Annotated in this window: 647 protein-coding genes, 13 tRNA genes, 1 other RNA gene, 7 pseudogenes and 1 riboswitch (1 of these 669 only partly in view); of the genes and pseudogenes, 394 read left to right on the plus strand and 274 right to left on the minus strand. The window is 62.5% G+C overall.

Features of this window, described 5'->3' with window-relative positions; all coding sequences use genetic code 11:
- The 5 genes from EYW45_RS07560 to EYW45_RS07580 all read left to right on the plus strand — a co-directional run.
- Positions 1–1,277, plus strand: the 3' portion of a protein-coding gene (locus tag EYW45_RS07560; protein ID WP_161135376.1) for an acetate--CoA ligase family protein. 904 nt of this gene lie to the left of the window's left edge; 1,277 of the gene's 2,181 nt are visible here — the last part of the coding sequence; its start codon lies beyond the left edge, outside the window; it ends in the stop codon at positions 1,275–1,277.
- A gap of 54 nt (positions 1,278–1,331) precedes the next feature.
- Positions 1,332–2,093, plus strand: coding sequence for an SDR family NAD(P)-dependent oxidoreductase (locus EYW45_RS07565; RefSeq protein WP_161134781.1), 762 nt, complete (start codon positions 1,332–1,334; stop codon positions 2,091–2,093).
- A gap of 185 nt (positions 2,094–2,278) precedes the next feature.
- Complete coding sequence (locus EYW45_RS07570) at positions 2,279–3,532, plus strand: acyl-CoA dehydrogenase family protein (RefSeq protein ID WP_161134782.1); 1,254 nt, start codon at positions 2,279–2,281, stop codon at positions 3,530–3,532.
- On the plus strand, positions 3,529–4,572 hold the full coding sequence (locus EYW45_RS07575; protein ID WP_161134783.1) for a phosphotransferase: 1,044 nt from the start codon (positions 3,529–3,531) through the stop codon (positions 4,570–4,572). Before EYW45_RS07570 ends, EYW45_RS07575 begins: the two co-directional genes overlap by 4 nt.
- A 112-nt stretch (positions 4,573–4,684) precedes the next feature.
- Positions 4,685–6,394 (plus strand): AMP-binding protein, encoded by a 1,710-nt coding sequence (locus EYW45_RS07580; protein ID WP_161134784.1) that lies wholly within the window; start codon positions 4,685–4,687, stop codon positions 6,392–6,394.
- A 156-nt stretch (positions 6,395–6,550) separates the two neighbouring features.
- Here EYW45_RS07580 and EYW45_RS07585 read toward each other — a convergent pair whose 3' ends face one another.
- The 3 genes from EYW45_RS07585 to EYW45_RS07595 form a co-directional block, all read right to left on the minus strand.
- Positions 6,551–6,712, minus strand: coding sequence for a hypothetical protein (locus tag EYW45_RS07585; RefSeq protein WP_161134785.1), 162 nt, complete (start codon positions 6,710–6,712; stop codon positions 6,551–6,553).
- 108 nt (positions 6,713–6,820) lie between these two features.
- Complete coding sequence (locus EYW45_RS07590; protein ID WP_161134786.1) at positions 6,821–7,276, minus strand: YaiI/YqxD family protein; 456 nt, start codon at positions 7,274–7,276, stop codon at positions 6,821–6,823.
- A gap of 1 nt (position 7,277) precedes the next feature.
- Positions 7,278–7,550, minus strand: coding sequence for a hypothetical protein (locus EYW45_RS07595; RefSeq protein WP_161134787.1), 273 nt, complete (start codon positions 7,548–7,550; stop codon positions 7,278–7,280).
- A 36-nt stretch (positions 7,551–7,586) separates the two neighbouring features.
- On the opposite strand from EYW45_RS07595, the gene EYW45_RS07600 reads away from it, so the two are divergent.
- From EYW45_RS07600 to EYW45_RS07610, 3 genes are all read left to right on the plus strand, one after another.
- Complete coding sequence (locus EYW45_RS07600) at positions 7,587–8,189, plus strand: M23 family metallopeptidase (protein ID WP_161134788.1); 603 nt, start codon at positions 7,587–7,589, stop codon at positions 8,187–8,189.
- A gap of 82 nt (positions 8,190–8,271) precedes the next feature.
- Positions 8,272–9,324, plus strand: a complete 1,053-nt coding sequence (locus EYW45_RS07605) for a glycosyltransferase family 2 protein (protein ID WP_161134789.1) — start codon at positions 8,272–8,274, stop codon at positions 9,322–9,324.
- Positions 9,325–9,326: 2 nt separating this feature from the next.
- Positions 9,327–10,904, plus strand: a complete 1,578-nt coding sequence (locus EYW45_RS07610) for an ArnT family glycosyltransferase (protein WP_161134790.1) — start codon at positions 9,327–9,329, stop codon at positions 10,902–10,904.
- Here the strand turns inward: EYW45_RS07610 and EYW45_RS07615 are convergent.
- The gene (locus tag EYW45_RS07615; protein WP_202444636.1) at positions 10,864–11,259 is read right to left on the minus strand and encodes a GtrA family protein; all 396 of its coding nucleotides are present in this window, start codon (positions 11,257–11,259) and stop codon (positions 10,864–10,866) included. The two genes, EYW45_RS07610 and EYW45_RS07615, sit on opposite strands and share 41 nt — an antisense overlap.
- Between EYW45_RS07615 and EYW45_RS07620 the strand changes: the two genes are divergently transcribed.
- Positions 11,242–12,117, plus strand: coding sequence for a ChbG/HpnK family deacetylase (locus EYW45_RS07620; RefSeq protein ID WP_202444637.1), 876 nt, complete (start codon positions 11,242–11,244; stop codon positions 12,115–12,117). The two genes, EYW45_RS07615 and EYW45_RS07620, sit on opposite strands and share 18 nt — an antisense overlap.
- 52 nt (positions 12,118–12,169) lie before the next feature.
- On the opposite strand, the gene EYW45_RS07625 is transcribed toward EYW45_RS07620, so the two are convergent.
- Together EYW45_RS07625 and EYW45_RS07630 are read right to left on the minus strand one after the other, a co-directional pair.
- Positions 12,170–13,099: an alpha/beta hydrolase gene (locus tag EYW45_RS07625; RefSeq protein WP_161134793.1), complete on the minus strand. Its 930-nt coding sequence runs from the start codon at positions 13,097–13,099 to the stop codon at positions 12,170–12,172.
- A gap of 60 nt (positions 13,100–13,159) precedes the next feature.
- Entirely contained in the window at positions 13,160–13,801 is a 642-nt protein-coding gene (locus EYW45_RS07630; protein ID WP_161134794.1) for a LysE family translocator, read from the minus strand.
- A 186-nt stretch (positions 13,802–13,987) separates the two neighbouring features.
- Between EYW45_RS07630 and EYW45_RS07635 the strand changes: the two genes are divergently transcribed.
- From EYW45_RS07635 to EYW45_RS07645, 3 genes are all read left to right on the plus strand, one after another.
- Positions 13,988–15,421 carry an aminotransferase-like domain-containing protein gene (locus EYW45_RS07635; protein ID WP_328703619.1) on the plus strand — a complete coding sequence of 478 codons (1,434 nt, stop codon included), beginning with the start codon at positions 13,988–13,990 and terminating at the stop codon, positions 15,419–15,421.
- 48 nt (positions 15,422–15,469) lie between these two features.
- Positions 15,470–15,814: a TIGR01244 family sulfur transferase gene (locus EYW45_RS07640; RefSeq protein ID WP_161134796.1), complete on the plus strand. Its 345-nt coding sequence runs from the start codon at positions 15,470–15,472 to the stop codon at positions 15,812–15,814.
- 144 nt (positions 15,815–15,958) lie between these two features.
- Positions 15,959–16,423 (plus strand): universal stress protein, encoded by a 465-nt coding sequence (locus EYW45_RS07645; protein ID WP_161134797.1) that lies wholly within the window; start codon positions 15,959–15,961, stop codon positions 16,421–16,423.
- A 94-nt stretch (positions 16,424–16,517) separates the two neighbouring features.
- Here EYW45_RS07645 and EYW45_RS07650 read toward each other — a convergent pair whose 3' ends face one another.
- The 6 genes and pseudogenes from EYW45_RS07650 to EYW45_RS07675 form a co-directional block, all read right to left on the minus strand.
- Positions 16,518–18,221, minus strand: coding sequence for an OFA family MFS transporter (locus tag EYW45_RS07650; RefSeq protein WP_161134798.1), 1,704 nt, complete (start codon positions 18,219–18,221; stop codon positions 16,518–16,520).
- A gap of 38 nt (positions 18,222–18,259) precedes the next feature.
- Complete coding sequence (locus tag EYW45_RS07655) at positions 18,260–18,517, minus strand: formate dehydrogenase subunit delta (RefSeq protein ID WP_161134799.1); 258 nt, start codon at positions 18,515–18,517, stop codon at positions 18,260–18,262.
- 13 nt (positions 18,518–18,530) lie between these two features.
- Positions 18,531–19,364 carry a formate dehydrogenase accessory sulfurtransferase FdhD gene (gene fdhD, locus EYW45_RS07660; RefSeq protein WP_161134800.1) on the minus strand — a complete coding sequence of 278 codons (834 nt, stop codon included), beginning with the start codon at positions 19,362–19,364 and terminating at the stop codon, positions 18,531–18,533.
- Positions 19,365–19,372: 8 nt separating this feature from the next.
- Complete coding sequence (gene fdhF / locus EYW45_RS07665) at positions 19,373–22,264, minus strand: formate dehydrogenase subunit alpha (protein WP_161134801.1); 2,892 nt, start codon at positions 22,262–22,264, stop codon at positions 19,373–19,375.
- Positions 22,265–22,281: 17 nt separating this feature from the next.
- Complete coding sequence (locus tag EYW45_RS07670; protein WP_161134802.1) at positions 22,282–23,868, minus strand: formate dehydrogenase beta subunit; 1,587 nt, start codon at positions 23,866–23,868, stop codon at positions 22,282–22,284.
- Positions 23,869–24,017: 149 nt separating this feature from the next.
- Positions 24,018–24,515 (minus strand): annotated as a pseudogene (locus EYW45_RS07675) (formate dehydrogenase subunit gamma); the annotation flags it as partial.
- A 162-nt stretch (positions 24,516–24,677) separates the two neighbouring features.
- Here EYW45_RS07675 and EYW45_RS07680 point away from each other — a divergent pair.
- Complete coding sequence (locus tag EYW45_RS07680; RefSeq protein ID WP_161134804.1) at positions 24,678–25,772, plus strand: substrate-binding domain-containing protein; 1,095 nt, start codon at positions 24,678–24,680, stop codon at positions 25,770–25,772.
- 7 nt (positions 25,773–25,779) lie between these two features.
- A complete protein-coding gene (gene moaA / locus EYW45_RS07685; protein ID WP_161134805.1) occupies positions 25,780–26,895 on the plus strand; it encodes a GTP 3',8-cyclase MoaA in 1,116 nt (371 codons plus the stop codon).
- Positions 26,896–26,941: 46 nt separating this feature from the next.
- On the opposite strand, the gene EYW45_RS07690 is transcribed toward moaA, so the two are convergent.
- From EYW45_RS07690 to moaC, 5 genes are read right to left on the minus strand one after another with little or no spacing between them, the layout of a single operon-like run.
- Complete coding sequence (locus EYW45_RS07690; protein ID WP_161134806.1) at positions 26,942–28,147, minus strand: molybdopterin molybdotransferase MoeA; 1,206 nt, start codon at positions 28,145–28,147, stop codon at positions 26,942–26,944.
- On the minus strand, positions 28,144–28,674 hold the full coding sequence (moaB, locus tag EYW45_RS07695; protein ID WP_202444638.1) for a molybdenum cofactor biosynthesis protein B: 531 nt from the start codon (positions 28,672–28,674) through the stop codon (positions 28,144–28,146). Before moaB ends, EYW45_RS07690 begins: the two co-directional genes overlap by 4 nt.
- Positions 28,671–29,153, minus strand: coding sequence for a molybdenum cofactor biosynthesis protein MoaE (locus EYW45_RS07700; protein WP_161134807.1), 483 nt, complete (start codon positions 29,151–29,153; stop codon positions 28,671–28,673). The genes moaB and EYW45_RS07700 overlap by 4 nt, the downstream gene beginning before the upstream one ends.
- A gap of 3 nt (positions 29,154–29,156) precedes the next feature.
- A complete protein-coding gene (locus EYW45_RS07705) occupies positions 29,157–29,411 on the minus strand; it encodes a MoaD/ThiS family protein (RefSeq protein ID WP_328703604.1) in 255 nt (84 codons plus the stop codon).
- Complete coding sequence (gene moaC / locus EYW45_RS07710; RefSeq protein ID WP_161134808.1) at positions 29,389–29,877, minus strand: cyclic pyranopterin monophosphate synthase MoaC; 489 nt, start codon at positions 29,875–29,877, stop codon at positions 29,389–29,391. The genes EYW45_RS07705 and moaC overlap by 23 nt, the downstream gene beginning before the upstream one ends.
- 131 nt (positions 29,878–30,008) lie before the next feature.
- On the opposite strand from moaC, the gene EYW45_RS07715 reads away from it, so the two are divergent.
- Entirely contained in the window at positions 30,009–30,905 is an 897-nt protein-coding gene (locus tag EYW45_RS07715) for a dienelactone hydrolase family protein (protein WP_161134809.1), read from the plus strand.
- 162 nt (positions 30,906–31,067) lie between these two features.
- On the opposite strand, the gene EYW45_RS07720 is transcribed toward EYW45_RS07715, so the two are convergent.
- On the minus strand, positions 31,068–31,403 hold the full coding sequence (locus EYW45_RS07720) for a hypothetical protein (RefSeq protein WP_161134810.1): 336 nt from the start codon (positions 31,401–31,403) through the stop codon (positions 31,068–31,070).
- 326 nt (positions 31,404–31,729) lie between these two features.
- Here EYW45_RS07720 and EYW45_RS07725 point away from each other — a divergent pair, with 326 nt between their 5' ends.
- Together EYW45_RS07725 and EYW45_RS07730 are read left to right on the plus strand one after the other, a co-directional pair.
- Entirely contained in the window at positions 31,730–32,233 is a 504-nt protein-coding gene (locus tag EYW45_RS07725; RefSeq protein ID WP_161134811.1) for a peroxiredoxin, read from the plus strand.
- 86 nt (positions 32,234–32,319) lie between these two features.
- Positions 32,320–33,657 (plus strand): annotated as a pseudogene (locus tag EYW45_RS07730) (MFS transporter); the annotation flags it as partial.
- Between the two features lie 304 nt (positions 33,658–33,961).
- Here EYW45_RS07730 and EYW45_RS07735 read toward each other — a convergent pair.
- From EYW45_RS07735 to EYW45_RS07755, 5 genes are all read right to left on the minus strand, one after another.
- Positions 33,962–34,948: an EamA family transporter gene (locus EYW45_RS07735; RefSeq protein WP_161135379.1), complete on the minus strand. Its 987-nt coding sequence runs from the start codon at positions 34,946–34,948 to the stop codon at positions 33,962–33,964.
- A complete protein-coding gene (bioB, locus tag EYW45_RS07740) occupies positions 34,945–35,976 on the minus strand; it encodes a biotin synthase BioB (protein WP_161134813.1) in 1,032 nt (343 codons plus the stop codon). The genes EYW45_RS07735 and bioB overlap by 4 nt, the downstream gene beginning before the upstream one ends.
- 689 nt (positions 35,977–36,665) lie before the next feature.
- Positions 36,666–36,742, minus strand: a tRNA-Asp gene (locus EYW45_RS07745).
- An 83-nt stretch (positions 36,743–36,825) separates the two neighbouring features.
- A tRNA-Glu gene (locus tag EYW45_RS07750) sits at positions 36,826–36,901 on the minus strand.
- 37 nt (positions 36,902–36,938) lie between these two features.
- Positions 36,939–37,014 (minus strand) — tRNA-Ala (locus tag EYW45_RS07755).
- Between the two features lie 266 nt (positions 37,015–37,280).
- Between EYW45_RS07755 and EYW45_RS07760 the strand changes: the two genes are divergently transcribed.
- Positions 37,281–38,300: an aldo/keto reductase gene (locus EYW45_RS07760; protein ID WP_161135380.1), complete on the plus strand. Its 1,020-nt coding sequence runs from the start codon at positions 37,281–37,283 to the stop codon at positions 38,298–38,300.
- Positions 38,301–38,302: 2 nt separating this feature from the next.
- Here EYW45_RS07760 and lnt read toward each other — a convergent pair whose 3' ends face one another.
- The 5 genes from lnt to miaB form a co-directional block, all read right to left on the minus strand.
- Positions 38,303–39,934, minus strand: coding sequence for an apolipoprotein N-acyltransferase (gene lnt / locus EYW45_RS07765; protein ID WP_407924909.1), 1,632 nt, complete (start codon positions 39,932–39,934; stop codon positions 38,303–38,305).
- 19 nt (positions 39,935–39,953) lie between these two features.
- Entirely contained in the window at positions 39,954–40,856 is a 903-nt protein-coding gene (locus EYW45_RS07770) for an HlyC/CorC family transporter (protein ID WP_161134814.1), read from the minus strand.
- Positions 40,857–40,932: 76 nt separating this feature from the next.
- The gene (ybeY, locus tag EYW45_RS07775; RefSeq protein ID WP_161134815.1) at positions 40,933–41,409 is read right to left on the minus strand and encodes an rRNA maturation RNase YbeY; all 477 of its coding nucleotides are present in this window, start codon (positions 41,407–41,409) and stop codon (positions 40,933–40,935) included.
- A complete protein-coding gene (locus EYW45_RS07780; protein ID WP_161134816.1) occupies positions 41,396–42,478 on the minus strand; it encodes a PhoH family protein in 1,083 nt (360 codons plus the stop codon). Before EYW45_RS07780 ends, ybeY begins: the two co-directional genes overlap by 14 nt.
- On the minus strand, positions 42,475–43,917 hold the full coding sequence (gene miaB, locus EYW45_RS07785) for a tRNA (N6-isopentenyl adenosine(37)-C2)-methylthiotransferase MiaB (RefSeq protein ID WP_161134817.1): 1,443 nt from the start codon (positions 43,915–43,917) through the stop codon (positions 42,475–42,477). Before miaB ends, EYW45_RS07780 begins: the two co-directional genes overlap by 4 nt.
- A gap of 259 nt (positions 43,918–44,176) precedes the next feature.
- On the opposite strand from miaB, the gene EYW45_RS07790 reads away from it, so the two are divergent.
- Positions 44,177–44,908, plus strand: a complete 732-nt coding sequence (locus EYW45_RS07790; RefSeq protein ID WP_161134818.1) for a phosphatase PAP2 family protein — start codon at positions 44,177–44,179, stop codon at positions 44,906–44,908.
- A gap of 165 nt (positions 44,909–45,073) precedes the next feature.
- On the opposite strand, the gene secF is transcribed toward EYW45_RS07790, so the two are convergent.
- The 5 genes from secF to queA all read right to left on the minus strand — a co-directional run bounded on the left by secF (position 45,074) and on the right by queA (position 50,756).
- Entirely contained in the window at positions 45,074–46,003 is a 930-nt protein-coding gene (secF, locus tag EYW45_RS07795; RefSeq protein WP_161134819.1) for a protein translocase subunit SecF, read from the minus strand.
- Between the two features lie 25 nt (positions 46,004–46,028).
- A complete protein-coding gene (gene secD, locus EYW45_RS07800) occupies positions 46,029–47,909 on the minus strand; it encodes a protein translocase subunit SecD (RefSeq protein WP_161134820.1) in 1,881 nt (626 codons plus the stop codon).
- A gap of 72 nt (positions 47,910–47,981) precedes the next feature.
- On the minus strand, positions 47,982–48,329 hold the full coding sequence (gene yajC / locus EYW45_RS07805; protein ID WP_161134821.1) for a preprotein translocase subunit YajC: 348 nt from the start codon (positions 48,327–48,329) through the stop codon (positions 47,982–47,984).
- A 205-nt stretch (positions 48,330–48,534) separates the two neighbouring features.
- A complete protein-coding gene (tgt, locus tag EYW45_RS07810; protein ID WP_161134822.1) occupies positions 48,535–49,671 on the minus strand; it encodes a tRNA guanosine(34) transglycosylase Tgt in 1,137 nt (378 codons plus the stop codon).
- Complete coding sequence (gene queA / locus EYW45_RS07815; protein WP_161134823.1) at positions 49,668–50,756, minus strand: tRNA preQ1(34) S-adenosylmethionine ribosyltransferase-isomerase QueA; 1,089 nt, start codon at positions 50,754–50,756, stop codon at positions 49,668–49,670. Before queA ends, tgt begins: the two co-directional genes overlap by 4 nt.
- 134 nt (positions 50,757–50,890) lie before the next feature.
- Between queA and dacB the strand changes: the two genes are divergently transcribed.
- Positions 50,891–52,393, plus strand: a complete 1,503-nt coding sequence (gene dacB / locus EYW45_RS07820) for a D-alanyl-D-alanine carboxypeptidase/D-alanyl-D-alanine endopeptidase (protein ID WP_161134824.1) — start codon at positions 50,891–50,893, stop codon at positions 52,391–52,393.
- A 133-nt stretch (positions 52,394–52,526) separates the two neighbouring features.
- Positions 52,527–53,165, plus strand: coding sequence for a uracil phosphoribosyltransferase (gene upp, locus EYW45_RS07825; RefSeq protein WP_161134825.1), 639 nt, complete (start codon positions 52,527–52,529; stop codon positions 53,163–53,165).
- Positions 53,166–53,296: 131 nt separating this feature from the next.
- Here the strand turns inward: upp and cysG are convergent, their stop codons facing one another.
- Positions 53,297–54,718, minus strand: coding sequence for a siroheme synthase CysG (cysG, locus tag EYW45_RS07830; RefSeq protein WP_161134826.1), 1,422 nt, complete (start codon positions 54,716–54,718; stop codon positions 53,297–53,299).
- Between the two features lie 312 nt (positions 54,719–55,030).
- On the opposite strand from cysG, the gene EYW45_RS07835 reads away from it, so the two are divergent.
- From EYW45_RS07835 to EYW45_RS07870, 8 genes are all read left to right on the plus strand, one after another.
- A complete protein-coding gene (locus EYW45_RS07835; protein ID WP_161135382.1) occupies positions 55,031–55,717 on the plus strand; it encodes a hypothetical protein in 687 nt (228 codons plus the stop codon).
- Positions 55,718–55,804: 87 nt separating this feature from the next.
- Positions 55,805–56,122 (plus strand): DUF883 family protein, encoded by a 318-nt coding sequence (locus tag EYW45_RS07840; protein WP_161134827.1) that lies wholly within the window; start codon positions 55,805–55,807, stop codon positions 56,120–56,122.
- A gap of 62 nt (positions 56,123–56,184) precedes the next feature.
- Positions 56,185–56,601, plus strand: coding sequence for a phage holin family protein (locus EYW45_RS07845; RefSeq protein WP_161134828.1), 417 nt, complete (start codon positions 56,185–56,187; stop codon positions 56,599–56,601).
- Positions 56,602–56,603: 2 nt separating this feature from the next.
- A complete protein-coding gene (locus tag EYW45_RS07850) occupies positions 56,604–57,023 on the plus strand; it encodes a hypothetical protein (protein WP_235938964.1) in 420 nt (139 codons plus the stop codon).
- Positions 57,024–57,028: 5 nt separating this feature from the next.
- Complete coding sequence (locus EYW45_RS07855) at positions 57,029–58,090, plus strand: hemin-degrading factor (RefSeq protein WP_407924910.1); 1,062 nt, start codon at positions 57,029–57,031, stop codon at positions 58,088–58,090.
- 52 nt (positions 58,091–58,142) lie between these two features.
- Entirely contained in the window at positions 58,143–58,994 is an 852-nt protein-coding gene (locus EYW45_RS07860) for a heme/hemin ABC transporter substrate-binding protein (RefSeq protein WP_161135383.1), read from the plus strand.
- 43 nt (positions 58,995–59,037) lie between these two features.
- Positions 59,038–59,982, plus strand: a complete 945-nt coding sequence (locus EYW45_RS07865) for a FecCD family ABC transporter permease (protein WP_407924911.1) — start codon at positions 59,038–59,040, stop codon at positions 59,980–59,982.
- Positions 59,979–60,776, plus strand: a complete 798-nt coding sequence (locus EYW45_RS07870) for a heme ABC transporter ATP-binding protein (RefSeq protein ID WP_161134830.1) — start codon at positions 59,979–59,981, stop codon at positions 60,774–60,776. The genes EYW45_RS07865 and EYW45_RS07870 overlap by 4 nt, the downstream gene beginning before the upstream one ends.
- Before the next feature lie 85 nt (positions 60,777–60,861).
- Here EYW45_RS07870 and ubiD read toward each other — a convergent pair whose 3' ends face one another.
- Positions 60,862–62,406 carry a 4-hydroxy-3-polyprenylbenzoate decarboxylase gene (ubiD, locus tag EYW45_RS07875; RefSeq protein WP_161134831.1) on the minus strand — a complete coding sequence of 515 codons (1,545 nt, stop codon included), beginning with the start codon at positions 62,404–62,406 and terminating at the stop codon, positions 60,862–60,864.
- An 82-nt stretch (positions 62,407–62,488) separates the two neighbouring features.
- Here ubiD and EYW45_RS07880 point away from each other — a divergent pair, with 82 nt between their 5' ends.
- Positions 62,489–63,310 (plus strand): transglycosylase SLT domain-containing protein, encoded by an 822-nt coding sequence (locus EYW45_RS07880; protein ID WP_161134832.1) that lies wholly within the window; start codon positions 62,489–62,491, stop codon positions 63,308–63,310.
- A gap of 32 nt (positions 63,311–63,342) precedes the next feature.
- Here the strand turns inward: EYW45_RS07880 and EYW45_RS07885 are convergent, their stop codons facing one another.
- Complete coding sequence (locus tag EYW45_RS07885; RefSeq protein WP_161134833.1) at positions 63,343–64,512, minus strand: pyridoxal phosphate-dependent aminotransferase; 1,170 nt, start codon at positions 64,510–64,512, stop codon at positions 63,343–63,345.
- 33 nt (positions 64,513–64,545) lie between these two features.
- On the opposite strand from EYW45_RS07885, the gene EYW45_RS07890 reads away from it, so the two are divergent.
- Genes EYW45_RS07890 through EYW45_RS07905 form a run of 4 tightly spaced genes read left to right on the plus strand, consistent with a single transcriptional unit; the run spans position 64,546 to position 69,573 of the window.
- The gene (locus EYW45_RS07890) at positions 64,546–65,553 is read left to right on the plus strand and encodes an FAD-binding protein (RefSeq protein ID WP_161134834.1); all 1,008 of its coding nucleotides are present in this window, start codon (positions 64,546–64,548) and stop codon (positions 65,551–65,553) included.
- Positions 65,554–65,613: 60 nt separating this feature from the next.
- A complete protein-coding gene (locus tag EYW45_RS07895; RefSeq protein ID WP_161134835.1) occupies positions 65,614–67,902 on the plus strand; it encodes an NADP-dependent malic enzyme in 2,289 nt (762 codons plus the stop codon).
- Positions 67,883–69,112 (plus strand): patatin-like phospholipase family protein, encoded by a 1,230-nt coding sequence (locus EYW45_RS07900; protein WP_161134836.1) that lies wholly within the window; start codon positions 67,883–67,885, stop codon positions 69,110–69,112. Before EYW45_RS07895 ends, EYW45_RS07900 begins: the two co-directional genes overlap by 20 nt.
- The gene (locus tag EYW45_RS07905; protein WP_161134837.1) at positions 69,109–69,573 is read left to right on the plus strand and encodes a barstar family protein; all 465 of its coding nucleotides are present in this window, start codon (positions 69,109–69,111) and stop codon (positions 69,571–69,573) included. Before EYW45_RS07900 ends, EYW45_RS07905 begins: the two co-directional genes overlap by 4 nt.
- A 137-nt stretch (positions 69,574–69,710) precedes the next feature.
- Here EYW45_RS07905 and EYW45_RS07910 read toward each other — a convergent pair whose 3' ends face one another.
- Positions 69,711–70,484 carry a 16S rRNA (uracil(1498)-N(3))-methyltransferase gene (locus EYW45_RS07910; RefSeq protein WP_161134838.1) on the minus strand — a complete coding sequence of 258 codons (774 nt, stop codon included), beginning with the start codon at positions 70,482–70,484 and terminating at the stop codon, positions 69,711–69,713.
- Between the two features lie 178 nt (positions 70,485–70,662).
- On the opposite strand from EYW45_RS07910, the gene tkt reads away from it, so the two are divergent.
- The 3 genes from tkt to EYW45_RS07925 all read left to right on the plus strand — a co-directional run bounded on the left by tkt (position 70,663) and on the right by EYW45_RS07925 (position 75,102).
- Positions 70,663–72,708: a transketolase gene (gene tkt, locus EYW45_RS07915; RefSeq protein ID WP_161134839.1), complete on the plus strand. Its 2,046-nt coding sequence runs from the start codon at positions 70,663–70,665 to the stop codon at positions 72,706–72,708.
- 71 nt (positions 72,709–72,779) lie between these two features.
- A complete protein-coding gene (gap, locus tag EYW45_RS07920; protein ID WP_161134840.1) occupies positions 72,780–73,790 on the plus strand; it encodes a type I glyceraldehyde-3-phosphate dehydrogenase in 1,011 nt (336 codons plus the stop codon).
- A 115-nt stretch (positions 73,791–73,905) separates the two neighbouring features.
- Entirely contained in the window at positions 73,906–75,102 is a 1,197-nt protein-coding gene (locus EYW45_RS07925; protein WP_161134841.1) for a phosphoglycerate kinase, read from the plus strand.
- Between the two features lie 196 nt (positions 75,103–75,298).
- Here EYW45_RS07925 and EYW45_RS07930 read toward each other — a convergent pair whose 3' ends face one another.
- Together EYW45_RS07930 and EYW45_RS07935 are read right to left on the minus strand one after the other, a co-directional pair.
- Positions 75,299–78,151 carry a DUF3141 domain-containing protein gene (locus tag EYW45_RS07930; protein WP_161134842.1) on the minus strand — a complete coding sequence of 951 codons (2,853 nt, stop codon included), beginning with the start codon at positions 78,149–78,151 and terminating at the stop codon, positions 75,299–75,301.
- A 288-nt stretch (positions 78,152–78,439) separates the two neighbouring features.
- Positions 78,440–78,925 carry a GNAT family N-acetyltransferase gene (locus EYW45_RS07935; RefSeq protein WP_407924905.1) on the minus strand — a complete coding sequence of 162 codons (486 nt, stop codon included), beginning with the start codon at positions 78,923–78,925 and terminating at the stop codon, positions 78,440–78,442.
- Between the two features lie 236 nt (positions 78,926–79,161).
- Here EYW45_RS07935 and EYW45_RS25015 point away from each other — a divergent pair, with 236 nt between their 5' ends.
- Positions 79,162–80,568 carry a DnaJ C-terminal domain-containing protein gene (locus tag EYW45_RS25015; protein ID WP_407924906.1) on the plus strand — a complete coding sequence of 469 codons (1,407 nt, stop codon included), beginning with the start codon at positions 79,162–79,164 and terminating at the stop codon, positions 80,566–80,568.
- Positions 80,569–80,669: 101 nt separating this feature from the next.
- On the opposite strand, the gene EYW45_RS07950 is transcribed toward EYW45_RS25015, so the two are convergent.
- Positions 80,670–82,142, minus strand: coding sequence for an inorganic phosphate transporter (locus tag EYW45_RS07950; RefSeq protein ID WP_161134844.1), 1,473 nt, complete (start codon positions 82,140–82,142; stop codon positions 80,670–80,672).
- A gap of 155 nt (positions 82,143–82,297) precedes the next feature.
- On the opposite strand from EYW45_RS07950, the gene mog reads away from it, so the two are divergent.
- Positions 82,298–82,927, plus strand: coding sequence for a molybdopterin adenylyltransferase (gene mog, locus EYW45_RS07955; protein WP_161134845.1), 630 nt, complete (start codon positions 82,298–82,300; stop codon positions 82,925–82,927).
- A 63-nt stretch (positions 82,928–82,990) separates the two neighbouring features.
- Entirely contained in the window at positions 82,991–83,332 is a 342-nt protein-coding gene (locus EYW45_RS07960) for a hypothetical protein (RefSeq protein WP_161134846.1), read from the plus strand.
- A 35-nt stretch (positions 83,333–83,367) separates the two neighbouring features.
- Here EYW45_RS07960 and EYW45_RS07965 read toward each other — a convergent pair whose 3' ends face one another.
- Positions 83,368–83,943 carry a DUF924 family protein gene (locus EYW45_RS07965; RefSeq protein WP_161134847.1) on the minus strand — a complete coding sequence of 192 codons (576 nt, stop codon included), beginning with the start codon at positions 83,941–83,943 and terminating at the stop codon, positions 83,368–83,370.
- A gap of 107 nt (positions 83,944–84,050) precedes the next feature.
- Between EYW45_RS07965 and EYW45_RS07970 the strand changes: the two genes are divergently transcribed.
- Together EYW45_RS07970 and EYW45_RS07975 are read left to right on the plus strand one after the other, a co-directional pair.
- A complete protein-coding gene (locus EYW45_RS07970) occupies positions 84,051–84,902 on the plus strand; it encodes a peptidoglycan DD-metalloendopeptidase family protein (protein WP_161134848.1) in 852 nt (283 codons plus the stop codon).
- 102 nt (positions 84,903–85,004) lie between these two features.
- Positions 85,005–86,195, plus strand: a complete 1,191-nt coding sequence (locus tag EYW45_RS07975) for an alpha-hydroxy acid oxidase (protein WP_161134849.1) — start codon at positions 85,005–85,007, stop codon at positions 86,193–86,195.
- Between the two features lie 138 nt (positions 86,196–86,333).
- Here EYW45_RS07975 and infA read toward each other — a convergent pair whose 3' ends face one another.
- Positions 86,334–86,603, minus strand: coding sequence for a translation initiation factor IF-1 (gene infA, locus EYW45_RS07980; protein ID WP_161134850.1), 270 nt, complete (start codon positions 86,601–86,603; stop codon positions 86,334–86,336).
- 609 nt (positions 86,604–87,212) lie between these two features.
- On the opposite strand from infA, the gene fba reads away from it, so the two are divergent.
- The 6 genes from fba to EYW45_RS08010 all read left to right on the plus strand — a co-directional run bounded on the left by fba (position 87,213) and on the right by EYW45_RS08010 (position 93,021).
- Positions 87,213–88,277 carry a class II fructose-bisphosphate aldolase gene (gene fba / locus EYW45_RS07985; protein WP_161134851.1) on the plus strand — a complete coding sequence of 355 codons (1,065 nt, stop codon included), beginning with the start codon at positions 87,213–87,215 and terminating at the stop codon, positions 88,275–88,277.
- 219 nt (positions 88,278–88,496) lie between these two features.
- On the plus strand, positions 88,497–89,387 hold the full coding sequence (locus EYW45_RS07990) for a phosphoribosylaminoimidazolesuccinocarboxamide synthase (protein ID WP_161135386.1): 891 nt from the start codon (positions 88,497–88,499) through the stop codon (positions 89,385–89,387).
- A 132-nt stretch (positions 89,388–89,519) separates the two neighbouring features.
- Positions 89,520–90,035, plus strand: a complete 516-nt coding sequence (purE, locus tag EYW45_RS07995; RefSeq protein ID WP_161134852.1) for a 5-(carboxyamino)imidazole ribonucleotide mutase — start codon at positions 89,520–89,522, stop codon at positions 90,033–90,035.
- A 19-nt stretch (positions 90,036–90,054) separates the two neighbouring features.
- Positions 90,055–91,251 (plus strand): 5-(carboxyamino)imidazole ribonucleotide synthase, encoded by a 1,197-nt coding sequence (locus EYW45_RS08000; protein ID WP_161134853.1) that lies wholly within the window; start codon positions 90,055–90,057, stop codon positions 91,249–91,251.
- Between the two features lie 25 nt (positions 91,252–91,276).
- Positions 91,277–92,311: an L-threonylcarbamoyladenylate synthase gene (locus EYW45_RS08005; protein WP_328703620.1), complete on the plus strand. Its 1,035-nt coding sequence runs from the start codon at positions 91,277–91,279 to the stop codon at positions 92,309–92,311.
- A gap of 266 nt (positions 92,312–92,577) precedes the next feature.
- Positions 92,578–93,021: a MaoC family dehydratase gene (locus EYW45_RS08010; RefSeq protein WP_161134855.1), complete on the plus strand. Its 444-nt coding sequence runs from the start codon at positions 92,578–92,580 to the stop codon at positions 93,019–93,021.
- Between the two features lie 96 nt (positions 93,022–93,117).
- On the opposite strand, the gene EYW45_RS08015 is transcribed toward EYW45_RS08010, so the two are convergent.
- From EYW45_RS08015 to EYW45_RS08045, 7 genes are all read right to left on the minus strand, one after another.
- Positions 93,118–94,311 carry an acyl-CoA dehydrogenase gene (locus EYW45_RS08015; protein WP_161134856.1) on the minus strand — a complete coding sequence of 398 codons (1,194 nt, stop codon included), beginning with the start codon at positions 94,309–94,311 and terminating at the stop codon, positions 93,118–93,120.
- Positions 94,312–94,462: 151 nt separating this feature from the next.
- Positions 94,463–95,317, minus strand: coding sequence for a formyltetrahydrofolate deformylase (purU, locus tag EYW45_RS08020; protein ID WP_161134857.1), 855 nt, complete (start codon positions 95,315–95,317; stop codon positions 94,463–94,465).
- Positions 95,318–95,325: 8 nt separating this feature from the next.
- Complete coding sequence (locus EYW45_RS08025; protein ID WP_161134858.1) at positions 95,326–96,435, minus strand: NAD(P)/FAD-dependent oxidoreductase; 1,110 nt, start codon at positions 96,433–96,435, stop codon at positions 95,326–95,328.
- Between the two features lie 14 nt (positions 96,436–96,449).
- Complete coding sequence (locus tag EYW45_RS08030; protein WP_161134859.1) at positions 96,450–96,950, minus strand: flavin reductase family protein; 501 nt, start codon at positions 96,948–96,950, stop codon at positions 96,450–96,452.
- A 49-nt stretch (positions 96,951–96,999) separates the two neighbouring features.
- Positions 97,000–97,629, minus strand: coding sequence for a pyridoxamine 5'-phosphate oxidase (pdxH, locus tag EYW45_RS08035; protein WP_161134860.1), 630 nt, complete (start codon positions 97,627–97,629; stop codon positions 97,000–97,002).
- A gap of 63 nt (positions 97,630–97,692) precedes the next feature.
- Complete coding sequence (locus tag EYW45_RS08040; RefSeq protein ID WP_161135387.1) at positions 97,693–98,262, minus strand: gamma-glutamylcyclotransferase; 570 nt, start codon at positions 98,260–98,262, stop codon at positions 97,693–97,695.
- 89 nt (positions 98,263–98,351) lie between these two features.
- Positions 98,352–99,479: an MFS transporter gene (locus EYW45_RS08045; protein WP_161135388.1), complete on the minus strand. Its 1,128-nt coding sequence runs from the start codon at positions 99,477–99,479 to the stop codon at positions 98,352–98,354.
- Between the two features lie 469 nt (positions 99,480–99,948).
- On the opposite strand from EYW45_RS08045, the gene EYW45_RS08050 reads away from it, so the two are divergent.
- Entirely contained in the window at positions 99,949–100,839 is an 891-nt protein-coding gene (locus EYW45_RS08050; RefSeq protein ID WP_161134861.1) for a tRNA threonylcarbamoyladenosine dehydratase, read from the plus strand.
- On the opposite strand, the gene EYW45_RS08055 is transcribed toward EYW45_RS08050, so the two are convergent.
- The 3 genes and pseudogenes from EYW45_RS08055 to uvrA form a co-directional block, all read right to left on the minus strand.
- Entirely contained in the window at positions 100,795–101,439 is a 645-nt protein-coding gene (locus tag EYW45_RS08055) for an aminotransferase class IV (RefSeq protein ID WP_161134862.1), read from the minus strand. The two genes, EYW45_RS08050 and EYW45_RS08055, sit on opposite strands and share 45 nt — an antisense overlap.
- Positions 101,440–101,646: 207 nt before the next feature.
- Positions 101,647–102,750, minus strand: a pseudogene (locus EYW45_RS08060) (aminodeoxychorismate synthase component I); the annotation flags it as partial.
- A 16-nt stretch (positions 102,751–102,766) separates the two neighbouring features.
- Positions 102,767–108,622 (minus strand): excinuclease ABC subunit UvrA, encoded by a 5,856-nt coding sequence (uvrA, locus tag EYW45_RS08065; protein ID WP_161134864.1) that lies wholly within the window; start codon positions 108,620–108,622, stop codon positions 102,767–102,769.
- 112 nt (positions 108,623–108,734) lie between these two features.
- Between uvrA and EYW45_RS08070 the strand changes: the two genes are divergently transcribed.
- The 3 genes from EYW45_RS08070 to EYW45_RS24720 all read left to right on the plus strand — a co-directional run bounded on the left by EYW45_RS08070 (position 108,735) and on the right by EYW45_RS24720 (position 110,726).
- Positions 108,735–109,430: a bifunctional 4-hydroxy-2-oxoglutarate aldolase/2-dehydro-3-deoxy-phosphogluconate aldolase gene (locus EYW45_RS08070; protein ID WP_161134865.1), complete on the plus strand. Its 696-nt coding sequence runs from the start codon at positions 108,735–108,737 to the stop codon at positions 109,428–109,430.
- Between the two features lie 67 nt (positions 109,431–109,497).
- A complete protein-coding gene (locus EYW45_RS08075; RefSeq protein ID WP_161135389.1) occupies positions 109,498–110,427 on the plus strand; it encodes a sugar kinase in 930 nt (309 codons plus the stop codon).
- Between the two features lie 170 nt (positions 110,428–110,597).
- The gene (locus tag EYW45_RS24720) at positions 110,598–110,726 is read left to right on the plus strand and encodes a hypothetical protein (protein ID WP_268894265.1); all 129 of its coding nucleotides are present in this window, start codon (positions 110,598–110,600) and stop codon (positions 110,724–110,726) included.
- Positions 110,727–111,106: 380 nt separating this feature from the next.
- On the opposite strand, the gene EYW45_RS08080 is transcribed toward EYW45_RS24720, so the two are convergent.
- A complete protein-coding gene (locus EYW45_RS08080) occupies positions 111,107–112,096 on the minus strand; it encodes a LysR family transcriptional regulator (protein WP_161134866.1) in 990 nt (329 codons plus the stop codon).
- Between the two features lie 106 nt (positions 112,097–112,202).
- Between EYW45_RS08080 and EYW45_RS08085 the strand changes: the two genes are divergently transcribed.
- Complete coding sequence (locus EYW45_RS08085) at positions 112,203–113,147, plus strand: glycosyltransferase family 2 protein (RefSeq protein ID WP_161134867.1); 945 nt, start codon at positions 112,203–112,205, stop codon at positions 113,145–113,147.
- Between the two features lie 36 nt (positions 113,148–113,183).
- Here EYW45_RS08085 and EYW45_RS08090 read toward each other — a convergent pair whose 3' ends face one another.
- Positions 113,184–113,726, minus strand: a complete 543-nt coding sequence (locus tag EYW45_RS08090; RefSeq protein ID WP_235938966.1) for a hypothetical protein — start codon at positions 113,724–113,726, stop codon at positions 113,184–113,186.
- 133 nt (positions 113,727–113,859) lie between these two features.
- Here EYW45_RS08090 and ettA point away from each other — a divergent pair, with 133 nt between their 5' ends.
- Positions 113,860–115,533: an energy-dependent translational throttle protein EttA gene (gene ettA, locus EYW45_RS08095; RefSeq protein ID WP_161134868.1), complete on the plus strand. Its 1,674-nt coding sequence runs from the start codon at positions 113,860–113,862 to the stop codon at positions 115,531–115,533.
- A 255-nt stretch (positions 115,534–115,788) separates the two neighbouring features.
- Entirely contained in the window at positions 115,789–116,016 is a 228-nt protein-coding gene (locus tag EYW45_RS08100) for a glycine zipper 2TM domain-containing protein (RefSeq protein ID WP_161134869.1), read from the plus strand.
- A 174-nt stretch (positions 116,017–116,190) separates the two neighbouring features.
- On the opposite strand, the gene minE is transcribed toward EYW45_RS08100, so the two are convergent.
- From minE to minC, 3 genes are all read right to left on the minus strand, one after another.
- A complete protein-coding gene (gene minE, locus EYW45_RS08105; RefSeq protein WP_161135390.1) occupies positions 116,191–116,457 on the minus strand; it encodes a cell division topological specificity factor MinE in 267 nt (88 codons plus the stop codon).
- 2 nt (positions 116,458–116,459) lie between these two features.
- Positions 116,460–117,275, minus strand: a complete 816-nt coding sequence (gene minD, locus EYW45_RS08110) for a septum site-determining protein MinD (protein ID WP_161134870.1) — start codon at positions 117,273–117,275, stop codon at positions 116,460–116,462.
- An 81-nt stretch (positions 117,276–117,356) separates the two neighbouring features.
- Positions 117,357–118,343 (minus strand): septum site-determining protein MinC, encoded by a 987-nt coding sequence (minC, locus tag EYW45_RS08115; protein ID WP_161134871.1) that lies wholly within the window; start codon positions 118,341–118,343, stop codon positions 117,357–117,359.
- Positions 118,344–118,473: 130 nt separating this feature from the next.
- Between minC and EYW45_RS08120 the strand changes: the two genes are divergently transcribed.
- Entirely contained in the window at positions 118,474–118,797 is a 324-nt protein-coding gene (locus EYW45_RS08120) for a hypothetical protein (protein ID WP_161134872.1), read from the plus strand.
- Positions 118,798–118,851: 54 nt separating this feature from the next.
- Here the strand turns inward: EYW45_RS08120 and EYW45_RS08125 are convergent, their stop codons facing one another.
- Positions 118,852–120,621, minus strand: a complete 1,770-nt coding sequence (locus EYW45_RS08125; RefSeq protein WP_161134873.1) for a glutamine--tRNA ligase/YqeY domain fusion protein — start codon at positions 120,619–120,621, stop codon at positions 118,852–118,854.
- Positions 120,622–120,732: 111 nt separating this feature from the next.
- Between EYW45_RS08125 and EYW45_RS08130 the strand changes: the two genes are divergently transcribed.
- Together EYW45_RS08130 and EYW45_RS08135 are read left to right on the plus strand one after the other, a co-directional pair.
- A complete protein-coding gene (locus tag EYW45_RS08130; protein WP_161134874.1) occupies positions 120,733–122,073 on the plus strand; it encodes a cytochrome ubiquinol oxidase subunit I in 1,341 nt (446 codons plus the stop codon).
- Positions 122,070–123,104 carry a cytochrome d ubiquinol oxidase subunit II gene (locus EYW45_RS08135; RefSeq protein WP_161134875.1) on the plus strand — a complete coding sequence of 345 codons (1,035 nt, stop codon included), beginning with the start codon at positions 122,070–122,072 and terminating at the stop codon, positions 123,102–123,104. The genes EYW45_RS08130 and EYW45_RS08135 overlap by 4 nt, the downstream gene beginning before the upstream one ends.
- Positions 123,105–123,268: 164 nt before the next feature.
- On the opposite strand, the gene risK is transcribed toward EYW45_RS08135, so the two are convergent.
- Complete coding sequence (risK, locus tag EYW45_RS08140) at positions 123,269–124,717, minus strand: sensor histidine kinase RisK (protein ID WP_161134876.1); 1,449 nt, start codon at positions 124,715–124,717, stop codon at positions 123,269–123,271.
- Positions 124,717–125,418, minus strand: a complete 702-nt coding sequence (locus EYW45_RS08145) for a response regulator (RefSeq protein ID WP_161134877.1) — start codon at positions 125,416–125,418, stop codon at positions 124,717–124,719. Before EYW45_RS08145 ends, risK begins: the two co-directional genes overlap by 1 nt.
- 163 nt (positions 125,419–125,581) lie before the next feature.
- On the opposite strand from EYW45_RS08145, the gene EYW45_RS08150 reads away from it, so the two are divergent.
- Genes EYW45_RS08150 through EYW45_RS08160 form a run of 3 tightly spaced genes read left to right on the plus strand, consistent with a single transcriptional unit; the run spans position 125,582 to position 129,249 of the window.
- The gene (locus EYW45_RS08150) at positions 125,582–126,865 is read left to right on the plus strand and encodes a fimbria/pilus outer membrane usher protein (protein WP_161134878.1); all 1,284 of its coding nucleotides are present in this window, start codon (positions 125,582–125,584) and stop codon (positions 126,863–126,865) included.
- 42 nt (positions 126,866–126,907) lie between these two features.
- Positions 126,908–128,746 carry a DNA helicase RecQ gene (gene recQ, locus EYW45_RS08155; RefSeq protein WP_161134879.1) on the plus strand — a complete coding sequence of 613 codons (1,839 nt, stop codon included), beginning with the start codon at positions 126,908–126,910 and terminating at the stop codon, positions 128,744–128,746.
- The gene (locus tag EYW45_RS08160) at positions 128,743–129,249 is read left to right on the plus strand and encodes a GNAT family N-acetyltransferase (RefSeq protein ID WP_202444639.1); all 507 of its coding nucleotides are present in this window, start codon (positions 128,743–128,745) and stop codon (positions 129,247–129,249) included. The genes recQ and EYW45_RS08160 overlap by 4 nt, the downstream gene beginning before the upstream one ends.
- Before the next feature lie 200 nt (positions 129,250–129,449).
- On the opposite strand, the gene ruvB is transcribed toward EYW45_RS08160, so the two are convergent.
- Positions 129,450–130,517: a Holliday junction branch migration DNA helicase RuvB gene (gene ruvB / locus EYW45_RS08165; protein ID WP_161134880.1), complete on the minus strand. Its 1,068-nt coding sequence runs from the start codon at positions 130,515–130,517 to the stop codon at positions 129,450–129,452.
- A gap of 137 nt (positions 130,518–130,654) precedes the next feature.
- Here ruvB and EYW45_RS08170 point away from each other — a divergent pair, with 137 nt between their 5' ends.
- Entirely contained in the window at positions 130,655–131,623 is a 969-nt protein-coding gene (locus tag EYW45_RS08170) for a threo-3-hydroxy-L-aspartate ammonia-lyase (RefSeq protein WP_161134881.1), read from the plus strand.
- Positions 131,624–131,627: 4 nt separating this feature from the next.
- Here EYW45_RS08170 and ruvA read toward each other — a convergent pair whose 3' ends face one another.
- The 6 genes from ruvA to EYW45_RS08200 form a co-directional block, all read right to left on the minus strand.
- Positions 131,628–132,200 carry a Holliday junction branch migration protein RuvA gene (ruvA, locus tag EYW45_RS08175; protein WP_161134882.1) on the minus strand — a complete coding sequence of 191 codons (573 nt, stop codon included), beginning with the start codon at positions 132,198–132,200 and terminating at the stop codon, positions 131,628–131,630.
- Between the two features lie 46 nt (positions 132,201–132,246).
- Positions 132,247–132,795, minus strand: coding sequence for a crossover junction endodeoxyribonuclease RuvC (gene ruvC / locus EYW45_RS08180; protein WP_161134883.1), 549 nt, complete (start codon positions 132,793–132,795; stop codon positions 132,247–132,249).
- Positions 132,795–134,387 carry a bifunctional phosphoribosylaminoimidazolecarboxamide formyltransferase/IMP cyclohydrolase gene (gene purH, locus EYW45_RS08185; RefSeq protein ID WP_161134884.1) on the minus strand — a complete coding sequence of 531 codons (1,593 nt, stop codon included), beginning with the start codon at positions 134,385–134,387 and terminating at the stop codon, positions 132,795–132,797. Before purH ends, ruvC begins: the two co-directional genes overlap by 1 nt.
- Before the next feature lie 79 nt (positions 134,388–134,466).
- Positions 134,467–134,706: a helix-turn-helix domain-containing protein gene (locus tag EYW45_RS08190; protein WP_161134885.1), complete on the minus strand. Its 240-nt coding sequence runs from the start codon at positions 134,704–134,706 to the stop codon at positions 134,467–134,469.
- Positions 134,707–134,766: 60 nt separating this feature from the next.
- On the minus strand, positions 134,767–135,792 hold the full coding sequence (gene dusB / locus EYW45_RS08195; protein WP_161135392.1) for a tRNA dihydrouridine synthase DusB: 1,026 nt from the start codon (positions 135,790–135,792) through the stop codon (positions 134,767–134,769).
- Positions 135,793–135,878: 86 nt separating this feature from the next.
- A complete protein-coding gene (locus EYW45_RS08200) occupies positions 135,879–137,027 on the minus strand; it encodes a UbiH/UbiF/VisC/COQ6 family ubiquinone biosynthesis hydroxylase (protein ID WP_161134886.1) in 1,149 nt (382 codons plus the stop codon).
- A 78-nt stretch (positions 137,028–137,105) separates the two neighbouring features.
- On the opposite strand from EYW45_RS08200, the gene EYW45_RS08205 reads away from it, so the two are divergent.
- From EYW45_RS08205 to EYW45_RS08215, 3 genes are all read left to right on the plus strand, one after another.
- Positions 137,106–137,555 (plus strand): TM2 domain-containing protein, encoded by a 450-nt coding sequence (locus tag EYW45_RS08205; protein ID WP_161134887.1) that lies wholly within the window; start codon positions 137,106–137,108, stop codon positions 137,553–137,555.
- 643 nt (positions 137,556–138,198) lie between these two features.
- The gene (locus EYW45_RS08210; RefSeq protein ID WP_161134888.1) at positions 138,199–138,537 is read left to right on the plus strand and encodes a hypothetical protein; all 339 of its coding nucleotides are present in this window, start codon (positions 138,199–138,201) and stop codon (positions 138,535–138,537) included.
- Between the two features lie 120 nt (positions 138,538–138,657).
- Entirely contained in the window at positions 138,658–139,509 is an 852-nt protein-coding gene (locus EYW45_RS08215) for a cytochrome c oxidase assembly protein (RefSeq protein ID WP_161134889.1), read from the plus strand.
- 68 nt (positions 139,510–139,577) lie between these two features.
- Here the strand turns inward: EYW45_RS08215 and galU are convergent, their stop codons facing one another.
- Positions 139,578–140,414 carry a UTP--glucose-1-phosphate uridylyltransferase GalU gene (gene galU / locus EYW45_RS08220; RefSeq protein ID WP_161134890.1) on the minus strand — a complete coding sequence of 279 codons (837 nt, stop codon included), beginning with the start codon at positions 140,412–140,414 and terminating at the stop codon, positions 139,578–139,580.
- A 65-nt stretch (positions 140,415–140,479) separates the two neighbouring features.
- Here galU and EYW45_RS08225 point away from each other — a divergent pair, with 65 nt between their 5' ends.
- Positions 140,480–142,018: a M48 family metalloprotease gene (locus tag EYW45_RS08225; protein ID WP_235938967.1), complete on the plus strand. Its 1,539-nt coding sequence runs from the start codon at positions 140,480–140,482 to the stop codon at positions 142,016–142,018.
- A 168-nt stretch (positions 142,019–142,186) separates the two neighbouring features.
- Here the strand turns inward: EYW45_RS08225 and EYW45_RS08230 are convergent, their stop codons facing one another.
- The 3 genes from EYW45_RS08230 to EYW45_RS08240 are packed head-to-tail and all read right to left on the minus strand — an operon-like array spanning position 142,187 to position 143,950.
- Entirely contained in the window at positions 142,187–143,284 is a 1,098-nt protein-coding gene (locus EYW45_RS08230) for a YheT family hydrolase (RefSeq protein WP_161134891.1), read from the minus strand.
- 12 nt (positions 143,285–143,296) lie between these two features.
- Positions 143,297–143,719, minus strand: coding sequence for a YybH family protein (locus tag EYW45_RS08235; RefSeq protein WP_161134892.1), 423 nt, complete (start codon positions 143,717–143,719; stop codon positions 143,297–143,299).
- 12 nt (positions 143,720–143,731) lie between these two features.
- Positions 143,732–143,950 carry a zinc-finger domain-containing protein gene (locus EYW45_RS08240; RefSeq protein WP_161134893.1) on the minus strand — a complete coding sequence of 73 codons (219 nt, stop codon included), beginning with the start codon at positions 143,948–143,950 and terminating at the stop codon, positions 143,732–143,734.
- Between the two features lie 216 nt (positions 143,951–144,166).
- Here EYW45_RS08240 and EYW45_RS08245 point away from each other — a divergent pair, with 216 nt between their 5' ends.
- The 3 genes from EYW45_RS08245 to EYW45_RS08255 all read left to right on the plus strand — a co-directional run bounded on the left by EYW45_RS08245 (position 144,167) and on the right by EYW45_RS08255 (position 146,864).
- Positions 144,167–144,916 carry an AzlC family ABC transporter permease gene (locus EYW45_RS08245; RefSeq protein WP_161134894.1) on the plus strand — a complete coding sequence of 250 codons (750 nt, stop codon included), beginning with the start codon at positions 144,167–144,169 and terminating at the stop codon, positions 144,914–144,916.
- Complete coding sequence (locus tag EYW45_RS08250) at positions 144,913–145,248, plus strand: AzlD domain-containing protein (protein WP_161134895.1); 336 nt, start codon at positions 144,913–144,915, stop codon at positions 145,246–145,248. Before EYW45_RS08245 ends, EYW45_RS08250 begins: the two co-directional genes overlap by 4 nt.
- A gap of 143 nt (positions 145,249–145,391) precedes the next feature.
- On the plus strand, positions 145,392–146,864 hold the full coding sequence (locus tag EYW45_RS08255; protein WP_161134896.1) for a DEAD/DEAH box helicase: 1,473 nt from the start codon (positions 145,392–145,394) through the stop codon (positions 146,862–146,864).
- A gap of 4 nt (positions 146,865–146,868) precedes the next feature.
- On the opposite strand, the gene EYW45_RS08260 is transcribed toward EYW45_RS08255, so the two are convergent.
- Positions 146,869–147,252, minus strand: a complete 384-nt coding sequence (locus EYW45_RS08260) for a thioredoxin family protein (protein ID WP_161134897.1) — start codon at positions 147,250–147,252, stop codon at positions 146,869–146,871.
- A 68-nt stretch (positions 147,253–147,320) separates the two neighbouring features.
- On the opposite strand from EYW45_RS08260, the gene EYW45_RS08265 reads away from it, so the two are divergent.
- From EYW45_RS08265 to EYW45_RS08275, 3 genes are all read left to right on the plus strand, one after another.
- A complete protein-coding gene (locus EYW45_RS08265; RefSeq protein WP_161134898.1) occupies positions 147,321–148,172 on the plus strand; it encodes an EI24 domain-containing protein in 852 nt (283 codons plus the stop codon).
- Between the two features lie 34 nt (positions 148,173–148,206).
- Entirely contained in the window at positions 148,207–149,019 is an 813-nt protein-coding gene (locus EYW45_RS08270) for a competence/damage-inducible protein A (RefSeq protein WP_161134899.1), read from the plus strand.
- Between the two features lie 229 nt (positions 149,020–149,248).
- Positions 149,249–150,082 (plus strand): IclR family transcriptional regulator, encoded by an 834-nt coding sequence (locus tag EYW45_RS08275; RefSeq protein WP_161134900.1) that lies wholly within the window; start codon positions 149,249–149,251, stop codon positions 150,080–150,082.
- Positions 150,083–150,144: 62 nt separating this feature from the next.
- Here EYW45_RS08275 and EYW45_RS08280 read toward each other — a convergent pair whose 3' ends face one another.
- Positions 150,145–151,122, minus strand: a complete 978-nt coding sequence (locus EYW45_RS08280; protein WP_161134901.1) for a tripartite tricarboxylate transporter substrate binding protein BugD — start codon at positions 151,120–151,122, stop codon at positions 150,145–150,147.
- Positions 151,123–151,425: 303 nt separating this feature from the next.
- Here EYW45_RS08280 and phaP point away from each other — a divergent pair, with 303 nt between their 5' ends.
- On the plus strand, positions 151,426–152,007 hold the full coding sequence (gene phaP / locus EYW45_RS08285; RefSeq protein WP_161134902.1) for a TIGR01841 family phasin: 582 nt from the start codon (positions 151,426–151,428) through the stop codon (positions 152,005–152,007).
- Positions 152,008–152,193: 186 nt separating this feature from the next.
- On the opposite strand, the gene EYW45_RS08290 is transcribed toward phaP, so the two are convergent.
- From EYW45_RS08290 to EYW45_RS08325, 8 genes are all read right to left on the minus strand, one after another.
- Positions 152,194–153,231: a quinone-dependent dihydroorotate dehydrogenase gene (locus EYW45_RS08290; RefSeq protein WP_161134903.1), complete on the minus strand. Its 1,038-nt coding sequence runs from the start codon at positions 153,229–153,231 to the stop codon at positions 152,194–152,196.
- 103 nt (positions 153,232–153,334) lie between these two features.
- A complete protein-coding gene (locus EYW45_RS08295; protein WP_161134904.1) occupies positions 153,335–154,057 on the minus strand; it encodes an arginyltransferase in 723 nt (240 codons plus the stop codon).
- 48 nt (positions 154,058–154,105) lie between these two features.
- Positions 154,106–154,891, minus strand: coding sequence for a leucyl/phenylalanyl-tRNA--protein transferase (aat, locus tag EYW45_RS08300; RefSeq protein ID WP_161134905.1), 786 nt, complete (start codon positions 154,889–154,891; stop codon positions 154,106–154,108).
- Between the two features lie 8 nt (positions 154,892–154,899).
- The gene (locus tag EYW45_RS08305) at positions 154,900–155,469 is read right to left on the minus strand and encodes an NUDIX hydrolase (protein ID WP_161134906.1); all 570 of its coding nucleotides are present in this window, start codon (positions 155,467–155,469) and stop codon (positions 154,900–154,902) included.
- Between the two features lie 116 nt (positions 155,470–155,585).
- On the minus strand, positions 155,586–156,179 hold the full coding sequence (locus EYW45_RS08310) for a DUF2946 family protein (protein WP_161134907.1): 594 nt from the start codon (positions 156,177–156,179) through the stop codon (positions 155,586–155,588).
- A gap of 104 nt (positions 156,180–156,283) precedes the next feature.
- Positions 156,284–156,357, minus strand: a tRNA-Cys gene (locus EYW45_RS08315).
- Between the two features lie 115 nt (positions 156,358–156,472).
- Positions 156,473–156,548 (minus strand) — tRNA-Gly (locus tag EYW45_RS08320).
- A 384-nt stretch (positions 156,549–156,932) separates the two neighbouring features.
- Positions 156,933–157,008 (minus strand) — tRNA-Gly (locus EYW45_RS08325).
- Positions 157,009–157,219: 211 nt separating this feature from the next.
- On the opposite strand from EYW45_RS08325, the gene murB reads away from it, so the two are divergent.
- Entirely contained in the window at positions 157,220–158,287 is a 1,068-nt protein-coding gene (gene murB / locus EYW45_RS08330) for a UDP-N-acetylmuramate dehydrogenase (RefSeq protein WP_161134908.1), read from the plus strand.
- A gap of 155 nt (positions 158,288–158,442) precedes the next feature.
- Here the strand turns inward: murB and dapB are convergent, their stop codons facing one another.
- Together dapB and EYW45_RS08340 are read right to left on the minus strand one after the other, a co-directional pair.
- Positions 158,443–159,234: a 4-hydroxy-tetrahydrodipicolinate reductase gene (gene dapB / locus EYW45_RS08335; protein WP_161134909.1), complete on the minus strand. Its 792-nt coding sequence runs from the start codon at positions 159,232–159,234 to the stop codon at positions 158,443–158,445.
- Between the two features lie 91 nt (positions 159,235–159,325).
- Positions 159,326–159,847 carry an outer membrane protein assembly factor BamE gene (locus EYW45_RS08340; RefSeq protein ID WP_161135394.1) on the minus strand — a complete coding sequence of 174 codons (522 nt, stop codon included), beginning with the start codon at positions 159,845–159,847 and terminating at the stop codon, positions 159,326–159,328.
- A gap of 105 nt (positions 159,848–159,952) precedes the next feature.
- Between EYW45_RS08340 and fur the strand changes: the two genes are divergently transcribed.
- Positions 159,953–160,396 (plus strand): ferric iron uptake transcriptional regulator, encoded by a 444-nt coding sequence (gene fur / locus EYW45_RS08345; RefSeq protein WP_161134910.1) that lies wholly within the window; start codon positions 159,953–159,955, stop codon positions 160,394–160,396.
- Positions 160,397–160,521: 125 nt separating this feature from the next.
- On the opposite strand, the gene recN is transcribed toward fur, so the two are convergent.
- Positions 160,522–162,162, minus strand: a complete 1,641-nt coding sequence (gene recN, locus EYW45_RS08350) for a DNA repair protein RecN (protein ID WP_161134911.1) — start codon at positions 162,160–162,162, stop codon at positions 160,522–160,524.
- A 6-nt stretch (positions 162,163–162,168) separates the two neighbouring features.
- On the minus strand, positions 162,169–163,077 hold the full coding sequence (locus tag EYW45_RS08355) for an NAD kinase (RefSeq protein WP_161134912.1): 909 nt from the start codon (positions 163,075–163,077) through the stop codon (positions 162,169–162,171).
- Positions 163,078–163,193: 116 nt separating this feature from the next.
- On the opposite strand from EYW45_RS08355, the gene hrcA reads away from it, so the two are divergent.
- The 6 genes from hrcA to dnaJ all read left to right on the plus strand — a co-directional run bounded on the left by hrcA (position 163,194) and on the right by dnaJ (position 169,621).
- Positions 163,194–164,198 (plus strand): heat-inducible transcriptional repressor HrcA, encoded by a 1,005-nt coding sequence (hrcA, locus tag EYW45_RS08360; RefSeq protein ID WP_161134913.1) that lies wholly within the window; start codon positions 163,194–163,196, stop codon positions 164,196–164,198.
- An 8-nt stretch (positions 164,199–164,206) separates the two neighbouring features.
- Positions 164,207–165,286, plus strand: coding sequence for a ferrochelatase (gene hemH / locus EYW45_RS08365; protein WP_161134914.1), 1,080 nt, complete (start codon positions 164,207–164,209; stop codon positions 165,284–165,286).
- A 71-nt stretch (positions 165,287–165,357) separates the two neighbouring features.
- Positions 165,358–165,936 carry a nucleotide exchange factor GrpE gene (gene grpE, locus EYW45_RS08370; RefSeq protein WP_161134915.1) on the plus strand — a complete coding sequence of 193 codons (579 nt, stop codon included), beginning with the start codon at positions 165,358–165,360 and terminating at the stop codon, positions 165,934–165,936.
- 10 nt (positions 165,937–165,946) lie between these two features.
- The gene (locus EYW45_RS08375) at positions 165,947–166,351 is read left to right on the plus strand and encodes a YbbN family protein (RefSeq protein WP_161134916.1); all 405 of its coding nucleotides are present in this window, start codon (positions 165,947–165,949) and stop codon (positions 166,349–166,351) included.
- 84 nt (positions 166,352–166,435) lie between these two features.
- Positions 166,436–168,361, plus strand: coding sequence for a molecular chaperone DnaK (dnaK, locus tag EYW45_RS08380; RefSeq protein ID WP_161134917.1), 1,926 nt, complete (start codon positions 166,436–166,438; stop codon positions 168,359–168,361).
- Positions 168,362–168,490: 129 nt separating this feature from the next.
- A complete protein-coding gene (dnaJ, locus tag EYW45_RS08385) occupies positions 168,491–169,621 on the plus strand; it encodes a molecular chaperone DnaJ (protein ID WP_161134918.1) in 1,131 nt (376 codons plus the stop codon).
- On the opposite strand, the gene EYW45_RS08390 is transcribed toward dnaJ, so the two are convergent.
- Entirely contained in the window at positions 169,614–172,415 is a 2,802-nt protein-coding gene (locus EYW45_RS08390) for a M16 family metallopeptidase (RefSeq protein WP_161135395.1), read from the minus strand. The two genes, dnaJ and EYW45_RS08390, sit on opposite strands and share 8 nt — an antisense overlap.
- A 364-nt stretch (positions 172,416–172,779) precedes the next feature.
- On the opposite strand from EYW45_RS08390, the gene EYW45_RS08395 reads away from it, so the two are divergent.
- Entirely contained in the window at positions 172,780–173,124 is a 345-nt protein-coding gene (locus EYW45_RS08395) for a hypothetical protein (RefSeq protein ID WP_161134919.1), read from the plus strand.
- Positions 173,125–173,167: 43 nt separating this feature from the next.
- Here EYW45_RS08395 and EYW45_RS08400 read toward each other — a convergent pair whose 3' ends face one another.
- A complete protein-coding gene (locus EYW45_RS08400; RefSeq protein WP_161134920.1) occupies positions 173,168–174,340 on the minus strand; it encodes a vWA domain-containing protein in 1,173 nt (390 codons plus the stop codon).
- Between the two features lie 20 nt (positions 174,341–174,360).
- A complete protein-coding gene (locus EYW45_RS08405) occupies positions 174,361–175,236 on the minus strand; it encodes an AAA family ATPase (RefSeq protein WP_161134921.1) in 876 nt (291 codons plus the stop codon).
- Between the two features lie 137 nt (positions 175,237–175,373).
- Here EYW45_RS08405 and EYW45_RS08410 point away from each other — a divergent pair, with 137 nt between their 5' ends.
- From EYW45_RS08410 to EYW45_RS08420, 3 genes are all read left to right on the plus strand, one after another.
- Complete coding sequence (locus tag EYW45_RS08410) at positions 175,374–175,727, plus strand: c-type cytochrome (protein WP_161134922.1); 354 nt, start codon at positions 175,374–175,376, stop codon at positions 175,725–175,727.
- Between the two features lie 13 nt (positions 175,728–175,740).
- A complete protein-coding gene (locus EYW45_RS08415) occupies positions 175,741–176,103 on the plus strand; it encodes a c-type cytochrome (RefSeq protein WP_161134923.1) in 363 nt (120 codons plus the stop codon).
- Positions 176,104–176,331: 228 nt separating this feature from the next.
- Complete coding sequence (locus EYW45_RS08420) at positions 176,332–176,556, plus strand: hypothetical protein (RefSeq protein ID WP_161134924.1); 225 nt, start codon at positions 176,332–176,334, stop codon at positions 176,554–176,556.
- A 78-nt stretch (positions 176,557–176,634) separates the two neighbouring features.
- On the opposite strand, the gene EYW45_RS08425 is transcribed toward EYW45_RS08420, so the two are convergent.
- Positions 176,635–177,060, minus strand: a complete 426-nt coding sequence (locus EYW45_RS08425; protein WP_161134925.1) for a DUF1841 family protein — start codon at positions 177,058–177,060, stop codon at positions 176,635–176,637.
- 133 nt (positions 177,061–177,193) lie between these two features.
- Between EYW45_RS08425 and icd the strand changes: the two genes are divergently transcribed.
- The 5 genes from icd (at position 177,194) to EYW45_RS08450 (ending at position 181,397) form a co-directional block, all read left to right on the plus strand.
- Positions 177,194–178,450 (plus strand): NADP-dependent isocitrate dehydrogenase, encoded by a 1,257-nt coding sequence (gene icd / locus EYW45_RS08430; RefSeq protein WP_161134926.1) that lies wholly within the window; start codon positions 177,194–177,196, stop codon positions 178,448–178,450.
- Positions 178,451–178,484: 34 nt separating this feature from the next.
- A complete protein-coding gene (locus EYW45_RS08435; RefSeq protein ID WP_161134927.1) occupies positions 178,485–179,057 on the plus strand; it encodes a restriction endonuclease in 573 nt (190 codons plus the stop codon).
- 85 nt (positions 179,058–179,142) lie between these two features.
- Positions 179,143–180,129 carry a DnaJ C-terminal domain-containing protein gene (locus EYW45_RS08440; protein ID WP_161134928.1) on the plus strand — a complete coding sequence of 329 codons (987 nt, stop codon included), beginning with the start codon at positions 179,143–179,145 and terminating at the stop codon, positions 180,127–180,129.
- On the plus strand, positions 180,126–180,446 hold the full coding sequence (locus EYW45_RS08445; protein WP_161134929.1) for a chaperone modulator CbpM: 321 nt from the start codon (positions 180,126–180,128) through the stop codon (positions 180,444–180,446). The genes EYW45_RS08440 and EYW45_RS08445 overlap by 4 nt, the downstream gene beginning before the upstream one ends.
- Before the next feature lie 39 nt (positions 180,447–180,485).
- Positions 180,486–181,397: a LysR substrate-binding domain-containing protein gene (locus EYW45_RS08450; protein ID WP_161134930.1), complete on the plus strand. Its 912-nt coding sequence runs from the start codon at positions 180,486–180,488 to the stop codon at positions 181,395–181,397.
- A 155-nt stretch (positions 181,398–181,552) separates the two neighbouring features.
- Here the strand turns inward: EYW45_RS08450 and EYW45_RS08455 are convergent, their stop codons facing one another.
- A complete protein-coding gene (locus tag EYW45_RS08455; RefSeq protein ID WP_161134931.1) occupies positions 181,553–183,142 on the minus strand; it encodes an FAD-dependent monooxygenase in 1,590 nt (529 codons plus the stop codon).
- Between the two features lie 300 nt (positions 183,143–183,442).
- On the opposite strand from EYW45_RS08455, the gene EYW45_RS08460 reads away from it, so the two are divergent.
- From EYW45_RS08460 to EYW45_RS08470, 3 genes are all read left to right on the plus strand, one after another.
- Complete coding sequence (locus EYW45_RS08460; protein ID WP_161135396.1) at positions 183,443–184,552, plus strand: porin; 1,110 nt, start codon at positions 183,443–183,445, stop codon at positions 184,550–184,552.
- Between the two features lie 342 nt (positions 184,553–184,894).
- Positions 184,895–185,344, plus strand: a complete 450-nt coding sequence (locus EYW45_RS08465) for a DUF4212 domain-containing protein (RefSeq protein ID WP_235938968.1) — start codon at positions 184,895–184,897, stop codon at positions 185,342–185,344.
- Positions 185,344–187,458, plus strand: coding sequence for a sodium:solute symporter family protein (locus EYW45_RS08470; protein ID WP_161134932.1), 2,115 nt, complete (start codon positions 185,344–185,346; stop codon positions 187,456–187,458). Before EYW45_RS08465 ends, EYW45_RS08470 begins: the two co-directional genes overlap by 1 nt.
- Here EYW45_RS08470 and EYW45_RS08475 read toward each other — a convergent pair.
- Genes EYW45_RS08475 through trxB form a run of 3 tightly spaced genes read right to left on the minus strand, consistent with a single transcriptional unit; the run spans position 187,438 to position 189,427 of the window.
- On the minus strand, positions 187,438–187,773 hold the full coding sequence (locus EYW45_RS08475) for a DMT family transporter (protein ID WP_161134933.1): 336 nt from the start codon (positions 187,771–187,773) through the stop codon (positions 187,438–187,440). The genes EYW45_RS08470 and EYW45_RS08475 overlap by 21 nt on opposite strands.
- A 6-nt stretch (positions 187,774–187,779) precedes the next feature.
- Entirely contained in the window at positions 187,780–188,478 is a 699-nt protein-coding gene (locus EYW45_RS08480; RefSeq protein WP_161134934.1) for a Smr/MutS family protein, read from the minus strand.
- A complete protein-coding gene (gene trxB / locus EYW45_RS08485) occupies positions 188,465–189,427 on the minus strand; it encodes a thioredoxin-disulfide reductase (RefSeq protein WP_161134935.1) in 963 nt (320 codons plus the stop codon). The genes EYW45_RS08480 and trxB overlap by 14 nt, the downstream gene beginning before the upstream one ends.
- A gap of 43 nt (positions 189,428–189,470) precedes the next feature.
- On the opposite strand from trxB, the gene EYW45_RS08490 reads away from it, so the two are divergent.
- Positions 189,471–191,834 carry a DNA translocase FtsK gene (locus tag EYW45_RS08490; RefSeq protein WP_202444641.1) on the plus strand — a complete coding sequence of 788 codons (2,364 nt, stop codon included), beginning with the start codon at positions 189,471–189,473 and terminating at the stop codon, positions 191,832–191,834.
- Entirely contained in the window at positions 191,834–192,469 is a 636-nt protein-coding gene (gene lolA / locus EYW45_RS08495; protein WP_161135398.1) for an outer membrane lipoprotein chaperone LolA, read from the plus strand. The genes EYW45_RS08490 and lolA overlap by 1 nt, the downstream gene beginning before the upstream one ends.
- Before the next feature lie 84 nt (positions 192,470–192,553).
- Here lolA and EYW45_RS08500 read toward each other — a convergent pair whose 3' ends face one another.
- Positions 192,554–193,747: a lactonase family protein gene (locus tag EYW45_RS08500; RefSeq protein WP_161134937.1), complete on the minus strand. Its 1,194-nt coding sequence runs from the start codon at positions 193,745–193,747 to the stop codon at positions 192,554–192,556.
- Between the two features lie 124 nt (positions 193,748–193,871).
- Here EYW45_RS08500 and EYW45_RS08505 point away from each other — a divergent pair, with 124 nt between their 5' ends.
- The 3 genes from EYW45_RS08505 to EYW45_RS08515 all read left to right on the plus strand — a co-directional run bounded on the left by EYW45_RS08505 (position 193,872) and on the right by EYW45_RS08515 (position 197,043).
- Complete coding sequence (locus tag EYW45_RS08505; RefSeq protein ID WP_161134938.1) at positions 193,872–195,176, plus strand: replication-associated recombination protein A; 1,305 nt, start codon at positions 193,872–193,874, stop codon at positions 195,174–195,176.
- Positions 195,177–195,275: 99 nt separating this feature from the next.
- Positions 195,276–196,625, plus strand: a complete 1,350-nt coding sequence (serS, locus tag EYW45_RS08510; RefSeq protein WP_161134939.1) for a serine--tRNA ligase — start codon at positions 195,276–195,278, stop codon at positions 196,623–196,625.
- Positions 196,626–196,773: 148 nt separating this feature from the next.
- Positions 196,774–197,043: a DUF1488 family protein gene (locus tag EYW45_RS08515; RefSeq protein WP_161134940.1), complete on the plus strand. Its 270-nt coding sequence runs from the start codon at positions 196,774–196,776 to the stop codon at positions 197,041–197,043.
- Positions 197,044–197,104: 61 nt separating this feature from the next.
- Here the strand turns inward: EYW45_RS08515 and EYW45_RS08520 are convergent, their stop codons facing one another.
- The 4 genes from EYW45_RS08520 to EYW45_RS08535 all read right to left on the minus strand — a co-directional run bounded on the left by EYW45_RS08520 (position 197,105) and on the right by EYW45_RS08535 (position 201,176).
- Positions 197,105–197,434, minus strand: a complete 330-nt coding sequence (locus tag EYW45_RS08520; RefSeq protein ID WP_161134941.1) for a virulence factor — start codon at positions 197,432–197,434, stop codon at positions 197,105–197,107.
- A 604-nt stretch (positions 197,435–198,038) separates the two neighbouring features.
- On the minus strand, positions 198,039–198,389 hold the full coding sequence (locus EYW45_RS08525) for a DUF4168 domain-containing protein (RefSeq protein WP_328703605.1): 351 nt from the start codon (positions 198,387–198,389) through the stop codon (positions 198,039–198,041).
- Positions 198,390–198,782: 393 nt separating this feature from the next.
- The gene (locus tag EYW45_RS08530) at positions 198,783–199,157 is read right to left on the minus strand and encodes a DUF427 domain-containing protein (RefSeq protein WP_161134943.1); all 375 of its coding nucleotides are present in this window, start codon (positions 199,155–199,157) and stop codon (positions 198,783–198,785) included.
- A 114-nt stretch (positions 199,158–199,271) separates the two neighbouring features.
- On the minus strand, positions 199,272–201,176 hold the full coding sequence (locus tag EYW45_RS08535; RefSeq protein ID WP_161134944.1) for a DUF4153 domain-containing protein: 1,905 nt from the start codon (positions 201,174–201,176) through the stop codon (positions 199,272–199,274).
- A 165-nt stretch (positions 201,177–201,341) separates the two neighbouring features.
- Here EYW45_RS08535 and EYW45_RS08540 point away from each other — a divergent pair, with 165 nt between their 5' ends.
- Positions 201,342–201,782: an NUDIX hydrolase gene (locus tag EYW45_RS08540; protein ID WP_161134945.1), complete on the plus strand. Its 441-nt coding sequence runs from the start codon at positions 201,342–201,344 to the stop codon at positions 201,780–201,782.
- Positions 201,783–201,893: 111 nt separating this feature from the next.
- Here the strand turns inward: EYW45_RS08540 and EYW45_RS08545 are convergent, their stop codons facing one another.
- The 3 genes from EYW45_RS08545 to EYW45_RS08555 form a co-directional block, all read right to left on the minus strand.
- Positions 201,894–202,394: a hypothetical protein gene (locus EYW45_RS08545; protein ID WP_161134946.1), complete on the minus strand. Its 501-nt coding sequence runs from the start codon at positions 202,392–202,394 to the stop codon at positions 201,894–201,896.
- A gap of 128 nt (positions 202,395–202,522) precedes the next feature.
- Positions 202,523–203,818 carry an LLM class flavin-dependent oxidoreductase gene (locus tag EYW45_RS08550; RefSeq protein WP_161134947.1) on the minus strand — a complete coding sequence of 432 codons (1,296 nt, stop codon included), beginning with the start codon at positions 203,816–203,818 and terminating at the stop codon, positions 202,523–202,525.
- 38 nt (positions 203,819–203,856) lie between these two features.
- Positions 203,857–204,639, minus strand: coding sequence for a 3-oxoacyl-ACP reductase (locus tag EYW45_RS08555; RefSeq protein ID WP_161134948.1), 783 nt, complete (start codon positions 204,637–204,639; stop codon positions 203,857–203,859).
- A gap of 126 nt (positions 204,640–204,765) precedes the next feature.
- Positions 204,766–204,871: riboswitch (TPP riboswitch) on the plus strand.
- Positions 204,872–204,986: 115 nt separating this feature from the next.
- On the opposite strand from EYW45_RS08555, the gene EYW45_RS08560 reads away from it, so the two are divergent.
- The gene (locus EYW45_RS08560) at positions 204,987–206,432 is read left to right on the plus strand and encodes a sodium:solute symporter family protein (protein WP_161134949.1); all 1,446 of its coding nucleotides are present in this window, start codon (positions 204,987–204,989) and stop codon (positions 206,430–206,432) included.
- Positions 206,433–206,436: 4 nt separating this feature from the next.
- On the opposite strand, the gene EYW45_RS08565 is transcribed toward EYW45_RS08560, so the two are convergent.
- Positions 206,437–207,390 (minus strand): LysR family transcriptional regulator, encoded by a 954-nt coding sequence (locus EYW45_RS08565; protein WP_161134950.1) that lies wholly within the window; start codon positions 207,388–207,390, stop codon positions 206,437–206,439.
- A gap of 147 nt (positions 207,391–207,537) precedes the next feature.
- Here EYW45_RS08565 and EYW45_RS08570 point away from each other — a divergent pair, with 147 nt between their 5' ends.
- A complete protein-coding gene (locus tag EYW45_RS08570) occupies positions 207,538–209,229 on the plus strand; it encodes a thiamine pyrophosphate-dependent enzyme (protein WP_161134951.1) in 1,692 nt (563 codons plus the stop codon).
- A gap of 25 nt (positions 209,230–209,254) precedes the next feature.
- Here EYW45_RS08570 and EYW45_RS08575 read toward each other — a convergent pair whose 3' ends face one another.
- The 4 genes from EYW45_RS08575 to EYW45_RS08590 all read right to left on the minus strand — a co-directional run bounded on the left by EYW45_RS08575 (position 209,255) and on the right by EYW45_RS08590 (position 213,581).
- Positions 209,255–210,061, minus strand: a complete 807-nt coding sequence (locus tag EYW45_RS08575; protein WP_161134952.1) for a class II aldolase/adducin family protein — start codon at positions 210,059–210,061, stop codon at positions 209,255–209,257.
- Positions 210,062–210,078: 17 nt separating this feature from the next.
- A complete protein-coding gene (locus EYW45_RS08580; RefSeq protein WP_161134953.1) occupies positions 210,079–211,107 on the minus strand; it encodes a Bug family tripartite tricarboxylate transporter substrate binding protein in 1,029 nt (342 codons plus the stop codon).
- A gap of 195 nt (positions 211,108–211,302) precedes the next feature.
- Complete coding sequence (locus tag EYW45_RS08585; protein ID WP_161134954.1) at positions 211,303–212,283, minus strand: Bug family tripartite tricarboxylate transporter substrate binding protein; 981 nt, start codon at positions 212,281–212,283, stop codon at positions 211,303–211,305.
- A 149-nt stretch (positions 212,284–212,432) separates the two neighbouring features.
- On the minus strand, positions 212,433–213,581 hold the full coding sequence (locus EYW45_RS08590) for a mandelate racemase/muconate lactonizing enzyme family protein (protein ID WP_161134955.1): 1,149 nt from the start codon (positions 213,579–213,581) through the stop codon (positions 212,433–212,435).
- Between the two features lie 314 nt (positions 213,582–213,895).
- Here EYW45_RS08590 and EYW45_RS24485 point away from each other — a divergent pair, with 314 nt between their 5' ends.
- A complete protein-coding gene (locus EYW45_RS24485) occupies positions 213,896–214,075 on the plus strand; it encodes a hypothetical protein (RefSeq protein WP_235938993.1) in 180 nt (59 codons plus the stop codon).
- Positions 214,011–214,520 carry a helix-turn-helix domain-containing protein gene (locus EYW45_RS08600; protein WP_235938969.1) on the plus strand — a complete coding sequence of 170 codons (510 nt, stop codon included), beginning with the start codon at positions 214,011–214,013 and terminating at the stop codon, positions 214,518–214,520. Before EYW45_RS24485 ends, EYW45_RS08600 begins: the two co-directional genes overlap by 65 nt.
- 14 nt (positions 214,521–214,534) lie before the next feature.
- Here EYW45_RS08600 and EYW45_RS08605 read toward each other — a convergent pair whose 3' ends face one another.
- The 7 genes from EYW45_RS08605 to EYW45_RS08635 form a co-directional block, all read right to left on the minus strand.
- Positions 214,535–215,926 (minus strand): M20 family metallopeptidase, encoded by a 1,392-nt coding sequence (locus tag EYW45_RS08605; RefSeq protein WP_161134957.1) that lies wholly within the window; start codon positions 215,924–215,926, stop codon positions 214,535–214,537.
- A complete protein-coding gene (locus EYW45_RS08610; protein ID WP_161134958.1) occupies positions 215,923–216,891 on the minus strand; it encodes an ABC transporter ATP-binding protein in 969 nt (322 codons plus the stop codon). The genes EYW45_RS08605 and EYW45_RS08610 overlap by 4 nt, the downstream gene beginning before the upstream one ends.
- Positions 216,888–217,922: an ABC transporter ATP-binding protein gene (locus tag EYW45_RS08615; protein ID WP_161134959.1), complete on the minus strand. Its 1,035-nt coding sequence runs from the start codon at positions 217,920–217,922 to the stop codon at positions 216,888–216,890. The genes EYW45_RS08610 and EYW45_RS08615 overlap by 4 nt, the downstream gene beginning before the upstream one ends.
- 4 nt (positions 217,923–217,926) lie before the next feature.
- On the minus strand, positions 217,927–218,904 hold the full coding sequence (locus EYW45_RS08620; protein WP_235938970.1) for an ABC transporter permease: 978 nt from the start codon (positions 218,902–218,904) through the stop codon (positions 217,927–217,929).
- Between the two features lie 2 nt (positions 218,905–218,906).
- Positions 218,907–219,824: an ABC transporter permease gene (locus EYW45_RS08625; RefSeq protein ID WP_161134960.1), complete on the minus strand. Its 918-nt coding sequence runs from the start codon at positions 219,822–219,824 to the stop codon at positions 218,907–218,909.
- A 66-nt stretch (positions 219,825–219,890) separates the two neighbouring features.
- Positions 219,891–221,498: an ABC transporter substrate-binding protein gene (locus EYW45_RS08630; protein ID WP_161134961.1), complete on the minus strand. Its 1,608-nt coding sequence runs from the start codon at positions 221,496–221,498 to the stop codon at positions 219,891–219,893.
- Positions 221,499–221,585: 87 nt separating this feature from the next.
- Positions 221,586–222,299, minus strand: a complete 714-nt coding sequence (locus EYW45_RS08635; RefSeq protein WP_161134962.1) for a GntR family transcriptional regulator — start codon at positions 222,297–222,299, stop codon at positions 221,586–221,588.
- 216 nt (positions 222,300–222,515) lie between these two features.
- Here EYW45_RS08635 and EYW45_RS08640 point away from each other — a divergent pair, with 216 nt between their 5' ends.
- Positions 222,516–223,691, plus strand: coding sequence for a pyridoxal-phosphate-dependent aminotransferase family protein (locus EYW45_RS08640; RefSeq protein ID WP_161134963.1), 1,176 nt, complete (start codon positions 222,516–222,518; stop codon positions 223,689–223,691).
- 79 nt (positions 223,692–223,770) lie between these two features.
- Positions 223,771–224,829 carry a serine hydrolase domain-containing protein gene (locus tag EYW45_RS08645; RefSeq protein ID WP_235938971.1) on the plus strand — a complete coding sequence of 353 codons (1,059 nt, stop codon included), beginning with the start codon at positions 223,771–223,773 and terminating at the stop codon, positions 224,827–224,829.
- Positions 224,830–224,901: 72 nt separating this feature from the next.
- Here the strand turns inward: EYW45_RS08645 and yghU are convergent, their stop codons facing one another.
- Entirely contained in the window at positions 224,902–225,765 is an 864-nt protein-coding gene (gene yghU / locus EYW45_RS08650; RefSeq protein ID WP_161134964.1) for a glutathione-dependent disulfide-bond oxidoreductase, read from the minus strand.
- Positions 225,766–225,867: 102 nt separating this feature from the next.
- A tRNA-Ser gene (locus EYW45_RS08655) sits at positions 225,868–225,957 on the minus strand.
- A gap of 358 nt (positions 225,958–226,315) precedes the next feature.
- Between EYW45_RS08655 and EYW45_RS08660 the strand changes: the two genes are divergently transcribed.
- From EYW45_RS08660 to ybiB, 4 genes are all read left to right on the plus strand, one after another.
- Positions 226,316–227,533 carry a cation:proton antiporter domain-containing protein gene (locus EYW45_RS08660; RefSeq protein ID WP_161134965.1) on the plus strand — a complete coding sequence of 406 codons (1,218 nt, stop codon included), beginning with the start codon at positions 226,316–226,318 and terminating at the stop codon, positions 227,531–227,533.
- A 102-nt stretch (positions 227,534–227,635) separates the two neighbouring features.
- Positions 227,636–228,418, plus strand: a complete 783-nt coding sequence (locus EYW45_RS08665) for a 3-hydroxybutyrate dehydrogenase (RefSeq protein ID WP_161134966.1) — start codon at positions 227,636–227,638, stop codon at positions 228,416–228,418.
- 185 nt (positions 228,419–228,603) lie between these two features.
- Positions 228,604–229,377: a peroxide stress protein YaaA gene (gene yaaA / locus EYW45_RS08670; protein WP_161134967.1), complete on the plus strand. Its 774-nt coding sequence runs from the start codon at positions 228,604–228,606 to the stop codon at positions 229,375–229,377.
- A 170-nt stretch (positions 229,378–229,547) separates the two neighbouring features.
- The gene (gene ybiB, locus EYW45_RS08675; protein ID WP_328703606.1) at positions 229,548–230,612 is read left to right on the plus strand and encodes a DNA-binding protein YbiB; all 1,065 of its coding nucleotides are present in this window, start codon (positions 229,548–229,550) and stop codon (positions 230,610–230,612) included.
- 73 nt (positions 230,613–230,685) lie between these two features.
- Here ybiB and EYW45_RS08680 read toward each other — a convergent pair whose 3' ends face one another.
- Complete coding sequence (locus EYW45_RS08680) at positions 230,686–233,115, minus strand: FUSC family protein (protein ID WP_161134968.1); 2,430 nt, start codon at positions 233,113–233,115, stop codon at positions 230,686–230,688.
- A gap of 476 nt (positions 233,116–233,591) precedes the next feature.
- Between EYW45_RS08680 and EYW45_RS08685 the strand changes: the two genes are divergently transcribed.
- The 4 genes from EYW45_RS08685 (at position 233,592) to pssA (ending at position 237,820) form a co-directional block, all read left to right on the plus strand.
- The gene (locus tag EYW45_RS08685; protein WP_161134969.1) at positions 233,592–235,304 is read left to right on the plus strand and encodes an acetolactate synthase 3 catalytic subunit; all 1,713 of its coding nucleotides are present in this window, start codon (positions 233,592–233,594) and stop codon (positions 235,302–235,304) included.
- A 10-nt stretch (positions 235,305–235,314) separates the two neighbouring features.
- Positions 235,315–235,806 carry an acetolactate synthase small subunit gene (gene ilvN, locus EYW45_RS08690; RefSeq protein WP_161134970.1) on the plus strand — a complete coding sequence of 164 codons (492 nt, stop codon included), beginning with the start codon at positions 235,315–235,317 and terminating at the stop codon, positions 235,804–235,806.
- A gap of 81 nt (positions 235,807–235,887) precedes the next feature.
- Positions 235,888–236,904 (plus strand): ketol-acid reductoisomerase, encoded by a 1,017-nt coding sequence (ilvC, locus tag EYW45_RS08695; RefSeq protein ID WP_161134971.1) that lies wholly within the window; start codon positions 235,888–235,890, stop codon positions 236,902–236,904.
- 145 nt (positions 236,905–237,049) lie between these two features.
- The gene (gene pssA / locus EYW45_RS08700) at positions 237,050–237,820 is read left to right on the plus strand and encodes a CDP-diacylglycerol--serine O-phosphatidyltransferase (protein ID WP_161134972.1); all 771 of its coding nucleotides are present in this window, start codon (positions 237,050–237,052) and stop codon (positions 237,818–237,820) included.
- A 101-nt stretch (positions 237,821–237,921) separates the two neighbouring features.
- Here the strand turns inward: pssA and EYW45_RS08705 are convergent, their stop codons facing one another.
- A complete protein-coding gene (locus EYW45_RS08705; protein WP_235938972.1) occupies positions 237,922–238,476 on the minus strand; it encodes a hypothetical protein in 555 nt (184 codons plus the stop codon).
- 227 nt (positions 238,477–238,703) lie between these two features.
- On the opposite strand from EYW45_RS08705, the gene rpsO reads away from it, so the two are divergent.
- The 4 genes from rpsO (at position 238,704) to EYW45_RS08725 (ending at position 243,350) form a co-directional block, all read left to right on the plus strand.
- The gene (gene rpsO / locus EYW45_RS08710) at positions 238,704–238,973 is read left to right on the plus strand and encodes a 30S ribosomal protein S15 (RefSeq protein ID WP_161134973.1); all 270 of its coding nucleotides are present in this window, start codon (positions 238,704–238,706) and stop codon (positions 238,971–238,973) included.
- 90 nt (positions 238,974–239,063) lie between these two features.
- Positions 239,064–241,250, plus strand: coding sequence for a polyribonucleotide nucleotidyltransferase (gene pnp / locus EYW45_RS08715; RefSeq protein ID WP_161134974.1), 2,187 nt, complete (start codon positions 239,064–239,066; stop codon positions 241,248–241,250).
- 189 nt (positions 241,251–241,439) lie between these two features.
- Positions 241,440–242,117 carry a hypothetical protein gene (locus tag EYW45_RS08720; protein ID WP_235938973.1) on the plus strand — a complete coding sequence of 226 codons (678 nt, stop codon included), beginning with the start codon at positions 241,440–241,442 and terminating at the stop codon, positions 242,115–242,117.
- A 15-nt stretch (positions 242,118–242,132) separates the two neighbouring features.
- Entirely contained in the window at positions 242,133–243,350 is a 1,218-nt protein-coding gene (locus EYW45_RS08725; RefSeq protein WP_161134975.1) for a threonine ammonia-lyase, read from the plus strand.
- A gap of 101 nt (positions 243,351–243,451) precedes the next feature.
- Here EYW45_RS08725 and EYW45_RS08730 read toward each other — a convergent pair whose 3' ends face one another.
- A complete protein-coding gene (locus EYW45_RS08730) occupies positions 243,452–244,093 on the minus strand; it encodes a PIN domain-containing protein (RefSeq protein ID WP_268894266.1) in 642 nt (213 codons plus the stop codon).
- Positions 244,090–244,383, minus strand: coding sequence for a hypothetical protein (locus EYW45_RS08735; RefSeq protein ID WP_161134976.1), 294 nt, complete (start codon positions 244,381–244,383; stop codon positions 244,090–244,092). The genes EYW45_RS08730 and EYW45_RS08735 overlap by 4 nt, the downstream gene beginning before the upstream one ends.
- Before the next feature lie 205 nt (positions 244,384–244,588).
- Between EYW45_RS08735 and EYW45_RS08740 the strand changes: the two genes are divergently transcribed.
- A complete protein-coding gene (locus EYW45_RS08740) occupies positions 244,589–244,819 on the plus strand; it encodes a hypothetical protein (protein ID WP_161134977.1) in 231 nt (76 codons plus the stop codon).
- A 250-nt stretch (positions 244,820–245,069) separates the two neighbouring features.
- Here EYW45_RS08740 and EYW45_RS08745 read toward each other — a convergent pair whose 3' ends face one another.
- Complete coding sequence (locus tag EYW45_RS08745; protein ID WP_161134978.1) at positions 245,070–245,438, minus strand: hypothetical protein; 369 nt, start codon at positions 245,436–245,438, stop codon at positions 245,070–245,072.
- A gap of 354 nt (positions 245,439–245,792) precedes the next feature.
- Between EYW45_RS08745 and EYW45_RS08750 the strand changes: the two genes are divergently transcribed.
- On the plus strand, positions 245,793–246,035 hold the full coding sequence (locus EYW45_RS08750) for a hypothetical protein (RefSeq protein ID WP_161134979.1): 243 nt from the start codon (positions 245,793–245,795) through the stop codon (positions 246,033–246,035).
- Positions 246,036–246,109: 74 nt separating this feature from the next.
- The gene (locus EYW45_RS08755; protein ID WP_161134980.1) at positions 246,110–246,766 is read left to right on the plus strand and encodes a methyltransferase family protein; all 657 of its coding nucleotides are present in this window, start codon (positions 246,110–246,112) and stop codon (positions 246,764–246,766) included.
- 408 nt (positions 246,767–247,174) lie between these two features.
- Here the strand turns inward: EYW45_RS08755 and EYW45_RS08760 are convergent, their stop codons facing one another.
- From EYW45_RS08760 to EYW45_RS08775, 4 genes are all read right to left on the minus strand, one after another.
- Complete coding sequence (locus EYW45_RS08760; RefSeq protein WP_161134981.1) at positions 247,175–248,776, minus strand: ArnT family glycosyltransferase; 1,602 nt, start codon at positions 248,774–248,776, stop codon at positions 247,175–247,177.
- 140 nt (positions 248,777–248,916) lie between these two features.
- Positions 248,917–249,001, minus strand: a tRNA-Leu gene (locus tag EYW45_RS08765).
- 69 nt (positions 249,002–249,070) lie between these two features.
- On the minus strand, positions 249,071–250,687 hold the full coding sequence (locus tag EYW45_RS24850; RefSeq protein ID WP_161134982.1) for a methyl-accepting chemotaxis protein: 1,617 nt from the start codon (positions 250,685–250,687) through the stop codon (positions 249,071–249,073).
- A gap of 183 nt (positions 250,688–250,870) precedes the next feature.
- Positions 250,871–250,958, minus strand: a tRNA-Ser gene (locus EYW45_RS08775).
- 152 nt (positions 250,959–251,110) lie between these two features.
- On the opposite strand from EYW45_RS08775, the gene EYW45_RS08780 reads away from it, so the two are divergent.
- The 4 genes from EYW45_RS08780 to EYW45_RS08795 all read left to right on the plus strand — a co-directional run bounded on the left by EYW45_RS08780 (position 251,111) and on the right by EYW45_RS08795 (position 253,683).
- Positions 251,111–252,088: an NAD(P)H-quinone oxidoreductase gene (locus EYW45_RS08780; RefSeq protein ID WP_161134983.1), complete on the plus strand. Its 978-nt coding sequence runs from the start codon at positions 251,111–251,113 to the stop codon at positions 252,086–252,088.
- 87 nt (positions 252,089–252,175) lie between these two features.
- Positions 252,176–252,964 (plus strand): triose-phosphate isomerase, encoded by a 789-nt coding sequence (gene tpiA, locus EYW45_RS08785; protein ID WP_161134984.1) that lies wholly within the window; start codon positions 252,176–252,178, stop codon positions 252,962–252,964.
- 23 nt (positions 252,965–252,987) lie between these two features.
- Positions 252,988–253,470, plus strand: a complete 483-nt coding sequence (gene secG / locus EYW45_RS08790; RefSeq protein WP_161134985.1) for a preprotein translocase subunit SecG — start codon at positions 252,988–252,990, stop codon at positions 253,468–253,470.
- 128 nt (positions 253,471–253,598) lie between these two features.
- Positions 253,599–253,683 (plus strand) — tRNA-Leu (locus EYW45_RS08795).
- A 1,232-nt stretch (positions 253,684–254,915) separates the two neighbouring features.
- On the opposite strand, the gene EYW45_RS08800 is transcribed toward EYW45_RS08795, so the two are convergent.
- Positions 254,916–255,152 carry a hypothetical protein gene (locus EYW45_RS08800; protein WP_161134986.1) on the minus strand — a complete coding sequence of 79 codons (237 nt, stop codon included), beginning with the start codon at positions 255,150–255,152 and terminating at the stop codon, positions 254,916–254,918.
- A 125-nt stretch (positions 255,153–255,277) separates the two neighbouring features.
- Positions 255,278–256,144: a DMT family transporter gene (locus tag EYW45_RS08805; protein WP_161135406.1), complete on the minus strand. Its 867-nt coding sequence runs from the start codon at positions 256,142–256,144 to the stop codon at positions 255,278–255,280.
- Positions 256,145–256,509: 365 nt separating this feature from the next.
- On the opposite strand from EYW45_RS08805, the gene EYW45_RS08810 reads away from it, so the two are divergent.
- The 9 genes from EYW45_RS08810 (at position 256,510) to EYW45_RS08850 (ending at position 266,149) form a co-directional block, all read left to right on the plus strand.
- Positions 256,510–258,018, plus strand: coding sequence for an FAD-binding oxidoreductase (locus tag EYW45_RS08810; RefSeq protein ID WP_161134987.1), 1,509 nt, complete (start codon positions 256,510–256,512; stop codon positions 258,016–258,018).
- Positions 258,019–258,056: 38 nt separating this feature from the next.
- Positions 258,057–258,356, plus strand: coding sequence for a hypothetical protein (locus EYW45_RS08815; RefSeq protein WP_161134988.1), 300 nt, complete (start codon positions 258,057–258,059; stop codon positions 258,354–258,356).
- A complete protein-coding gene (xylB, locus tag EYW45_RS08820; RefSeq protein ID WP_161134989.1) occupies positions 258,349–259,914 on the plus strand; it encodes a xylulokinase in 1,566 nt (521 codons plus the stop codon). Before EYW45_RS08815 ends, xylB begins: the two co-directional genes overlap by 8 nt.
- Positions 259,915–259,916: 2 nt before the next feature.
- A complete protein-coding gene (locus EYW45_RS08825; RefSeq protein WP_161134990.1) occupies positions 259,917–261,050 on the plus strand; it encodes an ABC transporter ATP-binding protein in 1,134 nt (377 codons plus the stop codon).
- A gap of 57 nt (positions 261,051–261,107) precedes the next feature.
- Positions 261,108–262,454, plus strand: coding sequence for an ABC transporter substrate-binding protein (locus EYW45_RS08830; RefSeq protein WP_161134991.1), 1,347 nt, complete (start codon positions 261,108–261,110; stop codon positions 262,452–262,454).
- 76 nt (positions 262,455–262,530) lie between these two features.
- Positions 262,531–263,418, plus strand: coding sequence for a carbohydrate ABC transporter permease (locus EYW45_RS08835; RefSeq protein ID WP_235938974.1), 888 nt, complete (start codon positions 262,531–262,533; stop codon positions 263,416–263,418).
- Complete coding sequence (locus EYW45_RS08840) at positions 263,415–264,254, plus strand: carbohydrate ABC transporter permease (RefSeq protein WP_161134992.1); 840 nt, start codon at positions 263,415–263,417, stop codon at positions 264,252–264,254. Before EYW45_RS08835 ends, EYW45_RS08840 begins: the two co-directional genes overlap by 4 nt.
- A gap of 3 nt (positions 264,255–264,257) precedes the next feature.
- On the plus strand, positions 264,258–265,028 hold the full coding sequence (locus tag EYW45_RS08845; RefSeq protein WP_161134993.1) for an SDR family NAD(P)-dependent oxidoreductase: 771 nt from the start codon (positions 264,258–264,260) through the stop codon (positions 265,026–265,028).
- The gene (locus tag EYW45_RS08850) at positions 265,028–266,149 is read left to right on the plus strand and encodes an iron-containing alcohol dehydrogenase (RefSeq protein WP_161134994.1); all 1,122 of its coding nucleotides are present in this window, start codon (positions 265,028–265,030) and stop codon (positions 266,147–266,149) included. The genes EYW45_RS08845 and EYW45_RS08850 overlap by 1 nt, the downstream gene beginning before the upstream one ends.
- Here the strand turns inward: EYW45_RS08850 and EYW45_RS08855 are convergent.
- The 6 genes from EYW45_RS08855 to EYW45_RS08880 form a co-directional block, all read right to left on the minus strand.
- The gene (locus tag EYW45_RS08855; protein WP_161134995.1) at positions 266,139–267,182 is read right to left on the minus strand and encodes a LacI family DNA-binding transcriptional regulator; all 1,044 of its coding nucleotides are present in this window, start codon (positions 267,180–267,182) and stop codon (positions 266,139–266,141) included. The genes EYW45_RS08850 and EYW45_RS08855 overlap by 11 nt on opposite strands.
- Before the next feature lie 61 nt (positions 267,183–267,243).
- Complete coding sequence (locus EYW45_RS08860; protein WP_161134996.1) at positions 267,244–267,588, minus strand: four-helix bundle copper-binding protein; 345 nt, start codon at positions 267,586–267,588, stop codon at positions 267,244–267,246.
- Between the two features lie 199 nt (positions 267,589–267,787).
- Complete coding sequence (locus tag EYW45_RS08865) at positions 267,788–268,687, minus strand: GntR family transcriptional regulator (RefSeq protein ID WP_161134997.1); 900 nt, start codon at positions 268,685–268,687, stop codon at positions 267,788–267,790.
- Positions 268,688–268,715: 28 nt separating this feature from the next.
- A complete protein-coding gene (locus EYW45_RS08870; RefSeq protein ID WP_161134998.1) occupies positions 268,716–270,008 on the minus strand; it encodes an amidase in 1,293 nt (430 codons plus the stop codon).
- Positions 270,005–270,952: a polysaccharide deacetylase family protein gene (locus tag EYW45_RS08875; RefSeq protein WP_161134999.1), complete on the minus strand. Its 948-nt coding sequence runs from the start codon at positions 270,950–270,952 to the stop codon at positions 270,005–270,007. The genes EYW45_RS08870 and EYW45_RS08875 overlap by 4 nt, the downstream gene beginning before the upstream one ends.
- Entirely contained in the window at positions 270,949–271,383 is a 435-nt protein-coding gene (locus EYW45_RS08880) for a nuclear transport factor 2-like protein (RefSeq protein WP_161135000.1), read from the minus strand. The genes EYW45_RS08875 and EYW45_RS08880 overlap by 4 nt, the downstream gene beginning before the upstream one ends.
- 256 nt (positions 271,384–271,639) lie before the next feature.
- On the opposite strand from EYW45_RS08880, the gene EYW45_RS08885 reads away from it, so the two are divergent.
- The 3 genes from EYW45_RS08885 to EYW45_RS08895 are packed head-to-tail and all read left to right on the plus strand — an operon-like array spanning position 271,640 to position 276,240.
- Complete coding sequence (locus tag EYW45_RS08885) at positions 271,640–272,824, plus strand: ABC transporter substrate-binding protein (RefSeq protein WP_161135001.1); 1,185 nt, start codon at positions 271,640–271,642, stop codon at positions 272,822–272,824.
- Between the two features lie 33 nt (positions 272,825–272,857).
- A complete protein-coding gene (locus EYW45_RS08890; RefSeq protein WP_161135002.1) occupies positions 272,858–273,736 on the plus strand; it encodes a branched-chain amino acid ABC transporter permease in 879 nt (292 codons plus the stop codon).
- Positions 273,733–276,240: a branched-chain amino acid ABC transporter ATP-binding protein/permease gene (locus tag EYW45_RS08895; RefSeq protein WP_161135003.1), complete on the plus strand. Its 2,508-nt coding sequence runs from the start codon at positions 273,733–273,735 to the stop codon at positions 276,238–276,240. The genes EYW45_RS08890 and EYW45_RS08895 overlap by 4 nt, the downstream gene beginning before the upstream one ends.
- A 77-nt stretch (positions 276,241–276,317) precedes the next feature.
- Here the strand turns inward: EYW45_RS08895 and EYW45_RS08900 are convergent, their stop codons facing one another.
- Together EYW45_RS08900 and EYW45_RS08905 are read right to left on the minus strand one after the other, a co-directional pair.
- Positions 276,318–277,700, minus strand: a complete 1,383-nt coding sequence (locus EYW45_RS08900) for an MATE family efflux transporter (RefSeq protein ID WP_161135004.1) — start codon at positions 277,698–277,700, stop codon at positions 276,318–276,320.
- Positions 277,701–277,722: 22 nt separating this feature from the next.
- On the minus strand, positions 277,723–279,072 hold the full coding sequence (locus tag EYW45_RS08905) for an MFS transporter (RefSeq protein ID WP_161135005.1): 1,350 nt from the start codon (positions 279,070–279,072) through the stop codon (positions 277,723–277,725).
- Between the two features lie 274 nt (positions 279,073–279,346).
- Here EYW45_RS08905 and EYW45_RS08910 point away from each other — a divergent pair, with 274 nt between their 5' ends.
- Genes EYW45_RS08910 through EYW45_RS08920 form a run of 3 tightly spaced genes read left to right on the plus strand, consistent with a single transcriptional unit; the run spans position 279,347 to position 281,918 of the window.
- Positions 279,347–280,300: a diacylglycerol/lipid kinase family protein gene (locus tag EYW45_RS08910; protein ID WP_161135006.1), complete on the plus strand. Its 954-nt coding sequence runs from the start codon at positions 279,347–279,349 to the stop codon at positions 280,298–280,300.
- Positions 280,297–281,109 carry a metallophosphoesterase family protein gene (locus tag EYW45_RS08915; protein ID WP_161135007.1) on the plus strand — a complete coding sequence of 271 codons (813 nt, stop codon included), beginning with the start codon at positions 280,297–280,299 and terminating at the stop codon, positions 281,107–281,109. The genes EYW45_RS08910 and EYW45_RS08915 overlap by 4 nt, the downstream gene beginning before the upstream one ends.
- A 44-nt stretch (positions 281,110–281,153) precedes the next feature.
- Positions 281,154–281,918: a phosphatase PAP2 family protein gene (locus EYW45_RS08920; protein ID WP_161135008.1), complete on the plus strand. Its 765-nt coding sequence runs from the start codon at positions 281,154–281,156 to the stop codon at positions 281,916–281,918.
- 167 nt (positions 281,919–282,085) lie between these two features.
- Here the strand turns inward: EYW45_RS08920 and EYW45_RS08925 are convergent, their stop codons facing one another.
- On the minus strand, positions 282,086–282,508 hold the full coding sequence (locus EYW45_RS08925) for a PaaI family thioesterase (protein WP_235938994.1): 423 nt from the start codon (positions 282,506–282,508) through the stop codon (positions 282,086–282,088).
- Positions 282,509–283,135: 627 nt separating this feature from the next.
- Between EYW45_RS08925 and EYW45_RS08930 the strand changes: the two genes are divergently transcribed.
- The 17 genes from EYW45_RS08930 to EYW45_RS09010 all read left to right on the plus strand — a co-directional run bounded on the left by EYW45_RS08930 (position 283,136) and on the right by EYW45_RS09010 (position 300,469).
- Positions 283,136–284,263 carry a porin gene (locus EYW45_RS08930; protein WP_161135010.1) on the plus strand — a complete coding sequence of 376 codons (1,128 nt, stop codon included), beginning with the start codon at positions 283,136–283,138 and terminating at the stop codon, positions 284,261–284,263.
- A gap of 458 nt (positions 284,264–284,721) precedes the next feature.
- On the plus strand, positions 284,722–285,093 hold the full coding sequence (locus tag EYW45_RS08935) for an NADH-quinone oxidoreductase subunit A (protein WP_161135011.1): 372 nt from the start codon (positions 284,722–284,724) through the stop codon (positions 285,091–285,093).
- Positions 285,094–285,138: 45 nt separating this feature from the next.
- Positions 285,139–285,615 (plus strand): NuoB/complex I 20 kDa subunit family protein, encoded by a 477-nt coding sequence (locus tag EYW45_RS08940; RefSeq protein ID WP_006217960.1) that lies wholly within the window; start codon positions 285,139–285,141, stop codon positions 285,613–285,615.
- Between the two features lie 76 nt (positions 285,616–285,691).
- Positions 285,692–286,315, plus strand: a complete 624-nt coding sequence (locus EYW45_RS08945; protein ID WP_161135012.1) for an NADH-quinone oxidoreductase subunit C — start codon at positions 285,692–285,694, stop codon at positions 286,313–286,315.
- Between the two features lie 2 nt (positions 286,316–286,317).
- Positions 286,318–287,577 (plus strand): NADH-quinone oxidoreductase subunit D, encoded by a 1,260-nt coding sequence (locus EYW45_RS08950; protein ID WP_161135013.1) that lies wholly within the window; start codon positions 286,318–286,320, stop codon positions 287,575–287,577.
- 52 nt (positions 287,578–287,629) lie between these two features.
- A complete protein-coding gene (nuoE, locus tag EYW45_RS08955; protein WP_161135014.1) occupies positions 287,630–288,124 on the plus strand; it encodes an NADH-quinone oxidoreductase subunit NuoE in 495 nt (164 codons plus the stop codon).
- Positions 288,121–289,488, plus strand: coding sequence for an NADH-quinone oxidoreductase subunit NuoF (nuoF, locus tag EYW45_RS08960; protein ID WP_161135015.1), 1,368 nt, complete (start codon positions 288,121–288,123; stop codon positions 289,486–289,488). Before nuoE ends, nuoF begins: the two co-directional genes overlap by 4 nt.
- Before the next feature lie 15 nt (positions 289,489–289,503).
- Positions 289,504–291,831: an NADH-quinone oxidoreductase subunit NuoG gene (nuoG, locus tag EYW45_RS08965; RefSeq protein ID WP_161135016.1), complete on the plus strand. Its 2,328-nt coding sequence runs from the start codon at positions 289,504–289,506 to the stop codon at positions 291,829–291,831.
- Positions 291,831–292,904 (plus strand): NADH-quinone oxidoreductase subunit NuoH, encoded by a 1,074-nt coding sequence (gene nuoH, locus EYW45_RS08970; protein ID WP_161135017.1) that lies wholly within the window; start codon positions 291,831–291,833, stop codon positions 292,902–292,904. The genes nuoG and nuoH overlap by 1 nt, the downstream gene beginning before the upstream one ends.
- Before the next feature lie 12 nt (positions 292,905–292,916).
- Entirely contained in the window at positions 292,917–293,405 is a 489-nt protein-coding gene (gene nuoI / locus EYW45_RS08975; protein ID WP_161135018.1) for an NADH-quinone oxidoreductase subunit NuoI, read from the plus strand.
- A gap of 19 nt (positions 293,406–293,424) precedes the next feature.
- Positions 293,425–294,081, plus strand: coding sequence for an NADH-quinone oxidoreductase subunit J (locus EYW45_RS08980; protein ID WP_161135019.1), 657 nt, complete (start codon positions 293,425–293,427; stop codon positions 294,079–294,081).
- Positions 294,078–294,386 (plus strand): NADH-quinone oxidoreductase subunit NuoK, encoded by a 309-nt coding sequence (gene nuoK, locus EYW45_RS08985; protein WP_161135020.1) that lies wholly within the window; start codon positions 294,078–294,080, stop codon positions 294,384–294,386. The genes EYW45_RS08980 and nuoK overlap by 4 nt, the downstream gene beginning before the upstream one ends.
- Positions 294,387–294,403: 17 nt before the next feature.
- Positions 294,404–296,521, plus strand: a complete 2,118-nt coding sequence (gene nuoL, locus EYW45_RS08990) for an NADH-quinone oxidoreductase subunit L (protein ID WP_161135021.1) — start codon at positions 294,404–294,406, stop codon at positions 296,519–296,521.
- Positions 296,518–298,020, plus strand: a complete 1,503-nt coding sequence (locus tag EYW45_RS08995; protein ID WP_161135022.1) for an NADH-quinone oxidoreductase subunit M — start codon at positions 296,518–296,520, stop codon at positions 298,018–298,020. Before nuoL ends, EYW45_RS08995 begins: the two co-directional genes overlap by 4 nt.
- Before the next feature lie 9 nt (positions 298,021–298,029).
- Complete coding sequence (gene nuoN / locus EYW45_RS09000; protein WP_161135023.1) at positions 298,030–299,514, plus strand: NADH-quinone oxidoreductase subunit NuoN; 1,485 nt, start codon at positions 298,030–298,032, stop codon at positions 299,512–299,514.
- Entirely contained in the window at positions 299,511–299,843 is a 333-nt protein-coding gene (locus EYW45_RS09005) for a DUF2818 family protein (RefSeq protein WP_161135024.1), read from the plus strand. The genes nuoN and EYW45_RS09005 overlap by 4 nt, the downstream gene beginning before the upstream one ends.
- Before the next feature lie 179 nt (positions 299,844–300,022).
- Positions 300,023–300,469, plus strand: a complete 447-nt coding sequence (locus tag EYW45_RS09010) for a GNAT family N-acetyltransferase (RefSeq protein ID WP_161135025.1) — start codon at positions 300,023–300,025, stop codon at positions 300,467–300,469.
- A gap of 60 nt (positions 300,470–300,529) precedes the next feature.
- On the opposite strand, the gene serB is transcribed toward EYW45_RS09010, so the two are convergent.
- Together serB and mfd are read right to left on the minus strand one after the other, a co-directional pair.
- On the minus strand, positions 300,530–301,384 hold the full coding sequence (gene serB, locus EYW45_RS09015) for a phosphoserine phosphatase SerB (protein WP_161135026.1): 855 nt from the start codon (positions 301,382–301,384) through the stop codon (positions 300,530–300,532).
- A 183-nt stretch (positions 301,385–301,567) separates the two neighbouring features.
- Complete coding sequence (gene mfd / locus EYW45_RS09020) at positions 301,568–305,032, minus strand: transcription-repair coupling factor (RefSeq protein WP_161135027.1); 3,465 nt, start codon at positions 305,030–305,032, stop codon at positions 301,568–301,570.
- Positions 305,033–305,061: 29 nt separating this feature from the next.
- On the opposite strand from mfd, the gene EYW45_RS09025 reads away from it, so the two are divergent.
- Complete coding sequence (locus EYW45_RS09025; RefSeq protein ID WP_161135028.1) at positions 305,062–305,841, plus strand: IspD/TarI family cytidylyltransferase; 780 nt, start codon at positions 305,062–305,064, stop codon at positions 305,839–305,841.
- On the plus strand, positions 305,838–306,323 hold the full coding sequence (ispF, locus tag EYW45_RS09030) for a 2-C-methyl-D-erythritol 2,4-cyclodiphosphate synthase (protein ID WP_161135029.1): 486 nt from the start codon (positions 305,838–305,840) through the stop codon (positions 306,321–306,323). The genes EYW45_RS09025 and ispF overlap by 4 nt, the downstream gene beginning before the upstream one ends.
- Positions 306,324–306,473: 150 nt before the next feature.
- Here ispF and EYW45_RS09035 read toward each other — a convergent pair whose 3' ends face one another.
- From EYW45_RS09035 to risA, 4 genes are all read right to left on the minus strand, one after another.
- A complete protein-coding gene (locus EYW45_RS09035; protein ID WP_161135030.1) occupies positions 306,474–306,992 on the minus strand; it encodes a carboxymuconolactone decarboxylase family protein in 519 nt (172 codons plus the stop codon).
- 77 nt (positions 306,993–307,069) lie between these two features.
- The gene (locus tag EYW45_RS09040) at positions 307,070–307,618 is read right to left on the minus strand and encodes a peroxiredoxin (RefSeq protein WP_161135031.1); all 549 of its coding nucleotides are present in this window, start codon (positions 307,616–307,618) and stop codon (positions 307,070–307,072) included.
- Positions 307,619–307,699: 81 nt separating this feature from the next.
- Positions 307,700–309,067 carry an ATP-binding protein gene (locus EYW45_RS09045; RefSeq protein WP_456238877.1) on the minus strand — a complete coding sequence of 456 codons (1,368 nt, stop codon included), beginning with the start codon at positions 309,065–309,067 and terminating at the stop codon, positions 307,700–307,702.
- Between the two features lie 64 nt (positions 309,068–309,131).
- The gene (gene risA, locus EYW45_RS09050) at positions 309,132–309,866 is read right to left on the minus strand and encodes a response regulator transcription factor RisA (protein ID WP_161135032.1); all 735 of its coding nucleotides are present in this window, start codon (positions 309,864–309,866) and stop codon (positions 309,132–309,134) included.
- 155 nt (positions 309,867–310,021) lie between these two features.
- Here risA and tsaB point away from each other — a divergent pair, with 155 nt between their 5' ends.
- Positions 310,022–311,320 (plus strand): tRNA (adenosine(37)-N6)-threonylcarbamoyltransferase complex dimerization subunit type 1 TsaB, encoded by a 1,299-nt coding sequence (tsaB, locus tag EYW45_RS09055; RefSeq protein WP_161135033.1) that lies wholly within the window; start codon positions 310,022–310,024, stop codon positions 311,318–311,320.
- A complete protein-coding gene (locus EYW45_RS09060) occupies positions 311,313–312,401 on the plus strand; it encodes a uracil-DNA glycosylase (RefSeq protein WP_235938995.1) in 1,089 nt (362 codons plus the stop codon). Before tsaB ends, EYW45_RS09060 begins: the two co-directional genes overlap by 8 nt.
- 206 nt (positions 312,402–312,607) lie before the next feature.
- Here EYW45_RS09060 and lplT read toward each other — a convergent pair whose 3' ends face one another.
- Entirely contained in the window at positions 312,608–313,924 is a 1,317-nt protein-coding gene (gene lplT / locus EYW45_RS09065; protein ID WP_161135034.1) for a lysophospholipid transporter LplT, read from the minus strand.
- Between the two features lie 256 nt (positions 313,925–314,180).
- On the opposite strand from lplT, the gene smc reads away from it, so the two are divergent.
- The 3 genes from smc to ligA are packed head-to-tail and all read left to right on the plus strand — an operon-like array spanning position 314,181 to position 321,132.
- Entirely contained in the window at positions 314,181–317,717 is a 3,537-nt protein-coding gene (gene smc, locus EYW45_RS09070) for a chromosome segregation protein SMC (protein ID WP_161135035.1), read from the plus strand.
- 38 nt (positions 317,718–317,755) lie between these two features.
- Complete coding sequence (locus EYW45_RS09075) at positions 317,756–318,898, plus strand: cell division protein ZipA C-terminal FtsZ-binding domain-containing protein (RefSeq protein ID WP_161135036.1); 1,143 nt, start codon at positions 317,756–317,758, stop codon at positions 318,896–318,898.
- On the plus strand, positions 318,895–321,132 hold the full coding sequence (ligA, locus tag EYW45_RS09080) for an NAD-dependent DNA ligase LigA (RefSeq protein ID WP_407924907.1): 2,238 nt from the start codon (positions 318,895–318,897) through the stop codon (positions 321,130–321,132). Before EYW45_RS09075 ends, ligA begins: the two co-directional genes overlap by 4 nt.
- 169 nt (positions 321,133–321,301) lie before the next feature.
- Here ligA and EYW45_RS09085 read toward each other — a convergent pair whose 3' ends face one another.
- The 4 genes from EYW45_RS09085 to msrB form a co-directional block, all read right to left on the minus strand.
- Positions 321,302–322,078, minus strand: coding sequence for a peptidylprolyl isomerase (locus EYW45_RS09085; protein ID WP_161135037.1), 777 nt, complete (start codon positions 322,076–322,078; stop codon positions 321,302–321,304).
- A gap of 10 nt (positions 322,079–322,088) precedes the next feature.
- Complete coding sequence (locus tag EYW45_RS09090) at positions 322,089–322,340, minus strand: BolA family protein (RefSeq protein WP_161135411.1); 252 nt, start codon at positions 322,338–322,340, stop codon at positions 322,089–322,091.
- Positions 322,341–322,465: 125 nt separating this feature from the next.
- Positions 322,466–323,041 carry a septation protein A gene (locus tag EYW45_RS09095; RefSeq protein WP_161135038.1) on the minus strand — a complete coding sequence of 192 codons (576 nt, stop codon included), beginning with the start codon at positions 323,039–323,041 and terminating at the stop codon, positions 322,466–322,468.
- On the minus strand, positions 323,038–323,451 hold the full coding sequence (msrB, locus tag EYW45_RS09100) for a peptide-methionine (R)-S-oxide reductase MsrB (RefSeq protein WP_161135039.1): 414 nt from the start codon (positions 323,449–323,451) through the stop codon (positions 323,038–323,040). Before msrB ends, EYW45_RS09095 begins: the two co-directional genes overlap by 4 nt.
- Before the next feature lie 329 nt (positions 323,452–323,780).
- Between msrB and EYW45_RS09105 the strand changes: the two genes are divergently transcribed.
- From EYW45_RS09105 to EYW45_RS09125, 5 genes are all read left to right on the plus strand, one after another.
- On the plus strand, positions 323,781–324,947 hold the full coding sequence (locus tag EYW45_RS09105) for an ABC transporter substrate-binding protein (protein ID WP_161135412.1): 1,167 nt from the start codon (positions 323,781–323,783) through the stop codon (positions 324,945–324,947).
- A gap of 120 nt (positions 324,948–325,067) precedes the next feature.
- The gene (locus EYW45_RS09110; RefSeq protein ID WP_161135040.1) at positions 325,068–326,105 is read left to right on the plus strand and encodes a branched-chain amino acid ABC transporter permease; all 1,038 of its coding nucleotides are present in this window, start codon (positions 325,068–325,070) and stop codon (positions 326,103–326,105) included.
- Between the two features lie 3 nt (positions 326,106–326,108).
- Positions 326,109–327,995, plus strand: a complete 1,887-nt coding sequence (locus tag EYW45_RS09115; RefSeq protein ID WP_161135041.1) for a branched-chain amino acid ABC transporter ATP-binding protein/permease — start codon at positions 326,109–326,111, stop codon at positions 327,993–327,995.
- A complete protein-coding gene (locus tag EYW45_RS09120; protein ID WP_161135413.1) occupies positions 327,995–328,750 on the plus strand; it encodes an ABC transporter ATP-binding protein in 756 nt (251 codons plus the stop codon). The genes EYW45_RS09115 and EYW45_RS09120 overlap by 1 nt, the downstream gene beginning before the upstream one ends.
- A gap of 404 nt (positions 328,751–329,154) precedes the next feature.
- Positions 329,155–330,357, plus strand: a complete 1,203-nt coding sequence (locus tag EYW45_RS09125) for a tetratricopeptide repeat protein (protein WP_161135042.1) — start codon at positions 329,155–329,157, stop codon at positions 330,355–330,357.
- A gap of 65 nt (positions 330,358–330,422) precedes the next feature.
- Here EYW45_RS09125 and EYW45_RS09130 read toward each other — a convergent pair whose 3' ends face one another.
- The 10 genes from EYW45_RS09130 to fdxA form a co-directional block, all read right to left on the minus strand.
- Positions 330,423–331,415: a branched-chain amino acid ABC transporter permease gene (locus EYW45_RS09130; RefSeq protein ID WP_161135043.1), complete on the minus strand. Its 993-nt coding sequence runs from the start codon at positions 331,413–331,415 to the stop codon at positions 330,423–330,425.
- The gene (locus tag EYW45_RS09135) at positions 331,412–332,299 is read right to left on the minus strand and encodes a branched-chain amino acid ABC transporter permease (protein WP_161135044.1); all 888 of its coding nucleotides are present in this window, start codon (positions 332,297–332,299) and stop codon (positions 331,412–331,414) included. Before EYW45_RS09135 ends, EYW45_RS09130 begins: the two co-directional genes overlap by 4 nt.
- Positions 332,300–332,302: 3 nt before the next feature.
- Positions 332,303–333,520 (minus strand): ABC transporter substrate-binding protein, encoded by a 1,218-nt coding sequence (locus EYW45_RS09140; protein WP_161135045.1) that lies wholly within the window; start codon positions 333,518–333,520, stop codon positions 332,303–332,305.
- Between the two features lie 153 nt (positions 333,521–333,673).
- The gene (locus tag EYW45_RS09145; protein ID WP_161135046.1) at positions 333,674–334,387 is read right to left on the minus strand and encodes an ABC transporter ATP-binding protein; all 714 of its coding nucleotides are present in this window, start codon (positions 334,385–334,387) and stop codon (positions 333,674–333,676) included.
- Positions 334,384–335,157: an ABC transporter ATP-binding protein gene (locus EYW45_RS09150; RefSeq protein WP_161135047.1), complete on the minus strand. Its 774-nt coding sequence runs from the start codon at positions 335,155–335,157 to the stop codon at positions 334,384–334,386. Before EYW45_RS09150 ends, EYW45_RS09145 begins: the two co-directional genes overlap by 4 nt.
- 149 nt (positions 335,158–335,306) lie before the next feature.
- Complete coding sequence (gene nth / locus EYW45_RS09155) at positions 335,307–335,951, minus strand: endonuclease III (protein WP_161135048.1); 645 nt, start codon at positions 335,949–335,951, stop codon at positions 335,307–335,309.
- On the minus strand, positions 335,948–336,556 hold the full coding sequence (locus EYW45_RS09160) for an RnfABCDGE type electron transport complex subunit B (protein WP_161135049.1): 609 nt from the start codon (positions 336,554–336,556) through the stop codon (positions 335,948–335,950). The genes nth and EYW45_RS09160 overlap by 4 nt, the downstream gene beginning before the upstream one ends.
- A 9-nt stretch (positions 336,557–336,565) precedes the next feature.
- Positions 336,566–337,792: a polyhydroxyalkanoate depolymerase gene (locus tag EYW45_RS09165; RefSeq protein WP_161135050.1), complete on the minus strand. Its 1,227-nt coding sequence runs from the start codon at positions 337,790–337,792 to the stop codon at positions 336,566–336,568.
- A 47-nt stretch (positions 337,793–337,839) separates the two neighbouring features.
- On the minus strand, positions 337,840–338,619 hold the full coding sequence (locus EYW45_RS09170; RefSeq protein WP_161135051.1) for a ferredoxin--NADP reductase: 780 nt from the start codon (positions 338,617–338,619) through the stop codon (positions 337,840–337,842).
- Positions 338,620–338,634: 15 nt separating this feature from the next.
- Entirely contained in the window at positions 338,635–338,958 is a 324-nt protein-coding gene (gene fdxA / locus EYW45_RS09175; protein ID WP_161135052.1) for a ferredoxin FdxA, read from the minus strand.
- A 161-nt stretch (positions 338,959–339,119) separates the two neighbouring features.
- Here fdxA and pncB point away from each other — a divergent pair, with 161 nt between their 5' ends.
- Positions 339,120–340,295: a nicotinate phosphoribosyltransferase gene (pncB, locus tag EYW45_RS09180; RefSeq protein WP_161135053.1), complete on the plus strand. Its 1,176-nt coding sequence runs from the start codon at positions 339,120–339,122 to the stop codon at positions 340,293–340,295.
- A 75-nt stretch (positions 340,296–340,370) separates the two neighbouring features.
- Positions 340,371–340,721, plus strand: coding sequence for a RidA family protein (locus tag EYW45_RS09185; protein WP_161135054.1), 351 nt, complete (start codon positions 340,371–340,373; stop codon positions 340,719–340,721).
- A 26-nt stretch (positions 340,722–340,747) separates the two neighbouring features.
- Here the strand turns inward: EYW45_RS09185 and EYW45_RS09190 are convergent, their stop codons facing one another.
- Positions 340,748–341,266: a flavodoxin family protein gene (locus tag EYW45_RS09190; protein WP_161135055.1), complete on the minus strand. Its 519-nt coding sequence runs from the start codon at positions 341,264–341,266 to the stop codon at positions 340,748–340,750.
- The gene (locus EYW45_RS09195) at positions 341,263–342,210 is read right to left on the minus strand and encodes a M90 family metallopeptidase (RefSeq protein ID WP_161135056.1); all 948 of its coding nucleotides are present in this window, start codon (positions 342,208–342,210) and stop codon (positions 341,263–341,265) included. Before EYW45_RS09195 ends, EYW45_RS09190 begins: the two co-directional genes overlap by 4 nt.
- Positions 342,211–342,341: 131 nt before the next feature.
- Between EYW45_RS09195 and EYW45_RS09200 the strand changes: the two genes are divergently transcribed.
- The 6 genes from EYW45_RS09200 (at position 342,342) to EYW45_RS09225 (ending at position 349,483) form a co-directional block, all read left to right on the plus strand.
- Entirely contained in the window at positions 342,342–344,552 is a 2,211-nt protein-coding gene (locus EYW45_RS09200) for a RelA/SpoT family protein (RefSeq protein ID WP_161135057.1), read from the plus strand.
- Positions 344,553–344,571: 19 nt separating this feature from the next.
- Complete coding sequence (gene argE / locus EYW45_RS09205; RefSeq protein WP_161135058.1) at positions 344,572–345,723, plus strand: acetylornithine deacetylase; 1,152 nt, start codon at positions 344,572–344,574, stop codon at positions 345,721–345,723.
- Positions 345,724–345,837: 114 nt separating this feature from the next.
- A complete protein-coding gene (trpB, locus tag EYW45_RS09210; RefSeq protein ID WP_161135059.1) occupies positions 345,838–347,037 on the plus strand; it encodes a tryptophan synthase subunit beta in 1,200 nt (399 codons plus the stop codon).
- Between the two features lie 8 nt (positions 347,038–347,045).
- Positions 347,046–347,903: a tryptophan synthase subunit alpha gene (trpA, locus tag EYW45_RS09215; protein ID WP_161135060.1), complete on the plus strand. Its 858-nt coding sequence runs from the start codon at positions 347,046–347,048 to the stop codon at positions 347,901–347,903.
- A gap of 35 nt (positions 347,904–347,938) precedes the next feature.
- Positions 347,939–348,814, plus strand: coding sequence for an acetyl-CoA carboxylase, carboxyltransferase subunit beta (accD, locus tag EYW45_RS09220; RefSeq protein WP_161135061.1), 876 nt, complete (start codon positions 347,939–347,941; stop codon positions 348,812–348,814).
- A gap of 144 nt (positions 348,815–348,958) precedes the next feature.
- Positions 348,959–349,483, plus strand: coding sequence for an acyloxyacyl hydrolase (locus tag EYW45_RS09225; protein WP_202444671.1), 525 nt, complete (start codon positions 348,959–348,961; stop codon positions 349,481–349,483).
- 278 nt (positions 349,484–349,761) lie between these two features.
- On the opposite strand, the gene EYW45_RS09230 is transcribed toward EYW45_RS09225, so the two are convergent.
- Complete coding sequence (locus EYW45_RS09230; protein ID WP_161135063.1) at positions 349,762–352,968, minus strand: Rne/Rng family ribonuclease; 3,207 nt, start codon at positions 352,966–352,968, stop codon at positions 349,762–349,764.
- A gap of 606 nt (positions 352,969–353,574) precedes the next feature.
- Here EYW45_RS09230 and EYW45_RS09235 point away from each other — a divergent pair.
- From EYW45_RS09235 to msrQ, 4 genes are all read left to right on the plus strand, one after another.
- Positions 353,575–354,540 carry an RluA family pseudouridine synthase gene (locus EYW45_RS09235; RefSeq protein WP_202444643.1) on the plus strand — a complete coding sequence of 322 codons (966 nt, stop codon included), beginning with the start codon at positions 353,575–353,577 and terminating at the stop codon, positions 354,538–354,540.
- 2 nt (positions 354,541–354,542) lie between these two features.
- Positions 354,543–355,217, plus strand: coding sequence for an HAD-IA family hydrolase (locus tag EYW45_RS09240; protein ID WP_161135064.1), 675 nt, complete (start codon positions 354,543–354,545; stop codon positions 355,215–355,217).
- Between the two features lie 174 nt (positions 355,218–355,391).
- The gene (gene msrP, locus EYW45_RS09245; protein WP_161135065.1) at positions 355,392–356,363 is read left to right on the plus strand and encodes a protein-methionine-sulfoxide reductase catalytic subunit MsrP; all 972 of its coding nucleotides are present in this window, start codon (positions 355,392–355,394) and stop codon (positions 356,361–356,363) included.
- A gap of 22 nt (positions 356,364–356,385) precedes the next feature.
- Complete coding sequence (gene msrQ, locus EYW45_RS09250) at positions 356,386–357,069, plus strand: protein-methionine-sulfoxide reductase heme-binding subunit MsrQ (protein ID WP_328703607.1); 684 nt, start codon at positions 356,386–356,388, stop codon at positions 357,067–357,069.
- A gap of 138 nt (positions 357,070–357,207) precedes the next feature.
- On the opposite strand, the gene EYW45_RS09255 is transcribed toward msrQ, so the two are convergent.
- From EYW45_RS09255 to EYW45_RS09265, 3 genes are read right to left on the minus strand one after another with little or no spacing between them, the layout of a single operon-like run.
- Positions 357,208–358,155 (minus strand): N-acetylmuramoyl-L-alanine amidase, encoded by a 948-nt coding sequence (locus tag EYW45_RS09255; RefSeq protein WP_161135066.1) that lies wholly within the window; start codon positions 358,153–358,155, stop codon positions 357,208–357,210.
- Complete coding sequence (locus tag EYW45_RS09260) at positions 358,152–358,871, minus strand: SAM-dependent methyltransferase (RefSeq protein WP_161135067.1); 720 nt, start codon at positions 358,869–358,871, stop codon at positions 358,152–358,154. Before EYW45_RS09260 ends, EYW45_RS09255 begins: the two co-directional genes overlap by 4 nt.
- Positions 358,868–359,497, minus strand: coding sequence for a Maf family nucleotide pyrophosphatase (locus EYW45_RS09265; RefSeq protein ID WP_161135068.1), 630 nt, complete (start codon positions 359,495–359,497; stop codon positions 358,868–358,870). The genes EYW45_RS09260 and EYW45_RS09265 overlap by 4 nt, the downstream gene beginning before the upstream one ends.
- A gap of 400 nt (positions 359,498–359,897) precedes the next feature.
- Here EYW45_RS09265 and EYW45_RS09270 point away from each other — a divergent pair, with 400 nt between their 5' ends.
- The 18 genes from EYW45_RS09270 to recO all read left to right on the plus strand — a co-directional run bounded on the left by EYW45_RS09270 (position 359,898) and on the right by recO (position 375,934).
- The gene (locus tag EYW45_RS09270) at positions 359,898–360,494 is read left to right on the plus strand and encodes a YceD family protein (RefSeq protein ID WP_161135069.1); all 597 of its coding nucleotides are present in this window, start codon (positions 359,898–359,900) and stop codon (positions 360,492–360,494) included.
- A 51-nt stretch (positions 360,495–360,545) separates the two neighbouring features.
- A complete protein-coding gene (gene rpmF / locus EYW45_RS09275; protein ID WP_161135070.1) occupies positions 360,546–360,728 on the plus strand; it encodes a 50S ribosomal protein L32 in 183 nt (60 codons plus the stop codon).
- 71 nt (positions 360,729–360,799) lie between these two features.
- The gene (gene plsX / locus EYW45_RS09280; RefSeq protein WP_161135071.1) at positions 360,800–361,870 is read left to right on the plus strand and encodes a phosphate acyltransferase PlsX; all 1,071 of its coding nucleotides are present in this window, start codon (positions 360,800–360,802) and stop codon (positions 361,868–361,870) included.
- 10 nt (positions 361,871–361,880) lie between these two features.
- Entirely contained in the window at positions 361,881–362,867 is a 987-nt protein-coding gene (locus EYW45_RS09285; protein ID WP_161135072.1) for a beta-ketoacyl-ACP synthase III, read from the plus strand.
- A gap of 108 nt (positions 362,868–362,975) precedes the next feature.
- Positions 362,976–363,911 carry an ACP S-malonyltransferase gene (fabD, locus tag EYW45_RS09290; RefSeq protein WP_161135073.1) on the plus strand — a complete coding sequence of 312 codons (936 nt, stop codon included), beginning with the start codon at positions 362,976–362,978 and terminating at the stop codon, positions 363,909–363,911.
- A 1-nt stretch (position 363,912) separates the two neighbouring features.
- On the plus strand, positions 363,913–364,662 hold the full coding sequence (fabG, locus tag EYW45_RS09295; protein ID WP_161135074.1) for a 3-oxoacyl-ACP reductase FabG: 750 nt from the start codon (positions 363,913–363,915) through the stop codon (positions 364,660–364,662).
- Between the two features lie 204 nt (positions 364,663–364,866).
- On the plus strand, positions 364,867–365,106 hold the full coding sequence (gene acpP / locus EYW45_RS09300; RefSeq protein ID WP_003813816.1) for an acyl carrier protein: 240 nt from the start codon (positions 364,867–364,869) through the stop codon (positions 365,104–365,106).
- Between the two features lie 183 nt (positions 365,107–365,289).
- Entirely contained in the window at positions 365,290–366,519 is a 1,230-nt protein-coding gene (gene fabF / locus EYW45_RS09305) for a beta-ketoacyl-ACP synthase II (protein ID WP_161135075.1), read from the plus strand.
- A 3-nt stretch (positions 366,520–366,522) separates the two neighbouring features.
- Positions 366,523–367,020 carry a hypothetical protein gene (locus tag EYW45_RS09310; RefSeq protein ID WP_161135076.1) on the plus strand — a complete coding sequence of 166 codons (498 nt, stop codon included), beginning with the start codon at positions 366,523–366,525 and terminating at the stop codon, positions 367,018–367,020.
- Positions 367,017–367,619, plus strand: coding sequence for an RNA polymerase sigma factor RpoE (rpoE, locus tag EYW45_RS09315; RefSeq protein WP_161135416.1), 603 nt, complete (start codon positions 367,017–367,019; stop codon positions 367,617–367,619). Before EYW45_RS09310 ends, rpoE begins: the two co-directional genes overlap by 4 nt.
- Before the next feature lie 11 nt (positions 367,620–367,630).
- Positions 367,631–368,137 (plus strand): sigma-E factor negative regulatory protein, encoded by a 507-nt coding sequence (locus EYW45_RS09320; RefSeq protein WP_161135077.1) that lies wholly within the window; start codon positions 367,631–367,633, stop codon positions 368,135–368,137.
- Entirely contained in the window at positions 368,137–369,204 is a 1,068-nt protein-coding gene (locus tag EYW45_RS09325; protein WP_161135078.1) for a MucB/RseB C-terminal domain-containing protein, read from the plus strand. Before EYW45_RS09320 ends, EYW45_RS09325 begins: the two co-directional genes overlap by 1 nt.
- A gap of 67 nt (positions 369,205–369,271) precedes the next feature.
- Complete coding sequence (locus tag EYW45_RS09330) at positions 369,272–370,816, plus strand: Do family serine endopeptidase (RefSeq protein ID WP_161135079.1); 1,545 nt, start codon at positions 369,272–369,274, stop codon at positions 370,814–370,816.
- Positions 370,817–370,974: 158 nt separating this feature from the next.
- On the plus strand, positions 370,975–372,768 hold the full coding sequence (gene lepA / locus EYW45_RS09335) for a translation elongation factor 4 (protein WP_161135080.1): 1,794 nt from the start codon (positions 370,975–370,977) through the stop codon (positions 372,766–372,768).
- Between the two features lie 31 nt (positions 372,769–372,799).
- The gene (gene lepB / locus EYW45_RS09340; RefSeq protein ID WP_161135081.1) at positions 372,800–373,678 is read left to right on the plus strand and encodes a signal peptidase I; all 879 of its coding nucleotides are present in this window, start codon (positions 372,800–372,802) and stop codon (positions 373,676–373,678) included.
- Positions 373,679–373,680: 2 nt separating this feature from the next.
- Complete coding sequence (rnc, locus tag EYW45_RS09345; RefSeq protein ID WP_161135082.1) at positions 373,681–374,439, plus strand: ribonuclease III; 759 nt, start codon at positions 373,681–373,683, stop codon at positions 374,437–374,439.
- Positions 374,436–375,326 (plus strand): GTPase Era, encoded by an 891-nt coding sequence (era, locus tag EYW45_RS09350; RefSeq protein ID WP_161135083.1) that lies wholly within the window; start codon positions 374,436–374,438, stop codon positions 375,324–375,326. The genes rnc and era overlap by 4 nt, the downstream gene beginning before the upstream one ends.
- A gap of 11 nt (positions 375,327–375,337) precedes the next feature.
- Positions 375,338–375,934, plus strand: coding sequence for a DNA repair protein RecO (gene recO, locus EYW45_RS09355; RefSeq protein ID WP_161135084.1), 597 nt, complete (start codon positions 375,338–375,340; stop codon positions 375,932–375,934).
- Positions 375,935–376,179: 245 nt separating this feature from the next.
- Here the strand turns inward: recO and EYW45_RS09360 are convergent, their stop codons facing one another.
- The 4 genes from EYW45_RS09360 to EYW45_RS09375 form a co-directional block, all read right to left on the minus strand.
- Entirely contained in the window at positions 376,180–376,890 is a 711-nt protein-coding gene (locus EYW45_RS09360) for a Bax inhibitor-1/YccA family protein (RefSeq protein ID WP_161135085.1), read from the minus strand.
- Between the two features lie 164 nt (positions 376,891–377,054).
- A complete protein-coding gene (locus EYW45_RS09365; RefSeq protein WP_161135086.1) occupies positions 377,055–377,345 on the minus strand; it encodes a hypothetical protein in 291 nt (96 codons plus the stop codon).
- A 111-nt stretch (positions 377,346–377,456) separates the two neighbouring features.
- Entirely contained in the window at positions 377,457–377,909 is a 453-nt protein-coding gene (locus tag EYW45_RS09370; RefSeq protein ID WP_161135087.1) for a DNA polymerase III subunit chi, read from the minus strand.
- A gap of 31 nt (positions 377,910–377,940) precedes the next feature.
- Entirely contained in the window at positions 377,941–379,479 is a 1,539-nt protein-coding gene (locus tag EYW45_RS09375; protein WP_161135088.1) for a leucyl aminopeptidase, read from the minus strand.
- Positions 379,480–379,532: 53 nt separating this feature from the next.
- Between EYW45_RS09375 and lptF the strand changes: the two genes are divergently transcribed.
- A complete protein-coding gene (gene lptF, locus EYW45_RS09380; protein ID WP_161135089.1) occupies positions 379,533–380,657 on the plus strand; it encodes an LPS export ABC transporter permease LptF in 1,125 nt (374 codons plus the stop codon).
- A gap of 133 nt (positions 380,658–380,790) precedes the next feature.
- Here lptF and EYW45_RS09385 read toward each other — a convergent pair whose 3' ends face one another.
- Complete coding sequence (locus EYW45_RS09385; protein WP_161135417.1) at positions 380,791–381,720, minus strand: LysR family transcriptional regulator; 930 nt, start codon at positions 381,718–381,720, stop codon at positions 380,791–380,793.
- 165 nt (positions 381,721–381,885) lie between these two features.
- On the opposite strand from EYW45_RS09385, the gene EYW45_RS09390 reads away from it, so the two are divergent.
- The 4 genes from EYW45_RS09390 to EYW45_RS09405 all read left to right on the plus strand — a co-directional run bounded on the left by EYW45_RS09390 (position 381,886) and on the right by EYW45_RS09405 (position 386,332).
- Positions 381,886–383,103 (plus strand): ABC transporter substrate-binding protein, encoded by a 1,218-nt coding sequence (locus tag EYW45_RS09390; RefSeq protein ID WP_161135090.1) that lies wholly within the window; start codon positions 381,886–381,888, stop codon positions 383,101–383,103.
- A gap of 82 nt (positions 383,104–383,185) precedes the next feature.
- Positions 383,186–384,676 carry a CoA-acylating methylmalonate-semialdehyde dehydrogenase gene (locus tag EYW45_RS09395; RefSeq protein ID WP_161135091.1) on the plus strand — a complete coding sequence of 497 codons (1,491 nt, stop codon included), beginning with the start codon at positions 383,186–383,188 and terminating at the stop codon, positions 384,674–384,676.
- A gap of 276 nt (positions 384,677–384,952) precedes the next feature.
- Positions 384,953–385,900 (plus strand): CysB family HTH-type transcriptional regulator, encoded by a 948-nt coding sequence (locus tag EYW45_RS09400; RefSeq protein ID WP_161135092.1) that lies wholly within the window; start codon positions 384,953–384,955, stop codon positions 385,898–385,900.
- Positions 385,901–386,017: 117 nt separating this feature from the next.
- On the plus strand, positions 386,018–386,332 hold the full coding sequence (locus tag EYW45_RS09405) for a DUF2325 domain-containing protein (protein ID WP_161135093.1): 315 nt from the start codon (positions 386,018–386,020) through the stop codon (positions 386,330–386,332).
- A 162-nt stretch (positions 386,333–386,494) separates the two neighbouring features.
- On the opposite strand, the gene EYW45_RS09410 is transcribed toward EYW45_RS09405, so the two are convergent.
- The gene (locus EYW45_RS09410) at positions 386,495–387,160 is read right to left on the minus strand and encodes a C40 family peptidase (protein WP_161135094.1); all 666 of its coding nucleotides are present in this window, start codon (positions 387,158–387,160) and stop codon (positions 386,495–386,497) included.
- Between the two features lie 213 nt (positions 387,161–387,373).
- On the opposite strand from EYW45_RS09410, the gene EYW45_RS09415 reads away from it, so the two are divergent.
- The gene (locus tag EYW45_RS09415) at positions 387,374–389,263 is read left to right on the plus strand and encodes a propionate--CoA ligase (RefSeq protein WP_161135095.1); all 1,890 of its coding nucleotides are present in this window, start codon (positions 387,374–387,376) and stop codon (positions 389,261–389,263) included.
- On the plus strand, positions 389,260–390,600 hold the full coding sequence (locus EYW45_RS09420; RefSeq protein WP_235938976.1) for an MFS transporter: 1,341 nt from the start codon (positions 389,260–389,262) through the stop codon (positions 390,598–390,600). The genes EYW45_RS09415 and EYW45_RS09420 overlap by 4 nt, the downstream gene beginning before the upstream one ends.
- Positions 390,601–390,798: 198 nt before the next feature.
- Here EYW45_RS09420 and EYW45_RS09425 read toward each other — a convergent pair whose 3' ends face one another.
- Positions 390,799–391,581, minus strand: a complete 783-nt coding sequence (locus EYW45_RS09425) for an outer membrane protein assembly factor BamD (RefSeq protein ID WP_161135419.1) — start codon at positions 391,579–391,581, stop codon at positions 390,799–390,801.
- 115 nt (positions 391,582–391,696) lie between these two features.
- Here EYW45_RS09425 and EYW45_RS09430 point away from each other — a divergent pair, with 115 nt between their 5' ends.
- The 11 genes from EYW45_RS09430 (at position 391,697) to EYW45_RS09480 (ending at position 401,950) form a co-directional block, all read left to right on the plus strand.
- On the plus strand, positions 391,697–392,662 hold the full coding sequence (locus EYW45_RS09430; protein WP_161135096.1) for an RluA family pseudouridine synthase: 966 nt from the start codon (positions 391,697–391,699) through the stop codon (positions 392,660–392,662).
- Positions 392,659–393,558, plus strand: a complete 900-nt coding sequence (gene pgeF / locus EYW45_RS09435) for a peptidoglycan editing factor PgeF (RefSeq protein WP_161135097.1) — start codon at positions 392,659–392,661, stop codon at positions 393,556–393,558. Before EYW45_RS09430 ends, pgeF begins: the two co-directional genes overlap by 4 nt.
- A gap of 172 nt (positions 393,559–393,730) precedes the next feature.
- Complete coding sequence (phaC, locus tag EYW45_RS09440; RefSeq protein WP_407924908.1) at positions 393,731–395,380, plus strand: class I poly(R)-hydroxyalkanoic acid synthase; 1,650 nt, start codon at positions 393,731–393,733, stop codon at positions 395,378–395,380.
- Positions 395,381–395,474: 94 nt separating this feature from the next.
- Positions 395,475–396,212: an acetoacetyl-CoA reductase gene (gene phbB / locus EYW45_RS09445; RefSeq protein ID WP_161135098.1), complete on the plus strand. Its 738-nt coding sequence runs from the start codon at positions 395,475–395,477 to the stop codon at positions 396,210–396,212.
- Between the two features lie 89 nt (positions 396,213–396,301).
- Positions 396,302–396,880, plus strand: coding sequence for a polyhydroxyalkanoate synthesis repressor PhaR (gene phaR, locus EYW45_RS09450; protein WP_161135099.1), 579 nt, complete (start codon positions 396,302–396,304; stop codon positions 396,878–396,880).
- Positions 396,881–397,057: 177 nt separating this feature from the next.
- Positions 397,058–397,582 (plus strand): iron transporter, encoded by a 525-nt coding sequence (locus tag EYW45_RS09455; protein WP_407924912.1) that lies wholly within the window; start codon positions 397,058–397,060, stop codon positions 397,580–397,582.
- A 41-nt stretch (positions 397,583–397,623) separates the two neighbouring features.
- Positions 397,624–397,929 carry a cupredoxin domain-containing protein gene (locus EYW45_RS09460; protein ID WP_161135421.1) on the plus strand — a complete coding sequence of 102 codons (306 nt, stop codon included), beginning with the start codon at positions 397,624–397,626 and terminating at the stop codon, positions 397,927–397,929.
- Positions 397,930–397,938: 9 nt separating this feature from the next.
- Positions 397,939–398,793 (plus strand): FTR1 family iron permease, encoded by an 855-nt coding sequence (locus EYW45_RS09465; RefSeq protein WP_161135101.1) that lies wholly within the window; start codon positions 397,939–397,941, stop codon positions 398,791–398,793.
- Entirely contained in the window at positions 398,790–400,181 is a 1,392-nt protein-coding gene (locus EYW45_RS09470; protein ID WP_161135102.1) for a 4Fe-4S binding protein, read from the plus strand. Before EYW45_RS09465 ends, EYW45_RS09470 begins: the two co-directional genes overlap by 4 nt.
- 102 nt (positions 400,182–400,283) lie before the next feature.
- Complete coding sequence (locus EYW45_RS09475) at positions 400,284–401,246, plus strand: PhzF family phenazine biosynthesis protein (RefSeq protein ID WP_161135103.1); 963 nt, start codon at positions 400,284–400,286, stop codon at positions 401,244–401,246.
- A gap of 149 nt (positions 401,247–401,395) precedes the next feature.
- Positions 401,396–401,950, plus strand: a complete 555-nt coding sequence (locus EYW45_RS09480; RefSeq protein WP_161135104.1) for a DUF1003 domain-containing protein — start codon at positions 401,396–401,398, stop codon at positions 401,948–401,950.
- 94 nt (positions 401,951–402,044) lie between these two features.
- Here EYW45_RS09480 and EYW45_RS09485 read toward each other — a convergent pair whose 3' ends face one another.
- The 4 genes from EYW45_RS09485 to EYW45_RS09500 form a co-directional block, all read right to left on the minus strand.
- The gene (locus tag EYW45_RS09485; RefSeq protein ID WP_161135105.1) at positions 402,045–402,386 is read right to left on the minus strand and encodes a BON domain-containing protein; all 342 of its coding nucleotides are present in this window, start codon (positions 402,384–402,386) and stop codon (positions 402,045–402,047) included.
- A 51-nt stretch (positions 402,387–402,437) separates the two neighbouring features.
- Complete coding sequence (locus tag EYW45_RS09490; protein WP_161135106.1) at positions 402,438–402,602, minus strand: DUF1328 domain-containing protein; 165 nt, start codon at positions 402,600–402,602, stop codon at positions 402,438–402,440.
- Positions 402,603–402,996: 394 nt separating this feature from the next.
- A complete protein-coding gene (locus EYW45_RS09495; protein WP_161135107.1) occupies positions 402,997–403,677 on the minus strand; it encodes a lipopolysaccharide kinase InaA family protein in 681 nt (226 codons plus the stop codon).
- A 19-nt stretch (positions 403,678–403,696) separates the two neighbouring features.
- Positions 403,697–404,836 carry a GNAT family N-acetyltransferase gene (locus tag EYW45_RS09500; protein ID WP_161135108.1) on the minus strand — a complete coding sequence of 380 codons (1,140 nt, stop codon included), beginning with the start codon at positions 404,834–404,836 and terminating at the stop codon, positions 403,697–403,699.
- Positions 404,837–404,910: 74 nt separating this feature from the next.
- Here EYW45_RS09500 and EYW45_RS09505 point away from each other — a divergent pair, with 74 nt between their 5' ends.
- From EYW45_RS09505 to EYW45_RS09515, 3 genes are all read left to right on the plus strand, one after another.
- Positions 404,911–405,705, plus strand: coding sequence for a ferritin-like domain-containing protein (locus tag EYW45_RS09505; RefSeq protein ID WP_161135109.1), 795 nt, complete (start codon positions 404,911–404,913; stop codon positions 405,703–405,705).
- A 181-nt stretch (positions 405,706–405,886) separates the two neighbouring features.
- Entirely contained in the window at positions 405,887–406,546 is a 660-nt protein-coding gene (locus EYW45_RS09510) for a superoxide dismutase (protein ID WP_202444675.1), read from the plus strand.
- A 165-nt stretch (positions 406,547–406,711) separates the two neighbouring features.
- The gene (locus tag EYW45_RS09515) at positions 406,712–406,927 is read left to right on the plus strand and encodes a hypothetical protein (RefSeq protein WP_161135111.1); all 216 of its coding nucleotides are present in this window, start codon (positions 406,712–406,714) and stop codon (positions 406,925–406,927) included.
- Positions 406,928–406,959: 32 nt separating this feature from the next.
- Here the strand turns inward: EYW45_RS09515 and EYW45_RS09520 are convergent, their stop codons facing one another.
- The 3 genes from EYW45_RS09520 to EYW45_RS09530 all read right to left on the minus strand — a co-directional run bounded on the left by EYW45_RS09520 (position 406,960) and on the right by EYW45_RS09530 (position 411,433).
- Positions 406,960–407,916: a hypothetical protein gene (locus tag EYW45_RS09520; protein ID WP_161135112.1), complete on the minus strand. Its 957-nt coding sequence runs from the start codon at positions 407,914–407,916 to the stop codon at positions 406,960–406,962.
- Positions 407,917–408,118: 202 nt separating this feature from the next.
- Entirely contained in the window at positions 408,119–409,918 is a 1,800-nt protein-coding gene (locus EYW45_RS09525; RefSeq protein ID WP_161135113.1) for a gamma-glutamyltransferase family protein, read from the minus strand.
- A 9-nt stretch (positions 409,919–409,927) separates the two neighbouring features.
- A complete protein-coding gene (locus EYW45_RS09530) occupies positions 409,928–411,433 on the minus strand; it encodes an ABC transporter substrate-binding protein (RefSeq protein ID WP_161135114.1) in 1,506 nt (501 codons plus the stop codon).
- A gap of 42 nt (positions 411,434–411,475) precedes the next feature.
- Here EYW45_RS09530 and EYW45_RS09535 point away from each other — a divergent pair, with 42 nt between their 5' ends.
- The 4 genes from EYW45_RS09535 to ssrA all read left to right on the plus strand — a co-directional run bounded on the left by EYW45_RS09535 (position 411,476) and on the right by ssrA (position 414,531).
- The gene (locus EYW45_RS09535) at positions 411,476–411,790 is read left to right on the plus strand and encodes a hypothetical protein (RefSeq protein ID WP_161135115.1); all 315 of its coding nucleotides are present in this window, start codon (positions 411,476–411,478) and stop codon (positions 411,788–411,790) included.
- 328 nt (positions 411,791–412,118) lie between these two features.
- Entirely contained in the window at positions 412,119–413,381 is a 1,263-nt protein-coding gene (locus EYW45_RS09540; RefSeq protein ID WP_235938977.1) for a methyl-accepting chemotaxis protein, read from the plus strand.
- A gap of 75 nt (positions 413,382–413,456) precedes the next feature.
- Positions 413,457–413,915 (plus strand): hypothetical protein, encoded by a 459-nt coding sequence (locus EYW45_RS09545; protein WP_161135117.1) that lies wholly within the window; start codon positions 413,457–413,459, stop codon positions 413,913–413,915.
- 249 nt (positions 413,916–414,164) lie between these two features.
- Positions 414,165–414,531, plus strand: a transfer-messenger RNA (tmRNA) gene (gene ssrA, locus EYW45_RS09550).
- A gap of 87 nt (positions 414,532–414,618) precedes the next feature.
- Here ssrA and EYW45_RS09555 read toward each other — a convergent pair.
- From EYW45_RS09555 to ompA, 3 genes are all read right to left on the minus strand, one after another.
- Positions 414,619–415,302, minus strand: coding sequence for an HAD-IA family hydrolase (locus tag EYW45_RS09555; RefSeq protein WP_161135118.1), 684 nt, complete (start codon positions 415,300–415,302; stop codon positions 414,619–414,621).
- Positions 415,299–416,027, minus strand: a complete 729-nt coding sequence (gene ubiG / locus EYW45_RS09560; RefSeq protein WP_161135119.1) for a bifunctional 2-polyprenyl-6-hydroxyphenol methylase/3-demethylubiquinol 3-O-methyltransferase UbiG — start codon at positions 416,025–416,027, stop codon at positions 415,299–415,301. Before ubiG ends, EYW45_RS09555 begins: the two co-directional genes overlap by 4 nt.
- 73 nt (positions 416,028–416,100) lie before the next feature.
- Positions 416,101–416,688, minus strand: a complete 588-nt coding sequence (gene ompA, locus EYW45_RS24855) for an outer membrane protein OmpA (protein ID WP_161135120.1) — start codon at positions 416,686–416,688, stop codon at positions 416,101–416,103.
- 372 nt (positions 416,689–417,060) lie between these two features.
- Between ompA and gyrA the strand changes: the two genes are divergently transcribed.
- The 15 genes from gyrA to cysM all read left to right on the plus strand — a co-directional run bounded on the left by gyrA (position 417,061) and on the right by cysM (position 433,936).
- A complete protein-coding gene (gene gyrA / locus EYW45_RS09570) occupies positions 417,061–419,799 on the plus strand; it encodes a DNA gyrase subunit A (RefSeq protein ID WP_235938978.1) in 2,739 nt (912 codons plus the stop codon).
- A 12-nt stretch (positions 419,800–419,811) separates the two neighbouring features.
- On the plus strand, positions 419,812–420,942 hold the full coding sequence (serC, locus tag EYW45_RS09575; RefSeq protein ID WP_161135121.1) for a 3-phosphoserine/phosphohydroxythreonine transaminase: 1,131 nt from the start codon (positions 419,812–419,814) through the stop codon (positions 420,940–420,942).
- Positions 420,935–422,020 (plus strand): prephenate dehydratase, encoded by a 1,086-nt coding sequence (pheA, locus tag EYW45_RS09580; protein WP_161135122.1) that lies wholly within the window; start codon positions 420,935–420,937, stop codon positions 422,018–422,020. Before serC ends, pheA begins: the two co-directional genes overlap by 8 nt.
- 13 nt (positions 422,021–422,033) lie before the next feature.
- Positions 422,034–423,158, plus strand: a complete 1,125-nt coding sequence (hisC, locus tag EYW45_RS09585) for a histidinol-phosphate transaminase (protein ID WP_161135123.1) — start codon at positions 422,034–422,036, stop codon at positions 423,156–423,158.
- A complete protein-coding gene (locus tag EYW45_RS09590) occupies positions 423,155–424,030 on the plus strand; it encodes a prephenate dehydrogenase (RefSeq protein ID WP_161135124.1) in 876 nt (291 codons plus the stop codon). Before hisC ends, EYW45_RS09590 begins: the two co-directional genes overlap by 4 nt.
- Positions 424,027–425,367, plus strand: coding sequence for a 3-phosphoshikimate 1-carboxyvinyltransferase (aroA, locus tag EYW45_RS09595; protein ID WP_161135125.1), 1,341 nt, complete (start codon positions 424,027–424,029; stop codon positions 425,365–425,367). The genes EYW45_RS09590 and aroA overlap by 4 nt, the downstream gene beginning before the upstream one ends.
- Positions 425,368–425,484: 117 nt before the next feature.
- Complete coding sequence (cmk, locus tag EYW45_RS09600; protein ID WP_161135126.1) at positions 425,485–426,168, plus strand: (d)CMP kinase; 684 nt, start codon at positions 425,485–425,487, stop codon at positions 426,166–426,168.
- Between the two features lie 133 nt (positions 426,169–426,301).
- Positions 426,302–428,014 carry a 30S ribosomal protein S1 gene (rpsA, locus tag EYW45_RS09605; RefSeq protein WP_161135127.1) on the plus strand — a complete coding sequence of 571 codons (1,713 nt, stop codon included), beginning with the start codon at positions 426,302–426,304 and terminating at the stop codon, positions 428,012–428,014.
- 3 nt (positions 428,015–428,017) lie between these two features.
- Positions 428,018–428,374, plus strand: a complete 357-nt coding sequence (locus EYW45_RS09610) for an integration host factor subunit beta (RefSeq protein WP_328703608.1) — start codon at positions 428,018–428,020, stop codon at positions 428,372–428,374.
- A gap of 193 nt (positions 428,375–428,567) precedes the next feature.
- Positions 428,568–428,891 (plus strand): LapA family protein, encoded by a 324-nt coding sequence (locus EYW45_RS09615; protein ID WP_161135128.1) that lies wholly within the window; start codon positions 428,568–428,570, stop codon positions 428,889–428,891.
- Between the two features lie 138 nt (positions 428,892–429,029).
- Positions 429,030–430,247: a lipopolysaccharide assembly protein LapB gene (lapB, locus tag EYW45_RS09620; protein ID WP_161135129.1), complete on the plus strand. Its 1,218-nt coding sequence runs from the start codon at positions 429,030–429,032 to the stop codon at positions 430,245–430,247.
- On the plus strand, positions 430,244–431,185 hold the full coding sequence (gene rfaE1, locus EYW45_RS09625) for a D-glycero-beta-D-manno-heptose-7-phosphate kinase (protein WP_161135130.1): 942 nt from the start codon (positions 430,244–430,246) through the stop codon (positions 431,183–431,185). The genes lapB and rfaE1 overlap by 4 nt, the downstream gene beginning before the upstream one ends.
- Positions 431,182–432,171, plus strand: coding sequence for an ADP-glyceromanno-heptose 6-epimerase (rfaD, locus tag EYW45_RS09630; RefSeq protein ID WP_161135131.1), 990 nt, complete (start codon positions 431,182–431,184; stop codon positions 432,169–432,171). The genes rfaE1 and rfaD overlap by 4 nt, the downstream gene beginning before the upstream one ends.
- A gap of 333 nt (positions 432,172–432,504) precedes the next feature.
- The gene (locus tag EYW45_RS09635) at positions 432,505–433,065 is read left to right on the plus strand and encodes a ComEA family DNA-binding protein (RefSeq protein WP_161135132.1); all 561 of its coding nucleotides are present in this window, start codon (positions 432,505–432,507) and stop codon (positions 433,063–433,065) included.
- Positions 433,016–433,936, plus strand: a complete 921-nt coding sequence (cysM, locus tag EYW45_RS09640; RefSeq protein ID WP_161135133.1) for a cysteine synthase CysM — start codon at positions 433,016–433,018, stop codon at positions 433,934–433,936. The genes EYW45_RS09635 and cysM overlap by 50 nt, the downstream gene beginning before the upstream one ends.
- 199 nt (positions 433,937–434,135) lie before the next feature.
- Here cysM and mltB read toward each other — a convergent pair whose 3' ends face one another.
- Positions 434,136–435,269: a lytic murein transglycosylase B gene (mltB, locus tag EYW45_RS09645; protein WP_161135134.1), complete on the minus strand. Its 1,134-nt coding sequence runs from the start codon at positions 435,267–435,269 to the stop codon at positions 434,136–434,138.
- A gap of 11 nt (positions 435,270–435,280) precedes the next feature.
- Between mltB and EYW45_RS09650 the strand changes: the two genes are divergently transcribed.
- The 14 genes from EYW45_RS09650 to EYW45_RS24310 all read left to right on the plus strand — a co-directional run bounded on the left by EYW45_RS09650 (position 435,281) and on the right by EYW45_RS24310 (position 449,887).
- Positions 435,281–436,204 carry a histone deacetylase family protein gene (locus EYW45_RS09650; RefSeq protein WP_161135135.1) on the plus strand — a complete coding sequence of 308 codons (924 nt, stop codon included), beginning with the start codon at positions 435,281–435,283 and terminating at the stop codon, positions 436,202–436,204.
- Positions 436,205–436,387: 183 nt separating this feature from the next.
- Positions 436,388–437,137, plus strand: a complete 750-nt coding sequence (locus EYW45_RS09655; RefSeq protein ID WP_161135136.1) for an electron transfer flavoprotein subunit beta/FixA family protein — start codon at positions 436,388–436,390, stop codon at positions 437,135–437,137.
- 2 nt (positions 437,138–437,139) lie between these two features.
- Positions 437,140–438,069: an electron transfer flavoprotein subunit alpha/FixB family protein gene (locus EYW45_RS09660; RefSeq protein WP_161135137.1), complete on the plus strand. Its 930-nt coding sequence runs from the start codon at positions 437,140–437,142 to the stop codon at positions 438,067–438,069.
- A gap of 199 nt (positions 438,070–438,268) precedes the next feature.
- A complete protein-coding gene (locus tag EYW45_RS09665; protein ID WP_161135138.1) occupies positions 438,269–440,101 on the plus strand; it encodes an acyl-CoA dehydrogenase in 1,833 nt (610 codons plus the stop codon).
- Positions 440,102–440,198: 97 nt separating this feature from the next.
- Positions 440,199–440,840: a peroxiredoxin gene (locus EYW45_RS09670; RefSeq protein ID WP_161135139.1), complete on the plus strand. Its 642-nt coding sequence runs from the start codon at positions 440,199–440,201 to the stop codon at positions 440,838–440,840.
- Between the two features lie 196 nt (positions 440,841–441,036).
- Complete coding sequence (locus EYW45_RS09675) at positions 441,037–442,056, plus strand: sulfate ABC transporter substrate-binding protein (protein WP_161135140.1); 1,020 nt, start codon at positions 441,037–441,039, stop codon at positions 442,054–442,056.
- Positions 442,057–442,101: 45 nt separating this feature from the next.
- Positions 442,102–442,983 carry a sulfate ABC transporter permease subunit CysT gene (cysT, locus tag EYW45_RS09680; protein WP_161135141.1) on the plus strand — a complete coding sequence of 294 codons (882 nt, stop codon included), beginning with the start codon at positions 442,102–442,104 and terminating at the stop codon, positions 442,981–442,983.
- Entirely contained in the window at positions 442,980–443,879 is a 900-nt protein-coding gene (gene cysW, locus EYW45_RS09685; protein ID WP_161135142.1) for a sulfate ABC transporter permease subunit CysW, read from the plus strand. The genes cysT and cysW overlap by 4 nt, the downstream gene beginning before the upstream one ends.
- Positions 443,880–443,889: 10 nt before the next feature.
- Positions 443,890–444,957, plus strand: coding sequence for a sulfate/molybdate ABC transporter ATP-binding protein (locus EYW45_RS09690; RefSeq protein ID WP_161135143.1), 1,068 nt, complete (start codon positions 443,890–443,892; stop codon positions 444,955–444,957).
- Positions 444,954–445,697: a phosphoadenylyl-sulfate reductase gene (locus EYW45_RS09695; protein WP_328703609.1), complete on the plus strand. Its 744-nt coding sequence runs from the start codon at positions 444,954–444,956 to the stop codon at positions 445,695–445,697. The genes EYW45_RS09690 and EYW45_RS09695 overlap by 4 nt, the downstream gene beginning before the upstream one ends.
- A 173-nt stretch (positions 445,698–445,870) precedes the next feature.
- Positions 445,871–446,779 (plus strand): sulfate adenylyltransferase subunit CysD, encoded by a 909-nt coding sequence (gene cysD, locus EYW45_RS09700; RefSeq protein WP_161135144.1) that lies wholly within the window; start codon positions 445,871–445,873, stop codon positions 446,777–446,779.
- 21 nt (positions 446,780–446,800) lie between these two features.
- Positions 446,801–448,096, plus strand: coding sequence for a sulfate adenylyltransferase subunit 1 (locus tag EYW45_RS09705; RefSeq protein ID WP_161135145.1), 1,296 nt, complete (start codon positions 446,801–446,803; stop codon positions 448,094–448,096).
- Positions 448,097–448,225: 129 nt separating this feature from the next.
- On the plus strand, positions 448,226–449,494 hold the full coding sequence (locus tag EYW45_RS09710) for a PA0069 family radical SAM protein (protein WP_161135146.1): 1,269 nt from the start codon (positions 448,226–448,228) through the stop codon (positions 449,492–449,494).
- A 66-nt stretch (positions 449,495–449,560) separates the two neighbouring features.
- Positions 449,561–449,887 carry a hypothetical protein gene (locus EYW45_RS24310; protein ID WP_202444686.1) on the plus strand — a complete coding sequence of 109 codons (327 nt, stop codon included), beginning with the start codon at positions 449,561–449,563 and terminating at the stop codon, positions 449,885–449,887.
- Positions 449,888–450,029: 142 nt separating this feature from the next.
- Here EYW45_RS24310 and EYW45_RS09715 read toward each other — a convergent pair whose 3' ends face one another.
- The gene (locus EYW45_RS09715) at positions 450,030–450,821 is read right to left on the minus strand and encodes an SDR family NAD(P)-dependent oxidoreductase (protein ID WP_161135147.1); all 792 of its coding nucleotides are present in this window, start codon (positions 450,819–450,821) and stop codon (positions 450,030–450,032) included.
- Between the two features lie 226 nt (positions 450,822–451,047).
- On the opposite strand from EYW45_RS09715, the gene EYW45_RS09720 reads away from it, so the two are divergent.
- Entirely contained in the window at positions 451,048–452,097 is a 1,050-nt protein-coding gene (locus EYW45_RS09720) for an NADP(H)-dependent aldo-keto reductase (RefSeq protein ID WP_161135148.1), read from the plus strand.
- A gap of 64 nt (positions 452,098–452,161) precedes the next feature.
- Here EYW45_RS09720 and EYW45_RS09725 read toward each other — a convergent pair whose 3' ends face one another.
- On the minus strand, positions 452,162–453,034 hold the full coding sequence (locus EYW45_RS09725; protein ID WP_161135149.1) for a DMT family transporter: 873 nt from the start codon (positions 453,032–453,034) through the stop codon (positions 452,162–452,164).
- Positions 453,035–453,659: 625 nt separating this feature from the next.
- On the opposite strand from EYW45_RS09725, the gene rplS reads away from it, so the two are divergent.
- The gene (rplS, locus tag EYW45_RS09730; protein WP_161135150.1) at positions 453,660–454,052 is read left to right on the plus strand and encodes a 50S ribosomal protein L19; all 393 of its coding nucleotides are present in this window, start codon (positions 453,660–453,662) and stop codon (positions 454,050–454,052) included.
- A gap of 128 nt (positions 454,053–454,180) precedes the next feature.
- Positions 454,181–454,927: a CoA pyrophosphatase gene (locus EYW45_RS09735; protein ID WP_161135151.1), complete on the plus strand. Its 747-nt coding sequence runs from the start codon at positions 454,181–454,183 to the stop codon at positions 454,925–454,927.
- A gap of 161 nt (positions 454,928–455,088) precedes the next feature.
- Here the strand turns inward: EYW45_RS09735 and rsgA are convergent, their stop codons facing one another.
- The gene (rsgA, locus tag EYW45_RS09740) at positions 455,089–455,991 is read right to left on the minus strand and encodes a ribosome small subunit-dependent GTPase A (protein ID WP_161135152.1); all 903 of its coding nucleotides are present in this window, start codon (positions 455,989–455,991) and stop codon (positions 455,089–455,091) included.
- A gap of 56 nt (positions 455,992–456,047) precedes the next feature.
- Positions 456,048–457,298, minus strand: a complete 1,251-nt coding sequence (locus EYW45_RS09745; RefSeq protein ID WP_161135153.1) for a M48 family metallopeptidase — start codon at positions 457,296–457,298, stop codon at positions 456,048–456,050.
- Between the two features lie 62 nt (positions 457,299–457,360).
- Between EYW45_RS09745 and orn the strand changes: the two genes are divergently transcribed.
- Positions 457,361–457,906 (plus strand): oligoribonuclease, encoded by a 546-nt coding sequence (gene orn / locus EYW45_RS09750; RefSeq protein ID WP_161135154.1) that lies wholly within the window; start codon positions 457,361–457,363, stop codon positions 457,904–457,906.
- A gap of 141 nt (positions 457,907–458,047) precedes the next feature.
- Here the strand turns inward: orn and paaX are convergent, their stop codons facing one another.
- Positions 458,048–459,019, minus strand: a complete 972-nt coding sequence (gene paaX / locus EYW45_RS09755; protein WP_161135155.1) for a phenylacetic acid degradation operon negative regulatory protein PaaX — start codon at positions 459,017–459,019, stop codon at positions 458,048–458,050.
- A 208-nt stretch (positions 459,020–459,227) separates the two neighbouring features.
- On the opposite strand from paaX, the gene paaA reads away from it, so the two are divergent.
- From paaA to paaK, 9 genes are read left to right on the plus strand one after another with little or no spacing between them, the layout of a single operon-like run.
- Positions 459,228–460,217 (plus strand): 1,2-phenylacetyl-CoA epoxidase subunit PaaA, encoded by a 990-nt coding sequence (gene paaA, locus EYW45_RS09760; RefSeq protein ID WP_161135156.1) that lies wholly within the window; start codon positions 459,228–459,230, stop codon positions 460,215–460,217.
- A 25-nt stretch (positions 460,218–460,242) separates the two neighbouring features.
- Positions 460,243–460,530: a 1,2-phenylacetyl-CoA epoxidase subunit PaaB gene (gene paaB, locus EYW45_RS09765; RefSeq protein WP_161135157.1), complete on the plus strand. Its 288-nt coding sequence runs from the start codon at positions 460,243–460,245 to the stop codon at positions 460,528–460,530.
- An 11-nt stretch (positions 460,531–460,541) separates the two neighbouring features.
- The gene (gene paaC / locus EYW45_RS09770; RefSeq protein WP_161135158.1) at positions 460,542–461,309 is read left to right on the plus strand and encodes a 1,2-phenylacetyl-CoA epoxidase subunit PaaC; all 768 of its coding nucleotides are present in this window, start codon (positions 460,542–460,544) and stop codon (positions 461,307–461,309) included.
- The gene (gene paaD, locus EYW45_RS09775; protein WP_161135159.1) at positions 461,303–461,812 is read left to right on the plus strand and encodes a 1,2-phenylacetyl-CoA epoxidase subunit PaaD; all 510 of its coding nucleotides are present in this window, start codon (positions 461,303–461,305) and stop codon (positions 461,810–461,812) included. The genes paaC and paaD overlap by 7 nt, the downstream gene beginning before the upstream one ends.
- A gap of 14 nt (positions 461,813–461,826) precedes the next feature.
- On the plus strand, positions 461,827–462,909 hold the full coding sequence (gene paaE, locus EYW45_RS09780; protein WP_161135160.1) for a 1,2-phenylacetyl-CoA epoxidase subunit PaaE: 1,083 nt from the start codon (positions 461,827–461,829) through the stop codon (positions 462,907–462,909).
- A gap of 14 nt (positions 462,910–462,923) precedes the next feature.
- Entirely contained in the window at positions 462,924–464,588 is a 1,665-nt protein-coding gene (gene paaN, locus EYW45_RS09785) for a phenylacetic acid degradation protein PaaN (protein ID WP_161135161.1), read from the plus strand.
- A gap of 33 nt (positions 464,589–464,621) precedes the next feature.
- Positions 464,622–465,410: a 2-(1,2-epoxy-1,2-dihydrophenyl)acetyl-CoA isomerase PaaG gene (gene paaG, locus EYW45_RS09790; RefSeq protein ID WP_161135162.1), complete on the plus strand. Its 789-nt coding sequence runs from the start codon at positions 464,622–464,624 to the stop codon at positions 465,408–465,410.
- A gap of 2 nt (positions 465,411–465,412) precedes the next feature.
- The gene (gene paaI / locus EYW45_RS09795; protein ID WP_161135163.1) at positions 465,413–465,883 is read left to right on the plus strand and encodes a hydroxyphenylacetyl-CoA thioesterase PaaI; all 471 of its coding nucleotides are present in this window, start codon (positions 465,413–465,415) and stop codon (positions 465,881–465,883) included.
- A gap of 54 nt (positions 465,884–465,937) precedes the next feature.
- Complete coding sequence (paaK, locus tag EYW45_RS09800; RefSeq protein WP_161135423.1) at positions 465,938–467,254, plus strand: phenylacetate--CoA ligase PaaK; 1,317 nt, start codon at positions 465,938–465,940, stop codon at positions 467,252–467,254.
- 210 nt (positions 467,255–467,464) lie between these two features.
- Here paaK and EYW45_RS09805 read toward each other — a convergent pair whose 3' ends face one another.
- The 4 genes from EYW45_RS09805 to radC all read right to left on the minus strand — a co-directional run bounded on the left by EYW45_RS09805 (position 467,465) and on the right by radC (position 471,987).
- Positions 467,465–468,892, minus strand: coding sequence for an MATE family efflux transporter (locus EYW45_RS09805; RefSeq protein ID WP_161135164.1), 1,428 nt, complete (start codon positions 468,890–468,892; stop codon positions 467,465–467,467).
- Positions 468,889–470,616, minus strand: a complete 1,728-nt coding sequence (locus tag EYW45_RS09810) for an ArnT family glycosyltransferase (RefSeq protein ID WP_161135165.1) — start codon at positions 470,614–470,616, stop codon at positions 468,889–468,891. The genes EYW45_RS09805 and EYW45_RS09810 overlap by 4 nt, the downstream gene beginning before the upstream one ends.
- A 149-nt stretch (positions 470,617–470,765) precedes the next feature.
- Positions 470,766–471,032 carry a type B 50S ribosomal protein L31 gene (locus EYW45_RS09815; protein WP_161135166.1) on the minus strand — a complete coding sequence of 89 codons (267 nt, stop codon included), beginning with the start codon at positions 471,030–471,032 and terminating at the stop codon, positions 470,766–470,768.
- A gap of 283 nt (positions 471,033–471,315) precedes the next feature.
- Complete coding sequence (radC, locus tag EYW45_RS09820; protein ID WP_161135167.1) at positions 471,316–471,987, minus strand: RadC family protein; 672 nt, start codon at positions 471,985–471,987, stop codon at positions 471,316–471,318.
- Between the two features lie 51 nt (positions 471,988–472,038).
- Here radC and EYW45_RS09825 point away from each other — a divergent pair, with 51 nt between their 5' ends.
- From EYW45_RS09825 to maiA, 3 genes are all read left to right on the plus strand, one after another.
- Entirely contained in the window at positions 472,039–472,515 is a 477-nt protein-coding gene (locus EYW45_RS09825) for an FKBP-type peptidyl-prolyl cis-trans isomerase (RefSeq protein ID WP_161135168.1), read from the plus strand.
- Entirely contained in the window at positions 472,515–473,495 is a 981-nt protein-coding gene (gene ispH / locus EYW45_RS09830) for a 4-hydroxy-3-methylbut-2-enyl diphosphate reductase (protein ID WP_161135169.1), read from the plus strand. The genes EYW45_RS09825 and ispH overlap by 1 nt, the downstream gene beginning before the upstream one ends.
- Before the next feature lie 96 nt (positions 473,496–473,591).
- Positions 473,592–474,236, plus strand: coding sequence for a maleylacetoacetate isomerase (gene maiA / locus EYW45_RS09835; RefSeq protein WP_161135170.1), 645 nt, complete (start codon positions 473,592–473,594; stop codon positions 474,234–474,236).
- 106 nt (positions 474,237–474,342) lie between these two features.
- On the opposite strand, the gene EYW45_RS09840 is transcribed toward maiA, so the two are convergent.
- The 6 genes and pseudogenes from EYW45_RS09840 to EYW45_RS09865 form a co-directional block, all read right to left on the minus strand.
- Positions 474,343–475,326 carry a tripartite tricarboxylate transporter substrate binding protein gene (locus tag EYW45_RS09840; RefSeq protein ID WP_161135171.1) on the minus strand — a complete coding sequence of 328 codons (984 nt, stop codon included), beginning with the start codon at positions 475,324–475,326 and terminating at the stop codon, positions 474,343–474,345.
- Between the two features lie 256 nt (positions 475,327–475,582).
- Positions 475,583–477,541, minus strand: coding sequence for an acyl-CoA synthetase (locus EYW45_RS09845; RefSeq protein ID WP_161135172.1), 1,959 nt, complete (start codon positions 477,539–477,541; stop codon positions 475,583–475,585).
- 16 nt (positions 477,542–477,557) lie between these two features.
- Positions 477,558–478,754 carry an acyl-CoA dehydrogenase family protein gene (locus tag EYW45_RS09850; RefSeq protein ID WP_161135173.1) on the minus strand — a complete coding sequence of 399 codons (1,197 nt, stop codon included), beginning with the start codon at positions 478,752–478,754 and terminating at the stop codon, positions 477,558–477,560.
- Between the two features lie 10 nt (positions 478,755–478,764).
- Positions 478,765–480,078: an acyl-CoA dehydrogenase family protein gene (locus EYW45_RS09855; RefSeq protein WP_161135174.1), complete on the minus strand. Its 1,314-nt coding sequence runs from the start codon at positions 480,076–480,078 to the stop codon at positions 478,765–478,767.
- A 9-nt stretch (positions 480,079–480,087) separates the two neighbouring features.
- Entirely contained in the window at positions 480,088–481,269 is a 1,182-nt protein-coding gene (locus EYW45_RS09860; protein WP_161135175.1) for an acetyl-CoA C-acyltransferase, read from the minus strand.
- A 14-nt stretch (positions 481,270–481,283) separates the two neighbouring features.
- A pseudogene (locus EYW45_RS09865) lies at positions 481,284–482,564 on the minus strand (3-hydroxyacyl-CoA dehydrogenase NAD-binding domain-containing protein); the annotation flags it as partial.
- A 271-nt stretch (positions 482,565–482,835) separates the two neighbouring features.
- On the opposite strand from EYW45_RS09865, the gene EYW45_RS09870 reads away from it, so the two are divergent.
- Entirely contained in the window at positions 482,836–483,762 is a 927-nt protein-coding gene (locus tag EYW45_RS09870) for a LysR family transcriptional regulator (RefSeq protein WP_161135177.1), read from the plus strand.
- Between the two features lie 251 nt (positions 483,763–484,013).
- On the opposite strand, the gene EYW45_RS09875 is transcribed toward EYW45_RS09870, so the two are convergent.
- Positions 484,014–484,089, minus strand: a tRNA-Thr gene (locus EYW45_RS09875).
- A gap of 209 nt (positions 484,090–484,298) precedes the next feature.
- Here EYW45_RS09875 and EYW45_RS09880 point away from each other — a divergent pair.
- Positions 484,299–484,508 carry a hypothetical protein gene (locus EYW45_RS09880; protein WP_161135178.1) on the plus strand — a complete coding sequence of 70 codons (210 nt, stop codon included), beginning with the start codon at positions 484,299–484,301 and terminating at the stop codon, positions 484,506–484,508.
- A gap of 68 nt (positions 484,509–484,576) precedes the next feature.
- Here EYW45_RS09880 and EYW45_RS09885 read toward each other — a convergent pair whose 3' ends face one another.
- The gene (locus tag EYW45_RS09885; RefSeq protein ID WP_161135179.1) at positions 484,577–484,873 is read right to left on the minus strand and encodes an MliC family protein; all 297 of its coding nucleotides are present in this window, start codon (positions 484,871–484,873) and stop codon (positions 484,577–484,579) included.
- Positions 484,874–485,006: 133 nt separating this feature from the next.
- Positions 485,007–486,116: an SMP-30/gluconolactonase/LRE family protein gene (locus tag EYW45_RS09890; RefSeq protein WP_161135180.1), complete on the minus strand. Its 1,110-nt coding sequence runs from the start codon at positions 486,114–486,116 to the stop codon at positions 485,007–485,009.
- 350 nt (positions 486,117–486,466) lie between these two features.
- Between EYW45_RS09890 and EYW45_RS09895 the strand changes: the two genes are divergently transcribed.
- On the plus strand, positions 486,467–487,201 hold the full coding sequence (locus EYW45_RS09895; RefSeq protein ID WP_161135181.1) for a hypothetical protein: 735 nt from the start codon (positions 486,467–486,469) through the stop codon (positions 487,199–487,201).
- A gap of 335 nt (positions 487,202–487,536) precedes the next feature.
- Here EYW45_RS09895 and EYW45_RS09900 read toward each other — a convergent pair.
- Positions 487,537–487,612, minus strand: a tRNA-Asn gene (locus tag EYW45_RS09900).
- A 125-nt stretch (positions 487,613–487,737) separates the two neighbouring features.
- Here EYW45_RS09900 and zigA point away from each other — a divergent pair.
- Together zigA and EYW45_RS24315 are read left to right on the plus strand one after the other, a co-directional pair.
- Entirely contained in the window at positions 487,738–488,982 is a 1,245-nt protein-coding gene (gene zigA, locus EYW45_RS09905) for a zinc metallochaperone GTPase ZigA (protein WP_161135182.1), read from the plus strand.
- A 52-nt stretch (positions 488,983–489,034) separates the two neighbouring features.
- On the plus strand, positions 489,035–490,063 hold the full coding sequence (locus tag EYW45_RS24315) for a CobW family GTP-binding protein (RefSeq protein ID WP_202444645.1): 1,029 nt from the start codon (positions 489,035–489,037) through the stop codon (positions 490,061–490,063).
- Between the two features lie 4 nt (positions 490,064–490,067).
- On the opposite strand, the gene EYW45_RS09915 is transcribed toward EYW45_RS24315, so the two are convergent.
- Positions 490,068–490,658: a malonic semialdehyde reductase gene (locus EYW45_RS09915; RefSeq protein WP_161135424.1), complete on the minus strand. Its 591-nt coding sequence runs from the start codon at positions 490,656–490,658 to the stop codon at positions 490,068–490,070.
- 761 nt (positions 490,659–491,419) lie between these two features.
- Positions 491,420–491,496 (minus strand) — tRNA-Met (locus EYW45_RS09920).
- An 81-nt stretch (positions 491,497–491,577) separates the two neighbouring features.
- Between EYW45_RS09920 and scpB the strand changes: the two genes are divergently transcribed.
- The 8 genes from scpB to typA all read left to right on the plus strand — a co-directional run bounded on the left by scpB (position 491,578) and on the right by typA (position 503,839).
- Positions 491,578–492,774, plus strand: a complete 1,197-nt coding sequence (gene scpB / locus EYW45_RS09925; protein WP_161135183.1) for an SMC-Scp complex subunit ScpB — start codon at positions 491,578–491,580, stop codon at positions 492,772–492,774.
- 492 nt (positions 492,775–493,266) lie between these two features.
- On the plus strand, positions 493,267–495,213 hold the full coding sequence (locus EYW45_RS09930; protein WP_161135425.1) for a pseudouridine synthase: 1,947 nt from the start codon (positions 493,267–493,269) through the stop codon (positions 495,211–495,213).
- A gap of 404 nt (positions 495,214–495,617) precedes the next feature.
- Complete coding sequence (gene rimP, locus EYW45_RS09935; RefSeq protein ID WP_161135426.1) at positions 495,618–496,121, plus strand: ribosome maturation factor RimP; 504 nt, start codon at positions 495,618–495,620, stop codon at positions 496,119–496,121.
- A complete protein-coding gene (gene nusA / locus EYW45_RS09940) occupies positions 496,118–497,596 on the plus strand; it encodes a transcription termination factor NusA (protein WP_161135184.1) in 1,479 nt (492 codons plus the stop codon). The genes rimP and nusA overlap by 4 nt, the downstream gene beginning before the upstream one ends.
- A gap of 72 nt (positions 497,597–497,668) precedes the next feature.
- Positions 497,669–500,803 (plus strand): translation initiation factor IF-2, encoded by a 3,135-nt coding sequence (gene infB, locus EYW45_RS09945; protein WP_161135185.1) that lies wholly within the window; start codon positions 497,669–497,671, stop codon positions 500,801–500,803.
- A gap of 27 nt (positions 500,804–500,830) precedes the next feature.
- A complete protein-coding gene (gene rbfA / locus EYW45_RS09950) occupies positions 500,831–501,235 on the plus strand; it encodes a 30S ribosome-binding factor RbfA (RefSeq protein WP_161135186.1) in 405 nt (134 codons plus the stop codon).
- Between the two features lie 29 nt (positions 501,236–501,264).
- The gene (truB, locus tag EYW45_RS09955) at positions 501,265–502,005 is read left to right on the plus strand and encodes a tRNA pseudouridine(55) synthase TruB (RefSeq protein WP_161135187.1); all 741 of its coding nucleotides are present in this window, start codon (positions 501,265–501,267) and stop codon (positions 502,003–502,005) included.
- Positions 502,006–502,015: 10 nt separating this feature from the next.
- A complete protein-coding gene (gene typA / locus EYW45_RS09960) occupies positions 502,016–503,839 on the plus strand; it encodes a translational GTPase TypA (protein ID WP_161135188.1) in 1,824 nt (607 codons plus the stop codon).
- A 108-nt stretch (positions 503,840–503,947) separates the two neighbouring features.
- On the opposite strand, the gene EYW45_RS09965 is transcribed toward typA, so the two are convergent.
- The gene (locus EYW45_RS09965) at positions 503,948–504,628 is read right to left on the minus strand and encodes an LOG family protein (protein WP_456238875.1); all 681 of its coding nucleotides are present in this window, start codon (positions 504,626–504,628) and stop codon (positions 503,948–503,950) included.
- On the opposite strand from EYW45_RS09965, the gene polA reads away from it, so the two are divergent.
- The 3 genes from polA to EYW45_RS09980 are packed head-to-tail and all read left to right on the plus strand — an operon-like array spanning position 504,627 to position 509,024.
- On the plus strand, positions 504,627–507,350 hold the full coding sequence (polA, locus tag EYW45_RS09970; RefSeq protein WP_161135189.1) for a DNA polymerase I: 2,724 nt from the start codon (positions 504,627–504,629) through the stop codon (positions 507,348–507,350). The genes EYW45_RS09965 and polA overlap by 2 nt on opposite strands.
- Positions 507,350–508,198 carry a ZIP family metal transporter gene (locus EYW45_RS09975; protein ID WP_161135190.1) on the plus strand — a complete coding sequence of 283 codons (849 nt, stop codon included), beginning with the start codon at positions 507,350–507,352 and terminating at the stop codon, positions 508,196–508,198. The genes polA and EYW45_RS09975 overlap by 1 nt, the downstream gene beginning before the upstream one ends.
- Positions 508,199–508,256: 58 nt before the next feature.
- Complete coding sequence (locus tag EYW45_RS09980) at positions 508,257–509,024, plus strand: dienelactone hydrolase family protein (protein ID WP_235938979.1); 768 nt, start codon at positions 508,257–508,259, stop codon at positions 509,022–509,024.
- Positions 509,025–509,235: 211 nt separating this feature from the next.
- On the opposite strand, the gene EYW45_RS09985 is transcribed toward EYW45_RS09980, so the two are convergent.
- Complete coding sequence (locus tag EYW45_RS09985; RefSeq protein WP_161135192.1) at positions 509,236–509,913, minus strand: ankyrin repeat domain-containing protein; 678 nt, start codon at positions 509,911–509,913, stop codon at positions 509,236–509,238.
- Positions 509,914–510,021: 108 nt separating this feature from the next.
- Entirely contained in the window at positions 510,022–511,038 is a 1,017-nt protein-coding gene (locus EYW45_RS09990) for an aldo/keto reductase (protein WP_161135193.1), read from the minus strand.
- Positions 511,039–511,167: 129 nt separating this feature from the next.
- On the opposite strand from EYW45_RS09990, the gene EYW45_RS09995 reads away from it, so the two are divergent.
- Positions 511,168–512,064 (plus strand): LysR family transcriptional regulator, encoded by an 897-nt coding sequence (locus EYW45_RS09995; protein WP_161135194.1) that lies wholly within the window; start codon positions 511,168–511,170, stop codon positions 512,062–512,064.
- Positions 512,065–512,126: 62 nt separating this feature from the next.
- Positions 512,127–512,510, plus strand: a complete 384-nt coding sequence (locus EYW45_RS10000; RefSeq protein WP_407924913.1) for an RNA-binding S4 domain-containing protein — start codon at positions 512,127–512,129, stop codon at positions 512,508–512,510.
- Positions 512,511–512,590: 80 nt separating this feature from the next.
- Here the strand turns inward: EYW45_RS10000 and EYW45_RS10005 are convergent, their stop codons facing one another.
- Complete coding sequence (locus tag EYW45_RS10005) at positions 512,591–513,319, minus strand: GntR family transcriptional regulator (RefSeq protein WP_328703610.1); 729 nt, start codon at positions 513,317–513,319, stop codon at positions 512,591–512,593.
- Positions 513,320–513,503: 184 nt separating this feature from the next.
- Between EYW45_RS10005 and EYW45_RS10010 the strand changes: the two genes are divergently transcribed.
- From EYW45_RS10010 to EYW45_RS10030, 5 genes are all read left to right on the plus strand, one after another.
- A complete protein-coding gene (locus EYW45_RS10010; RefSeq protein WP_161135197.1) occupies positions 513,504–514,472 on the plus strand; it encodes a Bug family tripartite tricarboxylate transporter substrate binding protein in 969 nt (322 codons plus the stop codon).
- Positions 514,473–514,638: 166 nt separating this feature from the next.
- Positions 514,639–515,781 (plus strand): mandelate racemase/muconate lactonizing enzyme family protein, encoded by a 1,143-nt coding sequence (locus tag EYW45_RS10015; RefSeq protein ID WP_161135198.1) that lies wholly within the window; start codon positions 514,639–514,641, stop codon positions 515,779–515,781.
- A gap of 3 nt (positions 515,782–515,784) precedes the next feature.
- Complete coding sequence (locus EYW45_RS10020; RefSeq protein WP_161135199.1) at positions 515,785–516,675, plus strand: fumarylacetoacetate hydrolase family protein; 891 nt, start codon at positions 515,785–515,787, stop codon at positions 516,673–516,675.
- On the plus strand, positions 516,672–517,619 hold the full coding sequence (locus tag EYW45_RS10025; protein ID WP_161135200.1) for an NAD(P)-dependent oxidoreductase: 948 nt from the start codon (positions 516,672–516,674) through the stop codon (positions 517,617–517,619). The genes EYW45_RS10020 and EYW45_RS10025 overlap by 4 nt, the downstream gene beginning before the upstream one ends.
- 22 nt (positions 517,620–517,641) lie before the next feature.
- The gene (locus EYW45_RS10030) at positions 517,642–518,784 is read left to right on the plus strand and encodes a mandelate racemase/muconate lactonizing enzyme family protein (protein ID WP_161135201.1); all 1,143 of its coding nucleotides are present in this window, start codon (positions 517,642–517,644) and stop codon (positions 518,782–518,784) included.
- Here EYW45_RS10030 and EYW45_RS10035 read toward each other — a convergent pair.
- On the minus strand, positions 518,775–519,707 hold the full coding sequence (locus EYW45_RS10035; RefSeq protein ID WP_161135202.1) for a LysR family transcriptional regulator: 933 nt from the start codon (positions 519,705–519,707) through the stop codon (positions 518,775–518,777). The genes EYW45_RS10030 and EYW45_RS10035 overlap by 10 nt on opposite strands.
- 127 nt (positions 519,708–519,834) lie before the next feature.
- Here EYW45_RS10035 and EYW45_RS10040 point away from each other — a divergent pair, with 127 nt between their 5' ends.
- Genes EYW45_RS10040 through EYW45_RS10055 form a run of 4 tightly spaced genes read left to right on the plus strand, consistent with a single transcriptional unit; the run spans position 519,835 to position 523,579 of the window.
- Positions 519,835–520,866, plus strand: coding sequence for a ketopantoate reductase family protein (locus EYW45_RS10040; RefSeq protein ID WP_161135203.1), 1,032 nt, complete (start codon positions 519,835–519,837; stop codon positions 520,864–520,866).
- A complete protein-coding gene (locus tag EYW45_RS10045; protein ID WP_161135204.1) occupies positions 520,863–521,627 on the plus strand; it encodes an SDR family NAD(P)-dependent oxidoreductase in 765 nt (254 codons plus the stop codon). Before EYW45_RS10040 ends, EYW45_RS10045 begins: the two co-directional genes overlap by 4 nt.
- A gap of 12 nt (positions 521,628–521,639) precedes the next feature.
- A complete protein-coding gene (locus EYW45_RS10050; protein ID WP_161135205.1) occupies positions 521,640–522,551 on the plus strand; it encodes a polysaccharide deacetylase family protein in 912 nt (303 codons plus the stop codon).
- A gap of 17 nt (positions 522,552–522,568) precedes the next feature.
- On the plus strand, positions 522,569–523,579 hold the full coding sequence (locus EYW45_RS10055) for a Bug family tripartite tricarboxylate transporter substrate binding protein (RefSeq protein ID WP_161135206.1): 1,011 nt from the start codon (positions 522,569–522,571) through the stop codon (positions 523,577–523,579).
- A 181-nt stretch (positions 523,580–523,760) separates the two neighbouring features.
- Here the strand turns inward: EYW45_RS10055 and EYW45_RS10060 are convergent, their stop codons facing one another.
- Both EYW45_RS10060 and gspF read right to left on the minus strand, forming a co-directional pair.
- Complete coding sequence (locus EYW45_RS10060) at positions 523,761–525,446, minus strand: Na/Pi cotransporter family protein (protein WP_161135207.1); 1,686 nt, start codon at positions 525,444–525,446, stop codon at positions 523,761–523,763.
- 46 nt (positions 525,447–525,492) lie between these two features.
- The gene (gene gspF, locus EYW45_RS10065; protein WP_161135208.1) at positions 525,493–526,701 is read right to left on the minus strand and encodes a type II secretion system inner membrane protein GspF; all 1,209 of its coding nucleotides are present in this window, start codon (positions 526,699–526,701) and stop codon (positions 525,493–525,495) included.
- A gap of 113 nt (positions 526,702–526,814) precedes the next feature.
- Here gspF and gspD point away from each other — a divergent pair, with 113 nt between their 5' ends.
- The gene (gene gspD / locus EYW45_RS10070) at positions 526,815–529,535 is read left to right on the plus strand and encodes a type II secretion system secretin GspD (protein ID WP_161135209.1); all 2,721 of its coding nucleotides are present in this window, start codon (positions 526,815–526,817) and stop codon (positions 529,533–529,535) included.
- Between the two features lie 106 nt (positions 529,536–529,641).
- Positions 529,642–531,066 carry a type II secretion system ATPase GspE gene (gene gspE, locus EYW45_RS10075; protein WP_202444647.1) on the plus strand — a complete coding sequence of 475 codons (1,425 nt, stop codon included), beginning with the start codon at positions 529,642–529,644 and terminating at the stop codon, positions 531,064–531,066.
- Positions 531,067–531,231: 165 nt separating this feature from the next.
- Here gspE and EYW45_RS10080 read toward each other — a convergent pair whose 3' ends face one another.
- A complete protein-coding gene (locus EYW45_RS10080) occupies positions 531,232–531,651 on the minus strand; it encodes a hypothetical protein (RefSeq protein ID WP_161135210.1) in 420 nt (139 codons plus the stop codon).
- Positions 531,652–531,656: 5 nt separating this feature from the next.
- The gene (locus EYW45_RS10085) at positions 531,657–532,430 is read right to left on the minus strand and encodes a peptidoglycan-binding domain-containing protein (RefSeq protein ID WP_161135211.1); all 774 of its coding nucleotides are present in this window, start codon (positions 532,428–532,430) and stop codon (positions 531,657–531,659) included.
- A gap of 418 nt (positions 532,431–532,848) precedes the next feature.
- On the opposite strand from EYW45_RS10085, the gene EYW45_RS10090 reads away from it, so the two are divergent.
- Positions 532,849–533,640, plus strand: a complete 792-nt coding sequence (locus tag EYW45_RS10090) for a hypothetical protein (RefSeq protein WP_161135212.1) — start codon at positions 532,849–532,851, stop codon at positions 533,638–533,640.
- Between the two features lie 93 nt (positions 533,641–533,733).
- Here EYW45_RS10090 and EYW45_RS10095 read toward each other — a convergent pair whose 3' ends face one another.
- The gene (locus EYW45_RS10095) at positions 533,734–534,417 is read right to left on the minus strand and encodes a DUF3313 domain-containing protein (RefSeq protein WP_161135213.1); all 684 of its coding nucleotides are present in this window, start codon (positions 534,415–534,417) and stop codon (positions 533,734–533,736) included.
- 637 nt (positions 534,418–535,054) lie between these two features.
- On the opposite strand from EYW45_RS10095, the gene EYW45_RS10100 reads away from it, so the two are divergent.
- Positions 535,055–535,258 (plus strand): hypothetical protein, encoded by a 204-nt coding sequence (locus EYW45_RS10100; protein WP_161135214.1) that lies wholly within the window; start codon positions 535,055–535,057, stop codon positions 535,256–535,258.
- 94 nt (positions 535,259–535,352) lie between these two features.
- On the opposite strand, the gene EYW45_RS10105 is transcribed toward EYW45_RS10100, so the two are convergent.
- Positions 535,353–536,963, minus strand: coding sequence for an arylsulfatase (locus tag EYW45_RS10105; RefSeq protein ID WP_161135215.1), 1,611 nt, complete (start codon positions 536,961–536,963; stop codon positions 535,353–535,355).
- A 742-nt stretch (positions 536,964–537,705) separates the two neighbouring features.
- Here EYW45_RS10105 and EYW45_RS10110 point away from each other — a divergent pair.
- The 7 genes from EYW45_RS10110 to EYW45_RS10140 all read left to right on the plus strand — a co-directional run bounded on the left by EYW45_RS10110 (position 537,706) and on the right by EYW45_RS10140 (position 544,224).
- Positions 537,706–538,467, plus strand: coding sequence for an SDR family NAD(P)-dependent oxidoreductase (locus EYW45_RS10110; protein ID WP_161135216.1), 762 nt, complete (start codon positions 537,706–537,708; stop codon positions 538,465–538,467).
- A 238-nt stretch (positions 538,468–538,705) separates the two neighbouring features.
- Positions 538,706–539,554 carry an STAS domain-containing protein gene (locus EYW45_RS10115; protein ID WP_161135217.1) on the plus strand — a complete coding sequence of 283 codons (849 nt, stop codon included), beginning with the start codon at positions 538,706–538,708 and terminating at the stop codon, positions 539,552–539,554.
- A 5-nt stretch (positions 539,555–539,559) separates the two neighbouring features.
- Positions 539,560–539,934 carry an STAS domain-containing protein gene (locus EYW45_RS10120; protein WP_161135218.1) on the plus strand — a complete coding sequence of 125 codons (375 nt, stop codon included), beginning with the start codon at positions 539,560–539,562 and terminating at the stop codon, positions 539,932–539,934.
- On the plus strand, positions 539,924–540,328 hold the full coding sequence (locus EYW45_RS10125; protein ID WP_161135219.1) for an anti-sigma regulatory factor: 405 nt from the start codon (positions 539,924–539,926) through the stop codon (positions 540,326–540,328). The genes EYW45_RS10120 and EYW45_RS10125 overlap by 11 nt, the downstream gene beginning before the upstream one ends.
- Positions 540,319–541,338 carry an ATP-binding protein gene (locus tag EYW45_RS10130; RefSeq protein WP_161135220.1) on the plus strand — a complete coding sequence of 340 codons (1,020 nt, stop codon included), beginning with the start codon at positions 540,319–540,321 and terminating at the stop codon, positions 541,336–541,338. Before EYW45_RS10125 ends, EYW45_RS10130 begins: the two co-directional genes overlap by 10 nt.
- A 10-nt stretch (positions 541,339–541,348) precedes the next feature.
- The gene (locus tag EYW45_RS10135) at positions 541,349–542,230 is read left to right on the plus strand and encodes a sensor histidine kinase (RefSeq protein ID WP_161135221.1); all 882 of its coding nucleotides are present in this window, start codon (positions 541,349–541,351) and stop codon (positions 542,228–542,230) included.
- Between the two features lie 2 nt (positions 542,231–542,232).
- Positions 542,233–544,224, plus strand: coding sequence for a hybrid sensor histidine kinase/response regulator (locus EYW45_RS10140; protein WP_328703611.1), 1,992 nt, complete (start codon positions 542,233–542,235; stop codon positions 544,222–544,224).
- A 25-nt stretch (positions 544,225–544,249) separates the two neighbouring features.
- Here EYW45_RS10140 and EYW45_RS10145 read toward each other — a convergent pair whose 3' ends face one another.
- A complete protein-coding gene (locus tag EYW45_RS10145; RefSeq protein ID WP_161135223.1) occupies positions 544,250–545,488 on the minus strand; it encodes an MFS transporter in 1,239 nt (412 codons plus the stop codon).
- A gap of 98 nt (positions 545,489–545,586) precedes the next feature.
- Between EYW45_RS10145 and EYW45_RS10150 the strand changes: the two genes are divergently transcribed.
- Entirely contained in the window at positions 545,587–546,546 is a 960-nt protein-coding gene (locus EYW45_RS10150; protein WP_161135224.1) for an AraC family transcriptional regulator, read from the plus strand.
- 39 nt (positions 546,547–546,585) lie between these two features.
- On the opposite strand, the gene EYW45_RS10155 is transcribed toward EYW45_RS10150, so the two are convergent.
- A complete protein-coding gene (locus EYW45_RS10155) occupies positions 546,586–547,170 on the minus strand; it encodes a TetR/AcrR family transcriptional regulator (RefSeq protein WP_161135225.1) in 585 nt (194 codons plus the stop codon).
- A 160-nt stretch (positions 547,171–547,330) separates the two neighbouring features.
- On the opposite strand from EYW45_RS10155, the gene EYW45_RS10160 reads away from it, so the two are divergent.
- The 3 genes from EYW45_RS10160 to EYW45_RS10170 are packed head-to-tail and all read left to right on the plus strand — an operon-like array spanning position 547,331 to position 553,154.
- Positions 547,331–548,518: an efflux RND transporter periplasmic adaptor subunit gene (locus EYW45_RS10160; RefSeq protein WP_161135226.1), complete on the plus strand. Its 1,188-nt coding sequence runs from the start codon at positions 547,331–547,333 to the stop codon at positions 548,516–548,518.
- A gap of 38 nt (positions 548,519–548,556) precedes the next feature.
- A complete protein-coding gene (locus EYW45_RS10165; RefSeq protein ID WP_161135227.1) occupies positions 548,557–551,691 on the plus strand; it encodes an efflux RND transporter permease subunit in 3,135 nt (1,044 codons plus the stop codon).
- A gap of 8 nt (positions 551,692–551,699) precedes the next feature.
- Positions 551,700–553,154: an efflux transporter outer membrane subunit gene (locus tag EYW45_RS10170; protein ID WP_161135228.1), complete on the plus strand. Its 1,455-nt coding sequence runs from the start codon at positions 551,700–551,702 to the stop codon at positions 553,152–553,154.
- A 93-nt stretch (positions 553,155–553,247) separates the two neighbouring features.
- On the opposite strand, the gene EYW45_RS10175 is transcribed toward EYW45_RS10170, so the two are convergent.
- Positions 553,248–553,895, minus strand: a complete 648-nt coding sequence (locus EYW45_RS10175; RefSeq protein ID WP_161135229.1) for an SOS response-associated peptidase — start codon at positions 553,893–553,895, stop codon at positions 553,248–553,250.
- Positions 553,896–554,064: 169 nt separating this feature from the next.
- On the opposite strand from EYW45_RS10175, the gene EYW45_RS10180 reads away from it, so the two are divergent.
- Entirely contained in the window at positions 554,065–554,415 is a 351-nt protein-coding gene (locus tag EYW45_RS10180; protein WP_161135230.1) for a hypothetical protein, read from the plus strand.
- On the opposite strand, the gene EYW45_RS10185 is transcribed toward EYW45_RS10180, so the two are convergent.
- Entirely contained in the window at positions 554,399–555,313 is a 915-nt protein-coding gene (locus EYW45_RS10185; protein WP_161135231.1) for a LysR substrate-binding domain-containing protein, read from the minus strand. The genes EYW45_RS10180 and EYW45_RS10185 overlap by 17 nt on opposite strands.
- Positions 555,314–555,463: 150 nt before the next feature.
- Here EYW45_RS10185 and EYW45_RS10190 point away from each other — a divergent pair, with 150 nt between their 5' ends.
- Both EYW45_RS10190 and EYW45_RS10195 read left to right on the plus strand, forming a co-directional pair.
- Positions 555,464–555,859: a RidA family protein gene (locus EYW45_RS10190; protein ID WP_161135232.1), complete on the plus strand. Its 396-nt coding sequence runs from the start codon at positions 555,464–555,466 to the stop codon at positions 555,857–555,859.
- A gap of 1 nt (position 555,860) precedes the next feature.
- Entirely contained in the window at positions 555,861–556,958 is a 1,098-nt protein-coding gene (locus tag EYW45_RS10195) for an oxidoreductase (protein ID WP_202444648.1), read from the plus strand.
- A 24-nt stretch (positions 556,959–556,982) separates the two neighbouring features.
- On the opposite strand, the gene EYW45_RS10200 is transcribed toward EYW45_RS10195, so the two are convergent.
- On the minus strand, positions 556,983–557,756 hold the full coding sequence (locus EYW45_RS10200; RefSeq protein ID WP_161135234.1) for an SDR family oxidoreductase: 774 nt from the start codon (positions 557,754–557,756) through the stop codon (positions 556,983–556,985).
- Between the two features lie 47 nt (positions 557,757–557,803).
- The gene (locus tag EYW45_RS10205) at positions 557,804–558,646 is read right to left on the minus strand and encodes a DMT family transporter (protein ID WP_161135235.1); all 843 of its coding nucleotides are present in this window, start codon (positions 558,644–558,646) and stop codon (positions 557,804–557,806) included.
- A 97-nt stretch (positions 558,647–558,743) separates the two neighbouring features.
- Between EYW45_RS10205 and gcvA the strand changes: the two genes are divergently transcribed.
- Positions 558,744–559,688, plus strand: a complete 945-nt coding sequence (gcvA, locus tag EYW45_RS10210; RefSeq protein WP_161135236.1) for a transcriptional regulator GcvA — start codon at positions 558,744–558,746, stop codon at positions 559,686–559,688.
- Between the two features lie 37 nt (positions 559,689–559,725).
- Here gcvA and EYW45_RS10215 read toward each other — a convergent pair whose 3' ends face one another.
- Positions 559,726–560,778, minus strand: coding sequence for an MBL fold metallo-hydrolase (locus tag EYW45_RS10215; RefSeq protein ID WP_328703612.1), 1,053 nt, complete (start codon positions 560,776–560,778; stop codon positions 559,726–559,728).
- Between the two features lie 131 nt (positions 560,779–560,909).
- A complete protein-coding gene (locus EYW45_RS10220) occupies positions 560,910–561,476 on the minus strand; it encodes a MarR family winged helix-turn-helix transcriptional regulator (RefSeq protein WP_161135237.1) in 567 nt (188 codons plus the stop codon).
- A 17-nt stretch (positions 561,477–561,493) separates the two neighbouring features.
- Here EYW45_RS10220 and EYW45_RS10225 point away from each other — a divergent pair, with 17 nt between their 5' ends.
- Complete coding sequence (locus tag EYW45_RS10225; RefSeq protein ID WP_161135238.1) at positions 561,494–561,991, plus strand: DUF417 family protein; 498 nt, start codon at positions 561,494–561,496, stop codon at positions 561,989–561,991.
- A 126-nt stretch (positions 561,992–562,117) separates the two neighbouring features.
- On the opposite strand, the gene EYW45_RS10230 is transcribed toward EYW45_RS10225, so the two are convergent.
- The gene (locus tag EYW45_RS10230; protein WP_161135239.1) at positions 562,118–562,516 is read right to left on the minus strand and encodes a winged helix-turn-helix transcriptional regulator; all 399 of its coding nucleotides are present in this window, start codon (positions 562,514–562,516) and stop codon (positions 562,118–562,120) included.
- 200 nt (positions 562,517–562,716) lie between these two features.
- On the opposite strand from EYW45_RS10230, the gene EYW45_RS10235 reads away from it, so the two are divergent.
- The 3 genes from EYW45_RS10235 to frmR all read left to right on the plus strand — a co-directional run bounded on the left by EYW45_RS10235 (position 562,717) and on the right by frmR (position 565,356).
- Positions 562,717–563,817 carry an alkene reductase gene (locus tag EYW45_RS10235; protein ID WP_161135240.1) on the plus strand — a complete coding sequence of 367 codons (1,101 nt, stop codon included), beginning with the start codon at positions 562,717–562,719 and terminating at the stop codon, positions 563,815–563,817.
- A 125-nt stretch (positions 563,818–563,942) separates the two neighbouring features.
- Positions 563,943–565,052 carry an S-(hydroxymethyl)glutathione dehydrogenase/class III alcohol dehydrogenase gene (locus tag EYW45_RS10240; RefSeq protein ID WP_161135241.1) on the plus strand — a complete coding sequence of 370 codons (1,110 nt, stop codon included), beginning with the start codon at positions 563,943–563,945 and terminating at the stop codon, positions 565,050–565,052.
- 28 nt (positions 565,053–565,080) lie between these two features.
- Positions 565,081–565,356, plus strand: coding sequence for a formaldehyde-responsive transcriptional repressor FrmR (frmR, locus tag EYW45_RS10245; protein WP_161135242.1), 276 nt, complete (start codon positions 565,081–565,083; stop codon positions 565,354–565,356).
- Between the two features lie 22 nt (positions 565,357–565,378).
- On the opposite strand, the pseudogene EYW45_RS10250 reads toward frmR, so the two are convergent.
- Positions 565,379–565,801 (minus strand): annotated as a pseudogene (locus EYW45_RS10250) (LysR substrate-binding domain-containing protein); the annotation flags it as partial.
- Here EYW45_RS10250 and EYW45_RS10255 point away from each other — a divergent pair.
- From EYW45_RS10255 to EYW45_RS10265, 3 genes and pseudogenes are all read left to right on the plus strand, one after another.
- A pseudogene (locus EYW45_RS10255) lies at positions 565,797–566,792 on the plus strand (MFS transporter); the annotation flags it as partial. The pseudogenes EYW45_RS10250 and EYW45_RS10255 overlap by 5 nt on opposite strands.
- Before the next feature lie 9 nt (positions 566,793–566,801).
- Positions 566,802–567,284 carry a cupin domain-containing protein gene (locus tag EYW45_RS10260; protein WP_161135245.1) on the plus strand — a complete coding sequence of 161 codons (483 nt, stop codon included), beginning with the start codon at positions 566,802–566,804 and terminating at the stop codon, positions 567,282–567,284.
- Positions 567,285–567,407: 123 nt separating this feature from the next.
- Complete coding sequence (locus EYW45_RS10265) at positions 567,408–567,662, plus strand: hypothetical protein (protein WP_161135430.1); 255 nt, start codon at positions 567,408–567,410, stop codon at positions 567,660–567,662.
- Between the two features lie 15 nt (positions 567,663–567,677).
- Here EYW45_RS10265 and EYW45_RS10270 read toward each other — a convergent pair whose 3' ends face one another.
- On the minus strand, positions 567,678–569,702 hold the full coding sequence (locus tag EYW45_RS10270) for a helix-turn-helix domain-containing protein (protein WP_161135246.1): 2,025 nt from the start codon (positions 569,700–569,702) through the stop codon (positions 567,678–567,680).
- A gap of 169 nt (positions 569,703–569,871) precedes the next feature.
- On the opposite strand from EYW45_RS10270, the gene EYW45_RS10275 reads away from it, so the two are divergent.
- The 8 genes and pseudogenes from EYW45_RS10275 to EYW45_RS10305 all read left to right on the plus strand — a co-directional run bounded on the left by EYW45_RS10275 (position 569,872) and on the right by EYW45_RS10305 (position 576,784).
- Complete coding sequence (locus EYW45_RS10275; protein ID WP_161135431.1) at positions 569,872–570,663, plus strand: SDR family oxidoreductase; 792 nt, start codon at positions 569,872–569,874, stop codon at positions 570,661–570,663.
- A gap of 95 nt (positions 570,664–570,758) precedes the next feature.
- Positions 570,759–572,012, plus strand: coding sequence for a branched-chain amino acid ABC transporter substrate-binding protein (locus tag EYW45_RS10280; RefSeq protein ID WP_161135247.1), 1,254 nt, complete (start codon positions 570,759–570,761; stop codon positions 572,010–572,012).
- Between the two features lie 85 nt (positions 572,013–572,097).
- Positions 572,098–573,039, plus strand: coding sequence for a branched-chain amino acid ABC transporter permease (locus EYW45_RS10285; protein ID WP_161135248.1), 942 nt, complete (start codon positions 572,098–572,100; stop codon positions 573,037–573,039).
- A 4-nt stretch (positions 573,040–573,043) separates the two neighbouring features.
- On the plus strand, positions 573,044–574,330 hold the full coding sequence (locus tag EYW45_RS10290; RefSeq protein ID WP_161135249.1) for a branched-chain amino acid ABC transporter permease: 1,287 nt from the start codon (positions 573,044–573,046) through the stop codon (positions 574,328–574,330).
- 71 nt (positions 574,331–574,401) lie between these two features.
- Positions 574,402–574,845 (plus strand): annotated as a pseudogene (locus tag EYW45_RS25020) (ATP-binding cassette domain-containing protein); the annotation flags it as partial.
- Between the two features lie 99 nt (positions 574,846–574,944).
- On the plus strand, positions 574,945–575,082 hold the full coding sequence (locus EYW45_RS25025) for an ABC transporter ATP-binding protein C-terminal domain-containing protein (RefSeq protein ID WP_407924914.1): 138 nt from the start codon (positions 574,945–574,947) through the stop codon (positions 575,080–575,082).
- Positions 575,079–575,801, plus strand: coding sequence for an ABC transporter ATP-binding protein (locus tag EYW45_RS10300; protein WP_161135251.1), 723 nt, complete (start codon positions 575,079–575,081; stop codon positions 575,799–575,801). The genes EYW45_RS25025 and EYW45_RS10300 overlap by 4 nt, the downstream gene beginning before the upstream one ends.
- 38 nt (positions 575,802–575,839) lie before the next feature.
- Positions 575,840–576,784: a BKACE family enzyme gene (locus tag EYW45_RS10305; RefSeq protein WP_161135252.1), complete on the plus strand. Its 945-nt coding sequence runs from the start codon at positions 575,840–575,842 to the stop codon at positions 576,782–576,784.
- A gap of 7 nt (positions 576,785–576,791) precedes the next feature.
- Here the strand turns inward: EYW45_RS10305 and EYW45_RS10310 are convergent, their stop codons facing one another.
- Positions 576,792–578,591 (minus strand): monovalent cation:proton antiporter-2 (CPA2) family protein, encoded by a 1,800-nt coding sequence (locus EYW45_RS10310; protein ID WP_161135253.1) that lies wholly within the window; start codon positions 578,589–578,591, stop codon positions 576,792–576,794.
- Positions 578,592–579,028: 437 nt separating this feature from the next.
- Between EYW45_RS10310 and EYW45_RS10315 the strand changes: the two genes are divergently transcribed.
- Positions 579,029–581,338 carry a bifunctional diguanylate cyclase/phosphodiesterase gene (locus tag EYW45_RS10315; protein ID WP_161135254.1) on the plus strand — a complete coding sequence of 770 codons (2,310 nt, stop codon included), beginning with the start codon at positions 579,029–579,031 and terminating at the stop codon, positions 581,336–581,338.
- Between the two features lie 19 nt (positions 581,339–581,357).
- Here EYW45_RS10315 and EYW45_RS10320 read toward each other — a convergent pair whose 3' ends face one another.
- Positions 581,358–582,575, minus strand: coding sequence for a multidrug effflux MFS transporter (locus tag EYW45_RS10320; protein WP_161135255.1), 1,218 nt, complete (start codon positions 582,573–582,575; stop codon positions 581,358–581,360).
- 384 nt (positions 582,576–582,959) lie between these two features.
- On the opposite strand from EYW45_RS10320, the gene EYW45_RS10325 reads away from it, so the two are divergent.
- Positions 582,960–585,917, plus strand: coding sequence for an autotransporter family protein (locus EYW45_RS10325; RefSeq protein ID WP_161135432.1), 2,958 nt, complete (start codon positions 582,960–582,962; stop codon positions 585,915–585,917).
- A 105-nt stretch (positions 585,918–586,022) separates the two neighbouring features.
- Positions 586,023–586,196: a hypothetical protein gene (locus EYW45_RS10330; RefSeq protein WP_161135256.1), complete on the plus strand. Its 174-nt coding sequence runs from the start codon at positions 586,023–586,025 to the stop codon at positions 586,194–586,196.
- Between the two features lie 28 nt (positions 586,197–586,224).
- On the opposite strand, the gene EYW45_RS10335 is transcribed toward EYW45_RS10330, so the two are convergent.
- On the minus strand, positions 586,225–587,214 hold the full coding sequence (locus tag EYW45_RS10335; RefSeq protein WP_161135257.1) for an alpha/beta hydrolase: 990 nt from the start codon (positions 587,212–587,214) through the stop codon (positions 586,225–586,227).
- Between the two features lie 269 nt (positions 587,215–587,483).
- Between EYW45_RS10335 and EYW45_RS10340 the strand changes: the two genes are divergently transcribed.
- Together EYW45_RS10340 and EYW45_RS10345 are read left to right on the plus strand one after the other, a co-directional pair.
- Complete coding sequence (locus tag EYW45_RS10340) at positions 587,484–588,149, plus strand: glutathione S-transferase family protein (RefSeq protein ID WP_161135258.1); 666 nt, start codon at positions 587,484–587,486, stop codon at positions 588,147–588,149.
- 11 nt (positions 588,150–588,160) lie between these two features.
- Positions 588,161–589,477, plus strand: a complete 1,317-nt coding sequence (locus EYW45_RS10345) for an MFS transporter (RefSeq protein WP_161135259.1) — start codon at positions 588,161–588,163, stop codon at positions 589,475–589,477.
- A gap of 61 nt (positions 589,478–589,538) precedes the next feature.
- Here EYW45_RS10345 and EYW45_RS10350 read toward each other — a convergent pair whose 3' ends face one another.
- On the minus strand, positions 589,539–590,552 hold the full coding sequence (locus EYW45_RS10350) for an AraC family transcriptional regulator (protein WP_161135260.1): 1,014 nt from the start codon (positions 590,550–590,552) through the stop codon (positions 589,539–589,541).
- A 186-nt stretch (positions 590,553–590,738) separates the two neighbouring features.
- Between EYW45_RS10350 and EYW45_RS10355 the strand changes: the two genes are divergently transcribed.
- Positions 590,739–591,524, plus strand: a complete 786-nt coding sequence (locus EYW45_RS10355) for an aldolase (RefSeq protein ID WP_161135261.1) — start codon at positions 590,739–590,741, stop codon at positions 591,522–591,524.
- A gap of 24 nt (positions 591,525–591,548) precedes the next feature.
- Here the strand turns inward: EYW45_RS10355 and EYW45_RS10360 are convergent, their stop codons facing one another.
- From EYW45_RS10360 to EYW45_RS10370, 3 genes are all read right to left on the minus strand, one after another.
- A complete protein-coding gene (locus EYW45_RS10360; RefSeq protein WP_328703614.1) occupies positions 591,549–592,499 on the minus strand; it encodes an NAD(P)-dependent oxidoreductase in 951 nt (316 codons plus the stop codon).
- Positions 592,496–593,179 carry an RraA family protein gene (locus EYW45_RS10365; protein WP_161135263.1) on the minus strand — a complete coding sequence of 228 codons (684 nt, stop codon included), beginning with the start codon at positions 593,177–593,179 and terminating at the stop codon, positions 592,496–592,498. Before EYW45_RS10365 ends, EYW45_RS10360 begins: the two co-directional genes overlap by 4 nt.
- 169 nt (positions 593,180–593,348) lie before the next feature.
- Positions 593,349–594,317, minus strand: a complete 969-nt coding sequence (locus EYW45_RS10370) for a Bug family tripartite tricarboxylate transporter substrate binding protein (RefSeq protein ID WP_161135264.1) — start codon at positions 594,315–594,317, stop codon at positions 593,349–593,351.
- Between the two features lie 95 nt (positions 594,318–594,412).
- On the opposite strand from EYW45_RS10370, the gene EYW45_RS10375 reads away from it, so the two are divergent.
- A complete protein-coding gene (locus EYW45_RS10375; RefSeq protein WP_161135265.1) occupies positions 594,413–595,162 on the plus strand; it encodes an IclR family transcriptional regulator in 750 nt (249 codons plus the stop codon).
- A 28-nt stretch (positions 595,163–595,190) separates the two neighbouring features.
- Entirely contained in the window at positions 595,191–595,754 is a 564-nt protein-coding gene (locus tag EYW45_RS10380; protein ID WP_161135266.1) for a hypothetical protein, read from the plus strand.
- 117 nt (positions 595,755–595,871) lie between these two features.
- Here the strand turns inward: EYW45_RS10380 and EYW45_RS10385 are convergent, their stop codons facing one another.
- Together EYW45_RS10385 and EYW45_RS10390 are read right to left on the minus strand one after the other, a co-directional pair.
- Positions 595,872–596,891, minus strand: coding sequence for a zinc-binding alcohol dehydrogenase family protein (locus tag EYW45_RS10385; protein WP_161135267.1), 1,020 nt, complete (start codon positions 596,889–596,891; stop codon positions 595,872–595,874).
- A 124-nt stretch (positions 596,892–597,015) separates the two neighbouring features.
- Positions 597,016–597,813: an SDR family NAD(P)-dependent oxidoreductase gene (locus EYW45_RS10390; RefSeq protein WP_161135268.1), complete on the minus strand. Its 798-nt coding sequence runs from the start codon at positions 597,811–597,813 to the stop codon at positions 597,016–597,018.
- Between the two features lie 99 nt (positions 597,814–597,912).
- Here EYW45_RS10390 and EYW45_RS10395 point away from each other — a divergent pair, with 99 nt between their 5' ends.
- Positions 597,913–598,575: a TetR/AcrR family transcriptional regulator gene (locus EYW45_RS10395; protein WP_456238876.1), complete on the plus strand. Its 663-nt coding sequence runs from the start codon at positions 597,913–597,915 to the stop codon at positions 598,573–598,575.
- Between the two features lie 125 nt (positions 598,576–598,700).
- On the opposite strand, the gene EYW45_RS10400 is transcribed toward EYW45_RS10395, so the two are convergent.
- Entirely contained in the window at positions 598,701–599,111 is a 411-nt protein-coding gene (locus tag EYW45_RS10400; protein WP_161135269.1) for a response regulator, read from the minus strand.
- A 271-nt stretch (positions 599,112–599,382) separates the two neighbouring features.
- Here EYW45_RS10400 and EYW45_RS10405 point away from each other — a divergent pair, with 271 nt between their 5' ends.
- Positions 599,383–600,003 carry a hypothetical protein gene (locus tag EYW45_RS10405; RefSeq protein WP_161135270.1) on the plus strand — a complete coding sequence of 207 codons (621 nt, stop codon included), beginning with the start codon at positions 599,383–599,385 and terminating at the stop codon, positions 600,001–600,003.
- Positions 600,004–600,011: 8 nt separating this feature from the next.
- Here EYW45_RS10405 and EYW45_RS10410 read toward each other — a convergent pair whose 3' ends face one another.
- Positions 600,012–600,938 carry a LysR family transcriptional regulator gene (locus tag EYW45_RS10410; protein WP_161135271.1) on the minus strand — a complete coding sequence of 309 codons (927 nt, stop codon included), beginning with the start codon at positions 600,936–600,938 and terminating at the stop codon, positions 600,012–600,014.
- A complete protein-coding gene (locus tag EYW45_RS10415) occupies positions 600,935–601,126 on the minus strand; it encodes a hypothetical protein (RefSeq protein ID WP_161135272.1) in 192 nt (63 codons plus the stop codon). Before EYW45_RS10415 ends, EYW45_RS10410 begins: the two co-directional genes overlap by 4 nt.
- On the opposite strand from EYW45_RS10415, the gene EYW45_RS10420 reads away from it, so the two are divergent.
- The 3 genes from EYW45_RS10420 to EYW45_RS10430 all read left to right on the plus strand — a co-directional run bounded on the left by EYW45_RS10420 (position 601,125) and on the right by EYW45_RS10430 (position 603,726).
- The gene (locus EYW45_RS10420) at positions 601,125–602,315 is read left to right on the plus strand and encodes a Gfo/Idh/MocA family protein (protein WP_161135273.1); all 1,191 of its coding nucleotides are present in this window, start codon (positions 601,125–601,127) and stop codon (positions 602,313–602,315) included. The two genes, EYW45_RS10415 and EYW45_RS10420, sit on opposite strands and share 2 nt — an antisense overlap.
- A gap of 133 nt (positions 602,316–602,448) precedes the next feature.
- Entirely contained in the window at positions 602,449–603,189 is a 741-nt protein-coding gene (locus tag EYW45_RS10425; RefSeq protein ID WP_161135434.1) for an SDR family NAD(P)-dependent oxidoreductase, read from the plus strand.
- A gap of 243 nt (positions 603,190–603,432) precedes the next feature.
- The gene (locus EYW45_RS10430) at positions 603,433–603,726 is read left to right on the plus strand and encodes a hypothetical protein (protein WP_161135274.1); all 294 of its coding nucleotides are present in this window, start codon (positions 603,433–603,435) and stop codon (positions 603,724–603,726) included.
- A gap of 39 nt (positions 603,727–603,765) precedes the next feature.
- Here EYW45_RS10430 and EYW45_RS10435 read toward each other — a convergent pair whose 3' ends face one another.
- Complete coding sequence (locus EYW45_RS10435) at positions 603,766–604,866, minus strand: NADH:flavin oxidoreductase/NADH oxidase (RefSeq protein ID WP_161135275.1); 1,101 nt, start codon at positions 604,864–604,866, stop codon at positions 603,766–603,768.
- Between the two features lie 119 nt (positions 604,867–604,985).
- Positions 604,986–605,309 carry a hypothetical protein gene (locus EYW45_RS10440; protein WP_161135276.1) on the minus strand — a complete coding sequence of 108 codons (324 nt, stop codon included), beginning with the start codon at positions 605,307–605,309 and terminating at the stop codon, positions 604,986–604,988.
- 108 nt (positions 605,310–605,417) lie between these two features.
- On the opposite strand from EYW45_RS10440, the gene EYW45_RS10445 reads away from it, so the two are divergent.
- Both EYW45_RS10445 and EYW45_RS10450 read left to right on the plus strand, forming a co-directional pair.
- Complete coding sequence (locus EYW45_RS10445; protein WP_161135277.1) at positions 605,418–606,362, plus strand: bile acid:sodium symporter family protein; 945 nt, start codon at positions 605,418–605,420, stop codon at positions 606,360–606,362.
- An 83-nt stretch (positions 606,363–606,445) separates the two neighbouring features.
- A complete protein-coding gene (locus EYW45_RS10450) occupies positions 606,446–607,444 on the plus strand; it encodes a Bug family tripartite tricarboxylate transporter substrate binding protein (RefSeq protein WP_161135278.1) in 999 nt (332 codons plus the stop codon).
- 60 nt (positions 607,445–607,504) lie between these two features.
- Here EYW45_RS10450 and EYW45_RS10455 read toward each other — a convergent pair whose 3' ends face one another.
- A complete protein-coding gene (locus EYW45_RS10455) occupies positions 607,505–609,001 on the minus strand; it encodes a M81 family metallopeptidase (protein ID WP_161135279.1) in 1,497 nt (498 codons plus the stop codon).
- Between the two features lie 26 nt (positions 609,002–609,027).
- A complete protein-coding gene (locus tag EYW45_RS10460) occupies positions 609,028–610,005 on the minus strand; it encodes a Bug family tripartite tricarboxylate transporter substrate binding protein (protein WP_161135280.1) in 978 nt (325 codons plus the stop codon).
- A 308-nt stretch (positions 610,006–610,313) separates the two neighbouring features.
- Here EYW45_RS10460 and EYW45_RS10465 point away from each other — a divergent pair, with 308 nt between their 5' ends.
- The 3 genes from EYW45_RS10465 to EYW45_RS10475 all read left to right on the plus strand — a co-directional run bounded on the left by EYW45_RS10465 (position 610,314) and on the right by EYW45_RS10475 (position 612,869).
- Entirely contained in the window at positions 610,314–611,561 is a 1,248-nt protein-coding gene (locus EYW45_RS10465; protein WP_161135281.1) for an aminotransferase class III-fold pyridoxal phosphate-dependent enzyme, read from the plus strand.
- Between the two features lie 164 nt (positions 611,562–611,725).
- Positions 611,726–612,367 (plus strand): cupin domain-containing protein, encoded by a 642-nt coding sequence (locus tag EYW45_RS10470; RefSeq protein ID WP_202444650.1) that lies wholly within the window; start codon positions 611,726–611,728, stop codon positions 612,365–612,367.
- A gap of 223 nt (positions 612,368–612,590) precedes the next feature.
- A complete protein-coding gene (locus tag EYW45_RS10475) occupies positions 612,591–612,869 on the plus strand; it encodes a hypothetical protein (RefSeq protein WP_161135282.1) in 279 nt (92 codons plus the stop codon).
- Between the two features lie 7 nt (positions 612,870–612,876).
- Here the strand turns inward: EYW45_RS10475 and EYW45_RS10480 are convergent, their stop codons facing one another.
- From EYW45_RS10480 to htpX, 11 genes are all read right to left on the minus strand, one after another.
- Positions 612,877–613,617 (minus strand): class I SAM-dependent methyltransferase, encoded by a 741-nt coding sequence (locus tag EYW45_RS10480; protein ID WP_161135283.1) that lies wholly within the window; start codon positions 613,615–613,617, stop codon positions 612,877–612,879.
- 77 nt (positions 613,618–613,694) lie between these two features.
- On the minus strand, positions 613,695–614,429 hold the full coding sequence (gene gspN / locus EYW45_RS10485; protein WP_328703615.1) for a type II secretion system protein N: 735 nt from the start codon (positions 614,427–614,429) through the stop codon (positions 613,695–613,697).
- A gap of 8 nt (positions 614,430–614,437) precedes the next feature.
- Positions 614,438–615,022 (minus strand): type II secretion system protein GspM, encoded by a 585-nt coding sequence (gene gspM / locus EYW45_RS10490; RefSeq protein ID WP_161135285.1) that lies wholly within the window; start codon positions 615,020–615,022, stop codon positions 614,438–614,440.
- Positions 615,019–616,023: a type II secretion system protein GspL gene (gene gspL, locus EYW45_RS10495; RefSeq protein ID WP_161135286.1), complete on the minus strand. Its 1,005-nt coding sequence runs from the start codon at positions 616,021–616,023 to the stop codon at positions 615,019–615,021. The genes gspM and gspL overlap by 4 nt, the downstream gene beginning before the upstream one ends.
- Positions 616,020–616,961 carry a type II secretion system minor pseudopilin GspK gene (gspK, locus tag EYW45_RS10500; RefSeq protein ID WP_235938980.1) on the minus strand — a complete coding sequence of 314 codons (942 nt, stop codon included), beginning with the start codon at positions 616,959–616,961 and terminating at the stop codon, positions 616,020–616,022. Before gspK ends, gspL begins: the two co-directional genes overlap by 4 nt.
- Positions 616,962–616,999: 38 nt before the next feature.
- A complete protein-coding gene (locus EYW45_RS10505) occupies positions 617,000–617,623 on the minus strand; it encodes a prepilin-type N-terminal cleavage/methylation domain-containing protein (protein ID WP_161135288.1) in 624 nt (207 codons plus the stop codon).
- Positions 617,620–618,018, minus strand: coding sequence for a type II secretion system minor pseudopilin GspI (gene gspI, locus EYW45_RS10510; RefSeq protein ID WP_328703617.1), 399 nt, complete (start codon positions 618,016–618,018; stop codon positions 617,620–617,622). Before gspI ends, EYW45_RS10505 begins: the two co-directional genes overlap by 4 nt.
- Position 618,019: 1 nt before the next feature.
- A complete protein-coding gene (locus EYW45_RS10515) occupies positions 618,020–618,520 on the minus strand; it encodes a GspH/FimT family pseudopilin (RefSeq protein ID WP_161135290.1) in 501 nt (166 codons plus the stop codon).
- The gene (gene gspG / locus EYW45_RS10520) at positions 618,492–618,950 is read right to left on the minus strand and encodes a type II secretion system major pseudopilin GspG (protein WP_161135436.1); all 459 of its coding nucleotides are present in this window, start codon (positions 618,948–618,950) and stop codon (positions 618,492–618,494) included. Before gspG ends, EYW45_RS10515 begins: the two co-directional genes overlap by 29 nt.
- A 161-nt stretch (positions 618,951–619,111) precedes the next feature.
- Positions 619,112–619,519: a general secretion pathway protein GspC gene (locus EYW45_RS10525; RefSeq protein ID WP_161135291.1), complete on the minus strand. Its 408-nt coding sequence runs from the start codon at positions 619,517–619,519 to the stop codon at positions 619,112–619,114.
- Positions 619,520–619,745: 226 nt separating this feature from the next.
- The gene (htpX, locus tag EYW45_RS10530) at positions 619,746–620,627 is read right to left on the minus strand and encodes a protease HtpX (protein WP_161135292.1); all 882 of its coding nucleotides are present in this window, start codon (positions 620,625–620,627) and stop codon (positions 619,746–619,748) included.
- Positions 620,628–620,791: 164 nt separating this feature from the next.
- On the opposite strand from htpX, the gene EYW45_RS10535 reads away from it, so the two are divergent.
- From EYW45_RS10535 to EYW45_RS10550, 4 genes are all read left to right on the plus strand, one after another.
- Entirely contained in the window at positions 620,792–621,655 is an 864-nt protein-coding gene (locus EYW45_RS10535) for a DMT family transporter (RefSeq protein WP_161135293.1), read from the plus strand.
- 24 nt (positions 621,656–621,679) lie between these two features.
- Positions 621,680–622,576: a sulfurtransferase gene (locus EYW45_RS10540; RefSeq protein WP_161135294.1), complete on the plus strand. Its 897-nt coding sequence runs from the start codon at positions 621,680–621,682 to the stop codon at positions 622,574–622,576.
- A gap of 140 nt (positions 622,577–622,716) precedes the next feature.
- Positions 622,717–623,139, plus strand: coding sequence for a pyridoxamine 5'-phosphate oxidase family protein (locus tag EYW45_RS10545; RefSeq protein ID WP_161135295.1), 423 nt, complete (start codon positions 622,717–622,719; stop codon positions 623,137–623,139).
- A 113-nt stretch (positions 623,140–623,252) separates the two neighbouring features.
- A complete protein-coding gene (locus tag EYW45_RS10550) occupies positions 623,253–623,510 on the plus strand; it encodes a hypothetical protein (protein ID WP_161135296.1) in 258 nt (85 codons plus the stop codon).
- A 58-nt stretch (positions 623,511–623,568) separates the two neighbouring features.
- On the opposite strand, the gene EYW45_RS10555 is transcribed toward EYW45_RS10550, so the two are convergent.
- Both EYW45_RS10555 and EYW45_RS10560 read right to left on the minus strand, forming a co-directional pair.
- Entirely contained in the window at positions 623,569–624,714 is a 1,146-nt protein-coding gene (locus tag EYW45_RS10555) for an aromatic ring-hydroxylating oxygenase subunit alpha (protein WP_161135297.1), read from the minus strand.
- Positions 624,715–625,010: 296 nt separating this feature from the next.
- Positions 625,011–626,054 (minus strand): acyltransferase, encoded by a 1,044-nt coding sequence (locus tag EYW45_RS10560; protein WP_161135298.1) that lies wholly within the window; start codon positions 626,052–626,054, stop codon positions 625,011–625,013.
- A 136-nt stretch (positions 626,055–626,190) separates the two neighbouring features.
- Between EYW45_RS10560 and EYW45_RS10565 the strand changes: the two genes are divergently transcribed.
- From EYW45_RS10565 to EYW45_RS10610, 10 genes are all read left to right on the plus strand, one after another.
- Positions 626,191–626,463, plus strand: a complete 273-nt coding sequence (locus EYW45_RS10565; protein WP_161135299.1) for an exodeoxyribonuclease VII small subunit — start codon at positions 626,191–626,193, stop codon at positions 626,461–626,463.
- The gene (locus EYW45_RS10570; RefSeq protein WP_161135300.1) at positions 626,460–627,371 is read left to right on the plus strand and encodes a polyprenyl synthetase family protein; all 912 of its coding nucleotides are present in this window, start codon (positions 626,460–626,462) and stop codon (positions 627,369–627,371) included. The genes EYW45_RS10565 and EYW45_RS10570 overlap by 4 nt, the downstream gene beginning before the upstream one ends.
- A 61-nt stretch (positions 627,372–627,432) precedes the next feature.
- Positions 627,433–629,349, plus strand: coding sequence for a 1-deoxy-D-xylulose-5-phosphate synthase (gene dxs, locus EYW45_RS10575; RefSeq protein ID WP_161135301.1), 1,917 nt, complete (start codon positions 627,433–627,435; stop codon positions 629,347–629,349).
- 158 nt (positions 629,350–629,507) lie between these two features.
- On the plus strand, positions 629,508–630,305 hold the full coding sequence (gene folE2 / locus EYW45_RS10580) for a GTP cyclohydrolase FolE2 (protein WP_161135302.1): 798 nt from the start codon (positions 629,508–629,510) through the stop codon (positions 630,303–630,305).
- Positions 630,306–630,643: 338 nt separating this feature from the next.
- Positions 630,644–631,021 (plus strand): 30S ribosomal protein S6, encoded by a 378-nt coding sequence (gene rpsF, locus EYW45_RS10585; RefSeq protein WP_161135303.1) that lies wholly within the window; start codon positions 630,644–630,646, stop codon positions 631,019–631,021.
- 15 nt (positions 631,022–631,036) lie between these two features.
- The gene (priB, locus tag EYW45_RS10590) at positions 631,037–631,372 is read left to right on the plus strand and encodes a primosomal replication protein N (protein WP_161135304.1); all 336 of its coding nucleotides are present in this window, start codon (positions 631,037–631,039) and stop codon (positions 631,370–631,372) included.
- Positions 631,373–631,513: 141 nt separating this feature from the next.
- The gene (gene rpsR, locus EYW45_RS10595) at positions 631,514–631,786 is read left to right on the plus strand and encodes a 30S ribosomal protein S18 (RefSeq protein WP_161135305.1); all 273 of its coding nucleotides are present in this window, start codon (positions 631,514–631,516) and stop codon (positions 631,784–631,786) included.
- A 14-nt stretch (positions 631,787–631,800) separates the two neighbouring features.
- The gene (gene rplI, locus EYW45_RS10600) at positions 631,801–632,256 is read left to right on the plus strand and encodes a 50S ribosomal protein L9 (protein ID WP_161135306.1); all 456 of its coding nucleotides are present in this window, start codon (positions 631,801–631,803) and stop codon (positions 632,254–632,256) included.
- A gap of 109 nt (positions 632,257–632,365) precedes the next feature.
- A complete protein-coding gene (locus EYW45_RS10605; RefSeq protein WP_161135307.1) occupies positions 632,366–633,202 on the plus strand; it encodes a BUD32 family EKC/KEOPS complex subunit in 837 nt (278 codons plus the stop codon).
- On the plus strand, positions 633,199–634,572 hold the full coding sequence (locus EYW45_RS10610) for a replicative DNA helicase (RefSeq protein WP_161135308.1): 1,374 nt from the start codon (positions 633,199–633,201) through the stop codon (positions 634,570–634,572). Before EYW45_RS10605 ends, EYW45_RS10610 begins: the two co-directional genes overlap by 4 nt.
- Positions 634,573–634,826: 254 nt before the next feature.
- On the opposite strand, the gene EYW45_RS10615 is transcribed toward EYW45_RS10610, so the two are convergent.
- The 6 genes from EYW45_RS10615 to EYW45_RS10640 form a co-directional block, all read right to left on the minus strand.
- The gene (locus EYW45_RS10615; protein ID WP_161135309.1) at positions 634,827–635,822 is read right to left on the minus strand and encodes a bile acid:sodium symporter family protein; all 996 of its coding nucleotides are present in this window, start codon (positions 635,820–635,822) and stop codon (positions 634,827–634,829) included.
- Positions 635,823–635,985: 163 nt separating this feature from the next.
- Positions 635,986–636,903, minus strand: a complete 918-nt coding sequence (locus tag EYW45_RS10620) for a DNA-3-methyladenine glycosylase family protein (protein ID WP_161135310.1) — start codon at positions 636,901–636,903, stop codon at positions 635,986–635,988.
- Positions 636,904–636,916: 13 nt separating this feature from the next.
- Positions 636,917–637,867 (minus strand): 4-hydroxythreonine-4-phosphate dehydrogenase PdxA, encoded by a 951-nt coding sequence (gene pdxA / locus EYW45_RS10625; protein WP_161135437.1) that lies wholly within the window; start codon positions 637,865–637,867, stop codon positions 636,917–636,919.
- 151 nt (positions 637,868–638,018) lie between these two features.
- Positions 638,019–639,773 (minus strand): PhoH family protein, encoded by a 1,755-nt coding sequence (locus tag EYW45_RS10630; protein WP_161135311.1) that lies wholly within the window; start codon positions 639,771–639,773, stop codon positions 638,019–638,021.
- 66 nt (positions 639,774–639,839) lie between these two features.
- On the minus strand, positions 639,840–640,304 hold the full coding sequence (locus tag EYW45_RS10635; protein WP_161135312.1) for a peroxiredoxin: 465 nt from the start codon (positions 640,302–640,304) through the stop codon (positions 639,840–639,842).
- Between the two features lie 5 nt (positions 640,305–640,309).
- Positions 640,310–640,759 (minus strand): Mth938-like domain-containing protein, encoded by a 450-nt coding sequence (locus EYW45_RS10640; protein WP_161135313.1) that lies wholly within the window; start codon positions 640,757–640,759, stop codon positions 640,310–640,312.
- A 161-nt stretch (positions 640,760–640,920) separates the two neighbouring features.
- Here EYW45_RS10640 and alaC point away from each other — a divergent pair, with 161 nt between their 5' ends.
- From alaC to crcB, 6 genes are all read left to right on the plus strand, one after another.
- Positions 640,921–642,108, plus strand: coding sequence for an alanine transaminase (alaC, locus tag EYW45_RS10645; protein WP_161135314.1), 1,188 nt, complete (start codon positions 640,921–640,923; stop codon positions 642,106–642,108).
- A complete protein-coding gene (locus EYW45_RS10650) occupies positions 642,105–643,409 on the plus strand; it encodes a homoserine dehydrogenase (RefSeq protein ID WP_161135315.1) in 1,305 nt (434 codons plus the stop codon). The genes alaC and EYW45_RS10650 overlap by 4 nt, the downstream gene beginning before the upstream one ends.
- Entirely contained in the window at positions 643,406–644,815 is a 1,410-nt protein-coding gene (gene thrC / locus EYW45_RS10655; protein WP_161135316.1) for a threonine synthase, read from the plus strand. The genes EYW45_RS10650 and thrC overlap by 4 nt, the downstream gene beginning before the upstream one ends.
- A 55-nt stretch (positions 644,816–644,870) precedes the next feature.
- The gene (locus tag EYW45_RS10660; protein ID WP_202444651.1) at positions 644,871–645,818 is read left to right on the plus strand and encodes a 2-hydroxyacid dehydrogenase; all 948 of its coding nucleotides are present in this window, start codon (positions 644,871–644,873) and stop codon (positions 645,816–645,818) included.
- A 145-nt stretch (positions 645,819–645,963) separates the two neighbouring features.
- Positions 645,964–646,590: a glutathione S-transferase family protein gene (locus EYW45_RS10665; protein ID WP_161135318.1), complete on the plus strand. Its 627-nt coding sequence runs from the start codon at positions 645,964–645,966 to the stop codon at positions 646,588–646,590.
- 55 nt (positions 646,591–646,645) lie between these two features.
- Positions 646,646–647,035, plus strand: a complete 390-nt coding sequence (crcB, locus tag EYW45_RS10670; RefSeq protein WP_161135319.1) for a fluoride efflux transporter CrcB — start codon at positions 646,646–646,648, stop codon at positions 647,033–647,035.
- On the opposite strand, the gene hpnE is transcribed toward crcB, so the two are convergent.
- Genes hpnE through hpnC form a run of 3 tightly spaced genes read right to left on the minus strand, consistent with a single transcriptional unit; the run spans position 647,013 to position 650,072 of the window.
- Complete coding sequence (gene hpnE / locus EYW45_RS10675) at positions 647,013–648,383, minus strand: hydroxysqualene dehydroxylase HpnE (protein WP_161135320.1); 1,371 nt, start codon at positions 648,381–648,383, stop codon at positions 647,013–647,015. The two genes, crcB and hpnE, sit on opposite strands and share 23 nt — an antisense overlap.
- The gene (hpnD, locus tag EYW45_RS10680) at positions 648,380–649,243 is read right to left on the minus strand and encodes a presqualene diphosphate synthase HpnD (RefSeq protein WP_161135321.1); all 864 of its coding nucleotides are present in this window, start codon (positions 649,241–649,243) and stop codon (positions 648,380–648,382) included. The genes hpnE and hpnD overlap by 4 nt, the downstream gene beginning before the upstream one ends.
- Entirely contained in the window at positions 649,233–650,072 is an 840-nt protein-coding gene (gene hpnC / locus EYW45_RS10685) for a squalene synthase HpnC (protein WP_161135322.1), read from the minus strand. Before hpnC ends, hpnD begins: the two co-directional genes overlap by 11 nt.
- Before the next feature lie 105 nt (positions 650,073–650,177).
- Between hpnC and alr the strand changes: the two genes are divergently transcribed.
- The 4 genes from alr to EYW45_RS10705 are packed head-to-tail and all read left to right on the plus strand — an operon-like array spanning position 650,178 to position 654,317.
- Complete coding sequence (alr, locus tag EYW45_RS10690) at positions 650,178–651,305, plus strand: alanine racemase (protein WP_161135323.1); 1,128 nt, start codon at positions 650,178–650,180, stop codon at positions 651,303–651,305.
- 20 nt (positions 651,306–651,325) lie between these two features.
- Entirely contained in the window at positions 651,326–652,045 is a 720-nt protein-coding gene (locus tag EYW45_RS10695; RefSeq protein WP_161135324.1) for an SDR family oxidoreductase, read from the plus strand.
- Between the two features lie 21 nt (positions 652,046–652,066).
- The gene (gene radA / locus EYW45_RS10700; RefSeq protein ID WP_161135325.1) at positions 652,067–653,428 is read left to right on the plus strand and encodes a DNA repair protein RadA; all 1,362 of its coding nucleotides are present in this window, start codon (positions 652,067–652,069) and stop codon (positions 653,426–653,428) included.
- A gap of 10 nt (positions 653,429–653,438) precedes the next feature.
- The gene (locus tag EYW45_RS10705; RefSeq protein ID WP_161135326.1) at positions 653,439–654,317 is read left to right on the plus strand and encodes a sulfite exporter TauE/SafE family protein; all 879 of its coding nucleotides are present in this window, start codon (positions 653,439–653,441) and stop codon (positions 654,315–654,317) included.
- Positions 654,318–654,406: 89 nt separating this feature from the next.
- Here the strand turns inward: EYW45_RS10705 and EYW45_RS10710 are convergent, their stop codons facing one another.
- The 3 genes from EYW45_RS10710 to EYW45_RS10720 form a co-directional block, all read right to left on the minus strand.
- A complete protein-coding gene (locus tag EYW45_RS10710; protein WP_161135327.1) occupies positions 654,407–655,684 on the minus strand; it encodes a TRAP transporter large permease in 1,278 nt (425 codons plus the stop codon).
- 62 nt (positions 655,685–655,746) lie between these two features.
- On the minus strand, positions 655,747–656,244 hold the full coding sequence (locus EYW45_RS10715; protein ID WP_161135328.1) for a TRAP transporter small permease: 498 nt from the start codon (positions 656,242–656,244) through the stop codon (positions 655,747–655,749).
- A gap of 142 nt (positions 656,245–656,386) precedes the next feature.
- Complete coding sequence (locus EYW45_RS10720; protein ID WP_161135438.1) at positions 656,387–657,373, minus strand: TRAP transporter substrate-binding protein; 987 nt, start codon at positions 657,371–657,373, stop codon at positions 656,387–656,389.
- Positions 657,374–657,583: 210 nt separating this feature from the next.
- Between EYW45_RS10720 and EYW45_RS10725 the strand changes: the two genes are divergently transcribed.
- The 9 genes from EYW45_RS10725 (at position 657,584) to EYW45_RS10765 (ending at position 666,356) form a co-directional block, all read left to right on the plus strand.
- Positions 657,584–660,058, plus strand: coding sequence for an ABC transporter permease (locus EYW45_RS10725; protein WP_235938981.1), 2,475 nt, complete (start codon positions 657,584–657,586; stop codon positions 660,056–660,058).
- Positions 660,055–660,483, plus strand: a complete 429-nt coding sequence (locus EYW45_RS10730) for a group II truncated hemoglobin (RefSeq protein WP_161135329.1) — start codon at positions 660,055–660,057, stop codon at positions 660,481–660,483. The genes EYW45_RS10725 and EYW45_RS10730 overlap by 4 nt, the downstream gene beginning before the upstream one ends.
- Before the next feature lie 4 nt (positions 660,484–660,487).
- Positions 660,488–661,228 carry a 3-deoxy-D-manno-octulosonic acid kinase gene (locus EYW45_RS10735; RefSeq protein WP_268894274.1) on the plus strand — a complete coding sequence of 247 codons (741 nt, stop codon included), beginning with the start codon at positions 660,488–660,490 and terminating at the stop codon, positions 661,226–661,228.
- Between the two features lie 104 nt (positions 661,229–661,332).
- Positions 661,333–662,436, plus strand: a complete 1,104-nt coding sequence (locus tag EYW45_RS10740) for a polyamine ABC transporter substrate-binding protein (protein WP_161135331.1) — start codon at positions 661,333–661,335, stop codon at positions 662,434–662,436.
- A 5-nt stretch (positions 662,437–662,441) separates the two neighbouring features.
- Entirely contained in the window at positions 662,442–663,569 is a 1,128-nt protein-coding gene (locus EYW45_RS10745) for an ABC transporter ATP-binding protein (protein WP_161135332.1), read from the plus strand.
- Positions 663,566–664,486: an ABC transporter permease subunit gene (locus EYW45_RS10750; RefSeq protein WP_161135333.1), complete on the plus strand. Its 921-nt coding sequence runs from the start codon at positions 663,566–663,568 to the stop codon at positions 664,484–664,486. The genes EYW45_RS10745 and EYW45_RS10750 overlap by 4 nt, the downstream gene beginning before the upstream one ends.
- A complete protein-coding gene (locus tag EYW45_RS10755) occupies positions 664,483–665,292 on the plus strand; it encodes an ABC transporter permease subunit (RefSeq protein ID WP_161135334.1) in 810 nt (269 codons plus the stop codon). The genes EYW45_RS10750 and EYW45_RS10755 overlap by 4 nt, the downstream gene beginning before the upstream one ends.
- The gene (locus EYW45_RS10760; RefSeq protein ID WP_161135335.1) at positions 665,289–665,645 is read left to right on the plus strand and encodes a Spx/MgsR family RNA polymerase-binding regulatory protein; all 357 of its coding nucleotides are present in this window, start codon (positions 665,289–665,291) and stop codon (positions 665,643–665,645) included. Before EYW45_RS10755 ends, EYW45_RS10760 begins: the two co-directional genes overlap by 4 nt.
- Before the next feature lie 42 nt (positions 665,646–665,687).
- The gene (locus EYW45_RS10765; RefSeq protein ID WP_161135440.1) at positions 665,688–666,356 is read left to right on the plus strand and encodes a DNA-3-methyladenine glycosylase; all 669 of its coding nucleotides are present in this window, start codon (positions 665,688–665,690) and stop codon (positions 666,354–666,356) included.
- A 77-nt stretch (positions 666,357–666,433) separates the two neighbouring features.
- Here the strand turns inward: EYW45_RS10765 and EYW45_RS10770 are convergent, their stop codons facing one another.
- The gene (locus EYW45_RS10770) at positions 666,434–667,288 is read right to left on the minus strand and encodes a YrbL family protein (protein WP_161135336.1); all 855 of its coding nucleotides are present in this window, start codon (positions 667,286–667,288) and stop codon (positions 666,434–666,436) included.
- 131 nt (positions 667,289–667,419) lie between these two features.
- Between EYW45_RS10770 and rmuC the strand changes: the two genes are divergently transcribed.
- From rmuC to phoU, 4 genes are all read left to right on the plus strand, one after another.
- Positions 667,420–668,805 carry a DNA recombination protein RmuC gene (gene rmuC, locus EYW45_RS10775; RefSeq protein WP_235938982.1) on the plus strand — a complete coding sequence of 462 codons (1,386 nt, stop codon included), beginning with the start codon at positions 667,420–667,422 and terminating at the stop codon, positions 668,803–668,805.
- On the plus strand, positions 668,777–670,612 hold the full coding sequence (locus EYW45_RS10780) for an acyl-CoA dehydrogenase family protein (RefSeq protein ID WP_161135337.1): 1,836 nt from the start codon (positions 668,777–668,779) through the stop codon (positions 670,610–670,612). Before rmuC ends, EYW45_RS10780 begins: the two co-directional genes overlap by 29 nt.
- A 37-nt stretch (positions 670,613–670,649) precedes the next feature.
- Positions 670,650–671,333: a ribose-5-phosphate isomerase RpiA gene (gene rpiA, locus EYW45_RS10785; protein WP_161135338.1), complete on the plus strand. Its 684-nt coding sequence runs from the start codon at positions 670,650–670,652 to the stop codon at positions 671,331–671,333.
- Positions 671,334–671,430: 97 nt separating this feature from the next.
- Positions 671,431–672,183, plus strand: a complete 753-nt coding sequence (gene phoU / locus EYW45_RS10790; protein ID WP_161135339.1) for a phosphate signaling complex protein PhoU — start codon at positions 671,431–671,433, stop codon at positions 672,181–672,183.
- 124 nt (positions 672,184–672,307) lie between these two features.
- On the opposite strand, the gene EYW45_RS10795 is transcribed toward phoU, so the two are convergent.
- Both EYW45_RS10795 and EYW45_RS10800 read right to left on the minus strand, forming a co-directional pair.
- The gene (locus EYW45_RS10795) at positions 672,308–673,063 is read right to left on the minus strand and encodes an SDR family oxidoreductase (protein WP_161135340.1); all 756 of its coding nucleotides are present in this window, start codon (positions 673,061–673,063) and stop codon (positions 672,308–672,310) included.
- A gap of 151 nt (positions 673,064–673,214) precedes the next feature.
- On the minus strand, positions 673,215–673,487 hold the full coding sequence (locus EYW45_RS10800; RefSeq protein ID WP_161135341.1) for an oxidative damage protection protein: 273 nt from the start codon (positions 673,485–673,487) through the stop codon (positions 673,215–673,217).
- A 158-nt stretch (positions 673,488–673,645) separates the two neighbouring features.
- On the opposite strand from EYW45_RS10800, the gene EYW45_RS10805 reads away from it, so the two are divergent.
- Together EYW45_RS10805 and EYW45_RS10810 are read left to right on the plus strand one after the other, a co-directional pair.
- Complete coding sequence (locus EYW45_RS10805; protein ID WP_161135342.1) at positions 673,646–674,644, plus strand: Bug family tripartite tricarboxylate transporter substrate binding protein; 999 nt, start codon at positions 673,646–673,648, stop codon at positions 674,642–674,644.
- A gap of 49 nt (positions 674,645–674,693) precedes the next feature.
- Positions 674,694–675,632 (plus strand): M14 family metallopeptidase, encoded by a 939-nt coding sequence (locus EYW45_RS10810; RefSeq protein WP_161135343.1) that lies wholly within the window; start codon positions 674,694–674,696, stop codon positions 675,630–675,632.
- Positions 675,633–675,847: 215 nt separating this feature from the next.
- Here EYW45_RS10810 and argA read toward each other — a convergent pair whose 3' ends face one another.
- Positions 675,848–677,212: an amino-acid N-acetyltransferase gene (gene argA, locus EYW45_RS10815; protein ID WP_161135344.1), complete on the minus strand. Its 1,365-nt coding sequence runs from the start codon at positions 677,210–677,212 to the stop codon at positions 675,848–675,850.
- A 61-nt stretch (positions 677,213–677,273) separates the two neighbouring features.
- Between argA and hrpA the strand changes: the two genes are divergently transcribed.
- A complete protein-coding gene (gene hrpA, locus EYW45_RS10820; RefSeq protein WP_161135345.1) occupies positions 677,274–681,131 on the plus strand; it encodes an ATP-dependent RNA helicase HrpA in 3,858 nt (1,285 codons plus the stop codon).
- A 96-nt stretch (positions 681,132–681,227) separates the two neighbouring features.
- On the plus strand, positions 681,228–681,488 hold the full coding sequence (locus tag EYW45_RS10825; RefSeq protein WP_161135346.1) for a hypothetical protein: 261 nt from the start codon (positions 681,228–681,230) through the stop codon (positions 681,486–681,488).
- Between the two features lie 275 nt (positions 681,489–681,763).
- On the opposite strand, the gene EYW45_RS10830 is transcribed toward EYW45_RS10825, so the two are convergent.
- Positions 681,764–682,411 (minus strand): hypothetical protein, encoded by a 648-nt coding sequence (locus EYW45_RS10830; RefSeq protein WP_161135347.1) that lies wholly within the window; start codon positions 682,409–682,411, stop codon positions 681,764–681,766.
- A 4-nt stretch (positions 682,412–682,415) separates the two neighbouring features.
- Between EYW45_RS10830 and EYW45_RS24505 the strand changes: the two genes are divergently transcribed.
- A complete protein-coding gene (locus EYW45_RS24505) occupies positions 682,416–682,598 on the plus strand; it encodes a hypothetical protein (protein ID WP_235938983.1) in 183 nt (60 codons plus the stop codon).
- 127 nt (positions 682,599–682,725) lie between these two features.
- On the opposite strand, the gene lpxO is transcribed toward EYW45_RS24505, so the two are convergent.
- The gene (lpxO, locus tag EYW45_RS10835) at positions 682,726–683,625 is read right to left on the minus strand and encodes a lipid A hydroxylase LpxO (protein ID WP_161135348.1); all 900 of its coding nucleotides are present in this window, start codon (positions 683,623–683,625) and stop codon (positions 682,726–682,728) included.
- A gap of 131 nt (positions 683,626–683,756) precedes the next feature.
- On the opposite strand from lpxO, the gene dnaE reads away from it, so the two are divergent.
- From dnaE to EYW45_RS10855, 4 genes are read left to right on the plus strand one after another with little or no spacing between them, the layout of a single operon-like run.
- Positions 683,757–687,254 (plus strand): DNA polymerase III subunit alpha, encoded by a 3,498-nt coding sequence (gene dnaE / locus EYW45_RS10840; protein ID WP_161135349.1) that lies wholly within the window; start codon positions 683,757–683,759, stop codon positions 687,252–687,254.
- Positions 687,254–688,381: a glycosyltransferase family 4 protein gene (locus EYW45_RS10845; RefSeq protein ID WP_161135350.1), complete on the plus strand. Its 1,128-nt coding sequence runs from the start codon at positions 687,254–687,256 to the stop codon at positions 688,379–688,381. Before dnaE ends, EYW45_RS10845 begins: the two co-directional genes overlap by 1 nt.
- The gene (locus EYW45_RS10850) at positions 688,378–689,154 is read left to right on the plus strand and encodes a glycosyltransferase family 2 protein (RefSeq protein WP_161135351.1); all 777 of its coding nucleotides are present in this window, start codon (positions 688,378–688,380) and stop codon (positions 689,152–689,154) included. Before EYW45_RS10845 ends, EYW45_RS10850 begins: the two co-directional genes overlap by 4 nt.
- Before the next feature lie 55 nt (positions 689,155–689,209).
- Positions 689,210–690,370 (plus strand): glycosyltransferase, encoded by a 1,161-nt coding sequence (locus EYW45_RS10855; protein ID WP_161135352.1) that lies wholly within the window; start codon positions 689,210–689,212, stop codon positions 690,368–690,370.
- A 135-nt stretch (positions 690,371–690,505) separates the two neighbouring features.
- Here EYW45_RS10855 and EYW45_RS10860 read toward each other — a convergent pair whose 3' ends face one another.
- The 3 genes from EYW45_RS10860 to EYW45_RS10870 are packed head-to-tail and all read right to left on the minus strand — an operon-like array spanning position 690,506 to position 692,512.
- The gene (locus tag EYW45_RS10860) at positions 690,506–690,781 is read right to left on the minus strand and encodes a YkgJ family cysteine cluster protein (protein ID WP_161135353.1); all 276 of its coding nucleotides are present in this window, start codon (positions 690,779–690,781) and stop codon (positions 690,506–690,508) included.
- Positions 690,772–691,536, minus strand: a complete 765-nt coding sequence (locus EYW45_RS10865; RefSeq protein WP_161135354.1) for a YdcF family protein — start codon at positions 691,534–691,536, stop codon at positions 690,772–690,774. Before EYW45_RS10865 ends, EYW45_RS10860 begins: the two co-directional genes overlap by 10 nt.
- 13 nt (positions 691,537–691,549) lie before the next feature.
- The gene (locus EYW45_RS10870; RefSeq protein WP_161135355.1) at positions 691,550–692,512 is read right to left on the minus strand and encodes a glycosyltransferase family 9 protein; all 963 of its coding nucleotides are present in this window, start codon (positions 692,510–692,512) and stop codon (positions 691,550–691,552) included.
- A gap of 139 nt (positions 692,513–692,651) precedes the next feature.
- Here EYW45_RS10870 and msbA point away from each other — a divergent pair, with 139 nt between their 5' ends.
- Positions 692,652–694,427: a lipid A export permease/ATP-binding protein MsbA gene (gene msbA / locus EYW45_RS10875; RefSeq protein ID WP_161135356.1), complete on the plus strand. Its 1,776-nt coding sequence runs from the start codon at positions 692,652–692,654 to the stop codon at positions 694,425–694,427.
- Positions 694,428–694,643: 216 nt separating this feature from the next.
- Here msbA and rng read toward each other — a convergent pair whose 3' ends face one another.
- Complete coding sequence (gene rng / locus EYW45_RS10880) at positions 694,644–696,140, minus strand: ribonuclease G (protein WP_161135357.1); 1,497 nt, start codon at positions 696,138–696,140, stop codon at positions 694,644–694,646.
- Between the last annotated feature and the right edge of the window lie 1,121 nt (positions 696,141–697,261).

Consider the following 697,261-nt stretch of genomic DNA (forward strand, 5'->3'; position numbering starts at 1 on the left):
TGCGCGGGCCGCTGCCCCAAGGCAAGCGGGTGGTCGTGGTGAGCAACTCGGGCGCCAGTTGCGTTCTGGCGTCCGACGCCGCCGATGACTGCGGACTGGAGATCGCGCCGCTGGCGGCATCGACGCAAACCGCACTGCGCGCGTGCCTGCCGGGCTTTGCCACCACCGATAACCCGGTGGACATCACGGCTGCGCTCCTGTCCAACAATGGCTTGTTCGGCGAGGTGTTGCCGGCCATCGGCGACGATCCGGCGGCCGACATGTTCGTGATCGATATTCCCGTGGCGGGACGCGGTTACGACGTGGCGTCGTTTGCGCGAGACACGGCGCAATTCGCCCAGCGCGCCCGTAAACCCGTGGCCGTCGTGGCCTGGCAGGCCGACGTGGCAGCGGCGTTTCGCGATCAGGGCGTGACGGTGTACGCCGATGAGCAACAGGCGATGCAGGCGTTTGCGGGACTCGCGCGTCTCGGCCGCATGCACGCACAGCCCCCCTTGCCGGTAGAGGAGGGCGAGACGTCGGCATCGAGGGCATCCGCACACGTGAAGGACGTGCGCGCTGCGGGCGCGACCGGGACGCTGTCCGAAGCCGCCAGTCTCGCCCTGCTCGGGCGCTGCGGCTTGCCGGTCACGCCGCATGCCGTTTGTCGGGATGCCGATACTGCGGTGGCGGCATGGCGGCGGTTCGGTTCGGCGGTGGCCATCAAGGCGTGCTCGGCGGCCTTGCCGCATAAGTCAGAACTCGGTCTGGTCGACCTGAATGTCAACGACGAGCCGTCCGTGCGGGCGGCAATCGCCCGCCAACACCTGATCGTGCAAGGTTTGCACGTCGCCTTCGAGGGCTGGATCGTGGCCCCCATGCAGCCGGCCTTGCAGGAATGCATGATCGGCGTGCATGCCGATCCCGTGTTTGGCCCCATCGTGATGGCGGGCGGCGGCGGCAAATATGTGGAGACGATGCAGGATGTGGCGGTGCTGCTGCCGCCATTCGGACTACAGGAGGCCGAGTCGCGCATCCGGGCGCTGCGTATCGGTGCGCTGCTTGACGGCGTGCGGGGCGAAGCGGCGGCCGATGTGCGCGCGCTCGCGCAGCTGATGGTGGACGTGGGGCAACTTGCGCTGGACGCCGGGCCTGCATTGCAGTCGCTCGATCTGAACCCGGTGCGGGTGCGGCCCGCGGGCGAGGGGGTGGTGATCGTGGATGCGCTGTGGGAGGGCGCTGCCGACATTCGATCGGACCGCCACCAAACGCGCGCAAAGGTTGATAATGAACCATGAAGATCGGTGCGAGACCCAGCGACTCGCCTTATGCCGACATTGCGAGGAGACGAGATGACGTTCGAAGTCAGGGGCCGGACGGCCTTGATTACCGGGGCCTATAGCGGGCTGGGACGCCACTTTGCCGTGACGCTGGCGGCGGCCGGCGTGCGTGTCGCACTGTGCGGCCGGCGGGTCGAGTTGGGCGAGACGGTGGCCGAGGAGATCCGAACTGCGGGCGGCGACGCGTTGGTGGTCGGGATGGACGTGACGCAAACGGAAGCGATCGCGGCCGCCTTCGATACGGCGCATGCCGCGCTGGGGCCGATTTCCATTGTGATCAATAACGCCGGCGTGGCCATGACGCGCGCGGCGCTCGATCTATCCGAAGACGATTGGCAAAGCGTGATCGACGTCAACCTCAATGGGGCATGGCGGGTGGCGCAGGCCGCCGCACGCCACATGCGCGCGCACGACCACGGTGGCAGCATCGTCAATATCGCCTCGATTCTGGGGGTGCGCGTGGCCTCGCATGTGGCGGCCTATGCCACCGCCAAAGCCGGTCTCATCCACCTCACGCGCGCCTTGGCGCTCGAGTGGGCGCGTTACGGCATTCGGGTCAATGCGCTGGCACCAGGGTATATCGCCACGGATCTGAATCGCGCGTTCTTCGACACCGACGCCGGCCAGAAGCTGATTGCACGCGTGCCGCAGCGGCGCCTGGGCCAGCTTGCCGATCTCGATGGCCCCTTGTTGTTGCTGGCCTCGGATGCGAGTGCCTTCATGACCGGCAGCGTGATCGACGTCGACGGCGGCCATCTGGTGAGTTCGTTGTGACGGCCGTAGCGCTTCATCGGCGGCGACTTTCTTCTATCGGCGCGCGCAACGTGGGCGCTGAGAGCAGCGCCCAGGCTCACGGCGAGGCTCGCCCGATCGCGTCGAACATCGCGGCGCTTGGGCGTGCTGCACGGATCGATTAACTTGCGGCGCGCATGACGGCGCGGCGCCATTGGAGGCAAGGCATGCAATTTTCTCTGTCCCCCGAGATCGACGATTATCGTACGCGCATCCGCACGTTCGTCGATACGCACCTGATCCCGGTCGAGGCCGATCGCGCCAATTACGACGAGCACGACAACATCCGTGAAGCGGTGCTCGAACCGTTGCGGGCCCAGGCGCGCGCCGATGGCCTGTGGGCGTTGCAGATGCCCCGTGCGCTGGGGGGTCAAGGCCTGTCGATGGTGGGGCTGGCCGCATGCTACGAAGAGATGAACCGGTCGATCTTCGGCCCGGTCACGTTCAATGCGGCCGCACCCGATGACGGCAATATGCGGGTGCTCGCCAAGGTGGCGCGGCCCGATCAGCAGGCGCGTTGGCTGCAGCCCATCATCGATGGCCGCGTGCGGTCGTCGTTCGTGATGACCGAGCCGCACCCGGGCAGCGGCTCCGATCCGTCGATGATGCGCACCACCGCCACACGGCGCGGCGACAAGTGGGTGATCGAGGGCCGCAAGTGGTTCATCACCGGCGCCGGCGTGGCGCAGCATTTCATTCTCATTGCACGCACGTCGGATGACGCCCGCAAGGGCTTGTCGGCCTTTCTCTTCGATGCGTCGCAGCCGGGCTGGCGGATCGAGCGCCGCATTCCCATCATGGGTCCGGAGGAGCACGGCGGCCATTGCGAGATCGCGTTCGAAGGGCTTGAGATTCCGGATGAAAATCGCCTGATGGAAGTGGGCGACGGCCTGAAGCTCACGCAGATTCGCCTCGGGCCGGCACGACTCACGCACTGCATGCGCTGGCTGGGCCTGGCGCGTCGCGCCATGGCGATCGGCGTGGACTATGTGTCCGAGCGCCACAGCTTCGGTCAGCGCCTGGCCGATCGCGAAGGGGTGCAGTGGCTATTGGGCGAGGCCGCCATGCAGATCGAGATTGGCCGGCTGCTGACGATGCGCGCGGCGGAGCGGCTGGATCAAGGTCACTTCGCGCGCAAGGAAGTCTCGATGGCCAAGATCGTCGTCTCCGAAACGCTGCACAAGGCAGTCGACACCGCGTTGCAGCTCAATGGCGCGCGCGGCTATTCGAAGGACACGCCGCTCGAATGGATCTACCGCTATGCGCGTCAGGCCCGTCTGGTCGACGGCGCATCCGAAGTGCACAAGATGGTGTTGGCGCGTCACCTCATCGACGAAGGCGACGACTTCTGGAAGTGGGATGTGGAGGATGAGCACGGCCGCGTGCCGAGCGTGGGCGAGCCGGCGGGCGGGCCGCGATGAGTGGCGACGATCGAGGCACCCCGCCCATCTGGCGCGAGGCGCTGCTGACCTATCTTGCGCAGCACGACGTACTGCCGGGCGGCATTGAAGACGCGCGCATCACGCCGATTGCCGGCGGCCAGTCCAATCCTACTTACCTCATCGCGGCAGGTGGCGATACGGTGGTGCTCCGCAAGCAACCGCCGGGGCAGTTGCTCCCCTCGGCGCATGCGGTGGATCGTGAGTACCGCGTGATGCAGGCCTTGCAGGCCACACCGGTTCCGGTGCCGCGGATGCATCATTACTGCGCGAGCCGCGAGATCGTCGGCACGCCGTTCTACCTCATGGATTTTGTGCCCGGCCGCACGTTCATGGATCCGGCCTTGCCCGACCTGAAGCCGCCCGAGCGGGGCGCGGTGTATGCCGAAGTGGGACGCGTGCTGGCGGCGTTGCATGATGTGGACGTGGCTGCAGTGGGACTTGCGGACTACGGCCGCGCGGGCAATTACTTCGAGCGCCAGATTGCGCGCTGGAGCCGTCAGTATCGCGAAACGGAAACCGCGCCGATCGCGGCCATGGATGCCTTGATCGACTGGCTGCCGCAGCGTATCCCGGCACATGAGGCCACCTGCCTGGTGCATGGCGACTACCGCATCGATAACCTGATTTTCGCGGCCGATCGCCCGCAGGCGCTGGCATTGCTCGATTGGGAGTTGTCGACGCTGGGCCATCCGTTTGCGGATCTCGCCTATCACTGCATGTGCTGGCGTGTCGGCTCCGAGCTGTGGCGCGGGTTTGCAGGCAGCGATCTGAATCGTCTCGGCATCCCGGACGAGGCCACGTTCGTGGCGACGTATTGCCAGGCCCGGGGCATTGCACCGCCCGACGATTGGGACTTTTATCTGGCCTACAGTTTCTTTCGTATCGCCGCCATTCTGCAGGGCGTTTACGCGCGCGCCAAAGCCGGCAATGCGGCATCGGGCGACGGCGCAGCGATGGGGGCGAAAGTGGCACCGCTGGCGGCGTTGGGATGGCAGGCGGCCGAGCGCTGCGGCGCCTGAGCGCGTTGGCAGAGCAGGTATTCCGCGGCTGAAATGCCGCGCGAGGAATGGAAGGTTCGGTGTGTTGCGCGGCGCACGGGCGTGCGCTGCGGCGTGACAACGAGGAGAGGGGATGTCGACTGTGGATGCATTACCGCGCAATGCGGCCAATCATGTGCCGCTGACGCCGCTGGGCTTCATCGCCTGGTCGGCCTACGTGTATCCCGAACGCACCGCACTGATTCACGGGAAGCTGCGGCAAACGTGGCAGGCCACGTACAGGCGCTGCCGGCGTATGGCGGCGGCGTTGCAGCACTGGGGCGTGGCACGCGGCGATGTGGTGGCGGTATTGGCACCCAATACGCCGGCGCTGTATGAGGCGCATTTCGGCGTGCCGATGTCGGGCGCGATGCTCAATGCGTTGAATACGCGGCTGGATGCGCCCACGCTTGCCTACATCCTGGATCACGGGCGCGCGCAGGTGCTGCTCTACGACAGCGAATTCGCGCCACTGGTGCGCGAGGTGATCGCGCAAGCCACGCATCCGATCCGCGTGGTGCGCATCGAAGATGCGCTTTTCGAGGGCGAACATGGCGACGTCGGCGACATCGATTACGAGACTTGGTTGAGCAACGCGGTCTTGGCCGATGACGGCACTTACGCTTTCGATCGGCGGGAAGACGTTGACGCCGACCGGCCCGCAGCGGCGCCCTCAGCAGCCTCAAGTGTGCCGCACGACTACAGCCCGCCCGACGAGTGGGACGCGATCTGTCTGAACTACACCTCCGGCACCACGGGTAGTCCGAAGGGTGTGGTCTATCACCATCGCGGCGCCTATCTCAATGCAACCGGCAATGTGATCGCGTGCGGGATGCCGCGGCATGCGGTGTACTTGTGGACGCTGCCGATGTTCCATTGCAACGGCTGGTGTTTTGCATGGACCCTGGCGGCATTGGCCGGCACCAGCGTGTGCATGCGCCGCGTGGAAGCCGGTGCGATTTTCGACGCCATCGTCGATCACAAGGTCGGTTTTTTCAGCGCAGCGCCCGTGGTGCTGGGCATGCTGATCAATGCGCCGTCCGCTGTGCAGCGGCGCGCGCCGCATCCGGTGCAGGTGGTGACGGGCGGTGCCGCGCCGCCCGCTGCGGTGATCGAGGCGATGGAGGCCTTGGGCGTGGGCGTATCGCACCTTTATGGCCTGACGGAAACTTACGGGCCGTCTATTGTGTGCGCCTGGCACGACGAATGGGATGCGCTCGATCTGACGGCCCGCGCCGCCATCAAGGCGCGCATCGGGGTGCGCAAGCTCAATCTTGAACATGCCACGGTGATGGACGACGCGATGCTGCCCGTACCTGCCGATGGCGTGACGATGGGCGAGATCATGGTTCGCGGCAACACCATCATGAAAGGCTATCTGCATGACGCTACGGCCACCGAGACCGCGTTTGCCGGCGGCTGGTTTCATACCGGCGATCTGGGCGTCATGCATCCCGACGGCTATATCGAAATCAAGGATCGCGCGAAAGACATCGTGATTTCCGGGGGCGAGAATATCTCGACCGTCGAGGTGGAGGGGGTGTTGTACCGCCATCCGGATGTGCTCGAAGCCGCCGTGGTCGCGCGCCCCGACACCACCTGGGGCGAAACGCCGTGCGCGTTCGTGACCTTGAAGGCCGGCCGCCACACGGATGCCGAGAGCATTTTGGCGTTCTGCCGCGCGCATCTGGCACGGTTCAAGGTGCCCAAGACGGTGATATTTGGCGAGTTGCCCAAGACGTCGACCGGCAAGATTCAGAAATTTCTGCTTCGAGAGCGGGCGCGCAGCGATCCGCAGGCTTGATCTGGACGGCAGGCACGCCGAAACGGCGATGCGAAAGGGCGCAGCCCAACGATCCGCCTCATTCGGCGGGTTCGGGAGTGCTTGTCAAAAAGGGGGAGCGCTCACCGCAGGATGCGTCTGGCGATGACTTCGAGGCGGCGGGTGCCGCCACGCCACTTAGGCGGCGGGCTTGATCTGCGAGAGGGGCGCTTTCTGATCGTTGGCAGCAACAGGCTGGCGTTCGAAAAAGGCTTGGCGCAATTGGAGCTCTTGGTGTCGGATTTCTTGCTGGCGGCGGGCGCGAACGCGGCCCATGAGTTGGGGACTGGTGCGAAGCATGGTGTTTCTTCCTACGTTTTAGTCTTCTCTATGTATCGATCTCTATCCTATCCCTGGTTTATGACAATTCCAACGACTTGCTGGAAATAAGACTATGCATTTGTAACGTCAGCGGGGCCGGGCGTGGCGGGCGAGCAAAGTGTCCAGGGTATTCCCGAATGCTTTGCGGTCACTGGCCGCCATGGCGGGCGGGCCGCCCGTATCCACGCCGGTACCGCGCAGGGCGTCGAGCATGTCGCGCACGGCCAAGCGTTCCTGGATCGTGTCGGCGCTATAGCGTTCGCCGCGGGGATGAATGGCGAAAGCGCCTTTCTCCAGTGCCTGCGCGGCAAGCGGAATATCGCCGGTGATGATCAGATCGCCGGGTTGCAGGCGTTCGACGATATAGGCGTCGGCCACGTCGAAACCGCGCGGCACTTGAATGGCACGAATGCGCGGCGAGGGCGGCGTACGCAACATCTGGTTCGCCACCAGCGTCAGCGGCATTTCCCATCGGTCTGACGCCCTGAACAGGATGTCCTTGATGACCGTTGGACACGCATCGGCGTCGACCCAGATGTGCACGTCAGCCTTTCAATGCTGAGGTCAGCAGTGTGGCGACGACATCGTTGATCGGCTCGCCGCTGGTCTGGGCGCGCGCGCGGAGCTGGTCGACCAGCTCCTGCGGCAGCTTGACCGGAAACGACACCAGACCCGCAGCCTGATCCAGGCGGCGTTGTTCACGGCGATCGATGGCCGGCGCGGCGGCACCCTGGCCGAAGCGGGCCGGCGTTTGGGCATGCTTGAGATCGCCCATCAATTTGAGGGCTTTGTTCTTTTCGAGGTCGGTCTTCTTCATGGGAACTCACGGGGGAAACCCGTAGTCTGACAGTTAATGACCGATTCCACACCCGAAACCGTCACGTTGCCCTCCACAGCCCATCGCCCGGTACTCAAGCTGCTGGGATGGGTGGTGGCCGCCGGCGCGATCTGGTTGAGCTGGCCCTTCGTCCAGCCTCATTTGCCCACCGGCATCATGGCGAAGGTAACGGCACCGTTTTACGCCGCGCGCCTCTCGATGGCGGATGCCCCGGTAGCGTTGCCCGTGCCGGTGGCGGGCGTGTCGTTCAGGCAGATCGCCAATACTTACGGCGCGCCGCGCGGCAGCACCCGCAAGCACGAGGGCCTGGATATCTTCGCCAAGCGCGGCACGCCGGTGCTGTCCGCCACCGAGGGCATGGTGACGCGCGTGGGTACGAATCGTCTCGGCGGCAATGTGGTGTGGGTGCTGGGACCCGGCGGGCAGCGGCATTACTATGCACACCTCGATACGCAAGCCGATCTGTCTGCCGGCGATCGGGTCGCCGCAGGCACCGAACTCGGCACTGTGGGCGACACGGGCAACGCCCGGGGCACTCCGCCGCACTTGCACTATGGCGTTTATGCGACAGGCGGCGCAATCAATCCCTATCCGTTACTAAAAGAAGGCGCGAAGTAACGAGATTTGATGAAAATTCAACGATCGCGGGATCAAAGTAGGGGCGTTGTTTCCCGATCTCTATTTTTCGTCGAGTGGTGTCATGCATATCGAGTCTCGCCCGGATGCGCTGTTCCCGGAACTTCTTTCCGCTGAATCGACGGCCAACGCCGTTTCGACCCGAGCCGACGGCTCGGTGTTTTACGACTCGCATGTGAGCGTGCTGGTGCCCGGCTTGAACGAAGCCGCCAACCTGCGCGTGATGCTGCCCACCCTGATGCTTCTGCTCAACCGTACCTGCCGCAACTGGGAAGTGGTGGTGGTGGATGACGGCTCGACCGACGATACCGCGCAATTGATGGCCGAATGGACCACCGTCCCGGGGTTCCGTTACCTGCAGTTGTCGCGCAACTTCGGCAAGGAAGCCGCCATCAGCGCCGGCCTCGATTCGTGCGATGGCGATGTGGTGATCTGCATGGACGCCGATATGCAGCATCCGCCGGCATTGATCCCCGATATGCTGGCACGCTGGAAAGCGGGTTCGGACATGGTGTATGCCGTGCGTGAAAACCGCGACGACGAAACCTGGTTCAAACGCCAGGGCGCGAAATGGTTCTACCGCCTGGTGAGCGGGGGTCAACGCGTGGACGTACCGGCCCACGCCGGAGACTTCCGCCTGATGGACCGCAAGGTGGTCAACGCCTTGAATGCCTTGCCCGAGCGCACGCGTTTCATGAAGGGCCTCTACGCCTGGGTGGGCTTCAAGACCGAAGCTTTCCCGTACACCCCCGCCGATCGCATCCACGGCGAAAGCAAGTTCACGCCGGTGAAACTCATCAAGCTGGCGATGAGCGGCGTGACGGCCTTCACCACGTGGCCGTTGCGCATGCTGAGCCTGGTCGGTTTCATGTTTGCGCTGGCGTCGTTCGGTTATGGCGCGTATCTCGTGGCCGAGTATTTCGAATACGGTCATCAGGTCGATGGCTGGACCACGATCGTTTGCGCGCTGCTGTTCTTTGCCGGCATCAATATGGTGTCGCTGGGCGTGGTGGGCGAATACGTCGGCCGGATTTTCGACGAAGTGAAGGGACGCCCGCTGTATGTGGTGCGTGACCGCCTGGGTCGTGCGGCACGCACGGAGCCGAGCGCCGAATAATCATGACCGGCAGTTCACCACGGTCGACGCCGGGAGGTATCCCGGCGTTTTGGCTTCTGCTGGCGATCGGTGTGTGGCTCGGCATTTTTGCCGGGCTGCGTCCGTTGATGCCTGAAGAGGGCCGTTACGCCGGCGTGGCGTGGGACACCCTGCGGGCCGGCAGCGGCTTCGTGCCGCTCATGGACGGCTTGCCCTACGTTCACAAACCCCCCTTGTTCTATTGGATTGCCGAAGTCGCGTTCCGGCTTTTCGGCGTCAACGAATGGACGGCGCGCGCACCGTCATGGCTGGCTGCCTGGGCCTCGGTGCTGGCCACCTATGCGTTCGTGCGCCACTATCGCGGCGCAACGGTGGCGGCAGCCGCGGCGGTCGTGCTTGCCACGCAGCCATTCTTTTTCGGCGGCGCGCAGTTCGCCAATCTCGACATGCTGGTCGCATCGTTCATCGGCATGAGCATCATGGCGGGCGCGGCGGCGGTGCTGCAGGCCGATGCCGGGCGCGCCTGGCGGCGCTGGATCGCGGCCGCTGCCGTGGCCGCGGCGCTCGGGGTGCTGGCCAAAGGCTTGATCGGCATCGTGCTGCCGGGCGTGGTGCTGGTGGCATGGCTCGTCGCCACGCGGCGCCGGCATGCCTGGAAGGTGCTGTTCTGGCCACCCGCGATTCTGGTGTTCATCGCCATCGCAGTGCCGTGGTTCGTAGCGATGCAACTGCGGTTTCCCGGTTTCTTCGATTACTTCTTCGTCTACCAGCAGTTCGACCGGTATGTGGAAAGCGACTTCGCCAATACCCAGCCGTTCTGGTTTTATCTGCCGGTGATCGCCGGCCTGGCGCTGCCGTGGTCGCTCTGGAGCGGCGGCTTGTGGCGCCGGATCTTCTGGACCGGTGCGGCCCCCGGGAGCGATATCCGTTGGTTGATGGCGATATGGGTGGGTGTGGTGATCGTGTTCTTTTCGATTCCCAGCAACAAGCTCGTGGGGTATGCCATGCCGGTGTTGCCCGCGATAGCGGTGCTCATCGCCGAGGTGGTGGTGACCGCATGGCAGCGTACGCCTGCCGACTACGTGAAACGCGCCGGACTCGCATCGCTTGCGGTGGCCATGCTGGTCTGTACGGTGGGCGTGTGGCTGGCCGACACGAATGCGAAAAACAGCGCCAAGCCCCTGGCCACCGAGATCGGACCGCAGATGCAGGAAGGCGATACGCTGGTGACGCTGCATACGTACCCGTACGATCTGTCGCTGTATGCCGGGCTGCGGGAGCCGGCCTGGATCGTCTATGACTGGGATGGACCGGATATCACCCGGCGCGACAACTGGCGCCGCGAGTTGTGGGATGCCGGCCAGTTCGATACCGATGCGGGCGACGACGTGCTGGTGTCGTTCGAAGAAACGGTGACGCGGATGTGCACCGATCCGCAGCGCACCTTCTGGTTCTGGGGCACGTTGCAGGACGGCGAAAGCTATCGCACCCTGCGCGGCCGCTCGCCGCAGGCCATCGACGGCAAGAAGGCCGTGTGGCGCGTGGTGACGGATCCGGCGTTCAAGACGGCGTTTTGTGGCGAAACGCCCAAAGCCGGCTAAGCAGAAACGTCATCGCCGCCACGCCGATCAACACGCAAGCAAGCAGGATCTCGTAAGAAACGTGGGTAATATGCAAGAGCACGGCATAGGCCGCCTGATTGACCGCGAACCCCAGTGCCGAGATAAAGAAAAACCGTCGTGCGGCCACGTGCCAGACCTGTTCGCTTTGGCGGAAAGTGAAACGAAAATGACCCCAGAACGACACGAAGAACGCGATCAGCCAGCCGACCACGTTGCCCGCGAGCGGCGTGAGGCCCAGATACTCCACACAGCCCACGGCGATCAGCCAGTGGGTGGCCGCAGCGGCGCAACCGACGATCACGAAGAAACCGAGCTGATGGACCAGCGCAAGCATGATGGACGCACCCGCGAGGGTGGCGGCAAGAACACGGAGCGTCAGTGTATCGTGGTCTGTGCCGACGATTTCGGGATGAATCGTGAAGTCGACGGCGCCATCCTTGCCCTTGCGGCCCAAGGACGACTAAGTGCCGCCAGCGTGCTCACGCTGGGCCCGTCGGCCGCCGAGCGGCCCGGCGAGCTCGCGGCCCTGCCCATCGACATCGGTGTGCACCTGAATTTCACTGAATCGTTCGGGTGCGAAGGCCTTTATCTGCCGCTTGGCCAATTGATCAAGCAGGCCTACACGCGCCGGTTGCCGGCTGCGGTGGTGCGGGCGCAGATCGTGGCGCAACTCGATGCGTTCGAGACCTTGTTCGGCCGCGCGCCGGATTACATCGATGGTCATCAGCATGTGCACCAGTTGCCCATCATTCGCCGTGAATTGATCGCCGAGATGGCCCGCCGTTACGGTGCGGCCATGCCGTGGTTGCGCTGCACGGCTGCTGGCCCGCAATCGGGTCTGGGCGTGGGTGCATGGTTCAAGGCGCGCGTCATTGCAGGCCTGGGCAGCAACGCATTGGGCCGCGCCGCCCGGCGGGTGCACAGTGCGCGCAATCGGCGGCTGCTGGGGGTGTACGACTTCACGGGTGGCGAGGCGGGATACCGCCATGCCGTGCGGCATTGGTTGCAGGATGCGCGCCAAGGCGATCTGATGATGTGCCATCCGGCCTTGCCGGATAGCCCCGATGCCATGGCGGCCCAGCGCGCGGCTGAATTTGCCGTGCTGGGCAGCACGGAGATGGCGGCCTGGCTGGCGGAGTCAGGCGTGGCGATCGCCCGATTGACGGGCGCGGCGCGCTATACACCGGACTGATCGGGCACACTGGCAGTGCCCGCGTTTGCCATCCGGGCGCCGGATCGGCGCATCAGCCCGCCTGGCGTGCCTGACGCGCGTTGTCGGGCGATGCGTCGTCCTTGCGATGGCGGTATGCCGCCGTGGCGTCGCGCGTGAAATTGGCGACGGCCGACCAGTACGTATTGCCGCTGCGCACCGCACTGGAGTGCGACGCGCCGTCGATCTTGACCAGGCGGCGCAGGTCGGGCGCCACTTTGGTCGCGGCGGCATACAGCGCGTCGCTCATTTCGTGAGGGACGACGCGATCGGCGGTGCCGTGGATGAACAGGATGGGCGCGGTGAGCGTGGCCAGTTTGTCGAGCGAATCGAAGGGTTGCGTGACGAGAAAGTTGAGCCCCGGCACCCAACCGTATTTGAGGGTGCCCAACATGCCGCCGATACTCGTAAAGCTCGATTCGACGATCAGCCCGGCATACTCCGGCAGGTCCTTGCGCGATGCCAGGTCGATGGCAACCGCGCCACCCAGGCTGTGGCCGTAGATGAAGCGCTTGCGCGGATCCGGTTGGCGTCGCACCAGTTCGGCGAATGCCGCGACGGCATCCTCGGAGGCCGTTTCTTCGGATGGCAGGCGTGGCGTGGACTTGCCGAAACCGCGGTAGTCGATGGCGAGCATCGAGTATTCGCGGTCGGTCCAGCTTTCCATCCGGAAGGCGCTCCCATTGAGGTTCCAGCGGGCCCCATGCAGATAAAGCACGGTGGGGGCGTTGGGCTTCGGGCTTTGCCAGTACCACGCGTGGATCTTGTCCCCATCGGCCAAGGCGATATCGAACTCTTGAGTGCCTTCGGGGGGATCCCGCCACCAGCTCTGTTGCTCGGTGACGGGCGAGAAAATAGCTTCGCGCTGCCAGGCGTCCAGTTGTGTGCAACCGACGATGCTGGCTGCGATCAACAGGGTCGCGCCGATGGCGCGTTTCATAAAGGAGCGGGACGTGGCGGGCATGAACAATTGGACTGACTTGGCGCCCGTGGGTTCCGCCGACCGGACTGCCGGCCACGCGCATCAAGGGTGGGATGACATCAGAATAGGATAGAGCGATGCGACGAGCAAGAGGGCCATTGCGCGGTTGAAGCGCCGTACGACGACCGGCGAACGCAAATAGTGCCGCAGCGCTGTGCCGAATGCGGCCCAGATGCTGGTGGTGGAGGCATTAATGATGAGGCAGATCGCCGCAATCAACGCCAGATGGGCGAACACCGCACCCGGTGGCGTATAGGTGGTGACGATGCCCAGCGCCATTACCCATGCTTTCGGATTCACCCATTGGAATGCGGCCGCCTGCAGGAACGTCATGGGCTTGCTGCGGCTGCTGGCGGCTTCCGCCGGGCCGGCATGGGCGATTTTCCACGCCAGCCACAGCAAATAGGCGGCCGCGGCGTACTGCAGGGCGGTGTAGGCCGCCGGATACCGCTGAAACAACGATCCCACACCCATGCCGATCAGGATCAACATGACCGCCACGCCGAAACCGATGCCGATGATGTGCGGGATGGTGCGGCGAAAACCGAAGGTGACGCCGGATGCCGTCAACATCACATTGTTGGGGCCGGGCGTAATCGAATTGGCGAAAATGAACAGCACCAGCGGGCCGAGCAGCGCGATGAACGCGGGCGAGAGCAGGGTGACGGTGTCGGGGGTAGGCATGGTGCTTCGGGGCGATGCATGAAGGATAAGGCCTTCACTCTACCGGTTAATAGCGGTACAGTACCGGTACACATCATCAGTTCAATTTCTAACTGGCCCGGTCGATCCACCATGACACTTGCCCGCATTGCGACCGAATCGATTCTGGACGCGCCCCTCGAACGCGCCGCCTCGGCATGGTCACCGGTGCGTGACGCCGATCGCACGCTGGTCGAGCAACTCGTGGACCATTTGGCGCGCCAGATCGATGAGCACGTATTGCGCGCCGGCACACGTTTGCCCTCGATCCGCGACATGGCGCAACAGATGGGCGTAAGCCGGTTTACCGTGGTCGAGGCCTACGATCGGCTGGCTGCTCAGGGCGTGATCGCCTCCCGGCGGGGCGCCGGCTTTTTCGTGCAATCGCGCGCGCCCGCGCCCAGTGACGGCGGCCCTTACCTGACTGCGCCCGAGCCGATGGCGCCGCAGCGTATGGATATTCCCTGGCTGTTGCGCAGCATGTTCGGCAGCACCGTGCAGCCGGGCATGCCGGGCGGTGCCGGGCTGTTGCCGGCGGCCTGGATGGACGGCGATATGGTGATGGCGGCCGTACGTGCCGTGGGTCGTACGGCCGGCGCGAGCGTATTGCATTACGGTGCGCCGCAGGGCTATGCGCCGCTGCGCCAGCAGATCGCCGCCGCCTTGCGTCAGGAAGACATCCCGGCGCACGCCGATCGCAATATTCTGACGACGGCGGGCGTGACGCACGCCCTCACGCTGATCGTGCGGCACTTCGTGCGTCCGGGCGACACGGTGCTGGTGGAGGATCCGGGCTGGTGCGTGGTGTACGGCCAGTTGCAGGCGGCGGGCGCCAATGTGGTGGGCGTGCCCCGCCGGGCAGACGGCCCCGATCTCGAGGTGCTCGAAGCCATGGCGGCGCGCCACCATCCGAAGCTCTTCATCATCAACACCCCGGTTCACAACCCCACGGGCCTGGCGCTCACGGCGGGCAATGGCCATGCCATCCTGCGGTTGGCGGAGCGTTACGACTTCACCGTCGTCGAGGACGAAACCTACGGCGAACTGCATCCCGGCGGCGCCGTGCATCTGGCCGCGATGGACGGCTTGCGGCGCGTGGTGCGGGTAGGGGGCTATTCCAAGATGATGGCGCCCAGCTTGCGCGTGGGGTATCTGGCAGCGGCGCCTGAGCTCACGCGGGCGTTGACCGATGAAAAATTGTTGTCGGGCCTGACCACGCCCGAAATGGGCGAACGCATCGTGCATCGCGTACTGGTCGACGGGCCGTACCGGCGTTACGTGGAGCGGGTGCGCGCACGGGTCAATGCGGCGCGCGATACGTGTGTGGCGCGACTGCTCGAGCTGGGCTTCACGCTGCCCTTCGAGCCCCGCGCAGGCATGTTCGTGTGGGCCGATTGCGGCATGGATGGCGAAGCGCTGGCCCGCGCCGGGTCGGCCCGCCAGTTGCTGCTCGCTCCCGGCAGCCTGTACTCACCGTCGCAAGCGCCGTCGCCTTATATGCGGTTCACGGTGTCGATGGCCGAGCATCCCGCCGTATGGCGCACGCTGGCCCAGGTGATGGCCGACGCGCGCGGCGGCGTTTCGCCGAATGGGCGGAAGTGAATATACTGGCCGACCACCTGAAAGCACATTGATCCCGAGGAGTTCACCATGACCGATCTCATCAAACCGATTACCCAGCATTTCGCGGTCGCGCCGCAACTCGGGCCGGAAGATATGGCCGAAGTCGCCGCGGAAGGCTATCGCAGCGTCATCATCAACCGTCCGGATTTTGAAGGCGGCCCCGATCAACCTACCGCTGAAGCCGTGTCGAAAGCCGCGCGCGAAGCGGGCCTGGAAGTCGAGTACCAACCGGTACCGGGCAACGCGCTCACGATCGGCGACGCCATTCGCTTCGCCGAAATCCTGAAGACCCTGCCGGGTCCGCATCTGGCGTATTGCCGTACGGGCACCCGCTGCACCAACCTGTTCGCCGCCGCCAAGCAGTTCATGTAAGACGGATGCCATCGCATCCCGCAGCATGATTTCTGCACCGGCATGACCTGGGTCAAGTCGCCCTCACATTGTGCATTGCGCGGATGTGTGCGACTTGACCGATTTCATGTAGGATTTGGAACCTATTAAACAGGAGTTGGCGACATGTTCAAGAAAATCCTGATCCCTACCGACGGTTCGCCGTTGTCGGCGCAGGCGGCCAATGCCGGCGTCACCTTTGCCCGTTCGATCGGCGCCGAAGTAGTCGCCCTGAACGTCACGCAACCGTTTGCCGCCACGATCGGCTTCGATGGGATGGCAGCGGCTTACGCCATTACAGACGAAGACTACGAGAAGGCGGCCAGCGACCAGGCCGACAAGTATCTGAAGGATATCGTCGACCGTGCCCAGATCGCGGGCGTGAAGGCCGAATACCGTGCCGTGTCCAACTTCAACGTGGCCGACGGCGTGGTGCAGGCCGCGCAGGAAGCCGGCTGCGATCTGATTTTCATCGGCAGTCATGGCCGCAGCGGCTTATCGCGCTTGCTGTTGGGCAGCGTGACGGCCAAAGTGCTGTCGCTGGCCACGATGGGCGTGCTGGTGTATCGCGTGAAGGAAGACAAGAAGTAATCGCCCGGCCTGCGCACCCTGCGCATCGCCGAGCGAGCGGCGTACAGACCCGCCGCCATCCCCACCCGTCCCGTGCGACGCGTGGGGATATTTTTTACTGAAACAACACCACTGCCTTTTGCAGCGTGATCCACACGCCCCAGGCCAGCGGAATCACCACGCAGGCCCATGCTGCAATGACCAGTGCTTGCGGGGTTTGCGAGATCGCCGCCGTGCCGGCACCGGCACCCGTCACACTGATGCCCGATCGCGTATCGCGTACTTCGGCGGCCGAGGCGCGCTCGTGCGCCAGCGCTTTTTCGCGCGCCAGTTCCTCGTCGGTCATGAAGTATTTAGGGTTGACCGGACGGATCGCAAGGTTGCACAAAAAGCCCACGACCAGCATGCCCGCGAGAATGTACATGGTGATGTCGTACACCTGCGCGCGCGGCACGCCATGGTTGAGTTGATACTCGCGGATGTAATTGACGAGCACCGGGCCGAAGATGCCGGCTGCCGACCACGCGGTCAGCAGGCGGCCGTGAATGGCGCCCACCATCTGTGTGCCGAACAGGTCGGCAAGATAGGCCGGCACCGTGGCGAAGCCGCCGCCGTACATCGACAGAATCACGCAGAACGCGGCCACGAAGAGCGCGAGCTGACCAGTGTGCGCCGTCCAGGGAATGGCCGCGTAGAGAATGAAGCCCAGCACGAAGAAGATCAGGTAGGTGAGCTTGCGTCCAAGCTTGTCGGACATGCTGGCCCAGAAGAAGCGGCCGCCGATGTTGAACAAGCTGATCAGCCCGGTAAAGCCGGCAGCGATGGCGGCGATGGCGCCCAGTTGCTGCGGATTCAATGCCGTGAATGCCACGCCCGGTTCACCGATCAGCCGGCCGCCGAATACCTCCTGCAGCAGCGGCGATGCCATGCCCAGGATGCCGATGCCTGCGGTCACGTTCAAGCACAGCACCAGCCACACCAGCCAGAACTGCGGAATGCCCCACACGCGCTTCACATGCACGTGGCCTTTGGTGATCATGGCGTTTTGCGCCTGACTGGGCGGGGGCGTCCAGCCCGCCGGCTTCCAACCGGTGACCGGTACGCGGTAGCCCATCGCGCCCGACATCATGAAGGCGAAGTAGATGATGGCCATGGTGAGAAACGTTTGCCACACGCCGGTGGTACCCGGCGTGGCGTAATGGCGCATCAACATGTCGGCCAAAGGCGCGCCGATCATCGCACCGCCGCCGAAGCCCATGATGGCCATGCCGGTGGCCATGCCGCGGCGATCCGGAAACCACTTGATCAGCGTACTCACCGGCGAGATGTAGCCCAGCCCGAGCCCGATGCCGCCGATCACCCCGGACCCCAGCCACAGCATCCACATCTGATGCAGGTAAATGCCCAGCGCCGAAATCACCAGCCCGCCGCACCAGCACACGGCCGAGACCACGCCGGCCTTGCGCGGGCCGGCGCGTTCGAGCCAGCCGCCCCACAGCGCGGCCGAGCATCCAAGCAGCACAAAGAAGAGGGTGTACATCCAGCCCATCGTCGAGATGCGCCAATTGCAGTCGGTCGCAAACAGTTCGGTAAACACGCTCATCGTGTTGGGACACGTCATCGCGCCCGCGCCTGCCGCCTTGGACAATGGCAACCAGAACACCGAGAACCCGTAGGCCATCCCGATGCAAAGGTGAATCGCCAGCGCCGCCGGCGGCACCAGCCAACGGTTAAAGCCCGGTCCTGCAATCGTGCGTTCCTTGCTCAGAAGTCCGGGTCGCGCGCCCGGATAGTCAAGCGTCGATGTGGCCGTATTCATGAAGTCTCCTCGTTGGCGGGATTTTTTTCTACTGCGTACTACGCCGTCGCGGCGGCTGGGGTCAGCCGCGCGCGATGTTGGGTGACCGCCTCGAGCACGATCGGGGCGAGGGTGATCTCGTCGCTCACGCCATCGGGGTGTGCCGATAGGTAGCTCAACAGTTCGCGCCGCATGCGCGGCTCCCAGAACTTGTGGATGTGGTTGGCCACGCCTTCGAGGGCTTCCTCGCGATCGGGGAGCGCATCGAAGAAATCGCCGATGCGATTGGCCATGCGAATCAGATTGGCGTTGTTCATGGTGCGTGGGCGCTCAGTCGGGAAGGCGTTGCGGGTGGGTGTAAAGCGTGGCGTCGTCGCCGCGCACGAAGCCGGCCAGCGTGACGCCGCTGGTCTGCGCCAGGCGAACGGCCAGCCCCGTCGGTGCCGAGACCGCCGCCAGAATCGGGCAACCGGCCGAAGCGGTTTTCTGCACCATCTCGAAGCTCGCGCGGCTGGATACCAAGAAGGCACCGGCGCCGGCGGCCGTGCCTTCGCGGGCCAGCGCGCCGATCAGTTTATCGAGCGCGTTGTGCCGGCCGACGTCTTCGCGCACGGCATGGAGCGCGCCTTGCGCCGTCATCCATGCCGCCGCATGAGTGGCACCGGTGGCGCCGTGCAAGGCCTGCGCGCGGCGCATGGCGTGCATGCCCGCCAGCAGATCGGCCAGCCGCATGACGGTCTCGGCGGTGACGGGTGCGACCGGGCGCAGCACCTCAGGCAGCGTTTCCACACCGCACAGCCCGCACCCCGTGCGGCCCGACAATGCGCGCCGCCGCGTCTTCAGCCGGGCCATGCAGGCACTGGCGATCTCGATGTCGATCACCACGCCGTCGTCGCTCACATTGAGGACGATATCGCGCACATCGCGCGCGGCCTCCACGATCCCTTCAGTGAGCGAGAAACCCACCGCGAAATCTTCCAGATCGGTGGGCGATGCAAGCATCGTCGCGTGGCTGATGCCGTTGTAGGCCAGCGCGACAGGCGTCTCTTCGGCCAGCACATCCTGCTCGCTGGCCGGCGCGCGCTGCCCGCCGCGTATCCGCATCACATCGGCGGCAACGCGGTCGGCGGGCAAGCGGTCGAGATCGAGATCGGTGGTGTCCATGCCGCAGTTTACTTTCCCGTGACGGTGGCCACCGCAGGCGCGACGTCAGTTTCGCGGGCACGTTCGCGCAGCAGCTGATCCTGGATCGTGGCAAAGCGCGACCATTGCCGTTGCCAATCGGAAGGTTGCGTCACTCGCATCAACTGCACGGCCGTCACCTTGTATTCCGGGCAGTTGGTGGCCCAGTCCGAATTGTCGGTGGTGACCACGTTGGCGCCCGATTCGGGAAAGTGGAAGGTGGTGTAGACCACGCCCGGCTGCACGCGGTCGGTCACGAGCGCACGCAATACGGTTTCGCCGGCGCGGCTTTGCACGCCCACCCAGTCGCCTTGTACGATGCCGCGGTCTTCCGCATCCTGCGGATGCAGTTCCAGCACATCTTCGCTGTGCCACATCACGTTGGGGGTGCGCCGGGTTTGCGCGCCCACGTTGTATTGCGACAGGATGCGGCCGGTGGTGAGCAGCAGCGGATACTTGCGCGTGCTGCGCTCATCGCTGGGCACGTACTTCGTGATCATGAACTTGCCCTTGCCGCGCACGAAAGAGTCGATGTGCATGATGGGCGTGCCTTCCGGCGCATCGTCGTTGCAGGGCCATTGCAGGCTGCCCAGGCGGTCGAGCTTTTCGTACGAGACGCCTGCGAACGTGGGCGTGAGCCGCGCGATCTCTTCCATGATTTCACGCGGATGCGTGTAGGGCATGGCGTAGCCCAGCGCATTCGACAGGGCGGCCGTCACTTCCCAATCGGCCATGCCGTTCTTGGGCTCCATCACCTTGCGCACGCGCGAGATCCGGCGCTCGGCGTTCGTGAATGTGCCGTCCTTTTCGAGGAACGACGAGCCCGGCAGGAACACGTGGGCGTACTTGGCCGTTTCGTTCAGGAAGAGATCCTGCACCACGATGCATTCCATCGCCGCCAGCGCAGCGGCCACATGCTGGGTATTGGGATCGGACTGAACGATGTCTTCGCCCTGGCAATACAAGCCCTTGAACGTGCCGCCCAGGGCGGCTTCGAACATGTTTGGAATGCGCAAACCCGGCTCGGGCTGGATCGTCACGCCCCAGGCCGATTCGAACTGGGCGCGCACCACGTTGTCCGAAATATGGCGATAGCCCGGCAGTTCGTGCGGGAACGAACCCATGTCGCATGAGCCCTGCACGTTGTTCTGACCGCGCAGGGGATTCACGCCCACACCCTCGCGGCCGACATTGCCGGTGGCCATCGCAAGATTGGCGATGCCCATCACGGTGGTCGAGCCCTGACTGTGCTCGGTTACGCCCAAGCCGTAATAGATGGCGCCATTGCCGTGCGTGGCGTAAAGCCGCGCGGCGCCACGCACCTGGTCGGCCGGTACGCCGGTAATCTCGGCCGTGGCCTCGGGCGATTGCTCGGGGCGCGATACGAATTCTCGCCATTCGTTGAAGGCTTTGGTATCGCAACGTTCCGCCACGTAGGTCTCGTCGATCAAGCCTTCGGTCGCGATCACATGGGCGAGCGCCGCCAGCAGGGCCACGTTGGTGCCGGGGCGAACCTGCAAGTGATAGTCGGCCTTGATGTGCGGCGAGTTGACGAGTTCGATGCGGCGCGGATCGATCACGATCAGGCGTGCGCCTTGACGCAGGCGCTTCTTCAGGCGCGACGCGAACACCGGGTGACCGCTGCTGGGATTGGCGCCCATCACGATGACCACATCGCTATGCATCACCGAATCGAACGTTTGCGTGCCGGCCGATTCGCCCAGCGTTTGCTTCAACCCGTAGCCGGTGGGCGAATGGCATACGCGGGCGCAGGTGTCGACATTATTGGTGCCGAAGGCGGCGCGCACGAGCTTTTGCACCAGCCACGTTTCCTCGTTCGTGCAGCGCGACGATGTGATGCCGCCGATGGCGTCACGGCCGTGTTTGCCCTGGATGCGGCGAAATTCGGATGCCGCATACGTGAGCGCTTCGTCCCACGACACCTCCTGCCACGGATCGGAGATTCGCTTGCGGATCATCGGATTGAGCACCCGCTCCTTGTGGGTGGTGTAGCCCCAGGCAAAGCGGCCTTTCACGCAGGAATGACCGCGATTGGCCTGGCCGTCTTTCCACGGCACCATCCGCACCACTTCCTGGCCCTTCATCTCGGCCTTGAAGCCGCAGCCCACGCCGCAGTATGCACAGGTGGTGATCACCGAATGTTCGGCCTGGCCCATCATGATGACGGTCTTTTCCTGCAAGGTGGACGTGGGGCACGCCTGCACACAGGCGCCGCACGACACGCATTCGCTGTCCATGAACGATTCGTTCTGGCCCGGCGACACCCGGGCGTCGAAACCCCGGCCCGAGATCGTCAACGCAAACGTGCCCTGCGTTTCTTCGCACGCGCGCACACAGCGATTGCAGACGATGCACTTGGACGCGTCGAAGGAAAAGTAGGGATTGGAATCGTCGGTGGCAGCGTGCAGATGATTCTTGCCGTCGTAGCCATAACGCACATTGCGCAGGCCCACCACGCCCGCCATATCCTGCAATTCGCAATCGCCGTTCGCCGGACAGGTAAGGCAATCCAGCGGATGATCGGAGATGTACAACTCCATTACGCCGCGCCGCAGATCGTGCAGTTTGGGCGTTTCGGTGCGCACCACCATGCCGGCTTCGACGGGCGTGGTGCATGAAGCCGGGTAGCCGCGTTTGCCCTCGATCTCGACCAGGCACAATCGGCAGGAGCCGAACGGCTCGAGACTATCGCTCGCACAGAGCTTCGGGATATTGATGCCCCACTCGGCGGCCGCCCGCATCACCGATGTGCCCTCGGGCACGGTGACCGCGTACCCATCGATGGTGAGCGTCACGGTGGCTTCCGACAGGCGCGCGGGGGTGCCGTAATCGCGCTCGCGCTTCACAACGGTTTCAAGCATGGTGCTCTCCGTAAGCGTTATGCCGCGTGCGTCGCGGTCTGGGGTGACGATGCGTGGGACGCGCCGCCGCCGAAGTCTTCAGGGAAATGATCGAGGGCCGACAAGACCGGATAGGGCGTCATCCCGCCCATCGCGCACAGCGAGCCACCCATCATCGTGTCGCACAGGTCGCGCAGCAGATGGATCTGTTGCTCGCGTTGCGGCCCGCCGGCAGCGATCTTCTCGATGGTCTCGACCCCGCGGGTCGCACCGATACGACAGGGCGTGCATTTGCCGCACGATTCGATCGCGCAGAACGCCATCGCATAGCGCGCCATGCGCGCCATATCCACCGTGTCGTCGAAGGCCACGATGCCGCCATGGCCGATCATGGCGCCGATCTTCACGTACGACTCGTAGTCCATCGGCGCATCCCATTGCGCCGCCGGCAGGTACGCGCCGAGCGGCCCACCCACTTGCACCGCGCGCAGCGGACGCCCCGAGGCACTGCCGCCACCGAAGGTGTCGATCAGCGTGCGCAGCGTGACGCCGAAGGCCTTCTCGACGAGGCCGCCTTGCCGCAGATTGCCGGCCAGCTGAAACGGCAGCGTGCCCTGCGAGCGGCCGACGCCGAAGTCGCGATAACGCTCGGCACCGTGCGCAAGAATAGTGGGCACGCTGGCCAGGGTGATGACGTTATTGATCACGGTGGGGCAACCGAATAGGCCCGCGATGGCCGGTAACGGCGGCTTGGCGCGCACGACGCCCCGTTTGCCTTCAAGGCTTTCGAGCAGTGACGTTTCTTCGCCGCAGATATAGGCACCCGCACCCACGCGCACATCCATGTCGAAGCGACGGCCGCTGGCTGCGATATCGACGCCAAGCCAGCCGGTGGCGCGCGCGGCATCGATGGCGGCCTGCATGGCGGCGATCGCGTGCGGGTACTCCGAGCGGATATAAACAAAGCCCTGCGTGGCGCCCGTGGCAATGCCGGCGATGGTCATTCCCTCGATCAGCGTGAACGGATCGCCTTCCATCAACAACCGATCGGCGAACGTGCCCGAGTCGCCTTCGTCGGCATTGCAGACGATATATTTGCGTGCGCCGGCAGCCGACGCGACCGTTTTCCATTTGATTCCCGCAGGGAACGCGGCGCCACCCCGGCCACGCAGGCCGGAGGTCGTGATAGCGGCTACGACATCGTCGGGCGACATCGCCAGCGCGGCGCGCAACCCGGCGTAGCCGTCGTGGGCCACGTAGTCTTCAACCGAACGCGGATCGACGATGCCCACACGAGCGAAGGTGAGGCGTTCCTGCTGCGCCAGATACGGTATGGCTTCGGTCAACCCGTGCGCCAGCGGATGGGCGCCGCCGTTGAGCCAGCCGGCATCGAACAGGCCGGGCACGTCTTCCGGGGCCACGGGGCCGTAGGCGATGCGGCCTTGCGGGGTGGCGATCTCGACCATGGGTTCGAGCCACAGCAGGCCGCGCGAGCCGTTGCGAATGATGCGAACGTTTTGGCCCCGGGCTGTGGCCTCATGGGCGATCGCTTGGACGACGGCATCGGCGTCCACCGCCAATGCAGCGGCGTCTCGCGGCACGTAGAGAATGAAGGGCGCGCTCATGCTGAAGCCTCCGAGTTGCCTGACGCAGCGGTGGGATGGACCGTCGGTGCAGCAAAGGGCGGTTGGTCGTTGCCCGCCGTAGCGGTCGACGGCGTGTCGCGCTGTCCGCCCATGGCGGCTGCTGGAGGCGAGGCGTTTGCCGCTGCTGCCGCCGCCACTGCATTTGCCACCAGGCGATCGAAACGCGCCGGCGTGATGCGCGCGTAGGGCTGACCATCGATCATCATCGACGGCGATTGCGCACACAGGCCCAGGCAATACACGGATTCGAGCGTGTAGCGGCCATCGTCGGTGGTGGTGTTGAAGGCGCACCCAAGGCGGGCTTCGGCATGCGCCGCAATGGCTTCGCCGCCGCGCGATTGGCACGACTCGGCGCGGCACACCTCGATCACATGATCGCCGGGCGGGGCCGTGCGAAAGTGCGGATAGAACGTAATCACGCCATGCACTTCGGCGCGCGACAGATTGAGCGCCTCGGCCAGCGTCCCCACAGTTTCGGGCGGAATGCATCGCAAGCGGTGCTGGATGGCATGCAGGATGGGCAATAGCGGGCCCGGGGTGTCGCGGTGCTGGGCGATGGCTTCGCGAGCCACTGCAATTGCCGGGCTACAGGACGGGGCCGCAAGCGGCACTACGCGCGTCTCCATCGCGTATCTCCTTATGTCTCTGCCGGCTTGTGCCGGCTTGTCGTCTTGGCCATCCGGTCTTGTTTATATGCAAAACTAAGCATATAAAACCGATATGGAAGCACTTAATTCGTTATGGGCCTTACTCTATTCCTGTGAATCCACGGCTTCAATAAGAGATTTATGACATATAAGAGCCTGCGCATCGGGTTGCGTCCTGCTTGGTCCCTGGCCAGCAGCCATGGCGATGCGGGCGTGCCGCTCGCCGACATGCTGGCGCTGCTGGCCGCAATCGATGCCGTGGGCAACATTGCAGGTGCCTGTCGCGCCTGCAATTTGTCGTATCGCCATGCCTGGGGCATCCTGCGGAAATTCGAAGGTCTGTTCGGTACGCCGTTGCTGGTCACGCGCCGCCGTCAGGGCACCACGCTGTCGCCGTTTGCGCAGCGCCTGTTGTGGGCCAACCGCCGGATCGAAGCCCGCCTGATGCCCACGCTGGACAGCATGGCGTCCGAACTCCAGGAAGAGCTGGCGCGCCTGTTGCCGGAGGACGGCCCGCATCTGCGGCTGCATGCCAGCCATGGCTTTGCCGTCGAAGCGCTGATGCAGCACATGAGCGACCAGAAACCCGGTCTGGAGTTGCGCTATCGCACCGCCATCGAGGCGTTGGCATCCCTTGAACGGCGAGAGTGCGACTTGGCGGGTTTTCAGGTGCCGCTGGGCGAATTCGAGCAGCCCATCCTGGCACGCTATGCACAGTGGCTGGATCCGGACGACTATCTGCTCATCCATCTGGCGGTGCGCAATACGGGTCTATTCGTGCAAGCAGGCAATCCCAAGGGCATCGACGATCTGCGCGATCTCGCGCGCGCCGATGTGCGCTTCGTCAATCGGCAGATCGGATCGAGCACGCGTTATCTGGTGAGCCTGATGCTGGAGAAGGCCGGCATCGCGATCGGTGAGGTCAGCGGCTACGAAAGCAACGAGTTCACACACATGGCGATCGCGGCGCACATCGCCAGCGGCATGGCCGATACCGGCGTGGGCGTGGAAACTGCTGCATGGCGGTTTGGACTGGACTTCATCCCGCTCGTGCGCGAGCGGTATTTCTTCGCCATCCGCCGCGCGGGACTTGATACACCCGGCATGGCGGAACTTCTGCGTATTATGCGCAGTCCTCAATATGTGGCTTATGTGGGGCAGCTCGTCGGTTACGACGCGCAGGAAACCGGGCAACTGGTGACGGTGGCCGAGGCGTTCCCAGGGCTGACGCTATGATGGATATATGAGCAAGGTTATTTTTCTCACCGAGCAACGCCGGGCATCGCTGCCCGAGATATGGACGGGCGACTTGCCCGCTGCCGGTGAGCCCGTGCGCGACTTGCGCGCGCGGCCGCTGCGCGATCTGCGCATCTCGGTCACCGACCGGTGCAACTTCCGCTGCACGTATTGCATGCCGCGGGACGTGTTCGACAGTCACTACACCTTCATGCCGCATTCGGCCTTGCTGTCGTTTGAGGAAATGGCGCGCGCCGCGCGCGTGTTCGCCGAACTGGGCGTGGAGAAAATTCGACTCACGGGCGGCGAGCCGCTGATGCGCAAAAACCTGGAAGTGCTGATCGCCATGCTGGCCGAGATCCGCACACCCAGCGGCCAACCCCTGGATCTCACGTTGACCACCAACGGCAGCCTGCTCACGCGCAAGGGGCGCGCGCTCAAGGATGCCGGACTGAATCGCCTGACGGTGAGTATGGATGCGCTGGACGACGCCACCTTCCAGCGCATGAGCGACACCGATTACACGGCCAGCGACGTTCTTCGCGGCATCGATGCCGCCGCCGATGCGGGGCTCGACAATATCAAGGTCAACATGGTCGTGCGTCGCGGCATCAACGACGATCAGATCTTGCCGATGGCGCGCCAGTTTCGCGGCACCCCCCATGTGCTGCGTTTCATCGAATACATGGATGTGGGGTCGACCAACGGGTGGAACCTGCAGGATGTGGTGCCCAGCGCCGAGATCGTGGCACGCCTGGGCGCGGCCTATCCGTTGGCGCCGCTGATCGACGATCCCATGGGGCGCGTAGCGGAACGTTGGCGCTATCTGGATGGCGCCGGCGAAGTGGGCATGATTTCGAGTGTGACGCAGGCCTTTTGCGGCGGCTGTACGCGCGCGCGCTTGTCACCTGAAGGACAGTTGTTCCTGTGCTTGTTTGCCGGCCACGGCCATGACCTGCGCGAAGTGCTGCGCGGGGATCAGGACGATGAACGGTTGCGCCGCCGGATCGCGCAGATCTGGACCGCGCGCGGCGATAACTACTCCGAGCAGCGCAGCGCCGCCACGGGCCAAGGCCCGCGTGACGCCGAGCGTCCGGTCGAAATGAGTTATATCGGCGGATGAGGCGCAAAGGGCGCGGCGCTGCGCGTCCCGCCCCGATAATGCCGCGTTACGCCAGCCAGCGTGAAAAGTCGTAATACGCAACTTTTTCGCCGTCGTAAACCGCCGTACCGGCCGGAATGCGCGCCAGGCCGCTCGCCCAGGGAAGCGAGCTGATGATGCCCGATCCTTGCTGACCGAAGGCCGTGAGTTCCACATTGCCGCCGGTTGCCGTCGATGCGCGCACGCGCAAAAATTCTTCGCGGTCGTCCTGATGCGGCTGCTCGGTGCGCAGCGTTTGCGCGTAGACCGCCGGGAAGATGTCGGCACGGCCCTGACGCCGCCGGATCAGTGGCGACACCAGCAGCGTGAATACCGCAAAAGCCGACACGGGGTTGCCGGGTAGACACACGATGGGCGTGTCATCGATGTGCGCCAACGCCACCGGTTTGCCGGGCTTCATCTTCACCTTCCACAGGTCGAGTGTGCCGCCCAGGTCCTCGATCGCCGGCTTGACCAGATCTCGTTCGCCGACCGATACGCCGCCCACACTCACGACCAGATCGCAATCGTCGACGAGCGTGCGCAGCGCGCGTTGCAGGTCCTCTTTGGTATCGATGGCATGCAGCACATGCACGACCTCGGCGCCCAGGCCGGTTGCCAGCGTGGCCAGCATGACGCCGTTGGAATTGTAGATCTGGGCCTCGCCACGGGGCTCGCCGGGCGCGACCAGTTCGTCGCCGGTGGTGAGGATGCCCATGCGCAGACGCGTGAACACCGTTACCGTGGCCACGCCTTGCGAGGCCAGCAGGGTGAGATGGGCGGCCGTGAGAAGCGTGCCCGCGGCGATCAGTTCGCGGCCGGTGGTCGTGTCTTCACCGCGTTTGCGCACGTGCTGTCCCGGGCGCGGCGCGACCAGCAATTTGACTTCGCCGTCAGCCTCTTCCGTGTCTTCCTGCATGATCACGGTATCGGCGCCAATGGGGATGATGCTGCCGGTAAAGAGGCGCGTCGCGTGTCCGGGTGTGAGCGGTTGCGGCTTGTCGCCAGCGAAACTGCGTTCCTGGATCGGCAGCACCACGCCCGGTTGAAAATCGGTGGCGCGGATCGCATAGCCGTCCATCGCGCTATTGTCGGCGGGCGGCAAATCCAGTGTGGCCACCACGACCTCGGCCAGGATGCGTCCCGCCGCTTGCGTCAACGGCACGTGCTCGGTGGTGCCGATCGGCACGCCGGCGTCGGCCAGGCGTTGTTGTGCGTCGTCGAAGGAAATCATTGCGAACCACCCTTATGCGCTAAAGCCGTGCGCTTGAACTGCGCTGCGAAATTGCAGCTGTTGGCACTATCCATTTGCTCGCGCAGGATGCCATCCCATGCCGTGCGGCAGGCGCTGGTCGAACCCGGCAGGCAAACGATCAGCGTGTCGTTGGCGTAACCGGCCAAGGCGCGCGATTGAATGGCGGAAGCGCCGATTTCGGCAAACGACAGGTGCCGAAACAACTCGCCAAACCCGATCACTTCCTTATCCAGCAACACCGACACGGCTTCGGGGGTCGCATCGAGTTGGGTAAAGCCGGTGCCGCCGTTGGTAAAGACGACCTGCACCTCGGGATCGGCGATCCAGTCGCTCACCACGCGTCGAATCTGATAGATATTTTCGGGCACGATGTCGCGCCGGATGCATGCATGACCGGCTTGCGCCAGGCTCTCCGCCAGATAATTGCCCGACGTGTCGTCGCCCGCCGTGCGGGTATTGCTCACGGTGAGGACTGCGCAGGCAAGGGATAGGGGATGCTCGTTCATGATGGCTCCTTCGATGGTGAGGGCGCTGCCGCCCATTGCGCCGTGCGCTGGCTGTCGGTCGCACGCTGTTCGACCCAGAAGTCTTTCCCATCGGCAAGCGTCTCGCGCTTCCAGAAGGGCGCCCGGGTCTTGAGGGCGTCGATAATGAATTCGCAGCCGCGAAATGCGTCGCCGCGATGGGCGCTCGCCACTGCCACGAATACGATCTGCTCGCCATGGCCGAGTGCGCCCACGCGATGGATGATTTCCGTGTCGGTCAGCGGCCAGCGGCTGCGAGCCTCGCGATCGATGGCCTCGAGCTCCCGTTCGCACATGCCGGGATAGTGATCGAGAAACAGGGTGCTGGTGGCCTCGCCGGGCGCGTAGTCGCGCACATATCCCACGAACGTCACCACCGCGCCCATGTCGCCGGCCGCCCGCGTGCGCAATGCCTGCTGGCTGGCTGCGGCGTCGAAATCGCGCTCCTGGATGGTGATCATCGCCTAGCCCCCGGTGACGGGTTCGAACACGGCCACTTCATCGCCGGCCGCCAGCGCCACGTCGGGCTGCGCATGCGTTTGATTGACCGCGAGCTTGAGCCGGGTGGCCTGATTCAGGTCAGGATATTTTTGCGTGAGCGACGCGAGCAGATCGGCGCCGCGCATGCCGGCCTGTACCGGCCACGCCTCGGCGCGTTTTCCGGTCAGTTCCGCGATGCGTGCAAAGTACAGCACATCAATCGTTGCGCCATTCGCCACTCTTGCCTCCTGATTTGTAGACCAACCGCACGCCGTCGATGACGATGCCCTTATCCGCCGCCTTGCACATATCGTAAATCGTCAGTGCCGCGATGCTGCAGGCCGTCATCGCTTCCATCTCGACGCCGGTCTTGTCTGCCGTGCGGCAGGTGCTGCGGATCTCGATGCGATGGGCGGCATCGTCCAACGCAAAATCCACGCCCACGAACGACAGCGGCAAGCTATGGCATAACGGGATCAATTCGGCGCAGCGCTTGGCCGCGAGAATGGCCGCCACGCGTGCGGTGTTCAGCACTTCCCCTTTGCCTTGGCCGGGTTGGGTGAGCAAGCCATAGGCTTGTGCGTTCATGCGCACCGTGGCGCAGGCAATGGCGGTGCGTGCCGTGGGCGTCTTGGCGCCGACGTCGACCATGGTGATCTGGCCGGCGTCGTCTAAATGGGAGAGCGTGGGAACGGAGTCGGACATGATGGATGCGTGCCGGTTGGAGAAAACAAACCCGCCGCCCGCGAGCGGGACGTACGGCGGCTAATGATAGACGAGTGGCGGATCGCGGATGATAATGCCCTGATCGCAAGCCAATTATGTCAGGAGATCCTATGACGACCCGCACGCCCGACGGAAGTTCCGAGTTTGACAGTCTCTTGCCGCCGTTGCGGGTCGACCGCCGGGGCTTCATGACGACGACCCTCGCCACGGGCTTTGCGCTGGCAGCGGGTCAGGTTCAGGCGCAGACCGCCATCAAGACCGATGCGGATGGCCTCACGGCCGGTGCGGTCGAGATCCCCGTCAAGGGCGAGAAGATTCCCGCTTATCGCGCCATGCCGGCCGGCAAGCAGAATGTGCCGGTCGTACTGGTGGTTTCCGAGATTTTCGGCGTGCACGAGTACATCCAGGACGTATGCCGCCGTCTGGCCAAGGCCGGGTATATGGCGATTGCGCCCGAGTTGTTCGCCCGGTACGGCGACGCGACCAAATACACCGATATCCCCAAATTGCAGGCCGAGATCGTCAGCAAGGTGCCTGACGCCCAGGCGATGAGCGACCTCGACGCCACCGCGGCGTGGGCGGCCACCCAAGGGGGCGATCCCGAGAAACTCGCGATCACGGGCTTCTGCTGGGGCGGCCGCATCGTTTGGCTGTATTCGGCGCACAACCCGAAACTGAAGGCCGGCGCCGCCTGGTATGGCCGGTTGAAGGGATCGCCCGATGCGCTCAAACCGGACAACCCGATCGATCTGGTTCAGAAGCTCAACGCCCCGGTGATCGGTGCCTATGGCGAAAAAGACGCCGGGATTTCGCTCGCCGACGTGGACGACATGCGCAATGCGCTCAAAACCGGGTCGGCGGCAGCGCAGGCGTCACGCATCGATCTGTATGGGGACGCGCCGCACGCGTTCCATGCCGATTACCGCCCCAGCTATCGCGAGGCGGCTGCCAAGCAGGCTTGGGTGCGCATGCTGGATTGGTTCGCACAGAAAGGCGTGAGTGCTTGAGCGGCAACGCAAGCACTTCGCGGCCTGATTATTTGAACAAGCGCGCCGCGATCGCTTGATCCGACCGGCGCCAACAACCGGGCGCGGATCGCTTGAACGGACCGCTGCCGACCAGCGCGCGGGGGTCAATTGATTCGACCGCGCCAACGGCCGGGCGGCGTTTCATTTTGCGGGATCGGGCAGGCTTCCGGTGACTTCGGCGATCCCGCGCTTCATATCCTCGTACTGCATGGTGCGGTCGATCTGCAAGCTCTGCAGCACGCCCGTGCAGCCGTTTACGTTGCGGCGGCGCATGTCTTCCAGCGCCTCGCGGCCGTGCACGCGCCCGGCCTCATACAGCGCATCGAAGCGCTCGCCCGAAAACCCGTACTCGCGACCGAACTGCAGCAGATTCGTCCGCATATTGTCGTGCTGTGCGTTCACGTCCGGCGCCGCCGCTCCGCACACTTCCGCTGCGCCATTGCTGGCGCCCGATGTCGCGATCAATTGTTCGTACATCGTCTGATCGAATGCGATCGGCTCGGCGGCGTGCGCACTGCCAACAAGGATTGCAAAGGGCAGGGCAAGGGCAGCGCGCCATAGCGATGGTGTGCGAGCGAAAAGGGATCCGGATGTCATAGCGATACGGTGGCGTGCTCTGCAGGAAGTAGCCGCCGATTCTAGTCCCGGTGGGCGACGCATGGCGGGCGGGGACCCGTTACGATCGTGTCAGGGTGTACGCGAACGTATCGCGCTCCGACGGCTGCGCCGGGTTGTCATGGCAACCCTCTATGATGTGGGGTTGTGCGCATGTGCGCGCCTGTTGTTTCACCTTGGAGATCTTCATGACCATCAAAGTCGGCGATCGCGTACCGGACGGTACGTTGACGGAATTCATTGAAACCGAAACGCCCTCGTGTTCGTTGGGCCCCAATGCTTTCCAGGTGGCCGATCTGGTCAAAGGCAAGAAGATCGCTGTGTTTGCCGTGCCGGGCGCCTTCACGCCCACCTGCTCGGCCAAGCACCTGCCGGGTTATCTGGCGCAGGCCGATGCACTGCGCGCCAAAGGCGTGGACGAAATCTGGTGCGTGTCGGTCAACGATGCGTTCGTCATGGGCGCCTGGGGCCGCGAGCAGCACTCGGCTGGACGCGTTCGCATGTTGGCCGACGGTTCCGCAGCGTGGACGCGAGCGCTGGGCCTGGAACTCGATCTGAATGCGCGCGGCATGGGCGTGCGCTCGCAGCGCTATTCCGCATTGCTTGACGACGGTGTGGTCAAGCAACTCAACGTGGAAGGCGCAGGCAAATTCGAAGTCAGCGACGCCGACACGATGCTGTCACAGCTTTGATTTTCATTTGATTGACCTCGCCATGCGTCCGATCGGGCGCATGGCGCGCTCCGGCATTGGCGCCGGATGCTGCTCTTGCCGCTTTTATGCTGACCACGCTTCACGCTTTTTCTTCCCTTTACGCTGCCACGCTGTTGATGATGCTGGGCAGCGGCCTGTTCAATACCTACATGGGCTTGCGGCTTACGTCGCAATCCGTGAGCGAAGTATGGGTGGGTGCACTGATTGCCGGCTACTACCTGGGTCTGGTGTTCGGCGCGCGCTTGGGCCACAAATTGATTATCCGCGTGGGACATATCCGCGCGTTCACGGCCTGCGCCGCGGTTGCGACCGCGATGGTGCTGGCGCAGACGCTCGTCGATGCCATCCCGGTATGGATGCTGTTTCGAATCATCTCCGGCGTGGCGATGGTGACGCAGTTCATGGTGCTGGAGAGCTGGCTGCATGAGCAAACGCCCAACGAGCAGCGCGGCCAGGTGTTTTCGTTTTACATGGTGGTGTCCAACCTGGGCGTGGTGCTGGGGCAATTGGCGCTAACCGTCTTTCCCGGCGCGATCGATCTGCGGCCGCTGATTCTGGTGGGCGTGTGCATGGTGATGTGCCTGGTGCCGATCGCGATTACGCGCCGTTCGCACCCGCCATCACCGCTGCCCGCGCCGCTGGACTTCAAGTTTTTCGCCGGCCGCGTGCCGCTTTCCCTGACGGTGATTTTCGTCGCCGGTAATCTGTCGGGCGCCTTCTACGGCCTGGCTCCGGTGTTCGGCACGAAAGCCGGACTCACCACCACCGAGGTGGCACTGTTCGTGGCGACCGGTGTGGCGGCGGGCTTGGTGTCCCAATGGCCGGTAGGATGGCTTTCCGATCGCATCAACCGACCGGGTTTGATGCGGTTCAACGCCATCATGTTGATGCTGCTGTCGGTACTGCTCTGGGGCCTGTTCGACCTGCCGTTCTGGGCCATGCTGGTGCTGTCGGGCTTGATGGGCGCCCTGCAATTCACGCTCTATCCGCTGGGGGCGGCGTTCGCCAACGATCACGTCGAGCACGAGCGGCGCGTCGGCCTGGCGGCCGTGCTGCTGATCACCTATGGCTTGGGGGCGTGCGTGGGGCCGTTGATTGCCGGGGGCTTGATGTCGCTGTTCGGCCCGCACAGTTATTTCATGTTCATCTCGGCCTGCGCGGCCGTGCTCGTCTGGCAAGTGCGCCCGGCGCGCGTGACCAATGCCCACCAGGTCGAAGAGGCACCGGTGCACTTCGTGCCCATGGCCACCAGCCTGGAAAGCACCGCCACGGTGGTGGTGCTGGATCCTCGCGTGGATCTGGATGTGGACATCACGATGGAAGGCATCGTGCAGCCCCAGGATGCGGATACGGCGTCGGTGCCTGAAGAGGGTGCCGTACTGGCCGCCCAGGCTGCGGCCGCGCCTTATGAGCCGCCGCCCGAAAGCGGCTTGGAGACGGCGCCTGAAAGTGATCGTGAGACACCGGCTGAAAGTGACGGAGACACGGCGCTCGAGCGCAGCGAGGAGGCGGCAGTTGATCCGCTCGCCGGCACAGCTGCGGCAGCCCGCGTCGACAACGCTTCAGCTCCCGACGCTGAAGCGTCGCAAGCTTATGCATTTCCGGAGACCGGTGGCACGGCAGCCGACGCTGCTGCGCCTGCATCTCCGGTGACTGCGGGCGGATTGGTACAGGTCGAAACCAAGCGCCCGGTGCCTGATCCAAACCCTACCAAGGCGCCATAAGCGCAATCGTTACCACGGCCAGAATCAGGCCCAGCACGTTGAGGCGGCTGACGTGTTCCTTGAAGAGCACGGCACCGGCCAACGTGCCCACAGCGATCACGCCGATGTTCATCGTGGAGAACACCACTGCCGGATCGTTGGGCAGATTCTGGTGCGCCCGAATGTAGGTGTAGATGTTTGCGAAGTTCATCACGCCGAGCACCACGCCAGCCAGGCAGTCGCGGCGGCGCCAGCTCACGCGGGTGATGAGCAGGTAGGCGAAAATCACCACGCCGGCCAGCAGGAATGCCATCAGCAAACCATTGCCGAACGCCGTTCCCGATTTGGCGACCTGCTTGAACAGCACATCGATGACGCCATAGCCCAGCCAGACGGCGAGGGGCCACACCCAGATCGGAACGGGGGACGCGCCTGCCAAGTCTGCGGCGGCGCCGAATCGACCGGTAGCGGGGCGATTTCCGGCAGACGCGATAGGGGCTGTGGCCGCCGATCCGCCTCCCGCGCTGATGGGGTGCTCCACGCCTGCCGCACGCGAGACGCCTGCGGGGTTGCGCGTCTTGGCCAGCAGGCAGAGCAAGGCGATCAATCCCACCGCGATCGCCGCACCCTTGCGGGCAGTCAACGTATCGCCGAAAAAGAGAAACGCCGCCACTACCGGAATGAACACCGACAACCGTTGCGCAGCATCGCTGCGCACAATGCCTACGTGGCGGACCGCGCGTCCCATGGCAACGAACACGGTGGGAAGCAGGATGCCCAGTGCGATCAATACGCCCCAGGGGGTGCCGGTGTTGTTGATTGCGGAAAGGTTGGCGCCCAGCAGTAGCCAGCACGCCAACGCCGCGATCACATAATTGACTGCGATGGCCTGGCGGATGTCGATATCGAAACGCCGCGCCAGTTTGAGCAGGATCGCGACCGTGACGCTGCACAGCACGCTGGTGATCAAAAACAGAAATCCGGGATTCATCGACATGGTGCGTGTGCCGTGCTGGAGAGGGTGGAGGAGAGCGTATCGGGACGCAGGCCCAACTGCGCGAGCAATTCTACGTCGGCGTTGGATTCCGGGTTGGGCGTGGTCAGCAGGGTATCGCCGTAGAAAATCGAATTTGCGCCCGCGAGCAGGCAGAGCGCCTGTTCGGCAGGAGAAAGATCGGTGCGTCCGGCTGATAGCCGCACACGGGCCAGCGGCAGCGCGATGCGGGCGACTGCGATGGTGCGCGCGAACTCCAGCACATCCAGATCGGCGGCGTCGGCCAACGGCGTGCCGGCCACGCGAACCAGTCGATTGATCGGCACGGATTGCGGTTGAGGGCTCAGCATCGTCAGTTGGGCGATCAACGCTGCACGCTGCTCGCGCGATTCGCCCATGCCCACAATGCCGCCGCAGCAGACGTTGATGCCGGACGCGCTCACGTGAGTCAGCGTATCGAGTCGATCCTGATAGCTTCGCGTGCTCACGATCCGGCCGTAGAACGTGGGGGCGGTATCGAGATTGTGGTTGTAGTAATCGAGGCCGGCGGTTTTCAGGGCGCGGGCTTGTGCGGCGTCGAGCATGCCGAGCGTGACACAGGTCTCCAGCCCCAATGCCTTCACTTCGCGGATCATCTCGGCTACTCGCTCGAGATCGCGTTCCTTCGGCCGCTTCCATGCCGCGCCCATGCAGAAACGCGTGGCGCCCTGATCGCGGGCGGCTCGAGCGGCAGTCAGCACATCCGCCAGCGGCATCAGTTTCTCGGCTTTCACCGGCGTATCGTGATGCACCGATTGCGGGCAGTAGCCGCAATCTTCCGGGCACCCGCCGGTCTTGATCGACAGCAGACTCGATAGTTGAATGTCGTGCGGATCGAAATGATCCCGCAGCACCGTTTGCGCGCGCTGAATCAGATCGTTGAACGGCAACGCATAGAGCGCAAGCACCTGCGCCGTCGTCCACGCGGGGGGCGGTGCAGTGGCAACTGCTGCACCGAGAGGGGAAGGATCGGATGAGGGAGACATGATCAGCGCCGCTAAGAGCAGGAAAGCGCGGATATTAGGGAGAACGCCGTCCCCGCCGCAATGTGGCGAAATTGGCCGCGTTTGGCATCGTCTTCGACGTGCTTGGCGGAAGAACACGCCGCGATGTGTGCAGGGTGCCGATAACATGCCGCGAACGGCGCCTATCTCGTTATGCTCAAAAATTGTTATTGAATGTAATTGACGCGATTGGCGTGCATTGTGCGCTGGCGCTGGCTTTGGCGCTGGCTTTGGCGTTGGCGGCACGTGCATCATGTGACCGCCGTTGGTGTGTAGGGGGGATGCGTTTCGCTGCCGAGTCGATATTCCGAGCGCGCGTGGGCAGCGCCAGTGCGCGCGCAAGAAGAGGCCATCCGCGAGCGGCGGAGAACCCTCTTGCTTACGCTGGCCGACCGGTGGTCAGTCATCGATGTGCGAGTCGGCGTTGATAACGCAGGGACTGGAGCGAGGCGATGCCGTGGAGCTTTGCAGAAAGGCAATGCAAAGGGGCAAGGAAGAGAAGCAATGCAGAGAAGCAATGCAGAGGAGCGGCCATGAGTACGGCCAACTAAATCTGCGGCGATCGTGTGTACCGTTAGTGGGATACGGTGGCGCTACGTTTCGATCGTACAAAAACAAAAAAGCCCGCTACGATAAATCGTGCGAGGCTCTTTGCTTCGTGCAGAAAGATTTGGCGGAGCGGACGGGGCTCGAACCCGCGACCCCCGGCGTGACAGGCCGGTATTCTAACCAACTGAACTACCGCTCCGCAGCGGCTTACGTCACATACTTCAAACTACTATTTTACTTCAACTGCTGACCTGCAACTTCGATACTGCTGCCAAAAAATCTTGGCGTCCCCAAGGGGATTCGAACCCCTGTACTCACCGTGAAAGGGTGATGTCCTAGGCCTCTAGACGATGGGGACCGGACCGTACAAACTACCTTCTTCGCAACGCTTTGACTGGTGGAGGTAAGCGGGATCGAACCGCTGACCTCTTGCATGCCATGCAAGCGCTCTCCCAGCTGAGCTATACCCCCGTCAACTAGATATTTTTGCTTCTTTCGTAGCGCCTTTTTGTTGCCAATCAGTCGCTTCGTTTTCGCTAGATATTTAGTGCGTGCCGCGAAGAAACGAGATTATGCACGAACTTTTTTGAGTGTGCAAGTCGGTAGGGGAAAAAACATAAAAAAGATCAAAAAAGTTTTGAGGCATACGATATGCGGGCGTTTTCGATTCACCAGAACGAGGAGTTGCCGTGCATCCAGTCACCTCATTTCCAGTGCGCGCACTGGGTACTACCGATATGTCCATCACGCGCGTCGGCTTCGGCGCGTGGGCGTTGGGCGGCGGGGATTGGGCGCGGGGGTGGGGCGCGCAAAACGATGCCGAATCGATCGCTGCGATCCAGCATGCCGTGCGCCGCGGCATCAACTGGATCGATACGGCGGCGGTGTATGGCTTGGGTCATTCTGAGACCATCATCGGTCAGGCGCTCAAGGGTCTGTCACGCGCTGAGCGCCCGCTGATTTTCACCAAGGGCGGCTTGCGATGGGACGATCACGATCGGCAGGCCATGCCGCGAAGGGTGGGCGATCCGGACAGCCTGCGCGAGGAGATCGATGCCTCCCTCAAGCGGCTCGGCGTGGAAACGATCGATCTTTATCAAATGCATTGGCCTACCGACGATGGCACACCGCTCGAAGCGTACTGGCAGGTGCTGCTCGATGCGAAACGCAGCGGCAAGGTGCGCGCCGTGGGGCTGTCCAATCACAACGTGGCGCAGCTCGAGGCGGCCGAGCGTCTGGGGCATGTGGATAGCCTGCAGCCGCCGTTCTCTGCCATTCAGCGCAGTGCCGCCGACGATGTGTTGCCCTGGTGCGATCGCCACAATACGGGTGTGATCGTGTACAGCCCCATGCAGTCAGGCTTGTTGACGGGCACGATGACCCCGGATCGCGTGCGCGCGCTGGGCCACGACGATTGGCGTGCGGGTCATGTGGAGTACACCTCCCCGCGCCTCGAACGTAACCTTGCATTGGCCGACGCGATGAAGCCTCTGGCGCAGCGTCACGGTGCCACCACCGCGGCTGTGGCAATTGCGTGGACGCTGACCTGGCCTGGCGTCACCGGCGCGATCGTGGGCGCACGTAGCCCCGCGCAGGTCGACGACTGGTTGGCAGCGGCCACGTTGGAATTGGATGACGACGATCTGGATGCGGTCGCTGACGCCATCGCCCGCACCGGGGCGGGTGTGGGCCCGGCACGACCGCCGCGGCGGGAAGATGATTCAGTGCTGGATATCCTGCCGAGTCTGTCGCTGTAGCACTATCGCCGCCGCATGCGCCACGACATGCCGGCCACGAGCATCAGGCCCACGATCAGCAACGCGGGGCCATCGCCCCAACGCGTGTACGGCGTCAAGCCCGTCATCCCCTGCACCGAGACTTCAAGCACGCCGGATGTATGCGACGGGATGGAATCGGTGACGCGGCCCTGTGCATCGATCAGAGCCGTGAGCCCGGTATTGGTGGCCGCAAGCATGGGGCGCGCCGTTTCGATGGTGCGCAAGCGTCCGATTTGCAGATGCTGGCGCAAGGCCCACGAATCGCCGAACCAGCCCAGATTGCTGACGTTGGCCAGGATCGTCGCGCCCGGGGTGCCGTCGGCGCCTGTGCGAATGGCGGGCAGCAGCTCGTCGCCAAACAGATCTTCGTAGCAGATGTTGAACGCGATGTGCTGGTCGCGCACGGCAAATGGGGTCTGCCGCTCGGGGCCGCGATTGAAATCGCCAAGCGGGATCTGCATGGCGCTCACGAACCAGCGGAATCCGGTGGGCACGTATTCGCCGAAAGGCACCAGATGACGCTTGTCGTACAGGCGCTCGACCGAGGCGGTTTCGAGCGCTTCGGCGGACGTGTTGCCGTCGAAGGCGACGACACTGTTCGTATAATTCGATTGGCCATCGGCGCCCTTGCGGTGCAACGGCACACCCATCGCAAAGGTGGTATTGGCCTTGGCGGCCAGGCTGCGCCAGATTTCCCACGTGTTGGGCGGCAATTGATCCTGGAACACCGGGAGCACCGTTTCGGGCAGCAGCACGAAGTCGGGGGCGGGCTTGCCGGCAGACGCGGGTTGTGCGGCCAGGCGCATGTGCTTGATGATGCCTTGCTCCATCAGCGCCGGTTCGAACTTCTGCGACTGCGGCACATTGCCTTGCACCAGACGCACGGCCAACGGATTGCCGGCAGGGCTGGACCAGCCGATCGACGCGATGACGCCGCCCACCACGACCAGGGCGCCTGCCACGCCGAGCGTGAGTGCACGCTGGCGCCAGGCGAGGCCGTTGGCGGCCAGGAGCGCCACCGCAGCAGCCACGAAGGCGGCCGCGAATGCCAGGCCGTACGCGCCGAAAAGTGGTGCCCAGCCGGCGAGCGGGCTATCGACGTGACCGTAGGCGATATTGAGCCATGGAAAGCCGGACATGATCACGCCCCGCAACCATTCGAAGGCGGTCCAGGTGGCGGCCCAGGTGGCCGTGTGCCGCAGCCAGGTCACGGCGCCCGGGGGACGGCCGGGTGTGGCAGCGGCGGGGCGCACGGTCAACCAGCGCGCCAGCGCACATGCTGCGGCGGGATACAGCGCGAGATAGGCGGCGAGCGCCAGCACGCCGCCCGCCGCGAGGGGCGCCGCCATGTAGCCGTATACATGCAGGCTGATGTAAAGCCAGTACAGGCCAACGGCATACGTGACGAGGGCAAAAAGACCGCCGTCGAGCGCGGCGCGGCGCATGCTGGGTGCAGTGAGCGTGAGCCGGGCCAGAATGCCTAAGCTTACGATCTGCGCGATGGCCAGGAGCGCGGTGGGCAACGGACCCGGCGCAAAGCACAGCGCCTGCAGCACGCCGGCCAGAACCAACGCACCGCGCCGCATCCAGGCGGCTCGGGGCGAGGGCTTGATGGGCACTGCCGTGGTCACGTCAGGCGCCGCTGCCGCCCGGGGTTTCCGGGGTGTCGGCCGCTGCAGGGGCGAGGCGCGTAACGCGCAGCCACAGCGCACGGCGGGCGTCGGCACGCAGGACATCCACGCGCAGATCGCCGTGCTGGGCGTAATCGCCGCGGCGTGGAATGCGGGCGAGTTCGCCGCTCAGCCAGCCGCCGAGGGTGTCGTAGTCGTCTTCGGGGAAGTCGGCTTCGAACGCTTCGTTGATGCGATCCAGATCCGTCGTGGCCATCACGCGCCAGCGATTTTCGCCTTCTGCAAAGATGGTCGTGGCTTCGTCTTCGTCGAATTCATCTTCGATTTCGCCCACGATCTGTTCGAGCACGTCTTCCATCGTGACGAGCCCTGAAATGCCGCCATGCTCATCGATCACGATGGCCTGGTGATTGCGGCGCTCGCGGAACTCGTGCAGCAGAACGTTCAAACGTTTGCTTTCAGGAATGAAGACGGCGGGCCGCAGCAGCGAGCGCACTTCGATGCCCGGTTCGAGCATGCACCGCAGCAGATCCTTGGCGAGCAGAATGCCGATGATGTTGTCGCGATCGCCTTCGAACACGGGGAAACGCGAGTGCGCGGTTTCGATGACCATGCCGAGCAAGGGCTGCAGCGGCAGCGCGATGTCCAGCGTATCCATGCGGGAGCGGGGCACCATGATGTCGCCGACGGTGCGCTCGGACACGGCCAGCGCGCCCTTGATCATCGCGTACGACTCGGCATCCAGAAGGTCGCGCTCGTGGGCGGCTTCGAGAATGGCCTTGATGCCCTCACGATCCTCGGGTTCGCGTCGAACCAGGGACAACATGCGGTCTAACAGGGATTTTGGGGAAGACTTGGCGGCGCGCGCGGCGTCCGCATCGGGGGCAGGAAGAGGGTCGGGCATCGTCCAGGAGGACAAGTTTTGGAAGCTTGAGGATAACCGAATATCTCAAGCATATTTGTAACTGTGCGGTGCAGGGTTATAGGGACAAGTACGGATCCGCGATGCCCATGCGCGCCAGTGCTGCGGTTTCCAGCGCTTCCATGTGTCGGGCATCCTCATCGTCCAGATGGTCGTAACCCAGCGCGTGCAGGGTGCCGTGGATGGTGAGGTGAGCCGCATGGTCTTCGAAGCGTTTGCCTTGCTCGCGGGCTTCGCGCACCAGCACCGGCTTGCAGATCACGATATCGCCGCGGGCCACGCCATCGGGGCCCACACCGTATTCGAACGTGAGCACGTTGGTCGCGTAGTCGCGCTCGCGGAAATCGCGATTGAGTTGACGCCCCTCTGCCTGGCCGACGAGGCGGATGCTCAACGCCGCCGTCTGCGCCAGCTCGGGCGCGTCTTCGAAGGCTGCGGCCAGTGCGCGGCCCACCCAGCGCCGCAGTCGCCAGCGCGGCAGCCGTGGTTCGGCAACGCCGTATTGCACCGATAACGCAAAATCAGGCATGGCCATCGTGCTCGGCCGCCTGTTCGTACGCATCCACGATACGTGCCACTAAGGGATGGCGCACCACATCGCGGCTGGTGAAGCGCGTGGTGGCGATGCCGTTGACGGCTTCAAGCACCGTCACGGCGTGCGCCAGCCCGCTTTTGTGGCCGCGTGGCAGATCCACCTGGGACGGATCGCCGGTAATGACGGCTTTACTGCCGAAGCCGATCCGTGTGAGAAACATCTTCATCTGCTCGGGCGACGTGTTCTGGGCTTCGTCCAGGATCACGAACGCATGGTTGAGCGTGCGGCCGCGCATGTAGGCGAGCGGCGCGATTTCGATGGCTTGTTTTTCGAACAACTTCTGCACGCGTTCGAAGCCCATCAGGTCATACAGCGCGTCGTACAACGGCCGCAAATAAGGATCGACCTTTTGTGCGAGATCGCCGGGCAGGAAGCCCAGGCGTTCGCCCGCTTCGACGGCAGGGCGGGTGAGCACGATGCGTTGCACGGTTTCGCGCTCGAGGGCGTCGATCGCGCATGCAACGGCCAGCCAGGTCTTGCCGGTGCCGGCGGGGCCCACGCCGAACGTAATGTCGTGCTTGAGGATGTTGTTGAGATAGTCGCGCTGGCGCGGTGTGCGCGGCCGCAGATCGCTGCGGCGGGTGCGCAATGCGATCACGTCGCCTTCGTCGTCCAGCGGCGGCAGCTCGAGGGCGGCCTCGGCGACCGCTGCCGCTGGTGTCTTCTGGGTGGCGCGCTCGGCGGCGGTCTTGGCCGCTTGTTCGGCAGCCAGCGCCGATGCCGCTTGCGCTTTCATCTCGACCACGCCCAGCTGAATGTCTTCGACGCTCAGTTCGCGGTGGACGGCCTGTTGATGAAACCGGCGCAACGACCGGGCGGCCAGTTCGGCGTTTTCGCCGTCGAGCGTGACGCGATTGCCGCGGCGTGCCAGTTGCACGTCGAAGCCGTCGGCGATCTGCTTCAGGTTTTCATCCAGCGGGCCGCAAAGGTTGGCCAAGTGATGATTGTCGCCATCGAGATTGACGATTTCGGGCAAGGCACGGCGGCGGGAAGCGCGCGCGGTGCTCATTGCGCGGGCTCCAGGGCCCGATCGCGATCTGCCATCACCACACTGCCGCGCAACGAGTTCGTATGCGCCTGCGTGATCTCGACGTCGATCATCTGCCCGATAAGCCGTGCCGGGCCGGGGAAATTGACCGTTCGGTTGTTTTCGGTGCGGCCCATCAACTCGGTGACGTCACGGCGCGCGTGGCCTTCGACCAGCACCCGTTCGACCTTGCCCAGCATATTGCGGCTGATTTCGGCAGTCTGCTCGTTGATGCGGGCCTGCAAGCGTTGCAGGCGTTGGAGCTTGACCGTTTGCGGCGTGTCGTCGTGCAGATCGGCGGCCGGTGTACCCGGGCGGCGCGAATAAACGAACGAGAACGACGTATCGAAGCCCACGTCGTCGATGAGTTTCATGGTCTTTTCGAAGTCGGCCTCGGTTTCGCCGGGAAAGCCGACGATGAAATCGGACGACAGCGTGAGGTTGGGGCGTGCCGCGCGCAGCTTGCGCACCACCGACTTGAATTCGAGTGTGGTGTAGCCGCGCTTCATGGCGGCCAGCACCGGGTCGCTGCCGGCTTGCACCGGCAAATGCAGGAACGACACGAGCTTGGGCAGGCGGGCGTACGCCTCGATCAGGCGTGCCGTCATTTCCTTGGGATGCGAGGTTGTGTAGCGGATCCGTTCGATACCGGGAATCTCGTGCACGTACTCGAGCAGCATCGCAAAGTCGGCAATCTCGGTGGTGTCGCCCATGCGCCCGCGGTACGCGTTCACGTTCTGGCCCAGAAGCGTCACTTCCTTCACGCCCTGGTCCGCCAGATCGGCGACTTCGATCAGCACGTCGTCGAACGGGCGCGACACTTCTTCGCCGCGCGTGTAGGGCACGACACAGAAGCTGCAGTACTTGCTACAGCCTTCCATGATCGAGACGAACGCCGTGGGACCGTCGATGCGGGCGGGCGGCATGGCATCGAATTTTTCGATTTCGGGAAAGCTGATGTCGACCTGCGAGCGGTTCTGCAGCTTGCGCTGACGGATCAGCTCCGGCAGGCGATGCAGCGTTTGCGGGCCGAACACGACGTCCACGTACGGCGCCCGCTTGACGATAGCCTCGCCTTCCTGGCTGGCCACACAGCCGCCGACGCCGATCACCAGATTGGGGTTCAGTTGCTTCAGGTGCTGTACGCGGCCCAGATCCGAAAACACCTTCTCTTGCGCTTTTTCGCGCACCGAACAGGTGTTGAACAGGATGACGTCGGCATCTTCCGGCGTATTTGTGATCTCGAGCCCTTGATCTTCGCGCAGGACGTCGGCCATCTTGTCCGAGTCGTACTCGTTCATCTGGCAGCCGAACGTGCGGATGAACAGCTTGCGCGTTTTCGCGGGCGTCTCGGCGGTCGGGGTAGGGGGAGTGATCGAGGGGGACGCGTTGGGCATCCGTTTGAGCGGTGTTTCTTGCATGGTGGCCGTGACGGGTTTAGATCCCGGGGGCAAAAGAGGAAAAAAGGAGTTTAGCGCGCCTGGGCGGAAAACGTGAGGCGATCCGGCCTGCAGGCGGTGAGCGCGCCGGCAATCAGGCCGGCGAGGGCGGAGAGGCGTGGGAAATCCGGGTTGAGGTGAGCGGGAATGCGGGGCGATCCGGCGCGGTGTTGCATTTCCAATGCGCCTGTCGCGCATCCAGACGGTTACGATAGCGCCTTCAAAATCCCAGACCCATCCAATGCCCCTGCCTCCCCTCCCCAAACCGGGTGCCCCATTCGCCGGTGTGCCCACCGCGCCCAAACGCAGCCTGGTCGTTGTGCTGGCCGCGGTCGTCGTGCTGGCACTCCTGGCGCTGGCCTGGTTTGTCGATCGCCCGCTGGCGCTGGAGCTGCAGCAGGGCGTGACGCCGGCCTGGCGCAAGATTGCACGGGTGTATGACGATCTGGGCGATAGCGAGAAGTACTTGATCGTGGCGTTGGTTCTCTACATCTGGTCGTTGGTGGGCATGCGCCGCGGCTGGACGTGCCCGATTCGTGCCGGCTTCGACCGCGTGGCGCGTTGCAGCCTTTTCTTGATCGTGACGATGGCGATCAGCGGGTTGGTCACGTGGATACTGAAGATGGTGGTGGCGCGTTCGCGTCCGGAATTGCTGCACAACACCGGTTTCTACGGCTTGGGCGACATGTTCTCGGGCGACCCCTTCGATTCGTTTCCGTCCAGCCATACCTTGACGGCCTTCGCTGTGGCCTTCGTGATCGGCGCGATTGCGCCGCGTCTGCGCATTCTGGCAGTCGTGCTGGCGTTTGGCGTGGCCTTTGCCCGCATGGCGATTCAACAGCACTTTCTGTCCGACGTGCTCGCGTCGGCCTGCATCGCCTGGGCAATTGCCACCTACATGGCACCGCGCATGTTGAGCCCGGCGTATACCTGGCCCGTGCGCACGCCGTGGCGCTGGTGGCAGCGCCGGTAATCCGGATATCGCAGGCACGTGCCTGGCAGACGCTGCCATTGACCTGCCAAGCGCAGCGCGGCGTCGTCACAGACGACCAGCAAAAAAATAACCCGGCACCGTGAGGTGACCGGGTTATTTCATGCTGATCGTGGAAGCAGAGCGGCCCCTCAGGGCCATCCCCGCTCAAGCGACTTCGACGTTGTCTTTCTTGACGGGCTTGACCATATCTTCGCGCTTCACACCCATCCACATGGCGAGTGCGGCGGCCACGAACACCGACGAGTAGATGCCGAACCAGATACCGATCAACAGCGCCAGCGCAAAGTAATGCAGCGATGGGCCACCGAAGATCAACATCGAGCCCACCATCAGCGTGGTCGAGCCGTGGGTGATGATGGTGCGCGAGATCGTTTGCGTGATGGCGCTGTTGATCACTTCGGTGGTGTCGGCCTTGCGGTACTTGCGGAAGTTTTCACGGATCCGATCCATGATAACGACCGACTCGTTGACCGAGTAGCCAAGCACCGCGAGCACCCCCGCGAGCACGGGAAGCGAGAACTCCCATTGGAAGAACGCGAAGAAGCCGAGGATGATCACCACATCGTGAAGGTTGGCGATCACCCCGGCCACGGCGAATTTCCATTCGAATCGTATGCCGAGGTAGACCATGATGCCGATCACCACCACGATGAGCGCCATGAGGCCGTTGTGCACGAGCTCCTCGCCAACCTGCGGGCCCACGAACTCGACCCGGCGCAGTTCTACATCGGGGCTCACTTCCTTCAGGCCCTTCAGCACGACTTCGCTCTGCGCGGCCGAGGTTTGACCCTCGCCCAAGGGCAAACGAATCATGACGTCGCGCGAGGTGCCGAAGTTGGCGACCTGGAAGTCGGTGTAGCCGAGCTTGGTGACGGCGCCGCGAACCGTTTCGAGCTGCACGGCCTGCGGATAGTTGACTTCCATCAACGTGCCGCCGGTGAACTCGATCGACAGATGAAAGCCGCGCACGATGATGAAGAACACCGCCAGGACGAAGGTAATCAAACTGATGGCGTTCAGCACCAATGCATGGCGCATGAACGGGATGGTGCGGTGGATTCGGAAGAATTCCATGTGACTGAGACGCCTGTATTCGTGCTTAGTTTTGCTTGGGTTTCCAGACTTCGCCGATCGAGATCGAGGCGAGCTTGCGCTTGCGGCCGTACCAGAGGTTGGCCAGGGCGCGCACGCCGACCACCGAGGTGAACATCGACGTCAGAATACCCAGGCAGTGAACGACGGCAAAGCCGCGAACCGGACCCGAACCGAATGCCAACAGGGCCAGGCCGACGATCAGCGTGGTCAGGTTGGAGTCGAGAATGGTGCCCCACGCGCGTTCGAAACCGTGATGGATGGCCTGTTGCGGCGAGGCGCCGTTACGCAACTCTTCGCGGATCCGTTCGTTGATGAGCACGTTGGCGTCGATCGCCATCCCCAGCGTGAGCGCGATGGCCGCGATGCCGGGCAGGGTGAGCGTGGCCTGCAGCATCGAGAGCAATGCCAGCAGCAGCAACACGTTGAACGCCAGACCGAGCGTCGAGAAGATCCCGAACAACTGGTAGTAGACGATCATGAAGATCGCGATGGCCAGGAAGCCGTACAGCGTGGAGTTGAACCCCTTGCTGATGTTGTCGGCACCCAGGCTGGGGCCGATCGTGCGTTCTTCGATGATCGACATCGGCGCGGCCAGCGAACCGGCGCGCAGGAGCAGGGCGGTATCGGCGGCTTCTTCGGCGCTCATGCTGCCGGAGATCTGCACTTGTCCACCGGCGATTTCGCTGCGGATGACCGGCGCCGTGACCACTTCGCCACGGCCGTTCTCGAACAGCAGGATGGCCATGCGGTTGCCGACGTTGTCGCGCGTGGTGTCGCGGAAGATCCGCGCGCCTTGCGAGTCGAGCGTCAGATGCACGGCGGCCTGTTGGGTCTGGCCGTCGCGGCCCGGCTGCGCGTCCTGCAGGTTTTCACCCGTGAGCACCACCTGGCGGCGCACCAGAATCGGGCGGCCGTCGCGATCGTTGTAGCGTTCCAGACCGAACGGCACGGTATTGGACATGAGCGCGCTTTGCGCGGCCGGCGAATCGTCGACCATGCGGATTTCGAGCGTGGCCGTGCGGCCCAGCAACTCTTTGGCCTTGGCGACGTCTTGCACGCCCGGCAACTGCACCACGATCCGGTCGGTGCCTTGCTGCTGAATCACCGGTTCGGCCACGCCGAGTTCGTTGATCCGGTTGTGCAGCGTGCTGATGTTTTGCTTGAGGGCGCTTTCCTGCACGCGCGTGACGGCGGCGGCGTTCATCGTGCCCACGAGCTGCGGGCGGTTGCCGTCGGCGCGCGTGGTGAATTCGAGATCGGGTTGGCGTGCGCGCACGGCGGAAATGGCGCGGTCGCGCGCATCTTCGGCGTTGAACGTCGCCACCACGCTGTCGCCATCGCGCTCGACGCTGCGGGCATCGATGTTTTGCTGGCGCAAGGTGGTGCGCATGTCGGAGGCGAGCGAATCGTAGCGGCCGGTCAGGGCGCCGCGCATATCCACTTGCAGCAGGAAGTGCACCCCGCCGCGCAAATCGAGGCCCAGATACATCGGTTTGGGCTCGAACCACCCCAGCGTGCGCATCCACGGCGGCGAGGCCGGCAGCAGGTTCAGGGCGATCGTGTATTGCGGGTCGTCAGGGATGGTATTGAGCTGTTTGTCCAACAGGTCGCGCGCGCGCAACTGTGCATCGTTGGAGTTGAAACGCGCCCGGATCGTGCCTTGGGTGCCGTTTTGCTCGTAATACACACCATCGGCCGGCGTTTGGGCCGCGTTGAGGATTTGCTCGACGCGATCTAACAACGATTGGTCGACCTTGACCGTGGCCTTGGCGCTGGACACTTGCACCGCCGGCGTTTCGCCGTAGAAATTGGGCAACGTGTAGAGCAGACCGATGACGACCGCGACCAGGACCGTGATGTACTTCCAGAGGGGATAGCGGTTCATTGACGGCAGGAAAAAAGAGAACGGAAGGGAAACGAAGAAACACCCCGGACGACCGGGGTGTTTAATGGACGCTTACAGGGCCTTGATGGTTCCCTTGGGCAACACTTGCGTGACCGAGGCTTTTTGAATCAGCACTTCGACGGGCTTGTCGGCCAATTGCGACACTTCGACTGTGACGAAGGCGTCGGCCACGTTGGTGACACGACCCAGCATGCCGCCGGAGGTAGCGACTTCGTCGCCTTTGGTCAGCGCAGCCAGCAGGTTGCGGTGCTCTTTCTGACGCTTCATCTGCGGACGAATCATCAGGAAGTACAGAATCACGAACATCAGCACGATGGGCAGCATGCCCATCAACGCGCTGCCTTCGGCAGCGGGGGCGGCTTGCGCCAGTACGACGCCGAGGGTGTCGATGGTCAACATGGGTAAATCTCCTAGATGGTTTCTAGCGTTGCTTTATTAGCCGCTTGAGGCCGCTCGCGAGCGCTAAGCTTCAAGCGGGGTCAACCGGGTATTGTAGCGATGTTGGTCATTCGCGACGCAGCCGGATGGTTTTGAGCCGCGACACGGCGTTTTTCGGGGGCGATACCTGCACATCCGACGGCGGTCGATGACGGGCCTACGCCCGCTAATCGATGCCGCGGGCGCGGTCGGCCTTGAACTGAATTTTCCAGTCTTCGAAGCGGCCTGCGGCGATGGCTTCGCGCATTTCGCCCATCAGGGCCAGGTAAAAGTGCAGGTTGTGCAGCGTGTTCAGGCGTGCGCCGCTGATTTCGTTGGATCGCTGCAAGTGATGCAGGTAGGCGCGCGAGAACAGCTTGCAGGTGTGGCAGGCGCAGGTGGGGTCGAGCGGCCGGGTATCGTCGCGATAGCGCGCGTTGCGGATCTTGATGTCGCCGAAGCGGGTGAATAGCCAGCCATTGCGCGCGTTGCGGGTGGGCATCACGCAGTCGAACATGTCGATACCTTGCGATACGCCGTCGACCAGGTCTTCGGGCGTGCCCACACCCATCAGGTAGCGCGGGCGGTCGGCGGGCAGGCGCGGCGCCACGTGGGTCAGGATGCGCAGCATGTCCTCTTTCGGTTCGCCCACCGAGAGGCCGCCGATGGCATAGCCGTGAAAGCCGATGTCCTTGAGCCCGGCGAGCGATTCGTCGCGCAGGGTTTCGAACATGCCGCCTTGCACGATGCCGAAGAGCGCGTTCGGGTTGTCCAACTGATCGAAGGCATCGCGCGACCGCTTGGCCCAGCGCAGCGACATGCGCATCGAGCGGGCCGCTTCTTCGGACGTCGCCGGCCGGTCGCCGATCATGTAAGGGGTGCACTCGTCGAACACCATGGCGATGTCGGAATTGAGCGAGCGCTGGATGCGCATCGACTCTTCGGGCGTCAGGAACAACCGCGAACCGTCGATCGGCGAGGCGAATTTCACGCCTTCCTCGGTGATCTTGCGCATGCCTTGCAGGCTGAACACCTGAAACCCGCCCGAATCGGTGAGGATGGGCTTGTGCCACTGCATGAAGCCATGCAATCCCTTGTGCTTGTCGAGCACCTCCGTGCCTGGACGCAGCCACAGGTGAAAGGTATTGCCGAGCACGATCTGCGAACCGATCTCGTCCAATTCGTGCGGCAGCATGGCCTTCACGCTGCCATACGTGCCCACGGGCATGAAGATCGGTGTCTCGACCACGCCGTGATTGAGGGTCATGCGGCCACGCCGCGCCTGGCCGTCAGTGGCCAAAAGTTCGAATTGAAGTCCTGTCATGATGCGGGCGACTCGATAAACATGGCATCGCCATAGCTGAAAAAGCGATAGTGCTGCGCAATCGCATGCGCATAGGCGCGGCGGATGGGGTCGACCCCAGCCAGGGCCGACACCAGCATGAGCAGGGTGGATTGCGGCAGGTGGAAATTGGTGATCAGGGCGTCGGCCACGAGAAAACGATAGCCGGGCGCGATGAACAATTGGGTGTCGCGCGGTGTCGTGAGCAGCGCTTCGGGTGCAGGGCGTGGACCTGGGGTGGGCGGGGTGGGGCCCCGCGCATCGTCGAAAGCGCCGGCGGGATGGGCCGACGATTCGAGCGCGCGCATGCTGGTGGTGCCCACGGCGATCACGCGCCCGCCAGCCTCGCGGGCACGGGCAATCGCGGCCACCGTTTCGTGCGGCACACAGGACCATTCGGCGTGCATGACATGGTCGGCAAGCGCTTCGGCGCGCACCGGTTGGAAGGTGCCTGCGCCTACATGCAGGGTGACGAACGCGCGGTCCACGCCGGCATCCGCCAGGCGTGCCATCATGGCGTCGTCGAAATGCAGTCCGGCCGTGGGCGCGGCCACCGCGCCGGGCTCGCGCGCATAAATCGTCTGATAGCGCGCTTCGTCTTCGGCGTCGGCTGCGTGCGTGATGTAGGGCGGAAGCGGCACGGCACCGTGCGCATCCAGCAGATCGAGCACGGCGTCCGGGAAGTCCAGTTCGAACAATTCGCCCTGGCGACCGGTGACGGTGACGTCGAAAGCGTCGGCCAGGCGTAGCGTCATGCCGGGGCCGGGTGCCTTGCTGGCGCGCACGTGTGCCAGGGCGCGTGTGGTCTGCGGGATGCGCTCCACCAACACCTCGACCTTGCCGCCGGTGGCTTTATGCCCCGTCAACCTGGCCTTGATGACGCGAGTGTCGTTGAACACCAACAGATCGTGCGGGCGCAGCACGGCGACCAGATCGGCGAAGACGCGATCGTGCAGCGCACTGGCGGCGTCCAGGTGCAGGAGCCGGCTGGCCCCGCGCGTGGCAGGCGGCGTCTGGGCGATCAGCTCGGGGGGAAGGACGTAATCGAATTCGGATAAGGAGAGCAAAACGGCGGGCTTGCGGGCGGTTTGTGTCGCGGCATTGTAGTGCGGTGGCGCGTCGCCCGCGCGTAATTCGGCAACCCGGCTGCCGCGAGGTTTTGTATGCTTACCGCTTTTCGCACCTCACACATCGGGCAAGCATGACGGGCAGCACAGGTAGATTTCGGCGCACGCTTCTCGCGGGCGCCACGGCACTCGTCGTGTTCGGCGCCGGCACATCCCCCGGCGCGGCACAGACGGCCGTGCCCGCAGTGGCCGTCAAACCCACGCTGCCGGCAGCGCAAAGCGTGAGCAGTCTGCCGCCGCCGTTGGCCGATCTCTACCGCAAGAGCCAACTCCCGGAAGACGCGTTGTCGCTGGTGGTGCAGGAGCTCGATGGCCCCCGGCTGATGAGCATCAACGGCGCCGTGCCGCGCAACCCCGCTTCAGTGATGAAGCTGGTGACCACTTGGGCGGCCTTGTCCGAACTGGGGCCCATTTACACCTGGCGCACGGCGTTCATGGCCGATCCGGGTGCCCGGGTCGACGCGCAGGGCCGCCTGCCCGGCGTGCTGTACTTGCGCGCCGGCGGCGATCCGCAACTGATGTTCGAAGATTTGTGGGATCTGCTGCGCGAGCTGCGGCTGCGCGGCGTAAAGCAAATCAAGGATCTTGTGATCGATCGGAGCATTTTCGGACCGGTGTCGGAAGATCCCGGTGCGTTCGATGGGGCGGGCGATCGTCCCTATAACGCCAGCCCGGATGCGCTGATGGTGGGCTTCGGTGCGATGCGGCTGCTCTTCATGCCCGATGCGGTCAATCGCCAGTGGGTGCCCGTGATCGATCCGCCGGTACCCGGCATCCGCATCGAGGGCAGCGTGCAATGGAGTGACGCGGTATGCCCGGGGTCGCCCGTGGTGCGCACCGAGCCGCTGATTACCCAGCAAGGCGTCACCATCCGCATTTCGGGCACGGCCGCCGGATCCTGCGGCGAGTTCAGCCTTTATCGCCTGGTGCTCGATCAACAGGAACTCATGACGTCGACCTTCCGCATGCTGTGGAAGGAGCTCGGCGGCACATTTACCGGCACGGTGAGAAATGGTCTGGTGCCGCCGGACGCGATCACGCTGGCGGTGCATGACTCGCCGCCGCTGGCGGACACGATTCGCGTCATCAATAAACGCAGCAATAACGTGATGGCCCGTACGCTGCTGCTCACGCTGGGTGCCGAGCGAGGCACCCGGCCCGCCACCGTGGGGCCGAGCGGCGCCGTGGCGGCGCGGGTATTGGCCGATCAGGGCGTGCCGATGCCCGAACTGTCGATCGACAACGGTGCGGGGCTGTCGCGCGATGCCCGCGTGTCGGCCAACAGTCTGGCGGCGATGCTCGACACCGCCTGGCGCTCGCCGCTCATGCCCGAATTCATGTCGTCGCTGGCCATTTCCGGTATTGACGGTACGATGCGGCGCCGCATGCGCAACGAGTCGACGCAAGGCATGGCACATTTGAAGAGCGGGTCGCTGCGCGACGTGCGGGCCATCGCCGGTTATGTGCTGGGCGCCAGCGGCAAACGTTACGTGGTGGTGAGCGTGGTGAACCACGATCGCTCCGATGCCGTACGGGCGTTCGACGATGCCTTGATCAAGTGGCTCGCCGAACGTTGATCGGCTCGAGGGCGACGATCCGTGCCGCAAGTGCGCCGATCCGTGTCTCGAGTGCGGGCGATCCGTGCTTTAGTGCGAAGATCGGTTTCTGTTCATTCGGTTTTTATTTGTTTTCATCCTGGAGATATCGCACATGGCCGTGCATGAAATCCGCCACCCGCTGATCCGCCACAAGCTGGGCATCATGCGTCGCGTGGACTTGAGCACCAAGAGCTTTCGCGAGTTGTCGCAGGAAGTCGCCGCCTTGCTGACCTACGAGGCGACCAAGGATATGGCGATGGCGCCGCATACCGTACAAGGGTGGTGCGGTGAGGTTGCCGTCGAGAAGATCGCGGGCAAGAAAGTAACGGTGGTGCCCATTCTGCGTGCGGGCATCGGCATGCTCGACGGCGTGCTGAGCCTGATTCCGGGCGCCAAGGTCAGCGTGGTGGGCGTGGCCCGCAACGAGGAAACGCTGCAGGCGCACACGTACCTGGAACGCCTGGTCGGTGAAATCGATCAGCGTCTGGCGCTGATTGTGGATCCGATGCTGGCGACCGGGGGCTCGATGGTCGCCACCATCGATATGTTGAAGAAAGCAGGTTGCCGCGAAATTCGCGCGCTGGTGCTGGTGGCCGCGCCCGTGGGGATCGAAGCGGTGCTCGCCAAGCACCCCGATGTCGAGATCTACACGGCCTCGATCGACGATGGTCTGAACGAACACGGCTACATCATGCCGGGGCTGGGCGACGCCGGCGATCGGATCTTCGGCACGAAGCAAAAGACGGAGTAGCCGGCGCGTCGGAAAGGCAAAATGACCCTGCATAAGGCCAGGGTCATGCAGGGCCATTCGGGCGCCGGAGACGGGCTCGAACGTGCTTTTCCGCGCAATGCGTTGCGCGATGGTGCTGCATCGCTCGAACGCTACGGCGCAACCGTCGCCGCTGCGGCTTCCAGACCCACGCGTTCGCCGAACCAGTGCAGCGTGTCGGCCAGCGCCGCCACCTCGCCCACGATCAGCAGCGCCGGCGATTTGATGGCGTGGGCGCGGGCCCGTTCGGGCAAATCCGCAAGCCGGCCGCGCAGTACGCGCTGCTCGGGCCGGCTGCCGTTTTCCACCAGGGCGAAGGGCGTGTCGGCCGATTTTCCGTGCGCCAGCATCTTGGCGGTCAGGTTATCCAACTGCCCCACACCCATATAAAACGTAAGCGTTTGATTGGCCCGCGCCAGCGCCGGCCAGTCGATGCTGTCGCTGTCGTCCCGGCAATGGGCGGTGATCAACGATAGCGACTGTGCGTGTTCGCGATGCGTGAGCGGAATGCCCGCGTAGGCGCCACAGGCCAGCGCCGCCGTAATGCCCGGCACAACTTCGAAACGGATGCCATGCGCCTGCAGGTATTCGAGCTCTTCGCCGCCGCGTCCGAACACAAAAGCGTCTCCGCCTTTCAGACGCACGACCCGCTTGCCGGCTGAGGCGTGCTCGACCAGCAGCGCGTGAATCCGGGCCTGGGTGGCATGGTGGTTTTCGCCCGGTTGCTTGCCGACGTCGATACGGTCGGCATCGCGGCGGGCGAGCGACATGATCTCGGCGCTGACCAGGCGGTCATACAGGATCACATCGGCTTCATTCAGGGCGCGCAGCGCTTTGAGCGTCAAGAGGCCGGGGTCGCCGGGGCCGGCGCCTACCAGCACGACCGAACCCACGCGCGCCGGTTGCGGCCGGTCCAGTTCGGCATCCAGTGCTGCGGCTGCCTCGTCTGGCCGTGCCTGCCGCAGCAGCGCCGCTACCGGACCGTCCAGCAGCCAGTCGTAGAACGCGCGCCGGGCGCCCAAATCGGGGCGCCGCGCGCGGATCTGCGGGCGATATTGCGCGGCCAGCCTGGCCAGCGGCCCCAGGGTGTGGTCGAAGAGCGACTCGATGCGCTCGCGCATACGGCGCGCGAGCACGGGTGCCACACCGCTGGAGGAGATCGCGACGATCAAGGGTGAGCGGTCGACGATCGACGGTACCTGAAAGGAGGAAAGCGCGGGATCGTCCACCACGTTGGACAGAATATGCCGGGCCGACGCCGCGTCGGCGGCGGCTCGATTGACTTCGCGGTCGTCGGTGGCGGCGATTACCAGCCATTTGTCGATCACCCACTCAGGCGAAAACGTGCCTTCGATACAGGATATCCGTCCGGTATCGCGCAGATGCTGCAATTCCGGCGACAACACGGGCGCGCCGACGGTGACGCGCGCACTGGCCTCGAGCAAGGCCTGCGCCTTGCGGGTAGCGACCTCGCCGCCGCCGACGACCAGCACGTCGCGCTGGGCCAGATCGGCAAATATCGGAAAAAGCATCATAGGAAAGAGGGGGTCATTGAACGCACGGGACCAGGGCGTGGTCCCAGACAGCATATCTCGTTCGATTCTAGGGAGTTACGGTGCGGAAGCGAACGAAGATGTGGGCATGTCCATATCGCTAATGGTTATATCGATTGCAGGTTTCAATCGCTTTCGACAATGTGGCCGGGTGCGCGCGCGGGGCGCGGCCTGCGTGTAGTATCGAATGCGCCGAGGGGCGGGACGCGGCGTCCCGGCTCGGCTTTCTTTGGAGTGAACATGGTTCGCTGTGTCAAAAAATATGCGGCGGTCGCCCTGACCGCTTGCGCAGGCATGTTGTCGTGGGGTTCGGTGCAGGCTGCCGTCTGCGACGCCAAATTCATGCACGATGGCGGGTTCGTGCAATTTTCCGGCTCGGGCAATCTCAAGCTCGGTGCCGATCTGAACTTCTCCGAAGTCAGCAAGAGTTCGGCCACCACCTGCCGCGCCCGCGTGCAGGGCACGGCCTCGTTTTCATATGCCGGCTTGCCGCCTTCGGCGTCCAAGCTCGATTACCTGATGACGGTGAAGGGCGGTCAAGCCAGCTTCGTCAAGTACGACAGCGCCGGTGAAAGGCCCGGCGACCCCGGCAGCTTCGATCTGCGCATGCTGGGTCTGTTTGGTTATGAGCAGCCCATCACGGCGCCCGGTCAGAAGTTTCCCGGCACGACATTCCGCTTGAAATTCGGCAAGGACGCGCCGGTGGGCGGTTCGCCCGCGACGACGATTCGCATCGGCGAAAAAACCGTCGGTCAGCGCGCCAGCATCGCGACCGCGTTGGGTCAGCAATCATGCTGGCCAGTGAGCTATGACCGCGACAGCGATCCCACGCAAGCCACCTTCAATGGCCTCACGTTGCCCATCCCTGGCACGAAGTCGCGCGTGACCGATTGGTACTGCCCGAACGCCAATCTGGTGATGAAGCAAGAGATCAATCAGCAAGGGAGCGTGTCGAAGGTGGAAATCACTCAGATCAGGTAGCAGACGGTATCGATTCCAGCGGCCCGAGTTGTTACAACCGCTGGTATCATCGGCTGACTGACATGCAGTTGTATAGGGAGAAAAACCATGCGCAAGCCCCACCTCGATGACGTTGATCGCGAAAATTTGTTGGACTCGGTCAAGGCCAGCCTGACCGACGCCGAAGCGCTGCTGCGAGAAGCCGCTTCCAGCACCGGCGAAAAGGCCGCCGAATTGCGCGAGCGCGCGATCATTTCGATCCGCCGCACCCGCGAAGCCATGTATGACGCGCAAGACGCCATGCTCGAACACGGCCGTCGCGCCGCGCGCGCCACGGATGACTATGTGCACGACAAGCCTTGGCAGGCGATTGCCGCCGCCGGCATCGGTGGGTTGCTGCTCGGCGTGCTGATCGCGCGTCGTTGATGAACGGGTGGCGCGGCCGGTTGCGGCTCGCGTCTGTCCCCCTCACGACGGGTTGATGGAACATGGGAATTCGCAAGTCTTTGATTGGCGTGGCTGCCGGGGTCGTTGGCCTCATTGGCACGCGCCTCGAATTGTTGGGCCTCGAAGCCGCCAACGAGAAAGCGCGGTTGCTGCGCTTGTTGGGCATGTCGTTCGCGGCATTGCTCTTTTTGACGCTGGCCGTGCTGGTGTTTTCGGTGCTGGTCTCGGTGTATTTCTGGCCTACCGAAAATCGCTATGTGGCGCTGGGCTTGTTGGCTGCCGTGTACGGCATATTGGGCGTGATCATGCTGGCCGCCGTGCGCCGTTCGCTCGTCTACGATCCCGTGCCGTTTGCAGCGACGTTGTCTGAATTGCAACGCGATGCCGAACTGTTGTCGCGCATCCGGGGCGCCGCCGAACACGATGATGAGCGTCGCGCTCAGGCACGGGAGTATTGAGCATGTCTAAATCTTCTGCGCATGTGGATCGCGCGGTGCGCATCGAACTCTTGCGCGCCAAGGCCGCTTTGGAGCGCGAAGCGCTCGTAAGCAGTGTCGTGGGTGCCGGGCGCGATCTCACGCCGTCGGCGTTGGCAAAGGATGTGTGGCCACGCCTGGCCTCGATGAAGGGCACCACGATTGCGATGCAGGCCTATCACCTGTTGCGCCGCTATCCGGTCGTGGGGTCGAGTTTGTCCGCGTTGGCGCTCAAGGGCGGCGGCATGCTGGCGGGTGGCGGCGTAATGCGTCTGCTCAAGGTAGCCGGGCTTGGGTTCGCGGGATTCAAGGCGCTTCGTATGGTGCAGGATGCGCGCTCGGCGCCGTCGGCCCGCGCGCTGCGCGATGAGGCGACGGTCCAAGCGGCGCGTCGCACCCTTTGAACGGCATCGTCACGTCTCCCTCCGCGGCCGCGTTCTTGGACGCGGCCGCAGTCGTTCGTGCCCGCTCTGCGGCAGCATCCGAACGCTTGGCCGGCCAACGTGCCAGGCAAGCGGCCGATGCCTTGGGCGTTTCCGAGGCGCAATGGGTGGCGGCAGGGTGCGCGGGCATCGACGCCATCGCACTGCAGCCCGATTTTCAGAGCATCTTCCGGCAGTTGCCGAGCGTGGGCCGGGTGATGGCGCTCACGCGCAACGACTGGTGCGTGCACGAGCGGCATGGCCGCTACGAGGACGTGCGTGCCGACGGTCCGATGGGGCTGGTGCTCGGCCCCGACATCGATCTGCGCGTGTTCTTCTTCAATTGGGCCTCAGCCTGGTCGGTGACCGACGCCGGGCGCCGCAGCCTGCAATTTTTCGACGCGGCCGGGATGGCCGTGCACAAGATCTACGTCACAGCCGAGACGGACATTGTCGCCTTCGACGCATTGGTCGACGCGCATCGCCACCCGTCACCGATATGGCCTGAAAACCCGCCGGCGCCTGAGCGGCCCGCGCCGCGTGGCGTCAATGATGCCGCCGCCCTGCGCGCGGATTGGCAGGCGATGACGGACACCCATCAGTTTTTCCCACTCTTGAAAAAGCACGATGCCGATCGCCTCGCCGCGCTCGAAGCCGCCGGCGCCGATCTCGCGCAAAAGGTGGCGATCGACGCGGTGGAGACGGTCTTGGCGGGGGCGGTTGCCGAGGGCACGGCCATCATGTGCTTTGTGGCCAATCGCGGCATGATTCAGATCCACAGCGGCCCGATCGAGACGCTGCGGCGCACCGGTCCCTGGTACAACGTGCTCGATCCCGACTTCAATCTGCATCTGAACACGACGGCGATCGCCCAGGTGTGGGTGGTCAACAAGCCCACGTCCGACGGGTGGGTAACGTCGCTTGAGGTGTATAACGCCGCAGGCGATCTGATCGTTCAATTTTTTGGCGTACGCAAGCCCGGCCAGGCGGAACTGCCGGCGTGGCGCGGCATGTTGGCCGCGCTGTGCGATACCCCTTTGGCGCAGTGAGAACACGATGAGTGCAGGCATTACGACCGAACACGCGGTGGTGACACGTCCGATGGCACGCGGCCTGCGGGCCGCCGGATTGGCGCTGTGCCTGAGCTTGGCGGCCTGGGCCGCGCAGGGTGCTGCGCCCGAGCGGGTGGTCACCCTGGGCGGTAGCGTCACGGAAATCGCCTTTGCCCTCGATCGCGGCGACCGCATCGTGGCCGATGATCTGTCAAGTCTGTATCCGGAAGCCGCCACCCGTTTGCCGCGTGTCGGTTATTACCGCGCCACGCCCGTGGAAGGCGTGGTGGCCATGCGGCCCGATATGGTGTTGGCCTCCGAGCAGGCGGGTCCGCCGCACGCCATCCAGAAGTTGACCGAGCTCGGCGTCAATCTTCAGGTTGTGTCCGATCAACCCACGGTGGCGTCGCTTTATCGCCGTATCGATCAAGTGGCGGCTGCCCTGGATGCCAAGTCTGCCGGCGCGCGGTTGTCGGCCGCGCTCAAGCGCGACCTGGATCGCATCCAGGCGCAACCCCGAAGCGATCGTCCGACGTTGTTGATGGTCAATCGCACCGGCTCCTCCCAGGGTGCGGGAAGCGGTACCGCTGCGGATGAAGTGCTGCGGCTGGCCGGGCTTGCCAATGTGCTGGCGGGTCAGCAGGGCTACAAGCCGCTCTCGCCGGAAGCGATGACGGCGCTGGCCCCCGAGCTGATCGTGATCACGACGTCCTCGCTGGACGCGTTGGGCGGGATGGACAACCTGTTGCAGGTCCCTGGCGTGATTGCCACCCCGGCTGCCCGAGCGGGCCGCATCGTGGTGATGGACGATCTGCTGGTGCTGGGTTTGGGGCCGCGCTTGCCGCAGGCCTTGCAGCAACTGCAAGACGCCGCTGGAGCGCCCGCGCGTGCGGCGCGCTGACCTGCGGCCGACCTCTGCGATCGCCGGTCTGGCCGTGCTGCTCGTGGTGGCGATGGCCGTGGCGTGCGCCAGCGGCGCGGTCGCCATTCCGCTGACAAGCTTGCCGACGCTGCTGTGGGGCCAGCCGGCACCCGGCGAGCAGTTGCTGCGCAATGTGCTCGTGGATGTGCGGATACCGAGAGTGCTGTTCAGCGCCCTGGCGGGAGCGGCGTTGGCCATCACCGGCGCCGTCATGCAGGCCCTGTTTCGCAATCCGCTCGCCGAACCCGGTTTGGTGGGGATCTCTGCCGGCGGCGCGTTGGGCGCGGTGACAGCGATCGTGTTTACGTCGGGTGGCTTTTGGCTGCTCGCACCCGCAGCGTTTCTGGGCAGCCTGGGCGCCACGGCGCTGGCCTACGCGCTGGGCCGTCGCGCACCCGGCGTGGCCGGATTGCTGCTCGCCGGCATCGCCATCAATACCGTCGCCGGCAGCCTGATTGGCTTGTTCACCACGTTGGCCAACGATGCGCAACTGCGCGATCTGACATTCTGGAATCTGGGCAGCCTGGCTGGCGCCAATTGGTCGTTGCTGGCGTTTCTTGCCCCCTGGACGCTGGTGTGGACGATATGGCTCGCCCGCCAATGGCGGCTGCTCAATGCACTGCTTTTGGGGGAGCGCGAGGCGCAGCATCTGGGCTTTCCGCTGGTGACCGTGCGCCGCAAGCTCATCGTGGCGATGGCGCTCGTCGTGGGGCCGCTTGTGGCGGCGACCGGCGGTATCGGTTTCATCGGCCTGGTCGTGCCGCATTTGATCCGGCTCACCTTGGGCGCCAATCATCGCTGGCTGCTGCCGGCGTCGATGCTTGCGGGTGCGCTGGCGCTGACCCTGGCCGATTGGCTGGCGCGGATCGTGATCGTGCCGGCCGAGTTGCCGATCGGTCTGGTCACCAGCCTGGTGGGCGGGCCCTTCTTCATCTGGCTGCTTGCCCGCGGGAGACGGCTGGTATGAGTCTGGACGGCCGTCATCTGCGGATCGAGCGCGACGGGCAAACGGTGCTGGACGATGTGTCCTGCCGATTGGGCCCAGGCGAAGTATTGGGATTGCTCGGCCCCAATGGCGCCGGTAAATCGACCCTGCTGAGCGCATTGGCAGGCGAACTGCCGCTGGCCGCCGGCGGCGTCACGCTCGACGATGCGCCGCTCGATGCGATGCCTTCCGCGCAGCAGGCCATGCGGCGGGCGGTGCTGCCGCAGAAGCCTGGGCTACGGTTTGCGTTGTCGGTGACCGAGGTGATCGGCATGGGCGCCTATCCGTTTCCGGCGCTGGCGCCCGACAGGGTGGATGCGCTGGTGGCCGATGCGGCCGTGCGGGCCGATGTGGCGAGTTTGCTCGACCGACCCTACGCGTTGCTATCGGGCGGTGAGCAGCAGCGCGTGCATCTGGCGCGCGTGCTGGTCCAGGCAGCGGCGCAGCCCGTGGCCGGGCAGCCGCGCTATCTGTTGTGGGACGAGCCTACCGCCAGCCAGGATCCGCCCCATCAGCACGCGGTGCTGGCCTTGGCGCGCCGGCTGGCGCGTGGGCAGGACGCAGGCGTATTGATCGTGCTGCACGATCTCAATCTGGCGGCGCAGTGGTGCGATCGGTTGATCTTGCTCGCCGATCGCAAGGTAGTGGCAGACGGACCGCCCGAGGCGGTCCTGACGCCGCCGATCCTGGCGCGCACCTATGGCATGGCGGCACATGTGCTGCCGCATCCGATGCTGGCCGGGCGCTTGCAGGTGTGGTTCGACGCCGAGGCGTGAGGCAGGGCGGCAGGCCCCGCAGACGAACCGACAGACGTGCGCGGGGCAAACGATTCGCACCGCGTGCGCCTGGCCGCCCCATGTATTACAGCCCCAGATCGCCCCACATGCCGTCGACGCGTTGCTTGACTTCGTCGCTCATCGCGATCGGCCGGCCCCATTCGCGGTCGGTTTCTCCAGGCCATTTGTTGGTCGCGTCCAGACCCATTTTGCCGCCCAGACCCGATACGGGCGACGCAAAATCCAGGTAATCGATCGGCGTGCGTTCCACCATCACGGCATCGCGCACCGGATCCATGCGTGTCGTCATCGCCCACACCACCTCCTTCCATTGGCGCGGATCGATGTCTTCGTCCACCACGATGATGAACTTGGTGTACATGAACTGGCGCAGCACGCTCCACAGCCCGAACATCACGCGCCGCGCGTGGCCAGGGTACTGCTTGCGGATCGACACCACCGCCAAACGATAGCTGCAGCCCTCGGGCGGCAAATAGAAATCCACGATCTCGGGCATCTGACGGCGCAGCAGCGGCACGAACACCTCGTTCAGCGCCACGCCCAATACCGCGGGTTCGTCGGGCGGTTTGCCGGTGTAGGTCGAGTGATAGATCGGATCGCGGCGCATCGTGATGCGCGTGACGGTGAAGACCGGGAACCAGTCCTGCTCGTTGTAATAGCCGGTGTGATCGCCGTATGGGCCTTCGAGCGCCTGTTCGTAATCGCTTTTGGGCGGTGCCTTGACGCCGTCGGGCACCACCGGGGCCGTCGCACGCGGATCGCTCGAGGGCAGCAAATAGCCTTCGAGCACGATTTCAGCCGAGGCTGGCACTTGCAGATCGCTGCCGATGGTTTTGACCACTTCGGTGCGCGAGCCGCGCAGCAAACCGGCAAACTGGTATTCAGACAGCGAATCGGGCACCGGCGTCACGGCACCAAGAATCGTGGCGGGATCTGCGCCCAGCGCGACAGCGATCGGAAACGGCGTGCCGGGATGGGCAAGCGCGTGATCGCGAAAATCGAGCGCGCCGCCGCGATGCGACAACCAGCGCATGATGAGCTTATTGCGCGCGATCGGCTGCTGGCGGTAGATGCCCAGATTCTGGCGCTTGGCATTGGGGCCGCGCGTGACCACCAGGCCCCAGGTGAGCAGCGGTGCCACATCGCCCGGCCAGCACTGCTGCAGTGGCAGCGCGTTCAGGTCCACGTCGTCGCCTTCGATCACGACTTCCTGGCAAGGCGCGGTGCGTACCGTTTTCGGGCTCATGTCCCACAGCGCGGCCTTCAGCATGGCGACCTTCGCCCACGCGTCCTTGAAGCCTTTGGGCGGTTCCGGCTCGCGCAGCGACGCCAGCAATTCGCCCACATCGCGCAATGCCGTGACGTCTTCGGCGCCCATGCCCCATGCCACACGCTTGGGCGTGCCGAACAGATTGGCCAACACCGGCATGCCGGCCGGCTTGCCGCGATGCTGCGCGTTTTCGAACAGCAAAGCCGGGCCTTCGGCGCGCAGCACCCGATCGGCGATCTCGGTCATTTCGAGTTCGGTCGACACGGGCGCTGCGATGCGCTTGAGCTCGCCCTTGGTCTCGAGTTGCGCGATAAAGTCTCTCAAGTCACGGTATTTCACGTTAATTCCGGATAATTTGGTTACATTTGTGAAGTTGGGGAGAGGTTAACATCGGTTCCCTCTCCACCAAGCAGGAGGTCCCATGGCTGAAGCATTGGCTTCCCATCTCGACTTTCAACTGCTGGCGCGACGCATTCATCGCATTGTGGCCGAATGGCTCCGACTCTGCTCGGTCTACCTCGGCATCGTTGTGATCGTCACCGTCAGCATGGGTATGGCGCTGCCGGGTTTACGCAGCCAAGCCCTTCAGGTTCACGAAGCACTGCTCGCCGCGCTGGCGCCGTCCTCACTCTCGGGCGGCCAGGATACCGCAGGCGATGGCGGCGAGCCGACCGCGGTCGTCTTGGCCATCCCCAATGCACCCGCGTCCAACGCGACGGCGTATCTGAGTCCGCCGCGCGTGGCACCCAAGCCGGCGCCCAAACCCGCGCCGCAAACGGCGAGCGCATCGCGCAATCAGATGGATGCGTTGAAGAGCTATATCTCGCGCAAGTACAAGGTGGCCAACGATGCCACCGGCGTATTGGTCGCCACGGCCTTCAAGGTGGGCGACGAGCACGATCTCGACCCGCTTTTGCTGCTGGCCGTGATGGCCATCGAATCGCGCTACAACCCGTTTGCCGAAAGTCCGGTGGGCGCGCAGGGCCTGATGCAGGTCATGACGAGCGTGCATCAGGAGAAGTTCGAGAAATTCGGCGACAACGCCGCGCTCGATCCCGTGGCCAACATTCGCGTGGGCTCCACGATTTTGCGCGACTGTATCCAGCGCCGCGGTTCGGTCAATGCCGGCTTGTCGTGCTACGTGGGCGCTACGGGCCCCAACGATGGTGGCTATAGCGGCAAGGTTCAGGCCGAGCGCCGTCGTCTGGCGCTGGCTTCGGGTATCGCGCTGGCCCGCGAGTGACGGTACGCGATCGCGACCGTTAGCGGCTGGCCTCAGCCCTTGATGCGCGTGAGCCAGCGGTCCATGCGGTCCACGGCTTCTTCCAGCCGCGGCAATGCCGTCGCGTAGGAAAAGCGCATCATCTTCCTGGCGTGAGCCGGACCGAAGTCGTGGCCCGGCACGGCGGCGATGCCGGTTTCGAGCAGCAGGCGCTGCGAGAAGGTCTGGCTGTCCATGCCGGTGCTGCTCACATCCGCGTAGATATAGAACGCACCGTCCGGCTTCACCGGCACGGTCAGCCCCAGCTTTTCGAAGGCCGGCAGCAGATAGTCGCGGCGAGCCTGGAACGCGCGGCGGCGCTCCTCGAAAACCGCCAGCGACTCGGGCTCGAAGCAGGCCAGCGCGGCATGTTGCGCCAGCGTGGGTGCGCAAATCGAGAGGCTGCCGGCGATCTTGTCGATCGTGCTCACCATCGATTCGGGCACGATCAGCCAGCCGAGGCGCCATCCCGTCATGTGAAAGTACTTGCTGAAGCTGTTGATGATGATGAGGTCGTCGTCCAGCGTCAGGGCCGACTTTGGCGCGTGGTCGTACGACAGGCCCAGGTAGATCTCGTCCATGATCGTGAAGCCGTCGCGTTCGCGTACGACCTGCAGCAGCTCGGCCAGCTCGTCGTGCGCGATGGAGGTGCCGGTGGGATTGCTGGGCGAGGCGATCAACACGCCGCGGGTAGCATCGTTCCAATGGGTGCGGACGTCGTCCGCGCTGAGTTGGAAGCGCTTCTCGGCCGAGCTGGCGACCAGACGGGGCAGGCCGCCGGCGCCCAGGATGAAATTGGAATTGGCGGGGTAGGACGGGTCAGGCATCAACACTTCGGCGCCCGGATCGACCAGCGCGGCGCAGGCCAGGCTCAGCGCGCCGGATGCGCCGGCGGTCACGATCACGCGGGAAGGATCGATGGCAGCGCCGAACTGCTTGCCATAGAACGCGGCGATGGCTTCGCGCAAGGGGGCGATGCCGGCGGCGGCGGTGTAGCCGCTCAAGCCGCTGCGCGAAGCGCGATCGAGTGCTGCCACCACGGGCGGCGGCGCGGTAAAGTCAGGTTCACCGATGCCCATGCTGATGATGTCTTCGCCGGCGGCCTGCAGGGCTTGCGCCTGCTTGAACAGGTTCATCACCTGAAAGGTCAAGAAATCTTGGGTACGGGTGGCGAGGCGAGGCATGGTGCTTCTCAGAACAAAAAAGGAATTGTAGTCATGCAGCCTTCCCGACGCGCTTTTCTCTCCGGCCGCAAACCTGCGCCCAGCGCCTGGGAGGCGTTTTGCCGAAGACTGCGTGGTGCCTGCGATGGCGTTTTCAGCGAGTCGGACGCCGTGGCCGGCGTGGGACGGGCCCGGTTTGCGCCGGCAGGAAATGGCGACATGGCGGTGGTCGTATCGCTGGGGCGCGAGTACGGCGTCGTGATCGTGTTGAGCGGAGACGAGGGCGCCATGACGGCGCCGCCCGATGACCGGCCAGCTGTTTACGTGGATCCGGTCCGGTTGGATGGCCTCACGCCGGTGTTTGCGGCCGCCGCGGATGCGCGCGATGTGCCGGCGTCGCAAGCGGTGCCGGTGGCGTGGGACGTGCAGCCGGGATGCCCATTGGGCGCCCTGGCCGACGCCGGCCTCACGCAGTTCGAGGGGGCGCCGCGCGCGCGCACGCTCGCGCATTGGCTGGCGGCGCCGCATCCCGGGCTCACGCCGGGCTGCACCGGCGAAACCGGCATCGTGGCGGTGGAAGTGCTGTTGGCCGACGGCACGTTCGAAGCGCTGGGGCCTTTTGGCGCCGATGCCACGCAACCGCTGCAATCCGCTACGGTGCAAGCGCTGGTGCCCGCCCTGTTTCAGGCGGCGTCGAGTGCCGAAGGGCAAGCGTGCCGCGCGCTCGGGCGCTGGCCGCTCGCTTATCGGCTCGACGCGTTGCAGCCCCAGGCGCCGCATGGGGTCAATCTCGGGCAGATGTTGTTGGGGCACGGCGGCACCCTGGCCTGGGTGTGCCGCGTCCGCTTGGTCGCGACGCCTGCGCCGCGCAGCACGCTGGCGTCGGCTGACCGGGCCACGATCGCGTCCGACGACGCTGCGAACGCCACGGCGGCATCAGTGTCCGGCAGTGGTGAGTCGAGCGTCGGTCAGGACGCTGCGGCGGCTGACGCCAGCCGCCGGTTGACGCGGTGCATCAAAGCCGCCTTCGACGCGGGCGACCTATTCCCCATGCCGGGGTAGGCGTTGCAACAGGTTAAGATTCCACCTCTTTTCAGTCACACCCCACCTTGAGCCTGTCCCATGGATGAAAATCTCCGCCGCGCCGCACTCGAATATCACGAGTCCGGCCGCCCCGGCAAAATTTCGGTCATGCCGACCAAGCAATTGTCCAACCAGCGCGATCTGGCGCTGGCCTATTCGCCTGGCGTTGCGGCCGCTTGCGAAGAGATCGTCAAAGATCCCGTCAATGCATTTCGCTACACGGCGCGCGGCAATCTGGTCGGTGTGATCACCAACGGCACAGCCGTTCTGGGGCTGGGCAATATCGGCGCACTGGCCTCCAAGCCGGTGATGGAAGGCAAGGCGGTGCTGTTCAAGAAGTTCGCCGGCCTGGATGTGTTCGATATCGAGATCAACGAAACCGATCCCGACAAATTGGTCGACATCATCGCGGGCCTGGAGCCTACGTTCGGTGGCATCAACCTTGAGGACATCAAGGCGCCCGAGTGCTTCACGGTCGAGCGCAAGCTGCGTGAGCGCATGAAGATTCCGGTCTTTCACGACGATCAGCACGGCACGGCGATCACCGTATCGGCCGCGTTCATCAACGGCCTGAAGGTGGTGAAGAAAGACATCACGCAGGTCAAGGTGGTGGTGTCCGGCGCGGGCGCTGCGGCGCTGGCCTGTCTGGAATTGATGGTCGATCTGGGCCTGCCCAAGTCCAACATCTGGGTCACCGACATCGAAGGCGTGGTGTACGAAGGCCGCACGACGTTGATGGATCCGGACAAGGCCGGCTTCGCGCAAGTCACCGAGCTGCGCACGCTGGGCGAAGTGATCGACGGCGCCGACGTCTTCCTCGGATTGTCGGCCGGCGGCGTGCTCAAGGCCGACATGGTCGCCCGCATGGGACCCAATCCGTTCATCCTGGCGCTGGCCAACCCCACGCCCGAGATCCTGCCCGAAGTCGCGCACGCCGTGCGCGACGATATCGTGATGGCCACGGGCCGCTCGGATTATCCGAACCAGGTCAACAATGTGCTGTGCTTCCCTTACATCTTTCGCGGTGCGATGGATGTGGGCGCGACCACGATCACGCGCGGGATGGAAAAAGCCGCCGTACTGGCGATCGCCAAGCTGGCGCAGGAAGAGCAAAACGAAATCGTTGCCGCGGCCTACGGCACCTACGATATTTCGTTCGGCCCCGAGTATCTGATTCCCAAGCCCTTCGATCCACGCTTGATCGTGCGTATTGCTCCGGCCGTGGCGAAAGCGGCGATGGAAGAGGGCGTGGCCACCCGGCCGATCGCCGATCTCGAAGCCTACGTCGATCAGTTGCAGCAGTTCGTGTATCACTCCGGCGCGTTCATGAAGCCGCTGTTTTCCAACGCCAAGCGCCTGGTGCGCGAGGGTGGGAAAGCGCGCATCGTGTTTACCGAAGGCGAAGACGAGCGCGTGCTGCGCGCCGTACAGGTCATCGTCGATGAAGGCCTGGCCAAGCCGATCCTGGTGGGCCGTCCCGCCGTGTTGGCGGCGCGTATCGAGAAATACGGCCTGCGGATTCGCCTGGGCGAAGACGCGCAGGTTTGCAACCCCGAATACGACGAGCGTTTCCATCGCTACTGGACCACGTATTGGGAAATCATGTGCCGCCGAGGCATCACCAAGGAAATGGCGCGCGTTGAAATGCGCCGCCGCATGACCTTGATCGGTGCCATGATGCTGCACTTGGGCGATGCCGACGGCATGGTCTGCGGCACGGTGGGCGCCTATGGCGATCACTTGCGTTTCATCGATGAGGTGATCGGTCGCCGCGCGGGCCACAAGGTGTATGCGGCCATGAACATCCTGCTGGTGAACGAACGCACGGTGGCGCTGGTGGATACCCACGTCACCGACGACCCGACCGCCGAGCAGGTGGCCGAGTTCACGATCGCCGCCGCGGAAGAGATGACGCGCATGAATCTGATGCCGAAGGTGGCATTGCTGTCGCGTTCCAACTTCGGTTCCGGCAGTTCCGCATCCGGCGCGAAGATGCGCGAAGCGTTGGAAATCATTCGCGAGCGCGCGCCCGACATGGAAGTCGATGGCGAAATGCACGGTGACTGCGCGCTGGACGAAACGTTGCGCCAGAAGCTGCTGCCGTCGTCGCCGTTGAAAGGGCAGGCCAATCTGCTGGTGTGCCCCAACGTCGATTCGGGCAATATCGCCTACAACCTGTTGAAGACGGCCGCCGGCGGCAACGTGGCCGTGGGCCCGTTCCTGCTGGGCGTGAATGCGCCAGTGCACATCCTCACCTCGAGCTCGACCGTGCGCCGCATCGTCAACATGACCGCGTTGACCGTGGTCGATGCCAACACGCCACGCTGAAGCGACCGTGTTGGATGGCCGGAGCGAGTCTACCCCTCGCACCGGCCTGATCCTCACTGGGGGCGGCGCCCGTGCCGCCTACCAGGTGGGGGTAGTGCAGGCGCTGCTCGATATTCTCGATGCGCCGCGCCGTGGCGATTTTCGCAATCCCTTCGATATCCTCTGCGGCACCTCGGCGGGTGCGCTCAACGCGACCGCTTATGCCTGCCGGGCCGATCGGCCGCACGTGGCCGTGGCGCGCATGCGGCGGCTGTGGTCGCGGCTGCATACCGGCATGGTGTATCGCACCGATGCGCCAGGCCTGATCCGGACGGGTGGGCGCTGGCTGGGCCTGCTGGCATTGGGCTGGATGTTCGCCGGCCGCCGTGGCCCCCGACCGCGCTCATTGCTCGATAACGCCCCGTTGGCGGATCTCCTGGCCCAGGTGCTGGATTTCGATCGGCTGCATACGCAGTTGGCGCAGCATTCGCTGACGGCGCTCGCGATCACCGCGTCCGGTTACACCTCCGGCCAGCACCTGACGTTCTATCAATCGGCCGAGACGATCGATCCCTGGCAGCGGGCGCTGCGCCGCGCGGTACCCACGACGATCGGCGTGGATCATCTGATGGCCTCCAGTGCCATCCCGTTCGTGTTTCCGGCGCAGGCCGTGGACGTGTTTGGGCAGACCGAGTGGTGCGGCGATGGCTCGATGCGGCAGTTGGCGCCCATCAGCCCGGCGATACACATGGGGGCGGGCCGGGTCGTGGTGATCGGTACCGCGCATCGCGACGATACCCATCCGGAAGCCCGGCACCAGGATCCGCCGTACCCCACGCTGGCACAAATTTCAGGTCATGCACTGGCGAACATTTTCATCGACAGCGTGTCTACCGATGTGGAAAGTGTGCGGCGCGTGAACGCCTTGATCGACGGCGGTCACGTGGGGCGCGACAGCGGGCTGCGCCGGGTGAACGTGCTGGCGTTGAGTCCGAGCGAATCGCTCGACACCCTGGCGCTGTCGTATCTTGACGACATGCCGCGTGAGGTTCGCGCGCTTCTCGGTGCCCTCGGCATGGGCGTCGCGCCTGGGCGGCGGGAGGGCGGAACCTTGTTGTCCTACCTCTTGTTCGAAGCGCGTTACACCCGGCGATTGATCGAATTAGGTTATGCCGATACGATGCGGCAGACCGAGGCAGTGATCGGGTTTTTCAAGGAGGCGCCAGTATGACGCGTACCACTCAGGCCGGCGTGCAGCAGCTGTTGCAGCAGGGCGGCGAGCTCGATCATGCCGCATTTCAGAAAGTCGACGTGGTCGACGCCGCCAACGCATTGGGGTTGCCGTTGTTCGTGGCGGATTGCGACCGTGCCCGCAGCCGCTCGGCAGTATTGCGCGCCATCGCCAAGGCTGTCGATTTTCCCGTGTTTTTCGGCGGCAACCTGGATGCGCTCTACGACTGTCTGTGCGACACGGTGCTCGATCAGAAGAGCGGTGTCGTGTTGTGGCTTTACAGATTGCATTCGGGCGATCCCGCCCTCGAAGAAGATGCGGCGCGCGTCGCGCAGGCGTGTGCCGATGCGGCCGATTTTGCGCGTGAAAACGGTCGCACTTTTGCGTATGTGCTCGAGCATGCCGGCAAGCACCCCGATCCGCCGCCGCAAGCCGACGTACCGCGCTACGTCGACGACTGAATGCACCCTTAACGACTGACGCATTGCTGCCGACGGCTGAACGCATCACTAACGACTGACGCGCCGCCGGTGGCGCATGGTGGCGGGTTTTTCGACCGCTCGGCGGGCCTTGCCGGCTCCCATCACATCGCAGCGGTCTATAGCCAGCCGCGCCGGGCGCTGATGGCGGCCAGCATCGCCATCCCCGCGGTTTCGGTGCGCAGCACCCGATTGCCGAAGCGCACCGGGGTGACACCGGCCCGCACCCCCAATGCCGCTTCTTCCGCCGACCAGCCGCCTTCGGGCCCGACCAACAGCGCCAGAGGGCGCGGCCTGGGCGCATCGGCGGGGTCCGCTGCGTCGAGCGCCGGGGGAGTGTGACGTGCGACAAGCGCCATGAGCGACGTTTCAGCGTCGGGTTGGCACAGCACGCGCTCACCCTCGAAGGGCGCCGCCAGCCAGTCGCGCAACGACGTCACGGGCGCGATATCGGGCACGCGATTGCGGCCGCATTGTTCGCAAGCCGAAATCGCTACCCGCTGCCAATGCACCTGCCGCTTTTCCAGACGGGCACCGCTCAATTGCACGATGCTGCGCTGGGCAGCCACCGGCACGATGCGGCGCACGCCCAGTTCGACGGCTTTTTCGATGATCCAGTCCATCTTATCGCCGCCGGGCAGGCCTTGCACCAGCACGATATCGCCCGGCAGTTCGGCTTCATGGGGTGTGTGGCCGCTTACATCGGCCAGTGCGCGGCTGCCGTCGAAGACCAGCGTGGCGGCATATTCGCCGCCATGGCCGTCGAACAGGACGATGGCCTCGCCCGCCCGCAAGCGCAGCGCGCGCGAGGCATGGTGCGCCACGTCGTCGGGCAGCGTATAGCGGGAATGGGCCGTGATCGGCGTCGAACAATAGAAGCGGGGGTGGGCCATCGAACACAATCTCCTGGATGCGCATGGTAGGGCATAACTCCGTCCTATTTCATCTCTCGTGCGTAAGGAGGGTGGGGTTTGCCCCAAGCGCGTCGCTCGCGGGTGGTAAAATCGTGAGCTTTTCACACTGTCCACCGGCTGCGCGGATGCGTTTGAAGGCCGGCTAACGAGTCCATAGATGAGCCAACCTCCCGTCACCACTCCCGACCTCGCCAATGCCATTCGCGCTTTGGCCATGGATGCCGTGCAGCAGGCCAACTCCGGCCACCCTGGCGCGCCCATGGGCATGGCCGAGATTGCCCAAGCATTGTGGCGGGGGCATTTGCGTCACAATCCCGCCAATCCGGCCTGGCCCAATCGCGATCGTTTCGTGCTGTCCAACGGCCACGGTTCGATGCTGATCTACGCGCTGTTGCACCTCACCGGCTACGATCTGCCGATCTCGGAACTCAAGAATTTCCGCCAGATGCACAGCCGCACGCCCGGACACCCGGAAGTGGGCATCACGCCGGGCGTCGAAACCACCACGGGTCCGCTCGGTCAGGGTTTGGGCAATGCCGTCGGGATGGCGCTGGCCGAGGCCTTGCTGGCGGGTGAATTCAACCGCCCCGGTCACACCATCGTCGATCACCACACGTATGCGTTCGCCGGCGACGGCTGCCTCATGGAAGGCATTTCGCACGAAGTGTGTTCGCTGGCCGGCGTGCTCAAGCTCTCCAAGCTTGTCGTGCTGTATGACGACAACGGCATTTCCATCGACGGCAAGGTCGAACACTGGTTCGGCGACGATACCGCCAAGCGTTTCGAAGGCTACGGCTGGAACGTCGTGCGCGGTGTGGACGGTCACGATGCGGCTGCGGTGGACGCGGCCATCACGCTGGCACGCAGCAATACCGCCGATAACAGCGGCCCCACGTTGATCCTCTGCCGCACCGTGATCGGCAAGGGCGCGCCCAATATGGCCGGTACCGATAAGGTGCACGGTTCGGCTCTGGGTGCCGCCGAAGTGGCCGCCACGCGCGAAGCGCTGGCCTGGTCGCATGCCCCGTTCGAGATTCCCCAGCACGTGTACGACTGCTGGGATGCCCGCGATGCCGGCGCTGCCGCCGAAACGTCGTGGCAGGAAGGCTTCGATGCCTATGCGAAGGCCCATCCCGAACTCGCCGCCGAGTACACCCGCCGCATGAAAGGCGACCTGCCGGCCGATTTCGCCGATCGCCTGAAAGTCTTCCTCGACGCCACGATCGGCAAGGCCGAAACCGTGGCCACGCGCAAAGCCTCGCAATTCGCGATCACGGCGTTGGCTGAGGTGTTGCCCGAACTGCTGGGCGGCTCGGCCGACCTGACCGGTTCGAACTACACCGATTGGAAGGGCGTCGTGCCCGTGCGCGTGGGCCGCGAAGCCCTGCAGTTCGGCCGCCACATCAACTACGGCGTGCGCGAATTCGGCATGGCCGCGGTCATGAACGGCATCGCGCTGCACGGCGGCTACCTGCCGTTCGGCGGCACGTTCCTCACGTTCTCCGACTACTCGCGCAACGCCATCCGCATGGCTGCGTTGATGAAGTCGCGCGTGATCCACGTCTTCACGCACGATTCCATCGGCCTGGGCGAAGACGGTCCCACGCACCAGTCGATCGAGCACGCCTCCAGCCTGCGCCTGATTCCCAACCTGTCCGTCTGGCGTCCGTGCGACACCACCGAAACGGCCGTGGCCTGGGGCTCGGCGGTGCAACGCCCGGCCAGCCTCGGCATGACCGTCGCCGACGGGGGGCCGACGGCGCTGCTGCTGTCGCGTCAGAACCTGCCGTTCGTCGAGCGCGATGCGGCCACCGTGGCGGCGATCGCCCGTGGCGGCTACGTGCTGCGCGACGCGGCCGATGCCCGTGCCGTGATCATCGCCACCGGCTCGGAAGTGGCCTTGGCGCTGGACGCGCAAAAGCAACTGGCTGATGCCGGTGTGCCGGTGCGCGTGGTGTCGATGCCCAGCACCGATGTGTTCGATCGTCAGGATGCCGCTTACCGCGCCGAAGTGCTGCCGCGCGGTCTGCCGCGTGTGGCCGTGGAAGCGGGTATCACCGCGTTCTGGCACAAATATGTCGGTCTGGAAGGCAAGGTCATCGGTATCGATCGCTACGGCGAATCGGCGCCGGCCAACGCGTTGTTCCCGTTCTTCGGTTTGACTGCCGACAAGGTAGCGGCCGCGGTGCAAGAGATCCTCTGATCGGCGCGGCGCGATGATCGCGCCGTCCGTGCAGATTTCCGCTTTTATTTTTAAAACAAAGGAGCAGGTTCATGAGTATTCGCGTCGCCATCAACGGCTATGGCCGCATCGGCCGCAACATCTTGCGCGCCCACTACGAATCGGGAAAGAAGCACGACATCGAGATTGTCGCGATCAATGATTTGGGCGATCCCGCCACGAACGCGCACCTCACGCGCTATGACACGGCCCACGGCAAGTTCCCCGGCACGGTCGAAGTCGACGGCGACTATATGGTCGTCAACGGCGACAAGATCCGCGTGCTGGCCAACCGCAACCCGGCCGAACTGCCGTGGGGCGACCTGAAGGTCGACGTCGTGCTGGAATGCACGGGCTTTTTCACCACCAAGGAAAAAGCCAACGCCCACCTGAAAGGCGGCGCAAAGAAGGTGATCATTTCGGCACCGGGTGGCAAGGATGTGGACGCCACGATCGTGTACGGCGTGAACCACAACGTGCTGAAGAAAGAGCACACCGTGATTTCGAATGCTTCGTGCACGACCAACTGCCTCGCGCCGCTGGTCAAGCCGTTGCACGACAAGATCGGTCTGGTCAATGGCTTGATGACCACCATCCACGCCTACACCAACGATCAGGTGCTGACCGACGTTTATCACGAAGATCTGCGCCGCGCCCGTTCGGCCACGCACAGCATGATCCCCACCAAAACTGGTGCGGCCTCGGCTGTGGGCTTGGTGTTGCCCGAATTGAACGGCAAGCTCGACGGTTACGCCATCCGCGTCCCCACGATCAACGTGTCGATCGTCGACCTGTCGTTCGTGGCTGCTCGCGAAACCACGGTCGAAGAAGTCAACAGCATCCTGAAGGCTGCGGCCGACGGCGAGTTGAAGGGCATTCTCGACTACAACAATGAGCCGCTCGTGTCGGTCGACTACAACCACAATCCGGCCTCGAGCACGGTGGATGCCGGCCTGACCAAGGTGTCGGGTTCGCTGGTGAAGGTGTCGTCCTGGTATGACAACGAATGGGGTTTCTCCAACCGCATGCTGGACACCACTGTTGCCCTGATGTCGGCAAAGTAATGTTCGTGCGGGGGCGGTGTCCTTCGGGCGCTTCCCCCGCGTGCGTTCCCCCTTTGGGGCCGGTCGCGGTCATGCCAGGCCGGCCCCTTTTGCTTTTTGAAAAGGTTGTCCGACCATGTCCAAGGTTATTACCCTTTCCGAGTTGGCGAAGTCTGGCCAGCTGCAAGGCAAGCGCGTGTTCATTCGCGCCGACCTCAATGTGCCGTTCGACGAGGCCGGCCGCATCACCGAAGACACGCGCATTCGCGCCTCGGTGCCCGGTATTCGCCTGGCGCTCGACGGTGGCGCCGCCGTGATGGTGACCTCGCATCTGGGCCGTCCGGTAGAAGGCGAATTGGCTGAAGCCGATTCGCTCAAGCCGGTGGGCCAACGCCTGTCCGAACTGCTGGGTGCGCAAGTCCGCCTGATCGCCGATTGGGTCGACGGCGTGAGCGTGCAGCCCGGTGAAGTGGTGCTGCTCGAAAACTGCCGCGTCAACAAAGGCGAGAAGAAAAACGATGAAGCGTTGTCGCGCAAAATGGCCGCCTTGTGCGACGTTTATGTGAACGACGCCTTCGGCACGGCGCATCGCGCCGAGGCCACCACCCACGGCATCGCGCGTTTTGCGCCCATTGCCTGCGCCGGCCCGTTGCTCGCGGCCGAACTCGAGGCGCTCACGAAAGCCCTGCACGAGCCCAAGCGGCCGCTGGTGGCGATCGTTGGGGGTTCCAAGGTCTCGACCAAGCTTTCGATTCTGCAAACGCTTTCGCAGCGTGTGGATCAGTTGGTGGTGGGTGGCGGGATCGCCAATACGTTCATGCTGGCGAGCGACCTGCCGATCGGCAAGTCGTTGGCTGAAGCCGATCAGGTGGGCGAAGCCCGCGCCGTCATCGAGCAGATGAGCGCCCGCGGCGCGGCGGTGCCGATTCCCGTTGATGTGGTGTGCGCCAAAACCTTTGGCGCCAATGCCGAAGCGGCGACCAAGGCGGCCGCCGACGTGGCGGCTGACGATCTGATCCTGGATCTGGGTCCGGAAAGCGCCCAGCAAATCGCCGACATTCTGAAGAAAGCCGGCACCATTGTGTGGAACGGACCGGTCGGGGTGTTTGAGTTCGACGCGTTTTCGCACGGCACCGAAGTGATCGCCCGCGCGATCGCCGAGTCGGATGCGTTCTCGATCGCTGGTGGCGGCGATACGCTGGCAGCCATTGCCAAGTTCGGCATCACCGACCAGGTGAGCTACATCTCCACCGGTGGCGGCGCATTCCTCGAGTTCCTCGAAGGTAAAACGTTGCCCGCCGTGGAAGTGCTGGAGCAGCGCGCCGCAAAGTGACCGTGCTGTAGCGGCGAATGGCGAGCCAGCGTGCTGGCAGGTGTGCCTTGGCACGTCGACGCCCACCGACCCGCGATGCAAGTAAAGACGCCGCGCCTTTTACCGGGACGCGGCGTTTTCTTTCGGGGCTCGGAGTACAGGCTCCAAGCGTCGGCTGAAGACTCGGGCGTTGATCGTGCCTTACTTTGCTGCTGCCTTACTTCGCAGTTGTCTTCTTCGCTGCTTTCTTTGCCGCTGCCTTCTTCGTTGCTTTCTTCGCGGGCGCGGTTTGAGCAGTGTTCTTCGCGCCAGCCTTTTTAGCCGCCGCCGTTTTCAAGGACACCGATGCGGCCTTTTCAGGCGCCTGTTTCGTCGCTTTTTTCGCCGGCACTTTGGCGGCTTTCTTGACGACCTTCGTAACGGCGTTGTCGGCAGTCACACGGCTTGCCGACGCTGTCGCCGTCTTCACGGTTTTTTTCACCGCCCCTTTACGGGGCGTTCGTACGGCTGTCTTGACTGCCCCGGCACCGGTCGATTTGCCAACCGATTTACCAGCCGCCTTGGCGGCCATCTTCGAAGGCGTCAGGCCGTGCTCCTCGGCCACGGCGGCCTTCACATCCGCCACGGCGGCATCGTCGGTGGCGGAGGCCGTGACCGTGCGGCCCGCAGCGCGGCCCGCAGTGTCCGGCGCCGTTACCGATTCGGCAGGTTCGAGCACCAGTTGCGCCGGCGGACGCGAGGCGCCCGGCGTCGATGTTTGGTTATCGTCCAGCGCAGGCGTGGCATCCGCGCCGCGCGCCGAGGTGGCCTTGCCGTTGGCCTGTGCCGATCGACGGCCGCGGGCCGCGGCGCCGTTGGCGGTACCCCGTGCCGCTTTCGACGAGGACGATGCCGCCTTTTCGGCCGCGCGTTCGAACACCCGCGTCATTTCCGCCAATCCTTCGGTGGCGGCCTGACCCAACGGCTCGGCGGCGCTCAGCACCTGTTTCATATCGCCCAATGCAGCGCGAATTTCGGCAGGGGTGGCATCGGCCAGCAAATCCGGGATGGCGCCGATCGCAGCCGGCCCATCCAGCATCATCACCAGGGCCTGATCGCGGATCACGTCCTTGAATTCCTGCAGCGACAGGATGTGGTCCTTTTCCAGGCGCAGCTTGCGAATGACGGCGAAGCTGCGCTCGTCGATACCGCCTTCGGCACGGCACACGTACAGCAGCATGCGCAGCGCGGCTTCGCGCACGCCACCCACGGTCATCAGTGCGCGCAGTTCTGCCGTGCGTTCGGCCATGAAGCGATGATGCTCGGGCGACACGCCCGGACGGCCGCGCAAGGGGCCATTCTGGGCACCCAGGCCTGCGATATCCTGCACAACCGGCGAGCCGTACACCGACATGAACGTGTTCTCGTGCCAGTCGTCGCGCAACTGCTGCCAGATGTCCAATGCGCCGATCAACGTATTGGACAATGCATCGCGCGTTTGCACGAAGATGTTGTCCGGCTCGACGGCTTCCCGCTGGTCGCGGATCTGGTCGGCCACGCCAGCGAAAGCTTTCATCCAGGGATTGCGGTCGGAAAACATCTCATACGACACGCGCAACGGATGCAGGCGCTGCATCGTTTCGGCGATCTGTGGCGTGATCGTGGCTTTCAACCAAGGCTGCATGAAGCTGCGGTACATGCCCAGATTGATATCCGATACGCGCTTGACCGCAGCAAAGCGGCGCTCGTCTTCGGGCTCGTTGGCCACGATGGCGCGCACGTCGTTCAATTGACGACGTTCGAAGGCGAGCACGTAGTCGCCCTGGATCAGGTCCGCATTGAGCGTTTCAGGCGTTTTGTCGGCGATCTCGGCTTCGTACAGTCCCGGCGGCAGGACGTCGATCATGTCGATATTGCTCGTGAATTCCTGGTGCTCCTTGCGCGCCACGGCGCCGGACACAAAGATGCCCAGGTGGCCGATGCTTTCGTGCACGGCATAGACGATCGTCTGACCGTGCGCGCGGATTTGCGCGTCGTCTTCGTACAGATCGGGAATCCAGCCCAGCGCCTGCGGCGGGGGCGTGATGTTGTCGCCCTTGCTGCAAAACACGATGATCGGCGAACGAATATTGCGCAGGTCGATGCGGATACCGTCGGAGGTGACCAGGCCGCCGGTGGACAGGCGATTGCCGATGAAGAGGTTGTCGACGATGTACTGGATTTCCGGGCCGTTCAGGAACACATGGCCGCCCCACCATTTTTCGAAGCTCAGATACCGTTTGGCTTCGGTATCGACATTGGCGTAGAGGTTGTATTGCTTGGCCCACAGGGTGTTGGCGGGATTGAGGTTTTCGAAGTTCTGCACCAGCCAGGCACCGTCGAAGGTACCGGCGCCCAGGTCACTGGCAAAGGCGGTGAGCCAACTGCCGCCGAGCAGGCCGCCCGAGTAGCGCATCGGATTCATGCCGCGCCAGCCGGCCCAGTAAGAGAGCGGCGCGCCGGCGATGATGATGGGTCCGAACAGCTCGGGCCGCATGGCCGCCGTCATCATGATCTGCCACCCGGCCTGGCAATTACCCACCACGACCGGCTTGCCTTCGGCTTCCGGATGCAGGCCGATGATTTCTTCCAGGAAGCGCGCTTCGGCCAGCATCACGTCTTCGACGGTTTGCGTGGGCGTGGGCGACGGCAGGAAGGTGGCGAAGTAGCAAGGATGTCCGGCACGAACCGCGACGCCGATTTCGCTTTCGGGTTTGAAGCCGCCGATGCCGGGGCCGTGCCCGGCACGCGGGTCGACGACCAGAAACGGGCGCTTGGCCGGATCGACCTTGACGCCGTCTGTCGGTGGAATGCGCAGCAGGCCGTAGTTGACCGGGCGCTCGAGGGTGCGGCCGTCGAGCACCAGCTCGTAAGCCATGCTGAGCACATTGGGCGCTTGCTGGGCCATGTGCTCGTGATATTGATTACCGCGCTGGCGCATCACGTCGGCGTACAGGATGCTGCGTTCGACGGCGTCGCGCATGAAAGCGTAGGCGTCTGTCCAGGCAGCGGGCAGGCTGTTGGTCAGCACGTCGGTCGGGCTGGGCGTCATTGTCGTTCTCCTCCGTGACGCGCTCGCTCGAATCGGCGCGTCGGTCTGTCGACCATTACACCGCAAAGCTTGCTGCGCTGCAACATGCGGGCGACATGACAAATGAAACGGCAGCCACGGCATTGCGCCGTCATCGAACGGACATCTGCAAGCGAGCCAACCCCACATGGAATGCGCAACGGTTGGCTTTCAAGCATCGCGCCGGCCAGGCTCGGCAGGGGCCGCCCTGCATGCCCGCTAACCCGCAAGCGTGAGCCCTGCGCCGGCGCGATCGATCGGAAACGAAGGCTACGGCGTCAGATATTTCTGCCAGAACTGGGCGTGCCCCATGGCGCTGTCGAGTACGTAGGGTGCGAATCCTGCATTTTCGTACAGTTTGCGGGCGGGGCCATTGCCTTCGAGCACCTCCAGTGTGACCTTGCAGCAGCCGAGCTCACGCGCCAGGGTCTCGACGCCTGCCATCAGTCGAGCGCCCACGCCTTGCTTGCGAAACGCGCCATCGACCATGAAATCGTGCACGTTGAGAATCGGCGCACAGGCAAACGACGAAAACGCCTCGATGCAGATCGCCAGGCCAGCCGGCACATCGTCCATTCGGGCGATCAACGCATGCGCGTGGGGGCGCTTCGCCAGCTCGGCGGCGAGGTGGGTGCGGGTGTGCTCGGAGAGCGGCGTGCCGCCGCCCATGGGGTCGCGCGCGTAGGCGTCAAGCAGCGCGACGACCTCGCCGGCATCGCGAGATGAGCGAAAATCTGCGGTATGGATGTGAAGCACGGATTGCATCTCCTCGGTGTTACGGTTACCGTTCGAGCCGAATTATGCGCGACCTATGGCGTACCTATGATGTATTGCGTTTCGTGAGCGCGGCTTCTATCGTGTTTATGCGGTGCTCGGTGCTCTGTGCCCGTGCGCGACAATCGCAGTCTTGAACGTCGCAGGTTGAAAGCAGCGCGATGAGACGCGGATGAAATATACGGTTTGACCCTTTTGATGCGCTATGGCGCGCAAGTATGGCCCTCAAGAACTACTACGCAAGCTTAGGTTTGAAGCGCAATGCCACTGGCGACGATGTTCGCCAGGCATATCGCCGCCTGGCGCGCCGCTACCATCCGGATGTCAGCGCCGAGCTGGACGCCGAGGTGCGCATGCGTGAGATCAACGAGGCGTACGGTGTGCTGAGCGATCCCATGCGCCGTCGCGCCTATGACCGCGAGACCTTGGTCGCGACACGGTCGACCCATTTCGGTCCCGGGGCCGCGTGGAATGGCAGCAGTGGATTCGGCCGCACGCGCCCACGCCCGGCACAACCGGCGCGCAGCCACACCGAAGACGACTTCTTTTCCTCCCTCTTTGCCCGCGCACGGCGTGCGGCCAGCGGCGAAAGCGCGGCAGCCAGTGCGCGCGCGCGGGCAAGTGCGAATGGAGCGCATGGTGCCGCTGGCTCGAACCGCGCGGGCGGACCGAATGGCGCCAGTGGCACGACCGGCACCCATGGCGCTCAAGGTTCGAATGGCGCCAATGGTGCGCATCGCACGAATGGCACGAACGGCACGAATGGCACGAATGGCACGAATGGCACGAACGGCGCGAAAGGCACAAGCGGTACGCATGGCGCTAACGGCGGCTTTGGCGCCAACGGCTCGACGGGCACAAATGGCGCGAATGGGGCGAGCGGTGCCCATGCCGCGGGTGGTGCGAGTGGCGCTCGTCCCGGCCAGGGGCACGCCGGCGCCGCAAGTGGCGATGGCGCGCGCGGCACCCACAAAGCTCACGGCACACAAGGCGCAGGCGGCACGTCGAGTGGCGCTGGCGCACGCAGCAGCGCCGGTGCACGTACCGGCAGCAGGATGGGCCGCACACAAGGTGAGGATCATCATGCCGTCATTGAAATCGACCTGGAAGACGCCATCGGTGGCGCCACCCGCGAAATCAAATTGCGATCGCTCGCGCATGACGCCGGCGTACGATCGCCGGCCATGCGCACGTTGAGCATCGATATTCCTGCCGGCGTGCGGGGCGGTCAGCAGATTCGGCTGGCGGGGCAGGGACGCCCGGGACGGCTGGGCGGCAAGCATGGCGACTTGCTGCTCGAAATTCGCATCAAGCCGCATCGCTATTACCGGATCGAAGAGCGCGATTTGTATGTGACTTTACCGATCACGCCGTCCGAGGCCGCTTTGGGTGCAATCGTGCTGGCGCCGACGCCGGCGGGCAAAGTCGAAGTCACGATTCCGTCCGGCGCGGTCGCGGGATGCAAATTGCGTCTGCGCGCGCGTGGCATGCCGGGCGCACCCGCGGGCGATCTTTATCTGGTGCTCAGCATCGTGGCGCCGCCGGCGGTGTCGCCGGAACTGCGCGAGGCCTATGAAGCACTGGCTCGGGCGCACGCTGGATACAATCCGCGCGGCGCACTTTAAGACGTCGCTCGAAGCGTGATGGGCGCAGGCACAAACTCAGGCTCCGAGCCTGCGCACCGACGCGAGTCGTGCCGGCCTCGATCCCGCACCGGCGCCCACGCCTAACCCGTAAATTGCGTCGCCAACGCGAACAGTCCGGCTGCCAGCAGCATCGAGGCGGGTAGCGTCAACACCCACGCCAGCAGGATATTGCGCACCGTATTGCCTTGCAGGCCGGTGCGGTTGGCGATCATGGTGCCCGCTACCCCGGACGACAGCACGTGCGTGGTCGACACAGGCAGCGCGAACACATTCGCCAACCCGATCGCGACCACGGCGGTTACCTGCGCGCTCATGCCTTGCGCGTACGTCATGCCTTGCTTGCCGATTTTCTCGCCCACCGTGAGCACGACGCGGCGCCATCCCACCATCGTGCCGATGCCGAGCGCGAGCGCGACGGCCACGATCACCCAAAGCGGCGCGTATTCGGTCGTGGCGGCCAGATCCACCCGCAGGCGGCTGAGGTCGGCACGTTCGCGCGCATCCAGCACGTTGAGTGCGCCCACGCGTTTGGCCGTGTCGTCCAGGCACAGCAGATAGCGCCGCACATCCACCCGCTTGGCGGGGGCAAGATCGTTGTAGTTCGACACACCCTGCAGGTCGCGCACCAAGGCATTGATCGTGGCGTTGGTGAGGGCCGGATCGCAGCGGAACGCCGGCGGCAGGTCGATGGCCTGCGAGGGGGCGGTGGGGATGAAGTCCGCCAGCGTCTGCTGGTTGCGCACGTAGAAGTCGCGCAAATGTACCGCCGCGTCTCGGGTGCGGTCGATCTGATAGGTGGTGCTGTGGGTGTCGAGCACGAACTGGGCAGGCACGATGCCGATCAGCACCAGCATGATGAGGCCGATGCCTTTCTGACCATCGTTTGAGCCGTGCACGAAGCTCACGCCCATGGCCGAGAGCACCAGCACCAGACGGTTCCAGAAGGGCGGATGCTTCTTGTTGTCCAGCGCGCGGCGCTGGTCGGGCGTCTTGTGCATTTTGGACGCCGGCCATTTGCGCTTGAGCGCCAGAAAGATGCCGGCCGCCACCGCAAAGCCTGCAATCGGCGAGGCGACGAGCGAGAGGCCGATATCGATCGCCTTGCCCCAGTTGACGCCACCGGCCAGGGGGGCATCGGTGAGCAGCGCGTTGGCCAGACCCACACCCAGAATCGACCCGATCAGGGTGTGCGAACTGGAGGCCGGGATGCCGAAGTACCACGTGCCCAGGTTCCAGGTGATGGCGGCGGCCAGCATGGCGAACACCATGGCCAGGCCTCGTCCCGTGTCCACATTGATCAACAACTCGACCGGCAACAAGTGGACGATGGCGTATGCCACCCCGACGCCGCCAAGCAAAACGCCGAGAAAATTGAAGATGCCCGAAAACACCACGGCCAGATGCGGCGGCATCGCCTTGGTGTAGATCACCGTGGCGACGGCGTTGGCCGTATCGTGAAAACCGTTGATGAATTCAAACGCGAGGACGAATGTGAGCGCGAGCACGAGGCTGGCGCCGACCCAGAAATCCAGGCCGGAGAACATGTCAAGCATGATGGGGACCGTGATGGTCGGGCAATGAAAGGGGGGATTATTGCAGGTTTGTGACGTGTCACGCGAGCGCTCAGGGGAGGTCGAGGGCGTTAAGCTACAGTCCGGTCGCCGGCGACCAAGGGGTGTTGCCGGCTCACTTCAAGGGAGAATCTTCCGTGGCATTCGCATCGGCGCCTGTGCGCCGCAACGCCGACGATCTGATCGTCGGCCTCGTCTCGATTTCCGATCGTGCCTCGCAAGGCGTCTATGCCGATGAAGGCGTGCCGTCGTTGCGCACCTGGCTCGATGGCGCCTTGACGTCGCCCTGGCAAGCCGTCGAGCGCTTGATCGCCGATGACGCGGCCACCATTTCGCGCACGCTCATCGAACTGGTCGACGAGCAGGAGTGCGATCTGGTGCTGACGACCGGTGGCACCGGGCCCGCGCGGCGCGATGTCACGCCCGAGGCCACGCTGGCCGTGGCCACGCGCGAGATGCCGGGTTTCGGCGAGCAAATGCGTCAGATCAGCTTGACGTTCGTGCCGACGGCAATCCTGTCCCGCCAGGTGGCGGTGATTCGCGAAACGGTGGCGCATGCTGCGCTCATCATCAATCTGCCGGGTCAACCCAAGGCGATTCGCGAAACCCTCGAAGGGTTGAAGGGCGGCGAAGGCATGCGCGCCGTGCCCGGCATTTTCGCGGCAGTGCCGTACTGCATCGATTTGATCGGCGGCCCGTATGTGGAGACGAACGAGAGCGTCATCGCGGCATTCCGGCCGAAGTCCGCGCGCCGGATCAAGGATTGAATCGCGCGCCGCGACTAGCGGTATAGTCGCACTCTGTTCGAAACGTGAAAACAAGAGTGCGATATGAAAACCCGTTTGTTGATGACCGTGGTGGCCCTGGGTGTCTTGGCCGGCTGTGCCAGTAGCGACGATCTGCGCCGCAAGGATCCGGTGTTTTTCACCACGACCCAGAAAACGGCTGCCGAGTACGCCACGTGTGTCGTGCAATCGTGGCGCGGGTTGGGCGAGACGGTCAATCAGCGCGAGATCCCGAACGGATTCGATATCGCGGCTGACGGCCGTCTGGGCAATATCGACTCGGTGATTCGCGTGCAAACCTACGACAACAAAACGCACGTCAACATGTACTCGCGCATGCCTTATGGCCACCAGGACATGATGCAGTCGGCCAATCTCTGCATCTAAGGCACCCACGGCGGGAGTCCTGCGGGCGCAGCCGCTTATCCCGCAAACCCGCCGTCGGCCAGGAACATCGCTTCGTCCGGCGTCGTGTGACGGCCGAGCACTGCATTCCGATGGGGAAAGCGCCCGAATCGACTGATGATGTCGCGGTGCATCTCGGCCCAGTGCAACGAGTCGGCGTCGGTGTCGCGCATCAATTCCACACAGCGCGCCTGGTCGGCGGCATCTTCCGAATGCTCCAGCGGCAGATAGAAGAACGGTCGCATTTCGGGGGGGACGCGGCGGTCGGCCCCGATTTCGATCGCGCCCAGCGCCATTTTGCGGGCCAGCCCGTCGGTGGCAAACATGTGGGCCGTTCCGCGAAACGCATTGCGTGGAAACTGATCCAGCAGGATCACCAGGGCCAGCGCGCCGATATCGCTCTGCAGCCAGTCATCGCGCAGCCGGGCGGCGGCGGCAAAGTGGGCGGCCATCCCGCGCTGACGAAACGCGGTATCGAACGCCTCGTCCTTCACGAACCATTTTTCGCGGCCCGCTTCCTGCCAGAACGCCACCACATCGGCAGGGGTGCGAAAAGGCGGTGCGCCGGTGGCGTGGGAAGTCGATCTTGGCATGGAAACTCCATCAGTCTGGCCGGCGCATGGGCGATCTTTTCTGGAAAGCGCGGCACCGCCATCGGTTATCGTTACGCACGATTATCGACCATTAACCTGCCGTATCCATGATGCCTCTGATCCGAACCGCTTTGCTGTGCCTGAGCGCCTTGCTCTGTTTGCCTGTCCACGCCGCCGACAGCTTTATTTTCCGGCTGTTGAACAAGCCCGTGCCGGGTGGGGTGGCGGTGCTGCCGCTGGAGCGGGGCGGTGAGGCGCCTGCGGTCACGTTCGCCAATCGGCCGGTGCTCGTGATCGACGATCAGGGCCAATGGACGGCGATCGTGGGCATCCCGCTGACCGTGAAGGCGGGCTCGGAGCAGTCGGCGCTCGTGCGAGACGCCAAAGGCGTGCAGCGGCGCGTGGCGTTCAAAGTGGATGCCAAGGCCTATCCCGAGCAGCGCATCACCCTCAAGAACAAAGGCCAGGTCAACCTGAGCCCCGAGAATGAACAGCGGTTCAAGCGCGAGCTGGACGAGCAACTCGCGGCGTATCGCACCTTCTCGCCCACGGCACCGTCAAACGTGAAGTTCGATGTGCCGGTACCCGGTCGCCAGTCGAGCCCTTTCGGCGTGCGGCGGTTTTTCAACGGCGAAGAGCGTAACCCGCATTCGGGCCTGGATTTCGCCGCCGGCACCGGCACGCCAGTGCAGGCGCCGGCCGACGGCAAGATCATCCTGATCGGCGATTACTTCTTCAATGGCAAAACAGTCTTCATCGATCACGGTCGCGGTTTGATCACGATGTTCTGCCACCTGTCGGCCATCGATGTCCAAGTTGGCCAGACGGTCAAGCGCGGAGAAGCGGTAGCCAAAGTGGGCGCCACTGGTCGCGCCACGGGTCCCCATCTGCACTGGAACGTCAGCCTGAACGACGCGCGCGTCGATCCGGCCATCTTCATCGGCACGTTCAAACCGTAAGCATCGTCGTATGATGTCATTCCGCGTGCGCCCGCATGGTTTGACCATATCGTCCCAGCGCACGGTTCATTCCAGGAGAGCGCGCTGCACGCGCCACACAGCATGACGACACTGCTCGATCCCACCCTCACCACCGTTGAAGACATGCGCGTTCTGGCCAAGCGCCGAGTGCCCAAGATGTTCTACGACTATGCCGATTCCGGTTCCTGGACCGAATCGACATATCGCGCCAATACCGACGATTTCCAGAAGATCAAGCTGCGCCAGCGCGTGGCGGTCAATATGGAAGGGCGCTCGATCCGCACGCAGATGGTCGGCATCGATGCCGCCATGCCGGTGGCGATCGCACCCACTGGATTGACGGGCATGCAGCACGCCGATGGCGAAATCCTGGCGGCACGTGCCGCCGAGGCCTTCGGCATCCCTTTTACGCTGTCCACGATGAGCATCTGCTCGATCGAGGACGTGGCAGCCGCGACTACCAAGCCGTTCTGGTTTCAGTTGTATGTGATGCGTGACCGCGATTATGTCGAACGCTTGATCGACCGCGCGAAGGCCGCCAATTGCTCGGCGCTGATGCTCACGCTCGACCTGCAGATCCTGGGTCAGCGTCACAAGGACATCAAGAACGGCCTGACTGCGCCGCCGAAGATGACCGTGCGCAACTTGATCGATCTCGCGACCAAACCGGCGTGGTGTTATCACATGCTGCGCACGCAGCGCCGCACGTTCGGCAATATCGTCGGACATGCCAAAGGCGTGAGCGATCTCTCGTCGTTGGGCGCCTGGACGGCCGAACAATTCGATCCGCGGTTGAGCTGGGATGACGTTGAGTGGATCAAGCGCCGCTGGGGCGGCAAGCTCATCCTGAAAGGCATTCTGGATGCCGACGATGCCCGTCTGGCCGCGCAGAGTGGTGCCGATGCCCTGATCGTGAGCAATCACGGCGGACGTCAGCTCGACGGTGCCGTGTCCTCGATCCAGGCCTTGCCCGCCATCGCAGAAGCGGTGGGATCGCGCATCGAAGTCTGGATGGATGGCGGTATCCGCTCAGGCCAGGACGTGCTGAAGGCCGTGGCCCTGGGCGCGCGCGGGACGCTGATCGGACGCTCGTTTCTCTATGGCCTTGGTGCCGGCGGCGAGCGTGGCGTGCGCCAGGTGCTCGAGATGATCGCAAAGGAACTCGATATCACGATGGCATTCTGCGGTCGCAAAACGATCGAATCGGTGGATCGCGATATTTTGCTGCCGGGCACCTACCCCACGCCGGCCAGCATGGGCGGTAATCGCTGACGGCAGACGAAAAAATGCCGGTGGGCATCGATGGACCGGCCATCGAGCGTCTACCGGCATGACAGGCAGGAACTGCCTGTGGTGGGATTCACATGGGAAAAATGCAGACCAGTTGCACTTCTCCCATGCGACGTCGTATCAACGACGGCGGGGATTCTGCGGACGGCTGGCGGCACCCGGACGCACTTCGTCTTTGTGACGGAAGTTGATGCGGCCTTTGGTCAAGTCGTACGGCGACATTTCCAGCGTCACGCGATCGCCGGCGAGAATACGGATACGGTGCTTGCGCATGCGACCCGACGCGTAGGCGCCGACTTCGATGCCGTTTTCGAGGGTAACGCGATAGCGGCTGTCGGGCAGCACTTCACCGACGACGCCGTTCAGTTCGATCAATTCTTCCTTAGCCATAGGGCAACTCCTTTAAATACTTGATGCACGGCACCAGCCGTGGCGTGCGCACTGCCACAGGATGGTGGCGTGCACGGCACGCGGGGCGAAAGCTCGAGCCGGGCGTGCGACAACATTGCGGGGGAAATCCCGCAGCTCCGACAGGCAGTATCGACGCTTGAGCGCCGCAGGCGGGGCAGAGATGCCGCGATCACGACTGCGGCATAGAGGCGTAGTACATACCGTGCCGGTATGTCACGCGGATGGATCGCATCGGTCGCAAAATGATTGCCGACTTGACTGGATACAGTGGCCGATGGACAGTGAGAATCTATGGCTATCTTAACGCGGCGGGCTTGTAAAGTCCAGGTTTTCATGCGGTGCAGCGAAGCGGGGCGCGGCATTGCGACCTCGTTTTCGTCATCCTGCTTCGGGATCTGTCGGGTTGTGACTGCCGCAAGCGGGCAGAGGGTGGCACGTGCCTTCCATGCGTCTTGCCAAGTCGTATCCAGGGACGCGATGAGCGCGGCCAGCGCTTGGCCGAACCGCGCTTAAAATCCGCCCGTAAAATTACGCCTCATCCCAAAGCAGCGATCCCCATTCGCTCGTTTTTCAATTTCTGGAGTTTTCATGGCCCTCGTTTCCATGCGCCAATTGCTGGATCACGCCGCCGAGCACGGCTACGGCATCCCCGCGTTCAACGTCAACAACCTTGAACAGGTTCAGGCCATCATGGAGGCCGCTGCCGAAACCGACAGCCCGGTGATCATGCAAGCGTCGGCCGGCGCCCGCAAATATGCCGGCGAGACGTTTCTGAAGTATTTGATCCAGGCGGCCGTTGAAACGTATCCGCACATTCCCGTCGTGATGCACCAGGATCACGGCCAATCGCCCGCCGTCTGTCAGGGCGCCATCGACCTCGGGTTCTCCAGCGTGATGATGGATGGCTCGTTGAAGGAAGATGGCAAGAGCATTGCCGATTTCGACTACAACGTCGACGTCACCCGCAAAGTGGTCGATATGGCGCACAAGGTTGGCGTCACGGTGGAAGGCGAACTCGGTTGCCTGGGCTCGCTCGAAACGATGGAAGGCGACAAGGAAGACGGTCACGGCGCCGACGGCAAGCTCACGATGGATCAGTTGCTGACCGATCCGGAGCAGGCCGCCGACTTCGTCAAACGCACGCAGCTCGATGCCCTGGCGATTGCCATCGGCACCAGCCATGGCGCCTACAAGTTCACGCGCAAGCCCACGGGCGATATCCTCTCGATCTCGCGCATCAAGGACATTCACGCCCGACTGCCCAACACCCACTTGGTGATGCATGGCAGTTCGAGTGTGCCGCAAGACCTGCTGGCTGAGATCCGCGAGTTCGGCGGCGCCATGAAGGAAACCTACGGCGTGCCGGTCGAGGAAATCCAGGAAGCCATCAAATTCGGCGTGCGCAAGATCAACATCGATACCGACATCCGCCTGGCGATGACGGCTGCGGTGCGTCGTTTCCTCGCTGAGAACCCCGAGAAATTCGACCCGCGCGAATTCTTGAAGCCCGCCCGTACGGCGGCCAAGAACATCTGTATGCAGCGTTATCAGGAGTTCGGCACTGCCGGGCAAGCCAGCAAGATCAAGGTGGTGCCGCTAAGCGAGATCGCCGCCGCCTATGCCGCCGGCAAGTTGCAGCAAGTGGTGCAATAAAAGCGAGCAGAAAAAGCAAGCAGAAAAAGGAGCCGCGAAGGGTGCCCTGAAGGGAGCGGCGCGCCATCGCCACGGCCAGCGGTTCGCTTTCGGGATCGATTTGCCACGGTTTGCGGTTCGCCGCCCGGTTTCGGGCCGGGGCAACTAGTGCGATAATGTTGCCCGAAGCTGTGCTCATTCCCGCCCGGACGGCGTCCAGGCGGGAATCTTCTTTTTGACATAGGCCATCTCGTGAACGCTCTGCATCAATCCAGCATCCGGTCCTTACCCCTCCTTGGCCGCGGCAAGGTGCGCGACATGTACGCGGTGGGGGGCGACAAACTGTTGATCGTCGCAACCGACCGCATCTCCGCCTTCGACGTCATTCTCGACGACCCCATCCCCGGCAAGGGGCAGGTGTTGACGGCGCTTACCGATTTCTGGCTCGAGAAGCTGGCGCATGTGATGCCCAATCACTCGACCGGCATCGATCCGCAATCGGTCGTCGCCACCGACGAGCGCGATCAGGTGATCGGCCGCGCGGTGGTGGTCAAACGCTTGAAACCGATCCTGGTCGAAGCGGTCGCCCGCGGCTACCTCATCGGTTCGGGCTGGAAGGATTACCAGGATACCGGCGCCATCTGCGGCATCAAGCTGCCGGCGGGTTTGAAGCAGGCGGCGCAGTTGCCTGAACCCATTTTCACCCCGGCCGCCAAGGCCGAGATGGGTGCGCACGATGAAAACGTCGATTTCGATCACGTGGTGCGCGAAGTGGGCCAGGAGATGGCGGAACACATTCGCACCGTTACCCTCAAGCTGTATGCCGAAGCGGCCGCGTTTGCGCGCACCAAGGGCATCATGATCGCCGATACGAAGTTCGAGTTCGGGTTGAGCGATGACGGCACGCTGCATTTGATGGATGAGGTGCTGACCCCCGATTCGTCGCGGTTCTGGCCGGCCGACGAATATCGCGAGGGCATCAGCCCGCCCTCGTTCGACAAGCAGTTCGTGCGCGACTGGCTCGAGACGCAACCGTGGGGCAAGACACCGCCCGCGCCGCGTCTGCCCGCCGAGGTGCTCGAGCGCACAGCGGCCAAGTACCGCGAAGCGCTGGATCGCCTCACCGCCTGACGATCTGCGGCCGCGCGCGGGGCGTCTGTTCCCCGATGCGCCTCGCACCCCGTGCCTGTCACCGCGTTTCCGCTGCGATCCGCATGGGCAGGCACTCCCGACTTTCAAACCTTATTTCACCAGGATCGCGCCATGTCAGCACCTGTCTCGCCGTCAACCAAGCCGATCGTCGGCGTCATCATGGGATCGTCCAGCGATTGGGACATCATGAAGCACGCCGTGGCGATGTTCGAAGACTTCGGCGTGCCGTGCGAGATGCGCGTGATTTCGGCGCACCGGATGCCCCAGGACATGGCCGACTACGGTGCGGATGCCCGCAACCGCGGTCTGCGGGCGATCGTGGCAGGCGCCGGCGGCGCGGCGCACTTGCCCGGCATGATGGCGGCGTTGACGCCGGTGCCGGTGTTTGGCGTGCCGGTGCCTTCGAAGTATTTGCGCGGCGAGGATTCGCTGTTGTCCATCGTGCAGATGCCCAAGGGTGTGCCGGTCGCAACCTTCGCCATCGGCGAAGCGGGCGCGGCGAATGCGGCATTGCACGCGATCGCGACGTTGGCCACGACCGACGACGCGCTCTATAACAAGCTGGTGGCGTTTCGTGCCCGCCAGACCCAGGCCGCGCGCGATATGCGCATCCCGCCTCAATCCTGATCTTGCCGGTTCGCTCGTTATGACGTCTCCTTCCATTCCATTTTCGATTGCACCCGGCGACTGGCTGGGTTTGTTGGGCGGTGGCCAATTGGGCCGCATGTTCTGTCAGGCCGCGCAAAGCCTGGGCTACCGCGTGGTGGTGCTTGACCCGGCCGAAACGGATAACTGTCCGGCCGCCATGGTGGCCGATCGCCACATCAAGGCCGCCTACGACGATGCCGAGGGCTTGCGCGAGTTGGCGTCGATCGCCCGCGCGGTCACCACCGAATTCGAGAATGTGCCGGCCGACAGCCTGCGCATTCTGGCGGCACAGTGCCGCGTGAGCCCGGCCGCCAGCGCCGTGGCCGTGGTGCAGGATCGGATTACCGAGAAGGCGTTCATCGCCGCGCACGGTATTCCGGTGGCGCCGCATGCGGCGATCCGCCAATTGGCCGATATCGATGAGGCTGACGAAGGCCTGTTTCCCGGCATTCTGAAAGTGGCCCGTCTGGGCTACGACGGGAAGGGCCAGGCGCGCATCGCCACGCGTGCAGAGGCCCGCGAAGCCTTCGCCTCGTTTGGTGACGTGCCCTGCGTGCTCGAAGCCCTGATGCCGCTCGACTACGAAATCTCGGTGGTGCTGGCGCGCGGTTTCGATGGCGATATCGTCGTCTACCCGGTGGCGCGCAATGTGCATCGCGATGGCATTCTTGCCGTGACCACGGTGGCCGGCGCTGCCACGGCCGCCCAGCATGTCACGGATCAAGCCGGCCATGCCGCGCGCGCCATCGCCCGCGGTCTCGACTATTCGGGCGTGCTGTGCGTCGAGTTTTTCGTGCTGCGCGACGGCCGCCTGGTGGTCAACGAGATTGCGCCGCGCCCGCACAACAGCGGTCACTACACGCTCGACGCGTGCGTGACCAGCCAGTTCGAACAGCAAGTGCGCGTACTGGCCGGCTTGCCGCTGGGCAGCACGCATCTGCTGTCGCCCGCGGTCATGTTGAATCTTCTGGGCGATATCTGGTTCGAATCCGGCCAATCGACGGCGCAGCAGCCGCGTTGGTCGCGTGCGCTCGAGGTGAAGTCCGCCAAGCTGCATCTGTACGGCAAGCGCGAAGCGCGCGCCGGCCGCAAGATGGGGCACCTCACCTGCGTCGGCGCGACGATCGAAGCCGCCCAGCGCGATGCCGCCACGGTGGCCGATGCGCTCGGCATGCCCGCACCCACGGACGAATAAGGTGTCTGCCGATCAGCAGCCGACGATAGATGCGGCAGCGATCGCGGCGGCCGCGGCGCTGCTCGATGCCGGTGAGCTGGTCGCCTTTGCCACCGAAACGGTCTACGGCCTGGGTGCCGATGCGCGCAACCCTGATGCCGTGCGTCGCATTTATGCCGCCAAGGGCCGACCGGCCGATCATCCTGTGATCGTCCATCTGGCGCCTGGTGCCGATGTGACGCAATGGGCCGCACACGTGCCGCCGGTCGCACAGGCTTTGATCGACGCGTTCTGGCCCGGCCCGCTGACCCTGATCCTGCCGCGCGCCGCGCATATCGATGCCACCGTCTCGGCAGGGCAGGACAGCATCGGCCTGCGCTGCCCTTCCCATCCCCTGGCGCAGGCGCTCTTGACGGCGTTTGCGCAGCGGCATCCCGGCGAACCGTGCGGTGTGGCCGCGCCTTCGGCCAATCGATTTGGCCAGGTCTCGCCCTCACAAGCGTCGCACGTGATCGCCGAATTTCCCGCCGAAGTCGCCGCCGGCATGCCCGTGCTGGATGGCGGTCCGTCGGACAAGGGGATCGAATCCACCATCGTGGATGTATCGCGGGTGCATCTGGGCGTGCCGCCCACGTTGTTGCGCCCGGGATCGATCACGGCCGAGCAGCTGGCTGCCGTGATCGGCGCCGAACCCGCGCGCCCCGATGCCGCGGCGCCGCGTGCATCGGGTACCCTGAAAGCGCATTACGCGCCGCACACACCGCTGGAACTCGCCGACGCAGCGCGTCTGGCGGCCGTATGCGCCGGGGAGGGTCTGCCGGCCCAAGGGCAAACGGTGGTGCTTGCTTACGGCGTCCGACCGGCGCACCTTCCGGATGCGGTCGTCTGGCATGGCTTGCCGGATGACCCCAATCGGTACGCGCATGCGCTCTACGCGACGCTGCGCGATTGGGACACGCGCGGGATGGCCCGTCTGGTAGTGCAAGCGCCGCCGGCCACTTCGGCCTGGGCGGCGGTCAATGACCGCATTCATCGTGCTGCCGCGGCGTTCGCGCTGGATACCGACGGCTTGGGCCACTGATACGCCCTGACAGGACCTGACAGGACCTGACAGGCGCTGACAGACCCTGACAGGCACGGACAGGCACGGACAGGCACGCACAGGCGACTGATTCGTCTCATCCTCCGACACGTCTCATCTTCCGACCCGTCTCATCCACTGAGAAAGCCTCATCCACTGAGAAAGCCTCATCCACTAACACCGCTAGGAGCGTCGGATTGCCGGTCGCGACTGTCGTTCGGCCACGCGTTGCTCTATGCTGTCGGATTGTGTTCAAAGGATCTTCGATGAAGTTCGCCGATCTACGGCAGGGCATGGTGATCAAGGGTGGCCCGGTCGACGTGACCGAAGCTGAAATACTCGAATTCGCCCAGAAATACGATCCGCAGTGGTTTCATACCGATAAATCGCGTGCCGAACGTGGCCGTTGGGGCGGGTTGATCGCCAGCGGCTGGCACACCTGTGCGCTGACGATGCGCATGGCCGTGGATGCCGCGCTGAGCGACTCCGATTCGTTCGGCTCGCCGGGGCTGGGAGAAGTACGCTGGCGTGTGCCGGTGCGCCCAGGCGACACGCTCCGTCTGGAAGCCAAGGTAACCGGTGTGCGTAAATCCTCAGGGCGCGACGATCTCGGCATCGTCACCTGGGTGTGGGCGGTCTACAACCAGCATAAGGAAGTCGTGCTGGAAATCGACGCCACCAATCTGTTCGAACTCGACGATCAGGGCTGAATCTCGTTCCGCCAATGAAAACGGCCTGCCGACTGATGCCGGCAGGCCGCTCGACGATGCGGCATGGCTGTTACGCCATGCGCTCGCGGATTGAAATCAATAAAACGCTTGAATGCCCGTTTGCGCGCGGCCCAGGATGAGCGCGTGCACGTCGTGGGTGCCTTCGTACGTGTTGACCACTTCCAGGTTGACCAAGTGACGCGCCACCCCGAATTCATCGGAGATACCGTTGCCGCCCAGCATATCGCGCGCCATGCGAGCAATATCGAGCGACTTGCCGCACGAGTTGCGCTTCATGATCGACGTGATCTCAACGGCAGCGTCGTTGGCGTCCTTCATGCGGCCCAAACGCAGGCAGCCTTGCAGAGCCAGCGTGATTTCGGTTTGCATGTCGGCCAGTTTCTTCTGGATGAGCTGATTGGCGGCCAGCGGGCGGCCAAACTGCTTGCGGTCCAGCGTGTATTGGCGGGCCATGTGCCAGCAGAATTCGGCGGCACCCAGGGCGCCCCAGGCGATGCCGTAGCGTGCGGAGTTCAGGCAGGTGAACGGACCCTTCAGGCCCGACACGCCCGGCAGCATTTGCGTATCCGGCACTTCGACGTTGTCCATCACGATCTCGCCTGTGACCGACGCACGCAACCCCACCTTGCCGTGAATCGCCGGTGCCGACAGACCCTTCATACCTTTTTCAAGGATGAAACCGCGGATCTTGCCGTCGAACTCGCCGCCCACGCACTTCGCCCACACGACGAACACGTCGGCGATCGGCGAGTTGGTGATCCACATCTTGTTGCCGGTGATCGAATAGCCGTCGGCATTCTTGACCGCGCGCGTATCCAGATTGCCCGGATCGGAACCATGGTTGGGTTCGGTCAAGCCGAAGCAACCGATCCATTCGCCAGCCGACAACTTGGGCAGATACTTCTGCTTTTGCTCTTCCGAGCCGAATTCGTTGATGGGCACCATCACGAGCGACGACTGCACGCTCATCATCGAGCGATAGCCCGAGTCGACGCGCTCGACTTCGCGTGCGATCAAGCCGTAGCACACATAGTTCAGGCCGGCACCGCCGTATTCGACAGGAATCGTGGCGCCCAGGAGGCCCAGTTCACCCATCTCGGCGAAGATCGCGGGGTCGGTTTGCTCGCTGCGAAACGCCTGCAGCACGCGCGGCGCCAGCTTGTCTTGCGAATAAGCATGGGCGGCGTCGCGCACCATACGCTCATCGTCGGTCAATTGCTGATCGAGTAGCAGGGGGTCCTGCCAGTGGAAAGAAGGCATAGAGGACATGCGGGTCTCGCTCCGATGTGTGAGTTGAACTAGTTTAAACCTAAAGTATCAAACTTGCCTGGATAGGTAAATCAACAGTGAATCGTTCGATTCTGCGTGCTGCCGTCTCGCTGCCGTCCAGCGGCGGCGCCTGCCTGGCCGGACCTGCCGTCTAACGGAACACGACGGTCTTGCTGCCGTTTTGCAGAATGCGGTGTTCGACGTGGCTGCGCACGGCGCGTGAAAGCACCAGCGATTCGACGTCGCTACCGACTTGGGTCAGGTCCTGAGCGGTCATGGTGTGATCGACGCGCTCGATGTCCTGCTCGATGATCGGACCTTCGTCGAGGTCCTCAGTCACATAATGGGCCGTGGCGCCAATGATTTTCACGCCCCGCAGATGGGCCTGATGATAGGGGCGGGCGCCTTTGAAACTGGGCAGGAAGCTGTGATGGATGTTGATGGCGCGTCCCGATAGCGCCCGGCACAGGGTGGGCGACAGGATCTGCATATATCGCGCCAGCACCACCAGGTCGATATTAAGCGATGCCGTGAGATCGATGATCGCCTGCTCTTGCGACTGCCGATTCTCGGCCGACACGGGCAGATGATGGAACGGAATGCCGTAGGACGCCGCCAAGGCAGCGTAATCGGGATGATTGGACACGATCGCGGCGATCTCGGCCGGCAACTGCCCGCTTTGCACACGGAAGAGCAAATCGTTCAAGCAATGCCCTTGCTTGCTCACCAGTACCAACAGCCGCGATTTGCGGCGGGCATCGTGCAATTGCCAAACCATCTGATGCGCATCGGCGATCGGCGCGAATCGCGCCATCACCACGTCCTGGGTGTGCTGCGGCGGCAGATCGAAGTGCACGCGCAGAAAAAAGCGTCCGGTTTCCTCATCGCCGAATTGCTGCGAATCGAGAATATTGCAGCCCAGTTCGAACAGGAAGCCGCTCACGCGATACACGATGCCGGTGCGATCGGGACAGGCGATGGTCAGGATGAAATCGTTGTGTTGCATTCAAAAACTCAAGCGTTGAGCGCAGCCGACGTGGCGGCGGCGATGGCCAGGCTGGCCGTCAATCCAGGCGATTCGATACCGAACTGATTGACCAGACCGGGGATGCCATGGGTGGCCGGGCCGGCGATGACGAAATCGGCGGCGGGGTCGCTGGGACCGGAAATCTTGGGTCTGATGCCGGTATACCCCGGCATCAGGGCACCGTCGGGCAATCCGGGCCAGTAGCTGCGTACGGCATCGTAGAACACCTCGGCGCGCGTGGCATCGAGTGCGTAATCCTCGTGCTCGATCCACTGCGTATCGGGGCCGAACTTGGCCTGGCCGCCCATATCCAGCGTGAGGTGCACGCCGAGGCCTGCATGCTGGGGCACAGGATAGATCAGGCGCGAAAAGGGCGCACGGCCGGCAAGGGTGAAATAGCTGCCCTTGCACAGAAACTCCGGCGGAATCGTGCTGGCGGGAATGCCGGCGATGCTGCGCGCGAGCGAGGGCGCGTGCAGGCCGCTGGCGTTGATCAGCGTACGGCACGTGATCTGCATCGCGCCTTCGCCGCCGAAGGTGAGCTCGAAACCGCCGCCCGGAAGCACGCGGCCGGAGATCAGGGGCGTGAAGAACACCGTCTGTGCGCCCGCGTTCTCGGCGTCGCCCTGCAGACTTAGCATGAGCGCATGGCTATCGACGATGCCGGTCGAGGGCGACAGCAGGGCGGCGGTGCAGTGCAGAGCGGGCTCGAGCGCCCGCGCGGCGGCCGCGTCCAGCTTTTGCATGTCGTCCACGCCATTGGCGCGGGCGCGCACCGCAATCGCGTCGAGCTGATCCGCCTGCTCGGCGGTGGTGGCCACGATCAGCTTGCCCAGGCGTTTGTGGCCGATGCCGCGTTCGGCGCAATAGTCGTAGAGCATCTGCTTGCCGCGCACGCACAGCGCGGCCTTCAGGCTGCCGGCGGGGTAATAGATTCCCGCGTGAATCACTTCCGAATTGCGCGAGCTGGTGCCGGTGCCAATATCCTCGGCTGCGTCCACGATCAGCACCTCGCGACCGGCCAGCGCCAGCGCGCGCGCCGTCGCCAGTCCCACCACACCCGCGCCGATCACGATACAGTCGATATCCGGTGTCATGAGCGCATCATCGATCAGGCAGGATTGGCCGGCGTGAGATCGAAGCTCCCGGCGTGAAACACAAGCGGCGGGATGTCGCGGTGACCGCAGTGGAGCACTTCGCCCACCATGATGATGTGATCGCCTTCCACATACTGGCTGCGGTTGCGGCATTCGAACCAGGCCGCACAGTTGTCGTCCAGCGTAAGTGTGCCGTCGGGCGCGCGACCGGTGCCCAATCCGTCGAACCGCTCGGCCGACGTGCCGCGCGCAAACCGCATGGCGATGTCGGCCTGTGAGGCCGAGAGCACGTTGACCACATAGCGGTCGCACGCGTCGAATACGGCCAGCGAGGCGGAGTTGCGCGACAGGCTCCACAGCACCAGCGGCGGATCCAGCGACACCGAATTGAATGAACTCACGGTGAGCCCCACCGGCACGCCATCCGGCGTTTCGGCCGTGACCACCGTCACACCGGTGGCAAACCGGCCCAGCGCCGTACGAAAATAACGGGTATCGAAAGACAAGGCGCTCATGACCGGCAGTGCTCCACCCCGGCGATTTGGCAAGACAGGCGGAATGACATCACGGCGCCAGTCGCTCGATGACCCACTGGCCATCCGTCAGGCGGTAGCGCAAACGATCGTGCAACCGCGACGGGCGGCCCTGCCAGAACTCCAGCGCATGCGGCACCAGCCGGTAGCCGCCCCAATGCGGTGGGCGCGGCGGATCGTCGCCGAAGCGCTCGCGATACAGGTGCTCGTTGGCTTCAAGCGCCTCGCGGGTGGTGGGCTGGCTCTGGGGCGACGCCCAGGCGCCAAGCCGGGAGCCCACCGGACGGCTCTCGTAATAAGCATCCGATTCGGCTTCGCTCACCTTTTCGACGGTGCCTTCGATGCGCACCTGGCGCTCGAGCGGCTGCCAGAAGAAGAGCAGGCTTGCGCGCGGTTCTGCGGCCAGATCGTGGCCCTTGCGCGAATCGTAGTTGGTGAAGAACACGAAGCCGCGCTCGTTGAAGTTCTTGATCAATACGGTGCGTGCCGACGGCTGGCCGGTAGGGTCGACCGTGGCCAACGTCATGGCGTTGGGCTCGGGTACCTTGGCGGTGAGCGCTTCATCGAACCACAGCGTGAATTGATCGAAAGGTGATGCGGCGGCGTGGGATTCGAGCAGCACACCGCGGTCGTAGGTCTGGCGCAGGTCGGCAACGGACATAAAACGGCGAATCGGTATCGGCAGGAGAGCCTGCAAGTGTACTGCCCTTCGGACGCGCCCGCGTCAGTCTTCGCCGGGAGCGTGATCCTGGCGGGCGAGATCGGCGGCCACCGAGGCCAACTGCCGATCGCAAATGCCCGCATCCATCAGCGCGCGGTGGGTTTCGAGCACATATTCGGTGCAGGCGCCGTAGCGGCCGGTGGCGCGCTTGACGACGGCCAGCAGCTCTTCACGCGGCAAAGCGCTGATGTAGGCGGGATTGTCGCGATTCATGATGAAAACCAGCGCATTCACGTCGCCCTGGTCGGTGGTGCAACGCAGCCAGCGCGGCAGATACGCGCCCGTGGACATCTCGCGTTCCCACAATTTGGGAAAGAAATCGCTCACGCCCGCCCCGGCCATGCGATAGACCATGCCGCGGCACGAGCCGCCCCGATCCAGGCCGAACACCAGGCCCGGCGTTTCCGGGGTGCCGCGATTGACCCGCGACCACAGGCAGAGCGCGCGGTGATGCCCGTGCAGGGTGGCCAGCCGTCGTTCGACGTAGTCGAATTCCGGCCGCCAGATGAGCGAGCCATAGCCGAACACCCACACGTCGTCGCCGTCTTGCCAATGGCGCAGCGCTTCGCGCATCGAGGCCAGTCGCTGATCGGGCGTCCAGAGCTTGAAGTCTGCCTGTGACGGCGGCACGGTTGAAGCGGTGAGGTCGGTGGAAGCTGCTTTCACGCGGTATCGGTAGGGGACTCGGCAGGTGGGTTGCGGCAAAGCACGCCACCGGCCACAAGTGTGGATGCGTAAGCCCAGAAGAGCGGGGCGACGCCGATCACGGTGCCGAGCGCGCCGAATGCCAGCGGCAACGACACTTGCGACGTATTGATCAGCGCCATCCGCAATCCAACGGCCTCGGCAGCGCGGCCGGGCGGCGAATGCTGGTGCAACAGGGCCAGCATGCTGGGTTGGCAACTGCCGAGCGCCAACCCGAGCACAAAGGATAGCCCGATCAGGACGCGCAAGTCTCGGAACCACGGGTAAACGACGAAAACGACGACGGCCGTGCCGATGGCGACCCGCACCAGTGTCCACGAGCGGACGTGCCGCAGGATGAACGGCAGCACCAGTCGAATGGCGAACGTCGCCGACGAGAACGCGGCGAGGATGATGCCGATCGTGGTGGCAGACAGGCCGATCGTGACACCGTAGAGGGGCACCACAAACAAATGGGTATCCCAGGCGCCGGAGAGCATGGTGTTTACGCCCAGCACGCGCCGCAGCGGCGGTATGGCCGCAAGTTCCATCACCCGGCGGCGTTTCTCCGGCTTGGCACCGGTCGGGGCATCGGCCGCGCGCAAGATGTGCCGGACGTAATGAATGACGAGCAGCGCGATCAGCGGCGGGATCGTCAGCAGGCCGAAGGCATAGCGGTCGCCGAGATGGTCGATCGCCAGTCCGGCAAACAGCGGCCCGGCAAAACCTGAGCCGGCGAGCGTGAGCGATAGCCACGAAAAATTGCGCAGCCGTTTGGCCGGGTCGGCCTGGCCCAGCAGGTTTTGGGTCGCGACCTGCACCAGCATGAAGCCGATGCCGATGCTACAGGCCGCTACGAGCAGGGTGATCTGCGAGGGAAAAATGAACGGCAGCGACGCGCCGATCGTGGTGAGCGCCCCGCCGATCGCCAACGGGCGAAACGTGCCGATCTGATCGATCCATCGGCCGGTACGTATCGAGAGCAACATCGGCAGGATGGCGAAAACGGCAACCAGCCACCCGACTTCGATCGTCGACAAGCCCATCTTCAACGCGGTCAGCGACACCGTGATACGGCCCCCGGTGAGAACCACATGGTTCATCATGGTGAGCACGCACAGCATCAACGCACCAGAGAAACCTGGCGCGGGCGACAGCGAGGGGTAAATTTTTATTTTGGGCACGGCGATTAGATTTACATTCTGGGCGCATTCCTGCCGGCTGTCGACCTTGCAGCGCAACAAGAAATGTCGTCGGTACCCCGCCCGCGCGAGTGAGGTGCAGCGCAGCGTTTTTTTCCAGGCGTAGCCCATACGGAGGACGCTGTGTGCCCGCCCGCGATCCCGCGCCGCCGCCCAAGGCGGGTGTAATGTGCGTTGAAGGGAAGGCGCGCCTGCAAGGTGGGAGGGTGCCGCGGCACGCCATGGCGGCGGACGCGCACCTTGCGGCATTTGGCGGCGGACGCGCACCGGTCGGCATTTGCGGCGGACGCGCACTTGGCGGCATTTGCGGCGGACGCGCACTTGGCGGCAACCGGCCCGCGCGCAACGCCGATCGCAATGCGACAATGACGGGATGGATCAAGATCGTTTCGAACTGACGCTGACGCCCGCCGCCGGCGGTGCCACGGATGAGGCCGCCGACAGCGCGCGCCGCTTTGGCGGCCTGGATCGGCTGTATGGAGCCGGCGCGGCAACGCGCCTGCGCGCTGCCCACGTTGCCGTCGTCGGGCTTGGCGGCGTCGGGTCGTGGACGGTGGAGGCTCTGGCGCGCAGCGGCATCGGCGCCCTGACATTGATCGATCTCGACCACATCTCCGAATCCAACGTCAATCGTCAGATTCACGCGTTGACCGACACGCTCGGACAATCCAAGGCGTTGGCAATGGCCGAACGCGTGACGGCGATCAACCCAGACTGCGCGATCACGGTGGTGGATGATTTCGTGACGCCAGACAACGTGGCCGAGGTGCTGGCCGATCGCTACACCGCGATCGTGGACTGCGCCGACCAGGCGGCTGCCAAGATCGCCATGATTCTGCATGCGCGCGGCGTGAAGACGCCGCTTATCCTGTGCGGCGGCGCGGGCGGCAAGACCGATCCGCTCGCGTTGCGCGCCGGGGACCTGTCGGAGGCCGTAAACGACGCCTTGCTGGCCAAATTGCGCAACACCTTGCGCCGTCATCACGGCTATCCGCGCAACGTGGATGCCCACAACAAAGCGCTCAAGCGCGTACCGAAGATGGGCGTTCGCGCCTTGTGGTTCGATCAGCAGGTGGTGCTGCCCGATGCCTGGCAGTCCGACGCCCCGACCCCGGCCGGCATGGCGCCGCAGGGGCTGTCGTGCGCCGGCTATGGATCGGTGGTGACGGTGACGGCGTCGATGGGGCTGGCTGCCGCCAACCTGGCGTTGCAGCTGGCGCTACGTCAGCCGTACGTCAAACCAGCCGCGCAGGGCGTTCGATAAGCGCAACCGCGTCGCCCGTTCGAGGAGCGCGGGCGTGATCGTGGCTTCCTTGACCCGGCCCTCGGCCATCAAGGCGCCGCGTTGCACGCCGGGCAAGCACCCGCTCGCCACCGCAGGCGTGAGCCACGCCCCGTCGATCTCGACGTACACATTGCTGCGCGTGCCTTCGCACAGTTCCTCGCGCTCGTTCAGATACAAGAGATCGAAGACGTCGGGATGCGCGGTGAGCCATTCCGTGTCGGCGGCGTACCACGGCCGGTGCGTAGTCTTGTGACGCAAGAGCGGCGCATTCGAATCGAGTGTCGTGCTCGCCCATTGCACTTGAGGGTCGGGGGCCAGGGCCGGCAAAGCGGCTGCCGTGAGGGTGGCGGTGCCGTCGGCCGACCACAGCAGGCGCAGACGATGCGCGCCCGCGTCGATGTCGCCCAATGCCTCAGCCTCCGTCTGCACGCGCGCAAGCAGGGCGGCGTTCGGGCGTGCGTAGCCCAGCGCCGTGGCCGAGGCCTGCAGCCGCGCCATGTGCCAGTCGAGCAATGGCACCACGCCTTGCTCGGCGCGCATGGTTTCGATGAGATTGGGGGCGTTCTGGGGCAGTGTCATACAGAATGTGCGTTAGCGAAGCGGGGTGCTTGAATCGGAAGAAGGTTGATCGACGGAAGACATCACCGGTGCGGCCGGCATCGGAGCCGACCGCCTCGAAGGGGATGGCGCCGACGTGGACTGCACTGAAGCAGACTGCACGGGCGCAGACTGCATTGGCGCAGACCGCGCTGAAGGGGACGGCGCTGAACTGAACGGCACCGGCACGCCGAGCAAACGGGCTTTCCAGAAGCACTCCTGCCACTCCTCGGCCGGATCCGAATCGTGCACGATCCCGCCACCCACACCATAGACGCCGGTATCGTCAGCGTTCAACACCAGGGTCCGGATCGCCACGTTCAGCGAAAAGTCGCCGTTGGGGGCGAGCCAGCCCACGCTGCCGCAATACAGGCCGCGTGACGCGATTTCCGTATCGCGAATGTGCCGCATCGCGGCCACCTTGGGCGCGCCGGTGATCGAGCCGCAGGGAAAGAGCGCCCGCAGCACCTCGGAGAACGTTGCGTCAGGGGCGTGCGCACGGATGGTCGAGGTCATCGTCCATACCGAGCGATAGGCTTCAAGCGCGCAAAGTGCATCCACCGACACCGATCCCGGTGTGGCGATACGGCCCAGATCGTTTCTCAGCAGATCGACGATCATCACGTTTTCGGCGCGGTTTTTTTCGCTCGCCTGGAGCGCACGTGCCTGCTCGGCATCGGCGGCCGGATCGATCGCGCGGGGCGCCGTGCCCTTCATGGGCCGTGTGGTCAACGTGGCGCCTTCGCGCGCCACGAAGAGTTCGGGCGAGAACGACAGCACTCGGCGCGCGCCATCGTCGATATAGGCTGCGTGCGCGCTGGGATGGCGCGATGCCAGATGCGCGTAGAGCGCCTGAGCGTCGCCTTCTATTCGCACATCCAACGGCTGCGTGAAATTGACCTGGTAAAAGTCGCCGGCGTGAATGCCGGCGCGGATGGCGTCGATCGCGCGGATGTAATCGTCTTGCCCCAGACGCGGGGCGACCGACACCACGCGCGCCGTGCTCTCCGCAGGTGCCGACCATGGCACAGTGTGCTCGGCGTGCGCGTAGATCAACGCGGTCAGGCGCGCACCATCCTTCGCGTGCATCGGCGCGGCCGCCGTTTCCGGCAGCAACCATTCGCCCAGCTCGTAGTCGAGCAGCAATGCGACCCAGTGACCGGCGCGGCGGCTGGCTTCGATCGCGGCCAACGCGGGCGCCACCTCCTCACGCGTACGCGCTTCGATACGGCCAAGCGGCCCGCCCAATGCCAGTGCGGTGCCGCTTATCCGATCTTCAAACCTGCACGTCATGATTCAAACCTGCACGTCATGATGCCGCGAGCATGAACTCGGTGAGCACACGGCCGGTATGGGATTTATCCTTCAACGCCATCACGGCCTCCGGGGTGCCCTGCGCCACCAGTTTGCCGCCGCCGGTGCCCCCTTCAGGACCCAGATCGAGCAGCCAGTCAGCCTCGGCGATCACGTCCAGATTGTGTTCGATCACCACCACCGTGTTGCCGGCTTCCACCAGGCGATGCAGCACCCGAATCAGCTTCTCCACGTCGGCCATCGACAGGCCCACCGTGGGCTCATCGAGGATGTACAGCGTATGCGGCAGGCGGGAGGCACGGCCGGTCTTGATCACGCCCTCGGTCATACGCGCCTTAGTGAGCTCGGTCACGAGCTTGATGCGTTGCGCCTCGCCGCCCGACAAGGTGGGCGAGGGCTGACCCAGCGTGAGATAGCCCAGTCCCACATCCTGCATGAGCTGCAGCGGCCGATGAATCTTGGGATGCGCTTCGAAATAGCCGATCGCGTCGTCCACTTCCATGGACAGCACGTCGCCGGCACTCTTGCCGCGCATATGCACCGACAGCGTTTCGGGATTGAAGCGCGCGCCGTAGCAGGCGTCGCACGGCACTTTCACATCCGGCAGGAAATTCATCTCGATCGTGCGCATGCCCTGGCCTTCGCACACCGGGCAACGGCCCTCGCCGGTATTGAACGAGAAGCGCGCCGGGGACCAGCCGCGCATGCGTGACTCGTTGGTGTCGGCAAAGAGTTTGCGCACATCGTCCCAGAAACCAATGTAGGTCGACGGGCACGAACGGGGTGTTTTGCCGATCGGGGTTTGATCCACTTCGAGGACGCGATCGATGGCCTCCCAACCGGTCATCTCCACGCAACCGCCCCATTTGGGCGCTTTGCCTTGCGAGACGGCCTGCACCAGGTTCTCCAGCAATACTTCGCGTGCCAGTGTCGATTTGCCCGACCCCGATACGCCGGTCACCACCGTCAACCGATTGATCGGAAAACGGGCGTCGACCCGACGCAGGTTATGCAGATGCGCGCCCTGGATCTCGATCGCCGGGGTGTCCTTCTCGACCGGACGGCGCGGTTGCAGCGGATGCTGCAACGGATGCTTGAGATAACGGCCAGTGACCGATTCGGGCGCGTTCATCAAATCTTCGGCCGTGCCCTCGGCGACCACGCGGCCGCCGCGCACGCCGGCGCCCGGTCCGATGTCGATGATGTGCGAGGCGCGACGGATGGTGTCGTCGTCGTGCTCGACCACCACCAGCGTGTTGCCGTTTTTCTCAAGTCGCGCCAGCGCATCCAGCAGGATGCGGTTATCGCGCGGGTGCAAGCCGATCGTGGGCTCGTCCAGCACGTAGCACACGCCTTGCAGGTTGGAGCCCAACTGCGCGGCCAGACGGATCCGTTGCGCCTCGCCGCCGGACAATGTGGGCGCGGCCCGGTCGAGCGCCAGATAGTCGAGCCCCACCTCCTGCATGAAGGTCAGCCGGCCGCGAATTTCGGCCAGGATATCGCGCGCGATTTCGTTCTCACGGCCGCGCGTGACCAGTCCCATGAAAAAGGTAAACGCTTCGGACACCGGCATGGCCGCCAACGTGGCGATCGAGCGGTCGCGCCATCGCACCGCGCGCGCAACCGGGTTCAGGCGCTCGCCGTGGCAGGCTTTGCACGCGTGTGCATCGCCTTCATACCACGCGTTCCAGGCCGTTTCCTCACCGGTTTGCTCGGCATCGAAGCCTTGCAACTGCAAGCCCGTACCGAAACACTCGGTGCACCAGCCGTGCTTGGAGTTGTACGAGAACATGCGCGGGTCGGGCTCGGGAAAGCTCATGCCGCAGCAGGGGCACGCGCGCTTGACCGAATAGTGTTGCTGTTCGAGCGGCGCGTCCAGACTGTCGCGCAACCCGCTCACCGGCCACACCACACTCATCACCCCCTGGCCGTGCTCAAGTGCCGAGGTGACCGCCTGGCGCAGTTCGGCCTCGTTATTGGCCTCGATCGTGAGATCGGCCACGGGCAGTTCGATGGTGTGTTCTTTGTAGCGGTCCAGACGCGGCCAGTTGGTCGTGGGGATGAACGTGCCATCCACGCGCAGATGCGTGTGACCCTTGCCCGACGCCCACTTGGCGAGCTCGGTGTAATAACCCTTGCGGGCGCTCACGAGCGGTGCCATCAGACCGATGTGCTGACCCGTGTGATCGCGGCGTAAACGCGCCACGATCTGATCGGCATTCTGCGGCTCGACGGCAACCTGGCAATCCGGGCAGTACTGCGTGCCCAGCTTCATGTAGAGCAGGCGCAGGAAGTGATGGATTTCGGTCATCGTGGCCACGGTGGACTTGCGTCCGCCGCGGCTCGTCCGCTGCTCGATCGCCACGGTGGGCGGAATGCCGAAGATCGCGTCCACATCCGGCTTGCCGGCAGGTTGCACGATGGCGCGGGCATACGCGTTGAGCGATTCGAGATAGCGGCGCTGGCCTTCGTTGAACAGGATGTCGAACGCCAAGGTGGACTTGCCCGATCCCGACACGCCGGTGATGACCGTGAACTTGTCGCGCGGGATATTGACCGTGACGTTCTTGAGATTGTGCTCGCGGGCATTGTGAATTTCGATGGCCTGCGTGCCGGCATTCTTGCGCCGGCGGCGCACCAACGACTGCAACGGTGTGCCGCTGCCGCCGCCGTTGAAAAGGCCGCCTGCCGCTCGCGCGCCATCGCCAGCCTCGCCAGCCTCGCCGGGGGCTTCCTCTTCGCCTACGATCGTGCTCGCGTACGTATCGTCGCGGCTGGCCAGCGCCTGCGCGGCATATGCCACTGCCGGTTCACCGACGCGCGCCGCCGGCGCATGGCGCTCGGGCGAGAGCACATTGAGCGTGTACTCACGCAGAGCGCGTCCCGTATGTGAAGCGGCAACCGCCATCACATCCTCGGGGGTGCCCGATGCCATCAACTGACCGCCGGCATCGCCGCCTTCCGGGCCCAGATCGATGAGCCAATCGGCGGCCCGGATCACGTCCAGGTTGTGTTCGATCACGAGCAAGGTATGTCCGGCGGCCAGCAGCTTGCGAAACGCGCGCATCAACCGCGCGACGTCGTCAAAGTGCAGGCCTGTCGTGGGTTCGTCGAAAAGAAACAAGCTGCCTTTCTTGGCCACTTTCGCGCTCGAGATGCCGCTCTTGGCGGCTTCGGCCAAGTGCCCGGCGAGCTTCAGTCGTTGCGCTTCGCCACCCGATAGCGTGGGCACGGGCTGACCCAGGCGCACATACTCCAGACCCACGTCGGCCAGGGGCGCAAGGACGGTCTGCACATCGCGCAATCCTTTGAAGAACTGCAACGCTTCGCTGACCGTCATCTCCAGTACATCGTCGATGGCCGCCGATTGGCCCAGATGCTCGACGCGAACCTGCAGCACTTCCGGACGGAAGCGTTTGCCGTCGCAGTCCGGGCAGCGCAGATACACGTCGGAGAGGAACTGCATCTCGACGTGCTCGAAGCCCGTGCCACCGCAGGTGGGGCAACGGCCATCGCCGCTATTGAAGCTGAACGTGCCGGCGGTATAGCCGCGTTCCTTGCTGACCGGCGCCTGTGCAAAGAGCTTGCGGATCGCGTCGAACGCACCCACGTAACTGGCGGGATTGGAGCGCGCCGTTTTACCGATCGGCGTTTGATCGACCATGACCACATCGGCGATGCGTTCGGCCCCCAGCAGTTGGCGGAACGGACCGGGCGCTTCGGACGGCTTGCCTTTTTGCTTGAGCAAGGCGGGGAACAGCACATCCTGAATGAGCGTCGATTTGCCCGACCCGGAGACGCCGGTCACGCACACCAGACGGCCCAGCGGAATCGAGATCGACACATCGCGCAGGTTGTTGGCCGTGGCGCCTTCGAGCAACAGGCGCGGCGTGTTCTCCGCCACCGGCATCGGCCGCGGCGCTTCCACGCGCTGGCGGTTGCCGAGGTAATCGCCCGTTAAGGTGCGCGCGTCGCGCAACGCCTCGGGCGTGCCGTCGAACACGATATGGCCGCCGCGTTCGCCCGGCCCCGGGCCGATATCGATAATGCGATCGGCCGCCACCATCACTTGCGGATCGTGTTCGACCACGACGAGCGTATTGCCGGCGTCGCGCAGGCGATGCATGACCTCGACCACGCGATGCATGTCGCGCGGATGCAGGCCGATCGACGGCTCGTCGAGCACGAAGAGGGTATTGACGAGGGAGGTGCCCAGCGCGGTGGTGAGGTTGATCCGTTGCACCTCGCCGCCCGACAGCGTACGGCTCTGCCGGTCCAGGGTGAGGTAACCGAGCCCCACATCGAACAAGAATTTCAGCCGCGCGCGGGCCTCGGTCAGCAGCAGATCGGTGGCGGCATCCAGCGCGCCTTCGAAGCGCAGATTTTCAAAGAACGCGCGCACGCGTTCGATCGGCAAGAGCATCAGGTCGTGAAACGACAGCCCGTCCAGATCGTTCAACTGCTCGCGCGACCAACTGGCATGCACCGGCATGAAGCGCGCGTAGCGGTCGTCGTCCGGGGGCAGCACGCTATCGGCCTGCGCCTTGGTGCCCAGGCGCCACAGCAGCGCGTCGCGCTTCAGGCGCGAGCCTTTGCAAGTGGGGCAGGGCGTGTAGCTGCGGTACTTGGAGAGCAGCACCCGCACGTGCATCTTGTAGGCTTTCGTCTCCAGCCATGCGAAAAACCGCTCCACGCCATACCACTGCGTTTTCCAGGCCTGACTGCCCCCCTTGAAATCGGGATCACCCTGCAGCACCCACTGACGATGCTCAGGTTTCATGGCATGCCAGGGCACGCCCAGGGGAACGCCGGCTCGCGGCGCGTATTTTTCCAGATCGTCCTGGCACTCCTTGTAGCTGGGCGTGGTCCAGGGCTTGATCGCCCCTTCCTTCAACGTCTTGGATTCGTCGGGAATCACCAAGCCGAAGTCGATGCCGATCACTCGCCCGAAGCCGCGGCAGCTTTCGCACGCGCCCAGGGGGGAATTGAACGAAAAGGTGCTGGGCAGCGGATCGCTGTATTCGATGTCGTCATCGGCGTCGTGCAGGCGATCGCTGAACTGCCACACGTGCGCATCAACGCCGTCGTCATCCAGGGCGCGCACGGCCACGTGGCCCGCGCCCATGCGCAGCGCGGTTTCCAGTGCCTCGGCCAGCCGGTCGGATTCGACCGTGCCAAAGCGAAACCGGTCCTGCACCACGTTCAGGATGCGCGTGGCGCCCGAGTCGGCGGTCGCCTTTTTGGACTTGGCTTTCGACTTCGCGACGCGGTCGCCGGCTTCGGGCACGCGGACGGCTTCTTCGCTGTGCACGCGGGTGTAACCCTGCTTCTCCAGGAAGCCGAGCACTTCTTCTTCGGTGAAATTGGCCGGGATGCGAATCGGGAAGGTGATCACCAATCGCGGATCGTTCAGCCCGGCCAGACGCTCGGCCAGCGTGCGGCGGATGGTATCGGGTGAGTCGCGCTGAACCCGGCGGCCCGAGCCGCGCGAAAACAGCACCGCGCCGCGTGCGAACAGCAGTTTCAAATGGTCATTGAGCTCCGTCATCGTGCCCACGGTGCTGCGCGAGCTGCGCACCGGATTGGTCTGATCGATGGCGATGGCCGGCAGGATGCCTTCGATCCGGTCGACCTGGGGCTTGTCCATGCGGTCCAGAAACTGGCGCGCGTAGGGCGAAAAGGTTTCGACGTAGCGGCGCTGGCCTTCCGCGTACAGCGTGTCGAAGGCCAGCGAGCTCTTGCCCGACCCCGACACCCCGGTCATTACGACCAGTTCGCCGGTCTGCAGCGTGACATCGAGGTTTTTGAGGTTGTTCTGGCGTGCGCCAACAATACGGATTTCTGAGCTCATGCTTAATCGTAGCCTTTCCGGGGATTTGTCCGATATGGGGGCGAGATTCGCCAGCAGTAGGGCGCGGCTGTGAAATAATCGATGACCACTTCGCCATGAGACCCATGCCGCCATGTCCACTGTCCAGACCACTTCCGATTCCGCCGCCGGCGCGAACCGTCTTGCCAAGTTCAATGCGGTTTGCGATGCACGTGTTGTGCCCGTGCTCCGTTACACCGATGCGTCCAGCGCCGCCTACGCGGCCGAGGTCGCGATCGCCGGCGGCTGCCGTGTGCTCGAACTCACCTGGACGATTCCCGACGTCGTCACCCTGCTGCGCGCCCTGCGCGACAAGCATGGCGATAGCGTGATCCTTGGCGTGGGCACGGTGCTCAATGAAGCCCAGGCGCGCGACGTTCTGGTGGCCGGCGCGGATTTCATCGTGTCGCCTGCCGTGATCCCCGGTCTGGCCGATCTGGCGCATGCGGCGGATGCGTTGTGCCTGTTGGGCGCATTCACGCCCACCGAGGTGCTGGCTGCGCAGGCCGAGGGTGCCGATATCGTCAAGATCTTCCCGGCCGATACCGGCGGGCCGAAGCATCTGGGGGCGTTGCGCTCGGTGTTTCCGTCCGTCACGTTCTGCCCCACGGGCGGGGTGACCGAGGAAAACATGGCTGCCTATTTCGCCGCCGGCGCCCGCATCGTGGGCATCGGCAGCAACCTGTACGGCAAAGAGGCATTCGCCGCCCGCGACACGGGCGCGCTCGTGGCCCAGATCCAGCGCACCCGCGAAGCCGCGATGCCCACCCAGGGAGCCACGCGTGGTTGATGTGGACGAGGACGGCAACGCCATTCCCGACGTCGACTCGATCGATGTCTCGCTCGATAACGCCGCTCTGGGCAACGTGGATATCGTCGCCGTCGGCGAGCCGCTGATCGAGTTCAATCAAACCGAGCCGGGCAAGCCGCACTATCTGCAGGGCTTCGGGGGCGACACCTCCAACGCCATGATCGCGGCCGCCCGGCAGGGTGCCCGCACGGCTTACGTCACCCGTGTCGGTGCCGATCCGTTCGGCGAGCAGTTGCGCGAGCTGTGGCGTATCGAAGGGGTGGATGCGTCCAACGTGCGCACCGATGTGCAGGCGTCCACGGGCGCCTATGTCGTGCAGCATGGCGAGCACGGCCACGCGTTCAACTATCTGCGCCGGGGCTCGGCCGCGTCGCGGATGCAGCCGTCCGATATCCCGGCGGGCGTGATCGCCACGGCCAAATGCCTGTACGCCTCGGGCATCAGCATGGGCATCAGCGATAGCGCGTGCGATACGGTGTTCGCCGCGATGGCCCAGGCGCACGAGGCCGGTGTGCCCGTGTGGTTCGATTCCAATCTGAGGCCGGCCCTGTGGCCGCTGGCGCGTGCTCGGGCTGTGTTGCTCGAAGCTATGCGCCAGGCGGATGTGTTTCTGCCCAGCACCAGCGATATGACCGCCTTGATCGGCCTGGACGACCCGCAAGCCATCCTGGCCTGGATCCGGGCGCAGGGTGTGAAGGGCGTCGTCGTGCTCAAGCTCGGCGCTGACGGCGTGTTGCTGGATACCGGGCGCGATGCCCCGCAAACGTTTGCGCCGCACCGCGTGAAAAGCGTGGACGCCACCGGCGCGGGCGATTGCTTTGCCGGCAGTCTGCTGGCCCGGGTGATCGCGGGTGACGATTGGCCCGCTGCTGTCGCTTACGCGAACATGGCGGCGGCGTTGTCGACCACTGGATTCGGTGCGGTAGCGCCCATTCCGCGGCCAGCCACTGTGCGGGCGGCGTTGGCGGCGGCCTGATCGACCGACCCGCACATCCGCGATGCGGGCAGCCCACGTTGTGGGCCTCCTGACAACGCTCGTCTGCCGCAGTTAGGTCAATGGCCCAATTTCGTTGTAGAATCGTGGGTTAACTCATTCATTAGCGTCAGCCGTTTGCAGGTGGCGCGTGTTACCTCACGGAGATCATCATGGCTGAACGCAAGCGCGTACGTCGCAATACCCTGGAACGCCGTTGCCTGGGCAAGGCCTTCAAGCGCCTCTTCATCAACTCGCCCAAGGGCGTGTTCAAGATGCTGGAAAAGATCAAGCGCGTTTAAGCTTTTTGCTTGAACCGGCGCGGGCGTTTCAACGCCACGCGCCCACGCTGGACAGGCTTCGGATGGCCGTTCGTTGTACCTCTGCCGTGGTACTTCCGCCGATGTACTTCCGCCGTTGTACTTCTGCCGTTGTGCCTTTGCTGTTGTACCTTTGCCGGCACACGCAACCCGCCATCCAAATCGCCGCGAAAAAAGCTGCACCCGCCAAGGGCTGCGGCTTTTTTTTGCGCTCGCGCCACGCGTCTCGCCCCACACGATCCGTTTTTAGCGTCTCGTCTCAGGCGTCCCGCACCACACGTCGCACGCGCCCCACGCGCCCCCCGCGCCCGGCATCGCTGGCATCCGCCCGATACCGCGTTTGCCGTTGACGGTGCCGCACATCATGCGCGCGCCGATGCGCTTTCTTGCGTGTGCGGTTGCGCGGCCGCTTGCGTGCGTTCCCGGGCGAGCTCGAGCTCGCCGGGTTGCAACGGCGCCAGCAGCGGCTCGATGAATGACAGAAAGGCCCGCGTTTTCGCCGGCAGCAGCGGCGACGGGCAGATTGCGTAGATCGACACGGGCGCGACCCGCCACTCGGGCAGCACCCGATGCAGGCTGTTCTGTGTGAGCGCCGGCAGCATGGCGCGGCACTGCGGCAGGCGGGTGATCCCCAAGCCCAAGCCCGCCAGCACGCTCCCCATACTGACGCTATTGGCCGCGATACGGCCCGTGACGGGCACATCGATTCGCTGATCGTCCGCGCCCGCCAACGTCCATGTCGAGTGCTCCTGGCCTGCCGTCGAGCGCAGGCATTGATGATGACTGAGGTCGTCGGGCGTACGCGGTGTGCCGTAACGATCCAGATAGGCCTGCGACGCATAGAGATGCTGATCGAGCGAGACCAATTCGCGGACGTCACCCTCGACCACCTCAGGCAGCTGGCCGAAGTGAATCATCACGTCGAAGCCGCCGTCGCGCGTGGCGGGGGAGCGCATGCTGAGATCGAAGGCGCAGTCCAGGTCGGGATATTGCGCGATGAAGGCACCCAATGCATTGGGCAGGATGAGCGCGCCCAGGCTTTGCGGCATGGCCACCTGCAGCAGCCCATGAGGCTGGCGCGACAGGGCCAGCAGAGGCTCGTGCGCGAGCCGCGCTTCTTCGATGAGAAACTGGCAACGTTCGAGGTACACGGCGCCCGCCTCGGTCAGATCGAGACGGCGGGTGTTGCGGTTGAGCAGCCGCATGCCGACCGCGTCTTCAAGGGCGAGGATGCGGCGCGACAACGTGGAGGTGGGAATGGACAGGTGCTGCGCGGCCAACGTAAAGCTGCGGCGCTTGGCGACTTCGACAAACAGGGCGATGTCGTTGAGCTGGACGGAGGGCGCGTTCATGGTTGAAAACCGGTTCGAGAAGCCCAGTGTACCGCCTGTGCCGACCAAGCTTTACACTGTGCCCCGCCGGGCGACCGTTTTTGCCCGGGTCAAGGATCATTCGCCTATGCAGGCTTCGCAGTACGCCTTTACCGTTCTCACCACGACCTACAACCGCGTCGACGTGCTCAAGCGCGCCTACGCGTCGCTCGCCGCGCAAACCTATCGCGACTTCGAGTGGCTTGTCGTGGACGACGGATCGACCGACGCCACGCGCGAGCAGGTGTTGGCGTGGGCAGCCGAGTCTGCCTTTCCCATTCGTTACGTCTGGCAGGAAAACGCGCACAAGAAGACCGCCTTCAATCACGGCGTGCGTGAGGCGCGCGGCGAACTGCTTGTGGTTCTGGACGACGACGATGAGCTCACCCGCGACACCCTGGCGCGGCTGAAGAAAATCTGGGACGCCATCGGCGATGAGCAGCGCGGCAACTTCATCGGCGTCACCGGCCTCTGTGCGCGGCCCGATGGCAAGGTGGTGGGCGATCTGTTTCCGGCCGATGTGTTCGATTGCCCGGCCGCGGAAATGGCACTCAAGCATCGCGTGCGCGGCGAAAAATTCGGCTGTCAGCGGGTCGACGTACTGCGTCAGTTTCCGTTTCCGGAAGATGTGCCCGGCTTCGTGCCCGAAAGTTTCGTGTGGTGGGCGATATCCCGGGCGGGGTATCTCAACCGGTTCGTGAACCAGGTGGTGCGCGTGTACCATCCCACGCCCGGATCATTGTCGGATCGGCGCCAGGCCGGCAATCGCCACGCCGTCGGTCTGTATTTGCTGAACTGGATCACGCTGCAGCATCATGCCGCATCGTTCTGGTACGACCCGATGACCTTCACGATGACTGCCGCACGGTTCACCCGGTTTGCCCGATCGGCGCAACGGGCGGGCCACGGCGACGTGATCGGGCGTTACCCGCTGACGCAGCCGTTCAGCCGGCTGATGGTGTGGCTCACGTGGCCATTGGGGTGGGCGCTGTACGAGCGCCATAAGCGGGAGCGGGGCAGCAAGGCTGCATAGGCAGGGTGGCGGGCAGCGCCCCCGCTGCCTTGGCGTTCAATGCCGGCGTTTGCCCCAGGGGTGCGTTTCGGAATCGGGCGACAACGGCGACGCACCGGTGCCGGTGATGTCGTCGTCCTCGTCGTCATCAGTGTCGTCGTCTTCATCGTCATCGACCAGATCGTCGTCGCTCAAGCCGAACGGCAGCACGTCGATCAGGTCGTCCGACCAGGCCGACTCTTCGCCGTCATGGTCGAGCTTCACGAAACGTTCGTCGGCAGTGACCGAGATCTCGATGGCCCACAGGTAGGCACAGTCGTACGTGACGTTGTCCGACATCGGCAGTCCGCCGCGGTTGCCGAGCAGCCGCGAGGCCGGGCCGCCCAATTGCACGTGCGCATGGGCCTCATCGGTTTCGGCTTGCTCGTCGATCGGCACGCCGAAGGTGACCCATTCGGTGCCGGCGTCGGATTGGCCGACTTCGGCCAGGACCGGTTTGCCCAGGTAAGCGCTGAGCGCATCGGCGGTTTTCGACAACATCGCCAGTTCATCCTGGCTGAATTGGGGCGACCGGGGCGGCGGCGTGGCGGTAGCGGACATACTATTTTTCCTACAACGGATATGAGCGCGGCGAAGGCGTATCGGAACTGGACCGTGAGCCGGCAAAACATGACGCCGGCAGGTCGCACCTCTACAATGCTGGATTCACCGCATTCACCATCATAAAACACTCATGGCTCAATACGTCTATACCATGCACCGCGTCGGCAAGATCGTGCCGCCGAAACGCCAGATTCTGCGCGATATCTCGCTGTCGTTTTTCCCGGGCGCCAAGATCGGCGTGCTCGGTTTGAACGGTTCCGGCAAGTCCACGCTGCTCAAGATCATGGCGGGTGTGGATACCGAGATCGAGGGCGATGCCGTCCCGATGCCCGGCATCAAGATCGGGTATCTGCCGCAGGAACCGCAGCTCGCACCCGACGATACCGTGCGTCAGGCGGTCGAGGCCGGACTGGGCGAAGTCGTGAGCGCACGCAAGCGCCTGGACGAGGTGTACGCCGAATACGCCGAGCCGGATGCCGATTTCGACAAGCTGGCGGCCGAGCAGGCCAATCTGGAAGCCATCATTTCGGCTGCCGCCTCCAGCGGCGCCGACGATATCGAACTGCAGATGGAAATCGCGGCCGATGCGCTGCGTCTGCCGCCCTGGGATGCCAAGGTCGGCAACCTGTCGGGCGGCGAAAAGCGGCGCGTGGCGTTGTGCCAACTGCTGCTGTCCAAGCCCGATATGCTGCTGCTGGACGAGCCCACCAACCACCTCGATGCCGAAAGCGTCGAATGGCTGGAGCAATTTCTGCACAAGTTTCCCGGCACCGTGGTGGGCGTGACCCACGATCGCTACTTCCTGGATAACGCCGCCGAATGGATTCTCGAACTGGATCGCGGCTACGGCATCCCCTGGAAGGGTAACTACAGCTCGTGGCTCGAGCAGAAAGAAGACCGCCTGAAGACGGAAGAGTCCACCGAATCCGCTCGTCAGAAGACGATCAAGAAAGAACTCGAGTGGGTGCGCCAGAATCCCAAGGGCCGCCAGGCCAAGGCCAAGGCGCGGATGGCACGTTTCGAGGAACTGTCGTCCTACGAGTACCAGAAGCGCAACGAAACATCCGAGATTTTCATTCCCGTGGGCGAGCGCCTGGGCAATGAAGTGATCGAGTTCAAGGGCGTGAGCAAGGCCTACGGCGATCGCTTATTGATCGACAATCTCAGCTTCAAGGTGCCGCCGGGTGCCATCGTGGGCATCATCGGTGCCAACGGCGCCGGTAAGTCGACGCTGTTCCGCATGATCGCCGGCCGCGAAACGCCGGATAGCGGCGAGGTCGCCATCGGCAAGACCGTGCAACTGGCCTTTGTCGACCAGTCGCGCGACTCGCTGGAAGACGGCAAAACCGTGTTCGACGCAGTGTCCGATGGCGCCGATGTGCTCACCGTGGGCAAATTTGAAATCGGCTCGCGCGCCTATCTGGGCCGCTTCAACTTCAAGGGCGGCGACCAGAACAAGCAAGTGGGTCAATTGTCGGGCGGTGAACGCGGGCGCCTGCACATGGCCAAGACGCTCATCGCCGGCGGCAACGTATTGCTGCTGGACGAGCCGTCCAACGATCTGGACGTCGAAACCTTGCGTGCGCTCGAGGATGCATTGCTCGAGTTTCCGGGTTGCGTGATGGTCATCAGCCACGATCGCTGGTTCCTCGATCGTATCGCCACGCACATCCTGGCGTTCGAAGGCAATTCGGAAGTGGTCTTCTTCGACGGCAACTATCAGGAATACGAAGCGGACAAGAAGCGTCGTCTGGGTGAAGAGGGTGCCGCGCCCAAGCGTTTGCGCTACAAGGCGTTGAAGTAAAGCAGCGTTCGAACCGGATCTTTCGTGTTGTAAATGCGGGTAGTCCGGTTACATCTGCTTAACGGCAAAGCCCCGATTGAAATAGGGATCGGGGTTTTCGCAGTATTCAACACCGCTTGACACAATTCCTGGGGAAACCTAACAGCAACCCGGTCCGGCATTTGCGATCCTGAACGCCGTTACAACAACATTCGTATTACCGGTGCAATCGAACCCGCGAGGGTGACGGGTCCGGTTTGCTAACAGGAGCATGCTATGAAAATTCAATCGCTTTCCAAGATCGTTGCTGTGTGCCTGTTGTCGGCGACTGCCGCTGGTTGCTCGTCGTGGGACAGCATGAGCGGTCGTCAGAAGAGCACCGTCACGGGCGCGGGCCTCGGTGGTGTGGCGGGCGCTGTGATCACCAACGGCGGCGTGCTGGGCACCGTCGGTGGCGCGGCCATCGGTGGCGTGATCGGCGATCAGGTCGGCAAGCGCCGCTAAGCGGGGCGGTGCACCATGCACCGTAGTCGGCACGCATCGGAAAAAAAGCCTGCATCTCGCGATGCAGGCTTTTTTCTTGTCGATCGATGATGTCGGGTTGCGGACAACCCAGGTACGGACAAGCGCGTGTGCGGCCTGTATGCAGCACCCTGAGGATGCCGCATGGCGCTTTGCTCAGACCTTGTCGGTACTGGGCTGGGGCATCTCGATCTTGATATCCAGCACTTCCAGCGTGTCTTGCCGCTCAAGGTGAACCTTGATGTCGTTGGGGTCGATCTTCACGTACTTGGAAATAACGGCGATCAGTTCCTGTTGCAGTTGCGGCAGGTAGTCGGGCGAGCCGCCCCCGCGCCGTTCATGCGCAAGGATGATTTGCAGCCGTTCCTTGGCGACGTTCGCCGAGGTTTTCTTCTGGCCGATCAAAAACGACAGAAAAGACATCGTCATTTACCTCCCAACAGGCGCTTCAGAAAGCTCGGCTTCTGGTAGTCCACGAAGCGCAGCGGCTTTTCTTCGCCCAGGTAGCGCGACACCACATCCTTATAGGCTTCCGACACGTCGGTGCCGGTCAGGTGCACAGCAGGCAAGCCCTGGTTGGAAGCTTGCAATACCGATTCCGATTCCGGAATCACACCGATCAGCTTGATGCGCAGGATGTCTTCGATATCCTTCAACGACAGCATCTCGCCTTCGTCGACGCGCTTCGGGTTGTAGCGGGTGAGCAGCAGGAATTCCTTGACCGGCTCATCGCCCTGCACCGCGCGGCGCGATTTGGCCGACAGAATGCCCAGGATCCGATCCGAGTCGCGCACGGAAGACACTTCCGGGTTGGTCACGACCAACGCGTCATCGGCAAAATAGGCGGCCATCAGGGCGCCGGTTTCGATACCCGCCGGCGAATCGCAGACGATGTAGTCAAAACCCATGTCTTTCAAGTCATTGATGACTTTCTCGACGCCTTCCATCGTGAGGGCATCCTTGTCGCGCGTCTGCGAAGCGGGCAGCACGAACAGGGTTTCGACTTGCTTGTCTTTGATCAGCGCTTGATTCAGGGTGGCTTCGCCCTGGATGACGTTGACGAAGTCGTATACGACCCGTCGTTCGCAGCCCATGATCAGGTCGAGATTGCGCAGGCCGACGTCGAAGTCGATCACGGCGACCTTGTGGCCCCGCATGGCCAGCCCGGACGAGAAGCTTGCGCTGGTGGTGGTCTTACCAACCCCGCCCTTGCCGGAAGTCACCACAACTATGCGTGTCATGAGGATGAAGCCCTTATGTCTTGAAAAATAATCGGCGTATCGTAAAGCAAAATGCGAGGACGGGACGTGACGACACGTTAGTCAGGCTTTTAGACCTTCGATTCGTAAGGTATCGCCATCCAGGCGGATCAACGCCGGATGGTTATGAAGAGAAGCATCGAATTTATCTTCGACCACGCGGTACACGCCGGCGACGGCCAACAGTTCGGCATCGAGTTCGGTCGTGAAGATGCGGGCGGAGGTGTCGCCGCGCGCGCCGGCCATGGCCTTGCCGCGCAGGGGTCCATAGACGTGCACATTGCCGTCGGCGATCACTTCTGCGCCACGGCTCACCATGCCGATCACGATCAGGTCGGTATGGCGGGCGTAAACGCGCTGGCCGGAGCGCAGCGGCTTGGTAATCACCAAGGCCGAAGACGACTGCGGCGGGCGTGCATTGGGCCGGCCGGCATCGCCGGCGGGTTGCGCTTCACGCGCCAGGCGCGGTTGCTTGCCGGCGCCACCGCTGGCGGCGGTGTTCTCGCTTCCAGCCGCAGCGGTGTCCGTGCCGCCGTTTTCACGTGCGGTCACTTCGGCAGACGCTATCTCACCTGCGGCGGGCGCGTCGCTATCGGATGCACCGACAGCCGTGACCACAGCGGTCGATCCGGTATCGGTTGGCGTAGGCGCTTCGGCCACCGCAGCGGCCGGTACGCTGGGTACGGGTGCATCGCTGTTGTCGGCCGCCAAGGCGGCGTTGTTTTGCGCGGGCCGCGCTGCGGGGATCGAGATCTCGACGGGCGTGAGGCCGGCGCGCTGTGCTGCAGCCAGGTTTTCGCCGGTTGCCACGACGCCGATCGGGGGCAGATGATGCGTTCGCAGCGCCTCGAGCAGACGCGTCCAGTCGATCACGTCTTCGACGCGCGAGGCGTCGATCACGACGGGTTCGTTTTCGAAGAAGCTGCCTGCATCGTGCATCCGTTTTTGCAGAGCGGCGAGCAGATCGCCGACGTCCGCACGGTGCAGCACGACGCGTACGGCGTAAAGGGTGGCGCTCTTGAAATCGAGCGCGAGGGAATCAGCGGTCATGGGTAGCGCAAAGACGAGCCGCGGCGGTTACACCGGGCCGGTGAATGAATGTCGGGCATGATAACCCGCAATGGTCGTACAACAGGCATAAGCCTTGCGCGAACGGCGAAGAGTCCAACCAGGAGGTCTTATGAAATCCGATTTGCCGACCAAGGAAGCCGCGCCGCGCGCGTTGAGCGAGCAGGAGCGCCAGCAGTTGGACGCAGCCGCCAAGGGATATGACGACGATGCCAGCGCGCTGCCCGACCCGGATCGTCCCGGCAAGGCCGACACTGAAGAAACCTACGAGGCCGCGCACAAGCCGGAACCGGCCAGCGAAAAGCAGCGCGATCCCACAGGTGACGCACAGCGCAAGGGCATGCTGCCCGAAGCCGGCGAATCGTCGCTCCCTATCGACCAATCGGCTGCGCAAACGCACCGGTCGACCGATCTCGGCCGCGACGACGAAAGTTGACGCGCCGGACCGCACGGCGTTCCCGGGCGGCCATCGCGTGGCCGCCCAAAAACGTCAGCCCGCCGTCGTGCCCCAAGAATCGCGCAGCGTCACCGTGCGATTGATGATGGGATTTTCGGGCGTGGACGTTTCGCGATCGGCGGTGAAATACCCCAGTCGCTCGAACTGCCACGCGGTACCCGGCGCGGCGTAACTGCCCGGCTCGAGCCACCCTTGAACCGTTCGCTTGGAATTCGGATTGATGAAATCCAGGAATTCCTTGTCGCCGCCGTCGGGATGGGGGTCGGTAAACAACCGGTCGTACAGGTGGATCGTGGCGGGGATGGCGTGACGTGCGCTCACCCACGTAATGTTGCCCTTCACCTTGACGCTGTCGGCGCCCGGCGTGCCGCTCTTGGTGTCTGGGATGTACTCGGCATGCACCTCCGTCACATTGCCGTCGGCATCCTTGACGAAATCGGTGCACTTGATCACGTACGCATACTTCAGGCGCACCGTGTTGCCGGGGAAGAGGCGGAAATATTTCTTGGGCGGATCTTCGCGGAAGTCGTCGCGCTCGATCCACAGCTCGCGCGTGAAGGGAAAATGGCGCAGGCCGGCCTCGGCATTGTGCGGATTGATTTGCGCCGTGCAAGGTTCCTCGGCGTCTTCCGGATAATTGGTGATGACCAGCTTGAGGGGATCGAGCACTGCCACCGAGCGCGCGGCGATCGGATCCAGATCGTCGCGTACGGCTTGTTCGAGCAGGCTGTAATCCAGCCGCGAGTCCGATTTCGAGGCACCCGAGCGATCGCATAGCAGGCGGATCGAGGCAGCGGTGTAGCCGCGGCGGCGCAGCCCGAAGAGGGTGGGCAGGCGCGGGTCGTCCCAGCCGTCCACGTGCCCTTCGCGCACCAACTGCAGCAGCTTGCGCTTGCTGGTGACGATGTAGCTCAGGTTCAAGCGCGCAAATTCGTATTGGTGCGGCAGCGGCTCGGCCAGCTTGCCCAGCTCGGCCAGACGCGCCAGGATCCAGTCGTAAAACGGTCGTTGATCCTCGAATTCGAGCGTGCAGATGCTGTGTGTGATGCCCTCGAGGGCATCTTCCACCGGGTGCGCCCAGCTGTACATCGGATAGATGCACCACTTGTTGCCCGTGCGATGGTGGGTGGCGTGGCGCACGCGATACAGCACCGGATCGCGCAGATTGATGTTGGGCGACTTCATGTCGATCTTCGCGCGCAGCACCATGCTGCCATCCGGATGCTGGCCGTCGCGCATTTCGCGCAGACGGGCGAGCGATTCGTCGGCAGGGCGGTCGCGGAAGGGCGAATTCTGGCCACCTTCGGTAAGCGTGCCGCGCAAGGCGCGGATCTGTTCGGCGCTTTGTTCGTCGACGTAGGCATGGCCCGCCGCGATCAACGCTTCGGCGAAGTCATACATGTCGTCGAAGTAGTCGCTGGCGAAGTACAGGTTCTCTTCGGTCGGCGTCTTCCAGTCGAATCCCAGCCAGTGCACCGCTTCGATGATGGCGTCGACGTACTCCTGCTCTTCCTTCTCGGGATTGGTGTCGTCGAAGCGCAAGTGGCAGACGCCACCGAAATCGCGCGCCAGCCCGAAGTTCAGGCAAATGGCCTTGGCGTGTCCGATATGCAGGTAGCCGTTGGGTTCCGGCGGGAACCGCGTGCGAATGCGGGCAGGATCGAGTTCCCCAGCCTGTTGTTGACGGGCAGGCCCCGGCTTGCCGGACCACCGCTTGTCTTGATAGCGGTCGGCACGCAGATCGGCATCGATGATGTGGCGCAGGAAGTTCGCGGGCGGTGTCGGAGTGGTGGGGGAGGTCATGCTCGGAGGAGGTAGCGTGCAGCAGCAAAGGGATCATTTTGCCACGTCTGGAGAACGGGGCGCGGCGCACCGGCCCATCCGGGTTGAAGTCGCTCTACACTAGCGGCCATCATGGATATCTCTCCCCTGCAACTCGCCCGGATTCAGTTCACGGGCAGCGCAAGCTTCCTGGCGTTTTTCCTACCGATGACGCTGGCCCTGGCGTGGGTGCTGCTGTTCTTCAAATGGCGCGCCCGGGTCACCCGCGATCCGGGCTGGACGGCTGCATACCGGTTCTGGGTGCGCGTCTATGCGCTGGCCTTCGTGCTGACGTTGGCGGGTAGCGTGCCGCTGCTGTTCCAGCTCGGCAGCCTCTGGGCGGGCCTGATGGACAAGATCGGCAACGTGGCGGGCCCCCTGATCGGGTACGCCGTCCTGTCCGTGTTCATCTTCAAGTCGTGTTTTCTCGGGGTGATGCTGTTTGGCCAGCGCCGCGTCTCGCCCGCCGTGCACACGTTTTCGATTTTCATGGTGGCCATCGGGCAGATGGCTGCCGTGTTCTGGGTGGTCGTGCTGCAGTCCTGGCTCGAAACGCCGACCGGCGCCCGGTTTTTCGACGGCCGTTATCAAGTCTTCGATTGGCCCGCGGTGGTGTTCAATCCCGCACTCGGGTGGCAACTGGGGCTGTTCGCACTCACTTCGGCCCTGGCGGCCGCCTTTCTGATCATGGGCGTCACGGCCTGGCAGGCCTTGCGCCGGCCTCTCGATCATGCCGAAAAGCTGGCGTTCAAGGCGGCCGTGGTGCTGGGGGCGCTGGCGGTGGTGCTGCAGGTGCCGGTGGGCGTAGGCAGCGCACGCGTCACCGCGCTGCACCAGCCGGCCAAGGCTGCCGCCGTGGCGGCGTATTGGGAAACCGGAGCGCAGCCCAGCTTCACGCTGTGGGGGATCCCCGATTCGCGCCAGAAACGCACGCGCCATGACGTGACCGTCGCTCACGGCAGCACCTTGCTCGGCCAGGATGCCATCACCGGGCAGTTCCAGGGCCTGGACACCTATTCCGGCATGCATCCGCCGGTGGGGCCGATCTTCTTCACGGTGCGCGTGGCGGTGCTGCTGGCCATCGTCATGGGGCTCACGGCCTGGGTGGTATTCCTGCGCGTGCGCAATCGCGGTTTTGACCCGTCGGTGTTGTCGCGCGCCAGCCTGCGCGGCGTCAGTCTGCTGATGTTTGCGGGCAGCCTGTCGGGGGTGTTGCATACGTGGATCTATCTTTTCGGCATGCAGCCGTATGCCGTCAACGGTACGGTTACCCAAACGGAAATCCTGGGGCCGGCCGCATCCGGGTCGCTCGCCCTGGCGCTCACCAGCTACACCGCCTTGTACGTGTTGCTGATCGTCGCCTTCCTGGCGATGTTGTTTCATGCCGCCCGGTACGGCGTCATCCCTGTTCGTAAAGTAGGACGCGCCGCATGATCGCCACGCTCGCCGCCTCGATGGGCCTGAACCCGGGCGATGCCGCATTCTGGATGCCGCTCGCGTTTATGGGGATGTTGTTTCTGCTTGTGCTGGCAGGCACCGTGTTCGACGGCTTCGACATCGGCGTCGGCATCCTCCTGGCTTGGGCGCCGGCGGAAGAGCGCGGCCGCATGATGAATCTGCTCAGCCCCTGGCGCGACGCCAATGAATTCTGGTTGCTGCTAGGCGTCGGTCTCTTTGTGGCGGCGTTTCCTTTCGGCTGGGGTGCTGTGCTGGGCCAGTTGTACGGGCCGTTGACGGCGATGGTGATCGGCACGGTGCTGCGCTCGGCGTGTTTCGAGTTACGGATCCGCGCCCGTACCGAGCACAAGTCGTGGTGGCTCTGGGGCTTCTGGGCGGGATCGGTATTGACGGCGTTCGGACAGGGCATGGCGCTCGGACGCATCGTCACCGGGTATCAAACGGTGGCCGGTTACGGGTGGTTTGCCGTCTTCGTGGGCTTCTGCGCCGTGGCCACCTATGTGCTGCTGGGCTCGAGTTGGGTGATCATGCGCGTGCGGGGTGCCTTGCAGCAGCGTGCGGCCAACTGGGGCCGGCACGCGGTGCGCTGGACGGCCGCAGGCATGATCGCGATCGCGGTCACGCTCGGCCTGGCCAACGCGGGCATCTTCTACAAGTGGAGCAATCTGGCTCACATCGGCGTGGCGATTTCAACCTGGGTACTGCTGCTGGGCTGCTTCGTGGCCATCGAGATGATTCTCACGCGGATCGTGGCGGGCCGGGCGCGCAGCCTGCGCGCCGCGCCGTTTCTGCTGTGTATCTGCCTGCTGGCCTTGATGGTCGGGGCGCTGGCATTCAGCCTGTTCCCCTATCTGATTCTTGACGATCTCACGCTGTGGGACGCGGCCGCCAATACCGATGTGCTACGGCTGGTGCTGGTGGGCGTGGGCGTTGCCGTGCCGGTGATGCTGGTGTTCAACCTGCTGGCGTACCGCTCGGTGTTCAGCGACGAAGTGCTGCGCAACTGAAGGCTTGAGGACCGATCCGGTCGTGCCGTTTGGGATCGAACACTTCTCGAACCGGCCACGGTTAACGGGAAGGCGTGGCGAAGGGCGGGGCGTGCGCTGACGATGAAGTACCGGCGCGTTGCGCAGCGCCTTCTGGCCCGGCCGGTCATTTCAAAACTGGCCCGTCAGGCTTGCAATGCCGGTGAGGGCGTATCGGCGGCCAAAGGCAAGGTGATCACGACTTGCAGGCCACCCGTGTCGGCATTGGCCAGCACCAGTTCCCCACGATGCGCGCGCACGATCGCGTCCACCAGCGCCAGGCCGAGGCCCACGCTGCCCGTGCGCGTGCGCGCATCGTCGAGCCGCGCGAATGGCCGCAGCGCTTCGGTGCGCCGGTCGGGCGCGATGCCTTCGCCATGATCGCGCACGGTGAGCCTCACGGTGTCTTCCAGACGTTCCACATGCACCTCGACCGGTGGCGCACCGTGGTGCAAGGCGTTGCCGATCAGGTTGTCCAGCAAACGCGCCAGTGCGACCGCGTCGCCCTGTACGGTAATGGTGCGTTCGGGTAACGGCGTGAGCACCACCGGGCTGCCCACGCTGGTCCAGGCCGTGACGCGTTCGGGCAGCCATTCGTTGAGCAGCATGGGCGCGAAGCGGTAGGTGCCGGGATCGGTGCCGCGCACGAAGCCGATGAATTGATCGACCATGCGCTGCATATCCTGAAGATCGTGCCGCAACCCGGTTTGCAGGGCGGGGTCATCGGCCATTTCAATGCGCAGCCACATGCGCGAGAGTGGCCCCTTCAGGTCGTGCGGCAACCCGGCCAGCAGCGTGCGGCGAACGGATTCCGCCTCAGCCAGCGCGTCGAGCATGGCGTTGAACCGCTCGCCCAGTGCGCGTGTTTCGAACGGGCCGGAGGGCGACACGCGTTGCGGCTTGCCCTCGCCCAGCCGATCGGCCGCCTCGGCCAGCCGCGTGAGGGGGCGCGCAATATGCCAGGAAAATGTCGCCGCCAGCAGCAACAGCACGCCCAGCCCGCCCAGCCACACCACGATCAACGGCGTGGAGATGGGGGGATCCAGGCGCTCCAGCGGAATCACCAGCCATTCGCGCAATTGGGGGCCATCGTCGGTACTCGTATTGGGCGCCAGCGAGATGAAGACTTCCGGATCCGGCCCGCGCGACAGTGCCACGCGCGTGCCGTCATTGAGCAGCGCGTTGAGTTGCCGCACCAGCGAACGCAGATCGCGGCGCACGTCGTCGGGCGGGGGCGGGGGAGGCATGTCGCCATCTTCGCGGCGGCGCCATTGGCGCTGCAGACGCGCCTCGGCCGGCAGCGTGCGTGACCACAGGCGCCACTGGTTCTGCGAGGCGTTGCGGACGAACTCGGCCCGCTCTTCGGCCGGAACCTGGGATACGGCTGCGCGCAAGGTGCGAATCGTGGTGACGATGTAATCGAGCGCCACGTCCTCCATGAACTTGTCGCGGTAATACGAAACGGTGGTCAGTGTGGCCGCCTGGGCCACGAGCACGGTGCCCAGCACCAGCAGCGTCAGGCGGCCGCGCAGCGATTTGGGCAAGAATCGCCGGCTATGCCGCCACGAGCGATGGAACCAGGACGTCCACGCCATCAGGGGGCAAACCGGTAACCGATACCCCAAACGGTTTGAATCCAGCGGGGCTGCTTGGGATCCACCTCGATGGCGCGGCGCAGACGCAGCACGGCGATATCGATCGCCCGGTCATTGCGCTCGCCGGCGTCGTCGTCACGCGCCAGCGCCAGCAGGCGTTCGCGCGACAGCGGCTTGCCGGCGTTGCGCACCAGGGCTTCGAGCAGGTTGATCTCGCCGCCGGTGAGCTTGACCTGCACGCCTTCGCGCAACAGTTGCCGCTGGACGGGGTCGAAGGTGAAGGGGCCGAAGTTGACCGGCGCATCCTTCGTGAGTGCCGAGGGGCCGCGCTTGCGGCGCAACACCGCCTCGACGCGCGCCAGTAACTCGCGCGGGTCGAACGGCTTCCCCAGATAGTCGTCGGCGCCCGCCTCCAGGCCGATGATGCGATCGACCGCCTCGTCGCGCGCGGTCAGCAGGATCACGGGAATATCTTCGCCCTGTTCGCGCAGACGGCGGCAGGCGTCGGCACCATCGCCGGCGGGCAGCATGCGGTCGAGCACGATGAGATCGGGGCTGTAGCGAATGATGCGTTCTGCCAGATCGTTGGCGTCGGGCGCAAGCAGGGTGTCATAGCCGTGACGATTGAGATAATCGGCCAGCAACTGACGGAGTGCCGGATCGTCGTCGACGACCAGTAATTTTGTGTGAGGGGCGTCCATGCCGCATCATCGCCTCTAGCCGCTCGGGGAGCAAGCGCGCGAAACCGTTTGAAATGAACGCGGGCGCGGCAAACGCAGCCCGGTTCTGCTGCAGTGCAGCGCCCGATGACGTAAACTGAATCGATTCCCACGTTCGCTTTCGTTCGCTTTTTTCGAGGCGCTAGTGACCCCAATTTCTCAGCTCCATTCCCGCTCTACAACCGCGCGCCGCGCGGATCACCGCTCGCGCCCGTTGCTTCGGGCGGGCGTGCTGGCGGGAGCGCTGCTGGGAATGGCGTTCGCGGGCAGCAGCGCCTGGGCGCAAAGCAATCTGGGCATCGGCGTGCTGGCGCCTGCGTTGCCGATGCCGGTCGAGGCTCCGGAGCCGGTCGCCATGGCGATCGAGCCCCTCGATCCCACCGTCTGCGCGCGTGAGGCCGGCGGCGGGCTCAAGCTCGATGGCGTAGTGGTGGGCGGCGAGGAGATCGACAACATGGCGCAGGCGCGTTGCCGCCTGGGCAACGAGGCCGTCGTGGCGCAAGCCGACGCGGCCTATGTGCTCGAACTCACGCCGGAAGAACGACATGCCGCGGCCGATAAGGTCATCATGCCCACGCCCCGGCGCACGCAACGCAAGTGGCTCGGATCGCTCACCCCACAGACCGGCGTGACGACCGATACCCGCACGATGACGTACCGCAACGAGAGTGGCCAGACCGTCGCGGTAGGGAGCCTGGCCTCGAATACGCCGTGGTGGGGGCAGTCGACCCAGATCGGTGGGGTGCAGCTTTCAAACTGGTCGTCTTCTTCGGCGCGCACGCTGTCGCAGGGCCAGTTCGGCTATTCGTCCATGGTCGGCCGGATCGACAACACCGATCTGTCTGCCGGCGCGGGCAAGCTCGACTATGGCGCCACGGCCGGCAGCAGCAGTCTGCGCTATGGCGTCACGCCCTCGATGACGCTCGAAAGCCAGGTCGAAACGGCGCCGACGCTCACCGCAATGGGATTGGGCACGACCTACACGGCGGGCACGCTGGGCACGTTCCAGGTGGGCGCCACGCAAAGCACCTACGAACGGTCCGATGCGCGCCGCTACCGGCTGGGCTATTCGGTCGACCTCGCGCACTCGGTAACGGTGAGCTACGTCAACGAACAGATCGATCAGGGCTTTTCCGACCTGGCCACTTATGAAGACGGCGCGGCGGGCGCGCGGCAGACGCGCAATACGCTGACGGCCGGTGTGCCGATCAGTGGCTGGGGCACGTTCAGCGGCACTTACTCCGGTCTGCAGGAAAACAACGCGTCGGCCGAACGCCGCTATGGCGTGCAGCACAGCATGGCCCTGGCGCCGCGCGTACGCATGGCGCTCGGCGCCGATCGCGAGGTCGTGTCGGGCGAATACAAGATGGGTGTGAAGCTCACGATGCCGGTGGATGATTTTATGGGCACGCTCGGTTTGGGCTGGTGAGCCGGTTTACACTCTCGACCATGATGCTTTTCTTGATCCCCCATGTCGGACGTTGACGTAGACTCGCGCGCCCTCGAGATTCTGCAGCGGGTATTTGGCTACGAATCTTTCCGGGGCGACCAGCATGCCATCGTCGACCATGTGATCGCTGGTGGCGACGCCCTGGTGCTCATGCCCACCGGTGGCGGCAAATCCCTCTGTTACCAAGTGCCGGCGCTCGCTCGGCCCGGTACCGGCATTGTCGTGTCGCCCCTGATCGCGTTGATGCAGGATCAGGTCGATGCGCTGACCGAATTGGGCGTGCGCGCCGAGTTTCTCAATTCCACTCAAGACTGGAAAGTGGCGCGCGAGGTCGAACAGGCGTTTCTGGCCGGCGACCTCGATCTGCTCTATGTCGCGCCTGAACGCCTGCTCACCGATCGCTGCCTGAACATGCTGTCGGAAGGGCGGATTTCGCTGTTTGCCATCGACGAGGCCCATTGCGTGTCGCAGTGGGGCCACGACTTCCGGCCGGAGTATCTTGGGCTGTCGATGCTGCACGAGCGCTGGCCGGATGTGCCGCGCATTGCGCTCACCGCCACCGCGACCGCCGAGACGCGCGTCGAAATCGCGCAGCGTCTGTCGCTCGATCACGCCGAGCATTTCGTCGCCAGTTTCGATCGTCCCAACATCCGCTATCGCATCGTCGAGAAAAACGATGTGCGCCGCCAGCTCATCGAGCTGATTCGCACCGAGCACGCGGGCGAGGCCGGCGTGGTGTATTGCCTGTCGCGCTCGCGAGTGGAGGATACCGCCGAGTTTCTGTGTTCGCAGGGCGTCAATGCCCTGCATTACCACGCCGGCTTGAGCCCGGCCGTGCGGGCTCAAAATCAATCGCGGTTCTTGCGCGAAGACGGCATTGTCATGGTGGCCACCATTGCGTTCGGCATGGGCATCGACAAGCCCGATGTGCGATTCGTCGCGCACATCGATCTGCCCAAGTCGGTGGAAGGCTACTACCAGGAAACCGGCCGCGCCGGCCGCGACGGCTTGCCCGCCACGGCCTGGCTGGCGTACGGCCTGCAGGACGTGGTGCAGCAACGCCGCATGATCGACGAGTCGCCTGGCGACGATGCTTATCGCCGCCGCCTCGGGCAGCAGCTCGATGCGATGCTGGGCTTGTGCGAAACGGTCACGTGCCGCCGCGTGCGCCTGCTCGAATACTTCGGCCAGCACACCGGTCCTTGCGGCAATTGCGATGTGTGCCTCGATCCGCCGGAGGCTTGGGATGGCACCGTGGCGGCGCAAAAAGTGCTGTCGGCCGTGTATCGCTTGTGGAAGGAACGCGGCCAGCGTTATGGCGCGGGCCACATCATCGACATCCTGCGCGGCAAATCGAACGAGCGCATCAAGCAATCGTCGCACGATCAGTTGAGCGTGTTCGGCATCGGCGCCGATCTATCCGATCAAGCCTGGCGCGGGGTGCTGCGGCAATTGCTGGCGCAGCGCTTATTGGCCGTCGACCATGACGGCTTCGGCACGCTGATGCTCACCGAAGACAGCCGTGCCGTTCTGAAGGGCGAGCGGCAACTGATGCTGCGACGCGAATCGGAAAAAGCCGCGCGCAGCAGCACCCGCGTAGGCACGCGCAGTCGCGCCGAAGCGATCGTGTTGCCCGGCGAAGCGCAAACGCGTTTTGAAGCCTTGCGCGCCTGGCGCGGTGACGTGGCACGCAGCCACGGTGTGCCGGCCTATGTGATCTTTCACGACGCCACATTGCGCGAGATCGCCTTGGCCGAGCCGGCGTCGCTCGACGATCTGGCGCATATCAGCGGTGTGGGCGCGCGCAAGCTCGAAGCCTATGGCGAAGACATTCTGCGTGAAGTGGCACGCGGCGCATGATGGTGCCTGCTAACCAGATCGAGATCGGTCGTGCCACCGAGGCCGACGTGGACGGCATCATGGCCCTTCAGGCGGCCAATGAGGTCAGCAACGGCGGCACACTCTCGGCGAGTTTGCCCCGCGAGCGCATCCACGCGATGCTGCAGGCGATGCCGCTGATGGTGGCGCGCGACCGCGGCCGCGTGGTCGGATTCTTGATGACGACCCCGCGCGAAATGAATAGCGATTTCGAGATCGTTCGCGCCACGTTCGACGCCTTTCCCGGGGCGCCCGACGCCTATCTTTACGGCCCGGTGTGCGTGGATGCGCAGTACCGCGGCCGCGGATTGGCGCAAGCGATGTTCGACGCCTTGCGCGTGTTGCTGCCGGGGCGGCAAGGCATCCTCTTTATCCGCCGCGACAACGCTGCGTCGCTCAACGCGCATGCGCGCATGGGCATGAGCGAGGTGGCCGAATTTACGTTGAACGGTTCGGTGTTTGTCGTGTTGGCCTACACGGGCTGAGGTAAAAGACGTGCGCGATGTCCGCTGCGACGTCCTCCGCGACGGTCGCTGGACTCGCCTGCACTCGCGTGGCGGTTCTCGAGCCAGGCTGCCATTTACGCTGTGCTTCAAGCCCTGCAGGTTCGCACATAGTGCTTCGAGCCATCCAGGCCCTGACGCGCGCTTACGCCGTGCGGCGGCTCGCAGCCGCCGCACCACGCTCAACTGAACAGATCGCCCGCCAGGCCTTGCGCGGCAGGCGGGGTGAGTCCCAGGTGCCGCCACGTGGTTTGCGTGGCCATGCGGCCGCGCGGCGTGCGTTGCAGATAGCCGTGCTGGATCAGGTAGGGTTCGATCACATCCTCGATCGTGTCGCGCTCTTCGCCGATCGCAGCGGCAAGGCTGTCCACGCCTACCGGGCCGCCGTCGAATTTGTGAATGATGGCTTCGAGCAGCTTGCGGTCCATCAGATCCAGCCCTTGCGGATCCACTTCCAGCATCGCGAGCGCGGCACGGGCCACGTCGGTATCGATCACGCCAGCCGCCTTGACCTGCGCGTAATCGCGTACCCGGCGCAACAGCCGATTGGCGATCCGCGGCGTGCCGCGCGACCGCCGCGCGACCTCGGTGGCGCCCTCGGGTGTGAGCTCGACGTGCAGCAGGCCCGCGCTGCGCGTCACGATGCTGGCCAGATCGTCTGCCGAGTAAAACTCCAGCCGCGACACGATGCCGAAGCGGTCGCGCAACGGGTTGGTGAGCATGCCGGCACGCGTGGTGGCGCCGATCAGCGTAAAGGGCTGCAGATCGATCTTCACGCTGCGCGCGGCCGGGCCATCGCCGATCAGGATATCGATCTGAAAGTCTTCCAATGCCGGATAGAGGATTTCCTCCACCACGGGCGAGAGCCGATGGATTTCATCGATGAACAGCACATCGTTCTTTTCGAGATTGGTGAGCAAGGCGGCAAGGTCGCCTGGGCGCTCGAGCACTGGGCCCGAGGTTTGACGCAACTGCACGCCCATCTCGTGCGCCACGATATGCGCCAAAGTGGTTTTGCCTAAGCCCGGTGGGCCGAACAGCAGCACATGATCGAGCGATTCGCCGCGCTGCCGCGCGGCTGCGATGAAGATCTCGAGCTGCTCGCGTGCGCGATGTTGACCCACATACTCCTTGAGCACCTTGGGGCGCAAGGCACGTTCGATGGACTCCTCGTTGGGCGAAGATGCTTGCGGAGTCACGAGCCGGACGGGATCCGGAAGCGACGAGAGGGAGTCGGATTGAATGGGCATGTCGGGGAATCTTGGAGGCCGGGTTGCAGACCGCAAAGTGCGGCCGCGGCACAAATCGTACACCAGCGAGGGGGCGTCAAATGCGCTGGAATGTCCTATCATGCGCCCTTTGCCGCTCACACGTTCAAGGATGCAAGATGGTCTCAGCACTGCCCACCTTCGATGATGTCGTCGCCGCCAGCCAACGCCTCGCCGGCGTGGCGCATCGCACGCCGGTCCTGACCTCGCGTACCGCCGATGCCCGCTCTGGCGCGTCGCTGTTTTTCAAATGCGAGAACTATCAGCGCATGGGGGCATTCAAGTTTCGCGGGGGCTACAACGCCATCGCAAAGTTGAGCGACGCGCAGCGCCGCGCGGGCGTGGTCACGTTCTCGTCCGGCAATCATGCGCAGGCGATCGCATTGGCGGCGCAGATCCTGGGTGTGAAGGCGGTAATCATCATGCCGCTGGATGCACCGGCCGCCAAACGCGCCGCCACCGAAGGCTATGGCGGCGAAGTGGTCACCTACGATCGCTACAAGGAGGACCGTGAGGCCGTCGCCCGCCGCATTCAGGAAGAGCGCGGGATGACGTTGATCCCGCCGTACGATCACGCCGATGTGGTGGCCGGGCAGGGCACGGCCGCACGTGAACTTTTCGAAGAAGTCGGCGAGCTCGATTATCTGTTCGTATGCCTGGGCGGGGGCGGCTTGCTGTCCGGCAGCGCGCTCGCCGCGCGTGCCCTGAGCCCGAACTGCAAGGTGATCGGTGTCGAGCCCGAAGCCGGCAATGATGGCCAGCAATCGTTTCGCAGCGGGAGCATTGTGCGTATCGAAACGCCCAAGACGCTGGCCGATGGCGCCGCCACCACGCACCTGGGCGAGATCACGTTTGCGTTGATCAAAGCGCATGTGGACGACATCGTCACCGTCAGCGACGCACAACTCGTGGGCATGCTGCGGTTTTTTGCCGAGCGCATGAAGATGGTGGTCGAGCCCACGGGGTGCCTGGGCGCGGCGGCTGCCATGTCGGGCGAGTTCCCGTTGGCCGGCAAACGGGTGGGCATCATCATCAGCGGCGGCAACGTCGATCTGAAGAGCTACGGCGGATTGCTGGCCGGCGCCTGATGGCCTAACGCGCGAGCGCCTTCAGCGCTGCGCGAATCCCTTCCGATACGCCGATATCCTCGGGCAAGGTTTTCAGCGCACCTTGCGATTCGCGGTCCGAGTAGCCGAGTGCCAACAACGCATTGAGGATATCGGCGGCATGACTGTTGTGCGCGTGCGGCGTGGCGCCGAGATCGGCACCCAGCTTGCCGCGCATTTCGAGCAGCAACCGTTCGGCAGTCTTCTTGCCGATGCCGGGCACTTTCATCAACCGGCCCGGCTCCTGCAGGGTGATGGCTTGCGCCAGATCGGCGACCGACATCCCCGACAATACCGACAGCGCCGTGCGGGCGCCGATACCGCTCACTTTCACCAATTCGCGAAAAGTGGCGCGCTCGTTCGCCGTTGAAAAGCCGTACAGGATATGGGCATCTTCGCGCACGGTCAGATGGATGAACAGCGTGACTTGCGCGCCCGTATCCGGCAGGGCGTACAAGGTGCTCATCGGCACATCGATGTCATAGCCGATGCCGTTGACGTCCACGCACACGGTGGGCGGGAGCTTTTCGATCAGCTTGCCGGTAATACGTCCAATCATGGTTGATCCGATTGAGGCCCAAGGCCATAAACAAGGAAGTGGCGCGTCAGGCGTCGACGATGCGGCCGGCGCGCAGACGGCTGCGGCCCGCACCCAGCAAGGCACCCATTTTTTCCAGACGCGCGGTGACGGGGCCCAGGTGGGCGTGACACATGGCACAGGCCAACGCATCCGCCGAGTCCGGCGCGGGTAAGCCGTTCAAGTTGAGCAACCGCTGCACCATCGCCTGCACCTGCGGCTTGGCGGCGCGGCCGCTCCCCACGACCGATTTTTTGATTTGCAGTGCCGTGTACTCGTGCACGTCGAGGTCGGCATCCGCCAGCGCGCACAGCGCCGCCCCGCGCGCCTGACCCAGCAAGAGGGTGGACGCGGGGTTGGTATTCAGAAAGACGATTTCAAGGGCGGCGATATCGGGACGCGTGTCGCGCGCAATGTCGCGCACGCTGTCCAGAATCACCTTCAAACGCTTGGCCAGGCTTTGTTCGGTGGGCACCACGATGGTGCCGCTGGCCACGTATCGCATGCGGGGTCCGTCGACATCGATCACACCGAAGCCGGTGCGGCGCAGACCTGGATCGATGCCGAGGATACGCATCAGTGACGGAAGTGGCGGGTACCAGTCAGCACCATGGCGATGCCTTGCTCGTCGGCGGCGGCGATCACTTCATCGTCGCGCACGCTGCCGCCCGGCTGGATCACGCACTTGGCGCCGGCGGCGACCACGACGTCCAGGCCGTCGCGGAACGGAAAGAAGGCATCCGACGCGACGGCCGAACCCGCCAGCGTCAGACCGGCGTTTTCAGCCTTGATGGACGCGATGCGGGCCGAGTCGATGCGGCTCATCTGGCCGGCACCCACGCCGAGCGTCATGCCGCCGCCCACGAACACGATGGCGTTGGACTTGACGTATTTCGCGACCTTCCAGGCGAACATCAGGTCGTTCATCTGTTCGTCGGTCGGTTGCACGCGCGTCACTACCTTGAGCGATTCGCGGGGCACATGAAACGCGTCGGGCGTTTGTACCAGCCAACCGCCGCCGATGCGCTTGACGTCGAACGCGTTCTGGCCAGCGCCCGCAGGCATTTCCAGGACGCGAACGTTCTTCTTGGCGGCCAGGATGGCCAGTGCCGCGCCGTCATACGACGGGGCGAGCAGCACTTCGACGAACTGGCCCGACACCGCTTCGGCCGTGGCGGCGTCCACCGGACGGTTGAAGGCGATGATGCCGCCGAAGGCCGACGTAGGATCGGTCTTGAAGGCTTTGTCGTAGGCCGCGCGCGGGCTGTCGGCCACGGCCACACCGCAGGGGTTGGCGTGCTTGACGATGACGCAAGCGGTGGCATCGAACGAGCGCACGCATTCCCATGCCGCGTCGGCATCGGCGATGTTGTTGTACGAGAGTTCCTTGCCTTGCAGTTGACGGTAGTTGCCCAGCAGGCCGGCGGCGCGGGTGCTGTCCACATAGAACGCCGCCGATTGGTGCGGGTTCTCGCCATAGCGCAGCGTTTGCTCTTGCGTGAGCTGTACGGTCAGCGTGCGCGGCCACGCGGTTTGCGCGGGGGCGGCGTCCTGTACAGGCGCGGCATCGGCCAGGCTGGTCATGTAGCCGGCGATCGCGCCGTCATACGACGCCGTGTGGGCGTATACCTTGGCGGCCAGTGCCAGACGCAACGCATACGACGTCTTACCGCCATCGGCGTCCATCTCGGCCAGCACGCGGGAGTAGTCGATCGGATCGATCACGACCGTCACGCCGCCTTCGTCGGTGCCGTGATTCTTGGCCGCGGCGCGCAGCATGGCCGGTCCGCCGATGTCGATGTTCTCGATCGCGTCGGCGAACGTGCAGCCGGGGCGTGCGATGGTTTCGCGGAACGGATACAGGTTGACCACCAGCATGTCGATGCGATCGATGCCGTGTTCGGCGATGGTGTCCAGATGGGCGGCGCTGTCGCGGCGCGCCAGCAGCCCGCCGTGAATCTTCGGATGCAGCGTTTTCACGCGGCCATCCAGGATTTCGGGTTGACCCGTGTGGGTCGCCACTTCAGTCACATCGAGACCGGCTTCGGCCAACAGCTTGGCCGTGCCTCCCGTCGAAAGAAGTCGGACGCCGCGCGATGCGAGCGCACGCGCGAACTCAAGGATTCCGGTCTTGTCGGAGACGGAAAGCAGGGCGGTTTCGATTTTCATGAAGGGGGCTGAAGAAGCGGCGATTCAAAAAGGAAGGGCGCGGACCGCGGCGCGATGGGCCGCAGGGCGGTGATGGGGGCTAGATCTGGATATTGTGCGCGAGCAACTTCTTGCGCAACGTATTGCGCGTGATGCCCAACATTTCGGAGGCGCGCGACTGATTGCCGGCAGCACGCTCGAGCGCGACTTCCAGCACGGGGCGTTCGACGCATCGCATGACCATTTCCCACATATCGTGCGGTTCGGAGTCACCGAGGTCTTCGAAGTAGCGCTCCAAGCTGGCACGCACGCAATCTTCCAGGACGTCTTTCTTGCTCATTTTTAATACAGATCTTTTTTTCAGTCGTTCAGGGGATACTCGGGATGACGCCACCCGGCGTCACGCCGCCAACGTTTCAACCGCCGGGGCCTGCCGGATCGGATCCGGTTGGCGCGCCAGTTGGCTGAACCATTGCTCGACCGCGTGGTACTGCTCCACGGTCGATTCCATCGTGTTCATCGATGCACAGAATTCAACGCCGCCGGGCAAGCTCTCGACATACCAGCCGATGTGCTTGCGCGCGGATCGCACGCCAGTGAATTCGCCATAAAAACGGTAGTGATCGTCGAGATGCTCGAGCAACAAATCGCGCATGTCGACGTAGGACGGCGGGGGCGGGATGATACCCGTTTGCAGGAAAGCGTCGACCTCGCGGAAAATCCAAGGCCGGCCCTGTGCCGCGCGTCCGATCATGATGGCGTCGGCGCCAGTGTAATCGAGGACGGCCCGTGCCTTGGCGGGCGAATCGATATCGCCGTTGGCAACGACGGGAATTCGCAACGCTGCCTTGACAGCACGGATGGTTTCGTACTCGGCTTCGCCGGTATACATATCGGCCCGCGTGCGGCCATGCAAGGTGAGGGCGGCGATGCCGGCATCTTCGGCCAGGCGGGCCACGCGCAAGGCATTGCGGCTTTCCCGATCCCAGCCGGTGCGGGTTTTCAACGTTACCGGCACGCCCAACGGCGTGCACGCGCCCACCACGGCGTCGAGAATGCGCGCGATCTGGTCCTCGTGGCGCAGCAGGGCCGACCCTGACGCCACGTTGCAAACCTTCTTGACCGGGCAGCCCATGTTGATATCGATGATCCGCGCCCCTTTGGACACGTTGAACACCGCCGCTTCGGCCATCATCTGCGGATCGGCACCCGCAATCTGCACCGAAACCGGATCGATCTCGCCGTCGTGATCCAGGCGTCGGGATGTTTTGACGCTGTCCCACAGTTTTTTATTGCTGGCGGCCATTTCCGACACGGCATAGCCCGCGCCCAGTCGTTTGCACAACTGGCGAAATGGCCGGTCCGTCACCCCCGCCATGGGGGCGACGAACACGTTATTGGTGAGGGACCATTGACCGATGCGCATGGGCTGCAGTTTAACCGTCGCCATTCGGCCCCAATTTCATCGACACAATTTTTATCGTTGCAGCGAATAGGGATGACGCCTATCGGCTACGCGCGGCGGCCGAACAGCAGATGACGCGCGAGCGGGCGGCGCAGGGTGGCCGACAGATCGAGTGCCATCAGGGCCGCGCCGCAGGCGTGTTCGATGGGAGCCATACCCGTTGCGAAGGCGCGCGGCATGAGGTCGGTGAGACCGGCCGTGGTCCATCGATCGGTCCGGCGCGATTCGGCGAAGCGTTTGAGAATGCCGTCCAACGGAATGGCCGGCGCAGCTTGCCAGGGCGACAGCGCGATGGACAGCGCGGCCGCATCCCGCAACCCCAGATTGAGTCCCTGGCCCGCCACGGGATGCAGGCTTTGCGCTGCATTGCCGATGGTGACCACCCGACCCTCGACCTGTTCGCGTCGCATCGAGAGCGCCAGGGGAAACACATGCCGCTCACCGCTGGCCGTGAGGGTGCCCATGCGCGTGCCATAGGCGGCATTGAGCGCCACACTGAAATCATGGGCGTCCATTGCCTGAAGGGTAGCGGCATGCGCGGGCGCACAGCACCACACGACGCTATAGCCTCCGGCGATCTCGGGGTGGGGCAGGAGCGCCAGGGGCCCGCCTTGAGTGAAGCGCTCCCACGCCCAACCCGGCCTGGGGAGCGAGGCGCGGGCCGTGGCCAGCACGGCGTGCTGGCCGTAATCGCGCTTGACGTCGTCGCGCGCACGGCCGTCGCATTGGACCACCAGCGCGGCCCGCAGGCGTTCCTCGCCCTGGATGATCTCGACGCCCGTGGCGTCCGATTGCCCGATGTGCGCCGGACCGCGTGCCAGCACGGTGACGCCGCTTGCCGCCAGGCGCTGTGAGAGCGCGTCGTGCAGGGCGGCATAGGCCGTGACGTAGCCAAGCGCCGGAACGTCGAAGTCGTCGTGCCGGATGACTGCCCGGCCCAGACGGCCACGCTGCGAAACATGAATCGTGTCGATCTTGGCCGTTCGGGCAGGCCAAGCGCTCAGTCCCTCCAGGAGCATGCGGCTGCCATGGTTCATCGCGAGCACGCGCGGGTCGCCTTGGGCCGCAGCCGGCGCGGGGGTGGCCGTCAGCAGTGCAATGCGAGCAGGATGGGCGGCATGGGCGGCCAGCAGCAGGGCCATCGTCTGGCCCACCGGGCCACCGCCCAGGATTGCAATGTCGAAGTCTGACGTCATGCGGCATTTTAGCGTCTCCCGATACAATGACCGTTCAGCCCTCGCCGTGGGCCAACGCTCAATCTCCGGTGCCTGCCCATGTCGCAAACCGCCACGCTCGCCACCTCGGCGCCCGCGCCTCGCAGAAAGGTCGTCGCCGGCCTGCTGGCCTGTTTTTTCGGTGCATTCGGCGCCCACTGGTGGTACCTCGGGCGGCGCGGCGCGTGGGGCGTGACGCTCTACACGGCACTGTGTCTGGCGTGGTCCACGCAATTTCCCGTGTGGTGGGATAGCCCCGCCTTCTTTCTGGTCTTCATTCCAATGATTGCGGGTTTCATCGAGGGCGTCGTGGTGTGCCTCTTCACCGACGAGAAGTTCGATCGCGTGTTCAATCAAGGGCGCGCCCCGTCAGCCCCAACAGGTTGGGGCCCGGTACTGGTCGCCATTCTTACCACCCTGGTAGGCGCCACCGTGGGGATGTTCGCGATCGCCATGGTCGTGGTCTACGTGTACACGGCGATGGGTTGGCTGGATGGCTTGGTGCTGTAGACGCACGACAATTCGTCACCCCCCCGATCTGCCGATAACCTCGCTCAAAGTATTGCCATCCACCCGCCAACACGTTAGACTTAACATTCTTCAATTTCAGGGGTGTTCGTGTGAATACCGATTCCGGCGACAGTTGTAGTCGATCTTTTTTCGACGTCGCTGCCTGACAGGGTTTGCAGATCACCAGTCTGCCGCGCCCTGTCAAAGCAGGGTGTGGTGGATGTCTATCAAGTTTTGCAGCGTTCGATCTTTCGGGCGCATGCTGGCGAGCAGTGCGACGCGATCCTTGTGGTTGTGTTTATGAGTGTTGTGTTTATGAGTGTTGTGTTCATGAGTGTTGAACGATTGAGTTGAACGCACAAATTGAACGCAAAAATTGGTCGCACCAATTGGTCGCACCAATGGGTAGCACTGAGCCGAACTTGTCTTTCTGGGTAGCTTGATCAAGTCTTTTGTGTCGCGTAATAACTGGTCGCCGATCAGATTGTTGCCGAGCCGCACTTGACGCCCAGCATCTTCTCCACCGTTTTCGCCTTTTAGTGCCAGCAGGATCGATTGCGCGCGTCCGTTGAGTGCGCAAGATCATGTTGGCAACGGTGTTCGCTCGTCCTTCCCGATCACTGCTTTTTCATCAGGAGGCTCTATGCGTATATTCGATCTCTTTCTCCGCCGTGCCGGCGTTGATCGTGCGACTGCCATGAGCCGGCGTCGCGCGAGTTCGAGCCTGATCCTGGAATGCCCCCGCACCGAGCTGGGCAATCTGCGCAAGCAGATTTGCCTCGATTTTCAGGCGGCTGGCTTGGATGTGTCGCAATTTCAGGTCGACCACAGCGGTCAATCGGAGCTGGCATCGGCCCGCATCACTGTCAATTGCCCGCCCGAACTGCGCGGCGCCTTGATGACGCAGGCCAAACGCCTGAGTGACAACCCCGACGTTCGCCACGTGCAGTTCGGGCAGGTGCGTCGCCCGAGCGCGGTATAAAGCGGCTGGAAACACGATTCGATCCAGCGTGACGAGGCGACGCGATCGAATCACTACAATAGAGGGCGATGCCGAGACGCATCGCCCTTTTTTTGCGTGGGCTTTTGACGGATGCCGAATATGGAGTTGATCGCCTGGCTGGTGCCTTGGGAATTTTCGCCCACCGTGGTGTTGGCGTTCATTGCTGCTGCCGTCCTGTTTGTGCGCGGCCAGCGCCGGCATCGGGTCACCGTTGCGCGTCAGGTGTTCTTCTGGACCGGCATGGTGCTGTTGTATCTCTCGCTGCATACGCGGGTCGATTACTACGCCGAACGCATGTTTTTCATCCACCGGTTGCAGCATCTCGTCCTGCATCACCTCGGGCCGCTGTTGTTGATGGCGGGCTTCCCTGGGTCCGTGATGCGGGCGGGTTTGCCGCTCGCATGGCGCGCCGCGCTGCGCCGGTTTCTGCACACGGCAGTGGGCCGGGGCGTGGAAGGGGTGCTCACGCACAAGATCCTGATCCCCACCGTCTTCGTCTTGATGGTGCTCATCTGGCTGGTTCCCACCGTGCAGTTCTATTCGATGCTCGACGTGCGTCTGTATCGGTTGATGAACTGGTCAGTGGTGGTGACGGGGATTCTGTATTGGAACCTCATCCTCGATCGCCGGCCCGCCCCGCCTGCGGCCATGACGCCGGGCGGCCGTGTGATTTCGCCCATTCTGACGATGGCCCCGCAGATGGTGGCGGGCGCAATCATCGCCTTCACCGAGCGCGACCTGTACCCGCTCTTCGAACTCTGCGGCCGCGCGATCGCCATGAGCGCCGAGACCGATCAGACGATCGGCGGGTTGACCATGTGGATTCCGGCGGCGCTCGTCGAGGTGATCGGTTTGCTCGTGGCGCTGGGCACGCTGATGCGGTTGTCCGGAAAGGGGCGCCTGCGAAAAGTGGATCGCGAGGCGCGCGCGAAAGCCAAACTGGCAGCATAAAAAAAAGCGCATTCGTCCGAATGCGCTTTTTCGTTTCAGGCCGCGCCGTCAGGCGCTACCGCGAAAGCTCAAGGCTCGAGGCCGTGATACTTGCGGCCCAGGGCCACGGTGGCCTCGAACATACCGGTCTTGTTGCCGCAGTCGTAACGCTGGCCTTCATAGCGATAGGCATACACCGCGCGCTCGCGCAGCAAGGCCTCGATGCCATCGGTCAGCTGGATCTCGTTGCCGGCGCCACGCTGCGTCTTGCGCAGGTGATCGAAAATCTCCGGTTCGAGAATGTAGCGGCCTACGACGGCAAGCGTGGAGGGTGCATCGGCAGGCTCCGGCTTTTCGACCATGTGCGTGACGCGTGCGGCGCGATCGTCCACGCGCTGCGCGTCGCAAATACCGTACTTTTTTGTTTCTTCGCGCGGCACATCCTGCACGCCCAATACGCTGCCGTCGTACTTGATGGCGGCGTCGATGAGCTGCTTGAGCACCGGTTCGTCGGCGTCGATCAGATCATCGGCCAGCAACACCGCAAACGGCTCGTTGCCCACGATGGGCGCGGCGGTGAGCACAGCGTGGCCCAGGCCCAAAGGCGCAGACTGGCGGATGTAAATGCAGTTCACATTGGCGGGAAGGATGCCGCGCACGGTGTTCAGCAACTCGATCTTGTTCTTGCTCTCGAGATCGGCTTCCAGTTCAGGGGCGGAGTCGAAGTGGTCCTCGATCGCACGCTTGTTGCGGCCCGTGACGAAAATCAGTTCCGTAATACCGGCCTTGACGGCTTCTTCGACCGCGTATTGAATCAGCGGTTTGTCGACGACAGGCAACATTTCCTTGGGCATCGCTTTGGTCGCGGGTAGAAAACGAGTGCCCATCCCAGCGACGGGAAAAACTGCTTTACGAATCGGTCGCATTAAATCCTCAGGCTTCAAAAGAGAAATGGTGCAAAACTTTTTTAGGCTGTCGCTATCATAGTCGCATGAACCGTAAGATTCCTGCATCCCAGATGGCGTCATCCATTCGAATGAGTGGCCGCCGCGTCATCACCAGCATCGTCAGCCTCACGCTTTTGGCGCCGATGCTGCCCCTCGTTCCGGCGTATGCCCAACCGGTTGGGGTGCCCACTATCGGCGCCGCGTCCACCGCCGAGCTATCGCCTGCACTGGAAGACCAACTCGGCGCGGCGATCATGGCCCAGGGGCGGCGCGACCCAACCTTCATCGACGACACCGAGGTAAATCAGTATCTCACCACGATGGGCAGAAAACTGGCGGGCTTTGCAGCAGGAAGCGTGCCCGATGTAACGCTTTTCGCCGTGCGCGATCCGGAGATCAACGCCTTCGCGTTGCCCGGCGGCTACATTGGTGTGCATAGCGGTCTCGTGGTGGCATCCCGCTCCGAATCCGAATTGGCCGGCGTGGTGGCCCACGAAATCGGCCACGTCGTACAGCGCCATGTGGCGCGCGGCATGACGCAGCAAAAGCAGAGCGGTGCCGTAATGATGGGTGCAATGGCGGCCGCCTTGCTGGCCGCGCTGGCGGGCGGTGGCGGCAACCTCGCGATCGGCGTGGCGGCCTTCGGTCAGGCGGCGGCCATCAATCGGCAATTGGGCTTCTCGCGCGATGCCGAACGTGAAGCCGATCGTGCCGGATTTCAGATGATGACGAAGGCGGGGTACGACCCTGCTGGCATGGTCAGCATGTTTTCGCTGCTGATGAATGCGTCGCGGTTGAACGAAGGGGCGGGCGGGGGCGCTTGGGCGAGCACCCATCCATTGTCCATCGATCGGATGTCGGACATTCAAAACCGCAGCCGCGAACTGACATCGACGCGCTACCTCGACAGCGACGATTACGCCTACATCCGTGCCAAGCTGCGCGTGTTGCAGGGGCGCGACACCACCTCGCAGCGCAGTACCGAACAACAACTGCGCGACGAGGTGCGAGCATTGACCGGCGTGCGCCAGTCGGCCGCCTATTACGGTCTGGCGTTGATCGCCCTGCAACGCAACCGGTCCGACGAAGCGCAATCCTTGTGGCAGGAGGCATCGGCCGGCGGGCGCAGCGTGCCCGCCTTGGCGCAGTTGGAGGTCGACATCCTGCTGGCCCGCAAGGACAACGCCGGTGCCGTGGCCGCTGCCGCGGCGGCTTACAAGCGCTGGCCGCAACGGCGTGCCTTGGCCATGGCGTATGCGCAGGCGCTGTCGCGCAATGGCCAGGAGGTTCAGGCGCGGGATTTCCTGCGCGAGCGCATCAAGCAATGGCCCAATGACGAACCCGATCTTTATCGTTTGCTCGCCCAAAGCGAGCAACGCAGTGGGAACGACGTCGCCGCCCGCCGCAGCATGGCCCGCTTTTACGGGATGACGGGCGCTTTGCCGGCGGCCGAGTCGCAACTGCAGCAAGCTCGCAACATGACGCAGGATTTCTACGAGCAGTCGCAGATCGACGTGCAGATTCGTGAGCTGAAAGACAAAATGGCCGACGAACGTCAATTGCTGGAGCGGTTCAAGGGTTGATCGCCAGGCCGCCCGGTCGGATAGGTTTGCGGCCGGGTTCCGGCATACCGGTCGGGAAGGGCCCTACGGTCAGGTCCCGAATGCCCGGATCAGATAACCCTGCAGCAGGGCCCGATATGGCCCCCCTATGGTCTCCCCTAGGGGCGCCACCAGGCCGATGCAACGCGCCTAAAGTCCGGTTTCGAAAAACCGGCCCAGGCGCTGGGGCAGCCAGTTCAGGTGCCCCGGAAATGCGCCTGCGGGAAAGCCTGCATGGCCCCCTTCGGGCGGCTGATGCAGGAGCACCGACTCGGCGCAATCGGCCGGCCCGGGCAGGGCTGCTGCCGGCATGAACGGGTCGTTGCGCGCATTCAGGATCAGCGTCGGCAGGGCAATGGTGCGCAAGTGCGGCTTGCTCGAGGCGCGCGTCCAGTAATCCAGCGCGTTGCGGTAGCCGTGCATGGGCGCGGTATAGGCATCGTCGAAGTCGCGCAGATCGCGGGCATGCGAGATCCGCATCACATCGATCGCACCTGGAAATCGCCGCGCTTTTTCCATGACCTTGTGCTTCATGGTCTTCAGGAAGTGCGCGGTGTAAACATGCCGATTGAAGAAATTTTTCGACAACTGGTTGCCGCCGGCGACCAGATCCATGGGCACGGAGACGCCCGCGCAGGCATGCAGGCCTTCGATGGCCGTACCCTGTTCGCCCAGGTATTTTAGCAAGGCATTGCCGCCCAGCGACACACCCACGGCATGCCAGCGCGCATGCGGCACGCGCCGCTGCGTGGCGCCGAGCAGAAATTTGACCTCGTCCGAATCGCCTGAGTAATAGGCGCGCGCCAGACGATTCGGCGTGCCCGAGCACCCGCGAAAGTGGGCAATGGCCACGACCCAGCCCCGGGCGCGAAAATGGTGGGCGATGCTCTGGGCATAGCGGCTTTTACTGCCACCTTCCAAACCGTGAAACAGCACCAGCGCAGGCGTAAGCGGCGTATTGGGTAACGCTGCCCAGTCGGCGTCGCAGGCCCAGCGGGCCGCTGCCGTTTTCTTGTCGGCGATGGCCAGGGCCGTCATCGATTCGCCGGCTGGCGCCTTGTGCGGAAACAGCCCCGGCCCCGTCCAGTCGATATCGACGAAGTCGCCATCCGGCGTGTTGACGCGTTCCCGGACGAACGCAATCCGATGATGATGTGCGAACAGCGCGCCATAGATCGTCTGGCTGTGCCCATCGGGCAACCAGGCTGGCGTGGGGCAGGGCGAGGCGTCTAAGCGGGCGGAAGCCAAATCAGCGCCTGATCAATGCAGCATGTCGGGCATATCGTGCAAATCGAATTCGGCGGCGGTATGTGGCGCGGGTGCGGCGTGGTGCAACACCATGCGCCAGCCCGTGGGACCTTTGTGAAACACATTGGTCGCGTAGCCATAAGACAGTCGCGCACCGTCGCGCGTACGCACGGTCACTTGCTCGATCACGATATGAGTGACGCTCAGCATGCTGGTCATGACGACCGGGCTCATCGGGCGAATATGCACCGGGCCGGCGTCGAGAATCTGGCGCCACGATTGTTGAACTGCGTCGTGCCCCTGCAATCGCATGCCGCCTGGATGAATGCAGACGATGTCGTCATCGTCTGCCCAGACTTGCATCAGGCGAACGTAATCGCCTTGCTCGAGGGCTTCGTAGAAGGCGTGTTCGGCTTCGTCGGGGGTCGCGAACATGGGCGTCGCGGCTTAGTGGCCGTGACCGGACAGCACCGTGCCGGCGCGCAGCCGGTACTCGGCCCCACAGTACGGGCAGCGTGCCGAGCCCGTATGTGCCACGTCGAGGAAGACACGCGGGTGCATGCTCCACAAGGGCGCTTTCGGGTTGGGGCAGTACACCGGCAAATCTTCAGCACCCACTTCGATCAATTCGTGGGTGGCGGTGCTAGGGGTCGTGGCGGCGGTCATGACAAGTTCCAATACTCGCGTTTATCGCGCCGTATTGTATCAAGCGCGAGGTTACAATGCGCGTTCAATTCCGTGGCCGGAAAGGCCCGCATCCGGGGTTCGCCCCGCTCCAAGATAACCGATGTCCAACTGCTTCATCGCTTTTGCATTCGGGCCGGCGGAGACAGCCGCATTGCGCGGTCTACCGGCCTCGCGTTTCCACCCGGCGCGCGCATCATGACCCTCGAAACGGACCTCGCCGCCGAGGACGTGCAGTGCGCGCGTACCGAGCGCCGCGCCGCGCTGCGCGACGGGTTGCGGGCGGTATCGCCCACGTTGATCGCCACTGCCACGTGGGGGTTGGTCACCGGGGTGGCCATGGTCAAGTCGGGGTTGACCGATAACGTCGCGCTCGCCATGACGCTGCTGGTGTATGCGGGTTCCGCGCAATTGACCTCCCTGCCGCTGATTGCCAGCGGCGCACCGCTGTGGCTGATCTTTGCCGCCGGCTGCGTGGTCAACGTGCGATTCATCATTTTCGGCGCGGCGTTGCACCCGTACTTTCGTCACCTGCCGTGGCCCAAACGCCTGGTGCTGGGCTATTTCACGACCGACATGGCCTTCGTGCTCTTCATGCCGCGCTATGGCGAGGCAGCGGTGCGCGGCACGCGCGAGCAGATGTGGTTCTTCATCGGTTGTATCGTGCCCGGATGGGTGGCCTGGCAGGTGTCCAGCCTGACCGGCATTTACCTCGCGTCGATCGTTCCCACCACGTGGTCGCTCGATTTCGCGGCCGTGCTGGCGTTGCTGGCCATCACGATTCCGTTGGCCAGTTCCCGCCCGATCCTCGTGGCCATGCTCGCCGCCGGGGTGGTGGCCTGGGTAGGGCAGGTGTTTCCGTTGCGCCTGGGGCTGGCCGCCGCGGTCTTCGCGGGCATCGTCGCCGGCATGTTGGCCGAGCGCTATTTGCCGGAGCAGCGCCGATGAGCGATATCGTGTGGCAGGACTGGTACGCCGTGCTGGCCGTCGTGTTGTTGTTTGTCTGCAGTGTGGTCACGCGCTCGGGCTATATGGTGTTCGGCGACTACCTGCCGCTCCCCGATGGGGTGCGCCGCGCGCTGCGCTATGCCCCGGCGTCGGCCCTTACCGCCATCGTGCTGCCGGACATGCTGCCCTGGACGGCGGCGGCCGGCCCCACGTTCGATTACCGCCTCGTTGCGGGCATCGTGGCCACGCTCGTTTTCCTGCGCACACGCAGCGCCGTGCTCGTCATTGTGAGCGGCATGGCCACACTTTGGCTGCTGCGTTGGCTGGCGTAATAACGATTTTGGGCTGGGTGCGTTAAACTAGCAGGATTCCTAGCCCAACGGCCCGGTGCCTGGCGATCGAAGCGTCTCTTGAATGACGGCTTCGCGGTACTTACATCCGCACAGCGTAATCGGTTCCGGCACCTGCCCAGTACATGACTCAAGAAATTACCTCCGTCGCATCCGCGACTGACGCACCCTCGTGCACGTTCTCCGATTTCGATCTGCATCCGTTGTTGTTGCAGTCGATCGTCGAGACGGGCTACACGACGCCCACGCCTATCCAGGCGCAGGCCATTCCTGTCGTGATCGAGGGGCGCGACGTCATGGGGGCGGCGCAAACCGGCACCGGCAAGACCGCCGCGTTCACGGTGCCGATCCTGCATCGCATCATGCCGCTGGCCAACAGCAGCGCGTCGCCCGCACGTCACCCCGTTCGCGCCTTGATTCTCACGCCCACGCGCGAGTTGGCCGATCAGGTCGCCGAAAGCGTGCGCCGTTATGCCAAGCGCACGCCGCTGCGTTCGGCCGTGGTGTTCGGCGGCGTGGATATCGGGCCCCAGAAGCAAGCGTTGCGCGAGGGCTGCGAAGTGCTCATCGCCACGCCTGGCCGCCTGCTCGATCACGTCGAACAAAAAAATGTGAATCTGGGTCAGGTCGGCATCCTGGTGCTCGACGAGGCCGATCGCATGCTCGACATGGGCTTTCTGCCCGACCTCGAGCGCATCATGCGCCTGCTGCCGGCGCAGCGCCAGACACTGCTGTTTTCGGCCACGTTCAGCGGCGAAATCCGCAAACTGGGCCGTACGTATCTCAAGTCGCCGACTGAAATCGAAGTCGCAGCCCGCAATGCAACGGCTGAAAACGTCACGCAGATCGCGTATGAGATGTCCAGCGACGCCAAGCGTGCCGCCGTGGTTCATCTGGTCAAGTCGCGCGGTTTGAAGCAAGTCATCGTCTTCTCAAATACGAAGATCGGTACCGGCCGCCTGGCACGCCAACTGGTGCTCGACGGCGTCACCGCAGAATCCATCCATGGCGACAAGAGCCAGCTCGATCGCATGAAGGCCCTTGAAGCCTTCAAGGCCGGCGAACTCGAAGTGCTGGTGGCCACCGATGTGGCCGCCCGCGGCCTGGACGTGGCCGGCGTGCCTTGCGTGATCAACTACGATCTGCCGTACAACGCGGAAGATTACGTGCACCGGATCGGCCGCACCGGTCGCGCCGGCGCGTCGGGCGAAGCCATTGCGCTCTACACGCCCGATGAAGAGAAGTTTCTGCTCGATATCGAGAAGCTCATCAAATATCAGGTGCCGCGCGGCAAACTGGATGTGCCGGCCGAACTGGTGGCACGCAGTCACACGCGGTCGAGCGAACCGCGCGAGCGTCCGGCGCGCGGCGAACGCCCGCCGCGCGGTGACCGTCCGGAACGTGCCGAGCGCAGCGATCGTCCCGTCCGATCGAGCAACCGGCGCAGCGAAGGCCGTGGTCCTGCGGTCGATGAGTTTTTCCTGAAGCCCTACGAGCCGTCTGCACCCAGCGAGCAATCGGCTGTGCCGGACGAACCGGTACGCCCGGCGCTCAAGCGCCAGACCGCCGTGCTGCTCGGCGGCGGCGGAAAGCCCTGATCGGTCAGGCTGCCTGCAAGCGTGCCCAGTTGGGCAGCTTCGTGGGCACTTCGGCGCTGTCGGCGTTCAAGCTATCCAGTAGTCGTTCAAGATGGCCGATGTGCGGCAGCATCGGTCCAAAAAACACATGGCGTTCGCCATGGCATACCGACAACGTCGGAAAATTCTCGACATCCTCTTCACCCAGCCAGTCGGCATGGTCTTCGATATCCACCCAGATAAACAGGGTGGCTGGGTGCGTATCGGCCAACGCGTCGAATTTCACGCGGTAGGCCGTGCAGGTATCGCACCACGCGGCGCAATAGCACACCACGACGCGGTCGCGGGCGGGGTCGGCCAGGGCAGCGCGTAGCACCGCGCTATCGGAATCGGGAAGAAGGGCAGGCATCGTAAGCAGGGGCAATCCGGTTTGACTATGATACTCGGGATGCCCTTTCTCCTTTTCAAACCTTGCCTATGACTCCGTCCGATCGTCGTCCTGTCGTCGTGCCAGCCGGTACCTCGATTTCCGTGGGTTTCCGAGGCGTGGCCACCGCTTTCAAACGCGCGGCAATATCGCAGTGCCACCCCAGCATGCTGTTCGCCTTGTTGTTGCCTTTCCTGATCGTGTTCGTGGGTGCACTGCTGCTGCTCTGGTTCGGCTGGACGCCACTCACCCAGTGGCTTGCTGCCCAGGCCGCGCAGTGGGAAATCGTCAACGACGTCGATGCCTGGCTGGTGGCCGTCGGCCTCTTTTCAATCAAGCTCTGGTTGATTCCCATCCTGGCGTGCGTGATTCTGTTGCCGATCTCCGGCATTCTCGGCTTGGCCGTGGCGGCAGTGTTCGTCATGCCCATCGTGTTGCGTCACATCGGGCCGCGCAATTATCCCGCGGTCGCGCGCATGGGCCGTCATGCCACGATCGTCAGTACCTGGAATGCCATCTGGGTCATGGCCGCCTTCGCGCTCGGCTGGGGGCTCACCCTGCCGTTGTGGCTCGTGCCGCCGATGGCGGTACTGCTTTCGGTGTTCTGGTGGGCCTTCGCGTTTTCACGCATGTTGCGTATCGACGCCATCGTCGACCACGCAAGTTCCGCGGAGCGCGAGCTGCTGCTGGCGCGCCACAACAAAGGTTTCTGGATGATCGGCTTCGTTTGCGCCGTCATCAATTTGTTGCCCCCGGCCTGGATTGTGCTTCCTGTGTATTCGGCGCTTGTTTTTGCCCATTACGGGTTGAATGCGCTGGAAGACCTGCGTCGCTCGCAACCGCCGGCGTCCGATCCGCTTGCCGGCGATCCGCGGCAGATCGGTGCGCCGCCCGCTTTCTAATACACGTCGAAAAACCTTTCTGGAACGCCTAGTCATGACTTCTGTTTCAACCGAACGCCGCATTCGCCTCATCATCGTTGGAGATGAAATTCTTTCGGGACGGCGCCAGGACAAGCACTTCGGCAAGATCGTCGAAATGCTCAGCGCCCGCGGGTTGTCGGTGCATCAGGCTCAACTGCTGCCCGACGACCGCGCGACGATGACCGATGCGTTCAAGGCCAGCTTTGCCAGCGGCGACATCGTGTTGTGCTGCGGTGGGATCGGTGCCACCCCCGATGACCATACACGCCAGGCTGCCGCCGCCGCACTGGGGGTGCCGTTGGTGCTGCATCCCGAAGCCGAACTGCTGATTACGGCGCGGTGCGCCGAGATGGCCGAGAAAGGGCAGGGCAGCGCCGATATGTCGCTGCCGGAAAACCAACAGCGCCTGCAGATGGGCACCTTTCCCGCGGGCTGCGAGATCGTGCCCAATCCGTACAACAAGATTCCCGGCTTTTTCATCGAAAACCATACGTTCGTGCCCGGCTTTCCAGTGATGGCGTGGCCCATGCTCGAATGGACGCTCGATACGCGCTACGCCAATTTGCATCACCGCACGTTGCACGCCGAGCATTCCTTCCTCGTGTACAAGCTGCCCGAATCGCGCATCACGCCCGCCATGGTGTACGTGGAAGCGCATTGGCCCGGTCTGCGTGCCTTCAGTCTGCCCAGCGTAGGCGAAAACGGCGACCGGCCGCACATCGAATTGGGTGTCAAGGGCGAGCCGCTGGCTGCGGGTGAGGCTTTGGATTATCTACGTGCCGAGGTGACCCGCCTGGGCGGGGAGTTCACGATCGCCGCTGATTAGGGCGTCATACGCACGTGATGCCGATCTGGCGCGCGTGCCGCCCATCGGACCATTCCCCCGATCCGCTTGTGAATTTATCGCACCGTATGCCCATTCGGTGGACATATCAGGTCGGCTGATTATGGTCAGATTTCACGATATGGGATAGAATTCGCCGCATTGCCGTCTTTGTTGCGGTGCGGCGCGAATAGGCGCCTGCCGCGTCGGCGCTCTCGGTTCGACCCAGGCTATGGCACGTCATTCTACGAACGATGCTCTTTCCGGCGATGTCCGGGGTGAGGGTGCGCCCACGCCGGCGCTTGCCATCCAGGTCATCGAACGCGCCATGCGCCTGCTCGACGCGTTGGCGCAGCAACCCGATCCCGTCGCCTTGAAAGAGCTGGCCGCCCGTACCGGGTTGCATGCCTCGACTGCCCATCGCATTCTGAATGACCTCGTGATCGGCCGCTACGTCGAACGGGTCGACAACGGGATCTATCAACTCGGGATGCGTTTGCTCGAGCTGGGCTCGCTCGTGAAGGGCCGCCTGAACGTGCGCGAGGCCGCCGTGGCGGCCATGCGTGCGTTGCACAAGCTCACGGGTCAAACCGTCAACCTGTCCGTGCAGCAGGGCGACGAAATCGTGTATGTGGACCGCGCCTGGAGCGAGCGTTCGGGCATGCAGGTGGTGCGCGCCATTGGCGGTCGTGCGCCGCTGCACCTCACGTCCACCGGCAAACTGTTCTTGTCCGAGGGCGACACCCGTGGTGTCCGCGCCTACGCGCTGCGCACCGGTCTGGCTGGCCATACGCGCAACAGCCTGACCGATCTGGATAAGCTGGAGCGCGAACTGTCGCTCGTGCGGCGCCACGGCTATGCGCGTGATAATGAGGAACTCGAACTCGGCGTGCGCTGTATCGCGGCCGGTATCTACGACGATTCGGGCAAGCTCGTGGCCGGCTTGTCGATTTCCGCGCCGGCCGAGCGCTTGCACGACGAATGGATCGCACACCTGATCCGCACGGCAAGCGAGATTTCCGAGGCACTGGGGTACGAGGCGCCCACGCCACCGATGCGCCAATAAAAACGCCCTGCCGCAAGGGCAGGGCGTCGAGGATCCCGCAGTGTGAAGCTGCGGGGAAATCGTTATTGTGGTTGTACGTTGGCTTTCTTGAAGAGCTCAGCCCATTGCGGCACTTGCTGCGTGACCTTGGCGGTAAGCGCTTGCGGATTGGCATCCGCCGTCAGCACCGAAGCGCCGAGCAAACGCATACGTTCCTGGAACTTGGGATCGGCCAAGCCGGTTTGCAGCGATTTCACCAGTTTGTCGACCACGGGCTTGGGCGTACCCTTCGGTACCCACATGCCGTGCCAGATGCCGACCTGGAAGCCCTTGAAGCCGGACTCGTCCATCGTGGGCAGGTCGGGCAGCGTGGGAACACGCTTCAAGCTCGTCACGGCATAAGCCTTGACCTTCTTGGCGTCGATCTGCTGCGTGGTGTTGGTGGTTTGATCGCACATCAGATCGACCTGCTTGCCCAGCAGATCGTTCATGGCGGGCGCCGTTCCCTTGTACGGAATCGTCAGCAGTTCGGTGCCCAGCGCATCCATCAGCATCGTGCCGCACAGGTGGCTGGCTGCGCCCACACCGGCATTGGCCAGCGACACTTTCTCTTTGTTCTTGAGGACGTAGTCTTTCAGCTCGGCCACATTGTTGGGCGGAAAGTCTTCACGCGCGATGATGGTCATCGGCACGTCGACCACCAGGCCGATCGGCTCGAAGCCCTTGAGGGCGTCGTAGCCCGGGTTCTTGTAAAGCGAGGGCGCCGTCGAGAAACCGACGTGCATCAGCAATACGCTGTAGCCATCCGGTGCCGAGCGGGCAACCTGGCTGGTCCCGATCGTGCCGCCGGCGCCGCCTTTGTTTTCGACCACGACCGTCTGTCCCAACGACGGGCGCATGGCTTCGGCCAGTGAGCGTGCCACGCTATCGGTCGGGCCGCCGGCGGCGAAGGGTACGACCATGTTGATCGGACGTTCTGGATACTCGGCTTGAGCGGAACCTGCCGCGAACAGGGTGGCCGTCGCGAGAATTGCGGACAGCGTGCGTAAGCGAGTGGTCATAGTGTCTCCGTACAAATATTGTTATCGGCTGCCTTTCAAACTGTGACAGCGCGCCGCAAGTCTAGAGAGTTTTGGACGGTACGTCATCCGGGCTTCCCCTAACCGTAAGTCTCGTGAAAGTTCCGGAAAGCCGCGCCAATGCTGAATGTTGCGTTGCGCAAAAAATACTTGACAGCAAATTCTGATGGCCTAAAATGGGTTTGTTGCGTTGCAACATGGAACCGGCGCCAGTACCCACCGGTTCAGCCGAACGGGCTTTTTTCCTAAACCATGCCGTGTCGGTCCATCCCAGAGGAGAGTCAGATGAGTGCCATTCCCGAACAGTTGTTTGCCCGCCAGAAATCCGCGATCGATACCGTCATCGCGACCCAGTCGGCCTTGTTTTCCGGCTTCGAGAAGTTGATCGACCTGAACATGAAAGTCATGCGCGCCACGTTGGACGAAGTGTCGCAAACGTCGCAGCAAGCTGCCGGCGTGCAAGATCCGCAAGAAGCATTGACGTTCGCCACGTCGATTGCTCAGCCGAATGCTGAAAAGGCCTTGGCCTACGGCAAGCATGTGTATGACATCGTTGCTGGTGTGCAAGGCGATCTGGCCAAGTTGAGCGAGTCGCAAGTTGCCGATGCCCAAAAGCAAATGGCTGACGTGATCGACCAGATGGCCAAGAGCGCGCCCACCGGTTCCGAAGGTGCCGTGGCCATGTTGAAGTCGTCGTTGGCAACGGCCAACAGCGCCTACGATTCGATGACCAAGGCTGCCAAGCAGGCTGCTGAAGTTGCCGAAACGAATTTGAATGCCGCCACGAACGCGAGCTTTAAAGCCGCCTCGGATGCCGCCGACGCTGCCAATAAAGTCGCCTCCCGTACGCGCCGCACTGCCGCCTGATTGGGGGAGTGCCTGCCGTTCGGCGCTGTTGCAGGTTGACGCGCCGGATGGGGAGCATCAAGCTGGATAAGTATTGAGCCGCCTGCAAGGGCGGCTTTTTTTATGGACGACGGATGCGACGCGGGAAGAGGGTGGCTGCTTCTCGGCAATCGTCGCCTGCATGGCCTTCTGGCGCCTTCTTGCGCTTCAGCGGATGGCGCGCACGCACTCATCGATCAGTGCCGGCCCGCGGTAGATCAAGCCGGTATAGACCTGGACGGCATCCGCACCGGCGGCCATTTTTTCGCGCGCCTCCTTGCCGGACACAATGCCGCCCACACCGATGATGGCCATCGATGTGCCCACCCGTTCGCGCAACCGTTCGATCACCTTCAGCGAAAGGGCGTGCACGGGCGGTCCGGAGAGACCCCCGGCCTGATCGGCGTGCGGCAGACCGATTACGGCGTCGCGCGACAGGGTGGTATTGGTGGCGATCACGCCATCGATGCCGTAGCGGGGAAGCACATCCGCAATCGCATCGATCTGTTCGTTGGAGAGATCGGGCGCGATCTTCACCACGAGCGGTACGTGACGTTGATGTTCGTCGGCCAAGGCGAGGCGCCGATCGCGCAACGCGCTCAGCAAGCGATCGAGTTCGTCGCCGCTTTGCAGGGCGCGCAGGTTTTGCGTATTGGGCGAGGAGATATTGACGGTGACATAGTCGGCGTGCGGATACACACCGGCCAGGCCGATCAGATAATCGTCGGCCGCGCGTTCGATCGGCGTATCGGCGTTCTTGCCGATGTTCAGGCCGAGAATGCCGCCTTCGCGACGCCATTGGCTCTTCTGCACATTCTGCAGAAACACATCCAGCCCCTGATTATTGAAGCCCAGGCGATTGATCAGCGCATGCGCGCGCGGCAAGCGAAACATGCGGGGCTTGGCATTGCCGGGCTGTGCCCGAGGCGTAACGGTACCCACTTCGATAAAACCGAAACCCAGGTTGCCCAGCGCGTCGATATGCGCGCCATTCTTGTCCAGCCCGGCTGCCAGCCCGACGGGGTTGCGCAAGGCCATGCCCATGAGCGTGCGGGGGGCTGCCGGTCTGGCGTGCATCAGGCGGCGCGTGGCGGCGCAATCGTAAGCGCGTTGCAGGCCATTCAGAGTAAGTTCGTGCGCCTGCTCGGCGTCCATCGAAAACAAGGCGCTGCGGGCGAGGGGATAGGCTTGGAAGAGGATCGACATGGGCGGCGGTTGGCAGTTGCGGCGGCGTCGCGTGCGCTGGGAGCGCGTGCGGAGAACCGCCATTATCGCCGATTGCGATCTCTGGGCAGCCGCGCAGGCGCTTTCAGGCGCTCTCTTGCCAGGTGCCGTCGATCAGACGCTGCAGCGGTTGAAACGCCGCCTTGTAGGCCATCTTGCGACTCGCCTCGATCCAATAGCCGAGATAGAGCCACGGTAGTTGCAGGCTGCGGCATTGTTCGATCTGCCACAAAATGCTGTAGGTGCCCAAGCTGCCGCGCGCTTCCGGATCGTAGAAGGTATAAACGGATGACAAGCCCTGATCGAGCACATCGATGATCGACACCATGACCAGGCGGCCATCCGGCTCGCGAAACTCGACCAGGCGCGTATTGACGCGGCTGGTGAGCAGGAACTGCGCGTACTGGGTGCGGCTGTCCTCGTCCATTCCGCCGCCGGGATGACGGCTTTGCTGATAGGCGGTGTAGAGCGCGTAGTGCTCCGGCGACCATGCCAGCTCGGCCACGAAGGCGCGCAAGTTTTGATGGCGCGTCCAGGCTCGGCGCTGACTACGATTGGGTGTGAATGCGGCGGTATCGACCCGTACCGGGATGCACGCCTGGCAGCTATCGCAGTGCGGCCGATACGTGAACAATCCGCTGCGCCGAAAGCCTTGCTCCACCAGATGGGAGTAAGTATCGGCATTGATGAGGTGCCCGGGTGCCGCAACCTGTGAGCGCGCCTGCCGATCGGGCACGTAGCTGCACGGATACGGTGCCGTGGCATAGAACTGCAACGTCGAAAACGGAAGTTCTTTGAGTTTGCTCATGAAGGGTCACCTGCGCCATTCACGGCTCGGGTCGAACCATATTAACGCCTAAACCGGCGCGAGCGGCGGCGCATCGTGTATCGCGGCATGACCGGCGAGCGGATGAATGATGCCGCAGCTATCGAGCCTGCCAGACTGCCAGCGGGGAGGTGTCGCGTGCACGGTGGCGCGCAGGTGGGCGCCGAATGCTGCGCGGTCGACCGGGCGCGCGCCCAGGCTCGCCAGGTGGGCGGTCTGCTGTTGGCAATCGAGCAAGGGCACGTCATGCAGACGCAGAAAATTCACCAGATAGGCCAATGCAATCTTGGAGGCATCGGTCACGCGGGTAAACATCGATTCGCCAAAAAACATGCGGCCCAGATTGATGCCGTACAGGCCGCCGGCAAGCTGGCCGTCGATCCAGGTTTCGATGCTGTGCGCCGTGCCTTCGGCGTGCCATGCAATGTAGGCGCGTTGCATGGCGGGCGTGATCCATGTGCCGGTTTCGGGCAGGCGGGGCGCGGCACAGGCTGCAATCACCTCGGCGAATGCGGTGTCGACCCGAACTTCGATCCGCGAGTGCGGCTGGCGTTCATCGCGCGCGATCTGCCGCAAGCGTTTGCGCAGCGCATGGGGCGGCGCGAACTCGGCACAGGTGAGCACCATGCGCGGATTAGGGCTCCACCACAACAGCGGCTCGTTCTCTGACGACCATGGAAAAATGCCCTGGGTGTAGGCCGAGCGCAGCCGTTCGAGCGACAGATCGCCGCCGGCGGCCAGGAGGCCATCCGGATCCCGCCAGGCTTGTTCAACTGGAGGAAACGGCGTGTCCCGCGTCAGCCACGGCAGTTTCATGGTGGGGCTTAGTCGATGGCGTAATGATGCGTGGGAAACGTGCCCGCCTTGCGGTCGGCGAAGAAGTGCCGCAGCGTGGTCACCACCGAACCGAACGACAAGTTGTCCCAAGGAATCTCGGCTTCGGTGAAAAAGCGCGCTTCGAGGCTTTCGGGGCCGGGATTCAGGCTGTCGTCGCGGGCATGCGCCAGAAAATACACATGCACCTGATCCACACGTGCGACATCGATGACGGTATAGAGCGTGCCCAGTTCGATCGAGGCGCCGGCCTCTTCGGCCGTCTCGCGCATCGCGCCTTCGGAGATCGTTTCGGCCAGTTCCATGAAACCCGCCGGCAACGTCCAGGTGTCGTAGCGCGGTTCGATCGCCCGGCGACAGAGCAATACGCGGTCGCCCAGGACGGGCAGCGTGCCCACCACGATGCGCGGGTTCTGATAATGGATGGCGCCGCAATGTTCGCAAACATCGCGCTCGCGATTATCGTCGGGCGGCACCCGGCGGGTAATCGGCGTGCCGCACTGGCTGCAGAAGTGGGCGCGGCGCGGTGCGGGAAAGTAGAAGGCTGGGTCGTCGCTCATGCCAGGATTCTACCGAAGCTTGGCGAGGATCGAGCGCGGCATCGGCTTATCTTGCGCACTTATCTGCGTGTGCTGTGCATGGGCCTGGTTATGCACCGGGGTCTGGGGGCGGATGCTCATGCGGGATCGCCTGCGGGCATGGCCACGAAGCCCATCGCCTGTGGAATGTCGCCGCGGGCCGCGGCGGTCAGTGTGGTTGTGCTGCCGAACGCGGCGATGTCGAGTTGCTGGCCGGCCTGCAGTGCGGCAATCCGTTCGAGCGCAGGGCTGCCGTCCGGCAAGGTGAGGGCGTCGAATACCGCCGGCAGATCGCGATCCTCGATCATGCCCGGGCCGAGGTCGGTGGTGGCGTACAGGGCTCCGGCGTCATCCAGCCACCAGGCGTCGATGCGCGCGATCGCGGCCCCCGTGTGCGCGACCAGTGCATGGCCTTCATCGGCACCGCGCAGAATGAGCGGCGCACCGTCCACACGCACGTACACCCGCTGCGGGCCGTTTTGAAAATACCAGCGGCCGGCATCGTCATGCGCATAGTTACGCGCCATGAAGCCCAGAATTTGCGTATTAGAGATTGATTCGCCCGCGGTGTGGGCGCCGGCATCGCCCTCCGGATGGAGCCGGAACCGTCCGCGCCCGTCGAGCGAGAGCCAGCCGTACACGGCCGGCACATTGGGCCAGCGTGCAACGGCGTCGAGTACTTGGGGATCCATGGGCATACTCCAGTTGAAGGCGCGAGGCCAAACCATACCGGAAACGCGAGCGCACAAACAACAACGGCCCGCATGAATGCGAGCCGTGAGATGCTGAAAATACTTGGAGGCGCCAGCCGGAATCGAACCGACGTACACGGATTTGCAATCCGCTGCATAACCACTCTGCCATGGCGCCGGCAGGTCCGGCACAGCAAGCGCCGGCAAGACAAACTCAAGCTTTTCGCTTTTACTTTTTTGCTTTTATTTCTTATTAGCCACGGACATTACGATGGATGTCCGTGCGTAAAATCTGGAGCGGGAAACGAGGCTCGAACTCGCGACCTCAACCTTGGCAAGGTTGCGCTCTACCAACTGAGCTATTCCCGCGTATCTCATGACACCGAGGCTTGACGCTTCGAGATTTCGATCTGCATGCGGGCTTGCGGCCTGCGATGCGGGGCTTAACCCCTCGATCAAGATCAGTATTCACGAAAGACAGCGAGTATACAACATTTTGAAAACGTCGTGCAAGTGAGGGTGGCGAGCACGTTTCCGGATGCCTGGCTGCGTGGGTGGGCGCGTGCAACCGATGGCATCGGCGACGCCACGGACGAGAAGGTGACCGGTGCGACGAAACCTGCAAGGGGGAATCGCGCGAGCCTGACGAAGCCTGCGAGGTAGATGCGCGTCAAATGATTTTGCGCGGCTTCGAACAAAACCTGCCCGGTAATGAAAAAGGGAAGCCCGGAGGCTTCCCTTTTTCACTGAATTTGGAGCGGGAAACGAGGCTCGAACTCGCGACCTCAACCTTGGCAAGGTTGCGCTCTACCAGCTGAGCTATTCCCGCGTCGAGTGACACCCTGGTGTGTTGGTAAACCAACGTGATGTCATCGAAGTCGCGCATATTACCTGAAATTTTTCAGCTTGTCTTTCGATCACCGTTTATTCGCTGTTGCTTGGCATTTGCTGCGCAGTGCGATCAAACTTCGATCTCGGTCTTGCTGTTCGTTCAAGTAAACTGAGCGAAGAAAAAGATATTAGCATAACTTGGTAGCTGCATGTCAATACCCCTGTCGAAAACATCTTCAAAATCCGCAGCGCTTGTTGCCGAGCCGGTCGATTTGACGGCCTGCAACACGCTTGGATTGCGCAGCCACGCACGCGCATGCGTCACGCTCGAACAAGCGAATCAGGTGCCCGCGCTCCATGATCTGGTCGTCCTGCACGGTGCGATGCTGGTGTTGGGTGGCGGCAGCAACGTGGTGCTTCCGGAAGAGGTTGGTGGCGTGGTGGTGCGTCCGGCCTTCAAGGGCGTGACACTGGTGGGCGAGGATGACGGGCATTGGATCGTCGAGGCGGGTGCCGGGGAGAATTGGCACGCACTGGTCGCCTATTGCGTGGCGCAAGGGTGGTGGGGGCTGGAAAATCTAGCGCTGATCCCCGGCAACGTCGGCGCGGCGCCCGTGCAGAACATCGGCGCCTACGGTATCGAGCTCGTCGATCGCCTGCATAGTGTGGTCGCGTGGGATATGCATGCCCAGGCCCTTGTGACGCTTGCGTCGAAAGAATGCGGTCTGGCTTACCGGGATAGCCGCTTCAAGCACGATGCGGCAGGCCGATGGGTGATTCTGGCCGTGCGTTTTCGATTGCCGCAAACGTGGCAGCCGATGCTGGACTATCCCGATCTCCATGCATTGAAAGAGGCGCGTCTGGTTGCCGATGACTCGGTCGATGCAAAGGCGGTGTTCGATGCCGTCTGCGCCATCCGGCGCGCCAAGCTGCCCGACCCGGCCCGGATCGGCAACGCCGGCAGCTTCTTCAAGAATCCTTGGGTGAGTGCCGAGCATCACCGCGCGCTGGCCGAAAAATTCTCTGGTTTGGTGGCTTATCGTCAGGCCGATGGGCGCTACAAGCTTGCGGCCGGTTGGTTGATCGATCAATGCGGCTGGAAGGGCCGCGATCTTGGCGCGGCCGGTGTGCACGACCGCCAAGCGTTGGTTTTGGTCAACCGCGGCGGCGCGCGCGCCGGGGACATTCTGGCGTTGGCGCGCGCGATTCAAGACGATGTCATGGGGCGCTACGGCGTGATGCTCGAGCCGGAACCCGTGGTGGTGCCGCCAGCTTGAGCACGTGCCGTCCCATCGATTCGAGCCAACCGTGAGCCGTCGTGGTGACGTGGGTTGGAAAGCGAACCCTGAAACCGCCATGACCGACACCGCGCCGTCCTGATGGCTCGGCGGGGACGCCAACCGCGATGACGACTCGCTCGGCGAGCGCTCGCTTACAGCCCCAACACGCTTTGCATATCGAACACACCCGTCTGCTTGTCCTTCAGGAAGCGGGCGGCGCGTAGACTGCCTTCTGCATACGTGGCGCGGCTGCTGGACTTGTGCGTGATTTCGATGCGTTCGCCGGTGCCGCAAAAGTACACGGTGTGCTCGCCGACCAGATCGCCGCCGCGCACCACCGAGAAGCCGACGGTGCCGGTTTCGCGCGGACCGGTTTCGCCTTCGCGCGACCAGGTAGCGATATCGTCCAGCGACTTGTCCCACGCTTTTGCCACCGTTTCGCCCATGATGAGCGCGGTGCCAGAAGGCGCGTCGACCTTGTTGCGATGGTGCGCCTCGAAAACTTCCACATCGAAGCCCGAGTTGAGCATCCGGGCCGCCAGATCGAGCAACTTGAGCGTGGCGTTGACGCCCACGCTCATATTGGGTGCGAACACGATGGCAATCGATTCGCCCGCGCGTGCGATCGCGGCGCGCCCGGCGTCGTCGAAGCCGGTGGTGCCGATCACCATGCGTACGCCATGCTTGACGCAGGCGTCCAGGTGGGCGAGTGTGCCCTCCGGGCGGGTGAAATCGATCAGGCAGTCGGCACCTGCCAGCGCATCCAGTTGGTCGGTGATGGCGACGCCGCTGGGCTTGCCCAGAAACGCGCTGGCATCCTGGCCCACATTGGCGTTGCCGGCATGATCAAGCGCGGCGGCCAGGGTCAGGTCGGGGGCGTTAACGATGGCTTCGATCAACATGCGGCCCATGCGGCCGCTGGCGCCTGCGACGGCGATTTTCATACTGCGCTCCAACGATAAGATGACATCGGGCGGCGCTATGGCCGCCCGCTTGGCGAAACGACGAGCGCCGGGCAGTGCCGCCCGGCACGCACTACGGCAGCGCCGGCGACGGGCCGCCCACTGAGGCGGGGACCGTGCTCGGATTGCCCGATCCGTCGCCCGTGACGGCGTCTACATTGATACGCGGCGTGACCTGACGTCCGGCATCTTCGCGAATACGTTCGGTCTCGCGGGCCGATCGCTCTTCGGCACGCTCATCGGCTTTGGGATTTTGCTGGCCCATCTGGAACGGCTGCAGCGCGGGCTGCTGGTCGCCTTCCCAGCGTGCCAGCACGTCATTCTGGAAATAGACGGTGAACTTGCGCTCAACGGCGTCGCCGTAACCCGGCTTGAAGTAATAGGGGTAATCCCAGCGATCGGCGTGCAGCACGCTGGTGAGCGTGGGGCTACCCAGGGCGAAGCGCACTTGTTCGCGCGTCATGCCGGGTTGCAGCAGGGCGACCTGCTCGCTGGTGATCCAGTTACCTTGCTGGATGGGGGCCTTGTAAGGGAAGCCCCACTTGCCCGATGCGCAGCCGGAAAGCGTCAAGGCGACGCCGAGCACAGCGGCAATCGCGCAGCGGCGGGTGTAATAGGAAGCATTCGTGGACACGCAGTCCCCCGTAAAAAGACCGATAAAACGGTATCATAAAGGTTTAGTAAAGACTGCGATTACACCATGAGCGACCAGAGTGAATTGAAAAATATGGGATTGAAGGCCACTTTCCCGCGCCTGAAGATCCTCGATATTTTCCGCAAATCCGGCGAACGTCACCTCAGCGCCGAGGATGTGTATCGGGCCCTCATTGGCGAAAACGTCGAAATCGGCCTGGCCACCGTCTATCGTGTGCTCACCCAGTTCGAGCAGGCCGGCATCCTGTCGCGCAGCCAGTTCGACAGCGGCAAGGCCGTGTTCGAACTCAATGATGGCGATCACCACGATCACCTGATTTGCACCAATTGCGGCACGGTCGTGGAGTTTTCGGATACCGAAATCGAGCGTCGCCAGCACAAGATCGCGAAAGACAACGGCTTTTCGTTGGAAAGCCATGCGATGGTGTTGTACGGCGTATGCAGCGACTGCAGCTCGCGTCCGGCCACCCGCGGCGGTCTGAGCCAATAGATCCGAGCTGGTGAGGCTGAGCCGGCTTGCCTGGATCAGCAGGCCTGAGCCGGTAAGCCCAAGCCCGCAGGTCCGGGGCTCGTCATCAGACCCTGTTGCTGCCCCTGGCGGCCCCAGCTGAAACTCTAGCCGAGCATTTCGCGCGCGTGCTTGCGGGTCGTGGCGGTGATCTTGATGCCGCCCAGCATGCGGGCGACTTCTTCGACGCGTTCCTTTTCCGATAGCGGCACGATGCTCGAACGGGTGATCCCATCCGTTTCAGCCTTGCTCACCTGGAAATGTGCCGAGGCGCACGCGGCCACTTGCGGCAAGTGCGTGACGCAGAGCACCTGATGACGCTCGCCCAATTCGCGCAGCAGTTGGCCCACCACTTCGGCCACGGCACCGCCCACGCCGCTGTCGACTTCGTCGAAGATCAGCGTGGGTACGCGCGCCGCACGGCTGGCAATCACCGACAAGGCCAGCGAGATGCGCGACAGCTCGCCGCCCGACGCTACCTTGCCCAGCGGGCGGGGCGTGGTGCCGGCGTGGCCTGCCACCAGAAACACCACATCCTCATTGCCGTGCGCCGAGGGTGCACCGCTTACCAATTGCACCTCGAAACGGCCGCCCTGCATGGCCAGCGTCTGCATGGCGCCAGTGACCAGCGCCGAGAGCTTCTGCACGGTACCCGCGCGCGCCGCGGTCAGTCTTTCGGCCGCCTGGTCATATGACGTGCGCGCGGCGTCGGCCTCGCGGCGCAGTTTCGCGACGTCGGCGGAGGCTTCCATCTCGGCCAGTTCTGCGTGGCGCTGCTCGCGCAGGGCATCGAGTCCTTCGGGCGGCGTTTTCAGGAGCCGGCCCGCATCGAACACCGCCGACAAACGGCTTTCGATCTGGTTCTGGCGCTCGGGATCGAGTTCGACCCGGCTCAAATAGTGATTCAGTTCCGACGACGCTTCGTCCAACGCAATGCCGGCCGATTCGAGCGTGTCGTGAATGCTCTGCAAGCCCGGATCGTGGCGCAACAGTTGATTGAGTTTCGAGACGGCCACTTGCACGCGATGCTGGGCGCTGTCGTCATCGCCATCGATGGCCGTCAGAATTTGGGCGGCCCCATCGAGCAGCGTTTGAGCATGGGCCAGACGGGTTTGTTCAGTCTGCAGGGCATCCCACTCGCCCGGTTGCAGATCGAGCTGATCCAGGGCGTCGACCTGCCAGGCGATCAGTTCGCGCGCCGCCTTGAGCGTCTCGGCATCCTGTTCGGCAAGCTCGAGCCGTCGTGCCATCGCACGCCAGTGCTTGTGCGCCTGCGCCACCTCGCGGGCGAGCTCGGCATGATTGCCATGCGCATCGACGAGATCGCGTTGCGCATCGCCCCGCATCAGGCTCTGGTGCGCATGCTGGCCGTGGATGTCGACCAGTTGGTCGCCCAACTCCCGCAATTGGCTCAGCGTTGACGGCACGCCGTTGACGAACGCACGGCTGCGGCCTTGGGCGTCGACGACGCGTCGCAGCGCCAGTTCGTCGCCGTGGTCGAGCTCGTGTTCGGCGAGCCACGCGCGTAGCGTATCGGGTGTGTCGAACACCGCGCTGATGTCGGCGCGCGGTGCCCCTTCACGCACGATGCTCACGTCGCCGCGGCCGCCGAGGGTCAAGGCAAGGGCGTCGATCAGGATGGACTTGCCCGCGCCGGTCTCGCCGGAAAATACGGTGAAGCCGTCGCCGAAGTGGATTTCGGCTTGATCGACGATGACGAAGTCACGGATATGCAGGGTGCGCAGCATGTCGTGTCAGTCGGTAGCGTCCGTGTTGCTGAGGGCTTGCGGCATCAGGTTCCAGTGCAGCTTGTGGCGCAACGTGGAAAAGAAGCTATAGCCTTCGGGATGCAGAAAGCGCACGGTATGCGGGCTGCGGCGCACAGTGATGCGATCGCCCGGTTGCAGGTCCGACCAGGTCTGCATGTCGAAGTGCACGCTAGCGCCCAGCTCAACGCGGCCGATGGCGGTAAGCGTCATGCTGAGCTCGCCGGTGTCGGGAATCACGATGGGGCGGTTGGACAGCGTTTGGGGTGCCACGGGCACGAGCACCAGTGCGTTGAGGGTCGGGTGCAGCAACGGGCCGCCGGCCGAGAGCGCATAGGCCGTGGAACCGGTAGGCGTGGCGATGATGAGGCCGTCGGCGCGCTGCGTGTTCATGTAGATGCCATCCAGCTCCACTCGAACCTCGATCATGCCCCCACGACCCGCGCGGTTGAGCACCACATCGTTGAGCGCGGTGGCACAGAACATTTTTTCGTCGCCGCGCCACACGCTGCCTTCCAGCAGTACCCGCTCCTCGGCCACGTAGCTGCCGTCCAGAATGCGTTCGAGCGCATCGTTGGCGTCTTCGAGCGGCAGATCCGTGATGAAGCCCAGGCGGCCATGGTTGATGCCGACCAGCGGAATGTCGTAAGGCGCCAAATGCCGCGCCGCGCCCAGCATGGTGCCGTCCCCGCCCACCACGATGGCCAGATCGGCACGCTCGCCGATGGTCTGCATCGACGCCACGGCGAACTCGTCCATCCCGGTATTGGCTGCCGTGTCCGACTCGATCAGGATGTGGCAGTGCGACTGGGTCAGACGTTCGGCGATCGCCCGCAGGGGCAGGGCCATGCCTGAATCCTGATAGCGGCCGATCAAGGCAACGGTTTTAAAGTGCATGGGCGACGATGGTGGAAGGCTCAAAACGAGAGTATGCGACCGATTATATGGGGCCGGATAGAGGGCGATCTGACAAAAATAGCACTGTGGGCGATTCTTTCCATAAAATAGCGGATATGGATGACCGTGCTCGTGCTTTGTTAAAGGCGTTGATCGAACGCTATATCACCGATGGGCAGCCCGTCGGCTCCCGCACGCTTTCCAAGGTGATCGACCTGTCGCCGGCCACGATACGCAATGTGATGGCTGACCTCGAAGGCCTGGGGTTCATTCACAGCCCGCATACGTCGGCGGGGCGCGTGCCCACGCCGCGCGGCTACCGCGTGTTCGTCGATTCGCTTCTGGCCGTGCATTCGTACGAGGCCCAGCCGGCGCATATCCGCAACATGCTGCCGGCTTCCGAGCCCTCGCGTGCGGTGAATGCGGCGGCCGCCTTGCTGTCGAACCTCACGCAGTTCGCCGGCGTGGTGCTGGCGCCCAAACGCGCGCAGATCTTTCGCCAGGTCGAATTCATTCGTCTGTCCGACAAGCGGGTATTGCTCATCATCGTGACGCCCGATGGCGATGTGCAGAACCGCATCCTGTTTGTGCAGCGCGACTACACCCAGATCGAACTGCTCGAAGCCGCCAATTTCTTCAACGCGCATTTCGCCGGCAAATCTTTCGACGCCGTGCGCCGCACGTTGGCCACGGAGCTCGCACAACTGCGCGAGGAAATCTCCGGGTTGATGCAGGCCGCGGTCGAGGCGGGAACCGAAGCGTTCGACGACAACGATTCGGTGGTGATCTCCGGCGAGCGCAAGCTGCTTGAAGTGACCGATATCGCGTCCGACATGGATCGCCTGCGCCGGATGTTCTCGTTGTTCGAAAAGAAAACCGATCTTCTGCAGCTCCTGGATGTGTCCAGCCGCGCGCAGGGCGTACAGATTTACATCGGCGGCGACTCGCAATTGATGCCGCTCGAAGACGTCTCGGTCATCACCGCGCCCTATGGCGTGGATGGCAAGGTGGTGGGCACTCTCGGCGTGATCGGACCGTCGCGCATGGCGTACGAACGCGTGATTCCCATCGTCGACATCACCGCGCGATTGCTGTCCAACGCGCTCAGCCACAACCAATAAGGTTTCTCTTGTTCCTCCGTCTGTTCAAGTATCTCTGGCCCGAGCGCTACCTCCCTGAAACCCCTCAGGCCGACCCTTTCGATGAGCATCCCGCGCCCCGTACGGTAGGGCGCGTCGGCATCATGCTGGTCAATCTGGGCACGCCCGACGAGGCCACGGCGCCCGCCATTCGGCGCTATCTGCGCGAATTCCTGTCCGATCCTCGGGTGATCGAAATCCCGAAATACCTGTGGTGGCCGATCCTCAATTTGTTTGTGCTCACCGGGCGTCCGAAGCGGCTGGTGCCGCGCTATGCCGGCATCTGGATGGACGGCGGCTCGCCGCTATTGGTTTACAGCCAGTCGCAAACGGACGGGGTGCGCACGCACCTGGCGCAGGCGGGCCTGGATGTGGAAGTCGAGTTGGCGATGCGCTACGGCAATCCGTCGATTCCCGACACGATGACCAAGCTGCGCGCACGCGGCTGCGAGCATATTCTGATCGTGCCGATGTATCCGCAATACGCGGCGTCCACGACCGCTACCGTGGTCGATGCCGTGACGGGCCATGTGGCGCGGCTGCGCGACCAGCCGGAATTGCGGTTCATCAAGCGTTTTCACGACGATCCTGGCTACATCGGCGCCATGGCAGGCAAGATCCAGGCGTTTTGGGACGCCAATGGTCGTCCGCAAAAGCTTGTGATGAGCTTTCATGGGCTGCCGCGCGCTTCGATCGAAATGGGCGACCCCTATTACCGCGATTGCATGCAGAGTGCGCATCAATTGGCCCGCGCATTGTCATTGACTGCGGATCAGTACGAAGTCACGTTTCAGAGCCGGTTCGGCGCCGCCCGTTGGCTGGAGCCCTACACCGAGCCCACGTTGAAAATGCTGGCGGGGCAGGGCGTGACCGATATCGATGTGGTGTGCCCGGGTTTCCTGGCCGACTGCCTTGAAACGCTCGAGGAAGTGAGCGAGGAGTGCCGCGACGCCTTTCTGGAGGCCGGCGGCAAGCAGTTCCGTTACATCACCGCGCTCAACGACGATCCCGCCTGGGCTGGCGCCCTGACGACCGTGGTGCGTCGTCATCTGCAGGGTTGGCCCGGCTGACCCCTTGAAAACCCTGCGCTCGTCCCCATTATTCAGGCCAACCGCTTTTTTGAATTCTGGAGGACTAGTCCATGACGGCATCGCACGAGCCGGTCGATCCCCGGCCCGAGACCGATCCCAACGCCCACCCGAAGGGCGACGCACCTGATTTTGTCGACGCGCCGGCCGATGCGGCCGAAGACCCGATCGCGCTGTTACAAGCGCAGTTGGATGCCGCGTTGGCTGAAGTGGCCGAGCAGAAGGAAGCCGTGTTGCGCGCCCGCGCCGATACGGAAAACGTCCGCCGTCGGGCCCAGGAAGACGTGTCCAAGGCCCACAAATTCGGCATCGAATCGTTCGCCGAGAGCATGGTGCCCGTCAAGGACAGTCTCGAAGCCGCGCTGGCACAGGCCGATCAAACCTTGGATACGCTGCGCGAAGGCGTCGAAGTCACCCTCAAGCAGGTGTCCTCGGCCTTTGAACGCAACCGCCTGACGGAAGTGCAGCCGGCCCAGGGCGACAAGTTCGATCCGCACAAGCACCAGGCGATTTCGTCGGTGCCGGGCGATCAGCCGGCCAACACCATCGTTCAGACCCTGCAGAAAGGCTACATGATCTCGGATCGCGTGCTGCGGCCCGCGTTGGTGATCGTGTCGGCCGGCAAGGCATAAGGCGAGCGCCATGGCCGATCCCACCGCTTTCGACCCGACCGCGGTCTTCGAGGCCTTCGCGATGAGCGAAACCGCCGATGTCCGGTTCGACGAGCAAGTGGTGCGTGCGCCGGGCGACGATCTGCGGTGTGTGTTTTTGTGGGGACACGATTGCTACAACTGCAATCTGTTCAAGCAATCGGCCATGCACTATCGCGCCCAGCTCACTGCGCTCGGGCTCACCTGGTTTCAGGCCGACGTGTACAGCGATACGGCACTGAGCCGCCGGTTTTCCTTGCACGGCGTGCCGGCCTTCTATTTTTTCCGTTCGGGCAAGCGCCTGGGACGGATTACGGGCTGGCCGGGCCTGCCGCAGTTCACCCAGGCAGTGCAGAAACTGCAGGCCGATGCGCAAAAAGACGCTTCGGCGTCTTGAAAAGCCCTACTCCCAACCCCAATTAAATGGGGACTGAAGTTTTAAATCCTTTTCGCATAGTTTGAGATTCAAGGTAAAGCCATCATGAGCAAAATCATCGGTATCGACCTCGGCACCACCAACAGCTGCGTGGCGGTGCTTGACGGCGGCCAGGTCAAAATCATCGAAAACGCCGAAGGCACGCGCACCACGCCGTCCATCGTCGCGTACATGGAAGACGGCGAGGCCCTCGTCGGCGCACCGGCCAAGCGCCAGGCGGTCACGAACCCCCGCAATACGCTGTACGCGGTCAAGCGTTTGATCGGCCGCAAGTTTGAAGAGAAAGCCGTCCAGAAGGACATCGAATTGATGCCCTACGGCATCGTGCGCGCCGACAACGGCGACGCCTGGGTGGAAGTGCGCGGCAAGAAAATGGCGCCCCCTCAAGTGTCGGCCGACGTGCTGCGCAAGATGAAGAAGACCGCCGAAGACTTTCTCGGCCACGAAGTGACCGAAGCCGTCATCACGGTGCCCGCTTACTTCAACGACAGCCAGCGTCAAGCCACCAAGGACGCCGGCCGCATCGCAGGTTTGGAAGTCAAGCGCATCATCAACGAGCCCACGGCAGCCGCCCTGGCGTTCGGCATGGACAAGTCGGAAAAGGGCGATCGCAAGATTGCCGTGTATGACTTGGGTGGCGGCACGTTCGACGTGTCGATCATCGAAATCGCCGACGTCGATGGCGAAAAGCAATTCGAAGTGCTTTCCACGAACGGCGATACGTTCCTGGGCGGCGAAGATTTCGACCAACGCATCATCGATTACATCATCACCGAGTTCAAGAAAGAGCAAGGTGTAGATCTGTCCAAGGATGTGCTGGCACTGCAGCGTCTGAAGGAAGCGGCTGAAAAGGCCAAGATCGAACTGTCGTCGACGCAGCAGACCGAAATCAATCTGCCGTACGTCACGGCCGACGCGTCCGGTCCGAAGCACTTGAACCTGAAGATCACCCGCGCCAAGCTCGAGTCGCTGGTCGAGGATTTGATTGCCCGTACCATCGAACCTTGCCGCATCGCGATCAAGGACGCCGGTGTGAAGGTGTCGGATATCGACGACATCATCCTGGTCGGCGGCATGACGCGCATGCCTAAGGTGCAGGAAAAGGTCAAAGAGTTCTTCGGCAAGGATCCGCGCAAGGACGTGAACCCCGATGAAGCAGTTGCCGCCGGCGCTGCGATTCAAGGTTCGGTGCTTTCGGGCGACCGCAAGGACGTGCTGCTGCTGGACGTGACCCCGTTGTCCCTGGGTATCGAAACCCTGGGTGGCGTGATGACGAAGATGATCCAGAAGAACACGACCATCCCGACGCGCTTCTCGCAAGTGTTCTCGACGGCCGATGACAACCAGCCCGCGGTCACCATCAAGGTGTACCAGGGCGAGCGCGAAATCGCCGCCGGCAACAAGGGCCTGGGCGAATTCAACCTCGAAGGCATCCCGCCCTCGGCACGCGGCACGCCGCAGATCGAAGTGACCTTCGATATCGATGCCAACGGCATCCTGCACGTGTCGGCCAAGGACAAGGGCACCGGCAAGGAAAACAAGATCACGATCAAGGCGAACTCCGGTTTGTCCGAAGACGAGATCCAGCGCATGGTCAAGGACGCGGAGCAAAACGCGGAAGAAGATCATCGCTTGGCCGAATTGGCGCAAACGCGCAACCAGGCCGATGCGCTGGTGCACGCCACCCGCAAGTCGTTGACCGAATACGGCGACAAGCTGGAAGCGGGCGAGAAGGAAACGATCGAAGCTGCCATCAAGGACCTCGAAGACGTGTTGAAGGACGGCGATAAGCCGGCCATCGACGCCAAGGTCGAAGCCCTGTCGACGGCCTCGCAGAAGTTGGGCGAGAAGATGTACGCCGACATGCAAGCGCAGCAAGCGGCCGGCGGCCAACCTGAAGGTGCGCAGGCGCAACCGGCCGACGACAACGTCGTCGACGCCGACTTCAAGGAAGTCAAGCGCGACCAGTAATGGTCATGCTCTGACCCATGCGCACGCCCGGCCCGTTTTTGACGGTTGCCGGGCGCGCGCTTTTTAGCCCCTGTCAGCGTCTATGGCGCTGCGACACGACAGAGTGCCCCGATCGCGGGGCGGACGATTATGGCAAAACGTGATTATTACGAGGTGTTGGGCGTCGCCAAGAACGCCTCGAACGAAGACATCAAGAAGGCCTATCGCAAGCTGGCGATGAAATACCATCCGGACCGCAATCCGGACAACAAAGAGGCCGAGGAAAAATTCAAGGAAGCCAACGAGGCTTACGAAATCCTCACCAACGAGCAGAAGCGCGCCGCGTTCGACCGCTTCGGGCATGCCGGTGTGGACCCCAATGCCGGTGGCATGGGCGGCGCGGGCATGGGCGGCGGCTTTGCCGATGCTTTTGGCGACATCTTCGGCGAGATCTTCGGGGGGGCTGCAGGACAGGGCCGCCGCGGTGGCCCGCAGGTGTATCGCGGTTCCGATCTCAAGTACGCGCTGGACATCACGCTCGAGCAGGCGGCCAATGGTTTCGACACTGAGATTCGCGTGCCCAGCTGGGACAACTGCGAGGTGTGCCATGGCTCGGGTGCCAAGCCGGGCACCACGCCGAAAACCTGCCGCACGTGCGGTGGCGCCGGTACGGTACGCATGCAGCAAGGCTTTTTCAGCGTGCAGCAGACGTGTCCCACTTGCCATGGCAACGGCAAGGAGATCACCGATCCGTGCACGGCGTGCAGCGGTGAAGGCCGTGTGCGCAAGAACAAGACGTTGCAGGTCAAGATTCCGGCCGGCATCGACGACGGCATGCGCATCCGCTCGTCCGGCAACGGCGAACCGGGTGTGAACGGCGGTCCGTCAGGCGACCTGTATGTGGAAGTGCACATTCAGCCGCACAAGATCTTCCAGCGCGACGGCGACGATCTGCATTGCGAGCTGACGATTCCGTTTACCACGGCAGCATTGGGTGGCGATCTGCAAGTGCCCACGCTCACCGGCAAGGCCGAGATCACGATTCCCGACGGCACGCAGTCGGGCAAGGTGTTTCGTCTGCGCGGCAAGGGTATCCGCGGCGTGCGCGGCAACTATCCCGGCGATCTGTACTGCCATGTGGCGGTGGAAACGCCGGTCAAGCTCAGCGAAGAACAGAAGGTCATCCTGCGTCAGTTCGAGGCCTCGCTCAACGACGGTGGCGATCGCCACTCGCCGCAGAGCAAGTCCTGGACGGACCGCGTGAAGGAATTCTTCAGTTGACCTTCGGCTGGCCGGCCGGTGCAGGCTTTTCGGCCTGCGCGGGCTTGGCCGCTTGGGCGCGTGTGAAATCACCCGCATAAACGCTGCTGAAGTCTTCAGGCTTCAAATGCGACCGCAACGCCGCGTTGATCTTCTCCGGAGTCAACGCGGCGATTTTTTCGTCCATCTCGGCCGACCAGGCAAACGTGCGTTGCTGCACGCGATAGCCCTGCCAGGCGGACACGAGCACGTCGTCTTGCGAGCGGGCCAGACGGCGATAGCTCAGCAACGAGGCGATGCCGTCCTTCACTTCTTCGGCGGTGAATCCTTCCTTGACGGCGCGCGCCAGCTCTTCATTCACGGCACGTTGCAGACGTTCGCGGTTCTCAGGCGCGTAGATCGCATAGATCGTCCAGTTGGCGTCCGGCTCGAACGACGACACGGAGAGGTCGCTGCGCACGGTATAGGACAAGCCTTCTTTTTCGCGTACCCGGTTCCATAAGCGCGACGTTTCAGACGCGCCCAGCAGATAGTTGGCCACGTACAGGGCGGCATAGTCGGGATCCGTATCCTGCAGCTTCATCGGCACGCGCGACAGGAAGAAGGCATTGGCCTTGTCCGGCGTGTTGACGTCGAAGGCCTTCGGTACAACGGCGTTGTAGGGGCTCGGGATGCGCGTATAGGTCGGGGCACGTTTCCAGTCGGCCAGGCCGGCCTTCAACGTGGTCTGGATCGCCTCGGGGTCGAACGCGCCTACGGCCGTGAAGTACACCGACCCGGTACCCACGAACTGGTCGTGGAAGGCCTGCAGCGCTTCGCGATTCACGGCGCGTACATTCTCGAGCGACTCCTCGAAACTCGGCATGTAGCGCACATCGTCCTTAGGATACGGATTGGCGTAACGGCCCAGCGCCCGCGCGGCCACCGAGCGCGGCTCGGTCATGCTTTGCTGGATGCTGCTGGCCATCTGGCGCTGATACTCGTCGATCTGATCCTGTGGGAAGTTGGCCTGACGAATGATGTCCAGTACCAAAGCCGTCAACTCGGACAGATGCTCGCGCGTGGTGGTCATCGACACCTGCAGATTGCCGGCCATACCGCCGATCGACACCTCGGCTTGCAACTGATCGAAGCGATCCTGGATCTGTTGGCGGGTAAGGGTAGGCGTGCCGCGCTCGAGCAGATCGGCCATCGCCATGGCGGTCGTGCGCTTGCCGCGGAACTGATCGAGTTCACCGGACTGCACCAGCAGGCGGGCCTGCACGATGTTGCCGCGCGTGGGCTTGGGCAGCAGGCTCAAGTACACCGGGCCGTTGGGCAGGTCGAGCTGGGTGCGGCGCGTCTGGCGATCGATGTTGTCCGGTGTGGGATCGAAGGCATCCACGGCCACGAAGCCGGGGTCACCCTTGTAGTCCTTCAGCAGCGCGTCGATATCGACTGCTGTGGTTGCCGGCGCGCGGGGCGGCTTGACCGTCGGGATATAGCGGCCCGAGGTGCGGTTGCTTTGCAGGAGATAGTGATTGGCGGCGTTTTGCACGTCTTCGAGCTTGGCATCGCGGCCGCGATCGCGATGCAGGAAGAACAGGCGCCAGTCGCCCGCAGCCACCGACTCCGACAATGCCGCACCAACCTGCTCGGGATCGCTATAAATACGCTGCCAACTCGTCATGAACTTGCTGCGGGCGCGCTCGAGCTCTTCATTCGTAAACGGCTTGGCCGACAGATTTTCCAGCGTTGTCGTCAGCGTATTGAGTGCGCGGTCGGCATCCATGCCAGGCTCGAGCTGCGCGGCGAACAGTGTCATGCCGGGGTCGAACTGCGTCATCGTGTAGCCGAACACGCTGGCGGCTTCCTTCGTGGGCACCATGGCGTGATACAGGCGGCCGGACGGCGTATCGCCCAGAATCGTATTGGCCAGATCGAACGGTACGAAGGCGGGATCGGCGGCCGACGGGATGTGGTACATCGCTGCGACGATCGGCACGCCGCCCGCGCGGCGCAGCGTCACACTGCGCTCGCCATCCTGCACGGGCTCGACGGTATAGAGCCGGGGAAGCGTGCGCTCGGGACGCGGAATCTTGCCGAAGGCCTGTGCCACGGTCTTGAGCGTGGCTGCGGGGTCGAATTTCCCGGTCACGATCAATACGGCATTATCAGGCTGGTAATACAGCCGATAAAACGCCTGCAGGCGCCCGATGTCGACGTTCTCCACATCCGAGCGTGCGCCAATCGTGCTCTTGCCGTAGTTGTGCCACTCGTAGGCCGACGCTTCCATGCGCTGCATCAGCACGCGGAAAGGATTGTTCTCGCCGCTTTCCATCTCATTGCGGACCACGGTCATTTCAGAGTCCAGGTCTTCGCGCGCAATCAGCGAATTGACCATGGCATCGGCTTGCCAACCGAGGTACCACTCCAGATTTTCGCTATTGGCGGCAAAGCTGGCGTAGTAATTGGTGCGATCGCTGGAGGTTGAGCCGTTGGCCTGCAGGCCGCGGCGCGACATTTCGCCCAGCGCATTGCGGGTCGTGGCCGTGCCCTTGAAAAGCAGGTGCTCCAGCAAGTGCGCCATGCCCGTTTCGCCATAGTTCTCGTGCCGCGAGCCGACCAGGTAGGTCATGTTGACCGTCGTGGTGGGCTTGGAGGCGTCGGGTGCGAACAGTATCCGCAAGCCGTTTTCGAGCCGGTATTCGGTCACGCCTTCGACCGCGGGGCCTTGCGTGATACCGGTTGGCACTTCCGCCGCAATGACGGAACCTCCTAGAAACGTGGCAACGAAGGCCGCCGATAAACGGCGCACCAGCACGGCAAAGGACAGTGGCATGAATCGAATTCCGAGAGAACGTATGTGCTTGGAGTGTATACGGCGACTTCCGTTCGCTTTATTCATGTGGCGAAGCGTGAAAAGATTCCCGCTCAGACTCTTTATTTTGTTGCGCTATATGCCGAAATATTTCCTTAGCCCGGTGGCTGAATTGTCTCGATACGGTTACAGCTAGCCGAACCGCCCGGGATTGAGTAGCCTGAATTGGCATTCAGCGCCGGTCTTTCTAGCAGGTGCGCCGCCGCTCTAGGGCATCCAGGCGCAGTCCAAAATTCCTGCTGTTGGCATACACCGTCTTCCGACGCTGCTCGCGCTCTATGCGGTGGCATCGTGCCGCCGCGTCAACCCGGAGAGCCCCATGCTGACTGAAATCGTCACGCGTGCTTTATCCCAATTGACAGGCCGTTCACTGCAATCGTCCAACCTGAAAGGGCATTTTCGCTATGCCTATGCCAGCGATGATGGCAAGTACGTCGCGCTGGTGTTGCACGATCGCAAAACCTATGTGGTCGATGTGGCCGATGGCCGGTTTTGCGCAGAAGGTGCCGTAACACCCTGCGGTTTCAAAGGACATGTGCTGGAAGTGGAAGGCGATTTGCCGGGCCGCTTGACGCATGCTCCTTACGTCGAGCATTTCGAACTCGATCTCGATCAGGACGCGTTGAACTGGCGGCATTGCCCGCAGCAGCGCGAAGCCGCCTGACGACCGGGGAGCCGCGCCGATCGCCGGCGCGAGGCTCCCATTTCTATTTTGCGAGGTGCCGCATCGCTTGTTCAAGCCCGGCAACCGTGACCGGAAACATCCGGTCGTGCATGATTTCGCGCATCAATGCAATCGATTGACGATACTGCCAGGATGCAGCCGATTCTGGATTCAGCCACACCGATTTCGGCCATTGTTCCAGCAACCGCTGCATCCAGGTCGCGCCGGGTTCTTTGTTGTAATGCTCGACCGAGCCTCCCGGCTGCATGATTTCATAAGGGCTCATCGTGGCGTCACCCACAATGATCAGCCGCCAGTCCGCGTTGTACTTGCGCAGCACATCCCACGTGTCAGCCCGTTCGCTTTGACGGCGGCTATTGCTTTGCCACAGCGACTCATAGGGACAGTTGTGGAAGTAATACACCTCGAGATGCCGAAATTCGCTGCGCGCCGCCGAAAACAGCTCTTCGATACGGGCAATGTGGTCGTCCATGCTGCCGCCCACGTCCAGCAGCATCAGTACTTTCACGGTGTTGCGGCGTTCGGGCACCATCTGAAGGTCGAGGTATCCGGCATTGCGCGCGGTGCCTGCAATCGTGCCGTCCAGATCCAGCTCCATCTCGGCGCCTTGCCGGGCAAAGCGCCGCAAACGGCGTAACGCGACCTTGAAGTTGCGCGTACCCAGCTCGAGCTGATCGTCGTAGTCGCGAAAGGTGCGCATGTCCCACACCTTGACTGCGCTGCGATTGCCCGACGACTGCCCGCCGATGCGGATGCCTTCGGGGTGGTAGCCGCCATTGCCGAAGGGCGACGTGCCACCGGTGCCGATCCATTTGTTGCCGCCTTCGTGGCGGCCTTTCTGGTCTTCCAGCCGTTGCTTCAAACGTTCCATCAGCTCGTCCCAACCGAGCTTCTCGGCGGCCGCTTTCTGCTCGTCGCTGAGTTCGCGTTGCAACTGCTTGATCAGCCAGTCGAGCGGAATGTCCTTGGCCGGCGGCAGTTTGGCTTCCAGGCCTTTGTAGAACGATCCGAATGCCGCATCGAAGCGGTCGTAGTAGCTCTCGTCCTTGACCAAGGCGATGCGCGACAAATAATAGAAGTCGTCGAGCGACGGCCCCATCACACCGTGCCGCAACGCGTCGAGCAGCGATAGATACTCTCTGACGGAGACCGGCAGGCGGTGGGCACGCAGATGGAAAAAGAAGTCAACGAGCATGGGTGGCCCTGATTGAGAACTTAACGGCGCTGACCGGTGCGGGTCATGGCCGCCAGGCGTTCGAGCAAATGCAGATCCTGCTCGTTCTTGAGCAACGCGCCGGCAAGCTTGGGCAGAGCGTCTTTCGAGGCCTGGGCCAGGTCTTCAGCGCTGACGTCCTCGGCCAGGAGCAGACGCAGCCAGTCGATGAGTTCGGAGGTCGACGGCTTCTTCTTGAGTCCGGGCGCCTCGCGCAGGCCGAAGAACGTGTCCAGCGCGGCGCGCATCACGTCTTGCTTCAGATCCGGGAAATGCACGCCCACGATGTCGCGCATCGTGTCGCGGTCGGGGAAGCGGATGTAGTGGAAGAAACAGCGACGCAGGAAGGCGTCCGGCAGGTCTTTTTCATTGTTCGACGTGATGATCACCAGCGGACGATTGACGGCCTTGATGGTCTCCCGGGTCTCGTAGACATGAAATTCCATGCGATCGAGCTCGCGCAGCAGATCGTTGGGGAATTCGATATCGGCCTTATCGATTTCATCGATCAGCAGCACCACGGGCTCGTCGGCCTGAAAGGCTTCCCAGAGCACGCCCCGGATGATGTAGTTGCGGATATCCCGCACCTTTTCGTCGCCCAGTTGCGAGTCGCGCAGCCGCGACACCGCATCGTATTCGTACAGCCCCTGGTGGGCTTTGGTGGTGGACTTGATGTGCCATTGCAGCAGCGGCCGATCCAGTGCCGCAGCGACCTCTTCGGCCAGCATCGTTTTACCGGTGCCGGGTTCGCCCTTGATCAACAACGGGCGTTGCAGCGTCAATGCCGCATTGACGGCAAGCTTGAGATCGTCGGTGGCAACGTAGCGCTCGCTGCCTTCGAAGCGGGCGGCGGTCGTGGACGGGGGATTCAGCGGCATGGGGGCAAGCTCGTGTGAGAATGTCGCACGGTGCGCGACGGCGGGCGGAATGTGCGGACAATTATCGTACAATCCGAGGTGTTTTGCGGCCGGGTGCACGCCCGGAAACGACTACAGCCATAATAAGAGACATCTTCATGAAGTTGCGAAACCCTATGATGCGCATGGTGTCATCGATAACTTTGGCCGGATCCTGTTTGATCGCGGGCCAGACGTTCGCCGCCGATGCGCCCCCGGTCGGCAATGTTCAAGCGGCCCGCGACAAGATCTCCATGTGTATCGGCTGCCATGGGATTCCCGGCTACAAGGCAACGTTTCCCGAGCTGTACCACGTCCCGATGATCGCCGGTCAGAACGCGAAGTACATCGAAGCCGCACTCAACGAATACAAAAAGGGATCGCGCTCGCATCCGACCATGGACGCCATCGCCGGCAGCCTGTCCGACCAGGACATTGCCGATCTGGCCGCCTACTACGCCGATCTCAAATAAACCGGGGGCACACATGAAACGCTACACCGTTGCCCTCGCGGGCGCCGTACTGGCCATGGCCGGTTTGTCGGCCCAGGCCGCCGATCTCAACGCCGGCAAGGCGATCTTCGAGAAACTGAACTGTGCCTCGTGCCATGGCGCCGATGCGCGCACCTCGGTCGATCCGTCGTATCCGATCTTAGCCGGTCAACATGCCGATTATCTGGCGCATGCGCTGAAAGCCTACCAGCGCGGCGCATCGGGCGCACCGGCCACGGCCAATGCGCGCAAGAACCCCATCATGGGCGCCTTCGCCACGCAGTTGTCCGCCGAAGACATCGCCAACGTATCGGCGTGGCTGGCCGCGCAACCGGGGCCGCTCGGCGTACGCCGCTGACCTCACACCGATGACCTCACCGCTGCGGACCGGGTCATCGGCCCCAGCGTGTACGCGCGACAATCCACATTGGATTATGAAGTTCTCCTCATAAGCCCATGCGGATTTTGCAGTCTAGTCGCACGGAACGATCATCGGTAAATTCGCTCTCACAGGTTCAGCTGTTCGTCAGCAGCCCGGAGCCGCGCATCATGCGCCGTTCGATCGGGTGATCAGAGAGGAGTACCGATGCGTTCAAAGCGGGCTAGCGCCACCAGTCATTACGAGATTCCGTCGCAATACTTTGCCGGCAATCCAAATAGTCGCGCCTGGGTGCCGTCGGTGTCGGCTGACGATGAGGCGGACGTCATGGTGACGCCTCGCCCTGCGGCGATGAGCCAGTCGTCGCGGATGCAGGGTGCCAGCCGCTACGCGGCGGCGGGCCGCGCCACGTTGTCCGAGCCGATGTGCTGAATGCTGCGGATTCTGTATGGCGTCGCGCCGGCGGACGCGGCAGAACATGACAGCGGCGGCCGGAACCGCCTTTTCTGATCAACGACCGGCGCGTTGCCGGATCAGATCGATGTAGGTGTCGCTATCCAGCGGCGTTCCCAGGCGCTGCGCTTCCCACACCACCTGGCCCAGACACTCCATGATTTCATGCGCGGCCTCGTGCGCGTTGGTCTTGCCGACCAACTGCTGGTACGCGGCGCGGATGCCGGGCGGATGATCGATCGACAGTTGCTCGGCGATCGCCAGGTGCATCGACATGTGCAGGAAAGGGTTGGTGCGGCCCTTCTCGACCGAATACTCGGCCGTCATCGCTTCGGGATGTTCGAGGTCGCCGTGATACTCGGGATGCTCGATCATCCAGTCAAGCGCAATGGCTTCCAGCGGGGTCAGCACCTCATGCGCGCGGTGCTTGCGCCAGGTGCCGGTGAAGAACTCGCGAACCTGGTCGCGGGAGGGATTGAACATAACGATCGATGCATACGGATGGAATGGGATCATTTTACGCCTGCGTCCAGGCCGGCGCGCGGAAGCAGGCACGATGCGGGATAGAATCGCAGGCAGCATCGCATCACTCGAATACCTGGAGCCGCCGAGCATCATGTCCTACCAACATATCCAAGTGCCTGAAAGCGGCGAAAAGATCACGCTCAACGCCGACTTTTCGCTCAACGTGCCGGATCACGTCGTCATTCCCTTTATCGAAGGCGATGGGACCGGGGCGGACATCACTCCCGTCATGAAAACGGTTGTCGACGCTGCGGTGGCCAAGGCCTATGGTGACGACCGCCGCATCCACTGGATGGAAGTCTTCGCTGGCGAGAAGGCCACGCAGATCTACGGGCCCGACGTATGGTTGCCGGCCGAAACGCTTGATGCCGTGCGTGAGTATGTGGTCTCGATCAAGGGCCCGCTCGGCACGCCCGCGGGGGGCGCGATCCGGTCGCTCAACGTGGCGTTGCGCCAGCAACTCGATCTCTATGCCTGCTTGCGGCCGGCGCGTTATTTCAAGGGCGTGCCGTCGCCGCTGCGCCAGCCTGAGAAAACCGACATGGTGGTTTTCCGTGAGAACTCGGAAGATATCTATGCCGGCATCGAGTTCATGGCCGAAAGCGAGCAGGCGCGTCAGTTGGTCGAGTTTCTGCAGAATACGCTGGGTGCCAGCAAGATTCGTTTTCCCGACACCTCTTCGATCGGCATCAAGCCGGTATCGCGCGAAGGCACCGAGCGGCTGGTGCGCAAGGCGGTGCAGTACGCCCTGTCCAACGATCGCTCGTCGATCACGCTCGTGCACAAGGGCAATATCATGAAATTCACGGAGGGCGGCTTCCGTGACTGGGGCTACGAACTGCTGCAGAAAGAGTTCGATGCGCAGGTGATCGATGGCGGTCCGTGGTGCAAGCTCAAGAACCCGCGCACAGGCCGCGACATTATCGTCAAGGATATGTTCGTGGATGCGTTTCTGCAGCAGAGTCTCGTGCGCCCGCGCGACTTCGACGTGATCGCCACAATGAATTTGAACGGCGACTACATTTCGGCGGCGCTTGCTGCGCAAGTGGGCGGTATCGGCATTTCGCCGGGTGCCAACCTGTCCGATACGGTGGCGATGTTCGAAGCCACGCACGGCACAGCACCGAAGTATGCCGGCAAGGACTACGTCAATCCGGGATCGGAGATCCTGTCGGCCGCCATGATGCTGCGTCATATCGGCTGGGTCGAAGCATCCGATCTGATTATCGCCAGCATGGAGAAATCGATCCTGTCCAAGAAAGTCACGTACGACTTCGCCCGGCTGCTCGAAGGCGCGGCGCAGGTGTCGTGCTCGGGTTTCGGCCAGGTCATGATCGACAACCTGTGATGCGCATGTCAATCCAATCTCGCCGAGGACGTTCATGAAGTTCAAGATGGCAGAGCATTCGGTGTTTGCCATACTGTTGCGCAAGCCCTGGTGGATCAGCGGTCTGATTGCGGTCGCCGTTACCGCAGTATCGGTGCTGGCGCTGCCGCCGGTGGTCAAGCCGGCCGGGTTTTTTGCGGCCATTCCATTCTTTGCCATTGCCGGCATATCGGCCTGGAAGCGGCGCCATCTGCCGTCGGCGGCCAAGGTCGAAGCGGTCACGACCACCGTGTCCGCCATGCCCTGGAGCACGTTTGCCCAGGCCCTGCAGGCGGGCTTCGAGCGCGACGGCAGTACCGTCAAACGTTTGGATGGGGCACGGGCCGATTTTGAATTGACCCGCGCCGGTCACACGGCGGTGGTGAGCGCCCGGCGCTGGAAGGCGGCGCGTACCGGCGTCGAACCGTTGCGCGCGCTGCTGGCCGAGACGCGCTCGCGCGGCGCCAACGAAAGCATTTACGTCAGCGTGAACGAGATCAGCGATACCGCACGCACGTTCGCGCGCGACAACCGCATCAGCGTGATTGCGGCAGCCGAAATTGCACGTTTGATGCCCGAACTGAAGTAGCGCCCGGGCCGCGACCAAGCGGCGCGCGGCGTGGTTTTTGCGCGGCGTCTGCCGTATGCTGTGAGCAGGCTCTGTGGATGGACTCATGACGTTCAAAGACTATTACGCTGCGCTCGGTCTGGATAGCTCGGCCGATCAAGACGCCATCAAGAAGGCTTACCGCAAGCTCGCGCGTAAGTACCACCCGGATGTGAGCAAAGAAGACGACGCCGAGTCGCGCTTCAAGGAAGTCAACGAGGCCTACCACGCGCTCAACGATCCGGAGATGCGGGCGGCTTACGACGATCGCGTTCGCCGTGAGCGCGAGGCCCCGCAAGGGTACGGACCGCAGCCGGGCGGGCCGCAGGGGTACGAGTTCAGTGGCCGCGACTTCGGTGGTCGCGATTTCGGCGGCGGGCAGGGCTTCGGCGCTGGCGAACCGGGCGACTACAGCGATTTCTTCGAATCGATCTTCGGTCATCAGGATCGCGCCGGTGCCGGGCAGGGGCGTCGGCGTGCGGCCAGCCTGGACCACCATGCGAAGATCGAGATCGATCTCGAGGATGCCTATCTGGGTGCCACGCGTACCGTTTCCCTCTCGATGCCGGTGGTCGACGCACAGGGTCGCGTAACCATGACGGCGCGGCAGCTCGAAATCACCATTCCCAAGGGCGTACGCGAAGGCCAGCACCTGCGCCTGGCCGGCCAGGGCAGCCGCGACCCCGACACGCAGCAAGCCGGCGATCTTTATCTCGAAATCGCCTATCGCGTGCATCCGCAGTTTCGTGTGGATGGACGTGACGTGTACGTCGATCTGCCGCTGGCGCCCTGGGAGGCCGCACTTGGCGCAAGCGTGGAAGCCGCCACACCCGAAGGCCGGGTGGAGCTTACGATTCCGCCGGGGTCACGTAGCGGCCGCAAGCTGCGCTTGAAGGCCCGCGGCCTTCCGGGCAAGACAGCGGGTGATTTGTACGTGGTGCTGAACATCGTGGCGCCATCGGCCGTGACGCCTGATCAGAAGGCCGCTTATGAGGCACTGGCGCGGGCCTATCCCGCATACGATGCGCGCAGCGCTACGGAGGCCAAGCGATGAGCACACCTGCAAATCTTCGGGCGATCGACACCGTTATTGTCGAAGAACACGTGCATTTCACACTCGATGAATTATGCCGCGCCTGCCGCGTCGAGCATGATCGCGTGGTGGTGTTGGTGCATGAAGGGGTGCTCGAACCTGCCGGAGGCGATCAACGCGAATGGCGGTTCGATGGTGCGTCGCTTGGTCGCGCCCGCCTGGCGTTGCGGCTGATTCGCGACCTCGAGCTCGATGTCAACGGCGTGGCGTTGGTGCTGGATCTGCTCGAGGAAAATGCCCACCTGCGCGCGCAGCTGCGGCAGATAGGCGGGCGCTGAGCCGATCGTGGGCACCGCATCCTCCACCCAGGGTCGATCGTGAAAACCTCGCTCGACGAATATCTGGCCTTTCGCACGGTGGTCGACAGCGGCTCCATTACGGCGGCCGCCGCGCAACTGGGTCAAACCGTTTCCGGGGTGAGCCGCGCGCTCACGCGGCTGGAAGAAAAGCTGGGCACCACGTTGCTCAATCGCACCACCCGGCGGCTGACGCTTACTGAGGAAGGGCACTCGGTGCTGGGACACGCGCGCGCCATCCTCGCGGCGGTGGACGAAGCGGAGGAACAGGTTGCCGTGCGGCGGCTGCGCCCAGCGGGGCGATTGCGCGTCAATGCCGCCGCGCCCTTCATGCTGCACGCGGTGGTGCCTGAGATCGCTGCGTTTCATGCGCGGTATCCCGAGATCGAACTCGAGCTCAATACGAACGATCTGGTGATCGATCTGCTCGAGGAAGACACCGATGTGGCGATCCGCATCGGGACGTTGCGCGACTCGACGCTGCGGGCGCGCGCTTTGGGCGCGAGTGTGCTGAGGGTGCTCGCCAGCCCCGACTATCTCAAGGCGGCGGGCCGCCCCAGGGAGCTCGACGATCTGGCGGCGCATCGGCTGCTGGGCTTCAACCAGCCCGATTCGTTGAATCAGTGGCCGTTGCGGGGCCCGCATGGCGACCGGTTGCGCATCGTGCCGTCGCTGCGCGCGTCCAGCGGTGAAACCCTGCGTCAGCTTGCGCTCTCGGGTGCGGGCATCGTGTGCCTGTCGGATTTCATGACGCAGGCCGATCGTCGCGACGGTCGCCTGGTGCAGGTGCTGCCGCGCGATACGGTCGAGGTGCTGCAACCGATACACGCGGTGTACTACCGCAATACCCAACTTTCGCCGCGCATTGCCTGCTTTCTGGACTTTCTGAGCGAGCGGCTGGCGGCTCAGGCGTGGATCGTCGGGCTGAGATAGGGCAAGGTGGCGTGCGCACTCTGAATGCGGTTCCGTAGCTGGCCGAAAGGTGACGCCGGAGCATCGCCAGATCACGAAGGCGCGCTGTCGCGGCTTCTTGGCTGATGGGGTTGTGGCTGATGACTTGGTGGATTGGTGGCTTACGGCTTGGTGGCTTACGCCTTTGTGGCTGAGGGCTTCGCGGCCAAGGGCTTAGCGACCGACGGCGTCGCCGCCGAGGCATTCGCGGCTGCGAAGCGCCATCCGTGACGCGCCACATAGGAATCCAGCGTCGCCGCGTCGTAACGTGCCATGGCCAGCGCGACATGCCCATCGGGCCGAACCAGATACGCGGCATGCTCGCTCAACCCGGCGTGTTCGGCCGGCGTGCGCCACGCGACGATTCGCAGGGGGAGGGCATCGTCGCGGGCGCGCGTCACGAGCGCAGGATCGGGCGTGCCGCAGGCCACCCACTGCCAACCGAGATGGTCGAATGCGGCGGCGATCGCCGGGTCGCCCGGCACCCACGGCAAACGGTCGCCGCCCGCGGTGCGGCCCGCACGCCCAGTACTGATGTCGCTGCGACGGTACGCGATGCGGATCTGCGACACGGTTCTGAACAACGTTCGGCGCGCGCCGGCGAAGTCGGCGACGAGGGGCAACACGGTGGGCACCACGCCCCGGCGCATGAGGCGGCTGAACCAACCGCCACCCGCCATCGCGCGAAAGGCGCGGTCGGTGGTGGCCACCAATTGGCGAGCGAAACCAATGCGCTCGGTCTCGTAGGTGTCCAGCAGCGCGACGGGGGCGTAGCCCTGCAGCACTGCGGCCAGCTTCCAAGACAGATTGATGGCATCGCCAATACCCGTGTTCATGCCCTGGCCACCGGCGGGGCTGTGGATGTGGCCAGCGTCGCCCGCCAGGAAACACCGCCCGCGACCGAACCGGTCGGCCACCCGGTGATGCACGCGATAGCGTGAAAACCAGTTGACGTGCGCCACCTCGATCCCGGCGAGTGTCTCGACGTCGCCGCGAATATCGTCGAAGGTGATGTCTTCGCGCTGGGTAAAACGTTCTGGAATCAATCCGATCAAGCGCTGTACGCCGCGGCTGCGTACCGGCAGCACCAGGGCGAGCGCCCGTTCGCCCAGATTGATGTGCAGATCGCGATCGAAGCCGTCTGCTAATTGCACATCGGCGACGTAAAAAACCTGCGCATAAGTGTCGCCCGGAAAGGCGATGCCAAGCGCCTGCCGAACCGTGCTGTGTGCGCCGTCGCAGCCGCATACGTAACTGGCCTCGATAACGGTCTCACCCGCGGTCGTCTGCACGGTTGCGGACGCACCGTGCTCGTCTTGTGCAAGGGCGGTGAGCGCGGTGTTCCATTGCACCGCGATCCCGCGGGTGGCCAATTGCGCGACGAGATAGCGTTCGTGATCGTCTTGTGCAAAGGCAAGAATGTAGGGGTAGGGGCTCAAGTCGCCGCCGGCATCGTGCAAATCGATTCGTTCGATGGCCTTGTCGCCGCTTCGAAAGTGCACGTGCTCGACGGGGATGCCATGGGCAGCCACATCGTCGCCCAAACCCATCTGTCGGTAGAACTCAAGGGTGCGGGCTTGCACGATCATGGCGCGGGAGGCCAGGCCAGGGCCGCTGCGGCGGTCTATCAGCGTGAGCGGCACGCCGTGTGCGGCAAGGCGCAAGGCAAGCACCAGGCCGGTGGGGCCGGCGCCGACGATCAGTACCGGACTTGGGGGAGTGCGCATCGGTAGCTCCTGTAGGCAGCTCGAATCGGACATTCGAACCCTTCATTGCGGCAATCGGGACGTGATTTTGCTGTGTCGCACCAACAACAATTAATGTGACAACTATGTAATCATAGATTTCTGGTGTTTCGACATAAGTATTTGATACTGAAAAGAACTGTCCCGGATTAGATGCTCGTTATGTAGCAAATTGAAATCATATTATTTATATGCTTTCAAAACCGCTTGCCCCACGCCTATCTTCGTATCACGAACTTTATTTCGTACCCCAAGGGGTCACATGCGGAGAGTGCTATGCAGATGAAAAAAAGCGTGCTGTTGGGTGCGATGATCGCCGGATTTGCTGGCGCGGCTTCGGCTGAGACACAAGTTACCCTCTATGGCTTGATCGATGAAGGGCTGATTTATCAAAGCAACAAGACGGGCGATCGTGATGTCAGCCGAGGCGATATCGGCGGCGGCAGCCAATCGCGCTTTGGCATTCAGGAAGGCCAGCAAAGCGGCTCGCGTTGGGGTCTGCGCGGCACGGAAGATCTGGGCGGCGGCACGATGGCTACCTTTGTGCTTGAAAGCGGCTTCACCGCCAACGATGGCCGCAACGCACAAAACCGCCTTTTCGGCCGCCAGTCGACCGTCGGTTTGACGGGTGACTTCGGTACGTTCGACATGGGCCGTCAGACCAATCTGGCGTCGCGCTATTTCGAAGGCGTCGATCCTTTTGCGCTCGACTTCTTCCAGGCCAATATGGGCTCCGCGTTCAGTGCCGCGAATACCGTCCGCTACGACAACACCCTGATGTACCAGACGCCGACGTATGGCGGCCTCACATTCGGCGGCGGGTATTCGTTCAATTACGACGCCGATCTGGGCGGCAACTTCCGCACCAACGAAAACAACCGTGCGATCACCGCCGGTGCGATGTATTTGTCGGGTCCGCTGCAGGTCTCCCTATCCTATGACCAGCAGAACCTGACGCCGTCGCAGCCCAAGCCGAAGTCGGCCATCATCGGTGCGGCGTACAACTTTGAAGTCGTCAAGCTCGGCTTGGCCTACGGCTACACCAAGGACGGCGTATTGAGCGGCCAGTTTCTCGGTCGTGGATCGGGCGCGCCGAGCGAAAACGGCATTGGCCTGACCAATGGCGCCTTCTCATGGGACGGCCTGCGCATCAACTCGTACCTCGTCGGTTTGACGGCACCGATCGGCGCCGTGTCCAGCGTATTCGGATCGTGGCAGCGTGCCGACCCCAACAAGGGCCTGGAAAAGACGGATATCTATAGCTTGGGCTTCAAATACGATTTGTCCAAGCGCACCGATCTGTACGCGTATGGTTCGTATGCCGACGGCTACGGTTTCGTCGATGGCAACAAGGTCACCACGGTCGGCGCCGGCGTGCGCCACCGCTTCTAAGCGAGCACTAGGGAGCGCCCTTACCAGAGTCGGGGCGATCTTTTACTTTGACCACCCTTCGGGGTGGTCTTTTTTATGCCCCGGAGTGGGGCGCAAATTTCAACGAGTTCGTTCCATCGATGCTCGCGGGGTCCTGGATTGCCGATTTTGTTGTTATTGCACTATATTAGTGCAGGAAATATCTAAATGAATGCGCCGAATTAGGGCATTCCCCTAGTGCCCGACTCCCGTAATTGGTGCAGAATACGTTTCATGCAGGTGAGGAGACAAAGCCCTGCATGGGCAAATAGAACCGGCGGCACCGGTATATAAGAAAGATAGGCAGTACCGATAACAACAAAAATGCGCGACGGCTGGCACCAGGCAGTGCCAGCCGTTGTCGCTTATAACGAGCCAATGTATTCTGGCATGACTCGCGAGAAGCGCACCAGTTTGTCATCGCCTTCGCACATGCCCCCGTCGCACCTCCCCCCCGATCGTCACAGGCTTAACATCGAGCGCGCAACACGCACGTCTTCGGTCGTCGACGCCAAAGCGGCACCGCTCCGTTCTGCACGATTCTGGTGCATCAACGGAATCGTGATCGCCGTGCTGCTGTCGATCTGGGCCGTGGTCTCGCTGTTGGCGCCATTTTTCGCGCGCGATGTGACGTTCAACTTTCTTGGCTGGCCCTTTTCGTTCTGGATGACCGCTTATGGTGCGCCGCTGACCTTTCTGGTGATCGTGGCCGTCTACGCTGCGGTCATGAACCGCGTCGACGCCAGCGATGCCGCCGGCGATGAGCGGCCCTGATGCCGGTGCATCCTCACGAGCCTGATCGGTTGCCGCAGCGCGTGCTCGTGGGCTACATCAGTTTCGCAGCGGCTTTCATTGGGTTGATCGGCGGGCTGACCTGGCTTGAAATGCGCGGCATGCCGCGCCAATGGATCGGCTACGTCTTTCTGGCGGTCACGGTAAGCCTTTACGCAGGAATCGGCATCTTGTGCCGAACCTCCGATCCTGCCGAATACTATGTGGCCGGCCGGCGGGTGCCGGCGGTGTACAACGGCATGGCGACTGCCGCTGACTGGATGTCGGTGGCGTCGTTCATCGGCATTGCGGGCACCCTGTATGTGTCCGGCTATGGCGGCCTGGCCTATATCGTCGGCTGGACGGGCGGCTACGTTCTGGTGGCGCTGCTGTTGGCGCCCTACCTGCGCAAGTTCGGCCAGTACACCATCCCCGATTTCCTGGGTGCGCGTTATGGCGGCCGCGGGCCGCGACTCATGGGCGTGCTGTGCGCGGTGCTGTGTTCGTTCACCTACCTGGTGGCGCAAATCTATGGCGTCGGCATCATCACCTCGCGGATGACCGGCATTTCGTTCGAACTCGGCATTTTCATCGCGCTGGGCGGCATGCTCGTGTGTTCGTTCCTGGGCGGCATGCGCGCGGTCACCTGGACGCAGGTCGGGCAGTACATCATCATGGTCATTGCGTATACCGTGCCGGTGGTGCTGTTGACCGTCAAGCACACCGGCCAGCCTGTGCCGCAGGCGCGCGTGGGCGCCGTGCTGGAACAGGTGGTGCAGAAGGAAGCCTATCTGCTCAACGATCCGGCCGAGCAGCAGGTGCGGGCCGTGTGGTTGGCGCGCGCCGACGACATGACGCGCCGCCTGGATGCGCTGCCGGCGTCTTTCACCCACGAAAAAGAAGCCCTGCGCACGCGGCTGGCCGACCTGAATGCCGCGCAGGCGCCGCTCGTCGAAGTGCGCCTGGTCGAGCGTGAGCTGGCCACCTATCCCGTCGACGTTGCGGCCGCCCGCGATGCGTGGACGCGCGAACGCGACCGCTGCCTGGCGCGCGCCGAGCCGGTCGTGCCGGCCGGCCAGCCCTATCCCGCGGCCGATCCGCAGCAGCGCGATGCCATGCGGATCAATTTCCTGGCCTTGGTGGTGTGCCTGATGATGGGTACCGCCGGCATGCCGCACATTCTGGCGCGTTCATACACCAGTGTGTCGGTGGCGGGCGCGCGGCGATCGGTGGGATGGGCGCTCTTTTTCATTTTGCTGCTGTATCTGTGTGCCCCCGCGCTGGCGATTCTGGTGAAGCATGAGATCTACACTCAATTGATCGGCTTGCAATTCATCTCGTTGCCGGATTGGGTGGACGCCTGGAGCGCACTCGATCCGCAGCTTTTGCAAGTGACGGACATCAATCGCGACGGGATCGTGCAACTCGGCGAAATCGAGATGTCCGGCGACATCGTGGCGCTGGCGATGCCTGAGATCGGCGGGTTGCCGTTCGCGATTTCGGCGCTGGTCGCGGCCGGCGCGCTGGCTGCGGCCTTGTCGACGGCCGATGGGCTGCTGCTCACGCTGTCCAATGCGATGTCGCACGATTTCGGCTATCGCATCGCCTCGCCGCGGATGCCGATGGCACGTCGCATCATGTTGTCCAAAGGCTTGCTGTTGCTGGTGGCGTTCACGGCAGCATGGCTGGCGGCAGGCAAGCCGGGCGACATTCTCTTCATGGTGTCGGCCGCGTTCTCGTTTGCCGCATCCTCGTTTTTCCCTGCCTTGGTGATGGGTGTGTTTTGCAAGCGCATCAACGGCTGGGGCGCTATCGCCGGCATGATCAGCGGTTTGCTGGTCACGGCGAGCTATATGGTGTTTACGCATCCGGGCTTGCGCGAATGGGCGTTTTCGGTGCCCCAGTCCGATCCGGTGTCGTTGTGGTGGGGCATCCAGCCGATCGCGGCCGGCGTGTTCGGCGCGCCAGTGGCGTTTGCGGTGATGGTGGCCGTGTCGTGGCTCACGCCCAGGCCGGACGCCGGCACGCTGGCATTGGTCGATTATGTGCGCAGTGCCGGAGCCCGCATGCCGCGCGATATGGCGGGCGACGAGGGGTCAGTGACCGGCCGCTTTTGAAAACACATTGATCACGATCACGCCCGCCACGATCAAGGCCATGCCGATCAACGCGGCGGTATCCGGGATTTGTTTGAACAAAAAGATGCCCACGATCGTGATGGCAACGATGCCCACGCCCGACCAGATGGCATACGCCACGCCTACCGGCAGGGTGCGCAACGTAACGGCCAGAAAATAAAACGAGACGGCATAGCCCGCCACCGTCAGCGCACTGGCCGGCAGCCGCGAAAAGCCATCGGATGCCTTGAGGGCCGACGTGGCCACGATTTCGGCGGCGATGGCGATGCCCAGTGTGACCCAATGTGAAGCCATTGCGAATCAGTTCCTGGCGTTGAGCAAGATGAGCAACGCACCGGCGCCGCCTTCTTTTTCGGGGGTTTCGGTAAACGCCTGCACATCGGGCGTTTGAATCAACCACGCCCGAACTTTGTCTTTGAGCACCGGTTCGGTATCGCGCGAACCGTAGCCCTTGCCGTGCACGATCCGGGCACAGCGAATGTCATGGGCCATGCAGTCGCGAATGAAGCTGGCCAATGCCGTGCGGGCCTGATCCACCCGCATGCCGTGCAGATCGAGCTCGGCGCCGATGCGCCACTGGCCGCGTCGCAATTTGCGCGGCGTATCGGGGGCGGCCTCCACCCGCACGAATGCAGTGCCGCCTTCGCACAGCAAATGCGTCAAGTCGCCATCGGACAATCCCGCATCGACCTGGCCCGGCAGGGTGCCGCTGGCGGCCGCGCGCCGCGCTTTCATATCGTCGGCGTCGGCAGCCTTGTGGGGCGCCGGGGCATGCAGGATGCGGGCGTCGCGCGCCAGCGGTTGCACGTGGCTGACGGCGCGCTCGAACGCCTGCGCGTCGTCGGCATCGATCACGCCGGCCGCCAGTTGCGCGGCCCGTGCCTCGGCCGCCGCGCGTTCGGCGCGCCTGGCCGCGTCGGCCGCGTCGCGACGTTGCTTGGCTTCGATGTCCTGACGCAGGCGTTTGAGGTCGGCCAGGCCGACCTTACTCCCCCGCATTCTCCAACCACCGTTGTGCGTCCAGCGCGGCCATGCAGCCGGTGCCGGCGCTGGTGATCGCCTGACGGTAAATGTGATCCTGCACGTCGCCTGCGGCAAACACACCCGGCACCGACGTCATCGTCGCCAAGCCGTTCAGGCCGCTGCGCGTCACGATATAGCCGCCCGCGATCATGTCGAGCTTGCCTTCGAAGATGCCCGTATTGGGTTGGTGGCCGATGGCGATGAATGCACCAGTGACCGGCAGATCTTCGGTGGCCTGCGTATCGGTGTTGCGAATCCGCACACCCGTCACGCCGCTCTGGTCGCCCAGCACCTCGTCCAGCGTATTGAAGAGCTTCAAGCGCATGTTGCCGTTTTCGACCTTCGCCATCATCTTGTCGATCAGAATCGGCTCGGCGCGGAACTTGTCGCGGCGATGAATGACCGTCACCGTTTTGCAGATGTTGGATAAATACAGCGCTTCTTCGACGGCCGTGTTACCACCGCCCACCACCACCACATCCTGGTTGCGGTAGAAAAAGCCGTCGCACGTGGCGCAGCCCGAGACGCCGCGGCCCATGAAGGCCTCTTCGGACGGCAGGCCGAGGTATTTGGCCGAGGCGCCGGTCGCGATGATCAGCGCATCGCACGTGTACACATTGCCCGTATCGCCCGTCAACGTAAAAGGACGTTTGGAAACATCGACTTGCGCGATATGATCGAAGACGATGTCGGTATTGAAGCGCTCGGCGTGAGCCTGAAAACGCTGCATCAGTTCGGGCCCCTGGACGCCCATGGCGTCTGCGGGCCAGTTGTCCACCTCGGTGGTGGTCATCAATTGACCGCCCTGAGCCAAGCCTGTAACCAGCACAGGATTGAGATTGGCGCGCGCGGCATACACCGCTGCCGTGTAACCGGCAGGGCCGGAACCCAGGATCAAAACTTTCGCGTGTTTAGGCGTCGTCATAGTGCATCAGTCATTGGGGTAACACCCAATTATAATGAGCCGCATGCCCCGTATCTCTACAGCCTCGCCGCGCGCCTCGCGCAACACCCGTAACGGGCCCACGCCCCTCCAGACCCGGCTCTCCTCGCTGATGCGAGAAGCGCGCTGGATTCTCTTCGCCGCACTCGCCGTCTGGCTCGCGCTCGTGCTGGCCACCTGGAGCGAGCACGATCCCGGCTGGTCCCACTCCGTGGCCGGCGACACGATCTATAACCGTGGCGGCACGATCGGTGCCTACCTCTCCGATATTCTTTTCTATCTCTTCGGCTTCTCTGCCTGGTGGTGGGTCGTGCTGTTGCTGCATCGCGTGCGCGCCGGCTACCGCCGCCTGGCCAGCCATTTGAAGGTCACCAATGGGCGCGAACCCGAGCCCCTGGCGCGCGTGCACTGGGAGCAGGGCATCGGCTTTTTGCTGTTGCTCACCGGCTCAGTGGGCCTGGAAGCCTTGCGTTTGTATAGCTGGGGCATGCAGTTGCCCGGCGCGGCCGATGGCGGCAGCGGCGCGGGCGGCGTGATCGGCCGCACGCTGTCCGATGCCCTTACCCGCGGTGTCGGTTTCACGGGCGCCACCATGGCGTTGCTGGTGATGCTGGCGGTGGGCCTGTCGCTCTTCTTCTCGTTTTCTTGGCTGCATCTGGCCGAGCGCGTGGGTGCGTCGATCGAGGGCTTGTTTACGCGTACGCGCAATTCGTACACGGCCCGCGCCGACCGCAAAGTGGGCGAAGTGGCCAAGGCCGTGCGTACCGAGCAAGTGGCCACCAAGCAGGAAAAGCTGGTGCACGAGCAGCCGGTGCGCATCGAGCCTGCGGTGGTCACCGTGCCGCGTTCGGATCGCGCCGAGCGCGAAAAGCAGCAAACGCTGTTCACGCCGCCGGCGGGTGAGGGCGATCTGCCGGCGCTCGGCCTGCTGGATCCGCCTGCGCCTGCCGTCGAAACCGTTTCCGCCGAGACCATCGAGTTCACGTCGCGCCTGATCGAGAAGAAGCTGGCCGACTTCGGCGTGTCGGTGATTGTGGTGGCCGCGCAGGCCGGTCCGGTCATCACGCGCTATGAAATCGAGCCTGCCACGGGTGTGAAGGGCAGTCAGGTCGTCAATCTCGCCAAGGATCTGGCGCGCGCGCTCAGCTTGGTCAGCATTCGTGTGGTCGAAACGATTCCCGGCAAGAACCTGATGGGTCTGGAACTGCCCAACCCGCGTCGGCAGATGGTCAAGCTGTCCGAGATTCTGGGGTCGCAAACCTATCACGCGCCGTCGTCGGTGCTGACCATGGCGCTGGGCAAGGACATCGCCGGCAATCCGGTCGTTGCGGATCTGGCCAAGATGCCGCATGTGCTGGTGGCCGGTACCACCGGGTCGGGCAAATCGGTGGGGATCAATGCCATGATCCTCTCGCTGCTGTACAAGGCCGACGCCAGTCACACGCGTCTGATTCTGATCGACCCCAAGATGCTCGAAATGAGCGTCTACGAAGGCATTCCCCACCTGCTGGCGCCGGTCGTGACCGACATGCGCCACGCGGCCAACGCGCTCAACTGGTGCGTAGGCGAGATGGAAAAACGCTATCGCTTGATGAGCAAGATGGGGGTGCGTAACCTCGCGGGCTACAACGCCAAGATTCGCGACGCCATCAAACGCGAAGAGCCGATTCCCAACCCGTTCTCGCTCACCCCCGATGCGCCCGAGCCGCTGCAGCCCCTGCCCATGATCGTCGTGGTGATCGACGAGCTGGCCGACCTGATGATGGTGGTGGGCAAGAAGATCGAAGAATTGATCGCGCGTCTGGCGCAGAAGGCCCGGGCATCGGGGATTCACCTGGTGCTCGCCACCCAGCGCCCCAGCGTGGACGTGATTACTGGCCTCATCAAGGCCAACATTCCCACCCGCATTGCGTTCCAGGTGTCGTCCAAGATCGACTCGCGCACAATTCTCGATCAGATGGGTGCCGAAACCCTGCTGGGCCAGGGCGATATGCTCTACATGCCGCCCGGCACCGGGTTGCCGGTGCGTGTGCACGGCGCGTTTGTATCGGATGAGGAAGTTCACCGGGTGGTCGATCACCTCAAGCAGCAGGGCGAACCCAATTACATCGAAGGCTTGCTCGAGGGCGGTATCGAAGGGGATGCCGGCGATGGTGCCGGTGGCGGCGCGGGGTCGTCGGACGCCGAGTCCGATCCTATGTACGATCAGGCCTGCGAGGTGGTGCTGAAAAACAAGCGTGCGTCGATTTCGCTGGTGCAACGTCACCTGCGTATCGGCTACAACCGGGCTGCGCGTCTGCTCGAGCAAATGGAGCAGGCGGGCATGGTGTCCCCCATGCAATCCAATGGCAACCGAGAAATCCTGGTTCCGACCAGAGAGGAAGCATGATGAGCCGTACCTTTACCAAGATGATCGCCGTGGCTGCTTTGGGCCTGTGCCCGTTGCTGGGGCACGCGCAGGGCGCGCCGAGCGCGCAGGATCAACTCAAGGCATTCGTGAAGAACGTGACCGGCGCGACCGGCTCGTTTCGCCAGTCCACCACGACCACGCAAGGGCGTGCGCAAACGCCCCAAAGCGGCGCGTTTTCGTTCTCGCGACCGGGCAAATTCAAGTGGGCCGTGAAAACGCCTTACGAACAAGTCATCGTGTCCGACGGCAAACAGGTCTATCAATACGACCCCGATCTGGCGCAGGTCACGCAGCGCCAGGTGGATCAGGCCATCGGTACGTCGCCCGCCGCGATTTTGTTCGGATCGGGTTCTCTGGACGCGTCGTTCAACGTGACCAGCTTGCCGGCCAAGGATGGACTGGCCTGGCTGCGCGCCAAACCGCGCAATGCCGACGCCGGGTTCTCGCAAGTGGATATCGGGTTCACCAATAACCAGCCGGCCCGCATCGAGTTGCTCGACACGTTCGGCCAAACCACCCGCGTCGAGCTGTCGGGCTGGAAGCCCAACCCCTCCTTGCCGGCATCCGAGTTTCAGTTCACCGCGCCCGCCGGTGTGGACGTCGTGAAGATGTAAATCGGATGGGCTGGTCGAGCCTAGCCAGGCCCCATCCGTCCCGATCGGGCTCGATCACGTTTGCTCAGCCCCGATCGCGTTCGGTCAGGACGTCTGGGCGCCCGGCGTGTCGCTGGCATCCTGATCGGTATCGGTGCGCGGCGTGAGCACCAGACACACCGGCGTCGGCACGTCGGCCACGCGCAGCAGATCGCGCAAGCTGCCGTCTGCTCCGATCGTCAGGCGCAGGATGTCATCGTTTTTCTGATTGAGCACGTAAAGAAAACGACCGTCGTGCGACAGCGTCAACGCACGCGGAAACACCACGCCTTCGGTCCAGCGTTGCACCAGCGTCAACGCGCCGGTGGCGTCGTCGATCGCCCACACCGACACGCTTTCGCTCGCGGGATCGTCAGTGGCTTTTTGCGCACGGTGACTGGCATACAGATACTGTCCCGACGGATGCACGATGACGGCTGAGGCATCGGGCTCATTGGGTTTTTCCACAGGCGGTGCATCCACCACGTGATCGCGTGCCAGCACCGTTCCGGTGGCCGGATCGTAGCCGTACACAGCCAACGTGCCGGTGAGCTCATTGGTGACGAAAATGCGCGCATGCGAACGATCGAATGCCACGTGTCGCGGCCCCGCGCCAGGCTCGGCCGACGCCTGGTGATGCAGGTGCAACTTGTCCTGCTCGATCTTGAACACGTTCAAGCGATCGGTACCCAGGTCGGTCGCCAGCACGAAGCCGCCTTCGGCATCGAAGGCCACCATGTGCGGGTGCGGCGCTTCCTGACGCGTCGCATGCACCCCCTTGCCCGACACGATGTGCAGATCGGACACGGAATCCAGACGACCGTCCAGACCGATCGGCAACAGGGCATACGCACCGCCGCCGTAGAGTGCCACCACCACGTATTTGCCATCCGGCGTGACGCCCAGGTGCGCCGGCGCGGCACCCGATTGCGACAGTGAAAGCGGTTGGCGATTGAGCAGCGTCAGCTTGCCGGTCGTCGCATCGATCGAGTAGGCCTCGACGGTGCCGGTCTGCATGCCCAGATAGGTGTCGATTTCGTTCACTGCGTACAGATAGGGGCGCTTCGGATGCAGGGCGAGAAAGGACGGGTTTTCCGACGCCACGACCTGGACAGGCGTCCAGATGGCATCGGCGTCGTCCACGGCAAACACGTAGATCCCTTCGGCGCTCGGTCCTCCGGCGGTGCCGCCCGGCGCATCGTGCGTGAACGTGCCCACGTAGGCATAGCGATGGGGGAAATGCAGGGCGGATGGCGACATGGGGGACCTTTTGCGCAGAGGCCGCTGTGCCGGGAGAACCGGAACGCGGCCATGTTGTAATGGAGGATGTGCTGCCGGTATCCGGTTATCTTACCTTCGCACCTTCTTCTTCATACTGACGCTCATGGCCGATCTGTTTCAAACCGCACCTGTTGCGCCGCTCGCCGAGGCGCTCCGGCCGGCGAGCCTGGACGAGGTGATCGGGCAATCCCACCTGATCGGTCAAGGCAAGCCGCTGCGTCTCGCCTTCGAGTCGGGCAAGCCGCATTCGATGATTTTGTGGGGCCCGCCTGGCGTGGGCAAAACGACGCTCGCGCGATTGACGGCGAGCGCCTTCGGTTACGAGTTCATTGCGCTTTCTGCCGTGTTTTCCGGCGTCAAGGAAATTCGCGCATCGATGGAACAGGCCGAGCACAATCTGGCGCTCGGCAAGAAGACGATCCTGTTCGTCGACGAAATTCACCGCTTCAATAAAAGCCAGCAGGACGGCTTGTTGCCGTTCGTTGAATCGGGCTTGGTGACCTTCATCGGTGCCACCACCGAGAATCCGTCGTTCGAAGTCAACTCGGCGTTGCTGTCGCGCGCGCAGGTGTATGTGCTGCAGGCGCTCACTGACGAAGAGCTCAAGTCGCTCGTCGAGCGGGCACAGGAGAAAGTGCTCACGCATCTGCAATTGGATGAGACGGCGGTGGATACGCTGGTGGGCTACGCCGATGGCGATGCGCGTCGATTGCTGAATCTCGTGGAGCAAACCGACACCGCCGCGCGCGCGGCCGGCGTGGATCGTGTGGATGCCGCGTTTCTGCAGAATGCGCTCACGCTCAATGCGCGCCGCTTCGATAAGGGCGGCGACAACTTTTATGACCAGATTTCGGCGCTGCATAAATCCGTGCGCGGCTCCAATCCCGACGCCGCGTTGTACTGGCTGTGCCGCATGCTCGACGGCGGCGCCGATGCCAAATATCTCTCGCGTCGCATCGTGCGCATGGCTTGGGAAGACATCGGCCTGGCCGATCCGCGCGCGCTGCAAGTCGCCAACGATGCGGCCGCTACGTTCGAGCGGCTCGGTTCGCCCGAAGGCGAGTTGGCCTTGGCCCAGGCCGCCATCTATCTGGCGATCGCACCGAAGAGCAATGCGGGCTACATGGCCTACAACGAAGCGCGCGCCTTCATCAAGAAAGACAAGTCACGTGAAGTGCCCGTGCATCTGCGCAATGCGCCCACCAAGCTCATGAAAGCGCTCGGCCACGGTCATGCCTATCGCTACGCCCACGACGAGCCTGAAGCCTATGCGGCGGGCGAGACCTATCTGCCCGACGGCATCGGCGATCCCGGGTGGTATCGACCCGTGCCGCGCGGTCTCGAAATCAAAATCGCCGAAAAACTCGCGCATCTGCGCAAGCTCGACGACGACGCCAACAACGGCTGAGGATCGGCCCGGCAGCGAGCCGCTGCCGGCTTATCGTGCGCATCCCAGTCGCGTTATGCTTGCAATCCATTCTCAACCGTTTTCAATAAAGCCCAAGCCATGCTAGACCCTTCATTGCTGCGTAAAGACTTAACCGCCGTCGTCGAGCGGCTCAACGCCCGTGGATATGCGTTCGACGTCGAACGTTTCAACACGCTCGAGTCTCAGCGCAAAGCGGTGCAGGTCAGTTGCGAAACGCTGCAGGCGCGCCGCAACGCGCTGGCCAAGCAGATCGGTCAGCTCAAGTCGAAAGGTGAGGATGCCAGCGCGGTGATGGCGGAGTCGCAAGCGATTCCCGTCCAGCTCAAGGCCGAAGAGGAGTCGTTGGCGGCGTTGCAAACACAGCTCAACGACATGTTGCTCGTGGTGCCGAATATGCCGCACGCCAGTGTGCCGCAAGGCGCATCCAGCGACGACAACGTGGAAGTGCGCCGGTGGGTGCCGGGCGCTGCCCAGCCCACTGACGATCCCCAACCGCTTGCTTTCGAGGCCCGCGATCACGTCGCGCTCGGCGAGCCGCTGGGGCTCGACTTCGACATGGCTGCCAAGCTGTCGGGTGCGCGTTTTTCGTTCATGCGCGGGCCGATCGCGCGCCTGCATCGTGCCTTGTCGCAGTTCATGCTCGACCTGCAAAGCGGCACGCATGGCTACACCGAATGCTATACGCCTTATATCGTCAACGCGTCGACGTTGCTGGGCACCAGCCAGTTGCCGAAATTCAAGGACGACATGTTTGCCGTCAGCAAAGGCGGCGAGGACGACGGCCCGGTATCCGACGAGCAGGGCAAGCCTTATGTGCGTGAAGATCAATACCTGATCTCGACCTCCGAAATTACGTTGACCAGTGTGGCCAGCGGCGTGATCACGCCCTTGGCCGATCTGCCGATCAAGTTGACGGCGCACACGCCGTGCTTCCGCTCGGAAGCCGGTAGCGGCGGGCGCGACACGCGCGGCATGATCCGCCAGCATCAGTTCGACAAAGTCGAAATGGTGCAGATCACGCATCCCGAGCAATCGTACGAGGCGCTCGAAAGCATGGTGGGCCATGCGGAAGCCGTGTTGCAGGCGCTGGGCCTGCCGTATCGCGTGATGTTGCTGTGCACGGGCGACATGGGTTTCGCGTCGGCCAAAACGTATGACCTGGAAGTGTGGTTGCCCGCGCAAAATACCTGGCGCGAGATTTCGTCCATCTCGAATTGCGAGAGCTTCCAAGCCCGTCGCATGCAGGGCCGTTTCCGCAACGCGCAAGGCAAGACCGAACTGGTGCATACGCTCAATGGATCCGGACTGGCGGTCGGGCGCGCGCTCGTGGCCGTACTCGAAAACGGTCAGCAGGCCGATGGCAGTGTCGTTGTGCCCGAGGTCTTGCGTCCGTACATGGGCGGTGTGAGCACGTTGACCGCACAGTGACCGTCGTCGTGTCGTCGCGATGGTTTGCATAACGTTGTTGTGGAGCTCGTTCAGCCCCGTGGCATCGGCAGGATGCAGACTATCGTGATGGCGCGGGCGCGAAACCTGCGCTCACACAAGCTCCAGGATTTTTATCAGGAGCCCTGCAATGAGCAATCCTTCCTCCCCAAAAACCGAAGCGACCGTAATCGACGGTGCCGTGCGATTCAACGCTGTGATGCCGGACGGCGAAACCCGTGTATTCGAGCTTTCGAGTGAAGCGCTGACCCAGCATTTCGGCGCCAAGGACGCTTCCGACGCGGCCTTGCTAGCGGCCTTCGAGAGGGGCCGTACCGAAATCATGGCAGCTGCGGGCAAAGCGCTCGACACCCCCGCCTCCGAAGACGCCATTCCCCTGGGCAGCGGCGACTTTTCTTGAGGTTGAGAACGAAAAAAACGCCACGTTCGTTGAACGTGGCGTTTTCGTTTGTGCCGCAGGTTCAGTCACGGCCGCGACGGCCATGCCAGTCGCCCCGTCCGCCACGATAATCGCCGCGCCAGTGGTCACGTCCATGACCATAGCCACGCCAGTAGGGAGGCGGGGGCGGCGGTCCCGGACGGTAGTAACGCGGTGCCTCGTAGACGACGGCGGGCGGGTAGTAAACCGGTGCCGGGGAGTAATACACGGGCGGGGCAGGGCGATACACCGGGCCACCGTAGTAGTACGGGCCAGGCACGCCGATATTCACACCGATGTCCACGCGTGCCGAAGCGGAGGCCGAAGCCAGTACGCCTAGCGCTGCAAGTCCCGCAATGAGCCAACGTTTCATGATGCATCACCTCGCCGATGAATTCGGCTTTTGAAGAGAACGGCCCCATTTTCGCGTGATTCGCGGTGTGCGGGGTGGAGCCATGCACATGCAATAGCGACAAGCCGCAACACCTCAAACAACGATTTTGGGCTTGTTACAAAATAGTTGACTACATTGCCCGATCGCCTTCATGGGTGGCGTTTCACGTCGAAATCGATTGAAATCACTACGTCGAGGCGGCGAGTGGGGCGATCGATTTACAATAAATTACGAAATCGCTGATGTGGTGGCGATTGCCATCGGATGTTGACGATTCCGGTGGCGCATTTGCCCGCAGGTATCGCCTTCGCCGCCCGTCTTCCGCCAAATCGCATATGCGCCTAATGGCATGTGCGCCTGACAAATGATCAGCGACGGCCCCGACGAAGAAATCGCTGCCGACGAAGGCGAAGACATTGTCAACGAAACGTCCAGCGGCGGGTGCCACGTCTTGATTGGCCAGACGAAAAAACGCGCCGCAGTGGCGGCGCGCTTCGTCTTGCATGCGATTGGGGAGGTGACGTCCACCGTGTGTTGCCGGCCCGGGCAGAACGATCGACGGCTCACGCCACGCTCATCCGCATCAACCGCCGGATTTAGCCTTCGCGGGCGTCTTGCTCTGCGCGATTTCGCGCACGCGCTGTTGCAGTTGCGGGTTCTGCTCGACCGCTTGGCCGATGCCATTGAACTCGTCAACCGTCAGGCCATCGGCGTTGACGACTTTGACCATCTTTTCGTCTGCTTCCTTGAAGATCTTTTCGCGGGCAGCGTCGTCCTTGGCGGACTCGATTCGAGGACGGTAGGTTTCAGCGAGGCCCGATACCTTTTGGGCCGCGCCGGTGAATTTTTGAAGCTGCGCATCCGAAGGGGTGGCAACAGCCGGCTGCATCTGAGACTGCGTGGGAGCTTGGGCAGCGGGCGCGTTCTGGGCCATTACGGGGCCGAAAGACACGGCTGCGGCAAGTACTGTGGCTGAAAAAAGCGCTTTGGTCGATTTCTGCATGAAGCCTCCTAAGTCGTGTTCATGTCCGATTCATGATGACGACATGGGCACGGAGGATCAAGTTTCCCTATGTGTAGTCATGTGTCGGCATGAGGATCCTGTGAAGATTGCAGGCCCCGCCCCGGGCAATGTCGCTCGATGTAAGTCGACCAAATAAAGTCCTACGATGCTTTGGCCCTTGCGGCGTGAGACCAAAGCTTCGCGCTTGCGGCGTCATGCCAAAGCGTCGCGCACGCGGCGATACGCCTTATTGGCAGCCGTACCTGCACAACGCCGGTCGATTCGACGAGAACCACCGACCGCTTCACCCAGATACCGATGGCTTCACCCGGCCGGGGTTTCTTCGATCTGCACGCGATCCGGGTAGAACGCCAGGTGCTCCTTGATCTGTGCAACAGCCTCGTACGGTGACTCGTAGCTCCACACTGCGTTGACCGATCGCGCGTCGCCGCCTGCGATGCTGTAGTAAGCACACTCGCCCTTGTAAGGGCAGTAGGTGCGATGCGCGCTGGGTATGAGCAGCGACATATCGACATCATCGCGCGGAATGTACTGCACGCCGGGGTAACTGGCTTCTTTCAGCGTCAGGGCGGCGTGGGTGTCGGCAATCACCTTCCCGCTTGCGGAAATCACGATGTGCGAAGGATTGGGCGTGACGGTGATGGGATGGTCAGGCCCGGGCTGTTTGATATCCGGCATGGTGGGTGGCTCCTCAAGCGCCGCCGCGCAGGGCGGCAAATCAAGCGTGCGCGAATCTTCAATATAGTCCCGACGTGGCCGCTGCGTGTGAGAACTCACGCAGCGGCCACGCCCTTACTGCAATTTGAGGCGCGTGTTGCCGATCAGGAGATCGCGATCCGTTCGAGGCGCGGTGCGTACGGCCCCGGCTGCGATGCGTGCCGATAGCGCGGAGACCCCTTCATCTGGCGGCGATCCGTCATCCGTCTTGGCCACCGCCACGTCGAAGCCGTCAAAGCCCTCGATGCCCTCCGCACGCGCTAGGGTCCCACTACGCTCCCACGTGCCCGATTTGTTTTTCGTGAACACGCGGAAAATCTCGGCAATGCGGGGACGTGAAACGCCAGGCACGTACAGGATCAGGTCCTCGCGGCCTGTGCCGGACAGGTCTGCAAAAATAACGCTGCAATGCGGTGGCTTGGTGGCGGCATCGGGGCGGTTGGCCATATCGATGCAACCATCCACATCGGAGAAATAGTCGCCCTCAACCGCTGGCCACCAGTCGTCAGGCACGGTTCTTCCAGCAGGAAACACCGTCATCGCCGGCATGGCGCGTACTTTCGGCCGGCGATCCGAGTCGCTGATGTATTCTCCGGCCAACGATCGTTTGGCCAGTTCGGCAATTCTGGGATCGCGTTCGTTTGCCGCGCCTGCTGCCAATCGTTGCAAGGCATCGCGTCCATATTGATCGGTTTGCGATCGCAGCAGTCCAAACTCGAAATCTTCGAGAGCCAGGCGGCCATCGATCAATCGCTGCGTCTGGCTTTCGGCCGAGATGCGGCGGGGATCCAGAAGCGACGTATTCAGCGCCGTCAAAACGGCTAACGCGGCAAAGGCCGCCACGTAATTGGTGCGTGCCAGGATGGCGTGAAACCGCGTGGCACGCAGCGCCGCGCACAGATAACCCAAACTGTAGATCACCGCCAGCAGCGCTGCAAAGGCCGCCCAGATCCGCGATACGGTCCATCCGTACTGGTCGACGCGCACGCCCACGTTATAGAGCGCCAATCCGGCGAGCGGCAGCAAGCAGTACAGGCTCCAGCGCAACACGCGTTGCAGGCGCGGGCCGAAGGGGGCGGTGTCGCCGCCATCCTGCCATGTTGCGTTGACCAACTTGATCCACACGCCGGAAAACCCGATCAGCACGCCCGCCGAGAGCGTCCCCGCACGTAATCCAAATGCGAGTTGTGCAAGCAAGGCGACGGCAAACGTCACACCCAGCACGCTGGCCAACGGCAGCATCCAGGCACTCAGCGTAAGCCACGAACGCTGCAGCACCGTGGCCAATTGCGGGCGGCGTTGAATCCCGATCAGCGTGACGGCGAAGGCCACCGGCATGGCGGCCAGCCAGAACACGGTTTCGCCGAACAGACTTTCCAGGAACGTCATGCCGATCATGGCAAACATCTTCGCGCCCAGATAGATCAATGTAAGCACACACATCGACAGGGCGCCCGCCAGAACGCCTTGCACCGCAATGCGCCAGGCTGCGCGAAAGACCTGCGGGTAGTTGCCCAGCGGCTGCCTGCTATCGAAGGCGCTGATCAAGGGTAGAAGGATGAAGCCCAGCATCGCGGTGAGTACGGTCGTGCCCATGAGCTCATAGCCCACCATGGATGCGCGCTGCTCGATCGGGGGCAGATTGCCCAGCGGGATCAGGCTGAGCGCACTCAGCCCCGGCAACGCCACGCCGTAAATGACGAGCGCCAGGGTCCAGCGCGTGCGCGATCGCATATCCGCCAGCATGGCGATCGCCAGTGGCAGCAGCCAGGACCAGTGCAACGGAAACGCCAGTATCCATCGCTGTGCCCAAGGTATTTTCGCGGTCGTCAGTATGCTGTGATAAATCACGGCCAGGATGGCAGCGGCAATGCCGCAGATTAAAACGATCTTGTCCGAGCGGCCCCAGGCAGTAGGGAGGCGCGATGGCGGAGCGGCGTCGAGCGGGTCGAGCGGCGGCAGCGGTTGCGAAGGCGTCACGTGAAGGGATTACCGTGGATGAAAAGAGGTCGGGCGTTTATACAGGATTCGCCATCGATCATCGGCATCGTTGAGATTTTGAAACCTTTGCCGTTGCGCTTGCACCCCGGCCGGTCTGGCGCAACGTCTACACTGAGGCTGGATGATCAGGAAGGACAAGACCCGATGTGGAATGGACCGGCGTTCGATGGCGCCAAGATCGCGTTGCTGTGCGGCGCACACGTATTGACCTATCTTCGCGACGATAAAGACGGGATTCCGTATCGGGGCATGTGGGATCTGGCCGGCGGCGGGCGCGAGGGTGACGAGTCGCCCATTGCGTGTGCGCTGCGCGAAACCCGCGAGGAGTTTGGATTGATCGTCGATCCGGAGCGTGTAGTGTGGGAGCGCTTGCACGCGCCGCTCGAGGCGGGCGGTCTGGGCAGCTATTTTTTTGTGGCCCGCATCGAGCAGGAGGCGGTTGACGCCATCAAGTTTGGCGAAGAAGGGCAGCGCTGGTCGCTGATGCCGATCAATGCGTTTCTGAAGGAAGTGAACGCTGTGCCGCATTTGAAATCACGTCTGGCCGCCTACATGCTCGGCATGGCGATGCAGGCGGCGCGCTGATCCGACGCGCGATCTACGCCGCGCAGTTCAAACATTGTTGAAACAGCGCGCTTCAGCGCGCTTCACGCACGCCAAGGCAACGCGGCTGAAGCAAAGGAAACGCGACGCGACTCAACAGCTTCGCTGATCAGGATCATTCCATCGGCGGCCGATCGAACGGAGGTAAGCGGCGAGATACACCGCTTCATCCTCGTAGAGATGCCGGCAGCGCAGCGCGAGGCAGTCGGACGGCGACTGTGCCGCCACGACCACTCCCGCTTGCCATACCTGAATCTGCCCGAGGCGCGAAAGATCGAACTGCGCGCCAACGGCTGCGAGCCGGACGAGATCGACGGATGGATGCAGCGTGCAGACCTCGTAGCGCACGTCATTGGGCGCGTGTGGCGAGACGACGAGATCGGGTGCGCTGCCTTGTGCGGGAAACGTAATGTCGCGCCCGACGTCGATCAGACGCCTGCGCGAGCCTGGGGGCGAGCCGCACAGAAACAGCGCTTTGACGGGCGGCAGGGTGATGACGTCGGGAACTGCGCGTGCCGGCGCCGCTGCAGGTGTGTTGACGCTGGTGCGGCGGAACGCGGATAACGCCGTCATGGCGCGAGCGATGAACATCATGAGCGAAGCGCGCGTATCGCGTTTCCGCCTGCACCAGGTTCAGGCCGAAGGACCGTCGCGCGTTGAGTTGAGACACGCGCAATCTATCGCGATATCGGCCCGGAAATCGCCGTTACCGTGCGGCGTTTTCAACTGGACTTGAGATCTGGGCGGCTGAGGCCGAGATGGCCGCGAAGCGTGCTCGCGTCGTACTCGGTACGAAAGAGTCCGCGGCGTTGCAGCACCGGCACCACGTGATCCACGAAATCCTCGATCGAGCCGGGCAAGCTCGGCGGCATCAGATTGAAGCCGTCGGCGGCCTCGTTGCGAAACCACGTTTCCATGCGGTCGGCGATCTGCTCGGGCGTGCCCACCATCGTGCAATGCCCGCCGCCGGCGGCAAGCCGGCCCAGCAATTGGCGCACGGTGGGCTGCTCGGTTTCGATGATGCGCAAGATCGTGCCGTAGCGACCTTGCGGGCCTTTGAACTCGTGCATCGGCGGCAGTTTCGGCACCGGCGCATCGAGCTCCCACTGGCTGCAATCCTGTGCGGTAAAGGTCGACAACTGGCGCAGTGAGGCGTCCGCGGGCAGCAGCACATCCAGTTCACGCTGCTTGGCTTGCGCTTCGGCCTCCGTTGAGCCCACGTAAGTGACCAGGCCCGGCATGATGGGCACCGGGTCGTGCCGACCGGCTTCCCGTACGCGCCGCTTGATATCGCGGTAGTAAGCCTGCGCGGCGGCCATGTCATAGGCCACGGCATAAATCGCCTCGGCGCGGCGCGCGGCCAGATCGCGGCCCTGATCCGAAGCGCCCGCCTGAAACAGCACGGGATGGCCTTGCGGCATGCGGGGCACGGTCAACGGGCCATCGACGCGAAAGTGCTCGCCATGATGATCGATCGCCCGCACGCGATCGGGATGGGCGTAGTCGCCGCCCCGATCGTGCAGCAGCGCATCGTCGGTCCACGAGTCCCACAGCGCGATGACGGCATCCACAAACTCTTCGGCGCGCGCATAGCGCCACGCGTGCTCGGGCATCGCGTCGTAGCCGTGGTTGCGGGCCTCCGCATCGAACATGGACGTGACCACGTTCCAGCCCATGCGGCCATGGGAAATATGGTCGAGCGACGCCATCAGGCGTGCAGTATGGAACGGCGTGTAGAAGGTGCTCGACACCGTGCTGATCAGACCGATATGTCGGGTCGCACGGCTCATCGCCGACATCGCGGTAAGCGGCTCCAAAAACCAGCGTGGGCCGTCGGCAACCGTATCGACCGAGGCGCCATCGGCGAAGAACACGGCGTCGAACTTACCGCGTTCGGCGAGTTGCGCGAGTTCTTCGTAGTAGCTGATGTCGCCCAGGCGCTCGACGGTGGAGTCGGGATGGCGCCAGGCCGCGCGGTGGTGGCCGCAAGCGAAGATGAAAAGATTGAGGTGCAGCATGCGGGATGAATCGTTTTTCACGGTGTTGATTCGCCGCGTCAGTTCTTGACCAGTCCGCCATCGACCACGAGGTTCTGACCCGTGACCGAACGCGACCAGGGCGACGCAAAAAACATCAATGCATCCGCAAACTCGGCCGGTGTGGTGACGCGCTTGAGCGGGGTGCTGGCCGCGATCAGATCGAACACGGCTTCGGGCGTGGCCGCGGACGCATCGGTGGTGCGCAGCAAGCCGCCCGACACCATGTTGACCGTAATGTTGTCGGCGCCCAGATCTTGCGACATCGTGCGCGTGAAAGCGAGCAGGGCAGCCTTGGCGGCCGTGTAATCGTGATAAGGCACCACGGGGTTCTGAACGAGATTGGTGCCGACGTTGATGATGCGGCCGAACCCCGCTTCGCGCATGCCCGGCAGCGTGGCCTGGATGGTATTCAAGGCACCGCGCAGGATGCCTTCCATTTGCTGATTCAGGCTTTCCCAGGTGAGCGTATCCGCATGCGGTCGGGCATCCCCATTGAACTGAAAACGCGGCAAGGCGTTGTTGACGACAGTGGTCACCGGCGCGCCGAAATGCTTGCGCGCGGCGGCGATCATGGCTGCAACGCTTTCCGGGTCGCATACATCGGCCCGCACGGCGAGCGCGCGCTCGGGCGCTTCGCCTTCGATCGCTTCGGCGGCCGCTTCGCTATTGAGATAGTTGATCACGACCCGCGCGCCTTCGCGCAGAAACGCGCGTGCGATGTGGGCGCCGAGGCCGCGGCCGGCGCCGGTCACGAGAACCAACTGCTCATTTAAACGCGGTGACAGCGACGGGGTGGACATGGTGGTCATCCTAAAGGCAAAGCCGCACGCGCAACGAAAGGCGGTGCTGGCAAACAAGCCGCGAAATTAGCACATCGGGATCGCCGGCGCGCATTGACAAACGGTAGGCGGTTGCCTACTCTTGCCGCTTGTTCCTGGGGGAGCCCTGTCTGGGCTGAGATTCCGCGTCTTGCGGTCACCCTTCGAACCTGATCCGGGTCATGCCGGCGAAGGGAAGGAAATCGCTATCCATCTTTGCGCCTGCGTGTCCGGTTTTTTTGCAATCCGGCATCGCTGCACTTCTGCCGTCGTCCACGCCCTTCGATCGGGCGTCGTGCAGCGCGTCGTCACTCCGCAGGCTCTTCATCATGCGCAGCACCGCATCCGTCATCACGTGGCTGATCCTTTTCAGCGGCGGCTTCGCGCTCGCCAGTGTGTTGTACGCCCGCCGCGTGCTGGGTGGCCTCGAAGACTACGTTATCGCACGCAATAGCCAGAATACGTTGGCCACGATGGCGACCTTGTTGGCGTCCACATTGGGTGGCTGGATCCTTTTTTCGCCGGCACAGGCCGCCGCGTGGGGTGGCATCGGCGCGGTGCTGGGCTACGCGATCGGCGCGATGTCGCCGCGATTGGCGATGATTCCGTTGGGCAAACGGATGCGTGAGGTCATGCCGGCCGGCCATTCGCTCACCGAATTCATCATGGCCCGCTATGGCCGTGGCATGTATGGGCTCACGCTGGCCATCATGCTGTTCTATCTCTTCATCGCGCTGTCGGCCGAGATCACCGCGATCGCCAAGCTCGTGACCTTGATCGCTCCGGTGCCGCTGTGGCAGACGGCCGCGATCGTGATGGCCGCCACGTTGATCTATACGTCATACGGCGGGCTGCGCGCTTCGATCTTTACCGACAAGGTGCAGGTGCTCGTGATTCTGCCGCTCCTGGGCGTGCTGTTCTACTTCGGCTGGAAAGCCGCGGGTGGCGTGATGCCCACCATCGACGCGTTGCGCCTGAGCGCGCCGCAGATGCTGAGCTTTACCGATCCGGTAGGAATCAAGGCGGGGCTGACCTTTTTCGTGGCCATTCTGCTCACAGGGCTTTTCCATCAGGGCGCCTGGCAGCGCATCTACGCCTCACGCGATGCCGGCACGGTACGCAACGGATTTTTGTTCGGCGGACTGATGGTGATGCCGTTCATCTTCATCATGGGCTTGTTCGGATTGGCGTTCAAGGCGCTGGTGCCCAATGGCGACAGCTCGGTTGCCGTGTTTGCGCTGATCATGCCGCACATCCCCGACTGGTTTGCCTTTGCCCTGATTCCGCTGGGACTGGCCCTGGTGATGAGCACAGCCGACAGCGCCATCAGCGCCGTGTCGAGCCTGATCGCCATCGATATGGGCCGCCTGCTGCCCAACGCCACCAGCGAAAAGATGATGCAGCTGTCGCGCAGCTTGATCGTGCTGCTGGCGATCCCGGTGATGATCGTGGCCGCGCAAGGCTACAGCGTGCTGTACCTCTTTTTGCTTGCCGACTTGCTCTGCTCCGCGGCGGCGTTTCCGGTGTTCTACGGGTTGTTCAGCAAGCACCATAATGGATGGCGCGCGGTGGTCGGCACCGCGTTCGGGCTCGTCACGGGGCTGCTGCTCTTTCCGGCACCGGGCGAAAAGCCCGTATATCTGCTGGAGTCGTTTCTGGTCGCGACCTTTGTGCCGGTCGCCGTCATCTTGCTGATGCAAGCGTTTGCCGGCAAGACGGCCAAGGTGTTCGAGTTTTCGACGCTCGCTGCGGCGGTGCGCAAGCTGGACCGTTGATCGCCTAGGTGGCTGCAGGCTGCGCAAGCGACAGGTAACCGCCGTGGGCGGGGCTCAATGCCATCTCGCGCATCAAATCGCGCAGCGTCTCGTGCACCACTTTTACGGCTTGCGTGAGCGGCCGGCTCGATGCGGTCGCCAGCATCAGTTTTGTGGACACGCCCGGGTTGACCAGCGTTCTGGCCACGACGGTGCCCGCCGTCAGTTCGGCCTGGAAGGCCGGGGCGGCGAGCACGGTGTGGGCCATGCCCCGCACCACGATGTCGTTCATCAGATCGAGCGCGTCGACTTCAAACACCACGTCGAGCGTGACGCCCGCCTGGCTGGCCGCGTATTCCACCGTTCGGCGCAGGCCGTGATTTTTGGTCGGCAGCACGAGCGGCAATCCTTGCAACTGCTTCACGTCGATCTCCGTCAACCGCCGCGCGTTCGGTGAGAGCGCTTGCCTGGGCGAAACGAGCGCCAGGCGCAGTTCCGCCAGCGGATCCACCACCAGATGCTGCGAGCGCCGTGCGTCGTGGAGCACCGCGATATCCACGCGTGCATTGGTCAGCCACTCATGTACGTAGCCGCTATAGCCGGTCACGATGTTCAATTGAATGCGCGGATGTTTTTGCCAAAGATCGGCGATCAGCCGCATGCCGATCATTTTGCACAGGGTGGGGGTGAGCCCTACCGTGACCTGACCTGAAGGCGAGCGCTGATCGTCGTGAAAGGCGGACACCACCGCATCCATTTGCCGCAGGAGCGGGCGCAGGCGATCCAGCAGCTTTTCACCTTCAGGGGTGAGTGACACCCCGCGCCCATTGCGATACAGCAGGGGGCAGCCACATTCCTCTTCGAGCTTGCGCACCTGGCGGCCAAGCGCCGATTGCGCGACGCCAATCACGGAGGCCGCTTTGGAAAAGCTGCCGTAGTCGGCGACCTGGATCAGGTTCTCGATCTTTCTCAAGTCCATTGCACCACCGCCATCACGCATCCTTGTACGTGCAGTTTATGTATATCTGATAGGCAAAGTATGCCTATTTGGCACATCCGGGGCAATCTACACTGCGCAGATCGAAGGCCGGTTTTCGGTCTTTTCTCTGGTGAGGATGGCAGGCCGATGACTGCGTTGACCAAGCTGAACACGTCCGCCCATGCCCTGCTCGACACGCTGACGGCGAACGGCGTCGACCGCGTTTTCGTCGTCCCGGGGGAGAGCTACCTTGGCGTGCTCGACGCATTGAGCGACTTTCCCGAGGTGGATGTGGTGACGTGCCGACATGAGGGGGGCGCGAGCTTCATGGCGTGCGCCGACGGCAAGCTCACCGGGCGGCCCGGCGTCGTCATGGTGAGCCGCGGACCCGGCGCCACCAATGCCGCCATCGGTTTGCATGCCGCCCAGCAGGATGCCGTGCCGCTATTGCTGATCGTGGGACAGGTGCCCAAGAAGGATCTGCGCCGCGAGGCCTTTCAGGAAATCGACTACCAAAGAATGTTCGGATCGATTGCGAAATGGGTGTGCGAGGTCACGTCTCCCGAAGCGCTGGCCGAGGCGGCTTTCAAAGCGATGCGGGTGGCCGTGTCGGGCACGCCTGGGCCGGTGGTGCTCGTGATTCCGGAGGATGTGCAGCAGCAAGCCGTTTCACAACCGGCATGGACGGTGCCAGCGTCCAGTGCGACGCAACCCGATGCCACCGGGCTGGCGCACGTGCACGCATTGATCGCGGCGTCGAATCGACCGCTCATTATCGCGGGTGGGGCGTTCGAAGCCGAAGGCGGGCGGGCCGCATTATTGACGCTGGCCGAGACCTTCCATATTCCCGTGGCGGTCGCCTTTCGCCGGCACGATGTGTTTCCCAACACGCACCCGCTATATGCCGGCAACCTGGACCTGGCCAATCCCGCCGATCAACTGGCGGCATTTGAATCCAGCGATCTGATTCTGGCGCTCGGCACGCGATTGGGTGATGTGACGACGCAGGGGTATACGTTTCCGCAGCACCCGAGACCGTCGCAACGGCTGGTGCATTGCTTTGCCGATGCGCACATCGTCAATCAGCATTTCGCCGCCGATGTGGGGCTGGTTGGCGACCCCATCGCGTGTGCACGTGCCCTGAGCGCGATGCCGGCCGAAGGCGATCGCGCGGCGCGCGAAGCGTGGGCGGCATCGCTGCGCGGCATCCACGATCGCCGTGCGGCATGGCCGGTTTGCACTGCAGCGGATGGCGTTCCCTTCGTCAATGTGGTGCGGGCGCTGGCCGAGGCCGCCACGGACGATGTGATGATCTGCCTGGATGCCGGCACCTTTGCGGCACCCGTCTATCGACATTTTCCCTTCGTTTACCCGCAGCGGTTGATGGCGTCGCAATCGGGCGCGATGGGCTATGGCACGCCGGCCGCGATTGCCGCGCAGTTGCGATATCCCGCTGCGCGCGTGGTGTGCGTGATCGGCGATGGCGGCTTCATGATGACCGGCAACGAAATGATGGCGGCAGCGGAGCGGCAACTGCCCATACTGTTCATCGTTTCGAACAATAATTGCTACGGCTCGATCCGCCTGCACCAGGCGCGCACGTACCCCGGCCGATATGTGGGCACGAACCTGGCGAGTCCGGATTTCGTGATGATGGCACGGGCGTTCGGCATGCAAGCCGAGTATGTGACGCAGGCCGACGAGGTAGATGCGGCGATTCAACGCGGGCTAACGGCACGCATGCCTTACTTCATCGAAGTCCGCACGAGCCTGGCGGCGATCCTGCCGGACGGGGTGGACAGCATTGCTGGGTTGAGACTGCGTCCCAACCCGGCATAGCGATATCTGCGGGGTTGCCTGCGCGCTAATTTTTGTAGCTGGGATCCTTGCGATCCATCAACCGAATCATCGCCGGCCATTCGAGTTCGCCAAAGGGGCGCCGCGTGGTCGGTTGATATAGGTGATGGGTTTTGTCGATCACGGCTTGCGGCGGCATCGTCAGCTCACTCCCACAGGCCATGGCGTCGACTTGCGACTTGCACGCCATCTCGAGCCAGTACAGGGTATTGAAGGCTTGTGCGATCGAGGGGCCGACGGCCAGAAGACCATGATTGCGCAAAATCATCGAATCGTAAGCACCCAGATCGGCGACCAGTCGATCGCGCTCGCTCAAGTCGATCGCCACGCTTTCGTAGTCGTGATACGGGATCTTGGCAAAACGCATCGCCGTCTGTGTGAGCGGCAGCAGGCCGCACTTCAATGATGAGATGGCCATGCCGGCACGGGTGTGCGTATGAATCACGCATTGCACATCATGGCGCGCCGCGTGCACGGCGCTATGGATCACATAGCCGGCGGCGTTGATGCCATGCTCGGTGGTATTGCCAAGCACGTTGCCCGCCAGATCGATCTTGACCAGATTGGACGCGGTGATTTCGTCATACATCAGCCCATACGCATTGATCAGCAGATGATCTTCCGTGCCTGGGATACGGGCGGTGATGTGGTTGTAAATCAGATCGCTCATGCCGAAATGCGCCACCAGGCGGTAGCACGCGGCCAACTGCACGCGCGTTTCCCATTCCTGTTCGCTGACGAAGGTGCTGACGTTGTCGGTGACGTCGTTCAATGGTGTCGTGTGTTGCCGACTGTGCGGCTGTGCGTGTTGCATGGGGTTTGTCTCCTTCTTCACTCGCTTGGTTTGACGTTGAATGCCTTGACGATTTTTCCCCAGGCGTCGTAATCGGCTTTCATGAATGCGCCGAACTCGGCCGGCGTGGCCGTGGTGCGTACTTCCGCGCCCAATTCGGTCAGTTTCTGCTTCATGGCAGGGTCCTGCAGCGTGGCGTTGACCTCTTTGGCCAATCTGTTCTGGATGGTGCTATCGATGCCCGCCGGTGCGATCAATCCAAGCCAGGCACCCATGTCGAACCCGGGATAGCCTTGCTCGGCGACGGTGGGGACATCGGGAAACAGCTTACTCCTTACCGGCGTGCTGACGGCAATCGCCCGCAAGCGGTTCGACTTCACCATTGCCAGCGTCGACATCATCGTGTCGAAGGTGGAGGTCACGCGCCCGCCGATGATGTCGGTCTGCACCTGGCTGCTGCCCTTGTACGGGATGTGCGTCATGCTCGTGCCGGATTTCGCCATCAACACCGACATGATGAGGTGGCTGGTCGTGCCGACCCCCGTGGTGGCGTAGGTGACGGTATTGGGTGAGGCCTTGGCTTGGGCAAGATATTGGGTCAGGTCGCGCGCCGGATTGTCCGGACTCACCACCAGCAGATAGGGCAGCCAGACGAGCATGCCGATCGGCGCGAAATCCTTGCGCGCGTCATACGTCAGGTTGGAATAGACGTGGGGGTTGATCGCTTGCGGCGCGGACGCGCCGATCATCAGCGTGTAGCCATCCGGCTTGGCGCGCGCGCCCATCGCCGCGCCGATCGAGCCGCCCGCACCGGGCCGGTTGTCGACGACGAATTGTTGACCCATGCGCTGCGTGAGTTGCTCGCTCAGCATCCGGGCCACGGCGTCCGTGGCCGTGCCGGGTGGAAAGCCGACGATGATCGTTACCGGCTTGGTCGGATAGGCTGCTTCGGCGCTCACGCCGCCACTCGCCAGCAAGAGTGGAATGCCAGCGACGCAGCGCGATACGACGGCAAGCCAGGCGCGGCGGGCGCGCAGCCTGGGGCGGACAGGGAAAGGGGAATGCATGACAAGTCTCCGATTCTTATTGATGGACCCGCCATGCGTTTCACCGTGATGGCGCGCCTGCCGCCTGTTTTCTCAGGCGTACAGGGCACGATTGCATGTCTATTTCATTGCGACAAGCGTGCGCGCGAGGTAGCAGATAGCGCGGTTTTGCACAGATGGCCGGGCTGCCATGTTGCGATGCTGTGCATGCGGCCATTACTCCAGCGACACGTTCGCGGCTTTCACAACCTTTTCCCACTTCGGAATTTCTCGCGCCACAAGCTGCTTGAATTCCTCCGGTGTGCTGGCGACGATCTCCACCCCTTGTTCGTTCACCTGCTTGACGACCTCGGGGCGGCGCAGTACGGCCGCCATGTCTTTGTTCACCCGCGCCACGATATCCTTGGGTGTGCCGGCAGGCGCCTGCACGCCGAACCACACGGTGACCTCATATCCCGGCACGCCCGCCTCCGCGACGGTCGGCACCTCAGGCAACTGCGTGGTGCGCTTGGTGCCGGTCACGGCCACCGCGCGCAGTTTGCCTGCCTGAATGTTGGGCAGCACATTGGGTACGTTGTCGAACAGCACATCGATATCGCCTGCAAGCAGTGCCGAGACGGCCGGCGCGCTGCCTTTGTAGGGAATGTGCGTGAGCTTGACGTCGGCCATCATCATGAAGAGTTCCATGGAAAGATGATTCGACGATCCTGCGCCGGTCGATCCGAAGTTGATCTTGCCCGGATTTTTTTTGGCGGCCGCCAGCAGGTCGGCCACGCTCCTGATCGTTGAATCGCTGCGCACGGTCAGGATGTTCTGCGTGCTGCCGGCCCAGATCACCGGTTCGAAATCGCGCACGGCGTCGTAGGGCAGCTTGGCGCCGTACAGCGCGGGAAGCGCCGAAAACGGCAGCGGCGTGATCAGGTAGGTATAGCCGTCGGGCTTGGCGCGCGCCACGTACTGATTGCCGATCAGGTTGTTGCCGCCGGGGCGATTTTCCACCACGACGGATTGGCTCCAGGCCTGCGTGAGATGCTGGCTGAGGATACGTGCAAGCGTGTCGTTGAAGCCGCCAGGCGGGTAGGGCACCACGATCGTGGCCTGATGCGAGGGGAAGTTCTGTGCCAGCGCGGTCGAGGCACTGCCAAGCGATGCCAGCGTCATGCACGCAAGTGCCAACGCCTTTTTCAGTCGTCTCATTCCTGTCTCCTCGGCCCTTGTCGAGCCTGTGTTTTAAGGCTTTGTTTTGAGGCGTTGTTCCAAGTCTATGTTCTGAGGCTTCATCCCCGAATCGATGTTCTAAGGCTTCGCTTCGAGGCGTTGCTTTGAAGCTGTGACGCGCCCTGCGTTTAGAACTTCACGACATAACCGGGTCCATCGATCAAGGGGTACTGCCTGAACAGATCTTCGTCCACCTCCACACCCAAACCGGGTCCCGCAGGCGGTTCCACGCAACCGTCGGCGCCGATTTCGAACGTGGCGCCGAACATGTCGCGGAACGGATTGAAGTGCGATACGCACGCCTCGAAATAGCCGGCATTTTCAGTCGCCGCCAGAAAGTGCAGGCTGGCCGCGTGATTCAAGCCGGTGGCGGAGCTATGTGCATGAATCGGGATTCGGAAAGCGGACGCGAGCGCCGCAATGCGAATCCCTTCCGTGATGCCGCCGGTTTTGGACAGATCCGGTTGCCAGATCTGCACCGCACCTGCTTCAAGCATCTGGGCGAACTCGAATCGCATGAAGTGGTTTTCGCCGGCGGCGATCGGCACCAGTGGCGTGATTTTGGCGGCTTCGCGATACGAGGCGAAGTCATTGCAGGCAAACGGCTCTTCGAGCCAACCGGCCTGCACTTCTGCCAGCACGGGCAGCACGCGGCGCGCTTGCGCGATCGTGTAATTGGTATTTGCATCGGTGAGGATATCGATGTCGTCGCCCAGCACCTTGCGCACGTGCTTGATGCGGGCGATGTCGTCCTGGGCGGTGTCGCCAAAGCGCAGTTTGACGGCCTTGTAACCCCGGTCCACGTAGCTTTGTGCTTCGTCCGCCAGGCTCTCGGGCGGCTGAAAACCCATTGCGATACCGCCGGCGTAGGCGGGAATGCGGCGGCGCGACCCACCCATCAGCGCATACACCGGCAGATTGACGGCCTTGCCGCGGATATCCCACAACGCCATGTCGATGCCGGAGTAGGCGAGTGCGGCGCCCGCGCCCAGGCCATGGCTGGAGAACTGCATGCGGTGAATGCGCTGCCAGGCGCCGATCACATCGGTGGCCTCCAGGCCCATGATGAGGGGGCCAAGCGTGTTGTGGATCAGGCTGACGATGGCGCCGGCACTGCGCCCTGGGTGGGCTTCGCCGTATCCCACGATGCCGTCATCGGTTTCGACGCGCACGATGATGGCGTCGCGCTTGAGGGTGCTGCCGATGCCCATGGCAACGGTTTTGCCTTCGGGCAGGCGAAACGACAGCGGAATCGCCGTCACCTTGATAATCTTCAATGTTGTCTCCTCGGATCGGTTACCAGTGGTCCGTTCTCATGTGACTTCGGTATAACACGCAGCGCTCTTGGTGCGATGCAGAAGCGATATCGGGAGAATGGGGGATTGTGTTGTGGGTGTGTAGCCGATTACCAGACGGATGAACGTTTTCAGATATTTTCATACCCATAATAATTATGGGTATGATAGAGCCGCTTCCCTTTCGAATGAACGATGCAACGGTCCTTAGGATCGTGCGCAAGCTCGCAACTGACTCAATGAATGTACGACTTTTGTCGCACGCGAAGCTGCGCATGCGCCAACGCCGAATCACCATGACGCAGGTGTACGCGTGCCTATGTCAAGGTGTCATTTCCGAGCCTACCCACCAGGATGTCAGGGGGGATTGGCGTTTCACCCTGACGCATCGGCACGCGGGAGACATCGTCAATGTTGCTGGTGCAATCAAAAAAGATGACAACGGCGAGTGGGTCGCAGTCATCACCGTTTTCTAAGAGGGTGATATCCATGTATCACTACACAGAATCAGGACTTCGAAACATTTATCTTTCGAATGGGTATAAGACCTTCCGGGACGATGACGGCACCGCCGTCTCGATAGCACACGCGGATGATTTACATCGTGTTATCGGAAGGTCCTTGGCAAGTAAGCCGCACCTGACGGGCACTGAACTTCGCTATCTCCGCAAGGAAATGGGCCTGTCGCAGAAAAGGCTTGCCGATCTGCTCGGCACCTCGGAGCAAACGGTCTCGCTATGGGAGCGTCGTGGCAGGATGCCAAAAGGATATGACCGATTGGTAAAGTTGCTCTACGTTGAATATCTCGATGGCAACGTTAAGGTTCAAGCCTGGATCGAACGGCTGATTGAACTCGACCTGCACCATCAGGATCGCGTAGTGTTTCAGACGACGAAAAGCGGCTGGAAGCTAGCCGCTTAACGTTCAACGCGCGCTCAGCGATTCTTCGGCGTGCTGCCCGCGCCCAGATCCCAATACACCCCCGCCATCAACTGCAGCGCTTCACCCAGCAATGCAGGCGGCAAATGTTCGTTGGGCGCGTGCTGCGAGCAACCGGGATAGGAGTGCGGCACCCACACTGTCTTCAAGCCCAGCACATCGGTAAAGATATCGTTGGGCAACGATCCGCCGAGGTTCGGCAGAATGGCGGGTTTTTTGCCGCTGGTCTTGGCCAGCGACGCCACCACCCATTGCACCCAGGCATCGTCGGGATCGATGCGCGTGGCATGAAACATCACCTCGCGTGTGGGCGTAATGCTCACCATCGGAAAACCCTGGCGATCCAGATGGCGGCGCAAGGCGGGCAGGATTTCGTCGGCATCGATGCCCACCACGAAGCGCAACTGGCAACGCGCCCAGGCGCGCGGCGGAATGGCGTTCACGGGGGTATCGGGATTGCCGGTCTTATACGCCAGCACTTCAAACGCGCACCAGCCGAACACGCGCTCGGCGGGCGAAAGGCCCGCTTCGCCCCAAGCCGGTTCGATCTCCGGACCATCTACGCCGCCATCGACCTCGCAGTCGGCCAGCGCGCGGCGTACCGATGCCGGCAGTTCTTTCGGCACCCATTCCGGAATGCGGATCTGACCCGTAGGCGAGATGATGCTGGCGATGGCGTGTGCCAATTGCGTGCCGGGATTGGAGATCAGCCCGCCCCAATTACCGGAGTGGTGGCCGCCGGCGCGTGCCTCGATCGCGAGGTCGAAATTGACGCTGCCGCGCGAGCCGAGAAATACCGTGGGCCGTTCGGCACTCAGGCGCGGGCCATCCGAGGCGATCAACAGATCGGCGCTGAAACGCGCTTTGTGTGCGTCGCACAGTTCGCGCAGGCCCACTGACCCCGTTTCTTCGCCCATCTCGATCAGGTACTTTGCGTTGAAGCCGAGCGTGCCGCGCGCTTCCAGTACCAGCCGCATCGCTTCCATGTTGATGGTGTGCTGGCCTTTGTTATCCGCAATGCCGCGGCCAAACCACACGCCTTCGTGCTCGGTGAGCGCCCACGGTTGCGTACCGGCTTTCCACTCGGCATCCAAGCCCCGTATGGTGTCGCCATGGCCATAGCCGAATACCGTGGGCAGTGCCGGATCTTCAATCCGTTCGGCATACAGGAAGGGCGCGGCCGCCTTGGGATGCGTGAGCGTTTCGCACGTGAACCCCATGGCTTCGAAGGCGGGCCGCATCAGGGTGTCCAGATATTGTGCCAGGACGGGCGCGCGATCCGGGTTCTGGCTTTCGGTCGGCATTTCGATGCGGGCGGCTAGCGTTTGGCGAAACGCGCCGGAGTCGAAGCATTTTTGGGCCAGGGCGATGACGGCGTCGCGGGTCATGAGGGCAAAGTCCTTTCTTCTGCGGGATAGAGGTGGCAGGCAATCAGTCCGTCGTCTCGTTTGACGAGCGGCGGGCGCACCGTGCTGCAGTGGGGCATGGCATCCTTGCAGCGCGGGTGAAACGGACAGCCTGAGGGCGGATTGACCGGATCGGGAAACGATAATCCCAGACCCATATCGGGGATACCCAATCCGGTTTCGGGGGTGAGCACCGAGGCCAGCAGCGCCTGTGTGTAAGGGTGGCGCGGGTTGCGAAAGAGTTCGGCGGTCACGCCCGATTCCACCACACGGCCGAGGTACATCACGGCCACGTGGGTAGCGATGTGTTCCACCACGGCGAGATTGTGGCTGATGAACACGTACGTGAGGTTGAACTCACGCCGCAAGGCCATCAGCAGATTCATGATCTGCGCCTGCACCGACACGTCCAGGGCGGAGGTGGGCTCGTCGCAGATCACGATCTCCGGATTCATCACGAGGGCGCGGGCGATGGCCACGCGTTGCCGCTGCCCGCCAGACAGTTGCCCCGGCGTGTTGTCGGCCAGCCGTGCGGGCAAGCCCACGCGCTCGAGCATGGCGATCGCTTTTTCCTGCTTCGGATTGGGCACACCATGCACCTCGAGCGGCAACGATACGATCGAGGCGATGCTGCGACGCGGGTTCAGCGACGAGTAGGGATCCTGAAACACCGGTTGCACCCGGCGCGCCATATCGCGGCGCGACATCGTGGTGATGTCCTGGCCTTCGAGCACCATGTTGCCGCTGGTGGGTGCGATGAGTCCGAGCAGCATGCGCGCCAGGGTCGACTTGCCGCAGCCGGATTCGCCCACGATGCCGAGCACCTCGCCACGCGCGACGGTGAGGTCCACGCCGTTGACGGCATGCAGGGTGCGGCGCGGCTTGAACATGCCGGTATTGATCGAAAAACTGCGGCTCAGTCCGCGGGCTTCTATCAGTGCGCTCATGCGAACACTCCGTCCTCGGTTTTGATGCAGCGCCATTGCTGGCCTTGCGGGGTGCGGCGCACGGGGATGTCGCCCGCGCATCGGGGCTGTGCATAGCGGCAGCGGTCGCGAAACGCGCAGCCTTTCAAATCGCCCACCAATGACGGGACCACACCGGGAATCGTGCCCAGTTCGCCGCCCGGCAACGTGCGGCCCGGAACGGGAATACAGGCCATCAGGCCTTCGGTGTAGGGATGCATGGGCCGCGCGAAAATCTCGTGTACCGGGCCTTCCTCGACGATCTGGCCTGCATACATCACCGCCACATTCCTGGCGATGCGCGCCACTACGCCCAGGTCGTGCGTGATGAGCACCATGGCAATGCCGAGCTCCGCCTGCAGATCCGCCAGCAATCGCAGGATCTGCGCCTGGATCGTGACGTCGAGTGCGGTGCTGGGCTCGTCGGCGATCAGCAGTTCAGGACCGCACATCAACGACATCGCAATCATCACGCGCTGGCGCAAACCGCCGGAAAGTTGATGTGGATACTGGCCGAGACGTTGGCCCGCCGATGCGATGCCCACCTTTTCGAGCAGTTCGATCGCGCGATCGCGTGCCTGCGCTTTGGAGGCGCGGCGATGATAGATGTAGTGCTCCATCAGTTGCTCGCCGATGGTGTACGCCGGGTTGAGCGCTGTCATCGGTTCCTGAAAGATCATCGCCATCTTGTTGCCGCGCAGCGCATTGATCCGGCTGCGGCCCGCGCGGCTCAAATCTTCGCCCATCATCGACAGGGTACGTGCGCTCCGCTTTGCAGCCTTCGGCAGCAGGCCCATGATGGCCAGCGACGTCATCGATTTACCGCAGCCCGACTCGCCCACCAGGCACAGCGTTTCACCGCGGCGCACGGTAAACGAGATATCGCGCACGGCATGCAGCGGGCCGCGCGCGGTGGCGATGTCGACGTTCAAGCCTTGAACGTCCAGCACAACATCGTTGACGGCAGCCGTGGCATTGGCGAAGGAAAGGTCGAGCACAGTGGTGGTTGGCATCGCGTCAGCCCCTTTCTTCAGGCGTGAGGAACTGGTGCAGCCCGTCGCCCGCCAGGTTGATCGCAAAGATCAACAGTGCCAGTGCGGACCCGGGAATCGAGATCAGCCAGAACGAGAAGAACATATACGCCTTGGCCTCGGAAATCATCAGCCCCCACGAAGGCAATGGCGGTTGCACGCCCAGGCCGAGAAACGAGAGCGAGGCTTCAAGCAGAATCGCGCTGGCCGCCTCGAGCGTGGCGATCACGATCAGGTGCGGCACCACGTTGGGCAGCACTTCGCCGCGCACGATGCGCCAGGTCGAGGCGCCGGCCGCTTGTGCGGCGGCCACGTACTCCAGCGAGCGCACCTGTTGCGTGGCACTGCGCATCACGACCGCGAACCGGTCCCATTTCAGCAGCCCTAGCACCAGGATCACCACCCACAACGAGCCGCCGACGATGGCCACCGTGGCCAATGCCACCAGGATCACGGGCATCGAAAGCCGGGTGGTCACGAGAAACGACACGACCATGTCGACTCGCCCGCCGAAGTAGCCCGCTGCCATGCCCATGACGGTGCCGATGATCCCGGAGATCAGGGCGACGCTCACGCCGATGAGCAGCGAAATGCGCGCGCCGTAGAAGATGCGGGAAAGATAGTCGCGGCCAAGTTGATCGGTGCCCAATGGATGCACCCACGAGCCTTTTGGATACCAGACGGGCGGGATGGTGCGATTGGCAAGATTCTGCACATACGGATCGTGCGGCGAGATCCAGGGCGCGAGCAGGGCGATCAGCAGGATCAGCAGCAGGATGCCGCCGCCGGTAAAGAGGGCCTTGTTGCGCCAGATGCGGCTGGCAAGCGATCGGCGTGTGCCGCGGCCGGCGCCGGGCGGCGGCGCAGCCGGTGGACCATCTGCGATCGCCGCGCCGGTGAGCGTCTGGGCCGATTGCGCGGCGGGCATTCCGGCCGCGATGGGGGAAGGTGTGGTCAGCGACATGATCAGGACACCCGGATGCGCGGATCGAGCCACGCGTTGGCGATATCGGACGCAAGCGTCAACAGCACGTAGAGCACCGAGAGCAGCAGCACGATCAGTTGCATCACCGGATAATCCTTGTAGGTGATGCTCTGATAGGCGAGATAGCCCAGGCCGTCGAGTGCGAAGATCGTCTCGATCACCACCGAGCCGCCGAGCAAATACCCCAGCTGCACGGCGGCGAGCGCGACCACCGGCACAATAGCGTTGCGCAATGCGTGCTTGAAGATCACCGTGTGCGCAGGCAGGCCTTTGGCCCGTGCGGTGCGGATGTAGTCGGCACTCAATACCTCGATCATGCCGGCCCGGATGAGCCGCATGAAGGCCGGCGCAATGTAGTAGCCCAGCGCGATGGCGGGCATCACGAAGTGCTGCCAGGTGCCGCTTCCCGATACGGGCAGCATGCGCAAGCTGATCGAAAACAACATGATCAACAGCAGTGCGAAAAAGAAGTTGGGCAGTGCTTGGCCCAGCACCGCGATGGCCAAACAGAAACGATCGATGATGCTGCCTTTGTACAAGGCGGCCAGCACACCCAGCGGAATCGACACGGCCAGCGCCACGCCGAGTGCGGCCATGCCCAGCAGCAAGGTGGTGCGCAGCTTATCGAATATCAGCGGGCCCACCGGCGTCTTGAAATACACCGACATGCCGAAGTCGCCCTGCATGATTTTCCACAGCCAGTCGGCGTACTGGACGACGATCGGCCGGTCCAGGCCGTACGTCTTGCGGATCATTTCGATATCGGCCTGACGCGCGCCTTCTCCCGCCAGCGCCAACGCCGGATCGCCCGACAGGTGCAGCAGCAGAAAGGCCAGAATGGATACGGTCAACGCCACCAGGATGGCCAGTCCCAGGCGTTTGGTCATGAACGCTAGCATCGGTGCTTCGCCTTCTCGGTGCGTGCCGCGCGATCCCGTGATGCGGGTCTCGCGCGGCGGGGAGACTTACTTCCAGCTCATGTCCCAGAAGCGCACGAGCTCATCGGGATAAGCCTTGAACGACACTTCACTATTGGCCACGTAGTACACCGGCAACGACCACAGCGGTATGGCGTACGCACGTTCGGCGATGATGCCGAGCGCTTCCTTGTAGACCGCCTTGCGGGCGTCGGGATCGATCGTGCGATCGCCTTTGTCGAGCAGATCGCGCACCTTGGTATCGCGCGTGATGTCATCGCCGCCGAAACCGAAGTAGACCGGTGTCGACGCCGACACATCGTTCACCAGGTTCGAGCCCCACGTCTGATGCGTCAGCGCCGATTTGTTGGCGCGCGTCATATCGCGCATCGCGGCGTACTGCAGGAAGTTGAGCTTGGCCTTGATGCCCACAGCCTGCAGGTAGTTGATGATGGCTTCGGTCTGATTGCGTTCGCGATACGCGGCCAGGTCGATCTCGAAGCCGTTGGGGTAGCCCGCTTCGGCCAGCAGTTTCTTCGACAACGCCGGATCGTATTTGTAGACCGTTGCGCCATCCTGTGTGCAGCCCACTTGCGAGGGCGTGCAGATGGTGTTGAGAATCTGGGCGCCGTCGCCCACGATGTTCTTGATGATGGCGTCGCGGTCGATGGCGTGTGCGATCGCGCGGCGCACGCGCTCGTCCTTGAGTTGCGGTGCGGGCGTGCCATCGAGAATGTTCATCTGCATGAATACGATGCGCATGGTGTTGCCGCTGAGCACCTGCAGATTGGGCATGCCCTTCAATTGCTCGGCCTGGTCCTTGGGCACGTGCATGATGAAGTCTTCACCGCCCGAGATCACCTCGGCCATCTGCGTCTGGCGATCGGGGATGAAGCGCACGACGACCTTGCCAATGGTGGGCTGGCGCTTGGGCGAGTCCTTGAAGTAGTCGGCGTTGCGTTCCATGGTGATGGACTTGCCCGGCAGATACTCCACGACCTTGTATGGACCCGTGCCCACCGGCTTGGCGTTCATGCCTTGCGGACCCACCTCGGCGTAGTACTTGGCGGGGTGAATGGCCACGGTGGTCGACAGATACTCTTTGGCCGCGGGAAACGGTTCCTTGCTGATGATGCGCACTTTGTATTGATCGATCTTTTCGACCTTGTCGATCCAGCGCACATTCTGCTGGGTGACGGCTTTGTTCTTGGGGTCGGCCACGAAGTTGAGCGTGTACACCACCGAGTCGGCGTCGAAGATCTCGCCATTGTGGAACTTCACACCCTGACGCAACTCGAGTTCGAGGGTTTTGTCATCGACCTGGGTCCAGCTTTTCGCCAACTGACCCTTGTACTCATTGGTGAGCGGATCGCGATAGAGCAGCGTATCCCACACGTTGGCGGCGATGATGACGCCCACCCGCACGTTGTTGAAATAAGGATCCACGCTTTCGGGCGCCTGATCGTAGGCCATGCGCAGCGTGTCGTTCTTCTTTGCGGCAAAGGCGTGGCCGGCCGAGAACATCAGGCCGGCGGCGAGCAGGGCTGCCGTCATGAGCTTGAACGGCAAGCCGCGCGCGGTCATCGGCGTGGATGCGGTGGAAACAGGCCTGCGTGGGGACGACGACGATGCTGCGTTAAAGCGACGTTCAGCCATGATATGGCTCCTCTGTACCGAAACGGTGTTGGGGGCGAAAAGTGCCAAAAACGAATGCTGCAGTGAAAATCGTTGGTGCTGGAAAAGCTAATTCGTACCCGTGGCGAGTGCCGCCTGCGCGTGCATGGCCGCGATTGCCGCCGTGCATTTACGTTGCAGGTGCGCGTGCATGATCGCGGCCAATCGCACGCCATCGCGTGCCGTCAATGCCTCGACCATATCGATGTGTTCGCGCATCGCCTGATCCCACTTCTCCCGGTTTTCATTGGAGTGGAACCGCAGGTTCTGGATGCGCAGATTGAGCGTGTCGTAAAGCTGGCCCAGCAGCGCGTTGTGGCTGGCTTGCTTGAGCAGGTTGTGAATGCCGCTATTGGCCTTGTAATAGGCGGGCAGATCCTGGCGCGCATGGCTGGCCATCATCTCGAAGGTGAGGGCGCGGATTTCCGCGATCTCGGCATCGGTGGCGCGTTCACAGGCGGCTTTGCCCGCCAGCGCCTCGAGCGCACCGATGACTTCGAAACTCTCGCGGATGTCCTGTTCGGACATGGCGATCACCTGCGCGCCGCGATTGGGCTGAATATGCACCAGGCCCTGCGCGGCCAGCAACCGGAATGCCTCCCGCAACGGTGTGCGCGAGACGCCCAGCAGATCGCAAAGCTCGCGTTCGTTCAAGCGCGTGCCGGGTGCCAACTGGCCTTCCGTGATCATCTGGCGCAACTGCGCCGCAACCGTCGACGGCAGCGTTCTGCTGTCGGTCGTGGCAGGGCGGGTAGCGGCAGCGGATGCTGGAATGGCGCTCATTGGTATACAAAATTTTTTACGGCGTTGGAGCACTATATGTCAGACGATTGCGTCTGGATTGATGGGGAATACCCTAAATTCTCAGCGTAAAAACAATAGGATAGAGTCCTGTCACGCAGAGATCTTCGTCGACGACGTTCAGATTGTCCGATCGGGTCGTGCGCGCTTTGGTATGCCAGTACAACGTTGTATACAAATAATGTTTGGAGACCATGCATGCTTTCCCTCAATGCCCACCCATCGGGACGCCACTTTCTGCAGATCCCGGGTCCCACCAACGTGCCCGACCGCGTGTTGCGTGCCATCGATCAAGCCACGATCGACCATCGCGGCCCACAGTTCGGCGAGTTGGGGCGCGCAGTGTTGCAGGGCATGAAGGCGATCTTCAAGACCGAGTCGGATGTGGTGATCTACCCCGCCTCCGGCACGGGCGCGTGGGAAGCCGCGCTGGTCAATACGCTGAGTGCAGGCGATCGCGTGTTGATGGTCGAGACCGGTCACTTCGCGGCGCTGTGGAAGCGGCTCGCCGAGCGCCTGGGGCTGGTGGTCACCTTCGTGCCGGGCGACTGGCGGCATGGTGTGGATCCGCGCGTGATCGAGCAGCACTTGCGCGACGACGCCGCGCACAGCATCAAAGCTGTGTGCGTGGTGCATAACGAAACGGCCACCGGCGTTACCAGCGACATCGCTGCCGTACGCATCGCCATCGACGCTGCGGCGCACCCCGCATTGCTGTTGGTCGACACGATTTCGTCGTTGGGCTCCGTCGATTACGCGCACGATGCGTGGGGTGTGGACGTTACCGTGGCGGGCTCGCAGAAAGGCTTGATGCTGCCTCCGGGCCTGTCGTTCAACGCCATCAGCGCCCGCGCGCTGGCGGCTAGCGAACAGGCATCATTGCCGCGCGCGTACTGGGATTGGCGCGACATGCTCGCGGTCAATCCTGCGGGCTATTTCCCGTACACACCCGCCACCAATCTGCTTTATGGGCTGCATGAAGCCTTGGCCATGTTGCAGGCGGAAGGACTGGATCGCGTGTTTGCACGGCATCAGCGTCATGCCGAAGCGACACGCCGCGCCGTGCAGGCGTGGGGGCTGGAGATTCTGTGTCTGGACCCTGCGCGCTACAGCCCCGCGCTGACCGCCGTGATGATGCCCGGCGGCGCCGGCGCCGATGCCTTTCGCAAGGTGGTGCTCGAGCGATTCAATATGTCGTTGGGACAAGGGCTGGGCAAGATGGCGGACAAGATCTTTCGTATCGGTCACCTGGGCGACTTCAACGACCTCACGCTGTGCGGCACCTTGGCCGGCGTGGAAATGGGGCTCGCCGCAGCAGGGGTGCCGCACCGAAGCGGTGGGGTGCAGGCCGCCATGGATTATCTGGCGGCATAGGCAGAGCAAACAAACGACTATCAGCGGTCGAGAAGATATCGGCCGATCATTCCCGTTCAATACAAGGACAAGGCTTTCGATGAAAAACGCGTTAATGCAGGACGCCATCCAATTTGCCGTCGATCACGAATCCACGTGGGATCGCAGCGTGACGGGCGTGTGGGGTGTGCATCAGCAAGACCCTGCTCCCTATAACCGCTTGCTGGGCCCCGTGCACGATCGCGGCCCGGTCGCTGGCGTCGTTCTGGTCGATGGCAAGGAAGTGGCAAGTTGGGGGGAGCCCGACCGCGCCGATCTCACGTTCAGTGTGGCCAAGATGTACCTGGCCTTGCTGACGGGTGTGGCCCACGACCGCGGGCTGATTCCGGATCTCGACGAGCCTGTGCGGGAGCGTGCGCCGGGTATTGGCTTTGACGAAGGTCAGAACGCCGACATCACTTGGCGGCAGCTATTGCAGCAGACCAGCGAATGGGAAGGCGAGCGCTTTGGCGTGCCGGATCAGGTTGACCGCTATCGCGCCGTCACCTTCGGTGACCCCCCTGCAGGCAAGAAAGGCGATGCGCGGCCGTTGCAAAAGCCGGGCACCTATTGGGAATACAACGACGTGCGCATCAACCAGCTTTCGCTGGCGCTGCTGACGGTGTTTCGCAAAGCGCTGCCGGAGGTGTTTCGCGAGGCCATCATGCGGCCGATCGGCGCCAGTGAAGATTGGCAGTGGGTGGGGTACGACACGTCATGGGTAGAGATCGACGGCCAGCGCGTGCAATCGGTACCGGGCGGCTCGCATTGGGGCGGCGGCATGTCGGTCAGCGCGCGCGATCAGGCGCTGGTGGGCGAGATGCTGTTGAACGGCGGTCGCGCCAAGGACGGCACGCAAGTGCTGTCGGCCGATTGGATCCGCCAGATGCAGGAGCCGTGCGGCCTGGCGCCGTATTACGGCTTTCTGATTTGGTTGAACCACAACCAGAAGATGTTCCCGAGCGTACCGGCGTCGAGCTTTTTCGGGGTGGGGGCAGGGAGCTCGTTTACGTGGGTCGAGCCCGAGCGCAAGATGGTCGTGATCGTGCGCTGGCTGAACTCGGCGCACGCGGATGAACTGTTTGGAAAGATCTTGAAGGCGGTGGATGCTGAGGCGTAAGCGCCATCCGCGTTACTACATGGTGATGTAAGCCCCGAGGAATTCCTCGGGGCTTTTACTTGTGGCCGCAGCTCAGCCGATCTTGTCTTGCGTCTTTGTGTCGAAGTCGCTGGCCTCGTGGCGCTCCAGCAATTGGCTCGACGGCTCGCCACGGGTGCGATTCACCATGCGGCCGCGCTTGACGGCGGCCCGTTCGCCGATCGCGGTGGCCCAACGCACCACGTGGGTGTATTCGTGCACCGCCAGAAACTCGCCCGCTTCGTAGAGCTCGCCCTGCACAAGCAGGCCGTACCAGGGATAAACGGCGATGTCGGCGATCGAGTAGTCGTTGCCGCCCAAATACGTGTGGTTCGCGAGGTGCTTATCGAGCACATCCAATTGGCGTTTGGCCTCCATCGCGAAGCGATCGATCGCGTATTCGATCTTCGTCGGCGCGTAGGCGTAGAAATGACCGAAGCCGCCACCCAGATAAGGCGCGCTGCCCATTTGCCAGAAGAGCCACGAGAGTACTTCCGCTCGCGCCGCAGGTTCGGTGGGTACGAACGCGCCAAATTTTTCTGCCAGATAAAGCAGGATCGCACCGGATTCGAAGACGCGCACCGGCGCTGCGCCGCTGCGATCCAGCAAAGCGGGAATCTTCGAATTGGGATTGATATCCACAAAGCCGCTGCCGAACTGATCGCCCTCGTGGATCTTGATCAGCCAGGCGTCATACTCGGCGCCGCTGTGGCCGGCGGCCAGCAGCTCTTCCAGCATGATCGTCACTTTCACACCGTTGGGCGTGCCCATGGAATACAGCTGCAGCGGATGGCGGCCCACCGGCAACACCTTGTCGTGCGTCGGCCCCGAAACGGGCCGATTGATATTGGCGAAACGGCCGCCGCTTTGCGTGTTCTGCCAGACGGATGGCGGTACGTACTCGGATGATGGGCTCATGCTGTAGGTTCCTTGGGGTCAGGGCAAAAAAAAACCCGCAGAGCAGTTCGCTCGTGCGGGTTTTTCGATCTGCGAACATCGTTGATGTTCACATATTAATCCTGGCGGAGAGGGTGGGATTCGAACCCACGGTACGGATAACCGTACGCCTGATTTCGAGTCAGGTACATTCGACCACTCTGCCACCTCTCCGGTGCTGTCTACCGAGGCCGGCGAAAACGGGTCGATGCGTTTTCAGGCGTTTGTTTCGGTAGGAGCGAAGCCAGCTACTTTACCAGAAAATTTATCGAATGGTAAAGCGGGCGAAGAGATTTTTTAAAATTGTTGTGAAGACGATGTGATGTTGCGCGATTGCACCTGGATTTTGACCGCTATCCGGTCGGCTTTGTTGGCAGAATAGCGACGCAGGTTACGTTGCCGAATTCGGGTGCTGAACGCGGTCCGCTATTGACTTCATTTGCGACGTATTCCCGTGCCGGCAGTGCAACGCGTAACCGCGACGCGCGCCTTCTGCCCCTGTCTCTTTTGCTGAAGCCATTTCACGGGTTTTATGAACATCGTCACCGCCCTGTTGCTTGCCGCCGTGATCTGTGTGCCTCTGGCGCACCGGCTCAAGATGGGTGCCATTCCGGGCTATTTGTTTGCCGGCATCCTGATCGGGCCGTCGGGCTTGGCGGTCGTGACGGACGTGCAGAACATCATGCGGTTCTCCGAATGGGGCGTGGTCATGATGCTGTTCGTGATCGGCCTGGAACTCACGCCGTTGCATCTTTGGGCGATGCGGCGGCAAGTGTTCGGCACCGGTTCGCTGCAGATGGCGGCGTGCGGCGCGGTGCTGGGGGTTGTGTTTGGCGCGGGGTTGCGCCATCTGGCGGGCATGGAATGGCAGATGGCGATCCTGTGCGGGTTTTCGCTGGCGCTGTCGTCTACCGCTGTTGCATTGGCACTGTTGCAAGAGCGGGGCGTGATGCGCACGCCGTTGGGCAATGCGTCGCTCGGGGTGCTGCTCCTGCAGGATATCGTGGCGATTCCCCTGTTGGCGGCAGCCGGATTGCTGGGCGCGGGGGGAGCGCAGGCGCCGTCCCTGGGTGTGATCGCCTTGGCGATTCTGGCCATCTTCGTGGGCAAGAAACTTCGGATGCTCGATTGGGCGGCGAAGACAGGCTTACCCGAGATGTATACGGCCGCGACCTTGCTGATGGTGTTCGGCACGGCGCAATTGTTCATCATGGCGGGCGTATCCGCGGGTTTCGGCGGCTTGCTGATCGGCGTGGTGATGGCGCGCTCGCGGCACCGGGACGAATTGGCGAAGACGATCGAGCCCTTCAAGGGCTTGCTCCTGGGCGCATTTTTTCTCACGATCGGCATGTCGATCAATCTGCACGAGATCCGGGAATATTGGCCTTACGTGATTGCCGGGGTGCTGGCGCTGTTGGGCATCAAGATACTGATCGTGTATGGGATCGCGCGGTTGATTGGCCTGCCGCACTATCACCGCCTGTTTTTTGCGGTCACGCTGGCGCAAGGGGGCGAGTTCGGTTTCGCCATTTTTGCGGAAGCCTGGGATAACGGCCTGCTGTCGCTGGCCCAACGGGATCTGATGTCGGCGGTAGTCGCCATTTCAATGGCCACGGTGCCGCTCTTGCTCAAGGCGCTCGAGGCAATGCCTGCGCGTCTGGGCGGCATCAAGGGCATGCCGTATCCGCCCGCCGGATTCACCGATGAAGGCACTGTGGCAGGCTCTGCGGAGAGGAAGCCAGGAGTGTGATCCGATGTGATGGCAATCTTGTCTTCACCCCCACACTTGGCTCGGCCCGACTTGGCTACACTTGAGCGACACGCCATCGTGGCATCGCTTATGGAGACCCGCATGTTGAAAGGAAAAGTCGCTGTCGTCACCGGTTCCACCAGTGGGATCGGCTTAGGGATCGCCGAAGCCCTCGCGGCGCAAGGTGCGCACGTCGTGCTCAACGGGTTTGGCGAGGCTGCGGAAATCGAGCGCGTGCGCGCCGATATGGCGCAGCGCCATGGCGTCACGGTGCGTTATGACGGCGCTGACTTGTCTTCGGGTGACGCGGTGCGCGGGCTCGTCGATGGCACGGTCGAGGCACTGGGCCGCATTGATATCCTGGTCAATAACGCCGGCATTCAGCACACCGCGCTGATCGAGGAATTCCCCACCGAAAAATGGGATGCCATCATTGCGCTCAACCTGTCGGCGGTGTTTCACGGCACGGCAGCCGCACTGCCGCACATGAAAAAGCAGCAGTGGGGGCGCATCATCAATATTGCTTCGGCGCATGGGCTGGTGGGTTCGGCCAATAAGTCGGCCTACGTGGCGGCCAAGCACGGCGTGATGGGCTTCACGAAAGTGACGGGACTGGAAACCGCCGGCTTGGGCATCACCGCCAACGCGATTTGCCCGGGCTGGGTGCGTACGGCGCTGGTCGAAAAGCAGATCTCGGCCAACGCTGCGCGCGATGGCGTGGATCAGGAAACCGCCGCACGTGCGTTGCTGAGCGAGAAGCAGCCGTCGCTACAGTTCACGACGCCCGAGCAACTGGGCGGTACGGCGGTATTCTTGTGCTCCGGCGCCGCCGACCAGATTACGGGTACATCGATTTCGGTAGACGGCGGCTGGACCGCGCGTTAAATGCAGCGTTGTCCCGTAATGGGTCGTCAGCCTTGTGCAACCGGCTGCTCCTGGTTCAAGACGGGCAGCCCTCAACAAAATCTTGGCAGGCCGCTATCCATCAGTGGCCTGCCACCAGCGTATTCAACGCGCAGTTCGATTGGCATCGCCAACCTAGCCGCGTAATTTTTTCAGGACACTCGTTCATGTTGTTGTTGCTTTCGCCGGCCAAGAAACTCGATTACGACTCGCCGCTGCATATCAAAAAGCATACGCAGCCGCTTTTTGTGGAGCGGGCCGAGCAGTTGATCGATGTGCTCAAGACCAAGTCCGCCAAGGACATCGGCAAGCTGATGGATTTGAGCGAGGCGTTGTCAGAGCTCAACGCGCAGCGCTACGCCGAATGGACGCCTACGTTTACGCCCGAAAACGCGCGGCAAGCGGTGTTGGCCTTCAATGGCGATGTGTATGAAGGGCTCGAGGCACCCAGCCTGTCGGCCAAGCAACTCGATTGGGCCCAGCAGCATGTGGCCATTTTGAGCGGCCTGTATGGGGTGTTGCGTCCGCTGGACTTGATGCAGCCCTACCGTCTTGAAATGGGCACGCGACTGAAAACCGATGCGGGCGCCAATCTCTATGCGTTCTGGGGCGACACCATTGCGCAATACCTCAACGATCGTCAAAAGAAGGACGCCGATCCCGTGGTGATCAATCTGGCGTCGGAAGAGTATTTCAAGTCGGTGAACAAGAAGGTGCTCAAGGCCCGCGTGGTGCAATGCGTGTTTCAAGAGCACAAGGCCGGCGCGTACAAGATCATCAGTTTTTACGCCAAGCGGGCGCGGGGTCTGATGGCGCGCTACGCCATTGAAAACGGCGTCACCATACCCGAAGGTCTGCAGGGTTTCGATAAGGAAGGCTACCGATACGATGCTAAGGCGTCGACGCCGGATTCGCTGGTGTTTCGCCGCAAGCAGGACTGATCTGAACGACGCGTGTCGCCGCCCGAGGGGGGTGGCACGATACTCGATGACGCTGCAACTGAACGGCTGCATCAAGCGGCTGCATGAAACGGCTGCATGAGGCGGCCGCGATCGAACGGTCCGATCAAACGGCCCGATCCCGACAACCCTGGCGCCTGGAGGCCACCACGATGAATACTTCCGATCGCATGCGCGGCTCCGGCACACCGGTAAACACGGGCGGCGGCGTCGCTTCCGTTGCTATACCTGCCGGCACGATGACGGCGACGGCTGACACCTCGCCGTTTCCCTGCGCGTCGTACATCAAGACGATCGGCCGCGGTGCGCGCGGCTCGCGCGGCTTATCCACCGACGAGGCCCATACGCTCTACGCGGCCATTCTGGACGGCCGGGTGAGCGATCTCGAACTGGGCGCGGTGCTGCTCTGTTATCGGATCAAGAGTGAAGAGCCGGCTGAGCTGAGCGGAATGATGGCAGCGGTGCAGGCTCGGCTGCAGCGCGTGCGGGCGCCTGAAGGCAAGACGCCGATCGTCCTGGCCAGCTATAACGGCGCGCGCAAGCAGGCCAATTTGCTGCCGCTGCTGGCGCATCTGCTGGCACGCAAAGGTGTGCCCGTGTTGGTGCATGGTTATCTGGACATGGGCACGCGCGTGACCTCTGCGCATGTGTTTGCCGCGCTCGGTCAGGCGCTGTGCAACGATGTGCCGGCAATCGAAGCCGCGCTGCGCGATACCGGCGTCGCCTTTACGCCCATCGATACGCTGTCGCCGGCATTGGGCCGTCAATTGGCATTGAATGAGCCGCTGGGCGTGCGTAACAGCGCGCACACGTTGGCGAAGTTGATCCAACCCTTTACGACGCCAGCCCTGCGCTGGGTGAACTACACCCATCAAGCCTATAGGGACGTGCTCGTCGATTATTTCAATAACGTCGACGTGCCTGAGGCGCCCGGCGTAGTGATCAGCCGCGGCACCGAAGGTGAGGCGGTGGCGGATACCACGTTGCCGCGCCAGGTCGAGCATCTTGCGGCAGGGCAGTCGCACGTGGTGATGCCGGAAGGGGAAGGCCCTAAGGCTGCGGCGCCATTGGGCGAGGCGGTGGACGCGGCAGCCACGGCCGCCTTTATCCGTGCCGTGCTGGATGGAGAGCAGCCGGTGCCGCCCGCGATTGCGGCTCAGGTGGCGCTGATCGTGGCGACGGTGAGCGGCAACGCCAACACGCCCTCGGCGGGCTGAGGCGTCACCGAAGGGCCCACACCGATAACGCGCGGCGCGCCAATTATTGGCACCGCGCGTGGTCAGAAGCCACTCACATCGTTTTTGCCGCTGCCGCACCTGCCGCAGCCGCCGCGGCACTTTCTTCCACTGCCGCTTGCGTTTCAGCCTCGGCGGCCTCAGCAGAGGCTGCATTTTCACTGATCGATGTGTCTGCGCTGGCGGCTGTCTCACCGGTCGCTGCACTCGCTGCCACCCCGCCGGCACTTGCTCCGGCCGTTGCACCCGCTACGGCACCCGCCACGCCCGCCGCCTTGGGCTCCGGCACGGTGGGCTCGGCAAAGCCGGCCATTTCCTGCCTGATCATCGTCGCGGCTTTCACGATCTGTTTGACCGGATAAGACAGCGCCGCAAGATCGCCCTCGTTTTCGATCGACGTGGGGAGCGGTGGTGCACCGCTCGCCTGCGGGTCGAGCGCGGCCGACACGCCTTCCAGCGTTTGGCGCATATTGGGCGGGATCTCGTGCAGGCCGGCCAGCATCGGTACGGCTGCGGTAATTTGAGACGCCAGAATATGGTTCTGGATCAGCAGGTTATTGATTTCGGGCACGTTGAGCTGGTGCGACTTCGGCTCGCTCATCATCCGGTAAAAGGCCTCGGCGAAGTTGCTGAACGCAATGTGCACGTTCTTGCGCGCCAGGCGCCACTGCAGATCGGCTTCGACCACGCTGGGAGCCGTTTCGCCGGTGGCGGCGGCGCCTTCCGGATTGCTTTGCGCTTGCATTGCCTTCACGTACCGCAGCCCGGCTTGCAGGTAATCGCGGTTGGCGGCCATGGCCGCGCGGGCGAGCGGCGCGGTGAAGGCCGACTCCCACCAGGGCAGCACGTAGCTGCACAGCAGCGCGAGCACGCAGCCGATCACCGTATCCAGCGCGCGTTCGCCGATCACTTCCAGCGACACGGTGGCGGGCGAGACGAAGTGAAACACCAATACCACGAAGAGCGTATTGCAGATCGCACTGCCCATGTAGTTGATCTGCACCAGGCTATTGCCGATTACGCAGGCAAAGAGCAGCGCCAGGAACAGCACCCCGGGCTGCGTGGTGATCGTAAACAAACCCAGCGCCAAGGCGCAGCCGATCAACGTGCCCATCAAACGCCACACGTTGCGCTGCCGGGTGAGGGCAAAGCCGGGCTTCATGATGATGATGATCGTGAGCATCACCCAGTAGTTGTGCGCGGAGTACTCGGGTGTGAGCCAGCGGCCGGTGAGCGTCATGGCCACGGCAGCGGCCAGCATCACCCGGATGGCATAGCGGAAGTGGGGCGAATCCAGGCGCAGGTTGCTGGTGAGCATTCCAAACCGAAACTCTTGCCGCGACAGGAATCGCGTGAGCGACTTGCCGATGCGCAGCGTTTGCGTGGGCTTGGCGTCGGGGGAGGCCGCGGTGTGATCCGACAGGCGCTCGATGGTGCGCGCGGCCGTACGCATGCGGCGCAGGATCTGGATGATGAGCGCAAGCGTTTCGGGATCGCGTTCGCCCAGTCCGCCTTTCTTGAGCTGCTCGATCTCGTACTCGATCGCGCGCAGTTCGGCTTTGGTGCTGGACCGGCGAATCACGGGCTTGCCTTGCGACACGGCCAGCGCCTGCCGTTCGAGCTCGATCGCCATCTTGGTCAGGGCGTCGCGCATGAAGAGCAGGATGTCGTTACCGGCAAGCTCACGGCGCAGCATGCCGTAATCCGTGTGCGTGGCCACCAGCGTGTCCAATAAGGACAGCATGTCGACGAACATATTCCAGATCGCCACGCGGTGCCGGTCGCCCCAGCCTTTGCCGCGTGGTAGCGCCCGCAGCACCATGTCGCGCGCGCTCTGGTGCTTTTCAGTAACGGCCGATTGGCGGGCGATGAGGGTGCGGTAGGCATCGTCCAGATCGACCGTTTCGTCGTAGAACGCGGCCCGCGCGCTCACGTAATCGGCCGTGGCCTGCAGCGCCAGCGACATGGATTGGCGTTCCTCGCGCAGCCACAGCAGGCGGCTGAAGAGGTTGCTGAACGCCAGATAGAACAGCGCACCGCCCAGCGTGCAGGTGGCATGCAGCCACACTTCGTTGGGCGAGAGCGGGGTGTGCATGGTGAGCGTCATCAGCAGCAGGCCGGCGAAGCCGATCAGCCCGCCGCGTTTGCCGAACACTGAAAACATGGAAAAGATGAAGCACTGCACCACCACCACGATCCAGGTGAGCAGGGGATATGTGGACGCCAGGCCGGTGATGATGACGGTGAGGACGCCCAAGGTGGCACCGCCCAGCATCTCGTTGGTGCGGTGGCGCTGGGGGCCGCCAGGCTGGTCGATGATGGCCACGCACTGCGCGCCGAAGGTGGCGATCAGGCCGATCGCGTATTCGCCGAAAATGCCGCCGAGCACCAGCACCGGCAGCAACATGCCCACGCCTTGGCGCACGCCACCGAAAAAATAATGGCTGTAGAAAAAATTCCGAAGGCTGGCGATGCGCAGTTCCATATCCACTCGAGGCCAGGCTCGCGTCACAGAGCTCACAGTATAGGGATTCCGGTGCCAAAACGGTGCACGGACGCGACACTAATCGTATGCAAACGTGCATGACATTTGCGCGGCGCTCGGCAACCGGGTAAAGTCGCCATCTTGTCGCCGGTCCCGCCAATCTGTGGCCGGCGCGATGCCAGCATGAGTGAGAACCATCCTTCTCCTTGCGTTCGGCATACTTACTTGCTGTTGGCCGCGCCACAAGCGTGTGTTGCCAAAGCTTCCATTTCGACCTCCGGCGTTCCACCCTTAAGGGACGCTCGCGCTACGTTCTCGACGAATGCGTGCCGGGTCGGCAAGGTGTCCAGGTGGCATGACTCCGTGAGTCATCAAGCGCTGGATCATGTTGCTGGTGCCGGTTCAAGTTCAGTTTGCTGCCGTTTTCGGCACGACGATCGGGAGGGTGGAGCCGGTACTGAAAGGAAAGACTGATCATGGAACTCAATGGCGCCGATATCGTCGTGCGTTGTCTGGCTGAAGAAGGCGTTGAACACGTTTTCGGCTATCCCGGCGGCGCAGTGCTCTATATCTACGACGCAATCTTCAAGCAAGACAAATTCCAGCATATCCTGGTGCGCCACGAGCAAGCTGCCGTGCACGCCGCGGATGCCTATTCGCGCTCGTCCAATAAGGTCGGTGTCTGCATCGTAACGAGCGGACCTGGCGTGACGAATGCCGTGACGGGTATTGCCACCGCCTATATGGACTCCATTCCGATGGTGATCATCAGCGGCCAGGTGCCTACGGCGGCGATCGGCGAAGACGCCTTCCAGGAATGCGACACGGTGGGGATCACCCGGCCCTGCGTGAAGCACAACTTCCTGGTGCGCGACGTCAAGGATCTGGCCGATACGATCCGCCGCGCGTTCTACATTGCGCGCACCGGTCGCCCCGGCCCCGTGCTGGTGGATATCCCCAAGGACATCACGCTCACGCCGGCGAAATACGCGCTGCCGAAGGGCGAAATCACGATGCGCTCCTATGCGCCCGTGAACAAGGGACACCAAGGGCAGATCAAGAAAGCCGTGCAGATGCTGTTGGCCGCCGAGCGGCCGATGATCTACTCGGGCGGCGGTGTGATTCTGTCCAACGCCTCGGAAGAACTGACCACGCTGGTCAAGCAGCTCGGCGCGCCGTGCACCAATACGCTGATGGGCCTGGGCGCGTTTGCGGCCAGCGAGCGTCAGTTCGTGGGTATGCCCGGCATGCACGGCACGTATGAAGCCAATATGGCCATGCAGCACTGCGATGTGCTGTTGGCCATCGGCGCGCGTTTCGACGATCGCGTGATCGGCAATACGAAGCATTTCGCCCAGAACGCCCGCAAGATCATCCATATCGACATCGACCCGTCGTCCATTTCCAAGCGCGTACGCGTGGACGTGCCGATCGTGGGCAATGTGAAGGATGTGTTGCAGGAACTGATCGCCCAGTATCAGGTGGCTGCCGAGACGACCAAGCCGGCGCCGATCGACAAATGGTGGGAGCAGGTGGAAACCTGGCGCGGCAAGCAGTGCCTGGTCTACGCCAATTCCGACGAAGTCATCAAGCCGCAATACGTGGTCGAGAAGCTGTGCGAAATCACGGGCGGCAACGCGTTCGTGACCTCGGACGTCGGCCAACATCAGATGTGGGCCGCGCAGTACTACCGCTTCGATAAACCCCGCCGTTGGATCAATTCCGGCGGTCTGGGCACGATGGGCGTGGGATTGCCGTACGCCATGGGCGTGCAGATGGCCAACCCGGGCCACGATGTGGCCTGCGTGACCGGCGAAGCCTCGATTCAGATGAACATCCAGGAACTGTCGACCTGCAAGCAGTATGGGTTGACGCCGAAGATCGTCTGTTTGAACAACCGTTTCCTGGGCATGGTGCGCCAGTGGCAACAGATCGATTACGGCTCGCGCTATTCCGAGTCGTACATGGATTCGCTGCCCGACTTCGTGAAGGTCGCCGAAGCCTATGGGCACATGGGCATGCGCATCGAGAAACCGGCCGACGTGGAGCCGGCGCTGCGCGAAGCGTTCAAGCACAAGGACCGACTGGTATTCATGGACTTCATCACCGACCGGACCGAAAACGTCTGGCCGATGGTCAAGGCCGGCCGCGGGTTGACCGAGATGTTGCTCGGTTCGGAAGATCTGTAAGGAAGCAACCATGAAACACGTGATTTCCGTGCTGCTCGAAAACGAGCCCGGTGCGCTGTCCCGCGTCGTCGGTTTGTTTTCCGCACGTGGCTACAACATCGAAACCCTGACCGTGGCACCCACCGAGGACGCCACCTTGTCGCGCATGACCATCGTGACGACCGGATCGGACGAAGTGATCGAACAGATCACCAAGCACCTGAACCGTCTCGTGGACGTGGTGAAAGTGGTCGATCTGACCGAAGGCCCGCATATCGAGCGCGAACTGATGCTCGTAAAAGTGCGTGCCGTCGGCAAGGAGCGCGATGAAATGAAGCGCATGGCCGAGATCTTTCGCGGCCGCATCATCGACGTCACCGACAAGACCTATACGGTGGAACTCACCGGCGTGCAGGAAAAGATTCAGGCATTTCTCGAGGCGCTCGATCGCAGCGCCATCCTGGAAACGGTCCGCACTGGCGTGTCGGGCATCGGTCGTGGCGAACGCGTCCTAAAGCTGTAACCCATAGGCCGGCCCGCCGGTTACGGTGCGCCGCGCCGTCCCTGTTTTGAAGCATCTATCAAATTATTCTGGAGCAAGACAATGAAGGTTTTCTACGACAAAGACTGCGACCTCTCCCTCGTCAAGGGTAAAACCGTCGCCATCATCGGTTACGGCTCGCAAGGTCACGCCCATGCCCTGAACCTGCATGAGTCGGGTGTGAACGTGGTGGTCGGTCTGCGCAAGGATGGCGCGTCGTGGAGCAAGGCGGCCAATGCCGGCCTGCAGGTCAAGGAAGTGGCCGAAGCCGTCAAGGGCGCCGATCTGGTCATGATCCTGTTGCCGGACGAAAACATCGCCCAGGTCTACAAGAGCGAAGTGCACAACAACATCAAGGCCGGCGCCGCGCTGGCCTTCGCCCACGGTTTCAACGTGCATTACGGCCAGGTCGTGCCGCGCGAAGATATCGACGTCATCATGGTCGCCCCGAAGGCGCCGGGTCACACCGTGCGCGGGACGTACTCGCAGGGCGGCGGCGTGCCGGCTCTGGTGGCCGTGCATCAAGACAAGTCGGGTTCGGCCCGCGATATCGGTCTGTCGTACGCTTGCGCCATCGGTAGCGGCCGCGCCGGCATCATCGAAACCAATTTCCGCGAAGAAACCGAAACCGACTTGTTCGGCGAGCAGGCCGTGTTGTGCGGCGGTACCGTCGAACTGATCAAGGCCGGTTTCGAAACGCTGGTGGAAGCCGGCTACGCGCCCGAAATGGCGTACTTCGAATGCCTGCACGAACTCAAGCTGATCGTCGACCTGATCTATGAAGGCGGTATCGCCAACATGAACTACTCGATTTCGAACAACGCCGAATTCGGCGAGTACGAAACGGGTCCGCGCATCGTCACCGACGAAACGCGCAAAGCCATGCGCGAGTGCCTGGCCAACATCCAGACCGGCGAGTATGCCAAGAAGTTCATTCTGGAAAGCGCGGCCGGCGCCCCGACCCTGACCTCGCGTCGCCGTATCAACGCCGAGTCGCAGATCGAACAGGTTGGCGGCAAGCTGCGCGCCATGATGCCCTGGATCGCGGCCAACAAGTTGGTCGACAAAACGAAGAACTGATCGCGGGCAGTCGCTCCCCGCCGCTTTGCGCGGCGAGAGGGCGGCGCCGCGGGCTTCGAAAGAACGGCATGTCTCGGCGGACGGGACATGCCGTTTTGCTTGGCCTCCGTGATAAAGTCCCCGCAATTACCGCTAATACTCAGCCATGGCCCAAACCCCTTTGCGTGATCCCGAACTGCGGCGCCGCAGCATCTATCTGCTGCCCAACGCCTTTACGACCGCCGCGTTGTTCGCCGGCTTCTATGCCGTCGTGCAGGCCATCAACGGCCGATTCGAAGCCGCCGCGATCGCGATTTTCGCGGCCATGGTGCTCGACGGGATGGACGGGCGCGTGGCGCGGCTGACCAATACCCAGTCCGCTTTCGGCGAACAATACGATTCCTTGTCCGACATGGTGTCGTTCGGTGTGGCACCCGCATTGGTGATGTATGTGTGGGTGCTCAACGATCTGGGACGCTGGGGCTGGCTGGCGGCATTCGTCTATGTGGCGGGCGCCGCGTTGCGCCTCGCGCGCTTCAATACCAACATCGCCGTGGTGGACAAGCGGTTTTTCCAGGGGCTGCCCAGCCCATCGGCGGCCGCGCTCATTGCCGGTTTCGTCTGGCTGGCGGTCGACAACAAGCTCAATCTGCAATACGGCTTCCTGGCCTGGACGGGTTTCGCCATCACCATGTATGCGGGTATCGCCATGGTGACCAACGCGCCGTTCTACAGCGGCAAGAGCTTTGCGCTTGGCCGCAGCGTGCCGTTCTGGGTGCTGCTGCTGGTGGTGGCGGTATTCGTATTCGTCTCCAGCGATCCCCCGGTGGTGCTGTTCGCCCTGTTCGTGATCTACGGCTTGTCGGGCTGGGTGGTCTGGCTGTGGCGCTGGAATCGCGCCCGCAAGCTGGTGGACGGCCGCCGCCGCACAAGTTGATGCTCAGAAAAACAGCGCCTTTTGGCGCTGTTTTTTATTCGTGCGTTGTTTTGACGAAGGCGCGGTGTTCATCGATAGCGCCTCCCGCCAAACGGATGCTTTCAGTTGTTGCTCCAGTCGCTGCGATCGTCCCAGAGCGGGTCGGGCCCCGGATGGAAGCGGGTGACCTGGTCGCCGTTGGGACCCATATATACATACATCAGCGAGTTCCAGCTGTTGAATTGCCGATAGCGATAGGCCCATACCACTTGGCGCACACTCGGCAAGCCGACGGCGTCGATCTCGGCGGGCGGGCCGAACTCGCAGCGCACCCGATCCGGCGTCCACACCCCTTCGCGCAGCACTTCGAAGTGGCTGTCGACCAGAATCGGTTTGACGCCATCGGTGCGGCCATCGGGACCCACGTTCGTCGCCCACGCGTATTGCCCCATGGGTTGTTGAGACCAGATCAGGCGCTCACCGCCACCGGCGATGGGGCAGGTCATCTTGGGCTTGCCGTAGGCGGCCTGCGCCTCGGCCACGCTGGCGCCGGGCGGCACGTTGGGAAGCGCGCAGGCGGCCAGCAAGGTCGCCACGGCTGCCACGCTCGCCAGTCTGGCGCCTTGGCGCAGGGCGGTGCGGTATTGGATGGGCGGGGGCAGGAAGGGGATTATCATGTTGCGTCTCCGCAAAGCCGGCCGTCGTTTTCACAGCGTGCCGCCTTCAGTGGGGGGTGACCTGGGCAGAATATCCGCCCAATATCCCGATTTACGCTATACTCGCTGATGCACTCGACTGCGTGTGCATGCATTGGATGCGCGCTTTCTGGGTTCGCATCGATTTTATTCCTGAAACTCACGTCTGGGCACCTCGGCCCTGACGCCTGTCCGAAGAGGTCAATACAATGTCCGTAGCTGACATCAATAAAGCCGATATCGTCACGCAATTCCAACGCGCGCAAGGCGATACCGGTTCCCCCGAAGTTCAGGTGGCTCTGCTCACCGCCCGCATCAATGAATTGACGGGTCACTTCAAAGCTCACATGAAGGATCACCATTCGCGCCGCGGTCTGCTGCGCATGGTCAGCCGTCGCCGCAAATTGCTGGATTACCTCAAGGGCCGCAACCCCGATTCGTACCGCGCTCTGATCGAAAAACTCGGTCTGCGCAAGTGATCGGCGGGGTCTCAACCCCATGACACAACCGTGGTCGGTGCGATATTCGTCGCGCCGGCCACGGTTTTTCATTTGTAAGGATCATTCGTCATGTTCAATAAAGTGACCAAATCGTTTCAGTACGGCGAACACACCGTCGTGCTCGAAACCGGCGAAATCGCACGCCAAGCCTCCGGCGCGGTGTTGGTTTCGATCGAAGACACCGTTGTGCTGGCCACCGTTGTGGCTCGCAAAGAAGCAAAACCCGGTCAGGACTTCTTCCCGCTGACCGTCGACTACATCGAAAAGACCTACGCTGCTGGCCGCATCCCCGGTGGATTCTTCAAGCGCGAAGGCAAGCCGTCCGAAAAAGAAACGCTGACGTCGCGTCTGATCGACCGTCCGCTGCGCCCGCTGTTCCCGGAAGGCTTCTACAACGAAGTGCAAGTCGTCTTGCACGTGTTGTCGGTCAACCCTGAAATCGACCCCGATATCGCCGCAATGATCGGCGCCTCGGCAGCGCTGGCCATCTCGGGTATCCCGTTCAATGGCCCCATCGGTGCCGCGCGCGTGGGCTACATCGACGGTCAGTACGTGCTGAATCCCGTGGCTTCGAAGTTGAAGACCTCGAAGATGGATCTGGTTGTGGCCGGTACCGAAACGGCCGTGCTGATGGTCGAATCGGAAGCCGATCAACTGTCGGAAGAAATCATGTTGGGCGGCGTGGTGTTCGGTCACGAACAAATGCAGACCGCGATCAACACGATCCACGAATTGGTGCGTGAAGCCGGCAAGCCGGAATGGACGTGGCAAGCCGCGGCCAAGAACGAGCCGCTGATCGCCACGGTCACCTCGACCGCGCAAGAAGGCCTGAACGCCGCCTACCAGATTCGCGAAAAGCAAGCCCGTACGACCAAGCTGCGTGAAGTGTACGCACAGGTCAAGGCTGCTGCGGCCGAGCAGGCTGCTGCAACCGGTGCCAAGGTCGACAACGTCGAAATCGAAAACATCCTGTTCGATCTGGAAGCCAAGATCGTGCGCGGTCAGATCCTGAGCGGCGAGCCCCGTATCGACGGTCGCGACACCCGCACGGTGCGTCCGATCAGCGTGCGTCTGGGCGTGTTGCCCCGCGCGCACGGCAGCGCCTTGTTCACGCGTGGCGAAACCCAGGCGCTGGTCATCGCCACGCTGGGCACCAAGCAAGACGAGCAAATCATCGATGCGTTGATGGGCGAGTACCGCGACCGCTTCATGCTGCACTACAACATGCCTCCGTTTGCCACCGGCGAAACGGGCCGCATCGGTGTGCCGAAGCGTCGCGAAATCGGTCACGGCCGTCTGGCCAAGCGTTCGCTGATCAAGCTGCTGCCCGAACCTGCTGATTTCCAATACACGATTCGCCTCGTGTCGGAAATCACCGAATCCAACGGCTCCTCGTCGATGGCATCGGTGTGCGGCGGTTCGCTGGCCATGATGGACGCCGGCGTGCCCATCAAGGATCACGTGGCCGGTGTGGCCATGGGCCTGATCCTGGACGACGGCAAGTTTGCCGTGCTGACCGACATTCTGGGTGACGAAGATCACCTGGGCGACATGGACTTCAAGGTTGCGGGTACCGACAACGGCATCACCGCACTGCAGATGGACATCAAGATCCAGGGCATCACGAAGGAAATCATGCAGGTGGCACTGGCGCAAGCGCGCGAAGGCCGTCTGCACATCTTGAGCAAGATGCGCGAATCGCTCGACGGCACGCGCACCGAATTGTCGGCCTTCGCACCGCGCATGATCACGGTCAAGATCAATCCGGAAAAAATCCGTGACGTGATCGGCAAGGGCGGCGCCACGATTCGTGCGTTGACCGAAGAAACCGGTACGCAGATCGATATCGGCGACGACGGCACCATCGTCATCTCCAGCGTCGATCTCGACCGCGCCGAAGATGCCAAGCGCCGTATCGTCGAGCTCACCGCCGACGTGGAAGTGGGTCAGGTCTATGAAGGCGCCGTGCTGCGTCTGCTGGACTTCGGTGCCATCGTGCAAGTGCTGCCGGGCCGTGACGGTCTGCTGCACATCTCCGAAATCGCCAACTACCGCATCGCGAACATCAACGATGTGCTGAAGGTGGGTCAACACGTTCGCGTGAAGATCATCGAAGCCGACGACAAGGGCCGTCTGCGCCTGTCGATCAAGGCGATCGGCGGTATCGAAGCGCAGCAACCCGCGGCCGCTCCGGCTGACGCGGCGCCTGCTGCCGATGCACCCGCGACCGACGCTCCAGCACCGCAGAACGTCTAAGCAGACCTTTTGCAATGCTGAAAACGGCGCCTTCGGGCGCCGTTTTTTCGTTTGTGCGAACAATGTGCAGTCCGGGTTGCCACGCCGTTGTGCGGTACAGTTTCGCGCATCGAGTTCAAACCGAGGAGCGCAGCGGCTGTGAGACGCCTCGCCACCCTGATGTTGCTTTGCCTCACTGCAGGCGGCTGTATGACGCCTGTGGGCGATCGCGTGGCACCCGTCGATGGCCGCGGCCCTCGGACCGAGGCGATGTCGGCGGATCAGTTGGGCCAGACCGATTTCAATCGTACCGTCAGCATCGCGCTGCGCGACAATCTGACGAGCCTGTATGTGCTCGCCGACAAGCTTTACCGGCGTAATCCGCGCGAATGGCACAAGTCCGGCGCCGCCAGCCGCGACGCGGCCGTACGCGTGTTGAAGCAGGATATCGAAAGCGGTGTGCCGCCTTCGGACCTGGCGTCATTGCGCGATATCCAGATCCTTGCGGTGTCGTTGGATCCGGCTTACCAGGGTGATCGCGCGCGCGCTTTCATCTATGGACTGGCCGATACGATCATTGCGGCTCACAATGGCAAGGTGCGGTTTTACGCCGCTGATATCCTGGATGGCGGGCGCGTCTACAACGCCGCGCGCAACGTCGAGGCGGCGGCTTGGATGCTTGCCACGCGCCGCGACGGTCAGGGGCAGTTGCTGCTGCTGGCCAACGAGAAAAGCGATGAGATCGTCAATCTCAGTTTCGAGCGAGAATTCGGCGCCATCATCGGCCGCCTCGATCTGATCGCAAATCTGCTGGGTGAGAACTCCCGGCGTATCGGCATCAACTATGCACAGGGTTTGATGCTGTTCAACTTTTTGCCCGTGCGCTGATTTCTGGAAGCCAACGTGATTGAATTTTCCGATGTTCTGGCCGCTCGCGATGCATTGCGCGGGCAGGTCCATAAAACGCCATTCTCGCTATCGCGAACGCTGTCGGAAATTCTTGGCGCGCAGATCTGGCTGAAGTTCGAAAACCTGCAATTCACTGCGTCATTCAAAGAGCGCGGTGCCTACAACCGGATGCGTCAATTGACGGCCGACGAGCGCGCTGCGGGCGTGATCGCCGTCTCCGCCGGCAATCACGCACAAGGCGTGGCTTATCACGCGCAGCGGATGGGCGTGCCTGCCGTAATCGTGATGCCGCGGTTCACACCCACGGTGAAAGTGGCCAACACGCGTCGTTTTGGCGTGGAAGTCGAGCTCGCGGGCGACACGTTCGACGATGCGCGTGCGCGGATGCTCGAGATCGCGCAGGCGCGCGGGCTCACGATCATTCACCCCTACGATGATCTTGCCATCATGGCCGGGCAGGGCACTGTCGCCATCGAGATGCTCGAGGATCAGCCGGATCTGGACATGATCATCGTCTCGGTGGGTGGGGGCGGTCTGATTTCCGGCGTGGCCGTCGCGGCCAAGGAAATCAATCCCGCCATCGAAATCGTCGGGGTGCAAACGGAGCGATTTCCGTCGATGTACGCCTTGCGGCATGGCGAGTCGGCCGGGGTGGGGCAGTACACGATCGCTGAGGGCATCGCGGTGAAAACGCCCGGTACGCTTACCCGCGAGGTGGTCGCCGACAAGGTCGACCATATCGAATTGGTGAGCGAGAGCGATATCGAGCATGCCATCGTGATGCTGCTTGAGATCGAAAAAACAGTGGTCGAGGGTGCCGGCGCGGCCGGGTTGGCCGCCTTGCTGCGAGACAAGGAAGCCGGCGGCACGCGGTACCTGGGCAAGCGAATCGGGCTGGTGCTGACCGGCGGCAACATCGATCCGCTTACGCTCGGCGAATTGATCGAGCGCGGGATGGTGCGGGCCGGGCGGCTGGCCCGTATCCGTGTGGACCTGCGCGATCTACCCGGGGCGCTCGCCCGGGCAACCACGCTGATTGCCGATGCGCAGGCCAACATCACCGAGGTGCATCACCAGCGCGCGTTTACGACATTGCCGGTGCAGAACGTCGAGGTCGATTTCGTCATGCAAACGCGCGGGCACGATCACATCGCCGAAGTGATCTCGCGCCTGAATGCGGCAGGCTTTTCGGCCAGTAATCACGATCACTGAGCGGTGGGTCACCGACCGCCCAGCGTCAACGCGGTGCGGGCTGGCGGCGCGGGTCAGAAAGCGGACGTCAAGAACGTCGGTTAAAGCCTTGCCGCGCGTGCTTATTGCGGGCTTGGGGGATAGTCGACGCCCGCGTCGCTGAGGCTATCCGCGGCGAGCTTGCCGTATCGGTAAAGCCGTTCGCGGTGGAGGATGGACGCAAGCGACACGGGCGTGCGTCCCATCGCGGCCCAGTCGATCGCCAGTCCTTCGGTGGCGGCCAGTAACGCGTCGCGGTGATCTGGCCACCATGCCGCCAGCAGGCGATCCGGCGAATACACCTGTAATCCCAGACGGCGGCACTCCGAGCGATTGAAGTCTTTCAGGTTCCACGTGAGCACCGATACGCGCGGCGTGAGCTGATCGCCGCTGCGGGCGCGCTTCGCCAAGCCTGTGGCGATCACATGGAAATCTTTTGGATCGCTGTAGCGCAAGCCCACCTCGTACGCGTCCGCTGCACCCGGATCGGCATCGGGGAACGCGCGCTGCATGCGTTGCCACTCTTCCATCAGGGTATCGGCGCTGGTGCTTTCCCATAGCCGTGCAGCGTTGCGGCGCCACTCGTCGCCGATGCGCGCGCTCCATACCGGTTGAAAAACGCCCGCTTCAGCCGCACGCAGCAGCATGCGCCGCAGCAGTGTCGACATCAACACACAGGCGTCCAGTACCACGTACTCGGCCGGTTCCTGGGCGGGCGTGCTCAATTCAAGCCCAGGCGCGCACGTTCCTGCATATCCAGAATCATCGATTCCAGACGTTCGCTGGTCTCGAGCGCCACATAGGGCATCTCGCTGCCATCCGGCGCGCGATCGACGGCAATGCGCAAACGGATCGATGCTTCCTCGAACGCATAGGGCGCGGCCTCGATCTCGACGTATTTGGCAAGCAGGGCGTCGATGGCGGTCTGCGCCTGAGCAACATCGTCATGCGTGACAGATCGGCTGCCCAGATGCTGCTCGATCGTGCGAGCCAGATCGCGCGTAAAAAATGCCAAAGCGGCTTCGCCACGGCAATTGGGATGGAGATAGCCCCATTCAGCGTCCGTTAAGGCTGAATCGGCGTGGTTTGGAGAGTTTGGCATGTCATTCATGGCCGCCATGCTAGCGGATTGCCGTGCCATTGTCTGCGGTTTAGGTGCTAAGTGCTTGTACAGGAACGGCAATTGCGAGATATGGGGAAAGGAGTTCTAGGGTGCCATCATGAAAATTCTGACTCGAACAAGCGCCGAATGGCGTGCGACCTTGAACGTCGTAGCGACACAGGAAGGAAAGTTCGGCTGGGAAGTCGAGGTTCACGATCCGCATGCAAAGCCCGTGGACACGACCGTCTCTTCGCCGCAACAGTTCAACACATCGACCAACGCTGCCGTGGATGGGTTGCGTGCGATGGATGGCATTGCACCGCCTGCGGGCGGCGAGTGCCGCCATTAGTCAGCCGCTTGGCGGTATGAGGAAGCCTTGGCAGGAAACTGCCGAGGCTTTTTTGTGTCCGGTATGAATGCCGAGGCTTGTTTATATCCAAGATGAACGCCGAGCGATTCTTATATCCGGGATGGACGGCCATTCGCTGAACGGTCAGACTGACACATCATGCGTTCCCCGCCAACGGCCGCAATGAAAAGGAGCCCACATAGCGGGCTCCTTTTTTCAACTTGTCGATGCGGCTGACGCCGCGACTCGATTACTTATTGAACTTGGTCTTGGCGTCCAGTCCGCACTTCTTTTCGGCATCGCCCGACAGCGTGTCGCATTGTGCTTTGGCCGCTTTGTAATCGGCATCGCGCTTGTCGCCGGCGACGTCATTGCGGGCTTCGGCATCCTTGCGTGCAACCTTGGCATTGGCTTCGTCCGTTTCACGAACGGCCTTGGCTTGGGCTTCGCACGCATCTTCCTGCTTGCCACTCATCGCGTCGCACTTTTCTTTTGCGGCCTTGTACTCCGCTTTGATCTGGTCTTCCGACTTGATCGGCGCCGTTTGGGCGCTGACGTTGAAGGAGACGGCGCTCAAGCTGAGCATGGCGGCGACGATCAGGGAATGGGTGGTTTTCATGCGGATAACTCCTCGTGTACTTATCTGATGTTTACGTACCACCTGTAGCGGCGGTTACGCGTAAACCCTTAGAGCAACCGGCGTGCCCGAGTTGTCGCGTGGTCAGGTGCCGATGAGTGACTGTGGGCTGTCGTGCCAGTAGCCCGTCTGCAAAGCGGGTTTCAATCGCCAGTCACCTGTCACTAATGCGGCAGTGACGATGCACTAGGCGATCGGTGATGAAGGACTAGCTGGACTAGTGCGAATGAGCCTTCCTTGGTATCCGGCATCTCGCTAAACTTTGTCTCCGCTTTACGTTTCACCCCCGTACCTGCCGCTTTGCGGCGGTGTTTACCAGCCGATTCGCGCTGAACAATGACGCAACGACAAACTATCGATGGATTCGACGTGCGCTGCACGGTTCTGAAGCGCGACGATCGCTTTCGCGCAGGCGTAATCACGGTGCCCAACGACGGCAGCGCGGAAGCGCGTGAATGGTCGGTACCGGGTGACCGTCACTTCGACAATGAGGTCGAGGCCGAGCGTTATGGTCGTTACGTGCTGCTGGGTATTCAAGGTGTGCGGCCCAGTGGCGAGCCGCTGTTTACGGTCGTTTAAGGCGGCTTTGACGTAGATTCGACATCGCACACCCTACAGTCCCCCGTTGGAACTGTACTTGAGGTGTGTGGGCTATGACGGCAGTGTCGATCGATCAACATTCACCAGACCAAGCGGTCTGGGAGCGTCTGGCGAGAATCCAGGTGGCGCGACGTCGAACCTTATGGGTTTTTGGACTTTTGACGCTTGTGGCCACGCTCTTTTATCAATCCACGTGGTCGATAACAGGCAGCTATCACCACAACATCGAAATCGCCGGCCTTATGCTCATCTTTGTTGCCATTCTTGGGCGAGCATGGTGCGCCTTGTACTTGGGCGGCAACAAAAACCGCAAACTGATAAGCAGCGGCCCATACTCGCTGTCACGCAACCCGTTGTATGTCTTCTCGCTCATCGGTGTATTCGGCATGAGTGCCCAGACGGGCAGCGTTTCGCTAGGACTGGTCGTATGCGCCATCTCCTATGCCGTTTTCAAGCTGGTGGTGGGTGAGGAAGAGGCGCTGCTGAAAAAAGCCTTTGGCACCGATTTCTCCGATTACTGTCAGCGCACGCCGCGCTTTGTGCCAAGGTTCGCCAATTGGCGCAACGAGACCACTCTCACGATTTCGATGCGTGCCGTGCAGAAAACGGTGATCGAAGCATTGCCGTTTCTACTGGCGTTGCCCATTTTCGAGTGTGTTGAGCATCTGCAGGCCAGTGGCGTTCTGCCGGTGCTGCTGCACCTGCCTTGAAAAGACTGGCGTGGTGTATCGGGAAGGCGGCGCGCCGCCTTCAAGTGAGCGAATAATTATCCGGCGCAGTCCACCGCTCAAATACGATGCCGGTTCAGCGGAGCAAAGCTGGGCGGCACGATGATCCAGATAGGAAGCCTGCCAGTTCAAACCAGATGGCATGTCGATCCAGATAAGCAGCCTGCCCAGGTCAAACCAGGCAGACTTCTTTTTTGTTGATGGCGTGCTCGTTGCATCAGCGCATCGATGAATCAATTCCTCGATTCATCGACGGATCAACTGATCGATTCATCGTGCTGAATGCTGCTGAGTGCGTGCTGCGTGCTGCGTGCTTCGTGCTTCGTGCTTCGTATTGCGTGTCGCGCAGGCAGTGCATGTGGGCCGCGGTATGCGCCCCCCGCGGCTGCATCAGCCCGGTGTTGCACACCGATACGGCGCCGGCAAGTCATGCGCATTCGCCAGCCATACCGTGTAGCGGCCACGGGTGAAACGGGGCACGGTCGGCGCAAACGCAAAGTCGCCCTGTGAATCTTGCTCGCGGCCCCATACCCAAATACGGCGATGTTCATTTTCCGGCGCGCACATTCTGGCGCGGAGTTGCTCAAGCGTCACCAACACCTCCCCAGCGGAGGTCGGCGCGAACTTGGACGCGTCAAATAATTCTTTGCGCCAGTTGTCGCGTTTTGCGATATCGGGCGACGTCCAGTCGTCCAGAATCCACATCGGTTTTTTCAGTTGGGCATACAGCGGCAGATCGAAAGGCAGGCTACCCAAGGTCAAAACGATATCGCTGGATTGCACGCGACGCTTGAGCAACTGTGCAGCGTCGCGGCCCGAGCCGCCATCGCGCGCGGCGGCAATGCCCACCACGATCAAGCACAGCAGCGCCGCGATCCCGATCGTCACGCCGAAGGCACGTGTGAACACATGCCGTTGCGCAACCTTGGGCTTATGCATCAGCACCAGTCTGCACAGAAAAAAGGCCAGCGGCGGCAGTAATGGCAGCACATAGCCGATCAGCTTCGAGTGCGGAATCGAGAAGAACACGAGAATGACGGCAAACCAGACGCTCATCAACTTCGCTGCATCATCGCTCCAGAACAAGGCTTTGAGCGACACCGATTTTGCTTTTGCCAACCAGAGCGTCCAGGGCAAGGTCATCGCAAGAATGACCGGCACATAAAAGAACATCGGCTGGGTATTGTTGTAGCCCACGCTCGCAAACCGATCGAGTTGCTGCACGATAAAGAAATAGTGAAAGAAGTCTGGAAACTTCCATTGCATGATCAAGAACCACGGCAGCGCGGCAATCAGGAAGGCGGCAATCGGCGCGGACGATAGCAGCATCAACAGTGCGCGCGGGCGGCGCGTGGCCAAGGCCCAAGCCACCAGGATCGCGCCGGGCAGGGCAACACCAATCAACCCTTTGGCCAACACGCCGGCAGCCGCAAGCAAGGCGACTGCGACGATCGCGCGCCGCGATGGCGCCGGCGCCAACATTACGGTTGCGCCTTGCAAAACAGTGGCGCCGATCAACCCGGCGACCAGCATGTCGAGATTGGCGAATTGCGCACCGCCATAGAAAAACGGCATCGTGGCCAACACGAGCAGGGTGGCCACGGCGATCTTGCGATCGAAAAATGCCGTCAGAAAACGCAGCATCATCGTCACGATCAGCAGTGCGGCCAGGAGCGACGGCAAACGCGCCGCCCAAGGATTGACGCCAAAGATCATGAACGAGATATCGCATAGCCAGTAGTAGAGCGGCGGCTTGTGAAAGTACGGCATGCCATTGAGCAATGGCGTCAACGGCGAATGGGAACGCAACATGTCCCATGCCACGCCGGCATATCTGCCCTCGTCGGGCAGCGTCAGCGGACGTAGCCAAGAGAGTGCACCCAGCCAGAAACCGATGACCATGACGATCGTGGCGTCGGATACCGCATCCAGACGCAACGCGGGCAGCACCGGTGCGGCGGTCGTGCGAAATCTTGAGGGGGAGTAGTTCATGTCTTGCCTGGTAAAGGCCGCTCGCGGCGGGTAGCGCACGAACGATAGGCGGCAAGACGTTGAATCGGCGTCAAAAGACGCGGGATGGGCAGACCCAAAGAAAAAGGCCCGCGAGCACAGCGCGCGGGCCTTTGAATACCTGGTGCACCCAGCCGGAATCGAACCGGCACGACTTGCGTCGAGGGATTTTAAGTCCCTTGCGTCTACCAATTTCGCCATGGGTGCGGCGGATAAACCGGCGATGCCAGCTTATCGACGAGGGCGAATTCTACCGGAAGTCGCCCGGGATCACGATCAGGCGCCTGCGAGCGCCAAAGGCGCAGCGTAGCCGCCATTGGCGTCTTGCCCGTGAGCCTGTTCATGACCCGACAGCTTGAACACCGATACAGCAGCCGCCAGGTGGCCGGCTTGTTCTTCGAGTGACGCCGCAGCGGCTGCAGCTTGCTCGACCAGCGATGCGTTCTGCTGGGTGACCTGATCCATCTGCGACACGGCCAGATTGACCTGGTCGATGCCGCTCGACTGCTCCTGTGAGGCTGCTGCAATCTCGCCCATGATGTCGGTGACGCGTTTCACCGAGGCGACGATTTCCTGCATCGTGGTGCCGGCGGCGTCGGCTTGGCCTGAGCCTGCATTCACGCGTTCGACCGACTCGGAGATCAACTGCTTGATTTCGCGAGCGGCTTGCGCGCTGCGTTGTGCAAGCGTGCGCACTTCACCGGCCACGACGGCAAAGCCTTTGCCTTGCTCGCCGGCACGGGCCGATTCGACGGCGGCATTGAGGGCCAGGATATTTGTCTGAAAGGCGATGCTTTCGATCACGCTCACGATGTCGGCAATCTTCACCGAACTTTGCGAAATCGCGCGCATCGTATTCACAACCTGGTCGACCGCGTGGCCGCCGCGTTGCGCAACCGATTCGGCGTTGGCCGCCAATTGATTGGCTTGACGCGCATTGTCGGCATTTTGTTTGACGGTCGAGGCCAGCTCCTCCATGCTCGCAGCCGTTTCCTCAAGCGAGGCGGCCTGCTCTTCTGTACGGCCTGAGAGATCCGTATTGCCGGCGGCGATTTCGCGCGCGCCGAGGTCGATTTCATGCACGCCATGACGCACGGCCGTGACGGTGTTGACCAGGCCGTCCTGCATGCGGCGCACGGCGGCAAACAGCACACCGATTTCGTTGTTCGACCTTACGGCAACAGGCGTGGACAGATCGCCTGCGGCGATATGGTCGAACGTGCGTTCGGCTTCGCGCAAGGGGCGCAGAATGCCGCGCGTCATGAAGAGCCAGCAGATGGCCGCCAACGCCAGCGCCAGCACGATCGAGCCGATGGCGAGGTTCTGCGCCATCGTGTAGCGGGCATCGGCGTTGGCCATTGCCTGCACACTGCGTTCGTCGGCGCGCTTCAAGAAGGCGCGATACGCCGTTTCGAACGTGGTGCCCGCATCACGAGCCCGCAGATTAGCGTCGTTGTAGGCATTCAGATCGATGTCTTCCACAGCCTTTTGTTGCTCCATCACGAGGCTGCGGTACGCCCCGTAGACTTTGTCGACATCGGCTGCGAGTTGTGCGGCATTCGGGTCTTTCGGTACTGCCATGAAACGCTTGAACTGAACATCGCCTTGATCGAGCAACGCCTGACTGCGTTGCTTGCTGGTGTTGGCATTTTCAAGTTGACCGGCCTGCATCTCCAGAAAGCCGCCGGCCAGTGCCAGGCGGCTGCGCGTGAACAGGGCGTAGGTTTCCTGCAGCGGGTTGCGCTGCTCGACACTCAATTGATTGAATTCCTGCAGCGCTGTACGCGCATCGAAGGCGTCGCGCCATCCCAATGCGCTTGATGCCAACAGTGCCAGTATGAAGGCACCCATCACCAGCATCATGCCGGTGCTTAATTTGATACGACCGAGCATCACGCTCTCCAAAGCAAATAAAGAGGTGCGCGCGCATGCCGGCGGCAGGCCGCATCACCTGTAAGAAGGCTTGGAATATACGGGGCGCCGAAGCACGGTCAATGCGGGAACAGCAGCCAAATATGGGGTGCTTTCCTGGTTTCAGGCCAATGACAGCTTTGCCGGGAGGCATCTTCGCCGTCATGGCGGAAGCGGTGAGATTCGAACTCACGAAAGGTTGCCCTTTGCCGGTTTTCAAGACCGGTGCAATCGACCACTCTGCCACGCTTCCTGTCTCGTGCCGCCCCGTGTGGGGCGATCTCGGCACGGGCGCAATATATCCCTGTGCCGCCGAGGGGCCGAATTATATCCTGACCGCCACTTCAGGTATCTTGTGGGCTGAAAATATGGGTGTGACCCTATCAAGCAAGAGGAGTGAGATCGATGCGCGCAGTTGAAATTACGCAGCCGGGAGGCCCTGAAGTATTGGTGGCCTGTGAACGCCCCACGCCCGAGCCTGGCGCCGGCGAGGTGCTGATCAAGGTGACCGCGGCAGGTATCAACCGCCCGGATGTGTTCCAGCGGCAAGGCAATTACGCACCGCCGCCCGGCACCTCGGATATCCCGGGGCTGGAAGTCGCGGGTGAGATTGTGAAAGGCGATGCGGCAGCGGGCGGCTTCAAGATCGGCGATCGCGTATGTGCATTGATCGCCGGCGGCGGCTATGCCGAATATGCCGTGGCGCCGGCCGTACAGTGCATGCCGATTCCGGAGGGGCTGTCGGACATCGAAGCCGCCGGTCTGCCGGAAACGTACTTCACGGTGTGGAGCAACGTTTTCATGCGTGGGCAATTGAAGGGCGATGAAACCCTGCTGGTGCATGGCGGCGCGAGCGGCATCGGCACGACCGCGATTCAGATTGCCCGCGCCATGGGGCACACGGTGTATGCCACCGTGGGGAGCGATGACCGTGCACGCGCCGTCGAGAAGCTGGGTGCCGCGCACGGGATCAACTACAAAACGGAAGATTTTGTGGTCGAAATCGCGCGTCTGACGGATAAGAAGGGCGTGGATGTGATCCTGGATATGGTGGCGGGCGACTACGGCCCTCGCAACGTGCAGGCACTGGCCGATGACGGCCGTGTGGTCGTCATCGCCTTGTTGGGCGGGTCGAAGGGCACGCTGGACTTCAACCAGATCATGCGCCGCCGCCTGACCATCACCGGATCCACATTGCGGCCGAGGCCGATTTCGTTCAAGGCCGAGATTGCGCGTGAGCTGCGCGAACAAGTGTGGCCGCTGCTGACGGACAAGAAGATCAAGCCGATCATTCACGCGACGTTTCCGCTGGCGGATGCGTCGAAGGGGCATGCCATGATGGACGCCGGTGAGCAGATCGGGAAAATCATCTTGACCGTATAACAACGGTGTCATACGCGTTGGTCCACAAAAGGATACAATAGTGGGTTCGACCCGGACCGATTCGGGCACCTACTAGACAAACGCGACATGACATCTGCCAATTCAGCCACTGCGGCTCGCCCCCGCCTCGTGCTGGGCAACTGGAAAATGCACGGCAATCTGGCCGACAACGCCCGGTTGCTCAGCCAGTTGCACGCTGTAGCCGCTGCCGACGGCACGCTCTCCGCCCGATGCGCCATCGGCGTGTGCGTGCCGTTTCCCTATCTTGCCCAAGTGGCTGCCGCGCTGGCGGACAGCCCGGTCTCGTGGGGCGCGCAAGATGTGAGCGTGCACGAGCAGGGTGCCTATACCGGCGAAGTCTCGGGCACGATGCTGCGCGACTTCGGTTGCCGTTGGGCCTTGGTCGGTCACTCCGAGCGCCGCATGTATCACGGTGAATCGGATCAGTTGGTGGCCGAGAAAGCTCAGGCGGCACTCAAGGCGGGTTTGACGCCCGTCGTGTGTGTAGGCGAAACGCTGCAGGATCGCGAAGCGGGCAATACGCTTGCCGTGATCGAGCGTCAATTGGCGCCCGTGCTGGCGCTGGGGGCTGAAAGCCTGGGCAAGATGGTGCTGGCGTACGAGCCCGTCTGGGCCATCGGCACCGGCCTTACCGCCACACCCGAGCAAGCGCAGGAAGTGCACAGCGCGATTCGCGTCGCGTTGAGCGGTCTGGGCGCGCCGCAAGTACAAGTGTTGTATGGCGGCAGCGTGAAGGCAGCCAATGCCGCCACATTGTTCACCATGCCCGATATCGATGGCGCGCTCGTGGGTGGCGCATCGTTGGTAGCGGAAGAATTCTGGCGTATCGCCGCGGCCGAAACGGCCACCGTTTAAGTATCCGTAGTCGGAGTCTGTAAATGTCGTCAATGCTTACCATCGTGCTGATCGTCCAAGTTGTATCGGCACTGTCCATCATCGTTCTCGTGTTGCTGCAGCAAGGAAAGGGCGCCGACATGGGCTCGGCCTTCGGCACCGGCTCGGCCGGCAGCCTGTTCGGCGCGTCCGGCGCGGCCAACTTCCTGTCGCGTGCGACGAAGTGGGCAGCGGTGATCTTCTTTGCTTCCACCGCCGCATTGGCGTGGATGGGCCATCGTGGCGGCGCCACGGGCGCCGACTCGGGCCTGATGCAAAACTTCACGCCGGCCGATCGCTCCGTGCCGACGGCACCGGGCGCAGTGCCCCCGCCCGCCGGCTCGTCGGTGCCTGGCGCCGGTACGTCGACCGTGCCCGCCGCACCGGCCGCCCCAAGCGGTGCTGCCGTGCCGGCAGCCCCCGCCACCGGCGGCGCAACGGTACCCAGCGCACCCGCGCCGGCGACCGCGCCCGCCCCGGCAAAGTAAGTCGCTAGACGATCGAAGAAGGGGCCGCAAAATATCGCGGCCGTTTTTTCGATAGTGCGAACAAAGCATCAAAAGTTCGTGCTAGAATCTTGGTCTTTCCAGATCAATGGATTTGGAAAGACGGTCAAGCCGACGTGGTGAAATTGGTAGACACGCTATCTTGAGGGGGTAGTGGCGAAAGCTGTGCGAGTTCGAGTCTCGCCGTCGGCACCAAGAATTAAGATCGCAAGATCTGAGTGAATATGAAAAGCCCGCCAGAACGAAAGTTCGGCGGGCTTTTTCTCATGGTTTTGATAGTGTCTTAAGGTTAAGAGACTCCAACCACAACGGCATTGCTCCGGGCCGGGCGCGTCGGGAGAATTGAGAATAGGCTTGTGCTGGATTCAGCGCATCGTTGAAGTGTCCAAGCGCTATAGCCGTAACTGAAGGCCTTCAATTAGCACTCGCGCAGAAACTCGCTTTGATGGCTGAGCCCCCATGCGTTCTCCACAGTTTTCTGCGAGCAACTCGGTGTGTATTTCTGCGGAGGTACAACGCAGACCAGATGATCGCGCTCACCCCTTCTATGCATTCGCGCCCATCTCATGACTACTGGGCGGCTTGAGGGGTACGGCCACAAAGACGAACCAAGGTTCGAGTATTGAGGGCAAGGACGGCATGGCGCAGTTCGATAACGACACCGCGCGTGCCGTCGATTACGCCCACAGTATCCCGCATCAGATCCAGTTTAGCGGCCAAGAAATTGATCTCGAAGCGATGATAATATTGTAAATTAGATTAACAAAATATCAGAAAGCTGTAATCTTAAAGGGCGAGAACTTCAAGTCCATCAAACAATCCGCACTGTCTGACAGAGCGATGATGGTGACCACAAAGAGGGAAAGGTAATGCGCGGACAATATTCAGCTTTTACCTTTGCAGTAGTTCTTGCAGTCGTCTCGTTCGTGGCTCCAGGCACAGGCTGGGCGAGGAACTGCAAGACGGGCCAACCGTGTGGAAACTCCTGTATTTCATGGAGTAAAACATGTCGAATCGGCTCCGGATCGTTCAGCGGCAGCTATAACACCGCGCCCGCCGCGCTGGCGGCGCCTGCCGCGACGGCAGTGAGCAAAGTGGTACCGGTTTCCAAGGCACCGCCACGGGAGGCAGGGGCGCTAGAACAGCAACGTACACTCGCCGTGGATGGGGCGGCATTTGAGTGGCCTGACTTTGAAGCGCCTGTGGCGGCCCATATTGCGAAGGGGTCGAAAGTGAGCGTCTACAGCAAACACCGCGAGTGGATACGAATATCGCCAGATCGAACGTTCCCAATCCAATGGGTTCCCGGTTCTGTCCTTGTGGCGCGCTGATGGGTGAACGTTCCTAACGTCTTGGTGCGCCAGAGATTGCAATCTACCGCATGATGGAATATCTGCAACCGCCTCTCTGAATGCTTCTCGGAAAGCTTACGGGTGAGTGTCGTCGCTCGCGTGCCCCGATGACGTGTGCATCAAACCGTCGTTCCAGCCTGAGTCGATATCCCGTGTGATGGCTGCATTCAGCAGGCGTTCGGCACGTCTGAGTTCATAACAGGCTTGAGCATAAGCCGCGTATCTGGCCGAGCTGATCTTCATCGCAGGGCCATTTTGAAATTCCAGCACGATTCGCTGGGCATTCTTCAGATGTTTGAGTGCGCTTTCCATTTGTTTTTGACGTTGATGGGCAGTGGTTTCATCAAAGCAAGAGGCATACCGAAAACGCGAATTTCGGCAAAGTCTGAAAATAAGGAAGTTTCATTCGGCTTCAGATTAGTCGGCCGATCAAGCTTCTACCGCGCAAATCGCCGCGTGCCCGCCACGCACAGCACCACTGCCGAGGTCGCCACCACCATCGACCATGCAACGGGCTCGCGCAGTAGCAACGCCGCCAGCGCCAGGCCCATGAAAGGCTGGAGCAATTGGAGTTGGCCCACCGCTGCAATACCGCCTTGCGCCAAGCCGCGATACCAGAAGAAAAAACCGATAAGCATGCTGAATAGCGATACGTAAGCCAGGCCGCCCCAGGCTTGCCACGTGATCTCGCCCCAGGCGGCGGGGGCGATCAGTGCACTTGCGATTGCCATGAAAGGCAGGCAAACCACGAGCGCCCATGAAATCACCTGCCAGCCGCCAAGGTGACGCGACAGGCGAGCGCCTTCGGCGTAGCCAAAGCCGCACACGATGACTGCCGCAAGCATGTACAGATCGCCGATCAAGGACGATGGGCCGTCGTGCTTGAGAAACGCGAAACTCCCCACACAGGCGCTGCCAAGCATCGCAAACAACCAGAATGCAGGCCGAGGCCGCTCGCCGCCGCGCACGACGGCGAAGATCGCGGTGGCCAAGGGCAGTAAACCAATGAAGACGACCGAGCGCGCTGCGGTGATGTGTGTGAGCGCGAGTGCCGTCAGAAGCGGAAATCCCACCACCACGCCGAGAGCGATCCAGACGAGCGGCATCATGTCGCGGTTTGCCGGCCGGTGAACGCGGAAGATCAGCAGCAACGCGAGTGCAGCCACGCCGGCGATCGTGGCGCGCGCCGTGGTCAGAAATATGGGATCGAAGCCGGCAACGGCCAAGCGTGTGGCCGGGAGCGAACCGCTGAAGATCAAGACGCCGATCGCGCCATTGAGCCAGCCGCTGGATTGGGTTTTCATCATGGCAATCAAGGTGAACCGATCTGGATCATGCCGGATGTGCCCGATGATCGCCATGCACGCCCGATCGCATCTTGAGTCGCCCTGTATTGGCATTCGCGCCGATACAGTTCCGTTCGGCGGCGTCGTCCCCGCCGGAAGGTTGATCACGTTTTCCCTCAGTTCCGAAATTTACTGTTGACACAAGTTTGCGTGGTGCTAGAGTACGAACAAACGTTTGCGCAAATGTGCATGCGACAAGAAGAACGCATACGGAGACACGTCATGAGATCCAGTTTCGCTGGTCCTGGCACGCGCTGCCCGGCCCTCGCTGAAGTCGAGTTCCACGTCGAAGTTGAAGTCATGATCGCTAAGGTGCGAACATCATGAGCGGCGTAACGGTTTTCCCGGTCGACGGTGCGTCGCACGATGCGATTCCAGCCGAGTGGCGGGCGCATACCTTGTCGGATGCCCATCGGGCGCAGTTGGTGAAACTGGTAGGCGAAGGAGGGGTGCTGACGGCGCCTGCCGATCGATACACCTACTGCCGCGACCGTTTGCCTTTCGGCACGTTTCGTTTACGGGTGGGCAAATTGCCTGCCACATTGCCCGCTGCCATTGTGTGCCCCGCCGATGAGGCCGCGCTGCAGGCCGTCATCGCCTGGGCGGTGGAGGCACAGATTGCGCTGATTCCGTTCGGCGCGGGTTCTGGCGTGCTGGGTGGCACGATGCCCTTGAACTGCGAGGTGATGGTCGACCTGAAGCGCATGAACCGCATCGTCGAGATCAACGAGATCGATGGCACGGTCACGGTGCAAGCCGGCATGAACGGCGGGCAGTTTGAAGCGGCGCTCAATGCGCGCGGGTACACGGCCGGGCATTTGCCGCAGTCGATCAATATGTCGACGGTGGGCGGCTGGGCGGCCTGTCGCGGCGCGGGGCAGGCGTCGTCCCGCTACGGCAAGATCGAAGACATGGTCGTGGGCTTGAAAGCGCTGCTCCCCAACGCGCAACCTTTGGAAGTACGCGCCGTCGCGCGGCGTGCCGTGGGCCCCAGCATCAAGGACCTCATGGTGGGTTCCGAAGGAGTGTTCGGGTTTATTACGCAACTCACTTTGCGCATGTGGCGGCTGCCGGCTCATGAAGCTGGAGCGGTGCTGGCCTTTCCCACGTTGCAGGCGGGGTTTGACGCACTGCGCGAGATTATCCAAAGCGAGCTTCGTCCTGCGGTGATGCGTTTGTATGACGAGATGGAAAGCCATCAGCGCACCAAGGATATTGCGGCGTTCGCGCACAAGCCGATCCTGTGCATCCTGAAGTTCAGCGGTTTGCGCGAGCTGGCCGAAGTGGAGCAGCGCCTGTCGCTGGCGATCTGCGCTGCGCACGGCGGCGAGTTGACCGACGATGGGCCGTACCGGCATTGGGAAACAACGCGGTATCAGTCGTATTCGATCCAATGGCAAACCGGCGGCTATTACATGGACACGATCGAAGTGACCGGCACGTGGACCGGCTTGCCGCATATGTATGCCGCGATGAGCGAGGCGGTGCATGCCCTGCATCCGGACATCCATTTCGGCGCGCACTGGTCGCATATTTACGCCGAGGGTGCCTGTCAGTACATGACGGTGCGCTTGCCGCCGATGCCGGACGACGATGTGGCGTTGGCGCTCCATCGCAAAGCCTGGGATGTGGTCGAGCGTTTGTGTCTGGCGCACGGCGGATCGATCGCTCATCACCACGGCGCGGGACTCTTTCGCAATGCCTGGCTGCGCGAAGAGCTCAACACCGGAATGGATGTGCTGCAGATCATCAAGGACGGCATCGATCCCGGCAACCTGCTCAATCCAGGCAAGCTCGGTTTGCGTGCCGCGCCAGGTGCAATCGTTCTGTAGTCCTCGTTTGCTTATCCGACCTCATTCGCGGAGTCGACATGCCGTTGTTACCCGAAGATATTGCGACGTTGAACACCTGTGCATTCTGTCCCAACACGTGCCGCCCCTCCTATCCAGCGCGGGCCGACCTGCAGATCGAGGCGCAGACGCCGTCGGCATTGAGTCTGCTCACACTGGCGGTGCTGGCCCGGCGCGTGCAACGCGACAGTGATACGTTGCATGCCCTGTCACGTCGCGATGCCGCAGACGCGAGCCGCGGTCACTGCACCTATGGCTTCGATATGCCTGCCGTACTGACACGCGCGCTGGATCAGACCGAGGATGTCTCTCATGGCTGACTTGGCATCGCAGGCCTGGCTGATGGGCATCGATCTGGGTGCGGGCAGCTTGAAGACGATGGTAGTGACCCCGGACGGTCGTGTGGCGGGCAGCGCCTCGGCTGACGTGGTGACGCATACGCCGCACGCGCGCTGGAGCGAGCAGGATCCGATGGACTGGTGGCGTGCCTTGTGCGAAACCGTGCCGCGCGCCTTGGCCGAAGCAGGCATCGGCGCCGACGCCATTGCCGCGATTTCTTTCAGTGCCGGTGCGCACACGCCGGTTCTGGAAGACGCCGACGGCCGCGTCTTGCGGCCCGCCATATTGTGGAGTGACCAACGCAGTGGCGCGGAGGTGGCCGAGCTGTTGAATCGGCATGGCGATCGTATTTTCGAGCTGTCGATGAACCGTCCCTCGCCGACCTGGACGATGCCGCAGTTCATGTGGCTGACCCGGCATGAGCCCGATGTGGTACGCGCCACGCGGCGGGTATACGTCGCCAAGGATTGGTTGCGATCGCGTTTGACCGGCGATTGGGTCACCGATCGCACAGAGGCTGTGGGCACGATGCTGTTCGATACAGCACGCGATGCATGGTCTGCCGAATTGTGCGACATGATTGGCTGGGATGTCGCCACCTTGCCGCCGCTCACGACGCCCGCAAGCGTGGTGGGCGAGGTGAGTGCGGCCGCAGCGCTTCAGTCGGGCTTGCGCGCCGGCACGCCGGTGGTTTGCGGCACGTCCGACACATCGATCGAGACCTTTGGCGCCGGCTCAGTGCGCCCGGGCGACGGCACGATCAAGCTGGCGACCGCCGGCACGGTCAGTGTGGTGGGCGACCGGCCGCAGTTGCACCCCAGCCTGATCAACTACCCCTTGGCCGTTCCCGGCCTTTGGTACGCGATCAGCGGCACCAATAGCTGTGCCTCGGCGCATCGTTGGTTGCGCGATGCCTTTTTCATGGCGCCGGGCCGCAAGGGCAGCGAGGTGTTCGCCGAGATGGATGCCATGGCCGCGCAAATCGCGCCCGGGGCGGATGGCCTTCTGTTCCATCCCTATCTGCAAGGCGAACGTGCGCCCTATTGGGATCCCATGCTGCGCGCCGATTTTGTGGGATTGACGTTCGCGCACCATCGCGGTCATCTGGTGCGCGCCTTGTACGAAGGGATTGCGTTTTCGTTGCGCGATGTGCTTGAGCAATTCCGGGCGTTGAAGATGCCGATGGCGTCTGCACGGATCATTGGGGGTGGGGCGCATAGTGCCACCTGGCGGCAGATCGTGGCCGATGTGCTCGATCTCGAGATTCATCTGCCCGAAACGGTGGACGCGTCATATGGGGCAGCATTGTTGGCGGGCGTGGGGGTGGGGGTGTTCGGCAGCGAACGTGAGGCAGCAGCCTGTGCGCGCGTGATTGCCACGGCCCGGCCCGATGCCGCGCGCGCCGCGTTCTACGACGATCTCTTTGCGCTTTACAAGCAGGCGCAGGCGGGCCTGGCACCGGTGTCGCATGGCCTGGCGCGATTGACCCAACCCCGTGCAGTGGCGCAGTCCGCGCCGGCGCTTACGGCAGCGAGGTAGCCATGGCAGGCATCGTTCTCGATCGAGTCAAGAAACGGTTTGGCGCCGTCGATGTGGTGGAGTCGCTATCGCTCGAGGTGGCCGACGGCGAGTTCGTGGTGCTGGTGGGGCCGTCGGGGTGTGGGAAGTCGACGACGTTGCGCATTGTGGCGGGCCTGGAAGATCTGACGGGGGGAACCGTGTCCATCGGCGGGCGGGATGTGACGGCGTTGGAGCCCAAGGATCGCAACATTGCGATGGTGTTTCAGAACTACGCCCTTTATCCGCACAAAACGGTTTATGAGAATCTCGCCTTCGGCCTGCGCCTTCGCAAAACGCCGGCTGAAGATATCAAGACGCAAGTGAATTGGGCCGCCGGGATGTTGGGCATCGAGAAGCTGCTCGATCGCAAGCCGCGCCAGCTGTCCGGTGGCCAGATGCAGCGCGTGTCGTTGGGCAGGGCGCTGGTGCGCCGCCCTGACGCGTTCCTGCTCGATGAACCGCTCTCGAATCTGGATGCCAAACTGCGCGTGCATATGCGTGAGGAAATCGGACTCCTGCACAAACGTATCGGCACCAGCATGATCTACGTCACCCACGATCAGGTCGAGGCCATGACGCTGGGCGATCGCATCGTGGTGATGCATGGCGGGCGGGCGCAGCAGATTGGCACACCACTGAACATCTACGATGAGCCGGCCAACCGGTTCGTGGCGGGATTTCTGGGCGCACCCGAAATGAACTTCATTGAGGGTACGGTGGCTGCGAACGACGGCACCTTGCGGTTTTCCGGCGGCGGCATCGACGTAACGGTGCCGACGGGACGGTTCGTGCTGCCCCCAGGCGCAGGACCGCATCCCGTCACGTTGGGGATCCGCCCGGAGCATCTGCGTCTCGATGGCCATGCGGCACCGGGCACGGTTGGGATCGCCGATCACATCCATCTCTCGGCAACGGTCAAGCTCATCGAACAGATGGGCGCGCAAACCATGATGATTTGCGACACCGGCGACGGTCGCGCGTTGCGCGTGCTCTCCGAACGCAGTGACGATCACCGAGTGGGTGCGTCTTGCGCATTGGCGGTATGCCGTACGCGCGTGCATCTTTTCGACACGACGACAGGAACGAGTTTATTGAACGCAGCACCGCTGCAGTAACCCTCTCACGGCCGTACCGACAACAAGACGCCTGAGCGTCTGCTCCAGGAGACATACATGGCTATCGATCACACCTGCACGCGCGACAAGCGCCTGGCCGCCTCTGACGCGGTAACGCCCAGCAGTCAAACGCGACGAACGTTGCTTAAAACGGCGGCGGCCGGCGCGGCGGTCCTGATGGCGCCGGCCATTCACGCGCAGCAGAAGACGATTCGATTCCTGAACGGGGAACCTTCGCGGGAGTCGGTTGCAGCGCTGCGTAATGTGGCCGCAGAGTACGAGAAGAAGACGGGCGTGAAGGTCGTCATCGATACGGTGCCGTCGGACGAGTCATTCGGCAAAATCCAGGCGTCCATCTCTTCGGGCGCGCCTTACGACATCGGCACGCTGGCGTTTGCGGGCCACGTGCTGATCCTTGCGGACGCGGGAAAACTGGTGCCGCTCACCTCGCTGGTCAGCCGCTACAAGTGGGGGCCGCGCATCATGTTCCCCATCAATAACGAGCAGTATTGGTATCCCTACGACTACAACTTCTGCTGGCTGTACTACCGCAAGGATCTTTATCAGGCGAAGAACCTGAAAGTACCCACCACGTGGGATGAAATGGTGCACAACACGACCGCGTTGACCGGCGACAACCGCTTCGGCTGCGCGCAGCCGCTGGGTGCCAATCAGGCGGCGCAGTGGATGAGTTTGGGGTACATGTGGGCCGATGGGGTGTCGATGCTGGACGACAACTTCAAGCTCATCCTGGACAGCCCGACAATCAAGCCGCGGGCGGCGGCCTACCTCGACATGATGAAGCGTCTGTATCCCACGATGCCGCCGGGGATGACGCAGGCCGTGTTCGCGACCGTGTTGGGGCAGTATTCTGGCGGTCAGATTGCACACGCGCCGTATGCCGGCCGCCTCATGGAAGTGCTCGATCAGCGCGCGCCGGAATTGGCCGCGCAAACGGGCGTCTTCATGTACCCGGACAGTACCGGGCGGGCTCGGGCGGTCAATCACGGCTACGACGGATGGGTGGTGCTCGATACGCCGATGCGGGAAGAGTCGCTCAAGTTCATGGAATGGTTTACCGAAAATCACTACATCGATTTTCTCCATTCGGCGCCGCTGCATTTCCAACCGCCACGCATGGATGTGTATGACGACAAGCGGTGGCAGGACAACGCGATGATCAAGAAATACGCCGAACTGGTGACGTTCATGAAGAGCATTCTGACGCGCGACGACGTCATCATCCGGTCGGTGGACACGGAAGGGCCGCGGATCGATCTGCGGCCGGCCAAGATGTTCGAAACCTACGCCATATGCGAGGCGATCCAGAACCGATTGCTGAAGGATATGCCGGCCAATGAAGCGCTGGAGCTGGCCTGCGCCAAGTACCGCACGGTGTTGTAGCGCCAGCGCGTGCGGAGACGGCGCGATCGCGCACCCGCACGCGTTATTTCACGTCGTTCATTTTCGGCCGAAGCTTATGCAATCCTTTCGAACGTCCAGCGATCGTCGTCTGTTGATGCTCTTCATCGTGTGCGTGGGCGCTACCTTGCTGCTGATTCTGGGCCCCGTGCTGCATGCGATCCAACTCAGTCTGTACGAGGCGACTTCGTTCGTGTCGGCGCGCAAGTGGGTGGGGCTCTCGAACTATGCCCGCATCATCGTCGACCCGGCATTCTGGCATTCACTGACCGTGGGACTGGTGTTTTCCGTCAGCGCCATCGTGCTGCAGGTGCTGCTGGGCATTGCCTTCGCGCTCTTGCTGGATCAGTCGTTTCCCGGGCGCGCGCTAATGCGTGGCATTGCCATTCTGCCCTACATGCTGCCCACGGTCGTCATCGCGATCACCGCACAATGGCTGCTCGACGGCAGCCTCGGACTCGTCACGCACTGGGCACAGGATCTGGGGTTTGCGCGGCCAGCCTGGTTTGAGAATGGACCGGCGGCGTTGTCGGTGGTTATCACGGCAAGTGTGTGGACATGGACACCCTTCGTGACGGTATGCTTCCTGGCCGCGTTGCAGACGGTGCCCGGCTCCCTTTACGAAGCGGCACGCGTGGATGGCGCGGGGCCGATCGCGCGGTTTTTTCACATCACCTTACCGATGCTGGTGCCGATGTTGATGGTGGTGGTGCTGTTGCGCAGCATCTGGATGTTCAACAAGTTCGATATTGTGTGGTTGCTGACCAAGGGTGGCCCCTTGTCGGCCACGGAGCATCTGCCGATTCTGGCGTACCGCCGCGCGTTCATGCAGTTCGACGTGGGTGGGGGCGCAACCGTGGCCACGCTATCGTTTCTGCTGCTGTCGATACTCCTGGCAATCTATTTTCATTTCGTGCCGCTTGACGACAAGGAGGCGCGCTCATGAGCCAGCGTCGTAGCGTGGCCGGGCATGCCGGCTTGTTCATCGGCGTGCTGCTGATGGCGATCTGGTCGTTCTTTCCGATCTACTGGATGATCGTGTCGAGCCTGCGGCCCGAGCGCGACATCTTCAGCGTGCCCAGCCTTATCCCCAAAACGATCGACCCAGGATTGCAGTCCTACAAGAATCTGCTGCACTTGACCGACTACTGGCAGCAGTTCATGAACAGCCTGATCGTTGCCGGCGCGGTCGTGGCGGTCAGCTTGGTGGTGTCGGTCGTGGTCGCTTACGTGGTGTCGCGCTTCAAGGTGCCGGGCAAGTCGCTCATCATCAGCAGCATGCTTTACGCCTATATGTTCCCGCCGCTGCTGCTGGCGATTCCGCTACTGGCGATATTCGCGCGCTGGGGCTTGGCGGATAGTCTCTTCTCGGTGGTGGTGGCGCATTGCACGATGACGATTCCCTTAGGTGTGTGGCTGTTGTGGGGCTTTTTCAAGGCCATGCCCATGCACCTCGAAGAAGCTGCCATGGTCGATGGCTGCACACGCGCGCAGGCCTTCTACAAAGTAGTGCTGCCGTTGTCGTTGCCCGGCATTGTGACCGTGGCGATTTTTTCGTTTCTGTTGTCGTGGACGGACTACGTATTTGCGTTCGTGCTGCTCAGCAGCGACAGCCAGCAGACGTTGCCTGTGGGGCTGGCGGCCATTCTCGGCTCGTTCGATGCGCGTTGGGGCGAGTTGATGGCAGGCGCCACGCTGATCACGCTGCCGCTGTTAGTGATGTTTACCTTTCTCAGCCGCTATTTCATACAAGGACTGGCGGCCGGTGCAGTCAAAGGATGAACGATGGATCTCGGGTTGAAGGATGGTGTGGCACTGATCACGGGCGGCGGCGGCGGCATCGGTGCGGCCGAGGCGTTGTGCTTCTCGCAGGAGGGCATGTGCATCGCGATCAACGACATCGACGCGACAGCTGCGCAGCGGGTCGTGGATGGGCTGCGCGATCGCGGGATCAACGCAGCTGCCTTCTGCGGCGATGCGTGCGATGAGGATGCCGTCCAGCGTGTGGTGGACGATGTATTGAAGCATTTCGGACGCCTCGACGTGCTGGTCAATAACGCGGGCATCGGCGTCAAACCCGCCTACGCCGTGGCCGATATGCCGCTAGCGGCTTGGGACGGGATGCTGCAATCCCATCTGCGCAGCACGTTCCTCTTTTCGCGCGCAGCATTCAAACCGATGCGTGCGGCAAAGTTCGGCCGCATCGTCAATACCTCGTCGATGAACTTTACCGGCGGCGGGCGGCCCGGCGTGGCGCACTATGCTGCAGCCAAGGCCGGTATTGCCGGCTTCACGCGCACGTTGGCCAAGGAGGCCGGCCCATATGGCATTACGGCGAATGCCATCGCACCGGGCTACGTGGAAACGGCATTGATCGATGGCTTCACTGATGATATGCGAGCACGGCTCTACCGGCAGAATCCGGTGGGACGGCCTTGCCGACCGGATGAGGTGGCTGCGCTGGTCGCTTTTCTGGCGTCTGGCCAAGCCGCCTTCATCAATGGCGCGCTGGTGTGCATGGACGGTGGGCGGCGCGACTTTTATTGGGGCGAGTGATGGTCAGAACAATCGGCTTTCCGGGACGTTATACGCAAGGGCCCGACGCGATCCTGGCACTACCGGACTTGCTGGCCGAGTTGGGTTGCCGGCGCTCGGTGGTGCTGGCCGATGCGGTCGTGCGCGACGCGGTGTGGCTGCCGCTTGAATCTTCGATGGCCCTGCTCGCGTTGGAAACCACGGTGCTGGATTTCCCAGGCGAATGCACGCAGGCGGCGATCGATGGGCTGAGCGCGCAAGCGGTCGAGCGAGCCGCGGATTGTGTGATTGCGTTGGGTGGCGGCAAAACCATCGATACCGCCAAAGGGGTGGCGTTGAGCTGCGGCGCGCAGTTGGTGGTGATCCCGACAATCGCTTCGAACGACTCGCCGACGAGCCGATTGATTGTGCTCTACGACGACCATCATGCCGTGGCGGGGGTGCGGCTGATGGCCCGTAACCCGGACGCCGTGATTGTGGACACCACCATCATCGCTCGTGCGCCCGCGCGCTTCTTTGCGGCCGGGCTGGGCGACGCGTTGAGCAAGAAAGACGAAGTAACCCAGTGTCATCTGGCTGGCGGCAACAACTTTTTTGCTACGCCATCTCTACCGGTGGCGCGGCTGCTGGCCGAGCAGTGCTACGCCGATATTCTGGCTTTCGGCGAACAGGCCCTGCGTCAGGTGCGCGACCATCGCACGCCCAATGATGCGGTGGAGCGCGCCGTTCAAGCGAGCGTGCTGTTATCTGGCTTGGCGTTCGAAAGTGGCGGGCTGTCGATCGCGCATGCTTTAACGCGCGGCTTTTCGGCACATCCAGTATTGGGCGCGTTGTTGCACGGCGAAATCGTGGCGTTTGGCGCACTGGTGCAACGTTTCGTTCAGCAGGATGCGCCATCCGCAATCGCCCAACAAGCCGGGCTCACGCGTCGCCTGGGCTTGCCGGTGTGTTTTTCCGATCTGGGCGTGCCTACTCTGCGCGCGGATGAGATCGATGCCATTGCTGCATTGACGTGTCAGGCGCCTTACATCGGCAACGTTGTGCCGCGCGCCGACCGGGCGAGTATTGCCGCCGCGATCGTGGCAACCGACGCACTGGGTCGCGCGTTGGCGCCGTCGGGCGAGGTAGGTATTACGTCGTAGTGGCGGCCGGAGGCGGAGCCGTCGAAGCGCGTGCCACCAGGGCCAGCGGCGCGAACTCGCGATTGGCGCGAGTGCGCGTGCCGTTGATAAGTTCGATCAGCGTCTGCGCGCCCTCGTATCCCATCTGTTCGACCGGCATGCTGACCGTACTCAACTGCGGATACATCACTTCCGCCATGGGGCCGTCGTGAACCGTGATGACGGACATGTCATCGGGCACGGCGATGCGCTGTTCGTGCAGCACCATCATGGCGCCGGTGGCAGCCGTCAATGTGAGCGGGAATACCGCCGTGGGTCGAGGGCCGCCGCGCGCGAGAATCTCTCGCATGGCCGTCGCGCCGCCTTGCACCGTGTAGCCCGAAATAGCCACCAGTGCGGGGTCGTACGCCACCCCCGCAGCGTCGAGCGCCTCGCAGTAGCCCGCTAATCTTCCCGCGCCAAGCGTGGGATGAACCTGGCCTGATAGATACGCGATACGTCGATGCCCAAGGTCGATGAGATGCTGCGTCGCCATGCGTGCTGCCGCGCGGCTGTCGAAGTGGTAGCAGTTGCGGACGCCTTTGACTTTTCGATTGAGCAGCAGAAAGGGTACTCGTGCTTGACGTACAGCGCGCAAGATCGCGCTATTGTCGTCCAGCGTCGTCACCAGTAAGCCATCGACCCGATTGGCTTGCACGATGCGGGCATAAGCGGAGTCGTCCGCGGCATTTTCTTCGATATGTGAAATCACAAGCGAATAACCGCGCTCATAGGCGCCGCGTTCGGCGCCCAGGATGATCTGGTAATACACCGGGTTATCGAGTTGTGGCACCGCAATGCCCAATGTATATGTGCGCGATGTGCGCAGGCCGCGCGCGCTCAGGTTGGGCCGGTAATCCAGCGCCTTGGCTGCTGCCAGAATCCGCTCACGCGTCTCCTCGCGCACCCGCTGGTTCTTGTCGCCACTGAGCACTCGCGAGACGGTCGATAAATCGCAGCTTGCTGCCGCCGCGACATCGCTCAATGTGACGACGACCGTTCCTGGCTTTGGCATAGCATGGATGTCCGTTGAACCAACGCTCGCATTATAAGTGAGCGCCGTGGCGCCGAACAGATCAGCCCGCCTCTGCACCCGCCATCATCGTGCGGCACGCTTCAGCGCATTGCTTGCACGCTTCGGCGCACGCCTGGCAGTGATCGTGATCGTGTTTGCCGCATTCGGCCGCGCACGCTTCGCAGATGCCGACGCACAGAGTGCACACGTCGCCCGTAAAGGCGCTGCCGCGTGCCATCACGCTGGCCGCGAAGCGGCACATGTCGGCGCAATCCATGTCGAGCTTGATGCAGTCTTTCATCCCGGCGACATCACTTTCGTCCAGGCACGCGGTGGCGCAGTGTTCGCAGGCGGCGGCACACGCGAAGCATTTTTCGATACTGGCTTGCAGGGTGTTGGGTTGCATATTGGCTCCTTGGCCACTGGCGGCGACCAAGAGGGGTCGCCTGAGTGTTGTGCGCCGCAAGCCTTATGCCGCTAAGTCCTTAGCTAGTTCGGACAAGCCGGGCCGCATCCAATCCTTCCGGCCCGGGCCTCGCCCAACCTGATCAGCCCAGCCCAGCCCACAGCCCCACAACCCGCCCCAGACCCGATATCGCGCCGCTTCAGTCAAATCCCAACATATGCGCCAAGCTCTTGCCGGTCTGGTCTTCGACCAGATCGATATTGCTTTCGAGATCGCGCAGGTGGGCATCCATTGTGGCGATGGCGCGGGCGACGTCGCCGCGCTCGATGTCGTCCACGACGCGCACGTGCTCATCATGTTCGCAAGGCGCATTGCCGGGCGCTTCGTAGATGGCCACGACCAAGGCGCAACGCGACATGAGCTCTTTCAGGTAGCGTTCCAGGATCGGGTTGCGGGAAAGTTCGGCCAGGCGCAGATGGAAGGTGCTGGCCAGGCGTGCCCATTCGTTTTGCGGCGCGTGGTGCATGGCACGGTGCTCGGCTTTCAATTGCCGGCGCAGGGCTGCATAGTCGGCGCGGGTGGCAAACTGAGCCACCAGGGGAACGATGGCGGCTTCGAGTGCGCGGCGGGCTTCGAAGAGCTTGCCCACTTCTTCGCGCGTGGGCATGGCCACCATGGCGCCGCGGTTGGGCCGCAAAGCGACGATGTGATCGTGCGCCAGGCGCTGCAGCACTTTCTGCACGACCGATCGACCAACGCCGAACAGTTCGCACAGGGCGGCTTCGGGCAACTTGGTGCCGGGTGCGAGGCGCTGGCTCATCACGCTTTCGAACACCGCGCGGTAGATGCGGTCTTCGGTGTCTTCAGCGTCGCGTTCGGAAGCAGCCGCGCCACGCTGGCTGGCTTCCAATGCCACCGGTCGCACGCGTGGCCGGCCGCGACGAACCTCACGTGCCGCAGCAGGCGGCGAGGCGTCGTTGGCCGCGCGGCGATGCGCGGGAGGAGTGGCGGCATCGGCAGCGACGGCGGCAGTGACTGCGCCGCGTTTGCCGGCTTTTTTGATCGCGGGCGCAGCAGAGCGGGAAGCAGCTTTAGTCATGACGGGCATACATTGAAACCATGAGCGCCTATCCTGCCACTGTGCCAAGGCAACCGAGTTGCCGGCCGATCGCCACGGCCAGATGAATGAGCGCGCGGTCGCTGCCGGCCGGGCCCATCAACGACACGCCGAGCGGCAAGCCATCGTCGCCGATGAAGGGCAGGCTCACCTGCGGCAACCCCGCCAGGCCTGCGATGCACGTAATGCGGAACGTATTGGCGCGCACGATGTCGACGGCTTCACCGCCCGCATTGCGCGGGATGGCTGCGCTCGATGCCGAGGGCAACACCGCGATGCCGGTGGCACCGAGCACCTGGCGCACATGAGCGCGAATCGCGTCTTGGCTGGCGAAGGCGGCATCGGCCTGTGCCGCGGTAATGGCGGACGCGGTTTTGAAGCGGCCATCGACGGCAGCGCCGAAACGCGGTCGGTTTGCGCCGATCCATGCGCCGTGCGTTTCCCAGGCATCGTACGCCGACGCTGTCACATAGATCTGGCGCCACGCTTCGAGGCCCGCGTCCGCAATGCGGATGCGCTCTACGGCAATCGGCTCAGGATGCGCGAGGGCGGCGGCAAGCGCTGTCGTCACGCGCTCGAGCGGTGCTTGAAACGCCGGCTCGGCGGCTTCCCACGTATCGGTAAAGGTCAGCACGCGATCGAACGGCACCGCATTGTCGGGCAGCAGCACGTCACCCACCTGTGCAAATACGTTTGAGTCTTGCGCCAGCCAGGTGGCTGTGTCGTACTTGGGCGCAAGCGGCGCCATGGCGTCGGTACTCACCAGGCCGTGTGTGGTGCGCAATCCCCACAAGCCGCAATAGCTCGCCGGCACGCGGGTGGATCCGCCCGTGTCGGTACCCAAGGCGAAGTCACATAGTCCGGCGGCGGCGGCCGCCGCCGAGCCGCTCGACGAGCCGCCAGGCACACGGTCGGGCGCGCGCGTATTGAGCGGGGTGCCGTAATGCGTGTTGTCGCCCTGGATGCTGTAGGCGATTTCGTCGGTGATGGTTTTACCCACCAGCGTGGCGCCTGCTGCGAGCAGGGCGGTGACGACGGGGCTGGTCGATGTGGCCGGGCCATGCGTGGCAAGCCAATCCGGGTTACCGGCACCGGTGGTCAGGCCGGCGATGTCGTACAGGTCCTTGGCAGCGAAGCGCAGGCCATCCAGCGGACCGTTCGCGGTGGGCGCGATGGTAAACGCCCCGTGCGGCACCCAGGCGCCAACCGTGTCGGTAAACGGCAGGCCCTGCGTGATCGGCAAGGCGTCGGCGGGGGGCGACGATGTAGCGGCTTGAGATGAGATCGGCGTAGCGAGGGTCATGCGGAAATCCCGGTTGCGAGTTGGGGCAGCGTGGCCACGTGGCGGTGGATGGCGCCCGGCGTGGTGAGCCAGACGTCGCCATCCTCGCGCGCGGCGGCGATGTGCGCAAGCGCGCGTCGCAGATGCCGCAGGCGATAGGGTTGGCCGACGATATACGGGTGCAAGGCGATGCCCATCACCAGCGGTTGTTGAGCGGCCTGCAGGCGCATCTCGTCGAAGTTGTCGATGATCATCTGCGCGAAATCCTTGCCATCCATCTGGCGCGCCACGATCATCGGAATGTCGTTCAATTCTTGCGGATAGGGAATGGACCACAGCGTGTTGCCATCGCGCGTGCGCATGGGCACGGGCTGATCGTCGTGGCACCAGTTCAAGGTGTAGCGATAGCCGGTTTCGGCAAGCAGATCAGGGGTGACGCGCGACTCGGCGATCCACGGCGAAAGCCATCCGGCCGGTGTCGTGTCGATCGGGCTGGGCGCGCGCTGGCCTGCGGCCTGCAGCCGATCGCGGCAATGCGCAAGCAACGCGCGCTCGTCGGCCTCGCACATCTGGTTTTGATGCTCGCCATTGGTGTGCCCGTGCCCGATGAGTTCGTCACCGCGCGCGAGACACGCGTCGATGAGTTCCGGGCAATGGTCGGCAATCGACGTATTGGCGATGATGCCGGCGGGAAACGACAGCGAATCGAAAAGCTCCAGGCAGCGCCATGCGCCTACCCGATTGCCGTATTCGCGCCACGCATAGTTCAGGATATCGGGTTCGCCCAGCGACAACCCGAGCCGCGCGCCCATGCCTTCGCCGTAGTGGAAGTGTTCGAGATTGAAGCCCAGATACACGGCCAGCCTGGCGCTGCCCGGCCACGCATAAGGCACGCGCCGCGTGATGGGGGTGTAGTCGAATCGGTCGTGATGCGCAAGGCGGCCGTAGGGCACAGTTGCGTTCATGGGCGCACGCCTGCCGCGCGATCCATCAGCCACTCGGCGCTGTCGTTCCACACGTCCATCTGCACGATCAACCCCTGCTCGACCACATAGCGATCGACGTAGCGGTTGCCTTCGAAGGGGGTGCCGTCGAGCCACTCGCCATACAGCGTGCCGCGGTTGTAGACCACGGCGTGCTCGGTTGTCGCACCCGCGACGACCTCGGTGGCTTCGAAGCGCTTTTTCACCCAGGCATAACGTTGCTTGTTGAAGGCCGCGCATTCCGCCGGATCCGACATCGCCCGCCCTCCGGTGAAGCGTATCGCCAGCTTGGGCGATACGAAAGCGCGCGCGCCGTCGGGGTCGGGCTTCATCAGAATGGTCAAGTACCGGTCGACGAGTGCGCCAGCGGCAGCGGCCACATCGGTCGTGTTCGAAGTTGGTGCATCGTGCATCGAAATTCCCCGTGATTTGCACTTTTTTGGTGCGTCGTTGGCTTGTGAGGCTCGTGTGGCCGTTGTGTTCCAGAACAAGCGAGACGAATTATTATCGTCAATAAATTGATTTTTTGCAGACAATTATTAGGAAAAATTGACGTCGGAAAATTCTTGAGCCTGGGTCCCCGATGAATGCTGAAAATTGGCATCGATTTTGCTTTGGAACTGTTCCAGGGCGGCGTCCGCCATCACTCGAAACCAGTTGGGGAAACCTATGTCTCGCATTTCTCGTCGTACTTTCACGTCGGCCGCTATCGCGGTGCTCGGGTTGGGTTGGGCGCCGTTCGCGTCGAGCGCCGAGCCCATCAAGATCGGTCTGGTGACGGCGCTGTCGGGCCAATCGGCGCTGTCTGGCGAAGCCATCACGCGCGGCGTGCAGATCGCGATCGACGAGATCAATGCGTCGGGTGGCGTGCTCGATGGCCGTCAATTTGTGCTGGTACGCCGCGACGACGAGTCCAATCCCGCCAAAGGCGTGGTGGCCGCGCGTGAGTTGATGTTCAAGGAGAAGGTCGCTGCCATCGTGGGTGGCCTGGATACGCCGGTGTCGATGGCGATCGTGCCGCTCGTCAATCAAGGCAAGGTGCCGTTCATTTCGCCCTGGGCGGCAGGTACGCCGATCACCAAAAACAACGCGAACCCCAATTACGTATTCCGCGTGTCGGCCGTGGACGAAATCGTCGACCGCGGCATGGTCGACTACGCGCAGAACACCTTCAAGACATCGAAGTTCGGCTTGATCATGGTGAACAACCCCTGGGGCGAATCCAACGAGCGCGGCATTGTGGCTGCGCTTACCGCGAAAAATATGAAGGCGGTGGGTATCGAGAAGTTCGAAGGCAGCGACGTGGATGTGACGCCGCAATTGAGCCGCTTGCGCGCAGCGGGCGCCGATACGTTGTTCATGGTGGGCAACGTAGGCCCGTCGGCACAGGTCGTGAAGTCGCTCGACCGGATGGGCTGGAAGGTGCCGGTGGTGTCGCACTGGGGGCCGGCCGGCGGCCGTTTCACCGAGCTGGCAGGTCCCAGCGCGCGAGACGTGCACTTCGTGCAAACGTATAGCTTCTTCGGCAAGCAATCGGCCACCGGCGAAAAGGTGATCGCAGCACTGAAAGCGAAGTACCCGGATGTCAAAGGCCCCGAAGATATCAGCCCGGCCGTGGGTGTGGCCAATGCCTACGATGCGATGAAGCTGACGGCGCTGGCCATTCAGCAGGCCGGCTCGACCGATGGCGATGCCATCCGCGAAGGGTTCTACAAGATCGGCAAGTACGACGGCCTGATCAAAACGTACGAGAATCCGTTCACGCCTGACATGCACGACGCCCTGACCGAGAAAGACTACGTGTGGGCGCAGTTCATCGACAACCGCATCCTGCCCGTGGGCATGGCCAAGTAAGCCGGCGTTTGCCAATGCATTCAGGGGATACACATGCAGTTGCTATCGGCATTGATCAGCGGGCTGGGCCTGGGCAGTATGTACGGGTTGATGGCGCTGGGTTTCTATATGACGTATGCCGTGTCGGGCACCGTCAATTTTGCTCAGGGCAGTTCGATGATGCTGGGCGCCGTGTTGTGCTTTACGTTTGCACAAACCTACGGCTTGCCGATGGCGCTTGCCATCGTGTTGGCGCTGCTGTTGTGTGCCGTGTATGGCTTGCTGGTGGAGCGGCTCGCCGTGCGGCCGTTCGCCAGCCGCGGTTCCAACGCCTGGTTGATGTCCACGGTCGCCCTGGGCATCGTGCTCGATAACGTGGTCATGCACACGTTCGGTCGCGAGCCGCGCAGCTTGCCGTCGCCGCTGGTGTCGGCGCCGATCGATCTGGCGGGTGTGGGATTGGGGGTGTATCCCTTGCAACTCTTGATTCCGGTGATCGGCTTGTTGCTGGCCGCCGCCTTGCATACCGTGGCGCGGCGCACCCGTTGGGGCGTTGCATTGCTTGCCGTGGTGCAAAACCGCGATGCCGCCCGTTTGATGGGCATCCCGATCTCGCGCGCGATCGCGGTGGCGTTTGCGTTGTCGACCTTGTTTGCCGGCGTGGCGGGCATCCTGATCGCGCCGCTCTTCAATGTCAACGCGGATATGGGCACCTTGTTTGGCCTGAAGGCTTTTGCCGTGGCGATTCTTGGCGGCATCACAAGCGCCTGGGGCGTCATGATCGCGGGTCTGCTGTTCGGCCTGGCTGAGGGGTTGATCACGGTGACATTGGGCTCGAGCTATACGCAGATGATTACGTTCGCCTTGGTGATTGCGGTGCTGGCATTGCGCCCCAATGGCTTGTTCGGCCGCGCGGAGGTCAAGAAAGTATGAACCGCGGCGCTTATCTTCTGGGTGCGGCCGTGGTCGCACTGGCAGTGATGTTGACGTTGACCGTCAATAGCTATTACGTGTTCGTGCTCGCCAACGTGGCGTTGATTGCCATCGTCGGTATCGGGCTGAATGTGCTGCTGGGTCTCACAGGCCAGGTCTCGTTCGGCCATATGGGTTTCTATGCCATCGGCGCCTACACGGTGGCGATCCTGACCACCAAGGCCGGTTGGGGTTTCTGGCCGGCTTGGGCGGCGGGCGCGGCGATCTCTTGTGCCGCCGGTGCGTTGCTGGCCTTGCCCGCGCTGCGGGTGAAAGGTCCCTATCTGGCCATGGTCACGATCGCCTTCAGTTTTATCGTGCAACACGCGGCGATCGAAATGCGGGATCTGACGGGCGGGCAGAACGGCATCATGGGGATCGGCGGGCCGTCGTTCGCCGGCGGCCTGAGTACCGAACAAGGTGTGGCGTTGGTCGCCATCGCCACGGCGGCGATCTTGTTGATCGCTTATGCGCGGCTTTCGCGCGGCACGTGGGGCGCGGCGATGCGCGCCGTCAAAGATAGCGAGGTCGCATCCGAGTCCATCGGCCTGCGGCCGCTCGTGATCAAGACGATCGCATTTGCGTTATCGGCCATGACGGCAGGGTTGGCTGGCGGCCTCTTCGCGCCGTTGTCCACATTCGTCACGCCCGAAACCTTCAGCTTCATGCAGTCGATTCTGTTCGTATTGGTGGTGATCGTGGGTGGTGCCGGCTCGATCGCCGGCCCCATCATCGGTGCGGTGATTGTGGGCGTGCTGCCCGAATTGCTGGCGAGCCTGGAAGCCTTCCGTCTGCTGTTTTTCGGTGCACTGCTCTTGCTGGTGCTTTGGGTGGCGCCCGACGGCGTGATGGGGTTGGTGCAGTCCGTGGCTGCACGCGTCAAGCGTCGCCCCGTGCCTGCTGTTGCGACGCCGGTAGCGCCTGCGGCGGCACTGGATGCGGCCGACCCAGGCTTGGCGCAGCGCACGCGAGCCACACTGGCCGCGCACGATCTGGGGATGCGTTTCGGGGGCGTGCAGGCGGTATCGGGGCTGAGCTTCGATGTGCCTGCGGCTGCAGTCACGAGTTTGATCGGCCCCAATGGCGCGGGCAAGACGACCGCGCTCAATATGTTGAGCGGATTCTATCGGCCCACCACCGGTGGGTTCTCGCTGGGCGGTGCGCCGCTGGCCACGTTGCCGGCGTATCGCATCGCCCGGCGCGGCGTGGCGCGCACGTATCAAACCTCGCAGCTGTTCGGTTCGCTGACGGTGGCGGAGAACGTGGCATTGGCCATCACGCGTGGGCAGTTGGGATCGCTGCTGGGCGCCAAACGATTCGGCTCCGATGCCGCACGCAGGCATGCGCAAGCCTTGCTTGCCTTCTGCGGCTATCGCGGCGCCTTGAGTACGCGCGCTGCCGATCTCCCACACGTTGATCGTCGTCTGGTTGAAATCGCGCGTGCCTTGGCCACCGACCCCGATGTGCTGCTGCTCGACGAGCCCGCTGCCGGGTTGTCGCGCGAGGACAAGGACCATCTTGCCGGGCTGCTGCGCCGGATCGCCGAGGCCGGCATCAGTGTGGTGGTGGTCGAACACGACATGGCCTTGGTGATGGCGATTTCGGATCAGGTGGTGGTGCTCGATGCGGGCAAGCGCCTGGCGCTCGGAACGCCGCAAGTCGTGCAGAACGATCCGGCGGTAAAGCAGGCCTACTTGGGCGAATCGTTGCTCGATGGGCGAGATGCGGCGCCCCGACCACCAATGGCGGCCAGCCGGGAGTTGCTGGGCGTGGGCGATCTGGTGGCCGGATATGGTGCCGAGCCCGTGCTGCACGGCATCAGCTTGCAGGTGCGTGAAGGCGAAATGGTGGCGTTGCTGGGGGCAAATGGCGCCGGAAAATCCACGCTGATGCGGGCGCTTGCGGGTCTGCATCGCACGACGGGCGGGGGCATGCATTTCGACGGTCACGCGCTGGACGGCAAAAGTGCCGAAGCGATCGTAGGTTTGGGCGTGGTGCTGGTGCCCGAAGGCCGCCAGGTCTTTCCTGAGCTCTCGGTGCTGGACAATATTCGCTTGGGCGGCTTCCTGCATCCCGATGGGCTCGACGCACGTGTCGAATCGATGCTGCAGCGGTTTCCGCGTTTGCGCGAGCGGCTGCATCAGCGGGCAGGCCTGCTTTCAGGCGGCGAGCAGCAGATGCTTGCCGTTGCGCGGGGCCTGATGGCGCGTCCGCGCATCTTGCTGCTGGATGAGCCATCGCTCGGGCTGGCACCTAAAGTGATCGCCGAATTGTTTGCCGCGTTGGATGCCCTGCGGCAGGAGCGGATGACGATACTGCTGGTCGATCAGATGGCCGGCCTGGCGCTCGCGCTGGCCGATCGGGCGTATGTGATCGAAGGCGGGCGCGTGGTGGCGCAAGGTACGGCGGCGGAGATCAGTGCCAACGACGATCTGGCCAACGCGTATCTCGGCGGCCATGCCTGATCGGCACAAGGCGTGAGCCGATGCGGCTCGGCGGATGACGCCCGGCCCATTCAGCACGCAGCCCGTTTTGCCGCCGTTCAGCTTTGGGGCGGTTTGATCCACGGTACGCTGTTGATCACCGCAAACACCACGAGTGCTGCCGCCAGCACCCAGCCGAGCGCAGTAATGTCGCCGGCCGTGGCTCGCATCACCGCCGCGCCGCCTACGGCGATCACGGCGACGCGGGCCAGTCCGCCTACGATCGACCAACCCATCCGGCGGGCGCCTTGCGAGGCGAAGTAAAACGCTAGGCCGGCGCCGAAAAAGCCGTACGCGGGTGCCGTACTGCGCAGATATTCCGCACCCGCGGCAATCGCTTCGGCATCGTTGGTGAACAGGCCAAGCCAAGCCGCGGGAAATATCGCCGCTGCGAGCCCGACGATCTCGGTCACGCCAGCCGCAACGGCGGCGCCCGTCCAGGCAATGCGCCGCGCGCGTTCGGCCTGGCCGGCGCCGATATTCATGCCGATCATCGCCACCATCCCGGCGCCGAATCCGAACACGATCGGCACCTGCAGGTATTCGAGCCGAATCCCCAAACCGAATCCCGCCAGCCCAGCCGCACCATGTGTGGCCACGAGCGCTGTGGCCAGGATGACGGAAAGGTTGGAGGTGACGTTGTTGACGATGGCCGGTACGCCCACGCCCAGAATGTCGGCGAACAAGGCGCGTTGCAGAGGATGCTTGAACGACAGCCGCACACCGCCGTGACCTCGCGCAAGCTTGACGAGAAGGATCGCGCAGCCGATGACGTAATAGAGCACCAGCGCCAGTCCCGCCCCGGCGATGCCGAGCGGGGGCAGGGGGCCTGCGCCGAAAATCAGGATCGGCGATGAAACCAGGAGGATCAGCACGCCACCCGTGAGCACTGCCGCCGGCGCTAGCATATTGCCGCTGCCGCGCAAGATGCTGGCAAGCGCATTGAGCAGCCACAGAAAGCAGGCACCCGCGAAGACGGCATTCGAATAGACCACGGCGTTGTCGAGCGCAGCACCTGACCCGCCCATCGCGCCGTATATCGTATAGCCGGCTGTGAGCAGCAATACCGTGAAAGCCAGTCCGAGTACCAAGGCAATGATGACGGCGTGATAGGCCAGCGCTTCCGCGCGCGCCTGATTGCCGCTGCCGATCGCGCGGGCGATGGCCGATGAAATGCCGCCACCGATGCCGCCGGCCGACATCATCTGCATCAGCATGATGAGCGGAAAAACCAGCGCGGCGCCGGCCAGCGCCTCAACGCCGAGCAACCCCACGTAGTAGCTTTCGAGAAAGTTGGCGGCAGCCTGGGCCAGCATCACCACGATATTGGGCGCGGCCAAGGCAAGCAGCGTGGCGAGCACCGGCCCGCGCAGCATGCGTTCGGTTCGCGCCGACGAACGGTTGGACGGCGATGCGGCAATGGTAGCGGCGGGCGATGCCATGAGCGTCTCGATGCGTGGCCGGTCAGGCTCGCTGAACAGTAAGGTCGGCCGGTTTGGCGGCTGGGCGTCGAATGATGAAGACGGCGGCTGCGGCGATGAGGCAGGCGGTGCCGGCAGCATAGAGCGCCGGCGAGTAGGTGAGCAAGAGTGTGCGTACCGTGCCGGCGCCGTAGGCGGCTGTGGCGGCACCCAGTTGGTGGCCCGCGAAGATCCACCCGAAGATCAATGGCGCACGATCGCGGCCGAACGCCTGGCCCGCGAGCTTGACGGTAGGGGGCACGGTGGCAATCCAGTCCAGACCGTAAAACATCGCGAACAGCGACAGGCCGTAAAGCGAGAATTCAGAGTGGGGCAGCCAGAACAGCGACAGGCCGCGCAGCCCGTAATACCAGAACAGCAGCTTGCGGTTGTCGTAGCGATCGGACAACCAGCCCGACAGGATCGTGCCGACGAAGTCGAACGCGCCCATCATCGCCAATACGGATGCGGCCGGTATGGCCGACAGACCGAAGTCGCTGCACAGCGAAATGAAGTGTGTCTGGATCAGGCCGTTGGTGCTCAAGCCGCAAATGAAGAAGGTGCCGAACAATACCCAGAACGTGCTGGATTTACGCACGCTGTAGAGCTGGGTGAAGGGCGTGAGCAACGCGCGGCCCAGCGGCACAGGCGCGCTGGGAGGTGGAACGGCCGCCGCCCCAGGATCGGCATTTTCAGGTTCGACACTCGGCCTCTCGGCAGGCTTGGCGCCATAGGGCAGCAAACCGATATCCGCCGGATGGCTGCGCACGAAAAGCGCGGCCAGGAGCGCCACGGCCAGACAAAACGCAAACACAGGCGCGATGGCCATGCGCCAGCCATAGTGCTCAACGAGCCAGGCACCGATCGGCAGGAAGATCAACTGGCCGGTGGCCGAGCTTGCCGTCAACATGCCGATCACCAGTCCGCGCCGCGCGTCGAACCAGCGATTGGCCACCACGGCAGCCAGCACCAAGGCCGTGAGCCCGGAACCGATGCCAAGCATCACTCCCCAGAGCATGAACAGTTGCCACAGGGCAGTCATGCCGGTGGCCAGAATCAACCCGCTTGCCACCAGCGTGAGCGCCACGCACATCACGTTGCGCAAGCCATAGCGCGCCATGAAGATGGCCGAAAACGGGGCCATCAGACCGAACAATAAAAAGCGGACGGCCAGCGCTGACGAAATCTGCTCGGTGTTCCAGCCGTAGCTCTCGCCCAGCGGGCGCAGCAATACGCCGGGCAAACCCAACGCGGCGGAGGAAGAGAGCATCGCCAGAAACGCCACGGCCGCGACGACCCAACCGTAATGGACGCCGCGGTGGGCTAACCATCTGGAAAACGTTGACGCAAGCATGGGGGACGTCCGAAGCGGCGGTGAGGGAAGTCAATTTACATGATGGTCGTAATTTAAACAATGGCTGTGTGGTGATGGTGGATTGTCGGGGAGGGCGGCCGGCAGTGCCGGCAGAGCCCCAGTGGCGATCCCGGCCTGCGGAAGTGCAACAATTGCAGCCGGCAGATGCAACGGCGGGGTACGTCTGCGTCAGCGAGTTACATTTCTTGCGGGCGGCGCCGTCGCCGGGCTATCTTGCACACTCCCCTCACTCACGCGCCTTGGGTTCCTCCTTATGCCGCCCACTACGTTCGCCAAAGACGCGCCCTTCTTCATCGTGCAGAACACGGCTTCGGGTCGCTCCGACACCCAAGAGGTGCAGGACGCGATCCGATCGGTTCTGGATGGTGCCGGCCGTCGCTTTACGCTTTTCCCGGTCGACGATCCGTCCCAGTTGGAGGCGACGGCTAAGCGTGCGCTTGAGTTGGCGCGGTCTGAAGGTGGGGCGGTCATCGCTGCAGGCGGCGATGGCACCCTGAACGCGGTGGCGCAAGTGGTGCACGGTCAGGATGTGCCGTTCGGTATCCTCCCCCAGGGCACGTTCAATTATTTCGGCCGCACCTACGGGATCTCGCAGGAAACGCTCGAGTCGACGCGATGCCTGCTGAACGCGCACATCCAGCCCGCGCAAGTGGGCCTGGTCAACGATCGCGTTTTCCTGGTCAATGCCAGCCTGGGTCTTTATCCCAAATTGCTCGAAGACCGCGAGGCATACAAAAAGCGTTACGGGCGCAGCCGCCTGGTGGCATTCTGGTCGGGGATCGTCACGCTTTTCAAGGCGCACAAGCAACTCACCCTGAGAATCGAAACCGACGGCGAAACCCGCACGATCCGCACGCCGTCGATCGTGGTGGGCAATAACCCGCTACAGCTTGAGCATGTGGGTATCGAAGAACGCGGCGCGCTCGAGCAGGGCCAGTTGGTGGCGATGGGCTCCAAGCCGGTCGGCACGCTCGCGCTGTACGGCATGCTGCTGCTTGGGTTGATGCGCCGCCTGGGTGACGCCGATAAAGTGTTCAGCTTCGGGTTCGAGCGTCTTACGGTAAGACCCACAGGCAAGCCGCGAAGGATCAAAATTGCCATGGACGGCGAAATCACCCACCTGGAGACACCGATCACGTTCCGCGTCTCCGATCATCCGTTGCCCTTGCTCGTACCCGCCGAAGGCGAAGGCGTCGAACGCGCATGACAGTGTTTGTGCATATTTCCGACCCGCATTTCGGCACCGAGCAGCCGCCTGTCGTCGCCGCCCTGAAAGCGCTGATCGATCGTCTCGAACCGGCGGCCGTGCTGCTGGGCGGTGACGTTACCCAGCGGGCGCGGACGGCGCAGTTCAACGCGGCACGCGATTTCATCAACGCCCTGGGCCGTCCGGTGCTGTGTGTGCCGGGCAACCACGACATTCCGCTTTATAACGTTTTTGCACGGATCTTCAATCCCTACGGCGGCTACCGCCGCGCCTTGGGACAGGACCTGGAACCCGTGTTCGAGACCGACGAGCTGCTGGCCATCGGTGTGAATACCACGCATCCCAAGCGCCACAAGGACGGCGAAGTCAGTGCGCGTCAGATCGCGCGCGTGGCTGAACGCTTGCGCCGAGCGAGCCCGCGTCAGCTACGTATCGTGATGGCCCATCACCCCGTCCAGGCGCGTGAGGCGTCGGACCGATCCAATCTTCTGCATGGACGCCGGGTGGCGTTGCCGACCTGGATCGACGCGGGCATGGATCTCATGTTGGGCGGACACATTCATCTGCCTTACGTCGCAGCGTTGGCGAAAGATCCGGAGGGCCGCAATGCCTGGGCCGTGCAGGCCGGAACGGCGCTATCGCACCGGGTGCGTGGCGACGTGCCGAATTCCGTGAACGTGATCGTGCGCGATACGGCCTTGCATCCAACGCGGTGCCTGATCGAACGCTGGGATTTCGACACCGCTGCGCAGGCCTTCGACCGGGTCGAAACGTCCGAGCTCATTCTGAGCCGGGATGCGGTGCTTTAAAGCATGGGTGTGGGTGAAGAGGTAGGTTGCAGATGATGGTGGATATGCAGGCCACAGCCACGTGGCTGGGCGAGCACGCGGTGATGGTGTCGGTTGGCACGCTGATTCTGGCCTGGGGGTTGACTGCCGGCCTCTGGCAGATCGGGGTGGGCGAAGGCGCCCGCGCGCGACGTCAGGTCGTCTACTGGGGCGCGGCAGGTGGCGCGGCGGCGCTCTTTGCGGCGCTGGCGTTTCTGGTCTCGCGCGACAGCAGCATCACGGCGTTCGACGATACGCTGGCAGCCACATTGCGCGTGGCCTTGCCGGGGGCAGTGCTGCAGATCGCTTCCGTGGTCACGCATTTGGGCGATCGCCAACTCCTGACCGTGATTGCGGTCGCGGTGGCGGCGCTGCTCTTGTGGCGTCGACAATGGTGGTGGGCGGTGGCCTGGGTGGCCGCCACGGCAGGGGGCGGGGTGATCAATCGCGTCCTCAAGCTCACCTTCGAGCGCGTGCGGCCCGAATTCGTCCATACCTTGTCCGATGCCAGCGGGTGGAGTTTCCCCAGCGGTCACGCCTCGGCCGCGATGGCGATCTACGGCATGGGCGCCTATTTTGCGCTGCGGCGGGTTGCGCCGCCGCGCCGACTGGCCGTATTGCTGGCGGCCGCCACGCTGGTGGTGGTGGTAGGCATCACCCGGATCATGTTGCAAGTGCATTTCGCCAGCGACGTGCTGGCCGGGTGGGCGATCACCTCAGTCTGGCTGGCGCTGTGCATTGCCGCCCTCGAGGCGATCGAACGTCGCGCCGTGGCAGCGCGGGCGCTTTAAGCGCGTACGGAATGGCCTGGCTCGGGGACGGCCATAGCATTCTGGCGAGACGATCTGGTTTAAATGAGCCGACTAAGCTTGAACGAAGCGAGCAAGCTCCTGCGCGACCGCCAAGCTTACTCTACACGTCGAGGCTCGCTCTCGACGCCCAGCCTCCAACGAGAGGGCTACCCGGCGGCGTTGCGATCCGGTAATGCCGGTACCGCCCACGTGCTGACGATATGCGCCACCGGCCCCTCTACGCCGTCCACATGCAAGGCGACTTCACCCATCGTGGATCGGCCGACCTTGAGCAGCCGCGCATGGGCATGCACATCGCGGGCCGGGCACTTTTGAAGAAAGTTGATGGTGAGCGTTGCCGTGACGGCGTGCGCCTGTCCGGTTGCGCCCACCACTGCGGCATAGAGCGCCACATCCGCCAATCCCATCAACATGGGACCTGCCACGATGTCGCCCAGGCGCCGATGCGCAGGCTGGGCGGGCAGCACGGCGTGCGCCGTACCGTAGCCGATCTCGACGATCTCGATGCCCAGGCCGGTCGCAAAAGGATGGTCCCTTTCGAGGAGTGCACGAAAATCAGCGGTGGTCATGCAGGCCGAAGAAGACGCACCCAATGAGGCGGCGTGCTCGGGCGCGGCGCGCCCGGACGTTCGATCGGTCATGACAGGTCTCCTCCGTTCTGGATGGTTGTGACCCCATTTTGCGTTGCATGATCGGTTTGGGCAATCTCGCGACGAGCGTGGGCAGATTCTGTCTACCGCCGGATGATGGGGGCGGCGCAGGGCGTCTACAAACCCCGATTCAATCCAACCGATCCCTTCAGAGGCGATCGCAGCTAAGCCAAATACTTCGAAATGTTCGGCAAACCTTTGGAAGTGTTGAGCTATCTGCGTTTTGTAGCGGGTTGGCGACTTAAGAAAGGAGCGCGTGAAGCCCTGATGGGCTTGGTAAGAGTGATGCACAGCCGCAACACCGCTTTGCAGTCCAAGGGCCAAAAACCAAGGGTTTACCCTGACGAAAATGGCCCTAAAACCACACTCTGTTGTTAACTGCCAACACACTCCAACCCTTCTAAGCACCTTTCCGAGGGTAATCGTAGCCAGCCCCGCCGAATTTTGATGCAATAGCTACAACTTCCCTTCGCGGAGTTAGGGGGGCGGCAGATTTAACGTGTTGGATTGCTGCTCTTGTCACTCAAATCAACGGAGATTTCTTAAATGAAAAAGACTCTGATCGCTGCCGCCCTGCTCGCCGGTTTCGCCGGTGCTGCTCAGGCAGAAACCTCGGTCACCCTTTACGGTATCGTCGACCTCGGCGTGGGTTACCAAAAGATTAAGGGCGGTCCTGGCGATTTCGACGGTTCGAAATTCGGCCTGGTCAGCGGCAACCAAAACGGCTCGCGTTGGGGCCTGCGTGGTACGGAAGATCTGGGTGGCGGCACGCGTGCTGTGTTCACTCTGGAAAGCGGCTTCGAAGCCAACAACGGCCGTTCGGCTCAAGGCAGCCGCCTGTTCGGTCGTCAATCGACCGTTGGCTTGGCTAACGACGCCTGGGGTCAACTCGACTTCGGTCGCCAAACGAACATCGGCTCGAAGTACTTCGGTTCGATCGATCCGTTCGGCGCTGGCTTCGGTCAAGCGAACATCGGTGCTGGCTTCAGCGCACTGAACACCGTTCGTTACGACAACATGATTCAGTACCAAACGCCTAGCTACAGCGGCTTCCAAGTCGGCGCTGGCTACTCGTTCAACACCGGCAGCGGCGCCACCAGCGCTGACAGCTTCCGCACGAACGAAAACCAACGTGCCATCACGGCTGGTATCCGTTACGCCAACGGCCCGTTGAACGTCGCTGCTTCGTACGACCAATTGAACCAAGTTAGCTCGTTGGATCAAGAAAAGGTTCGTTCGTGGAACGTCGGCGGTTCGTACGACTTCGAAATCGTCAAGCTGGCTTTGGCTTACGGCCAAACCCGCAACGGCATTTTCGGTGGCCAAGGCCTGTCGCCCTTCAGCTCGTCTGATTCGGCTGGCATCCCCGCAGCTTTCGGCGGTTCGTACCGCTCGACGGCTGGTGGCTTCCGCGCCAACTCGTGGATGGTCGGCGCTACGGCTCCGATCGGCGGCGCAAGCAAGCTGTTCGGTTCGTGGCAGCGTGTTGACCCCCGTGGCAACACGGAGTTGACCGGCGACGACGAAAAGATGAACATCTACTCGTTGGGCTACACCTACGACCTGTCGAAGCGCACGAACCTGTACACGTACGCTTCGTACTCGCAAGACTATGCTTTCGTAGATGGTCTGAAGAGCACGGTCGGTGTTGTCGGTGTCCGTCACCGCTTCTAATCGACTTTCGGTCAGCGCAAGCTGATCGAGATCGAAACCCGTCGGCGCGAGCCGGCGGGCATAAAGCTCGACAAGACGGGTTCGGCCCGTCTATCAAGGTCACTCTTAGGGGTGGCCTTTTTTATTGTCCGAACGAAATAGTCCGTCGCGCTGCAACAACAGTGGCGGTGCGGGTGCGGCGCGTGCTGACGCCAGTGTTCATGCGGCTTGTGGCCTGAATAGGGGGGTTATCGACCCTGTAGTCCAAGGCTATTAGGTTCAGTCGCGAGTTAGCATGAAATGCTACAATCTTGAGGTTTGTGCAGGTTGGCCTTGATGTGTGCCGCGAGTGATTCATCCGCGGAACCCGTTGAAGCCGCCCGGTTGCCGGGCGTTGCATTCATTGCGGCGCAGCATCCCTCGCACAATCGCGCTATCCCGCTTACCGCACCCTTTTTAGCCCCGAGCGAAAGAAACACATGCCCGCGCTGACCAATTTGCAAGAATACTTCCCGGTACTTCTATTCATCGCTGTCGCTACCGCGATCGGATTTGCACTGTTAGGCGCCGGCACGTTGCTGGGCCCCCGCAATCCCTATCCCCAAAAGCTGTCGCCCTATGAGTGCGGCTTCGAGGCATTCGGCGATTCGCGTATGAAATTCGACGTGCGTTATTACCTCGTCGCGATTCTTTTTATCCTGTTCGATCTCGAAATCGCCTTTCTGTTCCCCTGGGCGATCGCTAACAAGCAGATCGGATTGGTCGGATTCTGGACGGTCATTGTCTTCCTGACCATTCTCACCGTCGGATTCGTTTATGAGTGGAAGAAGGGCGCGTTGGATTGGGAGTAATCCCACGATTCGCATCATTCCCCTCACACGCTAGCAGAGACGAACATGGCTATTGACGGCATTCTCAAGCAAGGCTTCATCACCACCAGTGCGGATAAGTTCCTGAACTGGGCCAAGACGGGCTCGATGTGGCCCATGACCTTCGGTCTGGCCTGTTGCGCCGTGGAGATGATGCACGCAGGCGCAGCGCGCTACGACCTGGATCAGTTCGGCATCATCTTTCGCCCCAGCCCCCGCCAGTCCGATCTGATGATCGTGGCCGGCACGTTGTGCAACAAGATGGCGCCCGCGCTGCGCAAGGTTTACGACCAAATGCCCGAACCGCGTTGGGTCGTGTCGATGGGCTCCTGTGCAAACGGGGGCGGTTACTACCACTACTCCTACTCGGTGGTGCGCGGTTGCGATCGGATCGTGCCCGTGGACGTTTATGTTCCGGGTTGTCCGCCGACGGCCGAAGCGTTGGTGTACGGACTGCTGCAAATGCAGAACAAGATCCGTCTGACCAACACCATCGCCCGCTGAGCCTGTGACGCCCGAGCGCGATGCGCTCGAGCGACCCGGCCGCGGCCAGTATCGGTACCTACTTGCGTTCATAAAGATGACCAGGCTCGAAACACTCAAGACCAATCTGATCGGCATTTTCGGCGAAGACGCCGCCTTGACCGAAGCACTCGGCGAACTCACGCTCGAAGTGCCGGCCGAGCAATGGCTATCGGTGTGCAACCGCTTGCGCGACGACGCCGGCTTGCGCTTCGAAACCTGTGTCGACCTCTGTGGGGTCGATTACCTCACCTGGGGCAACGGCACGCGCGAGACGCCCGATGCGCGTGGCTCCGCGTTGCACAGCAGCCGCTTCGCCGTCGTCATCCACTTGCTGTCGATTACCCACAACTGGCGCCTGCGCGTGCGTACCTGGGCCGCCAACGAAGATTTTCCGGTGGTGCCCTCGTTGATGGACTGCTGGCCGGCCGTAGGCTGGTTCGAGCGCGAAGCGTTCGACCTGTACGGCATCGTCTTTGAAGGCCATCCCGACTTGCGCCGCATCCTCACCGATTACGGTTTCATCGGACATCCGTTCCGCAAAGACTTCCCCTTGTCGGGCACGGTCGAAATGCGCTACGACCCCGAGCAGCAACGCGTGATCTATCAGCCGGTCACCATCGTCCCGCGTGAAGTCACGCCGCGCGTCGTGCGCGAAGACAGCTACGGGGCAGGACGTTAATCATGGCAGAAATCAAGAACTACACCCTCAACTTCGGCCCGCAGCATCCGGCGGCACACGGCGTATTGCGCCTCGTGCTCGAACTGGACGGCGAAGTGATCCAGCGCGCCGACCCGCACATCGGCCTGTTGCATCGTGCCACCGAGAAGCTCGCCGAGCACAAGACGTTCATCCAGGCGCTGCCTTACATGGATCGTCTCGACTACGTGTCGATGATGTGCAATGAGCACGCCTATGTGATGGCGGTCGAGAAACTGTTGGGTGTGGAGCCGCCGTTGCGCGCCCAGTACATCCGAGTGATGTTCGACGAAATCACCCGCTTGCTCAATCACTTGATGTCGTTGGGTTCGCACGCGCTCGACGTGGGCGCGATGGCGGTGTTTCTGTATGCCTTCCGCGAGCGCGAAGATCTGATGGACTGCTATGAGGCCGTGTCGGGTGCGCGCATGCACGCCGCCTACTATCGGCCCGGTGGCGTCTACCGCGATCTGCCCGATGTGATGCCGCAGTACGCCGACGCCAGCAGCAAGCTGCGCAGCAAGAAAGATTTTCATGAGATGAACGATGCGCGCTCCGGCTCGCTGCTCGACTTCATCGAAGACTTCACCAATCGCTTCCCGGCGTGCGTGGACGAGTACGAAACCCTGCTCACCGATAACCGGATCTGGAAGCAGCGTCTGGTGGGTATCGGCGTGGTCAGCCCTGAGCGTGCGATGGCCTTGGGCTTCACCGGCCCGATGCTGCGTGGCTCGGGTGTGGCCTGGGATCTGCGCAAGACGCAGCCCTACGAAGTGTATGACTTGCTCGACTTCGACATTCCTGTCGGCGTGAACGGCGACTGCTATGACCGTTATCTCGTGCGTATCGCCGAGATGCGCGAGAGCAATCGCATCATCCGTCAGTGTGTGGAATGGCTGCGCAACAACGACGGCCCGGTGATGATCGACAACCACAAGGTTGCACCGCCGGCGCGCGCCAATATGAAGACGAACATGGAAGAGCTGATCCACCACTTCAAGCTCTTTACCGAAGGCTTCCACGTTCCGCCCGGCGAGGCCTATGCCTCGGTCGAGCACCCCAAGGGCGAATTCGGCATCTACATGGTGTCCGATGGCGCCAACAAGCCGTATCGCCTGAAGATCCGCGCGCCCGGCTTCCCGCATCTGCAGGCCTTGGACGAAATGTCGCGCGGTCACATGATCGCCGACGCCGTCACCATCATCGGCACGCAAGACATCGTTTTCGGCGAGATCGATCGATGAACATCGTGTTGTTGCTTGCGATCGCGCAGATCGCATAACCCGGATTCGAATCATGTTGCTTTCCGAACAGGCCTATCAAAAGATCGATCGCGAACTCGCAAAGTTCCCGGACGATCAGAAGCAATCCGCCATCATGGCGTCCCTGGCGATCGCCCAGGAAGAGAAGGGCTGGTTGCCCACCGACGTCATGGAAGACGTGGCCAACTACCTGCAAGTGCCGCCGATTGCGGTGCAGGAAGTCGCCACGTTCTACAACATGTTCGACGTGCGTCCCGTGGGACGTCACAAGATCGCGGTGTGCACCAATCTGCCCTGTGCCTTGCGCGACGGCGATCGCGCCGGCGAATTTCTGAAGCAGAAGCTGGGTGTGGGCTATCGCGAAACCACGGCCGACGGCCAGTTCACGCTGGTCGAAGGCGAATGCATGGGCGCCTGCGGCGACTCGCCGGTGGTCATCGTCAACAACAAGCACATGTGCGTGCAGATGTCCGACGAGCGGCTCGATGCCCTGGTCGAAGGATTGAAGACGCAAGGAGAATCGGCATGAACGCGCCGGGTCTGTACCAGCAGTTTTCGCAAGGGTTGGATCCCAACCCGATGAACGATCTGTCCAAATCGATGGTGCTGCATGGCCGCCACATCGAGCCGCAGATCGTGGCCGGTCTCGACGGCAACAACTGGGGGCTGCAGGATTACGTCGCCCGTGGCGGCTACGAAGCCTTGCGCAAGATTCTCACCACGGGCATGAAGCCCGAGGATGTGATCGCCGAGGTGAAGGCCTCCGGCTTGCGCGGTCGAGGCGGCGCCGGTTTTCCCACCGGCTTGAAGTGGAGCTTCATGCCGCGCGCGTTCCCCGGTCAAAAGTATCTGGTCTGCAATTCGGATGAAGGCGAGCCGGGTACGTTCAAGGATCGCGACATCCTGCGCTTCAATCCGCATATCGTGATCGAAGGCATGGCCATTGCCGCGTTCGCGATGGGCATCAGCGTGGGCTACAACTACATTCACGGCGAAATCTTCGAGGTCTACGACCGTTTCGAAGCGGCGCTCGAAGAGGCGCGCCGCGCCGGCTTCCTGGGCGACAAGATTCTCGGCTCGGAATTCAGCTTCCAGTTGCACGCGTTCCACGGTTACGGTGCCTACATCTGTGGCGAAGAAACCGCACTGCTGGAATCGCTCGAGGGCAAGAAAGGCCAGCCGCGCTTCAAGCCGCCGTTCCCGGCGAGCTTCGGCCTTTACGGCAAGCCCACCACGATCAACAACACCGAAACATTCGCGGCCGTGCCGTGGATCATTCGCAATAGCGGCGCGCAGTACCTTGAAGTGGGCAAGCCCAACAACGGCGGTACGAAGCTGTTCTCCATTTCCGGCGACGTCGAGTTGCCCGGTAATTACGAGATTCCGATGGGCACGCCGTTCTCCAAGCTCCTCGAGCTGGCGGGCGGCATGCGCGGCGGACGCAAGCTCAAGGCGGTGATTCCCGGCGGTTCGAGTGCCCCGGTGTTGCCGGCCGACATCATGATGGACACAACGATGGACTACGATTCCATCGCCAAATCCGGATCGATGCTGGGTTCGGGCGCGGTCATCGTCATGGACGAGACGCGTTGCATGGTCAAGTCGCTGATGCGCTTGTCCTATTTCTACTTTGAAGAGAGCTGCGGTCAGTGCACGCCGTGCCGCGAAGGCACCGGCTGGCTCTACCGTATGGTGCACCGGATCGAGAACGGTCAAGGGCGCCCGGAAGACCTCGACATGCTGGACACCGTCGCCGGCAACATCATGGGCCGTACGATTTGCGCCCTGGGTGATGCCGCCGCGATGCCGGTACGAGGCTTTCTCAAGCATTTTCGCGACGAATTCGCGCACCACGTGGAGCACAAGCGCTGCGTGGTTCCGCAATATCTGTAAGTTTCAGGAATAGCAATGGTTGAACTTACCATCGACGGTAATGCGGTCGAAGTGCCCGAAGGCAGCATGGTGATGCATGCGGCTCAAAAGATTGGGCTGTACGTACCGCATTTCTGCTACCACAAGAAACTTTCCATCGCGGCGAACTGCCGGATGTGCCTGGTCGAGGTCGAGAAAGCGCCCAAGGCGCTGCCCGCGTGCGCTACGCCCGCGACGAACGGCATGATCGTGCACACCTGCTCGGAGCGCGCCCGCGCTGCCCAGAAGTCGGTGATGGAATTTCTGCTGATCAATCACCCGCTCGATTGCCCGATCTGCGATCAGGGCGGCGAGTGCCAGTTGCAGGATCTGGCCGTCGGTTACGGCAGCTCGGCGTCGCGCTATCGTGAAGAGAAGCGCGTGGTGTTCCACAAGGATCTGGGCCCGCTGGTGTCGGCCGAGGAAATGACGCGTTGCATCCACTGCACCCGTTGCGTACGCTTCGGCCAGGAAATCGCCGGCGTCATGGAGCTGGGCATGCTGGGCCGCGGCGAACACGCCGAAATCACGGCCTTCGTGGGCCGTGCGATCGAGTCCGAGTTGTCGGGCAACATGATCGACCTCTGTCCCGTGGGCGCACTGACCTCCAAGCCGTTCCGCTACAGCGCCCGCACGTGGGAACTGGCGCGCCGCCGCTCGGTGAGCCCGCACGACAGCCTGGGTGCCAATCTGGTGATTCAGGTCAAGGACGACCGCGTGATGCGCGTGGTGCCGTTCGAAGACGAAGCCGTCAACGAATGCTGGATCAGCGATCGCGACCGCTTCTCGTACGAAGGCTTGAACAGCGACGATCGCTTGTCGGTACCGATGATCCGCAATGCTTCCGGCCAGTGGGCGGAAGCGTCGTGGTCCGATGCCCTGCAAGCCGTGGCTCAGGGATTGACCCGCGTACGCGACAGCTTCGGCGCTGGACAGATCGGCGCCTTGGCGACCGAGTACGCCACGGTTGAAGAATTTGCGTTGCTGGCCCGCCTGACGCGCGCCCTGGGGTCGGAAAACATCGACTTCCGCCTGCGTCAGACCGATGCGGCATTCGATGCCGCATTGACCGGCACGCCGTGGTTGGGCATGCCGATCGCCGAACTGGACAACCTCGATCGCGTGATCGTGATCGGTTCGTTCCTGCGCAAGGATCATCCGCTGATGACGCAACGTCTGCGTCAAGCCGCCAAGCGCGGCACGCAGATCCTGCTGATCGACGCGGCTGCCGACGATCCGCTGCTGCCGGTGGCCGGCCGTATCACGGTGGCCCCGTCGGCGTTGCCGCAGGCCGTGGCGCAAGTGGCCGTTGCCCTGGCGCAAGCCCGCGGCACGCAAGCGCCCCAGGCCTTCGCTTCGGTTGAAGCGGGCGAAGCCGCCAAGGTGATTGCCGCCAGCCTGAACAGCGGTGAAAACGTCGCTGTGCTGTTGGGCAACCTGGCGGTCACTTCCGACAACGCCGCGGTGTTGGCCGCCAACGCGCAAGCATTGGCCGAACTGGCAGGCGCCAAGTTCGGTTTCCTGACCTCCGGCGGCAACACCGTCGGCGGGTACCTGGCTGGCGCGACGCCGGGGCAGGGCGGCAAGACGGCGGCAGCAATGCTGGCCGAGCCGCTCAAAGCTTACGTGGTCGTGCATGCCGAGCCGCTGCTGGATGCCGATAACGGCACCCAAGCCGTGCAGGCCTTGAAGGATGCGCAATTCGCTGTCGCGCTCACGGCTTACAAATCGGCTGCTGCCGAGTGGGCCGACGTCATGCTGCCGATCGCGCCGTTCACCGAAACCTCGGGCACCTTCGTCAACGCCGAAGGCCGCGCCCAAAGTTTCAAGGGCACGGTCGCGCCCCTCGGCCAGAGCCGTCCGGGCTGGAAAGTCCTGCGCGTGCTGGGCAACGTGATGCAGATTCCGGGTTTCGACGACGAAACCTCCGAGTCGGTGCGCGATGCGGTCTTGTCGGGTGGCGTGGAAACGCGTCTGTCCAACAAGATCGGTGGCGCGATCGGTGTGCCGTCCGCCGTGTCCGGTCTTGAGCGTGTGGCCGATGTGCCGATCTATCGCTCGGACGCCATGGTGCGTCGTGCCGAGGCGCTGCAGTCGGCACCGGCCTCGCGGGCACCGACCGCGCGCATGAACGGCCGCACGTTGGCCGATCTGGGATTGACGGCCGGTATCGCGGTGCGCGTGCGCTCCGCATCGGGTGCCGTCGAGCTTGAAACGGTTCAGGATGATACGGTCGCCGATCGCGCGGTTCGTGTCGCGGCAGGGTTCGAACAGACCGCCGCCTTGGGTGGAACGACGGGTCAGTTGACCGTGGAGCGTGTCTGATGGAATGGCTTAACGTATTGGAAAGCCACGGTACGGCCCTGTTGGGACCCACGCTGTGGCTGGTGGTGTGGACGATCGTCAAAATCGTCGTCATCGCCGTCCCCATCATCCTGTGCGTGGCGTACCTCACGTACTGGGAGCGCAAGATGATCGGCGCCATGCACGTGCGTCTCGGGCCCACCCGGGTCGGTTTCCGTGGCTTGCTGCAACCGTTCGCCGACGTGTTCAAGCTGCTCACGAAAGAAGTCGTGGTGCCCACCGAAGCCAGCAAAGTGCTGTTCGTGCTGGCCCCGGTGGTCACCCTGATGCCTGCCCTGGCAGCCTGGGCCGTCATTCCTTTCGGTCCGGAAATCGTGTTGTCCAATATCAACGCGGGCTTGCTTTACGTGATGGCGATCACCTCCCTGGGGGTGTATGGCGTGATCGTGGCCGGCTGGGCGTCGAACTCCAAGTACGCGTTCCTCGGCGCCTTGCGCGCTTCGGCGCAAATGGTGTCGTACGAACTGGCCATCGGTTTCGTGCTGGTGACGGTGCTGCTGGTGTCCGGCAGCCTGAACATGAGTGAGATCGTGCTGGGCCAGACGCGCGGATGGTTTGCCGATCACGGCCTGACCTTCCTGTCGTGGAACTGGCTGCCGCTGTTGCCGTTGTTCGTGATCTACGTGATTTCGGCCGTGGCCGAAACCAACCGCCATCCGTTCGACGTGGTCGAAGGCGAATCCGAAATCGTGGCGGGCCACATGGTCGAGTACTCGGGGATGGCGTTCGCGCTCTTCTTCCTGGGTGAGTACGCCAACATGATTTTGTTGTCGTGCCTGGCCTCGATCATGTTCCTGGGCGGCTGGACGTCGCCCGTCGACATCGTGCCGTTTACGTGGATTCCCGGCTGGATCTGGTTGGGACTCAAAACTTTCTGCGTCGTATCGCTTTTCGTGTGGTTCCGGGCATCGTTCCCGCGCTACCGGTACGACCAGATCATGCGTCTGGGATGGAAGATCTTCATCCCTCTGACGGGTGTGTGGCTGCTCCTGGTTGCGATTTGGATGCAGACGCCCTGGAACATTTGGCGCTAGACGAGGCTGGAAATGGAAGCGATCAAGGATTTCTTCGGCAGTTTTATGCTGACCGAACTGCTCAAGGGCATGCGCCTGACGGGCAAGTACTTCTTCAAGCGCAAAGTCACGCTGCGCTACCCGCACGAGAAGACGCCCACGTCGGCGCGTTTCCGCGGGTTGCACGCGCTGCGCCGTTACCCCAATGGCGAAGAGCGTTGCATTGCCTGCAAGCTTTGCGAAGCCGTCTGTCCGGCGGTGGCCATCACGATCGAGTCGGAAGTTCGCGAAGACGGCTCGCGCCGCACCTCGCGCTACGACATCGACCTGACCAAGTGCATCTTCTGCGGCTTCTGTGAAGAAAGCTGCCCGGTGGATTCGATCGTCGAAACGCACATTCACGAGTATCACGGTGAAAAGCGCGGCGATCTGTACTTCACCAAAGACATGCTGCTTGCCGTCGGCGACCGCTACGAGCCCGAGATTGCTCGCCGCCGCGCCGAAGACGCGCCTTATCGTTGATCGCCGGGACCGACGCACAATGACTTTCTCAACGTTTCTGTTTTACCTGCTGTCGGTAGTGATGGTGATTGCGGCCTTCCGCGTCATCACTGCCCGCAGCCCGGTAACCGCTGTACTGCACCTGATCCTGGTGTTCTTCAATGCCGCCATGCTGTGGATGCTGCTGGGTGCGGAGTTTCTCGCGCTCTTGCTGGTCGTCGTCTACGTCGGCGCGGTGATGGTGCTGTTCCTGTTCGTCGTGATGATGCTCGATGTCCGGATGTCGGACCTGCGCAAGGGATTGCGCACGTACCTGCCGCTGGGTTTGGTGATCGGCTTGATCCTCGTGGGTGAAATGTCGTTCGTGCTGGGCACGACCTGGCACGATATCGGACCCCAAGTCGAACGGGCGGCCGACTACAACAACGCGCTCGAACTGGGCACCGCGATGTACACGCAGTACGTGTTCGCCGTCGAAGTGGGCGCCGTGCTGCTGCTGGTGGGCATGATCGCCGCGATCGCGCTCACGCTGCGCCGCCGCCGCGATGTGAAATACAACGACGCCTCGGCCGCCGTGCGCGTCAAGGCCCGCGACCGCTTCCGCATGGTCACCATGCCGACGATCAAGCGTGCGCGTGCCGGCGACCCGGCACCCGAAGGTACGGATCCTGCCGCCACCCCCGGAGACAAAGCATGACGATCACGCTGGCTCATTACCTGATTCTGGGCGCCATCCTCTTTGCGATCGGTGTCTTCGGCATCTTCCTGAACCGTCGCAACCTGATTGTGTTGCTCATGGCGATCGAGCTGATGCTCCTCGCCGTCAACATGAACTTCGTCGCCTTCTCCAGCTGGTTCGGCGATACCGCAGGCCAGGTGTTCGTGTTCTTCATCCTTACCGTGGCGGCCGCCGAGGCGGCCATCGGTCTGGCCATTCTGGTGCTGTTGTTCCGTAACCTGAACACGATCAACGTCGACGATCTCGATCGCCTCAAGGGCTGACGGGGACTTGGAAGAAAATGTCTAGCTCACCCAACCTCTATCTGCTCATCGCACTGGCCCCATTGGTCGGTGCGATCCTGGCCGGCTTGTTCGGCACAGGCTTCCTGGGCCGTCCGATCGGCCGCCGGGCCTCACACATGATCACCATCCTCGGGGTGTTGATCTCCGCGGTGGGTTCGGTGTTCGTACTGCTCGACGTGCTCGATGGCAACACCTTCGATGGCAACGTCTACACGTGGAGCCTGATCGGCAAGACGGCGTTGCACATCGGTTTCCTGATCGATCCGCTCTCGGCCATGATGATGGTCGTGGTGACTTCGGTGTCGCTGATGGTGCACATCTACACCATCGGCTACATGGCCGACGATCCCGGCTATCAGCGCTTCTTCTCGTATATCTCGCTCTTCACGTTCTCGATGTTGATGCTGGTCATGTCCAACAACATGCTCCAGTTGTTCTTCGGCTGGGAAGCGGTGGGTCTGGTCTCCTATCTGCTGATCGGTTTCTGGTACACCCGACCCACGGCCATCAAGGCCAACATGAAGGCGTTCCTGATCAACCGCGTGGGCGACTTCGGTTTCGTGCTCGGTATCGGTCTGTTGTTCGCCTATGTGGGGTCGATGAACTACGGCGATCTGTTCGAGCAGGCCGACAATCTGGCCACGATGTCGTTCCCCGGCACCGACTGGATGCTGCTCACGGTCGCGTGTATCTCGCTCTTCATCGGCGCCATGGGTAAATCGGCGCAGGTGCCGCTGCACGCCTGGCTGCCCGATTCGATGGAAGGTCCCACCCCGATCTCGGCGCTGATTCACGCGGCGACGATGGTCACGGCCGGTATCTTCATGGTGGCGCGTTTCTCGCCGCTCTTCGAGCATTCCGATACCGCGCTGTCGTTCATCATCGTGATCGGCGCCATCGGGGCATTGTTCCTGGGTATCCTCGGCATCATTCAAACCGACATCAAGCGTGTGGTGGCTTACTCCACACTCTCGCAGCTCGGCTACATGACGGTGGCGCTCGGCGCTTCGGCCTACTCGGTCGCCATCTTCCACCTGATGACGCACGCGTTCTTCAAGGCACTGCTGTTCCTGGGTGCAGGCTCGGTCATCATCGGCATGCACCACGATCAGGACATCCGCAACATGGGTGGTCTGCGCAAGTACATGCCGATCACCTGGATCACGTTCCTGCTGGGTACGCTGGCCTTGGTAGGTACGCCGTTCTTCTCGGGTTTCTACTCGAAGGAAAACATCATCGAAGCCGCGCATGCGGCCAACGTGTGGGGTGCGTCCTTCGCCTACTACGCCACGTTGATCGGTGTGTTCGTGACCTCGCTGTACTCCTTCCGCGTGTACTTCTTGGTGTTCCACGGCAAGCCGCGTTTCGACACCACGGGTGCGCATGGTCATGACGATCATGCCGCACACGGAACCGTTGCTGCGGCAGCGGTGGCCCATGCCGACGCTCATGGCCATGACGCGCATGCGCACGATGCTCACGGCCACGACGACCACGGTCATGACGATCATGGCCATGGCCATGGCCATGGTGGTGTGCCGCACGAGTCGCCCTGGGTGGTGACACTGCCGCTGATCCTGCTGGCGATCCCGTCGGTATTGGTGGGCGCGTGGGTGATCGATCCGATGCTCTTCGGCGGTTTCTTCGACGGCGTGATCTCGGTTCTGCCGCAGCATCCGGCCATGCATGAGCTGGGCGAGGAGTTCCACGGCTGGGTGGCCTACGGCCTGCACGCGTTCCAGACCCTGCCGTTCTGGCTGGTGGTCGCCGGTGCCGTTGTGGCCTGGTACTGCTACCTGATCAACCCCGCCGTGCCGGCTGCGATCAAGCATCGCCTACGCTTTGTGAACATGGTCCTCGAGAACAAATACTTCGTGGACTGGGTCAACGAGCAAGTGATTGCGCGCGGTTCGCGTGTGCTGGGCCGTGGCCTGTGGCAAACCGGTGATCGCGGGCTGATCGATGGCCTCGTGGTCAACGGCAGTGCGCGATTGGTCGGCTGGGTAGCGGCGGCAAGCCGGCACCTGCAGTCGGGCTACATCTATCACTATGCCTTCGCAATGATCATCGGGATCATGGCGCTGGTGACTTTCTTTGTGCTGATTCCCCAATGATGGCAGGCGAGATGGCATCCAATTCTTTTCCCTGGCTCACGCTCGCGATCTTTGTGCCGATCGTGTTCGGGCTGTTGGTGCTGGCGGTGGGTCGTGACGACCGCCCCGGCTTTACCCGCGGGCTGTCCTTAGTAGGCGCGATCGTCAGCTTCCTGGTGACGATTCCGATCTATACCGGCTTCGACAAAACCACCGCTGCAATGCAGTTCGTTGAGCGCGCAAACTGGATCGAGTCGTTCAATGTCATGTACCACCTGGGCGTGGACGGCATTTCGCTCTGGTTCGTGCTGCTCACCGCCTTCATCACGATCATCGTCGTGGTGGCCGGCTGGGAGATCATCACCAAGCGCATCGCGCAGTACATGGCGGCGTTCCTCATCCTCTCGGGGTTGATGGTCGGCGTGTTCGTCGCGCTCGACGGCATGCTGTTCTACGTGTTCTTCGAAGCCACACTTATCCCGATGTACATCATTGTGGGTGTATGGGGCGGCGCCAATCGCGTTTACGCGTCGATCAAGTTCTTCCTCTACACCCTGATGGGTTCGCTGCTCACGCTGGTGGCCTTCATCTACCTGTGGAATGTATCGGGCGGCTCGTTCGACATCCTCACCTGGCATCAGCTCAAGCTCGGCTACACGCCGCAGATCCTGCTGTTCGTGGCCTTGCTGGCGGCGTTCGCGGTGAAGGTGCCGATGTGGCCGGTACACACGTGGTTGCCCGACGCGCACGTCGAAGCCCCCACGGGCGGCTCCATCGTGCTGGCGGCCATCATGCTGAAGCTGGGCGCCTACGGTTTCCTGCGCTTCTCGCTGCCCATCCTGCCCGATGCCTCGCATAGCCTGGCCGGCATGATGATCGCGCTGTCGCTGATCGCCGTGATCTATATCGGTCTGGTCGCGATCGTGCAGGAAGACATGAAGAAATTGGTAGCCTATTCGTCGGTCGCCCACATGGGCTTCGTGACGCTGGGTTTCTTCGTGTTCAATACGGCGGGCGTCGAAGGCGCCATCGTGCAGATGATTTCGCACGGTTTCGTTTCTGGTGCGATGTTCATGTGTATCGGTGTGCTTTACGACCGCATGCACACCCGCAACATCGCCGACTACGGCGGTGTGGTCAACGTGATGCCCCGTTTCGTCACCTTCTTCGTGCTGTTCTCGATGGCCAACAGCGGCTTGCCCGCCACCAGCGGTTTCGTGGGTGAGTTCATGGTCATCATGGGCGCCGTCGAATACAACTTCTGGATCGGTTTGCTCGCGGCGACCGCGCTGATCTTCGGCGCAGCCTATTCGCTGTGGATGGTCAAGCGCGTGGCCTTCGGCGATATCGCCAACGACCATGTTCGCCAACTCACCGACATCAACCGCCGCGAGTTCCTGATTCTCGGCGTGATGGCGATTGCCGTGTTGTTCATGGGGATCTATCCCAAGCCTTTCACCGACGTCATGCACGTCTCGGTGGAAGCCCTGTTGCAACACGTCGCCATCTCGAAACTGTAAGACCGGATCATGATGCCCATTCAAATCGATTTCGCGCTGGCGACACCGGAAATCCTGCTGCTCATTTTCGGCGCAGCGATTCTGCTGTTCGATGCCATCAACAAGCATCCCGAGCGCAAGCCTACGTTCATCCTGTCGCTCCTGGCGCTGGCTGTGATTTCCGTCGTCACCATCGTGCAGTGGCAGCAAGGCGTTGCCGGCCGCACGTTCAATGGCCTGTTCGTGGTCGACAGCATGGCGCACCTGCTCAAGCTGGCGTCCTACATCGCTGTTGCCGTCACGCTGGTCTACGGCCGCCTGTATGCGCGTGACCGCGAGATGCTCGGGGGCGGCGAGTACTACGTGCTGGCCTTGTTTGCCCTGCTTGGCCAGATGGTCATGATCTCGGCGGGCAATCTGATCACGGTCTACCTCGGTCTCGAATTGATGTCGCTGGCCCTGTATGCCTTGATCGCGCTGCGTCGCGACGACGCCGTCGCCACCGAAGCCGCGATGAAGTATTTCGTGCTGGGCGCATTGGCGTCGGGCTTCCTGCTGTACGGCATGTCGATGATCTACGGTGCGACCGGGCATCTCGATATCGCCGTGATTTCGGAAGTCATCGGCGCCGGCCGTGCGCAGAACATGCCGTTGGTCTTCGGTATCGTGTTCCTGGTGGCAGGCCTGGCGTTCAAGTTGGGCGCAGTGCCGTTCCATATGTGGGTGCCGGACGTCTATCAAGGCTCGCCTACGGCTGCCACGCTGATCCTGGGCGGTGCGCCCAAGCTCGCGGCATTCGCCATCACGTTGCGGTTGCTGGTGGAAGGTCTGTTCGACCTCGCCACCGACTGGCAGCCGATGTTGTTGATCATGGCCGTGCTGTCGCTGGCGATCGGTAACCTCACCGCCATCGTGCAAACGAACTTCAAGCGCCTCTTGGCCTACTCGAGCATCTCGCACATGGGCTTCGTGCTCTTGGCGCTGGGTTCGGGCTACGTGGACGGCCGTCCCAACCTGGCGGTCAACGCCTACGGCGGCGCGTTGTTCTACATGCTCACCTACGTGCTCACCACCTTGGGTTCGTTCGGTTTGATCCTGCTTTTGGCGCGTCAAGGCTTTGAAGCCGAGAACATCGCCGACCTGAAGGGTTTGAACCAACGCAGCCCGTGGCATGCCGCTATCGTGTTGATGTTGATGGTGTCGCTGGCCGGCTTGCCGCCGATGGTGGGTTTCTACGCCAAACTGGCCGTGCTGCAGTCGGTGGTCAGCGCCGGCCACACCTGGATTGCCGTGATTGCCGTGGTGTTCTCGCTGATCGGCGCGTTCTACTACCTGCGTGTGGTCAAGGCGGTGTACTTCGACGAACCGTCGGGCGATGCCATGCCGGTGCATGCCGGCATCGGCCAGCGCAGCCTGCTGTCGGTGAACGGTGCACTGATTCTGGTGCTTGGCATTTTGCCGGGCGGCCTGATGGCACTCTGCATCAAGACGATGGGTACCTCGCTGGGTCTATGAACCAGACGATTGCCGCCTGGCTCTTGATCGCGTTGGCGCTGATTACCGCCAATCTGCCCTTCGTCACCGAACGCGTTTTTGGCGCGGTGCCGTGGAAGCAGGGCGGAGCGCCTGCGGTCAAGCCGCTGTGGATGCGGCTGATCGAGGTCGTGGTGTTTTACGCGATCGTGGGCACCTTGGGCTTTGCCGCCGAATCGGCACTCGGCAACCGATTCACGCAAACGTGGGAGTTCTACGCGATCACGTTTTGTTTGTTTCTGGTGCTGGGATATCCGGGTTTCGTTTACCGGTATCTGTTCCGCCATCATGGCGGGCGGCAAGACGTATAGGATTTTTTATCTTGGCGAACAAGACGAAGCGGCCCTGACTGGGCCGTTTTTCTTTTGACGAGGACGATTCGCGGTTGCCGTCGGCCGAAGGTTCTCGGCATTGCCCTTCAGGCCGAGCGCGGCCGGTCCGCTTGCTGCCCCGCCGCTGCGTCTCATTGGCCTTCTGGATTGGAGCCCCTATGCAAATTTGTCTCGAGCGCCCGGATCAACCCGACATACTCGCCCTGATCGATGCGCTGGATGCGTACCAGAAGCCGCTGTATCCGGCGGCGAGCCATCATGGGGTGGATATCGCAGTACTTGCGCAGCCGCATGTGCTCTTTGCGGTGGCACGCAACGCTGCAGGCGTCGCCGCAGGGTGCGGCGCCATTGTGATCGAAGCCGGATATGGCGAGATCAAGCGTATGTATGTGGCACCCGAAGGGCGGGGTATAGGCACTGCGGCCAAGATATTGGCGTTTCTCAAGGCGCGGGCGATCGAGCGCGGATGTACGCGTTTCGCATTGGAAACCGGTATTTATCAGCCTGAGGCGATCGCGCTGTACGAGAAATACGGATATCGGCGCGTTGCCCCATTTGGCTCGTACTCGGCAGATCCGATGAGCGTGTTCATGCGCAAAGGCTGACGCCCGGACGCATCACCGCAACGGTGACCACCGCGGCGGCGAAAACCCAATACGCCTACGTCAATGCTCGAACCAATTGAGCACGGCATCCAACCCGCATACATTGATGGCATACGGCGTTTGCTCGCGCACGATGGGCTTGGCGCGATACGCCACGGCGTAACCGGCGGCCCCCAGCATCTTCAGGTCGTTTGCACCGTCACCGATGGCGATGATCTGCTCGGCCGTGGCACCGTGCTCGGCGGCAAAGGCGTTCAGATAGTCGAGTTTTGCCTGCGCATCGAGGATCCGGCCTTGCACTTGGCCGGTGTACTTGCCATCGATGACTTCGAGATCGTTGGCGTACGCGGCGTCGAGCTTCAAGCGCGCTTGCAGGCGCGATGTGAAGAACGTGAAGCCCCCTGACACCAGCAGCACCTTGATGCCGGCCGCCTGGGCCGTCGAGACCAATTCTTCGGCACCGGGGTTCAACCGCAGACGCTGCGCGTACACGGTGTCCAAGCCCTCGGCCGATGCGCCGGTGAGCAATGCCACGCGGCGGCGCAGGCTCTCGGAAAAGTCCTTGATCTCGCCACGCATGGCGGCTTCGGTGATCTCGGAGACACGATGCTTGACGCCTGCGAGGTCAGCGAGTTCATCGATGCACTCGATGTTGATCAACGTGGAGTCCATGTCCATGGCGAGGATCTTGCAGTCGGCAAGCGCGCGGCCGGCCGGCACGAATGCAATGTCGACACCGACTTGCTCGCTCCACTGACGCAGCGCATGGCGTGTGTCGGCGTCATCATTGACCGCACGCAAGCGTGCAGCAGTGGCACTCATGCGTTGCACGCCATTGGCTTGCGCCATGGCGGCGGCCTGTTCAACATGGTCGGCGCCCAACGCGGGCGATTGAATGACGAGATGGACGGTCATGAGTGAGAAAAATCCTTGATCTGAAATCGGTGTGGGAGACGCACTGGCGATCGGCACGGCGCGCTTTTGCTCGAATATGCGCTCGGGCTTTTGCGCATCGTCGCTGGGTCACGCTGAGGTGCCCATGTCGGCATCGACCGCGCCATGGTCCTGTCTGGCCCGCGCATTGTCATGGCCCGGCCGTCATTTGAGCGCACGCAAGACGACGCGCACGGCATCCACGCGAGCTTGCACCTGCTGGCCTTTGATCTCCACACGCAGCTTGTCTTGCCCCGCGAGTTTGATGTCGCGCCGCTTCTGCACGAGTTCGATGATGCGCATCGGATCGATGGCCGGCTTGGGGCCAAACTGGAGCAAGGCCTGCGTTTCGCTGGCGTCGATCTTGACGATGCCCAGCGGCACGGCCTCCAGACGCAGGCGATGGGTGGCGATCAGCGTGCGCGCCGGATCCGGCAGCTTGCCGAAGCGGTCGATCAATTCTTCCTGGATGCCGATCAGCGCATCTTCGTCTTTCACGTGCGCCAGACGTTTATACACGCCCAGACGCGCATGAACGTCCGGGCAGTAGTCGGAGGGCAGCAGCGCGGGCGCGTGCAGGTTCACTTCGCATGCGGCATTGAACGGCGCATCCAGATCGGGCTCCTCGCCGGATTTGAGCGCACGTACCGCCTCGTTGAGCATCTCGTTGTACATCGAGAAGCCGATCTCCTGGATATTGCCGGATTGCGAGTCGCCCAGCACTTCGCCGGTGCCGCGAATTTCGAGATCGTGCATGGCCAGGAAGAAGCCAGAGCCCAGCTCTTCCATCGCCTGGATCGCTTCGAGGCGCTTCTTGGCGTTGCTGGTAATGGCGTCTTCGCCCGGCGTCATCAAATAGGCATATGCCTGATGATGCGAGCGCCCCACACGGCCCCGCAACTGATGCAACTGCGCCAGACCGAAGCGGTCGGCACGGTGAATCACGATGGTGTTGGCGCTGGGAACGTCGATGCCGGTTTCGATAATCGTCGTGCACAGGAGCACGTTGAAGCGCTGCTGATAGAAGCCTTTCATCACCTGCTCGAGTTCGCGCTCGGGCATCTGGCCGTGGGCCACGGCTATCCGCGCCTCCGGCACCAGTTCCTCGAGCCGCGCCCGGCGGTTGTGAATGGTGTCGACCTCGTTGTGCAGGAAATAAACCTGCCCGCCACGCTTGAGTTCGCGCAGCAGCGCTTCGCGGATCGTGCTGCCGTCTTCACGGCGCACAAAGGTCTTGATGGCCAGCCGCTTCTGCGGGGCCGTGGCGATGACGGAAAAGTCGCGGATGCCTTCGAGCGACATGCCGAGCGTGCGCGGAATTGGCGTGGCGGTGAGGGTCAGCACGTCGACTTCGGCGCGCAGCGCCTTCAAGCCTTCTTTCTGACGCACGCCGAAACGATGTTCCTCGTCGATGATGACCAATCCCAGACGTTTGAAATTCACGTCCTTCGACAGAATCTTGTGCGTGCCGATCACAATGTCGATCGTGCCGTCGTTGATGCCGGCGATGGCCGCGGTGATTTCCTTGGCCGAGCGGAATCGCGACAGTTCGACCACCTTGACCGGCCAATCGGCGAAGCGATCGGAGAAGGTTGCGGCATGCTGCTCGGCCAGCAGCGTGGTGGGGCACAGGATGGCCACTTGCTTGCCGTTGGCGATCGCGAGAAACGCCGCGCGCAAAGCCACTTCGGTTTTGCCGAAACCGACGTCGCCGCAAACCAGGCGATCCATCGGACGGCCGGAGGTCATGTCGCCCAGCACGGCACCGATCGCAGCAGCCTGATCGGGCGTCTCTTCAAAGCCGAAGCCTTCGGCAAACGTCTCATAGTCACCGATGGGCAACTTGAACGAAAACCCCTGGCGGGCGGCACGGCGGGCATACAGCTCCAGCAATTCGGCGGCCGTGTCGCGCACCTGTTTGGCGGCCTTGCGGCGCGCCTTGTCCCACTGGCCCGAGCCCAGATGGTGCAGCGGTGCGGCATCGGGGTCGGCGCCACTGTAGCGCGCGATCACGTGCAGTTGCGCCACCGGCACATACAACGTGCTGTCGTTGGCGTACTTGAGATGCAGGAACTCGGTGACGCCTTCGCCCAGGTCCATATTGACCAGGCCGCAGTAGCGTGCAATCCCGTGCTGTGCATGGACGACGGGGTCGCCCTCGCGCAGTTCGGACAGGTCGCGCACCATCGCTTCGACGTTGCTGGCGCCTTCCTGCGCCCGACGGGCCCGGCGCGAGCTGCTCGCCTGCTCCGGATAAAGGTCGTTTTCGGTAATGAAGGCGACGTGCGCGTCAGTGAGCGCAAAGCCCAGGTTCAGGGGCGCGGCCACGAGCGCGAAGCGTGCGTCCAGCGACATGAACGCATCGATGTCGTCGTATTGGGCTTCGGGCGGCAGACCTTGATCAGTAAGCATCTGCACGAGCGTTTCGCGTCGCCCGGCGGAATCCGCGCACAGCAGCAACCGCTGGTCGCCGCGCGCCAGCACGGCGCGCAACTTCGCTACCTGATCTTCAGCCCGGCGCGCCACGCTCACGTCGGGCGGGGCAACGATGTCCTCACGCGGCTCGGCGGCGGTCATGGCCAGCCGGCGAAATGCTTTCAAATGTCCAAAGAGGCCCTCGGCATCGAGAAAGAGTTCGGGCGGCGGTAAGACCGGGCGCTCGCGGTCGGCCTTCAAAAACTGATAGCGGCTGATCGTGTCGTGCGAAAACCGCTGGATGGCATCGTCGATATCGCCATGCGTGACGGTGATGGTGCCGGCGTCGAGATAATCGAACAGCGTGGCGGTTTGTTCGAAGAACAGCGGCAGGTAGTACTCGACGCCGGCGAAAGCGATGCCGCTGCCGATATCCTTGTAGGGCAGGGCACGCGACGGATCGCCCTCGAACACCTCGCGAAAGCGCGCACGGAAATGATTGCGCGCGTCTTCGTCCATCGGGAATTCGCGGCCCGGCAAGAGTTGAACGTCGTTGACGGGATACAGGCTGCGCTGGGTATCCACATCGAATGCACGGATCGATTCGATTTCGTCGTCGAACAAGTCCAGCCGGTAGGGCAGCACCGAGCCCATCGGGAACAGATCGATCAACCCCCCGCGCAGGCAGAATTCGCCCGGCGCGGTGACCTGCGTGACGTGCGTATAGGTCGCCAGCGTCAGCTGCGCGCGCAAGGCCGCCTCATCGAGCTTGTCGCCCTTCTTGAAGGCGAAGGTGTAGGCGGCGAGGAAGGCGGGCGGCGGCAGCCGGTACAGGGCCGTCGTGACCGGCACGGTGAGCACATCCACGCCCTGCTGCATCAGCGCGTGCAACGTTTGCAGCCGCTCGGAAATCAGATCCTGATGCGGCGAAAAAGCGTCGTACGGGAGCGTTTCCCAATCGGGCAGCTGGCGCACGCGCAGCCCGGGCGCAAACAGATGGATTTCGTCGGCCAGACGCTGGGCTTCGAGCGGGTCGGCCGTCAGGATGACGATCGGCGCTCGCGCTTGCCGCGCCAGATCGGCGAGCAGCCAGGCATCGCCCGAACCGGGCGGTCTGGGCTGCGCATGACGGGTGCCGATTTTGAGGGCGGTAAGCGTCTTGGCGGTGACGGGAAGCGCGGTGATGGGCAAAACGAGAGATGAGGAGGCGGGCATGAGGATGTTGATTATAAAATCACCGGGCTATGTCTCAATCGATTATCTGCATTGTGCCCGCTGCGGGCGTTGGCGCCCGGGCGCAGCGCGCCCAGGGCGACGCATCTCCTAAGCAATATCGCGGCCTGGCCGGCCAGCCGATGCTCCGTCATGCGGTGCAGGCGCTGCTGGCCGATCCGCGCGTGAGCGAGGTTCGCGTGGCGGTGTCGCCCGATGACGGCTGGGCGGCCGACGCGTTGGCCGGCCTGGACCGCTGTGTGATCCGGCCTTGCGGGGGGCCCACCCGCGCCGCCACAGTATCTCGCGCCTTGGCTGACGCCGCGCTGGCCGACGAGGCGTGGGTGCTGGTGCATGATGCCGCGCGCCCCGGCTTGCCGGCCGATGCGCTGGCGCGTTTGATCGATGCCTGTGTGCACGATCCCGTGGGCGGCCTGCTGGCGATGCCGGTACCCGACACCGTGAAGCGGGCCGCAACTTCTGCCGTAGTGCAGGCGCCGATGAACGCGTGTCCGACACAAGTGGCGGCCGGCGAGAACATTGTCACGCGATCGCCGGCCGAGGTGTCCCCCCTGCGGGTGGCGTCGACGCTCGCGCGCGAAGGCCTCTGGCTCGCTCAGACCCCGCAGATGTTCCGGGCAGGTATGCTGCAGTCCGCATTGCATGCCGCGGATCGGGCAGGCGTGGTCGTGACCGACGAGGCATCGGCCATCGAGGCGGCGGGATACGCCCCGCAACTGGTGCTGGGATCGGCACGCAATTTCAAGGTCACGTGGCCGGACGATTTCGAATTAATGGAAAAATGGTTATGAGCGCAGCTTTTCGGGTGGGACAGGGGTTCGATGTGCACGCATTGGTTGATGGTCGGCCGTTGATCATCGGCGGCGTCACGATCCCGCATGCGCAGGGTCTGGCGGGCCATTCGGATGCGGATGTGCTGCTGCACGCCATTACCGATGCCGTGCTCGGGGCGGCCGGTTTGGGCGATATCGGCCGGCACTTTCCGGACACCGATCCCACCTACCTGGGCGCCGACAGCCGCGTGCTGCTGCGTGAAGCGATGCGGCGCGTGACCGAGCAGGGCTGGTCCGTCGTGAATGTGGACGCCACGGTGCATGCGCAGGCACCGAAGATCGGCCCCCATGCGAGTGCCATGGTCGCCAACATCGCCACCGATCTTGGCATTGCGCCGGATGCGGTCAACGTCAAGGCCAAAACCAACGAACACCTGGGCTTTCTGGGTCGCAAGGAAGGGATTGCCGCCACGGTTGTGGCATTGATCACACGCGCGTAAATCGCACGTCTTATCGCGTGGCGAATCGGAGATGAACAAAAGCACCCGCGCCGCAAACCGGCGCGAGTGCTTCGCAAACAAGATCGAACGGCACTGACGTGTCCGCTCTCGGCGTCTCGGTACCGAGACGCCGCTATGCACTTGTGAGGCTTACTTGCCCTGTGCTGCCAGCGCGAGTGCGGCGGCGTTCACAACCGCGGCAATCCGGCCGGCGTCGCGCAACTGTTCAACGGTCAAGCCTTCTTTCTTCAGCAGTTCGTAGTGCGACTGGATGCAGAAATGGCACTTGCCGATAACGGATGCGGCCAATGCGAACAGCTCGAAGCGCTTTTTCTCGACGCCGCCGTGGTTGGCATAGGCATTCATGCGCAATTGGGCCGGAAGGCTCTTCAACTGCGCGTCGCCCGTCATTTCCACGTACGGATACCAGGCGTTGTTCATGCCCATCAGTGCGGCGGCGGTCAGCGCGGCATTGGCATCGGTTTCCGACAGGGCGCTCTTGAACGTTTCGACCAATAGCGGGCTCTTGGCGGCGAATGCGGCGGCCAACGCGGTGCCCAGTGCGTCTTCGCTCGAAAGTGTGGAGCGGCTGACGACGGCGTCCAGGTTCAGACGGATATCTTTGGCCCAGTCGGGCAGTTGTTCTTTAATCGAATCGAGCAGTGCCATAGTTTTTTCCTATTGTTTTGTCCAATTAAAGCCCGGCGAACCGGGCTTCAAGTGCCCGGCAAGCCAGGCCTTTGAGATTACAGCGTGCCGCCGCCAACCGTGCGGTTGCAAGGGCACAGTTCGTCCGTTTGCAGACCATCCAGCAGACGCAGGACTTCTTCCGGGTTACGACCCACGTTCAGGTTGTTCACCGACACGTGCTGGATCGTGTTGTCCGGATCGACGATGAACGTCGCGCGCAGTGCAACGCCAGCGGCCTTGTCACGGATACCGAGTTGGTCGACGAGCGAACCGGTCGTGTCGCCGAACTGGTAGTGACCCAGCTTGCTGAGGTCGGGATGTTCACGACGCCATGCCAGCTTGACGAATTCGTTGTCGGTCGAGCCGCCGAGCAACACGGCATCGCGGTCTTCGAAATCCTTGGCCAACGAATTGAAGCCGACGATTTCGGTCGGGCACACGAACGTGAAGTCCTTCGGGTAGAAGTAAATGACCTTCCACTTGCCGGGGAACGAGCTTTCGGTGATGTCTTCGAACGCCGAAACGCCGTTTTCTTCGTGCTGGTTGAAGCCAGGCTTCACGCCGGAAACTTTGAAGGGTTCGAGCTTATCGCCTACGGTTTTCATTTGGACTCCTGGTGTTGGGTGAGTAAAGCGCAGTGCCAGGTGGGGTAAACCCATCCCTGACGCCATGGAGGTAATTCTACGCTATTGAAACTCGCTGTCTAATTGAAAATTCCTAACCTTGGCTTTGGGTAACTCTATCCGTGCCCGCAATCCGCCGCCCTCGCGTGGCAGCAATCGAAGCTGCCCGCCGACATGCTTGAGCAGGCGTTCGACGATTGCCAATCCGAGACCCGCACCGCTTACGCCGGTGCGAGCTGCCTCGCCGCGAGAGAACGGCCGCAGCAAGCGTTCCACATCCTGCGGCGCGATGCCGGGGCCGCGGTCCGCCACGTCGATGAAGAGCATGTTGCCCTCGTTCACCAAGGTCGTGGACAAACGCAAAACGCCATCTTCGGATCTGCCGTAGCGGCGTGCGTTCTCAATCAAGTTGGTGACGATACGCTTGAGATCAAGAGCCGTGATGCGCGCGCGCAAGGCCGGTTCGATGTCGCTGTCGAGCTCGTCGCCACGCATATCCGCCATGGCGCGCTCGCGCTCCAGCAGATCGTTCAAGACCGTCGATACGTCGGTGGCCAACTGCGGGAGCGTGCCGGCAGGCCGCGCATACTCCATCAACTGTCCAATACTGTGGTCGATCTGGCCGAGATCGTCATCGATCGCCTGGCGCGCTTCTTCCGACACCCCGCTCATCTCGATTTCAAGCCGCATGCGCGCCAACGGCGTGCGCAAATCATGCGAGATCCCCGCCAGCATCAGCTCGCGATCGGCTTCCGTCTGCCGTAAGTCGCGGGCCATGCGATTGAAGGATTTATTGAGATCGCGAATTTCGCGTGGCCCGTTTTCGGGCAACGGCGACGGGTTCTCGCCGCGCGACAGCACCTGGGCGGCGCGAGCGATCCGTGAGAGCGGGCGATTGACGAAGCCCACACTCACCGCCGCGCCCACGAGCGATAGGAGAAGGGCGGTTGCGCCCCAGCCCAGCCACTCGATGCCGCCGGTCAATCCTATCTGCTCGCGTTCGAAAACCAACCAGAACAAGTCGTCGTTGATGCTGAAACTGACCCAGAACCCCGGAACCTGGTTGACACCCCATGCAACCTGCGTTTCAGGGCCGAAGCGGAATCGGATGTTTTCAGCCACGCGTTGCCAATAGCGATCGTCTGGCAAGGGCTCGGCGAAGTCGGTGAGCTCGCGCGGATAGACCTGGATGCCTTCATTGGTCGCCAGGTCGAGCAGTAGCTTGCTCCGCTCTTCGCTTTGCGCGTAGACCAGCGCAGTGCGCGTGATATTGACAGCCGTGACGACCCGTTGCGCCATTTGGTTCGCGCGCGGGCCCAACTCCATACTGAAAAAAACCTGGAGCCAGGCGCCGAGGCTAACGAGCATCAGGGCGGCAAGGAGCAAAAACGTCCGGCCGAAAAGGCCGAGTTTGAGACGTGAAGTCAAGATGTCATCGCTTCAAGACAAGAGGGGCCGGCGATTGCCGGGCCCGCGAGTCTAGCGGACCGGAAGATCAGCTACCACCGTCCGGTACGAAAACGTAGCCGAGGCCCCACACCGTTTGAATGAAAACCGGCTTCGAGGGGTTGGGTTCGATCAGCTTGCGCAAGCGGGAGATCTGAACGTCCAGACTGCGGTCGAACGCTTCGTATTCCCGGCCTCGTGCGAGTTCCATGAGTTTGTCACGCGAGAGCGGGATCTTGGGGTGACGGGCAAATACTTTGAGTACCGAAAATTCACCGGTGGTGATCGGCACTTGCTCGCCATTGCGCGTCAGCGTACGAGTGGACAGGTTGAGCGTATACGGGCCGAAGGCAATCGACTCGTTTTCCTGGCTCGGGGCGCCGGGGTGCTCCTCGGTGCCGCGGCGGCGAAGAATGGCGTTGATGCGCGCCAGCAGCTCACGCGGATTGAAAGGCTTGGACAGATAATCGTCCGCGCCCATTTCGAGGCCGACGATTCGGTCGATCTCTTCGGCCTTGGCCGTGAGCATGATGATGGGCGTGTTGTCGTGGCCCCCCCGCAGGCGCCGACAGATGGACAGGCCATCTTCGCCGGGCAGCATGAGGTCGAGAACCAGCAGGTCGAAATGTTCTCGCTGCCACAATTTGCCCATTTCCTTGGCATCTTCGGCGACGAACACGTTGAAACCCTGCTCGGACAAATAGCGCCGGAGCAGGTCGCGCAAGCGCGGATCGTCGTCTACGACGAGGATTTTGCGAGTCGGGGGGGTGTTTTGCGTATTCATGGCCGGAAATGTAACAGTGGCGAGTTTGAGCGGCTAGTGCCTGTTCACAAGATATTACACATTGCTCGGATCAGTTGAAATCCTCCGTGTGAATGGTGACAAATAGGAGGAAACGTGTGTGAGAGGAAAGTTCGGGCTTTTCGTACAATCCGAGCATGACATTTGCCCTTCTTGCCCTTGAGACGTCGTCGTCGCTCTGCAGCGTGGCGTTGCTGACCGCCGATGCGGCCGGCTCCGCCACCCTTTACAGCGCCGAACATGACGGTACTGCCGAGCATGCCGAACGATTATTGCCGATGGCGGATGCGTTATTGGCGCAGGCAGGCGTAAATCGGTCTGATTTGCGCGTGGTTGCCTTTGGCGAGGGCCCCGGTGGATTCACAGGGCTTCGCGTGGCGTGCGGCGTCGCGCAAGGCCTCGGGCTGGCGTTGGGCATACCGGTCATCGGCGTGGTGTCGCATCTTGCCGTGGCGCACGCCACGCCGGCCGAGGAAGGCGACGTGATTGTGGTGGCGCTGGACGCGCGCATGGGGGAGATGTACGTGGCGGCTTATCGTCGCCAGGCGCCCTCAGGCGCGCCGGTCGTGACCGGTGAGGGGGCGGATGCCGCTTCCACTGCGGCCAGATCCGAAATCGTATTGAGGCCCTTGGCGCAACCCACGCTTATCGCTGCCGATGATTTGTTTGCCTGGGCGGCCACCGATGCCGGCGTCACGGCCGGTATGCGTCCCATCCTGACGGGCGATGCCTGGACGGCTTATGGCGACCGGCTGGCGTGGCCCGAGGCCTGGCGCCTGGCGCCGGCTGCGCGACCGCATGCCGACAGCGTGGCGTACCTGGCGCAGGCGGCCTGGGGCCGGGGGGAGGCGATCGATCCCTCGGCGGCGATGCCGCGTTACGTGCGCGACAAGGTCGCCTACACGACGGCAGAACGTGAGGCCGGACTGGGCGGTAATCCGAAGGCGCAACCGCGCGGTGGGGCCGCGCCGTATTCCGCACGGGCCATGACGCCTGCCGATCTCGACGATGTGGCGCAACTGGAAGCCCGATTGCAGCAGTTTCCCTGGACACGCGGCAACTTCGCAGATGCATTGGAAGCAGGCTATGACGCTTGCGTGGTGCGCGACGAGCAAGCCCTGCTGGGATTCTGTTTGCTGATGATGGCGCCTGACGTGGCACATTTGCTGGTGATTGCCGTCGACGACAGCCGTCATCGGCAAGGGGTCGGCACCTATATCCTGGAGTGGTGCATGGCACGCACCGCGAACCGTGGGCTGCCTGCCATCCTGCTCGAAGTGCGGCCTTCCAACCCAGGCGCGCTCGCCTTCTATGCCCGGCACGGCTTTGCGCAGATCGGCGTGCGAAAGGGCTATTATCCAGCTCCCCATCAACAACGCGAGGATGCGATCGTCATGAAGAAGACGCTTGCGCATGCCCCGGTACCTCATGGTTGAGCACACCCCCGTTCACACCCCTGCGCCCCCCCGGCTCACCGGCACGCAACGATTGTGGTTGCGCGAACTCGGCATCGATCGCGCGTTTCTTGCGCCGATGCTGCCTGAGCGCGCAGTCGTCTCCGCGCCTGCCGCGGGCCCCGGTGAGGCGTTGGCTGCTGCGCAACGGGCATCCGTGTCCAATTCGACTGCACGCGTCGCCGTCGCCCCTGGCCCAGAGGCGCGGCCGCACGCGGCGGCAAAAGAAGCCGTTCAGGCGCCGGTTGATGGCGGCATACTGCGAACCGCTGAAACGCGCGCTGCCGCGTCCGATGGCTCGCCGCCAGATCGTGCTGCCGACTACGCTGCGTCGCCGTCAGAAACGAACACGCCTGCCCATGCCGCTGCGCTCGCTCAGCGGGCGGCAGCGCCGTTGGACGGCGATGTGGCCATGCCAATGTCCGCGCCGGCGGGTAAAACGGCTGGCACGCCTCTGGTGCGCGCGGCGGCCCCCGATTCGCCGATAGCGCAGGCCGATGCAGCCACGCTTCAGGCGCAGGTCGAGGCATGTACGGCATGCGGTCTGTGCGAAAGCCGGCGTCATGCGGTGTATGGCGCAGGCGCGACACAGGCCAAGTGGATGGTGGTGGGCGAGGCTCCTGGCGAGCAGGAGGACCGAGAAGGCTTGCCGTTTGTCGGCCGTTCGGGGCAGTTGCTCGACGCCATGCTGCGTGCCGTCGGCATGAGCCGAAACGACGATGTGTTCATCGCCAATGTCATCAAGTGCCGGCCGCCCGGCAACCGCAATCCCAAGCCGGAAGAGATCGCGGCGTGCAGTCCTTACTTGATGCGGCAGATCGCCTTGGTGCAACCGGCGGGACTGCTGGTGCTGGGCCGCTTTGCTGCCCAGGTGCTGCTCGGCACCGATTCGGCGATCGCGCAATTGCGCGGCAAAGTACATGCGTTCAAAGGCGAGGATGGGCGGGAGATCCCGGTGGTGGTGAGCTATCACCCGGCCTATTTGCTGCGCAGTCCGGCCGAAAAAGCCCGGGCCTGGCAGGATCTGCAATTGGCGGCTCAGCATCTGCGCGCGCCGCACTAGCGCGTGTCGCTTGGGTCAAGCGTGGCTGGATAACGTAGGGTGCCGGCGCAGAACCGTGCCGTAGAAGGCCAACGCTGAATCCCGACGCAGAACGGCAGCGCAAAACGCCACAGCAAAACGCCCAAGCGTGCAGATCGTCGCGAATACCTCTGGAAAAAAGGAGCGCCGAGGCGCTCCTTTTCGTTGCTGCTGACAATCCGTCAGGCTCAATGCGGGGCGTTGTCCAACGCCTTGCCGTGACCTTCCTGTCCGATCTGATCGTGCAGGGTGGGGTCGCGCTCGAGATTGCGGCGGCTCCAGCGCATGAAAATCAGCATCAGGATCGCCACGATCAGGCCGAAAATCACGATGACGACGTTGATCGACAGATTCATCCACAGCATGAACGTATACACCGCCACCATCAGCAGAATGTTCAACTGTTCGTTGAAGTTCTGCACGGCGATGGAATGACCTGCCGACAGCAGCACGTGTCCGCGGTGCTGGAGCAGGGCGTTCATCGGCACGACGAAGAATCCCGCCAGTCCGCCGATCACGAGAAGCGTGATGTAGACGAAAGGCGGAGAGTAAACGAACGGCATGATCAGCACCACGACGCCCATCAGCGCGCCGACCGGCAGCACCGACAACGCTCGGCGCAACGGAATCCGCCCGGCCAGGATCGAACCGATCACCGTGCCTACGGCCGCCACGCCCATCAGCAGCGAGGCCTGGTCGAGGCGATAGCCTAGGTGCGCCCGGCCCCACTCGATCACGATCAACTGCAACGTGGCCCCGGCGCCCCAGAAGAGCGTGGTGACGGCGAGGGAAATCTGGCCGAGCTTGTCGCGCCAGAGAATCTTCACGTAGCCGTTGAACGCACGCACCAGCTTGACCGGATTGCGCTGCTGCGGCGGATAGCGCACATGCGTGTTCGGGATCAGCAGGTTGCACAGCGCCGCAAGCAGGTACACGACCGCGATGACCAGAATGGCGGCCTCGGCGGGCGAGTGCACCAAGGCGCTGATCCACGGATGGCTCAGCAGCCAGCCCGACACCGTGGGATGGATGAGCGCGCCGCCCACCACAGTACCCATGATGATGGACAGCACCGTCAGGCCTTCGATCCAGCTATTGCCCTTGACCAGCATGGCCGGAGGCAGCATCTCGGTGACGATGCCGTACTTGGCAGGCGAATAGGCGGCTGCGCCCACGCCGACCACCGCATAGGCTGCGACCACGAAGTAGGTTTGGTATTCGGGCGCAATGCCGAGGCTCGCATAGGCGAACATCAGCAGACAGCCCGCCACTTTGAGCGCATTGGTCGCAAACATCACGCGGCCTTTCGGGAACGAGTCCGCGAAAGCGCCGACGAATGCCGCCAGCACCACATAGGCCAGCGCGAAGGACCACTTCATGATCGGCGCCATCCAATCCGGACCGTGAAGTTCCTGGATCAGCGCGATTGCCGCAATGAAAAGCGCATTGTCCGCCAAGGATGAAAACCCCTGGGCGGCCATCACTAGAAAAAAGCCTCGTTTCAAAGATGCCCCCACATTAACGGCCCGTTATGACAATCGGGCCTGAGACCGGTTTCCCGCGCCATTGCTCAGATCGCAATGAGTATAGCGGCTGCTTACCGCGCCCCACGCGCGGCTCGCGATCAGCCGGGTCGTCAGGCGCCCGTTGGCCGTATCGCGTGGGGTATCATACGACGCGACACCGGCCCCTCGCGGGCCGTTCTGCAAAATAACGCGGCAGTTCCGCGATTTTCGACCATTTTTACGACCGAAACCGCCCGTGCGCCTTACCCAACTCAAACTCGCCGGCTTCAAGTCTTTTGTCGACCCGACCGTCATTCCCGTACCGAGCCAGCTCGTGGGCGTGGTCGGGCCCAATGGCTGTGGCAAATCCAACATCATCGACGCTGTGCGATGGGTGCTGGGCGAAGCGAAAGCCTCGGAGCTGCGCGGCGAGTCGATGCAGGACGTGATTTTCAACGGTTCGGGCCATCGCAAGCCCGCGGCCCGAGCGTCCGTCGAGCTGGTCTTCGACAACAGCGAAGGCCGGGCTGTGGGCCAATGGAGCGCCTACGCCGAGCTGGCCGTGCGGCGCGTGCTCACGCGTGACGGCACCAGCAGCTATTACGTCAATAATCAACAGGTTCGCCGTCGCGACATTCACGATATCTTTCTGGGTACGGGCCTGGGCGCGAAGGGTTACGCCATCATCGGGCAGGGCATGATCAACCGCCTGATCGAGTCGCGCCCTGAAGAGCTGCGCGTCTTTCTCGAAGAGGCCGCTGGCGTGTCGCGCTACAAGGAGCGCCGCCGCGAGACTGAAAATCGCCTGTCGGACACCCGCGAGAACCTGACCCGCGTCGACGACATCTTGCGCGAGCTGGGCTCGCAGTTGGAAAAGCTCGAGGCGCAAGCCGAAGTGGCGCGGCAGTATCGCGATCTGCAAGGCGATGGCGAGCGCAAGCAGCACGCCTTGTGGTTCCTGAAAGAAGTGGCCGCCCGCGAGGAACGCGAACGCAAGGCGCGCGAGATCGATCAGGCGCAAACCGAGCTCGAGGGGGCGATTGCGGGCTTGCGGGCCGGCGAAGCAGCGGTCGAGTCGCGGCGCCAGGCGCATTACGCCGCCAGCGATGCGCTGCATGCGGCACAAGGCGGCCTGTACGAAGCCAATGCGCAGGTGAGCCGTCTCGAAGCCGAAATTCGCCACGTGGTCGAATCGCGCAATCGCGTTCAGATGCGCCGCGATCAATTGCAGGCACAGATTGCCGAGTGGACCTCGCAGCGCGAGCATTGCGCCGAGCAAATCGCACAGGCCGAAGAGGATCTGGCCACGGGAGCTGCGCGCACCGAAGAAGCGCGTGCCCGGGCCGAAGACGCGCAAGCCGCATTGCCTGCTGTCGAAACCAAAGTGCGCGAGGCGGCCGTTGCGCGCGATGCGATGCGGGCCGGGCTGGCGCGCGTGGAGCAGAATCTGGCGCTTGCTGCGCAGACGCAACGCGACGCCGATCGTCAGATCCAGGTGCTCGAACAGCGGCGCGAGCGTCTTCAACAGGAATTGCGCGAGTTGCATGCGCCCGATCCCATCAGGCTCGAGCAGCTTGGCGGTGACAGGTTGGCGGCTGAGGATCAACTGGAAGCGGCGCAGGGCGAGCTTGCCACGCTTGAAGCGCGTGTGCCCGAAGCCGATGCCGAGCGCGCGCGGGCGCAGGCCGCCGCACAGGAAGACGCACAAGCGTTGGCCCGCCTTGAAGCGCGGCTGACGGCGCTGGTCAAGTTGCAGGAGGATGTGCAGAAGCAAGGTGCCCTCGAACCCTGGCTGGCCAAGCACGAACTCACGGGTCTCTCACGGCTGTGGCAGAAGCTGCATGTGGAGCCCGGTTGGGAGCCGGCACTCGAGGCCGTGTTGCGCGAGCGGTTGTCGGCCCTTGAGGTGCGCAACCTCGACTGGGCACGGGCCTTCGCCGACGATGCGCCGCCCGCGCGCCTGGCGTTTTATCAAGTGCCGGTGGCCGGCGCCGCGGTGCCCGCACCGGCCGGCTTGACGCCGCTGACCAGCGTGTTGCGCATCGCGGATGCGGATTTGCGCACACTGATGAACGACTGGATGCGCGGCGTTTTTGTGGCAGACGGTTTGCAGCAGGCTCTGGCGGGGCGTGCGGCGTTGCCCGAAGGCGCGAGCTATGCCGTCAAGGCGGGGCATATCGTCGACGCGCACAGCGTGCGCTTCTACGCAGCCGATTCCGAGCAGGCCGGCATGCTCGCCCGCCAGCAGGAGATCGAAAACCTGCAGCGCGAAATCAAGGCCAAGCAATTGATCGCCGATCAATCGCGGTCGGCGGTGGCGCGCGCCGAAGTCGCGTGGCAACAGGTGGGGCAGGCGATCGGGCCGGCCCGCCAACGCGTGGCTGAAGTCACGCGCCGCGCGCACGATATCCAGCTCGAGCACTCGCGCCTGCAACAGCAAGCCGAGCAATCGGGTGAACGCGCCCGCCGCCTGAACGACGATCTGCAGGAAATCAAAGGCCAGGAAGAAGAGCTGCGCGCCACGCGTGAAGAGGCGGAGGCCCGCTTCGAAACGCTGGATATGGAACTGGGCGACCATCAATCGGCGTTTTCGGATGCCGAGATCGGCGGCGAAGCGCTGGCAGCGGATGCTGAAGCCGCGCGTGCGCGCTTGCGCGATCTGGAACGTGCCGCGCAAGAGGCGGAGTTCGCCGAGCGCGGTGTGCAGGTCCGGATCAACGACCTGCAGCGCAATCAGCAACTGGCGACCGATCAGGCACAACGCGGTGCCACGGAGCTTGAGCAACTGCTGTCGGAGCTCGAGGAGCTCGACGCCTCGGCTGCCCAGGCCGGGCTGCAGGATGCGTTGGAAGGGCGCGCCGAGCGCGAAGAGGCGCTGGCCCGCACGCGCATCGAAATGGACAATCTGGCCGCCGAGCTGCGCACGGCCGACGAAGAACGCATGCGTCAGGAAATGTCGGTCGAGCCGCGCCGCGCGCGTATTACCGAGTTGCAGTTGCAGGAACAAGCGTCGCGCCTGGCTGAGCAGCAGTTCACCGAGCAACTGGATGCGCGCGAAGTCGATCGCGTGGCCCTGGCCGACATGATCGGCGCCCAGACGGAAGACTGGCGTCGCACGCAGTGGCTGCAGTCGGAAGTCGCGCGCATTTCACGCCAAGTCGAATCGCTGGGCAGCGTGAACCTTGCCGCGCTCGACGAATTGACGGCGTCGCGCGAGCGCAAGGATTATCTGGATGCGCAGCACGCCGATCTGCTGTCGGCCATCGAAACGCTTGAAGACGCCATTCGCAAGATCGATCGCGAAACGCGGGAGTTGTTGCAAGAGACGTTCAACACCGTGAACGGCCACTTCGGCGAGTTGTTCCCGCGCCTTTTTGGCGGCGGCGAAGCCAAGCTCACCATGACCGGCGACGAGATTCTCGATGCCGGCGTGCTAATCATGGCGCAGCCGCCCGGCAAGCGCAACAGCACGATTCACCTGCTGTCGGGGGGCGAAAAAGCGCTCACGGCGACGGCGTTGGTGTTCGCGTTGTTCAAGCTCAACCCGGCGCCGTTCTGCCTGCTCGACGAGGTGGATGCACCGCTGGACGATGCCAATACCGAGCGCTATGCGAACCTGGTGAGTGCCATGAGCGATCAAACGCAGTTTCTGTTCATTTCACACAATAAAATAGCGATGCAGATGGCTAAACAATTGGTCGGTGTGACGATGCAGGAACAGGGCGTTTCGCGTATTGTGGCAGTGGACATCGACTCGGCTCTGCAAATGGCGACCGAAACCGTAAACCTGTGACGTGAATATGCCGTCTCACCGAGACGGGGGAAAAAACTATGAGTGATTTGCAGATTGGCCTGATTGTTCTGGGCGTCCTGTTGATCTTGCTGGTACTGGGTTTCAACTGGTGGCAGGACCGTCGTGTACGGCGCAAGATGCAGAGCCATTTCCCTACCAACGAGCACGATCCTTTATTGGGTGCCGAGCAGCATGGTGGCGGCCACGGCGGTGCAAGTGAACCGCGCGCGCCTGCGACCAAGGTGCACAAAGGCGCGCAGAGCGCCGAGCCGCGGCGCGAGCCCAACTTCGGCGCCGGCAGCGGCAGCGTGACAGGCGCGTCGGCCGCGCCTGCGCCCGCAGCCCCCCTGGCGGCAACCTCCGGCAGCGATCAAGACGATGCGGAGGAAGTCGATCCCGCGATCGAGGCGGTGATCGAATTGACGTTCGGCTCGCCCGTGCGCGGCGCCGAATTGCTGCCCCACGTGCAAAGTGTGCGCAATGTGGGCCGCAAGCCGGTGCGTATCTTTGCCGAGACCGAAGGCGGCCGCCATCGCGCCCGCATCCATTCGGACGAAACCTATTCCCGATTGCAGCTTGCGATCTTGCTGGCCAATCGCAGCGGTCCGCTGACGGCGATCGAATGGTCGCAGGCCTGGGCTCGCGCGCAGGATCTGGCGGAGCGTTTCGATGCCTCGCCTGAAGGTCCTGAACAGCAACCGGTGCTGGAACATGCGCACAAGCTCGATGACGTGTGTGCAGCGCTGGATACCCAGGTCGGCCTGACACTGCTGCTCGGTTGTGCGCAACCGGCCGCCGAAGTGCTGGCCATTGCGCGCGATATGGGCTTCGTGCACGAAGGGCCGCGTCTGGCCTGGATGTCCGACGAAGGCATCGCGCGCTTCACGCTGTCGCGTAGCGATGGCGCACCGTTCGATGCCGGCGTGGGTGGCGTCGAGAAGATGAATCTGTTGCTGGACGTGCCGTGCAGTCCTGCGGATACGCGCGCTTTCGGCCGTATGGTCGACGTGGGACGCGAGCTGGCGTCGCGTCTGCGTGCCGATCTGGTCGACGATCAGGGCAAGCCGTTGGCCGATGGTTCGGACGTGGCCATCGACGAACGTTTGCAGAAGCTCTTCTCGCAACTTGATCAAGCAGGTTTGCGTTCGGGGAGTGCGCGCGCGCAGCGGGTGTTCTCGTGAGCGCCGGCAAGACCGGCAAGCCGTCTGGGAAGGCGGCCGCTGCGCAGGATCGCGCGAATGAAGGCTCGCCTGCCGCCGCAAAGGCGCTGGCGCGCGAATCAGCTGCGGCAGCGCAGGATGTTGCGGCAGGTGATGCCTCCGGTGCAGGCACTGCGCAATCGCCCGAGGCGCTTGCCGCCCGCTTGCGCAGCGAGATCGAGCAGCACAATTACCGCTATTACGTGGAAGACGATCCTACGGTGGATGACGCCGTCTACGATCGTTTGATGCGCGCGCTGCAAACGCTCGAAACCGAGCATCCCGAACTGATCACGCCGGAATCGCCCACGCAACGCGTGGGTGCGGCGCCATCGGCGGCTTTCGCCAGCGTGCGCCATGCCGTACCCATGTTGTCGCTGGGCAATGCGTTCGAGGCCGAAGACGTGGCGGCTTTCGACAAACGCGTGGGCGACACGTTGCGTGGCGCGGGCATGTTGGGCGCGGCAGACGAGACCGCCTATTTTTGCGAACTCAAGCTCGACGGCCTGGCCATCAGTCTGCGCTATGAAGACGGCGTGCTGGTGCAAGCCGCTACGCGTGGCGACGGCCAGACGGGCGAGGATGTCACCAGCAATATCCGCACGATCAAGATCATTCCGGTCAAGCTCAAGGGCCGGGCGCCTCGCGTGCTCGAAGTGCGCGGCGAAGTGCTGATGAATCGCAGCGACTTCGACAAGATGAACGACGCCCAGCGCAAGCGGGGCGAGAAGGTGTTCGTGAATCCGCGCAACGCGGCCGCCGGCAGTTTGCGGCAGTTGGATTCGCAGATCACGGCAACGCGCAATCTGCGTTTCTTCGCCTATGGATGGGGCGAGGTTCAGGGCTTGCCGCGCGATACGGATGCGGCGTTCGAAGAGCCGGCACCCGGCGTGGCGGCGGCTGCCGAGTTGCCCTACGACACGCATGGCGAAATGCTCGGCTGGCTGGCCGAACTGGGCTTCCCGGTGAATACGCGTCACAACCACATGGCGCAGGGGGAGGACGGCTTGCTGGCCTTCTACGAGCACGTGCGCACGTTGCGGCCCACGTTGCCTTATGACATCGATGGCGTGGTCTACAAGGTAGACGCGTTGCCCGCGCAAAAGGTGCTGGGATTCGTGGCGCGAGCGCCCCGGTTCGCGCTGGCACACAAATATCCGGCTGAAGAGGCCACCACCACACTCGAGGCCATCGAGGTGCAGGTGGGCCGCACCGGCGCGATCACGCCGGTGGCGCGGTTGGCCCCGGTGTTCGTCGGCGGCGTGACGGTCACCAACGCCACGTTGCACAACGAGGACGAGATCCGCCGCAAGGATGTTCGCATCGGCGATACCGTGATCGTTCGCCGCGCAGGCGACGTGATTCCCGAGGTGGTGGGGCCGGTACTCGAAAAGCGTCCCAAGGATGCGACCGAGTTTGTGATGGTCAAGCAGTGCCCGGTATGCGGTTCGGCGATCGAGCGTCCCGAGGACGAAACGATCGCGCGGTGCACGGGCGGCTTGTTTTGCGCAGCTCAACGCAAGCAAACCCTGTTGCACGCCGCCGGCCGCAAGGCACTGGATATCGAGGGCTTGGGCGAACGGCTGGTCGATCAACTGGTCGACAACGATCGCGTCAAGTCGCTTGCCGATCTGTACAGCCTGAAGTCGCTCGAATTGGCCAGCTACGATCGCCTGGGCAAGAAGTCGGCCGATAACCTCATTGAAGCGATCGATCGCGCCCGAGAGCCGGCGTTGAGCCGTCTGCTGTTTGCACTCGGTATCCGGCACGTGGGCGAAACAACGGCCCGCGACGTGGCGCGCACTTTCGGCTCGATGGAGGCGATCATGGATGCCGATGAGGACGCGCTCCTGACGGTGCCGGATGTGGGTCCAGTGGTCGCGGGGTCGATCCGCCGCTTCTTCGCGGAAGCGCACAACCGCGAGATCGTGCACGAACTCACCAAGCAGGGCGTTCATCCAAAGCCGGATGAGGCGCCGGTCGGTAACCGCCTCGATGGCAAGACACTGGTGCTCACCGGCACGATGCCCACCTGGACCCGCGACGAGGCCACGCGCTATGTGCTGGCCGCGGGTGGCAAAGTGAGCGGCTCGGTATCGAAGAAAACCGCTTATGTGGTGGCGGGCGAAGATGCCGGCAGCAAACTCACCAAGGCCCAGGAATTGGGTGTGACGGTGCTGGACGAAGAGGGTCTGAAGGCACTGCTGGGAATGTAAGCCTGCGCGCAGCCCCACCGAATGATGGGCCGACATCGACGTTCAAGCAGACGAGAGTCAAGCCCAACCTGAACACGACCTTTGCCTGCCGCCCACGCTATGGTCTGCCGCGTGAAAAACAAAAAAGCCTCGAATTATCGAGGCTTTTTTGCTGGGCTGCGATCCGGAATTACTGGATCTTGGCCTTGCTGCGCAGGTCTTCCTGATACTTGCTCAGCGTTTGCTGACGCAGCATCTCTTCGATCTGCGGGCGCACCTGATCGAGCGGCGGGAACTGCACCGGACGGGTGTCCTCGACCATGATCACGTGCCAGCCGAACTGGGTTTGCACGGGTTTGTCGACGATGCCGCCTTTCTTCAGCTGGGTCACAGCTTGCGCGAACGGGGGCACGTAGTTGGTGGGCGGCGCCCAGCCCAGATCGCCACCCTTGTCGGCGCTGCCGGGATCCTTCGAGTTCTTCTTGGCGAGGTCGTCGAACTTGCTCTTGTCGCTCTTGATTTGAGCGAGGATGTCGTTGGCCTGCTTTTCGTCCGGAACCAGAATGTGGCGTACCTTGTACTCCATATTGCCGGCTTGTTCTTTCTTGATGTTGTCGTACTCGGACTGCACTTTCTTGGCATCGACCGGGTGCTTGGCCAGATAGTCGGCCATCAATGCGCGAACCAGGATGCCTTGGCGAGCCAGTTCGATTTCCGTGCGGGTATCGGCTTGCTTGGCCACGCCGGAGGATTCGGCGGCTTGCACGAACACCTGACGGTTGATCATCTCTTGCTTGACCTGTTCGCGCAGCTGCGGCGAATCGGTCGCCCCTTGGCTGATCAGCAGCTTGACGAACTGGTCGACGCTTTGTTGCGTGATCGGCTTACCGTTGACGGTGGCAACGTTTTGGGCGAATGCCGGCACGGCGATAACGCATGCAGCAGCCAGCATGATGAAACGGTTCATATCGATCCTTTTACTCTTTGAAAGCCGGGGTATCCAACGCCAATGCGTGGATGGGAAAGGGGATGAGATCGGCTAATTGATGATACACCAGCCGATGCCGCGCCACAGGCGTCAGGCCCGCAAAACGGGGCGAGACGATGCGTACGCGAAAGTGGCTGGCACCCCCCTCGGCGCCGGCGTGCCCGGCGTGGAGGTGCGATTCGTCGTCGATATCGAGCAAGTCGGGTTCGAGTGCCGCGAGGCGAGTGCGAATCAAGGCCATTCTTTCGGCGCCCACTGACGTTGCCGCGGCAGCCGCGCCGGCACCGCCAGCGGCAGTCGCCGCGCCGCGGTCCGGATCGTGACCGGTGTGATCGTGTCCGTCAGGCGTGTGGGTATCGTGCCCGCTCATTTGATGCTCCGATTGGCATTCGCCTGGTCGGGGTCGGCCGACTGCATATGCTTGCCCAGCCACAGCGATTGACCGATCACGAAGATCACCAGCAACGCCATCAACCCGAATACTTTGAAGTTCACCCACTGCGATTCGGTGAAGTGGCCTGAAAACGCCACATACAGATTGAGTGCCCCGGCGGCCACGAAGAACGTGGCCCACATGGTGTTCAGACGATCCCAGGCGGCATCGGCCATCACGATCTGCTTGCCGAGCATGTGCTTGATGAGGTTCTTGCCCATGGCGAAGCGGCCGATCAGCAGCGCTGCGGCAAACAACCAATACAGTACGGTCGGTTTCCACTTGATGAACACGTCGCTCTTGAGCCACAGGGTGGCACCGCCGAAGATCACGATCACGGAAAGATTGATCCAGTGCGTGGTTTCGATTGCCTTGCCGGTGAGCTTGAGCCACAGAATCTGCAGCACGGAGGCGCCGATGGCGACCGCCGTGGCGGTATAGATCTCGGTATAGCGATACGCCAGAAAAAACAGAATCAGCGGAAACAGGTCGAACAGAAACTTCTTCATTCAGCGGGCTCGAACGTCATCGACAGGGAATTGATGCAATAGCGCAGACCGGTCGGCGGCGGACCATCGGGAAACACATGGCCCAGATGCGAGTCGCACACATTGCACATCACTTCCGTGCGCACCATGCCGTGGCTCACATCGCGCTCTTCGCGCACCAGGGCAGGATCGAGCGGCTCGAAATAGCTCGGCCAGCCACAGCCGGCGTCGAACTTGGTATCCGAAGCGAAGAGGGCAGTGCCGCAACCCACACAGCGATAGATGCCGGGGGTGGTGGTATCCCAATAGCGCCCGGTGAACGCGCGCTCGGTACCCTTCTCTCGGGCAACGAAAAATTCTTCAGGCGACAGTTGCGCGCGCCATTCGGCATCGCTCTTGACGACTTTTTCTGGCGTGACGGGCTTGTCCATGAACGGTCTCCAATATTGATAGCGCGTGAACCCTGATCTTGGAGCGCCGTACCGGGGATTGGTTCGGCGCCTTCATCGGGGTGCTATACACGCATCTTAAACGAGGCAATGCAGGGAATCCCCTAGCTGACGCTTCCCCCTGGGGTCTGACACACTTATTAGACAATAACAAATGCATTTGACGGGCCGGGTTGGGGTAATCCACGGGTCGTTCCAAGTGTGATGTGATACTGTTTTGAACCTATAATACGTTTTTGTGTATTACTTTAACCAGGCCCTGTATCACCCTCGACGGTGGACAAAAGGGTCGACTCGGAGACAAAACCATGATGCGTTCCCCACGTTTCGGCCTCACTGTGGCCGCAATGTCGCTGGCCCTGGCATTTCCGCTGGCAAGCTCGGCGCAGGTCAAGATCGGCGTGACCGTCGCCAGTACGGGCCCGGCCGCGTCGCTGGGCATCCCGGAGCGCAATACCGTGGCCCTGTTGCCGCGTGAAGTGGCCGGTCAAAAGGTCGAGTGGATCGTGCTGGACGACGCCACAGATACCACGCAGGCCGTCCGCAACGCCCGCAAGTTGATCACGGAAGACAATGTCGACGTGCTGGTGGGCACCTCCGTCACCCCGGGTTCGCTTGCCATGGTCGACGTCGCCGCGGAAACCAAGACGCCGATGATCAGCGTTGCGGCCAGCGCCAAGATCGTCGAGCCTATCGATGAGAAGCGCCGCTGGGTGTTCAAGACCCCGCAAAACGATGCGTTGATGGCCAGTGCCCTTGTGGACGCCATGGCCAAGAACAAGGTGAAGACCCTGGGCTTCATCGGCTTTGCCGACGCCTACGGCGACGGTTGGCTGGACGTGATGAAGAAGGCCGCCGCCACCAAGAACATCGAGATCGTCGCGATCGAGAAGTACAGCCGCACCGACACCAGCGTGACGGGCCAGGTGCTCAAGCTGGTCGGCTCCAAGCCCGATGCGATCCTGATCGCCGGTGCAGGCACGCCCTCGGCCTTGCCGCAAAAGGAACTGAAGGCCCGCAATTACGGCGGCACGATCTACCAAACGCACGGGTCGGCCAATAACGATGTGCTGCGTGTGTGTGGCAAGGATTGCGACGGCATGCTCCTGCCGGCCGGTCCGTTGCTCGTCGCCGCGCAATTGCCCGACAGCAACCCCGTCAAGAAGTCGGCCCTGACCTACATCCAGGCGTATGAGAAAGCGCACGGCGAAGGCTCGACCAACACGTTCGGCGGCCATATGTGGGATGCCGGTCAATTGGTGACGGCCGCCTTGCCGGTCGCGTTGAAGTCCGGCGCCAAGCCGGGCACGCCCGAGTTTCGCGTCGCCATGCGCGATGCGCTCGAAGGCTTGAAGAACGTGCCGGCTTCGCAAGGTGTGTTCAATATGAGCCCGACGGATCATGCCGGTTTTGACGAGCGCTCACGTGTGATGGTGAAAGTCGAAAACGGCAAGTGGGTATATCAGCCGGGTCTCTGACCGGCGGGTGTGTCACCATATCAGGCAGGGGACGCCGGCCGCATGGCCGGCGTCGTGACATAGGCCGTCGCCGCTCGCGGATGGCGACGGGCCGCATACCGATAACACGATAGTGGTTCGATGGACTCAACAATTGCGCTGATCCTGTTGCAGGACGGCATTGTCAACGGCGCCATTTATGCACTGCTGGGCATGGCGCTCGTGCTCGTCTTCGCGGTTACCCGCGTCATTTTCATCCCGCAGGGCGAATTCGTCGCGTTCGGTGCGCTCACCTTGGCCATGCTGGTCAACGGCCGCGTTCCCGGCACGGCCTATCTGATGCCCATGCTGGGCGCCATTGTGCTGCTGCTCGAAATCGGCCGTGCCATTCGTACCGGCGCCTGGGCCGGACTGTTGCGCACGGCGATCACGTACGTGGCCCTGCCGCTTGCCGTGTTGTGGGCCACGATGCAGTTCGTGGCACCGGATCGCAATCTGTGGCTGAACATCATCGTCACGCTCATCCTGGTGGTGCCGATGGGGCCGATGGTCTATCGGATCGTCTATCAACCGCTTGCGGAAGCCACGGTGCTGGTGCTGCTGATCGTGTCGGTTGCCCTGCACTTCGCATTGATGGGATTGGCGCTCGTGTTCTTCGGCGCCGAAGGTTGGCGCACGCCGCCCTTCGTATCGGGGCAGGTCGACCTCGGTTTCATGACGTGGTCGGCGCAGAGTCTGTTCGTGGTCGGCACGTGCGCGGCGCTCATCATCGCCCTATGGCTGTTCTTCGGTAAAACGCTGTATGGCCGCGCATTGCGCGCGACGGCGGTCAACCGGCGCGGCGCGCGTCTCGTTGGCATCAGCACGACGATGTCGGGCACGCTCACCTTTACGCTCGCAGTGGCCATCGGTGTCGTGTCGGGGATGTTGATCGCACCGGTCACGACCGTGTACTACGACACCGGCTTTCTGATCGGGTTGAAAGGTTTCGTGGGCGCCATCATCGGTGGCCTGGTGAGTTATCCGGTGGCCGCAGCCGGCGCATTGCTGGTCGGCATTCTCGAGGCCTTTTCGTCTTTCTGGGCCAGTGCCTACAAAGAAGTCATCGTGTTTACGTTGATCATTCCGGTGCTGTTGTGGCGCTCGTTCGGCAGTCATCACGTGGACGACGAGGAATAAATCATGCGCAAGAATCATGTGTTGATCGCGCTGTTCGTCGTCGTGCTGGCCGTGTTGCCCATGACGACGGCCACGCCTGAGTTCTGGATCACCCAACTCAATTACATCGGCCTGGCCAGTCTGGTCGTGCTGGGTCTCGTGCTGCTTACCGGCGTGGGCGGTTTGACCTCGTTCGGTCAGGCGGCCTTCGTGGGCGTGGGCGCCTACACCACGGCGTGGCTTACCACCCAATACGGCGTGTCGCCCTGGTTGGCGCTGGTTGCGGGCCTGGTGCTTACGGCGTTGATCGCCTTTACGCTGGGCGCGATTACGTTGCGCCTGTCGGGCCACTATCTGCCTTTGGGCACCATCGCCTGGAGTCTGTCGCTCTTCTATCTGTTCGGCAATATGGAAGCGCTGGGCAAGCACGACGGGATCGCCGGCATTGCACCGCTCACGTTTTTCGGGTGGTCGCTCAGCGGCGGGCGCAATATGTACTACCTGATCTGGGTACTCGTGTTGCTGGCGGTGTGGGCCACGCACAATCTGCTCGATTCGCGCCCTGGGCGTGCCATCCGTGCACTCAAGAGCGGCGCGGGCATGGCCGAATCGATGGGGGTGAACACCGCCGCCTACAAGATCATCATCTTCGTTTATGCCGCGCTGTTGGCGTGTGTGTCCGGCTGGCTGTACGCGCACATGCAGCGCGCCGTCAGTCCGAGTCCGTTCGGGCTGAACTACGGCATCGAGTACCTGTTCATGGCCGTTGTGGGCGGCGCAGGCTATGTGTGGGGCGCACTGCTGGGCTCGGCCGTGATTCTGATCCTGAAGGACCAGATCCAGAACTGGATGCCGCGCTTGTTCAATACGGATGCCAACTTCGAACTGATCGTGTTCGGTGTGATGCTGGTGCTCGTGCTGCAATATGCACGCGATGGCTTGTGGCCGATCTTGAGCGGGTTGTTTCGTCGTTTGACCGGTGGCGCCGGCTCGCGTCGCCATGCGCCTGCACCGCCCGAAGCTCCGGCGCTGCCCAAGCGCGAGCGCGATGCGCCCACCGAACATGTGCTCGAGGTGGATGCCATTCGCAAGGAATTCGGCGGCCTGGTGGCAGTCAACGACATCAGCTTCAATGTGCGTACCGGCGAGATCGTGGGCTTGATCGGCCCCAACGGCGCCGGCAAGAGCACGACGTTCAATCTGATCACCGGCGTTTTGCCCGCCACCCGCGGCCAGGTGCGGTTTCGCGGCCAACGCATCGACGGGTTGAGTGCGCGCGCCATCGCCAAGCAAGGGGTTGGGCGCACGTTCCAGCATGTGCAGCTATTGCCCGGTATGTCTGTGATTGAAAACGTGGCCTTGGGTGCGCATCTGCGCACTGAAGTGGGTGTGGCGGCCGGTGCGTTGCACACCGATCGCGCGCGCGAAGCACAGTTGCTGCACGAAGCCGCGCGTCAATTGCAGCGTGTGGGTCTGGGCGACTATCTGTACGAACAGGCGGGCAACCTCGCATTGGGTCAGCAGCGCATTCTCGAGATCGCACGTGCCTTGGCCACGGATCCGGTGCTGCTGCTGCTTGACGAGCCCGCCGCCGGCCTGCGCTACAAGGAAAAGCAGGATCTGGCACGGGTGCTGTCGCAACTGCGTGAAGAGGGCATGAGCATTCTGCTGGTTGAGCACGACATGGATTTCGTGATGCGTTTGACCAATCACCTGGTGGTGATGGATTTCGGCACCAAGCTCGCCGAAGGCGTGCCGGCCGATGTGCAGCGCAATCCGGCCGTGCTGGAAGCGTATCTGGGCGGTATCGACGAAGACATGCCGGGCACGTTGCCGCAGTCGGCAACGCCTGCCGCGCCTGTCGCGCCTGTCGCGCCCGCCCATCCTGCCAACGCTACCGGAGTCGCATGATGACGACGCAACCCATTCTTGAAGTGCGCGATCTGGCAGCGCGCTACGGCAAAGTCGGCGCGCTATCGGGCGCCACGCTGTCGGTCGCGCCCGGCAGCATCGTCACGGTGATCGGCGCCAATGGCGCAGGTAAATCCACGATGCTCAACGCGATCATGGGCGCCTTGCCGCAAACAGGCCACGCCACCGGCCAGGTCACCTACGACGGCCAGGATATTTCAGGCTGGAGCGTCGAGCGGCGCGTGGGCGTCGGCCTCTCGCTGGTGCCCGAGCGGCGCGAACTTTTCGGCAGCATGTCCGTTGAGGACAACCTGCTGCTGGGCGGTTTCCGCCGCTATCGCGCGCGCGAATCGGGCTGGCGCGAAACCATGCAGGACGTCTTCGAGTTGTTCCCGCGGTTGCGCGAACGGCGCGCGCAGCAGGCCGGTACATTGTCGGGCGGCGAGCGCCAGATGCTGGCCGTGGGCCGCGCCTTGATGGCCAAGCCGCGCGTGCTGATGCTGGACGAGCCCAGTTTGGGACTCGCCCCACGCATCGTGCGCGAGATCTTCCACATCGTTTCGCAACTGCGTCAAACGGGCGTGGCCATCCTGCTGGTCGAGCAGAATGCACGCGCCGCGCTGCAAGTGGCCGATCACGGCTATGTGCTGGAAACCGGAGAAGTGATATTGTCCGGTCCGGCACATGAGCTGGCGGGCAATCCGCGCGTGATCGAAAGCTATCTGGGGCTGGGTAAGCAACAGGAAGCCGCGTGATGGTTTGCGCATAGCGTGCACGGTCGCGTGTGGTTTGCGCGTACCCACTAATCCCCTGACAGGCGCCAACGGCGCCTGTTTTGTTTTCTGAATGGAATGTGATGTTCAACGGCTCGAGGCGTCTGCAAGCGGCGCTGTACACGATTGCGGTGATGGCGGCTTTATCAGGTTCGGAAGCGGTTGCGGCCGAACATGGTGGAGGACCGGCCTCCGCAGCGGCGCAGTCGCAACCACGGTTGCAGTCGCCGTCAGAGTCGCCGTCAGATTCGCCGTCACCATCACAGTCGCTGTCACAGTCGCTGTCACCATCACCGTCACGGTCACAGGCCAACAGTGCTCCGCGTGCTGGAACGACGCCACTTCCAACGGCCGACGTCATCACCCGTCCGCCTTGGTTGCCGGCGGTGTACTGGTATGACGTCGATCCGGACGGCTGGTCGCCCGCCGACGTCGAACGCATTCTGCATGACGCGGGCAGCGCCGCGCCGGACGCGCAATATGCGATGGCTGTGCTGGTGGAAGACGGCCGCCATGTCCAACAGGATTTGCCGCAAGCACAGCGACGCTATCGCGCCGCCGCCGAGCGGGGCCATGCGGACGCTCAGGCATCGCTGGCGCGCATGCTGCTCAATGGTTGGGGCGGGGCGAATGATCCTGTTGAGGCACGTCTTTGGAACGCTCGCGCAGCGAAGCAGGGGCAACGGCGGGCGCTGTTCAATGCAGCCCAACTGAGCCGAGGCGAACCGGGCGCGGTGCGCGATCCCGCTGGCGAGTTGGCGTTGATCGTGCAGGCAGCCACGGCGGGCTTGCCGCAGGGTGCCCTCGAAGCAGCACGCCGACTGCGTCACGCGCAATCGGCTGACGATCGGGCACAGGCCTGGACCTGGTTGCTGCGAGCAGCCGATGCAGGTTTTCCGCCGGCCCTGATGGAACTGGATCGCTGGTGCAATGACGATCCCGACGTGCCGGTGTGCGCCGTGCGTGCCGGCGATGCGTTGCTGAATGCGGCGAAAGCAGGCTATCCACCGGCGCAGCGCTGGCTGGGTTTGCGTTATTGGGACTCGCGCAGCCCGCCCACCACATGGTCTTATGCGATGTGGAAGCAGATCTACGATCGCGATCCCGATAATCCGGTGCTGAGCAACAATCGGCCGGAAGGCGCGAGGTGGTTGACGCGCGCTGCGCAAAACGGCGACGGATTGGCGCTGTACAACGTGGGCATCCTGGCCACCGAGCAGAACGAACGCGCGCCGTATTTCAAAGCCGAGTACCGGGCGCTCTCCCTCGATGCCGTGCGCAGCTGCTACTTCTTCGCGGCGCAAATCGAGCAGATTCCAGAAGCGATGATGGGCCTGGTGCTCACCTATCGCGACACCGGTGAAGACGATCGTTTTACCGCTGCCGAGCGCGAAACGCTGACGAATTACTGGGTGGGCAAGGTGGGTGAACTGGGTGCTTTCGACAGCCGTGATGCCTGGCGGATGATGTATTCGGACTGGCGCTCGCATATCGGCACACCGGAGCCGGCTTTCCTGCGCAGAGGCATCAGCGGTCGCGATACCTGCCGATTGGATCCGCTGCCGGGGGCGGCGCTGGACGATCGGTAAACGGCAACAGGCGCCCGAGGGCGCCTGTCGATACTGACGTCACGCGTTGAGGATCGGGTGGCGCGCTACACGGGGCGTGCGGTTGCCTGGCGGCGCCGGTCGATCAATGCACCGATCTCGCCCACGATGCCGCGGCGGAAGGCCATCACGCAGATGATGAAAATCAGCCCGATCACGATCGTGACCGATTCGCCCAGGCCCGCGAACCATTCCACACCGGTCATGCGCGCCAGGGCCACGCCCATGTCGCCCACTTTGTTCTCGAGCAGAACGACCACGAAAGCACCCAGTACGGGGCCGGTGAGGGTGCCGAGGCCGCCGATCAGCGTCATCAGGATCACGAGTCCGGACATCTGCCAGGTGGCGTCCGAGAGGGTGGCCGAGACGAACACGAGCGTTTTGGCACTGCCGGCCAAGCCGGCCAAGGCGGCCGACAACACGAACGCGAGGAGCTTGAAGCGTTCGACGTCGTAGCCCAGCGAGACGGTGCGGGGCTCGTTCTCACGCAGTGCTTTCAAGACCTGGCCGAACGGCGAGTTGACCGTGCGCCAGATGATGAAGAAGCCCAATGCGAAAATGCCGAGCACGACGTAATAGAGATTGAGGTCGCGGCTCAGATCGATGATGCCCAGCAACGTGCCGCGTGGCACGCCCTGCAATCCATCTTCGCCGCCCGTGAAGCGCGCCTGCAGGAAGAAGAAGAACACCATCTGCGAGAGTGCCAGCGTGATCATCGCGAAGTAGATGCCGCTGCGCCGGATGGCGACGGCGCCCATCACCAGGCCCAGCAAGGCGGCTGCGCCGACGCCGGCCAGCAAGCCGAGTTCGGTGGGCAGGCCCCAGATCTTGATCGCGTGCCCTGTGACGTAAGCCGCCGTGCCGAGAAAGGCGGCATGGCCGAACGAGAGCAGGCCGGTGAACCCCAGCAGCAGATTGAATGCGCAGGCGAAAAGCGCATAACACAGCACCTTCATGACGAAGATGGGGTACACGCCGACAAAGGGCAGAATCGCCACGATGACGGCGAAGGCCAGATAACCGAGAGCGTGACGTTTCATTTTTCTTTTCCGAACAGGCCGGCCGGACGAATGAGCAGCACGATCGCCATGATGATGAAGACCACCGTGCTCGAGGCCTCAGGCCAGAACACCTTGGTCATCCCCTCGATCACGCCCAGGCCCAAACCCGTGACGATGGCGCCCAGGATCGAGCCCATGCCGCCGATGACGACCACGGCAAACACCACGATGATGAGGTTGGATCCCATGAGCGGCGAGATCTGCAGCACGGGGGCGGCCAGCACCCCCGCGAAGCCCGCCAGGCCCACGCCGAACCCATAGGTGAGCATGACCATGCGCGGCACGTTGACCCCGAACGCTTCGACGAGCTTGGGGTTTTCCGTGCCGGCGCGCAGCAGTGCGCCCAACCGGGTGCGTTCGATCACGAACCAGGTGATCAGGCACACCGTGACCGAGGCCACGACCACCCAGGCCCGATAGTTGGGCAGCACCATGAAGCCGAGGTTGGTGGCGCCGCGCAGCAGTTCCGGCGTGGGATAGGGTTGCCCCGACACGCCGAAGAAACTGCGAAACACACCCTCGATCAGGAGCGTGAGCCCAAAGGTGAGCAAGAGCCCATACAAGTGATCGAGCTTGTAGATATGCCGCATCAACAGCCGTTCGATGATGATGCCAAATATCCCGACGACGATGGGCGCGAGCACCAGCATCACCCAGTAGTTCAAGCCCAGGTAGGTCAACCCCAGCCATGCCACGAAGGCGCCCATCATGTACAACGCGCCATGCGCGAAGTTGATGACGTTGAGCAGACCGAAGATAACCGCCAGGCCGAGCGACAGCATGGCGTAGAAGGACCCGTTGACCAGGCCCAGCAGCAACTGTCCCAACAGCGCCGGCAGTGGAATGCCGAAGAGTTCAGTCATGGATCACTTCTTGACGAGTTTGCAGGTCGACTCGGACAGTTTGGTGTAGACCTCGTCGCCGGGCAGCGTGGCGATCGTCTTGTAGTAATCCCACGGTCCCTTGGATTCGGCCGGCGTCTTGACCTGGAACAGGTACATGTCGTGCACCATCCGGCCGTCTTCACGCACCACGCCGCCCTTGGCGTAGAAATCGTCGACCTTGTTGCTGCGCATCCATTTCATCAGCGTATCGGCATCGTCGGTACCGGTGGCCTTGATCGCCTTCAAATAGAAAGCCACGGCCGAGTAATCGGCGGCCTGAATGGACGACGGCTTGCGCTTCATCTTGTCTTCGAAGCGCTTGCTCCAGGCACGTGCCTCATCGCTTTGATCCCAGTACCAGCTGTCGGTCAGATACAAGCCTTGCGTGGCCTGCAGCCCGAGCGAGTGCACATCGTTGATGAACACCAGCAGGCCGGCCATTTTCATCGTGGGCGTGATGCCGAATTCGTTGGCGGCCTTGATCGAGTTGATCGTATCGCCGCCGGCGTTGGCCAGACCCAGGATCTGTGCCTTGGAACTCTGCGCCTGCAGCAGGAACGACGAGAAGTCGGCTGTGGCGAGCGGGGCGCGCACGGTGCCCTTCACTTCGCCGCCGGCCGCTTTGACGACCGCGGCCGTGTCGCGCTCGAGCGCGTGACCGAAGGCGTAGTCGGCGGTCAGGAAGAACCAGCTCTTGCCGCCGTTCTTCACCACGGCCGAACCCGTGCCCCGTGCCAGCGCCACGGTGTCGTATGCGTAGTGGATGGTGTAGGGCGTGCACTGCGAATTGGTGAGGTCGGAGGCACCGGCGCCGATCGGGAAGAAAGGCTTCTTCTTTTCGCCGGCAATGGCGGCCATGGCCAGACCGGTACTGGAGTTGGTGCCGCCCACCAGCATGTCCATGTTTTGCTGATCGAACCATTCGCGTGCGCGCGCCGAAGCGATGTCCGCCTTGTTCTGATGGTCGGCGGTGAGCAATTCGATCTTCTTGCCGTTGATTTCGCCGCCGGCGTCTTCGATCGCCATGCGGATGGCTTCGATACCGCCGCGCCCGTCGATGTCGGAGTACACGCCGGAGAGATCGGAAATGAAGCCGATGCGGATGACGTCATTGGAAATGCCTTGCGCCTGCGTGGCCGCCAGCGGCGCCGCAGCCAAGCCAGCGAGTGCCAGCGCAGCAGTGATGGTATGCAACTTCATGTCTCGACTCCTCGTCTTTTTTGATGCCGGGCTCTGCCCGGTTCTTAAATCATGTTTACTGCCGACTGCCTGACTGCTCAATCCTTCTTTCGGGCGGGAGGCGACGGGCGCACGGCGCGGCGGCAACCGTCGCCGATCGTGCCCGCGGCGCGCTCACACGCCCAGCAACTCATTCAAGGTGTCTTGTTTTTCCGCCAGCGCCGATGCATCGAAGTGTTCGACGATGCGGCCATGCTCCATCACGTAGAAGCGATCGGCCAGGGGGGCGGCGAAATGGAAGTTCTGTTCGACCATGACGATCGTGTAGCCGCGGCTCTTGAGCGTCTTGATCATGCGTGCCAATGCCTGCACGATCACGGGCGCCAGACCTTCCGAAATTTCGTCCAGCAGCAGCAGATTGGCGCCGGTGCGCAGAATGCGTGCGACCGCCAGCATCTGCTGTTCGCCGCCAGACAGGCGGGTGCCTTGCGAATGGCGCCGCTCCTGCAGGTTGGGGAACATCTCGTAGATTTCGGACAGCGACATGCCGCCGCCCAGCGCGCCGACAGGCGGGGGCAGAAGAAGATTTTCCTCGCACGACAGGCTGGAGAAGATGCCGCGTTCTTCCGGGCAATAACCGATGCCCAGATGCGCAATCTTGTACGTGGGCAAGCCGATGCTTTCGGTGCCGTGAATGCACACCGAACCTTTGCGCGAGCCGGTGAGGCCGAGGATCGCGCGCAGGGTGGTTGTGCGGCCGGCACCGTTGCGGCCGAGCAGGGTCACGACTTCGCCGGGTGCGACGGTCAGATCCACGCCATGCAGAATATGGGACTCCCCATACCAGGCTTGCAGGCCGCGGATCTGGAGAGCGGCGGTGGTCGTCATGCGTGGGCCCCTTGCAAGGCGCCGTCGGTGGTGCCCATATAGGCTTCCATGACAGCGGGATTTTTGGAGACGCTGGCGTACGGCCCTTCGGCGAGCACGGCGCCGCGCGCAAGCACGGTAATCGTGTCGGCGATCGAGGACACCACGTTCATATTGTGTTCGACCATGAGAATGGTGCGGCCCACCGACACGCGCTTGATCAACTTGGTCACGCGGTCGACGTCTTCGTGCCCCATACCCTGTGTGGGCTCGTCGAGCAGCATGAGCTCCGGCTCCATCGCCATCGTGGTCGCGATCTCGAGCGCGCGCTTGCGGCCGTAGGGCAGATTGACGGTCATTTCGTCCGCGAACTCGGCGAGGTCGACGGTTTCCAATAGCGCACGGGCCGGCGCGTCGAGATGCTTCAGACGCAGATCGCTTTGCCAGAATCGGTAGGACAGGCCCGTGGCACGCTGCAGACCGATGCGCACGTTTTCCAGCACCGTGAGATGGGGAAACACCGCCGAGATCTGAAACGAGCGGATGATGCCGCGCCGCGCGATCTGCGCGGGACGTTCGCCAGTGATGTCGGCGCCATTGAACAGGATCTGCCCACGCGTGGGCGTGAGGAATTTGGTCAATAAATTGAAGCAGGTGGTCTTGCCGGCCCCATTGGGACCGATCAAGGCATGGATCTGACCGCGCTTGACGTTCAGATCGACATTATTGACCGCGACGAAACCACGAAACTCTTTGGTCAGGCCACGCGTTTGCAGGATTGTCTCGTCCATTTTTTTTGCGCCGCAACGGGTACTTTTCTTTTAGTCGTTGCGGCAAGAATACGGACGTCAGACGCGCATTGCTATGCGGGTTTGTCATAGGTGCGGTGCAACGTGAACGATCGCCATGCCGTCACGAACGGCGCTCGAATCGGCAGGCGTCAGGCGGCGTTGGCGGCGGTTTTGTGCTTGTACTCGCACAAATCCTCAATGCCGCATTGCGGGCATTTGGGCTTGCGTGCCACGCACACATAGCGCCCATGCAGGATGAGCCAATGGTGGGCGTCCAGCAGAAAGTCGCGGGGCACGAATCGCATAAGCTTATGCTCGACTTCGACCACATTCTTGCCCAATGCAAGATGCGTGCGGTTGGCGACGCGAAAGATATGCGTATCCACCGCCATGGCGGCTTCGCCGAATGCCGTGTTGAGCACGACGTTGGCGGTTTTTCGGCCCACTCCCGGCAGGCTTTCAAGCGCCTCGCGGGTTCGCGGGACGTCGCCCGCATACGTATCGAGCAGGATGCGGCACGTGGCCACGACGTTCTTGGCTTTGGTTTTGTACAGGCCGATGGTTTTGATGCGTTCGGCCACGCCTTCCACGCCCAAGTCGAACAACCCTTGCGGTGTGCCATGCTCGGGAAAGAATCGGCGCGTGGCGAGGTTGACCGATTTGTCCGTCGCCTGTGCCGAAAGCAGCACCGCGATGAGCAACTGGAATGGCGTGTCGTATTCGAGTTCGGTCTTGGGGCTGGGATTGGCGGCGCGCAGGCGCGTGAAAATTTCCAGTCGCTTTTGCGCGTTCATGGCCGGCGTTGCTCTCGACGCGCACGCGCCTGCGCCAGGGCCTGGGCGATGGCGGCGCGTTTTTTGTCGACGGCCTCATCGTCGGCCGGCGCCACCGGCACGTCGGCGGCCGCGCGCGCGCGCTGCTGGCGTGTCAGATAGGCACGATGCCGCTGCCGGCCGAGGGCTGCATCGTCGGCCGTCCATGCCCGGCCCGCCGGCACCATGCTGATGCAATCGACCGGACAGGGTGCAACGCACAGATCGCATCCGGTGCACACGTCGGGCAGAATCGTATGCATGCGCTTATTGGCGCCGACGATCGCATCGACCGGGCACGCCTGAATGCAGAGCGTACAGCCGATGCAATGCGCTTCGTCGATCACCGCCACCTGCAAGGGCACCGGCCGCCCGCGGCTCAGGTCGAGCGGCGGCGCGGGCACATCGAGTACATCGGCCAAGGCTTGCACGCCGGCTTGTCCGCCCGGCGGGCAGCGATCGATGGGCGCGCCATCTTCGGCCATGGCCGCGGCGTACGGACGGCACCCGTCATAGCCGCATTGCCGGCATTGGGTCTGGGGCAGTCGGGCGTCGAGCCGGTCGATCAGTAAAGCAACAGCGGTCACAAGGAAAACTCAAGCGTGGTCGTGGATGAAGGCCGCAATTTTCGGATAGACGAGGGTGCGCCAGCGACGGCCCGAGAAGATGCCGTAATGGCCGCAATCCGGCGCGGTGAAATGCTGCTTGTCGCCTGCGGGGATATTGGCGCACAACTTCTGCGCCGCGCGCGTCTGGCCTTGACCGGAGATGTCGTCCAACTCGCCTTCGACGGTGAGCAGGGCAACGTTCTCGATGGCCGACGGATCGACGGTGACGCCGTCCACCTGCCACAGTCCGCGCGGCAGTTGATACTCCTGGAACACCATGCGGATCGTGTCGAGATAGAACTCCGCAGGCATATCCAGTACGGCGTTGTACTCGTCGTAGAAGCGGCGGTGGCTTTCGGCATCGCTGTCATCGCCGCGCACGAGATCCTGGTAGAAATCGTAGTGCGACTGCATATGGCGGTCGGGGTTCATCGCCACGAAGCCGGCGTGCTGCAGAAAGCCCGGATACACACGGCGCCCGACGCCGGGGTGGCGCCCGGGCACCCGATGAATCAGCTGGCTTTCGAACCATTCGAACGGTTTGGTTTCGGCCAGACTGTTCACCTGCGTGGGTGACTCGCGCGGATCGATCGGCCCGCCCATCATCGTCATGGTCTTGGGCTGGCAGGGGTCGTTCTCCTGCGCCATCAGCGAGATGGCGGCCAGTACCGGCACCGTGGGCTGACAGACGGAAATCACATGCACGTCCGGGCCGAGCGCGCGGATGAAGTCCTGAATGTAGTGAACATAATCATTCAGATGAAACGGGCCGGCCGACACGGGCACCATGCGCGCATCGATCCAGTCGGTCACGTACACATCGTGCTCGGGCATCAGCGTGCGCACGGTATCGCGCAGGAGCGTGGCATGGTGACCCGACAGCGGCGCCACCAGCAGTACGCGCGGATCGGCGGCATGGCCCTTCGGTGTGGCGCGTTCGAAGTGAATCAGATTGCAGAACGGCTTGGCGACAGCCACGCGCTCCGTGACGGCGACGGTTTTGCCGCCCACCTCGGTCGTCGGCAATTGCCAGGCGGGTTTCTCGTACTCTTTGCCGATCCGGTGGACGAGTTCGTAGCTGGCGGCGATCTGCCGCGATAGCGGCGTATAGGCCAGCGGACTGAATGGATTGGAAAACAGCTGCGAGCCCAGGTCGGTAAAGGCAGCGATGGGCGTCAAAAAGGCGCGCTGGATTTCATGCAGTTGATACAGCATCGGTTCGCTTCCAAAAAGGACTGCGGGGCAAGGCGCAGGAGGCGCAATTACCAGTAATTCTCGACGGCCAGATTGCCGGGGATACCCCGGCGTCCGGGCGCAAAACCCCGATCAGCTAGCAGTTTGCGCGCCGCGCTCAGCATCTCGGGGTTGCCGCACAGCATAATCTTCGCCTGCGCCGGATCCAGGGGCAGACCGGCGAGGGCTTCGAGCCGCCCATCTTCGATCAGCGTGGTGAGGCGCGCTTGCGGCAGGTCGCCCGACGGCTCGCGGGTGGCGATCGGCAGATACACCAGACGGGCGGAATCCACCGGCGGCGCATCGCGCCAGCCCCTTATCGTGTCGGCATACGCCAACTCTTCCAGGTGCCGTACGCCATGCACCAATAAGATGCGGCGGTAGCGCCGCCAGGTTTCCGGATCGCGCAGCAGCGACATATAAGCCGACAGGCCGGTACCGGTGGCAAGCAGCCACAGATCGCCTTCGGGTGCGAAGCGGTCGAGGGTCAAAAACCCGAACGGCGTTTTGTCGATGTAGATCGCATCGCCCGGCTGCAAAGCGGCCAGCCGCGGGCTGAATTCGCCGTCGGGCACCACGATGGAGTAGAACTCCAGGCCCGCGTCGCCGGGGGCGGTCACCATCGAGTAGGCGCGCCAGAGTGTGGGCGGCCCTTCGGGATCGTCCAGCGCCGGCAGGCCCAGGCGCGCGAACTGGCCCGCCTGGTAGACGTAGCCGGCATCGCGCGTGGTGCGCAGCGAGAAGAGCTTATCCGCCACCCAGGTATCGACTGCGGTGACGGTTTGGCGGGTGTACTTGGCGTCGGTCATCGGCCGGTGATCGGCTTAACGCTCGAGATGCTGCAGTTTGTCCGGTACGCCGTTCCACTCGTCGGCATCGGGCAGCGGCTTTTTCGCGCGGCTGATCGACTTGAACTCGCTGGACAGTTCGGCGTTGAGCGCGATGAACGCGAGCTGATCCTGCGGCACGTCTTCTTCAGCGAAGATGGCGTTGGCAGGGCACTCGGGAATGCACACCGCGCAATCGATGCATTCGTCGGGATCGATGATCAGAAAGTTTGGGCCTTCGCGAAAACAGTCGACCGGGCATACGTCCACACAGTCGGTGAACTTGCATTTGATACAGTTTTCGGTGACGACATGGGTCATGCGGTACTCCGGTCCGTGCTTTTTGAGTCAATCTCGCATTTTACCCGGTCGGCGCCGCCAGGGACCATATAACCCCCTTCATCTATATGGACAGGGGGCATAAGACGCCATACCGGGCCTCCTGGCTGTGCTACTGTGTGCGCAAAATACGACAAGACACCATGATCATTACCTCGTTACTCGATACGGATCTGTACAAGTTCAGCATGATGCAAGTCGTGCTGCACCATTTCCCGGCGGCGCAGGTGGAGTACCGGTACAAATGCCGGACCCCGAATATCGACTTGCGCCCGTATCTGGACGAGATCCGGGCCGAGGTGCACAGCCTGTGCCAGTTGCGGTTCACGACCGATGAACTCAACTATCTGAAGAGCCTGCGATTCATCAAGAGCGACTTCGTCGATTTCCTTGAGCTCTTTCACATGCCGGAGCGTTGCATCTCCATCGAGCCGGATGGCCATTCGGGCGAGATTGCGATCAACGTCAAAGGGCCGTGGCTGCACACGATTCTGTTTGAGATTCCGGTGCTGGCGATCGTCAACGAGGTGTATTTCCGCAATACGCAGCGCTCACCGCAATGGGAAGAGGGCCGCGAGCGTCTGCAGTCGAAGATGAAACTGGTGATCGACGATCCGGCGCTGGCCGACTTTCGGGTGGCCGAGTACGGTACGCGCCGGCGGTTCTCCGGCGCCTGGCACGAAGAAGTCGTCACTACCATGAAGGCCCAGATGGGCCAGCATTTCGCCGGCACGAGCAACGTGCTGCTGGCCAAGCGCCACGGCGTGCTGCCGCTGGGAACGATGGGACACGAGTATCTTCAGGCGTGCCAGGCATTGGGCCCGCGTCTGCGCGATTCGCAGGTGTACGCCCTCGAAGTCTGGGCGAAGGAATATCGCGGCGATCTGGGTATCGCGCTGTCCGACGTGTATGGCATGAATGCCTTCCTGCGCGATTTCGACATGTATTTCTGCAAGCTTTTCGATGGCGCACGGCACGATTCGGGCGATCCGTTCGTCTGGGGCGAACACATGATTCGCCATTACGAACAAAACCGCTGCGATCCGCGCACCAAAACGCTGGTGTTTTCCGATAGTCTGACCATTCCGCGCGCCATCGAACTGGCCACGCGGTTTGCCGGCCGTTGCCGCGTGTCGTTCGGTATCGGCACCAATCTCACCAACGATCTCGGCCACGAGCCTTTGCAGATCGTGATGAAGATGGTTCGCTGCAATGGCCAGCCGGTGGCGAAGGTATCCGATGCGCCTGAAAAGACCATGTGCGACGATCCCGCTTATCTGGCGTATCTGCGGCAGGTTTTCGAACTGCCGCCCGCCTGACGGCGGCAGGCCGTCATTCTCGCCGGCCGGGCCGATCTGCGGCACGCCGGCCAACGTGTTTCAACTGGAGGTTTTATGAGCATCAAACGTGTGAACGTCGAGAAACGTCTGTCGGACATGGCGATTTACAACGGCGTGGCGTATCTGGCCGGCCAGGTGCCGGACGACGCCACGGCGGACATCACGGGTCAGACCGCGCAGGTGCTGGCGACGATCGATCGCCTGCTGGCCGAAGCCGGTACCGACAAGACCCGCATTCTGATGGCGCAGATTTTCGTGGCCAACATGAAAGAATTCGATGGCATGAACAAGGCCTGGGACGCATGGGTTGCCGCCGGCAATGCGCCTCCGCGCGCCACCGTCGAAGCCCGTCTGGCCAATGCCGACTTCAAGGTCGAAATCGTGGTGACGGCTGCCGTCGGCTGATACGGCGGGCTGGGGTGAACGGAGCGTTATCCCGTTTGCGACAGCGCCAGGGTGGCCGCCATCAGGCCCCCCAGATTCATGCACTCGGTGCGCGCAAGCGTGCCGATTTTTTTGGGCGCGAGGATTTGCGCGGGCGTTTGTGCGCCGAGATTGACGATCAGCGGGTCGCCCACGGCCTGCAGCCGCCATCCTGCGCAGATGCGCGCCATCTGCCGCGCCGCGCCCGAGCCATCGCTGCCCGCGCTGACCGCCAGCGCGTACGGGCGTCCGGCCAAGCGATCCAGCACAGGGTAGTAGCAGCGGTCGAAGAACGCTTTCATTTCGCCGGATACCGTCGCCAGGTTTTCCGGCGCGCAAAACAGGTAGCCGTCGGCGTGAAGCAGATCGTCGGCCGAGGCGAGCGTCGCAGGCTGACGGGCGACCGCGACCTGATCGGCCGCCGCCATTTCCGCAAGCGTGGCCGCTGCGCCCTCGGCCAGCGCCTGTGCCATCTGTTCGGCCGCGCCCGTACGCGAATGCCACACGATCAGCAGGCGCGCGCTCATGCCGGCGGTAACGCTGCGGGGGCGGCGCCGTCAGGAAGGGCCTGAGGGGCCTGACGGGCTGCATCGGCCCCATCGAGGGCGACAGGCTTATCCGGCGCATCGGCATCATCGGCCGCCAATCGGCGCAGGGGTTCCTGCCGGTAGTACTGCTCCAGCAAGGCAAACCATTGCGGAAGCGCGGCGGCGAGCGGTTCCGGATCGGTAAAGAAATGCTCCGAGCTGACAGCGAAGAATTCGGCTTCGTCAGTGGCGGCATAGGGGTCCAGCGGCAGAGCGGCGTAGTACACGTCGGCATCGGGGCCTTCCGGGTCGACGTCGGACGGGATGCTGGATTCGGTGCGTTCAAGCATCTGGACGAAGCTGTCGTAGCTGGCCTCGAGCACGCGGCGCCACAGCCGGGGGCTCAATTCGCGATGGGCGTGCAGGCTGGGCATGCCGTCGGCATCGCCGCCGTGCAGGTCGAGCTTGTGCGCGAATTCGTGGATCACCACATTGAAGGCATCGGTGTGCTGGCTTGCGTCCGACCAGGACAGCACAATGGGGCCGCCCTCCCAGGCTTCGCCGGCCGCCTCCTCGACGTACTCGTGGGTCACGCCATCATCGTCCACCTGAGAGCGGGGGATGGCGAAGCCCCCCGGGTAAACGATGATCTCGTTCCAGCCTTCGTACAACGTCGGATCCAGATGCAGGATCGGCAGCGCGGCCTGGGCGGCGATCGCCAGACGCATGGCGTCCGTGAGTTCGAGGCCTTGGGCGCCGTTCATGGTTTTGCTGGCGAGCAACCAGGCCGTACGCCCGCGCAAAGCCTCGCGCTCCGCAGCATCGAGCGCCGCGAGAAACGGGTATGCGGCCAGCAACGCCGACCAGCGGTCAGGGTCGATACGGGACTGCATGTCGGCGACCTCGGCGGTGCGGGCGCCGCGTCCTTTGAGCCAACGCAACATAAATGGGCTTCCTTGGGGGCTTGCGCGCCCGGTTTGGGGGCTTCGGTCGGGCGCGTGCCTAGTGTAGAGTGTCGGCAACAACCGGTTCCGCGCGTCCTGCGGCAAATTTTAGTCCTTACACCGCTCCCGCGATGTCCGCTGCTCACGATCCTCTTGCTTCGTCACCTTTCGATGCCGCCTGGTTGGAGGCAGTGTGCACGGAGCTGAATCCGGACGGCCGCGCCCTGCTGGCTCGCGTGCGCGAGTGGGTGCCCGAGCGCTTCGACGGCAAACTCGCGCCAAGCGGCGAGCCGCTGGCCCTGCATGGCGCGCACGTGGCGCTCATTCTGGCCAGCCTGCATACCGATGCTGCCACGCGTGCGGCCGCCGTGATGGCCGCATTGCCCACCGATCTGGCGGCACCCGTGCCGTCGCTGCGCGACGATCCCGTGGCGCAAACCTTCGGTGCCGATATTGCCAAGTTGGTGCAGGGCTCGCATGCCCTGGTTCGTCTGGGGCTGGTGGCGCGCGGCGCAAGCGGTGCGGGCGTCGACAGCGGCACGCAGAAGGAAATGCTGCGCAAGATGCTGCTGGCCATGGCCGCCGATCTGCGCATTGTGCTGATGCGATTGGCCTCGCGGCTGCGCACCTTGCGCTGGCACGCCGAATCCAAAACGCCGTGCGAGGCCGATTTCGCGCGCGAAACGCTCGATCTGTACTCGCCGCTGGCCAATCGTCTGGGCATCTGGCAGATCAAATGGGAAATGGAAGATCTGGCTTTCCGTTTTCTTGAGCCGGATACCTACAAGCGCATCGCCAAGCTGCTGGAGGAAAAGCGCGTCGAGCGCGAGGCCTTCATCGCCGACGCGATCGCGCGCATGCAGGAAGGGCTCGCCAGGACGGGGGTACAGGCCGAAGTGAGCGGCCGCCCCAAGCATATCTACAGCATCTGGAACAAGATGCGGCTGAAGTCGCTCGACTTTTCGCAGTTGATGGATGTGCGTGCCTTGCGGGTCATCGTCGAGGATGTGCGCGACTGTTATTCGGCGCTCGGCCTTGTGCACGATATGTGGGCGCCGGTGGGCGATGCGTTCGACGATTACATCACGCGGCCCAAGCCTAACGGTTATCGCTCCTTGCATACCGTGGTCAGCGACGATGCCGGACGGCCGTTCGAGGTGCAGATCCGCACGCGCGAAATGCACCAGTTCGCCGAGTACGGGATGGCCGCCCATTGGCGCTACAAAGAAGCGGGCAATCGCGGCGGCCAGGTCGTGGCCAGCAGCGATTACGACCGCAAGCTCGCCTGGATGCGCCAGTTGCTGGCCTGGAACGATGAGCTCGACGAAGGCGACGGCCAGCGCATCTCGGGCGAGGACCACATTTACGTGCTCACGCCGCAGGCCCGCGTCATCGAACTGCCGGTCGGCGCCACGCCCGTGGATTTTGCGTATTACCTGCACACCGATCTCGGTCACCGGTGCCGCGGCGCCAAGGTCGACGGCCAGATGGTGCCGTTGAACACGCGCCTCTCGACCGGACAGACCGTTGAAGTGGTCACGACCAAATCGGGCGGACCGTCGCGCGACTGGATCAATCCGCAACTCGGATTCCTGGCCAGCCCGCGTTCGCGCGCCAAGGTGCGCATGTGGTTCAACGCCATCGAACTGCAGCAGCGCATCACGCAGGGCCAGACGCTCGTCGAGAAAGAGCTGCAGCGATTGGGCAAAACGGCGGTCAATCTCGAGCAGCTCGCCCAGCAGTTGGGCTTTTCCAAAGCGGAAGATTTGTACGTCGCGGCGGCCAAGGAAGAGTTCAGTCTGCGCCAGATCGATGCGCTGTTTCATCAGCCTGCCGATACCCGTGCGGACGATACCGTGGTCACGCACGCCAGCCGGGCCGAGAGCGCCGAGCGAAGCGGCCGCAGCGGTGTACTGGTGGTGGGCGTGGACTCGCTCATGACGCAGTTGGCGCGTTGCTGCCGGCCCGCGCCTCCGGATAATATTGTGGGTTTCGTCACGCGTGGGCGCGGCGTGTCGATTCATCGGCGCGAGTGCCATGCTTATCGCGCGCTGGCCGAGCGTGAGCCCGAGCGGGTGATCGACGTCGACTGGGGTGAAACCGGCGACACGCTTTACCCCGTGGACATCAGCGTGCGCGCCATCGATCGCTCGGGGCTGTTGCGCGATCTGTCGGAAATTTTTGCCCGTCTGCGTTTGAATGTGATTGGTGTGAATACGCAAAGCCGCCAATCGCTCGCGCATATGGTTTTTACGGTCGAGGTCAAAGACGCGGATTCGATGACGCGCGCGGTCTCGGCCTTGAGTGAACTGAACGGCGTGACGTCGGTAACGCGCCGCTGAACCCAATAAGGATGCACACGTGAACGCACGTCAATGGCTCGAACGCCTGGTCGCTTTCGATACGACCAGCCGCCACTCCAACCTCGCCCTGATCGAAGACCTGCGCGACGCGCTCGCCGGCCACGGGTTGAAGCCCTGGTTGGCGCACAACGCCGAAGGCAGCAAAGCCAATCTCTTCGTGACCCTGCCGGCCGCAGACGGCAACGAGGCGGGTGGCATTGTGCTGTCGGGCCACACCGATGTGGTGCCGGTGGATGGCCAGAACTGGACCACCGATCCGTTCAAGCTCACCGAGCGCGACGGCAAGCTGTATGGCCGCGGTTCATGCGACATGAAGGGCTACATCGCCACAGCCATGAGCCTGGTGCCCACGTTCCTCAGCCAACCGCGCAAGAAGCCGCTGCACTTCGCGTTTTCGTACGACGAGGAAGTGGGCTGCGTGGGCGCACCCGTGATGTTGCGCGCCTTGCGCGAGCGCGGCATTCACCCGGAGGGCTGCATCGTGGGCGAGCCCACCGGCATGCAGGTCGTGGTGGCACACAAGGGCATCAACCTGTTTCGCTGTGCGTTGCAAGGCTGCGCGGCGCACTCGTCGCTCACGCCCTCCGGTTGCAACGCCATCGAGTACGCCGCGCGCCTGATCGTGCGCATCCGCGAAATCGCCGATCGCTTCAAAGCCGAAGGTCCTTACGATAATTTCTTCGACGTGCCGTTCACGACGATGACGACCAACCAGATCCAGGGCGGCATCGCGGTCAACACGATTCCGCAGGCCTGCAACTTCCTGTATGAGTTCCGCAATCTGCCGGGCGCGCGTCCGGACGAGATCCAGGCCGAAGTGGAAGCCTACGTGCGCGATACGTTGCTGCCGGCCATGAAAGCCGAGTTCGGCGATGCCCGGATCGATATCGACGCCGTGGCGGCAGCCCCGGCCTTGGAGGCCTCCGAGCAGGCCGCGATCACCGAGCTGGTGCGCGGGCTCACGCGCGACAACGACACCCGCAAAGTGGCGTACGGCACCGAAGCGGGTCTGTTCCAGGCCAGCGGCATTCCCACTGTGGTGTGCGGACCCGGCCACATCCGCCACGCGCATGCGCCCGACGAATTCGTGGATATCGACCAGCTCGAATCCTGCGAGCGTTTTCTCAAGCAGCTTTCCGCGGCCACCTGAACCGGTGCGCCCATGGGCGCGAGCGGCCTCGCACTGTTAGAATGCTCTGTTCCCTAACCGGGCCAGAAGACCGTGTCATGACGCCTCGTGCCCGGGTGAGCGTGGAGATTTACCTTGAAACCCTACGATTTTCCTGATGCCACTGGCCACTTCGGCCCCTATGGCGGCGTGTTCGTCGCGGAAACCCTCATGCACGCGCTCGATGAGCTGCGTGTTGCGTACTCCGCATGCTGGCAGGATCCGGCGTTCGTTCAGGCGTATCGGTACGAACTCAAACACTTCGTAGGGCGTCCCAGCCCGGTCTATCACGCCAGCCGCTGGTCGGAAAAACTGGGTGGCGCGCAAATCTGGTTCAAGCGCGAAGATTTGAACCACACCGGCGCGCACAAGATCAACAATTGCATCGGACAGGCCTTGCTGGCCCGTCAGATGGGCAAGCCGCGCGTCATCGCCGAAACCGGCGCCGGGCAGCATGGCGTCGCCACCGCTACCGTCGCCGCGCGCTACGGCATGGAATGCGTGGTGTACATGGGCAGCGAAGATATTCGCCGCCAGGCGTCCAACGTCTATCGCATGAAGCTTCTGGGCGCCACCGTGGTGCCCGTGGAGTCCGGTTCGCGCACCCTGAAGGATGCGCTCAACGAAGCGATGCGCGACTGGGTCGCCAATATCGAAAATACGTTCTACATCATCGGCACCGTCGCCGGCCCGCATCCGTATCCGCAGATGGTGCGTGACTTCCAGGCCATCATCGGTCAGGAATGCATCACGCAGATGCCTGAAGTGGTGGGCCGTCAGCCCGACGTGGTCGTGGCATCGGTGGGTGGCGGTTCGAACGCCATGGGCATTTTCCATCCCTACATCGGGTTCGACGACGTGCAACTCGTGGGCGTCGAAGCGGCGGGCGAGGGCATGGATTCGGGCCGTCACGCAGCCTCGCTGGCCGCGGGCCAGGTGGGCGTGCTGCACGGCAACCGCACGTATGTGATGCAGAACGAAGATGGCCAGGTGCAGGAAACGCATTCGGTCTCTGCCGGTCTGGACTATCCCGGTGTCGGCCCCGAGCACGCCTGGTTGATGGACAGCAAGCGCGCCACCTACGTGGGCATCACGGACGAGGAAGCGCTGGCGGCGTTTCACGATTGCTGCCGCACTGAAGGCATCATCCCGGCGCTCGAGTCGGCGCACGCGATCGCCCATGCCGTAAAGATTGCACCCACGATGTCCAAGGACAAGGTCATTCTGGTCAACCTGTCGGGCCGTGGCGACAAGGACATGCATACCGTCGCCGAGCGCGCCGGCATCGTGCTGTGAGCGGCGCCATGACTGCCTCCACCGATCGTATTGCCCACACCTTTGCACGCCTCGCCACCGAGGGCCGTGCGGCGTTGATTCCCTATATCGCTGCAGGCGATCCCACACCGGCGGCCACGGTGCCGCTGATGCACGCCCTGGTGGCGGCCGGCGCCGACGTGGTCGAACTGGGGGTGCCGTTTTCCGATCCCATGGCCGATGGCCCCACGATCCAGCGCGCCGCCGAGCGCGCGATCGCGCAAGGCGTCGGACTGTCGCACGTGCTCGAATTGGTACGCGCTTTTCGTGAGAGCGACCAGACGACCCCGGTCGTCTTGATGGGATATGCCAACCCCATCGAGCGGATGGGGCAGGCCGCTTTTGCCGAACGGGCGCAGGCTGCTGGTGTGGATGGCGTTCTGGTCGTCGACTACCCGCCCGAAGAAGTGGATGTGTTTTCGGGTCAGTTGGCCGCGCACGGCATCTCGCCGATCTTTCTTCTGGCGCCCACCTCGACCGATGACCGCATCGCCGCCATCGCCCGCATTGCGCGCGGCTATGTGTATTACGTCTCGCTCAAGGGCGTGACGGGAGCGGCCACGATCGATACGACCGATGTCGCCCGCCGCGTGGAAGCGATCCGCAAGCATGTGAAGATTCCAGTGGGTGTCGGCTTCGGCATCCGCGATAGCGAGAGCGCGCGACAAGTGGCGCAAGTCGCCGATGCCGTCGTGATCGGCAGCAAACTTATCGATACCATCGATCAGGCCGTCCAGGGCGTGGCGCCCGAGGACGTGGCCGCTACCGCAGCGGCGGCGGGCGGTGCCTGGTTGCAATCCATTCGTCAAGCGATCGACACCGTCGAGCGTAAAAGCGTCACGGCCTGACCGGCCGCGCGCGTTATTCAGGATACTCACACGACATGAGCTGGCTCGAAAAACTCCTGCCTCCCCGCATCAACAAGACGGCCGACAACGGTCAGCGACGCGTGCCCGAAGGGCTGTGGGTCAAGTGCCCGTCCTGCGAAGCCGTGCTTTATCACGAGGATCTGGCCGCCAACCTGCATGTGTGCCCCAAATGCGATCACCACATGCGCATTGGCTCACGAGCGCGCCTCGATTCACTGCTCGATCTGGAAGGCCGCATCGAGATCGGTGGCGAAACGCGCTCGGTCGACACCCTCAAGTTCAAAGATACGCGCAAGTATCCCGATCGTCTGTCCGAAGCCACCAAGCAAACCGGTGAAACAGACGCCATGGTGGTCATGAGCGGCTCGATTCTGGGTGTGGCCTCGGTCGTGGCCTGCTTCGAGTTCAGTTTCATGGGAGGCTCGATGGGCTCCGTGGTGGGCGAGCGTTTTGCACGCGGCGCGCAAGCCGCACTCGACAATAAAACCCCGTTCATATGCGTGGCGGCGTCGGGCGGCGCGCGGATGCAGGAAAGCTTGCTGTCGCTGCTGCAGATGGCCAAAACCAACGCCATGCTCACACGCCTGTCCGCAGCCGGCCTGCCGTTCATCAGCGTATTGACCGATCCTACGATGGGCGGGGTATCCGCCTCATTCGCGTTCATGGGCGATGTGGTGATCGCCGAGCCCAAGGCCTTGATCGGCTTTGCGGGCCCGCGGGTGATCGAACAAACCGTTCGCGAGAAGTTGCCCGAGGGCTTCCAGCGCTCCGAATTCCTGCTCGAAAAGGGCGCCGTCGACATGGTGGTCGATCGCCGCCAGTTGCGGGAAGAATTGGCCCGCTTGCTGACCTTGCTGACCAATCAGCCGGCCGATGTTGTTGCCGCCTGACGACAGGTCGGTGAAACCATAAGTGTCCGATGCGGGCTTGGAGCGACAGCGTGGCTCCAAGCCCGTAATATCTTTTGTGTTCTGTTATTGATGATCGATGTGGAGTTTCTGATGCAAAAAACAACAACAACCAAGCGTTGGGCGATGACCCTTGCAGGCCTGGTTTTGGCTGGTGCAGGTTCGGTGGCGATGGCCCAGGCCGGTCCGGCTGGCACCAACGGCGGCATCGGAGTGAAGTACGGTCAGGGCGATAACTACTCGCGTACATCGTTGTCTTACGAAACGCCGCGTTTCTGGACGTATGACCTGGGCGGTAACTGGGGTCGTCTGGATCTGGTCGGTGAAGGCAGCGTGTCGTACTGGAAGGCTGACGGCAGCCGTCAACCTGGCCACGTATGGCAATTGAGCGCCATGCCTTTCCTGCGCTGGTGGGTGAGCGAGCGCTTCTTCATTGAAGGTGGCGTGGGCGTGACGGCATTCAGCCACACCCGCTTTGCCGACGAAACGATCAGCACCGCATTCCAGTTCGGCGATCAGATCGGCGTGGGCTTCCAGATGACGCAAAACAGCCGTCTGGGCCTGCGTTACGCGCACTTCTCGAACGCCAGCATCAAGCGCCCGAATCCGGGCCTGGATGTGGTCGAGCTGGGCTACACGTACACGTTCTAAGTTCGCGGCGCGTTATCGCGCGGCGCTCGAAAACCTCCCTCTCGGGAGGTTTTTTTATGGCCGACGTCGGCCAGGTCAGGCCGATGTGAACGATGGGGAGACCGCGCCCCGCGCCGACATACGAGCGCCCCGCGCCCGACCTGCTTCTGTTGTCAGGCATAGAAAGCCGGGCGATTGCAAATCGCCGCGCTAAAAAAACCGCGGCCAGCCAAAGCTGTCGCGGTTTTCGGAACTTGCGCGACCTGAAGCGCTCAGGTCGCGCAGGCGGTATCGAAGGCTTACTGCGTTTCGACCTGCTGCAGGGGCTTGTCGGCGACCGGCGTCACGGCTTTGCGCTCGCGACCCAGGCGCACCACCGGCTGTGCGTCTGCCATGCGCTGTTGCGCTTGGGCAAAACGTTCCGGATTGGTCTCCACCCAGTTCAGGCCCTGCTTGGACACCACGTCGTTCAACGTTTCGCGCGAGGCAACGGGCGCGGGAGCGGCCGTTTTCACGCGGATGTCCGTCGAGGCGGGAGCGGTGTTCGCTTGAGCGGCGGGTTGCGCCACGGCCGGAGCAGCGGGGGCCACAGGGGCTGCAACGGGTGCCGAAGCGGCCGGTGCCGAAGCGACCGGCGCCGGAGCGACCGGCGCCGGAGCGGCAGCCGGGGCAGCGGGGTCAGCGACCGGGGCCGTCGTTGCGGAAGCGGCGACAGGCGCCGGGGCAACCACGGGCACGACGGGCGCAGCTTCTGCTTCAACGGGCGCAGGCTTGGCAGCCGGCGTCACGTCTTCAGCAGCTACAGCAGGCGCCGTGGGCACGGGTACTTCTTCAGCCGACGGGATCGCAGCCACTTCCGAGGCGACGGGGTGCGTCGGCTCGGCGGTGGTTTGAACCGGGGCTGCGGCAGCAGCGACCTGCACCGGGGCGGCCGGGGCAGTTGCGGGTGCCGGGGTTGCCGTTTGCGCAGGAATCGCGTCGTCGTAAGGCGTGACGGGATCGGCTGCCGGTGCGGGGTGGGCCACGCCGGTCAACGCGTTTTGCGCGTCGTCGGCCAAAGCGTCGTCACCTTGATCGGCACCGTCGGCCGAACCGTTCACACCATCTTCCGAAGCACGACGGCCACGACGGCTGCGGCGACGGCGGCGCTTGCGTTCCGGATCCAGGCCGGCATCGCCGTCCCGGTCGTCAGCGTTCAGCAGATCGTTGTCGGCTTGAGCGTCGGCATCCAGCGTGTCGGCTTGCGTATCGGCGATCGGGCGCGGATTGTCGACCTTGGGCGGCAGGGCGTCATTGACGGTTTGCGCCAGGGCGGCAACCATGCTTTCCTGATCGTTCATCGGCGCGTCGAGCTGGGCATCTTCGCGACGGCCACGGCCACGGCCGCGGCGATTGCGACCTCGGCCTTGCGGTGCGTCGTCGCCGGCTTCGCCGGACACGGGCGCGGCCGGGCGGCCAGGCTTGGCGGCTTGCGCATCGCGCTCACCCGCATCGCGAGCGGCGAGATCGCGTTCGGGGCGGCCGGCCGACTCGCTACGGGGACGATCGGTGCGCTCGCCATCGGCGCGGCGACCGCCGCGCACATTGTGACGGGCGCCGTCACCGGAACCGTTGGCAGCCTCGGGGGCGCCATCGCGGCCTTGGCCGTTACGGCGGCCACCGCGCTTGCGCTCGGAGCCATGGCGTTCGCCACGCGGCTCTTGGCCATCATGCGATTTGGCGCGCGCCGGGCGCTTGCCGGCCGCGGTGGCGACATCGGCGGAGACGGGCTTGGCCGGGGTCGACGGCTCGCCGGAGATCCAGCTCACCAGCTTCTTGAAGAGACCACCCAGGCCGGCGGCCGGCGCGGCTGCCGCAGCAGGTGCTGCGGGCGCCGGCTGTGCCGGAGCCGAAACGGGTGCCGGTTGCGAGGGCGTGATGCCTTTGACCAGGGCTTGCGGACGCTGCGAAGCTTCATGCTCCTTGGGCGACCACTCTTCGACCGTGGGGGGGGCTTCGGCCAGATCGAAACTCACTTTCAGTTCTTCGAGGCGCGGATCGTCGTGACGCAGGCGTTCGATGTGGTGATGCGGCGTTTCGAGGTGCTTGTTGGGGATGAGGATCAGGTTGACCTTCAGGCGCGCTTCGATCTTGGCGATGTCGCTACGCTTTTCGTTCAACAGGAACGTCGCCACATCCACCGGCACTTGAGCGTGGATGGCAGCGGTGTTTTCCTTCATCGCTTCTTCTTGCAGCAGACGCAGGATCTGCAGCGCGCTCGACTCGGCATCGCGGATCACGCCGGTGCCGTTGCAACGCGGGCAAGTGATGTGCGAGCCTTCGTTCAGGGCCGGACGCAGGCGCTGACGCGACAGTTCCATCAGGCCGAAGCGCGAAATCTTGCCCATTTGAACGCGGGCGCGATCGACATGCAGCGCATCGCGCAGGCGTTGTTCGACCGAACGCTGGTTCTTGCTGTCTTCCATGTCGATGAAATCGATCACGATCAGACCGCCCAGATCGCGCAAACGCAATTGGCGCGCGACTTCGTCGGCGGCTTCCTGGTTCGTGCGGACAGCCGTTTCTTCGATATCCGAGCCGCGCGTGGAGCGGGCCGAGTTGACGTCGACGGCAACCAGCGCTTCGGTGTGGTCGATGACCACCGAGCCCCCCGAGGGCAGTTGCACCGTGCGGGAGTAGGCCGTTTCGATCTGGTGTTCGATCTGGAAACGCGAGAAGAGCGGCGTATCGTCGCGGTAGCGCTTCACACGCTGCACGTGATCAGGCATCACCACGCTCATGAAGGCCGTGGCCTGCTGCGTGATTTCGTCCGTATCGATCAGGATTTCGCCGATATCCGACGAGAAGTAGTCGCGGATGGCGCGGATGACCAGCGTCGATTCCTGATAAATCAGGACCGGCGCTTCATGCGTCTTGGAGGCTTCGTCGATGGCCGTCCAGAGCTGCATCAGGTAGGACATGTCCCACTGCAGTTCCTCGACCGAGCGGCCGATGCCCGCAGTGCGCGCGATGATGCTCATGCCCGTGGGCACATTGAGCTGTTCCATCGTTTCGCGCAGTTCCTGGCGATCCTCGCCTTCGACGCGGCGCGATACGCCACCGCCACGAGGATTGTTGGGCATCAGAACCAGATAGCGGCCGGCCAGCGAGATGAACGTGGTGAGGGCTGCGCCCTTGTTGCCGCGTTCTTCTTTTTCGACCTGGACGATGAGTTCCTGGCCTTCGCGCAGGGCGTCCTGGATACGGGCAGTGCGAACATCCACGCCTTCTTTGAAGTACGTGCGGGCCACTTCCTTGAACGGCAAAAAGCCGTGGCGATCTTCGCCGTAGTTCACGAAGCAGGCTTCGAGGCCCGGTTCGATACGTGTGATCACGCCTTTGGAGATATTGCCCTTGCGTTGTTCACGCCCGGCAGTCTCGATGTCGAGGTCGATGAGTTTTTGACCGTCGACAATCGCAACGCGCAGTTCTTCCTGGTGCGTTGCATTGAACAGCATGCGCTTCATGAGTGAGTTCTCCGTTGTCATGACGCGCCGATATCGGCGCGTGACCCCGGGTCACCCGTTTGGGCGGATTGAAGCAGGCAAGAAGCGGACCGTTCCCGGGTTCGTAGCCGGGCGTGTCCGCTGATTCAGGCGGGCACGACGTGCCGGTCGGCACGCGGTTCGGTCAGCAGGGGAGTCTGAGTCACGGATTGTGGTCGACCATAAAAAATGCTGTGAGAACGACAGCCGCGGCGGCAATGACGATGCCTCGCGCGGCTGGTGCTTTAAGTCTGGTGCATAGAAACTATGCGGCAATCTTGCTGATGCTATCAACCCTGTGCGGGAGGCGGCGCGTCGCCCGAACCGCCGGCAAATGGTGCCAGCCAGTGTTCGTCGAGGCGCGCGTACACACGCTAACGGGTAACCCAAAGGCTGAAATCGGCAGGCGGTACAATAAGTGCTCCGCGCGCCAGACGGAGTTGCGATCATTGCAAAGGATCTTGCTGTATCTGGGAGTTGACGGCGCAAAGGGCGCTTCGAAAACTCCAGGATTCTGCCGGATCGTGCAAGGTACGCACCTCGACATCAGGCGGCTTGTTTCAGCCTTGTGAAGGCTGGCCCGATTATATGCCGCTTTCAGTGATGCGCAAAGAAACTTCCGTCCCCAATACTTCCCCTGCTGTCCGCATGATCGAGATCGGTCCTGAAGAGGCCGGCCAACGCCTGGATAACTTTCTTGTTCGCGAATGCAAGGGCGTGCCAAAAAGCCATTTGTATAAAGCGATTCGGGGCGGCCAGGTGCGCATCAACAAGGGCCGCACCGCCGTCGACTACCGGCTGGCGGAGGGCGACGTGGTGCGCATTCCGCCGTTGCGCTTGCCTGCGCCGGGCACGCCGCGCAAGGTGCCCGGCGCGGTATTTCCCACCGTTTACGAAGACGATGCCATGCTGGTGATCGACAAGCCCGCCGGCACGGCCGTGCACGGAGGCAGCGGCGTCGCGTTCGGCGTCATCGAGCAGATGCGGGCCGCGCGTCCCGACGCCAAGTTCCTCGAGCTCGTGCACCGGCTCGACCGGGAAACCTCGGGGCTGCTCATGATCGCCAAGAAGCGCAATGCCCTGGTCGCCCTGCACGACATGTTGCGCGAAGGCCGGAGCCAAAAGCATTATTACGCGCTGGTGTGCGGCGATTGGCAGAACGACCGCCAGCATATTCGCCTGCCATTGCTCAAATGGACCACGCAGAGCGGCGAGCGCCGCGTCAAGGTGGATGAAAGCGGCAAGGCAGCACACACGATCATCACCCTCAAGCAACGTCTGGGCCGTTACAGTTTGGTCGACGCCGAATTGCGCACGGGGCGCACGCACCAGATTCGCGTGCACCTGGCGTCCAGCGGCTTTCCCATCGTCGGCGACGACAAATACGGTGATGACGCTGTGCGGGACGCCTTTGCACGGCAGGGTTTTAGCCGTATGTTTCTGCATGCCCACTCGCTGGCGCTGGCCCACCCCCTTACCGGCGAGCCGCTGAACCTGGCCGCGCCGCTGCCGGCGGCGTGCCTGTCCGTCCTACAAAAACTGGAGTCGCTGTAATCATGCCGTATTCGTTGGTGATATTCGATTGGGACGGCACGCTGATGGATTCGACGCACAGCATCGTCGCCGCCATCCAGGGCGCATGCCGCGACCTGGATCTGCCGGTGCCCTCCAATGACAGCGCCAGTTGGGTCATCGGCCTGTCGCTCGAGGCGGCATTGCGAAGCGCCGTGCCGGAACTGCGTGACGATCAACTCCCCGAGTTCCTGAACCGCTACCGCATTCATTATTTGCTGCGCGACCCCGAGTTGCGCCTTTTCGACGGCGTGATGGAGTTGCTGGCCACGCTCTCGGGCATGGGCACCAAGCTCGCCGTGGCGACCGGCAAGAGCCGGGTCGGACTGGATCGCGCGCTGGCGGCAACGGCCTTGCGACCGGTGTTCGACGCCACCCGTTGTGCCGACGAAACGTTCAGCAAGCCCCATCCGGGCATGCTGTTCGAATTGATGGAGGTGCTGGATGTGCCGCCCGAGGACGTCATCATGATCGGCGATACCTCGCACGATCTGCGCATGGCCACCAATGCCGGCGTGCATGGGTTGGCCGTGACCTACGGCGCCCACGCGCGCGCCGAATTGGCATCCTGCGCACCCCAGGCGATCGTCAATAACGTAGCCGAGCTGCGTGAATGGCTCGTGCCGCGCGTCGCCGGTCGCACGGTATCGGCAGGCTGACGGCCGAGGGCGATTACGCCACGCATTGTGTTGCGTGCCGCCATCACGATGTTTCCATTGGCGTCTCGCGCCCGAAGAACTCTTTCCAGCCAGGACGGTCATACGGCATCATGCTTTGGCTAGAACCGTAATTACAGCGCAGGCAGCAAGGCGTGCGCGACTGGGAGATGGACCGTGCTGATCAAGAAACCGGGCGATGTCCTGCCGTCAGAAATAACGTCGGAAGCCGTGTGGCACGCGCGTCGCGAATGGATGCTGCGCATGGGTGCAGGGGCTGCGGCGGTCGGGGTGGGGGGATTGAGCGGGCGCCAGGCGTTCGCCGCCGATGGTCCCACGGGCGAGGTGCTGCAAGCCACCCCGAATCCCCAGTTTTCGGTGATGGAGAAGCAGACGCCGTTTTCGGACGTCACCTCCTACAACAACTACTACGAGTTTGGCCTGGACAAGGGTGACCCCGCGAAATACGCCGGCAAGCTCAAGACGCGCCCCTGGACGGTCAGTATCGAGGGCGAGGTCGGCAAACCCAGAACCTTCGATATCGATGAGTTGCTCAAGCTGGCCCCGATGGAGGAGCGCATCTATCGGCTGCGCTGTGTAGAGGGCTGGTCGATGGTCATCCCCTGGGTGGGCTATTCGCTGTCGGCGCTGCTCAAGCAGGTGGAACCCACGGGCAACGCGAAGTTCGTCGAGTTCGTGACCGCCGTGCAGCCCGATACGATGCCGGGGGTGCGATCCGGCGTATTGGGCTGGCCTTACGTGGAAGGCCTGCGCCTGGACGAAGCCATGCATCCGTTGACCTTGTTGGCGTTCGGTGTGTACGGTCGGGTGTTGCCCAATCAAAACGGCGCGCCGCTGCGCTTGATGGTGCCCTGGAAGTACGGGTTCAAGTCGGCCAAATCGCTCGTGAAGATTCGCCTGGTGTCCGAACAGCCCAAAACAGCCTGGATCAAGGCTGCCGCGCAAGAGTATGGGTTCTACGCCAACGTCAATCCCAATGTGCCTCATCCGCGTTGGAGTCAAGCCACCGAGCGCCGCATCGGCGAGGACGGCCTGTTCACACCAAAGCGTAAAACCTTGATGTTCAACGGCTATGGCGACCAGGTGGCGTCGCTCTATGCCGGCCTGGATTTGAAGCAAAACTACTGAGCGCACCGTGGCGGAAAAAATCGTGCGTTCCGACGTGTCGCGGCCTGATGGCGTTGCTCCGCGCGCCTCTGCCGCGGCCGCACGTCCGGCGTCGCCCAATTGGTCGGCAAAAACCATCAGCCGCTTCAAGCCACTGCTGTTTTTGTTGGGTCTTTATCCGGTCATGCGTTGGGTCTGGTTGGGGACCCACGACGGGCTCACTGCCAATCCTGTGGAATTCCTGACGCGGTCATCCGGCACCTGGGCCATCGTCTGCCTGATGGTGACACTGGCGATTACCCCTTTGCGCCGAATGCTCAAGCAGCCCGGTCTGGTGCGCTTGCGGCGGATGTGCGGGCTGTTTGCCTTTTTTTATGCCGCGTTGCATTTCGCGGCGTGGGTGTATTGGGACCGCGCGCTCGATCCCGGCCTGATGCTCCAGGACGTGTATGAGCGGCCCTTCATCACCGTGGGATTTGCCGCCTTCGTTCTGCTGTGCCTGCTGGCCGCGACGTCCACACAGGGGTGGATGAAACGATTGGGCAAGCGGTGGCAGAAACTGCACCGCGCCGTCTATCTGATCGGCGGGCTCGTCGTGCTGCATTACTGGTGGCACAAGGCCGGCAAGAACGACTTTTTCGAGCCCAGCATTTATGCCGGCATTCTGGCTGTGCTGCTGGGCTTTCGCGTGGTCGTGTGGTTGCGCAATCGCGCGGCAGCGCAATAGGGCGGCCACTGCGGTGGCCACTGAGGTGATCACTGAGGCGGCACCGCACGGCCGCACATGGTGCCGCACGGCGGTGCACCGTGGAGCGCCGCGGCGAACCCCGGCACGCCTCCTCACGCGCGTTTTACTGCCGCGCCCTTACTCCAGTGCCGACAAGATCGCAGCCGTTTCGATATCGGGCTGGCCGTCGTAGCGCGCCGGCCGATAGTGCATTTGAAACGCGGCCAACACATTGATCGTGGCTCGGTCGAGTTGGCCGTGCTGCGGTACGGCGTATCCCACGCGCGTAAGCTCGCGCTGAAACCAGAGTACGTCCGGCAAACCCGATTGCGCCAGATTGGCCGAGAACTGCGCCACCGTGTTGGTGTCGTACCAGCGGCCGATACCGGCCTGCGCGAGCTTCTGCCAGGGAAAAGCGGGGCCGGGGTCGGTCTTGCGTTGGGGTGAGGCATCGCTGTGCCCGATGATGTGCTGCGGTTTGACATCATGCCGGGCAGCGATCTCCCGAATCAGACGAATCAGCAAGGTCACCTGGGCATCCGAATAGGGCTGCCATTGGGTGCCGATCGGGCCCATGTTCACGATTTCGATACCGATGGAGCTCGTGTTCAGCCACGACTGGCCGTACCAGGAGCCATCGCCCGCATGCCAGGCATTGCGCGTCTCATCGACCAGCCGATAGACCTTCGGCGCCCGATCGTCGGTGATCAGGTAGTGCGAGCTCACTTGTCCTTGCGACAGCACTTTCAATGATCGCGCCGTATCGCCCGCCGTGTAGTGCAGCATGATGTACCGCACGCGGCTGTTCTGTCCCTGTGCGGTGATCGACGTATCCAGCGGCACTGTTTTCGGGGCGCTGGCGCAGCCGGCGAGCAGCGCTAGCGCGGCCAGGGCCAGTGCCGGCCGCACGGCGCGCGCGTGCCGGCGCCCGCTGGCCCAGCCAATTGCGCTCAAGGTGCCCAAGGTGCTTAAGGTGCTCAAGGTGCCCAAGGCGCCCCTCGTGGAGCCCGGGGCGGCCAACGCGCCCCTCGTGGCGCCCTTGATCGTCCGCCAGGTGAGGAAGGCAGATGTGTTGCCCGCGATCATGCCGGCTTTGCCAGATACAAAAACAATGTCGGCTGCTTGTCAAGATCAGGCGCGGGCGCCTTTTTCCACTCCGCTACGGTGCGGGTGGCCACGTATTCGAGATCGGTCGAGAGCGAGCGTGCCACGCACAGGCGCGTATCGCCACGCAGGGCGGCGAGCAGTGTGGTGAACATCGCGGCATTGCGATAGGGCGTCTCGATCAGCATCTGCGTTTGATTGCCGCGTGCGGAAAGCCCTTCCCACGTGCGCAACTGCTTGGCGCGTTCGGCAGCATCGATCGGCGCATAGCCGTGAAACGCAAAGCGTTGGCCATCCAGGCCGCTTGCCATGAGTCCCAGGAGGATGGAGGAGGGGCCCACGCAGGGCCGTACCGTTAGCCCAGCGCGGTGCGCTGCCGCCACCACACGCGCACCCGGATCGGCAACGGCTGGGCAACCGGCCTCCGACACCAGTCCGATGTCGCGGCCGGCCGAGAGCGGTGCGAGCCAATCTGCGATCTCGCGCTCATCCGTCTTCTCGGACAGCGTATGCACCGTGATTTCCTGTAGAGGGCGTACGGTGCCGATCTGCTTGAGAAAGGCGCGCGCGGTCTTGGCGTTTTCGGCGATATAGATTTCCAGGCGGCCGGCAAGCGTGCGCACATCGGCAGGCAACCAGCGATCGACTGGCGCCTCACCCAGGCTGACGGGAATGAGGTGAAGGTGGCCGGCGCTCACAACGGGGCCTTTGGCGTGCGTGCCAGCGGCTGCGCGGCAAACAGCAATGGATCCAGTCCAAAACGCGCCAGCATGCCCGTCAGCGCGATCAGCGGCAATCCGATGATGGCCGTAGGGTCATCGCTGGTCATGCCGCTCATGAGCGCGATCCCCAGGCCTTCGGCCTTGGCGCTGCCGGCCGTGTCGTAAGGCTGTTCTTTGTTGAGATAGGCCTCGATCGCCGCCTCGCTCAACTTGCGAAAGCGGCAGTGGGTCACGATATCGGCATGCTCGATCTGCTCGCCGTCCGTCACTGCCAGGGCGCTGTGAAAGTCTACCGTGCGCCCGGACATGCTGCGCAATTGTTCGCGGGCGCGCTCGAAATTGCCGGGTTTACCCAGCGGCGCACCGTCGATCGTGGCGACCTGATCCGAGCCGATGACAATCGCGCCGGGATAGCGTTTGGCCACCGTCTGCGCTTTCTCGATCGACAATCTGAGTGCCAGCGCATGCGGCGGTTCGCCCGAGTGTGGCGTTTCGTCCACATCTGGTGCCACGCTGGCGAAGGGGATGCCGAGGCGTCCAAGCATCTCTCTGCGATAGCGGGATGACGAGGCGAGAATGAGGCGGGGCGATTCGAGAGACATGCGTAGAAGTAGCCTGATCAAGTACGGAAGGAGGCGCGCGGGCGGCGATATCACGGAGCAGGGTCGCGTGGCGTTTGACGCTGCGCTTCGCTCCGAAGTATCATCTATCGTTTTCCGCGGCATTTTCGCATAAGTGTGAAAACACGACGTGCGAGAACATCGACCGCTCGCCTCATCGAGGCTGCGCTCGGGAAGGTAAAAAAGCTGAGGTAAGAAGGTTGAGGTGCGAAGCCGATGGGTTTTGCGCCAGGCCTTTGAATCGCGCCTTCCAGCCGCGCAACAGATTGCGTGAGCGTATCGCGTATACGAATGGGTTGGCCAGTTGGCTGGAGGTGGTTTGGCTGAAATGCTGACGACTCCGGCGGGCGGCTCGCTGTCATGCAACACACAAGGCAAATACATGGATGAAGGAAAGACGGGCCGCGGGTCGGGGCGAAAGTCCGGTGAACACGGCACGAGCATCGACGTCTTTGCTTTGGCGCGTGAGGGTACGCAGGTCGAGGGCACACTGCCCATCGTCCGTTTTTCCCGGGTGATCGAAGATCTTCCCGAGCAAGCGGGCGATGGCGGACAAGCCGTCTCGTGGTCGGCGAAAGGCAGCAAGGATAGCGCGGGTCAGTCGTTGCTGACGTTGCACATCCAGGCGCGCCCGCTGCTGATTTGCCAGCGCTGCCTGATGCCGTTCGTTTACCCGGTCGACACATCGGTCATGGTGCAATTGGTGCAGTCCGCCAATGAGCTCGATGCCGAGGATGTGGGTCTGGGCTTGCAATCCGACGATGAAGAGGAGCTCGAAGCGCCTGAAAAAATCGTCGGTTCGCATCGTTTCGATGTATTGGCTTTGGTCGAAGACGAATTGCTTTTGAGCATTCCGTTCGTACCCAAGCATGACGTGTGTCCGGATGCGCCGTTGGTGGAAACCGACGACGAACCCGAAGAAGCGGCGCCCAGAAAGTCGCCGTTTGCAGTGCTGGAAAACCTGAAGCAAAAACTTTGAGATCATTATCGGGCGCTTCGCGTACAATGCGCCCGGTTTCTAGGAGTCATCATGGCCGTTCAACAAAACAAGAAGTCCCCCTCCAAGCGCGGTATGCACCGCTCGCACGATTTTCTGGTCAATCCCCCGACGGCCATCGAGCCGACGACGGGCGAAGCCCATCTGCGTCACCACATCAGCCCCAACGGCGTGTATCGTGGCCGCAAGATCTTCAAGACCAAGGCCGACGAATAAGTCGCCTTGAAAGGGCGATCGTCTGTCCCGGCGTCGTGCTGGGCTGCCACTTCCGCTGATGCAGTAATGCCGTGATACGTATTGCGATTGATTGCATGGGCGGCGATGCTGGCTTGCCCGTCACCGTGCCCGCCGCGCTTGCATTCGCACGCCGCTTTCCCGATACCGCTTTGTTGCTGGTAGGGCGTGCGGCCGAGATCGAGCAGGCGCTTTCCCTCGAGAGCGACGTGCCGCGCGAGCGGATCGAAATCGTCTCCGCGACCGAGGTCGTGGAAATGGACGATTCGGTCGAGATCGCTTTGCGCCGCAAAAAAGACTCGTCCATGCGCCTTGCCGCTCAAGCGGTCAAGGATGGGCGCGCCGACGCCTGTGTGTCTGCAGGCAATACCGGCGCGTGGATGGCGATCTCGCGATATGTGCTCAAGACGCTGGACGGCATCGATCGTCCGGCAATCGCGACCTCGATCCCGAATCAACTCGGTCGGGCAACGACCGTGCTCGATCTGGGCGCGAATGTCGACTGTACGGCCGAGCACTTGCTGCAATTCGCCATCATGGGGTCGGCGTTGTCCCAGACGGTCGACCATCGTGAGCGGCCCAGTGTGGGGCTGCTCAACATTGGCGAAGAAGTCATCAAGGGCAACGAAGTCGTGAAGGAAGCCGCCGAGCTTCTGCGGGCCAGTCCCCTCAATTTTTACGGCAATGTCGAAGGCGACGATATCTTCAAAGGTACCGTCGACGTCGTCGTGTGCGACGGTTTCGTCGGCAATGTGGTGCTCAAGTCGGTCGAAGGGCTGGCCAAGATGTTGAGCAGCATCATCCGTGAAGAATTCAAGCGCAACCTGTTGACGCTCATCGCCGGCGCGATCGCCAGCCCCGTGCTCAACCGGCTGCGCAAGCGCGTCGATAATCGGCAGTACAACGGCGCAGCCTTGCTGGGCCTGCGCGGCGTGGTCATCAAGAGCCATGGCTCGGCCGACGCCTATGCATTCGGGTTTGCGCTGCAACGCGCACGCGAGGCCGTTGCCAGTAAACTGCTGGATCGCACAGCGCAAGCGGTGGCGCAACTGACGCGCAGCGTGCAGGTGCCGCCTGTCGTTCCGGCACTGCCGCCCGCCGTCGGCGACACCGTCTCGCCGTAACACCTACAACATGGATCGAACCATGACCTACGCTGTCATTGCGGGCTCGGGTAGTTTCTTGCCCGAACGTGTCGTCTCCAACGACGCGCTGGCGGCCGAACTGGCCGAGCGCGGCATCGAGACCTCCGATCAGTGGATCGTCGAGCGTACCGGTATCCGTCAACGCCACCTTGCCGAGCGCGGCGTCACAACCAGCGCATTGGCCACGCAGGCGGCGCGCCACGCGCTTGAAGATGCCGGCGTGACGGCGGCCGATGTCGACCTCATCATCGTCGCCACCTCCACTCCCGATTTTGTTTTCCCCAGCACGGCATGCCTGGTGCAGGCCGAAATCGGCGCCAAAGGCGCGGCCGCCTTCGACGTGCAAGCCGTGTGCAGCGGCTTTGTTTATGCGCTCACAACCGCCGACAGCTTCGTGCGTGCCGGCCGGTCGAAGTGCGCATTGGTCATCGGCGCCGAAGTGTTCTCCCGTATCCTGGATTGGAACGACCGCGGCACGTGTGTGTTGTTCGGCGACGGTGCGGGTGCCGTCGTGCTCAAGGCGTCGGACGAGCCTGGCATCATCGCCGCTCAACTGAACGCCGACGGCAGCCAGACGCATATTCTGTGTGCGGCGGGCAATGTGGCCTATGGCGAAGTGACGGGCGATCCGTTTCTGCGCATGGACGGCCAGGCCGTCTTCAAGCAGGCAGTGACCGTGTTGGACAAGTCGGCCCGCAAAGTATGCGAGGATGCCGGCATTGCCTTGTCCGATGTCGATTGGCTGATCCCGCATCAGGCCAATGTGCGCATTCTCAATTTCCTCGCCCGCAAGCTCGATATGCCGCTCGAACGGGTGATCGTCACGGTCGATACGCATGCCAATACGTCTGCGGCAAGCGTGCCGCTGGCGCTGGACGCGGCGCGCCGCGACGGTCGCGTCAAGGCCGGGCACACCGTGCTGTTGCAAGGTGTGGGCGGCGGTTTCACCTGGGGCTCCGTGCTCGCCAAGATGTAATGGCCGCGAGCGGCGCGTGATGCACGCGTGCCGCGGCCCCGCCGATCCGTCCGGTGGCGGCCTGGCGTGACATCTTTTCGAAAATTCCTTTATCGGTTATCGCTCGACATGACATTTGCATTCGTTTTTCCGGGTCAGGGTTCACAATCGATCGGCATGTTGGACGCCTGGGCGGGTAACGCCGCCGTGGCCGACGTGCTGTCGCGCGCCAATCAAGCCTTGGGCGAAGACGTTGCCGCGCTGATCGCGCAAGGCCCGGCCGAGCAGCTCAACCTCACCACGCATACCCAGCCGGCGATGCTGACGGCCGGAGCGGCCGTATTTGCCGCATGGACGGCCGCCGGTGGTCCGGCGCCTGCCCTCGTGGCGGGTCACAGCCTGGGCGAGTACGCCGCGCTTACCGCTGCCGGTGCGTTGCAGCTCGAAGATGCCGTGCGCCTGGTGCGCATCCGTGCCGATGCGATGCAGGCGGCCGTGCCGGTGGGCGAGGGCGGCATGGCCGCCGTGCTCGGACTGGACGACGCCGCCGTGATCGCCGCATGCGCCGCTGCTGCGCAAGGTCAGATCGTCGAGGCCGTCAATTTCAATGCGCCTGCTCAGGTCGTGATCGCCGGCCACAAGGCCGCGGTGGAACGCGCTTGCGAAGCGGCCCGTGCCGCTGGCGCCAAGCGCGCCCTGATGTTGCCGGTGTCCGCACCGTTTCACTCCAGCCTGCTGCGTCCCGCGGCCGAAGTGCTGGCCCGTGCATTGGCCGAGGTCGACGTGCAGGCGCCGCGCATTCCGGTGCTCAACAACGTCGATGTCGCCACGCCCGATGCGCCGGACGCCATTCGCGATGCCTTGGTGCGTCAAGCCTGGCATCCCGTACGCTGGGTCGAAACCATTCAAGCCATGGAAGCGCGTGGCGTGACGCACATCATCGAATGCGGTCCGGGTAAGGTGCTGACCGGGCTGACCAAGCGTATCGGCAGCAATCTCATCGGGTTGGCCATTACCGACCCGGCTTCGCTTGACGCCGCGCTGGCCGCGGTTTCGGAGAAATAAGATGACCACAGAACAACAGCCGCTCGCCGGCAAGACGGCGCTGGTAACGGGCGCAACCCGCGGTATCGGCCAGGCGATTGCGCTGGCTTTGGCCGGCCAGGGCGCCACCGTCATCGGCACCGCCACCTCGGAATCGGGCGCGGCGCGCATCAACGATACCCTGGCGCCATTCGGCGGTCGCGGCGTGGTGCTCAACGTGACCGATGCCGCGGCAACCGATGCGCTGCTCGACCAGCTTGGCAAAGAGAGCGGCGGGCCGCATATCCTCGTCAACAATGCCGGCATCACGCGGGATACGTTGGCGATGCGCATGAAAGATGAAGACTGGTCCGCCGTGCTGGACACCAACCTGACGGCGGTTTTCCGCCTGTCGCGTGGCGTGCTGCGCGGCATGATGAAGGCCCGCTGGGGGCGTATCATCAACGTGACCTCGGTCGTGGGTGAAAGCGGCAATCCGGGCCAGGCCAATTACGCCGCCGCCAAGGCTGGCGTGGCGGGCATGGCGCGCGCGTTGGCCAGAGAGTTGGGTAGCCGCAACATCACCGTCAACTGTGTGGCACCGGGTTTTATCGATACCGACATGACGCGCGCACTGGGTGAAGCACAGACCACGGCGCTGTTGCAGCAGATTCCGCTGGGTCGTTTGGGCGCACCCGACGACATCGCACAAGCAGTCGTTTTCCTCGCCGGACCGGGCGCAGGGTACATTACGGGCTCGACGTTGCACGTCAACGGCGGAATGTATATGTAAAGTCGTCGGAACCGACGGGTCGCGAGAAGCCTCAGGGCGTGTGCGATCCAGGGGGTTCCGGCCTTCGGAGGCCTTGCAGGCGGACGTTTTGCTCACCTTTAATGAGCATCGGCGCCGCGCAAAGCTGTTTTAATCATGGCCAAGCATTTGCATTCCTTCACGCTTGGCTATAATTCGCGGGATTTTTCCCAATTGGAGAGTTGCATGGAAAGCATCGAACAGCGCGTCAAGAAGATCGTCGCTGAACAACTCGGCGTGAACGAAGCCGAGATCAAGAACGAATCCTCCTTCCTTGACGACCTCGGTGCCGATTCGCTCGACATGGTCGAGCTGGTCATGGCCCTCGAAGATGAATTCGAGACCGAGATCCCCGACGAAGAGGCTGAGAAGATCACGACCGTGCAACAAGCGATTGATTACATCAATTCGCACGGTAAGCAATAAGCCATCTATGCATGGTCGCGGAGGGCGAGCGCCACGGCGTTCGTCACTCCCGATTCGGGGCGGATTCTGGTGTCTGCGCGAGCGCGGCATGCCGGTGCAACGGGATTCATCTCTGTGCACCGGTCCTGTCTTGTTCGTATCGGAAGCGGAACCGCCTTTCTTTTGTCTGATTAGGAGTCATCCGTGAAGCGACGTGTCGTCATCACCGGATTGGGTGTCATTTCTCCCGTAGGGAACGACCTTTCCAGCGCTTGGGACAATATCGTCAACGGACGATCCGGCATCGACCGTATTACGCGTTTCGATCCGTCGCCGTTAACGACGACCATCGCAGGCGAAGTCAAGAATTTCGACATCACCGAATATGTGCCCGCCAAAGAAGCGCGCCAGATGGATACGTTTATCCATTACGGCCTTGCTGCCGGCGTGCAAGCCTGGCGCGATAGCGGTCTCGAAATCACCGAAGCCAATGCGGATCGCGTCGGCGTCCTGGTGGGTTCGGGTATCGGCGGCCTGCCACGCATCGAAGATACGCAAACCGAATATCTGGCGCGTGGTCCGCGCCGCATTTCGCCGTTCTTCGTGCCCGGTTCGTTGATCAATCTGATCTCCGGTCAATTGTCGATCATGTTCGGCATGAAAGGTCCCAGCTATGCGGTCGTCTCCGCATGCACGACCGGATTGCACTGCATTGGCGATGCCGGCCGTCTGATCGAGTATGGCGACGCCGATGTCATGTTGGCCGGCGGCGCAGAAGCGACCGTGTCGCCCTTGGGCATTGGCGGTTTCGCGGCGATGCGCGCGCTTTCCACGCGTAACGACGATCCGCAAACCGCCTCGCGTCCCTGGGATCGCGATCGCGACGGCTTCGTGCTGGGCGAGGGCGCAGGCGTACTGGTGCTCGAAGAGTACGAGCATGCCAAGAAGCGCGGCGCGCGCATTTACGGCGAGCTGGCCGGTTACGGCATGAGCTCGGATGCGCATCACATCACGGCGCCGGACAAGGATGGTCCCCGTCGCGGCGTGGCCAATGCCCTGCGCAATGGCGGCATCAATGCCGATGAAGTGTCGTACGTCAACGCGCACGGCACCTCGACGCCGCTGGGCGACAAGAACGAAACCGAAGCGCTCAAGCTCGCTTTCGGCGATCACGCCAAGAAGCTCACCGTCAATTCGACGAAGTCGATGACCGGGCACTTGCTGGGCGCTGCGGGCGGCATCGAAGCCGTATTCACCACGCTGGCGGTGTACAACCAGATTTCACCGCCCACGATCAACATCTTCAATCAAGATCCCGAGTGCGATCTCGATTACTGCGCCAACCAGGCGCGCGAGATGAAGATCGAGGTGGCGTTGTCGAATTCGTTCGGTTTTGGCGGCACCAACGGCTCGATGGCTGTTCGCCGGGTCTGACGCGTGTCGCGTACCCCCCGTCTTGAGCCCGTGGTAACCGCGCCGGTCCGTGCCGTGTTGGCTTGGCGCGTGCTGGGCGCGTGCATCGCGGCCAGTGCCGTCGCCGCCATGGCCTGGTCGGTATGGCACACGGCTACGCCGCTCGCCTGGGCCCTCGGCATCGCGGCAGTCGCCGGCGCAGCCGCGTACCTTGGATACGTCCAAGCGCGCGGATCGCGCACACCGGTAGTGCGCGCCGTCCGTGTATTGCCGCGCGGCACGTGGCAGGTCCGTCAGGGCCGCACTTGGCGTGCAGTGGATATCGAGCGGTGTGTGCGTGCCGGTGGCATGCTCACCTTCCATGCCGCCGTGCACCGCTTGACGCCGGTAGGCGAGGGCGAATCGCGCACCTTGTCGTTTACTGTCAGACGGGGCCGATTGTCGGCCGAGCGTTGGCGCAAGCTGTGTGTCAGTGTGGCGGTGTGGGCCGCCAGGCCCGCGCGCGAAGCGGAGTTCGCATGACTTCCGAACGCGAAGCCGATGCCGAACTCGTCGCCCGCGTCCAGCGCGGCGACAAAAAGGCGTTCGATCTGCTGGTCCTCAAGTACCAGCGCAAGATCATGCGCCTTTTGGCGCGGATGATTCGCGACCCTTCCGAGATCGAGGACGTGGCGCAGGAAGCGTTCATCAAGGCGTATCGCGCATTGCCTCAGTTCCGGGGCGACAGCGCGTTTTACACCTGGCTTTATCGCATTGCGATCAATACGGCGCGAAACTGGTTATCGTCGTCGGGCAGGCGGCCGAGCGCACCAAATGCGCTCGAAACGGAAGACGGTGAAACTTTTAACGAAACCGACAACCTAACAGACAACAGCACGCCCGAATCCGAGTATGCCAGCCGTGAGATCGCCCAAACGGTCAATGCCGCCATCCAGGCCTTGCCCGAGGAATTGCGTACCGCCATCGTCCTGCGGGAGATGGAAGGTATGAGTTACGAAGATATCGCCCAAACTATGGACTGCCCGATCGGTACGGTGCGGTCGCGTATTTTTCGCGCGCGAGAAGCGATCGCCACAAAGCTGCGTCCCTTGCTTGGCACCGATGCCGAGCGTCGCTGGTAAGGAGCCGAATCATGCAAACCGCTACGCAAACCCCTGCCGCCCAAACGCCAAGCAATAAAGAACTTCTGTCCGCATGGATGGACGGCGACGCGTTTGGCGAGGAAGAACTCGACGCAGGTCTCATGCATCGCCATCGCGATACGTGGGATACCTATCATTTGATCGGCGACGTCATGCGCAGCCGCGATCTCGCCATCACCCCCACGGATGCGTTCCAGACGCGTCTGTCGCGCGCGCTCGACGCCGAGCTGCCGATCGTGGCCGCCCCGCGCCGGCGCATGCCCTGGCGCATGGGGTTTTCCGGCTTTGCCGTGGCGGCCGCTGTGGCCACGGTGGTGTGGGTCGCTCAGCCCTACTTTGAGCCGGGTGTGCGCACCGGTGGCGGGCAAGTTCTGGCCGACGCCAGCAGCCCGGCACCGATGGACGCGGGCCTGCGCGACTATCTTGAAGCCCATCGCCAGATGGCCGGCCCCAGCGCCGTGCGCCAGGTGTCGTTCGAAGCCGGGATGGGGCGCTGATGGCGTTGCTTTCCCTTGTGCGTTGGCCGGTAAGGCGTCAGCACATTTCCGGGGAAACCGGAACACGCGGGCGCGGACGTGCCGGCATCGCGGCCGCCACGCTCGGCGCCTTGTTGACCATGCATCTGTGCATCGGCTTCGCCGCCGATACCCGCGTTGCCACATCAGACGATCCGGTTGCATTGCTCGCACGCATTCAGCAGGCGGCGCGCAAGCTCGATTATGCGGGTGTCTTCGTGTACAGCCAGGGCGAGTTCACGCAATCGTCACGCATCGTGCATATGCTGGATGGCACTGGCGAGCGCGAACGGCTCGAGGTGCTCGACGGGCAACCGCGGGAATATCTGCGTCACAACGACGACGTGCAGTGCCTGATGCCGGAGCGCAAAACCGTACGTCTGGAACGGCGCCGCGGCGATCGTTTTCCCGGCCTGTTGCTGGGCGATCCTGCCGGGTTGGCCAATCATTACGATATCCGCGCCGATGAGAAAATGCATCGCGTGGCGGGTCGTCAATGCCGATTGATTCTGATCGAGCCGCGCGATGGTCTGCGCTACGGTTATCGCCTGTGCGCGGATACCGAAACCAATCTGCTTGTGAAAGCGCAAACGGTCACTGCCAACAAGGCGGTGGTCGAGCAGGTCATTTTCACGTCGCTGCGCATCGGCGCGGGTATTCAGTCCGATGCGCTCAAGTCGCCTTGGGAAACCCGCGATTGGGAAGTGCAGCAAACCGATATGACACCGGTCGACCTCACCGCCAAGGGTTGGCGCGTTCCGGCGCCGCCGGGCTTTGTGAGCGTGATGCAGGTGGGGCGCAAGATGAAGCGCGGCGGTGTGAGTCAGATGGTGCTGTCCGATGGGCTCGCGGCGATCTCGGTCTTTATCGAGCCTTATGATCCGCAGATGCATGGCCAGCGGCCCGAAGGCGGCGAACGCCAGGGCGCGATCAACGTCTTCGGCACGCGCATTGCGAATTTCTGGCTGACCGCCCTGGGCGAAGTGCCCATGGAAACCTTGCGTCAGGTGGCCGAGCAGACGGAATACGTTCCGCTTCCCGCGCCTTGAGTTGTCCTGCACACTGGCGTTCGATCGCCAGTTGTTTTACTACCGGAGTTCCGCAATGCACCCGAAGATGACGACGACGCCTGTGATGCGCCGCGCAGTAATCACGATTCTGACGGCCGCCTTGGCCAGTGGCGCCGCATTGCCCACCGCCTACGCCCAACAGCAGGTGCAGCCTGCGTCGCCGGCGGCCGGCCCCACGATCACGTTGCCCGATTTCACGACCATCGTCGAGAAGGCCGATCCGGCGGTCGTCAATATCCGCACCACTGCCACCATTCCCACGCGCGGCAGCATGGGTCCTGGGCGAGGCCCGGGTGGTGGCGCCGATCCGTATGAATTGTTCCGCTGGTTCTTCGGCCCCGACTTTCAAGGTCCGGGCGATGAAGCCACGCCGGGTCAGCCGTCGCCCCCGCGTGGCGTGGTGCCCCGCCGCACGCCCGCTCCCGAAGGGCAGGGCTCGGGCCGTATCGTGCCGCGCGGTGTGGGGTCGGGCTTCTTCATCTCGGAAGATGGCTATATCCTGACCAATAATCATGTGGTGAGCGAAGCCACGGATATCTACGTGACGTTGACCGATGGCCGCGAGTTCAAGGCCAAGGTGATCGGTACCGACGAGCGCACCGATGTGGCGTTGATCAAGGTGGAGGCCAAGGACATGGCCACGCTGCCGATCGGCAATCCCGGCACGCTCAAGAAAGGCAACTGGGTATTGGCGATCGGTTCGCCGTTCGGTCTCGATTCGACCGTGACCTCGGGTATCGTCAGCGCCATCGGACGCGATACCGGCGAATACCTGCCGTTCATTCAAACCGATGTGGCCGTCAACCCCGGCAACTCGGGTGGCCCCTTGCTCAACATGCAAGGTCAGGTCGTGGGCATCAACTCGCAGATCGTGTCGCGCAGCGGCGGTTTCATGGGCATTTCGCTGGCCATTCCGATCGACGAGGCCATGCGCGTGGTCGAGCAACTCCGCACCAATGGCCGCGTGACGCGGGGCCTGATCGGCGTGCAGATCGGCGAAGTCGGCAAGGAAGTCGCCGATGCACTGGGTTTGCCCAAGGCCGAGGGGGCACTGGTCAGCAGCGTGCAGGCGGGCGGGTCGGCCGATACGGCTGGCGTGCAGCCGGGTGACGTCATTCTGAAGTTCGGCGACCACGCAATTGCCCGCTGGTCGGATCTGCCGCGCGTGGTGGGCGAAACGCGCCCCGGCACCAAGTCGACGATGGACGTGTGGCGCCGTGGCAAGCGGGTGACGCTCAACGTGACCGTGGCCGAGCTGCCTGCGGCGGCCACTGCTGAAGCCGAGAAAGAAAAAGCTGCCCCCGTCAAGGAAGCGCCCAATGTGATGGGCCTGACCGTGACCGAAGTGCCCGCCGAGCTGCAAAAGAAATTGCGCATCAAGGGCGGCGTGCAGGTGCGCGAAGCCCAGGGTGTGGCCGGCGCCGCCGGTATGGTGGCGGGCGACATCATCATGGCGATCAACCAGACCGATGTCACCGGCGTCGATCAATTTGCCAAATTGGTCGCCGGACTGGACAAGTCCAAGGCGGCTGCGCTTCTCGTTCGACGTGCCGATCAGACCCAATGGGTATTGATCAAGCCGGCGCCTTGACGCACCCGGCGCCACATTTGGACAACTCCGGCTAAAATGCCTGGTTGCAACGAGGGGGGTGCAAGGCGCCCCCCTTGTTTTTGTGCGACGACATCATTTGCTTCGGCAGAGCTGCGTGCCGTGTTGGCACCCGCTTTGTCGTATTACCCATACGGCCCATGCAGCATATCCGCAACTTCTCCATCATCGCCCACATCGATCACGGCAAGTCGACGCTCGCCGACCGCCTGATCCATCGCTGTGGCGGCCTGGCCGACCGTGAGATGTCGGCCCAGGTGCTCGACTCGATGGATATCGAGCGCGAGCGCGGCATCACGATCAAAGCGCAGACCGCCGCTTTGCAGTACAAGGCGCAGGACGGCAAGATCTACGCGCTCAACCTGATCGACACACCGGGGCACGTCGACTTCTCGTATGAGGTCAGCCGGTCATTGTCGGCCTGCGAAGGCGCACTGCTGGTGGTCGACGCGTCTCAAGGCGTCGAGGCCCAGACGGTGGCCAACTGCTACACCGCCATCGAGCTGGGTGTGGAAGTGGTCGCGGTGCTGAACAAGATGGATCTGCCGCAGGCCGATCCTGAAGGCGCCCGCCAGGAGATCGAGGACGTGATCGGCATCGATGCCTCCAATGGCATCCTGGCCAGCGCCAAGACCGGCATGGGCATCGACGAGATCCTCGAAGCCGTCGTGGCGCGTATCCCGCCGCCGAAAGGCAATGTCGACGAGCCGCTGCAGGCGCTGATCATCGATTCGTGGTTCGACAACTACGTCGGCGTCGTCATGCTGGTGCGTATCGTCAATGGCACGCTCAAACCGAAAGAAAAGATTCTGTTGATGGCTGCAGGCGTCACGCACCTCTGCGAACAAGTGGGTGTGTTCACGCCCAAGTCGCAGCCGCGGCCGCATCTTTCTGCGGGCGACGTGGGCTTCGTGATCGCCGGGATCAAGGATCTGGCCCACGCAAAGGTGGGCGACACGATTACGCTGGCCGGCAAGCCAGCCGCCACCAGCCTGCCCGGGTTCAAGGAAGTGCAGCCGCAGGTGTTCGCCGGGCTCTATCCGGTCGAAAGCAGCGAGTACGACCAGTTGCGCGACTCGCTCGAAAAACTCAAGCTCAACGACGCCGCGCTCATGTTCGAGCCCGAAGTGTCGCAGGCGCTGGGTTTCGGCTTTCGTTGCGGCTTCCTGGGCTTGCTGCACATGGAAATCGTGCAGGAGCGCCTGGAGCGCGAATTCGACATGGACATCATCACCACTGCGCCGTCGGTGGTGTATGAGGTGGTCAAGCGCGATGGCGAAGTCATCAGCGTCGAAAGCCCGTCGCGGATGCCCGAAGTGGGCTACATCGAAGAGATTCGCGAGCCGATCGTCACGGTCACGCTGTTCATGCCGCAAGAGTACGTGGGTCCGGTGATGACCCTGTGCAACAACAAGCGCGGCAATCAGATGAACATGAGCTATCACGGCCGCCAGGTCCATCTGGTGTACGAGATGCCGTTGGCGGAAATCGTTCTCGATTTCTTCGACAAGCTGAAGTCGGTCTCGCGGGGCTATGCCTCGATGGATTACGAGTTTCTCGAATATCGCACGGCCGATGTGGTCAAGGTCGATCTGCTCATCAACAGCGATCGTGTGGATGCCCTGGCGGTGATCGTTCACCGTGCCAATGCCCGTTTCCGCGCGCGCGACGTGGTGTCGCGCATGCGTGCGCTCATCCCGCGTCAGATGTATGACGTCGCGATCCAGGCCGCCATCGGCGCCGAAATCATTGCACGTGAAAACGTGAAGGCACTGCGCAAGAACGTGCTGGCCAAATGCTACGGCGGCGACATCAGCCGGAAGAAGAAGCTGCTTGAAAAGCAGAAAGCCGGCAAGAAGCGTATGAAGCAGGTCGGCAGCGTCGAGATCCCTCAAGAGGCCTTCCTGGCCATTCTGCAAGTCGAAGACAAGTGAGTCGTATCGTGTTGAATAAAGGCGGTTGGGAATGAGCTGGAACTTTGCCCTGATTCTGTTCTTGCTGCTGGTGGTGACCGGTGTGCTGTGGGCGTTGGACCTGCTCGTCCTGCGTCCGGCTCGCAAGCGTCGCGTGGATGCCGCCATGGCGGCATCGCCCGCCACCGCCGATCCCGCTGCGCGCGAAGCGCACCGGCGTGAAGTGGTGGCCAACGTGGGCCGCGTGCCGTGGTGGATCGAATACGCAGTCAGCTTTTTCCCGGTGATTCTGTTCGTGTTCGTGCTGCGCTCATTCGTGGTCGAGCCGTTTCGCATTCCGTCGGGATCGATGCTGCCCACGCTGCAGTCGGGTGACCTGATCCTGGTCAACAAATTCACATACGGTCTGCGCCTGCCGGTCATCGACAAGAAGGTCGTCGACATCGGCGAGCCCAAGCGCGGCGACGTGTTCGTGTTTCGCTATCCTGTCGATCCCAATGTGGACTACATCAAGCGCGTGGTGGGATTGCCGGGCGACGATATCGCTTATCTGGACAAGACCCTGTACGTCAACGGGCAGGTCGTGGCGCACACCCGCGACGGCGACTATTACGAACCCGATCGCGTGTCCTATATCGCGCAGTTCACCGAAAAGCTCGGCGACACCGAACACCGGATCCTGCTCGACCCCGAGCGCCGACAGGATTACGGTCCGATCTGGCAATTCGCCCATATGGGCAACTGCGAATACTCGCGCGCGGGCGTCCGGTGTAAAGTGCCGGAAGGGCATTATTTCGCCATGGGCGACAATCGGGACAACAGTGCCGATAGCCGTTATTGGGGATTCGTGCCCGAGAGCAATATCGTCGGCAAAGCCTTTTTCATCTGGATGAACTTCAGCGATCTGGGCCGTATCGGTCGCTTCAACTGAACATGGCGCTCTACACCTTAGAAGCCCAGCTCGAGTACCGGTTCAAGGACCAGGCGCTGCTCGAGCAGGCGGTGACTCACCGCAGCCACGGCGCGCGGCATAACGAACGCCTGGAGTTCCTGGGCGATTCGGTGCTCAACTTCGTCATCGCGGCCATCCTCTACGAACGCTACGGCGCCATCGATGAGGGCGATCTGTCGCGTTTGCGCGCCAATCTGGTCAAGCAGGCGTCGCTCGCCGATATCGGCACCCAGTTGGGGCTCTCGCAGCATCTGCGGCTGGGCGAGGGTGAGATGAAAAGCGGCGGCTTTCGCCGTCCGTCCATCCTGGCCGATACCGTTGAAGCGCTTTTTGGCGCGGTCTTTCTGGATTCGGGGTTCGATGAGGCGCGCCGGGTGGTGGCGCGTCAGTACGCGCCCGTGCTCGAAACCATGAATCCCGCCACGCTCGGCAAGGACGCCAAAACCCTGCTTCAGGAAACCCTGCAAAGCCGTAAAATGGCGCTGCCGCTTTACACGGTCATCGCCACCCATGGCGCTGCCCATAGCCAGCAATTCGAGGTCGAATGCGCCGTACCGGCGCTTGAGATCACTGTAACGGCTGCCGGATCGAGCCGTCGCGCCGCCGAGCAGTCGGCCGCCAAACTGGCGTTGGAAGCCGTCCAGGCCAAAACGCCCGCCCGCCCGGCTAAAAAAGCCAGCCGGTCACGCAAGACGACGCAGTTGTCCTTGCCCGTGGCCGTCATTCAAGAGAACAAATGAGCGATACGCCTTTCCGCTGCGGTTTCGTAGCCATCGTCGGCCGTCCCAACGTGGGCAAGTCGACGCTGCTCAACGCCCTGATCGGCAGCAAGATTTCCATCGTGTCGCGCAAGGCGCAGACCACGCGCCATCGCATCCACGGGGTGCTGACGCGCGAGCACGAGCAATTCATTTTTGTAGACACCCCCGGTTTTCAGACCCGCCACGGGGGCGCGATGAACCGCATGATGAATCGTGTGGTCACGCAAGCCCTGTCGCAGGTCGACGTCACCGTGCACGTGGTCGAAGCCGGCAAATGGTCCGAAGGCGATGCCAAGTTGCTGCCCCTGCTGCCGTCCCCCGAGCGCACGGTGCTGGCCATCAGCAAGATCGATCAGCTCAAAAGCAAGAACGACCTCTTTGCCTTCGTCTCGAAGATCATGGCCTTGCATCCGTTCGGTGCGGTCATTCCGGTGAGCGCAGTCAAAAACAAGCAGCTGGAACCGCTGCTCACCGAGATCGCGGCGCGGTTGCCCGAGGGTGAAGCGATGTTCGAAGAGGACACGCTTACCGATCGGCCGATGCGCTTCATCGCAGCCGAACTCATCCGCGAGAAGATCTTTCGTCTGGTGGGTGACGAGTTGCCGTACGGCTGCACCGTCGTGATCGAGCAGTGGGAAGAAACGAACAAGGGGGTGCATATCGCCGCCTGCATCGTGATCGAGCGCGACAGTCACAAGCCCATTCTGCTGGGTGCGCGTGGCGAGCACATGAAGCGCATTGCGACGGAAGCCCGCCAGGATATGGTCAAACTGCTTGAAAAGCCGGTGCACCTCGAGGTGTACATCAAGGTGCGTAAGGGCTGGTCCGACCGGGAAAGCGCGCTGCGCGACCTGGGGTATGAGTAAACGGACAGCCGATGAGTAGAAGGGCGCACCGCGTCCAGGACAGCTTCGCCTATATGCTCCACGCCACCCCGTGGCGGGAGACCTCCCTGATCGTGCAGGCATTTTCGCGCGATCACGGCTGTGTGGCGATGGTGGCCAAGGGCGCAAAACGTCCTTTCTCGGTCCTGAGGCCGGTGCTGTCGGCATTTCAGCCCCTGGCCCTGTCCTGGACGGGGTCCAATGAAGTCAAGACGCTCACGCGCGCCGAGACGGCCGGCATCCGGCCTTTGATGGGCCCATCGTTGATGTCGGCTTGGTACATGAACGAGTTGATCCTGCGGCTCTTGCCGCGAGAAGACGCCCATCCGGTGCTCTTCGACGCCTACGATATGGCGCTCGAGCAACTTGCCCTGGGCACGCGTGCGTCCAGCGCCCTGCGCCGGTTTGAGTGGACATTGTTGCGCGAGACGGGCTATGGCATCGACGCCGAAGCGCCCGATTTCGACGATCCTGCGAAGGAACCAGCGTTGCGCCGCGATTTGCGCGAGCGCCTCGCGGAACAATTGGCCGGTCGGCCACTGTCGACCCGGCAGGTATTGCTGGATCTGCAGCGGCATTTGCCGCAGTAGGTGGGGCCAGCCCAGAGCAAGCCGGGGCCAGAGCAATCCGATCTCGAAGCAAGCGAAACCCGAAGCAAGCGGAACCCGAAGCAATCCGCGTTTAAAGCGAGCCGATCCCTCAACCGCCAGTCAGCATTCGCGAGCCGACACGTGCCAGCCCAATATCTCCAGCCAATTAAAAAGGCCTGCTCCATGAGGAGCAGGCCTTTTCCGTCAGCTTGTACGGCATCGCAAGCGATGCCGTGAAGGTGCCGTTACTCGCGATCGCCGCCGAAGATGCCGAGCAGCATCAACAGGTTCGAGAAGATGTTGTACACGCTCAGGTAGATGGCGAGCGTAGCCGAAACGTAGTTCGTTTCGCCGCCATTGATCACGCGTTGCATATCGACCAGCAGGAATGCCGAGAAGATCACCACGGCCAGCACGGAGATCGTGAGCATCAGGGCCGGCAATTGCAGGAAGATATTGGCCAGGGCGGCAACGAGGATCACCACCGCGCCCATGAACAGAAACTTCTGCATGCCCGACAAGTCGCGCTTGATGGTGCTGGCCAGGGTGGCCATCGTGGCGAAGACCACGGCAGTACCGCCGAACGCCGTCATCACGAGTTGCGCACCATTGCCCATGCCGAACACGAAGCCCAGCATGCGCGACAACATGACGCCCATGAAGAACGTGAAGGCGAGAAGCAGAACGACGCCGAGGCTGTTGTCCTTGTTCTTTTCGATCGCGAACATCATGCCGAACGCGCCGACCAGGAAGACGATGGCTGACATGCCGGGGCTCGCGCCCATGACCCGGTTGATACCGGTGTACAGACCGACCATCGCGCCGAGTACCGTGGGAATCAGGGAAAGCGCGAGCAGCCAATAGGTATTGCGCAACACGCGGTTGCGGACGACCTCGCCAGCGGCCCCAGCGGGCGCACCGGCACGGTTGAAGGGTGAAGGACGAAGTTCGTTCATGAGAATTGCTCCTGGGCACAATGACGCGACGCGAAGCGCGCGTTCATGGTTGTTAGAGGGGTAGCATACCTGACAGTTCCCTTAAAGGTCTACTTTCAGGCCAAAATTGCGTCGATCGGTATCAACGGGATCGGTCGAGGGTCAAGAGGGCGCAACGTGCCGATTCAGCCCGGGCGCACTTTACGCAGCACCCGTTCGATGATGTCCGGCAATTGCGCATCGAGCGTGGCACGAACCTGGGCCAGGGCGTCGTCCATCGCACGGTGTACGGCATCGTCGATCTCTGCTTGCAGCGTAACCCGCAATAGCGCTTCGTGCGCTGAAACGGCGGATTTGTCGCCCATCGACGCGGCCGGTGCCAGTTCGGTGAGAAGCGGCAGCGGTTCTGCAGCGGCCGCGGGCGGATCGACTGCAATGGTCAGGGTCGGAATAGTGTCGTCGTCGCGATGTTGCATACGAACTCCTGTTGAGAGGGAACGGCTGGTGGCCGCGCGGAACGCCACGCGGCCCAGCACTGCGGCACCCGTCTACCGCCGGCGCGCGGTGGTCCAGGGCGTCGGCGCGAATCAGCCGGAGGCGCCGATCTTGTGGCTTCGAACGTCGTCACCCGCTGCTGCGTACGCTCGCCAACGTTGCCGGGCGGCAAGTTTGTCGTCGTCCGCGTCAGACACGATTTCCATGACGCGCGCAAACCTGGTGTAAGCGGGCGGGCAGCCATCGTCCAGATTCATGAGCCAGGTGGGCGATTCGGCCTCGACGGCGTCGTCGCGCAACAGGCTGTCAGGGGCATTCGATGTGAGCACGACCGGCATGGCGGCTGACGCGGCATCGTCGCCAGTCGCATGGGGAATGAACGCGACATCGTCGAATGTCCACAGCAACCGGTCGAATGCGGCCAGACGACGCGGCTCGCTGCAGTACACAACAAGTCGCTCGCCGGCTTCGTAGCGTTTGCGGGCCACCTGGCACGCCATGACCATGCGGTCCGGCGCGCCAAAAGCGAAGTCCACCCGGCTCATCGTGCCGCCGGGGTATTCAAATACCCGTTCGTCATGCGCGCGAGGCCTGGCGATCGAGCAGGTATTGCACCAGGAGCGGCACGGGGCGACCCGTTGCGCCTTTCTCCTTGCCGCCTTTCCAGGCGGTGCCGGCGATGTCCAGATGCGCCCAGCGATACGCCTTGGTGAAGCGCGACAGGAAGCATGCCGCCGTCACGGAGCCGCCCGGAGGGCCGCCGATATTGGCGATGTCGGCGAAGTTGGACTTCAATTGTTCCTGGTAGGCATCTTCGAGCGGCATGCGCCACGCCGTGTCCAGCGAGGCGCGGCCCGCCTTGAGCAGGCTGTCGGCCAAGTCATCGTCCTGCGTGAACAAGCCGGTATTGACGTGACCCAGCGCGACCACGCAGGCGCCGGTGAGGGTGGCGATATCGATCACCGCTGCCGGTTTGAAGCGTTCGGCGTAGGTAAGGGCATCGCACAGCACCAGACGGCCTTCGGCATCGGTGTTGAGCACTTCGATCGTGTGGCCGGCCATGCTGGTCACCACGTCGCCCGGCTTGAGCGCTTTGCCGCTGGGCATGTTTTCGCACGACGCGATCAAACCGACCACTTCGAACGGCAGGTCCAGCTCGGCCAGCGCGCGGAAGGTGCCAAGCACGCTGGCGGCGCCGCACATGTCGTACTTCATCTCGTCCATCGTGGCGGCGGGTTTGATTGAAATCCCGCCCGAGTCGAACGTGATGCCTTTGCCGACGAGCACGACGGGACCGTCGCCGCCCGAGGTTTTCCCAGCCGGTTTGGCCGCGAGCTTCTTGGCGGCACTTCCCGGATGACGCAGCACGATAAAGCGCGGCGCTTCTTCCGAGCCGCGCGCCACCGACAGGAACGAGCCCATGCCCAGAGCTTCGATCTGCTTGCGTTCGAGCACCTCGACCTTGAGGGTCTTGAACTCGGCGGCCAGCCGCTTGGCGGTCTCGCCCAGATAAGTGGGCGTGCAGATGTTGGGCGGCAGATTACCGAGCAACTTGGTCAGATTCATGCCTTCGGCGATGGCGCGGCCTTCTTGCAGGCCCGTTTTGGCATCTGCAGCGTCGCCGGCTGCCACCACGTGCACCACTTTCTTCAGCTTGGGGCGCTTATCCTTGTCCGGCTTGCCGAACGTGGCGTCGTACCGGTAGGTCGCATCGCCTGCGGCGATGGCGGCACTGCGCGCGCGGGCGCGCACCGGCACATCCTGCATGGCCAGCGAGGCCAGCGACGACGCGGCTTCGGTGACGTTAGCCTTGACGCAAGCGGCGATGAACGCGCGCTCGCCGCTAGCCAGCGCGGTGGCCTTGTATTCTTCCTGCTTGCCCAGGCCGATCAGCACCACGCGCTGCGCGGCGACGCCGGGCAGATTGCGCAAGACGAGGCTCTCGCCTACCGTGGCGCGAAACTCGGACTTGACGACAGCGCGTACGGCGCCGTCCGATGCCCGGTCGATCTGGTCGGCTGCCGGCGACAGAACGCCATCGGCAAAGATGCCCACGCCGAGGGCAGCCGTTTTGAGTTGATGCAGAGAGGCGGTGGTCTGTGTGCTAAATTCCATTCGGATTCCCACGTGCGTCGATAGATGCAGTCGATTATCCCGCATATTTTCACATGTCCCTATTCAAGCGTTCCGTTGTTAGCGAAATCAGCAGTCACGCTGGTGTCGTGTTCTCCACGCTCGTCGTCGTCTGGCTGAGCGTGCTGCTCGTGCGCCTGTTGGGTGAGGCGGCCGGCGGCACGATCGGCGCGGACGTCGTCTTCGGGCTGGCCGCGTTTTCGACGATCACGGCGTTGCCGACGATCTTGTCGGTGACGATCTTCATCGCCGTGCTCACCACCGTCACGCGCAATTACCGAGAATCGGAAATGGTGGTGTGGTTCGCCAGCGGTTTATCGCTGGCCGACTGGTTTCGCCCGGTGCTGCGCGTGGCGATTCCGATTTCCATCGTGATCGCCGTGCTCACGTTGGTCGCTTCGCCCTGGGCCTATCGCCAGATCGGCGAGTATCGCCAGCGCTTCGAACAGCGGTCCGATCTGGCCAAGGTCACGGCCGGCCAGTTCGCCGAGTCGAGCGATGGCTCGCGCGTGTTCTTCGCCGACGAACCGCAGCAGCAAACCGACGAGTTGGGCAATGTGTTCGTCCGGCAGATCGACCCCGAGTGGCACAGCTTGCTCACCACCCATAGCGCGCATACCGAAACGATGCCCAACGGCGATCGCTTTCTGGTGATGGGCGCAGGGCATCGCTACGATCTGAAGCCCGGCACGTCCGAATTGCGGATGATCGAGTTCGAGCGCTATGGCGTTCGAATCGAAAGCCGCAGCGACGCCAATAGCGCCGCGGAAGCGCGCGCGGCGGCCGAGCGCAGCAGCAAGGCGCGGCCCACCGAGTTGCTGGTGCAGGACAACACCGATAGTTCGTGGTCGCAGATCATGTGGCGCATTTCGCTGCCGTTGGCGGCCCTCAATCTGGCACTCCTGGCGATCCCGCTGGGTGCGGTCAATCCCCGCATGGGCCGCTCTGGCGATCTGTTGATCGCCGGCCTGGTCGCGTTGCTGTACATGAATCTGATCAACCTCACGCGTGCATGGATCAGCGATGGGCGGCTCAGTTTCTCGATCGGTGTCTGGCTGATCCATGCGATCGTGGCCGCGCTGATGGTGGCGCTGATGATCAAGCGATTGCGCGTGAAAGCGCCCAAATCGCAGCCCACGGCGCGTCCAGCGGCGGCGTAGCCAGCGGCGGCCTGGTTAGCGGCGGCTTGCCTACCCGGCCAAGCCGCAAATCAGGCGGCAGGCTTGAGAGCGGTAGACGACATGACCTGCCGATCGCTCGCTGCCGCCGAGGGCGGCATTTTCGGGCGAAAAATCATCGGTCTGCCGGAGGCCGTGCCGAACCTTCCGGCGTTCCCATCAGCAAGTCGGTATGCGCCGCCACGGCGTGCCGCATGAAGTCCCACAAGGCCGCCACGCGTTTCAAGCGGCGCAGGTCTTCGTGGCAATACATCCAGAAGCTGCGCGTGATCACGAGCGCATCGGTGAGCACCGGCTTGAGTCGGTCGTCGCGTGCGGCCATGAAGCATGGCAGGACGGCCAGCGCCTCGCCTTGCAAAGCCGCGTGGTACTGGGCGATGACGCTGGTGCTGCGCAGAATCACACGCGCTGTGGGCACCATGTCTTCCAGATACCGCAGCCGCTCGCTGAACAGCAATTCGTCGACGTAGCCGATGAACACGTGATCGGCCAGATCCGCTTCGCTGCGTATCGCCGCGTGGCGCGCCAGGTATTGCGGCGTACCGTACAAACGCAACGTGTAATCGCACAGTTTGGTGCACACATAGGGGCCGCGCTGGGGGCGTTCGATCGTGATCGCCAGGTCCGCCTCCCGCTTGGACAAGCTCACAAACCGCGGCACGGGCAGGATGTCCAGGGTCATGTGCGGATAGAGTCGTTGGAACTCGGTCGCCAGTGGCGTGAGCACATACGTGCCGAAAGCCTCGGTGGCGCCGATGCGCACGTGCCCGTCCAGGTCGGGCCCGGTGCCGGACAAGGTTTCGCGCGCGGTATGCAGCAGATTCTCCATCTGTTCGGCCTGCACGAAGAGCCGCTGGCCGTCGCCGGTAAGCGTGAACCCGGTGCTGCGCGATTTCTCGAAAAGCTGTGTGTTCAGTTCCGTTTCGAGTGCACGAATCCGCCGCGTAACGGTGGTGTGTTCGACGCCGAGTCGGCGGGCGGCGGCGCTGGCGCGCTGCGTACGCGCCACTTCCAGAAAATACCGCAGGCTGTCCCAGTCGAGCATCGCGATCTCCTTGAACGTCATTGTGCATCAATGCACAACAAATGTGCATTTATCGCCGTTGCCTGGATTTTTTTACACACCTACACTGGCCGCACCGGGATACCCGGCGGGAGGGGCGTCGCGTCCTTCACCTAAAACGAAAAAATCGGACTGGAGACAACAATCATGAGATCGCACATGCGCGGTATGGCCGCGGGTTTGGCCTTGGGCGTCGGGATGGGCAGTGCGGCGTGGGCTGCCGAGCCGCCTCCGGTAAAAATCGGGGTGCTGACCGACATGTCGGGCAACTACGCGTCGATGGGCGGTGCCGGTTCCGTAGCCGCCGCAAAGTTGGCCATCGAGACGTGCCTGGCGGCCGAATGCAAGGGCATGAAAATCGATCTCGTGTCGGCGGACAATCAAAACAAGGCCGACGTGGGCGCGTCGCGCGCGCGCGAATGGTTCGATCGTGACGGTGTGACGGCGATCGCCGACCTCACGAACTCGGCCGTGGCGCTTGCCGTGCAGGGCATTGCGCGTGAGAAGAACAAAGTCGTGATGTTCTCGGGACCCGCGACCACCGCATTGACGAATAAAGAATGCTCGCCGGTCGGCTTTCATTGGATGTTCGATACGTATTCCCAATCGGTGGGCGGCGCCAAAGCCACCATCGATGCGGGCGGAAAATCGTGGTTCTTCATCACGGTGGACTATGCCTTCGGTCATTCCCTCGAAGCCGACACGTCGCAGCGCGTGAAGTCGCTCGGCGGCACGGTGGCCGGCAGCGTGCGTCACCCGCTCAACGCGCCAGACTTTGCGTCCTATTTGTTGCAGGCGCAAAGCAGCAAGGCGCAGGTGGTGGCCCTGGCCAATGGCGGGCAAGACACCGTCAACGCCGTCAAGCAGGCGCGAGAATTCGGCGTGGTCGAGGGTGGGCAGAAGCTGGTGTCGCTGTTGATCTTCCTTTCCGACCTGCGCGCTTTGGGCCTCACCAACGCTCAGGGGCTGACGTATGTGGACGGGTTTTACTGGAACTTTGACGATGCCTCGCGCGCCTGGTCCGACCGCTTCGCCAAAGCTTTCGGCGGTTTGAAGCCGACCATGACGCAGGCCGGCGTGTATTCCAGTGTGCTGCACTACCTGCGCGCCGTGGCGGCGACGGGCAGCACCGACGGCAAGGTGGTTGCCGACAAAATGCGCACCCTGCCGATCGACGATCCCATCATGCGCAACGCGTCCATTCGTCCCGACGGCCGCGTGATTCACGACATGTATCTCTATCAGGTGAAAAAGCCTGCCGAGTCGAAAGGCGAGTGGGATTACTCGACGTTGTTGGCCACGATCCCCGCCAAGGACGCCTTTCAGCCGTTGGCCAACTCGACGTGCGCGTTGGTCAAGCAATGAATCGGGCGGGTGCGCGTGCCGACGCTGCAGACAGCGGCGTGCCGCACCCCGCGCCATCCCTTAATCGCTAGAGGAGTTTCTGATGACCGATGTTCCCCGCATTCCGCTTTTGATCGGCGGCAAACATGTGCAAAGCAAGTCGACGGAATGGCGCGACGTGCTCGATCCCGCGACCCAGAGGGTTGTGGCGCAGGTGCCGCTGGCAACGCGCGAAGAGCTCGACGCCGCGGTGGCCAATGCGCGCGAAGCCTTCGCCACGTGGCGCAACAGCGGGCAGGGCACACGCATGCGCGTGATGCTCAAACTGCAGCAATTGATTCGTGACAACAGCGGCAAGCTGGCTGAACTCATTACCCGTGAACACGGCAAGACGTTGCCGGATGCCGAAGGCGAAGTGGGACGGGGTCTGGAGGTGGTCGAACACGCCTGCTCCATTGCCAGTCTGCAGTTGGGCGAGTACGCCGAAAACGCCGCCTCCGGCATCGACGTGTATACGACCATCCAGCCGCTGGGCGTGTGCGCCGGCATCACGGCGTTCAACTTTCCGGTCATGTTGCCGTGCTTCATGTTTCCGATTGCCGTGGCCTGCGGCAATACGTTCATCCTGAAGCCGTCGGAGCAGGACCCCAGCGCCTCGATGTACCTGGCCGAATTGGCGCAGGAAGCCGGTTTGCCGCCGGGCGTGCTCAATGTGGTGCACGGCGCCGCCGAGACGGCGCTGGCGCTGTGCGAGCATCCCGATATCAAGGCGATCTCGTTCATCGGCTCCACCCGCGTGGGCACTGAAATCTACAACCGCGCGTCGCAGCACGGCAAGCGTTGCCAGTCGATGATGGGCGCGAAAAACCACTGCGTGATCCTGCCCGATGCCGATCCCGAAGTGGCGTTGAATCAACTGGTGGGCGCTGCATTTGGCGCGGCCGGCCAGCGCTGCATGGCCGCGTCGGTAGCAGTAATGGTGGGCGACGCGCGCAAGTGGTTGCCCGACTTCGTCGAGCGCGCCAAGAAGCTCAAGGTCAACGCCGGCAGCGACCGTGACGCCGATCTCGGGCCGCTGGTATCGCCGCAAGCCAAAACGCGTGTTGAAAGCCTGATCGAACAAGGCGTGAAAGAGGGCGCCAACCTGCTGCTCGATGGGCGCAACCTCACGGTCAAGGGCTTTGAATCGGGCAATTTCGTGGGCCCCACGATTTTCGATGGCGTGACGGGGTCGATGGCCATCTACAAGGAAGAGATCTTCGGTCCGGTGCTGTGTGTGGTGGGCGTGGAAACGCTGGAACAGGCGGTCGCGTTCATCAACCAGAATCCGAATGGCAACGGCGTGGCGCTGTTTACGCAGGATGGCGGCGCGGCGCGGTATTTCCAGAACAACGTCGACGTGGGCCAGATCGGCATCAATATTCCGATTCCGGTGCCTGTGGCGTGGTTCAGCTTCACCGGTTCGCGCGGCTCCAAGCTGGGCGATCTGGGGCCGAACGGCAAGCAGGCCGTGCAGTTCTGGACGCAGACCAAAACAATCACGGCGCGCTGGTCGGCGCACGGTCGCAAGGTGAATACGACGATCAGCATGTAATCATCCAGGTCGGATGCGCTGGGCGATTCCGCCGAGCACATCCACAGGCCACATCCGCGGAGCACATCCGCGGGTCACTTCCACGGCGCACGTCCGCGGGGGCATCCGCGCGTTTGCGCTGAGTCCGTCCGCTGGATGAATCAACCTCATCATGCAGCATTCAAGAGGGGGCTCGCGCCCCCCTTTGCTTATGCGTTTGACTCGCCTAAGCTTATATGAATAAGTAATATTGAATTACTTCTATATTACCTATAATGCCCCCACTAAGGGGTGTTTATGAATCTTCAACAGTTCCGTTTCGTGCGTGAGACCATCCGCCGCGACTTCAATCTGACCGAGGCTGCGCGCATGCTGTACACGTCGCAGCCGGGCGTGTCCAAGGCGATCATCGAGTTTGAAGATGAGCTCGGCGTCAAGATTTTCGAACGGCACGGCAAGCGCATCAAAGGTCTGACCAAGCCGGGGCTGGCAGTCTCCCAGGTCATCGACCGCATCATGCGCGAAGTGGATAACCTCAAGAAAGTCAGTGAAGAGTTTGCACGCCGCGATGAAGGCGGACTGGTCATCGCGTGCACGCACACCCAGGCGCGCTATCTGTTGCCGCGCGTGATTCCGGCCTTTCGCAAACAGTTCCCCAAGGTACATCTGTCGCTGGCAGAAGGCAGCCCGGCGCAACTGGCCGAGATGGTGCTGCATGAGCACGCCGACGTCGCCATCGCGACTGAGGCGTTGGCGCTGACGCCAGGCCTGGCAACGCTGCCCGTCTATACCTGGGAGCACACCGTGGTCGTGCGACCCGATCATCCCCTGGCGGAGTTGACGTCGAGCGCGGCGCGCGCTTTGTCGCTCGAGCAACTTGCCGAATATCCCATCGTGACTTATGACCGGGCGTTTACTGGCCGTTCGACGATCGACGAGGTGTTTGCCACGCAAGGCATCCATCCCGACATCGTGCTCGAGGCGATCGACGCCGACGTGATCAAGACGTATGTGGACGTGGGCTTGGGCATCGGCATCATCGCCGGCGTGGCGTTCGACCCGCGGCGCGACACCGGTCTGGTGGGCCTGCCGGTAGGTCACCTCTTCGGCACGCACACCACGCGCGTCGGGATCAAACAGGGCGTGTTCCTGCGGGATTACGTGTACACCTTCCTGGAAATGCTGGCCTCGTCGCTGACGCGGGCGGTGGTGCAGGATGCCGTCCAGGGTACTGAGGAAGCCTGACGCTATCGCGGATTCAACCCCATAGATATATTAAATGAGAATTCCTCTCATTTGTGTTGAGCAAACAAACAAGAATCATTATCATTCCTTCACGCCAATAACTTTTGTGGAGTGATCATGGCAGCAGCGCTCAGTGCAGTAGTGGTGGGGGCCGATCGACTCGGCAATATTCCGGATCTGTTAAAGGGGCACAACATCGCGATCACGCATCACATCAGCGGACGCGATCCCTCGCACCAAAAACGTACCTTGCAATTGCCCACGGGCACGCAGTTGGTCATTTTGCTGACCGACTTCCTTGGTCACAACGTGATGAAGACGTTCCGCCATGCCGCACAGCGCGGCGGCATTCGTGTGGTGGCTTGTCGCCGGTCCGTCTGCAGCATGCAGCAGGCGCTCAACCAGTGCGGCCTGTGCGGCTTGAATGCCTGACATCGCGCACGTAAGGGCTTTACACGCCAACTGAGCGGTGACGCGCGGCCAAGGATCGGCCGGTCCCTGACGCCAACGAGAAGGGCATCGAATGCGAAATGCATTCGATGCCCTTTTTTATGCTTTTGAGAAGTCAGGCGGCCACGATTGGCCTGGAGCGCTTCAGCGGGCGGCGCGTGCCGAGGCCATCAGCCCGGTATCCAAACGGCGCGCACCGTTATAGCGCTTGGTCCAGTAAGCCATGGTCATGCTTTCGATGCGGACCACGCCGCCCGAACTGGGCGAATGGATAAAGCGGTCATCGCCAAGATAGATGCCGACGTGCGAATTGCGGCGGCCCATCGTGTTGAAGAAGACGAGATCGCCGGCGACGAGTTCTTCACGATCGATCGATTGGCCCCACTGCGAAATTTCGGCAGCACTGCGCGGCAGTTTGATGCCCAACGACTGCGAGGCGACGTAACTGACCAATCCACTGCAATCGAACCCGCTGTCGGGCGAATTACCACCGTAGCGATAGCGCACGCCAAGATAGTTGAGGGCTTCGCCTGCCAGCACCGGATCGTTGCTGCGCTGAATGCCGGCCTGGCGTTCGCGGCGCAGGTTTTGTGCGACCAGCATGCCGATCGGATCTTCCTGCGCCTGCCGCCATTCGCGGCTGTAGCCGTCGGGATCCGCGGCGTCGAGATAGGCCGATTTATGGGACGAACCCGTGCCAGCACAGCCCGCCAGGGCGATGCAGCTTGCGAGGAGGGGGATGCGAAGAGCACGCCACCAGTTGCCGTGAGGATCTTGAAGTCGCTGCGCGGCAGGGTTGGTGGAATGCATGCTTGGCCTTGTGATTTGGCGAGAACTTAACCAAATCAACATGTTGAGATTGAAAGTTGGAGCGGATTCTACCAACATTGTGCGGTGCACGGCGATCATCGGCCTAGTGGGTAGGGCCGGGATCGTGGGAGAATCGTTTCCGAGTGTGGCGGCCGGAGTATAGCCCGAACGCCCTAAACCTTAAGTACGGCCAGACAATAACAGGAGACAGCGATGCAAACCATGCGGGATTTCCATTACGGCTCGATACATCATCGTGACAATTTCTGGCGTGAGCAGGCGCGGCGGATTCATTGGGAAACACCCTTCGAGCGCGTACTGGACGACAGCAATCTGCCGTTTGCCCGTTGGTTTCCAGGTGGCCGCACCAACCTTTGCTACAACGCGGTCGATCGCTGGCTCGAGACGCGCGCCGATGAGCGCGCACTGGTCTGGGTCTCCACCGAGGTCGATCAGACGCGCGAATTCACGGTCCGTCAGTTGTACGACGAAGTCAACGCGGTGGCCGCCGTGTTGCGTGAAACAGGCGTGGAGCAGGGCGATCGGGTTCTGATCTATATGCCAATGGTGCCTGAGGCCGTGTTCACCATGTTGGCGTGCGCCAGGCTCGGGGCGATTCATTCGGTGGTGTTTGGCGGGTTTGCATCGGTCAATCTGGCGCAGCGCATCGACGATGCTGCACCGAAGGTCATCGTATCCGCCGACGCGGGCTCGCGCGGCGGCAAGGTGGTGGCTTACAAGCCGCTGCTCGATCGCGCGTTGACGCTGGCCCGCCATCCGCCCACCCGCACGCTGATCCTCGATCGCGGTCTGGCACCCATGCAGACCGACCCCGCACGCGACATTGACTATGCCGAAGCGCGCGCGCGTCATGCGGGCGCCGAAGTGCCGGTCGTCTGGATGGAATCGACTGCGCCCAGCTATATCCTCTACACGTCGGGTACTACCGGCACACCCAAGGGCGTGCAGCGCGACATCGGCGGGTATGCGGTCGCCCTGGCGTCATCGATGGCATACATCTTCGATGGCAAGCCGGGCGAGACCTTTTTCTGCACGAGCGACATCGGTTGGGTGGTCGGCCACTCCTATATTGTCTACGGCCCATTGATCGGCGGCCAGACCACCGTGCTGTATGAAGGCACGCCGGTGCGTCCCGATGGAGCGATCCTCTGGCGGCTGATCGAGCAGTACAAGGTCAATACCCTGTTTTCGGCGCCGACCGCGATTCGCGTGCTCAAAAAGCAGGATCCCGCATTGCTCAAGCAGCACGATCTGACATCGCTGCGCGCGATCTACCTGGCGGGCGAGCCGCTGGATGAACCCACGGCGCAGTGGGTGGCCGACAGCCTGGGCAAGCCCGTTATCGACAATTACTGGCAGACCGAGAGCGGTTGGCCGATATTGGCCGCACAACCCGGCGTCGAGCGCGTGCCGACGAAATTCGGCAGCCCGTCGTTTCCGGTGTATGGCTTTGACGTGCGTATCGTCGATGAGGCCACGGGTGAAGATATGGGCCCGGATGAAAAGGGCGTGGTCGCCATCGTTCCGCCATTGCCGCCGGGTGCGATGACCACCATCTGGGGCAACGATGCCCGTTTCGTGGAGACCTATTTCACGAGCGTGCCCAATCGGCAGGTCTATTCGACGTTCGACTGGGGCCGCCGCGACGCAGACGGCTATTACTTTATCCTCGGTCGTACCGACGACGTCATCAACGTGGCCGGACACCGCCTGGGCACGCGCGAGATCGAGGAGTCGATCAGCAGCCACGCAGGGGTGGCCGAATGCGCAGTGGTCGGGGTGGCCGATGCGATCAAAGGGCAAACCGCCGTGGCCTTCGTCGTGCTTAAGTCCGCACAGGTGGGCGAGCCGGGCCCTGCAGCCGACGCCTTGCGGCGCGAGATGCTGGCCGTGGTGGACGATCAACTGGGTGCGATTGCGCGTCCGTCTGCGCTACGATTCGTGCAGGCCTTGCCCAAGACGCGCTCGGGCAAGGTTTTGCGCCGTGCGATCGTGGCGATTTGCGAGGGCCGCGAAACCGGCGACCTCACTACCATCGAAGATCCTTCAACGCTCGACCAGATCAAGGACAGCCTTCAATGAGCGTTCGATTGCCGGATGTCGCCGCGCACCTGAATCCGGGCGTGCGGCGCCGGGAACTCTGGGCCTGGGCAATGTACGACTTTGCCAATTCGGGCTACACCACCGTCATTCTCACGGCGGTCTTCAGCACTTATTTCGTCGGCGTGGTAGCCGGCAATGCGCCCTGGGGCACGTTGGCGTGGACGAGCGCGCTGTCGGTATCGTATCTCGCCGTCATGCTCACCATGCCCACCCTCGGGGCGCGGGCAGACGCGCGCGGCGCCAAGCGCCGGCTGCTGTTTACCAGCACGATCGGCTGCATCCTCGCCACGGCGGTGATGTCGCAGGCGGGGCCGGGCACGATCGTGCTCGCGCTGGGGGCGCTGATCGTCTCCAATTACTGCTATTGCGTGGGTGAATCGGTGGTCGCGGCCTTCCTGCCCGAGTTGGCGCGGCCCAAGTCCATGGGGCGGGTATCGGGCTGGGGCTGGGGCTTCGGTTATTTCGGCGGCATGCTGACGTTGGGGATTTCACTGGCGATCGTCACCGCCGGGATGGCGCGCGGCTGGTCGGCAGAAGGGTATGTGCCCTGGGTCATCGCCGTGACCTGCGTGGTGTTCGCGCTTGCGGCCCTGCCGTCGTTCCTGCTTTTGCGTGAGCGGGCCCGGCCCCAATCCCGCACGCAGGTGCCGGTGCACCTGCTGCGGCAACTCGCCCACGCGTGGCGCGATACCGGCGTGCATTACCCCGAATTTCGTCGGCTTTTGATGTGCGGGGCCTGCTACCAGGCCGGGATTTCCGTCGTCATCACCCTGGCCGCGGTTTACGCCGAGCAGGCGATGGGATTCAAAACGCCGCAGATCATGCTGTTGATCTTCCTGGTGAATATCGCGGCCGCGGCGGGGGCGTTCGCGTTCGGTCATCTGCAGGATCGCATCGGCCACCGCCCCGCGCTGGCTGTCACGCTGTGCGGCTGGATCGTCATGGTGCTGGTGGCGTATGCCGCGACCACGCCATCGGTGTTCTGGGTGGCCGCGGCGCTGGCGGGATTGTGCATGGGCTCGAGCCAAAGCGCCGGTCGTGCCCTCACCGGCGCCTTGGCTCCCGCCAACCGGCTCGCCGAATTTTTCGCGCTCTGGACGTTTGCGGTGCAACTCGCCGCCGTCGTGGGGCCGCTCAGCTACGGCCTGGTCACCTGGATGACGCATGGCGATCATCGCACCGCCATTTTGGCAACGGGACTGTTTTTCGTGGGCGGACTGGTGTTGCTGGCGCGGGTTGATGTGGTGCGCGGCATCGCCCGGCGCGACGCTGCCGGTGCGGCAGAGGGGACCGCAGCGCAGCCCGTGACGGCATGACCGCGGCGTCGCGAGCAAGCGATCGAACCTGCGCACGGCGGTGCAAGATCGATTGGCGCTTCGTCGCTTGACGGCATTCCCGGCACACCAATGGCGAAACAAAAAAAGGAACCGCAAGGTTCCTTTTTCATGTGCCGGACGATTCGAGTTTGGTATGCATCACGGCGAGCCGGCTTGCCGGTCGCCTTGCCGCACCGCTTACAGCCAGCGTTTCGGGCTGTACCACTTTTCCTTCGATCGGAAGCCGTCCTGGCGGATGGTGCTGTTGGGGAAGTTCTGTTTGAGCACCCGGTCGGCATCGTCGCGCAGTTTGGTCATGCCCAGCTTATCGTACGAAATCATCATCACGTACAGCGCCTGCTCGTTGGCGGCGACGCCTTCGAAGTCGGTGATCACGATCTGGGCACGGTTGGCCGCCGCCACGTATGCGCCGCGCTCGTAGTAATAGCGTGCGACGTACACCTCGTTCATGGCGATCGTGTTCACCAGCCAGTTCATGCGCTGCTGCGAATCGGGCGCGTACTTGCTGTCCGGAAAGCGCTTGATCAGCTCGGCGAAGGCATCGTACGAAGCCCGCAAACCCTTCGGATCGCGCTCGGCCGGATCCTGACCGGTAACGTTGGTCATGAAGGCGCTGGCGGGCGTGAAGTTGATCAGACCCTTCAGATACAGCACGTAATCGGTGCCGGGATGGTTGGGGTATTGCTGTTGGAAGCGGTCGATGGCAGCCAATGCCTGCTCGTTTTCGCCGTCTTTCCAGTTGACGTAGGCGAGTTCGATCAAGGCTTGTTGGGCGTAGACGCCGAACGGGTAACGGCTTTCGATGGCGGTCAGGCGATCGCGCGCGTTGTTCCAGCCGCCGGAATTGATTTCTTCCTTGGCATCGGCATAGAGTTGTTCGGCGCTCCAACCTGCGGTCGGGTCGACCTTGGCACCCGATGTGCCGCAGCCGGAGATCAGCAGGGCGGTCAGCATCGCCATGACCAGCCAAAGCAGCGACCCGCGGGACCGGGCAATCGATGGAGCAGCACTCAGGTAAATCACGGGTTGTATCCTTGGTGTTAGCATGGCAAAGACGATTATATGATTAGTCTCCATGCCTGATATAGCCGACAGCGAAGAAGCGCTGCACGACGACGACCCCCAGATATTACGCGTTCCTTTCGAACAGGCGGCTGACCGCCTCGATAAGGTGCTCGCCTGCCTGCTGCCCGAGCACTCGCGCAGCCGGTTGCAAGGGTGGATTACCTCCGGACACGTGCATGTCAATGGCGCGGTCGCCAAGATCCGCCAGACCGTCGGGCCCGACGATGTGCTGACCGTATGGGCGCAGCCCGCGCCCGAAAGTCTGGCGTTTCAGCCCGAACCCATCGACTTCGGCGTCATTGCCGATAGCCCCGATTGGATCGTGGTCGACAAGCCGGCCGGTCTGGTGACCCATCCCGGCGCCGGCAACTGGCAAGGCACTTTGCTCAACGGGTTGCTGCACCGGTATCCCGAGCTGGCACATGTGGCGCGGGCCGGTATCGTGCACCGGCTCGACAAGGACACCTCGGGGTTGATGGTGGTTGCGCGCAACGAGCGCGCCCAAACGCATCTCGTGCGTCAATTGCAAGCCCGCACGATGGGGCGTCGCTACATCGCGCTGGCCCACGGCACCGTACGCGCCCCGGGCAAAGTCGAACTGGCCATTGGCCGCGATCACCGGGTGCCGGTGCGCATGGCGGTCGAGCGGCCGATCGCACCCAAGCCTGCGGTCACTCATTACCGGCCGATGCGTCGCGGCACGCTCGACGGCGCCACCGTGAGCGAAGTGGAATGCAAGCTTGAAACCGGCCGCACCCATCAGATCCGCGTGCACATGGCCAGCCTGGGCCACCCCCTGGTGGCCGACACGCTTTACGGCGGGCGGCTTGCGGGCGGCGCCACCCGGCAGATGCTGCATGCGCGCGCGCTCCATTTCGACGATCCGGGCGGCGGTGGCGAGGTTGAGTGGACGGCCGAAATTCCAGCCGATATGGCGGGCGTCATGCAGCAGATTGACTGGGAACCGGCGGCATGAGCGAGCGCCGTTCGCGCGATGACTTGACCGCCCCGCATCATCCGGCAGGTCATCCGACGGCAGCGTCGAAGGATCGTGCGGTGGGCGCTGGCGATCTGGCCGGACCCGCCTGGCCGGGTCTGACCATCTTCACAACGGGCCGCGACGGCGGCGTCAGCAAACCGCCTTACGACAGCTTCAATGTGGGCGCGCATGTGGGCGACGCGGCCGATGCCGTGGCCGCCAATCGCCTGGCGCTGCGCCAGCGTTTGCCGGGCGAGCCGCTGTGGCTCGAACAGGTGCACGGCGTTGCCGTCGTCGATGCCGATGAGGCTGGCGGCGACGCTGCAGGGAATGCAGCGGATACCGCAACCCCGCGCACCGCCGTGCCGACGGCCGACGCGGCGTTCACGCGCACGCCCGGTCGCGTGCTCGCCATCATGACTGCGGATTGCCTGCCCGTGGTGATCGCTGCAACCGACGGCAGCATCGTCGGCGCCGCCCATGCAGGATGGCGCGGCCTGGCTGCCGGCGTGCTCGAGGCGCTGTTGGCCGCTATGCGCGACGCGGCGCCACATGCGCCTGGTTGGCGTGCCTGGATCGGTCCGGCCATCGGCCCCGATGTGTTCGAGGTGGGCGACGACGTGCGATCGGCATTCGTTGCGCCGCCCGATCAGGCGATCCCGCCCGACGTGTCCGCAGCGGCGCAATTGGCGTTTGCATCCAAGCCCGACGCACCTGGCAAATGGCTCGCCGATCTGCCGTTATTGGCCGCGCAACGGCTCCAGCGCGCGGGCGTTGCCGCAATCTTGCAGAGCGGCGCGTGCACGGTGACCGACCGGGCGCGGTTCTTTTCGTATCGTCGCGATGGACAGTGCGGGCGCATGGTGACGCTTGCCTGGCGCACTCACCCTTGATTACCCGCATTGACACTGGCCGCACCCCCATGCACCATGATCCGCGAGACCCTGTTGGCGCGGACGACCTTTATCGGGCATGCCGCACCCCAGCCAAAAGAAGAGCGGCAGCCCACGCAGCAGCACAGCAGCTGCAATGAAGCAGCACAAGTAAGCGCATAAGGTGTAAGTAGTGAACGCTCCTCAATCGAACGCCCTTCCATTTGCCATGCCCGCCGGCTCCGTTCCCTTGGCGCCCGAAGTGCTGGTGCAGATCCAAGCCGAATTCACGCGTGACTGGGAGCAGGTCACCCAGGCCGCTCGGGCAGGTACGCTTGCGCCGCCCGCCGATCGCCGTTTCGCCGGTGCCGGTTGGGAAGGCAGCCACCAGCATCTGTTGCTTGCGCATGCTTATCTGCTCTCGGCGCGTGCGATGGGCAAGATGGTGGATGCGGCCGACGTCGCCCAGCCACTGCGCGAACGCTTGCGGTTTTCCATCATGCAGTGGGTCGATGCGCTTTCGCCGTCGAACTTTCTCGCGCTCAATCCCGAAGCCCAGCGCACCATCGTCGAAACCGCCGGCAGCGCGCTCAATAGCGGTGTCGATAATTTCCTGGCGGATGTGCGGCGCGGACGCATCACCCAAACCGACGAAACGCATTTCGAAATCGGGCGCAATGTGGGCATATCGCCCGGCAGCGTGGTGTTTGAAAATCAGCTCTTCCAACTGATTCAGTACGCGCCGACCACGCCTACGGTGCATGCCCGACCGCTCGTCGTCGTGCCGCCCAATATCAATAAGTTCTACATCCTCGATCTGCAACCGGCCAACTCTTTCGTGCGCTATGCGGTGGCCGCCGGGCACACGGTGTTTCTGGTGTCGTGGCGCAATCCGCTGCCTTCCGACGACGACGGCATCCAGCAGGCTACCTGGGGCGACTATCTCGACCAGGCCGTGCTCAAGGCGCTCGCCGTGGCGGCCGAGATCACGCGTCAGCCACAGGTCAATGCACTGGGCTTCTGCGTCGGCGGCACGATGCTGGCCTCCGCGCTGGCGCTGGCGAAGGCACGCGGCGAGTCGCCCGTGGCGGCCCTGACGCTGCTCACCACGTTGCTCGATTTTCGCGATACGGGCGTGCTCAGCGTGTTCGTCGATGAAGTGCATGCGCTCATCCGCGATCAATCGATCGGATCGGGCGGCCTGATGTGGGGCCGCGAATTGGCCACCACATTCTCGTTCCTGCGGCCCAATGAACTCGTGTGGAACTACGTCGTCGCCAATTATCTGAAAGGCGAAACGCCGCCGGCATTCGATCTGCTGTTCTGGAATGCCGACGCGACCAATCTGCCGGGACCTTTCTTTTCCTGGTACTTCCGCAATACCTATCTCGAAAACAACCTGGCCATGCCGGGTAAGACGCGGGCATGCGGGCAGCCGATCGATCTCACGCGCCTGGATATGCCGGCGTATATCTTCGGCTCGCGCGAAGACCATATCGTGCCCTGGCATGCGGCGTATGCCTCCACGCAGATACTGCGCGGCCCCAAGCGTTTCGTGCTCGGCGCGTCCGGGCATATCGCCGGGGTGATCAATCCGCCTGAAAAGCAGCGCCGGCATTTCTGGACCGTCGACACGCAACCGGACGCGGCGCTTCATCTGCCCGGCAACGCCGACGACTGGATGGCGCAGTCGGCCCAGCATCCCGGCAGTTGGTGGCCGGATTGGTCCGATTGGCTGGCGGGTCATGCGGGGCGTCGCGGACGTGCTCCGAAAGCGCAAGGCAGCGCGGCCTATCCCATTATCGAAGCGGCGCCAGGTCGGTATGTAAAAGTACGCGTTTAGATATCGGTCGGTTTGGAAAATATGCCAGTGTGCTCTGGTATGGTGTGAAACCAAGCGGGTAAGACAAAAACAGTTGCTTCATCGGAGGAACAACATGAAAGGCAAAGTAGCGTACGTGACGGGCGGTATGGGAGGCATCGGAACCGCGATTTGCCGCCGGCTGGTCAAAGAGGGCTATCAGGTCGCCGCAGGCTGCGGGCCGAGCCGCAATTACCAGCAATGGATCGATGAGCAGGCCGCACAGGGGTACGAATTTTTTGCCTCGGTGGGCAACGTGTCCGATTGGGACTCGACGGTGGAAGCCTTCGATAAGGTACGTGCCGCACTGGGCCCGGTCGATGTGCTCGTCAATAATGCGGGCATTACCCGCGACGGGTTGTTCCGCAAAATGTCGTTGGACGATTGGCGGGCGGTGATCGACACCAACTTGAACAGCCTGTTCAACGTCACCAAGCAAGTGATCGACGGTATGGTCGAACGCAATTTCGGTCGTATCATCAATATCAGCTCGGTCAACGGCCAGAAAGGGCAGTTCGGTCAAACCAACTATTCCACGGCCAAGGCCGGTATTCACGGTTTCACGATGGCGCTCGCGCAGGAAGTGGCAAGCAAGGGCGTGACCGTCAATACGATTTCGCCGGGGTATATCGGAACCGACATGGTCCGTGCCATTCGTCCCGATGTGCTCGAGAAAATCGTCGGCACCATTCCGGTTCGTCGTCTGGGTACGCCCGAAGAGATCGCGTCCATCGTGGCGTGGCTGGCTTCGGAAGAATCCGGTTTTTCGACCGGTGCCGACTTTTCGCTCAACGGCGGCCTGCATATGGGCTGACCGCCACGGCGGCCACCGTCTCGCAGCAGGGGAGCACGCGAGACGGTTTTCATCACTCCTTTCGAAACGATATAGATCCTGGCGACACCATGACGCATGCACCTAACGACACAGGCATCCGCCTGATCAAAAAATATCCCAATCGCCGGCTCTACGATACGCAGACCAGTACGTACATCACGCTGGCCGACGTCAAGCAGCTTGTGCTCGCCACCGAAACATTCCAGGTGATCGATGCCAAGACCTCCGATGACCTGACCCGCAGCATCCTGCTGCAGATCATTCTCGAAGAGGAAAGCGAAGGCTCGCCGATGTTCTCCGCGCCCATGCTCGCGCAGATCATCCGCTTCTACGGCCACGCCATGCAGGGCATCATGGGGTCGTACCTGGAAAAGAATATCCAGGCGTTCATCGAGATTCAGGATCGCGTTGCCGAGCAGTCCAAGGGCATTTACGGCAACCAGTTCGGTCCGGAAGCCTGGGCGCAATTCATGAACGTGCAGACGCCGATGATGCAGAGCATGATGAACAGCTACATCGATCAGAGCAAAAACCTGTTCGTGCAGATGCAGGATCAGATGCAAGATCAAACGCGTTCGATGTTTTCCACGTTCCCCTTCGTCCCGCCCGGCACGCCCGGCGCACCGGGCGGCGGCCGCAAGCCCTGAGTCGCTTGCCGTAAATCAGCGTTCCTCGCGCGCCGTCCGTCGCCGCTCGAGGTTCAGCGGGGTGTCAGCCGTTCCCGGTTAGGCTCATGAAAACGGTTCTTGTTTGCATTGCAAGAGCCTTTTTTCATAGTGATCGACACGAACAGGACACCTCAGATGATGAAGCAGGTCGCGGGCATGGCCGCAGGATTGGCTATGGCATTGGGCATGTGCGCGCAAGCGTCGGCAGCGGAGTATCCGATCGGCAAACCCGCGCAAAAGGGCGGGATGGAAATTGGCGCGGTATATCTGCAGCCGATCGAAATGGATCCGCCCGGCATGATGCGTCCGGCGAAAGATTCGGATATCCATCTCGAAGCCGACATCCATGCCTTGGCCGACAACGCCACCGGTTTCCCGGAAGGCGAGTGGATGCCCTATCTGACCGTGCAGTTCGAACTGCAAAAAGAAGGCAGCAGCAATGTCCAGAAGGGCACGTTCATGCCCATGGTTGCCAACGATGGCCCGCACTACGGCGACAACGTCAAGCTGGAAGGCCCGGGCAAATACAAGCTGAAATACACGATCTCGCCGCCGGGCGGCGAGGGATCGCACTTCGGTCGTCACATCGATAAGGAAACGGGCGTGGGCCCCTGGTTCGCGCCGTTCGTGCTCGACTACACGTTCGTGTACGCCGGTACGGGCAAGAAGGGTGGGTACTGATTGTGAAACGGTGGCGTCAAGCGGTGCTCGGCGTCGCACTCATGGGGGCAGCCGTGCTGCCTGCCTGTGCGGATGAGCTGCCGACATTTCAACTGACCTTCAAGCCAGACGGCACGTTCGAGCCCGCCCGTCTGGAGGTGCCCGCGGGGCGCTTCAAGATCGAACTCACCAACGACAGCAACGAGCCGGTCGAGTTCGAAAGCATTCCGCTGCGCAAAGAAAAAGTGTTGGGTCCCGGCGTGAAGTCGTTCGTGGTGATCACCATTTCGCGTCCCGGTGAATATCCGTTTTTCGACGACTTCCATCAGAGCGTCAAGGGCACGCTGGTCGTGACACCCAAGGATTAAGACAGCAGCATGGAACAGGTTCTTTTCATCGTCTGGCGAGAGAGCGTGGAAGCGCTGCTGATCGTCGGCATTCTCTACACCTGGTTGCGCGCCACGCCCGAAGGCCGGCGCGGCCTGCCTTATCTTTGGGGTGGTGTGGCCGCTGGACTGGCCTTGGCCGTCATGCTTGCACTGGTGCTGCTGGGCGTGTCGTCCTGGCTGAGCGACGAGGGCCAGGAGTGGTTCCAGGCCGGCATGGCGCTGGTGGCCTGCGCGCTCGTGGTGCAAATGGTGTTCTGGATGCGCAAGCATGGCCGCACGCTGCAGAGCGAATTGCAGAGCGGCGCGCGCGATTCGATGAACGCATCGAGCTGGTGGGGCTTGCTGGTGCTCGTCATGATCGCGGTGGCGCGCGAGGGCAGTGAGACGGTCGTGTTTCTCTACGGCACGGTTGCCGCCGGCGAGGCGGCATCCGATATGGCGATGCTGGCGTTGGCCGGTATCGGTGGTTTTTTCGCGGCACTCATCACGTTCTATATTTTGCAGTTGGGCGGCAAGTTCATCACGTGGCGCCGGTTTTTTGCCGTCACCGAGGTTCTGTTGCTGCTGCTTGCAGCCGCCCTCCTGATCGGCGGGCTCGATCACCTCATCTCCCTGGGTGTGGTGCCCACGCTGGTCGATCCGATCTGGGACAGCTCGCGGCTGCTGGACGACAGCAGCGGCATCGGCAAGGTCTTGGCCGATTTCGCCGGATATCGTGCGTTTCCCGCACTGACCTCGGTGATCGTGTGGGTGCTGTATTGGGTGGTTGTGGTGGCGCTGTTGCGCCGTGCCCAGCCCGCTGGCACATCGCGTAGCACTGTGGCGCGCGCACCGGCGCCATGACTGCCGTACTCGCCCGTTCGGCGTCGCGCGCGGCAGATTTCCTGCGGGATCATGCCGCGCTGCTGCGCAAGTTGCAGTGGGGCATTGTGCTTGTGTATGCCTTTCTGTTGATCGTGCCCGCGATCATGCCGCTGCCGGACAATGCGGCGTCGGTGTTCAATAATCTGACGGTGGTTTCGCAGTTTGCGTTCTGGGGGATCTGGTGGCCGTTCGTGCTGGTCTCGATGCCGCTGCTGGGCCGCACGTGGTGCGGCACGCTCTGTCCGGAAGGCATGCTCTCGGAGTGGGCCAGCGAGCACGGTCAGGGCCATGCCATTCCCAAGTGGATGCGATGGGGCGGCTGGCCTTTCGTGGCGTTTGCAGGCACCACCGTCTACGGCCAATTGATCAGCGTGTATCAGTATCCGGCAGCGGTGCTCGTGGTGCTGGGCGGATCGACCGTGGCAGCCATGATCGTCGGTTGGCGCTACGGCCGCAGCAAGCGCGTCTGGTGCAAATATCTCTGTCCGGTCAACGGGGTCTTCAATCTGCTCGCCAAGATGGCGCCGTGGCACTTCAAAGTCGATGAAACGGCGTGGCGCCACCCGGTCGTGCGGATCGAGTCGATCAACTGCGCACCGCTGGTGCCGCTGCGTCACATGAAGGGAGCGGGCGACTGTCATATGTGCGGCCGCTGCAGCGGCTATCGCGGCGCCATCGCGTTGACGCCGCGCTCGCCGGAAGAAGAGATCGTCAACGTGGCCGATGGCGATCCCTGGCAGACTGCATTGATCCTGTTCGGCATGATGGGCCTGGCGATGGGGGCCTTCCTGTGGAGCGCGAGCCCATGGTTCGTGGTGTACAAGCAGGCGGCCGCTACCTGGTTGGTCGAGCACGATATCCTGTGGCCGCTGCTGGACAACGCGCCCTGGTACATCCTCACGCACTACCCGGAACTCAACGACAGCTTTTCGTGGTTGGACGGCTCGGGCATCTTGCTGTTCGTCGTTGGCGCCATGGTGGTGATCGGGGGCGCGGCTTTTGCCGGACTGTGGGTCGCCGATCGCATGCTGCCCCAGGTGTCGGGCGCGCCGCGCACACCGATGGGCCGCGCCAGTCTGCACAAGCTGGCGCAGTGCCTGATTCCCGTGGCCGGCGTGGGTGTATTTCTCGGGCTTTCGGCCACGACGCTCACGTTGCTCAAGCACGAAGGCATGGGCACGGGCTGGGCCAATAGCGTGCGCTTCACCTTGCTCGCGCTTGCCGTGGCATGGAGCCTGAAAATGGGCGCGCGCATCATCGCCCAGCGTCATGGCGCCCTGTGGCAGAATGCCGCTGCGCTTGCCGCTACCGCGATCGGGCTGGTGCCTTTCGTGTGGGCATGGATTCTCTTTTTCGTGGTGTGGTGAAGCGCGCGCGGTGAGCGGGGCGTTTCGGCCCTTTTTGCCGGTAGCGGCGGGAAGGTTGTCCGGTCCCGTTCGCGTCTCTCCAACCCTTGAATGTGCCACGCCATGCGCCACTACGCCTATCGGCTGCTCAATGTGTTTTCGGAATCGACTTTCGACGGCAATCCGTTGTGCGTCTTCGAGGATGGCACCGGGCTGAGCGATGCCGAAATGCAGTTGCTGGCGCGCCAATTCAATCTCTCCGAGACCACCTTCCTGTTGCCTTCTGAGGTGGCTGATCGTCGCGTGCGCGTGTTCACGCCGGGCGCCGAGATGCGGTTCGCCGGCCACCCCGCGATCGGCTCGGCGCATGTGGTGCGCGCGCTTGGTGCTGACGCGTCGAATATGGACACGGCCGCCCCTGCCGATTCCGCTTCCGCGTGGCATGGTGCCGAGCCGTCCCGCGATGCCATCACCCTCGCATTTGCTGCAGGGGTAGTGCCGCTCACGGCTTTTGGGGATGTGTGGACCTTCATCGCGCCCGCGCCCGGTGGCGTGAAGGCGCGCTCGGCGGGAATCGATCGCATGACGGTTGCGGCGTGGTTCGGGCTTGCCGCCGACGATCTGGCAGGCGATCCGATGTGGGTCGACACGGGCTCGGATCAGTTATTGATTCCGCTGGCACATGCCGACGCCGTCACGCGCGCCCGGCCGGACGCCCGTCTAATATCCGAATGGCCCACGAGCAGCGTCGGGCGGCGTACCGCATATCTCTTCGAAGTGCCATCCGATTCGGCCGAGATGGGCGGCGGGGTTGGCGCGTCGCGTGTGGCGGCAACGGTTCGGGTGCGATACTTCTTTGCGCCGCCCGCCGGTGGCGTTGCGGAGGATCCCGGCACAGGTTCGGCGTGCGCCAACCTCGGTGGGTGGTGGCAGGCAACGCAGAGGCCACTGCCGATGCATGCCACCGTAATCCAGGGCGTGGAAATGCAGCGTACGTGCCACTTGCAACTTCAGGTTGACCAGGCCGGTGCCATTCACGTTGGTGGCCGCGCCAGAGAAATTGGGCGTGGCACGCTGACGCTTTAGTCGCCGTCCAACCTGACTGGCAATTGCTTCAAGCCATTCCTGCCGCGCGGCAAGAGGCCCACGGCTGACGTGCAAAGGCCAATGGGTCGGCGTAGGATCAGTGGATTCCGGCGACGCCGCAGACCGAATGCCAACGACAGGAAACCGCCATGACTCGCCTCTCCAACGACGGGCCGCCCACTGCAGCGCGAACGTCCGTGCGTATGGACCCGTTGCGTTTTCACCGGCGGCACGCACATCTTTCTGGACCCTTTGGGGTCGATGCGTTTGCGCTCAAGGCGGAAAAATTTGCCCGTTTCTTCGGAACGCCTTTGTTCCTCGGCGCGCAAACGTTGGTAGTGGCGGTGTGGATCGCCATCAACATGAGCGGTGCCACGCGCTTCGATCCTTATCCCTTTATTTTGCTCAATCTGGCGTTCAGTCTTCAGGCTGCTTATTCGGCCCCACTGATCTTGCTGGCGCAGACACGACAGGCTGCGCGCGACGCAGCGCATGCCGAGGCCGACGCGCAACACCGGGAGGCATTGGCTATTGCAAACGCTGCTCGGCAAGACACTGCCGAAAAAACGGCGGCGCAGTTGATGACGTTGTTGCAGCAAAACACGCACTTGACGGAAATGACTCAAGCTTTGACGCAACGTGTAGCATCGTTGACCGCTGAGTTGCATGCCCATGTGATCGGCAAGCCGCACCAAACCGTATGACAAAAAAATGCACGCTCAACGGCGTGCATTTACTTTCCTGCTTTGAAGTCAACCGACGGGTTTGCGGCCCGCCGACTGCACTCCTGTAGCTGCCTTATTTGGCTTTGGTCGCGTCAACCTTGATCAGGTTCTTGACCTGCTTCACACCCTTCACATCGCGCGTCACGCGGGCGGCCAGATCGGCTTGAGCGGCCGTTGCCACCGTACCCGTCAGTTGCACCACGCCTTCAGTCGTCTCCACGGCGACGTCCAATGCGCTGAGGTCTTTTTCGGCAACGATGGCGGCCTTGACCTTGGTGGTCAACACAGCGTCGGAGGTGTATTCACCCACGGATTGCTTCGGTTCGTTCGTCGTCGTGCTGGCGGCCATGGCGATGGACGAAAAGGCAACGGTCGAGCCAATGGCGGCGGCGGCGATCAGTTTTTGAAAAGTCATGAGTCATCTCCTACGGGGTAAACAAAAACGGTGGCGCGAAAATACACGCGCTTATTTCTTTCGGAACATGCCGCTGAGTATCGAGAGCACGGCGAGTACGAGAAAAACGTAAAACAGAATCTTGGCAATGCCGGCGGCACCTGCCGCGATATTGCCGAAGCCCAGGATGGCAGCGATGATCGCGATAACGAAAAAGACAACTGCGTAATGCAGCATGGTGATGCTCCTGTCGGTTCGCGGCGCGTCCAACGCATAATTGATCAAGCACGGCGGATCGTCTTACTTCCGCATCTTCCTGCGTTCGGCATTGCAGAACATTCCCTTCGAACCTTCTGTAATGCCGATCAGCGAGACCAAGTTACGGGGGTGCCGCAGGCGTGTCAAACGGGCGTTGTGGGGAAATGTAACGTCGCAGACCCGGCATATTTGTGACGCACGGCATGCAGAATTTCCCGATGCTGGCGCACGCTCGATGCAGTCGGCGGTGTGCTGTGCATTCGGTTTTGCAATCCCTACCGATCGGCTGGTGCGCGCTGAGCGTCTGCCGGCCTGTGCCGTTACAAGTGGGCAATGCTTTGATCGGCTTTGCATTGCCCAAGTAACAACGCAGTCATAGCTTAAGGGCCTGCGGATGCAGTTTGGCCGCGTGGTACACACTGCGGAAGATCGCAACCTCGTCTTCCGACAATCCGCGCTTGCGCAATCCGTGGAAGAGACGTCGCAGATCCGAATTGGCTGCCTGGGTGGGGGTCACACAGCGCCGTCCCAGTTCGAGGTCCATCAGCGCGATTTGCGGCACGGCGTCGGCGCCATCGCAGCGCGCGAAGACTTCCTTGGGATAAAGGTGGCCGTGCTTGAACGCCGCGCGATGCATGCGCAGCAGATGTTCCGCCAGCAAACGATAGATTCGTGCGCGCGTATGCACGGACCACCGATTGTCGTTCAAACCCTGCTCCAGGCTCACATAGCCCGCCAATTCACGCGTGACGAGCACGGCTTCCCAAGCGCCGCCGGCCCGCCGCATGTCGAAATGCACCAGCTCGGGCGTGGCAACGTCAAGCGCGTTCAAGCGTTTCAGATTACGTGCTTCACGCAGAAACGTGGGACGTCCGAAGGGGAAGCGCAGCGATTTGAATAGAAAATTTCGTTGCCGCTTGATGTAGTAGCCCATGCCGTCGGCATCGCGCACGAACTGCACGCCGCTTTCGCCGCCCCGGCGGTGATTGGGCGGCTCGACCCATTCTCCGGTCCATTGCCACCAATCTATTGTCTGGGTTTGTGTGTGAGGCACACGATCTCCAAGCGGTTAGTCAACGCGTGCTTTTTTTGAACGGCGTATGTTGCTCGAGTTCGCCGATATAGGCGTCGATCGCCTCGGTTTCGCGGTCGAGGAAATCGCCGATCGCTTCGGCAAAACGTTCGTCGGCAATCCAGTGTGCGGACCAGGTCGGCGTGGGCAACAGTCCGCGCGCCATTTTATGTTCGCCTTGTGCGCCGCCTTCGAACGCGTTCAGGCCCCGCGCGATGCAGTAAGCGATGCTTTGCATATAACAGGTTTCGAAGTGAAGCCCGGAAATGAAAGACTGTGTGCCCCAGTAGCGGCCGTAAACCACGCCGTCGGCAACCACGTCCAATGCACAAGCGATCGGCGCACCGTCGCGGTACGCCATGATGAGCAGCAGTTGATCCGGCATTTCCGCGTGCCAGCGCGCGAAGCACGCGCGCGACAGATATGGCGGATTGCCATGGTCGTAGTACGTTTGGGCGTAGCACCGGTAAAAGAAGTCGAGTGCCGCTTCATCTAGGGTGGCGCCTTGCAGCCAAGCATATGAAACGCCGGCATCGGTCACGCGGCGGCGATCCTGTTTGATCTTCTTGCGCTTGTCGTGACTCATGGTCGCCAGAAATGCGTCCATGTCAGCATACCCGGCGTTGCGCCAATGGAATTGCACCCCCTCGCGCAACATGAAGCCCGATTGCGACAGGGCCTCGACGTCGGCCGCGTGTGTGAAGAGGATATGCAACGACGCAATGTGATGATGCCGAGCCAGCGCAATGGCGCCGCGGGCAAGCATCACGCGATACTCGTGCGTGTGGGCCAGCAGTCGCGGCCCGCTGACGGGCGTGAAGGGCACCGCGCACAGGAGTTTCGGATAGTAGGCCAAACCATGACGCGCAAAGGCATCGGCCCAAGCGTAGTCAAATACATACTCACCGCGCGAATGCGCCTTCACATAAAGCGGCATGGCGCCGACCAGGCGATCGTTCTGACGCAAGGCCAGAAAATAGGGCGTCCATCCAGTACGCGACGACGCACACCCGGTATCGTGCAAGGCACTCAAAAAGCCGTGTTGCATGAACGGATACGCGCCCGCGAGGGCGTTCCATTCCTGCGCGCTGAAAGCGTCGAGTGACGTCTCGATAGTGAGAACCGGGTCGTGGGCATCCATGCGGCGATTATGGCAGGTTGCAGCGGATGGGATAATGATGTGGATACAGGAGGGACCTGGTTTTGAGTCACGATATGTCCATCCGGCAACTGGCGCTTGCCGCGCTCCAGTGTTGCGAGCCCGCAGAAAAAGTGGTCGCCGTCCTTGCGATACCCGACGACGCGCCAATCGATGCCGCGCAACGCCTGGCCGCATCCTTGCCCGTACCCGGACGACCGGGCAAACCCGCGTGCGTGCCGCCCGCGCAGGTGCCCCGGCGCGCGATCGGCACGCCGGCTGGCCGTGCGGCCTTGCTGCATGCGATTGCGCACATCGAGTTCAATGCGATCAACCTGGCGCTCGATGCACTCTGGCGCTTCGAGAGCCTGCCGCCGGCGTACTACCGCGACTGGCTGCGCGTCGCCAAGGAAGAGGCCTATCACTTTACGTTGCTGCAGGATCATCTCGCCACCTTGGGGCATCGGTACGGCGATTTTCCGGCGCATGAGGGGCTCTGGCAGATGGCCGAGCGCACGCAGGACGACGTGCTGGCGCGGATGGCGCTCGTGCCCCGCACACTCGAAGCGCGGGGACTGGATGCCTCGCCTGCCATCCGCGACAAGCTGATGCGTGTGGGCGATACGGCGGGGGCGGCGATCCTCGACATCATTTTGCGTGACGAGATCGGTCATGTTGCGATCGGCAACCGCTGGTACCGCCACGCCTGCGCGCAGCAGGGACTGGCGCCGTTGGCGGCCTATCCCGTGCTGGCCGCCAAATACGATGCGCCGCGCCTGCGGGGGCCCTTCAATCTCGAGGCGCGGCGTCAGGCGGGATTCGACGAAGACGAACTCGCGGCGCTCGATGCGCCTTCGCCGCGTGATGGATAGGCAGATGCCGCCGCAACACGCTATCGGTGAGGGTTGCGCTTGAAGCAAACCTTAACGGTTTGACGCCAGCCTCTAACGCTTGAGCCCTGCTTGCGATGATAGGGTGAGGGTTCTGGTCAACTTTCCGTCAGGACGCCCCATGTCGCTCAATTTCCGATTGCCCGCCGCCGCTGCATTGTCGATGGCCTTGTTTGCCGGAGCGGCTGGCGCGGCCGATACCGCCGCCAGCTTCACGTTGCCGCCGTTGCCGTACGCCGCCAACGCGCTCGAGCCCGCCATCGACGCGCAAACCATGACGCTGCATCATGACAAGCATCATCAAGCGTACGTGGACAACCTGAATGGCAAGATCAAGGATTTCCCGGCGCTTCAGGGCGCAAAGATCGAAACCGTGATGGCACAAGTGTCCAAGTATGACGCGGCCGTACGCAACAACGGGGGCGGGCACTATAACCACAGCCTCTTCTGGACCATCATGGCGCCTGTAAACAAAGGCGGCAAGCCGGGCGCGGCGCTTCAGAAGCGGATCGCGCAGGACTTCAAGTCCCAGGACGAAATGGTCAAACAATTCAGCGAGATGGCGGGTAAGAATTTCGGCTCGGGCTGGACCTGGTTGATCGTGAAGCCGGACGGCAAGCTGGCGATCACCAATACGCCCAACCAGGATAATCCGTTGATGGACGTGGTGCAGGAAAAGGGCACGCCGATTCTGGCCCTCGACACCTGGGAGCACGCTTACTACCTGAAGTACCAGAACAAGCGCCCGGAGTACGTCAAGGCATTTTGGTCGGTGGTGAACTGGAACGAAGTCACCAAGCGCTACGATCAGGCCGCGAAGTAAACCATCGTTCGCCTGAGCGCGCCAATGGCGCGCAGGGCCATCCGAGCGTTGCGGGACGCTGTGAGGGCCTGGCATAACCCGATGATCCTGACTGCGCGACCGCCGAGCCTCTATATCGAGCGCAGCGATTCGCGCACCAGGTTTCATCACTGGAAGGAGCACGCAATGACCATCACCAATACCGTCGACGGCGTTACCTATACGTTGCTCATTCAAGAACGCGGCGACGACACCTTCTCATGGAAGATTGCGGCCAACGATGCCGATGGCCGCGAGAGCAAGCGCGATGAGCGCGATACCGATATTCCGTTCGAAACCGCAGCCGATGCGGAAATGGCTGGGCGCGAGGCGATGGACGCTTTGGTGAAGGGCGACCTGTAAGGCTGGCCGTGCTCGAGGCTGTGGATAACCGGTCAGCGAATCTCGGTGTTGAGATCGAACATGTCCGGCCCGCGATAGCGCTTGATGGTCTGGGCAAGTTCACCATCGGCCGATAGACTGTCGGCGTCGTTTTTGCGAATCAGCCAGAAGTTGATCGCCGAAAGATCCACCAGAAACTCTTTGCACTGCGTGCGGGCATCGATCATCGAGCCGGCGGCGCTGCGCAGAACCTGCGCCAGCATGCGGCCGGGATGCTCATAGATGTGGCCGATGAAGTTGGCCAGCACGCGCTTGATCAGCGCATCGTTCAAATCCACATTGCCGTTTGCGAGTCCATCCCAATAGGTCGTTTCCTGTCCATCGGGAATGAACGTGTTGACCCACGCCTGGTAATCGCGATCGTGGAGGATCGAGAACGCTCGCCGATACAGAATCTCGGGATCGCTGGCCTCGAAGCTGTGTTCCTTCGTATAGGCCAGCAAGCCGTCGAGCTCGCTGATCAGCGCGCGATGGTTGGCATTGATCTGGTTGTACTTTTCGATCAGTTTGCTCAACGCAGCGCGAAACAGCAGCACTTGATTACGGCCGCCCTCAATACTGTCGAGCAGCGGGTAGATCTGATACTTGTGCGCGTGGATGTGATCGATGTACTGACTGATCGCGTCCGAGGTCGTGTCCATCTGCTTGAACGCACGCTCGAAAAGTTCAGGCCGGCGTTGATACAGCTGCTCGAGTTCGGCCGTGTCGCGGCCGACCAGATTATCGACTTTCTGGAAATTGCCGACGATCTCGCGGATGAAGAAGCTCGAGAGGGTGTGGATCGTGTCCTGAAACTTCTCGACCGAGACTGCGCGAACGGTGTCGTCGAGTTGCTGCCGCTTGGCCTGTTTCTGCTTTTTGCGCTGGTCATACAAAAAGGTGGCGGCGGAGGCAACGATGGCCAAACTGGTGGCGACATCGATGCCGATCTGGACGGAATTCAACTCCATGCTTTCCTCTCGACCCCGCGATGGCAGCGCGGAGTGCACCGCCCAACTCGGGGTCGCTATTCTAATGTCCAATTGTGTCTTTTAAAGACCGAATAGAACATTTATTGAGGCTGCTCGTGCGCGCAGAGAAGGTCCGCGTTGGTTTTCAAACGGCCGGTGCGGCGGCGCAATCTCCGTCGCGCATCTTTGCACCGCGCCGCATTCATCGTCCCGCTGCGTAAGCCTGCATGAGTCTTGGATTTGCGGCGGCGTGCAGCATGCCATCCGCATCACGCGATGCCGCCGTCAAGCGGCCTACCGACCAGGCCGGCACTTCTTCAATATCGTGACCGCGTGCGCGCAAGGCATCGATCGTCTCGCGGCCGGCACTGGACTCGATGGCGAGGTGACCCGGTTTACGGTCGCGCGGATAGAACGAACTGGGAAAGTGCTGCGTGTGCGACATCGGCATATCGATCGCTTCCTGCAAATTCGCACCGTGATGCACGTGGCGCAGAAACATCATCATTTGCCACTGTTCCTGCTGGTCGCCGCCCGGCGTGCCGAACACCATATACGGCTGGTCGCCGCGCATTGCGAGCGAGGGCGTAAGCGTGGTGCGGGGGCGCTTGTTGGGCGCGAGCGTGCACGGCAAGCCGTCTTCGAGCCAGAGCATTTGGGCGCGTGTGTTCAGGCCGAAGCCGAGTGCGGGAATGACCGGCGACGACTGGAACCAGCCGCCGGATGGCGTCGCCGACACCATATTGCCCCATCGGTCGATGACGTCCACGTGCGTGGTATCGCCGCGCTTGGCGCTTGCACGCATGTCGGCCAGTGTGGGTTCATTGGTCGGTGCGCCGGGTTTGGTCACAGGCGAGAGACGCGCCAGCGTTTCCATCACGCGATCCACCTGAGCCTCGAAGCCGGTGAGCCGCCCGGGTTCAAGATCTTGCGAAGCGCGTTCGCTCATCCGGCTGCGGCGCAAGTCGTTGTACGCATCGGAGAGCAGGGTATCCAGCGGCACGTCCACGAAATTCGGATCGCCGTAGTAGGCCTCGCGATCGGCAAAGGCGAGCTTCATCGCCTCGGTGACCGTGTGATAGAAATAATCGCTGTTGGGGCCGCCTGTGGTCAGGTCGAACGGCTTGAGCAGGGCGAGCGTTTGCAGGAGCGCGGGCCCCTGGCTCCACGCGCCGGCCTTGGCTACCGTGTGGCCATGATAGGTGTACGTCACCGGCGCTTCGTAGGTGGCAGACCACCGCGCCATGTCGTCGGCAGTCAGCACACCCCGATGGGCACCGCCGCTCTCGTCGGGGACCTCGGTGTTGCGGCAGAACGCATCGATGGCTTCAGCGACGAAGCCGCGATAGAACGCGTTGCGGGCCGCTTCGATCTGGCGTTCGCGATCCGCACCCGCGCTCTCCGCTTCCTGCAGGATGCGGCGCCACGTTTGTGCGAGTCCGGGATTCCTGAACAGTTTGCGGGCTTCGGGCAACACGCCGCCCGGCACATAGACCTGGGCTGTGGTGGGCCACTTGGTCTCGAAAAAATCCTTGAGGCCGGCAATGGTATTGGCGATGCGCGGCATCAGCGGATGACCGTTCTCGGCGTAGTGAATGGCCGGTTCGAGCACATCGCGCACGCGCATCGTGCCATGGTCGCGCAGCATCAGCATCCACGCGTCGAACGAGCCGGGCACCACGGCCGCGAGCAGGCCGTTACCCGGAATCATCGCCAGCCCTTCGCGACGATAGCGTTCGAGCGTGGCGGCCGCCGGCGTGGTGCCCTGGCCGCACAGGACTTCAACGCGCTTGGTGCGCGCGGAATAAAACACGGCAGGCACTTCGCCGGCAGGGCCGACGAGGTGCGGTTCCACCACCTGCAGCATGAAGCCGCTGGTGACGCAGGCGTCGAAGGCATTGCCGCCACGCTCCAGAATGGCCATGCCGCAAGCGGTGGCCAACCAGTGCGTGGAGGTGACGACGCCAAACGTACCCAGAATCTCAGGACGGGTGGTGAACATGCCAGCTCCTTACGACTTGGCGCGTTGAACGTCTTTCAGGCGGATCAAGCCGTCGGGATAGGGCACGAAGCCGTTGACCTTTTTCTGCGTGCCAAAGGTGTAGGGCAGGTAGTAGAGATAAACGATCGGGCGTTCGTCGGCCATGATGGCCAGGAACTGCGTATACAACGCGCGCCGCTTGGCTTCATCGGGCTCGGCCCGCGCTTCGTCGAGCAGGCGATCCGCTTCGGCGTTCGAGAACTTGCCGTCGTTCAGACTGCCCTTGGTGCTGGCGTACTGGTGAATGTTGCCGCTGGGATCGACCCGGCCCGACCATCCGCTTTGCCCGACCTGGAAGTCGCCACGCGCGAGGCTGGATTGAAGCGCCGCGAACTCGACCGGACGCAGGGAAATGTCGAAGCCCGCTTCGGCGCCCATGGCTTGAATCAATTCATATACCTGTTGCATGACCGTGTTGTTGCCGAACGTGATCTCGAGCTTCACACGATCCACGCCCGCTTCCTTCAGCAGCGCCTTGGCGCGCGCCACATCGCGGCCGCGACGTTCGGCGGCCTTGTCGAAGGCGAAGCTGGCCGGCGGGAAGGGCTGATAGGCTGGCTGGAACAACCCTTCGCCTACCACTTGATTCAGCACATCGCGATCGATGGCCAGATCAAGCGCCTGGCGCACGCGTTTGTCCTTGGCCGCAGGGCCATCCGCACGGGCGCCATTGGCCAAGTTGAAAGTAAAGGCCTGGAAGCCCAGGCCGGTGACCGGTGCCCACGTCAGGTTGGCATCCGACTTCACCGCTTGCGCGTCGCTGGGTGCGACGCGTTCGATGATGTCGAGATCGCCCGAACGCAGGTTGTTCAGCCGCACCGTCGAATCCGGAATCGGCGTGAACACCACGCGGTCGAAGTGGTAGTGCGAGGCGTCGTAGTACTTGGCGAACTTGTCCAGCACGATGCGATCGTTCTGCACCCGTTCGGTGAACTTGTACGGACCGGAACACACCGGCTTCGCGTTCGGGTCCTTATCGAAGGACGCCGGCGAAATCATCATCCCGGCACGGTCGGACAATTGTGAGAGCAGCGATGCATCGGGGCCGGTCAGACGCACGACCACGGTTTGGGCATCGGGCGCTTCCACGCTCGCCACACTCGCGAGCTCGCTCTTGCGGTTGCTGTCGGCCAGCGTGCGGGCGCGGTCCAGGTTGGCTTTGACCGAGGCGGCGTCGATCGCCACACCGTCGTGATAGACCGCGTCGGTGCGCAACTTGAAGGTCAGCGTCTTGTTGCCGTCCGACCAGGCCCACGATTGCGCCAGTTGCGGCACGATCTTGAGTTCGGGCGTGATCTCGACCAGCTTGTCGCACAGGGAAGCGAAAACGATGCGACCGACGAAGGTGCGGGCACGGGCCGGATCGAGCACATCGGGATCGTCCTGCAGACCTATCCGCAGCGTGGACGTTTGAGCAACCGCAGCAGTGCTGCACGCGAGCGCTGCCAGGGTCAGGGCGAGGGTCAATCTACGCATGGGAAATCGTCTCCGGAATCGCAATGAAAAAGCGGCGCACAGATGCAAACCGCCGTCATAAAACTGACGGCCATTGTAAGACTCTGCGGCAGGGAATTGCGCGATGCGAGCAGTAAATCGACGCCAACGCCATGCGATAAGACCGGTTCGCGTGGGCCATGGGTAATGCGTTCACGTGCCATCGCCTCGTCCGCGAAAAGGAGGCCGGTTGCTCGGGCGCAACATATTGATGTGGGCGATCGACCCGGCGCTCGTTATTTTTATCTGCGGCCCGTGCTTCTCGAGGTTATCAAGCTGACACGTCGATTACTAAAATGGCTCGAAAAAGAATATTCGGAAAATACGGCGATGATTTAAATCAGATTTTCCAAAATTTCCGAATGGCGGTAACGATGTGCGTATCGGCGGATTTGTAAGATCAAATTAATCCGTATTTACGATAATGAAACATCGTGAGAAATCATGATACTTTTATCGCGCACTCAGGTTCCTTCTCCGATGCCGATTGCGGCGTTCGGATCTACGCAGCCCGTTTATCTTTTTCCAGGAGACGTCCATGGGACGGTTCTCATTCAGTGGGCTTTTTGGGTTTGGTGGGCGGCGACACGCCGAGATAATCGGTCAATTGGCAGCGCTCGATCGCGCACAAGCGGTGATCGAATTTGATTTGGAAGGTCATGTGCTCATGGCCAATCAAAACTTCCTCGATACGATGGGCTACGCGTTGGAGGATGTTTTGGGTGAGCATCATCGCTTGTTTGTGCCGGAGGCCGAGCGCTCCAGCGCGTCCTATCGCGACTTCTGGCTGAAACTGGGCGCGGGTCAATATGACGCCGGGCGCTATCGCCGTGTGACGAAAGAGGGGCGAGAGGTCTGGCTGCAGGCGACATACAACCCCATTCTCGACCGCACGGGCGAGCCCATCAAAATCGTCAAATACGCGACCGATATCACTGACCAGGAACGGCGCGACGCTGACGTGCGCGGTCAGTTGGCGGCGATCGGCAAGGTGCAGGCAATCATCGAGTTCGAGCTCGACGGCACTGTCATCTGGGCGAACGATCTCTTCTTGAATGCACTGGGCTATACGCTGGACGAGGTCGTGGGACGGCATCACAGCATGTTCGTGCAACCAGAGGATCGCCAGTCGGCCCACTATCGGCAGTTCTGGGAAAAGCTCGCGCTGGGCCACAACGATTCCGGGCAATATCTGCGCATTGGTAGAAACAATCGCCAGGTATGGATCGAGGCGAGCTACAACCCGATTCTCGACGCGTCAGGCCGACCTTTCAAGGTCGTGAAATACGCCACCGACATCACGCGCCGATTCACGGCGGCCCAGGCGCTGCGAGGCGCCGTCGTGGGGCTGACTGAAAATGCGGATCGCGCGTCGCAGGCGGATCTGCTGGCACGCGAAGCCTGCAGCGTGGCCGAGCAGGGCGGTCGCACCGTGGATGACGTCGTCAGCGCCATGCGGGCGATTACCGGTAATTCGCGGCGCATTTCTGAAATCGTGGGCGTCGTGGACACGATTGCGTTTCAAACCAATATTCTTGCGTTGAATGCCGCAGTCGAGGCCGCGCGCGCCGGTCCTCACGGAAAAGGCTTTGCCGTGGTGGCGACCGAAGTACGTCATCTCGCGCAAAGCAGTGCATCGGCTGCACGTGAAATCAAATCGCTGATCGCCACTTCGGTATCGGAAATAGATCGTGGCGCAGGGCTCGTGCAAACGGCGGGCAACACCATGCAGGATATTCTCGCGTCATCGCGCCGCGTTACCGAAATCATGGCTGAAGTGGTGTCGGTTTCACTTGCGCAATCTCACACATTGGGCGATGTGACCGACGACATTACGGAGAGTGCGATCAAGCGTGATGAGGGGCGCGTCCGTCGACCGCCGCTCGGGCACAATAAATCGGCGTCAGCCGAGCGTCCGACGCTGCATTGAACTAATCCGTTAGGGCATGCAGACGTCCGGATAGCGCTGGGATACCCTGTGCACTCTGCATGGGGGTGCAACAATATGGAAAAGGTCGACCTTTCCAAACTCGGCGCTGAAGAATACGAAAAACTAGTGCGCTGGTGTCAGCGATATTTTCGCTGGAAGCTTGCACAGCTCAGGCAAGCCGAGCGTCCGGGTTTGCGCGATTATGAATTCGCTTTCGAGGCCACATGTAATGCCTTGTTGGAAGAGGGCGTCATCGACGGCATGGGTGACGCGTTCGGCGGCATGGATCCTGAAATCGCCAAACTCTTCGTGGCCGAACTCGCTTATATCAACGCCGCAGCCAATCAGTTGGGTCCACAACAGGGTTCCGATGCCGCGCCGGAAGCGGAAGGCAAGGCAGTCGATGTGGTTCGAACCGGCAAAGACAGTCTGGATGAGCTGGTCGTGGACGGTTTGCCGCCCACAATGCGGGTGCGAGTCAGACGGTTATTGGCCCTTTTAAGCGAGATCTTGTCGTTGGGTAAGATCGGCTGAGGTTGCGGGGCGGCCTGGGATAGCCAGATCGGCGTGAGATGGCCGGGCGGGCAATATGAACCGCGTGGCTGGGGAATCGTCTCATCGTCATGAGCCTGCAAGCTAGCCAATCCGGCACGACCACGACCGACCGTTGCTGATCCCGGTGAAACGTGGCGTCGGCCTTTTGTGGCTGCGAACGCGTATGTCATGGCGGCGCCGGGCAACTCGGCAGCAGTGCGGTGCGTTTCACGATACAATAAACGTACTGGGGCCGATCCGGATTCGACGTGGGTCGCGAAACAGTGCAGGGCATGTCGAGCACCAGTACGCTCGTTAAACCACTGGAAACACTACAAACGCCAACGACGAGCGTTTCGCTCTCGCCGCTTAAGCGGTGAGCCGTAGCACTGATCTGTCTTTGGGTCAGGTGGGGTCAAACCTACAGCTACGACACTTACAAAGAATCGGGATCTAGCCGGGTCACACGCGTTAGGCCTTAAAAAGAAGTGAATCGCTGAGGGCCGGCCTGTCGGTTGGCTAAGCCCGAGGTTAAACAAAAAATAAATCGACTACGCATGTAGAACTGCCTGCAGAGGGCTCGCGGACGGGGGTTCAATTCCCCCCGGCTCCACCATTATTCCGCTTGATATCGAGTAGATATACAAAAGCCAACCTTTCGAGGTTGGCTTTTTTTTGCTGCGCGATATCCGCGATGCAGGTATTACCCGGCTGCGCGCGCCTTGGCTGGCAAAAGGCCTTCGATGGCGGCCCACAAGGTTTCAACCGAATCGGCCGTGGCGTTGGCTTCCCATTTGGTGACATCGCCGTTTTCGCCCAGGTATCCATAAGCAGCGGCGACGACAGGCATGCCGGCGGCATGTGCCGACTGAATGTCACGCAAATCGTCGCCCACATACACGCATTGGTCTGGGGCATAGCCCGCTTTTCGCGCGGCGTACAAGAGCGGTTCGGGGTGCGGTTTGGCATGCGGTGTGGTGTCGCCGCACACCAGCACGGCACTTTCCTCGACCAAACCGAGGAATTCGACGATCGGCAACGTGAGGTACGTGACTTTATTGGTCACGATGCCCCAGGCCATGCCGCGGCGCACGATATCGTCGAGCAGATCGGCGATGCCGGGAAACAAGCGGCTATGTACGGTCGAGCCGGCAGCATAATCCTCGAGGAATTGCAGCCGAGCGGGTTCGTACGCGGCATCGTCGGGCGTGAGGCCCAACGCTTCGCGCAGCAAACCGCGCGCGCCCTGTGACGCCACGGGGCGCAATTGCTCGTAGGGCAGGTGATCCATACCGCGGCGCGTGCGCTGATGATTGGCGGCAGCGACCAGATCGGGGGCGGTGTCGGCAAGGGTGCCGTCGAAATCGAACAGAATGAGTGCGGTCATTTGCGGCAGGCCATCAAGTAGTTCACCGAAGTGTCGTTGGACAACGCATAGATCTGGGTGATGGGGTTGTAGGTCATGCCGCGCATGCTTTGCGGCTCGAGGCCGGCTTCGCGCGCAGCGCTCGATAATTCGCTGGGCTTGATGAAATTTTCATACGAGTGCGTGCCGCGCGGCAGCAGGCGCAGCACATATTCAGCCCCGATGATGGCAAACAAAAACGACTTCGGGTTGCGATTGAGCGTGGAAAAGAACACATGGCCGCCCGGCTTGACCAAGCGGGCGCAAGCTTGCACCACGGATGCGGGGTTGGGTACGTGCTCCAGCATTTCCATGCAGGCGACCACGTCATAGGACAGCGGTTGCTCTTCAGCGAGGGTTTCCACTGGAACGGCGCGATAGTCGACCTTGATACCCGACTCCAGGCCGTGCAGCCGGGCGACTTTCAACGATTTCTCGGCCAAATCGATGCCGGTGACGTCGGCACCGGCCGCTGCCATGCTCTCCGACAGAATGCCGCCGCCGCATCCCACGTCCAGAATCCGCTTGCCGGACAAGCCGCCCGCGAGCGTGCTGATCCATTCGAGGCGAAGGGGATTGATCGCGTGCAGCGGTTTGAATTCGCTATTGGGATCCCACCAGCGTGCGGCCAACGCACCGAACTTTTCCAGTTCGGCCTGGTCTGCATTCAGGCGGGCGTTCGGGGAATCGGCGGTCGAGGCGCGCATAATCAGTCCGTCCAATACATAAAAAAAGGGCCTCGCTATGCGAGGCCCTTAATTGTAGCGGCTAGCGCTTCAATTAGCGGCGGCTGCCGACGATCTCGATTTCAACGCGACGGTTTTGAGCACGGCCTTCACGGGTCGCGTTCGAAGCCACGGGTTGCGATTCGCCCTTGCCTTCCGTGTAAACACGGTTGGCGTCGACGCCACGGCTAACCAAGTATTGCTTGACCGAAGCGGCGCGGCGCTCGGACAGGCGTTGGTTATACGCATCGGTACCGATGGAGTCGGTGTGACCCACAGCGATAATCGTTTCGAGGTCGATGCCACCGGCTTGCTGGGCAACTTGATCCAGCAACTGACGGCCTTCCGGCTTCAGAGTAGCTTTGTCGAAGTCGAAGAAGGTGTCGGCGTTGAAGACGACCTTGTTCGCCATCGGCGTGGGCGCCGCGGGACGCGGAGCTTGCGCAACCGGCACGCCGTCGCAACCGGGGATACCGGTAGCAGGCGTCCAGAACGCATCGCGCCAGCACAATTCGTTCGTGCCGTTTTTCCAAACGTCGCCGAACGGATTGCGCCAGTTATCGACGGTTTGCGCGGAAGCTGCACCAGAGGCCGTCACGGCGGCGAAGGCGAGCGCCATAGCGAATTTGGAGGGTTTATTCATGTTTCTCCTCGTTGAGCTTGAAGCTGGATAAGTGGTGACTCGCAGCGAACCCCCGCCGCATATCAGGAAACGGGGCCAGTATAGCAACGCCAAGAACAGGTTCAGAGTCTTGCAACTGGGTTTCCTGCGTGCTGGAAACAATCTTAAGCCATTTGGAGGCCCACAGCAGTCGCGACGTGCCCCAACGTCCCATTTTCCGACCCGAGGCCGGTTTCCTTGTTGGTTTTAGACAACAGAGTGGATAAATCCGCGCGGAACGGCCCGAGCAGGGTATTGCGTTTCGTCTGAGTGTGACGTCAGGCTTCGGTTGAAATCGAATGTTAGAATTTCCTGTTGGCCCGGCCCGGGTTCCTCTATCTGATCATTCAATATATGGATTCCTTTGCCAAGGAGACGCTTCCGGTATCGCTGGAAGAAGAGATGCGCCGCAGTTACCTCGATTACGCGATGAGCGTGATCGTCGGGCGGGCGCTTCCCGATGTGCGGGACGGCTTGAAGCCGGTACATCGGCGCGTGCTGTTTGCGATGCACGAGCTTAATAACGACTGGAATCGCGCCTACAAGAAATCGGCGCGTATCGTCGGCGATGTCATCGGTAAGTACCACCCGCACGGCGACCAAGCCGTCTATGACACGATCGTTCGCATGGCGCAGAGCTTTTCGCTGCGCTACATGCTGGTCGACGGTCAGGGTAACTTCGGCTCGATCGACGGCGATAGTGCCGCGGCGATGCGGTACACCGAAATCCGTCTGGCGAAAGTCGCGCACGAATTGCTGGCCGATATCGACCAGGAAACGGTCGACTTCGGCCCCAACTACGACGGTAGCGAACAGGAGCCACTGCTTCTGCCTTCGCGCCTGCCCAACCTGCTGGTCAACGGCAGCTCGGGTATCGCCGTGGGGATGGCTACCAATATTCCGCCGCACAACCTGGCGGAAGTGGTCGACGGTTGTCTGTTCTGCCTGCGCAATCCGCAGTGCACGGTCGACGAACTGATCGAGATCATTCCGGCACCTGACTTTCCCACGGGCGGCATCATTTACGGCATGTCCGGCGTGCGTGAAGGCTATCGCACCGGCCGTGGCCGGGTGGTGATGCGCGCCAAGACGCACTTCGAAGACATGGAACGCGGCAACCGCCAGTCCATCGTCGTCGACGAGCTGCCCTACCAGGTCAATAAGAAGACCTTGCAAGAGCGCATTGCCGAGCTGGTCAACGAGAAGAAGATCGAAGGGATCTCGGATATCCGCGACGAGTCGGACAAGGACGGCATGCGTCTGGTCATCGAGCTCAAGCGCGGCGAGGTGCCCGAGGTCATTCTCAACAATCTCTACAAGAACACCCAGCTCCAGGACACCTTCGGGATCAACCTGGTGGCACTGGTGGATGGTCAGCCGCGCCTGCTCAATTTGCGTCAGATGGTGGAGTACTTCCTCACCCATCGCCGCGAAGTCGTCACGCGCCGCACGGTGTTCCAGCTGCGCAAGGCGCGCGAGCGCGGGCACGTGCTGGAAGGCCTGGCGGTCGCGCTGGCCAATATCGACGAATTCATCGCCATCATCAAGGCGGCCCCGACGCCGCCGGTGGCGCGCCAGGAGTTGATGGCCCGCTCGTGGGATTCGTCCCTGGTGCGCGAGATGTTGTCGCGGGTCGATGGCGATGCCCCCGGCGGCCGGGCGGCCTTCCGTCCCGACGACCTGGGTGTGGACTTCGGCATGCAGGGCGACGGCTTGTACCGTCTGAGCGACGTGCAGGCGCAGGAAATCCTGAACATGCGTCTGCAACGCCTGACCGGCCTCGAGCAGGACAAGGTGCTGGGCGAATATCGCGACGTCATGTCGACCATCGCAGATTTGCTGGATATCCTGGCGCGCCCCGAGCGCATCACGATCATCATCGGCGATGAGTTGCAGGCCATCAAAGCCGAGTTCTCGACGGCGGCCAAGGATTCGCGCCGTTCGCATATCGAGTTCAACGCCACCGAGCTCGACACCGAAGATCTGATCACGCCGGCCGATATGGTCGTCACGTTGTCGCATACGGGCTATATCAAGAGCCAGCCGCTGTCGGAATACCGCGCGCAAAAACGCGGTGGCCGCGGCAAGCAGGCCACGGCGATGAAGGAAAACGACTGGGTCGATCAGTTGTTCATTGCCAATACGCACGATTTCCTGTTGTGCTTCTCCGATCGCGGCCGGGTGTACTGGCTCAAGGTGTGGGAAGTGCCGCAAGGTACGCGCGGTTCGCGCGGTCGCCCGATCGTCAACATGTTCCCGTTGGCCGATGGCGAAAAAGTCACGGTGGTGCTGCCGGTCAAACAGTTCAGTGAAGACCATTTCGTCTTCATGTCGACGTCGCGCGGCACCGTCAAGAAAACCCCGCTGTCCGACTTCTCCAATCCGCGCAAGGCCGGCATCATCGCGGTCGATCTGGACGAGGGCGATTACCTGATTGGGGCCGATCTCACCGACGGCAAGCACGATGTGATGCTGTTCTCCGATGCCGGCAAAGCCGTGCGCTTCGACGAGAACGACGTGCGTCCGATGGGCCGCAATGCCCGCGGTGTGCGCGGCATGATGCTCGAGGAAGGCCAGACGGTGATCTCGCTGCTGGTGGCCGGCGACGAAACGCAAAGCGTGCTGACCGCCACCCACAACGGGTACGGCAAGCGCACGCCGATCACCGAGTACACGCGTCACGGCCGTGGCACCAAGGGCATGATCGCCATTCAGACCAGCTCGCGTAACGGCAAGGTCGTCGGTGCCGTGCTGGTGACCCCGACGGACGAAATCATGCTCATCACCACGGGTGGCGTGCTGGTGCGTACGCGAGTGAGCGAAATCCGCGAGATGGGCCGCGCCACGCAAGGCGTGACGCTGATCAGCGTGGATGATGGCAGCAGCCTGTCGGGTGTGCGTCGTGTGGTCGAAAGCGATGCAGACGTGGACGAAGACGGCGAAGGCGCTGAGGGTGTTGAAGGCGCGGTTGAGGGTGGCGGTGCGATTGCAGCCGATACCGAAACCAGCGATGACAATGCCACCGATGCCGATGCCGACGGCGACGTGGATGTGGATGGTGCGGGCGATACGCCCAAGCCCGATGCGGAGTAATCACAAGTGAGCATGGCACGCCCCTGGAATTTTTCGGCCGGTCCGTCGGCCTTGCCTGAATCCGTCTTGCAGCAGGCCGCCGCCGAAATGCTGGACTGGAACGGGTCAGGCATGTCGGTGATGGAAATGAGTCATCGAGGCCGCGATTTCGTGCGGATCTGCGATGAGGCCGAATCCGATCTGCGCGAGTTGCTGGGCGTGCCCGCCGACTACGCCGTGTTGTTCATGCAGGGTGGGGGCAGTGGGGCAAATGCCATCGTTCCCCTGAACCTGATTGGGCGCCGCGGTCCCGCCAAAGCCGATTTCGTGTTGACCGGCCACTGGTCGGCACGATCGCAAAAAGAAGCACTGCGCTATGGCGATGTGCACGTTGCAGCGACCAGCGGCACGGCCACCACGATCGACGGCCACGAGCAAGCACCGTGGACGTGGGTGCCGCCCGTCGATACCTGGGATGTGCGCGCCGATGCGGCATATCTGCACTTTTGCAGCAACGAGACGATCGGTGGCGTCGAGTTCAATGCGTGGCCGGATACGGCCGCCCTCGGTGCGCCCGATGTGCCGCTCGTGGTCGATGTATCGTCGCATTTCCTGTCTCGGCCGTTGGACGTCACCAAAACCGGCATGGTGTTCGCGGGCGCGCAGAAAAACGCGGGCCCCGCAGGCGTCACGATGACCATCGTGCGCCGCGACCTGATCGGCAAGGCGTTGCCCATCTGCCCGTCGGCGTTCGACTACGTCAACGTGGCGGCCGAGCATTCGCGCTACAACACGCCGCCCACGTATGCGATCTATATCGCCGGTCTGGTATTCAAGTGGCTGAAGGCGCAGGGCGGTCTGGAAGGGATGGAAGCGACCAATATCGCCAAGGCCGATCTGCTCTACGGTTATCTGGACGCGTCGTCGTTCTATCGCAATCCCGTGCATGCGCCGGTGCGTTCGCGCATGAACGTGCCGTTCATCTTGCGTGACGAGTCGCTCAACGACACGTTCCTCAAGGGTGCCGATGCGGCAGGTCTGACCCAACTGAAGGGTCACAAGAGTGTCGGCGGTATGCGTGCATCGATCTACAACGCCATTCCGTTGGCTGGCGTGCAGGCGCTGGTCGACTACCTGAAGGATTTCGAGCGCCGCTATGGATGAGGCTTTGAAGCGTCAGTTGAGCCCGCTTCGGGATCGTATCGACGCCATCGATCAGCAGATTCTGACCTTGTTGTGCGAGCGCGCGCGCACCGCGCAAGCGGTGGGCGATGTGAAGCACGCGGCCAACGCCGAAGGGCCGGTATTGCGGCCAGAGCGCGAGGCCGAGGTGATTCGCAACCTGCAGGCCAATAATGCCGGGCCGTTTCCCAATGAGGCGATCGGTCCGGTCTGGACCGAAATCATTTCCGCCTGCCGCGGGCTCGAACGCGGCCTGACGGTGGCCTTTCTGGGGCCCCAGGGTTCCTTTTCCGAGCAGGCAGCGCTCGAGCATTTCGGTCACGCCGTGCAAAAGCTGGCCTGTCCGTCGTTCGATGAGGTGTTTCGAGCGGTGCAGGCCGGTCAGGCCGATGTGGGTATGGTGCCGGTCGAGAACTCGACCGAGGGCGCCGTCAATCGCACGCTGGATCTCCTGCTCAATGCGCCGGTCAAGCTGATCGGCGAGCACTCGATCGTGATCCGGCACTGCCTGATGGCGTCTGACGGATCGCTCGACGGCGTCAAGACGGTCATGGCGCATCCGCAGGCCCTGGCGCAGTGCCAGGACTGGTTGACGCGCCATCATCCCGAGCTCGTGCGGTCGTCGGCGGCCAGCAATGCGGAAGCGGCGCGCATGGCGTCGCAGGATCCCACGGTGGCCGCGATCGCCGGCGAAACGGCGGCCGATGTGTGGGGTTTGAAGATCATCGCGGCGGGTATTCAGGACGATCCGCACAATCGCACGCGCTTTCTTGCCATCGGCGATATCGCCACGCTGCCCACCGGTCAGGACAAGACCAGTCTGATTCTGGCGGTTCCCAACCGTGCAGGCGCCGTGTATGAGATGCTTGCTCCGCTGGCTGAGAATGGCGTGTCGATGACACGATTCGAGTCGCGTCCCGCGAGAACCGGGCAGTGGGCGTATTACTTTTACGTCGACGTGCTGGGCCATCGTGACGACCCGGCGGTTGCCCGCGCATTGTCCGCGCTTGAAGCGCAAGTCGCCTTTTTCAAGGTTCTTGGGTCCTACCCCGCGCAATAAAACACTGTCTCTTATGACCACCGTATCCTCGCCTTTGCACGCTCCCGCTCACATCAGCGCCATCGCGCCTTATCAGGCCGGCAAGCCGATCGATGAGCTGGCGCGCGAGTTCGGGCTCGACCCGGCCGGCATCGTCAAGCTCGCCTCCAACGAAAACCCGCTGGGCATGCCGGCATCGGCGCGCGCAGCCATGATCGATGCCGCCAACACGCTGGCGCGTTATCCCGACCCCAACGGATTCGATCTCAAGTCGGCCCTGGCATTGCGCTATGGCGTGCCGTTGAACTGGATCACGCTGGGCAACGGTTCGAACGACATCCTCGAAATCGCCGGACTGGCATTGCTGGAGCCGGGCGCGAGCGCCGTCTACGCCGAGCACGCCTTCGTGGTCTATCGTCTGTCCACGCAGGCGCGCGGTGCGCGTCACATCATGGTGGCCGCGCGCGACTACGGTCACGATCTGCAGGCCATGTTCAGTGCGATTGCCGACGATACGCGTCTGGTGTTTATCGCCAACCCCAATAACCCAACCGGAACGTTCCTGCCGGCGGCCGAGATCGAAGCCTTTCTCGAAGCCGTTCACACGCGCCATGGCGATCGGGTCACGGTGGTGCTCGACGAGGCTTACAACGAATATCTCGATCCCGAGTTACGATTCGACAGCGTGCAGTGGGTGCGCCGTTTTCCCAACCTGATCGTGTCGCGCACCTTCTCCAAGGCGTATGGCCTGGCCGGCTTGCGCGTGGGGTTTGCGATTGCGCAGCCGCCGCTGACCGACCTGATGAATCGCGTGCGCCAACCGTTCAACGTCAATACGCTCGCGCAAGCGGCCGCGATTGCAGCGTTGAGCGATCACGAGTTTCTGCAGCGCTCGTACGAGCTCAACAAGGCCGGCCGTCAGGTGCTGACGGAAGCCTTCGACACGCTTGGACTGAAATACGTGCGTGGCCATGGCAATTTCGTGCTGGTGCACGTGGGCGAAGCCGCCAGGATCAATCTCGAACTGCTCAAGCGCGGCGTCATCGTGCGTCCGGTGGCGGGCGATGGCTTGCCCGAGTGGTTGCGTGTGACGATCGGCTTGCCCGAAGAAAATGCGGTATTCATCGCCGCCCTGACCGACATCCTGTCCGGCGCATGACGGCCCCGCGTTTTCCGACGGTCGCGGTGGCGGGTGTCGGGTTGATCGGCGGGTCGTTCGTCGCTGCACTGAGGCAAGCCGGGCAGGTCGGTCGCGTACTGGGTATGGGCCGCAACCCGTTGTCGCTTGAAAAGGCGCAATCGCTGGGGTTGATCGATGCCATTGCCACACCGCAAGAGGCGGCGCGCGCCGATCTGATCATGTTGGCGGCTCCGGTGGGAGCCACCGGCCCATTGCTCGGTGCGCTAGCCCCGTATCTTGGTCCCAATACCATCATTACCGATGCCGGCAGCACCAAGTCGGATGTCGTGGCCAGCGCGCGTGCCGCATTGGGCAAGCATATCGGCCAGTTCGTCCCGGGTCATCCGATCGCCGGCGCCGAGCGTACCGGTCCGGATGCGGCGCAGGCCGCGCTGTATCAGGATCGCACGGTGATCCTCACGCCGCTCCCCGAAAATACGATGGCGGACGTTCGTGCCGTTCGCGACGCCTGGACGTATTGCGGCGCCCACGTCATCGACATGGATGCCGACGCGCATGACCAGGCCTTGGCCGCGGTCAGCCATCTGCCGCATTTGCTGGCGTCGGTATTCATGACCCACATCGTGCGATCACCGGATGCGGCGCGCCGGTTGGCGCTGGCGGGCAGTGGGTTTCGCGACTTCACGCGCATCGCGGCGGGATCGCCCGAAATGTGGCGCGATATCTTTCAATCGAACCGGTCGGCCATGCTGACCGAAATCGCGGCGTTGCGCGACGTGCTCGACGAGAGCGAGCGCGCGATTCGCGCGCGCGATACAGCTGCATTGCAGACGTTGTTGCAAACGGCTGCGGATGCGCGCCATCAATGGGAAAAGGAACGTCGCGCATGAGCGCACTCGAATACATCGATCTGCCCCGCGTCCGCCGGGCGCAAGGCGCCATCACATTGCCGGGTTCGAAAAGCATTTCGAACCGGGTATTGCTATTGGCAGCCCTGGCCGAAGGGCGTTGCGAAATCGACGGGTTGCTCGATTCGGACGATACGCGGGTCATGCTGGCCGCGTTGCGTGCCCTGGGTGTCGAGGTTGAGCACGACGCTGTCGCCAAGCGCGCAGTTGTGATTGGCGCTGCCGGCCGGTTTCCGGTCGCGCGCGCCGATCTTTTTCTGGGTAACGCGGGCACTGCATTTCGTCCGCTCACCGCGGCATTGGCTTTGATGGGCGGCGACTATCGCCTCTCTGGCGTGCCGCGTATGCACGAACGGCCCATTGGGGATCTGGTTGATGCCTTGCGCGGGCTGGATGCGCATGTGGATTATCTCGGCACGGCGGGCTATCCGCCGTTGGCGATCGGGATGGCCGGCATGGCCGCCGGCGAGGGCGGTTACCGTGTCGGTGTGGAAGGATCGGTCTCCAGCCAATTCCTGACGGCATTGCTGTTGGCGGCCCCGGTCCTGACGCAGCGCACCGGTCAGCCGTTGGTGCTCGAGGTCAAGGGCACGCTCATCTCCAAGCCGTACATTGAAATCACGCTCAATCTGATGGCCCGCTTTGGCGTCACCGTAGCGCGTGACGGTTGGGCGCGCTTCACCGTGCCGGCCGACGCGATGTATCGCAGCCCGGCCGCATTGCGTGTCGAAGGGGATGCATCGTCGGCTTCCTATTTCCTGGCGTTGGGTGCCATCGGCGGCGGCCCTGTTCGGGTGAACGGCGTGGGCGCCGACAGCATTCAAGGTGACGTGGCGTTTGCCGACACCTTGCGTGCCATGGGTGCGCGGGTGGATGCCGGCGCGGACTGGATGGCTTGCGAAGGCGTGAGCGTGGCGGACGGCCAAAAGTTGCGCGCATTCGACGCCGATTTCAATTTGATCCCCGATGCGGCCATGACGGCTGCTGCGCTGGCCTTGTTTGCCGACGGGCCGTGCCACTTGCACAATATCGGCAGTTGGCGCGTGAAGGAAACCGATCGGATTCACGCCATGCGGACGGAACTCGAGAAGCTGGGCGCGACGGTCGATTCGGGGCCGGACTGGTTGCGCGTCACGCCGCCTGCGGCGCATGCTTGGCGCGATGCGCACATCGGCACCTGGGACGATCACCGGATGGCCATGTGCTTTTCGTTGGCCGCGTTCGGGCCGGCTGCCGTCCGAATACTCGATCCGGGGTGTGTGAGTAAAACGTTCCCCGACTATTTCGACGTTTACGCCGGACTGCTCACCGAAGTTTGAGCACGTGCCGGGTTGCGTGAGCAAGGTGATCGGTGCAGCCGCTGCGGCTGGCGACGTCACTGACGCACTCGGCAATCTGTATTTCAGCAATCCCTCCGCTTTTCCAGGATTTTCAAGATGTCGTCCACCTCCGCCACCTTCGCTCCAGTCATTACGATCGACGGTCCTACCGCTTCCGGTAAAGGCACGGTGGCCCATGGTGTGGCCACTGCACTGGGTTGGGCCGTGCTCGACAGCGGCGCCTTGTATCGCCTGACGGCGCTGGCCTCGATCGAGCGGAATATCGCCGACGACGCGCAGGACGAGATCGCGGCGGTTGCGGAGGCGCTCGACGTCCGATTCGAGCACGGGGCCATTCTGTTGGAAGGACGCGACGTGACCGAGGCGATCCGGGATGAGCGTGTGGGCAACACGGCGTCGTGCGTGGCTGCGTTCCCTGCCGTACGGGCCGCGCTCCTTGCCCGCCAGCGCGCGTTCCGGCAGGCGCCGGGCCTGGTGGCCGACGGCCGTGACATGGGCACGGTGGTGTTTCCCGATGCGCCCTTGAAGGTGTTTCTGGTAGCCGATGTCGAGGCCCGCGCCCAAAGGCGGTGTAAGCAGTTGATCGACAAGGGAATTCCTGCTAACCTCACAGACCTCCTGCGCGATATGCGAGAACGGGACGCGCGCGATACGCAACGCGCCGCCGCGCCGCTCAAGCCCGCACAGGATGCAAGGCAGCTCGATTCCTCGAATCTCACTGCCGAGCAAACGATTCAAACCATTCTCGATTACTGGCGCGATGTCGCGCCGGCAAGCTAAGGGTGGTGTTTTCGCCCTAGAAGTGCTCCGGCTGTTTGGTAAGCGCCAATAGGTTTTCTGACTCCACTGTTGCGGCCAATCCGTGACGGTGTGTTTATTTAACGGGTCCCTCGGGACCGATGGGTTTCCATTAATGTCTTCCGTTCCCTCGTCCGCGCTTGGCGGAGAAAGTTTCGCCGACCTTTTTGCACAGAGCCTTAAAAACCAGGACATGAAGTCTGGTGAGGTCATCAGTGCTGAAGTCGTTCGCATCGACCACAATTTCGTCGTCGTCAACGCCGGTCTGAAATCCGAAGCGCTCATTCCGCTCGAAGAATTCCTGAACGATCAAGGCGAACTCGAAGTCAACCCGGGCGACTTCGTCTCGGTTGCCATCGACTCGCTCGAAAACGGCTACGGCGACACCATCCTGTCGCGTGACCGCGCCAAGCGTCTGTCGGCCTGGCTGCAACTCGAGCGCGCGCTCGAGGACGGCGAGCTGGTTACCGGCACGATCACGGGCAAGGTCAAGGGCGGCCTGACCGTCATGACCAACGGCATCCGCGCGTTCCTGCCGGGTTCGCTGGTTGACCTGCGTCCTGTCAAGGACACCACGCCGTACGAAGGCAAGACGCTCGAGTTCAAGGTCATCAAGCTCGATCGCAAGCGTAACAACGTCGTGCTGTCGCGTCGTCAAGTGCTGGAAGCCAGCATGGGCGAAGAGCGTCAAAAGCTGCTCGAAACGCTGCACGAAGGCGCCATCGTCAAGGGCGTCGTCAAGAACATCACCGACTACGGCGCCTTTGTGGACCTGGGCGGCATCGATGGCCTGTTGCACATCACCGATATGGCATGGCGTCGTGTGCGTCACCCGTCGGAAGTCCTGCAAGTGGGTCAAGAAGTCGAAGCCAAGGTCCTCAAGTTCGACCAAGAGAAGAGCCGCGTTTCCCTGGGCGTCAAGCAGCTCGGCGAAGATCCGTGGGTGGGCCTGGCCCGTCGTTACCCGCAAGGCACCCGTCTGTTCGGTAAGGTCACGAACCTCACCGATTACGGCGCCTTCGTCGAAGTCGAAGCCGGCATCGAAGGTCTGGTCCACGTGTCCGAAATGGACTGGACCAACAAGAACGTCGACCCGCGCAAGGTTGTTACCCTGGGCGAAGAAGTCGAAGTCATGGTTCTCGAGATCGACGAAGACCGTCGCCGCATCTCGCTGGGCATGAAGCAGTGCCGTCAAAACCCGTGGGAAGAGTTCTCGACGAACTTCAAGCGCGGCGACAAGGTCAGCGGCGCCATCAAGTCGATTACCGACTTCGGCGTGTTCGTTGGTCTGCCTGGCGGCATCGACGGTCTGGTTCACCTTTCGGATCTGTCGTGGACCGAAACGGGCGAAGAAGCCGTGCGCAACTTCAAGAAGGGCGACGAGATCGAAGCCGTTGTGCTCGGTATCGACACCGACAAGGAACGCATTTCGCTGGGTATCAAGCAGCTTGAAGGCGATCCGTTCAACAACTTCGTCGCGACCTACGAGAAGGGTGCTGTCGTTCCCGGTACCGTGAAGTCGGTCGAAGCCAAGGGTGCTGTCGTGACCCTGTCGGTGGACGTCGAAGGTTACCTGCGCGCGTCGGAAATCTCGTCGGGCCGCGTCGAAGACGCAACGACGGCATTGAAGGCCGGCGAAAACGTCGAAGCCATGATCATCAACGTCGACCGCAAGACGCGTTCGATCCAGTTGTCGATCAAGGCCCGCGATAACGCCGAAACCGCAGAATCGCTCCAGCGCATGTCGGATGCCAGCGCCTCCTCGGGTACCACCAACCTGGGTGCGTTGCTCAAGGCCAAGCTGGATCAGGCTCGCAACGACGGCTGATCCGTGACCAAGTCGGAGCTGATCGCAGCGCTGGCGGCCCGCTATCCCCAGTTGGCCGCCCGCGACACCGATTACGCCGTCAAGACCGTCCTGGATGCAATGACCCAAGCCTTGGCTTCGGGTCAGCGCATCGAGATCCGCGGTTTTGGCAGTTTCTCGCTGTCGCAGCGTTCGCCCCGTGTCGGTCGCAACCCGAAGTCCGGCGAGCAAGTGTTGGTGCCTGGTAAACAGGTGCCGCATTTCAAGGCGGGCAAGGAGTTGCGCGAGCGGGTAGATCTCGATGGTGTGGAGGGGGATCGCGTGTCGGACGAAACGCACGATGCGCATACCGCCACCCTCGACGCGCATGTCATGCATTGACGGTTACGTTTGAGTACGAGAAGGGCCACGCTAGCGTGGCCCTTTTTCATTGGGTAGCCGGATCGTTGCAGGGCGTCGGTACAAGGTGGGGCTCGCATTGCGGCACGTCTTGTGCGGTGCGTCGCAACGCGGTGCTGTGGCACACTGCGATCCGACTTACAATTGCCGATCTCGCACTAATTGGAGCGTTCTCATGCGCTATGTCGTCTGGGCCTTACGGCTGGTGATTTTCGTTGTGGTCCTGATGTTCGCCCTCAAAAATACGGACCCCGTTTCCGTCAAGTTTTGGGGCGATTACGTGGTGCCCGATTTGCCGCTGATCGTTGTGATGCTTGCGGTATTCGTGGTCGGTGCGATTTTCGGTTTGCTGTTGATGGTGCCGGCCGCCATGCGCCGCCGCCGCGAGATGGTGCGTATGAAGCGCGAGCTCGATCGGCTCCAGGCGGCCGTGGGCGGTGCACCTGTGAATACGACCGTATTGCCGCCAGAAGCCGTGGCGCCGATGTCGCCGCTCTAAGCGCGCCATATTCAGCGGGCCATAGCCAGCGCGCAGGCTCCGGCGCTGTGCGCGGGCACGCCGTCGGTAGCCTCGGGCGCGTGCCATCATTCCGGGCGCAGCTTGCGCCCTTAACGTTTTTTCAAGCGAGTCGGCGATTTGGATTTCGAACCTTGGTGGTTGATCTTCTTGCCCGTTGTATTCGGCCTGGGCTGGTTGGCAGCCCGCGTGGATATCCGTCAGATGTTGAGCGAAACGCGTACGCTGCCGGATTCCTATTTTCGCGGCCTTAATTTTCTGCTCAACGAGCAGCCCGATCGCGCGATCGACGCCTTTGTCGAAGTGGCCAAGCTCGATTCAGAAACCACCGAATTGCACTTTGCCTTGGGCAGCCTGTTCCGGCGGCGCGGTGAGATGGAGCGCGCCATCCGCGTGCATCAAAGCCTGCTGAGCCGGTCGGATCTGCCGAATGTCGAGCGTGAACATGCGCAACACGAATTGGCGCAGGACTTCCTGAAAGCCGGGATGCTCGATCGGGCCGAATCAGGCTTCGAGGGGCTCAAGGAAACGCGTTATGCCTTGCCGGCAATGCGATCCTTGATCCGCATTTACGAGTCCGAGCACGATTGGCCCCGCGCGATCGAAGCCGTCAAAACATTGCGCGGTTTGGTCGACGAGCCCGTGCCGCAATTGGTGCATTACCACTGCGAACAAGCGCAGATGGCCTTGGAGCGCAATCCGCCCGATTTCAATGCCGCGCAGGTGGCGCTCGATGCCGCCGATCATGCGATCGAAGCCGGCACGGGTGCCGCAACGGCCAGCAAGGCGTCCACGGCGCGTGTGGCGATGATCCGGGCGCAACTGGCCGTCAAGCAGGGCAAGCCCCACGAAGAGCGGATGCATCTGCGCAGCGTCTTGTCGCACATGCCAGAGTATGGCGGCTTGGTGGCGGAGTCGTTGTTGCGCAACTATCGCGAAGCCGGGCAGGCCGATGAGGGCCTGGCGGTGCTCACGCAGCAGTATGCGCAGGCGCCGTCGCTGGATGTGTTCGATGTCGTGTTTCGCGAAATGCGCGCCCAGCACGGCGTCGATCCGGCATGGGCTTTTGCACGCGCCGCCTTGGCGCAGCATCCGTCGCTGCTGGGGCTGGATCGGCTGATCGAAGCCGAACTCGCCACCAAGGGGGCGAGTGGCGAAGCGCCGGTGCCTGGGGCCGATCTGACGCTGCTGCGCAGCCTGATTCACAAGCATACGCAGCGGCTCGATCGCTACGCCTGCCGCCATTGCGGCTTTCAGGCGCGACGATTCTATTGGCAATGCCCGGGGTGTAATTCATGGGAAACCTACTCGCCCCGTCGACTGGAAGAACTCGAATGATGGAATTTCCAACGCGCGCCATCCAGGGCGTGCGGGTGCTCGTGGTCGGCGATGTGATGCTCGATCGTTATTGGTTCGGCGAAGTCGATCGTATTTCACCCGAAGCCCCGGTGCCGGTCGTGCGTGTCGCACGCCGTGAAGATCGCCTGGGCGGCGCCGCCAACGTGGCGCGCAATATCGTCTCGCTGGGTGCGCGTGCCACGTTGATCGGTGCGATCGGCGCGGACGAAGCCGGCGAGCGCATCTGCGCGCTTGCCGCCGACGACGGCATTCAAGCCGCATTGCTGACCGACGCGGCGCTCCCCACTACCCTGAAGATGCGGGTGCTCGGGCGGCAGCAGCAGTTATTGCGCGTGGACTTCGAAGCCCTTCCCGAACCCGCGTGCATGGATGCGATCACGGCTGAATTCCAGCGCCAATTGGCCCACCACGACATTGTGGTGTTGTCCGACTATGCCAAAGGCGTGCTCGACCGCGTGGTCGACCTCATCGCGATCGCGCGGGCCGCCGGCGTGCCGGTACTGGTCGATCCCAAGGGCGACGACTACACCCGATATACCGGCGTATCGCTCGTCACCCCCAATCGATCGGAAATGCAGCAGGCCGTGGGCAACTGGAAAAGCGAGGCGCAGCTCGATGAGCGTGCACAAGCCCTGCGCCGCGAACTGGCACTGGAAGCCCTGCTCGTAACCCGTTCGGAGCAGGGCATGACCCTGTTCACCGAAGCGGGCCGCGATCACGTCGACGCGCAGGCGCACGAAGTATTCGATGTCTCGGGCGCAGGCGATACGGTGCTGGCCACGCTGGCCGTATCGCGCGCAGCAGGACTATCCTGGTCTGATGCGATGCGCTGGGCCAATCGGGCCGGCGGTGTCGTCGTCGGTAAATTGGGTACCTCCACGGTCACGGCCGCGGAGCTGGAAGGAGAATCATCATGATCGTCGTCACTGGCGCAGCAGGATTTATCGGCAGCAATCTGGTCAAGGGATTGAACCAGCGCGGCATCGACAACATCATTGCCGTGGATGATCTGACCGAGGGCGACAAGTTTCGCAATCTCGCCGATCTGAGGATCGCCGATTATCTGGATCGCGATGTGTTCCGCTCGCGCGTCGCCAACGGTGCATTGCCCGGCGTCACGGCGATTCTGCATCAAGGCGCATGCTCGGATACCACCGAACGCAATGGCGCCTACATGATGGACAACAACTATCGTGTGTCGCTCGAGCTGCTCGAGTATGCGCAGGGCAACGGCATTCCGTTGATCTATGCGTCGTCCGCGGCTGTGTACGGCGCTTCCGAGGTGTATCGCGAGGAGCCCGCCAACGAAGGGCCGCTCAATGTGTACGGCTATTCCAAACTGCTGTTCGACCAAGTGGTGCGGCAACGTGAATCGCGCCGCACCGCGCAGGTCGTCGGGCTACGCTATTTCAATGTTTACGGCCCGCGCGAGCAGCACAAGGGACGCATGGCGTCGGTGGCCTTTCACAACATGAACCAGTTCCTGGCGGAGGGTCATGTGCGCCTGTTCGCCGGCTGGGACGGTTACGGCGATGGCGAGCAAAGCCGTGACTTCATTTCGGTGGACGATGTGGTCGCCGTCAATCTGCACTTCCTCGATCATCCGGAGCAGTCGGGTATCTTCAACTGCGGCACGGGTCGCGCGCAGCCGTTCAACGATATCGCGGCGGCCGTCGTCAATACCTTGCGTGCGGAGCAGGGCGTGCCGGAAGCGTCCCTGCAGGAATTGGTTGCGGCCGGATTGATCCGGTACATCCCGTTCCCGGACGACTTGAAAGGACGCTATCAAAGCTTTACGCAGGCCGACGTGACGCAATTGCGCGGCGCGGGTTTCGCGGCGCCGATGCGAGATGTGCGCACGGGCGTCACGGAGTACGTGCAAACCTGGCGCGCACGCAAGTAGGGCACCGCGCGCGACGTGTGGTGAGGCCCGACAATCGGTGGGGCCCTATGTGGTAACGCGAAGGTGGTCTCGCGAAACTTCTGGAACCTCTCTTGTTCCGAGTAGACGGCCATGCCGGTGAACGTGTGATAGAAGCTCGACGTATCCGAAGGATCGTGAGGTGATAGCGCAAACGTGATGGCGCAAGACGTGGCGGCATGTCCATCCGGCGAGCCACGTAGTTTTTCGCACGGGTGTTTTCGTGCATTGGTCGGTTCGCGGAGAGCGCCGGCGGCGATGATGAAGATGTGCGGAGGTGAATGTCCTGCCGCACCGCTTGATCGGAGCTTCGCCATGAATCCATTTCTTCTCGACCCTGTAGCACGCGCCGCCGTGCCTGCGGTGGCAAGCCGGCCCGCCACGGCCACCGCGCTTCCTGCCCCCGACACGCTTTATCCCAGGTTGACCACCCATCCTGCGTTCGACACGCGCCATGTGAGAACCGTGACGTTGACCTGCCTTATCCTCGCGGCCGGTTTGCATGCGGGCGCTGCGGGGGCCGTCGATCTGAACGCGGCATCGGCCGACGCGCTCCAGGCGTTGCGCGGCGTAGGGCCCAAGACGGCAGCAATCATTGTTCAGGAACGTGAGCGGGCCGGGCGCTTCGAGTCGCTTGAGGACCTATCCGATCGCGTGCGCGGCTTGGGTCAAAAGAAGGTGCGCGCGTTGCAGACGCAGGGCTTGCGGGTCGGCGAACCGGACGCGTCGGTGTCGCCCGAGGTGGTGCCTGCCCCCCGTGCAGGGCGTGCTGCGAGTGGGCCCATGATCGCCACGCCGGTTGTGACGACGCCATCGTCTGCGCGTTATGATCCTCAGCATGAAAACCTATCCCACTCTCGAACAAACCGTCGGTGAGACCCCGCTCGTGCGCCTGCAGCGTATCCCGGGCGCGCTGGGCGCCGATCGCGGCAATGTCATTCTGGCCAAGCTGGAAGGCAATAATCCGGCGGGCTCGGTCAAGGACCGTCCGGCGCTGTCGATGATTCAACGTGCCGAGGCGCGTGGCGATATCAAACCGGGCGACACGCTGATCGAGGCGACCAGCGGCAATACCGGTATCGCGCTGGCGATGGTGGCCGCCATGCGTGGCTATCGCATGATTCTCATCATGCCGGACAACCTGTCGGTCGAGCGGCGCGCGGCGATGACGGCCTATGGCGCGGAGCTCATCCTGACGCCGGCCGACAAGGGCGGCATGGAGTTCGCCCGCGATCTGGCCACCTCAATGCAGGCGGAAGGCAAGGGGCGCGTGCTGGATCAGTTCGCCAATCCGGATAATCCGTTGGCGCACGTGGAAACCACGGGGCCAGAAATCTGGTGCCAGACCGATGGCGAGATCACGCACTTTGTGAGCGCGATGGGGACGACCGGTACCATCATGGGCGTGTCGACCTACCTGAAAGGCCAGAACCCGGCGATTGAAATCGTCGGCGCGCAGCCGGCCGAAGGATCGCAGATTCCCGGCATACGTAAGTGGCCCGAGGCCTATTTGCCAGCGATTTTCGATCGCGCGCGCGTCGACAGCTACGAATCCATCGAGCAAGCCGATGCCGAGTCCATGGCACGACGGCTGGCATCGGAAGAGGGCATCTTCGGCGGTATCTCCGCCGCCGGTGCGCTCGTTGCGGCCCTGCGCGTGGCCGAGCGCAGCACCAACGCCACGATCGTGTTCATCGTTTGCGATCGCGGCGACAGGTACCTGTCGACTGGCGTCTTCAACGGCTGACACGATCTGCTACGCCGCGTTCGGTCAGCGTAATGGCAGGCCGCTCTTCGCTACGGCCGGGCCCGAGGGAATCGTTCGATGACTCGGCATGACCTCGAGTGGCCGCGGTAGGGGCGCGGCCGGCGAGGTGTCGGCCCTTGCTCCCCATGCCGAGACAGGTTGAAAGCGGCCGATCAGCCAGCGCTGACCGCCGGTATCGTCAAGGTTGTTCCAGCGCCGACGCCAGGTCGGCCACCGACGCCGCGTAAAAGTAACTGCGGTTGTACTGCGTCAACGCGAAGAAGTTCTCAGTCGCGGTGCGGTATTGCGCCGTGCCGCGCGCTTCGTCCGGCAGGTCGATCACGCCCAACGGACGGGCCATCCAGCCGGTGTCTCGCGCACCGGGCATCAAGCGGCCACCGGCCGCTTCGATCCGCGTCCAATCCTGTTTGGGCACCAGCCCGCCATCGACCAATGCGGCCGGGTTGGCGGGGAGCGTGACGGGTGCGAACACCGGCAAACCGCGCTGCCAGCCATGTTCGCTCAGAAAATTCCCGACCGACATCACGGCGTCTTCGATGCTATGCGCCAGATCGATGTGACCATCCTGATCGCCGTCGACCGCGTAGAGCTTGATGCTGCCGGGCATGAACTGCGACATCCCGATGGCGCCGGCGAACGACCCCTCGGTTTCAGCATCGAGCTTGCCTTGCAGGGTAAGTTCGATGAAATCGGCCAATTGATTTCGGAACATGGTTTCGCGCTCGGGCCGGGTCGTATCCGGATAGTCGAAGGCCAGGGTGGTGAGCGAATCCATCACGCGAAACGACCCCATATTGCGGCCGTAATTCGTTTCGACCCCGATGATGGCGGCGATGATGGTGTCGGGCACGCCATAGCGTTGCGCCGCACGGTTGAGCACGTCGCGATTGGCGTCACGAAAATCGATACCCCAGCGGATGCGCACCGGTTCGACCACGCGTGCGCGGTAAACGGTCCAGCTGCGCACGATCTTGCGGCCGGTGGCCACCTGCGGCGCGATCAGCTTGGCGACGCGTTCGTTGTAGGTGGCGCTGGCGAGCAGGCTGTTGACCGCTGCGGGTTGCAGGCCACGCGTGGCAGCCAGCTCATTTGCAAAGGCTTGCACTTCCGGGCGCAGGCGGCCGTCTGGTGCAAGCACGGCGGATTCGCCCGTGTGCGTGGGCAGTGCGGCCGTGCCGGACGCTGCGGGCGTGGAAGGCTTTGGCAACTGCGACGAAGAGCCGGTGCCCGGCCGTTCGGCCGCGGGGGTTGAGCAGGCGGCGAGCATCGCCGAAAAAGCACCGATTTGCAGTAAACGCCAACTGATGAACATAATCCTTCCTTATGGAGACACTCTATCTTACCCACCCGGCCTGCAGGCTGCATGAGATGGGCGATTGGCATCCCGAATGTCCGGCGAGACTGGATGCCATTTCCGATCAATTACTGTCGAGCGGGCTGATGCCGTTCCTGGTCGCCGAGGACGCGCCAGCCGTCGACGCCGCCGATCTGGCGCGGGTGCACGATCCGGATTACCTGGCCGGACTCACTGCACGCTCGCCGGCCGAGGGCCATGTGCCCATCGATCCGGATACGCTCATGAATCCGCACACGCTCGAGGCGGCGCGCCACGCGGCGGGTGCCGGCGTGGCAGCGGTCGACGCCGTGATGGGCGGGGCGCATCAGACCGCCTTCTGCGCGGTGCGTCCACCCGGTCACCATGCCGAGGGTAACCGAGCCATGGGATTCTGCTTCTACAACAACGTGGCCGTGGCCGCTCGCCATGCCATCGATGTGTGGGGCTTGACGCGCGTGGCGATCATCGATTTCGACGTGCATCACGGCAATGGCACCGAAGCCATTTTTGCCGGCGACGAGCGCATATTGATGTGCAGTTTTTTTCAGCATCCGTTCTTTCCGAATTCCGGCACCGAAGCACCGGCTCACAATATGCTCAATACGCCGTTGCCTGCCTATTCGGGCGGCGATGCCGTGCGGCCCATCGTGACCGATCGCTGGTTGCCGGCCCTGGCCGCATTCAAGCCGGAACTGCTGTTGATCTCGGCGGGGTTCGACGCTCATCGTGAAGACGATATGGGCCAGATGGGCTTGGTGGAGGCCGATTATGCGTGGATCACGCAGCAGTTGGTGAGCGTGGCTGACCGCCATGCGCAAGGTCGTGTGGTGAGCGTGCTTGAAGGCGGCTACAACCTGTCTGCCCTCGGTCGCAGCGTGGTTGCTCACATACGCGCGCTCGCAAAGTTGTAGAATCGATTGGATTTGCTGCGCTGCGCGCTTAAACGCGTTGCTGCGAGCGCGGCGCTTGGTTGTCGTTGACGGCCATGCGGCCAAGCATCGAGCACGGCCTGGTTGAACCTAAAACGATTTTCGAAAACGATTCAAGAAACTGATTCAAGAAACCGATTCACGAAAACTTCTGGAGATTGCTGGATGAAGGTACTGGTACCCGTCAAACGTGTCGTCGATTACAACGTCAAGGTGCGCGTCAAATCGGATCAGACTGGCGTAGATATCGCCAATGTGAAGATGTCGATGAACCCCTTCGACGAAATCGCCGTTGAAGAAGCCACACGTCTCAAAGAAAAAGGCGCCGTGACCGAGGTGGTCGCGGTTTCGTGCGGTGTTGCGCAAAGCCAGGAAACGCTGCGTACGGCAATGGCCATCGGCGCCGATCGCGGCATCCTTGTGCAAACCGACGCCGAACTGCAGCCGTTGGCCGTGGCCAAGTTGCTGAAGGCCGTCGTGGATCGCGAGCAGCCCCAATTGGTGATTCTGGGCAAGCAAGCCATCGACGATGACGCGAACCAGACCGGCCAGATGTTGGCTGCGCTGCTGAACTGGCCCCAGGCCACGTTCGCCAGCAAGGTCGAGCTCGGCGACGGTACGGTACAGGTCACGCGCGAAGTGGACGGCGGTCTGGAAACCCTGTCGCTCAAATTGCCGGCCATCGTTACCACCGACCTGCGCTTGAATGAGCCGCGCTACGTGACGCTGCCCAACATCATGAAGGCCAAGAAGAAAACGCTGGATACCCTGACGCCCGATGAGTTGGGTGTGGATCCTGCCCCGCGCTTGAAGACGCTTAAAGTGTCGGAGCCGCCCGGACGCAAGGCCGGCATCAAGGTGCCCGACGTTGCTGCACTGGTCGACAAGCTGAAGAACGAAGCGAAGGTGATCTGAACATGACGATTCTTGTTATTGCTGAACACGACAACGCCTCGTTGAAAGGCGCTACCTTGAACACCGTGGCTGCTGCGGCCCAGTTGGGCGGCGACGTCCATGTGCTGGTGATCGGCCAGGGCGCGCAAGCGGCCGCCGATGCCGCCGCCAAGGTGGCGGGCGTGGCGAAGGTGCTGCTGGCCGAAGGCACGCAGTTGGGTGACGGTCTGGCCGAGAACGTTGCGGCGCAAGTGCTGGAAATCGCGTCGAACTACTCGCACATTCTGTTTGCCGCGACCGCATCGGGCAAGAACGTGGCGCCGCGCGTGGCTGCCAAGCTCGACGTCGCACAGATTTCGGATATCACGGCGGTCGAATCGGCCGATACGTTCCAGCGTCCGATCTATGCCGGCAACGCGATTGCCACGGTGCAATCGTCCGATGCCATCAAGGTCATCACCGTGCGCACCACGGGCTTCGATGCCGTCGCTGCCGAAGGCGGTAGCGCCACGGTCGAGAACGTCACGGCCGTGGCCGACTCCGGGTTGTCGTCGTTCGTCGGCCGCGAAGTGGCCAAGAGCGATCGTCCCGAGCTGGCTGGCGCCAAGGTCGTCGTTTCCGGCGGCCGCGGCATGGGCAGCGCCGAAAACTTCAAGATCCTCGACCCGCTGGCCGATAAGCTCGGCGCCGCGCTGGGCGCCTCGCGCGCTGCCGTCGACGCGGGCTATGCGCCCAACGACTGGCAAGTGGGCCAAACCGGCAAGATCGTGGCGCCTCAGCTGTATATCGCCATCGGTATTTCGGGCGCGATCCAGCACTTGGCCGGTATGAAGGATTCGAAGGTCATCGTGGCCATCAACAAAGATGAAGAAGCGCCGATTTTCGGTGTGGCCGACTACGGCCTGACGGGCGATCTGTTCAAGATCGTGCCGGAACTGACCGAAAAGCTGTAAAGCGCGCGCGCCGCCGCGCGAGTGGCGGCGTCTGCCGAGGCCTGCACCTGCCGTGCAGGCCTTTTTCATTTGGCGGGCCTTTTCGCATAGGGTGTTGGTCTGATAACCTCGTTCGATAGATGCTGCCTGGCGTGAGCCGGTCACAATAACAACAGCATTCCCGGCGCATGCGCGCGGGGAGCGCGTTTTCGGAGACCTCATGACTTACACCGTGCCCTTGCGCGATATTCGTTTCGCACTCAACGCCCTGGCGGGCCTGGACGATGTGCTGGCTTTGCCGGGCTTCGAAGAGGTCACGCCGGATCTGGTCGATGCCATCCTGGACGAGAACGCACGCTTCGTCGAGCAGGCCATCGCACCGCTCAACCGTGCAGGCGACACGCAGCCCCCGGTGTTGAAGGATGGCGCAGTCACGACCACGCCGGGCTTTGTGCAGGCGTTCAAGGCGTATGCGGACGGGGGCTGGCAAGGGCTTTCGCACCCGCAGGATTGGGGCGGCCAGGGGCTGCCCAAGCTGGTGGCCGCTCCCGCCAGCGAAAACATCAACGCTGCCAGCCTGGCGTTTTCGCTGTGCCCGATGCTGACCGATGGCGTGATCGAAGCGCTGCTCACGGCCGGCACGGACGAGCAGCAGCGCAAATTCGTGCCCGGCCTCATCAGCGGTCAATGGACCGGTACGATGAATCTGACCGAGCCGCAGGCGGGCAGCGATCTGGCACAGGTGGCGACCCGCGCCGTCAAGCAGCCCGACGGCAGCTATCGCGTCACCGGCCAGAAAATCTACATCACCTATGGTGAACACGATCTGGCCGAAAACATCATTCACCTCGTATTGGCTCGCACGCCCGACGGGCCACCGGGCGTCAAAGGCATTTCGCTGTTCATCGTGCCGAAGTTCCTGGTCGGCGACGATGGTGCAGTGGGTGCCCGCAACGATGTCTGGTGCGCGTCGATCGAACACAAGCTGGGCATCCACGGCAGCCCGACCGCCGTGCTGGTGTTCGGCAGCGGTCAGGGCGACGTGGGCGAGGGCGCCGTGGGGTACGTGGTGGGCGAGGAAAACCGCGGGCTCGAGTACATGTTCATCATGATGAACGCCGCCCGCTATGCCGTGGGCCAGCAAGGGATCGCCGTCTCCGAACGCGCCTACCAGCAGGCACTGGCCTATGCGCGCGACCGCGTGCAAAGCCGTGCGGTCGAAGGTTCGTCCGGTCCCGTGCCGATCGCGCGCCATCCCGATGTGCAGCGCATGCTGCTCACGATGCGCGCACTGACCGAAGCCGGGCGCGCGGTGTCGTTCGTGGCCGCGGCCGCTCACGATCGCGGCAAGCATCATCCGGATGCGCAGGTGCGGGCGCGCAATATGGCGTTTTACGAGTATCTGGTACCGGTCATCAAAGGGTTTTCCACCGAGGCGGCGCTCGAGGTCACTTCGCTGGGCGTGCAAGTGCACGGCGGCATGGGCTTCATCGAAGAAACGGGTGCGGCACAGCACTACCGCGATGCGCGCATCCTGCCGATTTACGAGGGCACCACGGCCATTCAGGCCAACGATCTGGTCGGCCGCAAAACCCTGCGCGATGGCGGAGCGGTCGCCGCGGCCGCCATTGCCGCCATGCGCGACACGCTGGCCGCGCTGGCGACGGTCGTGGCGAGTGCAACCGCCGATAGCGCACCACCGGGCGCCTGGGCCGTGCTGCACGATCACTTCGAGGCTGCGATCGGCGGCTACGAAAAAGCCGTGCAATACGTGCTCTCGCACGCGAAGGACAACCCGCGTGCCGTCTTTGCCGGCAGCGTCCCCTATCTGATGCTTACCGGTCTCACGCACGGAGGCTGGCAGATGGCGCGCGCGGCCTTGGCCTGCGAGCAGCACATTCGGGATGGCGACGGCGATAAGTTCTATGTTCAGAAGCGCGCCACGGCGTTTTTCTATGGCGCGCAACTCTTGCCTCGAGTGTCGGCACTGTCCCAGGCCGTGCTGGCAGGCGAGGTTACCGAGGCCTGCGGGACCGACGGCGATATTGCATAAGGTTATATAAATTGCGTATTTAGTCTGGTTTCGGTTTGATGCCAAAATCGTCATCACGGGTCACGTTCAAACATTCAAACCCCGAGGAAACACCATCATGACCGCACTTCATCTGGGCGATATCGCTCCCGACTTCGAACAAGATTCGTCCATTGGCCGCATCAAATTCCACGAGTTTCTCGGCGACAGCTGGGGCGTGTTGTTCTCGCATCCGGCGGATTTCACGCCGGTCTGCACGACCGAACTGGGCTACACCGCCCGCTTGGCCGACGAATTCGCCAAGCGCAATGTGAAGGTGTTGGCCTTGTCGGTCGATGCCGCAGCCTCGCACGTCAAGTGGATCGACGATATCAACGAGACGCAGAGCACGACGGTCAATTTCCCGATCCTGGCGGATGAAGACCGCAAGGTGTCCACGTTGTACGACATGATTCACCCCAACGCCAACACCACGTTGACGGTGCGTTCGGTATTCATCGTCGACCCGCAGAAAAAAGTTCGCCTGACGCTCACGTACCCTGCCAGCACGGGCCGCAATTTCAATGAAATTCTGCGCGTGATCGATTCGCTGCAGCTGACCGATAGCCATAGCGTGGCTACGCCGGTGAATTGGGAAGATGGCGATGACGTGATCATCGTGCCGTCGCTGAAGGACGAGGACGTGATCAAGCAGAAATTTCCGAAGGGCTACAAAGCCGTGCGTCCCTATCTGCGCGTGACGCCACAGCCCAACAAGTAATTGCCGCTGGTTGCCGGTGCGGTGGGTCATGTCGATGGCCTGCTTCCCGGCAAGCGTTCAGAACCTCCTTCGGGAGGTTTTTTTTGAGCGTGATTTCTATATGACTCCTGGCGATGAGCAACGACATAATGATTCGTTCCGTTCCAATGGCCGTCCCGGCACACTCTCATCACATTAAATAATCTGGGATGGGATCATGCGGTTGAGTAAGCACCTGGTTTTGAATGCCCTGGCAGCCGTAACGTTATCGGTCGCTGCCGTTCTGCCCGCGCAGGCGCAATCCACGCAGACGCTGTTGAACGTCTCGTACGATCCCACCCGCGAGCTTTATCGCGATATCGATGCGGCCTTCATCAAGCAATACAAAGCGAAAACCGGCACGCAGCTGACGATTCGCCAATCGCACGGCGGCTCGGGTCGTCAGGCGCGTTCGGTGATCGATGGGCTGGACGCCGACGTGGTCACGCTTGCCCTGGCCTACGACATTGATGCCGTCGCCGAGAAGGGGCTGCTCGATCCGAAATGGCAAGCGAAGCTGCCCAAGAACAGTTCGCCGTACACCTCCACGATCGTTTTCCTGGTGCGCAAGGGCAATCCCAAACAGATCAAGGACTGGAACGACCTGATTCGCGACAAGATCGAAGTGATCACGCCCAACCCCAAAACGTCCGGTGGCGCGCGCTGGAATTATCTGGCGGCATGGGCTTATGCGTTGGAGCAGAACAATAACGATCCGGCAAAAGCGCAGGCCTTCGTGGGCGAACTGCTCAAGCACGTGCCGGTGCTGGATACCGGTGCCCGCGGGGCCACCACGACGTTCGTTGAGCGCGGTGTGGGCGACGTGCTGCTGGCCTGGGAAAACGAAGCGTTCCTCGCCATCAAGGAACTCGGTCCGGACAAGTTCGACATCATCGTGCCGTCGCTTTCCATTCTCGCGGAACCGCCGGTCGCCATCGTCGACAGCAATGTCGACAAGAAGGGAACGCGGGCCGCAGCACAGGCCTATCTGGAGTATCTGTATACCCCGGAAGCGCAAGAAATCATCGCCAAAAACTATTACCGCCCCACGGATGAGAACGTTGCCGCCAAGTATGCCGACAGCTTTCCGAAGGTGAAGCTGGTTACCGTCGATTCGGTGTTTGGCGGCTGGGCCAAGGCGCAGAAGGATCACTTCAGCGATGGCGGCACTTTCGACAAGGTCTACGCGCCCAAGTAAGGGCCGAACCTTCACCGGCTTGGCCATCATGGAAACGCGCCTCAGATGAATGCACGTGCAATCGCGATCGGTAGCGGAGCGGCCAGGCCGCTTCGCCGCCAACGTCCCGGCGTCCTGCCGGGTTTTGGGCTGTCGCTCGGCTATACCGTGTTCTATCTTGGCTTGCTGGTGCTGATTCCGCTCGCCGCACTGCCGTTGCGAAGCGCCGAGTTGGGCTGGTCCGGCTTCTGGGAGACCGTCACGGCGCCGCGGGTGATGGCGTCATACAAGTTGACGTTCGGCGCCGCTTTCATCGCGGCCACGATCAACGCCGTCTTCGGTTCGATTCTGGCCTGGATACTGGTGCGATACCGGTTTCCCGGTCGCAAGGTCGTCGATGCGCTGGTGGATCTGCCGTTTGCCTTGCCGACGGCGGTGGCAGGCATCGCACTCACCCAGCTCTATTCGCAAAAAGGCTGGTTGGGCGGTTGGTTGCAGGACAGCCTGGGTATCAAGGTGGCCTACGCGCCGCTGGGCATCGTCGTGGCGCTGGTGTTCATCGGATTGCCCTTTGTGGTGCGAACCGTGCAACCGGTCCTCGAAGATCTCGAACGTGAGCTTGAAGAAGCCGCTACGAGCCTGGGCGCGGGCCGGGCGCAAACGATCTGGCGCATTGTGGTGCCCACGGTGCTTCCTGCCTTGCTGACCGGGTTTGCCCTCGCATTCGCGCGCGCGGTGGGCGAATACGGCTCGGTTGTGTTCATTTCGGGCAATATGCCGATGCGCACCGAGATCACGCCGCTCCTGATCATGGCCAAACTCGAAGCCTTCGATTATGCGGGGGCGGCAGCCATTGCCACGGTGATGCTGGGTGTGTCGTTCGTGATGCTCTTGATCATCAACCTGCTGCAAGCCTGGCAGGCGCGTCGCAACGGGAGGTTGGCATGAGCGATTCCACGTCGCGTCCGGCGCATCTGACCGAACCCGCATGGGTTCGCGCGCTGCTGCTCACGATCGGGCTGGGCTTTTTGGCGGTGTGCCTGCTGCTGCCGCTGGTGCTGGTGTTTACCGAAGCCTTTCGAAAAGGCTGGCAGTTGTATGTTGAAGCGATTACCGAACCCGATGCGTTGTCGGCGATTCGATTGACGTTGTGGGTGGCGGCGATCGCCTTGCCTCTGAATCTCGTATTCGGTATTGCAGCGGCGTGGGCCGTCACGAAATTTCAATTTCGCGGCAAGCAATTCCTGATTACGCTGATCGATCTGCCATTCTCCGTTTCGCCGGTGGTGGCCGGATTGATTTTCGTCATGGTGTTCGGCCAACAAGGGTGGCTCGGCCCGTGGCTCGAGTCGCACGGCCTGCGTGTGGTATTCGCGGTGCCGGGCGTGGTGCTCGCCACGTTGTTTGTGACGTTCCCGTTCGTGGCGCGTGAGCTGATCCCGCTGATGCAAGCGCAAGGCAGCGAGGAAGAGCAGGCCGCACTCACCCTGGGCGCCAGCGGCTGGCAGATCTTCTGGCGGGTGACCTTGCCGAACGTGAAGTGGGGGTTGTTGTATGGTGCGATCTTGAGCAATGCGCGCGCCATGGGTGAGTTCGGCGCGGTTGCCGTGGTATCCGGCGGGATTCGCGGCCTGACCAATACGATGACATTGCACACCGAGATTCTGTACAACGAATATATGTTTTCGGCGGCGTTCGCCGTGGCGTCGTTGCTTGCCCTGCTGGCCTTGTTCACGTTGGTGGCCAAGAGCCTGGTGGAGTGGCGGCACGCCCGGCTGATACGCGCGGCGGCGGTCACGGATACGCGCCAGCCCGGGTTCGCGCCCGCAGCCCAACCTGTTTGAAGGAAAGAAGATGAGTATCGAAGTTCGTCAGCTATCCAAGAAGTTCGGCGATTTTCGCGCGTTGAACGACGTGTCGCTGCATATTGAAACCGGCGAGCTGGTGGCGTTGCTCGGGCCCTCGGGTTGCGGCAAGACATCGCTGTTGCGCATCATCGCCGGACTGGAAACGCCCGATTCGGGCAGCGTGTGGTTCAGCGGCGAAGAGGCCACGAGCGTGGACGTGCGCAAGCGTCAGGTCGGCTTCGTTTTCCAGCATTACGCCCTCTTCAAGCACATGACCGTGTTTGAGAACGTGGCATTCGGGCTTCGGGTGAAGCATCGATCGCAGCGGCCTGCGGAAGACGTGATCAAGCGCAAGGTCCACGACCTGCTCAATCTGGTGCAACTGGATTGGCTGGCCGATCGTTACCCCGCCCAGTTGTCGGGCGGACAGCGGCAGCGTATTGCGCTGGCGCGTGCGTTGGCCGTCGAACCGCGCGTGCTGTTGCTCGATGAGCCGTTCGGTGCGCTCGATGCCAAAGTGCGCAAGGAATTGCGCCGCTGGTTGCGCCGCCTGCACGACGAACTCAATGTGGCCAGCGTGTTCGTCACGCACGACCAGGAAGAGGCGCTGGAGGTGGCCGACCGCGTGGTGCTGATGAACGCCGGCCGCATCGAGCAGGTGGGCACGCCCCGCGAGGTGTGGGAGCATCCCGCCACGCCGTTCGTGTATGGCTTTCTGGGTGATGTGAACCAGTTTCAGGGGCGCGCCGAAGGCGGCGTCTGGCATGCCAACGGCTGGTCGTTGCCCGCGCCGGAGTTTGCCGATGCGGCAGGCCAGGCCGCAACCGCCTATATCCGACCGCATGAGTTCGACATTGCGCGTTATCGCGCCGAGGGCAATGGCATTGCGGTGCGCTTGAATCACGCCTATCTGGCCGGGCCCAGCGCATTCCTTGAGCTTTCGGTCGAATCGGACAACACGCTGATCGAGGCCGAGCTGCCCGAAGAGGTGTTTCGCGCGCTCAATCCGGTCGAAGGCGAGACGTTTCTCGCCACGCCTCGCCGTGCCCGTATTTTTGCGAGCGCCACCGCGTGAGCGCGAGGTCGAACGAAACGGTTGCCCACGTCGTGACGGCGATCCGTTGGCCGGCGCTGATCGCGCGCTTGCAGGATATCGTGCGCCGCTATCCCGATGCGGCCATGGCATCGTCGCTCGCGGCCGAAGACATGGTGCTGACGCACGCCATCGCGGCGTCGGAGACCGGCTTGCGTATTTTTACGCTGGACACCGGTCGGCTGCATCCCGAAACGCTCGGCATGATCGACGTGGTGCGCGAGCGGTACGGCATCGAGATCGAGATCTTTCGCCCCGATGCGGCTGAAGTGGATGCGCACGTGCAGGCACACGGTGCGTTCGCTTTTTATGAGTCCGTCGATCTGCGAAAAGCCTGTTGTCATATCCGTAAGGTCGAACCGTTGCAGCGGGCGCTCAAGGCGCGCAGCGCCTGGCTCACGGGCCAGCGTCGCGAGCAGGCCGCCACGCGAGTCGCATTGCCGGAAGAGGGGCATGACGACACCTTCGGGCTCTACAAATTCAATCCATTGGCCGAGTGGTCCCATGACGAGATCTGGTACGCGATCAAGGCCTTCGGCGTGCCGTACAACCCGCTGCATGATCAAGGGTATCCCTCCATCGGCTGCGACCCCTGTACGCGCCCGGTGCGCCCGGGCGAAGACGTGCGCGCGGGCCGGTGGTGGTGGGAGCAAGCCGACAGCAAAGAGTGCGGTCTGCATGCAGGCAACCGGGCGACGATTCCGATCAAAGAGGCACATTGAAGGTGCTGTGCAATGTGCGCGCTATCGGCCGCCGCCAGGTTCGCCGATGCCGAAAGACATCCGCGGCACCAGGGCAATGCAAACCGAAGACACCGTGGTGCGGGCCCACGTCGTGGTACGCCGCGCACCGATTTAAGCAATAACCGAGTTACCGAATCAATTGAGGAAACGCCATGTCTACCGTCGTGACGCGCAGCCATCTGGACTGGCTCGAAGCCGAAGCGATTTTCATCTTGCGCGAAGTGGCTGCCGAATGTGAAAAGCCGGCTCTGCTGTTTTCGGGCGGCAAGGATTCGTGCGTGCTGCTCAAGCTCGCCGAAAAAGCTTTCCGCCCGGGACGGTTTCCGTTTCCGTTGATGCACATCGATACCGGCCATAACTTTCCTGAGGTGATCGCCTTTCGCGATGCCTACGTGGCACAGTTGGGCGAGCGCCTGATCGTGCGCAGTGTGGAAGATTCGATCGCCCGTGGCAGTGTGGTGTTGCGCGGTGAAAACGATTCCCGCAATGCCGCGCAAGCCGTCACCTTGCTCGAAGCGATCGAAGAGCACGGCTTTGACGCGTGCATCGGCGGCGCGCGACGCGACGAGGAAAAGGCGCGCGCGAAAGAACGCATCTTTTCCTTCCGCGACGCGTTCGGTCAATGGGATCCGAAAGCACAGCGGCCCGAATTGTGGAATCTGTTCAATACCCGCGTGCATCGCGGCGAGAACATGCGCGTATTTCCGATTTCCAATTGGACTGAGCTCGACGTGTGGCAGTACATCCAGCGCGAGCAGATCGCGCTGCCGCCGATCTACTACACCCATCAACGCGAGGTCGTGCGCCGCCGCGGTCTGCTGGTGCCGGTGACGCCGATCACCCCGCCGGCCGAAGGCGAGACGGTCGAGTCCGTGGCCGTTCGCTTCCGTACCGTGGGCGATATTTCCTGCACATGCCCGGTGGCGTCCGATGCGGCAGACCCGCTGGCCATCATTGCCGAGACGGCCCTCACCACGATCACCGAGCGCGGCGCCACGCGCATGGATGACCAGACTTCCGAGGCGTCGATGGAACGCCGCAAGAAGGAAGGCTACTTTTAAGTGTCACAGCAAGGACAAGTCATGAACGCAATCAACGACGCGTTTTTATCCGGGGCCGATTCGAGCGTGCTGCGACTGATTACCGCAGGCTCGGTCGACGATGGTAAATCGACCTTGATCGGTCGTCTGCTGTTCGACAGCAAAGGGGTGTTTGCGGATCAGCTCGATGCCATTTCGCGCGCCAAGCATCAACGCGTGGCCGCCGGCACACTCGATCTGTCGTTGCTTACCGATGGGCTGGAAGCCGAGCGGGAGCAGGGCATCACGATCGATGTGGCGTACCGCTATTTTGCAACACCGCAGCGCAAATTCATCATCGCCGATGCGCCGGGTCACGAGCAATACACGCGCAATATGGTGACGGGCGCGTCCACGGCCGACATCGCACTGATCCTCATCGACGCCACCCGCGCATCCGACGGGACGTTGCTCACGCAAACCAAACGCCACAGCACGATCGCAAAATTGCTGGGTCTGCGCCACATCGTGGTTGCGGTCAACAAGATGGATCTGGTCGATTGGGACGAAGCCATATTCGAGCGCATTCGTTCGGCCTATACGGAGCTGGCACGCCGACTCGATATCGCCCATTTCGACATCCTGCCGTTGTCCGCCTTGAGCGGCGATAACGTCGTGACCGCGTCGGATAACACCCCGTGGTATGACGGGCCGCCCTTGCTCACATTGCTCGAAGGGTTGGATGTGTCGCGTGATCCGCACGACACGCCGTTGCGGTTCCCCGTACAGTGGGTGGCCCGTCATGGGGGCGATCGCATCGACGATTTTCGCGGCTATGCCGGGCGCCTCGCCAGTGGCGTGCTGCGGGTGGGTGACGACGTGCTGGTACAGCCTGCCGGCACCCCGGCGCGCGTGACAGCCATATCGATCGGCGAGCAGTCGCTGTCGACGGCGGTGGCGGGCGATGCGGTGACGGTGGTGCTGGATCGCGACGTGGACGTGTCGCGCGGGGATGTGCTGGTGCACGCCGACGCGCCGGCGCGGGTCGATCGCCAGTTCGAAGCCGAGCTGTGCTGGCTCGACAATCGGCCCCTCAATCTGTCCCGCAAGTACTTGCTCAAGCACGGCACCCGGCTCACCTCAGCCCGCGTACAAGCGGTGCATACGCGCCGTGATGTGCACGAACTGCAGTCGGTGCCCAGTGCCGAGCCGCTCGGCATGAACGACATCGGACGGGTAACGTTGCAGACCCGCGAATCGCTAGCCGTGGATGGTTATGCGGATGTGCCCGCCAATGGCGCGTTCATTCTGATCGATGAGGCCACGCATCAAACGGCAGCCGCAGGAATGTTGCTGTAGGGCCAATAGGATCGACGCGACCGATTGATTGCATCGGGCCGGGCAAGCCCGGCTTGCAGCGCGACCGGATGTGATCTAAAACGGAAAAAGGCGCTTGCCAAAACTACTGTATGTTTGTACAGTACTTCCATGGCACGCACCGAACACTCCGTTTTAGCCGGTCTTGGGTCCCCGGCAACCGCCCCCACCGCGATACGCGGTCGGGGAGCGGTTACTAATGTTGCGCACCGCTTTCAAAGCGATGCGCGCGAGGGGGATAACGACGTCGATGCGTACGATCTCGGTCACGAGAATACGCCACCTCCATTACGCACGCAGGTCATTCGCGAACAAGCGCGCAAGTTGTTGTCGCGCAACGATTCGCCCGATATTCCGTTCGATCAGGCTGTCAACCCGTATCGCGGTTGCGAGCATGGTTGCGTGTACTGCTATGCCCGGCCCACGCATGCCTATCTGGGCTATTCGCCCGGGCTGGATTTCGAGACCAAGCTGATCGTCAAGGAAAATGCCGTCGACGCGCTGCGGGCAGAATTGGCGCGCCCGGGCTATCGGATGTCGCCCATCAACGTGGGATCGGCCACCGATGTGTATCAGCCGATCGAGCGCGAATGGCGCCTCACGCGCGGCATCCTTCAATTGCTTTCCGATACGGGCCATCCGCTCACGCTGGTCACCAAGAATGCATTGGTCGAACGCGACATCGATATCCTCAAGTCGATGGCCGAGCGCAATCTTGTTGCCGTGTACGTCAGCGTTACCTCTATGGATGCGGAAGTGTCGCGCACCATGGAGCCGCGTGCCTCCGCTCCCTGGCGCCGGCTGCAGGCTGTGCGCACGCTGAGCGACGCAGGTATTCCGGTGGGCGTACTCGTCGCCCCAGTGGTGCCCTTCATCAACGACGCCGAAGTCGAACATATTCTCGAAGCCGCTGCCGAAGCCGGTGCGTACTACGCCAACTACACGGTTGTGCGCCTGCCGTGGGAAGTGAAAGAGGTTTTTGAGACCTGGTTGCGCACACATTTTCCCGACCGCGCCGATCGCGTGCTGCATCGAATCGAAGACCTGCGTGGCGGCAAGCGCAACGATCCCCGCTTCGGCACGCGTATGAAAGGCGAGGGCGTGTGGTCCGATTTGTTGCGGCAACGGTTCGATGTGGCGGTTCGCCGTCATAAGCTCAACCGTACTCGCCTGGCGCTGGATACAACGCAGTTCGTGCCGCCCGTGGTGTCGTCTGCACAGTCGTTGGCGCAGTTCTCTGCGCTGCCTAACGGTGCGAATGCCACCAGCATCGGGCATGTTGCACCGGTCACGTTTATCCGTTCGCGCCGATTACCGGGGCCGCAAGCGGCGGCATCGCAAGCCCCTGCGCCCGTTAGTCAGTTGGCGTTGTTTGATTAAAGCCCGTGGTCGCGGCAATTACGCCCGTCCACCCGATTTCATTTGTTCTTTTTTCAGGAATTCGTCATGCACAAGACCTTGCAGAAGCTGGCCCCCCGCGGACGTTGGCCCTTCGTTTCCAACGAGGTGCATTTGATGCACACCGGCGCACTCGAAGCATTGGTGCCGTCACCGGTACCCGCGCCGTTATCGGTCCGCCCTTCCGTGCAGGCCGCCCCGAGCGTGGCTGTGATGAAGGCCATTGATCGCAACTCGATCGCAGGTGTGGGGATTCATGGTGCGATGGCCCAGCCGGTCACCCGTGCGCGGATGATCAAGGACGTGATGCTGGTCGCCGGCTGGGGTGCGGTCATCCCCGGCGTTATGTGGATCGGCAGCGCGGTTGGATATTGATTTTCGGCACTGCACGCGCTGGCCTGTCATTTGGACCCTGTGCACGCGATGCAATACCGAAGCTGCACCATGCGAGAATGTGGCACCCAGGCAGGGCCTCGCCTGAGCTTCGTGCGAGGCCCTGCCTTGCGGGGGTGTGGCGCTAGATCGTTGCCACCGAGCCCGAGTCGACGCGATAGTTGCTGCCGTTCACGAAGCTGGCGCGTTCTGAGCACAAGAATGCAATCACAGCCGCAACTTCTTCGGGCTTGCCGCGGCGCTTGAGCTCCATGAACGGACGCTCTTCATCCAGGAAGCTCTTGATCGCTTCTTCGAAGCTCACGCCTTTTTCCTTGGCGCGCTTTTCCATCATGGCGTCGGTCATCGGGGTGTGGATGTACGCGGGCGAGCATGCATTGACCAAGATGCCCTCCTTCGCATAGGTTTTCGACAATCCCTTCACCAAGCTCAGTACGCCCGCCTTGGCAGCGCAATACGGCAGTTCATCCACGTAAGGCTGCACGGCGTCTTCCGACGCGGTCAGCACGATACGGCCCCAACCGGTGGGCCGCATGTCGTTGATGAAGGCCCGCACGAGACGCACTGCCGACATCAAATCCACTTCCAGCGTCTTCATCCAACCGGCATCGTCGATCTCGTGAAAGAATCCGGTCGCGCCCGTGATGCCTGCAGCATTGATCAGGATCTGTGGCACACCGACCGCGTCGAGCACTTTGGTGCGCAACGCCGCCACGTCGGCAGGTTTGGTCAGGTCGGCGGCAAATGCGTGCACCTTGCCATTCAATTTGGCGGCGGACTTGTCCAGTTCTGCCTGATCCAGATCGCTGATGACAACGGTGACGCCTTCGGCCAAGAGATGTTCTGCGGTGCTGAATCCAATGCCGGAATCCGCGCCGGTAATCAAGGCCACCCGGCCCTTAATGCCTAAATCCATTCTGCTCTCCTAGTGTTGCCCTGCACAAACCGGGACGGTTGGTCCAGGGCGGCTGTATGGATAAGCGATAAGCAAATAGGGTGCCGTTATGCCGCTCCATGGGAGTGGCAGTCTGCGATGTCTGATGCGGCGCTGCGGTAGTAAGATCGACAGCAAGGCCGACCGGGCGGGCTTCGCGCGATGCGATCCGCCGCGCCGCATGGCACCTACATCGGAGTACTGAACCTTGAAATACCGCAAACTTGGCCGCACCGATCTTGACGTCAGTCTTATTGGTTTGGGCACCATGACGTGGGGCGAGCAAAATACCGAAGCCGAAGCACACGAGCAGCTGGATTTCGCGTTGGCCCAGGGGGTGACGCTGGTGGATGCCGCCGAGATGTACCCCGTTCCACCCAAACCCGAAACGCAAGGTCTGACCGAGCAATACATCGGGACGTGGCTTGCGAAAACCAAGCGCCGCAACGATATCGTATTGGCGAGCAAAGTAGCCGGTCCGGTTCGCGATCCGAAGCGGCCTGGGCACATCCGTGACGGCAAGACTTTCCTGGATCGCAAGAATCTTACGGCTGCACTCGATGCGAGCCTGAAGCGCCTGCAGACGGATTATCTGGATCTGTACCAGTTGCATTGGCCTGACCGCACCACGGCTACCTTCGGGCAGTTGTCCTATCCGTGGGTAAAGGATGAATCCACCACCGCGATCGGCGAAACCTTGAGCGTGCTGCAAGACTTCGTACGCGACGGCAAGGTGCGCCACATTGGCGTCTCCAACGAAACGCCGTGGGGGGTGGGGCAATTTCTGAAGCATGCCGAGGTCGACGGCTTGCCGCGGATTGCCTCGATTCAAAACCCCTATAGCCTCCTGAATCGGGTGTACGAAATCGGCTTGTCCGAATTCACCCATCACGAAGGCGTTGGGTTGCTCGCGTACTCGCCGTTGGCGATGGGCATGCTCTCCGGAAAGTATCTGGACGGCGCGCGGCCGGCCAATGCGCGCTTGAGCATCTTCACGCGCTTTACGCGCTACAGCAATCCGCAGGCTGAGGCCGCCACCGCCGAGTACGTCAAACTCGCGCGCGAGCATGGCATCTCGCCCACGCATCTCGCCTTGGCGTGGGTGAACGCGCAGCCGTTCGTGACGAGCAACTTGATCGGGGCCACCACGATCGCACAATTGAAGGAGGATATCGAAAGCGTCGACGTTGAATTGAGCGCCGAGATCCTGACGGCCATCGATGCCATCCACAAGAAGTATCCCAACCCGGCCCCGTAAGGCAGGGCGCACCCCCGGGTGCATATAAGGTCGACGCCCTCAGCCGGCTGGGCAGCGCGCTTTCTCAAGCGCTGCCCAGCAGCACGACACCGGCGACGATGGCCAGGCAGCCCAGCAGGCGGCCAATGCCGACGGTTTCGCGCAGCAGGATCATGCCTGCGAAGGTGCCCAACATCATCGACATTTCACGCGCCGGTGCCACCAGGCTGAGCGGCGCGCCCATGCGCAGGGCATACAGCACAAGGATGTAGCCCAGCGGCGAAAGAAAGCCTACGGCGATCGCCAATCCCCAATATCCGCGCATCGATTCCCAATTGCTGCGGCGGCGCTTCAGCATGTGCGGGGTAAACATCACGGTGCGCGTCAATACGGTCAGCCAGTCGAAAAGGACCGGCATGATCAACAGCACCTTCACGCCGTAGGCATCCACCACCGTGTAAACCGCGATGAAGGCGCCGATGATCAACCCCCAGCGCACGCCGATCCATGCCTGCGGTTGCGTGAATATCGTGAGCCGGCCCTGCGTGGCGATCAGCAGTACACCACTCACCACGCACAGCATGCCGCCCAGGCCGGCCGCCGAGGTGGGTTCGCCGAGCAAGGTAACGGCGCCGATCGTCGACAGTAATGGCCCGGTGCCGCGCGCGATGGGATAGACCACCGACAGATCGGCCACTTGATAGCCGCGCTGCAGGCACAGGCTGTAGCCCAGGTGCAGACCGGCGGAAATCACGATGCACGCCAGCACGGGCAGCGTCCATTGCATGCCGTCGTGAAACATCGACCATAGCGCCCAGGGCGCATAGATTACCGTTGCCGCCAGACCGTAGGCGTAAACAAAAGCGGGGCCGACCTTGGCTGCGCGTTTGGCAAGCAGGTTCCAGGTGGCGTGCGCCACGGCAGCCAGAATGACAAGGAGCAGGGCAGTGTGGGACATGGCAGGTCAGGCCACTGGACGAGCAGGCAATCGCCTAGGGACAGCAGGCCGCAGCGTAGAGCAAGCGATCCAGCCTATCCAGGCATCAGTACAGTCCAGAGAAGGCGCGATCCACCGCAGAGTGGGAGCAAGCCAGCCCGAAGGTCGCGCAGGCCGCGGCGGATCGAAACGCCCCTGTCGCTTAGGCTGAATGATTGGCTCTCCCCCAGTGTGGGTAAAACGCAGCAGTCCGATCAGGTAAGGCACGACGTAAGTTGTTGTTTTAATGTAGAATGCTGGGTTTGCCAAAACTCATCCTCTGCGCGCGACGATAAATCGGCCGGTGTGTCGGGTCAGGCGTCGATCCTAGTGATCGGTCGCGCTTGCCTGATATGCCATTTGAGATGCGGGATTAGCCCCGCACCTCGATACATAAGGCCAATGTGACGTCCCGATTCGCTTGACGATAAACATGGCGGCACAACCGGGATCGGCTTCGGTCGATCTGGTGGTGGCACCAGTGAATTGTCATCGAAATGTCACGAAGCAGCAGCTTAAAACAAATGATCCGTCATTGCTTTAGGCGGCCAACGCCCGGCATAGCGTTGTTCACGAGTCGCGCAGTACGATGAATCAGGAGTTCTTAATGAACCTTATCGCTACCCTCGAACAAGAAGAGATCACCCGGCTGCTCGCCGCGAAAAACATCGACGCCATGCCCGAATTCGCCCCCGGCGATACGGTTGTCGTCAGCGTCAACGTCGTCGAAGGCACGCGTAAGCGTGTGCAGGCGTTCGAAGGCGTCGTTATCGCCCGTCGCAACCGTGGTCTGAACTCGGCCTTCATCGTGCGCAAGATTTCGTCGGGTGAAGCCGTCGAGCGTACGTTCCAACTGTACTCGCCGCAGATCGCCACGATCGAAGTGAAGCGCCGTGGTGACGTTCGCCGCGCCAAGCTTTACTACCTGCGTTCGCGTTCGGGCAAGTCGGCACGTATCAAGGAAAAGCTCGTCAGCAAGAAGGTTGCTTCGGCAGCATAATTGCGGCAAGGCTAGGTCCCGGATTGCATGCCGTGCCGGGGGCGAATGCCCCATCATTTCGGCAGGGATGCAAATCCGGGTTAAAAAGGCACCTCGACAGGTGCCTTTTTTTATTCGCATGCATTTACATGTCTGACCCCACATCCGCGCCGCCGATGCGACGGATTCCAGTAGGTCCCGGCTTCGATCCCGCCGATCAGCCGTGGGTCACGGCCGACGACGGATTGACTCCCGTACCCGCCTGGGCGCTCACCCCCGAGGCGCTGCGGCGCATGCTGGCCTCGGCCGCGCCTTGGGCGATGGCGTTGCCGGTCGATAACGATCGCCGCTATCCCGGCCGCGAAGGCAAGCCCCTGAAGGCGGCGGTGCTCGTGCCGATGGTGATGCATCCCGACGGCATCCGGGTGGTGCTCACGCAGCGCACCTCGCATTTACGCGAGCACGCGGGGCAAATCAGTTTTCCGGGTGGCCGTATCGAGGACGACGATGCCAGTCCGGTGGCTGCCGCACTGCGCGAAGCATTTGAAGAAACGGGCCTGGCTGCCGATCGGGTGGAGGTGCTCGGCTCGATGCACGATTACGTGACCGCAACCGGGTTCTCGATCACGCCTGTGGTCGGCCTCGTCGCACCCGGCGCGGCATTGCAGGCCGAGCCGTTCGAGGTGGAAGAGATCTTCGAAGTGCCGCTGTCCTTCCTGATGAATCCGGCCAATCACCGGTTGCACCATGTGGAGTTGCCGGATGGCGCCACGCGCAACTATTACGGCATGATGTGGCAGAAATTCTTCATCTGGGGCGCGACGGCGGGCATGCTGCGCAACCTGTATCACTTGCTGAGCATGGCCGCGGCGGACGATTCCGCCGCCAGCGATTGATCCCGGCTGGGCAGTCGATGTCGCGGCGCGATGCTGCGAGGCATCCCGGGCACGAATGCTGTCTGCGCTATGCCGCAATGCATCCCTGAGACAACGCCGTCGGCGCGATGCCGCGATGCATCTCCGGCGGCAACGCTGACGGATGACCCTTTCGCCGGCGCCTAGTAGCGATCCTTCGCTGCCGCCTGTTCATCCAGGATCCGCAGATAAAGGGCATGCCGCTCCGGGTGCACCCGGCCTTCGGCCATCGCCGTGAGCACGCCGCAGCCCGGCTCATGCCGGTGCGAGCAGTTATAGAACCGACACTGCTCGATGTACTGACCGAACTCCGGAAACCCGCGCACGATATCTTCGCCGGTCAGGTGCTGCAGGCCAAAGGCCTGAAATCCTGGGGAATCGATCAGATCGCCTGCGCCATCGGGCAGATGATAAAGGCGGGTGCTGGTGGTGGTGTGCTTGCCCATGTCCAGTGCCAGCGAGTGCTCGCGCGTGGGCGCCTTCGCATCGGGGATCAAGCCATTGAGCACGGTCGATTTGCCCATGCCGCTCTGGCCGAGCAGCAAACTGGTCTTGGCTTTCAGATAAGGCAGCAATTTCTCTCGGGTCGCCGCTGTATCCTGGGCCGAGATCTCGACGATAGGCACCCCGAGATCGGCCACCTTGGCCAGGCGCTTGCGCGCGGCATCCAGGCCGTCGAGCAAGTCGACTTTGTTGAGCACGATGATCGGTGTGAGATCGGCACTCCAGGCACCGGCCAGGGCGCGGCCCACCAGATCGTCTGAAAACGTGGGGGCGACGGCGACAACGATCAACAACTGGTCGACGTTCGCGGCGAATTGTTTGGTGCGCAATTCGTCCGAGCGATACAGCAGGTTGCGCCGGGGCAGGATGGCGTCGATGGCGCCTTCATCCTGGCCTTGCAGACTGACGGTGACCTCATCGCCCACCGCTGCGCCTGCTTTCTTGCCGCGCGGGAAGCATTTGCGCAAGGCCCCGTCGGCAAACTCGACGGTGTAGTGGCGGCCATGGGCCGCGATGATTCTGCCTTGCTCGAGCCGGCTCATGAGTGCGTCATGCGGTGGGTCCGCCAAAAGAAAAAGAAAATGCCATGGGACACAGCCTATGCAGGGGTGGCGTTCAGGTGCCGGATGCGCACGGCGGCCGGCGGATGGCTATCGTAAAACGCCGAATGCACCGGGTCGGGCGTAAGCGTGGCCGCATTGTCGTCGTACAGCTTGATCAGGGCGGAGGTGAGCCGATCGGCGGAGCTCTGATCGCGCGCGTAGGCATCGGCCTCGAACTCGGCGCGGCGCGAATACCAGCTCGACAGCGGTGTAAACAGGAAGGTGAATACCGGCACGACCAGGAAGAACAGGATCAGCGCCATGGCATCGTTGCGCCCGCCCAGTTGCGGCACCACGCCCAGCCCTTCGTAAAACGCGGGCTGCTGTGCCAACCATCCCAGAAGCGCGAAGAAACCCAGCGCCAGGGCAAAGCTGATGACGATCCGCTTGACGATGTGGCGGCGGGCAAAATGGCCCAGTTCGTGCGCGAGCACCGCTTCGATTTCGTCCGCGTTCAGTCGGGCCAGCAGCGTATCGAAGAAGACGATCCGGCGCGCCCGGCCGAAGCCGGTGAAGTAGGCGTTGCCGTGGGCCGAGCGCTTGGAGCCGTCCATCACGAACAAGCCGTTGAGCGAGAAGCCGCAGCGCGTGGCGAGCGTTTTGATGCGGTCGGCCAGAGCGGGATCGTCCAGCGGCTTGAAGCTATTGAACAGCGGGGCGATCACCGACGGATACAGCACGAGGATCAGCATGTTGAAGGCCGTCCACACGCCCCAGGCCCAGAGCCACCAGAACGGCCCGGCAGCGGCCATCAGCCACAGCACCACGGCCGCCAGCGGCAAGCCCAGTGCCACGCCCACCAGGGCGCCTTTGATGGCGTCCGAGATGAAAAGGCGGGGCGTCATGCGATTGAAGCCAAAGCGCGCCTCGAGCTTGAATTGCCGCCAAAGCGTGAAGGGCAGGCCGATCACGGCCAGCAGGCCCACGACGGCGCCGATGAACAGGAGCTGGCGCAGGAAGTCGTGGCTGGTGAGGCCCGCCACGAAAGTGTCGATCGCCTGCAGGCCGCCCAGCAAGGTGAGCCCAACAAGCACCGCGGCATCGAACACGCGTTCGATCATCGTGAGCTTGGCGCGCGCGACGGTGTAGTCGGCTGCGCGCTGATGCGAATGCAGGCCGATCCGGGCCGCAAACTCCGGGGGAACCTCATCGCGGTGGCGGGCCACGTGACGAATCTGCCGCGAGGCCAGCCAAAGCCGGACTGCAACGTCGGTGAGCAGCAGCGCAATAAACAGCAATGTGAGCATAAAGGGCGTGGCGCAGACGAGGCTGTGCGAAAATCCAGCGTTTTAGAGGCAAAGCAAATTATATGGCTGCGAACGAAAATCGCCTGATCTGGCTCGACATGGAAATGACCGGGCTGGACCCGGAAAAGGAACGCATCATCGAGGTGGCGGTGGTGGTGACCGAACCCGATCTCACCGTGGTGGCGGAAGGGCCCGTGATCGTCGTACACCAGTCGAACGAACTGCTGGATGCCATGGACCATTGGAACACATCCACGCATGGCCGCAGCGGCCTGACCGAGAAGGTGCGCGCGTCGACGATCGACGAGGCACAGGCCGAGGCCACGTTGATCGCGTTCCTGGCGCAACACGTGCCGGCCGGCAAGTCGCCGATGTGCGGCAATACGATCGGCCAGGATCGTCGTTTCATGGTGCGCTACATGCCCAAGCTGGAAGAATTCTTCCACTATCGCAATCTGGACGTAAGCACGCTGAAGGAACTGGCGCGCCGCTGGCGTCCGGACGTGTACAAGGGTTTCGACAAGAAGAGCCGGCACGAAGCGCTGGCCGATATTTATGAGTCGATCGACGAACTCAAGTACTACCGCGAGCACTTCCTCAAGGTCTGACCAAACATACCGGGGCGGTTACGTCCCAGTGTGTTGGCATCCGCAGGCAAGGCGTTGTCACATCGCCACGCGCTGGCTCCTGCCGCCATGCGCCTTGCGTACGCCGTGCGGGGGCACCCACCAAAGTGAGTTGCCGAGGCACTAAGCGCTGACGCCCGTCGCCTCGGTGATGCCGGCGATCTGCCGGCCGCCAAACCGCGTCGATTGCTGCGCCGGGCGCGAGGCGGCCGCTGCCGGCCCGATCAGCGCGTCCAGATGGGCCTCCGAGGCGTCGAAAAGGCGCCAGTACAGTGCGCCGCATACTGCACGTGCTGCATGGCCGGGCCAGTCTGCCGGCAGCATCGGCTGCGGCAGGCGTGGGTCGTGCAACACGATTCGCCGCCAGTGGTGCAGCGCCAGCATCCGCAGGATGAACGCCTGCTCCGGGTCCAGTGGCGCGACTGTTTCCTCGTCGAGGTGTTTGACCAACGGCGCGAACTGGCGCGAAAACTGTCGATACTGCTCAGCCACGTCGGCCAGGTTCCAGCATTGCGGCGCAATTTGCGCGATCGGCAGGCCGCCCGCACCGGCCAGATCCTGCGCCGACAGCACCAGTGCCTTATCGGGAATCCCCAGCTCGTCCAGAATGCGATGCGCGGCACCCGCTTCGGTCTGCGGATGCGCAAAGAGCCCTGGGGCGATCATTCCGAATCCTTCCCATTCGAGCTCACGGCGAAGCTCACCGCGCTCGGCCAGGCCGTTATTGCCATTGCGCGGTAGCGCGACCAAGGTCCAATTGCCGTCCCACTCCAGCGCCGGCCCATCGTAGATCCGCGTGGATGCCCGCTGGGTGGTGCGCTCGCCAAGGGCCGAGAGCCGGTACAGGCTGCGCCGGCCATGTCTTTCCGACGTCAACCACCCTTGCGCCACCAGCCGGAAGACGCTGGTGCGCAGCAGGCGCTCGTTGATCCCAAGCGGCGTGAAGAGCGTGATCAGATCGCTCAGCCAGACTTCCCCGCCGCGCGGTGCCAGGGCATCGCCAAGAAACGTCACGCACAGCGACTTGGCGCGGGGCGGGTCGCTTTTCAAAAGACGAACGATGTGGCGCGAAAGCGGGGCGGGCGGTGGGGCCATAAGCCTGTGATGAAAAGGAAAATGAGCAGGTCTCGATATGATACAGAAATTGAATGCGATACAGAAATACGTTTGACAGACGTTTTTTTGTATTAAATAATCGATGCATGGATGGCGCACATCCGACGGCAGTGCGAACCCGGGTTTTTCCGAGGATTCGCCAAGTCGGTCGGCAATCGAGGCGCCCGGATTCGAGGAGACTTTCGACATGTACGCACAACTGGTGGAAACCGGCGTCAAGCAGGTTCGCAGTGCCGACGAGTTGCAAGGCGAAGAGCAGGCGTTTCAGCGCCGCATCGACGATGGTGTTCGCATCGAGGCGAAAGACTGGATGCCCGAGGCGTACCGCAAAACGTTGGTGCGCCAGATCTCGCAGCATGCGCATTCGGAAATCGTGGGCATGCTTCCCGAGGGCAACTGGATCACGCGCGCGCCGTCGCTCAAGCGCAAAGCCATTTTGCTGGCCAAGGTGCAGGACGAGGCGGGCCACGGGCTTTACCTCTACAGTGCGGCCGAAACGCTGGGCGTTTCGCGCGATCAATTGGTCGACGATCTGCACGCGGGCCGCGCCAAGTATTCGAGCATCTTCAATTACCCCACGCTCACCTGGGCCGACATCGGCATGATCGGCTGGTTGGTCGATGGATCCGCCATCATCAATCAGATCCCGTTGTGCCGCTGTTCGTATGGTCCATATGCACGCGCGATGGTGCGGGTCTGTAAGGAAGAGTCCTTTCACCAGCGGCAGGGTTATGACCTGTTGATCGAGATGTGCCGCAACGGCACGCCCGAGCAGAAGGCGATGTGCCAGGAAGCATTCAATCGTTGGTGGTGGCCCGCATTGATGATGTTCGGTCCGCCCGACGCCGATTCGCCCAATAGCGCGCAATCGATGCAATGGAAGATCAAGCTTTTTTCCAATGACGAATTGCGCCAGAAGATGGTCGATCAAACCGTGCCGCAAGCCGATTATCTCGGCCTGACCGTGCCGGATCCCGATCTCAAATACAACGAAGAAACGAAGCACTACGAATTCGGCGAGATCGACTGGAGCGAGTTCTATTCGGTGCTCAAGGGTCATGGACCCTGCAACCGCGAGCGCCTGGCCGCGCGGGTGAGCGCGCACGAAGAGGGCGCCTGGGTGCGCGACGCTTTGGCCGCCTACGGTGAAAAACAGCAACATCGCGAAGCCGCTTGAGCGGCTCGTCACGAGGACGACAATCATGAGCAGCAAGGAATGGCCTCTGTGGGAGGTCTTTATCCGCAGCCAGCACGGCCTGGCCCATAAACATGTGGGCAGCCTGCACGCGACCGATGCCGAAATGGCCATCAATCATGCGCGCGACGTGTATACGCGCCGCAACGAGGGTTTGAGTATCTGGGTCGTGCGCGCCGCCGATATCGTGGCGAGCAGCCCATCGGACAAGGATCCCTTGTTCGAACCCGCCAACAGCAAGGTGTACCGGCATCCGACGTTTTTTCCGATGCCTGACGAAATCAAGCACATGTGAGCGGGGGCGACATGAAGGACAACGCATTGTTCGAATTTGCCCTGCGCATGGGTGACACGACCTTGGTGCTGTCGCAGCGCCTGTCGGCGTGGTGCGGTCACGGCCCGATCCTGGAAGAAGACCTCGCGCTCACCAATACCGCACTGGATCTGCTCGGCCAGGCGCGTCTCTGGTTGAGTCTTGCCGGCGAGGTGGAAGGTGCGGGGCGGGATGAAGACGCGCTGGCTTACTTGCGCGATGCACCGGCCTTTCGCAATCCGCTGCTGGTCGAACGCCCCAACGGCAACTATGCCGATACGATGGGCCGACAGTTTTTGTTCGACGTGTGGCATTACTTCCTGCTGCGCGAATTGAGTGCGTCGCCCGACGAGCGTGTGGCCGGCATCGCCGCCAAGTCGCTCAAGGAAGTGACGTACCACGTACGCCGTTCGTCTGACATGGTGGTGCGCCTGGGCGACGGTACGCCCGAGAGCCATACCAAGATGCAGGCGGCGATCGACAATCTCTGGCCTTACACGAACGAACTTTTCCAGGACGACGCGCTCGATGCTGCGGCCTGCGAGGCAGGTGTGGGATGCCATCTGGGCGGGCTGCGCGAGGCCTGGATGACGCAGGTGCGCGAAGTACTGGAAGAAGCCACGCTGACGGTACCCGATCCCGATTTTCCCGACTACGCGGCGTACACCGGCGGCCGGCAAGGGCGCCATACCGAAGCCTTGGGCTATCTGTTGGCCGAGATGCAAACCTTGCCGCGCACCTATCCGGGGGCGAAATGGTAAACGCGATCGTGCAGGCTGAATCCAAGCAACTGATGCAGTGGTTGGGCGAGGTGCCCGATCCCGAGATTCCCGTGCTCTCCATCGTCGATCTGGGCATCGTGCGCGATGTGCAGTGGCGTGACGACACCTGCGTCGTCACGATCACGCCCACGTATTCGGGCTGCCCCGCGATGCGCGAGATTACCGAAGATATCCGCACGGTGCTCGCGCGCTACGGCGTGGATGACGTCGAAGTCGTGACCCAGCTCGCACCGGCGTGGACCACCGACTGGATGACCGAACGTGGCCGCACGGCATTGGGTGCCTACGGCATTGCCGCACCCACGCAACGCGCGATCGATATCTCCGGCATCAGCCGCCGCGTCGATGCGCCCGTGGTGGCCTGTCCGTTATGCGGTTCGCGCAATACCCGCATGCTCAGTGCGTTCGGCTCCACAGCCTGCAAGGCGCTGTATCGCTGCGGGGATTGCCGCGAACCATTCGATTACTTCAAAGCGCACTGAGTGCGCCCGCAATCATGACGGCATTTCATTCCTTGAAAGTTCTGGACGTGGCGCGCAATACGCGTGACGCGGTGGTAGTGACGTTTGCGCTCCCGGACGACTTGCGCGACGCGTTCGCGTTTCGTCCGGGCCAATATCTCACGCTGCAGAAAGAGGTCGAGGGCGAATCGTTGCGCCGCTCCTATTCGATCTGCTCGGCGCCCAACGACGGCGTATTGCGCGTGGCGATCAAGCGTGTGGACGATGGCGCGTTTTCAAGCTGGGCCAACCGCGCACTCGCGGCCGGTGAGCAGATCGATGTGATGGCGCCCGCCGGCAACTTCACGGCCGAGTTCGCCCCGGACCGCAAGCGTCACTATGTGGCGTTCGCCGTGGGCAGCGGTATCACGCCGATTTTCTCGCTGGTCAAGACGGCGCTCACGATCGAGCCGGAAAGCCGGTTTACGTTGTTCTTCGGCAATCGCGCGTCGTCGTCGGTGCTGTTTCGCGAAGAGATCGAAGATCTCAAGAACCGCTACATGCAGCGCTTGTCGCTCGTGTACATCATGAGCCGCGAAACGCAGGATATCGAACTCTTCAACGGGCGGCTCGACGGCGCCAAGGTAAACGAGCTGCTGACGACCTGGCTGCGCGACGACCACATCGACGATGTGTTCGTCTGCGGACCGCAGACCATGACCGAGGATGTGGTGGCGGCATTGCAGGCGCGCGGTATCCCCAAGACGCAGATTCGCTTTGAGTTGTTCGGTGCGCCGAAAGGGCCGCGTGCGATGCGCACCGGTCACGACATGGCCGATGCGCCGGGCCGTGGCGATTGCGATGTGACGGTGATTCAAGACGGGCGCAGCCGCCAGTTTTTCATCAAGAAAAATAAGGACAGCGTGCTCGACTCCGCCCTGGCGCAGGGGATCGAGTTGCCGTATTCGTGTAAGGGCGGGGTGTGTTCGACCTGCCGTTGCAAAGTGATTGAAGGCGAAGTGGATATGGACGCCAATTTCGCGCTCGAAGACTACGAAGTCGCCCGCGGGTTTGTGCTCAGTTGCCAGAGTTATCCGGTAAGCGACAAGCTCGTGATCGACTTCGATCAAGAAACATAAATTAGGAGAGATGCGTGTCCCAAGATTTGTTTGCTCGTCATCAGGCCGTTCTGGAAAAAGCCGTCGAAGCGGCTGCCGCACGCGGTTACTGGAGTCCGTTTTCCGAGTCGCCCAGCCCGCGCAATTATGGTGAGGGTGCCGCCGAGGCCGGTCAAAAGGCATTCGAGGATGCACGCGGCAAGCCATTTCCCCTGGAACTCGCCGATGCCTTCGATACGGTGGGTGGCGAATCCTCGCCGTTCGGCGGCGAGCTGGGCATTACCTACCCGCGCTTGTCGGCCGATGCCCTTGTTGCCGCCTCCACCCGCGCATTGGCCAACTGGCGCCGCGCCGGTCCCAAGGTTTGGGTCGGCGTCTGCCTGGAAATTCTGCACCGCCTGAATCGCGAGAGCTTTCAGATCGCGCATGCCGTGCAGCACACGACCGGTCAGGGCTTCATGATGGCGTTTCAGGCCGGAGGCCCGCACGCCCAGGACCGGGGTTTGGAAGCGGTGACGTATGCCTGGCAGGAAATGGCGCGCATCCCCGGTGTGGTCACCTGGGAAAAGCCGCAGGGCAAGAACGATCCGATCCGCATGGAAAAGCGGTTTACCGTGGTGCCGCGCGGCATCGCGCTGGTGATCGGTTGCTCCACCTTCCCCACCTGGAACAGCTATCCAGGCATGTTTGCAAGTCTGGCCACAGGCAATACGGTGATCGTCAAGCCGCATCCCGGCGCGATTCTGCCGCTTGCGATCACGGTCAAGATTGCCCGCGACGTGTTGACCGAAGCCGGATTCGATCCCGACACCGTGCTCCTGGCCGCGCATGAGGCGGGCGACGCCCTGGCCGGCGAATTGGCCACGCGCCCCGAAGTGAAGATCATCGATTTCACGGGCAGCACCGCCAATGGCAACTGGCTCGAACAGCATGCCACGCAGGCCCAGGTCTATACCGAAAAGGCCGGCGTGAATCAGGTCATCATCGACTCCACCGACGACATCAAGGGCGTGGCGCGCAACCTCGGCTTTTCGTTGGCCTTGTACTCGGGCCAGATGTGCACCGCGCCGCAGAATATCTACGTGCCGCGCGACGGCATCGATACCGCCGAAGGGAAGATGAGCTTCGACGACGTGGTGGCCGCAATCGGCACGGCTGTCGAGAAGTTGAGCGGCGATGCGGCGCGCGCGGTCGAACTCACCGGCGCCATTCAAAACGAGCAGACGGCGGCGCGTATCGACGAGGCCCGCGCGTTGGGTTTGCCGATCGTGGCCGACAGCAAAACGCTCACCCATCCGCAGTTTCCGGATGCCCGCGTGCGCACGCCGCTCGTGCTGCGTGCCGAGGCCGACAATCCCGCGATCGCGCACGAATGGTTCGGCCCCATCAGCTTTGTGGTCGCAACCGATTCCACCACCCACAGCGTCGCGTTGGCGCAGCGCCTGATCAATGAGGCCGGCGCGTTGTCGTTCTCGGCCTACACCACCAGCGACGCGGTGGCGGCGCAAGTGCAGGATGCCGCCGAAGAAGCGGGCGTGTCGTGGTCGTTAAATCTGACGGGCCCGGTGTTTGTCAATCAAACGGCAGCGTTCAGCGACTTCCATGGCACGGGCGCCAATCCGGCCGCCAACGCAGCGCTCTCCGACAGCGCTTACGTGGCCAACCGCTTCCGTGTGGTGCAGGCCCGCCGCCACGTATAAAACGCAATCGAACAACAAAAACAGGAGACAGCGATGACGTACCAGGATATTCAGTTCGATCTGACCGATGGCATTGCGCGGCTGACCCTCAACCGTCCCGACAAGCTCAACAGCTTTACGGGACGGATGCACGGAGAGGTGGCTGACGCGCTCACACGCGTTGAAACCGAAGGCGCTCGCGTGCTCGTGATCACGGGTGCGGGCCGCGGCTTTTGCGCCGGCCAGGATCTGAGCGAGCGCCAGATGGCGCCGGGCGGCGAGCCGCCCGATCTGGGCGCCACGGTCGACAAGTACTACGCGCCCCTCGTGCGGCGCCTGAACGCGCTGCCGTTGCCGGTGGTGGTGGGCGTCAATGGCGTCGCGGCCGGTGCGGGCGCCAACCTGGCCCTGGCCGGCGATATCGTGATTGCCAAGGCGTCGGCCAACTTCATTCAGTCCTTTTGCAAGCTCGGGCTGATTCCCGACACCGCCGGCACCTATTCGTTGCCCCGTCTGGTGGGGCGCGCCCGCGCACTGGGCTTGGCCATGCTGGGCGACAAGCTCTCGGCACAGCAGGCGCAGGACTGGGGGCTGATCTGGCAATGCGTGCCCGACGACGCGTTTGAAACGCGCTTGAATGAGCTCGCCGCGCATTTTTCGCGCGCGCCCACTCGTGGACTCGCCGAAACCAAGCGCCTCATGCTGGCGAGTCTGGGCAACGATCTGGATACCCAGCTCGATCTCGAACGCGACACCATGCGCGAACTGGGCCGCAGCGCCGACTATGCCGAGGGTGTGAACGCCTTCCTGGGCAAGCGCGACGCCGTGTTCAAGGGAGCCTGACCATGGCGCTCGATTCGAATCGCGATGACGCACCCACCGATCCGCAGGCGCTGGCCGAGGCCGTCGGCAAAACGATGTTTGCCGCAGATACCGCCTCGCAGGGTCTGGGCTTGTCGCTGGACGAGATCGGTCCGGGCCGGGCCGTGATGACCATGACGGTGCGCGACGATATGCTCAACGGTCACCTCACGTGTCATGGCGGGTATCTTTTCGCCCTGGCCGACAGTGCGTTCGCCTTCGCTTGCAATGCGCGCAATGTGAGCACGGTGGCGTCCGGCGGCAGTATCGACTTCGTGGCGCCGGCCTTCGCCGGCGACCGCTTGAAAGCCAGTGCCCAGGAGCAATCGTTGGCGGGCCGCACCGGCCTGTACGACACCACCGTGACGAATCAGGACGGCAAGACCATCGCTTTCTTCCGCGGCCGGTCTTATCGCATCAAGGGACAAATCGTCGGCGAGCCGCCGGCGCAGTGATATCGCAGCGTGCGGCGCAGAGATGCCGCACGTCGCAGACGGAGACAAGACATGTTGGACACCACAATGAGCAAGCCCGGCCTGGATGCGATCGAGCATGCGAGCCGCGACGAGATCGAAGCGCTGCAACTCAAACGGCTGAAATGGACGCTGGCGCATGCGTACGACAACGTGCCGCATTACAAGGCTGCATTCGATGCCGCCGGCGTACATCCGAGCGATCTGAAGCAACTGTCGGATATCAGCAAATTTCCGTTCACCACCAAGGCGGATCTGCGCAACAACTATCCCTACGGCATGTTTGCCGTGCCGCGCGAGCAGATCTCCCGCATTCATGCGTCGAGCGGCACGACCGGCAAGCCGACAGTCGTGGGGTATACGAAAGGCGATCTGGATAACTGGGCCAATCTGGTCGCCCGGTCGATTCGCGCCGGGGGTGGGCGTGCGGGCGACATCGTGCATGTCGCCTATGGCTACGGACTTTTCACCGGCGGCTTGGGCGCGCATTATGGTGCCGAACGCTTGGGGTGCACCGTCATTCCGATGTCTGGTGGCCAGACTGAAAAGCAGGTGCAGCTGATTGCGGATTTCAAGCCCGACATCATCATGGTCACCCCGTCCTACTTCTGCAACATCCTCGAAGAAATGAAACGCCAGGGGCACGAACCGCGCGAAAGCTCGCTGCGCCTGGGCATCTTCGGCGCCGAACCATGGACCGGCCAGATGCGTGCGGATATCGAGTCGCATGCGGGCATCGATGCGGTCGATATTTATGGCTTGTCCGAGGTGATGGGCCCGGGTGTGGCGAGCGAATGCGTGGAAACGAAGGACGGCCCTGTCATTTGGGAAGATCACTTCTATGCCGAGATCGTCGATCCCATCACCGGGCAACCGGTGCCCGATGGCGAAAAAGGCGAGCTCGTGTTCACCTCGCTTACCAAGGAAGCGCTGCCGATCATCCGCTATCGCACGCGCGATCTCACCGAATTGCTCGCGCCCACTTCGCGCAGCATGCGCCGCATGGGCAAGATCACCGGTCGCAGCGACGACATGCTGATCGTGCGCGGCGTGAATCTGTTTCCCACGCAGGTGGAAGAGCTGGTGCTGAAGATCGAATCGTTGGCGCCGCACTATCAACTGGTTCTGGACCGCCAGGGTAATCTGGACGAGCTGGACATCCTGACCGAGATTCGCCCTGAGTTCACGCACCTGTCGGAAACCGAACGCCGCGCGGTCGGCACCGAGCTGCAGTTGGCCATCAAGGCCTATATCGGCGTGACGGCACGTGTGCATGTGTCGGAAAGCGGTCAGATCGAACGCACGCTCACTGGCAAGGCGCGGCGCGTGATCGACAAGCGTCCGCGCGCGTGATGGGTGAACGTCCTCGGGCGTGATGGAAAAAACTCTAAACGCGTCGAGGGCGAACATCCACAGGCCTATGGGACAAGCGCCCGACGACGCCTGACATGGTCGTCGCCGATCACGTCGACGGCAATCGCCAGTCAGCCGCCACTGAATTGAAAAGGACCGCATCGAAAGATGGGGTCCTTTTCATTTGTGCCCCGCGATGCTGGCCTCACCTCAAGCCGCCGTTGCCGCGGCCGCCATCCGCAGCCGGTCGCCTCGGATCTTCCAGTACCAAAGATGCAGCAGCAGGGCCGAGAGGCCCAATCCCACCATTGCCATGAGCCACATCGTGCCTGCGCCTTCCGGCGCATTGGGCACCAGCAGATTCCGGAAGCCGTCGATCGATCCGCGGCCCGAGCCGAAGCCTAGCCACCAGCCGCCCATCAGTCCCACTACCGACAACGCCACAACCTGCAAAATCAACGGGATGAACGCGACTTTGTACGCACGCAGCAGGTAGGAGTTGATGCACTGCATGGCGTCGAACAAATGGAACAGCGGGATGACCTGCATCAACGTGGCCGCCACGGCTGCGACCTGAAGATCGTTGGTGTAGAGCGCCAGAATCCAGGGCCGACCGGCGAGCAGTACGCACGACGTGAGCAGCGCGCCGACGAGTCCGACGGTCAGCCCCGCCATCCCCATTCGATGCGCCATCGCCAGATCCCGTGCGCCCAATGCTTGCGCTGCGGCAGCCGAGGTGGCCACACCCAGCGCCATCGGCATCATGTAGCACAGCGCTGCCAGATTGGACATGATCTGATGGCCGCCCGTGACCAGGGTGCCTTCGCGCGCTACCAGCAGTGCCATGAACGTAAAGGCGCAGACCTCCACGAGATACGAGGCGCCCATCGGCACGCCCAGCTTGAGCAGTTCCTTTTGCGCCGTCCAGCTCGGTCGTCCGATGCGCAGGTCGAAGCGTTTGAAGTGCGGATCGTGCCGCAAGATCAAGAGGCCTGCGCCCAACGAGAGCCACGACACGATGGCGGTCGCCAAGCCAGCACCGCTCGCGCCCATGGCCGGCAATCCGAATTGACCGTAAATCAGCAGCCAGTTGAAGAACAACTTGAGCGCCACGCCGCCCAGGCTGATCAGCATCACCGGCTTGGGACGAGAGATGGCGTTACCCAGCGAGTAGATGGTGCGGAATATCAGCGCGGCCGGAATCGCCAGCGTAAGCGCGCGCAGGTAGCCGGCGATCTGGTCGCGCACGGCGGGGTCGACGTTGCCCGAAAACGAAAGCCAGAAATCCGGGATCATCATGAACGCCGCGCCGATCACGGCCAGCCCGAGCGCCAACCATACGCCTTGTCCCCACATCCGGCCCACGGCGCGGTCATCGCCGGCGCCATACAACTGGGCCAGGATGGGAATCAGGGCATGCACCACACCCATCAGCCCGACGAAAATGGTGATGTAAATCGACGCCGACAAGGCCATCGCTGCCAGATCCACGGCGCTCGAGTGGCCCGTCATGGCGGTATCCATCACGCCGAATGCGATGCCGGCCCACTGGCTGATGAGCACCGGCCACGCTTGCCGCACGATGCGGGCGAGGGCCTGCGGAAAGGTACTGGCGCCAACGCGCGCGGGAGCGATCATGGCGTGCGAACGCGCAGCAGCCTGTACCATTCGTGCCGATCGGCGCGCCGACCGCCTTCCCACAACACATCCGCACCGTCGCGATAGGCATTGGTGCCGTCGCGCAGGTTATTGCGGGTGGTCTGCTGGAGGACGATGGTGCAGCGCGTGTCGTACGAAAAATTGAGGTTGTTGAACACCAGGAACGAGGCACGTTGCCCGCTGCCCAATCCCAGGCCGCGCATGCATTCGTTGGGACGGACGTTGGCGGCGATGGCCGCCGCGAGCTCGCCCGACACCGTGCGGTAGCTGCGAGCGTAGTCCACGGCCGGTTGCCACAACAGCACCAGCAAGATCCACGTGGCTGCCAGGCCACCTGCGGACAGCACCGTGCCGCGCCACAGCGCGAGCGGCTTGGTGCGCAGGCGCCAGGTCACCAGCGCCACCCAGAAGGCCGAAACGATCAGGCCCAGAATGACGGCGATCCAGGATATCTCGGGCACATAACCTGTGGTCTGGCGTGCAATATTGGCGGCGATGCGAGGCGGCACGCCAAAGTGCAGCGCAACCCATCCCAGCCAGGCCGTGACCACCGTCAGCGAGAACACCATGACGGCGAACCAATCCAGCGTGTTGACGGCCGCGCGGCGCAACGTGGGCAATGCAAAGGTGGCCAGCACGGCGCAGGGTACGACGAGTCCCATGTAATCGTCTTCGCCAGGTTCGTCGATCACGAAAAGCACGACGAGCACCGAGAACAACATGGCCGCCGGCAACGACACGTGCGGCGAGCGCCACCAGGCGCGCCAACGCCAGATCGCCACGAGCGCCAACGGCCAGGTGGGCCAGAGGAACCACGAAAGATCGCGCAGCGAACGGAACCATCCGGGTATGTCGGGCCAGCTGAATACCGACGCCGACCACAGCTTCCAGTTGCGCACCCAGTATTCGCTGGCATTGCCGGCCGGAATCCACCACGCCAGGATTAATCCCACGGTAAGCAGGGCGGCAAGCGGCAACCAGCGGCGTTGTGGCCAGAGACCGCCTTGCGGATGGAAGGCGACTAGGGTGGCGATCATCACGGGCAGCAGGCCGGGCCAGCCACGAGCGAAAAAACTGGCGGCCAATGCGATGCCCAAGGTGACGGCGCCCGAGATGGGGCGGTCGAGCATGCGGGCGCAACCGTAAAACACGAGCGCGTGGCAGGCCATGATGGCTGGCACATCGGACGATTCGTGCATCCGCTGCAGGATGCCGACCGTGGCGATCAGCAGCAGCAGGGCGCCATCGGCCAGCATGCGACCGTAATCACGCACCGAGGGTTCGCCGCCGAAGGGCAGGGCCAGAGGTTGCGCTTCAGCGCGACGTCCCAAAAGGTAGGTGCCGTACCAGATCGCCGCGGCCGCCAGCCCGAACCACAGGAGATTGGGCAGCCGCCCAGCGGTGATGTCGCCCAATAGGGGCCCGAACAGCCACATCGATGCCCCGCCGATCCACGTGATCAACGGGCCGTCTTGAGCGTAGGCCAGGTGCCCAACCTGCGGCAACAACCACGTGGTGCCGCCTTCGCGGATGGCCGTCAACATCGTCGCCAACCCCACCACGTCGTCGGTCTTCCACGGATCGCGCATGAACAGGCCGGCGACGATGTAGGCCAGACCGATGATCAACAACGCCAGACGCGGCAACTTGGCGGTGGCGGGAGAAGTCAGACGCGCGGGAGTGGTTTGCGTGAGCGTGGACACGAAGCTACTTTAGCCGACGAGCGGCGGCGAGAGAAAAAAAAGCAGCCTGAGTCAGGCTGCTTCTGGAACGCTCGACGCGTTTGGTGCCGCTGTAAAGTGCAAGGCACTTCGGGCTGCGTCGGAACGCGCGAGCGTTTAGCCGGTTCGGATTAGGAACCCGACTTGACCGTGCCTTGCGTACGGGCGAAACGGGCGCGGAATTTCTCGACACGGCCGGTTTCGACGATACGGGTTTGCGCGCCGGTGTAGAAGGGGTGCGATTCGGAAGTCACGTCGCACTTGAACAGCGGGTACGACTTGCCATCGATGTCGATGGTTTCGCGGCTGTGCAGGGTCGAGCGGCTGAGGAATTTGTTGCCGGTTTGCTGGTCCAGAAACACGACGTCGCGGTATTCGGGGTGAATGCCTGCTTTCATGGCTGTAGAGTCCTAAGAGTAATAACGGGTCGCCAGCAGGTTCGATCAGTGTGCCTACACACCGGTTGGCCTGCAACGTATCCAGAAAGTAACCTCGCATTCTAGCATGGGTAGGCCGAATGAGAAGGCAGAGCGCGGGTGTTGTCGGGCAGGCGCAACGCCGGATACGTTCAGTGGCCCGGTTTAACGCAACACCGAAGCATTCGCGCCACGCCCTGGCGCCTGCGCACTCACGTCAAGCACCCACAGCACGCATTCAAGGCACTCACTCACGGCCAGGTCCTCATATCTGCCCGAGCTCGGCCATCGATATCGCCTGCCCGGACGCCACGATCAGGTGATCGACCAGCCGGATGTCCACCAGCGCCAGCGCATCGCGCAGATGGCGCGTGAAGGCGCGGTCGGCCTGGCTGGCCTGGGCAGCGCCCGAGGGATGGTTATGCGCGATGATCAATGCGCCCGCGTGGTGACTGAGGGCGTCCCGAACCACTTCTCGCGGGTAGACGCAGGCCTGCCCCAGGGTGCCGCGGGCCAGTTCCCGGCAGGCGATCAGCCGCAATTGCATGTCCAGATAGAGCGCGATGCAGTGCTCGACCGACCGGTGGCCGAGAATGGTCATGCAGTAATCCTTCACACGCTGGGGGTGATCGAAGGCATCGGGGCGCACCAGGTCTTCCTCGAGCGTGCGACGGGCGAGCTCCAGCACCGCCAGCAGTTGGCAGCCTTTGGCCTGGCCGATGCCGTGGGTGGCGATGAGATCGTCGGGTGAGGCCCCGAACAGCCCGCGCAGGCTGCCGAAGCGCTCCAGCAGCACGCGGCCGAGCTGCACCGCATCGCAGCCGGGCTGGCCCGTGCGCAGCACCACGGCCAGTAATTCGGGGTCGGTCAGGACGCCGGCGCCGTGGCGAATCAGCCTTTCGCGAGGGCGTTCTCCAGAAGAGGGATGGGTAAGCATGGACTAAGGCCTTAAAATAGCGTTTTTAGCTAGTCTCTACGGTGACACCTCGTGAGTGCCCCTACTGAAGCCGCGAACGTTTTAGTCCGTCCGGATTCCTACCTGACGCTGCATTACCGCATCACCCTTGACTCGGGTCCCGCCGCTGGATCGGTGTTTACCGACACCTTCGACGGCCGTCCGGGCACGCTGCAAATGGGCAGCGGTCAATGGGCGCCCGGCATGGAAGCCGCCTTGGTGGGGCATGCCGAAGGCAGCCGCGCCACGCTCAACCTGACGCCGGCCGAGGCCTACGGCGATCGCAATCCCGAGCTGCTGCAGAATGTCAGCCGCCGCATGCTGGCCGAACATGCCGGCGCGGATGCGACCTTCGAGCCGGGCGATCTGGTCGAGTTCACCGCACCCAACGGCGGACGCTACTCGGGTGTGCTCAAGTCGTGGGAGGGCGATGCGGCCCTGTTCGACTTCAATCATCCGCTGGCCGGCACTGCGCTGCGCGTGGATGTCGCCATTCTTGGAGTGTTGTGATGACCCAACGCCAATCCGCTGAAGGCGCCGAAGTACTGCTGGCGCAACCGCGTGGGTTTTGCGCGGGCGTGGATCGGGCGATCGATATCGTCGAGCGCGCGCTCGAACTGCACGGTGCGCCGATCTACGTGCGTCATGAAATCGTCCACAACCGTTATGTGGTCGAGGACTTGCGCAACAAGGGTGCGATTTTCATCGACGAACTCGACGAGGCCCCCAAGGGCGCGATCGTGGTGTTTTCGGCCCATGGGGTATCCAAACTCGTGCGCAGTGAAGCCGAATCGCGCGGCTTGCGCGTATTCGACGCCACGTGCCCGCTGGTCACGAAAGTGCACATCGAAGTGGCGCGCATGCGCGCGGCCGGCCGCGAGATCATCATGATCGGCCACAAGGGCCATCCCGAAGTGGAAGGCACGCTGGGCCAGGCCGAGGGGGGCGGCATCTATCTGGTCGAAACGGTGGCCGACGTCGAGGCGTTGCAGGTCAATACGCCAGACAACCTCGCTTTCGTCACCCAGACCACGTTGTCGGTGGACGATGCCCGCGACGTGTCCGATGCGCTCAAGCGCCGCTTTCCCACGATTGCGGAGCCGAAGAAAAGCGACATCTGTTATGCCACGCAAAACCGGCAGGATGCCGTCAAGGTGTTGGCGCCGGAATGCGACCTGGTGCTGGTGGTGGGAAGCGTCAATAGCTCCAACTCCAATCGCTTGCGCGAAGTCGCCGAACGCAAGGGTACGGCGTCGTATCTGATCGATGGGGCCGATTCGATCAAGCCCGAGTGGCTCGAAGGCCGCCAGCGTATCGGCATTTCAGCCGGCGCCTCGGCGCCCGAGATCCTGGTCGATCAGGTCATTCAGCGTTTGCGCGATCTGGGCGCAGTATCGGTACGCAAGATGCCGGGCCTGGAAGAAAACGTGGTGTTTCCGTTGCCCAAGGAATTGTCACGCAAAACGGTGAGCATCGAGTCGCTGGAATAAGACAAAAGAGCGGATTCAACCGCTCGATCATGGCGCTCGCGGCTCGATCGACGCGTGCACCATGCGCTTTACTCAAACCGGAGGAGACCCCGTTTCATGCAGCTATACAGTTATTTCCGTAGCTCGGCCGCTTACCGTGTGCGCATCGCCCTCAACTTGAAGGGCTTGCCGTACGACTACGTGCCGGTGCATCTGCTCAAGGATGGCGGGCAGCAACGTGGCGAGTCGTACGTCACGCTCAATCCGCAGGGCCTGGTGCCTACTTTCGTCGACGACGAACTGATCATCGGCCAGTCGCTGGCCACGATCGAGTATCTCGACGAAACGCATCCCGAGCCATCGTTGTTGCCGGGGTCGCCCGCCGACCGGGCGCGCATTCGCGATATGGCCCTGATGGTGGCGTGCGACATTCACCCCATCAACAATCTGCGCATCCTCAAGTATCTGAAGCACACGCTGCAGGTTGACGATGATGCGAAAGATGCCTGGTACCGCCATTGGACGGAAGAGGGCTTGCGTGCGCTCGAGTCGCGGGTGGCGAACGATCGCGGCACCGGTGCATATTGCCACGGCGATGTGCCCACGTTGGCCGACATTTGCCTGGTGCCGCAAATGGCAAACGCACGCCGCTTCAATTGCGATCTGAGTGGGATGCCGACGCTGGTGCGTATCGACGAGGCATGCCGCGCATTGCCCGCGTTCGAGAAAGCGGCGCCGCAGAATCAGCCGGACGCTGAGTAAGCAGGAAGCCGCCATCCGCCCCGTCACATCGGATCTCAGTCCGATCTGCGGGGCGTCTTATCCAGGGTGAGCGTTCTGCTTTGACGCCACGCTGGCGCATGCGTCTTCAGTTTGCCATTAGCCCCAGTTGCTCGATCAGCACCTTGTCTTTCACGAACGTCGCTTCCGCCCACTGCTTGTATTCTTCGCTGCCCTTGTAGGCGGGTTCCTGATTTAGCTGCTTCATGACCTCCATGCTCGCCGGGTCGAACAGGGCTTTCTTGAACGCGTCGTGCAGCACTTTGACCACGGCCGGGTCCATGCCTTTGGGACCCGCGAGGCCATAGGGCGACACCGATACGACCTTGTAGCCCAGCTCCTTGGCCGTGGGCACATCGGGCCAGCGCGTCGTGCGGTTCTCACCGAAAGTCACCAGCAGGCGCATCTTGCCGGCATCCACGAACTGATCCCAGCCGGTGGCATCGCTCTGCGCCATCACATGGCCACCGAGCAGCGCCTGCTGCATGTCGGCATTGCCGCGATAGGGCACGTGATTGAGTTTGACGCCGGCGTTGATCGCGATCTCTTCAATCAACAAGTGCGGCGACGAGCCCACACCGGTAGAGCCATAGTCGATCTTGCCCGGCGACTGGCGGGCCGCTTCGATGTATTCGTTGAAGGTTTTGTAGGGCGAATCGGCGCGCACGGTAAAGCCGAAGGTATAGCCGGACAGCCCCAGGATGAACGTGAAGTCATCGATGGGATGCCAGTTGGTTTTTTGCATGTACGGCATCCGCAACATGCCCAGCGGATACAGGCTGACGGTGTAGCCGTCGGGCCGCGCCGTCTTGGCCATCGTGGCCGGGCCGAGCGTACCGCCGGCGCCCGGGCGGTTTTCCACCACGACCGGTTGTCCGAGATACTTCGACGCATCCTGCGCCACGATGCGCAGATGCCGGTCCGTTGAGCCACCGGCGGGGAAGGGCACGATCAGCGTGACGGGCTTGCTGGGAAACGCGGCTTCGGCATGTGCAGCCAAAGGCAGTGCGGTGCTGAACACGGCAGCCAGGCTCAAGCCTAGACAAGCGCGGCGGGAAATGGAACGGGGCATGGATGTCTCCTTCGGTGTCTTTGTTTTTGTGTGTGTGTGTTGGTTGTGATGCTTGCGTACTCTTTTCGGCACGTGTTGCGGTCGAGCGTTGATACGATGTTCTACTGCGGTGTTTGGTTTGAGGCTTCGGCACGGCGTGACCGCCTAATCCGTTGCGTGTCGTTTGCTGAGATCACTTGGTCAATGAATGACTTGGTCGATGAATCACCTGGTCAGTCGGTCACTTGATCAATGAATCATCTGGTTGATGAGCCGGTCAATTGGTCAATGTCACCTCGGTCAATGTCACCTTCACAGGCAACCGATCCAAGGTGTCCTTGATTTGCGCCTTCAGCGCCGGTGGCAATCCGCTGTCGATCTCCAGGCCCACGTCAGGCTGGGCATCAGGCAGCACGCGGAAAGCATCCGTGGCGACCACACCCAGGCCTGCCTGATCGATGGCTTGCTGCGCCAGCGTGGCCACAGTGTGGGCCGTGGCCAGGCGCCGCAGATCGGGCTTATAGATCTTGCCCACATTGGTCATCGGCATCTCATCGATCACAATCACGCGTTTGGGTCGCGCGGGTGCTTCATCCACGCGCTGGGCCACGTGAGCCAGCAAGGCGTCTTCGGTGACCTGCGCGTCGTCCATGAGGGTGACGAACGCCATCGGCAGTTCGCCGGCGTAGGCATCCGGTGCACCCACGGCTGCGCACATGCGGATCGCCGGGTGCGAGGCAAGGGCGTCCTCAATCGTTTTGGGATCGATGTTGTGGCCGCCGCGAATGATCAGATCCTTGGCACGCCCCTGCAGATTCAAGCGGCCTTCGGCATCCAGAAAGCCGACGTCGCCCGTAATCAACCAACCGTCGTCGGTAAAGGCGCGCTGCGTGTCGTCGGGATCCATGAAGCCCGCAAACACATTGGGCGATTTGAACAGCACCATGCCGGCTTGGCCTGGCGGCAGGTCGCGCGCGGGCTGGCCGCCCGCCACATCGAGCTCGACGATGCGCATGCGCGCATAAGGCAGCGGAAAGCCCACGCAGTTGACCGGTCCGATCACGTTGGGCGGCGTGATGGACGAGATCCCCGCCATCTCCGTCATGCCCAGACTCTCGTGCACATGCAGGCCGAACAGCCGCTCGAATCGCGCGGCAAGCTCGGCCGGTAGCGGCGCCGCGCCTGTGCGGCAATAGCGCAATGACGAAATATCGGCGCCGTTCAAGGGCACCTCGGCGAGCGCCGCCAGCACCGTGGGCACGCCCATCAACGTGGTCGCGCGATATTTCTCGACCAGCCGCCAATAGTTGCGCACCACGTCGCGGTTGCGCAGGAGCGCAGGGGTGGGGATGACGATGTTGGCGCCGGCCGATAGCGATGCAAGCGAAGCCGGCAAGACGCCGGCCACGTGAAAGAGCGGGTAGCCATTGATCACCGTATCGGTGGGCCCGGCGCCCTGCAATTGCACGGCGGCCCAGGCGGTGAACACCTGATTGCCATGCGTGTGGATGGCCAGCTTTGGCGCGCCCGTGGTGCCACCGGTGTGAAAGTACGCAGCGATATCGTCGGGGGCGATGACGCGGTCGCTGATCAGCGCATCGTCGGGCTGTTCAAGACGGGCCAGGTCGAAATTCAGTGTGTAGGCCGGCAGGGCGGGCCGGGCCTGGATGGGCTCGTCGTGCGGTGCCACGCGCAGCACCCACTGCAACGTGGGCACGAGCGCCCGCAGCCGCTGCGCCTTGCTCCAGATACCGGATTCCGCATCCGATCCGTAGGCGATCAGAATGCGCGCCTGGGCCGTATTCATCAGGGATGCCAGCTTTTCCTCGCTCAGCAGCGGGTTGAGCGGCTGCACGATACCCACGGCTTGCGTGCCCCAGTGCGCGAGGTGGTAATCCAGACAGCCCGGCAGCATCGCCGCGACCGTGTCGCGTGCGCCGATGCCCAGCGTATGCAACAGGTTGGCCGTTTGGTGAATGCCGGCAAGCAGCTCGCGATAGCTCCATCGCAGCGGTTCGTCGGCAGGATCGGCGGTGCGCATGAACGTCAGCGCCGTTTTGTCGCCAAACGCATGCGCCGCATTGCGAAACAAGGCATAGGTGCTGCGTGCGGTCACCGTTTCGGCAAGCGGCCGCGCTTCCAGCAGCCGCACATCCGCGGCGGTGCGCACGGGCAACAGTGCCGCGAAGGGCGGGTCGAAGGGGGCCGGCGTTGACACGGCCTGTTGGGGCTTCATCGTGGCCTCCATGGCGTCAATTCTGGCCCAGCGCCACGTAGCGTTCGAGGTGAAAATCTTCGTCGCCCAGTTGATGGTCGATCATCACCAAACGCTTGGCATAGTGTGCCAGCGGCAGCTCCCACGTCATGCCGATGCCGCCATGCAGCTGGATGCACTCCTCGGCCACCAGGATGCCCACGCGGCCGATCGTGTACTTGGCCGCCGAAAGGGCGCGTTCGCGCGTGCGGCGGTCCTGATCATCAAGCGCTGCCGCGGCATTGATGACGGCCGAGCGGGCCTGTTCGATCTCAAGCAGCACATCCGCCATGCGATGCTGCAGGGCCTGGAAGCTGCCGATGGGCATGCCGAACTGCTTGCGCGTGCGCAGGTACTCGAGCGTGGCGTCGCGCGCCGCGTCCATGGCGCCCACGGCTTCGGCGCACAGGGCCACGATGCCGCGGCCCACGGCATGTTCGATGGTGGCATAGCCTTCATCCACGCGGCCGAGCAGGGCGCCGGCAGGGACGCGGACGTCGTTCAGCGTAAGTTCCGCTGCCCGGCCGCCGTCGATGAGCGCGAAGCCGCGGCGCTGCACGCCGGCCGCGTCGGCGGGGATCACGAACAAAGAGATGCCGTGTTCATCGTCGACGTCGCCCAAGGTGCGGGCCGACACCACAAACACATCGGCGCGCTCGCCTTGCGCGACCACTGCCTTGGCGCCGTCGATGATCCACTGCTCGCCTTCGCGGCGGGCCTGGGTGGCGACGCGTGCCAGTTCATAAAACGACTCGGGTTCGCCGTGCGCGAACGCGGCAATGCGCTCGCCGGAAACGATGTCGGCGAGGATCGCGTGATTATCGGACGTGGCCGGTGCCGCCGATGCCGATGCAGACGATGCCGATGCAGATGATGGTGACGCGGCAGGGTGCGACGCGTGCGCGATCGCACTGCCCGCCATCAGTGCGCCGAGGAACGGCTCGACGGCCAGGCCGCGCCCCAAGGCTTCAAACACCACGGAGATGTCGAAACCGGCGCCGCCAAAGCCGCCATCGGTCTCGGTGAACAGCGCGCCGATCGCGCCCAGCTCAGCGTAACGCGCCCAGTGTTCGCTGGAGAAACCTTCGGCCGAATGCGCGTGTTTATCGCGCACCGGAAAACTGTATTGATCGGCCACGAAACGCTGCAGCATGTCCGACAGCATGCGGCGGTCTTCGGTATGTTCGAAATTCATGATGTTGCCCTCACAGTCCCAAGATCATCTTCGAGATGATGTTCTTCTGGATTTCGTTGGAACCGCCGAAGATCGACAGCTTGCGATTGTTGAAGTACTGGGCGGCTGCGCTTTCCGCGCCCTCAGGTCCGATCCGCTCGCTTGTGGCGGCAGCGGCGGTGCCGGTGGCGTCCACATTGATGCCGGCTTCCAGCCCGCGCGATGGCACGTCGTCGCCGCCGTCCGCCAGGGCAAGTTCAGCCACGGCGCGTTCAACGGGTGCCGCGCTTTCAAGCTCGGCTTCGGCCACGAACGCCTGCGCGTAAGGACCCATCGCCCGACGATTGAGGGCCGAGATTTCCTGGCGGATCTGCGTGCCGCGAATCTTGAGCATCGAACTTTCCGCACCTGGCGCACCGCCACCGGCGGCGGCTGCGATCACGCGCAGATTGGTCGTGCGCATGTTTTCAAGCTCGATTTCCACGCGGGCAAGGCGCGCGGCGAAAGCGGGGTCGCGATCAAGCGCGCGGCCATTCTTGCGCTGACGCGCCGCCACAGCTTTCAAGCGATTCAACGCCGCGGTCGACTGTCCCACACCTGCGATATTCGTGCGTTCGTAGGTCAGCAAATACTTGGCGTACGTCCAGCCGCGGTTTTCCTCGCCCACCAGGTTCTCAACCGGCACGCGCACGTCCGAGAAGAACACCTCGTTCACTTCGTGCGCGCCGTCCAGCGTGATGATCGGGCGCACTTCAACGCCCGGCGTGTTCATGTCGATCAGCAGGAAGCTGATGCCTTCCTGGCGACGGCCTTCGTTGGACGTGCGCACCAGGCAGAAAATCATATTGGCGTACTGGCCAAGCGTGGTCCACGTTTTTTGCCCATTCACCACGTAATGATCGCCATCGCGCACGGCCTGTGTTTTCACTGCCGCCAGGTCCGATCCCGCGCCCGGTTCCGAATAACCCTGGCACCACCAATCGGAGCCGTCCAAAATCCGCGGCAACCAATAGCGTTTCTGTGCCTCGTTGCCGTATTTGATCAGTACCGGTGCGAGCATGCTCAACCCGAACGGCACAAGGCGGGGGCCGCCGGCCAGGGCCGATTCGTTCTCGAAAATGAAACGCTCGACCGTGGTCCAGCCGGTGCCACCGTATTCTTCTGGCCAATGCGCGGCCAGCCAGCCCTGTTTATTCAGGATGGCATGCCACTCGGCCATATCGTCGCGCGTCAGCGGACGGCCGCCGTGCACCTTGCTTGAAATGCGCTCAGGTAACTGATCGCGCAAGAACGTGCGCACCTGCGTGCGAAACGCCTCTTCTTCCTGGGTAAACGTCAGATCCATGACAAGTCCTCAATAAATTTCAAACAGGCCCGCCGCGCCCATGCCGCCACCCACGCACATGGTGACGACGGCGTAACGGGCGCCGCGGCGGCGGCCTTCGATCAATACGTGGCCGGCCAGGCGAGCGCCGGTGACGCCAAACGGATGGCCCAGCGCAATCGCGCCGCCATCGACGTTCAATTTCTCGGGGTCGATGCCCAGCTTCTGCTGGCAATACAACGCCTGCGAGGCGAACGCCTCGTTCAACTCCCACAGATCGACGTCGTCGACTTTCAAACCGTGGCGCGCAAGCAGTTTGGGCACGGCATACACCGGGCCGATACCCATTTCGTCAGGCTCGCAGCCGGCGATCGCCATGCCGCGGAATGCGCCTAACGGCGTGAGATTGGCGCGGGCGGCGTCGGCCGCTTCCATCAATACACACGCTGCGGCGCCATCGGACAATTGCGATGCATTGCCTGCCGTCACGAAGTGCTCGGGTCCACGCACCGGCGCCAGTTTCGCCAATGCATCGTAGGTGGTGCCGGGGCGATTGCAGGTATCGTCCGATACCGTGACTTCGCGCTCGGTGACGGCGCCCGTCGCACGGTCGGTAACTGCCATCGTGGTCGTGCAGGCCACCAGCTCGTCGCGGTAGCGGCCGGCGAGCTGCGCCGCCTCCGTGCGCTGCTGGCTTTGGACGGCGAAACGATCCTGCGCGTCGCGGCTGATGCCGTAGCGTGCCGCCACGATATCGGCCGTCTCGATCATCGGCATATAGAGCGCTGGAAGGTGTGCGGCGATCCAGGGGTCGATACCCGACTGCGCATCGTCGCGCGTGCGGATGTGCGAAATGCACTCCACACCGCCGGCGATCATGGCCGATGCGCCGTTCGCAACGATATGGCCGGCGGCATTCGCAATCGCCTGCAGACCCGAGGCGCAATAGCGGTTGACGGTGGTGCCGCCGATGCTTACCGGCAGACCCGCGCGGATCACGGCTTGACGTCCAATATTGCGGCCCGTGGAACCTTCCGGATAACCGCAGCCGATCACGGCGTCTTCGATCGTGGCTGGATCGATACCGGCGCGTTTGACCGCTTCGCGCACGGCAAATGCGGCCAGCGTGGGGCCGGGTGTGAGATTGAATTCACCGCGGTGCGCCTTGGTGATCGGCGTGCGGGCGGTGGCAACGATAACGGCTTCGCGCATGGGACTTTTCCTGCTTATCGTGAAGGCGTGTTGAGGCTGGCAAACGTCGCATCGCGTTGCGCGAGTGCGAGCAGCAGCGGCGAGGCACGCCAGAAGCGGGGATCTTCATCGGCAAAGGATTCGATGTCGGCGAGCACCTGCTGTACGCCGACCGTGTCCGCGTAGAACAGAGGGCCGCCTCGGTCGCGGGGAAAACCGTAGCCGGCAAGAAACACCGCATCCACGTCCGACGGTCGCAGCGCGATGCGCTCGTGCAGCACGTTGGCGGCCTCGTTGATCATTGCCGCCATGTAGCGGCGCATGATCTCTTCGGCTGTGAACGGCTTTGGCACGACGCCCGCGCGTTGGCGCTCGGCATCCACGATGGCCAGCACTTCAGGGTCAGGTGTGCCGGTGCGTGCGCCTTCCACATATCGATAAAAGCCCCGTCCAGTTTTCTGGCCAAACCAGCCTTGCTCACACAGCCGATCGGCGATTTCCACGTACCGCGCTTGCGGATCGCGTGTGGCAGCACGCCGTTTGCGCGTGGCCCAGCCAATGTCGCCACCGGCCAGATCCACGACTTGATAGGGCCCCATGGGATAGCCGAATGCGCGGACGGCGTCGTCGATGTCGTAAGGCGAGGCGCCGTCTTCCATCATTAGATCGGCTGCGTGACGGTAGGCCGCCAGGATGCGATTGCCGATAAAGCCATCGCATACGCCCGCACGTACGGGCGTTTTGCGCAGCCGCTTGGCGAGCGCGAAGCCAGTGGCCACGGCGGTGGGCGACGTCTGCGCCGCGACCACCACTTCAAGCAGCTTCATGATGTTGGCCGGCGAAAAGAAGTGCAGGCCCAACACATCGCCGGGGCGGCCAGTGGCTTGCGCAATGCGATCGATGTCCAGATAGGACGTGTTGGTGGCCAAAATCGCGCCAGGTTTGGCGAAGCGGTCGATCTGTTTGAATACCTCGGCCTTGACCGACAAATCCTCGAACACCGCCTCCACGATCAGGTCAGCATCGGATAGCGCCGCGTAAGCCGTCGCGCCGTTGAAGTGCGACATCCGGTCTTTCTTTTCGGCCAGCGTCATGCGGTCGCGCACGATCAGGCGGTCATACACGGCTTCAACGCGGGCACGACCGCGCGCCAGCGCGGCTTCATCCTGCTCCACCATCACCACGCGCAAGCCGGCATCGAGCATTGCCACGGCAATGCCCGCACCCATGGTGCCGCCGCCGATAATGCCGGTATGGGTGAGGGTGCGCGCAGTCGTCTGACGGATTTCGGGCACGTCGGCCGCAGTGCGCAGCGCACCGTCCGCATAGTCGCGTGCCGCTTGAACCGACTCGGAAACCGGTGTCGTCGTGGCGTCTGCCGGCCGGTTGTCGCCATCGGCGCCCGCTGCTGCATTGGTCTGGTCGTGCGCCGTGGATCGCGCGGAAGCGATAGTCGCCATCGTTGAGTGTCTCCTGTTGCGGATCATGCCGATCCGTCTTGTCATCCCGCATTCTTGACCAGCAAAGGAGTCTTGACAATGGCATCAATGGTTGACATACCGTATAAGAAATTTTGACAATAGCGGTATGGACACGAAATCACTCACGTTGCTGGTCGATATCCTGGACGCGGGCAATCTCAGCGAGGCTGCGCGCCGCCTGAAAATGACGCGCGCCAATGTCAGTTATCACCTGAACCAACTCGAGCGATCGGTGGGTATGCAACTGGTGCGCCGAACCACGCGGCGTGTGGAACCCACCGAGATCGGCCTGAAGCTGTATCAGCATGGGCGCAGCATTCGTGACGAGCTGGCCGCTGCGCGAGAGTCTGTTGAAACGCTCGGCAAAACGCCGCAGGGCCGGGTGCGGCTGAGTGTGCCCAGCGGCTATGGGCAGTTCGTGATGTCGCCCTGGTTGCTTGAATTCAAGCGCCTTTATCCCGACATCGTGCTGGATGTGCTGTTTGAGAACAGTGTGGACGACCTGCTGCGCGATGAAGTGGATATCGCCGTGCGCATCATGTCCGAGCCGCCGCAAACCCTGGTGGCGCGTGAGCTTGGCGCCGTGCGTTATGTGGCCTGCGTGTCACGGGCCTACGCGCAGGCCAATCCGCTGCCTGAGCAACCCGAGGATCTGACGCGCATGCGCGTGGTGAGCGCTGCCGTAATCGGCCGGCCGCTGCGGCTATCGGTATATCAGGGCGATAAACGGCAATATGTGATCCTGGAACCCACGGTGGTATCGCGCAATTATCCCTTCTTGAGGGATGCGATATTGGCGGGATTGGGTGTGGGCGTGGTGCCGGATTATGTGGTGCACGACGATATCGCACGGGGTGAGGTCTTGACCGTGCTCGATCCCTGGCGGCTCAGCATTTATGGCCGCAGCATGTACATGCTGTACATGCCCAATCGTCATCACCCACGTGCGATTTCCACGCTGATCGAGTTTGTGTTGGCGAAAGCCCATGCCGATCACGGTACCGAGGCAGGGCTATTGCCGGCGGGACGATAACGGGTAAATCGCAAGATACGGGTGCCATCAACCCGCCAGCTTCGGCTGATTATTGCGGGCGCCGATTCTTCGAGCGAAAAAGGCCAATGCCACACACCGCAGAAAGCAAAAAAGGCTAACGCATGACACGTTAGCCTTGATGCTTGATCCTGGATGTGATCCGGAATCGGAACTTCGCTGCATTACACCGGTTGCTGTGGCTGTATGCGGTCTGAAAGACGCATCCCGAAGGGCATACAACCGAGGGCAACTGGTGCCGGTGAAAGGAATCGAACCCTCGACCTTTTCATTACGAATGAACTGCTCTACCGACTGAGCTACACCGGCGAAGAACGAAATTCTAGCACGACTTTTTGATGTTGTGCATCCCGGTGCGCCGCATTTTGTTCCAAAGCGGTTTTTCGGTGTTTGCGGTGTGGATCCGACGCCTCAGACGACGCGCTTTCAGGTTGCCCGGCCGCTCCCGCGTTAGGGGCTCCGTCATGCAGGTATGCGGGTTGCAGCCCGCGTATGACATCTTTCATTCAGGAGCGATCATGAGCGACAACGAGCAACGCGAAGCAGACCTGCGCGACAAGAGCAAGCATCCCCGCCCCGAAACGCATAAAACCAATCCCGGTCCCACCCCGAGCAATTCGCAGATGAACGGCAGCGAAGAAATTATCCCTGCCGACAAAGAAGGACTGGGTTTGAAAGACGACAGTCCTCAAATGCTGAAGAAGAAAGACGGTCCGAAGCCTGCTTGATCGTTTTATGGGTTGGCCCTTACGCAAAAGCTGGGGGTCAGCCATCACGCATTAAGCGAGTGCGCTTTCTATCGCGCCCGGCAAGCCAACGGCGATCGTCCTCGGGCGGTCCATGTTGCATCGTCGCCCTTGCCGCGCAGTTCATATTCCGACGACTGGTACCACATGCCGGATGCCGCTCGCTGCTGCGGGAGCAGGGCAACTTGCTTGTTGGGTAATGTGACGCGTGCCGCGGCAGGTTCGAATACCACCCACAAATACGTGCCGTCATCGCATGAATAGCTGGCGGACGGCAGATTTTGCAGATCCACTTTGCTGGCGCAGGCGGTGAGCAAACTCAGCATCAACAGGGCGGCAATACGCATAAATGATTCCGGGCGCGAGTCCGGTCCGTGAAAGGTGGAAAAGCGGAGTACACAGGGTAGAAACGGCGGACGACGCCAGTTGAATAATAGCGACGCGCCGTCCGCCGCGCCAGTGCACACCGTGTCTTTTCAATCACGCCGCGCCGTGCGATTCCACGTACAAAGCGTATAGGGAATGGCTGCTTGCCATATACAGCCGATTTCGCTTGGGGCCGCCAAACGCGAGATTCGCGCAACGTTCGGGCAAGCGAATAAAGCCGATGGCTTTGCCTTGTGGATTGAAAATCTTTACGCCATCCATCTCTTCGGATTTGCCGGCTGGTGGAAAGGCCTGCATACCGCCGCCAATATCCACGGCGTCCGTCGCCAATGCGCCGCTATAGCCCCACCCGCACCAGAGATTGCCATCGCGGTCGACCTTGATGCCGTCGAAGGCGCCCGGCCCGCCGGCATCGATCAATTTGGTCTTGTTCGACACCGTGGTGCCGTCATCAGAGACGTCGTACGCCCATACGCTGCGGTTGGGCGTGCCTTTCCATTCCACCACATACAGTTTTTTCTCATCGGGCGAAAACGCCAACCCGTTGGGATTGACCAAGTCTGTGATCACGGCAGTGATCTTTCGGTCTTTGGAAATGCGATAAACGTTCGTTGTGGGCTGTTCCGGTTTTGCCCTCGATCCTTCCCACTCCCCATTGATGCCAAATGTGGGGTCGGTAAACCAGATGCTGTCGTCCGAACGCACCACCACGTCGTTCGGGGCATTCAGGCGCTTGCCCTCATAACGGTCGGCCAGCACGGTGAGGCTGCCGTTTTTCTCCGTCCGCACCACACGCCGGGTGACGGAATGCTCGCAGGTAATCAACCGGCCCTGGCGGTCGCACACATTGCCGTTGGCATAGTTCACGCCGGTCTTGTGAACGCTGAACTTCTCCGTCTTCTCGTCGTACTTCATCAGTCGATTGTTCGGAATGTCGCTCAACAGCACGTACCCGCCTTGCTCGAAATAGGCGGGCCCCTCCGCCCATCGCATCCCGGTGCCCAATTGCTCGATCGTGCTGCTGTAAATACGATACTTGGCGAAGCTCGGATCCAGGATGAAGACGTTGGGATCCGGATAGCGCTGACTGGGCTTGAACGCGAACGATTGCGCACCGGCCAAGCCGCTCATGGCCGCTACTCCTGTGCCGGCCGCGGCCACCAACAATTGCCGTCGCTTTCGATTGAGGTCGTTATTCTGCATTGCATGTCTCCGTTTTGAATGAGGCTCAAGCCGTAACGCTCAAGCTCGCCAAGTCGAGCCTGGCAACCTTCTAAAACAATACGGCGCAACCGCTGCCGCGCTACGCCCGGGGGTAAGGCTGCAGAGACGATATGCCAGAATAACCAAAACTGCCTAGCGGAAGGCATTTCGGTGATTTTTGCGCGGCTTACCGGATTGGGGACGAAAGTGCGGGGAGCGGGGAGGCGAAAAATCCTACCTTACGTATCCAATCGCATTGCATTCCTTCGGTGCGAAGTTCGTACGCGAGAATCGTTTAGCGTGCCGCTAGAACAATTCGTCGATCGAGTGGAAGATGACATGGAGGTTGCGTGATCCGAGGGCTTAAGTTTGGTCTCTGCGCATTTGCCAGTGGCTTCGCATTGTCGGCGCACAGCGCCGACGGTGTGGTCCCCATTGGCGGCGCAGACGATGTCGGCCTCCCATCTGAAATGGTGCTACGCAAAATTGAATTGGGTGATGCGACTTACGCAATACCCGCCGCATTCTTCGATCCCCCGTCCGAGTTAGGGGAGCGTCGACCGAGAGCGGTATTGTTTCGCGCCTACTTGCCGAGCCTGGTTCCACTGACTGGCAAAAATTACGATGCGCTAATGGCGCCTGCTTCCAGCCCGCAGCGTGTGTCGATTCTTGTGCAGGAGCGAATTCCCAGCGCACGTCCGAGAAGCACTGATGCATTAACGTCTGCATATCGCGTGGCGATCGACGCGCCACTCCCGGGAGAAAATGGTCCCACGCCAGAGGTGAGCATCGGACCTGGGCCTGATGGTCTGAAGTTGATCCGCTCGAGTGCGAGTCGCCAGCGTGTCATGCCGCAGGAACTCTTTATAGAGGGCAACCCGGACCGCCTTGAAACAGTCGTGATTTGTTTCGTGTACGACAAGATAGATGTGCCGTACCCCTCATGCACGATGACGTTTGTGCATAACGATGCCACTTTCAGCATCACGACCAATCGGCAGTATCTCAATGACTGGCGGACCCTACGCGAGCGCGTTCTTGCACTGTTTAAGCGCTACGAGATCCGAACGCAGAAAACGCCCTGATGCTGCTGGGCATCAAAACAGTCAATAAAGCGTCTAGTGTCAGTCGGAAACTGGATGCAAATGTGCGGGATTCGACGGGCGTCTATGGTCGTCGGAATATCGGGCAACCCAATCGCGACTACCGGATCACCCCGCCCGCCGGAGAGCAGCGCTTTTCGTAGCGGTGGCATCTGAAGGTGTCTTCAGCCAGAGCAACGGTATTGCTTGGTGGAATATTGCCTGATGCAGCACTGCCTGATGGAGTATTGACTGATGCAGCAAATAAAAAAGCCACCTTGCGGTGGCTTTTTCAGTTTGCTGCATACGGTATCGCAGCTTCGACGCATTAGAGAGAATGGCTCCCCGAGCTGGGCTCGAACCAGCGACCTGCGGATTAACAGTCCGTCGCTCTACCGACTGAGCTATCAGGGAACTGCGTCGAGAACGAAACTATAACACGATCTTTTTGACGAATGCAAATGGGGGAGGAAAAGATTGTTCAGCACCGTCAAAACGTTATGTAATAACATAACGTTTTGATCGACCAGGAGTGCATCATGAACATCGATTTCTCATCCGAGGCGCGCGCCATCGTTGGCGCCAAGCTCCCCGTAACGGTGTTGTCCGGCTTTTTGGGCGCGGGCAAGACGACCCTGCTCAATCACGTCCTGGCGAATCGCGAGGGCAAGCGCGTCGCTGTGATCGTCAACGATATGTCTGAAGTGAATATCGATGCGCGCCTGATTCGGGAGGGCGGTGCGGCGCTGTCCCGCGCGGATGAAAAGCTGGTGGAAATGAGCAACGGCTGTATTTGCTGCACGCTGCGCGAGGATCTTTTGCTCGAGATCCGCAAGCTGGCGGCCGAGGGGCGGTTTGATTACCTGTTGATCGAATCGAGCGGGATCTCCGAGCCTTTGCCGGTGGCCGAGACGTTTACGTTCGAAGACGATGCGGGTCACGCGCTTGCCGACGTGGCGCGTTTGGACACCATGGTTACGGTAGTGGACGCGTTCAACTTCCTGCGCGACTACGCGTCGCAGGATGCGTTGGCCGACCGGGGCGATACCGCGGGCGACGAGGATGACCGCACGGTGGTGGATCTGCTGATCGAGCAGATCGAATTCTGCGATGTACTTGTGCTCAATAAAACCGATCTCGTCACGCCAGCGGAGTTGAATCAGCTCGAGGCCATGCTCAAGGCGCTCAATCCACGGGCCGACATCATTCATGCCCATTTTGGCGGCGTGCCGCTCGATCGCGTGCTGGACACGGGTAGGTTCGATTTCGCCGCAGCCGCCGCCGCGCCAGGCTGGATGGCGGAGCTGCGCGGTGAGCATATGCCTGAAACGCAAGCCTATGGCATTTCGAGCTTTGCCTTTCGCGCTCGCCGGCCCTTTCATCCAGCGCGATTTTGGGCGTTCATACATCAGGAGTGGCCGGGCGTCGTGCGCTCGAAAGGTTTCTTCTGGCTCGTCACGCGACCGGCCTATGCCGGTTCCTGGTCGCAGGCGGGCGCGGTGACCCGACATGGCGTCGCCGGATACTGGATGGCTGCCACGCCGTCGGCAAGTTGGCCGGACGACGACGCATCGCGGGCGCAACGTCTGGCGGACTGGGATCCGATTTATGGCGATCGGATGCAGGAGTTGGTGCTCATCGGCATCGACATGGATCGCGATGCATTGACCGCGGCGCTTGAAGCGTGTCTGATGACTGCGGAAGAATTAACTGGGCCGCTGGCAGCACTGGAGCGTTTGAGAGAAACCGACCCCTTTCCGAAGTGGGGCGATGACTCGGCGTAAGGCGCGATGCCACTCGGGCTAGGTCATCACCGTCGCCGTTTTCATCTCAACCTTGTCCTCGCCGAACATTCCCGCCTCAAGTCATCCGTCCGACACGCGCATCGGCGTCACGGTGCTGTCCGGTTTTCTGGGAAGCGGCAAGACCACGCTCCTTAACCGGCTTTTGCGTACACGCGACTTCACGGATGCGCTGGTCGTCGTGAACGAATTTGGCGACATCGGCATCGATCATCATCTGGTGCGCGCGGGCGACGATCGGCTGGCGGTCATTGCCGGCGGCTGCCTCTGTTGCACGGTGCGTGGGGGCCTGGTGGATACCTTGCGCGACGTGTTCATGGCGGCAATGGCGCGCCAAGTGCCGCCCTTTTCACGCGTCGTGATCGAGACGACAGGGTTGGCCGACCCCGCGCCGGTCTTGTTTACGCTCACCCATGAACCTTTCCTTGCGCAGCGATTCGTGTATCGCGGGGCCGTTGTCGTGGCCGACGTGACGCACCTCGAACGCCAACTCGAGACCCAGCCCGAAGTAGCGCGCCAACTGGCGTTGGCCGACCTGGTCTGGATGAGCAAGACCGATCTCGCCGATCCCTCTCAGCGTGCTGCAGCCGCAGACGCTGTGCGCGGTGTGAACGTGTTTGCTCACGTCATCGATGCGGCAAGCGTTGCCAAGGCGATTACGATGCTGATTCGTACGCTGGACGAGGCATTGGTGCCGCGTGTGTCTGCGCCTGGGTATGTGCCCAAGCTGTCATCCGGTTCGCACGGCCGGGTGCATCAGAGAGTGGTGCGCTTGCCTAAGCCGACGTCGCGGGTGGCTTTTGCTCAGGGTGTCGAGGCGCTCCAAAGCGTCCTTGGCGCATCCTTGCTGCGCCTGAAAGGCATCGTGCGCTGGCATCGTCGTGACGGCTCTACAGGTGTGTATGCCGTTCACGGCGTGCACGATGTGATGTATGCGCCAGAGCCGTTGCTTGAGGCCGGCGGTGCCATCGATGACGGGGGTGTGCTGGTGCTGATCACCCGCGATATATCGCCCAGCGATGTGAACACGGCCGTCAACGCCGCGTTCGGCACCGCCGAGTAGAAAATCAAAGAATCGTGCAGACCTCGTCAAACGGCAGCCGAATGCCGCGCGGATAATTCTTGCTGCTGTCGCCGTAGCCCAGATTGATCAGGAAGTTGGTCGTGTGGGCGCCGTCGGGAAAGAATTCGGCGTTTACCTTGGCGGGATCGAAGCCGCTCATGGCGCCGCTGTCCAGTCCGAGCATGCGGGCGGCAACGATCAGGTAGGCGCCTTGCAAGGCGCTGTTGCGCGCGGCCGTACTTTCGGCCAACGCTGCATTGGCTTCATACATGGGTTTCGCGTCGTACACCGGGAAAAGCTTGGGCAGGTGGTCGAAGAAGCGTGTGTTTTGCGCCACGATCACCGTCACGGGGGCGGCAAGCGTCTTGTCGAGATTGCCGGCGCTCAGCGCGGGCGCGAGGCGCTGCTTGGCTTCGGGAGACCGCAAAAATACAAAACGTGCCGGCTGCGCGTTCATCGAGGTGGGGCCCCACTTGGCCAGATCGTAAAGCGCCTCGAGCGTGTCGTCCGTGACGGGCTGGGAGGTAAAGGCATTGAATGTGCGTGCATTCAGGAACACGCGTTCCAGGCTGGCTTGGTCGAGAGGCGTCATGATGGTCCGTTACGGAAGATAGGCTGCAGGCGGGGCCATCGCGTGGCACGATCGATCGGCCCGTCCCCGTGGCGGTCGTCAGGGCGGTGTGCGACGACAGCCTGTTCGGCGCGATTTTAGGAGGTCGGATCGTTCCGGGGAATTGCCACCAGTGCAACGCTCTGGTGTGGAATCAGAACAATAGGCCGCCTTTTCTTTGCTTCGCCCGGGAGAATGGCGGTATACTTTTTTCAACCCTTCCACCTCTAGGCGTGATTGTGCTGGCGATGTCAGCTGCACGCATGGCCCGAAATCTCGAATTCGGCCGCGCCGAGGTGTGATACAGGTGTTTTGCGGCGCATTCGTGCGATGTCCGGCCCGCGTCTCGGTAATGCCGAAAGTGCTGTTTGCCGATCGTTCGAAGCGTTTCGCCGCTACGCTGATTGCGTTGTTTCTCGACTTCACGCGCTTTTCCGAAGCCTAATACGCTTGCCCGTTGCAATGGCAAACGCTACCCAACGTTTACGTCGGGATTCGGATCGGCTGGTGTGACGGCTTATATATTTGTTCGTGGCTGGTGGCCTGGGTATCACGTGATCCAGCGCCCGGTGCGCACACATTCTTTTCAGACGGACCCAGGCATTGCAGCATTGCGCATATCTCGCAGGTGAGACGGATGACGGCTACGGCAACGTGGCGGGATATCTGTCGCAACGCGACTTGCCGACTGCACTGCCATTCGGCGAACTGCAAAACAAAAAGCCCGGCGAGATGCGCCAGGCTTTTGGTTGCGGGGGCAGGATTTGAACCTACGACCTTCGGGTTATGAGCCCGACGAGCTGCCAGACTGCTCCACCCCGCGTCTGAGAACGAGACTATAGCATTTATTACAAACGTCCGCTTGGCGGACCCGATTAACGATTTCTCGATTGATTTGGTTTGAATGACTGACGGCGAGGCAACAGTAGTGCTTGAAACCGCGCTTTTATGCGCATCCCAGCCCATGCCGCTGGCGGAAATGCGGCGGCTGTTCGGCGAAACGGACGAGGTCAATGACGGGCGTCTGCGCGAATGGCTCGGTCAACTGGACCAGCAGTGGGAAAACCGTGGCATGGTCCTGACGGCATTGAGTAGCGGTTGGCGTTTCCAGAGCCGGCCCGCCATGCAGCGTTATCTCGAGCGGCTCAATCCGGAAAAGCCGCCGAAGTACTCGAGGGCCGTGCTGGAAACCTTGGCGATCGTGGCCTGGCGACAGCCTGTGACGCGCGGGGATATCGAAGATATTCGCGGCGTGACGGTGTCGTCGCAGATCGTGAAGTCGCTGGAAGACCGAGGCTGGATCGAAGTCATCGGGCATCGCGATGCGCCCGGACGTCCGGCGTTGTTCGCCACGACCCGTCAGTTTTTGGATGATTTGGGCCTGCGGGCGCTGGACGAATTGCCGGCACTGGAGTCGAACGACGCGGTGATTGCGCTGGCTGGGCTCGATTTTGCAGAAGTACAAGCGGCTTTGGGCCATGATGGCGTAGAATCCGCAGTCGTGGCTGAAGGCGAACCGCCCGTTGCCATGCTTGCCGGTCCCGACCAAACGTCGGTTGCCGCCGTGAGCGAATCGCCTGATGGCGATCTGGCCCATGTGAGCGACAGTGAAGATGTGGGCGATACCGAAGAAGCGAGTGGCAATGCTGCTGCTTCGTCGGCAGTGTCCGAGGTCGATGCCGCGGCAGGCGACCATGTGCCGTTCACCCCTGTGCCCGAGTTCGAGCCCGTTCGTCCTGACAGCGTGTCGCTGCCGTCGACGGGCGATACCGTGCCGCAGCCCGGGTCGGTGCCTGAAATGCCGCCCTTGAATATCCCTGAGATCGTGCCGAACCCGGTGCGCCCGGATGTCGACGTGCCTGTGCCCGTTCCGACGCCCGAGCCGCAACCTCAGCCCGATCCTGTGCGTGAACCGCAGCCTGAGCCCGATGTCGAGCCCACGCCTGCGGAGCCCGCCGAACCCGAACCAACACCGCCGGCGCCCGATGTGGCGCCCATGCCCGACGCTCCGGGAGAGACTTCCCAGTCGTCGACCGATGCGAAAGAACAGGACGATGAGGCCCATAAGCGCTTGCCTCATCAAGATACGAAGCCGGAGTAGTCCAACGTGACAAAAGAAACCGAACAGCAGCCCGATCTCTTCAAGCCCGTCAGCAGCGATGCGTCTGCCGAAGGCGCTGCCAAGCCCGCCCGTGCGCCTCGCGCCCCGCGCAAGCCGCGCGCGCCCAAGGCGGCCGAAGGCGTCGTGACGGCGTCTGAATCGACGACGGCCCCTGTGCCGGCTGCTGCTGCCTCCGGCGATCTGCCTGCAATCGACGCGGCGCCGGTCAAGAAGCCCCGCGCACCGCGCGCACCCCGTGCGCCGCGTACAACCGATACGGCTGCCGGCGATGCCGGCGCCACCCGTGCGGATGTGGAACCGTCGGCGCCTGCTGGCGGCGAGCGTGCTGAGCGTGCCGAGCAGGGCGCACGTGCGGTCGACGCCGGTGCTGCGGCAGATGCCGCAGCGGTTGACGCCCCGGCGCGTCCGCCCCGTGCCCCGCGGCCGCCTCGCGCCAAGCGCCCGCCGCGGGCTGTGGATGCGAGCGGTCAGATGGCGGCAAATGTGCCGCAGGGTGAGTCGGTCGGCGGTCATGCCGAGGGCGCGCAGCAGTCGTTTGACGCGGCCGCCGCGCCGCGACGTGAGCAGGGTCCTGCCGCTGACGGCGAAGGTGGCGCGCAACGTGGCCGTGGCCGGAAATTGCGGACGCCGTTCCGCCGCCGCCGCAGCGATGCTCCTGGCGAAGACGGCGCAGGCGAGGGCGTGGCCGTGGATCGCTCGGCGCACGTCGCCCCGCCTGTGGAATACAACGAGCAGGAAACCGACGAGGCCCTGTCCTATCTGGACGAGGCTGCGCGCATCGAGCAGCGTCTGACCAAGTACCTGAACAGCGACGCGGTCATGCCGAAGCTGCACAAGGTGCTGGCCGACGCGGGTGTGGGGTCGCGTCGCGAGATGGAAGAGCTGATCGTGGCCGGTCGCGTATCGGTCAATGGCGAGCCGGCCCATATCGGGCAGCGCGTCGGCGCCAACGATCAAGTGCGCGTGAATGGCAAGTTGATCACGCGTCTGAGCACCAAGCGTCCGCCGCGCGTGATCCTGTATCACAAGCCGGCCGGCGAAATCGTCAGCCATGACGATCCGGCAGGCCGTGCCACCGTATTCTCGCGCTTGCCGCATCTGAAAACGGGCAAGTGGTTGTCGGTCGGACGTCTGGATTTGAATACCGAGGGGTTGTTGATTTTCACGACCTCGGGCGACATGGCCAACCGTATCGCGCACCCGCGTTACGGTTCGGAGCGTGAGTACGCCGTGCGCGTGCTGGGCGAGATGGACGAGGCGCAACGCCGTTCGCTGGTCGAAGGCATTGCGCTGGAAGACGGCATGGCCGCGTTCGGCTCCCTGGATTATCTGGGCGGCGACGGCAGCAATCGCTGGTACCGCGTGACCTTGAACGAAGGACGCAACCGCGAAGTGCGACGCATGTTCGAGGCCGTCGGGGTGGTCGTGAGCCGCCTGATCCGGACGCGTTTCGGCGATATCGTTCTGCCGCGCAATTTGCGCCGCGGGCGTTGGGAAGAGATCGACGGTTCGTTGTCGACGGCGCTGATGGTTCAGTTGGGCCTGGTGCGCGGCGACGATGATGAGGGCGGCAAACGCGGTTCGCGTCAGCCCATCTCGCACGAAGGCGCTTTGCCGCCTGGCTACGGCACGCTGACCAACAACGGCACCAATGGTGCACGCGTGAGTCGCCGCGGTACGCTTCAGGCCGTGCGTCCCAATCAGCCCGGCCAGGTGGCGGGTTCGCCGTCCGATCCTTTCGGTACCGGGCTGATGATTACCGGTGGCTATGCCAACGGCCATCCGTTGGGTAAGGATGGCGGGGGCCGTGCAGCGGGCGGCGGCAAGCCGCAGGGTCAGGGCGGCCGCAACAAGCGCGGCGGTCCGCAGCAAGGTCGCGGCAATCGCCCGCAGGGCAATGGCGGTAACGCGGGTCAGGGTGCTGCCGCGCCGGTGGACGGCAATTTCAGTCCGGCTCGCCCGCAAGCCAATGCATCGGGGCGTCCGCAACATGGCAAACCCGGCGGCAAGCCCAACGGCAAGCCGCGTCATCGCAATAATCGCGGTCCGCGTCCCGATGGGGCGACGGCGTCGCCGGTGAGTGCGGAAGGTGCGCAAGCCGCGTCGGGCGATTTCAATGCGGTGCCCGCACCGCATTCGCCCAAGCCGAACAACCGGGGCGACAATCCCCGCAATGGCGGCAACAACGCGTCGCGCTCGCCGAAGCCGAAAAATGGCCGCGCCGGTAAAAGCGCCGGCCCCGCAAAGCCGCGCAATGGTCGTGGCGGCAATGGCAATAACGCTGGCAACGGCAATACCGGTCGCTCGGGCGGCGGTGGCGGCGGCGGTGCGCGTGGCGACGATTGGCAGCCGCGCAGCGCGTCGGCACACGAATCCGCATTGGGTTTCGTGGCCGGTCGGGGGCGTGGCGGCCGTTAAGGACCGGCACATCGCACCGCTGTTGTCGCACGAGTGCCAAAGACGCGACGCGTCGGGTGCGCGCGGCGCGTCTCGGCGGTGCGAAAGCGCGAGGATGGGTGTTGCATTGCCCGTCCCTCTCGCGTAAACCCTAGACATAACAGGAAGTTTTCATATTTTTCTGTTAAGATATTGGGCTTTCATGGCTTTTGTATTCCGTTGGCGCGGCGTTGTTTATGCCAGGTCGCCAGGGATGCTTGCATCGAGAGCAGCGGCTGGTTAACCAGCCCATGCGTGTTGCCGTCGTTTGGCGCCTCTGGCAGGTGCGTAGCGAGGCAAAGCGTGTGGCACACCCCGCACCTCGTTGCACCGTCATTGGATTAATTGAACATGGGCTGGACTTACAGCCCATTTTTTTTGAGTGTATGGCTGATCTATTCGTACTTTCTAAAGAAGCGCTCGCGGGCATGGACGTCGAACTCATCGACGTCGAACGTGCCGCGATGGGCTTGTTGCGCGTCACGATCGACCACGTCGACGGGGTCACCATCGACCACTGTCAGCAGGTGTCGAATCAGTTGTCGCGCGTGTTTGAAGTCGAAAACATCGATTACAAACGCTTGGAGGTCGGGTCGCCGGGCGTGGATCGCCCGCTGCGCAATGAGGCCGATTTCCTGCGTTTCATCGGCGAGCGCGCCGAAGTAAAAATGCGCGAACCGGCGCTCGACGGCCGGCGCATGTATTCCGGGATGTTGGTTTTACCGGAAACGTCCGGCGAAGCAGCCGATGCGCAAGCAGTCGACAAAACCGTGTTCGGCCTCGAATTTGAGGCAAAAAAGAACGAGGTTCAACTCCTGACGTTCACGATCGACGATGTCGACCGTGCGAAGCTGGATCCCATTCTCGATTTCAAGGGCAAAAAGCGATGAGTCGCGAAATTCTTCTGTTGGTCGATGCCTTGGCGCGTGAGAAAAACGTGACGCGCGAAGTCGTTTTCGGCGCGCTCGAAAACGCGCTGGCTTCGGCCATGAAAAAGCGCTTCAAGGAAGACGCCGATATCCGCGTGTCGATCGATCGCGAAACGGGTGAGCATGAGGGCTTCCGCCGTTGGCTCGTCGTTCCCGATGATGCCGGTCTGCAAGAACCCGATAAGCAGGAAATGCTGTCGGACGCCCTTGAAATCGTCGACAACATCGAAGCGGGCGAATACATCGAAGAAGCGCTCGAGCCGATCGAGTTCGGCCGGATCGGCGCGCAGGCGGCCAAGCAGGCCATTCTGCAGCGCATCCGCGATGCCGAGCGCGAGCAAGTGCTCAACGACTTCCTCGATCGCGGCGAAACCATTGTGTCCGGCACGGTCAAGCGCATGGACAAGGGTGACGCCATCATCGAAACGGGCAAGATCGAAGCGCGCCTGCCGCGTTCCGAAATGATCCCGAAAGAAAACCTGCGCGTCAGCGACCGGGTGCGGGCCTTCGTGGCGCGCGTCGATCACGCTGCCCGCGGTCAGCAAGTCATCCTGTCGCGCACCTCGCCCGATTTCATTCGCCAGCTCTTCGAAAACGAAGTGCCCGAAATCGAGCAGGGCCTGCTCGAGATCAAGGCGGCCGCGCGCGATGCGGGTGTGCGCGCCAAAATCGCTGTAGTGGCTTACGACAAGCGTATCGATCCGATCGGCACCTGCGTGGGCATGCGCGGTTCGCGTGTGACCGCCGTGCGTAACGAGTTGGGCGGCGAGCAAGTCGATATCGTGCTGTGGTCGGAAGATCCTGCGCAGTTCGTGATCGGCGCGTTGGCGCCGGCCAATGTCGAGTCCATCGTGGTGGACGAAGACAAGCACGCCATGGACGTGGTCGTCGACGAGGAAAATCTGCCCAAGGCCATTGGTGCCAAGGGTCAGAACGTACGCCTCGCCTCCGAGCTGACGGGCTGGCAGATCAACATCATGACGCCTGAAGAAAGTCAGAACCGTCAGGAAGTCGAGCGTTCGGGCTTGCGCGTGACCTTCATGCAGAAGCTGGACGTTGACGAAGAAGTCGCCGATATCCTGATCGATGAAGGCTTCACGGGCATCGAAGAAATCGCTTACGTGCCGATGCAAGAGCTGCTCGAGATCGAAGCCTTCGACGAAGACACGATCAATGAGCTGCGCACACGGGCACGCAATGCGTTGCTGACGGAAGCCATCGCCCAGGAAGAGCGCCTCGAAACGGCCCAGGATTTGCTGGCGTTGGAAGGTGTGACCCCAGAGTTGGCCGCCAAGTTGGCTGAACGCAAGGTCCACACGCGCGACGATCTGGCTGAACTTGCGACCGACGAACTGTCGGAGATTTCCGGTCTGGACGAGCAACAGTCGAGTGATCTGATCATGCGGGCCCGTGCCCACTGGTTCGATGAAGAATAAGTACCTGCCGGGCAGCCATCTACCGATGGCGAGCCTGCAATAGAAATAGCTGCATATAGGGAAGAGAGCCTAATGTCGAGTAACACCGTCGCCCAGTTCGCTGTCGAACTGAAAATGCCATCCAACGTGCTGCTGGAACAGCTGCGCGCGGCTGGTGTCGACCTGAAATCGGTTGAAGATAACGTCACCGACAGCGACAAGGCGAAACTGCTCGAGTCGTTGCGCCGCGCGCACGGCGCGACAGAAGGCAAGAAGATCACGCTGACGCGCCGTCAAACCTCGGAAATCCGTCAAGCCGACGGTTCGGGTCGTTCCCGTACGATCCAGGTCGAGGTGCGCAAGAAGCGTGTCTTCGTCAAGCGCGATGCAAATGATGTGGCCGCCGAAGGTGTGGACGCGTCTGACGATGCCGATCTGGATATCGCACAAACGCCCGATACCGACGTGATCGATACCGCGCCGGTCGCGGTCGCCACGCCTGCCGTAGATACTACGGATACGGCTGCTGCCGAGCAGGTTGCACCTGCACCGGTCGAATCCGCTGCGAGCGAGCCCGTGACGGAAGTCGCCGCCGCTCCGCGAGCCGAAGAAGCCAAGCCGGCTGAAGCGGCGCCTGCCGCCGCGCCGACCGAAGCGGACGTACCGGCCAGCACCGAAGCCGTCGCGCAAACGCCTGCTGAGCCGGTCGCCGAGTCGGCCAAGCCCGCAGTCGCCGAGTCGCGCGAGCAAACGGAAGCCGCTGCGCCAGCCGCCACGGAAGCCGACGCCGGCACGAAGCCGGCCGAAGCGCCGGTCGCCGAATCGGCTCCGGTCAAGGCCGACGCGGCAGGCACGTCCGAAGCCGACGTTCCTGCGTCGTCCGACGCTGCACCCTCGACTCCCGCCGCTGCGCCCGTGGCGCAAGCCAATACGGCCGCGCCGACGGCCGACGCGGCTGCAGCGGAAGCGCGCGGCACCGTGGGCGGCACGCCGCCCAACATGAACAGCAACAAGCGCGTGCGCGCCGTAGCAGCGGATACCCGTCGCGCGGCACCCGCGTCTGCCGCCAGCGACGCCGATCGCGACGCCGCCCGCAAGAAAGCCGAGGCCGAAGCCGCTGCATTGCGCGAGATGCTGAATCGTCCGCGCAAGGTATTGCGTGCACCGGAACCCGAAGCGCCTGCCGCGCCGATTTCCGGCACGTTGCACAAGCCCGCAGGCAAGCCTGGCGCCAAGAAAGACGCCAAGCCCGCCGCCGCTGGTGCCGATGGCAAGAAAACCATCAAGACGGCCGAAGTCGCGTCGACCTGGAAGGACGATGCTTCCCGCAAGAAGCCTGCTGACACCAAAGGTGCACCGAGCCGTGACGGCTGGCGCGCCGGTGGCAAGGCCGGTGGCGGTGGCAAGGGTGGCCGCAATTCGCGCAACAATCAGCAGTCGGATCGTCGTGCCGAGCCCGCACCCGCCGAGTTCATCGCTCGCGAAGTGCATGTGCCCGAAACGATCACCGTTGCCGATCTGGCGCACAAGATGTCCGTCAAGGCTGCCGAGGTCATCAAGCATCTGATGAAGTTGGGTCAGATGGTCACGATCAACCAGGTGCTCGACCAGGAAACCGCGATGATCGTGGTGGAAGAGTTGGGTCACGTGGCGATCGCCGCCAAGCTGGACGATCCCGAAGCCTTCCTGGATCTGTCGCCTGCCACCACCGACGCCGAACTGTTGCCGCGCGCCCCGGTGGTGACGGTGATGGGCCACGTCGACCACGGCAAGACCTCGCTGCTGGATTACATCCGCCGCGCCAAGGTCGCGTCGGGTGAAGCCGGCGGGATTACACAGCACATCGGTGCCTATCACGTCGAAACCGAACGCGGCATGGTCACGTTCCTCGACACCCCGGGTCACGAGGCGTTTACCGCCATGCGTGCCCGCGGTGCGCAAGCGACCGACATCGTGATTCTCGTGGTGGCCGCCGATGATGGCGTGATGCCGCAAACGCGTGAAGCCATTCACCATGCGAAGGCTGCCGGTGTGCAGTTGGTCGTCGCGGTGAACAAGATCGATAAGCCGGGTGCCAACCCTGAGCGTGTGAAGCAGGAATTGGTGGCCGAGCAAGTGGTGCCGGAAGAATACGGTGGCGATGTGCCGTTTGTGTCGGTGTCCGCCAAAACGGGCGCCGGCATCGAAGATCTGCTCGAAAACGTGCTGCTGCAAGCCGAGATTCTGGAGCTCAAGGCGCCCGTCGAAGCCATGGCCAAGGGCCTGGTCATCGAAGCGCGTCTGGATAAAGGCCGGGGTCCGGTGGCCACGATTCTGGTGCAGTCCGGTACGCTCAAGCGTGGTGATGTCGTTCTGGCCGGCGCAAGCTATGGCCGTGTGCGCGCCATGCTGGACGAAAACGGCAAACCGGTGCAGAGTGCGGGTCCCTCGATTCCGGTCGAGATCCAAGGTCTCACCGAAGTGCCCGCCGCCGGCGACGAGCTGATGGTATTGGGCGACGAGCGCAAGGCGCGCGAAATTGCACTGTTCCGTCAAGGCAAGTTCCGCGACGTCAAGCTGGCTCGCCAGCAGGCCGCCAAGCTCGAGTCCTTGTTCGACAACATGGGCGAGGGTACGCAAACCCTGGCCTTGATCGTCAAGACCGATGTGCAGGGTTCGCAGGAAGCGCTGGTCAACTCGCTCACGAAGCTGTCCACCGACGAAGTGCGCGTGCAGGTTGTGCACGCCGCCGTGGGTGGTATCTCCGAGAGCGACATCAACCTCGCGATTGCGTCCAATGCCGTGGTTATCGGCTTCAACGTGCGTGCTGAAGCCAGCGCGCGCAAATTGGCCGAGAACAACGGCATCGATGTGCGTTACTACAACATCATCTACGACGCCGTGGATGAGATCAAAGCAGCCATGTCGGGCATGTTGGCTCCCGAGAAGCGCGAGGAAGTCATCGGTATGGTCGAGATTCGCGAGGTCTACACGATTTCGCGCATCGGCAACATCGCCGGCTGCATGGTGCTCGACGGTGTGGTTCGACGCGACTCGCAAGTGCGTTTGCTGCGCAACAACGTGGTGCAATGGTCCGGCTGGCTCGAATCGCTGCGCCGCTTCAAGGACGACGTCAAGGAAGTCAAACAGGGGTTCGATTGCGGTATCACGCTCAAGAACAACAATGACATCCAGGTCGGCGACCAACTCGAAGTGTTCGAAATCAAGGAAGTCGCGCGGACGCTGTAAAGCGTTCACCGACCCGATGCTGTCTCTATGAGCCGTCATAAAACCAAAGCGATCCCCGGCCGAAATATTCGGCTGGCCGACCAGATCCAGAAGGATCTGGCCGAGATCATCCAGCGCGAGATCGATATCAAGCGCGCTGGCTTGATCACGCTGTCCGGCGTGGATCTTTCCGCGGACTACGCGCACGCCAAGGTGTATTTCACCGTCATCGCAGGCGAGCCCGAAGTGGCTGCTGCGTTGCTCAATGAAAAGGCAGGCTGGCTGCATTCGCAGTTGTTCAAACTGCTGCAGATTCACACGGTGCCGACGTTGCGCTTTTTTCACGATCCCAAGATCGTGGAAGGCATCGAAATGTCGCTGCTTATCGATCGCGCCAACCGTCCCGGTTCGCGTGCCGACGATCCTGACGAACCTGAAGACCCGTCCAAGTAGGGCGGTCGTCACTTTTCTCGGATTCGACGATGGCCAAACGACGCGGGCAGGTGCTCGATGGGGTTCTGTTGCTTGATAAACCGGTAGGTTTGTCGAGCAATCATGCATTGCAGCGCGCCCGGCGCGCAATGGATGCCGCCAAGGCGGGACACACGGGCACGCTCGATCCCTTCGCCACCGGCTTGCTGGTGTGCTGCATGGGTCGGGCTACAAAGATTTCGGGCGCGATGCTCAATGCCGACAAGTCATATCGCGCCACAGTACTGTTTGGTCAGGAGACCGATTCCGGCGATCTGACGGGCATTCCGACGCAGTCGGCGCCCGAAGGATTTACTGGCGTCGATCCTGAGGCGCTCGAGGTCGTATTGTCACGTTTCCGTGGCACGATCTCGCAAGTGCCACCCATGTATTCCGCGCTCAAGCGCGATGGCAAGCCGCTTTATCACTATGCGCGGCAAGGCATCGAACTCGAACGCGAGCCGCGCACCGTCACAATCCATAGCCTTACGCTGGTGGCTTGCGACGGGATGACGGCTGAACTGGATGTGGTGTGCAGCAAAGGCACCTACATCCGCACGCTGGCCGAGGATATCGGCCGGGCGCTGGGCTGTTTTGCGCACCTCACCGCGCTGCGACGCACGCAGGTGGGACCGTTTTCGTTGCAGGGCGCGGTAACGCTGGAAGCGTTGCAAGCGTCCGAGGCGCCTGCCCAAGCGCTTATTGCGATAGATGAATTGCCGACGGGTCTGATGCCCGCCGGTCGAACCTAAAGGACTTGTTATGACCCGCGCATTGCGCAACGTCGCCATCATTGCCCACGTTGACCACGGCAAAACGACGCTCGTCGACCAGCTGCTGCGTCAATCCGGGACGTTCCGGGAAAACCAGGCGCTGACCGAGCGCGTCATGGACTCCAACGACCTCGAAAAAGAACGCGGCATCACGATTCTGTCGAAGAACTGTGCGGTTCAATACGAAGGCACGCACATCAACATCGTCGACACCCCGGGCCACGCCGACTTCGGCGGTGAAGTCGAGCGCGTGCTGTCGATGGTCGACGGCGTGTTGCTGTTGGTCGACGCCGTGGAAGGCCCGATGCCCCAGACGATTTTCGTGACGCGTAAGGCCTTGGCGCTGGGCTTGAAGCCCATCGTCGTGGTCAACAAGATCGACCGTCCGGGCGCACGCCCCGACTTCGTCATCAACGCCACGTTCGAATTGTTCGACAAGCTGGGCGCCACGGAAGAGCAGTTGGACTTCCCGGTCGTGTTCGCTTCGGGCTTGTCCGGCTACGCCGGCCTGACCGATGACGTGCGCGACGGCGACATGCGTCCGCTGTTCGAAGCCATCATCAAGCACGTACCCCAACGTGACGACCGTCCGGATGAGCCGTTCCAGATGCAGGTCATCTCGCTGGACTACAACAGCTACGTCGGCAAGATCGCGATCGGTCGTGTGAACCGTGGCCGCGTGAAGGCGCTGCAGGAAGTGGCTTTCCGCGCCGGCCCCGAGGGTGCCGTTGCCAAGGGCCGCATCAACCAGGTGCTGAAGTTCCAGGGTCTGGAGCGTGTGGTCGTCGAGGAAGCCGAAGCCGGCGACATCGTGCTGATCAACGGTATCGAAGACCTGGCCATCGGCACCACCGTGACCGATCCCAATACGCCGGAAGCCTTGCCCCTGTTGCGCATCGACGAGCCCACGCTCACGATGAACTTCATGGTCAACACGTCGCCATTGGCCGGTCGCGAAGGCAAGTTCGTCACGAGCCGCCAATTGCGCGATCGTCTGGACCGCGAACTGAAAGCCAACGTGGCACTGCGTGTGCGCGACACGGGCGACGACACGGTATTCGAAGTATCGGGCCGGGGCGAATTGCACCTGACGATTCTGCTCGAAACGATGCGTCGCGAAGGCTATGAAATGGCCGTGTCGCGTCCGCGCGTGGTGTTCAAGGAAGTCGACGGCGTGCGTCACGAGCCGTTCGAATCGCTGACCGTGGACGTCGAAGACGCTCACCAGGGTGGCGTGATGGAAGAACTGGGCCGTCGTAAGGGCGACCTGCAGGACATGCAGCCGGATGGCCGTGGCCGTACCCGTCTGGAATACATCATTCCGGCGCGCGGTCTGATCGGTTTCCAGAACGAGTTCCTGACGATGACCCGTGGCACTGGCTTGATGAGCCACATTTTCCACGAGTACGCACCGGCCCGTGAAGGCGGTATCGGCGAGCGTCGCAACGGCGTGCTGATTTCGCAGGACAACGGCGATGCCGTGGCCTACGCCTTGTGGAAGCTGCAGGATCGCGGCCGCATGTTCGTGAGCCCGGGCGAGCCGCTGTACGAAGGCATGATCATCGGTATCCATAGCCGCGACAACGATCTGGTCGTCAACCCCATCAAGGGTAAGCAGTTGACCAACGTTCGCGCCTCGGGCACCGACGAAGCCGTGCGCCTCGTGCCGCCCATCCAGATGTCGCTCGAATACGCCGTCGAATTCATCGACGACGACGAATTGGTCGAGATCACGCCCAAGTCGATCCGTTTGCGTAAGCGCTATCTGCAAGAACACGAGCGCAAGCGCGCATCGCGTGAAAACAACGGCTAAGCCCTGACGGGTCAGGCTAAAAGCAAATAAGCGCCCCCCAGGGGCGCTTATTCATTGGTGTGCGGCGGTAGGGGTTGCGCCGGCAGCGACGCTGCCGGACGTCCCGATTTACGCCGGCAACGACGGCGCGTATTCATCCTGCGACAGATGCTTGTTGTGGAAGGCCACGACATGCTCGACGACTTTTTCGGGATCGTCCTCGATCACGAACAAGTCCAGATCGTGGGCGCTGATCATGCCGTTGGCCAACACTTGAGCGGAAATCCACTCGATCAGGCCGCCCCAGAACGCGCGTCCCACCAGGATGATGGGGGCAGGGGGCACCTTGCCGGTCTGGATGAGCGTCAACGCTTCGAAGAGCTCGTCCAGCGTGCCGAAGCCACCGGGCATCGCCACGTAGGCGAAGCTGTGCATGAAAAACGTCGCCTTGCGCGAGTAGAAATACTCGAACGGCAGGCTGACGGTCTGGAATTCGTTATTGCTGGATTCGTGGGGGAGTACGATGTTGAGCCCGACGCTCACACCGCCTGCCTCGTGCGCGCCTTTGTTGGCTGCCTCCATCATCCCGGGGCCACCCCCGGCGATGACGGCGAAACCGGCTTTGCACAACTTGGCTGCGATCTCTTCGCAGGTTTTGTACAGCGGGGAATCGCGGCTGGTGCGTGCACTGCCAAATATACTTACCGCAGGGCCGATATCGGCCAGTTGTTCTGCAGCTACTGCCATCTCTGACATAATCACCGGTATTTGCTTGTCGACCGGTGTGTCGCCATTTGTTCTTGTGACCATGACTAAAACCTTATTGCTGGTTGACGGATCGAGCTATCTTTACCGCGCTTATCATGCGATGCCTGATCTGCGTAACAGCCGGGGTGAACCCACTGGCGCCCTGTACGGGGTCGTCAACATGTTGCGTAAGCTCGCTTCGGATCATAAAGCAGAATATGCCGCTTGCATTTTCGACGCGCGCGGCAAGACGTTTCGTGACGATATCTACCCCGATTACAAATCTCATCGGCCTCCCATGCCCGATGAGCTCGCGCAGCAGATCGAACCCATCCACCGCGCGGTGCGCGCGCTGGGCTGGCCGGTGCTGGCGATCGAAGGCGTCGAGGCCGACGACATCATTGGTACGCTGACCAAGCGTGCCACCGCTCACGGTGTGAAGTCCATCGTGTCTACGGGCGATAAGGACCTCGCTCAATTGGTCGATGATCATGTGACGCTCGTCAATACCATGAGTGGCGAAGTACTCGACGAGCCGGGCGTGGTGAACAAGTTCGGCATCCCCCCCAACCGCATCGTCGACTATCTGATGTTAGTGGGGGATACGGTCGATAATGTTCCCGGCGTGACCAAGGTCGGGCCCAAAACGGCCGTCAAGTGGCTCACCGAGCATGGCTCCATCGAGGGCGTGGTCGCGGCCGCCGGCAGTGTGAAGGGCGTGGCAGGCAGCAATTTGCGCGAGGCCATCCCGAATTTTCCGATGACGCGCGAGTTGCTCACCGTGAAGTGCGACTGCGATCTCGCCGGCATCGTCGATAGCCTGGCCGATCTGGTGCCGCGTCCGCTGGACGAGCCCACGCTGCTCTCGCTGTATGAAAACTACGGCTTCCGCTCGTGGCTGCGCGAATTGAGCGGCGACGAGAATCGCGTGCCCGAAAACGATGCGCGCGTGGTGCAAGAGGCCATTCCCGAGGCGCCCGCCACGACCGATTACCAGATCGTGACCACGTGGGAGGCGTTCGACGAATGGCTGGCGCGGATCGAAGCAGCCACGCTTACCGCGCTCGATACCGAAACCACATCCCTCTCCGAGATGCAGGCCCGACTGGTGGGCTTGTCGCTATGCGTCACCCCGGGCGTGTCGGCCTACATTCCCTTGGCGCATCGTGGCCAGGACGTGGGCCCCCAACTGCCCAAGGATGAGGTGCTCGCGCGCCTGCGCCCGTGGCTGACCAACGCCGATGCACCCAAGCTGCTGCATCATGCGAAGTACGACACCCATGTATTTGCCAATGAAGGCATCGCGTTGGCCGGCATCGCCGAAGACACGATGCTGCAAGCCTATGTGCTGGAGTCGCACCGCGGTGTGGGCCTGACCGAGCTGGCGCAGCGCTACCTGGGCCGCACCGGCGTGACGTACGAGTCGCTGTGTGGCAAGGGCGCCAATCAAATCAACTTCGATCAGGTCGATATCGACAAGGCGGGCTTCTACGCCGCCGAGGATACGGATTTCACGCTGCAACTGCATCAGGTACTGCGTCCGCGTGTGGCAGCCGACGCGGGGCTCGATCGCATCTACCGCATGGAGATCGAGGTGTCGGAGATCCTGACCGCGATCGAGCGGCAGGGCGTGTGCATCGATGCCGCAGAGCTCAATCGCCAGAGTCATACGCTGGGCCAGGAGATGCTCACGTTGGAGCAGAAGGCCTACGAGCTCGCGGGTCAGCCGTTCAATCTGAATTCGCCCAAGCAGTTGGGTGAGATTCTCTTCGGTCAGATGAAGTTGCCGGTGGTCCGCAAGACCGCCAGCGGGGCACCGTCGACCGATGAAGAGGTGCTGTCCAAGCTGGCGCTGGATTATCCGCTGCCGAAAGTGCTGCTCGATTATCGTGGCATCTCCAAGCTCAAATCCACGTATACCGACAAACTGCCGCGCATGATCGATCCGGCCACCGGCCGGGTGCACACGCACTATTCACAAGCCGCCGTGATCACCGGACGGCTGGCGTCGTCCGATCCCAATCTCCAGAACATCCCCGTGCGTACCGCGGCCGGCCGCCGTGTGCGCGAAGCGTTCATCGCCCAGCCGGGTGGCCTGATCGTATCGGCGGACTATTCCCAAATCGAACTGCGCATCATGGCGCACGTCTCCGATGACGCCAATCTGCAGCATGCCTTTGCCACCGGCGCCGACGTGCACCGGGCGACGGCAGCCGAAGTGTTTGGCGTGAGCCTGGACGAGGTGAGCAGCGATCAGCGCCGTGCCGCCAAGGCCATCAACTTCGGCCTGATCTACGGCATGGGCGTGTTTGGCCTGGCGTCCAATCTGGGCATTACACGCGACGCCGCACAAGCCTATATCGACCGATACTTCGCCCGCTATCCGAGCGTGGCGCAGTATATGGAGTCGACCAAGGTGAGTGCGCGCGAGTTGGGTTATGTGCAAACCGTATTCGGCCGCAAGCTGTGGCTGCCCGAGATTCGTGGCGGTTCCGGTCCCCGTCGCCAGGGTGCCGAGCGCGCTGCCATCAATGCGCCCATGCAAGGCACGGCGGCCGATCTGATCAAGCTGGCGATGATCGCGGTGCAGAACTGGATCATGAAGGAAAAGATGGCCAGCCGCATCGTCATGCAGGTGCACGATGAACTGGTGCTCGAGGTGCCGCAGGACGAGCTTGAGGTGGTGCGTGAGCGTGTTCCTGCGCTCATGTGCAACGTAGCCGAATTGCGGGTGCCGTTGCTGGCCGAAGTGGGCGTGGGCAGCAATTGGGAGCAGGCGCACTGATGCTGCTCTCATGGATCGTTTTGGCCACGGTGGCCGGCGGCTTGATCGCCGTGCTGGTGGCGCACTGGCTGGCGCATCGGGTGTTCGTGCAGTATCTGCATCACATGGTGAGCCTGTCGGTGGGCGTGCTGCTGGCCGTGGCGTTGTTGCACCTCTTGCCCGAAGCCTTCGAATTGGCCGATGCCGATGCGCACGGTTTGTTTGGATTGATGCTGGCGTCGCTCATCGGGTTCTTTGCGCTGGAAAAAATCGCATTGCTGCGGCACAGCCATCACCACGAAGGCGATGGGCACCATCACCATCACGGGCACGATGAGCATGAGGCCGGTCGTGGCGGTGTGCTGATCCTGATCGGCAGTTCGCTGCACAATCTGTGCGACGGTGTGCTGGTGGCGGCCGCGTTTCTCACCGACCCGATACTGGGTGTGTTGACGGCGGCGTCGATCATCATCCACGAAGTGCCGCACAAGCTCAGCGATTTCGTCGTGCTGCGCAACGCAGGGCTCAAGCGACGGCGGGCCTTGATACTGATCCTGTTCTCGAGCTTCTGCTCGGCACTGGGCGGGATTCTGGGCTACTTCGTGCTGCAACAGGCACAGGCGTTGCTGCCCTACGCGCTTGTGGTGGCCGCGAGCAGCTTTCTGTATATCTCGGTGGCCGACCTCATGCCGCAGATGCACGAGCGCGTATCGCCGGCGGATGCCGCGCCTCAACTGGCGCTCGTCGGCATCGGCGTCGCGGTGATCTATGCGGTGACCACGATGATGCATCACGGTCATGGTCACGACGATCATGACGATCACGCGCACGGTGCCGTGCCCGCGATCCATGCGCCGCATCAGCACTGATAGTTTCGATTCGACGATCCCGACAGCCATGCCGGGGTCGTCTCTCAAAGGAGCCGATATGAACGCCAGCGATCACACCATCCATACCGATACCGACGGCCTTGAAGCAGGCGCATTCGATCTGCCGGTCAACGGCGGCACGATGCAGGCTTATTACGCCGCACCGGCAGGCAACAAGAACTTGCCGGTCGTGCTGGTGGTGCAAGAGATTTTCGGGTTGAACGAGCACACCCAAGACGTGTGCCGCCGCATCGCCAAATTGGGTTATTTCGCCGTTGGTGCCAATCTTTACCAACGCCAAGGCGCGGCCGAAACCTATACCGATATTCCGAAGCTGATCTCCGAAATCGTGGCCAAAGTGCCTGACGAGCAAGTGCTGTCGGACCTGGATTCGAGCGTGGCCTGGGCGGCCAGGCAGGGCGCCAACGCCCAGCGCGTGGGTATCACCGGCTTTTGCTGGGGCGGCCGATTGACGTGGATGTATGCGGCACACAATGCCAATGTGCGTGCCGGGGTTGCCTGGTACGGCAAGCTCACGCAGGGCCACGGTCCGCTGATCAAGCGCAATGCCGTGGATATCGTGGGTGAGTTGAAGGGGCCGGTGCTGGGGCTGTACGGCGGCCTCGACAAGAGCATCCCCGTGGCCGACGTCGACATCATGCGCGACAAGCTCAAGGGCGGCAACGAGGCGGCGAAGGCATCCGAACTCGTGGTCTATCCCGAATCCGATCACGCCTTCTTTGCCGACTATCGCGCCAACTACCGTGAGCCCGATGCCAAGGACGGTTGGCGCCGTCTGACGGATTGGTTCAAGCAATACCTGTGATGCACGATTGAACGATTGTTTGTCGTCATCGCGACGAAAGAGGCCCCTCGGGGTCTCTTTTTTTTGATCGATGTTGATGTCGAGGACGCCAGTGCGGTGCTGACGATGCTGTGCGATGCGTGACGACGCTTTTGTGGTGCTGAAGATGCTCGTGCGAGGCTGAAGGCTTTAGTTGCCGCGACATGATGGCGTCACGACGCAGCGTTTTACGTCAACCCTTTGCCCCGGCTTGCACGAGCAGCGTCTCGATCGCGCTATAGCCGCGCTGGCGGGCATGCTGCAACGGCGTCACGCCCTCGCCATCGGCGAGATTCACATCGGCGTGCGCGTCGAGCAGGTCCCGTACGATCTCGACATGCCGAGGCCCGCCGTCGCTCAGGATGATCGCTTCGAGCAGCGCGGTCCAATGCAGGTTATTCACGTGATTGACGTCGGCGCCCGCCGCGATCAGGATGCGCACGGTTTCCACATGGCCGCGCTCCGAGGCTGGAATGATCGCCGTGCCACCGAAGCGATTGGTGCTTTTCAGATCGGCGCCGTGGGCGAGCGTCATCTGCAGAATCTCGTTGTGGCCGCGCGCACCGGCATACAAATACGGGCTGTCGTTGATCTTGTCTTTGGCGTTCACATCCGCACCGCCCTCGATCAATACCCGCGCCGCCTCCACATGATTGGCATGCGTGGCGATCAGCAGCGCTGTTTCTCCCTTGGCATTGCGTGCGTCGATGGCCGCGCCTTTCGCAAGCAACCCGCGAATCTCTGTTGCATGGCCAAGCGCGGCAGCCTGATGCAGTTCGCTTTCCCGCTCGCTACTCGCAGCGGTAACGGGCGTGACCGCAAACATTGCGACGGCCATGCCAAAGCAAATCGATATGCGCTCCAACAGCATGTGCGTGTCTCCTTGGTTCATTTGACGATGCGCCAAGGATATCGCGTCCGCGCGTCCGCGGCGCGCGCGGACGGCAGGCGTTCCGACGACCGGCCGATAGGGATCGCCTTAACGATGCGCGCCGACTTCGCTATCCAGATGTGCCATCTGTGCTGCGGCATATCGGTCTCCCGCCGCCGTGCCCTTGGGCACTGCGGCTTCGATCGCCGCCAGATCGCCAGGGGTCAGGTCGAGCGCGAGGCTGCCCAAGGCTTCGGTAAGCCGGTCGCGACGGCGCGCGCCCACCACGGGCACGATGTCGATCCCTTGCGCAGCCACCCAGGCAATCGCGATCTGCGCGACGCTCACCGCTTTGGCATCGGCGATCTTGCGCAAGGCGTCCACCAAGGCAAGGTTGCGCTCGACGTTGCCGTCCTGGAAGCGGGGGCTGTGCGCCCGGAAGTCGCCGGGGCCACCCGCGCTGTCTTTTTGCCAATGGCCGCTGATCAGGCCGCGCGACAGCACGCCGTAGGCCGTGATGCCGATGCCGAGATCGCGGCAGGTCGCCAGAATGCCGTCTTCGATTCCGCGCGAAATCAAGGAGTACTCGATCTGCAAATCGGCAATGGGATGCACGGCGGCGGCGCGCTTGATCGTGTCCGAACCCATTTCGGATAGACCGATATGACGTACATAGCCTGCTTTCACCATGTCGGCGATGGCGCCTACCGTCTCTTCGATCGGCACATTGGGATCGAGGCGGGCAGGGCGATAGACGTCGATGTAGTCCACGCCCAAACGCGTAAGGCTGTGCGCCAGAAAATTCTTGATGGCCTGTGGGCGACCGTCGTAGCCGATCCATCCGCCGGCCGGGTCGCGCAATGCGCCCGTCTTGACGCTGATGATGAGATTATCGCGCTGGGTGCCTTTGATGCCGCCGATCGCCTCACCGATCAACATCTCGTTATGGCCCATCCCGTAGAAGTCGCCGGTGTCCAGCAGCGTCACGCCGGCGTCGAGCGCCGCATGAATCGTGGCGATGCTCTCCGCACGGTCAGACGGGCCATACATCCCCGACATCCCCATGCATCCAAGTCCGAGTGCCGACACGGCCGGACCGGTTGAACCTAATTGGCGTTGTTCCATGAGAATTTTCCTTAGTGGCGGGGCATCGAGTGACGACCGATGCATGCATTGTGCGCGCGCCATGCAATCAGATAAACGTGCTAATTTAAGAATTATTATTCAAAATTCGATAATAATTGGGGTGCGCTGATGGATCAGTTGCAGGCCATGCGAATCTTCAGCCGTGTTGCGGAACAGTCCAGCTTCACGCTCGCTGCTGAACAGATGAACCTGCCTCGGGCAGGCGTCACGCTCGCGATACAGCAACTGGAGAAGCATGTGGGCGCACGCCTGCTTCATCGCACGACGCGCAAGGTCACCCTCACGAGCGAGGGCGCGGCCTATTACGACAGTTGCCGGCGAGTACTCACCGAAGTGGACGCGGCCGACGCGCTGTTTCCAACCGCCTATCAGTCGCCACGCGGACCCGTGCGAATCGACCTGCCCGAGCGCCTGGCGCGTTTGAAGATCGTGCCGGCGCTGGACGACTTTCACGCCAGGTATCCAGACATCGAATTGCGCATCAGTGTGACCGATCGGATCGTCGACATGATCGACGAAGGCATCGACTGCGTCGTTCGCGTGGGTGAGCTGAACGACTCACGCCTGGTGGCCAAACGCATCGGCACCTTGAGTCAGATCACGGCCGCTGCACCGTCTTATCTGCAGCGCCATGGCACCCCGCAAACGTTGGACGATCTTTCGCAGCATGCCGCCGTCAATTTCTTTTCCAATCGCACGCGGCGCGATCTGGATTTCGAGTTTGAAGAGGCGGGCGTGGCGCGCAATATCCGCATGCGCGGTGCGGTATCGGTGAGCAGTGCCGAGGCCGGTGTGGCGTGCTGCCTTGCGGGCCTGGGCATTGCGCAGGCCCCCGTCAACGGACTGGCCGGTCATATCGAGCGGGGCGAACTGATTCGAGTTCTGGCCGATTATGCCGTGCCGCCCATGCCGCTGTCGGTGGTGTATGGGCATCAGCGGCATCTTGCGCCACGGGTGCGGGTGTTTGTGGACTGGGTGAGTGAATTGTTGAGTGATGTGCGGTGATGCTGCCGGCGCCGGCATCGGCACAGTGTTGAAGTGATGCAGAACGCAGAGATGAGGTGATGATGGCGAACAAGCTTCGAATCGATAAATGGTTATGGGCAGCGCGGTTTTACAAGACCCGCAGCCTGGCTGCGCAAGAGGTGGGACGCGGGCGCGTGCTGGTCAACGGTCAAGTGGCCAAGCCCGCGCGTGAAGTGGGCGTGGGCGATCTGGTCAGCATTCACAAAGAGCCGCCGGCGATGGAGGTTTGCGTATGCGCGATCAGCAATATGCGTGGGCCTGCGCCGGTGGCGCGACAGTTGTATGAAGAAACCAATGAAAGTGTGGCCAAGCGCGAGGCGGCGGCGGAAATGCGGCGTCTGGCACCGGAACCTGCAGCCGATATTGCTGCCGGGCGGCCGACGAAACGGGATCGGCGATTGATCGATTTTGTGCGCGGAAAGTGACGAGGGTGCCAGCGGTGCGCGCTGGCCTGAAGACGCGCAGCCGTAAACGGCGGGGTCCAGCAAAAATCCCGAGGCCCCCCTTAGTGCGCGGCCGCTTCCTGCATCAGTACCCCGTGGATGTAGTCGCCGGCTTCTGAAATGTCGCAGCGGATGGCGTGCGCCATCGCTGGGGCATCGCGATTGGCCATCGCCTTCACGGCTTCAGCGTGATGGTCCGCCGCCTTCAGATGCGGCACGTACTCGGGCAGCACCATGTTGAGTACCGGCCCGCATCGGAGCCAGAGCGTTTCGATGCTGTCCTGGATCACATCCAGGCCGCTCAAGCCATAAATATGAAAATGAAAGTGCCGATGCACGTCGAGGTAGCCCTGACGCGGCTCGGCATCGATCAATCGCGCCATTTCGGCGTGCAGCTCGCGTAGCCGGCGCACGTCGGCATCGCTCGCGTGCGCGACGGCCTCGAAGGCCGCGCGGGATTCCAGTTCCGCACGCATGATGACGAGCTGGCGAAAGATGCCCGCATCCACATGCGGCACGATCGCGCCACCGCCCTGACCGCCCGTGCCGCGCTCGAGCACCCGTTCGGCAGTCAGGCGATTGACCGCATCGCGCACCGGCGTGAGGCTGATGCCCAACTCGGCCGCCACCTCGCGTAGCACGATGCGATGGCCCGGCGCGTAGCGCCCGTTCAGCAGCGCCTCGCGCAGCGCGGCATAGGCGCGGTCCCACAATGTTTCCCGGTCGAGCGGGCGCAGGATCGACGACTTGCACGCCGGCGCAATACCGATGCTGGGGGGAGATGCGGGCACGGCAGGTCCTCTTGCTTTGGTTCGATTCATTACCGCCATTCTCTCACTGGCGTGCTGCGGCGCAGAACCGAAAGTTGTTTGTTATTCGTTATAACGAATGATAGGATAGTTCCAGAATAGTTCAAAACAGCCCTGAGAGGCAGTGATGAAGCGCCCTCAAGGCGACTTTCGGAGGAGACCGAAAATGTCCGTTCTGTCCAAGCTTGTCGTGGGTGCCGTGCTGGCCTGCTCATTGCCGCTGGCGCACGCCGCCGATAAGTCGTTTCCCTCGCGAGAGATTCGATTCGTTGTGCCGTGGAATGCCGGTGGCTCCAACGATATTGCCGCGCGCATGCTGCAGCAGTTGATCAGCGAGCAGGGCGTCACGGTCATCGTGGAGAACGCGCCCGGTGCAACGGGGGCCATCGGCTTGACCAAGGTGGCCAACGCGCCGCCGGACGGCTACTTGGTGGGCATGGGGACCAGTTCGACGCTGGCCCAGATCGCGCAAAAGCTCACACCGTTGAAGAACGAGCAGTTCAGCCATATCGCACGCGTCTCGACCGATCCGTTGATGCTGCTTGTGCCGGCCGACGGGCCCGACACGATCGAGGCCTTCCTGGCCGAGATGAAAAAGAATGCGGGCAAGGTCTCGATCGGTACGCCCGGCAACAACAACCTCAATCACATCTTTGCCGAGATGACGGCGCGCGCTGCGGGCGTGGCGTACGTGAATGTGCCGTATCCCGGCGGTTCGCGCGTGATCGCCGATCTGGCCGGCAAGCAGATCAACGCGGGGGTGCTCAAGCCTTCCGAGAGCAAACCGCAGATCGATGCCAAGTATGTGAAGCCGATCGGTGTGTTTGCCGATGAACGCCTGGCGCTTTATCCCGACGTGCCCACGTTCAAGGAAAAGGGCTATGACGTGTTCCCGTATGGCCCGCTGGTGCAGATGGCTTATGTGGTGGCGCCGGCAGGAATTCCGGACGACGTCCGCCAACGTCTGGTCGCGATCTTCGATCGGGCGATCCAGAGCGACAAGTTCAAAACCTTTGCGCAGCAGAACGGCTTCCTGGTCGACAACGTATCGGGTGCCGCGCTGGATCGTGAAGTGCGCGATGTGCAAGGCACGCTCAACGACGTGGCCTCGAAAGTATTCGTCACCGCCAAATAACGCTGTCTCCCGGAGCTGCCTTTTTGGGCGTTCTGCCTGCGCCGCCCTTTTTCATGCCGACCCCTGAATGGGGGCGGCAGGCGAGGTCGCGCAATTCACCCGGTCTTGTCGCTCCTTTTGTCTACCGCTGCCGTCTGCGCAACGCCACCCTTCACGCGAGGATATTGTGAGTCTGATCAAAAAAATAACGTGTCATGTCGTCAGTGCCCCGGTCGAACGGCCGTTTACGTCATCGCGGGGCTGGTTGTACAAACAGCGCGGCTCGTGCATCGTCGAAATCGAAACCGCAGACGGCGTGGTGGGGTGGGGCGAATGCTATGGCCCATCGCAGGTGGCGCGGGCCTATATCGAATCCCAGTACGGGCCACGCATCATCGGCCGCGATGCGTTCGACGTGGAGGTGATCTGGGAAGATCTTTACAACCGCATCAAGGACTATGGCAGCAAGGGCATGGCGATTTCGGCGCTGAGCGGCATCGATATCGCGCTCTGGGACATCATCGGCAAAGTCTGCGGCAAACCGATTCATAAGCTGATCGGCGGCGCGCATCGCACGGAGGTGCAGTCTTACGCCACTGGCCTGTACTTTATCGACATGGATCGGTTGATCGAAGAGGCCGTCGAGGAAGCGCAGGAGTATGTCGCGCAGGGGTTCACCGCGATCAAGATGAAGATCGGCCTGGGATCGCCCAAACTCGACATCGAACGGGTGCGTGCCGTGCGCGAGGCGATCGGCGGCGACGTGCGGCTGATGGTCGATGCCAACCACTGCTTTACGGTGCCGGCCGCGATCAAATTGGGACGTGAACTCGAAAAGCTGGATGTGGAGTGGTTCGAAGAACCCATCTCGCCCGAAGATCTGGACGGGTATGTGGAAGTAACGCGTGCCCTGGACATGGCCGTAGCCGGTGGCGAAAACGAATTCACGCGCTGGGGATTTCGCGACATCGTCACGCGCAAAGCGATGGATATCGTGCAACCCGATGTGTGCGCCGCCGGCGGCATCAGCGAGTGCCGCAAGATCGCCACGCTCGCCGCCGCCCACGGTGTGGAGTGCGTGCCGCATGCCTGGGGATCGGCTATCGGATTGGCGGCAACGCTGCATTTTCTGGCAGCGTTGCCCGATCAACCGCCCAGCTTTCGCCCGATGCCGCCCTTGCTCGAATTCGAACAATGCGAGAACCCGTTTCGCGATCTGCTCACGGTGGACCCCATCGTGCAGGTGCGGGGCGTGGTGCAGATCCCGACTGCGCCGGGTCTGGGCATCGAGGTCAAACGCGATGTCCTCGATCGCTACCGGGTGGGCTGATCTATGCGTTTCGTCTCTTTCCACGACGAGGGTGGGCAGGTCTTGCCCGGTTTTCTGACGCACGCGGGATCGCACGTGGTGAACGTGTTTGCGGCCGGCGGGCCGCCTTGGGCCGCCGGCCTGCCGCGCACGTTGCAGGCGTGGGTCGACATCGGCCTGGCCGATCTCGCGCAGCGCCTTGGCGATACGGCGTTTCCAGAGGCCTCGCAGATACCCGTTTCGCGCGTGCGTTTGGCGGCACCCTTGCCGCGTCCCGGAAAAATTGTGGGGGCGGCATTCAACTTCCACGACGCCTTGAAGGAGCGCGATATGAAACCGCCGGAGACGCCGGTCATTTTCGTGAAATCCGGCCGCACGGTGATTGGCCCTGACGACCCGGTCCGGTTGCAGCCTGACGTAGGCAACGTGACGTATGAAGCTGAGCTTGGCGTCGTGATCGGTCGTCAGGCGTTGCGGGTCAGCCGCGACGACGCGATGACGCACGTTGCGGGCTACCTCATCGTCAACGACGTCAGTGCAAGCGACATGGTGCGTGCGGACAAAGGCTTCGTTCGGGGCAAAAACCAGCCCACCTTCTGCCCGGTGGGCCCGTGGCTGGTCACCCCCGACGAGATTGCAGACCCGCATGACGTCAAGATCGCGCTGCATCTGGACGACGTGTTGCGGCAAAACGGATCGACAGCCGATCTCGTGTTCGACATCCCCGCGCTGATCGCATTCATCTCCACGCAAATGCCATTGGACCCTGGCGACATCATCGCCACAGGCACGCCGGCGGGTGTCGCCGTGTCGCACTCGCCACCCGCCTGGTTGCAACCGGGCAGCCGCATGAGCGTATCGCTCCCCGGGCTCGGTACCCTTCATAACCCCATCGTCGAGGCGCATTCATTATGACGGCATTACCGATCGTGGCATTGACCGCGCCGATTCATCCCGAGGCGCACGCGCGCCTGGCGCAGGCCGCAGAGGTGCGCACCGCCACCGATGGCAGCCCCGACGCATTGCGCGCCGTGGTGCGGGAAGCGCAGGGGTTGATCGTACGCAATCATCTTCCCGAAGACATCTTCGATCATGCGCCCCATTTGCGTTATGTGGTGCGCCATGGCGTGGGCCTGGACATGATTCCGGTCGCCCAGGCAACGGCGCGGCGTATCGTGGTGGCCAACCTGCCTGGATCGAACACCGCCGCAGTGGTGGAGTATTGCTTGAGTGCGATGTTGCACTTGCGTCGCAATCTGGTCGGCATGGATGCACGTCTGCGCAGCGACGGCTGGGCGCCCGCGCGTGCGATGGCGGATGGCGGCACCGAGTTGCAGGGGGCGGTGTGCGGCATTGTGGGACTCGGCGCGATCGGTTCGCAGCTCGCCACTGTGGTGCAGGCGTTGGGGATGCGCGTGGTGGGATTGACGCGCCGCCCGCAGGCCTTGCCGCCTGGCGTGAAGGCCGTCGATAAGCAAACGCTCATGCAAACGGCCGACGTGATCGTGCTCTGTTGTCCGCTGACTCCTGAGACGCGCGGCATGATCGACGCCCAATCCCTTGCTTGGGCCAAACCGCACGCGCTGCTGATCAACGCGGCACGCGGGCCGGTGATCGACACACCTGCGGTCATAGACGCGCTCGCGCAGGGCCGATTGGGCGGCGCGGCAATGGACGTGCACGACGTGCAGCCGTTGCCCGCCGATGCTGCTGTGCTGGCTGCACCACGGCTCCTGCTCACGCCGCATGTGGCAGGCACCACGGCCACCAGCATGCGCCGCATGAGCGAGGGCGCCGTCGACGACATGCTGCGATTGCTGCGCGGCGACGCGCCCTCCCATCCGGTCAACACGTTCTAAACCTATCTGCGCAGGAGCCCCCATGCGGATCGTCGATATCAAGGCAGTACCCATCTCGTTTCCCGTCCCCGAAAACAAATCGGTTCGCTTAGGGATCGGCCGCAGCGTGAAACGTGACGCGGTGCTGGTGCACGTCACCACCGACGACGGCCTGACTGGGTGGGGCGAAGCCCATCACGGGCGCTGCCCGGGCGCGGTCGCACGTCTGATCGACACGACATTGCGTGAACTCGTCGTGGGCATGGACCCCCTCGATACGGTGGGCGTAACCGCGCGCGTGTTGAAGATGCAGTTCGCCAGCCATGGCATGGGGGCGGCCGCCGCACTCGCGCTGAGCGGACTGGACCTGGCCTTGTGGGACATTCGCTCGCAGGTCACGCAATGGCCGCTGTATCGGTTGTTGGGCGGATCGAACAAGCCCATCAAGGCCTACGCAGGCGGCATCTCATTGGGGTGGCAGCCGCCCGATCAACTGGCCGATGAAGCGCGGGCCTTGGTCGACCTGGGATATCGCGCGGTCAAACTGCGCGTGGGCGATGGGCCGGTGCGGGATACCGCTCGCGTCACCGCGGTGCGCAAGGCATTGGGCGACGATGTCGACATTCTGGTCGACGCGAACACAGGGTACAGCCTGGACGACGTGCGACGCGTGATGCCGGTGTTTGAAGCGATGGGGGTAGGGTGGCTGGAAGAGCCGTTTCCGGCGCACGATCACGACGCTTATGCCCGCGCGGCGCAGATGGGCCGGGTGCCGTTGGCAGCCGGCGAGAACCATTACACACGTTATGAGTTTGGCCCGTTGCTGCAGGCCGGTCATGTGACGTTCATTCAGCCCGATCTGTCCAAGACCGGGGGCGTGACCGAGGGCATGCGCATCGCTGCCATGGCGGCCGCGCTCAAGTTGACCATCAATCCGCATACGTCGGCCACGGCGATCAACATGGCCACCAGCATTCATTATCTGTGTGCGTTGGACAATCCTGGCTACTTCGAGGCGGACGTCACTTCGCTCAATCCGTTTCGAGACGAGCTGGCCGAACGCCTGCCTTATGAACTGGATGCCGAAGGTTGCGTGCGGCCTTACGATGGCGTGGGTATCGGATTGACGATCGACACCGATTTCATCGCGGCGCATCCCTTGATCGAGGGGCCATGCTACGTGTGAGGTGATGTGGCCGCCTCCAGCGCTTGCGCAAGTTCTGCGCTTTGCCTCGCGGCGCAGGCCCGCAGATGCCTGACAAACAAGTGCACGGCTTCCGGCCGTTCCACGTCCTTCGGGAATACCAACCCGTAATGCAGATTGACCGTGGGCGTAAACCGCCGAAGTACCGCGCCGGTATGCCGCTGCGCGAGCGCTGAAAACGGTTCCGCCATGGCGATGCCGCACCCATACGCCGCCAACTGCACGGCCGACGTGCTGAACGACACCTCCAGCGGCGCTGCAGGCTGCACGTTGGCCGTTTCGAACGCGGCTTCGTAGCGCTGGCCCAATACGCTGCGGCGCCCCAGGGTGATGAACGACTCGCGCTCCACATCCTCGGCGGTGATCGTCGCGCAATGGCGCAGGGGATGCTCGGGTCCCACCACCGCCACGATTTCGCTCTTCACGAGGAGTTCCGTTTCGATGGCGGGATGCTCCAGCGGCAACTGCACCAGCGCCACATCGAATTGCTGCTGGCCCAGCCACCATTGCAGGTCGGCCGGCATGCGGGCGGTGAGCGACGCCGAAAACGACGGTTCCTCCAGCCGGCATCGCGCCATCGCTTCGAGTGCCAAACCATCGATGATGTGATTGGCGGCCAGGATACGGATGCGATGGGTGATGCCCTGGCGGATGTCTTGCGTGAAATCCGCCAGCGCGTCCTGCGCGCGCAGCAACCCATACACATGATGATAGAAGCGGCGGCCGTCTTCGGTGAGCTTCAGTCGCCTGCCTTCGCGCCGCAGGATGGCAAATCCCGCGTCGGCTTCGAGTTGGGCGAGCAGCCGGCTTACCTGCGGTTGCGTGCGGTGGAGGCGCAGCGCGGCCTGTGCCACGCTGCCGCCTTCGATGAAGGCGTGCAAGGCCTCGTAGGCTTTGTGATTCATGCGTTTATTTGTATGCGTTTTACGCAAGTGTTCTTGCGAATTTGGAAATTGAATTATATGTCTGGCGCCAGCAGAATCATCGTGAAGCGCGATTCAGTCGATCGCGCGCCTTGGTTGAGGACTTGCGGTGAGCGATTCGAATTCGATTCTGGTGTGGGGCGGCGGGGCGATCGGCGGTGTGGTCGCGGCGCGTTTGGTACAGGCCGGCCACGATGTGGTCATGGTGGATATTGCTGAAGAACATGTGCGGGCGGTGCGGGCGCACGGCATGGAGATCGTGGATGCGGCAGGCGGCTCTGTGTTCGTGCCGATGCAAGCCTCCACGCCGGCTGAGTTGCAGGGCAAATTCGATCGCATCATGTTGTCGGTCAAAGGCCAGCACACGGCAGCGGCGTGCGCTGCACTGTTGCCGCATTTGAGCGACGACGGCTGGGTGCTGGCGCTGCAGAACGGGCTCACCGAGCACACGATTGCCGCCACGGTGGGCGCATCGCGCACGATGGGCGCACTGGTCAACTTCGCGTCGGATTACGTGGCGCCGGGCCGGATTCAATTCGGCGGCCTGGGCAGCCTGCAGGTGGGCGAGTGCGACGGGCGCGATTCGGCGCGGTCGCGCCAGGCGGCGGCGTTGCTGCAATGCGTGGATCCCACTGCAGCATGGACCGATCGCCTGATGGGCTTCAAGTGGAGCAAGGTGGCGATCGGATCGTTGTTGTTCACCACCGCGCTCACCAACGAAACCATTGTGGATCAGCTTTCCAGCAGCACGTATGCGCCGCTGTGGCGTGCCCTGTGTGTGGAGGTCGTCGAGGTGGCCCGCGCCGAAGGTGTGGAGCCCGCCCCGTTCGACGGCTTCACGCCGGATGCATTTACCCGCGCAACGCCGATCGAGACGTCTGCTGCGCAATTGCAGACGATCGCCGATCACTGCCGCCGCTGGGTGGGCAAGCCGCGTAGTGGCGTCTGGCGCGATCTTGCCGTGCGCAAGCGTCCTACCGAAGTGGATCCGCAAATCACCGACATCGTGCTGCACGGCTCGCGGCATGGCATCGAGACGCCGGTCGTGGCGCGCATGATCACGATGATCCGCGAGATGGAGCAGGGCAAGCGTGACTTCGACCTGCGCAATCTCGATGAATTGATGGCGGTGGCGGCATGAGCGGGGGCCGCTTCGCAGGCAAACGTGTCCTCATCACCGGGAGCGGTGGCTATTTCGGACGCGAACTATCGCGCGCGTTTGCCGCCGAGGGCGCCACGTTGACGCTGATCGATCGCGTGGCACCGTCGGCATCGCAGCTTGCCGATCTTGGCGCCCACACGCAATCGATCGTGCTGGATCTGAGCGCGGCGGAACACGTGGCACCGGCCATCGAGGCATTGCAGGACCAGGATCTGCCGGACATCCTGATCAACAACGCCGCCATCTTTCCGTTCGCCGATATTCTGGATGTGGACGTCGATCTCGTGCGCAAGATTCACGATGTGAATGTGGTGGCACCCTTGATGTTGACGCAGGCACTGGCGCGCCGCTGGATGGCGCGCGGGCAGGCCGGCGTGGTGGTCAACGTTACGTCCGCGGCCGCCGAGGTGGCACGCACCAACGGTGCCACCTACGGGCCGTCGAAAGCGGCGCTCGAGCAACTTACGCGCATCCTGGCGATTCGTCTGGGCGAAGCCGGCATTCGTGTCAACGCCGTGCGCCCCGGCATCGCCGACGATCCGGAAAATCCCCATATTCCCGCTGCGCATCTGGCGAGCGTGTCGAAGGCGGTGCCGTTGCAGCGGTCCATTGCCCCAGGCGAGCTCGCCCGCGCAGTGATGTTCTTGAGTGGCCCCGACGCTTCCTTCACGACGGGCCATGTGCTCGCCGTCGATGGCGGCGGTGGGTTGAACCGTCGCGCAGCGCTCGCTGCGTCATAAGGAGAGAACGCGATGTCCACACCACAATTCCCCACGATGCACGCGGATGCGCGCATCTCCTTTCCCGGATACCGCTGGCCGGAAGGCAAGCGGTGCGCGGTAAATTTCACACTCGATCTGGACGCCGAATCGCCGTACTTCTGGGTGGGCCGGCAAGCTAAAGCCGGCAGCCTGGGCGAGCTCGAGCAGCGCCGTTATGGCCCGCGCCAAGGCGTGGCCCGTGTGCTGGCCCTGCTCGAGAAGCACGGCATCAAAGCCTGCTTTTATGTGCCTGGCGTGGTGGCTGCCACCTATCCGGATCTGCTTCCCACGCTTATCGCGCAAGGGCATGAAGTGGCGTATCACGGCTATTTTCATGAACGCCTGGATACCCTCGATCTTGCCACCCAGAAGCATTGTCTGGCGCAGACGATGGCGGTGTTCGAAGCGCAAACGGGCCGCACGAAGCTCGGCTACCGTGCGCCGTCTTTCGAGCATGATGTGCAAAGCCTCGCCGTGCTGCGGGAAGCCGGCGTGGCGTACGACAGCTCGTTGATGGGCTTCGATCATCCGTACACCATCGATGGCCAGGTGCAGATTCCGGTGACATGGACGATCGACGACGCACTTTACTTTCGCTATACCAACGGGCCGCGCGATAAAACGCATCCGGCCAATCCGGCGGCGGTGCTGGAAAGCTGGATCGAAGAGTTCGAAGGGACGCGCGATTACGGCGGCTTGTGCATGATCACGGTGCACGACTGGATCTCGGGCCGCGGCCAGCGATTGCGCATGCTGGACAAGCTGCTCGCGCATATTGCGGCCTACGACGACGTGTGGTTTGCCACGCCGCAGGAAGTCGCGGATTATCACGTCGCTTCGGAAAACGCGGCGGTATTTGAAGTGACCGCACAGGTGGGCAACTTCGCACCGGTGTCGGCATAAACAAGAAGGGGAAAGCAATGAACAAACAACGACGTGGATTTTGCTCGGCTCTCGCCGCAACGCCGCTCTTTGCGGCAATCGCCACCATCGGTGCGCCCATGCGCGCTTTTGCCGCATCGGGCTATCCGGATAAACCCATCACGGTGATCGTGCCGTTTGCGCCGGGCGGCAATACCGACATCATCGCGCGCCTGATCGGCAAAGGGCTGGGCAGCCGGCTCAACACCAATATCGTGGTCGAGAACCGGGCCGGCGCCGGCGGCAATATTGGTGCCTCGACGGCTGCTCGCGCCAAGAACGACGGTTACACCGTGGTCTACAGCACGGCCACCACCTTTGCCATCAATCCGCACATTTACACCAATCTGAACTTCGATCCGATCAAGGACTTCACGCCGGTAGCCGTCACCATCAAGGTGCCGGTGGTGCTGGTCGTGTCGGCCCAATCCGGCATCAAAACGCTGGACGATCTGGTCAAGCACGTCAAGGCCAATCCGAACAAGGCGAGCTATGGCTCCAACGGCAACGGCACCTCCAGCCACATTGCCTGCCATGTCTTGGCGCAGAAGATGGGCACGCCGGGCGTGCTGCATGTGCCGTACAAGCAAGGCCCGCAAGTGCTCACCGATCTCACGGGTGGACAACTGACGTATGCGTTCGACGCGTGGTCGGTGCTGGGGCCGCAAGTGAAAGCGGGCCGGTTGGTGGCGCTGGCCGTGTCGGGCGCGGAGCGCCTGAAAGCAATACCGGATGTTCCCACCGTGGCCGAAGCACTGAAGACGGATTACGACATCGTCACGTGGAACGCCTTCTGCGTGCCGTCGGGCACGCCGGAAGCGGATGTGAAGACGCTGCGCCAGGCGATTGTGGAAACAATGGCCGAGCCGGGCCTGACGGAGCGTTTGGAAGGTGAGGGTGTGCCGCCCTATGCACCGATGTCTCCTCAGGAAACGCAGGCGTTCTTCACCAGCGAATTCGAGAAGTGGGGCAAGCTGGTGAAGCTGGTGGGGGCCGACGCCACCAGTTGATGCGGCACGCTGACGTCGCCAGCGAGCCCGGCACGCTGCGACGTCGATTCATAGAAAAAAACACCCCACGTTCGACGTGGGGTGTTTTGCTTTGCGCGTGTTCGTTTTGATGGCGGGATATCGAATCGGCTCAAGGTATCGCCTGTTGCCTGATATCGCCTGTTGCCGGATATCGGCTGTCTTACTCCGCCGCGTTGCGCTCCGCTTGCCGATCCACTTCGCGCAGCCGGCTGGGCAGCAACTCGCCCTGACGTGCCAATAGCGGATACGCGGTCGCGCCCACGAGATGTGAGTTGATGCTCTTCACATCGCGCAGAATATCCAGATAGATCGCACCGGCCTCGGCGACGTCGATGCGGCCCGACTTGATCAGATCCAGATGCTTTTCGGCCGCCTGATTTTCGAGCACGCGGAAGTATTCTTTCTCGGCTGCGAGTGCGCGCGCCTGCGGAACATCCTCGTTCACAAACAACGCCGCCGCCTGCCGTTGATTGTTGATCAACCGCACCAGGGTCTCATCCAATTGCTGCTTTTGTTGCGGCGTAAGCTGCACGGCAGTCTTACGCAGCTTGCTCACGAACCCAAGCAGGCCGTGATGGGCAATGTCGCCGGCATGGCCGATATTGCTGATGAACGCGATGATGGCATCCAGCCGCACGCGGTCCTCGCGCGTGAGCGATTCGGTGTCCAGCGTGGCCAAATAGTGGGCGATCGAGAACTCGAGCTTGTCGATGGCCCGGTCCATGGCGCGCGCCTGGAGCATACGGTGGCGGTTATCGCGCTTGAAGCCGGCACGGGCATACAGCAGCAAGGTTTGCAGCATATCCGCCATGCGCAATGCCTCGCGCGAGGCATTGCCGAGGGCAAGCGCGGGGATGTCGTGCGCCGCGTCGTCCAGATACTGCGGGATGCCGGGGTCGTTGGGATCGATCCGCTTGGGCAGCCAGCGCGTGAGCAGTGCCGCGTAGGGCGTGAGCAGCGGCATGAACACCAGCGCGATCAGGATGTTGAACACGGTATGGAAGTTGGCCACTGCACGTGAGGCGTCGGCCGCCATGTCGGTCATGGCCGGGGCGATCCACGGCAACAGCATTACGCCCACCAGCACACCGGCCACGCGGGTGAGTAGGTTGCCCAGCGGCAGGCGGCGCGAAGCGGGATCGTCGCCGCGCACGCCTTCGGTGAAGGGGTTGATGGCCGTGCCCAGGTTGGCGCCCAGCACCATGGCGAATGCCACGGGTGCACCCACCAGACCGTGTTCAGCCAGACTCATGATCAGCACCACCACGGCCACGCTGGAGTGCGCGGCCCACGTGATGGCAGCCGCGAGCAGCACGGCGGCAAAGGGCTGGGTGGCCAGCGCCTGCAGCACCACGCCCAGCATGGGGGCATTCTGCAGCGGCTCGAAGAGCTCGACGATCTGGTGCAGCGAGAGCAGCAGCAGTCCCAACCCGATGGCCACGCGGCCCAGATCGCGGGGGCGGCCGGGCGGGTAACGCCGGAAGAGCCAGACGCCCACCAGGATCAGGATCGGCGACAAGGCCGTCAGATCGAACGACAGCAGTTGCACGATCAACGTGGTGCCTACGTTTGCCCCCAGCATCGCGGCCAGGGCGGGCACCAGGCCCACCACACCGCCGGCGGCAAAGCCGGCGATCATCAACCCGGTGGCGGTACTGCTCTGCAACGCCGCCGTAATCCCGAGCCCGGCGGCAAACGCGCGCATGCGGGTGCCCAGCGCGCGGCTGAGTGTGGCCCCAAGGGCGGCGCCGAAAGCGCGTTGGACGCCGGTCTGCACCATGTGCACGCCCCACAGCAACAGGGCGACGAAACCGGCGAAATCGAGCAGAGCAATGAGTGCGGACATGACAAGACGGCGCTCAAAGGCGCCGCACAGGACTTTCAGCCCGCAATCATCGCACGAGTTGGTTGATTTCCAGAATAGGCATCATCACCGCCAGGACAATCAACAACACCACGCCGCCCATCACCAGAATCAGGGCGGGCTCGAGCAACGCCGTCATGGCCATGGCCCGGCGCTCGAGTTCGCGCGACAAGGTTTGCGCGCCGCGGGTAAGCAGGGCGGGAAGCTGGCCCGTACGTTCGCCGCTGGCGATCAGATGGATGATGAGCGAGGGGAATACCTTTTGCGCCCCGAGCGCGGCCGAGAGGGGCGTGCCTTCCCGTACCCGCGCAGTGGCATCGGCGACCGCGATGCGCAACTGGTCGTTGCTGAGCGTCTGCCGTGCCGCTTCGAGCGCTTGCAGCAGCGGCACGCCGCTACCGGTGAGGATGGCCAGCGTGGAAGCAAACCGCGCCGCGTTCACCCCGAGCACGAAGCGCCCCATCAGCGGCAGCTTGAGCACGCGGCGATGCCATTGCAAGCGCGCGGCTGGCTGGCGCAAGCCGTACCGCCACAGCGAGATCGCCGCACCCAGCACCACCACGCCGATCAGTCCCCACTCGCGCACGGCGTCGCTCGCGGCCAGCATCATGCGGGTGAGCAGCGGCAATTCCTGTTTGACTTGTGAAAACGCGGTCACCACTTGCGGCACCACATAGCCCAATAGAAAGAACACGATCACAACCGAGACGCTCGCCACCACCACGGGATAGATAAAGGCGGTGAGCACTTTGCCGCGCAACGCGTTGCGTTCTTCGATGTACTCGGCAAGCTTCTCCATCACCAGCGCCAGGTCGCCCGACGCTTCGCCCGCCGCGATCAATGCGCGATAGATTTCGGGAAAGTCGCGCGGCCGCGATGCCAGCGCATCGGCCAGACGGTGTCCGGCCCGCACGTCGGCCCGCACGCCATTGAGCAGTGCGGCAAGGTGCTTTTTCTCCGTTTGCTCCAACGTCGCGCTCAGCGCCGCATCCAGCGGTAGGCGCGCAGCAAGCAGGCTGGCGAGTTGGCGCGTCATCCACGCGAGATCCGAATCCGATGCTCGGGGCTGAAACGGCATTTTCGATACGCTGGAACCATCGCGCGCGGCATCGGTTTTAAGCGGCAGCAGGCCGCGGGCGCGCAACAGGTTGCGCGCACCGCGCAGGGTATCGGCGTCGATCGAGCCGCGCACGATCTTGCCGTGCGCATCGGTGGCTTCGAAATTGAAAGAGGGCATGAGGGCATTTCGACATAACTCACAGGCCTCTACCATGACAATGAAATATGACCGTAATGTTGCAGTACCCCCCCGTATACTCAGCCGCATTTCATGTCTTATACACAATCGTCATGCGCCGCTCAGCCCCGCTACGCCTTGCTCTCTGCCTGTTGACCGCTGTCTGCAGCAGCGTGCCGCCGCCTGTTTTTTCGGCGCAAGTAAACGACAATCGTGTCACATTAAATTTTGTCGACACCGACATTCCGGCCGTCTTGCGTGCCTTGTCGCTGTTCACCAAAAAGAACTTCCTCGTCGATCCGCGTGTAAAAGGCACGATGACGCTGGTGTCCGAACGCCCGGTCGATCGCGAAACCGCATTGGATATGTTGACGGGCTCGCTGCGCATGCAGGGGTTGGCCATGGTGGACGTGGGCGGCGTCACCCGTGTGGTGCCCGAAGCGGACGGCAAGCTGCAAGGCAGCCGGGTGGCAACGGGCGAGCGTGTGCGCGCCACGGTGCCCGATATCGGCGGGGGTTATCGGGTCGCTGAAGGCGCGGCGGGCCGTGCCGCTGGCGGCTCATCGAGTGCTGCGCCGCGCGCAAGCAGCAGCCGCGCCCCAATTTCGGTGGCCGAATTCGATCGCGGCGGGCGGGGCAGCGAAATGCTCACGCGCGTGTTTCCGCTCAAGTACGAGAACGCCGCCAATCTGGTACCCGTGCTGCGCCCCATGGTGCCGCCCAACAATCCGGTCAACGCCTATCCCGGCAACAACACCATCGTCGTCACCGACTATGCCGACAACCTGGAGCGTATCGCGCAGGTGATCGCGCGCATCGACGTGCCCACCTCGATGGACACCGATGTGGTGCCGGTGCGCAACGGCATCGCGTCGGACATCGCGATGATGGCTTCCCAACTGCTCGATGCACAAGGCGGCGACGCCACCCAACGCCTGGGAATCGTGGCCGATCCGCGCACGAATAGCGTGATCATCCGCTCGGGATCGCCCGCTCGCACGCAACTCGCGCGCGATCTGGTGCGCAAGCTCGATACGGATAACCAGCGCCCGGGCAATCTGCACGTGGTGTATCTGCGCAATGCGCAAGCCGTGCGGCTGGCAGAAGTGCTCGGCGGCTTGCTCACGGGGCAAAGCGGGCAGAGCGCGAGCGCCAGCGGCAATGGCGGATCGGGCTCGCAAGGCAGCCGCTTCGGCGGTAGTGGATCGCAAGGGGGATCGCGATCGGGTGCGGCGTCGGGCCGCGGCAATAGTGGGGGTTTGAGCGGCATGGGCAGCTCTTCGTCTTCGTCTTCGGGCGGGGCGGGCGGCGCAAGCACCACCAACGCCATCGACCGGGGCGACGGCAACGCCATGCAGCCGGTGTCGTTCTCGGCCGGGGGCGCCACGGTGCAAGCCGACCCCACCACCAACACCCTCATCATCTCCGCGCCCGAGCCGTTATACCGCAGCTTGCGCGAAGTGATCGACGCCCTCGACCAGCGGCGCGCGCAAGTGCTGGTGGAAAGCTTGATCGTTGAAGTGACGGACCAACAAGCAGCCGAGTTCGGCATTCAGTGGATGGGCGCGACCAACGGCCTGGGCAACAACGGCCGCTCCATCATCGGGGGCGTCAATGCCGGCGGCACGGGCCTGAACCCCAACGGCGCCACCGGCATCGACGTGCTGCCGCGCGGCTTGAACGTCGGGTTGATCAGCGGCACGATCGACATCCCGGGCGTGGGCGCGATTCTCGACCTGAACATCCTGGCGCGCGCACTCAACACCACGGGCAGTGCAAACATCCTTTCCACCCCGAATCTGCTCACGCTCGATAACGAGGCGGCCAGCATCTTGGTCGGCAAAACGGTGCCGTTCGTCACCGGACAATACGTCACATCCGGCAGCGACAGCAGCAGCAATCCGTTTCAGACCATCGAGCGCGAAGACATCGGCTTGAAGCTCAACATTCGCCCGCAGATCTCCGAGGGCGGCGCCGTCAAACTCGATATCTACCAGGAAGTGAGCAGCATCGATCAGGCGCAATCCACGATCAGCAGCGGCCTGGTCACGAACAAGCGCGCCATCGACACCAGCGTGCTCATCGACGATGGCCAGATCATCGTGCTGGGCGGATTGCTTGAAGACTCGGTATCGAACACGCAAGACTCCGTGCCGCTGCTGGGCTCCATTCCGCTGCTGGGCGCACTGTTTCGCTACGACTCGCGTCAACGCACCAAGACCAACCTGATGGTGTTTTTGCGGCCGCATGTGTTGCGCGACGCGCAAGCCGGCGCCAGCGTCACGCTCGACCGATACGATTACATGCGCCGCGCGCAAAGCGCCGCACAGCCGGGCAAGCATTGGCTGCTGCCCGACATGCAAGCCCCCATCCTGCCGCCCGCCAATGTGCGCGCCGTGGGTCAACGCGGTGGCGCGCATGATTTGCGACCCGAAGCGGCGGCGCAAACGCTGTTGCAGCCTGCACCTGAAACCACGCAATCCTTTGCCGTGCGACAGCTGCCACAACGGCCCGATGATTCGTATCGCGATCAAACGATTCGGGCCAACGTGCCGTTGGGTGTGAGCATTGCCACCGATCCCGCCGCCTTGTACGGCTCGCGCGACACGGCAAACACCACCTTGCAGATCGCGGCAGTGTCGACCGAAGCGGATGCCAACGCCGTGGCGCAACGGGTGCGCATGAGCGGCCTCACACCATCGGTGCAACCGGGACCGGGCAATCAGGGCTATGTGGTGCGCACGTATGTGTCGCGCGATTCGACCACGGTGGACACCACATTGAACGTGCTTCGGCAATTGGGGTATCGGCCCGAGCTCGTGACGCACATGTGATGGCAACCGTCGACTTCAGCGCGCGCATCGCTGCCCATGCGAGCGCTTTCCATGCTGCCTTTTGGTTGGCAGCCGATGTAAAACCTCACTTGGCGGAGAAGATCCGATGAGCATGCATCCCTTGCCCTATATGTGGGCACGTGCGCATCGCGCGGTACTGTCGCTGCGCCCGGGTGCCGAGCGCCTGCTTGTCAGCACGCGTACCCCCGCATGGGCCATCGACGAAGTGCGCCGCTGCCATGGCGAATGGCCGCAGGTGGAAGTGGACGATGCCGAGCTCGAAACCTTGCTCACCACGGCATACAGCGATACGGGGGATGCCGCCTCGGTGGTGGGCGCCGCCGAAACGGAAATCGACCTCGATCGCTTGCTGCAGGACATGCCCGAGATCGCCGATCTGCTCGACGTGCAGGACGACGCGCCCGTGATTCGCATGATCAATGCACTCTTCACCCAGGCCGCGCGCGACAACGCCAGCGATATCCATATCGAACCCTTCGAAACGCACTCGGTGGTGCGCTATCGCGTGGACGGCACGCTGCGCGACGTGGTCAGCCCGCGCAAAGCCCTGCATGCCGCGCTCATCTCGCGCATCAAGATCATGGCGCAGATGGACATCGCCGAGAAAAGATTGCCGCAGGATGGCCGTATTGCCCTGCGCGTGGGGGGCAGGGCGATTGACGTGCGCGTATCAACCTTGCCGACCGGGCACGGTGAGCGCGCCGTGTTGCGCTTGCTCGACAAGGAAGCAGGGCGCCTGCAGCTTGAGAAACTTGGACTCGCGGGCCCATTGCTCAAGGACTTCGATCGATTGATCCGACAGCCGCACGGCATCGTGCTGGTCACCGGGCCTACCGGCAGCGGCAAGACCACGACACTCTACGCCGCGCTCTCGCGCCTGGATGCCGCCACGAGCAACATCCTCACCGTTGAAGACCCGATCGAATACGACCTGCCCGGCATCGGGCAGACGCAAGTCAACGCCAAGATCGACATGAGCTTCGCCCTGGCACTGCGCGCCATGCTGCGCCAGGACCCCGATGTGATCATGATCGGCGAAATCCGCGATCTCGAAACCGCGCAGATTGCCGTGCAGGCTTCGCTGACGGGCCACCTGGTACTGGCCACGCTGCACACCAACGATGCCGTATCGGCCGTCACGCGCCTCACCGACATGGGCGTGGAACCATTCCTGCTGTCGTCATCGCTATTGGGCGTATTGGCTCAGCGGCTGGTGCGCCGCCTGTGTGTGCATTGCCGCGAGCCGGCGCCCGATCGTCCCGGCACCTATCGTGCCGTGGGATGCAGCCAATGCAACCACACCGGCTATAGCGGCCGCACCGGGATTCACGAACTCTTCGTGGTGGACGACAGCTTGCGCAAGCTCATTCACGAAGAAGACGGCGAACAGGATCTGCGCATCGCCGCCAGAAAGGCCGGGATGCAAACGATGCGCGAAGATGGGGAACGCTGGATATCGACAGGCGTGACGTCGCCCGAGGAGATCGTGCGGGTGACACGAGACGGCTAAGCAACCCGTCTAAGAGAAAGCGCGAAGGTTTAGCGCAACAACTTAGCGCAACGACTTAGCGCAACGACTGAGCGCAACGACTGAGCGCAACGACTGAGCGATCAGGCTTGGCGAGACATGCGGTGCGCGACGATCCACGCACCGCCTGCTCTTGGCTAATCTCACTTACTTCGTTCGTGGCGTATTCAGCATTTCGTTGAGCTTGTCGCGGCCGAAGGCGCGGCTGGCCTGCGGTACGAACTCGCTCATCATCGGCGAGCCCTTGCCGAAGGCGTAGTAGCGCACGTTCGTCAGGCCAACCGAGCCGATCAGGCCGACCACATTGTTGACGTCATCGAGCTTCAACTGCGAATCCGCCAGCACAGCCACGGGCGTCTCGCGTCCTCGGGCCGGATCGCCGGCCACCGCACCCAACGTTCGACCGAGCTCGTCGAACGTAAGGCGCTTCTTGGCGTTGTCCACCGTGTAGGTCGGATACTTGGCGCCCTTGGCTGTAGGGTAGGCCTGCACCACGACGGGCTCGGCAGCGATCGCCGCCACGCTCAAGGTAAGGCCGGCCAGCGCACTGATAAGGTGTTTGATCATAGGTTTCACTCTCCTGTGTAGCGACGATAACGCGTAGCAGGATTATTCTCGAATTGCCCGGCGATGGGGTAGACGCTGTCTTCATGCGCGCTCATGTTCGTGAGCTGTCCGCTACCCAGATCCACAATCAAGCCCGTGTGCCCGGAGTACCGTGCACCACCGCCGCTCAATGCATAGGCGGCCACATCGCCCGCTTGAGGCGCTTCGCCCTGATCGATCAATCGCCAGCCGGGGATGCGCGTACCGGGGTGGGCCCATTCGGCAGCCAGCGGTTGACGTCCCATCACGACCGCAGCAGCGCCCGCTTCGCGGATCACATCGATCACGAATTTATTGCACTTGTTGGTATTGGCCGCGAAGTCGCCTTTCGCAACCGCGAATGCCCACGCCTTGCTGTTGTTATGCATGACGGCCACACGATTGATGCGCGTGCGGCGATCGAGGTTGGCAGCCGATCCTTCGCTATTGCCAGCCGACGTGCCCGACTGCGACAACGCGCTGCGATTGGTGCGGGTTTCCATACGAAACACTTCCGGGCGCTGCTGCAACGTCTGCAGCGTACGGCCGCCCACGTCCACCACGCCATCAGGTGCACCCATACCCATGGCCTTCTGGAAGCCCTTGATGGCGCTGGCGGTTTGCCCGCCAAACAGGCGGTCTTCTTTCAGAGGGGTAGCACCCGGCACCCGACGAATATGGCCATTGAGCAGCTTTTGAATCGCGCCCACGTCTTGCGGCTTATTGGCCCGGCCCATGCCTACGGCTGAAGTAATCGACACGCCCGCATCTCCTATTGGTAATGAAGGCCGCATTACATCGGGTCGGGAGGATTAGAGCTGTGACATACGGATTTGGTGGCGGTTTTTACGGGTTTGAAACATGTTGGAGCAGGTGACGTATACAACCCGAAATTTAATTCGTCGGCTTAGCAGCCGATGGGGGTACGGCTGCGCATCAATGTGGCGGGTGTCGGTTTTTGAAGCCAATCAGCGTACGCCTTACGCGAGGCTTTGGCGATCCGGGATAGCGATTGCTGGCGCATTTGCGGATGTGGCCCAAAATGGTGCGGCAGCATGCCCCACGATATACCGCAGTTCGCCTCAAGCCTGCATTCGCCAGGTGACCTCCAGTTCGATCGACACCGGCGCTCCACATAGGCTGCCGGTCATCGCACGCCGGCATTTCAAGGAGTCAGTCATGAGGATCAAACAGGGTTGTGTTGTCTTGCTAGGTTGCACGCTAGGCGCGGCGGCTTTCGCTCAAGAAGCCGTCGCACCTGTCGTCGCACCTTCCACCTCGCCTGATTTCCGCCGCATTACGCCGGAATGGTCGGGGTCGGTCACTGTGTATGGTTGGTTTGCAGGCGTTCGTGGCGATACGCGGCTTGGGCGCCTGCCCACTGCTTCTGTCAATACGAGTTTCAGCGATATAGCGCGGGTGCTTGATTTCGGCGCCATGGGCATTGTCGAAGCGCGACGCGGCCGGTTTGGTTTCGTGGGAGAGACGATCTATGTGAAGGTGTCCGATCGTGCGACTGGCCGATTCGGTGAGGTGACGGCTAAAGTGCGCCTCGAGGACTTCGTGGGCCTGGCTGCGGGCAGCTATCGCGCGATGGAGGGTGACTGGGGCACTCTCGATCTGCTGGCCGGCGCGCGTGTATTCTCGCTCAAAAGCACCGTCAGTTTTTCCACGCCTGCTGCGTTTCCCAATTACAGCAACTCGCGCACAAAAACGTGGGTCGACGCCACTGTGGGGGCGAAAACGCGTTTGGATCTGAATGAAAAGTGGTTTGTCACGATGTGGGGGCTGGTGGGTGCGGGCGGCTCCAAGTACGACTGGGATGTTCTGACTGCAGTCGGGTATCAATTCGACAAGCGGTGGTCGGTGTCGGCCGGGTATCGCGCCATCGGCGTCGACTATCAAAGCAGCGACTTCGGCTACCGCATGATTCAGCACGGGCCGATGCTCGGCTTGACCGCGCGGTTCTGAAACGGTCGGAACGATCATTGCGCGTTGCTTGAGCTTGGGGCAACGCGCAATGATCGGAACACCTCATTTCACATCACGTCATTTCACGTCATTTCACTTTGGCCGAATGTACTTGCTTAGTTGATTGGCTGCGCCCTCGGTCCATTTGTCGATAAGCGGCTTAAGATCGTTGGGTTGAACAGCCTTCGCGCCTTGATCCACCGACTTGATGCGCGTGCCGTCGCCCGACCGAACGGAGGCAAAAAGCAGTTGCTGGGTGCGGCTGTCGGTGACCTTCGACTCGATCGACACCGACGCCGCTTCTGGACGTCCCCCCTCGACCAGCGCAACCGCACCGGTGATTGCCAGACCGATCGGGATGTACTGATAGGCTTTAAGCGCTTCGGTTTGCGCGCCTACGGCTGTGATGGCAATGCGCACGTGCGCGACACCGGGCCCCGGGCCATCTGCCAACCGCATGCGCTGGCCGATCTTCTGGCGCAGACTGCTATCGGCATAGGCACCAATCTCATTGAGCGTCTGCATCGAGACTTTGTCGGTGGGTTCGGGAGCGGGGTAGAACTCGACTTTCTCCAGCCACACGGCATCGTAAGTGGTGGGCGTGAAGGCGGGGTTTTCGTACACCAGCCGGCTACCCCCGCCCGGCGCATCTTCTTTGTGCAACATCGAATAGTTCGACAGGTAACCCGATTCCTTTGGCGGATCGGATGCGCAGCCTGCCAGGATCAGCGCTGCAGCGCTGCCCAAACATAATTTGCGAAAGGTGGTCGCATTCATGTCTACCTCACTGGTGTGTTGGGCCGTCGCGGGGTGCGTTGGCCGGATATCGACGTGCACCGATAAGCCCGCGGGGGGCGCAACGTTGCGGCCGCACAAGCGTCTCTCGGCGGTAAGGGTGGGTCAGGCTGCGGCGGTCGTGTGTCGTCGTGCGGCGGCAACCACGCTCAGGGAGTGTGGCCCCTGGGAGGACGCGATCAGTTGGCCGAGTACGGCAGGCGTATTGGCACGAGAAAAGCGGGATGCGAGCGTTGGGCTGCGCATGACAGCATATGAACTGGACCACGACATATTTGCATCTCCCCGTGCGCTTGGCACCGATGCAACTGCGTTGGACGATCAGTAGTCAAGTCGTACGAGCAGCTCGAAGATTGCGTGCTTGGCCGCGCTCACGGTCGGTGGTGTGAGCCGACCGACCGCTTGATAGTGACATGACGGCATGAATTCCGGAAGCACTAAATTTGACGTCGCATAGCTGCGCTCCGCCACGCCTCGGCTGCGTATTTCGAACCCTCGCAAGAGGTGATCGCAATAGACCATTCGGAGGAGAAAAAGGCACTTGTATATCAAGTTATTGCGACTATCCTTGTTTGGACAATTCGTGACGGCGGTGGCAAATACGCTTCGAGGACATCACATGGATTTGTTGTCGGCATTACGGCGATTACATCGGCTTGAGAGACGGCTGATTCGCCTTAGCAGCAACCAGAGACTTTCCATCACATCGCGTGGCTATGCGGAGTATGCGCAGGCGGCATTCGAGGTTCGACATGCGGAGATGTGCGTGATGACGCTGCGAATAAAATCAGCAGAACTTGGCACAACGACGTTGCGCGCCTGAATCTCCGTTGGTCGACGACTCGCAACCGTCGGGGATTTGCGTGCCCATTCGGCTACGCAAATTGCTCCCCATACGGATCACTACATCACTTGCCTCAGCGGTTTACGCTAGCCTGCATCGCTTTCATGATTTGCGCTTTGACAGCCTCCATATTGAAACTGGCACCGCGCTGCATGGGCGGAAATTCGATGGCTGACTGTGCTAGCTTGCCGATCTCATCCTGGACAAACTGAAAGCGCCAAAACTCGTAGACGAACCAGTTGTAGAAGGACAGCGATCCTCCTGTGGATGACGGCAAACCGGTGCGTTCAAACGGATCGAGCCTTAGATTGGTCAGAATCGGCCAATCGACTTTCTCGGTGGCACCCAGCCAACCGCCTGGCTGATCCGTGAAGCGATACTTGTAGTCGTTGATGCGTACAGCGGAAAGTGAGCTTTCGGTGAAGTAAATGATCTCATGGCGCGCGGAGGGTCCCTTGCCGGTAATAAGTGCCGTTTGGTCGTATCCATCCAAGTGCACGGTGTAGTTCACGTCGCCCAATTGTTTGCCGCGCTTGAATTCCTCGACGATGCCGGGGTTGCCTGCGGCGGTCAGAAACGTGGGAAACCAGTCCATGCCTGACACTATGCCGTTTTCAACGGTACCGGCGGGCACTTTGCCGGGCCAACGAAGCAGGGCGGGGACGCGAAATCCGCCCTCCATCGCAGTGCCTTTGCCTCCGGCGAACGGCGTTTGTCCGCCATCCGGCCACGTGAAGTTCTCCGCGCCGTTATCGGTGGTGAACACGACGATCGTATTGTCATCGATGCCAAGGTCTTTCAGCTTCTGCAGGACGATGCCGACGTCGTCATCCAACTGAGCCATACCGGCCTCTTGCAGCGACCAACCATTTTCAGAATTCCTCATGGCGTCATACTTTTCAGACAGGTGCGTCACGACATGCATTCTTGTCGGGTTGAGCCACACGAAAAATGGCTTGCCCTCCGTGTTGGCTTTATCGATGAAGCCCAATGCGCGATCGCGGATTTCATCGTCCACCGTCTCCATCCTTTTTGGATAGAGCTGGCCGGCATCCTCAATGCGTTGTTTGCCGACCTTGCCCCAACGCGGTTGCACAGTAGCGTCATCGGTGCTGGTAGCCCAGCTGTGCACCATATTGCGTGGCCCGAGCTTGGCCAGCAGTTCCTGTGGGTAGTTTCGATGCGATGGGTCTTCCATCGCGTCCAGGTGATATAGATAGCCGAAAAATTCGTCGAATCCATGTACCGTCGGCAAAAATTCGTTCAGGTCGCCCAAATGGTTTTTGCCGAACTGACCGGTGGCGTATCCCATTGCCTTCAAGGCCGTGGCAATCGTTGGAGCCTGTGCTGGAATGCCTACCGGGGAGCCAGCCTGACCCACGGTGGTGAGGCCCGTGCGCACCGGCAGCTCGCCAGTGATGAAGTTTGCGCGGCCCGCTGTGCAACTTGCTTCAGCGTAATAGTCGGTGAATCGCATGCCCTGCATCGCCAGACGGTCAAGATTGGGCGTCTTGCCTGCCATCATGCCCTGATGATAAGCGCCAATATTGAACCACCCAATATCGTCCCCCATGATAACGAGAATGTTTGGAGGCTTAGGCGGCGCCTGGGCGAGTGTCGGCGTGTTGCCCAACGTCAGGAGAGCCGCAGCGGCGAACATACTGGATAGCAGTTTTGCATTCATCTCGAACCTCATGGATGGTTTTTATCGAAGCACGACCTGCGGTGCGTACGCGTCAGCCAAGGTGAAGACGAGCCGTCGCCGCCATTGCAAATGAGAAAAAAAATAATGTCGACTAGGCCCATAGCGCGCGCAGGCGGACAGGCTTGGGCGGGAAGTGGCTTGAATTGCAGACTACAGATCGATGGCGATGAGCAAGTAGGGATCGAAACGCCATCGATTTACAAGCAAAAATAAATTGGTCATCAAGCAATCGTCTGCAGCGAAACCTATATGTTCGCGACCTAGCCTCAAGGCAAACCGAGGCTACCGAGCGTCTTGAAAAAACCAAGTCTTTAATTCGAATTTCTTATTGTTGGAATGCTGTCGAATCAGACTGCAGAGTTGCATGCAAATTTGCACCTCAGAATTTGGTCTGTGGCGCTTGATGGCTTGCAATTAATCGAGTCTTGGCCAAGCCCTTCGCTTTGTCAATGATTAGCAAGCTAGGTGTTTACCCGCGAGGGGCGGTGGAATCAATGACCGAATTTAAGCTAGTTCAATTCGCGACTAACGCGCAGAAGTTAGCATCCGTGAGCGTTTCGACGAATTAAAAAATTAAGAAATTAGACGTAATGCATTGGAAAATCGATATGAAATGCTGCGTTTGGTGGTACCCGGTGACATGGTTCGTTGAGGTACGCAGACGTTGTCCGCTTAATGCTACGGTGACGGCTATCTAATCAACCCATTCGAGCTTATTCATATGAATCCTAATCCGGCGATCGATGACGTGTTGCGGGTCGCGTTGGTGACAGGATCCACCTCCGGTATCGGCGCAGCCATTGCACGCGCACTAAGCAGGGCGGGCTATGCGGTGGTGATCCATTCAAGAGAATCGGCGACTATCGGGCGCGCAATGGCTGCCGAAATGAAGCAGGCTATTTACGTGCAGGCTGATCTTGCGCTCGAAGCTGATCGGGTCAGACTTATTGACGAGGCGATCGCGGCATGGGGGCAACTGGACGTTCTGGTTAATAACGCCGGCATTAGCAGAGTCATTCCACACGGCGACCTTGCCGCGGCCAATTCAACCGTTTGGCACGAACTCAACGAGGTCAATGTGGTGGCGCCGTTCCACCTCGTCACATTGGCCGAGTCGGCGCTGCGCGATGCTGCCCGCCACCGTCGAGCAGGTTGCGTGGTAAACATCAGCTCGCATGCCGGTATCCGCCCCAAGGGCGCATCGATTCCCTATGCGGTAAGCAAAGCGGCGCTGAATCACATGACGAGGTTGCTCGCGGTGTCGCTTGGGCCAGACATTCGCGTCAACGCTGTGGCACCGGGTCTGGTCGACACACCGATGACCGCAGATTGGACGAGTGCACAGGCGTTGTGGCGTACTCGTGCCCCGATGCGCAGGGCAGCCAGCCCGGACGACATCGCCAAAGCGGTTGCGTTGCTGGTCGAGTCAGACTACTTGACCGGCGAGATACTGCTGTCGGACGGCGGATTGAATCTGACGTAGATTGAACCCGTACCGTTGGATCAGGTGAAAAGAGGGGGCACGCTGATTCGCAGATTGGCCAAAACATTGCCGTTTTACAGTGCGGAGCGCCATGCTGTTGCATCGCTGCAATGCTGAACGGCGTCACATCGAATTTCACGCGCGCTATACCAAGGTTCTGCTAAGCTCACGCGCCTGCCAAACATAGTTTTACATTTGGAGTGAAGGGTGATCCGCCCGGTCCAATTCGAGAGAATTCATGATGAGTGAAAATCAAGTCCTTTCAGCTGCTTTGAAAGAAAATGCCGACAGCCTGATCGACGCCTGGCTGTCCGATCTCGAATTGCACGATGCCACCGAGCGTCGGGCCGTCGCCACCGAAGCCCGCAACATCTTGCGTGTTTTGGCTGATGCCGTTCAGGGGGGCAGTGAAACGGCCACGCTGAAAGCGGCTGCCGGCTGGGCACCGATGCGCGACCTTCTTGCCGCGCTTTCAAAATCGCGCGCCGCAAAGGGTCAATCGGCGGGAGAGACGAGCCAGTTTCTCCTTGCGCTCAAAAAGCCGCTGTTCGATATCACCCAACGACTCCAGGCATCGAATCCTGGTGATCTGGCTGGCGCACTCCTGGCCATCTCGACTGCCGTCGATCGACTTGCTCAGCACACGGTGACCGTGTTTCAACTGGCCCGTGAGGACGTCATTCGACGCCAGCAAGAGGAGTTGCTGGAGCTGTCGACCCCCGTGGTGAAACTTTGGGAGGGCGTGCTGGCGGTGCCGATGATTGGGGTGCTGGACAGCAATCGCACCCAGATCGTGATGGAAACCCTGCTCCAGAGCATTGTGGATACGGGATCGGAGATCGCCATTATCGACATTACGGGTGTGCCCACCGTCGACACGCTGGTTGCCCAACATCTCTTGAAAACCGTTACCGCCATTCGCTTGATGGGCGCGGAGTGCATCATCAGTGGCATTCGACCGCAGATTGCACAAACCATCGTGCATCTTGGCATCGACTTGCAAGGCATTACGACCAAGGCCACTTTGGCCGACGCGCTGGCGCTGGCGATGCGCCAGAGCGGGTGGCGCGTTTCCCGGGAAGCCTGAGCATCATGGATCGCATTCCAATCCTTCGTATGGGCGCCACACTGCTGGTGACCATTCAGGTCGACATGCAGGATCAGACCGCGCTTACCCTGCAGGACGACCTTGCGGCACAGATCATCAAGACGGGTGCCGATGGTGTGATGATCGACATCTCCGCCATGGAAATGGTCGATTCTTTCGTTGGCCGAATGCTGACGAACATCTCGAGCATCGCCCGCATTCTCTCTGCCGATACGGTAGTGGTGGGTATGCAGCCCGCCGTGGCGATTACGCTCGTCGAGCTTGGACTCTCGCTTGACGGCGTTCGCACGGCGCTCAACGTTGAGCGCGGTATGGCCATGCTCGAAAGATCCCGTCAGGGGAATCATTTTGGCCGTTGAGCCCACGGGTACGCTCCCCTTGCAGTCCGAGCAGCACATTGTGGCCAGCCGTCAGATGGTGCGCGCGCTCTGCCAGGATTTGAAGCTGTCGTTGGTCGACCTCACGAAAATGGTGACTGCGGCGAGTGAATTGTCACGCAATACGCTCATTCATGGCGGCGGCGGGCAGATGCGCTGGGAGTTCGTCGAACGCAACGCGCGTCGCGGTCTGCAGTTGCACTTCGAAGATCAAGGGCCGGGCATTGCCGATCTGACGCTCGCGATGTCGGACGGCTGGACCAGCGGCAGCGGCATGGGCTTGGGCCTGCCGGGCAGCAAGCGCTTGGTGAACGACTTCGAGGTCGCCTCCACCCCGGGTGCTGGAACTCGCGTGAGTATCACGAAGTGGAAGTGATTCGCGGCTGGACGCACACGGCTTTTCCGATCGAGGACGAGAGCCGCATCGGTGAGGCCCGCCGCTTTGCAGCGCGCGCGGTCGAGTCATGGCCATGGAGCCCAGACGATGCAGGGCGATTGGCGTTGGTCATCACCGAACTCGGCACCAACCTGTTGCGGCACGCCGTCAATGGCCGACTGCTCATCGCAGCGCGCGCGGATGTGGCGGAAGTCGAGCTCCTGTCCATCGACGATGGGCCGGGGATGGACGATCTGTCCACATGCATGACGGATGGGCATTCATCCGGAAGTACGGCGGGTATCGGGATGGGTGCCGTCAAACGGCTGTCCAACGATTTCGATATTCACACCGCGACACCTGGCGGAACCGTCATCGTGGCACGGCTGCGTGCGGGCCGGGAGACCGGTTTGTCGGCGGCCGCCCCAGTCATGCGGCTCGGCGCGGTATGCCTGCCTGTTGCCGGAGAAATCGAGTGCGGCGACGCCTGGGCGGCCGGCTGGGATGACGCCCGCATCGCCCTCACGATCATCGACGGACTCGGACATGGTCCCGAGGCGGCAAAGGCGTCGTCGGCAGCCGTCGATATCTTTGCTGCCGCGCCCGGCGCCGACATTCAGGACATCGTTCAGCGCACGCACGTCGGTCTCCAGGCCACGCGCGGCGCGGCGTTGTGCGTCGCCACGATCGACGTTGCCGCGCGCAAGCTGCGTTACGTGGGGGCAGGCAACATCGTCGGGCGTGTGGTGTCCGGCGTGTTCGACAAATCCCTCGTCACCCAGCACGGCACGGCCGGTGCGCAAATTCGCAAGCCTGAAATCGCGGACGTCGACATTCCCGAACATGCAATCGTGATCTTTCACAGTGACGGCCTGGCCACGCGCTGGAAGCCGGAAACGATCCAGCCCCTGCTGCGACGCGATCCTTCCATCATCGCAGCCGTTCTGCTGCGCGACCACTCACGCTTGCGCGACGATGCGACCGTAGTCGTGCTGCGCCTGAACGCCTAGGACGACCCTCATGCCCACGCCTGCCGACTCGCAAGATTGCCTGCCCATCACGCAGGAACTGGCCGAGGCCCGTTTGCAGCTCGATGCCCTGCGCGAAGAGCTGGATGAAACCAACCGCGGGGTGGTTGCGCTGTATGCCGAACTCGATGCTCAGGCTGAGCAGCTCAAGCGCGCAACCGAATTGAAAAGCCGTTTTCTGGCTTACATGAGCCATGAGTTTCGCACCCCGATCAGCTCGATTCTCAGCATCACGCGCTTGCTCACGGACCGCATCGACGGGCCGCTGACGCCCGAGCAGGAGAAGCAGGTTCACTTCATCGAAAGCACAGCGACCGAATTCGCGGAAATCGTCAACGATCTTCTGGATCTGGCAAAGATAGAGGCCGGCCGTGTCGACGTGTCGCCCGAGTGGTTCGAGATGGTGGATCTCTTTTCCGCGTTGCGCGGTATGTTCAAGCCCGGCCTGATCAACCCCAACACCACGCTGATTTTTGAAGAGCCGGTGGATATCGGGCGCATCTACACCGACGATCGCAAGCTCTCACAGATCCTGCGCAACTTCATTTCCAACGCGTTGAAGTTCACCTTGCAAGGCGAAGTGCGGGTGAGTGCCGTCAGGCAGGACGACCGGTTTGTGCGATTTTCCGTCAGCGATACCGGCATCGGTATCGCCACCGAACACCACAGCGCTTTGTTCGACGACTACAGTCAGGTGGATTCGCCGATCCAGAAGCGCTTGCGCGGCACAGGTCTGGGACTATCGCTCAGCAAGCAATTGGCGACGCTGCTCGGCGGCACCGTCGACGTCACCAGCGCGTTGGGCGAGGGCTCCGTCTTTTCAATCACGGTGCCCGCAGTGCTTCCCGTCACCCACATGAACGCTCCGGAATGATCATGCCTTCTCGACCGATGATCAGTGCGACCATAGACCGATCCCTGCATACCGTATTGGTTGTCGACGACAACCCCACCACGCGCTATGCCACGGCGCGCGTTATTCGCGCTGCCGGCTTTCAGACCGAGGAAGCGGGAACGGGCACCGAAGCGCTCGCGCTCGCCGTGGAGGGTGTGGCCGCCGTCGTGCTCGATGTGCATCTGCCCGACATCGACGGGTTTCAGGTGTGCAGCCGCCTGCGCGCAGACGATGCCACAATGACCCTGCCGATCATCCATCTTTCGGCGGCGTTCGTGGAAAGTGCCGACAAGGTGGCCGGTCTGGACGCTGGCGCCGATGCCTATCTCGTGCATCCCGTCGAGCCGGCCGTACTCATCGCGACCTTGCAGGCGTTGATTCGCGCCCGCATGGCGGAGGACCGGTTGCGCACCAGCGAGGCACGGTTTCGCGCCATCTATGATCAGGCGCCTACCGGCATGGCACTGATCGACGATCAGGGACGGTTCGCCGATGTCAATCCCGCGTTGATCGCCACGCTGGGACGCGGACGCGACGCCTTGCTGGGCCAATTGGTGAGTGCTTTCGCACCGCCGGAAAAAGCGGCTTTCGTGCAGTCGAGAATGACACGTTCGACAGTGTCGCCCGGCTCATGGAAGGAGAGCTTTCCGCTGACCAAACCCGATGGCACCACCATCCGTCTGGAATGGACCGTGTCGACGCATATCGAGCCCGGCTTGCGTGTGGGGATCGCGCTCGACGTGTCCGAGCGGTACGAGCTGGAACGCCGCCGTCGTGAAGTCCTGGAGCGCGAGCAGGCCGCGCGATCCGCCGCCGAACAGCAGAGTCGCACCAAGGACGATTTCGTCGCGGTGCTTTCGCATGAATTGCGCAACCCGCTGAATGCGATCGGTGGCTGGGTGCATGTGCTGCTCGTGGGCAAGCGCACGCCGGAACAACTTGAAAAAGGCCTTTCGGCGATCGCGCGTAGCGTGAAAGCGCAGGCCCGTCTGATCTCGGACATTCTCGACGTCTCGCGAATCAGCTCCGGCAAATTGCGGTTGCACCGCGAATGGGTGGCGCCCGAAGCACTCGTGACCGAATCGCTGGATGCCTTGCGCGTGCAAGCACAGAGCAAGCGTGTTGAGATTGTGCTGGAAATGCAAGATGCCGATGAACCCGCATGGCTGGACGGCACGCGATTCCAACAGATTCTGTGGAACCTCACCTCCAACGCCATCAAGTTCTCCGAATCGGATACACAGGTTGTGATTCGACTTGCACGCGACGGCGATCTCTTGCGCGTGTCGGTGCAGGATTCTGGCCGCGGTATCCGACCCGATTTCCTGCCGCATATCTTTCAACGTTTCAGCCAAAGCGAATCGCCCGACAGCCGCATCCACGGCGGACTGGGCCTGGGGCTGTCCATTACCAAGAACCTGGCTGAATTGCATGGCGGCACGATCACCGCCGAAAGCAAAGGCGAAGGGCAAGGCGCAGTGTTCACGGCGGTGTTGAAGGTCGTGCCGGATGGCGAGCTCACGACGGTAAACGAATCGCACAGCACGCAGACGCCCGCGCCTGAACTCTCGGGCTTGCATGTGCTCGTGGCAGAAGATGATCCAGACGCTCGCGAAATTCTCACCCTGGTGTTGTCGGAAGCCGGTGCCACGGTGAACAGTGCGCCCAACTACGACGTTGCGATTGCCTTGGCGGGGCAACACTGGCCGGACGTCCTCGTAAGCGATATCGGCATGGCGGGGCGAGATGGCTACGACCTGATGCGTGCCGTACGCAAACTCCAGATCGACCAGGGCAAGCCCGCCATTTTTGCCGTCGCGCATACTGCTTTCACCCGCGAGCAGGATCGCGCGAAGGCATTGGAGGCGGGCTTCGACACGCATCTCGGCAAGCCGCTTCAACCGCATGCACTTATTGCGCTACTGCGCGACAAAGCATTGAGCTTGGGAAACCAGCGGGCTGGCGATATCTGACCGGTGCGTTGCGCTGAGGCCTTTTTCAAGCGTGCGTCGCCAGGACTGCGTTCACACCATGCTGGGGTGTCGCCACCCGAACCCATCGTCCAATGACAAGGGCGGCGAGAAGCATGACTGCACCTGCCGTGACGAATACGCCGGTGACGCCGCCGAGCCCGAATACAAGTCCGCCTAGCGCTGCACCAGCAGCGATTGAGGATTGCACAGCCGCCACAACCATCCCTCCGGCAGTTTCCGCTTGATCCGGGACGGCGCGTGCGACCCAGTTCGACCACGCCACTGGAACGCCTCCGAAAGCCAGGCCCCACAAGGCAACCAACAATGCCAATCCCGTTGTTTGGACGGGGATCAGGACCATGCCGAGGGCAGCGATGCCAACCAACGCCGGCATCAATACCAAGGTGGCACGCAGGCTACGTTCCATCAGCCAACCGGCCAGCAAGGTACCGACGAAATTGGCGGCACCGAATCCCAACAACATCAGCGACAGTTCGTCCACGTTGATCTGGGAAACGCTTTCGAGGGCCGGGCGAATGTATGTGAATAGGGAATACTGGCCCGTATGCGCAAGCACGCATCCCATCATGCCTATCGCAATACCCGGGCGGCGCAGCAACGCCATGACCGATGCGGTATGCAGCGCCTTACGTGGTGCCATCGCAGGAAGTGTGAACCACTGGAAGATCAATGTCAGCGCTCCCACTGCGGCGGCCGCAAAAAATGCGCTGCGCCAGCCATAAAGCCCACCCAGATAGCTTCCTAATGGCACCGAAACGACGGTTCCCACCGCGATACCGCTGAAGATGATAGAGAGCGCGCGCGGTACGCGCTTGGCCGGAACCAAACGCATGGCAACCGCTGCGGCCATGCTCCAGAATCCTCCCAACGCAATGCCAAGCAGGATGCGCATCACTAACAAAACGATCAGACTTGATGACAGCGCCACGAGGAGGTTGGAGGCGATCATGAGTACGGAGAAGCTGAGCAGCACGACACGTCTGTCGAACTTACGCGTCAGATGAGGCACGAGCAAACCGGCGAACAACGCGACAACTGCCGTCACGGTCACTGCTTGACCCGCCAACGCCTCCGACACGCCGAGGTCAAAGGCCATCGGTGTCAGTAAACTTGCTGGCAGGTACTCGGCCGTCAGCAGGCCGAAGACGCCCATTGCCAGGGAGAAGACTGCCATCCAGGGTGTGACATCAGACATCTCGTCTGCAATGCCGCTGGGCACATCATCAATAACGTGATCACTCATCTTGAACTTCCTAGATATCTATCGCAGCTGAAAGTCTAGGTTTGAACGTCCAGATGATCCATGATGCTAAGTCTTGATGTTTTGATCGAAACGCCGGAATGACTGAAAAACTTCAATTTGCCGTGCCGTCCGACCTCATCAGCGAGTTGCTGACGGGGATGCACTTGCGTGGTGTTCAATACCGCAGAATTCAAACCGGGCCCACGTTTGGCCTGGGATTCCACCATCGGCCAGGTCATGCGTACTTTCACTATGTGGCTGTGGGCACAGCGCTTCTACGCACGAATGAGGGTGCGGTACACGAGCTGATGCCTGGCAGTGTGGTTTTCGTTCCTCAAGGCGCGGCCCACCAACTTTCATCGGATTTGGCGGGCGCATGTCAACCGATCGATATGTTCGATGCGATCCCCATCGGTGAGTCAGTCAGCGGGGTGGACACCTGCCCAAGCACGCACCCAACCCCAAGCGCAGTGCTTTTCTACGGTTGCATGGCGCTGGATCTTGGTGGCATGCACGGACTTGGAAAGTTGATGCCTGACGTGATGGTGGCCAACACGGATGAACATCGTTATCCAGACCTGGCGCCGATTCTAAGCGCCATGAAGCGTGAAATTTGCTCTGGACGCATCGGGTTCGCGGGCATGTTGGCACGTCTTGCGGAGGTGGCGGCCGCAATGATCTTGCGTGGATGGATCGAATGCGGCTGTGAGCATGCGACCGGTCTTGTCGCGGCTTTGCGCGACCCACGTCTCGCCCGTGCCATTCTGGCGCTGCATCGTCAACCGGGCAAAGACTGGACGGTTGCCGAATTGGCTGCCGAATCGCATATTTCGCGCTCGGTTTTTGCGCAACGATTTCAGGCCACGATGGGCTCACCGCCATTGCGCTATGCCACGGAACTGCGGATGCGTCTCGCCAGCCAATGGCTAGCCAAGGAAAAGCTGTCGATCGACGCCGTGGCTGAGCGCCTGGGTTATGCGTCTCAAGCCGCATTCAGTCGGGCATTTAAACGTGTACATGGTCAGCCGCCGGGAGCCAGTCGGCAGCTACATCCATGATCAATATCGAGAGGATTGGGAAGCGGCCCGCGATTAGTTTCAGGTTTGACCTGCGGGTGATGGGTCTTGCGCGCCACAGCCGTGAATGAACGTGGCGATCCACCACTTGAGCATGTTTGCAGGGGCAAGCCGACCGCGGCGTTCGGCGTCCACTACCGTATACATCAGCGAATTGAAGACGTCCGTCATCCAGCTCGCCGGAAGCTCAAGACGAAAAATCCCGTCCTTCTGGCCGCGCAAGAAGAGACCTTCAAGACTCGCCTCATGCGTGCTCCACTCAGCCGCAAACGGATTCGAATCGCTCAAGTTTGCCTTCTGCACCACTTCATAGTCGGTCATCAGGAAGGCGCAAAACTCGCGCTCGGTGAGCAGGTTTTCCGCCAGGCGGGTAAGGGCTTCCACCGGCGGCGCACTATCGAGATGGGCGTCTTCGAATATTCGCCTGACACGCGCCATCCCTTCCTTGCGCATGACGTCGAGCAAGCGCTCGCGGGTGGCCGCAAAACGGTAGAGCGTCGTCTTACCGATCCCGGCCGCTTTCGCGATCTCTTGCAGACTGCCTGCGGGATGCGTGCTGAGCGCTGCCGCCAGGGCGCGTTGCATCTGATCCTCGGACATGGCCATATTCGATTCCTAACGTGTGCGGCGACTCGGGTGATCGCCCTCTGGCACCGCCATGATACAGACTCAACCCTAAAGGAACAAAAACGATCCAATTAAAGCTAATAAAGTCTATTTAGCGTAGAATCCGTCCACAAAACCACGCTTTCCTAGGACTTCTCCGATGCCGCGCACCCACTTTCCCCTCAAGATTTCCATCACCGCGGTGGCGCTTTGCATGGTGCTGAGTGCCTGCGGTAATGGCGACGATGGCAGCCAAGCCAACGCAAATCCGTCGGACGCGCCTGAGGTCACGGTGCTCGAGGTGCAACCCGCCCCGCGTCAGATCGACGCCACGCTTCCAGGCCGTATCGCCGCGGTGCGTACGGCTGAGGTGCGCGCTCGTGTGTCGGGGCTGATCGAGAAGCGCAATTTCGAAGAGGGCTCGGAGGTCGAGGCGGGGCAGGTGTTGTACACGCTCGATCCTGCGCCAATGGCGGCTGCGCTGGCCCGGGCCAAAGCCGCCTTGCAACGTACCGAGGCTGAAGTGCATCAAGCCACCACGCTGGTGCGGCGCTATGAACCCCTCGCCAAAGCGCGTGCCGTCAGCCAGCAGGAATACGACAATGCGGTGTCGGCGTTGAAGTCGGCGCAAGCCGATCGTGCGGCGGCCAAGGCCGAGGTGCAAACCGCCGAGCTGAATCTGGGCTACACCACCGTCAAGGCACCCGTCTCCGGCCGCATCGGCCGCTCGCTGGTATCGGAGGGCAGTTTGATCGGCAGTGCCGAAACGACGGCGTTGGCCCGCATCCAACAGCTCGATCCGATTTATGCCGACTTCCAGCAATCCGTGACCGATCTGATCCGGCTGCGTGCGGCCCACGCGAGCGGCGCATTGGGGAAAGGCACGGCGGGCGATCCCGACGTGAGCATCGAACTCGAGAACACCGATTTCAAGCAAGACGGACGATTGTTGTTTTCCGAGGTCAGCGTAGACCCGACTTCCGGCCAGGTGGTGCTGCGGGGCGAGTTCCCCAACCCGCAGCGTGTGCTCCTGCCCGGAATGTACGTACGCGTACGTGCCGCGACCGGCGTGGATCCGAAGTCCATTTTCGTGCCGCAGAAAGCGATTCTGCGGGGGTCGGACGGCATTCCTAAAGTCATGTTGGTGGACGCAGACAACACCGTTCAGGAGCGTGTCGTTCGCACCGGTGTGATGGAAGGCGCCAACTGGCAGATTACGCAGGGCCTGGACGCCGGCGATCGCGTGATCGTCGAACGCGCCGAGAAGCTGGCGGCGGGCACCAAGGTGCGGGTGCGTCCCGATACCAAGGCGGCCCAATCTGAAACCCGCGCGCCTGCCGCTTCGTAAACCTCCCGTGAGCGCGCTCCCGCTCAGGACGAATTCCCATGTCAAAGTTCTTCATCAATCGACCCAATCTTGCCTGGGTGGTCGCGATCTTCATTTCGCTGGCCGGGCTGCTGGCATTGCCCAATCTTCCGATCGCGCAGTACCCCACCGTTGCGCCGCCGCAAATCCTGATCACCGCAAACTATCCCGGCGCCTCGGCGCAAACGATCAACGAGAGCGTGACGAGCCTCATCGAAGAGGAACTCAATGGCGCAAAGGGCCTGCTGTATTACGAGTCCACGAGCAGTTCGAGCGGCCAGTCCGAGACCTACGTCACGTTTGCGCCCGGCACCGATCCCGATCTGGCGCAAGTCGATGTGCAGAATCGGATCAAGCGGGTCGAGGCAAGGTTACCGAGTTCGGTTACGCAGCAGGGCTTGCAGGTCGAGCAGGCCAGCAGCAACTTTCTGCTGATCTACACGCTCACCTACAAGAATGGTGACAAGGATCCTGTGGGCCTGGCGGATTACGCCGCGCGTAATGTGAATAACGAGATTCGCCGCGTGGCCGGGGTGGGGCGGGTGCAGATGTTCGGCTCCGAGCGCGCCATGCGTGTCTGGATCGATCCCGCCAAGCTTGTCGGCTTCGGTCTTTCGCCGGCTGACGTGAACAACGCCATCGCGTCGCAGAACGTGCAGGTTCCGGCCGGCAGCATCGGTGCGCAACCCGGAACGCCCGATCAACAGATCACCGCCACAGTGATGGTGCGCGGCCAACTGCAAGACCCCGAGGAGTTCGGCAATATCGTGCTGCGCGCCAATGAAGACGGGTCGGTTGTGAAGTTGAGCGATGTGGCCGAGGTGGTCACGGGCAGCCAGGATTACACCTTCAATTCGCAGATCGACGGCAAGGCTGCCGCCGGCGTTGCGGTACAACTCGCTCCTGGTGCCAATGCGCTTGCGACGGCAGAAGGCGTGAAGGCACGCCTGGCCGAACTCTCAAACGGTTTTCCGGCAGACATCGAATATGCAACCCCTTACGACACATCGGTGTTTGTGAAGGTTGCGATCGAGAAAGTGGTTTACACCCTCCTCGAAGCGATCGCGCTGGTGTTCGTGGTGATGTTCCTGTTCTTGCAGAACTTTCGCTACACGTTCATTCCGATCGTGGTCGTGCCGGTCTGCCTGCTCGGCACGCTCGGAGTGATGTTGCTGCTGGGCTTTTCGATCAACATGATGACCATGTTCGGCATGGTGCTGGCCATCGGCATTCTGGTCGACGATGCCATCGTGGTGGTCGAAAACGTAGAGCGCATCATGGCCGAAGAGGGGTTGTCGCCGAAGGAGGCGACCCTCAAGGCCATGAGTCAGATATCGGGCGCGATCGTGGGCATCACACTGGTGCTGGCCGCGGTATTTCTGCCGCTTGCCTTCATGAGCGGATCGGTCGGCATCGTGTATCGCCAGTTCTCGATTTCGCTTGCCGTATCGATCATGTTTTCGGGCTTTCTGGCGTTGACCATGACGCCCGCACTGTGCGCCACGCTTTTGAAGCCCATTGCCAAAGGTCATCACGAAAAGAAGGGCTTCTTCGGTTGGTTCAACCGCAAGTTTTCCCGGCTCACCAACGGCTATGCCAGTCTGAACAACCGCTCGCTCAAGCGTGTGGGTCGCTGCATGGTGGTGTACGCCGCGTTGATTGCGGTGCTGGCCTTTGCGTATGGCCGTTTGCCCTCGGGCTTCCTGCCGGTCGAGGATCAGGGCTACATCATGGTCGATACGCAACTGGCCCCCGGTGCCACATTGCCGCGCACGAAAGCCACGATCGATGAGATCGGCCAGGTAGCTGCTGACATCCCGTCGGTAAGCTCCACGTTGTCCATCATGGGATTCAGCTTCTCCGGATCGGGCCAGAATGCCGGACTCTCCTTCGTCATGTTCAAGGATTGGGCAGAACGGTCGAAAGCGGAGTCGGCCGAAAGCGCCGTCAACACCATCAATGCCCGCTTTGCCGAAGCGCGCGACGGTACGGTGTTCGCGGTATCGCCACCGCCCGTTGAGGGCATGGGCAACAGCAATGGGTTCTCGTTGCGCTTGCAGGATCGGGCAGGACTGGGGCGCGAGGCATTGTTGCAAGCGCGCGATCAGCTCATGGGCAAGGCGTACGCTTCGGAATCCATTGCCTACGTGGCCATGGAAGGGCTGGCCGATGCGCCGGAAATCGAACTCAAGGTAGATCGCGACAAGGCGCAAGCCCTTGGCATTGCTTTCGACGCGATCAACACCACGCTGTCGACGGCCTTTGGGTCGAGTCAAATCAATGAGTTTGCCAACGTGGGTCGCATGCAGCGCGTGATCGTGCAAGCCCGGCCGGATGCACGCACCACGCCCGAAGATCTGAAGCGTCTCTATGTGCCCAATCGCAGTGGTGAACTGGTGCCGCTGGACGCGTTCACCGAGATCGCCTGGTCGCATGGGCCGGTGCAGGTCGTGCGTTACAACGGCTACCCCGGTATCAAGTTGATGGGCGATGCCAAACCGGGCTACAGCTCCGGTCAAGCGATGGCGGAAATGGAACGCTTGGCCGCCGAATTACCGCCGGGTATCGGGTATGAATGGACGGGACTGTCGTTTCAGGAGAAAGCGTCGGGGGCGCAGGCACCGATCGTGATCGGTCTCGCGTTGCTGGTCGTATTCCTGCTGTTGGTGGGGCTATATGAAAGCTGGTCGATCCCGTTTTCGGTGATGCTCATCGTGCCGATCGGTGCATTGGGCGCGGTGGGCGCGGTCACGTTGTTCAACATGCCCAACGACGTTTACTTCAAGGTCGGGCTGATCACCATCATCGGACTGGCCGCCAAGAACGCGATTCTGATCATCGAGTTCGCCAAGGATTTGCGCGCGCAAGGCCGCTCGGCCAAAGAGGCCGCGATGGAGGCCGCGCGGATTCGTTTCCGTCCCATCATCATGACCTCGATCGCCTTCATTCTGGGTGTGGTGCCGCTCGCCATCGCCAGCGGCGCAGGCGCCGCCAGCCAGCGCGCCATCGGCACGGGGGTGATCGGCGGCATGCTTACCGCCACGATTCTGGGCGTGCTGTTCGTGCCGATCTTTTATGTGTGGGTGCAAAGCATGACCGGCAAGAAAGCGCCTGCGGTAGACACCCCGAACACCCCCGCCCAGGAAGCAAAGTGAGTCGCCCCATGACGTACCACCATTCATTTCAGCTGATCGTGCGCGGCACAGTGCTGGCGCTGAGCGTGGCTTTGGCAGGGTGCTCGCTGGCACCCACGTACGAGCGGCCGACCGCACCGATTCCCAGCGCATGGGAGGGTGACGTTACCGATGGCCCGTCGCGTCCTCTCGCGGAGGCGCCATTGGACTGGCAGCGGTTCATCGTGAGCGATCGGCTGCGCGATATCGTTGCGCTCGCGTTGGCGCATAACCGCAATCTTCGGCAAGCCGTGAGCAATATGGAGGCGGCGAGGGCGCAGTACGGCGTGCAGCGGGCCGACCGTCTTCCCGCGATCGGACTGGCCGGGTCGATGACGCGCCAGCGCACGCCTGCGGATGTGTCACCAGCGGGCACGCAAGTCACTGGCAATGTATTCCAGGCCAATGTGGCGGCAAGCGCGTTCGAATTGGATCTGTTCGGACGCGTGCGCAATCTTTCCGAAGCGGCCTTCGAGGAGTATCTCGCCACGGCACACGGGGTGCGCAATGTGCAACTCAACCTGATCTATGACGTGGCCAATGCCTATCTTATGCAGAGCAGTGCGCAGCAACGCAACGCCCTCACATTGCGCACGCTTGCGGCGCGCGAGGAATCGCTGCAACTATTCACGTTGCGTGAGCGATCCGGCACAGCGTCGGCGCTTGACTATCAGGAGGCAGTTGGGCTGGTTGAGCAAGCCCGCGCCGAGCAGGAGCGAACGGCACGAGAAGTTGCGCAAGCGCGCAATGCGCTCACGCTGTTGACGGGTATGCAGCCTGGGGCAGCCGTCGACCTCACGGATGATGTGGGTCCGTTATTCGCCGACGTGGATGCCGGGCTGCCGTCGTCATTGCTGGAGTGGCGTCCGGACGTACTCGCGGCCGAGAGCCGGCTTCGCGGCCGCAACGCCAGCATTGGCGCGGCGCGCGCAGCCTTCTTTCCGAACATCTCGTTGACGGGTGCGTTTGGCTCATCCAGCACCGAACTCTCGAATCTGTTCAGCAGCGGTTCGGGCGCATGGCAGTTCATGCCGCAGATCAGTCTGCCGATATTCTCCGGCGGCAGAAATGTGGCGGGCCTGGACCTCGCGACGGCGCGCCGCGACGAGGCCGTGGCGGCATATGAAGGCACTGTGCAGAACGCGTTTACCGAGGTCGCCGATGCGCTTGCTGCACGCCGCACGCTGGCGAAGGAAGTTCAGGCGCGGGCAGCGCTGGCGGCGTCCACGGCAGAGACGCTGCGCCTGTCGAAAATCCGGTACGAAGCCGGCATCGACGGGCAATTGCAGTATCTGGATGCGCAGCGCCGCAGCTTCGCGGATCAGCTTTCGTTGATCGAGGTGCGCACGCAGGAGCGGCTTGCCGTGGCCAATCTTTACAAGTCGATCGGTGGTGGCGGTGGCAGTGAGGGCGATCTTTCTGCGGCAGCCAGCCCGCCGGGCTGAAAGCGGGAATCGGCGCGCATCATTCGACGCGGGTGTTTCATCAGCGCGTCTCATCGCTTCTAGAGGATGATGAAACATCCAGTTGGCATGTTGCTACATCGACGTCGCCGCCAGCATGTCATGAGGATAAGGATTCAAGAACTCCCGCGTGCGCGCCGCGCCGCACGTCAACCAGTCGTTATAGCTTCCTTCAGGCAGGATCACGACCATGCGCTTTTCTTTTCCGGCCTGGTGATAGTCGCGAAAGAGCTGGTGATCGTCAGCGTTGATTGTGAGCATGGTGTAGCTCTCGACGATTTCGCCTTCCGGCGATCGCCAGCGGTCCCAGAGACCGGCGACCCCAATCGGTTTTCCGTCGGCCCGCGTGAACTTGGTGGGCACCGCTTTGCCCGAGCGCCAGTCGGGTTCAAAGATTGCCTCCGCCGGGATGATGCAATGCTGACCGCGACGCCATGCGTTGCCGAAAGTGAACGACGTGGCTGCCGTTTCCGATCGCGCATTGAACGTCGAAAGTTTCGTATTCGGCGTTCTGGTGAGTGCCGAGATCAGTCCCCACCTGCCGGTTGCCGCCTCAACATCGGGTACCGCTTCGTCTCCAGCGTCATGCTCAGGCGGGCGTCTTACGAAAACGCCTTCGTATTTGGGCCACATGTCTTCCTTGAACGCGCCTGTGGCGAGCCTTGCACCAAAGCTGCGTTCGAACAATTCGCGTTCTTTCAGGGCGAGGTAGTGACTGCACATTGCGCGGCTCCACATGCCATCGGACGAGTTTATTCTGCGGTATGTTTTAGCGTCCGTGGTGCAGTAGGCAACGTGGGCGAACGATTATCCATTCGTGCAAGTCTATCAACCTGAAGCCGAATGGACGGCACCTGCCGCACTTATGAGGTATCTCAGTAGGAGCGAAGACGTGAAAGTTTTGATGGCATTGGGTACAGCATTCGCATTTGCGTGGTCGACGCCAGCACACGCGCAGGATTACAACTACGTGCCAGGGTGGTCAAACACGACCAATCACCAATATCGAGGAAGCAGCGGGAAGGGGGAATGGGTGGCCAAAAACGAGCTTTTTGCCAAGCTGGGCGCCCAGGGCAGTGAGGCGAAATGCGCACTCAAGAACATCTCCGAGGCGGATGGCAATGTGATCACAAACCAGTACCGCAGCGAATCCCGCAAGTCGGGCGAAGGCACGGCGCTCAAGAACGCCCAACGCAAGGTCGCGGCGCATTTCAAAGCTTTGAAAGCTAAGGGTCGATGCTGAGGTGCGAGCTCGCAACCCCTGTGGCCTGTGCCCGCAGCCATTCCATCACAGCACGCGCGCTGATCGATAACGCGCGCTCACTGCTGAACGCCACGTGATACGTGTGCCCGGCGATGCTCGGGCCGAAGGGTTGATGGAGCCGGCCAGCCGCCAACTCATCGGCGATCAGCGCCTGGCTTACCAAGGCAATCCCTTCCCCTGCGACTGCAGCCTGTATGGCATGTCCTTCATCTGAAAACCGCAAGACGCCCGCGGGAGATTGCTCGACCCGCTGGGCTTCGGCGAACCAACGCGTCCAGGTGGGATTATCCCGATGGTGCCGTCGCCAGTCGAAGTAGATAAGCGGCCAACGAGCGAGATCTTCGAGCGCGCGTATGCCAAGCCGTGGGTTGGCGACGGGGGCGAAGCGGTCGGTGAATAAGGGTTCCACAATCAGACCTGGATAGGGACCCCGGCCATAGCGAATCGCGATATCGACAGCTGTTGAGCGCAGGTCGGCCATGTCGTCGGACGCCTGGATCTGCAGATCGATGCTCGCCAGATCGCGGCGGAAGGCGCCCATCCTTGGCAAGAGCCATTTCGCCGTGAACGCATTGGTTGCGGAGATCACCACCTGTGGCCTGCGACGCGATTCGGTCAGCCGGTCCAGCGCCACCTGAAAGTCGTCGAAGCCATTTCTAAGCACGGGGTAAAGGCGCGCACCTGCTTCCGTCAGGGTGACGCGCCGAACCTGCCGACTGAAGAGCGGCGCGTCTACGTGCTGCTCCAGACCGCGAATCTGGTGGCTGATGGCCGTTGGCGTGACGGCGAGTTCCTCCGCCGCAGCCTTGAAGCTGCCAAGACGCGCCGCAGCCTCGAAGGCGCGAAGCGCTGAAAGCGGTAGAGATCGTCGATTCATGCGTGCTCGAATGCAGTCGGCAGAATGCTGTTATGAATGAGAATAACTTATTTATCAGATGATAAATGATCCTTTGTCGCGCTCCGATCGCAGATTTACGCTGCAGTTGTCCCCCAAGCCTGGTGGACCCATAGATGAGAGAAACTAATCATGATCGAACGCATTGTGACCACACCGGACCCCTACGAGCCCTTTCTGCTGTCGCAGGGGATCAAAGTAAATGGCTGGCTGTTCATATCGGGGCAGGCCGGTGCCGGTGAAGACGGCAAAATCGTGCAGGGTGGTTTTATGGCACAAGGGCGGCAGGCATTTGCAAATCTGCGCCGCGCGCTCGAGGCCGGTGGCGCCAGTTTGACGGATGTGGTCAAGGTCACCATTTTCGTCACCGATATGGGCAACTTCGACGATGTCGTGAGCTTGCGTCGCGAGTTCTTTTCTGCGCCGTACCCCGCCGATACCATTGCCGAAATCAAGGCCCTTTACACGCCTGAAGCCATGATTGAAATCGAAGCAATCGCCTTCCCGCCAAATGCCGAGGGCCGTTGAGATGGCCGTGTCGAGTCTTTACCAGCCGATCGCGATCGGTACGCTGCAGTTGGCGAACCGTTTGGCTGTAGCACCGATGACGCGAGTGAGCGCGACGGCCGATGGGCGAGCTACCGCCGAGATGGTGGACTACTACGGCGACTTTGCCGCCGGCGGATTCGGCTTGATCATCACCGAGGGTGTGTACACCGACAAGGCGTACGCGCAAGGCTATCTTTTCCAACCCGGTCTCACCGACGACGGCCAGGTGGAGGCATGGCGAGCGGTCGTGGATCGCGTACACGCAAACGGTGGCCGCATCATCGCCCAACTCATGCACGCCGGTGCCATCTCGCAAGGTAATCCCCATCGGCCAAACGCCAAGGGTCCGTCGGCGATGCGGCCGAAGGGCGCACAGATGAGTTTTTATCGCGGGGACGGGGCCTACCGGGTGCCCGACGCGCTATCGCTGACGGAAGTGAGCGATGTATTGGCGGGGTTTGCTCGCTCGGCGGTGCGTGCGAAGGAGGCTGGATTCGATGGCGTGGAGATTCATGGCGCAAACGGCTACCTTCTCGACCAGTTCATGACCGACTACACCAATCAACGAGGCGATCGCTACGGCGGCTCGTTAGCGCATCGTCTGCGCCTCGGTGTCGAGACGATTCAGGCCGTACGCCAAGCTGTTGGCCCCAACTTCACGGTGGGCTACCGGGTATCGCAAGCCAAGGTAAACGATTTCACCCACAAGTGGGCGGGCGGCACGTTGGACGCGGCGGAGATTTTCGAAACGCTTTCGGCCGCACCCATCGATTACCTGCACACGACTGAGTTCGAAGCCTGGCAGCCGGCTTTCGGCCAAGGGCAGAGTCTCGCCGCGCTGGCCAAGAAACATGGAACGGTGCCCGTGATCGCCAATGGCTCATTGCATGTGCCTTTGGAGAGCGTCGGCATGATTGAACGTGGCGAAGCGGACTTGATTTCGCTGGGCAGGGGAGCACTCATTCATGCCGACTGGGCCCGTCGCCTGCGCAATGGCGATGACCTTGGCGTCTTCGATCGCGCGCTGCTCTCACCCCTTGCCGACCTGGCCAATGCGCGACGGCTGCGCGAGGGCTGAGATGCCGAGCGCCGCATTACCCCATCATTTGCCACCCGTGACGTCGAGAAACGTACCCGTTACGAAGGAGGCCTCGCTGCTCGCGAGCCACAGGATGGCGCGCGCCACCTCTTCAGGTTGGCCGCCTCGTCCCATGGGGATCGAATCTTTCACGCGGTCGACGCGTCCCGGTTCGCCACCGCTGGCATGCATCTCCGTATAGATATGTCCAGGACGCACGCAGTTCACGCGTATGTTCTCCCGGGCGACTTCCTTGGCAAATCCGGTCGTGAACGTTTCCAGCGCACCCTTTGACGCTGCGTAGTCGATGTATTCGTTGGGGCTGCCCAACCGCGCTGCCGCCGATGAAATGTTGACGATGACGCCACCGTGCCCCCCATGACGCGGCGACATGCGCTTGGCCGCATGCTGGGCGCAGAGCATCGGCCCGATGGCGTTTACCGCGAAGATTCGTGACATGCGTGCGCAATCGATATCTTCGAATCGCGACTGCGGCGCGATGATGGCGGCGTTGTTGACCAGCACGTCGACCTGGCCCAACGCCCGGTCGACAGCCTCAAAAAATCGTGCGAGTTGTTCGGGCGCTGCGTTATCCGCTTGCACCGCCAATGCGCGACGGCCAAGTGCTCGGACGTCCGCCGCTACGGCGTCGGCTGCGGCTGCATTGGAGACGAAGCTGATCGCAACATCGTAGCCTTGCGCGGCCGCAAGGCGCGCGGTGGCGGCGCCAACCCCGCGGCTGCCCCCGGTGATCACGATGACGCGAGATGGCGATGTATCCACCGATGTGTTTTGCATAAAAGCTCCCGAGGCGAAACGCCTGAACATGGAAAAAAATATCGCACTCACAACCCCAGGCAGAATGCCCCGATTGCCACGACCAGGCAGGCGATGCTGCGTCTGACCGTTAATGCCTCACCCAGAAACAGGCGGCCGATCAGCACGGCAAAGACCACACTCGTTTCGCGCAGGGCAGACACGGCACCCATGGCACCAGATTGCAGGGCCCAGATCACGATGCCGTAGGCGAGAAGCGACACCACACCGCCGATCAGCGATATGCCGATGCTGCGCGGTGCCCTGCGCACAGGCGTCCACAGCGCACCGACGCCGCTTTTGGCAATGAACAACACCGGCATCACCCAATAGCACAAGAACATCCAGGCCGTGTAGGCGATTGCATCGCCGTGGGTCAGCCGCACGCCCATGCCGTCAAGGACTGTATAGACCGCGATGGTCACGCCGGTGAGCAGCGCGGCTACCGCGCCGGAAGACGAGAGCTTGCGGCCCTCGAGTGCGATCGCAAGGATGCCGCTTGAGATCATCGCGATGCCCAGCACATGCAATGGACCGATCGTTTCCTGTGCGACAAGCGTTGCACCCAAAGTGACGAACAAGGGCGAGGAGCCGCGCGCGATGGGATACGCCTGTGCAAGATCGTAGGTGCGGTATGAACGGACAAGCGCCAGGTTGTAGAGAATGTGCACGATGCCCGACGCCGCAATGTAGGGCCACGCTGCGGGCGCCGGTGCAGGTGTGAAAAAAATCACCACGGTTGCCACGACGGCAATGGCGATACTCATCCATGCCATCGACAGCGAGCGATCGTTATTTGCGTGCAACATTGCGTTCCAACTGGCATGGAGCAAGGCCGCAACGAGGACCAAACCGCCGGCGTAACTAAGCATTCAATTATCCTGATGGGGCAGGTCGGTAGCGTATCGCTCTTGTGAACGGGCAACAAACCATTTAAATTGCCCGTTCGCATTAGAAAAACTATTTCGAATGAAGCGGACACTTCCCCCTCTAAACGCGCTGCGTGCCTTTGAAGCTGCTGGTCGCTGCGGTAGTTTCAAAGGGGCGGCGGCTGAGCTGCACGTCACCCAGGGCGCGGTGAGCCAACAAGTGCGCATGCTTGAGGAATGGTTGGGTGCCCCGGTTTTCGAGCGGCACAATCGGCGCATCGAACTCACACCTGCCGCGAGGGCGTATCTGGCCCATATCGGCCCAGCCTTCGAGCAGCTTTCCCAGGCAAGCTCGACATACGGTACGAGCCCGGCGCGATCGCGAATGTTGTCCGTCAATGCGCCATCGACGTTCACGCTGCGCTGGCTGGTGCCACGGTTGGAAGCGTTTCGTTCACAGCATGCAGACGTCGAGGTCAGGGTAGAGACATCCAACGCCCCGTTGGAAAGTTTGACCGATCGATTCGACGTCATCATCCGGGGCGGACCGGACACGTACTACGGGTACACGATGCAGTATTTCTTGTCGGAAGAAAGGGTGCCGGTGTGCAGCCCGGCGCTTTTGCAACGACAGCCTTTGCGCATGATCGAGGACATACAGCAGCACACCTTGCTGCACACGTCGAGCCTTCCACGAGTGTGGCCCGACTGGCTTGCGCAAGCGAAAGGCGGCGCACTTGAAGCTGCGGCCACGATCACGTTCGATCACTTTTATCTGACCATTCAAGCCGCCATCGAGGGCATCGGTATTGCCATGGGGCCAACGGCGCTGGTGGCAGACGATCTTGCCGCTGGGCGCCTGGTGGCACCCTTTGCAGAACCGCGGCTACCGTCGCGAAGCTATTTCACTTATGTGCCGGCAGAGCGGCACACGGATGACATTGTGGTGCAGTTTCGCGCTTGGCTGAGCAGCGAAGCCGCAGGGTCTAATCTTGCGTTCAATGAATCACATGGGGGCGGCACCACGTCGGAGATGGGCCGATGATGCTGCAACGCATATCGACCCACTCGCGCAGCGCTTTCTAATTCGACACCGCCCGATTGCGATAATCGGTGGGCACATACGTAAAGCCGGTGCTTTCCTTGCGGATGTGACCTATCCCAGGAAAAGGCAGATGCGCGCCGGCAATCATGTGACGGTCGTGAGCCAATCGCGCAAATTGGGTTTCGCGTTGCGATCTGGCTGCGGGCTGTTCGACGTCGTAGACGATTGTGATCTCAGGCCGAGCCATCTGTACAGATTGGACGTGCAGGACATCGCCGATGAATTCCAGGCTCTGGCCTTTACTTGAGAGCACGAAGAAGGCATGCCCAGGCGTGTGCCCTGGCGTCGGCACTGCTTTAACGCCGGGCATAACTTCAGTGACCGATGAAAAGCCTTTTACTCTGCCCGCTTTGACGTAGGGCTGCATGCTTTTCGTCGCTTGTTCAAAATAGGCTTTGTCGTATCCGTCCACGCCTTTCTGGTTTGCCGCAGCGAGGAAGAAATCAACATCTTGCTGGCCAACATGGATGGTGGCATTGCGAAAGACCATGCCGCCCTGCGCATCGACGAGTCCACCGCTGTGGTCGGTGTGGATGTGGGTCAGCAGTACATCGGTGATGTGCTCGGGGCCATAACCGGCAGAACGCAAGCTCGCCAAGAGTTTCCCGCCCGCTCCGGGACCAAAAAAGGCGCCCGCGCCGGTGTCCACGAGCGCGACGCGGCCATCCCCTTCGATGAGGTATGCGTTAATGGAAGCCTCGACCGGATTAGCCATAAAGGCCCTGTGCAATATCGTATCTATCTCGGCGGGAGACACGCCTTTGAGAAGGCTGTGTAGGTCTTGCGGCACCGTTCCATCGGATAAGGCGACCACGCGCACATCGCCAACCTCAAACCGGTAAAAAGCGCTTTGCTCTTGATGCTGCGCGGACTTGGCAAGTGGCGTACGGTGAACACTTTCATGCGCGGTGGCACTGCTCGGCAGCGACGCGCCCAATGCGAACGCAACGAGCGAAACAGCGGCCAGTCTGGAAGACAAATGACTCAGCGTTGCCGCTGATGAGTGGTTTGAGGCGTGGAATAGGTTCACGAGGTGTCTCCGGTTTTGAAGCGATCGGGCTTGCACCAGCAGATGCGTTTCACAGCACGCCGCTGAATTGTTTTCTGGCAATGACTCACCAGATTGAAAAGGGCGCTTTTGGCCTATCTGGAGAGGTACTTTTAGCCTTTCGCCAGCAACGCAGCGCTGACGGGACATTCCTTGCATGCTGTTTCGTCACAGAGCCGGCAGACGGCATAGCAATGATCTTCGCCACGTACGAGTGTGGACAGCATCTTCTCAACCAGAACGCCAAACGTGGCGCGTTCTTTTGCATTCAGGGCACTGAGTGCACGACCGACGCTTTCGCCCCGTGCGGCGCGGATCTTTGAACAGGCGCTTTCGCCTGCTTGCGTCAAGCTGAGTGCCACGGCTCGCCGATCCCGCTCGGACGTCTGCCGCATGACCAGCCCATCCTCCGCCAATCTGTCGACCAGCCGCACCGTGCCGGGATGGGACAGGGGCAAGCCCCGACGAAGTTGATCGATCGACATGCCGGGTTCGTGACGCAAAAGAGAAATTGCGGCCGCCGCCGGCCCGGCCTCGGGTGCCTCCGTTTGCGCCTCGGCGAGCAGGTCATCTGCCACCGCCAAGGCGAGGGCCCCAAATATGTTCACAAGCTTTTCATCATTCATTTTCAAATTATATGCGCGAATCATAGATTCTTGTGTAGTATGTGCGTCACGCATACATTTTGGAGAAGACCATGTTGAATACTTTCATCAATCCTGCCCCTTCCGCAGTCTGGCCGAACCATGTGGTCAAGGCGGGTCGCGCCGTCATGCTTGCGGGCGTCGTGCTGCCGCTTGCTCTGATCGGAATCCTGAAGTTCACGCAGATCGAGATCGAGGCATTGAAGCCTCTCATTACTGGCACGCCCTGGCTGGCATGGTTGTATGGGGTGTTTGGCGAGGCTGGAACGTCCTATCTTCTTGGCGTCGTTGAGCTCATTACCGCTGCGCTATTTATTGCTTCACCTTGGTCACCGCGCGCGGGGATCGCTGCGGGTGTCCTGGGCAGCGCGACGTTTGCAACGACCGTCTCGACGATGCTCGCGCTCACTGTGTGGGAGCTCCCTTTGGGCGGCTTCCCATGGCTCAACGTGCTTGGGACGTTTCTGATCAAGGATGTTGCCTTGCTCGGCATCAGCCTTTATCTGATGGGCGACTGCGCCATGCGACTTGCGGGGCAAGGCGTGAGGTAATGGCGGTCAGGCGATTGCCGTAACGACCCCGAGCACCAGGTGCATAGCGGAATGATTGCTTGCGCCTAGCTGCGACCGCGTGGTGTCAACGCGCTGCGCGCGCGTGCCTGCAACATCGGTCATGGATCAAGATCTGCTGTCTGTGCCGTCAGGGATGGAGCGTGAAACTTTCCTTGCCTGGCGAATCGCGCGCGCCTTGGCGATGGCGGTGACTTCATCCATGTTCCGCGAACCCCACTCACACACCGGTACCATGGCGCGGCCGAGATCAAGCCCGAATGCAGTGGTTTCATACTCCACATGAGGCGGCACGGTTTTGAAGTCGATCCGCAGCAGAAGCCCATCAGCCACCATCTCCTTAAGTTGCTGACTGAGCATCTTCTCGCTTACGTCTCCAACATTCCGCTGCAGCTCGCCGAAGCGCATGCGCTGACGGCTCAGATAAAACAGAATGACGAGTTTCCACTTTCCACCGACCAGATCAACGACGGCTTCCATCCCGCAGCGAAACGGACGCTCTCTCATCTTCCATCTCCGATTGAGCACTTACCAAATAGTGCGTACTGGTGTTTATTCAATCGCACTTTTATCATCTTTTGCATCGGCAACGTAGCCGCGCGCAAGAGGTGGCGGATGCCAAACGAAGTTATCGGAGCAGGCAATGCGCCTCGGGCTTTTGCGCGTAACGCTTCACCCGCCGGCCATCTCTCTCGATAGGAATTGCCATGCCGACCGATATTCTGTTCCAACCGATCAAGCTCGGTGAAATCGAACTTCCCAACCGCATCGCCATGGCGTCGATGTCCCGCGCACGTACTGAGAATTCGGCCCTGATTCCGATCGCGCTGCAAGCTGAATATTATCGGCAGCGCGCCTCGGCCGGCTTGATCCTGACCGAAGGCACGTGGCCGAGCCGGGAAGCGATCGGTGCGATCAATGCACCCGGACTCTTCACCGATGCGCAGGCGGAGGGTTGGAAAGGTGTGACGGATGCCGTCCATGAGGCTGGTGGCCGAATCGTGGTGCAACTGGGGCATTGCGGTGCCGTCTCCCACCCTGCGTTGCTGAATGGTGCACTGCCGCTTGCCCCATCGGCAGTCAGCGTGAATCAACAGGTGTTTACGCCCGGCGGTTTTGAAACCTCACCTGTGCCGGCGGCCATGACGCGATCGGATATTTCCCGAACGATTGACGACTATGCCAAGGCGACGCGATTGGCGCAGAAGGCAGGGTTTGACGGCGTGGAGTTGCACGGCACAGTGGGCTATCTGATCCCCGAATTTCTGAACGATCGATTCAATCTTCGGGAAGACGACTACGGCGGGAGTATCGAGAACCGATGCCGGTTTCCGTTGGAAATCTTGCAGGCGATGATTTCAGAATGGCGGCCGGGCCGTATTGGCATCAAGCTCAGTCCCGCTTTGTCGATGGGTGATCTTCAGCCCACGGCGCAGACGCTTCCAACGTACGAGTATCTCGTCGCGCAGGTATCGACACTGAAGCTCGCGTACATGCAATTTCAGAACGGTGCCACCGATCTCAGCGGCACGCCGGTTGAACGCTTGAAGGATGGCACCGCCGCGTACTTCCGTAAGTTCTACGACGGACGCATCATCGCGAATGGCGGTCTGACGAAAGCTACCGCCGAGGCGTTGGTGCACGCAGGGGGAGCGGACGTCGTGGCGTTCGGTGCGCCGTACCTCTCCAACCCGGATCTCGTCGAGCGATTCGAGCGGGATGTCTCGCTAGCGCCGGTGCCACCGCGAGACACTTGGTATGCGGGCGGTGCCCGCGGATATATCGACTATCCCCGCGCTGCCGTATAGCGCTGTTCGAACATACCCCCTACCAGTATCTGTGTATACTCCCGGCTAGTATCTGGTCGGACTGCCTTTGCCTCGAGGGAGATGCCGCCGGCCAACGTCACCGCTCTCGATCTAAGGAATTTCACATGAAGTCACGTGCCGCAGTCGCTTTCGCGCCCGGTAAGCCGCTGGAAATCGTCGAAATCGACGTGGCGCCGCCCCGCGCCGGCGAAGTGCTCATCAGGATCACCGATACGGGCGTGTGCCACACCGATGCCTTTACCCTGTCGGGTGACGATCCCGAAGGCTTGTTTCCGGTCGTGCTGGGCCATGAGGGTGCCGGCATCGTCGTGGAGGTGGGCGCTGGCGTGACCAGCCTGAAGGCCGGCGATCATGTGATCCCCCTCTATACCGCCGAGTGCGGCGAGTGCCTGTTCTGCAAGTCAGGCAAGACCAATCTGTGTGTGGCCGTACGCGCCACGCAGGGTAAGGGCGTGATGCCCGATGGCACCACGCGCTTTTCCTATAACGGCGAGCCGCTTTATCACTACATGGGCTGCTCGACCTTCAGCGAGTACACGGTCGTGGCCGAAGTGTCGTTGGCCAAGATCAACCCACAAGCCAATCATGAGCACGTCTGCCTGCTTGGATGCGGCGTGACCACCGGCATCGGCGCGGTACACAACACGGCCAAAGTGCAGCCTGGCGATTCGGTGGCCGTGTTTGGCCTGGGCGGTATCGGACTCGCCGTGATCCAGGGCGCACGCCAGGCCAAAGCCGGCCGCGTCATTGCCATCGATACGAACCCGGCCAAGTTCGATCTCGCGCGCACCTTCGGCGCGACGGACTGCATCAACCCCAAGGATTTCGATAAGCCGATCCAGGAAGTCATCGTCGAGATGACGGGCTGGGGCGTGGATCACTCGTTTGAGTGCATCGGCAACGTGAACGTGATGCGGTCGGCCCTCGAATGCGCGCATCGGGGCTGGGGACAATCCATCGTGATCGGCGTGGCTGGCGCAGGTCAAGAGATCTCGACGCGGCCTTTCCAACTGGTAACGGGCCGCACCTGGAAAGGATCGGCGTTCGGCGGCGTCAAGGGCCGCTCGCAGTTGCCGGGAATGGTTGAGGACGCGATGAAAGGCGACATCGAACTCGCGCCTTTCGTCACGCACACGATGCCGTTGGAACAGATCAACAGCGCCTTCGAACTGATGCACAATGGCGAGTCGATCCGCTCGGTCATCAAGTATTGATCGTGCATAGGCCCTGACTGGAGACACGATGCCCTCTACCCCCGCTGAAAAGAAACGCGTGTTGGCACGGGTACGACGGGTGCGCGGCCAGCTCGACGCACTCGCTGTTGCACTGGAAAAAGGGGCGGAGTGCGGGCCCGTGTTGCAGCAGATCGCGGCAATTCGGGGCGCCGTCAATGGCTTGATGGCCGGCGTGCTGGAGAGCCATCTGCGCGAGGAGTTCACCACGCTGGCCAACACCACGCCCGAACAAACCGCATCGATCGACGAGGTGGTATCGCTCGTGCGCACCTACCTGCGGTAGTGCACCGGCAGGTCCGTCAGGATCAGGCGCGCAGCGCATCGAGCACCAACGAAAACGCAGGTGAAGGCTGGCGTCGGCTGGGGTAGTAGAGGTAGTAGCCCTCGAAAGGTACGCACCAGTCTTCGAGTATCCGAACGAGGCGGCCTTCATCGATATGGGGGGCGAATTCTTCTTCTGGAAGAAAGGCGATTCCCAGCCCCTCCAGCGCCGCCAACACGATGTGCGGCGTACTGTTGACGGTAACCTGCCCCTCTACCCGAACATTCACCTGCTTTCCTTTGCGTTCGAACTCCCACACGTACAACCCGCCGTGCGTGGGAAAGCGCAGGTTGATGCAACTGTGCTTCGTCAGGTCTTCCGGTCGCTTCGGCTTGGCACGATCGGCGAGGTAGCCTGGCGTGGCCACCGCGGCCATGCGTAGCCTGGCGCCGATCGGGACGGCCATCTCGGCGCTGGCCGGCACCATGGATCGCAAGAAGCTGCTGTTGGCGCTGACCGTGCTCATGGGCATCTCGGGCGCCATCGTGGCGATGGCCCCAAACTACATCGCCTATATGGTCGGCCGTGCGCTCATCGGTGTGGTGATCGGCGGTTTCTGGTCGATGTCCGCCGCGATGGCCATTCGGCTGGTACCCCCCGATCAGGTGCCCAAGGCCTTGGCGATCTTCAACGGCGGCAACGCCTTGGCCACGGTGATCGCCGCGCCGCTGGGAAGCTATCTGGGGGCCATCGTGGGCTGGCGGGGGGCTTTCTTCGCGCTCGTGCCCGTGGCGCTGGTTGCACTGGCCTGGCAGTGGATCGCGTTGCCAGCGATGAAAACGAACACACGCGCAGCAGGCGCGGGCAATGTATTCAGCGTATTCAAGCGCCGCGCGGTGGCTTATGGCATGGCCGGGTGCGGCGCCTTCTTCATGGGTCAATTCGCGCTGTTCACCTATCTCCGCCCATTTCTGGAAACCGTGACGCACGTCAGCGTTTCCACGCTGTCGTTGCTGCTGCTGGTGATCGGTGTGGCGGGGTTTGTCGGCACCGTGGCCATCGGATCGATGCTGAAGCGGAGCCTTTATGGGCCGCTCATCGGCATTCCGGTCGTCATGTCGTTGATTGCTCTGGCGTTGATTCCGCTCGGCGGCGAGGTGCTTCCCGTGGCCGTGCTGCTGGGGCTGTGGGGATTGATGGCAACGGCAACGCCCGTGGGCTGGTGGACCTGGATCGCTCAGGCCATGCCGCACGATGCCGAGGCTGGCGGAGGCATGATGGTGGCCGTGGTTCAACTCGCCATCGCTCTGGGTTCCACCGTGGGCGGTGTGCTGTTCGACACCAGCGGCTACCAAAGCACGTTCATCGCGAGTGCGGCGGTACTGTTGGCCGGTGCCTTCCTGACCTTCCGGGCGTCGCGCGCGCACACGAATGCCTTGCCGGAAGGCTTGCGTTAAGCTAACGGCATGACCCCTCAAGCGCTCGTGCATCATCTCGCTTTGCAACCCCATCCTGAAGGCGGGTTCTATCGTGAAACCTACCGATCGCCGGAAACGGTCACTTGCGCCGACGGCGTGAGCCGTTCGGCCAGCACGGCCATTTATTATTTGCTGTGCGACGGTGCGTGGTCCACTTGGCATCGAATTCGATCGGACGAAACCTGGCATTTCCATGCGGGCACAGCACTGGAGGTGCATGAACTCCTGCCCGATGGTGAGCTGCGTACGCATCGCCTTGGCGCGGACCCGCATCAAACGGTGTTCCAGGCAACGGTGCAGGCAGGTCACTGGTTTGCTGCCGAAGTGGCGGATCCCGCGTCATTCGCCTTGGTGGGATGCACCGTGGCGCCCGGGTTCGAGTTCAGCGAGTTTGAACTGGCGGATACCGATCTGCTGCTGCAAGATTTTCCCGCGCATGAGGCCCTGATCAAACGCCTGGCCAGAGTCTGATGGGCGATCCTTCTACACCCCACATGGGGTAAGCCGATAAGTTTGCCAATGCGAGTAAGGTAAGAAACGTGGGCGTTGCTTGCCTGTTCTTTTGCCCGTGCCTTCAGTTGGAGCCCGTTCATGATGACGATCGTTCATTCCACCCTCAAAGCCGTCGCCGTTCTGGTCGCGTGTACGTCGATCGCCGCCTGCGCGGATCGTCCGTCGCGGCAGGAAGCCGAACTGGATTACCGAAGCGACTCATCTGCAACGGCGCAGGGCGCGCGCAGCACTGGTGATCCTTCGGACCAACGGTTGACCATACAGTCCGGGTCGGGTGCAAAGTTGAATCTCCCGTGGTTTATTCGGGATACGCAGGATTTGATCAACAGCAATTGACCACGTGCGAAAAGATCAATTTTCGTCTTCTGGCGTCGCAGTTACGCCCAGCCGCCACAGACGCAAGGCGATGTGAACCTCCAATGCCCGATGCGTTTCATTCCAGTCTATCCCGATCAGTGTGCTCACAGTGTTCAGCCGCTGGCGCATCGTGTTTACATGGATGCCCAACTGCATGGCGGTGACTGAAGCGTTCTGCCGGTTGTCGAAAAACGCGAGCAAGGTGAGTGCCAGTGCCGTGCCACGCTTTCGGTCGTGATCGACGACGGCGCCGATCGTCGTCGCCAGGAACTGGGTCAGGCTCGCACCATTCTCCGACTCGAACAAAACGGAATACACCGCCATCTCGCTTTGCGCAACAATGCGGCCGCGCATGCCCAATCGACCCACGACCAGAAGCGCTCGTCGCAGTGCGGCGTAACGTGCCGGAAGCGCTGTGGCGCTGTCGACCGGGCGAGAGCGTACGCCGCAGAAATCCGTCGCAGCGTTGCGGCGCAGGTGTGTTTCCAACGCGGCGCTGAGCCCCTGGACATGCGTGGCGTTGCAAACGAAAGTCAGCACACCATCCACCTCGTCCAGCACCATCCCCGGCACCGATAGTTCCGCTCGCAGCCGGCCTGCGAAAAAGCGCGGTTCGACGTGCGGAACGTCGACCAGCATGAGCACCATTGGACGTGTGATATCGAGGCCGAAGCGCTCGGCCCGGTCACGTGCCAAAGTCGGCTCACCCAGCCGCGGCGAGACGAGCGTCTGCAGCAGGTCCGACATCGCACGGCTTCTGCTGGCTTCCATTCGCTCCTGGGAAAGCAGCACGATGCCGATGATGCTGCTGCTGCGTTCGAATGTGCGCACGAAGCTATCCCGCATGTCTTCTTTTCGAAACAGCAGGACTGCGCCGAGTGCGCCATCGCCGCCGATGACGGCGATGGCGCGACACAATTCCCCGCCGGCTTCGTAGGCAATCGTCGATCTGCCCGCGCGGCGGCTTTCGCTCAGGGCTCGCGTCAAGGCAGCACTATGCGATCCATAAGGTTGGTATTGACCCGCCGCATGACCCTCGTATTCAGGCGCATCCGCGCGAGCGATGATCTGATGCGTTTCGTCCAGCACGAGCAGGCTGCCTTGCAGCAGCTGCGCGATGGATTGGCATAGTTCGCTCAATGAGGCGCCGCGCGCCAGTAGCGAGGTCAGACGTTCGTGGGCTTCAGCCGCAGCTTGGACGTCGCGCGTATGACGTTCGAGTTCAGCGCGGGCCTCGTCAGCGCGATCGACGGCAGATTGGGCATAGGAAAAGGCCTTTGCGTTGTTGATGGCGACGGCGGCATGTGTGGCCAGCGTGCACAGGATTGAAACGTTCAGCGCGGTGTGCGTGCGATGGTAGCGATCGGCAACGAAGAGCAAGCCGATCACGTCGTTGTTCCAGATCAGCGGGGCGCCGACCAGGGCTGCGATGCCCTCGTCGCGGAAAATGTCGTCCAGATTGGCATCGTGCGCGAACCGATTGTCGTGCAGATAGTCCGGCGTGGAGAAGGGCATTCGCGTCGTCATCACGATGCCGGCCACACCGAGGTTGCGCTTTGCCGTCATTTTTCCTGTTCGCGTGGCAATGGCGCCGTCGGCCACGACGACCTTGAACTCTCCGAGGTCGGCATCGAAGATCGTGAGCCAGCATAGATTCGCGCGCAACAGGTCGCGCGCACGGGTGACGATGGCTTGCAGCAGCTCGGGCAAATCCAGCCGCGCCGAGAGATCCTGTGCGGATTCGATCACCGCCAGCATGCCGCGTTCACGTTGCTCATGCTGATCGAGTTGGTTGCGCAGCCCCATTGCCATGCGCGCGAGTTCGATCAACCCCGGCTTGCGCGTCATCCGGTCGGGAAGTGCCTGGAGGTCGGCAAGGCAATTGGAGAAGGCGGCGCTCGGGGCATTGCTGCTGAGCAACGCCAGCAGATCGGCGGCAACCGACTCCGGCTGCGGCGGCTGGCCAACGCGGGAGTCGGCCTCGGTGTGGCGGGGATCGGCCGGAGCGGACGGCGTCATCGATGAGGGCCTTGAAACGAGCACAGCACGGGATGAAGGAGACCTGTAAGCAGGGTGAGTGTGCAAATCCCATATTAAATCGAAATGATCGGTGTGCGATGTGCACGTAGGTTCGCCTGTGACGTTGCCCGAGACTATCGCTACAGGATCACGGAGGCGGTGGGTGAATATGCGAGTTTTGGATTTGTTGCGCCCCGTGCGGGGGCTCCGGGTGCTGGTCAGCGCAGGGGCGTCCGGTATCGGTGCGACCGTCGCCGCGGCGTTTTGTGAAGCCGGTGCGCGCGTGCACGTCTGCGACATCGACCGGACAGGTCTGGCGCGGTTATCAGCCGAATTTCCAGAAATTACGACGAGCGTGGCAGATGCCTCGGTCGCGCGTGACGTCGATACGGTGTTCGACGATGTGAAGAGCACATTGGGCGGTTTGGATGTGCTGGTCAACAACGTCGGCATCGCGGGGCCCACCGGACCAGTGGAAGACATTGGCCGGGTCGATTGGGAGCGCACCGTCGCGGTCAATCTGAACAGTCATTTCTATTTCGCCACGCGTGCGGTGCCGCTGCTGAAAGCGTCAAGCCAGGAGCCTTGCCTCATTGCCATCAGTTCGGTCGCCGGCAGGCTGGGTTATCCGCTGCGCACGCCGTACGCGTCAACCAAGTGGGCAATCGTCGGCATGATGAAGTCCCTGGCCATCGAGTTGGGCCCGCAAGGCGTGCGGGTCAATGCGATTCTGCCAGGCACGGTCGAGGGCGAGCGGATGAACCGCGTCATCGGTGCGCGCGCGGCGGCGGCGGGTGTGTCGGAGACGACCATGCGCGAGGAGTACTTGGGCAAGATTTCGCTGCGGCGAATGGTTACCACCGAAGACATCGCTGCCATGGCATTGTTTTTGTGCTCGCCGGCGGCGCGCAACATCACAGGCCAGGCCATCAGCGTGGATGGAAATATGGAATACCTCTGAGGCAATCGCCGATTGCCCCGGACAGTATCGGGGAGACTCACGTTCCCCCGGCTGGACGATCTCAATATCTCACTAGAAGAAGACGAGGAGACAACATGAAAAAGAATCGACTGACGTTTGCCATCACGGCGACCGCTGCCGCTACCGCTACCTTGGCTGCGGGTGTTGCCATTGCGGCCCCGGTCAAGATCGGTTTGGTGGAAACGCTTTCCGGCCCGCAAGCATCGACCGGGCAGGCCTACCGCGCAGCAGTGCGTTACACCATCGACCAGATCAATGCCGCGGGCGGTTGGAACGGCGAGCCCGTGCAACTCCTCGAATACGACAATCAGGGCGGTCCGTCTGGCGCTGCGGACAAATTGAAGGCCGCAGCCGCCGATGGCGTGAGTATTGTCGTGCAGGGTGCCTCATCGGCCATCGGTGGGCAGATTACGGAAGACGTGCGCAAGTACAACATCCGCAATCCGGGCAAGGAAATGGTCTACATCAACATGGGCGCCGAAGCGCTGGAGCTGACTGGCGACAAGTGCAGTTTTTATCATTTCCGGTTCGCCGGCAATGCGCAGATCCGCACCAAGGCGCTGGTTGAAGGGATGAAGAAAGCCAATGCCCTGGGGACCAAGGTATATGCCATCAACCAGAACTATTCCTGGGGGCAGGACATGGAACAGGCGACGGTGGATTTCCAGAAGGAGGGCGGCTACACGGTCGTTGAGAAGACGCTTCACGACGTGAACAAGGTTCAGGATTTCGCGCCGTATGTGGCCAAGATTGCGGCCTCAGGTGCCGACACGGTCATCACAGGCAATTGGTCCAACGACCTGCTGCTGCTCATGAAAGCGTCCAGGTCGGCGGGCTTGAAGGTTCGCTATGGCACGGTCTATCTGGACCAACCCGGCAACATCGCAAACGCCGGCGATCTGGCGCTGGGCAACTTCGTGGCTCACACTTTCAACGCCGAGGCGAATGGCGCCGAGGGGATGCAGTTCGTCGATGACTACAAGGCCAAGACTGGCCGCGTACCGGTTTTCGTCGAACCCCAAACGGTGTTCGGCATGAAGATGGTGATGGCGGCGCTCAAACGCACGCCGGCAAACAACGGCGCACTGAATGTGAACGAATTCGTGAAGGTGCTGGAAACCACACGTATTCCAACGCCCATGGGCGAGATGAGCATGCGCGAGGCCGATCATCAAGCGCAACTTCCGATCGTGGTGTCGACCGTGTCGCGTGACGCAACGATCAAGGTGGATGGCACCGATATGGGCTTCAAGCCGACGCTTCTGCTGACGGCGGAAGAGGCGTCCACGCCGGTGCAAGCCACTTGCAAGATGAAGCGGCCGAGCTGACGGCACCGCCATCTCCGATGCCATGCGAATTCGGGAATTGCCGACGGCAATTTCCCCCAACTGCGACGACTGCTGCCCGGACGCTATGGAACAATTCATTTTCTCTTTACTGAACGGCGTCATCTATGGATTGCTGCTGTTCATGGTCTCCGCCGGTCTTACCCTGATCTTCGGCATGATGGGCGTGCTGAACTTCGCTCATGCGTCGTTCTACATGCTCGGCGCTTACTTCGCCTATACCCTCCAGGGCGAACTCGGGTTCTGGCCCGCGGTGATGCTTTCGCCTGTGCTGGTGGGATTGGTGGGCGTGGTGGTCGAGCGCTACTTTCTTCGGCGGGTACACCGTCATGGCCATGCTCATGAGCTGCTGCTCACGTTCGGGCTGTCGTTCATCATCGCCGAGTCGATCAAGCTGTTTTATGGCAACTATCCGGTCGACTATCGCGTGCCGTCATCGCTGGACTTTTCCGCGTTCAGCATCGGCGGCACGCAATACGCCGCCTATCGGCTCATCATGGGCGGGATCGCGATCGCGATGTTCATCGCGATTTATCTGGTGCTCACCCGCACCCGCGTCGGCATCGTGGTGCGGTCGGCCATCCATCGGCCCAGCATGGCGGAAGCCCTGGGGCATAACGTGCCGCTGGTTTTCATGGGTGTCTTCGGCGCGGGTGCGGCGTTGGCCGGTCTGGCCGGTGCGATTGCCGGGGCGTTCTACACCACCAATCCGAACATGGCGTTGGAACTGGGCGTGATGGTTTTCGTCGTGGTTGTCGTCGGAGGACTTGGCTCGCTGTCGGGCGCGATGCTGGCATCGCTGCTGATCGGTGTCATCACCTCGCTTGCGGTGAGCGTGGATCGCAGCCTGGCCGATCTATTGGCGCTGTTCGGTGCCGGGGAGTGGGCGCGTGAGGTGGGCGGCATGATGACCCTCAAGATCAGCAGCTTGTCGGCCACGCTGCCGTTTGCGCTGATGTTGCTGGTGCTGCTGGTGCGGCCCAGCGGGTTGATGGGCGAGAAGGAGTGATGCGATGAGAATGTCCTTGATCGCTTGTCTTGCCGGTGTATGCCTGCTCGCGGCGCTGCCCTATGTGCTCTCGCAAGGGCTGTTGAATGCTGCAGTGCAGATGTTGATTGCCGCGCTTTTTGCCTCGGCCTACAACGTGTTGTGCGGCCAGGCCGGCATGCTGTCTTTCGGCCATGCGGCTTATTTCGGTGTGGGCGCTTTCGCCACCGTACACGCCATGAATGCGCTGGGCGGGCAAGGGCTCGTTCCCACGCCGCTCATGCCATTGGCGGGTGCAGCGGGCGGACTGGTGTTCGGCAGCATCGCAGGATGGTTCGCGACCAAACGCAGCGGGACCTACTTCGCGATGATTACGCTGGCGATTGCGGAGCTGGTGCATTCGCTGGCTCCCCATCTGAAGGGCATCTTCGGGGGAGAGGCAGGGCTGTCCACCATGCGTATGCCTGCGTGGGGATTCGACTTCGGCTCGACGACGCAGGTGTATTACCTCACGCTGGCGTGGGTGCTGCTGGCCATGGTCCTGCTCTATCTGTACACCCGCACGCCGTTGGGAAGGCTCGCGGTGGGATTGCGCGAGAACAGCCATCGTCTGCGTTTTCTTGGCTACAACGTGCACGGTCTGAGTACCGCCGTCTTCGCCATATCGGCGATGTTCTCCGGCATGGCGGGCGGATTGCAGGTCATTTCGAATGAATCCGCCAACTACGTTTTGTTCGACCCGGCATTGTCGGCAGCCGCCGTCCTCAACACGTATATCGGCGGCGTGCAGGTGTTTTTGGGGCCGGCGCTGGGCGCAGTGCTCATGACCTTCTTCGGCTATGCCGTTTCCGATCTCACGCGCTCGTGGCTCCTGTACCAAGGCGTCATTTTCGTCCTGGTGATGATGTTCATGCCCACGGGACTGAGTGGTCTGGCCGGTCTGGTCGGCCGACTGCGCGAACGGCATGGCATGGGCCGGCTCGTTGCCGTGCTGATGCTGGCCGTCTTTGGCGCCGCGTTGCTTTCCGGGGGCCTCGTGGTGTTGATCGAACTCTTGCAGCGGCTCTTTTCGCAAGACTATCGATCGTTACTGCAACTGAATACGGGCAAGGCGTGGCCGGATGTCGTGTTGTTCGGCCGGGCTTGGGCGCCGGGTGCCATTCTCACGTGGAGCGTGCCGGCGCTGCTGCTGGTTGCAGGGGCAACGGCGTTCTGGAGTGCACGCCGGCGGTTGGCGCAACTCGACGTTGACGCGTCCTTGCCACAGGGATCATCTTTGAATGACAACGCAGTCGAGGAGAACCCGGTATGAGCGATTCCATCCTCAGTTTGGTCGGCTTGCGCAAAGCCTTCGGTGCGACCGAGATCATTCGCGGCGTCGATCTGGACGTACGCGTCGGCGAGCGGCATGCCGTGATCGGTCCCAACGGCGCGGGCAAGTCGACGCTTTTCCATCTCATCTCCGGCCAGTTGGCGCCGTCGTCGGGTTCGATCCGTTTCGAGGATCGCGATATCGCCGGGCGGTCACCGCAAGCCATCAATCGCCTGGGGCTTGCGCGCTCGTTTCAGATCACAAACATTTTTCCGAAGCTCACCACTTTCGAGAACGTGCGCCTCGCGGTGATGCGCGCCTACGGAATGCAGTATGCGTTCTGGCGATTCATCGATCGCGATCGACGCATTCGCGACGAAACGGAACGCTTGCTCGAATTGGTGCGGCTGCGTTCCAGGCGGAATACGGTTGCGGGGGAAATGGCGTATTCGGAACAACGATCGCTGGAGATTGCCATGACCCTGGCCTCCGACCCCCGACTCATCCTGCTCGACGAGCCAATGGCGGGCATGTCCAACGAAGAAACGGCCTATACCGCTCAGTTGATTCGTGACACCACGGCGGGACGAACACTGATGATCGTCGAGCATGACATGGACGTGGTGTTCGCCTTGAGCGACCGGATCAGCGTATTGGTATACGGCCAGGTCATCGCCACGGGCACGCCCGAAGCGATCCGCGCCGACGCGGGTGTACGCGAAGCCTATCTGGGCGACGAGGTGACTGCATGAATGCCATCGAAACCGGATTGCTCGAGGTGCGCGATATCCATGCGCACTATGGCAAGAGTCATGTGTTGCACGGCGTCGACCTGAGCGTTGGCGCCGATGAGGTGGTGAGCCTTGTCGGTCGCAATGGCTCGGGCCGATCGACCACGATGAAAACCATCATGGGACTGGTGGCGCCGACGTCCGGCCGCATCAGTTTGCGAGGCCGCGAATTGGCAGGCGCCCGCCCTTATGCGATTTGCCGCGCAGGCATCGCCTATGTCCCGGAGGAACGGGAGATTTTCCGCAACTTGAGCGTGGACGAGAATCTGCGAATGGGGGAGCAACGTCCGGTGCACGGCGCGCATCGCTGGACCATAGCGGAGATGTTTGACTATTTCCCGCGTCTGAAGGAGCGCCGCAATACAAAGGCGGGCAGTTTGTCGGGTGGCGAGCAGCAGATGCTCACGATGTGCCGATCGCTTCTGGGCAATCCGCTTGTCATCCTGATCGACGAACCCACCGAAGGATTGGCGCCCAAGCTCGTGGCGCAGGTGGCGGAGTGCATCCAGGACATGCATCGGAAAGGCGTCGCCGTGCTGCTGGTGGAGCAGAAGCTGACGATTGCACTGAAGGTGTCCACACGGGTTTGCGTCATGGGTCACGGTCGTATCGTTTTCGACGGCAGCCCCGGTGAATTGACCGCCAACGACGCCCTGGTTTCCCAATGGCTGGCGGTGTAACGCTGCAACTGTTCTCACTTCTTGACGATAAGCGCATCATGAAAACACTCACCCAAGACAAGGTCATCATCTCCTGCGCGGTCACCGGTTCGGTGCATACGCCGACGATGTCGCCTTATCTGGCCATCACGCCAGACCAGATTGCCGAGCAAGCGATCGCTGCCGCCGAAGCGGGAGCCGCCATCCTGCATTTGCATGCTCGTGATCCCATCGATGGCAGGCCCACGCCGGATCCGGCCGTGTTTCAAGGCTTTGTGCCGCGCATCAAAGAGGCGACGAACGCCGTCATCAATATCTCCACCGGCGGCAGCACCCGCATGACGCTGGCTGAGCGCCTTGCCTATCCGCTACGCGCCAAGCCGGAGATGTGCTCGTTGAACATGGGTTCCATGAATTTCTCGATTCACCCGGCCGCTCGCCGCATCAGCGAGTGGAAGCACGCTTGGGAACAGCCCTACATCGAAGGCATGGAGGACCTGATCTTTCGAAACACCTTCAAAGACATCAAACATATTCTCAAGGTGTTGGGCGACGATTGCGGCACGCGTTTCGAATTCGAATGCTACGACATGGGCCATCTGTACAACCTCGCGCATTTCGTGGATGAGGGGCTGGTGCAAGGGCCCCTTTTCATCCAGAGCATCTTCGGCATCCTGGGCGGCCTGGGGCCGGATCCGGAAAACATCGTTGCCATGCGAACCACGGCAGATCGCCTGTTCGGTCGTGAGGGCTATCGTTTTTCCGTTCTAGGGGCAGGGCGGCATCAGATGCCCCTGGTCACCATGGCAGCGATCATGGGGGGCAACGTGCGAGTAGGTCTGGAGGACAGCCTGTATATCGGCAAAGGCAAATTGGCGACCTCGTGCGCCGAGCAGGTCACCAAGATCAGGCATATCCTGGAAGCGCTGTCGCTGGAGGTCGCCACGCCCGATGAGGCGCGCGCCATGCTGGGTTTGAAGGGCAGCGGCGCGACCGCGATATAGGATCGTCTTAAATCAAGGGGTCAGCTTCATCGCCGCGGCGCTGCGCGCTCCGCTTTCTGGCTCCCACCAGCGGTTCAGGTACGGGTCGAACATGGAGTTTGTTCAGGCCCGACATGGCGTCGCCGTGCACCTGTTCCGAAAGGCGTTCGGCGTCGCGCTGACGGATGTCATCGGCGGCATCCAGCACGTCGACTTCGGCGCAACCCAACGCCCTCAGGCTTTCTGCACCCAATACATACGCCGACTCAACCGTTTCCCGGATCTGAAACTCGACCCCGGCACGAATGAGCTCGACGGCATGGCCACGATCGTAGCTTCGCACCAGCAGCTTGGCCTGCGGAAAGGCGTGCTGTGCCAATTCCACGATTTGCAAGGCGGCCTTGGGATCGTCGATGCAGATCATGATCACATCGGCTTCACCGGCACCGGACTGGCGCAGGGTGTCGAGCCGTGTACCGTCGCCGAAGAACACCGTGAACCCGTAGCGTCCTGCGTCGCGGATACGTTCGGGGTCCCGGTCGATAACGGAAAGATCGATCCCTTTCGACAGGGGCGCCTGCGATGCGATCTGCCCGAAGCGGCCGAAGCCGATGATGAGCATGCGCCCCTTCAGATCGCTCGCCGCCTCGACGCCTTCCATTGATGGTTCGGTACGGAGCAGCCGGTCGGTTGCAAGCATCAACAGCGGGGTGAGCGCCATCGACAGAATCACGACTGTGGAGAACATGGCGTTTTCGGTGGCGTCGATGACGCCGCCCGATGCCGCTGCGGTATAGAGCACAAAAGCGAATTCGCCGCCTTGCAGAAACGTCGAGGTTCGATGCACCGCTTGGTGATTGGTGCTGCCGAAAAGCCGCGCGACCGTATACACGACCACACCCTTCGCGATCATGAACGCGATGAGCATCGACAGCAAGAATCGCCATTCGAGGGCGACGACGGACAGGTCGAGCGACATGCCGACCGCCAGGAAGAAGAGCCCCATCAGGAGCCCGCGAAAGGGCTCGATGTCGGTTTCGATCTGGTGCCGATAGCTCGAATTCGACAGCATCACGCCAGCGAGGAATGCGCCCATGGCCATCGACAGGCCGGCGACTTCCATGAGCAACGCGGCACCCAACACCACCAAAAGCGCGCCTGCGGTCATGACCTCTCGGGTGCGTGCGCGCGCCAGCAGAAAAAAGAAGGGATTGAGGCACCACCGCGACACGCCTAGCAGGAGCAGCAAGGCGCCCAGCGCCGTGAGAACCTCCACCCATCCGGATTGCCCTTGCGACAGCGGCGAAAGAAAAGCCACGATTGCCAGCAGCGGCACGATCATCAGATCTTCGAAGAGCAGAATCGCGACTGATTGCTGGCCCGCTGCAGTTGAAATTTCGCCGCGATCCTGCAGCACCGACATGATGACCGCCGTGGAGGACAGCACGAAGCCAGCCCCTGCAATAAAGGCGACCGTACTCGAGAGGTTGAAGAGCACCATACCGGCCGCTGTGAGAATGGCGATCGTTGCCATGACCTGCACGAGGCCAAGCCCGAAAATCTGACCTCGCATGGCCCACAGTTTGGGCGGCCGCAATTCGAGCCCGATCACAAACAGAAACATGACCACCCCGAGTTCCGAGAAATGCAGGATGGATTGCGCATCGGTGAAGAGCCCGAGCACCGATGGGCCCACCAGCACGCCGGCCGCGAAGTAGCCCAGGACGGATCCAAGGCCGAGCCGCCGAAACAGCGGCACGGCCACCACGGCCGCAGCCATCAGAACGACAGCGGGGACGATCGTCTGTCCAAGGCTCGCATCAGCCATTGATTACCTTCATCTTTGAGTTGTCGGGAACGCGGGGCCATCCGGCCTGCCGCGAATCGGGTGGTATACGGTGAGAAATACCGGTTTATCGCGAAAACTAATCCCGCGTGAGAAAAACATACCGCGCGAGATCAGGCCTTTTACCCTATTTCGCCGTTCCTGTTCGTGCGACACGGTTTATGCCGCAACGGCACTAGCCATCGACTGGCTCCTGACGAAGGATTCTTGACTTCAGGCTGCCTGGATACCCAACGATTATTCAGCACATTGGCTAATTTGAAGGGATATATGGGTAAATCTGCGAGGGAAGGGGATAACGGAGCGGTTATTGCTGTCAACGGCCAACCATCTGTGGATGGTTACGCCGCTGCTGATTGGTTCGTCGTTCCTTAACTGAGGATATCCGCATGGCAAGCGTGGCAAGAATAAGAGAAAGCATGCGGGCCCGGTTTGTCAGAACGGTTCTGCTGCCGTTGTTCGTGATGCTCGCTTTCATGATGATCGTGGGGTTTTTTGGCCTGGAATGGGCCAGGCAGCGCGTTGACGATGCCGCCGTCGCCCAGCAGGAGAAAACGCTGCAAGTGGAAATCAGCAATCGTCAGCGCGATCTGGCGATCCAGCTGGGAAGCGTGGCCCGTTGGCTTCCGCTCGCGCAGAAACTGCATGAGGTACCGCTGGATCGTACGTGGCTCTGGGAAAACGTGGGCACCTGGCTTTACGAGATGTTCGATCATGACGACGTCTACATTGTCGATATGACGGGCGCACTCATCTACGGCGCCGTATCCGGGCGAGAAGCCGACGGCGCTGAATTTGGAAAGGTCAGCAGTGCCATCGCACCGGTGGTGGCGTCGTTTCAGCCAACCAGCAGCTCGGGCACTTCCAGCAGCACCTCCGGCACATCGACCGTCTTCGGTCGCGACACCTCGCCGGGTGTCAGTGCCGCTCCAGAAGAGGATTTCACCAATGACGGTCCGCGAGGATCGCAGCGCGTCCGCCTCATGCTGCTGGACGATCGTCCAGCGATCGTGACCGCTCGCTCGGTGGTGTCGGCGCGTTCCAGTTCGCAGTCGCTTGACAGCGCCTTCGTCGCAATCAGCGTGGCGTACTTCCATGCCGCCTATCTCGAGCATCTGGCAAAGCACGTGGGTCTGGACGCGCTGCGGTATTCGCGGTCACCCTCGGCGCTCGGCAGCGAGCGCAGCATGGCGCTGCATGCCACTGACGGTAGTGACGTCGGTTATCTGCTGTGGACGCCGGTGTTGCCCGGCACGCAGATGGCGCGCGTCATCGGTCCTGTAGGAATCGGTACGTTCATTCTCGTCATTCTGGTCAGCGCTTATATGGCGCGCGCCATCTGGTTGTCGGCGCTGTTGTTGTCGCGAAGCATCATTGAATTGCAGGCCAGTGAGGCGCAGGCGCAGCATCTCGCTTATCACGACGTGCTGACCGGGCTGCCCAATCGAGCGCTTCTGAACGAACGGATCATTCAGGCGCTCGGGCATGCCGGGCATGCCGGGCAGGGCGAACAGATGGCGATCCTGATGCTTGACCTCGATCGCTTCAAGCATGTGAACGATACGCTGGGGCATCACGCGGGAGACCTCCTCATCAAAGAGGTGGCGCAACGCCTGCAATTGCTCGCAGGCCCGAGCGATACGGTGGCACGTCTTGGTGGCGACGAGTTCGTGATCGTTCAGTCGGCGGTGCGCGATCGCGCCGATGTGAATGCGTTCTGCAAACGGATTGTGGAAGTGGTGAGTGACCCGTTCGAATTGAATGGCAACAACGTTCACGTGAGCGTGAGCATTGGCGTGGTGACGGCGCCGCTCAATGGCATGGAGCCCGGTGAGCTGATGCGCAAAGCCGATATCGCCCTATACGCGGCAAAAGCGGAGGGGCGGGATCGGCACACCTATTTCGAGTCGTTCATGGACGATAGGGTGAGGGTGCAACGCGCCATTGGTGTGGACCTGCGCAGCGCCGTGAAGAGCGGCCAGGGCCTGGCAGTGCATTATCAGCCCCTCATCGACGCCAGGAGCCAGAAGATCATCGGTTTGGAGGCGCTCTTGCGTTGGCAACATGCGACCCGGGGGGCGATCAGTCCGGGGGAGTTCATCCCGGTTGCAGAAGAAACCGGGATCATTCTGCCTCTTGGCGAATGGGTGCTTCGGGAAGCTTGCCGTACTGCAAAGCGCTGGCCGGATATTTTCGTGGCGGTCAATCTCTCACCGGTGCAGTTTCGATCCGCCGATTTTGCGTCGCGCATGATCGATATCGTTGCACAGGAAAACTGCGCGGCGAGCAGCATCGAGTTCGAGATTACTGAAGGAATGCTGTTGAGTGAAGACGAAGCGTCGAAAGCGGCGCTGGAGGCGTTGCGCGCTGCTGGATTTCGCATCGCACTGGATGACTTCGGCACGGGATACAGCAGTCTCAGCTATTTGCGCCGCTTCAAGGTCGACAAGATCAAGATCGACCAATCCTTCATCCAGAACCTGGGTGGCCACGAAGATACGTCCGCAATCATCGAGTCGGTCATTACCTTGGGTCGGGCGATGGGGTTGACCGTCGTGGCCGAAGGCGTCGAAACGAGTGATCAGAAAGACACGCTGGTTGCCGCCGGCTGCCACGAGCTGCAGGGATACCTGTTCTCCCGAGCGGTGTCGGAACTGGATCTTGAGCAACTCATGGCGCTTTCCGAACCGAATGCCGATTCATCGCTGACGGAGCAAGCGCCGCGCTAACGCCGCCCAGGCATCGGGGTCAACGCACCAGCACGCGCAGCGTCAGGAACGAGAACACCATACAGCCAACCATTGCCAGGATGAGCGGCCAGGCGGAGCCTTGCAGCTGTGTACCCACGACCGCCGCGACCACGGCGCCGGCACCCATCTGGATACTGCCGGCCAACCCCGACGCTGCGCCCGCCACATCGGGCTTCACGCTCACCGCACCCGCGACGCAGCTGGGCAACGTCAATCCGTTGCCCATCGCCACGACGAGCATTGGGAGGAAGAAGGCTAGCGGGTGCATCAGGCCGGCCGCATGCAGACCGGCCATCACGAATGCGGCAGTGGTGCTGAGCACAATGCCGACATTCATCATGCGTCGTGGCCCAAATCGGGTGGTATAGCGGCCAGATCCGAAGTTGCCGAGCATGTAGCCCACGCTGACCAAAGCGAAGTACATCCCATACTCCACCGGCGTTCTGCCCATGAGGTTGACGACCACGTAGGCCGCACCGCCCACGAAAGCGAAGAACGCCGCGCCCGAGCCCGCCGCGGTCAGCGCATAGCCCCAGAAGACGCGGCTGCGCAACAGCACACCGTAATCACGAGCAAGCTGCGAGGCGCTGGAGGTGACGCCGACGCGGGGCGCTGTCTCGTGCAGCCGGCGGTACGTGGCCCACAACGCGGCAACGCCAAAAAGGGTGAGAAACGCGAATCCGGCGCGCCAATCGAAGGTTGCCTCGAGCGCGCCCCCGATCGTGGGCGCCACCATCGGCGCGACTGCCATGCCCATCGTGACGTAGCCGATCATGCTTGCAGCGCGATCGCGTTCGTAAAGATCGCGGACGATGGCACGGCTGAGCGCGATGCCGGCACAGCCGCCCAGCGCCTGAATGACGCGGCCGGCGATGAGCGTGCCGATGTTTGGCGCCAGCATGCAGATGACCGATCCCACCACGAAGATCGCCAGCCCGCCCAGGAGGACGGGACGGCGGCCATAACGGTCCGAGATCGGGCCGATGATGAGCTGGCCCACGGCGATGGCGGCGATGTATACGGAGAGCGTGAACTGGATCGCCGCGTAGTCCACCTGCAGCATCCGCGCCATGCCGGGCATCGAGGGCAGATAAAGGTTGATCCCAAGCGGGCTGACCGCAGCCACCATCACCAGCAGCAGGATGAAGCTGCGCGTCGAGGAGGCCTCTGGCCCGCGGTGAGGCGCGGGCGGCGGGCTGGGCGAGGTGTGCTGCATGAGATGTCCCGGCAAAGGGTCGAGTTTACGTCGCGCCTCGTTGCGGACCTGCCTGCGGGGTGCAGTCGCCGCCGCTCTGCTCATCGGCCGTGGGCGGCGCGATCAGCAAATCTGTGTGCGACATACATGTCCGATTCCGTTGCGTCTCGATCGCTCTAGAGCGTGGTCAAGGGACCGCATACGTCAACTGATGAGTAACGGAGCATTTCTGTTCTACGACTTTAGGCGTAGATACGGTGCCAAATAGACATATTTCGCTTAAGTGACAATGGTAACCAAGGGTAGTGACTGCTAGCCTAAAAGGATGAGTGCAACTAGTGCTTAGGCGTACTCCCAGCCCATCCTGGCATGACTGATCACATTTTTACCCATCGAGGAATCCCGTTGACGTTTGCATCGAACAAATGGCTCAAGGCCACGGTCGCGTTGAGCGCATCCTATTGCGCCGGTGCCGCAGCAGCGGATCTGACCGTCTCCCCAAGTGACTGGTACGTATACGATAGCTCGGCCAACTTCCCCGGTGGCGTGCTTGTCAACGGCGGCAAGCTGACGATTGGCGGCAACAGCGGTGGTTCGGGTGTGGTGATGAATGGCAACGTGGATGCCGTGTCCAACGGCATCGTCGGGGGCTTTGGCACCATCAACGGCGATCTCAACGTGTCCGGCAATGCGCGCGTGGCGCCCGGCTATCCCGTCGATACGCCAACCATCGTCTCCAATGGCAACCTCGTCGTGAACGGCAACTTGTCGATGAACAACGCCGTGTTCGACTTCGAAACCGGTTATGCGGGATTGCCGATTACGCAACCTGGCACGGGTGACAACATCACTGTTCGCGGCAACGCCGCTTTGAACAATACGACGTTGAACGTCTCCGTGAATACGTTGGGGACGACGGCGGGCTATTACCGGATCCTGTCGTACGGCGGCACATTGAGCGGCAATGGCCTCACGCTGGGCACCATCACCGGCGACTCCACACCGGCGGCGACGATCCAGTCGCTTACCGACGATAAGCACATCAATCTCATCCTGGGCCCCGGTACCACCAACCTGTGGAACGGCAATGGCGTGGCGTCGTCCACGCGAGCGGGTGGCGGCAATGGCACATGGACGGCCCTCAGTGCAAATTGGAACAATCCCGCCAATGCCGCGGGCGCGCTGCCGAATGGCGGCTATGCCATTTTCACGGGCGCGGCGGGGTTGGTAACGGTCGATGGCCGCGACGGCCCGGTGCGCGTGTCCGGCATCCAGTTCGCGACCGACCGATATCGTTTGCAGGGCGCGCCGATCACCTTGGTGGGCAATGGCGGCAATCCGCCCGCGATCGTGGTGGGCGACGGCACTTACGCCGCGGGCCGGTTTGTCGACACCATCGACAATGCGTTGCAAGGCACGGAAGGTTTCGTCAAAACCGGCGTGGGATCGGTCATTCTGAACGGCAACAGCAGCGGCTTGACCGGCCCCATTCTGATCGCAGACGGCGCCTTGGAAATCAACGGCACGTTGAACGGTCCGATGGGTATTGGCCGTGAGGTCGTGCTGGCGGGCGTGGGCCAGGTGGGCAGTACCGTGCTCTATCCCACGGCCGTGATTTCGCCGGGTAACGATGGTTCGCCGATGGGCACGCTCACCGTCAATGGCGATCTCACTTTCGACCAGGGTACCGTCTATCGCGTGCATGCCGATCCAAACAGCACCGCGAGCGACCGCATCCACGTGACGGGCGCCGCCTATCTCGACGGCAGCGTGGCGCATGTGGGCCCCAACGGCAATTACGCCCCGCGAACGACTTATCCCATCTTGACGGCCGACGGCGGCATCAACGGCCGGTTTACGGGCGCGTCGAGCGCGTATGCCTTCTTGACGCCCACGCTCAGCTACGACACCCACAATGCGTTCATGACGCTGGCGCGTAACGACGTACCGATCGGCAGCGTTGGCGGTACGGGCAACCAAGGCAGCGTGGGAGGGTCTTTGGACAATGAGGCGCCGCCCGCGAGCGGCGGGGGCACGCCTGCGCCTGGCGCAGGATCGCCAACACCCGGTGCCGGATCTCCATCTCCGGGCGCTGGCACGCCGTCACCGGGCCCCGGCACGGCTTCGCCCGGAACCGGGTCGCCATCGACGGGCAATGGCGCCTCATCGGGCGGCAATGCATCGGCGTCACCGGGCAATGAAGCGGCACCGTCCGGGAACGGTACTTCACCAGGTCAGGGCGGATCTCCCGTGGCGGGAGGCAACAACGTACCTGTGGCGGGCTCTGCCGCCAGCCAGGTGGCGGCGGCCGTGCTCACCATGACGCCGGACGAAGCGCGCTCGGCGTTGAACATGCTGTCCGGTGAAGCGTATGCAAGCACCGCCAGTGTGCTGCAAAGCCTGGGCGACACCGTTCGCACGCTGCCGCAGGCCCGTCTGCGCGCCAACCTCGACGCACCCATGATCGCGGGGCAACCCACCGCGCAGTTGGGCGGCGCATCGTCCAACGCGTTGCCGCAAAGCGGCGCCTCGCCGGTTTGGGCGCAGGTCTTCGGCAACTGGCGCACGTTCGCAAGCGACGGCAATGCGTCGCGCGTGCGCCAACATGACGGCGGACTCTTCATCGGGGGCGACGGTGCCGTGGGCGGTGGCTGGCGATTGGGCGGTGCACTCGGCTATATCGACAGCCGCAGCACGATCTCCGATACGTCGTCGCGCACGAATGTCGACAGCTACACGGCGACGTTGTTTGGCGGTCGAAACTTCTACGTCGGCCCGGGCCATCTTCGTTTCACGGCCGGCGCGGCCTACACCTGGCACGATATCGACACTAAACGCGATGTGGTGGCCGGGAGTCTGAATCAACGGTTGTCGTCGTCTTATCACGCGTCGTCGACGCAAGTATTCAGCGAGCTTGGCTACAACCTGAAGCTCGGTGATGCCTATACGGTCGAACCGTTTGCCGGCTTGGCCTGGAATAACCTGCGCACGCGAGACTTCGAAGAATCGGGTGGTACGGCGGCGCTACGCGGCAAAGGCCGAACCGATGACGTGACGAGCACCACGGTGGGACTGCGGGGCGCATGGAAGTTCGGCGCAGAACGTGCACCGAGCCGCCTGACCGCATCGCTGGGCTGGCGCCACGCCATGGGCGATGTGAAGCCGAGTCAAACGCTGGCGTTCGAGGGCGGCGGCACGTTCGCGGTGACGGGTGTGCCCATTGCACGCGACGCCGCCGTGCTCGGGCTGGGCGCCGACATGACGATCGCACGCAACACGACGCTGGGCATCGGCTACGATGCGCAGCTGGGTGGCGGCAATCGGCAGCACTCGGGTCTGCTCAATCTGGCCATGCGTTTTTAATTTGCCGTGGGTGATCAGGGACGCGATTCGATCATTGTCGAACGCGCCCTGGCTCGGCGCCCACGCATCGGGCGATTTGGGTCATGTCTGAAAAAGGTTCAGGGCATGTCCAAAGAAAAGAGTGCGGCGAAATACCAGGCGATGAAAATTGCGCTGATCACAACGATCGCAATGCTCAACCCGCGTTCCGCCCCGCGCGTGCGCCAAGCCAAAATCATCGCCAGTAGGGTGATGACGGGCAGAAGAAGAAAAAGGATCGGCATGAAAGGCATCCGGTGATGATGGGTTTGTGCCGCGGTCTTCCGCGCTAAGGCCGGGGCAACGATGCCCAGCGAACAACCGTGGGCATCATCGCAGACGCCGTCGTCATGTGATCCTGATTCGATAGCTCGACGTAGCGCAACGCGTCGCCCGCTAAGCCGATGCGCGCCAACACATCGCGCGCGCTGCGTGCACCGTCGAGCATTTCGGCCGAGCCCGCAGGGAAACCCGGCCATTCTTCCGTCGCCATCGCCAGCATCACTTCGGCTTTGCCCGGCTTGAGCGCGGCCAGGTCTTTCAATATGCGGCTGTCGTCCCACCAGACGGCAGGACTCAGCGACACGTAGCGTTGAAATGCCTGCGGCTGGGTCGCCAGCGCATGGAGCACGTAATAGCCGCCGAGCGAATGGCCGGCCAGCGTTTGTCGTGCGGCATTGACGCGATACTTCGCGGCGAGCGCAGGCCGCAGCTCATCGACGAGGAAGGTCGTGAAGGCGTCCGCGCCACCCGGCTTCGGACCGCGCAGGCGCTCCAGCGATGCCGGATTGATGGCGGGCGGCACGAAATCCCAGGTGCGTCGTTCGCCATTGATCGGCTCGTCGCCCGGATACGCGACCCCCACGACAAGGGTAGGGGCAGCGTCAGTAAGCTTGCCCTTCTCCGGAATGAGGGGGAACTGGCGTAGCAGGCTCACGGCGTCTGCCGCCGCGCCAAAGTACGCATTGGCGTCGAGCAGGACCAGCACGCCGTAACCCTCGGGCGGCGGCTCTCCCGGGGGTACCGATACGAGAATACGATAGTCGCGACCTGCGCGAGAGGTGAGGTTGAACACCTGCGTGTGCGGCAATGCAGTCGAATCGGCGGGCACCAAAGCAGGTGCCGAAGCGGACGCCGAGGTTGACGCCAACGCAGGTGCGCCTGCCGCAGGGGCGTCGGCGGCAGGCGTGGCTGCAGAGGCATCATGCGCCAAGGCATTTCCGGCCATTGCAGCCAATAGACTCAGACCGGCGAGCCGGCGATATACGGTACTGATCATGTAGCGGTTCTTCCTGATTCCGGTGGCATCGCAGCAGCGCGCTGCACGGGCGCGAGGTCGTAAACAATTTTGCCATGGTGGCGACAGTGACTCACTGCAGCGAGGTTAGCGCATCGCTATGCGTATCGCATGCTTTGCGCGCGCCTTTCGCTGTCGCGTGTGGGCAATTCCAGTGCGCACGCTGGCAAGGCACGCCGCCACAACGCCCCTAGTATTGACGCACGCCTTTCATTGGGTCCGTTCATCCGGACACGACGCCAACGCTGCTCATGATCACACTCTACGACCATCCTCGCTCCGGCAATTGCTATCGCGTGCGCCTCTTCCTTTCTTTGATCGGCTTAGCCAGCCGGCGTGTGTTTGTGGACGTGCTCGCGCGAGCAAACCACACCGAGGCCTTCGAACGCGTCAGCGCTTTCAGGCAAGTGCCGGCGATCCAGGATGGCGATGACGAGCCCATCTGGGACAGCCACGCGATCCTGCTCTATCTGGCGCACAGGTACGCGCCGCAGTGGATTGCACCGTCTGATCAGATGGGTCAGATGCATGCATGGATCTCGGTATCCACCAATGAGATCGCCAATAGTTTGCAACCGCTGCGCCTGACGAAGGTTGTGAGCACCGAAGAAGCTGCGCATCACCTCGGGGTCGACGCGTCGCTTCTCGACGTTGCTGGCCTCGAGAGAAAAACGCATCGCACATTGGCCGCGTTCAATAAACGCCTGACCGAACACGAATGGCTTGCGGTCTCACGCAGCGTGGCTGACGTGGACTGCTACGGCTATCTGGCACTCGCTGAAGAAGCGGGCATCGATGTCGCCAACTATCCGGCGATCGCGGCCTGGCGCCATCGCATTGAAGCGCTCCCGGGCTACGTTAGGCACGGGGACACTGCGTCCAGCGCACCACACGACGGATTCCTCAACAACCCATGACAGGTAACAACATGGACGCGATTCACACACCGAGTCAGCCCCTCTCGGCGCCGACCAAGAAACCGAATCTCTTTCGGGTGTCCGTGGCCACCGTGGTGGGGACGGCCGTCGAAGCCTTCGATTTTCTGGCCTATGGCACCGCTGCCGCGTTGGTTTTCAACAAGTTGTTTTTTCCGCAGTTCGATCCGTTGACCGGCACCTTGGCGGCTTTCGCTGCCTTTGCCAGCGGCATGCTTGCGCGTCCGATCGGTGGCATTCTGTTCGGTCACTTCGGCGACCGGATCGGCCGCAAGTCGATGTTGACGCTGAGTTTGTTGATCATGGGTATCTGTACGGTGCTGATCGGACTGCTGCCCACCTACGAGCAGATCGGGGTGTGGGCGCCGATCCTGTTGGTTGCGCTGCGCGTGGGGCAAGGCTTGTCGTTCGGTGGCGAAATGGGCGGCGCCATGCTGATGGCGGTCGAGCATGCACCGCCTAAATGGAAGGCACTTTTCGGCAGCTTGCCCTTGGTTGGCGCACCCTTGGGCATTCTGCTTTCGGTAGGCGCATTTGCCTTGGTCACGCGCCTGCCCGAAGCCGACTTTCTGGCGTGGGGTTGGCGTTTGCCTTTTCTCGCAAGTGCCGTGCTGATCGTCGTCGGCTTACTGATACGTCGAGGTATCGATGAGTCTCCCGACTTTGCGCGTGTTAAACAGCAGCGTTCGCAAGTTGCCATGCCGGCAATGGAATTGCTTCGCAAGCATGGCAAGTCGCTTTTGCTGTGCATCGGTTGCAAGCTCGCGGAGGTCACACTGATCTACACGTTCCTGGTGTTTTCAGTGTCTTATGCGGTGTCGTCGCTGGGATTCAGCCGCAGCGATGCGCTGCATGCGTTGCTGTACGGCGCAGCGGTGCTGACCTTTACCATTCCTTTATTCGGCGTCTTGGGCGACCGTTACGGACCGCGTCGCGTGTGCGGGTGGGGCGGGTTGCTATTAGCGGTGATGGCCGTGCCGATATTCATGGCCGTCGGCAGCGGATCGCTCATGGCCTACAGTGTTGCAGTATTCATTGCCATGGCGCTGAACTACGCCATGATGATCGCGCCGCAATCGAGTCTTTACGCCGCGCAGTTCCCGGCTGAACTTCGCTATTCGGGACTGTCGATCGGCGTGCAATTCTCAGCCGCTATCGGCGGCGGCCTGGCACCGATCGTGTCGGCGATGCTCGTGGCGAAGTTTGGCAGCATTGTGCCGGTTGGCGTTTATCTCGCCGTTCTGGGGGTGGTGGCGGGAACGTCGGCATTTCTGATGCGGCCGACCGGCCGTGAAGTGCGCGGCGACTAGCTCGGTCGTACGAAGCAGCGCATTCACCATTACGACGGAAGCATGTCGCCATGCCGCAACGCTACTGCGACACCGGCTGCGCTTGCTCACGATATCGATTGGGTGGGCAGCCGAAGCGCTCCTGAAAGCGGCGGCTGAAATGGCTTGCGTCCTGGAAGCCGCAAGCCAATGCGATGTCTTTGACAGGGGTTTGGTTCTTGCGAGGATCTTCCAAGGCTTCGCGCGCCAATTGCAGCCGACGCTCTCGCACGTACTGATTGTATTGCGTGCCCTGCATCTGGAATAAGCGGTGCACCCATCGACTTGAAGCGCGCAGGGCCCGTGCCACTTCGCTGACCGAAAGATCCACGTCGGCGATGTGCGTCTCGAGATAACAGGTCAGGGCTTGCCAACTTTCGACAGCGCCTCGCTGTGCGACGGGAATCTGTTCGAGTTGCTGGCTGGTGTAGATGGCGGCAAGCATCGACATCAGTGCCTGTTCGCCAAACAGGGAAGACGTCGGGCTCGTTTCGCTACTGTCGAAAAACACATGGTTCAGCCAGCGATGCGCGGTCTGCGTCATCGGTAGGGCGGCCGCTGCGCGCTGAGCGGTAAATGACGTGCTGTCCTGGGCATGCGCGCCCAACAGGCGCAGCAAAGACGCCTTGATCACCACCAGCCGTGAGTCGGTGAACATGCGCACCGCAGACGGCAGCGCCGTGGTGCGAAAAATGATGTCGCCTGTTTCAACGGGCAGGCTCGTCCCATTCTGCGTCATCTCGCCCGATCCGTGCACGACAAAACAGGCCAGAAACTCTGCACGCAGCGCATCGGTTGCGTGCTCGGCACGGTGATTGACGGCAATGGGTGTGGCCTCCAGATTCACCGCCAGACCGCCGGCACGCAGCCGGCACGCTTGAAGATGCAGGCGTGGGTGTGACGTCAGCGCCCGCACGTCACCAGGGAGCACCAGTTTGGCGAGTTGCGCCTGATAGCCCGAGAGTTCGCCCGCATGAAACGGGCGGAACTGTGGCGCGAAGTTCAGGTCGGCCTCGACAGGGGCAGGGTGGGATGCAGTCAGGGACGCGCTGCGCATGGGAAGGATGACACTCGCAAAACGGGCCCGTTGCCCGTCGCACATTTTTATCCATCGACACTGGCGGCACACTTGCCGTTAACCCTATGTGATGTCACACCTGGACAAGCTGCGTGCGCCTGCGGTCAAGTGCCGCGGTGCATTGGCAAGATTTAATGAGCGTAGAACATCTATCGGGAGCGCCAAGTGGACGACAAGCAAATTCAATCCGATGCATTTTTCGCCCGATCGGCGAACAAGCTGGATTTCGGCAACTGGAATACTCAGGAAAAAATCGCGTTGAGCTGCCGTATTCTGGCAAGCGAAGGGCATTCGGAAACGCTCGCCGGGCAGATCACTATCCGCGACGACGATGGCACCTATTTGACGACACCGCTTGCGCAAGCCTTCGACGAGATCAGGCCGCAGAGCGTGATACGCATCGATGACGACATGAATGTGCTTGAGGGGCAGGGCACGCCAAACCCCGCCGTGCGATTTCACTTTTGGGTGTATCGCCAGCGGCCCGAGGTGCGATGCATCATTCATACGCACCCGCCGTATGTGTCGACGTTGGCCATGACGGGCCAGCCCCTGATCGTCGCTCAGATGGACGCGACGCCCTTTCATAACGACTGTGCGCATCTCAAGGAGTGGCCCGGGTTACCGATCGCGGACCAGGAAGGGGAAATCATCGCCGGCGCGTTGGGCGAGAAGCGCTGCATTCTGCTCGCCAATCATGGATTTCTCGCAGCGACGGGGTCGGTGGAGGAAACGCTTTATCTGTCGGTATTGATCGAACGTGCGGCACGCAACCAGTTGATGGCTGCCGCAGCGTATGGCGAAGTGCGGCCCGTGGACGATGCGTTGGCCGCAGAGTCGCACGACTTCCTGCTCAAGCCCACCATCGTACGGGCGAGTTTTGCCATGTTTGCGCGTCGCATCGAGCGTCAGCAGGTGGCCGGGGAACAATGGACGCGCACGAGCGTGTGATGGCAAGGTGCGGCGCGCGCTTTTTCAGGCGTGCGCCGAGTGGCGTGCAAGCACGGCCAGGGCATTGCGCGCGGCTGCCACACCCATGTTGACGTACGCCGCACCAGTCACACCGCCGATATGCGGACTGAGGATGATGCGCGGTTCCTGTTGAAAGGGATGGCCCTGCGCCATGGGTTCCACGGCAAAGCTGTCCAGGCCCGCCGCCATCACGTGGCCCGAGCGGACAGCGGCAAGCAGCGCTTGCTCGTTGACCAAGCCGCCGCGAGCGGTATTGACGAGAATGACGCCGGCCCGGCATTGCGATAGCGCGGTCGCATTCACCATCTCACGGTTGTCGTCCGTCAACGGGCAGTGCAGGGATATTGCGTCCGATTCTGCCCATAGGGTGTCGAGCGACACGACGTCAATGTAGTCGGGCAACTGTTTTGCATAGGGGTCATGGCCGATCACGCGCATATCCATGCCATGCGCCATGGCGGCCATGCGTTGACCGATCGCGCCCAGTCCGATCAGACCGATGGTCTTGCCGGCGAGCTCTACGCTTTTGTGCGTCGACTTGTCCCAATGGCCGTGACGCATCCGCGCGTCGAGCGCGACCACGGATTTGGCGCACGTCATCAATAGCGCGAGCGCCTGCTCCGCAACGGCAGCGGCATTGGCGCCCACGGCTGCAACGACGTCGATGCCGCGCGCAGCGGCTGCAGCCTTGTCGATAGTATCGGTGCCGCTGCCGTGTTTGGAAATCACGCGCAGCGCAGGCGCGGCGTCCATCGCGGCTGCGCCCACCTTGCTGTAGCGCACGATGATCGCTACGGGATTGTGCGTGCGGCAGAGATCGACAATGCTCTCCTCAGACGGCGTTTTGCCGGCGTAGTGCACGTCGTAGCTGCCGAGCAGCGCGAGCGCTTCGGGCGCGAGATCGGCACCGGTGACGAGAACGGCAGGCTTATGGGCGGTGGGTGGGGGCGTCACAATGTTTCCCCTTCCTTGAGCACACCCGCGCTGCGCAGCGCGGCCGTCAACCATTTGGCTTCGGTGTCGCCGCCTTGGATCGCTGCGATTCGCGCGGCTTCATCGCGCACTTTCTTTTCCGCGGCCGGCAATAGCGCTTCGATTTTTTCGCGCTCGACCACGACCACGCCGTCAGCGTCACCGATGATGAAGTCGCCCGGATGAACGGTGACGCCACCCACGGATACCGGATGACCGATACGTCCCGGCACGTTTTTCGTCGGGCCGTTCGGATTGGTGCCGGCGGCGAACACCGGATAGTCCATCTCGATGATCTCGACGGTGTCGCGCGCGGCGCCATCCATGACCACGCCTGCGATGCCCAGCTTGCGGCAGGCGTTCATCATGATGGTGCCCATCAGTGCCGATGTCAGATCGCCCTTGCCGTCGATGACGAGAACGTCGCCGGGTCTGGCCAGCGAAATGGCCGCATGAATCATGAGGTTGTCGCCGGGCCTGACTTCCACGGTCAACGCGCTGCCTGCGACTGTCATGCGCGGATCCAACGGTCGAATCCGGCCACTGAGCGCGCCACGCCTGCCGGCGACGTCGGCCAGAATGGCGGGTTGCAGCGCAGCGGCACGCGCAACGATCTCGGCACTGACGCGAGGGAAGTCCTTGATGATGTCTTGGTTTGCCATGAATATTCCTGGTTGCGAAGTGAGGGGAGGAATTGAAGTGAGCCGCGCACGCGGTACCGCCGTATAGCGTGCGTCGTAGACAGGGAGGTGGCTGTCGCGGGCGCCTGTGGGCGGCACGATCGCCGCCGGCGCGATACCGACGGAAAACGCATCGCGCGCGAACACGGTCTTACTCGACTTTGGCGCCGGAATCCTTGACGATCTTTCCCCACCGAACGCGATCGTCGTGGATCAGCTTGGCGAATGCTTCCGGCGTGCTGGTCAGCACCCGCGCACCTTGCTCTTGATACTTCGTGCTGAGGTCTTTGGCCTGCAACGCCTTGTTGAATTCGGCGTTGAGGCGATCGACGATGTCCTTGGAGACGCCGGCGGGCGCGGCCAGACCGAACCAGGTCACGGCTTCAAACCCTGGGTAGCCGCGCTCGGCGATGGTGGGCACATCCGGCAGATCCGGCACGCGTTGCGCCGACGTGACGGCGAGCGCGCGCATCTTGCCGCTGCGCACATGGCCGATCAACGTGGGCACCGAAGACAGGTACATGTCGATCTGACCGCCGATCAGATCGTTGGAGGCTTGCGCCGCGCCTTTGTAGGGAATATGCGTGAACTGGACACCCGCCGCGTTCTGCAGTTGAACGGCGGCCAGATGCGACACCGTGCCATTGCCCGAACTCGCATAATTCAACACGCCGGGCTTGGCTTTGGCTGCGGCAATCATGTCGTCGAACGACTTCATCGGCGAGTTGGTGGGTACGACGATCACCAGTGGCGCGTCGGCGATCAAACCGATTGCCGACAGGTCTTTTTCGGGGTCGTAGGAAAGTTTCGAGTAGAGCGTGGGGTTGATGGCCAGGTTGCTGGTTTGCCCCAGCACCAGGGTGTAGCCATCGGCGTCCGATTTGGCTGCCATATCGACGCCGATGTTGCCGCCTGAGCCAGGACGGTTTTCCGTAACGATGTTCCAGCCCGTGTTCTTGCCCACGGCGACCGCGGCCTCGCGTGCCAACACGTCCGTGCCGCCGCCGGGCGGGAAGGGCACGATCAATCGGATGGGTTTATTGGGATAGCCCTGCGCTGCACTTACTGCAGATGCCAAGACCAAGGCCAAGCCTGATACAGCGCGCACGATGCCATTCATGATTTTGTCTCCGATCGTTTTTATGGTGGGCAGATTGTGTTCGCGTGTTCCACCCAATACAATAGGTGTTCGTATAGCGGAACATGTTGCACACCATGAACACTGACCATGATTCGGAACTGAACGAATCGGAGAGCGACGACGGTGTTACCGCCGTTCGGCGCGCAATGCGGATATTGGCGGCGTTCGGCGTGGAAGATGCGTGTTTGTCGCTCGCGGAATTGAGCCGGCGCACGGATTGCCATCGTTCCACCGTGCTGCGTCTGGCCAGAACGTTGGCCATGGACGACTACCTGGCGCAACGTCCAGACGGTACGTGGCGGTTGGCCCGGGCCGCGGGATGGCTGGGCGCCTGTTATCAGGCTACGTTCAACGTGCTCGAGGTGGTGCAACCGGTGCTGCACGATCTATCGGCCGCAACGGGTGAGAGCGCCACGTTCTACGTTCGCGAGGGCAAGCAACGCGTGTGTATTGCGCGAGTGGAAGGCCCAAAGTCGATTCGCCATCACGTGCGCGTTGGCGCTGGATTGCCGCTCAATCTGGGCAGCCCTGGCCGCGTGCTTCTGGCGTTTTCCGGCGAATCGGGCGAACCCTATGAATCCATTCGGCGCGCGGGATACATGATGTCGCTCGGTGAGCGAGAGGCGGAGGTCTCCAGCATTTCCGCACCGGTGTACGGGCTTAACTGGAGTCTCGTGGGCGCCATATGCATTTCAGGCCCGATCTCGCGATTGAATGAACAAGTTTTGCTGGGCCACAAGGAGGCGATTCTTGGCGCCGCGAGTCAGCTCTCTCGCTCGATGATGGGGGTGGGCCAACCCCGACGCGCGCTCGGCAGTAAATGAACGAAGGTGCCGCACGATTGAGGAGGGCATGGGCGCTGGCCCCAGCGCCTTAAGCCAAGATGGCCGTTACAAACCGGCACACCTGCGTTTCGCGCGGATTGTTATGGTTTTTCCGACGCCAACCCTCCAGCCGGTGAGTGCAATGAGAAGAACCTTAACCGTACTTTTGTGCAGCGGCCTTGCCTGCATTTCATTTCCCACGGTCGCCCAATATGACGCCGGTGCCACACAGATGCTGGGTCAAGGCATGGGATTCGGCGCCTACAGTTCCAGTACCTATCGCAATAGCATTGAAGCCACAAAAGATAAACGCGGTAGTGCGTCGACAAAAGCGAAACGCCACGGCCGCGCGGATAACAACTCGAAGAAGGACAGCGCAAAAACGGCAGAGCCCGCGCTGCGCAGCCAGGCAGATGTCGATCGGTATATGAATGCCCGCATGGCGTACCACGCTCGTGCACTTCAGCCGGAGTACAAGCGGCGCGCCGCACGCGATGGTCAGGCAGCTGCCGACAAATGGATTCGTGCCAAGGGTGAGGAGCTCGGCAAGATGGAAGGTGAGCGCGCCCGCAAACTGGTGGTGCGGGACTGATCGCCGCACGCCTCAGCAGCAAAAGTGTGCCTTTCTCACGCCGCGCTAACACGTCATTTCTTGTCGTGAGCGCGCGACGCGATGTGCTTCTGCGCGTGCGATGTCTGCTTTGCGAACTTAACCCCAGCCCTCCAGCACCACCTTGCCGCGCGCCTTGCCCGACTCGATCAGTGCGTGGGCTTTCTTGAGGTTGGCGGCGTTGATGGTGCCCAGGTGTTCGGCCAGTGTGGTGCGGATCAGCCCGGCATCGACCAGAGCGGAGACTTCGTTGAGCAGGCGATGCTGGCCGATCATGTCGTCGGTGCCGAACAGCGAGCGCGTAAACATCAGTTCCCAATGGATAGACACGGCCTTGCGCTTGAACGGCAGGGCATCCAGCACGGCAGGATCATCGATCAAACCGAATTTGCCCTGCGGCGCGATGGCTTCCAGGATCTCTGCGATATGCGCATCGGTGTGCGTCAGGCTGACGATGTAGTCGACGGTTGCAAAGCCGATGCGCTTGAGTTCTGCAGCAATCGACTTGCTGTGATCGATCACGTGATGCGCGCCAAATCCCTTTACCCATTCCTGCGTTTCGGGGCGTGACGCGGTGCCGATGACGGTGACGCTGGTCAGCCGGCTGGCCAATTGCGTCATGATGGAACCGACGCCGCCCGAGGCGCCGATGATGAGCAGCGTTTTGTGGCTGGGTTGTTTGCCGGGCATCAGGCCCAGGCGGTCGAACAGCATTTCCCAAGCGGTGATGGCGGTAAGCGGCAGTGCGGCGGCCTGCGCGAAATCAAGCGAGGCGGGCGCATGGCCAACGATGCGCTCGTCCACCACGTGCAGCTCGCTGTTGGTGCCGGGCCGGGCGATGGAGCCCGCGTACCACACACGATCGCCGGGCTTGAATAGGGTGACGTCGGGGCCCACGGCCATGACGATCCCGCTGGCATCCCAGCCGAGCACTTTATGGGTGTGACCCTCGGCGGGTGCGCTGCTGGTGCGCACTTTGGTGTCGACCGGGTTGACCGACACGGCCTTGACTGCCACGAGCAGATCGCGCCCGGTCGCAACCGGGTCGGGTTGGGTAATGTCGATCAGCGAATCGGTCTGACTGATGGCTTGAGGCTTGGTGTATCCAACGGCTTTCATGAGCGTCCTTTCGAAAATGGGCGAGTGCGGTGCGCTTGTCATTCATTACTCGACAAGCATATCGCCTGATGCTGACGACGATGTGGTGCATGCGTGAGCACGCCGTCGCGTGCCCCGATGGCAATCAGGCTGGATGGGATGCGGTTTGATAGCGCGCCGCCACCTGCGCCTGACGAAGATCTCCCATCAGGCCCTGGCGCGCAGCGTCCAGATCATCCCAGCGCGAGGCTACATGAAGCGGCGGAATCGTCACCGGCTCGCGGCGATCGAAACCCACCAACGCTGCGTCCACGAGCGCATCGACGTCCATGAGGTCGGGCAACGTAGCGGTATCGATGCCGGCGCGTTCCCAGAGTTCCGTGCGGGTGCCGGCAGGCAACACAGCCTGCACATAGACTCCCTTCGGCGAAAGCTCCAGGCTCAGCCCCTGTGACAAAAACAGCACAAAGGCCTTCGTTGCGCCATAGACCGACATGCCGAATTCCGGCGCAAATCCCACTACCGAGCCGATGTTGACGATGGCGCCTTCGCCGACTTCTGCCAATCGCGGGGCGATGGCCGCGGAAAGTCGTGTGAGTGCAACGGTATTGAGCATGATCATCCGCTCGATGCTCTCGACGCTTTGCGTAGTGAAACCGCCGGATTGCGCAATCCCTGCGTTGTTGATGAGCGTGGTGATACGGGCGTCTTCGCGCAGGCGTTTTTCGACGGTTGCCAAGTCATTGGCCTGCGTCAGGTCGGCCTGGATCACATCCACGGCGCGCCCGGTTGCAGCATGCAGACGTGCGGCCAGGCTATCCAGGCGGGCCTTATCCCGTGCGACCAACACAAGATCGTGGCCGCGTTTGGCGAAGCGTTCGGCATAGGCCGCGCCGATGCCGGTGGAGGCGCCAGTGATGAGAACGGTAGAGGGCATGGTCATTTTCGGTGTTCCGATGAAGTGCGTTGCGAAGCGACGACCGAGGGGTCGGCCGGGGCTGAGTGAAGAGGAGTGATCCATTGATCAGCAAATTGTGGATCAATGATGATGGTCGTAATTAAAACAGTCAAGCACTTTGATGATGGTCGACATCAATGTATAGTCATCGCGTGTAGACGTGAAATTAAGGGGACCCGCGGCATGAAAGTCACAAAGGCGCAAGCCGAAGCAAATCGCGCACGTATCGTCGACGCTGCGGCGGTGCTGTTTCGCGAGCGCGGGTATGACGGTGTAGGTGTGGTCGATCTGATGGCTGCGGCCGGCTTTACCCATGGCGGCTTTTACAATCACTTCGGGTCCAAGGCCGAACTGATGGCGGAGGCAGCGGCAAGCAGCTTCGTGCAGTCTTCCGCAGTGAACGCGGACGTTGCGGTTGCGGATTTCGTCGCGCACTACGCCTCGCGCAGGCATCGCGATGCACCCGGTAGCGGATGCACGATCGCGGCATTGAGTGGTGACGCGGCTCGGCAGCCCGACGAGGTCAAGGCTGCCTTTGCGAACGGTATCGAGCGGTTTCTGGCTGACTTGGGGCGGGGCGATGACCCCGCTCAAGGTGGCGCCAAGCGCGCATCGCGAGCGGATTCGATTGAAACACTCGCCCAACTGGTAGGCGCAATCGTCCTTTCACGGGCATGCCCGGATGATTCTGCGCTGTCTGACGAAATCCTCGAAGTGTGCCGGTCAAAACTCATCGCGTCGCGATAGATATCGATCCTGCGTACACGTTTGGCGTGCCGGGCACTGGGAAGGCATACCGGCCGCGATAGTCGACTCCTCGGTCACCACACTCTGCCCCTGGCTTTGGCCTGGTCGCCGCGACTGTGTTCAGCCTACGTAAATGCCTGCAGCACAGAGGCCACGGCCATTTTCATATCTCTTTCAAGATAGGGCTTGCACAAGAACGCCGTGCGATGGGGAAGATTCAGCTCGTTGCCGAAGAAGCGGTCCGAATATCCGCTGACGAATACGACGGCAAGCTGTGGCTGCAAACGACGTACACCATCGACCAGTTGATATCCGCTTATCCCAGGCATTTGCATATCCGTCACCAATAGTGCGATGGTGCCTCGCCGCTCGATGTCTTCAAGCGCCGCGAGGGGGCAGGTATGCGTAACCACCTCAAAGCCCATGTCGTCAAGAAGCTCCGAGGTCAATTCGGCGAGGAGGGGCTCGTCATCAACAACGTATGCCAGCGGGCGATGCTCGGCGGAAGGGGTAGGCGGCACAACGTTTATATCCATGAGTCGTGGATTCGATCGGGCCGCAGAGCCGGTCTGAATTCGTCTGCAGTCTTGGGCGCACAGCGGCTTGCGCCATGCGCCATGCGTTGTTCCCTAGCAAGTTCTCGGCCCGCATGCATGGGGTCATCCCATAGGATGGGGGCGCGGTGGGGGCATTCTGCCCATCCGCACGCCTCGAATACAATGCCATCAACGTTTTTGACCCAAGCCCGACATCGTTGCGGGCCTTTTTGTTTTCAGCGGTTCGATTTACCGAGAGAGATTGCGGACGATGGATTTTGCACTGACCTTGCTGGCGATTGCCGTAGCCTGGCATTTGATGCGCAGTCGCTATCAACGCGCACGCATCAGCTTGCTGGGGCGCCATCTGGCCAATATGAAACTCGAACGGCATATGGAAACACTGACGCAAGGCTATACGCGCGCCATCCATGAGGATTCCGAGAGTCGCCAGTTGCAGGTATTGGATACCTTCACGCAGACCGAAAACGTGGTGGCTGCGAATGTGCAAACGCTGGCGGACGCGATGCAGAAAGAAAGTGAGCGCGATACCGCCATGGGGCCGTTCGCGTTTTGCGTGCCGTATGTCGAGCGTGTGGCGCCCGAGGCCGCCCTGCGTGACTTCCGCGCCTTGTTGCACATCCATGCAGCAGGTCTGCGTGCCGTAATCGGCAACGACGCCGGTCTGGATCCCAAAACACGGGCGTTTCACATCGCCGCTGAGTTATATCTGCTGCAGCACAGCTGCCATTGGTTCTGTAAATCCCGTGCCGTTGCCGATGCACGTTTGCTGATGCGTCACAAGGTCGAGCACAAAAAAGTCATCGAATCCGTATCCGCATTGACGCGGTCGTCGTACACGAAGTGGGTGGAGAATTCGCACACGCAGTAGCGTGGCGTCTACCACTCTGCCAACGGCATCGCGTCGCGCTTCTCGATCAGGAAGTCGCGTAGCGCCCTGACCTTGGCAGGCATCTGGTCGCGCGATGGCGAATAAAAATGAAAGCCTGCGTGGGTGTACGCCCAGGTGCGCAGGATACGAACGAGCCGTCCGTCCGCCAGCTCCTCTTTAAGGGCGATGTTCAAGCCCTGGATCAATCCTAGTCCCTGAATGGCTGCGCGCGTCATGCTTTGGTCGTCGTTGACGGTGAAGTTGCCCGCTACCGATTGCGTGAAGTGCAGCTTCCCTTTGCCGGGATCGGTGAAGTCCCACGGCCTGGGGGCACTGCTTCGGGCAAAGCGGTAGTTGATGCAATTGTGCTGAAGCAGATCTACCGGCGTTTTCGGTATGCCGTGCCGGTCGAGGTAGGCTGGCGCGCCCACGACGACCATGGCGAGTGCCGGGCTGATGGGCGCAGCCACCACGTGCTCGGCCAGACTTCGCCCCAGACGGATACCGGCGTCACAACCATCGGCAATGATGTTCGAGAGGGTGTCGTCCAGAATCAATTCGACGTTGGTTTGGGGATATCGCGCCGCGAAGGCGTCGAGATGCGGTTCGACAAGTACTCGGGCCGCCAGCCGCGAGCTGTTGACGCGGATCAACCCTGAGGGCACATCGCGAGCATCATCGATATGCTGAATCGCCACATCGATTTCGCCCAACGTGCGCCGCAGGGTATCGAACAATTGCTGGCCCGCTTCCGTCAACGACATATCGCGCGTGGTGCGGTACAGCAACCGCACACCCAACTGCCGCTCCAGCCCCTTTAGATTTTGCGACAACGCAGCGCGCGACACGCCCATTTCCTCGGCAGCGCGCGTGAAACTGCGGTGCTGCGCAATACGCGCAAACCAGGCAAGAGACGGTAGGAGGGTAGGATTCATGCGGCGATTGTAAATCGCTGCTTATCACTGATGTCAATTTTGTGGTCTTCCGTGTTTCCAATCGACTGCGTAGCATTTGTTCTCGAGAAGGGCAATGCACGGGGGCGCCGAGTCTGGCGCAGGGAGATCACAAGAAACCCGATGCCGTTTGCCTGCCGTTGATATTTCATCTCTTCAGGACTTTTCATGACAAACGATCGACTACGCGTGGGCATCATTGGCGCCGATACGAAAGCAAGCTGGGCGGGCGCGTCGCACATCCCCGCCATTCACGCGCACCCGGGGCTTGTGCTCGCCGCAGTGGCCACACGACATGTGGAAAGTGCGCGAGCATCCGCCGAGGCATTCGGCGCCGAGCGTTGGTATGCCAGCCCGTATGAACTGATTGACGATGACACGATCGATATCGTGACCGTGGCGGTGAAGGTGCCTGCGCACCGTGCTTTGGTGTTGGCAGCGCTCAAGGCCGGCAAAGCGGTCTACTGCGAGGCGCCGCTCGGCGCGTCCCTGAATGAAAGCCAGGAGATCGCGGCGGCCGCAGCGGGGCTGCATCACGCGATCGGATTGCAGGGACGTCTCAATCCTGCTGTGCGCCGCGCCGCAGACATCATCGCGTCAGGCAAACTCGGCCGGCCGCTGTCCGCACGAGTGAAAGCCACGACATTCGGGTTTGGACCGCAATCGATCACTGCCTACGATTATTTTAACAAGGCGGCTTCCGGTGCGAGTTTCCTCACGATTACCACTGCACATGTGCTTGACCTCGTCGAGGCCGTGCTGGGAAATATCGTGGAAGTTGATGCGCGCACGGAACTGTTGTGGCCGAAGATCGAATTGACCGACACCGGTGAAACGTCCCTTCGGGAGGGGTCGGATCACGTGGATCTGATCGGCAAAACGCAAATGGGTGCTTCGATATCGGTGCAAGTGCTGGCTGGCGTACCCGCACATGACGCGCAATTTGCATTCGAGGTTCGTGGGTCGCTGGGCGTGTTGACGCTCACCGGAAATCATCTTGCGGGTGTGCAGGTTGGAGACCTGAGCTTGTCGGCAAGTGTGGCTTTCAGCCCGCCCGATCGGCCGATCGCAACGGGCGTAAGTCCTACTGCGGATTCGTTTTGGACGGGCGCGGCGATCAACGTGGGCGAGGTCTACGCCAGCTTGGCGCGCGACATTGCAACCGGCACCTTCAACACGCCTGGCTTCACGCATGCCGTGCACAACCTGCAGTTGATCGAAGCCGTGAAACGCGCCGCGCAAACCGGTTTCCGGCAGCGGTTGTCCAGTGATTCGACATACGGTGATCCAACATTCGGTGATCCAACGCGTCTGTCTTCTCAGCCTTACCCTATTCAAGGAGATCGCCATGCAGCATGACAATGAATCAGTCTTCAACCGGCGCAGGATGTTGGTGGGTGCCACTGCAGGCTTGGCGGCGATGGCGGCATCGTCCATGGCCCATGCAGCGCCGGATGCCGTTGCAAGCGGTCAGCATGGCGCAGGCCTTCGCGTGCAAGATCTGATCGGCAAGCGCGCCCTGGTGACCGGTGCCTCGCGCGGGATCGGCGCTGGTATCGCAGTCGCACTTGCGGACCGCGGCGCGGATGTGACGTTCACCTATCTGCAGTCGAGTGACAAAGCGGCCGGCGTCGTTCGCGAGATTCAGGCTCGAGGCCGCAAGGTGCTGGCGATACGAGCCGATAGTGCCGATCCGGTGGCGGTCAGGAGGTCGATCGACGACACCGTGGCGTTCCTCGGTGGTATCGACATCCTCGTCAACAACGTCGGCATCGCGCGGTCCGGTCCACTTGCGCAGATGAGTTTTGCCGATATTGACGCGCTGTTGAACGTGAACGCGCGCGCCGCAGCGCTGGCCGCGCAGGCCGCCATTCCGCATCTTAGGGCCGGTGGCCGCATCATCACCGTCGGCTCATGCTTGGCCGAGCGCGTGCCGTATCCCAACCTGACGGTGTACTCGATGTCCAAGTCCGCCTTGCTCGCATTCACGCGCGGCCTGGCGCGAGAGTTGGGGCCACAGGCGATTACCGTCAATCTCGTGCAGCCCGGACCGATCGACACCGATCAAAATCCGGCGGATGGGGAATGGGCTGAACCAAATCGGCGTTTGACTGCACTCGGACGCTATGGAAATCCCGCCGACATCGCAGCTGCCGTGACGTTTCTGGCCAGTCCGACGGCTCAGTTCATAACGGGTTCGGCCATGACGGTGGACGCCGGATTCAACGCGTGAGGGCGCGTTTGGGCCGTCGGTCGGGCAAGCGCCGGCGTTGGCCCGCCCAGCTCGCGCTTCGGCATGCTCGACGATCGCCATTTGACGCAAATTCCACCCTTCCAGCCGTAGTGTCGCGCTTTGACATCTCGCAGTTTGCCGATCGCCGGGCGTATCGGCGCGGCGATCGTCGCTGTGCGCCGGTGCTGTCGCGGGCGTGCGAGATCGTCCCAACAGCGCTGCCAACGGATCGAACGCGTGCCCATGAGTCTTCTGACGTTAAAGCGAAGTGGTCTTATTCTGCTCTTCATCGCGCTCGTTTCGGGCTGCGCATCTGGCGGCACTGGCGGCACGGCGGGCGCCGATAGCGGGGCGGGCGCAGAGAGTGCCGATAAATCGGCGAGCGCTGCTGCGCCGGCCACGAAAGCCTGTAAGGCCAACCGTAGCGCCTGCAAGTATGAAGGGGCGTATGAGCGCGGTGAGGCGAACTATGCGGAGTTGGAAGCCAGGCGACTCAACCAGGCCGCGCTGCAGCGATTCCGCGACGCGATCAAATGAGCGCGCCGCAGGCCGCACGCGCCGCCCGCGGTCGTGTCATCACGTCTTGAACAGATCAGGATAACGACGGGGTTGTGAGCGCAGGTATTGCTTGGGCGCCTGCACTTGGGCACCCAGTTGCGCCGCCGCGCGCCACGGCCAGTTGGGTTCGTAGAGAATGCCACGCGCGATGGCGACCATGTCGGCATCGCCCGTAGCCACGATCGATTCGGCATGGTCGGGTTCGGTAATCAGGCCAACCGCGATCACCGGCATCGTCACTTCCTGCTTGATGCGGCGGGCCAGCGGCACTTGATAGCCAGGCCCCACGGGGATGTTCTGCTTTGGCGAAACGCCACCGCTCGAGATGTGCATGAAGGCGCATCCACGGGCTTGCAGCTCGCGCGAAAACACGACGGATTGTTCCACGTCCAGCCCGCCATCCACCCAGTCGCTGGCGGAGAGCCGCATGCCGAGCGGATAGCCATCGGGCAAGGCACGCTTGACGGCGTCAAACACTTCCAGCGGAAAGCGCATCCGATTTTCCAGGCTACCGCCATAGGTGTCGGTACGTCGGTTGGCGAGCGGCGAGAGGAACTGGTGCAACAGATAACCATGCGCGGCATGCAGCTCGATGACATCCAGCCCCAATTCGTGGCTTCGCTGGGCGGCGCGCACGAACGCGTCGCGAATGCGCGTCAGATCGGCAGTGCTGAGCTCGGTGGGCGGGCGCTCGGTATCGAACATGGGTACGGCAGAGGGGGCAAGCGTTTGCCAGCCGCGCTTGTCCAGCGCCAACTGCTTGCCGCCGTTCCATGGCGCATCCACAGACGCCTTGCGGCCAGCGTGGCTGAGCTGGATGCCGATGGGCATATCGGAATGGGCGCGCACCGCGGCGAGCGTGCTGGCCAGGGCGGACTGGTTGTCGTCGCTGTACAGGCCCAGATCGTCGGGGCTGATACGGCCATCGGCTTCAACGGCCGTGGCTTCCAGAATCAGCAGACCCGCACCGGACAGCGCGAGTTTTCCAAGGTGGATCAGGTGCCAACTCGTGGCATTGCCATCCTGAGCGGAGTATTGGCACATCGGCGCAATGACGATACGGTTGGGCAACGTCACACCGCCCAAGGCGATGGGTTCGAACAATTTGCTGGCAGACATCCAGGGTTCCAGAGAATGACAAGATAGCGCTCGACTTTAACGCGTTTGCTGCGATGCGACAGTACACCGCTCGTGCGTTGATGCTTGGCGCGGGTGTGCGGCGATCGCGCGTTGCGCAGTCAGTCGCGCGGCGTCGACGCAAACCACTCGGCGTAAGACGTGGTGTGCACCATGTGCCGGTTCAAATCCGGCGCACCGTCAGTCCACCACACGGGCCCGCGCTCGCCGAGGGCATGCTTGGCGGCGTCCACGTGCGCGCGCGCCACGGCCAGCGCGGTGGCATCCGTGCTGCGCTTGGCCGACGCCACGGCACGCCGCGCCGCCATCAATGCGTTGACCAGGGTTTGACGCTCGACCGGATCGAGATGCGGATTCGACGTACGCCATAGTCGCCCGCGCACGATCAAATAGCGGCCGTCCGGTGTGATGAGTGGCTTTGCCATGTTGCGCGCGATAGTTGGTGTGCAGTGATTATGCCGCCGTGTGAAACAGAGGATGAAAAGACGTCCCCGTACACTACCGCCTCATTTCAACAAGACTGGAGACATTGCATGCAGGCTCTCGCCCGCCTCAGCCGATTCGTCGGCAACACATTCGCCATCTGGGTATTGCTTTTTGCGGCGCTGGCCTTTTTCTATCCCGCTGCATTTCGCGGGATCGGCCCCTACATCGTGCCGCTGCTCGGGCTGATCATGTTCGGCATGGGCCTGACGCTGTCGAAAGACGATTTCCGTGAAGTGGCGCGCAGGCCCCTGGATGTCGCGATCGGTGTAGGCGGCCAGTTCGTGATCATGCCGGGCCTGGCCTGGATTCTGTCGACGACGCTGGCGCTCCCGCCCGAAGTGGCGGTGGGCGTCATCCTCGTGGGATGCTGCCCGGGCGGCACGGCGTCGAACGTGATGACGTTTTTGGCGCGCGGCGACGTGGCCTTGTCGGTGGCCATCACCTCGGTAACGACGCTTCTCGCACCGATCGTGACCCCTGCCTTGATCTATCTGCTGGCAAGCCAGTGGATTGAAGTCAGTGCGTCTGCGATGTTCTGGTCGATCGTGCAGGTTGTGGTGCTGCCCATCGCGCTGGGCGTGCTGGTGCAATATCTGCTCAAGGAAAAAGTGGAGGTGGGCGTTGCCGCCTTGCCGCTCGTGTCGGTGGTGGCGATCGTTGCCATTGTGGCGGCGGTGGTGGCCGGCAACCAGGCGCGCATCGCCACCAGCGGCTTGATGATCTTCGCGGTCGTGGTGCTGCATAACGCCCTTGGGCTCTTGATCGGCTACGGCCTGGCAAAGCTATGCGGCATGAGCCTGCCCAAGCGTAAGGCGATTTCGATCGAGGTGGGCATGCAGAATTCGGGGCTTGGCGTGGCGCTCGCGACAGCGCATTTTTCGCCCCTCGCGGCCGTGCCGAGTGCCATTTTCAGCGTGTGGCACAACATTTCGGGGCCGCTGGCCGCGACATTGTTTCGACGTTTCGACGCCAAAGGCGAGGGAAAACACTAGGCGTCAGAAGCCGTAAATTAAAAGATACTCATGTACGTAATATATTCCAGCACCGATGCCGCTCAGGCCTCATAGGAGTTACCGTGCATGTTGTCTTGGGACAGAAGCGCTTGCGAGCGCACGCTTTTGCGCTGATGGCGCTTGCGGGATGTGTGACGATGATGGGCAGCGCCTGCGCGGCTGACGCTTATCCCTCGCATCCCGTAAAACTGATCGTGCCTTTCCCGCCAGGCGGCACCACGGATATCCTTGCGCGCATGATGGCCGAGGGAATGGCCCAGCAGCTCGGTCAGCCCTTTGTGGTGGAGAATCGTGCCGGCGCTTCCGGGATGATCGGGTCGGAGTATGTGGCGCGCGCCACTGACGGCGGGTACACGATCGGTGTGGCGACGGTTACCACGCATGCGATCAATCCTTTCGTGCACAAGCTGGGCTTCGATGTGAAAAAGGATCTGGTGCCGGTGAGCAACATGGCGTTCGTACCGAACGTACTTGTCGTCAATCCCACGCTCGGCGTGACAAGCCTTGCGGAACTCACTGCGCTTCTGAAGAAGCAGCCCGGCAAGTATGCCTATGCCACGTCCGGCACCGGCGCCGAGGGGCATGTGGGCATGGTCGGCTACACGAAGGTCACCGGAACGGATGCGCTGCACGTGCCCTACAAAGGGGGCGGCCCGGCGATTACCGATACCGTCGCGGGACACACGCAGATGATGCAGGGCAATCTTCCCAGCTTGCTGCCGCAGATCGAAGCCGGAAAACTTGTTGCCTTGGCGGTGACGTCTTCAAAGCGCCTTGCCGTACTTCCCAATGTGCCCACCTATGCCGAAGCCGGTTATCCCGAACTTGCGCGATCGGCATGGTTTGGGTTGGTGGCTCCGGCCGGTACGCCGCCCGAGGTGGTGGATCGCTTGAACGCAGCGGCCACGGCGGTGTTGCGTCTGCCGGCCACGCGGGTCGCGATCGAGAAGCTCGGCGGGCAAGCGGCGCCCGGCAGTGCTGCAGAGTTCGGCAAAACGATGGACGAGGAACTGACGGCACAGCAGGCCGTCGTGACGTGGGCGAAGATCAAACCGGAATAAATCTGCAGGCGGCTTGCGCGCAAGATACGTGTGCAAGCCGCCGCAGGTGAGCGCCCAGTGCTAACCGCGCGTCAATCGGCGCGCCTCTATCTTGGGTGTGACGGCATCGAGCGGATAGATCGGCCGGCAATGCATGAAAGGCAGCGTTTCAGGCGCAAAGCCGGTGAGACCGGGGGTCTCGGCGATCACGCACGAACCGTAGTCCTGAAAGGCGAGCTTGAAATGGTAGCCCGACTTCACCACGATGATATCGGCCCCGTCGAGCGTCACGCCTGCATCGAGATAGCAGCCTGGATCTTGTGACATCACGGCGTCCAGCGTGATGAGGGCGATGAAGTTGTCGCCCTCCAGCACCGCATGGGGCCCTAACCGAAGCACGCCACCTTTCATGAACTGGCCGCGATTGGTGAATGAGCCATCGCCCAGGCGCTTGACGCGGCCCGACGCCGTCGTGGGAGTAAGCCCCGGCGTGAGTGAGGCACCCAAGGTGATGTCGAGGGCTGCGCCTTCGCCCGCTGCGGCGCAACGCTCATACGCGTCGGGGTCGGTCACGATGATCGTCACGTGACGATCGCCCATCGCGAGAATGCGGTCCAGGATGTACACCGAATCGCCCGGGGCGCCGGCAAGCACACGGTCGCCGAAATCTCCGATGGTGACGGCTTGTGCGGATCGGGGGTGTCGCGCGACGACCTCATCGATTGTCGGCAGGGTGTGCACGAACGCTGTTCGTGCTTGCCACACCGCCTGAGCAAGCGTGTTCGCCAAGCGCGCTGCGTGGGCGGCTCCTTCGTCGCCGGCACCGTAGACGAGTATGCCTTGCCCAACGGCCGGCCCGTCGATAAACGGATTGACGTTGAATAGGGAATAGTCGACGAGGTCGGCGTCGTTTGCTATGGCGGTTCGCGCTGCTGCATGAATGGCATGCAACGGTCCGGTGCCGGTTTCGTCGTTACCGCTGGTAAGCATCGGCAGGCGCAGGAAATAACCTGTCGGGCGCTCGCCCGTGTGCAGCATCGCCAGCAGACGATCGGCGACGCGCGCGCCAGTTTGCGCGGCGTCGGCATGTGGATTGGTTTTATAAGCCGAGCCGAAATCAAGCAGCGCCAGCATCTCGCTGGTGGCGTGCGCGTGAAGATCGAACCCGGCCACGATGGGCAGGCTGGGGCCTACTACCGCACGCAGCCGCAGCAACAGATCCCGTTCGGCGCTATCGAGCGCTTGCGTCTGCATGCAACCATGCAGATCCAAGGCGATGGCGTCCACCTCGGCCGCTTCGGCAGCGGCGACGATGGCCGCGCTGATTTCCGCGTAGGCCTCATTCGTCACTTTGCCCCCGCAACGCGCGCGCGCAGCAATGGACGGGACGAGCGTCACGCCGGCGGCTTCGAGCGTGCGAATGATGCCCCCCAACGTGGAGTCGGATTGCCGCTGCGTATCGATCATGGTCGATGCCGGATCGACTTCGAAGGCGCGCATCGTCGTAGGCACCGGCGAGAATCCATGCGTTTCCTGGAATATCTGACCGACCAGAACGCGATATTTTTTCTTGCTCATGTCATTGGCCTGTGGCTGCGTCGCGATCAGTCGAGACTGATGTTGGCCTTGGCTGCGATCTCACGTTGCTTTTCCAATTCCGCGCGCAGTTCGGCGCCGAATTCCTGCGGGGAGTTGCCAACCGGTTCCGCCGAGAAGCCTGCAAGCTTATTGCGCACCTCAGGTTGCTTCAATACGGTCACGATCGCCTTATTGATCTTGTCGATGACCTCAGGCGGTGTTTTGCCCGGTGCGACCAAACCAAAGAACGAGGCGTCGTTGACGGGCGCGAGCCCGACCTCGGCAAACGTGGGCACGTCCGGCAACGCCGCGATGCGGTTGGGATAGGCGATGGCGAGCGGCGTGAGTTTCTTCGCCTGGATGAACGGAAGCGACGATGGCAGATTGTCGAATACCGCTGAAACCTGGCCACCCAACGCGTCCTGCAGCGCCGGACTCGAGCCGCGATACGGCACCGCCGTCATCGTGGTTTGCGTACTCATCAGAAACAAGGCGCCCATCATGTGCGCTTCCGAACCTGTGCCCGCGTGGCCATACATGTGCACGTTCGGTTCGCTTTTCAACTTGCTGACGAATGCAGGCATGTCGTTGACACCCAGTTTCGGGCTGACGACAAGTACATTGGGTACGGCCGCCAGGCGGGTGATGGGGGCCAGATCCGTCAATACGTCGTACGACAGATTCTTGTAGACCACAGGGGTGATCGCAGTGGAACTTACCGTCGCGATGCCCAGCGTATAGCCATCTGGATCGGCCCTGACCACGTACTCGGTACCGATGCGGCCGGCCGCGCCATTGCGGTTCTCCACGACGACGGTCGTTCCCAGTGCCTGCCCGAGCGGGTCTGCAATCACGCGTGCCAGCACATCCGTGGTTCCGCCTGGAGGGAAGGGCACGACCAGGCGAATGGGACGGTCGGGAAACGCTGCAGCGGCTTGGCTCAATGGCGTCGCTGCGCATAAGACGGTGGCCAGCACGAGCAGACTGCGGGGCAAAACGTTCATGAAAGCTCCAGGTGCGGCAACGTTCCAGGCGTGTGCCATGGCCCTGCCACGGGATGATGGGTGTGCTTTAAATATGCCATCTGGATTGTTTGGCGTCCACTCTTAACGTATTGGTGTTTCTCCCTATCGCGTTTCAATCTGGCGCGAAAGGTCCGCAGGATAAGCCTTTAGAGGCTTGTCGAGCCTCTCTGGGCAAATCGGGCGTGGTTGCTAATCCATCCGTATTGGAAATAAAATACTCCACCAAGCCCGGCATGCAGACGGGTGGAAAGAACCTTTTTTGCTTTCTCTGAGGATGCGGCAGGCTGATGAACAATCTAGTGGGCGACGTGTCGAGCAGTGCCCGGGTATTGCCCGATCTGGAGGGTGAAAAGCTGTTCATCGCCAGGGCAGAAGGCCCTTACGTCTGGGACGACACGGGCCGTCGCTATGTGGATACCGCACTCGGCTTCGGCGCCGTGCTGGTGGGCCACAGTGCGCCCGAGGTGGTCGCCAACGCGGCATCGGCGCTGCAGAGTGGCGTTGCGCCGTCGTTCGCCCATGTGAGAGAACACCGTGCGGCATCGGCGCTGGCCGCGTGCACGGGAGATCTCACGAAAGTGATGTTCACGAATTCGGGCAGCGAAGCCGTTCATCTTGCGTGTCGCGCAGCGCGGGCCTATACCGGCAAACCGGTCATCGCCAAACTGGCCGCAGGTTTCGATGGTTGGTTCGACGAGGTATCGCTCGGAAACGTGGCCACCCAGGACGCGCTGTTTGCAGACGGCGATCGGCCTGTCCGGGATCGCACTACACTTCTGCGCTTCAACGATGTGTCCGATCTTGAACGCCTGTTCGAGGAGCGCGACGACATCGCCGGCATCCTTTATGAGCCGATGCTTGCCAACGCCGGCTGCCTGCTGCCCGCGCCTGGGTATCTGGCGCAGCTTGAACGCGTTGCAAGACAGCACGGCGCCTTGTCGATCTGCGATGAAGTGTTGATGGGATTCCGTTTGCATTGCGGGCTCACCAGTCATCTGTGGGGGTTGAAGCCCGATCTCGCCACGGTCGGCAAGGCGATCGGCACGGGAGTACCGGTGGCGGCAGTGGTGGGGCGACCGGAAGTGATCGCGCCGTTCGAGGATGGGCGGGCGTCTCGCGGCGGCACGTACAGTGGAAACCCGGTGGCTTGCGCCGCTTTGACCAGCACGCTTGCGCTCCTCGGTGCGCAGGATTACGACGTCCTCGTGGCACGCGGCGACGATTTGCGTCGCTTTATCGTGGCGACATTCAAAGCGTGCGGCATGAGGCTGCAAACTTCCGGCTACGGCAATGTGTTCAGCATCTGGCCGTCGGAGCGACCGCCGGCGACCTACGATCGGGCGGCCGGCGAGGTCGATCAACGCTTCTCCACCGAACTGCATCTCGCCCTGCGCCGTCATGGCGTGCTGGTCATGCCGTCGGCGTTCGGACGCTTGTATCTCTCCTTCGCGCATTCAGACGACGTGGTGGAAGAAATGAAACGCGCGTTTGCTGCTGCGGCCGTGCAGATGGCCGCTGAGTTTGCGGAGCATTGAGTTTGCGAGAGGTGGGGCTGCCTGGCTGCGCGGGGCAGGCGGGCCAGGCAGAGGCTATCCATCGCAGGCGGATAATCTGTGAGCCGGTGCTAACATTTTCACTCGTCGAGTGAAACAGGGCGTGTTCATGCGCCTTGGCACGATCGATAACCACAGAGAATTCCGTGACCACCAGATCCCAGAAAAGCAAAAAGGCAGAGCCCGAGGGCGCGGCAACCTTGCCGGTTGACGAGCAAAAAGGGGCGTCTGCATCGGCAGCGCTCGACATTGGCTCGCGCCTGAAAGCCATTCGGGTGTCTTATGGATTAAGCATCCGTGCGTTGGCGGAAGCTGCAGGCGTGACGCACAGCACAATCGCTCAGATAGAGCTCAATAAGGTGAGCCCATCCGTCAGCTCGGTAAAGCGGATTTTGAATGTGTTCAACATGCCATTGAGCGATTTCTTTGCCGAGGTCGAAGATCGTCAGGAAGAGCGCATTTTCTTCAAGGCTGACGAGTTGGTCGAGCTTGCGGATGGCAAAGTCCTCTCATATCGGCAGGTGGGCAACAATCTCGCCGGCAAGGCAATGATGATGCTGCATGAGCGTTACGCGCCAGGTGCGGATACGGGAGAGCCTTATGTGCACGACGCCGAGGAGTGCGGCATCGTGATCAAAGGAAAAGTGGTGATCGTCGTTGGTCAGCGGGAGCAGGTGCTTGAAGCTGGCGAGGCCTATTATTTCAATAGCCGTTTGCCGCACCGCATGTACAACCCCTTCAAGGAAGCGTGCGAGGTCATCAGCGCGGTATCGCCGCCCACGTTCTAGCTCGCTCGGGCACCCGAATGTGGCGGGAGTGCGCCGCCCCTGAATCTTTCTTCTCGAGATCGAACACATCTGCGCAGTCTCGTGCAAGTCGACTTCAACCTTAATGACTAGCTCTTTTTAACCTTATCCGATTTTGCCGAATTCACTAAAATTACGACATCGAGTTTGAAGGTCGCCCATTTGGGTCACCGCTGTGTTTGGGCTCGATGTTGTGGAGGTGGGGTTGCAAAAAGAGTTCGAATACTGCGGCGTCCAGATCATGATTTTTGTTCGTGGCGTACCCAAGCCGGGCTACGAAGGACTCAGCACTGCGGATATTTGGTACTGCGGATCACACTCGCAGGAAACCTCTGGCCAGTGGACCTTGCTCACGCAAAAAAAAATGATCGTGTCGGCGAGTGCCAACGAGGTCGTCGCTGCTGCCGATCAGTTGATACGCCATCATATCGACGATGTGCTGGCCGGACGCTTCGATGAGGCGACGTTCGCAGGTCAAGCCTGACGGCGGCTCAAGGCCGCAGCGCGGCCTCTGCGCGAATCAGCAGCATCATGGGGCGGTCCACTTCCTCTGCCAACGTGGGCTGGCGCGCTAGATCGGCTTCGGTGGGACCCCAATCCTCAACCCGTTGCACGGCAAAGCGTGCGGCGATCAGCGCGTTGATCAGGGTGCCCATCGTGCGGTGATACTTCACGACGCCTTTGGCGAGCCAATCCGTTTCGCGCTTGCCTTCGATCTGATAACTGTCGAGCGCCCACACGCGGCGCCCGTCCTCCGTCGTGAGCCAGCCGGGCTGCATCGATGCCATATAGATCGGATGCTCGATCGAGAACACGAGCCGGCCACCCGGTGCCAGCGCGGCGCGAATCACGCGCAGCAACTGCGGCAAATCCCGCACGTAGTGAAACGCGAGTGAGCTGTAGATCAGATCGAAGGTATGGCGACTGAGATCGAGCTGTTCGAGATCGGCTTGTTCATAAGCAATGCCTGGATCGGTCGTCATGGCGCGTGCCCGGTCGAGCATCAGGGTGGAAAGATCGAGCCCTAGCACGCTTGCTGCGCCTTGCGCTTGTGCCCACCGGCAAAACCAGCCGTAGCCGCAGCCCAGGTCCAGTATCCGCAAGCCTTGCAGGCGCGGCAGCATCGCGCGCAGTGCCGGCCATTCGGGAGCGCCGTCCAAGCCTTCCCGGGAGCGCGGCAACTGGCTGTAGCCGTCGAAGAAATCGGGATTGTCGTAGATGTTTTGCGCCATGCGCTGCACCCCTTTCATTGCGATCGATGTTCAGTGTCACATGATATCGGCGTGTGGCGTGGGCTCGATTTACCGTATCAGCCCCCGCCCGTACCGAACCGGCTCCGATCGCCCGATCGCCGGCCGATAGCGGAGAGCAGGCCCGCCATGGCCGCACGGTCGCCGTTGCTGACGGACTCGAGAATGCTCGCTTCGCCGTTGAAGGTGACCTTGTTGCGCCATGTCCCGTTGCCCTGCAAGGTGAGCGGTCCGCGGTCGGTGGTGAGCGTAAGTGTGGCGGTCTGCTGCGCGGCACCCGCGATGCGCAGCCGGTAGTCGCCCAAGGGATAGACGCGCGATAACGCCGAACCGGCTTTTTTCCATTGCACATCGATCGCCGCTCCCGCGGGCAAGCCTGCGCCGAGTGCCATTGCTGGCCAGCTTGCAGACAGTTCTCCCGCAGGGCCGAGCGTGTTGAACGGCGCGCCCAGCGTGCTCAGCAGATCGGCGGGAAGCGTTGCGCGTTGCGCCGTGAGCGAGGCGCCGCGCCACCCCAAGTTGATGCGCAAGGGCCCGGCCAGCCAGGGATGGGTGACCGTCCACCCCCAGTCGCGCCATTGCCATGCGATGGCGGGCGTCAGGGTGCGGCGCGCGCCGTTGGGGCCAAGTGCCAGCAACGCGGTGCCTTGCCAAAGGCTGCCGTCGGCATCAGCCACGGCGATAAGGCTGTTTGACGTGGGAAGACGCAATAGCCAGCGGGCCGGCAGGATCGCAACGGCGGCCGTGATGGCAATCAGGCAAAGCGCCGTGCCTGCCGCGATGGCGCGCCACACACCGCGCCTCACGGCGCGTTCTTGGGTTTGACGGGCGTCAGCGTGACCGTGCCGTCGGCTTTGCCGGAAAGCAGTCTGCCCGTGCTCATGGTGCTGCGTTGTAACGAGGCCGTCTGCGCAGTGGCGCGCAAGGTGAGTGGGGTGCGCTGCAGCCAGGCAAACAAGGTGTCGGCAGGTACTTGCTTGAAGGCGACGCTCCAGTTCGCGGACGCGTCATCGGCATCGAGCACGGTCCAAGTGTCTGCAGACATCCCTGAAGCGGCAAGGCTGGCGACGATATCGTCGCGCGTGAGGGCGGCCTCCGATGCGACGTGGTTGGCGCTTTGCCGCAGGCGCGCGACATCGCGCGTGAGGGCTTCGACGGTGGCGGCTTGCACGCGCAGGGCCGGTAATGCGGCGCGATCCCGGGCGATGCTTTGCATGGCGGGTTCGATCCCGAAAAGATAGGTCAGGGCAGCAAGGGCGACTGCACCGCCCACAACGACCAGCTTGCGCTCGCGCGGGGCCAGGCGATTGAAGGCGACCGTTGCCTGGCGGGTGCGGACGCGAAAACGGTCGCGCCAAAGATCGAGGATAGCGGTACGCGACATCATGGCGCCTCTGTGGACACGATGCGCCACGTATTCGGGGTTTCGGTTTTGTCGACGCGGATGCCGGGTTCGGCGCGCGGCGATATGGGTTTCGCCGTTGCGCTGCCGGCACCCGCCGCGTCGTCGGCGCGCAGGGTAACCAGGAGACCAGCTGCCGAATACTGCATCCGCGTGACGCGGTCCTCGGCCGCAGGCAATACGCGCGCGGCGGCCAGGGCGAGCGGCACCAGATCGTTTGCAGTACTCGCGCCACCGGCGTTGAGCAAGGCGTTTCGGCCTTGCTCGGCCTGGCGCAGCGGATCCACGATCACAGGCAATTCGGGAAACGTGGCTTGCACGCGCTGTGTCATCGTGGTGCGCAAGGTGTCCACATCGTGCTTGAGGCGCGAGGCATACAGGTTCAGGCCGATCACCCACAGTGCAGCAGCCGTCAGCGTGAGCGCGATCGGCCAGCGCCAGGCTTGGCGACGGGTGTCGCGCAGGCTGCGCACGACCCAACCCCAGCGCGGCGCAGGCTGGTGCCAGCGTGAAGACACGGGCAATTGCAGGGGCTGATGATGGTCCGTATCGTCAGGCGGCAACACACTGGCGGTGGGAACGACGACGTCGAGCCGAAGTCCGGCACCCGCGAGCCCGTCCCACACCTGATGCAGACGCGGCTTATCGGTCCAGGCCACGGGCACGGTGCCGTCGGCTGCGCGAGCACCGAAGGCGACGGCTACGCTGTCGATGTCGCCCAACAGCAAGGCTTCGATTGCGCTTTCGACGGCAGCGCCGCGTTGCCGGGGGGCGACCGGCGGCACCTGCACCGTGGTGACGATCGCATCGTCGGGGTGCAGTACGGCCTCGATACGGCGCGGCCGGAAGGCGGTGGTCAACGCGGCGGCATCGAGTTCGCCGCTGTGTGCCATGCGGCCTTGGCGATCGAACCAGGCATAGGGCAACGGTTGCGCGGGATGCCACTGCGCGAGCGGCGGCAGGGCGATACGAAGATGACTTTTCACAAGATGTCCTGACGCCAGACGATGGCAGGCGTCGCGTTGGGGGCGGCGAGGATCAGGGCGCGCATGGTGACGCGCGCGCGGTCGAGCACCACGGTGCCTGTTGCGGTGAACCAGGTGCTGGTCACACCGATGTGTTGCGAGGTGTTCTCCAGCCCCAGACCGCGAAGGCGATTGGTGAGGTCGCCGGCGTTGACGAACCATTGTCCGCCATCGCGGCTTTCGGTCAGCGTGCGGGCTTGCGCAAGCGATAAGCCCTCGATCCAGGCCGAAAGCACTTCGGCGTGGGCAGTATTGACGTTGAGGTCGGTGGCTTGCGGGAGCAGGGTGGTCACGCGGCGCAAGCGTTTGCGTGCGGTTTCGTCGAGATCGAATCGCAACGCCAGGTCGTCGATGCCGCGAGCGGCAGGGGTCGGCCACTCCGTGTTGTTGTTCCCGGTTGCGCCGTTTGCACGGGTGCCGTTGCCCGAGCCGGTCTTGTCGTCGGTGGCGCCGCCGCGCGGCTGCATCGTGGCGACCGCCTCGGCCATGCGGGGAGCGAGCGTTGGCGGCAGGCCGATCGCCGATAGCAGGTTGGTGAAGCGTGTCACCATCATGGGGTCGATGATGCCGGTCTGCGCCAGTCGATACACATTGAATTTGCCTTGTTCGTCTTCCACGCTGCCCGAGAACACGGCCAGGCTGTCGGGATCGAGTTGATCGATGCGCGTGTCGCGAATGGGCGATGCCCAGAGTTGGTCGCCGCGCACGGTGGGTTCTCGGCGCACGTTGTCGCGCAACACGAGCCGCGCCCAATCGAGGCCGCCCATCAGCAGCCAGCGCGCTTGTGCGCGGGCTGCGGCATTTTCAGTCTGGCGCGCGGTGGCGGTTTGCCGCATGAAGAGCCCGCTGGTCAATGCAGCGGCTACAGTCACCACGATCAACGCGCCGACGACAGCCATGCCCCGTTGCCGCAATGAACGCTTGGGTGCGCGCTGCCTCATCGCAACACCACCACGCGCGTGTATCGCTCGCTCGTCGCACCTTGCCCGCGGTCGATCGTGACTTCGATGCCTGTCGCCGCACCGGCACCACGCGCCGAGCGGCCGATCCAGCCCTGCGCCGGTACCCACAACCGCACATCGAGTTGCTTCACATCGCGCATCATCAAGGTGCCCTCGGTAGGCGCTTCCAAAGGATAGGCGGTGCCCGGACGGCCGATCATGCGCCACAGGTCGCCATCGCGGATGCGCCACACCACCCGTTGCCACGTACCGTCGCGTCGCGCCGACGCTCTTACCACTTCCAGCAACGGTGAGTCGCCTTGACCGGCGTTGAGCGTGATGCCCGGCGGCAGCCGCGGTGCACCGGCATCCGTAGCCGATGGCAGGCGGTATCCCACATCGACCTGATTCAGGTCCAGCTCGATTTGGCCGAGCGTGCGCACCAGCACATCGTTATCGTCTGCCGCGCGATCGAGCCAATCGCGCGCTGTCGAAATCTGCGTGAGCCCGCGCCACGCGAGCAGGCTCACGAGGGCCATCAACGTAATGGCGATCATCACTTCGATCAACGAAAACCCGCGCTGATGGCGATGCGACGGGGCGCGGTGGCGTGTCGTCATGGCAGGCGTGTGACCAGCGTGCTCAACGTGGCCAAGGCTGCGGTCTCGTCGTTGGTCGCAAATACGCGAATCTCCACCTGCCGAAAATTGTTGTTGACCGATTTGCGAAATTCCAATGTGCAGCGCAGGGCGAGCTTGCCTTGATCGCACGGCACGGTGCGCACCGAACCGGGGTCGGGCATGGCGGTGTCCAGTCGCAGTTGCGCTGCCGTGTTTTCGGCCGACAGCGTGGCAAGCGTGCGATCGCGCAAGCCACGATTGTTCTGCGCCAGTACGCTGGTCGCACGCAGCGCGGCGGCCAGCGCGATCGCGACGATCGCCAGCGCGACCAGGACTTCGATCAGTGTGAAGCCGCCTTGTGCGCGTTTTTGCGATCGGGAGCGTCGCGCGTCCACCTCAGCGCAGCCCATCGTCGCCTGCCGCCGTGTGCGCGATGACGATCGTGCGGCCCGGCGACACGAGTTCGACGGTGTAGGGATCGCGTACCCATTCGGTATCGAAGCGCAGGGGCGATGGCGGATCGCGCCGCACCTGCACCGGGGGCTCGGTCCATTTTCGTGCCGTCAGAATGGGGTCGCGTTCGAAGCGATCGTCAGGCCAGGGCACGGCATTCTCTGCCGAGGCCTCACGCAGATCGACCGGGCGACCGGCCCGCGTGAACCACCAGCCTTGCGCGTCCGCATGCCAGACGATGCTGCGGCCATCGCTTCGGGCCTCGCTTTGCGCCACACGGAAGGCGTCGCGCAATCGCTGGGCGTCGTTCTCCAACGCGCGATCGGGTGCGGCCATTGCCGACAGGCCGATCATCGCTCCCGCGATGCCGATGATCACCACCACGATCAACAACTCGATCAGCGTAAAGCCGGCTTCAGTTTTCCCACGAGCCGATGTCCGCATCGCCTTGTTCTCCGCCGGGCTTGTTGTCCGCGCCGAACGAGAACACGTCGATCTCGCTCTTCACACCCGGATTGAGGTATTGATAGGGATGGCCCCACGGGTCGTTGGGCAGGCGATCGAGGTAAGGCCGCCAGTTGCGCGCGCCTTCCGGCTTCTCGGTCAGGGCTTTCAACCCCTGCGAGGTGGTCGGATACCGGCCGTTATCCAGGCGATAGAGTTGCAGGGCTTGCATCAACCCGCCGATGTCTTGCTTGGCAGCCACTTGCCGCGCCTGGTCGGGACGATCCAGCACGCGGGGCACGATCAACGCGGCCAGGATGCCCATGATCACCACGACCACCATGATTTCGATCAGCGTGAACCCCGCTTGATTGCGGCGGCTGCGACGGCGCTGGGGGCGGGCACGGCCCTGGGAAAGGTTGGCGCGCAGGCGAGACGCGACGAGAGACAAACGCAAGACGACACTCCGGTAAACCGTATCTGAAGGCCGGAGTATGGAGATGAAATATGACAGGTCTATTGCGGGCTAGTGACGGCGGCGCTGAAGGGGCGACGATCGATGTCGCCGACGCCGGGACGCTGCAGGGCCGGCTATCGCGCGTCGGGTAGCGTACGAATGCCTGCCACGGCGGCATCGGACTGCGGTGCCGACACCCGCAATTTGCCGCTGTCGCGTTCGAGCTCGATGCCGTTGGCATCCACGCCGATGAGCACCAGGCCGGGGGCAATCTCCTGGCCCACACGCCACGCTGCGGCCGGACCGCCGTCGATCTTGAGAACCGCGGCGCCGCTTTCTTCACCGCTGATGATGCCGGCCACCACCACTTGTGTGGTGAGCGCTTCGTTCTTGCCGAAGAGGCGCGCGGCGGGCGAAGTGTCGATCGACGGGGGCGGCGCCGCCATGATCGCAGGCGGCAGCGCACCCGGGTGGGGGGCAAGCAGCAGGGCAGCCGCCAGACCGATACCGATGGCGATTGCGATCGCGGCAGCGATTCTCACCAGGGCAGGCCAGAGGTCGGGGGAAGGAGCAGATAACACGCGCATGGGGTGGAAGTGTAGGGGCGCGGTATGACAGTTTGAATGCAACGCGCCCCGTAAGAAGGGCCCTCGGTAATTAAAAAGGGCCTTCGGTAATCGAAGGCCCTTTTTGGCTTTACGCGACGCGCGCCAGCCGCTCAATGCATCGGTGACGTTTCACGGCGCGGTTTGAGCAGGTGCGCCGATATCAGCGCACCGGCATGCTCTGCAGCGCGGCGATCCGCGACGGGATGGGCGGGTGCGTGGAGAACAGTGCCGCAATTGCGCGGCCGCCGGTGACGCCTGACGCTTCGAACGTCTTGGGGAGATCGGTCGACTCGATGCCGCCCAAACGGGCCAGGGCGCGGATCATCGGTTCGCGGCCACCCATCAACTGGGCCGAGCCGGCATCCGCACGATACTCGCGCTGGCGCGAGAACCACGCCACGATGATCGACGCCGCGACGCCGAACAGGATCTCACAAGCGATCACGGTGACAAAGTAGCCGATACCGTTGCCGCGCTCGTTCTTGAGCACGATGCGGTCGACGAAGTAGCCGACCACGCGGGCCAGGAACACCACGAACGTATTCACCACGCCTTGAATCAAGGTGAGGGTGACCATGTCGCCGTTGGCGATGTGAGCCACTTCGTGCGCCAGCACGGCAGCCACTTCTTCTTCGGTCATGCTGTTGAGCAGGCCGGTCGATACGGCGACGAGCGAATCGTTCTTGAAGGCACCCGTGGCGAACGCGTTGGGCTCGCCTTCGTAAATCGCGACTTCGGGGCGGCCGATGCCGGCCCGGTCAGCCAGCTGATTCACCGTATCGAGCACCCAGATTTCGCGCTGACCATTGGGCGCATTGGGGTCGATGACCTGCGCGCCTACGCTCCACTTGGCCATCTTCTTGCTCATCAACAGCGAGATGATGGCGCCGGTGAAGCCGACGACGACCGAGAAAATCAGCAGGGCGGTGACGTTCAGGCCCTGGCCGGCAAACATGCGGTCGATGCCGAAAATGCGCAGCGTGGCCGACAGGACGAGCATCACCGCAAGGTTGGTGACGACGAACAAAATGACGCGTTTCATGGTTTCTTATGTTCCTCTGCAAGCGAGATGTACCGGGTTGGACTGTCCGGTAAAAAAGCAGTTCCCCTATTGGCGCCCGCGCGCCGAGTGGGGGTTAACGCGGAGTATAGTAACGGTTCGCCGCTTTTTTTCGCCCACCTTCACCCCATCTAACGCGCAATTCCATGCAGGCTCTCTGGATGTTGCTGGCCTCAGCCATGTTTGCGCTGATGGGGTCGGCCGTCAAACTGGCAATCGAGCAGGGCGCTTCGCTTCCTGAAGTGGTGTTGTTCCGTGGCATGCCGTCCGTCGTATTGCTGCTGATTTTCGCGCGCAGCGGGCGGCTTCCCCTCATCTCTCCCCACTGGCGCCGGCATATCTGGCGCAATATCGCTGGTGTGAGTTCAATGTGGCTGGGCTTTGTCGCCTTGTCTCACCTTCCGTTGGCCACGGCCACCAGTCTGAATTACACGGCGCCGCTCTTCATCGCTTGCTGGATGCTGGGCTGGGGTGGCGCGCAACGCGATCCTGTGCGAATCGCCGCAGTGGTCCTCGGATTTCTAGGCGTGGTGACCATGTTGCGCCCCAGTATCAGCGGTGATGAGTGGATCGCGGCGATGTTTGGCTTGGGCGCAGGCGCGATGTCTGCCGTGGCGATGATGCAGATCCGCCAGCTAGGCAGCATCGGCGAGCCCGAGTGGCGCACAGTGCTGTATTTTTCGATTGCCGTGTGCCTGAGCAGCGTGATCGGCGTTTCAATTGAAGGGTTCGGCCATACCGGGCCCACGGGTTACATGGCGCTTGGCGCTGTAGGACTGACCGGGCTGTGCGGCCAGTTGGCCCTCACGCGCGCCTTCGGGCTGGGTTCGCCCTTGCTGACGGCCGCACTGCAGTACACCACCATTATTTTCGCGGCCTTGCTGGGCGTCGGCTTTTTCGGCGATCAGCTCGACGCATGGGCGTGGGGCGGTATCGGCCTCATTATCTTCGCCGGCCTGTTGTCGGTCTGGCGCACGATGCGCGAGAACCGTGTGGCACGCCCGGCATAAGTTGCAACGCTAGGAGATTCCATCATGACCCACCCCTTGATCAGCGCCGAAGCGCTGGGCCATCTGTTGGCCGACAGTACGGGCCAGGTGCGCGTATTCGATGTGCGCCACGATCTCGTCGATCATGCTGCCGGGCGCCGCGCGTATGACGCCGGCCATATCCCCGGGGCAGTGCATATCGATCACGAGACGGAACTTGCTGCCGCAAAAACCGGCAAGAACGGCCGCCATCCGTTGCCCCAACCCGAGGTTTTCGCGGCCCATATGGCGGCGCTCGGCGTGACGCCAGAGACGCATGTGGTGGCGTATGACGCCAGCGGCGGCATGTATGCCGCGCATTTGTGGTGGATGTTGAACTGGATCGGTCACCGCAACGTGCAGGTGCTCGACGGTGGCTGGCAGGCGTGGGTGGCTGCAGGGTTGACGCAGCAGACCGAAGCGCCGGCGGATCAGGCCGCAACGCAGCCGCCGAAGCAGGCTGGGCAAACCGCGGCAAGCCCGACGTCGTTCGGTGCCGGCACGATGGGCGCTGTGGACGCCGACGCCGTGCTTGCCAACATCGAGCATCCGACCTTTACGGTGCTCGATGCCCGCGCCGCGCCGCGCTATCGCGGTGAGGTCGAGCCGATGGATCCCGTCGCAGGCCATATCCCGGGTGCGCGCAATCGTCCCAATACGGGCAACCTGGGAGAGGATGGGCGCTTTAAGTCTGCCGACGTGCTGCGTGAGGAGTATCTGGCATTGCTCGATGGTGTTCCGGCTGAGCAGGTTGTGCACCAATGTGGCTCAGGAATTACCGCCACCCACAACCTGCTGGCCATGGAGGTGGCAGGCTTGAGCGGCTCGCGGCTCTATCCCGGTTCATGGAGCGAATGGGTGAGCGACAGCTCCCGGCCCGTCGCCACGGGTGAAAAGCCCTGATCGGTACAGGCTGATCTCGGGTTGGCGCTCAGCCAAGTCGTACCGCGAAAGGCGAAAGCCGCGCACCCTGAACGGGCGGCGCGGCTTTTTGTTTGGGTATATCCCTTGCGCGATGACGGCCACCCAACAGGAGACAAACCATGCCCACAATGAGCTTGCCCGAACTCGCTGACGCCATGCGTGAGATCGACATCACGATGCTGTCCACATTTACCGATGGCGGTTTGATCGCCAGCCGCCCCATGAGCAACAACGGCGAGGTGGCGTACGAGGGAACCTCGTACTACTTCACCTGGGCGCAGTCGCGAATGGTGAAGGATATCGAGCGCAACCCGTTTGTGCATCTGGGTTTTCAGGGATCGAAGACGTTTTTAGTGTCTGTCCAGGGCAAAGCCACATTGATCCGCGACAAGGCCCAATTCGAGAAGCACTGGACGCCTGATTTGGATAATTGGTTCGAGGACGGGATCGATACCGACGGCGTCGTCATGATCAAGGTCGCCGCCGACAGGATTCATTACTGGGATGGCGAAGACGGCGGTGAAGTCGAGTTAAACGTCTGACACACAGGCGTGACTCGAGGGCATCGACATCGCTATCTGAATCTGGCGTGATCGCGTTTCGGAGCGCCTGGTTTCAGGCGCGATATCCCGTGTTGATCAAATAGATGCAGCCGATGAAGGTGCCCATCGAAACCCATACGGACGCCAGCGCCAACGTTTTGACGCCCAGCGAGATGGCAGGATTGCGGCATGCCTTCACAAAGGCTGACATGCCGATGAAAAAGGCGATTGCAGGGAAGATGAATACCGTGATCATCAAGAACAGTGTGGGCACGGTGAGCGCCGACACGATCAATGAGGTTACCGCCATATTGATGGCTTTTTTGCTGCTGATGGGCGGTTTGATGATTGGCTCTGCGAATGCGAGTTGAGGAAATGGCGCGGAAGTAAAAATGGCGGCCCGTAGATTGGCCGCCATTTTTTTGGGAATTATCGCTCGTCCATGATCCGGCGATACCACTCGTGGAAGTGCTGCATGCCGTCTTCCATTGGCGATTGATAGGGGCCGCTTTCGCTCACGCCACGCTTCATCAGTGCCAGCCGGCCGGCATCCATACGTTCGGCAATCTCGTCATCCTCGATAGCAGTTTCCATGTAAGCCGCGCGTTGCGCCTCGACGAATTCGCGCTCGAACGCCGCGATCTCCTCGGGGTAATAGAACTCGACCACGTTGATCGTTTCTTGCGGACTCACGGGATAAAGCGTGGACAGCACGAGCACGTGCGGATAGAGCTCGATCATGTGCGTGGGGAAGTAGGTGACCCAGATCGCACCGAAATCAGGCTCTTCACCGCCGCGGAAGTCGAGCACGCGGTCATGCCACTGCTTGTAGACATCCGAACCCGGCTGCGCGAGCGCGCTGTGTACACCCACGCGTTGCAGGCTGTGCCAGTCGCCGAATTCCCAGGTCAGATCGTCGCAAGCGACGAAGCGCCCCAGGCCCGGGTGGAATGGGCCCACGTGGTAATCCTCGAGATATACCTCGATGAAGGTCTTCCAGTTGTAGTTGCACTGATGCACCTCAACGTGGTCGAGCACGTAGTCGCCAAAGTTGAATTCGGGTCGCGAAAACAGGCCGGCCATGTCCTTGGCGGGATCGCGCGGGCCCTCGAACAACAGGCCGTGGCAATCGCGCAGGCGGAAGCGTTCGAGGTTCATGCAGGGCGTGCTGTCAAACGCCGGGGCGCCCAAAAGCTCACCGCGGTCGTCGTACGTCCAGCGGTGCAAGGGGCAAACGATATTGCCACCGCTCTTGGCGAGCGAGCCATGCGTGTTGACGTTGCCGGATACGTTTCCCGGCACGCCGCCCAGCATCAGCGACTGCCGATGGCGGCAGACGTTCGAAAGCAGTTCGACGCCTTGGGCGTTACGAACCAGTGCCCGCCCATTCTTTTCCTGGACGAGCGTGCGCCAATCGCCAACTTCGGGCACGGATTTTTCATGGCCGATGTACTGCGACGATTGTTTAAAGATTACTTCCAGCTCGCGCGCAAAGCGGGCGTCGTCAAAGTAGGCACTGACGGGTAGCTGGGTGCGTGCTGGCACCAGATGTGCCATCCGACCGATGTCGGTCATGATTCCCTCCGCTCGGATAAAAAAGCCAGGACGGCGGGGATCCGTTCTGGCGCGAAGAAAAGTCGGGCTGGCCGATCAGTAAAGCTGGATTGTACCCCACAGCGTCCCCGTTCAGCCGGGGTCTTCAAGTGGAGCGCGCGCGTAGCACAGTGCAGCAGTCCTTCTATGGTTCACCTCACCCAATGTGGCTTGTTTGTGACACCCAGGCACGATTGCCGGGACGTCGCAATGACAGGGTGAGACCTTATGCGCTTCGGATCGTTCGCTGCGGAAACCGATATGCCGAACACCGGAGCTCAAATGAGCTTGCGCGTGATGGGATGCCTGAGGAGGAGCCAACTGGCCACCGCCGAGAGCGCGAACGTGATGACGGCGATCAGCGGGACGGCAACGATATCGACCGCGTCGCCCGAGAACGCGCCACCCCGGCGAGCCAGGTCCAGAAACACGGGATGCACGAGATAGATGCCGAAAGTGAGCGGCCCCAGCCCGGCCAGGCGCGGCAGGCGCGGGCCCGACACCAGCCACTGGAACATCGCAACCGACATCGGCGCCACGGTGATGCTGAAGTTATCGTAGAAATAACCGTAGAACTGGTCCGCATCCGACCACAGGTACACCCCGGCTGCGGTTGCAATCACCGAGGCCGCCACGATCAGGCCCGGCACCGGAATCCGCAGACGACCCTCGAAGATCATCCGGCCGGCGATGAAATAGCCGATGTAGGGCACGAACCACGTCATGAAGAAGCCGTTGGGCGCGTCCATGATTTGCCGGTAGATCGCCTCGCCCACGGCCAGTCCGAGCATCGCCGCCACAGCGAAGAGCCGCTGTTTGTCGCTGATCCGGGCGTAAAGCGTTCGCACGAATGGGGCGAAGAGATACAGCCCCACGATCATGTACAGGTACCACAGGTGGTAATAGGGCGTGCCCATCGCCACGGTGCGTAACGGTGTGGCGGGATCCATCACGCGCGTGTCGAGCCATTCCTGCCACATCCGCCAGCCCAGGAAAAAAAGCGTCCAGAAGACCAACGGTGTCAACACGCGGGCCATGCGCTTCTGATAAAAGCGCTTCAGCCCACCTTGCGGTTTGCCGGGATCGAGCAGCAGTGCGCCGCTGATCATCACGAACACCGGCACACACCACCGGGCCGCCGAGTCGTAAACGTTGGCGGCGATCCAGGCATCGGAGCCGTAAGTGGCGCCGCCGTCGCCCAGGGTTTGCGCGGCGCTATGCAGCAGTACGACGGCCGCCGCCGCGAGCCATCGGGCCGTGTCGAGCCGAGAGAGCCGTTCGCGAACGGCGTCGTGAGTGTGATGAAATTCGGCAATACGCATATACCCTAACCGTAACAGTTGGCATCGTCTGAGGGCTGTATCCAAGGGTTAGGACTTGATGCGAGCGTTATGAAGGTGCGATCTCGTACAATGTTGGGCTGAACAACTCATGCGGCGCCTTGCCGCTTGGACAGCAATGGTCACTTCTAAACCTTCCAACGCCGCGTCGGCCGAATCGGATCCGCAGGATTTCGAATCGGCGCTGGCCGAACTCGAAAACCTCGTGGCGTCCATGGAAGATGGCGGCTTGCCGCTCGAACAGTCGCTCGCCGCCTATCGCCGCGGCGTGGCGCTGTCGCGCATTTGCCAGGATCGTCTGGCCAGCGCTGAACAGCAGGTCAAGGTTCTGGAAGGCGAGCTGTTGCGCCCTCTGGATCGTGCAGCACTGGATGACGACGCCCAAGGATGAAGGACGGTCACCTCGCTTTTGAAGAGTGGCTGGTGCAACGCGCCCAGCATGTGGAGTCGGTACTCGACGAGCATATGCCGGCGGCCGACGATGTGCCGATGCGCCTGCACGATGCCATGCGATATGCCGTGCTGGGCGGTGGCAAGCGTGTGCGTGCGGCGCTCGTGTACGCAGCGGGTGCGGCGTGCTACACCGGCGGCAACACGATCGCGCTGGACGCGTCGCTGGACCGCGCGGCGGCTGCCGTCGAACTCGTGCATGCCTACTCGCTGGTGCATGACGATCTGCCGTGTATGGACGACGACACGCTGCGCCGGGGCCGGCCCACGGTGCATATCCGCTATGACGAAGCCACCGCAATGCTGGCGGGCGACGCCTTGCAGCCGCTGGCCTTCGAGTTGCTGGCCGAGATGCCGATCGCGCCTGCACTCGTAGTACAGGCGGTTTACGTGCTTACCCGTGCGAGCGGCAGCCAAGGCATGGCCGGCGGTCAGGCGATCGACCTGCAAAGTGTGGGCCATGCGCTCACGCGCGATGAGCTCCAGATCATGCACAGTATGAAAACCGGCGCCATGCTCGAAGCGAGTGTGGCGTTGGGCGGCATCGTGGCGGGGGCGAGTTCCAGCACGCGCCGGGCGCTTGACGCCTATGCGCAGGCGATTGGATTGGCGTTTCAGGTGGTGGACGACATCCTCGACGTGACCGCCGATAGCGCGGCGCTCGGCAAAACGCCAGGCAAGGATGCCGCCGAAAATAAACCGACTTATGTGTCGCTGCTGGGCCTCGAGCCGGCGCGCGCATTTGCTGAAGAGCTTCGTTTGGCAGCCCTGGGTGCATTGGCACCGCTGGGCGGGACGGGCGCCCGGTTGGCTCAACTGGCCGACTTCATCGTGCTGCGCGACCGCTGACCGGCATTTGCGCCCGGCGCGCTACTTGCGCGGGCAACGCTTCCTAATTGATGATGTGCGTATGACCAACACTGAACTTCTGGACCGCATCCAAACCCCTGACGATCTGAAAGGGCTGGATCGACGCGACCTCAAGACGCTTGCCGGCGAGTTACGCGGGTTCGTTCTGGAGTCGGTGTCGGCCACGGGCGGCCATTTGTCGTCCAACCTCGGCACGGTCGAGCTGACGTTGGCGTTGCACCACGTGTTCGCCACACCGCACGATCGCATCGTCTGGGATGTGGGCCACCAGTCCTACCCGCACAAGATATTGACGGGCCGCCGGGCCGGCATGACGTCGCTGCGTCAGCAGGACGGAATCTCGGGCTTTCCGAAGCGCAGCGAGTCGGAGTACGACGCATTCGGCACCGCGCACTCGTCGACGTCGATTTCTGCAGCACTGGGGATGGCGGTGGCCTCCCGCAACGCCGGCATCTCACGTCAGCACATTGCGGTGATCGGCGACGGCGCGATGTCGGCTGGGATGGTCTTCGAGGCGATGAACAATGCGGGTGTCACGCCCGATATCAATCTGCTCGTCATTCTGAACGACAACGATATGTCGATTTCGCCGCCGGTAGGCGCGTTGAATCGCTATCTCGCTCGCCTGATGAGCGGTCAGTTTTACGCCACGGCCAAGAACGTCGGTCGGGCGGTGCTGCAGCATGTGCCGCCCGTGCTCGAACTGGCTCGCCGTTTCGAAGAGCATGCCAAGGGCATGATCGTGCCGGCGACGATGTTTGAAGAGTTCGGCTTCAATTATGTCGGCCCGATCGACGGTCACGATCTCGATGCGCTGGTGCCCACCCTGCAGAACCTGCGGGCGCTGGGCGGATTGCAATTCCTGCACGTGGTGACCAAGAAGGGGCAAGGCTACAAGCTGGCCGAGGCCGATCCGGTGCTTTATCACGGCCCGGGCAAGTTCGATCCGGCCGTGGGAATCCAAAAGGCCACTGGCCCGGGCAAGACCACGTTCACGCAGGTTTTTGGACAATGGCTGTGCGACATGGGCGCAGTGGATGACAAGCTTTGCGGCATCACGCCGGCCATGCGTGAAGGCAGTGGCCTCGTTGCGTTCGAACAACGGTTTCCCACACGCTATTTCGACGTGGGCATCGCCGAGCAACATGCGGTGACTTTCGCCGCCGGCCTGGCATGTGAAGGGCAGAAGCCCGTGGTTGCCATCTACTCGACGTTTCTGCAGCGCGGCTACGATCAGATGATCCATGACGTGGCCTTGCAGAACCTGGATGTAACCTTCGCGCTGGACCGTGCGGGATTGGTGGGCGCCGATGGTGCCACGCATGCAGGCAATTACGACATCGCCTTCATGCGCTGCATCCCGAATATGGTGATCGCCACACCGTCCGATGAAAATGAAACCCGTTTGCTGCTGAGTACCTGTTATCGCCATAACGGGCCGGCTGCCGTGCGTTATCCCCGAGGGGCCGGCTGCGGCGCCGCGATTGAAACGGGGTTGTCCGACGTGCCCGTGGGCCGCGGCGTGGTGCGGCGCGAAGGCGAGCGGATCGCGATTCTGGCATTCGGCACGCTGCTCCAACCGGCGTTGGTGGCAGGTGAGGCGCTTAACGCCACCGTGGTTGACATGCGTTTCGTCAAACCCATCGATGCGGCATTGATTGCCGGTCTGGCGGGTAGTCACGACGCGTTTGTCACGATCGAGGATGCAGCCATCATGGGCGGGGCCGGCAGTGCGGTGTGCGAGTCGCTCAATGCTGCGCAACTCGTCAAGCCCGTGTTGCAACTGGGTTTGCCGGATGCCTTCATCGACCATGGCGATCAGGTCGCTTTGCTGGCGCAGCAGGGCCTGGATGCGAAGGGCATCGAAGCGTCCATCCGGGCGCGCTTCCCGGCGCCCGCAGCCGCCGGCTTGCGTGCGGTACCGTCCATCGAACCTAAAGCGGCCAAGTCGGTCTGATTCGGGACTGGTGCGATGGCAAGACAGTGCGTCGCAGCAAATCCCACCAACCCCTACAGGGTTTTTACGGGGTTGGCAGCGTTTCATGCGCCATAATGGACTCCTCTAATATTTCCTGGCCTCTCGTCTCGCGATGAGCGGCCTCGACAGGTAAGCATATGAATTCCCCCATCGACCCTGCTTTGGTCATGCCCGATGTGCAGAGTTCGCAAGACACTCGGCACATCCCGATTCAACGCGTGGGTATTCGCGGCGTTCGCCATCCGATGCTGGTGCAAGCCGGCGACGGCTCGGCGCAGCCTACCGTGGCCAACTGGACGCTGACCGTGGCGCTGCCTGCCGAAGAGAAGGGCACGCACATGTCGCGTTTCATCGCCCTGCTCGAAAAGCACCGCTCGGTGCCCATGACGCCGGCGTTGTTCAGCGGCATGGCGCGCGAAATGTTGCCGCTGCTGCACGCAGAGCGTGGCGATCTCACGGCGGCTTTCCCGTACTTCGTCAATAAGTCGGCACCGGTATCCGGTGTGCAGAGCTTGCTCGACTATGAAGTGCAGTGGATCGCACGTGCGGTGGGCGAATCGGTGGAGTTCGAGTTGGTGGTTCAGGTGCCGGTGACGAGCCTGTGCCCCTGTTCCAAGGCGATTTCCGAATACGGCGCCCACAACCAGCGTTCGCACGTGACGGTATTCGCCGTCACGACTGAGACGGTGGATATGGAAGGCATCATTCGCGCAGTGGAGCAGGAGGCATCCTGCGAGTTGTGGGGGCTGCTCAAGCGACCGGACGAGAAGTTCGTGACCGAACGCGCCTACGACAATCCGAAGTTCGTCGAAGATCTGGTGCGCGACGTGGCGGCCCGTATCGGCGCCTTGCCCGGTGTGGCGCGTTATCGCATCGAAGCCGAAAACTTCGAATCGATTCACAATCACTCGGCTTACGCGGTCGTCGAAGGCTGACGCGCGCGATTCGGTGATTGACGGGCCGGCGTCCTTGAGGGGAGGCCGGCCCGATTCGCTTTCTGTTTCCGGGCGATGCTGGCATGCCGTGCGATGTGGGGCGTAGGCCGTCGGAGAATCACCCGAGGGGATGCTTCACGCTGTTGCTGTGGGTGCCAGGCGACGTTCGAGGCCGCTTGGATAGGGGCGGTGCACGCTCGGATCACGCGGCCATTGCGTTTTAAAGCCAGTACAGCGATAATCGAAGGCTTTCTTGCTCGATCTGCCAGAGGTTTTTTGGCCGACGGGCTGTTTTGCCGGTGGGCACACCGGTGAAATATCCTCAAGGAGTATTATCCATGCGCCACTACGAAGTAGTGTTTATCGTTCATCCCGATCAAAGCGAGCAAGTGCCCGCCATGATCGAACGCTACCAGACCCTCGTGACCGGCCAAGGTGGCTCGGTTCATCGTCTGGAAGACTGGGGCCGTCGTCAACTGGCCTATCCGATCCAGAAACTCGTCAAGGCTCACTATGTGTGCCTGAACATCGAGTGCGGCCAAGGCACGCTCGACGAGCTCGAACACTCGTTCCGCTACAACGACGCCGTGTTGCGCCATCTGGTCATCAAGACCAAGAAGGCTCAAGCCACCCCGTCGTTGATGATGAAGTCGGTCGAACGCGAAGAAGCGCGCAAGGCCTCGTCGGAAGCTACGGCTGCTCCGGCGGCTGAGTAATCGGACGCTGTCGTTATGGCAGCGGGTTTGCCCGTCAACCGGTTGTTGATGACTGTGCAGGTACTCGAAAGAGAGCCGCTACGTCACACTCCCGCAGGGTTGCCCGCATTGGAGTTGTTGTTCAGCCACACCGCTGAAGTCGTCGAAGCCGGGTTACCGCGCCGCGTCGATCTCACGATTGGGGCGATCGCGCTGGGTGATCTGGCACTGCTTCTGGTGGATATGCCACTGGGTTCGGTGCTCGATGTCGAGGGTTTCCTCGCTCCAGTACGTAAGGATTCCGCCAAGCTGCGCATGCACTTGCAAAAGGCAAACGTGGTCGGTGGAGGCAACGATCCCTTGGTGGCTTGAGGCTGACACCTCCGGTACTGCAAAACGACAAGATTCGGCTCGACGCATCACCCAAGCAGACACAAGCGGGACGGTTCACCGTCCTAACGAATTCGGATAGATGACGGATCGAAAGATCCGAAGCAAACAAAGAGGCACATCATGGCTTTCTTCGGAAAACGCAAAGAGAAACGCAAATTCGCGCAGCAGAACCCGCTGTTCAAGCGTCGTAAGTTCTGCCGCTTCACCGCCGCCGGCGTCGAAGAGATCGATTACAAGGATCTCGACACGCTGCGCGACTTCGTGCAAGAAAACGGCAAGATCATCCCCGCCCGTTTGACCGGCACCAAGGCTCACTACCAACGTCAACTGGATACCGCCATCAAGCGTGCGCGTTTCCTGGCGTTGTTGCCTTACACCGACAACCACAACTGATCCGGGAGATCGATATGCAAATTATCCTGCTCGAAAAAGTCGTCAACCTGGGCAACCTGGGTGAAGTCGTTCGCGTGCGTGACGGTTACGCCCGCAATTTCCTGATTCCCCAGCGCAAGGCCCGTCGTGCCACGGAAGCGGCGCTGAAGGAATTCGAAGCCCGCCGCGCCGAACTCGAAAAAGCCCAGGCTGAAAAGCTGGCTGCTTCGCAATCGGTTGGCGAGAAGCTCAACGGCTTCAAGCTGACGATTTCGCAAAAGGCCGGCGTCGACGGCCGTCTGTTCGGTTCGGTCACGAACATGGACATCGCTGCCGAGCTGCGCAAGCAAGGCTTCGAAACGGTTGAAAAGTCGCAAGTGCAACTGCCCAACGGCGCAATCAAGACCGTCGGCGAATACCCCGTTCAGGTTCAACTGCACGCTGACGTGCTGTCGGACGTGACCGTTGTGGTTCAAGGCGAAATGTCGTAAGCCTTAGAGGCACACGCCTTTAACCGCTTGCGGTACAAAAAAGCCGGTCTGTGTGCCGGCTTTTTTCATTTGTTCATCTACTAGATCTGTTCGTCTACTAGGAAACCTTTTGACCGATACGCCGCATCATCGCACCGCGCCGCCCGGCCTTGAAGCGCGCCTTCAGGCCATGGATCCGGCGCGAGAACCCGGCGTGCGCTGGCTCGAAGTCGATGGTGTGCCGTGCATCGTCAAACGCCGCCGTCCGAGCGTGGCGCGCGGCGTCAGTTATGCGATCCGCTATGTGCGGGCGTTTGCGATCGGCGTGACCTGCAAGGTTGCGCTGGGCGAGTTTCCGCCACCCAATCTGCTGTTGCGCAATGGGTTGCCTTACGAGGCTGAACGGCTGAAGTTTCTTTCGCAAGCGGGATGCGCAGTCCCCAACATCTGGTTCGAAGGCCCTGGCGTGCTGGCGCTTGAGTATGTGGGCGATAATGTGGCGCTGCTGCTGCGAGCCGCGCCGCAGCTGGAACGCCTGCAACTGGCTCGCGCGCTGGCTGAAGATCTGGCCGCGTTCCATGCGCGCGGTTTTTGGCATGGCGGGGCGCAGGTTCGCAATCAAACCATGCGCGATGGCGAATTGTGGCGTATCGACTTTGAGGAAAATATTGGCGGCGCGTTATCGTTGCCGTTGTCGCAGGCTTACGATGTGTTCCAGCTGCTCTCGTCCCTCATGGCGATGCGCCATGTGTCCGATGCGGATATGCGCGAGATCGGGCCGGTCGTGCTGGATACTTATTTCGCCCGGCATCCCGATGCCGGCGTACGGGCACAACTGACCCGTCTGGGCAAGATGGTTTGCCGCATTACCGATGCGCTCCGACCTGTGCTGGGTCGTGTGGAATGGCGCGACGTGAAGGGCTTTTACCGTGTTGCCGACACCTTACGTTTACTATTGAAATCATGAACGCCGCTGCCGATTCCCCCCTCGAATATCTGCGGGTACCCCCGCATTCGGTCGAAGCCGAACAGTCCGTCCTGGGCGGCTTGCTGCTGGACAACTCGGCGTGGGACAAAATCGCCGATGTGTTGCTCGAGGAAGATTTCTACCGCCACGATCATCGTCTGATCTGGAACCACATCGCGCGTTTGATCGGCCTGTCGCGTCCGGCGGACGTGATCACGGTCAATGAATCGCTCAGCATGGGCGGCAAGCTGGAAGAAACCGGCGGGCTGACCTATCTGAACGCGTTGGCGCACAACACCCCATCGGCGGCAAACATCCGGCGTTACGCCGAGATCGTTCGCGAGCGTTCCACGCTGCGCAAGCTGGTGTCGATCGCCGATGATATCTCGTCGGCTGCGCTCAATCCCCAAGGCAAGGAAGCCCGTCAGATTCTGGACGAGGCTGAAACGCAGGTGTTCAAGATCGCGCAAGAGGGCGCACGCGGTACGCAGGGCTTCCAGGTGATTCAGCCGCTGCTGACCCAGGTGGTCGAGCGGATCGACGAGCTGTACCACCGCGACAGCACCTCGGATGTGACGGGCGTGCCCACGGGTTTTGCCGATCTGGACAAGATGACGTCCGGTCTGCAGGCCGGTGACTTGGTGATCGTGGCCGGCCGACCGTCGATGGGTAAAACGTCGTTTTCGATGAACATCGGTGAACACGTCGCCATCGAGCAGGGCCTGCCGGTGGCCGTGTTTTCCATGGAAATGGGCGCGGTGCAGTTGGCCATGCGGATGCTGGGTTCGGTCGGGATGCTGGATCAGCATCGCATGCGTACCGGCAAGTTGCTGCCGGAAGACTGGCCGCGCGTCACGCACGCCGTGCAGATGATGCAGGATGCGCAGTTGTACATCGATGAGACGCCGGCACTCACTTCCATGGAGCTGCGCGCGCGTGCGCGTCGTCTGGCGCGCCAATGCGGGCAGCTCGGCCTCATCATCATCGACTATATCCAGCTCATGTCGGGTAACTCGGGTGGCGAAAACCGGGCCACCGAAATTTCGGAAATCAGCCGCTCGCTCAAGGGCTTGGCCAAGGAACTGGGCTGCCCGTTGATCGCGCTCTCGCAGTTGAACCGCAGTCTGGAACAGCGCCCCAACAAACGGCCGGTGATGAGCGACTTGCGCGAATCGGGTGCTATCGAGCAGGATGCCGACGTGATCCTGTTCATTTACCGGGACGAGGTCTACAACCCCGATTCGCCGGATAAAGGCACGGCCGAGATCATCATCGGCAAGCAGCGTAACGGGCCGATCGGTACGGTACGCATGACCTTCCAAGGCCAGAGCACGCGCTTCCTGAACTTCACCCCGGGTCAAACGTATTGAGTGTGGCCCGGTCGGTAACCGTGTCGGGCCGAATTCAGGTTTGGTGGCGGTGGAATCGGCGCTTGCGGGTGGACGGAATCGGGATTCAGGCGGGCGGGATCGGGGTCGGGTAGGGGGGCGAAGGCAGGTCCGGTTAGGGGTCGAATTGGCGTCGAGCGCCAATGGCCATTCCGGGCGGGAACGGATCTATACCCATCAAAAAAAACGCGGCGGTCTGCAAAGACGCCGCGTTTTTCATACCTGCTTTGCGCCCATCAGGCGTGTTCCAGTTCCTCGGCCGGATCCATCGGCCGTTTCGCGTAGCGCGACGCCAGCACCGAGCACACCATCAACTGGATCTGATGGAAGAGCATGAGGGGCAGCACAACGGCGCCCACGGCGCTGCCGGCAAACAGCACCTGCGCCATCGGCACACCACTCGCCAGGCTTTTCTTGGAACCGCAGAAGAGCAGCGTGATGCGATCGGCGGTATTGAACTTGAACAGCTTGCCCAAAAGAACCGAAATCAGCAGCGCGGCGGCCAGGATGACCACGCAGACCACCACAAGACCCAGAATCGCCGGAATCGGCGTATCGCGCCACAATCCACCGGTTACTGCTTCCGAAAACGCCACGTACACCACCAGCAGAATCGACCCTTGGTCGACAAACTTGAGCATGGCCTTCTTGCGTTGGACCCAGGCACCGATCCAGCGGCGGGCGATTTGCCCGAGCACGAACGGCAGCAACAGTTGCAGCATGATCTTGCCGACGGCGTCGAACGAGATATGCGCTTCAGCGGCCTGAGCGACCACGAGTCCGACCAGCAGCGGGGTGATGAAAATGCCGATCAGGCTGGATGCGGATGCGCTGCATACGGCAGCGGGAATATTGCCGCGGGCCATGGAGGTCAGGGCAATGGCCGACTGCACCGTTGCCGGCAAGCAGCACAGGAACATGACGCCGGTGTAGAGCTCAGGCGTGACAAGCGGCTGCAACAGCGGCTTGAATGCCAGGCCGAGCATCGGGAAAAGCACGAACGTGACGGTGAAGATGGTCGTATGCAAACGCCAGTGCGTGGCGCCGGCGACGATCGCTTCGCGCGACAGGCGGGCGCCATGCAGGAAGAACAACAGGGCCACGGCCAGATTGGTGATCCACTGTACGACGACGAGCGCTTGGCCCTGTGCCGGGAAAAAACTGGCCAGCGCTACGGCGCTCAGCAGGAACAGGATAAAGCGGTCGGGCAAGAGTCGTGACAGGCGTTTCATGATGCAGAGTGAGCGATCGATATAAAAAAAGCGATCCGGGTCGATCGCTTGAAGACGAGGGGCATTGTAGTCCTGAAACAAACGGCCTAGCTGTCGAATAGCTGTCTGTGTCGATCGGCCCGGCATTCGGCGTCATGGGTATTGGCATGCGTGGTACGTGACCTCAACCGCCGCGTTCCGCCCCGGTGCGATCTGCCAGGCTATTCCACAAATGCATCACTGCATAGCTGCGCCACGGTCGCCAGGTATTCGTGCGCAGACGTTGCTGGGCGAGTGTGGCGGCCGTTGGGTCCAGCGCCAGCAGGATCTGTTTCAGTACCAGGTCGCTTTCCAACCAGGCATCGGGGTCGCGCCAGGCCCGCATCGCGACGTAGCCCACCGTCCAGGGGCCGATGCCGTGCAGGGCCAGCAGGGCCTGGCGAAGCGGCAGCGTGTTGGCCGGATGCGTCTCGATCGGCACCTCGCCGCTGGCGACCACAGCTGCGACGTGCTGCAGCGTGGCGATGCGTTTGTAGGGCATGCCGAGTTTGTGCAGGTCGGCACGTGCAACGGCTGCCGGGGAGGGGAATCGCCAGCAGGCAGACCCATCGTCGAAGGTGCCAAGCTGCTCTCCGGCCCGAGAGACGACGCGCCCGATAACCGTGGTGGCACCTTTGACGCTGACCTGCTGCCCAATGATGGCGCGGACGATCAATTCGAAATTCGACCAGGTGCCGGGCACGCGCAAGCCGGGTGCGGCAGCGATCATGCGTGTGAGATCGGGGTCGTGCGACAGCCCCCGGCGAATCGCGTCCGGATCCGCGGCGAGGTCGAACATCCGCGACAGCGCCGGCGCGAAATCGCCGATGTGTCGGCTCGCGGCGCCGTCGACGGTTGCGATGAGCATGTGACGGTGCGGATCGTCACGCACCGTCAGGATGCCGTCGTCGCCCAGCCAGTGAATGCTGCGGGTGTATTCGGTGTCGGTGACGCGTTCGATGCCGAGGGTTTGATGCCCGGCGAAAAAGCGCAGCAGGCGCGCCCAGTCGAAAGGCGGCGTGTACGGCAATTCAAGCGTCTGACGGGCGATGCGGGTGTTCAACGCGTGGTCCCCGTCAGGGCGTCATCTTCAGGGCGAGGTCGAATGCCGTCTTGAGCGATGCGGCATCGGCCACGCCGCGCCAGGCGATATCGAAGGCGGTGCCGTGATCGACACTGGTGCGCACGAACGGCAAGCCCACCGTGACATTCACCCCTTCGTCAATGCCCAGGTATTTCACCGGGATCAAGCCCTGGTCGTGATACTGCGCCACCACGATGTCGAACTCCCCCTGGCGTGCCCGCATGAACACCGTATCGCCCGGCCACGGGCCGCTCGCGTCGATGCCGAGCGTGCGGGCATGTGCGATCGCCGGCGCAATGATGTCGATATCCTCGCGGCCGAACTTGCCGTTTTCACCGGCATGGGGATTCAGGCCGGCGACCGCCACCCGCGGTGCGGCGATCCCCATCTGCCGGCAGGCCGTGTCTGCAAGCCTGATGGCGCGCACCTCGGCGTCCAGGGTGATGCCCTTGACGACGTCGACAAAAGGCACGTGAATCGTGACGAGCAACACGCGCAACACCTCGTTGGCGAGCATCATCGCGAAGTCGGCGGTGTGCGTGCGCGCAGCGAGGATCTCGGTGTGACCCGGAAAATCCACCCCTGCGGCATGCATCGAGGCTTTATTGAGCGGCGCGGTCACGATGGCGCGCAGATGTCCGGCATGGGCATCGTCGATGGCCTGACACACCGCCGCATAGCTGACCAGACCGGCCGAGGCGGCAACTTCACCTGCCGGCAGCTCGGCCGGCAAGGCCGGCCCACATTGAATGACACCGATGACGTTGGCGTCTTGCGGCAGGTCGTGGGGCGTGGCGATCGGCACGACCGTGAGGCGTGCGCCCACCAGCGCGACCGCGCGGCGCATCGCCGCAACGTCGCCATACACCACAGCCGGTGCGCCCAAGCCTTGGGCAAAGCACTTGACGACGATCTCCGGCCCGATTCCCGCAGCATCGCCCATGGTGATTCCCAGCGGTAAGCTGAGGGATCGCGCAGGCTTGGCGACCGTGGGTTCAGACGAGGCAACGGTGCTCGAGGGCGAATGGCCCCCCGGCACCCCTGCACCGCGTCCCGCACGTTCAGAAACCGCGTCCTGCCCGATGGCGCTGGCGTTAAAGGACATCGCCGGCGTAGTCCGCGAGACGCGAACGCTCGCCCCGCTGCAAGGTCACGTGACCCGAGTGCGGCCAGCCCTTGAAGCGATCGACCACGAAGGTGAGGCCGGAGCTGCCTTCGGTAAGGTAGGGCGTGTCGATCTGCGCGATGTTGCCCAGGCAGATCACCTTGGTGCCGGGGCCGGCACGCGTGATCAGCGTCTTCATCTGCTTGGGCGTCAGGTTTTGTGCTTCATCGATGATGAGGTACTTGTTCAGGAAGGTACGGCCGCGCATGAAGTTCAGCGATTTCACCTTGATGCGCGAGCGGATCAGATCCATCGTGGCCGCCCGGCCCCAATCGCCATTGCCTTCGCCGTCGCCCATATTGAGCACATCGAGGTTGTCTTCGAGGGCGCCCATCCACGGCAGCATCTTCTCTTCCTCGGTACCCGGCAGGAAGCCAATGTCTTCACCGACCGGCACCGTGACGCGCGTCATGATGATTTCGGTATAGCGTTTGGTTTCAAGCACTTGGGTAAGGCCCGCCGCCAGCGCCAGCAGCGTCTTGCCCGTACCGGCCTGGCCCAGCAGCGAGATGAAATCGCAATCCGGGTTCATGAGCAGGTTCATCGCGAAGTTCTGTTCGCGATTGCGCGTGGTGATCCCCCAGACGTTGTTCTTGCCGTGCGTGTAGTCGCGCAGCGTGGCCAGTACAGCCGTTTTGCCGTTGACCTCGCGCACTTGCGCGTGCAAAGGCATCTGGCCGTCGAAATAGACGAACTGGTTGACGACGAACTGCGCGCACAACGGTCCGTGAATGCGGTAGAACGTGGTGCCACCTTGCTGCCACGACTCGACATCCTTGCCGTGCTTGTTCCAGAAATCCTCGGGCAGGGCCATGACGCCCGTGTACAGCAGATCCGAATCTTCCAGCACATGATCGTTGAAGTAGTCTTCAGCGGCCATGCCCAGCGCACGCGCCTTCAGGCGCATGTTGATGTCCTTGGACACCAGCACGACGTCGCGTTGCGCGAATTTCTCCTGCAGGGCTCGCACCACGCCGAGAATCTGATTGTCGGCCTTGCCCATGGGCAGGTCGGCCGGCAGCGTGCTGTGAATGGCTGATGTCTGGAACAGCAACCGGCCGGTGGCGTCCTTGTTGCCCAGGGCGCTCAGATCCACGCCAGCGTCGATATCCTCGGCATCGTTGACCAATGCGTCGAGCGATCGGCTGACCTGACGCGCATTGCGCGCCACTTCGGACATGCCTTTCTTTTGATGATCGAGCTCTTCGAGCGTCATCATCGGCAGGAACACATCGTGTTCTTCGAAGCGGAAGAGGCTCGTGGGATCGTGCAGCAACACGTTTGTATCGAGCACGAACAGCTTGCGCGCTTCGGACTCGGTGCGCGGAATCACCTTGCGCGGCGCCTTGGGCGCCGACGCGGCCTTGCGCTCGCGCGCAGCCGGTGCGGCGACGGCAGCGGGCGGCGGCGGGGCGATCGGCGTGCTCTTGGGCATGCCGTCGAGTTCCGGCTGCATGGCCTCATCGTCGGCGTAGCTGCGGCCGGCCACCTTCAGTGCCGGCGCGGCGGGCTGTACGGGTGCCGTCGTTTTGCGGCGGGTTGTGCGAGGCGCTGCAGCCGGAGCGGCGGCAGCCTTGGCGGCTGCCGGTTTGGTCGCGGTCTTGCGCGTCGCCTGCGGCACGGCTTCTGCCGTCGGGAAGGTCAGGATGGCTGCGGGGCGGGTGGGCAACTTCGGAAGCGGCATGGTGTCACTCTCGTGTGAGGGCCGGCAGGTACGCCTGACGTGGATGAAACGAACAGCGAAAAAGGGTCAACCGATACTCAGGGCAGCCTGCAACACTTCTTTGGCATGGCCGGGTACGCGCAAACCGCGCCATTCCTGAACCAAAGTGCCATAGGCGTCGATCAGAAAGGTGCTGCGTTCGATGCCGCGCACCTGCTTGCCGTACATATTCTTCAACTTCATCACGCCGTAGAGATTGCAGACGTCTTCTTCGGTATCGGCAATCAGGGGAAACGGCAGGGAATACTTTGACTTGAAATTCTCGTGCGATTTCAGACTGTCGCGCGAGATGCCGATCACGACACAGCTTGCGGCCAGGAACTCGCCGTGCAGGTCGCGAAAATCCTGGCTTTCGGTGGTGCAGCCGGGTGTGTTGTCCTTCGGATAGAAGTACAACACTACGGCGCGGCCCTTGCAGTCGGCCAGATCGATCGTGCCGATCGTGCTCTCCGCCTTGAACGTGGGGGCGGGTTTGCCTATGGTGGGCGGCATTGCGGTCATTCTCCGGTGGGCATGAGGGCGGCCACGACGCGGCGGCCCTCGGCCATCAATATGTTGTAAGTGCGCGCGGCCGCCTGCGTATCCATCACCTCGATGCCGATTCCCTGCGCCAGCAAGGGCGCAGTGACGGCGGCGGGCAGGAAACGCTGGACGGCACCCGTGCCGACAAGCATCACTTCCGGTGCGTTATCGGGCAGCGGGGCGGGGGCGGATTCGCCAGCATCGAGGAAATCGAGGGGATTGACCGGGGCGGCCTTCAGGCCGGCGGCATCGCGCAGCAGCGCGGTCGTGACCTCGCTGGCAGCACGCGCATGCCACTGGGTGACAGGCCCCTCAGGTCCGAATGCGACCGCATGGTCGTAGCGAACCTGATTGATTTCGATGTAGCCGTCACCATACGCGGTGACGGTGTTCAATGCCGACGTTGGGTCAGTATGCAGCTTCAAATAGAACACTCCGGCTTGATGAGTTCATGATAGCGCATCGACATGACCGTTGCCCTACGAAATCCGTAGAAGTCACAGTGTGGTTTCCCGCATTTGCCGGGTGAGCTTCCTTACGATAGATTACTGGGTTTTGTCGCCCCAGGTCTCTAAGGATTGCCGCCATGAGGAAGTTTTCGCGCATCGAGCGCTTGCCGCCGTATGTTTTCAACATTACGGGTGAATTGAAGATGGCGGCGCGGCGGCGCGGCGAGGACATCATCGACATGTCCATGGGCAACCCTGACGGCGCCACGCCCAAGCATATCGTCGACAAGCTGGTCGAAGTGGCCACGCGCGACGACGCCCATGGGTATTCGGTATCCAAGGGCATTCCGCGCCTGCGCAAGGCGATTTGCGACTGGTACAGCCGCCGCTACGACGTGCAGTTCGATCCCGATAGTGAAGCGATCGTCACGATCGGCTCGAAAGAAGGCCTGGCGCACTTGATGCTGGCCACGCTGGATGCAGGCGATACGGTACTGGTGCCCAATCCCAGTTACCCCATCCATATTTACGGCGCGGTCATCGCCGGGGCGAACATTCGTTCGGTGCGCATGACGCCGGGCGTCGACTTCTTCGAGGAACTCGAACGCGCGGTGCGCGAGTCGATCCCGAAGCCCAAGATGATGGTGCTGGGATTTCCCAGCAACCCCACCGCCCAGTGCGTCGATCTTTCGTTCTTCGAACGTGTGGTGGCGCTGGCGAAGGAGCACGATATCCTGGTCGTGCACGATCTGGCTTACGCGGATATCTGCTTCGACGGCTACAAGGCGCCGTCGATCATGCAGGTCGAGGGCGCGCGCGACGTGGCCGTCGAATTCTTCACGATGAGCAAGAGCTACAACATGGCGGGCTGGCGCATCGGGTTCATGGTCGGCAACCGCGAACTCGTGCATGCCCTGGCGCGCATCAAGAGTTATCACGACTACGGTACGTTCACGCCAATCCAGGTGGCGGCGATCGCGGCGCTCGATGGCCCGCAGGATGGCGTGGACGAAGTGGTCGAGCAGTATCGCAGCCGGCGCGACGTGCTGGTGCGCGGTCTGCATGAGGCAGGCTGGAAGGTCGATGTACCCAAGGCCTCGATGTACATCTGGGCCAAGATCCCCGAGCCCTACCTGGCGATGGGGTCGCTTGAATTTTCCAAACGGGTGTTGTCCGACGCGAAAGTCGCGGTATCGCCGGGAATCGGATTTGGCGAGTATGGCGACGAGTATGTGCGTTTTGCACTGATCGAAAACGAGCAACGTACGCGTCAAGCCGTGCGTGGCATCAAGGACATGTTCCGTAAGGATGGATTTTTAAAATGAACCCCATGAAAGTGGGCCTGCTGGGCCTCGGTGTCGTCGGTGGCGGCACCTGGAATGTTTTATCGCGTAACGCCGAAGAAATCGCCCGCCGCGCGGGCCGCCGGATCGACATCACGCGTATCGCGGTGCGCGACGTGGCCAAGGCGCGTGCGCGCCTGGGCGATGCCGTGGCGCTGTCGGATCAGGCAACCGACGTGGTGCGTGACCCTGAAGTCGATATCGTGGTCGAACTCATCGGCGGCATCGAGCCGGCGCGCACCCTGGTGCTCGAGGCGATCAGCAACGGCAAGCATATCGTCACGGCCAATAAGGCGTTGCTGGCCAAACACGGCAACGAGATTTTCGCGGCAGCATCGGCGCAAGGCGTGATGGTGGCGTTCGAAGCCGCCGTGGCCGGCGGCATCCCGATCATCAAGGCGATTCGCGAAGGGCTGACGGCCAACCGCATTCAATGGGTGGCCGGCATCATCAACGGCACCACCAACTACATCCTGTCCGAAATGCGCTCGCGCGGCATGTCGTTCGGCGATGCGCTGGCCGAGGCGCAGCGCCTGGGCTATGCCGAAGCCGATCCCACCTTCGATGTGGAAGGCGTGGACGCCGCGCACAAGCTCACGCTGCTGGCCTCGATGGCGTTTGGCGTACCGGTGCAGTTTTCGAAAGCGCACATCGAAGGCATTTCGTCGCTGGCCAGCGAGGATATTGCGTTGGCCGAGCGGCTGGGCTATCGCATCAAACTGCTGGGCATCACCAAGCAGCGTCCGGACGGCATCGAACTGCGGGTGCATCCCGCCCTGGTACCCAACGATCGTTTGCTGGCGAACGTCGAAGGGGCCATGAACGCGGTGATGGTGTCGGGCGATGCGGTGGGCCCCACGTTGTATTACGGGCAGGGCGCGGGCGAAGAGCCCACGGCCTCGGCGGTGGTGGCCGATCTGGTGGACGTCACGCGCCTGCACACGGCCGATCCCGGCAACCGCGTGCCGCATCTCGGCTTCCAGCCCGATGCGATGTCGGACATGCCGATCCTGCCGATCGAACAAGTGATCACGTCGTATTACCTGCGCTTGTCGGTCGACGATCAGCCGGGCGTGTTGGCCGATCTGGCACGGTTGTTGGCGGATCTGCGGATTTCGATCGGGTCCATGATCCAGGAACCTTCGGGCGACGCGGCCGCCGATATCATCTTCATCACCCACGAAGCCCGTGAAGGCGACGTCGATCAGGCGATCGCGCGAATCGAATCGCTTGCGTTCGTCCGCTCCAAGGTGACCCGTCTGCGCATCGAGAATCTGGCATGAAATACATCTCCACCCGCGGCGGCATGTCGCCGCAAGGCTTCTCCGACATCCTTCTCGAAGGGCTGGCGCCCGACGGTGGCTTGGCGTTGCCGGAAACGCTGCCGCAGATTTCGCCCGCCACGCTGGAGAGCTGGCGCGGCCTGCCGTATGCCGAACTCGCCTTCGAAGTGCTGTCGCTGTTCGTCACCGATATTCCGGCCGATGAATTGCGCCGCATGACGCGCGCGGCCTACAACGATCAGGTCTTCAACAGTGAAGACATCGTGCCGCTGCGCCCGCTGGATGGCGGTCTCTCGCTCCTGGGTTTGTCTGAAGGCCCCACCCTGGCGTTCAAAGACCTGGCCATGCAGTTTCTGGGGCAGGTGTTCGAGTACGTGCTCACGCAGCGCGACACCACGCTCAATATTCTGGGTGCGACCTCCGGCGATACCGGTTCGGCCGCCGAATATGCGTTGCGCGGCAAGCACGGCGTGCACGTGTTCATGCTGTCGCCCCACGGCCGCATGAGCGCGTTCCAACGGGCGCAGATGTATAGCCTGCAGGACGAGAATATTCACAATCTCGCCTTGCGCGGCGTGTTCGACGAGTGCCAGGACATCGTCAAGGCATTGAGCGGCGATATCGATTTCAAGACGCGCTACAAGTTGGGCGCCGTCAATTCGATCAACTGGGCGCGGATTGCCGCCCAGGTCGTGTACTACTTCCACGGTTGGCTCAAGGCCACGACCGGTCCGTCGCAAACGGTGTCGTTTGCCGTGCCGTCGGGTAATTTCGGCAACATCCTGTCGGGCCATATCGCTCGCCGCATGGGCTTGCCGATCGCCAAGCTGGTGTTGGCCACGAACGAAAATAACGTGCTGGAAGAGTTCTTCCGCACGGGTGTGTATCGCCCGCGCACGGCCGCGCAAACGTACGCCACGTCGAGCCCGTCGATGGACATCTCGCGAGCGTCCAACTTCGAACGCTTCATTTTCGAACTGGTCGACCGCAATGCCGCGCAGGTTCGTGAGCTGTGGGCGCAACTGGCGTCGCAAGGTTTCTTCGATCTCTCGCATCGGCTGAGCGATATCCAGGGCAAGTATGGATTTGCAGCGGGCGTGAGCTCGCATGCCGATCGCATTGCCACGATCAAGTCGGTCTACGACGCGACCGGCGTGCTGATCGATCCGCATACCGCGGACGGCGTCAAGGTGGCGCGCGAGTTTGTGGAGCCGGGCGTGCCCATGCTCGTTCTCGAAACGGCATTGCCTGCCAAGTTTTCCGAGACCATCGAAGAAGCACTGGGCCATCCAGCTGCGCCGCCTGCCGCCCTGGCCAATCTCGAAAGCTTGCCGCAGCGGGTCGATGTGCTCGATTGCACCCTCGAATCGGTGCGCGAATACCTCGTCAAGCACGCCGCTGTCTGACTTCCAGAACTACCGAGCGATCGGTAGTTTTTTTTATCCTCTTTGAATGCCGCCAATGACCGCCGCCGACCGCCCCGCAGTACTCGTCATCACCCCCAATACCGATGTGCATCTCGATTGGATGCGTGAGCGCTACACCGTGACGGTTGCCGCCACGGCGAGTCTGCGCGCCGAGACGATCGCCGCGCGTGGTGCTGAGTTTCGCTATGTCCTCACCAATGGCACGCTGGGCCTGACGGCGGACGAGATCGCGGCCCTGCCCAACGTCAAGCTGGTCTGCACGCAGGGTGTCGGCTATGAAAACGTCGATCTCGCTGCCGCGCGTGCGGCAGGCGTGAAGGTGACGAACGGCGCGGGCACCAACGACGTCAGCGTGGCCGACCACGCGCTGGGCCTGTTGTTCGCGGTCAAACGGCGCATTCCCGAACTCGACGCGGCAACGCGCGCCGGCAAGTGGCGCGATGCGGTGGGCATCCCCCCCGCGATTTCCGGAAAACGGCTGGGCATCCTGGGCATGGGTACGATCGGCGCCTGTATCGCTCGTCGCGCCGCCGCCTTCGACATGCCGACCGGTTATCACAATCGCCGCCCCAAGGCAGATACGGATGCCCAGTATTTCGACAGCGTGCAGGCATTGGCCGAATGGGCGGATGTGCTGATCGTGGCGGTGCCCGGCGGGCAGGCGACGCATCACATGGTGAATGCGGCGGTCCTGAAGGCGCTCGGTCCGCAGGGGTACCTGATCAACATCGGCCGAGGCAGTGTGGTCGACACGCAAGCATTGGCCAACGCACTGAAGGCCGGAACGATTGCCGGCGCGGGGCTCGATGTGTATGAAGGCGAACCGCAAGCGCCCACCGTCTTGCTGGATTGTCCCAACCTCGTGCTGTCGCCCCACGTGGCGGGCTGGTCGCCTGAAGCCGTGGATGCCACGGTGAACCGGTTTCTGGATAACGTCGGTCGGCATGTGGCCGGCCAGCCGCTGGTGCATGAACTGGTTTGAGCCGGGCCCGGTCTGCGCCAGACGTGCGGGATGGCGCGATTCAAAGCGCGATGCAAAGGATTATGGCCGGGTCCGACTTATGCGCCCCGGCCCACGATGGCGCGGCCCGTTGGCCGTGCGTATGACCTGATCAGGAGTTCGATCCATGCTAGTGGTTCACCATCTCAACAATTCGCGTTCGCAGCGCATTCTGTGGCTGTTGGAAGAGCTGAATGTGCCTTACGACATCAAGCTTTATCAACGTAATCCCGAGACGCAACTGGCGCCGCCGGAATTGAAGAAAATCAGTCCGCTCGGCAAGTCGCCGGTGGTGCAAGATGGCGATCAGATCTTGATCGAGTCGGGCGCGATCATCGAAACGCTCGTGCGCAAGCATGGTGGCGGTCGGCTGGCACCGCCCGTCGATACGCCGGCATTCGACAGCTACATTCAATGGCTGCACTACGCTGAAGGATCTGCGATGTTGCCGTTGATGCTCAATCTTTACGTGGGCAAATTGAAAGATGCCGGGGCACCGTTGCATCCCCGTATCGAAAGCGAAATCGACAACCATCTCAGCTATATCGAGACGGCGCTGGCCAAACAGGATTATCTGTTGGGCGACGAATTGACGGCCGCCGATATCCAGATGAGTTTTATCGGCGAGATCGCCAGTCGTTTTGGCAAGCTGGATAAGTATCCCGCGATCGCAGGGTGGGTGAAGCGGTTTCAGGCGCGCCCGGCCTATCAAACTGCCGTAGCCAAGGGCGGGCCGTACCAGTACGCCAAGTAACCCCGCTGGCCATTGCAACGCCCTTCATGCCGCTGCTTTCAATCGGACATACGCCATGCTGCCGCTCCTGACACCGGTCAATTTCATCGCCATCGGCGTGGGGGCGGCCGTTGGCGCGTGGGCGCGTTGGTTGTTGGCGCTGCGCTTGAATGGCACCGAGGCGTGGCCCTGGGGCACGTTTGCGGCCAACCTGGCCGGCGGTTACCTGATCGGCTTGATTCTGGCGGTAATTACCCAGCACCCTGAATGGCCGACGTGGATCCGCCTCGCTGCTGTCACGGGCTTCCTGGGCGGGTTGACCACGTTTTCGACGTTTTCCGCTGAAGCGTATGCCTATATCGAGCGTGGTCAGTATGGTTTGGCGTTGGGGTACATCGCCGCCAGCGTGTGCGGCTCATTGGCGATGACCGGGCTCGGGTTGGCTACGGCAGGTTGGCTGAAATGATGCTGGCGGCGGCTTGTCCGCTCGCGACCGCCCCTTCCAGCACTGCCGGGTAGCCGGTGTCGGTCCAGTCGCCGGCCAAGGCCAGCCGTTTCCATGGCGTGGCGTTGGCGGGGCGGACCAATCCGGGCGTTGCGGCAAACGTCGCGCGCTTTTCGACGATCAATTCGGTCGATGCGATCTGCGGCATGGCCAGGCCTACGGGCAACTGCGCGCGCACTTGGTCGATCAGGCGCTGAACATGTTCAGCGCGCTCGCCATCCATCATCGTTTGCGCGGCGCTGATCACAATGGTGAGTTCGCCTAGATCGTCGCGTCCCAGAAGATGCGCGCGGTCGAATATCCACTGTCCGATGTGACCGCGTTCATGGTGCTCGATCAGCATCATCATGGGCGAGGGCAAGCGCCATGCTGTGGTCAGTCGCAGCGTAAGGGTGGCGATCGGCAGGTAGGTAAACGCATCGAGCGCCGAGATCAATGACGGATCGGCGAACGGCCGCAGCAGGCGCACCGCGGCATGTGGCGGCAGCGCGACGATCGCCGCATCGAACGGTGCGCCGTCGATCTCCACGCCGGCATCGTGCACCGCCACGCGCCGCACCGCGGTGCCGTATCGCACGTCGCAGCCTTGCGTGGCCGCGTCGGGCCACAGGGCCGACAGATCGGCGCGCGGCAGGAGCATGTCGCTGTTGGCGCGTGAGCCGGCCAGACTGTCTCGCAGCACGTGTGCAAACAGTTGCGCGCTGGCTTCGCCCACAGGCGTATTGAGTGCTGCCAGGCACAGTGGGGACCACAGCCGCTCGGTGAGATGGAGCGATTGATCGTGGGCGCACAACAGATCGGCCACCGTGGCATCGGGATCGGTGCGCCACGCGGCGCGTTTCAGCGCCGTCATCAGTCGCACGGCCTCGAATCGATCGTGCCAGCGCAGGCCGCGAGCGCTGAGCAGCGCCACGGCGGCATGCAGGGGGGCCGGCAGGCGGGGCGCGCGCAAGTGAAATTGCCCGTCCAGCGACTGCAGATTCAGGGGTAAACGCAAGAGCAGTTGCCGGTCGTCGCGACCGAGCCTGCGCATGAGCGCCAGTGTGTGGGTATAGGCGCCCAAGAGGATGTGCTGCCCGTTATCGAGGGGCAACCGGAAGGCATCCGGCGCCATCTCGTCGGGCGCGTTCGCGCTCGCTCGGGTTGCGTCGGCACCGCCATCGCTGCGCATTACCCGGCGCGCGCGGCCGCCAGGCACACGGCCGGCTTCGAAGACAGTGACTGCAACGCCGCGTTCACGCAATGCGGTTGCTGCAGCGAGGCCGGCCCAGCCCGCGCCGACGATGGCGACGGCGTGCGGGTGCGTCATCGCGACAATTTGCGGACGACGCCTTTACCGCCACCCACCCAGTTCTTCCACGCGAGCCACAGTTTGCGGATGGGCGTGAGCGAAATGCGTTGGTGCAGCACTTGCCAGTTGTCGCGCTCGATCTCTTCCAGCAGCGCGTGGTAAATGGCGGCCATCATGAGCCCGGGACGCTGGGCCCGGCGGTCCGCTTCGGGCAGGAGCAGCACGGCTTCGCGGTAGAGCTCGCGTGTGCGCTCGGTCTGCTGTTTCATCAGGGCCGTGAAGCGGTCGGAGTATTCCCCACCGATGATTTCGGACGCCTTCACCCCAAACTGCTGCATATCGTTGACCGGGATGTAGATGCGGCCCCGGCGCGCGTCATCACCCACGTCGCGGATGATGTTGGTCATCTGGAACGCGAGGCCGAGTTTCTCGGCATATTGCAGCGTGCGCGGATCGGTATAGCCGAAGACGCCGGCAGAGAGCTCGCCGACCACGCCGGCGGCGTGCCAACAGTATTTCTTCAGGCCGGGCCAGTCCAGATAGCGGGTTTGATCGAGATCCATCTCCATGCCATCGATGATGGCGTGCAGGCGTTCGCGCGTGATGTGGCAGGTTTCGAGGTGCGGTTGCAGCGCACGGGTGACGGGATGATCGGGCTTGCCGTCATACATCGCATCCACCTGCGTGCGCCACCAGGCCAGCTTGATACGTGCCACCGACGGATCGCTCACCTCATCGACCACATCGTCGACCTCGCGGCAGAACGCGTACAGCGCCGTGATCGCCAAGCGGCGCTCGGGGGGAAGGAACAAAAATGCGTAGTAGAAGCTCGAACCGCTCTTGGCGGCCTTCTCCTGGCAGTAGGCGTCAGGCGTCATATTTCACCAGCGCACGCCAGACCATCACGGACCAGTCGCGCGCTTCAAGTTGCGGGCGGTTCATAAAAACATCGTATCGGTTGGCGGCGATGCGTTCGAGGATGCGCAGACCGCCTTGCACCACCAGGCGCAATTCGAGGCCGACACGTCCGGGCAGGCGACGCGCCAGCGGAGCGCCGAAGTGTAGCAATGCCCGGGTGCGTTCGACTTCGAATGTCATCAATGCCGTCCATTCCGGCGATAGCGACCGTGCCCGCATGGCCGCCTCGGTCACGCCGAAGCGGTCCAGATCCTCCTGCGGCAGATACACACGATCCTTGCGCAGATCGATTTGTACGTCCTGCAGGAAGTTGGTCCACTGCAACCCCGTACAGATCGCGTCGGCCTGTGCCAGATTTTCGGGCGTGGCGGCGTCATGCAGGTGCAGCATGAGCCGACCGACCGGGTTGGCGGAGCGGGTGCAGTAGTCGTCCACGGCCGCCGCGGTGGCGTAGCGGTGCGTGTCGATGTCTTGTTCGAACGCCTCGAGCAGGTGGAAGAAAGGCGTGATCGGCAGTTGATGGCGCGAAATGGTCGCGGCCAGCGGCTTGAAGATCGGGGCCACCTCGGCGTCGAACCCTTGCGGGTCGCGCGGGTCGGCTGCAATGGCATGCAGCGCGACCCGGTACCGAGCCAGGCCGGCCCGGCGGATGGCCGGTGCATCGTCGCCCTCGTCGGCGATATCGTCGGCGGTACGCGCGAAACGATAGATGTCTCCCACCGCACGGCGCAGGCGCCGCGGCAGCAAAACGGAGGCGACGGGGAAGTTTTCGTAGTGATTGACGGCCATGGACGGCGGTGGAAAAGGTGGCTGTTGGAGTCCTATTTTATGCGTGCGCCGCTGGGCAGCGGATTTCCGGTCGGGTTAGACTACGATCCCCTAGGAAAAGCCACTATGCCGCGCCCGATCGTTGCCACCGTTTCCGTCCCCGCGCTCACGCACAACCTCGCTGTCGTACGCCGTCATGTCGACGCTGCTGCCGTGGCCGCAGGGGGCGAGCCGCCTTCGATCTGGGCCGTGATCAAGGCAAACGCGTACGGGCACGGTATCGAAACGGCCGTCAAGGCCTTTTCGGCCGCCCAGGGGCTGGCGATGCTGGATCTGGCCGAAGCCGTGCGATGCCGCGAGGCCGGGTGGGTCGGGCCCATCATGATGCTCGAAGGGCTGTTCGAGACGGCGGATCTGGCGCTCGCCGATCGGTATCACCTGACGTGTGCCGTGCATGACGAAAGCCAGATCGATATGCTGGCGCACGCGCATCCTTCGCGTCCGCTGGATGTTTTCCTCAAACTCAACACCGGCATGAATCGTCTCGGTTTCACCGAGGCCGCGTTTCCGGGCGCTCTGGCGCGTCTGGTGGCGCTGCAGGCGCGCGGCGTGGTTGGCCACATCGGCTGCATGACCCATTTCGCCACGGCCGATAGCGACCCGGGCATTGCTGCGCAGTATGCCGTCTTCCAACGCGCCACCGCGCAGCACGCGGGTTCGGTCAGCGTGTGCAACTCGGCGGCCACCTTGCGGCATACCGAATGTGCCGTCGGCTCGGTCGATCGGCCAAGCTGGGTGCGCCCCGGCATCTGCCTGTATGGCGCGTCGCCTTTCGCGGATGTGACCGCGGCCGAATACGGCTTGAAGCCCGCGATGACCCTCAGCTCGCGGTTGATCGGGGTGCAGCAGTTGGCGCCCGGCGCGCGCGTGGGCTACGGCGCCACCTTTGCGGCCGAGCGCGACATGCGCATCGGCGTGGTGGCGTGCGGTTATGCCGACGGTTATCCGCGTCACGCCGGCACCGGTACGCCGATCGAGGTGGCCGGCGCGCGCACCCGCGTCGTGGGCCGGGTGTCGATGGACATGCTGACTGTCGACCTGACCGATGTGCCCCAGGCCACGGTTGGGAGTAAGGTCGTGCTTTGGGGGGAGGGTGGACCGTCGGTCGACGACGTGGCCACCGCCGCCGGCACGATAGGCTATGAGTTGCTGTGCGCGGTCGCCCGGCGTGTGCCGACGAACGTGCATTACTAAGCAGTTCCCAGGAGCGGTTCATGAAAGACAAATGTGTGCTCATCACAGGCGCCACGAAAGGCATCGGCTGGGCGCTTGCGCGCAAGCTGGCCGACCAGGGCTGTCATGTCGTGGGCATCGCGCGCAACACGGGCGACGTCGATTTTCCGGGCTACCTCTACACCTGCGATCTTGCCGATGCCGGTCGTACCGAAGATACCTTGCGTGAGATACGCGAGCGTTTCCCGGTCGACGCCATCGTCAATAACGTGGGGCTGGTGGGGGCGCAACCGCTGGGCGAGGTCGACTTGACCACGCTTTTCAACGTGCTCGATCTCAACGTGCGCGTGGCGGTGCAAACCGTTCAGGCGTTCGTCGAGAGCATGAAGACGCGCCGCGAGGGCCGCATCGTCAACGTGGTCAGCCGCGTGATCGAGGGCGGTTTCGAGCGCACCAGCTATTCGGCGGCCAAAAGCGCGCTGGTGGGCTGCACCCGCACGTGGGCGCTCGAGCTGGCCGAGTACGGCATCACGGTCAACGCCGTGGCGCCGGGTCCCATCGAGACCGAACTCTTCCGCCAGGGCCATCCCATCGGCAGCGATGCCGAGAAGCGGGCGCTGGGCTCGATTCCGATGAGCCGGCTGGGGTCGCCAGCCGAGGTGGCGCATGCCATCGCCTTCCTGCTGTCCGACGAAGCCGGTTTCATCACGGGCCAGGTCCTTGGGGTGGACGGCGGCGGCAGTTTGGGCGGTCGCGCTTGACGGCCGGGCGATAATTGCCGGATGGCTAAACCGAAAACTCAGTTCGTCTGCTCCGAATGCGGCGGCATCAGCGCCAAGTGGCAGGGCAAGTGCCCCCATTGCAGCGCGTGGAATACCCTCGAAGAAACCGTCGAGTCGCCGGCCACTACGGGCGGGGCGCATCGCTTTGCACCGCTGGCGGCGTCCAGTCCGGTGCGCCGCCTCGACGAGATCGAGCCGCGCGAATCGCCGCGCCAGCCCACCGGCATCGACGAGTTCGATCGCGTGCTGGGCGGTGGCCTGGTGCCCGGCTCGGTGGTGCTGATCGGGGGCGATCCCGGTATCGGCAAGTCCACGTTGCTGCTGCAGGCGCTTGCATCGCTGGCCGAGCAGGTCGACGTGCTGTACGTGACGGGTGAAGAGTCGGCCGAACAGGTTGCCCTGCGCGCTCGCCGCCTGGGCGTGCCCACCGCCAACGTCAATCTGCTGGCGGAGATCCGCCTCGAGGCCATCCAGAACGCGGTCAATGAGCAAAAGCCGGCCGTGGCGGTGATCGATTCGATTCAAACCGTCTATAGCGGCGCGTTGACGGCGGCGCCTGGTTCGGTGTCGCAGGTGCGCGAGTGTGCCGCGCAACTGACACGCCTGGCCAAGCAGACCGGGATCGCCATCGTGATGATCGGCCACGTGACCAAGGACGGCACATTGGCCGGGCCACGCGTGCTCGAGCACATCGTCGACACGGTGCTGTATTTTGAAGGCGATACCCACTCCTCTTTCCGTCTGGTGCGGGCATTCAAGAACCGCTTCGGCGCGGTCAACGAGCTGGGCGTGTTTGCAATGACCGATCGCGGCTTGCGCGGCGTCTCCAACCCCTCGGCGATGTTTCTCTCGCAGCACGAGCAGCAGGTGCCGGGCTCCTGCGTGATGACCACGCAGGAGGGCACGCGTCCACTGCTGGTCGAAATTCAGGCGTTGGTGGATAGTTCCCACGGGCCCAACCCCAAGCGCCTGACCGTTGGCCTGGAAGGCAATCGCCTGGCGATGCTGCTGGCGGTCATGCACCGCCACGCCGGCGTGGTGACCTACGACCAGGACGTTTTCGTGAATGCCGTGGGCGGCGTGCGCATTACCGAACCCGCGGCCGATCTGCCCGTGTTGCTCGCCATCATGTCGTCATTGCGCGACCGGCCGTTGCCGCGCGGATTGATGGCGTTCGGCGAAATCGGCCTGGCGGGTGAAATCCGTCCCGCGCCGCGCGGTCAGGAGCGTTTGCGCGAAGCGGCCAAACTGGGCTTCAGTATCGCGCTCATCCCGAAAGCCAACGCGCCCAAGCAGCCCATCGACGGCATGGAAATCTGGGCGGTCGATCGGCTCGACGCGGCCCTGGAGCGACTGAAGTAATGCGCGCGACATGACACTCTTCATCGTGCTGGGCTGCCTGGCCAGCGGGGCGTTGATCGGCTTTCTGGGCGGGCTGCTCGGCATCGGCGGCGGCCTGATCGCCATCCCGGCGCTTGCGCTGATCCTGGGCATGCCGCAGCAACTGGCGCAGGGCACATCGCTGATTCTGGTGTTGCCGACGATTCTCCTGGCCGTGCGCAAGTACAGCCAGCACAGCCAGATCGACTGGGGCGTGGCTGCTGCGGGCGCCTTGTCGGCCATTGCGTTCACCTGGGTGGGGGCGCGTCTGGCGCTGGGCATCGACTCGTCCGTGCTGCGGCGCAGTTTTGCCGTATTCCTCTTCTTCATCGCCGCGTTTTATGTGTGGCAAACGTGGCAGATCGGCCGGCGTGCCAAGCGTGCGGCGGCTCGGCATTCCGACGTCACGCCCAGCGAAGCGGCCACCCTGACCTTCGCTCAGGAAACCCAACGCGCAGCCGATGCCGCTGCCGCCGTCGCAAGTGTGGCCGCGCCTGCAGCTGTCGCACCGCGCCTGACGCGGAGCCGCGGCGCTGTGCTCGGCGTTGTGGCAGGCACGATCGGCGGCTTCTTCGGTGTGGGCGGGGCAATTCTCGCGGTGCCGATTCTGACGGTGGGCTTCAAGCTTTCTCAAATCAACGCGCAGGCGCTTGCGTTGTCGATGATTATTCCCGGGTCGGCGATTGCGCTGGGCACCTACACGTGGGCCGGTCAGGCCAATTGGACGGTTGGCGTGCCGCTCGCCGTGGGAAGTCTGCTTTTCGTCCCCTCCGGCGTCAAGCTGGCGCGTCGATTGCCCGAGCGCCGTTTGCGCGGCTGTTTCGCAGTCATGCTGTTCGCAACGGTGGCGTTGTTGGTCTTCGAAGGGTAACGACTGCGTGCTGCATCGGGTCAGTGATCTGTCCTGAGGCGGCCTCAACCATGCGGATGCCGCCTCACGAAATCCTCTACCGAACCGGCTTATTTTGCATAAACCAGATCGCGCAACCCCAACGACAAGGCCGGCCAGTAGGTGATCGCCATCAGGCACACGATCACCACGCCGACGAACGGCACCAGGGGTTTGATCAGGCGTTCGAGCGGAAGTTTGGCGACCGAGCACGCGGCAAACAGGTTGACGCCGAAGGGGGGCGTGATCATGCCCAGCGCCAGATTGACGACCATGATGATGCCGAAGTGCACGGGCTCGATGCCAAACGCGACCGCCACCGGCAGCAGCAATGGCGCGAGCACAACGATCGAAGCCGATGTCTCGATGAACATGCCGATCACGAAGAGTGCCGCGTTGATCCCGAGGAGGAACGTGAACTTGTCGCTGAATACAGTACCGAGCCACTGGCCCAGGGCGTCCGGTATCCCTGCGCGATTCAGCAGAAAGCTGAACACGCCGGCGTTCGCAATCACAAACATGATGACTGCAGTCGACACCACGGAACGGTGAATGGCGGCGCGCAAGCTGGTGAATGTCAGGCGCCGGTAGACGAACACGCCCACCAGAACCGCATAGAACACGGCAACGACCGAAGCTTCAGTGGGGGTGAAGATGCCGCCATAAATACCGCCGAGAATAATGACCGGCATCAGCAGTGCCAGCCATGCGCGGCGCAGTGAGGCGAGCATGGGCAACCGCCCTTCGCCGTCCTGCTTGCCCAAGCCGTGACGTTTGGCGTAGTTCCAGACATAGAGCATCAGCGCGAAGCCGATGATCAGGCCCGGGATGACACCCGCGATGAACAGTTCGCCCACCGACGTCTCTGTGGATACCGCAAAGAGAATCATCGGGATGGACGGTGGGATGATCACGCCCAACTCGGCCGCGGTGGCCTGCAGCGATGCGGCAAACGGGGCAGGATAGCCATGCCTGATCATGGCAGGAATAAGAATGGCACCGACCGCAAATGTGGTGGCTACGCTGGATCCTGCCACCGCGGCGAAGATCATGCAGGTGAGCACGCAGGTGCAGGCCAGGCCGCCCTGTACGCCGCCCACGACGCTTTTGGCGAAGTCGACCATCCGTTCGGAGATGCCACCCGACTCCATCAGATTACCGGCAAGGATGAAGAAGGGCACGGCAACCAGGGGATACTTATCCAGGGCGGCAAAAATCTGCTGTGCCATCACCAACCAGGGCATGTTGGTGGTGCCGATGCCCGCCATGCTGGCCAGACCGATCGCCACCGCCACCGGTACCGACAGTCCGAAAAAAATAATCATCGAAAGGATCATTAACTGCGACATGTTTGCCTCAACGCGGGTCGCCGGGATGCATGATCCCGTGCGCTATCAATCGGTATCGGGCATCAGCCCTGTGCGTCGTTTCGAACGGCGGGCGGTTCGTCGCCACCCAACCAGCGGGCCAGCACTGCGATGGCTGCCAACCCCGCGCCGATCGGAATCGCCACGTAGATCCACGAGATCGATATGTCCAGACTGGGCACGTTCTGAAATCGCACCCGCCACGTCATCGCGCCGCCGATCCAAGCCAGAAAGCACAGGAAGCTGAAGCAAATGAGCGCGATCAGGCCCTCCAGGGCCCGAACGGCACGGCCTTTCAAGCTATTGCGCAGTAATTCGACGCTGATCATCGCGCCCTCCCGAAAGGCCAGCGCCAGCCCCAGCAGAACCGCCCAGATCAAAAGCGCCCGCGTGGACACTTCACTCCAATCGGACGGGGTGTGCAGCACGAAGCGCGCGATCACCTGATAAAAGGCGGCGAAGGCCGACGCGACCAAGGCAAGCTGCGCCATGGCCGAAACAAGTTTGAAAAGGATGCGATCGGCAAGGTGAAAAAAAGGCATCGTTAAATCCTTGAGCATGAGCCGGCCTCGAGAGGCCGCTACGCTGAATTCCAAAAAGCGCTGGGCGATGGTCTGCTGCCTGATGCCGACGGCACAGGCGTGCACGGCATCAGGGGAGCGAGCAGCGGCGCCGGCTGTCTGGTTACTTCGTGTCGCGGATGGACTGGATCAGCGCCTTGTCGAACTTTTTGTAATACTCCGGATAGGCAGGCTCGACGGCTTTAGCGAACGCGTCACGATCGACTTCGGTGACCTGCATGCCTTCCTTTTTCAACTGTTCGACGCCGTTGATCTCGATCGCGTCCACATAGTCGCGCATGGCACGAGCGGAATCCTTGCCGGCCTGCTGGAACGCTGCCTTTTCTTTGTCGGATAGTCCGTCATAGACGCTGGGCGACATCAGCACAAGGGCGGGTCCGTATACATGACCGGTCAACGACAGGTACTTCTGGATCTGTGACAGCTTCGCCGATGTGATGACCGACAAGGGATTCTCCTGCCCGTCGATCGTGCCCTGCTGCAGTGCAGTCGCGACTTCCGGCCAGGCCATTGGCGTGGGCAGAATGCCGATCTGACGGAAGGCGGCGATATGGATCGGATTTTCGGTCGTGCGGATCTTCAAGCCCTTGGCATCCGCAGGGGTCGCTACCGGTCGGACATTATTGGTCAAATGCCGAAACCCTTGTTCGCCCCACGCCAGGGCGATCAGACCGCGCTTGGGGAATTTGGCGAGCATATTCTGCCCGGTGGGGCCGTCGAGCACGGCACGTGCGTGAGGCAGATCCCGCAACAGGAAGGGGATGTCGAACACACCGGTCTCGGGAACGAAGTTCAGCGTGGCACCCGTGGAAACAATTGCGAGGTCGATCGTGCCGAGCTGCAGGCCTTCGATCACCTCGCGTTCTCCACCGAGCGCGCTATTGGCAAACTGCTGAACCTTGTATTTACCGGCGGATGAGTTCTCCAGCGATTTGGCAAATGCATTGCCCCCCGCGCCATAGTGGGAACTTGTCGACAGCGCATAGGCCATACGTAGTGTCGATTGCGCTTGGGCAGGTGCCGCGGCGGTCAAGGCGACGGCGGTTGTCACGGCGGCCAGAAGTGGGCGCATGGCCCAGGTCTTGATCATTATGTCTCTCCGTATGTGCGTTATTGATTCAGCGATGCACGCGCGTGGCGTTGCATTGGCGATGTCTGTGCGATCTACGCCGCGCGAGAATGATAACGGCATTTCTTTCCTATCGATGGTTTTCGTTACTATTCCCACATGACTTCCACTTCAGCACTACCTCGCAGCGCCTCGCGCTCGCCAGAAGCGCGTCCTGGCGCGGCTTGGCGCATGGGTTTACGCATGTTGTGGCGCGACGCACGCGCCGGCGAACTGCGCTTGCTCGTGCTGGCGCTCATCGTGGCGGTGGCGGCCGTCACGAGCGTGGGCTTCCTGGCCGATCGGGTGGCGCGTGCGCTGGAACGCGACGCGGGCCAGATGCTGGGCGCCGACCTGAAGCTCGATGGCGATGCGCCCGTGGCGGCCAATGTCATCGCCGCTGCGCGCGACCGGGGTTTGTCGACCTCGCCCACGATCCGTTTCCCCTCAATGGCCAATGCGGGCGACAACGCCCAGTTGGTGGCGGTGAAGGCCGTGGAGCCCGGCTACCCTTTGCGCGGCAATTTGCGCGTTGCGCGGGTGCCTTACGGCCCGGAAGAAACCACGCGCGACGTGCCGGCACCCGGCGCGGTGTGGGTGGATGCGCAACTGCTTGCGCTGTTGGGCGTGAATGTGGGCGACACGATCAACCTGGGCGACAGCCACCTGCGGATCGATCGCATCGTGACCTACGAACCCGATCGCGGCATGCAATTCGTCAACGTGGCGCCGCGCGCGCTCATGAACGCGGCCGATCTGGCGGCCAGCGGGCTGGTGGGGCCGCTCAGCCGTGTCGATTACGACTTGCTGGTGGCCGGCGAACCGGATGCCGTCAAAGACTACACCCAGTGGCTGTCGTCCAATCTGCAACGCGGCCAGCGCATCGATACGCTCGAGTCCGGCCGACCGGAAGTCCGCCGCGCGCTGGATCGCGCGCAACGATTCCTGTCGCTGGTGGCCCTGTTGGCTGTGTTGATCTCGGCCGTGGCCGTCGCCCTGGCGGCTCGCCGCTTCATGCTGCGCCACCGCGACGGCATCGCGGTGATGCGCTGCCTGGGCGCCCAGCAGTCGCTCGTGAGCCGGATGCTGACCATGGAGTTCACCCTGGTGGGGCTCGCAGCCTCGGCCGTGGGATGCCTGGTGGGTTTGGGCGTGCATCACGCCCTGGTGGCGGCGCTGGCACAGTTGATCGACACCACGCTGCCCAGTCCTTCGGCCATCCCCGCCGTGCAAGGCGTGGTGGTGGGCGTGTGGCTGCTGTTGGGTTTTGCCTTGCCGTCGCTTGCGCAGTTGCGCCATATCCCGCCGGCGCGAGTGCTGCGGCGCGATGCGGAAGGCTTGCGAGCGCGCAGTGCGTTGGGCTACGGCATCGGTGCTGCCGGATTTGCATTGCTGATCTGGTGGTTCGCAGGCGACGCGCGCTTGGGCGCGGTTGTGGCGGGCGGCTTTTTGGGCGCGTTTGCCGTGTTTGCCGGTGTGGCGATGCTGTGCATCCTGTTGTTGGATCGGGTACGCAGCCGCGCCAATGGCTACCCGGCCGTACGCTTCGCATTGGCGGGCATCGTGCGCCGCAGGGCCGCCACGATCACGCAGGTGTGCGCACTGGCGATCGGCTTGATGGCCTTGTTGTTGCTCGCGATGACGCGGACCGATCTGATCGACGGCTGGCAACGCACGCTGCCGGTTGATGCCCCGAATCGGTTCTTGATCAATATCCAGCCCGAGCAACGTAGTGCCGTGGACGAGGCCTTGCATCGCGCCGGCCTCACGCAGGTTGAGCTGGCGCCGATGGTGCGTGGACGCCTGATCGAGATCAATGGTGTGGCGGCCGATCCTGCAAGATACGACACGCCCCGTGCCAAACGCCTCGTCGACCGCGAATTCAATCTGTCCTATCGCGATTCGGTGCCGTCGTATAACCGCATCGATGCGGGCCGCCCGCTCGATCCGAAGGCCAACGAAGTGTCGATGGAGTCGGGCATTGCCGAAACGCTGGGCCTCAAACTCGGCGACAGCTTGACGTTCGATGTGGCGGGCCAACCCGTCAAGGTGGCGATCACCAGCTTGCGCACGGTCGATTGGGACACGATGCGGGTGAATTTCTTCGCGATCATGTCGCCGGCCGCGTTGGAGAAAACGCCGCAAAGCTGGATCACGTCGTTCTATCTGCCGCCTGAGAAGACCAACGTGTTGCCCACGCTGGTCAAGCAATTCCCCAATCTGACCGTGTTCGACGTGGGTGCCATCCTGGCGCAATTGCAATCGGTGCTCAATCAGGTCGTGCAAGCGGTGCAGTTGCTGTTCCTGTTTACGCTTGCCGCCGGCATTCTGGTGCTGTCCGCCGCGCTGACGGCCACGCGCGACGAGCGGGTACGCGAGTCGGCGGTGTTGCGGGCCCTGGGGGCCACACGCCCCCAACTGAGCCGTGCCCAGCGGGTGGAACTGCTGGCGGTGGGGGCACTGGCAGGCTTGCTTGCCGCCGGTGGTGCCCAAGGTATTGCGTGGGCGTTGTCGCACTTTGTGTTTGATTTTGCGTTCGCCTTCCGGCTTTGGCCGTGGGCAATCGGCGTGGCCGTCGGCATGTTCGGCGCCTGGGCCGGTGGGGCGCTGGCATTGCGCGGGGTATTGCGCACGCCGCCGCTCGTCACTTTGCGGGAGTCGGTATGACCCATGAAAGCACGGTCGATGCCGTGTTCACACCCATCGATCATGCGCGCAGCGCATTCGATCAGTTGGGCGGTGAACCCGGTGTGCGGCAACTTGTCGAGCGCTTCTACGATCTGATGGACATGGAACCCGATCTGGCGGCCTTGCGCGCCGCGCATGGGCCCAGCCTGGATCAGGCGCGCGAACGGTTGTTCCTGTTTCTGTGCGGCTACCTGGGTGGGCCGGATCTGTATGTGCAGCAGTTCGGCCATCCGCGCTTGCGTGCCCGGCATTTGCCATTCGCCATCGGCGAAGCCGAGCGCGACCAGTGGGTAGTGTGCATGGGGCGGGCCATGGCTGATGTGGGGGTGTCGGCCGCCTTGTCGGACCGCTTGCTGCAAGCCTTCTATGGCACGGCCGACTGGATGCGCAATCGTGCCGGTTGAGGCTTTGGAAACCGCAACGGTCCTTGCGCGGGTCGAGTGGGCCGACAGCGGGCAGGGCGCAGGCGCCATGTTGTACGACCCCCGCAGCCTGCCCGAGCCGGGGCCGCAGTGGCTGTTGCCCGGCACGTATGGCGAACGTGCGCGTCCCGTGGCTGTAGGCGGGCGGCAGTCGGCCTGGTTTGTGGACGGCGCCTTCGGTGCGGGCGTGTTGCGCGGCTATCGGCGGGGCGGTCTGGCCGCGCGCGTGAGCCGTCAGAGCTACTTGTGGCAGGGCGAAGCGCGCACCCGCAGCGTCGCAGAGGTGCGGTTGCTGGCGCAACTGCGAGCGGCTGGTGTGCGGGTGCCGGCACCGATCGCGGGCGGCTATTGGCGCACCGGCATGACCTACCGTGCGGCCATCCTCATTGCGCGCATCCCTGGGGTGCACACCCTTACCGAACGCGTGCTGGCCGGGCCGCTCTCCCACCGTGTGGCCCATGCCGTCGGGACCGCGATTGCCGATATGCACCGTGCCGGTGTGTGGCACGCCGATCTCAATGCCTTCAATATTTTGTTGGACGAGCAGGGCGATGCCTGGCTCATCGATTTCGATCGCGGCCGGTATGGGGCTGTGGCGCCCAACGAGCGGCGCAACAACCTGCTGCGTTTGCGCCGGTCGCTCGACAAGGTGGCAGGGCCGGCCGGAATCGCGGCCTGGGAAGGCATAGATGCGGCTTATCGCACAGCCTGGGATTCCCACCACTGACCTCCGCGCTTAAAAGGCTTTATCATTTTGCCTTTTCGGCCTGTGCGGGTGCGCCGCGCCGGCTTCCATAGCGTTATGGCACGTCAAAGCGAGGGGGGATTGCGATGAATACCGTAAACAATCTGGGGCGCGTTCTGGGAATGGCCGTGTTGGCCACTGCCGCATCGACGGCAATGGCCCAAAGCAAGGTCGTCAACGTCTACAACTGGGCCGAATATACGGCGCCCGACACGATCTCCGGATTCGAGAAGGAATCCGGCATCAAAGTGCGCTACGACGTTTTCGACAGCAACGATACGCTGCAAGCGCGGTTGCTTACCGGCAAGTCCGGCTACGACGTGGTGGTGCCGTCCACGCATTATGCTGCGCGGCAGATCGAGGCCGGCCTGTTCCAGAAGCTGGATAAATCCAAGATCCCCAACCTCGCCAACCTCGACCCCGAGATCATGAAGCTCGTGGCCACGGTCGACCCCGGCAACGAATACGCCGTGCCCTGGGGCTACGGCACCAACGGCCTGGGCTACAACATCACCAAGGCGCGGGCCGCACTCGGTTCCGACGCGGATCTCGGCTCGTGGGACATGCTGTTCAAGCCGGAAAACGCCGCCAAGTTGCAAAGCTGTGGCATTTCGATGCTGGATGAGGCCGCGCAGGTCTTCCCGGCAGTGCTGCATTATCTGGGCAAAGATCCCAACAGCAGCAATACCAGCGACTATAAAGACGCGCTCGAGGTGCTGAAAAAGATTCGGCCGTATATCCGTCAGTTCAGTTCGTCGGGCTACATCGACGAGTTGGCCGGCGGCGACCTGTGCATGGTCTATGGCTTTTCAGGTGACGTCATGATCGCGCGCAGCCGTGCGCAGCAAGCCAAACAGCCTTTTGATGTGAATTACTTCATTCCCAAGGGCGGCGCGCCGGCGTGGTTCGATGTGATGGTGGTGCCGAAAGACGCGCCCAATCCCGCCAATGCGATGGCGTTCATCAACTACATCGAAACGCCGAAGGTGCACGCGGCCATCACCAACACGATGTTCTACCCCAACGCGAACAAGGAAGCGCGCAAGTTCGTGAACAAGGACGTCGCCGATAACCCGATGATCTATCCCCCGGCCGATGTGGCCAAAACCCTTTACGTGATCAAGCCGCAACCCTTGCCGGTGCAGCGGTTGCAGACGCGTATGTGGGCTGAATTGAAGTCTGGACGATAAGCAATATGAACGATAGCCGTCACCCGGCTCAGCAGGCGGCCGATCCGGCCGAGTTTGTCCGCGTATCCGATGTGGTCAAGATTTTTGGCGACACGGTCGCGGTCCGCTCGGTCAATCTGTCCGTGCGCCGCAATGAAATCTTTGCTTTGCTGGGCAGTTCCGGTTGCGGCAAATCGACCCTGCTGCGCATGCTGGCCGGGTTCGAGGAAGTCACATCGGGGCAGATCCTGCTCGACGGTGAAGACATCACGGACGTGCCGCCTTATCGGCGGCCGGTCAACATGATGTTCCAGTCCTATGCGTTGTTTCCGCACATGTCGGTCGAGGCCAACGTGGCTTTCGGTTTGAAGCAGGAAGGCGTGCCGGCCGCGGAAATCCACGATCGCGTGTTCGAGGCGCTCGACCTGGTGCAGATGGCGGGCTACTCGCGCCGCAAGCCGCAGCAGTTGTCGGGTGGCCAGCAACAGCGCGTGGCCCTGGCGCGCAGTCTGGTCAAGCGCCCCAAGCTGCTGCTGCTCGACGAACCGATGTCGGCGCTCGACAAGCAGATCCGTCAAAAAACGCAGATCGAACTCGTGCGTATCCTCGAGCAGGTGGGCGTGACCTGCATGCTTGTCACGCACGATCAGGAAGAGGCCATGACGATGGCGCATCGCCTGGCTGTGATGACCGACGGCCAGATCGTGCAGTGCGGCACGCCGCAGGATGTGTATGCGTTTCCCAATAGCCGTTTCGTGGCCGGATTCATCGGATCCACGAATCTCTTCACGGGCACGATCGTCGTCGACGAACCCGATCGCGTGGCCATCGAGTCCGACGATCTGCACCGGCCGTTGCTCGTCAATCACGGTGTGAGCGAGCCCCTGGGCATGCAGGTGCATGTCTCGATCCGGCCCGAGCGCGTCGTGGTCACGCGCACACCGCCCACCGCCGCGCACAATTGGGGCCACGGCATCGTGAGCCACATGGCCTGGATGGGCAGCTACGCGCTGTATCAGATTCGACTGGACGCCGGCAAAGTCGTTGAGGCCAGCATCCCAAGTCTGCAGCTCGCGCAAACCGATGCACCCGGTATCGATGAAGAAGTCTTCGTGTCGTGGGATGCGGATAGCGCAACGGTGCTGGCGTCATGACGCAATGGTCGTGGCGGCGCCTGGTGCCCTCGCAGCGCACCCTGGCCATCGTGCCGCCGTTCGTCTGGCTTGCGCTGTTCTTGCTGGTGCCGTTTTTACTGGTGCTCAAGATCAGTTTCGCCGATCTCAACTTCGGCATTCCACCGTACACCCCGCTGGCCACGTTCGAGAACGAAACGCTGGGCCTGAGTATCCATCTCACCGGCTACATCCGGCTCTTCACGGATAGTCTTTATCTGGCGACGTATCTGAATTCGGTCAAGATGGCGCTCATCACCACGGTGTTCTGCGTGCTGATCGGCTATCCGATGGCGTACTACATCGCGCGGTCGTCGCCGCGCGTGCGCAATCTGCTGATGCTGGCCGTGATCCTGCCGTTCTGGACGTCGCTGCTGCTGCGCGTGTATGCCTGGGTGGGCCTGCTGCGCAACGACGGCTTGCTCAACAAATTCCTGCTCTCGCTGGGCATCATCAGCAGCCCGCTGGAAATCTATCGCACCGATCTGGCCGTGTACATCGGCATGGTCTACGCGTATCTGCCGTTTTTCATCCTGCCGCTTTACGCCAACCTCGTCAAAATGGATCTGCGTCTGCTCGAAGCCGCCTACGATCTGGGCGCGCGGCCGTGGCAGGCGTTCTGGCGCATCACCATCCCGTTGTCGCGTCCGGGCATCATCGCTGGCGCCATGCTGGTATTCATCCCGGCGGTAGGTGAGTACGTGATTCCCGAGTTGCTCGGCGGCGCCGATACCCTGATGATGGGCCGCGTGATGTGGAACGAGTTTTTCAACAATGCCGACTGGCCCATGGCCGCGGCGGTAACGTGCGTGATGGTGATGTTGTTGCTCGTGCCGCTGGCGCTATTCCAATACAACCAGGTCAAGACCATCGAGCATGGCGCAAAGGGGCGGGCATGAAGGGGCCTGACAAAAGATTGCGTGCGCTCGCGCTGGGCGTCGGGTTTCTGTTCCTGTATGTGCCCATCATCAGCCTGATCGTGTTCTCGTTCAACGAGTCGCCCCTGGTCACGAAGTGGTCCGGCTTTTCGTTGCGCTGGTATATCGCGCTCTTCAACGACAATGCCTTGCTCAATGCCGCCTGGCTGTCGTTTCGCATCGCCGGGTTAACGGCCACTGCGGCAGTGATCATCGGCACGTGGGTGGGGTATGTGCTGGCGCGCATGGGCCGCTTTCGCGGCTTTACTGTCTACATCGGCATGATCAGTGCGCCGCTGGTGATCCCGGAGGTGGTGCTCGGGATTTCGCTGCTGATTCTGTTCGTGGAGATGCGGGGCGCGTTGGGCTGGCCGGCGGAAAACGGCATGTTCACCATCTGGATCGGGCACACCACGCTTTGCATGGCGTATGTGGCCGTCATCATTCAGTCGCGGATCCACGATCTCGATCGTTCGCTCGAAGAGGCCGCGCTCGATCTGGGCGCGACGCCGCTGAAGGTGTTCTTCGCCATCACGCTGCCGTTGATCGCGCCGGCGCTGGCGGCCGCGTGGCTCCTGGCGTTCACGCTGTCGCTGGATGACGTGATCATTGCGTCGTTCCTCTCCGGACCGGGCTTCACCACGTTGCCCATGGAGGTGTTTTCACGCGTGCGTCTGGGTCTGCGGCCCGAGGTCAATGCCCTGGCAACGCTCTTCATCCTGGTGGTCGGCGCATGCGTGATCGCCGCCAACCGCTGGCAAAACCGCAAAGGACCCGCAACATCATGACCCGCACCACCCTGTATGGCCTGAAGCAATGCAGCACCTGCGTGAAGGCCCGCGAATGGCTCAAGGCGCACAATGTCGAGCATGATTTCATCGACTATCGCGACGCCCCCGTCGCGCCCGCGACGCTCAAGGCATGGGCCGAGTCGTTGGGCGGTTGGGAGAAGCTGGTCAATCGGGCATCGATGACGTGGCGCAATCTGGACGACAGCCGCAAAACCCCGGCCGACGATGCTGCCTGGTTGGCGCTGATCGCCGAATTTCCCGCCATCGTGCGCCGGCCGGTGACCGTTGCCACCAATGGCGAGGTGGGCGTGGGCTTCCATGAAAAACGTTATGCCGAGCGTTTTGCCTGACGCGATCGTGAATGCTGTCGCCATGGCCGCGATGCCATGACGATGTTGCCCGATCACTTCTTCGATCGTGATGCCGCGCTGGTGGCGCAGGCACTGCTGGGCAAAGTCATCCGTCGACGCTGGAACGGACTGTGGCTGGCGGCACGTATCATCGAAACTGAAGCCTATTATCTGGACGATCGCGGCAGTCATGCCTCGTTGGGCTACACGCACAAGCGCCGGGCGCTCTTCATGCCCGGCGGTACCATCTACATGTACTACGCGCGCGGCGGCGATTCGCTCAACTTCAGCGCGGGCGGCGAGGGCAATGCCGTGCTGATCAAGTCGGCCTATCCCTGGACCGATGCGCAGTCCGGCCCCGATGCGTTGGCGGCAATGTTGGCGCTCAACCCGGATTCGCAAGGACAGCCGCGCGCGCTGGGCCGGCTATGTGCCGGTCAAACCTTGCTCTGCAAAGCGCTCGCGTTGAAAGTGCCCGACTGGGATGCGCGTGGCTTCGACGCAGCGCACCTCTATGTGGACGACGTGGGGGCGCATCCGACGCGTCTCGTACAGACCACGCGTTTGGGGATTCCCACGGGGCGAGACGAGCATTTGCATTATCGTTTCGTGGATGCGGAATACGCGCGTTACAGCACCCGCAATCCGTTACGGCGAGGTCAGCGCAAAAATGTTCATTTCGTCTGGATCGACGGCGCCGCACCAGCGTGATTGGCGGGCGTGGCGTGCGTCTGACTCGACAGTCTCGGATCGCTTCGGCGCCGTGGAATCAAACGATGTGAATGGCTTCAATCGGGCTGATCGGACGCCGCGCCCGGCGCGGAGCGCTCGGCGCGCGTGCCGGCGTCCCGATGCAGCTTCAGCGCATTGACCCGCGGCGCAACGAGCGGTGCCGCGGCGTCAGGTTCGGGCAATGCTTCAATGCGTTCACGATAGTCGCCGTACAGCCGGTTGAGCTTGGCGACAGACCGTTCATATTTGCGCATCAGTTGATTTCGATTCAGGCGCTTGCTCCAGGTATACACGGGAAGCGCCTGTTTACAGCCGAAGCCATCGATCAAAAACAAACCGTGTTTGCCGTGAGCATTCCAGCCGTACGCGATATTTGCAGGGCTCACCTCATTCAACACCACGTGCGCATCGCAAAGCGCCTCGAAAAACACGTCCAACTGGGCTTTCAGCGTCGCATTCCACCCGCCGGCCTTCGCAATCGACGCCACCGTAGGCGCCAGCCCGCCATCGGCATCGATAATCTTCTCGACCATCAGGCCCAGGCCATCCGTGGTGTCGATCAGGCCCAGTACGCGCGCGATCGGCACGCGACCATCGGCACCGCGCTGCGCCGAACCGGCGATATATTCGTTGAGCTCGTCCATATACACGCGATAGATACTGTCGCGCTGGAACTGCTTGTACCATCTACGCACGCGCCGCTTTTTCAAATAAGCGGCATAGTTTTCGACGTTGATGACCTTCACGAGCAATGCCGGATTGACCGGGTGTTCGTAAATATGGCGTTCGCTGCCGGAGGCGATTCGATGTGCGCGCTGCAAGTCGATCCGGTCGAACACATTGGGTGTGTGGACGGATGCGAAACGTGCGGGGCGGTTGTCTCGCGCTACTTTGGCGGGATGGGCTGACATGGTTTTGAGTGTCTCTCTGCTGTCGAGTGTAGGGGCGACATTTCCCAAAACAGACGAAATGGCTGGCGGCACGCTCGAAAGCCGGGGCACAATGTGGTCGATTTGCAACAAATAGACAGGAAGATCGCGGTTTGACGGACGTTCAATGGCTTTGGATTGTGGTGGCCACCACGGGTGTCACATTCATCTGTGTGCTGCTGGGGCTCGCTGCGGCCTCTCGGCGGCACGCGCTCGTCAGTGCCCAGTTGGCGGCGCTCACCGAGGCCCAGGCGCGCGCCGAACGCGATGCGCGGGGCGATTTGCACGAGGTGGCGGACGCCATGGGGCGGGATGCTCGCGAGGCCGAGCGGCAACTTCGGGAAGAACTGCATCGGCATCTCAGCGAGCTGCGGGGTGCCGTCAGCCGCGACGCGCAGGCGGGGCGTACCGAATCGGCCGAGAGTCTGGCGCGCTTTGCGGCGCAACTCAGCGAACAGGTGCAAAAACTCGTCGAAACCAATGACCGTCGCATGGCCGAGATCCGCCAGACCGTCGATCAGCGTTTGCAGGCACTGCAAACCGACAACACCGCCAAGCTTGAAGAGATGCGCCGCACGGTGGATGAGAAGCTTCACGCCACACTGGAGCAGCGACTGGGCGAGTCGTTCAAGCTGGTGTCTGATCGCCTCGAGGCGGTGCACAAGGGATTGGGCGAGATGCAGACGCTTGCCGCTGGCGTGGGTGACCTCAAGCGTGTGCTCACCAACGTCAAATCGCGCGGCACGTGGGGCGAAGTGCAGTTGGCGCGCCTGATCGAAGACACGATGACGCCGGCGCAATACGCGCGCAACGTCAAAACCGTGCCCGGCAGCGACGCGCAGGTCGAGTTTGCGATCAAGCTCCCCGGACAGGGCGGCGACGCCATGCCCGTGTGGCTGCCGATCGATGCGAAGTTTCCCAAGGAAGAATACGAGCGCCTGGTGGCGGCGCAGGATGCTGCCGATCTCGATGCGATCCAGACAGCCAGCGTGGCGTTGGGGCGGGCCCTGGAACTGCAGGCGCGCACGATTGCCGCCAAGTACATCGCGCCGCCGCACACCACTGATTTCGCCATCCTGTTCGTACCCACCGAAGGCTTGTATGCTGAGATTCTGCGGGTGCCGGGCCTACTCGATCGCCTGCACGGTTTACGGATCAACGTGGCGGGCCCCAGTACGCTGGCCGCTTTGCTGAACAGTCTGCAGATGGGCTTTCGCACCTTGGCGATCGAACAGCGGTCGTCTGAAGTGTGGCAGGTGTTGCGTGCCGTCAAGACCGAGTTCGGCAAGTTTGGCGAGAGTCTGGCCAGCGTCAAAAAATCGCTCGAGTCGGCCAGTAACAAACTGGGCAGCACGGAGGTGCGCACGCGCGCCATGCTGCGCAACCTGAAGTCGGTTGAAGCCCTGCCCGAAGCGGCGCCGGCCGCGGCGCTCGATGGGGGCGACCTGCCCGAAGCGACGGAGAAACGCGATGCCCACGGAGACCTTCTCGACGCATGACGTGACCAACCAGGTGGCACCGCTCGCGGACGTCAACCTGTGGACGCAAGATGTGTTGCTGCGCACGCACGCCTGCCGATATATGGGCGGCGCAGCGCAGACGGGAAGGGCGAGTCAGGCAGGCAGGAGCGTTTCGGACGGCGATTCGGCGGCGACCGACGATGCGGGGGTATCGGCCGATGCCGCTCACGGCGTGCCGGCACGCGACGCTGCGCTCGACGAGCACGGCGCGTGGGTCGGCAGCGCTGCCACCTTGGCCTTGGGCGACACCGCCAACCGGTACCCGCCAGAATGGGTCGGTTATGACGCCACCGGGCATCGTATCGATGCCGTCCGCTTTCATCCGGCGTGGCACGCCCTCATGTACGGCATTGCCGAGCGTGGCCTGCACAGCGCGGCGTGGTTGGATGGCCAGCCCGGCGCCCATGTGGCCCGGGCGGCGGCGTTTATCCTGCAAGGCCAGGCCGAGGCCGGCACGTTGTGCCCCACCACGATGACGTTCGCCGCGGTGCCCATTCTGGCGCAGGCTGCCGCTGAAGGCGATGCCCATGCGGCGGCCTGGGCACGGGCCGCCGGTACGCGCGTTTACGATCCGGTGGCAGGCGCAGCCACGGCCAAGCGCGGCGCCCTGTTCGGCATGGGATTGACGGAAAAGCAGGGCGGATCGGATCTGCGTGCCGTGACCACCCGCGCGGTGGCGTTGGCTGGGCCTGGCACAGGCCAGTCTTACCACCTCACCGGCCATAAGTGGTTTTTTTCCGTGCCGCAAGCCGACGCGCATCTGGTGCTGGCCCGCGCGGGCGATGCGCTGTCGTGCTTCCTGGTGCCCGGCGTGTGCCCTGACGGCCGCCGCAATGCCGTGCGCATTCGTCGGTTGAAAGACAAGATCGGCAATCGCAGCAACGCCAGCGCCGAAGTGGAATTCGAGAATGCTTGGGGCACTTTGCTGGGCGAGCCCGGGCGTGGGCTTGCCGTGCTGTTGCGCATGGCGGCCGTCACCCGTCTGGACTGCGTGTTGGGCAGCACGGCCTTGTTGCGGCGCGCCGTGTCGTTGACGATCCACCACGCGCAAGCGCGCCATGCCTTCGGCCGTGCGTTGATCGATCAACCGTTGATGACCAATGTGCTGGCCGATGCGGCGCTCGAAGCGGAAGCGGCCATCGTGCTGGGCCTGCGATTGGCGCGCCTGCTCGACCAGGGCGCGTCACCCGCCGAGCGCCTGTTATTCCGTGTGGGCACGCCGGCGGCCAAGCTGTGGGTGTGCAAGCGCACGATTGCGTACGTGGCCGAATGCCTGGAAGCCTGCGGCGGCAATGGTTACATCGAAGACGGTCCGATGGCCCGGTTGTATCGCGAGGCGCCGGTCAATTCGATCTGGGAGGGTTCCGGCAATGTGATGGCGCTCGATGTGCTGCGGGCGTTTGCGCGCGAAGGCGGAGCGGTCGATGCGCTTGAGGCCGAGTGGCAGGCCGCGTTTGGGGTGTACCCCGCGTTCGATCGTGCAATGGGGGCTTGCCTGCAAGCGGCCTCGCGCCTTTCAGGGGCGGCCGATGCCCCTCACGCCTTGACGGCCTCGAACGTTGGAAACGCCGACGTGGCGGCGTTTCCCGCGCGCCGTTTAGCCGCCGACGTGGCCCGCCTCTGGCAGGCAGCGTTGTTGATCCGGCACGCGCCGGCCGCGGTTGCCGATGCCTTCGTCGCGTCGCGGTTGGCCGATCCGGCAGGCGCTTCCCGATTGCCCGGCGAATTGTCACCAAAAGCGGATGCTTCACGCATCGTGGCGCGTGCGCGGCTGCAAGTCTGCTAAATTTTCGCCTTTCCCCTTTTGCTTCTTGCCCGCCACCATGCTCAATCAGAATGCCCTTAAGCAACAAGCGGCCGATGCCGCCCTCGACTACGTCTCCGAAGTCGCCGGTCCGGACGTGATCATCGGGGTGGGCACTGGCTCCACCGCCGATCTTTTCATCGATGGCCTGGCTGCGTTCAAGGGCCGCCTGCGCGGCGCCGTCGCCAGTTCCGAGCGCAGCGCGCAGCGCCTGGCGGCGCACGGCATCGCCGTCCTCGATCTGAACGACGTCGAACACATGCCCATCTACGTCGATGGCGCCGACGAAATCAATGCTGCCCTGCACATGATCAAGGGCGGCGGCGGGGCGCTCACGCGTGAAAAGATCGTGGCCTCGGTCGCCGATCGCTTCATCTGCATTGCCGACGAGTCAAAACTGGTGCAAACGCTGGGCGCCTTCCCGCTGCCGCTGGAGGTGATTCCGATGGCCACGCAGGCCGTGGCCCGCGCAATGATCGCCCTGGGCGGGCAGCCCAAGGTGCGCGAGGGGTTCGTCACCGACAACGGCAATATCATCCTTGACGTGGCCGGTCTGTCGATTGCCGATGGCGCCGACTTCGAAGCACGCGTCAATCACATCCCCGGTGTGGTCACCTGCGGGCTGTTCGCGCTGGCCGGCGCCGATGTCGCGTTGCTGGCCACGCAGCAGGGCATTCGGAAGTTGACGGCATCAGGGTCATAATCCTGTCATAAACAAGTCATAAGCTTGCGGCTTGTCGACGGTCGGTCAGGGTATTTCCTGCCGGCCGTGCCTATTCGCACACCTCGCAGGAGCCGGGATGGCCGATCACACAAATAAACAATTCGACGTGGACCTGGAAAACGTCCGCTCGCAGTTCCTTCAGATGGGCGGCGTGGTCGAAGCCATGATCGCCGAAGGGCTGGAAGCGCTTACCAGCGGCGATATGTCGCTGGTGGACAAGGTTCGCGAACGCGAACGCGAGGTCAATCGCCTCGAGGTGTACATCGACGAGCGCGTGGCCAATATCCTGGCTCGCCATCAGCCGACGGCCATAGATCTGCGCATGCTGATGGCGGTGTCGAAGATGCTGACCGACATGGAGCGCTGCGGCGATGAAGCCGAAAAGATCGCCACGATGTCGCGCCGCATTCACGAAGGTGAAGCGCGCCATCTGCCCATCATCGAACTGCGTCACATGACCGAAAACGTGCTGGCGATGTTGCGCCAGGCGTTGGACGCCTTTGCCCGTCTGGATGCCGTACAGGCCGCACAGGTCGTGCGCAGCGACAAGGAAGTCGATAAAGAGTGGAAGGCGACCTTGCGTCACCTGATCACCTACATGATCGAAGATCCCCGCACCATCTCGCGCGCCATCGATCTGATTTTCATCGCGCGTGCGCTCGAGCGCATTGGCGATCACGCGAAGAATATGTCCGAACGCGTGATTTACATGGTGCACGGTGCCGACGTGCGGCATACCGGTGTGAAGAACACCGAGCGCCTCGCCCGTGGCGAAGCAGCCGAACCGCGCGGCGAAAAAGAATCGCCGATCGCCTCCGAGCCGCAGTAAGGCATCGGGGCAAGGCGCAACCTGCGCCCCAGCGCAAGGCGCGCAGTGGCGCAGGTGGCGCTTCGGCCGGATAGGAAAGGCCTCCCTCGGGAGGCCTTTCATCATTTCCTGCACGGCGCATCGCTCAATACGGGCTGGCTGTGGGGCGCACGACGAGTTCGCTTACGTCCACATCGTCGGGCTGCGCGATGGCGTAGGCAACGGCACGTGCGATCGCGTCAGGCGTGATGGCCACGCTGCGGAAGGATTTCATCGCGTCGCGGGCGGTCGTGTCCGAAATCGTGTCGGCCAACTCGGACGTGACGACACCGGGGCAGATCACCGTCACCCGTAGCTTCTCCGTTTCCTGGCGCAGACCGTCGGAAATCGCGCGCACCGCATATTTCGTGGCGCAATACACCGCTGCGGTGGGTGACACGGAAAGTCCGCCGATCGACGAAATATTGATCACCTGTCCAAAACCCTGACGTTCCATGTCCGGCAGCACGGCGGCGATGCCATGCAGCACGCCGCGGATATTGACGTCGATCATGCGATTCCATTCATCCACTTTCAGGGCGTTCAGCGGCGAAAGCGGCATGACGCCCGCATTGTTGACGATGACATCGATATGGCCGAATGTCTCGCGACCGAAGTCGGCGAAGGCCTGCACGTCTTGTTGGTCGGTCACGTCCAGCGCGCGCCAGACAACCTGACCGCCCTTGGCTTTCAGCGTGTCGGCGAGCTGCTCGAGCCTGTCGGTGCGTCGTGCGCCGATCACAAGGCGGTGCCCGAGGGCCGACAGCAATTGCGCCGTGGCTTCGCCGATGCCGCTACTGGCGCCGGTAAGCAGCACGACTTTGGACGACTCGGGGGTGTGATGCGTTGCTGAGGTGGTCATGGCAAAACTCCAAAAGAAAAGGCCTGCGCTTTTTCAAGCGAAGGCCTCATCCTAAAGAGCGGTGCCGCATTCGACGATACACAGACATCCGGCGTTCTTGCCTATTGCTGCTTTTCGCGTTGGCCGCTCACGTTGAGCTTACCCGGATTCGTTATGCCGAGGGCGGCACGTATCCATCCGCCTCGACGCTGCCGTCTTCGAACAGGAAGCGCTCCATCTGCTCTTTCAAGTACTTGCGCGCGCGCGAATCGGCCAGGTTCAGGCGGTTTTCATTGACGAGACGCGTCTGCACCGACTTCCACTCTTCCCACGCTTCCTTCGAAATGCTCTGCCAAATCTTGGTGCCCATTTCGCCCGGATAGGGGGCGTAATCGAGGCCTTCGGCTTCGCGCTTGAGTTTGACGCATTGCACGGTACGGGTCATGACGAATCCTGCGAATCAAAGAAGTAATGCCCCATTGTAAAGGGGATCATCATTCCCAAAAAGAATGATGCAGGTTCAATTTTTATCCCTTTGTCAGCCGATTTGTTATCGGTAAAGTTTGCTGCACTACACAACAACAATCCTCGGAGACAGATCCCATGGTGTTTTCCATCTCAATGCAGCGGGCATCGAGTGCAGCAGCTTGCGCCATTGTGGCGTTGACGGGCGCTTTCGCAGCGCCCGCGCAAGCGCAGGCACAAACCTATCCGGACAAACCCATCAAGCTGGTCGTGCCATGGCCGCCGGGTGGCGCCACGGATGCGTTGGGCCGCATCATTGCCCAGCAACTGGGCAAACGCCTGGGCCAGACGGTGGTCGTGGACAACAAGGCCGGTGCGGGGGGCAATATCGGCACGGCATCATTCGTGCGCGAGCGCGCCGATGGCTACACGTTGCTCATGGCCACGAGTTCCACCAACGCGGCCAACCCCCATCTGTACAGCCGCCTGGGCTTTGACGTCGACCGCGACTTCGCGCCCGTCGCGTTCATCGCATCGATCCCGAACATTCTCGAAGTGCCGAAGAAATCGGACTTTCAGACCGTGGATCAACTGATCACCTATGCGCGTGCGCATCCGGGCAAGCTCAACTATGCATCGGGCGGGGTGGGATCGTCGCAGCATCTGGCGGGGGCAATGTTCCGCCACGTCACGGGCGCCGACGTCACGCACATTCCCTACAAAGGCAGCGGTCCGGCCGTGGCCGATCTTCTGGCCGGTCAGGTCGACATGATGCTGGACACCGGTTCGCTGGCCCAGGTGAAGGGCGGGGCACTGCGCGCGCTGGCCGTGGCCTCGAAGGAACGCGTACCGGCACTGCCCGATGTACCCACGTTTGCCGAAGCGGGCATCAAAGACATGTACGCCGCGGCCTGGTACGGCGTGATGGCGCCGGCCAATACACCGCCCGAGATCGTGACGCGCCTGAACACGGAGATCAACGCCATTCTGGCCGAACCCGAGGTGCGCGACACCATCATCAATCTGGGTGCGGAAATGCGCGCGGCGCAAAGCCCGGCCGAATTTCAGGCGTTCGTCACGAGCGAGATCGTGCGCTTCAAAGGCATCGTCGAGATGTCCGGCGCCAAGATGGAGTAGCGCGGCACCGATTGCTATCATGGCGGCCATTCTTACGCGTGGAGCATTGATGGCTTTCGATCTGCCTTATCCCGATTTGACTGCCGAGCGTCTCGGCAATACCGATACGCCCGGCGTTTGGCTGTTCGATTCCGGCAAGCCGGGTCCCGCCGTGATGCTCACCGCGCTCACGCACGGCAATGAGCTCTGTGGCGCCTGGGCGTTGAAGGATCTGCTCGCCGCCGGCGTGCGGCCGCAGCGCGGTCGGCTCATCGTGGTTTTCGCCAACCTCGACGCCTACGATCGCTTCGATCCCGCGCATCACGATGCCAGCCGTTTTGTCGAGCAGGACATGAATCGGGTGTGGGACCGCGACGTGCTCGCTCAGCCGGTCAATGGCGAACAGCGTCGCGCGCAAGCCCTGTTGCCTTGGGTCGAACAGGCCGATTGGTTGCTCGATCTCCATTCGATGCATGAGAAGGGCGAGCCCCTGCTGTTGACCGGCGTGCTGCCGCGCAACATCGAACTGGCCCGGCAATTGGGTGCGCCCGAGTACGTGATCGTGGATGCCGGTCACAAGGATGGCGTGCGCATGCGCGATTTCGGCCGCTTCGGCGATCCGGATGCGAGCGACGCGCTGGCCCTTTTGATCGAATGCGGCTATCACGGCGACCTCCAATCCCATCGCGTGGGATTGGATATGGTGGCCCGCTTTCTGGTGGCGTCCGGTTGCGTGAGTGCCGATGCGTTGCCGGCCGACTGGCGCCTGCCCGATCCGGTGAAACAAACCGTGCTGCAAGTGACGGATGCCGTCGTGGCGCCCTCGATGGACGTGACCTTCACGCAGCCGTGGCAAGGATTGGAGTGCCTGGAATCCGTGGGCACACCCATCGCCACGATGGACGGCCGCACCGTGGGTACGCCCTACGCCAATTGTTCGTTGATCATGCCGTCGCTGCGCCAGTTGAAGCCTGGCGTAACGGTGGTGCGGCTGGCGCGCACGATTTAAGCCGAATGCGGCGTGCGGGGCGGGCAGTGCCGCTGCCGCTGCCTCAATCGACCGCATCGGCTGGAGAGCCGCCGCGCTTCTCACGGTTCATCGATGGCAAGCATGGCAAGAGGCCTGCGACAGGGATGTCGCAGGCCTCTTTTAAATCAAGCCGATATGAATCAGACCGATATGAATCAGACCGATCTGAATCCGACCGATCTGAATCCGACCGATCAGCCCGATGCCAGCCGCTTGATGAAGATGTGGCTATTGCGTGATTTATTGATCGCGCTTTGCTTTTGCGGCGGCAGATCGGTCACGCCGCCTTGCACGAATCCGCGCTTCACGAACCAGTGCGAGGTGCGCGTCGTGAGCGCAAACAAGCGCTTCACGCCCAATGCGCGGGCGCGCGCTTCCATATGGCGCAGCAGCAGGTCGCCTTCGCCCGTGCTCTGCCATTCGGGGTGAACGATCAGGCAAGCCAATTCGGCCATCTGGTTTTCCGGGTACGGATACAGCGCGGCGCAACCGTAAATCACGCCATCGTGCTCCAGTACCGTGAAGCGCTCCACATCCCGCTCGATCACGCTGCGGGGGCGCGGCACCAAGGTGCCGTCGGTCTCCAGCGGTTCAATCAGGCTCAGGATCGCGCCCACGTCATCCAGCGTGGCGGGGCGCAGGTCGTCCAGCGTATCTTCCACCACCATCGTGCCCACGCCATCGTGGGTAAAGATCTCGAGCAGCACGCTGCCGTCCAGCGTGAACGGCACCAGGTGGGCGCGCGCCACGCCGCGTTTGACCGCCAGCGATGCATAGCGCAGGAAGAAGGCCGTGTCTTCATCCAGGCTGCCCGCCGTCAACATGGCGTCGGCATCCACGCGCGCGAGTTCGGTGTCGACCGTGCCGTCGTCGTTCATCACGCCTTGCGTTTCGGTCAGGAAAATCAGCTTCTCGGCGCGCAGGGCCACGGCCACGCTCGTGGCGAGCTCTTCCATGGCCAGATTGAACGCGTCGCCCGTGGGCGAAAAGCCCAGCGGGGACAGCAACACGATGGAGTGACGCTCGGTGGCGAAACGCAGGGCATCCACATCGACCTTGCGCACCAGACCGAAGTGCTGATAATCCACGCCGTCGAACACGCCGGCCGGCTTGGCCGTGACGAAGTTGCCCGAAATGACCCGTACGCGGGCGTTGGACATCGGCGTATTGGGCAGCCCCTGGCTGAACGCCGCTTCGATATCGAGGCGAATTTCGCCTGCGGCCTCTTTGGCGCACTCCAGCGCCGCGGCGTCGGTAGGCGCCATGCCGCGGTCGAATTGCTGCGTATAGCCCTTCAAGCGCAACTGCTCGTTGACCTGCGGACGCGACCCGTGCACCAGCACCAGCTTGATGCCCAGCGACGAGAGCAGCGACAAATCCTGCACCAGCGCATTGAGCGCGCCGGCTTGCACGAGCTCGCCGCCAAAGGCGACGACAAAGGTCTTGCCCCGAAACGCGTGCACGTATGGCGCCACGTCGCGGAACCAGCGCACGAACTGTGCGGCGGCAAAACCAGGCGCTTCCAGCGCGGATACGGTATCGGGTTCCAGATCGGACATTTTGCGGCAGCAGATTAAAAACGAATGGCGAAATTATAATGGTCGGCTAATGAACCCCAATATGCCCGATTCCGCCGGCCCTGTCGCCGCCGCGCAAGCCCGTCCCCAGCGGCCCGAGCGCGTGATTCCCCCCATCTCTTACCCCGAGGATCTGCCCGTCAGCGGCCGCCGGGACGATATCGCACGCGCGCTCAATGCCCATCAGGTCATTGTGGTCTGCGGCGAGACCGGCTCCGGCAAGACCACCCAGCTGCCCAAGATCTGCCTGGAGCAGGGCCGCGGGCGGCGCAAGATGATCGGCCACACGCAGCCGCGGCGGATCGCGGCCACTTCGGTGGCCAAACGGATCGCCGACGAGCTCAACACAACGCTGGGCGAAGTGGTGGGCTACCAGGTGCGCTTTAACGACCGCACCGGCCCCAATGCGGCGATCAAGCTGATGACGGACGGCATCTTGCTGGCCGAGTCCCAGCGCGACCCGATGCTGCGTAAATACGACACCATCATCATCGATGAGGCGCACGAACGCAGCCTCAACATCGATTTTCTGCTGGGTTATCTCAAGCAGTTGCTGCCGCGCCGGCCCGATCTGAAGCTCATCATCACGTCGGCCACCATCGACGCGGATCGCTTTGCGCAGCATTTTGCGTCGGCCGATGGCGTGTTGGCACCGGTCATCGAAGTCTCCGGGCGCCTGTTCCCGGTGGAAATGCGCTACCGCCCGGTGCGTGAAGATAAGCCGGAAGACGAGGCGCCGCGCGCGGCGTCGCGCTCCGGCGAGCGCATGTCGGGCGATGAGGAGCGCGACCTGATCGACGCGATCGTCGATGCGGTGGATGAGTGTGCCGCGCACGGGCCGGGCGATGTGCTGGTGTTCCTGCCGGGCGAGCGTGAGATTCGCGAGGCAGCCGAGGGCCTGCGTAAGCATCACCCGGTGGGTACCGAGATTCTGCCGCTTTACGCGCGGCTGTCGCAGGCTGAGCAAGAGCAGATCTTCCGGCCACGCAGCAACGCGCGCCGCGTGGTGCTGGCCACCAACGTGGCCGAAACGTCGCTCACCGTGCCCGGTATCCGGTTTGTGGTCGACAGCGGCTTGGCCCGCATCAAGCGCTACTCGTGGCGCAACAAAGTCGAGCAATTGCGCATCGAGTCGATCAGCCAGGCGTCGGCTAACCAGCGGGCAGGGCGCTGCGGCCGGGTAGGCCCGGGCGTCTGCATTCGTTTGTACGACGAGGCCGATTTCAACAATCGCGCACCCTTCAGCGATCCCGAGGTGCTGCGCTCGTCGCTGGCCTCCGTGATTTTGCGGATGAAGGCGCTCAAGCTCGACGATATCGAGCAGTTTCCGTTTGTCGAGGCACCGCCTGGGCGTGCCATCGCCGATGGCTACCACCTCCTGCAAGAACTGGGCGCCATCGAGCAGGGCGAAGACGGGGGCGAGGGCGGCTTCGTGCTCACCCATCTGGGCCGCGAGCTTGCCCGCCTGCCGGTCGACCCGCGGATCGGCCGCATGATCCTGGCCGCGCGCGACAACGATTGCCTAGCCGAGATGTTGATCATCGCGTCGGCGCTTTCATCGCAGGATCCGCGCGACCGTCCCATGGCGGAGCGCGATGCCGCTCAGGCCGCGCATGCCAAATTCAACGACGACAAATCCGAGTTCGTGTCGTATCTGAAGCTCTGGGCCTGGTACAACGAACAGGTGCAGCACAAAGGCTCGCAGCGCAAGCTGGTCGGCCTGTTGCGGCAGAATTTTCTGTCGCCCTTGCGATTGCGTGAGTGGCACGATGTGCATACTCAGCTCTCCGCCGTGGTGGGTGAGCAGGGTTGGCGCGTCAACGGCGTCGAAGCCACCTATGAGCAACTTCACCTCGCGTTGCTGGCGGGCTTGCTGGGTAACGTCGGCATCAAGAGTGAAGAGGCCGGCCACTATCAGGGGGCACGCGAAGTCCGCTTTCATATCCATCCCGGGTCGACCTTGATCAAAAAGGCCGGCAAGTGGATCGTCGCTGCCGAGTTGATCGACACCACCCGCTTGTTTGCCCGCTGTATCGCCCGCATCGATCCGGTGTGGGTCGAACGCGTGGCCGCCCATCTTCTGCGCAAGCAATGGAGCGATCCGCGTTGGGAAAAGAAAAGCGGGCAGGTGGTGGTCAATGAACGCGCCACGTTGTATGGCCTGACGCTTTACTCGGGCCGCCGGATGCAATATTCGCGTATCAATCCCAAGCATGCGCGCGAGCTTTTCATCCGCGAAGCGCTGGTGCCGGGCGAGATCGATACGCGTCTGCCGTTCGTCGCCCACAATCGCAAGCTCGCCGCCGAGATCGAAAAACTCGAGCATCAAACCCGCCGTCCGGACATCCTGGTCGATGACGACTTGATTTACGCGTTCTACGACCAGCAGTTGCCGGCCGATATTGCGCAGACCACGTCACTCGAAAAGTGGGTCAAGGGGCTGGACAAGGCGGCCGCTGCCAAGTTGTTGTTGAGCCGCGATGCACTCATGCGGCACGAGGCGGCTGGCGTCACCACCGATGTCTTCCCGAAGAAAGTCGAGTGGCAGGGCACCACCTTCACGCTGGATTACCACTTCGAGCCGGGATCGGCCCGAGATGGCGTCACCATGACGGTGCCGCTGGTGGCCCTCAATCAGGTCGACCCGATCCGCGCCGAATGGCTGGTGCCGGGCATGCTGAAGGAAAAGGTACATCTGCTGCTGAAATCGTTGCCGCAGAAGATGCGCCGTCATTGCGTGCCGCTGCCGGACTACGCCGCCGGGTTTTTCGATCGTTGGTTCGATAGCTTGCAAGATCCCCAGCAGGGGTTACTCGATGCCATCTCCGCCGATATGCAGAAGCAGGTCGGCGTGCGGCCGCTGGCGTCCGATTTCAAGATCGAAACACTGCCGGCGCATCTGTTCATGAACTTCCGGGTTAATGACGAGCATGGCCGCATGCTGGCTGCCGGCCGCAATCTGGCACAGATCAAGGCCGAGCACGGCCGCCAGGCTCAGGCCACGTTTCAGCAGATGGCCGGGCGCGACAGCCAGGTGGCCGAAGCGCTGGCGCATGAAAACCTCACGTCGTGGTCATTCGGCGCGCTTCCGGAGCTGATGGAAATCAAGCGCCGCGGCCAGTCGTTCGTCGGCTATCCCGCCCTCGTCGCACGCGATTCGCACGCCGATCTGGATGTGTTCGACGATCCGGACGATGCCAAGCGGCATCACCGCGCCGGATTGCTCAAGCTGTTCCGGCTGGGGTTGCGCGATCAGGTCAAGTTTCTTGAAAAGAACCTGACCGACCTCACCAAGATGAGCATGTTGTATATGCCCCTGGGCACCCAGGAGCAACTGCGCGATCAGATCGTGGACTGCGCTTTGGCACTGGCCTGCCTGGGCGATCCGTGGCCTACCGATGAGGCCAGCTTCGAAGCGCGCCGTATCGAAGGCAAAGGGCGGATTGGATTGCTGGCGCAAGAAGTGGCACGTCTGGCCGGTGCGATTCTTACCGAGTGGGGCGCCCTGCAGCGAAAAATGGCGCAAGCCAAACCGCATCCCGCAGCGTATGCCGATCTACAGCAACAGATCGGCGCGCTCGTGCCGGCCAATTTCATTCGCGATACGCCGTATGAGCAGTTGAAGCATTTCCCGCGTTATCTGAAAGCCGCGGTGGCGCGCATCGACAAGTTGCGGGCCGACCCCGCGCGCGACGCCCGATTGATGACCGACATGGCCGGATTGCTCACGCAGTATCAGCGCGCGCGCACTGCCCGTAAAGGCGCACCGGATGCAAGGCTCGACGATTTTCGATGGCTGCTGGAAGAACTGCGCGTGGCGCTGTTTGCCCAGGAACTGCGCACGCCGATGCCGGTGTCGGTCAAGCGGTTGGAGAGGAACTGGGCGGCATTGGCGAGATAGGGAACTGCACCGGATGGCCATCGCATTTTGCGACTCGCCCCGCCGTGTCGGCTTGGCGCTATGCTTAGCGGACGACATTTTTTGAGGGATTTCGCAATGGACCTCGTTATTGAAAATCTGGATGCGATGACGACTGAGGAAGCGTCGCGTTTCTTGACCACTTTCGACGCCTCACTGCGCGACGACGACGGTGCGGTTGCGAAGTCCCATCTCAATGCCGGTCATCCGATCTTTTATGCTGAACACGACACGCCCGAAGGCATGTGTGTGAAGGAATATCCGAGCGGTCGAAAAGAATTGATCACGTTCGACTTTGCGATTGGCAAGGAGGTGCTCATCTCGGTGATTCAGAGTTGATGCGGCCTCAGATGTGGATCGTGGCCGGTCCGAATGGGTCAGGAAAAACGACGCTATCGCGTCGATACTTTGTCGGTCGCATACCCGTCGTCAATCCTGACGAAATTGCGCGAGGCCTGGCGCGATCAAGATCGCGTGCGTTATCTTGCCGCCGAAATCCCGGCCTGGGCTGAGCGCGCGCTCGGATTTCGCACTCGCTCTCAAAGTATGTAGCGGTAAATGTCGGCCAGCCGACCGGTAGTCGAACTCGCCAGGGGCGCCACATGACGAACGTCTCAAAGCCCCTCGTTATGCTGCTTCGCGCATGTCGTCAATGCAGCGGCGATCTTCGCTTCGCCTTCTTTCTCGAACAGCCGCGCCAGCGTGATTTGCGCCACCGGATCGCCCGCTTGCGCCGCCCGCCAGCGCAGGCCCAGGATAAAGTCGTTTGCGAGATCGGACGTCGACGCGCCGTCGTAGGATGACGTCGCCTGCAGCAGGTCCGCCAGCTTGTTCCAGCCCGACGGTACCTTCTGATGCAGCAGCCAGGCAATCACCGGCTGGGCGGCCTCCCAGTCTTCATCGTCCATCATCCGGGAGATCAGTCGCGCAGCTGCACGCCAATGGCCTTCGGCCGCCGCGCGGGCGTATAGGGCGGATGCTTCAGAATCAGGACTGGATGCCGCGCGCTCGAAGGTTACCTGCGCCTGCGCCGAGGGTGTGGGTGCATTGGGGGCAACACAAGCAAACTGGGCCAGGTCCTTCGCCGGATCGGCCGTTTGATTCAGCCTGTCCTGCTCGGTCAGGGCATGCTTGAGAATGGCGTGCACCTCGCGTTCAGGCACTGTGTCGTACACCCATTGAGTGAGTGCAGCCCGCCGTTCGTAAAATGTCGCCACATCTTCATGCTCGGGGAGCACGTCCTCAGGCGAGGATTCGGCCACCGCAGTGGCCGTCGAGGCCGATGCAACCGAAGCAGGCGACGAAGCAGCGTGCACTGTCAATGCTGTCGCGCAAGCCATTGATAGACCCAATACGAGCACTGCGCGCGTCATTGCAAACAAGGTCATGCGCCATCCACCAGAAAAAAAAAGAAGGCGCGATCATAACGGCATCGCGCCTTCTTTTTAAAGCGAACCGCATTCCGGATCGCGAACGAACCCAACGGAGCGCACGTTCGACTGCCTGAACGGGAAAACCACCTGCGTGAGCGGCAAAAAACGACTGCCGTAGCGGCAGAGCCCGCTGTGTGGAAAAACTAAATCAGGAAGAACGCCAGAATCACCAATGCGATCAGCACCACCTTGGTGATCTTGTACACCGTACGGTTCCACTGCTTGAACGCCTTGCGCTTCTGGTCCAGCTTCCAGTGCGCATGGGTCAGCTTATTGATCGCGCCGGTTTTGTCGCCGCTGTCATTGGGCGATGCGGCGGCAGACATGACGACCTTGCCGAACCAGCGATTGAACGCTTCAGCCCAGCGCCATTTCAGCGGCCGCTCGATATCGCAGAAGAGAATGATGCGATTGGCTTCAGAATGGTTGTACGCCTCGTGGACGTAGGTCTCGTCGAAAACCGTGCCTTCGCCGTCGCGCCAGCTGTACGACTCGCCGTCCACGGCGATGAAGCAGCGATCGTCGTTGGGCGTGGCCAACCCCAGGTGATAGCGCAGCGAGCCCGAAAACGGATCGCGGTGCTTGTTCAGTTTTCCGCCCGGAGGCAGTTCGGCAAACATCGCCGCTTTCACAGTAGGAATGGTCTTGAGCAACGCCACGGTACGCGGGCAGAATTCCTCGGCCGACGGGTGGCGGGCGTCATACCACTTCAGATAGAAACGCTTCCAGCCGTACTTGAAGAACGAGTTGAAGCCGATGTCGTCGTGCTTTTCGGCCGCCTTGATATGTCGCAGGCGCTGCATATCCAGCGCTTCGTCGCGAATGACTTCCCAGTTGTCCTGCAGCTTTTGCAGCTCGGGCAGGGCGGCCGGTGCCACGAACGGCGTGGTGGGCACGCGCGAGCACAGGATCATGAACGCATTGATGGGGGCGAGCAGCACCGAGTGGTCCAGGAACTGACGGGCCAAGGGCAAGCGGACCCGTCCGCGATAGTGGGCAAACAGGATGGAAGCCAGCCAGATGCCGGCAATGAACCATTTCATTGTCTTTTCCTCGTCTTCCGGGCACAGACGCGTACCCGGACAGATAACCCCATTTTTGCACATCGGCACCCGGCTTGCCGGGCCTGCCCAGGGGCGGGCGAAACCGGGTCGCAATAGGTACAATTCCGCCCATGTCTGAAGATGTCCAAACTCCCCCCCCGCCATTTGTCCATTTACGCGTGCACTCCGAATTTACGGTGGTGGACGGTATCGTGCGCATCCCCGATCTGATCAAGCGCACGGTCAAGCTGGGCCAGCCTGCTGTTGCACTGACCGATCTTGCCAATCTGTTCGGATGGATCAAGTTCTACAAGGGGGCCCGGGGGGCCGGTATCAAGCCGATCGCCGGTTGCGATGTCTGGATTTCGAACGAAGAAGACCGCGACAAGCCGTTCCGGCTGTTGCTGCTGGTGGCCAGCACGCAGGGCTACCTCAATCTCTGCGAGCTGATCTCGCAGGCCTGGTTGACCAATCAGCATCGCGGCAAGGCCGAGATTCGCCGCGAGTGGCTGGTGGGGCAGGAGGGGTTGATTGCGTTGTCGGGCGGACGCATGGGTGATGTGGGCCAGGCGCTCGAAGCCGGCAACCTGCCTGCGGCGCAGGCCGCGGCCCGGCGCTGGGCCGAATGCTTCCCCAACAATAATTTTTATATCGAATTGCAGCGCGCCGGCCATGACGGCGATGAGACGTACACGCAGGCCGCGATGCGGCTGGCGGGCGATTGCGGCTTGCCGGTGGTCGCCACCCATCCCGTGCAATTTCTGGATCGCGACGAGTTTCAGGCGCACGAGGCACGCGTTTGCATTTCCGAAGGCGAGATTCTCGCCAATCCGCGCCGGGTCAAGCGGTTTACGCCCGAGCAGTACATGCAGTCCTCCGAGGAGATGACGCGCAAGTTTGCCGACGTGCCCTCGGCGATTGCCAACACCGTCGAGATCGCCAAGCGCTGCAACCTCACGTTGGTGCTGGGCAAGCCGCGCCTGCCCAATTTCCCCACGCCTGAAGGCGTCACGCTCGATCAGCATCTGATCGATCTGTCGGTGCTGGGGCTCGAAAAACGCATGCTCCAGCTCTATCCGGACGATGCCGAGCGGGCCGCCAAGTACCAGGAATACACCGACCGGTTGATGTGGGAATGCAAAACCATCATCCAGATGGGCTTTCCCGGCTACTTCCTGATCGTGCAGGACTTCATCAACTGGGGCAAACAAAACGGCGTGCCGGTGGGACCGGGCCGGGGTTCGGGTGCGGGCTCCCTGGTCGCTTATGCCCTGGGCATCACCGATCTGGATCCGATTCGCTACGACTTGCTGTTCGAGCGGTTTTTGAACCCCGAGCGGGTCTCGATGCCCGACTTCGATATCGACTTCTGCCAGGATAATCGCGAACGCGTCATCGATTACGTCAAGATCAAATACGGTCGCGAGGCCGTCAGCCAGATCGCGACTTTTGGTACGCTGGGCGCCAAGGCCGTCGTGCGGGATGCGGGCCGCGTGCTCGATATGCCCTACATGATGTGCGATGGGCTTTCCAAGCTCATCCCGTTCAACCCGGCCGACCCCTGGACGCTGGCGCGCACGCTGCGCGACGAGCCGGCATTCAAGGAGCGTTACGAGCAGGAAGAAGAGGTGCGGGCGCTGGTCGATCTGGCGCAGCCCCTCGAAGGTTTGACGCGCAACATCGGCATGCACGCCGGGGGCGTGTTGATCGCACCGGGCAAACTCACCGATTTCTGCCCGCTGTATTGCCAGCCGGGTCAGGAAAACAGCGCGGTCTCGCAGTTCGACAAGGACGACGTCGAAGCCGCCGGCCTGGTCAAGTTTGACTTTCTGGGCTTGCGCAACCTGACCATTCTCGATTGGGCCGTGCGCTATGTGCAGCGGTTCAACCCCGAGAAGCGCGAATTCGACATCATGGCGCTCAAGCTGGACGATCCGGCGGCCTACAAGATTTTGTGCGACGGCAATACCACGGCCGTGTTCCAGCTTGAATCGCGCGGGATGAAGGAGCTGCTCAAGAAGCTGCGCCCCAACACCTTCGAAGACATCATCGCCATGCTGGCGCTGTATCGCCCCGGTCCGCTCGAGTCGGGCATGGTGGACGACTTCGTCAATCGCAAGCACGGCCGCGCGGCCGTGGACTATTTCCATCCCGACCTTGAAGGCACGCTCAAAAGTACCTATGGCGTGATCGTGTATCAAGAGCAGGTGATGCTGATCTCGCAGATCATCGGCGGTTACTCGCTCGGCGGCGCCGATCTGCTGCGGCGCGCGATGGGTAAGAAAAAGGCCGAGGAAATGGCCAAGCACCGTGAGCTCTTCGAGAAGGGCGCGGTCGAAAAGGGCCACGACGCCAAGCTGGCCGTCACGCTGTTCGATCTCATGGAAAAGTTCGCGGGCTACGGCTTCAACAAGTCGCACTCGGCGGCCTACGCCCTGATCGCCTATCAGACCGCATGGCTCAAGGCCTATCACCCGGCGGAGTTCCTGGCTGCCACGTTGTCGTCCGACATGGACGATACCGACAAGGTGCAAACGTTCTGGCGCGATGCGCTCGAAAACGGCGTCGAGGTCTTGCCGCCGGATGTCAACGCGTCGGGCTACCGCTTTGAACCGGTGGCCGATCGCCACACTGAGAAGGGCTTGCCGCCGCGCACCATGCGCTACGGTCTGGGCGCGGTGAAAGGCACGGGTCAGGGCGCGGTCGAAGATATCGTTCGCGCCCGCGACGAAGGCGGACCCTTCAAGGATCTGTTCGACTTCTGCCGGCGCGTGGGCAAGCAATCCGTCAATCGCCGTACCGTCGAGGCGCTGATCCGCGCCGGTGCGTTCGACAGCATCGCCGCCAACCGCGCGGCATTGCTGGCGTCCGTACCCATGGCGATGGAGGCGGCCGAGCAGGCGGCGCGCAGCGCCAATCAGAACTCGCTCTTCGGTGACGACACCGGCGACGTGGTGGCGATGGAGTTGCACAAGGTAGCCCCCTGGGGGTTGCACAGCCGGTTGACCGAAGAAAAATCGGCGCTGGGCTATTACTTCAGCGGCCACCTGTTCGATGCGTGGCGCGACGAAGTGCGCCGCATCGTGCCGTCGCCCCTGTTGCGCCTGGAGCCCATGCGCGATCTGCAGTGGATGGCCGGGGCCTTGTCCAGCGTGCGCACGATGATGACGCGGCGCGGCAAGATGATGTTCGTCGTCATGGACGACGGCAGTGCCCAGATCGAAGTCGCGGTGTACGCCGAGCTCATGGACAAACACCGCGATCGTCTGCGTGAGGATCAGTTGCTCATCGTGCACGGCAAGGTCACCAACGATGAGTACTCCGGCGGTGTACGCATCGTCGCCGATTCGCTATACGATTTGCAATTGGCGCGCGAAGCGCGTGCACGAGCATTACGCATCCGGCTCAACGGCCAGGCCGACGCCGATAAGCTGCGGCAGATGCTTCATCCTTATCGTGCCGAACCCGACAGCGGGATCCCCGGCACTCCGGTCGAGATCAGCTATATGCGCAACAACTTTCTGTGTACGGTGCGTCTGGGCGAAGCCTGGCGTGTCCGGATGGCCGACACGCTGCTCGAGCAACTCGGCACGTGGGCCAAGCCCGACGGTATCGAGGTGCTCTACTGATGCCCGGATTACGCATCGTGCACACCGAGGCCGCGATTGGCTTCGGGGGCCAGGAGCACCGCATCTACAAGGAAGTGCTGGCCATGCGCGAGCGCGGTCACCATATCGAGGTGGTGTGTCAGCCGCATGCCAAGATGCTGCCGCGGCTGCGTGCCGCAGGATTCGTGGTGCACACGATTCCGATGGGCGGATTGCGTAATTACGTCAAGGGGGTGTACGCGCTCTGGCGTCTGTTCATGGCCCGGCGGTATGACGTGGTCAATACCCACAGCCGAATGGACACGATCATCGCCGCTGCTGCGGGCCGGTTGGCCGGCGTGCCGCTGGTCGTGCGCACGCGTCACTTGTCCAATAAAGTGACGTCGATGCTGTCCTACACCTGGCTGCCGCATCGCGTCACAGCGGTGAGCGACCACGTGCGGGGCTATCTGATCCAGCGCGGCGTCCCGCCCGAGCGCATCGCCACGGTGTACTCGCCGGTGGCGCTGCCGCCGCAGGTCGAGCATTCCACCCTGCGATCGGAGCTTGGGCTAAGCGACGATCACCTGGTGGTGGGCTGCGTGGCAGTCATGCGCGCGACCAAGGGGCATCGCGATCTGGTCGATGCGATGGCGCCGCTGATTCGAGAAAACCCCATGTTGCACATGGTGTTCGTGGGTGGCGGGTCGCCTACCTTCGAACAAGTCCATGCCTACGTGCAGGCGCAGGGGCTGGGATCACGTATCCACCTGATGGGCATGCGCGACGATGTGCCCAATTTGCTTGCCGGGTTCGATCTCTTTGCACTCGCCACCCAGCAGGAGGCCTCGGGCACGGTTTACGTCGAAGCGGCCGCCAGCGGCTTGCCGGTGGTGGGCACCAATGTGGGTGGCGTGTCCGAAATGATGCGCGAGGGGATTACCGGCATTCTGGTGCCGCCTAAAGACCCCGTCGCATTGGGCGCCGCGCTCAAGCGATTGATCGACGACCCCGAGTTGCGGTGCCGCATGGGTGACGCGGGACGCCGAATGGTCTGGGAGGAACGCGCGTTTTCGACCGAACTCCTGGCGGAACGCACCGAGAATCTCTACCGCCAATGGCTGGCGGAGCGCGGTCATCGGGCGTCCGAGACGACGCTACCCGCATGACGACGCGCGCCACCCTTTCGGTGATCCTCATCGCGAAAAACGAAGAGGCTCACATCGTCGAATGCTTGAAGTCCGTGGCTTTCGCCGACGAAATCATCGTTATCGATAGCGGGAGCACCGACGATACTGTTGCGCTGGCACGTCAATCAGGCGCGATCGTTACCGTGACGCCGGATTGGCCTGGTTTTGGCATTCAGAAAAACCGTGCGTTGGCGCAGGCGACCTGCGACTGGGTACTGTCGCTGGACTGCGATGAACGCATTACACCTGGGCTGGCTACTGAAATTGCCGCCATACTAACGTTACCGGGCGCGTCTGATGCGTATGCCATCCCGCGACTGTCCGAGTTTTGCGGCCGTTTCATCCGCCACAGCGGGTGGTGGCCCGATCCCGTAGTTCGGCTGTTTCGAAGGGGGGCGGGTCGGTTCACCGATGCTGCTGTACATGAAAAGGTCGAGGTGGCAGGCAAGGTAGGGCAGTGCCGGGCGCATATGTTGCATTTTCCCTACGACGGCCTGAGCGATTGGATCGACAAAATGAATCGGTACTCGTCGGCCGCCGCTCAGATCAAATATGATGCGGGCCGCACGTCATCGGCATGGGGCGCATTGATGCGAGGCTGCTGGACGTTTTTCAGGGCCTACGTGCTGCGCCGGGGATTTCTGGATGGATGGCAGGGCGTTGTTTTGGCGGCGGGGTCGGGAGCGGGAAGCTTCTTTCGATACGCCAAATTGATCGCTTTGAAAGAGAATAGAAAGAGGGAAGATTGTTGAGCCGCTTAACCCCAGTTTCGACCGATCAGCTTCCTGGATGGCCTATACAAGCGTAATGAACATTCTCTTTACCAACTTCTTGACCTCGCCGGGAATCGACGGTCACACGATCTACATCGCGACGCTCGCGCGCGCGTTGTCGGCTCGTCACACCATTACGGTCGCGGCACCTGCAGGAAGTGGACTGTATCGGCGCATGGGCGAGATCCCGGGCGTACAACGTGTTGTGCAGTCGTTCCCCAATCGCATCCATCACATGCTCGGCGCCGCGCGCCAGTTGCGTCGCCTGATCAACGCCAATCAATTCGACGTGATCCACGTCAACGGTTCGGCCGATCATCGCCTTGCCATCGTGGCCACACGCGGCATGGGGGCGGCTCGCCCGCGCATCATCTTTACCAAGCACAACGACCACTTCTCGTCGCGTTTCGGCTCGGCCCTGCGCGCCCGCATGGGCACCGATTATGTGATCGGGGTGTGCGAGTTCGTGCATCGTCAACTCGAAAAGTCGCCCTTTGCCATCTGCCCCATCGATACCGTATACAACGGTGTCGACACGCAGTTCTTCTCGCCGCGCGACCGTGAAGGCGCTTTCGCGTTGGCCGAGCAGTGGGCAGGCCGCAAGCTGGCACCGGGCACCTTGATCCTGGGCAGTAACGCCGGTACGGGCAGCTACAAGGGCTGGCAAGACATGATTACGGCGGTGGGCAAGCTGGCCGATCCGATCCGCCGTCGCGTTCATATCTTTCTTGCAGGCGAACTGCCCACGCGTGCGCAGCGGCAATTCGTGGCCGACGCCGGCATGACCGAGCACGTCACTTTCGTGGGACGGCTCGACGATGTGCGGCCCTTGGTCGCCTGCTTTGACATCGGGTTTGTGCTGTCTTATCGCGTCGAAACCATCTCGTTCGCTTGCCGCGAAATGATGGCGATGGGTATTCCGGTGATTTTGACCGACCACGGCGGGTTGCCGGAAAACGTCACCAATGGGCGGGAGGGCTGGATCGTGCCCAAACGCGATACCGACGCGATTGCCGCGCGTGTGTTGGATGTGCTCAACAATCGGTCATTGCTGAATTTGATGGGCATCGCCGCCCGCGAGCGCAGTGTGCGCCAGTTCGGCGTCGAGCAATTCATCCTGAATACCGAGGCGGTATACCGCAAGGCTGTGGCCCGCGAACGTGGGGCGCGTGTGACAACCCTGCGAGAAAGCTGAACGCTCTGGCAATTTGGCGGGGCAGTGACTGGCGTCGCCGTCCATGCACCCGCAGTATTTTCAACGCTTTTATCTATCGCTTTCGGCTCACGCAGATGCGGCACGCTCAATCAGCGTGCTGCGCGCTGCACGCCCTCAGTTGGCAGCGCTTGGCGCCGTGAGACGTTCCAGCTTGGTCAGCCACGCCAGCGCATGATCGCGACTTGTGCCGCACATCTCCACCTCCGGCTGCAAGCCGCCGCAAAAGGCTGGCCGTTCAGGCTTGCCGAAGAGCGCACAGCGCAGATCGGGCAAGAGCTGAATACAGGGCACCCCTGCCGGCTTGCCCTCTGGCATGCCGGGGATCGGGCTCGTGATCGACGGCGCCGTGCAGCAGGCACCACAGCCCGAGCGGCAGGTGATCACAGCCATCCGCGCGCCCAATACAGCCCAATGGCCGCGTATTCCTTAATGATCGAGCGGCTCGCGTCCAGCGCCCGCTCATTGGGCCACCACGGCGAGAGCGAGCCGTCGGGAGGCAGCACGATCTGTGGCGACACGGCCGCCGCGATCGCCTCCACGCCTTGCTTATGAAACACGGCCATCGCACGCGGCATGTGCAGCGCCGAAGTCACCAGAAGCACCTTGCGGATGCCTTGATCGCGCAAGGCATCTTCCGAAAGCGCTGCGTTTTCGTAGGTGCTGCGGCTCGCGTTCTCCAAAATGATGGCATAGGACGGCACCCCCAACTGGCGGATCTCGTGCGCCATGCCCTGGGCTTCGCTCACGTCGCCTTCCAAGGCGCCGCCCGAGAGCAACACCCGCGGGGCCCGGCCAGCCAGGTAGAGCTCTGCCGCGGCATCCACGCGCGTGGTCTTTTTTGTTTTGTCGTAAGGCTCGAACCAATTGGCGCGCGCGTTGGCCGTATTGCCGCCCAACACCACAATGGCATCCGCCATCTCGGTTTGCTCGGGTGGCGGATTGGGATACCAGTTCTCGAGCGCACCGCCTAGCCAAAGCGACGTCACGGGCAGGCTCCACGCCGTTACCCATACGACGCCCGCAAGCATGAAGCTCGCACCCGTCTTGCGCCAGCGCAGCAGGCAGAGCACCAGGCCCACGACGAGGAGCGTGAGGCACAAATTAAGCGGAATGATCAGTCCAGTCAGAAACGACGTCGTGGGCATGCGTGCAAGTCCATTACTGCTGCAAATTCAAAAAGGTAAAGGCGCGCTGAGCCACTTCGTCCACCGTGGGCCAGGCATTCTCGGCGCCCAGGCATACCGCACGGGGCGACCATGGGCCCGTTCGCGCCGGGCGCGTGACCCCAAACAGGGTCAATTGTGGGGCGTCGGCGGCAGCGGCCAGGTGGGACACGCCCGAGTCGTTGCAGATGGTGAGCGACACGCGTGCGGTCAACGCAGCAAATGCGCCCAGCGACATCGGCGGCAACAGCGTTGCCGTCGGTGCATTGGTGCGAGCCTGAGCCTGTTCGGCGGGTGGCGGGCACATGGCCACCACCACACCGCGCGCTTGCAACTGCTGCGTCAAGGCATCGAAATGCGGCCACACCTTCACGCGTCCTTTATGCAAGCCCACGGCAGTAGGCGCAATCAGCACCACCGGCTGTGCCGCGCTGGTCCATTGCCCCACCGCCGCGTCCGCTTGGGCGCGATGTGTGTCGGTCAGGGGCAAGCCCAACGTCTTCGCAGGCGATGCCGTGCCCGCCGGTAACGCCCAGTGCGTCAGTGCGCGGCGCGTCAGGCCGTACCAGGACTCTACGGCGTGCACGGGCAACTGTGGCTTGTCGATCGGCCAACGCAGCAGCACGCTCCGCCCATCGTCGCGATACCCGGCACTAGGGATTCCAGCGAGGCGAAACACGGCAGCGCTCGAGAGCGAGTCGGGCAGCAACAGGCCGCGCGCCGGGCCCGCATCATGGCGACGCTGTTGGCGGACCGCGCGTGCATCGGCCCAGACCTTGCCGGTCATGGGCACGAAGCCATGCGCCGGTAATCCGGCCAGAAGATCGCGCGCCCACGGGCGCGCGCACACCACCAGCGGCGCACCAGTGGCGGCGAGCAGGGCCAGTGACGGCAGACTCATGCAAACATCGCCCACCCAGTTGGGGAGCCGGACATATAGCGTCGAATGGGGTGACATAAACCTGAAAAGCGCGGGTTGCCGCTGTGATGCGGACTAGAGAATACCAAACCGAGACCCGCTATGGCGGGGCAAAGGCGCCCGAGCCGAATGCGAACGGTACAATCCCCCCACATCACGATTGAAAAGCGAGATAGCATTGAATTCTGGTGCACGCACCACGCCTGCGGGCTCTCAGCCGGTCAAAACCGAACTTTGGTCCCGGGTCTACAGCCGCGTAGGGAAGTATTGGAAGGGCTTGGCGGCTGCCGTGCTGCTGATGGCCGGCGCAGCCGCGACCCAGCCCACGCTCGCCATCATCATGAAGCCGCTGCTCGACGACGGCTTTTCCGGCACCAAGCCTTACTACATCTGGTTCCTTCCGTTGTCGGTCGTGGGCCTGATCACGCTGCGCGGCATCTGCAACTTCTTCAGTGAGTATTTATTGGCGTGGGTCGCCAATAACGTGCTCCTGGGCATGCGCAAGGATATGTTCGAGCGCTTGCTGGGTTTGCCTGATGCCGAGTTCAAGCGGGGCGATACCGGCCGGCTGCTCAACCGCTTTACGGTCGATGCCGGCAACGTCACGGGCTACGCGACTGACGTCATTACGGTGCTGGTGCGTGAAACGCTGGTGGTGCTGGCGCTCATTTGCGTGTTGCTCTACATGTCATGGCAATTGACGCTCATCATTCTGGTGATGCTGCCCGTGTCGGTCACGATTGCACGGTTGTTTACGCGCCGCCTGCGCCGCATCAATCGCGACACCGTCAATATGAATGCAGAACTCACGCGCGTCGTCGGCGAAAGTATCGATGGCCAGCGCGTGATCAAGCTCTTTGACGGTTATGAATTCGAGCGTGGCCGCTTCCACTTCGTCAGCAGCAAGCTGCGCAGATTCGCGATGCGTTCGGCCACGGCAGACGCAGCGATGACGCCGCTCACGCAAATCTGCATCTCGATTTCGGTGGCCGCCATCATCGCCGTGGCGCTCAGCCAGGCCAACACCGGCACGCTCACGGTAGGCAGCTTTGCCGCATTCATGGCATCTCTCGCGCAGATTTTCGATCCCATCAAGCGACTCACGAACGTGGCCGGCAAGATGCAGAAAATGCTGGTGGCTGCCGAAAGCGTGTTCACGCTCATCGATCAAACGCCTGAAGGAGATACGGGTACGCGCAAACTCGACGAGCCGGTTCGCGGCCGCATCGAATTCAACAACGTCACGCACCGTTTCCCCGATGCCGACCGCGACACCGTCACCGGCATCAGTTTCACCGTCGAACCTGGCGAAACCGTCGCCTTGGTGGGACGTTCCGGCAGCGGTAAAACGACCTTGGTCAATATGCTGCCGCGTTTTGTATTGCCCGATACCGGCAACATCCTCGTGGATGGCGTGCCGGTCGAAGATATCCAGCTCAGCAATCTGCGCTCGCATCTATCGCTCGTCAGCCAGGATGTGGTCCTGTTCGACGACTCGATTGCCGCTAACGTCGGCTATGGCACGATCGGCGACGCCAACGACCAGCAGATTCGCGATGCCCTTGAAGCGGCCAACTTGCTGAGCTTTGTGGATGGACTCCCCAACGGCATTCATACGCCGGTGGGCGAAAATGCGGCGCGCTTGTCCGGTGGGCAGCGTCAGCGCCTGGCGATCGCTCGCGCGCTGATCAAGAATGCGCCCATCCTGATCCTGGACGAAGCCACCTCGGCGTTGGATAACGAATCCGAGCGTCAGGTGCAGTCGTCATTGGAGCGCCTGATGAAGGGCCGCACCACGCTGGTCATCGCCCATCGCCTGTCGACCGTGCAAAACGCCGATCGTATCGTGGTGCTGGACGCCGGCAAAGTGGTCGAATACGGCGCGCATGCCGAACTGCTTGCCGCCAACGGACTGTATGCATCGCTCTACAAGATGCAGTTTCGAGAAGATTGACGGCGGCAGCGCGAGACCTGACCTCGGCGGACGAGGGTTCGTCGGACGAGGGTTTGGTTGACGGGGGGCGTCGAACGCGGATTCGTCGGACAGGGGTTTCTCGAACGACGATTCGTCGGACAGGGGTCCCCCAAGCGACGATTCTTCAGACAAGGATTTTTTGGACGAGGGATCCCTCGAGCCAGGGTTCTGACTGAGGCCTTTCTCGCGCGAGTCTTATAGCAGGATCAGGTCGTACTGCTCCTGGGAATACGACGCCTCCACTTCCATCGAGACGCGCTTTCCGACCAGATCGCCCAACATCGCCAGGTGCTGGCGCTCTTCTTCCAGAAACAGATCCACCACTTCCTGAGACGCCAAAATCCGAAACTCGCGCGGATTGAACTGTCTTGCCTCACGCAAGATTTCGCGCAGAATTTCGTAGCACACCGTGCGCGGCGTGCGCACGCGCCCGCGCGACTCGCATGTGGGACACGGCTCGCAAAGCTGGTGCGCCAGTGAATCGCGCGTGCGCTTGCGCGTCATTTCCACCAAGCCAAGCTGCGTAAATCCATTTACCGTCATCCGCACGCGATCGCGCGCCAGTGCTTTCTTGAGCTCGGCCAACACCGTCTCGCGGTGTTCTGGATCCTCCATATCGATGAAATCCAGGATGACGATGCCGCCCAGATTGCGCAGACGCAACTGACGCGCGATGGCCTGAGCGGCTTCCAGATTGGTCTTGAAAATCGTATCGTCAAAATTACGGCCGCCCACAAAGCCGCCGGTATTCACGTCGACGGTGGTGAGCGCTTCAGTCTGGTCCACGATAAGGTAGCCGCCGGATTTCAAATCCACCCGTCGCGACAGCGCGCGCGCAATTTCGTCGTCCACGCCTGCCGTGTCGAACAGCGGCCGCTCGCCGCTGTAGTGCGCGATGCGCTCCGTAACCGACGGCGTAAATGTCTTCGCCCATTCGACCAGATCGGTGGCCACCGTACGGGAATCGACCCGGATGGATCCAGTGTGCGGCCCTACCATATCGCGCAGCACGCGTTGGGCAAGTGTGAGCTCTTGGTATAGCGTCGATCCCGGAGGCCGTTCACGAGCCGCAGCCTGAATGCGGCCCCACAATTTGCGCAAATAAGCCAGATCGGCCGCGATCTCCTCGTCCGATGCGCCTTCGGCTTGTGTGCGCACGATCACGCCACCCCCTTCTTCTGGGGGCATCAGTTGCTGGATACGCTCGCGGATGTGCTGGCGTTCGGTTTCCGACTCGATCTTCTGCGAAATACCAATGTGGGGATCGTGCGGCAGATACACCAGCATGCGGCCGGCGATGCTGATCTGCGTCGATAAGCGCGCCCCTTTGGTGCCCAGGGGATCCTTGATCACCTGAACCATGATGGTCTGGCCTTCGAACAGCATACGTTCGATGGGCGTGGGCGTCAGCCCTTGCGACCGTTCCTGCCGGTTTTCCCGCAGGTCGGCAATATGAATGAATGCTGCGCGATCCAGGCCCACATCGATAAAAGCGCTCTGCATCCCAGGAAGCACCCGCACAACCCGTCCCAAACAAACATTGCCAACATGGCCACGCTGGATGCTGCGTTCGAGATGCAACTCCTGCACCGCCCCTTGCTCGATGATGGCGACACGCGTTTCAAACGGCGTCACGTTGATCAGAATGTCCTCGCTGGCAGGCGTCTGGGCAGTCGTGGGGGGTGTCAGCATATGAGTGAGTGGCGTCGTATTTATTGTTTGGGGGTTCTGGCCAGCTGTAAAGAAAGCAGGTTAGGCGTGCGAGCATCTATCGCCATGATATACGGGCGCACGCTGTCACATGAGGATCCGCGACGAGTCGTCACACAAGGCTGGCTGGAAGGGCGATGGCCCCTGGGGTTTTGGGGCGGCGCGGCGCTGGGTCGAAGCGCTTGAAGATGCGATTCGTTGGGCGGCAACCGTAAAGACGGAAGGAAGGAAGGAAGGAAGGAAGGAAGGAAGGAAGGAAGGAAGGAAGGAAGCGGTGCGATACGTATGAAACTGGGATTAGATAAATCGTGGAGATCGCAAAGGTGTGGAGGAACTCAGCGATGGTAGGAGCTCAGAGATGGGAGGAGTTCAAAGATGGGAGGAGTTCAAAGATGGGAGGAGCAGGCGGGGCGGCTTTGTGAGGTGTTGAAAGAGAGGGAGGAGGGAAGAGGGGGGAGGGAAGAGGGAAGAGGGAAGAGGGAAGAGGGAAGAGGGAAGAGGGAAGAGGGAAGCAGTGCTTTCGATGCGGTAGCGCGTCTACTGGATTGTCATGAGCGATCGGTGCGCTGTAACAGATGGCGAATGCCGACGTACCGTTCTTGATGCTCCCTATATAGATAGAAGCGCGCAACCGGGTATGTGTGGGTGCCATCTGGATTCCTTCCAGTCCGAGCCGGCCCGGAGCGGCGTGGCCCCATCATGGTTCGAGCTCGCTATATTTGATCTCGCTACATATAGAGAGGTCTTTGCCTCTGCGTGGGGGGCGCCACCGATCGCAGGAGACGGTTCAGCAGATTCCAGAAGACGATTCAGCGATGACCAATAAGCAACCGCTGCAAGGCGTTGGCAAAACCGCGGAATACAAACAAACGATCCGATTAATCGGGCGGCCAAGTCGCCACGACTTGCACACCCCAAATCTTGTGCTATAGTTCGGCCCCTTCACCAAGCAGTCGTTGTTTTGACCGGTTGGTGCGGGTCAGGGCCGGGGAAGTTTCCGGCCAGGATGTGGGGCAGTAAGTTTTGGTGCCAAGTTGCACTGCAAATTAAAACTGTGCTATATTCTCTGGCTCGGCAGTTGCAGAGAAATGCGGGTTAACCCT

It is taken from the genome of Schauerella aestuarii (genome assembly GCF_009866805.1).
Taxonomy (GTDB): Bacteria; Pseudomonadota; Gammaproteobacteria; order Burkholderiales; family Burkholderiaceae_B; genus Schauerella; species Schauerella aestuarii.

Coding starts and splice junctions, on each gene's coding strand:
- EYW45_RS10110 (WP_161135216.1), top strand. CDS start 537,706: ATGAATCCTAATCCGGCGATCGATGACGTGTTGCGGGTCGCGTTGGTG.
- EYW45_RS09980 (WP_235938979.1), top strand. CDS start 508,257: ATGAACGCCAGCGATCACACCATCCATACCGATACCGACGGCCTTGAA.
- EYW45_RS10000 (WP_407924913.1), top strand. CDS start 512,127: ATGGCGAACAAGCTTCGAATCGATAAATGGTTATGGGCAGCGCGGTTT.
- EYW45_RS08575 (WP_161134952.1), bottom strand. CDS start 210,061: ATGCAACACGCACAGCCGCACAGTCGGCAACACACGACACCATTGAAC.
- EYW45_RS09815 (WP_161135166.1), bottom strand. CDS start 471,032: ATGAAAGCAGGCATTCACCCCGAATACCGCGACGTCGTGTTTCTGGAC.
- EYW45_RS08625 (WP_161134960.1), bottom strand. CDS start 219,824: ATGCTAGCGTTCATGACCAAACGCCTGGGACTGGCCATCCTGGTGGCG.
- EYW45_RS08215 (WP_161134889.1), top strand. CDS start 138,658: ATGGAGTTGATCGCCTGGCTGGTGCCTTGGGAATTTTCGCCCACCGTG.
- EYW45_RS09200 (WP_161135057.1), top strand. CDS start 342,342: ATGTCCGCTGCTCACGATCCTCTTGCTTCGTCACCTTTCGATGCCGCC.
- EYW45_RS10155 (WP_161135225.1), bottom strand. CDS start 547,170: ATGGCCATGTCCGAGGATCAGATGCAACGCGCCCTGGCGGCAGCGCTC.
- EYW45_RS07605 (WP_161134789.1), top strand. CDS start 8,272: ATGCATATCGAGTCTCGCCCGGATGCGCTGTTCCCGGAACTTCTTTCC.
- nuoL (WP_161135021.1), top strand. CDS start 294,404: ATGTCTAGCTCACCCAACCTCTATCTGCTCATCGCACTGGCCCCATTG.
- ubiG (WP_161135119.1), bottom strand. CDS start 416,027: ATGCGCGCCTCGACCGCCGATTCCCCGAACGCCCGCCTGAATGCAGAC.
- purH (WP_161134884.1), bottom strand. CDS start 134,387: ATGAAAATCGAAACCGCCCTGCTTTCCGTCTCCGACAAGACCGGAATC.
- EYW45_RS10855 (WP_161135352.1), top strand. CDS start 689,210: ATGAACATTCTCTTTACCAACTTCTTGACCTCGCCGGGAATCGACGGT.
- risA (WP_161135032.1), bottom strand. CDS start 309,866: ATGAATACGCAAAACACCCCCCCGACTCGCAAAATCCTCGTCGTAGAC.
- EYW45_RS08830 (WP_161134991.1), top strand. CDS start 261,108: ATGGCTATCGATCACACCTGCACGCGCGACAAGCGCCTGGCCGCCTCT.
- minE (WP_161135390.1), bottom strand. CDS start 116,457: ATGTCTTTTCTGTCGTTTTTGATCGGCCAGAAGAAAACCTCGGCGAAC.
- paaA (WP_161135156.1), top strand. CDS start 459,228: ATGTACGCACAACTGGTGGAAACCGGCGTCAAGCAGGTTCGCAGTGCC.
- EYW45_RS10305 (WP_161135252.1), top strand. CDS start 575,840: ATGAAAACACTCACCCAAGACAAGGTCATCATCTCCTGCGCGGTCACC.
- EYW45_RS10710 (WP_161135327.1), bottom strand. CDS start 655,684: ATGTCGCAGTTAATGATCCTTTCGATGATTATTTTTTTCGGACTGTCG.
- EYW45_RS09655 (WP_161135136.1), top strand. CDS start 436,388: ATGAAGGTACTGGTACCCGTCAAACGTGTCGTCGATTACAACGTCAAG.
- EYW45_RS08425 (WP_161134925.1), bottom strand. CDS start 177,060: ATGTTCAATCCCTCCCGCGACCAGGTTCGCGAGTTCTTCACCGGCACC.
- EYW45_RS08635 (WP_161134962.1), bottom strand. CDS start 222,299: ATGAGCGCCATTCCAGCATCCGCTGCCGCTACCCGCCCTGCCACGACC.
- EYW45_RS08100 (WP_161134869.1), top strand. CDS start 115,789: ATGAAAATTCAATCGCTTTCCAAGATCGTTGCTGTGTGCCTGTTGTCG.
- murB (WP_161134908.1), top strand. CDS start 157,220: ATGTCAATACCCCTGTCGAAAACATCTTCAAAATCCGCAGCGCTTGTT.
- EYW45_RS09090 (WP_161135411.1), bottom strand. CDS start 322,340: ATGGCCTTGATTCGCACTCGCCTCGCGGCACTCGAACCCGACTTGCTC.
- EYW45_RS10310 (WP_161135253.1), bottom strand. CDS start 578,591: ATGGCTGATGCGAGCCTTGGACAGACGATCGTCCCCGCTGTCGTTCTG.
- EYW45_RS10715 (WP_161135328.1), bottom strand. CDS start 656,244: ATGCCTTTTTTTCACCTTGCCGATCGCATCCTTTTCAAACTTGTTTCG.
- EYW45_RS10095 (WP_161135213.1), bottom strand. CDS start 534,417: ATGAATGCGACCACCTTTCGCAAATTATGTTTGGGCAGCGCTGCAGCG.
- nuoG (WP_161135016.1), top strand. CDS start 289,504: ATGGTTGAACTTACCATCGACGGTAATGCGGTCGAAGTGCCCGAAGGC.
- htpX (WP_161135292.1), bottom strand. CDS start 620,627: ATGAAACGCGTCATTTTGTTCGTCGTCACCAACCTTGCGGTGATGCTC.
- EYW45_RS09500 (WP_161135108.1), bottom strand. CDS start 404,836: ATGGATGCCCACGACCCGGTTCTCACTATCGAGACGTCACTCGACGCT.
- EYW45_RS07630 (WP_161134794.1), bottom strand. CDS start 13,801: ATGCCTACCCCCGACACCGTCACCCTGCTCTCGCCCGCGTTCATCGCG.
- EYW45_RS10290 (WP_161135249.1), top strand. CDS start 573,044: ATGAGAATGTCCTTGATCGCTTGTCTTGCCGGTGTATGCCTGCTCGCG.
- EYW45_RS08555 (WP_161134948.1), bottom strand. CDS start 204,639: ATGTCCACCCCGTCGCTGTCACCGCGTTTAAATGAGCAGTTGGTTCTC.
- EYW45_RS07715 (WP_161134809.1), top strand. CDS start 30,009: ATGACGACCCGCACGCCCGACGGAAGTTCCGAGTTTGACAGTCTCTTG.
- EYW45_RS09165 (WP_161135050.1), bottom strand. CDS start 337,792: ATGCTGTATCAACTGCATGAAATCCAGCGCGCCTTTTTGACGCCCATC.
- EYW45_RS10555 (WP_161135297.1), bottom strand. CDS start 624,714: ATGACCGACATCGGTCGGATGGCACATCTGGTGCCAGCACGCACCCAG.
- acpP (WP_003813816.1), top strand. CDS start 364,867: ATGGAAAGCATCGAACAGCGCGTCAAGAAGATCGTCGCTGAACAACTC.
- serB (WP_161135026.1), bottom strand. CDS start 301,384: ATGACCGTCCATCTCGTCATTCAATCGCCCGCGTTGGGCGCCGACCAT.
- EYW45_RS10535 (WP_161135293.1), top strand. CDS start 620,792: ATGCAGGCTCTCTGGATGTTGCTGGCCTCAGCCATGTTTGCGCTGATG.
- EYW45_RS09375 (WP_161135088.1), bottom strand. CDS start 379,479: ATGGAATTTAGCACACAGACCACCGCCTCTCTGCATCAACTCAAAACG.
- hrpA (WP_161135345.1), top strand. CDS start 677,274: ATGCCCGATTCCGCCGGCCCTGTCGCCGCCGCGCAAGCCCGTCCCCAG.
- EYW45_RS07840 (WP_161134827.1), top strand. CDS start 55,805: ATGCGCAAGCCCCACCTCGATGACGTTGATCGCGAAAATTTGTTGGAC.
- EYW45_RS25015 (WP_407924906.1), top strand. CDS start 79,162: ATGGCCCTCAAGAACTACTACGCAAGCTTAGGTTTGAAGCGCAATGCC.
- EYW45_RS10025 (WP_161135200.1), top strand. CDS start 516,672: ATGACGGCATTACCGATCGTGGCATTGACCGCGCCGATTCATCCCGAG.
- moaB (WP_202444638.1), bottom strand. CDS start 28,674: ATGAACGAGCATCCCCTATCCCTTGCCTGCGCAGTCCTCACCGTGAGC.
- EYW45_RS07905 (WP_161134837.1), top strand. CDS start 69,109: ATGACGCGTACCACTCAGGCCGGCGTGCAGCAGCTGTTGCAGCAGGGC.
- EYW45_RS08800 (WP_161134986.1), bottom strand. CDS start 255,152: ATGGAAAGCGCACTCAAACATCTGAAGAATGCCCAGCGAATCGTGCTG.
- rbfA (WP_161135186.1), top strand. CDS start 500,831: ATGAGCCGTCATAAAACCAAAGCGATCCCCGGCCGAAATATTCGGCTG.
- EYW45_RS09735 (WP_161135151.1), top strand. CDS start 454,181: ATGTCTGACCCCACATCCGCGCCGCCGATGCGACGGATTCCAGTAGGT.
- EYW45_RS09545 (WP_161135117.1), top strand. CDS start 413,457: ATGGAAAAGGTCGACCTTTCCAAACTCGGCGCTGAAGAATACGAAAAA.
- EYW45_RS09465 (WP_161135101.1), top strand. CDS start 397,939: ATGGAACAGGTTCTTTTCATCGTCTGGCGAGAGAGCGTGGAAGCGCTG.
- argA (WP_161135344.1), bottom strand. CDS start 677,212: ATGTCCGATCTGGAACCCGATACCGTATCCGCGCTGGAAGCGCCTGGT.
- EYW45_RS10765 (WP_161135440.1), top strand. CDS start 665,688: ATGTTGCCCGATCACTTCTTCGATCGTGATGCCGCGCTGGTGGCGCAG.
- EYW45_RS08490 (WP_202444641.1), top strand. CDS start 189,471: ATGCCCCGTATCTCTACAGCCTCGCCGCGCGCCTCGCGCAACACCCGT.
- hpnD (WP_161135321.1), bottom strand. CDS start 649,243: ATGACGCCTGACGCCTACTGCCAGGAGAAGGCCGCCAAGAGCGGTTCG.
- EYW45_RS10800 (WP_161135341.1), bottom strand. CDS start 673,487: ATGACCCGTACCGTGCAATGCGTCAAACTCAAGCGCGAAGCCGAAGGC.
- EYW45_RS10480 (WP_161135283.1), bottom strand. CDS start 613,617: ATGGCGCAAAACATCTACGACAATCCCGATTTCTTCGACGGCTACAGC.
- EYW45_RS10850 (WP_161135351.1), top strand. CDS start 688,378: ATGACGACGCGCGCCACCCTTTCGGTGATCCTCATCGCGAAAAACGAA.
- EYW45_RS10445 (WP_161135277.1), top strand. CDS start 605,418: ATGCAGGCTCTCGCCCGCCTCAGCCGATTCGTCGGCAACACATTCGCC.
- trxB (WP_161134935.1), bottom strand. CDS start 189,427: ATGACGACGCCTAAACACGCGAAAGTTTTGATCCTGGGTTCCGGCCCT.
- EYW45_RS08465 (WP_235938968.1), top strand. CDS start 184,895: ATGCGCGACGGCTGGCACCAGGCAGTGCCAGCCGTTGTCGCTTATAAC.
- EYW45_RS10455 (WP_161135279.1), bottom strand. CDS start 609,001: ATGAGCAAGAAAAAATATCGCGTTCTGGTCGGTCAGATATTCCAGGAA.
- EYW45_RS08665 (WP_161134966.1), top strand. CDS start 227,636: ATGTTGAAAGGAAAAGTCGCTGTCGTCACCGGTTCCACCAGTGGGATC.
- EYW45_RS10400 (WP_161135269.1), bottom strand. CDS start 599,111: ATGGATATAAACGTTGTGCCGCCTACCCCTTCCGCCGAGCATCGCCCG.
- EYW45_RS07780 (WP_161134816.1), bottom strand. CDS start 42,478: ATGAGCACCGCGCGCGCTTCCCGCCGCCGTGCCTTGCCCGAAATCGTC.
- EYW45_RS10165 (WP_161135227.1), top strand. CDS start 548,557: ATGTCAAAGTTCTTCATCAATCGACCCAATCTTGCCTGGGTGGTCGCG.
- EYW45_RS07880 (WP_161134832.1), top strand. CDS start 62,489: ATGGCTGAAGCATTGGCTTCCCATCTCGACTTTCAACTGCTGGCGCGA.
- EYW45_RS07700 (WP_161134807.1), bottom strand. CDS start 29,153: ATGATCACCATCCAGGAGCGCGATTTCGACGCCGCAGCCAGCCAGCAG.
- lepA (WP_161135080.1), top strand. CDS start 370,975: ATGCAGCATATCCGCAACTTCTCCATCATCGCCCACATCGATCACGGC.
- EYW45_RS24720 (WP_268894265.1), top strand. CDS start 110,598: ATGGCTGAACGCAAGCGCGTACGTCGCAATACCCTGGAACGCCGTTGC.
- EYW45_RS08720 (WP_235938973.1), top strand. CDS start 241,440: ATGACGCCTGTGGGCGATCGCGTGGCACCCGTCGATGGCCGCGGCCCT.
- EYW45_RS09140 (WP_161135045.1), bottom strand. CDS start 333,520: ATGAAGTTGCATACCATCACTGCTGCGCTGGCACTCGCTGGCTTGGCT.
- EYW45_RS10320 (WP_161135255.1), bottom strand. CDS start 582,575: ATGCAGCACACCTCGCCCAGCCCGCCGCCCGCGCCTCACCGCGGGCCA.
- EYW45_RS09105 (WP_161135412.1), top strand. CDS start 323,781: ATGCGTTCCCCACGTTTCGGCCTCACTGTGGCCGCAATGTCGCTGGCC.
- gcvA (WP_161135236.1), top strand. CDS start 558,744: ATGAAGCGGACACTTCCCCCTCTAAACGCGCTGCGTGCCTTTGAAGCT.
- rpiA (WP_161135338.1), top strand. CDS start 670,650: ATGCTCAATCAGAATGCCCTTAAGCAACAAGCGGCCGATGCCGCCCTC.
- EYW45_RS08815 (WP_161134988.1), top strand. CDS start 258,057: ATGCCGTTGTTACCCGAAGATATTGCGACGTTGAACACCTGTGCATTC.
- EYW45_RS08170 (WP_161134881.1), top strand. CDS start 130,655: ATGGTCTCAGCACTGCCCACCTTCGATGATGTCGTCGCCGCCAGCCAA.
- EYW45_RS08620 (WP_235938970.1), bottom strand. CDS start 218,904: ATGTCGCTGACCACACCTTCCCCCATCGCGGCCGGAATGCCCGCCGCG.
- EYW45_RS10460 (WP_161135280.1), bottom strand. CDS start 610,005: ATGAACGTTTTGCCCCGCAGTCTGCTCGTGCTGGCCACCGTCTTATGC.
- rng (WP_161135357.1), bottom strand. CDS start 696,140: ATGCTGACACCCCCCACGACTGCCCAGACGCCTGCCAGCGAGGACATT.
- minD (WP_161134870.1), bottom strand. CDS start 117,275: ATGACACGCATAGTTGTGGTGACTTCCGGCAAGGGCGGGGTTGGTAAG.
- tpiA (WP_161134984.1), top strand. CDS start 252,176: ATGACATCTGCCAATTCAGCCACTGCGGCTCGCCCCCGCCTCGTGCTG.
- EYW45_RS08860 (WP_161134996.1), bottom strand. CDS start 267,588: ATGCAACCCAACACCCTGCAAGCCAGTATCGAAAAATGCTTCGCGTGT.
- EYW45_RS08950 (WP_161135013.1), top strand. CDS start 286,318: ATGGCAGAAATCAAGAACTACACCCTCAACTTCGGCCCGCAGCATCCG.
- xylB (WP_161134989.1), top strand. CDS start 258,349: ATGGCTGACTTGGCATCGCAGGCCTGGCTGATGGGCATCGATCTGGGT.
- rsgA (WP_161135152.1), bottom strand. CDS start 455,991: ATGAGCCGGCTCGAGCAAGGCAGAATCATCGCGGCCCATGGCCGCCAC.
- EYW45_RS08605 (WP_161134957.1), bottom strand. CDS start 215,926: ATGACCCGCGACGCCGTCATCGCCCTGGCCCAAAAATGCTTCGACTCC.
- EYW45_RS08705 (WP_235938972.1), bottom strand. CDS start 238,476: ATGATAATCCCCTTCCTGCCCCCGCCCATCCAATACCGCACCGCCCTG.
- cysW (WP_161135142.1), top strand. CDS start 442,980: ATGAGCGATTCCACGTCGCGTCCGGCGCATCTGACCGAACCCGCATGG.
- EYW45_RS10870 (WP_161135355.1), bottom strand. CDS start 692,512: ATGTCACCCCATTCGACGCTATATGTCCGGCTCCCCAACTGGGTGGGC.
- pnp (WP_161134974.1), top strand. CDS start 239,064: ATGTTCAATAAAGTGACCAAATCGTTTCAGTACGGCGAACACACCGTC.
- nuoI (WP_161135018.1), top strand. CDS start 292,917: ATGGAAGCGATCAAGGATTTCTTCGGCAGTTTTATGCTGACCGAACTG.
- EYW45_RS10770 (WP_161135336.1), bottom strand. CDS start 667,288: ATGTCAGCCCATCCCGCCAAAGTAGCGCGAGACAACCGCCCCGCACGT.
- aroA (WP_161135125.1), top strand. CDS start 424,027: ATGAGCGCACTCGAATACATCGATCTGCCCCGCGTCCGCCGGGCGCAA.
- EYW45_RS07970 (WP_161134848.1), top strand. CDS start 84,051: ATGATGCCTCTGATCCGAACCGCTTTGCTGTGCCTGAGCGCCTTGCTC.
- pgeF (WP_161135097.1), top strand. CDS start 392,659: ATGAGCGAGCGCCGTTCGCGCGATGACTTGACCGCCCCGCATCATCCG.
- EYW45_RS10340 (WP_161135258.1), top strand. CDS start 587,484: ATGATCACACTCTACGACCATCCTCGCTCCGGCAATTGCTATCGCGTG.
- EYW45_RS10315 (WP_161135254.1), top strand. CDS start 579,029: ATGCGGGCCCGGTTTGTCAGAACGGTTCTGCTGCCGTTGTTCGTGATG.
- EYW45_RS10200 (WP_161135234.1), bottom strand. CDS start 557,756: ATGCAAAACACATCGGTGGATACATCGCCATCTCGCGTCATCGTGATC.
- EYW45_RS07680 (WP_161134804.1), top strand. CDS start 24,678: ATGACATATAAGAGCCTGCGCATCGGGTTGCGTCCTGCTTGGTCCCTG.
- EYW45_RS09320 (WP_161135077.1), top strand. CDS start 367,631: ATGCAAACCGCTACGCAAACCCCTGCCGCCCAAACGCCAAGCAATAAA.
- EYW45_RS08225 (WP_235938967.1), top strand. CDS start 140,480: ATGAACCGTAAGATTCCTGCATCCCAGATGGCGTCATCCATTCGAATG.
- EYW45_RS09540 (WP_235938977.1), top strand. CDS start 412,119: ATGGCCAATCAAAACTTCCTCGATACGATGGGCTACGCGTTGGAGGAT.
- mfd (WP_161135027.1), bottom strand. CDS start 305,032: ATGCCCGCCTCCTCATCTCTCGTTTTGCCCATCACCGCGCTTCCCGTC.
- purU (WP_161134857.1), bottom strand. CDS start 95,317: ATGCAACACAACGATTTCATCCTGACCATCGCCTGTCCCGATCGCACC.
- gspM (WP_161135285.1), bottom strand. CDS start 615,022: ATGATGTCGCGTACCGCTATCCTCGATCTTTGGCGCGACCGTTTTCGC.
- infB (WP_161135185.1), top strand. CDS start 497,669: ATGTCGAGTAACACCGTCGCCCAGTTCGCTGTCGAACTGAAAATGCCA.
- EYW45_RS09410 (WP_161135094.1), bottom strand. CDS start 387,160: ATGCATTCCACCAACCCTGCCGCGCAGCGACTTCAAGATCCTCACGGC.
- EYW45_RS08210 (WP_161134888.1), top strand. CDS start 138,199: ATGCGTATATTCGATCTCTTTCTCCGCCGTGCCGGCGTTGATCGTGCG.
- EYW45_RS08310 (WP_161134907.1), bottom strand. CDS start 156,179: ATGGATCCCCAAGTACTCGACGCCGTTGCACGCTGGCCCAATGTGCCG.
- EYW45_RS09230 (WP_161135063.1), bottom strand. CDS start 352,968: ATGAAGCGCATGCTGTTCAATGCAACGCACCAGGAAGAACTGCGCGTT.
- EYW45_RS10390 (WP_161135268.1), bottom strand. CDS start 597,813: ATGACCATGCCCTCTACCGTTCTCATCACTGGCGCCTCCACCGGCATC.
- EYW45_RS09270 (WP_161135069.1), top strand. CDS start 359,898: ATGGATGAAGGAAAGACGGGCCGCGGGTCGGGGCGAAAGTCCGGTGAA.
- EYW45_RS10560 (WP_161135298.1), bottom strand. CDS start 626,054: ATGCGTATTGCCGAATTTCATCACACTCACGACGCCGTTCGCGAACGG.
- EYW45_RS08255 (WP_161134896.1), top strand. CDS start 145,392: ATGACTCAAGAAATTACCTCCGTCGCATCCGCGACTGACGCACCCTCG.
- EYW45_RS10810 (WP_161135343.1), top strand. CDS start 674,694: ATGGCTTTCGATCTGCCTTATCCCGATTTGACTGCCGAGCGTCTCGGC.
- lptF (WP_161135089.1), top strand. CDS start 379,533: ATGTCCCTATTCAAGCGTTCCGTTGTTAGCGAAATCAGCAGTCACGCT.
- EYW45_RS09870 (WP_161135177.1), top strand. CDS start 482,836: ATGGACACGAAATCACTCACGTTGCTGGTCGATATCCTGGACGCGGGC.
- nuoK (WP_161135020.1), top strand. CDS start 294,078: ATGACGATCACGCTGGCTCATTACCTGATTCTGGGCGCCATCCTCTTT.
- EYW45_RS08745 (WP_161134978.1), bottom strand. CDS start 245,438: ATGAAAACCACCCATTCCCTGATCGTCGCCGCCATGCTCAGCTTGAGC.
- EYW45_RS10825 (WP_161135346.1), top strand. CDS start 681,228: ATGGACCTCGTTATTGAAAATCTGGATGCGATGACGACTGAGGAAGCG.
- EYW45_RS09745 (WP_161135153.1), bottom strand. CDS start 457,298: ATGCTCACATTGCTGTTTATTGCGCTGCTGCTCACCGACGTTGCAGTC.
- EYW45_RS07850 (WP_235938964.1), top strand. CDS start 56,604: ATGTCTAAATCTTCTGCGCATGTGGATCGCGCGGTGCGCATCGAACTC.
- EYW45_RS08250 (WP_161134895.1), top strand. CDS start 144,913: ATGAGCGATATCGTGTGGCAGGACTGGTACGCCGTGCTGGCCGTCGTG.
- EYW45_RS10385 (WP_161135267.1), bottom strand. CDS start 596,891: ATGAAAGCCGTTGGATACACCAAGCCTCAAGCCATCAGTCAGACCGAT.
- EYW45_RS09930 (WP_161135425.1), top strand. CDS start 493,267: ATGGCGGCAAATGTGCCGCAGGGTGAGTCGGTCGGCGGTCATGCCGAG.
- hrcA (WP_161134913.1), top strand. CDS start 163,194: ATGGATGACCGTGCTCGTGCTTTGTTAAAGGCGTTGATCGAACGCTAT.
- EYW45_RS09715 (WP_161135147.1), bottom strand. CDS start 450,821: ATGGATTTAGGCATTAAGGGCCGGGTGGCCTTGATTACCGGCGCGGAT.
- EYW45_RS09370 (WP_161135087.1), bottom strand. CDS start 377,909: ATGAGCCGGGTGGACTTCGCTTTTGGCGCGCCGGACCGCATGGTCATG.
- EYW45_RS09520 (WP_161135112.1), bottom strand. CDS start 407,916: ATGGAGTTGAATTCCGTCCAGATCGGCATCGATGTCGCCACCAGTTTG.
- EYW45_RS07870 (WP_161134830.1), top strand. CDS start 59,979: ATGAGTCTGGACGGCCGTCATCTGCGGATCGAGCGCGACGGGCAAACG.
- EYW45_RS09890 (WP_161135180.1), bottom strand. CDS start 486,116: ATGCAGAATAACGACCTCAATCGAAAGCGACGGCAATTGTTGGTGGCC.
- EYW45_RS08685 (WP_161134969.1), top strand. CDS start 233,592: ATGGAACTCAATGGCGCCGATATCGTCGTGCGTTGTCTGGCTGAAGAA.
- EYW45_RS07925 (WP_161134841.1), top strand. CDS start 73,906: ATGTCCAAGGTTATTACCCTTTCCGAGTTGGCGAAGTCTGGCCAGCTG.
- EYW45_RS09805 (WP_161135164.1), bottom strand. CDS start 468,892: ATGATCGCTCCCGCGCGCGTTGGCGCCAGTACCTTTCCGCAGGCCCTC.
- EYW45_RS07910 (WP_161134838.1), bottom strand. CDS start 70,484: ATGGCCCACCCCCGCTTCTATTGTTCGACGCCGATCACGGCCCATTCC.
- EYW45_RS08040 (WP_161135387.1), bottom strand. CDS start 98,262: ATGCGCGAAGCGCTGCGCCATTGGCAAGACGGCGACGACGTGTGGGTG.
- EYW45_RS08945 (WP_161135012.1), top strand. CDS start 285,692: ATGACCAGGCTCGAAACACTCAAGACCAATCTGATCGGCATTTTCGGC.
- EYW45_RS10345 (WP_161135259.1), top strand. CDS start 588,161: ATGGACGCGATTCACACACCGAGTCAGCCCCTCTCGGCGCCGACCAAG.
- recO (WP_161135084.1), top strand. CDS start 375,338: ATGAGTAGAAGGGCGCACCGCGTCCAGGACAGCTTCGCCTATATGCTC.
- EYW45_RS08090 (WP_235938966.1), bottom strand. CDS start 113,726: ATGTCCGCTACCGCCACGCCGCCGCCCCGGTCGCCCCAATTCAGCCAG.
- EYW45_RS10185 (WP_161135231.1), bottom strand. CDS start 555,313: ATGAATCGACGATCTCTACCGCTTTCAGCGCTTCGCGCCTTCGAGGCT.
- serC (WP_161135121.1), top strand. CDS start 419,812: ATGGCACGCCCCTGGAATTTTTCGGCCGGTCCGTCGGCCTTGCCTGAA.
- EYW45_RS09455 (WP_407924912.1), top strand. CDS start 397,058: ATGGCCGCAGGATTGGCTATGGCATTGGGCATGTGCGCGCAAGCGTCG.
- thrC (WP_161135316.1), top strand. CDS start 643,406: ATGAAATACATCTCCACCCGCGGCGGCATGTCGCCGCAAGGCTTCTCC.
- EYW45_RS09035 (WP_161135030.1), bottom strand. CDS start 306,992: ATGGCACTGCTCGATTCGATTAAAGAACAACTGCCCGACTGGGCCAAA.
- EYW45_RS08280 (WP_161134901.1), bottom strand. CDS start 151,122: ATGACCACTCGCTTACGCACGCTGTCCGCAATTCTCGCGACGGCCACC.
- rpsO (WP_161134973.1), top strand. CDS start 238,704: ATGTCCGTAGCTGACATCAATAAAGCCGATATCGTCACGCAATTCCAA.
- EYW45_RS08615 (WP_161134959.1), bottom strand. CDS start 217,922: ATGCCAACCACCACTGTGCTCGACCTTTCCTTCGCCAATGCCACGGCT.
- EYW45_RS10350 (WP_161135260.1), bottom strand. CDS start 590,552: ATGCGCAGCGCGTCCCTGACTGCATCCCACCCTGCCCCTGTCGAGGCC.
- EYW45_RS08895 (WP_161135003.1), top strand. CDS start 273,733: ATGAACCGCGGCGCTTATCTTCTGGGTGCGGCCGTGGTCGCACTGGCA.
- EYW45_RS08410 (WP_161134922.1), top strand. CDS start 175,374: ATGAAGTTGCGAAACCCTATGATGCGCATGGTGTCATCGATAACTTTG.
- EYW45_RS08025 (WP_161134858.1), bottom strand. CDS start 96,435: ATGACACCGGATATCGACTGTATCGTGATCGGCGCGGGTGTGGTGGGA.
- serS (WP_161134939.1), top strand. CDS start 195,276: ATGCTAGACCCTTCATTGCTGCGTAAAGACTTAACCGCCGTCGTCGAG.
- ruvC (WP_161134883.1), bottom strand. CDS start 132,795: ATGCGTATCCTCGGCATCGATCCAGGTCTGCGCCGCACCGGCTTCGGT.
- EYW45_RS10060 (WP_161135207.1), bottom strand. CDS start 525,446: ATGTCCGCACTCATTGCTCTGCTCGATTTCGCCGGTTTCGTCGCCCTG.
- EYW45_RS09535 (WP_161135115.1), top strand. CDS start 411,476: ATGCAAACCGCCGTCATAAAACTGACGGCCATTGTAAGACTCTGCGGC.
- gap (WP_161134840.1), top strand. CDS start 72,780: ATGAGTATTCGCGTCGCCATCAACGGCTATGGCCGCATCGGCCGCAAC.
- EYW45_RS08840 (WP_161134992.1), top strand. CDS start 263,415: ATGAGCCAGCGTCGTAGCGTGGCCGGGCATGCCGGCTTGTTCATCGGC.
- EYW45_RS10150 (WP_161135224.1), top strand. CDS start 545,587: ATGACTGAAAAACTTCAATTTGCCGTGCCGTCCGACCTCATCAGCGAG.
- EYW45_RS08125 (WP_161134873.1), bottom strand. CDS start 120,621: ATGACCTCCCCCACCACTCCGACACCGCCCGCGAACTTCCTGCGCCAC.
- EYW45_RS10725 (WP_235938981.1), top strand. CDS start 657,584: ATGGGTTTACGCATGTTGTGGCGCGACGCACGCGCCGGCGAACTGCGC.
- EYW45_RS09475 (WP_161135103.1), top strand. CDS start 400,284: ATGCGCCACTACGCCTATCGGCTGCTCAATGTGTTTTCGGAATCGACT.
- EYW45_RS09190 (WP_161135055.1), bottom strand. CDS start 341,266: ATGAGCGCGCGCCTGCTGATCGTGTGGCATTCGCGTACGGGCGCGGCC.
- EYW45_RS10335 (WP_161135257.1), bottom strand. CDS start 587,214: ATGATCAGTACCGTATATCGCCGGCTCGCCGGTCTGAGTCTATTGGCT.
- dnaE (WP_161135349.1), top strand. CDS start 683,757: ATGTCTGAAGATGTCCAAACTCCCCCCCCGCCATTTGTCCATTTACGC.
- EYW45_RS10330 (WP_161135256.1), top strand. CDS start 586,023: ATGTCCAAAGAAAAGAGTGCGGCGAAATACCAGGCGATGAAAATTGCG.
- moaC (WP_161134808.1), bottom strand. CDS start 29,877: ATGTCCGACTCCGTTCCCACGCTCTCCCATTTAGACGACGCCGGCCAG.
- typA (WP_161135188.1), top strand. CDS start 502,016: ATGACCCGCGCATTGCGCAACGTCGCCATCATTGCCCACGTTGACCAC.
- crcB (WP_161135319.1), top strand. CDS start 646,646: ATGCTGCCGCTCCTGACACCGGTCAATTTCATCGCCATCGGCGTGGGG.
- EYW45_RS09430 (WP_161135096.1), top strand. CDS start 391,697: ATGCCTGATATAGCCGACAGCGAAGAAGCGCTGCACGACGACGACCCC.
- EYW45_RS08835 (WP_235938974.1), top strand. CDS start 262,531: ATGCAATCCTTTCGAACGTCCAGCGATCGTCGTCTGTTGATGCTCTTC.
- EYW45_RS10570 (WP_161135300.1), top strand. CDS start 626,460: ATGAAGGACGGTCACCTCGCTTTTGAAGAGTGGCTGGTGCAACGCGCC.
- EYW45_RS08055 (WP_161134862.1), bottom strand. CDS start 101,439: ATGACACTGCCCCAGAACGCCCCCAATCTCATCGAAACCATGCGCGCC.
- EYW45_RS08235 (WP_161134892.1), bottom strand. CDS start 143,719: ATGTTCGCGACCCCCGACGAAGCCGAACACGCCTTCTACGAAGCCCTC.
- EYW45_RS09025 (WP_161135028.1), top strand. CDS start 305,062: ATGTCTCAATCGATTATCTGCATTGTGCCCGCTGCGGGCGTTGGCGCC.
- EYW45_RS09635 (WP_161135132.1), top strand. CDS start 432,505: ATGAATCCATTTCTTCTCGACCCTGTAGCACGCGCCGCCGTGCCTGCG.
- EYW45_RS08160 (WP_202444639.1), top strand. CDS start 128,743: ATGATGGTGCCTGCTAACCAGATCGAGATCGGTCGTGCCACCGAGGCC.
- EYW45_RS08240 (WP_161134893.1), bottom strand. CDS start 143,950: ATGACCGCCGCCACGACCCCTAGCACCGCCACCCACGAATTGATCGAA.
- EYW45_RS10140 (WP_328703611.1), top strand. CDS start 542,233: ATGCCTTCTCGACCGATGATCAGTGCGACCATAGACCGATCCCTGCAT.
- EYW45_RS10270 (WP_161135246.1), bottom strand. CDS start 569,702: ATGACGCCGTCCGCTCCGGCCGATCCCCGCCACACCGAGGCCGACTCC.
- EYW45_RS09705 (WP_161135145.1), top strand. CDS start 446,801: ATGAACGCAATCAACGACGCGTTTTTATCCGGGGCCGATTCGAGCGTG.
- ettA (WP_161134868.1), top strand. CDS start 113,860: ATGGCTCAATACGTCTATACCATGCACCGCGTCGGCAAGATCGTGCCG.
- EYW45_RS08755 (WP_161134980.1), top strand. CDS start 246,110: ATGACGGCAGTGTCGATCGATCAACATTCACCAGACCAAGCGGTCTGG.
- uvrA (WP_161134864.1), bottom strand. CDS start 108,622: ATGAGCTCAGAAATCCGTATTGTTGGCGCACGCCAGAACAACCTCAAA.
- EYW45_RS10170 (WP_161135228.1), top strand. CDS start 551,700: ATGACGTACCACCATTCATTTCAGCTGATCGTGCGCGGCACAGTGCTG.
- EYW45_RS10740 (WP_161135331.1), top strand. CDS start 661,333: ATGAATACCGTAAACAATCTGGGGCGCGTTCTGGGAATGGCCGTGTTG.
- polA (WP_161135189.1), top strand. CDS start 504,627: ATGACTAAAACCTTATTGCTGGTTGACGGATCGAGCTATCTTTACCGC.
- EYW45_RS08850 (WP_161134994.1), top strand. CDS start 265,028: ATGGTCAGAACAATCGGCTTTCCGGGACGTTATACGCAAGGGCCCGAC.
- EYW45_RS10300 (WP_161135251.1), top strand. CDS start 575,079: ATGAATGCCATCGAAACCGGATTGCTCGAGGTGCGCGATATCCATGCG.
- EYW45_RS09660 (WP_161135137.1), top strand. CDS start 437,140: ATGACGATTCTTGTTATTGCTGAACACGACAACGCCTCGTTGAAAGGC.
- cysT (WP_161135141.1), top strand. CDS start 442,102: ATGAATGCACGTGCAATCGCGATCGGTAGCGGAGCGGCCAGGCCGCTT.
- EYW45_RS08295 (WP_161134904.1), bottom strand. CDS start 154,057: ATGAGCAAACTCAAAGAACTTCCGTTTTCGACGTTGCAGTTCTATGCC.
- EYW45_RS10160 (WP_161135226.1), top strand. CDS start 547,331: ATGCCGCGCACCCACTTTCCCCTCAAGATTTCCATCACCGCGGTGGCG.
- EYW45_RS09075 (WP_161135036.1), top strand. CDS start 317,756: ATGAGTGATTTGCAGATTGGCCTGATTGTTCTGGGCGTCCTGTTGATC.
- EYW45_RS08265 (WP_161134898.1), top strand. CDS start 147,321: ATGACTCCGTCCGATCGTCGTCCTGTCGTCGTGCCAGCCGGTACCTCG.
- EYW45_RS08130 (WP_161134874.1), top strand. CDS start 120,733: ATGGATATCTCTCCCCTGCAACTCGCCCGGATTCAGTTCACGGGCAGC.
- EYW45_RS10730 (WP_161135329.1), top strand. CDS start 660,055: ATGACCCATGAAAGCACGGTCGATGCCGTGTTCACACCCATCGATCAT.
- EYW45_RS08530 (WP_161134943.1), bottom strand. CDS start 199,157: ATGCCGGATATCAAACAGCCCGGGCCTGACCATCCCATCACCGTCACG.
- nuoE (WP_161135014.1), top strand. CDS start 287,630: ATGTTGCTTTCCGAACAGGCCTATCAAAAGATCGATCGCGAACTCGCA.
- EYW45_RS10080 (WP_161135210.1), bottom strand. CDS start 531,651: ATGATCAAACACCTTATCAGTGCGCTGGCCGGCCTTACCTTGAGCGTG.
- paaC (WP_161135158.1), top strand. CDS start 460,542: ATGAAGGACAACGCATTGTTCGAATTTGCCCTGCGCATGGGTGACACG.
- EYW45_RS10845 (WP_161135350.1), top strand. CDS start 687,254: ATGCCCGGATTACGCATCGTGCACACCGAGGCCGCGATTGGCTTCGGG.
- dxs (WP_161135301.1), top strand. CDS start 627,433: ATGACCAACACTGAACTTCTGGACCGCATCCAAACCCCTGACGATCTG.
- EYW45_RS07725 (WP_161134811.1), top strand. CDS start 31,730: ATGACCATCAAAGTCGGCGATCGCGTACCGGACGGTACGTTGACGGAA.
- gyrA (WP_235938978.1), top strand. CDS start 417,061: ATGGATTCCTTTGCCAAGGAGACGCTTCCGGTATCGCTGGAAGAAGAG.
- rpsA (WP_161135127.1), top strand. CDS start 426,302: ATGTCTTCCGTTCCCTCGTCCGCGCTTGGCGGAGAAAGTTTCGCCGAC.
- EYW45_RS08135 (WP_161134875.1), top strand. CDS start 122,070: ATGATCGCCACGCTCGCCGCCTCGATGGGCCTGAACCCGGGCGATGCC.
- EYW45_RS07610 (WP_161134790.1), top strand. CDS start 9,327: ATGACCGGCAGTTCACCACGGTCGACGCCGGGAGGTATCCCGGCGTTT.
- EYW45_RS08045 (WP_161135388.1), bottom strand. CDS start 99,479: ATGATGAACCATGTGGTTCTCACCGGGGGCCGTATCACGGTGTCGCTG.
- paaB (WP_161135157.1), top strand. CDS start 460,243: ATGAGCAGCAAGGAATGGCCTCTGTGGGAGGTCTTTATCCGCAGCCAG.
- EYW45_RS07615 (WP_202444636.1), bottom strand. CDS start 11,259: ATGCTTGCGCTGGTCCATCAGCTCGGTTTCTTCGTGATCGTCGGTTGC.
- EYW45_RS10100 (WP_161135214.1), top strand. CDS start 535,055: ATGGATTTGTTGTCGGCATTACGGCGATTACATCGGCTTGAGAGACGG.
- EYW45_RS08645 (WP_235938971.1), top strand. CDS start 223,771: ATGAAAAACGCGTTAATGCAGGACGCCATCCAATTTGCCGTCGATCAC.
- nuoN (WP_161135023.1), top strand. CDS start 298,030: ATGATGCCCATTCAAATCGATTTCGCGCTGGCGACACCGGAAATCCTG.
- EYW45_RS08875 (WP_161134999.1), bottom strand. CDS start 270,952: ATGAACGCAACTGTGCCCTACGGCCGCCTTGCGCATCACGACCGATTC.
- EYW45_RS09665 (WP_161135138.1), top strand. CDS start 438,269: ATGACTTACACCGTGCCCTTGCGCGATATTCGTTTCGCACTCAACGCC.
- nuoF (WP_161135015.1), top strand. CDS start 288,121: ATGAACGCGCCGGGTCTGTACCAGCAGTTTTCGCAAGGGTTGGATCCC.
- EYW45_RS10135 (WP_161135221.1), top strand. CDS start 541,349: ATGCCCACGCCTGCCGACTCGCAAGATTGCCTGCCCATCACGCAGGAA.
- EYW45_RS10630 (WP_161135311.1), bottom strand. CDS start 639,773: ATGCCGCTTCCGAAGTTGCCCACCCGCCCCGCAGCCATCCTGACCTTC.
- lpxO (WP_161135348.1), bottom strand. CDS start 683,625: ATGAAATGGTTCATTGCCGGCATCTGGCTGGCTTCCATCCTGTTTGCC.
- EYW45_RS08760 (WP_161134981.1), bottom strand. CDS start 248,776: ATGAACTACTCCCCCTCAAGATTTCGCACGACCGCCGCACCGGTGCTG.
- EYW45_RS10660 (WP_202444651.1), top strand. CDS start 644,871: ATGACCGCCGCCGACCGCCCCGCAGTACTCGTCATCACCCCCAATACC.
- dusB (WP_161135392.1), bottom strand. CDS start 135,792: ATGCGCATCGGTCAATGGTCCCTCACCAATAACGTGTTCGTCGCCCCC.
- lolA (WP_161135398.1), top strand. CDS start 191,834: ATGAGCCGTACCTTTACCAAGATGATCGCCGTGGCTGCTTTGGGCCTG.
- EYW45_RS08270 (WP_161134899.1), top strand. CDS start 148,207: ATGACTTCTGTTTCAACCGAACGCCGCATTCGCCTCATCATCGTTGGA.
- EYW45_RS08050 (WP_161134861.1), top strand. CDS start 99,949: ATGGATCAAGATCGTTTCGAACTGACGCTGACGCCCGCCGCCGGCGGT.
- gspD (WP_161135209.1), top strand. CDS start 526,815: ATGCGCCGCTCAGCCCCGCTACGCCTTGCTCTCTGCCTGTTGACCGCT.
- ispF (WP_161135029.1), top strand. CDS start 305,838: ATGAGCGCAGCTTTTCGGGTGGGACAGGGGTTCGATGTGCACGCATTG.
- EYW45_RS09110 (WP_161135040.1), top strand. CDS start 325,068: ATGGACTCAACAATTGCGCTGATCCTGTTGCAGGACGGCATTGTCAAC.
- tsaB (WP_161135033.1), top strand. CDS start 310,022: ATGACATTTGCCCTTCTTGCCCTTGAGACGTCGTCGTCGCTCTGCAGC.
- EYW45_RS09690 (WP_161135143.1), top strand. CDS start 443,890: ATGAGTATCGAAGTTCGTCAGCTATCCAAGAAGTTCGGCGATTTTCGC.
- ilvN (WP_161134970.1), top strand. CDS start 235,315: ATGAAACACGTGATTTCCGTGCTGCTCGAAAACGAGCCCGGTGCGCTG.
- EYW45_RS10780 (WP_161135337.1), top strand. CDS start 668,777: ATGCCCACGGAGACCTTCTCGACGCATGACGTGACCAACCAGGTGGCA.
- EYW45_RS10430 (WP_161135274.1), top strand. CDS start 603,433: ATGAGTCTTCTGACGTTAAAGCGAAGTGGTCTTATTCTGCTCTTCATC.
- EYW45_RS08145 (WP_161134877.1), bottom strand. CDS start 125,418: ATGGACGCCCCTCACACAAAATTACTGGTCGTCGACGACGATCCGGCA.
- EYW45_RS08520 (WP_161134941.1), bottom strand. CDS start 197,434: ATGAAACGTTGGCTCATTGCGGGACTTGCAGCGCTAGGCGTACTGGCT.
- EYW45_RS09255 (WP_161135066.1), bottom strand. CDS start 358,155: ATGATCGCGGGCAACACATCTGCCTTCCTCACCTGGCGGACGATCAAG.
- EYW45_RS09855 (WP_161135174.1), bottom strand. CDS start 480,078: ATGGATCTGACGTTTACCCAGGAAGAAGAGGCGTTTCGCACGCAGGTG.
- EYW45_RS09115 (WP_161135041.1), top strand. CDS start 326,109: ATGCGCAAGAATCATGTGTTGATCGCGCTGTTCGTCGTCGTGCTGGCC.
- EYW45_RS09530 (WP_161135114.1), bottom strand. CDS start 411,433: ATGCGTAGATTGACCCTCGCCCTGACCCTGGCAGCGCTCGCGTGCAGC.
- EYW45_RS08415 (WP_161134923.1), top strand. CDS start 175,741: ATGAAACGCTACACCGTTGCCCTCGCGGGCGCCGTACTGGCCATGGCC.
- EYW45_RS08405 (WP_161134921.1), bottom strand. CDS start 175,236: ATGCCGCTGAATCCCCCGTCCACGACCGCCGCCCGCTTCGAAGGCAGC.
- EYW45_RS09095 (WP_161135038.1), bottom strand. CDS start 323,041: ATGAAGAAGTTTCTGTTCGACCTGTTTCCGCTGATTCTGTTTTTTCTG.
- EYW45_RS08610 (WP_161134958.1), bottom strand. CDS start 216,891: ATGAGCGCACTGATAGAAGCCCGCGGACTGAGCCGCAGTTTTTCGATC.
- recQ (WP_161134879.1), top strand. CDS start 126,908: ATGTCGGACGTTGACGTAGACTCGCGCGCCCTCGAGATTCTGCAGCGG.
- risK (WP_161134876.1), bottom strand. CDS start 124,717: ATGGCGTGGACGTCCTGGTTCCATCGCTCGTGGCGGCATAGCCGGCGA.
- EYW45_RS08375 (WP_161134916.1), top strand. CDS start 165,947: ATGGCCGATCCCACCGCTTTCGACCCGACCGCGGTCTTCGAGGCCTTC.
- EYW45_RS09725 (WP_161135149.1), bottom strand. CDS start 453,034: ATGTCCCACACTGCCCTGCTCCTTGTCATTCTGGCTGCCGTGGCGCAC.
- EYW45_RS08565 (WP_161134950.1), bottom strand. CDS start 207,390: ATGGACTTGAGAAAGATCGAGAACCTGATCCAGGTCGCCGACTACGGC.
- moaA (WP_161134805.1), top strand. CDS start 25,780: ATGAGCAAGGTTATTTTTCTCACCGAGCAACGCCGGGCATCGCTGCCC.
- radC (WP_161135167.1), bottom strand. CDS start 471,987: ATGCTTACCCATCCCTCTTCTGGAGAACGCCCTCGCGAAAGGCTGATT.
- EYW45_RS09515 (WP_161135111.1), top strand. CDS start 406,712: ATGACCATCACCAATACCGTCGACGGCGTTACCTATACGTTGCTCATT.
- EYW45_RS08750 (WP_161134979.1), top strand. CDS start 245,793: ATGACGCAACGACAAACTATCGATGGATTCGACGTGCGCTGCACGGTT.
- EYW45_RS10235 (WP_161135240.1), top strand. CDS start 562,717: ATGCCGACCGATATTCTGTTCCAACCGATCAAGCTCGGTGAAATCGAA.
- EYW45_RS10805 (WP_161135342.1), top strand. CDS start 673,646: ATGGTGTTTTCCATCTCAATGCAGCGGGCATCGAGTGCAGCAGCTTGC.
- EYW45_RS07595 (WP_161134787.1), bottom strand. CDS start 7,550: ATGAAGAAGACCGACCTCGAAAAGAACAAAGCCCTCAAATTGATGGGC.
- EYW45_RS10635 (WP_161135312.1), bottom strand. CDS start 640,304: ATGCCGCCCACCATAGGCAAACCCGCCCCCACGTTCAAGGCGGAGAGC.
- EYW45_RS09240 (WP_161135064.1), top strand. CDS start 354,543: ATGCCGTATTCGTTGGTGATATTCGATTGGGACGGCACGCTGATGGAT.
- EYW45_RS24850 (WP_161134982.1), bottom strand. CDS start 250,687: ATGCTCGGTCGTATCAAATTAAGCACCGGCATGATGCTGGTGATGGGT.
- EYW45_RS07720 (WP_161134810.1), bottom strand. CDS start 31,403: ATGTACGAACAATTGATCGCGACATCGGGCGCCAGCAATGGCGCAGCG.
- gspK (WP_235938980.1), bottom strand. CDS start 616,961: ATGGCTGTCGTCGGCGCGTTGATCGTGGTGACTGTAGCCGCTGCATTG.
- EYW45_RS10230 (WP_161135239.1), bottom strand. CDS start 562,516: ATGAGAGAGCGTCCGTTTCGCTGCGGGATGGAAGCCGTCGTTGATCTG.
- EYW45_RS08995 (WP_161135022.1), top strand. CDS start 296,518: ATGATGGCAGGCGAGATGGCATCCAATTCTTTTCCCTGGCTCACGCTC.
- nusA (WP_161135184.1), top strand. CDS start 496,118: ATGAGTCGCGAAATTCTTCTGTTGGTCGATGCCTTGGCGCGTGAGAAA.
- EYW45_RS10760 (WP_161135335.1), top strand. CDS start 665,289: ATGACCCGCACCACCCTGTATGGCCTGAAGCAATGCAGCACCTGCGTG.
- EYW45_RS09590 (WP_161135124.1), top strand. CDS start 423,155: ATGACGGCCCCGCGTTTTCCGACGGTCGCGGTGGCGGGTGTCGGGTTG.
- EYW45_RS08525 (WP_328703605.1), bottom strand. CDS start 198,389: ATGGCCCAGAACGCGCCCGCTGCCCAAGCTCCCACGCAGTCTCAGATG.
- EYW45_RS10370 (WP_161135264.1), bottom strand. CDS start 594,317: ATGAATGGCATCGTGCGCGCTGTATCAGGCTTGGCCTTGGTCTTGGCA.
- EYW45_RS09415 (WP_161135095.1), top strand. CDS start 387,374: ATGCAAACCATGCGGGATTTCCATTACGGCTCGATACATCATCGTGAC.
- EYW45_RS10395 (WP_456238876.1), top strand. CDS start 597,913: ATGATGATGGTCGTAATTAAAACAGTCAAGCACTTTGATGATGGTCGA.
- EYW45_RS07890 (WP_161134834.1), top strand. CDS start 64,546: ATGCAGCCTTCCCGACGCGCTTTTCTCTCCGGCCGCAAACCTGCGCCC.
- EYW45_RS09150 (WP_161135047.1), bottom strand. CDS start 335,157: ATGGACGAGACAATCCTGCAAACGCGTGGCCTGACCAAAGAGTTTCGT.
- EYW45_RS09225 (WP_202444671.1), top strand. CDS start 348,959: ATGACCCTTGCAGGCCTGGTTTTGGCTGGTGCAGGTTCGGTGGCGATG.
- EYW45_RS08190 (WP_161134885.1), bottom strand. CDS start 134,706: ATGAGCAAGAAAGACGTCCTGGAAGATTGCGTGCGTGCCAGCTTGGAG.
- EYW45_RS10795 (WP_161135340.1), bottom strand. CDS start 673,063: ATGACCACCTCAGCAACGCATCACACCCCCGAGTCGTCCAAAGTCGTG.
- EYW45_RS08580 (WP_161134953.1), bottom strand. CDS start 211,107: ATGCATTCCCCTTTCCCTGTCCGCCCCAGGCTGCGCGCCCGCCGCGCC.
- EYW45_RS25025 (WP_407924914.1), top strand. CDS start 574,945: ATGGACGTGGTGTTCGCCTTGAGCGACCGGATCAGCGTATTGGTATAC.
- secD (WP_161134820.1), bottom strand. CDS start 47,909: ATGAACCGCTATCCCCTCTGGAAGTACATCACGGTCCTGGTCGCGGTC.
- EYW45_RS09235 (WP_202444643.1), top strand. CDS start 353,575: ATGCCGCTTTCAGTGATGCGCAAAGAAACTTCCGTCCCCAATACTTCC.
- EYW45_RS08890 (WP_161135002.1), top strand. CDS start 272,858: ATGCAGTTGCTATCGGCATTGATCAGCGGGCTGGGCCTGGGCAGTATG.
- EYW45_RS08070 (WP_161134865.1), top strand. CDS start 108,735: ATGTCCACTGTCCAGACCACTTCCGATTCCGCCGCCGGCGCGAACCGT.
- EYW45_RS10465 (WP_161135281.1), top strand. CDS start 610,314: ATGAACAATCTAGTGGGCGACGTGTCGAGCAGTGCCCGGGTATTGCCC.
- alaC (WP_161135314.1), top strand. CDS start 640,921: ATGAGGAAGTTTTCGCGCATCGAGCGCTTGCCGCCGTATGTTTTCAAC.
- EYW45_RS10650 (WP_161135315.1), top strand. CDS start 642,105: ATGAACCCCATGAAAGTGGGCCTGCTGGGCCTCGGTGTCGTCGGTGGC.
- EYW45_RS10055 (WP_161135206.1), top strand. CDS start 522,569: ATGAACAAACAACGACGTGGATTTTGCTCGGCTCTCGCCGCAACGCCG.
- EYW45_RS10615 (WP_161135309.1), bottom strand. CDS start 635,822: ATGAAACGCCTGTCACGACTCTTGCCCGACCGCTTTATCCTGTTCCTG.
- EYW45_RS10260 (WP_161135245.1), top strand. CDS start 566,802: ATGACCCCTCAAGCGCTCGTGCATCATCTCGCTTTGCAACCCCATCCT.
- EYW45_RS08245 (WP_161134894.1), top strand. CDS start 144,167: ATGACCCTCGAAACGGACCTCGCCGCCGAGGACGTGCAGTGCGCGCGT.
- EYW45_RS09650 (WP_161135135.1), top strand. CDS start 435,281: ATGGAGACACTCTATCTTACCCACCCGGCCTGCAGGCTGCATGAGATG.
- icd (WP_161134926.1), top strand. CDS start 177,194: ATGTCCTACCAACATATCCAAGTGCCTGAAAGCGGCGAAAAGATCACG.
- EYW45_RS07645 (WP_161134797.1), top strand. CDS start 15,959: ATGTTCAAGAAAATCCTGATCCCTACCGACGGTTCGCCGTTGTCGGCG.
- EYW45_RS08660 (WP_161134965.1), top strand. CDS start 226,316: ATGAACATCGTCACCGCCCTGTTGCTTGCCGCCGTGATCTGTGTGCCT.
- EYW45_RS10440 (WP_161135276.1), bottom strand. CDS start 605,309: ATGGCAAAGCCACTCATCACACCGGACGGCCGCTATTTGATCGTGCGC.
- EYW45_RS09845 (WP_161135172.1), bottom strand. CDS start 477,541: ATGAAGCCCCAACAGGCCGTGTCAACGCCGGCCCCCTTCGACCCGCCC.
- EYW45_RS08355 (WP_161134912.1), bottom strand. CDS start 163,077: ATGCACTTTAAAACCGTTGCCTTGATCGGCCGCTATCAGGATTCAGGC.
- EYW45_RS09965 (WP_456238875.1), bottom strand. CDS start 504,628: ATGGTCACAAGAACAAATGGCGACACACCGGTCGACAAGCAAATACCG.
- EYW45_RS08825 (WP_161134990.1), top strand. CDS start 259,917: ATGGCAGGCATCGTTCTCGATCGAGTCAAGAAACGGTTTGGCGCCGTC.
- EYW45_RS09325 (WP_161135078.1), top strand. CDS start 368,137: ATGGCGTTGCTTTCCCTTGTGCGTTGGCCGGTAAGGCGTCAGCACATT.
- EYW45_RS07670 (WP_161134802.1), bottom strand. CDS start 23,868: ATGAGCGCGCCCTTCATTCTCTACGTGCCGCGAGACGCCGCTGCATTG.
- pheA (WP_161135122.1), top strand. CDS start 420,935: ATGGATGAGGCTTTGAAGCGTCAGTTGAGCCCGCTTCGGGATCGTATC.
- EYW45_RS08910 (WP_161135006.1), top strand. CDS start 279,347: ATGCCGCCCACTACGTTCGCCAAAGACGCGCCCTTCTTCATCGTGCAG.
- EYW45_RS08275 (WP_161134900.1), top strand. CDS start 149,249: ATGGCACGTCATTCTACGAACGATGCTCTTTCCGGCGATGTCCGGGGT.
- EYW45_RS09615 (WP_161135128.1), top strand. CDS start 428,568: ATGCGCTATGTCGTCTGGGCCTTACGGCTGGTGATTTTCGTTGTGGTC.
- fdhF (WP_161134801.1), bottom strand. CDS start 22,264: ATGCTTGAAACCGTTGTGAAGCGCGAGCGCGATTACGGCACCCCCGCG.
- EYW45_RS07860 (WP_161135383.1), top strand. CDS start 58,143: ATGGCACGCGGCCTGCGGGCCGCCGGATTGGCGCTGTGCCTGAGCTTG.
- ispH (WP_161135169.1), top strand. CDS start 472,515: ATGACCCAACGCCAATCCGCTGAAGGCGCCGAAGTACTGCTGGCGCAA.
- EYW45_RS10285 (WP_161135248.1), top strand. CDS start 572,098: ATGGAACAATTCATTTTCTCTTTACTGAACGGCGTCATCTATGGATTG.
- EYW45_RS08205 (WP_161134887.1), top strand. CDS start 137,106: ATGTCGCAAACCGCCACGCTCGCCACCTCGGCGCCCGCGCCTCGCAGA.
- EYW45_RS07585 (WP_161134785.1), bottom strand. CDS start 6,712: ATGCTTCGCACCAGTCCCCAACTCATGGGCCGCGTTCGCGCCCGCCGC.
- EYW45_RS07895 (WP_161134835.1), top strand. CDS start 65,614: ATGGATGAAAATCTCCGCCGCGCCGCACTCGAATATCACGAGTCCGGC.
- EYW45_RS08470 (WP_161134932.1), top strand. CDS start 185,344: ATGCCGGTGCATCCTCACGAGCCTGATCGGTTGCCGCAGCGCGTGCTC.
- EYW45_RS08600 (WP_235938969.1), top strand. CDS start 214,011: ATGTTGCTGGTGCAATCAAAAAAGATGACAACGGCGAGTGGGTCGCAG.
- EYW45_RS09365 (WP_161135086.1), bottom strand. CDS start 377,345: ATGCAACATCGCGACGACGACACTATTCCGACCCTGACCATTGCAGTC.
- EYW45_RS07950 (WP_161134844.1), bottom strand. CDS start 82,142: ATGCTTGACATGTTCTCCGGCCTGGATTTCTGGGTCGGCGCCAGCCTC.
- EYW45_RS10280 (WP_161135247.1), top strand. CDS start 570,759: ATGAAAAAGAATCGACTGACGTTTGCCATCACGGCGACCGCTGCCGCT.
- EYW45_RS10860 (WP_161135353.1), bottom strand. CDS start 690,781: ATGGCTGTGATCACCTGCCGCTCGGGCTGTGGTGCCTGCTGCACGGCG.
- orn (WP_161135154.1), top strand. CDS start 457,361: ATGGCTGCGAACGAAAATCGCCTGATCTGGCTCGACATGGAAATGACC.
- EYW45_RS09265 (WP_161135068.1), bottom strand. CDS start 359,497: ATGTCTCTCGAATCGCCCCGCCTCATTCTCGCCTCGTCATCCCGCTAT.
- EYW45_RS10505 (WP_161135288.1), bottom strand. CDS start 617,623: ATGACGACACGCCACCGCGCCCCGTCGCATCGCCATCAGCGCGGGTTT.
- EYW45_RS08855 (WP_161134995.1), bottom strand. CDS start 267,182: ATGCCAAAGCCAGGAACGGTCGTCGTCACATTGAGCGATGTCGCGGCG.
- EYW45_RS08940 (WP_006217960.1), top strand. CDS start 285,139: ATGGCTATTGACGGCATTCTCAAGCAAGGCTTCATCACCACCAGTGCG.
- EYW45_RS09385 (WP_161135417.1), bottom strand. CDS start 381,720: ATGCTCGACTGGGACAGCCTGCGGTATTTTCTGGAAGTGGCGCGTACG.
- EYW45_RS08440 (WP_161134928.1), top strand. CDS start 179,143: ATGACGTTCAAAGACTATTACGCTGCGCTCGGTCTGGATAGCTCGGCC.
- EYW45_RS10175 (WP_161135229.1), bottom strand. CDS start 553,895: ATGTGCAGTCACTACCTCGCCCTGAAAGAACGCGAATTGTTCGAACGC.
- truB (WP_161135187.1), top strand. CDS start 501,265: ATGGCCAAACGACGCGGGCAGGTGCTCGATGGGGTTCTGTTGCTTGAT.
- EYW45_RS10035 (WP_161135202.1), bottom strand. CDS start 519,707: ATGAATCACAAAGCCTACGAGGCCTTGCACGCCTTCATCGAAGGCGGC.
- EYW45_RS08420 (WP_161134924.1), top strand. CDS start 176,332: ATGCGTTCAAAGCGGGCTAGCGCCACCAGTCATTACGAGATTCCGTCG.
- EYW45_RS09860 (WP_161135175.1), bottom strand. CDS start 481,269: ATGCGCGAAGCCGTTATCGTTGCCACCGCCCGCACGCCGATCACCAAG.
- EYW45_RS24310 (WP_202444686.1), top strand. CDS start 449,561: ATGCACAAGACCTTGCAGAAGCTGGCCCCCCGCGGACGTTGGCCCTTC.
- EYW45_RS08780 (WP_161134983.1), top strand. CDS start 251,111: ATGCGCGCAGTTGAAATTACGCAGCCGGGAGGCCCTGAAGTATTGGTG.
- EYW45_RS08085 (WP_161134867.1), top strand. CDS start 112,203: ATGCAGGCTTCGCAGTACGCCTTTACCGTTCTCACCACGACCTACAAC.
- EYW45_RS07580 (WP_161134784.1), top strand. CDS start 4,685: ATGTCGACTGTGGATGCATTACCGCGCAATGCGGCCAATCATGTGCCG.
- galU (WP_161134890.1), bottom strand. CDS start 140,414: ATGCGACCGATTCGTAAAGCAGTTTTTCCCGTCGCTGGGATGGGCACT.
- EYW45_RS07620 (WP_202444637.1), top strand. CDS start 11,242: ATGGACCAGCGCAAGCATGATGGACGCACCCGCGAGGGTGGCGGCAAG.
- EYW45_RS08560 (WP_161134949.1), top strand. CDS start 204,987: ATGCGCAGCACCGCATCCGTCATCACGTGGCTGATCCTTTTCAGCGGC.
- EYW45_RS08550 (WP_161134947.1), bottom strand. CDS start 203,818: ATGCTGCACCTCAATCTTTTCATCTTCGCTTGCGGCCACCACCGCGCG.
- alr (WP_161135323.1), top strand. CDS start 650,178: ATGCCGCGCCCGATCGTTGCCACCGTTTCCGTCCCCGCGCTCACGCAC.
- EYW45_RS10375 (WP_161135265.1), top strand. CDS start 594,413: ATGAACACTGACCATGATTCGGAACTGAACGAATCGGAGAGCGACGAC.
- EYW45_RS10225 (WP_161135238.1), top strand. CDS start 561,494: ATGTTGAATACTTTCATCAATCCTGCCCCTTCCGCAGTCTGGCCGAAC.
- EYW45_RS10515 (WP_161135290.1), bottom strand. CDS start 618,520: ATGCGGACATCGGCTCGTGGGAAAACTGAAGCCGGCTTTACGCTGATC.
- EYW45_RS08260 (WP_161134897.1), bottom strand. CDS start 147,252: ATGCCTGCCCTTCTTCCCGATTCCGATAGCGCGGTGCTACGCGCTGCC.
- EYW45_RS10105 (WP_161135215.1), bottom strand. CDS start 536,963: ATGAATGCAAAACTGCTATCCAGTATGTTCGCCGCTGCGGCTCTCCTG.
- EYW45_RS09670 (WP_161135139.1), top strand. CDS start 440,199: ATGACCGCACTTCATCTGGGCGATATCGCTCCCGACTTCGAACAAGAT.
- EYW45_RS10115 (WP_161135217.1), top strand. CDS start 538,706: ATGATGAGTGAAAATCAAGTCCTTTCAGCTGCTTTGAAAGAAAATGCC.
- EYW45_RS08030 (WP_161134859.1), bottom strand. CDS start 96,950: ATGAGCGCCTTGTCTTTCGATACCCGTTATTTTCGTACGGCGCTGGGC.
- EYW45_RS07575 (WP_161134783.1), top strand. CDS start 3,529: ATGAGTGGCGACGATCGAGGCACCCCGCCCATCTGGCGCGAGGCGCTG.
- secF (WP_161134819.1), bottom strand. CDS start 46,003: ATGGAATTCTTCCGAATCCACCGCACCATCCCGTTCATGCGCCATGCA.
- EYW45_RS09880 (WP_161135178.1), top strand. CDS start 484,299: ATGAGCGACAACGAGCAACGCGAAGCAGACCTGCGCGACAAGAGCAAG.
- EYW45_RS09985 (WP_161135192.1), bottom strand. CDS start 509,913: ATGCTGTTGGAGCGCATATCGATTTGCTTTGGCATGGCCGTCGCAATG.
- EYW45_RS08810 (WP_161134987.1), top strand. CDS start 256,510: ATGAGCGGCGTAACGGTTTTCCCGGTCGACGGTGCGTCGCACGATGCG.
- EYW45_RS09480 (WP_161135104.1), top strand. CDS start 401,396: ATGACTCGCCTCTCCAACGACGGGCCGCCCACTGCAGCGCGAACGTCC.
- EYW45_RS08630 (WP_161134961.1), bottom strand. CDS start 221,498: ATGGCTGAACGTCGCTTTAACGCAGCATCGTCGTCGTCCCCACGCAGG.
- EYW45_RS08435 (WP_161134927.1), top strand. CDS start 178,485: ATGAAGTTCAAGATGGCAGAGCATTCGGTGTTTGCCATACTGTTGCGC.
- rimP (WP_161135426.1), top strand. CDS start 495,618: ATGGCTGATCTATTCGTACTTTCTAAAGAAGCGCTCGCGGGCATGGAC.
- EYW45_RS09060 (WP_235938995.1), top strand. CDS start 311,313: ATGGTTGAGCACACCCCCGTTCACACCCCTGCGCCCCCCCGGCTCACC.
- tkt (WP_161134839.1), top strand. CDS start 70,663: ATGAGCCAACCTCCCGTCACCACTCCCGACCTCGCCAATGCCATTCGC.
- EYW45_RS10550 (WP_161135296.1), top strand. CDS start 623,253: ATGAAGGTGCCCATCGAAACCCATACGGACGCCAGCGCCAACGTTTTG.
- recN (WP_161134911.1), bottom strand. CDS start 162,162: ATGCTGCGCACCCTGCATATCCGTGACTTCGTCATCGTCGATCAAGCC.
- EYW45_RS08925 (WP_235938994.1), bottom strand. CDS start 282,508: ATGACCACCGCTGATTTTCGTGCACTCCTCGAAAGGGACCATCCTTTT.
- EYW45_RS10865 (WP_161135354.1), bottom strand. CDS start 691,536: ATGCCCACGACGTCGTTTCTGACTGGACTGATCATTCCGCTTAATTTG.
- EYW45_RS07600 (WP_161134788.1), top strand. CDS start 7,587: ATGACCGATTCCACACCCGAAACCGTCACGTTGCCCTCCACAGCCCAT.
- EYW45_RS10610 (WP_161135308.1), top strand. CDS start 633,199: ATGAACGCCGCTGCCGATTCCCCCCTCGAATATCTGCGGGTACCCCCG.
- EYW45_RS07625 (WP_161134793.1), bottom strand. CDS start 13,099: ATGCCCGCCACGTCCCGCTCCTTTATGAAACGCGCCATCGGCGCGACC.
- EYW45_RS09525 (WP_161135113.1), bottom strand. CDS start 409,918: ATGTTCACCACCCGTCCTGAGATTCTGGGTACGTTTGGCGTCGTCACC.
- EYW45_RS08740 (WP_161134977.1), top strand. CDS start 244,589: ATGAAAATTCTGACTCGAACAAGCGCCGAATGGCGTGCGACCTTGAAC.
- EYW45_RS08010 (WP_161134855.1), top strand. CDS start 92,578: ATGAAGTTCGCCGATCTACGGCAGGGCATGGTGATCAAGGGTGGCCCG.
- EYW45_RS10380 (WP_161135266.1), top strand. CDS start 595,191: ATGGGCGCTGGCCCCAGCGCCTTAAGCCAAGATGGCCGTTACAAACCG.
- EYW45_RS08845 (WP_161134993.1), top strand. CDS start 264,258: ATGGATCTCGGGTTGAAGGATGGTGTGGCACTGATCACGGGCGGCGGC.
- fdhD (WP_161134800.1), bottom strand. CDS start 19,364: ATGGACACCACCGATCTCGATCTCGACCGCTTGCCCGCCGACCGCGTT.
- EYW45_RS09195 (WP_161135056.1), bottom strand. CDS start 342,210: ATGTTGCGTTGGCTCAAAGGACGCGGCGCCCGCACCGCCGAGGTCGCC.
- EYW45_RS09330 (WP_161135079.1), top strand. CDS start 369,272: ATGACGACGACGCCTGTGATGCGCCGCGCAGTAATCACGATTCTGACG.
- EYW45_RS10195 (WP_202444648.1), top strand. CDS start 555,861: ATGGCCGTGTCGAGTCTTTACCAGCCGATCGCGATCGGTACGCTGCAG.
- EYW45_RS08475 (WP_161134933.1), bottom strand. CDS start 187,773: ATGGCTTCACATTGGGTCACACTGGGCATCGCCATCGCCGCCGAAATC.
- msrB (WP_161135039.1), bottom strand. CDS start 323,451: ATGGACAAGCCCGTCACGCCAGAAAAAGTCGTCAAGAGCGATGCCGAA.
- hpnE (WP_161135320.1), bottom strand. CDS start 648,383: ATGACGCACCCGCACGCCGTCGCCATCGTCGGCGCGGGCTGGGCCGGC.
- accD (WP_161135061.1), top strand. CDS start 347,939: ATGAGCTGGCTCGAAAAACTCCTGCCTCCCCGCATCAACAAGACGGCC.
- pncB (WP_161135053.1), top strand. CDS start 339,120: ATGATCATTACCTCGTTACTCGATACGGATCTGTACAAGTTCAGCATG.
- EYW45_RS08290 (WP_161134903.1), bottom strand. CDS start 153,231: ATGTCGATCCTCTTCCAAGCCTATCCCCTCGCCCGCAGCGCCTTGTTT.
- fabG (WP_161135074.1), top strand. CDS start 363,913: ATGACCACAGAACAACAGCCGCTCGCCGGCAAGACGGCGCTGGTAACG.
- EYW45_RS08930 (WP_161135010.1), top strand. CDS start 283,136: ATGAAAAAGACTCTGATCGCTGCCGCCCTGCTCGCCGGTTTCGCCGGT.
- EYW45_RS10405 (WP_161135270.1), top strand. CDS start 599,383: ATGGATTTTGCACTGACCTTGCTGGCGATTGCCGTAGCCTGGCATTTG.
- EYW45_RS07885 (WP_161134833.1), bottom strand. CDS start 64,512: ATGCCTCGCCTCGCCACCCGTACCCAAGATTTCTTGACCTTTCAGGTG.
- EYW45_RS08080 (WP_161134866.1), bottom strand. CDS start 112,096: ATGAACGCGCCCTCCGTCCAGCTCAACGACATCGCCCTGTTTGTCGAA.
- EYW45_RS09085 (WP_161135037.1), bottom strand. CDS start 322,078: ATGAACCGTTTCATCATGCTGGCTGCTGCATGCGTTATCGCCGTGCCG.
- ruvB (WP_161134880.1), bottom strand. CDS start 130,517: ATGCCCATTCAATCCGACTCCCTCTCGTCGCTTCCGGATCCCGTCCGG.
- EYW45_RS09145 (WP_161135046.1), bottom strand. CDS start 334,387: ATGACGACCACCGCCGCTCTCCAGATCCGCGGCCTGCAAGCCTGGTAT.
- EYW45_RS09485 (WP_161135105.1), bottom strand. CDS start 402,386: ATGACTTTTCAAAAACTGATCGCCGCCGCCGCCATTGGCTCGACCGTT.
- EYW45_RS09135 (WP_161135044.1), bottom strand. CDS start 332,299: ATGACTGAACTCTTCGGCATTCCACTGCCGGCGCTGTTGGGACAGTTG.
- EYW45_RS07835 (WP_161135382.1), top strand. CDS start 55,031: ATGTTGTCGTGGGGTTCGGTGCAGGCTGCCGTCTGCGACGCCAAATTC.
- EYW45_RS09360 (WP_161135085.1), bottom strand. CDS start 376,890: ATGAACGAACTTCGTCCTTCACCCTTCAACCGTGCCGGTGCGCCCGCT.
- EYW45_RS08570 (WP_161134951.1), top strand. CDS start 207,538: ATGACTGCGTTGACCAAGCTGAACACGTCCGCCCATGCCCTGCTCGAC.
- EYW45_RS10755 (WP_161135334.1), top strand. CDS start 664,483: ATGAAGGGGCCTGACAAAAGATTGCGTGCGCTCGCGCTGGGCGTCGGG.
- EYW45_RS08540 (WP_161134945.1), top strand. CDS start 201,342: ATGTGGAATGGACCGGCGTTCGATGGCGCCAAGATCGCGTTGCTGTGC.
- fba (WP_161134851.1), top strand. CDS start 87,213: ATGGCCCTCGTTTCCATGCGCCAATTGCTGGATCACGCCGCCGAGCAC.
- EYW45_RS10410 (WP_161135271.1), bottom strand. CDS start 600,938: ATGAATCCTACCCTCCTACCGTCTCTTGCCTGGTTTGCGCGTATTGCG.
- EYW45_RS10750 (WP_161135333.1), top strand. CDS start 663,566: ATGACGCAATGGTCGTGGCGGCGCCTGGTGCCCTCGCAGCGCACCCTG.
- EYW45_RS10090 (WP_161135212.1), top strand. CDS start 532,849: ATGAGGATCAAACAGGGTTGTGTTGTCTTGCTAGGTTGCACGCTAGGC.
- EYW45_RS09185 (WP_161135054.1), top strand. CDS start 340,371: ATGAGCATCAAACGTGTGAACGTCGAGAAACGTCTGTCGGACATGGCG.
- dnaK (WP_161134917.1), top strand. CDS start 166,436: ATGAGCAAAATCATCGGTATCGACCTCGGCACCACCAACAGCTGCGTG.
- EYW45_RS08400 (WP_161134920.1), bottom strand. CDS start 174,340: ATGCTCGTTGACTTCTTTTTCCATCTGCGTGCCCACCGCCTGCCGGTC.
- EYW45_RS10415 (WP_161135272.1), bottom strand. CDS start 601,126: ATGAAAAGTCCTGAAGAGATGAAATATCAACGGCAGGCAAACGGCATC.
- dnaJ (WP_161134918.1), top strand. CDS start 168,491: ATGGCAAAACGTGATTATTACGAGGTGTTGGGCGTCGCCAAGAACGCC.
- cysD (WP_161135144.1), top strand. CDS start 445,871: ATGTCTACCGTCGTGACGCGCAGCCATCTGGACTGGCTCGAAGCCGAA.
- EYW45_RS10045 (WP_161135204.1), top strand. CDS start 520,863: ATGAGCGGGGGCCGCTTCGCAGGCAAACGTGTCCTCATCACCGGGAGC.
- scpB (WP_161135183.1), top strand. CDS start 491,578: ATGACTGACGGCGAGGCAACAGTAGTGCTTGAAACCGCGCTTTTATGC.
- EYW45_RS07760 (WP_161135380.1), top strand. CDS start 37,281: ATGTCCATCACGCGCGTCGGCTTCGGCGCGTGGGCGTTGGGCGGCGGG.
- fur (WP_161134910.1), top strand. CDS start 159,953: ATGAGCGACCAGAGTGAATTGAAAAATATGGGATTGAAGGCCACTTTC.
- EYW45_RS09420 (WP_235938976.1), top strand. CDS start 389,260: ATGAGCGTTCGATTGCCGGATGTCGCCGCGCACCTGAATCCGGGCGTG.
- EYW45_RS08480 (WP_161134934.1), bottom strand. CDS start 188,478: ATGCGGGGGAGTAAGGTCGGCCTGGCCGACCTCAAACGCCTGCGTCAG.
- EYW45_RS10665 (WP_161135318.1), top strand. CDS start 645,964: ATGCTAGTGGTTCACCATCTCAACAATTCGCGTTCGCAGCGCATTCTG.
- yajC (WP_161134821.1), bottom strand. CDS start 48,329: ATGTTGACCATCGACACCCTCGGCGTCGTACTGGCGCAAGCCGCCCCC.
- EYW45_RS08915 (WP_161135007.1), top strand. CDS start 280,297: ATGACAGTGTTTGTGCATATTTCCGACCCGCATTTCGGCACCGAGCAG.
- EYW45_RS07930 (WP_161134842.1), bottom strand. CDS start 78,151: ATGACGCCCAGCCCGACCGACGTGCTGACCAACAGCCTGCCCGCTGCC.
- ompA (WP_161135120.1), bottom strand. CDS start 416,688: ATGAATAAACCCTCCAAATTCGCTATGGCGCTCGCCTTCGCCGCCGTG.
- EYW45_RS10010 (WP_161135197.1), top strand. CDS start 513,504: ATGTCCGTTCTGTCCAAGCTTGTCGTGGGTGCCGTGCTGGCCTGCTCA.
- EYW45_RS08805 (WP_161135406.1), bottom strand. CDS start 256,144: ATGAAAACCCAATCCAGCGGCTGGCTCAATGGCGCGATCGGCGTCTTG.
- paaI (WP_161135163.1), top strand. CDS start 465,413: ATGGCGCTCGATTCGAATCGCGATGACGCACCCACCGATCCGCAGGCG.
- EYW45_RS08920 (WP_161135008.1), top strand. CDS start 281,154: ATGCAGGCCACAGCCACGTGGCTGGGCGAGCACGCGGTGATGGTGTCG.
- pdxH (WP_161134860.1), bottom strand. CDS start 97,629: ATGTCCGTTGCCGACCTGCGCCAGACCTACGACCGCGGTGTGCTGCTC.
- EYW45_RS09285 (WP_161135072.1), top strand. CDS start 361,881: ATGGATCGAACCATGACCTACGCTGTCATTGCGGGCTCGGGTAGTTTC.
- EYW45_RS08460 (WP_161135396.1), top strand. CDS start 183,443: ATGAAAAAAAGCGTGCTGTTGGGTGCGATGATCGCCGGATTTGCTGGC.
- EYW45_RS09990 (WP_161135193.1), bottom strand. CDS start 511,038: ATGGAACAACGCCAATTAGGTTCAACCGGTCCGGCCGTGTCGGCACTC.
- EYW45_RS10365 (WP_161135263.1), bottom strand. CDS start 593,179: ATGGCAAACCAAGACATCATCAAGGACTTCCCTCGCGTCAGTGCCGAG.
- EYW45_RS07960 (WP_161134846.1), top strand. CDS start 82,991: ATGAAAACCCGTTTGTTGATGACCGTGGTGGCCCTGGGTGTCTTGGCC.
- paaE (WP_161135160.1), top strand. CDS start 461,827: ATGACGGCATTTCATTCCTTGAAAGTTCTGGACGTGGCGCGCAATACG.
- lepB (WP_161135081.1), top strand. CDS start 372,800: ATGAGCTGGAACTTTGCCCTGATTCTGTTCTTGCTGCTGGTGGTGACC.
- EYW45_RS09555 (WP_161135118.1), bottom strand. CDS start 415,302: ATGACCGCACTCATTCTGTTCGATTTCGACGGCACCCTTGCCGACACC.
- rplS (WP_161135150.1), top strand. CDS start 453,660: ATGAACCTTATCGCTACCCTCGAACAAGAAGAGATCACCCGGCTGCTC.
- phoU (WP_161135339.1), top strand. CDS start 671,431: ATGGCCGATCACACAAATAAACAATTCGACGTGGACCTGGAAAACGTC.
- fabD (WP_161135073.1), top strand. CDS start 362,976: ATGACATTTGCATTCGTTTTTCCGGGTCAGGGTTCACAATCGATCGGC.
- EYW45_RS10720 (WP_161135438.1), bottom strand. CDS start 657,373: ATGATCAAGACCTGGGCCATGCGCCCACTTCTGGCCGCCGTGACAACC.
- priB (WP_161135304.1), top strand. CDS start 631,037: ATGGCAGCGGGTTTGCCCGTCAACCGGTTGTTGATGACTGTGCAGGTA.
- EYW45_RS10695 (WP_161135324.1), top strand. CDS start 651,326: ATGAAAGACAAATGTGTGCTCATCACAGGCGCCACGAAAGGCATCGGC.
- EYW45_RS07845 (WP_161134828.1), top strand. CDS start 56,185: ATGGGAATTCGCAAGTCTTTGATTGGCGTGGCTGCCGGGGTCGTTGGC.
- EYW45_RS07565 (WP_161134781.1), top strand. CDS start 1,332: ATGACGTTCGAAGTCAGGGGCCGGACGGCCTTGATTACCGGGGCCTAT.
- miaB (WP_161134817.1), bottom strand. CDS start 43,917: ATGCAAGAAACACCGCTCAAACGGATGCCCAACGCGTCCCCCTCGATC.
- EYW45_RS07570 (WP_161134782.1), top strand. CDS start 2,279: ATGCAATTTTCTCTGTCCCCCGAGATCGACGATTATCGTACGCGCATC.
- EYW45_RS10030 (WP_161135201.1), top strand. CDS start 517,642: ATGCGGATCGTCGATATCAAGGCAGTACCCATCTCGTTTCCCGTCCCC.
- EYW45_RS09995 (WP_161135194.1), top strand. CDS start 511,168: ATGGATCAGTTGCAGGCCATGCGAATCTTCAGCCGTGTTGCGGAACAG.
- zigA (WP_161135182.1), top strand. CDS start 487,738: ATGAACATCGATTTCTCATCCGAGGCGCGCGCCATCGTTGGCGCCAAG.
- EYW45_RS09975 (WP_161135190.1), top strand. CDS start 507,350: ATGCTGCTCTCATGGATCGTTTTGGCCACGGTGGCCGGCGGCTTGATC.
- rfaD (WP_161135131.1), top strand. CDS start 431,182: ATGATCGTCGTCACTGGCGCAGCAGGATTTATCGGCAGCAATCTGGTC.
- EYW45_RS10705 (WP_161135326.1), top strand. CDS start 653,439: ATGACACTCTTCATCGTGCTGGGCTGCCTGGCCAGCGGGGCGTTGATC.
- EYW45_RS10120 (WP_161135218.1), top strand. CDS start 539,560: ATGGATCGCATTCCAATCCTTCGTATGGGCGCCACACTGCTGGTGACC.
- EYW45_RS10275 (WP_161135431.1), top strand. CDS start 569,872: ATGCGAGTTTTGGATTTGTTGCGCCCCGTGCGGGGGCTCCGGGTGCTG.
- rfaE1 (WP_161135130.1), top strand. CDS start 430,244: ATGATGGAATTTCCAACGCGCGCCATCCAGGGCGTGCGGGTGCTCGTG.
- EYW45_RS10565 (WP_161135299.1), top strand. CDS start 626,191: ATGGTCACTTCTAAACCTTCCAACGCCGCGTCGGCCGAATCGGATCCG.
- EYW45_RS08870 (WP_161134998.1), bottom strand. CDS start 270,008: ATGACCCTCGCTACGCCGATCTCATCTCAAGCCGCTACATCGTCGCCC.
- pssA (WP_161134972.1), top strand. CDS start 237,050: ATGGCCCAAACCCCTTTGCGTGATCCCGAACTGCGGCGCCGCAGCATC.
- EYW45_RS09505 (WP_161135109.1), top strand. CDS start 404,911: ATGTCCATCCGGCAACTGGCGCTTGCCGCGCTCCAGTGTTGCGAGCCC.
- EYW45_RS08905 (WP_161135005.1), bottom strand. CDS start 279,072: ATGCTTGCGTCAACGTTTTCCAGATGGTTAGCCCACCGCGGCGTCCAT.
- rpsR (WP_161135305.1), top strand. CDS start 631,514: ATGGCTTTCTTCGGAAAACGCAAAGAGAAACGCAAATTCGCGCAGCAG.
- infA (WP_161134850.1), bottom strand. CDS start 86,603: ATGGCTAAGGAAGAATTGATCGAACTGAACGGCGTCGTCGGTGAAGTG.
- EYW45_RS07790 (WP_161134818.1), top strand. CDS start 44,177: ATGCCCCTGCCTCCCCTCCCCAAACCGGGTGCCCCATTCGCCGGTGTG.
- EYW45_RS08455 (WP_161134931.1), bottom strand. CDS start 183,142: ATGCGCACTCCCCCAAGTCCGGTACTGATCGTCGGCGCCGGCCCCACC.
- EYW45_RS24485 (WP_235938993.1), top strand. CDS start 213,896: ATGACGCAGGTGTACGCGTGCCTATGTCAAGGTGTCATTTCCGAGCCT.
- frmR (WP_161135242.1), top strand. CDS start 565,081: ATGCCCTCTACCCCCGCTGAAAAGAAACGCGTGTTGGCACGGGTACGA.
- bioB (WP_161134813.1), bottom strand. CDS start 35,976: ATGTCTCCCTCATCCGATCCTTCCCCTCTCGGTGCAGCAGTTGCCACT.
- EYW45_RS09470 (WP_161135102.1), top strand. CDS start 398,790: ATGACTGCCGTACTCGCCCGTTCGGCGTCGCGCGCGGCAGATTTCCTG.
- EYW45_RS08885 (WP_161135001.1), top strand. CDS start 271,640: ATGTCTCGCATTTCTCGTCGTACTTTCACGTCGGCCGCTATCGCGGTG.
- EYW45_RS09710 (WP_161135146.1), top strand. CDS start 448,226: ATGGCACGCACCGAACACTCCGTTTTAGCCGGTCTTGGGTCCCCGGCA.
- EYW45_RS10745 (WP_161135332.1), top strand. CDS start 662,442: ATGAACGATAGCCGTCACCCGGCTCAGCAGGCGGCCGATCCGGCCGAG.
- EYW45_RS09390 (WP_161135090.1), top strand. CDS start 381,886: ATGAGATCGCACATGCGCGGTATGGCCGCGGGTTTGGCCTTGGGCGTC.
- cysM (WP_161135133.1), top strand. CDS start 433,016: ATGATCCTCAGCATGAAAACCTATCCCACTCTCGAACAAACCGTCGGT.
- cmk (WP_161135126.1), top strand. CDS start 425,485: ATGTCGTCCACCTCCGCCACCTTCGCTCCAGTCATTACGATCGACGGT.
- EYW45_RS07655 (WP_161134799.1), bottom strand. CDS start 18,517: ATGAACAACGCCAATCTGATTCGCATGGCCAATCGCATCGGCGATTTC.
- EYW45_RS10220 (WP_161135237.1), bottom strand. CDS start 561,476: ATGCGTGACGCACATACTACACAAGAATCTATGATTCGCGCATATAAT.
- trpA (WP_161135060.1), top strand. CDS start 347,046: ATGACTGCCTCCACCGATCGTATTGCCCACACCTTTGCACGCCTCGCC.
- rpsF (WP_161135303.1), top strand. CDS start 630,644: ATGCGCCACTACGAAGTAGTGTTTATCGTTCATCCCGATCAAAGCGAG.
- EYW45_RS07770 (WP_161134814.1), bottom strand. CDS start 40,856: ATGCCCGACCCTCTTCCTGCCCCCGATGCGGACGCCGCGCGCGCCGCC.
- rnc (WP_161135082.1), top strand. CDS start 373,681: ATGGCGCTCTACACCTTAGAAGCCCAGCTCGAGTACCGGTTCAAGGAC.
- EYW45_RS07735 (WP_161135379.1), bottom strand. CDS start 34,948: ATGAATCCCGGATTTCTGTTTTTGATCACCAGCGTGCTGTGCAGCGTC.
- EYW45_RS07690 (WP_161134806.1), bottom strand. CDS start 28,147: ATGATTTCCTTCGACGACGCACAACAACGCCTGGCCGACGCCGGCGTG.
- nuoH (WP_161135017.1), top strand. CDS start 291,831: ATGGAATGGCTTAACGTATTGGAAAGCCACGGTACGGCCCTGTTGGGA.
- EYW45_RS09395 (WP_161135091.1), top strand. CDS start 383,186: ATGACCGATGTTCCCCGCATTCCGCTTTTGATCGGCGGCAAACATGTG.
- EYW45_RS10050 (WP_161135205.1), top strand. CDS start 521,640: ATGTCCACACCACAATTCCCCACGATGCACGCGGATGCGCGCATCTCC.
- ruvA (WP_161134882.1), bottom strand. CDS start 132,200: ATGATTGGACGTATTACCGGCAAGCTGATCGAAAAGCTCCCGCCCACC.
- rpoE (WP_161135416.1), top strand. CDS start 367,017: ATGACTTCCGAACGCGAAGCCGATGCCGAACTCGTCGCCCGCGTCCAG.
- EYW45_RS08000 (WP_161134853.1), top strand. CDS start 90,055: ATGACGTCTCCTTCCATTCCATTTTCGATTGCACCCGGCGACTGGCTG.
- EYW45_RS10540 (WP_161135294.1), top strand. CDS start 621,680: ATGACCCACCCCTTGATCAGCGCCGAAGCGCTGGGCCATCTGTTGGCC.
- EYW45_RS09010 (WP_161135025.1), top strand. CDS start 300,023: ATGCAAATTTGTCTCGAGCGCCCGGATCAACCCGACATACTCGCCCTG.
- EYW45_RS08500 (WP_161134937.1), bottom strand. CDS start 193,747: ATGTCGCCATCCGCCCTGCATTTCCCCCATCGCTATGCCTACGTGGGC.
- EYW45_RS08015 (WP_161134856.1), bottom strand. CDS start 94,311: ATGTCCTCTATGCCTTCTTTCCACTGGCAGGACCCCCTGCTACTCGAT.
- tgt (WP_161134822.1), bottom strand. CDS start 49,671: ATGACAGGACTTCAATTCGAACTTTTGGCCACTGACGGCCAGGCGCGG.
- EYW45_RS08935 (WP_161135011.1), top strand. CDS start 284,722: ATGCCCGCGCTGACCAATTTGCAAGAATACTTCCCGGTACTTCTATTC.
- EYW45_RS10145 (WP_161135223.1), bottom strand. CDS start 545,488: ATGAGTGATCACGTTATTGATGATGTGCCCAGCGGCATTGCAGACGAG.
- EYW45_RS07975 (WP_161134849.1), top strand. CDS start 85,005: ATGACGACACTGCTCGATCCCACCCTCACCACCGTTGAAGACATGCGC.
- hisC (WP_161135123.1), top strand. CDS start 422,034: ATGACCACCGTATCCTCGCCTTTGCACGCTCCCGCTCACATCAGCGCC.
- phaP (WP_161134902.1), top strand. CDS start 151,426: ATGAGTGCCATTCCCGAACAGTTGTTTGCCCGCCAGAAATCCGCGATC.
- EYW45_RS09840 (WP_161135171.1), bottom strand. CDS start 475,326: ATGCCCCGTTCCATTTCCCGCCGCGCTTGTCTAGGCTTGAGCCTGGCT.
- EYW45_RS10420 (WP_161135273.1), top strand. CDS start 601,125: ATGACAAACGATCGACTACGCGTGGGCATCATTGGCGCCGATACGAAA.
- upp (WP_161134825.1), top strand. CDS start 52,527: ATGGCCGTGCATGAAATCCGCCACCCGCTGATCCGCCACAAGCTGGGC.
- EYW45_RS09510 (WP_202444675.1), top strand. CDS start 405,887: ATGGCCTTGTTTGCCGGAGCGGCTGGCGCGGCCGATACCGCCGCCAGC.
- EYW45_RS09490 (WP_161135106.1), bottom strand. CDS start 402,602: ATGCTGCATTACGCAGTTGTCTTTTTCGTTATCGCGATCATCGCTGCC.
- EYW45_RS10190 (WP_161135232.1), top strand. CDS start 555,464: ATGATCGAACGCATTGTGACCACACCGGACCCCTACGAGCCCTTTCTG.
- EYW45_RS08445 (WP_161134929.1), top strand. CDS start 180,126: ATGAGCACACCTGCAAATCTTCGGGCGATCGACACCGTTATTGTCGAA.
- folE2 (WP_161135302.1), top strand. CDS start 629,508: ATGAATTCCCCCATCGACCCTGCTTTGGTCATGCCCGATGTGCAGAGT.
- nth (WP_161135048.1), bottom strand. CDS start 335,951: ATGAACGCGCAAAAGCGACTGGAAATTTTCACGCGCCTGCGCGCCGCC.
- maiA (WP_161135170.1), top strand. CDS start 473,592: ATGCAGCTATACAGTTATTTCCGTAGCTCGGCCGCTTACCGTGTGCGC.
- EYW45_RS09425 (WP_161135419.1), bottom strand. CDS start 391,581: ATGGCGATGCTGACCGCCCTGCTGATCTCCGGCTGCGGCACATCGGGT.
- pdxA (WP_161135437.1), bottom strand. CDS start 637,867: ATGGGCGATGCTGCGGGAATCGGGCCGGAGATCGTCGTCAAGTGCTTT.
- EYW45_RS10240 (WP_161135241.1), top strand. CDS start 563,943: ATGAAGTCACGTGCCGCAGTCGCTTTCGCGCCCGGTAAGCCGCTGGAA.
- EYW45_RS10545 (WP_161135295.1), top strand. CDS start 622,717: ATGCCCACAATGAGCTTGCCCGAACTCGCTGACGCCATGCGTGAGATC.
- rplI (WP_161135306.1), top strand. CDS start 631,801: ATGCAAATTATCCTGCTCGAAAAAGTCGTCAACCTGGGCAACCTGGGT.
- EYW45_RS09460 (WP_161135421.1), top strand. CDS start 397,624: ATGGGGGCAGCCGTGCTGCCTGCCTGTGCGGATGAGCTGCCGACATTT.
- EYW45_RS10265 (WP_161135430.1), top strand. CDS start 567,408: ATGACGATCGTTCATTCCACCCTCAAAGCCGTCGCCGTTCTGGTCGCG.
- hpnC (WP_161135322.1), bottom strand. CDS start 650,072: ATGGCCGTCAATCACTACGAAAACTTCCCCGTCGCCTCCGTTTTGCTG.
- EYW45_RS09885 (WP_161135179.1), bottom strand. CDS start 484,873: ATGCGTATTGCCGCCCTGTTGATGCTGAGTTTGCTCACCGCCTGCGCC.
- EYW45_RS08640 (WP_161134963.1), top strand. CDS start 222,516: ATGCTTTCCCTCAATGCCCACCCATCGGGACGCCACTTTCTGCAGATC.
- EYW45_RS07900 (WP_161134836.1), top strand. CDS start 67,883: ATGCCAACACGCCACGCTGAAGCGACCGTGTTGGATGGCCGGAGCGAG.
- EYW45_RS10435 (WP_161135275.1), bottom strand. CDS start 604,866: ATGTCTGCCAGCAAATTGTTCGAACCCATCGCCTTGGGCGGTGTGACG.
- EYW45_RS08980 (WP_161135019.1), top strand. CDS start 293,425: ATGACTTTCTCAACGTTTCTGTTTTACCTGCTGTCGGTAGTGATGGTG.
- EYW45_RS08680 (WP_161134968.1), bottom strand. CDS start 233,115: ATGGAACTGCGCATCGCCAGCCTTCGGAATTTTTTCTACAGCCATTAT.
- fdxA (WP_161135052.1), bottom strand. CDS start 338,958: ATGACCCATGTCGTCACCGAAAACTGTATCAAATGCAAGTTCACCGAC.
- purE (WP_161134852.1), top strand. CDS start 89,520: ATGTCAGCACCTGTCTCGCCGTCAACCAAGCCGATCGTCGGCGTCATC.
- paaG (WP_161135162.1), top strand. CDS start 464,622: ATGACGTACCAGGATATTCAGTTCGATCTGACCGATGGCATTGCGCGG.
- EYW45_RS09170 (WP_161135051.1), bottom strand. CDS start 338,619: ATGACCGACGCCAAGTACACCCGCCAAACCGTCACCGCAGTCGATACC.
- EYW45_RS09850 (WP_161135173.1), bottom strand. CDS start 478,754: ATGAATTTCGAACATACCGAAGACCGCCGCATGCTGTCGGACATGCTG.
- EYW45_RS08505 (WP_161134938.1), top strand. CDS start 193,872: ATGGCCGATCTGTTTCAAACCGCACCTGTTGCGCCGCTCGCCGAGGCG.
- paaX (WP_161135155.1), bottom strand. CDS start 459,019: ATGGCCCCACCGCCCGCCCCGCTTTCGCGCCACATCGTTCGTCTTTTG.
- aat (WP_161134905.1), bottom strand. CDS start 154,891: ATGAAACTGCCGTGGCTGACGCGGGACACGCCGTTTCCTCCAGTTGAA.
- paaD (WP_161135159.1), top strand. CDS start 461,303: ATGGTAAACGCGATCGTGCAGGCTGAATCCAAGCAACTGATGCAGTGG.
- cysG (WP_161134826.1), bottom strand. CDS start 54,718: ATGATGCTTTTTCCGATATTTGCCGATCTGGCCCAGCGCGACGTGCTG.
- EYW45_RS08880 (WP_161135000.1), bottom strand. CDS start 271,383: ATGCACGATGCACCAACTTCGAACACGACCGATGTGGCCGCTGCCGCT.
- EYW45_RS09405 (WP_161135093.1), top strand. CDS start 386,018: ATGGCAGCAGCGCTCAGTGCAGTAGTGGTGGGGGCCGATCGACTCGGC.
- EYW45_RS09675 (WP_161135140.1), top strand. CDS start 441,037: ATGCGGTTGAGTAAGCACCTGGTTTTGAATGCCCTGGCAGCCGTAACG.
- EYW45_RS10020 (WP_161135199.1), top strand. CDS start 515,785: ATGCGTTTCGTCTCTTTCCACGACGAGGGTGGGCAGGTCTTGCCCGGT.
- mltB (WP_161135134.1), bottom strand. CDS start 435,269: ATGTTCATCAGTTGGCGTTTACTGCAAATCGGTGCTTTTTCGGCGATG.
- EYW45_RS10205 (WP_161135235.1), bottom strand. CDS start 558,646: ATGCTTAGTTACGCCGGCGGTTTGGTCCTCGTTGCGGCCTTGCTCCAT.
- EYW45_RS09400 (WP_161135092.1), top strand. CDS start 384,953: ATGAATCTTCAACAGTTCCGTTTCGTGCGTGAGACCATCCGCCGCGAC.
- secG (WP_161134985.1), top strand. CDS start 252,988: ATGTCGTCAATGCTTACCATCGTGCTGATCGTCCAAGTTGTATCGGCA.
- dapB (WP_161134909.1), bottom strand. CDS start 159,234: ATGAAAATCGCCGTCGCAGGCGCCAGCGGCCGCATGGGCCGCATGTTG.
- EYW45_RS08865 (WP_161134997.1), bottom strand. CDS start 268,687: ATGACTAAAGCTGCTTCCCGCTCTGCTGCGCCCGCGATCAAAAAAGCC.
- EYW45_RS08120 (WP_161134872.1), top strand. CDS start 118,474: ATGAAATCCGATTTGCCGACCAAGGAAGCCGCGCCGCGCGCGTTGAGC.
- gspE (WP_202444647.1), top strand. CDS start 529,642: ATGAGCATGCATCCCTTGCCCTATATGTGGGCACGTGCGCATCGCGCG.
- phbB (WP_161135098.1), top strand. CDS start 395,475: ATGAAAGGCAAAGTAGCGTACGTGACGGGCGGTATGGGAGGCATCGGA.
- EYW45_RS08395 (WP_161134919.1), top strand. CDS start 172,780: ATGCTGACTGAAATCGTCACGCGTGCTTTATCCCAATTGACAGGCCGT.
- phaR (WP_161135099.1), top strand. CDS start 396,302: ATGACGCATGCACCTAACGACACAGGCATCCGCCTGATCAAAAAATAT.
- dacB (WP_161134824.1), top strand. CDS start 50,891: ATGACGGGCAGCACAGGTAGATTTCGGCGCACGCTTCTCGCGGGCGCC.
- EYW45_RS09130 (WP_161135043.1), bottom strand. CDS start 331,415: ATGAAACGTCACGCTCTCGGTTATCTGGCCTTCGCCGTCATCGTGGCG.
- EYW45_RS09120 (WP_161135413.1), top strand. CDS start 327,995: ATGACGACGCAACCCATTCTTGAAGTGCGCGATCTGGCAGCGCGCTAC.
- grpE (WP_161134915.1), top strand. CDS start 165,358: ATGACGGCATCGCACGAGCCGGTCGATCCCCGGCCCGAGACCGATCCC.
- EYW45_RS08200 (WP_161134886.1), bottom strand. CDS start 137,027: ATGACGTCAGACTTCGACATTGCAATCCTGGGCGGTGGCCCGGTGGGC.
- EYW45_RS09005 (WP_161135024.1), top strand. CDS start 299,511: ATGAACCAGACGATTGCCGCCTGGCTCTTGATCGCGTTGGCGCTGATT.
- era (WP_161135083.1), top strand. CDS start 374,436: ATGAGCGATACGCCTTTCCGCTGCGGTTTCGTAGCCATCGTCGGCCGT.
- radA (WP_161135325.1), top strand. CDS start 652,067: ATGGCTAAACCGAAAACTCAGTTCGTCTGCTCCGAATGCGGCGGCATC.
- gspF (WP_161135208.1), bottom strand. CDS start 526,701: ATGCCCTCTTTCAATTTCGAAGCCACCGATGCGCACGGCAAGATCGTG.
- yghU (WP_161134964.1), bottom strand. CDS start 225,765: ATGAGCCCATCATCCGAGTACGTACCGCCATCCGTCTGGCAGAACACG.
- EYW45_RS08545 (WP_161134946.1), bottom strand. CDS start 202,394: ATGATGTTCATCGCTCGCGCCATGACGGCGTTATCCGCGTTCCGCCGC.
- yaaA (WP_161134967.1), top strand. CDS start 228,604: ATGTTGTTGTTGCTTTCGCCGGCCAAGAAACTCGATTACGACTCGCCG.
- ilvC (WP_161134971.1), top strand. CDS start 235,888: ATGAAGGTTTTCTACGACAAAGACTGCGACCTCTCCCTCGTCAAGGGT.
- rpmF (WP_161135070.1), top strand. CDS start 360,546: ATGGCCGTTCAACAAAACAAGAAGTCCCCCTCCAAGCGCGGTATGCAC.
- ybeY (WP_161134815.1), bottom strand. CDS start 41,409: ATGGCCATGCCTGATTTTGCGTTATCGGTGCAATACGGCGTTGCCGAA.
- minC (WP_161134871.1), bottom strand. CDS start 118,343: ATGACCGCTGATTCCCTCGCGCTCGATTTCAAGAGCGCCACCCTTTAC.
- ybiB (WP_328703606.1), top strand. CDS start 229,548: ATGAATACTTCCGATCGCATGCGCGGCTCCGGCACACCGGTAAACACG.
- EYW45_RS08515 (WP_161134940.1), top strand. CDS start 196,774: ATGAGCAATCCTTCCTCCCCAAAAACCGAAGCGACCGTAATCGACGGT.
- EYW45_RS07650 (WP_161134798.1), bottom strand. CDS start 18,221: ATGAATACGGCCACATCGACGCTTGACTATCCGGGCGCGCGACCCGGA.
- EYW45_RS08305 (WP_161134906.1), bottom strand. CDS start 155,469: ATGAGCGACGACCCAGCCTTCTACTTTCCCGCACCGCGCCGCGCCCAC.
- EYW45_RS08900 (WP_161135004.1), bottom strand. CDS start 277,700: ATGGCATCGCCCGCCGCTACCATTGCCGCATCGCCGTCCAACCGTTCG.
- EYW45_RS09040 (WP_161135031.1), bottom strand. CDS start 307,618: ATGAAAACCGTAGGCGATAAGCTCGAACCCTTCAAAGTTTCCGGCGTG.
- EYW45_RS07640 (WP_161134796.1), top strand. CDS start 15,470: ATGACCGATCTCATCAAACCGATTACCCAGCATTTCGCGGTCGCGCCG.
- EYW45_RS08585 (WP_161134954.1), bottom strand. CDS start 212,283: ATGAGACGACTGAAAAAGGCGTTGGCACTTGCGTGCATGACGCTGGCA.
- EYW45_RS07965 (WP_161134847.1), bottom strand. CDS start 83,943: ATGCCAAGATCGACTTCCCACGCCACCGGCGCACCGCCTTTTCGCACC.